This window comes from Bacteroides stercoris ATCC 43183, assembly GCF_025147325.1.
In the GTDB taxonomy this organism is placed as follows: domain Bacteria; phylum Bacteroidota; class Bacteroidia; order Bacteroidales; family Bacteroidaceae; genus Bacteroides; species Bacteroides stercoris.
This window is the reverse complement of the sequence record NZ_CP102262.1, coordinates 2,652,081-3,574,826: the sequence shown is the minus strand read 5'-3', so window position 1 is coordinate 3,574,826 and position 922,746 is coordinate 2,652,081. Positions and strand designations below refer to the sequence as shown.

802 protein-coding genes, 17 tRNA genes, 2 other RNA genes, 22 pseudogenes and 3 riboswitches (2 of these 846 running past the window's edge) are annotated in these 922,746 nt (G+C 45.7%); of the genes and pseudogenes, 459 read left to right on the top strand and 384 right to left on the bottom strand.

Annotated elements, in window-relative coordinates; genetic code table 11:
* Nucleotides 1-350, bottom strand: partial view of an electron transfer flavoprotein subunit beta/FixA family protein gene (locus tag NQ565_RS15125; RefSeq protein WP_005654485.1) — the beginning only. Its footprint begins 544 nt before the window's first position; 350 of the gene's 894 nt are visible here — the first part of the coding sequence; the start codon lies at nt 348-350; the stop codon falls past the left edge of the window.
* 321 nt (nt 351-671) lie between these two features.
* On the opposite strand from NQ565_RS15125, the gene NQ565_RS15120 reads away from it, so the two are divergent.
* Nucleotides 672-2,432, top strand: a complete 1,761-nt coding sequence (locus NQ565_RS15120; RefSeq protein ID WP_005654487.1) for a 1-deoxy-D-xylulose-5-phosphate synthase — start codon at nt 672-674, stop codon at nt 2,430-2,432.
* A gap of 521 nt (nt 2,433-2,953) precedes the next feature.
* Here NQ565_RS15120 and NQ565_RS15115 read toward each other — a convergent pair.
* Nucleotides 2,954-4,138, bottom strand: a complete 1,185-nt coding sequence (locus tag NQ565_RS15115) for a C1 family peptidase (RefSeq protein WP_034536169.1) — start codon at nt 4,136-4,138, stop codon at nt 2,954-2,956.
* Between the two features lie 95 nt (nt 4,139-4,233).
* Between NQ565_RS15115 and NQ565_RS15110 the strand changes: the two genes are divergently transcribed.
* The 5 genes from NQ565_RS15110 to NQ565_RS15090 all read left to right on the top strand — a co-directional run bounded on the left by NQ565_RS15110 (nt 4,234) and on the right by NQ565_RS15090 (nt 7,799).
* Entirely contained in the window at nt 4,234-5,097 is an 864-nt protein-coding gene (locus tag NQ565_RS15110; protein WP_005654490.1) for a patatin-like phospholipase family protein, read from the top strand.
* Nucleotides 5,098-5,265: 168 nt separating this feature from the next.
* Nucleotides 5,266-5,662: a transfer-messenger RNA gene (gene ssrA / locus NQ565_RS15105) on the top strand.
* 210 nt (nt 5,663-5,872) lie between these two features.
* Nucleotides 5,873-6,270, top strand: a transfer-messenger RNA (tmRNA) gene (ssrA, locus tag NQ565_RS15100).
* Nucleotides 6,271-6,541: 271 nt separating this feature from the next.
* Nucleotides 6,542-7,330, top strand: a complete 789-nt coding sequence (locus NQ565_RS15095; protein ID WP_005654492.1) for a hypothetical protein — start codon at nt 6,542-6,544, stop codon at nt 7,328-7,330.
* A gap of 10 nt (nt 7,331-7,340) precedes the next feature.
* Nucleotides 7,341-7,799 carry a hypothetical protein gene (locus NQ565_RS15090; RefSeq protein ID WP_005654497.1) on the top strand — a complete coding sequence of 153 codons (459 nt, stop codon included), beginning with the start codon at nt 7,341-7,343 and terminating at the stop codon, nt 7,797-7,799.
* Nucleotides 7,800-7,971: 172 nt separating this feature from the next.
* Here the strand turns inward: NQ565_RS15090 and NQ565_RS15085 are convergent, their stop codons facing one another.
* From NQ565_RS15085 to NQ565_RS15015, 15 genes and pseudogenes are all read right to left on the bottom strand, one after another.
* Nucleotides 7,972-8,604, bottom strand: coding sequence for a hypothetical protein (locus NQ565_RS15085; RefSeq protein WP_005654499.1), 633 nt, complete (start codon nt 8,602-8,604; stop codon nt 7,972-7,974).
* Between the two features lie 18 nt (nt 8,605-8,622).
* Complete coding sequence (locus tag NQ565_RS15080) at nt 8,623-9,429, bottom strand: hypothetical protein (protein ID WP_005654501.1); 807 nt, start codon at nt 9,427-9,429, stop codon at nt 8,623-8,625.
* 23 nt (nt 9,430-9,452) lie between these two features.
* A complete protein-coding gene (locus NQ565_RS15075; protein WP_005654503.1) occupies nt 9,453-9,776 on the bottom strand; it encodes a hypothetical protein in 324 nt (107 codons plus the stop codon).
* Nucleotides 9,777-10,090: 314 nt separating this feature from the next.
* The gene (locus tag NQ565_RS15070) at nt 10,091-11,494 is read right to left on the bottom strand and encodes a hypothetical protein (RefSeq protein WP_005654510.1); all 1,404 of its coding nucleotides are present in this window, start codon (nt 11,492-11,494) and stop codon (nt 10,091-10,093) included.
* 210 nt (nt 11,495-11,704) lie between these two features.
* Nucleotides 11,705-12,601: a toprim domain-containing protein gene (locus NQ565_RS15065; RefSeq protein ID WP_007478458.1), complete on the bottom strand. Its 897-nt coding sequence runs from the start codon at nt 12,599-12,601 to the stop codon at nt 11,705-11,707.
* Nucleotides 12,602-12,605: 4 nt separating this feature from the next.
* Nucleotides 12,606-14,414 (bottom strand): reverse transcriptase/maturase family protein, encoded by a 1,809-nt coding sequence (locus tag NQ565_RS15060; protein ID WP_004308094.1) that lies wholly within the window; start codon nt 14,412-14,414, stop codon nt 12,606-12,608.
* Nucleotides 14,415-14,976: 562 nt separating this feature from the next.
* Nucleotides 14,977-15,144: pseudogene (locus NQ565_RS15055) on the bottom strand (toprim domain-containing protein); the annotation flags it as partial.
* A gap of 211 nt (nt 15,145-15,355) precedes the next feature.
* Entirely contained in the window at nt 15,356-16,423 is a 1,068-nt protein-coding gene (locus NQ565_RS15050) for an AAA family ATPase (protein WP_005654519.1), read from the bottom strand.
* Nucleotides 16,424-16,434: 11 nt separating this feature from the next.
* Complete coding sequence (locus tag NQ565_RS15045; protein WP_005654521.1) at nt 16,435-16,743, bottom strand: DUF3853 family protein; 309 nt, start codon at nt 16,741-16,743, stop codon at nt 16,435-16,437.
* A gap of 222 nt (nt 16,744-16,965) precedes the next feature.
* A complete protein-coding gene (locus NQ565_RS15040) occupies nt 16,966-18,027 on the bottom strand; it encodes a hypothetical protein (RefSeq protein WP_005654523.1) in 1,062 nt (353 codons plus the stop codon).
* Nucleotides 18,028-18,029: 2 nt separating this feature from the next.
* Nucleotides 18,030-19,322 carry a site-specific integrase gene (locus NQ565_RS15035; RefSeq protein ID WP_005654524.1) on the bottom strand — a complete coding sequence of 431 codons (1,293 nt, stop codon included), beginning with the start codon at nt 19,320-19,322 and terminating at the stop codon, nt 18,030-18,032.
* A 252-nt stretch (nt 19,323-19,574) separates the two neighbouring features.
* Nucleotides 19,575-20,537, bottom strand: coding sequence for an Rpn family recombination-promoting nuclease/putative transposase (locus NQ565_RS15030; RefSeq protein ID WP_005654526.1), 963 nt, complete (start codon nt 20,535-20,537; stop codon nt 19,575-19,577).
* A gap of 104 nt (nt 20,538-20,641) precedes the next feature.
* Complete coding sequence (locus NQ565_RS15025; RefSeq protein WP_005654528.1) at nt 20,642-21,091, bottom strand: Fur family transcriptional regulator; 450 nt, start codon at nt 21,089-21,091, stop codon at nt 20,642-20,644.
* A gap of 14 nt (nt 21,092-21,105) precedes the next feature.
* Nucleotides 21,106-23,061 carry a heavy metal translocating P-type ATPase gene (locus tag NQ565_RS15020; protein ID WP_005654529.1) on the bottom strand — a complete coding sequence of 652 codons (1,956 nt, stop codon included), beginning with the start codon at nt 23,059-23,061 and terminating at the stop codon, nt 21,106-21,108.
* Between the two features lie 79 nt (nt 23,062-23,140).
* Entirely contained in the window at nt 23,141-24,022 is an 882-nt protein-coding gene (locus tag NQ565_RS15015) for a hypothetical protein (RefSeq protein WP_005654531.1), read from the bottom strand.
* A 113-nt stretch (nt 24,023-24,135) separates the two neighbouring features.
* On the opposite strand from NQ565_RS15015, the gene NQ565_RS15010 reads away from it, so the two are divergent.
* The 8 genes from NQ565_RS15010 (at nt 24,136) to NQ565_RS14975 (ending at nt 32,676) form a co-directional block, all read left to right on the top strand.
* On the top strand, nt 24,136-25,611 hold the full coding sequence (locus NQ565_RS15010; protein WP_005654534.1) for a DUF5690 family protein: 1,476 nt from the start codon (nt 24,136-24,138) through the stop codon (nt 25,609-25,611).
* 32 nt (nt 25,612-25,643) lie between these two features.
* Nucleotides 25,644-26,441 carry a phosphonoacetaldehyde hydrolase gene (gene phnX / locus NQ565_RS15005; RefSeq protein WP_005654535.1) on the top strand — a complete coding sequence of 266 codons (798 nt, stop codon included), beginning with the start codon at nt 25,644-25,646 and terminating at the stop codon, nt 26,439-26,441.
* Complete coding sequence (locus NQ565_RS15000; protein ID WP_005654537.1) at nt 26,438-27,526, top strand: 2-aminoethylphosphonate--pyruvate transaminase; 1,089 nt, start codon at nt 26,438-26,440, stop codon at nt 27,524-27,526. The genes phnX and NQ565_RS15000 overlap by 4 nt, the downstream gene beginning before the upstream one ends.
* Nucleotides 27,527-27,802: 276 nt before the next feature.
* Entirely contained in the window at nt 27,803-28,831 is a 1,029-nt protein-coding gene (locus NQ565_RS14995; protein ID WP_040315784.1) for a L,D-transpeptidase, read from the top strand.
* Nucleotides 28,832-28,917: 86 nt separating this feature from the next.
* Nucleotides 28,918-29,628: a murein L,D-transpeptidase catalytic domain family protein gene (locus NQ565_RS14990; RefSeq protein WP_040315712.1), complete on the top strand. Its 711-nt coding sequence runs from the start codon at nt 28,918-28,920 to the stop codon at nt 29,626-29,628.
* A 106-nt stretch (nt 29,629-29,734) separates the two neighbouring features.
* Nucleotides 29,735-31,081, top strand: coding sequence for an MATE family efflux transporter (locus NQ565_RS14985; protein WP_005654548.1), 1,347 nt, complete (start codon nt 29,735-29,737; stop codon nt 31,079-31,081).
* A gap of 30 nt (nt 31,082-31,111) precedes the next feature.
* Nucleotides 31,112-32,209, top strand: coding sequence for a DNA polymerase IV (gene dinB / locus NQ565_RS14980; protein WP_005654549.1), 1,098 nt, complete (start codon nt 31,112-31,114; stop codon nt 32,207-32,209).
* A gap of 92 nt (nt 32,210-32,301) precedes the next feature.
* Complete coding sequence (locus NQ565_RS14975; protein ID WP_005654550.1) at nt 32,302-32,676, top strand: YccF domain-containing protein; 375 nt, start codon at nt 32,302-32,304, stop codon at nt 32,674-32,676.
* Nucleotides 32,677-32,770: 94 nt separating this feature from the next.
* Here the strand turns inward: NQ565_RS14975 and NQ565_RS14970 are convergent, their stop codons facing one another.
* Nucleotides 32,771-32,911, bottom strand: a complete 141-nt coding sequence (locus tag NQ565_RS14970) for a hypothetical protein (protein WP_165593217.1) — start codon at nt 32,909-32,911, stop codon at nt 32,771-32,773.
* Nucleotides 32,912-33,370: 459 nt separating this feature from the next.
* On the opposite strand from NQ565_RS14970, the gene NQ565_RS14965 reads away from it, so the two are divergent.
* From NQ565_RS14965 to NQ565_RS14945, 5 genes are all read left to right on the top strand, one after another.
* Nucleotides 33,371-33,946, top strand: coding sequence for a Crp/Fnr family transcriptional regulator (locus NQ565_RS14965; protein ID WP_005654555.1), 576 nt, complete (start codon nt 33,371-33,373; stop codon nt 33,944-33,946).
* Nucleotides 33,947-34,006: 60 nt separating this feature from the next.
* On the top strand, nt 34,007-34,636 hold the full coding sequence (locus NQ565_RS14960; RefSeq protein WP_005654557.1) for an NUDIX hydrolase N-terminal domain-containing protein: 630 nt from the start codon (nt 34,007-34,009) through the stop codon (nt 34,634-34,636).
* Between the two features lie 13 nt (nt 34,637-34,649).
* Entirely contained in the window at nt 34,650-35,252 is a 603-nt protein-coding gene (locus tag NQ565_RS14955; RefSeq protein ID WP_005654559.1) for a sugar O-acetyltransferase, read from the top strand.
* The gene (locus tag NQ565_RS14950; RefSeq protein ID WP_005654561.1) at nt 35,239-35,874 is read left to right on the top strand and encodes an HAD family hydrolase; all 636 of its coding nucleotides are present in this window, start codon (nt 35,239-35,241) and stop codon (nt 35,872-35,874) included. Before NQ565_RS14955 ends, NQ565_RS14950 begins: the two co-directional genes overlap by 14 nt.
* Before the next feature lie 187 nt (nt 35,875-36,061).
* On the top strand, nt 36,062-38,737 hold the full coding sequence (locus tag NQ565_RS14945; protein ID WP_040315717.1) for a transglutaminase domain-containing protein: 2,676 nt from the start codon (nt 36,062-36,064) through the stop codon (nt 38,735-38,737).
* Nucleotides 38,738-38,949: 212 nt separating this feature from the next.
* On the opposite strand, the gene NQ565_RS14940 is transcribed toward NQ565_RS14945, so the two are convergent.
* From NQ565_RS14940 to NQ565_RS14920, 5 genes are all read right to left on the bottom strand, one after another.
* Complete coding sequence (locus NQ565_RS14940; RefSeq protein WP_005654565.1) at nt 38,950-39,699, bottom strand: copper homeostasis protein CutC; 750 nt, start codon at nt 39,697-39,699, stop codon at nt 38,950-38,952.
* A gap of 124 nt (nt 39,700-39,823) precedes the next feature.
* Nucleotides 39,824-41,362, bottom strand: a complete 1,539-nt coding sequence (gene rny, locus NQ565_RS14935; protein ID WP_016662549.1) for a ribonuclease Y — start codon at nt 41,360-41,362, stop codon at nt 39,824-39,826.
* A 129-nt stretch (nt 41,363-41,491) separates the two neighbouring features.
* Nucleotides 41,492-41,782, bottom strand: a complete 291-nt coding sequence (locus NQ565_RS14930; protein WP_005654571.1) for a cell division protein ZapA — start codon at nt 41,780-41,782, stop codon at nt 41,492-41,494.
* A gap of 14 nt (nt 41,783-41,796) precedes the next feature.
* A complete protein-coding gene (locus NQ565_RS14925; RefSeq protein ID WP_005654573.1) occupies nt 41,797-42,090 on the bottom strand; it encodes a hypothetical protein in 294 nt (97 codons plus the stop codon).
* A gap of 113 nt (nt 42,091-42,203) precedes the next feature.
* Entirely contained in the window at nt 42,204-42,335 is a 132-nt protein-coding gene (locus tag NQ565_RS14920; RefSeq protein WP_005654575.1) for a hypothetical protein, read from the bottom strand.
* 183 nt (nt 42,336-42,518) lie between these two features.
* On the opposite strand from NQ565_RS14920, the gene NQ565_RS14915 reads away from it, so the two are divergent.
* From NQ565_RS14915 to NQ565_RS14905, 3 genes are all read left to right on the top strand, one after another.
* Nucleotides 42,519-43,133, top strand: coding sequence for a hypothetical protein (locus tag NQ565_RS14915; protein WP_016662546.1), 615 nt, complete (start codon nt 42,519-42,521; stop codon nt 43,131-43,133).
* Between the two features lies 1 nt (nt 43,134).
* On the top strand, nt 43,135-43,419 hold the full coding sequence (locus NQ565_RS14910) for a winged helix-turn-helix domain-containing protein (protein WP_005654580.1): 285 nt from the start codon (nt 43,135-43,137) through the stop codon (nt 43,417-43,419).
* 95 nt (nt 43,420-43,514) lie between these two features.
* The gene (locus tag NQ565_RS14905; RefSeq protein WP_005654582.1) at nt 43,515-44,093 is read left to right on the top strand and encodes a 5'-methylthioadenosine/S-adenosylhomocysteine nucleosidase family protein; all 579 of its coding nucleotides are present in this window, start codon (nt 43,515-43,517) and stop codon (nt 44,091-44,093) included.
* Here NQ565_RS14905 and NQ565_RS14900 read toward each other — a convergent pair.
* Nucleotides 44,077-44,436, bottom strand: coding sequence for a YbaN family protein (locus tag NQ565_RS14900; RefSeq protein WP_034536165.1), 360 nt, complete (start codon nt 44,434-44,436; stop codon nt 44,077-44,079). The genes NQ565_RS14905 and NQ565_RS14900 overlap by 17 nt on opposite strands.
* 264 nt (nt 44,437-44,700) lie before the next feature.
* Here NQ565_RS14900 and queD point away from each other — a divergent pair, with 264 nt between their 5' ends.
* Nucleotides 44,701-45,033 (top strand): 6-carboxytetrahydropterin synthase QueD, encoded by a 333-nt coding sequence (gene queD, locus NQ565_RS14895; RefSeq protein WP_005654586.1) that lies wholly within the window; start codon nt 44,701-44,703, stop codon nt 45,031-45,033.
* 11 nt (nt 45,034-45,044) lie between these two features.
* Nucleotides 45,045-45,590, top strand: coding sequence for a 7-carboxy-7-deazaguanine synthase QueE (locus NQ565_RS14890; RefSeq protein WP_005654588.1), 546 nt, complete (start codon nt 45,045-45,047; stop codon nt 45,588-45,590).
* A 39-nt stretch (nt 45,591-45,629) separates the two neighbouring features.
* On the opposite strand, the gene NQ565_RS14885 is transcribed toward NQ565_RS14890, so the two are convergent.
* The 5 genes from NQ565_RS14885 to NQ565_RS14865 form a co-directional block, all read right to left on the bottom strand.
* A tRNA-Trp gene (locus NQ565_RS14885) sits at nt 45,630-45,702 on the bottom strand.
* 74 nt (nt 45,703-45,776) lie between these two features.
* Nucleotides 45,777-46,352, bottom strand: coding sequence for a uracil-DNA glycosylase family protein (locus tag NQ565_RS14880; protein ID WP_005654590.1), 576 nt, complete (start codon nt 46,350-46,352; stop codon nt 45,777-45,779).
* Between the two features lie 60 nt (nt 46,353-46,412).
* Entirely contained in the window at nt 46,413-48,512 is a 2,100-nt protein-coding gene (locus NQ565_RS14875; RefSeq protein WP_005654591.1) for a KamA family radical SAM protein, read from the bottom strand.
* A 200-nt stretch (nt 48,513-48,712) separates the two neighbouring features.
* Complete coding sequence (locus tag NQ565_RS14870; protein ID WP_005654593.1) at nt 48,713-49,345, bottom strand: hypothetical protein; 633 nt, start codon at nt 49,343-49,345, stop codon at nt 48,713-48,715.
* Between the two features lie 70 nt (nt 49,346-49,415).
* On the bottom strand, nt 49,416-50,057 hold the full coding sequence (locus NQ565_RS14865) for an AlbA family DNA-binding domain-containing protein (RefSeq protein ID WP_005654595.1): 642 nt from the start codon (nt 50,055-50,057) through the stop codon (nt 49,416-49,418).
* Between the two features lie 149 nt (nt 50,058-50,206).
* On the opposite strand from NQ565_RS14865, the gene NQ565_RS14860 reads away from it, so the two are divergent.
* From NQ565_RS14860 to NQ565_RS14850, 3 genes are all read left to right on the top strand, one after another.
* On the top strand, nt 50,207-50,383 hold the full coding sequence (locus NQ565_RS14860) for a histone H1 (RefSeq protein WP_005654596.1): 177 nt from the start codon (nt 50,207-50,209) through the stop codon (nt 50,381-50,383).
* Between the two features lie 182 nt (nt 50,384-50,565).
* Nucleotides 50,566-51,855, top strand: a complete 1,290-nt coding sequence (locus tag NQ565_RS14855; protein ID WP_005654598.1) for a putative DNA modification/repair radical SAM protein — start codon at nt 50,566-50,568, stop codon at nt 51,853-51,855.
* Nucleotides 51,833-52,606 carry a TIGR03915 family putative DNA repair protein gene (locus NQ565_RS14850; protein WP_005654601.1) on the top strand — a complete coding sequence of 258 codons (774 nt, stop codon included), beginning with the start codon at nt 51,833-51,835 and terminating at the stop codon, nt 52,604-52,606. Before NQ565_RS14855 ends, NQ565_RS14850 begins: the two co-directional genes overlap by 23 nt.
* A 3-nt stretch (nt 52,607-52,609) precedes the next feature.
* Here the strand turns inward: NQ565_RS14850 and NQ565_RS14845 are convergent, their stop codons facing one another.
* The 5 genes from NQ565_RS14845 to NQ565_RS14825 all read right to left on the bottom strand — a co-directional run bounded on the left by NQ565_RS14845 (nt 52,610) and on the right by NQ565_RS14825 (nt 58,360).
* Nucleotides 52,610-53,590 carry a lytic transglycosylase domain-containing protein gene (locus tag NQ565_RS14845; protein WP_016662526.1) on the bottom strand — a complete coding sequence of 327 codons (981 nt, stop codon included), beginning with the start codon at nt 53,588-53,590 and terminating at the stop codon, nt 52,610-52,612.
* Between the two features lie 38 nt (nt 53,591-53,628).
* Entirely contained in the window at nt 53,629-54,354 is a 726-nt protein-coding gene (locus NQ565_RS14840; protein WP_005654605.1) for an SDR family NAD(P)-dependent oxidoreductase, read from the bottom strand.
* Between the two features lie 9 nt (nt 54,355-54,363).
* Complete coding sequence (locus NQ565_RS14835; RefSeq protein ID WP_005654607.1) at nt 54,364-54,774, bottom strand: secondary thiamine-phosphate synthase enzyme YjbQ; 411 nt, start codon at nt 54,772-54,774, stop codon at nt 54,364-54,366.
* A 12-nt stretch (nt 54,775-54,786) separates the two neighbouring features.
* A complete protein-coding gene (locus NQ565_RS14830; RefSeq protein WP_005654609.1) occupies nt 54,787-56,661 on the bottom strand; it encodes a PAS domain-containing sensor histidine kinase in 1,875 nt (624 codons plus the stop codon).
* 547 nt (nt 56,662-57,208) lie between these two features.
* Complete coding sequence (locus NQ565_RS14825) at nt 57,209-58,360, bottom strand: IS110 family RNA-guided transposase (RefSeq protein ID WP_005654610.1); 1,152 nt, start codon at nt 58,358-58,360, stop codon at nt 57,209-57,211.
* Nucleotides 58,361-58,545: 185 nt separating this feature from the next.
* On the opposite strand from NQ565_RS14825, the gene NQ565_RS14820 reads away from it, so the two are divergent.
* Nucleotides 58,546-59,010 carry a MaoC family dehydratase gene (locus tag NQ565_RS14820; RefSeq protein WP_005652487.1) on the top strand — a complete coding sequence of 155 codons (465 nt, stop codon included), beginning with the start codon at nt 58,546-58,548 and terminating at the stop codon, nt 59,008-59,010.
* Between the two features lie 2 nt (nt 59,011-59,012).
* On the top strand, nt 59,013-59,219 hold the full coding sequence (locus NQ565_RS14815; RefSeq protein ID WP_022103267.1) for a hypothetical protein: 207 nt from the start codon (nt 59,013-59,015) through the stop codon (nt 59,217-59,219).
* Here the strand turns inward: NQ565_RS14815 and NQ565_RS14810 are convergent.
* Nucleotides 59,165-59,533 (bottom strand): nitrous oxide-stimulated promoter family protein, encoded by a 369-nt coding sequence (locus tag NQ565_RS14810; RefSeq protein ID WP_005652491.1) that lies wholly within the window; start codon nt 59,531-59,533, stop codon nt 59,165-59,167. The genes NQ565_RS14815 and NQ565_RS14810 overlap by 55 nt on opposite strands.
* Nucleotides 59,526-59,981 (bottom strand): GNAT family N-acetyltransferase, encoded by a 456-nt coding sequence (locus NQ565_RS14805; protein ID WP_005652493.1) that lies wholly within the window; start codon nt 59,979-59,981, stop codon nt 59,526-59,528. The genes NQ565_RS14810 and NQ565_RS14805 overlap by 8 nt, the downstream gene beginning before the upstream one ends.
* Nucleotides 59,982-60,092: 111 nt before the next feature.
* Here NQ565_RS14805 and NQ565_RS14800 point away from each other — a divergent pair, with 111 nt between their 5' ends.
* From NQ565_RS14800 to nfo, 3 genes are all read left to right on the top strand, one after another.
* On the top strand, nt 60,093-60,575 hold the full coding sequence (locus tag NQ565_RS14800) for a PepSY-like domain-containing protein (protein WP_034536163.1): 483 nt from the start codon (nt 60,093-60,095) through the stop codon (nt 60,573-60,575).
* 126 nt (nt 60,576-60,701) lie between these two features.
* Nucleotides 60,702-61,013: an MGMT family protein gene (locus NQ565_RS14795; RefSeq protein ID WP_005652495.1), complete on the top strand. Its 312-nt coding sequence runs from the start codon at nt 60,702-60,704 to the stop codon at nt 61,011-61,013.
* A gap of 22 nt (nt 61,014-61,035) precedes the next feature.
* Nucleotides 61,036-61,869: a deoxyribonuclease IV gene (gene nfo / locus NQ565_RS14790; protein ID WP_005652496.1), complete on the top strand. Its 834-nt coding sequence runs from the start codon at nt 61,036-61,038 to the stop codon at nt 61,867-61,869.
* A 137-nt stretch (nt 61,870-62,006) separates the two neighbouring features.
* On the opposite strand, the gene NQ565_RS14785 is transcribed toward nfo, so the two are convergent.
* The 7 genes from NQ565_RS14785 to NQ565_RS14755 form a co-directional block, all read right to left on the bottom strand.
* Complete coding sequence (locus NQ565_RS14785) at nt 62,007-63,305, bottom strand: rhamnogalacturonidase (protein WP_005652497.1); 1,299 nt, start codon at nt 63,303-63,305, stop codon at nt 62,007-62,009.
* 108 nt (nt 63,306-63,413) lie between these two features.
* Complete coding sequence (locus NQ565_RS14780; protein WP_005652498.1) at nt 63,414-63,806, bottom strand: VOC family protein; 393 nt, start codon at nt 63,804-63,806, stop codon at nt 63,414-63,416.
* 38 nt (nt 63,807-63,844) lie between these two features.
* Complete coding sequence (locus NQ565_RS14775; protein ID WP_005652499.1) at nt 63,845-64,282, bottom strand: GNAT family N-acetyltransferase; 438 nt, start codon at nt 64,280-64,282, stop codon at nt 63,845-63,847.
* Between the two features lie 82 nt (nt 64,283-64,364).
* Nucleotides 64,365-66,008, bottom strand: coding sequence for an RluA family pseudouridine synthase (locus NQ565_RS14770; RefSeq protein ID WP_175456013.1), 1,644 nt, complete (start codon nt 66,006-66,008; stop codon nt 64,365-64,367).
* Nucleotides 66,009-66,019: 11 nt separating this feature from the next.
* Nucleotides 66,020-66,241, bottom strand: coding sequence for a hypothetical protein (locus NQ565_RS14765; RefSeq protein ID WP_005652501.1), 222 nt, complete (start codon nt 66,239-66,241; stop codon nt 66,020-66,022).
* Nucleotides 66,242-66,375: 134 nt separating this feature from the next.
* Nucleotides 66,376-67,056, bottom strand: coding sequence for a hypothetical protein (locus NQ565_RS14760; RefSeq protein WP_005652502.1), 681 nt, complete (start codon nt 67,054-67,056; stop codon nt 66,376-66,378).
* Nucleotides 67,057-67,257: 201 nt separating this feature from the next.
* Nucleotides 67,258-67,707: a DUF6078 family protein gene (locus tag NQ565_RS14755; protein ID WP_005652503.1), complete on the bottom strand. Its 450-nt coding sequence runs from the start codon at nt 67,705-67,707 to the stop codon at nt 67,258-67,260.
* Nucleotides 67,708-67,874: 167 nt separating this feature from the next.
* Here NQ565_RS14755 and NQ565_RS14750 point away from each other — a divergent pair, with 167 nt between their 5' ends.
* The gene (locus NQ565_RS14750) at nt 67,875-68,912 is read left to right on the top strand and encodes an alcohol dehydrogenase (protein WP_005652505.1); all 1,038 of its coding nucleotides are present in this window, start codon (nt 67,875-67,877) and stop codon (nt 68,910-68,912) included.
* Nucleotides 68,913-68,941: 29 nt separating this feature from the next.
* Here the strand turns inward: NQ565_RS14750 and NQ565_RS14745 are convergent, their stop codons facing one another.
* Nucleotides 68,942-69,754: a TrmH family RNA methyltransferase gene (locus tag NQ565_RS14745; RefSeq protein ID WP_005652507.1), complete on the bottom strand. Its 813-nt coding sequence runs from the start codon at nt 69,752-69,754 to the stop codon at nt 68,942-68,944.
* Between the two features lie 75 nt (nt 69,755-69,829).
* Nucleotides 69,830-71,950 (bottom strand): DUF262 domain-containing protein, encoded by a 2,121-nt coding sequence (locus tag NQ565_RS14740; RefSeq protein WP_005652509.1) that lies wholly within the window; start codon nt 71,948-71,950, stop codon nt 69,830-69,832.
* Between the two features lie 614 nt (nt 71,951-72,564).
* On the opposite strand from NQ565_RS14740, the pseudogene NQ565_RS14735 reads away from it, so the two are divergent.
* The 4 pseudogenes from NQ565_RS14735 to NQ565_RS14725 all read left to right on the top strand — a co-directional run.
* Nucleotides 72,565-72,828 (top strand): annotated as a pseudogene (locus NQ565_RS14735) (metallophosphatase); the annotation flags it as partial.
* Between the two features lie 210 nt (nt 72,829-73,038).
* Nucleotides 73,039-73,347: pseudogene (locus tag NQ565_RS17000) on the top strand (helix-turn-helix domain-containing protein).
* An 8-nt stretch (nt 73,348-73,355) separates the two neighbouring features.
* Nucleotides 73,356-73,555 (top strand): annotated as a pseudogene (locus NQ565_RS14730) (type II toxin-antitoxin system HipA family toxin); the annotation flags it as partial.
* Nucleotides 73,556-73,567: 12 nt separating this feature from the next.
* Nucleotides 73,568-74,002, top strand: a pseudogene (locus tag NQ565_RS14725) (hypothetical protein); the annotation flags it as partial.
* Nucleotides 74,003-74,517: 515 nt separating this feature from the next.
* Here the strand turns inward: NQ565_RS14725 and NQ565_RS14720 are convergent.
* From NQ565_RS14720 to NQ565_RS14705, 4 genes are all read right to left on the bottom strand, one after another.
* Nucleotides 74,518-75,270 (bottom strand): inositol monophosphatase family protein, encoded by a 753-nt coding sequence (locus NQ565_RS14720; RefSeq protein ID WP_005652520.1) that lies wholly within the window; start codon nt 75,268-75,270, stop codon nt 74,518-74,520.
* A 1,135-nt stretch (nt 75,271-76,405) separates the two neighbouring features.
* A complete protein-coding gene (locus tag NQ565_RS14715; protein WP_005652526.1) occupies nt 76,406-77,212 on the bottom strand; it encodes a metallophosphoesterase in 807 nt (268 codons plus the stop codon).
* Between the two features lie 34 nt (nt 77,213-77,246).
* The gene (locus tag NQ565_RS14710; RefSeq protein WP_005652528.1) at nt 77,247-77,807 is read right to left on the bottom strand and encodes an SLATT domain-containing protein; all 561 of its coding nucleotides are present in this window, start codon (nt 77,805-77,807) and stop codon (nt 77,247-77,249) included.
* A gap of 5 nt (nt 77,808-77,812) precedes the next feature.
* Nucleotides 77,813-78,622: an SMODS domain-containing nucleotidyltransferase gene (locus tag NQ565_RS14705; protein WP_005652530.1), complete on the bottom strand. Its 810-nt coding sequence runs from the start codon at nt 78,620-78,622 to the stop codon at nt 77,813-77,815.
* Nucleotides 78,623-78,713: 91 nt separating this feature from the next.
* On the opposite strand from NQ565_RS14705, the gene NQ565_RS14700 reads away from it, so the two are divergent.
* Genes NQ565_RS14700 through NQ565_RS14675 form a run of 6 tightly spaced genes read left to right on the top strand, consistent with a single transcriptional unit; the run spans nt 78,714 to nt 86,808 of the window.
* Nucleotides 78,714-78,917 (top strand): helix-turn-helix domain-containing protein, encoded by a 204-nt coding sequence (locus tag NQ565_RS14700; protein ID WP_004316526.1) that lies wholly within the window; start codon nt 78,714-78,716, stop codon nt 78,915-78,917.
* Nucleotide 78,918: 1 nt separating this feature from the next.
* Nucleotides 78,919-82,149: a type I restriction endonuclease subunit R gene (locus NQ565_RS14695; RefSeq protein ID WP_005652536.1), complete on the top strand. Its 3,231-nt coding sequence runs from the start codon at nt 78,919-78,921 to the stop codon at nt 82,147-82,149.
* A gap of 5 nt (nt 82,150-82,154) precedes the next feature.
* Nucleotides 82,155-83,816, top strand: a complete 1,662-nt coding sequence (locus NQ565_RS14690) for an HsdM family class I SAM-dependent methyltransferase (protein ID WP_005652538.1) — start codon at nt 82,155-82,157, stop codon at nt 83,814-83,816.
* A complete protein-coding gene (locus tag NQ565_RS14685) occupies nt 83,809-84,813 on the top strand; it encodes a virulence RhuM family protein (protein ID WP_005652540.1) in 1,005 nt (334 codons plus the stop codon). The genes NQ565_RS14690 and NQ565_RS14685 overlap by 8 nt, the downstream gene beginning before the upstream one ends.
* A 12-nt stretch (nt 84,814-84,825) precedes the next feature.
* Nucleotides 84,826-86,034: a restriction endonuclease subunit S gene (locus NQ565_RS14680; RefSeq protein WP_005652541.1), complete on the top strand. Its 1,209-nt coding sequence runs from the start codon at nt 84,826-84,828 to the stop codon at nt 86,032-86,034.
* Nucleotides 86,035-86,085: 51 nt separating this feature from the next.
* Nucleotides 86,086-86,808: a DUF2971 domain-containing protein gene (locus NQ565_RS14675; RefSeq protein WP_231292973.1), complete on the top strand. Its 723-nt coding sequence runs from the start codon at nt 86,086-86,088 to the stop codon at nt 86,806-86,808.
* Here the strand turns inward: NQ565_RS14675 and NQ565_RS14670 are convergent.
* The gene (locus tag NQ565_RS14670; protein ID WP_139168211.1) at nt 86,788-87,375 is read right to left on the bottom strand and encodes a restriction endonuclease subunit S; all 588 of its coding nucleotides are present in this window, start codon (nt 87,373-87,375) and stop codon (nt 86,788-86,790) included. The two genes, NQ565_RS14675 and NQ565_RS14670, sit on opposite strands and share 21 nt — an antisense overlap.
* Before the next feature lie 57 nt (nt 87,376-87,432).
* Complete coding sequence (xerA, locus tag NQ565_RS14665; RefSeq protein ID WP_005652547.1) at nt 87,433-88,425, bottom strand: site-specific tyrosine recombinase/integron integrase; 993 nt, start codon at nt 88,423-88,425, stop codon at nt 87,433-87,435.
* Nucleotides 88,426-88,466: 41 nt separating this feature from the next.
* Between xerA and NQ565_RS14660 the strand changes: the two are divergent.
* Nucleotides 88,467-89,261: pseudogene (locus tag NQ565_RS14660) on the top strand (restriction endonuclease subunit S domain-containing protein); the annotation flags it as partial.
* On the opposite strand, the gene NQ565_RS14655 reads toward NQ565_RS14660, so the two are convergent.
* From NQ565_RS14655 to NQ565_RS14630, 6 genes and pseudogenes are all read right to left on the bottom strand, one after another.
* The gene (locus NQ565_RS14655; protein WP_074713715.1) at nt 89,197-89,595 is read right to left on the bottom strand and encodes a hypothetical protein; all 399 of its coding nucleotides are present in this window, start codon (nt 89,593-89,595) and stop codon (nt 89,197-89,199) included. The pseudogene NQ565_RS14660 and the gene NQ565_RS14655 sit on opposite strands and share 65 nt — an antisense overlap.
* Nucleotides 89,596-89,630: 35 nt before the next feature.
* Complete coding sequence (locus NQ565_RS14650) at nt 89,631-90,572, bottom strand: relaxase/mobilization nuclease domain-containing protein (protein ID WP_005652554.1); 942 nt, start codon at nt 90,570-90,572, stop codon at nt 89,631-89,633.
* Nucleotides 90,562-90,870 carry a MobC family plasmid mobilization relaxosome protein gene (locus NQ565_RS14645; protein WP_004316509.1) on the bottom strand — a complete coding sequence of 103 codons (309 nt, stop codon included), beginning with the start codon at nt 90,868-90,870 and terminating at the stop codon, nt 90,562-90,564. Before NQ565_RS14645 ends, NQ565_RS14650 begins: the two co-directional genes overlap by 11 nt.
* Before the next feature lie 140 nt (nt 90,871-91,010).
* Nucleotides 91,011-92,096, bottom strand: a complete 1,086-nt coding sequence (locus NQ565_RS14640; protein ID WP_040315537.1) for a DUF6371 domain-containing protein — start codon at nt 92,094-92,096, stop codon at nt 91,011-91,013.
* A 78-nt stretch (nt 92,097-92,174) separates the two neighbouring features.
* Nucleotides 92,175-93,551: pseudogene (locus NQ565_RS14635) on the bottom strand (DUF3987 domain-containing protein).
* A gap of 11 nt (nt 93,552-93,562) precedes the next feature.
* Nucleotides 93,563-93,928, bottom strand: a complete 366-nt coding sequence (locus NQ565_RS14630; protein WP_005652563.1) for a helix-turn-helix domain-containing protein — start codon at nt 93,926-93,928, stop codon at nt 93,563-93,565.
* A gap of 465 nt (nt 93,929-94,393) precedes the next feature.
* Here NQ565_RS14630 and NQ565_RS14625 point away from each other — a divergent pair, with 465 nt between their 5' ends.
* A complete protein-coding gene (locus tag NQ565_RS14625) occupies nt 94,394-94,609 on the top strand; it encodes a hypothetical protein (protein WP_005795746.1) in 216 nt (71 codons plus the stop codon).
* A gap of 25 nt (nt 94,610-94,634) precedes the next feature.
* Nucleotides 94,635-95,492, top strand: a complete 858-nt coding sequence (locus tag NQ565_RS14620) for a reverse transcriptase family protein (RefSeq protein ID WP_005652570.1) — start codon at nt 94,635-94,637, stop codon at nt 95,490-95,492.
* Between the two features lie 30 nt (nt 95,493-95,522).
* Here the strand turns inward: NQ565_RS14620 and NQ565_RS14615 are convergent, their stop codons facing one another.
* From NQ565_RS14615 to NQ565_RS14575, 9 genes are all read right to left on the bottom strand, one after another.
* Entirely contained in the window at nt 95,523-96,404 is an 882-nt protein-coding gene (locus NQ565_RS14615; protein ID WP_005652572.1) for a hypothetical protein, read from the bottom strand.
* A gap of 265 nt (nt 96,405-96,669) precedes the next feature.
* Nucleotides 96,670-97,035, bottom strand: coding sequence for a hypothetical protein (locus tag NQ565_RS14610; protein ID WP_005652581.1), 366 nt, complete (start codon nt 97,033-97,035; stop codon nt 96,670-96,672).
* A 9-nt stretch (nt 97,036-97,044) separates the two neighbouring features.
* Complete coding sequence (locus NQ565_RS14605) at nt 97,045-98,151, bottom strand: site-specific integrase (RefSeq protein WP_040315542.1); 1,107 nt, start codon at nt 98,149-98,151, stop codon at nt 97,045-97,047.
* 84 nt (nt 98,152-98,235) lie between these two features.
* Nucleotides 98,236-99,147, bottom strand: coding sequence for a helix-turn-helix domain-containing protein (locus NQ565_RS14600; protein ID WP_005652586.1), 912 nt, complete (start codon nt 99,145-99,147; stop codon nt 98,236-98,238).
* Between the two features lie 929 nt (nt 99,148-100,076).
* Entirely contained in the window at nt 100,077-100,256 is a 180-nt protein-coding gene (locus NQ565_RS14595; RefSeq protein ID WP_005652590.1) for a hypothetical protein, read from the bottom strand.
* Between the two features lie 105 nt (nt 100,257-100,361).
* Nucleotides 100,362-100,544 (bottom strand): hypothetical protein, encoded by a 183-nt coding sequence (locus NQ565_RS14590; protein WP_005652592.1) that lies wholly within the window; start codon nt 100,542-100,544, stop codon nt 100,362-100,364.
* 251 nt (nt 100,545-100,795) lie between these two features.
* Nucleotides 100,796-101,128 (bottom strand): SH3 beta-barrel fold-containing protein, encoded by a 333-nt coding sequence (locus NQ565_RS14585; protein WP_005652596.1) that lies wholly within the window; start codon nt 101,126-101,128, stop codon nt 100,796-100,798.
* Nucleotides 101,129-101,146: 18 nt separating this feature from the next.
* Nucleotides 101,147-101,320 (bottom strand): hypothetical protein, encoded by a 174-nt coding sequence (locus NQ565_RS14580; RefSeq protein ID WP_005652598.1) that lies wholly within the window; start codon nt 101,318-101,320, stop codon nt 101,147-101,149.
* Nucleotides 101,321-101,331: 11 nt separating this feature from the next.
* Nucleotides 101,332-101,493, bottom strand: a complete 162-nt coding sequence (locus NQ565_RS14575; protein WP_005652599.1) for a hypothetical protein — start codon at nt 101,491-101,493, stop codon at nt 101,332-101,334.
* A gap of 167 nt (nt 101,494-101,660) precedes the next feature.
* On the opposite strand from NQ565_RS14575, the gene NQ565_RS14570 reads away from it, so the two are divergent.
* The 4 genes from NQ565_RS14570 to NQ565_RS14555 all read left to right on the top strand — a co-directional run bounded on the left by NQ565_RS14570 (nt 101,661) and on the right by NQ565_RS14555 (nt 103,842).
* Nucleotides 101,661-101,927, top strand: coding sequence for a helix-turn-helix domain-containing protein (locus NQ565_RS14570; RefSeq protein ID WP_005652601.1), 267 nt, complete (start codon nt 101,661-101,663; stop codon nt 101,925-101,927).
* Nucleotides 101,928-102,370: 443 nt separating this feature from the next.
* A complete protein-coding gene (locus tag NQ565_RS14565) occupies nt 102,371-102,538 on the top strand; it encodes a hypothetical protein (protein WP_005652603.1) in 168 nt (55 codons plus the stop codon).
* Entirely contained in the window at nt 102,535-103,158 is a 624-nt protein-coding gene (locus NQ565_RS14560) for a hypothetical protein (RefSeq protein ID WP_005652604.1), read from the top strand. Before NQ565_RS14565 ends, NQ565_RS14560 begins: the two co-directional genes overlap by 4 nt.
* A 186-nt stretch (nt 103,159-103,344) precedes the next feature.
* Complete coding sequence (locus NQ565_RS14555; RefSeq protein WP_005652606.1) at nt 103,345-103,842, top strand: hypothetical protein; 498 nt, start codon at nt 103,345-103,347, stop codon at nt 103,840-103,842.
* Between the two features lie 88 nt (nt 103,843-103,930).
* Here NQ565_RS14555 and NQ565_RS14550 read toward each other — a convergent pair whose 3' ends face one another.
* The 8 genes and pseudogenes from NQ565_RS14550 to NQ565_RS14515 all read right to left on the bottom strand — a co-directional run.
* Entirely contained in the window at nt 103,931-104,134 is a 204-nt protein-coding gene (locus tag NQ565_RS14550) for a hypothetical protein (protein WP_074713713.1), read from the bottom strand.
* On the bottom strand, nt 104,127-105,008 hold the full coding sequence (locus NQ565_RS14545) for a BT4734/BF3469 family protein (RefSeq protein WP_074713758.1): 882 nt from the start codon (nt 105,006-105,008) through the stop codon (nt 104,127-104,129). Before NQ565_RS14545 ends, NQ565_RS14550 begins: the two co-directional genes overlap by 8 nt.
* Nucleotides 105,009-105,133: 125 nt before the next feature.
* Nucleotides 105,134-106,456, bottom strand: coding sequence for a YfjI family protein (locus tag NQ565_RS14540; protein WP_259830210.1), 1,323 nt, complete (start codon nt 106,454-106,456; stop codon nt 105,134-105,136).
* The gene (locus tag NQ565_RS14535) at nt 106,453-106,743 is read right to left on the bottom strand and encodes a hypothetical protein (RefSeq protein WP_005652475.1); all 291 of its coding nucleotides are present in this window, start codon (nt 106,741-106,743) and stop codon (nt 106,453-106,455) included. Before NQ565_RS14535 ends, NQ565_RS14540 begins: the two co-directional genes overlap by 4 nt.
* A complete protein-coding gene (locus NQ565_RS14530; RefSeq protein WP_152635404.1) occupies nt 106,736-107,014 on the bottom strand; it encodes a hypothetical protein in 279 nt (92 codons plus the stop codon). Before NQ565_RS14530 ends, NQ565_RS14535 begins: the two co-directional genes overlap by 8 nt.
* Before the next feature lie 3 nt (nt 107,015-107,017).
* Nucleotides 107,018-107,401, bottom strand: a complete 384-nt coding sequence (locus tag NQ565_RS14525; RefSeq protein ID WP_231292970.1) for a helix-turn-helix transcriptional regulator — start codon at nt 107,399-107,401, stop codon at nt 107,018-107,020.
* A 114-nt stretch (nt 107,402-107,515) separates the two neighbouring features.
* Nucleotides 107,516-108,421: a hypothetical protein gene (locus NQ565_RS14520; RefSeq protein WP_005652135.1), complete on the bottom strand. Its 906-nt coding sequence runs from the start codon at nt 108,419-108,421 to the stop codon at nt 107,516-107,518.
* 10 nt (nt 108,422-108,431) lie between these two features.
* Nucleotides 108,432-108,599 (bottom strand): annotated as a pseudogene (locus NQ565_RS14515) (tyrosine-type recombinase/integrase); the annotation flags it as partial.
* 286 nt (nt 108,600-108,885) lie between these two features.
* Here NQ565_RS14515 and NQ565_RS14510 point away from each other — a divergent pair.
* Complete coding sequence (locus NQ565_RS14510) at nt 108,886-110,115, top strand: site-specific integrase (protein WP_004329612.1); 1,230 nt, start codon at nt 108,886-108,888, stop codon at nt 110,113-110,115.
* Nucleotides 110,116-110,129: 14 nt separating this feature from the next.
* Nucleotides 110,130-111,341 (top strand): site-specific integrase, encoded by a 1,212-nt coding sequence (locus NQ565_RS14505; protein WP_005652132.1) that lies wholly within the window; start codon nt 110,130-110,132, stop codon nt 111,339-111,341.
* Between the two features lie 132 nt (nt 111,342-111,473).
* On the opposite strand, the gene NQ565_RS14500 is transcribed toward NQ565_RS14505, so the two are convergent.
* The 3 genes from NQ565_RS14500 to NQ565_RS14490 all read right to left on the bottom strand — a co-directional run bounded on the left by NQ565_RS14500 (nt 111,474) and on the right by NQ565_RS14490 (nt 114,218).
* A complete protein-coding gene (locus tag NQ565_RS14500; RefSeq protein WP_004329614.1) occupies nt 111,474-113,042 on the bottom strand; it encodes a DUF3825 domain-containing protein in 1,569 nt (522 codons plus the stop codon).
* A 505-nt stretch (nt 113,043-113,547) separates the two neighbouring features.
* Entirely contained in the window at nt 113,548-113,856 is a 309-nt protein-coding gene (locus NQ565_RS14495; RefSeq protein ID WP_004329615.1) for a helix-turn-helix domain-containing protein, read from the bottom strand.
* Nucleotides 113,857-113,897: 41 nt separating this feature from the next.
* Nucleotides 113,898-114,218 (bottom strand): helix-turn-helix domain-containing protein, encoded by a 321-nt coding sequence (locus NQ565_RS14490; RefSeq protein ID WP_005652128.1) that lies wholly within the window; start codon nt 114,216-114,218, stop codon nt 113,898-113,900.
* A 454-nt stretch (nt 114,219-114,672) separates the two neighbouring features.
* Here NQ565_RS14490 and NQ565_RS14485 point away from each other — a divergent pair, with 454 nt between their 5' ends.
* The 7 genes from NQ565_RS14485 to istB all read left to right on the top strand — a co-directional run bounded on the left by NQ565_RS14485 (nt 114,673) and on the right by istB (nt 120,204).
* Entirely contained in the window at nt 114,673-115,137 is a 465-nt protein-coding gene (locus NQ565_RS14485; protein ID WP_004329617.1) for a DUF3408 domain-containing protein, read from the top strand.
* A 230-nt stretch (nt 115,138-115,367) separates the two neighbouring features.
* Complete coding sequence (locus NQ565_RS14480; RefSeq protein WP_050751518.1) at nt 115,368-115,742, top strand: plasmid mobilization protein; 375 nt, start codon at nt 115,368-115,370, stop codon at nt 115,740-115,742.
* Nucleotides 115,739-116,665 (top strand): relaxase/mobilization nuclease domain-containing protein, encoded by a 927-nt coding sequence (locus NQ565_RS14475; protein ID WP_004329619.1) that lies wholly within the window; start codon nt 115,739-115,741, stop codon nt 116,663-116,665. Before NQ565_RS14480 ends, NQ565_RS14475 begins: the two co-directional genes overlap by 4 nt.
* 50 nt (nt 116,666-116,715) lie before the next feature.
* A complete protein-coding gene (locus tag NQ565_RS14470; protein ID WP_004329620.1) occupies nt 116,716-117,471 on the top strand; it encodes a hypothetical protein in 756 nt (251 codons plus the stop codon).
* A 405-nt stretch (nt 117,472-117,876) separates the two neighbouring features.
* The gene (locus NQ565_RS14465; protein WP_004329622.1) at nt 117,877-118,233 is read left to right on the top strand and encodes a helix-turn-helix domain-containing protein; all 357 of its coding nucleotides are present in this window, start codon (nt 117,877-117,879) and stop codon (nt 118,231-118,233) included.
* Between the two features lie 33 nt (nt 118,234-118,266).
* A complete protein-coding gene (locus NQ565_RS14460) occupies nt 118,267-119,448 on the top strand; it encodes a Mu transposase domain-containing protein (RefSeq protein WP_155817341.1) in 1,182 nt (393 codons plus the stop codon).
* Nucleotides 119,449-119,481: 33 nt separating this feature from the next.
* Nucleotides 119,482-120,204 (top strand): IS21-like element helper ATPase IstB, encoded by a 723-nt coding sequence (gene istB / locus NQ565_RS14455; RefSeq protein WP_004329624.1) that lies wholly within the window; start codon nt 119,482-119,484, stop codon nt 120,202-120,204.
* Nucleotides 120,205-120,494: 290 nt separating this feature from the next.
* Here the strand turns inward: istB and NQ565_RS14450 are convergent, their stop codons facing one another.
* From NQ565_RS14450 to NQ565_RS14405, 10 genes are all read right to left on the bottom strand, one after another.
* Entirely contained in the window at nt 120,495-121,523 is a 1,029-nt protein-coding gene (locus NQ565_RS14450; RefSeq protein WP_004329626.1) for a helix-turn-helix transcriptional regulator, read from the bottom strand.
* A 2-nt stretch (nt 121,524-121,525) separates the two neighbouring features.
* Nucleotides 121,526-127,669, bottom strand: coding sequence for a DEAD/DEAH box helicase (locus NQ565_RS14445; protein WP_005652120.1), 6,144 nt, complete (start codon nt 127,667-127,669; stop codon nt 121,526-121,528).
* On the bottom strand, nt 127,666-130,863 hold the full coding sequence (locus tag NQ565_RS14440; protein ID WP_004329628.1) for a hypothetical protein: 3,198 nt from the start codon (nt 130,861-130,863) through the stop codon (nt 127,666-127,668). The genes NQ565_RS14445 and NQ565_RS14440 overlap by 4 nt, the downstream gene beginning before the upstream one ends.
* 490 nt (nt 130,864-131,353) lie before the next feature.
* The gene (locus NQ565_RS14435) at nt 131,354-132,454 is read right to left on the bottom strand and encodes a tyrosine-type recombinase/integrase (protein ID WP_005652117.1); all 1,101 of its coding nucleotides are present in this window, start codon (nt 132,452-132,454) and stop codon (nt 131,354-131,356) included.
* Nucleotides 132,451-133,197 carry a helix-turn-helix domain-containing protein gene (locus NQ565_RS14430; RefSeq protein WP_005652115.1) on the bottom strand — a complete coding sequence of 249 codons (747 nt, stop codon included), beginning with the start codon at nt 133,195-133,197 and terminating at the stop codon, nt 132,451-132,453. Before NQ565_RS14430 ends, NQ565_RS14435 begins: the two co-directional genes overlap by 4 nt.
* Before the next feature lie 291 nt (nt 133,198-133,488).
* A complete protein-coding gene (mnmE, locus tag NQ565_RS14425) occupies nt 133,489-134,874 on the bottom strand; it encodes a tRNA uridine-5-carboxymethylaminomethyl(34) synthesis GTPase MnmE (protein ID WP_005652111.1) in 1,386 nt (461 codons plus the stop codon).
* A gap of 65 nt (nt 134,875-134,939) precedes the next feature.
* The gene (locus tag NQ565_RS14420) at nt 134,940-135,818 is read right to left on the bottom strand and encodes a nucleoside phosphorylase (RefSeq protein WP_005652109.1); all 879 of its coding nucleotides are present in this window, start codon (nt 135,816-135,818) and stop codon (nt 134,940-134,942) included.
* A gap of 45 nt (nt 135,819-135,863) precedes the next feature.
* A complete protein-coding gene (gene floA / locus NQ565_RS14415; protein ID WP_005652108.1) occupies nt 135,864-136,865 on the bottom strand; it encodes a flotillin-like protein FloA in 1,002 nt (333 codons plus the stop codon).
* Nucleotides 136,866-136,906: 41 nt separating this feature from the next.
* Nucleotides 136,907-137,377 carry an NfeD family protein gene (locus NQ565_RS14410; RefSeq protein WP_005652106.1) on the bottom strand — a complete coding sequence of 157 codons (471 nt, stop codon included), beginning with the start codon at nt 137,375-137,377 and terminating at the stop codon, nt 136,907-136,909.
* Nucleotides 137,378-137,384: 7 nt separating this feature from the next.
* Nucleotides 137,385-138,815, bottom strand: coding sequence for a tetratricopeptide repeat protein (locus NQ565_RS14405; RefSeq protein WP_005652104.1), 1,431 nt, complete (start codon nt 138,813-138,815; stop codon nt 137,385-137,387).
* Nucleotides 138,816-138,952: 137 nt separating this feature from the next.
* On the opposite strand from NQ565_RS14405, the gene NQ565_RS14400 reads away from it, so the two are divergent.
* Nucleotides 138,953-139,714, top strand: a complete 762-nt coding sequence (locus tag NQ565_RS14400; RefSeq protein WP_005652102.1) for an ATP-binding protein — start codon at nt 138,953-138,955, stop codon at nt 139,712-139,714.
* A 28-nt stretch (nt 139,715-139,742) separates the two neighbouring features.
* A complete protein-coding gene (locus NQ565_RS14395) occupies nt 139,743-140,111 on the top strand; it encodes a DMT family protein (protein WP_022104723.1) in 369 nt (122 codons plus the stop codon).
* 356 nt (nt 140,112-140,467) lie between these two features.
* On the opposite strand, the gene NQ565_RS14390 is transcribed toward NQ565_RS14395, so the two are convergent.
* From NQ565_RS14390 to NQ565_RS14365, 6 genes are all read right to left on the bottom strand, one after another.
* Nucleotides 140,468-141,490, bottom strand: a complete 1,023-nt coding sequence (locus tag NQ565_RS14390; protein ID WP_005652098.1) for an FAD:protein FMN transferase — start codon at nt 141,488-141,490, stop codon at nt 140,468-140,470.
* Between the two features lie 110 nt (nt 141,491-141,600).
* Entirely contained in the window at nt 141,601-142,179 is a 579-nt protein-coding gene (locus tag NQ565_RS14385; protein WP_005652097.1) for a manganese efflux pump MntP, read from the bottom strand.
* A gap of 6 nt (nt 142,180-142,185) precedes the next feature.
* Nucleotides 142,186-142,953 carry a DUF6048 family protein gene (locus tag NQ565_RS14380; RefSeq protein ID WP_040315413.1) on the bottom strand — a complete coding sequence of 256 codons (768 nt, stop codon included), beginning with the start codon at nt 142,951-142,953 and terminating at the stop codon, nt 142,186-142,188.
* On the bottom strand, nt 142,922-143,407 hold the full coding sequence (locus NQ565_RS14375) for a DUF6452 family protein (protein WP_005652093.1): 486 nt from the start codon (nt 143,405-143,407) through the stop codon (nt 142,922-142,924). The genes NQ565_RS14380 and NQ565_RS14375 overlap by 32 nt, the downstream gene beginning before the upstream one ends.
* Before the next feature lie 2 nt (nt 143,408-143,409).
* The gene (locus tag NQ565_RS14370) at nt 143,410-144,363 is read right to left on the bottom strand and encodes a glycosyltransferase family 2 protein (RefSeq protein WP_005652091.1); all 954 of its coding nucleotides are present in this window, start codon (nt 144,361-144,363) and stop codon (nt 143,410-143,412) included.
* 64 nt (nt 144,364-144,427) lie between these two features.
* Entirely contained in the window at nt 144,428-144,955 is a 528-nt protein-coding gene (locus NQ565_RS14365) for a DUF4199 domain-containing protein (RefSeq protein ID WP_005652088.1), read from the bottom strand.
* 231 nt (nt 144,956-145,186) lie between these two features.
* Here NQ565_RS14365 and NQ565_RS14360 point away from each other — a divergent pair.
* Nucleotides 145,187-145,260 (top strand) — tRNA-Thr (locus tag NQ565_RS14360).
* Nucleotides 145,261-145,334: 74 nt separating this feature from the next.
* On the opposite strand, the gene eno is transcribed toward NQ565_RS14360, so the two are convergent.
* The 3 genes from eno to crcB are packed head-to-tail and all read right to left on the bottom strand — an operon-like array spanning nt 145,335 to nt 147,729.
* Complete coding sequence (gene eno / locus NQ565_RS14355; protein ID WP_005652086.1) at nt 145,335-146,615, bottom strand: phosphopyruvate hydratase; 1,281 nt, start codon at nt 146,613-146,615, stop codon at nt 145,335-145,337.
* Between the two features lie 57 nt (nt 146,616-146,672).
* Nucleotides 146,673-147,341: a pentapeptide repeat-containing protein gene (locus tag NQ565_RS14350; protein ID WP_005652085.1), complete on the bottom strand. Its 669-nt coding sequence runs from the start codon at nt 147,339-147,341 to the stop codon at nt 146,673-146,675.
* Between the two features lie 10 nt (nt 147,342-147,351).
* Nucleotides 147,352-147,729, bottom strand: a complete 378-nt coding sequence (crcB, locus tag NQ565_RS14345; protein ID WP_005652082.1) for a fluoride efflux transporter CrcB — start codon at nt 147,727-147,729, stop codon at nt 147,352-147,354.
* Between the two features lie 205 nt (nt 147,730-147,934).
* Here crcB and NQ565_RS14340 point away from each other — a divergent pair, with 205 nt between their 5' ends.
* The 4 genes from NQ565_RS14340 (at nt 147,935) to gcvT (ending at nt 154,244) form a co-directional block, all read left to right on the top strand.
* Entirely contained in the window at nt 147,935-150,097 is a 2,163-nt protein-coding gene (locus tag NQ565_RS14340) for a glycoside hydrolase family 97 protein (protein WP_005652077.1), read from the top strand.
* Nucleotides 150,098-150,269: 172 nt separating this feature from the next.
* Complete coding sequence (locus tag NQ565_RS14335; protein WP_005652075.1) at nt 150,270-151,679, top strand: amidophosphoribosyltransferase; 1,410 nt, start codon at nt 150,270-150,272, stop codon at nt 151,677-151,679.
* Between the two features lie 217 nt (nt 151,680-151,896).
* Nucleotides 151,897-153,123 (top strand): peptidase T, encoded by a 1,227-nt coding sequence (pepT, locus tag NQ565_RS14330; RefSeq protein ID WP_005652073.1) that lies wholly within the window; start codon nt 151,897-151,899, stop codon nt 153,121-153,123.
* Between the two features lie 29 nt (nt 153,124-153,152).
* Complete coding sequence (gcvT, locus tag NQ565_RS14325) at nt 153,153-154,244, top strand: glycine cleavage system aminomethyltransferase GcvT (RefSeq protein WP_005652071.1); 1,092 nt, start codon at nt 153,153-153,155, stop codon at nt 154,242-154,244.
* A gap of 130 nt (nt 154,245-154,374) precedes the next feature.
* Here gcvT and NQ565_RS14320 read toward each other — a convergent pair whose 3' ends face one another.
* Nucleotides 154,375-154,626, bottom strand: coding sequence for a type B 50S ribosomal protein L31 (locus NQ565_RS14320; RefSeq protein WP_004289781.1), 252 nt, complete (start codon nt 154,624-154,626; stop codon nt 154,375-154,377).
* 190 nt (nt 154,627-154,816) lie between these two features.
* Here NQ565_RS14320 and NQ565_RS14315 point away from each other — a divergent pair, with 190 nt between their 5' ends.
* The 3 genes from NQ565_RS14315 (at nt 154,817) to NQ565_RS14305 (ending at nt 158,448) form a co-directional block, all read left to right on the top strand.
* Complete coding sequence (locus tag NQ565_RS14315; RefSeq protein ID WP_040315441.1) at nt 154,817-155,845, top strand: endonuclease/exonuclease/phosphatase family protein; 1,029 nt, start codon at nt 154,817-154,819, stop codon at nt 155,843-155,845.
* A 99-nt stretch (nt 155,846-155,944) separates the two neighbouring features.
* Nucleotides 155,945-157,108 carry an IS4 family transposase gene (locus tag NQ565_RS14310; protein ID WP_016660807.1) on the top strand — a complete coding sequence of 388 codons (1,164 nt, stop codon included), beginning with the start codon at nt 155,945-155,947 and terminating at the stop codon, nt 157,106-157,108.
* 329 nt (nt 157,109-157,437) lie between these two features.
* The gene (locus NQ565_RS14305; protein ID WP_005652060.1) at nt 157,438-158,448 is read left to right on the top strand and encodes a class II fructose-bisphosphate aldolase; all 1,011 of its coding nucleotides are present in this window, start codon (nt 157,438-157,440) and stop codon (nt 158,446-158,448) included.
* Nucleotides 158,449-158,578: 130 nt separating this feature from the next.
* Here NQ565_RS14305 and NQ565_RS14300 read toward each other — a convergent pair whose 3' ends face one another.
* From NQ565_RS14300 to mce, 6 genes are all read right to left on the bottom strand, one after another.
* Nucleotides 158,579-160,429, bottom strand: a complete 1,851-nt coding sequence (locus NQ565_RS14300; RefSeq protein WP_005652058.1) for a glycoside hydrolase family 13 protein — start codon at nt 160,427-160,429, stop codon at nt 158,579-158,581.
* Nucleotides 160,430-160,537: 108 nt separating this feature from the next.
* Nucleotides 160,538-161,698, bottom strand: a complete 1,161-nt coding sequence (locus NQ565_RS14295) for a sodium ion-translocating decarboxylase subunit beta (protein ID WP_005652056.1) — start codon at nt 161,696-161,698, stop codon at nt 160,538-160,540.
* 1 nt (nt 161,699) lies between these two features.
* Complete coding sequence (locus tag NQ565_RS14290; RefSeq protein WP_016662445.1) at nt 161,700-162,131, bottom strand: acetyl-CoA carboxylase biotin carboxyl carrier protein; 432 nt, start codon at nt 162,129-162,131, stop codon at nt 161,700-161,702.
* 25 nt (nt 162,132-162,156) lie between these two features.
* Nucleotides 162,157-163,089: an OadG family transporter subunit gene (locus NQ565_RS14285; protein WP_005652052.1), complete on the bottom strand. Its 933-nt coding sequence runs from the start codon at nt 163,087-163,089 to the stop codon at nt 162,157-162,159.
* Between the two features lie 47 nt (nt 163,090-163,136).
* Complete coding sequence (locus NQ565_RS14280; protein WP_005652050.1) at nt 163,137-164,690, bottom strand: acyl-CoA carboxylase subunit beta; 1,554 nt, start codon at nt 164,688-164,690, stop codon at nt 163,137-163,139.
* 67 nt (nt 164,691-164,757) lie between these two features.
* Nucleotides 164,758-165,174 (bottom strand): methylmalonyl-CoA epimerase, encoded by a 417-nt coding sequence (mce, locus tag NQ565_RS14275; protein WP_005652048.1) that lies wholly within the window; start codon nt 165,172-165,174, stop codon nt 164,758-164,760.
* Between the two features lie 251 nt (nt 165,175-165,425).
* Between mce and NQ565_RS14270 the strand changes: the two genes are divergently transcribed.
* Together NQ565_RS14270 and NQ565_RS14265 are read left to right on the top strand one after the other, a co-directional pair.
* A complete protein-coding gene (locus tag NQ565_RS14270; RefSeq protein ID WP_005652047.1) occupies nt 165,426-167,693 on the top strand; it encodes a cation:proton antiporter domain-containing protein in 2,268 nt (755 codons plus the stop codon).
* 56 nt (nt 167,694-167,749) lie between these two features.
* Nucleotides 167,750-168,175 (top strand): HIT family protein, encoded by a 426-nt coding sequence (locus tag NQ565_RS14265; RefSeq protein ID WP_005652045.1) that lies wholly within the window; start codon nt 167,750-167,752, stop codon nt 168,173-168,175.
* A 105-nt stretch (nt 168,176-168,280) separates the two neighbouring features.
* On the opposite strand, the gene NQ565_RS14260 is transcribed toward NQ565_RS14265, so the two are convergent.
* The 5 genes from NQ565_RS14260 to NQ565_RS14240 form a co-directional block, all read right to left on the bottom strand.
* Nucleotides 168,281-169,267 carry a Gfo/Idh/MocA family protein gene (locus NQ565_RS14260; protein WP_005652043.1) on the bottom strand — a complete coding sequence of 329 codons (987 nt, stop codon included), beginning with the start codon at nt 169,265-169,267 and terminating at the stop codon, nt 168,281-168,283.
* A gap of 9 nt (nt 169,268-169,276) precedes the next feature.
* Nucleotides 169,277-169,693: an RNA-binding S4 domain-containing protein gene (locus NQ565_RS14255; protein WP_005652041.1), complete on the bottom strand. Its 417-nt coding sequence runs from the start codon at nt 169,691-169,693 to the stop codon at nt 169,277-169,279.
* Nucleotides 169,690-170,253: an aminoacyl-tRNA hydrolase gene (gene pth, locus NQ565_RS14250; protein ID WP_005652039.1), complete on the bottom strand. Its 564-nt coding sequence runs from the start codon at nt 170,251-170,253 to the stop codon at nt 169,690-169,692. The genes NQ565_RS14255 and pth overlap by 4 nt, the downstream gene beginning before the upstream one ends.
* Nucleotides 170,254-170,395: 142 nt before the next feature.
* Nucleotides 170,396-170,989, bottom strand: coding sequence for a 50S ribosomal protein L25/general stress protein Ctc (locus NQ565_RS14245; protein WP_005652037.1), 594 nt, complete (start codon nt 170,987-170,989; stop codon nt 170,396-170,398).
* A 138-nt stretch (nt 170,990-171,127) separates the two neighbouring features.
* A complete protein-coding gene (locus tag NQ565_RS14240; RefSeq protein WP_005652036.1) occupies nt 171,128-171,529 on the bottom strand; it encodes a PUR family DNA/RNA-binding protein in 402 nt (133 codons plus the stop codon).
* A 171-nt stretch (nt 171,530-171,700) separates the two neighbouring features.
* Between NQ565_RS14240 and nusB the strand changes: the two genes are divergently transcribed.
* Genes nusB through NQ565_RS14215 form a run of 5 tightly spaced genes read left to right on the top strand, consistent with a single transcriptional unit; the run spans nt 171,701 to nt 175,097 of the window.
* Nucleotides 171,701-172,627, top strand: coding sequence for a transcription antitermination factor NusB (gene nusB, locus NQ565_RS14235; RefSeq protein ID WP_005652034.1), 927 nt, complete (start codon nt 171,701-171,703; stop codon nt 172,625-172,627).
* A gap of 38 nt (nt 172,628-172,665) precedes the next feature.
* Complete coding sequence (gene yajC, locus NQ565_RS14230) at nt 172,666-172,995, top strand: preprotein translocase subunit YajC (protein WP_005652032.1); 330 nt, start codon at nt 172,666-172,668, stop codon at nt 172,993-172,995.
* A 14-nt stretch (nt 172,996-173,009) separates the two neighbouring features.
* Nucleotides 173,010-174,020, top strand: a complete 1,011-nt coding sequence (locus NQ565_RS14225; RefSeq protein WP_005652030.1) for a CdaR family protein — start codon at nt 173,010-173,012, stop codon at nt 174,018-174,020.
* Nucleotides 174,017-174,631: a dephospho-CoA kinase gene (gene coaE / locus NQ565_RS14220; RefSeq protein WP_005652028.1), complete on the top strand. Its 615-nt coding sequence runs from the start codon at nt 174,017-174,019 to the stop codon at nt 174,629-174,631. The genes NQ565_RS14225 and coaE overlap by 4 nt, the downstream gene beginning before the upstream one ends.
* A 28-nt stretch (nt 174,632-174,659) precedes the next feature.
* Complete coding sequence (locus tag NQ565_RS14215; RefSeq protein ID WP_005652026.1) at nt 174,660-175,097, top strand: DUF5606 family protein; 438 nt, start codon at nt 174,660-174,662, stop codon at nt 175,095-175,097.
* A 183-nt stretch (nt 175,098-175,280) separates the two neighbouring features.
* Here the strand turns inward: NQ565_RS14215 and clpB are convergent, their stop codons facing one another.
* On the bottom strand, nt 175,281-177,875 hold the full coding sequence (gene clpB / locus NQ565_RS14210) for an ATP-dependent chaperone ClpB (RefSeq protein WP_005652024.1): 2,595 nt from the start codon (nt 177,873-177,875) through the stop codon (nt 175,281-175,283).
* A 192-nt stretch (nt 177,876-178,067) separates the two neighbouring features.
* Here clpB and NQ565_RS14205 point away from each other — a divergent pair, with 192 nt between their 5' ends.
* The 3 genes from NQ565_RS14205 (at nt 178,068) to NQ565_RS14195 (ending at nt 180,707) form a co-directional block, all read left to right on the top strand.
* A complete protein-coding gene (locus tag NQ565_RS14205; RefSeq protein ID WP_034536009.1) occupies nt 178,068-178,685 on the top strand; it encodes a DUF6621 family protein in 618 nt (205 codons plus the stop codon).
* A gap of 20 nt (nt 178,686-178,705) precedes the next feature.
* Complete coding sequence (locus NQ565_RS14200) at nt 178,706-179,602, top strand: LysR family transcriptional regulator (RefSeq protein ID WP_005652020.1); 897 nt, start codon at nt 178,706-178,708, stop codon at nt 179,600-179,602.
* A gap of 82 nt (nt 179,603-179,684) precedes the next feature.
* Nucleotides 179,685-180,707 carry a YeiH family protein gene (locus tag NQ565_RS14195; RefSeq protein ID WP_005652019.1) on the top strand — a complete coding sequence of 341 codons (1,023 nt, stop codon included), beginning with the start codon at nt 179,685-179,687 and terminating at the stop codon, nt 180,705-180,707.
* Here the strand turns inward: NQ565_RS14195 and NQ565_RS14190 are convergent.
* Together NQ565_RS14190 and NQ565_RS14185 are read right to left on the bottom strand one after the other, a co-directional pair.
* Nucleotides 180,695-180,991, bottom strand: a complete 297-nt coding sequence (locus NQ565_RS14190) for a transcription termination/antitermination NusG family protein (protein ID WP_005652017.1) — start codon at nt 180,989-180,991, stop codon at nt 180,695-180,697. The two genes, NQ565_RS14195 and NQ565_RS14190, sit on opposite strands and share 13 nt — an antisense overlap.
* A 2-nt stretch (nt 180,992-180,993) precedes the next feature.
* A complete protein-coding gene (locus NQ565_RS14185) occupies nt 180,994-181,590 on the bottom strand; it encodes a hypothetical protein (RefSeq protein WP_016662267.1) in 597 nt (198 codons plus the stop codon).
* Between the two features lie 161 nt (nt 181,591-181,751).
* On the opposite strand from NQ565_RS14185, the gene NQ565_RS14180 reads away from it, so the two are divergent.
* A complete protein-coding gene (locus NQ565_RS14180; RefSeq protein ID WP_005652012.1) occupies nt 181,752-182,096 on the top strand; it encodes a helix-turn-helix domain-containing protein in 345 nt (114 codons plus the stop codon).
* Nucleotides 182,097-182,134: 38 nt separating this feature from the next.
* Here NQ565_RS14180 and NQ565_RS14175 read toward each other — a convergent pair whose 3' ends face one another.
* The 5 genes from NQ565_RS14175 to NQ565_RS14155 all read right to left on the bottom strand — a co-directional run bounded on the left by NQ565_RS14175 (nt 182,135) and on the right by NQ565_RS14155 (nt 186,551).
* Nucleotides 182,135-182,431 carry a transcription termination/antitermination NusG family protein gene (locus NQ565_RS14175; RefSeq protein WP_005652011.1) on the bottom strand — a complete coding sequence of 99 codons (297 nt, stop codon included), beginning with the start codon at nt 182,429-182,431 and terminating at the stop codon, nt 182,135-182,137.
* A gap of 2 nt (nt 182,432-182,433) precedes the next feature.
* Entirely contained in the window at nt 182,434-183,027 is a 594-nt protein-coding gene (locus NQ565_RS14170; protein ID WP_005652009.1) for a hypothetical protein, read from the bottom strand.
* Nucleotides 183,028-183,774: 747 nt separating this feature from the next.
* Nucleotides 183,775-184,812: a recombinase RecA gene (gene recA, locus NQ565_RS14165; protein ID WP_005652006.1), complete on the bottom strand. Its 1,038-nt coding sequence runs from the start codon at nt 184,810-184,812 to the stop codon at nt 183,775-183,777.
* Between the two features lie 49 nt (nt 184,813-184,861).
* Nucleotides 184,862-185,308 (bottom strand): thioredoxin-dependent thiol peroxidase, encoded by a 447-nt coding sequence (bcp, locus tag NQ565_RS14160; protein WP_005652005.1) that lies wholly within the window; start codon nt 185,306-185,308, stop codon nt 184,862-184,864.
* 49 nt (nt 185,309-185,357) lie between these two features.
* A complete protein-coding gene (locus NQ565_RS14155) occupies nt 185,358-186,551 on the bottom strand; it encodes a saccharopine dehydrogenase family protein (RefSeq protein WP_005652003.1) in 1,194 nt (397 codons plus the stop codon).
* Nucleotides 186,552-186,743: 192 nt separating this feature from the next.
* On the opposite strand from NQ565_RS14155, the gene NQ565_RS14150 reads away from it, so the two are divergent.
* The gene (locus NQ565_RS14150) at nt 186,744-187,535 is read left to right on the top strand and encodes an META domain-containing protein (RefSeq protein WP_005652001.1); all 792 of its coding nucleotides are present in this window, start codon (nt 186,744-186,746) and stop codon (nt 187,533-187,535) included.
* Nucleotides 187,536-187,651: 116 nt separating this feature from the next.
* Here NQ565_RS14150 and NQ565_RS14145 read toward each other — a convergent pair whose 3' ends face one another.
* Together NQ565_RS14145 and NQ565_RS14140 are read right to left on the bottom strand one after the other, a co-directional pair.
* Complete coding sequence (locus NQ565_RS14145) at nt 187,652-188,242, bottom strand: Crp/Fnr family transcriptional regulator (RefSeq protein WP_040315439.1); 591 nt, start codon at nt 188,240-188,242, stop codon at nt 187,652-187,654.
* Complete coding sequence (locus tag NQ565_RS14140; protein ID WP_005651998.1) at nt 188,205-189,620, bottom strand: MATE family efflux transporter; 1,416 nt, start codon at nt 189,618-189,620, stop codon at nt 188,205-188,207. The genes NQ565_RS14145 and NQ565_RS14140 overlap by 38 nt, the downstream gene beginning before the upstream one ends.
* A gap of 511 nt (nt 189,621-190,131) precedes the next feature.
* Between NQ565_RS14140 and dnaK the strand changes: the two genes are divergently transcribed.
* Nucleotides 190,132-192,051, top strand: a complete 1,920-nt coding sequence (dnaK, locus tag NQ565_RS14135; protein WP_005651993.1) for a molecular chaperone DnaK — start codon at nt 190,132-190,134, stop codon at nt 192,049-192,051.
* A gap of 122 nt (nt 192,052-192,173) precedes the next feature.
* Here dnaK and NQ565_RS14130 read toward each other — a convergent pair whose 3' ends face one another.
* From NQ565_RS14130 to NQ565_RS14120, 3 genes are all read right to left on the bottom strand, one after another.
* Complete coding sequence (locus NQ565_RS14130) at nt 192,174-196,982, bottom strand: RecQ family ATP-dependent DNA helicase (RefSeq protein ID WP_005651992.1); 4,809 nt, start codon at nt 196,980-196,982, stop codon at nt 192,174-192,176.
* Between the two features lie 8 nt (nt 196,983-196,990).
* The gene (locus NQ565_RS14125) at nt 196,991-198,223 is read right to left on the bottom strand and encodes a Cof-type HAD-IIB family hydrolase (RefSeq protein ID WP_005651990.1); all 1,233 of its coding nucleotides are present in this window, start codon (nt 198,221-198,223) and stop codon (nt 196,991-196,993) included.
* An 83-nt stretch (nt 198,224-198,306) separates the two neighbouring features.
* The gene (locus NQ565_RS14120; RefSeq protein ID WP_005651989.1) at nt 198,307-199,158 is read right to left on the bottom strand and encodes a helix-turn-helix transcriptional regulator; all 852 of its coding nucleotides are present in this window, start codon (nt 199,156-199,158) and stop codon (nt 198,307-198,309) included.
* Between the two features lie 155 nt (nt 199,159-199,313).
* Between NQ565_RS14120 and NQ565_RS14115 the strand changes: the two genes are divergently transcribed.
* From NQ565_RS14115 to NQ565_RS14070, 10 genes are all read left to right on the top strand, one after another.
* Nucleotides 199,314-200,549 carry a multidrug effflux MFS transporter gene (locus NQ565_RS14115; protein WP_016662261.1) on the top strand — a complete coding sequence of 412 codons (1,236 nt, stop codon included), beginning with the start codon at nt 199,314-199,316 and terminating at the stop codon, nt 200,547-200,549.
* Nucleotides 200,550-200,575: 26 nt separating this feature from the next.
* Nucleotides 200,576-200,770: riboswitch (cobalamin riboswitch) on the top strand.
* 62 nt (nt 200,771-200,832) lie between these two features.
* Nucleotides 200,833-202,845: a TonB-dependent receptor plug domain-containing protein gene (locus tag NQ565_RS14110; protein WP_005651985.1), complete on the top strand. Its 2,013-nt coding sequence runs from the start codon at nt 200,833-200,835 to the stop codon at nt 202,843-202,845.
* A gap of 21 nt (nt 202,846-202,866) precedes the next feature.
* Nucleotides 202,867-204,000, top strand: a complete 1,134-nt coding sequence (locus tag NQ565_RS14105; protein WP_040315404.1) for a YncE family protein — start codon at nt 202,867-202,869, stop codon at nt 203,998-204,000.
* A 2-nt stretch (nt 204,001-204,002) separates the two neighbouring features.
* Nucleotides 204,003-205,139 carry an ABC transporter substrate-binding protein gene (locus NQ565_RS14100; protein WP_005651981.1) on the top strand — a complete coding sequence of 379 codons (1,137 nt, stop codon included), beginning with the start codon at nt 204,003-204,005 and terminating at the stop codon, nt 205,137-205,139.
* The gene (locus NQ565_RS14095) at nt 205,132-206,160 is read left to right on the top strand and encodes an iron ABC transporter permease (RefSeq protein WP_005651979.1); all 1,029 of its coding nucleotides are present in this window, start codon (nt 205,132-205,134) and stop codon (nt 206,158-206,160) included. Before NQ565_RS14100 ends, NQ565_RS14095 begins: the two co-directional genes overlap by 8 nt.
* A 123-nt stretch (nt 206,161-206,283) precedes the next feature.
* A complete protein-coding gene (locus tag NQ565_RS14090) occupies nt 206,284-206,460 on the top strand; it encodes a DUF4250 domain-containing protein (RefSeq protein ID WP_005651977.1) in 177 nt (58 codons plus the stop codon).
* A gap of 148 nt (nt 206,461-206,608) precedes the next feature.
* Nucleotides 206,609-207,148, top strand: coding sequence for an RNA polymerase sigma factor (locus tag NQ565_RS14085; protein ID WP_005651975.1), 540 nt, complete (start codon nt 206,609-206,611; stop codon nt 207,146-207,148).
* A gap of 4 nt (nt 207,149-207,152) precedes the next feature.
* Entirely contained in the window at nt 207,153-207,500 is a 348-nt protein-coding gene (locus NQ565_RS14080; RefSeq protein WP_005651973.1) for a hypothetical protein, read from the top strand.
* 28 nt (nt 207,501-207,528) lie between these two features.
* On the top strand, nt 207,529-208,080 hold the full coding sequence (locus NQ565_RS14075; RefSeq protein WP_005651969.1) for a hypothetical protein: 552 nt from the start codon (nt 207,529-207,531) through the stop codon (nt 208,078-208,080).
* 231 nt (nt 208,081-208,311) lie between these two features.
* Nucleotides 208,312-209,889, top strand: coding sequence for a chloride channel protein (locus NQ565_RS14070; RefSeq protein WP_005651967.1), 1,578 nt, complete (start codon nt 208,312-208,314; stop codon nt 209,887-209,889).
* Here the strand turns inward: NQ565_RS14070 and NQ565_RS14065 are convergent.
* Nucleotides 209,886-211,253: a TrpB-like pyridoxal phosphate-dependent enzyme gene (locus tag NQ565_RS14065; RefSeq protein WP_005651964.1), complete on the bottom strand. Its 1,368-nt coding sequence runs from the start codon at nt 211,251-211,253 to the stop codon at nt 209,886-209,888. The two genes, NQ565_RS14070 and NQ565_RS14065, sit on opposite strands and share 4 nt — an antisense overlap.
* 137 nt (nt 211,254-211,390) lie before the next feature.
* Between NQ565_RS14065 and NQ565_RS14060 the strand changes: the two genes are divergently transcribed.
* The 10 genes from NQ565_RS14060 to NQ565_RS14015 all read left to right on the top strand — a co-directional run bounded on the left by NQ565_RS14060 (nt 211,391) and on the right by NQ565_RS14015 (nt 219,741).
* Nucleotides 211,391-213,220 (top strand): TrkH family potassium uptake protein, encoded by a 1,830-nt coding sequence (locus NQ565_RS14060; protein WP_005651962.1) that lies wholly within the window; start codon nt 211,391-211,393, stop codon nt 213,218-213,220.
* A gap of 45 nt (nt 213,221-213,265) precedes the next feature.
* Complete coding sequence (locus NQ565_RS14055) at nt 213,266-213,952, top strand: potassium channel family protein (protein ID WP_005651961.1); 687 nt, start codon at nt 213,266-213,268, stop codon at nt 213,950-213,952.
* Between the two features lie 262 nt (nt 213,953-214,214).
* Nucleotides 214,215-214,829 carry an HU family DNA-binding protein gene (locus NQ565_RS14050; protein ID WP_005651957.1) on the top strand — a complete coding sequence of 205 codons (615 nt, stop codon included), beginning with the start codon at nt 214,215-214,217 and terminating at the stop codon, nt 214,827-214,829.
* A 223-nt stretch (nt 214,830-215,052) separates the two neighbouring features.
* Nucleotides 215,053-215,517: an HU family DNA-binding protein gene (locus tag NQ565_RS14045; RefSeq protein WP_005651955.1), complete on the top strand. Its 465-nt coding sequence runs from the start codon at nt 215,053-215,055 to the stop codon at nt 215,515-215,517.
* 167 nt (nt 215,518-215,684) lie between these two features.
* Nucleotides 215,685-215,912, top strand: coding sequence for a DUF4248 domain-containing protein (locus NQ565_RS14040; protein WP_005651951.1), 228 nt, complete (start codon nt 215,685-215,687; stop codon nt 215,910-215,912).
* A gap of 170 nt (nt 215,913-216,082) precedes the next feature.
* Complete coding sequence (locus NQ565_RS14035; protein ID WP_016662253.1) at nt 216,083-216,634, top strand: DUF4738 domain-containing protein; 552 nt, start codon at nt 216,083-216,085, stop codon at nt 216,632-216,634.
* Nucleotides 216,635-216,685: 51 nt separating this feature from the next.
* Nucleotides 216,686-217,363, top strand: coding sequence for a response regulator transcription factor (locus tag NQ565_RS14030; protein ID WP_005651948.1), 678 nt, complete (start codon nt 216,686-216,688; stop codon nt 217,361-217,363).
* Nucleotides 217,360-218,649: a sensor histidine kinase gene (locus NQ565_RS14025; protein ID WP_005651946.1), complete on the top strand. Its 1,290-nt coding sequence runs from the start codon at nt 217,360-217,362 to the stop codon at nt 218,647-218,649. The genes NQ565_RS14030 and NQ565_RS14025 overlap by 4 nt, the downstream gene beginning before the upstream one ends.
* Before the next feature lie 92 nt (nt 218,650-218,741).
* A complete protein-coding gene (locus NQ565_RS14020) occupies nt 218,742-219,182 on the top strand; it encodes a PepSY-like domain-containing protein (protein ID WP_005651944.1) in 441 nt (146 codons plus the stop codon).
* A 46-nt stretch (nt 219,183-219,228) separates the two neighbouring features.
* Nucleotides 219,229-219,741, top strand: a complete 513-nt coding sequence (locus NQ565_RS14015) for a PepSY-like domain-containing protein (RefSeq protein ID WP_005651942.1) — start codon at nt 219,229-219,231, stop codon at nt 219,739-219,741.
* 117 nt (nt 219,742-219,858) lie between these two features.
* On the opposite strand, the gene NQ565_RS14010 is transcribed toward NQ565_RS14015, so the two are convergent.
* Together NQ565_RS14010 and NQ565_RS14005 are read right to left on the bottom strand one after the other, a co-directional pair.
* A complete protein-coding gene (locus tag NQ565_RS14010; protein ID WP_005651940.1) occupies nt 219,859-221,070 on the bottom strand; it encodes an L-serine ammonia-lyase in 1,212 nt (403 codons plus the stop codon).
* A gap of 89 nt (nt 221,071-221,159) precedes the next feature.
* The gene (locus NQ565_RS14005; RefSeq protein WP_005651938.1) at nt 221,160-223,697 is read right to left on the bottom strand and encodes an endonuclease MutS2; all 2,538 of its coding nucleotides are present in this window, start codon (nt 223,695-223,697) and stop codon (nt 221,160-221,162) included.
* Nucleotides 223,698-223,812: 115 nt separating this feature from the next.
* Here NQ565_RS14005 and NQ565_RS14000 point away from each other — a divergent pair.
* Both NQ565_RS14000 and NQ565_RS13995 read left to right on the top strand, forming a co-directional pair.
* Nucleotides 223,813-223,897, top strand: a tRNA-Ser gene (locus NQ565_RS14000).
* 302 nt (nt 223,898-224,199) lie between these two features.
* A complete protein-coding gene (locus tag NQ565_RS13995) occupies nt 224,200-225,309 on the top strand; it encodes a site-specific integrase (protein WP_005651936.1) in 1,110 nt (369 codons plus the stop codon).
* A 244-nt stretch (nt 225,310-225,553) separates the two neighbouring features.
* Here the strand turns inward: NQ565_RS13995 and NQ565_RS13990 are convergent, their stop codons facing one another.
* The 19 genes and pseudogenes from NQ565_RS13990 to NQ565_RS13900 form a co-directional block, all read right to left on the bottom strand.
* Nucleotides 225,554-226,006 carry a hypothetical protein gene (locus NQ565_RS13990; protein ID WP_005651934.1) on the bottom strand — a complete coding sequence of 151 codons (453 nt, stop codon included), beginning with the start codon at nt 226,004-226,006 and terminating at the stop codon, nt 225,554-225,556.
* Between the two features lie 4 nt (nt 226,007-226,010).
* Nucleotides 226,011-226,802, bottom strand: a pseudogene (locus NQ565_RS13985) (DNA/RNA non-specific endonuclease).
* A 59-nt stretch (nt 226,803-226,861) separates the two neighbouring features.
* Entirely contained in the window at nt 226,862-229,849 is a 2,988-nt protein-coding gene (locus NQ565_RS13980) for a cation-translocating P-type ATPase (RefSeq protein ID WP_005651928.1), read from the bottom strand.
* Between the two features lie 12 nt (nt 229,850-229,861).
* On the bottom strand, nt 229,862-230,221 hold the full coding sequence (locus NQ565_RS13975; RefSeq protein WP_005651925.1) for a hypothetical protein: 360 nt from the start codon (nt 230,219-230,221) through the stop codon (nt 229,862-229,864).
* A 7-nt stretch (nt 230,222-230,228) separates the two neighbouring features.
* Nucleotides 230,229-230,813, bottom strand: coding sequence for a hypothetical protein (locus tag NQ565_RS13970; RefSeq protein WP_005651923.1), 585 nt, complete (start codon nt 230,811-230,813; stop codon nt 230,229-230,231).
* 235 nt (nt 230,814-231,048) lie between these two features.
* Entirely contained in the window at nt 231,049-231,648 is a 600-nt protein-coding gene (locus NQ565_RS13965) for a hypothetical protein (RefSeq protein WP_005651920.1), read from the bottom strand.
* Between the two features lies 1 nt (nt 231,649).
* Nucleotides 231,650-232,231: a hypothetical protein gene (locus NQ565_RS13960; RefSeq protein ID WP_005651918.1), complete on the bottom strand. Its 582-nt coding sequence runs from the start codon at nt 232,229-232,231 to the stop codon at nt 231,650-231,652.
* 21 nt (nt 232,232-232,252) lie between these two features.
* The gene (locus NQ565_RS13955; protein WP_005651916.1) at nt 232,253-232,831 is read right to left on the bottom strand and encodes a hypothetical protein; all 579 of its coding nucleotides are present in this window, start codon (nt 232,829-232,831) and stop codon (nt 232,253-232,255) included.
* A 59-nt stretch (nt 232,832-232,890) separates the two neighbouring features.
* Nucleotides 232,891-235,533: a hypothetical protein gene (locus NQ565_RS13950; RefSeq protein WP_005651914.1), complete on the bottom strand. Its 2,643-nt coding sequence runs from the start codon at nt 235,531-235,533 to the stop codon at nt 232,891-232,893.
* Nucleotides 235,533-238,922: a hypothetical protein gene (locus NQ565_RS13945; RefSeq protein ID WP_005651912.1), complete on the bottom strand. Its 3,390-nt coding sequence runs from the start codon at nt 238,920-238,922 to the stop codon at nt 235,533-235,535. The genes NQ565_RS13950 and NQ565_RS13945 overlap by 1 nt, the downstream gene beginning before the upstream one ends.
* A gap of 6 nt (nt 238,923-238,928) precedes the next feature.
* Complete coding sequence (locus NQ565_RS13940) at nt 238,929-240,527, bottom strand: hypothetical protein (RefSeq protein WP_005651910.1); 1,599 nt, start codon at nt 240,525-240,527, stop codon at nt 238,929-238,931.
* 11 nt (nt 240,528-240,538) lie between these two features.
* Entirely contained in the window at nt 240,539-240,928 is a 390-nt protein-coding gene (locus tag NQ565_RS13935; protein ID WP_005651909.1) for a hypothetical protein, read from the bottom strand.
* A gap of 17 nt (nt 240,929-240,945) precedes the next feature.
* On the bottom strand, nt 240,946-242,301 hold the full coding sequence (locus NQ565_RS13930) for a hypothetical protein (RefSeq protein WP_074713670.1): 1,356 nt from the start codon (nt 242,299-242,301) through the stop codon (nt 240,946-240,948).
* A gap of 261 nt (nt 242,302-242,562) precedes the next feature.
* Complete coding sequence (locus tag NQ565_RS13925; protein ID WP_005651907.1) at nt 242,563-243,765, bottom strand: site-specific integrase; 1,203 nt, start codon at nt 243,763-243,765, stop codon at nt 242,563-242,565.
* Nucleotides 243,766-243,768: 3 nt separating this feature from the next.
* Nucleotides 243,769-244,566: a hypothetical protein gene (locus tag NQ565_RS13920; protein WP_005651906.1), complete on the bottom strand. Its 798-nt coding sequence runs from the start codon at nt 244,564-244,566 to the stop codon at nt 243,769-243,771.
* 54 nt (nt 244,567-244,620) lie between these two features.
* Nucleotides 244,621-245,577 carry a relaxase/mobilization nuclease domain-containing protein gene (locus NQ565_RS13915; RefSeq protein ID WP_005651905.1) on the bottom strand — a complete coding sequence of 319 codons (957 nt, stop codon included), beginning with the start codon at nt 245,575-245,577 and terminating at the stop codon, nt 244,621-244,623.
* Nucleotides 245,574-245,948: a plasmid mobilization protein gene (locus NQ565_RS13910; RefSeq protein ID WP_005651904.1), complete on the bottom strand. Its 375-nt coding sequence runs from the start codon at nt 245,946-245,948 to the stop codon at nt 245,574-245,576. Before NQ565_RS13910 ends, NQ565_RS13915 begins: the two co-directional genes overlap by 4 nt.
* Before the next feature lie 237 nt (nt 245,949-246,185).
* Complete coding sequence (locus NQ565_RS13905; protein WP_005651902.1) at nt 246,186-246,632, bottom strand: DUF3408 domain-containing protein; 447 nt, start codon at nt 246,630-246,632, stop codon at nt 246,186-246,188.
* A 91-nt stretch (nt 246,633-246,723) separates the two neighbouring features.
* The gene (locus NQ565_RS13900) at nt 246,724-246,849 is read right to left on the bottom strand and encodes a hypothetical protein (RefSeq protein ID WP_005651901.1); all 126 of its coding nucleotides are present in this window, start codon (nt 246,847-246,849) and stop codon (nt 246,724-246,726) included.
* Between the two features lie 361 nt (nt 246,850-247,210).
* Between NQ565_RS13900 and NQ565_RS13895 the strand changes: the two genes are divergently transcribed.
* Both NQ565_RS13895 and NQ565_RS13890 read left to right on the top strand, forming a co-directional pair.
* Nucleotides 247,211-247,522 carry a helix-turn-helix domain-containing protein gene (locus NQ565_RS13895; RefSeq protein ID WP_040315434.1) on the top strand — a complete coding sequence of 104 codons (312 nt, stop codon included), beginning with the start codon at nt 247,211-247,213 and terminating at the stop codon, nt 247,520-247,522.
* Nucleotides 247,523-247,552: 30 nt separating this feature from the next.
* Nucleotides 247,553-247,858 (top strand): helix-turn-helix domain-containing protein, encoded by a 306-nt coding sequence (locus tag NQ565_RS13890; protein WP_005651898.1) that lies wholly within the window; start codon nt 247,553-247,555, stop codon nt 247,856-247,858.
* Between the two features lie 113 nt (nt 247,859-247,971).
* Here NQ565_RS13890 and NQ565_RS13885 read toward each other — a convergent pair whose 3' ends face one another.
* Nucleotides 247,972-248,391 carry a hypothetical protein gene (locus NQ565_RS13885; protein ID WP_008764259.1) on the bottom strand — a complete coding sequence of 140 codons (420 nt, stop codon included), beginning with the start codon at nt 248,389-248,391 and terminating at the stop codon, nt 247,972-247,974.
* Nucleotides 248,392-248,436: 45 nt separating this feature from the next.
* The gene (locus NQ565_RS13880) at nt 248,437-248,997 is read right to left on the bottom strand and encodes a hypothetical protein (protein ID WP_040315395.1); all 561 of its coding nucleotides are present in this window, start codon (nt 248,995-248,997) and stop codon (nt 248,437-248,439) included.
* Between the two features lie 415 nt (nt 248,998-249,412).
* Between NQ565_RS13880 and NQ565_RS13875 the strand changes: the two genes are divergently transcribed.
* The 5 genes from NQ565_RS13875 to NQ565_RS13855 all read left to right on the top strand — a co-directional run bounded on the left by NQ565_RS13875 (nt 249,413) and on the right by NQ565_RS13855 (nt 254,577).
* Nucleotides 249,413-249,790 carry a helix-turn-helix domain-containing protein gene (locus NQ565_RS13875; protein WP_005651883.1) on the top strand — a complete coding sequence of 126 codons (378 nt, stop codon included), beginning with the start codon at nt 249,413-249,415 and terminating at the stop codon, nt 249,788-249,790.
* Nucleotides 249,787-250,119 (top strand): helix-turn-helix domain-containing protein, encoded by a 333-nt coding sequence (locus NQ565_RS13870; RefSeq protein WP_005651879.1) that lies wholly within the window; start codon nt 249,787-249,789, stop codon nt 250,117-250,119. Before NQ565_RS13875 ends, NQ565_RS13870 begins: the two co-directional genes overlap by 4 nt.
* Before the next feature lie 211 nt (nt 250,120-250,330).
* Nucleotides 250,331-250,990 carry a hypothetical protein gene (locus NQ565_RS13865; protein ID WP_040315393.1) on the top strand — a complete coding sequence of 220 codons (660 nt, stop codon included), beginning with the start codon at nt 250,331-250,333 and terminating at the stop codon, nt 250,988-250,990.
* On the top strand, nt 250,983-251,672 hold the full coding sequence (locus tag NQ565_RS13860; protein ID WP_005651874.1) for a DUF3307 domain-containing protein: 690 nt from the start codon (nt 250,983-250,985) through the stop codon (nt 251,670-251,672). The genes NQ565_RS13865 and NQ565_RS13860 overlap by 8 nt, the downstream gene beginning before the upstream one ends.
* A gap of 4 nt (nt 251,673-251,676) precedes the next feature.
* Complete coding sequence (locus NQ565_RS13855) at nt 251,677-254,577, top strand: TOTE conflict system archaeo-eukaryotic primase domain-containing protein (RefSeq protein WP_005651872.1); 2,901 nt, start codon at nt 251,677-251,679, stop codon at nt 254,575-254,577.
* 355 nt (nt 254,578-254,932) lie between these two features.
* Here the strand turns inward: NQ565_RS13855 and NQ565_RS13850 are convergent, their stop codons facing one another.
* From NQ565_RS13850 to NQ565_RS13840, 3 genes are read right to left on the bottom strand one after another with little or no spacing between them, the layout of a single operon-like run.
* The gene (locus tag NQ565_RS13850) at nt 254,933-255,067 is read right to left on the bottom strand and encodes a hypothetical protein (protein WP_259830149.1); all 135 of its coding nucleotides are present in this window, start codon (nt 255,065-255,067) and stop codon (nt 254,933-254,935) included.
* Nucleotides 255,068-255,099: 32 nt separating this feature from the next.
* Entirely contained in the window at nt 255,100-256,317 is a 1,218-nt protein-coding gene (locus NQ565_RS13845; protein ID WP_040315391.1) for a site-specific integrase, read from the bottom strand.
* A gap of 19 nt (nt 256,318-256,336) precedes the next feature.
* A complete protein-coding gene (locus tag NQ565_RS13840) occupies nt 256,337-257,566 on the bottom strand; it encodes a site-specific integrase (protein ID WP_005651866.1) in 1,230 nt (409 codons plus the stop codon).
* Nucleotides 257,567-257,846: 280 nt separating this feature from the next.
* Here NQ565_RS13840 and NQ565_RS13835 point away from each other — a divergent pair.
* The 11 genes and pseudogenes from NQ565_RS13835 to NQ565_RS13785 form a co-directional block, all read left to right on the top strand.
* A pseudogene (locus tag NQ565_RS13835) lies at nt 257,847-258,059 on the top strand (tyrosine-type recombinase/integrase); the annotation flags it as partial.
* Nucleotides 258,060-258,268: 209 nt separating this feature from the next.
* Nucleotides 258,269-258,451 (top strand): hypothetical protein, encoded by a 183-nt coding sequence (locus NQ565_RS13830; protein ID WP_005651863.1) that lies wholly within the window; start codon nt 258,269-258,271, stop codon nt 258,449-258,451.
* On the top strand, nt 258,448-258,822 hold the full coding sequence (locus NQ565_RS13825; RefSeq protein ID WP_005651862.1) for a hypothetical protein: 375 nt from the start codon (nt 258,448-258,450) through the stop codon (nt 258,820-258,822). Before NQ565_RS13830 ends, NQ565_RS13825 begins: the two co-directional genes overlap by 4 nt.
* Nucleotides 258,823-258,936: 114 nt before the next feature.
* Nucleotides 258,937-259,335: a D-Ala-D-Ala carboxypeptidase family metallohydrolase gene (locus NQ565_RS13820; protein ID WP_005651860.1), complete on the top strand. Its 399-nt coding sequence runs from the start codon at nt 258,937-258,939 to the stop codon at nt 259,333-259,335.
* Nucleotides 259,332-259,793, top strand: coding sequence for a DUF6808 domain-containing protein (locus NQ565_RS13815; protein WP_005651859.1), 462 nt, complete (start codon nt 259,332-259,334; stop codon nt 259,791-259,793). Before NQ565_RS13820 ends, NQ565_RS13815 begins: the two co-directional genes overlap by 4 nt.
* A gap of 177 nt (nt 259,794-259,970) precedes the next feature.
* On the top strand, nt 259,971-260,609 hold the full coding sequence (locus NQ565_RS13810) for a hypothetical protein (protein WP_005651857.1): 639 nt from the start codon (nt 259,971-259,973) through the stop codon (nt 260,607-260,609).
* A 164-nt stretch (nt 260,610-260,773) separates the two neighbouring features.
* Nucleotides 260,774-261,625 carry an AbiH family protein gene (locus NQ565_RS13805; RefSeq protein ID WP_005651856.1) on the top strand — a complete coding sequence of 284 codons (852 nt, stop codon included), beginning with the start codon at nt 260,774-260,776 and terminating at the stop codon, nt 261,623-261,625.
* A 40-nt stretch (nt 261,626-261,665) separates the two neighbouring features.
* The gene (locus tag NQ565_RS13800; RefSeq protein WP_175456007.1) at nt 261,666-262,832 is read left to right on the top strand and encodes a competence protein CoiA family protein; all 1,167 of its coding nucleotides are present in this window, start codon (nt 261,666-261,668) and stop codon (nt 262,830-262,832) included.
* Nucleotides 262,833-262,908: 76 nt separating this feature from the next.
* Nucleotides 262,909-263,451 (top strand): hypothetical protein, encoded by a 543-nt coding sequence (locus tag NQ565_RS13795; RefSeq protein ID WP_005651853.1) that lies wholly within the window; start codon nt 262,909-262,911, stop codon nt 263,449-263,451.
* Between the two features lie 3 nt (nt 263,452-263,454).
* On the top strand, nt 263,455-263,700 hold the full coding sequence (locus NQ565_RS13790) for a DUF6965 family protein (RefSeq protein WP_005651851.1): 246 nt from the start codon (nt 263,455-263,457) through the stop codon (nt 263,698-263,700).
* Between the two features lie 37 nt (nt 263,701-263,737).
* Complete coding sequence (locus NQ565_RS13785) at nt 263,738-264,028, top strand: hypothetical protein (RefSeq protein ID WP_005651850.1); 291 nt, start codon at nt 263,738-263,740, stop codon at nt 264,026-264,028.
* 55 nt (nt 264,029-264,083) lie between these two features.
* Here NQ565_RS13785 and NQ565_RS13780 read toward each other — a convergent pair whose 3' ends face one another.
* The 9 genes from NQ565_RS13780 to NQ565_RS13740 all read right to left on the bottom strand — a co-directional run bounded on the left by NQ565_RS13780 (nt 264,084) and on the right by NQ565_RS13740 (nt 273,369).
* Entirely contained in the window at nt 264,084-264,488 is a 405-nt protein-coding gene (locus NQ565_RS13780; RefSeq protein ID WP_005651848.1) for a DUF5053 domain-containing protein, read from the bottom strand.
* Nucleotides 264,489-264,530: 42 nt separating this feature from the next.
* Nucleotides 264,531-264,713: a hypothetical protein gene (locus NQ565_RS13775; protein WP_005651846.1), complete on the bottom strand. Its 183-nt coding sequence runs from the start codon at nt 264,711-264,713 to the stop codon at nt 264,531-264,533.
* 518 nt (nt 264,714-265,231) lie between these two features.
* Nucleotides 265,232-266,404 carry a tyrosine-type recombinase/integrase gene (locus NQ565_RS13770; RefSeq protein ID WP_005651844.1) on the bottom strand — a complete coding sequence of 391 codons (1,173 nt, stop codon included), beginning with the start codon at nt 266,402-266,404 and terminating at the stop codon, nt 265,232-265,234.
* Nucleotides 266,405-266,739: 335 nt separating this feature from the next.
* Nucleotides 266,740-267,441: a LytR/AlgR family response regulator transcription factor gene (locus NQ565_RS13765; RefSeq protein ID WP_005651842.1), complete on the bottom strand. Its 702-nt coding sequence runs from the start codon at nt 267,439-267,441 to the stop codon at nt 266,740-266,742.
* Between the two features lie 4 nt (nt 267,442-267,445).
* Entirely contained in the window at nt 267,446-268,510 is a 1,065-nt protein-coding gene (locus NQ565_RS13760; RefSeq protein ID WP_005651840.1) for a sensor histidine kinase, read from the bottom strand.
* Between the two features lie 39 nt (nt 268,511-268,549).
* The gene (locus NQ565_RS13755; protein ID WP_005651838.1) at nt 268,550-269,770 is read right to left on the bottom strand and encodes an ABC transporter permease; all 1,221 of its coding nucleotides are present in this window, start codon (nt 269,768-269,770) and stop codon (nt 268,550-268,552) included.
* A 66-nt stretch (nt 269,771-269,836) separates the two neighbouring features.
* Complete coding sequence (locus tag NQ565_RS13750; RefSeq protein WP_005651836.1) at nt 269,837-270,583, bottom strand: ABC transporter ATP-binding protein; 747 nt, start codon at nt 270,581-270,583, stop codon at nt 269,837-269,839.
* A 60-nt stretch (nt 270,584-270,643) separates the two neighbouring features.
* Entirely contained in the window at nt 270,644-271,879 is a 1,236-nt protein-coding gene (locus NQ565_RS13745; protein WP_005651834.1) for an efflux RND transporter periplasmic adaptor subunit, read from the bottom strand.
* An 86-nt stretch (nt 271,880-271,965) separates the two neighbouring features.
* Entirely contained in the window at nt 271,966-273,369 is a 1,404-nt protein-coding gene (locus NQ565_RS13740; protein ID WP_005651832.1) for a TolC family protein, read from the bottom strand.
* Nucleotides 273,370-273,793: 424 nt separating this feature from the next.
* Here NQ565_RS13740 and NQ565_RS13735 point away from each other — a divergent pair, with 424 nt between their 5' ends.
* From NQ565_RS13735 to NQ565_RS13720, 4 genes are all read left to right on the top strand, one after another.
* Nucleotides 273,794-274,012 (top strand): DUF4492 domain-containing protein, encoded by a 219-nt coding sequence (locus NQ565_RS13735; RefSeq protein WP_005651830.1) that lies wholly within the window; start codon nt 273,794-273,796, stop codon nt 274,010-274,012.
* 211 nt (nt 274,013-274,223) lie between these two features.
* A complete protein-coding gene (locus NQ565_RS13730) occupies nt 274,224-275,387 on the top strand; it encodes an IS4 family transposase (RefSeq protein WP_016660807.1) in 1,164 nt (387 codons plus the stop codon).
* Nucleotides 275,388-275,440: 53 nt separating this feature from the next.
* Nucleotides 275,441-277,006: a cytochrome ubiquinol oxidase subunit I gene (locus tag NQ565_RS13725; RefSeq protein ID WP_005651823.1), complete on the top strand. Its 1,566-nt coding sequence runs from the start codon at nt 275,441-275,443 to the stop codon at nt 277,004-277,006.
* Between the two features lie 22 nt (nt 277,007-277,028).
* The gene (locus NQ565_RS13720; protein WP_005651821.1) at nt 277,029-278,180 is read left to right on the top strand and encodes a cytochrome d ubiquinol oxidase subunit II; all 1,152 of its coding nucleotides are present in this window, start codon (nt 277,029-277,031) and stop codon (nt 278,178-278,180) included.
* 147 nt (nt 278,181-278,327) lie between these two features.
* On the opposite strand, the gene NQ565_RS13715 is transcribed toward NQ565_RS13720, so the two are convergent.
* The 6 genes from NQ565_RS13715 to NQ565_RS13690 form a co-directional block, all read right to left on the bottom strand.
* The gene (locus NQ565_RS13715) at nt 278,328-279,002 is read right to left on the bottom strand and encodes an OmpA family protein (protein ID WP_005651817.1); all 675 of its coding nucleotides are present in this window, start codon (nt 279,000-279,002) and stop codon (nt 278,328-278,330) included.
* 141 nt (nt 279,003-279,143) lie between these two features.
* Nucleotides 279,144-280,310: an N-acetylglucosamine-6-phosphate deacetylase gene (gene nagA, locus NQ565_RS13710; RefSeq protein ID WP_005651816.1), complete on the bottom strand. Its 1,167-nt coding sequence runs from the start codon at nt 280,308-280,310 to the stop codon at nt 279,144-279,146.
* A 116-nt stretch (nt 280,311-280,426) separates the two neighbouring features.
* Nucleotides 280,427-281,758 (bottom strand): ABC transporter substrate-binding protein, encoded by a 1,332-nt coding sequence (locus tag NQ565_RS13705; protein ID WP_040315429.1) that lies wholly within the window; start codon nt 281,756-281,758, stop codon nt 280,427-280,429.
* A 109-nt stretch (nt 281,759-281,867) separates the two neighbouring features.
* Complete coding sequence (locus NQ565_RS13700) at nt 281,868-282,659, bottom strand: ABC transporter permease (protein ID WP_005651813.1); 792 nt, start codon at nt 282,657-282,659, stop codon at nt 281,868-281,870.
* A complete protein-coding gene (locus NQ565_RS13695) occupies nt 282,656-283,456 on the bottom strand; it encodes an ABC transporter permease (RefSeq protein WP_005651811.1) in 801 nt (266 codons plus the stop codon). Before NQ565_RS13695 ends, NQ565_RS13700 begins: the two co-directional genes overlap by 4 nt.
* A 93-nt stretch (nt 283,457-283,549) precedes the next feature.
* Nucleotides 283,550-284,932, bottom strand: coding sequence for a polyamine ABC transporter ATP-binding protein (locus NQ565_RS13690; protein ID WP_005651809.1), 1,383 nt, complete (start codon nt 284,930-284,932; stop codon nt 283,550-283,552).
* A 361-nt stretch (nt 284,933-285,293) separates the two neighbouring features.
* Here NQ565_RS13690 and NQ565_RS13685 point away from each other — a divergent pair, with 361 nt between their 5' ends.
* From NQ565_RS13685 to NQ565_RS13670, 4 genes are all read left to right on the top strand, one after another.
* Nucleotides 285,294-286,055: an SDR family oxidoreductase gene (locus NQ565_RS13685; RefSeq protein ID WP_005651804.1), complete on the top strand. Its 762-nt coding sequence runs from the start codon at nt 285,294-285,296 to the stop codon at nt 286,053-286,055.
* 53 nt (nt 286,056-286,108) lie between these two features.
* The gene (locus tag NQ565_RS13680) at nt 286,109-287,479 is read left to right on the top strand and encodes an MATE family efflux transporter (protein ID WP_005651802.1); all 1,371 of its coding nucleotides are present in this window, start codon (nt 286,109-286,111) and stop codon (nt 287,477-287,479) included.
* 242 nt (nt 287,480-287,721) lie between these two features.
* Complete coding sequence (locus tag NQ565_RS13675; protein WP_074713697.1) at nt 287,722-288,549, top strand: carboxymuconolactone decarboxylase family protein; 828 nt, start codon at nt 287,722-287,724, stop codon at nt 288,547-288,549.
* A gap of 127 nt (nt 288,550-288,676) precedes the next feature.
* Nucleotides 288,677-289,249, top strand: coding sequence for a flavodoxin (locus tag NQ565_RS13670; RefSeq protein ID WP_005651798.1), 573 nt, complete (start codon nt 288,677-288,679; stop codon nt 289,247-289,249).
* 341 nt (nt 289,250-289,590) lie between these two features.
* Here the strand turns inward: NQ565_RS13670 and NQ565_RS13665 are convergent, their stop codons facing one another.
* The 7 genes from NQ565_RS13665 to NQ565_RS13635 form a co-directional block, all read right to left on the bottom strand.
* Nucleotides 289,591-290,502: a DMT family transporter gene (locus tag NQ565_RS13665; protein WP_005651793.1), complete on the bottom strand. Its 912-nt coding sequence runs from the start codon at nt 290,500-290,502 to the stop codon at nt 289,591-289,593.
* Between the two features lie 55 nt (nt 290,503-290,557).
* Complete coding sequence (locus tag NQ565_RS13660; RefSeq protein WP_005651789.1) at nt 290,558-291,331, bottom strand: LytR/AlgR family response regulator transcription factor; 774 nt, start codon at nt 291,329-291,331, stop codon at nt 290,558-290,560.
* On the bottom strand, nt 291,324-292,349 hold the full coding sequence (locus NQ565_RS13655) for a sensor histidine kinase (protein ID WP_005651786.1): 1,026 nt from the start codon (nt 292,347-292,349) through the stop codon (nt 291,324-291,326). The genes NQ565_RS13660 and NQ565_RS13655 overlap by 8 nt, the downstream gene beginning before the upstream one ends.
* A 31-nt stretch (nt 292,350-292,380) precedes the next feature.
* A complete protein-coding gene (locus NQ565_RS13650) occupies nt 292,381-293,664 on the bottom strand; it encodes a TolC family protein (RefSeq protein ID WP_005651784.1) in 1,284 nt (427 codons plus the stop codon).
* A 2-nt stretch (nt 293,665-293,666) separates the two neighbouring features.
* The gene (locus NQ565_RS13645) at nt 293,667-296,702 is read right to left on the bottom strand and encodes an efflux RND transporter permease subunit (RefSeq protein WP_005651782.1); all 3,036 of its coding nucleotides are present in this window, start codon (nt 296,700-296,702) and stop codon (nt 293,667-293,669) included.
* Nucleotides 296,703-296,704: 2 nt separating this feature from the next.
* Nucleotides 296,705-297,754 carry an efflux RND transporter periplasmic adaptor subunit gene (locus tag NQ565_RS13640; protein WP_005651780.1) on the bottom strand — a complete coding sequence of 350 codons (1,050 nt, stop codon included), beginning with the start codon at nt 297,752-297,754 and terminating at the stop codon, nt 296,705-296,707.
* A gap of 295 nt (nt 297,755-298,049) precedes the next feature.
* The gene (locus tag NQ565_RS13635) at nt 298,050-298,754 is read right to left on the bottom strand and encodes a NigD1/NigD2 family lipoprotein (protein WP_005651776.1); all 705 of its coding nucleotides are present in this window, start codon (nt 298,752-298,754) and stop codon (nt 298,050-298,052) included.
* Nucleotides 298,755-298,929: 175 nt separating this feature from the next.
* Here NQ565_RS13635 and NQ565_RS13630 point away from each other — a divergent pair, with 175 nt between their 5' ends.
* Nucleotides 298,930-299,478 carry an RNA polymerase sigma factor gene (locus NQ565_RS13630; RefSeq protein WP_005651774.1) on the top strand — a complete coding sequence of 183 codons (549 nt, stop codon included), beginning with the start codon at nt 298,930-298,932 and terminating at the stop codon, nt 299,476-299,478.
* A complete protein-coding gene (locus NQ565_RS13625) occupies nt 299,479-300,810 on the top strand; it encodes an outer membrane beta-barrel protein (protein WP_005651772.1) in 1,332 nt (443 codons plus the stop codon).
* A 114-nt stretch (nt 300,811-300,924) separates the two neighbouring features.
* On the opposite strand, the gene pflA is transcribed toward NQ565_RS13625, so the two are convergent.
* Together pflA and pflB are read right to left on the bottom strand one after the other, a co-directional pair.
* Nucleotides 300,925-301,650, bottom strand: coding sequence for a pyruvate formate-lyase-activating protein (gene pflA / locus NQ565_RS13620; RefSeq protein ID WP_040315388.1), 726 nt, complete (start codon nt 301,648-301,650; stop codon nt 300,925-300,927).
* 132 nt (nt 301,651-301,782) lie between these two features.
* Entirely contained in the window at nt 301,783-304,011 is a 2,229-nt protein-coding gene (pflB, locus tag NQ565_RS13615) for a formate C-acetyltransferase (RefSeq protein ID WP_005651768.1), read from the bottom strand.
* A 462-nt stretch (nt 304,012-304,473) separates the two neighbouring features.
* Between pflB and NQ565_RS13610 the strand changes: the two genes are divergently transcribed.
* The 23 genes from NQ565_RS13610 (at nt 304,474) to NQ565_RS13500 (ending at nt 338,878) form a co-directional block, all read left to right on the top strand.
* Nucleotides 304,474-304,558, top strand: a tRNA-Ser gene (locus tag NQ565_RS13610).
* 240 nt (nt 304,559-304,798) lie between these two features.
* Complete coding sequence (locus tag NQ565_RS13605) at nt 304,799-305,875, top strand: site-specific integrase (RefSeq protein WP_005651765.1); 1,077 nt, start codon at nt 304,799-304,801, stop codon at nt 305,873-305,875.
* A gap of 429 nt (nt 305,876-306,304) precedes the next feature.
* Entirely contained in the window at nt 306,305-307,198 is an 894-nt protein-coding gene (locus tag NQ565_RS13600; protein ID WP_004289225.1) for a phage integrase SAM-like domain-containing protein, read from the top strand.
* A gap of 46 nt (nt 307,199-307,244) precedes the next feature.
* Nucleotides 307,245-307,574, top strand: coding sequence for a site-specific integrase (locus tag NQ565_RS13595; protein WP_004289226.1), 330 nt, complete (start codon nt 307,245-307,247; stop codon nt 307,572-307,574).
* A 386-nt stretch (nt 307,575-307,960) separates the two neighbouring features.
* Nucleotides 307,961-308,152, top strand: a riboswitch (cobalamin riboswitch).
* A 155-nt stretch (nt 308,153-308,307) separates the two neighbouring features.
* On the top strand, nt 308,308-309,225 hold the full coding sequence (locus tag NQ565_RS13590) for a DUF4465 domain-containing protein (RefSeq protein WP_004289228.1): 918 nt from the start codon (nt 308,308-308,310) through the stop codon (nt 309,223-309,225).
* Between the two features lie 64 nt (nt 309,226-309,289).
* On the top strand, nt 309,290-311,071 hold the full coding sequence (locus NQ565_RS13585) for a PKD-like domain-containing protein (protein WP_004293827.1): 1,782 nt from the start codon (nt 309,290-309,292) through the stop codon (nt 311,069-311,071).
* A 14-nt stretch (nt 311,072-311,085) separates the two neighbouring features.
* Nucleotides 311,086-313,176, top strand: coding sequence for a receptor L domain-containing protein (locus NQ565_RS13580; RefSeq protein WP_004311297.1), 2,091 nt, complete (start codon nt 311,086-311,088; stop codon nt 313,174-313,176).
* A gap of 28 nt (nt 313,177-313,204) precedes the next feature.
* Nucleotides 313,205-314,305 carry a YncE family protein gene (locus tag NQ565_RS13575; protein ID WP_004293828.1) on the top strand — a complete coding sequence of 367 codons (1,101 nt, stop codon included), beginning with the start codon at nt 313,205-313,207 and terminating at the stop codon, nt 314,303-314,305.
* A gap of 18 nt (nt 314,306-314,323) precedes the next feature.
* A complete protein-coding gene (locus tag NQ565_RS13570) occupies nt 314,324-316,402 on the top strand; it encodes a TonB-dependent receptor plug domain-containing protein (RefSeq protein ID WP_004311295.1) in 2,079 nt (692 codons plus the stop codon).
* Between the two features lie 11 nt (nt 316,403-316,413).
* Nucleotides 316,414-317,553: an ABC transporter substrate-binding protein gene (locus NQ565_RS13565; protein ID WP_004289233.1), complete on the top strand. Its 1,140-nt coding sequence runs from the start codon at nt 316,414-316,416 to the stop codon at nt 317,551-317,553.
* Entirely contained in the window at nt 317,554-318,534 is a 981-nt protein-coding gene (locus NQ565_RS13560) for a FecCD family ABC transporter permease (RefSeq protein ID WP_004311292.1), read from the top strand.
* Entirely contained in the window at nt 318,531-319,289 is a 759-nt protein-coding gene (locus tag NQ565_RS13555; RefSeq protein WP_004289235.1) for an ABC transporter ATP-binding protein, read from the top strand. Before NQ565_RS13560 ends, NQ565_RS13555 begins: the two co-directional genes overlap by 4 nt.
* Nucleotides 319,286-319,852 (top strand): DUF2284 domain-containing protein, encoded by a 567-nt coding sequence (locus tag NQ565_RS13550; RefSeq protein WP_004289236.1) that lies wholly within the window; start codon nt 319,286-319,288, stop codon nt 319,850-319,852. Before NQ565_RS13555 ends, NQ565_RS13550 begins: the two co-directional genes overlap by 4 nt.
* 913 nt (nt 319,853-320,765) lie before the next feature.
* Nucleotides 320,766-321,182: a DUF3408 domain-containing protein gene (locus NQ565_RS13545; protein ID WP_004327094.1), complete on the top strand. Its 417-nt coding sequence runs from the start codon at nt 320,766-320,768 to the stop codon at nt 321,180-321,182.
* A 29-nt stretch (nt 321,183-321,211) separates the two neighbouring features.
* Entirely contained in the window at nt 321,212-321,616 is a 405-nt protein-coding gene (locus tag NQ565_RS13540; protein WP_004315818.1) for a DUF3408 domain-containing protein, read from the top strand.
* Between the two features lie 75 nt (nt 321,617-321,691).
* The gene (locus NQ565_RS13535) at nt 321,692-322,480 is read left to right on the top strand and encodes a ParA family protein (protein ID WP_004311277.1); all 789 of its coding nucleotides are present in this window, start codon (nt 321,692-321,694) and stop codon (nt 322,478-322,480) included.
* A 1,257-nt stretch (nt 322,481-323,737) separates the two neighbouring features.
* Nucleotides 323,738-325,618, top strand: a complete 1,881-nt coding sequence (locus tag NQ565_RS13530) for a carboxypeptidase-like regulatory domain-containing protein (RefSeq protein ID WP_004327093.1) — start codon at nt 323,738-323,740, stop codon at nt 325,616-325,618.
* A gap of 910 nt (nt 325,619-326,528) precedes the next feature.
* On the top strand, nt 326,529-329,399 hold the full coding sequence (locus NQ565_RS13525) for a TonB-dependent receptor (protein WP_231292971.1): 2,871 nt from the start codon (nt 326,529-326,531) through the stop codon (nt 329,397-329,399).
* A 13-nt stretch (nt 329,400-329,412) separates the two neighbouring features.
* Complete coding sequence (locus NQ565_RS13520) at nt 329,413-330,684, top strand: DUF4876 domain-containing protein (protein WP_004312956.1); 1,272 nt, start codon at nt 329,413-329,415, stop codon at nt 330,682-330,684.
* 23 nt (nt 330,685-330,707) lie between these two features.
* Complete coding sequence (locus NQ565_RS13515; RefSeq protein WP_005651735.1) at nt 330,708-332,270, top strand: DUF6850 family outer membrane beta-barrel protein; 1,563 nt, start codon at nt 330,708-330,710, stop codon at nt 332,268-332,270.
* A 30-nt stretch (nt 332,271-332,300) separates the two neighbouring features.
* Nucleotides 332,301-334,475, top strand: a complete 2,175-nt coding sequence (locus NQ565_RS13510; protein WP_005651733.1) for a HEAT repeat domain-containing protein — start codon at nt 332,301-332,303, stop codon at nt 334,473-334,475.
* 6 nt (nt 334,476-334,481) lie between these two features.
* Nucleotides 334,482-336,683 (top strand): HEAT repeat domain-containing protein, encoded by a 2,202-nt coding sequence (locus NQ565_RS13505; RefSeq protein ID WP_004311266.1) that lies wholly within the window; start codon nt 334,482-334,484, stop codon nt 336,681-336,683.
* Nucleotides 336,684-336,685: 2 nt separating this feature from the next.
* Nucleotides 336,686-338,878 carry a hypothetical protein gene (locus NQ565_RS13500; protein WP_004311265.1) on the top strand — a complete coding sequence of 731 codons (2,193 nt, stop codon included), beginning with the start codon at nt 336,686-336,688 and terminating at the stop codon, nt 338,876-338,878.
* 3 nt (nt 338,879-338,881) lie between these two features.
* Here the strand turns inward: NQ565_RS13500 and NQ565_RS13495 are convergent.
* A pseudogene (locus tag NQ565_RS13495) lies at nt 338,882-339,055 on the bottom strand (transposase); the annotation flags it as partial.
* Between the two features lie 232 nt (nt 339,056-339,287).
* Between NQ565_RS13495 and NQ565_RS13490 the strand changes: the two are divergent.
* Nucleotides 339,288-339,974 (top strand): annotated as a pseudogene (locus NQ565_RS13490) (transposase); the annotation flags it as partial.
* On the opposite strand, the gene NQ565_RS13485 reads toward NQ565_RS13490, so the two are convergent.
* On the bottom strand, nt 339,946-343,494 hold the full coding sequence (locus NQ565_RS13485) for a type IIG restriction enzyme/methyltransferase (RefSeq protein WP_005651722.1): 3,549 nt from the start codon (nt 343,492-343,494) through the stop codon (nt 339,946-339,948). The pseudogene NQ565_RS13490 and the gene NQ565_RS13485 overlap by 29 nt on opposite strands.
* A gap of 661 nt (nt 343,495-344,155) precedes the next feature.
* On the opposite strand from NQ565_RS13485, the gene NQ565_RS13480 reads away from it, so the two are divergent.
* Entirely contained in the window at nt 344,156-344,359 is a 204-nt protein-coding gene (locus NQ565_RS13480) for a helix-turn-helix domain-containing protein (protein WP_032849094.1), read from the top strand.
* A 12-nt stretch (nt 344,360-344,371) separates the two neighbouring features.
* Nucleotides 344,372-344,665: a helix-turn-helix domain-containing protein gene (locus NQ565_RS13475; protein ID WP_004311261.1), complete on the top strand. Its 294-nt coding sequence runs from the start codon at nt 344,372-344,374 to the stop codon at nt 344,663-344,665.
* 64 nt (nt 344,666-344,729) lie between these two features.
* On the opposite strand, the gene NQ565_RS13470 is transcribed toward NQ565_RS13475, so the two are convergent.
* Nucleotides 344,730-345,941, bottom strand: a complete 1,212-nt coding sequence (locus tag NQ565_RS13470) for a site-specific integrase (protein ID WP_004311260.1) — start codon at nt 345,939-345,941, stop codon at nt 344,730-344,732.
* Nucleotides 345,942-345,960: 19 nt separating this feature from the next.
* On the bottom strand, nt 345,961-347,190 hold the full coding sequence (locus tag NQ565_RS13465) for a site-specific integrase (RefSeq protein ID WP_004311259.1): 1,230 nt from the start codon (nt 347,188-347,190) through the stop codon (nt 345,961-345,963).
* Nucleotides 347,191-347,396: 206 nt separating this feature from the next.
* On the opposite strand from NQ565_RS13465, the gene NQ565_RS13460 reads away from it, so the two are divergent.
* The 3 genes from NQ565_RS13460 to NQ565_RS13450 all read left to right on the top strand — a co-directional run bounded on the left by NQ565_RS13460 (nt 347,397) and on the right by NQ565_RS13450 (nt 348,492).
* Nucleotides 347,397-347,657, top strand: coding sequence for a tyrosine-type recombinase/integrase (locus tag NQ565_RS13460; RefSeq protein WP_316928860.1), 261 nt, complete (start codon nt 347,397-347,399; stop codon nt 347,655-347,657).
* A gap of 203 nt (nt 347,658-347,860) precedes the next feature.
* Nucleotides 347,861-348,166 (top strand): MerR family transcriptional regulator, encoded by a 306-nt coding sequence (locus NQ565_RS13455; protein ID WP_005651667.1) that lies wholly within the window; start codon nt 347,861-347,863, stop codon nt 348,164-348,166.
* On the top strand, nt 348,163-348,492 hold the full coding sequence (locus tag NQ565_RS13450; protein ID WP_005651663.1) for a hypothetical protein: 330 nt from the start codon (nt 348,163-348,165) through the stop codon (nt 348,490-348,492). The genes NQ565_RS13455 and NQ565_RS13450 overlap by 4 nt, the downstream gene beginning before the upstream one ends.
* 56 nt (nt 348,493-348,548) lie before the next feature.
* Here NQ565_RS13450 and NQ565_RS13445 read toward each other — a convergent pair whose 3' ends face one another.
* From NQ565_RS13445 to NQ565_RS13430, 5 genes are all read right to left on the bottom strand, one after another.
* Nucleotides 348,549-348,743: a hypothetical protein gene (locus tag NQ565_RS13445; protein WP_231292969.1), complete on the bottom strand. Its 195-nt coding sequence runs from the start codon at nt 348,741-348,743 to the stop codon at nt 348,549-348,551.
* Between the two features lie 120 nt (nt 348,744-348,863).
* Nucleotides 348,864-349,349, bottom strand: coding sequence for a transposase (locus tag NQ565_RS13440; RefSeq protein ID WP_005651658.1), 486 nt, complete (start codon nt 349,347-349,349; stop codon nt 348,864-348,866).
* Nucleotides 349,350-349,407: 58 nt separating this feature from the next.
* Nucleotides 349,408-349,710 (bottom strand): ISAon1 family transposase N-terminal region protein, encoded by a 303-nt coding sequence (locus NQ565_RS13435; RefSeq protein WP_005651656.1) that lies wholly within the window; start codon nt 349,708-349,710, stop codon nt 349,408-349,410.
* Between the two features lie 108 nt (nt 349,711-349,818).
* On the bottom strand, nt 349,819-349,971 hold the full coding sequence (locus NQ565_RS17040) for a hypothetical protein (protein ID WP_394330092.1): 153 nt from the start codon (nt 349,969-349,971) through the stop codon (nt 349,819-349,821).
* Nucleotides 349,972-350,259: 288 nt separating this feature from the next.
* On the bottom strand, nt 350,260-350,607 hold the full coding sequence (locus NQ565_RS13430) for a helix-turn-helix domain-containing protein (protein ID WP_175456014.1): 348 nt from the start codon (nt 350,605-350,607) through the stop codon (nt 350,260-350,262).
* Between the two features lie 205 nt (nt 350,608-350,812).
* On the opposite strand from NQ565_RS13430, the pseudogene NQ565_RS13420 reads away from it, so the two are divergent.
* The 8 genes and pseudogenes from NQ565_RS13420 to NQ565_RS16995 form a co-directional block, all read left to right on the top strand.
* Nucleotides 350,813-354,748, top strand: a pseudogene (locus tag NQ565_RS13420) (hybrid sensor histidine kinase/response regulator transcription factor); the annotation flags it as partial.
* Between the two features lie 190 nt (nt 354,749-354,938).
* Entirely contained in the window at nt 354,939-358,076 is a 3,138-nt protein-coding gene (locus tag NQ565_RS13415; protein WP_005651646.1) for a SusC/RagA family TonB-linked outer membrane protein, read from the top strand.
* A gap of 13 nt (nt 358,077-358,089) precedes the next feature.
* Nucleotides 358,090-359,559 (top strand): RagB/SusD family nutrient uptake outer membrane protein, encoded by a 1,470-nt coding sequence (locus tag NQ565_RS13410; protein ID WP_005651644.1) that lies wholly within the window; start codon nt 358,090-358,092, stop codon nt 359,557-359,559.
* A gap of 14 nt (nt 359,560-359,573) precedes the next feature.
* Nucleotides 359,574-360,185, top strand: coding sequence for a fasciclin domain-containing protein (locus NQ565_RS13405; protein ID WP_005651642.1), 612 nt, complete (start codon nt 359,574-359,576; stop codon nt 360,183-360,185).
* A gap of 27 nt (nt 360,186-360,212) precedes the next feature.
* On the top strand, nt 360,213-361,751 hold the full coding sequence (locus NQ565_RS13400) for a hypothetical protein (RefSeq protein ID WP_005651640.1): 1,539 nt from the start codon (nt 360,213-360,215) through the stop codon (nt 361,749-361,751).
* A gap of 94 nt (nt 361,752-361,845) precedes the next feature.
* A pseudogene (locus NQ565_RS13395) lies at nt 361,846-362,790 on the top strand (hypothetical protein); the annotation flags it as partial.
* A gap of 91 nt (nt 362,791-362,881) precedes the next feature.
* Nucleotides 362,882-363,868, top strand: a complete 987-nt coding sequence (locus tag NQ565_RS13390; RefSeq protein ID WP_040315425.1) for a DUF6528 family protein — start codon at nt 362,882-362,884, stop codon at nt 363,866-363,868.
* A 60-nt stretch (nt 363,869-363,928) separates the two neighbouring features.
* Nucleotides 363,929-365,371: pseudogene (locus tag NQ565_RS16995) on the top strand (glycoside hydrolase family 71/99-like protein); the annotation flags it as partial.
* Here the strand turns inward: NQ565_RS16995 and NQ565_RS13380 are convergent.
* The 3 genes and pseudogenes from NQ565_RS13380 to NQ565_RS13370 all read right to left on the bottom strand — a co-directional run.
* Nucleotides 365,369-366,010, bottom strand: a pseudogene (locus NQ565_RS13380) (relaxase/mobilization nuclease domain-containing protein); the annotation flags it as partial. The pseudogenes NQ565_RS16995 and NQ565_RS13380 sit on opposite strands and share 3 nt — an antisense overlap.
* Nucleotides 365,985-366,431 carry a conjugal transfer protein MobA gene (gene mobA / locus NQ565_RS13375; RefSeq protein ID WP_005643552.1) on the bottom strand — a complete coding sequence of 149 codons (447 nt, stop codon included), beginning with the start codon at nt 366,429-366,431 and terminating at the stop codon, nt 365,985-365,987. The gene mobA (NQ565_RS13375) and the pseudogene NQ565_RS13380, both read right to left, overlap by 26 nt.
* A gap of 317 nt (nt 366,432-366,748) precedes the next feature.
* The gene (locus NQ565_RS13370; RefSeq protein WP_175456015.1) at nt 366,749-366,943 is read right to left on the bottom strand and encodes a hypothetical protein; all 195 of its coding nucleotides are present in this window, start codon (nt 366,941-366,943) and stop codon (nt 366,749-366,751) included.
* 285 nt (nt 366,944-367,228) lie between these two features.
* Here NQ565_RS13370 and NQ565_RS13365 point away from each other — a divergent pair, with 285 nt between their 5' ends.
* The 12 genes and pseudogenes from NQ565_RS13365 to traM (NQ565_RS13310) form a co-directional block, all read left to right on the top strand.
* Entirely contained in the window at nt 367,229-367,987 is a 759-nt protein-coding gene (locus tag NQ565_RS13365) for a ParA family protein (protein ID WP_005651629.1), read from the top strand.
* A 3-nt stretch (nt 367,988-367,990) separates the two neighbouring features.
* Nucleotides 367,991-368,353, top strand: coding sequence for a DUF3408 domain-containing protein (locus NQ565_RS13360; protein ID WP_005651627.1), 363 nt, complete (start codon nt 367,991-367,993; stop codon nt 368,351-368,353).
* A gap of 12 nt (nt 368,354-368,365) precedes the next feature.
* Nucleotides 368,366-369,088, top strand: a complete 723-nt coding sequence (locus NQ565_RS13355) for a hypothetical protein (protein ID WP_005651625.1) — start codon at nt 368,366-368,368, stop codon at nt 369,086-369,088.
* Between the two features lie 148 nt (nt 369,089-369,236).
* Nucleotides 369,237-369,536, top strand: coding sequence for a DUF4134 domain-containing protein (locus NQ565_RS13350; RefSeq protein WP_005651623.1), 300 nt, complete (start codon nt 369,237-369,239; stop codon nt 369,534-369,536).
* Nucleotides 369,537-369,567: 31 nt separating this feature from the next.
* Complete coding sequence (locus tag NQ565_RS13345; RefSeq protein WP_040315421.1) at nt 369,568-369,903, top strand: DUF4133 domain-containing protein; 336 nt, start codon at nt 369,568-369,570, stop codon at nt 369,901-369,903.
* A complete protein-coding gene (locus NQ565_RS13340; protein ID WP_005651620.1) occupies nt 369,888-372,398 on the top strand; it encodes a TraG family conjugative transposon ATPase in 2,511 nt (836 codons plus the stop codon). Before NQ565_RS13345 ends, NQ565_RS13340 begins: the two co-directional genes overlap by 16 nt.
* A 6-nt stretch (nt 372,399-372,404) precedes the next feature.
* Nucleotides 372,405-372,677: a DUF3876 domain-containing protein gene (locus NQ565_RS13335; RefSeq protein WP_016661987.1), complete on the top strand. Its 273-nt coding sequence runs from the start codon at nt 372,405-372,407 to the stop codon at nt 372,675-372,677.
* Between the two features lie 79 nt (nt 372,678-372,756).
* Nucleotides 372,757-373,386, top strand: coding sequence for a DUF4141 domain-containing protein (locus tag NQ565_RS13330; RefSeq protein ID WP_005651616.1), 630 nt, complete (start codon nt 372,757-372,759; stop codon nt 373,384-373,386).
* Between the two features lies 1 nt (nt 373,387).
* Nucleotides 373,388-374,395 carry a conjugative transposon protein TraJ gene (traJ, locus tag NQ565_RS13325; protein ID WP_005651614.1) on the top strand — a complete coding sequence of 336 codons (1,008 nt, stop codon included), beginning with the start codon at nt 373,388-373,390 and terminating at the stop codon, nt 374,393-374,395.
* 24 nt (nt 374,396-374,419) lie between these two features.
* Nucleotides 374,420-375,043 (top strand): conjugative transposon protein TraK, encoded by a 624-nt coding sequence (gene traK, locus NQ565_RS13320; RefSeq protein ID WP_005651612.1) that lies wholly within the window; start codon nt 374,420-374,422, stop codon nt 375,041-375,043.
* An 18-nt stretch (nt 375,044-375,061) separates the two neighbouring features.
* Nucleotides 375,062-375,388 (top strand): TraL conjugative transposon family protein, encoded by a 327-nt coding sequence (locus tag NQ565_RS13315; protein WP_005651610.1) that lies wholly within the window; start codon nt 375,062-375,064, stop codon nt 375,386-375,388.
* Nucleotides 375,336-376,499: pseudogene (gene traM, locus NQ565_RS13310) on the top strand (conjugative transposon protein TraM); the annotation flags it as partial. The gene NQ565_RS13315 and the pseudogene traM (NQ565_RS13310), both read left to right, overlap by 53 nt.
* A gap of 1,735 nt (nt 376,500-378,234) precedes the next feature.
* On the opposite strand, the gene NQ565_RS13305 reads toward traM (NQ565_RS13310), so the two are convergent.
* Complete coding sequence (locus NQ565_RS13305) at nt 378,235-379,560, bottom strand: ATP-binding protein (RefSeq protein ID WP_005651606.1); 1,326 nt, start codon at nt 379,558-379,560, stop codon at nt 378,235-378,237.
* Between the two features lie 221 nt (nt 379,561-379,781).
* Between NQ565_RS13305 and NQ565_RS13300 the strand changes: the two genes are divergently transcribed.
* Nucleotides 379,782-379,922: a hypothetical protein gene (locus NQ565_RS13300; RefSeq protein WP_005651604.1), complete on the top strand. Its 141-nt coding sequence runs from the start codon at nt 379,782-379,784 to the stop codon at nt 379,920-379,922.
* A 174-nt stretch (nt 379,923-380,096) separates the two neighbouring features.
* On the opposite strand, the gene NQ565_RS13295 is transcribed toward NQ565_RS13300, so the two are convergent.
* From NQ565_RS13295 to NQ565_RS13270, 6 genes are all read right to left on the bottom strand, one after another.
* On the bottom strand, nt 380,097-381,035 hold the full coding sequence (locus tag NQ565_RS13295) for a BsuBI/PstI family type II restriction endonuclease (protein WP_005651602.1): 939 nt from the start codon (nt 381,033-381,035) through the stop codon (nt 380,097-380,099).
* A 1-nt stretch (nt 381,036) separates the two neighbouring features.
* A complete protein-coding gene (locus tag NQ565_RS13290) occupies nt 381,037-382,593 on the bottom strand; it encodes an Eco57I restriction-modification methylase domain-containing protein (RefSeq protein ID WP_040315371.1) in 1,557 nt (518 codons plus the stop codon).
* Between the two features lie 331 nt (nt 382,594-382,924).
* On the bottom strand, nt 382,925-383,278 hold the full coding sequence (locus tag NQ565_RS13285; RefSeq protein ID WP_005643639.1) for a helix-turn-helix domain-containing protein: 354 nt from the start codon (nt 383,276-383,278) through the stop codon (nt 382,925-382,927).
* A gap of 12 nt (nt 383,279-383,290) precedes the next feature.
* A complete protein-coding gene (locus tag NQ565_RS13280) occupies nt 383,291-385,336 on the bottom strand; it encodes a bifunctional DNA primase/helicase (protein ID WP_005651598.1) in 2,046 nt (681 codons plus the stop codon).
* Nucleotides 385,320-385,664 (bottom strand): helix-turn-helix domain-containing protein, encoded by a 345-nt coding sequence (locus tag NQ565_RS13275; RefSeq protein ID WP_005651596.1) that lies wholly within the window; start codon nt 385,662-385,664, stop codon nt 385,320-385,322. Before NQ565_RS13275 ends, NQ565_RS13280 begins: the two co-directional genes overlap by 17 nt.
* 637 nt (nt 385,665-386,301) lie before the next feature.
* Nucleotides 386,302-386,802, bottom strand: coding sequence for an ISL3 family transposase (locus tag NQ565_RS13270; RefSeq protein WP_458693199.1), 501 nt, complete (start codon nt 386,800-386,802; stop codon nt 386,302-386,304).
* Between NQ565_RS13270 and NQ565_RS13265 the strand changes: the two genes are divergently transcribed.
* From NQ565_RS13265 to NQ565_RS13245, 5 genes are all read left to right on the top strand, one after another.
* A complete protein-coding gene (locus NQ565_RS13265) occupies nt 386,742-387,704 on the top strand; it encodes an ISAon1 family transposase (protein WP_005654234.1) in 963 nt (320 codons plus the stop codon). The two genes, NQ565_RS13270 and NQ565_RS13265, sit on opposite strands and share 61 nt — an antisense overlap.
* A 62-nt stretch (nt 387,705-387,766) precedes the next feature.
* Nucleotides 387,767-388,117 (top strand): ISAon1 family transposase N-terminal region protein, encoded by a 351-nt coding sequence (locus tag NQ565_RS13260; protein WP_005652161.1) that lies wholly within the window; start codon nt 387,767-387,769, stop codon nt 388,115-388,117.
* 10 nt (nt 388,118-388,127) lie between these two features.
* Nucleotides 388,128-389,132 (top strand): ISAon1 family transposase, encoded by a 1,005-nt coding sequence (locus NQ565_RS13255; RefSeq protein WP_040315496.1) that lies wholly within the window; start codon nt 388,128-388,130, stop codon nt 389,130-389,132.
* 157 nt (nt 389,133-389,289) lie between these two features.
* Complete coding sequence (locus NQ565_RS13250) at nt 389,290-389,631, top strand: ISAon1 family transposase N-terminal region protein (RefSeq protein WP_005651587.1); 342 nt, start codon at nt 389,290-389,292, stop codon at nt 389,629-389,631.
* Between the two features lie 10 nt (nt 389,632-389,641).
* Nucleotides 389,642-390,610: an ISAon1 family transposase gene (locus NQ565_RS13245; RefSeq protein ID WP_418329395.1), complete on the top strand. Its 969-nt coding sequence runs from the start codon at nt 389,642-389,644 to the stop codon at nt 390,608-390,610.
* Nucleotides 390,611-390,751: 141 nt separating this feature from the next.
* Here NQ565_RS13245 and NQ565_RS13240 read toward each other — a convergent pair.
* Nucleotides 390,752-390,824, bottom strand: a tRNA-Lys gene (locus NQ565_RS13240).
* A 162-nt stretch (nt 390,825-390,986) separates the two neighbouring features.
* Between NQ565_RS13240 and ettA the strand changes: the two genes are divergently transcribed.
* From ettA to NQ565_RS13215, 5 genes are all read left to right on the top strand, one after another.
* Nucleotides 390,987-392,684 (top strand): energy-dependent translational throttle protein EttA, encoded by a 1,698-nt coding sequence (gene ettA, locus NQ565_RS13235; RefSeq protein ID WP_005653533.1) that lies wholly within the window; start codon nt 390,987-390,989, stop codon nt 392,682-392,684.
* A 222-nt stretch (nt 392,685-392,906) separates the two neighbouring features.
* Nucleotides 392,907-395,624: a TonB-dependent receptor gene (locus tag NQ565_RS13230; protein WP_005653534.1), complete on the top strand. Its 2,718-nt coding sequence runs from the start codon at nt 392,907-392,909 to the stop codon at nt 395,622-395,624.
* Between the two features lie 19 nt (nt 395,625-395,643).
* On the top strand, nt 395,644-397,506 hold the full coding sequence (locus NQ565_RS13225) for a choice-of-anchor J domain-containing protein (protein ID WP_005653536.1): 1,863 nt from the start codon (nt 395,644-395,646) through the stop codon (nt 397,504-397,506).
* Nucleotides 397,507-398,039: 533 nt separating this feature from the next.
* Nucleotides 398,040-398,243: a hypothetical protein gene (locus tag NQ565_RS13220; protein ID WP_040315655.1), complete on the top strand. Its 204-nt coding sequence runs from the start codon at nt 398,040-398,042 to the stop codon at nt 398,241-398,243.
* A gap of 180 nt (nt 398,244-398,423) precedes the next feature.
* Complete coding sequence (locus NQ565_RS13215) at nt 398,424-401,618, top strand: TonB-dependent receptor (protein WP_005653539.1); 3,195 nt, start codon at nt 398,424-398,426, stop codon at nt 401,616-401,618.
* 132 nt (nt 401,619-401,750) lie between these two features.
* On the opposite strand, the gene NQ565_RS13210 is transcribed toward NQ565_RS13215, so the two are convergent.
* From NQ565_RS13210 to NQ565_RS13185, 6 genes are all read right to left on the bottom strand, one after another.
* Nucleotides 401,751-402,863, bottom strand: a complete 1,113-nt coding sequence (locus NQ565_RS13210) for an endonuclease/exonuclease/phosphatase family protein (protein ID WP_005653540.1) — start codon at nt 402,861-402,863, stop codon at nt 401,751-401,753.
* 84 nt (nt 402,864-402,947) lie between these two features.
* Nucleotides 402,948-403,904, bottom strand: a complete 957-nt coding sequence (locus NQ565_RS13205) for a D-2-hydroxyacid dehydrogenase (protein WP_005653542.1) — start codon at nt 403,902-403,904, stop codon at nt 402,948-402,950.
* 49 nt (nt 403,905-403,953) lie between these two features.
* Nucleotides 403,954-405,222, bottom strand: coding sequence for a replication-associated recombination protein A (locus NQ565_RS13200; protein ID WP_005653543.1), 1,269 nt, complete (start codon nt 405,220-405,222; stop codon nt 403,954-403,956).
* Nucleotides 405,223-405,247: 25 nt separating this feature from the next.
* Nucleotides 405,248-405,613, bottom strand: a complete 366-nt coding sequence (locus NQ565_RS13195) for a four helix bundle protein (protein ID WP_005653544.1) — start codon at nt 405,611-405,613, stop codon at nt 405,248-405,250.
* Between the two features lie 46 nt (nt 405,614-405,659).
* A complete protein-coding gene (locus NQ565_RS13190; protein WP_040315657.1) occupies nt 405,660-408,245 on the bottom strand; it encodes a DUF5686 and carboxypeptidase-like regulatory domain-containing protein in 2,586 nt (861 codons plus the stop codon).
* Nucleotides 408,246-408,663: 418 nt separating this feature from the next.
* Nucleotides 408,664-409,758: a UDP-N-acetyl glucosamine 2-epimerase gene (locus NQ565_RS13185; protein ID WP_005653550.1), complete on the bottom strand. Its 1,095-nt coding sequence runs from the start codon at nt 409,756-409,758 to the stop codon at nt 408,664-408,666.
* 80 nt (nt 409,759-409,838) lie between these two features.
* On the opposite strand from NQ565_RS13185, the gene NQ565_RS13180 reads away from it, so the two are divergent.
* From NQ565_RS13180 to NQ565_RS13170, 3 genes are all read left to right on the top strand, one after another.
* Entirely contained in the window at nt 409,839-410,474 is a 636-nt protein-coding gene (locus NQ565_RS13180; RefSeq protein ID WP_005653552.1) for a trimeric intracellular cation channel family protein, read from the top strand.
* 324 nt (nt 410,475-410,798) lie between these two features.
* A complete protein-coding gene (locus tag NQ565_RS13175) occupies nt 410,799-411,302 on the top strand; it encodes an RNA polymerase sigma factor (RefSeq protein WP_005653557.1) in 504 nt (167 codons plus the stop codon).
* Between the two features lie 408 nt (nt 411,303-411,710).
* Nucleotides 411,711-413,486: an oxaloacetate decarboxylase gene (locus NQ565_RS13170; RefSeq protein WP_005653563.1), complete on the top strand. Its 1,776-nt coding sequence runs from the start codon at nt 411,711-411,713 to the stop codon at nt 413,484-413,486.
* 24 nt (nt 413,487-413,510) lie between these two features.
* Here NQ565_RS13170 and NQ565_RS13165 read toward each other — a convergent pair whose 3' ends face one another.
* The 3 genes from NQ565_RS13165 to NQ565_RS13155 form a co-directional block, all read right to left on the bottom strand.
* Nucleotides 413,511-416,231, bottom strand: coding sequence for a hybrid sensor histidine kinase/response regulator (locus NQ565_RS13165; RefSeq protein WP_005653566.1), 2,721 nt, complete (start codon nt 416,229-416,231; stop codon nt 413,511-413,513).
* A 12-nt stretch (nt 416,232-416,243) separates the two neighbouring features.
* Nucleotides 416,244-417,434 carry a glycosyltransferase family 2 protein gene (locus NQ565_RS13160; protein ID WP_005653568.1) on the bottom strand — a complete coding sequence of 397 codons (1,191 nt, stop codon included), beginning with the start codon at nt 417,432-417,434 and terminating at the stop codon, nt 416,244-416,246.
* Nucleotides 417,435-417,620: 186 nt separating this feature from the next.
* On the bottom strand, nt 417,621-418,823 hold the full coding sequence (locus NQ565_RS13155; protein ID WP_005653570.1) for a BamA/TamA family outer membrane protein: 1,203 nt from the start codon (nt 418,821-418,823) through the stop codon (nt 417,621-417,623).
* Nucleotides 418,824-419,069: 246 nt separating this feature from the next.
* Between NQ565_RS13155 and NQ565_RS13150 the strand changes: the two genes are divergently transcribed.
* The 19 genes from NQ565_RS13150 to NQ565_RS13060 all read left to right on the top strand — a co-directional run bounded on the left by NQ565_RS13150 (nt 419,070) and on the right by NQ565_RS13060 (nt 436,743).
* Entirely contained in the window at nt 419,070-420,467 is a 1,398-nt protein-coding gene (locus NQ565_RS13150) for a C1 family peptidase (protein WP_005653573.1), read from the top strand.
* A 250-nt stretch (nt 420,468-420,717) separates the two neighbouring features.
* The gene (locus NQ565_RS13145) at nt 420,718-422,067 is read left to right on the top strand and encodes a Na(+)-translocating NADH-quinone reductase subunit A (RefSeq protein WP_005653576.1); all 1,350 of its coding nucleotides are present in this window, start codon (nt 420,718-420,720) and stop codon (nt 422,065-422,067) included.
* A 122-nt stretch (nt 422,068-422,189) separates the two neighbouring features.
* Complete coding sequence (locus NQ565_RS13140; RefSeq protein WP_005653578.1) at nt 422,190-423,362, top strand: NADH:ubiquinone reductase (Na(+)-transporting) subunit B; 1,173 nt, start codon at nt 422,190-422,192, stop codon at nt 423,360-423,362.
* A gap of 16 nt (nt 423,363-423,378) precedes the next feature.
* Nucleotides 423,379-424,068 (top strand): Na(+)-translocating NADH-quinone reductase subunit C, encoded by a 690-nt coding sequence (locus NQ565_RS13135; protein WP_016662928.1) that lies wholly within the window; start codon nt 423,379-423,381, stop codon nt 424,066-424,068.
* 4 nt (nt 424,069-424,072) lie between these two features.
* Nucleotides 424,073-424,708 carry an NADH:ubiquinone reductase (Na(+)-transporting) subunit D gene (locus NQ565_RS13130; protein ID WP_004294324.1) on the top strand — a complete coding sequence of 212 codons (636 nt, stop codon included), beginning with the start codon at nt 424,073-424,075 and terminating at the stop codon, nt 424,706-424,708.
* A 94-nt stretch (nt 424,709-424,802) separates the two neighbouring features.
* Nucleotides 424,803-425,429 carry an NADH:ubiquinone reductase (Na(+)-transporting) subunit E gene (gene nqrE, locus NQ565_RS13125; RefSeq protein WP_005653585.1) on the top strand — a complete coding sequence of 209 codons (627 nt, stop codon included), beginning with the start codon at nt 424,803-424,805 and terminating at the stop codon, nt 425,427-425,429.
* A gap of 17 nt (nt 425,430-425,446) precedes the next feature.
* On the top strand, nt 425,447-426,721 hold the full coding sequence (gene nqrF, locus NQ565_RS13120) for an NADH:ubiquinone reductase (Na(+)-transporting) subunit F (protein WP_034536317.1): 1,275 nt from the start codon (nt 425,447-425,449) through the stop codon (nt 426,719-426,721).
* Nucleotides 426,722-426,877: 156 nt separating this feature from the next.
* Entirely contained in the window at nt 426,878-428,431 is a 1,554-nt protein-coding gene (locus tag NQ565_RS13115) for an ATP-binding protein (protein WP_005653588.1), read from the top strand.
* Between the two features lie 640 nt (nt 428,432-429,071).
* On the top strand, nt 429,072-430,448 hold the full coding sequence (locus NQ565_RS13110; RefSeq protein WP_016662926.1) for a porin family protein: 1,377 nt from the start codon (nt 429,072-429,074) through the stop codon (nt 430,446-430,448).
* A 50-nt stretch (nt 430,449-430,498) separates the two neighbouring features.
* Complete coding sequence (locus NQ565_RS13105; RefSeq protein ID WP_139168189.1) at nt 430,499-432,295, top strand: PL29 family lyase N-terminal domain-containing protein; 1,797 nt, start codon at nt 430,499-430,501, stop codon at nt 432,293-432,295.
* Between the two features lie 554 nt (nt 432,296-432,849).
* Nucleotides 432,850-433,236 carry a hypothetical protein gene (locus NQ565_RS13100; RefSeq protein WP_009126113.1) on the top strand — a complete coding sequence of 129 codons (387 nt, stop codon included), beginning with the start codon at nt 432,850-432,852 and terminating at the stop codon, nt 433,234-433,236.
* Nucleotides 433,237-433,397: 161 nt separating this feature from the next.
* Complete coding sequence (locus tag NQ565_RS13095) at nt 433,398-433,613, top strand: hypothetical protein (RefSeq protein WP_004291535.1); 216 nt, start codon at nt 433,398-433,400, stop codon at nt 433,611-433,613.
* Between the two features lie 11 nt (nt 433,614-433,624).
* Nucleotides 433,625-433,846: a hypothetical protein gene (locus tag NQ565_RS13090; RefSeq protein ID WP_004291534.1), complete on the top strand. Its 222-nt coding sequence runs from the start codon at nt 433,625-433,627 to the stop codon at nt 433,844-433,846.
* A 13-nt stretch (nt 433,847-433,859) separates the two neighbouring features.
* A complete protein-coding gene (locus NQ565_RS13085) occupies nt 433,860-434,276 on the top strand; it encodes a PcfK-like family protein (RefSeq protein WP_004291533.1) in 417 nt (138 codons plus the stop codon).
* Entirely contained in the window at nt 434,273-435,604 is a 1,332-nt protein-coding gene (locus tag NQ565_RS13080; protein ID WP_004291532.1) for a PcfJ domain-containing protein, read from the top strand. Before NQ565_RS13085 ends, NQ565_RS13080 begins: the two co-directional genes overlap by 4 nt.
* A gap of 24 nt (nt 435,605-435,628) precedes the next feature.
* Nucleotides 435,629-435,886, top strand: a complete 258-nt coding sequence (locus NQ565_RS13075; RefSeq protein WP_004291531.1) for a hypothetical protein — start codon at nt 435,629-435,631, stop codon at nt 435,884-435,886.
* 19 nt (nt 435,887-435,905) lie between these two features.
* Complete coding sequence (locus tag NQ565_RS13070) at nt 435,906-436,139, top strand: DUF3873 domain-containing protein (protein WP_004304291.1); 234 nt, start codon at nt 435,906-435,908, stop codon at nt 436,137-436,139.
* Entirely contained in the window at nt 436,136-436,381 is a 246-nt protein-coding gene (locus NQ565_RS13065) for a DUF6956 domain-containing protein (RefSeq protein ID WP_004291529.1), read from the top strand. The genes NQ565_RS13070 and NQ565_RS13065 overlap by 4 nt, the downstream gene beginning before the upstream one ends.
* Nucleotides 436,382-436,434: 53 nt before the next feature.
* The gene (locus NQ565_RS13060) at nt 436,435-436,743 is read left to right on the top strand and encodes a hypothetical protein (protein ID WP_004304290.1); all 309 of its coding nucleotides are present in this window, start codon (nt 436,435-436,437) and stop codon (nt 436,741-436,743) included.
* Nucleotides 436,744-436,776: 33 nt separating this feature from the next.
* Here NQ565_RS13060 and NQ565_RS16985 read toward each other — a convergent pair whose 3' ends face one another.
* The 19 genes from NQ565_RS16985 to NQ565_RS12965 all read right to left on the bottom strand — a co-directional run bounded on the left by NQ565_RS16985 (nt 436,777) and on the right by NQ565_RS12965 (nt 451,105).
* Nucleotides 436,777-437,166: a hypothetical protein gene (locus NQ565_RS16985; RefSeq protein WP_004291527.1), complete on the bottom strand. Its 390-nt coding sequence runs from the start codon at nt 437,164-437,166 to the stop codon at nt 436,777-436,779.
* A 64-nt stretch (nt 437,167-437,230) separates the two neighbouring features.
* Nucleotides 437,231-437,758: a glycoside hydrolase family protein gene (locus NQ565_RS13050; protein ID WP_004291526.1), complete on the bottom strand. Its 528-nt coding sequence runs from the start codon at nt 437,756-437,758 to the stop codon at nt 437,231-437,233.
* Nucleotides 437,755-438,258: a DUF3872 domain-containing protein gene (locus NQ565_RS13045; protein WP_004291525.1), complete on the bottom strand. Its 504-nt coding sequence runs from the start codon at nt 438,256-438,258 to the stop codon at nt 437,755-437,757. The genes NQ565_RS13050 and NQ565_RS13045 overlap by 4 nt, the downstream gene beginning before the upstream one ends.
* On the bottom strand, nt 438,255-439,157 hold the full coding sequence (locus tag NQ565_RS13040) for a toprim domain-containing protein (protein WP_004291524.1): 903 nt from the start codon (nt 439,155-439,157) through the stop codon (nt 438,255-438,257). Before NQ565_RS13040 ends, NQ565_RS13045 begins: the two co-directional genes overlap by 4 nt.
* Before the next feature lie 7 nt (nt 439,158-439,164).
* On the bottom strand, nt 439,165-439,740 hold the full coding sequence (locus NQ565_RS13035; RefSeq protein ID WP_004291523.1) for a conjugal transfer protein TraO: 576 nt from the start codon (nt 439,738-439,740) through the stop codon (nt 439,165-439,167).
* 2 nt (nt 439,741-439,742) lie between these two features.
* A complete protein-coding gene (gene traN, locus NQ565_RS13030; RefSeq protein ID WP_004291522.1) occupies nt 439,743-440,729 on the bottom strand; it encodes a conjugative transposon protein TraN in 987 nt (328 codons plus the stop codon).
* 34 nt (nt 440,730-440,763) lie between these two features.
* Complete coding sequence (gene traM, locus NQ565_RS13025; RefSeq protein WP_004291521.1) at nt 440,764-442,116, bottom strand: conjugative transposon protein TraM; 1,353 nt, start codon at nt 442,114-442,116, stop codon at nt 440,764-440,766.
* Nucleotides 442,097-442,384, bottom strand: coding sequence for a TraL conjugative transposon family protein (locus NQ565_RS13020; protein ID WP_018697145.1), 288 nt, complete (start codon nt 442,382-442,384; stop codon nt 442,097-442,099). Before NQ565_RS13020 ends, traM (NQ565_RS13025) begins: the two co-directional genes overlap by 20 nt.
* Before the next feature lie 27 nt (nt 442,385-442,411).
* On the bottom strand, nt 442,412-443,035 hold the full coding sequence (gene traK, locus NQ565_RS13015) for a conjugative transposon protein TraK (protein WP_004291519.1): 624 nt from the start codon (nt 443,033-443,035) through the stop codon (nt 442,412-442,414).
* 31 nt (nt 443,036-443,066) lie between these two features.
* Entirely contained in the window at nt 443,067-444,071 is a 1,005-nt protein-coding gene (gene traJ, locus NQ565_RS13010) for a conjugative transposon protein TraJ (protein ID WP_004291518.1), read from the bottom strand.
* A 3-nt stretch (nt 444,072-444,074) separates the two neighbouring features.
* Nucleotides 444,075-444,704: a DUF4141 domain-containing protein gene (locus NQ565_RS13005; protein WP_004304283.1), complete on the bottom strand. Its 630-nt coding sequence runs from the start codon at nt 444,702-444,704 to the stop codon at nt 444,075-444,077.
* Between the two features lie 23 nt (nt 444,705-444,727).
* A complete protein-coding gene (locus tag NQ565_RS13000; RefSeq protein ID WP_004291516.1) occupies nt 444,728-445,108 on the bottom strand; it encodes a DUF3876 domain-containing protein in 381 nt (126 codons plus the stop codon).
* Nucleotides 445,109-445,148: 40 nt separating this feature from the next.
* Nucleotides 445,149-447,653, bottom strand: coding sequence for a TraG family conjugative transposon ATPase (locus NQ565_RS12995; RefSeq protein WP_004291515.1), 2,505 nt, complete (start codon nt 447,651-447,653; stop codon nt 445,149-445,151).
* Nucleotides 447,650-447,982 carry a DUF4133 domain-containing protein gene (locus tag NQ565_RS12990; RefSeq protein WP_004291514.1) on the bottom strand — a complete coding sequence of 111 codons (333 nt, stop codon included), beginning with the start codon at nt 447,980-447,982 and terminating at the stop codon, nt 447,650-447,652. Before NQ565_RS12990 ends, NQ565_RS12995 begins: the two co-directional genes overlap by 4 nt.
* Before the next feature lie 10 nt (nt 447,983-447,992).
* Entirely contained in the window at nt 447,993-448,310 is a 318-nt protein-coding gene (locus NQ565_RS12985) for a DUF4134 domain-containing protein (protein WP_002560983.1), read from the bottom strand.
* A 201-nt stretch (nt 448,311-448,511) separates the two neighbouring features.
* The gene (locus NQ565_RS12980) at nt 448,512-449,240 is read right to left on the bottom strand and encodes a hypothetical protein (RefSeq protein ID WP_004304280.1); all 729 of its coding nucleotides are present in this window, start codon (nt 449,238-449,240) and stop codon (nt 448,512-448,514) included.
* Between the two features lie 16 nt (nt 449,241-449,256).
* Nucleotides 449,257-449,610, bottom strand: coding sequence for a DUF3408 domain-containing protein (locus NQ565_RS12975; RefSeq protein ID WP_004291505.1), 354 nt, complete (start codon nt 449,608-449,610; stop codon nt 449,257-449,259).
* Between the two features lie 2 nt (nt 449,611-449,612).
* Nucleotides 449,613-450,053 carry a DUF3408 domain-containing protein gene (locus tag NQ565_RS12970; RefSeq protein ID WP_004291503.1) on the bottom strand — a complete coding sequence of 147 codons (441 nt, stop codon included), beginning with the start codon at nt 450,051-450,053 and terminating at the stop codon, nt 449,613-449,615.
* A gap of 2 nt (nt 450,054-450,055) precedes the next feature.
* On the bottom strand, nt 450,056-451,105 hold the full coding sequence (locus tag NQ565_RS12965; RefSeq protein ID WP_004291492.1) for a ParA family protein: 1,050 nt from the start codon (nt 451,103-451,105) through the stop codon (nt 450,056-450,058).
* Between the two features lie 421 nt (nt 451,106-451,526).
* Between NQ565_RS12965 and mobA (NQ565_RS12960) the strand changes: the two genes are divergently transcribed.
* The 3 genes from mobA (NQ565_RS12960) to mobC are packed head-to-tail and all read left to right on the top strand — an operon-like array spanning nt 451,527 to nt 455,230.
* Nucleotides 451,527-451,955 carry a conjugal transfer protein MobA gene (mobA, locus tag NQ565_RS12960; RefSeq protein WP_004291488.1) on the top strand — a complete coding sequence of 143 codons (429 nt, stop codon included), beginning with the start codon at nt 451,527-451,529 and terminating at the stop codon, nt 451,953-451,955.
* Nucleotides 451,934-453,181, top strand: a complete 1,248-nt coding sequence (gene mobB, locus NQ565_RS12955) for a conjugal transfer protein MobB (protein WP_004291483.1) — start codon at nt 451,934-451,936, stop codon at nt 453,179-453,181. The genes mobA (NQ565_RS12960) and mobB overlap by 22 nt, the downstream gene beginning before the upstream one ends.
* 30 nt (nt 453,182-453,211) lie before the next feature.
* Nucleotides 453,212-455,230 (top strand): conjugal transfer protein MobC, encoded by a 2,019-nt coding sequence (gene mobC, locus NQ565_RS12950; protein ID WP_004291482.1) that lies wholly within the window; start codon nt 453,212-453,214, stop codon nt 455,228-455,230.
* A gap of 131 nt (nt 455,231-455,361) precedes the next feature.
* On the opposite strand, the gene NQ565_RS12945 is transcribed toward mobC, so the two are convergent.
* The 13 genes from NQ565_RS12945 to NQ565_RS12885 all read right to left on the bottom strand — a co-directional run bounded on the left by NQ565_RS12945 (nt 455,362) and on the right by NQ565_RS12885 (nt 478,767).
* Nucleotides 455,362-458,616 (bottom strand): P-loop NTPase fold protein, encoded by a 3,255-nt coding sequence (locus tag NQ565_RS12945; RefSeq protein ID WP_005653614.1) that lies wholly within the window; start codon nt 458,614-458,616, stop codon nt 455,362-455,364.
* A 16-nt stretch (nt 458,617-458,632) separates the two neighbouring features.
* Nucleotides 458,633-459,763 carry an ATP-binding protein gene (locus NQ565_RS12940; RefSeq protein WP_004291480.1) on the bottom strand — a complete coding sequence of 377 codons (1,131 nt, stop codon included), beginning with the start codon at nt 459,761-459,763 and terminating at the stop codon, nt 458,633-458,635.
* Between the two features lie 301 nt (nt 459,764-460,064).
* Nucleotides 460,065-460,670: an RteC domain-containing protein gene (locus tag NQ565_RS12935; RefSeq protein WP_004304269.1), complete on the bottom strand. Its 606-nt coding sequence runs from the start codon at nt 460,668-460,670 to the stop codon at nt 460,065-460,067.
* Between the two features lie 238 nt (nt 460,671-460,908).
* Nucleotides 460,909-461,331 carry a dihydrofolate reductase family protein gene (locus tag NQ565_RS12930; protein ID WP_004291474.1) on the bottom strand — a complete coding sequence of 141 codons (423 nt, stop codon included), beginning with the start codon at nt 461,329-461,331 and terminating at the stop codon, nt 460,909-460,911.
* Between the two features lie 279 nt (nt 461,332-461,610).
* A complete protein-coding gene (locus tag NQ565_RS12925) occupies nt 461,611-462,933 on the bottom strand; it encodes a sigma-54-dependent transcriptional regulator (protein WP_004291471.1) in 1,323 nt (440 codons plus the stop codon).
* Nucleotides 462,926-465,244 (bottom strand): hybrid sensor histidine kinase/response regulator, encoded by a 2,319-nt coding sequence (locus NQ565_RS12920; protein WP_004291467.1) that lies wholly within the window; start codon nt 465,242-465,244, stop codon nt 462,926-462,928. Before NQ565_RS12920 ends, NQ565_RS12925 begins: the two co-directional genes overlap by 8 nt.
* The gene (gene tet(Q) / locus NQ565_RS12915; RefSeq protein WP_004291466.1) at nt 465,244-467,169 is read right to left on the bottom strand and encodes a tetracycline resistance ribosomal protection protein Tet(Q); all 1,926 of its coding nucleotides are present in this window, start codon (nt 467,167-467,169) and stop codon (nt 465,244-465,246) included. Before tet(Q) ends, NQ565_RS12920 begins: the two co-directional genes overlap by 1 nt.
* A gap of 657 nt (nt 467,170-467,826) precedes the next feature.
* Nucleotides 467,827-473,643 (bottom strand): N-6 DNA methylase, encoded by a 5,817-nt coding sequence (locus NQ565_RS12910; RefSeq protein ID WP_005653615.1) that lies wholly within the window; start codon nt 473,641-473,643, stop codon nt 467,827-467,829.
* Complete coding sequence (locus NQ565_RS12905) at nt 473,633-474,085, bottom strand: DUF1896 domain-containing protein (RefSeq protein ID WP_004304266.1); 453 nt, start codon at nt 474,083-474,085, stop codon at nt 473,633-473,635. Before NQ565_RS12905 ends, NQ565_RS12910 begins: the two co-directional genes overlap by 11 nt.
* A gap of 162 nt (nt 474,086-474,247) precedes the next feature.
* Entirely contained in the window at nt 474,248-476,335 is a 2,088-nt protein-coding gene (locus tag NQ565_RS12900; RefSeq protein ID WP_004291456.1) for a type IA DNA topoisomerase, read from the bottom strand.
* A 60-nt stretch (nt 476,336-476,395) separates the two neighbouring features.
* Nucleotides 476,396-477,967, bottom strand: coding sequence for a DUF3945 domain-containing protein (locus tag NQ565_RS12895; RefSeq protein WP_004291455.1), 1,572 nt, complete (start codon nt 477,965-477,967; stop codon nt 476,396-476,398).
* A gap of 20 nt (nt 477,968-477,987) precedes the next feature.
* Complete coding sequence (locus NQ565_RS12890) at nt 477,988-478,338, bottom strand: helix-turn-helix domain-containing protein (protein ID WP_004291454.1); 351 nt, start codon at nt 478,336-478,338, stop codon at nt 477,988-477,990.
* A gap of 3 nt (nt 478,339-478,341) precedes the next feature.
* Nucleotides 478,342-478,767: a helix-turn-helix domain-containing protein gene (locus tag NQ565_RS12885; protein ID WP_004291432.1), complete on the bottom strand. Its 426-nt coding sequence runs from the start codon at nt 478,765-478,767 to the stop codon at nt 478,342-478,344.
* 138 nt (nt 478,768-478,905) lie between these two features.
* On the opposite strand from NQ565_RS12885, the gene NQ565_RS12880 reads away from it, so the two are divergent.
* A complete protein-coding gene (locus NQ565_RS12880) occupies nt 478,906-479,205 on the top strand; it encodes a helix-turn-helix domain-containing protein (RefSeq protein ID WP_004291426.1) in 300 nt (99 codons plus the stop codon).
* A 31-nt stretch (nt 479,206-479,236) separates the two neighbouring features.
* Nucleotides 479,237-479,542: a helix-turn-helix domain-containing protein gene (locus NQ565_RS12875; RefSeq protein ID WP_004291424.1), complete on the top strand. Its 306-nt coding sequence runs from the start codon at nt 479,237-479,239 to the stop codon at nt 479,540-479,542.
* Nucleotides 479,543-479,619: 77 nt separating this feature from the next.
* Here NQ565_RS12875 and NQ565_RS12870 read toward each other — a convergent pair whose 3' ends face one another.
* Together NQ565_RS12870 and NQ565_RS12865 are read right to left on the bottom strand one after the other, a co-directional pair.
* The gene (locus NQ565_RS12870) at nt 479,620-479,982 is read right to left on the bottom strand and encodes a hypothetical protein (protein WP_004291423.1); all 363 of its coding nucleotides are present in this window, start codon (nt 479,980-479,982) and stop codon (nt 479,620-479,622) included.
* 11 nt (nt 479,983-479,993) lie between these two features.
* A complete protein-coding gene (locus NQ565_RS12865) occupies nt 479,994-481,229 on the bottom strand; it encodes a site-specific integrase (RefSeq protein ID WP_004291422.1) in 1,236 nt (411 codons plus the stop codon).
* 350 nt (nt 481,230-481,579) lie between these two features.
* Between NQ565_RS12865 and NQ565_RS12860 the strand changes: the two genes are divergently transcribed.
* The 10 genes from NQ565_RS12860 (at nt 481,580) to NQ565_RS12815 (ending at nt 492,101) form a co-directional block, all read left to right on the top strand.
* Nucleotides 481,580-482,911, top strand: coding sequence for a DEAD/DEAH box helicase (locus NQ565_RS12860; RefSeq protein ID WP_005653617.1), 1,332 nt, complete (start codon nt 481,580-481,582; stop codon nt 482,909-482,911).
* A 326-nt stretch (nt 482,912-483,237) separates the two neighbouring features.
* A complete protein-coding gene (serC, locus tag NQ565_RS12855) occupies nt 483,238-484,305 on the top strand; it encodes a 3-phosphoserine/phosphohydroxythreonine transaminase (protein WP_005653619.1) in 1,068 nt (355 codons plus the stop codon).
* 113 nt (nt 484,306-484,418) lie between these two features.
* Nucleotides 484,419-485,339, top strand: a complete 921-nt coding sequence (locus tag NQ565_RS12850) for an NAD(P)-dependent oxidoreductase (protein ID WP_005653621.1) — start codon at nt 484,419-484,421, stop codon at nt 485,337-485,339.
* Between the two features lie 21 nt (nt 485,340-485,360).
* Nucleotides 485,361-486,608, top strand: a complete 1,248-nt coding sequence (locus NQ565_RS12845) for a DUF1015 domain-containing protein (RefSeq protein ID WP_005653622.1) — start codon at nt 485,361-485,363, stop codon at nt 486,606-486,608.
* Nucleotides 486,609-486,786: 178 nt separating this feature from the next.
* Nucleotides 486,787-487,191, top strand: coding sequence for an FKBP-type peptidyl-prolyl cis-trans isomerase (locus tag NQ565_RS12840; RefSeq protein WP_005653626.1), 405 nt, complete (start codon nt 486,787-486,789; stop codon nt 487,189-487,191).
* A gap of 16 nt (nt 487,192-487,207) precedes the next feature.
* Complete coding sequence (locus tag NQ565_RS12835; RefSeq protein ID WP_005653627.1) at nt 487,208-488,539, top strand: MATE family efflux transporter; 1,332 nt, start codon at nt 487,208-487,210, stop codon at nt 488,537-488,539.
* Nucleotides 488,540-488,653: 114 nt separating this feature from the next.
* Nucleotides 488,654-489,556, top strand: a complete 903-nt coding sequence (locus NQ565_RS12830; RefSeq protein ID WP_040315602.1) for a DMT family transporter — start codon at nt 488,654-488,656, stop codon at nt 489,554-489,556.
* 85 nt (nt 489,557-489,641) lie between these two features.
* Entirely contained in the window at nt 489,642-490,244 is a 603-nt protein-coding gene (locus NQ565_RS12825) for an IMPACT family protein (RefSeq protein ID WP_005653630.1), read from the top strand.
* Between the two features lie 75 nt (nt 490,245-490,319).
* Nucleotides 490,320-491,447 carry an HpaII family restriction endonuclease gene (locus tag NQ565_RS12820; RefSeq protein ID WP_005653634.1) on the top strand — a complete coding sequence of 376 codons (1,128 nt, stop codon included), beginning with the start codon at nt 490,320-490,322 and terminating at the stop codon, nt 491,445-491,447.
* An 87-nt stretch (nt 491,448-491,534) separates the two neighbouring features.
* Nucleotides 491,535-492,101 (top strand): nitroreductase family protein, encoded by a 567-nt coding sequence (locus NQ565_RS12815; protein ID WP_016662920.1) that lies wholly within the window; start codon nt 491,535-491,537, stop codon nt 492,099-492,101.
* Between the two features lie 34 nt (nt 492,102-492,135).
* Here the strand turns inward: NQ565_RS12815 and trhA are convergent, their stop codons facing one another.
* The 5 genes from trhA to NQ565_RS12790 form a co-directional block, all read right to left on the bottom strand.
* On the bottom strand, nt 492,136-492,807 hold the full coding sequence (gene trhA, locus NQ565_RS12810; protein ID WP_005653638.1) for a PAQR family membrane homeostasis protein TrhA: 672 nt from the start codon (nt 492,805-492,807) through the stop codon (nt 492,136-492,138).
* 217 nt (nt 492,808-493,024) lie between these two features.
* Nucleotides 493,025-495,874, bottom strand: a complete 2,850-nt coding sequence (gene gcvP, locus NQ565_RS12805; RefSeq protein WP_005653642.1) for an aminomethyl-transferring glycine dehydrogenase — start codon at nt 495,872-495,874, stop codon at nt 493,025-493,027.
* Nucleotides 495,875-496,002: 128 nt separating this feature from the next.
* Nucleotides 496,003-496,641 (bottom strand): MBL fold metallo-hydrolase, encoded by a 639-nt coding sequence (locus NQ565_RS12800; RefSeq protein ID WP_005653644.1) that lies wholly within the window; start codon nt 496,639-496,641, stop codon nt 496,003-496,005.
* A 143-nt stretch (nt 496,642-496,784) separates the two neighbouring features.
* Nucleotides 496,785-497,405 (bottom strand): 16S rRNA (guanine(527)-N(7))-methyltransferase RsmG, encoded by a 621-nt coding sequence (gene rsmG, locus NQ565_RS12795; protein ID WP_005653646.1) that lies wholly within the window; start codon nt 497,403-497,405, stop codon nt 496,785-496,787.
* A 30-nt stretch (nt 497,406-497,435) separates the two neighbouring features.
* A complete protein-coding gene (locus NQ565_RS12790; RefSeq protein ID WP_005653648.1) occupies nt 497,436-498,293 on the bottom strand; it encodes a DUF3298 and DUF4163 domain-containing protein in 858 nt (285 codons plus the stop codon).
* 287 nt (nt 498,294-498,580) lie between these two features.
* On the opposite strand from NQ565_RS12790, the gene NQ565_RS12785 reads away from it, so the two are divergent.
* Nucleotides 498,581-500,245: an HAD-IC family P-type ATPase gene (locus NQ565_RS12785; protein WP_005653653.1), complete on the top strand. Its 1,665-nt coding sequence runs from the start codon at nt 498,581-498,583 to the stop codon at nt 500,243-500,245.
* Nucleotides 500,246-500,249: 4 nt separating this feature from the next.
* Here the strand turns inward: NQ565_RS12785 and NQ565_RS12780 are convergent, their stop codons facing one another.
* Both NQ565_RS12780 and NQ565_RS12775 read right to left on the bottom strand, forming a co-directional pair.
* Nucleotides 500,250-501,083: a helix-turn-helix domain-containing protein gene (locus tag NQ565_RS12780; protein ID WP_005653655.1), complete on the bottom strand. Its 834-nt coding sequence runs from the start codon at nt 501,081-501,083 to the stop codon at nt 500,250-500,252.
* A 44-nt stretch (nt 501,084-501,127) separates the two neighbouring features.
* A complete protein-coding gene (locus NQ565_RS12775) occupies nt 501,128-502,303 on the bottom strand; it encodes a glycerate kinase (protein ID WP_005653657.1) in 1,176 nt (391 codons plus the stop codon).
* A gap of 246 nt (nt 502,304-502,549) precedes the next feature.
* Between NQ565_RS12775 and lipB the strand changes: the two genes are divergently transcribed.
* The 19 genes from lipB to NQ565_RS12680 all read left to right on the top strand — a co-directional run bounded on the left by lipB (nt 502,550) and on the right by NQ565_RS12680 (nt 520,353).
* Complete coding sequence (gene lipB / locus NQ565_RS12770) at nt 502,550-503,218, top strand: lipoyl(octanoyl) transferase LipB (RefSeq protein ID WP_005653663.1); 669 nt, start codon at nt 502,550-502,552, stop codon at nt 503,216-503,218.
* A 317-nt stretch (nt 503,219-503,535) separates the two neighbouring features.
* The gene (locus NQ565_RS12765) at nt 503,536-504,135 is read left to right on the top strand and encodes a UpxY family transcription antiterminator (protein ID WP_016662914.1); all 600 of its coding nucleotides are present in this window, start codon (nt 503,536-503,538) and stop codon (nt 504,133-504,135) included.
* A 38-nt stretch (nt 504,136-504,173) separates the two neighbouring features.
* On the top strand, nt 504,174-504,650 hold the full coding sequence (locus NQ565_RS12760; RefSeq protein WP_005653675.1) for a UpxZ family transcription anti-terminator antagonist: 477 nt from the start codon (nt 504,174-504,176) through the stop codon (nt 504,648-504,650).
* Between the two features lie 91 nt (nt 504,651-504,741).
* The gene (locus NQ565_RS12755) at nt 504,742-505,836 is read left to right on the top strand and encodes an MraY family glycosyltransferase (protein WP_040315603.1); all 1,095 of its coding nucleotides are present in this window, start codon (nt 504,742-504,744) and stop codon (nt 505,834-505,836) included.
* Between the two features lie 88 nt (nt 505,837-505,924).
* Nucleotides 505,925-506,155 (top strand): hypothetical protein, encoded by a 231-nt coding sequence (locus tag NQ565_RS12750; RefSeq protein WP_005653683.1) that lies wholly within the window; start codon nt 505,925-505,927, stop codon nt 506,153-506,155.
* Complete coding sequence (locus NQ565_RS12745; RefSeq protein ID WP_005653685.1) at nt 506,146-506,475, top strand: type II toxin-antitoxin system RelE/ParE family toxin; 330 nt, start codon at nt 506,146-506,148, stop codon at nt 506,473-506,475. Before NQ565_RS12750 ends, NQ565_RS12745 begins: the two co-directional genes overlap by 10 nt.
* Nucleotides 506,476-507,026: 551 nt before the next feature.
* Nucleotides 507,027-508,328 (top strand): phosphoenolpyruvate mutase, encoded by a 1,302-nt coding sequence (gene aepX, locus NQ565_RS12740; RefSeq protein WP_005653687.1) that lies wholly within the window; start codon nt 507,027-507,029, stop codon nt 508,326-508,328.
* Between the two features lie 12 nt (nt 508,329-508,340).
* Nucleotides 508,341-509,474 carry a phosphonopyruvate decarboxylase gene (aepY, locus tag NQ565_RS12735; RefSeq protein WP_005653689.1) on the top strand — a complete coding sequence of 378 codons (1,134 nt, stop codon included), beginning with the start codon at nt 508,341-508,343 and terminating at the stop codon, nt 509,472-509,474.
* Nucleotides 509,467-510,210, top strand: a complete 744-nt coding sequence (locus NQ565_RS12730; protein WP_005653691.1) for a metallophosphoesterase family protein — start codon at nt 509,467-509,469, stop codon at nt 510,208-510,210. The genes aepY and NQ565_RS12730 overlap by 8 nt, the downstream gene beginning before the upstream one ends.
* A gap of 7 nt (nt 510,211-510,217) precedes the next feature.
* On the top strand, nt 510,218-511,216 hold the full coding sequence (locus NQ565_RS12725; RefSeq protein ID WP_034536326.1) for an NAD-dependent epimerase/dehydratase family protein: 999 nt from the start codon (nt 510,218-510,220) through the stop codon (nt 511,214-511,216).
* Entirely contained in the window at nt 511,213-511,977 is a 765-nt protein-coding gene (locus NQ565_RS12720; protein WP_005653695.1) for a DUF6564 domain-containing protein, read from the top strand. The genes NQ565_RS12725 and NQ565_RS12720 overlap by 4 nt, the downstream gene beginning before the upstream one ends.
* A complete protein-coding gene (locus NQ565_RS12715) occupies nt 511,961-513,145 on the top strand; it encodes a hypothetical protein (protein ID WP_005653697.1) in 1,185 nt (394 codons plus the stop codon). The genes NQ565_RS12720 and NQ565_RS12715 overlap by 17 nt, the downstream gene beginning before the upstream one ends.
* Nucleotide 513,146: 1 nt before the next feature.
* Nucleotides 513,147-514,604, top strand: a complete 1,458-nt coding sequence (locus NQ565_RS12710) for a lipopolysaccharide biosynthesis protein (RefSeq protein ID WP_005653699.1) — start codon at nt 513,147-513,149, stop codon at nt 514,602-514,604.
* Nucleotides 514,585-515,694 carry a hypothetical protein gene (locus tag NQ565_RS12705; protein ID WP_005653701.1) on the top strand — a complete coding sequence of 370 codons (1,110 nt, stop codon included), beginning with the start codon at nt 514,585-514,587 and terminating at the stop codon, nt 515,692-515,694. Before NQ565_RS12710 ends, NQ565_RS12705 begins: the two co-directional genes overlap by 20 nt.
* Nucleotides 515,695-515,799: 105 nt before the next feature.
* Nucleotides 515,800-516,462: a LicD family protein gene (locus NQ565_RS12700; RefSeq protein ID WP_229100927.1), complete on the top strand. Its 663-nt coding sequence runs from the start codon at nt 515,800-515,802 to the stop codon at nt 516,460-516,462.
* A gap of 7 nt (nt 516,463-516,469) precedes the next feature.
* The gene (locus tag NQ565_RS12695) at nt 516,470-517,429 is read left to right on the top strand and encodes a glycosyltransferase (RefSeq protein ID WP_005653706.1); all 960 of its coding nucleotides are present in this window, start codon (nt 516,470-516,472) and stop codon (nt 517,427-517,429) included.
* Between the two features lie 36 nt (nt 517,430-517,465).
* Nucleotides 517,466-518,518, top strand: a complete 1,053-nt coding sequence (locus NQ565_RS12690) for an EpsG family protein (RefSeq protein ID WP_005653708.1) — start codon at nt 517,466-517,468, stop codon at nt 518,516-518,518.
* Nucleotides 518,519-518,530: 12 nt separating this feature from the next.
* The gene (locus tag NQ565_RS12685; RefSeq protein WP_040315604.1) at nt 518,531-519,502 is read left to right on the top strand and encodes a glycosyltransferase family 2 protein; all 972 of its coding nucleotides are present in this window, start codon (nt 518,531-518,533) and stop codon (nt 519,500-519,502) included.
* Between the two features lie 26 nt (nt 519,503-519,528).
* On the top strand, nt 519,529-520,353 hold the full coding sequence (locus tag NQ565_RS12680) for a glycosyltransferase family 2 protein (RefSeq protein WP_005653712.1): 825 nt from the start codon (nt 519,529-519,531) through the stop codon (nt 520,351-520,353).
* Between the two features lie 142 nt (nt 520,354-520,495).
* Here the strand turns inward: NQ565_RS12680 and NQ565_RS12675 are convergent, their stop codons facing one another.
* From NQ565_RS12675 to NQ565_RS12665, 3 genes are read right to left on the bottom strand one after another with little or no spacing between them, the layout of a single operon-like run.
* On the bottom strand, nt 520,496-520,918 hold the full coding sequence (locus tag NQ565_RS12675) for an N-acetylmuramoyl-L-alanine amidase (RefSeq protein WP_005653714.1): 423 nt from the start codon (nt 520,916-520,918) through the stop codon (nt 520,496-520,498).
* Nucleotides 520,915-521,022 carry a smalltalk protein gene (locus tag NQ565_RS12670; RefSeq protein WP_151871404.1) on the bottom strand — a complete coding sequence of 36 codons (108 nt, stop codon included), beginning with the start codon at nt 521,020-521,022 and terminating at the stop codon, nt 520,915-520,917. Before NQ565_RS12670 ends, NQ565_RS12675 begins: the two co-directional genes overlap by 4 nt.
* A gap of 47 nt (nt 521,023-521,069) precedes the next feature.
* A complete protein-coding gene (locus NQ565_RS12665; RefSeq protein WP_005653717.1) occupies nt 521,070-521,540 on the bottom strand; it encodes an HU family DNA-binding protein in 471 nt (156 codons plus the stop codon).
* A 199-nt stretch (nt 521,541-521,739) separates the two neighbouring features.
* On the opposite strand from NQ565_RS12665, the gene NQ565_RS12660 reads away from it, so the two are divergent.
* Nucleotides 521,740-521,967 carry a DUF4248 domain-containing protein gene (locus NQ565_RS12660; RefSeq protein WP_005653719.1) on the top strand — a complete coding sequence of 76 codons (228 nt, stop codon included), beginning with the start codon at nt 521,740-521,742 and terminating at the stop codon, nt 521,965-521,967.
* Between the two features lie 534 nt (nt 521,968-522,501).
* On the opposite strand, the gene NQ565_RS12655 is transcribed toward NQ565_RS12660, so the two are convergent.
* Together NQ565_RS12655 and NQ565_RS12650 are read right to left on the bottom strand one after the other, a co-directional pair.
* On the bottom strand, nt 522,502-524,469 hold the full coding sequence (locus NQ565_RS12655; RefSeq protein ID WP_005653723.1) for a DUF3987 domain-containing protein: 1,968 nt from the start codon (nt 524,467-524,469) through the stop codon (nt 522,502-522,504).
* 200 nt (nt 524,470-524,669) lie between these two features.
* On the bottom strand, nt 524,670-525,344 hold the full coding sequence (locus NQ565_RS12650; RefSeq protein ID WP_005653729.1) for a BT4734/BF3469 family protein: 675 nt from the start codon (nt 525,342-525,344) through the stop codon (nt 524,670-524,672).
* Nucleotides 525,345-525,526: 182 nt separating this feature from the next.
* Between NQ565_RS12650 and NQ565_RS12645 the strand changes: the two genes are divergently transcribed.
* From NQ565_RS12645 to nhaA, 13 genes are all read left to right on the top strand, one after another.
* Entirely contained in the window at nt 525,527-525,685 is a 159-nt protein-coding gene (locus NQ565_RS12645) for a helix-turn-helix domain-containing protein (protein WP_005653730.1), read from the top strand.
* Nucleotides 525,686-525,872: 187 nt separating this feature from the next.
* Nucleotides 525,873-526,178: a DUF6922 domain-containing protein gene (locus tag NQ565_RS12640; protein WP_016662903.1), complete on the top strand. Its 306-nt coding sequence runs from the start codon at nt 525,873-525,875 to the stop codon at nt 526,176-526,178.
* The gene (locus tag NQ565_RS12635; protein WP_040315605.1) at nt 526,133-526,735 is read left to right on the top strand and encodes a nucleotidyl transferase AbiEii/AbiGii toxin family protein; all 603 of its coding nucleotides are present in this window, start codon (nt 526,133-526,135) and stop codon (nt 526,733-526,735) included. Before NQ565_RS12640 ends, NQ565_RS12635 begins: the two co-directional genes overlap by 46 nt.
* Nucleotides 526,736-526,808: 73 nt before the next feature.
* Nucleotides 526,809-529,271: a phenylalanine--tRNA ligase subunit beta gene (gene pheT / locus NQ565_RS12630; protein WP_005653735.1), complete on the top strand. Its 2,463-nt coding sequence runs from the start codon at nt 526,809-526,811 to the stop codon at nt 529,269-529,271.
* Between the two features lie 17 nt (nt 529,272-529,288).
* Nucleotides 529,289-529,510: a hypothetical protein gene (locus NQ565_RS12625; RefSeq protein ID WP_005653737.1), complete on the top strand. Its 222-nt coding sequence runs from the start codon at nt 529,289-529,291 to the stop codon at nt 529,508-529,510.
* Between the two features lie 42 nt (nt 529,511-529,552).
* Complete coding sequence (locus NQ565_RS12620) at nt 529,553-530,290, top strand: YebC/PmpR family DNA-binding transcriptional regulator (protein WP_005653738.1); 738 nt, start codon at nt 529,553-529,555, stop codon at nt 530,288-530,290.
* Nucleotides 530,290-530,535 (top strand): TIGR03905 family TSCPD domain-containing protein, encoded by a 246-nt coding sequence (locus NQ565_RS12615; RefSeq protein ID WP_005653739.1) that lies wholly within the window; start codon nt 530,290-530,292, stop codon nt 530,533-530,535. The genes NQ565_RS12620 and NQ565_RS12615 overlap by 1 nt, the downstream gene beginning before the upstream one ends.
* Nucleotides 530,536-530,891: 356 nt before the next feature.
* The gene (locus NQ565_RS12610; protein ID WP_005653742.1) at nt 530,892-532,151 is read left to right on the top strand and encodes an Nramp family divalent metal transporter; all 1,260 of its coding nucleotides are present in this window, start codon (nt 530,892-530,894) and stop codon (nt 532,149-532,151) included.
* 46 nt (nt 532,152-532,197) lie between these two features.
* Nucleotides 532,198-532,962 (top strand): exodeoxyribonuclease III, encoded by a 765-nt coding sequence (locus tag NQ565_RS12605; RefSeq protein ID WP_016662897.1) that lies wholly within the window; start codon nt 532,198-532,200, stop codon nt 532,960-532,962.
* A 3-nt stretch (nt 532,963-532,965) separates the two neighbouring features.
* A complete protein-coding gene (locus tag NQ565_RS12600) occupies nt 532,966-533,427 on the top strand; it encodes a C-GCAxxG-C-C family protein (RefSeq protein ID WP_005653745.1) in 462 nt (153 codons plus the stop codon).
* 157 nt (nt 533,428-533,584) lie between these two features.
* A complete protein-coding gene (locus NQ565_RS12595; protein WP_005653747.1) occupies nt 533,585-533,785 on the top strand; it encodes a winged helix-turn-helix domain-containing protein in 201 nt (66 codons plus the stop codon).
* 131 nt (nt 533,786-533,916) lie between these two features.
* Nucleotides 533,917-535,701, top strand: a complete 1,785-nt coding sequence (lepA, locus tag NQ565_RS12590) for a translation elongation factor 4 (RefSeq protein WP_005653751.1) — start codon at nt 533,917-533,919, stop codon at nt 535,699-535,701.
* Nucleotides 535,702-535,812: 111 nt separating this feature from the next.
* A complete protein-coding gene (gene nhaA, locus NQ565_RS12585) occupies nt 535,813-537,129 on the top strand; it encodes a Na+/H+ antiporter NhaA (RefSeq protein ID WP_040315606.1) in 1,317 nt (438 codons plus the stop codon).
* A 239-nt stretch (nt 537,130-537,368) separates the two neighbouring features.
* Here the strand turns inward: nhaA and NQ565_RS12580 are convergent, their stop codons facing one another.
* The 4 genes from NQ565_RS12580 to map form a co-directional block, all read right to left on the bottom strand.
* Nucleotides 537,369-538,688: a nucleobase:cation symporter-2 family protein gene (locus tag NQ565_RS12580; RefSeq protein WP_005653755.1), complete on the bottom strand. Its 1,320-nt coding sequence runs from the start codon at nt 538,686-538,688 to the stop codon at nt 537,369-537,371.
* 9 nt (nt 538,689-538,697) lie between these two features.
* Nucleotides 538,698-539,264 carry a xanthine phosphoribosyltransferase gene (xpt, locus tag NQ565_RS12575; protein WP_005653757.1) on the bottom strand — a complete coding sequence of 189 codons (567 nt, stop codon included), beginning with the start codon at nt 539,262-539,264 and terminating at the stop codon, nt 538,698-538,700.
* Between the two features lie 25 nt (nt 539,265-539,289).
* Nucleotides 539,290-540,738 (bottom strand): DNA recombination protein RmuC, encoded by a 1,449-nt coding sequence (locus NQ565_RS12570; RefSeq protein ID WP_005653759.1) that lies wholly within the window; start codon nt 540,736-540,738, stop codon nt 539,290-539,292.
* A 194-nt stretch (nt 540,739-540,932) separates the two neighbouring features.
* Nucleotides 540,933-541,787, bottom strand: coding sequence for a type I methionyl aminopeptidase (gene map / locus NQ565_RS12565; protein ID WP_005653762.1), 855 nt, complete (start codon nt 541,785-541,787; stop codon nt 540,933-540,935).
* A gap of 127 nt (nt 541,788-541,914) precedes the next feature.
* Here map and NQ565_RS12560 point away from each other — a divergent pair, with 127 nt between their 5' ends.
* Nucleotides 541,915-542,244 (top strand): PAS domain-containing protein, encoded by a 330-nt coding sequence (locus tag NQ565_RS12560; protein WP_034536325.1) that lies wholly within the window; start codon nt 541,915-541,917, stop codon nt 542,242-542,244.
* A 72-nt stretch (nt 542,245-542,316) separates the two neighbouring features.
* Here the strand turns inward: NQ565_RS12560 and NQ565_RS12555 are convergent, their stop codons facing one another.
* A complete protein-coding gene (locus NQ565_RS12555) occupies nt 542,317-542,829 on the bottom strand; it encodes an outer membrane beta-barrel protein (protein WP_005653764.1) in 513 nt (170 codons plus the stop codon).
* A 205-nt stretch (nt 542,830-543,034) separates the two neighbouring features.
* On the opposite strand from NQ565_RS12555, the gene araJ reads away from it, so the two are divergent.
* Genes araJ through NQ565_RS12540 form a run of 3 tightly spaced genes read left to right on the top strand, consistent with a single transcriptional unit; the run spans nt 543,035 to nt 545,100 of the window.
* A complete protein-coding gene (araJ, locus tag NQ565_RS12550) occupies nt 543,035-544,177 on the top strand; it encodes an MFS transporter AraJ (RefSeq protein WP_005653766.1) in 1,143 nt (380 codons plus the stop codon).
* Nucleotides 544,178-544,234: 57 nt separating this feature from the next.
* Complete coding sequence (locus NQ565_RS12545) at nt 544,235-544,681, top strand: hypothetical protein (RefSeq protein WP_005653769.1); 447 nt, start codon at nt 544,235-544,237, stop codon at nt 544,679-544,681.
* Nucleotides 544,678-545,100, top strand: a complete 423-nt coding sequence (locus NQ565_RS12540) for a hypothetical protein (RefSeq protein ID WP_005653771.1) — start codon at nt 544,678-544,680, stop codon at nt 545,098-545,100. The genes NQ565_RS12545 and NQ565_RS12540 overlap by 4 nt, the downstream gene beginning before the upstream one ends.
* A gap of 226 nt (nt 545,101-545,326) precedes the next feature.
* Here the strand turns inward: NQ565_RS12540 and NQ565_RS12535 are convergent, their stop codons facing one another.
* Together NQ565_RS12535 and rlmD are read right to left on the bottom strand one after the other, a co-directional pair.
* Complete coding sequence (locus NQ565_RS12535; protein WP_005653773.1) at nt 545,327-546,235, bottom strand: RluA family pseudouridine synthase; 909 nt, start codon at nt 546,233-546,235, stop codon at nt 545,327-545,329.
* A gap of 221 nt (nt 546,236-546,456) precedes the next feature.
* Nucleotides 546,457-547,899, bottom strand: a complete 1,443-nt coding sequence (rlmD, locus tag NQ565_RS12530; protein WP_005653775.1) for a 23S rRNA (uracil(1939)-C(5))-methyltransferase RlmD — start codon at nt 547,897-547,899, stop codon at nt 546,457-546,459.
* A 207-nt stretch (nt 547,900-548,106) separates the two neighbouring features.
* On the opposite strand from rlmD, the gene ppdK reads away from it, so the two are divergent.
* From ppdK to NQ565_RS12515, 4 genes and pseudogenes are all read left to right on the top strand, one after another.
* The gene (gene ppdK / locus NQ565_RS12525; protein WP_005653781.1) at nt 548,107-550,827 is read left to right on the top strand and encodes a pyruvate, phosphate dikinase; all 2,721 of its coding nucleotides are present in this window, start codon (nt 548,107-548,109) and stop codon (nt 550,825-550,827) included.
* A 212-nt stretch (nt 550,828-551,039) separates the two neighbouring features.
* Nucleotides 551,040-551,201: pseudogene (locus tag NQ565_RS17035) on the top strand (HNH endonuclease); the annotation flags it as partial.
* Nucleotides 551,202-551,232: 31 nt separating this feature from the next.
* On the top strand, nt 551,233-554,724 hold the full coding sequence (locus NQ565_RS12520; protein ID WP_005653787.1) for a DEAD/DEAH box helicase family protein: 3,492 nt from the start codon (nt 551,233-551,235) through the stop codon (nt 554,722-554,724).
* A gap of 6 nt (nt 554,725-554,730) precedes the next feature.
* Entirely contained in the window at nt 554,731-556,884 is a 2,154-nt protein-coding gene (locus tag NQ565_RS12515) for a hypothetical protein (protein ID WP_005653789.1), read from the top strand.
* Between the two features lie 52 nt (nt 556,885-556,936).
* On the opposite strand, the gene NQ565_RS12510 is transcribed toward NQ565_RS12515, so the two are convergent.
* Entirely contained in the window at nt 556,937-557,107 is a 171-nt protein-coding gene (locus NQ565_RS12510; protein WP_005653792.1) for a hypothetical protein, read from the bottom strand.
* A gap of 286 nt (nt 557,108-557,393) precedes the next feature.
* Between NQ565_RS12510 and NQ565_RS12505 the strand changes: the two genes are divergently transcribed.
* Nucleotides 557,394-558,683: a Fic family protein gene (locus tag NQ565_RS12505; protein WP_005653795.1), complete on the top strand. Its 1,290-nt coding sequence runs from the start codon at nt 557,394-557,396 to the stop codon at nt 558,681-558,683.
* 505 nt (nt 558,684-559,188) lie between these two features.
* Here NQ565_RS12505 and NQ565_RS12500 read toward each other — a convergent pair.
* A complete protein-coding gene (locus tag NQ565_RS12500) occupies nt 559,189-559,809 on the bottom strand; it encodes a superoxide dismutase (RefSeq protein ID WP_074713642.1) in 621 nt (206 codons plus the stop codon).
* Nucleotides 559,810-559,933: 124 nt separating this feature from the next.
* On the opposite strand from NQ565_RS12500, the gene NQ565_RS12495 reads away from it, so the two are divergent.
* From NQ565_RS12495 to NQ565_RS12460, 8 genes are all read left to right on the top strand, one after another.
* Nucleotides 559,934-562,279 (top strand): ATP-dependent helicase, encoded by a 2,346-nt coding sequence (locus NQ565_RS12495; RefSeq protein WP_005653799.1) that lies wholly within the window; start codon nt 559,934-559,936, stop codon nt 562,277-562,279.
* Between the two features lie 38 nt (nt 562,280-562,317).
* Nucleotides 562,318-563,463, top strand: a complete 1,146-nt coding sequence (nspC, locus tag NQ565_RS12490) for a carboxynorspermidine decarboxylase (RefSeq protein ID WP_005653800.1) — start codon at nt 562,318-562,320, stop codon at nt 563,461-563,463.
* Between the two features lie 110 nt (nt 563,464-563,573).
* Nucleotides 563,574-563,646, top strand: a tRNA-Gly gene (locus NQ565_RS12485).
* A gap of 29 nt (nt 563,647-563,675) precedes the next feature.
* A tRNA-Leu gene (locus NQ565_RS12480) sits at nt 563,676-563,757 on the top strand.
* 40 nt (nt 563,758-563,797) lie between these two features.
* A tRNA-Leu gene (locus NQ565_RS12475) sits at nt 563,798-563,881 on the top strand.
* An 11-nt stretch (nt 563,882-563,892) separates the two neighbouring features.
* A tRNA-Gly gene (locus tag NQ565_RS12470) sits at nt 563,893-563,965 on the top strand.
* Nucleotides 563,966-563,984: 19 nt separating this feature from the next.
* A tRNA-Leu gene (locus NQ565_RS12465) sits at nt 563,985-564,066 on the top strand.
* Nucleotides 564,067-564,092: 26 nt separating this feature from the next.
* A tRNA-Gly gene (locus NQ565_RS12460) sits at nt 564,093-564,165 on the top strand.
* Between the two features lie 74 nt (nt 564,166-564,239).
* On the opposite strand, the gene NQ565_RS12455 is transcribed toward NQ565_RS12460, so the two are convergent.
* Nucleotides 564,240-564,836, bottom strand: a complete 597-nt coding sequence (locus NQ565_RS12455; protein WP_005653802.1) for a DUF4923 family protein — start codon at nt 564,834-564,836, stop codon at nt 564,240-564,242.
* A gap of 14 nt (nt 564,837-564,850) precedes the next feature.
* Nucleotides 564,851-565,459: a ribosome biogenesis GTP-binding protein YihA/YsxC gene (yihA, locus tag NQ565_RS12450; protein WP_005653804.1), complete on the bottom strand. Its 609-nt coding sequence runs from the start codon at nt 565,457-565,459 to the stop codon at nt 564,851-564,853.
* Nucleotides 565,460-565,650: 191 nt separating this feature from the next.
* Here yihA and recR point away from each other — a divergent pair, with 191 nt between their 5' ends.
* From recR to NQ565_RS12435, 3 genes are read left to right on the top strand one after another with little or no spacing between them, the layout of a single operon-like run.
* On the top strand, nt 565,651-566,268 hold the full coding sequence (gene recR / locus NQ565_RS12445; protein ID WP_005653809.1) for a recombination mediator RecR: 618 nt from the start codon (nt 565,651-565,653) through the stop codon (nt 566,266-566,268).
* 22 nt (nt 566,269-566,290) lie between these two features.
* The gene (locus NQ565_RS12440; RefSeq protein WP_016662882.1) at nt 566,291-566,740 is read left to right on the top strand and encodes a hypothetical protein; all 450 of its coding nucleotides are present in this window, start codon (nt 566,291-566,293) and stop codon (nt 566,738-566,740) included.
* On the top strand, nt 566,740-567,291 hold the full coding sequence (locus NQ565_RS12435; RefSeq protein ID WP_040315662.1) for a GNAT family N-acetyltransferase: 552 nt from the start codon (nt 566,740-566,742) through the stop codon (nt 567,289-567,291). Before NQ565_RS12440 ends, NQ565_RS12435 begins: the two co-directional genes overlap by 1 nt.
* A gap of 29 nt (nt 567,292-567,320) precedes the next feature.
* On the opposite strand, the gene NQ565_RS12430 is transcribed toward NQ565_RS12435, so the two are convergent.
* A complete protein-coding gene (locus tag NQ565_RS12430; RefSeq protein WP_005653815.1) occupies nt 567,321-567,914 on the bottom strand; it encodes a YqgE/AlgH family protein in 594 nt (197 codons plus the stop codon).
* A gap of 172 nt (nt 567,915-568,086) precedes the next feature.
* The gene (locus tag NQ565_RS12425) at nt 568,087-569,403 is read right to left on the bottom strand and encodes a pyridoxal phosphate-dependent aminotransferase (protein WP_005653816.1); all 1,317 of its coding nucleotides are present in this window, start codon (nt 569,401-569,403) and stop codon (nt 568,087-568,089) included.
* A gap of 162 nt (nt 569,404-569,565) precedes the next feature.
* Here NQ565_RS12425 and NQ565_RS12420 point away from each other — a divergent pair.
* Nucleotides 569,566-569,639, top strand: a tRNA-Asp gene (locus NQ565_RS12420).
* 479 nt (nt 569,640-570,118) lie between these two features.
* Here the strand turns inward: NQ565_RS12420 and NQ565_RS12415 are convergent.
* A complete protein-coding gene (locus NQ565_RS12415) occupies nt 570,119-570,754 on the bottom strand; it encodes a porin family protein (protein WP_016662756.1) in 636 nt (211 codons plus the stop codon).
* 31 nt (nt 570,755-570,785) lie between these two features.
* Nucleotides 570,786-571,523 (bottom strand): ion transporter, encoded by a 738-nt coding sequence (locus NQ565_RS12410; protein WP_005653820.1) that lies wholly within the window; start codon nt 571,521-571,523, stop codon nt 570,786-570,788.
* Between the two features lie 346 nt (nt 571,524-571,869).
* Between NQ565_RS12410 and NQ565_RS12405 the strand changes: the two genes are divergently transcribed.
* The 3 genes from NQ565_RS12405 to NQ565_RS12395 all read left to right on the top strand — a co-directional run bounded on the left by NQ565_RS12405 (nt 571,870) and on the right by NQ565_RS12395 (nt 575,659).
* The gene (locus NQ565_RS12405) at nt 571,870-572,547 is read left to right on the top strand and encodes a porin family protein (RefSeq protein WP_022103849.1); all 678 of its coding nucleotides are present in this window, start codon (nt 571,870-571,872) and stop codon (nt 572,545-572,547) included.
* A 98-nt stretch (nt 572,548-572,645) separates the two neighbouring features.
* Nucleotides 572,646-573,860: a sugar MFS transporter gene (locus NQ565_RS12400; RefSeq protein WP_005653828.1), complete on the top strand. Its 1,215-nt coding sequence runs from the start codon at nt 572,646-572,648 to the stop codon at nt 573,858-573,860.
* A 143-nt stretch (nt 573,861-574,003) separates the two neighbouring features.
* Nucleotides 574,004-575,659: an IS1182 family transposase gene (locus NQ565_RS12395; RefSeq protein ID WP_005656266.1), complete on the top strand. Its 1,656-nt coding sequence runs from the start codon at nt 574,004-574,006 to the stop codon at nt 575,657-575,659.
* Nucleotides 575,660-575,750: 91 nt separating this feature from the next.
* On the opposite strand, the gene NQ565_RS12390 is transcribed toward NQ565_RS12395, so the two are convergent.
* Genes NQ565_RS12390 through NQ565_RS12380 form a run of 3 tightly spaced genes read right to left on the bottom strand, consistent with a single transcriptional unit; the run spans nt 575,751 to nt 580,540 of the window.
* On the bottom strand, nt 575,751-577,187 hold the full coding sequence (locus NQ565_RS12390) for a DUF3868 domain-containing protein (protein WP_005653835.1): 1,437 nt from the start codon (nt 577,185-577,187) through the stop codon (nt 575,751-575,753).
* A 25-nt stretch (nt 577,188-577,212) separates the two neighbouring features.
* Nucleotides 577,213-578,787: a DUF5723 family protein gene (locus NQ565_RS12385; RefSeq protein ID WP_005653837.1), complete on the bottom strand. Its 1,575-nt coding sequence runs from the start codon at nt 578,785-578,787 to the stop codon at nt 577,213-577,215.
* 13 nt (nt 578,788-578,800) lie between these two features.
* A complete protein-coding gene (locus NQ565_RS12380) occupies nt 578,801-580,540 on the bottom strand; it encodes a hypothetical protein (RefSeq protein ID WP_005653839.1) in 1,740 nt (579 codons plus the stop codon).
* A gap of 496 nt (nt 580,541-581,036) precedes the next feature.
* Between NQ565_RS12380 and NQ565_RS12375 the strand changes: the two genes are divergently transcribed.
* From NQ565_RS12375 to NQ565_RS12355, 5 genes are all read left to right on the top strand, one after another.
* Complete coding sequence (locus tag NQ565_RS12375) at nt 581,037-581,432, top strand: hypothetical protein (RefSeq protein ID WP_005653844.1); 396 nt, start codon at nt 581,037-581,039, stop codon at nt 581,430-581,432.
* Nucleotides 581,433-581,434: 2 nt separating this feature from the next.
* Nucleotides 581,435-582,724 (top strand): DUF3440 domain-containing protein, encoded by a 1,290-nt coding sequence (locus tag NQ565_RS12370; protein ID WP_005653846.1) that lies wholly within the window; start codon nt 581,435-581,437, stop codon nt 582,722-582,724.
* Nucleotides 582,721-583,248: an IbrB-like domain-containing protein gene (locus tag NQ565_RS12365; RefSeq protein WP_005653848.1), complete on the top strand. Its 528-nt coding sequence runs from the start codon at nt 582,721-582,723 to the stop codon at nt 583,246-583,248. The genes NQ565_RS12370 and NQ565_RS12365 overlap by 4 nt, the downstream gene beginning before the upstream one ends.
* Before the next feature lie 115 nt (nt 583,249-583,363).
* A complete protein-coding gene (locus NQ565_RS12360; protein ID WP_005653850.1) occupies nt 583,364-584,299 on the top strand; it encodes a UDP-glucuronic acid decarboxylase family protein in 936 nt (311 codons plus the stop codon).
* A gap of 41 nt (nt 584,300-584,340) precedes the next feature.
* Nucleotides 584,341-585,468 carry an ATP-binding response regulator gene (locus NQ565_RS12355; protein ID WP_005653852.1) on the top strand — a complete coding sequence of 376 codons (1,128 nt, stop codon included), beginning with the start codon at nt 584,341-584,343 and terminating at the stop codon, nt 585,466-585,468.
* A gap of 104 nt (nt 585,469-585,572) precedes the next feature.
* Here the strand turns inward: NQ565_RS12355 and NQ565_RS12350 are convergent, their stop codons facing one another.
* From NQ565_RS12350 to uvrB, 4 genes are all read right to left on the bottom strand, one after another.
* Nucleotides 585,573-588,464, bottom strand: coding sequence for a PD-(D/E)XK nuclease family protein (locus NQ565_RS12350; protein WP_005653855.1), 2,892 nt, complete (start codon nt 588,462-588,464; stop codon nt 585,573-585,575).
* Nucleotides 588,461-591,844 carry a UvrD-helicase domain-containing protein gene (locus tag NQ565_RS12345; protein ID WP_040315669.1) on the bottom strand — a complete coding sequence of 1,128 codons (3,384 nt, stop codon included), beginning with the start codon at nt 591,842-591,844 and terminating at the stop codon, nt 588,461-588,463. The genes NQ565_RS12350 and NQ565_RS12345 overlap by 4 nt, the downstream gene beginning before the upstream one ends.
* Nucleotides 591,845-592,091: 247 nt before the next feature.
* Nucleotides 592,092-593,150 (bottom strand): linear amide C-N hydrolase, encoded by a 1,059-nt coding sequence (locus NQ565_RS12340; RefSeq protein ID WP_005653860.1) that lies wholly within the window; start codon nt 593,148-593,150, stop codon nt 592,092-592,094.
* Nucleotides 593,151-593,232: 82 nt separating this feature from the next.
* Complete coding sequence (gene uvrB / locus NQ565_RS12335) at nt 593,233-595,293, bottom strand: excinuclease ABC subunit UvrB (protein ID WP_034536248.1); 2,061 nt, start codon at nt 595,291-595,293, stop codon at nt 593,233-593,235.
* A gap of 254 nt (nt 595,294-595,547) precedes the next feature.
* Between uvrB and NQ565_RS12330 the strand changes: the two genes are divergently transcribed.
* The 5 genes from NQ565_RS12330 (at nt 595,548) to NQ565_RS12310 (ending at nt 599,082) form a co-directional block, all read left to right on the top strand.
* Nucleotides 595,548-596,846 carry a phenylacetate--CoA ligase family protein gene (locus tag NQ565_RS12330; protein WP_005653864.1) on the top strand — a complete coding sequence of 433 codons (1,299 nt, stop codon included), beginning with the start codon at nt 595,548-595,550 and terminating at the stop codon, nt 596,844-596,846.
* A gap of 19 nt (nt 596,847-596,865) precedes the next feature.
* Complete coding sequence (locus NQ565_RS12325) at nt 596,866-597,291, top strand: hypothetical protein (RefSeq protein WP_005653866.1); 426 nt, start codon at nt 596,866-596,868, stop codon at nt 597,289-597,291.
* A gap of 143 nt (nt 597,292-597,434) precedes the next feature.
* Complete coding sequence (locus tag NQ565_RS12320) at nt 597,435-598,238, top strand: outer membrane protein assembly factor BamD (RefSeq protein WP_005653868.1); 804 nt, start codon at nt 597,435-597,437, stop codon at nt 598,236-598,238.
* A 50-nt stretch (nt 598,239-598,288) separates the two neighbouring features.
* Nucleotides 598,289-598,624, top strand: a complete 336-nt coding sequence (locus tag NQ565_RS12315) for a DNA-directed RNA polymerase subunit omega (protein WP_005653870.1) — start codon at nt 598,289-598,291, stop codon at nt 598,622-598,624.
* The gene (locus tag NQ565_RS12310) at nt 598,624-599,082 is read left to right on the top strand and encodes a DUF4293 domain-containing protein (RefSeq protein ID WP_005653872.1); all 459 of its coding nucleotides are present in this window, start codon (nt 598,624-598,626) and stop codon (nt 599,080-599,082) included. Before NQ565_RS12315 ends, NQ565_RS12310 begins: the two co-directional genes overlap by 1 nt.
* Nucleotides 599,083-599,199: 117 nt before the next feature.
* Here NQ565_RS12310 and NQ565_RS12305 read toward each other — a convergent pair whose 3' ends face one another.
* Both NQ565_RS12305 and NQ565_RS12300 read right to left on the bottom strand, forming a co-directional pair.
* On the bottom strand, nt 599,200-599,886 hold the full coding sequence (locus tag NQ565_RS12305) for a porin family protein (protein WP_016662743.1): 687 nt from the start codon (nt 599,884-599,886) through the stop codon (nt 599,200-599,202).
* 49 nt (nt 599,887-599,935) lie between these two features.
* Nucleotides 599,936-601,738: a PBP1 and LysM peptidoglycan-binding domain-containing protein gene (locus tag NQ565_RS12300; RefSeq protein ID WP_005653876.1), complete on the bottom strand. Its 1,803-nt coding sequence runs from the start codon at nt 601,736-601,738 to the stop codon at nt 599,936-599,938.
* Between the two features lie 184 nt (nt 601,739-601,922).
* Between NQ565_RS12300 and uvrA the strand changes: the two genes are divergently transcribed.
* From uvrA to NQ565_RS12285, 3 genes are all read left to right on the top strand, one after another.
* On the top strand, nt 601,923-604,751 hold the full coding sequence (gene uvrA, locus NQ565_RS12295; protein ID WP_005653878.1) for an excinuclease ABC subunit UvrA: 2,829 nt from the start codon (nt 601,923-601,925) through the stop codon (nt 604,749-604,751).
* Nucleotides 604,752-604,849: 98 nt separating this feature from the next.
* Nucleotides 604,850-605,338 carry a Cys-tRNA(Pro) deacylase gene (gene ybaK, locus NQ565_RS12290; RefSeq protein ID WP_005653879.1) on the top strand — a complete coding sequence of 163 codons (489 nt, stop codon included), beginning with the start codon at nt 604,850-604,852 and terminating at the stop codon, nt 605,336-605,338.
* Between the two features lie 230 nt (nt 605,339-605,568).
* Nucleotides 605,569-607,131 carry a peptide MFS transporter gene (locus tag NQ565_RS12285; RefSeq protein WP_005653881.1) on the top strand — a complete coding sequence of 521 codons (1,563 nt, stop codon included), beginning with the start codon at nt 605,569-605,571 and terminating at the stop codon, nt 607,129-607,131.
* 154 nt (nt 607,132-607,285) lie between these two features.
* On the opposite strand, the gene NQ565_RS12280 is transcribed toward NQ565_RS12285, so the two are convergent.
* Nucleotides 607,286-607,789 (bottom strand): GNAT family N-acetyltransferase, encoded by a 504-nt coding sequence (locus NQ565_RS12280; protein WP_005653882.1) that lies wholly within the window; start codon nt 607,787-607,789, stop codon nt 607,286-607,288.
* 279 nt (nt 607,790-608,068) lie between these two features.
* Here NQ565_RS12280 and NQ565_RS12275 point away from each other — a divergent pair, with 279 nt between their 5' ends.
* Entirely contained in the window at nt 608,069-608,395 is a 327-nt protein-coding gene (locus NQ565_RS12275) for a PadR family transcriptional regulator (protein ID WP_005653884.1), read from the top strand.
* Between the two features lie 58 nt (nt 608,396-608,453).
* Complete coding sequence (locus NQ565_RS12270; RefSeq protein ID WP_040315610.1) at nt 608,454-609,560, top strand: PspC domain-containing protein; 1,107 nt, start codon at nt 608,454-608,456, stop codon at nt 609,558-609,560.
* Nucleotides 609,561-609,655: 95 nt separating this feature from the next.
* On the opposite strand, the gene NQ565_RS12265 is transcribed toward NQ565_RS12270, so the two are convergent.
* The 4 genes from NQ565_RS12265 to NQ565_RS12250 all read right to left on the bottom strand — a co-directional run bounded on the left by NQ565_RS12265 (nt 609,656) and on the right by NQ565_RS12250 (nt 616,784).
* Nucleotides 609,656-611,773, bottom strand: a complete 2,118-nt coding sequence (locus NQ565_RS12265) for a dipeptidyl-peptidase 5 (protein WP_005653886.1) — start codon at nt 611,771-611,773, stop codon at nt 609,656-609,658.
* Nucleotides 611,774-611,817: 44 nt separating this feature from the next.
* Nucleotides 611,818-613,149 (bottom strand): MATE family efflux transporter, encoded by a 1,332-nt coding sequence (locus NQ565_RS12260; RefSeq protein ID WP_005653888.1) that lies wholly within the window; start codon nt 613,147-613,149, stop codon nt 611,818-611,820.
* Between the two features lie 134 nt (nt 613,150-613,283).
* Nucleotides 613,284-615,131, bottom strand: coding sequence for a membrane protein insertase YidC (gene yidC / locus NQ565_RS12255; protein ID WP_005653889.1), 1,848 nt, complete (start codon nt 615,129-615,131; stop codon nt 613,284-613,286).
* Between the two features lie 39 nt (nt 615,132-615,170).
* Nucleotides 615,171-616,784, bottom strand: a complete 1,614-nt coding sequence (locus tag NQ565_RS12250) for a CTP synthase (RefSeq protein WP_005653891.1) — start codon at nt 616,782-616,784, stop codon at nt 615,171-615,173.
* Nucleotides 616,785-616,991: 207 nt separating this feature from the next.
* On the opposite strand from NQ565_RS12250, the gene NQ565_RS12245 reads away from it, so the two are divergent.
* The 19 genes from NQ565_RS12245 to NQ565_RS12155 all read left to right on the top strand — a co-directional run bounded on the left by NQ565_RS12245 (nt 616,992) and on the right by NQ565_RS12155 (nt 636,084).
* Nucleotides 616,992-618,422, top strand: coding sequence for a DUF3078 domain-containing protein (locus NQ565_RS12245; protein WP_005653893.1), 1,431 nt, complete (start codon nt 616,992-616,994; stop codon nt 618,420-618,422).
* Between the two features lie 199 nt (nt 618,423-618,621).
* Nucleotides 618,622-619,038, top strand: a complete 417-nt coding sequence (locus tag NQ565_RS12240) for a SoxR reducing system RseC family protein (protein ID WP_005653896.1) — start codon at nt 618,622-618,624, stop codon at nt 619,036-619,038.
* A gap of 38 nt (nt 619,039-619,076) precedes the next feature.
* On the top strand, nt 619,077-620,069 hold the full coding sequence (locus NQ565_RS12235) for a Fe-S cluster domain-containing protein (RefSeq protein ID WP_005653897.1): 993 nt from the start codon (nt 619,077-619,079) through the stop codon (nt 620,067-620,069).
* A 38-nt stretch (nt 620,070-620,107) separates the two neighbouring features.
* Nucleotides 620,108-621,445, top strand: a complete 1,338-nt coding sequence (gene rsxC / locus NQ565_RS12230) for an electron transport complex subunit RsxC (RefSeq protein ID WP_005653898.1) — start codon at nt 620,108-620,110, stop codon at nt 621,443-621,445.
* Nucleotides 621,446-621,468: 23 nt separating this feature from the next.
* Nucleotides 621,469-622,461 carry an RnfABCDGE type electron transport complex subunit D gene (locus NQ565_RS12225; protein ID WP_005653899.1) on the top strand — a complete coding sequence of 331 codons (993 nt, stop codon included), beginning with the start codon at nt 621,469-621,471 and terminating at the stop codon, nt 622,459-622,461.
* A complete protein-coding gene (locus NQ565_RS12220; RefSeq protein ID WP_005653900.1) occupies nt 622,458-623,144 on the top strand; it encodes an RnfABCDGE type electron transport complex subunit G in 687 nt (228 codons plus the stop codon). The genes NQ565_RS12225 and NQ565_RS12220 overlap by 4 nt, the downstream gene beginning before the upstream one ends.
* A 15-nt stretch (nt 623,145-623,159) precedes the next feature.
* A complete protein-coding gene (gene rsxE / locus NQ565_RS12215) occupies nt 623,160-623,744 on the top strand; it encodes an electron transport complex subunit RsxE (protein WP_005653901.1) in 585 nt (194 codons plus the stop codon).
* Nucleotides 623,745-623,772: 28 nt separating this feature from the next.
* On the top strand, nt 623,773-624,351 hold the full coding sequence (rsxA, locus tag NQ565_RS12210) for an electron transport complex subunit RsxA (protein WP_005653902.1): 579 nt from the start codon (nt 623,773-623,775) through the stop codon (nt 624,349-624,351).
* A gap of 218 nt (nt 624,352-624,569) precedes the next feature.
* Nucleotides 624,570-625,604 carry a UDP-glucose 4-epimerase GalE gene (gene galE / locus NQ565_RS12205; RefSeq protein WP_005653903.1) on the top strand — a complete coding sequence of 345 codons (1,035 nt, stop codon included), beginning with the start codon at nt 624,570-624,572 and terminating at the stop codon, nt 625,602-625,604.
* A 568-nt stretch (nt 625,605-626,172) separates the two neighbouring features.
* Entirely contained in the window at nt 626,173-627,693 is a 1,521-nt protein-coding gene (gene atpD / locus NQ565_RS12200; RefSeq protein WP_005653904.1) for a F0F1 ATP synthase subunit beta, read from the top strand.
* Between the two features lie 20 nt (nt 627,694-627,713).
* Nucleotides 627,714-627,959 carry an ATP synthase F1 subunit epsilon gene (atpC, locus tag NQ565_RS12195; RefSeq protein ID WP_005653906.1) on the top strand — a complete coding sequence of 82 codons (246 nt, stop codon included), beginning with the start codon at nt 627,714-627,716 and terminating at the stop codon, nt 627,957-627,959.
* Nucleotides 627,960-627,993: 34 nt separating this feature from the next.
* The gene (locus tag NQ565_RS12190; RefSeq protein ID WP_005653908.1) at nt 627,994-628,419 is read left to right on the top strand and encodes a hypothetical protein; all 426 of its coding nucleotides are present in this window, start codon (nt 627,994-627,996) and stop codon (nt 628,417-628,419) included.
* Complete coding sequence (gene atpB, locus NQ565_RS12185) at nt 628,403-629,578, top strand: F0F1 ATP synthase subunit A (protein WP_005653912.1); 1,176 nt, start codon at nt 628,403-628,405, stop codon at nt 629,576-629,578. The genes NQ565_RS12190 and atpB overlap by 17 nt, the downstream gene beginning before the upstream one ends.
* 63 nt (nt 629,579-629,641) lie before the next feature.
* The gene (atpE, locus tag NQ565_RS12180; protein ID WP_005653914.1) at nt 629,642-629,899 is read left to right on the top strand and encodes an ATP synthase F0 subunit C; all 258 of its coding nucleotides are present in this window, start codon (nt 629,642-629,644) and stop codon (nt 629,897-629,899) included.
* Nucleotides 629,900-629,911: 12 nt separating this feature from the next.
* Nucleotides 629,912-630,412 carry a F0F1 ATP synthase subunit B gene (atpF, locus tag NQ565_RS12175; protein ID WP_005653917.1) on the top strand — a complete coding sequence of 167 codons (501 nt, stop codon included), beginning with the start codon at nt 629,912-629,914 and terminating at the stop codon, nt 630,410-630,412.
* A gap of 18 nt (nt 630,413-630,430) precedes the next feature.
* Entirely contained in the window at nt 630,431-630,991 is a 561-nt protein-coding gene (locus tag NQ565_RS12170) for a F0F1 ATP synthase subunit delta (RefSeq protein WP_005653920.1), read from the top strand.
* A gap of 65 nt (nt 630,992-631,056) precedes the next feature.
* Complete coding sequence (gene atpA / locus NQ565_RS12165; protein WP_139168192.1) at nt 631,057-632,640, top strand: F0F1 ATP synthase subunit alpha; 1,584 nt, start codon at nt 631,057-631,059, stop codon at nt 632,638-632,640.
* Nucleotides 632,641-632,695: 55 nt separating this feature from the next.
* Nucleotides 632,696-633,580, top strand: coding sequence for a F0F1 ATP synthase subunit gamma (locus NQ565_RS12160; protein ID WP_005653924.1), 885 nt, complete (start codon nt 632,696-632,698; stop codon nt 633,578-633,580).
* A 296-nt stretch (nt 633,581-633,876) separates the two neighbouring features.
* On the top strand, nt 633,877-636,084 hold the full coding sequence (locus NQ565_RS12155) for an AAA family ATPase (RefSeq protein ID WP_005653926.1): 2,208 nt from the start codon (nt 633,877-633,879) through the stop codon (nt 636,082-636,084).
* 49 nt (nt 636,085-636,133) lie between these two features.
* Here NQ565_RS12155 and NQ565_RS12150 read toward each other — a convergent pair whose 3' ends face one another.
* The 3 genes from NQ565_RS12150 to NQ565_RS12140 form a co-directional block, all read right to left on the bottom strand.
* Nucleotides 636,134-636,715: a hypothetical protein gene (locus NQ565_RS12150; RefSeq protein WP_005653928.1), complete on the bottom strand. Its 582-nt coding sequence runs from the start codon at nt 636,713-636,715 to the stop codon at nt 636,134-636,136.
* Nucleotides 636,716-636,802: 87 nt separating this feature from the next.
* A complete protein-coding gene (locus NQ565_RS12145) occupies nt 636,803-637,519 on the bottom strand; it encodes a response regulator transcription factor (RefSeq protein WP_005653930.1) in 717 nt (238 codons plus the stop codon).
* Between the two features lie 209 nt (nt 637,520-637,728).
* Nucleotides 637,729-639,435, bottom strand: coding sequence for a sensor histidine kinase (locus tag NQ565_RS12140; protein ID WP_005653932.1), 1,707 nt, complete (start codon nt 639,433-639,435; stop codon nt 637,729-637,731).
* Nucleotides 639,436-639,640: 205 nt separating this feature from the next.
* Here NQ565_RS12140 and NQ565_RS12135 point away from each other — a divergent pair, with 205 nt between their 5' ends.
* Together NQ565_RS12135 and NQ565_RS12130 are read left to right on the top strand one after the other, a co-directional pair.
* Complete coding sequence (locus NQ565_RS12135; RefSeq protein ID WP_005653934.1) at nt 639,641-641,806, top strand: outer membrane beta-barrel family protein; 2,166 nt, start codon at nt 639,641-639,643, stop codon at nt 641,804-641,806.
* A gap of 138 nt (nt 641,807-641,944) precedes the next feature.
* Entirely contained in the window at nt 641,945-643,615 is a 1,671-nt protein-coding gene (locus tag NQ565_RS12130) for a formate--tetrahydrofolate ligase (RefSeq protein WP_016662718.1), read from the top strand.
* A 123-nt stretch (nt 643,616-643,738) separates the two neighbouring features.
* Here the strand turns inward: NQ565_RS12130 and glyA are convergent, their stop codons facing one another.
* From glyA to pyrB, 5 genes are all read right to left on the bottom strand, one after another.
* On the bottom strand, nt 643,739-645,019 hold the full coding sequence (gene glyA, locus NQ565_RS12125) for a serine hydroxymethyltransferase (protein WP_005653938.1): 1,281 nt from the start codon (nt 645,017-645,019) through the stop codon (nt 643,739-643,741).
* 110 nt (nt 645,020-645,129) lie between these two features.
* Nucleotides 645,130-645,909, bottom strand: coding sequence for a porin family protein (locus NQ565_RS12120; protein ID WP_005653940.1), 780 nt, complete (start codon nt 645,907-645,909; stop codon nt 645,130-645,132).
* Nucleotides 645,910-645,925: 16 nt separating this feature from the next.
* Nucleotides 645,926-646,492, bottom strand: a complete 567-nt coding sequence (locus NQ565_RS12115) for a flavin reductase family protein (protein ID WP_005653942.1) — start codon at nt 646,490-646,492, stop codon at nt 645,926-645,928.
* Nucleotides 646,492-646,947: an aspartate carbamoyltransferase regulatory subunit gene (gene pyrI, locus NQ565_RS12110; RefSeq protein WP_005653943.1), complete on the bottom strand. Its 456-nt coding sequence runs from the start codon at nt 646,945-646,947 to the stop codon at nt 646,492-646,494. Before pyrI ends, NQ565_RS12115 begins: the two co-directional genes overlap by 1 nt.
* Before the next feature lie 38 nt (nt 646,948-646,985).
* On the bottom strand, nt 646,986-647,912 hold the full coding sequence (gene pyrB / locus NQ565_RS12105; protein ID WP_005653945.1) for an aspartate carbamoyltransferase: 927 nt from the start codon (nt 647,910-647,912) through the stop codon (nt 646,986-646,988).
* Between the two features lie 177 nt (nt 647,913-648,089).
* On the opposite strand from pyrB, the gene NQ565_RS12100 reads away from it, so the two are divergent.
* From NQ565_RS12100 to NQ565_RS12070, 7 genes are all read left to right on the top strand, one after another.
* Nucleotides 648,090-649,118 (top strand): site-specific integrase, encoded by a 1,029-nt coding sequence (locus NQ565_RS12100; RefSeq protein WP_005653949.1) that lies wholly within the window; start codon nt 648,090-648,092, stop codon nt 649,116-649,118.
* Between the two features lie 568 nt (nt 649,119-649,686).
* Nucleotides 649,687-650,238: a UpxY family transcription antiterminator gene (locus NQ565_RS12095; protein WP_005653954.1), complete on the top strand. Its 552-nt coding sequence runs from the start codon at nt 649,687-649,689 to the stop codon at nt 650,236-650,238.
* Nucleotides 650,239-650,300: 62 nt separating this feature from the next.
* Nucleotides 650,301-651,614: a nucleotide sugar dehydrogenase gene (locus NQ565_RS12090; protein WP_005653956.1), complete on the top strand. Its 1,314-nt coding sequence runs from the start codon at nt 650,301-650,303 to the stop codon at nt 651,612-651,614.
* Between the two features lie 26 nt (nt 651,615-651,640).
* Nucleotides 651,641-652,612: a Gfo/Idh/MocA family protein gene (locus NQ565_RS12085; protein WP_005653957.1), complete on the top strand. Its 972-nt coding sequence runs from the start codon at nt 651,641-651,643 to the stop codon at nt 652,610-652,612.
* Complete coding sequence (locus NQ565_RS12080) at nt 652,596-653,177, top strand: acyltransferase (protein WP_005653959.1); 582 nt, start codon at nt 652,596-652,598, stop codon at nt 653,175-653,177. The genes NQ565_RS12085 and NQ565_RS12080 overlap by 17 nt, the downstream gene beginning before the upstream one ends.
* 59 nt (nt 653,178-653,236) lie before the next feature.
* Entirely contained in the window at nt 653,237-654,364 is a 1,128-nt protein-coding gene (locus tag NQ565_RS12075) for a DegT/DnrJ/EryC1/StrS family aminotransferase (protein WP_040315613.1), read from the top strand.
* A 30-nt stretch (nt 654,365-654,394) separates the two neighbouring features.
* Nucleotides 654,395-655,906, top strand: a complete 1,512-nt coding sequence (locus NQ565_RS12070) for a sugar transferase (RefSeq protein ID WP_005653962.1) — start codon at nt 654,395-654,397, stop codon at nt 655,904-655,906.
* A 24-nt stretch (nt 655,907-655,930) separates the two neighbouring features.
* On the opposite strand, the gene NQ565_RS12065 is transcribed toward NQ565_RS12070, so the two are convergent.
* Both NQ565_RS12065 and NQ565_RS12060 read right to left on the bottom strand, forming a co-directional pair.
* Nucleotides 655,931-656,035: a smalltalk protein gene (locus NQ565_RS12065; RefSeq protein ID WP_016662709.1), complete on the bottom strand. Its 105-nt coding sequence runs from the start codon at nt 656,033-656,035 to the stop codon at nt 655,931-655,933.
* Nucleotides 656,036-656,073: 38 nt separating this feature from the next.
* A complete protein-coding gene (locus tag NQ565_RS12060) occupies nt 656,074-656,547 on the bottom strand; it encodes an HU family DNA-binding protein (RefSeq protein WP_005653963.1) in 474 nt (157 codons plus the stop codon).
* 201 nt (nt 656,548-656,748) lie between these two features.
* Here NQ565_RS12060 and NQ565_RS12055 point away from each other — a divergent pair, with 201 nt between their 5' ends.
* Nucleotides 656,749-656,967, top strand: coding sequence for a DUF4248 domain-containing protein (locus NQ565_RS12055; RefSeq protein WP_005653965.1), 219 nt, complete (start codon nt 656,749-656,751; stop codon nt 656,965-656,967).
* Nucleotides 656,968-657,043: 76 nt separating this feature from the next.
* Here the strand turns inward: NQ565_RS12055 and NQ565_RS12050 are convergent, their stop codons facing one another.
* Complete coding sequence (locus NQ565_RS12050) at nt 657,044-659,095, bottom strand: BT4734/BF3469 family protein (RefSeq protein WP_050759554.1); 2,052 nt, start codon at nt 659,093-659,095, stop codon at nt 657,044-657,046.
* A 130-nt stretch (nt 659,096-659,225) separates the two neighbouring features.
* Between NQ565_RS12050 and NQ565_RS12045 the strand changes: the two genes are divergently transcribed.
* The 24 genes from NQ565_RS12045 (at nt 659,226) to NQ565_RS11930 (ending at nt 685,704) form a co-directional block, all read left to right on the top strand.
* Nucleotides 659,226-659,396 carry a hypothetical protein gene (locus NQ565_RS12045; protein WP_005653970.1) on the top strand — a complete coding sequence of 57 codons (171 nt, stop codon included), beginning with the start codon at nt 659,226-659,228 and terminating at the stop codon, nt 659,394-659,396.
* 580 nt (nt 659,397-659,976) lie between these two features.
* Nucleotides 659,977-660,567, top strand: coding sequence for a Panacea domain-containing protein (locus tag NQ565_RS12040; RefSeq protein ID WP_040315615.1), 591 nt, complete (start codon nt 659,977-659,979; stop codon nt 660,565-660,567).
* 73 nt (nt 660,568-660,640) lie between these two features.
* Nucleotides 660,641-661,015 (top strand): hypothetical protein, encoded by a 375-nt coding sequence (locus NQ565_RS12035; RefSeq protein WP_231292980.1) that lies wholly within the window; start codon nt 660,641-660,643, stop codon nt 661,013-661,015.
* 129 nt (nt 661,016-661,144) lie between these two features.
* Complete coding sequence (locus NQ565_RS12030; RefSeq protein ID WP_139168191.1) at nt 661,145-662,458, top strand: polysaccharide deacetylase family protein; 1,314 nt, start codon at nt 661,145-661,147, stop codon at nt 662,456-662,458.
* Nucleotides 662,459-662,494: 36 nt separating this feature from the next.
* Nucleotides 662,495-663,727, top strand: coding sequence for a lipopolysaccharide biosynthesis protein (locus NQ565_RS12025; protein WP_175456006.1), 1,233 nt, complete (start codon nt 662,495-662,497; stop codon nt 663,725-663,727).
* Between the two features lie 7 nt (nt 663,728-663,734).
* A complete protein-coding gene (gene wecB / locus NQ565_RS12020) occupies nt 663,735-664,811 on the top strand; it encodes a non-hydrolyzing UDP-N-acetylglucosamine 2-epimerase (protein WP_005653978.1) in 1,077 nt (358 codons plus the stop codon).
* Between the two features lie 4 nt (nt 664,812-664,815).
* A complete protein-coding gene (locus NQ565_RS12015) occupies nt 664,816-665,988 on the top strand; it encodes a glycosyltransferase family 4 protein (protein ID WP_005653979.1) in 1,173 nt (390 codons plus the stop codon).
* The gene (locus NQ565_RS12010) at nt 665,985-667,202 is read left to right on the top strand and encodes a hypothetical protein (protein ID WP_005653982.1); all 1,218 of its coding nucleotides are present in this window, start codon (nt 665,985-665,987) and stop codon (nt 667,200-667,202) included. The genes NQ565_RS12015 and NQ565_RS12010 overlap by 4 nt, the downstream gene beginning before the upstream one ends.
* Nucleotides 667,199-668,281: a glycosyltransferase family 4 protein gene (locus tag NQ565_RS12005; protein ID WP_005653984.1), complete on the top strand. Its 1,083-nt coding sequence runs from the start codon at nt 667,199-667,201 to the stop codon at nt 668,279-668,281. The genes NQ565_RS12010 and NQ565_RS12005 overlap by 4 nt, the downstream gene beginning before the upstream one ends.
* Nucleotides 668,278-669,342 (top strand): CapA family protein, encoded by a 1,065-nt coding sequence (locus tag NQ565_RS12000; RefSeq protein ID WP_005653988.1) that lies wholly within the window; start codon nt 668,278-668,280, stop codon nt 669,340-669,342. The genes NQ565_RS12005 and NQ565_RS12000 overlap by 4 nt, the downstream gene beginning before the upstream one ends.
* A complete protein-coding gene (locus tag NQ565_RS11995) occupies nt 669,339-670,676 on the top strand; it encodes a phenylacetate--CoA ligase family protein (protein ID WP_005653991.1) in 1,338 nt (445 codons plus the stop codon). The genes NQ565_RS12000 and NQ565_RS11995 overlap by 4 nt, the downstream gene beginning before the upstream one ends.
* Before the next feature lie 109 nt (nt 670,677-670,785).
* Nucleotides 670,786-671,220, top strand: a complete 435-nt coding sequence (locus NQ565_RS16980; protein WP_270557592.1) for an acyltransferase — start codon at nt 670,786-670,788, stop codon at nt 671,218-671,220.
* Between the two features lie 129 nt (nt 671,221-671,349).
* A complete protein-coding gene (locus tag NQ565_RS11985; RefSeq protein ID WP_005653998.1) occupies nt 671,350-672,348 on the top strand; it encodes a lipid II:glycine glycyltransferase FemX in 999 nt (332 codons plus the stop codon).
* Nucleotides 672,345-673,646: a UDP-glucose dehydrogenase family protein gene (locus NQ565_RS11980; RefSeq protein WP_005654001.1), complete on the top strand. Its 1,302-nt coding sequence runs from the start codon at nt 672,345-672,347 to the stop codon at nt 673,644-673,646. The genes NQ565_RS11985 and NQ565_RS11980 overlap by 4 nt, the downstream gene beginning before the upstream one ends.
* Nucleotides 673,621-674,721 (top strand): hypothetical protein, encoded by a 1,101-nt coding sequence (locus NQ565_RS11975; protein ID WP_005654003.1) that lies wholly within the window; start codon nt 673,621-673,623, stop codon nt 674,719-674,721. The genes NQ565_RS11980 and NQ565_RS11975 overlap by 26 nt, the downstream gene beginning before the upstream one ends.
* The gene (locus tag NQ565_RS11970; RefSeq protein WP_005654006.1) at nt 674,705-675,466 is read left to right on the top strand and encodes a polysaccharide deacetylase family protein; all 762 of its coding nucleotides are present in this window, start codon (nt 674,705-674,707) and stop codon (nt 675,464-675,466) included. The genes NQ565_RS11975 and NQ565_RS11970 overlap by 17 nt, the downstream gene beginning before the upstream one ends.
* A 26-nt stretch (nt 675,467-675,492) precedes the next feature.
* Nucleotides 675,493-676,290, top strand: coding sequence for a polysaccharide biosynthesis/export family protein (locus NQ565_RS11965; protein WP_005654008.1), 798 nt, complete (start codon nt 675,493-675,495; stop codon nt 676,288-676,290).
* Between the two features lie 21 nt (nt 676,291-676,311).
* Entirely contained in the window at nt 676,312-678,738 is a 2,427-nt protein-coding gene (locus NQ565_RS11960; RefSeq protein WP_005654010.1) for a GumC family protein, read from the top strand.
* 5 nt (nt 678,739-678,743) lie between these two features.
* The gene (locus NQ565_RS11955) at nt 678,744-679,445 is read left to right on the top strand and encodes a tyrosine-protein phosphatase (protein ID WP_005654012.1); all 702 of its coding nucleotides are present in this window, start codon (nt 678,744-678,746) and stop codon (nt 679,443-679,445) included.
* Nucleotides 679,446-679,626: 181 nt separating this feature from the next.
* Nucleotides 679,627-681,954 carry a transglycosylase domain-containing protein gene (locus tag NQ565_RS11950; RefSeq protein WP_005654014.1) on the top strand — a complete coding sequence of 776 codons (2,328 nt, stop codon included), beginning with the start codon at nt 679,627-679,629 and terminating at the stop codon, nt 681,952-681,954.
* Nucleotides 681,955-681,964: 10 nt separating this feature from the next.
* Complete coding sequence (locus NQ565_RS11945) at nt 681,965-682,390, top strand: 2-amino-4-hydroxy-6-hydroxymethyldihydropteridine diphosphokinase (protein ID WP_005654015.1); 426 nt, start codon at nt 681,965-681,967, stop codon at nt 682,388-682,390.
* An 11-nt stretch (nt 682,391-682,401) separates the two neighbouring features.
* Nucleotides 682,402-683,160 (top strand): 3-deoxy-manno-octulosonate cytidylyltransferase, encoded by a 759-nt coding sequence (gene kdsB / locus NQ565_RS11940; protein ID WP_005654016.1) that lies wholly within the window; start codon nt 682,402-682,404, stop codon nt 683,158-683,160.
* A complete protein-coding gene (locus tag NQ565_RS11935; protein WP_005654017.1) occupies nt 683,157-684,467 on the top strand; it encodes a M16 family metallopeptidase in 1,311 nt (436 codons plus the stop codon). The genes kdsB and NQ565_RS11935 overlap by 4 nt, the downstream gene beginning before the upstream one ends.
* A 79-nt stretch (nt 684,468-684,546) precedes the next feature.
* Nucleotides 684,547-685,704: an MORN repeat-containing protein gene (locus tag NQ565_RS11930; protein WP_005654018.1), complete on the top strand. Its 1,158-nt coding sequence runs from the start codon at nt 684,547-684,549 to the stop codon at nt 685,702-685,704.
* 114 nt (nt 685,705-685,818) lie between these two features.
* Here NQ565_RS11930 and NQ565_RS11925 read toward each other — a convergent pair whose 3' ends face one another.
* A complete protein-coding gene (locus NQ565_RS11925) occupies nt 685,819-686,757 on the bottom strand; it encodes a ribose-phosphate pyrophosphokinase (RefSeq protein ID WP_005654019.1) in 939 nt (312 codons plus the stop codon).
* Between the two features lie 156 nt (nt 686,758-686,913).
* Here NQ565_RS11925 and NQ565_RS11920 point away from each other — a divergent pair, with 156 nt between their 5' ends.
* The 3 genes from NQ565_RS11920 to NQ565_RS11910 are packed head-to-tail and all read left to right on the top strand — an operon-like array spanning nt 686,914 to nt 693,505.
* Nucleotides 686,914-691,248, top strand: a complete 4,335-nt coding sequence (locus tag NQ565_RS11920; RefSeq protein ID WP_074713655.1) for a DUF5113 domain-containing protein — start codon at nt 686,914-686,916, stop codon at nt 691,246-691,248.
* Nucleotides 691,249-691,299: 51 nt separating this feature from the next.
* On the top strand, nt 691,300-692,028 hold the full coding sequence (locus tag NQ565_RS11915; protein ID WP_005654026.1) for a DUF5932 domain-containing protein: 729 nt from the start codon (nt 691,300-691,302) through the stop codon (nt 692,026-692,028).
* Between the two features lie 19 nt (nt 692,029-692,047).
* Nucleotides 692,048-693,505, top strand: coding sequence for an AbgT family transporter (locus tag NQ565_RS11910; RefSeq protein WP_005654028.1), 1,458 nt, complete (start codon nt 692,048-692,050; stop codon nt 693,503-693,505).
* A 43-nt stretch (nt 693,506-693,548) separates the two neighbouring features.
* Here NQ565_RS11910 and hepC read toward each other — a convergent pair whose 3' ends face one another.
* The gene (gene hepC / locus NQ565_RS11905) at nt 693,549-695,717 is read right to left on the bottom strand and encodes a heparin-sulfate lyase HepC (RefSeq protein ID WP_005654030.1); all 2,169 of its coding nucleotides are present in this window, start codon (nt 695,715-695,717) and stop codon (nt 693,549-693,551) included.
* A 427-nt stretch (nt 695,718-696,144) separates the two neighbouring features.
* Here hepC and NQ565_RS11900 point away from each other — a divergent pair, with 427 nt between their 5' ends.
* From NQ565_RS11900 to NQ565_RS11890, 3 genes are all read left to right on the top strand, one after another.
* Entirely contained in the window at nt 696,145-696,327 is a 183-nt protein-coding gene (locus NQ565_RS11900) for a hypothetical protein (protein WP_005654034.1), read from the top strand.
* 283 nt (nt 696,328-696,610) lie between these two features.
* Nucleotides 696,611-696,684: transfer RNA gene (locus NQ565_RS11895), tRNA-Arg, on the top strand.
* A gap of 230 nt (nt 696,685-696,914) precedes the next feature.
* Nucleotides 696,915-697,625, top strand: a complete 711-nt coding sequence (locus tag NQ565_RS11890) for a tetratricopeptide repeat protein (protein WP_005654037.1) — start codon at nt 696,915-696,917, stop codon at nt 697,623-697,625.
* A gap of 85 nt (nt 697,626-697,710) precedes the next feature.
* Here the strand turns inward: NQ565_RS11890 and NQ565_RS11885 are convergent, their stop codons facing one another.
* Genes NQ565_RS11885 through NQ565_RS11875 form a run of 3 tightly spaced genes read right to left on the bottom strand, consistent with a single transcriptional unit; the run spans nt 697,711 to nt 700,889 of the window.
* Nucleotides 697,711-699,720 carry an alpha amylase C-terminal domain-containing protein gene (locus NQ565_RS11885; protein WP_005654039.1) on the bottom strand — a complete coding sequence of 670 codons (2,010 nt, stop codon included), beginning with the start codon at nt 699,718-699,720 and terminating at the stop codon, nt 697,711-697,713.
* Nucleotides 699,721-699,745: 25 nt separating this feature from the next.
* The gene (locus NQ565_RS11880) at nt 699,746-700,192 is read right to left on the bottom strand and encodes a YhcH/YjgK/YiaL family protein (RefSeq protein WP_005654041.1); all 447 of its coding nucleotides are present in this window, start codon (nt 700,190-700,192) and stop codon (nt 699,746-699,748) included.
* A 31-nt stretch (nt 700,193-700,223) separates the two neighbouring features.
* The gene (locus NQ565_RS11875) at nt 700,224-700,889 is read right to left on the bottom strand and encodes a DUF2461 domain-containing protein (RefSeq protein WP_005654044.1); all 666 of its coding nucleotides are present in this window, start codon (nt 700,887-700,889) and stop codon (nt 700,224-700,226) included.
* Between the two features lie 298 nt (nt 700,890-701,187).
* Here NQ565_RS11875 and NQ565_RS11870 point away from each other — a divergent pair, with 298 nt between their 5' ends.
* Nucleotides 701,188-701,427, top strand: coding sequence for a DUF6965 family protein (locus NQ565_RS11870; protein ID WP_005654046.1), 240 nt, complete (start codon nt 701,188-701,190; stop codon nt 701,425-701,427).
* A gap of 24 nt (nt 701,428-701,451) precedes the next feature.
* On the opposite strand, the gene NQ565_RS11865 is transcribed toward NQ565_RS11870, so the two are convergent.
* The 6 genes from NQ565_RS11865 to NQ565_RS11840 all read right to left on the bottom strand — a co-directional run bounded on the left by NQ565_RS11865 (nt 701,452) and on the right by NQ565_RS11840 (nt 707,434).
* Nucleotides 701,452-703,146 (bottom strand): alpha-amylase family protein, encoded by a 1,695-nt coding sequence (locus tag NQ565_RS11865; protein ID WP_005654047.1) that lies wholly within the window; start codon nt 703,144-703,146, stop codon nt 701,452-701,454.
* A 27-nt stretch (nt 703,147-703,173) separates the two neighbouring features.
* Nucleotides 703,174-703,983, bottom strand: coding sequence for a patatin-like phospholipase family protein (locus NQ565_RS11860; RefSeq protein WP_005654050.1), 810 nt, complete (start codon nt 703,981-703,983; stop codon nt 703,174-703,176).
* 88 nt (nt 703,984-704,071) lie between these two features.
* Nucleotides 704,072-704,467, bottom strand: a complete 396-nt coding sequence (locus tag NQ565_RS11855; RefSeq protein WP_005654052.1) for a phosphoribosyltransferase — start codon at nt 704,465-704,467, stop codon at nt 704,072-704,074.
* A gap of 14 nt (nt 704,468-704,481) precedes the next feature.
* Complete coding sequence (locus NQ565_RS11850) at nt 704,482-705,603, bottom strand: DUF362 domain-containing protein (RefSeq protein ID WP_005654054.1); 1,122 nt, start codon at nt 705,601-705,603, stop codon at nt 704,482-704,484.
* 149 nt (nt 705,604-705,752) lie between these two features.
* Nucleotides 705,753-706,232 carry an HU family DNA-binding protein gene (locus NQ565_RS11845; protein ID WP_005654056.1) on the bottom strand — a complete coding sequence of 160 codons (480 nt, stop codon included), beginning with the start codon at nt 706,230-706,232 and terminating at the stop codon, nt 705,753-705,755.
* A gap of 173 nt (nt 706,233-706,405) precedes the next feature.
* Nucleotides 706,406-707,434, bottom strand: a complete 1,029-nt coding sequence (locus NQ565_RS11840; RefSeq protein ID WP_040315622.1) for an alpha/beta hydrolase — start codon at nt 707,432-707,434, stop codon at nt 706,406-706,408.
* 285 nt (nt 707,435-707,719) lie between these two features.
* On the opposite strand from NQ565_RS11840, the gene NQ565_RS11835 reads away from it, so the two are divergent.
* A complete protein-coding gene (locus NQ565_RS11835) occupies nt 707,720-708,874 on the top strand; it encodes an AraC family transcriptional regulator (protein ID WP_005654060.1) in 1,155 nt (384 codons plus the stop codon).
* 245 nt (nt 708,875-709,119) lie between these two features.
* Here the strand turns inward: NQ565_RS11835 and NQ565_RS11830 are convergent, their stop codons facing one another.
* Entirely contained in the window at nt 709,120-709,317 is a 198-nt protein-coding gene (locus NQ565_RS11830; protein ID WP_259301206.1) for a hypothetical protein, read from the bottom strand.
* A gap of 296 nt (nt 709,318-709,613) precedes the next feature.
* Between NQ565_RS11830 and NQ565_RS11825 the strand changes: the two genes are divergently transcribed.
* From NQ565_RS11825 to NQ565_RS11795, 7 genes are all read left to right on the top strand, one after another.
* Complete coding sequence (locus NQ565_RS11825; RefSeq protein WP_005654064.1) at nt 709,614-710,129, top strand: RNA polymerase sigma-70 factor; 516 nt, start codon at nt 709,614-709,616, stop codon at nt 710,127-710,129.
* A gap of 71 nt (nt 710,130-710,200) precedes the next feature.
* Nucleotides 710,201-711,004, top strand: a complete 804-nt coding sequence (locus NQ565_RS11820; protein WP_005654066.1) for a FecR family protein — start codon at nt 710,201-710,203, stop codon at nt 711,002-711,004.
* Entirely contained in the window at nt 711,001-713,565 is a 2,565-nt protein-coding gene (locus tag NQ565_RS11815; protein ID WP_005654068.1) for a TonB-dependent receptor, read from the top strand. The genes NQ565_RS11820 and NQ565_RS11815 overlap by 4 nt, the downstream gene beginning before the upstream one ends.
* A gap of 4 nt (nt 713,566-713,569) precedes the next feature.
* The gene (locus tag NQ565_RS11810; RefSeq protein ID WP_005654070.1) at nt 713,570-714,541 is read left to right on the top strand and encodes a DUF4249 domain-containing protein; all 972 of its coding nucleotides are present in this window, start codon (nt 713,570-713,572) and stop codon (nt 714,539-714,541) included.
* 21 nt (nt 714,542-714,562) lie between these two features.
* Complete coding sequence (locus NQ565_RS11805) at nt 714,563-715,189, top strand: hypothetical protein (RefSeq protein WP_005654072.1); 627 nt, start codon at nt 714,563-714,565, stop codon at nt 715,187-715,189.
* A 26-nt stretch (nt 715,190-715,215) separates the two neighbouring features.
* Complete coding sequence (locus NQ565_RS11800) at nt 715,216-716,058, top strand: DUF4848 domain-containing protein (RefSeq protein ID WP_005654074.1); 843 nt, start codon at nt 715,216-715,218, stop codon at nt 716,056-716,058.
* 89 nt (nt 716,059-716,147) lie between these two features.
* Nucleotides 716,148-716,915, top strand: a complete 768-nt coding sequence (locus NQ565_RS11795; protein ID WP_005654076.1) for a hypothetical protein — start codon at nt 716,148-716,150, stop codon at nt 716,913-716,915.
* A 53-nt stretch (nt 716,916-716,968) separates the two neighbouring features.
* Here NQ565_RS11795 and NQ565_RS11790 read toward each other — a convergent pair.
* A pseudogene (locus NQ565_RS11790) lies at nt 716,969-718,300 on the bottom strand (mobilization protein); the annotation flags it as partial.
* Between the two features lie 408 nt (nt 718,301-718,708).
* Between NQ565_RS11790 and NQ565_RS11785 the strand changes: the two are divergent.
* Entirely contained in the window at nt 718,709-720,622 is a 1,914-nt protein-coding gene (locus NQ565_RS11785) for a leucine-rich repeat protein (RefSeq protein ID WP_005654083.1), read from the top strand.
* A gap of 310 nt (nt 720,623-720,932) precedes the next feature.
* On the opposite strand, the gene NQ565_RS11780 is transcribed toward NQ565_RS11785, so the two are convergent.
* The 10 genes from NQ565_RS11780 to fabD form a co-directional block, all read right to left on the bottom strand.
* A complete protein-coding gene (locus NQ565_RS11780) occupies nt 720,933-721,157 on the bottom strand; it encodes a DUF4248 domain-containing protein (protein ID WP_022103439.1) in 225 nt (74 codons plus the stop codon).
* An 88-nt stretch (nt 721,158-721,245) separates the two neighbouring features.
* Complete coding sequence (gene thiD, locus NQ565_RS11775) at nt 721,246-722,148, bottom strand: bifunctional hydroxymethylpyrimidine kinase/phosphomethylpyrimidine kinase (protein WP_005654085.1); 903 nt, start codon at nt 722,146-722,148, stop codon at nt 721,246-721,248.
* 20 nt (nt 722,149-722,168) lie between these two features.
* Nucleotides 722,169-722,762: a thiamine phosphate synthase gene (locus NQ565_RS11770; RefSeq protein WP_005654086.1), complete on the bottom strand. Its 594-nt coding sequence runs from the start codon at nt 722,760-722,762 to the stop codon at nt 722,169-722,171.
* Between the two features lie 15 nt (nt 722,763-722,777).
* Nucleotides 722,778-723,473: a HesA/MoeB/ThiF family protein gene (locus NQ565_RS11765; RefSeq protein WP_005654089.1), complete on the bottom strand. Its 696-nt coding sequence runs from the start codon at nt 723,471-723,473 to the stop codon at nt 722,778-722,780.
* A gap of 30 nt (nt 723,474-723,503) precedes the next feature.
* On the bottom strand, nt 723,504-724,631 hold the full coding sequence (gene thiH / locus NQ565_RS11760) for a 2-iminoacetate synthase ThiH (protein ID WP_005654091.1): 1,128 nt from the start codon (nt 724,629-724,631) through the stop codon (nt 723,504-723,506).
* Between the two features lie 93 nt (nt 724,632-724,724).
* On the bottom strand, nt 724,725-726,413 hold the full coding sequence (gene thiC, locus NQ565_RS11755) for a phosphomethylpyrimidine synthase ThiC (RefSeq protein WP_005654093.1): 1,689 nt from the start codon (nt 726,411-726,413) through the stop codon (nt 724,725-724,727).
* A 22-nt stretch (nt 726,414-726,435) separates the two neighbouring features.
* Nucleotides 726,436-727,212 carry a thiazole synthase gene (locus NQ565_RS11750; RefSeq protein WP_005654094.1) on the bottom strand — a complete coding sequence of 259 codons (777 nt, stop codon included), beginning with the start codon at nt 727,210-727,212 and terminating at the stop codon, nt 726,436-726,438.
* Between the two features lie 20 nt (nt 727,213-727,232).
* On the bottom strand, nt 727,233-727,886 hold the full coding sequence (locus NQ565_RS11745; RefSeq protein ID WP_005654096.1) for a thiamine phosphate synthase: 654 nt from the start codon (nt 727,884-727,886) through the stop codon (nt 727,233-727,235).
* 3 nt (nt 727,887-727,889) lie between these two features.
* The gene (gene thiS, locus NQ565_RS11740) at nt 727,890-728,087 is read right to left on the bottom strand and encodes a sulfur carrier protein ThiS (RefSeq protein WP_005654098.1); all 198 of its coding nucleotides are present in this window, start codon (nt 728,085-728,087) and stop codon (nt 727,890-727,892) included.
* Nucleotides 728,088-728,153: 66 nt separating this feature from the next.
* A riboswitch (TPP riboswitch) is annotated at nt 728,154-728,244 on the bottom strand.
* 308 nt (nt 728,245-728,552) lie between these two features.
* The gene (fabD, locus tag NQ565_RS11735) at nt 728,553-729,440 is read right to left on the bottom strand and encodes an ACP S-malonyltransferase (protein WP_040315676.1); all 888 of its coding nucleotides are present in this window, start codon (nt 729,438-729,440) and stop codon (nt 728,553-728,555) included.
* 392 nt (nt 729,441-729,832) lie between these two features.
* On the opposite strand from fabD, the gene NQ565_RS11730 reads away from it, so the two are divergent.
* The 4 genes from NQ565_RS11730 (at nt 729,833) to xylE (ending at nt 735,331) form a co-directional block, all read left to right on the top strand.
* Nucleotides 729,833-730,564 (top strand): NUDIX hydrolase, encoded by a 732-nt coding sequence (locus NQ565_RS11730; RefSeq protein WP_005654104.1) that lies wholly within the window; start codon nt 729,833-729,835, stop codon nt 730,562-730,564.
* Nucleotides 730,565-730,631: 67 nt separating this feature from the next.
* Nucleotides 730,632-732,125, top strand: a complete 1,494-nt coding sequence (locus NQ565_RS11725) for a xylulokinase (RefSeq protein WP_005654106.1) — start codon at nt 730,632-730,634, stop codon at nt 732,123-732,125.
* Between the two features lie 255 nt (nt 732,126-732,380).
* Nucleotides 732,381-733,697 carry a xylose isomerase gene (xylA, locus tag NQ565_RS11720; RefSeq protein ID WP_005654109.1) on the top strand — a complete coding sequence of 439 codons (1,317 nt, stop codon included), beginning with the start codon at nt 732,381-732,383 and terminating at the stop codon, nt 733,695-733,697.
* A gap of 158 nt (nt 733,698-733,855) precedes the next feature.
* Nucleotides 733,856-735,331 carry a D-xylose transporter XylE gene (gene xylE / locus NQ565_RS11715; protein ID WP_005654110.1) on the top strand — a complete coding sequence of 492 codons (1,476 nt, stop codon included), beginning with the start codon at nt 733,856-733,858 and terminating at the stop codon, nt 735,329-735,331.
* Nucleotides 735,332-735,578: 247 nt separating this feature from the next.
* Here the strand turns inward: xylE and NQ565_RS11710 are convergent, their stop codons facing one another.
* The gene (locus NQ565_RS11710) at nt 735,579-736,772 is read right to left on the bottom strand and encodes an alkaline phosphatase family protein (protein ID WP_005654111.1); all 1,194 of its coding nucleotides are present in this window, start codon (nt 736,770-736,772) and stop codon (nt 735,579-735,581) included.
* Nucleotides 736,773-736,913: 141 nt separating this feature from the next.
* Between NQ565_RS11710 and NQ565_RS11705 the strand changes: the two genes are divergently transcribed.
* The 6 genes from NQ565_RS11705 (at nt 736,914) to NQ565_RS17030 (ending at nt 744,431) form a co-directional block, all read left to right on the top strand.
* The gene (locus NQ565_RS11705) at nt 736,914-738,449 is read left to right on the top strand and encodes a carbon-nitrogen hydrolase family protein (RefSeq protein WP_005654113.1); all 1,536 of its coding nucleotides are present in this window, start codon (nt 736,914-736,916) and stop codon (nt 738,447-738,449) included.
* Between the two features lie 171 nt (nt 738,450-738,620).
* Nucleotides 738,621-742,109, top strand: a complete 3,489-nt coding sequence (ileS, locus tag NQ565_RS11700) for an isoleucine--tRNA ligase (protein WP_005654116.1) — start codon at nt 738,621-738,623, stop codon at nt 742,107-742,109.
* A gap of 33 nt (nt 742,110-742,142) precedes the next feature.
* Nucleotides 742,143-742,523, top strand: a complete 381-nt coding sequence (locus NQ565_RS11695; protein WP_005654117.1) for a TraR/DksA family transcriptional regulator — start codon at nt 742,143-742,145, stop codon at nt 742,521-742,523.
* A gap of 2 nt (nt 742,524-742,525) precedes the next feature.
* Nucleotides 742,526-743,155, top strand: coding sequence for a lipoprotein signal peptidase (locus NQ565_RS11690; RefSeq protein WP_005654120.1), 630 nt, complete (start codon nt 742,526-742,528; stop codon nt 743,153-743,155).
* The gene (locus NQ565_RS11685; protein ID WP_005654121.1) at nt 743,152-744,096 is read left to right on the top strand and encodes a DUF4296 domain-containing protein; all 945 of its coding nucleotides are present in this window, start codon (nt 743,152-743,154) and stop codon (nt 744,094-744,096) included. Before NQ565_RS11690 ends, NQ565_RS11685 begins: the two co-directional genes overlap by 4 nt.
* Nucleotides 744,093-744,431 (top strand): hypothetical protein, encoded by a 339-nt coding sequence (locus tag NQ565_RS17030; protein WP_074713658.1) that lies wholly within the window; start codon nt 744,093-744,095, stop codon nt 744,429-744,431. Before NQ565_RS11685 ends, NQ565_RS17030 begins: the two co-directional genes overlap by 4 nt.
* Here NQ565_RS17030 and NQ565_RS11680 read toward each other — a convergent pair.
* Nucleotides 744,382-745,143, bottom strand: a complete 762-nt coding sequence (locus NQ565_RS11680; protein WP_005654122.1) for an RNA methyltransferase — start codon at nt 745,141-745,143, stop codon at nt 744,382-744,384. The two genes, NQ565_RS17030 and NQ565_RS11680, sit on opposite strands and share 50 nt — an antisense overlap.
* Before the next feature lie 79 nt (nt 745,144-745,222).
* Here NQ565_RS11680 and tamL point away from each other — a divergent pair, with 79 nt between their 5' ends.
* Nucleotides 745,223-747,535, top strand: a complete 2,313-nt coding sequence (gene tamL / locus NQ565_RS11675) for a translocation and assembly module lipoprotein TamL (RefSeq protein ID WP_005654123.1) — start codon at nt 745,223-745,225, stop codon at nt 747,533-747,535.
* A gap of 91 nt (nt 747,536-747,626) precedes the next feature.
* Here the strand turns inward: tamL and NQ565_RS11670 are convergent, their stop codons facing one another.
* Together NQ565_RS11670 and NQ565_RS11665 are read right to left on the bottom strand one after the other, a co-directional pair.
* Nucleotides 747,627-748,181, bottom strand: a complete 555-nt coding sequence (locus NQ565_RS11670) for a DUF3332 domain-containing protein (RefSeq protein ID WP_005654124.1) — start codon at nt 748,179-748,181, stop codon at nt 747,627-747,629.
* Nucleotides 748,182-748,329: 148 nt separating this feature from the next.
* Nucleotides 748,330-748,758 carry a DoxX family protein gene (locus tag NQ565_RS11665; RefSeq protein ID WP_022103419.1) on the bottom strand — a complete coding sequence of 143 codons (429 nt, stop codon included), beginning with the start codon at nt 748,756-748,758 and terminating at the stop codon, nt 748,330-748,332.
* A gap of 206 nt (nt 748,759-748,964) precedes the next feature.
* Between NQ565_RS11665 and NQ565_RS11660 the strand changes: the two genes are divergently transcribed.
* On the top strand, nt 748,965-750,158 hold the full coding sequence (locus NQ565_RS11660) for a BamA/TamA family outer membrane protein (RefSeq protein WP_005654126.1): 1,194 nt from the start codon (nt 748,965-748,967) through the stop codon (nt 750,156-750,158).
* Nucleotides 750,145-751,851 carry a lipid A phosphoethanolamine transferase gene (locus tag NQ565_RS11655; RefSeq protein WP_005654128.1) on the top strand — a complete coding sequence of 569 codons (1,707 nt, stop codon included), beginning with the start codon at nt 750,145-750,147 and terminating at the stop codon, nt 751,849-751,851. The genes NQ565_RS11660 and NQ565_RS11655 overlap by 14 nt, the downstream gene beginning before the upstream one ends.
* A 97-nt stretch (nt 751,852-751,948) precedes the next feature.
* Here NQ565_RS11655 and NQ565_RS11650 read toward each other — a convergent pair whose 3' ends face one another.
* From NQ565_RS11650 to NQ565_RS11625, 6 genes are all read right to left on the bottom strand, one after another.
* Nucleotides 751,949-752,506 carry an NAD(P)H-dependent oxidoreductase gene (locus tag NQ565_RS11650; protein ID WP_005654129.1) on the bottom strand — a complete coding sequence of 186 codons (558 nt, stop codon included), beginning with the start codon at nt 752,504-752,506 and terminating at the stop codon, nt 751,949-751,951.
* 165 nt (nt 752,507-752,671) lie between these two features.
* Entirely contained in the window at nt 752,672-753,274 is a 603-nt protein-coding gene (locus NQ565_RS11645) for a hypothetical protein (RefSeq protein WP_005654131.1), read from the bottom strand.
* A 54-nt stretch (nt 753,275-753,328) separates the two neighbouring features.
* A complete protein-coding gene (locus NQ565_RS11640) occupies nt 753,329-753,772 on the bottom strand; it encodes a toxin-antitoxin system YwqK family antitoxin (protein WP_005654132.1) in 444 nt (147 codons plus the stop codon).
* A gap of 30 nt (nt 753,773-753,802) precedes the next feature.
* Entirely contained in the window at nt 753,803-756,118 is a 2,316-nt protein-coding gene (locus NQ565_RS11635; RefSeq protein ID WP_005654134.1) for a rhomboid family intramembrane serine protease, read from the bottom strand.
* Nucleotides 756,119-756,320: 202 nt separating this feature from the next.
* The gene (locus NQ565_RS11630) at nt 756,321-757,118 is read right to left on the bottom strand and encodes a DUF1266 domain-containing protein (RefSeq protein ID WP_005654135.1); all 798 of its coding nucleotides are present in this window, start codon (nt 757,116-757,118) and stop codon (nt 756,321-756,323) included.
* Between the two features lie 30 nt (nt 757,119-757,148).
* A complete protein-coding gene (locus tag NQ565_RS11625; protein WP_005654136.1) occupies nt 757,149-757,499 on the bottom strand; it encodes a DUF1266 domain-containing protein in 351 nt (116 codons plus the stop codon).
* Nucleotides 757,500-757,602: 103 nt separating this feature from the next.
* On the opposite strand from NQ565_RS11625, the gene NQ565_RS11620 reads away from it, so the two are divergent.
* Complete coding sequence (locus NQ565_RS11620; protein WP_005653242.1) at nt 757,603-757,944, top strand: ISAon1 family transposase N-terminal region protein; 342 nt, start codon at nt 757,603-757,605, stop codon at nt 757,942-757,944.
* Between the two features lie 10 nt (nt 757,945-757,954).
* Nucleotides 757,955-758,923, top strand: a complete 969-nt coding sequence (locus tag NQ565_RS11615; protein WP_005654137.1) for an ISAon1 family transposase — start codon at nt 757,955-757,957, stop codon at nt 758,921-758,923.
* Nucleotides 758,924-759,072: 149 nt separating this feature from the next.
* Here the strand turns inward: NQ565_RS11615 and NQ565_RS11610 are convergent.
* The 3 genes from NQ565_RS11610 to NQ565_RS11600 form a co-directional block, all read right to left on the bottom strand.
* Nucleotides 759,073-759,145, bottom strand: a tRNA-Lys gene (locus tag NQ565_RS11610).
* 94 nt (nt 759,146-759,239) lie between these two features.
* Nucleotides 759,240-760,043, bottom strand: a complete 804-nt coding sequence (locus NQ565_RS11605) for an MBL fold metallo-hydrolase (protein WP_005654138.1) — start codon at nt 760,041-760,043, stop codon at nt 759,240-759,242.
* A 268-nt stretch (nt 760,044-760,311) separates the two neighbouring features.
* Nucleotides 760,312-761,694, bottom strand: coding sequence for a peptide MFS transporter (locus NQ565_RS11600; protein WP_005654139.1), 1,383 nt, complete (start codon nt 761,692-761,694; stop codon nt 760,312-760,314).
* A gap of 78 nt (nt 761,695-761,772) precedes the next feature.
* Between NQ565_RS11600 and NQ565_RS11595 the strand changes: the two genes are divergently transcribed.
* Nucleotides 761,773-762,465 (top strand): HAD family hydrolase, encoded by a 693-nt coding sequence (locus tag NQ565_RS11595; protein ID WP_005654140.1) that lies wholly within the window; start codon nt 761,773-761,775, stop codon nt 762,463-762,465.
* Nucleotides 762,466-762,582: 117 nt separating this feature from the next.
* On the opposite strand, the gene uxaC is transcribed toward NQ565_RS11595, so the two are convergent.
* The gene (gene uxaC, locus NQ565_RS11590; RefSeq protein WP_005654141.1) at nt 762,583-763,989 is read right to left on the bottom strand and encodes a glucuronate isomerase; all 1,407 of its coding nucleotides are present in this window, start codon (nt 763,987-763,989) and stop codon (nt 762,583-762,585) included.
* Between the two features lie 230 nt (nt 763,990-764,219).
* On the opposite strand from uxaC, the gene NQ565_RS11585 reads away from it, so the two are divergent.
* The 4 genes from NQ565_RS11585 (at nt 764,220) to NQ565_RS11570 (ending at nt 768,170) form a co-directional block, all read left to right on the top strand.
* Entirely contained in the window at nt 764,220-765,281 is a 1,062-nt protein-coding gene (locus NQ565_RS11585) for a LacI family DNA-binding transcriptional regulator (protein ID WP_005654143.1), read from the top strand.
* 65 nt (nt 765,282-765,346) lie between these two features.
* Nucleotides 765,347-766,825 (top strand): tagaturonate reductase, encoded by a 1,479-nt coding sequence (locus NQ565_RS11580; protein WP_005654144.1) that lies wholly within the window; start codon nt 765,347-765,349, stop codon nt 766,823-766,825.
* Between the two features lie 162 nt (nt 766,826-766,987).
* Nucleotides 766,988-767,422, top strand: a complete 435-nt coding sequence (locus NQ565_RS11575; RefSeq protein ID WP_005654145.1) for a DUF6078 family protein — start codon at nt 766,988-766,990, stop codon at nt 767,420-767,422.
* 295 nt (nt 767,423-767,717) lie between these two features.
* A complete protein-coding gene (locus NQ565_RS11570) occupies nt 767,718-768,170 on the top strand; it encodes a hypothetical protein (RefSeq protein WP_005654148.1) in 453 nt (150 codons plus the stop codon).
* On the opposite strand, the gene NQ565_RS11565 is transcribed toward NQ565_RS11570, so the two are convergent.
* On the bottom strand, nt 768,148-768,669 hold the full coding sequence (locus tag NQ565_RS11565; protein WP_005654150.1) for an FHA domain-containing protein: 522 nt from the start codon (nt 768,667-768,669) through the stop codon (nt 768,148-768,150). The two genes, NQ565_RS11570 and NQ565_RS11565, sit on opposite strands and share 23 nt — an antisense overlap.
* Nucleotides 768,670-768,715: 46 nt before the next feature.
* Entirely contained in the window at nt 768,716-769,798 is a 1,083-nt protein-coding gene (locus tag NQ565_RS11560; protein ID WP_005654152.1) for an HU domain-containing protein, read from the bottom strand.
* 244 nt (nt 769,799-770,042) lie between these two features.
* On the opposite strand from NQ565_RS11560, the gene NQ565_RS11555 reads away from it, so the two are divergent.
* From NQ565_RS11555 to NQ565_RS11540, 4 genes are read left to right on the top strand one after another with little or no spacing between them, the layout of a single operon-like run.
* On the top strand, nt 770,043-771,476 hold the full coding sequence (locus tag NQ565_RS11555) for a capsule assembly Wzi family protein (RefSeq protein ID WP_034536201.1): 1,434 nt from the start codon (nt 770,043-770,045) through the stop codon (nt 771,474-771,476).
* Between the two features lie 4 nt (nt 771,477-771,480).
* Nucleotides 771,481-772,029 (top strand): dTDP-4-dehydrorhamnose 3,5-epimerase, encoded by a 549-nt coding sequence (gene rfbC, locus NQ565_RS11550; protein WP_005654157.1) that lies wholly within the window; start codon nt 771,481-771,483, stop codon nt 772,027-772,029.
* Between the two features lie 3 nt (nt 772,030-772,032).
* Complete coding sequence (locus NQ565_RS11545; protein ID WP_005654160.1) at nt 772,033-773,346, top strand: UDP-glucose dehydrogenase family protein; 1,314 nt, start codon at nt 772,033-772,035, stop codon at nt 773,344-773,346.
* 15 nt (nt 773,347-773,361) lie between these two features.
* Nucleotides 773,362-774,150, top strand: coding sequence for a DUF4738 domain-containing protein (locus tag NQ565_RS11540; RefSeq protein ID WP_005654162.1), 789 nt, complete (start codon nt 773,362-773,364; stop codon nt 774,148-774,150).
* 14 nt (nt 774,151-774,164) lie between these two features.
* Here the strand turns inward: NQ565_RS11540 and NQ565_RS11535 are convergent, their stop codons facing one another.
* Both NQ565_RS11535 and serB read right to left on the bottom strand, forming a co-directional pair.
* Nucleotides 774,165-775,457 carry a DEAD/DEAH box helicase gene (locus tag NQ565_RS11535; protein WP_005654164.1) on the bottom strand — a complete coding sequence of 431 codons (1,293 nt, stop codon included), beginning with the start codon at nt 775,455-775,457 and terminating at the stop codon, nt 774,165-774,167.
* Between the two features lie 129 nt (nt 775,458-775,586).
* A complete protein-coding gene (serB, locus tag NQ565_RS11530; RefSeq protein ID WP_005654165.1) occupies nt 775,587-776,816 on the bottom strand; it encodes a phosphoserine phosphatase SerB in 1,230 nt (409 codons plus the stop codon).
* 276 nt (nt 776,817-777,092) lie between these two features.
* On the opposite strand from serB, the gene NQ565_RS11525 reads away from it, so the two are divergent.
* The gene (locus tag NQ565_RS11525; protein WP_005654168.1) at nt 777,093-777,596 is read left to right on the top strand and encodes a thioredoxin-like domain-containing protein; all 504 of its coding nucleotides are present in this window, start codon (nt 777,093-777,095) and stop codon (nt 777,594-777,596) included.
* A gap of 232 nt (nt 777,597-777,828) precedes the next feature.
* On the opposite strand, the gene NQ565_RS11520 is transcribed toward NQ565_RS11525, so the two are convergent.
* Genes NQ565_RS11520 through lon form a run of 3 tightly spaced genes read right to left on the bottom strand, consistent with a single transcriptional unit; the run spans nt 777,829 to nt 782,575 of the window.
* Nucleotides 777,829-778,971, bottom strand: coding sequence for an LptF/LptG family permease (locus NQ565_RS11520; protein ID WP_005654169.1), 1,143 nt, complete (start codon nt 778,969-778,971; stop codon nt 777,829-777,831).
* A complete protein-coding gene (gene tgt, locus NQ565_RS11515) occupies nt 778,968-780,098 on the bottom strand; it encodes a tRNA guanosine(34) transglycosylase Tgt (RefSeq protein WP_005654171.1) in 1,131 nt (376 codons plus the stop codon). The genes NQ565_RS11520 and tgt overlap by 4 nt, the downstream gene beginning before the upstream one ends.
* A gap of 5 nt (nt 780,099-780,103) precedes the next feature.
* A complete protein-coding gene (gene lon / locus NQ565_RS11510; RefSeq protein WP_005654173.1) occupies nt 780,104-782,575 on the bottom strand; it encodes an endopeptidase La in 2,472 nt (823 codons plus the stop codon).
* A 170-nt stretch (nt 782,576-782,745) separates the two neighbouring features.
* On the opposite strand from lon, the gene NQ565_RS11505 reads away from it, so the two are divergent.
* The 3 genes from NQ565_RS11505 to NQ565_RS11495 all read left to right on the top strand — a co-directional run bounded on the left by NQ565_RS11505 (nt 782,746) and on the right by NQ565_RS11495 (nt 785,170).
* Nucleotides 782,746-783,456, top strand: coding sequence for a tRNA1(Val) (adenine(37)-N6)-methyltransferase (locus NQ565_RS11505; RefSeq protein WP_005654175.1), 711 nt, complete (start codon nt 782,746-782,748; stop codon nt 783,454-783,456).
* 393 nt (nt 783,457-783,849) lie between these two features.
* Nucleotides 783,850-784,191 carry an ISAon1 family transposase N-terminal region protein gene (locus NQ565_RS11500; protein ID WP_005651587.1) on the top strand — a complete coding sequence of 114 codons (342 nt, stop codon included), beginning with the start codon at nt 783,850-783,852 and terminating at the stop codon, nt 784,189-784,191.
* Between the two features lie 10 nt (nt 784,192-784,201).
* Nucleotides 784,202-785,170, top strand: a complete 969-nt coding sequence (locus NQ565_RS11495) for an ISAon1 family transposase (RefSeq protein ID WP_458692668.1) — start codon at nt 784,202-784,204, stop codon at nt 785,168-785,170.
* A gap of 120 nt (nt 785,171-785,290) precedes the next feature.
* Here NQ565_RS11495 and NQ565_RS11490 read toward each other — a convergent pair.
* Nucleotides 785,291-785,365, bottom strand: a tRNA-Pro gene (locus tag NQ565_RS11490).
* A 198-nt stretch (nt 785,366-785,563) separates the two neighbouring features.
* On the opposite strand from NQ565_RS11490, the gene NQ565_RS11485 reads away from it, so the two are divergent.
* Complete coding sequence (locus tag NQ565_RS11485) at nt 785,564-785,752, top strand: hypothetical protein (protein ID WP_005654180.1); 189 nt, start codon at nt 785,564-785,566, stop codon at nt 785,750-785,752.
* A 150-nt stretch (nt 785,753-785,902) separates the two neighbouring features.
* Nucleotides 785,903-786,232 carry a lipocalin family protein gene (locus NQ565_RS11480; RefSeq protein ID WP_394330094.1) on the top strand — a complete coding sequence of 110 codons (330 nt, stop codon included), beginning with the start codon at nt 785,903-785,905 and terminating at the stop codon, nt 786,230-786,232.
* Here NQ565_RS11480 and NQ565_RS11475 read toward each other — a convergent pair.
* From NQ565_RS11475 to spt, 3 genes are all read right to left on the bottom strand, one after another.
* On the bottom strand, nt 786,127-786,813 hold the full coding sequence (locus NQ565_RS11475) for a hypothetical protein (protein WP_005654184.1): 687 nt from the start codon (nt 786,811-786,813) through the stop codon (nt 786,127-786,129). The two genes, NQ565_RS11480 and NQ565_RS11475, sit on opposite strands and share 106 nt — an antisense overlap.
* 184 nt (nt 786,814-786,997) lie before the next feature.
* Nucleotides 786,998-787,804 carry a M48 family metallopeptidase gene (locus NQ565_RS11470; protein WP_005654186.1) on the bottom strand — a complete coding sequence of 269 codons (807 nt, stop codon included), beginning with the start codon at nt 787,802-787,804 and terminating at the stop codon, nt 786,998-787,000.
* Nucleotides 787,805-787,896: 92 nt separating this feature from the next.
* Nucleotides 787,897-789,084 (bottom strand): serine palmitoyltransferase, encoded by a 1,188-nt coding sequence (gene spt, locus NQ565_RS11465; protein WP_005654188.1) that lies wholly within the window; start codon nt 789,082-789,084, stop codon nt 787,897-787,899.
* Between the two features lie 205 nt (nt 789,085-789,289).
* On the opposite strand from spt, the gene NQ565_RS11460 reads away from it, so the two are divergent.
* The 3 genes from NQ565_RS11460 to NQ565_RS11450 all read left to right on the top strand — a co-directional run bounded on the left by NQ565_RS11460 (nt 789,290) and on the right by NQ565_RS11450 (nt 792,711).
* Entirely contained in the window at nt 789,290-790,333 is a 1,044-nt protein-coding gene (locus NQ565_RS11460; RefSeq protein WP_005654190.1) for a diacylglycerol/lipid kinase family protein, read from the top strand.
* 219 nt (nt 790,334-790,552) lie between these two features.
* Nucleotides 790,553-792,310, top strand: a complete 1,758-nt coding sequence (gene aspS / locus NQ565_RS11455; protein WP_005654194.1) for an aspartate--tRNA ligase — start codon at nt 790,553-790,555, stop codon at nt 792,308-792,310.
* 20 nt (nt 792,311-792,330) lie between these two features.
* Complete coding sequence (locus NQ565_RS11450) at nt 792,331-792,711, top strand: GtrA family protein (RefSeq protein ID WP_016662598.1); 381 nt, start codon at nt 792,331-792,333, stop codon at nt 792,709-792,711.
* Between the two features lie 83 nt (nt 792,712-792,794).
* Here the strand turns inward: NQ565_RS11450 and NQ565_RS11445 are convergent, their stop codons facing one another.
* From NQ565_RS11445 to NQ565_RS11435, 3 genes are all read right to left on the bottom strand, one after another.
* On the bottom strand, nt 792,795-793,679 hold the full coding sequence (locus NQ565_RS11445) for a carbon-nitrogen hydrolase (RefSeq protein WP_005654199.1): 885 nt from the start codon (nt 793,677-793,679) through the stop codon (nt 792,795-792,797).
* Between the two features lie 69 nt (nt 793,680-793,748).
* Entirely contained in the window at nt 793,749-794,864 is a 1,116-nt protein-coding gene (locus NQ565_RS11440) for an agmatine deiminase family protein (RefSeq protein ID WP_016662601.1), read from the bottom strand.
* A 191-nt stretch (nt 794,865-795,055) separates the two neighbouring features.
* Nucleotides 795,056-795,595 (bottom strand): ferredoxin domain-containing protein, encoded by a 540-nt coding sequence (locus tag NQ565_RS11435; RefSeq protein WP_005654205.1) that lies wholly within the window; start codon nt 795,593-795,595, stop codon nt 795,056-795,058.
* A gap of 104 nt (nt 795,596-795,699) precedes the next feature.
* Here NQ565_RS11435 and NQ565_RS11430 point away from each other — a divergent pair, with 104 nt between their 5' ends.
* The 9 genes from NQ565_RS11430 (at nt 795,700) to bla (ending at nt 806,226) form a co-directional block, all read left to right on the top strand.
* Nucleotides 795,700-796,320, top strand: coding sequence for an ABC transporter ATP-binding protein (locus NQ565_RS11430; RefSeq protein WP_005654207.1), 621 nt, complete (start codon nt 795,700-795,702; stop codon nt 796,318-796,320).
* Between the two features lie 22 nt (nt 796,321-796,342).
* Complete coding sequence (locus tag NQ565_RS11425; RefSeq protein WP_005654209.1) at nt 796,343-796,621, top strand: hypothetical protein; 279 nt, start codon at nt 796,343-796,345, stop codon at nt 796,619-796,621.
* Nucleotides 796,622-796,633: 12 nt separating this feature from the next.
* Entirely contained in the window at nt 796,634-797,440 is an 807-nt protein-coding gene (locus tag NQ565_RS11420; protein ID WP_005654210.1) for an ABC transporter permease, read from the top strand.
* A 44-nt stretch (nt 797,441-797,484) separates the two neighbouring features.
* Nucleotides 797,485-798,579 carry a Nif3-like dinuclear metal center hexameric protein gene (locus NQ565_RS11415; protein WP_005654212.1) on the top strand — a complete coding sequence of 365 codons (1,095 nt, stop codon included), beginning with the start codon at nt 797,485-797,487 and terminating at the stop codon, nt 798,577-798,579.
* Between the two features lie 5 nt (nt 798,580-798,584).
* Nucleotides 798,585-799,415, top strand: coding sequence for a zinc ribbon domain-containing protein (locus NQ565_RS11410; RefSeq protein ID WP_005654214.1), 831 nt, complete (start codon nt 798,585-798,587; stop codon nt 799,413-799,415).
* Nucleotides 799,416-799,494: 79 nt separating this feature from the next.
* Complete coding sequence (locus NQ565_RS11405; RefSeq protein ID WP_005654216.1) at nt 799,495-800,934, top strand: efflux transporter outer membrane subunit; 1,440 nt, start codon at nt 799,495-799,497, stop codon at nt 800,932-800,934.
* A gap of 79 nt (nt 800,935-801,013) precedes the next feature.
* On the top strand, nt 801,014-802,111 hold the full coding sequence (locus NQ565_RS11400; RefSeq protein ID WP_005654218.1) for an efflux RND transporter periplasmic adaptor subunit: 1,098 nt from the start codon (nt 801,014-801,016) through the stop codon (nt 802,109-802,111).
* A 38-nt stretch (nt 802,112-802,149) separates the two neighbouring features.
* Nucleotides 802,150-805,269, top strand: a complete 3,120-nt coding sequence (locus tag NQ565_RS11395; RefSeq protein WP_005654220.1) for an efflux RND transporter permease subunit — start codon at nt 802,150-802,152, stop codon at nt 805,267-805,269.
* Nucleotides 805,270-805,341: 72 nt separating this feature from the next.
* Nucleotides 805,342-806,226, top strand: coding sequence for a class A beta-lactamase, subclass A2 (gene bla, locus NQ565_RS11390; protein WP_040315679.1), 885 nt, complete (start codon nt 805,342-805,344; stop codon nt 806,224-806,226).
* A gap of 179 nt (nt 806,227-806,405) precedes the next feature.
* Here the strand turns inward: bla and NQ565_RS11385 are convergent, their stop codons facing one another.
* A complete protein-coding gene (locus NQ565_RS11385; protein WP_005654222.1) occupies nt 806,406-806,855 on the bottom strand; it encodes a type I restriction enzyme HsdR N-terminal domain-containing protein in 450 nt (149 codons plus the stop codon).
* A 96-nt stretch (nt 806,856-806,951) separates the two neighbouring features.
* Between NQ565_RS11385 and NQ565_RS11380 the strand changes: the two genes are divergently transcribed.
* From NQ565_RS11380 to NQ565_RS11360, 5 genes are all read left to right on the top strand, one after another.
* Entirely contained in the window at nt 806,952-807,728 is a 777-nt protein-coding gene (locus NQ565_RS11380; RefSeq protein WP_005654223.1) for an AMP nucleosidase, read from the top strand.
* 11 nt (nt 807,729-807,739) lie between these two features.
* Entirely contained in the window at nt 807,740-808,759 is a 1,020-nt protein-coding gene (gene holA / locus NQ565_RS11375) for a DNA polymerase III subunit delta (RefSeq protein ID WP_005654224.1), read from the top strand.
* Nucleotides 808,760-809,641: 882 nt separating this feature from the next.
* Nucleotides 809,642-810,100, top strand: coding sequence for a helix-turn-helix domain-containing protein (locus NQ565_RS11370; RefSeq protein ID WP_005654226.1), 459 nt, complete (start codon nt 809,642-809,644; stop codon nt 810,098-810,100).
* Nucleotides 810,101-810,172: 72 nt separating this feature from the next.
* Nucleotides 810,173-810,949, top strand: coding sequence for a dihydroorotate dehydrogenase electron transfer subunit (locus NQ565_RS11365; protein WP_005654227.1), 777 nt, complete (start codon nt 810,173-810,175; stop codon nt 810,947-810,949).
* Nucleotides 810,937-811,848, top strand: coding sequence for a dihydroorotate dehydrogenase (locus NQ565_RS11360; RefSeq protein ID WP_005654228.1), 912 nt, complete (start codon nt 810,937-810,939; stop codon nt 811,846-811,848). The genes NQ565_RS11365 and NQ565_RS11360 overlap by 13 nt, the downstream gene beginning before the upstream one ends.
* A gap of 92 nt (nt 811,849-811,940) precedes the next feature.
* Here NQ565_RS11360 and trmD read toward each other — a convergent pair whose 3' ends face one another.
* Entirely contained in the window at nt 811,941-812,618 is a 678-nt protein-coding gene (trmD, locus tag NQ565_RS11355) for a tRNA (guanosine(37)-N1)-methyltransferase TrmD (RefSeq protein WP_016662592.1), read from the bottom strand.
* A gap of 98 nt (nt 812,619-812,716) precedes the next feature.
* On the opposite strand from trmD, the gene ligA reads away from it, so the two are divergent.
* The 6 genes from ligA (at nt 812,717) to NQ565_RS11325 (ending at nt 818,599) form a co-directional block, all read left to right on the top strand.
* Nucleotides 812,717-814,714, top strand: coding sequence for an NAD-dependent DNA ligase LigA (gene ligA, locus NQ565_RS11350; protein WP_005654231.1), 1,998 nt, complete (start codon nt 812,717-812,719; stop codon nt 814,712-814,714).
* 103 nt (nt 814,715-814,817) lie between these two features.
* Nucleotides 814,818-815,711, top strand: coding sequence for a 4-hydroxy-tetrahydrodipicolinate synthase (gene dapA, locus NQ565_RS11345; protein WP_005654232.1), 894 nt, complete (start codon nt 814,818-814,820; stop codon nt 815,709-815,711).
* A gap of 145 nt (nt 815,712-815,856) precedes the next feature.
* On the top strand, nt 815,857-816,198 hold the full coding sequence (locus NQ565_RS11340; protein ID WP_005653242.1) for an ISAon1 family transposase N-terminal region protein: 342 nt from the start codon (nt 815,857-815,859) through the stop codon (nt 816,196-816,198).
* A gap of 10 nt (nt 816,199-816,208) precedes the next feature.
* On the top strand, nt 816,209-817,171 hold the full coding sequence (locus NQ565_RS11335) for an ISAon1 family transposase (RefSeq protein ID WP_005654234.1): 963 nt from the start codon (nt 816,209-816,211) through the stop codon (nt 817,169-817,171).
* A gap of 62 nt (nt 817,172-817,233) precedes the next feature.
* Nucleotides 817,234-817,584, top strand: a complete 351-nt coding sequence (locus tag NQ565_RS11330; RefSeq protein ID WP_005652161.1) for an ISAon1 family transposase N-terminal region protein — start codon at nt 817,234-817,236, stop codon at nt 817,582-817,584.
* 10 nt (nt 817,585-817,594) lie between these two features.
* Complete coding sequence (locus tag NQ565_RS11325) at nt 817,595-818,599, top strand: ISAon1 family transposase (RefSeq protein ID WP_040315496.1); 1,005 nt, start codon at nt 817,595-817,597, stop codon at nt 818,597-818,599.
* 151 nt (nt 818,600-818,750) lie between these two features.
* On the opposite strand, the gene NQ565_RS11320 is transcribed toward NQ565_RS11325, so the two are convergent.
* From NQ565_RS11320 to NQ565_RS11300, 5 genes are all read right to left on the bottom strand, one after another.
* Nucleotides 818,751-818,824, bottom strand: a tRNA-Arg gene (locus NQ565_RS11320).
* Nucleotides 818,825-818,842: 18 nt separating this feature from the next.
* Nucleotides 818,843-818,916 (bottom strand) — tRNA-Arg (locus NQ565_RS11315).
* A 75-nt stretch (nt 818,917-818,991) separates the two neighbouring features.
* Nucleotides 818,992-821,289, bottom strand: coding sequence for a patatin-like phospholipase family protein (locus NQ565_RS11310; protein WP_005654236.1), 2,298 nt, complete (start codon nt 821,287-821,289; stop codon nt 818,992-818,994).
* A 177-nt stretch (nt 821,290-821,466) separates the two neighbouring features.
* Nucleotides 821,467-823,515 (bottom strand): molecular chaperone HtpG, encoded by a 2,049-nt coding sequence (gene htpG, locus NQ565_RS11305; RefSeq protein ID WP_005654238.1) that lies wholly within the window; start codon nt 823,513-823,515, stop codon nt 821,467-821,469.
* 110 nt (nt 823,516-823,625) lie between these two features.
* Nucleotides 823,626-826,154 (bottom strand): ATP-dependent Clp protease ATP-binding subunit, encoded by a 2,529-nt coding sequence (locus NQ565_RS11300; RefSeq protein ID WP_005654239.1) that lies wholly within the window; start codon nt 826,152-826,154, stop codon nt 823,626-823,628.
* Between the two features lie 460 nt (nt 826,155-826,614).
* On the opposite strand from NQ565_RS11300, the gene gyrA reads away from it, so the two are divergent.
* Nucleotides 826,615-829,146, top strand: a complete 2,532-nt coding sequence (gene gyrA, locus NQ565_RS11295; RefSeq protein WP_005654243.1) for a DNA gyrase subunit A — start codon at nt 826,615-826,617, stop codon at nt 829,144-829,146.
* A gap of 31 nt (nt 829,147-829,177) precedes the next feature.
* Nucleotides 829,178-830,392, top strand: a complete 1,215-nt coding sequence (locus NQ565_RS11290; protein WP_022104294.1) for a tetratricopeptide repeat protein — start codon at nt 829,178-829,180, stop codon at nt 830,390-830,392.
* 265 nt (nt 830,393-830,657) lie between these two features.
* Here NQ565_RS11290 and NQ565_RS11285 read toward each other — a convergent pair whose 3' ends face one another.
* From NQ565_RS11285 to tsaD, 19 genes are all read right to left on the bottom strand, one after another.
* Nucleotides 830,658-831,788, bottom strand: coding sequence for a universal stress protein (locus tag NQ565_RS11285; protein WP_005654246.1), 1,131 nt, complete (start codon nt 831,786-831,788; stop codon nt 830,658-830,660).
* A gap of 85 nt (nt 831,789-831,873) precedes the next feature.
* The gene (locus NQ565_RS11280; protein ID WP_005654248.1) at nt 831,874-832,155 is read right to left on the bottom strand and encodes a hypothetical protein; all 282 of its coding nucleotides are present in this window, start codon (nt 832,153-832,155) and stop codon (nt 831,874-831,876) included.
* Nucleotides 832,156-832,352: 197 nt separating this feature from the next.
* Nucleotides 832,353-833,189 carry a tetratricopeptide repeat protein gene (locus NQ565_RS11275; RefSeq protein WP_005654250.1) on the bottom strand — a complete coding sequence of 279 codons (837 nt, stop codon included), beginning with the start codon at nt 833,187-833,189 and terminating at the stop codon, nt 832,353-832,355.
* A gap of 16 nt (nt 833,190-833,205) precedes the next feature.
* Nucleotides 833,206-835,047, bottom strand: a complete 1,842-nt coding sequence (locus NQ565_RS11270) for a BatD family protein (RefSeq protein ID WP_005654253.1) — start codon at nt 835,045-835,047, stop codon at nt 833,206-833,208.
* Nucleotides 835,048-835,069: 22 nt separating this feature from the next.
* Nucleotides 835,070-835,774, bottom strand: a complete 705-nt coding sequence (locus NQ565_RS11265) for a tetratricopeptide repeat protein (RefSeq protein ID WP_005654256.1) — start codon at nt 835,772-835,774, stop codon at nt 835,070-835,072.
* Nucleotides 835,771-836,799: a VWA domain-containing protein gene (locus NQ565_RS11260; RefSeq protein ID WP_005654259.1), complete on the bottom strand. Its 1,029-nt coding sequence runs from the start codon at nt 836,797-836,799 to the stop codon at nt 835,771-835,773. Before NQ565_RS11260 ends, NQ565_RS11265 begins: the two co-directional genes overlap by 4 nt.
* A gap of 80 nt (nt 836,800-836,879) precedes the next feature.
* Complete coding sequence (locus NQ565_RS11255) at nt 836,880-837,863, bottom strand: vWA domain-containing protein (protein ID WP_005654262.1); 984 nt, start codon at nt 837,861-837,863, stop codon at nt 836,880-836,882.
* A 60-nt stretch (nt 837,864-837,923) separates the two neighbouring features.
* Nucleotides 837,924-838,997: a BatD family protein gene (locus tag NQ565_RS11250; protein WP_005654264.1), complete on the bottom strand. Its 1,074-nt coding sequence runs from the start codon at nt 838,995-838,997 to the stop codon at nt 837,924-837,926.
* Between the two features lie 7 nt (nt 838,998-839,004).
* A complete protein-coding gene (locus NQ565_RS11245) occupies nt 839,005-839,874 on the bottom strand; it encodes a DUF58 domain-containing protein (protein WP_005654266.1) in 870 nt (289 codons plus the stop codon).
* A 35-nt stretch (nt 839,875-839,909) separates the two neighbouring features.
* A complete protein-coding gene (locus NQ565_RS11240; protein WP_005654267.1) occupies nt 839,910-840,905 on the bottom strand; it encodes an AAA family ATPase in 996 nt (331 codons plus the stop codon).
* Nucleotides 840,906-841,271: 366 nt separating this feature from the next.
* Nucleotides 841,272-842,402 carry an HU family DNA-binding protein gene (locus tag NQ565_RS11235; RefSeq protein ID WP_005654269.1) on the bottom strand — a complete coding sequence of 377 codons (1,131 nt, stop codon included), beginning with the start codon at nt 842,400-842,402 and terminating at the stop codon, nt 841,272-841,274.
* A 25-nt stretch (nt 842,403-842,427) separates the two neighbouring features.
* Complete coding sequence (locus tag NQ565_RS11230) at nt 842,428-842,700, bottom strand: HU family DNA-binding protein (RefSeq protein ID WP_016662867.1); 273 nt, start codon at nt 842,698-842,700, stop codon at nt 842,428-842,430.
* 81 nt (nt 842,701-842,781) lie between these two features.
* The gene (rimO, locus tag NQ565_RS11225) at nt 842,782-844,080 is read right to left on the bottom strand and encodes a 30S ribosomal protein S12 methylthiotransferase RimO (protein ID WP_005654272.1); all 1,299 of its coding nucleotides are present in this window, start codon (nt 844,078-844,080) and stop codon (nt 842,782-842,784) included.
* Entirely contained in the window at nt 844,077-845,036 is a 960-nt protein-coding gene (gene ftsY / locus NQ565_RS11220; RefSeq protein WP_005654274.1) for a signal recognition particle-docking protein FtsY, read from the bottom strand. Before ftsY ends, rimO begins: the two co-directional genes overlap by 4 nt.
* Nucleotides 845,037-845,195: 159 nt before the next feature.
* The gene (locus tag NQ565_RS11215; RefSeq protein WP_005654275.1) at nt 845,196-845,354 is read right to left on the bottom strand and encodes a DUF4295 domain-containing protein; all 159 of its coding nucleotides are present in this window, start codon (nt 845,352-845,354) and stop codon (nt 845,196-845,198) included.
* A gap of 14 nt (nt 845,355-845,368) precedes the next feature.
* Entirely contained in the window at nt 845,369-845,557 is a 189-nt protein-coding gene (gene rpmG, locus NQ565_RS11210; protein WP_002560155.1) for a 50S ribosomal protein L33, read from the bottom strand.
* Nucleotides 845,558-845,579: 22 nt separating this feature from the next.
* Entirely contained in the window at nt 845,580-845,840 is a 261-nt protein-coding gene (rpmB, locus tag NQ565_RS11205) for a 50S ribosomal protein L28 (protein ID WP_004291052.1), read from the bottom strand.
* A gap of 121 nt (nt 845,841-845,961) precedes the next feature.
* Complete coding sequence (locus NQ565_RS11200) at nt 845,962-846,429, bottom strand: CinA family protein (protein ID WP_005654332.1); 468 nt, start codon at nt 846,427-846,429, stop codon at nt 845,962-845,964.
* A 32-nt stretch (nt 846,430-846,461) separates the two neighbouring features.
* Nucleotides 846,462-847,481: a tRNA (adenosine(37)-N6)-threonylcarbamoyltransferase complex transferase subunit TsaD gene (tsaD, locus tag NQ565_RS11195; protein ID WP_005654333.1), complete on the bottom strand. Its 1,020-nt coding sequence runs from the start codon at nt 847,479-847,481 to the stop codon at nt 846,462-846,464.
* Nucleotides 847,482-847,685: 204 nt separating this feature from the next.
* Here tsaD and NQ565_RS11190 point away from each other — a divergent pair, with 204 nt between their 5' ends.
* From NQ565_RS11190 to NQ565_RS11145, 10 genes are all read left to right on the top strand, one after another.
* Complete coding sequence (locus NQ565_RS11190; protein WP_005654334.1) at nt 847,686-852,179, top strand: translocation/assembly module TamB domain-containing protein; 4,494 nt, start codon at nt 847,686-847,688, stop codon at nt 852,177-852,179.
* A 342-nt stretch (nt 852,180-852,521) separates the two neighbouring features.
* Entirely contained in the window at nt 852,522-853,478 is a 957-nt protein-coding gene (locus NQ565_RS11185; RefSeq protein WP_005654336.1) for a tyrosine-type recombinase/integrase, read from the top strand.
* Nucleotides 853,479-853,853: 375 nt separating this feature from the next.
* Nucleotides 853,854-854,228: a hypothetical protein gene (locus tag NQ565_RS11180; protein ID WP_005654337.1), complete on the top strand. Its 375-nt coding sequence runs from the start codon at nt 853,854-853,856 to the stop codon at nt 854,226-854,228.
* A gap of 14 nt (nt 854,229-854,242) precedes the next feature.
* On the top strand, nt 854,243-854,515 hold the full coding sequence (locus NQ565_RS17025; protein WP_410518735.1) for a DUF3575 domain-containing protein: 273 nt from the start codon (nt 854,243-854,245) through the stop codon (nt 854,513-854,515).
* A gap of 16 nt (nt 854,516-854,531) precedes the next feature.
* Nucleotides 854,532-856,187 carry an IS1182 family transposase gene (locus NQ565_RS11170; protein WP_259829926.1) on the top strand — a complete coding sequence of 552 codons (1,656 nt, stop codon included), beginning with the start codon at nt 854,532-854,534 and terminating at the stop codon, nt 856,185-856,187.
* 25 nt (nt 856,188-856,212) lie between these two features.
* On the top strand, nt 856,213-856,647 hold the full coding sequence (locus NQ565_RS11165; protein ID WP_259829924.1) for a DUF3575 domain-containing protein: 435 nt from the start codon (nt 856,213-856,215) through the stop codon (nt 856,645-856,647).
* Nucleotides 856,648-856,680: 33 nt separating this feature from the next.
* Nucleotides 856,681-858,180 carry a DUF3868 domain-containing protein gene (locus NQ565_RS11160; RefSeq protein ID WP_074713752.1) on the top strand — a complete coding sequence of 500 codons (1,500 nt, stop codon included), beginning with the start codon at nt 856,681-856,683 and terminating at the stop codon, nt 858,178-858,180.
* Nucleotides 858,181-858,235: 55 nt separating this feature from the next.
* The gene (locus NQ565_RS11155) at nt 858,236-859,351 is read left to right on the top strand and encodes a fimbrial protein (protein ID WP_005656635.1); all 1,116 of its coding nucleotides are present in this window, start codon (nt 858,236-858,238) and stop codon (nt 859,349-859,351) included.
* A gap of 33 nt (nt 859,352-859,384) precedes the next feature.
* Entirely contained in the window at nt 859,385-860,272 is an 888-nt protein-coding gene (locus NQ565_RS11150) for a FimB/Mfa2 family fimbrial subunit (RefSeq protein ID WP_005656637.1), read from the top strand.
* Between the two features lie 34 nt (nt 860,273-860,306).
* Nucleotides 860,307-862,046, top strand: a complete 1,740-nt coding sequence (locus tag NQ565_RS11145) for a DUF4906 domain-containing protein (RefSeq protein ID WP_005656639.1) — start codon at nt 860,307-860,309, stop codon at nt 862,044-862,046.
* Nucleotides 862,047-862,247: 201 nt separating this feature from the next.
* Here the strand turns inward: NQ565_RS11145 and dnaB are convergent, their stop codons facing one another.
* Nucleotides 862,248-863,822: a replicative DNA helicase gene (gene dnaB, locus NQ565_RS11140; RefSeq protein WP_016662855.1), complete on the bottom strand. Its 1,575-nt coding sequence runs from the start codon at nt 863,820-863,822 to the stop codon at nt 862,248-862,250.
* Between the two features lie 217 nt (nt 863,823-864,039).
* On the opposite strand from dnaB, the gene ispE reads away from it, so the two are divergent.
* Together ispE and NQ565_RS11130 are read left to right on the top strand one after the other, a co-directional pair.
* Nucleotides 864,040-864,870 carry a 4-(cytidine 5'-diphospho)-2-C-methyl-D-erythritol kinase gene (ispE, locus tag NQ565_RS11135; RefSeq protein ID WP_005656643.1) on the top strand — a complete coding sequence of 277 codons (831 nt, stop codon included), beginning with the start codon at nt 864,040-864,042 and terminating at the stop codon, nt 864,868-864,870.
* A gap of 87 nt (nt 864,871-864,957) precedes the next feature.
* Nucleotides 864,958-865,443, top strand: a complete 486-nt coding sequence (locus NQ565_RS11130) for a PepSY-like domain-containing protein (RefSeq protein WP_016662854.1) — start codon at nt 864,958-864,960, stop codon at nt 865,441-865,443.
* Between the two features lie 73 nt (nt 865,444-865,516).
* Here the strand turns inward: NQ565_RS11130 and purT are convergent, their stop codons facing one another.
* Nucleotides 865,517-866,683 (bottom strand): formate-dependent phosphoribosylglycinamide formyltransferase, encoded by a 1,167-nt coding sequence (purT, locus tag NQ565_RS11125; protein ID WP_005656647.1) that lies wholly within the window; start codon nt 866,681-866,683, stop codon nt 865,517-865,519.
* 157 nt (nt 866,684-866,840) lie between these two features.
* Nucleotides 866,841-868,358, bottom strand: a complete 1,518-nt coding sequence (locus NQ565_RS11120; protein WP_005656650.1) for a DUF4301 family protein — start codon at nt 868,356-868,358, stop codon at nt 866,841-866,843.
* A gap of 105 nt (nt 868,359-868,463) precedes the next feature.
* Here NQ565_RS11120 and NQ565_RS11115 point away from each other — a divergent pair, with 105 nt between their 5' ends.
* Together NQ565_RS11115 and NQ565_RS11110 are read left to right on the top strand one after the other, a co-directional pair.
* Nucleotides 868,464-870,686 carry a RelA/SpoT family protein gene (locus NQ565_RS11115; protein ID WP_005656652.1) on the top strand — a complete coding sequence of 741 codons (2,223 nt, stop codon included), beginning with the start codon at nt 868,464-868,466 and terminating at the stop codon, nt 870,684-870,686.
* A gap of 189 nt (nt 870,687-870,875) precedes the next feature.
* Nucleotides 870,876-871,232 carry a diacylglycerol kinase family protein gene (locus NQ565_RS11110; RefSeq protein WP_005656654.1) on the top strand — a complete coding sequence of 119 codons (357 nt, stop codon included), beginning with the start codon at nt 870,876-870,878 and terminating at the stop codon, nt 871,230-871,232.
* 9 nt (nt 871,233-871,241) lie between these two features.
* On the opposite strand, the gene NQ565_RS11105 is transcribed toward NQ565_RS11110, so the two are convergent.
* From NQ565_RS11105 to NQ565_RS11095, 3 genes are all read right to left on the bottom strand, one after another.
* A complete protein-coding gene (locus NQ565_RS11105) occupies nt 871,242-872,219 on the bottom strand; it encodes an MFS transporter (RefSeq protein WP_005656656.1) in 978 nt (325 codons plus the stop codon).
* Entirely contained in the window at nt 872,200-873,021 is an 822-nt protein-coding gene (gene panB / locus NQ565_RS11100; RefSeq protein ID WP_005656658.1) for a 3-methyl-2-oxobutanoate hydroxymethyltransferase, read from the bottom strand. Before panB ends, NQ565_RS11105 begins: the two co-directional genes overlap by 20 nt.
* 65 nt (nt 873,022-873,086) lie before the next feature.
* A complete protein-coding gene (locus tag NQ565_RS11095) occupies nt 873,087-873,734 on the bottom strand; it encodes an HAD family hydrolase (protein WP_040316226.1) in 648 nt (215 codons plus the stop codon).
* Between the two features lie 130 nt (nt 873,735-873,864).
* Between NQ565_RS11095 and NQ565_RS11090 the strand changes: the two genes are divergently transcribed.
* Entirely contained in the window at nt 873,865-875,217 is a 1,353-nt protein-coding gene (locus tag NQ565_RS11090; protein WP_005656662.1) for an MATE family efflux transporter, read from the top strand.
* 3 nt (nt 875,218-875,220) lie between these two features.
* Here the strand turns inward: NQ565_RS11090 and NQ565_RS11085 are convergent, their stop codons facing one another.
* A complete protein-coding gene (locus NQ565_RS11085) occupies nt 875,221-875,904 on the bottom strand; it encodes an ABC transporter ATP-binding protein (RefSeq protein ID WP_016662847.1) in 684 nt (227 codons plus the stop codon).
* A 31-nt stretch (nt 875,905-875,935) separates the two neighbouring features.
* Nucleotides 875,936-878,251, bottom strand: a complete 2,316-nt coding sequence (locus tag NQ565_RS11080; RefSeq protein ID WP_005656666.1) for an ABC transporter permease — start codon at nt 878,249-878,251, stop codon at nt 875,936-875,938.
* Nucleotides 878,252-878,678: 427 nt separating this feature from the next.
* Here NQ565_RS11080 and NQ565_RS11075 point away from each other — a divergent pair, with 427 nt between their 5' ends.
* The 6 genes from NQ565_RS11075 (at nt 878,679) to NQ565_RS11050 (ending at nt 886,802) form a co-directional block, all read left to right on the top strand.
* A complete protein-coding gene (locus NQ565_RS11075; protein WP_034536293.1) occupies nt 878,679-879,485 on the top strand; it encodes a metallophosphoesterase family protein in 807 nt (268 codons plus the stop codon).
* A complete protein-coding gene (locus NQ565_RS11070; protein WP_005656670.1) occupies nt 879,460-880,200 on the top strand; it encodes a hypothetical protein in 741 nt (246 codons plus the stop codon). Before NQ565_RS11075 ends, NQ565_RS11070 begins: the two co-directional genes overlap by 26 nt.
* A gap of 401 nt (nt 880,201-880,601) precedes the next feature.
* On the top strand, nt 880,602-881,945 hold the full coding sequence (locus NQ565_RS11065) for a sigma-54-dependent transcriptional regulator (protein ID WP_005656674.1): 1,344 nt from the start codon (nt 880,602-880,604) through the stop codon (nt 881,943-881,945).
* Nucleotides 881,935-883,350, top strand: a complete 1,416-nt coding sequence (locus NQ565_RS11060; RefSeq protein ID WP_005656676.1) for a sensor histidine kinase — start codon at nt 881,935-881,937, stop codon at nt 883,348-883,350. Before NQ565_RS11065 ends, NQ565_RS11060 begins: the two co-directional genes overlap by 11 nt.
* 94 nt (nt 883,351-883,444) lie before the next feature.
* Nucleotides 883,445-884,899 (top strand): potassium/proton antiporter, encoded by a 1,455-nt coding sequence (locus tag NQ565_RS11055; protein ID WP_005656678.1) that lies wholly within the window; start codon nt 883,445-883,447, stop codon nt 884,897-884,899.
* A 235-nt stretch (nt 884,900-885,134) separates the two neighbouring features.
* A complete protein-coding gene (locus NQ565_RS11050; RefSeq protein WP_005656680.1) occupies nt 885,135-886,802 on the top strand; it encodes a long-chain fatty acid--CoA ligase in 1,668 nt (555 codons plus the stop codon).
* A gap of 162 nt (nt 886,803-886,964) precedes the next feature.
* Here NQ565_RS11050 and NQ565_RS11045 read toward each other — a convergent pair whose 3' ends face one another.
* Entirely contained in the window at nt 886,965-888,407 is a 1,443-nt protein-coding gene (locus tag NQ565_RS11045; RefSeq protein ID WP_005656682.1) for a PH domain-containing protein, read from the bottom strand.
* A complete protein-coding gene (locus tag NQ565_RS11040) occupies nt 888,394-888,909 on the bottom strand; it encodes a PH domain-containing protein (RefSeq protein WP_005656684.1) in 516 nt (171 codons plus the stop codon). Before NQ565_RS11040 ends, NQ565_RS11045 begins: the two co-directional genes overlap by 14 nt.
* A gap of 783 nt (nt 888,910-889,692) precedes the next feature.
* Here NQ565_RS11040 and NQ565_RS11035 point away from each other — a divergent pair.
* The 4 genes and pseudogenes from NQ565_RS11035 (at nt 889,693) to NQ565_RS11020 (ending at nt 892,622) form a co-directional block, all read left to right on the top strand.
* Nucleotides 889,693-890,121 (top strand): hypothetical protein, encoded by a 429-nt coding sequence (locus tag NQ565_RS11035; RefSeq protein WP_005656688.1) that lies wholly within the window; start codon nt 889,693-889,695, stop codon nt 890,119-890,121.
* Between the two features lie 75 nt (nt 890,122-890,196).
* Nucleotides 890,197-891,480 (top strand): annotated as a pseudogene (locus NQ565_RS11030) (GNAT family N-acetyltransferase); the annotation flags it as partial.
* Nucleotides 891,478-891,945 (top strand): alanyl-tRNA editing protein, encoded by a 468-nt coding sequence (locus NQ565_RS11025; RefSeq protein ID WP_231292995.1) that lies wholly within the window; start codon nt 891,478-891,480, stop codon nt 891,943-891,945. The pseudogene NQ565_RS11030 and the gene NQ565_RS11025, both read left to right, overlap by 3 nt.
* Before the next feature lie 248 nt (nt 891,946-892,193).
* On the top strand, nt 892,194-892,622 hold the full coding sequence (locus NQ565_RS11020; protein ID WP_175456010.1) for an Hsp20/alpha crystallin family protein: 429 nt from the start codon (nt 892,194-892,196) through the stop codon (nt 892,620-892,622).
* Between the two features lie 117 nt (nt 892,623-892,739).
* Here the strand turns inward: NQ565_RS11020 and NQ565_RS11015 are convergent, their stop codons facing one another.
* The 6 genes and pseudogenes from NQ565_RS11015 to NQ565_RS10990 all read right to left on the bottom strand — a co-directional run bounded on the left by NQ565_RS11015 (nt 892,740) and on the right by NQ565_RS10990 (nt 900,022).
* Complete coding sequence (locus tag NQ565_RS11015; protein ID WP_005656694.1) at nt 892,740-893,885, bottom strand: acyltransferase family protein; 1,146 nt, start codon at nt 893,883-893,885, stop codon at nt 892,740-892,742.
* A gap of 102 nt (nt 893,886-893,987) precedes the next feature.
* On the bottom strand, nt 893,988-895,103 hold the full coding sequence (locus NQ565_RS11010; protein ID WP_005656696.1) for an ABC transporter permease: 1,116 nt from the start codon (nt 895,101-895,103) through the stop codon (nt 893,988-893,990).
* 104 nt (nt 895,104-895,207) lie between these two features.
* Nucleotides 895,208-896,311, bottom strand: a complete 1,104-nt coding sequence (locus tag NQ565_RS11005) for an ABC transporter permease (RefSeq protein WP_005656698.1) — start codon at nt 896,309-896,311, stop codon at nt 895,208-895,210.
* A 37-nt stretch (nt 896,312-896,348) separates the two neighbouring features.
* Nucleotides 896,349-897,809 (bottom strand): annotated as a pseudogene (locus NQ565_RS11000) (ATP-binding cassette domain-containing protein).
* Nucleotides 897,810-897,828: 19 nt separating this feature from the next.
* Nucleotides 897,829-898,716: an HlyD family secretion protein gene (locus tag NQ565_RS10995; protein WP_016662832.1), complete on the bottom strand. Its 888-nt coding sequence runs from the start codon at nt 898,714-898,716 to the stop codon at nt 897,829-897,831.
* 37 nt (nt 898,717-898,753) lie between these two features.
* Nucleotides 898,754-900,022 (bottom strand): annotated as a pseudogene (locus NQ565_RS10990) (TolC family protein).
* A 169-nt stretch (nt 900,023-900,191) separates the two neighbouring features.
* On the opposite strand from NQ565_RS10990, the gene NQ565_RS10985 reads away from it, so the two are divergent.
* The 6 genes from NQ565_RS10985 (at nt 900,192) to NQ565_RS10960 (ending at nt 907,946) form a co-directional block, all read left to right on the top strand.
* On the top strand, nt 900,192-901,085 hold the full coding sequence (locus tag NQ565_RS10985; protein ID WP_040316131.1) for a helix-turn-helix domain-containing protein: 894 nt from the start codon (nt 900,192-900,194) through the stop codon (nt 901,083-901,085).
* Nucleotides 901,086-901,207: 122 nt separating this feature from the next.
* A complete protein-coding gene (locus tag NQ565_RS10980; protein ID WP_005656710.1) occupies nt 901,208-902,275 on the top strand; it encodes an efflux RND transporter periplasmic adaptor subunit in 1,068 nt (355 codons plus the stop codon).
* A 28-nt stretch (nt 902,276-902,303) separates the two neighbouring features.
* Nucleotides 902,304-905,432: an efflux RND transporter permease subunit gene (locus tag NQ565_RS10975; protein ID WP_005656711.1), complete on the top strand. Its 3,129-nt coding sequence runs from the start codon at nt 902,304-902,306 to the stop codon at nt 905,430-905,432.
* Nucleotides 905,432-906,790, top strand: coding sequence for a TolC family protein (locus NQ565_RS10970; RefSeq protein WP_005656713.1), 1,359 nt, complete (start codon nt 905,432-905,434; stop codon nt 906,788-906,790). Before NQ565_RS10975 ends, NQ565_RS10970 begins: the two co-directional genes overlap by 1 nt.
* 159 nt (nt 906,791-906,949) lie before the next feature.
* Nucleotides 906,950-907,621: a fimbrillin family protein gene (locus tag NQ565_RS10965; protein ID WP_005656715.1), complete on the top strand. Its 672-nt coding sequence runs from the start codon at nt 906,950-906,952 to the stop codon at nt 907,619-907,621.
* A gap of 94 nt (nt 907,622-907,715) precedes the next feature.
* On the top strand, nt 907,716-907,946 hold the full coding sequence (locus tag NQ565_RS10960) for a hypothetical protein (protein ID WP_005656717.1): 231 nt from the start codon (nt 907,716-907,718) through the stop codon (nt 907,944-907,946).
* Nucleotides 907,947-908,500: 554 nt separating this feature from the next.
* Here NQ565_RS10960 and carB read toward each other — a convergent pair.
* The 4 genes from carB to glmS form a co-directional block, all read right to left on the bottom strand.
* Nucleotides 908,501-911,785, bottom strand: a complete 3,285-nt coding sequence (gene carB, locus NQ565_RS10955; RefSeq protein WP_005656720.1) for a carbamoyl-phosphate synthase (glutamine-hydrolyzing) large subunit — start codon at nt 911,783-911,785, stop codon at nt 908,501-908,503.
* A 72-nt stretch (nt 911,786-911,857) separates the two neighbouring features.
* On the bottom strand, nt 911,858-912,934 hold the full coding sequence (gene carA, locus NQ565_RS10950) for a glutamine-hydrolyzing carbamoyl-phosphate synthase small subunit (protein ID WP_005656722.1): 1,077 nt from the start codon (nt 912,932-912,934) through the stop codon (nt 911,858-911,860).
* 2 nt (nt 912,935-912,936) lie between these two features.
* Entirely contained in the window at nt 912,937-914,820 is a 1,884-nt protein-coding gene (locus tag NQ565_RS10945; protein WP_005656724.1) for an amidophosphoribosyltransferase, read from the bottom strand.
* A 122-nt stretch (nt 914,821-914,942) separates the two neighbouring features.
* Entirely contained in the window at nt 914,943-916,787 is a 1,845-nt protein-coding gene (gene glmS / locus NQ565_RS10940; protein WP_005656726.1) for a glutamine--fructose-6-phosphate transaminase (isomerizing), read from the bottom strand.
* Between the two features lie 364 nt (nt 916,788-917,151).
* On the opposite strand from glmS, the gene gltB reads away from it, so the two are divergent.
* Both gltB and NQ565_RS10930 read left to right on the top strand, forming a co-directional pair.
* Entirely contained in the window at nt 917,152-921,711 is a 4,560-nt protein-coding gene (gene gltB / locus NQ565_RS10935) for a glutamate synthase large subunit (protein ID WP_005656727.1), read from the top strand.
* 131 nt (nt 921,712-921,842) lie between these two features.
* Nucleotides 921,843-922,746, top strand: partial view of a glutamate synthase subunit beta gene (locus tag NQ565_RS10930; protein WP_005656729.1) — the 5' portion only. Its footprint extends 437 nt past the window's final position; only the first 904 of its 1,341 coding nucleotides appear in the window; the start codon lies at nt 921,843-921,845; the stop codon falls past the right edge of the window.

The window sequence follows — 922,746 nt, the reverse complement described above, 5'->3', positions numbered from 1 at the left end:
TCATAATCGCCTATCTTCCTGATGGCGGTGGCAAGGGCGTAGGAAGTGGCCAGCGTATCGGCTCCGGCAAAAGCGCGGTCGGTCAGCAGATAGCCGTTGTCGGCGCCGCGGTAAAGTCCTTCACGGATAACTTCGGCTGCGCGTCCCGGTCCCATGGTCAGGATGGTTACGGTGGAGCCCGGATGTGCATCTTTCAGCCGGAGAGCTTGCTCAAGGGCATTCAGGTCTTCGGGGTTGAAGATGGCGGGGAGTGCCGCGCGGTTAATGGTTCCGTCGGCTTTCATGGCATCTTTCCCAACGTTGCGTGTGTCGGGAACTTGTTTTGCCAGTACAACGATTTTCAAACTCATGTTATTAATTATTAGTATTAGTATTCCATACGTCAGTACCGGGAATAGGAGTAGTAGAGTCCTGCTACTGAAATTGTCCGGTTAACTATCAGCTTGCAAATTTACGCAAAGAGTTGGGTTTGACAAGAAAACAAGGTAAAAAATGCACATCCGGGGAGATTTTGAGCAAAAACGCAAACCGTAAAAAGGGTAACGCAAACCGTAATCCGTCTACCTTCCGAATGTTCTCTCCGGTGTATTTTTGCAGCGTCGGACATATCGGTAAATCATTTTTATGCTATCCGTCGTTTTTAAATAAACCATCTATTTATAAATAAAGCTATGTATATAGAAAAGATTAACGGGCCTGCCGACGTGAAGCGGCTTTCGGCAGGCGAACTGGAAACATTGAGTGAAGAAGTGCGCGGCGTATTGCTGAAGAAGCTGAGTGAGCACGGCGGTCATGTAGGCCCGAATCTGGGTATGGTAGAGGCTACCGTTGCCTTGCACTATGTGTTCAATTCGCCGGCAGACAAGATTGTCTACGACGTTTCCCACCAAAGTTATGCACACAAAATACTCACAGGGCGCAAGGCGGCATTTATGGACGCTGCCGCATACGATGAAGTGTCGGGCTACACCGAACCCTCGGAAAGCGAACATGACTTCTTCGTTATCGGACATACGTCGACTTCCGTCAGCCTTGCCACCGGACTTGCCAAAGCGCGCGACCTGAAAGGCGGTACGGGCAATGTGATAGCCGTAATTGGCGATGGCTCTTTAAGCGGTGGCGAGGCTTTTGAAGGGTTGAACAATGCAGCCGAACTGGGAACGAACTTCATCGTGATTGTGAACGACAACCAAATGTCCATTGCCGAAAATCACGGCGGTTTGTATCGCAACCTGCAACTGCTGCGCGAAACCGACGGTCAGGCGCCTTGCAACTTCTTTACCGCCATGGGACTGGATTATCTGTACGTGAAAGACGGCAATAACGTGCAGGCATTGATAGATGCTTTCCGAAAGGTGAAAGATATCGCCCACCCGGTTGCGGTACACATCAATACCCTCAAAGGTAAAGGCTACCGCCTTGCCGAGCAGCAGCAGGAACGTTTCCATTACAGTGCTCCGTTCTGCCTGGAGACGGGCAGCCCGGCGGTTGACTCCGGCAATGAGGAAGATTACGGCGACCTTACGGCAAGGTATCTGCTGCAAGAGATGAAGAAAGACCGTACCGTTGTCGGCATCACAGCGGGCACACCCACCGTATTCGGCTTTACGCCAGAGCGTCGCGAAGAGGCGGGGCGTCAGTTTGTCGATGTGGGCATTGCCGAGGAGCACGCCGTTGCCATGGCGTCTGCCATTGCCGCCGGTGGCGGGAAACCGGTATTCGGGGTGTACAGCACTTTCATCCAGCGCGCCTACGACCAGTTGTCGCAGGACCTCTGCATCAACAACAATCCCGCATTGATTCTCGTCTTTTGGGGTGGCGCTTCGACAATGAACGATGTCACTCACCTTTGCCTGTTCGATATTCCGGTCATCGGCAACATTCCGAACATGGTTTATCTGGCTCCTACTTGCCGTGAGGAGTATTTTGCCATGTTGGAGTGGGGGATTCATCAGACGGAGCATCCCGTAGCCATTCGTGTTCCCGCCAACGGAGTCCTTTCGCGCGGCATCGAACCGGAGAAGGATTACGGCAAGCTGCTGAACCGTTATGAAGTGGCGTACCGTGGCGGGCAGGTTGCCGTTCTTGGGCTTGGCTCTTTCTTTCAATTGGGCGAAGAAGTGGTTGGAAAGCTGAAAGAAGAAACCGGAGTGGATGCAACACTCGTCAATCCCCGTTTCATTACCGGAGTGGATGAGGCTTTGCTCGAAGATTTGAAACGCGACCACACGTTGGTGGTAACTCTCGAAGACGGTGTGCTCGACGGTGGTTTTGGCGAGAAGATTGCCCGCTATTACGGCACATCGGGCATGAAAGTGCTGAACTATGGCATCCGTAAAGAGTTTGCAGACCGTTATGATGCAGGCGAGTTGCTGCGGGACAACCGGCTGACAGTGCCGCAGATCGTGGAAGATATAAAAAAAGTAAGGTGAGAAACGTGGGAAACACCTGTTGTTTTTCTTGTTTCATACCGTCTTTTTCCCGCTTGTATATGGTGTAAAATACCGTTCGGAACGGTGTAAAACTTCGTTTCTCAATTGCGGGCTGTCCGGTTTCCGGTTGCGGGCCGTGCGGTTGCCAACTGCGGGCTCTTCGGTTGCCAATTGCAAAACGAAGAAAAGAAACAGGTATAACGACATTATGTATGAAGCTTTGCGGCATTATATATAAGGCATTGTTGTATTTTGTATCGGAGATAACCGGAGTGAAATGTGGCAAAAAACAAAGAAAACAAGGCATAATCAATTTTCTGTCCGTAAATGACAAGTATTTGTAATACAGATAGTTGGTGCGGAAGGCTGCAAAAAAAGAGTGACGACCGATATTCGGTCGTCACTCTTATAATTTTGTCGTCACTCTCTGTATACCCGATGAATAGGGGTATGCAGGGATTTGGTGATGAGTGATGACAACTAATGCGTTTTTCTTTTTCTGTTCCGGTTTCGGAAAGATGTTATTTAATACCCAGTTTCTTGGCGATGTCTTTGGGCAGTGCATCCTTATGAACAAGGATATTCATGGTTTTGTAAGCAACGAAAGCTTTGGAAGCATACCAGATGCCTTTATACTTGCCGCTCAGTCCCCAGGAATTCTTTACCATGAAATATTCTTTTCCGTTCTGGTCTTTGGCAATGCCGTAGATAACCATGCCGTGGTCGTCGGTTGTTTCCCAGTTGTCGAAAGCAGTTTGACGCATTTCCTGGGTAACGTTGACTTCCGGCAGCGGTTTGCCGGTCAGCTCTTTGCGCTTGTCGGCAGCGGTAAGGCCTGTCCAACGAGCCATGTCCGAACCGGTGAGTTCTGCGCCGCGGGCTGCATCCGGCATAACGGCAATACCGTCGCGGGTGAAACCTTGTTCGCTCACGTCACTGCCCCATGCAAAGGTGTAACCGTTCTTAATGGCATTGTCCATAACAGCCATCAGCTCGTCGATAGGCAGGTTCCAGGAAAGACCGTTGCGCCAGTTGTCCTGAATTTCAATGGCAAACTGGGTGTAGAACGGGTGGTGTGTATACGAAGTCAGCGATACATAATCGTCCGGATTGATGCCGAGTGATTCGCCGAAAGTCTTCGGTGTGTATTCTTTTCCTTTGTAAGTGAACTTTTCAGGGCATTTGCCGAGGTAAGTGTCGTAAATGGCGCTCAGACCGTTTTTCCATACGGGAGTCAGCTTGGTGAGTCTGCCTTTGGCGATGGCATCTACGTATGCGCCTGCCACGGCATCCAGTTCGTTGTGTACAGGCAGCGAATCACCGTACATAATGCCCGGCATGGCTTCCTGCGGCACGAGTCCGTAGTTCTTCAGGCAGAACATGATGTCATAAAAACTTCCGCCCGGTGAGAAAGAACTGTCGCCGTGATAGCGTACGTAGTTCTGTCCGCGGTCTACCATGGTGTGGTGTACGACGAACATCTCGGAAAGGTCGTATTCTCCTTTGCCCATGCGCAACAGCTCGCTTTCCAGGAAACCGAGGCTGGAGAAGCTCCAGCACGTACTGGAACGGTTCTGGTTCTTGATGGACGTAATCGGGTTTTCTTTTACGGTAGTAAAGACGAATCCCTCTTCTTTGGGGGCGTCTTGTGCCATTGTATTCAGACTGAACAGTCCTAAGGCGGCAATTAATACAGACTTTTTCATCATGATTAAATTGTTATTAATTTATAGTTATGTGTGCAAATATAAACAGAATATCGTAAACAAAAGCTATCTTTGGTGCGTTAATTCTGACACTTATGGAGAAAATAATACATATAGACAATCGGAGCGGCCTGATTCTGGAGGGTGGAGGCATGCGAGGCGTATTCACCTGCGGCGTGTTGGACAATTTCATGGACCGGGGCATCCGCTTTCCTTATACGATTGGTGTCAGCGCGGGTGCATGCAACGGATTGTCGTACATGTCGGGGCAGCGGGGACGTGCCAGGTACAGCAATATCGACCTGCTGGAGAAGTATAATTATATCGGACTGAAATATCTGCTGAAGAAACGTAACATCATGGATTTCGACCTGTTGTTCCGTGAGTTTCCCGAGCATATCCTGCCGTATGATTATGATGCTTATTTCAGTTGCCCGGAGCGTTTTGTCATGGTAACCACCAACTGTTTGACCGGAGAGGCCGACTATTTTGAGGAAAAGAAGAACAAGGAGCGTGTCATCGATATTGTGCGCGCTTCGAGCAGTCTGCCTTTTGTTTGCCCCGTTACGTATGTGGATAATATTCCGATGCTGGACGGCGGCATTGCGGACAGCATTCCCCTGATGCGTGCCCGCCGCGACGGTTACGACCGCAATGTAGTGGTGCTTACGCGTAACCGGGGGTATCGGAAAGATATTCAAGGGACTAAAGTCCCATCTTTTATTTATAAGAAATATCCTCGCCTGCGCGAGGCTATCAACCGGCGCAGCAGTGTTTACAACGAACAGTTGGAACTGGTGGAACGGCTGGAAGATGCGGGAGAGATTACCGTGATACGTCCGCAAAAACCGATAGTGGTGGACCGCATCGAAAGGGACATAAGCAAGCTTACCGACCTGTACGAGGAAGGGTATGCATGTGCGGCTGCTTTCAGTTTCTCCTCTGATAATATAAAATAAGATGTAAAATTGCCGGGATTAAGAACCGTAATAAGGAAATTTATTCGTATCTTTGCAGAAGAGAAAGCGAAAAGGAAAGAAAAAAGATATATTGTTTATCTCTTTTTTATCCCTCAAAAATCAGAAATGATACGTTTTCTTTTGATTTTCTGTTTGTTATGAAGTCATGGGGTTGACTGGATTTGACAGCGGGCAGAAATGGTAAGTAAGCATGCAGTGCGTCGTTGATTTGCACTTAAATCTCAGTCTTCAAAATTTTATCTGGCGAAAGACAATTTGCTCTTGCTGCTTAATCGAAGTATAGTAGATTAGCTTAATCCCGACACAAGGTGTTGGGACGGGACATCACTCGGAAGCTGTTGCTCCGAAGCATTCCGGTCAAGTGGTGCAGTCAAATCGGGGATAGTTCGTGTCAGCCTCGTGGCTCGGATGAAACTTTAGAGGATAAGGCAACGGTTGATGGCTTTGGTTCTGCCGTTGCACGAAAAATCAGGCAAAGATAAGCATGTAGAAAGCTTATGATTTCCTCGTTTGGACGAGGGTTCGATTCCCTCCAGCTCCACAAATAAGATTGATAATCAGATTGTTACAGGATTTACACCCCGAAATACACCCTAAAATAAAAAGTGATAGTCTGATTATCATTCTTTATATCAAGCACTACCTACAAGTCTTAAATAATTTAACTATTATGATGCCTTGTGGTATTCTATTATATTTTTTGCTGTTTTGTTTGTTCTTATCAAATAAATACGTAACTTTGAAATATCATTTTGGGCTTGACTGGAATTGACAGCGAGTTGGAATGGTATGTAAGCATGCAGTGGGTCGGTAATTTCCACTTAAATCTCAGTTATCAAAATTTTATCTGGCAACGAAAATTATGCTCTCGCTGCTTAATCGAAGTATAGTAGATTAGCTTTATTTCTGCCAAAGTGGTGGAAACGAGATGTCGCTCAAAAGCTCTTGCTCCGAAGCGTTTGATAAAGCGGCACAGCAAAATCGGGGATAGTTTGAGTTCTTCTCCATAGCTCTTACGAAATATTAGGAGATAAGGCATAGGTTGGTGGCTTTGGTCTTGCTTATGCTCGAAAACCGAAGGCAAAGATAAGCATGTAGAAAGCATATGGTTTCCTCGTTTGGACGGGAGTTCGATTCTCCCCAGGTCCACTTTTGATGAGCGGTAAGTATATCATGAAAACTAATGGTGTTTTCTGTATTGCTTGTTGTTTTGTACCTTGAGTTTTTGTGAATACCCCGATTTTGTTACTCCATTCCATCCCCTTTGAAATTTTAAAGTATTAAATAATCTAATCCTTTCTGTAAGCGATTTAAGTTGTTTTTCTAAAATTGTTATTTAAAAATATATTAACATGGATGATTAGTTGCTTATAAATAGTGACAGTCTTCCTGTTTTGTAATAACCTTAAAAATCAGATCTCTTATGGAAAAGAAAATTTTGTATTTACTTACATGCGTTGGGCTATGTTGGTCTTCTTGTACTAATGAGGTTGATGAATTTATAGGTAATGTTGAACCAAGCACCCGTTCAGTTTCAACTGCCTTAAACGCTAATTTGGCATCGTTATTTACAGGAGGAGCTCCGACATTAACTTCTGCTGAAATTAAAGAAGTTAATGATGCTTATGCAAAAATGACCAGTATAAATTGCTATAGAAATATAGATGAAGCAGTACGCAATAAGACTTCTTATGCTGGAACTATCTTTTTGGATGACACATATGCGTCGGCATATTTTAGAAAAGGAAGTTTAGCTTTTCCTCCTTATGGTATCTTAGCCAGCAGCATGGAACATGAGTTTATTCACATGTATCAAAGAGATGTTCAGGGTAAAAAAGTAGATACTGATAAGGAAAAAAGAGATACAGGTATGATGGAATTTGAATTAGCCTTTTATCAAGGTATTATTAGATATATTCATGCTGGGTATTCTTGGACTTTTAAAGGTGAAGATGGTGACCCTTCATATCAATCGTTATGGACTTCGGGCTTGACTGACCCTTCTTTAATACCTCAATATGAAAGAGAATTTCAAACGTATGTTGCTTCTATATGTGCAAATGGGAAGCCTACATCTATAGATATTAATGAATTCGTAAAGTGGAGCAATATTTTTGGAGAATATAGTAGAGGATATAGTGGAAAAGGATATAAGTTTGGCAATTACGACTATGGTACATCATGCATTAATTCATTACTCAAACTTTATTAAATTTACTGTTATGAAAAAGATATTGTTTTTTTTATTTGCTTTTCTTGCATTTCAATATACTGTTGCGCAGTCAATATTTGAAAGAAAAAGTATCGGTAACAATGTGTATGTATCTACAAATACAAGTGAGAAAAAAGCTGAGTCTATCCGAAATTTCTCATTTGCAGAAGAAAGTTTATATGCACCTCCGGTAATTTTGCAAGGATCAGTTTTTTTAGATGAAATTTGTAATAAATATAAGTCTCAAGGTGTAAAAGGTTGGATGAATATTTTTTTGTATTCGGATTTAAATGGCTGTATAACTGATATTACATTAGCTTTTCCTGAAGGCTTAACAGTTACGGATGACGATGTTTCTCTTATACTTTCAACTGCCCAAAAGAAATGCAAATTACAGTTCCCGATAGAAGGTATTTATAAATATAAAGATTGGGCTATTTATGATTATGTCTTCTATTTGACGAATTAGTTATTTTTGATAAACCAATAGAACAACCTTCTTGAATTGTAGTTACCTAATTAAATAGAAGAGTCGTATCAAGCTCGTTTATGAGTAATGATACGACTCTTTTGTTTTTACCATTGTGGAATTATACTACCCAATTTCACTAAAAGAGTGAATTTCGCTATATTAGGGTTGTTTAATTTGTAAATTCCAGATAAGGTACAGCATGGATAGTAAGTTTGTTCTTGTAGCAATAATCTTTTAGTGCTTGAACCGTATATTCAATTTCGGAATCATCACCACGAAGCGGAACGAATGTAAGCGTCTCATCTCCTTTACATTCCAGCATGATGCGGTTGTCCTCTCCGTCAATTGTGATTTTCATTGGTATCAAGACTCCATTGTTTTTCACCATCCCAACAATATTGTAAAGATCCCTTGTTCTTTCCTTCAAACATAAGTCATTGTAAAAATAGAAAGTCTTCCCGGTTTGCAGGGTGATTCCTCTCGTTGTCTTAACTACATAGCCAACGGTCAATCCGCCATTTTCTTTAACGAATAAAGTGCGATAATGGTCTATGTGGTCTGTACCAAAGGATGGGTTGTCAGGATCTAGTCTGCCGTGCGCATTGAATATCACTTTTTCTTCCGACATGTTATACAAATCAGAGTTAATAAAAAGTTTATTGTCACTCACTATAACTTCTGTCTTTGAAGTTTCTTCTGTTTGTTCGGTTTCGATTGATGCTTTTTGTTTCCCACCGCATGCGGTAACTGACAAAACGGCAAATGATGCTATAGCGATAATAGTAAATGTCTTAATATTCATTGTTTCTTGGTTTTAATATTAGAAATACCTAAATGTAACTAACTTTCCTGTGATAAATGGAAACAATCTCAAGTCTTCAAAGCCTATTATGCCCGATATAAAATCTTCTCCGTCTTCATGCATTAGAAATGTCTTATTATATATCGAACAACTACTCACATAGACGTCTTTCAGCATTGATGCCTTGATATAGAAATTAAAGGGACATTGTCCCGGTTGTATTTCATAGTCCTTTGGTTTCGCAGTAACATACGCTTCTTTGATGACATTGTTTTCTATCCCTTCTCTGTTTTCTGCCTGAAACGCAATCCCTTCATCATTTAGAGACTCGCACAGAGGGGTTATCTCTGCCATGATACGCTTTCTGTGCGCTAAGCGCATTTCATTCAGCTCTTTCATTAGGAATCCGTCTTTTTTCAATCCTTCGATAAGGGCTTTGCATTGTTCTTCATTATCGCCATAGCCTGATTCTATGAGTAGTTTTTTCATTGCGTTTTCATCATTGCCCTTGTTATACATCACCCCGAATGCCAGTTTTTGAAGCGTATTGTTTATCATGTCGTACTGTTTGACTTTTTCTTCGAATACGGCATCTTCTTCATAATAATATTTCGACCATTCTTGAAGCTCTGTAAAGGGTGTAAGCCCTTGGAACTTTCTGTTAGACTTGCAAGCGGCTTCATATTCTTCTTCTGTTTGCCACGGCAGCCCATACCTTTCGCGTACGGCATCTTCAGGCGATTGTAACACTTTACTTCCATTACTACAACTGCTTACTAAAACTATTACAAATAAGCCGATAATCGAATAGCAAAACTTTTTCATATTTACTCTTTTTTATTGGGTTATTAATTGTCTATTTTTACATGAATCGGCATGTCATGATCCATATCTTCATGTTCATAATCGCTATGTCCCCCATTGTCGCCAAAAAAAGTTATCCATATCCATAGAATAAAACCGATAACAGCACCTATAATCATGGTAGAAATGCCAAAGATTTCTTTTATGCCAAATATCCAAAATATCAACCAAAAGAAAAATGAGCCAACTCCACAAAATATGAGTATAGGAAGAACATATTCCTCGAATAAAACCCATAAATATATAGCCGCATGAAATAGAAGCCAAATTCCTAAGATAACGGCAATTCCAATAAAAATAATTTCCATAATAAAAGAGAATTGGGTCTTGCAGCTTCCTTGAGTACCCTTTAGTTTAAACCACGAAGCGTGGAACTGCAAATGCCCACGTCCTAAGTTAGAGGTCCTGAGAAAACCTTGTAGTACAGATATGGTGATAGCAGCCCACGCTATAGCGTGAGAACCACTATGCTATCCTTGTACTACGTTCGAAGTTTCTCAGGTTTCTAACTTACAAGATAAGCATAACGCTTCTTCAAAATTCTAATATGTCTGGACAGAGTTACCTCCATCCGCTTGCAAAGATAGTCAATTTTATTGAAATCCAATCAAATACTATCAGATTACATTCTGAATCCTTTGGATTTTTGTTCTTTCTGCACTGAGTTACGCAGATGCTGCTGTAACTTCTCCCATTGTTCCTTGAACCATTCGCTGATTGGCTGTTGGTTTATAGTCAGCATCAATTTATTCTTATTGATCGGGCTTCGTTCAATTTTGAAAATTACATTTTTTGTTTCAAATCTCTGTCTATATTCTTCGGAATAGATTTTTCCACTACATCTGAGAGCTTCCCTTTTGTATAAAAGAGAATCAACCATCCCCTTGGTAAAACCAGTGACATAGCATAATTTTTCCATTCTCAGCATTTCTTTGAGCAATGGGAACCAGCATAATGCTTTTTCGAGAATGGTATTCAATCGTGATATTTCCTTGTCTTTAGCTTCAAGCTCTTGATTATGTATTCCCTGTATATTACGAATCTGTTTGCCGTGCTGTTCCTGCATTTGCTGCATCTTGGCTTTTAATTCATCAATGCTCTTGTCACGTTTGGCAATTTCATGACGTAAATTCTCGTTAGATTGTTCCAAATCTTTTAATTTACCGCTTCCGAAAAGAGAACCTACACTGCTGGTTATGGCTGTGGCTACATCGGTAGCTGCACTTTTGAGTTTGTCCGTACGTATCTCTGCTTTTACCTGTTTGAGTTCCTGCTCGGCGAGGCTTACCTGTTGCTCCTTGTGTCGCTTGGTTTCCTCTATACGTTGCAGTTCGGCTTTCTGTTTCTCAATGATAAAATCGTTCCGTTCCAAATGCTCTTTACCTGTAACAGCTTTTGCCTGCCCACGTTCCATCAGGAGAATATCGGAAGCAAGGGTCTGCATAGTTGCCATATCCTCGTCATTGAGCTTTCGGCTCTTCCCGGTTTCGTGGTTCATCCAGTCGAAAACGATATGGGCATGATAGTTCGGCTTGAACCATCTGTTACCGACTTGGAAGCACTCTTTGTCTTCCGCTTCCGGCTGACCGTTCAGCCAATGCCCTTCGTCTTTGTGCAGGAAAATCTGTAGCGGAGTGATGCCCCAGCGTCTTTGACACTCTTCACCGAATTTGCGTACATCAGCCAGTGTGGTGTCCGGTCTGATAAGCAATACTCCTTCACGGATGGGTGAACATCCCGCCACCTTGATAATCTTTCCATTCTTTCCCTTGCGTTCCCTTTCCTTTTCCTGCATGGCACGTCCGGTCTTTTCCTTGACCATCCGCTTGATATTGTCATAGTGCGTCCGCAGTTCGGGAGTGCCGAAGTCGGGATTTATCCACTGTTCGTTATCGGTGGAAAGTTCGGGAACGACATAGATTCTGGACTCCCCGATATTACGCATATACTCGGCAGTCCTTCGGTTGTGCGCCTCGCTCGATGCGATGTTGCAAGGCTTGATATGTATGCTTGATTTTGTTGCCATAGCTTCTTTTTTTTGTTTGCAATTGATTATTCTGCTCGCTTTCGTAGAGGGGTTCTTAGGGGTAACCCATAAGCGGAGATTGCAAAGAGAGGGTCACTCTTTGCTCGGGGTTCTCAGGGGTGAAACGCCCTGAGTGGGTCATTAGGGCAAAGCCCTAATCCCCTCGGGAGAGCCCACAACTACGAAAGCGGAGCGTGTAGTTATAGTGGGCTATAACCGGAAGCCGTTCTTCTTCTCCGGTGATTGGCTGCGCACCCCTTTGGCGGACTGGAGCTGCCTTTTTCTTTCAATCTGTTTCTGTAAGTATTCGTTCAAGTCCTTGCATCCGCTGTAAATCTGCGAAGCGTCCCGGATGTACCGGTCTCTGCCGTATTCCATGCGGATTTGCCGGAGTGCTTCCATTCCTGCATGGTCGTTGTCGAAAAAGCAGTGGATGCGTTCGTAATTGCCCAACGGATAGAGAGCCTTGTTTATATTCGATACGGAGTTCAATACAATGTAGTCCTGCCCGTCCAATTCCGGATAATTCGGGCAGCTTTCCTGTCTCAATGTCAGAAAGGAAAGGTAGTCCATGAAACCCTCGAACACATAGCAGGCAGTCCTTGCTTTTCCCGCCTGTCTGATGTGGGAGATTTCCTTGGGGGCGATGCAGCCCTTGAAATAGGGGTTACGAACCTCAAACCCACCCGAACCGTTAGGGAATGCGATGGCAAAGTAACGCTTGCCGTTGTGGGTGTAACGGGCTTCACTACATTCTCTTTTTGCCAGTTCCAGATTTATTCCTCTACCTTGTAAATAGGAAAGCAGGGCAGGAGACGATAGCGGTACTATCTCCAGCTGCTGGAAGCTCGGACCGAAAGAGTCTTGCTTGCCAAAAGAGAAAGATACCGGGTGTACATGCGGTGTTTGTTCCGCAATCCGCTCCAGCAGGTAAGGTACATGGTCGGTAGCATACAGGTGTGCAGCCAGTTCAATGATACCGCCCCCTTTCCCTAAACGTAGGCTCGGTACAGAACGCCTTACTGCCTTTCGGCAGTAGGTTTTCCCGTACCTGCCCCCAAACCGTACTTGCATGTCTCCACGCATACGGCTCTCCGTTGATAACATGACTTTATTTAGCATGGCTGTGTATTTTGGCATAACACTTTTCACAGACAACCAATGTCTTCCTATGCTTTTCAAGCATCAGCCTGTCGCATTCAGTTTTTCCTTTAAGCTGATTTAGCTTTCTGACATGACGCATGACTACAGGTCCGACTTTTCCACATAATTCACATGTTCTCGCATCCAATCGCTCAGTAAGTGTCGGCTGTGGAATTGCGATTGTGTAGGATAAGTCGTTTACCTCCGTATAGTACATTGGTGGTTTACGTTTGAATCCCTCATTATAGAATTTCCTGTACCGTAATTTACCTTTTGCATCCTGATATGGCACTATAATGTCATTCCCAACCTTATATTTGTCAATGACTTTGCTTACAGTGCTATTGGTTTTTCCTGCAATGGTATGGTACATACTGTACTCCATGATGTATCCAAACTTTGAGAGCGCGTATGCCACGTTGTTGGCAATGCAGTAGTAGTTGTAGAACCCTCTGATTTCAGAGTTATATGCCGCCACTATGTCCTCGATTTTCTTCTTCATAAGATTGCCTCTGAACTTTGCAAACCAAACTTGTCGGCCATTTTCTACCTTGTATCTGATGGCGCTGTATTCTTCCAGTTTGTTCCGCACCGTTTCTATGGCGACCTTTAGGACTATCTTACCGTTGTAATAACGGGCTGGCACATTGTTCTTGTCCCGCTTGATAGCATCAGACTTACGGACTGAAACATCGAAGCCAAGAAATTTCGCGGGCTTTTGTGCGTTTGTTATCAATGTCTTTTCCTGTGACAGTTCCAGCTTGAGGTTTTCTTCCATATACTTGGTAATGTCCGACTTGATTTTAACGCACTCTGCCTTGCTTCCGATAACACCAATGAGGAAATCATCTGCGTATCTTACGTATCGAAGCCTTCTGTATGTTTCATCCATACTGTCTCTGCTCTCAATCTTTTGCCTTTCACGTCTCAGTTTCTCATACTCATCCCTAAGCTGTAATCTGACATCTGCATCCTGTATGTTCTTGATGCTTTTAAGGATGCGTTGCATCTTATCGCTAAGTTGCTTGTATTCTTTGGTGATGTGTCTTTCTTTTCCCTTATTGAAGCGTAGGGCGTATTCTTCCATATACTTGTCAAAATTATCAAGATAAATGTTTGCCAGTATAGGACTGATATTACCGCCTTGTGGAGTTCCCTTGTTTGTATTATGAAACTTCCAGTCTTCAATATATCCCGCATTCAACAACTTGCGGATAAGCCTTAGAAATCTATCATCGGCAATCCGTTTCCGCAAAGTTGCAATCAATACATTGTGGTCTATGTTGTCGAAGAATCCTTTAATGTCTCCTTCCACAAACCATTTTGTACCTGTAAATGTCTTTTGGATATGGGTCAATGCGGTATGGCAGCTTCTGTTTGGTCTGAATCCATGTGAGGTGTTTGCAAACACCTCTTCATAGACGGCTTCAAGAATCATGCGCACCACCTCCTGTACAAGTTTGTCCTCAAAGGAAGGAATTCCAAGCGGTCTTTTCTTACCGTTTTTCTTGGGTATGTATATCCTTTTTGCCGGATTAGGCTTGTAAGACTCATCTCTCAAAGATGCAATGACTTTGTTTATTCTTTGAAGACTCATCCGATTGATGGTTTTCCCATCCGTACCGGGTGTCATATTGCCTGGTTTGGCGTAAATACGCTGGTAAGCAACATGAAACATCTCCTCATTGAATAAGATACGGTACAGCCTTTCGAATTTGTAATCCGAAACTTTACCATGCTTGTTTAAAGCTTTTAATACTTGCTCAGGACTTCTCATAATGTCTCACACATTTTCCATTATTTGTATTAAGTTATCTAACTGCTTCCCTTCGCCATGTACAAGGCTTTCCCTTGCTCGGACTACTACGGAAGCTCCGTTCCCATGTCAGATATTCAGGGTCCTATGCCCATAGCCTTACGGCATTCTGATTTAGGGAATCCCCATTTGCTTTCACAATAACTGTTTGGCTCGGCAGACTGTCGGATGCGACTTACGTTCCTATTCCACTTATTGTGGTTGCTCTGAAGCCAGCTCCTGCTCCATTGTAATTTCGGTTTACATGGGGTGCTTCAGCCCGACGTGAATCAAATACCTTTCGTCGGGGCTGGTACGTGTGCAGCAGAACTATCGTTCAACCAATCAGGCTTCATCCTTGTGTCTGTCTTTTCCTCTCGCCATGCAGTCGCAGCTTGGTATTTAGCTGACTAATGACTTTACCGACATGCTTTTGTCACCTTTGGATTTCTCCTCCAGCTAAGTCGTTGAGGATAGGTCTGTTGAACTCTAACCTAATCTCTTGCCATAGAGATATTTATTGTGTAGCCTATATGGGCGCATCGAAGTCGTACCACTGGTTGCGTTCGGTGTTCACTTTGAAGGAAGCCTCTGTTTCTTCCCTCAAGGGAGATTTGTACCAGAGGTTGATACCCTGCTGTTTGACGGGTGAATAACCCAGGCTGTGCAGGTAGTCAGCCAGATTGATTTGTTTTGCAGTCTCGATGTTCATAAGGAAATCGTTTTTAGTGAGTACTTTGATTATTTCTTTTTTTGCCCGCAACTCTTAAAACTATGCGGTCTGTACAATCACTTCACTAAACTCCTAATATATAGCCCCCCGGAATAAAGTGAAGCGATTAGTCTGTTTCTGAAATCACTTCACTAAATTGTCGTATATATAGGATACGGGAATAAAGTGAAGTGATTTTCGATGTAGCCGGTTAATAGTGGTAATCGGGCTTGAAGGAATACTTCCTGCCGTTTTCCTGTACTATCATCCGTTTGTTGCGCAGCATGGTGATAAGTGCCACTGCATTCTGGTGATTCAGCCTAACCCCCTCTGCCAGATAAGTCTTGATTAAGGTGTCTTCCAGCTCCTTGTAGCCGTATTCCTCTTTCAGTGCAAAAGCGGCTTCCAGTGCGGCACGGTGCTGCGGTTCTGAAATATCCTTGTAAGGGTCAAACTTTTCCACCGAGGGTCTTCCCGGCTTCCTTACTTCCGGCTTGTAACCTTCCGCAAGTTCGGGCAGGGCTCGGTCGTTGATGCGGAATGCAAAAGGCTCGAAATCCATCGCCCGGATGTGCATGGCGGAAACATGGCTGATGTCGCTGTTCCCCTTGTCCTTTTCCACCAGCAGGACTGTTTCTGCCTTGTTGTTCAGTTCCGTACCGATGTGCCCTCTTGCGTTCTCATCCCCCTTGTTCTGATGCAGTATCGTATGGATATGAATCTGCCTGTCGTCCGTCCACTGCATCAGCTTGGATATGATGCGGGTGGATTCACCGGGGCTGTTGATGTCGTACACCATATCCCGGATGCCGTCTATGATGACCAGCCCAATATCCGGTGAGTGGTAGATAGCCTGTTCTACAATGCTGATGCGCTGTTCCGGGGTGTATTTTCTCAAAGCGAGAAACTCCAGATAACCGCTGTCCCTGTCGTCGGGCAATCCTGCCATCCGCAGAATCCGCTTCATCACTTTCAGGCAGTGGTAGGGGCTTTGCTCCGTATCTATATAAAGCACTTTCCGCTTTTCCTCGGGCAGTTCAGCCGCATATCGTAACACGGTACTGTTCTTCAATGCAGCGGCTACGATAGCCGATACATTGAAGGTTTTCTTGCTCTTGGCTTTGCCGATGGATGCGCTGAAATTGCCCAGCGTCCCGATGACAGAGCCGTGTACTTTCAGAATTTCGGGGGCTTTTTCGTAGCATCTTGACAGACTTAGCCGGGATTCCTGCCAGAGGATAACGGCTTGTTCGGGTGATATTTCTTTTATATAGTCCATAATCACCTCCTTTATCTGCGTCCTCCGGTTTTCTTTCCAGCCAGTTCCAGTGCCAGTTCCGCATCCACAATAATCTTGCGTCCAATCTGGGTAATGGCTTTGTCTATCTTTCCGCTTTTCTTGATGCGGTTGGCTGTGGGCAGGCTGCATCCGAAAAGCTTGGCTATGCCGAGTATGCCGTACACGTACTTTCTTTCCGTGTCGGTGGTTGGCTGCGGTTGCGCCTCTGCCTGTACCGAAGCGTGTCTGCTTAAAAAAAGGAACTCTTCGCCTGTCATCTGCCAGACGGGTTTCACTAACAGTTCTTTGAGATTGTTCATCGTCCGTATGATTACTTGTTTGACAATAGCCCTGCGCACAGGCTGTTTTTTTCTGTTCTCGAACGATGCAAAATTAGGTAGGGTTTTGAGTGGTAAGTATGTGGATGATATAAACGGATTGTTTTGTTATATCGCTGAATATCAAGAAATAAAAATACCACTCAAAAATTATTTTGAGTGGTATAAGTGGTCATGTCGTAAAATATATTGGAATATCACGGGTTATCGGAATATTCCGTCCATTTCCTTGGCGAACTTTTGGTTGGGAATACTGGGTAAATCGGAGACGGGTTCCCTGTACTTGGACTTGTAATAGTCTTCATCAATATCCAGGTGTTTCAGGATGGCTTCCTTCCATTTGTCCTTATCCTGCTCTGGCAACTGCTCCTTCATCAGGGAAATCAGATAGCATACCCGTATCTTTTCCCTTGGCTTTATTTTCAGTACGCACTGGCAGGGATGCAGATTCATGCAGGCATAGAAATCCGGTGCGGTAATGTCTTCAAACTGTTCCCCTACACAAATTTCATGAATGAGGGAAATCAGTTTCATGCTGAAATATTCAGGCAATCCGGCAGTCGTAGCTGTAGCCGATGCGGTTGCCGTTTCTGTTTCTGGCTGGCTGTCTGTACGGCTCTGCCTGTCTGCTTCGTTCGGTTGGTTTTCTTCGTCCGGTACATATTTGGTCAGGATGCCCATGAAGTGTAAGCTAAGCAGGTAGATGTCGTCGCAACGGTTTTTCATGTATTGCCGGGCTTCTTTCCAGAGAAGGGTTTGCTGCTCATAAAGATGGTCCAGCTGGGCTTTCTCCCTTTCATATTCAGCCTTGCAACGCTCATATTCTCTTTCCGCCAGCTTTTCTTCTTCGGGTGTATGCTCTCGGTAGCCAATGGTATCATAGCGGTTGTTGGCTTCGTTCATCGGTTTGCGTAGCCTGTTTACCACTTCCATCTCTTCCTTGATGGCTTCCTTGTAGCTGTCTGCGTATTGGTTGCATACACGCATAATCACTTCATCATGGGGAAGGCTGTAAGCTTCATAAAGCCGTGTGTATTCTCTGACTTCCTTTTTCAGACTTTTCAGCAGCAGGGTACATGGTTCTGGCGGTGTATGCAGCACCAGTTCAAGGATAGCTTGTTCAAAAGCCTTTATATCGCTCCATTCCGAGTAGAAATCAACGATGAATTTCTGCTTTTCAAAAGAGAAAGTATGGCTTACAATCCAGTCTTTGCTGATTCTGTTCAGCTCTCCGTATTGGGGTATGAGGGTTGTTATCGTATTCATGTTTATAGGAGATTAAATTTGTTCATTGCCTGAATTTTGATGTCGTCTGCTATGTCAATGTAAGGTTTCATGGCTTTGTAGTCGCTATGCCCTGTCCATTTCATGACCACTTGCACCGGAATGCCCAGAGCCAAAGCATTACAAATAAATGTGCGTCTGCCAGTATGGGTGCTCAACAAGGCATATTTAGGTGTGACTTCGTCTATTCGTTCATTTCCCTTGTAGTAGGTTTCCCGTACAGGTTCGTCTATTTCTGCCAGTTCTCCTAACTCTTTCAAATACTCGTTCATCTTCTGATTACTTACCACTGGCAATGCTTTATTGTTTTGGAAAGGAATATCTTTATATTTTTCAAGAATAGCTTTGCTGTGGTCATTCAGCTCAATAATAAGGCTGTCAGCCGTTTTGATGGTGGTAATTTCTATGTGTTCCTCTTTCACGTCGCTGCGTTTCAAGTTATACACATCAGAATGCCGAAGACCTGTGAAGCAACAAAATAATAAAACATCCCTTACTCTTTCAAGGTATTGTTTGGCAGCAGGTATCTGGCAGGCTCTGATTTTGTCCAATTCATTCCGGGTAAGGAATATTACTTTTTTCGGTGCACTTTTCATTTTGGGCATGAATTTGTCATAAGCGGTGTTTTGATGATACCCTTTTCGGTTAGTCCAACGTAAAAACCATTTCAAGAACTTGATTTGCTTGGCTATGGAAGTGTTGCGCATATCTTTATCACTGCGTAAGTAATCTATATACTCATTGAAGTGTCTTTCCGTCCAGCTCTCAAATGTCGTGTTCGGATCAAAAGTTGCGATGTGCTTTTTTACTGTTGCAAACTTCTTTAGAGTAGAGGATGACCAGTCATTTTGTTTGCTGCATTCGGCAACAAACTCATCAAAGAGTTTCATGAAGTCTAATTTCACTTCCTCTTTCTCATGATGGCTCTCTTCCTTTTCTCCTTTCATTTTTAGATTGAAAGCCTCTTTGATTTGTGCAGGGGTGGGCATTATGTCTTGTACTTCGAACTCCTTGAACACATTCTGTATCTCGGTGTATTGACGCAGTAGTTCGGTGTTGATTTCTGATGCGCTTTGTTTCAGCTTATTGGTACAGCCGTTTCTTACCCGTTGCTTGTCTGCATCCCATTTCTCCATATCAATCCGATAGCCTGTTGTAAACTCAATCCGTTGGCTTGCAAAAACGACACGCATACGGATGGGTACATTTTGAGTGATAGGAATGCCATCTTTTTTACGGTTTTCCAGTGCGAAGATGATATTTCTCTTGATGTTCATAAACTGGGTGTATTTGAAAAGTTACACCCAAAAGTACACCCAATAATTGAGATATGCAATGATATTAAGAGATATTTAGATAGATGATAGCTAAATATAACTATTTAATAATCTGATGTTTGATAGATTATGATATTTTATAAAAAGGTTCGAGAGACTCCCTCCAGCTCCACAAATTGAAAAGTAAAGCCGCTGTTTTTCAGTGGCTTTACTTTTTGTGTATTTAAATACGTTCTCTTTTCAAAAAACGTTTTATAATATTTCAATCTCTTCTTTAGATAATCCGGTAGCTTGTGAAATGACCTCAATAGCCACACCTAATTTTTTCAAATTACGGGCACTTTCTTTTACTCCTTCTTTATGACCTTTTGCCAATCCTTTATTCAACCCCTCTTCAATACCTTCGGCCCTACCTTCAGCTCTACCCTCAGCTCTGCCCTCGGCCCTACCTTCGGCTTTGCCTTCAGCTCTTCCTTCTTCACGTTCGGTATTGATATTGTCACGAAGGATTACAATATTATCCAAGTGGCGGTAATACGCAGCAAGCTCATCCTTGGTCATGCTGTCCAGTTTCAACCTCTCACGGGCCTCTTCCAGACCGGGAGCTGTAGCTGTAGAAGGTATCTCCCCGGTATTCAAATAATAAATCCATTCTTCCAAAGGACTCCTGGCTACCTGATTGAAATCGTTTACTTTCAGGATATAATATTCGGGATATAACTGGCTCACCGCATCCACCTTGAATGTCTGCTTTTGGAAAGGGGTGAGTTCAAGAAGGTCATTGGTGTGGATACCTCTGAACTCCGTCTTTCCATGATAAACGAAATCGGTTTCATGTCCCAGAGAGAAATAGACGATATTAACGCTATAGACCTTGCGGACCTTGTCATAGCTTTCCCCTCTATTGATATACTCGGTCACCAATTTGGAAGTGCCGAACAGCATACGCTGGAAGTAGGCGTATTCATTATTGTTCTGTACCTCTATCAATACCAGCTCACCTTTGGAATTCTCGGCAAGCATGTCGACGCGGTTATACTTGTCATACTCGTCCTCCTGATTGCTTTCGCTCTCAAGAAGCCGCCGGATAATGATCTTTTCACCCAATAACGTAGTGAGCAGACCTTCCAGGACACTGAAATTAGCCTTGTTCCTGAGCAGACGTTTCATCGCCCAGTCAAAACGGATTATCTGATTTTCGTTGCTATTTTTCATTATATAATATATTGATTCTTACAAAGATAGGCAAAATACTTTAGATTACAAAAGAATGCAGGGAGATAATATAATCTTCATAAGCGACAGGTATACTGTTTTCTTCACTGCGTCTTGAAATTTTGTTTCTGCTTATCTTTTGCCGCACATTCCGGACAAAGCCCTTTCAGTACATAATTGATGCTGTTCAGCGTAAATCCTTCCGGTACTTGTACTACCGGTGTAGGGATATTCTGGAAGCAGAATGTCTTGTTGCAACTCTCGCAATGAAAATGAGTGTGCAGGTCGTTGACTTCGCAAGAGCAGCTTGCACTGCATACCGCATATTTAAAAGAACCTGTCCCGTCATCGATGCTGTGTATCAGGTGGTGAGAAAGGAAAAGGGTGATGGTGCGGAAGATAGAGGATTTGTCAACCGTATCCAGCATATTTTCCAAATCGAGTAAAGAGACGGAGCGTCCTGCCTTGAGCATGGCCTGCAATACTAATATGCGTATGGCGGTGGGCTGTATCTCTCTCTTTGCCAACAAGGCTAAATAATCCTTTTCTTTCATATGCTTTTCCCTTTCTATTTTATCAGTTTCTGTACGCGGATGGCATTTACTATGGCGATAAGAGCCACGCCGACATCTGCAAAGACAGCTTCCCACAGGGTAGCCAGTCCGCCGGCACCTAAAGCCAGTACCAATAGTTTAACTCCGAAAGCCAGCGAAATGTTCTGCCATACAATCCGGCGTGTCTGCTTGCCGGCACAAATGGCTGTAGCTACTTTTGAGGGCTGGTCGGTTTGTATTACGACATCGGCAGTCTCGATGGCTGCGTCGCTGCCCAGTCCGCCCATTGCGATACCTACATGGCTGAGGGCAAGGACGGGAGCATCGTTGATGCCGTCGCCTACAAAGGCTATCCGGTTGGCAGTGTTTCGTTTCAGTTCCTCTATGTGCTCTACTTTACCGTCGGGCAGCAGGTCGCCATACGCTTGCGCCACCCCTAACTTCTCTGCAAAGTTAGTGACAATTGCCTGCTTGTCTCCCGATAATATCTGAATATTATTGATATTTAAAGCTTTCAGCTCTTCTATGGCTGTACAGGCATCGTCTTTCAGTGTATCGGATAACAGCAGATAACCTGCGTAGGCTGAACCTATGGCGCAGACTACCACCGTATCGGTGATTTCGGATAATTCCTGCGGGTATTCCACCTTATATTCGGACAATAAGCGGGTGTTTCCTGCCAAGACACGCTGTCCGTCTATCCTTGCTTCGAGTCCGCGACCTGCAATTTCTGTAACTTCTGTTGCCGGAGACAAGAGTATATGTCTTTGCTTTGCATACCCGGTGATAGCTTTGGCTATGGGGTGTGTACTGTTTTGTTCCGCAGAAGCTATGATTTGAAGCAGCTTCTCTTCGGATATGCCTTGCGGGGTATGACAAGACTGTACTTCAAACGTTCCTTTGGTCAGCGTGCCCGTCTTGTCGAAGACCACCGTATTGATTCTGGCAATGGCATCTAAGTAATTGCCGCCTTTAAACAGTATTCCCAGACGGGATGCGGCACCGATGCCACCGAAATATCCCAAGGGAATGCTTACTACCAGGGCGCAGGGGCATGAGATAACCAGAAATACAAGTGCCCGATACATCCAGTCGTTAAAGATAAATGAAAACTGCGCGTTTACCAGTGAATAGAGGAAAGGGAGCAGCACGATCAATGCCGCCAGTCCGGTTACAATCGGCGTATAGACGCGGGCAAACTTGCGTATGAACAGTTCGGCCGGTGCTTTACGTTCGGACGCATTCTGTACCAGTTCCAGTATACGTGAGAGCGCGCTCTTCTCAAAAGGCCGTGTTACTTCCACCCTGATAACCTTATCCGTGGAAATCATTCCGGCAAGGACTTCCCCGCCTTTACGGATGGTGCGCGGTATGCTTTCGCCTGTGAGTGCGGAAGTGTTGAAGGCGGCAGCTTCATCCAGCATTTTTCCATCCAGCGGAACACGTTCTCCGGTTTTTACTTCGATGATGTCGCCCGTCTGTACGTGGCGGGGAGATGTGACAACGGTCTCATTGCCTTTGATGACCGTTGCCGTTTCCGGACGTACGTCAATCAGTGCGCTGATATTTCGCTTTGCCTTGCTCACCGCCCTTTCCTGAAATAGCTCTCCCAGTGAGTAGAACAGCATTACGGCTACGCCTTCCGGATACTCCTTGATATAGAAAGCTCCTAATGTAGCGATGGACATCAGTGTGAATTCACTGAAAATGTCCTTTTGCAGGATGCTTTCCCACGCCTCTTTCAGTACGGGCAGGCCTACAGGCAGGTATGCCGCCAGGTACCAGGCAAACATAACAGTGTCATCTGCAAAGAATCCCATACCTGTAGCTTTCAGGATGATTCCGCTGAAAAGCAGGGCGGCCGAAAGCAGGATTCTTCCGTATTCCTTTAAGAAACCGGTGTGTTCCGGTTGCTTGTCTGGCTGTGCGTTACCGTGCGCACAACAACATGTACAATTATTATTTTCCATATTATCTCTTGTTTTTGATGCAAAGGTAGATAATAGGGAATGCAACCAGGTTGCAAAGTCGCTCTGTTGCGGGCAATGCTCAGATTTCCAGCATCTTTTTTTCTCTTTCCAAATCTTTTTCGTTGAACAAAGGAGAAGGAACGGAGCAGGTTTTGATATAATCGCCCGGCTGGCAGGTATAGTTATAATAAGGTATCTGTTCTTCCGTCAGCTCTTCTTTGGGGATGATAGTGCCTTTCAGTTCCAGGAAGTCGTCCATGCCGGTGCTGTCCGAGTGTTTGATGAACAGTATTCTTCGGGCTATCGGGTTGCGGTTGTAGTCGAGACAGAGGTAAAGCCCTTTGAGCATATGCGGAAAATCGTACATAGGCAGTTGCAGGTAGATTGTGAACAGTGCCATTTGCGGTGACTCCCGTTCATTGAATATGATGTAGGAGTTCTGGTGGTTGCTGAAAATACCTGTTCCGAAATGGGTGGTATTGTAGGCGCTCATGTGTACGACTTTCACATAGCCGTTGTTTTCGGATGTTGTGATAAGATAAGGCTCTACTTTCAGGGCATTGGTCGAAGAGGAAAGGCTGTAACTGATGTATATGCCGCTGTAGTTATATGCGTCTTGTACGGAACGGAGCATCTCTTCCGACAGCATGTCCAGAAACGGATTTTCTTTCTGTCCGGTGGCAACCGCAGGCTCCAATGCATACAACTGTTCTTTTAACTCTTTCAGATTGCCGAGAAGGTGTTTTTTCGATACATTGTTCACTTGCGACAGGGCGTAGTCCAATGCTTCTTCTTCATTATTCCCTTTTTTAATGCACCCGATATAGGTAGGCAATACGCTTGAGTAGAGCGAGGACAGTACACTTGCCGCCATATTGGTATGGTCGGCTATCTCTTTCATCTTTACACCTTTGTTGCGCAGGTATTCAATGCGTCTGTATATTTCAGGCAGTTCGTTCATGTCGTTGTGATATAATGGCTCTTTATTCAAAATGTCTGCAAAGAAAGCCGTGGGATGTTATGCTTTCATTACATTAATATTGCATTAATGTTACATTATAAAATGTTGATTTCATGAATATTATTAATAATGGGAATTCATTTTTGCTGTTAAAATACCGCCTTACTTTTGCTGCCGGAATCAAAAACAAGATAGATGTCATGAATGCGATAATCGGTAAAAAAGAACTCACAGTTTCCAATAAGAATTTATCTGATGCCTTATTCATTCTTTGGGCGGGTGGAGCTGCTTTGCTCTCTTATTCTTTGGTGTATGCATTGCGTAAACCATTTACAGCGGCTACGTTTGACGGACTCGATTTTTTCGGTATGGACTATAAGACTGCAACCAGCATTGTACAGATATCCGGCTATTTTATTTCCAAGCTGATAGGTATCAAGGTCATTTCCGAGTTGAAGAAGGAAAACCGCTTGAAGTTCATTATCCTGTCAGTGGCGGTTGCCGAACTTTCCCTTGTACTTTTCGGAGCGCTTCCGCAACCGTTCAATGTATTTGCCCTGTTTTTCAACGGGCTTTCCTTAGGGTGTATGTGGGGAGTGATTTTCAGTTTTCTGGAAGGGCGTCGTGTCACGGATTTACTGGCAAGTCTTATGGGGTTGAGCATCGCTATCAGTTCGGGGACCGCAAAGTCGATTGGACTTTTTGTGATGGATAATTTGCATATCAGTGAATTCTGGATGCCCGCTTTCATCGGTGCGTTTGCTTTTCCGCTGTTGTCGTTTCTGGGATGGCTGATGACACGGATGCCGCAACCCACGCAAGCAGATAAAGAACTGCGCACGGAAAGGGTTGCCCTGGACAGTAAGGCACGTTTAAGTCTGTTCAAGAACTTTATGCCTGTGCTGGTAATGTTGTTCTTTGCCAATCTGTTCGTTACGGTATTGCAGGATATCAAGGAAGATTTTCTGGTGAAGATACTCGATGTCGATGCGGCGGGACTCTCGTCATGGGCGTTTGCCAAGGTGGATGCAACGGTTACATTGATAATTCTGTGTATGTTCGGGCTGATGTCCGCAGTACGGAGCAACATAAAGGTGTTGTGTATGCTGTTGGGGCTGGTCACTTGCGGTACGGCTACGTTGAGTTTTCTGGCTTTCAATTATTCTGCCTTGCAATTGCAGCCCATGACATGGCTGTTCCTTCAAAGCTTGTCGCTCTACACGGTCTACCTTAGTTTCCAGACACTCTTTTTCGAGCGTTTCATCGCTTGTTTCAAGATAAAAGGGAATGTGGGCTTTTTCATTATTACACTGGATTTCATCGGTTATACGGGTACAGTGGTGGTGCTGATATTCAAGGAGTTCTTTAATCCTGCTGTCAACTGGCTGGACTTTTACAATCTGATGTCCGGTTATGTGGGTATAGCATGCAGTGTAGCTTTTATAGGTTCGGCAGTTTATCTGATACAGCGTTATCGTCGTGAGAAATATGCGGAAGTTTCCGGTGAAGAACTCGATACTCCCCACCCGGCGGGTGGTTTATCCGGTAAGCGTGTTGCATTGGAACTTCTTCCGGATATGGCAAAATAAACGGATAGGGAAATAACTCAAAGATATAAATTATGAAGAAAATTGAATGTATTATTATGGATTGGGCAGGTACGGCAGTCGATTACGGCTGTTTCGCTCCGGTTGCCGCTTTCATTGAGAGTTTTAATGTGATAGGCACTCCGGTAACGGCAGCTGAAACGCGTGCCCACATGGGACTGACCAAAGTAGAGGAAATACGCGCTTTGTTCAATATAGACCGCGTAAGAAACGAGTTTCAGGAGAAATACGGACGCCCGTATGCCGAGGAAGATATATTGGCGCGCTATGCAGACTTTCAGCGTGTGTTGTTTGCCTCTCTGGAAGATTATACAACACCTATTCCCGGTGTGGTTGAAACGATATCGGGATTGCGTGCACAAGGAATTAAGATAGGCTCCACTACCGGCTATACCCGTGCGATGATGGATGTAGTGTTGCCGGCTGCCGCAGCCCGCGGATATGTGGTTGATAATTGTGTCACGCCCGACGGACTTCCCGCAGGACGGCCTGCTCCTTATATGATTTATAAGAATATGACGGAACTTGCCGTTCCTTCGGTGGACTGTGTTGTGAAGGTAGGCGACACGATTGCCGACATCAAAGAAGGAGTGAATGCCAAAGTGTGGACGGTGGGCGTAGTGCTTGGCAGTAACGAACTGGGTCTTACCCTGGATGAAGTGAATGCTTTGTCTGCTACCGAACTGGAGCTCCGCAAACAGGATGTCCGCAACCGTATGCTGGCTGCCGGAGCTCATTATACAGTAGACTCCATTGAAGAACTTCCTGCCGTAATAGATAATATTAATAACTTTAAACTATCAAGAATATGAGACCTTACATTTTATTGACTCCCGGACCTCTTACTACTTCCGAAACCGTAAAAGAAGCCATGCTCACAGATTGGTGTACATGGGATGCGGATTATAATGTGCATATCGTAGAGGAAATACGCAAATCCCTCGTTGCACTCGCTACAAAGCAAACCGATGAATATACTTCCGTTCTTCTGCAAGGCAGTGGAACCTATTGTGTGGAAGCCGTTATAGGAAGTACCGTTAAGCCGGGTGATAAACTGCTGATTTTGAGCAATGGAGCTTATGGTGACCGTATGGGAAATATCGCTGAGTATCACGGTATCAACTATGATATGCTGGCCTTTGACGAAACGGAGCAGGTGTCCGTCAGCTATGTAGACGATTATCTGGCACATAATGCGGAGATTACGCATGTATCGGTGGTACATTGCGAAACCACTACCGGCGTGCTGAACCCGTTGAAGGAGATAGCCCACATCGTAAAGATGCACGGAAAGAAGCTGATTGTAGATGCTATGAGCAGCTTTGGCGGAGTGCCTTTGGATGTAGAGGAACTGGGTATTGATTTTCTTATCAGCAGCGCCAATAAATGTATTCAGGGTGTACCGGGATTCGGTTTTATCATCGCCCGCAAGTCGGAACTGATGCGCTGCAAGGGTGTTTCCAAATCTCTTTCGCTCGATATTTACGATCAGTGGGAAACGATGGAAAAAGGACATGGAAAGTGGCGTTTCACATCGCCTACCCATGTGGTGAGAGCCTTTAAACAGGCTATGGATGAATTGGCTGAAGAAGGAGGGGTAGAGGCACGTCATCAAAGATACTGTAAAAATCATGAGGTATTGGTAGATGGTATGCGCTCACTCGGCTTCAAGACTCTGTTGCCTGACGCTATACAGTCTCCCGTCATAACTTCTTTCCTTTATCCGAATGCGGATTTTGATTTTAAATCGTTCTATGCACAGCTCAAGGAAAGGGGATTCGTGATTTATCCCGGCAAGATTTCGCAGGCGGACATATTCCGTATTGGCAATATCGGAGATGTGTATCCGGAGGATTTCAGCAAGTTGATAGAGGTAATCAAAGAATGTAAGTATTGATGAACGTTTCGGGAAAACTATGGTTTCTCGGACATATATTGAGGTACTCTAAGTCATATTCTCAGAGTACCTCAGTTGTATCCTCAGGGTATCCCGGTTGTACCTTCAAGGTACTTCAGCCGTGCACTTAGGCATTCCCCTGCCCGGAAAACGTTGTGGGGTACAACAATTATCGGGGGAGAATCGTTGTAGACGTAAGAAAAAATTATATCTTTGTTCGTGGTGTCAGGTATTCATGAAGATGTTGAACCCGATTACGAACTTAAATGTATCTTTATGAAACGATTCTTCCTTTTTGCTGCCGCGGCTGTGTGCATGGTGCTTGCGGGATGTAACGGGCAGCAAGGTCATACCCCGTCTTCTGTTGCGCAGGTATCGGAACCTGCCGATACTGTTGTGCCCGTAGTGGAAGTGCCTTTCAGAGAGAAATTGCTGACGGCAGCCGATGTGACGCTTACCAAAGATTTGCTTTACGATACATATACGCTGGAAGATACCTATCCGTACAAGGATACCGTGCGTTCTTTCAAATGGGATGTAATCCGCAATTGTCTGGCTTATATAGAGAATATGCAGCGGGACAGTGTGAAGTGGGTGGTATTGCAGAATTATAAGAATCTGAATCGGGAAGCCCCTTTGGTGCGTAAGTTCGTGCGTAATGCCTATCGCCGTGTGGCGGATACGCTTGGGGTGGAGCGTTATCAGTCCGTTCCCTTGTATTTGCCGGGAGATACGTTGGTGCCCGAACGTTATGGCAGGGATGGGACGTTGGCTTACCTGCTGGGTGAGGAAGGCGGTTTCAGCCGTATTCTTCCTATTACGCTGGAAGATGAGTGGCTGGTTCCCCGCCGTTATTTGAAGCTGCTGGCGGACAGCACTGTCTTTAATCATGTTATTTTCGTAGACCGTCTTGACCAGAATATCGCTACGTTGGAGCGTATGGATAAAGGTGAATGGAAAATCCGCAGCATGAATCCCGCAACGACAGGACGGCATGCACCGCCTTATGCACAGGAAACGCCGCTGGGCATGTATTTACTGCAACAGAAGAAATCGCGCATGATCTTTCTGAAAGACGGCTCTGCGGCAACGGGCGGATATGCGCCTTATGCCAGCCGTTTTACCAACGGAGCCTATATTCATGGAGTACCGGTGAATGTTCCGCGCACAGCCATGATTGAGTATAGCTGGTCGCTGGGTACTACGCCGCGTTCGCACATGTGTGTGCGAAATGCTACTTCACATGCTAAGTTTGTATTTGACTGGGCGCCGACGGAGCGTTCTTTAGTAGTTGTTATCGAATGATTACTTTCTTTTTTAACTATCTGTATGATAGTCGTATGGGTGGAAAGTGCTAACTTTGCCGCCGGTATTTTTCAGGTCGGATAGTTATGTTGAGATTTTGCCTCTCTTTTTTATTTATGTTTTTTCCCTGTTTCCTGTTTTTGGGAAACAGACCTGCTACCTGCATGACGGATAAGCCGGATGTTTCGTTGGCGGCAGAATCGGCAGCATGTGCCGATTTGTATCGTTCCATGCAATTGGAAAGGGTAGTGAGTTGGAAAGCTTTCCGCCAGGCAGTAACGGGCTATCATAAAATAGCAGGCCGTAAACGGGATGTACTGACTCTGATTGATTTTTCACGTCCTTCTACCGAGAAGCGTCTTTTCGTGTTCGATATGAAGCAGCGCAGGCTGCTTTTCTCATCGGTCGTCTCGCACGGAAAAAACAGCGGCGACAAGTATGCCACTTCATTTTCCAATGAATACGGATCTTATAAAAGTTCCCTGGGATTCTATCTGACAGAAACAACCTATCAAGGCAGGAACGGATATTCCCTCATCCTGAACGGATTGGAAAAAGGTATTAACGACCGTGCCCGCGAGCGTGCCATTGTGGTACATGGAGCTGCTTATGCCGATCCTTCGGTTGCAAGCAGGGGAGGGCGTTTGGGACGGAGTTTCGGCTGTCCGGCTGTTCCGCAAAAACTCAGCCGCCCTATTATCGACGCCATTAAAGGGGGAAGCGTGATGTATATCTATGCCGAGGCTCCCGACTATCTGGCTCACAGCTCCGTACTGAAGAAAACGACCGGGTTGTAAGCGACTCTTTGTTCACGCTCCGTATTTTTCGTATCTTTTGATATGTATCAATTTCCCTCAGCATTTCTTTTACTAATTTTGCGTCGAGTTTCGGGGATTAGATTGTATGGCAACATCAAGAGAAATGACGGAAGGACGGGCTCTTCCGCTCATATTTAATTTCACTTTGCCTTTATTGTTGGGTAATTTGCTGCAACAGACCTATTCGTTGGTGGATGCTGCAATTGTCGGTAAATTTTTGGGGATAAATGCACTGGCTTCTGTCGGAGCGAGTACATCGGTCATATTCCTGATACTCGGTTTCTGCAACGGATGTTGCGGAGGATTCGGCATTCCGGTGGCACAGAAGTTCGGAGCGAGGGATTATATTACAATGCGCCGTTATGTGGCGGTCAGCTTGCAACTGGCTGCGGTGATGTCGGTGGTGCTTGCCGTGGTAACAAGCATCTGTTGTGCAGATATTTTGCGCATGATGCGTACGCCGGACAATATCTTCACCGGAGCTTATTATTATTTGCTTGTAACTTTTATAGGCGTCCCCTGTACCTTCTTCTATAATTTGTTGTCCAGCATTATACGTGCTTTGGGTGATAGCAAGACGCCGTTCTGGTTTCTGCTCTTTTCCACCGTCCTGAATATTCTGCTTGACTTGTTTTGCATCCTTGTTTTGGACTGGGGTGTGGCGGGAGCGGCAATCGCTACTGTCTTTTCTCAAGGAGTTTCGGCAGTGCTTTGCTACATCTATATGATGAAACGTTTTGAAATTCTGAGAACTACTCCTGTCGAACGTAAATTCGACAGTGCGTTGGCACGGACGCTGATGTATATCGGAGTGCCTATGGGATTGCAGTTTTCCATTACCGCTATCGGCAGTATTATGCTGCAGAGTGCCAACAATGCGTTGGGTACGGCATGTGTAGCGGCTTTTACGGCTGCCATGCGTATCAAGATGTTCTTTATGTGTCCCTTCGAGAGCTTGGGTATGGCGATGGCCACTTATAGCGGACAAAACTACGGTGCAGGCAAGCCCGGACGTATATGGCAGGGTGTCAAGGCAAGCGCGCTGATGATGATAGTCTACTGGGCGTTCACTTTTGCAGTGCTGATGGTTGGAGCCAAAACGTTTACTCTATTGTTTGTAGAGGCTTCGGAAGTGGAAATTCTGAAAGATGCGGCGCTTTTCCTGCATATATCTGTCTCTTTCTTCCCGATACTTGGTTTGCTTTGTATTTTGCGTTATACAATTCAGGGAGTAGGTTATACCAATCTGGCTATGCTTTCGGGTGTTTCCGAAATGATAGCCCGTATCCTGATCAGTTTGCTGGCAGTTCCGGCGTTCGGCTATATCGCTGTTTGCTTCGGTGACCCGACTGCCTGGATTTTTGCAGATTTATTCCTCATTCCCACTTTTGCTTATGTCTACCGGCGCATACTGCGAATGAACAAAAATTAGTGTATCTTTGTATCGGTAGTTGGCAAGGTAATGACCGAACGTAAGATTATACATATTGATATGGACGCTTTCTATGCTTCCGTAGAACAGCGCGACAATCCGGAACTGCGTGGCAAACCCGTAGCGGTGGGGCATGCGGAAGAGCGTGGTGTGGTGGCTGCTGCCAGCTATGAAGCCCGTCGGTTCGGGGTGCGTTCGGCAATGTCGTCACAGAAGGCAAAGCGGCTGTGTCCGCAGCTTATTTTTATTCCGGGGCGTATGGACGTCTATAAATCGGTGTCCCGTCAAATTCATGAGATATTCCATGAATATACGGATGTTATAGAACCTATCTCTTTGGATGAGGCGTTTCTGGATGTGACGGAAAATAAGCCGGGTATTCTTCTGGCTGTGGATATAGCCAGAGAAATAAAACGGAAAGTGCGCGAGCGGCTGAGTCTGGTGGCCTCTGCCGGAGTTTCCTACAATAAGTTTCTTGCCAAAATAGCATCCGATTACCGTAAACCCGACGGTTTGTGTACCATTCATCCCGACCAGGCTTTGGATTTTATAGCACATCTGCCGATAGAGAGTTTTTGGGGAGTGGGTCCGGTGACGGCAAGGAAGATGCATGTTTTGGGGATACATACCGGCGGGCAACTGCGTGCCTGTTCGCAAGCGATGCTGTTGCGCGAGTTTGGTAAGGTGGGGAACATCTATTATGATTTTGCGCGCGGGATAGATCTTCGTCCTGTAGAAGCGGTGCGCATTCGTAAGTCTGTGGGGTGTGAACATACTTTGGAGAAGGATATCAACCGGCGGTCGTCAGTCATTATCGAGTTGTATCATACTGCGGTGGAACTGGTTACCCGTCTGGAACATAAGAACTTCCGGGGGAATACGCTGACGCTGAAAATCAAGTTTCACGATTTCAGCCAGATAACCCGCAGCGTTACGCAGTCCAGGGAATTGACGGCACTTGATGTGATCCTGCCGTTGGCGAAACAACTGTTGAGGGAGGTTGATTACGAACACCATCCTATCCGTCTGATAGGCCTTTCCGTATCCAACCCTCGTGAAGAAAGTGATGAAAAAGGTGTTTGGGAGCAGCTGAGTTTTGAATTTAGTGACTGGGAATTTGATGAATAAAAGGCACGTTCCTGATATAAATAAATTCTTATTATCCGCTTAAGACCAAAAGAATGGTATCTTTGCAATGTAGAACGTAAAAATGTAATGAAATGGGTTGTCTGATGAATGTTTTATGGCTGGTGTTTGGCGGCATACTAACTGCCGTGGAGTATATGATTGCCAGTTTGCTGATGATGATTACAATCGTCGGCATTCCTTTCGGTATGCAAACAATGAAGATGGCGGGGCTTGCCCTGTGGCCTTTCGGCAAAGAGGTGCGCAGCGGAGAGCGTTCGGGAGGCTGTCTTTACATACTGATGAATGTATTGTGGATTTTTCTGGGAGGAATATGGATTTGCCTTTCGCATTTGGGCTTCGGCGTATTGCTGTGTATCACCGTCATCGGTATTCCTTTCGGGATGCAGCATTTCAAACTTGCCGCTTTGGCGTTGGCACCTTTCGGAAAAGATATTGTGGAATCATAACATCCTATTATCCTGTATAGGCAGGAGGCTTGTAAAAGAAGAGGGCAGGAAATGAAAATTTCCCGCCCCCATTCATTTTATTTAAAGGTGTAATTTACATGGTCATGGCAGCTTGCTTTGCAAGCAGTTTTTGCAGTTTGCCGTTTAAAGTTTGGCACATAGTTCCGTTACCCATTGCCTGATAGCGTTTGATACGGTACTGTAACATAAAAATTTCATTTGCATTCTTTTTCATAATCGTCTTCTTTTTTTGCTTTCCGCGTTTCGGAAAGCGGTTGAACATCTTTTATTGTTTTCTCTCTTATTAACGTTGCAAAGATACAAAATGTTTATGAGAAATATGTTTTATAACATAGAAATCTGCGTTTTTTTCTTCATTTTCTTGAAAAATACCTTGTTTTGCCATCTGCGTATTACAAATATATTGCATAATTCTGCAATAAGAATATATCTCTTTGAACTCAAGAGAGTTAGAAGAATTACCTTGTTTTTGGGTAACGAGTTGGCAACCGTTCCAATTGCCGTGGTCTGCATCGCTTTGCTTGTTCGGATAACTCTTACGGATGCAAAAATACAAAACTAAATTGAGAAAACGCCACACTTATACATGATTTTATTAAGTTGAATAAACACAGAGAGTTATTTTGCCTTTATTGCCGTTCTCATTTTGTACCTTTGCAAAAAGAATGAGTTTATGGAAAACATTATCAGAAAAATAAGAATGTATTATCCAGTTTCAGATGAAGCGTTGGAAGCATTGGTGTGTCTTTTTAAGAGATTTGTATTTCCGGAAAAAACAACCATCATTCATGCTGGGAAGCAGGACAGGAAAGTCTATTTCATTGAAAAAGGCATCACACGTTCTTTTGTTTTACACAATGGAAAACAAATAACGACATGGTTTTCCAAAGAAGGAGATGCCGCTTGTGGCTCATGGGACTTATATCGCAACAAAGCTGGTTTTGAATATGTAGAAACGTTGGAAGAAACTACGGCTTATTCTGTCTCAATAGTGCAGTTGAATGAATTGTATCGGTCTTACATTGACCTTGCAAATTGGATGCGGGTGTTACAGCAAGAAAACTTCCTTCGCTTGCAAGACATACATATCCGCCGATTAAACTGGTCTGCAAAAGAACGTTATGAACATTTGATAAAAGAATGTCCCGAACTTTTCCAAAGGGTGAACTTGGGATATATAGCTTCTTTCTTGGGTATCACGCAACAATCGCTGAGTCGAATAAGAGCTAATGGGCATTTTTTAACATAAGGTAAAGGGAAAGTTATTTCTTCTTCCTAATTTTGTCAAATTAAACAATATGCAAAGATTATGGATAAGCAAGGGCAGGAATACCAATGGTTGGAATGGGCTAAAGAGCTTCAGTTCATTGCGCAAGCGGGACTGACTTATACAAAAGACCTTTTTGACAAGGAGCGTTTTGAGCGCATTCGGGAAATATCAGCCGAAATAATGAGCCTGCAAAGCAAGCTCCCTTTGTCGGAAATAAAAGATTTGTTTTGCAATGAGACGGGTTTTCAGACACCCAAACTCGATACCCGCGCGGCCATTTTTAAGGATAATAAGATTTTGTTGGTAGAAGAAAATGACGGCACTTGGTCCATGCCTGGCGGATGGGTAGATGTGATGGAGACCGTCAAATCGAATACCGTCAAAGAGGTGAAAGAGGAAGCTGGGCTTGATGTAGACGCCGTACGGGTTATCGCCTTACATGACCGCAATTTGCACAATCAGCCTCCATACGCCTACAATGTATGCAAGGTGTTTGTGCTTTGCAAGGTAAAAGGCGGATGTTTCCATCCGAATATAGAAACCGTCGGAAGCGGTTATTTCAGCTTGGACGAACTGCCTCCGTTGTCTGTAGACAAGAACAGTTATCAGCAAATAGAAATGTGTTTTATTGCCCGCTCGGAAAAGAACTGGCAGGTGGAGTTCGATTAAAAATGCAGAGATTATGAAAACAGAATACGAGAAATGTTTAGCGGGTGAATCTTTCATTGGAGGCAAAGACCCGAAGATAGTAGAGACAATTTTGCGTACAAGGCGACTGCTGGCGCAGTTTAATGCCACCGATTATGCTGATACGGAGCGCAAGCAAGCCTTGTTGCGTGAAATGTTCGGCAGCCTGGGTAAAGGTGTGCATGTGGATATTGATTTCCATTGCGAATACGGGAAACATATTTTTATTGGCGACAAAGTGATTATCAACATGAACTGCACTTTCGTGGACAACAACCGCATTGATATCGGCAGTAATGTATTGATTGCTTCCAATGTACAGATATATACAGCCACTCATTCCACCAAAGTCAGTGAACGCATGGTGCAGAATTGGTCGGAAGGCGAGGAAATATGCCGTACATACGCTCTGCCCGTCAAGATAGAGGACGGCGTATGGATTGGCGGAGGCGCCATCCTATTGCCGGGAGTCATTATCGGCAGGAACAGTGTTATCGGGGCAGGCAGCGTTGTCACCCGTTCCATCCCTGCCAATTGTGTGGCGGTGGGCAATCCTTGCCGTGTAATCAAACAGATTGAAAGTGATGAGAAAGTATAAGCATATCATATTTGATATTGATGGTACGCTGATTGATACGGAAGAAGCCATACTACAAAGCCTACAAGATACCGTGCATGAAATACTGCATAAAGACATCGAAAAGTCCGAACTGAGATTTGCTCTTGGAATACCGGGAAGCATGACTTTGCGTACATTAGGTATAACGGACACAGAACATGCCAACAGCAGATGGAATGAACATCTGCTGAAATACAAATCTCGTATCAGGCTTTTTGACGGCATTCCGCAACTGTTGGGTAACTTGAAAATGAATGACTATCAGTTGGGCATAGTCACGTCCAAGACCCGAAACGAATACACTACCGATTTTGCAGTTCCTTTTGCATTGTCTGATTATTTTTGTACTGTGATATGTGTGGAAGATACTCTTCGCCCCAAACCTTTTCCGGAACCTTTGCTTTCTTATCTGAACGCATCCCACATAAATGCCGAGAATGCTATTTACATAGGAGATACCATTTATGACAGTCAGTGTGCGCAAAAAGCAGGGGTTGATTTCGGGTTTGCCGCGTGGGGAAATGCGGCAACTCAAGGAGTACAAGCAGACTACCTATTCAAAAGACCTGCGGATATACCGTTTTCCCTGATAAAGAGTTAACGAATAGGAAACCGTTCTCTTTCTCCAATCCGCTTTGAAACGCTTTTCAGCCCTCTGCCCAACTTCCGAGATTTTCTTCTAACTACTTAAATTTCAGTTCTTATTTCGTTAATCTGCTGATTTTCTTCGATTATTCCAGCGATATTGCATATCTTTGTGTCATACAACCTTAATAACTACGTATATCATGAGATACACTACTTTACTTTCCGGAATAATCTGTCTGTTATGTCTGCTGGCTGCTTGCGGTGACTCTCATTTCATGACGGATGCTTCTTACCGTTCGCGTGTGGAGCGAGACTTCCAACAGAAAAAAGCTTTGATGCCGCAAGGAGACTTATTTGCCATATTCGAAACCTCTCTCAGCGATTATGAGCGTGAGGCGCTGGAATTTCTTTATGCCTACATGCCTTTGGCGGATATTGCAGATTATTCAGGGGAGTTTCATCTGATGAATGTGCGCGCTTCCCGGCAGGCTGCCGATGAAATGCCGTGGGGAAAGCGTATTCCCGAAGATATATTCCGGCATTTTGTTCTTCCGGTGCGGGTGAACAATGAGCATTTGGACAGCGCGCGTGTCGTATTCTACAAGGAGTTGAAGGACCGGGTAAAAACGCTTTCCCTGCAGGATGCCATTCTGGAGGTGAACCACTGGTGTCATGAAAAAGCCATTTACACACCTTCCGATGCCCGTACAAGTTCACCGCTGGCAACGGTGCGTACCGCTTACGGCCGTTGTGGCGAGGAATCCACATTTCTGGTTGCCGCTCTCCGTTCGGTGGGCATTCCGGCGCGACAAGTATATACTCCCCGTTGGGCGCATACCGATGACAACCATGCGTGGGTAGAGGCATGGGCAGACGGAAAATGGTATTTTCTGGGAGCTTGCGAACCCGAACCGGTACTTAATCTCGGTTGGTTCAACGCGCCCGCAAGCCGGGGAATGCTGATGCATACAAAAGTATTCGGACGCTATGAGGGAGCGGAAGAGGTAATGTCCGTTACCCCTACCTATACTGAAATCAATGTGATTGGCAACTACGCACCTACTGCAAAGGCTTCCGTAACCGTAGTGGATGCCGGCGGTGTTCCTGTGGATAGTGCTTGTGTGGAATTCAAGCTATACAATTATGCGGAATTTTATACGGTAGCTACCAAATACACCTCTGCCAGCGGCATTTGCGGGCTGACGGCCGGTAAAGGGGATATGTTGGTGTGGGCATCGAAAGACGGACATTTCGGCTTTGCCAGACTTTCTTTCGGCAAACAGTCGGAACTGACGGTGAAACTTGATAAAAAGGAAGGTGACGCATTTGCCATAGATATGGATATCGTACCGCCGTCGGAAATAGCCAATCTGCCTGAGGTAACCCCGGAACAGCGTGCGGAGAACGACAGAAGGCTGGCGCAGGAAGATTCTATCCGCAATGCCTATACGGCAACGTTTATGACGGAGGATGCGGCGCGTGCTTTTGCCCGCCGGTACAAGTTGGATGAGGATGCGGTTGCCGGAATATTGGTAGCTTCCCGCGGCAACCACAAGGTTATCTGCGATTTCATGACCCGCCTTCGTTCCGAAAAGTCGAAGAAGGGCGGTATCGACCTGTTGCAACGGATTTCGGCAAAAGACCTTCGGGATGTCAGGCTGGAAGTACTGATAGACCATATGTTGTCCAATGTACGCACCGGTGCGGAGTATTTCCGCAAGTATGTACGCAATCCGCGCGTAAGTAATGAAATGCTGACTCCGTACAAGGCTTTCTTCAGGAAGGTGGTTTCAAAGGAAGATGCGGAAGCTTATGTAGCGCAACCGATGAAGCTGGTGGAGTGGGTAGCAGGGAACATCCGCGTGGATAAGCATTGCAATTTGGGAGGTGACCCCATATCTCCCGAAGGTGTGTGGAGGACACGGTTGGCAGATGCACACAGCCGCGATATTTTCTTTGTATCCATGGCGCGCAGCATGGGCATACCTGCACGTATAGACGAGGTGACGGGCAAGGTGCAACTGATGAAAGAAGAGGGTGCGCTGGATGTGGATTTGGACTGTAAGGATACTGTATTTATGGAGGAACTTGTTCCGCAGAAAGGCCGGCTGGTTGCTGAATATTCGCCTGTCAAGTCTTTGGACGATCCTAAATATTACTCTCATTTCACCCTTTCGAAAGTGACTCCGCAAGGTAGGTTGCAACTGCTGTCTTACGATGAGGGCGATCTCGATATGGGCAGCGGCACTACCTGGAGCAGCCTGTTGAAGAAAGGTACGGTGCTGGATGTCGGCGATTACCTCCTGGTGACCGGAACTCGCTTGGCAAGCGGAGGTGTGCTTTCCCGCCTCACGGAATTCAGTATCAATCCCGGACAGACCACCCGGCTTGAGTTGGTGATGCGCGAGAGTAAGGATGAGGTGCAGGTGATAGGCAGCTTCAATTCGGAATCTCTCTTTACCCCGCTTCAGGCGGAGAATTCTGAGCAAAGCCTGTTGGAGGCCTGCGGCCGGGGATATTTTGTCGTTGGAATCTTGGGAGTCAATCAGGAACCTACCAATCATGCGCTGCGTGACATTGCTGCTTTCAAGGCCGGTTTGGAGAAGTGGGGACGCAAGATGGTATTGCTTTTCCCGAATAAGACTCAATATAAGAAATTCCGTCCGGATGAATTTCCGGGCTTGCCGTCTACCATTATCTACGGTATAGATACAAGCGGTATTGCAGCGCAGATTGCAGAAGCCATGAAATTAAGACATAAGGAAACTCTGCCGGTATTTATCATTGCTGATACATTCAACCGGGTGGTGTTTGTTTCGCAAGGCTATACGATAGGCTTGGGAGAACAGTTGATGAAAACGGTGGAAGGACTGTAACGTGGGTTATATCAAATCCGGATAGGAGATGTCAAAATACACTTGACGATTTTTTTAGGCACGGATTACGCGGAAAACACGGATTTCACAGATTTTCTTTATTCTTTTTCTGTGAAATCCGTGTTTTCCGCGTAATCCGTGCCTAAATAAAGAAACAAATAGTAAGCGGATTTTAGTTTTGACACATATTCTATCCGGATTCTGGTACTATCTCATTCGGTTATTTGGGCGATTGTGGCTTTTACTCTTTCTTGGGTTGTCACATTCCGTTCAAATTCATTGATTTGTACGGTTGCCCCCATCGGTACCCGTTCTTTGCGGTATTGCATACGGCTTGCTACGGTTTCCCTTGCAGAGAAATGAAATTCGTGGATACCCGTTTCACGGGCAATCCGTGCGATGTTGCTCTCATTTACTCCGCAACCGGCGAGTAAGGTAATGCGTCCTGCTGCTTGCAACTGGAGTTCTTTCAATAGAGGAATGCCCGCTTCGGCGGTGGGTTGCTGACCGGAAGTCAGGATACGGTCACAGCCGAGGCTGATAATATCTTCCAATGCCTTTTGCGGATTGCGGCAAACATCGAAAGCCCGGTGGAAAGTTACCGATATGTCTTGGGCAGCTTCCATAAACTGCTTCATTAGAGGAATATCCACTTCACCATCTGCCGTCAGACAGCCTAAAACAATACCGTCTGCCCCTAAACGGCGGGCATTGTCTATGTCCTTTAGCATGATACGTTGCTCGATAGGGGAATACAGGAAATCACCGCTGCGGGGGCGGATAATGACGTGCAACCTGGTGTTTTGCAAGACTTCTCTCGCTATGACAATATCACCGTAGGAAGGGGTTGTTCCCCCTTCGGGTATTCCGGCGCACAATTCTACCCGATTGGCTCCGCCGGCTTGGGCGGCGATGCAACTCTCTACGGAGTTTGCGCAGACTTCAAATAAATACTCCTTCATGGCTTTGGTTTTTGCGTTATACCGGCAAAAATAAGAAAACTCCGCAAACTCCGGAACAATATAAAATAAAAAAAGGAGCGAAGGTCCGATACCAACGCTCCTCTTATGGTTTTGATTCTCTTGTTTACTTAGCGTAGCTTACTGCACGCGTTTCGCGGATAACAGTAATCTTTACCTGTCCGGGATAGGTCATTTCATCCTGTATCTTCTTGGCTATTTCGCCGGAAAGGTTTTCCGTTGCCTTATCGTCAATCTTGTCTGCACCGACGATTACGCGCAACTCGCGTCCTGCCTGGATAGCATATGTCTTCGTTACGCCCGGATAGGACATAGCCAGTTGTTCGAGGTCGTTCAAGCGTTTGATGTAAGCCTCTACGATTTCGCGGCGTGCTCCCGGACGTGCTCCGGAGATGGCATCGCATACTTGTACGATGGGAGCCAGCAGGCTGGTCATCTCCACTTCGTCATGGTGAGCGCCGATGGCATTGCAGATATCCGGTTTTTCCTTGAATTTCTCCGCCAGTTTCATACCGTAGAGTGCGTGCGGCAATTCCGGTTCTTCATCGGGCACTTTACCGATGTCGTGCAGCAATCCGGCACGTTTTGCCTTCTTGGGATTCAAACCAAGTTCGGATGCCATCACAGCACAGAGATTGGCTGTTTCGCGGGCATGTTGCAACAGGTTCTGACCGTAGGAAGAGCGGTATTTCATCTTACCGATGATACGGATAAGTTCGGGATGCAGGCCATGGATACCCAGGTCTATGGTGGTGCGTTTACCGGTTTCGATGATTTCTTCTTCCACTTGCTTGCGTACTTTGGCTACTACTTCCTCGATACGTGCCGGGTGGATACGTCCGTCTGTTACCAGCTGGTGCAGCGCCAGACGGGCAATTTCGCGGCGAACAGGGTCGAAAGCTGATAATACGATAGCTTCCGGAGTGTCATCCACAACGATTTCCACACCGGTAGCTGCTTCCAGCGCACGGATATTGCGTCCTTCACGACCGATGATACGTCCTTTGATTTCGTCCGATTCGATGTGGAATACAGTAACGGAATTTTCAATGGCGGTTTCTGTTGCCACACGCTGGATAGACTGTATGACGATACGTTTGGCTTCTTTACTTGCTGTCAGTTTGGCATCATCCATAATATCATTGATATAGGATTGCGCCTGTGTCTTGGCTTCTTCCTTCAAGGATTCTACCATACGCTCTTTGGCCTCTTCGGCAGAAAGTCCTGAGATGGCTTCCAGTTTCTCGATTTCCTGGCGTTGCATGTGCTCCAGTTCCTCTTTCTTCTTGTCAACGATGGCCAATTGGGCTTCCAGGTTCTCTTTTACCGCTTCTGCTTCCAGTTTTTTGCGTTGGATTTCCTCCTGGCGTTGGTTCAGCACCAGTTCGCGTTGTTTCAACTTGTTTTCCGCTTGCTGTATCTTTTGGTTACGGAGCGATACTTCTTTCTCCAAATCGGCTTTCTTGTTCAGGAATTTTTCCTTTACTTCAAGCAACTTGTTCTTTTTAATCACTTCTGCTTCGGTCTCGGCTTCTTTGAGGATGCTGTCGTATTTGGACTTCAATCCATGCTTGAAGAACATGTACGAAGCAAATCCGCCAACGATGAAACAGGCAATGGATACTACTATTGTAACTACTGTCATTTTATTAATTTGTTTTTTAAAGTATATAAATAAAAAACACTGCATAAAAGCCTATCCGTTGCAGGACAAAACTTTTGTACAGTGCGCGACGTTATTTCTTTCATAAAAAACGGACAGAAAATCGTTTTCTTACTCTTCCCTGAAATAAGCTTCCAATACTTCCGTCAGTTCTTTTATCTTGGCTGTATAGGGCTCAGTATCATTACGGTCTTTCAACTGAAGGGTCTCCAAAGCAAATTGATAAGCCACCATAGCTATAATCCTCTCTGAAGAGATGTTCTGATAATGCTCCCGATACGCATTAATCCGGATATTTACCTGCTTGGCAGCTTCCCTTACTATTTCCTCGTCCTCACGGTTGATGGTGAGGGGATAGGCTGCTCCTGCCATTTGCAGGTTTATCTTTATCTTATCGTTCATACATCCTCTTTCTTTTATTCATTCAACAAAGCGATGCATTTATCGACTTCACGCACTAATTTGGACAATCGCAGTTTCGTCTCTTTTACGTCACTGCCGTTAAGGCTGATTGTCGTAGCTGTTTTTAGGTTCGTGTAGTTGTTTTCCAGCTCTTTGTAATCGGCACGTACTTTCCCGCATTCTTCTTCTTTAGCTTGTAGAAGTTGCTTAAGTTCAGCATTTTCGCGTTTTAATTCATCATGCAGATAGATTAAATGCCGCAGTCTGGCTTCAAAAGTACTTAATAGCTTCTTTTCTTCGTCTGTCATTACTACACCAAAATTGTACACAAAAATACAATTAACTTGGAGATTACAAAAGCTTTTCAAGGAAAAATGTTCTGTATGCGTTAAAATAAGGGGAAAACAGGACTGTTATTAATTTATTTCATGCTGAAATTTTCTCGTCCGACAGCCGTTTCTCTTTCGTCCGACAGTTGTTGGACGAAAGAGAAACGGCTGTCGGACGAGAAGTAAACAACTGTCGGACGATTAGATTTTGGCAGGGTTGGCATTAGTCCGTAGTTGTATGGGTAATTGCTTCTTCTATCATTTGGGATAAGTTTGTGTATATGGTTGTTGAAATGTATATAAAATAATTTATTATATAATTTGGTTTATAAAATAAACTTATTATCTTTGTATCGGAGTTCGAACCCGGAGTTGTAATAATGTATAATAAAAAACTGGATAAGACTATGGAAGATAGAAAATTGAATGAGAAAGAAAGCTTGGAGCTTATCACTCAAATGATTCGGAACACACGTCGGAATCTGGATGCCGGTAGTGGAAATATGTTTTTATTGTGGGGGTATGTTTGTGTGTTGCTGACTCTGGTTGTTTGGGCCGGGGTCGGTCTGACACAAAATTCTGCATGGATGTGGGGCTTTTGGGGAATTCCCGTTGTGGGCTACCTGCTGAGTTATATTTTTGTGCGGAGAAAGGACAAGCCGGTGAGCTTGTATATAGATAAAGTATTGAATGAGCTGTGGCAGTTTATGGGAATCGTCTGTCTGGCGGTTGCGTTGATGGCCGCATACTTCCATGCTTTCGAAGTAATATTGCCTTTGTGTGCCATATTGCTTTCGTTGGGCAGTATCTTTACGGGAGTCCTCATTCGTTATACCCGGTTTTCGGGCTTGTCGAGCATGGGCGTTCTGTTGGGCTTGAGAATGTTGTTTGAGGTTTGGGATAAGTCCTCTTTTTTGCAGATATTGCCGGAGTTTGTTCTGGTGGTCATACTCGCAATGATAATACCGGGACATATTTTGAACTATAAAGCGAAGAAGGAAAACAAAAATAAGAGTAAGTGATATGTTTAAGGAATTAAACCCTTTGCTTCACAGTGAACTGAGGCTTGCCGTAATGTCGTTGCTCATCAGTGTTGAAGAAGCGGATTTTGTATACATCCGCCAGCAGACCGGTGCAACGGCCGGCAACCTCAGTGTGCAACTGGATAAACTTGCCAAAGCGGGGTATATAGTTGTGACCAAGACTTTTAAGGGGAAGATGCCCTGCACGCTTTGCAAGATTACCCCGCAGGGAATAGAGGCTTTTGAGGAATATGTGGAGGCGTTGAAATCGTATATAATGAAGTAGGGATGTGAACCCGTTAGTTAAGAGTCTGTTTAAATTCTCTTCAAGAAATGTTTCGGACAGGATTTAAACAGACTCCGGAATAAAAATAAGAAAATATGAAAATTTTGGTGACTTATGCCGTTCAAGGCGAATTTACGGAATTGAAATTCCCCGGTTTGATAGGGGAGGAAGAAGTGCAGGTGGGTTATCTTCGCACCGGAATAGGAAAGGTGAAATCTGCTTTTTACCTTACGGAAGCAATTAATCGTGCGCAGCCCGATTTGGTTGTCAATGTGGGCACGGCAGGAACTGTCCGCCATCAGGTGGGGGATATTTTTGTATGCCGTCATTTTGTAGACCGTGATATGCAGCGGCTGAAAGGGTTTGATATGGAATGCGAGATAGACTCGGCGGAACTGTTGGCGCAAAAAGGATATTGCCTGCATTGGCAGCGAGAAGGAGTGTGCAATACGGGTGATACTTTCCTGACGGAACTGTCGGATGTAAAAGGCGATGTGGTGGATATGGAGGCTTATGCCCAGGCATGGGTGTGCCGTACCAAGAACACGCCGTTCATCGCCGTGAAGTATGTGACGGACATTATCGGGCAGAATTCGGTGAAGCACTGGGAAGATAAACTGGCGGATGCCCGTAAAGGACTGGGAGCGTTTTTCGAATCTATTTCAGTGTTTTGAAAGAGAGGATGTGGTAGCTTGTTCCTGCTGCAATCAGCAACAACACTGCCTTTAGCCACCAGTAGGGGACTATGAAAAAGATACAGTTGAGGATGGTTATCCATATCAGCGAGACCGAGATGATTTTGGCTCTTAGCGGGATGGCTTTATTTTCACGGAAGTTACGGATGTAGCTTCCCAGGTATTTATGGTGCAGCAGCCGGTTGTAAAGGCGGGGAGAACTGCGTACATAAAGGGCGGCTGTGAGCAGCAGAAACGGAGTAGTAGGCAGTAACGGCAGGAAAATGCCGATGATGCCGAGTGCCAGAGAAAGTGTACCGAACAGAATATAAAGGACTTTCATGTCGCAAAAATACATAAAAAGATGAATAATAAAATTGTTTGGGATTGTTTATTGTTCATATGTACAGGGAAATATGTTTTCTGCCTGCAACCGGAGTCTTTGTGGACATCAGGCAGCCGCGCAGTGTCGTAGTGTTCACTGTATGTATGAATAAGCGTCAATCTCGTGTGTAAATTCTAAGTTTTTTGTACTTTTGCTGCCGCATCGAGGTGACATTAGATGCACGGTTTTATAAAATGATATTTTAACCAGCGTATTAACAGTATGTACACAGTCATTAAACGAATGGAGGTTTCGGCTGCACACAGTCTGAATCTTTCTTATCAGAGTAAATGTGAGAATCTGCATGGTCACAATTGGATAATCACAGTCTATTGCCGTGCCAAAGAACTGAATGCCGACGGAATGGTGGTTGATTTCAGCCACATCAAACAGACGGTGAAAGAAAAACTGGATCACCGGAACATCAATGAAGTCCTTCCCTTTAATCCGACAGCCGAGAATATGGCACGCTGGATATGCAGCCAGATACCTGCCTGCTTTAAAGTGGAAGTGCAGGAATCCGAGTCGAATATAGCCATCTATGAGGAGGATTGACAGGAGCGCTTATGAGGAAGATTAACGAAATATTTTACAGCTTGCAAGGAGAGGGCTTTCATACGGGTACTCCGGCTGTTTTTGTGCGTTTCTCCGGTTGCAACCTGAAATGTTCTTTTTGCGATACACAGCACGAAGAGGGTGTGTGGATGTCCGATGAGGAAATCTTGGCGGAAGTGGGGAAATATCCTGCGATGACGGTGATACTGACGGGCGGAGAGCCTTCGCTCTGGATTGACCGTGAATTTGTGGACTGCCTGCACCGGATGGGGAAGTATGTCTGTATCGAAACGAACGGTACGCATTCCTTGCCGGATAATATAGACTGGGTGACTTGCTCGCCCAAGCAAGGTGCAAAATTGTGCATTTCCCGTATGGATGAGGTGAAGGTAGTGTACGAAGGACAGGATATTGCCGTATATGAATCGCTTCCTGCCGGACACTTTTTCCTGCAACCCTGTTCTTGCAGCAATACTGCGGAAACTGTGGCTTGCGTGATGCAGCATCCGAAATGGCGGCTGAGCTTGCAGACGCACAAACTGATAGAAATAAAATAAGACCTTGTAATTTTTTAAATTTACAAGGTCTTATCATTGCACGGGAGGAGAGGCTCGAACTCCCGACACCCGGTTTTGGAGACCGGTGCTCTACCAACTGAGCTACTCCCGTGTTTGCGGCTGCAAAGGTAATGGAAACTTTCAAATCTGCAAGTTCTTTGTTGCTTTATTTTCTTAAAAAATGGCTTATAACATTTGTAGGTCCTGATACATAATGCGATAGGCTGCCGCTTTTTTTTCTAAAGCCAGCGGATAAGCTCTTGATGAAGAGGGCATGCGGTAGAGCCGCATAGGGCGGTCTGCGAAAATGAATTCTGTAAAATCGCCGACTTTAGGTTCTTGCAATGAGAACAGCGCACAGAGCGTGTCGGTAGCTTTTTGTCCCGTAGTGACAATCGCTTTGCACTGTGGCAGTTGTTGCAATAATGCGGATATGTCGGTGGGTCGGACCACTTCGAGGTACTTATCGGATGCATTGTCTTGCAACCGCCTTACGGCAGTGGCCGTATCGAACAGGGCTATCCCTTTTTCGTTCAGGAAATCGATGATACGCTCCTTGCGGAAAGCTTTTTGGGATTTATCGGCAAAATGGTCTTTGTCATTGAAGAATAAAAGACCTGCAATACGCCACATGTCATTATTCCAGTTCGGGTAGTAAAACTCCATGGACCAGCGTTTTCTTTGCGGCGGGAAACTCCCCAGCATCAGCAAACGTGCATTGCCGGGAAGGAAAGGTTCTAAAGGATGCTGTTCTATTTCCATAAGATTGATTTTGCTTATACATTAGCGGATGATAAGGCAAAGTTAATCAAAAATAGTTTTTCAGCAGCTTTCAAGTCCCAGATTACTCATTTTTTCTGTAATCCGGAAAGGGAAATCCGGATATTCGTATAAGCTGAACCGGGGTTCGGTTTTTCCTTCCGTATAGTTCCAGATGGAAGCATAGTCTTCCGTGTCCTCTCCCATGGCTTGCAGTTGTCGCAGATAGGCGGCTATGGATTTGCTTTCGACAATGTATACTGCTCCGATACTGTCTATAATAGGACTATGGCAACGTGTACCGTCGTGTTCGAAACGAAGGATACGCTTTCCTTCCGGAGTGATTCCTACCGTTTTGAAAGTCATGCTTTTTCCGATGGCAGGCAGGTTCAGCACATTCCGGTCTGTGGCGAGGAATGGCAGGCGATGTGCTTTCGTAAAACGGCGGATACAGGCGGCAGGGTCGTGTGTCCGTTCCAACAGTACGGAGAGGTTATGGGCATCTTCTTTGGTAAGTTTTCCGAATGCTTTTTCTTCCTGCTCTTCTTGTATGGAGCGGCTGTTTGGAGTGAAAACGGCATTATTTTCTTCAAATCCTTTCACCGAGAATGTGTAGTAACAGATTATGCCCAGTTTATTTAATACCTGTCGCAGGCGTGCAGTGTGCCCCCGGCGGGATGCGGCTACATTATACACCAGCTGGTTGGTGATGAGCCATCCTGCCGAGAGCAGTTTGCGAATGCCTTCCTCTGCTTCGGGAGTAACTTCCAGCGGGGTTTGGAAATGTGTCTGGATGATAAACTGACGTATGCCGACTGTGGATGCCTTTTCCTTGAATTCACGCAATATGTCCACTAATTCGTCATTGATGCGCATCGGTAGATAGGCGGGCAGGCGCGAACCGAGGCGGATGCGTTGCAATTCGGCGTATTTCTCACCTTCCGGGCGTTCCTGGTTGGCTTTTCGCTTGCGCACCGCCATACGGTAAACGGCGTCCAATATGTTGCGCAAGGTTTTGTTCTGGCTCATAAGAGCATCGCCGCCGGTAATGAGGATGTCACGCAATTGCGTGTCTTCTTCGAAATAGGTCATGAGGCGGCGCAATTTCTTGTCCCAGCTTTCTTTGGGATGCAGTTCTTCAAATTCAAAGTTGAGGCGTTTGCTTTGGAAATCGTACATACGCTGGCAGGAAGCGCAAAGTCCGCCGCAGGCTCTTCCCATGGTATCGGGGATAAGAATGGCCACCTCAGGATAGCGTCTGTGGATATTGTGACCGTCGGGCAATAACCAGCCTGCAGCGTTCGGCTTGCCGGCTTCTACAATGTCTTCGCGTTCCCAGGCGCGGATTTGTCCGTAGGTCTCCACCAATTGGGGCGAGTAGAGGATATAGCTGCGTAAAGAGTCGTCGTTATAGCCGCTTCCGGTACAGTTCAATAAGGAAAGGTAGTAGGGGGTGGCGAAGAACGGCATGCCTTTTTTACGTGCACGCGACAATAAATACATGGTTTCCACGGAAAGTGAATTGCCCAGGAAACGGTTCAGTTCCGTAGGGCTTTTCACTGCCATTGCAAGGTGGAAGCGGAAATCGTTCCACCATTCGCTGACGAGCCGGAATTTTTCTTCATAGCTGATGCCTTCTGCAAAATGAAAGCGTGAAGCAGAATTCTTGCGGTTTTCTATTTTCTGTATGAGGGCATGCAGGATACGTTCTTTGTTGTATGCCCGGAGTTGTTGCACATCCTCATCCAGTCCGGAAGGCCACCGTTCACTCCAGGCTTTTACGCGTTGGAAGCCGGGTAGGGGATGTTCGGGGTGTTGCAGACGTTTGAATTGTCGGAATAAATCAATGAAAAGGTCAGTTTCGAGGTATTCTTCCAGTTTGCCGGTGAGGAAATCATAGAGTAAGGAGAGGGTTGAAACAGGCAGTTGCTTGTCCGTTGAGAGTTCATGTACTTTTTGTCCGTCATAATCAATCAGAAGTCGAATCAGCTTGCCGGCCTCACTTTCCGCTTGGGGATGTCCCGCCATATACTCCGACAGATATGTTTTGAAAGTCTGTGCATCTCCGCTTCGGGCGGCGATGCCGGTCAGTTCGGGGAGTTCGTGCCGGTAAAGTTGTTTCAGTTGTGAGAGAGTGAGTGCAAGCATTTTCTTTTGTTTCATACGCAATTCTTTTTTAGAGATTAATAATCGGTGATTGGCGCAGGATGCGCTTTCAATATTCCGTGAGGGGAAAAACGGTCTGATAAATATAACAAAAAAAGGCGGGGTATAAAAACCTCGCCTTTCGTCTTATGAAATATTTTAGATTTCTTTTTGTTTTGCTAACAAACGCTTTTCTGCCTATTTGTCAAAACTTTAGCTTATGCTTTTTCTTGTTCGTCACCTTTCTTTTTCGGTTCTTTCTTTGCCAGCATGACTATGTTGTATACATACTCTGTCATCCATTGTTCCGAGTATCCTAACCGCTCTTTGTATTGGCGGACTGTCATAGCGGTCTTGTGCACATCGTCCTTTTTCCACACGGTCTTGGTGCAAACCTCATGTACTGTTTTTTCGGTCATGCTGCGTAATGCGCCTTTGAAGATGGAAGGCATACGGAATTTCCATTGCATCAAGTTGCCCATTAACATCATCAGGTCGTTGGAGAATCCCTGATACATGAAAAGATAGGCTTGTACATCGTTCTGTGTACGGCAGTGCTTTTTTACGGATGCGTCAATCTCTTTAAAGAAGCTTTCGCTGATGCCGTAATCCTGCATCAGCATCTTGCGGGAAGCCGCTTTTTCCGCTTGTCCCAGACGTCCGCCTTGTGTGGGGATTTTGAATAAACGTTTGAAGTTGGCTACATCCGGCACAAAACGGATGTTGGTGATGCCCAGGTTGGCGGCTATCACGGACTGGAAATAGACGCGTGTCAATGAAACGAAGTCCTCCACATTTCTGGAAGAAACCTCTTCCGAATTCTTGTTGAATAGTTTGGCAAATATACCCATGATGATAATTTTTCTGATTTATGGGCGCAAAGGTAGTAAATAACTTGCTTTTTACCAGCACTCCAACTCTTTATTTCAGCTTGAAGTGAAACTTATGCCCTTCGAATACGGGTTCCACAATGTCATAACGGATGAGTTTGGCAAGCAGATGCTCTGCAGCACGGCGTGACAGACGTGCCAGACGGCAATAACGGTTCAGTGACAACCGGTCGTTTTGTTCCAGTAAATCAAGCAGTAGCTGCTCCCGTTCGGTATATTCCATCAATTCTCCTTGGGGACTTTCGCTTTGTTGCCAGATACGCAGATGTACCGGGGTGGCAAGTATGTTCTCGTCCTTGATGCGCAAATAGGCAAGATATTTGCCGGCTTCGTCCTTGGCATATACCGGTTTGCGGTCGCTTTCATCGATTTGCACAAGTAATACGCTGCGGCCTTCTACCTGATAGGTCTGTGTGCTGTAACTCACTTCCGGCCGGCAGTATAACCGGGCTGCTGCCTCTATCATATATTGTTCTTCATCGGAACGCACTCCGGCAATCTTACCATTATCCTTTACGCCGATGAGAAGCCGTCCGCCGTCCGTATTTGAAAAGGCAGAAAGCGTCTTGGCAATTTTTCGCGCATCAGATATTTCGAACTTAAAATCTTGTTGTTGGTGCTCTCCTTCGGCTATGAGAGCATGTATATATTGGGTATCAGTAAGCGTTTTCATGTCTGCAAAAATAGATAAAAAACACGTATAAGCCTTTTTAAATGCCGATTTTGCGTATTATTTCAAAAAAAATATCGTTTTTCTGCATTTATTTCAAGAAAGAATGTATTTTTGTCGGACATTATTAACGAAGTAATTAAAAAAGGATTATGAAAGAATTAGTTGAAAAAGTTGCAGAATTGTATGCAGCATTCGAAAAAGATGCAAAAGCTCAGTTGGAAAACGGTAACAAGGCAGCCGGTACTCGTGCACGTAAGGCTTCTTTGGAAATCGAAAAGACAATGAAAGAATTCCGCAAAGCATCTTTGGAAGATTCTAAAAAGTAAGAGAAAACGCAGATTTAATGCTGTGAAAGACTGCCGTTCGGCGGTCTTTTTTATTTTATGCATAATGGCTGTTTTGTATAAATAAGTCGTATTTTTATGATATTCCTCAACGATTTTAATATATTAATTGCTTGGCCTTTTGCTTTTAAATAGAAGTTTTATTATTACTTTTGGCACAGGGTATGAACGAAAATGTACTAAATAAGTTGAAGATATTGGCAGAGTCGGCAAAGTACGATGTCTCTTGCTCGTCCAGTGGCACTGTACGTTCCAACAAGGCAGGTATGCTGGGCAATACTGTGGGCGGATGGGGCATCTGCCACAGCTTTGCAGAAGACGGGCGGTGCATTTCGTTGCTGAAGGTGATGCTGACAAACTATTGCATATACGATTGCGCTTATTGCATTAACCGTCGCAGTAATGATTTGCCTCGTGCCACTCTTTCCGTCAGCGAACTTGTGGACCTGACAATGGAGTTCTACCGCCGCAATTATATTGAAGGCCTTTTTCTGAGTAGCGGAGTGGTGCGCAATCCCGATTATACGATGGAACGGTTGGTGCGTGTAGCCAAAGACCTTCGTACTATCCATCGTTTCAACGGTTATATCCATTTGAAGAGCATTCCCGGAGCCAGTCGTGAGTTGGTGAATGAGGCGGGGTTGTATGCCGACCGTCTGAGTGTCAATGTGGAAATTCCCAAAGAAGAAAACCTCAGGCTGCTTGCTCCGGAAAAAGACCATGAAAGCGTATTTGCTCCGATGCGTTATATTCAGCAAGGTGTTTTGGAGAGTGCGGAAGAGCGCAGGAAATACCGCTATGCACCCCGTTTTGCCCCGGCAGGACAGAGCACGCAGATGATTGTAGGTGCTACTGCCGAGACGGACAAGGATATTCTTTTTCTTTCATCGGCTCTTTATCAGCGTCCTACGATGCGGCGCGTCTATTATTCCGGATATATCTCGGTGAACACGTACGACAAGCGTCTGCCGGCTTTGAAACAGCCGCCTTTGGTGCGTGAGAACCGGCTCTATCAGGCAGACTGGCTGCTACGTTTCTACCAGTTCAAAGTAGATGAGATTGTGGATGACGCTTATCCGGATTTGGATCTGGAGATAGACCCGAAGCTGTCGTGGGCGTTGCGGCATCCCGAACAGTTTCCCGTTGACGTCAATAAGGCGGATTATGAGATGATACTCCGTGTACCGGGTATCGGTGTGAAATCGGCTCGTCTGATAGTCGCTTCCCGCCGTTTCTCCAAATTGGGATTCTATCAACTGAAGAAGATCGGTGTGGTGATGAAGAAGGCGCAGTACTTTATTACGTGCAGTGAACTGCCAGTACGCACGGTCAATGAAATGACTCCGCAGAGAGTACGTAACTTGCTGGTGCAGAAACCCAGAAAGAAATATGACGACAGGCAGCTGATTCTTGATTTTGGAGACGAAGAAAATGACTCTGTTTATATTCGATAATACATTTGAGGGATTGCTGACTTCTGTTTTTGAAGCCTATTCCCGTCGTACTTTTCCGGGTGCTTTGCTGGCGGAAGGGGAGCCGTTTCCTCTGTTCTATGACGAGGCTTTTACTGTAGTATCGGATGAAGAGAAAGCGGGGAGGGTTTGGCGTGGCTTGCAGAAAAAACTTTCTGCATCCGCCTTGTCTTGTCTTACGCAGTGCTGGTTGGCGGAAGAGCCGGAAACTGCATCGCTTTTGTTCCGTTATATCCGCAAGGCAATAGATGCTTCCCGTTCCATTGAAACGAACTTTGCAGACCCTGATGTTTTGGAATTTTCGCGTATGTGGAAGCGGGTGGATTGGGAACGGATACGGATGTTACAGTTTGTCCGTTTTCAGAAAGCAGCAGATGGTACTTATTTTGCGGCGGTAGAACCGGAGAAGAATGTACTTCCCTTGATAACCGGGCATTTTAAAGACCGTTTTGCCGACCAATGTTGGTTGATATACGACATCAAGCGTGCTTATGGTTATTATTACGATTTAAAAGAGGTGCGGAACGTTGTTTTTGGGGAAGATAGCCGGGAAGGACATCTTGTGACAGGAATACTGGATGAGAGCCTTATGGATAAGGATGAAAAGCTCTTTCAGCAACTTTGGAAAACTTATTTCAAGGCAATCTGTATCAAGGAAAGGCTGAATCCCCGCAAGCACAGGCAAGACATGCCTGTGCGATATTGGAAGTATTTGACCGAGAAGCAGACTTAGTATTTAGTTTATTACCCAGTTCTTGTTGTGCGGAACAGTTTTATGCGGGTTATAGTGCATTCCGGCTTGTGTCGGTATCTTCAGAATGTATGTACGTCCGCTTTTGTTCATTAGTGAAGTGTCGCGCAGCCAGGGATTGGCATCTTTCAGCTGGGCATAAGTGATTCCTTTATCTTTGGCGAATTGTGCCAGATTGGCTATTCCCGTGGTGACTTTCACTTCGGTGTAAGGGATAGCCGGATATAGGTGTTCACGTTTCATCAAAAAACCGTATTGTTGCGGGTTGCTGATAACAGCTTTTGCTGCCAGCAAGCGGAACATATAACGTGAGGTTTCTTCTACCAGCCAAAGGTCTGCCGCCTGACTCACCATTTGCTTTTGTAACTGTGTGGAGATACGTCCCTGACCGGCATTGTAGGCAGCAGCCACGCAAAGCCAGTTATTGTATTTGGCATAGGCTTCGTTCAGATATTTACAAGCTGCTTTCGTCTCTTTTTCCACATGATAGCGTTCGTCGATGTTATTGTTTACTTCCAGACCGAACTCGCGCCCTGTACCGGGCATGAACTGCCACATTCCGGCAGCGCCGGCGGGCGATTTGGCAAGTGGGTTAAGTGCGCTTTCTATAACGGCAAGGTATTTGAAATCATCCGGTATGCCATTTGCCTTTAGTATAGGTTCTATAATAGGAAAATAACGGTTGGCACGCTTTATGGTGAGCATTGTGGTAGAATGCATATAAGTAAACGACATCAGTTCACGGTCCATGCGCTCGCGGTGGTCGTAGCGTAACAAGTCTACTTCCTGTCCGGCAAAGGCAATCTTGGCGGGTACGGTAGGAGAGGTGACGCAGTAAGGTATTTCCGATTTAACCGACTGTCTTTCAGGATTCAGTACACTGCTGCCAAGGAGAAAAGGCAGCGAAGTGCCTATGCACAAGGAGGCAGTGACTGTGAGTATCATATATCCGGACTTTCTTTTCATCTTGGTTGTTTTTGCTTTTTGGGCGTGAAGATACGAAATCAATTCTTTATCGGCAACCGTTCCCACAGCCAACGTGGAATCATTCGCCAGAAGAATACCAATAGACGATAGCGTCCGTCAATTACTGTCACTCGTTTTTTGTGTTTCAACGCCCGGACGATATATTCCGCCACTTTATCGGCATGCATCAGCATCGGATACTTGCCGTTTCGCAGTAAATCCGTTGCTACGAACCCCGGACGGATGTCGGTGAAGCGGATATTAAGATGCTGCATCCGTGCGAGTTGTGCCAAAGCATCGATGTATGTATTCTGAAACCGTTTGGTGGCGGAGTAGGCAGGTGCGACTCCCAATCCCTTGGTACCTGCTATGGAACTGATTACAGCGATATGTCCGTTTTTTGTCTTTTTGAAATAATCGAAAGCTGCGGTTACCATTCGGATAAAGCCTTCGACATTGGTACGTGCGGTATTCAGTTCTATTTCAGGTTCTAGGTTCCTGTTCTGATAACCTACGCCGGAGCTGAGGAAAAATAAATCCATGCCGCCTAATCGGTCTATCAGTTCTGTAAGGTGTAATACGGCATTTTCCTTTGTCACATCAAGATGCTGTATCTCTATCTGTTGGGGATTGGCTTGCTGCATGCTTCGCAGGACTTCTTCACGTCTGCCGGCAATGCCTATGCGCCAGCCTTGTTGCACGAGTATTCCGGCTACTTCCTGTCCGATGCCTGAGGTGGCTCCTATGATGATAGCTTTTTTCATGGGAAGAGATTATCCGATAATGGTTGCTACGATTTTTCTTCCTCCGCCACGGTTGCGGAATTCACAAAGATAAATACCCTGCCAGATGCCCATATTCATCCGTCCATTGGTGATGGGGATGGTCAGTTCTGCTCCTACAATGGTAGATTTGGCATGCGCCGGCATATCGTCGTCACCCTCGCAGGTATGTTCGTAGTAAGGCTCACGCTCCTTGACAAGGTTGTTGAAGATAGCTTCCATATCTGTCTGTACATCCGGATCGGCGTTCTCGTTGATGGTTAGTGCGGCACTTGTGTGTTTGATAAACAAGTGCAATAGTCCGGTCGGAGGCAACTGTGGTAAGTTACGTACTATTTCTTCCGTAATCAGATGGAACCCGCGTCGATGGGGGGTAAGGGTAAATTCTTTTTGTATAATCATATTTTCTATTCTTTATTCCATTGGCCGTACTTGGCAAGGAAACACTACTGTGAACGTGCTACCTTTATTTACGGTGGAGGTTACTTCGATTGTTCCGTTCATATGTTCCATGATAGACCTGCAGATAGGCAAGCCCAATCCGGCTCCCTGAATGAAAGCATCAGTTTTTTCGAACCGTTCAAATATTATGCCGAGCTTTTCCTCAGGGATTCCGCGCCCTGTGTCGGAAACGCTTATTCTTGTTTCGGACGGTGTCGTCTCGTACGAAATTTCGACATAGCCCTGTACGGTATTTTTCAGTGCATTCGATATGAGGTTGCTCAAAACCTGCTTGATGCGCATCGGATCTTGCTTTATCAGGTTGGGAGTTGCCGGGTAGCGTTTCTTGAGCGTTACGCCTTCAGGTACGTTGGGCTGGCATTCGGTGCAACTTTCATCTATCAGGTCGGAGAGGTTGCACCAGACCGGGGACAACTCTATGTGTCCGGCTTCTATCTTCGATAAATCCAGTACATCGTTGATGATGTTCAGCAGCAATTCGTTGTTGTGGTTTATCAGGGAGATGTAATGGTTGCGTTCCTCAGCATCTTCTATATGGGGCAGGAGGCTGGAAAAGCCGATAATAGCATTCAGCGGTGTACGTATTTCGTGACTCATGTTGGCAAGAAAGGCCGATTTCAGGCGGTCTGACTCTTCGGCTTTTTCTTTGGCATCTATCAGCATGGCTTCCGTGGCTTTGAGCCGGGTAATGTCGTAGTTGATACAGATTAGTTCGATACTGTTCCGTTCGGGAGCGTAGGTTTTCACTATCAGGTTGACATGTGTCCAAGTGTAGCTGCCGTCTTCTCTGAGAACACGTACTTCTTTATTGAACTTGTCTTCCATACCTTTTGCTGCATTGTTCAGGAAACCGAGCATGGCGCGCCGGTCTTCGGGATGGATATGTCTGTACACTCCGATGATTCGGGACAGAGGAGTTCCTTCTTGTTCGCCGATATTGATGTACCAGCTGTGTTGGGCATCTCCTTGCCGGGTGAGTAAGTCGTAGTGTGCGTATCCTACTTTGGCATAGTTACCTATCAGTTCGAAGAAACTTTCGAATTCCTGTATCTTGTTGTAGGCTACGGTGGTTTCGGTCTTATCGGCATTAATCAACAGGTAGTTGGCGGGGGTGTGGTTCTCGTCGTACAGCGTGGTTACTTTAGTTACGAGGTCTATTGTACCGGTCCTGGTTTGCGGATTGTAGTAAGAACCTACTTTCGAGAAGTCGTAGCGGAATGTGAAATCGGCGTCTTCATATTTTTTCAGTTTCTCTTTCATCTCTTTCGGGAAGATAGGGTTATCAAATATATTGATACCCAGCAAGTCTTCTTTTCGTTGCAGATGAAACATTTCCAATTCCTTATCGTTGAGGTCTGTCAATACTCCGTCTGTATTGTAGACTTCAATGCCTACCGGAAGATGCTTATAGATGTTGTGCAAGAGTTGTTCGCGTTGTCGCAGCATCTGTGTGGCGGACGACATATAAGGACCGTCCTGTATTTCGGCTATGCCGTAAATCTTGGTCTTTCCGTTTTCATCGGTTTTTTGCATACAGATTTTGCTGCGGACCCATGTCGGTCCTTTGACGGTATCAAGCAGATAGACGGTTTCATTCGTCTGTTGTATGTTGTCGAAGGAACGGACGGTAGTATGCGGCTGTTCCTCTCTCAGTATGCGCTTGTTGAAATTTTCAAAACTGATACAACCGCCTTCTTCCAATCCTAACAGGCTGGCGATGGGACCGTAGTATATATAATCGGCATCTTGTATATCGGCTTTCCACCAGCCTATATTGGCATTGTGCATTATTTCTGACAGCAGGTTGTAATCCTTTTCAGCGTCCATACATGGATGTTTAGGGTTGTTTATATTATATGCGCATACAAAAATAGATATAATTCGCAGAAATGGAAAGAAATAGGGAGCGGATGTTTTATTAAAAGCGGTACAATAATGATTTTGTTGAACTTATCTTTGTCTTGGCCTGTGAAACCGTGATGCCAGTTATTGATAAGAGAGCGTGAATTTGCATGCTATTTTGAAGAATGATACGGGTAATAATGGGAGTAATTACCGTAACAACAACCGGAAAAATATGGCTTTTTAATGATTCGCTTGTAATTTATTCGGAGATAAGCGGTATCTTTCCTCTATGAAAAGATAAAGATTACCCCTGTCTTTATGGCTCCTTTACTTAGTTTATGGTGTTAATGAGCATGAATGTATTGACCGTTCTATCAAGAGCAGTCAGATATACAATATAAAAAGTATCATTTTCCTCTTCAGGCTTTATTTCCTAACACTGGCATTCTAAGCCGCTTAAAGCATCAGTCAATTTGCAAAACGGAGTCTATGCTACCACAAAGATACTGGCCTTACAATAAGCGGTATATTATGAGTTGCCTTCTGCAATAGCTTCAGGCTTCTTATAATCATTGTATGGAACACCATCACTCAACACGTGCCAAATGACAACAAGCATTTTCCGCGCTATGGCCACTTTCACTTTCATGGCATTCTTCCTTCTGACGACAGTTTGTGTGTAACTGAAATTCGAGTAAAAACAGTTTTGTGTCCGGCTGGCTCCCCATGCGCATTCAATCATAGTCTTTCTGATGTACTTGTTACCATGTGTGATTCTTCGTGATTTGATTTTTCCTGCGCTTTCTTCATTCCGTGGTTTGAGCCCGCACCACGACACCAATGCAGCCGCTGTAATAAACATCTTCATGTCGGCCCCTAATTCAGAGAGTATGGAGGTTGCCGAGCGTTCCTTTACACCGGGTATCGTCTGAAGATTATCGAACTCCCTGGGGAACTCTTTCCTGCAGATTTCCGTCAGTTTTTCCTGGCACTCTTTCAGATGCTTGTCATCCATAAGGATTTCCTCCCGGTACTGGCGTATCAGGTCTATGTCCACTTCATTGACAACTCCTGTCAGAGCGGCTGTAATTACTTCTTTTCCGACACGGTTCACCGTCCGTCCATGGATGGCCTCCGTCAGCTTTTCCGCATTGACAATTCCTTCGGAAAGCAATTTCACCACATCTTTGTAGCTCTTACTGTCTGTAGAAGATACGTAGTTGCTGATACGGATATTGCAACGTTGAAGCAAGGCATCCAGTTTGGTCAGTTTATAGACCTTCTCCTTGTTCAAGTCAAAAATGCGTCGGTTATACTGACGCATGCGCTGCACTATCTCATCCGGCACGAAACTGCCACGGATGAGATCCTTCATGGTACATTCGGCTATCCAGGCAGCGTCACGGACATCACTTTTTCTGCCGGGAAGCTGCTTGATGAAGTAGGGGTTGACCAACTTCAGACATTCTATGTCACTGAGAATGCGCCAGATGGGATACCAGTAAATACTGGTGCTTTCCATAGTAACTTCCTTAACTTCATGAGTAAGGAGAAGTTGATGCAGCTCTTCCAGTTCAGGTGTCAAAACACCGTACTTGGCTTCAAATTTCTCACCTTTTTCGTTGAGAATACAAACAAATACACTATCTTTGTGTACGTCAAGACCACATACTATCCGCATAGGCTATTACATTTTGAGACTAAGAGCTCGTGAAACATTTATTTTGAGGCTCACACACTGAGACCTCCACGCCATAAAGATAGGGGTGGTCTTGATTTTTTCATATCCCACTGGCATATAAATCGTGATTTATATCTAAATTTGTTACCGTTTACAACGCATTTACCCAACAAAACAAAAAATATATGGAAAAAGTTATTATCAATTCGTACGAGGATTTTGAAAAGCTGGTAGGTCAGCAAATCGGTGTTTCGGAGTATGTGGAACTTACGCAGGAACGCATCAATCTCTTTGCCGACGCAACGCTGGACCATCAGTGGATTCACATTGACACAGAACGCGCCAAGACCGAAAGTCCTTTTAAGAGTACCATTGCACACGGTTATCTCACCCTCTCCATGTTGCCTCATCTGTGGAATCAGATTATTGAGGTAAATAACCTGAAGATGATGATTAACTACGGAATGGATAAGATGAAGTTCGGTCAGGCTGTACTTTCCGGACAGAGCATCCGTCTGGTGGCTTCTCTGCATTCGTTGGCAAACCTGCGCGGTGTGGCAAAGGCGGAAATAAAGTTTGCCATTGAGATTCAGGGCGAGAAGAAGAAAGCGCTTGAAGGTATTGCTGTATTTTTATATTATTTCAACTGATTATGCGCAAAATGGTGTGCCCCCAATGCAAGGTGGGGGCATTTTATGTCTTGAACGGGCAGGGAGAGCGTTTGCCCGTATATGTGTCGGACAAAGGCGAGGTCGTACCGAAAGATCCGGCAGCTTCTTTAGAAGGGTATGACCTGGAAGAGGTTTACTGCTTATGCTGTTCCTGGCACGGGACTCCGAAACGTCTGGTGAAATATTGATATATACGCTCTTTCCATAAATGCCTGCACGCTGCGGCCGGATGATAGAGCAGCATGCGCGGTCCGGCATATCGCATGACTTCCTGCATCCGCTTCTTCATCTCCGGCTTGTAGCAATGTACCGGGCATAGTCTGCAAGTTGTTTTATTCTCTCCGAACGGGCAGCGCGACAGGCGCGTTCGTGCGTACTCCAGCAATTCGAGACATTGCGGGCAGAGTTCCTTGTTGCCCTCTTTCCTGCGGCAATAGAGGCGGATCATCTGTTCTACGGTGCGTTGTTCTTGGGCAATGTGTGATTGGCAGGTCTTATTCATCCATATTGCGTTTCAGGTAAACCATATCTTTCAGTTGTTTGCCCGCTTCATAAATGGGATGGTCGTAGTTATCCGTAAAGAAGTCCGGGATGCGGTGGGAATAGGTAAATCCGCAGTTCTCGTAAAATGGAATCGCCAATGGGCTGTCTCCGGTTCCTACGAGCATTGTCCGGCATCTGCCTGCATAATGCCCGAAAAGATACTGTATCAGTTTCTTCCCGTATCCCCGACGTTGGAATTGCGGATAAACGGCAATGTTCTTTATCTCAAAAACATCTTCTGCTTCGCGGGTGACGACACAGGATGCTCTGATACTGCCGTCCTCGGACAACACGAACATTTCACCGCGTTCCAGATAACGGTCTATCATGGTTTCTTGTTCATCGGCCAAAAGCAGCAGGTCGAGGTATTGTTTCTTATTATGGAGCACAGGCTGTATACTTATCATTTCATTGCTGTTTGAACGGGTTTGTATGGCAAAGATAATCCTTATGGGTATAGAACCAAACAAAACACCAGGAAATATTGTTGATTTCCAACATGGAATAGATTAATGGTTATGGATAAAATGAAGTCTTTGTTCTTTTTTTTGACGCTTTGGACATTTTTGCCACTTTTTGCAGGCTATGCTCCTGATAATGTGCAAACTGCCCTGACGAAAATGTATCCTTCCGCCAAAGGGATAGCCTGGTCGCAGGACGAGGAGTATTACGTTGCGGATTTTATGATGAACGGATTTGATACCAAGGTCTGGTTCAATACGGATGCAGAGTGGGTAATGAAGCAAACGGACTGGGAAACCCTGGATGAGGTGCCTGCCGCCGTATTCAACGCTTTTGCAGCCAGTCAGTTTTCGGACGGGGTGGTACAGAATGTTGTTTGGGTGCAATTTCCCAAATGGCAACCTATTGTAGCCATACAGGTGGGCAGGCCGAACGTGCAGATAAAATATCAGATATTGTTTACTCCGAACGGTGAAGTTCTCCGCCAGCAGAATATCACTTACGCTTACAATACGCTTGGGGCAAGTACTTTCCTGTAATCAGACGTGAGATGCCCGGCTGTCGGGTAGGCATCTCATTTCCGTCGCTTGGTATAAAAAACAAGGCTGTGTATTTTTTATACTCTCTGTTTACGCTATCTTTGCCGCAAAGAAAGACTTTATCTTATGAATCGGACTACTTTTCTGCAAGATGTTTACAGTGTTGTTGCCGCTATTCCTGAAGGATGCGTTGTAACCTACGGGCAGATTGCCAGTTTGGTAGGCAGACCTCAGTGCTCGCGTATGGTGGGGCAGGCTATGTACAACGTACCGGAGGAATTGCATTTGCCTTGTCATAGGGTTGTAAACAGCCAGGGCAGATTAGTGCCGGGTTGGACGGAGCAAAGAGTATTGTTGGAGAATGAAGGTGTCCGGTTTAAGACAAACGGCTTTGTAGATATGAAAAAGTCTCAATGGGAATTTATGAAAGAACAATAAACTAACGAATAATAATCGAAATATGAAATTTATAGGTGCACATGTATCTGCCGGCGGCGGTGTGGAGCTGGCTCCCGTCAATGCCCATGGAATAGGAGCGAATGCTTTTGCCCTGTTTACCAAGAATCAGCGTCAGTGGGTGGCGAAGCCCCTGACGCAGGAAAGTATTGCCTTGTTTAAGGAGAATTGCAGGAAATATGCTTTGGAGGCACGTTATATTCTTCCACACGACAGTTATCTGATAAATCTGGGACATCCCGAAGAAGAAGGGTTGGAGAAGAGCCGTGCGGCTTTTCTGGATGAGATGCGACGTTGTGAGGAGCTGGGGCTGGAACTGCTGAATTTCCATCCGGGCAGCCATTTAAATAAGATTTCGGTTGAGGCTTGCCTGGACAGGGTTGCCGAATCAATTAATATTACCTTAGGCAAGACGCAAGGCGTAACGGCGGTCATTGAAAATACGGCAGGACAGGGCAGCAATGTAGGCAATGAGTTTTGGCAACTGAAACATATCATCGACCGTGTGGAAGACAAGTCGCGCGTAGGTGTCTGCCTTGATACGTGCCATACGTATACGGCGGGTTATGATATCGTAAATGAATACGATAAGGTTTTCGACGAATTCGATAAGACCGTTGGCTTCGGTTTTCTGCGCGCCATACACTTGAACGATTCGAAAAAAGCGTTGGGTAGCCGTGTAGACCGTCACGACAGTATCGGCAAGGGGCTTATCGGCTTGGATTTCTTCAAGCGTTTTATGAAAGACGAGCGTTTTAACGATATGCCGGTGATACTCGAAACTCCGGATGAAACGCTTTGGGCGGAAGAAATCAGCATGCTGCGTAGTTTTGAATAATTGTCCGGAAATAAATGACGCGGGCTTTCGTGGATGTTATTAATTGTATCCACGAAAGTCCGCGTTATTTGTGCCCGAATTATACGATAATGAAGTTTATTCGTTTCTCGTGATGCGTTTGCTGTCTGCTACCTGCATTATTGGTTGACCTTAACGTCCTTCCACTCAAAATTAGAGATAATCTCTTTGTCGCATTGGGCATTCTTTGCCTTGATATTCAAATTCTCGAAAGTGAAATCCTTCAATTCGTATTGGTCGGACTTTCTGACGTTGAAGAATATGTCGCAGCTCAGGCTGATATTGCGCAGCGTCACGTTGTTGGCACGTGAGAGGGGGATGTCCTTGCGGCCTTTGAGGTCGAAGAACTGTGTCCACGGTTTGATGAGCAGCATGCTCTTGGCATCGCCTGTGATGTCTTCCACCAGGATATATTCGTAGTGTTGCGGCGTATCGGGACGCATCTTCAGCCACAACAGGCGCGTGGCATTGCTGATTTTGCAGCGGCGGAGAATGATGTTGCGGTTGTGTATCGACTCGCTGCCGCATGTCAGACCGCTGTGGCAGAAGCCGTACGTGCAGTCTTCTATGATAATGTTGGTGTTGCTGCCGTTATTAGGGTCCTTATCCGCCCACGGGCCTTTGCCGCCTTTCAGTGCCACGGCATCGTCGTTGACGGACATATAGCAGTTTTTCACCAGTACATTGCTGCAGACGTCAATATCGATCGCATCGCTGCTCGGTGCTTTCACCGGGGCGGCAGGAGCGAAAATATGGAGATTCAGCAGCTTTATGTTACTGCAGCGGTAGATATGCGTAGTCCAGAACGGAGAGTTCATGAGGCGTACTCCGGAGATTTGCACATCGTTACTGTTGGAGATGTAAACCAGGCGGGGACGCAACTCGTCCATATTGGTACATTTCGGGATAACCTGCCGGCGCAGCCAGAAAGATTTCCAGTACCTGTGCCCGTTGCCGTTGATTGTGCCTTTGCCGGAAATGGTAAATCCGTTTACTTTGTCGGCATTCACCAGTGCGGCGAAGTATTTCAGGCTTTGTCCTTCTATGCGGGTGTTGACAATGGCGAAGTTGCTGATGTCGTCACTTCCTTTCAGCACTGCACCTTCTTCCATGTATAGATGCGTTTTTGGCTTGAAGAAGATGGAGCCGCTGAGGAATGTTCCTTTGGGGATGATGATAACGCCGCCGCCATTCTCGGCTGCCCGGTCGATGACGGCCTGTATTTTCTCCGTTTGCAGGATTGTACTGTCGTTTGCCACACCGTAATCGGTAATGGTATACTTCTTGCCCAGTGTGTCGATGTTTACGATTTCGTTCTGTCTGAACCAGTCGGGAATAGGCGTGCCGTCGGGGAATTTCTCTTGCCCGGACATTTGCAGGCTGATAAATGCCGTAAATAGGAATGCAATGATTTTCATGGTTTCCGATAAATTTAAAATCTACTTATGAATTATGTTGCAAACATAGGAAACTTAGTGCAATGCCGGACGAAAGACGTTGATTTAAATTCTGTGTAAAATGACTTTTCAGCCTGCTTTGAACACGCATTCCACACGGTTGCCGTCGGGGTCGAGCACTACGCTTTCAAAATATCCGTCTCCCGATGTACGGGGTTCTCCGCTGATGGTATATCCGGCACTTCGCAGCTTTTCCGTCAGTTCGAGAACCTCTTCTTTGCTGTCGAGTGCAAAGGCGAAGTGGGTCAAACCGAGCCTGTTTTCCCCGATGGGAGTATTCTGTACATCGGTACGGCTCATCAGCTCCAGGTCGGCTCCGCAGTCGAAGCGGATAAAGTAGGATTCAAATCCTTTTTGAGGGTTGACGTATTTCTCATTGCTTGTACCTTTGAAGTAACGGATATAGAATTCTTTCATTTCTTCCAGACGGAAAGTCCAGATGGCGATGTGATGTATTTTCATAAGTCAATCTGTTTTTGTTTTATGCAATGCGTGTTCATCTACGGCTTCCATTGCAGGTGTAAAATGGGAAAAGGATTCCCCGAAGGGTCGGTTTCATCTCTTCCGATGAGTTGAAAGCCCATGTGCAGATAGAACCGGTGAGCTTTTTCGTTTTGCTCATTGACGTCCACCTTATAGATATGTTTTTCGTGGAGTGCGTATTGCATCAACTGCTTGCCATATCCTTTTCCCTGTTCATCGGGATGTACAAAGAGCATTTCAATGAGTTCGTCGCTTAGCCCCATAAAGGCAGCGATTTTTCCTTCCCGGTTGCGGATGATGTAAAGCTCTACGGCCTGGAAATATTGGTTTCGTACCAATGGCTTGTAGAATTGTATGTTCTCTTCTGTCAGGAAATGGTGGGTACTGCGAACGGAGGCTTCCCATACGGTGAGCAGTTCGTCATAATCTTGCGGGGTGGGTCGAAGGATTTTCATCGGATACTTGTTTTGGGGTTATTAATAGTGATTACTGTTGGTATAAACGTCGGTTGCCGGTTATAATCGGTTACTTCATAGGTTAGAAGTCTGCTTTTTGAGTGATGCTTATTCTCTTTCCGGTCACCGGATGTGTAAACTCCAGCATTTCGGCGTGCAGATACAGGCGTTCGGCTTTCCGTCCATAGAGCTCGTCGCCTATGATGGGGCAGTGCAGTCCGAGCGGGTGGGCGGCATGCACCCGAAGCTGGTGGGTGCGTCCGGTGCGGGGATAAAAGGCGATACGGGTACGGTTGTCCTTGCGTTCCAGTACTTCAAAGTCTGTTACAGCAGGCTTGCCATATCCGGTATGCACCATTTGCCGGGGGCGGTCGAGCGGGTTCGGGCATAATGGCAGTTCAACCGTTCCCGCATCTTGAGAAACGCTGCCTTGAAGCAACGCAATATAGCGTTTGCCTATACTGCGGTTTTTAAACTGCGCTTGCAGGTTTTGGTGGACCTGCTTGGTTTTTGCAACCACCAGCAGTCCCGATGTAGCCATATCCAGGCGGTGTACAATCAACGGACCGTCCGCATCGGGATACCGCTCGCGCATCATGCTGTAAACGGAAACCACATCTTCCTTGCCGGGTACGGACAACATCCCTGCCGGTTTATTAACCACCGCCAGCCATTCGTCTTCGTAGATAATGTCCAATGTTTTCTTGCCGGACTGCAACTCTTTCAGAATCGGGTTCTCGTCTACTTCAAGACCTTGCAGCATATGTCCCAATATAGGCTCACACTTGCCTTTGCAGGCGGGATAGTAATGTCCGTGATGCCGTATTTCCGTTTTGGGGGATTCTCCCCACCAGAATTCTGCCATTGCAACAGGCTTCCACCCGTGCAGATAGGCTTGTTGCAACAGTTTGGGGGCGGCGCACTCACCGGCTCCTGCGGGTGGGGTTTTGTGTACGGTCTGCTCAAAGATGTCGCAAAGCGTTTTGACTTCTCCCCGATAATTCAGCATTTTGAATTGTTCGAACAGTTTTTGCTGCAAGGCGGCAGAACGTTGCTTACGTTCGCTTTTCAATGCCTGTATGCCGGCCTCATAATCGGAAACCGTTTGCTGTAAGGGAGCAATCCGCTCTTTCCAGGCACGTTCCATGCGTTTGTATTCGGCTTTTTGGAACTGACTTTCGCGTATCAGGGCGCTCTCTTCCTCAGGCGTCATTGGAGCACCGTTGGGTAAAGCCGCTTCGCGTCTTCGCTCTTCCCGTTTCTCTTTGGCGCGTTTCATCTGCCGTTTGGCTTCTTCCAGCGTTTCTTGGGCAGTTTGCCGCAGGGCAGCCAGTTGTTGTACCTGTCGTTTGTATTCTTCGTCCTCTTCCAACAGTCCGATGCGCGTGTTGATTTGCGAAATCTGTTCTTCCTCTATCTTGAAGAACCCTTGCGGCTGCAACAGGTCGTAGACCGGCGGTACGAAAAACGGATGCACATTACTGCCCGCCAGTATGCCGGAGAATGCTGCCAGGTATCCTGTTTCACCCTCTTGAGTCCTTACAACCAGAACACCGAACATCTTGCCCTGAGCCAACTCTTCTTTCCACGCTTCCTGCAAACCGAGATAGGCTTGCACCTCTTTCGCTGCTGCCACGCAAAGCGGATGAGGTGTATAGCAAAAAGGGAAAGTAAATCTTTCCGGCAATGGTATGTCTGCTACGGGGGTATGGAAATGGTGCAACATGGCGAGAGGGGTTAATCGTCAATCAAATTATCATTGTCCGTATTGATAATGTAGGGAATGTTGTCATTCTCCTCTTCCGGAACGGACAGGACATCTTCCGCATCCTTCTGTTGCGGCAAGGGATGCGGATACGCTGATTTCTTTTTCTTCTTTCCGTATTTGCGTTCCCTCTCCCAGGCAGCTTTGCGCGCCTGATACTGTTCGTATTGGTTTTCCAGATAGTTGTCGGCCATAATCTGTCGTTTATAAAGTATTCAACTTTTGCTTTTCAAATACAGAGAATCAGGGTATGCTCTGTATTATTTTCTTCATGCTGTTAAATTTTCTACGTCTCTGTGTTCAGTCTGTATAGACTCCGAAAATTTGTTTATCGCTCGGTGGGAAGTGAGAACTCCTGCCAGTCGTATTGTTGCCCGTTTCCGTCGGCTACGGCCACCCGTATGGTGACATTTCCCGTCTTTATCCGCTCGCCTGCGCTGATGGTGGCGGTGTATTTCACGCCGTTGTGAGGGGCGATTTGCTCCACCATTACAGGTGGTGAAATGTAAATGCGCTTCATGCCTGTGGTTTCGGTAACCATCGGTACCACATTATATATAGTCTGTTCACCTTCGTTCATGATTTCGAAAATTACTTTGCTTTTCTCACCCGAACTGATTACGTGGTCACGGCTGTCGTCTATGAAACGGATGTTGCGTATCCTTAGGTTATCGAAGACGCTTGGAGCGGGATACGTTTCGTTCTGCGGCTTGTAGGGCTCCGTTCTTTCTATCCGGTAACCGTATGCCTCTTGTTTGGGAGCAGACACAGCATTTCCAATGGCTGCTCCGGCGATGGTTCCGATAATTGTACCGATGGCCGAACCCCGGTAACCGCCCCGCCAGCCGCCATTATTGTCGCCTATCAGACCGCCGATGGCACCGCCGACATTTCCGCCGATGGCTGCACCTGCAAATATTGCACCGGGATCGCCCGATGCCGTTTGGCTTGTGCCGCAACCCGACAGGATGAGCAACGAAGCGGTTAACACTCCAATCTGTCTCTTCATATCGTTAAGCTTTGGTTAGTTGTACAAAGATAGTGAAATATATGGTAAATAGCCCGTTCTCTTTTACTCTTTTGTTTCTTCTTAATACATAAAACCCTCAGGTATCATAAGGCTATATTCTAAATGTCGTGCCACTTAGCTGGCACAAATGTGCCTTTTAATAGGCACAACCTTGCCTATTAAAAGGCAAAGGTTGGCATGTCATAATGTATTGCTCCAATAATAATCTTCAAAGTAAGAATCGAATTCAATGGAGAAAGTTACTCCGCACTCTTTGAGTATGTTTATGATATTTTGTTGCTCGGCAGGAGATAATGCCCGTTCGCCATTGCGGACACGATAGTAGGTACGGCGGCTGGAATTACTGATGACCCGGTTGATGAAGAAGTGTGTTTGTTTGGCGGTGAGGTTTTCCAGAATCCCGAGAAAGCCTTTGGCATACCTCACCTGCTTATTGGAGCAAAAGTAAGGGCACTCATTCTTGAACTTGGCTAAATGCTTGGGATTGATGGCACTGCAAGATATAAGCTCTTCCGGCGAGAGCCTTTCTGCCAATTGCCTGAGGCAAGTTTCTGCTTTACTGCATTGCCGGTTGATACACCATAGGAAATTATTGGGAACATCTGAAAAGGCAAGTTCTTTTTCTTTCATTGTGAATTGCGGTTTATGTGAGGACTCTGATAACTATCTGCAAATGTAGCCATTCTTATTCTTATTAGGCGTGAGATGTTTATAAAAAAATCTATTATTGCTCTTTTATCAAAATGTTATGTTTATATTCGCAAAAAAACAGAAACTGATTATTAAGGAAGGATATTATGCTTGCATATACATACATCGAACATGGAAGATTCGGTCTGTTGGACAAGCCAAAGCCCGAATTGAAGGACTCTCGCGACGCTATTGTCCGCGTGACACTTGGTAGCATCTGTACCAGTGATTTGCATATCAAACATGGCAGTGTGCCGCGTGCTGTTCCGGGAATAACGGTAGGGCATGAAATGGTGGGCGTTGTTGAACAGGTTGGGAGTCGTGTTACTTCGGTCAAACCAGGCGACAGGGTTACTGTCAATGTTGAGACTTTTTGCGGTGAGTGTTTTTTCTGCCAACACGGATATGTGAATAACTGTACGGATGTGAATGGTGGTTGGGCATTAGGATGCCGTATTGACGGCGGTCAGGCGGAGTATGTCAGGGTTCCTTATGCCGACCGGGGATTGAACCGCATTCCCGATTCGGTGAGCGATGAACAGGCGCTTTTTGTAGGCGATGTGCTGGCTACGGGATTTTGGGCGGCACGCATTTCGGAGATTTCCGGGGAGGATACGGTTCTTGTCATAGGAGCCGGCCCTACGGGGATATGTACTTTGCTTTGCGTGATGCTGAAGAAACCGAAGCGTATCATTGTTTGTGAAAAGTCCTCTGAAAGAATTCGGTTTATCCGTGAACATTATCCTGATGTATTGGTGACGGAGCCGGAAGAGTGTAAGGAGTTTGTACTTCGTAACAGCGATCACGGAGGCGCTGATGTCGTGTTGGAAGTGGCAGGAGCCGGAGACACTTTCCGCCTGGCGTGGGAATGTGCCCGTCCCAATGCGGTGGTTACGGTTGTGGCGCTTTATGATAATCCTCAAATACTTCCTTTGCCCGATATGTATGGTAAGAATCTGACTTTCAAGACCGGTGGAGTGGATGGATGCGATTGTGCCGAGATTCTCCGTTTGATAGAGGCGGGAAAGATTGATACCACGCCGCTTATCACACACCGTTTTCCCCTGACAAAAATCGAAGAAGCATACCGCGTATTCGAAAACAGGCTGGACGGGGTGATTAAAGTGGCGATAGCGGGAAAATAAAAACAAGCTTCAGGCTTTATTTTCCTGTTTTATTTTCCGGCAGCTGGTGTGCGAAGTTGCCAGAAAGCTACGGCAGCAGCGGCAGCCACATTAAGCGAGTCGACGCCGTGCGACATGGGGATGCGGACTACGTAGTCGCTCCCGGCAATGGTTTCGCGTGAAAGTCCGTCTCCTTCGGTACCCATTATGATAGCCAGCTTAGGTTCGGCGGTCAAGGCAGGATTGTCGATAGGTATGGAGTTGTCGGTAAGCGCCATAGCTGCCGTGCGGAAACCTAAGTCGCTCAGTCTGCCGATGGGAGCGTCCAGCCAAGTCCATGGTACGAGGAATACCGACCCCATGGATACCCTGACCGCACGCCGGTTGAGCGGGTCGCAAGAGGTGGGGGTGAGCAGCACGGCATCTATGCCGAGAGCGGCAGCCGAACGGAAGATTGCTCCTATGTTGGTTGTATCGACCACGCCGTCTATCACTACGATACGCCGGGCTTCCCGGCATACTTCCTCAAGGCTGAGTGGCGTGGGACGACGCATGGCGCAAAGGACGCCGCGGGTCAGGGTATATCCGGTAAGCGTGGCAAGCAACTCCCTTGTTCCTGTATAGACCGGAATGTCTCCGCTGCGCCCAATGATGGTTGCGGCATCACCCGTAATGTGTTTCTGTTCGCATAGGAGTGCCAGAGGTTTATATCCTGCATCAATGGCAACGGAAATGACTTTGGGACTTTCCGCAATGAAGATGCCTTTGGTAGGTTCGATGCGATTACGTAGCTGAGCTTCGGTAAGCGTGCTGAAAATTTCCACTCCGGGGTGGGATAGGGATGATATTTCGATGATGGGCATGTAGCTGTTTCTTTTTTGTTATTGTTTTTGATGCGTTTTCGTGAATCGGGATTAAAATCAAACAATGAAAAAGAATTACTCTTCATTGGAGTCCATAACTTTATCTGCCAGTGGAACCAGCTCAAATTCAAGAATGCTTGCCGGTATCTCGCATTCTTTAAATAAGTAGTTCAAGATATTGCGTTTGGTGTTTGTACTGCAAGAAGTATGAACGTAACAATGTTCTGCCACTTTGCTTCTTCCTTTGGCCTCGGAAGCATGTATCCAGTAATTCTTACCGGCTACATAGGTCATTGTAGAAGGACTTTCATTGTATATGAGTTTGCAGACTTGTACCAGCATTTCCACCCAGTTTGAGACTGCATGCCGTTCGTTTCTGTAGCGATAACCGATGATTTGCCGCCAACTCAGTTCATATTCGTCGTCGTCAAATGAAACCAACTCATATTCCTTTTCCAGTGGAACATATTCCGTCTTTATCATCGGCCATAGCCGGAGGAAGTTTTCAAGAAGAATCTGTTGTCTTTCTTTAATCTCGTCAATAGTCCATTTAGAACATTGTTTTAGATAGTTTGACAAACAGAAAGCCGAGTTTTTAAAACCGTTAATCTTGTTTCCTTTGCGGTCTGTGTATCCGTCCTTTTTCTCCTGAAACGAGTGGTTGCTGTATGACGTATTGAATCCGGTAAGGGTTAGGTTGGCAAAAGTGTGGAGATAGGTGTCATATATCTGCTGCCAGTTTTCTCCCAGTTCTTCTTTCCACTGAGGTGTTAGTGTCTGAGGCATGATGTGTGCTATGGTGAATATGCCGTCCTTCATTTTTTTTACGATTGTATCATTTGCCTCCGGACTGTTTTCATTTTCCATACGTTCGAACAGGAAGAACTTATAGTTGCTTGGAATACGATAAATCTGTCTGGTTGGAAAGGCTGATTTAACATCGTTGTCGTTTGGAAATGATACGGTTCCTTGTTTCCTGAGCAAAATGAATTTGAGGATCTGAGAGTACGGTAGAAGTAACTCGGCATCTCTTTCCTTATGGCGTTTGTATATCTTCAAAATATCATTATGGAGAGTAGCAAACATCTTTTGAAGCGCATTTGCAGGGTAGTTGCAGATAATCCGGCGGGCCCAGTAGTTTTCGATTGTGTCCAATACTTCATACTGTTCGGTTTCGTTCAGGTTATTCGTTGACGCATAGTCAAAGAATGACAACAGGTAGGGCAGGTGTACAAGAGATTCTATGGTTGCAATCTGTTTCAGCTTGCGGTTGAGACGGGCATGGCTGGTTTCGCCTTTGAGTATCTGCCGATAATATTTGGCAAACTTCAACATGTCTTCAAGGAGGACTTGACGGTCGATGTGAGACTTCATATCGTATGATTTGAAGTCAAAATATAAGTCCTCAATATTGCTGATCGTGCCTTTCTTTAGTGTCAGATAATCACGGATAAACATTGTCGGCTCTCCATCTGTCAGTTTTTCTATTTTGCTCCAGTAGGCATGGTAGTAGTCTTCCTGCTTCTTGGAAGAAAGTGACATGAGCAGGTAGTTGCGTACCTTATCTGCCTCTTCAAGGTCTTTGCCGCACGAGTTTAGAGATTCAAAAATCAACTGTGGATTATCTTTCGCTTCCAAACGAATATCAATCACTTCCAGTTTCTCGATGGCTTTAATAAGCTCCTCAAAAGTGAGGTTGCTTATCTGAATTAATTGGTAAAAAAGTTCGTAGTTTGCAGTAATGCCTGTATTCTTGATGAAATCATCTGAATTGTTGGTAAACAGTGCATCATATGCTTCGATATCTCCTTCAATCGGGCGCAGTTTTATCTGTCTGTCAATTCTTTTTCTTATGGCATAGAGATAGTTTTTCCTTACTTCCTCAATATCTTCATTGCCAGGTTGCATATCGCCATTGGCAACTGCATTGAAAGCGGCCAGAATCAGGAGCGATAAAGTTGTGATACGCTGCTGACCATCGATAATCAGCAAATCGTCTTCAACCTCGCTGGCTTTTGTTGCAACAATACTTCCGAAAAAATGGCTTTGCAATTCTTCTTTATGAATTTTTATCAGATCTTCAAATAAACGTACACAATGCTTTTTCTGCCATGCATACTTACGCTGGTAGAGGGGTATAATAAACTGTGTCTTTGCGCCGTAGAAATAGTCACTGATATTTACCGAACCTTTCATTTTTTGCTTTTAGTTTAACAGACTTCAATTGTTAAGTTTGACTCATAGCTGTGCAAGAATATGCGCAATCTATGGTTACTCTCATAACCGAGTTCGATATAAAAACGGGGTTAGACCCGAAGAATATCGTTTCTCTTGTGTTTTATACTCTAACATAATATGGTGTTAGAGTATAAGCTTTTCATTGAGAATAAATAAGATAGCAATAAAATGTTAAGTTTATAGTGCCGGATTGTAACATTTAAACGTTTACTGCTATGTTATCAGCGGCTAAAGTTACAGAGATTTATTGTATGACGGATGATTTTGCAGGGAATTTATGTTGCACAGGAAAAAATATATGGTTGGGAATAAAATACTGCAATATGTTCAAATTGTATGTAAGTATCCGATAAAGTACACATTGTACAGTTAGGGAATCCTCAGTTGCTTTGCAATCAAAAAAGACATGAAACTTCTTCATGCTGAAAACGGAGGTGTGGTACTCTATGTAAACGTTTGGAAAAGAGTATGCTCCACTTGTCATCCTATAACAGCAAAACTAGGTATTATGCATTGGGGTGGAGGAATTTGGTAATGATGGTAGAAGGTATAAGTGATAATCTTACCGATGCAGATTGAATGGGAAAATATATCTTATAGCTGGTAATCATGATATTAAGAATCTCAGGCAGAATTATACGAAGTACTTTGAACAGATAACGATGCAGATGCATATTGAAGTAGATAAACAGAAAATTTATCTGAACCATTGTCCCTTCCTTTGTTATGGAGGAGCTTACTGTGGTACATGGTAGCTTTTCGGACATGTACATACCAGCAGGCATAACACCGGAAAGGATGTTCCGCGATGGAAAATGCTTTTCCCGAAAAACTTTATGAGGAAAATAGCGAAATTGGACATATAACAAATACAAAATATAGGATTTATAATCAGTTACTATGAATCTGACGATAAGTTTTCATATAAAAATTAGTTTTATTCTCAGAAATTGCATAGTTTCGTATTTATAATCTTTATAATATTGAAGATTAATGCTTGGAAATATATGTAACTATCATTATAATAATACATAAATGCGGTTTATATGGTAGATTTCTATGAATACTCCACGCCTGAGCTTGTAAGGCTATTAGGTAACAGATTTAAAAAATATAGAATTCGTTGCAATCTTACTTAGAAAGATGTTTCTGAGCAATCCGGTATTGGACTTACAACCATCCACAAATTCGAGAATGGTATAGCAGGTAATATTTCGTTGTCAACATTTATTGTGTTGTTGAAAGTGGTCGGGCAGATTAGCACTATAGACAATCTTCTTCCGGAGTTGCCCGAATCTCCTTACCTGATGCGTAGGGATGATAAAAAAGTACAGCGTGTCAGAAATTCTAAATAGGATAAATTATGGTACAGTCGTTAAAAGTAATCCTTTGGGGTGAGGAAATTGGTAGATTGGCATGGGATGCCAGACGCAGGTTATCCTATTTTATGTATAATCCGGTCTTCTTGAAGAAAGGTCTTAATATTTCTCCATTAGCGGCACCGGTTGATGGATCAAGAGGACTTAACCTGTATGGGGAGAAGAGGCTAAGATTTATCAAAAAAATTCAGATGAATTTTATATACCGTCAGACGTGAGAGTGGTTGGAGTGGAAAATGGTGAGAACTTCTGTCGTATACGGAGTCAGAAATATCTGTTTGGAGATAATAAAGTTTTGTTTGTTTCCAGATATCCCCAGTCGGCAGATTTAAGGGAATGGCTTATCAAAATTCCTAATAGATATATACATTTTGGAGATTTTGATCTGGCAAGTATATGTATATATCAATCAGAGTTTTATAAATATTTGGGCGACAGAGCGAGTTTTCTTATTCCCGAAGATATTGAAGAAAGATTGAAATCTGGGAATACGGGACTGTATGACACTCAATATCTTAGATATAAAAATCTGAAGATTATAGATTCACGTTTGAATGGGTTGGTTGGAATGATTCATCACTATGGTAGGGTGTATGAACAGGAAGGATACATTGAAAAATGTGCATACTAAATAGGGACATTCAGTAAATAGTAGTAAAAGAAAGCGTTTTTACAAAACTATACCTAATACTGCCCCCCGTATTTTCTCCTCTAAAATTCTTCATTGTTTCACGTTTTAAATTCGCGCAAACTAAGAATAACTTTCAGAGAGTAAAAATACGGGGGTGCTGAGTACTTACTTTGTATTAGCTTAAATTCTTTAATCTATTGATTGAATTCCGAAAGATTGTCAATCATCTTTTTTTAGATTCTTCTCGTTTTCTTCTTTAGATATAGAAGAGTCATTCACGAAGTGCGAACAAGGAAAAAGAGGACATCCTCCACAATTATTTCTTTTTTGATCTTTGCAACATTAATAACAGCTTTTCGTTTACATATACCATATAGTCCCCAAACATCTTTCGAAAACGGATATGCCCCAGCTCTTGTAGTTGATAGCATATAAACTCTACAAATTCAATATTGCTTGCCATAATATAGATTTTCTTTTGCAGCTTGTATTAAACTGAAAATAAGGATCTCTTATTATAATATTCTGAGAAGTTCTTGATGGATATTTCCGTTTGTTCCGATTACTTGGTTTCCTTGTCTGGGATTAAGCTTATTCCCAATCCAGTCAGTTACCTTTCCTCCTGCCTCTTCTACCAAAAGTATGCCTGCAGCATAGTCCCAAGGGTTCAGATACACTTCAAAATATCCACCTTGCCGGCCACATGCTGTATATGCTAGTTCCAGTGCCGCAGACCCCAATCTTCGGATGTCTTGTGAGTTTTCGTAGACCTTGAGAAACCTAGTAAAGTTTTCTTTAGCCAGTTCTCTTTTAGCAGTTCCGATACCGATGATAGTTTCCGACAGTTTTTTGGCAGAGGAAACATGGATAGGCTTGCCATTCAAGAAACTACCTTCTCCTTTGACTGCAGAGAAAACCTCATCATGGTATGGGTCATAGACAATGCCTAATACAATTTCATTTTGTTGGCAAAGCGCCAATGATACTACGCTGTGGTGATAGTCGTGTATGAGATTGGTTGTTCCATCCACGGGGTCTAGAATCCAATAACTATCTGTGTTCATCTGTTGCAAGCCGGTTTCTTCTCCGAGAAATTGGATTTCTGGGTATAGTTTATATAATTCTTCTTTTAGGAAGTTCTGTACGGCTACATCCACTTGCGTGACATAATCGGCAACTCCTTTTTCTTTTACATGGGCTGCCATTTCCCGGTTTGTGATGATTTCTTTGGTTTCTTTAACCAAATAGATTATTCGTTGTAAATCCATGATTTTCTATATTAATGTTTTGCATAGAGTTTCCTCTTAGATTTAATGTAAAGTTACTTGTTTATTTAATATTTTATCACATGATGCGAATCAAAAATATCATTTGAGGAATTTTATTTTTGATTTCATTATGATTGTCGTCTTATTTTATACCCCATTTTATTATCTTGTATATATGAATGATATATATGCCCTTCAGTTATTATTTCTAGAATAAAGTGATGTGTTTATAATACTTGTTTTAGATATATGGGAGAGAAAATAGGATATGTCTAAGTATTCTTGTGGAAAAGTCACGCCTTGTTATCAGAAGGATATTGGAGAATATATTTAAAAAATATTGTCTAGGAATAAGAGTTTTACAAGAAAAGATATATGAAATACAAATACATTCTTCGATGTGCTAAATATATCTATGGTTTTTAGAATGAGAAGTTCTGTATTTTACATCCTGAAAATGCCTCTTTTGTCCCTTGGGAATTTCGAGGAACAAAAGGGACAAAAAAATGTCCCTCGAGTGTCTGGGGGACAAAATTGTTTTTTATAAAATTTTCTGTTGGGAATTGTACTGCTTTATAATACAGATTATCAGTGTGTTATATCCATTTTTAGCATAGTATTTAAAGGGATTCTATAAATATTATTAAATTACTGGTAATCAGCTGTTTAAATATTTGTCATTTGCCGATGCGCATATTTACATCGCTGATTATCAGCGACTATTCATTTTAATCGGTACAACCTCTGTTTTTACAAGTACACAGAATATGGAGACAAATGCAAATCATTGTATTTCATAGCTTTGCATATACGTGTTGTACCGCCTCTTTTCAGTCCTTTTGTAGAATGTCCGTTATCAGTTTCAACGTGTTGAATGATATGGCTTTTCCGTATGGATGTTACAGAACGCTTGTTGAATGCAAAGGTAGTGATTTTCTTGGGATTTCTGTGGCTTGCGGTGGAATTTTTGCGTTCGGTACTCGATTCGTTGGAAAAAGTGTAGCAAAACTGAATTATTCGCTTGAAAAAGTGTTTGTATGCCATAAATGGTACACTTTTATTCGGAGGAAACCATTATATCATATCGGGTGTAATTCTGCATCGGACATCAATATTATACCTGAAATGGTATAAATCAATAGACTTGGCTGAACTCCATAATGTCGAGCATCTGATATAATATTCCGTCAATAGCGGAATGCCAACTTTGGTGAAAATGACCATAATACCAATGGTTCACCGGATGATTGTCAGTTTTGAGATGATGCAGGATCATATCCATTGTTTTTCTTTCAGATTGTACATCTTTAAGAAGTGATGACTCGTTTTTAGCCCATTGGTTAAGGTTGCTTTTTGAGAATAACTCACAATGTGATGGCGCGGTATGTGTGACAACTGTATCAATTAAGAAATCTGCACTGATGGTGTTTATCTTATCAGCGTCGTAAACAGGAACTTCATTCCGCCAATATAAATTGCGAGGAATATCATTTTCTTGCGACTCATTGGAGTGAACACGATATTTCCGTTTGTACCATTCATTTATGCGATAAATACGGTCAATAGAGATAGCTCCACCTACACAAAGGATGGTATGATTGCAGGCTTGAAGAATAGTATAATCAGGAACAGCGATGAAGCGTTTGTAGTTGAATGTTGTTCCATCGAAATAAGCAGGATTATCATGATTGCCACGCACAAATACAATCCAATTGTTGGCTTGATTCATTCTCTTGGCATTTCGTCTAATCATTTGCTCATAGTATTCTTTCTTTTCAAAGCCAAAACCACAATCCCCAGCAACAATCAATAGGGTGTCCGTCAACTTATATTGAATGCAGAGTTTGAACACTAACTGATTAAAGTTTCCATGAATATCCCCCGAAACAATGATTGTCTTGGCTTCGGGAAAAGATAGTGAGAATGCGTTGCTATGATTCATCTTATATTCCTAATAATAGCGCATGTAATTAATCTTATACTTGCAAGTTGTCAGAAATCATTTGGAGAATTTCTTCGTTTGTGGTAGTTGATTCTTGTTTGTTTTTTAATGCAAAAGATGCTGCATCTACTGCTTCTTTTGATGTTTGTGGAACAAGCCCCGAATAAACTATATTTTCTATATGTTCTAATTCTGTTCGCTTTTTAGAAATTTGTTCTTTTGTGTACAGCTCTGCCTTTATATCTGATAAGAATCCCGCATACTTATTGCGCAAATCGTGCATAACAGCAGCAAATCTTTCGCTGTCAGCTGCCTTCTTTTCTAGATTTTCAGCTTTGTATTTGGTGGTGAAATATGTTAATGTCAACGCTAAGAAAGCCATTAATGGGACAATGACAATTTCAGGTAGCCACTTGAATATATTTGTAATTGCAGAAGCTGATACCAAAACAGAAAATACTAAAAGAATCTGATTTTGTTTTTTCTTCTTTGATAGGTATATATTCGCTTGACATAAATGAATTTTGTGCGTCCAAATTATTTTGTTAAAACGCTCAAGAATCTCCCTATAAAGAATTTTTATTTGTTCGTCCATATGATTTATTCTTCTGTCATGTATTTTAAAACTTTGATTAATACATCAATGTATTTATATGTATCTACTGGCATGTTGCTTCCTGGTGCTGTCAGATTAAAGCTCCAAACAGGGCATGAATCATAAAGCCTTTTTTCGTAAGTTCCTATTGGTTGATTAGAACTTTGTTCTCCTTCTCTTAGCCAGTGCCAATCAGCAATATTATGATAAACAAAACTATCAATCACGATTCCCGGAAGATGGTAACTCCTAAAATAGTTATCACGAATTTCACGCATGTGCTTACATGTGTCGAATAACAAACCATTGCTTGCAACATTTTTTTCCTTCATTGCCTGTTGCTCGCTTTTGGGATTAGTTGTCAACCAGTTGCCACCCATATTCGAATCTGGATAGTCGTATTTCCCATTCCAATTACCCCACCAATCTAATTGACGAAAAGCTGGTAGAACTTCAAATTTAATCCCATCGGAAAAGTTTATCACAACGACTTGCCCATCTCCATGAATATCACTGTTCGGATAGGTTTGTAAAATTGCATTCTTCAATGCTTGTAGTAATCTGGACTGACCATTTCCTCTTAGTGCGTCATATTTATTATATTCGTCTCGTGGCAATTCGACAAGTATATCAATGTCACTTGTATCAATAGCAGTACCTCTACCATAAGAGCCCACATATAAACTATGAGCAGTTTCGCTGGTGCTACCCCAAAATTCCGAATTAACCGCTCTTGTTATGCGTCTATATCTCTGAGATACTAACGAACGTTGTTCAATGCTAATTATTTCGCCTCTTTTTCTAACTGTATCCATATTAATTTTATTTCGTACACAAAAGTACAAAAATAATCCCAGTTTATCGAATATAATTCACTATATTTGCATTATAAAATCGCATCAAAGAATGAAACTGAATAGAATAAAGGCTGTATTATCTGAAAAAGGTATCTCTCAAACATGGTTGGCAAAAAAACTCGACAAGAGTTTCAGTATGGTAAATGCTTATGCCTGTAATAGGATTCAACCAAATTTAGAGACCTTGCAACAGATAGCAGAGATATTGCAGGTCGATTTGAAGGATTTGATAACCGACAAAAAGGATAGGTGATATGAAACAGTTTTCGGAAGCTACACGGGTGCAGATGCCTGCAATGGTTCACCTCACCCGAATAGGATATACCTACTTCGGCAAGTTGAGCGAAGATAAGAATGGCACGGTCTATGACAGTGACACGAATATTCTTTTGCAGGTATTTGAACGGCAGTTTAAGAATCTGAATCCCGGACATGAGGGAGAATATCTTCAAGTTTTGAAAGACATTCGTAAGGAGCTGAACGATGATGACCTCGGTCGAGGCTTTTACAACCGTCTCAAAGCTGTTTCGCCTGTAAAGCTGATAGACTTTGATAACATTGGGAATAATACGTTCCATTTCACAGCCGAATTTACCTGTAAGAACGGACAAGACGAATTTCGTCCTGACATTACTTTATTCGTAAACGGATTGCCACTTTGCTTTGTAGAAGTGAAGAAACCCAACAATCATGGTGGTATGTTGGCAGAGAGCGCACGAATGAATAAAGAGCGCTTCCCAAATAAAAAGTTTCGCCGCTTCATCAACATTACACAGTTGATGATATTCAGCAATAATATGGAATATGATGCGTTGGGCGGTATCGTACCCATACAAGGGGCTTTCTATTGTACTGGGGCACGTTCATACGCACCATTCAATTGCTTCCGTGAAGAAAATTTAAGCGGTCAGAAAATAGCACCGTTCCATCGTGACTATCTGTACAAGGAGATTGACAAGACGGTGGAAAAACAGATATTGTCTGATTACAATTGCCAAGTCATTCATACAAGTCCTGAGTACCAGACAAATCTCGGTTTCAACACCCCTACAAACAGAATCCTAACATCCATGTGTTCGCCTGAACGGTTGTTGTATATCATTAGATATGGTATTGCCTATGTCCGTATGGAGCGTGAGGTGGATGGAAAGATAGAATCTACCGACCAAAAGCATATCATGCGTTACCAACAATTGTTTGCATCGTTAGCTATTCGCCAAAAACTGGCAGAGGGAGTGAAATCTGGCGTAGTCTGGCATACACAAGGAAGTGGTAAAACCGCCTTGTCATACTATCTGACCTATATTCTTAACGATTTCTATTCCAAACAGAATAAGGTCGCTAAATTCTATTTCATAGTAGACCGCCTTGACCTTTTGGAACAAGCCACACAAGAGTTTGAAGCTCGTGGATTGGTTGTATCTACCGCCAATACAAGAGCCGAACTGATGGAACAATTCCGCAGTAATCAGGCACAACAAGGTGTAAGCGGACAGGCAGAAATCACGGTTGTGAACATTCAACGCTTTGCCGAGGATAAAGAAAAAGTACGCATCAGTGATTATGCAACCAATCTTCAACGCATCTTCATTCTTGACGAGGCACACCGAGGATATAAACCCGGCGGCTGCTTTCTTGCCAATCTTTTTGATGCCGATACCGATGCGATTAAAATCGCACTTACAGGTACACCGTTGTTAAAGGAGGAACGTGCCAGTTGCAAGGTGTTCGGAAACTATCTGCACACCTATTACTACGATAAATCTATTGCCGATGGCTACACGCTGAAAATCATACGTGAGGATATAGAAACTTCCTACAAAGAGCGTTTGTCTGATGTGTACGACAAACTGGAAACCCTTGTGCAAAAGAAAGACATTCGTAAGTCGGAAATCATAGAGCATCCAAGTTATGTAAGCGAGTTAGCCCGTTACATTATGACGGACTTAAAGGAGTTTCGCAAGATACAAGGAGATGATACTTTAGGCGGTATGGTCATTTGTGAAACCAGCGAACAGGCAAGGCGGCTTTATGATGTATTCCAAGAAGAATGGCAGAAGTATCAGCCGAAGCCCATCAAGATAAAACTTTCCGATGGTTCGTATGTAGTGGGTGAACCGGAAGTGGATTACAAATCAAAATACAGACCGCTGAAAGCCGGAATCATTCTTCACGATACGGATGACAAGGAAACTCGCAAGCAAATAGTCAAGGACTTCAAGAAAAATATGACAGTGGATATTCTCATTGTCTTCAATATGCTTTTGACTGGTTTTGATGCGCCGCGTTTGAAACGCCTGTATTTCGGGCGCAAATTGAAAGACCACAATCTGCTTCAAGCCATAACACGTGTAAACCGTCCTTATCCCGGTATGCGTTACGGTTTTGTCATTGACTTTGCCGACATCAAGCGCAACTTTAAGGAAACCAACGAAGCATATTTACAAGAATTAAACCGCTTTAATGACGTGGATGAGACTGGCGAATCCGCTGCTACCGATACCTTTACCCAAGTCATTGAGGACAAGGAAGAGATATTGAACCAAATGAAGAAAGTTCGGCAAACGCTCTTCAATTATACATACGACAATGCGGAAGAGTTTTCTTCTGAAATCTCCACCGAAGAGGATAAGGCTGTGCTGCTCGACCTGAAACAGGCGTTGGAATCAGCCAAGAACATGGCGAACATCGTGCGTACATTCGGTGATGATGAAATGAAAGAGCAATTTGCCAAACTTGAAATCACCAAGCTGCCGCAACTGCTCTCTGAGGTACAGAGAAGGATAAGTATCATCAATCAGAAAGAGGCTTTCAATACAAATGAGGAAACGAAAACTCTAATCAATGAGGCAATGATGGATATAGAGTTCACTTTCTCCAAAATAGGACAAGAGGAGATGCGCCTTATATCCGGTGGTGTGGAATTGAAAGAGAAATGGCAACGTACCATTTCTTCATTTACCCAAAACTTCGACCAAGACGATCCGGAGTTTATCTCGTTGCGTGAAGCTTTTATGGAACGCTTCAAAGAACACGGTTTTGTGATTGACACGATAGCCAAGTTCAACGAAGAAACACAGGCTTTGGATGAAATCATCGGTCGTCTGCAAGACTTACAAAAACGCAATAATGTCTTGTTGAAAAAGTACAAGGGCGATGAAAAATTTGCTCGTGTACACAAGCGTATTCGTGAAGTGAATAAGCAGAGGGAAGATAAGGGACAGAAGCCTATGTTCTCTTTCCTTGACGAAGAGATTGCTGCCATTCTCAATATTATAAAAGAGGATGTGGATGCCAAAGTGTATGATCGTAACGACATTCTGAAAAAGGATGCTTATTTCGGACGCACGGTGATGGCGCTTATCAACGGATGCCTGTATCATTTTCCGCAAATAAAGCCCGAAATGGAGGATTACAAATTTATTCAGACACGCATTTCACAACAGTATATCAACCAATATAACGCCACTTACGGCATTTCATAAAGATTATGTCAGATATTAAAGAAAAAACATTAAGGCTCATCGACGGACTTAAAGCCACCTGCCAGTCATATGGTATGGGAAACGATGGTAACGAATATAAGATTATCACTCAGGTATTTCTCTATAAATTTCTGAATGACAAATTCGGTTATGAACTGAAAAATGCGAAAAGTGAAATAGCAAAGAAACTGACCGGGGATGTAAAATGGGAAACAGCATACGAGAATCTTTCTGATGATGAACGTATGCTTATTCAGAGTGCCATCTCTCCAGATGTTCCGATGCTTGAACCTTACCATCTGATAGCCCACCTGTGGAACCAGCAGGGGAAAGGTGATTTTGATACCATCTTCGATTCTACCATGACGGACATTGCAGAGTTGAATGCGGATATATTCTCTACGCAGACCACAGCCAATACGAAGATTCCATTGTTCGAGGCATTGACACCGTTTGTGACCGATTCGGCACAACGTGCGCCCTTCGCCCGTGCTTTGGTGGATAAACTCGTGAATTTCTCCTTTGAAGAAGCGTTTGCACAGAATTACGATTTCTTCTCCAGCATCTTTGAGTATTTGATTAAGGACTATAATACCGCTGGAGGTGGAAAATATGCGGAGTATTATACGCCTCATGCCATAGCAACGATTATGGCTCGTCTGTTAGTGGGGGATAATGCTGATTTGCATAGCATGGAATGTTATGACCCCTCGGCAGGAACTGGTACGCTTCTGATGGCACTTAGTCATCAAATAGGAGAAGAACGCTGTACCATCTTTTCGCAAGATATTTCCCAGCGAAGCAACAAAATGTTGAAACTTAATCTGCTGCTTAACGGACTTGTGTCTTCGCTTGATAATGCTATTCAAGGTGACACGCTTGTAAGCCCATACCACAAGAGCGATGACGGACAGCAGTTGCGTCAGTTTGATTTTGTGGTGAGCAATCCTCCTTTCAAGATGGACTTCTCGGACACTCGCGAAAAGATAGCTGCGATGCCAGCCCGTTTTTGGGCTGGAGTCCCCAATGTACCCGCCAAAAAGAAAGAATCAATGGCAATATACACCTGTTTCATTCAGCACGTTATCAATTCACTGAAAAAGACAGGCAAAGGTGCAATTGTCATTCCTACAGGTTTTATCACGGCTAAAAGTGGTATTGAGAACAAAATTCTTCATAAAATTGTAGATGACAAAGTGGTGTTCGGCTGTGTTTCCATGCCAAGCAACGTTTTTGCCAATACAGGTACGAATGTCAGTGTGCTGTTCTTTGATAAGTCTGCAACCACTGACAAAGTAATCTTGATTGATGCCAGCAAATTGGGCGAGGAATATAAAGATGCTAACGGATTGAAAAAGGTGCGTCTGAACGATGACGAGATAGAAAAGATTGTTGGCACATTCCAGCGCAAGGAGGCAGTGGAGGATTTTTCTGTGGCTGTTTCTTACGATGAGATAAAGGAAAAAGGATATTCTCTTTCTGCCGGACAATATTTCGACATTAAAATAGACTACGTAGATATAACCGAAGAGGAGTTTAACAACCGTATGGCAAATTATAAACAAACACTCTCCGAGCAATTTAAAGAAAGCCATCGGTTGGAAGAGGAAATTATGAAGCAGTTGGATGCTTTGCAGTTCAACGAAAATGTAGGAAACAATGAGTAACGAAATACAGTTTTTGTTATACAATCTTCCCGATAAAGAGGGAAGAGTACAGGTGGTTATAAAAGACGAAACCATTTGGTGTACGCAAAAGGCTATGGCAGAACTTTTCGGTATTGACAAATCGGGTATTAGCCGCCACATAGCCAATATATTTAAAGAGGAAGAACTACAGCAAGACACGACAGTTGCAAAAATTGCAACCGTCGTAAATCGAGGCATAAGAGGCGAGGTTGAAGAGCTAGTTGATTTCTATAATCTTGATATGATTATTGCTGTTGGCTATCGTGTATCTTCCCCAAAAGCTACCAAGTTCCGTCAGTGGGCTACCAAGATTCTGAATGAGTATATCAAGAAAGGCTTTGTGCTTGATGATGAACGCTTAAAACAGGGAACGGCAGTATTCGGAAAAGACTATTTCCGTGAATTGTTGGAAAGGGTACGTTCCATCCGTGCCAGTGAACGGCGTATTTGGCAACAGATTACCGACATATATGCAGAGTGCAGTATTGACTATGACAAGAACTCGCCTACCACACACGATTTCTATGCCATGATACAGAATCGCTTTCATTATGCCATTACAGGGCAAACGGCAGCAGAAATCATCTACACTAAGGCTGACCATACCCAAGAACACATGGGACTGACCACATGGAAGAATGCTCCCGATGGACGTATCTTGAAATCGGATGTGTCAATAGCCAAGAACTATTTGCAGGAAAATGAAGTCCGTCGGTTGGAACGTGCCGTAACGGGATATTTTGATTATATCGAAGACCTCATTGAACGAGAGAACACGTTTAATATGGAGCAGTTTGCAACCAGTGTCAACGAGTTTTTGACCTTCCGCAAATATCAGATATTGCCGGATAAAGGACGCATTTCTGCGGCACAAGCCAAATCAAAGGCAGAAAGCGAATACGATATTTTCAATAAAACCCAACGGATTGATTCTGACTTCGATAAAGAAGTTAGGGGAATGTTGGGTGAAAAGTAATAAGATGAAGTGATGGAATTGAAAAAATATAAATTGGGAGAAATACTTGATGTTACAAGAGGGGCAAGTCTCAGTGGCGAGTTTTACGCCACTGAGGGAAAATACATTCGTTTGACTTGCGGCAACTTCGACTATCAGAATAATTGCTTCAAGGAAAACAAGTCAAAAGACAACCTATACTACATCGGTGATTTCAAACCGGAGTTTTTAATGGAAGAAGGGGATGTTATTACCCCTCTGACCGAACAGGCTATTGGTCTGCTTGGCTCTACCGCCATTATCCCCGAAAGCGGTAAATATATTCAAAGTCAAGATGTGGCAAAGATTATTTGTAAAGAAGAACTGTTAGACAAGGATTTCGCTTTCTATCTCATATCTTCTACTTTAGTCAAACAACAATTAAGTGCTGCTGCCCAACAAACCAAAATTCGTCATACTTCGCCTGATAAAATCAGGGATTGTACCGTGTGGATTCCTGAATTAACTGAGCAGAAACGTATTGGCAAGCTGCTTCGTAGTCTCGATCGTAAGATTGAACTTAATCGAGCGATAAATCAGAATTTAGAAGCGATGGTAAAGCAGCTCTACGACTACTGGTTTGTGCAGTTTGATTTTCCGAATGAGGAGGGCAAACCATACAAGTCGAGTGGTGGTGAAATGGTTTGGAATGAAAAGCTAAAGAGATTTATACCAAAGGGATGGGAATCAACAACGCTTGGTAACGAATGCCAAATGTACCAACCTAAAACATTAGGGTTGTCAGAACTCGACGAATCCGCTAAATACAAAGTTTATGGTGCTAATGGTGTTATAGGAAAATATCACACTTATAACCACGAAAATAGCGAAATAGCTATGGCTTGTCGAGGAAATAGTTGTGGTACAGTAAATAGAACTGCTCCATTTTCTTGGATTACAGGAAATGCAATGGTTATTAAAATGATTGACGATTTAATACACAATGAATATATCAAACAGGCTTTACAGTATGCAAATATTGATGGAGCTATCTCTGGATCAGGACAGCCACAACTAACACGAGAAAACCTAAACAGCATAAAGTTATGTAAACCAACTCGTGAATTGATTATTTGTTTTTCGGAACAAGTCTCTAATATTATAAAAATGTATCTTCAAAATGAATCAAATATTGAAGAATTGACTAGGCAACGTGATGAACTTTTACCACTTTTAGTTAATGGACAAATAACAATAGAATAATAAATGTCTCGCATACTCTACAAATATTTAGATATAGTCGGCGCAAAATGCATGATTGGAAACCGGAATCTTCAATTCACCAATGCGTCTCAACTGAACGATCCTTTCGATTGTCATCCAAAACTAATCGACTACTCAAATGTACCTGATACTAAACTTCAGGGATGGATACCTAAGGAATTGTGGATAGAGAAAGAAGAAAATGATGCCCTCAATTTGCGCAATGATACATGGTTATGCAGCTTGTCGAAAGTTAATAATTCATTACTAATGTGGAGTCATTATTGCTATAATCACAAAGGTGTTTGCATAGGACTTGACATAGACAAAGTGATGGAATCTGTTCCTCCAATGTTTGGTACAATATATCTTGAACCGCTTATTCTTGATGTTCAATATCAGGATATAATAGAGCGTCCTAACGCATATCATACCACAAAAGATTTATCCAGTTATCAATGGCGGACAAAAGCAAAGGAATGGGAATATGAGCAGGAGGTTAGATTAGTCGTGCCTAGTCCCTATGCTGCGTATGCTGCTTTTACACCACAACAAGCTGAACAGAACAAGGAAATATGGGATTGGCGTGAAATACACCATTATATGCCACTAAAAGGCGAATGCTTTGAGTCTATCTATTTTGGTGTCAATATAGAACAAACTGAGAAAGAAAAAATAATTCAACATATTCGCAAGGAACTAAATCCGCAAATTAGGTTGTACCAAATGGAAGTAGATGAAAATGCTTTTAGACTACGACCTGTAATCATATGAACGGTCAAGTATCGGTAAATTCTGATTTATCCGCTTATTAAGCTCAATTTTTTTATCTAATGCAGAGAATATTTCGCCAATTTGTTTCTGTTCATGCAATGGGATTATTGGAACAGGAAAAGAATTGAGTGCTTCTACGGATAACGCATAACGTTGTCCGCTTCCAGAGGCATTGCAAGCGAAATATTTCTTTGCATAGTCCGTATGCAGAAGAGCGTTCAGATAACGTCCATCTAAAATATCCTTATTTGGAGTAACCAGAGCGCAATGATAGCCCAATATGGCATCATCAAAATCATCTGCAATATAAGTAGGAATTCCTATGTCATCACGAGTTTCACTATCCTTGGTTAATGCAACTTGCCCTTTCTTCAATTTGAACTTAGAAATCTCATTAGGACGGGCGGTAGCAAGCATAAAACTATCATGCTGAGCTGTGGTAATAGCCCAGTTGTAATATACATCAACAAAGTTGCAAAGACGAATCTCTTTTTCTCCGTCTTTGATTTTCTTATCTACTCCACTGATTTCAACAGTGGCAATGTCTCCCAATTTATATTTTCTCATTTGCATCCAAATTTAGATGCAAAGTTACACATTTTTAGGCAGATTCTTGTGGTTCAGTTATCCCAAATATTTCTTATGAGCCAACTTTACATTGTTTTGATTCACAATGGCATAGTGCAGTGTTGTGTCAATGCGTACATGACCAAGTAGTCGCTGCACCTGTTCGATGGGCATACCTTTGTCGATAGCCATTGTTGCAAGGGTACGACGAAACTTGTGCGGATGAACTTTGGGCATAGAAAGTGATTGACCTAATTTTCTGATTCTAATTTCCACACCGCTGATAGTCAGTCGTGTGTGAGGAGAATGGAGTGAGACGAATAAAGCTGGATTGTCGTCAGTACGCCCATTGAGGTATTGTTGCAAGTGCAGCTTGGTTCGAGCATTGAAGTAAACAATACGTTCTTTATTCCCTTTTCCAAATACCACACACTGCCGTTCGTGGAAGTCTATATCTTCACGGTTTAGTTTTACCAATTCACCAACACGAATGCCCGTGGATGAAAGAAAGTCTATAATAGCAAGATCTCGTTTGGTTGTGCAACTATCTCGAAGTTGCTCCAACTGCTCGTCAGAAAGCACCTCTTTTACAAGTGAATCTGTCTTAACTTTATGAATGCGTCTTACCGGGCTTTTGGCTATATAATCTTCATCTTCCAACCATGCAAAGAAGCTGGAAAAGATGCGTCGCATATTGTCAATGGTCACTTTGCTCGATTGGTGTTCTTCTTGGTAATCTGATAGATAAGTACGAATATCTGTTGTCGTAATGTGACAAATTGCCAATGAAAGCGTGACTAACAACCGTTCAATGGTATTACGGTAGTAAGCTAATGTCTTATCTGAACATCCCTCTATCTTTTTGGCTGATATAAAAGAGTTAAGAAGATGTTCATTCTCCTGCGTTTGCTGTGTGGCGCAATCGCTCTTTTCAATGATTTCTACATTATGCAGTTCTGATGTAAGCACAGCTTTAAGCCGTGCCATTTGTCGGCAATCTAAGTCACGCTGCATTTCCGCAACTATCGCCTGAATGATGTTCTCTTTCATAATTCTGATAATTTTGTTCTTATATATAATATAAGAGGCTGATAAATCAGAATTTAGAAGCGATGGCAAAGCAGCTCTACGATTATTGGTTTGTGCAGTTTGATTTTCCGAATGAAGAGGGGAAGCCATATAAAAGTAGCGGTGGTGAAATGGTGTGGAATGAGAAATTGAGAAGAGATATTCCGAAAGGGTGGTCTTGTTCTGATATTAAGTCTGCTCTTAATATCTTTACGGGTAAAAAAGATGTGTCTAAAGCAATACCTGGTCCATATAAGTTCTTTTCATGTGCACCAGAGCCAATTTCTTCTAATGAATATATGTATGATGGGGAGGTTGTCTTAGTTTCAGGAAATGGATCTTACACAGGTAGGGTTGGCTACTTTAATGGCAAATTTGATTTATACCAAAGAACGTATGCTTGTGTCCTCAAATCTGAATCTGACACATGGATGCCATTTTATTATTATACGCTTCGATATATGTTTCAGCCAGTTTTCAGTGGGGGTAAACATGGGTCGTCCATTCCTTATATTGTATTAGGTGACTTAGCTGACTTTAAATTTGCAAAAGAATTAACTATAATAAATAGGTTTGTGTCAATTGTAGCTCCTATGTTTAATGAACAATTTAAGCGTTTGGTTAAAACGGAACAGCTTATTAAGCAACGCAATGAACTTTTACCACTTCTAATGAATGGTCAGGTATCGGTAAATTCTGATTTATCGGTAAATAAGGAGAGGAAAAGTCCCCTCCTCAATTTTAAACGATGTGTCAGACATTTAAGTCCTTCATCGGCAATCCATAATTGTTTTGGTCAAAGAATCCTCGATAGATGAGCTTTAAACCGAGTGTCTGATAATACTTGTAGTTATCACCTTCGGTACAGAGGTATTTGTAACCGTAGCGTGGCATGTACTCCTTGAAGAAGCGAGCCAAATCTTTCAGGCTTTCTTCTTGGTTCTTCTTGAAGTTACTGCGCACAATGATGATAGACCAGTCGGGGAAATTGCCTCTTCCACAACTATACTCCCAGAAGCGGATGTAGCAGTCCAGATCACGTTCACTGATGTTCACACAAAAGCCATTGGCATTTTGCATCACGCTACAACTGTTTCTGTAGCCAAACTTCTCACACAAGTAGAGATTGAAATCAAGAATCAAATCTTCCATAAATAATTGAATTTAAAGTGCTAATAATAAGTGGATTATAAATGAAAGTCTCGCTTACGCTTAGCCTTTTTCTTTTTCATCAGGCGATTGAACTCGGCTTCTTCTGCGGCAGTGGCATCGTACGACGAGTTGCCGTTTAGCAAGCCGAGACTGATGCTTGAACCATCATCGGAATGGGAAACGCTTTGTTGTACATTATCTTCCTTATGTCTGGATTCCTGTTTGGGTGATTCAAACAAGGATGCACAAGCATTTTCTTCCAGTCGGTTGTCGATATTCAAGTAGCTGAACTCTCGGCTAATCTTAGAGCCGGAGAAAGAAAAACCGTTGTACTCAAATTTTACACCCTGTATTTTCCGTGTAGTTCGGCTGACCTTGAATTTCATATCAATGTCTCGGTCGTCAAGTGCATCCTTTAAGTCAGCCCAATTTTGAACTTGGGACAGTTCCTCTTTCAACGCTTTGTATATCTCATGCTTTGCTCGGTCATAAGGGCACAATCGTTCTTCCTTGATATGGTCTTTACCATTGGCAAAATGCAAGCGATATTTGGCGGTCAACATTTTGCAAACTTTCTCATTCCTGCGAAAGTCATTCTTGTCGCTAATCGTTTTGCCGTCATTGTCCACTCGATTAAAGACGATGTGGCAATGCGGATGTTCACGGTCGATGTGCCGGGCAATAATGTACTGCGTATTTTCGATCCCCATCAGTTTCATGTAGTCGTGGGCAATTTGCAACATCAGTTCATCATCATGTTTCAAGCGTTCGCTATCTTCCGGTGAGAAGTTGAGCGAAGTATGTCCGACAATATTCTTTACCTTATCATTGAGTAGCGATTGTAACTCAAATTGCTCCGCAATCTGTTCGGGTGTACCTTCTACTCCAACTGCTTCCAGCAATTTGGATTTCTCCTCTTTGAGAACATAGCTAACACAGCCACCGAACGATGTCCCTTTAGTCTGTTTACCTATCATCTTTCAAACGTTTTATAAGTAGGTTAATGTGCTGAGCCATTTCCTTGCATCTGTCAGCTACGGCGAAGAAACCGTAGGTGTTTGCCTGTCTTGCCAACTGGTTAAGATTGGTACTTTCGCCAATCAGTTGACGGATGATGTGAATATGCTCTTGCGTGATTCGTTCACGTACCGAACCGTTTTCGATGAGCGAACGGATCACTTCGCTTTGAGTCTGCTTGCTCCGTCTGCAAAGCGCACCAAGCCATGCGTATTGCTGATATGACAGACGGAGTGTTACTGTATATTTCTTTTCCATTTGAATCTGTTTTTAGTGAATAATGTGTGACCATCGGGAGCCGCCTCCTCAGACTTTTTGAGGAGCAAGTGGTCGGGGAATGTAATACACCGACATTAACTTGCTACAGTAAAAAAGTCTCTCGATTCTTCTCCCTGTGTTCAAAGTCTGAATCTTCGCTTCTTGGGTGGTAAAACCTTCGGTTGTGGAGTGCCTTGTTGTACGCTGATGAGCTTTAAATCGAATGTATCTATCAGTGTTTTCAAGACAGGATTCTTCCTCATCATTTGTTGAAGAATGGCTTCGTCAGGCTTCACTTTGAGTAGATAATCAGCTATGTCGTACCCCTCTTTGCGTTCGTCTTCGGTAGCGTTGGCTTCCAAATAATCGAACATTTGTACTTCAATACCGCAGCTTTTCATCAGGCTGATTTTGCTCTTCCAATAGTCAGTTGCACCTAAATCAGGGAATAATACAACGCTTCTTCCTGCCAGAACGGATAGGCTGTTGACATTGAAGCAACCGTTCTTTCCACCTGATGCTATCCATAGGAATTGCGGCAGATAGTAAGATGCAATAATTGCCGTTTTCTCGCTTTCGACCAGCGCAACTGGACGGCTTTTGTCTTCGGAAAGCAGATGCTCACCGAAGAAGCACTGCTTCAAATTGTAACCATCTTTGTGTAATACGGAGTGCACCCACGTAACATGATTGTATGGTTCTTTTATCCGCTTACCCGTTTCGGAATTATAAAGCATTATCTTACCAGTTCTGACTTTACTCTGATTGTCCGTTTGCCAGAATACGGTTGCACCATCCCAATACTTGGATGTACCAACCTTGTATCTCTTCATAAGATTCAATGTTTCCGTCTCTCCGAATTGGGTCGATAGAAACTGAAATAACTTGTTCGCAGAATAGCCTCGTAATGATTGGTTGACTATATCCAAATCCATGTAGGAGGTGGCTACTGGTTGCGCTTCCTTAATAGGGGCATAGCTTCTGAAACTATTCTCCTTCTCCGCAAACTTGTCTTTCTCATACGGGTTCTGCTCAAAGTAATCACGAGGCGTGAAGTGATAACCGCATTTCTGCTCATGGTCACAACGCCCCACGTACTCAGGGAACTGGATTTGCATCTCCGTATCAATGTACTTGGAAAAACATCTTTGGCGGTGACAGTTCGGGCAAGTATGCCGAGTGCTGACACCTTTGTAGGGTTCTAATATGAATCTATGTGTACTCATTGTATGTCTCTTTTTGGGTGTGTCATTTTTGTCGTTATTGTCGTTTTCGTTTGGATAGTGTCAATACCGACAAAAATGTCACGGGTTAATCTTTGAATATTCTCCATGCTTCTCTTTGCTGAACAAAGTCCCGATGTTGTCATTGAGAAAGCGTTGAAATGTGCGCTCCTTCATTCCGTTCTGCTCGGCTATTTGTATAGCTTGGGCGGTTGTAAAGGCTGGAGGAAGCAGATTGACTATCGCCAGTTGCTGGTTGTTGAGCGCATTTTCATTGAGTATGTTTTGAACGCTCAATGCGGATTCTTTGAAATACTCTGTTAGTTTGATGGCTCGTTCCACCGTCAACAGGTCGATGTGGGTTTTATCACATTCTCCGCAAGTCCATCGGGCTAATTGGATAATCAGGCAGAAGCGGATGATGTATATCTCCAGCTTACAATAGATACTCACGATTGTGTCGTTTGTCTCTCGGTCGCATAACTCTGAGAAATGGTGCTGCCATTCGTAAAGCCGTCTCTTGGCATCCTCTGTAAAGAGAATAATATGCGGTTCTATTTCTCCCAACTCATTGAGGGCATACTCTTGTTGTATCAGCTTGTCAATAATGGTATTCCATTATTGCTCGATATTCTCCGGCAGTTCCTTGTCATTCCAACGTGCTTTCTGTTGCAGATTGGGCATCACAAACAGAATGCGGTCGATGAATCCATTGCTGGATCGTTCACCTTTAGCCAGCTCACTTATAATCTTCTTTTGAATAGTGCCGATAACCGAGATATACGGTCGCTTGATGAAAATGGAACTCTTGGCGTTCTTACGGTCAGATATGGTGGTCTTGGCACTGAATACCGACAGCCAGAATTGTTCTTCCGAACCGTTGTTATAGCGGTTGAAATTCTTGAACCAAGCAGACAATTCATCAGCCCACAAACATAAACCTCGTTTGTTTTGCGCATGAATAAGGCTCAATCCCTCAGGCGTTACATCTGAAATCAAGAAACGTTTGCGGACTGGTTCCTGTGGAAATTGCTCTTCACCATTGTCCGCACGTTCTTTACGGCTCATACTCATCAACTCATCATATTTGGCAAGAGCCTTTTCAAAGACTTGATTCTGCTGATAATCATAATCAAGAAACGGTTTCATAGCAAAGCTGAGCGGATGGCTTTTGTTTGCTCCCGGTCTTCCTATCAATGCCATATACAGGATAGGACTTTCTACCCAGCCTTGCTTGATTTGGGCAAGATGCGTGTTGCCAATGCCGACTGCTATTGCCGTAAGGATAGCTGCGGCAATGTAGTCGGTAGGGTAGTTATGGCATTCGTGAACCTCACTGATGATGCGCTGGATTCTTGTCGGGAATATGCTGATTGGGAAATCAGTGCCAGCCAGTCGCATACTTAAATCAACCGCTTCATCAATGATGGATGCCGGATTAATAGAAGATGTATCCATAGCTATATCCATTAAAATTTCACAGACGATTTGGGCTTATGGCGAACACTGCCTTGCATATTGGCAAGCATTTCTTCATAGGTCTGTTCTGCACTCTTTCTTCGCCCGTTCTCAATCCAAGCTAGAAGTTCGTCCTCGTAGAAATAGAGTTTCTTACCTTTCTTATAGGCAGGAAGCAGCCCTTTGCGTACCAATGTATAAATGGTTGGTTTGGCTTTTCTGATGATGCGGCAAGCATCCTCAATTTCAACCAACACATGTTTGTCTGATGCCGGTAGTTGAAGTTCCGACACCATTCTTTTCAACTCGATGACCTGTTCGGTCAGATAACCTACCGCTTCGGGCAGCTTATCAAATGTTACTGTTTCTTTTTGCATACGTCGCTCGTTTTTAATTGTTCGACGGCAAAGGAAACAGGTGTTTCAATGGTGGAATCATTCACCAAAATATAACTGATGAATAACTTTTTGATGTAGTTGGTAGAACAATTGCGAAGATTTCGCTATCTTTGCATAGTATTAGTTCTTTGATAGACTGAGAAGGCTTTGGAGACTAAATTATGCTAAAACCTAAAGCGAGCAATCGCACCAAGTCATTGGTAAAATGGGGCGGATATAGTTTTGAAGTATGGCAGAATGGAGATAAGAACATCTCATATAGTTCGTTCATTATTTCCGATTGTCGATATATGTAAGATTCGTATCTACTTCATTATTTTGTGTCCATTTTTTAGGCACGTGAAAATAGAGAGTACAATGGAAGACAATGTCTAAGCATATTTTAGTTAGGTCATATTGATTTTAGGCACGTGGCAATATTGCCCGAACTAAAATTAAATGCTTATGACTAAAAAAAAGAAGAAGCCTTCAAAGAGAGGGAAGAAGGCTAACAAAAATTCCCTCCATTGTTCTCCAATGATTGTAACACAGGAGAAGAAGATAAAAAATTTGGCAAAATGGATTAAAGCCATTGCTGAATTTATAAAGGCATTGATTCAATTATCAAATGCAATGAAGCCTTTGATAGAATGGTGCAAATCTTTTTTTGAATTGTTATAATCAACTCTCTAATTTCTTTTTTTTGATGATAACAAGCGAAAAATATTTACTATATATACTGGGTGTTAATAAGGAACAGTTGGATTACTTGTTGACACATATAGAAGATTATTATTATTCTTTTGAAAGAGTAAAATTTAATAAGTTTACTGACAAACCAAAGAAGAATAGTAGTGGAGAAATTGCCACTAGACAAATAAACTCGTCTAAAGGAAAACTAAAAGAGGTTCAAACGCGTCTTTATGATTTTATGTCAAAGCAAGTTGAAATTCCTCAATATGTTTATGGTGGTGTTCTGAGGAAAAATAATGTGCGTAATGCTCGTCTTCATCAAGGAAATAAATATATATTTACGACAGACTTGAAGTCATTTTTTTCATCAATTTCTCATAAGCAAGTTTTTCAAATGTTTCTTCGAGAGGGCTGTACGCCTGCTATAGCAAGAATATTAACTAAACTAACTACTCATAAATATCAAGTTCCGCAAGGTATTCCAACCTCAACTTTAATTGCTAATTTGGTATTTAAACCCATAGGCATGGAAATTGACCAGTTAGCAAAGGAGCATCATATTAAATTTTCAATGTTTGTTGACGATATAACTTTATCATCTAAAGTTGATTTTAAAAATCTAGTACCTCAGTTCCTTGCAATCATTAAAAAGTCTGGATTCAGAATCAGTCACAAAAAGACACATTATCAAACTAAAAATCCTATTATAACAGGTGTAATATGCCAAAACAACCGACTTCTTGCTCCTTTGGGTTATAAAAAAAAGATAGCAATACTATCCAAGCAACTCTCAACGCACGAATCTATAAAGAATAAGCTACAAGGAATAAAAGCGTATTTGTCAATAATTGAAAAATCAAGTTCGCTTTGACTATTTATGTTGTCATTATATGTGGTGATTTTATGCTATTCTCCTATCCAATTTAATCTTGCATACGGATTCCGTGTGCGACATTTTACGTTCAATGGTAGATATTTCCGAATCACTGAGGGTATGGGCAAATACCCTCTTTATAAATGTGGCAGTCTGTAAACGTGGTTTGCCGAATGCCTTACCGATATTCCATCCAAAGTGCATAATGTCGATGGTCTTTAATTGAGAATCTACCTTTATAGGTTCGACTTTAGGCAAAGAATCTGATAGGTAGTATTCTGTAACATATCCACATAAGCGATTAAGGTCAGTTTCGTTAAGATAGAGAACCAAAGTTTGTTTTATATATGTGAGAACTTTATCTAATTTTTTTTGCGATGCTCGTTCTTTTTCAGCCATAGCGGTAGCGTGGTATATCTCATATTCTGTTGGCTGGCAGGATTCTTCTATGGGAGTATTATTGATAATAGAAGATGTGGCTTCATTCTTTGGAAGCTCTGTACTGTCTTCATTGGATTCTGAAAGCGAGAGAGTAGAAACTTCTTCTGTGGTGTCAGATGGAGTTTCATTTTCGATTTCAGATTCTGAAACGATAGATTCTATATCTGCTGCACTTTCAATAACTTCATGATGTTCTATTGGAATTTCAGCTACCACCGTTTTGTTGCGATAGCTCTCAAATCTCATAAAGCATCTTTCTATTGTTGGGGAAAGGAGTTGTCTGAATGCTATTTGCAGATTGAGATAGATTGCTCCAATGACAATAGAGCATACTACAAGAATAAGGTAGCTGCTGAACTCGTCCCAACCATAGTGAAGTACGGTCTGACGGGCTAAAACACCAATGATTGCGATTGTACCAAAAACAATCAGATGCAATGTTATATGTTCTATCTTTCTCTGTTCCATAGTGAGATGTATTAATCGTTTGTGTGCAAATATATAGGATTAATTTTTGAGAAAATCCATAGTTTTGCTTGTTAATGGGCTTTTGACGATATATTTCATCACTTTTCACCACGTTACACTCCTAATAATAAGCGTATTGCAAATTTCTTGTTTTTGAATGAAAATAGTTGGGTAAATAGACTTGTGTATCTTAAAAACAGAAATTATCTGCATCATTTGGGGTGAAACAATCCAGATAATCAATAGGGTATAGAGATATAGCTTATTAGCAATACAATGTATGGTTTGTACCCTTGTTGAGATATAAAAGGATGTTGTAATCTTGATTATGAGCGACTTTGTTTATTAGCCATTCTCTGAATACTATGGAATGTCCGGTGTCTATTTGATAAGATAAGGCTACAACCATATCGAGATTATACACATCGGCATTGTTCCCATTCTCCAATTTGATGTACTTACAAACTTCGTGGCTCTTCAAAATATTGGTTTTCAAGATTCTCTTGATTGCTGCATGGATAGCTCCAGCCGTTGTATAAAACAAGTCTGCAAGTTCCCAAGTGGTCATCCATACTTCGCCATCAGAAATATGGATGCCTAGCCCTTTGTTGGTTATGATTCCTCGTTTCATAGTTACAATTTACTTGAGTGATATTTTATTGGCTGTTTCTCGCTTCTTGGAATTGACCAAATCGGCATATATTTGAGTTGTGGACACGTTCTTATGCGTTAGCATCTTTGATACTGTGTAAATATCTGTACCTAAGGATATTTGTATGACGGCATACGAGTGACGAAATCCGTGGAAGGTTATCGGTTTCGTTATTCCTGCCTTTTTGAGCCAGCTTTTCAGTGGGTAATTAATCATACTTCGCTTCAAATCCTTGAAAACCTTGCCTGTTCCGGGTGTGCCGCATAGTTCGTAGGCTTCGTAACTGATGGGGAGTGTCGCTTCCGTCTGGGTTTTCTGTGTTCTGATACGTAAACAATAGCCTTGGTCGGGGGCGATAGTGAAGTCTTCCCATTGCAGGTTTAGAATATCACTGATGCGTAAACCTGTCAGACAAGCAAACAAAGAGGCTGCTTTCAATACGGGGATGTCGCAAGGAGTGGCTGCGAGTTGCTTCACTTCGTTCAGAGTCAGATACTCTTTCTTCACATCTTGTGGCTCAATCTTATCAAGATAGTCATTGATGTTCTCACAAAACCATTTGTCCCGATAGGCAATCTTCAATAATCCTCTGAAAGTAGAGTAGTAGCCGGATGCCGAATTGAGGGATATGGGTCGGTTGCTATGTTTGAGTTGCTTGGCATTCAGCAAGTATTCACGGAATTTTTTGCATAAGTCTACATTTACATCGCCAAAGGTACATTGTCCCTTGACGAAGTTGTAGAAATGCTGATAGACGAATTGCCATTTCTGGTCTTTGTTCCGACACATCTTCTTGAAATAGGCGAGGAAATCGGCTTTTTGCTTGGTCTTATCCAAGAAACCAAATTCTTCATTGATGAGTGATTGTACCCGGATGCAACGGATTGCTTCTGCTTTGTTCAACATATCGTTGTTGAACTCCCGTTCCATTTCGTTTTTGGGGTGGGCATAGATGTAGATACCGAGGTATTCCCTGCGGCTCATCTGCATCGTTTCGGGGTTACGGACTGCCGGATAATAATCCAGATACAAGGAAATACGATTATTCCTAATCGCTCTTTGTCGAACTGTTACTTTTGTACACGTGTGTGACATACTGTTTAATATTTAGAGTTTTACATTTGTTTGGTGCAAAGGAATAGAGTGATTCAATGGTGGGTACATTCACCGATAAATAACTTATTCAATCTTTGGGGCGGCAAGTAGTTTATCCAATTCAAGTTTGGAGATAAGCGTGTATTTGCCTTTCTTGACCTTGTGGATATTATGGTACTTCGCATAATGATAGAGCTGGTCACGAGTAAGATTGAACTTTTCCATTGCTTCGGCCACCGTATAATATTGTGGTTCTTCGGGTGCTGCAATGCCCTTAGCTATATCTACATGCTTCTTGGAATAGTACACTATGATTCCCTCTTTCTTCTTCGGAATGGCATTCTTAGAAGCGAAACAGTAGATGGTGGATAAGGTCATACTGAATTTTTCCTGCATTTCCTGTGTGCTATACCATTCGGTAATGTCAGGATTTGGGGCTTTCTTGGCAAAGTAAGCGTCCATGTGCTTCTTGCTCCAGTAGGTCTTGCCACGATTGAAAGTTCGAGGGATATTGTTCTTCTTGGCTACCACAAATATCCATGACTCGTTTACATGGTATTTCTCTTTCACTTCTGCTGTGGTGTAGAAGTCGGTGATAGGAATAGTGTCCTTCGGATGTCGTTGTTCATAAGGACGAGCTTCTATCATCCGGTCAATATCTTTTTTACGGATAAAAGACAACCTGCTACTGATGCGGAATGCTTGCAGCTTTCCGGCATATACCATTTTATATACGGCTTGTTTACTCAGCCCTAATAAAGTCGCAGCTTCTTTGAACGCTAGATATTCTTTATCCTTGAAATCGGATATGGGTTGTTCACTGATGATCGTTTGGACTTTGGTTTCTACTTCTTGTATTCTCTTCTGCCGTACCGCTTCTTTGTATGCAAGATTATTGCACCGATGAGAACAGAAGCGTGTTGTTAGCTTTTGGGCATAAAATGTTGTGCCACACCACTCGCATACCTTTTTGATTTTCATTTTACTTGTTGCCATATTCGTTACTTTTTAGAGGTTTATTTCTCCATTTTGTTCAACTATCGTCAATCATAGTCAACCACAGTCAACTTTCTCCACGACCTTTCCGACCTAAAATCGGAGAGTAACAAGCGAGCAACAAATACGGTACAAAAATGAGCTGAAAAAGCCCTATAAACGATAACCATCGCTTATAAGGCTAAAAAGAAAGGCGTTCAAAATGAACGCCTTAATAATCATTGATGATATATGCTAATCGTTGGTAATTCGATGCAAAGTGTAACTGTTATTGATTATCAGTGTTTTAGAATATAGTGGTACAAATATGGTCTAAGTGTGTGCTTTTTAACAATAAGCAACCATAAATAAACCGCTAATAATGGCAAAGATAATCTTTTCCTTTGATATGCGTGTTTATTTCTCCTGTAAAAGGTATCAAGGTTGTAGAAATGTTGGTGAACATCTTGAGAGATATTGTTTCGTATCTCATTAGTTGTTATACTGTCAATGATTGCACACTATGTTGCGGTGTTGCGGCTGCGGTCCCACTTAAAACAGATACAAAATGTATTACACCAAAACAAAGCGCAATACATAAAATTATAGTAGAGGTTGACAGGTTGACGGTTGACTGTATTGTAATATTTTGTATTATAGATATTTGCATCAAAAACAACGTCAACTACCAAATTTATGGTATTGCCTATAACCTCTCTTTTGCCACCATACAAACGAAAGAACCGCTTCCAACACATTTTTGTGTGCATCTGCTTATGTTCTGTATCTCGCCTCCGATTATGCAAAGGTATCGGGTAAGCGTGCCTTGCTCCCTACCGGGTTCTCGCTACCCGTTGCCGTTCAGTCCGTCTATAGGGAAATAGGTAAAGTGTTATTCTTGTGTGTCTAATTCCTTCGTATCTTGCAAGGTGTTGCCCTACCTTATACAATCATTTCTTCATTATTATACTCATGTGTGGGTATTTGGTTTCATGAATTGTCGGCTTCTTGGGCTTTTCTCCTTTGAGTTCTGCAAGTTCCGCCTTGACTTCCTTAAGCTCGTTCAATAAATCCGTATATCCTTCCGTCAATCGGAGGATGTGTTGCATCATTGCTGTACTGATTTCCATAATAGATGAATATTTGTTTTAGTCATTATTCCTGCCATCTGCCCGCCAGCCGTATTGCTGACGGGGTATCATAACGTGAACGTTGGTCGAAACCTCAACGTGCATCTATGCTTGGTTATGTGGCAATATATTTCTTAATCTTTTCTTCATTTCAGCTATTGACCTATCCAAAGAAGCAATCATCATCTCATAATCTTTGTGTGATGCAGCTACGTTATCTACTATCACATTACCAAGTTCTTCAATAGAAGCGCAAATATTGCCTACAAGTTGTCTGTTTTCTTCCATGATTAATAATCTTCCTTATCTATAAATTCTCTGAATCTATCGTTCTTCTCGTATAGCATTCTACCAAGCGCCAACGAAAGCAATAAGATAACTATATCCATTCCTTTTGCTTTTAAAATCCGTTTCTTCCGGTCAACTCTTTTGCACAACCGCAAAGCAACCACACAACACATAAAATGAAAAACATAACGCTCCTTTCTTCTTTGTGGTGGGGTCTGTCCAAAATCGGACATACCCACCGGAGTAATACTTTATCCTATCCTTACAAGGTTCGCCACTTTGTAGCACCTATATTCGCTTTTCTCCGTATCAAAGTAAACTTGTACCGTGTCACTCTTTTTGCGGTTGTCCGTGCCCTTGTTTTCGGGTAGCAAGCTTTCTTTGAGTGTTCCGTATGCCTCACGTAGTGAACCGTCCACCTTTTGGAAGTAGAACCTTACTATCCTTTCTTTCATGGCTGCTTTCAACTTGATATTCATCCAAGCGGTTTTAAGTGCTTCACTCATTGAAAAACCGTTTTTCTTGACCATTTGCCAGGCGAGGCACATAACCTCACGCATCAGACTTTTAAACTGTGTACTCATATCGTTAGCATTATTGGGTTAATAAATTACATAGGCGATATGTACCGCTTTCTTTGCTGATACATTCGGGTAAACTCTCTTAATGTAGTCGTAGTTCTTTGCGATAATTTCGCTTGCCTCCTGCTTGTTGTGCCCTATCTTTACCGCTGTGGAAATCAGTGTTTCCGGTGAATGAAAATCTTTCGTTCTCATAATCGTATGCTTTAGTAGTTATACATTATCTTTTCCCAAAAGTCTATTTCAGCCTCAAAAGAAGCTACACACTCATCTTTGCTTTCTTCGTACATGGCGAATACTTCCGCTTCACTCATTACCAATACTTGTTGGTATTCTCTGCACATCTGGTTTAATTCTTCTTTTGTCATAAGGCTTATTTCTTATTGGTTTATTATTGTATTGCAAATGTAGCCACTTTATACTACATAAACAAATAAACGAAGTGCAAATATACTGCATTTAACATTATTTTGTAGTGTAAAGTGACTACATTTAATTATTATATCTATTTTTGTAAAAACCAAAAGAAAAAGTTATGAATAGAATTAAAGACATTCTCAAGGAGAAAGGCGTAACTATCAATGAACTTGCTGAAAAAATGGGGTTAAATAGAGTAACATTATCCACCCAGATAAACGGAACGGCTAATATAGCATCTTATGAAAAGATAGCCACCGCTTTAGATGTTCCTATGTGGCAACTCTTTGCATCACCGGCAGAAGTAGCCAAAGAAGCCAAAGGGGAAACGTGCCCTTATTGCGGTCAACCGATAGCTATCAGAACAACAATAGAAAAGGCATGAGTGCAATATTGGGCCAACGGTGCGGACATAGCTCCGGAATACCTATTTGAGAACGGAGTACCGTGTTAACTCCCCCCCCTCCCGGTATGGCTGATTTTCGACTTTTGTCCGTCCCCTCTCAATTTTTTTTTGAAATTTTTCCCTATCAAAAGAAAGTCGTATCTTTGTGGGGCAATAGATATAGTTGGGGCAGGTGAACAATAGTAGCCTGCCTTTTTCTTTTTGATACCATCCTGCAAAGTGTCTTTATATCCTCTCTCGCTTCATTCCAGCCTTTTCACGGCATTTTCCCCACTTTGGCAATACAAGTTAATTACCTTGATTTGGGATAATGTCTTAAATCGCCTCTTTTATTTAAAGTATTACTTTAATGAAAATATGTAAATATTTGTATATTATCATAATTATGTTTATATTTGTATTAAACTAAAAAGGAGGATAACATGAACGAAAAAGAAATGAAAGAACTTACTGCCGATGTGGTAGCAATCGTAAAAAGAGAACGTGAGGCACAAGCCCCGAAGTACGGCTCTTTTATGGAAAGTGTTGTCGGTGCAATCCGAAATGATGCACGTTGCCGGGAAAAACAAGGGAAAGGAGGCAGAAGATGAAAAAACTTATCTACACCAATGAAAATCGCTTAAAGCTACAAATTGGTTATAACGAGGACTGGGCGAAAGATGTAAACCTTGCTATCGAGGAACTGAAAAAAGTGTGTGAAGAACTTACAGACGAGCAAATACGGAAATTTCTTTCTTCACCTTCTTCTCTCTGTGATGAACTTGTTGAGGCTGCAAGGAAAGAGTATAATGCCTACATGAACAATGTACCGAAGTCAGTACGGCTTTCCACAGCCTTTTCTGACGGTGGTATTTCTGACGCTGTGAAAGCCATCCACAAAGCATTGATGGCAAAGAAAACTCATCAAATCATTGACAAGACCACGATAAAGGACGGTGTTTGCCTGCTTGACAAGGACGGGCTGGAAGCTCTGAAAGCGGAATGCAGCGTGTACGGTGGCGAGCAAGCCGAAAAGGTATGGAAACTAAGTGTCAAGGCTGCAAAGGCTCTGAATGAGTTGCAATCAGCCATTGAGGGAAACAATGCCTTTGCGGATGCGGTGGAATGTTGGGGACGTTGGCAAGGTTTCATAACAATCAATGACGACAAGACGGAACATTACAAGCCCAATCCCAATATACTGAATACCCTACCGGGTGAGAAAGAATAGTTCTATCCTCCAATGATAGCAAGCGGCTACGAACCTTCACCGCTATAAATAACGAAGGATGTCCGGGCACGATGAAAGAACCTAAAGCGGTGAGAGGGAGAAAAAGGTTACTCCAGTGCTTGTAATCCGCAATAAGGGGTGGGCAAATGTTCACCCCTTTTTTGATACTAAAAAGAAAGCAATGAAATGAATAGTATAAACGATGATATGCCCTGCTTTGGTGTTCCTATTGATGTACGGGTATCACGTGGTCGGTTGCGCTGCGTGCCACCTTATGCAGACCAGGAACTCGAATTTTCACAAGTAGAGGGGCGGCTTATGTCCGTATCAAAAACCAAATGGCATGGCTTTCCTTACTGGTGTGTGTGCTTGCATGACGGAGTGAATGAGTATCATGTACTTTTCTTTCTCAAATCCGCTATGTTCGTTTATTTGCTCCGTTGCCTTTCCGGGCAAAGGGTAGTTAATCTTTCAATACAAGTTGGTAAACTCTCTGACGGAACGGTACAAATGATTGTCGATGGTGATTATAGGAGGTTAGAGCCAATTTCTATTGACATACCACCGGCAAGACGTTACCGCAAAAGCAAGGATAACAAACATGATTACAAAGATTACGGGGAACGCTTGAAGTTCCTGCAAAAGCTGGTGGATGAGATAGGAGCAACCCACACGCACACATAGGGGATAGGGGTGCTGATTTACACGCTTTTTCTATATTTATCCCTTTGGGTTTCCTTTGGGTTATTTAGACTGTTTATAAATAAAACGTTTAATTGAATAATATCGGATTTATACCTACAAATGTAAATTCACTGTCGGGGCTTGCCCTTATCCATTCCGGGATACCTCCAAACATTTCATTGAACTTTGCTTGACCTATAGCCCTTGCTGCCATATCATTAACTGATTTGTATCCGTTGGCTTTTGCGATAATCTGACCGTGTATTACTTCTACTTCTATAAGGCTAAGCATCTTTGTAGGTTATCCCGTAATCCTTGCATATCTCGAAGAAAGAGCCGATTCCGATACGCTTCCCAGTACGCAATAGGTTGGAAAACTTCTTGTCGGTTTCAGCGTATTTGTACTTTGTGTTCTGTCTGCTGCATATATGGAAGAAGGAACGGCCGCTTTCACCCAATGAAGCCAACGCACAACCGACCGTAAACCAGTCCTTGTAATCGCCTGTGATGTCTATTCCGTTGGCTCCTATCTTCTCACAGCACTTTGCCACCTTATCCAATACGTTATCACCGCCTGAATATTGATAACTGTTTGTCGGACGTGGCTCTTTGTAATATCCATCGTAGGGGATTGCCTCAACATTGATATAAGGTTCCGCATCATAGGACAAACAGCGCATTCGGGTTACATCACCGCAAGCAGGGTCTATAATGATACCTATCCGTGCAAAGTCCTGTTTCAGCTTCTCGAATTGCCCTTTATGTGCGTGGGGGTATTTCAACGGAATAATGACAAAATAGCCGTTGCCGCTTACCGAAAGACTGATATAGGCTATTTCTTTCAACTTGCAAAGCTCCTGCTTTATTTCGTCCCAGTTATCTATATGTAAATTATCCTTTCGGTCAATATCCACGCAGATAAGCCCGGAATGTCTTACAAGTTTTTCCGCTTTCCGTGTCGGCTGGAATAACCCACTTATGCAAGCCATAGGCAAACGCTTCTTTACCTCGTTCTTTTCTTCCTTTGTCGGCAAAGACCGCAGGCGTTCAATCTCCGAAACGTGCTTCTTGCTGAAAAGGAAATCACGGAGTTTGCACGTTGTGCCGTACACATCTTTCACACCGTTATAAACGGAAATCTCTACATCAAAAATATCTTTCTTCATAATCTTATAAAAATTAGTAGACGGTTGACCGGTTGTCGGATTGTTACTATTAAACTTTTAATTTATAGGTGTTTATGCAATTTTATCAGTCTATCTCTATGCTTAAGCTTTTGAAAAACCACAAGTTACAAGGTTGACGCAGTTTTGTTTATATCTTGTTGTATATCAATGCTTTCAGTATCTGTCAACCGACAACCTGTCAACTTAGGGTATTTCTTTAGGCATTTTGATATGTATTGCTTTGAAACCCCAATCGCATCAGCAACAGCGCTTTGACTGACCGGGTTAGTCAAATGGTAAACATTAGCTATCATTTCCTCTTTACCCATTGTTTTCGCTTCCGGCTGTTTTCTGTTTTCCGTCAGCTTCATATACACCTTTTCCGCACATCTCTCGAAGTAACCCATACATCTGATTGAATACTCCATTTCTTTCGGCAAAATACGGCTCATACCCGTATTATCTCCTAACAGGTGTGTTATCAAAGCCCAGCGTTCCACTATGATTTGCAGTTTTGAATATACGGCACACATGTAGCTATCATCCGTACTTTGCTTCTTTACCTGTAATTCGTTATAGTATTCGATATAGAGACGTTTTGCCTCATCAATGATATAGACCGTATCGCATCCACCAGCCTTGAAATCTGCATCCAATAAAGCATTAATGTAACTGCTCCATGCTTCCCGTACCTCTTTGCTGATAGACTTCTCCGAATACATTGCAGACGGATTTTCATCCGGGTAAACGAATAGCCACCTTTGATTAAAGCCGTTGTTCATAAGCAGGTCGTTACCGAATGTGTCCGCAAGTACGTCAGGCTGAATTGTTCCTAAAACACCCATAAATGGCTCTTCGACTAACAGTGTATCATCTGACTTTCGGTTTATTACAATGTTATCAGAATCAAAGACCGATAATAACTGGCTTACCTCGCCACTCTTGTTATATCGTCCTATATCGTCAAGAAAGCCCTTTATTTCGTCCCTGTAAAGCAATATTCCGTTATGGCTGGTAGATAATACCTGGTTCCTCGCTTCGGGTGTGGAATCGCTTAAAAGCAACTGCCTGAATATCGGTCTTTCCTTATGCTCATCCTTTGAATCCTTGAAACCCTTCAGCTCTTCCCTGTATGCCTTGTATTCGTTTGCGTCCCTATCCTTTAAAGGTTGCAGAATGAAGCGTACAGGGGTGGACTTGTTAGAACCGGACGGGGCGACTGCACACGCCCAAAGACACGGATAGTTAAAATACTTGTTATCGGAAATCCTTATTTTTTTGCCGACTGCTACACCGACCGCACTAAACATTGCAGCCAGTACTATATCACGGCTACACTGATACACTTCCGACACTTCTCTAATTATCTCTTGTGCATTTGCTGAAAGCCCGTCAATAGGTAATACAAGCACATCGGACAAAGTTTTATTATTTACACTTATGTTCATGGCTTTAATTTTATACCGTTCCAGAAATCACAAAAAAGTGAAGGCTGTTTATCGTCTTTGAAGTATTCCCGGTTGCTCGTATAGAATCCGGCTTTCCTGTGTGATATGGGACATTTGCCGGATGATACCTTACGGATATTACCGCTTTTTTTCATCTTGTCTATAAAACGACAAATATTGGCAATCCTTACACCTGTTTCCCGCTCGGCCTGATACATGGTTTTAGGGGATTCCGCAAAACACTCTGATAACAGTTTTATTTGGGAGATTTTACTTTCTTCATTCATTGTGTCCTCCTTTCTCTGCCAACCAGTATAATTTGCAACCGTTTGACAACCGAATATCCTGGATGTTCATGCCTTCCTTATGGCGTAATTCAGAAATAGCCTTACGGGCATCATTAAAGCCTACCAGTTCATTAATCCGCCTGGCTGTAAACTTATCGCCTGATAAAAATAGTTTTCTGACAGCCCTGATATTTCGGGAAGAATTAGTATCTTTGCCTTCGTAGTTAGGGAGATTGGTAGTCGATGAGGCTACCTTTTTTCTTTTATCCATAAATTAGTCTCCTATTCGTTTGGTTTTACAATATTTGTTAGCTTCATCCCTTAATTCGCTTTCGCTTTTTCGTTTACCATAGGATAACCATTTGTCAATGTCGGATTGCAGGAAACGTAATTTCTTACCTCCCTTGTGAAATGGAATTTCTCGCTTGCTTACCCATCCGTAGATAGTAGCTTTTGCCGGATGGTCGGGTAGATAGGCTTTGAGTTCGTCAATGTTGAGCCATCTATCTACAGGGGTGGTTGGTGTCTCGTTCTTCTCTAATAGAGCTTTCTCTAAAGCCTCTACTTTGTTGATGAGGTATGCCATTGCTTTAGGCATAGTTTCAAAGGTGATTACTTCGTTCATTATGTTATCCTGCTGGCTCCGTTTGGCTTTCAATTCCCGCCATGATAGAAAAAGAAAACCGCTACCTCGAATGAGATAACGGTGCAAAAGAATAAGTAAAACGAAATATAATCCTTTTACCCTAATTAGACCCTAATCAAAAAAAGATTATTTTTTATAATATTCTTCTCCTTTGTCTTTTAACTTGTTGAATATATCCATGTAATTATTTGTATTTTTAGCCGCAGATAAAAATTTGCTGCAATCTTCAATGTTTGTATTAAAAAAATGCCCTAACGTTTTGATAAGTTCTCTTTTATTAGATGCTTTTTTCCCTTCTAAAGTCTCAAAAATATCACAGTCATACATGGCGCTAATTATTTTGATAAAATCAGTTTTTTTACTTTCTGAAATCTTGTATTGGCTATGATTCATTGTTTCTTCCCGTGCTATCAATCTCCATTTATTTAAAACATTTGATATACAATCTTTAACGTTTTTAAGTTCTTCTGTGATTTCGTAGTATTTTTCATAAAATTCATCCGCTTCTTCCTTTGTAAAAAAATTCGTCTTTACGGCTTCACGCATTATGGAATATAAAGAATTATCTTCTATATTATTTGTAACTTCACTTCCAGCTATAATATTATCTTTTAATTGGATATCAAATATTTCTTTCCAATATTTCTCATATATTTTTATCAAATCATCAATGTTTTTATAAGACAAATCTGGTAGATTTTCCAGAAACTCTTCTTCAAACAGCTCTCCAACTGATGTAGCCCCTTCATAGCCTTCTAAAAATCGCAACTCGTTTTTTGATATAGTCCTAAATACTGGTTCTGATTCAATAAAACGATAACAAGCAAGTTCTATGCTATGCATAAGTTCTGTTTTTACAAATGAACGATTTACAGATACTGTTGCTACGCCTTCAATCTTTTTTTTATGTTGTGTTTTGCTTTTTTCATTTATAACAGCTTCTTTCATTTTTGTCGGAAACGTGTTAATAGTGTGTGCTGTTTCTTTGTATAATGCAATTATTTTATCTGATTCATCAAAATTTATATTCATAGATTCTTATTTAAAGGATTTTTATTTTCTCTGCCGCTTCTCTTTTCGCTTCCTCCAGTGTCTTTGCATACACCAAAGTTGTACCGATGTTCTTGTGTCCTAACATCTTCTGTATGGTGGTTATTTGTGTCCCGCTTGCAAGTTGCAAGGTTGCAAAGGTGTGCCGGAAGCAGTGGAACAGAATACAGGAAGCAAGCAGATGAAGGGATGAGAAAGGAAAACGTAATCAGTTGAATATGAGTAGTAGTTCCGTTTTTTGCTGAGATAAAGTAAAGCAAAAATGGACAGGATATTGCAGGTGTTCAGTTACCAGAGTGTTAGTTGTCCAGTTACCTGAACGGAATAGGTAACTGGCCGAACAATGAATAAACTGTCACAGAGGCTATTATTCACTGTATGTCAGCATTTTGCATATCAAAGGACGCTTATGAAATAGGTAATTTTGCCATTAAAAAAATAAGCGTATGAAAGTAGAAAAATTCAAGGTGTTGCTCTACCTGAAAAAGAGCGGTCTTGACAAATTCGGAAAGGCTCCGATAATGGGGAGAATAACGGTAAACAATACGATGGCGCAATTCAGTTGTAAGCTATCATGTACTCCGGAGTTATGGAATCCAAGAGAAAGCCGACTGAATGGAAAAAGTAAAGAAGCCGTTGATATTAATGCGAAAATTGACTGGCTCTTGCTTTCGGTCAATTCTGCATTTGATTCACTTGTTGAACGTAAGATTGATTTTGACGCAACTGCTGTCAAAGAGCTTTTGCAGGGAAGTGTAGAAACCCAGATGACTCTGTTGAAACGGCTTGATATGCATATAGAGGATATGCGCTCAAGAATCGGTATTGATGTGGCGAAAAGCTCCATGTCAACATACATTTACACCCGGAGGTATCTTGGCGAATTTATTCAAAAACGATTCAAGACAAATGATGTTGCTTTTGGACAGTTGAATGAACACATCCCATGGGAGTTTCAGGATTATATACTGAAGGACAAAGGACTTGCGGTAGATACGGTAAGACATTATCTGGCAATCCTGAAGAAAATCTGCCGGATTGCATTCAAGGAAGGACATGCGGAGAAGCGTTATTTTGTGAATTTCAAACTACCCCAAGAGAACAGGAAACCACCACGGGCTTTGAGTCGTGAGGATTTTGAAAAGATTCGTGATGTTGTAATACCACCGGAAAGAATCACTCATAATATAGCCAGGGATTTGTTTCTCTTTGCCTGTTATACAGGAGTTCCGTATGCGGATGCAGTTTCAATCACTGGAGATAATATATACAAGGACGATAAAGGCGACTTATGGTTAAAGTATCTGAGAAAGAAGAATGAATATCTGGCCCGCGTCAAATTGCTGCCGGAGGCTATCGCTCTTATAGAAAAATATCGTTCGAATGACAGGGAAGAACTTTTCCCGATGATACACCACCCCAATATGAGGCGACACATGAAAGGTTTGCGGGATCTGGCTGGCATAAGCTGTGACCTGGTCTATCACATGGGAAGACATACCTTCGGAAGTCTGATAACCCTTGAGGCTGGTGTTCCTATTGAAACAATCAGCAAAATGCTGGGTCATACCAATCTGACAACTACTCAGCTTTATGCAAGGGTAACTCCTAAAAAACTTTTCGAGGATATGGATAAATTCATCGAAGCAACGAGTGATATGAAACTGGTATTATAAATCAAGAAAGAATCATGAGAAGTACATATAAGCAATTGTATTATATAAACCGCAGTAAAGTCAAATCTGACGGGACTACATCAATCATGTGCCGTATTACAATAGACGGAAAGGCTGTTGTATTATCAACCGGGTTGTATTGCCAGCCGGAAGAGTGGAACAGCAAGAAAGGGGAAATCAAGAACAACAGACTGAACGGAATGCTTGGTGAATATAAGAAACGTGTAGATGAAACTTATGCTGAACTGTTGAAAGTAAACGGTGTCATCAGTGCAGAGTTGCTGAAAACAGCCATGACAGGAGCAGTTGACATCCCGAAGTACATATTACAGGCAGGGGAGGTGGAACGGGAAAATCTGAAAATCCGTTCCATTCAGATAGATTCAACCTCCAGTTACAGACAATCAAAAATGTATCATTACTATCTGGGGGAATACATCCGTTCTCTAGGCAAGGAGGACATGCTTTTTACAGATATTACCGAAGAGTTTGGCACCAATTTCATTTTGTATCTGAAAACAAATTATCCTCATAAGCCATCATACCGTAACCATTGTCTTTGCTGGCTGAAACGTCTGGTCTATCTTGCCGTGGATAACGGAATCTTGAGATATAATCCTTTGGATGATATAAAATATGAAAAGAAGGCACCTACAAAACTTATGTATATAAGCAAGAGCCAGCTTCAGGAGATAATGAGTAACCCAAAACAGAATCCATTACAGGAACTTGCAAGAAGAACCTTTATATTTTCATGTTTTTGCGGTTTGGCTTATGTTGATGTACGCAATCTCTATCCGCATCATATAGGTACAACTGCAGAAGGACGGAAATATATCAGAACATACCGCAAGAAAACAAGCGTTGAGTCATTTATACCATTGCACCCGGTAGCGGAGCAGATAATTTCCTTGTATAATATGACAGATGATAGTCAGCCCATTTTCCCGTTACCCATACGGAGTATGATTTGGTTTGAGATACAAGAATTGGGATTTTCGCTTCAGTTCAAGCATAACTTGTCATACCATCAAAGCCGTCATACTTTCGGTACCTTGATGGTTTCTGCCGGAGTTCCCATGGAAAGCATCTCAAAGATGATGGGACATACAAATATCAGAACTACACAAGGATACGCAAAAGTTACAGATGACAAGATTTCAGTGGATATGGATAAATTAATGGAGAAAAGAAATTTAATAAATGAAATAAAAACGTTTACTTAATTTTTATTGATGGAGTATACGGATAAAATAATATTGGAACTATATAAAGATTAGAAGCTGCCTTAAAAGATTAACGAATCGTTTTGCTAATAACGACTTATTCCTTTTAAGACAGCTTCTAGTGCTTTCTAATTACTTCCTTGCACACATGTCTGCCATCAACCAATCACTGTCTGGTCTAGTAATCAATCGTGCATTATTATATGCCATTTCCATTGTGAATATGGTCCTTCCTTCGTAATTGTTTACTTCTTTTTCTTTATCGTATTTATGGTTACATACAAGAGCTACGTCTATTGTTCCCTTATGCTCAAGTGCTAATGGAAGCAAAAGTTGCATTTTATGATCCTTGACATAATATACTGGAATAGCTGTTTTGTAGTTCCATGCTACACGACTTAGAGCTATATCTAGAGCATTACTGAAGCGTGTTGTAAGAAATTGTTTCCAATCATCATCTTCAAAAATCGCATCAGCTAGTTTTTTATAATAGGCTTCTCGTTGGGGTTTGGGCAATGCTGCTGGGTCTTCAATAAATTGGAAACCATCTGTTGCTCCTTTCTTTATAAATCCAACAGGAAGTCGTTCTATATTTTCTTTTATAAAATGATTCCAGTCTAAAGTTGGTCTTTGGGCAGTAATATCATAGAATAATTCACGGGGATCATCAAAATATTGAGCTCGTTTAGGTTTATATGGGAAATCTGTTATAATTTTTTGATAGTAACTATTTGCGGTCCCAAATCCTAAGAACACCCATGGTTGAATGACTGCCGGATTCTTACCATTATTTTTCTGAAAAAAGGCATAAATCGGGTCATAAATGTTATCTACCAATCCTGTATTCCAAACAGCATTGTCTTCATTAGTAAGAATTTTTAAAATTGGCTTTCTGACTTCTTTTTTAGATCTTTCTATCTCCTCTTCATCTTCGTATTGGAGTCGTTCAAAAGTGTAAGAAAGATAATTCTTTAGAATGGGTTTTGCCAACTTGTCTTTTTCATCATAATACCAACGTTCGTCTAATGCCAAATTGACAGCCAAGTCATTAATAGCAGCATCCCACCCTAAGATATCGGGTTTATCTTTGGGTTTGGGGAAATAGGCGAAATTACTAATAGATTCTCCTATGTAAGATCCTTGTTTTAGACTGAGAGTCTGGGATGACACCCTTATGGCTACCGTAGAAGTTGGTGATTTAATCCCTAATTTCTTTAAATCACGTGCTTTTACCGGAGCTTCATGTTTTGATGGATCTCCAATACGGAATTCGATACGCTTACGAAACAAACATTCCACAGCTTGTCGGATACCAATGAATCCCATTTTTAAATATTCATCTTTTGCTACTTTGGAGCCAATCGCAGCAAAAGGAATCCATCCATCATCATCAGAAACAACACTTGCGAAAGCTGCTTCTATCTTCTCTTTCAGTGCGTTTGTAATTTTCAAATAGTTAGGGGCGATACGAAAAGCCTTAAATACCTCACCCGTACCCTGGGGTTGATAACAAGGCTCATACTTTGCTTTTGGATAATAACTCTCCAATAATTTTTCTACGTCCAGAGGAACATTGTTGCGTTTCTCAACAAGTTTGTTAAAACAAGTTCTGAACTCATCATACCTTAAATAGTTTCCCGGTAATGTCGGGGTCAGCGCATAAGCGCCCTCAAGCAGAGCTCTAATTTCTAATTCTTCCATAAAAAATTAATTTTTATTTTGTTATGGCTATCATTATTGATAGCTTTTTCACTATGCAAACAAACAAATAGCGTGCCGTTATATTAATTGGGATATTTAATTAGCAATTGTTAACATTGCATTCAGGAAAACTGAAATCAGTCGCCCATTTCCTCGCCGTCCATAGAAGTTAGTACAGACTCTATTGAAAGCGAAAAGGTCTGGCGGCTTTGCCGTTTCGGGCTGAATCTTCCTCTTTCAGAGCGTATTCAGCCCGAAAACCTTTTCCCTTTCACGTCTGTACAATGGACGCCGACGGCAGCGGAAACAAGCGACTGACGGAAAAGTCAAAAAAAGATAAAACAGCATATAGATTGGTTCAAATAGGGCCTAATTCTATATGCTGTTATTTTATCATTTGGAAAGGCTGTTTTTTAGAAACACACATAAAATGGGCAGGCGGTCAACTGCACTCCCTCCAGAAAAATCAAAATCCCTACGTGTCCTTTGTGGAGCGTTTTGCGTGTCAGCTTCTTTTGTATCTGTACGCTTCCTTGTACCCTTTCATCAGTGCCTTTTCTATGTCGGAAGCCCGGTAGAGAATCTTGCCGCCTACCTGCGTGTAAGGCAGAATGCCGTTGTTGCGGTAGTCCTGCAAGGTTCTCCGGCTCACTTTCAGCAGGTATGCCACTTCCTTGTCCGTCAGCAGTTCATCGCCATAGGCGGACGGTTGCCGTTTTTCTAATAACTTTTCGAGCAGGGCCAGCAGCCTGTCGAAATTCGAGTGGAACGTTTTTACCCACTCATGGTCCTTTTCTCTGATTTCATTACTCATACGCGTTTGATATAGGGTTATACATTATTCTTGAAACTCGTTCAAATGGTCTTGCCTTTCCAGCGGGCTTCCTTACGCTTTTCCTCTACATTCCCGACCACTCGCTCTACATCGTCAGGACGGTAGTAAGTCCGGTTCCCGATTTTTGCAAAGGCAAGTGTCCCGTTATCCCTCAGGGTCTGCAAGGTTCTCGGACTGATACGCAACCTGCGGCAGACCTCGTGGTTGTCCATCCATTCACTTGTTTCCTTTCCGCCGTGTTCACGGCACAGACTTTCCACTCGCTGCACGAAGCGATCCAGTTTGGCGGCAATCTCCTCGAAAGTCCTTTTTTCAAAGCTGATGATTTCCATTGTCTTCATTATTTTCAGTTAAACATATATTCATATCTCCGGAACAGAACAGGTCTTTTACAGCCGATATGCCATCATGTCTCATAGTCCTATTCTCGGCAGGAAATGTGACCGTTTTATCTTGTTTCCACTGCAAATAAAAGCAGTAGAAATCACACTGCAATGGATTTTCAGACCAGTGACGATGCGTTGCCCGAAATGACATCATGTTACATATCAACTGTATACAATGAGCCTTCTTTATAAACAGAATCTTCTTGAACAATCCGGTATGTAGAAATCACTCCGGCAAATCACGGCAGTCAGCACCGACCGCCCAATCGGTATAGTGCACGAGATTACATAATTGTCACGGTATCTCCATTTGCTTGATTCTGTTCACTATACACACTTCCTTTGCTCACAACAATGAGTCAAGGTGCGCACCGAGACCAGTGAGTAAACCGATTAAAATCAAAAATGTATGGCAACAAAAAAGAAATTGACCAAAGAAGAATGGGAGGCCATGACAGGTACGGACATGTCACTCATACTCCCGTCAGATGGCAACATTGAAACTGTCCTGGAATCATCCTTGAATGATACCGGGAAAGAGAAGTCAGAAGGAACGGTAGAACAGACCGACTTCATATCCGAGAACCTGCAACCGTCAACAGGAAAAGAGGAAGCCGTTCCAACGTCTCAACGTCGTATAAGCACTAGGCAGAGGAAACTTTCTCTGGACGAATACAGGAAAACCTTTCTTCAGGTTCCGAGAATCGAAGACCGCAAGCCCGTATTTGTTAGCGGCGAGGTACGTGACAGGCTGGACGAGTTTGTCCGCAGGTTGGGAGGACGTAAAATGAGCGTTTCAGGACTGCTTGAGAACATCGCCCGGCAACATCTTGAAATCTATTCGGAGGACTTCGAGCAGTGGCGAAAGCTGTAACATTTTCCTGAATGACAGACTTGCTTACTGACTTCAGTCATTACAGTATTCAGACTGTCAGCAGCCGACCTGGGGGGGGTAACGGACAAAACTTCAGTTTTGGGAGTTAGCGAGGTTATCTTTCGGGCATCCCGAAAAACCTCGCTCCACTCCCGAAGAGTGGAGGCAATCCGCTCCCGGTGGTCGCAGATTGTGAGAAAAAGAATAATCAGAAATCAAACGAAGAAAATATGAATGACAGAAAGAAAAACAGACCGAGGGGACGCCCCAAAATAAGCGGAGTGTGCAAACTCAGCAAAGCCGTTACAGTGAAATTCTCCAAGATAGACTACGAGCGGCTATGCCGACGCAGCAGACAGGCTAACCTCACGCTGGCGGAATTTCTCCGCGTATCAGCCTTTGAGACGACGATAACGGCCAGACACTCTGCCGAGGAGACGGCCGTCATACGCAGTCTTACGGGTATGGCGAACAACCTGAACCAGCTGACCCGGCTGTCCCATCAGACCGGATTCCACCGTACCCAAAGGACGGTAACAGAACTTCTGCAGAAACTCAAGGAGATTATTATCCGGTATAGGCACGGAGAAAGGAGGCCGTCATGATTGGAAAGATCAAGAAAGGGAAATCCTTCGGCGGCTGTATCCGCTACGTGATGGGCAAGGACAACGCGGAAATCATTGACTCAGATGGTGTATTGCTGGGAAATATCCGGGAAATAACGGACAGTTTCGACTACCAGCGGGAGCTTAATCCGAAGATAAAACAGCCTGTCGGGCACATCGCATTGAGTTTCAAGCCGGAAGACAAGGCATTGCTGACAGATGAATTTATGGCTAAAATAGCCCAGGAATATATGGAACTGATGGAAATAAAGAACACTCAGTTCATCCTGGTAAGGCATCATAACACAGACAATCCGCACTGCCACCTGGTCTATAACCGCATCGGATATGATGGCAAGGTAATCTCTTCCCAAAGCGATTACAAGCGTAATGAAATCGCCACAAAATTGCTTAAGGACAAGTACGGGCTGACATATGCGGAGGGCAAGGGCAAGACTAATGTGGAGAAACTCCATGCTTCGGAGCGTGTGAAATACGAAATCTTCAATGCCGTCAAGGCAGCTTTGAAGCATTCCAAAACATGGAAAGAGTTCAACGATTACCTGCTTCGCCGGGGTATCAGGCTGGAATTTGTAAAACGTACCAGGGAGATAAAAAAGCTGGAGGACATACAAGGAATCCGGTTCACCAAGGACGGACAAACCTTCAAGGCTTCGCAAATCAGCCGGGAGTTCAGCTTTGCCAGGCTGAATGCCCAATTGAGTTGGAAGACTTCGGAATCCCAACAGGCATCCGAACGCAAAGTGCAGCAAAGAATACCGGACGGAGGCCATCTTCTGGAAAGTACGGGACCTGGACTGTTCAGTCCAAAAAGCGACACCGCTCCCGAAGAGCCGTTACCTCAGGAAGAACTCTTGCGCAGACGCAGGAAAAAGAAAAGGAGGAAAGGATTCGGGCTGTAGCCTGTCCTTTCTTCATTCAAATTATTTATGAACATTAAAATTGTAGGAATATGAAATTGGAAGAATATATCGAGAGCATCTTTGGATGCCTGGAAAGAATCGAAAACAAAATCAACGGGCTGTCCGTTCCCTTACCGGAAGGTAACAGCCCGACAGTTAACAATGAAAAGGATGACTCCGTGCTGAATGAAGTCCTGAAAAGTCATGAGACATTTCGCAACTTGTTGGCTCGCTTGTACGAGGGACTTGCTGCCATTAAGAACGATATGGTTTCCATGGACAGGAAAAACTCGTCACAGGAAAGACTTGGACAGGTCTTGTCTGAAATGCGTAATGAACAGCGTCAGCACCAGGAGAAAGTGGAAGCCTTGTTTTGTGAGACCAATGACACAATCAGAAAGAATGCCGTCAAGACAAGCAACATCAACCATCATTTCAGCCTGAGTATAGAATCCCCTTACACTCTTTGGAGTTTTTTCGTGATGTTTGCAACAATCGTGGTCTTGTCCGTGGCTCTCTATTTTTCGGTGAGAACTGACAATGTACAGGCCGATAATGATCTGAAGTACCGTTATGTCAAGATGAAAGGAGATGCTACCCCCGAGCAACTTGTGAAACTAGAGAATCTCTTTGGACCGAATCGGGATAACGGACTGATCAAGCAGATGCGTGAGGACGTGGAGGCCTACGAGGAAGCGGTACGGAGACAGGCCACCCTGATCGAACAGGTACGGCTGAAAGAACAGGCTGCAAGAGAACTGGACAGCAAGGCGAAGTCCATCAAGGACAAGTCAATTAAAAAGTAAGCTTACGGCCAGTGTTAAGATAAAAATTAGACTTTATACAGCCATATAGCTCTTTCATTTATACTAATACTTCCCTGAAAGATGGGGCTTATATTTAAATAAAAGAGCCATAATACTGCCGTAGATAAAAAGTGTATATGTAATCAATCTTCTATACAAAATGGAAAAATCGGAGTATGCTGTTACAGTACCGAAGTTGAAAGAAACGCCAAATATCATGTAAATATCACATTTTACAGGTATTGGTTATCAGGCAATTACGAGCAGCGATTAGGCCGTTTTTCTTTTAAGATCGGAGCATGCTGTTACACTCCGCTCAAAACAGCCCAATAATGCTAGCTGAATCGGAGTATGCTGTTACAGTTTTGATGAATTTATTATCTTGAAGGAAAATCCTTCAAGACTATGGCTACTCAACCTAAAAAAATGAATATCATCAAGCAGGTCCTTACGGGTCACAAAAACGGATTGTCGGTCAGGAGAATGGCCGAAATGTACTCAATGAGTCCTACAACTGTGCAGCGCTATCTCAAGATGGCCAATGAAGACTCATTAGGTGTCGATGGTCTCTTGAAGTTGGAGGACCCCGAGTTGAACCATCGGTTCAATGGCGGAAATCCAGCCTATTGCGATGAGCGCTTTGAGGACTTCAAGAAACGACTTCCTCATTTTGAGCAGGAGCTTAAAAAGCCGCACATGACAACACATCTTCTTTGGGAAGAATACCGCAAAGACCTTCCTGAAGGTTACGGGTTGACCTAATTCCGTTTCCATCTGAGACAGAATGTGGTAGCAGTGAAACCTTCCACAGTGCTCAAGATGTTGCACCAGCCTGCCGGGAAGATGTATATTGACTTTGCCGGCGACAGGATGAGCTACGTCGATATGGAAACCGGCGAGGTTGTTCCTGTAGAGACGTTTGCTGCGGTTCTGCCATGCTCCGGTTACACCTTTATTACCTGTATTCCGTCGCAAGGCATAGAACATTTTCTTGGAGCTGTGGATGCCGCCATACGATTCTTCGGAGGCGCACCGCGCATCCTGGTACCAGACAACCTGCGTTCGGCCGTAAAATCCTTCGACAGGTGGTCTCCCGGTCTGACGGACGGACTGAATGACCTTGCCACGCATTACGGATGCTGCGCGCAGCCTGCCAGAGTAAGGCGCCCCAAGGACAAGGCCTTGGTCGAAGATGCCGTGCACAAGAGTTACAAGCGCATATACGCTCCGTTGCGGAACCGTCTCTTCCATTCCTTGCAGGAACTTAATACAGCAGTGGGAGAACTGCTTGAGAAATACAACAGCCGACGCATGCAGGGATGCGACTACTCGCGGGTAGAACGCTTCCTGGCTGTTGAGAAACCCGAGTTGCTCCCGTTACCCGGAGAACGTTACCAGATGAAACGGCATGCCTTGCTTACAGTCGCTCCGAACTGTTTTGTGCAGCTAGGAAGGGAACGGCACCACTACTCTGTCCCCAGCCGTCTTATAGGCAACAAGGTGGAAGTCATCTTTACGGATACACAGGTCAGGATCTATCATGACGGCAACTGCATTGCGACCCACATGCGTTCATTCAAACACGGTGGTTACACCTGGGTAAAGGAGCATCTGCCTTCACAGACACAGGCTTATTACGGGTACTCCCCGCAGTACTTCATAGACAAAGGATCCAAGTATGGGCCTATGGCTAAGCATGTCCTGCGTGAGCTCTTCTCTGCCACTGACAGACCCGCAGAAGTGTATTACCGCTCCGCGCAGGGCATCCTGGCTCTCGCCCGTGAGACAGAGCCTGAGCTTTTTCTTCTTGCGTGCAAGATATCCGTCCAGTACGGAAAATGCAACTATCCATTCATCAGCAATCTGGTGAAGTCCAAATGCCAGGGATACCTGATGCGGCAGGAAAAGGATGCAGAGTATCAAACATCCACCTTGCCATTGCATGAGAATATCAGGGGAGCGCAAGCTTACAAGTAATATATTATTATATCACCATAAAACGGCACAACAATGGAAAAAATCTTATCAGACCTCAAGGCTATGCGGTTGCCAGGAATGGCCCAGACATGGCAAAACCTCATGGAGGCTCACAAAATCAACTCAATCTCAATGGCTGACGGAATACGCATGCTCATCCAGGGGGAAAACGACATGCGTATGTCCAACCGTACGCACCGGCTCATCAAGAATGCCCACTTCCGTTATACAGTAGCGCTGGGTGAAATAGCCGCCGATTCGGCACGCGGCATAGATCAGTCACTGCTTAATGAGGTTGCCACATGCGATTACATCAGACATGGCTATCCCATCATCATTACAGGTCCTACAGGTACAGGCAAGAGCTGGCTGGCTTCAGCTCTTGGCCACCATGCCTGCCTATGTGGATACAAGGTTCGCTACTACAATGTGATGAAACTTTTCGAGGAGCTTACAATGGCCCGCATAGAAAGCAGGCTTCCTAAACTCTTCGAACGGCTTTCTCAGTATGACCTGCTGATACTCGATGACTTTGCCATAAAGAAGCTAACCGCAGAACAGGTACTCGACCTGATGGAAATCATAGAAGACAGACACGGAAACAAATCTACCATCTTTGCAAGCCAGTTGCCCGTAGCAAACTGGTATGAAACGCTCGATAGTAATGTCTCCGCAGCGGATGCTATCTTGGATAGAGTTGTAAATACCGCATCGAGATTTGCATTGAAAGGAGATAGTTTAAGAAAAAAACAATAACTTTGCCTCGTCAGAACTGTAACAGCATGGCCGTTTTTGCTGTAACAGTCTGCTCCGTTTTTACCATACAAAATTCGTAATCAGATAAAAATATATCAGATTTTATATACTTTCGCTTTTTGAAGAGTAGATTTAAAGGACTTTTAAAGAGGCGTATCATTACTCAATACAAAGCTTGATACGCCTTTTCTTTTAGAATGTTCAATTTTAATATTTTGCACACTATCATGTTCCATATAATGTTGGTTAATATCTGCTCTGTTATATATGTGATCATTAAAAGTATAATTTTATATGCAATCGCAATGCACAGAGCGATATTTATTGAGACATTTCTCAATTTTAGTCTTAATGCTCATTCTGTATCTATCTGGAGCTAGGACTTCAACATCAGGTCCAAAAGCTAGAATTAATTGGTCGAGTTCTCGTGTTGGTATTACTTTAATAGTAACTATGCACTTGTATTCATCAATAATTTTCTGTGAGGTGTGCAGTGGCTTTGAAACAATGTATTTAAATCGTTCTGAACTAAATTGCAAAATAATTGTTTCGGCTTCCTGTACTTCATAAGGCACCGATACCCCTACAATATCATCAAAGTAAGAGTTGAAATCCACAAGATCATTTTTACAGAATGGAACATCACTTCTAGTTATCCCTTCAATTCGGTCAAGGGCTCGGTTGACAATATAATCTTTCCCATTAATACGTCCGAATATGAACCATCTGTTATTATATTGTTTCATATAATATGGATGAAGCACATTCGTTGAACTAATGCCTGCGTGTGTTGTGTAGCTTACTTCGAGGGGCTGGTGATTGATTGTTGCGTCTATGAGAGTTGAAAGGTATTCAAGCCCTTTTAAACATGAGTTACACTGAAATGAAATAAGATTTTCTCTATCCGATTTTACTCCAAAACGAAGTTCTAGATTGGAGATAACATCTTCAAGCCAAGCATTACCAGTAACTCCACGATATTTACTAAGCATTTCAATTATCGAGCGTAAAGAGTTAACCTCGGTAACCGATAGACCATTCTGGAAGATTGAATAGTTTGGCTCAGAATATCTGTAGTAGCATTTCTTTCCTCCAAATGGTTTGGCATCAAGATAGATGTTATCGGGTAGCATCTTTCTTATGGCATTTAAGTCACCTCGTAACTGACGCAATTTGATGGTGGAGTCTGAACCTTCCAATTCATAAAGATGATTGTTGACTATTTCAAGGAGATCTTCGATAGTATATTTCTTATTCCAATCACTGAAGCATCTGTCCAGCACTTGATAACGATACTGAGCGTTTCTATTTTCTGACATTGTTAGAGTTGCTTATATGAGATGGTGTAAAGTATTCCGTTTCCTATCTGCTGTTTGTTGAACAGTTCGAGATCTATATTCCAATCTTCTCTGAAATCGCGGTCGGTACATTCAGCGTTATCTCTTCCAAATGGTGCCCATCCTTTTGCTATACCTGCGTCTGGACGTATACAGATTTCTGCATTATCCGCTTTAACCGTCAGACACCGTTCATGCTCAACATAACCTGTATCTTGAATTTCCGGTTCTATCCCGGTCAGTTCAAATATAGCATCCTTCAGGAAATGATTTCTCTTCTTACCGTTGGTAAAATCTTTTATAGCATTTACTGCCATATCTGGGTCATTAATTGAGACGATATTTGTGACAATAACTTTAATTGATACCAGAACTAAATCTGCTTCATTCTTCAGACTGGAAATCATTTTTGCCAAAAGCATACAGCCTAAGGGCGTTTTTAGGTATCTATCAGAATATTCAATAGAAACAGCCTTGCCTCGTAGGTTAGATATTATTCTATTCCAATTACCAGTTTCCGGAGCTTTCAGAGAATCAAAAAAACGACCCAACGAGCTGTGTTCTCTTATTCTATATTCGAACATAAAGGAAGAATCGTCCGATGAAAAGGCGCTCAACAGTTGCATTCTATTTATGTCGGCATAGGACAATGAATTTGGCTGTGTGGTTATGAATACATCTCCACTTCCCCAATTCTTAGAATAGGATGTATCAATATTTTTTCCAAAGTATGTTTTGACGATTCCGTCATTCATAATCACGACCATCAACGGAAATAATCCTGTCGGCAGTGTGTTTTCAAGACATTTAAAGTTGGTTTTAAATACCTCCGCAATTAAAGTTGCACTGTCTGCTGACGAGAGCGATTTTACATCTGGTACGCTTGGCAGTATAAAGGCAACGTCAACTCCTTCTAGAGATAGTTCTGTGAGAATTTTTTTAAATGGGAATGTTTCCGCATCCCATTGAGAAATGTTGTCGTTGACAAATATTCTGATACCAGAGATGTCCTTGTTCCGTGTGAGCTGATAAAACTCGGTCGTGATGTCTGATGTCACAACATGAGAATCAGGCATTAAATAAATAATTTCCTTTGGGGCAACACGGGCCTTGACTTCCTGTCTTAACCATTCTAGAGCCTTAGGCCGGTTAAGATAGTTCGTATACCATTGCGATCTGCGATCTATAAGGCACTTCGTGCAAGACCGTTCACAGTCGCATCTTTCAAGAGTCTCCAAAGCCATTTTTAGGACTTCATCTTTATATTCTCGGAAGAGCAATGAATAACCTGCACCACCGAGAGCAGTATCATATATGAAAATAGAATGATTTATGCCATCATAGCCGAATTCAATTTCTCCATCGTTGACACCGAGCAGCTCCGTGAGTTTACGGCTAAGAATCACGCCGAGAGAATAGAGTGTCTCAGTGTCTTCTACCAGATTGTTGTCTTTGTCATAAAACTTGATCTCAACAAAGTCAGTCTGGTATCTTCCGACCAACAACACATGACGTCTTACTGCAGCACCGTCATTTTCGCCACCGGGACAAGAGGTCGAAGCTAGAAGATGTTTATGGTGCGACAGCATCCGCTCTGTGGTGTCTGGTGATTTTTCTGATTTCATTCTACCGCAATAAGGACAGAAAGCATATCCATACCCATTCGTTCCTTTATTATAAAAGAGAATCTCAGACCTTGGCGTTGAACAGCGGATAGACATTTTTGCAGAATTTGTCTTCAGAAGCCAGGCATCCATTTCAAGCAAAATAGGCTGAATGAAATTCATACTGCCGAGAGAGTCCATTTTTCGAGTCGGGGTCGAATCCCATGCTACGGAGAACGCAGCAGGTTCAACGACCTCTGTAAAACGCTGATCTGTCGATAGTGAGATGTCCTTTATGCCATGCATAGTTCCATGCCGACCGCACTTGGGACAATCCGTCTTAGCACTTCCATAGATAATAGTTGTATAACCACAATGAGTGCAATTCTGTATGATATACCTTGAAGTGCTGTCATCGTATTTTGTCTTCAGACGAATACCATTGGTCTCATAGACCCATTCGTTTTTCACTACTGGATTACCGGGAGCATAAGAGGAGATGGCCTGACTTATATGCAATGTCGGTGAGTTACCGTCAACCTTTTCCTTACCGCCTAGCAGACACTCAACTAGTCCTAAGGGTAAACCTGCACTTGGCAGAAAAGAATTTTCAGCAAGATATGACAACATCGAGGTCTTAAAAAAATTTTCCTCTTGTTTCTCTATAGCTTTAATAGCATTGGTCGTTCCTGATTCATTCTTCAGAGATTCAATCGCCTTTGCAAGAGCTCCTTTATGAGCATCAAAGACATTGTAAACAGCAACTATGTCTTTTTTGACTACTTGTGCGACATCCGCCAATGTTATCTGAGCGAGACTTGTTCCCTTGATTAATTTTAAATATGGTTCTTGAAGACGTTCAACCTTTCCGCTGATTACACTATCAATATAATTTAGAAACTTATCAAAGAAAGACATCCCTTCTGCCGTGACAAAAAAATCCCTAAGAGTTGCCGTAACCCTGATTCCCCCTTGATCTGCTACAAAGGATGCGAATACCATCGCATTAACATGACGTTGAATCAACTGACGGCTTTCCAATTTTAACAATGGAGTTTCTGTTACATGTGTAATCGGATAATCTGGATTGTTCCATGTATGAGTTCCAATAGGATTGGGAGCACAAACAGTTAAAGCCAAGGCTTTAGTTTCACTTCTTCGTCCTGCACGTCCCGTACGCTGAAGGTAATTTGACGATTTTGGCGGCACATTATTCATGACGACTTCTGTAATACCACCAATATCGACCCCCATCTCCATTGTTGTTGAGCAAGAAAGAATATTGATTTTCCCCTCATTAAACTCTCTTTCGTATCGGTCAAGATCTTCTGACGATTGCTGAGCTGAATGTTCAGCCGATATAAAAATCGGTTTTGAAGCAAATACTCTGGAGTTCATAACCCCGAACACACCAGCAGCCTTTTGTTCAGAGAAGTTCTTCTCAATCCATTCCATGACATTCTTTTCTGTCTGATCCGCAGACTTGAATGGGAAAAGCGGATTTACAAACTCCGTCTTGATTTTGAATCTATCGAAATTTTCACGACCGATGTAACCGTTCATTCTTGGGCTATAGCCACAGAACGGCGCATCTATAATAACATTGTCAACAGGACAGAGATAACCTTTTTCGATAAGTTGCAGCTTAACTTTATCCCCCATGAGATCGAGCATATATCCTTGATTTTCTACATCTGTTGCTTCAAGAACATTTTGTTTCAGGAAATCCCATGCGGCATCAAGTATTGAGTTGATGTCAGCAATCTTTATTTGATTGATTTGAGAAATATCATCATAATCTAGAACTGCACACAGAAGAAGAACGAGTCTATTCTGATTCTCATTAATACCTTTTGAACTTACATTGACTTTAAACCATTTCGATACAGGGCTCCCATTCTTCCTCAGTTCTGAATTTGAAGGATATATAGGAGAACAGTACTTATTTTGTGTAAGGTAATCTTTATAAGCTCCAGAAAGCATATAATGACGACCTCCACGAATGACATAATCCATACAGATCTTGAGAAAATTCTGCCAGTCGGTGTCTGTACATCTTTTCTGAAGGAGTGCTGGGCATTTCGCATTTTTAAGTGCTGGATAGACAAGACGTACGAATCCCATCGTTTCCAATGAGTTCGCCCGTTTAGGAATCCATCCGAATTGGTCGACAAGAAGTGCTTTCAGATAGTCCGTTGCATTCTTGAAATTTTTTCTGCCACGTGCTTTATCAACATGTTCATACAACTTCTTGAAATTTGAGTCATTTTCAAGAGACTGGCTTATTTGCCCCCATGATACCTCCTCTGGATTGGGGATTACTGGTATGCCATTCTTTTTTTTTTCAAGTTGTTTAAATTTTTCAAAAAGTAAGGTCGGAAGATGTTCCCGAATACTCAGATATGCATTGTATTCTGCTTCCTCATCAGGAGTCAGACCACCAGGTTTCACATCATTCAAACGCATATCGGCAAGTTTATGAAAAATGGAAGCTCGAATCCATGAACGTTCTACATCCTGATTAAGTCCCATTGCAGAACGTGCAGACCCTTGACGGCTATCGGTAAATGTTATATACTTTCGGCCTTCATATACAACGTCTGCGTCATTACTGTCAATGGGTTCGGCATTATCAAGAAGCAATGTTGCTAAAGTACGTCCAATTTGAGTAGCACTTATTCTGAGATAATCAAGGTTTTTAAACTCGCTGAGATTATTGCCACAATGAGGACAAAGAACATGATTATCTCCTGAGTGTCGAAGAGATTGATATATTACAGGAATACTTTCTTCACTTTTTAAAGAAGTAAAACACTTGTTGCTTCTATTGTCTTCAGGGACAAGTTCTATTTTACCATTCTGATGATTGAAGATGTGATATGTTCTATTCGCATTTTTCCTTAAACATGCTTTCTTCGGAATGGCGAAAAAGAAGCGAGAAAAGCCATCCGCCTCATTTTGCTCAACATCTTCTATATTTCCCATATCTTCCAAATCAATGAGATCTTCCTTTTGCTCATAGAAAAGACTCTTGTCAAGATCAATTACATTGGTGTGCATCCTAAATCCCTTAGTTGTGTTTGTTTCACCCACTATAATGGGAGAGCCGCAAGACGAACATGTAGCAAGTTCCAGCATCTTTGATTTACAAACTGGACAATTCATATTTTGATATGTTGTCAGACTTCCTATCGATAATCTATATCCCTTATGACGTTGACAATCAGGATTGGTGCAAACATACACTCCACTTATCGATCTAACAAATAAATGAGCACGTGTTGGCAATAAAGCTCCAAGGCCGCCTCCTTTGTTTAGACCTTTCACTTTTTCTCCGAGAGCATCTATTATTTCCAATGAGGCATCCACATTTTTCCCGATTCCTTTATCAAGCATACGACCGATTTCCTTTGCTTTCAATACCGGCGAAGAGTTAAGCTTTTTTCTCAACTTCTCAATGTCAGAATAACTCAATTCGATACTAAACTTTTTGTTTATTTTGGACAATTGATCTTCTGCAATTCCCTTGTTTAGTTCTGGAATAATGCGCTTACCACTAATTATTTTTATATCTTCAAATGGTTTTCCAGTGAGTTGAGACACAAAAGTTTTTAGCTTTATCGTCGTTTTGGGGTCACTTTCATCACCGATAGTCGCTGATGTTACAGCAAAATTTACTTGATCAATAGTTACGCCAAAAGCATCTAGTACACGACGGATTTGCAATGATAATTCAGCGGCTGAAGAGCCAGTATAAGTATGTGCTTCATCTAAAAGAATCCATTTGAGCTTACCTTTGGATTTTTCCAAGATTTCACGGTCTTCTGCTCGTACCAACATATAGTTGAGCATAGTTGGATTAGTAAAGAGAATCTGAGGCGGAGTTTTCCTTATTTGAGGCCTTGTTACGAGCTGTGGATAATGAGATGTAGTATATCTGTCAGACCGATTTTCTTTGTCGGTTTCTCCATTATATATCGCATAGGTAACCTTTTCGGGAAGAGCTTTGCACCAAGCATGAATACGTTTCTGTTGGCTTTTCATCAGTGCATTCAAAGGATAAAGGAATATGGCCTGAACACAATTTTTTTCATTGGTTTTAGCCAAATCTTGCAAAACTGGTATCATAAAACATTCTGTTTTACCTGATCCTGTTCCGGTAGTCACAACAATGGTTTGTGGTCGAGAAGAAAGCATAGTTCTCCAGCTTTCTGTTTGATGCTTATAAGGATGCCTGTCTAATGGAAATCTCAAATCCTTGTCAATTCCTTCGCTACTCAGTGCATTAACAAATGAAGGAGTTAACAATCTGAGTTTAGAAGAATGTTCCTCAAAACTGTCGGCACTCTCCTCCCAAGGGAATATTGATTGGAATACAGGTTCTGCAAAAAGAGGCTCATCCTTAGTCAAAATCCTCTTGATATATTCTTGTTCTTGGGCTTGACCCTTGAACCAAAGAGAGGCAAGAGAATCTATTAATAATTCCTTGGCCTTATTGTAGAATGAAAAATAATTCATATTCATTTGTTTACAATTTGTTTTACAGTTCCGATAAATATCTTACTGTAGGTTTCTTTAAAGTATTTTCGGTAAAAATTAGTGATACGAGCATAGTCTCGACTTTCTAATAAAAAAAGATTTGTGTGATTTTTTACTTGTGCGAAATTTTCCGCAGCACACATTGCGGACTCTATCATTACACGATAAGACTTGTGCATCTCTTGGTCTACATAATATTTATTTTGAAGTACAAATCGGGTTATAGGTAGGTCTATATTGTTATCTGTATATCCATGTATTTTTGATTTAAATTGATTAATGTCAGCTCTTGAGAAAATCCGGGCATCTCCGATATTCCCTCCCGCAACATATTGGGTAAGTTCAGACGCAACTTCTGCAGATAGTGTAGCGTTGAAAAGTGCATTTATCAATTCTGTAATCTCACCTAATTTTGTATTCATTATATTAATAAGTGTTGGGGGAAGCAAACGTATGAAACTCTCAATACATTCTCCCCATACAGTGTGCGGAATCCAATGTACTGCAATGTTTAATTCATCTTCAAAACGGTCAATTTCTTGAATGAGAACATCGGAAGCGCCATTAAGCCAACAGGCTAATATTAGGTTTACCAATAATTTAGGGTCACGACCTATAGATTTGAAAGCATTATATGTAGTAAACGGAAGATTAAACTCTGAAATAATACGGAATGCTTTTACAGTTTTTGCCCAATACTCGCCGACAAAAACATCATCCTTGCTAAGCCTTTCACTCCAAAGTATTATGTTAGCAGCAGACATCTCTCCACGTACTTCCGAACTGTAATCTTCTTGTTCAAAATTGTAATACTTAGGAACAAGCCTGCGCGAACTTTCGGGACCAGAGAAAAGGATTGCTTCCGAATTCAAAAGCTCATGAGGAATTGTAAACAAGTTCATTTGTCGGTTATACGGCTCAAGCTTTATTTGTACTAATTCAGCTGGTTTTATATTTTCTGAAACCGGCAGTGCATATACATCACCGTCATATATGAAATCGGAAGTGTCTTCACTGGTATAATCTGTGATTCGAATTTTATCTGAACTCAACTCACTATCAAGAACAAATTTTCTTATATAGATGCGTTTGTCACATATTTTTAGTTCTATGGAACTACTACGGTCAAAAGTATTTGCACCATATAATTGAAACATTCTTGCAAACAAATCACGATAATCGGATAATGGAACTATACCTTCAATTACTGGACTCTTAAGATGCTTGATTGTATCGTCATCCTCTATTTTATCAGATTTGTAAGTCACATCTATCATACCAGACTGTCCATGACTGATTATATTAAAATATCTCAGGTTATCATAAGATATGATTTTTCCTGATGGCACAATTTTCCCTTCCAAATCAGATATTACTATACCCTCAAACGGTACTACAACAGATACTTTCAAAGGAGGATTATTCTCGGCAATTATTTTTAAATTACACGTAGGAGAATATTTAGAAGCACAGGCATCTCTGGAAATCCTCCAGGTATTTTTATCCGTCATTTCAACAGATAAGTTTTCGCACTCATCAACTTTTGCAGAGATAACATGGCGAGAATCTAGGTGTAGTTCTGTGGAAAACATCGTTTCGTTGCGAGAGGCAAATGTCATATCGTCTATGAAATAAAATGTTTCCATCACGTATTTATTGTCAGGAAATTCAACCTTGATATCAACAAGCCCAAATGGCAAAAGGCATGAATTGGACAAGTTCCGCCACTCAGCTTTACTATTATGAATACGATATTTAGGCTTGATATTCCCGACTCTGGTGCCAGTTTGGTCAAAAACGCTTATTACTGGAATGCGAGTCAATAACTTAAAATTAGATTGCTCTACCCATTGTATATATGTACCTCTGAATTCAGCACTATAAGGCGTGAATTCATTGGTTATGGTTATATCCTCATTCGACATGCAATTGTGTAAATCTACTTTATCAGTAAACTTAATCGCCGAATAAAGTTCTCCATTTAGTAATAGTTTATGACTACCATCACACTTCCAATTAGTGGAGAAAACTGCTATATTATTTTCAGCATTCACTGTCGATTTCAAAGAATATACATTATCATCAAGCATTTGGAAAACCTGAGGGCATTCAAAATTCGGAGGATAACTACCACATAAAGTTGGAAACAATCTGTCATCGTTGTCACACCTGATCTTAACTTCAACTACAGGTTCTCCACTCCACTTTATATCATTTGCTACGCCAACAGTTATACGAGAATATATCGCACCGATAACCTCTCCTACGTCATCTTTAACTAGGGATTTTCTTACATACTTTCCAACAAGTATACCAGAGACAAACACATCGAAGGTGTAGCACGATTGATAGTTTAGACCTTCAATAGATTTTGATGAAATCTCTTTTACTATATTTAAATTGACAAAAAGATTTGCAGTTTCACTTGAGGTCAAACGTAGTTTCCAACTTAGAGAAAGTGGTTTAGTTCTATGTTCACTCTTAACTCGCCGGTATTCTCTTTTTAATGATTTAGTCAGTTCCGACAAAGAGGAATCCGTATCATCATATGGTAGCCAGCGGTCTTCTTCGGATATGATTGCATGAGCGATCTGTAATGAAACATCGTAAATATTGTCATTTTTGAATGCTTTCCCAAGATAAGCTATACAATTAAAATTCTTGATTAAATCTATATTATTATCATCCCAATCAATATTTATTGAAGACAATTCTTCAACCAATCCAATGAGAAAACGTGAAAACCCGCTAAGATTAGTTCCGTTCTTTATGTAATTTACAGGAAGACCTCCTTGATTTAATAAAGTTCTAAAATATTCATTCCCCTTGAGAGAGTGAATAAATGCAAATCCATGACTTTTAAGCCCATGACGTGCAGCTTTATATAGTTGCTCCCAACAATAATGAGGCAGTCCTAATCCGACTGCAACATCTTCTCTGGAAGGAATTCCTCCATTATAGTCTCTTCTCCACCATTCAGCGTAACACAAGGCCGCCTCAATTCCAAAATCTTCTAATCGATACGCATTTTGGGCAAGAGTCTCCTTTAAGTTTGTATATTCTTCCTCGGTTAATTTAAGTTTCCAAAGGGGCATATCTGGGGTTATGGACGGTCTGTTACGAGCATCCAAAATCCTCATCAAAACAACATGCTGTTCACTATTGCATATATTAACCATGTTCTAAAAATCAATTGGTTTATAATCTTTTGTAAAGATAGCGCAATTCTGTGCAATCACAATGCACAGTAAACAAAAAATTCAAGATAGATACATTTCTTTCAATATATTGATAAATGACTTAATTACTAGACTCACTTAAATTTGTTGGTATTGCAATAGATTTGGAGCGATAATCGAAAATAAGAAGTCAAAGCAATAAACGATTTTACCAAAATTCTGCAATGAAGATATAGAGAAAGTAGACACTGGACATTATCCATATTTTGCAGTCCATCTAGCTTTTCTCCATAAGCAAGGGATGATATAAAAACTAATATGCACAGTATTGTTCTTCGTTTGAAAAGCTTGTTTACTATTCCTTTTTCCCTAATAATTGTTTTGGCAATTATCGAAATACTCCGTATTTTTGCATTTAATAGAGCGTTCTTTGGGTTAATGCAAAACAAGAAAAAATATAGAAATCTGCTGGTTTCTATATCGTTACCTATCAATCTGAAAGCTTTTGTAATTCCCTTGTTCCCAATGAGTAATAAGATTTGATATGACTAAAGCAATGAAATGTTACGTCCCTTGTAATACCTGCCGCACCCAGCCATTGAGCTAAAGCCTTGTTAGCATAAGCGGAATATACCAGCCCATCAAAAACAAGTGCGTCCGGTTTCTGTCTTTCTCCACATAGTTGCATGGCTTGTTCAGATATGGGTAACTCATCGTACTTGCTTGTTTTTTGGATGGTATATTTCAGCGTAAACTTACCGTTATCCTCACCCAGTTCACCCCATTTCATTTTGCGTATGTCCGAATGTCTTAGACCTGTAAGAGCTGAAAACAGAGCTGCACGTTTCAATACTGGGTTAGTGCAAGGTGTTTCTACCAGCCGTTTGAGCTCGTCAAGTGTCAAGAACTCTCTGCGTGATTCCTTCTCTTTAATGCCTTTCAAATCTTCGTTAATATTCTTAGGCAGATACCCATATTTATAAGCTGATTTCAATGCTATCTTGAATTTAAGGAAGTAGGCAGCAGCCGTATTGTTGGATAATACAACCTTGTCGCTTCTGTGTGTTCTTACGTTCAAGAGATAATCACGGAATCTTTCACACCAAAGCAAATCAATATCACAAAATCGCTTTATTGTGGTATTGTCTGATTTCTTGGTATAATCTTGCAAATGTTTTAGCGCACTCATCCAGTTGTTGTAATTGGATTCTTTCTTATCCTTTGCACAATCACGGAAGTAAGCTATAAAATCCCCCTTGCTGCGTTCTTTAGCTTTGAGTAGTTCCGCTTCTGCCTCCGTGTAGATTTCCGCCTTGCTTAGTTCATTTTGTCTATTGGCTCGGATGATTTCAGCTAAACGTATGGTTTCCGCATCTTCCTCGTTATACTTGTGTGAGCCATCTTTATTAGTTTGAAGCTCACCTGTCCTTTTCTTCAAAGGAACAACGTACATACCTAAATACTCTCTGCGCATTGTTTCGCCTGTCTTGGGGTTAGGGATGCCGGGGTAATAATCAAGGTAAAGAGTTTCCTTTCCGGTGGTGAGCATCCGAAAACGTAATGTAACCTTTGTTGCCTTTGCTTTCCTCATATCTCTTTGTTCTTTAGTTTGTCAATATGCTGTTTGCTATAATAGAGCTTGCCGTTAAGCCGTTTCTTGGGTATTGCGTACCGTGAAACAAACGTCCTCACTCCATATTCTGTCATGTTGTATGTTTCCATGACTTCGGCTATTGTTATCCACTCCGCAAGGTTGGATAGGGTAGCGTCAAAGCCTTTTTTTCTGAAATACGCATCCATCTTGCCTTTGGCTATCAAAGTGCGTGTTCCTGCTTTCTTTGTGGGTATGCCCTCCGCATTGATAATCTTCCTTATCCTATGCCGGAGCAAACCATATTTCTCCGTCACTTCGTCTATGGTGTACCACTCATCAATAGGTTTACGCTCTCCAGTAGTCAGCACTTCGTAAGGCTCTACGGCTTCAAAGAGGGCTTCAATGTCCTTTTTGCGTATCAATGTCGTGCGCTTGGATAATCTCTTCGCTGGGATGATACCTTTGTGGCAATAGTTATAAACGCTCTGTTTACACCATCCTAATAAATTGGCAGCTTCCGATATGCTGAGGTATTCTCGTTCCGATAAATCTACCTTTGCCCGTTCTCGTTTCGTTTGGGATGCCATAGAGGCAGTAAAGGATATGACCTCTTTACGCTTAATCTCCCGGTATGCCTTTCTGTTGCAATCATGGGAGCAATAACGAGCATTTTGCGTGTACGCTTCAAACTCGCATCCGCAATATTCGCATATCTTCTTTATCGGTTCTTTTGCTCTCATACTTCTATCATTTCGCACCCTTTTAAGTCCATTTTAGTCCACATTAGTCTATTTTAGTCTAAAACAGAGATTTTATGTCATTCTATCATAATCCAAATGGGAGATAAAATTCGTACTAATGTGGTACAAATAATCCCGATTTTTCCTTGTGGTACATAAGTGGTACAAATATACGATAAATAAACGGATAATAAAAGTAAATAACGATAAAATAGAGAGAAAGAAAAACCGCTATAATAGAGCGTATTATAACGGTTTTGTGATAGATATTATTTCTTTGTTTATGATAGGTTATTTTCCGATGCAAAAGTGCTGAAATATATTCTGTAATACCATATCATTTGTCACTTCTCCCGCAATATCGCTCAAGTGGAAAATACATTCCCGAATATCTTGTGATATGAAATCACCGGAAATATTATTAGTCAGACCCTCTTGCACTCGATGGATAGCTTCTAATGCATTGTTTAATGCCTCATAATGGCGTACATTAGTAACTATAACATCATTTTGCGTAATTGTAGGAAGATGGGCAGATGTTATCAGCATTCGTTGAAGTTCTTCGATATGTTCTCTTTTTTTTGCGGATAGGGTGATTGACTGTACATTATCAGGAAAATTGTCAGGAATACTATTCTGTATATTATCCACTAAATCGGCTTTGTTATAAACAAGGATAAGCTGCTTTCTTTCACAACGGGGAAGGAGTTGACCGGCCAACTGTGTTATTTGAGCTTGGGCATTCGTAGCATCAATCATCCAAAGGACAATTTCTGCTTGATCCAACTTTTGGAAAGTGCGTTCGATACCGAGGCTTTCAATTGTATCACTAGTTTCACGAATACCTGCTGTGTCGATGAATCTGAAAGTAATGCCACCTATATTGACAGTATCTTCTATTATATCCCGTGTAGTGCCATGAATGTCGCTAACAATAGCTTTGTCTTCATTAAGTAAGACATTGAGCAATGTAGACTTTCCTGCATTCGTTTCACCGATAATGGCTACAGGAACGCCGTTTTTGATGGCGTTACCTACGTTGAATGAATTAACCAAACGAGCTATGACTTTCTCTATGTTGTTCGCTAGTTGGCAAAGTTCGGAGCGGTCGGCAAATTCCAGTTCCTCGTGATCGCTGAAATCCAATTCCAATTCGATGAGTGAGGTGAAATGGAGTAATTGGTCACGTAAGGTAGCAAGTTCCTTACTGAAACCGCCCCGCATTTGGCTCATGGCAAGACGGTGGGTCGCTGCAGACGATGAGGCAATCAGATCAGCAACTGCTTCTGCTTGACTCAGGTCCATTTTCCCATTTAGAAATGCACGCTGGGTATATTCGCCTGGGGCAGCCATGCGACAACCATTCTTGATGAGTAGTTGTAATACTTTCTGAAGAATATAGGCAGAACCGTGGCAAGTGATTTCCGTACTGTTCTCACCAGTATAGGAGTGAGGAGCACGAAACAGACTAACGAGTACTTCATCTATAACTTCAGAGCCGTCATAAATCCGTCCAAAAGTAAGTGTGTAAGGCTTGCTGTCCCCTAACTCTCTATTAGTAGCGGCAGGAGTAAAAATACAAGATGTGATTTCGATAGCTTCCGGTCCGGAAACGCGAATACATCCAATAGCCCCGCCCTGGGCGGTAGCTATGGCGCAGATAGTATCTTGGTTCATTATTTACAGCTTGTTTTATGACGCAAAGATAGTGCTTTCTCCTGATTTTATATCCGATAAGATATTTAAATACGTTCGAGTACTTTAAGAATAAGATGGTCAATTGTATTTTTATATCCGGTGTTGGCTTCTTTAATTAATCGGTTGGCAATTACCATGCAGACAGTCATGGCTTTATGCCCCATCAAACGACTGAGGCCGGCCAGTGCGGAACTTTCCATTTCGAAATTGGTAATCTTATAACCGTTGTATTCGAATTGCTCGATTTTTTCGTTCTGATGCGGGTCTTCCAGGGGAACACGCAGTTCACGTCCTTGCGGACCGAAGAAACCGCCGGCAGCGATGGTGACGCCTCGTACCATATCATCTCCCGCTATACGGTCTATCAATTCGGCATTGGCATCAATTACGTAAGGGGCGGGAGCACACATGTTTCCCGACCATCCCATGTGGTTGAGGAAAGCGCGTTCAAAGGGCAGGTCGCAAACTGCATTACGTCCGGCATAGAAGTTCAGCAGGCCGTCGAAACCAATGGATTTGGCAGAACATATAAAAGTTCCTACGGGCGTGTAAGGTTGCAAACCGCCACACGTACCGATACGGACCAGTTCCAATTGACGCAGTTGGGGCTTTTCCTCTCTCGTCTGGAAGTCGATGTTAGCGAGTGCGTCCAATTCGTTCATAACAATATCAATGTTATCGCAACCGATACCAGTGGAAACAACGGTGATTCGTTTACCTTTATAAGTACCTGTAATTGTCTTGAATTCGCGGCTCTCCACTTCACATTCTTTATTCTCGAAATGTGAAGCAACCAATGCTACCCGGCCGGGGTCACCTACGAGGATTACTTTATCTGCCAGCCATTCAGGCTTTACGTGTAAATGGAACACGGAACCGTCTTCGTTGATAATAAGTTCGGAAGATGCAAAATACTTTTTCATGTTACGAGGTATTATAAGTTCGTTTATATAGGTAACTTTACCGGTTTATTTGCTCAATGGCTGGTTGGATGTACCGGTTACCGGTTTGGCAATGTTCTCGCGCATCGAAGTGTCGGCCTCGATGTTTTTCATCCGGTAATAATCCATTATGCCCAGATTGCCGCTGCGGAAAGCTTCTGCCATAGCCTTAGGCACTTCAGCTTCGGCTTCGATAACTTTAGCGCGTGCTTCCTGTGCTTTGGCTTTCATTTCCTGCTCGCTGGCAACGGCCATGGCACGGCGCTCTTCGGCTTTTGCTTGAGCGATATTTTTGTCCGCATTTGCTTGGTCTATCTGTAAAGCTGCACCGATGTTCTTGCCTATGTCGATGTCGGCAATATCAATAGACAGGATCTCAAAAGCCGTACCGGCATCCAATCCTTTGCGAAGCACTAATTTGGAAATGGAGTCGGGATTTTCCAAAACCGATTTATGGTTTTCGGAAGAACCGATAGACGATACGATACCTTCGCCTACACGGGCAAGGATTGTATCTTCTCCGGCACCACCTACCAACTGGCGGATATTGGCACGTACGGTTACACGGGCTTTGGCAATCAACTGGATACCGTCTTTTGCCACGGCTGTGACGGGCGGGGTATCAATCACCTTTGGGTTTACTGACATTTGGACTGCCTCAAACACATCACGTCCGGCAAGGTCAATGGCAGTGGCCATTTGAAAAGGCAATTCAATGTTGGCTTTCGAAGCGGATACCAAAGCATGCACTACTTTCTCAACGTGTCCGCCCGCCAGATAGTGTGCCTCCAGTTCATCGCGGGTGATGTTGCTCAAGCCGGCTTTATGTGCTTCAATCAGGCCAGGCACAATAATATAGGGCGGCACGTTACGAATACGCATCAGAAACAGTTGAACCAGTGATATGTTGACTCCTGAGACTTTGGCAGACAGCCATAGGAAAAACGGTACATAGTGGAAAAATAGTACCAGGAAAATGATACCGCCTATGATAGTGAAGGCAGTGAGATACATTGTGCTTGGATCCATGATTTTAGTTATTAATGATTACTTATTTAATGATTTGCAATTTACGGTTTGTTTTTCTCCACAAGTATCACTCCGTCTGTAATGCGGTTTACTATAATGGGAGTTTTCTCATTCAGAAAACCGTCTGTGGATTTTACTTCTACAATATCACCATTTATTTCGGCATACCCAATGAGGGCAAGACGGGTAGTGGTAATGCCGGTATCGCCAATTTTTACTTTCTCTTCGGCACTACGGTCTACTTTTGAAGTGATGTTTTTCTTCAAAGCTATCTTATCCAGGGTTTTGGAACGCATGAACCACACTAATGAACCAACGCAGGTGATGATGGATATGGCAAGTGTGATGAATCCGGCTGTTGCTCCTAAATTGGCAAAAGCGTAGTAGTTGGCATAAATGATGCAACCGCCTGCCAAAAGTCCGGCAATGCTGATGCCTGGTATGATGAATAGCTCTACGAGGAACAGTATAACTGCTGCAACGATTAAAATTGCGATGATGAATATGTCCATAACTGTTCTATTTAATGGTTTGCTTTTCTAATTTCCGCACTTGGATAGCAGTACGGTCTACTTCGTTTGCCAACTGTAGCACTCGTTTTTCCAAATCGAGTATAGCCGGAGCCATTTTGTTTCTTTCGTTCTGGTTGGCACGCGAATATTGGATGCGTATATTTTCCAGTTTATTTTGTTGCTGGTTATAGCTTTCTTTCAGTTGGAGATAGTTCCTGAATTGCGCTTTTGCTTGCGGAGAGCGGAAATCGGCAGCATAATGATAGATATTCCTGTCATCAATTACAAACTCAAATTCGTGCCGTTTCTTTATTTCCGTTTTTTCCTGCATCGTTTCCTGCAGGCGTTTCCTTGCATCGGCTACCAGGCTTTCATTCGTCCAGGTATCTCTGATGGAATGGAGTTGGGCAAGCTTTATCAGTTTGTTTTTATCCATGCTTTCATAGTTGTATACTTGTTTGGATGAGGCAGGAATGAATACATATACACATACTTTGCCTTCCGGCTGATAACGATCTGATGCAAACCAGCCGAGGTTGTTGAATTCGTCTATAACGTACATATAATCATTATAAGGCGAATTGAAAGGCATGCCTACATTTTCCGGGGTCAGATAAGTGTCTGTGTTTGTATTGTAGCGTGTTACAAAAATATCGTACCCACCCATTGATGCAGGACCGTCTGCTGCATAATAGATAGTGATGCCATCAGCCAATACGTATGGATAACTGGCATTCATGGACTCGTTGATACTGCCGGGGAGCATATTGCCTTTGCCCCATTCGTCCATCATTTTATTGCGCGATAAGATGTTGAGCGTACTGTCTTTCTGTAACTCGCTATAATAGATTTTATTCCCTAACTCCGTTTCATATACAGTGCCACCTTTGCTATTGGAATTTTCAAAGTAGGTATCGTACATGAACAATTTCCCGGATTCAGGACTGATTTTGTACGCTTCGAGAAAATCTTTCTTGGCTACGACAAAACTGTCGATGAAGCACACTTCTTCTACGCCTTTCAGCAGACGGAGGTTGGCTTTGCTCTTTTCCAGAAGTTTTTCGGCTTCAGCGGTCGAACGTCTTCTTTTTGTCAGTTCTGCAATATAGTCTTCGTAAGTGCCGACGGCATCTTCAAATCGGTAAATGGCATTATAAGCCTGTGCCAAATAAAGTTGTCCGCTGGTGACCCGGCGTTTTACGGCTGTTTCCAGATACTTTATAGCTTCTTCCGCTTCTCCCGTATTCAGACAACATACGCCATACCACAAATTATAATTCCCGTTATTAGGTTGTGATTTTACAAATTTCTTAAAAACGGGCTTTGCCTGTTCGTATTGTCCTTTTTCATAGAGTATTTTTGCTTGGGCAAGGGTTTGTGCTGAAGCATGTATTCCAAAGAAACCAAACAAGAAAAGCAATATATATTTATTCTTCATACTAAAAAATCTTTTTTAATGAGTTCAAAAATACGAATTAATCCGGAATAAAGCTCTTTTCCGTAATTCTATTATGTTAATTCTTCTTTAAATGATTCTTTTCAGTTACTTTTGCAGCCAATTTTCAACTGATTTTTATGGCACTATTTACAGAGGAAGAGAAGACATTACGGCGTATAGAGAAACGCTTTGCCAAAGGAGTGGTGGAGTACGGACTGATAGAAGAGGGCGATAAAATCCTTATCGGGCTTTCCGGCGGCAAGGACTCTTTGGCGTTGGTGGAACTGTTGGCGCGTCGTTCCCGGATTCTGAAGCCACGGTTTTCGGTGGTTGCTGCCCATGTGGTAATGAGAAATATCTCTTATCAGAGCGATACGGATTACCTCAGAAGCTATGCGGAGTCGCAGGGAGTGCCTTTCGTGCTGTACGAAACGGAGTTCGATGCGAGTACGGATACCCGCAAGTCTCCTTGTTTCCTGTGTTCGTGGAACCGGCGCAAGGCTTTGTTCACTGTGGCAAAGGAACAGGGGTGTAACAAAATAGCCTTGGGGCATCACATGGATGATATTCTGGAAACGTTGCTGATGAATATTACGTATCAGGGGGCGTTCGGTTCGATGCCGCCGCGGCTGGTAATGAAGAAGTTCGACATGACGATTATCCGCCCGATGTGTCTTGTGCACGAATCAGATTTGGCGGAATTGGCGGCGATAAGAAACTATCGGAAGCAGGTGAAGAATTGTCCTTACGAGTCGCAGTCGAGCCGGAGCGTGATGAAAGGTATCCTGCATCGTCTGGAAGAGATGAATCCCGAAGCCCGGTACAGTTTGTGGGGGAGCATGAGCAATGTGCAGGAAGAGTTGCTGCCCCGGAAGAATGAAGGCGGGACAAGCCGTTGACAAGCAATTTCTAATCACTAATCATTATATGAAAGCTTTTTACACCATTTTACTTTTAATTGTATCCAATGTCTTCATGACGTTTGCCTGGTACGGGCATTTGAAGTTGCAGGAGATGAAAGTTATCTCCAACTGGCCTCTCTATGCCGTTATTTTGTTCTCGTGGATGATAGCGTTGGCGGAGTATTCATTTCAGATTCCTGCCAATCGCATCGGGTTCATAGGCAATGGCGGTCCTTTTTCGTTGATGCAGCTTAAGGTTATCCAGGAAGTAGTGACGCTTATCATCTTTACAATATTCACTACCGTACTGTTTAAAGGAGAATCTCTGCATTGGAATCATTTTGCAGCTTTCGTTTGTCTGGTACTGGCGGTATATTTTGTCTTTTATAAATAGGATGAATGTGATGTCTAACGGTTGGAACCGGTAGCTTTATCAGGGGAAACTTTTTGTTTTTGCCGCCTGAACTAAAAGTTTTATGCTGATAACTAATGCGTTGGCTATTGTTTGGCTGTTGAATAAACAAGTAGGTGTACTTTCTCTCATTTCGGAGCTGTTGAACTGCTCAGCCGAAATCTGGACGATACAGGACGACACAACGTGTGACTGCTACTTGTAAGGATTTTTATCTGTCATACTTATCTGTCACGCTATAGTCTATTGTATGATAGCTTATTATCTTATTTTTGTGATAGCGTGACAGATGTTTTTCAAAATAAAACTTCGCGGAGGATGAAAACCGGGACGAATCGCTATTTTACCGTCATATATTTATCCATTCCTTTCGTGTAGAACATCCGGAGTTCCCCTTTTTCGTCCGCATATATGAAGCATGCGTCGAGGTCGGGGTGTGAATCGGCAAAGCGTTCGGCTTCTTCCAGGCCCATGACCATGAAAGCAGTGGCATAGGCATCTGCACTCATGCAGTCGCAGGCAATCACTGTGGCCGACAGGATACTGTGCTGCACCGGATAGCCTGTGCGCGGGTCTATAGTATGGGCATATTTTTTGCCGTCTTTGTAGTAATAGTTTCGGTAATTTCCCGAAGTGGCTATGCCCACATCGGTAACTTGCAGTATGGTCTGCAATTCTTGGTTTACGGCGAGCGAGTCGTCTATCGGCTTGTTGATTCCGATGCGCCATAAACTTTTTTTCGGGTTTTCTCCGCGCACCACCACTTCTCCGCCTATATCTACCATGAAATTGCCGATGCCTTTCTTTTCCAGCAATTGTGCAATGACATCTACTGCATAGCCTTTGGCTACGGCGCTGCACGAAAGCATGATGCGGGAATCCTGTTTGATAACTTTTCCGTCGGCGGATAACGATACTTTCGGGTAGCCTGTGATGTCCAGCAAGCTGTCTATCATAGCAGAGTCGGGAAATGCGCCTTTCTTAAATCCGAATCCCCATGCGTTGGCAAGCGGGGCTACCGTAATGTCAAAAGCACCTTGGGTCTCCCGGGAGATTTCCATGCTGCGGCGGAATACGTTGGTGAAGAAAGTATCGGGAATGATTTCTTCGTTCCGGTTGATGCGCGTAATCGTTGCCGTATCGTTAAACGGAGATAGAGAACCGTCAAACCGTTTAAGCTCAGCTTCTATCTCGGCTTTCAAATTGCTGTCGTACTGATAGGTTATGTTATAGACCGTTCCGAATATCAGTCCGCTGACAGTTTGATAAGGAACAGCGCGGTTGTGGCGTGCAAGTATTCCGATAGTGCCGAGGGCAAGCAGGGCAACCCATAAAAAATTACGTTGTGCTTTCTTCTCCATAATGAATGTATGATGCTGTATAAATAAATTAAGCGATCTTCTTTTTTTATCCTTCTATCAGACTGCCTTTTATCGGACAGCCTGCCGTTTCTTCGTTTTTCACTCTTCATTTAAAAGAACAAGTGCTCTATCAATATCTTCGTTCCGATAACGATGAGGATAATGCCGCCCCACAGTTCGGAACGCAGCTTGCGGGCGATGCCGCATCCGCACCGGATGCCGAACATCAATCCTGCTAGTGATAAGGCAAACGACACAAATCCTATGATGCTGATAGGGGACAGAATGGATGCAAAGTTGCAAACTCCCAGAAAAGCGAACGAAACACCTACCGCCAAGGCATCGATGCTGGTGGCTACCGCCAATGCCGCTACTACTTTCAGCTTGGTAGGATCGAACTCGTGCCGGCAATCTTCATCCTTGAAAGATTCCATAATCATACGTCCACCCAGAAAAGCTAAAATGGCAAAAGCTATCCAATGGTCTATACTTTCAATGAGATGGCTGAAAAAACTGGCGCCTATCCAGCCAAGCAATGGCATGAGTGCCTGAAAAAAGCCGAAAGCCAATGCCATTATCAGCATCGGGCGCAATTGAACACGTTTTAATATAATGCCGCTGGCTATGGATACAGCGAAACAGTCCATAGCAAGTCCTATGGCAAGCAACCAGATTTCTAATCCTGTCATTATCTCTTAGAATGGTAGTTTATAAGTTATTGTATAGGTAACCCCAGTTGTGTTTCCATTGTACTTTCCGTAGCCCGGTACGTACCATGGATCACCATGCTCGGCAACGGAAGAACTCATACGGAATTTGAAACGTAACGCCCAACCCATATACAGGTCTTTCCATACATGCGCCCGTATACCGACACAAAATTCGGCCCATTGCATCGAGCCTTTCATTCCTTTATAATTAAAAGGCAGGCTGTTTCCCCAAATGCCGTCTATCAAATTCGGATTACCCAAACTTCCCCCGTATTCAGGGTCGTTGATGCCTAACGCTTCTACATCATATTTAAAGCTCGTTGCCGCATAGCGCAGGCCAACGAGTATCATATGTCCGTGCTTTTTGTTATAAAGCGCATTATAGTCCATACCGATACGGAAATAGGGAGCACCGGTTTTATAATGTATTCCTTTGTCGCTCCAAGTATCAGTATTGCCATATCCTAATTCTACAATCGGGAAAAAGCGATTTTTAAGATTGACATCGACGGCTACCTCACTGCTGAAAAAGTCACTCCCGAACAGTTTGCTTCCGGGTCCCCATAAATCTACACTGACAGAAATACCATTGTACAGCGGATAGTGCACTTCCTCTTTGGCCTCTTTTTTCTCCTTTTTGGGCGGAGTGTTTGCCGGCGGGGCGGAAATGTCACTGTTTTGTGCCTGTAATGGAAGAGACAGCAGCAAACAGAACGCCAGACTAATAGAATAGTTTAAGATTTTCTGCTCCATAAATTCCGGCTTCTTTATTTGCAACGCGAATAGAATCAAGACTGTGGCGACTGTATCGGACATCTGTTATGGCTTGTTTCATTTGATAACCGCAATCCATTGACAAGAAGTAAGGTGTGTTGGTTTGGTGAATAACAAGCGTATCTGTCAATGTCTTGCTGTAATGAAACACGAGTACGGTGGAGTCGGCGGTATATCTCAGTGGCAACGAGAGATCGTGCACTTTTTTTTGATTGTTGATGATGACGGAATCCGTGCCAAAGGCAGTAACCGTTAAAGAGTCTAAGGTATCATTGGATACCACTTTGGTGTCAGGATCCAATGTATATAGGTAACATTGCATCATGGTTCGCGTTGTCATTGAACAGTCCGCTTCTTCCGAACAGGATATTACTATACTGAAAACAGGGAAAAGAACAGCCCCGAACATTATAAATCTGACTAATGTTTTCATGGTTAAATCATTTTCTCAATTTGGTACTTATTGCGTTCTGGTGCATTGCGGGATATCAGCTCTCCGAGAAAACCTGCCACAAATAACTGCGTGCCGATAATCATGGATGTCAGTGACAGGTAGAAATAGGGAGAATCTGTCACAAGGCGGTAGGGCATCCCTTGATTCATGTAATACAGCTTGCTGGCGCCGACAATAATGACGGCAACGAATCCGACGAAGAACATCAGCGAACCCAATATGCCAAAGAAGTGCATAGGCTTGATGCCGAAGGTGGAAAGGAACCAGAGGGATATCAAGTCCAGGTATCCGTTGAAGAAACGATTCCACCCGCCGAATTTTGTCTTGCCAAATTTCCGTGCCTGATGGCGTACGACTTTCTCGCCAATCTTCTTGAAACCGGCATTCTTTGCCAGGTAGGGGATATAGCGATGCATTTCGCCGTACACTTCTATGTTTTTTATAACATCTTTGCGATAGGCTTTCAGGCCGCAATTGAAATCGTGCAGGTTCTTTATGCCGGAAACCTTGCGTGCCGTAGCGTTGAACAGTTTTGTCGGTATGGTCTTTGACAGCGGATCGTATCTTTTTTGCTTCCAGCCGGACACCAGGTCGTAGCCATCTTCCGTAATCATGCGGTATAGTTCCGGTATTTCGTCAGGACTGTCTTGCAGGTCGGCGTCCATTGTAATCACAACATCGCCCTGGGCCTGTTCAAAACCGCAATAGAGAGCCGGTGATTTGCCATAATTGCGACGGAACTTTATTCCGCGCACTTTATCAGATTTTGTTTGTAATTGCTCTATTATTTGCCAGGAACGGTCGGTACTTCCGTCGTTAACAAAAATAACTTCATAAGAAAAGTCATGGGCTTTCATTACCCGTTCAATCCATGCAAACAATTCCGGAAGAGACTCCTCTTCATTATATAAAGGAACGACAACTGAAATATCCATTTGCTTATTTACGATTTTACTATATTATACTATACCTGATTTATTTGAAATTTGTCTGTTCTTGTCATTCCTTTTTACGCCTCATTACAAATAAGGCGGTAGGAAGCGCGAGCAATGAACCGCAAAATACATTCCATGACACCAGTTGCATGGTGATATCTATGGGAGTGAGCGATTTCACAGTCTCCAATGTTTCTTGAAACATGTTTGTATAGGCTTCTATGTCCGGTACACCGCTTTTGTTTAAGATATCAATTTGAGATTCGTAGGCATTGATAACGAAACCATGATCGATGAAACGGAAATAAATGTAGTGTGCCACTGCCGTCAGCAATGCGGCAAACATATACATGAATACTGTGAATATCCATGCATGCAAGAAACTGATACTGCCGCTGCATACAGTATTACGATACATTCGTACATAATAATAGCCCATGAAAGGGACACATAACGTGAGCCCTACGAAAAGGAAAGATAAAAACGGAATTGTCAATCCTAAAGGGAAGAGGATGAATTTTAAAATCCAATATCCTCCCAAATAGGTGCCGAACAACATTGCATATTGCATGTAACCTTTATTTTCTGCCATTTTTCTTAGAAATATGGCGCAAAGTTATAAATAATATTGGTTATAGACCCTGTATTCTTGTTAAAGTTGAAAAAAGTTAGGGGAAGGTATTGCAGATTTAAAATTTTTATCTACCTTTGCACTCGCAAAACGGGTAAGTCCTATACGGCCAGCTCCCTTCGAATCCTCCAGGGCTTGATCGCAGCAAAGGTAGTTGGTTGTAGCGGCGCGATGTAGATAGCTTACCCACCCGCCTCTTTAGCTCAGTTGGCCAGAGCACGTGATTTGTAATCTCGGGGTCGTTGGTTCGAATCCGACAAGAGGCTCAAAAAAAGAGATATATCAGCGATGATATATCTCTTTGTCTTTATGATATTTCGGTTCAGTTTGAAAACGGCACTTATTTTATTCTTTTGTATCCGTATACAGCGTTATTGCCTATCTCTTCTTCGATGCGCAACAACTGATTGTATTTAGCCATACGGTCTGAACGGCTTAAAGAACCGGTCTTGATTTGACCGCTGTTGGTGGCTACGGCAATGTCTGCAATCGTGGAATCTTCCGTTTCGCCGGAACGATGGGATGTAACGGTTGTGTAGCCATGACGGTGCGCCATTTCGATGGCATTCAGCGTTTCTGTCAGGGAGCCGATTTGATTTACCTTAATCAGTATGGAGTTTGCGCAACCTTTTTCGATACCCATGGCAAGGAAATCTACATTGGTGACAAATAGGTCGTCACCTACCAGTTGACAGCGGTTTCCGATGCGGTCGGTCAGTTTCTTCCAGCCATCCCAGTCGTTTTCGCTCATGCCGTCTTCGATAGAGTCGATAGGATATTTGTCAATCAACTCTTCCAGATAATCTACCTGCTCGTTGGCTGTACGTTTTTTGCCTTTCTCACCTTCGAATTTGCTGTAATCGTAAATGCCGTCGTGATAGAATTCGGAAGAAGCGCAGTCCATGGCAATCATCACATCCCTGCCTGGTTCGTAGCCGGCAGCCTTAATGGCAGCAATGATCGAGTCCAAAGCGTCTTCTGTGCCTGTCAAGTCGGGAGCGAAACCGCCTTCGTCGCCTACAGCAGTACTAAGTCCGCGGTCATGCAATACTTTCTTTAAGGCGTGGAACACTTCTGCGCCCATACGCAGACCTTCACGGAAAGAATTCGCCCCTACCGGACGTATCATAAATTCCTGGAAAGCGATGGGGGCATCACTGTGCGAACCGCCATTGATGATATTCATCATCGGAACAGGCATTACATATGTATTTGTTCCACCGATATAGCGATAAAGGGGGATATCAAGGTATGCCGCCGCTGCTTTGGCTACGGCAAGCGAAACCCCCAAGATTGCATTTGCACCCAGATTGGATTTGGTCTTTGTGCCGTCCAAGGCCAGCATGGTATGGTCGATACTCATTTGTTCAAGAACCGACATGCCAATCAACTTGGGAGCGATGATATTATTAATATTGTTAACGGCTTTCAGTACTCCCTTGCCACCATAACGTTTTTTATCACCGTCACGCAGTTCTAGGGCTTCATGTTCGCCAGTGGATGCACCGGAGGGTACGGAAGCGCGGCCGATAAAGCCGGACTCTAATATTACATCAACTTCTACGGTAGGGTTTCCTCTTGAATCAAGAATCTCACGTCCGATAATCTTTTCTATTTTCATCTTATTTTATTTTAAATGTAAATTCCATAGGTATAACAAGTGAAAATGGAAAATTGTTCAGTCTTTTATTACGAGTCCCAGCAGGCTTGTCAGGTCCATGGCTTGGTGGGTACTGACGATAGCTCCCCGTATATCCGGCAGATTGACGTGAATACCCTCGATATGCGAATCGCTCAAGTCAATGCCCCTGAGCGGAGTATGCGAAAATTCCGCTTCTACTAACTCGCAATTGGTAAAAGCGATGGAAGTCAACTTGCAGTCGTTGAAGTCGCTGTTGCGCAAATCGCAGGTGGTGAACTCCGCCTGATTGATTTTACTCATGGAAAAATTGAGGTATCTCGCATTGCAATCCTGCATCCTGCAATGATTCAGGATTGTTTCTGGCAGATTTGTGCCGACCAGTTTACAGGAAATGAATTCTACCCGAAAAAGAGAGCTTTCTGCAAATGATATGTTGGACAAATCGCAATGCTCGAAACGGACATCCGTAAAGTGAGTAGCTTTCAGTTTACAGTTGTTGAACTGTACATGGCTGAAAGTGCAATTGGTGATACTTTTATAAGAACAATCCATTGATTCTTCCATTTGTTTGCTGAAACATATCCCTCTGACAGTTTCTTCGGTCCTAAGCCATTCTTTGAGTGATTTGGAACTCTCGACTTGACTTTCAAAAGTGGGGGAGATGACCCGTACGGGCGGCATGCTGAAGGGTTTGCCTGTTCTCATGATTGCTGTTTTAAAAGGTCTTCCCTAAGATATTTCCGCCCCATACTGCAAATATTCCCAACAAGATACTTAATAAGGTATATAGGGCGAATAATCCGTAAAATCCTTGTTTAATCAGAATCAATCCGTCGTTGGAAAATGTGGAAAAAGTGGTGAAGCCACCACACAAGCCGGTAGTCAGCAACATTCTTACTTCTGCGGATAAGTTGAAGCGGGCGGATAAGACGTAGAACAATCCTATCAGGAAGCCTCCGATGATGTTTACGGCAAATGTAGCCCAAGGAAAGGAGTAGGGTACTATCCATTCATGGAGTGCCATTTGCACGCAATAGCGCAATACGCTGCCTGTGCCGCCGCCAAGAAATATGGCTATCAATATTTTAGTCATAATAATTGAAGTCTGGTATTGAGTTGACAAAGATAGTGTTTTCATTCCATTTGTATTTCCGAGTGAGCGGTATTTCTTTTAAAAAACAGGTTTATAATCACTTATGCAAACGTTTGCTTTTATTTCATATCTATTTTCATTTGATAACCTTAAATCAGGAGACTTTCCTGCTTATATTTGCATCAAATAAATTATAAATCATAGCATGAGAAACATGAAAGCAATTTGCATTAAACTAACCTGCTTCCTGCTCGTACTTTCTATGAGTAGTGCAGCAATGGCCGAGAGCATCACCTCGCCCAATGGACAACTTCAATTAAACTTCTCCGTCAATTCTCAAGGTGAACCTGTTTATGAACTTTTCTACAAAGGAAAAGCTGTTATAAAGCCCTCAAAGCTGGGTTTGGAATTGAAGAATGATCCAGGACTGATGAACGGATTTACTCTGGCCGATACCCAAACGTCTACATTCGACGAAACATGGGAACCGGTGTGGGGTGAGGTGAAACAAATCCGCAACCATTATAATGAAATGGCTGTAACGCTGGACCAAAAAGCGCAAGACCGTAATATTATCATCCGTTTCCGCCTTTTCGATGATGGCCTCGGTTTCCGTTACGAGTTTCCTTTACAAAAGAATTTGAACTACTTTGTTATTAAGGAAGAACGTACCCAATTTGCCATGACGGGTGACCATAAGGCGTTTTGGATTCCGGGTGATTATGATACGCAGGAGTATGACTTTACAGAGTCCAAACTTTCTGAAATCTGCGGTCTTATGAAATCTGCCATTACCGGTAATGCGTCGCAGACACAATTCTCTCCGACAGGCGTACAGACTTCCCTTCAGATGAAAACGGCGGACGGCTTGTATATCAATCTGCACGAAGCTGCCTTGGTAGACTACTCCTGCATGCATCTGAATCTGGATGATAAAAATCTGATTTTTGAATCTTGGCTGACGCCCGATGCAGTAGGTGATAAAGGTTATATGCAAGCTCCCTGTAAATCGCCGTGGCGTACGGTGATTGTCAGTGACGATGCACGCGATATTCTTGCTTCCAAGTTGACTTTAAATTTGAACGAACCTTGCGCTTATGAAGATGTTTCTTGGATTAAACCTGTGAAATATGTAGGAGTATGGTGGGAAATGATTGCCGGTAAAAGCACTTGGGCGTATACGGATGACCTGCCTTCTGTTAAGTTGGGCGAAACGGACTATTCCAAAACAAAACCTAACGGACGTCATGGCGCCAACAATGAGAACGTGAAGAGATACATAGATTTTGCCGCTGCCCACGGCTTTGACCAGGTTCTGGTAGAAGGTTGGAACGAAGGTTGGGAAGACTGGTTCGGACACTCCAAAGATTATGTTTTCGACTTTGTGACTCCGTACCCCGATTTCGATGTGAAGATGTTGAATGCATATGCCAAGAGTAAAGGTGTTAAACTGATGATGCACCATGAGACTTCTTCTTCCGTCCGCAACTACGAACGCCACATGGACAAAGCTTACCGGTTTATGGTCGATAACGGTTATAATGCTGTGAAGAGCGGTTACGTAGGAGATATCATCCCGCGTGGCGAACATCATTACGGACAATGGATGAACAATCACTATCTTTATGCCGTAAAAAAAGCTGCCGACTATAAAATCTGTGTCAACGGCCATGAAGCCGTACGTCCTACCGGTTTGTGCCGTACTTATCCGAATCTTATCGGCAACGAATCTGCCCGTGGCACTGAATACGAAGCATTTGGCGGTAGCAAGCCGTTTCATACCACACTACTTCCGTTCAACCGTCTTATCGGCGGACCGATGGACTACACTCCGGGTATTTTTGATACAAAACTGGATTTCATGGGCGACCTGCCTCACGGACAGGTACAAACTACGCTTGCCAAGCAGTTGGCTCTTTATGTAACCCTTTACAGTCCGTTGCAAATGGCTGCCGATCTAGTGGAGAATTACGAGAAGCACATGGATGCATTCCAGTTCATCAAAGATGTAGCCGTAGATTGGGACGACAGCGAATATATTGAAGCTGAACCGGGAGATTACATTACCGTAGCCCGTAAGGCGAAAGGTACTGATAATTGGTTTGTAGGCGGCATTACAGATGAAAATGCCCGCACAGCCGGCTTTACTCTCGATTTTCTGACACCGGGCAAGCAATATGTAGCTATTCTGTATGCCGATGGTAAGGATGCCGATTACAAAGAGAATCCTACTTCCTATCAGATAAAGAAAGGTATTGTAACCAACAAAACCAAAATCTCCGTTTGGGAAGCACGTAGCGGTGGTTTCGCATTGAGCTTGATTGAAGCTACTCCGGCTGAGAAGAAGAGTGTGAAAAAATGGAAATGATTAAGGTAAAAAGAAATTCTTAATTAGGTATTGGTAACCTCCCCGCAGGACTGACTTCTTTGTTTTGGCGGGGAGTTTTTTATTATTTTTAGAGGTGGAATATATCGCTCACAAGGAAACTTCTTTGTACCTTTGTGCCCGTTAATAAAATAACTAATAACACAAGGAACTTATGGGAGGTTTTTTCGGGACAGTCGCCAAGGCAAGTTGCGTGGCGGATTTGTTTTACGGCACAGATTATAATTCGCATTTAGGGACAAAACGTGGCGGTTTGGCTACTTATGATCAGGATGAGGCTGTATTTACACGCTCCATTCATAATTTGGAAAGTACCTATTTCCGTACGAAATTTGAAGACGAACTGGATAAGTTCAAGGGAAATTCCGGCATCGGAATTATCAGTGACACAGACCCTCAACCTCTTATTTTAAATTCCCATCTCGGTCGTTTTGCCATAGTTACGGTTGCCAAGATTATGAACCTGAAAGAGTTGGAAACCGAACTTCTGGAGCAAAATATGCACTTTGCCGAATTAAGCTCCGGCAAAACCAATCAAACGGAACTTATCGCTTTGCTGCTGATACAAGGTAAGACTTTTGTAGACGGCATTGAGAATGTATACAAGCATATTAAAGGTTCATGTTCCATGCTGCTGCTGACTGAAGACGGCATTATTGCCGCCCGCGACCGTTGGGGGCGCACTCCCATTGTTATCGGTAAGAAAGATGGAGCATATGCAGCCACAAGCGAATCGAGTAGTTTCCCGAACTTGGGATATGAAATAGACCGCTATCTGGGACCGGGCGAGATTGTCCGTCTGCATGCAGAAGGGGTGGAACAGATGCGCAAACCTAATGAGGAGATGCAGATATGTTCTTTCCTATGGGTTTATTATGGCTTTCCCACTTCATGCTATGAGGGAAAGAATGTGGAAGATGTACGCTTTGTTTCCGGACTGAAAATGGGACAGACCGATACCTCGGAAGTAGATTGTACGTGCGGCATACCCGATTCCGGTGTCGGTATGGCGCTGGGATATGCCGAAGGAAAGGGAGTGCCTTATCATCGCGCCATTTCAAAATATACTCCGACTTGGCCGCGTAGTTTCACTCCCAGCAGGCAGGAAATGCGTTCGTTGGTGGCAAAGATGAAACTCATTCCCAACCGTGCCATGCTGGAAGGTAAACGCCTTCTGTTTTGTGACGATTCCATTGTCCGTGGAACTCAGTTGCGCGATAATGTAAAGGTGCTTTATGAGTATGGAGCGAAAGAAGTACATATTCGTATTGCCTGTCCGCCGTTGATATATAGCTGTCCGTTTGTTGGCTTCACAGCATCCAAAGGAGATTTGGAGTTGATTACCCGCCGTGTCATTAAGGAGTTGGAAGGTGATGAAAACAAAAATCTTGAGAAATATGCCACTACAGGTTCGCCGGAGTACGAGAAAATGGTAGAAGTTATCCGTGAGCGTTTTGGACTGTCATCATTAAAGTTCAATACGCTGGAAACATTGGTTGAGGCTATTGGTCTGCCTAAATGTAAACTTTGTACCCATTGTTTTGATGGTAGCAGTCACTTTTGATTGACAAAATAGTTATTAATGAATGAAAAAGGGTCGTGAATTGCTTGGCAGTTCACAATCCTTTTTTTAATTTTACGGCAGTAAAATAGTGATTAGGGTTTAGTGATAAGTGATTAATGCCGTTCGGATAAAAGGAGGGCGCGGTTGTAGCCTACTGACCGTTAATCGTTCATCACTAACCACTAATCGCTAATCACTAACTATAATCACTATCATCATGACTTTAGTAGAACGTTTTTTAAAGTATGTAAGTTTCGATACGCAATCGAATGAGGAAAGTGGGGTAACTCCGAGTACTCCGGGGCAAATGGTATTTGCCAGGTTCTTGAAAGAAGAATTGGAAGCTTTGGGGTTGGAAGAGATTACATTGGATGAGAACGGTTATCTGTTTGCCACTCTTCCTGCCAATATAGATAAGTCTGTACCTGTTGTCGGCTTCATTGCCCATATGGATACTAGTCCCGATATGAGCGGGAAAGATGTTTCCCCGCGCATTGTAGAGAATTATGATGGAAAGGACATTGTTCTTTGCGCAGATGAGCAAGTAGTTCTTTCTCCTGCTCGATTCCCCGAATTGCTCGACCATAAGGGAGAAGATTTGATTGTTACTAACGGAAAAACATTATTGGGTGCCGATGACAAAGCCGGTATTGCGGAGATTGTTTCGGCAGTAGCTTATCTGAAAGAACACCCTGAAATCAAACATGGTAAAATCCGTATCGGTTTCAATCCCGATGAGGAAATCGGTTTGGGTGCGCATAAATTCAATGTTGAGCAATTCGGTTGCGAATGGGCTTATACTATGGATGGCGGTGAAGTAGGCGAACTGGAGTTCGAGAACTTCAATGCGGCTTCTGCCAAGATTGTTTTCAAGGGACGCAATGTACATCCGGGCTATGCCAAAAACAAGATGATAAATTCTATCCGCGTAGCCAATCGTTTTATTTCCATGTTGCCCAGCCACGAAACACCGGAACATACCGAGGGGTACGAGGGCTTCTATCATCTTATTGGAATTACGGGTGAAGTGGAGCAGACCACGGTTACTTACATTATTCGCGATCACGACCGTGTCCGTTTTGAGAGCCGCAAGAAAGAATTTGAACACCTTGTCTGCAAAATTAATGCCGAATATGGCGAGGGTACAGCCGCACTCGAACTACATGACCAATATTATAATATGCGTGAGAAGATTGAGCCGGTGATGCATATCATCGATACAGCTTTTAAAGCTATGGAAGCCGTCGGTGTAGAGCCTCACGTAAAAGCTATTCGTGGCGGTACGGACGGTGCGCAACTTTCGTTCAAAGGCTTGCCGTGCCCCAACATCTTTGCCGGTGGTCTGAATTTCCACGGACGTTACGAATTTATTCCTATTCAGAATATGGAGAAAGCCATGAATGTTATCGTCAAGATAGCCGAACTCGTTGCCGCTAACAAATAAATCATAATCTATAACTTATAAGTCACACCATGAAAACCACTCCATTTACAGAAACGCACATCTCGCTGGGAGCTAAGATGCACGAATTTGCGGGATACAATATGCCTATCGAATATTCCGGTATCATTGATGAACATCTTACTGTTTGTCAGGGTGTCGGTGTGTTTGACGTCTCCCACATGGGAGAGTTTTGGGTGAAAGGTCCGCATGCTTTGGACTTTTTACAGACAGTCACCTCTAATAACGTAGCAGCCCTTACTCCCGGTAAGGTACAATATACTTGCTTCCCCAATGAGGATGGCGGTATTGTAGACGATTTATTGGTCTACCGGTACGAGCAGGAGAAATATCTGTTGGTAGTCAATGCTTCCAATATCGAGAAAGACTGGAACTGGTGTATGTCTCATAATACGATGGGAGCTGAGTTGGAGAATGCTTCCGACCGTATGGCGCAGCTTGCGGTACAAGGTCCGAAAGCTATCGAAGCATTGCAGAAACTGACACCTGTTAATCTTTCCGAACTTTCGTATTACACCTTTACGCATGGTGAATTTGCAGGTGAGCCGGATGTTATAATCTCCAATACCGGTTATACTGGAGCCGGTGGTTTTGAACTCTATTTCTATCCTGAAGCTGCAATAAAAATATGGAATGCCGTGTTTGAGGCTGGTGCGGAGTTCGGTATCAAACCTATCGGTTTGGGTGCTCGTGATACGCTTCGCCTTGAAATGGGATTCTGCCTGTATGGAAATGACCTGGATGATACCACGTCGCCTATTGAAGCTGGATTGGGATGGATTACCAAGTTTGTAGAGGGTAAGAACTTTATCAATCGTCCAATGCTGGAGAAACAGAAGACGGAGGGTACGGTACGTAAATTGGTCGGTTTTGAAATGGTAGATCGCGGTATTCCCCGTCACGGTTATGAGTTACAGAATCCGGAAGGTACTCCTATTGGAGTGGTTACTTCGGGCACAATGTCGCCTACCCGTAAAATCGGTATCGGTATGGGGTATGTGAAGCCCGAATATAGTAAGGTTGGTACGGAAATCTGTATTGATATGCGCGGCCGTAAGTTGAAGGCTGTGGTGGTGCGTCCGCCGTTTCGCGGGAAAGTCTGATTTACCTAAACAGGATGATGCGGTTTCCGTGGAAATTATGTCTTGCATGGGACTGACGTTGGGTAGTATGCATATAGTAAAAAAGGGAATCTGTAGCAGATTCCCTTTTTCCGTTTCTTTGAAAAACAGATTATTTCTTACGGTTACCGTAACGACTCATGAATTTATCAACACGACCGGCTGTGTCAACCAACTTAGACTTACCAGTGTAGAACGGGTGAGAAGTGCTGGAGATTTCCAACTTTACCAACGGATAAGTTTCGCCTTCGAACTCGATAGTCTCCTTAGTATTTACTGTAGAACGAGACAAGAACACATCGCCGTTTGACATATCTTTAAATACTACCGGACGGTAATTTTCAGGATGAATACCTTTTTTCATTTCAATATTTGTTTTTTAATTTATATTCTGTTACTATTTTGGTAATAAATAGTGTAATGGTCTTTTTCAGTGCGCAAAGATAATGCTTTTCTATGAAATGAAAAAAGGTTTTTTGCAAAAAAAGCTGGCAATTGATAGGTTTATAACTTTTTATTTTAGATTTTTGCAGGAGATTAATATCATATCACCTATGAGAAAACTGATTGTATTCTTTTCTTTTTGGTTCAGCGCTACAATAGTTGTAGCCCAGAACACGGAACGCAAACTGTATAGCATAGCGTTTTATAATCTTGAGAATCTCTTTGATACCATCCATGATGCAGGTAAGAATGACTATGACTTCCTGCCTGATGGCAGTTACCGGTGGACTGCGAAAAAGTACGAAGCTAAACTGCATAATCTCTCGGACGTGTTGAGTGCCTTGTCGCGTAATCTGGTTCCTGAGGGACCGGCAGTAATTGGCGTGGCAGAAGTCGAGAATCATAGGGTACTGACGGATCTTGTCAGTCAGCCGGCTATGGCTAACTATAAGTTTGTTCATTATGAGGGACCCGACAGACGTGGCATTGACTGTGCACTTTTGTATGATCCGCAACAGTTTGCCGTGACGAACTCTAAACTGGTACTTTCCGCTCCGTTTGAAGGGGATACGGTGCATCTGACGCGCGGTTTCCTTATTGTAGACGGTAGAATGGCGGGTGAGCGTGTGTGTTTCATTGTGAATCACTGGCCTTCCCGCGGAGCGAAATCACCGGTGCGGGTGCATGCCGCCAGGCAGGTAAAGGCGTTGACGGACTCCTTGATGCATGAAGACAAAAAGCTGAAACTCTTTGTTATGGGAGATATGAATGACGATCCGATGGATGAAAGCATGCAGACTTTAGGGGCCCGTAAATATATATCAGGTATGAAAGCCAATCAGTTCTTCAATCCCTGGTGGGAAATACTGGAGGATAAGGGTGTGGGAACCTTGCTCTATCGTGGCAAGTGGAATCTGTTCGACCAGATTGTACTGTCCAGACCGTTGGTGAAAGCGAAAAAAGGACTGCGTTACGACCATAGCGAGGTTTTTATCCGCGACTACCTGATTCAGCAGGATGGTAAATACAAAGGTTCACCTTTGCGTACTCATGGCGGGCGCGTATGGCTGAACGGTTACAGCGACCATTTACCTACGATTATCTATCTGAAAACACTACTGTCCCGTAAAAGTGGATAAATAGTTCTTTGAAATTATTGAAATATAGTCAATTACACGGTTTTTTGAAATGAAACGGACTTGATTTTGCAACTTTGCAGTCTAATACAAATGGCTGCTATGTTCCAAGACAAATACGTATTCTCTCAATTAACCGCTTTTCTGAACAGGACTCAGTTCAACAACTATGTTCGCAAGTATGATGGCAACAGATATGTGAAACATTTCACTTGCTGGAATCAGATGCTCGCGATGATGTTTGGACAACTGAGTAACCGTGAGAGCCTGCGAGACTTAGTCGTTGCTTTCGAGGCGCATAGGGCCAAGCAATATCATCTTGGTTTAGGTCGTGAACCGATAGCCAAGACAACTCTTGCGACAGCGAACCAGAACCGTGATTACAGAATCTTCGAAGACTTTGCATTCTATATGATGAAGGAAGCCTGCGAGAAGCGGACGACCAACATCCTTGACATTTCCGGAAAGAAATATGCGTTTGATTCAACAACGATTCCGTTGTGTCTTGCAACATTCCCATGGGCAAAGTTCCGAAGCAAGAAAGGAGGGGTGAAAGCTCATGTCTTATACGACATTGAAGCACAAGTTCCTGCCTTCTATACTGTAACTACTGCATCAAAGCATGATTCCACAGCAATGTCTTCAATCCATTATGAACCAAATGCTTATTATATATTCGACAGGGCTTATGACTCCTTTAAAGAACTCTATAGGATACATCTTACAGACTCTTTCTTTGTTGTCAGAGCCAAGACGAACTTAAAGTATAAGACAGTCAGATGGAAGCGAAGAATGCCAAAGAACATAATGACAGATGCGGAAGTGAAACTGACCGGATATCTCTCCGAGAAAAAATATCCTGAGTCATTCAGACTCGTCCGATATTACGACGAAGAGGATGACCGTGAGTTCACTTTTTTGACGAATGCAAAACAACTTTCTGCACTGGATGTCGCCGATCTTTATAAGAAAAGATGGTTAATCGAGCTGTTCTTCAAATGGCTCAAGCAGCATCTCAAGATAAAGAAATTCTGGGGCACAACAGAGAACGCTGTTCGCATACAAATCAGTGTGGCTATTATCACGTACTGTCTTGTGGCTATTGTCCAACATGATATGAAGTTGAAACGTTCAACCTATGAAGTTTTACAAATTCTCAGCATATCATTGACTGACAAAACCCACTTGCGTGACCTGTTCGACAAGACTAATTTCAATGATGTCAAAGATCTAAATGATCCCCTGATTCCGGGGCTTTTTGATTAATTGTTTAACTCGTCCCATTTTAACGGGACACTAATGATCTGAAAAGATAATATATAATAATGTGTAAATAACAGGCCGGAAAATAAACTCGCTTTCCGGCTTTTTTGTTTATAGAGGTAAGAACGCAAAAGGAGAGAATGAACAGACAGATGCAAAAACTTTGTAATATAGAGATTACAATATTCTGTTAATTCAAGCCAATAGCTTTAAAATAGAATGGATTTGACTGGTGAGTAGAGGTATTTTATTCTTCTCTTGTTCTTCTTTTTAAAGGATAATGCTTACTTTTGCGTAGAATTTTAATTCACTAACAATAAACTTTAAACAAAATGGTTAATTACAAAGATTTAGGCCTTGTAAACACAAGAGAAATGTTTGCTCGCGCTATCAAAGGTGGATATGCAATCCCTGCATTCAACTTCAATAACATGGAACAGATGCAGGCTATCATCAAGGCTGCAGTAGAGACTAAGTCTCCGGTTATCCTTCAGGTATCTAAGGGTGCTCGCCAATATGCTAACGCTACTTTGCTGCGTTACATGGCTCAGGGCGCTGTGGAATATGCTAAGGAACTGGGCTGCAAACATCCTGAAATTGTTCTTCACCTTGACCACGGAGATACTTTTGAAACTTGTAAAAGCTGTATCGATTCAGGTTTCTCCTCAGTAATGATTGACGGTTCACATCTTCCATACGAAGAAAATGTTGCTTTAACAAAGAAGGTTGTTGACTATGCTCATCAATTCGATGTTACAGTGGAAGGTGAACTTGGCGTGTTGGCTGGTGTAGAAGATGAAGTATCTGCTGAACACCATACTTATACCAATCCGGAAGAAGTTATCGATTTCGCTACTCGTACAGGTTGTGACTCTTTGGCTATTTCTATCGGTACTTCTCATGGTGCATACAAGTTCAAACCCGAACAATGCCACGTAGATCCTGCTACAGGTCGTCTGGTTCCTCCTCCTTTGGAATTTGCCGTATTGGATGCTGTAATGGAGAAACTTCCTGGATTCCCTATCGTTCTTCACGGTTCTTCTTCAGTTCCTCAGGAAGAAGTTGATACTATCAATCAATTCGGCGGTAAGTTGGAAGCAGCTATCGGTATTCCCGAAGAGCAACTGCGCAAGGCTGCGAAGTCTGCAGTTTGCAAAATCAATATCGACTCAGACTCTCGTTTGGCTATGACTGCTGCTGTTCGTAAGGTGTTTGCTGAGAAACCGGCTGAATTTGACCCGCGTAAATATCTGGGTCCGGCTCGTGACAACATGGAGAAACTTTACAAGCACAAAATCGTTAACGTGCTTGGTTCTGAAAACAAATTGGCTCAATTGGACTGATAAGGTTAATTTGATTATAAAAATAGGGAGTGCATTTTAATGCACTCCCTATTTGTTTTTAGGTACGGACTTTATGGATTTATCCGTGTCTATTTAGTCCGTACCTGATTTATGTCAAACCTGAATTTATTTACAATTCGATGATCAGGGATTCACGCGCTTCCATCTTCAACTCTTTTTCAAAGAGAATTGTTTTGCCGCTTAGAATATCTTTTCCTTGTTTCTTGTCTTTCAAAATTTCTTTGTAGAATTTTAAAGGAACGGTGGTTTCTGAATCTGTACCGTTCAGCATTACGAAAACAATTTTGCCCTCATACTGACGGGCATAGGCATATACGCCGTTTTGTACCATAAACTGAGTCATACTGCCTTTGGCAATCACATCGTTTCCTTTACGCCAATTCAGTATTGTTTTGTAGAAATTGTAGCAATCGTTTTGAATTTTGCTGCGGCCTTCGGCTGTCAGTGCGGTTTCTTTATCGTCTGCCCAGCCGCCGGGGAAGTCTTTACGAACATAACCGTCGCTCTTGCTCTTTATGCCGTTCATCATAATCTCCGTTCCGTAGTATAATTGCGGAATGCGTCGGGTGGTGAGTAACAGGGTAGAGGCTTGTTTCAGCATCGGAAGGTTTTCGCCTTCACCCAAAAAGCGGTCGGTGTCGTGATTCTCGATGAAAGCGAGTACCGATTCCGGATTCGGATAAAGAAAATCATATACGAAACTGTTATACACTCGGTCTAATCCTTTAAACCAAGTTTCTGTTTCCTCCGTTTTGGCAATGTTGATTTTATCATAGAAACTGAAATCCATTACCGTCTTCAGATTGCTGTTTTTAGGAGCGGACAGTTTGGAGTCCTTTTGCCACCATGCGGTATATGCCGGTTCGGTTACCCATGTTTCGCCTACGGTGTTATAGTTAGGGTATTCTTCATTCAACTCTTTCATCCAATTGCTCATGGCATCATAGTCGGCATAGGGGTAAGTATCCATACGGATACCGTCTATGTCGGCATATTCAATCCACCAGAAACTGTTCTGAACGAGATAACGGTATACATGCGGATTCTTTTGGTTGAGGTCGGGCATGGCGGTTACGAACCAACCGTCATTCATCTGGCTGAAATCGTATTTCGAAGCATAAGGGTCTACGTGGGGAGTCAGTTTGAAGGATGTCTGCACAAAGTTATTTTCATGGTCGGGGTTGTTGAACCAATCTTTGCAAGGCATGTCTTTTATCCATATATGCTCTACACCGCAGTGGTTGAAAATCATATCCATTACGATTTTAATGCCGCGTGTATGAGATTTTTCGATGAGCTGCTTATACTCTTCATTGGTGCCGAAGCGGGGATCTACTTTATAATAATCGGTGGTGGCATAGCCGTGGTAGGAACCGCCGGTCATGTTGTTTTCCAATACCGGAGTAAACCACAAGGCAGTTACGCCCAAATCGGAAAAGTAATCAAGGTGCTGTTCGATACCTGCGAGGTCGCCGCCATGACGAGCATTTGGGTCGTTGCGGTCTACCTTATATTCTGCCATGCCTGCTATTTGGTCGTTGTCCGGGTTGCCGTTGGCAAAACGGTCGGGCATTAACAGATAGAGTGCGTCGGATGCATCGAAACCTTTGTGCTCGCAGCCTTTTTTGGCACGTTCTTTTAGCTCATATTCTTTGACGAACTTTTTCTTGCCTTGCGTGAAGGTGAGTGGCATTTTACCGGGTTTCACGTTTTTATCCAGTCTGAGGTAGACCAGCAGGTAATTATTGCTTTCCAATTTGACTGTGCTGTTCAGCGAGACGCCGGGATAGTTGACAGATACCGTTGCATTGCCGATGCCTTCACCATATACCATTAGCTGAAGTTCGGGGTTTTGCATACCAGTGTACCAAAATGGTGGATCGATTTTGTTTACGTTCATGGCTGCGTACGTACTGAGGGAAAGTAGGAGTGTTCCTAAAATGAAGAATACTTTTTTCATGATATTAGCTTTTCGTTATTTTCTCCGCTAAATTAAAAAAAATAGCGGAGAAGGCTGTTACCTCTCCGCTATTATCCTTTATGCAGGTTATGCAAACGTTTTCACTGCTTACATCAGGAATCCCAACAGAATACCGGCAGCTACTGCTGAGCCGATAACGCCCGCTACGTTCGGACCCATGGCATGCATCAACAGGTAGTTGGTTGGATCATATTCCAAACCTACTACTTGAGAGATACGTGCGGAGTCAGGCACTGCAGATACGCCTGCATTACCAATCAGCGGATTAATCTTGTTGCCTTTCTTCAGGAAGATATTGAATATCTTCACGAAGATTACACCGGAAGCGGTTGCGATAATGAATGAGAATGCACCCAGACCAAAAATCCACAATGAGTCTGTAGTCAGGAATTCGGATGCTTGTGTGGAAGCACCTACAGTCAGACCAAGCAGAATTGTGATGGTATCAATCAGCGGACCGCTGGCTGTGTTAGCCAGACGGCGGGTTACACCACTCTCTTTTAGTAAGTTACCGAAAAATAGCATACCTAACAAAGGCAAACCGGACGGAACAAGGAAACAGGTAAGTAACAGACCGATAATCGGGAACATTACTTTTTCCGTATGAGAAACTGCACGTGGCGGTTTCATGCGGATAAGGCGCTCGTTCTTGCTGGTCAGCAGACGCATGATAGGCGGTTGGATTACCGGTACTAATGCCATATAGGAATAGGCGGACACGGCAATTGCACCCATCAGGTTGGGAGCCAGTTTGGACGAAAGGAAAATGGCTGTCGGACCATCGGCACCACCGATGATACCGATAGCACCAGCTTGCATCGGATCGAATCCGATAGCCAAAGCAGTCATATATGCACCGAAAATACCGAATTGTGCGGCAGCACCGACTAGCATCAGCTTCGGGTTAGAGATTAGAGCGGAGAAATCCGTCATAGCTCCGATACCCAGGAAAATAAGTGGCGGATACCAACCGGAAGTTACCCCTTGATACAGAATGTTAAGTACAGACCCTTCCTCATAGATACCGACTTTTAATCCGGCTTCCATATTGAAAGGGATATTACCGATCAGCATACCGAAACCGATAGGAATCAGCAACATCGGCTCAAATTCCTTGGCAACAGCCAAGTATATGAAGAATAAACCTACCAGAATCATTACCAGATGTCCGCCTGTTGCATTGGCAAAACCTGTATAAGTCCAGAAGTCTGCAAGGTTATTTCCTAAAAATGTGATAAATTCTCCCATATTATTCAATAATTACAAGGTCAGTACCTTCGAGTACGGATTCTCCTTTACTAACATTAATAGCGGTAATTTTACCGTCTTTGTCGGCATTGATATTGTTCTCCATTTTCATGGCCTCCAGGATAATGATAACCTGGCCTTTCTTCACGGTATCACCCACATTGACTTTGATGTCAAGGATAACACCTGGCAGCGGAGATTTTACACCTGACTTGCCGGTTGAAGCAGCAGCCGGTTTTACAACTGGAGCAGTCGGGGCAGCTGGGGCTGCACTAACAGGGCGTACTACCGGTTTGACTGCAACTTTCGGAGCTTTTTCCATTTCTACTTTGTAGGGAGTACCGTTCACTTCTACGTGAGCGATGTTGTCTTCAATATCTCCAATAGTAACTTTATATGCGTTACCGTTGATTTTGTATTTATATTCTTTCATCGTTTTATCTTTATTAAAGGTGACTTTACTTTCTCTGAGGGGTTTCACGCAACGTGTAAATCTTTGAACTCCAAGGTGAATAGCTGCGTTTTACGCGGGTAATGGTGAGTACGGTGTCTTCCACATCGTGTACATCACTCTGCATTTCGTGCAATGCCAGGGAAATGGCTGCGAATACTTCACCCGGTGCTTCTCCCAGTTGTTTTTCTTTAGCCTCTTTTTTATCGGTAATGCCCTTAGCGCGCATTGCGTTACGTTTGCTGAGGTTTACAGAAATCTTGCCTATAATCTTGAAAGAGATATAAAGAAGGAGTAATCCGGAAAATACTACACTCATGGCGGAAATAGCCATACCGATACCTATACTGTCATGCTCTTCAAACTTCTCCATTTTAGCATTGCTGTCAATGGTTTTGTTATTGGTGCTTGGAGTTACATACTTATCGGACGCATCTCCTTTTACTTCCCATTCCGGAGTGGCATCACTGACACGTGCATAAGATTGGTTGGCTTGTAATGTTCCGGCGGGTACCACAATCTGGTCCAGTAATTTCTTGCCGGAATCGTATAAGCCGATCCAATTGGCGTTCTGGCTGTCTAACTTAAAGTTGGTATGGAAAGTACCGCGATTAGGTTCTCCGTCTGCCCAAAACAGCGCGTGCTGACGAGGTTTTACCAAAGTCAGGACATCACCTTTCGGGATGAAATAGGTAGCGGTGTCACCCGGTTGGCTGCTGAATTTCAGATAGCAACCTGCAAGGTCGGCGCTGCCATATGATTTGTTGAATATCTCAATCCATGCGCTGTGAACACCGTAATCATCCTGAAAGTTGCTTTCGTTGGTGATAAGCACTTCATTCAGCAACAGTTTAGAGTTTGACTCCTTTTCTCCACAAGAAGAACAGAACCCCAGCACCAGCATCAATGAAAGGAATATTCCGATTTTTGTTTTATTCATAAATTTGAGTTTTTATTTTTTAATTCTCAACTGTTAATTCTCAATTCTTAAAGAGGAATATTACCATGTTTCTTGGCCGGGTTGGTCAATTTCTTGGTTTGCAGTTGTTGCAGGGCGCGGATAATGCGGAAACGCGTGTTGCGCGGTTCGATAACATCATCGATATAGCCATACTTGGCTGCATTGTAAGGATTGGCAAACAGTTTGGTATATTCAGCTTCTTTTTCAGCCAGGAACTGAGCCGGATTTTCTTGCTCTTTAGCCTCGCGTGCATACAGAACTTCTACCGCACCTGCACCACCCATAACTGCGATTTCAGCAGTAGGCCATGCATAGTTCATGTCACCACGAAGTTGCTTACAGCTCATTACGATGTGCGAACCGCCATAGGATTTGCGTAGGGTGATAGTAACTTTAGGTACGGTAGCTTCACCGTAGGCATACAGCAATTTGGCACCGTGCAGGATAACACCGTTGTACTCCTGACCGGTTCCGGGAAGGAAGCCCGGTACATCTACCAAAGATACGATAGGAATATTGAAAGCATCGCAGAAACGGACGAAACGTGCACCCTTACGAGAAGCGTTGCTATCAAGTACACCTGCCAGATATTTGGGCTGGTTGGCTACAATGCCGACTGATTGTCCGTTGAAACGGGCAAAACCGATAATGATATTCTTGGAATAGTCTTTCTGAATTTCAAGGAACTCTCCGTTGTCAACGATAGCACCGATAACTTCGTACATATCGTAAGGCTTGTTCGGATTGTCAGGGATAATATCGTTCAGAGAATCTTCCAGACGGTCGATGGGATCTGTACAATCTGTGTAAGGAGCTTCTTCCAAATTATTTTGAGGGATGTAGCTCAGTAATTTGCGGATAAGTGCAAGACCTTCCTCTTCGGTCTTTGCAGTGAAGTGAGTTACACCGGATTTGGTAGAGTGTACGCTTGCACCACCCAAATTTTCCTGGCTGACATCTTCTCCGGTTACGGTCTTTACCACTTTCGGACCAGTAAGGAACATGTAGGACGTTCCTTCCATCATTAGTGTAAAGTCAGTCAGGGCAGGAGAATAAACCGCACCACCGGCACAAGGACCGAAGATACCGGAAATTTGGGGAATAACGCCGGAAGCAAGAATATTGCGTTGGAAAATCTCGGCATATCCGGCTAAAGCATTGATACCTTCTTGAATACGTGCACCACCCGAGTCATTGATACCGATGCAGGGAGCACCCATCTTCATTGCTTGATCCATGATTTTGCAAATCTTCAAAGACATGGTTTCCGACAATGAACCGGCAGAAACAGTGAAATCCTGTGCGAAAATGTAGACCAAGCGACCGTCGATGGTACCGCAACCGGTAACCACACCGTCGCCGGGGTAGTGTTTCTTTTCCATACCGAAATTCGTACATCTGTGCTCAACAAACATGTCCATTTCTTCGAAACTTCCTTCATCGAGTAACATTGCTATACGCTCGCGAGCTGTATATTTCCCTTTCTCATGTTGCTTTGCAATCGCTTTTTCACCACCACCAAGACGCGCAGCCGTACGGCGGTCAATAAGCTCTTTAATTTTCTCAAGTTGATTACTCATATTCTTTATTTATGATTTATGATTTCAGATTTATGTTTTCGGATTTATGATTTCAAACCATAAATCTTTATTCTCCTTTTTCGCAAAGTTCCGTCAATACGCCGAGTGTGGATTTCGGATGCAGGAATGCGATGTTCAAGCCTTCCGCACCTTTACGGGGAGCTTTGTCAATCAGGCGGATACCTTTTCCTTCAACTTCTGCGAGAGCGTTTGCCACTCCGTCTTCCACAGCAAATGCTAAATGGTGCATACCGCCGTTACCGTTGTTCTTTTCGATGAATTTGGCAATGGTGCTTTCGGGAGAAGTGGGTTCGAGCAACTCAATTTTCACGTCACCTACTTTCAAGAAAGCGGTTCTTACCTTTTGATCTTCTACGGTTTCAATGTTGTAGCATTTTAAACCTAATACATTTTCGTAGTACGGAAGTGCTTCTTCAATGCTTTTTACAGCAATGCCTAAATGTTCAATGTGCGAAATTTTCATAACAGTTTTTATTAATGTTGGTATTCAATTCCAAATTTTTAAAATCAGCAGTACAAAGAAAGATATTTCTACTTGAATAAAGAAATTTTTCGCCAATTAATTATAAAGGTATTTCTTCTTAAAATGATTTTATAATTGAGACAACCGGTCGTTGTTTTATCTATTGATGGTACTCGTTTTTTGTTATAAAAGAGATTCAAAAGCTTTTTTTGTTATATCTTTGTCAGTAGAATTTCAATCGGACAAATATTATGTCACATTTAGCTCCTTTGATCGCCGATTTGGCATTGATACTGATTTGCGCCGGAATAATGACGCTATTATTTAAAAAACTGAAACAACCGTTAGTCTTGGGGTATGTCGTTGCAGGCTTCTTGGCCAGTCCTCACATGGCTTATACCCCTTCGGTGATGGATACGGCAAACATACAGACTTGGGCGGACATCGGCGTTATTTTCTTGCTGTTTGCTTTGGGGCTGGAGTTTAGCTTTAAGAAAATAGTCAAGGTGGGGGGAGCCGCTATAATCGCTGCTTGTACAATTATATTCTGTATGATATTGTTGGGCGTGGCAGTTGGCACGGCTTTCGGATGGAAACGGATGGATTGCATTTTCTTGGGCGGTATGATAGCCATGTCTTCCACTACTATTATCTATAAGGCATTTGATGATTTGGGCATGCGCAAGAAGAAGTTTACCGGGCTGGTGCTCAGTGTGTTGATTTTGGAAGATATTCTTGCCATTGTCCTGATGGTTATGCTGTCTACCATGGCAGTCAGTCATAATTTTGAAGGGACGGAAATGCTGGGCAGTATAGCAAAACTGTTATTCTTTCTTATATTGTGGTTTGTGGTCGGCATCTATTTGATTCCTGTTCTGTTGAAAAAATGTCGGAAGCTGATGAGTGAGGAGACTTTGCTGATTGTATCGCTCGGGCTTTGTTTCGGTATGGTTGTGCTTGCTGCCCATACGGGATTTTCAGCAGCGTTCGGCGCTTTTATCATGGGGTCTATTCTGGCTGAAACGGTAGAGGCGGAAAGTATTGAACGTCTGGTTAAGCCGGTAAAAGATTTATTCGGTGCCATATTCTTTGTATCTGTAGGTATGATGGTAGACCCTTTGATGATAGTAGAATATGCGGGTCCTATTGTTGTCATTACATTGGCGGTTATTGTCGGGCAATCGTTGTTCGGCACATTGGGAGTATTGCTTGCAGGGCAGCCGCTTAAGACGGCTATGCAATGCGGATTCAGTTTGACGCAGATTGGAGAATTTGCTTTTATCATCGCTTCTTTGGGAGTGTCTTTGCATGTAACAAGTCATTTTCTGTATCCTATAGTGGTGGCTGTATCTGTCATTACTACCTTTCTTACCCCTTATATGATTCGTTTTGCAGAACCGGCTTCCAATTTTGTCGATACGCATTTGCCGGAACGGTGGCAGAAATTTTTGCTGCATTATGCTTCCGGTTCGCAGACTGTGAATCATGAGAGTTTATGGAAGAAACTGATATTTGCTTTGTTGCGTATTACGGTGGTTTATTCCATTGTAAGTGTGGCGGTGATTGCTATCGCATTCCGCTTCCTTGTACCGTTTTTCAAGGGAAACTTGCCTGGAATTTGGGGCTCTTTATTGTCTGCTTTGGTCATTGTTCTGTTTATTTCTCCTTTTCTGCGAGCCATCATGATTAAGAAAAACCATTCGGTAGAATTCGTAACATTGTGGCGCGACAGTCGGGGAAATCGCGCTCCACTGGTAGCTACTATCGTGCTGCGAATTCTGTTGGCAGTTTCTTTTGTGATGTTTGTAATAGCCGGATTGTTTAAACTGTCGGTTGGTCTTGTCTTTGGAGTTGCGGTACTGCTGGTTATAGTAATGATACTTTCCAGACAGTTGAAGCGGCAGTCTATAATGATTGAACGTACTTTTTTTCAGAATTTGCGGTCGCGGGATATGCGTGCGGAATATTTGGGCGAGAAGAAGCCTGAATATGCAGGCCGTCTGCTTTCGCGTGATTTGCATTTGACGGATTATGAGATTCCCGGGGAATCGGCTTGGGCAGGCAAGACGCTGGCGGAGTTGAATTTTGGCAAGCGTTATGGGGTGCATGTCGTTTCTATTCTTCGTGGACGCAGGCGGATAAATATTCCCGGTGCTTCTGTGCGTCTCTTTCCTTTAGATAAGATACAGGTTATTGCTACTGATGAAGAATTGAATGTGTTTGGTGAGGAAATGAATAAGCTTTCAACGATAGCTGCGGACGCCGTGGAAAAAAGTGAGATGATACTGCGTCAGTTGCGTATCGATGCAAATTCTCCGTTCTTGGGTAAAACATTGAAAGATGCAGGCATACGCGAGAAATACCACTGCCTGATTGTTGGAGTGGAGCGAGGAGGGGAAACTTTGCATGCTCCTGACGTGCACGAGCCTTTTGTCGAGGAGGATGTAGTATGGATTGTCGGTGAGAATGTCGATGTGTACAAATTGGTCGGTGAAAATGATGAGAATGTCGACCTGTGATATTGGAATAACGGTTATCTTTGCTTTACGAACATAAACTTTAAAAAAGAAATATCATGAAAAGTGATCCGAAAGACTGTCTGTACTGTCAGAATAATGAAACGTTGCATAATCTGATGATTGAGATTGCGCAGCTTAGTGTGTCACGTGTCTTCCTTTTTAAGGAACAAACTTATCGCGGGCGCTGCCTTGTGGCTTACAAAGACCATGTCAATGACTTGAATGAACTAACGGATGAGGAACGCAATGCTTTTATGGCTGATGTTGCCCGTGTGACTCGTGCCATGCAAAAAGCTTTTAATCCGGAAAAGATTAATTATGGTGCGTATTCAGACAAATTATCTCATCTTCATTTTCATTTGGCGCCGAAATATGTAGATGGTCCCGATTATGGTGGTACTTTCCAGATGAATCCGGGAAAGGTGTATCTGACGGATGTCGAATATCAGGAATTGGTTGAAGCGGTGAGAAGCAAACTTTGAAAGAGAATGAAGTATAAAGTATAAATTGGCAATGAGCATGATTTATGAATGACAAATGGTTATGTAATATCATAGCATAGCCATTTATACCTTATACTTCGTATTTTATATTTTATTTAAAATTTTGTCCATTACCCAGTTTGTCAGTGTTGCGCTTTCGCCATCGCAGTTACAGATTGATTTGCCAAGTAAATGGTCTACAACAGCTTGAATAAGCGGTTGCTGGACGTAAATGGGGTTTTCTACAGGGATTTCTTCCCTTCCTCGTTCGGTGTGTAAGGCTATGGGATCATAGGTAAATACAGAAAAGCATATCATACCTTTGTCTCCGATGATTTCGATACGGTCTTCACGTGCAGACTCATGTGCAACGAAACACCACGAGCCGCTGCCTACCAGGCCGCTGTCAAATTGGAAACAGGCACTGAGGGTATCCTCTGCAGAATATAGTCCGCCACGGTTGCTCTTGTATCCGTTGGCTTCAAGAATATATCCGAACATATCTTGCAGTATGTCTATCTGGTGTGGAGCCAAATCATAAAAATAACCGCCACCGGCGATATCGGGCTGTACACGCCAGGGTAGGTTCTCCTTGTTATAGTCCAGATCGCGGGGTGGCTGGGCAAAGCGAATTTGTATATTGATGACATTTCCGATGGCCCCTTCTTCCACCAATGACTTTACTTTCAGGAAATAAGGAAGATAACGGCGGTAATAGGCTACAAAACAAGGTATGCCGGTTTCTTGGGAAATACGGTTGATACGGCAACACTCTTCATAAGTCACTGCCATCGGCTTTTCTATGTATACCGGTTTGCCGGCTTTCATGGACATAATGGCATATGTGGCATGGGAAGAGGGTGGGGTGGCAATATATACGGCATTTACGTCTTCATCATTAATCAGTTCCTGTGCATCATTGTACCATTTGGCAATGCCTCTTTCTTTGGCATAAGCTTTGGCTTTGGAGATATCCCGACTCATCACAGCTACCACTTCGGAGTGTTCAATTTTCTGAAATGCAGGTCCACTTTTGTATTTGGTCACTTCTCCGCAGCCGATAAATCCCCATTTTATTATTTTCTCACTCATACTTGTATATTATTCTTCAAAGTCGAAATCAAAATCAAAGTCATCCACGAATTCAGGCGCAGTGAAGTCTTCCAGTTCACGGCGATCCTTTTTGGTGGGGCGTCCCGTTCCCTTAGCGCGGTTGATAAATCCGCTGATTTTGCTCATTTCCAACAGTTCATATTGCTCTGGGGCGGTTATGTTCTCCATCATTTCGGGAACAAGCTTGGCGCCTACACGCTTTTCAATAGTCTGTAGTACTTTGAAAGAATAGGTAACCGGCGGTTTGCGTACTTGTATTACATCTCCCGGCTTCACCATTCGAGCTGCCTTTGCAAGTGCACCATTGATACTGATACGTCCTTTTTTGCAGGCTTCGGCTGCAATTGTACGTGTCTTGAATATGCGTACAGCCCACATCCATTTGTCTATTCTTGCTTCACTCATTTCTTGTTGAACTGATTCATTGTAATGTCTATACCGGCGAGACAGAAACTTTTAATGATTTCGCCTGCTGTTTTCAGGCGTTCATCCATTGTTTTCCAGTCTTCGTCCGTAAAGTGTCCCAAAACGAAATCCACTTGTCCGCCGCGGGGAAAATCATTACCGATACCAAAACGCAGGCGGGCATAGTTTTGGGTACCTAATGTGGCTGCAATATGTTTCAGTCCGTTATGTCCCGCATCGCTTCCTTTCCCTTTCAGCCGCAGGGTGCCGAAAGGTAGTGCCAAATCATCTACTACAATCAGTACGTTTTCCAACGGAATGTTCTCTTTTTGCATCCAATAGCGTACGGCATTTCCACTCAGATTCATGAAAGTAGACGGTTTCAGCAATATCAGTTGGCGTCCTTTGACCGACATGGTAGCTGTAAAACCATAGCGTCCGTCATTAAAGGTTATTCCGGCTGCTTGAGCTAAAGCATCTACTACCATGAAGCCTATATTATGGCGGGTTTCGTGATATTCGGGACCGATATTGCCTAAACCGGCAATTAGATATTTCATTTTTATATACTTGGCTTTAATGATAATTCAGATAAAAAGAGAGGAACGCGGATTATCGCAGTTGTCCGCGGATATGAAATCTGCGTCGTCTGCGTTAATCCGCGTTCCGGAATATCTCGTTTGCTTACTAAGAAAGCGCCGATTAGTTGTTTGCAGCAGCTGCAGCAGCACCTCTTGCGGCACGAGTCAGCTTAACAGCACATACAACGGCTTCTTTAGCATTCAACAGTTCCAAACCTTCGTAGCTTAATTCACCTACTTTTACCGTTTTGCCCAATCCCAAATGAGATACATTGACAATCAGTTTTTCAGGAATAGCGTTGTACAAAGCTTTAACTTTCAGTTTACGCATCTGCAGAGTCAGCTTACCACCGGCTTTCACACCTTCTGCCAGACCTTCCATTTGTACGGGAACTTCCATTACGATAGGTTTAGTTTCATCAATCTGATAGAAGTCAACGTGCAGGATAGTATCTTTTACCGGGTGGAATTGAATATCTTTCAAGATAGCATTTACTTTCTTGCCATCGATAATCAGGTCAACCACGTAGATGTGCGGAGTATAAACCAAATTGCGCAGACCTTCTGCCGGTACAGTGAAATGGACGTTTTCACCTGCCCCGTAGAGTACGCAAGGTACACCGTTGTCTTTACGAATAGCTTTCAAAGCTCTTGCTTGTTCCGAAGAACGCTCTGCAATAGTTCTTGCAGTTCCTTTTACTTCAATTGATTTCATTTTAATTTCTTTTTGTGTTACTCTAAATTAAGTAGATTATTGCTTAATTCACCATCACACGATGTGGTTCACCACACGATGTTGCAAAAAAGCGGTGCAAAAATACCGCTTCTTTTTGAATTATCAAAAGGTTTTCCTTTAAAAATCAATATCTATTTTAATTTCTCCGTCAAGCGGAGAATCTTTTTCTTTCTGTTCTTCTGCCGGCTGCACATTGTCAGGTTGTTCTTCATTGTCGTTGCGGCGCATAAAACATCCTTGCTGTTCCTGAATGAAGCCAATAGCCTGTTGCAGGCCATTCATGAATTTTTCAAAATCTTCTTTGTACAAAAAGATTTTATGTTTTTCAAAACTAACCTGTGATTCATCTCCTTCACCCGTTACTATCTTCTTGCTTTCAGTGATAGCAAGGAACATTTCGTCCTTTCTGTTTTTCTTAACATCTAAATAATAGATGCGCTTGCCTGCTTTAATGGATTGGGAGAATACTATTTCTTTGTCGCTCACGTCCAGTCCGCTTTTCTTTTTAAAGTCTTCCATATTATAGCTATCTTGTTGTAATCGGGTTCAAAATTGACGATTTTTTTTAAACTGTCAAAAGAAAAAGCCCGGATAATGATTATCTGCATTAAAAAATGTGATTTATTTATGTAAACTCATTAAAAATATCTACTTTTGCACCTCGTTAAAACACCAGTATTTACTTTAGTTATGATAAACAGAGTTCTTATTCGTCTTAAGATTATACAGATTGTATATGCTTATTATCAGAATGGCAGTAAAAATTTAGATGCTGCGGAGAAAGAGTTGTTCTTTAGTCTCTCCAAGGCATATGACCTTTACAATTATCTGCTTATGTTGATGATAGCCTTGACGAACTACGCACAAAAGCGCATTGATGCGGCAAAAGCAAAGTTGGCTCCCACAGCCGAAGAGTTGTATCCGAACATGAAGTTTGTAGAAAACAAATTCATTTCCCAACTGGAAGTGAACAGGCAGTTGATGGACTTTATTTCCAACCAGAAACGTACTTGGGAGAATGATGAAGATTTTGTTAAAGGGTTATTTGAAAAGATTGTAGCGTCTGATATATATAAGGAATATATGGCTTCTTCCGAAAACTCTTACGAGGCAGATCGTGAATTATGGAGAAAGCTTTATAAGACATTCATTTTCAATAATGAGGAACTTGATATATTACTCGAAGATCAAAGCCTTTATTGGAATGACGACAAGGAAATTGTGGATACATTCGTTCTGAAAACAATCAAACGCTTTGATGAGAAGAATGGCGCGAATCAGCCGTTATTGCCTGAGTTTAAGGATGATGAAGATCAGGAGTTTGCCCGCCGTTTGTTCCGCCGTGCTATTCTGAACTGCGATTACTACCGTCATCTTATTAGCGAAAACACACGTAACTGGGATTTGGACCGTGTAGCTTTTATGGATGTAGTTATCATGCAGTGTGCATTGGCCGAAATATTGAGTTTCCCGAACATTCCCGTCAGCGTTTCGTTGAATGAGTATGTAGATATAGCCAAAGTGTACAGTACAGCCAAGAGTGGCAGTTTTGTCAATGGCACTTTGGATGGAATAGTTAAGGAATTGAAAAAAGAAGGGAAGTTGTCGAAAAACTGATACCTTTGTTGAATAATAAAAATTAAAACGGAATATTTATGAATTTGATGACAGTATTTTTCCTGCAAGCTCCTGCTGCAGGCCCGGACGGAAGCATGATGTGGATTATGTTGATAGCTATGTTCGCTATTATGTATTTCTTTATGATTCGCCCGCAAAATAAGAAGCAAAAAGAAATTGCGAATTTCCGCAAATCTCTTCAAGTGAACCAAAAGGTGATTACTGCCGGTGGCATTCATGGTATTATCAAGGAAATTAACGATAATGATGTGGTTCTTGAAATTGCTTCCAACGTTAAAATCCATATTGACAAGAATTCCATTTTTGCCGCTGCTGCTGATGCAAACAGTAGTCAGGCTTCTAAATAAGCAGATGTGAGCCTATGTTTGATCGTAGGAACATAAGACGTATTTATTTGAATATAACCGGAAAAACAAAGGACTTTCTGCTCAGTGATAAGAGCAGAGAGTTCTTTGTTTTTTTATTTTTCTTCTTTATAGCCGGTGGTTTCTGGTTGTTGCAGACACTGAACAACGATTATGAAGCGGAATTTTCTATTCCGGTCCGTTTGCGTGGAGTGCCTAATAATACGATGATTACTTCAGAGCCGGTCTCCGAACTGCATATAAAGGTAAAGGATAAAGGTACTGTTTTGCTTAATTATATGTTGGGAAAGAGCTTCTATCCGGTTTCGCTTGACTTTTCCGATTATAAAGCTGTTGATAATCATGTACGTATTTATGCTTCTCAGTTTGAGAAAAAAGTGCTGAGTCAGTTGAATGTTTCCACCCGCTTGCTTTCTATGAAGCCAGATACCTTGGAATACATTTATGCAACGGGAATGTCCAAATTGGTACCTGTCAGATTATCGGGGACAGTGGGTGCCGGCCGTCAATATTATTTGTCGGATACGATTTTTAAACCGGACTCGGTTTTGGCTTATGCACCGGAAGGGGTATTGGATACGATAACCGCTGCCTATACCCAGCCTGTCAAACAGGAGAATGTCTCCGATACATTGCGGCAACAGGTGTCTTTGCTTGCGCGACGAGGTGTGAAGTTTGTTCCTGCCTCTATCGAGATGATACTTCCTGTGGACATTTATACGGAAAAGACGGTGGAAGTACCGTTGCACGGCGTAAACTTTCCGGCTGATAAAGTATTGCGTGCTTTTCCTTCTAAGGTTCAAGTAACTTTCCAGGTAGGGCTTAGCCGTTTCCGTGAGATAACTGCAGATGATTTTCATATCAATGTTTCTTATGAGGAATTGCTGCGTTTGGGCTCGGACAAGTATACGGTAAAATTGCGGAATATTCCCGACGGGGTGAAACAAGTGCGTTTTAATCCGGAGCAGGTTGATTTTCTTATAGAACAAATATCTCCTTCATTATGACTGTCAAGATAGGTATAACCGGTGGTATCGGCAGTGGAAAAAGTGTTGTGTCCCGACTGTTGGAGGTGATGGGAATCCCGGTCTATATTTCTGATGGGGAAACCAAACAGCTTATGATGACAGACTCTTGTATTCGCAGTGAGTTGACTGCCTTGTTGGGTGAGGAGGTGTATGCCGGTGGAGTATTGAATAAGTCTCTGCTTGCGTCTTATCTTTTCGGTAGTCCCGAGCATGCCGGGCAGATTAATGGTATTGTTCATCCGCGTGTAAAAGAGGATTTCAGGCAGTGGGTTTGTCAGCGTGCGGCATGCCGGATGGCAGGAATCGAGTCTGCTATTCTGATAGAGGCTGGATTTGCAGATGAGGTTGATGTAGTTGTTATGGTCTACGCTCCCGAGGAGATACGGGTGCAGCGTGCCATGAAGCGGGATGCTTCCTCACGTGAACTGATAGAAAAGCGCATTCGTAGTCAGATGGGCGATGAAGAAAAACGGAAACTGGCAGATTTTGTGATAGTGAATGATGGCGAAACACCGTTAATTCCGCAGGTTTTGGGCTTAATCACTTTTCTGTCTCAAAATAATACCTATCTTTGCCCACCGAAAAAATGAACTACTAATTACAAAAACTGAATATATTATGTTGAAGACTATTTTGTCTATTTCCGGTAAGCCGGGATTGTATAAACTCATCTCTCAGGGAAAGAATATGTTGATTGTGGAGTCACTTGTTGACAAGAAACGTTTTCCTGCTTATGGTAATGAAAAGATTATCTCTTTAGGAGATATTGCCATGTATACAGATACAGAAGAAGTACCTTTGAAAGATGTACTTCTCTCTATGAAGAAAAAGGAAAACGGTGCAGCCGTGGCATTGGATGTAAAAAAGGCTTCTGTGAAAGAGCTCCAAGCTTATTTGGCGGCGGTGTTGCCTAATTTTGACCGCGACCGCGTATATGTGTCTGATATTAAAAAACTGATTTCCTGGTATAATCTGTTGGTAGCAAGTGATATGACAGACTTTGAAGAAACATCTGAAACTGCTGCTGAAGAGGTTAAAGAAGAAACAGCTGAATAATTATACTTCATTCTGAGGTTAAAATAAAAAGAGGGTATGTCAAAATTAACATCCGCTTGCTAATTGTTTCTTTTTAGGCACAGATTCCACGTTCTTTGTTCTTTTTCCGTGAAATCCGCGAAATCCGTGCCTAAAAGAAATCATCAAGTGTATTTTGACACACCCTCTTCTTTTTTTAGCTTGTCAGTTTCTGAAATCCAATTCGTCTTTCGTTGCATTGATATCTACCGTGATTGGTTTGCTACGGTCAACTTCCTGCGACAATAATTTCTTGGACAAATCGTTCAGCAAGTAATGCTGGATAGCACGTTTCACTGGGCGGGCACCAAACTCCGGATCATATCCTGCATTGGCCAGGAAATCTATGGCGGCATCGGTCAATACCAGTTCCACGCCGTTTCCGGATAACATCTTTTGTACGCTCTTGATTTGAAGTACAACAATCTGTTTGATTTCTTTTTCAGTCAGCGGCAAGAACATGATTGTCTCGTCGATACGATTCAGAAATTCCGGGCGGATTGTCTTTTTCAGCATATTCATAACTTCCTTCTTGGTTTCCTCTACAATCTCTTCCTTGTTGGAACCGTTCAGTTTCTCCATTTGACTTTGAATGTATCCGCTACCCATATTGGAAGTCATGATGATAATGGTATTCTTGAAGTTTACGGTACGTCCCTTATTATCCGTCAAACGTCCGTCATCCAATACTTGCAATAGTATGTTGAATACATCCGGATGTGCTTTCTCTATTTCATCGAACAGTACGACGGAGTAAGGTTTGCGGCGTACAGCTTCCGTCAACTGACCGCCTTCATCATATCCCACATATCCCGGAGGAGCTCCTACCAGACGGGAAACGCTATGTTTCTCCTGATATTCGCTCATATCGATACGCGTCATCATCGTTTCATCATCAAATAGGAATTCGGCAAGCGCCTTGGCAAGTTCCGTTTTACCTACACCGGTAGTACCGAGAAAGAGGAATGAGCCGATAGGACGCTTGGGATCTTGCAGTCCCGCGCGGCTGCGGCGTACAGCATCGGCTACAGCTTCGATGGCTTCATTCTGTCCGATAACACGCTGATGCAGTTCATCTTCCAGATGCAATAGTTTCTCCTTTTCGCTTTGCAGCATTTTGCTTACCGGTATGCCTGTCCATCGGGATACTACATCTGCGATATCCTCGGCGTCAACTTCTTCCTTAATCATTGCTTGATCGCCCTGCATTTCGTGCAGCTTTTGCTGGGTCTCTTCAATTTCCTGATTCAGTGCTTGAAGTTTGCCATAACGTATTTCGGCTACCTTTCCATAATCACCTTCACGTTCCGCTTTATCGGCTTCAAACTTCAGGTTTTCTATTTCAACTTTATTCTGCTGAATTTTGTTGACCAGTGTCTTTTCGTTTTGCCATTTTGCTTTATACGACTTTTCCTGTTCTTTTAGTTCGGCAAGTTCCTTGCCGATTTGCTCCAGTTTGAGACGGTCATTTTCGCGCTTGATGGCTTCGCGTTCAATTTCCAGTTGTTTGATTTTACGGGAAATCTCATCCAACTCTTCCGGTACAGAATCTACTTCCATACGGAGTTTGGCGGCAGCTTCATCCATCAGGTCAATGGCTTTATCCGGCAGGAAGCGGTCGGTGATATAACGGTTGCTCAATTCTACGGCAGCAATGATGGCATCGTCTTTAATCCGTACATGGTGATGGTTTTCATAACGTTCTTTCAAGCCACGAAGGATGGAAATGGTGCTTAACGTGTCCGGTTCGTTTACCATAACGATTTGGAAACGGCGTTCCAAAGCCTTGTCTTTCTCAAAGTATTTTTGATACTCGTCCAAGGTGGTAGCACCGATGCTTCTCAGCTCACCGCGTGCCAGAGCAGGTTTCAGAATATTGGCGGCATCCATTGCTCCCTCGCCTTTACCGGCGCCTACCAATGTGTGGATTTCGTCGATGAACAGAATGATGTCTCCTTCCGATTTCTTCACTTCATTGACGACGGCTTTCAGACGTTCTTCGAATTCGCCCTTATATTTGGCTCCTGCAACCAATGCACCCATATCCAGTGAATAAACTTGTTTGTTTTTCAGATTCTCAGGTACATCACCCCGCAATATACGGTGGGCAAGTCCTTCTACAATGGCTGTTTTACCTGTACCCGGCTCACCTATCAATATAGGATTGTTCTTGGTACGGCGGCTTAGGATTTGCAGAACCCGGCGGATTTCTTCATCACGTCCGATAACGGGGTCCAGTTTGCCGCTTCGGGCTGCCTCGTTCAGATTGATGGCATACTTTTCCAATGACTGATAAGTGTCCTCGCTGGATTGCGAAGTAACCTTTTCGCCTTTCCGTAATTCATTGATTGCATTGCGCAAGTCTTTCTCCGTCATTCCGGCATCTTTCAGGATGGTGGAAGCGGTACTTTTTACAGTGAGCAAAGCGAGCAACATCGGTTCCAGTGAAACGAACTCATCGCCCATTTCTTTGGAATATTGGGTTGCCTTCTGAAAAATTTCATTAGTCTCACGACTCAGGTAGGGTTCTCCACCCGATACTTTGGGCAGGGAGTCAATCTGCTTATCAAGTACGAGTGCGATTTGCTGCCCGTTCATGCCTAACTTCTGGAAAATGAAATTGGTAACGTTTTCGCCCACTTTCATCACGCTTTGAAGTAAGTGTACAGGTTCGATGGCTTGCTGCCCCCGTGCTTGCGTCAAGTTCACGGCTTCTTGTACGGCTTCTTGAGCTTTGATAGTAAATTGGTTAAAGTTCATATTTAGTTCTCCTTTCTATTTTTATCAGCTTCATAACACTTTAAAAAGCGCAAAAGATTTGCCAGCAGCAAAAATGAGACAAAATTTCAGTTAATAGAAGAAAATGAATGTCAAATTGGCTGATTTGCGACAAATACCTTTTATCTACAAAACTTTTTGTATCTTTACTCCCTCAATAAATAAATGAGTAATATGGAAAATACCCAAATAAAACTTTCCGAAACGGTAATGGTGATTGATGTTGCCTACCTGAATTTTGTTATAAACGATTTGAGGAAGTATTTTGAACCGTTGCTGGGACGTTCTTTACAAACAGTGGATCTGGCACTTTTTACCATGTATCTGGCTATGGATGCCGGGTTGAAAGGGAGTGACAATGATGTACAGGTACTTCTCGTATATGATAAGCAGTCCGGAAAGCTGGAGCACTGCCTGCCATCCGATTTGAAGAACGAATTGGATGGAGTAGCGTTTAAGGCTTCTTTGGGTGAATTCAGTTTTATGGCTGTGCCTTCAGAGGGTTTTGTGTCTCGTGGAGACTTGTATCTTGATTTGTTGCAGATAGTATTGAATACCGCCGAAGTGAAGAAGCTGATTGTTGTTCCTTTTAATGAGGAGTATGGTAAAGAGGTTGAGAACGTTTTGAGGGAGTGCGCATTGGAAAATGCCGGACATAAAGAAGAGGCAAAAGACATTGTTTATTTCCGTATGGAGGAGCCTGCCGCTCCGGCTGTATGCCGTTGGGAGATGCTGGGGTATCCGCTGATGTCAGTGTTGGGTATCAGGAGTGAAGATTTGCAGAATAATTAATCAATTTAATTCATTGTGTTGTGAGCGATTTTCGTTTAAAGGTATTCCGGTCTGTTGCGAAGAATCTGAGTTTTACGAAGGCTTCGCAAGAATTGTTTGTCAGCCAGCCTGCTATTACCAAACATATACAAGAGTTGGAAGCTGCTTATCAGACACGTTTGTTCGACCGGCAGGGTAGCAGAATTTCGTTGACGGAGTCGGGCAATTTGCTCTTGGAACATTGCGAGCGGATTTTGGAAGACTATAAACGGTTAGAGTACGAAATGCACTTGTTGCATAATGAATATACAGGCGGTTTGAAGCTGGGGGCCAGCACTACCATTGCCCAATATGTGTTACCTCCTTTGCTTGCCAGCTTTATCGGTAAGTTTCCACAAGTCAGCCTGTCATTGTTGAATGGTAATTCCAGAGAGATAGAGGCCGCTTTGCAGGAACATCGCATTGATTTGGGCTTTGTCGAAGGAGTATTCAGGTTGCCTAATATTAGATATACTACTTTTTTGGAAGATGAGTTGGTGGCAGTGGTGCGTACAGGCAGTAAATTGGCTGTGGGAGAGGAGATAACTCCTGATGAATTGTTCCATTTGCCTTTGGTGCTTCGCGAAAGAGGTTCGGGGACATTGGATGTTTTTGAGCGTGCCTTGCAGCAACATAATATAAAGTTATCCTCTTTACAGGTTTTGATGTATTTGGGAAGCACGGAAAGTATCAAATTGTTTTTGGAACATACCGATTGTCTGGGCATTGTTTCCGTTCGTTCCATTACGCGCGAATTGTATTCTGGACAGTTGCGTGTCGTTGAGATTAAGGGAATGCCTATGTTACGCGATTTTAGTTTTGCACAGCCTCAGGGGCAAGAAAGCGGTTTGGCGCAAGTATTCATGCAATTTGCCATGCACAATAACCATAAGTTATAGCACATAAGCAGAAACAATTGGCATGATTGAGAAAAGAAGCCTACCTTTGCGGTCGAAAACAAATTAATAAAAATAAAAAAGTATGGCTTCAACTCGAACATTGGCGAAAAGCATCAATATGTCTTTTCTGCAAAACAACAACAAAATTATTTACGTTTCACTTCTTGTCATTCTTTCTTTTTTCTTGTTTCTTGATTATATTCCGGGAATGCACGCTTATTCCGCATGGGTTACCCCTCCGGTAGCTTTATTTCTTGGTCTGTCGTTTGCTTTGTTATGCGGACAGGCACATCCTAAGTTTAATAAGAAAATATCCAAATATTTGTTGCAGTATTCTGTGGTAGGTCTGGGTTTCGGTATGAATTTGCAGGCTTCGCTTGCTTCCGGTAAGGAAGGTATGGAGTTTACGGTTATCTCTGTGGTAGGTACATTACTTATCGGCTGGGTTATTGGTCGTAAGTTTCTGAAAGTAGATCGTGACACTTCTTATCTGATCAGCTCTGGTACGGCTATTTGCGGTGGTAGCGCTATCGCGGCGGTAGGTCCTGTGTTGAGGGCAAAAGACAGTGAAATGTCTGTGGCTTTGGGTACGATTTTTATTTTGAATGCGATTGCATTGTTCATATTTCCTGTAATAGGTCATGCCTTGAATATGAGCCAGCATGAGTTCGGTACATGGGCTGCCATTGCCATTCATGACACCAGTTCGGTAGTTGGTGCGGGTGCTGCCTATGGTGAGGAGGCGTTGCGGGTAGCTACTACTATCAAGCTGACCCGTGCGCTTTGGATTATTCCGTTGGCAATTGCTACTTCATTTATTTTCAAAAGTAAAGGGCAGAAAATCAGTATACCCTGGTTTATCTTCTTCTTTGTTTTGGCAATGATTGTCAATACCTATGTCTTGAATCTTTCCGAGACAGGGGCTTTAATCGGTGCGGGAATCAACAGTATTGCCCGTAAGGCATTGACAATAACATTGTTCTTTATAGGAGCTTCCCTTTCCCGTGATGTCCTGAAAGCAGTAGGTATCAAACCGCTTGTACAGGGTATTCTGCTTTGGGTAGTTATCAGTGTCAGTACACTGGCTTATATTTATTGGTCTTGATATAAGGCTGCAACGGCTTGAGGATTCAGTATGGTATATTCTTTCTGCATTCTCAGTACATTTTCGTCAGTTGCATATACAAATACACATCTCGCTATCGCCGGGATGTGTATTTCTTTTATACACCCTTCCCAGCATCGCCGAACCGAAACCAATGGGACGTAGGTAATAAAACCTTGCTGCTCCAGTTTCTTTTTGGTATTCAGTTCGGTGTGTGGGTTGGTCAATACGATAAACCACGAATGTGGCTTATCTAAGTGATGGATGATATATTGAAAAGTCATAGTTAGTTGTCTTTTGTTACTGTAAAATTGAAAGTGTGGAAAAATTGCGGTTTATTACCGACTGTCATTGGAAAAACGATGGTGACTGAAGTTCTTCCGTTTTTTCTGAATTTCTTTTTGTGATATATTTTGCTGATACCTTTTTCCGTAATTAAGTTGGTTGCTGTAATTGTGCGGTTTATTTCCTGGTTGTGTTTGATGGTTTCCAAAGGAGCTTCGTCTGTTGTAAAAGGGTAGAGGCTGATGCCTGACGCCCTTCCGTTAACAATGAAACCGGCTTGTTTCCAGTTTAGCCATACGGTTTCATCGGTGTTGTTTTTGATGATGACTTTCCATGCATTGCTGTTCGGAATGAATTGATAAATAATTCCCTCTTTGTTATATTCCAGTTTCCCTTGATGGTTTTCATATGATTTGAATGAAATGCGGCAGTTTTCGTTGTCGATGTATTGTGCATGTGATAAGGTGGGAAACAGGAATGACAATAAAACAATGAGATGAGGTATCCGTTTGTATTTTCGGCTGTCAAAGTAAGTCTGCATAAGGATGGCTGATATACAGACCGGGATTGTAATGAGAATGCAACTACTCAATGTCATGGCATTATATGTATTATCTTTTTATTTATATGAATACGCGGCAAAAATATCATAAATTAATTGATAAAACAAATAAATTATGGATTAAAACGAACTTATATACAGACAAATTATTATTCAAGTAGTTTTAGTGTGGCTAATTAATTCGTATCTTCATTGAAATGGAAAAGAGTAATATATATATTGGCGAGGTTATCAGGAGTGTTATGGCTGATAACCAGATTACTAAGGCTGAACTTGCAAGAAGATTGGGTGTTAGACCTCAAAGTGTCGATTATATGTTGACACGGAAAAGTATTGATACGGATACGTTATACAACGTTTCAAGAGCATTGAACTATGACTTTGCTATGCTATACTCTTTACATGAAGGACAGACAAATTGTGATATAAAAGAATCCTCATATAATGTCGCTACCGCTAAGGTGTTGGTGGAGTTGGAATTAAAACCGGAGGATTTGGCAAAATTGAACTTGAAAAAGAGAATCTCTGATGTGTTGAAATGATTCGTAGGTATATTTATAAATTTGTTTTTAGAAAGAATTTATTGGCTTTGATATAAAGCTGTAACGGTTTGCAGAGATAAGGCGGTATATTCCTTTTGCATCTCTTGCATTTCTTCCTTGGTTGCATATACAAATACACATCTTGCTATTGTCGGGATGTGTATTTCTTTTATACATCCGGCCCAACTGCGCCGAACTGAAATTGTTGGAACATAAGTGATAAACCCTTGTTGTTCCAGTTTCTTTTGGATATTGAGTTCGGCGTGTGGGGCGGTCAGTACAATACACCACAAATGCGGTTCATGCAAATGGTTGATAATATATTGGAAAGTCATAGTTAGTTAGCTGTTACAATAAAATTGAATATATGGAAAAACTGCGGTTTATTGCCGATACCGATTGGCAAAGCAATGTTGACGGACGTCCGTCCATTTCTCTTCAGATTGCGTTTACTATATATTTTATTAACCTTTTTCCCTTTTATTAAGTTGGATGCAGTAACGGTTCGGGTTATTTCAGATTTTTCTTTGATAACATCCGTAGGGGGATCATCGGATGTAAAAGGATACAAACTGATTCCGGAAGCTTTTCCATTAATGATAAAACTGCCTTTTTCCCAATTTATCCGTGCATTCTTGTTCGTATTATTTTTGATGGTTATTTTCCACGCATTGCTTTCCGGCGTAAAACGGTAAATTATTCCGTCTTGGGTATATTCCAATTTTCCCGCCTGGTTTGCATGCGATGAAAATGAAATTTTGCATTGCGTTTTGTCCATATATTGTGCATACGACAATACCGGATAAAAAAGAAGTATCAGGAATATGAAATGATTCTTGCGTTTATATTTCCAATAATTGAAATATAGCCATAGAATGATAGCCAGTAGACATACCGGTATCGCAATAAGAATGTACGTTATTAATGCCATACACTATTTATGATTTTTTGTTTGTTGCGTGGCAAAAATATTATAAAATAATTGATAAAACAACAATATTGTAAAAATAAATATATAAATAACTGTTAATGCGAAGTGTATAAGATAATTGATTGCAGACGATTGGTTATGGATTATACGTTTCTGGTTTTTATATTACATATCTTTGTAAATGTATGATTTCTGCTGATTTCTGAACATTTTCTTCTTTGTTCTATTATCATTTCGTGTATTTTTGTATTTGTAAAAGAGGTGATAGTCGCCTGTCAATATACGGATAGCGTGTGAAACTAGTAACATAAACACCTCACCTTAGCTCTTTAAATTGCAGGAGTTTGCTCCCTAAACCTTAGGACTTTAGTATGTTATGCTGTGGCATTTCAGTTGTTAAGGTGTGGTGTTTGGGGTGTTAAGGTGGGGGCTTTTGATAACAAAAAATGTTTTGTAAGATGAATAGTTTCATTTTATGGATTTTTCCGATGATGGTATCTTTTATGAGGATATTATTTTTTTGAATGAGGATAGATAACAAGAAGAACGAATATGAACCATTTGTCATTAATTGCTTGATATTGTGAATATCTGCTTTCGGAATAGTTATATGGTGTCTCTTCTCATATATGTAAAACAAATTTGGATTTTAAGACAAAAGAACAACCGGAAAGTGCCTAAAGCATATTATAAACAAACCAGTTCTTTGTGTCTTAAAATCCAAACTTTTAACCTTTCAGTTAAGGATTACTTCTCTTTTTTCAATTCCTCGAAAATGAGTCCTTCCAGTTCCTCCGCCAGTTCCGGGTTATCGAGAATAACCTGTTTGGCGGCATCGCGTCCTTGTGCGATTTTAGTATCATTATAACTGAACCAGGAACCACTTTTCTTGATGATGCCCAGTTCCGCACCCAAATCGATGATTTCTCCAGCACGTGAGATGCCTTCACCGAACATGATGTCGAATTCTGCACGACGGAAAGGAGGAGCTACCTTGTTCTTTACAACTTTCACTTTGGTCTGCTTGCCGATAACCTCCTCGCCATTCTTGATAGCTTGGCCACCACGGATGTCAAGACGTACGGAAGCATAGAACTTCAATGCGTTACCGCCGGTGGTCGTTTCAGGATTACCGAACATTACGCCGATTTTTTCACGGAGCTGGTTGATGAAGATACAAGTTGTACGGGTTTTGCTAACGGCAGATGTCAGCTTACGCAGAGCCTGTGACATAAGACGTGCCTGCAAACCTACCTTGTTGTCGCCCATATCGCCTTCGATTTCGGCTTTCGGTGTCAGAGCGGCTACGGAGTCTACAACGATGATGTCAATAGCGGAAGAACGAATCAGTTGCTCTGCAATTTCCAATGCCTGCTCGCCGTTGTCCGGTTGTGAAATCAAGAGGTTATCCACATCTACACCCAATTTGGCTGCATAGAAGCGGTCGAAAGCGTGTTCCGCATCGATGAATGCTGCGATGCCGCCTGCTTTTTGTGCTTCGGCGATGGCATGGATTGCCAGCGTGGTCTTACCGGAAGATTCCGGACCGTAGATTTCAATGATACGTCCGCGGGGGTAACCGCCTACACCCAATGCTACGTTCAGTCCGATGGAACCGGTAGGGATTACTTCTACTTGTTCGACGCTTTCGTCGCCCATTTTCATGATAGAACCCTTGCCGAAACTTTTTTCTATCTTATCCATGGCAGCTTGCAGCGCCTTTAGTTTTTCGCTGCCTGCCATGTTATTTCCGTTTTCAAAATTAAGTTCGTCTTTCTTTGCCATTATTTTAGTGATTAATGATTAGTGTTTAGTGATTAATTATCAATCACTGTTACAGGATTTGTGCGGCGTGGTCTTTAGTCTTTACTTCCTTAGGGGTGATGATACGCTCAATCACTCCTTCCTCATTGATGATGAAGGTGGTGCGGAAAGTACCCATATATTTACGTCCGTACATGCTCTTTTCACCCCATACGCCGAATTGCTCCACCAGCTTTTTGTCTGTGTCTGCAATCAGGGTAAAGGGCAGGTTGTTCTTTTCGATGAATTTCTGGTGCGACTTCTCGTTGTCTACACTGACTCCGATAACTTCGTAGCCGGCCTTACGCAGGTCGGTATAGTTGTCGCGCAGGTTGCAGGCTTGTGCCGTACAACCTGAAGTTGAGTCTTTGGGATAAAAATAGAGCACTATTTTTTTTCCTTTATAATCGCTCAGACGAATTTCTTCGCCTTTTTCATTGATACCCAGTATTTCGGGCGCTTTATCTCCGATATTCACGTAATTCAGTGTTTAGGGGTTGATTGGTAATAAATGATTAATCGCTAATTTAAACTTCCAAGTTTCCGTCGATTACTTCATGCCAGGGCAGTCCTTGCTTGTTAAGCTGTTCCATGAACGGATCGGGATCGAACTCCTCTACGTTCCATACACCCGGTCTCTTCCACAGACCTTTGAGGAACATCATGGCGCCAATCATGGCAGGAACACCGGTTGTGTAGCTCACGCCCTGCATGCCTGTTTCCTTGTAAGCTTCTTGGTGGCTGCAATTGTTATATATATAATAGGTGTGTTCTTTGCCGTCTTTCAAGCCGCGGATACGGCAACCGATAGAGGTTTCGCCTTCGTAGTTCTCTCCTAAATCCTGCGGGTTGGGGAGTACGGCTTTCAGGAATTGCAGCGGAACGATTTTCATGCCGTTGTATTCTACCTCATCAATGCGGGCCATGCCAATGTTCTGGATAACACGCAGGTGGGTCAGGTATTCTTGTCCGAATGTCATCCAGAAACGTGCACGTTTGATTGTGGGGAAATTTTTCACCAGAGACTCCAGTTCTTCGTGATAAAGAAGGTAAGAGTCGCGCGGACCGATATTGGGGTAGGTGAGTGCTTTGTGGATTTCCAACGGTTTGGTGGTTACCCATTCGCCGTTTTCGTAATAACGTCCGTTTTGGGTAATTTCGCGGATGTTGATTTCCGGGTTGAAGTTGGTAGCAAATGCTTTGTGATGATTTCCTGCATTGCAGTCCACAATGTCCAGGTATTGGATTTCGTCAAAATGATGCTTGGCTGCATAGGCGGTATATATGCCGCTTACACCCGGGTCGAAACCACAGCCGAGGATAGCTGTCAGTCCGGCATCTTCAAAGCGCTTTTTGTATGCCCATTGCCAGCTGTATTCGAAATGAGCTACGTCTTTCGGTTCGTAATTGGCTGTATCCAGATAATTTACTCCGCTTTTCAGACAGGCTTCCATGATAGTAAGGTCCTGATAGGGGAGAGCTACGTTTATGACGATTTCGGGTTTGAAACTGTTGAAGAGCGCCACCAGTTCGTCTACATTGTCTGCATCTACCTGAGCGGTTTTGATGTTAGGGTTGCCGATTGCTTTTACAACAGCGTCGCATTTGGATTTGGTGCGGCTGGCAATCATGATTTCTGTAAACACATCCGGATTTTGAGCTACTTTGTGCGCAACAACGGTACCTACACCGCCTGCACCGATAATAAGAACTTTACCCATTTTTCTACTTACAAAAGTTTTAAATATGATTATTTTTTTTCAATGAGCAAATATAAGGCTTAATTCTCAGATAAACATTAAAATCCTGCTAAATACTTTGACCAAGTATTGCTATTTCTAAACAAAAGGTTTGCTTTTGGATTATTTTGTATATATTTGTGGTGATAAAATTAACTTAAACAAAAAGTAACAATGAAGAAAGTATTTGTTTCCCTTTGTATGGCGGCTACTGTGGCAGGGCTGTCATCTTGCGCTTCGACTAAAAATGCCGCAACGCTCTCTTCCTTGAGTGGTGAGTGGAATATTATTGAAATAAACGGCAGTGCGGTTGTACCTGCTCCGAATCAGGAATTTCCTTTTATCGGTTTTGATACAAAGACCGGACAGGTATATGGCAACAGTGGCTGTAACCGTCTGATGGGTTCGTTCGATGTGAACGCCAAACCCGGACAGATAGACCTTGGCGCATTGGGAAGTACCCGTATGATGTGTCCGGATATGACAGTGGAGAAAAACGTGCTGGCTGCTTTAGGACAGGTAAAGAAGTATAAGCAACTGGGCAAGGAGAATATGGCATTATGCGCTTCTTCCAATCGTCCTGTCATTGTGTTGCAGAAAAAAGAAGCTTCTGCTAAGTTGGCCGATTTGAACGGCAAATGGATGATTAGCGAGGCCGGTGGAGAGACCATCCCGTCGGGAATGGAAAAGCAGCCGTTCATCGAGTTCAATATTGCAGAAAAAACTCTGCATGGTACTGCCGGATGTAATGTCATTAACGGTTCATTTAATGTGGATGATGCAAATCCGGTAGCCATATCTTTCCCGCAGGTTATCAGTACCATGATGGCATGTTCCGATATGGAAGTGGAGAGCCGTGTGTTGAAAGCATTGAATTCCGTTCAGTCTTTCGGTAAGCTGGCAGGCGGCGGTATGGGCTTTTATGATGCGGACAACAATCTGGTAATGGTATTGGTGAAGAAATAACGGACATCGGTCATTATTCAGTATAAGATTACACGGATTTTACAGATTTATTTTATTCTTTTTCTGTGAAATCCGTGTAATTTTTGTTTGATAAAGGAGCAAACAGCGGGCGTTTTTTATTTTGACACATCCTCTTTTTCCCTCAGTCCGGCACGTATGCGGCTTAATGATTGCGGAGTGATATACAGGTATGAGGCCAAGTATTTCAGTGGTACATCCTGCAATAGTTCCGGATTCTCTTCCATTAATGTCAGATAACGCTCTTTGGCGGTGGGTGGTGTCCCATAAGCCAGTGTCGAAGCGTCCACTGACAAAATTTCACGTTCAAAAATCTTTCTGCCGAAGTTTGCCATTTCGATAGAGTGTGCAAACAGAGCCTCTAATTTGGCTTTACTGATGCAATAGGCTGTACTGTCGTTTACAGACTCGATATTGACCTGAGAAGGTTTGTCGTCCACATACCCCCATGAAGAAAATGCGGCATCGCCGGGAGTGGCAAACCATAAGGAGTTTTCTGTTCTGTCCGCCAGGTAGTATGCCCGCCATATACCTTTCTTTATAAGGTAGAAATTAGAATTCCGTTCTCCCTTCTCTATTATAAGCTCTCCTTTGGAAAAGGATATTTCTTCCATATGAGACAACAGCTCAAACAGGCTTTTTTCGGGTAATTTATACTTCTTGCAGAATTTCTTTAGCATGATTTCCATGTTGCAAAGATATTGAATTTTCCTTGCCATTTCTTTTCCTGCCCATATAAATAATGAGTATGAAAAGAGTGGTCAATAATTCTGCCAGCGGGGTAGCCAGCCAAATTCCCGGTTTGCCCAATAGTAGCGGAAGTCCGTAAAAGCAGAGTGTCAATAAGATAAATCCGCGCAGTAGCGTGATGACAGTGGCGTACTTGGCGCGTTCCACGCTCTGAAAATAACCGATGGAAACTATGTTGATTGCAAAGAATACGAAACCGGATGCATATAAAGGCAAGCCTTTCACTGCTATATCATAGGCGGGATAACTCCGGTCTATGAACATGGCAACAATCTCCCGGCTGCAAAATATTGTAATCAGGGCAAAGCATATCCCGCAGCCAACGGCTGTCTTTAAGGCAAGCAGATACGTCTTGCGTACGCGCAACGTTTCGTTAAGCCCATAGTTGAAACTGATAATAGGCTGTGCAGACTGCGCAATGGCATTGTATACCATAAATATGATAGGAAAGAAGTAGCAGGCGATGCTGAAGGCCGCCACACCGTCTTCTTTCAGATAATGGATGAATACAAGATTGCCTACAAACATCATGCAGGCAATAGCCACTTCACACAGAAAGGCAGATGAGCCCAGCCGGCACATATACCCTACATTGCGCTTCATCAGCTTCATGCTGTTGCGGCTGAACTTCACCGGATAGAAACGCAGCACACAGTTGCGCCGTGAAAGATAGATGATAATCATTAACGCTCCTACCGTTGTTCCTATGGCGCTTGCGAAGGCCGCACCGAACATTCCCCAGCCGAAAGGGAAGATAAACAGATAATCGAGTATGATGTTCAGAACGGAGGCAACTATATTGCAGAACATGGCGAAGTTGGGCGAACCGTCCAGTCGCAGGAAAAACATGCCCGAATTAAGCAGGGCCGTAAAAGCGGAAAAGGGTACAAACCAGCACATATATTCTACAGCCAAAGGTTTGAGCCGTTCCGAACTGCCTAACAGATGTACCACTTGCGGTGCAAACAGGCAAAATAGGGTAGAAGTGCACATCAGCAGCAGGGAGGATACCACTATGGATTGCGTAATGTTGATACGTGCCGTTTTGGGTTTATTGTGTGACAAGTGGATGGAAGCCACCACGGATGCTCCTACGCCGAACATCAGGCCGATGCCGGTGGAGAACAACCATAGCGGTGCCACGATATTGACGGCGGCAAGGGCATCGCTGCCTATACCTTTTCCCACAAAGATACCGTCGGTAATGACGAACAATGCGGAAAATATCATTCCCAGTACGGTTGGGAGCAGTAATTTGCGGAATAATGCCGCAATGTCCATGTTCTTGAAGTCAATACTGTCTCTCATCTTTTCCATAATCTTTAGTCTTCTATGTTTTATTGTAATCTGTTTCTTTGTTTAAGAGGTTCGGCGGCTAATGCTTATTCGTTCCGCCATGAGGAAGTTTTTGTTCCACCACGGAGAAACTTGTGTTCCATCACGGGATACATTCTGTTCCACCATGATGGAACGGATAAATATTGGCAATGCTCCTTTTTAGAAAGTGTTTTGGTTTTATATCAGCTTTCTTTAGAGAAAATCTGATAAAGTCTGAAAAAAGAGAACCAACATGCTTTCTTGAATCCCTCAAACAATATCTTTTCTTTTTCGGGGGCAAAAGTAGGACTTTTGAGTGGGATAGAAATTAACAAATGGTAATTTCCGACAGAAAAAATATATTTAATTCTGCCAAACTGACAGACAAACTGTCACATTCATAAATCTGCCGCCGCCTTGAACAATTTGGCACGGCGTTTGTCTTTTTATTGGCGTCTGCCAACGAGGCGGACAGCGAAACAGAATAATAACAAATAAAAAAATAACGATCATGGGAAAAATTATTGGTATTGACTTAGGAACAACAAACTCTTGTGTTTCTGTATTCGAAGGAAACGAACCTGTAGTAATTGCAAACAGTGAAGGTAAGCGTACAACTCCTTCAGTAGTGGCATTTGTAGATGGCGGCGAACGTAAGATCGGTGATCCTGCAAAGCGTCAGGCTATCACAAACCCTACAAGAACCGTGTTCTCTATCAAACGTTTCATGGGTGAGAACTGGGATCAGGTTCAGAAAGAAATCGCTCGCGTACCTTATAAAGTGGTAAAAGGTGACAACAATACTCCGCGTGTGGATATTGACGGACGTCTCTATACTCCGCAGGAAATTTCTGCAATGATTCTGCAGAAAATGAAAAAGACCGCTGAGGATTATCTGGGACAAGAAGTAACGGAAGCCGTAATCACCGTTCCGGCTTATTTCTCCGACTCTCAGCGTCAGGCTACGAAGGAAGCCGGTCAGATTGCCGGTCTGGAAGTAAAGCGTATCGTGAACGAACCGACTGCCGCAGCTTTGGCTTATGGTATCGACAAGGCGCATAAGGATATGAAAGTTGCCGTGTTCGACCTCGGTGGCGGTACATTCGATATTTCTATCCTCGAATTCGGTGGCGGTGTGTTCGAAGTATTGTCAACCAACGGTGATACTCACTTGGGTGGTGACGACTTCGACCAGGTAATTATCGACTGGCTGGTTCAAGAGTTCAAGAACGATGAAGGCGCCGACCTGACTCAGGATCCGATGGCTATGCAACGTTTGAAGGAAGCTGCCGAAAAAGCTAAGATTGAATTGTCTTCTTCTACGAGCACGGAAATCAACTTGCCGTACATTATGCCTGTAGGCGGTGTGCCCAAACACTTGGTTAAGACGCTGACCCGTGCCAAATTCGAAGCTTTGGCCCACAACTTGATTCAGGCTTGTCTTGAACCGTGTAAGAAAGCTATGAGCGATGCCGGTTTGGGCAACTCCGATATAGATGAGGTTATCCTTGTAGGTGGTTCTTCACGTATACCGGCTGTACAGAAACTGGTTGAGGATTTCTTCGGTAAAGTGCCTTCCAAGGGTGTAAATCCCGATGAGGTAGTAGCTGTAGGTGCTGCAGTACAAGGTGCCGTATTGACGGACGAAATCAAGGGTGTTGTATTGCTGGATGTTACTCCGCTGTCTATGGGTATCGAAACCATGGGTGGTGTAATGACCAAGCTGATTGACGCCAATACGACTATTCCTTGCAAGAAGAGTGAAACATTCTCTACTGCCGCCGATAACCAGACGGAAGTTACTATCCACGTATTGCAGGGTGAACGTCCGATGGCTGCACAGAACAAGTCAATCGGTCAGTTTAACCTGACAGGTATCGCTCCGGCACGTCGTGGTATTCCTCAGATTGAGGTGACATTCGATATCGATGCCAACGGTATCTTGAAAGTATCTGCCAAAGATAAGGCTACCGGTAAGGAACAGGCTATCCGTATCGAGGCTTCCAGCGGTTTGAGCAAGGAAGAAATCGAAAAGATGAAAGCCGAAGCCGAAGCAAATGCCGAAGCCGATAAGAAAGAACGTGAGAAAGTTGACAAGCTGAACCAGGCTGACTCAATGATTTTCACTACTGAAAATCAGTTGAAGGAACTGGGCGATAAGCTTCCTGCCGACAAGAAAGCTCCGATTGAAGCTGCCTTGCAGAAACTGAAAGATGCTCACAAAGCACAGGATTTAGCTGCTGTTGACTCTGCGATGGCTGAACTGAATACCGCTTTCCAAGCTGCAAGCGCTGAGATGTATGCCCAGAGCGGTGCTCAAGGTGGTGCACAGGCCGGTCCTGATATGAATGCAGGACAGCAAGGCGGTGCTCAGGATAATGGCAAGCATGGGGATAATGTACAGGATGCTGACTTTGAGGAAGTCAAATGATTCCGATAAGGAAACAGATAACAAACAATAAGCAAAAGCGTGCAGCTCAATGAGTTGCACGCTTTTCTTATTATCCGCATGGTTTTCCTTATTTGTTTGGATTGAGGATTATGTATCTTAGGTTATAATGAAAGTAGTAAGTCTGCTAATAAGACGGCTGTTTCCGGTTCATCTTTTGGGGAGTCTTTAGATTTCCATGCTACAATAAATCGGACATACGCAGCTCTCACTTTATAACCCTTTTTTTCCCACTCACACATTGTGGCTTGCATATTCTGTGATAATTTTGCTACCGCTTTATTGGTTGAGGCTGTATATAAAACAGAGTCCTTGTAAATCAGAGAATCTCCGCTTCTTAATGCTAATATCTCTTGTTTGCGTCCTTTAAAAAATTTCAGAAAGACATCTTTGTGGGAAAGTTGCAGAACTATTTCTTCGGGCATCGCATATTCTTTTCGGTCGATACAATGTCTGTCAGCGCTTATATGATTGAAGCAGTTGCCATTCGTATGTATAAACAGTTGATTTTTAGCACGGGTCATTCCTACATAATATCGACGCATAAGATGGTCGTCTTTTGAGTAATTATCGGATATGAGCATATACACATTATCGAATTCTCTTCCTTTGGCTTTATGGATGGTTGATACTACAACATCTGTCCCCGAAATGTCACAGAAATCTTCTACTGATGATTCAAATACAAATTCTTTGAAGTCACTATGGTATTTTACTTTATAGGTTTGTTCAAATAGTTCTATGCAACGCTTTACATATGTCAAGCTTTTACTTTTTTCATAAGTGGTGTAGGTTACATGCTTCGCTTTTTCCCATAACTCTTCCGGAATTAAAGGAGTTTTTATCCGTTTCTCTATATATCTCAAAAAATATCTCATCTCGGCCATATTCCAGAAAAGGAAGCCGTCCATGGATTGTATCAATTTGCTGTTTATGGCATGCTTTCGCAAAAGAGCCGTTAAAATGACTGCTTCTTCGTTTGTTTGGGTAAGCACACATGAGGTCCCGCTTCCTCGTTGATGAAGCAGTTCTTCAACCAGTGGCTGATACATATACTTTGATTGATGATATGTTACTCCAACCCATCCGTTCTCTTTTCGCATTGAAATGATTGGGGTGCTTTTCATTCTTTTGCCTATATTCTTAGCGAATTCATTGGCAAAATTTACCAAATGATGTGTGCTGCGATAATTTTCAGTCATCTCAATGAACTTACTTTCAGGATTTTGTGTCAGTCGATACATATATTGGGAATTCGAACCGCGGAATTCATAAATGTTTTGGTCATCGTCGCCCACTGCTATAACACGCATCTCTTCATTATTGGCTATCAAGGCATTCACAAGGTCGTATTCTTCTTTTCCCATGTCCTGAGCCTCGTCTATGACAAGTACTGTCTTACCGATCTTGGTTGGTTCCACTTCCCCTTGATTAATCATTTTGGCAGCTTTCGAGACGATGTCTTTGGCATCCTCAAGGTTTCCTATTCTTCCTAAAAGGTCAAAACAATAGGAATGAAATGTTTTTATCTCAATAAAATGGGTAGCATTTCCTATCAGCTCCATAAGCCTCTGTTTGAATTCCGTGGCAGCCGCTCTTGAAAATGTCAGCATTAAGAGCTGTTCATGCTTTACATCTTCAAGTAATAGGAGTGATGCAAGTTTATGGACCAGTACGCGTGTTTTTCCACTGCCGGGACCTGCTGCAACAACGATGCAGCGCGATTCCTTGTCGGAAATAATTTCCATTTGACGTTTGGATAGTTGACCGAACAATTGCTTGTATTTCTGAGGAGTCAGGTTGCGCTGTATTTCACTTACTCTTTCTCCTTTAAAATATTTTGCGACAAACTTTTTGTAGTCCATCTGGAAGTAGTCTTGGACATACTGCAATGCTGCATTATAATCCTTTACCATCAAATTGGCGTATTCCCCTACAATATGTACTTGCTGGATTTTTTGCTTGTAGAATTCGTTAAGCATCCGGTAGTCGTCTTGTTTATATCTTGATTTGTTATCCTTTATTCTTTGAATATTCATAGCATTATAAAGAATAAGGAAACCGCCTTCAAGCTTTAATGCTCCGATTTTTGATAGATAAAGAAGGGCTTCTTCCACATCTTCCAACTGTAGTTTGTCGGGTTCGCTAAAAAGAGATTGGGGATTTGACTTTATTTGATTTAGAAGTTCTACTACGGAAAATTGGACTGTTTTGTTTTGTGAGCATTCTTTTTCCGTATCGGCAACTAACTTGTATAGCCATTCTATGGTGAAACGGCTTATTTCCAGTCGTTTTTCAAACTGTTTGATGGTTGAATCGAAATCTGTCTGGCGACTGATTGTTATATTATGGGAAGCGTCTTCTTCTTTTTTGACGTATCCTTTGACACAGAGGAAATAGAGCAATGTCCGAATATCCTTTTCTTTGGATGTATTGATTCCGCTGTTTGTGGCATTATCATTTAGTTGCTTATATGATGTTTGTAAAGATTCGTCAGGAATGTGGTTAAGAATATATCGTTCGAGTTTTGCAAAGCGTTCGAGGAGAGCCTGCGATTTTCGTTCCGAGTCTCCGGTATCCTGTAGATAAGCGGATATATCTTTGCTATCTGCCAATATGCCTTCTTGACGCATGCGCTCTACAACAGATATTATTTCTTTTTTACTGATTCCTAATATATCTGCCAGATAATCAATTCGTGATTCAGCCTCTGAGTCTTGAGCTTTGGTAATATATTTCTGTGAAATCAGTGATTTGATGATTCGAACGGCCTTTTCTATTTCATCACTGCCAAATAACAATGATGCCGATATACGCATTCTTGCTTCATCTATATTTTTTACTGTGATACCCGTAGCATACACATGGGGTACGTTATTTCCTCTTATCAGGTATCCGCTTTGTTCCAAAGTAGCCAATGCCGTCCGAACACGGGTTTCAATATCGGATACGGAGTCGTCCCAACCTGCCTGCCGTGCTATTTCCAATGCAGAACAATTGACTCTCATACGTTGTCTGGTAAGGTCCTTTATGGCCTTCCATACTTGTTGTATTTCGCTGATACTTAATTTGGTTTGATTCAGCAGTATAAAATGCTTGTCCAAGTCATTGTCGCTGTAAAGTACATAACAACGTGCGCTGAGTTTAGGGTCGCGACCGGCTCTTCCTGCTTCCTGAACATAGTTTTCCAATGAATCGGATATGTCATAATGTACTACAAGTCCGACATCTTTTTTATCGACTCCCATACCGAAGGCTGATGTTGCTACAATGATGCGTACTTGGTCGTTCATAAATGCATCTTGGTTGGCAATCTTTTCTTCTGACTCCATCTTACCGTTGAAAGGTAATGCTTTATAACCGTCACGAGTCAGTTTTACAGCAAGTTCTTTAGTACGTTTAGTGCGCGATACGTAAACAATGGTAGGGCTATCGGACTCAGCTATAAGTCTCCTTAATTTTAAATATTTATCATCATCAGTTTCAGCGTGTATGACAGAATAGCGAAGGTTTGTTCTTGAGGCTGTTGATGCATACAATTCCAGATTTAAATTTAATGTCTGTTTGAAATAATCGCGAATGTCTTGCACAACTTTCTGTTTGGCTGTGGCAGTGAAACAAGACACAGGTATTGGTTCTTTGCATCCTTTTTTCTGTTGATATTTTCTGATGAATTTCCCAATATAAAGGTAGTCGACTCTAAAATCCTGTCCCCATGAAGAGAAACAATGTGCTTCATCTATCACAAATCTTACTACATGGCGCGCCATCAGAATTTTCTCAATGGTTTTTGAACGAAGCATTTCGGGGGCTATATATAAGAGGGAAGCTTCCCCATTTTGTACTCTTTGTATTGATAGTGCCCGTGTAATAGGGTCTAATAGGCCATTAATGGTTACAGCATCAGTAATTCCCCGGTCGGCAAGATTATCTACCTGGTCTTTCATCAGTGACTGCAATGGTGAGATAACGACCGTAAGACCATGTACCGAATGACCGGACATGAGTGCCGGTAGCTGAAAAGTCAGCGATTTTCCACCGCCAGTAGGGAATATTGCCAGTAACGATTTGCCTTTTACCGCTGCTTGAACGGCTTGTTCTTGAAGAGCCTCACCCTCATAGGTGCGGAATTGTTCGTATCCAAAAAATATTTTTAAGTTATGTAGTACATCCAGTTGGGTGTTGCAGTAAACACAACCTTCGTTGCATCTGTTGTGTCGTAGAAGTTTTATAACAAATTCCACTTTGGGATAATTGTAAAGTACCCATCCCGGAGTAATGGAATGATGGTCGATTGTGTCAATCAGGGCTAATGCGTATGCCAGTTCGCACGGATATTGTTTGATAAGCATGTCAAGCTCTGCATGCTGGCATATTTTATTCACATAGAGGTTGCTGATCAGTTCGGATATTCCTTTGTTGGTATATACAGCACCTACCATACTGAGAAAACCTTCGAACTCTTTCCTATCCTTTAATAAAGATGCAAATAACCGGCGCTTTGCATCTGGTAACGAATGCCAGCGTGCTATCTCATCCAATAGCAGTGCTTTTGCTTTTTCGCAATCATTTACCGGATTATTCATCTGATCACTTATCAGTTTGTCATCTTTCACAAGTTTATGGTAAGGACGTTCCGGAAACAGCAAAGGAGATAAATAAAGCGTGTCGACCAAAATCCATTGGCATGTTTTGTCTGTGAATAGATATTTGGCATCATGGTGAATGATGTTATGTCCGCATATATAATCCGTGCCGCTGAGAAATTCAAATAACTCCTTTTTTGAAGCTTTGTGGTATGTAGCACCATCATGGCGGAGTGCTCCGATATCATGGATTTTATGATTTTTCAAGCCGACTTCGACATCTACTATGGCATATCTGATGTTTATGAGTCTACTCCATATTGGCATATCTCAACTTATCTTTTCTTCAAAACACTGTTAACAACTCTGACAGAAGAAACCAGCTTATTGGTAGAAGTAAATACATCTACGTTCCACACATGAGATGAACGTCCTTTATGCACGATAGTCGCTACCGCACGTACGGTATCTCCTTCGTGTGCGGACGAAATATGGTTTCCGCTGACTTGCATGCCTACCACAATTTCATCGGGCTGGCAGGTTATCATAGAGCCGAGTCCGGCAACGGTTTCGGCAAGCGCAAGAGTTGCACCGCCGTGTAGAATGCCAAAGGGCTGGCGGGTACGGTGGTCTACGGGCATGGTTGCTTCTATGCGTTCTTCCGAGGCATAGGTGTATTGGATACCCAAGTTGCCCATTAATGCATGGCGTGCCCGCTCGTTTAGCAGGTCAAGAGGTATTTCAGCAGCATGCACTTCAGCCAGAATCAATTTTTCTACAGATTGGGCAACACCGTCTTCTTCATTGGAAGCTGTTACATAGTCGGCACAAACTTTTACGGAGTCTTGCGCATGCCCCATGGCTATGCCCAGACCGGCAACTTGGAGCATATTGACATCGCATACGCCGTCTCCAATGGCGATTACTTCCTCACGGGCGATGTTCAAATATGACAATAGGACGCCTAAGGTGTTTGCTTTATCAATTCCGCAGGGCACGACTTCCAGAAAGTAAGGTTCCGAGCAAAAAACATCCAGCGTTCCGTCCAAACGCTTTTTCCAATGCTCTTCCAAATCTTTCAATGCTTCTTCATCATTACTGACTAATATGCATTTGCATGGTGCAAAATCTATTGCTGTGGAAAATTCTTCTTCCTGAATGATTTTCAGATTATTCAGATTGGCTTCGGCACGGACATGTTCATTATCGGAACTATCTGTCAGTATGGTATCATCATGGTAAGTAAATATGGCAAAATTATTTTTGCGTGCTTTTTTCTCCAAATAAGGTAGCATTTCCGGATTGATTCGCCGTTCAAACAGGATTTCCCCATTTTGCGCATTGATTATCTGGCCACCGTTATAGGAGATGATGAAGCCCCCATAGTTGCCTAATTCAAGAGTTTTGGCTAATGGCATAAGGCCGTATGTAGGTCTTCCGGAAGCCAATGCGACACGTATGCCCATTTGCTGCACTTTAAGTAAGGAAGCAAGAGTCCGTTTACTGATTTCCTTGGCATCGTTGAGAAGTGTCCCGTCTACGTCAAGAACTAATAATTTGTATTTCATGGCAGCTTGGTTTTGGTTATGCTAACAAAGTTAATAAAATGGCGGTTAAAACAACCGATTTTAAATTATTTTGACGAAACTGGTTATAATAGCTTTTGTAACCTGAATTCTTTAGGAGACATGCCGGTGTTCTTTTTGAAAAAACGGCTCAGGTAAGATTGGTCGGCAAAGTTCAGCAGTTCGGCAATTTCGGTAACAGATAAGCACGGTTCGTTTAAAAGAACTTTGGCTTCCGCTATCAGTTGCTCATCTATCAGTTGTTTAGGCGTTTTTCCATTCATGTATTGAGTGGTGATTTCGTATAGGTAACGAGGAGTTATGCAGAGCTGTTCCGTATAAAACGGAACTTGATGTTCGCAAGTACTGTGTTCGCGTATCAGTTGCATGAACTGGTGGCAGAGCATCTGTTTTCTGCTATATTGCTTATTGGCAGCCAGTTTTTCCGGAATAGTATTGAAAAGCCACATTAATATGCTTTGAAGGAAATTAAGTTCTTGTTGTTTTCTGAACAGGAGTGTGTTGTTGTTCTTGAAAAGCATTTGGGCAACGTCCATCCATAATACAATTTCCCGCCACGTATTCTGACTCCTTTCATCTGCCGTGTGATGATAATGCGGGTGTTCATGTACGTAATTGAAGTAGGGGGTATCAATCGGTAGTATTGCTTTTAGGAAAACGTCTTTGGGAAATAGAAGTATCCGTACTTTAAAATCGGCAGAGGCCTGTATTATCTGGATGAGGCTGCCTGTAAGGAAAATTAATTCGGTTTGTTCATCAAAAGCATATTGTTGCACTCCTGTCGAAATAATGCTTTTACCCTGTATGCAGATTAAGTATATGCCACATTTAAAACGGTATGGACGTAGTTTCAGATACGACAAGTCGGTTTCTTCATATCTGATATGGGAAGTGTCTGGAGATATTTGTTCGTACATGTGAATAAAGTTCTGTTTTACGTAACAAATATAGATATATTCAATGATAATACTGTATATTGTTCCGAAAATGAAATGTTTTGTACAAGATAAGCCATAGGCTGTTTGGAAAATATGGGATAATTTTGCCGCCGATTTTAAAAGAGGGAAAGATAATGACAGGTAAACAAAATTCAAAAGGTTTCATATTGGTGTTTTTGGGGATGTTGAGCGCTTTTGGTCCATTTGTTATGGACATGTATCTTCCTACTTTACCGGCAATGTCGGATTTCTTCCAAACTACATCTTCAAAAGTACAGTTGGGGCTTACTACGAGTATGGTGGGGCTGGCGATAGGACAATTGGTTTTTGGTCCGTTAAGTGATAAGTACGGTCGCCGTTCTCCCTTGTTGGTAGCTATGGGTCTATTTCTGATTTCTACTGTAGGCTGTATCTTCTCCCGGGACATATCACAGTTTGTGTTGTGGCGTTTTGTGCAGGGAGTTGCCGGAGCGGGAGGAGTTGTGATATCCCGTTCTATTGCTGCCGATAAATATTCTGCTCATGAGCTTGCTGGCATGTTGGCTACTATTGGCGCTGTCAATGGAATAGCTACGGTAGTTGCTCCGATAGGCGGTGGGGCATTGGCTGACTTTGGAGGTTGGCATGGCATTTTCTGGTTTTTGTTTGCATTGGGCGTTCTTCTGGTTATCGGAAGTGTACGTTTTAAGGAGTCTCTGCCAATTGGACAAAGGCAAAATATAAGATGTGTAGATATGTATCACCGTTTCGGTGCCGTATTACGTAACCGCCAATATGTGCGTTACATTTTACAATACGGTTTTACAATGGGTGTTCTGTTCACCAATATTGCTTCCGCTCCTTTTATTATGCAACAACATTATGGTCTTTCACCCATGCTGTTCAGTGTTTGCTTCGGGGTTAATGCGGTTGCAATGGTAATATCTTCAGCATTGTCTGTGCGTTGTTCTACCATGGAACATGCCTTACATATAGGAAATCATGGGATGTTGTTTATTTCCGTACTACTTTCCGTTGCATTCTTTCTGAATTGTAATTTCTGGGTTTATGAAGTGTTGGTCTTTTGTTTGCTTTCAATGGTAGGAATGGCTTTTACTGCTTCCAACACTTTGGCTATGGACTGTGAACGTAGGAATGCCGGAGTAGCTTCGGCTCTTTTAGGGGCAATAGGTTTTGCATTTGGAGGTATCGTGTCACCTTTGGTCGGGATGGGAGATATCAGAAGTTCTGCCGGATTTCTGTTCTTTATGGGAGCATTATGTTCTTGTATATGTGCCCGTTTTTCCTTTCATCGGTTACCTTCTCGCAGAAAGGGGGTAAGTTATGCTTCTTATAAAATAATGAATGTTTTTTTGAAGAAACTGTTGTAAGATTTATAGACTTATTATATATATTCCTATCTTTGCCGGCGTTTTGTTCTGCACTCTTGTTCAGGAGGAGGATGAAAAGGGAATCGGGTGAAAGTCCCGGACAGTCCCGCTGCTGTAAGTTCCGTAAAAGATGTATTAATACTTATGCCACTGTTCTTGAAGAATGGGAAGGTGATACATCAGGAATAAGTCAGAAGACCTGCAAAACGAAGTCAAAAAATTGTCCGTTCGAGGAAAGCGGACAGTGTGTAAGTGGTTTTAAGATAATCTTTGCTTACTTTGTATGGCGAGAAGAACTAAAGTACGGATAGTCTGTGCTATCGGTTTTTTGTGTGCAGTTTCCCTTTCTGCACAAGAAGTGGTCAGGGATACAATTACAGGAAAAGTGCACCAAATAGAGAAGGTGACAGTGACAGCCCGTAGATTACCCAATAAAGTAACTTCATCAGTTCCCATCCAAACTTTGTCGCAACAGGATATTAGCCAATTGGGCATACAGAATATGGCAGATGCCGTACGTCGTTTTGCCGGTGCTAATGTAAAGGACTATGGAGGAATAGGTGGGTTGAAAACCGTTTCCGTCCGTAATATGGGAGCGGCACATACGGCTGTCAGTTATGATGGGGTTGTTGTGAGCAACTGCCAGGCGGGACAAATAGATATTGGTCGTTTTTCGTTGGATAATGTCTCTGTGCTTTCCCTGAATATCGGGCAACCGGAAGACTTGTTGCAATCGGCACGTATGTATGCATCGGCAGGGGTGTTGAGTATTGAAACGGAAAAACCGCATTTTGAAAATGAACGCAATTCCGCATTTCGGGTGCAGATGAGAGGCGGTTCTTTTGGCTACGTCAGTCCTTCAATCCGGTGGTGGCAGAAAGCAGGTAGCCGTACTTCCTTTTCGTTGAATGGAAATTATATGCGGGCTGATGGTAATTATCCATTCACGTTAGTGAACGGAAAATATGTGACGGAAGAAAAGCGTAATAATTCGGCAATCTATACTTATCAGATAGAGCCTACCTTATTTCATACTTTCAAAGATAGTAGTAATTTGGAATTGAAGGCCTATTACTTTTATTCAAAACGGGGGTTGCCCGGTTCGGTGACACTTTATAATCCTATTTCAGATGAAACTCTTTGGGATGAGAATGTTTTTATACAAACTCGTTACAAGAAGGATTTTTCACAGAAATGGTCTTTACAGGCACAAGCCAAATATAATCATGGATGGAATAAATACGAAGATAAGGGCAATGAGTATGCAGATGGGTTGTACCGGGCTGTGCATCGGCAGGATGAATATTATTTGTCGGTAACTGCATTATATCGTCCATGGAATGTTTTGTCTTTATCTTTGGCGCAAGACGGAATTATCAATAAATTGCGCAGTAATTTACCGGACTGTCCTTTTCCTATAAGATATACTTCTTTGACAGCTTTTAACGCTCGTTATCGGCAGGGTAGGATAACAGCTACCGGTTCGTTGGTCTATACCAATGTAACCGAACATGTGAAAATAGGTGATGCACCTGCTGACTTTCAACGTCTGGCTCCTTCTTTTACGGTTAGTTTACAGCCCTGGCAAGAACAATTGCTCTTTTTGCGGTTAATGTATAAAAGTACTTTCCGTATGCCCACATTCAATGACCTGTATTATTATCGGCTGGGCAACAGAAGTCTGCGTCCGGAAAAGGCTAATGAGTATAATATGGGCATAACATGGAGCAGGTCCTTTTCTTCTTTTTTAAATTATCTATCAGTCACTGTTGACGGTTATTATAATGATGTGACTGATAAGATCGTTGCATTCCCTACCACCTATGCCTGGAAGATGGCTAATTATGGAAAAGTTCATGTTACGGGAATGGATGCTACATTGGCGGCGGCAGCTTCATTAGGTAAAAATATGGTGCTTGTTGTGTCGGGTGGGTATACTTGGCAGAAAGCTATAGACTTGACCGATGCCACTTCTAAAAGTTATAAAGATCAGCTGCCTTACACCCCTAAGCATAGCGGGAATGTATCTGCAGTTTTGGAAATGCCGTGGGTTAATGTGGGGTATTCCATTGTAGGGGTAAGCGAGCGGTATAGTATGTCACAGAATATACCTGAGAATAGAATTGACGGATACATGGAGCATACGGTCAGTCTTTCCAGAAACTTCTCTTTTCGGCATTGTAAATTGCGTTTGCAGGCCGAAATCATTAATCTGACAGATACACAGTATGATGTGATAAAATATTATCCTATGCCGGGACGCTCTTGGCGACTGACGGGAACAATTGAATTTTAACCAATTAAATAAGTAAGAATTATGAAAGTAAGAAGTTTATTAGTCAGCATGCTTTGTATGCTCGCGTTAAGTGTTTCATTTGCGTCTTGTAGTGATGATGACGATTTGTTAGATGATTCAGGTTCAACAGTTGCTTTGCCGCAAGTGCGTGCCTTTTTCCTGAATGCAGGTACGCAAGGTGCTAACAACGCAAATATTGCTTTTTATGCTCCTAATGGAGGTGCTGATTTTATCGGTGATATTTTTCAGAAACAAAATAAGGCTAAGTTGGGAGACCTTGGTCAGACGATGATTGAATACAATGAATGTATGTATGTGGCAGTATATGGCTCCAACTATCTGGTAAAACTGAATGCAGCCGGTGTGGAACAGACTCGTGCGTCATTTGTGGATGATCCGGATTTGGCGGCTGGTATCCGTGCAATAGCAGCCGAAGACGGTTATATTTATGCTTCTTTCTATGGTGGTGTCGTGGCAAAGATTAATGCTAATACGTTAAAAGTGGAAAAGAAGTTAGCTATTGAGAATGGCTATAATCTGGAAGGTGTAGCAATTAGTAATAACATGCTTTATGTGGCTAATTCTTATAAGCAGGTTGACGGGAAGTGGGTTTATCTGAATGATGTATTTGTTGTGGATTTGGCTACATTTACTTTAAAAGAAAAGTTAGCTGTGGCAACAAATCCTAATGTTTTGATGGAAGAAGATGATAAGATATTTCTCATAGCATGGGACTATTCTTTTGTAGAGGAGGGTTATGTTTTACAAATAATAGATCCGGCCAATAGTAACGAGGTGACTAACATTGGTCACGCTACTTATATGGCTGCAGATGATGATGTAGTGTATCTGATTAATTCATTGACAAACTGGAATGTAAATCCTGCTGTTACAACCAATCATTTCAGTACTTATAATATTAAAACCAAAACATTGAACCAGTCTTCTTTCTTGAAAGATAATGCTCCTAAAGAACTGGCAACAACAAGTACGTCTATGTTGCAGGTGAATGATGATAATGGTGATATTTATATTGGTACAACCTATTTTGCTGCCGGTAATGGAAATATCTACCGTTTCAAGAAAGATGGAACTTTCATAGAAAAGTTCGATTGTGGTGGTCAGAATCCCAATTCTGCTGTATTCTTTAATTAAAAATGAGAAAAGTTACATTATTGTTTCTTATGCTGACACTGGTCTTGTTCCTTTCCGCTTGTAGTGGGAAGGACAAGACTGTCTCTGTTTTTATATCCGGTGATACTATCCCTCTGCGTTATGCCGATAACCTCACGTTAGTAAGTTATCCCGGCTACACTATTGCCACTTTACGTAACCCTTGGGATACCCTGAAAACATTGCACACCTATATTTTGGTTCCGGCATCCCAACCTTTACCGGCGCATCTGCCCGAGGGGACAATTGTCCGTACTCCGCTTCGCAAATCGGTCATTTATTCCTCGGTTCATTGCAGTCTCATGGATAAGTTGGGAGCTGCAGGCTGTATAGGCGGTGTGTGTGACTTGAAGTACATTAAACTCCCGGTTATACAGGACGGATACCGTAACGGAACGGTTACCGACTGTGGTGACGGTATGAATCCTGATATGGAAAAGATTATCGACCTGCATCCCGATGCTATTTTGCTTTCTCCGTTTGAGAACAGCGGTGGTTACGGACGCGTTGAAAAACTGAATATTCCTATTATCGAGTGTGCCGACTATATGGAGACTTCCGCTTTGGGGCGTGCCGAATGGATGCGTTTCTACGGGTTGCTTTTTGGTGTTGTCTCAAAAGCCGACAGCCTTTTTGCCGAGGTGGATAGTTGTTATAACCAGCTTAGAAAACGTGCTTCACTTTCGTCTTCGTCTTTGTCTATTGTCAGTGAACTGAAAAGCGGTTCTGCCTGGTATGTACCGGGTGGTTGCAGTACAATCGGACGTTTGTTTAATGATGCCTGCGGGCGTTATGCTTTTGCGGAAGATAAACACAGCGGTTCCATTCCTTTGGCTTTTGAAACAGTTTTTGACAAGGCTGGTGATGCAGATGTATGGACTATTAAGTACAATCGAGACCGTGATATGACCTATTCTGATTTGAAAGCCGATTATATAGGTTATACTGGCTTCAAAGCATTTAAAACACGGAATATTTACGGATGTAACACGGCAAAAGTTCCTTTTTATGAAGAAACTCCTTTCCGTCCGGACTATTTGTTGTCGGATTTGATACAGATTTTACATCCCGAAATAGGAGATTTAGGCGGTTTGCGCTATTTTTGCAAATTGAATGAATAAAGGATGGAAATATGGCATCGGATTAGGAATGGTAATTGTATTACTGTTTATGGCTAATCTGCTGATAGGGTCGGTTCCGATTCCCGTATCCGATGTTTTCAGCATACTCATGGGGCATGAAGGCGAGAAGGCAAGCTGGAGTTTTATTGTATGGGAGTCCCGCCTGCCTCAAGCCTTGACAGCATTGCTTTGCGGAGGTGCACTGGCAGTCTGCGGACTGATGTTGCAGACCGCTTTTAAGAATCCGTTGGCAGGCCCGTCTATTCTGGGCATTAATTCCGGGGCGAGTCTGGGAGTGGCGTTCGTGATGCTGTTTTTTGGTGGAAGCATATCCGCCGGAACATTCAGTTTGTCCGGTTTCTTTTCCGTACTGGCTGGGGCGTTTGTAGGTGCTATGCTGATAATGGGACTTATCCTATTCTTTTCTACGTTGTTAAAAAGCAATGTCATGTTGCTGATAACGGGTATCATGATAGGTTATATTGCTTCGTCCGCCATTGCCCTGCTGAATTTCTTTGCTACGGCAGAGGGAGTGCAATCTTATATGGTATGGGGATTGGGTAATTTTGGCGGTGTCTCTCTCCAACAAATGCCTGCTTTCGCATTGGTGACCGTTGCCGGATTATTCGGCTCTTTATTACTGATAAAACCTTTGAACGCATTATTGCTGGGAGAGCGTTATGCGGAGAATTTGGGAATCAATATACGATATGTGCGCAACTGGCTTTTGGTCATCACCGGTTTGCTGACCGCCATAACCACCGCTTTTTGCGGACCGGTTGCATTTATCGGACTTGCCGTTCCTCATATAGCCCGTATGGTATTGCGGACAGCCAATCACAACTCCTTGTTGCCTGTGACTATCTTGAGCGGTGGAGCAGTAGCATTGCTTTGCAACCTGATTTGCGTTCTGCCCGGTGAGGCAGGTATTATACCTTTGAATGCAGTTACACCGATTATCGGAGCGCCGGTCATTATCTATGTAATCGTTAGCCAAAGAGGACCGCAACATTTTAATTGACGTGTCGTTTCAATCGTTTGCATGGATAACTTGCAGATTTCAAGGGATAATACTCTTTCGTATGATATTTTATTGTATTTTTGCGCCCGGTATTAGTGTTTAATTTAAACAAAGATTGTGACTATGAAATTGCCTGAAGATCCGATGATGCTGTACAGCTTCATCAATATGAAATTGCGTGATTTCTATCCTTCACTGGATGCACTTTGTGAGGATATGAACGTTGAGAAAGAAGTAATTGTCCGGACACTGAAAAGAGTGGGATTTGAGTATAATCCTGAGCGAAACAGATTCTGGTAATTGCCGTAAACTTATAAACAGATGGGTCGGGGCTGTGTCTTGTAAAGATGCAGCCCCGACTTTTTTTGTTAATAAACGACAAATACGCTCCATCTCATTTAACTTCTTCCCATTTCTCCTTTCTAACCAGTAAAACCCGGATGAACTGATGATAAACGAAAACAAGATTCGACAAATATATAAATCCAACCGTGAACAGGGCTTTCAACTGTTGGTGGAATGTTTTCAGGAACCGATATATTATTATATACGGCGTTTGGTAGTGCTGCACGAAGATGCAGAGGATGTATTGCAGGAAGTCTTTATTCAGGTGTACAGGCATTGGGAGCAATTCCGTTGCGAGAGTTCACTGAGCACATGGATTTACCGGATTGCAACGAATGAAAGCCTCCGCTTGTTGAATAGCCGTAAAAGGCGGGAAACCGTTTCAACCGAAGATATTCAGGAAAACCTGATTTCCAGTTTGAAGGCTTCCGACTATGTGGACTATGAAAATGAGTTGGCCGTCAAGTTCCAGGAAGCCATATTGAGATTGCCGGAGAAGCAACGGTTGATATTCAATCTCCGCTACTATGATGAACTTGATTACGAGGAAATCGCCCACATTCTCGACGGTAAGGCAGATACGCTTAAGGTGAATTATCATTATGCGAAGGAAAAGATTAAAGAGTACATACTAAATAATTGAGATTATGAAAAAAGAGTTTGATTTTGATGATATAGGAAAAAAAACTCCCTATCGTGTGCCCGAAGGTTTCTTTGACGAAATGCAGCGTAATGTGCGGAAACATACGTATGGTAGCAAGCCGGCAGGGCATCGTTTGTGGATAACCGTTTCTGCGGGTATTGCCATAGCTGCGGCATTGGTCGGCTTTCTGTTTATGCCGTCTCTTTTCAGGGAAGGTGATAGAGGAGGGCAGATGCTGGATACCGGGAATTGTACGGCGGCGGCCCCTGCTGATAAATGGATTCGTGAAATGTCGGACGAGGAGCTGGAAGAGCTCGTCAGCTTCTCCGAAAGCGATATATTTTTAAATTAATAGTATTGTCTTAAAAAAAAGAAGAATTATGAAAGCAAAATTCATTTACGTATTTCTGACGTGCCTTATGATAGGCGGTCAGTTCAGTCTCTCTGCTCAAAACCAGGTGAATAAAGATAAAAGGCAACGTCACACACCGGAGCAGTTCATGGAACGCCAGACCAATCAGATGGTGAACACACTGATGTTGGATGATGCCGCAGCTGCCAGATTTGTACCGGTTTATCAGAACTATTTGAAGGAATTGCGCGAATGCAGAATGATGAACCGCAGGCAGCTCTCCTCCGGGCAGGGAACGGAGCAGAAAGGCATGAAGTCGCAACCTAAACCGGTGCTGACGGATGCCGAGGTGGAGCAGCAGATAAAAGGACGTTTTGCCCAAAGTCGTAAGATACTGGATGTGCGTGAGAAGTATTATGATGAATTCAGAAAAATACTTTCTCCCAAACAGATTATGAAGATTTACCGGACGGAACAGAACAATGCCAACAAGTTGAAAAAAGAATTTGACCGCAGAAAAAAGCAGGCTGTTGCGCAAGGAAAACATAAACACCCGGTACGTTCTGCACAGAAGTCTTAAGCTGCCGGAAAAACTGTGGTTTAATATAATAAGTGTGTCATAATATAAAAAGCTCCGTTCTTAGCTTTTGAATGTAGCGAAGAATCTCCTCTCTGTGTATGGCTTGACGGGGAGATTCTTTTTTATTATCAGCAATGCTGAGAGGGTAAAATAAATATAATCGGGTAGCCGGTTCAGAACTTCACAGGAGAGAAATTGTTGTAGGGGAATGCAGATAACAAAGAATACTCCATGCGTTTTTTTCAGAAAATAAAGAATTGGAAAACGGTTCGCGGCTGGCATATCTGGAAGTTGAAGTTGGTAGATGCGCGGCTTTATTTTGTCAGCATGATTGTGGGATTGCTGACAGGGCTTATTGCGGTCTGTTATCACTATCTGCTTTATTTCCTGCTACATATCCGCAGCGACTTTTTCGCATCCCGCCCTGCCTGGTACTGGCATATACTCCTGTTTTTGCTGTTTTGGGGGATTCTGATGTTTGTGTCCTTTCTGGTAGGCAGGATGCCTCTTATCAGTGGCGGCGGCATTCCGCAGACGCGCGGGGTAATCAACGGACGCATAACCTATAAACACCCGTTTGTGGAGCTGGTTTCCAAATTCGCTGGTGGAATTCTTTCTGTGGCTGCCGGATTGTCATTGGGGCGTGAGGGGCCTTCTGTACAGATAGGCTCCTATATCGGCAGTCTCGTGTCCCGATGGACGCATATTCTGCAGGGCGAGCGCAAGCAGTTGCTGGCAGCAGGAGCTGGGGCGGGGCTTGCGGCTGCTTTTGCTGCTCCATTGGCCTCTTCATTGATTGTTATCGAATCCATTGAACGTTTCGATGCTCCTAAGACAGCCATTACTACGTTGTTGGCGGGTGTAGTGGCAGGAGCGGTTGCCGGTTTGGTTTTTCCCGTGAACCCTTATCATCTGATTGAGGTGTCGGAACCTGTTTTGACTTTTCTTGTCCGGATGAAGTATTTCCTTTTGTTGGCTGTTATCATTTCCATTGCCGGCAAGATATACTCTGTGCTTATGATTTCGTTCAAGCGGGTATATTCTAAGGTCAAGTCTCCGGTATATATCAAGATGTTTTATTTGGTACTGGTTGCCTACATTATCTCGTTGATGCAGGTAAACCTGACCGGTGGCGGCGAGCAGTTTTTGCTGCAACAGGCGCAGAACGGCAGTACGGAAATAATGTGGGTGCTTGCCGTCATGCTGTTGCATTTCGGGTTTTCGGTGTGCTCCGTGTCTTCAGGCTTGCCGGGTGGTAACTTTATTCCCACTTTGGTGACGGGCGGACTGTTGGGGCAGCTTGTAGGACTGGTCGCTGTAAAGTACGGCATTATCGAGCCCCCAAATATCACTTATGTCATGCTGATATCCATGTCGGCATTTTTGGTGGCCATTGAGCGTACACCGCTTACGGCAATTGTGCTGATAACGGAGATAACCGGACACTTCGAAGTCTTTTATCCCTCGGTGGTGGTAGGCGGTTTGACGTATTATTTTACGGAGCTGCTCCAGATGAAGTCTTTCAACGTAATCTTATACGAGGATATGATTAACTCTCCCGATTTCCGTGAAGAAAACCGGTATACGCTGTCTGTGGAAGTCATGACCGGTTCTTACTTCGACGGCAAGGCAGTAAGCGAGCTTTCCTTGCCCGAACGCTGTGTTATCATCAATGTGCATAGGGATGGAAAAAACCTGGTCCCTGCGGAAACAAGTCTGATTCCGGGAGACCAGGTGCAGATTGAAATGGATTCGCAGGACATAGAGAAACTCTATGAACCGCTCGTCAGTATGGCAAATATCTATTAGACCAGATTGCCTATTTCATCCAGATTTCTCCGGATATCGTTGTCGGTCAGTTCATAGTTTTGCAAATCGCCGGCAAGGTACTTGTCGTACGATGCCATATCGATGAGGCCATGGCCGGACAGGTTGAACAGGATGACTTTCTCTTCGCCCGTTTCCTTGCATTTATTTGCTTCGCGTACAGTGGCTGCAATGGCGTGGCAGGACTCCGGTGCAGGGATGATTCCTTCTGCCTGTGCGAAAAGGCAGCCGGCTTCGAACGATTCGAGTTGTTTGATGTCCGTCGCTTCCATATAGCCGTCTTTCAGCAGTTGCGATACGATGACGCCGGCACCGTGATAGCGCAGACCGCCGGCGTGGATGTTGGCGGGAGCGAAATTATGTCCTAAGGTAAACATCGGCAGTAGCGGGGTATATCCGGCTTCATCGCCGAAGTCGTATTGGAATTTGCCGCGTGTCAGTTTCGGGCAGGATGCCGGTTCGGCGGCAATGAACCGTGTTTTTTTGCCTTCGAGGATGGTGTGGCGCATAAATGGGAATGCGATGCCTCCGAAGTTGGAACCGCCTCCGAAGCAGGCAATGACCATATCGGGATATTCGCCGGCCATTTGCATTTGTTTTTCGGCTTCCAGGCCGATTACAGTCTGGTGCAGAGTGACGTGGCTCAATACGGAACCGAGCGTATACTTACAGTTGGGCGTGGTTCGTGCCAGCTCGATGGCCTCGGAAATGGCCGTGCCCAGCGAACCCTGGTGGTTGGGGTGAGCGGTCAGAATATCTTTTCCGGCACGGGTGGACATGGAGGGAGAAGGAGTTACCTGCGCACCGAAGGTCTGCATGATACTGCGGCGGTAAGGCTTTTGCTCATAGCTGATTTTTACCTGGTATACGGCGGCTTCCAACCCGAAGAGGCGGGCGGCATAAGCCAGCGAAGCTCCCCATTGTCCGGCTCCGGTTTCGGTGGTGACGTTTGTCACACCCTCCTGCTTGCAATAGTAGGCCTGCGGTATGGCGGAGTTCAGTTTGTGAGACCCCATCGGGCTCACACTCTCGTTTTTGAAATAGATATGTGCCGGTGTACCCAGCGCTTTTTCCAGTCCGTAGGCACGCACCAGCGGAGTGCTTCGGTAGTATTTGTACATTTCGCGCACCTGTTCGGGTATTTCAATCCAGGCATCGGTCTGATTGAGTTCCTGGCGGCAGAGCTCTTCTGCAAAAACGGGATACAAATCTTCCGCTTTCAGCGGTTGCTTGGTGGCGGGGTTGAGTGGCGGCATGGGCTTGTTCACCATATCGGCCTGTATATTATACCAGTAATGTGGAATTTCTTCTTCCGGAAGGATGAATCTTTTTGTTTTGTTGCTCATAGTGGTTATTATAAATTAAAAGTGATTCTGTGTCCAAATGTAGCTATTATTTTTAAACCAATTTCTTTTTTCCATTGTTTTTTGTTTATAAGGGCAGATTTGTCTAAGTTTGCCATGTCTCATTAACCGATATATTTATGAAGCTCTATCATAAGTTCTTTTTGTACCAGAATAAATGGATTCATCCCTATATACGCGTGGCGTTGGGAGTAATGACAGCCTTGACGTACCTGGCGTCTATCCTGCTGATTGTCGGTCTGGTATACGAACACGGATTTACCATTTCGGCGGCAGAGGCTCACCAATTGCAGCGTCTGTACCATGGTGTGTGGATTGTTTTTCTGGTTGATATATCCTTACATATTCTGTTGGAGTATAAAGATACGAGGCAGACTTTCAGTATGCTGACCTGGATATTGACTTTTCTGCTTTATCTGACGCTGGTTCCGGTTATCTTTCATCGCCCGGAAGTGGAAGGCGCCGTGCAGGCAGTCTGGGATTTTCTGAACGGCAAGGCCTATCATCTTGTATTGCTGCTGGTGCTGTCTTTCCTGAATCTGTCGTATGGACTGGTACGGTTGCTGGGGCGACGGACAAACCCTTCGCTTATCCTGGCGGTCAGTTTCTTCATTATCATACTCATAGGGACAGGGTTGCTGATGCTTCCCCGTTCTACGGTGGCGGGCATCTCGTGGGTGGATTCGCTGTTTATTTCCACCAGTGCGGTGTGTGTGACGGGACTGACTTCGGTAGACGTGGCATCCACTTTCACGACAACGGGTTTTGTAATCATCATTCTGCTGATTCAGATTGGCGGTCTGGGGGTGATGACGCTGACAAGTTTCTTCGCGATGTTCTTCATGGGGAATACCTCTTTGTATAATCAGTTGGTGGTGCGCGATATGGTCAGTTCCAATTCTTTGAATTCCCTGTTGTCCACACTGGTGTATATCCTTGGCTTTACATTGGTGATAGAGGGGATAGGTACGTTTGCCATCTGGAGCGATATTCATGGTACAATGGGGATGGATGTGCACGAAGAGCTGGCGTTTTCGGCTTTTCATTCTATATCGGCATTCTGCAATGCTGGGTTTTCCACCTTGCCGGGCAATTTGGGCAATCCGTTGCTGATGAAGGGGCATAACCCGTTCTATATATACATTTCACTGCTGATTATTCTGGGCGGTATCGGTTTCCCCATATTGGTGAACTTCAAGGACATTATCCTTTATCATATACGCCGTTTCTGGCGATTTTTGCATACATGGGAGTGGGACGGCCGCCGTTTCTACCATCTTTATAACCTGAATACGCGTATTGTGCTGATTGTTACCTTCCTGCTCTTGGCGGTGGGCACGGCCGGTATCGCTTTTTTTGAGTGGAACGCGTCTTTTGCGGGGATGTCGGTTGCCGATAAGTGGACACAGGCGTTTTTCAATGCTGCCTGTCCCCGTACGGCGGGTTTTTCCAGTGTGGATTTAGCCGGCCTGGGGGTACAGACTTTATTGCTCTACCTTATTCTTATGTGGATTGGCGGCGGTTCGCAGTCCACCGCAGGCGGTATCAAAGTGAACGCTTTTGCGGTTGTGGTGCTGAATCTTGTGGCGGTATTGCGCGGCACGGAGCGGGTGGAGGTGTTCGGGCGTGAGTTGTCGCACGACTCTATCCGACGTTCCAATGCTACAGTGGTGATGTCGTTCGGAGTGCTGTTCGTGTCTGTCTTCATCATCAGTATCCTGGAGCCGGGACTATCCCTGCTTGCTATTACCTTTGAATGTGTTTCGGCCATCAGTACGGTCGGCTCCAGCCTGAATGCCACTCCCTTGCTGGGCAGCGACAGCAAGTTGCTGGTGGCGCTTTTAATGTTTGTCGGACGTGTGGGGCTTATAACACTGATGCTCGGCATCATCAAGCAGAAAAAACATACGAAGTACCAGTATCCGAGCGGACAGATTATCATTAACTAAGTGAGATTTGGAAACAGGTGTGTGAAATGCTAACATTGATTGATTATGAAATATATTATTATCGGTTTGGGTAATTACGGTCATGTGCTTGCCGAGGAGCTTTCGGCTTTGGGACATGAGGTGATAGGTGCGGACATCAGTGCCGGCCGTGTGGATAGTTTGAAGGACAAGGTGGCAACCGCCTTTGTGATTGATGCAACCGACGGGCAGGCTTTGTCCGTGCTTCCTTTGAATAGTGTCGATGTCGTTATTGTCGCTATCGGCGAGAATTTCGGCGCTTCCATCCGGGTGGTGGCGCTGTTGAAACAGAAAAAGGTGAAACGCATCTATGCAAGGGCTATCGACGGGGTGCACCGTTCGGTGCTGGAGGCTTTCGGCCTGGATCGTATCCTTACTCCTGAGGAGGATGCGGCCCGCGGACTGGTTCATCTGCTTGAGTTTGGTGCCGACATCGAAACGTTCCGGGTGGATTCCAATTACTACGTTGTGAATTTTACTGTGCCCGAAAAATTTATAGGCTACAATGTAAATGAACTGAAGCTTGACAGCGAGTTCGGGTTGAAACTGCTTGCTCTGAAGCGTGCCGAGACTTTGAAGAATTGCCTGGGCATCTCTTTCACCGAGCATGATGTAGTGAACGAACTGCCGGATGATGACCGGATACAGGCGGGCGACCGATTGGTATGTTACGGGCGCTACCGGGATTTCCAGAAGTTCTGGAAAGCGCTGTGACGGCAGGCGGAATTATTATTCTCTTTTTTTGTAGCTTTTATTGCTTATCCGGCAAAATAGCAGTATCTTTACTTCCTAATGCCAGATTGTTCCGCCATGGAGTAAATTCCATTCCGCCATGGTGGAACAGAACTTTCTCCGTGGTGGAACAAAATTTACCCCGTGGCGGAACGATTTAATTGAAGAAACGGCTTTCTCTCTTTGTCACCGTGAGAAAGGATGCTGAGTGTAGCAATGGTGAAAACTTAGCATCTTGAAAAGTATGAGTGCCTATTATGACCTTTTGGAGAAACCCGATATTCGCCGCACCGGTGAGCAACAACCCCTTTATGCCCATTTTGTGGCTAAGGGAACGATTGATAGAAAAGAGTTTATAGACCGTGTCCACTTGTTTACGGGTATCAGCCGCAGCGTGCTTGAAGGTGCGATGGCAGCGTTCATGGACGAACTGCGCGATTGCCTGGCCAACGGTTGGACGGTAGAATTGGGTGAGTTGGGCTATTTTACGCCCTCATTGAGTTGCCGGCGCCGTGCGATGGAGAAAGATGAGGTACGTGCCGCGTCAGTTGCCTTGCGCGGACTGAATTTCCGTCTGGGGAAGAAATTTCATGAAGATTTAAGCGGTAAGATGAGGCTTGAGCGCAGGCCGCAACCCGCCGTGCCGCTTTCCTCGGATAACCTTTCGTCTATGGAGCGCCGCTTTCAATTGCTGGACGAATATTTGCAGCGGAATCCTTGCATTAACCGTGCCCAGTATGCCCGTCTGACGGGACGTAGCTACAAGCAGGCCGTTAACGATTTGAATCAGTTTATCAGAGACGGAGTGTTGGTGAGATACGGAATGGGGAGAAATGTGGTGTATGCAGGAAAAAAGTGAAAAGTTTTTTATAGGTATATATATCTTTGTTTATCAATAGCTTATCTATTGTTGTTAATCCTCTTTATCATGACTGTAACTTACTGAAACGACAGTTAAAGCACCATGTCGCTTTGCGCCTGTTGTATCTTTGTATTGTGATCACAGAGAAGCAGGTTTTGCAAACTGACGAGCAAACAAAACCGAAAAACAAATTTATTAATCGTTTAAATTAAAAAAAGTTATGGCATTGAATTACGAAGTGAAAAAGAAAGTATTCGGTTTTGATCAGACAAAAACGGAAAAGTATGTAGCGCAACTGAAAACGCTTGGTATAATACAGTTTGGCGATTTGTGCGATGAAGTCACCAAGATAGGCATGGCTCCGCGTGGTGTGGTAAAGATGGTTCTGGATGGCTTGATAGACACATTGAACATTAACATTAACAAGGGGTTTTCCGTACAGTTGGGTGATTTCGGTTGTTTCCGACCGGGCATCAATGCAAAGAGTCAGGACAGGGAAGAGGATGTGAAGTCGGATACGGTTTATCGTCGGAAAATAATTTTTACGCCGGGACAGTACTTCAGGGAGATGCTGACACGTGCCAGCGTGACGAGAGCAAGTTGGGAAAAAACGGAAACTGTTTCGGGAGGCGGTTCTGCTCCGGGAACCGGCGGAAACGGGGAAGAAGAAAATCCGTTGGGATAACATTCTTTCAGTCTGCCTGGAACGGTAAGCGAAAGTAAAAGAGAGGGATATGGACTTTTTTCAGGAAAGGTTCATATCTTTTCTCCGATTGCTTGACTTCGCCTTTCGGATGTTGTATCTTTGTATCTCTAATAAAAAAACTTTGATGATAAATCTGCAAAAAAACTATGGAAAATGAAAATGACTTCCGTATCAGAACGTATACGAAAAGAGAGCTGGCATGCCTGTATTGCCCCAACACAACGGCACGGTGTGCTATCCGTACGCTGACGCGCTGGATTAAACGTAACAGCGAATTGTATGCGGAATTGCTGCTTACGGGATACCACGCAAGGGTGCGGACATTTATGCCGAGGCAAGTGGGAATAATCGTCCGTTACCTGAACGAACCTTGATTGAAGGCAGATTCTTAGGATATACGGATATGCTTGACGGTAATGAGAGGGGGCAGAATGTACCTGATGTTTTTCTTTTGGTATGCTCCCTTGCTGTTTTTAATGGCTTTCATTTGTATTTTTCCCGCTCTTTTTGTTCCTTTGCCCTTGTCAATAAAAAAAAAGAATCAATGAAGACTCTTGTTTATATAGTGACTTGTGCGGTGATGTTGTCGGTTATTTCCTGCACATCGCGGAATAAAGGCGGAGACGATGTACAGGTTTTGATGAAAGACAGCACAGTGATATCTGCTCCACAGCGTATGCAGGTTTCCGATACGAAAGTGACCATTACCTACAAAGGCAGGGAGTACCGCTCGTCTGTTGTCCGCCGCCCGGACGAGAGTCTGCCTGTTGTGACGGATGAGCAGGGAGAGAGGTTTATCGACAACAGCATTGCGCTGCGCATCACTTGTGGCGGAAAACAGATTGTGGACAAGGTGTTTACGAAGGAAAGTTTCGCCTCACTGGTCGATGCCCGCTTTCTGAAATATGCCATTCTGGAAGGACTGGTCTATGATAAGACAACGCCTCAGGGCATTATCTATGCCGCCAGCATCTGCTATCCGCAATCCGACCTTTATGTACCTCTCCGGCTGACGGTTTCCGCGGATGGCAAAATCTCCATGGCGAAAGAGGAACTGCTGGAAGAGGTGTATGGGGAAGATGCCGTTTCCAATTGATATACGGGTAATTCCAGAATGATTCCAGATTTGTGAGTTTTTTTTGCCGACATGAAAATCCTGATTGTAGAAGATGAGCAAGATTTGCGGGAAACAATCCGCACTTCGCTCCTGAAAGAGAAATTTGTCGTAGAAACGGCTGCCGATTATTTTTCGGCTCTGGACAAGATAAACGACTATGATTACGACTGTATCCTATTGGACATTATGCTGCCGGGAGGAAGCGGTCTGGATTTGTTGCGCGAGCTGAAGCACTTGCGCCGTACGGACAGTGTGCTCATCATCTCCGCCAAGGATTCGCTGGACGATAAAGTGGACGGTCTGGAACTGGGGGCGGATGATTATCTGACGAAGCCTTTCCATCTGGCAGAACTGAATGCACGCATAAAATCTTTAATACGCCGCCGTCAGGCACAAGGCGATATGTCTGTCACCGTGGGCAATTTGTTGCTCTATCCGGACAAACGGCAGGCGGAAGTAGGCGGTGCTCCTTTGCAACTGAACCGTAAGGAATTCGACCTGCTGTATTACTTTGTGGTGAACGCCAACCGGGTTATCAATAAAATGAGCCTTGCCGAGTCGGTGTGGGGTGATAATATTGACCAGGCAGATTCGTTGGATTTCATATATTCGCAGGTGAAGAACCTGCGCAAGAAGCTGAAGCAGGCCAATGCCTCTGTGGAGCTGAAAGCTGTTTATGGCTTTGGCTATAAATTGTCCGAATTATGAAACTGGTATATTATACATATCGTAAAATCTCCTTATTGCTATTTGTCCTGATGGCTGTATGGGGGGTATTGTTTTATTATGCCATTATTGATGAGGTTGTTGATGAAACGGACGATACGCTGGAAAATTATGCCGAAATATTAATAGAACACGTACTTCACGATTCTTCCCTTCTTGAAACGGAGGGCTCATTGATGTCTTTTTATAAATTCCGTCCCATCTCTGAACAGGAGGGAAATCATTATCAGGAAGTTTTTTATGACTCTACCGTGTATATCGAACTTGAGGACGAGAACGAACCGGTACGCGTGATGCGTACGGCATTCCGCATGCCCGACGGACAGTTTTACGAGCTTACTCTGATGATTTCCATTTTGGAACGGGACGATATGGTGGAGGCAATGCTCTGGTATTTGGGGGCTTTGTTCCTGCTGTTGCTGATTTGTACATCGGTGGGCATTCAAGTGATATTGAAAGGGGTATTCCGCCCGTTGCATAAGTTACTGGACTGGTTGCACGGCATCCAGCCCGGCAAAGAAGTTCCGGCATTGGAGAACCCTACGAAGATACGTGAATTCCGTCAGTTGAGCGAGGCTGCGGTGGATATGGGCAACCGCAGTTACAAGGCTTATGAAGAGCAGAAGCAGTTTATAGAAAACGCATCGCATGAGTTGCAGACACCGCTTGCCATCGTGCGCGGTAAAGTGGAACTGCTGGCTGAAAGCGACAGCCTGACCGAACAGCAGATGAAGGAACTGGATGAAATCTATTCAACGTTGGGACGTGCGGTGAAACTGAATAAGTCCTTGCTGCTGCTTTCCCGTATAGAGAACGGGCAGTACACGGAGTCGGAGGATGTATCGGTGGACGAGATACTGGAAAACCTTCTGCCTGATTTGATGGATATATACGAACATAAGCAGGTGCGCTTGCTGCGTAAGCAGGGGGAACAGCCTTTTATTATCCGCTGTAATCATTCGTTGGCACAGATTCTGGTTTCCAATCTGGTTAAGAATGCATTGCTTCATAATGCGGATGGGGGAGAGTTGCAGATACTCACTACTCCGGATTCGCTGGTAATAAAGAATACAGGTGATACTCCTTTGGACGGTGAGAAGTTGTTCCGCCGTTTCTACCATAGTATTGACGGAAAGAAAGATTCCACCGGACTGGGACTCGCCATAGCCCGTTCCATAGCCCGGATTTCTTTTTTGAGGCTTACTTACGAATGGCAGGATGGAATGCATTGCTTTCTACTTGTTAAAGAAAATAAAAATAACCGTTAACACTGATTATTCCCAAATCTTTCCTATTTCTCTGTCGTTATTTGCAGTGTGAATGATATGAAACAAATCAGTAACATTAAAAAATAACGATTATGAAGAAAGTATTATCTATCCTTGTGTTGGCTCTTGTAGCCGTTCAGTTGGCATTTGCCGGTGATGTCATTACGCGCGATGCCAAGCAGTTGCCTTTGACAGCCCGTAACTTCATCAACCGGTATTTCACCGATCCGCAAATCTCGCATATCAAGATTGAAACCGGAATACTGGGCTCGAAAAGTTATGAGGTGCTGTTGACCGACCGTACGGAGATTGATTTTGACAGCAACGGAAACTGGACTGATGTGGATTGCAAGAAGGCTGCTGTGCCCGAAGCTCTGATTCCGGTATCTGTGAAAGAGTATGTAAAGACGAACTTCCCGCAGGAGGTCATCACCAAGATTGAACGCAGACGCAGCGGGGTGGAAGTTGAACTTGCCAATGACTATTCCTTGAAATTCAACAGCAAAGGAAAATTTGTAGGCATGGACGATTGATTGTAATAATGCAGAATGTATAACTTTAATTTTTTTTGCCAAGAAGATGAAAACAAAAATTCAAGTATTAGCGATGATGTTCATTGCGGCAATGGCTTTCGGTGCGTGCGATGATGATGACAAAAACGATAATATAAAAGTTCCCGATGCCGTGTCGAAAGCCCTTAAGGACAAATATCCTGCTGCCATGGATATTGAATGGGAACGGAAAGGTGATTATTTCGTAGCCGACTGTTGGATGGACGGCAGGGAAATGGATGTGTGGTATGATGTTCAGGCAACCTGGAAATTGACGGAGACGGATATTCTTTGGGAAGGTTTGCCGCCTACGGTACAGACCGCTTTCGAAGGCGGAGAATATGCGCAGTGGAAACGGGAAGATATTGATATGCTTGAATATCCCGTACAGCCTGTCCAGTATGTTATCGAAGTGGAGAGAGGTAATGAGGAGTATCAGTTGTTCTATGCCGGAGATGGTAATTTATTGCAGAAACGTGATGTAAGTGGCAATAAGGACGATACGCACTGGCCGATAGATGAGCTGAAGACCGGGCGTTAATCTTGTTTGATTGAGGTATAACCGGAACAAAATGAAGAATCTCTTCTCCTTACATATTAAGAGAAGAGATTCTTCATTTTGTTTTGAGTAAGTTGGACGTGCTTTTGTCTCTGACTGCTACATCGGTTTATAATCTTTAGCCAGTCCGCCTTCACTTGTTTCCTTATAAAGTGACGGAAGGTCGTTTCCGGTTTCTTTCATAACTGCTACTACTTTGTCGAAAGATACCCGGTGCATACCATCGGTGAAAGAGGAGTAAAGGTTGGCATCCAAGGCGCGTGCGGCGGCATAGGCATTCCGTTCTATACAAGGAATCTGCACCAGTCCGCATACCGGGTCGCAGGTCATTCCCAGATGATGTTCCAAACCCATTTCCGCAGCATATTCTATTTGTGCGGGGCTGCCGCCAAAAAGTTGGTTGGCGGCTGCCGAGGCCATTGCACAGGCTACGCCGACTTCTCCCTGGCAGCCTACTTCCGCGCCTGAAATGGAAGCGTTGGTCTTTACTATATTTCCTACCAACCCGGCTGTGGCAAGGGCGCGCAAGATACGCGTATCACTGAAATCACGACTTTTGGAAAGGTGGTAGAGTACGGCAGGCATCACTCCGCACGAGCCGCACGTAGGAGCAGTGACGATGACGCCGCCCGAAGCATTTTCTTCACTTACCGCCAATGCATAGGCAAATACCAGTCCGCGCGATTGCAGGGATTGTTTGTATCCGCTGGCACGTATATAGTAAGTGGAAGCTTTACGGCGTAGGTTCAACGGACCGGGCAATACGCCTTCCTGTTCCAATCCCCGTTTCACGGCATCCTGCATGGTTTTCCATACTTCTTGCAGGTAATCCCATAGATCGCTGTCTTCACATTCCTTGACGTATTCCCAATAGCTCTTTCCTGTACGTTCGCACCATTGCATGATTTCCGTCATGCTGCTCATGGAATACACATCGGGTGTATTGACCGAGGATGCTCCGTCATTCTCTTCTGCCAAAGCGCCGCCGCCGATACTGAACACTGTCCATCGGTCGGTCTCTTTTCCTGCTTTGTCAACGGAGACAAACTTCATTCCGTTAGGGTGGAAGGGGAGAAAAATCTTTGGCTCCCAGATAATCTCTACCGGTGCTATCGGCTGCAGCACTTCGGTAATGGCAATGTTGGTCATGTGACCCTTGCCTGTTGCCGCCAGACTGCCGTATAATGTTACTTTGAACGATGCAGCTTCCGGATGTCTTTCCAGAAATATCTCGGCTGCCTTGCGAGGTCCCATGGTATGGCTGCTTGAAGGACCGGTGCCGATGCGATATAGTTCTTTGATTGATTTCATCTTGCTAATGGGTTATTGGATTATTTGTTTATCAGGATTGTTAATATTGTAACTTTGCAGTTTTCTGTTGCTCGATTTTTAAATTTCAATTAACTTAAGTCTACAACCGTAATCCCCGCTCCGCCAAATTGAATGTGCTCATCGGCAAAATGGCTTACACCGGGCACGGTTTGCAGATATTGGCGGATAAGCGTGCGCAGGATGCCCGTACCGGTTCCGTGTAGGATGCGTACGCGTGACATTCCTACCAATATGGCATCGTCTATGAAATAGGTCACAGCCTGTAGGGCTTCGTCTCCACGCATGCCGCGTACATCTATATCTTGCTTGAAGTTCAGCTTTTTTTCGTACATGCTGTCTTGTGTCTGAGAACTGATATAGGTACTCTTGGTAGAGACATCCGCTTGCTTAGGCTGCGCATTTGTCCGTTCCAGCCTATCCAGCTTGACTGTGGTTTTGATACTTCCGAACGCAACGATGGCTTTCTTGCCGTTTATCTCCAATACTTCGCCAACTGAGGTCTGTCCTTTTATCTTGACATAGCTTCCGGGTACGATTGCTGCCAGACGTTCGGCTTCTTTCTTTGCCTGTTGCTCTGCCAACGCTTGTGCAGACAATGTATTTTCCTGATTCTTGTTGGCTTTCTTCTCCTTTTTCCGGTTTTGTTTTTCTTTCAGTTTTTCTATTTTGCGGGCAATTTTTTCTTCCTGCTCCTTAGCGGTGAGGGTGTCCAGCGATTCGCGGAAATCATTTAATTCCTGCCGTATCTGGCGTGTCTTTTCCTTTTCGGCCTGCGCTTCTTTAATGGCGCGGATGGTGTTTTCTATGCGGGCATTAGCTTCCTGCATCAGTTGTTCCGCCTCCTCTTTGGCTTTCTGCAGAATCTCCTTGCGCGACTTCTGCAACTCTTCTATCTCTGTCTGATAACGGGCAATGGTTTCCTCCATATGCTTTTCGCGTTGCCGGATAGTCTGACGTTTGCTTTCCCAATAACGTTTGTCGCGTACAATATCTTGCAGGTACTTGTCGGCATTGATGTATTCACTGCCTACAATTTCCGAAGCATCGGAGATTACATCTTCCGGCAATCCGATTTTACGGGCAATCTCTACGGCAAATGAACTGCCCGGATTACCTATCTGGAGCTGAAAAAGGGCCTGCATCAAATGGCGGTCGTATAACATGGCTCCGTTTACCACCCCATCATGGTCTTCGGCAAAATGCTTCAGATTCTGGTAGTGTGTAGTAATAACGCCGAACGTCTGCTTTTGGTTGAAACGTTTCAACACTGCTTCGGCTATCGCTCCGCCAATCTGGGGTTCCGTACCGCCACCGAACTCGTCGATAAGGATGAGACTGCGTTCGTTGCAGTTTTTCATCATTATCTTCATATTGGTCAGGTGCGAGGAGTAGGTGCTGAGGTCATCTTCGATAGACTGCTCGTCGCCGATGTCAATGAATATATTGCTGAATATGCCGGCATGGCTACGTTCGTGCATCGGGATGAGCAGACCGCATTGCAACATGTATTGCAGCAACCCTACGGTTTTCAGGCAGACAGACTTTCCGCCGGCGTTGGGACCGGAGATGATGAGAATACGTTGTTTTTCGTCCAGCTCTATATCCAGCGGTATAACTTTTTTCCCATGTTTGGCAAGAGAGAGTTGCAACAGCGGATGTACCGCCATTGTCCAGTCTATAACCTGCTTGTTTTCAAAAGCCGGTTTCAGTCCGGTGATTTGCTCGGAAAACAAGGCCTTGGCACGTATGAAATCTATTTCGGCAAGAAATTCATATGACAGTAAAACATCGGGAATGGATGGGCGTAACAAATTGGAAAATTCCATAAGGATGCGGATAATCTCCCGCCGTTCGTCCCCTTCGAGTTCGCGGATGCGATTGTTGGCTTCCACTACTTCGGCGGGTTCGATGAATACGGTTTTACCACTGGCGGATTCGTCATGTACGATGCCTTTTATTTTTCGTTTCAAGGCTGGAGCTACAGGAATCACCAGTCGCCCGTCGCGCATTGTGGGGGTTACGTCCTTGTCTACAACACCTTCCGATTGGGCATTGCGCAGGATGCTGTTCAATGAGCGTGAGATACTTCCCATTGTACTTGCCAGTTCGCGGCGGATGCGTGCCAGTTCTGCCGAGGCGTTATCTTTTATTTTTCCGTAGGGAGAAAGAATGCCGTTTATTTTTCCGATAAGTTGCGGGAATACCGTTATGTCTCCTGCCAATCGCTTCAGACAAGGATAAGGAGATGTGGTTTCCTCTTCTTCATTTTCGCTTTTTTGCAAAAAGCGTACAATGTCGCGTATCGTTTCTAAAGAGCGGCGCAGGTCGAAAAGCTCCTGCTCGTCCAAATACATGCCTTCCACCCGTATCCGTTTCAGGGACGGACGTACATCAAAAAAATATTGTGCCGGAAAATTATCTTCTTCTTGAAGTATACGTACGAATTCTGTAACCTGATCCAGGCGTTCTTCTACTTCATTAAAGCGGTCGGAGAACACCATATCTGTCACTCGCTCTTCGCCAAGCGTACTGAGACATTTTTCTTTTAGCAGTTGGCGTATTTGGTCGAAGCCTATCTTCTGTTCAAAGTTCTGTGGGTATATCATGGGTACAAAAGTACAATTATTTCGTGAAAAAACGGGAAAGATGTTTGCAGATTTAAAAATGATTTGTACCTTTGCACCGCTTTAAGAGAGAAGCACTTCTTGAAAAAGAAGTTTTGGAGAGGTGGCAGAGTGGTCGATTGCGGCGGTCTTGAAAACCGTTGTGCTGCGAGGCACCCGGGGTTCGAATCCCTGTCTCTCCGCGAAACGTCAAAGACAAATGACGGAAAAGCTAAGACAAGTCCCGTAAAATCAAGGTTTTACGGGACTTTTTTATGTTTGTGCTTGGACAAGTGAAAGACATGAAAATGTCCTGTTTGGACAAAGTAGTGTTACCAAATCGTTACTGAAAATCAGCCAATAAAAATAGTAACGATTTTAACTGTAAGTTGCTGATTTGTCGCTCGTTGTCTCTTAGATGTCTGTTCATACACGAATTGTTAATCGTTCCTTTGCAACGGGAAGTAAGATTCCTATTGTAACGGACATAAAAAGAACAACGTATATGAGCAAAAGTACTTTTAAGATTCTTTTCTACATTAGAAAAAATCAAGTGAACAAAGATGGTACAGTCTGCATAATGGTCAGACTGACAGTAAGTGGTGAGGTATCTCAATTTAGCTCTAAATTGAATATTGATCCTAAGGCATGGGACGTTAAGCAAGGTAAAGCGGCAGGTAACTCCGTAAAGGCACGTCAGTTGAATGATTTGTTGGAAGATATACGTACTTCCCTGAAAAATCACTATCGTGATATTGAAATGCATGAATCATTTGTTACTGCGGAGAAAGTAAGAAATGCTTTCCTAGGATATACTATTAAACAACAAACACTATTGGAATTATTCAGAAAGCATAATGATGATGCACAAAAGTTAGTAGGTATCAGTAAGAGTGCAGCTACATTAGCTAAATATGATAGGTGTTATCGTAGGATGGAGGAATTTATGAAGGCTAAGTATAATATTACGGACATTGCTTTGAAAGAGATTAATCATATGTTCATCACGGACTTTGAGACGTATTTACGTACCGTTAGTCTATGTAATGAAAATACAACTGCTAAATTTATGCAGACTTTCCGGATGATTGTGATTATGGCGAAAAATAATGGCTGGATTTTCACTGATCCATTCGTGAATTATAAAATTCGTTTGAAGCGTGTGGATAGAGGGTATTTGACGGATGTGGAACTGCAAAAAATAATGAAGAAGAAGTTTCCCACGAAACGATTGGAACAGGTGCGGGATGTTTTCATTTTTTCATGTTTTACGGGCTTGGCGTATATTGATCTGAAAACGTTAAAAGCGAGTGAAATTAGTATTTCTTTTGATGGTAAGCCGTGGATTATGAAACATCGTCAAAAAACAGATACTCCGGTGAATGTTCCACTTCTGAAAGTGCCATTAGCTATATTGAAAAAGTATGAGGGACAATTGCCTAAAGGAGAATTGTTACCCGTATTGAGTAATCAAAAATTAAATTCGTATTTGAAAGAAATAGGTGATTTGTGCGGAATAAATAAGAATATCACCTTCCACCTTGCAAGACACTCGTATATTTTCTTATTTACTAGAAATAAGAAACTTACAAGAAATAAACTTTTAGACAGGTAACGATTTAGAAACGAGGGAAGTTCTGTATTCTGTCTTGTTTTGCATTATTCAAAGAACGCTAACTAGTATATACAAATATAGTGATAATATAAAAGAAAAGCAAGTTTTTATTTCTTTTTTATGATACTTTTTTATGATACATGCCATATTTTGTATAGAGATAATTTAACAACAAACTTAATTAAGTTTATAACAGTTACAAACATTACTATTATTTATTCATAATATGCTGTATTAAAAAATATTATTCTATTTTCAAGCTTTTAATATAAGATACCAAATCACCTACCTTATTAATATTCTTTGATTTGTATCTTACTAATAAATCTGATTCATTCAACCTTATTGAGTATTTATCAAATAAGAACTTGATAAAAAGGTTCCTGCTATCCTTGTCTATAAACAAATTGTCTATAGAATCACTGTAGCACAATTTTATATCTATATATTGCCAAAGAGCAGATAATATACCGAACTCCATTTTTTTTGTAATATCGATAGAATACCCTGTTACTTCGTTATATTTAAACTCTAAATTACATTTTGGGCAAAGGCACCTTGTATTAAATTTATTGGCAAGTTCTTTATTAGAAAATAACAGCCCTGGATGTCTTAGTTTTAGTATTTTCTGGCTGTTATTCTCCAGAATAATATTATTTGTACTTCCACAAATCGGACACTGCATATTACTATTCATTATTTTATCTCCATTGATTTAAATTATAATTAGATTCTATTTCATTCTCAACGTCATCAGGCAGTTGTGAGAAAAAGTCTAAACCTGTTATTCTTTCAACCTGGTTTACAGAATTTACATAATGGTCCAATGGATTGTTGCCAGATGTATTCTTGTATATAAACCCAATAGCTCTTGGTTTACCTTCATCCAAACCTGCTAATATAACTTTAAAGAATGCATTAGGAACACGGATTTTACGCTCTTCTCCAATATAACTTATATCGTTTTTATACAATATAGGGCCACAAGCAATATAAATAGTACCAGACTCTTCAACCTATCTTCTACAATCATCTTCCAACTCTTTCCAATCGCCTCTATTAAGATTATGATGTTGTGGACAAATGTTCGTCATATAAAAACTCTCTCTCATTGCTTGTTTGTCCCATTTGTTATCTGCTGCCGGACACATATGTCCTCTATCATATCCTGAATTACTATAATCACCTGTTTCTACAGCTATACCTCTTGGTATATCTGGATCCGGATAAAAATGTCCGGCTCTACTTTCTCTTTCTATTAATTTCGAAGAATTAAGTTCCCATGCTACCCAATTAGGTATATTAAGCTCAGGATTAAAAGATACAGTATAACCTAACCTATAATAAATATTCTCTGCCCTCTCAATAGTATTAATAGGAATCTCTAAATTTTGTGATTGTTGATAGCTATTCGAACAAGAAATTAGACTTGTACAAATAAAAATAAAAACAGAAAATATTAATCTCATAACGCAAGATGTAAAATAACACATAAAAAAAGTGATGAAGATATGTATTATTGTAACATACCTTCATCACCTATAATTAATTATTAGTTTTTCTTAGCACTTAATAGATGCCATAGTTCTCTAACCCAAAGGACAAGTGAAGATAAGACTACAATAATAAGCCAATCTATAATACCTGATACATTCAAAGTCCAATTAAGTGTGTGGAACATTGGCTCAACATTAAAGAACTCATAGAATACTTCTACTATGATAATTTGTCCAATAACAATAACACCAACTATCGTTTTGAATCCTGAGCTTAGCTTAAGTTTGAACAAGCTTTTTCCAGTTTCGAAGGAACGGGTATTAAACATATACCAGAAATGTGTCCACACAAATATTGAGAAAATCAGTGTCTGCTCATAAGGAGTTACGCTATTTGCTTCGCCCAACTGTAAAGTTAATAAGTCCATTAAACTAGTAACATCACTGTGCTGGAAAATATAAACGAATAATAGTGTCAACAGGAAGAAGAAACCACCAACACCAACAATATCGAAAGCCATAGGCTTATTGATGATAAAGGCCTGTCTTTCCCTTGGCTTATCATTCATAACTTCTGCTGAAGGAGGAAGTGAAGCCAATGCCATTGCGCCAAATGTATCCATAATCAAGTTCACCCACAACATTTGTGTAACAGTTAGTGGTGATTCAGCACCCATAAATGCTCCAACTAGAACAATAAAACAAGCTGCAACATTTACAGTTAACTGGAATAGTAAGAAACGTTGAATATTCTGGTAAAGAGAGCGACCCCACATAACAGCCCTACCAATACTGCTAAATGAGTTATCAATAATAGTTATATCACTAGCTTCTTTAGCGACTGAAGTACCAGCACCCATAGACAAACCAACATGAGCGGCTTTCAAAGCAGGAGCGTCATTAGTACCATCTCCAGTAACTGATACAACCTGATTCTTCCTTTGCAGAGATTCAACCAAACGCTGTTTGTCCATTGGTCTCGCTCTGGCTATAATCTTAAGATCAAGAACTATATCATCTAATTCACTGTCGCTTAATTTAGCAAATTCAGGACCAGTTATAATATGCTTATCGCTGTCAGTATTTGACCAAAGTCCAATCTGTCTACCGATTTCAATAGCAGTACCAGTAGTATCTCCTGTTACTATTTTAACTTTAATACCGGCTTTTATACATTCTGTTACAGCAGCTGGAACATCTGTTCTAATAGGGTCAGAGATAGCTACAATACCTAAGAAATTAAGACCTGTAGCAACTACCTTTCCACTTTCGATATATTTATCATTATCATCCAGTATCTGATAAGCAAATCCCAATGTACGCATAGCTTTTTTCTGATAAGCCTGAAGCTGATTGTCAACTTCTGATTTACTTACATTAGCAGAAGAACTGTTACACATTCCGTAAACTATTTCAGGAGCACCCTTTACATACAGGATTTTCTTTCCATTAACTGAAGAAGTAACGACAGTAGCCATGTATTTTCTTTCTGTAGAGAATGGTATCTCAGATAAAGTATTAGCACTCTCTTTTAAAGTTACATGGTCTATTCCTTGTTTGTGTAACCATAATAGTAAGGCACCTTCAGTAGGATTTCCAACAACATTTGGTTCAGTTCCTGACAGGTCTAGTGATGCTGTTGAGTTAACAGCAATACCTTCAGCTATAAGTTTGCTTGCCTCGTCTTCTTTAAGCTGTTGTTTATCCAGATTATAAAATTTGGTTTCATAAACCTGCATTTTATTTTGTGTCAAAGTACCAGTTTTATCAGTACAAATAACGGTAATTGCACCCATTGTTTCACAAGCATGCATTTTACGAACCAGGTTATTTGTTTTCAGCATACTTCTCATAGAATAAGCAAGACTCAATGTTACTGCCATAGGCAACCCTTCTGGTACAGCTACAACAATAAGAGTTACAGCAATCATAAGGGTGTCCAATGTATGAGCTAAGAGTCCTGACAATTCTGCCTCAGGCAACAAATATTCATGTAAACCTAAAACAGCACCTATGAATATAACCGCAAAAGTTATAATAGTAGAAACACATGCAGTTTTTGACCAGTCTTCAAATTTCTTAATAACCAGGTAAAAGAAAAGAGCAGTTGGAATAATCAAACAGCATGCCAACAGATTCCATGAGAAATAATGAGCTATTCTACCAACAATGATTAATGTAGCAAAGCCATAACTTAAATTTGTAATAAGTTCACTTAAACCATCCAATTGCTCATTCAGAGGAGTTTTAACACCTTTCCTTACACCCTGTTGAGCAGCTAGAAGTTTAATGTATTCCTTATTTTCTTCTTCCGTTAGTTCTCTCTCTTCCTTTATTTCATCATATTCTTCCAACTTTTCATCTATATCACTACCTGTCATTTTAGCGAAAAGTTTTCCATTTTCAGTAGAATCGCCAACCTTATCTACTCTATATACACCGTGTCCTTCCATTACTCTTGTACCACGCAATACATAATTAGAAAGATAAGTAGCTTCAGAATCAAATTCAGATTCAATAGTAGTTTTGCTACAAACCGGCTCTCCAGTTAAGGTTGACTCATCCATATGGAGTGTAATTGATTCCAGCAGTTCTCCATCAGCAGGAACTTCATCACCAGTACTCAATAAAACAATATCCCCAACAACAATATCTTTTTTAGGAACTACCGTTACGTTGCTATTTCTAATTACTTTTACCGGTTCGTCATTATTAACCTTGTTCAATAGGTTAAAAGCCTTGTTTGCCTTAAGCTCAAAATAGAATGCCAAACCTGTTGCCAACAGTATAGCTACAAAAATACCAGCTGGTTCAAAAAAGACTGTCAAACCTTCCCCAAGGCCAAAATATTCATAGCAAGCGATACCAATAGATAAGATACCGGCTATTATTAATATGACAATTAAAGGATCAGAGAATTTCTCTAGAAATTGTTTCCAAAGTGAATCCTTCTTAGGTGGCGTTAAAAGATTCACGCCATACTTGGCACGACTCTCAACAACTTGTTGGTCGTTTAAACCTTCGTAATGTTTTCTTTTTTCCATGTATATTATGTATTAATTATTAATTTCTTCCATAAAGCCCTCAAGTCCACCTTCAAGTTGTTTACTTAAATCTTCCATTTGTTTTTTAAGATCTTTGACAGCACTTTTTGTCATCTTTGCTAGAATCTGGCCTTTAATTCTGCCTATCTCCTTTAGTTCCTCATCAGTATATTCATACTTAGATAACTCTTCCTCTATCTCTGTAAATTCATTTGTTATATTATTCCAATCTTCTTCAGAGTAATTTTCACTGTTATTATCTATCTTTTCCAACAAGGAAGATAATTCATCAACAGGAGTTTGAGAGGTTTCACAAGAAGTAAATACCAAAGGGGAAATTAAAAGAAAAAGAAATAGTTTAAAAATATTCATAGCTCAATTATTTAAAAAACTCTGTTTCGTCGATTTTAATTGTATTGAAATTATTATTTACAATACCATTTTGAATATTAATATTCAAAATATAATTAATAGTATGTTGAGAATTTTTCTTGCCAAAATCAAAGACATCTACGCTTTTTTCATAATAACAGTTACGTGTAAACTTACCATGAGTCATACCATCTTCGAATTTTTCCATCCAATCATAACCATAGGCTATCTTAAGATAATACTGGCCTTGTGGTATCTGATTTATTGTTATTGAAGAATTTTCGCTCACAAATATATATCGTATGCACCTGTCATTTGACAGGTCTATTATCTTCACAGCAATATCACAGCCCTCACCCATATTAATATCAAAATAATTGTCCTGAAGGCCATATTTCGGTTTAACCCCATAGGAAGAAGGTAGTTCTCCATCCATACTGCTATCCGATTTTAGAAGCCAACCTTCATCTATGTATTTCTTTTGTATCTCGCTTAGAACAGGTGAAGTCTCAACCTTTTCTTTTTTATTATTTGCACATCCGCTAAAAAGTAGAAGAGCAAAACATAAAATAAATATAGTTTTAATTCTCATAGAACTTAAAACAAACCATTAATTAATGCAGCAATAACAATGACCAGACCAATTATCTTACACACCATCCTTAATGCTGCCTTGTTTTTCTTTTTCTTAAAATTATTTTCGAGAAGTATAGGTATTACAAACCATATACATAACCCTATTATAACTGATATAATCATATTTCAATGTTTACGAAATAAAGAAACCAATGAAGAATATCGGTTTCTTTATTTCAGTATTTACAGTTTTAATCAACTAAACCATCACGATACATTTCGTTAACCTTGTTTTGGATAACAGTGTATTCGTCACCGAGCTTTTGTTTTCTCTCCAATCCATTGCCGTAAGTACCACGTATAACAGCAATAGCTTTCTGTTCGAGGCTACCATTTACAGGTATTGCAGATGATGTTTGAGTTTTTTTCTCTACTTTGACAACATCCGGCTTTGAACTTTGTTTAGAGTTGCTTTCTGATGAAGGCATCTCTGCTGTTGCTTTAGTAGGTTCTTCCTTTAATGTATTGTCTGTTTTCTCTACATTTGTTGAATCAACCTTTTCTGCTGTTTCTTCTGTTTTGGCAGGCTGAATAGAATCAGCTTTAGCAGTAACAGGATTCTGAGCTACATTTGTTTGTACTGATGTCTCATTATCTTTACCCACAAAAACAAAGAACAATATAGCAGCCAAAACAACTATACCCAAAAAGACCCAAAGGTTACGCTTTTTACCACCTCCTGTTTTATTAACAGGTTCCTGCGGAGCTGTATTCTTTGGTTGTATATCTTGTTTTACATCAGAATCAGCTATCTTGGTCTTAAGAGTAACTTTTTTCTTTAGTTGTACCATATTAGCAATTTACAATTAATTCAAAGCCAGGAATTTTCTCATATGCAGTGCTTAAATCCATTACATTGCTTTCGTTCTTCAATGCATAAACTCCATCCTTATTCTTAATTGAACAAACGCAGTAAACATGGCCTTCCTCTTTAGAGTCTGCTAACACTTCCAGATAGTCACCTGAGTCACTTTGAAGTTCTACACGTCCACCTTCGTCAGCATAGGTAACATCTTCACCTTCAACGGCAGCGTTATAATTCACGATACAAACATAAGCTGTGTCGATTTCACTAAGACTGGCAATATTTATTTGTTCTGTTTCCTCACCACCTGGAGCCGGTTCTTTATTATCACCCATGTGAAGCATAAATGGGAATTTGCTTAAATCACCTAGGTCAGATTTCTTTCCTCTATATTCATTAGAGAATATACCACCGATTGAGCCGTCTTTTTTCTTAAAGAATAGGCATAAATCAAGGTCTGTATCAGAAGACCAAATAAGTTTTACTTTAAGTTTACCAGAGAAAGTGAAAGCAGCTTGTTCTTCTTTTCTACGAAGAGTAATTTTCTTTTTTAATGTTACTTCAGCCATAATTATAAAAATTAAAAGTTATTATTCGCATATTAGTGAGAACCCAGGTATTTTATCAAAAGCAGTACCCAAATCCATAACAACACCTTCATTTATAACAGAGTTAATACCCTCATTATTCTTGATACTACATACATGGTAAACATGTCCATCCTCGGTAGCATCAATCAGGACTTCCAGATAGTCACCTGAGTCACTTTGTATTTCTACTCTACCTGAATCCTGGGCAAAGTTTACCTCTTCTCCGTCTATAGCTTTACTGTAATTTAATACGCATACATGCGCTGTATCTATATCATTTAGACTGGCAATATTGATTTGCTCTATAGATTCTCCCCCAGGTGCCGGTTCTGCTTCATCTCCCTTATGTAACATGAAAGGGAATTCAGACAAATTACCTAAATCAGATTTTTTCTGACGGAATGCTGAAGAGAATACGCCTCCGATTTGTCCATCTTTTCTTTTAAAGAAAATACACAAATCCAAGTCTGTTTTAGACTGCCACAACAATTTTACTTTTAGCAGTCCATCAAATGTAAATTCCGCTGGCTTTTCCTTACGGCGCAGCGTAATTTTTCTTTTAAGCTGTACTTCTGCCATATGTTATTAGTTTAAAAAGTTAAAAATAATCCATTCTAACCCAATTCATTTTTTTAATATCAGCTTTTAAAGAAATCATCTTTTGCAGATGGTTTCGTATGCTGTTTCTGTTTTGATTTCTCTAATTTAAAAGAATCAGAATCAAAGAAACTATCACCTGAAGATTCCTTTTTCTGACTATTCGTATTAGAAGGAACACTCTTGCCTTTATTTTGACCTAAGCTGTTCCCTTTAGGACTATCGGAGCCAAAGAAGTCATCACCTGAAGATTCTTTTTTCTGCCTACTTGTCTTATAAGGAGTTTCCTTATTTTGGTCTAAGTTGTTTCCTTTAGGATTATCAGTGCCAAAGAAGTCATCAAAAGAAGAATCTTTAGAAGGTCTATCTATTTTTACTGGAGGTTTTCCATACTCTTCAGTATTATTTGGCATAGGAGAAGATATATGTTTCTTTCCACTATGTTTATTCTCCCAGGCTTCTTCTGCATCAAAAATTTGTTTACGAAGATTCCTTATAATATCACTTCTGTCAGGATATTTCTCGTGTAATACCTTGATAATTTCTTTAGCTTCAGGCCATTGTCTATCAGCAATAAATGTTTTCACATTAGAAACCAAGCTCTCAAAATTCTTTTGATCTTGAATTAGCTTGAACTTGTCCTGTGCCTTTTCCAAATATCGTTTAATAGAATCATCAGATTTTATAGATAATACTTTGTTGCATAGCTCTATAAGTTCTTCCCAATGTTCATTAAAACTTGCTTCATTTATCTTAATCTTTAACGATTCAAACAGCTCTATATCCTTAAGATATTTGTTCCGTCTTTCTTTAAGATAAACTATATGCTCATTCCATTTTCTAGGATTCTGAATATCCTTGTCAATGAGCTTATTGCATATTTCTATGGCTATGTCAAAGTTATCTTCTTTTTCGGCCTTAGTAAGTTCCTGTTCTAATAAGCCCAATTCTTCTTTATGCTTCTTCTGTATATTTTGGATTTTGGATATACGTTCCTCAATCTCTTTATTATTAGAATCAGCATGCTTAGCCTTATTCAGTTCTTCTAATGCTTCCTTATATAATTTCTGACCAATAAAGGTGTCAGCTCGTAAAAGAAACTCTTTAAGGCTTTCTGTTAATTTGATTTTTCTTTGTGATTCAGTAAGAATACGTTTTGCCTCAGAAGAATCAGGGCGTAATTCTAAAGCTGCCTCACTCTTTGAATAAGCATCCTGCCATCGCTGTGAGTTCAAGGCATCCTGAGCCATCCTGATGGTTTTATTATATTGCTCATTCTTGACCTTGATTTCGGATAGCTTTCTGTTTGCTTCATCCAACATTTTCTTTACTTCCTTATCATCAGGCTTTAAAGTAAGAGCAATGTTTAGAAGATCTATCATGCTGCTATAGTCGCCTTTCTTCTCATAAGATTCAGCGTCAACAATGGCGGCATTGAACTTTCTCTCATCTTCACGCATAGCAGCATTAGCAAGATCAATTTCTTCCTGCTTCTTAAGTGCAGCTTCTCTAGCTTTTCTATCTTCTTCTGCAATTTTAATCTGTTCTAATTGTTCATAAGAGAGATTTTCGATATTCTTTCTTAAACTATCAAATTGAGACAAGTCCATTTGACTGTAAATACCAACAATCTCAGGAATATCCTTATTCCCAAAAGCAACTATATTGTTCGGAGTTACAGGATAACGCTGTAATAACTCTTCCTTGAACATGCTATTCTTAAATGAATCACCTATGAAAATAATATGACTTATATCTGAGAATACAATATCAAGTTCTTTTACATATTGAACAATATTGTCAACTACATCATTGACTATTGTTTTGGTTCTTTCCTCAATAACATTCTTCAGAATAGTAGCATTCTGCTTATTATGTGGGGCTCTGGAGAAAGTTATATCGTTATATATAACAGGACGACCAAACTTGGTGTTGTCAAGTTGTAATAGCCATCTTTCCAGATTTTGGTTCAATCTGTTAATTTCCTCTTCCTCTTCCTCTTTTCTTAGGAATTTAGTTGAATTATTAATTTGCCAAACAATCTGTTCCAGTAATGCCCGACCTCTCAAATCAGTTCCATAACCTCTTAGGAGTCCTTCATTTCCTTGTCTAACAAAAACATTATTACTTTGTTTGTAAACGACATATCGGAGATTCTCATTGCAAGCTGTAATAACGAGAATGCAATTTGAATCATTCAACAGGCCCTTTTTATTGGAAAGTTCTACAGCTAAGTGAGAGATTCTAGCAACACTCTCTTTGATAACAAAATTATTCTCTTCCAATATATCGAGAAAAACCTTCTGGGCGGCATACGAAACATCAACTGAAAAAGAGATGTAGGTATCTATTTTCTCATTTTCATTAAAGTCCCTAGTTAGGTGTTCAAGTATATCAGATGCCTTAAAGATTTCTTTCAAACTAACATCTTTTCCAAATCTTTTAAAGGTTTCATCTTCTTTTACGACTTTAGAGAATATATCACCATAGTAATGAAGCTCCTTATCCAGATAATGCTTCTGATAAGATTTACCATAAATAACTCTATCATTATTAATATCTTCATAAAAATAGAGCCAAATACGGTCTTCCCTATTAGGCAGATCTATACGACGAGGTATATTGTCGTAGCAGACTGCTGCGGCAATATACCATCTGTCTATATATAGTGATAATGTCTTCATTAACTAAACACTTTTTTTATTAATGTTTTCTCCAGGAAGCATGAGCCTTCTGCTATAATCAAAGGTTGATGATAAGCGAAAGAACCACCATTATTTACTTTTCGTTTGGCACTCTTATATTCGCTGTCCTGGCAAATGAAAGCTCCTACCTTATTTGGAAGATCGGCGAAATCATTTCTGAGTTCAGCGTCCATAGTGCATAATTTAGTTTTTACACTTACGAAATTGATAAAGATATTGAAAAACTCTTCAAAACATTCCATGCTTGTGAAGTCAAAGTAATTCATATCATTATCGAAGTATTCACCGGACAATTCATCTGTAGGCAACAACTCTCTAGATGCACCCTGTGAATTTGTAAATCTTACACCTATCTCACCACAGATATCGCTATGATTATCTACGAATACTTTATTTAGATCCTGCATATCGCATAGACCTTTAGCAACCTCTGCTTTATTGTCAACCTCGATTTCGTCTCTGTATTTAACATCCAGTTCCCTATCAATTATACGTTTAACACCGGCATTGAGACATGATTTATAATATCCCATAGTGGTACTGTTACTAGCAGCATTACGGAGCCAGTGAAATAAGCGACCACCTTTACCAAACGATAGAATATCAATCCTAGTAATATTGTCAAGATTGTTATCCTTGATAGTCTTTCCAATAAGCATACCAGAATAGTAAAGCAACAATCCTGTTACATATGCAGGTAAAGTAAATACTACTTTTGCATTATCAGCTATAGAACTATAGAATTTATCGTAGTCTTCTTCTGTCTTCAGCTGATCAAATATACTATTGAGGTAATAAGGGGCCTTCTTCTTCTCCTTAATTATTTCCTGTATATTTGCTACAAAAACCTTTGTACTCTTTCCTTCATGGAAGTTCAATAAAGCACGTCTAAAGTCATCAGAATTTATAACAGTGTTAAAGAAAACACCGGCAGCAAGTCTCACAGAACTTTCTCTGAAAAGTGAAGCCTGATTACCTTTTTGCGGATTCTTAGCCAATAGAAGAATGTCGCTTGTAGAACCACCAACATCAATACCTAGGAACATATTATTATTGTTAAGACCGAAGTTGTTATTTGAAAGTGCATAACTACATACGGCTTCAGCTTCTGTGATATTCTCATCATTGATAGACGGTTTCCTACCCATAATAGGTGTCATACGAGACAATTCCTCAAATATTCGTCTTAATTCGTCAATGTCAGCCTCCATCATAGAACCTGGATAACTCCAATTTATTTGAGATGGTTTAATTTTATTCTGGTAAAGGAAGGCACATGTTTGTAACCAAATACTTTTTAAGAAAGCACGTTTCTTCAATAAACCTTTATCATCATTCAACCATTTCATGTTATAATGAAGATTACCAGCCTGTGTTTCTATAATAAATTCATCCATGTGATTGACCAAAATATTAGGACGATTTACAGGAACACCGCCTTGTATTTCTTCTGATATACCATTCTTAGTATAACGAGTATCATGTTCATGAAGCCATGACTTTAATTGACCATTATTGGATTCATAGTTAGTGAAGAATAGGAGTTCGTCATTCTGGGCAATTGAACGAGTATCCGTATTTTCTTTACCAACTATAACTGACCTATAATTCTTAAACTGAACCGGTTGGGCACCTCTATTTCCAGCGTTAAAGTAAACACAAGTGTTATTACTACCAAAGTCAATACCTACAACAGCAGTATTTTGTACATCAACATTTGATAAATCCTTAACTACATCAGGTCTGAACATTAATATACCTGCGCCACAAGGTTTGCCAGCCTCTTTAACTTTAACGAGAACGCCAGCCATTGGCTTATCAGTGCTTATAATATCATATTTAATCAAATCTGTACCTTGACCATGAGGATATGTAACAAGTTGTTTAACATCAACCTGACGATCTTCTTCTGGTGCTATCTCATAATCCGAAGTTAAGAACTCACCTCTTATATTTCTTAGTATCTTACCTTCAGATTTAAAGAATGGTATAAAGTTCTCATTTACATCACTTGTAAACTCAGAATATAAATAGTATTTATTCCAATTTTCACTGACAAAGTTAGGCCATAAAATAACTCTGCCATTAGAAGTCATCCATTGAATCTTGTATTCTCTCTTGTTAAGCGTAACAGGTTCACCGTCAATTTCAACTACCAAAGTTACAGCTAACTGACCAGCATCATTTATCTTGGCAGTAAGTTTAGTGTTTCCTGAAGTTGAAGAGTAACCCAATAAAGAAGACAGACTATTTTTAAAGATGTCAATGCCTTGCTCTGATAACGGCAGGGAAAAGTAAGAGCATGATCCATCACTTAAATCAGGAACTCTTAAGTAATACACTGGAGCCTGAGAAAGTTTTGTTAGCTCATTTTTATCTTCACACCATCCAACTACAAAATTATCCTTGCTTAAGAGGTTCTGTATATCACCTATAACCTGACAGTTACCGTCATCAAAATAAGTGAAGGTGAAATCCTGCTTCATGTAAACCGGTACATCACTCTTGAACAAATCTGCAAATGGAGCTGACAGATTACCGTATTGAGCAATAGGGCCCACTTGACGAAGCAAACCATTACCTTTAGCACTAAGTTCATTTTCCCACTGTCTGCTTACAGTCTTGAATCCTGTCAATTCTATCCTTAGATTGTTTCCTCTCTGAGAATTGATTTTAGTCTCAAAAGCCTGTTGGTTACGGTTCATGTTTTTAACAAACAAATAAACCTTTTGCACTTCTTCTGGAGTAAGATAATTCATCGGGTCCTCAAACTTTCCTTGACGATACCAATTAATATCTGAAGCATCATTACCCAAGTTACTATAATCAACACCTGTAAAACAACCGGTAAGAGGAGATGTACCACCAACAAGATGTTCTCTATAATAGATCAGTTGAATAAATGGTTGGGCATCCGGATTTCGAGCCAAGTCATCCTGGTTACTCCAAACATCCTTTTCATTGAACAGCATTCTACCAAAGGCAGAAGCTATATCATAATCTCCCCCTCTGACATCCATATAAACAGGATCAGAAAATCTAATTCTGTCAGGGTATAATGCTATTACAGCCATCAAGCCTTTCCATTCGGCATGAAGCATATTATAGAACTGTAATAGACCTTCTGTGTTTATATTTGGATCTGGTGCAGCTATGGTAGAAAAGGCAAACTTAAAAAGTTTGGCTCTTGCCCATGGAGTAGGTATACCAGAAATTAATGCACCTAGTTTTTCTGCAGAGATATCCTCTAACATTTTTCCTGTATGAATACCCTGTATATATGAAGGAGCATTATTGAAGTTGTTCCACTTACCAACTTCTCCTCCGTTCTTGTCTATTTGACTTTTTATTAGTAGAGCTTTTGACATAATGAATTAGAATTTATAAAGTGAAACAAGTGTGTTATATATTCTTTTATATAATTGTTCTCCACGATTGGTCATAGATGGCATTTCTTTTTGGTTTTCATCCTTAAATGCTCTTTTAAACTCGTTAAATTTAGAGCTAATTAATCCAACATCAAACTTATTATCTTTGCCTATACCAGTCGTTTTATATAAGTCCTTATTCCACTTGTATTTCATTAGTTCTTTTTTCTTCTGTGGTGCAAATAAAGCAGCATTCAGAATGAACTTATCATCACCACCTGCAGACCTATGAAGCTGACGTAACCAACCTTCATACAATGTGTCATCTTGATTAATAGAAAAATGGAACAATTTAAAATATTCTTTTACACCATCCTTGATTTGAGTGTTATCTATATCCAGGAAATTCACAATATCCTTTTGATGTCCTGATTTTACACTATTAACAAAATCATCCTCTCCATTGCAGAATAAAGAAAACACTGTTAGCATACCAAGTTTCTTAGCAAATTCCTGTTCCATTTCTTGGCCAACAAAATCTCTGAATTCCAATTTTCCACTGTCGTCAACAGCTCTATACAAATACTCTGTGTCATGGTTCTGCTTTCTTGTTCGTAAATCATCTTCAGGAACCTTAAGAAAATGAAGTGCAGCACAAGCGGCCATAAGCTCGATATAATGAGAATCATTACATTGGTTTGCACCACCAGTAATTGTTTCTGACTGTTCCTTTTTAGCCATAGGGTTCCAGTCCAAACCAGGAGTCCCCAACATGTAAAATTTTTGATATGTACTTTTTACAGTACTGTCATCATCATAAAACATCATTGCAACCTGAGAGTTTAATGCAAATTTATCACTGGTTGCAATAATTTTCTGATTAACCAATTCTGCTCCTGTAGGTGATTTAAAGTTAAAATAGGCAGTCAATAATGTAGACCCAAAATATGCATTATTGAGAATATTAACTGCTCCGTTACTCATTATCTCAGCAGCTTTTGATATAGCCTGAGGTATGATAGGAATCGAAGAAGCACCTGTTCCACCAAATACTGAACCAAGAATAAATACTCTAGCACCTCCATTTTGAGCTACTTGAATGAGTTTCTGCAAATATGTCTTTAATTCAGAATTTTTATTTGAACGGGCTGCTTCCAATATTGAATGATACATCATCATGGAGCCGAGATGGGTCTGTGCCCTATAACCGTGACGAAGGTTAAATGTTTCTACGTTTTTAGTCAATACCAAATCCGCTATAGCTGTTTGCTCCGGATTATTGAACTTAGTATCCCCATAGTTAAATACAGACATGAAATCGCTCTTGACTTCATAATTAGGCGAAAATTCATAGTAATTGATATTGGCCGAAAAGAAAGTTTCGTTTAAAGCTGTACGAAGTGAAGCATCAGTTCCTTTTGCTTTAACATAGGCTTCCTTTACTTCTTTCAATCTGGCAAAATTACCATTATCTTTATCTGTATCAAGTGCTAAAAGATGTATGTCTGTATCATCAAACATACCCATAGCACATAAATGAATGAGGGATTCAATGCAACGCATTCCTGTACCACCAATCCCTAATACAAAATATTGTTGAGCCATAACTTACTTATTTATTCTTTCCCCTTACCTAAAATAGAACCAAATTTTGAATTTCTGAAGATAAACATTATCAGAATACCTAGAACAAAATAGATTCCAAGAAGAATCCCAATACATGTAATATTGGTTTCAACAAACATACTCTTGAAACCGGCATTAACGATCTGTCCCTTAACAACTAAATCATTATAAAGATAAAAACCTGCTGCAGAAACTATACCTATGACTATAAACCATATTCTTCTGGTTATATAAGATTTGTCCTGACCACCCTGGTATTTGATAATGAAAGAAATAATGAATGCGATCAACAAAGCTATTAACGCTGAGATAACTGCATAAATCATTGTACTGTTTTGTAAAGCCTCCAACTGAGGTAAAGTTGTTATTCTTGTTATCATAATAGAAAATTTAATGATTAATATTTATTGCTTTTTATGTAGATGGTATACAGATTTGCATTCTTCATCATATTCTGTATGTCCTTGTCAAATAATGCTTGTTTAACACTTTCAGAAACTGAGGTGTTCTGTTTGCCAGGTAAACCTATAGCATCAAAATTGAACATTTCTTCATAATTCTCAAATACGTTTTCAATACCAGATACATTAATATCTATCTTGGTGAAGTTAAACGGTTTGCATGATAAGAAAGTTGGATTCCACATAGGAACATCAAAGTGTATGTTTATATTACCGTATTTGTTGAATTCTTCCTTGTCATATACAAATGCATTAACAGACTCAGTTAAACTGATAGAAGACAAATTCAAACCAGAAGGGGCTTCAGTTTCAGTGTAGAAGTTGTTATAGTCTGCATTTATATCGTAAACCTTAACTGATATATCAGAAATTCTAAAACCTCCATAACTGTTTCTATCGACCTTTAAGCCGGAGATAACAGGATTACCATATTGCAGTGGATCACCTGTTGTTTCATCTACAGCGCCCATAATATAACCCTCTATAGATTTCCAATCTACTGGCCAGTCTTGAATTTCATAAAGACCATAGTTTTTGTTTGATGCAGAAACAATTTCATTTACTTTACTTTTTCCATTTTCCGCCATAATTGTAGGATGACTTGCCGATAAATGGAACATTTCAACATCCGGATAATTTTCTAATTTAGTAGTTTCACATATTCTCTTATAGATATTACCTTCTAACCTGCTATCTGTAAACAAGAAATAGAATCTCTTCTTGTTATATTTCTGAGGTCCTTCTAAATATGGTTCTGCAAGTATATATATATCATGTCCTTTCTTAAGCCATTGTTTGAATGCATTGGCCATATATGGATCACTGATTCCGCCACCAGCTATATTCTTCTGGTAATACTCACCGTCAGTTAAAAGCACACCTTCAGAGTTGCCATTAACGATTAAATTAGCTGCTTGCTTTAAGTCGGCATAATTTACCTCTACTATATTGCTTAATGCTTGAAATACACTTATATTTTGTTCTTCGACAATCTTATCCCCTTTTATAGAATAATAGTGTTTTGTAGCAGCAACAAATGAAGGAACTAAACTTTGAAAGAATGGTGAATGTTGTCCCAAAGTAATGCAAGTAGAATAATCTACAAACAAAGACAGATCATTCTCATTAAGTTTTGATTCATTTCCTGTATATTGAAAATATTTATTGTGGAATTCACATAGATATTTGTCGTCTGGAGCACTTGTTGAACATGAATTACAACTAGTACATAATAAAAACAATCCTATGACTGGAATACATAGATTTAATGTTTTATAAAAAAAGTATTTCATATTTATTATTATTAAGTTTGTTGATACGCATAAAAATCATCACCTCTTGTTAAGAGAGAAGATTTATATCCTAATTGTACTGTCTTTTAATAGATTATGCGATTAGAATCTTTATTTTTCCTAAATATTACCAATTTTCTAAATGATTGAGTGTGAAGAAAAAACATTTTAATATGGTCTATTTATCTATTTTGCTTATATTTGCAATGTTTTATCTCTCTCTTAACAAGAAATGACAACTTTTCCTAAACAGTTGTAGTATTATAGCTCTCTCAGAATACTGAAATTAGCCTTGTCCACTACGGAGTTATCCAATGAAGCCAGATAAATTTGCGTAGTCATTTCCGAATCATGTCCCATCCCCTCGCTGATGACGGAAATCGGAACATTCTTGCTTTTGGCTGCGCTTGCCCATGAATGGCGGGCACAGTACATGCTCAGAGTAACGGATATATCGGCCAGTCCGGCTATTTCTTTCAGTTTCCGGTTTATTACGGACATCACATTCCTGTACTGCTTGTTCGTATCTTCAAAAGGATATTTCAATATTGGCAGAAGATAGGGACTGAGACTGTTTTCCGGATACTTGCCGACAATCTCCTGCATACATTTTTCCCACCTGATAACCAGCTGCTGCCCGGTCTTTCGTCTGCGATACGATAAGAAGCCGTTCTGAAGATCTTTCTTTTTCAGGTGAGCCATATCTATGAACGACATGCCACGGGTATAGAAGCTGAACAGGAACATGTCCCTTGCAAATTCCAGATTAGGCTGCAAAGACAGATCCAGGTTCTTCATGCGCTTGATGGCGGATAAGGGAACGGCACGCTTGACGGTCTTGTCCACTCCCGTATAGACATGCCTGAAAGGATTGCGCTGTTCCACCAGTTCCTTTTCCAGGGCACGGTTATATACCGCCCTCAGAATACGCATATAGAATGAACTGGTATTCCGTACGACACCTTTCCCATGAAGATAGGCTTCATAAAGCTGCATCAAATCCGAATCAATTTCAGACAGCAGAATATCCCGGTCCTGCCTGAACTGCATGAAACTTTTCAGGGTGCAGGAATAGTTCTCGGCCGTGCGTATCTTGCCCATCTGTCTGAGATGGGCGATGACACCCTGCATGAAGTTGAAGAATGACTGTTCATCCGTTCCGTTCTGAAAGGAACCAATAATCTCATCCGCCGTAAATGTACTTTTCTGATTTCCCAATTTACGAATGGTCATTTCAAACCGCTTCAGGTCCCATTTCATACGTTCCTGCAAGGAGAGAAGCAGATTGCTTCGCTCTGAATTACCGATGATGATATTGTTTTCAGCATCATTCCATTCATCTGCAAATATCCGGTAATCCGTCTTTAACTGACGGATTACACGGTTCTGGATAATCTGATAATAGACGGTACCTTCCTTTCCCTCTATGACGGAAGGTCTGAATTTTGCTTTTACACTGGCCATAGGCTATTTTTTAGATTCGTTCCCGATAGACTTGCTTTTGATGGACTTCGCCTTGCTGTCCAACTCCTTTGCGGCCTGCTCTTTCAGGCGTACCTGCTCGGTAAGGGCAGCCTGCTTCCGGACGGCATCCTCGTATGCCTCCACGTCCTCGCGTATCTGTTCAATACCGGCATTGTCACGGTTCAGTTCAAAAATGTTTTCCAATTCTGATATTTCATTCGGAGTGGCTTCACCTTTCATCTTGATATAGCGGTATTTCAAATCGTTATCCATACGGTCATTATCAGGTCGCTTTTCGATGTAGAAAGCCACAGATACAACTATTGAGTACGTTACCAGTATGATCAGGGTCCAGAATATATAAGGTGTATCTATGCTGATGCTGTGTCTGTGACAGACTACATCTGGTTCTTCCATCCTGTTCCTGACGGAAGTAGAAAGCGATTCCATCTTCTCCGATATGTGCAGGATGGTGTCTTTCTCTGTTTGGGCGAACCGTTCCAGGAACTCGTTCTGATTCTTGTGGTACGCCTGCTGTTCGCTTTTCAATACAGACAGGGTTTCCATGAACTTGTCCGGCATGGAGTTTCTTTTCAGTAGATTGGCTGTATCGCCCTTGATCATGACAAGAGCCTCCAGCACACGTTTGAAGCCTGTCTTTAAGGCATTCAGTTCCTGTATGACCTCTTTGTCCGCTTCGGCATCACCGCCCGCCGATTGAGGCATGGACAGCCCGTTTATCTTGTTTTCGATTCTCTCCAGGCATCCGTAGATGCTTTCCATAAACTCTTCCTGTTTCATAAATTCATTGACTTTAACGTTTTACACTTTAATGATTGATTGTTTGGGGCAGACTTATAATCCAAGCCCTTTCCGTTTCTTTTTCTTCTTGCGCTTGCGCAGCAGTTCGTCATACGGGATCTGTTCTTCCGGAACAGACTCGCCAAAAGAAGAAAACAACCCCAGTCCGTTGCTTTCAATAAATGCCATATTGGATGGTTCCTGTTCCTTCCGGTTGCGGTTTGACGGAGCTTGATTTTGCTTTTTAACCTCTAAATCCACTCCGGTATCCGGACTGTTTCCGCCCAGAATGGCATTCAGTTTTGCAAAGCTGAACTCCCTGCTGATTTGCGAGCCTTTGAAGGTCAGGCCGTCTTTGGTAAGGCGTATGCCTTGAATGTCACCGGCGGATTTCATTTTGCCGCCTCTTCCGACAAATTCCAGTTTTATACCCTGCAAGGCCAGACCGACCACAAGTTCTTTCCATGTCCTGGCGCGTTTCAACGCTTGCTTCACGGCATGATAAATCTCGTATTTAATGCGTTCCGAATCATGCAGTTTCGTTACATTGGTTTTGCCTTTATCCTCCGCATAGGTCAGTCCGTACTTGTCTTTAAGTCTTTTGGTGGCAATCTCATTACGCTTGTAATCGCCCTGTGAGGAGATTACTTTACCATCATAACCGATGCGGTTATAGACCAGATGGCAATGCGGATTGTCGGTATGGTGATGCCTTACCAGTATGAACTGGGTGTTCCTGATGCCCATCAGATCCATGTATTCCATCGCTATCTTAGCCATGAATTCATTGCTCAATACCGGCTTGTCTTCCGGTTTGAAGCTTAACGCGATGTGTCCGACGGGCTGTTTTATCTTCGGATTAAGCAGGCACTGGCAGTTGAAACTGTCCGCTATTTCACGGTTATTGCCCAGCAATACGCCATCGGAACCGATGATCTCGGCATTGTCCTTTCCCATCACGTAGCGGATGCAACCGCCAAAGGATTTGCCTTTCTTGATTTTGCCTATCATGTATTTCTCCTTTCCACTTTTTTATATTCGTTCATGATCACTTTCAGCTTTTCGAGCAGTTCCATGACGGCATTCCTTGTCCGGTAGAATCCTGTCTGGTGGGACAGCCTGGCAAGCTGGTTCAGGTTGTTCGCCATTCCCACAAGATTGCGTATGACGGCTGCTTCCTCCGTCGAATGCCTGGCCACAATCCTTGCTTCGAATGCGGCTTCCCGGATGAACTCCGCCAATGTGCGGTTCGCCTGTCTGCTGCGGTGCAGCAACCGCTCGTAATCAATCCTGGAGAACTTTACCGTCACGGATTTGGAAAGCTTGCGGATACCACTTGCTTTCGGTCTGCCTCTGGGTCTGGTTTTATCCTTGTCACTCATATTACTTGGTTTACTGTGATTGGTCATTTTACTGTGATGATATGTCCTGCAATCTGCGACCGTTGGGAGCGGATTGCCTCCGCGACTCCGGGAGTGGAGCGAGGTTTTCGGGATGCCCGAAAGATAACCTCGCTAACTCCCGAAACTGATGTTCCGTCCGTTGACCGCCTCTGGCGGGTTCTGAATGCCGGAATGCCATCATTCCATGATGCGGATGGATTTTGCACCGGGTGTCTTTTACAGTTTGCGCCACCGCTCGAAGTCTTCCGAATAGATTTCAAGATGCTGCCGGGCGATATTTTCCAGCAGTCCTGAAACGCTCATCCTCCGGCTTCCGAGCTTGCGGACATACTCGTCCAGCCTGTCCCTTACCTCGCAGCTCACGAATACGGGCTTGCGGTCTTCTATTCTGGGAACTTGCAGGAATGTGCTGCGGTACTCTTCCAGTGACAGCCTGCGTTGCCTGCCGCTAATCCGGCACTTGGATGCAGGAGCGAAACCGTCTTTCTCTGCCGGCTCCTGGATCCCGGATTGTTCCGTGACTGTTGGCAGGATTTCATTCCCGGCATGGTCAGTAACCTCTCCTGCACTTTCAGGGTTTTCACACTCAGGAAGGAGCTGTGACATTTCCATACCTGTCATAGCTTCCCACCGCTCTTTGTCAAAGCTTTTTCTTGTAGCCATAATCTTTGAATTTTAATAAGTCAATACAGTGGTCTTGGTATGTACCTTGACCGGTTATCGGCAGCAAAGAAAGTGTGTATAGTGCACTGTGTCAAGCAAATGGAGTGAGTGTGGCAATTATGACCGGTTCTGCATTATATGCACCGGACAAACGGTGGCGACTGCTGTGATTTGCCACACCCGCACGGGCGTCCATGGAATCGGACAATGATTTCATGGCAGTATGGAGACTGAATCTAACGGACACTTTACCGGATATAGGATAACCCGTTGCAATCGTACCGGTATACTTGCTACAGTCAGTTCAGGCAGTAATAATCACATGGCGGCTTTGCTCAGTCGGGTCATACTGTCCACCGGCCATGCAACATGATGACAGATGATGAAACAGACCGTCAGCCGTCTGCAAATCCATTGCAGTGTGATTATTACTGCTTTAATTTGTACCGGGAACAGGAAATTGCTGCAGCCATGCCACTTGTTCCCTCCTGTCAGATGTATCGGATAAGGCAGTAAGCCGGCTTTGCCTTGGCGGTACAAGATGGAAACAGTATCAAATGGAAATAAACAATGAGATTATGGAAATAGTAAGTTTTGAAAAAAGAACCTTTGAGGAGATAGCTGCCAAGTTGGATTACTTCGTGCAGCGGATGGATGACCTCTGCCAACAGCATGGGAAGAAGAAGGCAGAACGATGGATGGACAGTCATGCCGTCTGCCGGAAACTGCGTATCAGCCCGAGGACATTGCAGACCCTCCGTGACAACGGCACACTCGCCTTTACCAAGATTGGCAACCGCACCTACTACCGTCCGGAAGACGTGGAACGGGTCATTGTGGATGTGGAAGAGAGACGGAAAGAGGCGAAATGGAAAGGCAAAAGCATTTAGCAGTTGAAGTATCAATTAAAGACAAACCGTATGAGTAGTGAAATCAGAGAAAAAGACCATGAGTGGGTATGTAAATTCCACTCGAATTTCGACCGGCTTCTGGCTTCGTTCGAAAAGTTGTTCAGCCAACGCCGACCTCCCGTATATGGCGATGAACTGCTGACTGACAAGGAGGTGTCGCACCTGCTTAAAGTGAGCCGCAGGACATTGCAGGATTACCGAAGCAACGGCATACTGCCCTATATTCAGGTGGGCGGCAAGATTCTGTACAGGGCTTCCGACATAGAGCGTACCCTGATGGACGGCTATAGGGAAGCGTACCGTTCAAGAAAATGAAAATCCATCCCGTTCCTTCTGCCTGCGGCCGCATGAAAAAAGGGACACCCGGAGGTCGGTTCTTCTTCTTCCTTCCTCCGGATGCCCCTTGCTTTTTCTTTCAGGTGTCGGGCTTATTTCGTACCGGTGGTCCTTACACTTACCCCTTTCGGTATCGGGTTGTCAAGTATTATCCGGTAGCATAGTCTGCCGTCCACATTCACCGGCTCTTTCGCCACCATGAAACCGGCGCATTTCTCGACCTTTGCCACATCGAGTATCATGCCGGCGATGAAGCTGTTGGAGAAGCGGGCGCAACGCGGGTCGTTCCAGATCGTGAAGCCGTTCTCGTCATCCGAGACGAACATGTACCAGTCCTTGGGCCTGTCTTCGTCCCTGGCGATACACAGCCTGTTTCCTGCGTGCAGGCTCAGTTCCCTGCTCAGTATCCTGCTCAGGTACATGCTGCCGTCACGGCATACCGTGATGATCCGTTTGCCTTTGTAGGTCAGTGCCGGATGGGAATTGCTCTTGTCATAAACTGTCAGTTTCATAATCATCAATATTTTATTGTTATACCTTGTTGTCCTTTATTCTTGTCATGCCGCCTCTCCGGCCATGATCAGTCTTCTTCTGGCGATGAACTTCCTGTTTGCCCGGACGGATTCCATCATCGCCTGCGCCCTGCGTGTCACCACCGAGGTCTTCTCGCCCATGTGCCTGGCTATGGTGCGGAATGAGCTTCCGGTCTCGTAGAACCGCAGCATGAATATCCTGTAATCCTCGTAGGAGAAATGCCGCCTGAGGAACTTCTGTATGTCCCTTACCAGCCTGTCGCATCCGGTCAGCATCTCTTCCCGTTCCTCTGTCTCTTCCGCGCAGTCCGTCTCGCCCAGTCTTGCGAAATACTCGTCTCCGGGACTGTCGTAACGGCTTTCATCCCTTGCGCCCGACTGTAGGATTCTCCGGTAGCATCCGAAGAAATAGGATTCCAACTCATCGATCCCGCCGCTTGCGAACATGACCTGTTTCCTGACTGCCAGATAGGCGTCATGGAATGCGTCCTCGTCGATTTTTCCATAGATGGAGAGTCTCTCCTTCAATCTCGCGTATGAACGGTCAAACCATCCGTTGAATTCTTTTACGTCTTTTGTTGCCATATCCTTTTTCCATTTATCTGTTAGACATCCGGCCCGTGGTGCGGGCACTCTTGTTTCTTTGTATGCCTTACAGCCGTTCTACCTCCGGAAAAGCGTCAAGGCTCGGCAGGAAAAAATACCGGAACGCAAAGCGCGAGGATGATTTTTTCCCCGCCGACCCGCAGGGCCCGGCCTTGCGCTCCGGTGGGGAACGGCTACCTTTGCTTCAAAGAAATGAGTGTGTCCTTTTCTGCTTTTTACCGCCTGCAATTATCCTCTTGCGGTGAAAAGGAATGTCTGACGGTGACACATGCCGTCCGGTTTGCGGACTGTTTCCGTTTTTTTGTTTCCTTCGCACAGGAAACGGTAGGAACAGCTTGATTCCGCCGTTTCGTTTTGCATGAAAAATCAATGTCAAACTTAAAATTACAGGAATATGGAAGTAGTGGTCATAGACAAGGCGACTTTCGAGAGGATGCTCTCGGGATTTGAGATTTTTGCGGAAAAAGTTGAACGGCTCTGCCGGGAACAGGAGGACTTGGGAGAAAAGGAGTGGCTTGACAGCGATGACGTGTGCAGGCTGCTTTGCATCAGTCCGAGAACCTTGCAGACGATGCGGGAGAACGGAACGCTGGCTTATACCAAAATAAGCCACAAGGTATATTACAGACCGGAGGATGTGAAGTCCATCTTTCCCGTGACGGAAATGAAACGGTGTATAACAGCCGGCAAGGAAAGAAAATGCAATGTAAGCAACAAACAAACCAACAAGCCAACCAACAAACCAACCAACAAACAGATATCTGACTTATGAATGACAATGGCAATATCCGGCTGCTGACACCGGAAAACGACATGCGCGTGAGAGCCTTCCTCTCGTCGCTGGAAGAACTATCGGAAAAGGTGGAGAAAATACGTGAAAACAACAAGCCGTCCCTGGACGGGGAACGCTATTATACCGACAAGGAACTGGCCGTCAGACTGAAGGTCAGCCGCAGGAGCCTTCAGGATTACCGAAACAACGGCATACTGCCCTATATCCAGATAGGCGGCAGAATCCTGTACAGGGCTTCCGACATAGAGCGTACGTTGATGGACGGGTACAAGGAGGCGTACCATCAGAATGGAAGAACCAGGTTTTAATATTACCCCATATTATGGGCATCCGCCAAGTTCAACTCTTCATTTCTGAATCCGCATCACAGGTTCACTAAATGATGCGGATTGGTTTTGTAATGCAATACAGATACACCCTTTATTGGGTATATAGTAATGTTACACCCTTTTTAGGGTATATTTCTTGGCTATGCCAAATTATATTCATACATTTACAGCCAAAACAATAGATAGTAATATGTTTGCAACCATCTCGGCAGATATAGTTTCATCCACTTCGTTATCCGTGGATGAAACTATCAGACTAAAGCAAAGGATAGAGGCCCTGTTTGCTTTGCTCAAAACAAAATACCCGGATTTTTACGGTCGTCAAATCAAAGGCGATTATATCGAGTGTGTGATGCAGAATGTATCCAATGCCCTTCGTATCGCTCTTGTTATCAAATCATGCATCAAGTCTTTCCCTATTACAGAAAACAAGAAGGCGAAGAGCTTTCAGACATATGGTATCAGGACGGCTATCGGTATTGGAAACATGCGTATAGTGGACACGGAACAGGGCATTTGGGATGGCGAGGCCATTTATATGTCGGGGCGTTCACTTGAGGGAATGAATGCCTTGAATAAAGGGACTTTGTCTGTATGTACAAGTAAAAGACAATTATCCTGCCCCTTACAGACGGTCGCATTGCTGACCGATGCCATCATGAATGACATGACCCTGCGCCAGAGCGAGGTCATTTATTACAAACTGCTTGGATTGAAGGAAACGGATATAGCCCGAAATCTGGGAATATCACAATCCGGTGTAAACAAGGCTTCATCGGCTACAAAATGGTATTGCATAGAGGAAGCCTTGAAGTATTTTGAACAGATAAATTTTAACGAATATGAATAGTTGGCTGTTTTTAAGTTTGCTGTTGGCCCACGTCATAGCCGATTTCTACCTGCAAAATGACAAATACTGCTCACAGAAAGAGGAAAAGAAATTCAGAAGCTACTTCCTGTATGTACATTCGCTTCTTGTAGCTGTAGTATCATGGGCTTTGGTTCCGGTCAGCGATTTCGGGTTTTATGCCTTGACCATTGCCCTGTCACATCTGGTCATTGACCTTGTCAAAGCCTATTGTCCCAAAGGATTGTGGAGTTTTGCTCTTGACCAGGCTGCACATCTGGCAATATTGGCTGCTGTGGCTACCGAGTTTGATATCACCACTGAATTGCCTGTACAATTTGTGGATTATACCGGGAACTTCTCCATGCCTTTATTCATACTGGCGGTACTGTTGTGCATCAAACCTGCCAATGTCCTGATCAAGCTGGTTTTGAAAAGATACCAAATCGGAGAAACACTATCCTGTGAGAATATCAAAAATGCCGGAGCATTGATAGGAAACCTGGAACGTATTCTCACAATAATATTTGTAATAATAGGCAGGTATGAAGCAATCGGTTTTATCATAGCCGCAAAATCCATATTGAGGTTCAAGGATACGGATACAGCAAAAACCGAGTATGTCCTTGCCGGAACATTTCTAAGTTTTGGAATCGCTTTGCTTTGCGGACTGATGGCAGCATAACAGGATGGAAGAGCTGCAAAAGAAATACGACACGCTTGTCGGGAAATATAATGCATTGCTTGCCGAGAACGAAGAGTTGAAATCAATTCTTCTTCAACACGGCATTGTCTATTCCGTATCGGAAATCTCTGATAAGGAGCCGATTTTTTCTCCTGTAATATTTTCTTCTGTCAATTTTACGCCTGATGAGAAAATAGCATTGTTCAGCAGTTTTTTCAAAGGAAGAACGGATGTTTTTGCACGAAGATGGTTCAGCAGGACAACGGGAAAGGGAGGCTATCAACCGGTCTGTACCAATGAATGGCAAAGAGGAGTCTGCGACAAGAAACGATACAAGTGCCCGGATTGCCCGAATCGCAACCTTGCTCCTCTGACAAGCCGGGAAATCTACCGCCATCTGGAGGGAAAAGATGAATACGGGTGTGATGTTATAGGTTTATATGCTGTCACCCCTGACAATAAATGCTCTTTTCTTTGCGCTGATTTTGATGACAAGAATTGTACTCACGGATATAAGGAAGATGTGCTGGCTTTCATTGCCGTTTGTAGGAATTGGGGAATTTCGTACAGTATCGAACGTTCACGCTCCGGTAACGGGGCGCATGTATGGATATTTTTCGAAGAGCCGGTTGCTGCCGGTAAAGCCAGGAAATTAGGCAATGCCATCCTTACTGAGGCCATGAAGCGCAACGGACATATTACCTTCAATTCATACGACCGTTTCTTCCCCAATCAGGACAGAATGCCTGAAGGCGGATTCGGAAATCTGATAGCCCTTCCATTGCAAGGCAGGGCACGGAAAATGGGAAACAGTGTCTTTGTGGATGAAAACTTCCTTCAGTTCAAAAACCAATGGGCTTATTTATACAATGCAAAAAAGCTTAACGAGCATGACTTGGACATGTTATTGGCCCGGCACAGACAGGAAGATTTCGGTTCGTTGGCAACTTCTTCAGAAACAAAGCCTTGGGTGCTTCCTGTATCTCAGGATGTCACGCAGAAAGATTTTAACGGAAAACTGAAAATTAAAAAATCGGACAGACTATACATCCCCCTAAACTCCATATCCGAAAAGGTGGCCAATCATCTCAAGCGTATAGCCGCATTCAAAAATCCGGAATTTTACAGCAAACAAGCGATGCGCATCTCTACCTATAACATTCCGCGTATTATTTGCCGTGCAGACTTTACGGATGATTACCTCGCCCTGCCCCGCGGTTGTGAGGATGCCGTAACAACTATGCTGGAATCTCTTGGAGTTGCTTATGAAATGATTGATGAAACCAATCACGGCAAGCCTGTTGCCGTTGCATTCAAGGGCAAGGAACGTGACGAGCAACTTGATGCCATCAATTCCTTAATGCCATACACGAACGGGGTATTGGCGGCAACGACCGCTTTTGGGAAAACAGTAACAGCAGCTGCTCTGATTGCCCGAAAAAAGGTAAGCGCACTCGTGCTGGTACATTCCAAAGCGCTGCTCCTGCAATGGCACGAACGCCTTACCGACTTTCTTGAGATAGAATTTGCCGAGCCTGCCACGTCAAGAAAACGTGGCAGGAAAAAAGTGTTTTCTCCCATAGGCTGCTTGGATTCAACCTCAAACACCTTGCATGGAGTCATTGACATCGCCCTTATGCAATCATGTTTTGAAAATGGCGAGGTAAGACCTTTTGTACGTGAATACGGGATGGTGATCGTGGATGAATGCCATCATGTTTCTTCCATAACGTTTGAGAATGTACTCAGACATATTACGGCACATCATGTCTATGGACTTACTGCCACACCTATCCGCAAGGACGGACTGCAACCCATTATCTTCATGCAGTGCGGACCAATCCGCTTTTCGGCAGATGCCAAGACCCAGATACAGAAGCAGTCATTCCAGCGTTATCTTGTTCCAAGATTCACATCCTATCGCTCTGTAACTGACAACAGGCAGTCGTTCGCCTTATTGTCACAATCGCTTGCTGAATCCGAGTTACGGAATACGCTCATCGTGGAGGATGTGTTAAATGCAGTAACGGCAGGAAGGACACCGATTATCCTGACCGGCAGGACATCGCATGTAAAGCTGCTTTCCGGAATGTTAAAACCGCATATCGCCAACGTCATTCAACTGACGGGAGAAGGAATAGCCAAAAGCAAGCGTGAAGTCCTGCAAGGATTGCATGACATTCCGCAAAATTCCCCTCTTGTAATAGTCGCTACCGGAAAATATGTAGGAGAAGGATTTGACTATCCCCGGCTTGATACGCTCTTTTTAGCCCTCCCCATATCATGGAAAGGGTTGGTTGCCCAGTATGCAGGCCGTCTGCACCGGGAGAACGAAGGAAAAGCCGATGTCCGTATCTATGATTATATCGATATACACGAACCTGTCTGTGAGAGCATGTATCGCAAGAGGCTCAAAGGCTATTCCGCCATCGGCTATCGGGTACTTTCCAAGGATTGTCAGACATTGTTTGATGCAACCGAAGGTTTACAGTCGTCTCCGCATGAAGAACAGATATTCAACGGTATAACATTCTGTCAACCGTTTATAAAAGAATTAAAAGCCTCAAGACAATCCATTGTGATATCTTCCCCTAAGCTCTATCATATGGAACGAAATAAATTTGTCAATATCTTGAAAGAACTCCAAAGAGACGGTATTGAAGTGGCCATTCTTACATTGACAGAAAACGGGCAGTCGGATTATCTCAGAAGACAGGGGCTGTTCGTAAAGATTGTACCTGAATTATCATTATGTTCATGTATTATGGACAAATCCTCCGTCTGGTATGGCAGTATCAATATCCTTGGCTATCCGACGGAAGAAGACAATATTATAAGAATTAAAGATATAAGACTTGCAGAAGAATTTTTGGATGTCATTTACAATAATGGCAATGGCAAGTAATACAAAAATGAAATCATAATGCAGCAGATATAAGGAGGACACCGGCTAAATGTATATTGTCAAATCACTTGTGATACATTATATTTCAGAATTTTAAGCATGAAAACAGCGAATGAAGACAGAAGCAGTTCAGCCGGACAAGGGCGGATATTGGCAGGTGGTCGAAAAAACGGATTGATTTTTTGGAGGGAGCGCAGTTTGCCGCCTGCCTTTTTCATTGTGTTTCAAAAAAACGCTCTCCTATAGAAAATCAGAACAATCAGAACAGCATACGGACCGGTAGTTTCCTACTGTCTGTATGCTGTTCCTTTTTTGTTGTATCGACTTTTCCGTCGGTCGCTTGTTTCCGCTGCCGTCAGCCTTCCCTGTACAGACGTGAAAGGGGAAAGGTTTTCGGGCTGAATACGCTTTGCCTGCAAAGGAAGATTCTGCCCGAAACGGCACGGCCGCCCGACCTTTTCACTTTCAATGAAGTCTGTACTAACTTCATGGACGGCGAGGAAGCAGGCGGCTGCGAAATGGTTATTGGCTGTCAGAGCCGGAATGTGTGCGGCTCTGGCTTCTCTTTTCCATCAGTCTGTCCATTTCCCTTGAAATTTTTTCCTCCGTTATCCTGGCATATCCCTGTGTGGTGGAAATATTGGAGTGTCCCATCATCTTGGCTATGCTCTCGATGGATACGCTCTCTGAAATGAGCAGGACCCCGAACCCGTGCCGGGCCTGATGGTACGAAAGGTCATCGTGCCTGCCCAGGATCACGCCGATTTCCCGTATCTCGTGCCAGATGGAATCCCGGCTCGGCAACGGGAACACGGGACTGTGCATGTCGGTGGTATTGTACAGGGCGAGTATCTGCTCGGCTATCGGGTGCAGGGGGATGAACGCTTCCACCCCGGTCTTCTTCCGGCTGATGCGGATGAACCGCCGCCCCTCCGCCGTCGTCCCGATATGACACGGATGGAGCTGCTTGATGTCGGCATAGGCAAGCCCGGTGAAATAGGAGAAGATGAATGCACGCCTGCCCAGTTCCGCACGTCCTTCATTCAGGGGCATGGCCAGTATCCTTTTCATCTCTTCACGGGTGACATACTTGTGCTTGGGCGCGGTTTTCTTCTCATATTCGACATTCTCCACCGGATTGGTGCGCAGGATCTCGTTGTCCACGGCAAGATACAAGAGGCGGTTCAGCCAGCAGAGGCAGCGGTTGGTCTGCGAGGTGCTGAAATTCTTGTTCCTGATAAGGAATGCCTTGTAGTTCCTGCCGAAGTCTTCCGTTATTTCTTCAAAGGCGATGTCCTTCTTCCCCAGTGAAGCAAGGTAGTCCGTCAGGTACTTCTGGAAATACTGTGATTGCCGGTAGGTGGAGGTGGAATTGATCTCCCTGCTCCGTATCCTGAGACGTTCACGCTCTATCTCGCCCATCCGGAGCAGGTGTGTCGGAACGACGAACTGCCTTGTCACCCGGTTCTTGATAATCTCCGCACTGACGACACCCTGCGTCCTCAGAATTTCCTCGTAAGTCTGTTCGATATACTTCCGGTACTCCTGCAGCCTGGCATTTTCCCTTACCGTGCGTATGGTCCCGGTTCGGGCGTTCCAGTCTTCCGGCTTGCAGCATATCCCGGTGGTGATGGCGGTGTTCCTGCCGTCTATGGTGATGCGGCACATGACCGCCGTGGTTCCGTCAGCCTTTATCTTGCCGCGGTTGATATAGAATAGTATGGAAAAGGTACTTCTCATGATTCTCATTGTTTATGGATTATAGAACAAGTTTCAAATCTCCGGTGGCTTCGATGAGCCTGTCCATGTCCTCGAAGAGCTTTTTCGGGGTGACGCGGGCATAGACCTGGGTCGTCTGTATGTTGCTATGCCCCAGCATGCTGCTGATGGTCTCTATCGGAACGCCCGCTTCAAGGGTGACGAGCGAGGCGAACGAGTGGCGTCCGACATGATAGCACAGGTTCTCCTTTATCCCTGCCAGTACGGCCAGCGCCTTCATGTGGTTTCTCATGCTCGGATAGTGGATCATCGGGAACAGCGTGTCCCTGCTGTCATCATGATATTTCTCTATCAGGGCGACGGCTTCCGGCAGCAGCTTCACGCTTGCGCGGAGCTCGTTCTTTTTACGGCGGTATTTCAGCCATAGCTTGCCGTCCTCGCCGGTGTACAGGTTTTCCCGGGTGACGGTCACGGCATCGCTGTAGGCGACCCCGGTATAGCAGGCGAAGAGGAACAGGTCCCTTGCCAGACGGTGGGTCGTGCGGTGCGGGGCTATCTCCACGTCACGGATTTTCTCGAAACTTTCACGGCTCAGTGCCTTGGGGGTCTTGACGGTCTGTTTCGGAAGGACATAGTGCTGGAACATGAACCGTTCGGAGTGTCCTTCCTGATAAGCCCTTTTGCACGTTTTCTTGAGAATTGCCAGGTAATGCCGTACGGTGTCCACGGCATACCCTTTCTCGTCAAGGATGAAATTCTCATAGTCGTGGATGAACTGTTCCGTAAGCTGCCCGAAGGCCAGGTCTTTCGTCTTGAATTTGGTTTCAATGAACTCGCGCATGGTACGGCAGGTAAAGTCGTATGCCGGATAGGTCCCTTTTGCCCGGTCTATCCCGATACGGCTCTTCACCTCATCCCTGAGGGCATCCAGCATTTTCATCAGGGTCATCTGCGTCTTCATGCTGCCCTGGAAGGCATCCTTGACGGAAGCGGCGTCAAAATCCCCCTTGCGTTCCAGAAGGGAATCGAAGGCGGCATTGATGTCAAGCAGCAGCTTGTCGATTTTCGCATTTATCTCCACCGCCTCCCTGCTCTTGCCGTTCAGCCGGCTTTCACGGGGATTCCACAGCCCGGGAGTGCAGGAGAGCTTGCAGCTGAACTGCGCCATCGTCCGGTTCACGGTGATGCGTCCCATTATCGGGGCTTTGCCCGACTTGTCCAGTCCGCTCTTTTTGAGGTAGAGCAAAACCTTGAATTTTTCTACTTTCATACGCTTATAACTTTAGTTGCAAAATTACCTGTTTTATAAGCGTTCTTCGGTATGCAAAACAATGACAATCAGTGTAATATATCGGTGTTTTTAATTATCCGATTTGCTTCGCGTTACCTCGTTCCCTTTCGGTAACTGACCGGCTAACGGTTTGGTAACTGAACATCTTCAATAATCCCCACTTTCCTGCTTTTTCCACAAGTGGAAGAATATAGAGAAATGATTAGTTTCCAATGGATTACGTTATCCTTTCTTCTCGTTTCCGGTGCTCTGTTTGCCTATCTTATTCCATACAGCCCGTCATACTTGTGCGACCCTGCTTGTGCATCAGGGCGTTCCGATTACCACCGTCCAAAAGCTACTTGGTCATACTTCCGTCAGAACTACGGAGGTGTATTCAGAGGTTCTTTCTAATACAATAATACGTGATTTGAAGGCTGTAAAAAGGAAGAAAAAAACACCTGATTTTAGCCGTGTGGTAGAATGTGGGTAGATTTTATAGGTTCTACTGATATTCTACTGCCATAGTTTGGCAACCCTTTCCTGGCAAGATATTCCCTACTCATAAATTTCTTGTTTACTTTCGCTGAAAAGTGATTGTAAATGAGTATATTTGTCATGTTTTATTGGTTAACGCCCATGAACGTGTCTTTAACAGGATGCGTTCGTGGGCTTTTTTTGTTTAATTAAAAAAGTTCGTAGATGAAAAAGAAACTGATTGTTTTGGCTGTTGTGGTGGCTGTGATTGTAGGTCTGCTGGCTTATTACCAGTATGTACCGTTTTGGGCAAGCATTGTGAGTACCGGTGCGTTTATTGCCGGCATTCTTCTCGGTTGGAATGCCAAAGAGTGGAGTGATAAACATGTAACGGGGCTGAAGGTATGATGGAGGAACTGAATGAACTGTTCAACATCACCGGCGGGATAGTTACTACTATCCTGCTTCCTCTTTTCGGTGTGTTCATGTTCTATGACAGCAAGAAGCGCAAGGCGGCTGCGGAAGCGAGAAAGGCGGAAGCTGATAATATCACCTCGTATGCTGCTGAATGGAAGGAACTGTACGAGAAAAAGGAACACAGGGTAATGGAACTTGATTCCAAAATAGACCAGCTTTATGCCGAGAAGAACGAAGACCGCCAGCGTATCCGCGAGCTGACCGAAAAGAACGCTACACTGGAGATAGAGAAGATAAAGCTGGAAGCAAGGCGGTGTGATGTCCGGGGATGTAGCGGGCGGAAGCCACCGAGCGATTATTAATTCGCGGGAAGGAAGGTGTTTCGCAACGGCTCCCTTCCCTTTTTAGCACAAACTTAAAGTTTAAACAAAGGCTTCTGCAAATGTAGTGTATGTTTATATTAAATCAAATGATGTATGAAGTATTTTACGATAAAAGAACTTTGCCGTTCGACAACTGCCGACCGCAAAGGAATTGACAACAGATGTGGCAGTGATATAGAAGCCAATCTGACTGCATTGGTGGATAACGTTCTTGACCCGCTACGCGAATGGTACGGCAAACCTATCGTTGTGAACAGCGGTTACCGTTGCCCGGCATTGAATAAGGCAGTTGGCGGTGCGACAACCAGCCAACACATGAGTGGACAGGCCGCGGACATTGATACCGGAGACAGGCAACAGAATAAGCTACTGTTCGAACATATCCGCAAGAACCTTCCTTTCGACCAGTTAATTGATGAGAGTAATTTTGCCTGGGTACATGTAAGTTATCGGGCGGACGGTAGAAACCGTAATCAGGTACTGAAGCTATGAAAAATCTACCCTGGCTATTAGTTGTATTGCTGGCAATCGCTTGTGTGGTAGCCTGGTTCCGTCCGCACGAGCCTTTGCCGGCAGAAATCCGTACCGAAACAAAGATACAGACGGTTGTCAAACTTGATACGGTTCTTATCTCCGCACCGATAGCGGTCTTTTGGCAGATATTGCCGAATGACACAGTACGTATAGGTGACACTTTGCTTCATCGCAAACGGGTTGTGTATGAAGATAGCCTGTATCGTGCGGTGGTGAGCGGATATGTAGACCCGCAGCTGGATAGTATGACTGTGTATCTGAGGACCGTTTATCAAGTGGAAACGAATGACGTCTATCATCCGGTCACCATCAAGTCGAAAAAGAAACGTTGGGGATTTGGGTTGCAGGCTGGGTATGGGTATCTGGGTGTGTTTTATGTTGGGGTTGGAGTGAGTTATGACTTGTGGCAGTGGTAAACGATTTATTTTTACGGTTTCACTTTCAATTTAACATTATGATGTAGTTTATATTATAGTATAAATATTTATACTATAATATAAAATGTTTGTTGTTGTAGTTGATGTTTCAATAAAACATCTTATATTTGCAACATCTTGATGCGTAAAATTTGCAAGTAAAGAGTAAACACGATTATGAATCCAATTTTAACTTATTTATTGAACCATGCTCCATGGTTAGCTGTTATATTGATAGTAATCATAGCTACGTGGATAATATCAAAATATCATACTAAACTGGAAACAACAAGAAAAGCAGTTGATGATTTGCCATGTGAAAAGCATAAAGATGATATAAGAAATTCCGACTTACGTTATAAAGAATTACAACGTATTGTTTCATCTACAAATGACATGGTTGTTGAGATAAATAAATGGTTAATGAAATTTGATAATGACATGATTGATAAATTGGCAAAGAAAGCGAGCCCTTTAAAAATGACACCACTTGGCAATGTCTTGTTTGTGAAATCTTCAGCTAAAAAAACAATAGATGATAATATTGATTTTTTAATGGAAGAGCTAGAGAAGATAAATCCAACGACAGCGTATGATGTAGAGGAAGAGGCTTTAGGATTTCTTCTTAGAAATATGGGGCATGAAATGTTTACTGATATCAAACAATTTATATATTATTCTCCTGATACAATAGAGTTATTAGACCCTGCTTCTAATACAAACAAAGCTGTAAAACTTTCTATGCAATCTATAGTTAAATTGATGAGCATTTATCTGAGAGATATCTATTTATCAAAACACTCTGATATACAATAATATTTTTATCTTGTCATTAGGTGATTTTATAGATTTCGTAAAAAGCTCTTGATAAGTAAAAGATATTTCGCCCCGACTTTCGTCGGGGCTTTTTTATTTACTTTTTATTTGATAATACCTCTTGGCTTTGTATTTTTGTAGATTAACTTTGATTTTATAATACTATGGATGAATTGCAAAACTATAAAACAGTGTTTGTTGTAGGTAACGGGTTTGATTTAAATCTTGGTCTGAAAACTTCTTATAAGGATTTTATGAAAAGCCATTGGTTTTCTGATATAAAGAACAATTTTTTGGTGGACTATCTTCGGAAGAAGCAATCTTTAAATTTATGGATTGATATTGAAAATGAGTTAAGTGTGTATTCACAAAGTACTTTTCTTCCAAGAATATATATAGAAGGTAAACCTAAAAAGGGTGATACATTGCGTGATGAATACAATGAATTGTGCTCTCATTTAAAGTCATATTTGATGGAGGTGACTAAAGAAGGGAACTATTTCTCAGCTATGGGCACTTATGTATTAGATCAAGCGTTTAAGTTATCCCCTGTATATATCCTTACATTTAATTATACCAATACAATTGAAAATATACTAAGTGATATTTCATATAATGAATCAGAATATATAATTAACCACGTACACGGTACATTAAAGAATGGCTTTGTATTTGGCGTAGAAGATAATGCCCAAGTAGATAAAAAGCATGTTTTTTTGTATAAATCTCATAGTCCTTATCAAAAAGTAAAGGGTTTACCTTATATTTTGGATAACGCAGAAAGAATAATATTTTTTGGATACTCTTTGGGGCAAACCGACCATTCTTATTTTGATGATTTTTTTAGACGACAAACTCAATTTGGGTGTAAAGAAAAAGAATTTATATTTTATCACTATGGACAAAACTCTTATGATGATATGAAGTGGCAAATTAAAATTTTGACAAATAATCAGCAAGCTAAATTTGGAGAATATAATAATATTAGTTTTATAGATATAAACAAAGAGAGATAGTTCAATTTTACTAATAGGAATGGTTGGTAGATTTAATATTATGACAGAACTCAAATATACGTATGCTCTTGATAAGAATGAAAAGTGTGTTGGTATTGAAAATGCTCAGAAAGGAATAGAATATCGATGTCCTCATTGTAAAGGAGAAATGGTTGTAAAAGAAGGTTCTGTTAAAGTAAAGCATTATGCTCATAAGATAAGACCGCAAAACTGTAGCTATGAAACTTATCTTCATGCTCTTGCTAAGAAAAGAATTGAAGAGTGGTTTAATTCAGATGGTGCATTAAATATCTCTTTTAAAACAAAAGATAGATGCTCTAATTTTGAACATTGTCTATGGAATCATGATGACTATACTTCTTCTTATTATTGTGAGAAAGAAACGAGCCAATCTTTTAACTTAAAGAATTATTACAATGTAATCACTCGAGAAAAAACATATAAGGGGTTTCGTGCAGATTTGCTTCTTACCAATTCGGAGAATAAATATGAACCTGTTTTCATCGAAATTTTAGTTTCACATCAGTGTGAGAAGGGGAAGTTAGGGTCTGGGATACGTATTATTGAGGTGGCTCTAAATTCAGAATATGAACTGAATACTATTATACAAAGTGGAATGATTTCCGAGAGCGAACGAGTGAATTTTTATAATTTTAAACGTAGATGTAGAATATCTGAAACTGAAGGTTTGATGCTTAATAAGTTCGTATTATTAGATTCTATGCAAGGGTTTTGTCCGAGTAATCGTAGCAATTGCAAAATATATACTCAGAGACATTCATCTGCTATATTTGAGATTACATTCGATTATTTGGCAAATCGTACTATATGGATAAACCCTTTTGTCTTTGGTTGGGCAATTGTATATAAGAATTACGAAAATGCAAAGAACTGTTTTTTATGTAAATATTATAAGGAAAATAGCTATACAAATCAAAGGCTATGTTGTCTATATAAAAAGAAAGGCATTGAAAAATATTGTAAATCTAATCAGGCTATAGGATGTAATGAATTCACAGTCGATGAAAACGTTATAAGTGAGAACTGCAATTATTTGTCTCATATTGTATATAATGTTTGGAAAAAAGGTATGGATAGTAGGGGGATAAATTATATAAAAGGAAACTTACTGAACTGTCTTTCCTTTTATGGCTCATATTTCAGTAAAAATTCAGACTTGTTTATGACGTGCTTTGGCTTCCATTAAAGCTTTTTGTCCGTTTCTATTTGATAATTCTTCCTTGATTTGTATTTTTGTGAAGTAACTTTGATTTTATAATACTATGATTCAGAAAAAAGATAATCCTATTCCATATAAATGTACAGAATGTAAATTTACGGTTACACAATATTATGGTACTAAACTATATGCTTTACATACAATATTAGTTAGCAGTAGTTTTAATCAAGTAAATTTTGTAATAGCCCTTGGTGATGATCGTGATTATGTGAAACAGATAGCTAAATATGTTGATAAGAGTGCATATTTCAAACAGTATGTTTTTCTTGCTAAGGAACACTATAAAAATGCAATTCCCTTTTTTATCAAGGATAAAGGTGCTGTTCGGTGTGATTATGATGGTACTCCAATCTTAAGCTATGAATGTGATATATGGTGTCCGAAATATCATAATGGGGATAAATTCTTTTATTTTAAGCATAATGATGCGAAAAGCAGGTTTGATTATCTTGTTAGAAGAGGAGATTTAATTGAAGCTGTAAAAGAGAACGAAAAATGGCATTTACCTAAGAATATAAATGAAATTTTATTTATGCCACCCAAATATAAGACTGAGGTAATTCCACTGAGTGAGTTGCTTAAATGAATAATGGCCATGATACAAGAAGAATACCAATTTGACGAAGCCTCAGTACAGGCAATCATGCACTGGGCGGAAACAGCACAGTTACCGAAAGAAGTAGTATTGAGTGAATCTGAGCATATCTACGACACGTCTTTGTATGTTCGGGCGAACATTAACGACATCAAGCAGCATTATCCGGATGCGTTTTATAATCCGGCTATCATCCGGCTTTACCGGTTGAAGGAATTTGTAGAAGGGATGGCTGAATAGTCGTCCCTTTTCACTATATTTTGCTATCTTTGCCCACATGACTTACAACGAGGCTTTATCATATTTGGAACGCATTAAGGATACCGCCATTGGTGCACCCGTGAAAGGGCGTTTCATAGAATCATTATTCATCGGTCCTACCGATTGGGAACAAATGACAGACTTTATGAATCTCCGTATCCAGAAAGGAGAGGAAACGGCTTTGACTGAGTTTGACAGTGCCGGCAAGAGTCTTTCTGTATATGGGGTGTCGGTCAATAATGAATTTGACGTGCCGCATTGGGATATGATTATTATGGATAATTGGGAGCTGATGATAGGTAATTGAGATGAAAAATCCCCGTAGCGGCTCAACTACGGGGATGGTGTCAAATAACAGAGTATCAATATGAGATACTAAGTGAGCCTATTTTTTTAGAAATGTCCTGTAGGGCATCGTTAAATGTCTGTAATTCTTCTTGTGTGAAGCGTGCCGGTTTTCCGTTTACCAGATTACCATTTAATCTCTGATACAGCCATGACCTACTTTTATTAAAGTATTTCTTCGCAAGATAGCTTAGAGAGACTATTTCGGCCACTTCTTGCAGCTGTAGTTTGATTGCGCTCTCTTCTATAACATCCAGTTTCTTATCAATGTTCTGTAAGCGCTCTGATACAAAGTTGGCAATAGCTTTCTTATCTTCTTCCGAAGTGTACTTGGCTGCTATTTCTGTCATTCTGGTATAGAACTCTGGAGAGTCTGTACCAAGTAGTGGCTTTAATGCCAGTAATTCATCTTTCAGTGCCATATATTTATTTTTAGTGCCCTCTCCGGAGAGAGGGGCTTTGTTTTACTTCTTTTTTTCTAACTCTTTTAAGACTTTGTCGATTGTCAGTAACCGGTCTAACCTTTTGTCAATCTCTTTTTCTTGGTTTGTTCCGGTAACTTCGGCGATAAATCTTAGTTGGTCTAGTTCTTTTTTGAGGAATGCTCTTTGTATAAGCAAATCCTTTTTAATTTGTTCGTTACTCATGTTGATTACTTTTGTTATTTGACATTACAAATGTAATAATCTTTTGATTATTATACAAACATTGCATGAATTATTTTCGCTATCTCGTATATTTTTTCCATATTTACAGTGCGTTACATATTTTATTGAATAGGAGGAATAGTAATATTCCGACCATAAAGCTACTGGTGATTGATTTTGCCAGTAGCTTATTCATATACGGTTCTGCCCCCTGTGTGATAGCTTAATGGTTTCACTGTATCCTCCTATTTGAGAATATGTAACGCAACGGGAAAGCGGAACCGTTCTTTTTTCCGCTTCTTAATCCGTTGCATTATGGGTAAATCTCAATCATCCTCTCCAAAGCTTACAAAGGCTTTCATTGGCTACGGTCATTATCAGCTAACAGTCTCACGTATTCCGATTACGTGAAAACCGCGATAACGGGAAATATGGAGTTAATAGACCGTTTGAACTCTGATGTAGAAAAGGAGAGGGAAGAAGCCACTGCCGAAGCAATAGCTTTTGTCCAGGAACAATCACTTTAAGCTGTCGAAGATTTTCCTCATTGCATCATCAGCGTGTTTTCGCATTACTCGAAAATAGTTGAATATAGGACGGTTCGTTTTCATTGATTGGCCGATACAATATTCAAGAATTTCTAAGGATATACCTAATTCGAATCCATGTTGAACGAATGATTTACGTGCAGAATAATAAACCACATGCTTTCTTATCCCTGCTATTTTGGAGAGTTCTTCCATTTTACGGGATACAACAGAATAACATTGCCCGAATGTTTTATACTTACCAAAAACAAGTTTACCATTCTTCTGCATATATTTGTTTATGATTTCCCTTGCTTCCGGCTGGACGGAGAATGCCGTTTTACTTTCACCACTTTTTTTGTTCTTTGTTTTTCGCCGGTAATATTCTATCCATTCTTTTCGGAAATCAATATCAAGCATATCTACAAGATTGATACCACCCAAGTAATAGCTTAACATGAAAATATCACGTACTACTCCGATATTGTATTTAGGAATTTCCATATCTCGGATTGCCTTTATTTCATCAATGCTAAGGTCTAATTCACGTATATTGGCTGACGGCATTCTGCAGAACTCAAACGGTTCTACTTCATATCTGACCATATTATGTTTCTTGGCATAGTTGATAATTACTTTGAGTAATGTAAGGTAGATTTTAATGGTGGTAGGAGAGAGCCGTTTGTCTTCAAGGTCCATTTCAAAATGCTTGATGTTTCGAGGCGTAATCATTGAAAGTAGCAAATCACCTTGTGACTTGATGAATGATTGGCATGCCAAACGATACAACTTTTCAGATTTGTTTCTTTTCTCCTCTGCGAGTTCTGACAGATAAGATGTCATTGCAGAGGAAAACTTGGCATTGGTGTAGTCTTTCTTTTTTATGATGATTTCTCGGAGCTCGGAACATGAATATACATCCACATCATATATGTTGTCAATAACATTCTGATAATGGTTAAGTAGATTCCGAAGTTTCATGTTCATTGAAGCGGCTTCCGGATGATTGATAACTTGCCCCTCTTTGAATTGTGATAGGGTGTCAATAATACAGTTTGTTGGAATATATCTGGTATTGGAATTATGGGCCAGTGATATTCTTACTTTGTGCTTTCCGTTGATAAGCACTTTTGCAGGTACGATACAAAGTTTAAGCGTTGCCATATTTTTGTTTAATAAAGTTGCGACAATTTGTTAGTAATAAAATCGGTGTCCGACAATCGTCCGACAATCAAATTTTGCAACCTGCTGCGAAATATTGGAAATACGCTTTTCCCGTAACTGCTTGATATACCTATAATAAAAGCACTTCCAACGTTCGCTTACGGAGGAAGTGCTTTACATAAAAACTAAACTAGACTTAACTAAACTATTCTATTGGGGGAGTTTCACAACTCCTATCTGTTCGCGGCAAAGGTAAAAAAACATCTTTTAATATGCAATAGGATATTATTAGAAATAGCCCGATTTCAATAAAATATAAACCTATAAGGGTATTTTTAACTCCTTTTATTAAGAAAATCTTGGAATATTTGTTTATAACTGTCACTGACGGGGATATAGTTCTTGCCAAAAACAATACGTCCACGGTCGATGATACGTATTTTGTCTTTTTGGACGATATAGGAACGATGCACGCGTATGAAGCGTGAAGCAGGCAGAAGTTCTTCTATGGACTTCATGCTCATGAGCGAGAGAATGGGTTTGGGAGAGTTCTCCTCATAGATTTTGATATAATCTTTCAAGCCTTCGATGTAAAGAATATTTTTGAGCTCCACTTGTATCAGTTTGTAATCACTTTTTACGAAGATGCTTTCAATTTCCTCTTGGGGCTGTTGCAGCAGTTCGAACCACTTCACTGCTTTATTGGCGGCTTGCAGAAAGTCTGCATACGAGATGGGTTTCAGCAGATAATCGAGGGCGTTGACCCTATACCCGTCTATGGCATATTGGTCGAAAGCGGTGGTGAAAACGATACGGGTATGTGTATCTACCATTCTGGAGAATTCCAGGCCGTTGAGTTCGGGCATTTGGATATCAAGAAAAAGAAGGTCGACACGCTTGTCCGGCAAGTCGCTCATCGCTTGCACTGCACTGGAGTATTTGCCGGCAAGCTCCAGAAACGGGGTTTGGTTGACGTAGCTCTCCAAAAGGTTCAGGGCCAGCGGTTCGTCATCTACGATTGCGCACTTCAGATTCATGTTGTCAGTAATTGATTGTTAAAACCGATTTATATTCTTTTCCGTCCTCACTTATGCCGTGCTTCCATTCGTACCGGCCGGGATAGGTCAGTTCCAGACGCTTGCCTACTTGTTCCAGTCCGATGCCGCTGCCGCTTTTGTCGGCTTCGCTCTTGGGGTGGTAGCTGTTGGTGATTTCGCAACGTACTTCATGCACATTCTCGCTGAAATATATACGGATATGGCTGGGCTCGGTGGGAGAGATGCCATGTTTGAAAGCATTCTCTATGAGGGAGATGAATATCAGCGGGGCAATCTCCGTAGGGCTGTCGGGACGAATATCGAAACGCGTTTCAACAGTGACGTTGGACGAGAGACGGATGCGCATCAAGGCGATGTAGTTCTTGATGAAATCCATTTCCTTGCCTAAAGTTACGAAGTTCTGCTGATTGTCGTAAAGGACATGGCGCAATAAACGGCTCAGTTCCTGTACGGCTGTTTGTGCCTTATCCGTATCAAAGGCAATGAGTGCGTAGATATTGTTCAGCGTGTTGAGCAGGAAATGCGGGTTGAGCTGGTTGCGGAGATTCTTTAATTCGGCTTCCGTGCGACTTTTTTCGGCTTCGCGGCGGGCGGCTTCCACCTGCACCCAACGTCCGCTGAGGCGAATGGCCGCACTCAACCCTACAGTAAGTATCATGGAAAAGAAATCGCGCATGATGAATATCCACTTCGGCGGACCGATGTGTCTTTGGCCCTCACCGTCGGCTTTTGCGTAGGTGTGGAATGCGTACTCCTGCCAAAAGTGTACACCGGCTGTAACGCAAGCTATCAGCAGTATGTTCAGCAGGAGATACTGCCGTATGCGCCCCTCGAACAGATAACGGGGAATGAGGAAGCAGTAATTGCAGTAGAATACGATAAGAAAAGATAGCGGAACAATGCTGCCATGACGCAGGTATTCCATCCATGTAATGGTGAAACCGCTGCGTGTCATCATCACGAAAGGAAAAGCAAATACAATTCCCCAGCCGATGATATGAATCAGGGCTTCGATGATGCGCGACCGTGAGTAGAGAATTTGTTTCATACAAATGCAAAGATAGTTTTTTTTAGCGATAAGCGATTATCACTCGTATCGTATTGCTTCTATCGGGTCTAAGTCTGCTGCTTTCTTTGCAGGATACCATCCGAAGAACACTCCTGTCACCGTACAGACGGCAAAGCTGAGGAATACGCTCCATGCCTGTATATAAATAGGCCAATGGGCTGCGCTCTTCACAATCCAGCTTGCGCCGCAGCCGATGATGACACCGATGAGACCGCCGGTAATGCTGATGAGGATGGCCTCGATGAGGAATTGCGACAGGATGTCCACTCCTCTGGCACCCACACTCATGCGCAGACCGATTTCGCGGGTGCGCTCCGTTACGGATACATACATGATGTTCATGATGCCGATGCCGCCTACCACCAGCGATATGCCGGCGATGCAGGCGAGGAGAGTGGTCATCAGGTCGGTGGTGGTGTTCAGCATCGAGCTGAGCTCCTGCTGGCTGCGTATGGTGAAATCATCGTCGTCGCTGTCCTTCAGTTTATGGTTCCGGCGCAGAATTCCGGTGATTTCTTCGGTGGCGTTGTCCGTCATGTCCTCGGTGAGTGCGGATGCGAAGATACCTTGCAGATAGGTCTGTGCAAGCAGGCGTTTCATTACGGTGGTGTAGGGGGCAAGTACAACGTCGTCCTGGTCCATGCCCATGCTGTTGTATCCTTTGGCTTTCAGTACGCCCGTCACGCGGAAAGGCACTTGATTGAAGCGGATAATGCGTCCTACGGGGTCTTCTCCGTTGGGGAAAAGATTATCCTGTATTGTCTTGCCGATGACACATACTTTGGCGGAAGTCTGTATGTCGGTTTCCGTAAACATCGTGCCGTTCTCCACCGTAAGCTGGCGGATTTCAAGGTAGTCCGTGCCTACGCCGCTTACGGATGAGGGGTAGTTGTTATTGCCTGCAATAAGCTGTCCCGATGAGGATACGTTGGGGCTGACGGCAGCCAGGAAGTTCGTTTCGTTGCGCAATGCCTCGTAGTCGGTGAGCTTCAGCGTCTGCATGGCGCTGGGGTCTTGGCGGACGCCGCCGCGCATATCCGCTCCCGGATGAATCATTATCATATTCGAGCCCATTTCGGAGATTTGCGCCTGAATGCTTTTTTTTGAACCCTGTCCGATAGCGAGCATCGTGATGACGGACGCCACGCCGATGATGATGCCCAACATCGTGAGGAAGGCACGCAGTTTATTGTTGGCAAGTGCCCGAAAGGCTATTTTGAAAAGGTTGGTTCCATTCATTGATTTGTAGTTTTATGATATTGTTTTTCTTTTTTCATCCTGCAATAAAGTAATTTACGTACTGCGTCAGTCATCCTCCTGCTTGGGCAGTGCTGCCAGTGTTTCGGCGGCATTCAGAATGTTTCGGTTGGGCTTGTCGTCCTTCACTTGTCCGTCGCGCAATACGATGTTGCGGCTGCTGTATTGGGCTATTTCCGGATTGTGCGTTACGAAAATGATGGTGCGTCCTTCGGCATGCAGTTTCTGGAAGAGCACCAGGATTTCGAATGAGGTACGGGTATCCAGATTACCGGTGGCTTCGTCCGCCAGGATTACGGCAGGGTTGTTTACCAATGCACGGGCGATGGCTACGCGTTGCATCTGTCCGCCGGACATCTGGTTGGACTTGTGCTCCAGCCGGTCGCCCAGCCCTACGGCTTTCAGCGCTTCAATGGCGCGTTTCCGGCGTTCGGCTGCCGATACGGACGAGTTGTACATCAGCGGCAGTTCCACATTTTCCACGGCTGTGGTTTTTGCCAGCAGGTTATAGTTCTGGAACACGAAGCCGATTTTATGGTTGCGGAGTACGGCACGCTGGGACTTGCTCATGGTGCGTACGGAGATGCCGTCCAGCAGATACTCTCCTACGGTGGGCGTATCCAGGCAGCCGAGTATGTTCAACAGCGTTGATTTGCCCGAACCGGACGTACCCATGATGGTGACGAACTCTCCCTCGCCGATAGAGAATGATACGCCGCGCAGTGCATGCACCGTTTCGTCTCCCACCTGGAAGTTCCGCTTTATGTTTTGAAGTTCAATTACGGTTTTGCTCATGATTAATGATGTATGGTTTACTTTGTACTGTACTTTTATACTCAGTCTCTGTACGCTGTTTCATCGGCCGTTGTTTTTCTTCTTGCTTCCCGGAGGGCCCGGCATGAACGGGCTTTTCTCACCGCTTGGTTCCTGCGGCATGTCCGCCGTTGGGCCTTCGCCCGGCAGGCGCCCTATGGTGGCTTCGGTCACTACTGTCGCACCTTCATCGATGCCGCTTACAATCTCCGTATTCACACCGTTGGAGATACCTACCGTTACCGGATGCGCGATGAATGTATTGCCCTCGCGTGTCCAGAGTTTGTGTTCGCTTTCGCAATCTTTCACAATGTCATTCTCGCCGATAAGCGGCTTTTCGGGTGTGAAACGGAGCGCACGTGCCGGAACGGAAAGCACATTCTTGCGGTCGAGTGTGTAAATCGTGACGTTGGCCGTCAGGCGCGGTTTCAGTTTCAGGTCGGGGTTGGGAGCGGATATGACAACTTCGTAGGTGACGACCGTACCGGATGTGCCGCTGCTGCCGGAACTTGTAGAGCTGTCCTCTCCCAAGCGGATTTGTGTTACTACGCCCTCAAACGTGTCATTGGGATAGGCGTCTACGCTAAACGTCACGCGTTGCCCGTCTTTCACGCCGCCTATGTCGGCTTCATCCACGTCGGCCACAACCTGCATCTGCGTCAGGTCGGCAGCGATGGTGAACAGGGTAGGAGTCTCGAAACCGGATGCCACCGTTTGCCCTTCCTCTACCGCACGGTTGATGACCACGCCGTCGATGGGCGAAGTGATGGTGGCGTACGACAGGTTGCGCTCCGCTTTTGCCAGCGATGCCTGACTGCTTTCGTAGCTGCTTTTCGCTTTCTCGTAATTGTAGACGGACTGCTCGTAGTCGGTATCGCTGATAAGCTGCTTTTCGTGCAGTCCCCGGTTGCGTTCGTAGTTCTTCCGCTGATATTCGTATTCGGCTTTCGCACCGTTGTAGGCGGCGCGTTGGGATGCCACTTCGCTTTGCAGGGTCACACGGTCCATTTCGGCTATGAGCTGGCCTTTGGTAACTACGGAATTGTAGTCGGCATATATCTTGTCGATGATGCCGCTTACCTGCGTGCCGACTTCCACTTCCGTCACCGGTTCGATGGTGCCGGTGGCGGTTATGGATTCCGATATCTCGCCTTTGATTACGGTGGCTGTCTCGTAGGTCACTTTATGTTTGGCCGTGGAGCCGCCGAAAAGCCGGATGCTTATGCCGGCTACCGCCACAACGGCTACGGCGATAAGGATAATCTTTTTCTTGTTCATATTCTGTATATCATTATTGGGTTTTAAGTAGCGTTGGTCTATACCGCAAGAGATAGTTGCGTATGGGGGTTATTATATTGAATAGGTCAAAGCGTAATCTGTTCTCCCTGGTAGAATTTCAGCAGTTGCGTGTTCAGTATTGCCATGTATTTGGCTTGCAGGGTTTCCTGTTGCGCGTTGAGCAGGTTGTTTTTCTCGGTCAGCAGTTCCACGGTATTCTTCATGCCGAGGTTGAATTGCTCTTGGATGAGGTCGTAGCTGGTCTGTGTGCTTCGCAGCTTCTCTATGGCGGCAACGTAGCGTTGCTGTGCGCTGTTGGCATCCAGCCATAACCCTTCGATGGTCTTGTACAGGTTTTTCTGATTGTCCAGCAAGTCCAGTTCGCTGTTCTGCTTCTGTATCTTGGCTTTCTGTACGGCGCTCTTGGTCTGCCGGTTGTTGAAGATGGGTACGCTTACGGTTACTCCCAAGGAGTTGTTCCAGTTCTGCTTGATTTGTTCGCCGAAGGTGAAGTCGTTGCCGTTGGTGTTCGTGCTCCCTATGCCTGCACTGAGGCTGATGGTGGGGATGTAACCGGAGCGGGCGATGTCGATGTCGAGTTCCGAGGCTTTGACATTCAGCCGGCCTGCTTCGATTTCCGGGCGCAGGGTGAGGGCGGAGCGGTAGACATCGGTCTTTGAGGGCAGCGGCGACAACACATTCTCATCGCCGAGTGTGGGGATGTAAAGCGTCATCTCCTTTTCGCCGTCCAGTTCGAGGAGTTGTTTCAGTTGCAGTTTGTAATCTTGCAGGGTAGCTTGTGCCGTTACCAATTGATATTTGTCGGTGCTGACCTGCGCTTCCAGTTGGGCGAGGTCGCTCCTGGCGATGCTTCCCGCTGCAAGCAGGGCGCGTGCCCGTTCGCATTCCGCCCGGCTGACGTCGAGGGTTGCTTCATTTACCTTGACGGCTTCGGCTGCATAGAGAATCTGTACGTAAATCTGCGTAATGCTCTCTTCGATGGTGTTCTCGCTTTCCGCCACGCCCAGTTCGGCAATGCGGTTGTTCATCCGCTGCTGTTTCAAGGTATTCAGCCGTTTGCTGCCGTTGTAAAGCGTCCAGTTGGCATCGATACCATAGCTGCCGTTGTAGCTGGTCTTGCTTTGGCTGCTGGTGATGTTGTCGCCGTCTATTATCGTATTGGTCTGGCTGTTGGGCCGGTTTACGATACGTTGGCTTACGGATGCCGTGAGGCTGGGGAAGAGGGCTGCCCTGGCGGTCTTTACGTCCACTTCGGCGCTCTTGGCGTTGAGACGGTTCTTGCGTATCGTGATGTTTTGCTGCAAAGCATAGTCGATGCAGGCTTGCAGGTTCCATTGTGCGGGAAGCGTCTGCGTGCTGTCCTGCTGTTGCGTACCGATAGCGGTTTCCTGCGTTTGCGGCATTGCGTTGCCGACACAGGTGCTTGCCGCACAGAGCGATATTACGGTCAATCTTTTTACATTTATCATATTACCTTGTTTCTATGGTTTTACCATTGCAAAAGTATGCGCAGCCTCTTGAAACGGCAAAAACAATAGACCATTGCCGGGATTGTGCCGACGGATTACTTTTTCCTGCCGATAATTAAGAGTTTGCTTTGCTGTTTTTATGAGGTGTCAAAATACACTTGCTGATTTCTATTAGGTACGGATTTCACGGAAAACACAGGTTTTCTTTATTCTTTTTTATCGTGAAAATCCGTGAAATCCGTGCCTAATAGAAACCAATAGTAAGCGAATTTTAGTTTTGACCCCGTAAAGACAGTAGATATCTTCCCAAAGAACTTCTTTATAGAATACCGGACAAAAATCAAGCTGGCTATAACTTTTCAGTTTTTTATTTGTTATTTATATAAAAGTATTTTATATTTGTAATGATTATAATTTGAACTTTATGAAAAACCTTGTTACCAGTATCTGGCAATTTTATGTCGATGGCTTCCGAAGCATGACATTGGGGCGTACCTTGTGGCTGATAATTGCAATCAAATTGTTTATCATGTTTTTTATTCTTCGTCTTTTCTTCTTTCCGAACTATCTGAATGAAGCTGCCGGAGAAGGCGATAAAGAAGATTACGTTAGCAGTGAACTGATTATGCGGGCGGGAAGATAGGGGATAGTGATAAGCGGTTAGTGATTAAGGAGGGAGGTATTCCTTTTCCTTATTTATACCTTATACTTTAATTTCATACTTAATATCACTACTGTCCCGTAAAAGTGGATAAATAGTTCTTTGAAATTATTGAAATATAGTCAATTACACGGTTTTTTGAAATGAAACGGACTTGATTTTGCAACTTTGCAGTCTAATACAAATGGCTGCTATGTTCCAAGACAAATACGTATTCTCTCAATTAACCGCTTTTCTGAACAGGACTCAGTTCAACAACTATGTTCGCAAGTATGATGGCAACAGATATGTGAAACATTTCACTTGCTGGAATCAGATGCTCGCGATGATGTTTGGACAACTGAGTAACCGTGAGAGCCTGCGAGACTTAGTCGTTGCTTTCGAGGCGCATAGGGCCAAGCAATATCATCTTGGTTTAGGTCGTGAACCGATAGCCAAGACAACTCTTGCGACAGCGAACCAGAACCGTGATTACAGAATCTTCGAAGACTTTGCATTCTATATGATGAAGGAAGCCTGCGAGAAGCGGACGACCAACATCCTTGACATTTCCGGAAAGAAATATGCGTTTGATTCAACAACGATTCCGTTGTGTCTTGCAACATTCCCATGGGCAAAGTTCCGAAGCAAGAAAGGAGGGGTGAAAGCTCATGTCTTATACGACATTGAAGCACAAGTTCCTGCCTTCTATACTGTAACTACTGCATCAAAGCATGATTCCACAGCAATGTCTTCAATCCATTATGAACCAAATGCTTATTATATATTCGACAGGGCTTATGACTCCTTTAAAGAACTCTATAGGATACATCTTACAGACTCTTTCTTTGTTGTCAGAGCCAAGACGAACTTAAAGTATAAGACAGTCAGATGGAAGCGAAGAATGCCAAAGAACATAATGACAGATGCGGAAGTGAAACTGACCGGATATCTCTCCGAGAAAAAATATCCTGAGTCATTCAGACTCGTCCGATATTACGACGAAGAGGATGACCGTGAGTTCACTTTTTTGACGAATGCAAAACAACTTTCTGCACTGGATGTCGCCGATCTTTATAAGAAAAGATGGTTAATCGAGCTGTTCTTCAAATGGCTCAAGCAGCATCTCAAGATAAAGAAATTCTGGGGCACAACAGAGAACGCTGTTCGCATACAAATCAGTGTGGCTATTATCACGTACTGTCTTGTGGCTATTGTCCAACATGATATGAAGTTGAAACGTTCAACCTATGAAGTTTTACAAATTCTCAGCATATCATTGACTGACAAAACCCACTTGCGTGACCTGTTCGACAAGACTAATTTCAATGATGTCAAAGATCTAAATGATCCCCTGATTCCGGGGCTTTTTGATTAATTGTTTAACTCGTCCCATTTTAACGGGACACTAATGACTTAATATTTATTCTCATGCTTGAAAACATTGACACTTCTCTGATTGATTGGTCGAGAGCGCAATTTGCCTTGACCGCTATCTATCACTGGATTTTTGTGCCGCTTACTTTAGGATTGGCGGTAATTATGGGCATCATGGAAACGGTGTACTACCGTACGGGTGACAAGTTCTGGAAACATACTGCCAAGTTCTGGATGAAACTCTTCGGCATCAACTTTGCCATAGGTGTGGCAACGGGACTGATTCTGGAGTTTGAATTCGGTACGAACTGGAGTAATTACAGTTGGTTTGTGGGCGACATCTTCGGTGCGCCGCTTGCTATCGAAGGTATTCTGGCATTCTTTATGGAAGCCACGTTCATTGCTGTGATGTTCTTCGGTTGGGACAAGGTAAGCAAACGTTTCCACCTGGCTTCTACCTGGCTTACGGGACTTGGTGCTACTATCTCCGCCTGGTGGATTCTGGTGGCGAATGCCTGGATGCAGAATCCGGTAGGTATGGAGTTTAATCCCGATACCGCCCGTAACGAGATGGTTGACTTCTGGGCGGTGGCCACTTCGCCGATGGCAGTCAATAAGTTCTTCCACAGCGTGCTGTCCGGCTGGGTGCTGGCTGCGGTGTTCGTGGTAGGTGTGAGTTGCTGGTATCTGTGGAAAAACCGTGAGAAGAAGTTTGCTTTGGCAAGCATAAAGATAGCTGCCTGGGTAGGACTGTGCGCCGCTGTGCTTTCCGCGTGGACGGGAGACGGTTCCGGTTATCAGGTGGCACAGAAACAACCCATGAAGCTCGCTGCCATGGAGGGTTACTATCAGGGGCAGGAAGGAGCCGGACTGGTGGCTTTCGGCATTCTCAATCCCGATAAGAAGACGGCCGATGACGGTAAGGATGCTTTCCTCTTCCGCATGGAGATTCCCAAGTTCCTTTCATTGCTTGCCGAGCGCGATTCAAAGGCTTTCGTACCGGGCATCAACGACCTGCTGAAAGGCGGCTATCCCTTGAAAGACGGTACAACCGCGCTCTCCGCTCAGGAGAAGATTGAAAAGGGAAAGACGGCTATCGGGGCTTTCTCCGCTTATCGTGCCGCCAAAGCTGCGGGCAACGATGCCGAGGCGCAGGTGGCTGCCAAAGTGTTGAAAGAGAATGTGGCGTATTTCGGTTACGGTTATATCAAGGATGTGAACGAACTGGTTCCCAACGTGCCGCTTACTTTCTATATGTTCCGTGTCATGGTGATACTGGGGGGGTACTTCATCCTCTTCTTCATCGTGGTTCTCGTTCTTGCCTACAAGAAGGATTTGTCGCAGATGCGCTGGATGCATTGGGTGGCAATGCTGACCATTCCGCTGGGCTATCTTGCCGGGCAGGCCGGTTGGGTGGTTGCCGAATGCGGACGTCAGCCGTGGGCCATTCAGGATATGTTGCCCACAAGTGCCGCCATTTCCAAACTGGATGTCGGCTCCGTGCAGACCACATTCTTCATTTTCCTTGTACTGTTCACCGTTATGCTGATTGCCGAAGTAGGCATTATGCTGAAAGCCATACGGAAAGGACCGGAAAAAGAACTTTCTCATCAATCATAACTTATAACTCATAACTCATTACATGAATACCTATATATTTCTTCAACATTATTGGTGGTTTATAGTATCCCTGTTGGGAGCCATCCTTGTATTCCTGCTGTTTGTGCAGGGCGGTAACTCGCTGATATTCTGTCTGGGCAAGACGGAAGAGCAGCGCAAGATGATAATAAACTCTACGGGGCGCAAGTGGGAATTTACGTTTACTACGCTCGTAACGTTCGGCGGTGCGTTCTTTGCATCGTTCCCGTTGTTCTATAGTACGAGCTTCGGCGGTGCGTACTGGCTGTGGATGATTATCTTGTTTACTTTCGTGTTGCAGGCTGTAAGCTACGAGTTTCAGTCGAAAGCGGGCAATCTGTTGGGCAAGACGACGTATCGCGCTTTTCTGGTGATAAACGGAGTGGTAGGGCCGGTGCTGCTGGGCGGTGCGGTGGCAACGTTCTTCACGGGTTCGGAGTTCTATATCAACAAAGGTAATATTGCCGATACGGTGATGCCGGTTATCAGCAGTTGGGCCAATGCGGGGCACGGGCTGGATGCGTTGCTCAATCCGTGGAATGTAGTGTTGGGACTGGCTGTGTTCTTCCTGGCGCGTATTCTCGGTGCGCTTTACTTCATTAACAATATCGGCGATGCGGATTTGGTGAAACGTTGCCGTCGTGCGCTGTGGGGCAATACGGGTCTGTTTCTGGTGTTCTTCCTTGCATTCGTTATCCGTACGCTGCTTGCCGAAGGCTACGCGGTAAATCCGGAAACCGGAGAAGTATTTATGGAACCCTATAAGTATCTGACAAACTTTATCGAAATGCCCGTGGTGCTGCTCGTATTCTTTATCGGTGTGCTTGCCGTGCTTTGGGGAATTGTCCGCACGGTGTGGAAACCGTCTTTCGACAAGGGTATATGGTTTGCAGGCGCAGGCACTGTGCTCACGGTATTGGCGCTGTTGCTGGTGGCTGGTTATAACAATACTGCCTATTATCCCTCTACCGCCGACCTGCAAAGTTCACTTACGCTGGCAAACAGTTGTTCCAGCCAGTTTACGTTGCGGGTAATGGCCTACGTATCTGTCCTGGTTCCTTTTGTGCTTGCCTACATTTTCTATGCATGGCGCAGCATCGACAGGAAGAAGATAGATGCTGCAGAGATGCAGGATGAAAAAGGACACGCCTATTGATTTTATAACTCCGGGGATTTGCTCCCGGTTTCCCTGGAGTTTCTTTGAAAATGCCGGGGGATATAAGAGAAAACTCCTCACGTTTGGGTTGCAAACGTGAGGAGTTTTCTTTTCGTTCTTATGTTCTTTTGTCCGAAAACTGGATTATCATTTTCCCGCTTCCGCATTCTTAATCATCTGCTCGCTGGCATACATGAATATTACCACACGGCGATTTTCGCTCGCCGACAGGCTTTCATCGTATTCATTGTAGCCCACACCTTCCACTTGCTTGAATTGAGAGGGAGATACGCCGCAATCCTGCAGATAATTCTCTACGGCATAGGCACGGTTCTTGGACACCTTCATGTTGGCTTCGTACGTACCGACCTTGTCCGTATGGCCTATGATGGCGATGTCCGTAGTTGTGTCTTCCTTCAGAATCTTGGCGAGGTCGCGCAAGGAAGCTTTCGCATCGTTGCTCAGCGTAGAGGAGTTGAAAGTAAACAGAATACCGGAGTCGAACGTCACCTTGACGGCATCCAGATTATTGGCATCTTTCACCATTTCCACCTGTGCGCCTTCAATCTTGGCAGCTTCGGCAGCCTTTTTATCCATCTTATGACCGATAGCCACACCTGCACCCGTACCTACCGCTGCGCCTACTGCCGCACCGATAGCAGCGCCTTTACCCTTGCCGAACAGTCCGCCGATAATGGCTCCTGCCGCAGCGCCCGAGCCACCGCCGATAATGCCGCCTTTCGTCGTATTGTTCATTGTACCGCAACTACCCAGTAGTATGGCGCCGCTCAGCAGAAATGCTGTCATTTTCATCTTTTTCATACCTTTTATTTTTTAATTGGTTCAAGTTTTACTAATGCAAATTTATGTATATAATACATTTGTTGGCATTAAAAAGTTTACCATTGCAGTTTTTTTAGAGAATTTTCCTTTTAATAAAGAGAAAACGGCCGGACTTATACGTTACTTGTAATTCAGGAAGTTTTCCTGCACCAGCTTTCCTGCCTGCCATACGGCGCGTATGTTCAGTTCCTTGTCCATGATGAGGATGTCGGCGTCCTTGTCCTTTTGCAGGGAACCTTTGCGGTCGTACACGCCCATGATGCGTGCCGGGGTTTCGGAAGCCATGCGCAGGGCGTCGCCCAACGGGATACCCGCCTTGACCATAGTACGCACCAGCACGTCCATGGTGGCGATACTGCCTGCCAATGAGGAGCGGTCGGCAAGCTTGCACACACCGTCTTCGATGATGTAGCGCGGGTCGTTGATTTCCTTGCCTTCGGTGGCGGCGCAGGAGAGGGCGTCCGTTACGAGGCAGGTGTGCTCTACACCTTTCAGTTTGTATGCCAGTTTCAGGATGGTGGACGGCAGGTGGATGCCGTCGGCAATGAGTTCGATGGTCATGCCGTCGGTCAGGTAGACACTTTCCACAGTGCCTTCGTACTTGTACTCGCGGCGTTTGTGGAAGCCGGGCATGGCATTGTAGAAGTGGGCGGCATGGGTAAATCCGGCTTCGTAGGCGGCACGGATGCCGTCGTATTCGGCTTCGGTATGCGATACGGCTGCCAGTATGCCTTTTTCGCGCAGGTAGCTCGCAAACTCCAGTGCTCCGGGCAGTTCGGGAGAGGCGTCCCAGCGGCGGATGCAACGGGTGCTTTCCACCAACTCGCGGTATTCCTGTCCGTCAATCTCCTTCACCTGGTCGGCAAACTGTTCGCCTGCCATTTTCTTGTTGAGATAGGGACCTTCGATGTGCAATCCCAGTACGGGGCTGTCGGGCTCTGCCATAAGCTGCTCGCACACTTGGGCTGCCTGGTGCAGCTTTTCGAACGGAGACGAGGAAATGGTAGGGTAGAAACTCGTAGCACCATGACCGAGGTGTGCATTGATGATGCTGCGAAACGCTTCTTCGGTACATTCGGTGAAGTCGTGGCCGCCACCGCCATGCGCGTGCATACACACGAAGCCGGGCACGATATACATGCCTTTGGCATCGATGAGGCGTGCGCCGATGAGGGCGAGGTCACAGTTGGTCACTTCGAGTATTTTTCCGTCGCGCATCAGGACGGAACCTTCATTCAGCCAGCCTTGCGGGGTGAATATGCGTCCGTTGATAATTTGAGTAAGCATTTTTAGATTTATGATTTAAGATTTATGAATTATAATCCCAGCGTTGTGCTTTTGAATTTATCGAAGGCCAAAATTAAGCATTATAAATTAAAAATCCTATATGCGGGATTTTTTAATCATCTTCTTCTCCGTCTTCGGTGGCGGCGTTGTTTCTGCCGATATTTGCGTATCTTGCCGTATACCAGCCAGACGAACAATACTCCAAACACGGAGAATATCAGCAGTACGATGCCCGTGTTGAGGTTGTCGCCTTTCACACGGCTCCACATTTCGAGTACGAGTTCGGTGCGGTTGCCGAAGTCGCGTATCATGGCGCAGCGTTCCACCACTTTCCTGTCGGGATATTGCACGGGGTTTATTTGCAGGCTGTCCGCACCCACACCTTCACCGAAGAAATAGCTGAGGTCGGAACGTGTCGCGATGGCGGTGTCCCGTTTGGCTTCCATGATTTCAGGAGTGGCAACGGCGCTGACGTAGCCTATGGCGTCCATATTGCGCAGGGCGATGTCGGGCCGGCAGAGGTAGTTGATGAAGTAAGCGGCAGCTTTGGGATTGCCTGCATATTTAGGGATTACCCAGCCGTCGTACCAGATGTTGCTGCCTTCGCGCGGCACTTCGTAGGCAAGGTCCACGCCCACGGCACGGGCTTCTTCGATGGCCCATACGGCGTCGCCGCTCCAGGTGAGGTTGAGCCAGGTCTTGTTCTTGGTCATCATCTCCTTGCCGAAGTCGGCTTCCCAGCCTGCGATGTTGGGCTTCATGGCTTTCAGATACTTCTCGGCAAGGGCTATGGCTTCGGGAGAGTTATCGTTCATCAGTTGCTCCACGGTGACGGTGCTGTCGGCAAGCTGTCGGGCATGGGCGTAGATGATGGCGGTTCCGTAGGCATCGCGGTAACTGTCTTTCATCAGGATTTTGCCTTTGTTCCTGGGGTTCCAAAGACAGTGCCAACTGCCGGCTTCGTCGGGGGTGATGAAGTTGCGGTTGTAGAGGATGCCGGCTGTGCCCCACATATAGGGTACGGCATAGTCGGTGGTGGTGCGTCCCGGCTGGCTGGTCTTGTTCAGTTCCCGGCGGATGTAGGGGGAGATGTTGGGCAGATAGTCCGGGGTCTTGCCGAAGTTGCGGTCGATGGGCAGGAGAAGGTCTTTCTTCAGCATCCGCTCGATGATATACTCCGAGGGGCATACCACGTCGAAATCCTCGTGGCCGCGCTCTATCTTGGTGAGCATGATTTCGTTGATGTCGAACACCTGGTAGATAAGGCGGATGTCCTCGCCCGTCTGCTGTTTGTACCAGGCGGGAAATTCGGCCAGTACATCTTCGTCGATGTAGTCGGCCCAGTTGTAGACTTTCAGTACGTGGCTGCGCTCTTCGCCCGAATCCTTGCACGAGACGGCTGCGAGGACGAGGCAAAGGAGAAGGAATATGTCTGTTAATCTTTTCATTTTTTTATTCAGCAGGTTTATCTTGACTATGCTTTCGCTTTTCGGCTTACGGGATGAATCTCTCCGTGCTGCGGGACGAATACTCTTAGCTCGCGAGACGCAGGCGGACTTAATTCTTCCGTGCACGTTCCGCACGCTTGTTGATGACAATCAGCAGCACCAGCACCGTAATGAAAATAAGGGTGGACAGAGGACGCAGCTCCGGTGTCAGTCCGCCTTTGCGCGCATCGGCGTAGATGTAGGTGGAGAGCGTTTCCAGTCCTTCGTTTCCAATGGTGAATATGGTTACTGCGAAGTCGTCGATAGAGAGCGTAAAGGCAAGGATGAAGCCGCTTATCATACCCGGAAGTATCTCCGGAAGAATTACCTTGCGCAATGCCTGAAAGGGAGTGGCGCCGAGGTCGAGGGCGGCTTCGTACACATTCTGGTTCATCTTCTTCAGGCGGGGCATTACGCTCAGCACTACGTAAGGGGTGCAGAATGTGATGTGCGCCAGTACCACGGTTGTGAATCCCTGCGAGATACCGCAACTGACGAACAGCAGGAACAGCGACACGCCCGTAATGATGTCCGCATTCATCATCGGAATGGCATTGGCGAAGTTCATCACCCGGCGCGTGCGTGTGCGCAGGTTGAAGATACCGATGGCCGCAATGCTGCCCAACGCCGTACTGGCGGTGGCTGCCAGCATGGCAATGGCAAAGGTGTTCCAGATGGCGCTCGTCAGCGAGTGGTGCATGCCGCCCGTGAAGAGGGAGCTGTACAGCTTGGTGGAGAATCCCGTCCAGTTGCCCAGCACTTTGGCTTCGGTGAAGGAGAATACCATGATGATAAGGATAGGCGAGTACAGCAGCGCAAGCAGCAGCCACAGATAGCCTTTGGCAAGAATACGCGTCATCATATCACACCTCCGCTTTCATTGGATGCGCCGTCCTCTTCATTCGTAAAAAGGATGGTGACGCCTATCAGCAATAGCATGATGAGCGACAGGGCTGCACCGTAGTTCCACATTCCGTTGTATATGTTCTCCTGCACGGTTGTTCCGAAGAGCTTGATGTTGTTCATCGTCAGCAGTTCGGCTATGGCAAAGGTGCTCACCGTGGGCATGAACACCATTACGATGCCGCTCATGATGCCCGGCATGGAGAGGGGCAGGATTACTTTGCCGAATACCTGCAAGGGGTTGGCTCCGAGGTCTTGGGCGGCTTCTATGAGGCTGCGGTCCATTTTCTGCAGAGTGTTGTAGATGGGGTATATCATGAACGGCAGGAAGTTGTAAACCATGCCGAACACGAGTGCGCCTTCGCCCAAAGGCAGGTTCAGAAAGTCGAACAGCGCCACTGTGGCGAGTGTGCGTATCAGTATGTTCACCCACATGGGCAGGATGAACAGCACCACCATGGTTTGCGAAGTGTTGAACTGCTTCTGGCTGAGGATGTATGCCGCCGGATAACCCAGCAACAAGCAGGTCAGCGTGGTGATGAGGGCGATGCCGATGGAGTAGATGAAGGTGTTCATCGCCTCCGGGTGCATCATGAACTTGCGGAAGTTGGCAAAGGTGAAAGCTCCGTCGGCATCCGTAAAGGCGTACAGCACAATCAGCAGTAGCGGCACTATCGCAAATATCAGCAGGAACAGTGCGTAGGGCAGTGTCCAGTTGCGTCGCCGCAGGAAGAAATGGGATAATTTATCAAACATTACTCTATTATATCTTATCAAGCGCTACTCTATTTAATCAAGTATTGCTTTATTATATTAGGATTATGGACGGTAAGATGACGGGATGATATCTTATCGTTTTATCACTCTGATGTTTTCGGGCGCTATCCGTATGCCCACGCGGTCTCCGTCGTCCCAAACGTCGTTGGTGTCTACGAAGATGTCCTCGTCCCAGTCGGTAAACACGGTGAGGTGATAATGGTTTCCTTTGTAGAGGATGAATTTCACTTCGCCCGTCAGTCGTCCGTCTTCTTCGTTATCCTCCAGGATGACGTTTTGGAAGTCCACTTCCACCGTTACAGGCGTTTCGGGACCGATGTCTTGCACCGGACTGCATTCGAAGCTGCAACCCAGGAATTCCACGTGCGTTTCGTCCAGGAGCTTGCCCTCGAAAGTGTTGCAGGTGCGTTCTTTCTTCATTACGTGGATGTCGAAAGGTTTTACCAGCAGACCCACTTCGCGGCCTGCCTCGAAGCAGTGGTAATCCTGCACCATCAGCTCGTAGCCCTCGCGGGTCTGTACCAGCATTTCGTAGTGCACGCCTTTGAAGATGGAGCTTGTTACGGTTCCCGTCAGTTGCGCCGCATCCGAGGGTTCGAAGATGTAGATGTCCTCCGGACGGATTACGACGTCCACCTGTGTACGGTCGCCGAAACCGGTATCCACGCAGTCGAACTCGTGTTCGCAGAAGCGGACGAGCCGGTCGTGCACCATGACACCGTTCAGTATGTTGCTCTCGCCGATGAAGTCGGCTACGAAAGAGTTGATAGGCTCGTTGTAGATGTCTGTCGGAGTGCCGATTTGCTGTATCCTGCCTTCGCTCATCACGACGATGGTGTCGCTCAGGGTGAGGGCTTCTTCCTGGTCGTGGGTGACGTATATGAAGGTGATGCCCAGCTTCTGGTGCATCTCTTTGAGTTCCATCTGCATGTCCTTGCGCATCTTCAGGTCGAGGGCGGCAAGGGGCTCGTCGAGGAGCAGCACTTCGGGTTCGTTGACGATGGCACGGGCTATGGCAACGCGCTGTTGCTGTCCGCCGGAAAGGGAGTCTACATCGCGGTCTTCATAGTCGGTCATGCCCACCATGCGGAGCGCCTGCTTCACTTTCTTTTCGATAGTGGCGGCGGGGAGCTTCTTCAGCTTGAGGCCGAAAGCAATATTATTGAATACGTTGAGGTGAGGAAATAGGGCGTACTTCTGGAACACCGTATTCACCGGGCGGCGGTGGGGTGGTGTCTGCGTGATGTCTTTTCCTGCAATGGTAATCACTCCTTCCGAAGCTGTCTGGAAGCCTGCAATCAGACGCAGCAATGTCGTCTTTCCGCAACCGGACGGTCCCAATATCGTTACAAACTCGCCCTTGCGGACAGACAAATTCACATCATTCAGTACGGCTTTGTCTCCGAAAAACTTCGATACGTGCTCTACACCGATGATGCAGTCGGACTTTTGCATAAGCGTTTCTTACTTTATCCAAACTAATTAAACAAATCTCTGCCTGATATAGTCAGGCATAAAAAAAGTGGCGCAAAGGTACATATTTTCTTGAAAACTTTAGAGTTTGTTTAAAAATTGTTCAGCATTCTTTTGCGAGTTCTTTGGAGGCGGATGTTTCCTCTTTTTATTCGCCACACACTCGCTTTGTTCTCATAAAACGCCTCCAAAGAACTCGCAAAAGAAATGGAAGGAAATACTTGGGAAAAGAAAAATCGAACAACCCAAAACAGAGTCATGAGTTATAAATTGCGGGTAATTGACCGATACTCGCAAATAAGTCCTAACTTTGCAGTCCGTAACATTAAAGTCTTCGTAAGAAATGGAAAAGAAAACAGTACTCATCACAGGTGCTTCTTCGGGTATAGGAGAGGGCTGTGCACGTAAGTTTGCCATGAATGGTTACCGCCTGATTCTCAACGGACGGAATGTAGAGAAACTGACTGCCGTAAAGCGCGAACTGGAAACGGAATATCGCGCGGATGTCTGTCTGCTGCCTTTCGACGTACGCGACCGCGGGGCTGCGAAAGCGGCTCTTGACTCGCTTCCCGAAGAATGGAAAGCGATAGATATCCTCATTAATAATGCCGGACTGGTAATCGGCGTGGACAAGGAACACGAAGGCAATCCGGACGAATGGGACATCGTGCTTGATACCAATATCAAAGCATTGCTTGCCATGACCCGCCTGGTGGTTCCCGGAATGGTGGAACGCGGACGCGGCCATGTCATCAATATGGGTTCCATTGCAGGCGATTATGCCTATCCGGGCGGTAGTGTGTATTGTGCCAGCAAGGCTGCCGTAAAGGCGTTGTCAGACGGCTTGCGCATCGACCTTGTGGATACTCCCGTACGGGTGACCAACATCAAGCCCGGTTTGGTGGAGACGAATTTCTCCGTAGTGCGTTTCCGTGGCGACAAGGCGGCTGCCGATAATGTGTACAAGGGCATCCGTCCGCTTACAGGCGACGACATTGCCGAAGTGGTGTACTTTGCCGCTGCCGTACCCGAGCATATACAAGTGGCCGAGGTGCTGGTAATGCCTACCAATCAGGCTACGGGTACAATCGTCAGCCGGAAATAAGCACTTTTCCGTAACAACAGAATCTAAGAGAATAAGAGTAAACTCTGCCAATCATGACTAATAAGTACGAAGAACGCCTGGGCACGGAGCGTATGCTGCCTTTGGTTTTCAAGATGGCGCTGCCTGCGGTGGCAGCACAGTTTGTCAATCTGCTTTACAGCATTGTAGACCGTATTTACATCGGACACATACCGGGCATCGGAACCGATGCGCTGGCGGGAGTGGGGGTGACCATCTCGCTCGTTGTGCTGATTTCTTCTTTCTCCGCCATTGTGGGTGGTGGCGGTGCTCCGTTGGCTGCCATTGCCCTCGGACAGGGCAACCGTCGCCGTGCCGGAAAGATACTTGGCAATGGCTTTACTCTGTTGATTCTTTTCACTTTGCTTACTTCGTTCATAGCCTATACCTTTATGGAGCCTATCCTGCTTTTTACGGGTGCTTCGGAGCATACGCTGGGCTATGCGGAGGACTATCTTTCCATTTATCTGTTGGGGACGCTGTTTGTGGAAGTGTCTACCGGACTGAATGCTTTCATTAATGCACAGGGGCGCCCTGCGGTTGCCATGTGTTCGGTGTTGATAGGGGCTTTGTTGAATATTATTCTTGATCCTATATTCATATTCTGGTTGGATATGGGAGTGAAAGGCGCTGCGTTGGCTACGGTGCTGTCGCAGGCTTGCAGTGCGGTGTGGGTGCTGTCCTTCCTTTTCTCACGGCGCGCTTCCCTGCCTTTGGAAAGGCGGTATATGAAGCTGGAAAAGAGTATCGTGCTCTCCATGCTGGCGCTCGGCGTATCGCCTTTTATCATGGCGAGTACGGAAAGCCTGGTGGGGTTTGTGCTCAACAGCAGTCTGAAAGAATTCGGAGATATCTATGTCAGTGCGCTTACCGTCCTGCAAACGTCTATGCAGTTTGCCAGCGTGCCGCTGACGGGGTTTGCGCAGGGGTTTGTTCCGGTGGCAAGCTATAACTACGGGCATGGCGACAAGCAGCGTGTGAAGGAGTGCTTCCGAATTGCGCTGATTACAATGTTTTCTTTCAATCTCGTCCTGATGCTGTTTATGATTTGCTTCCCCGCGATTGTGGCATCCGCCTTTACGAGCGATGCAAGGCTGATAGAAACTGTTCGCTGGACGATGCCTGTATTCTTGGGCGGTATGACGATTTTCGGTTTACAGCGTGCCTGTCAGAATATGTTCGTGGCGTTGGGGCAGGCCAGAATATCCATTTTCATAGCATTGCTGCGTAAGGTAATCCTGCTGATACCGTTGGCGTTGATACTGCCGCATTTTATGGGAGTAGCAGGTGTATATGCGGCAGAAGCCATATCCGATGCTACGGCTGCCATTTGCTGTACGCTGCTGTTTTTCTGGCAGTTCCCTAAAATACTGAGGAGAATAAAAAGTAAAAGCCTGTCTGAATAAGGTACGTTCTTGTTATGGCATTCCGTCTCTTTTCGCTTTGTTGAGGATGGTTGCTTCCCTTATTTGTTCTCGTCATTCCCGGTTCGGATATGTTGAATTGCATACCTCTCTAATTTCAGAATCAATGATTCGGGTATAAATATCCGTAAATCATATACAATTCGGTTTGCGTAATCGTGGTAATTTTGCAATTGGAAAACAACCGGAAATATCAATAACTTCATACGGTAAATGGAATGACTATGAACAGGATTCTTTTAATTTCAGTATTCAGTATCTTAACTTTCAATATTATGGCACAGGAGAAAATAGTACAGACAGCTGGGCGTACCCGATTAGGAGAGTTCGCCCCTAAATTCGCGGAGCTCAACGACGATGTTCTTTTCGGAGAAGTGTGGAGCCGCACCGACAAGCTTGGTCTGCGCGACCGTAGTTTAGTAACCGTTACCTCACTTATCAGTCAGGGTATTACAGACAATTCGCTCGTATTTCATCTGCAGTCGGCAAAGAAGAACGGCATTACCCGTACTGAGATTGCCGAAATCATTACCCACATCGGTTTTTATGCCGGTTGGCCGAAAGCATGGGCGGCGTTCAATCTGGCAAAAGACGTATGGGCGGAAGATGCCGTTGGTGAAGATGCTAAAGCCGCTTTCCAGCGCGGAATGATTTTTCCTGTCGGCGAACCGAACACTGCATACGCGAAGTATTTCACCGGCAACAGTTACCTTGCTCCCATTTCGCGCGAGCAGGTGAATATATCCAATGTTACGTTTGAACCTCGTTGCCGCAATAACTGGCACATCCATCGTGCCAAAAGTGGTGGCGGACAAATGCTGATTGGCGTAGCCGGACGCGGCTGGTATCAGGAAGAGGGGAAACCTGCCGTGGAAATTCTCCCGGGCACGGTTATCCATATTCCGGCAAACGTCAAGCACTGGCATGGAGCTGCTGCAGACTGTTGGTTTGCTCATCTGGCTTTCGAGGTTCCCGGTGAAAGTGCTTTCAATGAATGGCTCGAACCGGTGACGGACGAAGAGTATGATAACCTCGAAACAAATAAACGGTAATTGCGACCGAGTCTATTTCTTCTTGAGGAAACGAGTGTCTCAACAAATATACGTAAACGTATGATAGGCATAAGGAGATGCTCAGGTCACCCCATCGTGACAAATAAAAAAATCAAATCATAACAAAATGAAACAATTTATATTGGTAATTATGAGTTTACTAACTTTCAGTTGCTCATCGAAAGCACAAAAACAGACAACGGATACCGGTATGCAATCCGATAAGAAAATTCTCGTGGCCTATTTCTCCTGCACCGGAACTACGGAAAAAATTGCCGGTGCCATTGCTCAAGCTGTTAACGGTAAGCTGTATCGGATTACTCCGGCTGTAGCCTACACTTCGGCAGACCTTAATTGGAATAACAAAGCAAGCCGTAGTTCGGTAGAAATGGCGGATGAAAATTCACGTCCTGCATTGGGTGGGGAGACACTCAATCTGAAAGATTACGACGTAGTATTCCTCGGTTATCCGATATGGTGGGATTTGTGTCCTCGTCCGGTCAATACATTTCTTGAGAAATATGACTTCTCCGGTAAGGCAGTCATTCCATTTGCCACTTCCGGCGGCAGTTCTATTACAGGTAGCGTGAAACAGCTCAAGGCGCTATATCCTCAAATCGGATGGCAGGCAGGACGGCTATGCAATGGAAGTGCAAAGCAAGCAGGGGATTGGGCAAAGCGGGTAATCAGTGTAGAATAGAATACCATACCATACCATTGTAACTGCCCAATATCACCAGATTCACCGATGATCGTCATTGGTTTATTTAGTATTACTTTATCAGCTATAGTAAATTGACTCAATAAATCAAGTTCATCATGAAATATACTATAATTAGGGATATCCAGTAAATGTCCCTAAAAAATAAGATGGCATGTGAAGATGATAGAGCATAACCACTTCATATGCCATTTTTATAGTCATTTTTCTGTGCTTTCTCACATAATTCTATCCGCAAGGATATGAAGTTCTGGAAAGAGCCTGATGCTTTCTTCTGATTGTGTGAGTAAAATCATATCATGCTGCTTTATCCGTTCTGTTTATTTCCTTGTACTGATGTATTTTACAATCTCCGCTCCTTTAAAATAAATAACCAGCGAACTGACAATAATCAGCATTCCCGCTACCGTACTGAATGTGGGGGATTCTCCCGCAAGCATTATCCAACTTAATACAGCTCCGAGAATCGGGTTGATAAGGCGGCACATATTGATGTCGCTGACTTTTGCTCCTTTGCTTTGCAACGCCATAAACCAGAAGCTGAATGCAAAGACGGAAATAAATACGAGGATGCCCAGGCTGATATAAAATCCGGCAGGCTTGCCGATGAAAGAGTGATAACCTTCCGTGCCCAGTCCTATGACGTAGATAAGGGCGCCACCGAAAAACATCTGTACGGCATTCAGGAAGATAGGGTTGACCTTGCCTTTCTCTTCGGATACGGAGATGGCGGAATAGCCCTGAAAGATAATGCTGAGCAACAGTAGTATGATGCCTGTGATGCCTTTCCAGTCCAGCGGCTCACCGTCGCTGCCCATCCCTACAATCAGCAAGAGGCCTGCAAGGCTGATGATGAGGCTGACGATTTTGTAGCCGTTCAGTTTGTCGTTACTTGCCAGCAGATGGGCAAGCAGTACATTGATAAGCGGCGTCATGCCCATGATGATGGATGATATAGCCCCGCTTACGAAGTCCACTCCGAAATAAAAGGCCGTATAACCCATGAACATATTAATGAATATCAGATTGAGGAACAGTTTGCGGTGCTGCTTTATTTCCTGCCACATTCCCTTGTGCCAGGTATAGGCAAAAAGCAGAACGCCTACACTGGTGAAACGCAGCCCGGCAAAATTCATCGGAGTAAAATCATAACTGAGCCCTTGCTTGATGAACGGGTTTACGATGGCCCATAGCACAGATGCCAATATAGCGTATAGCAGTCCTTTTTTCATGCTTATAGAAAGTAGTTTGGTAAAATCGGGTGCAAAGATACGCCTTTCTTTTGAATTAAAAATTAAGCCAGCGTTTGAAAGCGGCGAGTTTCTCCTCGCTGATTGTGATTTTACTCTTATACGGCGGACGTACCGTTACCGATATTTTTCCGTTGAAGTAGGGTTCGGCATGGTCTATGGCATCGATGCACAGGATAATTTGCCTGTTGGCACGGAAGAAGCGGTCGGGATCCAGTTGTTCGGAAAGCTTATTCAACGAGAGGTCGAGTACATGTTCCTGATTGTTGCGGGTAACGGCAAAGGTCATTTTGTTCTCCGAATAAAAATAAGCTATATCGCTGACCTGCAAAGACCAGAAACGGTCGGCGCGGTATATGAGGAAACGGGTGCGGTATTGCTTTTCTTTGGATTGCAGGGCATCCAGCAGAGTTGCCAGATAGTCGTCGGGACGGGGATTGCTGCACTGCTGCAAGTGTTCGTATTTATCAATGGCTTCCTGCAAACGCTGCTCATCTATCGGCTTCAGGATATAGTCGATGCTGTTGACGGTGAACGCACGGACTGCATACTGGTCGTAAGCGGTGGTGAAGATGATGGTGGATGAGGGATGAGCTGCCGAAAGAAAGTCGAACGAGTTGCCGTCGGCAAGTTGTATGTCGAGGAAGAGAAGGTCGGGGTGGGGATGCGTGGCAAACCACTCGGTAGCTTCTTCCACACTGCCGGGAATTACGGTGATGTCCCATTCCGGGCGCAGGCGGGCAATCATGGAATGCAGCAGGCGGGCAGCAGGAATCTCGTCTTCAATGATGGCAATAGCAGGCTTATTCATATAGCAAAGGGACTTTTACAGTAAATTTTTCGGTTTCGTTCTTGATAATGATTTTCTTGCCCGACATCAGTTCGCAACGTTTGGCAAGGTTCTCCAGTCCTATTCCGGATGATGCGACGCTCTTTTTGGGGTGTATCGGATTGCTGACGGACAGATACTCATCTTCGATGCGGATAGTGATAACCATAGGTTTGCCGGGAGTGATGGAATTGTGTTTGATTACATTCTCTACCAATAATTGCAGCGTGAGGGGCGGCAGCATCTTTTCCGCATATTCCGCAGGAACGTTGTTTTGGCACGTAAGGCAGTTGCCCAGACGGACCTCGTGCAGGAAAAGGTACGAACGGATAAATTCCAGCTCTTCGCCGAGCGTCACCAGTGTCTTGTCCTGGCTTTGCAGCACGTAACGGTAAACACTGGACAGGTGCTTGGTGAAGTGTACCGCATTTTGGGGGTTATACTCAATTTCAGCTATAAGCGTGTTGAGGCTGTTGAACAGAAAATGAGGATTGAGCTGGTTTTGCAGGGCGGTGTAGCGTGCCGTGTCGTTTTCGGCCTGCAATACAGCCGCCCGTTGTTGCAGCCTCAACGCCTTTTGGGTAGAACGGTTTGCCAGTAATAATCCCAAGACAACAAGTTCCACAAGCCAGATGGTAATCAGCATCCACCATCCTCTTGGCTGAATGGAGAACGGATTGGCTGCTCCCGCCAGTATTTTGGCGCTAACAAGCAGCCCGTAGTTCAGCAACAGGAAGAGCGACATGCCTGCCAGATAGATGACGGGAATTTTCCACCGTGAACGCATATTTACGGCATACTGTGTATTAATCCATGAACTGAGGCGGAGGGTAGCATATCCCAGCACATTGAATGCCAGGATAAAATAGATGAACGCTCCGCGGGAATAGAGTGCATCGGCAATATGAGGAGACAGATTGGTGTAGTCTACCAGCAGGAAGTAGGAGAACGCTCCTAATCCGGAGAACAGAATGCCGTATATCAGATTATTCCATTTCATGGGGGACAAAGTTATAATGTTTTGGGAAAACTCAATAGCTGTGCAATGCTTTTATCAGGCCGGAGTAGGAACTTTGTGCTGAAACTTTGGCTTGTACGTAGTTTATTTGCGAGGCTTGCCGGTAGTTCTGGGCTTCAATGACTTCCATGATGGAGATTTTCCCCTCTTCATAACGTTCCAGTGCTTTCTGTTCGTTTTCACGTGCTTTCTCAAGGGAACTTCCGGTGAGGTCCACCTGTTTTATGGCTTGTGCAAGAGAAGTGCGGGCGGTTTGTATTTCGAGGTTTACGTTATCCGTCACTTTATTGAGATAGTCGTTTGCCATGCCTACTTTCCAGGCGGAAGAGCGTTTTTCATTGCGCCGTTTGCCCCATTCGAAAATAGGAACGGACAGCGTGGCGTATATGGCATAGTTAGGGTCGAGGTCGGTTTTGAAGTCATAGCCGGGTGAGGAATAGCTGCCGTCTATTCCGACATACAGTTGCGGCTTGTATTTGGAGTCCGTCAGCTTACCCTGGCTTTCGGCTATTTTTATTTGGTCGTGTGCCATAAGCAGTTCGGGACGGTTGCTTCCGTCGGATGCCGACAGGCTGTCGGACGGAAGCACTACGGGAATGGACTCTTGCACTTCGGTCTCGGATTCGAGCGGCATGCCTATCAGGGAGTTGAGTGCCATGCGTCCGGTTTCAAAACTGTTACGTGCCTGCAATACCTGGTATTCGGCTTCATTGAGTTTGACTTCTGCCATGAGCAGGTCTTGAGGGTCGACAAGTCCCGCTTCAACGCGTTCGCGGATAGTGCGCGCCAGTGAAGCGACCGAGTTGCGGTAGTCTGTGGCTATGTTCATCAGTTCCCGGCGGGCTACGGCATTCCAGTATTGCATATCCGTCTGGTAGCATACGGAGGAGTGGAGCAGTTCCGCCTGATGAACATTCATGGATTGTTGGTGCTTTGCCAGCCGGATGGATTCGCGGATGCGTCCGCCGGTGTAGAGAGGCTGCATCAACGAGAGGGATGCGCCGTATTTCATGTCATGCCCTTCGAAAGTGAGAGGATTGCTTTGGGGCAGGTTCACGGTAAGTTCGATGGGATTTCCGGTGTACTGGAAGTTTGCGTCTCCCGACAGCTTGGGCTTTAAATCGGCTTTGGCGGCTTTTATCAGTTCCATGCTGGAAGCTATGTTCTTGTCTGCCGCACGCAAGTCGTGGTTATAGTCCAGAGCCATTATCCTATATTTCTCCAGCAGGGAATCCTGCTGGGAAAATACGGGTTGAACACACAAATAAAAAAGTAATAAAGTATAGAATGTCTTCATGCTTACTTATTGATTTTGATACGATAAAACAGGATATATAATGCCGGAGTGACAAACAGCGTCAGCAAAGTGGCGAATGTCAGTCCGAAGATAATTGTGGCTGCCATGCCGCCAAAAGCAATATCGAACAGCAACGGAACCATACCGAGAATGGTGGTCGTGGCCGCCATTAGTACGGGACGGGTACGCGAAACGGTGGATTCTATCACGGCTGTGTAAGCAGGAACTCCTTCGCGGCGCTGAATGTTGATTTCGTCTATCAGCACGATAACGTTTTTGATAATCGTACCCAGCAATCCCAGCCAGCCGGCAATGGGGAAGAAGCCGAAATCGAATCCGGTGAGCAGCATTCCTACGGCGACACCTATCAGTGACAGGGGAAGTATGCACAGGATGATGATGGGCTGGCGGAAGTTGCCGAACAGCGCCACCAGAATTACAATCAGCATGAGGAATGCCAGCGGGAAGTATTTGGCAATCGCTTCCATGGCTTCACCCTGGTCTTTGTACTGCGAATCCCAAAAGAATGTATAACCCGGCGGTAGCGGCATTGCCTCTATCTCACTGCGTATTTCCCCGTGTACCTCTGCCATGGTATGCCCAGGTTTTACGCCGCACATGGCAGCCATGCTGAGTTGGCGGTTATAGGTACGCATCTGCGGAAATTCCCACGTTGTTTCAATGCGTTCCGTCACTTGCGATAAGGGAGCCGAGCGTTCGCCGTTCCATACGGAGAAGTTGCCCAGGGAAGCCGCATCCGTAATGTCGTATCCTTCGGACTTCAGCAGAACAGGGACTTTCTTCTCGTTATCCCGATAGATGCCTACCGGTACACCGTCGCTGATGGATTTGACGGATTGCATCATCTGCGCTTTGGTGATGCCCAGTTCGCCGGCTTTTACCGGATCGTAGACGGGGCGTAGCATCAATGCCATATTTCCCCATTCGTTACGAGCATCCGCTACTTTAGGATTACGGCGCATGATTTCGATGGCCTGCCCTACGAGCGAATCGAGCACTGCCGGGTCGGGGCCCAGGAAGCGGGCTTCGATAACGGCTTCCGTCAGCGGGCTCAGTTCGAATTTGTTTACTTTGATGAGCGGTCCGGGAAATTTCAGGCGGATAGAGTCCTGCAATGCGGCGTTGAGCCGGCGCGACTCTTCCGAAGTATGGCACTTCACAAGCAGTTGTGTATAGTTGGACTGAGGTCCGAATGCTACGTTCGACAGATAATAGCGGGGTGGGGTTCTGCCGATGAAGGTAGATACCATTTCCGCTTCCCCGTGTGTACGGATATATTCTGCCATTTCTTCCGCCAGCTTCCCGGTTTCGTCGATGTTGGAACCTTCGGGCAGCCATACGTCTACGGTAAAATATTGCTTGTCCAGTGCAGGTACGAATACTTTGGAGATGAACTTGAAGCTCCATGCAGAGAGTACCAGCAGTAAGACCATGCAGGCTATTGTGGCATAGCGATGTTTGATGACCCAGTGCAGGGAACGGCGGAACATATTGTAATACTTTCCGTCGAACAGGGCGCTTTTCAACTCTTCCGGCCGGGGACGGCGTACAAATTCCTGAATGAAGAACGGGGTTTGCGTCAGTGCGAACACCCAGCTGAACATCAGCGAAACCCCGATAACGATTACCAGCGAGGAAAGCAGCTCACCGGTAATGTGGGGTGAAAAATAAATGGGCAGGAACGTCAATATGGCAATGACGGTTGCCGCCAGCAACGGCAGGGCAGTGGAGGAACAGGCGCGCATGATGGCAACCCGCTTTCTCATGCCCCGTTGCATGTTTACCAGTGCGGAGTCGGACACCACAATGGCATTATCCACCAGCATGCCCATGGCGATGATGATAGCAGCCAATGACATGCGTTGAAGTGCAATGTCGGTGCATAACATCACTATCAGGGTGGCAAAAATGGAGAATACCAGTCCGCTGCCTATCAGCAATCCGTTTTTGAAACCGATAAAAAAGAGCAGGATTGCCACTACGGTAAGTACGGATATGATGAGGTTGAGGATAAAACCCTGGTTGGCGACTGCCGATTCGTAGCCCTGGTCGTACAGGGTTACAAGTTCGAAGCCTTCGGGCATGCTGCCCGACATCTGTTGGAGCGATTCCTTGACGGCGGCTGCCATATCGACCACATTTCCGGTGGGAACGGTGGAAATGGCGATGCCGACAGCGGGTTGTCCGTTGATGCGCATCAGGTTGCTTGCCGGGGTCTGGTAGCTTTCTTCAATCCGGGTAATGTCCGCAAGCCGGAAATGCTCTCCGGTGCGTGATACGATTGTAAGGTTGCGTATGTCGTCCAGCGAATAGAAATTTCCGGTGGACTCGATACGCAGGCGGTTGGAACCGACGTCTATGCCGCCGGCATCCACAACTTTGTTCTGAGCCTCGAACGCGCGGGCGATGTCGGCCATCGTGATGCCGCTACGGGCCATGACGGAGGGACTTACGGAAATGTCTATCGTAGGTGTCTGTGTTCCGTAAATCTCTACTTTGGCAACATCCTTTACTTTCAGAATTTCATTCTTTATCAGTTTGGCTTCATCTTCAAGTTCGCGGTAGCTGTGTCCGCTTCCGGTAAGCCCGTAAAAAACGCCCAGTACATCGCCGAAGTCATCATTCACAACAGAGGGACCGGCGCCTTCGGGCAGCTTGCTCTGTACGTCGCTTACTTTGCGGCGCAGTTTGTCCCAAAGTTGCTGCATCTCGTCGGCACGGGTTTCTTTCTTTACATAAACGGTGATTTTGGACAGTCCTGCACGGTTCTCCGTTTTCAGGTAATAGAGTTCGCCCAATGCCTGGATGGACTCTTCCAGTACATCCGTAACCTGTGACTGTACTTCCGAGGGAGAAGCTCCCGGATAGGGAGTCAATACCAGCGCCTGTTTAATGGTGAACGGAGCATCTTCCAGCTTGCCCATTTTGACGTACGCCAGCAATCCGCCTGCCAATACTAATACCAACAGCAGGATTGTGACGGGCTTTTTCGATAAAAAGTATTTTACCAGTTTCATAATTACTTGTCTTTAGAGGTAATGTCTACTTTCATGCCGTCCGAGAGGAAACGCAGACCGCTTGTTGCGAGGGTTTCTCCTATTTGCAGTCCGTCTGCAATCTGTACCAGTCCGTCGGGCAGCAATTTGGCTACTGTTACTTTACGGCGGCTGACTTGCGATGTGGCAGGATTAACCACCCATACATAATCGCCCGTGGAAGGCCGGTGACAGAGTGCCGCCTGGGAGATGCAGAAACCGGCGGCACTCTCTGCCTGCGGTGTGTCCAGAATCGCTTTGCCGGACATGCCAGCAAGCAGTTTACCACCTTCATTGGGCAATATGGCTGTAAGCAGATAGGACAGATTGTTGCGGGTAGTGCCTTTGGACACCTCTATGACCTTGGCCCGGTAGGTCTGTCCGGGGATGGCGTCGAAGCATATCCGTATGCTGTCCGACGACTGTGCCGCATAGGCTATTTCCTGCGGTACATATATTTCTATCCTTAGCTGATGTATGTCGATAAGGGATACGACCGGCTGGGTTGCCTTGACATCCTGGAATTTTTCGATGTACACTTCACCTACATATCCGGTGAAAGGGGCTGTAAGGCGGGTATCTTCCAGTTCGCATACGGCGGTATCAAAGGCTGTTTTGGCGGAGATATAATCGGCTTTTGCCTTTTCGTAGGTGCTGGCAGAGATGTTCTCTTTCCGGTATAACGCCTCTATGCGTTCGAATTCGGCCTTGCTTTGGCGGTAAACGGCTTCGGCGCGTTCTTTGCGGATGCGGAAATCGCGCGGGTCTATCTCTGCAATGATGTTTCCTCGTTCGTATCGGTTACCGGCATACACGTCGAAGCGGTCGATAGGTCCGCCTACCCGGAATGACAGTTCGCTGGTGCGGAACGGCCGGGCTATGAAAGGAAACTCTTTATTGCCGTTTTGGGGCAATGCAGTAACTTGGGAAGTGCTGACTGACAGCTCTTGCTTGTCTTGGGTATCCTTGCCGCCGCAAGCATGGAACAGCAGGGCAAGAACAGACAATAGGATAACGGGTACTTTTGTTCTCATATATATATCATTCTGATTTTTTTCCAAAAGTACGGAAGGACACACTGTTTTGCCGGGAAATAATTTCCGAAGCCGGGAAACTTAACGCTGGAAAAGGGGAAATAAGGGATAAAAGGGGAATGGACCAGAAACGGGAAGAGGCTGATTTGTTTCTTTTCAGGCACGGGATTACACGGGAAAAAGATAGAGCAAAAACCCGGTGGCAGAAGGTAGAAAAGAACAAAGCGGAGTGAAGGCAAACAGCCTGCTCCGCTTTAAATAAAAAGACATTGAAAAGGGTATTGCAAAGAATAGTTTAGTTCTCGTCCGTTTTAAAGTCAATGGTTTTGTAATATTCGCCGTCGTGCAGACTTTTTACGCGGATATTGAGTCCGGTTTTTCCGGGTATCCGGTCTGCTATCTTATCCAGTTTGAACGAGACAAGCCCTTGTCCCGGCATGAGCGGCTCGTCACCGTAAGCATTCTGGTGGAATTCCAGCGTAATATATCCCTCTTTGTCATTCTTGCCGTCGGATGCTTCGTTGACTATGAGGTTCAGCATATGTTTTTTATCATTGCTGTTGCTGTGGTATAGCTGGTATTGGATGTTCAGGTAGTTGTCCGTAATCCACATATTGTTGATGTTGATGCGGTCGTCGCCGATGCTGTCGGCCTTTTCGGCAGGCATGAAATAAATGTCTTTGGTAAGGATATTCTCTACATGGTTGATTTTGGCATTGTAATCGTAGCCGGTTACTTCTTCATCCAGCAGGTTGAAATATACAAAGGCGCGCTGTCCTTCCACCAAGGTATAGTTATCCACTTGGGCAGTGTCACCGGGAAACATTTTGGTTCCTTCATCGAGTGCGAAGTAGTAGTCTTTTCCGTCAATTATTCGCACTGTGCCGATGGCGAGCAACGGGTGTTCGTCATCATCCCAATCGTCCAGGCAGGATTGCAGTACGGGAGTGGTGATGAACAACAGCAGAAATGCGGCTAATATCGTTCTGAACTTTTTCATAAGTAGAGGTTTTGTTATTGGTTCTGTTTTAGGTTTTGTATTCAGAAAATGCCGGGATTGCACAAATACTGCTTATAAGAATGTTAAAGAAAATAAAGAATAAATTTCCTATCTGCCGGATGCAGTATTTTTGTGCCCGTTGCATTTATAAGGTAAACACGTGTTAAAAGAGAGGATGGAAGAACAGGTATTGGCAGAACGTTGCAGGCAAGGCGACAACCTTGCCCGCAAAGAACTGTACGAACAGTATGCGGGGCGGATGCTCGGCGTATGTTTGCGTTACGCCGGTGACCGGGAAACTGCACAGGATTTGATGCATGACGGTTTCCTGAAGCTCTTCGACTCTTTCGATAAGTTCACTTGGCGGGGAGAGGGTTCTTTGCGGGCTTGGATGGAACGTGTAATGGTGAATACGGTATTGCAGTATTTGCGGAAGAATGATGTGATGAGCCAGTCCGCTGCCCTGGACGATGTGCCGGAGACGTATGAGGAGCCGGATGCTTCGGCGGTGGATACTATTCCTCAAAAGGTATTGATGCAGTTTATAAGCGAGCTTCCCGCCGGTTATCGTACCGTATTCAACCTGTTTGTTTTTGAAGATAAATCTCATAAGGAGATTGCCCGGTTGCTGGGTATCAACGAAAAGTCATCGGCTTCACAACTGGTACGTGCCAAAGCTGCTTTGGCTGCCAAGGTGAAGGAGTGGATGAAAAGAAACGCATAAATGGAGAAACGTATGGAAGATGAATTGTGGATGCGAAAGATAAAGGAGCGGTTGGACGATTATTCCGAACCGCTGCCCGTTTCCGGCTGGGAACGGCTTGAGAAGGATTTGTCCGTTTCGAAGCCTCCGGTAGCCGGAAAACGGCAGATTATACCTTTCCGCCGCTGGGCTGTAGCTGCGGCTGCGGCACTGCTCGTTGCGGTGTCGTCGGTGAGTGTATGGCTGCTCCAAAGCCCTGTGGGAGAGGAAATGCGGAATATGACTGCACCGGCATTGGCTGCCGTGCCGGACAAGCTGCCGGAGCAACAGACGCCTTCAGTACGGACAGAGATAACAGAACCCGACTATCGCGCACAGAAACAGGAATCTCCGGCGGATACGAACCGGCGTTCCTTGCTGGCACAACAACTGAATACCGTAGATGAAACGGAGCGGGAAACGGTCATCCAATCCTTGGGTACAGAGCCGGAAGTTCAGACTGGGAACGCACAGGAACCGACTGCGGAGTCGGCACGGGTAAATCAGGAAGCAGCAGAAGAAGAGAGAAGGGAAGAGGAGCGTACGGAAAAGATTGAGCGCCGCCGCCCGTCAGGCAGAGACAAATTGCATTTGCCGGTTGGCGGAGCGAAGCGGGAGCAGTCGCGTGGCTGGTCGGTCGGATTGGCAGTAGGAAATACGGGCGGATTGATTTCGGGAAGCAGTATGAGTGAAAGCGGGCTGCTTCAAAACGGACAGAACTTCGGTGTTTCCGGCGGAAGGGTAGACCTCACCACAATGTCTGACGGGATAATGGAAGTGCCGGAAGGGCAGGAGCTTGTTTTTAAAGATGGCATACCTTATCTGCAGAGGAGTTCTGGACAGGTGGTGGACATAGACCATAAACAGCCATTGTCTTTCGGCTTCTCGGTACGTAAAGGGCTTACACGGGGTTTCTCCGTGGAAACGGGCTTAACGTATACGTACCTCGCTTCGGATGTGAAATTTGCCGGAAGTTCGGAAACGGTCAGCCAGAAATTGCATTATTTGGGTATCCCTTTGCGTGCCAACTGGAACTTTGTAGATAAGAAGTCCTTTATCATGTATGTTTCTGCCGGCGGTGCCATGGAAAAATGCGTTTACGGAAAAATAGGGAGCAAAAACGAAACCGTGAAACCGTTGCAATTCTCTGTAATGGGAGCTGTGGGTGCACAGTATAATATAAGTAGCAGAGTCGGCATTTATGTAGAACCGGGAGTGTCTTATTTCTTTGACGACGGTTCGGACATTGAGACTATACGAAAAGAAAATCCCTGTAACTTTACCTTACAAGGTGGAATACGGTTGACTTACTGATTAAATTGATAGTTGAGAATTAAAAATTTAGAAACGGGCTGCACTATAAAGTCTTTATCGGTATAAAAACCGGTTTCATTATTATGGCGCAGCCCGTTTCTCTATTTTTAATTCTCAATTTACCACTACTGTGGGAAAGTACTCTTTAAAGAGTTTTTCGGCTCGTTCCAGTTGTGCGGGGGTATTCTCTACTACTTCTTTTAACTGATAATCCCAGCCCATAGCTTCGTATTTATGCACCCCTAAGCGGTGGTAGGGAAGTATTTCCACCCGTTGTATGCTTTGGTATTTGCCGAGCTGTTCGCCCATGTTGCGTATGTCTTCTTCAAAATCACTATATCCCGGTACCAGGACATAGCGCAGCCAAAACGGATGTCCCTGTTGTTCCAGCCAGGCAGCGGTGCGCAGGGTTTGTTCGTTGCTGCGTCCGGTCAGGGTACAGTGGCGTTCGGGATTGAATTCTTTGATATCGAGCAATACCAAGTCCGTCAGACTTAACAATTCCTCAACTTTGTCGTTCCAGATTCCGCCGTTGGTGTCAAGACAGATGTGGATGCCGTTTGCTTTCAAGTCTTTGAACAGTGGTATCAATGCCTCTGCCTGCAAGGTAGGTTCACCGCCGGAGAAAGTAATTCCCCCTTTTTTCCCGAAGAAAGCTTTTTGGCTGACAGCCATTTGCAGGATTTCACCGGCGGGAGTAGGAGTACCGCCCTTTACATCTATTGTATCGGGGTTGGCACAATACAGGCAACGGAAAGGACAGCCCTGAAGGAATACGACAAGCCGCAGCCCCGGACCATCGAAAGTGCCCATTGATTCGTATGAATGAACATTAATCATAAATAGTGTATTATAAGCAAAGAATGTAGTAAAAAAGAAAGCACGGACTACAGGGTGTTACTCCGGATTTTTGCTTAATCCGTGAAATCCGTGTAATCCGTGCTTTAAAAGGTTATGTATCCGGTTTACCGATTACATTCTTTCGTGGAAACTGCGGCTGATAACTTCCAGTTGGTGTTCGCGGCTCAGTTTCACGAAGTTTACGGCATATCCGGAAACGCGGATGGTGAGTTGCGGATATTTCTCCGGATGTTCCATGGCGTCTTCTAGCATTTCACGGTTCAGTACGTTCACGTTGAGGTGGTGTGCACCTTTGGTGAAGTAACCGTCCATCATGGTAACCAGATTCTCTACGCGTTCCTCGGCAGTGGGACCCAATGATTTCGGAACGATGGAGAATGTGTTGCTGATACCGTCCTGTGAGTCGCGGTAGCGCAATTTGGCTACGGAACTCAAAGAGGCGATGGCACCGTTCTTGTCGCGTCCGTGCATCGGGTTGGCTCCCGGAGCGAAAGCAACGCCTTTGGCGCGTCCGTCGGGAGTGGCTCCGGTCTTCTTACCGTACATCACGTTGGATGTGATAGTCAGCAGTGACAGGGTAGGACGGGCGTTCTTGTAAACGGGCAGCTTCTTCAACTCTTCGCTGAAGTAGTACACCAGGTCTACACCAAGGTGGTCTACACGATCGTCGTTGTTGCCGAAGCACGGGAAAGAACCTTCGATGTCGAAACCTTCCGTCAGGCCGATGTCGTTACGGCGTGCCGTTACTTTGGCGTATTTGATGGCAGACAATGAGTCGATGGCAATGGAAAGTCCGGCTACGCCGTATGCAAGGTTGATGCGCGGGTCTGTATCTACGAATGCCATTTGGGCTTTTTCGTAATAATACTTGTCGTGCATGTAGTGGATGATGTTCATTGCTTCGTTGTAAACGCGGGCAATCTCCGTCAGCACTTTCTTGTAGTTGTTCATTACCTCTTCAAAGTTCAGCGTATCGTGAGTCAGCACGGGGATACCTTTCACCATTACAGTTCCGGTGTTTTCGCAACGTCCGCCGTTGATGGCAAGCAGCAATGCTTTGGCAAGGTTGGCGCGTGCGCCGAAGAACTGGATTTGCTTACCGATGGCCTGGTAGGATACGCAGCAGGCGATACCGTAGTCGTCGCAGTTGCGTACCTCGCGCATCAGGTTGTCGTTCTCGTACTGGATAGAGCTGGTATCTACGGATACTTTGGCACAGAATTCCTTGAAACCTTCCGGCAGTTCGGGACTCCACAGCACAGTCATGTTAGGCTCGGGAGACGGGCCGAGGTTGTACAACGTTTGCAGGAAGCGGAAAGAGGTTTTTGTCACCTTTACGCGACCGTCGTTGAAGCGTCCGCCGATAGCTTCAGTAACCCAGGTGGGGTCTCCGGCGAAGATGTCATTGTAGGATTGCATACGCAGGTGGCGTACCATGCGCAGTTTGATGATGAACTGGTCAATCAGCTCCTGTGCAAAAGTTTCGTCAATCTTACCGTGAGCCAAATCATATTCAATGAAAATGTCAAGGAATGAAGATACATTACCCAATGACATGGCGGCACCGTCTTGTTCTTTTACAGCGGCAAGGTATGCCATGTATACCCACTGTACGGCTTCCTGAGCAGATGTGGCAGGGTGGCTGAGGTCGAGGCCGTAGTATTCGCCCATGGTCTTGATGTCCTTCAAGGCCTTGATTTGCTCTGCCACTTCTTCGCGCAGGCGGATGCGTGCTTCGGTCATAGGACCGGTCAGGTGGCGCAAGTCTTCCTGTTTGGCTTCGATGAGGCGGTCGATACCGTACAATGCCAGACGGCGGTAGTCACCGATGATACGTCCGCGTGCATAGTTGTCGGGAAGTCCGGTGAGGAAGCCCAATGAACGGAACGAACGGATTTCTTCGGTATATACATCGAATACGCCGTCGTTGTGTGTTTTGCGGTAGTGTGTAAAGATGTCTTTTACTTTATCGTCTACCTCCACGCCGTTTTCGCGGCATGCTTTTGCCACTACATTGATGCCGCCGAAAGGTTTGATGGCGCGTCTCAGCAGTTCATCTGTCTGCAAGCCTACGATAAGTTCGTTCTCCTTATCTATATAGCCTGCTTTGTGGGAAGTGATGGTAGATACTGTTGTATGATCTAATGAACGGACACCGTTATTGGCTCTTTCTTCTTCCAGTGCTTTCAGACAGAGGTTCCAGATATGCTTGGTGCGCTCCGTTGGTCCTTGCAGGAAAGATGCGTCTCCGGTGTAGGACGTGATGTTTTTACTAACGAAATCACTTACATTGATTTCTTTGCTCCAAAGCCCGTCAATAAAGGTTTTGTTTAATTCCATAATGTTCTTTTAATAAAAGTGATTAGATATGTTATCCTTTAGAGCGCGCAAAATTACGGAAAAATTTCCGTAATTACACAATAATATGGAGGATTTTTATGTTGAAGAGCATAAAATAGCTATTATTAGGTAGGAAGTACCACCGGGGATTGATTCGTGTCCGTCCGATTAATATCTGTACTCTTATCAACTATTATTATTTATGCTGAAATCTATTCGTCCCACAATAATTTCCCTTTCGTCCGACAGCTGTTTTATTTTCGTCCGACAACTGTTGGACGAAAATAAAACAGCTGTCGGACGAAAAGATTTTAGTAACATTTTATTAGTTCCTTTTATGCCGTATTTTTAGTTTTTACGGATATGTGAATTATTTTATTCCGGATTTGTTTGCGAATTAAAAAAAGAAGCGCTATCTTTGCACCGCTTTAAGAGAAAAGCACTTCTTGAAAAAGAAGTTTTGGAGAGGTGGCAGAGTGGTCGATTGCGGCGGTCTTGAAAACCGTTGTGCTGCGAGGCACCCGGGGTTCGAATCCCTGTCTCTCCGCTGGAAAGAATTGCAAAACAAAGAAAATCCCTGTAAATTAATACTTTACAGGGATTTTTTGTTTTTGGTGCATGGCAAAAATAAGCATATCAAAGCATTCTTTCGGTGTACTATTCGGTGTACCTGATCTCCTTCAATGTCAGGTACACCTATTAAGTAAATAATTCATTGTTTATCAGTGTTTTGCATCTTGACTTGTTGCTCTTGGAATTTTAGTTTTGTGATTAAAAAACAAGTAAGATGGAAAGAACAACATTTTGTCTATTGTTCTACATTCGTAGGACGAAATTGAATCGGAACGGTGAGGCTCCGATAATGATGAGAATTACAGTGAATGGAGTCCGGGTTGATGCTTCAGTGAAGAAAACAATTCTTCCGGAGTTCTGGAGTGCGGCAAAAGGAAAGGCTTTGGAAAAGAAGCGTGAGTACAAGGAACTGAATCTGTATCTTGATTCTATCCGTTTGAGGATAATGAAAATTCAGCGTGAACTGGAAATAGAAGGTGTAGCGGTTTCTGCCGGCAGTGTCCTGGACCGTTTTTTGGGAAAGGATGCTCCCGTACAGCGTACCCTGTTTGAGGTTTTCCGTGAACATAATGATAAATGCGCCCGATTGTCCGGTACGGACATGGCGCCTGCAACCGTGCAGCGTTATGAGACATCCTTGAAGCATACTCAGGATTTTGTCTGGGAGACATATCATAAGAAAGATATTCTTTTGGATGAAGTTTCCCGCCAGTTTGTTGAGGATTACGAGTTCTGGCTTAAGACCTCGAAAAAGTGTTGTCATAATACAGCCACCAAGTATCTGAAGAACTTCAAGAAGATTATCCGTATCGCTTTGGCCAAGGGATGGATGAAGAATGATCCGTTTTTGGAAATCAGGTTCTCGTTGGATAAGGTGGAGCCGGACTTCTTGGAAGATTCGGAAATCCGAAAACTGATTTCAAAGGAGATTGATATTCCGAGGCTGGGTCAGGTACGGGATATTTTTGTGTTCTGTTGCTTCACCGGTCTGGCCTTCTCGGATATTCACGGATTGGGAAAGGAGCATATCGTGGAGGACTCGAACGGTGTCAGATGGATACGCAAGGGAAGGCAGAAGACCAAAATCATGTGTAACATCCCATTGATGGAAGTTCCGTTAAAAATATTGGAGAAGTATTCCACCAATGAATATTGCAGGAAACATGGTGTGCTTTTTCCGGTGCTTTGTAATCAAAAAATGAACGCCTATCTTAAGGAGCTGGCTGATATTTGTGGCATAAAAAAAACATTGACCACCCATACCGCGAAACATCATACAATCTCTATCTAATTGAAAATTAAACAGTTATTTCTGTTTAATTAATGTCAGGTAACGATTTAGAAACGAGCGAATTACAATATTCTGTTTTCTTTTGCCTCTGTCAAAGAACGATTCTTTCAATGCAAATATACACTTTACTTGTGACAAAAGCAATCTTTTTCTACATTTAATCGACTTACAGTCAGCCTTAAAGAGGGTATCTGGTCTCATTCCATCTTCTTCCTCAAAAATAACATAGCAGTCTAAATTGGTTTATGTATGGGATAGGTCTTGTTCATTCGATCCGGTAGACTACTATACATAAAAGTATAAAGGCGAGATACGACAAGGAGATGCCATGCTTTTGTGTAAGGGGAATCTCTCTTAGCTTATCGCAGACCATGTATAGCTAAGTGTTTTGAGAATAAACAGTCTGTAAAAAACGGAAAGACACCGATTATGGGCCGTATCACCATCAATGGAACCCAAGCCGGTTTCAGTTGTAAGAAAGAAGTGTCCCTCGCTTTGTGGGACGTCAAAACCAACCGGGCCAAAGGCAAGTCCGAGGAGGCCCGTACACTCAATCAGGAGCTTGACAATATCAAGGCGCAAATCACCAGGCACTACCAGTACATCTGCGACCACGACAGTTTTGTTACAGCCAAGAAAGTCTATAACCGCTATGTCGGCTTCTCAGAGGAATGCCACACCCTTATGAACCTTTTCAGGGAACAGCTGGAACCGTATAAAAAGAAAATCGGCATAGAGAAAGCCGAAAGCACCTACTGCGGTCTGGTTGCCGATTACAAGAGTCTCCTGCTTTTCATGAAAAGCAAGAAGAATGCAGAGGATATTGTCATCGAAGAACTTGAGAAATCATTCATCGAGGATTACTACAACTGGATGCTCGGTACATGCGCTTTGGCAAACTCCACTGTCTTCGGGCGTGTCAATACCTTGAAGTGGCTGATGTATATCGCGCAGGAAAAAGGCTGGATACGGGTTCATCCGTTCGCATCATTCGAGTGTATGCCCGAATACAAGAGGCGTTCTTTCCTTTCCGAAGAGGAACTGCAAAGGATAATCCATATAGAACCGAGATACAAACGCCAGCGTGCCATGCGCGACATGTTCCTGTTCATGTGCTTCACCGGTCTTTCCTATGTGGACTTGAAAGCCATAACATACGATAATATCCATACCGACTCCGACGGCGGTACATGGCTGATGGGCAACCGTATAAAAACGGGAGTGGCGTATGTCGTAAAATTATTGCCCATTGCTATCGAACTGATTGAAAAATATAGGGGTACGGATGAAAAGAAAGACTCCCCGAATGTGTCTTTCCGGTAGGTGAATACAATGCCATGCGGCTCAGTCTTGGAATCATAGGCAGGAAATGCAACTCCGGGGCGAGGTCACCCCGCACATCGGACGCCACGCATTTGCCGTTCTGGCCATACTCAAGGGGATGCTGCTGGAAACTCTTCAGAAAGTGTTTGGGCATAAGTCCATCACATACGTCCTGCGCATCCATTCACTTGTCCGGCGCAGGCGGGGCAATCTTTTTCTGGAAGTCGCCCATCTGTACGACCAGCGTGCTGACCAGCTTTCTCAACTCCTAATACGCGCTTGTTTCAATAATTGTCAGTTCCATACTAAAATTCTTTTTAAGATTCTGAATATGCGACAAAGTAACGCACATCCTATATCCTTTCCAAACAGATAATATCAGAGTCTTCCGTTGGCGTGCATTGGCGTATCCAACGTTAAAAGAGAAGGTCCTTCACCTGCATCCATGCGGCAACGGAACTTCCATTCCCTTACTTGTTTTCCATAAATTTATAGGATTAATTTCTGGTGCATGATATTAATAGTCATTATTCTGTCTGCTTTTTTTGCTTGCATAATTGCAGCTAACAGTTATCTATTCCAGAACGCATTGTTATGGAAAATGGCAAGCTGTTTTGTTGGTTTATGGATATTGTGTATGATAATTACCGTCTTCGTTTGTCGTAAACTTGAATGCTCTAATTAAAACAGTACGGTTGTCATGCTTTGTGTGTTTTATTATAAATATTATGAATTATTTGGAATTGATATGTAATATAGATAATTTTGCAGTCGGGAAATGGTTTCGGGAGGTTTACGCCTTCCGAATGAAAAGGGAACCCGGTGAAAATCCGGGACAGTACCCGCTGCTGTGAGTCCACAAAAACGGACATCGAACTTTTGCCACTGGTGTAATACCGGGAAGGCACGATGACCGGGACGAGTCAGAAGACCTGCCATGACCGGAATGAGATTTACACCTGCGGGATATACGGGTCGTAATCAAATAAGGAATAGCTCATCGGCCATTCAATATTTGAAGACAGACATATTCCCGTTCGTGTAAGTCCGCACGAACGGGAATTTTTTGTGTTTGTTAATAATATGTTTTACATTAAAATGAGTGACCTATGAAAAGAAAATTACGCTTTCTGGCAGGTGCCTGTCTATTTACCGCAACCGCCTTGTTCTCTGGCTGTAGCTCGGACGATGACTTTTTGATGGACCCGGTTGATTCCGGAACTTCGCAAACCCGTGCTGTGACAAATTCGGACGGTACTTTAACTATCACTTTCGATGATTTCGATCCCGGCATGTTAGCAGGACCTACCTCGGCCGGAGAAAATCTTTATTCGTACCAAGGGTATCCTCAAGTAACCACCATTTACGACAATACTCCGGAAGAATATCTCTTCCTTTCAATGTTTAATACTGTAGGTGGAAGCACAGAGTATTCCAGCGGCGGCATCGCACTTTCCAACTGGAACATCCGCTCCAATCAGTCGGGAAATACCGGAGACTGGTGGTATTCTTATCTAAACCAATGTTCTGTCTATAACACTGCGGTGGAAGCGGAAGGACAGAATAAGGAAGCCGGGCACAGCGGTTCCAATTTCGGTGTCGTTTACGGATATGTGGATGCTTACAATCAGGCATGGATGGCTAAACCAGAATTTTATTTCAATGTTCCCCGGAAATTGGTCGGCCTGTGGATCTGCAACACCTCATACACTTATGGTGTCATTACTTATGGTAATCAGTTCGGTTCTACGGGGGTAGCGACTCCTCTGAAAGAGATGAAAGGGTATTTCCAAGTGAATCTGGAATGTTATGATGCGAATGGCGGTCTGATCCGCACTTACAAACGTCTTTTAGCCGATTATCGTAACGGCCAACAACAGGTTGATCCTATCACGACATGGGATTATTGGGAAATCAATGCCGAAGGGGTGCAAAGTGTGAAATTCAACTTCGAGGGTTCGGATTCGGGAGCATACGGTTTGAATACTCCGGCTTATATCTGTATTGATGATATCACCATACAATAAAAAGAATACAAGGATATCCCTTCTGTCGGGGGTATCCCTGTTATTTTTCTAAAATCCACACATCATGCATCGTTTTCACTATTTTATTATTTCTGCCTGTATGCTGTTCACCTCCTGCAACAAGGATGAAGTCATTACCGAAGAAGTAGGAGGACAACCTATAATAGAACTTGACAGCGAGACCGGTATTTACACTGTCAAGGTCGATCACGAATTGACTATCGCCCCGACATACCAGAATGTTGAAGATGCTCTTTTTGCTTGGACGATAGACGGTACGCTGGTTTCTTCGGGTCCGTCTCTTCAACGTACATGGAATGAATGCGGGGATTTTTATGTCAAACTAAGAGTAGACAATGCGGAAGGCTATGCCGAAGAGGAACTGAAAGTAGAAGTGAAAGAACTCACCCCTCCGGTCATCTCACTGGCACTACCTTCGCAGGGGCTAAAAGTCGTCCGGAATACCGATTACACATTTACTCCCGATATTCAGCATTCGGATGTCGAAGGGTTCAAAATCGAATGGGTACGGGAAGGAAAAATCGTTTCCACCGAGAATACTTATACTTTCAATGAAAAAGAACTCGGTGTTTATACGGTGACAATCAACGCTTCCAATATAGATGGGACAACAACGAAAGACGTAAGCGTAGAGGTCGTGGAAACGATGCCCTACGTTGTCAAATTCCCGACCCCGTCTTACCTGCAAACATCCACGGACAGGTACACTTTTGCCGACCGTCCTGTTTTCCTGCGTCCGTTGTTGGAGTATTTCGACAATCCCCGTTTTGAGTGGAGTGTGGACGGTCAGGTCATGGAAGGAGAAGTGGAACGCATGTTCAAGTTCACGCCGTCCGCACCCGGAGAATACACCGTCTCCTGTACTGTGTCGGAAGACACACCGACGGAAAAAATAAGCAGGAATATCGACAAAGGGAAAACGGCTGTCACTGCCACCGTAAAAGTCGTTTGTGTGGACAAAAAGGAACAAGACGGCTTCCGGGCTTCGGGAAGTTCCAAGCTCTGGAATAAAGTCTATGAATATACCCCAGCTCCCGGCCAATTTATCAACGAGACGAGCACGATAGGCGGTATGACCGGCAACGAAACATCCCCTGAAGCGGCTGTCGCATGGGCAACACAGCGTTTGAAAGACAAACTGCACGTCTCTTTAGGTTCTTTCGGGGGTTATATCATCGTCGGCTTCGACCACAGTATTCCCAATTCGGGTAACCAATATGATTTCTGTGTTCAGGGGAACGCCTTTGACGGCAGTTCCGAACCGGGTATCGTATGGGTCATGCAAGATATAAACGGAAACGGATTGCCGGATGACGAGTGGTACGAACTGAAAGGATCTGAAGCAGGCAAGGAAGAAACAATACAGAATTTTGAAGTGACCTATTACCGTCCGGAAGGCAAAAAAATGGATGTCCAATGGATCAGTTCCGACGGTAGAAACGGCTGGGTAGACTATCTGTCCGCTTATCATACACAAGACTATTATTATCCGGCTTGGATTTCGGAAAACAGTTATACCCTGACAGGCACTTGTCTGGCCGCCCGCAACACCCAAGATTCTCAAACCGGTTATTGGGATAATCAGAGTTATGACTGGGGGTACGTGGATAATTTCGGAAACGACCAGATAGAAGGCGGCAGTACGGTGGATGGAAGCGGACAAAGGAACGGTTTCAAAATTTCCAATGCCATCCATGCCGATGGAACGGAAGCCAATCTGCAATATATTGACTTTATCAAAATACAATGCGGTGTTCTGGCCAAAAGCGGCTGGCTGGGCGAAGTTTCTACGGAGGTATTTTCTTTTGAGGATCTAACCAAATAATAAAAATTACAAGTATGAAAATTTATTTTCTTCCCATGCTCCTATCCTTGTTCTTTTTGGGAGCGTGTGACAAAAACGATGAAATTATACCTGAAGATGCAGATGAAAATTTCATCACATCGGTCGTGATGACCGTGGACGGGAAATCGTACACGGCCGACATTACGGACAATACAGTAACAATAACCGTTCCCTATACGGTATCGCTGAACAACGCCGAAGTGGAATTCAAGTACACAACTTCTGCAACAATCATACCTGATCCTGAAACGGTAACGGACTGGGATAACGAACGAACCTTCCGGGTGACATCCTATAACGGAGATGCCCGCGAATATACCTATAAGGTCGTGAAAAGCGAGATAGAATCTGACGGAGATGTGGAGTTGAAGACCACCGAGGAGGTAGCTTCTTTTGCCGCAACCAAAACAACCGTTGTCAAAGGGAACCTGATTATCGGCTCTGATGCGGAAGAGGCAGAAAAAATCACTGACATATCTGCATTGGCATCTTTGAAAGAGGTTACTGGCAACATTGTCATTCGTAACAGTTACAACGGTGCAGACTTGACAGGGTTGGATAATATCGTTTCTGCCGGAGGTTTACAGGTAGGTTCGACCGATGTCGCCTCGAAAGCTACGGAACTTCACATGATTTCCATGAAAGCATTGGAAACGCTCTCCGGAGACATATCGGTATATAACGACCAAGTGACGTATGTCCTATTCGAGAAACTGGCAACTATTGAAGGAAGCGTGATGTTCAATGCGTCGTCGTTACAGAGTTTTGAGTTTCCGGTTCTGACTACTGTAGGTCAGGATCTGAATCTTCAAGGACTCAATGAAGAGAACACAGCAGCCGGTTCGATTGCGTCTTTGGAAATACCGGAACTGACAAGTGTCGGAGGGGTCTTGTCCGTAAACAATCTTGCCAAGCTGACTTCCATGAGCTTCCTTAAGCTGAAAGAGACCGGTGGCCTTGATTTCCATACCGTCCCCGTGATGTTGGAAACCATCAACCTTCCGGAAATCGAAACAGTAAACGGAAGTATTATTATGGAAGCCAATATGGAAGCTCCTCCTACCGGTAGTTTTGTTCCCCAACGAAATGACGTGCTTCAGGCTTTCGGTGGAATGGACAAACTGACAACGATAAAGGGACAGATAAAGATAAAGAATTTCACGGCACTCAAACAACTTCCCGACTGGAGCAAGATCACCACACTTGGAAGCATCACGCTGGATTATCTTGAAGATGTGAGCGGAACACTGCTGTTGCCGAACGCCCGATTTGAAACCTTCGGAGAAACAGCGCCCCAGATTGAAATTATAAACAAGGTGCAGCTCTCCAAAATTGAAACAGCCGAAGATTTGTCAAATGTAAATTTTGTCATCACCAGTCTCACGAATAATAAGTTCCCTGAAATCACGTTCAAGAATATCAAAGACTTCACTTGTAAGCCAACCACCAACAATACCGATTATACCATATCGACAATTCAACATGTATATGGAAATCTAAATGTGACAGGCCAAATGCGAAGCAATGCCAAATTTCCCGACTTGGAAATCATAGATGGATATGGATATATCCAAATCCCCATGTTTGCTTCAATCACAATGCCAGTCTTGAAAGAAGTGGGAGGACAGTTCTATTTATCTGGAAATTTTACCAGTTGTAACTTGCCCTTACTATCCAAAGTTTGTTGTTCAGCTTCTCCTGTATATTATAAAGAGGGAGAGGGTTCGTTAGCAATATCTTTACAAAGTAAATCGCTGGATATTCCGGAATTGCTTCACGTAGGAGGTGAAGGGTTGTTCGTTAATAAAGCAACAGGCATTACTTGTGATAAATTACAGACTATAGATGGTACGCTACAGATAAAAAGTGCGACTTCTCTTTCTCAGGAAACACTTTCCATGGAGAAGTTGGAGACCTTGCATGGGGTTGTTTTTGACGGTTTGACGAAATTTACCGACTACACTTTCTTCGGCAAGTTTATAGAAAACGGAATGATTACGGGGGAAAGTTGGAGCGTGACGAAATGTGGGTATAACCCAACCTTCCAAAATATGAAGGACAAACAATATACGCAGCAGGATTAAACCTTATACCTTAACCAGAGTACCCGTAATGATTCGGGTACTCTTTTTTATCCGAATGACAATGAGCAGAACAATACAACGGATTTGCCTTTTTCTTTTCTGCCTGCCAGTTTTCGGCAGTTGCATGAAATGGGATTACGGAGAGATGGAAGATTTCTCTGTATCGGCCTCTGGTCTTTTCATTACCAACGAGGGGAATTTCCAGTACAGCAATGCCACGCTTTCCTACTACGATCCCGCCACGTGCGAAGTGGAGAATGAAGTGTTTTACCGTGCCAACGGGTTCAAGTTGGGCGATGTGGCCCAGTCTATGGTTATCCGGGACGGTATAGGCTGGATCGTGGTGAACAACTCGCATGTGATTTTCGCCATCGACATCAATACTTTCAAGGAAGTGGGCCGTATCACAGGTTTCACCTCACCCCGGTATATCCATTTTCTGTCGGATGAGAAAGCCTATGTGACGCAGATATGGGACTACCGTATCTTCATCATCAACCCCAAGACATACGAGATTACCGGCTATATCGAATGTCCAGACATGGACATGGAATCGGGTTCCACCGAACAAATGGTACAATACGGCAAGTACGTCTATGTGAACTGCTGGTCGTACCAGAACCGCATCCTGAAAATCGACACGGAGACGGACAAGGTCGTGGACGAACTGACCATCGGCATACAACCTACTTCGCTGGTCATGGACAAATACAACAAGATGTGGACCATCACGGATGGCGGTTACGAGGGCAGCCCATACGGTTACGAGGCACCGTCTCTCTATCGTATAGACGCCGAGACTTTCACCGTAGAGAAACAGTTCAAGTTTAAGCTGGGCGACTGGCCTTCGGAAGTCCAGCTCAACGGTACACGGGATACACTTTACTGGATCAACAACGATATTTGGCGAATGCCGGTGGAAGCCGACCGTGTTCCCGTCCGGCCTTTTCTGGAGTTTCGGGACACCAAATACTACGGCCTTACGGTCAATCCCAACAACGGGGAGGTATATGTGGCCGACGCTATTGATTACCAGCAACAAGGTATCGTGTATCGCTATTCGCCGCAAGGCAAGCTGATCGATGAATTTTACGTGGGAATCATTCCGGGAGCTTTCTGCTGGAAATAACGAGGAAGGAGGACAAAAATGAAAAGACATCTTATTCTATTGTTCGTGGGGGTAAGCCTGCCCTTTCTGCTTGCCGCCCAGCAGAAAAATTCCGTCAGCATTACCAAAAGGGTACTACGTATTCCGGAGGTTACGGTGGTGGGCAAACGACCTATGAAGGATATAGGCGTGCAACGAACCCGTTTCGATTCCATCGCCATGAAAGAGAACATCGCCTTGTCTATGGCCGATGTGCTGACATTCAACTCATCCGTTTTTGTCAAGAACTACGGACGCGCCACGTTATCCACCGTGGCTTTCCGGGGTACCTCTCCCTCGCATACCCAAGTGACGTGGAATGGTATGCGCATTAACAACCCGATGCTGGGCATGACGGATTTTTCCACCATCCCTTCTTACTTTATCGATGATGCCTCGCTGCTGCACGGAACGTCATCGGTAAACGAAACGGGCGGCGGCTTGGGTGGTCTGGTCAGGCTCTCCACTTCTCCGGCCAACCATGAAGGGTTCGGGTTGCAGTACGTGCAGGGAGTGGGGTCGTTCAGCACGTTCGACGAGTTTCTCCGCCTGACCTACGGTGACAAACACTGGCAGTCCTCCACCCGTGTGGTGTATTCCTCTTCCCCCAACGACTACAAATACCGAAACCGGGACAAGAAGGAAAACATCTATGACGAGGACAAGAACATCATCGGTTCCTATTACCCGACGGAACGCAACCGCAGCGGGGCTTATAAGGATCTGCACGTCTTGCAGGAAATTTATTATAACACGGGCGAAGGCGACAAGTTCGGGCTAAACGCCTGGTATATCAATTCCAACCGGGAACTGGCGATGCTCAGCACGGATTACGGGAACGACATGGACTTCGAGAACCGCCAAAGGGAGCAGACGTTTCGCGGCGTCCTCTCGTGGGATCGCGTGCGGGAGAAATGGAAGGTCGGTGTAAAAGGCGGCTATATACACACATGGATGGCCTATGATTACAAGCGGGACAAGGGAAACGGCGAAATGGCTTCGATGACCCGCTCACGCAGTAAGATTAACACGTTCTACGGAAGTGCGGACGGGGATTATGCTCCTTCAGAGAAATGGCTGTTCACGGCCGGTGTTTCCGTACACCAGCATTTGGTGGAAAGCGCGGACAAAAATATCATCTCGCAGGAAGGTAACAAGGCTGTTGTCGGGTATGACAAGGGACGTGTCGAGTTTTCCGGTTCCGTTTCTGCGAAATGGCGGCCTGTCGATCGTTTTGCCGCCTCGCTTGTCCTTCGCGAGGATATGTTCGGTACGGAATGGGCCCCGGTTATCCCGGCTTTCTTCATCGACGGGGTACTGTCGAAAAAAGGCAATATCGTGGCGAAAGCATCCATCTCCCGGAACTACCGTTTTCCCACGCTGAACGACCTCTATTTTCTGCCGGGCGGTAATCCCGACCTGAAAAGCGAGCACGGCTTCACATACGACGTGGGGTTGTCGTTCTCGGTGGGGAAAGAAAATGTATATGCTTTGAGCGGTGGTATCAACTGGTTCGATTCGCACATCGACGACTGGATCATCTGGCTACCCACAACCAAGGGATTCTTCTCCCCCAGAAACCTCAAAAAGGTACATGCTTACGGGGCAGAGACCAACGCCCACCTTGATATAATGCTCGGAAAGGACTGGAAACTGGATATGAACGGAACTTTCTCGTGGACTCCCTCGATCAACGAGAGCGAACCGATGAGTCCGGCAGACCAATCCGTCGGCAAACAGTTGCCATACGTGCCGGAGTTTTCCGCAACGGTGACCGGACGTCTGTCATGGCGGACATGGAGCCTGCTTTACAAATGGTGTTATTACAGCCAGCGTTATACCATGTCGAGTAATGACTATACCCTGACGGGCTATCTGCCCCCTTACTTCATGAATAACGTGACACTGGAAAAACAGCTCTCTTTCCGATGGGCCGATCTGTCGCTAAAGGGCAGCATCAACAACCTGTTCGATGAAGAATACCTTTCCGTATTGTCCCGTCCCATGCCGGGCATCAATTTCGAGATATTCATCGGCATAACACCCAAGTTCGGAAAAAACAAAAATAGTAAACGATAATCTGCATCAATATGAACGCATTAAAGAATTTAAGCCTGATTTTGTTGCTTTCTCTGGCATTTACAGGCTGCCACAACAAAAGCTCAAAAATCAATGATTTCAACCTGCTGCTTTATGCTCCCGAATATGCCTCCGGCTTCGACATCAAAGGGGCGGGCGGGAAGGAAAGCGTACTGATAACCGTCAGGAATCCCTGGCAGGGAGCGGACAGTGTAACCACATGGCTGTTTATCGTCCGCAACGGTGAAGAGGTTCCCGAAGGGTTTGCAGGACAGGTACTCAAAGGAGACGCCAAACGTATCGTGGCGATGTCTTCCACTCATATCGCCATGCTTGACGCAATCGGTGAAGTCCGGTGTATAACCGGCGTTTCGGGAATCGACTACATTTCCAACCCAGACATCCAAGCCCGCCGCGACAGTATTGGCGATGTCGGCTATGAAGGGAACATCAACTACGAGTTGCTGCTCTCGCTCGATCCCGACCTCGTTCTGCTCTATGGGGTGAACGGCGCAAGCGCAATGGAAAGCAAACTCGAAGAACTCGACATACCGTTCATGTATGTCGGCGATTATCTTGAAGAGTCGCCTCTCGGCAAGGCCGAATGGATGGTAGTGCTTTCAGAAGTCACAGGAAAACGTGAGAAGGGTGAAAAAGCCTTTGCCGCAATCCCGGTCAGATACAACGCCTTGAAAAAGAAAGTGGCCGACAGTACCCTCGGCACTCCTTCGGTTATGCTTAATGTTCCCTATGGCGACTCGTGGTTCATGCCTTCAACCCAAAGTTATGTAGCCCGCTTGATTACTGATGCGGGAGGCCGCTATATCTACCAGAAGAACACGGGAAACGCTTCTATCCCCATTGACTTAGAAGAAGCATATCTGCTCGCGTCGGATGCGGACATGTGGTTGAACGTGGGAATGGCGAACTCCCTTGACGACTTGAAGGCATCATGTCCGAAATTCACCGATACCCGATGTTTCAAAAATGGAGAGGTGTATAACAACAACGCCCGTACCAACACAGCCGGGGGTAACGACTATTACGAGTCTGCCGTCGTGAATCCTGACATCGTGCTCCGCGACCTCGTGAAGATATTCCATCCTGAACTGGTGCAGGAAGAGTGTGTGTATTACAAGCAACTGAAATAGATGCGTTCCCGTTCGACTATATTATTCTCCATATTGATTACGCTCACGGTCGGTCTTTTTTTACTGGACTTGGCCGTGGGAGCTGTCAACATTCCGATCCGCGATGTATGGGCAGCACTGACCGGGGGAAATTGTTCCCGTGCCACGGAAAAAATCGTACTCAACATACGCCTCATAAAAGCTATAGTGGCACTGTTGGCCGGGGCTGCCTTATCGGTCAGCGGTCTTCAGATGCAGACCCTCTTCCGTAATCCTCTTGCCGGTCCCTATGTCCTTGGCATCAGTTCCGGTGCAAGTCTCGGTGTGGCACTTGTGGTACTTGCCGGGATCGGTTCATCAATAGGCATTGCCGGAGCAGCGTGGGTGGGTGCGGCTGTCGTGTTGCTCGTGATAACTGCCGTCGGACAGCGAATAAAAGACATCATGGTAATCCTGATTCTGGGCATGATGTTCTCATCGGGCGTAGGTGCTGTCGTGCAGATATTGCAGTACCTCAGCAAAGAGGAATCGCTGAAAGCCTTTGTCATTTGGACGATGGGGGCTTTGGGTGACGTCACCTCCGGACAACTTCTGATTCTTGTTCCATCGGTGTTTGCCGGACTGCTGTTGGCTGTACTGACCATCAAACCGCTTAACCTCCTGCTGTTCGGAGAGGAATATGCCGTAACAATGGGACTGAATATTCGGCGTTCACGCAGCCTGTTGTTTCTCTCGACAACGCTGCTCGCCGGAACGATAACCGCTTTTTGCGGTCCGATAGGTTTCATAGGTCTCGCTATGCCTCATGTCACAAGAATGCTTTTCCAAAATAGCGATCATCATGTCCTTCTGCCCGGAACAATTCTTTCGGGAGCATCGATATTGCTTCTTTGCGACATCATTTCTAAAATATTCACCTTGCCGATCAACGCCATTACAGCTCTATTGGGAATCCCAATCGTCGTATGGGTGGTTTTACGCAACAAATCCATCACCGCATGATAGAATTACAGCATTTTTCCATAGGTTACAAAGAAAACTCGTTGCTCCACGAGGTAAATGCCACGATAAAAAAAGGTCAACTGACAGCCCTTATCGGAAGAAACGGGACAGGAAAATCGACGTTGCTCCGCGCCATAGCCGGTCTGAACCGGTGTTATTCCGGAAAAATCATTCTCGACGGGCACGACATCGCCTGCATGAAAACCGAAGATATGGCAAAAACGCTGGCTGTCGTCACGACCGAGCGCACGCGCATCGCCAACCTGCGGTGCAAGGATGTCGTAGCCATAGGCCGTGCTCCTTATACCAACTGGATAGGTAGGATGCAAGAAACAGATAAGGAGATAGTCATGCAATCGCTCATTTCGGTGGGAATGGAGGCTTATGCAAACCGCACGATGGATAAAATGTCGGATGGCGAATGCCAGCGTGTGATGATTGCTCGTGCATTGGCACAGGATACTCCTATCATTCTCCTTGATGAACCGACTTCCTTTCTTGACATGCCTAATCGCTACGAACTTGTGGCGTTGCTTCGTAGGCTTGTCCACGACGAGAAAAAATGTATCATGTTCTCGACACATGAACTTGACATCGCGTTGTCCATGTGCGATTCGATAGCATTGTTAGATACCCCGAATTTAAGTTGCTTGACCGCGTCTGAAATGCAGAAAAGCGGATACATTGACAGACTTTTCCAAAATGAAAACATCCGTTTCGACTCCTTATGCGGTACAATGATTTTGAAACAATGAGTATATACACTGTAGAAAATTTTACTTCAGACATCACTGTTGAAGGATACATCGCCGAATTCCGTGACGAACCACATTTTCTTGAACTTTGCAAACAATGTACCAATTACGGTAAAAGTTGGGGGTGTCCTCCATTTGATTTTGATACGGAATCGTTTCTCCGACAATACAAGTATGCACATCTTATGGCAACGAAGATAATCCCTGAAGACAAAGATATTCCGATTGAATATACACAAAAACTCATTTTACCGGAACGGATACGAATCGAGAGCGAATTATTGGATATGGAACGGAAATATGGAGGGCGTTCATTTGCCTATATAGGTAAATGTCTTCACTGCTCAGATAACGAGTGTACGCGTAACTGCGGCACACCATGCCGACACCCGGAAAAAGTGCGTCCGTCACTCGAAGCCTTCGGATTTGACATAGCCAAAACGCTTTCTGAACTTTTTAACATCGAACTTCTTTGGGGAAAGGATGGCAAATTACCTGAATATCTTGTTCTCGTAAGCGGATTTTTTCATAATGAATACGAACTTTGCAACATAGCATACTAATGATTCGGACATGAAATAAACAGACAAACTAACCACATTCGGTTCAATCTGTTTTGTGATTTCAAATGAATTATAGTTAGATATGTAAAAAGCGACGCTGGAGCTTGAAATAAGTAACGGTTTATCGGTGTATTCTCCGTTAAACCGTCCTGTTTTCGTTAAACGAAAACACAACTTGCTGTCCGCAGGAGCGGACCACATTTATCCAATAATTATTGTGTATTAGCCCATTGTATGGCTATTCTCCTGTGATTTACGAGGCATTTCCATCAGGTGTTTGCCGGCTGCTCTCCCCATAAAAGGGTGGATATCTCTCCATAATCATATGACTTACGTCCATAATTCGGGAATAAGGAGGCGAATATACGGGAAATCTGCCCTTTACATGCCCTATTGTCCATTAATGGATTGTTACTTCTACACATCTACAAATGGAGAGCGGCAGTGAGCCGTATATGGTTTATGGTTTTTCTGCATTATCTTCATTAATGGATTACTACTTCTACACTTCTGCAAATGGAGAATGTAGCCGTGTACACCTTATGGTCTTCCTTCATAATTCTCCATTAACGGATTAATACTTTTACACTCCCATAGACCGATAATTTAAGAATCCGTATCCGGACGGATGCGCGCTCTCACGCCTGCCCATAAGGATTAAAAAGGAACGGTGGACAAGGAAACGGAATCCCGCTCGCTTTTCCACACCACTACGGGCCTCTGATGTCGCCTCCGCATAGGAAGAACCGTCCGAACGGAACGGCATCTCCGTCCCCCCGTCATGTGTATCATGACAATAACTGACTTTGGATGACTATAAGTGACAGGTGGTTTCATCCTGTTCTCTTCTTCCTTTATTTTGTATTCCGAGACAATACCAGTTGTGTAATTTAATAATTTAAGATTTTAAAATATGGATTCAGAAAAGGAAAAGAACCGGCTTTCCGATATCGTTCTCGAGAGGGTCGGACTCACGGGGAACCTTCTGTCAGCTCCCGTTTCCCCATCCCTGGAACCAGTGGTGGAGATACCAAGTCATGGAAGTCAGGTCCGGGCAGGGAAAGTGACAGGTCCGGAGGAATACAAGAGGAGGTTTCTGGTTCCCGCTCCCAGAGCCGCTGAGTGGAAGACCGCCTACATTGATGGGAGACTGCACCGCCGGATCGCCATGCTGGTCAGGGCCGCCGGCTGCGGCAGCATCTCCGGTTTTATCATCCGGTTGTTGGAACTCCATATGGAGGAACACAGGGAGGACATCGCCTCCCTGCTCGGTGAGGTCTACCGTCCCTGGGATGAGGACGGACAGCCGGGAGGAACACCTCGCCGATAAAACGTTGTCATTGTCCAAGAAGGCATATCATGACAGGAAAGAACGTAAAAGAGCGGATTGGTCTTGGCGGGATGGACGCGGACCGCATCCGTGAGATCATGGGGGAAGCGCCTGCCTGTCCCCGGAAGAGACGTGGAACGTCCGGTAACGACATTATACGTCCCGCAAGGAAAAATGGCCCCATGCAACCGTCCGTCTACGGGGAGGAATACCTGCATGGCATTGCGGGCGTGCAGCGTCGGTCGCTGCATATTCCCGCCGCCCTGCACCGGAAACTGTCCATCCTGGCGGGAGCCTCGAGAAACGGAAAGGTCACTCTGGAGGGGTTCATCAACCACCTTGTCTCGCGGCATCTGGAAGAATACAGGGAAACGACGGACATGATTCTGGAGGAGTCCCTGCCCGGCCCGGTCATAAAGGCTCGTCCCCCATGACAGGGGATCTCCCCCGATGGGAGCATTATTTTTGTTTCTGAAACAATAGTGTTTAACTTTTAATGAAAAAGAAGTATGATGAAAAAAGAAAAAGAGTTGTTGGTTGCCATCGCCAGCCAGAAGGGTGGCGTGGGAAAATCCGTCTTTACGGTACTGCTGGCCAGTGTCCTGCATTACCGCAAAGACGTGCGTGTGGCGGTTGTGGACTGTGACTCCCCGCAGCACAGCATCGCCCTGATGCGTGAGAGGGACATGGAGAATGTCATGAAAAATGACGACCTGAAGGTGAACCTGTACCGGCAGTACGAAAGAATCCGTAAGCCTGCCTATCCGGTCATCAAAAGCGACCCGGAAAAGGGGGTGGAAGACCTGCGGCGTTATATGGACGAAAAAGGGGAGACTTTCGATATCGTGCTCTTCGACCTTCCCGGAACGCTCCGCAGCGAGGGGGTGGTTCATACCGTTGCCGCGATGGACTATATCTTTGTCCCGCTCAAGGCGGACAATATCGTCATGCAGAGTTCCCTGCAGTTTACCAAGGTGCTGGAAGAGGAGCTGATCGCCAAGGGGAACTGCAACTTGAAAGGAATCCGGCTGTTCTGGAACATGGTGGATAGAAGGGGACGGAAGAATTTGTATGATGCCTGGAACCGGGTCATCCACAGGATGGGGCTGCGGCTGCTGTCCTCACACATTCCGAACACCCTCCGCTACAACAAGGAGGCGGACCCTGTCTGTAAGGGTGTCTTTCGTTCCACGCTGTTTCCACCCGATCCCCGTCAGGAGAAAGACTCCGGCCTTCCTGAACTGGTGGAGGAGATATGCCATGCCATCGGTCTGGAGGAATCCGATACCGAGCGGTAGCGGATGATAGGATACAGACACCTTGAATAAGGGCTTTTAGCCTAAGATAAAGTAAGATAATTGCATGATAATAAGTTTTTTACAGATGTGACTTCTCCTATAAAAGCATTACCTTAGTAGTGTAATGTGCGCCAAGAGGTCACACAAGTAATTGTTCAGCATCGTGTCTGAACCTATTGTTCCATCAATAGTAGCCTGAAGAGGCGTACGTGACTGGCAACGGTCGGGTGCGAAGCCCTCTTGACAACGACGTTCCAACCTAAGCATCATAGGCGAAGAATGTCAAAGCTGACTGATATGAGTAACCTAAGTGAATCGCCGTACCATCGTGACTATGAATTAGCTCACGGATATTTATGGGCCATTCCAAAAGGCAAGCAGTCAGGATAGTACGCTGTTACATCGTGCTACACGGATGTCGCACTGCTGGTGGATAGGCGGAGTCTAAGTCGGTCGTCAGTTATTTGTGCGAAACTTGGTAAGCCCGTATCTCTCCCGTCAGCCAATAACCGATGGGTGGCCAATTGTAAGAGCGGCCGAATGAGGTGCGGGTAAAGGATTGTGGAGAAAGCGAATGCCATGGTGTAATGCCCTGGATAAAGGTTTCAACGTCACCCTACGCGAAAGCGGGCAGACTTCCACAGGGTAATTCTTTGTGAAACGAATTGTAGAACTTCAAGTATAAAGAAACAGCAAAGGAACAAGGCGCAAGCCGAGTGTGCATCTTCAGCCGGACGCAAAACCGTGTGGAAAGGAATAGACTTCGCACGATGCGAACGTAAGGTATCAATCGTTCACTGACTGCTATGTTCGGTATTAATGCAGACTGAATCCTTAATCATTTATCCAAACTCTTGAAATATCAAAGCCTGATTTAAGTGCAGATAACTGATAGAGTTTGGATAAATGGAAAGTTTGAATAAAATACATTATTATCAATTTCTACAGATATTTTTCCTTGCGCTCACACCCCACTGCATATTTGAGAAAACAGAATGATTTAACATACTATTTTTCATATCCAATCTTTTTTAATACTCCCCATGATAATACTCACTATAAAAAGTCCAATCGAATAATTTTACGCGGTGATAAATGAAATTAATAGAAAGCGATTACCTTTGAAGAAAAAGTCTGTAATTTGGTCAAGAGAAAAGTACAATAGGTCAAAACATGGATATTATAATTCGCTTTATTTGCACTACCATTTTAAATCTAATTGTATTAATCCTTATTATAAACTTTAATATCTGCACTATGAAGAGAAAAGTACTATTAAGCACATTGTTTCTAATACTACATTTCACTGTAGCATTAGCACAGCAAGTAACTATTTCAGGGCAAGTGTTGGATGAGAAGAGTGAACCTCTTATCGGTGCCACGATAAATATCGAAGGTACCACCAATGCAGTAATCACCGATTTAGAAGGAAAGTTCACGATAAAAGTACTTCCTTCTGAAAAACTGGTCATCAGTTATCTGGGATATAAGCCCAAAACTATCACTATCGGAAAGAACCGAAGATTTGATATCATTCTAGACCCTTCAGTCACAGAGATGGATGAGGTGGTTGTTGTAGGCTATGGTAGCCAGCGAAAAAGTGATATTGCAACCGCCGTTGCTTCTGTGAATATAAAAGATATTGTAAACAGTAGTTCTACGCAGACGTTGCAAGCACTACAAGGCAAAATCAGCGGAGTACAGATTATCCCCACAGACGGTTCATTGTCAAGCGGAATGACTTTCAGAATCAGAGGTGTCAACTCCGTCACAGGAGGAACCCAGCCTCTCTTCGTCATTGATGGTGTACCAATGCCTACTCAACAGATCACCAATGAAGATACCGAAACGGTAAACAATCCTCTGCTGGGACTGAATCCAAATGATATTGAATCCAATTTGAATTATTGGAATCCTCGTCCTATCAAAAAGGATAATCCATATTTGACCGTCCAAAGGAAGCTCTCTCCACAGACTGTGGAGGATTTCGCCAATAGACTGTTCATCTACCAGGTAGGAAAAAACAATCATATCGGCTTTCCATTCCGCAAACCCTCCCAGATGGAAATCCTTAACTTTGAAATGAGGAACTATTTTGCAGAGACCAATACCAATTATAAAGCCTTTGCCACGGGTGGTGACAAGGCACAAAGCTGTTGGATGGCCAATTTTGTTCCTTTTGACAAGGTTACAGACATATATCTCTTTGAATCCGCTATTGACGCAATGAGTTTCTACGAAATAAACCATTATACTAAAGAAACCACATGCGCATTCATAAGCACGGGGGGATATGTCACCAAATCCCAAATAGAGAATATAAGCCGTATATTCCCATCTGATAAGGTAAAGTGGAATTGTTGCTATGACAATGATGCCAGCGGTAATGGTTTTGACATCACCACAGCATATTATCTCAAAGGTGAGGAATGTAAAGCTTTTGCAAGGACCAACACTGGAGACACATATAAGACCATCTATTTAAGTTTCCCGGATGGAAACACACAGACCTTCAAAGAAGATGCATTTTCCTCCGGCGAGTATCTTAAACAACATGGTATAGACAATGTAAATATCATCAAACCTTCACGGTACAAAGATTGGAATGAGCTTCTTGTCTATTACAAAAGATTTGATTTGAACCTGGGTCCAGGAATGAAATTCATCCCGGCTATCGAAAAGACCATATCCCAACTGAATCTAAGAGGATATGAACAATTGGCCAATAGTATCAGTTCTTCCACAAAAGAACTGGTGGATTCTCTGCTTGAGCAAGCCAATTACTGCATTTCCGCACCTCTTGCCGAGAGCGGCGCTTATACTCTTATGGTAGACTGTAATATCTTCATGGGGCTGGACACGATGGTACCGGTACCAAGCAACTTATATGTTATAGAAAAGTGCACGCAAAAAAAGATATCGGCACATGCCATAAATGAATTTCTTAAAAAAGAATATATAAACATTTTTAGAGACATGAGTTCATCTGATTTCAAAAATTTTCTAGAGAAAGACATCCTAACTTATACAAAGGGTGCTGTAGAAAAGAATTTTGAGAAAGTGATATTGACTTTCGGATGGAGCCTTAAACCTTCAATTCTAAAAAAAAAGAGTTTTGACTTAGAACATGGTATATAGCATAACAATACAGCATGATACCATAATAGTAGCTGTTTCAAGCAGACATGTTGTCACAATTCCTGCCAGGTTTAATGGAATGATTCTCGGGCTTTGGAACTTGATACAGATTTTCGTTGCCTACTGTAATGAGAATCCGAATTGGGTGAGTAATGTCCGGTCACTGTGGGGTGACCGATTCAAATAGGGACAGGTATGGAACGGATGCCTATTCATGCCCCTATTATAGCTGACACATGGACTTTTATACATTCTTGCACTTTTTAAGTGGGTAAAAAAGTACTATTTGTATTTTATACAAAAAATTGTTTGCTTAATGAAATGGAACATACATTGCCAATGATATTTAATACCTATATATAGGTATTAGATGCGTTTTTATACCCAAAAAATGGTATTTTTATAATCTTTTGTAATATCTAATTTTGCGTCCTAAAATAGATCTTTTATCGAAGAGAGATACAGTTTCCTTATATTTGAACTGGGGCTTCTGTAAAGTGCGATAAATATGAGGCTGGAACGGAGCTATCAGAAGAATTTTGGAGAAAATCCGTTTTTTAACTTAGTTAGATCTATCAATGAAAATATAAGTATTTATCTGCGTTGTATTAAGATATAGCATATCAGAACTACAACCATCCCGTTTTTTATTTAGATTTGCAGTTTGCTTTTAATCACTCAAGATCCGTATTACTATGTATGGAACTTAAATAAAGTACTAATATATATTGGATTTTCCTAAATATAATGCAGTTGCTATATTGTTAGACAACAGACGGTTGAGGTCTGTGAGATTATGCAACGGCACCAACAAAAACAACATGTATTTTTAATAATTTTAGTTTTGTTACACACAATGGTTTGTTTTAATTTAAAATTTACATATAATTTTGCATTATTAATAAATATGATGTTACTTATGAAAAAAGGTATTTTGGGGTGTAATATTATATACTTGTTTATACTTATTTGCATAGGAATTGCCCTCCCTATCAAATCGCAAAACAATTACAAAGTAAAACTTACAGGCACTGTTTATGAGTACGACCACAACAACAAGCGTTTGCCTTTACAATTTGCAGCTGTGTCTATTCCTGAAATTGCACTAGGGACAACCTCTGATGAAAATGGTAGATACATACTGGAAAACGTACCTACTGGTAAAATTCGTATGCAAATTCAATATTTGGGCAAAGTCTCCATTGACACCTTAATAAATGTAAATAAGGATTTGGTTCTTAATTTTACAATGAGGAATGAGGATTTTAAGTTGAAAGAAGTTACAGTAACTGCAACCAACAGCCGTTCAGGCAAATCCACATCTTCTCACATTTCCCGCTCTGCTATGGACCATATGCAAGCGACCAGTTTATATGATGTAATGTCATTGATGCCAGGTGGAATTTCACAGAATCAAGATATGAGTTCGGCACAACAGATTAACATCCGTCAAGTTTCCAGTTCCAGTGGTCCGGAAGCTCCGATGAATGCTATGGGCACCGCAATAATTCGTGATGGTGCCCCCATCTCAAATAATGCTAATCTATCTGCGATGAGCCCTACGGTATTAAGTGGTACGGAAACACCCGCTTCATTGGCCGGAGGTGCCTCGCCGGCTGGTGGAACCGATGTTCGTAGTATTTCTACTGAAAATATAGAGTCTATACAAATCGTTCGTGGTATCCCTTCTGTTGAATATGGTGATCTGACCTCAGGAGCAGTAATTATTAATACAAAAGCTGGTCGTGAGCCGCTACGTGTCAAAGCAAAAGCCAATCCCAATATCTATCAGGTGTCTATGGGAACCGGTTTTGAACTTGGAAAAAAGAAAGGCGCTTTAAATGTAAGTGCAGATTATGCTTATAATACGAATAATCCAATATCCAGTTACCAGCACTATCAGCGTGCCACAACAAAGTTGCTCTATTCAAATACTTTCTTTAATAATAAGTTACGTACCAATTCCAGCTTTGATTTTATTTATGGTAAGGATCAACGTGAACGTAATCCTGATGATGAACAAACTAAAACAGCTTCGGAAGGCCGCGATATAGGTTTTACTTTGAATACCAATGGTACATGGAATATAAATAAGGGCTGGTTAAAAACACTACGCTATGTATTGTCAGGTACGTATATGGATAAAGACAGTTATTATGAAACCGTATACAGTTCTGCTACATCTCCTTATTCCATGACCACTACAAACGGTGCGGTACTTAGTAACTTTGCAGGTCAGCATATCTATGATGCCAATGGTAATCAAATTACTAATTTTGGACCGGAAGACATAAATCATTATGCTGTTTATCTACCAAGCAGCTATTTGGGACACTATGAGATCGATAGTCGTGAAGTTAATTTGTTTGCTAAAGTGACGAGTTCTCTATTCAAGGCGAGCGGTCATGTAAACAACCGCATCTTGATTGGTGCGGATTTCCGGAGTGACGGTAACGTTGGTAAAGGAAAAACTTATGCCCCAAGTACTCCTCCTTATCGTAGTCAATACGGTCATAATTCATCTTTCCGTCCACGTAACTATAAGGATATTCCTTTCATTAACCAATTTGGTGCATATGTGGAAGATAATTTCAAATGGTCCATAAGCGGTACGCATGATTTGAACATTCAGGCTGGTGTGCGTTATGATCATACCTCAGTAGTAGGAGGCATTTTCTCGCCACGTGTAAATGCATCCATTGATTTGATTCCGAATCTATTAAGTCTTCAGGGAGGTTACGGTATTGCTGCAAAGATGCCTTCTCTTCTCTATTTATATCCAGAAAATGCATATTTTGAATATATCAATATAAATGAGCTTACCAATGAAAATATTCCGGAAAGCCAGCGCTTGTTTATGACTACCACAGAAGTTCGGCAAGTAGATAACTCAGATTTGAAGATTGCCCAAAATCATAAAGCAGAAGTCGGTTTTAATTTACGAGTGGGTAAAACCAATCTGAATGTAATAGCTTATAAGGAGCGTCTGAAGGATGGTTATGTAATGAGCCAAACCTTCAACACCTTCAATACATTTATCTACAATGAATACCAGCGCACAGAAAACGGGATAGAGCTTAGTAGTAGCCTACCGGTATTGTCTACTTATGCAAAACCAACTAATAATTTAAATATAGAAACTAAAGGTTTAGAATTTGATTTGAATATCGGACGTATTGATGCTATCCGTACGGCCTTCCAAATAAATGGCTCATGGATGCGTACTAAGAGTTGGCGTCAGGGTTATAGCTTCTATGACAATAGCGAAGATGCTGCTTCAGCCCGTAAACCGGTGGCCATTTATTCTCAAGAAGGCAATGCAAGTTACAAACAACAATTTGTAACGACTTTACGTGCCACTCACAATATCCCGCGTATCGGTTTTGTTGTTACGATGACAGCACAAGCTATTTGGCAGCAGTCTAATTGGAATACATTTGGAAACGATTCTATACCTGTGGGCTATTTAGCATTGGAAGATGCGTCTGTAAATATGTTTCCCAAGGGGAAATATACCACTACCCAGCAAGTAAAGGATGCAGGATATGGATATATGTTGAATAATGTAAGTCATAATAATGCTATAAAAGAATCATACAGTCCTTATTTTTGTTTTAACTTGAATGTAACTAAAGAAATTAGCAATATGCTACGTGTTTCTTTCTTTGCCAACAATATGTTCAGAAGTTATCCGCGCAGAGAATCCAAACGTAATCCGGGTTCATATATTCAATTGAATAACCGATTTTTCTTTGGGCTGGAATTATCACTCACTTTATAATGTTTAGGAAGTTATGAAAAAATATTTAATATATTTGTTTACATTGGCAAGTACCCTTTTGATAGGATGCGATTCGTTCAGGGACATGTCTGGCACAGCAGAAGTGAATCCTATCACAGTGGATGTATATTTGGATATTACCGTTGAAAATATATCCACACTGAAAGATCTGACTGTAAAGTTCGACAATTACGATGAAGATTTACATTATGTAAAAGAAGTAACTGATAATAGTGTGAAAGTTGACGGAATTATCCCCGGAATTTATTCGGTAACAGTATCCGGTACAGCGATCGATACAGAAAACAATGAATACTACATCAATGGCAATTCTGTAAATGCGGCATTATTTAAGCATGGTAGCGCATTGAATATTGAAGTACAAGGGCTTAAAGTGAGCCCATTAATATTCAAGGAGATTTATTATTGCGGTAGCCGTCCGGAAAAAGGAGGAGTCTATTTCCGAGACCAGTTCTATGAGATATACAATAACTCTGCTGACATTTTGTATTTGGACGGTATTTATTTCGCAAATTTAACTCCGGGTACAGCTACCACTAAATTACCTATTTGGCCGGAAGCGGACGGTAATAATTATGCATATGGAGAACGTGTGTGGAAATTTCCAGGAAATGGAACCGAATATCCGTTAGCGCCAGGTGAATCTTGCATCATTTCTCAATTTGCCGCTAACCATCAGTTGGACATCTATAACCCTCAAAGTCCTATAGACGGCAGTAGTTCTGAGTTTGAGTTTAATATGAATAATCCAAACTTCCCTGACCAGGCAGCTTATGATATGCAACATGTTTTCTACCAAGGAAAAGCAGAGATGGGAAGTATACCACAATATTTGACATCCGTATTCGGAGGTGCTTATGTGATTTTTCGTGTTCCTGAAGGAGAAGCTTGGGATCCGGTCAACGATGAAAATATGAAGACAACAGATCTTAGCAAACCGAACAGCAATGTTTATTATGCAAAAATACCTATTAAATATGTATTGGATGCTGTTGAAGCAGTAAACAATGAGTCAAAGATGAATGCAAAACGTGTCCCCGGTGTACTTGATGCAGGTATTACTTGGGTAGGAGCTACTTATTGCGGTTTAGGTATTGCTCGCAAATTGTCCACAGACGAAGAAGGTAATCCTATTATTCGCGAAGAAACAGGTACATATATATATCAGGATACAAACAACAGTACGGATGACTTTGAACGTGGCGTTGTTCCTGTAATGCGTCGTAATGGAGCAAAAATGCCTTCATGGAATCACACATTGTAATAATTAACTAAAAAGACAGAACAATGAAAAAACAATATATGAACTATATGAAAAGCTGCCTGCTGGTAATGATAGCCTGCCTTGTAAGTATGGTGGGAGCGGCACAGGGCTTCTCTCCCGCCGCTATGGAACAATTGAAAACAAGACGACTATGGTCTCATTCACAGAATGCTGCCGGTATGCCATTCGATGATATTCAGAATTATTCGAATGTTATATTGGGATATGACTTACAGGACGGAAACTATTGCCGTCCGCAAGAGGGGCAGAAAGAGGCTATCGTAGGTGTATCCAGTGAAGGCTTTATCAATCTGAAAAATGCATATGTGTGGGGAGCATTTAATTTTGCACAAAAAAATCTGACAGATGCCGGATATAACGCCTCCATTGCCGATCCATTCAGGGGAATGCCTTACTATGTCGCAGACCAGCACTTAAGCAAATGGAGAAATCAATATTACGATCTGAAGTTTCGTGCAGCTACTCCTTTACTTGGTAATCATTGGGCATTGGGGTTGGAAGGTAATTATGTAGCTACATTAGCTGCCAAACAGCGCGACCCGCGTGTGAATACCCGTTTTTATACGCTGGGACTGACGCCGGGGATTACTTACAAGTTGAATAATTCACACAAGTTTGGTGCAAGTTTCAAGTATAGTTCTATCAAGGAAGACTCAAGAATGAGTAATGTCAACTCTTATGTGGATCAGGACTATTATATATTATACGGTTTGGGAACAGCCATAAAAGGAATAGGCAGCGGTGTAACCAGCAATTATATTGGAGACCGTTTCGGTGGAGCTCTCCAGTACAACTTCAGTATGCCCTCTTTCAATTTACTGCTTGAGGGCAGTTACGATGTAAAAGCGGAAACTGTTCAGCAGAGCTATACGACTCCTAAAAAAATAGCCGGTGTAAAAGATAAAACTGCTCATGTTTCTTTAACGATGATTCAGGAAGGAAAGGACTATACCAATTATATGAGAACCACATATACAAATCGTAACATCGATGGTATTCAGTATATTTCTCAACGCGATAACTCTGAATCACAAAGTGGCTGGGTGGAATTATATAATAACATCCGTTCTACGTACAAGGCACAAACCGCTTCTCTTAATTATGCATTAAGCAGAAACCGCGGGAATGAATATAGTTGGAAAGCAGAATTGAATGTGAATTATACCAAGCAAGACGATGAATATTTAATGCCTAATTCTGTACAGAATGCAGAAAATTTATCTTTAGGCTTAGGTGGCAAAAAAAATTTTGTTTTAGGCAATAGTTTGAATCGCAGGCTTTTAATAGATGTTCATGTTGCGTATAACAATAATCTGGGAGGTGAATATGTATATGGTGGCAGCCATGCAGACTATCCAACTGTAACCGAATTACAACAAGGGCTGACTAATTATTATACCTGTGATTACTATCGTATTGGCGGGTCGATAACGTATTCGCAACAAGTCAGAGAAAACAGACGTATGAACTTATTTGCAAAAGTTGTATTCGATCGTATAAATACCTCTGACTATGATTATGATGGGCGTACTCATTTATCGATAAGTTTAGGATGTAATTTTTAATGCTACATAACGAAATCTATATTACAAAACATGCGTAAATTAATAACTGGAAGTTTGATGCTCTGCAGCATATTATCTCTGCGGGCACAGACATTTGTTAAACCGGCTGTGAAAGTAAAGGACACCTCTTTTGCTGTAATTACAGATAAAGGGACATTTCAGGCTTGTGAAGCCGAGCTTAAAGCCTATCAGGAGATTCTAGGAATGGAAGGGTTGCCTACGTTCATCGTATACAATGAATGGAATAAACCGGAAGATGTAAAGAAAGTTATTGTTAAGCTCTACAAAAAGGATAAATTGGAAGGAGTGGTATTTGTCGGTGATATCCCTATTCCAATGCTCCGCAAAGCCCAGCATATGACTTCCGCTTTTAAAATGGATGAGAAAAACAATGACTGGAGAGATTCTTCAGTGCCCAGCGACCGTTTCTACGATGATTTCGACCTACAATTCGATTTTTTGAAACAGGACAGTGTCGAAAATAATTTCTTCTATTATAATTTGGCTATAAAATCTCCACAGCAAATTCGGTGTGACATATATTCTGCACGTGTCAAAGCTGTTGATAACGGCGAAGAACCGCATGCGCAAATCAGCCGCTATTTTAAAAAAGTGGTGGCTGAGCACCAGATAAACAATAAATTAGACCAATTCTTCTCCTATACAGGTGATGGCTCTTACTCTAACTCATTGACTGCATGGACACCGGAAACCTTTACTATTCGCGAACAAATGCCGGGCGTATTCGATAAAGAGGGACGGGCCCGTTTCATCCGTTATAATTTCAGCGATTATCCCAAGGACGATGTCATTAATATGCTGAAACGCACAGATCTGGACTTGTCTATTTTTCATGAGCATGGTATGCCCGAACGTCAATATCTTTCCGGTAGTCCCGCTACTAATAGGTGGAATGCTCATGTAGATGCAATGAAGTACTATTATCGTGGTTTAGCGCGTAGAAAGCAAAACAACAAAAAGTCTTTCGACGAAATGCTGGATATGATGAAAAACACATACGGTTTGGACACTACTTGGATTGCAGGCTATGATGATCCCAAAGTAATTGCAGAAGATTCTTTACTAGACCTGCGCACCGGTATTATCCTGTCGGAAGTTACAGAGTTTAAGCCTAATAGCCGTATGGTAATTTTCGATGCATGCTATAATGGTGATTTCCGGGAAAAAGATTACATTGCCGGACGTTATATCATGTCGGAAGGAAAATGCGTAACTACTTTTGCCAATTCAGTCAATGTACTGCAAGATAAAATGGCAAACGAGATGCTCGGCCTGTTAGGTATGGGAGCACGAGTGGGGCAATGGGCTAAATTGACGAATATTCTCGAATCGCACATTACCGGTGACCCTACTCTACGTTTTCAATCTATCAATGAGGTAGATGCCAATGCTTTGTTCAAAGAACCATATAGCGAGTCCCGCATGTTGGAGTTATTACAGTCGCCCTATGCCGACATACAGAATTTTGCTTTGCACAACCTTTATCGCAATGACTATCCGGGTATTTCTGATTTATTAAGAAAAACTTTTGAAACTTCCTCGTTCATGATGGTACGTTTCACCTGCTTGGCATTGCTTGAGAAGATTAGTGACAAAAACTTCCGGGAAGTCTTACACTTGGCCATTACGGATTCCTATGAATTTATTCGTCGCACCTCTGTTCGTATGATGCAACATGTGGGACTGAACGAGTATGTTTATCCGCAAATCAAAGCCTATGTAGAAGACAACCTATCCGAGCGTGTGGCATTTAATGTGAGTTTGGGGCTTCAAGTCTTTGATCAGGCAGCCGTACAGGCGGCAATTGATAAAGTAATGGCTGAGACCTATGTGTTGCAAGACAAGGAGGAGATGCGTAAGGTTTTGGAGAATGCCAATAATAGTCGTAGCATGCAAAAAGAGTTATTAAGCAAAGAAACTTCCGAACGTTGGCGCATCCTTTATTGCAATTCTCTGAAAAATCATATGGCACATGCCTGTGTAGACGGCCTCTTGGCTTTACTTACCGACTCCAGTGAAAGTGAAAAGCTAAAAACCTGTTTATTGGAGGCTTTTGCTTGGTTCACTCATTCTTATCGGAAGCCTGACATCCTTCGGGTATGCGATCAACTGAGAAAAGATAAGAGCTTATCCGAGAACCTTCGTGAAGAAGCCGACCGTACATATTACAGACTTAAAAATTAATTGGCCATGATTAAAAAAATAATATATCTGGCATTTCTTTTGCCATTGGCAGGAAATGCACAAACAACAGTCATAAAGCCATTGGTCAAACAACCTACCGCTTTTGCTATCATAACAGATAACCAAACTTATGCAAATACCAAAGATGCCATGCATCAGTACAAAACTGCGGTTGAAGATGATGGTTTGGCAACTTATCTGATCAGCGGTGACTGGCAAAATCCAGATCAAGTCAAACAGATAATCATCAAAACATATCAAGAATGCCCTTCATTGGAAGGTCTGGTTTTAATCGGCGATGTGCCTGTCGCATTGGTACGTAATGCGCAACACATGACTACTGCATTCAAAATGAATGAGAAAGCCTTTCCTTGGGATCAGTCTTCCGTACCTACCGACCGCTTTTATGATGATCTGAACTTAAAGTTTGAGTTCATCAGGCAAGACTCAGTAAATCATCAGCATTTCTACTACAAATTGACAGAAGACAGTCCCCAGCGGCTAAATCCTACTTTCTATTCAGCTCGTATCAAGTATCCGGAAAAAAAGGAAGGGGATAAATATGCGGCCATTGCCTCATATCTGAAGAAAGCTGCTGCTGCCAAGGCAGATAAGCATAATCAATTAGATCGGGTATTCTCATTCAATGGTGCTTCTTACAATTCCGATTGCCTGATTGTATGGATGGATGACGAAAAAGCTTATATGGAGAACTTTCCATTAGCTTTTGGTCGTCAAATGGGATTCAAACATTGGAACTTCCGAATGAAACACCCTATGAAATATAAGTTATTCAGCGAATTGCAACGAAAGGACCTTGACTTATTTATGTTTCATGAACATGGAATGCCAACAGGGCAGCTTATTAATGATGAATTGGCATGCACTGATTTCAATAATCGTTATAAAATGTTGAAGAGTACACTTTATAATGCAGTCATGTCCCATGTTGGAAAACGTGACAAAGACACCTTACGTATTCAGATGCAGGAAAAACGACAAGTGAATGAGGTGTTTTTTAAAGACCTGGACAATCCTAAGTTCTGGGAAGCAGACTCTCTTCACTACGCTGATGAACGTATCGTAACGGAAGATTTAATGAAGAGAAATCTTTCCACTAATCCGAAGATGATAATGTTTGATGCGTGCTACAACGGTTCTTTTCACGAAAACGACTATATAGCAGGACAATATATCTTTAATGACGGTCAGACATTAGTAGCACAAGGAAATACCCGTAACGTATTGCAAGACCGCTGGACTATTGAAATGATTGGTTTGTTGTCCCATGGTGTACGAGCCGGGCAATACAATAAGCTAATCGTATCACTTGAAGGTCATTTGTTTGGTGATCCCACTTTCCGTTTTGCTCCTATCGAAGCCAATACTTTAAGTACCGATATAACAATACACAAAGATGACAAAGCCTATTGGAAGAATTTGTTAAACAGCCCATACGCTGATGTACAAAGTTTGGCCATGCGTATGCTGGCTGACGCCGATACCCAAAAGGAATTATCTCCGTTGCTCCTGAAGAAGTACCGGGAAAGTGGCTTCAATACGGTTCGTATGGAAGCTATCAAGTTGTTGAGCCGTTATCAGGACGACAACTTCATCGAAGCATTACGCGAAGGTTTGAACGATACTTATGAAATGGTAGCTCGCCAAAGTGCCATTTATGCTGGATTTGTAGGTGACGATTCCTTATTGCCCGCTATTGTGGAAGCATTGGTCGAACATAATGAACGCTTACGCGTACAAATGAGTGCCAACAAGGCTTTAAGCCTTTATCCGAAAGAGAAAGTAGAAAAGACAATAGAAGACTTTTATGCAAAAGTTGACCGTTTGAATGAAAACGAAGAGAAAAAACGATTACTAAGAAGCCTGGAAAGAATGTTTGTACAAGAGGCAAAAGTCCATCAGACCTTGATGGATGTAGCTGCACCGGAAGCAAAACGTATCAGTGCAATCCGCAATGTGCGTAACTATACATTCCATTTCCACGTGGATGATTATTTGAATGTAATTCGTGATGCCGGTAATCCACAGGAAGTACGTGTAGTAATGGCCGAAGCATTAGGTTGGTTTACTAATTCTGTACAACGGCCACACATTCTTGAAGAAATAAAGAAGATGCAACAAACAGCCAATCTTCCGGAAGATTTAAAAGCAGAGCTTGAACAGACAATCAAAAGATTAAGTTTATAAATATGAATAAATACATCCTTTTGGCAATTACCGCTTTGTGCTTACAGGATATGCAGGCGCAAACAGTTGTACATCCTAGTATAAAAACAAAGACTACTTTTGCAATTGTAGTCGATCAGAAAAGTTATGATGAAGCGAAAAGTGAAATTGATGCTTATCGTACCAGTATAGAAAAAGAAGGTTTAGGTACTTACTTGCTAATTGATGATTGGAAAAGGCCCGAACCTATTCGTGAGCAACTTGTCAAATTGCATGAGAATGAGAAAACGCCTTTGGAGGGTTGCGTATTTATAGGTGACATCCCTATTCCAATGATTCGTGATGCACATCATCTATCTTCGGCTTTCAAAAGGTCTCCCAAAGCCAATTGGCAGAAATCAAGCGTTCCTTCCGACCGTTATTATGATGACTTCGGATTAAAATTTGATTATATTAAACAAGACAGTTTGATACCTGACTATCATTATATGACATTGCGTGCTGATTCTAAACAGTATATTTCACCGGATATTTATTCGGCCCGTATCCGTCCATTACATTTAGAAGGTGAGAACCGTTATCAGATGCTACGCGATTACTTAAAAAAGGCAGTTGCCGAAAAAGCAAAGCAAAATGCATTTGACCAACTGACTATGGCCCGTGGCCATGGTTACAATTCTGAAGATCCTTTGGCATGGAGCGGTGAGCAAATAGCCTTACGTGAGCAATTGCCGCAAATATTCAAATCGGGTAATACAGTGAAGTTCTATGATTTTAACATGCGCTATCCGATGAAACCATTATACTTGAACGAGATTCAGCGCGAAGGATTAGATGTCATGCTATTCCATCACCACGGTGGCCCCACCATGCAGTATATCAATGGCTATGAAAATGGTTCCGGTATTAATTTGAGTATTGAGAATGCCAAAATATTCTTGCGAAGCAAAGTGCCTTCATACGCCAAGAAACATGGGCGTGAAGCTGCTATCAAAGAATATGCCAAGCAGTATGGGGTGCCTGAAAGTTGGTGTGCGGAAGCTTTCGATGAGGAGAAAATAAAATCGGATTCCATTGTAAACCGTAATATGGATATCTATACTGAAGATATTCGTCTTTTGACTCCTAATGCGCGTTTTATATTGTTCGATGCTTGTTTCAACGGTTCTTTCCATTTGGATGACAACATTGTAGGCTCTTATATATTCAATAAGGGTAAGACCATTGCTACTATGGGATGTACGGTTAACACCATTCAAGATAAATGGCCGGATGAATTTCTCGGCTTGTTAGCTGCCGGTATGCGCATCGGGCAGTTCACTCGTTTTACCTGCTTCTTGGAAAATCATCTGATCGGTGACCCGACTTTTCACTTCACCAATAATGCCGGGCTGGATATGGACATCAACCAAGCTTTAGTTGCGCAGGAAGGAAATGTTACATTCTGGAAAAAACAGCTGAATTCCCCTATGGCTGACATGCAGGCAATGGCGCTCCGTCAATTGTCAATGGCAAATTATAGTGGTCTCGTTGAGTTGCTGAAGAAAAGTTACCACGAATCGAACTATTTCGTTGTGCGGTTGGAAGCATTACGCCTATTAGCTTTGAACTATCCGACAGAGGTTGCCGATGTATTGCAGACAGCCATGAACGACAGTTATGAACTGATCCGTCGTTATGCGGTGGAATACGTTGAAAAGAATTGCAATCCGGAATTGTTGCCGGCATGGATAGAAAGCTATTTATTACGCGGACATGAAAACCGCCATCGTTTCAGAATTTTTAGTGCTATCAACACGTTCGACCATGATATGGCTTTGAATGAATTGAAGAAACAGGCTGCCGATTGGTCTTTCTACGATTCTTCCTATGTGAATGAATTGTTAGAATACCTTCCTCGCCAAAAGAAAGGACTTGAAAGAGATTTTGCACTTATTGACAGTCCGGAAAGTACTACCAAACAGATACAAAGCGAAATAAGTAGGTTCCGAAATAAACCTATTGCTAAAGCTATTGAGCCATTACTGAACATTATAAAAAATGAAAGCCAAGAAGAAGAACTTCGCATATTGGCTGCTGAAACATTAGGCTGGTATAATTTATACTATAATAAAGCAGATATAATCAAAGAACTTAACACATTTAGAACTTCCAATCAAAAGCTAATGAACGAAGTTACCAAAACAATTAATAGGCTGAAAAGTCAAAATAGGTAGAATCATCCAAACGATGAGATAGACCGGATCCAAAGGGCGGTTCTGCCATTCCTGAGCAGCCTGGTTGACTTTGTTCGTGATGATGGAAATAGCTGATGTGGACAGTTCTATCTCATAGATTTCACGCATCTCCTCTTCTATGTCTGACACGCTCATTCCTTTGGCATATAGGGAGATAACAAGTTTTTCTTTAATATTATCGACACTATACAGGGACATTCAGTAAATGTCTATAGTATAACTCCTCAACCAGTTCCAGACACCAATCATTAAAACAGGGATATTCCTAAAATAATAAAATTTAAGGCAACTAATTCATTGCGAGTTAGTTGCCTTTTTTGTATCTTTAAGCATTCCCCCAAAAAAACGGTTTGACGGCCAAAACGGGGGTAATCTAAAATAAAAACACATGGTAAAGATACAAAAAATCTCAGAAATCGAACCTCGTTTAGGTTTTACCGAGTTCGATATGCTAAAAAAATATCGTCAAAGTTTTGCAACGAGTGAATTAGGTCGCCTCCATGCTCTGTTTCCTTTCTCGGAACTGGCCCGACAAATGCATTTGAAGTCCTCTGCTTTGGGTCGTAAAAGTTATTTTTCTCCCGAAGGTAAAATAGCCTTGATGGTCTTGAAGTCCTATACCAACTTTTCCGATGCACAACTGATTGAGCATTTAAACGGTAATATTCATTACCAGTTGTTTTGTGGTGTTCAGATTGATCCGCTTCATCCACTAACCAATCCTAAAATCGTTAGTGCAATTCGTCAGGAACTAGCGCATCGCCTTGACGTTGAGCCCCTCCAGCTCATTCTTGCCGAGCATTGGAAACCTTATCTTGAGAACCTTCATGTCTGTATGACCGATGCCACCTGTTATGAAAGTCATCTGCGTTTTCCTACTGATACCAAACTCTTATGGGAAGGTATTGTATGGCTTCATCGTCATCTGTGCAAACATTGCCAGACCTTGCACATACAACGTCCCCGTAACAAGTATCTTGATGTACGCCGTGCCTATCTTGCTTATAGCAAACTGCGTAAACGCAGGAAATCACAGACTCGTATGATTACACGAAGGTTACTTCAGTTATTGGAAAATTCAATACTGCCAACAGATAATCCAAATGATCGCCTGTCATAATATAACAGGCATTGTTCATTACATAATTGTTGGCATCATATGCAAAAGCCATTTGGTTTCCGATTATTTTCCATACAATTTTTGGCTTAGAAAAATCCTCCCAATAACTGATGCTATCTTGTGTTTCAAACCACTCGTTACTAGTTTTCTTTCGGGCTTTTATTTTTTTGCCATTAACAATATGAGTTTCTCCTGTTTGTTCTAAACGCTCTATGCCAATTGACAGAAGATAATTTTTCACCGCAGGATAACTTTCTATATCATAATGCCGCGAAGGAAATGTGGCTATAATCCACAAGTCCGCCCATTCATATTCATATCTCTTGATATCCCTGCCACGAAGAATCGGTCGTATAAGTTCAGCCGTCCGAACACGTTCATCTTCTGTTTGACAATTCGCTAGTATCTCATCACGCTTTTCGGTAGAAATGATAAAAGCATCATTGAAACCAGTTTTTATCCCATAGTTGATTTGGATGTTCCAATCCTTCAAGGGTATTCCCACAGACTCAATCTTCTGCTTGATGCTCTGTTCAATGGGAGACAATATCACCCATGGGATAGAATCTGCAAAGTTACACTTCACGCCTTGTTGCTGCACGAAATCGCTCAAATTATTCAAGCCATTCGAATCTTGTACCAAACAAGCTTGTGTGTTAAAAATATTTGCTGCTTTTTGAGATAAAAGAATATTTGCTTCTACCGTTATTGCATCGAATATTTTTATACCTGCAAAATCTACCAACATAATAGGATTGGTCTTGCTTGCGAAATAACCTCGCAAGGCTTCACCATACCCTGCACGCATCCATTTATTAGACGTGATATAGCAAAGAAAACCATTGGGAGTAAGCAGGTTCATACCCAACTCATAGAAGAGGCAGTAAATATCACCAGTGCGTGCATAAGTTATGTACCCCATGCATTCTAATACATCGGCACTCTTACCCATAGATTGTAACTGAATGTAAGGTGGATTGCCAATGATACAGTCAAATCCCAAGAAGTTGCCTTCGGCATCAAGTACTTCTGGAAACTCTATACGCCATTCGAATGCACCAAGATAAATTTTGTTGGAGCGTATTTCCTCAAATATATTTTCTAAAGTCGCAATTTCTTTCTTTAAATCGGCAATGCGCTTGTCCGACGCTTTCTTTTCCTTTTTTGTCGGTTCAAACAGTTGAGGCGCTTGTAAGTTTGCCAACTCAGAGCGGCGTTTGTTCAATCTAACCAATCGTGCATCCCGGCGGTTGATCTCTGTTTTCAGTTTCGACTTGATTTCTGTTATAAACGTTTCCAAATCCTGCTTTTCGCTTTTACTTTGGGCATTTTTATATTTAGCTACAGCCTCCTTATATTGGCTGATGCTGATACTAGACTCTCGCAGTACGGTCTGAATACTGTCTGTCAAAGCGAATCGGTGAAGCAAAGAATTTCCACATTTGATGTTAATGTCGATATTTGGTAAGGTTTCTAAATAAGTGTAATTACTTTCAGCCGTATAGTAAGCATTCTTCAACAATTCAATCCACAGTCGTAGGCGGCAAATCTTCACAGAGTTGGGGTTAATATCAACGCCAAATAAACAGTTCTCAATGATTTGACGCTTCTCCTTGAAAAGAGTTTCCTGCATGCGGCGACTTTCCGCATTGAGTGGGTTGTAAGCAAATAAATTACCTTCGGTATCGGTAACAATCAGCTCGTCATTTTCAATGGCAAGTTGATAGTCCGCTTTGCGGATACGCTTACCGGTAGCATCTACCAAAATACCTAATTCGTATTTCAAGAGTATCAGTTCATTGAGAGCAGACACAAGAAAGTGACCCGAACCAACAGCTGGATCACACAGTCGCAAACTGTTAATTAGTTCATTAGCTTCGACTATATTGTCAATATGGTTGTATAGTTCTATACGGGTGGTACAATTCCAGCCATAATAACCATTAAACTTTTGCAACACGGTCTTGGTGATTGCTTCACGGCACATGAACATAGTGATAAAGCCTGGAGTGAATACTGAACCATCCTTGTGACCATTTATTTTCTCGAATATAAGCCCTAAAACAGAAGCATTGATGAGTGTTTTAGCCTCTTCTTGCACTTCTTCACTGCTTTCGCTCGCAAAGTTATAAGCGTCGAGAAAAGCAAACAAATATTGCAGGGTGGGTAATGCGTTGACTTGTAGATTGCGTTTTTTATTTCGTAATACGCTACTCGCCAAGACAGGAAGTACCGTACGTTGTGAAAGGCTGTTTATCTTAATTGTTTTACTTTCCAAATCTGTCACCTCGAAAAGAGAACTGTTAAGATAGGGAACGTAAGCAAAATCACGCATAATGGAGTGTGTGCGGCTGCCCATGTCACGTGCAAGCACTTGGAAAAAGAGTGTGTTGAGATCATCATAGTCATGAATCTTAGTTATTGAAAGAAATTTATAGATTGCATCTCCATTGTGGTATTTCAACATCTGAGCCTCCAACAGTTTCAAGAAAAGGATACGATTCATCCAAGTAATACACAATTCCATTGCAACATTGAATAACCGTTCCTCATAATCATTCCCATACAAACGACCATTTATGTGACGCAAACAATCTTCTGCATCCAGTTGGTTAATAGTATTCTCTAGTAATGAAGCCTCGTCACGCCGTTCCACAGCTTTGCGTACAATCACGGTTTTATTATTCTCTTTGCGTTCCTCAATACCAATAATGTGTAGCAGCTCAGTGTAGAATCCACGGTTGAGCGAATTGCTGTCATTTTGGAACGATAGCTTCAAAAGATGTGTATCGCTGAATATCTTATAAAGTTCGATAAGTTTGCGTGAAGCGCTACTGTCTGTTCTATCAAGCAGGTGTTGATAGTCTTGTAAGTTGAAGTAAGTGTATTCAAGGCTATCTTTCACCTCCTCAATATAGGTTGTTGCAATTTCAGTATAGAAGAAATCGGTTTTGTTACTGGTTTTGCGTCCATCCACAAAGTCTTGAAACTCACGACGTAATTGTTTGTTCTGATAGAATTTGCGTTCAAACTCATGGGCATCAAAAATAAAGAATTCATGAATATTAGTAGCGATGAGATATTTAATATCATTGTTCTTCTTATTGACACGTTCTTTAAGATAGTATAGCAATAATTCCTGCAAAGCCTTACGATTAAGATTGTCATTAGAAATCATCTCACCTTTGTTGGTGGTACTCTTTACTTCAATCAATAACCCTATATTGGACTTGATAGTTTTATCCAATCGGATAGCCAAATCAATATCTTCTTCGGGAGCCATGTAGTATGGCTTGTAGAACGTTTCACTCAGAAAATTACGTAAATGTTCTTTTTGCGTGTGTTCTCTTTGCCCATCCACAATATTGTCTCTCAATGTGCGAAGGGCATTTTTGAATAAGTCAAAATCTGTTGTTTCAATCGCAACCTGTCTATATGCTTTGTTCAAAACTTGATTCGGTTTGAGTAGTCCCATAATGTTTGGTAAATGAGTTAATAAAATACAAAGGTAGTCTAAAAACTTGATAATAAAGAATGAACGTATTGGTTTAACGAAAGTTTGTTCTACTGCCAGCCATTATCAACAAACAATAGCAGCAGTAGATTTGACATGATTCTACTTATTATATTGTAATAGCCAGCCAAAGTAATCTTTTCACATCCGGATCTATCACAGGTTGGATAAGTTGTTAACCTGAAGGTAACCGACCTGATGGTATAGGAACAGGAAGAAGTCTGTAATCATGGCATTTACCCGGATAGAGAAGCCACATTTTTTATTGCCGGACTTCCGGCATTGCCTCATCCATGTGTGAAAAGGAGTTTTTTCTTTCACCACAACGTTCCTTTCACATACCCAAAGGGGGTAGTGGATCCAGACCTGCTTCGGCTTTCTTTTTCCTTCCCATATGACAAAAACCGACTATCCATGACTATTCCTGCCAGTGTGCCGGTCGTGCTTGCCTCTCATGGTTTCTTCCCTTATATTCGCACTGATATTTAAACGAGTTGAAAATATGGAAATATGCTACATCGAGGCCGGTGTCCTTGAGAGGATGCTGGCGCGCGCCGAGAACCTGTCCGCACGTGTGGACAGATTGTATGAGAGAAACCGCTGTAAGGAACCCGGAGAGTGACTGGACGGCCAGGATGTCTGCCTGCGCCTTGACATCTCGCCGCGTACCCTGCAGACTCTCCGCGATACCGGACGGCTGGCGTTCACCCGCCTCCAGCGCAAGTTCTATTACAAGCCCGGGGATGTGGAGAAGTTGATGGTCTACGTCGGCATCAGACGCAAGGAGAAGGAGGTGAGAGAAAGAAGGAAGAACGGAAACCTTTAAAGAGCGGAAGAGATGGAAGGCATTATCGACAAGGAGAACGAACGTGTCCGCAGGTTCTTTGCCCTGCTGGACGACATGGAGAAAAAAGTGGAACGTCTTGCCCGTGACAACCGTCCTCCCTTCAACGGGGAACGGTTCCTGACCGACAGGGAGCTTTCCGGGATGTTGAAGATCAGCCGCAGGTGCCTGCAGGATTACAGGGACCAAGGACGGATTCCCTATATCCAGCTTGGCGGGAAGATCCTGTACAGGCAGTCGGACATCGAGAGGCTGCTGGAGGAGAACTATCACCCTGCATTGGTATAATATCGTATTTAAGTTTAAGGATTGTCGCCGGAATTGCATTTACGATTCCGGCGGCAGTTTTTATTTAGCCTGCGGCTTCCTTGCCGGCCGCGGGCTTTCTTCTTTCCATCAGCCGGTTCATGTCCGAGGATATCTTCCGGTCGGTGACCTGGGCGTAGACCTGCGTGCTGTCGATGTTCGTGTGGCCCATCATCCTGGCGATGCTCTCTATCGGAATACCTGCGGTCAGTGTCAGGGTCCCGAACGAATGCCGGGCCATGTGGTAGGACAGGTTCTCTTTCATGCCTAATGCCACGCCCATTCCATGTACCTCATACCAGAGGACGTCGCGGACCGGCAGCGGGAATACCGGCCTGTCGTCATCCGTGGTGTTGTAAAGCTCCAGTATCTGTCCGGCTATGGGATGCAGCGGGATGAACGCCTCCACGTCCGTTTTGGCGCGGCGGATGCGGATATACCTTCTTCCTTCCGAAGTCGTTCCGATGTGACGGGGATGGAGAGCCCTCGTATCCGCGTAGGCCAGACCGGTCAGCGAGGAGAAGATGAACGTCCTGCGTGCCAGCTCCATCATCGGGTCGGGCAGCGGGGTTTCCATCATCCGCTTCAGTTCACTGCGGCTGATATGCCTTAGTTTAGGTGTTTCTTTCCTCTCGTATGCCACGTCCTCTATCGGATTGGCTCTTAGTATTTCCCGGTCCACGGCGATGTAGATGAGCCGGTTGAGCCAGCACAGGCAGTGGTTCACGTGTCCGTTCCTGTGTCCCAGCTCCTTCTTGAGAAAGACCTTGAACGATTCGGCGAACTCCTCGGTGATGTCCGAAAAGGCGATGTCCTTCATCCCGCGGGATTCGATGAACTGCCTGAGGTTGAGCTGGGTGGTCTTCGACTGGCGGTAGGTGGAAGTGGAGTTGATCTCCTTGGAGCGGACCCTGAGCCGTTCGCGTTCCACCTCTCCGGCCTGCAGGAGGTATTCCGGTACGGAATTGGCGCCTGACACGGTGGTCTTGAGCAGTTCGGCCGTGACCACTCCCTGGTTCCTCAGCAGGTTCCCGTACGCCTCTTCCAACCGGCTGCGGAAGGCGGCAAGGCGGTTGTTCTCCCTGGCTGTTTTGATTTCACACTTCTTGCTGTCCCAGTCCCCGGGTTTGCAATAGACGCCTGTCGTGACTGCCGATTTCTTTCCGTCGATGCTGATCCGGCAGAGGACGGCGGTCGTGCCGTCCGATTTCACCTTGTTACGGTTGATGTAGAATAAGAGCTTGAATGTACTGCGCATGATAATGATTGTTTAGGGATTAAAGGATAAGTTTCAAATCGCGGGTTGCCTCGACGAACCTGTCCATGTCCTCGAACAGCTTCTTCGGGGTTACGCGCGCGTATATCTGGGTGGTCTTTATGTTGGAGTGTCCCAGCATTTTGCAGATGGTCTCTATCGGCACTCCCTCCTCGAGCGTGACCAGCGAGGCGAAAGAATGCCGTCCCATGTGGTAGACAAGGTCCTGGCTCAGCCCTGCCATCAGGCGCAGGGATTTCATATTGGCCCTGAGCGTGTGGTAGTCCTGCGGCGGGAAAAGAGTCTCGCGGGTATCGTCCCGGTATTTCTCAATCAACGCGACGGCTTCCGGAAGCAGCTTGACACGTCCGAGGTAGTCGGTTTTCTTTCGCTGGTATTTCAGCCAGAGGCTGCCCTCGTCATCCCGGAAGAGGTTCTTCCGGGTGATGCTTACCGCATCGGCATAGGCGGTGCCGGTGTAACAGGCGAAGAGGAAGAGGTCCCGGGTGATGACATGTGACCTGCGTTTTTCCGGTATCTCCAGATCACGCAGCTTCTCGAAATTCTCACGGCTGAGTGCTTTCGGTGTTGTCTCCTTCTGCTTGGGCAGCTTGAAGTGGCAGAAATGGTATTTCTCCGAGTGGCCCTCCTTGTAGGCGATGCGGCAGATCTTTTTCAAGATGGCCAGGTAGCCGCGAAGCGTGTCCACGGCATATCCCTTTTCCAGAAGGATGAAATCCTGATAGTCGCGGATGAACTGCTCGTTGAGCTGCCCGAAGACAAGGTCCGGAACCTTGAATTTCGCCTTGATGAATTCGGAAAGCGTGCGGTAGGTGAAGAGGTAGGTCGAGAGTGTGGTGGGCGCACGGTCCACACCGACACGGGCCTTCATTTCCCCGTTATGCCGGTCGAGAAGTTTGAGCAGGGTCATCTGCATGCCCGCATTGCCCTGGAACATGTCCCTGACCGCGGCGGCATCGAAATCCCTTTTTCTTTCCATGAGGGAATTGAAGGCCGAGTGTACGGCAAGCAGCAGTCTTTCTATTTTTTCATTGGTCTCCACCGCTTCCCGGCTCTTGCCGTTCAGCCGGCTCTCACGCGCGTTCCACAGCCCGGGGGTGCAGGAGAGCTTGCAGCTGAACTGCGCCATCGTGCGGTTGAGGGTGATCCGTCCCATGATCGGGGCTTTGCCGGTCTTGTCCGGCTCGCTCTTTTTCAGGTAGAGCAGCACCTTGAATTTTTCCACTTTCATAACGCTCTTTTTTAGGTTGTAAAAATACTCCTTTGAAAAGCGTCCTTTGGCATGCAAAACATTGAGAAACAGTGAATACAAATCCGCTTTGTTCTTATCGGTAAAAATTCGGTTACCTGCCGTCGTTTCCGAAACAGGCGGCTAACAGTCTGGTAACTGAAACGTCGCAATATTTTGTTTTCTTTTGCAGGTCTGTCTGTTCTGCAATTCTCGCAAAATGCTTAATTATAAACGTTTTACGTTTAATTATCGTCATTCTGTTTTTTATTGCATTTCTAAATATTACTTACATGGCGCGTCATACTTTTGCCACTTTTGCCCTGGCTAATGGTGTTTCGATAGAGAGCGTTGCTAAAATGCTGGGGCATACCAATGTTCAGATGACCCGTCATTATGCGCGTGTGCTGGACCGTACAGTGATACGTGAGATGTCACAGATAAAGATGGATTTTCATTTTTCCATGTAAGGAGAGGGTGTTTGGAATGAGCAAAGGCAGACATGAGGTTCGGATGCTTGCTCTTTCAGGAATGGCCGGAGATTGCTTCCGGCCTTTTTTATTTCATTCTGGCGTTTTCTGTCTTTTTTTGGCGGTTGCTCAACGGTTGAGTAACCAATGACCTTGTAATATCTCCGTAATATTGCACCGTAAACAATAAAAACAAGGTCATTATGAATAACAGAAGAACTGCACCTGGTGGGCAGATGACCCACATGCTCAGTACCATACTCGCCAAAGTAACCAACATTGAAAAGTTACTGGCTCCTGCCATACATAACTTGCCCGACAGCGAGATACTGGATTCAAAAGGCGTGCGCCTGCTTACCAAAATGTCCGACAGGACACTTCTAAGACGCCGCAATGACGGTTCGTTGCCTTTCCACCGTGACAAGGGGAAGATTTACTACCGCCGTTCGGACGTGCTGCGTGCCATGCTGCTTGAAAAAGAAGAACACTCTAAAAATAAAAGGTTATGAGAAAGATGATTAAGGTTGAAAGCGGCTCGTTCGCCGCACTCGTGAGAAGTTACAAGAAGTCCCTCAACATGTTGGCCGTGCTGCAACATATCTGTGAGGATAACTGTGTAGAACTCTCCATGCTGCCCGATGAGGTTTGTGAGCTGATAAACCTCGATCCGGCAGAGATTGAGAAGCAGCGTTTGAGCGGACGGCTGCGTTTTGCGGAAGAGGAGAACGGGACCAGGCATTATTCGATTGTGGATATAATCAATCTTAAGGATTCCATTGACTGGAAGGTTATTAACAGACAGGTGGAAAACCTTTCCTTTGAGGAAAAGGAATGACGGAGTGTCTTTCTTTCCATTACAGGCAAACTTAGGATATTTTTTTCAGTTCCCTATCACAAATTCTCTTGGTACAGACAAGGATGCGGAAATCGGACAGGGGTCCCGATTTTCATATAGTCATCCCCTGTCCGGGCATTCCGGTTGATTGCGGCAAGCCAGTTGCCGAGTATCTCCACGTTGTCTGAATCCACACCGTCCAGTTTCAGGGGATTGGGACGGAGTCCGGTTTTCGTATCTGCTGGCATCACCTTGTTGAAATATTTCCAGTCCCTGGTGAAACTTTGGGATTTGGTCTATTTACTAAAATGCCTGACAAATAGATGCTTGGCCCTTGCCAGCAGCTGTTTACGGGTATCGCCATTAGTATATCAGAACGGAACATACTCTATCCCCAGCTCTCTGCACCGCTGAATTTCATCGTTCTCCAAATCCCGTGCCATCCAACGATAAGTAATCCTGAGTTCACCAATTGCCTCATAAAAGAGCTTCTGTACATGAAATCGGTCATTGGTCATAGTGGTGTTGGGAAAAGTCGTTCGGACAGTCCGTATCATGGTCGGTGAAAAATTTAAAGTGACTTCTTTGACCGTCTTGCGCTTGGAGACATGAATCATTTCAAGTACTTTTATGACCTCTTCAGACTTTGTGCCACGTATCATGGCCACAAGGTTGCCTCTACCACTACGGTCTGCACGGTTGGTGACAACAGTATATAATTCTCCGCAGCTCAAAGAAGTCTCGTCAATACAAAGGCAGGGACCTATGTTCTGTTTGAACAGGACATATTCTGTGGCATGATCCAACAGGTCCCACTCTCTGTATGCGCTGATAAACCCCTTGTACTGTGAAGTCAACTGTTTACCGTTTACACCATAAGCCTCTGCTATGGAGCTTATGTAGGACGCCGTAGTTTTAATCTTCTTTTAGAAAAGCAACGAACTCGGGAGTAAGTTTCGTTCCTTCGGCTGTAAGATCATCGTAGGTATAGGAAAATGTTTCCCCGGTAGTTTTGTCATACCAGCGATAATGTCTTACGTGGAGATAAACAGGCTTGCCGCAAAGAGGAAAGTCCTGAATAACTTTCTCACCAGTAGAGCCATGCGAAATCACAGTTCCACTCTTGTAATCGGAACGTTCCAAGTAGTGTTTTTCATCAAGCCAGACCTCGATTTTGACAGAGTCGTCATGCCAACCGGAGATATCGAAATACTCCATTAAAACTTCGGGAAAGATGACTCGGAGTAACTTATTGTAGGTTGTGATTGGAATTCATTAGATTGTTGTTTTGAAAATATGACAGCAAAGATAGATTACTTTAGTCTATTAACATAACATACCCAAAGGGTTTTCGGACTGACCCCGTATTTGGCTTTTAAGCCACAAGTCACTCGTAAGTCTGTTTAACATAAAACTACGGTTATGCATCTCCGTTGTCACACGAGGATAGCCATAGCGTTCCTTATGCTCATGAAAAATCAGTTTAATCGATTAGCATACCTGTCAGCGGTTTTAAGGCGCTTTAGATGGTAATAGAACACTGAACGAGCCATCTTTCTTTACTCCAATAGCAAGTCAAGAGGATAATCCGATCTTAGTTTGTCGATGGTCCGCGCCCATTTAGAAGTGCTTGGCCTTTCTTTGCCTCGACTAAGGCCTTCGCTTTTTTAAATAGTACGTTCTTCGCTTTCAGACGGAGATTTTCAGCCTGAAGCTTCTCAAGTTCAGTTTGCGGTTCTTTTTTCTTTGGGCGTCTCATAGGGTTTTTCAGTGGTCTCCTCGGCGTTTGGACGGTTTAAGAGCCTCATAACCATACTTGCGTACTGTGCTGCCCCGGCGTTGTAGTACCGTCTTGTCAATTCTGTATTCTACTCTTATATGGGCCAAAGATACACCTTTTTCTAATATTAAATGTACGACTTCTTCCTTTAATTGAACCGTAGGGCGGCAATGTGGTTGTTGTTCCAGTTCGGAACGGCCATATTTGTCCCACATTCTCACCCATGTCAATATCTGAGTTTTATTGATATGACACTCTCTCAATAAGTGAGCTATTGCTTCTTCTTGTTTTACCCGGCTAACAATGATGAGCCGTTGTTCATAACCGTACTTCATAAAAAACATCTCAAAAGTTTGGTGTCTAACTTTTGGGGTGCACTTCATTTTGAGATGGCCTCTTTTTTCTTTTTTGTAGATATTATAAAAAGTACTATTTTTGTGTCGCAATTGGGGTGTGTTACAAACCTTAGGTCTTGTTATGTTGAAATGTTGGTTACTTGTATATCATTTATTGATTCAGATATTGTTCTTCTTTTGGGTATCTCCGATTAACGCTCAAGAGTATAAGTTTAATACTTTGGGAGTGGAGGACGGTTTGTCTCAGATAACAGTCAGTGATATCTGTCAGGATGAGAAATCTCGCATGTGGATTGCTACGTTGGATGGCTTGAACTGTTATGATGGTAATCAAATTAAGGTTTATAATCATTTTCACAACGATTCTGTCAGTTATGGTAATCTATATGTTAGTCAGATGATAGAAGACGGTCAGGGAAGTTTGTTCTTATTGTCTTCCACCGGTATTTTTCAATTCGATTTAAATACAGAAAAATATTATTTGTTACCCGTTACTGCTCCTGCTACTTTAGCCAAGGGAAAACACGGTGTATGGGTGGTAGAAGGTGGAAAACTGTTTTTATATGATAAGCATTCCAAGCGTTTGCAGCGGATGTACGAAGACCTTCAATTGGCTGATACCGGTTCATCTATGGTGGAAGGTATGGACGGTTCTTTGTGGATTGCTTTAAAAGATAAAGGCGTAGTGCAGGTTGACTCCTGCGGTAAAGCTACTCTTCAGTTGCCCGATATCAAAGTATTAAAGGTGATGCAAGGAAATGACCGGAATATTTGGGTAGGTGCGCAAGAACATGGTGTTGTTTGTTTTAACCTGGCTGGTAGTCTGTTACAGACCTACGCGCACGACGATATGGCCAGAGCTTTGTGTCAAGATTTAGAAGGAAACATATGGGTGGGCTATCGTAGTGGTTTGAGTAAGATTGATGTAAAATCAGGAACCGTATCTTACTATCAACCTAATCCTACTAAAATAGGTTCTATGTCTAACCGCTCAGTAACCTCTCTGTATACCGATAAACAAGGTACGGTGTGGATTGGAACGTATTGGGGAGGAGTTAATTATTTTTCTCCCGCGTTTCAGCACTATATACATTTTTATGCTTCAGAGAAAGGTTTGTCATTCCCGGTAGTGGGAGCGATGGCTGAAGATAGAGCTGGAAATATCTGGATATGTACTGAAGGTGGAGGATTGGATATGTATCAGCCTCGTTACAATACGTTTCAACATTTTAATTCCCTTACAGGACATCGTTTTAGTACCGATTATCTGAAAGATATTGTGTATGATGAGGCTTATAATTGTTTGTGAATTGCAGCCGATTTTACCAACAAATTGAATTGTTTTCATTTGGAAACCCATAGGAATGAACAGTTTACCTTGAACGATTCGCAAGCCAGCATTGTAGGTGATGCCTTGTTTGCCTTGGCAGATACACCGCAGAAATTGTATGTAGGTACCACGTCGGCGGTAGCCAGTTTGGATAAGTTGACAAAGAAAACCGATATCTTGTTTCATGAAGACGAGTTGTTTACTCATAATTACAATACCCTTTTATTGGATTCCAAGCAGCGGCTATGGTTTGCTGCAGCCGAAGGATGTATGGCTTATGATATTAAAAAACGGAGTTTTCAGACTTATTGTATCCGTTTGGATAAGGAGGTACGATCTCAAAAACTTTTGGTGAATGTTATTTATGAGGACCGATATGGAGATATTTGGATAGGTACGCATGGAAAAGGATTATTCCTGTTGGATAAAAAAGACAGCCAATTTCATTTGCATACACCAGATTATCAGCTTTCAGGAAATAATATTCGTGATTTGGCGGAGACTCCTTCCGGCAATTTGCTGATTGGTACCGGACACGGGTTGTCTATGTTGGATAAGCGTACCGGTAAGATTATTAATTTTAATTCGAAGACCGGATTCCCGTTGACTTTAGTAAACCGGAAATCGTTGCAGGTATCTCGTGATGAGAATATTTATATCGGTGGTACTACGGGTATGATTGCCATCCGAGAGAATAATTTGTATTATCCTCCCAAAATATATGATCTGAATCTGACGCAATTGTATATAAACAATCAGGAGATTATAACTGGAGACGAAACCGGCATTTTGTCCGAAGCATTTGCTTATACTGACGAAATTTGTCTAGATTATACTCAAGATGTGTTTAGTATTGGTTTTGCCACTGATAATTTTTTGCATATTGGTGGAGGAGAGGTAGAATACCGTTTGGTAGGATATAAGGATGAATGGAGCGAAATTCTTTCGGGTAATTATGTTACTTATACTAATATTTCTCCTGGTCATTATAAGTTTGAAATTCGTCTGAAGAATTTTCCAGCGGTAATTCGCTCACTTACAATTACCATTGTTCCACCTTTTTATGCTACTTGGTGGGCTTACATTATCTATATTTGTGCGATATTAGCAATTCTATACATTTTGATACGTGAACATCGTCGTCGTCTGTTTTTGAAGACTTCGTTAGAGTTTGAAATGCGTGAGAAGCAGTATATAGAAGAAATGAATCAGTCAAAATTACGTTTCTTTACGAATATTTCTCATGAAATCCGAACTCCTATCACTTTGATTATAAGTCAGGTAGATTTGCTGCTGAATTCCGGAAAACTATCCACTTACGCTTATTCCAAATTATTGAATATCCATAAGAATGCGGGAAATCTGAAATCGCTGATTTCAGAATTGTTGGATTTTAGAAAGCAGGAACAAGGACTTTTAAAACTGAAGATTTCGCAATTCGATCTTTGTGATTTGCTGCAGGAGCATTTTGTCTTGTTCAAGGAATTATCAGCTAATCGGAATATTTCTTTTTCATTACATATGAATGTGCAGCATTGTATGATATGGGGAGATAGAATGCAATTGCAGAAAGTAATCAATAACTTGTTGTCGAATGCTTTCAAATATACCTCCGATGGTGGCACGATTGTGCTGGGCTTTACCGAGAAAGATATGGTCTGTCGTTTTTCTGTAACGGATAATGGTGCGGGTATCTCTGAAGAAGATTATCAAAAGATATTTGAACGCTTTTATCAGGTTGAGAATATCGGCCTGTATGGAGGAACGGGTATTGGACTGGCTTTAACTCAAGGTATTGTGAAGGCACATAAAGGAGAGATAAACGTGAAAAGTCAACTAGGTAAAGGTTCTTGTTTTCAAGTCACCTTAAAGAAGGGAGATGCTCATTTTGACGTTTCGGTAGCTCGAATCGAACCTGAACAAAATAAAGAATATATCTATCACTCAGAAGAGCGAGAGGCGTTGGTTGAAGAAGTACGTACTTCACAGAAAGAGAGCGGTACCACCGATTGCAAGTTATTGGTGATTGATGATAATGAAGAAATTAGAACCGTGTTAGTCGACATATTTTCTCCGCTGTATACGGTAGACACTGCCTGCAATGGCAAGGAAGGCTATGAAAAGGTGAAGACTATGCAGCCGGATCTGGTTATTTCGGATATTATGATGCCTGAAATGACAGGAACAGAACTCTGTGCTAAGATTAAGAATAATATAGAGACTTGCCATATTCCGGTAGTACTTCTTACTGCCTTAGGTGCACCCGAGAGAGAGTTGGAAGGATTGAGAATTGGTGCAGATATTTATGTGGTAAAACCGTTTAATATGCGTAGGCTGGTGATGCAGTGTAATAACTTGATAAATACAAGAAGGATGCTGCAGAATAAGTATGCTCATCAATTAGATAATAAGATTGAAAAAATAGCTACGAACGAATTAGACCAAAAGTTCATTGAACAAGCTATACAAGTGGTGGAGAGAAACATGGAAAACCCGGAATTCACGGTTGATGTCTTTTCTAAAGAAATGGGCGTAGGACGTACAGTCTTGTTCCAAAAGATAAAAGGTATAACGGGACATACGCCAAATAATTTTATCATGAATTTGCGTCTGAAGAAGGCTGCTTATCTCTTGTTGAATGCTTCGGAATTGAACATTTCTGATATTGCTTATTGCTTAGGATTTGGTAATCCCCAATATTTTAATAAGTGTTTTAAGGAACTATTCAGTGTAGCTCCTACACAATACCGAAAGATACAAAATACCCCTTCTGTACCCCCTGAGAAGTGATTATAGCCTCTCATTTGAATGATTAGACCTTATCTTGCGAACGATTGGATAGGGTGACGTGTACTTAGATAATTTATTTTTGCATGGTTGAATTACATCTGCTAGTGTAGGTGTGTTCAGGTATTCATTGTGTGTTGTGTTCACAAGAATAAAACCTTATTTATTAACCAATATAAAAACAATTCTAGTTATGAAAAAATTACTAAAAAGAACAGAAGATCGGTTGTTTCAATCGTTCCTTTTGTTGTTCTTGTGTCTCTTTTTCTTAGCTAGTCCAACTTATGCACAAGGTGGATTTGCTGTGAAAGGAGTAGTGGTAGACAAAACAGGATTTCCTCTGCCGGGAACTAACGTAATGGAAAAAGGAACTACTAACGGAACCATTACCGATTTGGATGGTAACTTCTCATTAACGGTCGCAAAGAAAGGTGCTACACTGGTTATTTCTTTCATTGGTTTTGATACCAAAGAAGTGGTCGTAAAAGACAAGAACCTGAACATTACTTTGGAAGAAGATTCCAAATTGTTGAATGAAGTAGTTGTAGTAGGTTATGGTACTATGAAGAAACGTGATGTAACCGGTGCTATTACTTCTATTTCTAGTGAGGCGATTGAACAGAAGATGGCTACGAACGTATTCGAAGCATTACAAGGTACTACAGCCGGTGTACAGGTTGTTTCTGGTTCTGGTCAGCCGGGTGAGTCTTCTTCTATTAAGATTCGTGGTACTTCTACTTTCTCTGCTGAAGGTGTGACTCCGCTTTATATCGTAGATGGTGTGCCTTTGGAAAGTATTGATGGTATCAATACGAACGATATTACTTCTATGGAAATCTTGAAGGATGCGGCTTCTGCGGCTATTTACGGTTCTCGTTCTGCCAATGGTGTGATCATCATTACTACTAAGAGTGGACAAGAAGGCAAACCCCGTATCGATATCAAGTATAATCACTCTTGGGGTAACCTGTCGCATAAGGTAGCACAGGCTAACCGGAAGGATCGTTTGGCCTACGACTACGCTCGTAAGGAATATTTTGAAATCTATGGAGGTGGTAAACCCAATGAAAGTATTGATATTCTCGATGATCCTTTGAATGCTTTCTTTAATGTAGATAATGATTACCTGGATATGATTACTACTACTGCACAAAAAGATCAGGTGGATGTCAGTGTTGGTGGTGGTACGAAGAAATTGAAGTATTTCATCAATACAGGTTATTATAATGAAAAAGGTATTATTTCAAATACGGGTTTCCAACGTTTGAATACACGTATTAACTCAGATTATTCTCCGACAGATTGGATGAATATGGGCAGCCGTATTTCATTAACCTACTCTAAGAAAAAAGGTTTGGATGAAGGTCAGTTGTTGAGTGCTGTATTGTCTCGTCGTCCTTATTTCAATATTGTTTATCCTGACGGATCATTAGTTGGTGTATTTAATGGTCAGAAGAATCCGATTGCTCAAATTAACTATACTACAGATTTTACAGATTCGTATAAGGCAAACTTCTTCCAATTCTTTGAAATCAAGTTTAATAAGTATTTGAAGTTTAGAACTAATATCAATGCGAACTTCTACTTGGATAAGCGTAAAAAACTCGAACCGAGTTTGATTACTGACGAATGGCAGAAGCAGAATAAGGGCTATTCTTATAACTATTTGAACTGGAACTGGATGAATGAAAACTTCATCACTTATGCTCGTAAGATTAAGGGTCATAACTTCAGTGCCATGCTCGGTGTCAGTGCACAACAGTGGCGTTATGAAAACGAAACATTTGTGGGTATGAATTCTTCTACTGACTTTATTTATACCATGAATGCATTTTCTGCCAATCTGGACTTATCGGCTACAGGCTCTACATTGACCAACCATTCTATGGCATCTGTCTTTGCTCGTGTTACTTACGACTATAAGGGTAAATATTTGTTCACAGCCAATATGCGTCGTGACGGTTCTTCTCGATTTGCCAAAGAAAACAAGTGGGGCAACTTCCCTTCAGTATCTGTGGGATGGCGTTTCTCTGATGAAAACTTCATGAAATTTTCTAAGAAATTCCTTGAAGATGCTAAGATTCGCGTAAGCTACGGTATTACAGGTAACGAAGCAATCGGTAATTACGATTATATCTATTCTTATTCACCGAACTCTATTTATGATAATATCGGTGGTGTGATTCCTACCCGTATCGGTAAAGATAACTTGAAATGGGAAGAAACTAAGCAGTTCAACTTAGGTCTCGATTTGAACTTCTGGAATAGCCGATTAACGATTACTGCCGACTACTACGATAAGTATACAGATGGTTTGCTGGCTAATTATCAGTTACCAAAGGAATCAGGTTTTGCTTATATGAAAACCAATGTGGGTGAGATGAGCAACCGTGGTTTTGAAATAGCCGTATCGGGTGATATTATCCGTAGCAAGGATTGGAAATGGAATTCTTCTTTCAATATTTCTCGTAACGTAAACCGTATTGAGAAATTGTCAGAAGGCAAGGCTTATATGGAAGGTGATATCTGGTGGATGCAGGAAGGTGGTCAGGTAGGCGACTTCTATGGCTTCAAGAATGCAGGGGTATTTGCATATGATGAATCTAATGCGTTTACTGATAACTGGGAACAACTGACTCCGGTATTTGAAAATGGTGTATTCCAATATAAATATCTGTTGAACGGAGAAGTATATGAAGGTAATATCCAAAAGAAGAAATTACCGAATGGTAAACCCTTCCGTGGAGGTGACTACAATTGGGAAGAACCTGAAGCTAGCCGTGACGGTATTATCGATGATAACGACCGTATGGTAATTGGTAATGCTATGCCTGAAGTTACAGGTGGTTTGAATACTACATTGACTTGGAAAGACTTAAGCTTATATTTAGGTTTCTATTATTCACTGGGTGGTAAGATTTACAACGCTGCTGAACATAACCGTAATATGTTTAAATATTCTGGAACTACTCCTTCTCCGGAAGTTATTTATAACATGTGGTTGAAACCGGGTGATCAGGTTCTTTATCCGCGTCCGTATAACGATGAATACAATAACGCACGTATGGGTAACTCTTTCTATCTGGAAGATGCTTCTTTCATTCGTTTGCAGAATATTCGTTTGGCATACGATGTACCCGAAAAATGGTCTAGAAAGTTGATGTTGAAGAAATTGAATGTATATGCTTTTGTGAACAATGCATTAACTTGGACCAACTATTCCGGATTCGATCCTGAGTTTTCTACACGGAACCCGTTACAGATCGGTAAGGATTCTTATCGTTACCCAAGAAAGAGAGAATTTGGTTTAGGATTTTCTGCTAACTTTTAATTGAGAATACTATATGAATAAGATTAAATATTATGTAGGAGCTATATGCTTGGCTCTGTCTTTAAATAGCTGTTCGGATTTTCTGGATGAAGAACCGGTGAGCGAAATTCCTGCCGACAAGATGTGGCAGACTGCCCGCGATGCGAAAGCTGGTGTGAATGAAATTTATGGTTTGTTACGTACTACCCTTCGTGAAAACTATTTCTATTGGGGCGAATTCCGTTCTGATAATGTAGCACCGGGTGCTCCAGTAATGGCCGATCAGGCTCGTGTCATCAACAATTTGATGTCTACGGATGAGAGTTGTGCTAGATGGACTAATCTTTATCAGATGATTAATCAGACTAACCTGGCTATCAAGTATGTACCTCAGATTAGTATGCCTGACGTATCTGACCGTAATGACTATTTAGGTCAGGCTTATGCCTTGCGTGCCTTAGCTTATTTCTACGCCATTCGTGTGTGGGGTGATGTGCCTTTGTTTACTGAACCTACTGAAAAGTATTCTGATGCTATCTATAAAGCACGTACCGATAAGAATGAGATTATCGATCAGGTGATTTTACCCGATTTGAAGAAAGCCGAGAAACTGATTAACCGTAATAAGAATTTTGAACGTAAGCGTATTTCAATCTGCGGTGTATGGGCTATTATGGCGGATGTTTACATGTGGAAGAAAGAATATAACCTGGCTGATCAGACCATTGAAAAAATGGCTTCTATTCAGTCGAAGAAAGGCGGCCGTTTTGTAGACTTCGAACCTAATCTGCAAGCTTGGCATACTATGTTTACAGAGGAATTGGTAAATAAGCCTTCAGATAATACACCGGAAAACGATGAATATAATACGCGTGAATTTATCTTCTTGATCCATTTTAATATGGATGAAGTAGGTACGAACGGTTACAGCTACATGTATCAGTGGTTTTCTGGTTCTGGTAACCGTGCTGCGGTAATGTCTGATCAGTTTATGGACATTTTTAATGCTGATGACATGAAGGGCGACTTGCGTAAAGACTTTATCGTGAAAGATTATCAGGAAGGTTATGAATTACGCAAATATATGTCGGGTGATATCAGTAACTCATTGAATAAAACTTGTGAGGTAGGTTATCCTATTTACCGTTATTCTGACATGATGTTGCTTCAAGCAGAAGCTCGTGCCCGCATGGGTAAATGGGGTGAAGCTTTGGAATTGGTGAAGCAGATTCGCGATCGTGCAGGATTACAGACATTGACCGAAAACGATTTTGCATCAGAAGATGAACTGGTTAATTATATCCTACGTGAACGTCAGGTAGAATTGGCAGGCGAAGGTCGTCGTTGGTTCGACTTGTTACGTACTGGTCAATGGAAAACCGTGATGCAACCGATCAATGGGTTGTGTAAGGATGGTAATGAACTTTTCCCAATCCACTATTCTCACATCATTGAGAATCCCAATATTGTGCAGAATGAATATTATGGAAAGAGTAACAATTAAAAAGAACTGTAACAATGAAAAAAACATTATTATATAAGGCACTGTTGGCATGCTGGGCAATTTTGGTATTGGCTAGCTGCGACTTGGATTTGCAGAAAAACTATGACTATGAATCATCCGTAGCCGATCCTCATGTAAAGGTTACTGCTTGGGAATTTTTCCAGAATCATAAGGAAACTTTCTCGGAATTAATTAAAGCTATTGAGTATACAGGTTTGCAAGATTATTACACACAAACAGAATCGATGTATACTTATCTAGCATTGAATAATACCGCTATGGCTAATTATCGTGAAAATGTATTCCCGGGTACTGCGTCTATTACAGAATGTGATAAGGAAACCGTGAAAAATATGCTGCTTTATCACATTGTAGATGGTGAGTATAGCTCTTATGGTCAGTTACAGGTAGAAGCTATGTTTGTATTAACCATGCTGTCGGGTGAAAATGGTTTGATGACGATGTCTGTGTGGAAAAATCTCTGGCAGGCTGCTGTAGGTAAAGTTTTGGTGAACGAAACTGGTAGCAATGGCCATTCTCCTCAGCGCAAGGCTAAGACTAGCAACATTCTTCCTACCAATGGTGTAATCCATATTTTTGAAGATTATTGTTATTACAAAAAATAATCCGTATTACATTTAAATGAGATAATTATGATTCGTAAATTATATACCCTTTTATTGATTGGGCTTTGCTTGAATCTGGTGGCTTGCAGCGATGATAATGATAACATCGATCCGAATGCTGCTGCTCCGGTTGTTAAATTCCCGATGGAACAATTAGATATTGACTTAAACCTGGTAGACAACTTACCCGTGGTGGCTGTCATCAAGTCACAAGCTGGTTTACAGCAAGTGGATATGAAGATTCAGACTGCAGAAGGTATCATTGATTATAAAACTGTTACTGAATTTTTTAATCCGAATTCTTATAGTTTGTCTGAACAGATTGAATACGGTTCTAATTATCAGTCTTTCATAATAGAGGCTATTGATAAGTTGAATAATCAAGTAGTGGGTACACTGCCTTTTGCTATCACAGATGTTAAAGAACGTCCGGTTATTACCTTTAATCCAGAAGAGATTGTGTATGATGAAATGGATGAAAATCCGGTAATTCCCCGTACTACTTTTCAGATTAATTCTGAAGCTGGTTTGAAACAGGTAGAGATGTTCCTGGTGACAATAAATGGTCAGGAAAATAAAGGTACTGCTATACTCAATGGCGAACATGAATACTCGTTCGACGATATGATTAATTATAAGGAAGGTGACAAGGGATTCAAGGTTAAAGCAGAAGATGCTTATGGTAATGTTACTATTTCTACCTTGCCGGTTACCTATCGTACTGTTCCGGGTCCGGTATTAACCTTGAACGATCAGGTTGTCTTTGCTGAAACCGGTGTGAAGTCGGGTGTTTCTATGCACGTTGAATCTGTAAAAGGTTTGCAGGAAATTGTGATTTATCGTATCGAAAACGGCAAGGAAGTAGAAGCTTATCGTGAAAAGATGCATGGTGAGAAGATACTGGATTATGCACCGAAGTTCGACTTTACAGCTGCCACTACGCAAGTGAAGGTAGTTGTATCGGATGGCCGTCAGGATAAGACAGCTGAAAGTTTGGTAAAGGCTTATGTCAATATGGATGTGGCGACTTTATATGTAGGTAGTCAACAGTTAGCGAATACGGCGCATGATAAATATCCCGATGCCTTTGGATTGGTTTCTTTGAAGGATTTGAAGACTTACTCCATTGACTATGCGTTGTCTTCACCGGAAAATGCCAAGAATGTGGACTTTAAGCTTTATTGCTTTGGTGGTCAAGCTGTTCCTCGTTTGTATTCTATGGATGATACAGAAAAAGATGGCGAATACAAGGCATCTTCAGGAAACTTGAAGAATATCCAGGCTAGGAATATGACTCGTTTCACGACTCTTCCTAATTTTGATTATGAAAATGCTACTACCGAGTCTATTTCTAAGATTTCTTCTGACCTTATTAAGATTTCCAAACTTACTCCGATTAAGGCAGGTGATATAGTAGCCTTCCGTACCGGTGGCTCTTCTGCAGCAGGTGGAGATAGAATCGGTGTGATGAAGATCGTGGATATTACAGGTCCGAAGGAAGTTAATCCGGGTATTGCCAATGCTTGTGTAATGACCGTTGAAATTAAGTTCCCTAAAAAGAAATGATTAGCTAATGTAAAATGATTAGATTGTAAGGGTTATGGGATGATGGAACCAGGGATGGATAGGTTTGCTTTGTTGGGCTAGTTGCAGATGGAGTATTTGGGCTTGTTCTTCTTCAGCGGAAATAGAAGAAAGCAAACTGGAAATCATCCAACCTTCGCAGCCTGACAAGCAAGAATATACCTATCATCCTGTGGAATATCGGAAATGGCAAAGCGGAAACTTCCAGTCATGGTCTACTCAGGATTCTCGTGAAACGCGTACTATAGATGGTATGAACTGGTATCAGCCAACTGTACAGCATGCACAGACATTCTGGGGAGGAAGAACTAATTTGCATCCCACGTCAGTTATCGGTAAAAAGGGCTTCTTTCGAGTAGCTACTTGTGAAGGACGCTCCTTTTTACTCGATCCTGATGAAGGCGCCTTTTTGATTCATGGCATTCAGCATGTACGACCAGGTACTTCATCGGCTCAACAGCAAGCTCTGCAGCGAAAGTTTGGCAGTGTGGTTCGATGGAGTGAAGAAACCGGTACATTGCTTTCGGTCAATCATTTTAATTATATCTCCTATGGTTCAAAGCGGGTAGAAGCTTTTCCGCCTGAACCCCGGATACCTTTGTTGAATCCGTCTTCCCGTAAGATGGCGTATGCAGAGAATCTGCATTTGTTAAGCTCTTTTATGTGGGATATGAGCAAGAATCTGGGTTATGCATTTGAGGATAATAAGTATAACCGTCTGGTACTTCTATTTGAGCCTACGTTTACATCGTATATAGATGAATTGACTCGTGAGAAAGTACGTTTTTATGTGAAGGCTGACGATGCCTATTATGAAGGAAAGAAATATACCAATACGGAAGGTGGAGGATGGTTAGTACGTACCCAGCAACATCGCGGAGAATTCTATCAGAATTTCTGTTTGCGTTTATTAGAATCTAGACGTTGTGTCGGTTGGGTACATTTTAAATACAATGATGCTGTAGATACCAATAAGGGAGTTGTTTCTTTGGACTATGAGCCTTATGTTTCTTATCTGGAGTAAGTGTCACAGTTGAATCAGCAAGTTCATTCATTAGTAGATTATTATGATAAAAGAAAAAATAAATAGAAATATTAAAAATACGATAACCATGAAAAAACTTAGTTTGTTAGCAGCTTTTTGGGGATTGATGATAGTCTTGGGCGCTTGTTCAGACGATGAGAATTCTATTCCGGAGCAAGATAAACCTATGGTAGAGATACCTGAAAATGCCTATGTGTTGGCTGAACAGTCCAGACATGCCATTGTTATTAGAGATGCCAATACTCAACAGAATATTTGGAGTTGGGATTCTTATACTGCAAAAGTGCCTGCCGCACATCAGCGTTGGTTTGTGAATCCCAGTGAAGTAAAACCGGTTTATAACAGACGGTATATTCTGATGACGGCTTCGGGCGGTGCGGTAGCATTAATTCGTATTGCCGACCATAAACTGATGTTCTATGGTAATTGCGGTCAGAATCCTCACTCTGCAGAATTATTACCGGATGGTAATATTGTAACAGCTGAATCTAAATCGGGTGAAATCAATACGTTTGTAGTCGATACTGTGAAAGTATTTGGCGTGAAAGCCAATACCGTTAAATTAGGTAATGCGCATAATGTGGTATGGAATAAAACCAGAAATTATCTGTATGCTTCGGCTACCATTAAAGGCGGTGTCACAGCTTTGTTCCGTTTTAAATATAATGGTGACCGTATGAAACCTAAATTGACTAACCAAAAGCGTATTTATACGTTTGAAAATGAAAGTGGTGGTCATGACTTGTTCCCGGTATATGGTGAAGCTGATAAATTATGGTTTACGGCGACTTCAGCTGTTTATAAGTTTGATGTTTCTACTGAGACTCCTACTTGTGAAAAAGTATTCGATTTGCCGGGTATTAAGAGCGTATGTAATGGCCCTCAAGGAGTCCTCATGCTGAAACCTACGGAAGAATGGTGGGCTGAAGGTTTGGTGAACGAACAAGGTGAAGCACTCTTCAAGATGAAAGGTGCTAAGATTTATAAAGGTCGCTGGATGATAGACAATACTTTCAGCTATCCTGAACAACATGATTGGGTCGTATCAGAATAACCGACTTTTGCTAATTAATAAGATATCATTTTTATGAGATGCATTCTTCTTTTTATAAGTATGTTTTCTGTTCTCTGCTTGAGTGCTCAGAATGGGAAAAAAGTGTATGCCGATTTTCATGGTGTACGTTATACCCGTCAGCACGATGGTAAGTTGGGGCGTTGGGAAATGTATGCAAATACCGAAAAATCAAGTACCGGCAGGAAGACTTTGTGTTATAATGCCGACTTGATTGGCGACGAAGGAAGACATGAGATTGCGGCTGTAGCTTATCCGTTAGTGGGTATGCAGTCAAATCTGGATCCCGACTATATTGAATATCAGATTTTGTCGGCTAAGGCAGCTAAAATCGATGGATTCTTTATAGAGTGGGGCTTCTTTCCGCACGAGAACGATATACTTTTGCGTGCCATGCAGAAGGTGGCTGAGAAGTATGATTTTGAAATTGGTGTGAATTGGTGTGATGGCTGGTTGTATTATGACTGGATAACTAAAATTTATCCGGAAATCAATAGCCGTGAGACGAAGACCGAATATATGGCTAAATGTTATCAATATTTGGTGGATAGCGTCTTTACAGGCTCTACAGCACCTATTGTAAAAGGCATGCCGGTGTTCTACCATTTTGGTCCCGGAGCTACTGCCGATGAATATCGGAAGGTCCTGTCTATGGTAAAGTTGCCACAAGGTATGAAGCAGCCGGTTACATTGCGCCGTTGGGCAGATTGGGGTAAACTGGAGAATAACCAATACGTACCAGTAACATATAGCGAAAAAATGGAAGCTTGGAAAGCTTTGGGGGAAATTCCTACTGCCTGGCTTCCGGCGCGCGTGCGTGCAAGAGACCAGGAACACGCAAAATGGGATAATTATGCTACTCAGGAAGATATTCTGGCATTTATGACTCCGTTCCGTGATTCCATTTGGCACAGTAATAATCCGATGTATACTATCAAGTCTGGTTTTGCTATGCCGGGAATGGACAATAGCGGTTGTGCCGGTTGGGGACGTGGACATTTCTTTTATATGCCTCGCAATAATGGTGAAACTTATGAAAGTATGTGGAAATATTGCATGGCTGAAAAAGATAGTTTGGACATGATGTTTATAGCTTCTTGGAGCGATTATACAGAAGGTCATGAAATAGAACCGACGGTTGAAAACGGTGACCGCGAATTACGTATCACTTTGAAATATGCAGCCGAGTTCAAGGGTGAAACTGCCGATGAACGTGGTTTGGCTTTACCGCTTATGTTGTTTCAATTGCGTAAAGAAGCTCGTTTCATGGAACATCTCAAGATGGATTTTACAGCTTGTCATCGCTCATTGGATAAGGTAGGTCAGTTAATCAGCCAAGGTCGTTATCCGATAGCTATTGGTTTGATGAACCAGATTCAAAAAGATATTCAGCAGGCTAAATCGATGATGAAGGTCGATATGAAACGTCTGCGTGAGTCGGATATGGGCATTAAGGGTAAACGTAAATCGGGTGGTTATTCAGCCCTTCACTTCTTCCACTCCTATATTATACAGGGAAAGCAGGGCACGGAGTTCGCCCATTGTGCGGAAGCTGTAAAGCTCGAGCAGGGGTTTGAGGGTACAGGCGATCTGCCGTTTGATGTCCCCTTTGGCAACATCTACCGGCTTCAGCTGCCACTCTTCGCCTTTCTTCCGGCCTTCCGCCGGATGCAGGCCGTATTTCTGCTCCAGAAGTTCGGTAATCTCCTTGCTGCGACGGTATTCGAACTTGTCGGATACTTTCCTTCCCTCACTATCGACACGCAGGGAAACGATGTGGATATGATGCCGGCCGATGTCCTCGTGCTTGAAGACAAGATAGGGCTGGTTGCCGTAACCGAGCCGCTGCATGTATTCCCTGCCGATTTCCGCCAGCTGCCCGTCGGTCAGCACGTCGTCGGGATGCGGGTTGAGGGAGATGTGTATGACCGGCTTCTCGGTGCGGTAATGGTTCGGCATCCATTCGAGAAACTGCCTCACGGATTCATCCGGACGGAAACGCCCGTCTTCGGGATAACGGAGGAGATGTGCCGAAAGGACTTTCGCACCGCCTTCATCGACCTTGTTCTGGTTGTAGGCCAATGCACCGTACAAGTTCTTACCCACGCTGATCCTGGCTACCATGTGAGGCGAGTTTTTGGGAAAGTTCGACAATCCGGCGGTTCAGCTCCACGAGTTCAAGGGTGAGCTTTTCAAGTCTGTAAAGCAGTGCCAACGCTTTCTTTTCGGTGAAATGGATGTGCAACTCCTTGACTGCCTGATTGTAATTCACTCCTATGGCACGGAACTGCCGGAACAGTTCCGTGAGCTTGGCCACATACTCCATTGTGGCACGGTCTGTCCGGATCACCCTGAACTCCTCGTTAAAGATCCGTGCGGCGATGAACTTGGATTTGGACAACAGGCCGGACTGCTCAAACATGGTGAGAAACCGTGCATGGCCGGCTTCGTCCAGATTGACGGTTTCACGGCGGACGGCCGGGTTCGACTTGGGCAATCTGCCCCCTTTTCCCCGTGTGCGGGGACGCTTTTTCTCGTTGTTCATATATACGTTTTTTATGTGGTACAATTCCACCGGGTGGCATTGCCGCCGTCTGTTTCTCCCCCACAATTTGCGACTTCGGAGCAAATTGCAGCCCCCTGCAAGGGCAAGCGTTTTTTGCTGCAAAACGGAGTGGTGCTGCAAAAAACACAGCTTGCTATGTTCGGGCGAACATAAATCTTTCCTCTCCGAAGAGGAAAGAGCGCTTTCGGGGGAAAGCGGGGATTGACGACCGACGAAGGCAAACAGCCCACTTCCGGTTGGATGCCGCAAAGTTAGGAAGTGATATAATCAGTTGTATATCGCCAATATTAGCCACATTATGCCAAATAGAAGCCACTTGTACACACAGGTGGAACAGGAGGAAAAACGGGCGGCCGATGATGGCTGAACCAACGGCTGAGAATGTGCCTGAATGGGATGCGTAATGGCGGACTGAATGCCCAACCGGTCAGATAACCAATCAGACGGTCAGCCGTTGCAACGTTGGTGCGGTCGTCCGGCTGACCAGCCAACCAAGCGGATAACCTTTTGTTCGGGCAACCTGTTCATCGGTCGGTTGTTTCCTTGGCTGATTATCCGACAGGCAATACAATCCAATAATATCATGTATGGTCGGACAAGTATCCTATTGGCCAATCAGACGGACAATACTTCGGTCGGTCGGCTGTTCAGTCAGCCATTCCACGTCAGGAGCCGGCCACTCGAACCCCTCCGTTCCCAAACCATGAATTCCCCTTCTTTTTCCTTCTTTATTTGCGGCGTTGATTCAAAAGTATCATTTGTAAACAAACTGCATCATGGAAAAAGAAACACTCTTTATCGCCTTTTCCACGCAAAAAGGCGGAGCGGGAAAAACAACGCTGACCGTGCTGGTGGCAAGTTACCTGCACTATGTGAAAGGGATGAATGTAGCGGTGGTGGATTGCGACTACCCGCAACACAGCATTGCCGAGATGAGAAAACGTGACCTGAAAACGGTCATGGAGGACGAGCATTACAAACTGATGGCGTACAGGCAACTGCAACGGATAAGGAAGAAAGCCTATCCGATAGCGGAGAGTACGGCTGAGGATGCTGTCGCAAAGGCGGACGAACTGCTGGAAAAGATGCCGGAAACGGACATCGTGTTCTTCGACCTGCCGGGCACGGTAAACAGTACGGGCGTGTTGAACACGCTGGCGAATATGGACTATGTCTTTTCCCCCATTGCCGCCGACAGGGTGGTAATGGAAAGTACACTCCGCTTTGCGAGCCGGCTGAATGACACGCTGATCGCTACGGGCAAGACGAATATCAAAGGTCTGTACCTTCTGTGGAACATGGTGGACGGCCGGGAGAAATCGGAACTGTACAAGGTGTACGAACAGGTGATCGGCGAGCTGGGACTGAAAGTGCTGAATACCTTCCTGCCGGACAGCAAACGGTTCCGCCGTGAGCTGACGGGGGAACATAGGGCATTGTTCCGTTCCACGCTGTTTCCTGCGGACGGTACGCTGGTCAAAGGCAGCAACCTGAAAGAGATTACGGAAGAACTGTTGTCCATTATCAAAAAGTAGGCTATGGGAAACGAACGGAAAAAAATAAACCTGACGGACATTGACGAGGACTCCATAGTCGCCTCGTTCAAGGAAAGCCGGCAGACGGACGGGCAGGCACAAGCAGTCGGAAATAATGGACAGTCCGGTGAAGAGAACGGATATGTCCGTCTGTTCATCCACGAGTCACCGGTCTGCGCACGGCTTGGCAAGACAATCTACCTTCGTAAGGAGTTCCATGAACGGATTCAGAAGATTGTCCAGACAATCGGGAACAACGAGATGTCCATTTTCAGCTATGTGGACAATGTGCTGGAACAGCACTTTTCCACCTATCAGGACGAGATTACGAAGGAATACAGAAAACGAAGTACCGAACTGTTTTAAACCCCGGAAATCATGTCAGCAATCTTATTCTTACTTACCGGCGGCTATCTGCTGTGGATAGCCGCCTACCTCTTCCACGAGCGGAACAGCCGGAGGAAGAAAGCGGAAAAAGCCGGGCAGATCCTTACCCGGATGGCGGTGGACGTGAGCGAGATTTTAGGCAAAAGCACATTTTCCCTTAGCCACTCCACGCCACAAACACCCGAAAAAATTGAAAACGAAAAATCTGTAAGTGAAGCAGATACTTTTGCACCGGAGAAAGAAAAGTACCCGAAAACAGTTTCCGCCGAGGAACTGGACAAGCTGTTTGCAGAAGGGAGTCCGCTGCCGGAAGAACTGGAACTGATGGAAGATATGGATGTTCCGCTGGAGTTCCGGAAAGAACCGGCGGATGACAATCCTCCGATAGATGATGACGAGCAGGACAGACGCCTGCCGGGATGCACGCCGCAAGCCACGGGCATCCGCTTCGAGGACATGGGACTGGCGGTGCGTGTGTCGGTCAGCGGTGAAGCAGCCAGTGAGGAGGAAAGGATTCAGGCCGGAAAGACGCTGGCGGAACTTCGCAACACCCCGATGTTCGAACAGCTAACCTCCGGCGATGCGGAACGTGAGGAACGGATCGGCTCGCTGATAGAACTGCACCTTGCGGCATACCGCAAGCGTAAACAGCCGGACAGCGAACCGGCGGCAGAAACCATACCGGACACTTTCTCCATAAGCGATATTGTCTAACGAATAAAGTAAAACGTACATGAAAAAAAGAGATTACGGATAGCTGACGGTTCATTCTTACCAGTAGAAATCCAGACAAATTTAATTAACAACCGGATACGGCGGACTCTTCCCTCCGTCGTGTCCCTCATTCAAATCCATTTATTTTATGAACACGAAACAACTTGTATTAGTGGCGGTCATGCTAATCGCCACAGGCTCGCTCCATGCGCAGGGAAACGGCTCGGCCGGTATCGCAGAGGCGACGAAAATGGTAACAAGCTACTTTGATCCGGGAACGAAGCTGTGCTACGCAATCGGAGCCGTGATCGGCTTGGTCGGCGGGATTAAAGTGTACAATAAGTTCAGTTCCGGCGATCCGGACGTAAGCAAGGTGGCATCCTCCTGGTTCGGTGCGTGCATCTTTCTGATTGTCGCCGCCACTATCCTGCGTTCGTTCTTCCTCTAAAGGACAGATTCGCCTATATATAATAATGTATATGGACTATGAACTGAACAAGGGGATCGGCGAGAGTGCGGAGTTCAAGGGACTCAAGGCGCAATACCTTTTTATTTTCGCCGGCGGGCTGCTGGCTCTGTTCGTGCTGTTTGTCATTCTCTATATGGCCGGTGTCGGCCAATGGCTCTGCATCGCTTTCGGTTTAACCTCCGCATCCGCACTGGTCTGGCTGACATTCCACCTGAACGGCAAGTTCGGAGAACACGGACTGATGAAGCTGCTGGCCAGAAAACAGCACCCCCGCTACCTGATCAACCGGATCAGTCCCCGAAAATTATTCACGATTAAAAAGAAGAATGTATGCGGAACACACTAAAGGCCGCCACATTGGAAAGCAAGTTCCCGCTTCTCGCCGTCGAAGCGGACTGTATCATCTCCAAAGATGCGGACATCACCGCCGTCTTTGAGGTGGAGCTGCCCGAACTCTTCACGGTAACGGCAGCTGAATACGAGGCTATCCATGCGGCATGGGCAAAGGCAATCAAGGTATTGCCCAATTATACGGTGGTACATAAACAGGACTGGTTTATCCGGGAGGATTACCGCAGCCAGACGGACAAGGAAAATCTAAGTTTCCTTTCCCGGAGCTACGAGATGCACTTCAACGAACGTCCTTTCCTGAACCACAAATGCTATCTGTACCTGACCAAGACGACGAAAGAACGCATGAGGATGCAGAGCAGCTTCTCTTCGCTGTGCAGGGGATTCATCATCCCCAAGGAGGTGGACAAGGATACCACCGCCCATTTTCTGGATACGGTGGGACAATTCGCCCGTATCGTGAACGATACAGGGCTGGTACACCTAAGACGGCTCGTCGGTGATGAGATTACGGGCACGGAGGATAAGGCCGGACTGGTGGAGAAATATTTCTGTCTGTCAATGGAAAATACCACTGCGCTGGAAGACATCGAACTCGGAGATGACGGCCTGCGTGTCGGCGACAAGCACGTATCGGTACATACGCTATCGGAACTGGATGCGTTGCCCAACAAGGTGGGTACGGACTGCCGGTATGAAAGGCTGTCAACGGACAAAAGCGACTGCAAGCTGTCATTCGCCAGTCCGGTAGGCCTGCTGCTCTCGTGCAACCACCTGTACAACCAGTATATCTTTCTGGATGACAGCGGCGAGAACCTGCAACGTTTTGAAAAGAGCGCACGCAACATGCAGTCGCTCTCGAAGTACTCACGGAGCAACCAGATCAACAAGGAGTGGATTGACCTGTACCTGAATGACGCACACTCTTTCGGGCTTACCTCGGTACGTGCCCACTGCAACGTCATCGCATGGACGGACAACCCGATGGAGGTGAAGAACATGCGCAATGACGTGGGCAGTCAGATCGCCATGATGGAGTGTAAGCCACGCCATAATACGGTGGACGCCGCCACGCTGTACTGGGCGGCAATGCCGGGAAACGGCGCTGACTTCCCGGCAGAGGAGAGCTTCTATACGTTCATCGAACAGGCCCTCTGCTTCTGGGTGGAAGAAACGAACTACCGCAGCTCCGTTTCACCTTTCGGACTGAAGATGTCAGACCGTATCAGCGGAAAACCGCTGCATGTGGACATCTCCGACCTGCCGATGAAACGTGGCGTAACCACGAACCGAAATAAATTCGTATTGGGCGGCTCCGGTAGCGGCAAGTCATTCTTCATGAATCATTTGGCGAGGCAGTATTATGAACAGGGCACACACGTGGTATTGATCGACACGGGGAACAGCTATCAGGGACTTTGCTCGCTGATACACCAGAAAACCGGCGGCAAGGACGGCATCTATTTCACTTATACGGACGAAAACCCGATAGCGTTCAACCCTTTTTTCACGGATGATAAGGTTTTCGACATTGAGAAACGAGAGAGTATCAAGACACTGATCCTCACACTCTGGAAAAAGGACAACGAACCGGCGACACGTTCGGAAGAAGTGGCGCTGTCCAATGCGGTGGCCCTGTATATCAGGCGCATCAAGGAGGATGAAAGCATCGTTCCCTCGTTCAACACCTTCTACGAGTTCGTGAAAACGGACTACCGGAAGATACTGGAAGAGAAGGGAGTCCGGGAAAAGGATTTCGACCTTGCGGGTTTCCTGAACGTGCTGGAACCTTATTACCGTGGCGGAGAATATGATTTCCTGCTTAACTCCGACAAGCAGCTCGACCTGCTCGGCAAACGGTTTATCGTATTCGAAATCGATCAGATCAAAGACCACCCCATTCTTTTCCCGGTAACGACTATCATCATCATGGAGTTGTTTATCAACAAGATGCGCCGTCTGAAAGGGGTGCGCAAGATGATCATCATAGAGGAAGCGTGGAAGGCTATCGCCAAGGAAGGGATGGCGGACTACATCCGCTATCTGTTCAAGACTGTCCGCAAATTTTACGGAGAGGCTGTTGTGGTGACGCAGGAAGTCGATGACATCATTTCCTCGCCTATCGTAAAGGAGTCCATAGTGAACAACAGCGACTGCAAGATTCTGCTTGACCAGAGGAAGTACCTTAACAAGTTCTCGCAGATACAGTCCCTGCTGGGACTGACGGACAAGGAAAAGGCGCAGATCCTGTCGGTGAACATGTCCAATGACCCGAAACGCAAATACAAGGAGGTCTGGTTCGGATTGGGGGGCGTACAGTCAACGGTGTACGCCACGGAGGTATCGCCCGAAGAATATCTGTGCTACACGACCGAAGAGAGCGAGAAGGTGGAAGTGGAACAACTGGCGAAACAGCTGGACGGCAATATCGAACTGGCTATCCGAAGGCTTGCGGAAAAGAAACGGAATCAAAGCAATGAAATACCGTAAATGCCTATGGAGTATGAAACCTTGTTTCCGCTCTACTGGATATGCGGGGAGTGGAAAAGCAACCGCAAGTCGCCGCCCGTTACCGTATTCCGTGACGGTGGAGCATACAAGATTGCCCTGACCTACCACCTTGATGCGGTGGTGGTAGGCACGATCCACCAAAGCGGCGGCATCATCTGGGCAGACCTGCTGGGGAGGGTGCAGCTCGCTTATGACCGGGAGGAAGACCGGCTGGTGCTGGCTACCGAAGGGATCTATGTACGTGCGGATGACTCATAGGGAAAATGGAGAACTCCGGTTCTCCCGTAAATGACAGTAACAACTATCCGATTTATTCAACATTAAAATTTTAAAAGACATGAAACGAATTATGGCTGTCTGCCTGGCCGGGCTTCTTTGCCCGATTATGGCAGTAAAGGCACAATGGGTGACGTTCGATCCCTCGAACTTTGCACAAAGCATCGTGAATACAACCCGCAATGTGGTGCAGACCACGACGACGGCAGAAAATATGGTGAAGAATTTTCAGGAAACAGTCAAGATCTACGAACAGGGGAAGCGTTATTACGACGCATTGAAAGCGGTCAACAATCTGGTTAAGGATGCCCGCAAGGTACAGCAGACCGTTCTTCTGGTCGGTGAAATATCGGACATCTATGTAAACTCTTTCCAGAAAATGCTGACGGACGAGAACTATACGCCGGACGAGCTTTCGGCAATCGCTTCCGGATATGCGAAGATGCTGGAAGAGAGCAGCGGTATGCTGAACGAGATGAAGACGGTCGTAACCTCCACCAGCCTTTCCATGACGGATAAGGAGCGCATGGACGTGATCGACCGTGTGTACCGTGACGTAAGAAACCAACGCAATCTGGTCAGGTATTACACGAACCGGAACATCGGCATCTCTTACCTGCGTGCAAAAAAGAAGAACGATACCCGAAGGGTGCTGGACTTGTACGGAACGGACAATCAAAAATACTGGTGACATGACGGGCGAGGAAACTTTCAGCAACCTTCACGAAGTGTTGCGCAACCTTTATGACGAGATGATGCCGCTCTGTTCGGACATCACGGGTGTGGCTACCGGAGTGGCCGCACTGGGTGCACTGTTCTATGTGGCCTCACGGGTGTGGCAGGCTCTTTCGAGAGCCGAGCCGATTGACATTTACCCGCTCTTCAGACCTTTTTGTCTGGGTGCGTGCATCATGTTCTTCCCCACATTCGTTCTGGGAACTCTCAACGGCATCATGAGTCCTGTGGTTACCGGCTGCCACGATATAATGGAAGGCCAGACGCTGAACATACGGGAGTATTCCGAGAAGCGGCAGAAGCTGGAATACGAGGCGATGACAAGGAATCCGGAAACGGCGTACCTGGTCGACAACGAGGAATATGAACGCCAGATCGAGGATCTGGGATGGTCGCCTTCGGACTTGAAAGCGATGGCGGGCATGGCGGCGGAACGCTTCAAATACCAGGCCAGGCAGGGCGTGAACAATTTTCTCCGCAGCTTTCTGGAACTGTTGTTCCAGTCGGTTTCGCTGGTACTGGACACGCTGAGAACCTTCTTCCTGATCGTATTGAGCATTCTGGGGCCCCTGTCGTTCGCCATATCGGTGTACGACGGCTTCCACAATACGATGATCCAATGGATTTGCCAGTATATCAGCATCTATCTGTGGCTGCCCATATCCGACCTGTTCAGCTCCGTGCTGGCAAGGATTCAGGTACTGATGATCGAAAAGGACATCGCCGCACTGAGCGATCCCGCCTATGTGCCCGACGTGAACAATTCCGCTTACATCATCTTCATGCTGATAGCCATTGTTGGGTATTTCACCATTCCGACAGTATCCACATGGGTGATTCAGGCATCGGGAGCCGGCAACTACGGCAAGCAGGTCAACTCGTGGTCATTGAAGGGCGGACGTGCGGCTGCCGCTGTTTCCGGTGCAGCCGTCGGCCATGTAGCCGGCAAGTTAAGAGGCAGATAACCCAATATAAAATCTTAGAAACATATGGAATTTAAGAGTTTGAAGAATATAGAAACGAGCTTCCGGCAAATCCGCACGATGGGTATCGTGTTCGTTTCGCTCTGTGCTCTGGTTACCGGCTATGCTCTCTGGAGTTCCTACCGGTTCGCCGAACGGCAGAGGGAGAAAATCTATGTGCTGGACAATGGGAAGTCCCTGATACTTGCTCTTTCCCAAGACCTTTCGCAGAACAGGCCGGTGGAGGCGAAAGAACATATCCGGCGTTTTCACGAGCTGTTTTTCACCTTGTCGCCCGACAAGGCGGCTATCGAGTCGAATATCCGCAGGGCGTTGTTCCTGTGCGACGAGAGTGCGTTCCGCTACTACAAGGACTGGGAGGAAAAGGGGTATTACAACCGTATAATCTCGGCCAATATCAACCAGAGCATCCGGGTGGACAGCGTGGCGTGCGACTTCAACAGCTACCCGTATGTGGTAACGACCTACGCACGGCAGTCGCTGGTCAGGTCAAGCAACATCACGGAACGGAGCCTTGTAACCCGTTGCCGGCTGTTGAACTCGGTCAGGTCGGACAATAACCCGCACGGCTTCACGATGGAGCAGTTCAATATCGTGGAGAACCGGGATTTGAGAACCATTGAACGATAACTTAAAAAAAGACAGGAAATGAACCGATTGAAAAAATGGATCAGGTACGTGCCTGACAGGATAGACGACGGACTCCGCTATCTGTGCGGACGGATGTCGCCCGATGTACGGCTCGTCTGCGTGGTGGTCATGCTCACCGGCTTCGGCTGTCTGTCGATATACATGACGGTATCTTCGATATACCGCATCGGCAGGCATGAGGGGGAGCAGTTGCAAATGGATCATATCAGGCGGATGGAGCTGTACAGGGGGATAAACAAGGATAGTATAAACATTAAAAACCAGGTGGATTATGGAGAACCTAAAAAATCAGGAACGGCAACCGGCGAACGCTGCAACGCCTGAAAAGGCGGAAGAGAAAGGACAAACGCCGAAACAGGGGAAGAAAGAGGCCAGACCTCTGACTCCGGAAGAGATGCTCAAGCGGAAGAAGATGCTCGTGTATCCGTTGTTCTTTCTCGTGTTTCTGGGAGCGATGTGGCTGATATTCGCTCCTTCGGACAGCGACGAGCCATTAAGGGAGGGATTCAACGTGGATGTTCCGATGCCGGAGGACAAGGGGCTGCTGTCGGATAAAAAGACCGCCTACGAACAAAGTGCCTTTGAAAAGAAACAAAAGGAGAAAATGAACACGCTTCAGAATCTGGCGGTATCACTGGAACAGGAAGAGCCGGCAGCGGACGAAGTATTCCTGACGGAAGAGGACACGGACAACGGCAGTCCGTCTATCCGTTCCTCGGCCAATGCCTATCAGGACATCAACCGGCAGTTGGGCAGTTTTTATGAAACACGGCCTGCGGAAGACGATCAGAAAACACTGGAACTGGAATGGCGCATTCAGGAGCTGGAGCGTCAGGCGGAGGAAGAGCGCAAGGCCAGAGAAAACAGCGAGGAGCAACTGCGGCTGATGGAGAAGTCCTACGAGATGGCGGCAAGGTACATGCCGGGCGGCGGTGAAACCAAACAGGTCGCCGTGTCCTCCTCTACGGGTAAAACGCCGGTCTGCCCGGTTACGCAGGTAACGGAACGGGTGGTCAGCCTGTTGGCCGCACCCCTGTCCGATGAAGAGTTTGCCAGACAGTACGGCAAACCCAGAAACATGGGTTTCCACACGGTGGGGACAGTCCGGAGCCGTACGGAAAGGAACGGTATCCGTGCCTGCGTGTACAGGACGGTAACGGTTTCGGGAAGCGACGGTCAGGAAGTAGGTCTGCGCCTGCTGGAGCCGGTGCAGGCCGGGGAGTTGTACATACCCGCCAACACGATACTGACCGGCACGGCGAAAATCAGCGGTGAGCGCATGGAAATCACCGTTTCTTCGATTGCCTTTCAGGGAACAATCCTGCCGGTGGAACTGGACGCTTATGACACGAGGGGCATGAAGGGCATTGAGGTCAGGGGATCGCAGGAGCTTACCGCCGTCAAGGAGATGGCGGCCAACATGGGTTCGGCAATCTATAATTGAAAGAGCCATAACAAAATCAACGGGTAACATTAGTTTTGCTATTTCTATAGCTTTTTGTGGTATGTGATCAAAATCTATGGATTCGGCTAATGACTTAATATTTGCAATCAATTCATCATATAAAGTAATAGGAAGTCTATTCCCTTTTCTCGCAATTAGTAATAAGCACTTCAATCTTTCTTCTTTGAGATATACTTTTTGTGTTAGAGCATATGCTGCATCATCTTCTCCAACAGATAAAAGAGCCTCTATTTCGGAATCATATAATTCATTTTTTTCTATTTCACGAGATGCACTTCTGTTAACAGCAAATCTAAAATGAGCAGCCATAACCTCATTAAGGTCTCTACATGCCTCAAAACCATATTCACATTGTTCATTAAATGCAGCTTGCGACTTTCTATCTATTAAAAATTGTTGAACATTATCAGAGGTTAAATAAGAAATCATAGATTTATTTTTCCCTACCTGCTTATATAATGATGGCATATATGAAAAAAAATCAGCAGAGTTAGTACTATTCTCAAAAGTTTCAAGCTGTATGAGTTCTATTTTGCGTTTTAAATCTGCAAGATGTTTCCTCGCATATTTTTGAAAACTATACTCTCTGAATAAAACATAATCATCTTTAATTTCTAATTTATCTTTACAAATATCCAGTAAATACTTTAGTCTTTTATTGTCTATTTTTAACATTTCTTGCAGCATTGACAGCGATAGTTTCATCTCTGAAAAAGCTATTAATGCTAATAAAATATGAATGCTATCACGTTCTGTATATTCATATTTTTCCCAATCTAAAGCATATAAATCCGAAGTGTTATATGTATAAATCTCTTCTATTTGTGAAACACTAATATTCCTTTTCAATTTATCTACAATAATACCTAATTTCTCGGCATTTCCATCGCTAATAGAATAGAGTACTTCTATTTGCTCATCAATAATATCAGGCTTAATTAACTGTAAAAATTCCTTTACTTCTACTTTATGAAATTTTAGAAGGCTATTTGTCTCTTTTGCCTGTATAGAATCTGGTAATAAATTATTTATATCTGTTGCATTACCCGAAAAAAGAAATCTAGCATTATCAATATCCAACAATAGAGTTAATATAGCTCTTATATTATCTTTAAGTGTCGAAGGTATTTTATCAAAACCATCAAAAATAAAATATAGGTAATTTTTAGATGATTTAATTCTTCTCTTAGCCCGGATAACATTGGGAGACAAATCAATTTCTTTATCTTCATTTGTAGACAAAGGACATTTATTAAAATGAGCAAACTGCATATTTAAACTATGTTCTATAATGCGTGGCTCCATTGTTAGTCTGGAAAAACCATCAATAAAGTATGAAATACAATATTGCCCATGCATTTTTGCAAATTCTGCTAGTGCTGTAGTTAGTCCAACTCCCTCTGCACCTGGCAAACATAAAACTTTATATGTTTCAAATTGCTCTTCAAAGAGATCAAAATAAGATTTTCTAGATATCAATGTTGTAGGAATAGATGGAAATGTAACACTATGCGCACAAATATCATCAATTATTATTTTTGCTTCTTTGTTCATATTCTTTTTACATTTATAAATATTAGACAATAATCGAATAAGGCTTTATAGTTTGATTTTCAGCAGTCTTATTTCTTGTTCTATATAAACTCTATTATAATTTGTTTATCACTACACTTAATTTAACTAAAAATTACACCCAACATCAATTTTACATATCTTCCATTGAAAAAAGCCTGCTCTCTATCTCATACTTAAACAAGGCTTTCTTCCGTAATTCCTCTACTTTGAGTGCAAACAAATCCGGCTTGAAATTTTTGGATTGTCTTTTCACCTCTGCTACCAGAGCTTTTTTCTCTTCCGCATATAGTCCGACAATATCTATTTCATCCTGATCTTTATTATTCTTGCCTTGCCACCAAGAGCCTATATCTGCAAATTCCTTGCTTTCCATCATCTGTTGGCGGAAATACATTTCCAGAGCCAAACCGGAGAATGTCGGATAATCCTTTTTTATAATATCTGCCAGGCGTTCAAAATTCTGTATCTCTATATAATTTTGATACTTGATAAAATACCGGAACCAGAAACGTAAAAACATATCCGAAACTTCATAACGGACTGTCTGGGAACCCTCTTTGGAGAGCATGGGCCGTTTCTTCTTTACCAGATTATAGTCTTCTTCCAATCTCTTCAATTGTCCGCCCAGACTCATTCCACCCATAACCGCTTCCATTTCCGGCAGGGTGTTCTTACCATTGGAGATTGCTGATAAGATAGAAAAGTAATTACCGTATTTTTTTCCGAACTCCTGTATCAGCAAAGCCTGTCCTTCAGTCAGAAAGGATGAATCGGGTTGCAACATGAAATCGACCATGCTTTCCATGCTTGTACATCCATTGTCCATAAACTGCTCGATATACTTTGGGACACCACCGGTAAAGGTATAGAGTGCCAACAAGTCATCTTTAGTATAGTCGGCCTTATGATCCGATATGATTTCTTTCAATACGGAAGTAGTAAAAGGAGCTAACTTCATGATATTGTCAGCACGGCCATACAGCGGTTCTTTTGAATCCCTGAAGATTTTATTCATAAGGGTATAGACCGAACCGCTCACGATAAGATTGACATGGCTCTGTTTCCTCAGTCGATCCCAAGTATCCTGCATCAAACTGTAAATCTCTTGATTTATGTAATAGAACTCCTGAAATTCGTCTATAACCAGATTATATTCCATCCGTGTTCCCAAATCCATTAAGAAGCGGAACATTTCTGCAAAGTTGGTAAGTTCCGGTACATAAATATCAAGTGCCTGCCGGATCTCGGAAGTAAATCGTAGACAGAGATCTGTTTCATTGCTTCGGCTGACAAACAAGTACACCGTAGGAGTATCCTCGCAACTCTTGAATATAAGACTGGTCTTGCCGATACGTCGCCGACCGGTAAGGACAGTCATTTGGGAATGCACGGAAAAGGATACTTGGCGAACCTTTTCCAATGATGCTAACTCTTTTTCTCTATTGTAGAATTTCATATCCTTATCATTTTATGTTCGATTTCACTACTGCAAAGTTTACCACTGTAAAATTTACGGCGGTAAATTTTGTAAGCAATAGCAAAGTTACTAATAATTTTGAGAATATAATATGATTAAAGCACTGAAAACCAAAAAAGAGTAAATACTTAACATTTCAACTCATTTACGATACCGTATTATACTAAATCAGTTTCTTGACGCCACTCAAAATAAGTAAAATGCCCAAAAGCATCAGCATCAAAGAGGCAATGGGAGCACTTGGCGGCAAGCTCGTCATCGGAGGCGTTCCCAAGTCCGGCAACAAGGACGATCCCGATCCTGACCGCCCCGAAAAGCCCAAACCCAAGCTGAAGTTATAGCTCCTGTAACCGAAGCCATAAAAACAACCCCACTCCGCTGTTTCTTGGGAAGCCGGCGGGGTGGGGTTTATACTATACATATAACCGAAATTTTACTATTGTAAACTTTACAGCAGTAAAATTTCAGAAATCATGAATCAAATGTGAAATTCCACTATTCTCAGAGCAGACTTACTATCTTGGCCCTATAAATCTATCTCCATTAAAATGAATCATATGGTCTGGATTCTCCGCTATCCAAACTTCGGTTTCCCATGCAATATCAGCCACATGTTTCTTGAACTCTGATCTATCAGGAAAAGCAGTAACATATACTTTCCCCGCTTTGCATTCTTTCGTGAAATCTTCCAGCTCGATTACACGTTTGGGAGATACCGGCCCATGCGAAGTAACCACTTCGATTAGGAATAGCCACTCTTTATTACCGTCATAAATGACAATATCCGGCAGTTTGCTGTGTTCTGTGATCGGAATGCCAATTTCTTTTAAAAGCTCCTTGTTACAATAAAGGTCTTTATTGGCAGTATCACCGATATAAAGGACTTTTGCGCCTGCCGCAAAACGAGGTGCAAACTCATTAATGACCGCCGCTTGTACTTCATTATGCTTGCCCGGAGACAGTTTAAATTCCTTACCTTCAATAGTAACCGGTATCATTTCCATCTCACGGCTTTTCTCATACTCTTCAATCAATCGCCCTACCGCATCATTAAAGTTTTGGGCTTTTATTTCCCATTCTTGGGTATTGTATGATTTTATTGTTTCATAGGCTTCTTCTGTCAGTTTGTAATGGGCGTTTGGACTGTTCACCGGTAAAGCCGGATTATCCGGGTTATAATCTACGATACGTGCCTGCAAGAACTGATGAAGCACCTGCCGTCTGAAAGTTTCCCGTGTATTTGGGGCATACGGCTGCTCTTTTTTATAGTTCTCATTGACAAATGCCATAATATCCTTGCTTATTTTTAAGCTCTTGCGGGTGGCATCCGCCCAGTTGTCTTCTTCCTTTAATCCGCATAATGCAAGTAAAGTCAAAGCGGATATTTCATTCTGCTGCGCCGGAGGCAAACCCAACACTGACAATATATCTTGTGCATCACTTATTTTGCTCATATTACATAAAATATTTGTTTACAATCTTATTTACGTTCACCATAGAATAATCATTCATGGCAATCAGGTCTTTTCCGATACTTTCAATGACTTCAAGGGGAGGCATGGGCATCTCCCTCAATTCCGTAGCACTGACATTTACATTTCCATTGAATGTTCTGAAATAATTATCGAACAAGTCACTATTCAATAAGGCGGCTATCCCCATTACCTCCATACGGTTCAAGTGTCCTTTGGGACGATAGATATAGTTCAGTTTGTTTTCGATTCCTACATGTGCGCAGGAAGTCATGTTTCCAAAATAAGGTGCGGCAATTAACCGGCTATTATCGTCTTTGGAGCTGAAACGTCGCAACAGAACATAATTCTTGTTAGGTAACAAGGTGGATACAGACATTTCATTTATATGGATGAATTGAGGTTTTCCTTCCTTTACGACAGGATGATCAGCCAACATCTTTACTACGTTATGCAACCAATATAGTGCTGCTGTTCCTTCTCCGGAGGTTTCACATAATTGTTCCTTTGAACGAAAAGCTACAACCGGGCCGGTGGAAATCTGGATATGATATTTGTTCAGGTTGCCATCCCATGATTTGAACAGCCTGATAATTTTCTCGTCTTCAAGGCTGACCGGCAAATGCAATATCAATTCTTTTGAGGTAAGGTCAATGATTTCTTTCCGCTGTACTTCTTTGATTGCAGGGGTGGCCAAGTCGGAAAGCCCCTCACTGTATGATAAAACGACATTATAATCTGCCCCCTTTTTAGGGGAACATTTCATTATAATTGTTTCCTGAAGCACATTATCTTTGGAAAACGTATCTTTCCGGGTATTGAAAAGGTGGACAAAATCTATCTGTATATGCTTAAACAGGAAATTACGGAACAAACGGAAATATCTTCCCGAAGTGAAACTTCTTGGGGTTATATAAATCATCTGACCTTGTTCCGCAAGCAATAAAGCTGATATGGCCATAAATATAGAGTATATATTAGGCTGTCCGTCTATAATGCATTGAGCCGCTTTCACCCGTTTATCCTCTTTGGAAAGTTTGAAATAGGGAGGATTGGATATGATCAAATCATATTTCTGCAAACTCTCAGCCCTGCCATAAATCGTATCAGAATATAATACTGAATAATTGGATAAAATAAAGTCCTCACAATATGAACGGCAATCAATCCGGACATTATGGCGCATCCCCCATATTGTTATATATTCCAGAACTTTTTGTAATCCCGGTATAAGATTTTCATCGGTTTCGTATGTAACCAACTCTATCTGTTTTACTTTTGATTGCAAAACCAGATTCTCAATCATGGCACATGATAATATGGCAGTTCCACATCCCGGATCTAATACGGAGACAGAATCCTTATTCACACTTATTTGTTTACCCATAAAATAGGCGATAGATACCGGTGTGAAAAACTGACCGTTACTTTTCTTGAAAGCAGAAGTAACAGTATCAGTATATAACCTGCCTATTCTATCTGCGTAGTTAGTAGGCAGCTCGTTCTCATAAGGCTTTATTTCAGACCAACTTATATTCATAATTGCAAAATTAGGAAAAAACCTTTGGATTCTTCTTATGAATGTATTTTTCTTTTTTTGCAGAATCATGATAGATACTTGAGTATTGAGGGAATTAACTTTTCATATTCCGGTTTTTACGCCACAAAACTGGAACATTTTTAGATGCACACATAAAAAATGATACCCCTCCGGACCGCTGTCCTTTGGAGTATCACCATTCGAACAAGAAAAGAAACTTCATCCTGTTTCACAACTGTATGAAGTCATTGCCATGACAAACACCAATACGCAGTTTGGGATTTCCTGCCTCACGGCAGTAGTTTCACCGGTACAAAGCAAAAACATGGACTTATTCTTTCGGCAGCGGATAGCTCTCGGACAGTTTGTCCTCACGTGCCTGCCGTTTTATCTCGTTCTCGTCAAAGTTGTTGCGGATGAACTCGTGCAAGTCCGACTCCTTGTAATATGTCTTGTGATATATCGAATAGAACTTCAACACCCCGTTATTCCGGTATCGTTGCAGCGTGCGTTTGCTGATGCGCAACAACAGGCATACTTCCTGATTGTCGTACAGACGCTCTCCGTTCAGGTAGTTCAGGTGCTTTTCCCTCGTTTCCGCCTTGTCCAGCTTCCGTGAGATGCGGTACAGCTCACCCATGATACGTTCCATCCATGCTTCAAATTCCGTTTTATCTACTAACATACGCTTTCCTCCTTAAAAGTTCCCGATAACATAATAGCTCTGGTTATCGGATGATTTCAGAATGATTTCTTTCTCACGCATGAACCTGATGTAGCTTTTCGCCGTGCGCTCCTTCACTTCCAGTATCGACTGGATTTCTTCCGCAAGTTCCACATAAGTAACAAAGCGCCTCCGGCTGAATACCTCTTTGGCCACCGCTACAAGCTCATCCTCTTTGCGCTTATCCTTTTCCTCTTTCGGCTTTTCGCCCAGATAGACGTGCATGGCCTTTTCCTTATCCCACGAAAACTGCATGATAGGCACATCCAGCGGACTTCCATCCCTTACTTTCAGAGCCTTCACCACCGATATGGCCGGATCGCTGTCCTTCTCTATGGAAAGGATCGCCGCAGCCTTCCGCTGCAACTCGCTTCCCAAGTGTCCCCTCAGCTTCAGCCCGTTGGGGATAAAATGCAGTACCGTTACGATACACGTCTTGTAGATACCGGCCAGCCGGTACAGTTCTTCCACGACGGCTATGCTCTCCGCTTCATCGTTGGCGCATTTTATCAAATCCGCAATCCCGTCTATCACCACCAGATGAACACCGCCGTATTGATAATGGTACTTGTCCAAGCTCTGGATAATGGAAAGCAGGCGTTCTTTCCGGCTCATTCCCGTAAGACAATACGCCTTGAACCATTCCGGCATCGCCTCACGTCCGCATCGCCGCAACAGGTTGCTGATATTCTTATACAGCTGTACTTCGCTCTGTTCCGTGTCATAGAACAGTACCGCCTTGTTCCTGCCGTTTTCGTGGAGCGTAACGCCCAGCGCATCCACATCCGTTCCGGTGGGACGGATAGCACCGGCAATCAGTGCCGCCACATAGTTACTTTTTCCCGTGCCTTCTCCGCCGGTGATACAAAGCAGGTTGCCTTGAGTTCCGAGAGGCACGTCATTTACCGATACGATCATCTGTGCAATGGGAGGCGGGTTGTTGAAATCCACCTCGCAGGATTTCAATGCCGACATGGTTTCGCTGTATAAGGTTTCCAGATAGTCCAGAAAAAGCTTTATCAAATCCTCATGGCTGTTCCCCAGCATGAAGTAGTCCGATACATCCTTTTCCGTCTTTGTACCGGCAAGCGGGAGCAACAATCGTTTAACCCCATATTCCTTCAGCTCCTCTTCACGCTTCGCCGAGCTTTTCAGCCCGGTACTGTCCACATCATAGAGGAGGATGATATGTTTGAACCGGAACGAAAGCCGGTGTATGACAGCCGCAGGGATAAAAGCCGTTTCCGAATTGAAACAGATCGCATGGAAGCCGTGTGCCGCCAGGCTCATCACATCCTTTTCCCCGCCTGTGATAAAGAGCAGATCACCCTTTGCCGGCAGCTGCTCCAGCCCGAAACAGTAGTTGTCGCCAAAATCACCGGCATACAGGAACCGCATTTGTGAACACGGACGGTAAACCTTGATATGCTGTTTCCCCATATATCCGAACATCGGTTCATCGACGCTTGTCATGCAGGAAAAAGGCTTCCTTTCCTGGTTCTCGCTGCTGAACTTCTTCAGCGATACCGTCCGGTACGCTTTCAGAACATTTTCCCCGATTCCCGATTTACCCCAAAAGGCAAGTTCCGCAGCCGTAAAGGGCTTTTGCACGACAGTATAAGGCCGGACGCTTTTCGCTTTCGGTTCTTCCGATACCATTTCACTCTTTTGGGGGACTTTGCTATGGCTCATATGATATTCCTCATGTGCGGACAGCCCCAAATGCAGATCGCGGTTTATCATTTCCATGATCTCGACAAACTCTTTAGGCTCCTTGCAGCTAAGGCCGTTCAGCCTGCCCACCAGCTCAAAGCAGTCCCCCGAATAATCCTCGTTCCCGAAATCCTTCATTTTAAATACACCGGCCTTGCGTTCGTAATAAATATTGCACGAAGCCTTCGTATCCTTATAAAAAGGGTTCAGGAAGTTCTTTCCCACCTTGAAGTCCACCGGCAGGTAATAGCGGAATACGGAAATGCCCTTTTCCGTCATTTTCAGTATATCATCCTTTCTTATCATTGCCGGTTCTCGTTAGGTAGTTCTTGCGAAAATCCTCCAATGTTTGAGGCTTGCACCGAATGGTACGCTCTTCCAGACAGCGTTCGACCTCCGACAGCTTGTACATACACCGTCCACGCAGCATGGAGTAACTGATCAGGTTTTCATCCCTCAGGCGTTGCAATGTACGTGTACTGATCCCCAACGCTTCCGCCAGTTGGTTGCTGTCCAGCCAAGCCTCCTTTTTTTCTTCCGAAGGCAGCTGCGCTTCGGCTACATACCCGGCGATTTTTTCAATCTTCCCTACAAGCTCTTTATACGCTTCACTTTCAAATGTAATAACTTCCATAACAAACTTAATTTTTAATGTTTACTGCAAAAGAATAACAATAAAAGGCAGCGCATGGGATACTATACGTGTACTACACCATGATTTTTTTCGGTTCAGCGAAAAAGGAGGGGGAACCGCTTCACATAAACGGCGGTATCGAGGCGGACGGCAAGGCTGTAGGACTGATGCAACATCCGCCCGGTGCAAGGGGCAAACCTATCCATATATATAGGTTCGCCCCTTGCACTGGGGATCTTTTTTAAAGATTTAATAATCAAATGTTTGGAAAATAAAAAGTAATGCTCTATCTTTGCGGCATCAGAGAACGGCTGACAAACGAATGCCTCTCACTGACAACAAGCGTTCCTATAAATCGTTACTAATTCGTTACGGTACAATTTTTTAAGGTTTACAAGAGCTTATAAATCAAAGACATAGACCGCTACGGTGAAAACCCCAAGCGGATCACTTGAAAATCAAGCAGCTATCTAAAAAGATAGCTGCTTTTTTCTTTTGTATATACTGCGATTTGACGGCTTTGATGTAAACGAACTAACGTAAAAACGGGTCAATGTAAAAACCTGAGGGGTAATATTTGTAAAAATCCTATCTTTGCATAAAACGGGTCAACGTAAAAACCTGAGGGATTCATAGCTTATGCATAAATTTTCGCCAGTCTGAACAGGAAGAAAGCTCTGTCCTTTACTCCTCTGAATTGTGTGCGGAACTCCTTTATTTTTGCATTGAACGATTCGGAAGCAGCGTTTGTTGAACGTCTGTCAAAGAAGTTGATTATTTCCCGGTAATGCATCTGTACGGAACGTGCCACTCTTCCGAAAGCAAGAAACCCTGATTTTTCCACCTCGTCATACCAGCGGGCAAGATGCGTCAATGCCGCATCCTTGTACCTGCATTGGTGGTATATCAGTCCGAGCCTCATGGAGAGGTAGTATGCTTTCTTAATATCGGGATACTCCCGGAACAGGATGCCGGCGCGTACGCGCTGTGATTCCGTCCACAAGGATTCCTTCTTATATAACAGGTAAATGCTTCTCGAAAGAAGCTGTTTGCGTGAATCACCGTTTTCAAAGACCGGTGGGCTGCAGGCTGTTGGGAACGCTGTTCGGGGTCGACGGGGAACTGCTCGAGCGGCAATACCGGAATCACCTGAGCGGTTATCTCTGTTGGGAGCAGCTTCCTCATGCCGAAGAATGGCTTCTTTTCGAGAAGAACATCGGTGTTTATGTGGGACTGGATGAAGTCTGCCTTTCCCGCGGAGAATTATATACCGTGTTGATAAACAAGGAGAGAAAAGGCCGTTCGGGCAGTCTTATCGCCGTTGTGAAAGGAACAGATGTAAAGACCGTGACCTCCGTACTGCTCCGTCTTTCCCGCCGCAGACGCTTTCAGGTCAGGGAGATAACCATGGATATGGCTCCGAACATGGAGCAGATCGCCCGCCTCTGTTTTCCCGCCGCACGCCGCGTCACAGACCGTTTCCATGTGCAGAAACTCGCTTATGAGGCGGTTCAGGATATGCGCGTTAAAGCACGTTGGGAGGCTTTGGACGAAGAATCTGTTCAGATCGCCCATGCCAAAGCCTGCGGGAAGATATATCATGCGCCGGTCTTTGAAAACGGTGATTCACGCAAACAGCTTCTTTCGAGAAGCATTTACCTGTTATATAAGAAGGAATCCTTGTGGACGGAATCACAGCGCGTACGCGCCGGCATCCTGTTCCGGGAGTATCCCGATATTAAGAAAGCATACTACCTCTCCATGAGGCTCGGACTGATATACCACCAATGCAGGTACAAGGATGCGGCATTGACGCATCTTGCCCGCTGGTATGACGAGGTGGAAAAATCAGGGTTTCTTGCTTTCGGAAGAGTGGCACGTTCCGTACAGATGCATTACCGGGAAATAATCAACTTCTTTGACAGACGTTCAACAAACGCTGCTTCCGAATCGTTCAATGCAAAAATAAAGGAGTTCCGCACACAATTCAGAGGAGTAAAGGACAGAGCTTTCTTCCTGTTCAGACTGGCGAAAATTTAGGCTCAGCGGAAATATCTGGTTGGTAAGTTTTAAAATTAGCTATCTTTGCTTACCTTTGTTTTATGAAACCCGCACAACTCCTTCGTGCCATCCTTCCGGATGTGCTTATAGACAACTTTGATATTGTCAATTTCGACAAGAGTGCTGACCGTTTTGATATTTATCTTGATGAAAAAAAAGTTCAACTAAAAGAAGATAAGATCAATCCGGATATCATATCCTATGGTTTTGGTGAGTATCGTACAATCCAAGACTATCCTATTCGTGGTCGCGCCACTTATCTCCATGTTCGTAAACGTAAATGGCTTGACAAATCTTCCAATGAAATCTTCAGTTATGACTGGGATTTATCCGAATTTGACGGTACACGGCTCAATTCTGAGTTCGTCTCTTTTTTAAAAGAAGGAGATTGAATCTACTCCTGTGAGCATCAGTGTGCTTGCGGAACGTTATGGCGTAAAAGGGCAGACTCTTCGTAAACAATACAAGGAGAAAATCAGTGATTACCGGAACTGGGATCAGCTCGAACATGCGCATGACTATCTCCTTTATCCTGAAAATATTGGAGAAAAGCTTTCTTTGGATGAAACTTGCCTGAGCAATGGAGATGTTTATACGATTCTGACCAATAAAGCAGCTAAAGGTCGTAAGGGTGCTTTAGTTGCAATAGTTCGTGGAGTGGCCACAGATGCGGTAAGCGGAATCTTGCGCAGGCTTCCGCACCGGAAACGGCTGTCTGTCAAGACTGTCACTACAGATTTATCTTCAGCCATGATGCTGACAGTCAGAAAGGTGTTTCCTGCCGCAAAGCTGATCAATGACCGTTTTCATGTACAGCAGCTCATGTCTGAAGCTGTTGACCAGTTAAGAATACGCTATCGGTGGAAAGTACTTGATGCGGAAAATCAGGCTATCAGGGAGCATCGCCAAAAGAAGAAAGAAACAAAGAGTAAGGCGGAAAGGGAAAGAATAGGGAAATGGGAACCTGAAAGAATGGAGAACGGAGAAACCCTGTCACAGATAGTAAGCAGAAGCAAGCACATTATACTGAAACACTGGAGCAAATGGAATGAACAGCAAAAGACCAGGGCTGCCATTCTCTTTGATAAATTCCCCAAGCTTCTGGAAGGATACAGCCTTAGCATGAAACTGACAGACATCTTCAACAAGAAGTCAGGTCTCGATGAAGCAAGGCTAAATCTCGCAAGATGGTACAATGAAGTGGAAAAGTTTGACTATATGGAGTTCAACAAGGTACTTGATACGTTTTCAAACCATAGTACGACCATCATAAATTATTTTGAAGAACGATTGACAAATGCTTCAGCGGAGTCGTTCAATGCTAAAATCAAAGCTTTTCGAAGCCAGTTAAGAGGGGTGGCTGATCTGAAATTCTTCATGTTCAGACTGGCTAGGCTATACGCTTAAAAGAAAGCTTGCCAACCGGGGAAATCCGCTGACCCAAAATTTATGCATAAGCTATGAATCCCTCAGGTTTTTACGTTGACCCACGATTAATGGGTCAATGTAAAAACCTGAGGGGTAAATTTATAAATTGTTATCTTTGTCTCCAAATTCATAGCTTATGGAATTAAACGGTTATCGCCTTCTTCTTCCTGAAGGCACTTTAGATTACTTTGATCTTGTTGATGTGAAGGAAAGCGTAAATGAAGTTGTGATCTACCTTGAGGAGAAAAATATCGTTCCTGAGAAGTATACAGCTCAGGATACTGAGAGTAAAGGCTTTTATGCTCCTGTTATTGTTCAGGATTTTCCTCTTCGTGGCAAGAAGGTCTTCCTTAATATTCGTCGTCGTCGCTGGCTCTTAAAGAAGCATAATGAGTATATCTCCCGTAACTGGCGTATGGTGGCTGAAGGTACTCGTATGACGCAGGATTTTGCGTCTTTTTTAAAAGAACTGTATTGATAACTATCCGATCAGTTGCAAGCTCTTAGGTGTTTTATATGGAGTTGACGGGGATTTATTGGAGCGTCAATACCGTAACCATCTAAGTGGTTATCTCCATTGGGACCAACTTGTTCATGCAGAGGATTGGCTACTATTCGAAAAGAATATCGGTGCTTATATCTGTATTGATGAGGTAGCCCTCTCGCGTGGGGAACTCTATACTGTACTGACCAATAAAGAAGCTCACGGTGGTAAAGGTAGTATGATTGCCATCATTAAAGGTACGGACGTTCATACGGTCACTTCTGTCCTGCTTAAGCTCTCCCGTCGCCGCCGTTACCAAGTGCGCGAGATAACCTTGGATATGGCTCCTAACATGGAGCAGATTGCACGCATCTGCTTTCCTGCGGCCAAACGTGTTACCGATCGCTTTCACGTACAGAAGTTAGCTTATGAAGCTGTGCAGGAGATGCGTGTAAAAGCTCGCTGGGAGGCTTTGGATGAAGAGTCCACTCAGATTGCTTATGCAAAGGCCTGTGGAAAGATGTATCATGCACCTGTTTTCGCTAATGGAGATACAAGAAAGCAGTTGTTAGCGAGAAGTATTTATCTGCTTTACAAGAAGGAATCCTTATGGACTCAGTCTCAAAGAATACGGGCTGAAATTCTTTTCAAGGAATATCCCGATATAAAGAAAGGATATTATCTGTCTATGCGGTTAGGCTTAATCTATCATCAGTGTAAGTTTAAGGATATTGCTTTGACAAGGCTGGCAAGGTGGTATGATGAAGTAGATAAATCAGGGTTCCTCACCTTTGGAAGGGTCGCACGTTCTATACAAACACATTATCTGGATATAATCAATTTCTTTGAAAGGAGGGCAACCAATGCCGCAGCAGAGTCATTCAATGCTAAAATCAAAGCATTTAGAGCACAGTTCAGAGGAGTAAGAGATAGAGCTTTTTTCTTATATAGACTTGCTAAATTATATGCTTAAATATAAAATCCCTCAGATTGTTACGTTGACCCGCTTTTTGAGGTCTTTTTTCTGTCGTAGGCGGGTAAGAAAAAAGCTCTTTAAACCACTGGTTTAAAGAGCTTTGTCTTAGTTTGCCGGAGTATTTTCATTTCTCCTAAGTGATCCGCTTGGGGCTCGAACCCAAGACCCCAACATTAAAAGTGTTGTGCTCTACCTGCTGAGCTAGCGAATCAATCCTTATTGCTGTTAAGCGAGTGCAAAGATAGATACTTTTTTGAAAGTTGCAAAAGATTTTCGCTTTTTTTCTTATCTTTGTACCGAAATTTCGTGTGCAGGAGTCTCACACTTCATCTCGAACATTATATTTTATACTTTATATTTATACTTAACTCACATGGCAACAGTAGACGATAAGAAAATTATCTTTTCTATGGTAGGGCTGAACAAGACCATTCAGCAGAACAATAAGCAGGTGTTGAAGAACATCTACCTCTCGTTCTTCTACGGAGCGAAAATCGGTATCATCGGTTTGAACGGTTCGGGTAAATCGACCTTGCTGAAGATTATCGCCGGCTTGGACAAATCCTATCAGGGCGAAGTGGTGTTCTCGCCCGGATATTCGGTAGGATATTTGGCTCAGGAGCCTTACCTCGATCCCGCGAAGACAGTGAAAGAAGTGGTGATGGAAGGCGTACAGCCCATTGTAGATGCGCTGGCAGAGTACGAGGAAATCAATCAGAAGTTCGGACTGCCCGAATACTACGAAGATCAGGACAAGATGGACAAGCTCTTCACCCGTCAGGCGGAGCTGCAGGACATCATCGACGCTACCGATGCCTGGAATCTCGACAGTAAGCTGGAGCGTGCGATGGATGCGCTTCGTTGTCCACCCGAAGACCAGTCGGTAGAACATCTTTCCGGTGGTGAACGCCGTCGTGTGGCGCTCTGTCGTCTGTTGCTTCAAAAGCCCGACATACTGCTCCTCGATGAGCCTACCAACCACCTTGATGCCGAATCCATCGACTGGCTGGAGCAGCACTTGCAGCAGTACGAAGGTACGGTAATTGCTGTAACTCACGACCGGTACTTCCTTGACCATGTGGCAGGCTGGATACTTGAACTCGATCGTGGCGAAGGTATTCCCTGGAAAGGCAACTACTCCAGCTGGCTCGAACAAAAGACCAAGCGCATGGAGCAGGAAGAAAAGACTGCCAGCAAACGCCGCAAGACGCTGGAACGCGAGCTGGAGTGGGTGCGTATGGCTCCCAAAGCCCGTCAGGCAAAGGGAAAAGCCCGTCTGAACTCTTACGACAAACTGCTGAACGAAGACGTGAAGGAGAAAGAAGAGAAGCTCGAAATCTTCATCCCCAACGGTCCCCGTCTGGGCAACAAGGTTATTGAGGCTAAGCATGTAGCAAAAGCTTTTGGCGACAAACTCTTGTTTGACGACCTTAACTTCATGTTGCCGCCTAATGGTATTGTAGGCATCATTGGTCCTAACGGAGCGGGTAAAACCACCCTTTTCCGCCTTATTATGGGGCTGGATACGCCCGATAGTGGCGAGTTCGAGGTAGGAGAGACCGTAAAAGTAGCCTATGTGGACCAGCAGCACAAGGATATCGATCCCAATAAGAGCGTTTATCAGGTAATTTCCGGCGGCAACGACCTCATCCGCATGGGTGGGCGCGATATCAATGCCCGTGCCTACTTGTCGCGTTTCAATTTTTCCGGTGCAGATCAGGAAAAGCTTTGCGGTGTACTTTCCGGCGGTGAGCGCAACCGTCTTCACCTGGCTCTTTGTCTCAAGGAAGAAGGCAATGTGTTGCTTCTTGACGAACCTACCAATGACATTGACGTCAATACACTGCGTGCTCTCGAAGAAGGTCTTGAGGATTTTGCCGGATGTGCTGTTGTCATCAGTCACGACCGTTGGTTCCTCGACCGTATCTGTACGCATATTCTTGCATTTGAAGGCGATTCTAATGTATTTTTCTTTGAAGGCTCCTATTCGGAGTACGAAGAAAATAAACTGAAACGTTTGGGTAAGGAAGAACCTACTCGCGTTCGTTATAGAAAGTTAATGAATGATTAGTCCGGGTTTTAAACTGAAAGTATACCTGCTTTATCTGTAATAAAAAGAAACTCTGCAAGATATTTGTGGAGTTTCTTTTTTTTAAAAAGTTTTTAGAATACTTTATTAGGCTGAAAAAATGTAGTGCAAACGTAATAATTATTTGATATATAAATAGTATATTTGCAACTCAATATCATTTTAAACTTTAATTAACACTATCTATTAACAAAAAGCAGAATTATGAGAAAACATCTAATTCAATTTCTGTTGGTTGCCGTGTTGTTGGTATTTACTTCCGCAGCATGGGCTCAGACCACAGTGCATGGTCAGCTTGTCGACGCTGAAACCGGCGAACCTTTGGTAGGTGCTGCCGTTATGGTAGAGGGAACCACTCAAGGTTCCGTGACCGACATTGACGGCTATTTCAAGCAAAGCGTTGCTTCGAATGCCACATTACTTTTCAAATACATCGGTTATAAAGACCAGAAGAAAAAGATTACACAGAAAGGCGCTTCCGTAGAGTTGGGGACCATCAAGATGCAACCTGATGCAGTGATGCTGTCGGATGTGACGATTACATCGTCCGTTGCAGTGGCTCGTAAAACTCCGGTAGCGGTATCTACCGTAGACCCGGTGTTCATTGAAGAAAAACTCGGTTCGCAGGAGTTTCCCGAAATTCTGAAATCCACTCCGGGTATCTATACCACTAAAGACGGTGGTGGTTATGGTGATGCCCAAACACGTATCCGCGGTTTCAAGAGTGAGAACGTGGCTATGATGATTAACGGTGTGCCTATGAACGGTATGGAGAATCAGAAGGTGTACTGGTCCAACTGGGCCGGACTGTCCGATGTAACCCGTAGCATGCAGGTACAGCGCGGTTTGGGTGCTGCCAAAGTATCTGTTCCGGCAGTGGGCGGTTCTATTAACATCGTAACAAAGAGTACGGAAGCCAAGAGAGGCGGATTCGTATCTTACGGCATGGGTAACGACGGTTACAATAAAATCCTTTTCAGCGTATCGTCTGGTCTGTCCAAAGATGGCTGGGCATTCACGTTGCTGGGTGGTAAGACCTGGGGCGACGGATACATCCAGGGTACGGATTTCGAAGGTTACAACTGGTTTGCCAGCATCGCTAAGCGTTTCAACGACAATCACCAGTTGTCTCTTACTGCGTTCGGTGCTCCGCAGTGGCACAATCAGCGCAACAACCAGAACGGACTCACCATCAAGGAATGGCAGCGCGTGCAGAAATATATGGGTGAGAAAAGCCCTTATAGATACAACCCGACTTTCGGTTACAGAAATGGGCAGGCATACAACTCGTCCAGAAACTCCTATCATAAACCGCAGATTTCACTGAACCACTTGTGGCAGATAGACCGCAAATCAAGTTTGAGTACGGCATTGTACGTATCCATCGGTCGTGGTAACGGTTACAGCGGTTCGGGTGACGCTGCCAACCGTAGCCGTTGGTATGGTGCAAGTAACGGATTGGTGAACAATGATTTCCGCGAAGCAGACGGAACTTTCGCTTACGACGAGGTAGAAGCTTTGAATGAAACCAGCACCACTGGTTCCAAGATGATTATGGGTAAGTCTATGAACAACCACATGTGGTACGGATTGCTTTCTACTTATACCACCAAGTTTGGTGAAAACTTCGACTTCTATGGCGGTATCGATTTACGCTATTATAAAGGTTTGCATCAGAATGTCATTGTAGACCTTTTCGGCGGCGACTATTTTATCGATGCTGAAAATCGTGGTAAAATTTTGGCCGAGAATAATCCGGCAGCTGCTGACCCCAATTTCAAGAACCAGAAGTTGGGTGTGGGTGATGTATATTACCGCGACTACGATGGTTTTGTAATGTCCGAGGGCGCATTCGCACAGCTTGAGTACAATCGCGACAAGCTCAGCGCATTCGTTTCCGGTGGTCTTTCCAACACCGGTTATTGGCGTTACGATCGTATGTACTATAGCAAGGACAAGGCTAAATCCGATACCAAGAACTATTTGGGTGGAAACATAAAGGGTGGTGTTAACTACAATCTTAATGAAAAGAATAACGTGTTCATCAATGCTGGTTTCATCACCCGTGCTCCAATGTTCGATACCTCTTTCGTTAATTCGCAAAACTCTCATGCCCGCAACGAAGATGCCAAGAACGAAAAAATCATGTCTTTCGAAGTTGGTTACGGCTATCGTAGCGGCATATTCACAGCCAACCTCAATGCCTATTACACCCGTTGGATGGATAAGGCTTTGTATGATTCTGGCGATTTTGACTATAATGTGGATGGACAGAACATCAAGGATCGTTATACCTTGAATATGACTGGAGCCAATGCCAACCATTTGGGTGTTGAGCTTGACTTTGCAATCCGCCCGTTGAGATGGTTGGACATCAACGGTATGTTCTCTTGGGGTGACTGGCGTTGGAACGGTAATGCCAGCGGATATTATTACAATGCTGCCGGTCAGTTGATGACAGACTTCAAGGGTGGTACATTGGCTGATATGTCACAAGCTTCCAACTACAAGGCCAATATTAAAATGGATAATGTATACGTAGGCGGTTCAGCGCAGACTACGGCCGCTCTGGGCGTGAACATCCGTCCTATGAAGGGATTGCGTATTTCGGCAGACTGGAACTTCTTTGCGCGTAACTTTGCCGACTATGACATCGATGCAGGCAATGCCGGTTTCGGCGATGAAATCGTAGTGGTTAGCCCATGGGAGATTCCCTCGTACAGCACGTTCGACCTGAGTGCGGGATACTCTTTCGACTTTGGTAAGGTACGCGCTACACTGAGCGGTAACGTCAACAACCTCTTCGACCAGGAATACATCGCTGATGCCCGTGATGGCGGCAGCCACAACTGGGAGACGGCTACACGTGTACTCTACGGCTTTGGACGTACTTACTCCGTAAGACTGAAGTTCAATTTCTAAACCTTTAAGAACTACGATTATGAATAAAAAGTTTATATACAGTTTGTGTGCGGCCGCTTTTCTGATGACGGGCTGCGATTACAACGAGGACAACTTCCCTGGTTACGATGAAGGTGGGCGTCCTACTGATGTTGCCAAGATTGTTTACACGCTTACCGATGCCGATTACGATGCGATGGGCAAGGATGTGAAGAAGAACAAATACTTCTCTGCTGATGCCATGCCTGATGATTACATACCGGACTGGTTGGCCAAAACTTACCTGGGAGCGGATTTGAACTCCTCGGCAAAGATTACGTATCGTTTCAAGACGGTATACCCCAAGTATAACGATATTCCGTATCTGCAACTCACAGAAGAAGATTATACTATTATTCATGGAGAAGGGTATTATGGAGCCTATCTGAATGAGGATACAGAAAGTAAAATGTATAAGATACTGAATGAAAAGTATGCTGATGCCGAGGACGGTGCATTCTCTTTCATAGAGTATCAGTACAATAAGGATGCTAAACCGGAAAAAGTGGAAACCCCTATTGCCAAATACGATTTTGAAGATTTGACCAAGGGTGATTTGGAGAAAATATCCGGTTGGTACATCAGTGCTAAAGGTAATAAATGGACTGTAGGCGAATACAGTAAGAATAAGTATCTGCAATTTACAGCCAACAAGGCTGACGGTCCTGCGGAAGCTTGGTTGGTAACTCCTGCCATTAAAGTAGAAGGAGCCGACAAGAAGTTTGCATGGGATGTTAAAGTAGGATATTGGAAACATGACGGCTTGCAAGTACTCATTTCAACCGATTTTGACGGTAAGGATGTAACTAAGGCGACTTGGGATGATGTGACAAGTAAGTTTACAATTCCTCAAGAACCTGCAAAAAACTGGGGAGACTTTGGTCAAGCAGGCATCATGAATTTGGATGATTATGCGGATAAGACTATTCATATTGCTTTCCACTATACAGGAGATCCGGAAGAAGGTAAAACTACCAGTTATCAGATTGACAATATCGTAGTGGGTAAGGACATTCCTACTGTAGTCAATACTGAACTGCGTTTTGCTTTGTATGAACGTAAAAAGAACAAGTGGGAACTCTTTAAAAACTCTGCTGCGGCACAATTTATTGCATTGGATGATTATACGAGCATGGGTACTGATGACGGACAACCGGGTAAGGACTATTCTTTCAGTTCTACCGTCAAGGCAGAAAACTACATTCCGCGTTATTTGACTAATGCCGATGAACTGCTTTACCCGATAGGCGGCGACACTTGCACCGTAATCTACCGTTATTATGCAGGTAGTGGTAAATACCAGGCCAATGCCGACCAGTACATCTACAACGACACCGTTAACGTATGGCAATACTGTGACAACATCGTTATTGAAACAAGACCTTACGCTTACAACGGTACGGAATGGTTGTATTCTCCGAGCATCCTCATCAATCTGCCCGTAGAGAAAAATAATGCTGAAGTATCTGCATTCTATCAGGCCATTACGGATTGGGTAAAAGAGAATCATTCTGAATACGTAACCTCTTATGGCAATAATGATTACTATTACGGCGGTTCGGCTTATCAGAACAACTTCGACTTCCGCGTAAGCGCATGGCAAGGACAGGGCACGTACGATGGCATGTCTTCCGATGAAATCACTGCACTGATGTGGGAGCGTCTGCCCGAAGCCTTCCCGCATGCACTGGAAGTCCTTTATGCTGATGCTGCACCAGCCGATAATGGTGTAGACGTAATTTATACGATAAACTTCGGTATATACGATGGTAGCTCTACCACTACCTATACCATACAGTATAAAGTGATTGGCAAAGGAAAGTTCGAATACGTTGAAGACTCTTTGCAGAAAGCGGCTGTATAGCATATTGCTGATATAAGCTGTCAGACAGAGATTTGAAAAGGCGCGGATTACGCGGATTTCACGAGATGTTTTTATTCGTGGAGTCGGTGTAGTCCGCGTCTCTTTTTGAGGATATGTTTGTTGCCGTTACCTTTCGGGTTAGGATTTGGATTGTGATATATCACTACTTGAGCATTGAGATAGTTCAGTAGTAAACTTTTTACGAGTACTCGGAGTGGATGATATTGTTATACAGTGAGGTGTTCTTGCTCACTCTTAGCAAATTCGGTACAAGCTGTTGCTGCGGTGGTTACAGGCTTCAAAATTTGATAACGATAAGTAAGATCAGGTAATGTTTCTGTCATGCGGGTCATTTCTTCTTTTTATTGTATTATTTATCCATAATCATGCAAATAATAGCAAAAAGTGTTATCTTTGAGCATCTTTCTTTCCGTAAGGGGAGTGAGGTGCATTTTTTCGATGCGGGTGTTTCCCAAACATGTTTTTGTAAAGCAGATAAGATAACCCCTTACATAACCCCAAAAAATAAACTAATGGATAAAAGTCCTCTATGCACCTGCCTGATAAAGCAGGATTTGGAAGAAGCCGCCGATCCTTATGAGTTTCTTGATAAAAACTACTCGATTTCCGGTATTCTCGACAATTTGGATAAACTCTCCCCAAGAGAATTGAAATGTGCTTGCTGCCTGTTCGGTGTGGCATTGCAGAAAGCCTGCAAGAAGAAAAGGCGGTGGTAGAGGATGGCATAGTATTGTTTGTCTTTATAAGAAGCATGGCGGGTCGGTTATGCGACAAATAAAATCAGGCTTAATTCTTAAAAAATGTAGCATGATTGTAATGCATTTATATATTATTTTGCTTATCTTTGCCAATGTTTTCAAAAATATAACATTTTAAGAAACTAATTAAAAGCTATTATGTTAAAAGTGTTAAGACTTATTTTTACGTTTATGCTGGTTCTGACGGCTGCGGGCGTAAATGCGCAGGTTACGACTTCCGCTATCAGCGGTAAGGTGACCGACGAACAGAATGAGACGGTAATCGGAGCGACGATTGTTGCCGTTCATGAGCCTTCCGGTACACAGTACGGTGCTATTACCAATGTGGATGGACGTTACACGATTCAGGGTATGCGTACGGGTGGTCCGTACAAGCTTACAGTGTCTTATGTAGGTTATCAGAGCGCAGTGTTCACCGGTATCATGTTGGAATTAGGTAACACTTATACACAAAACGTAAAACTGCACCCCAGTTCGGAATTGCTGGATGAAGTGGTTGTCGTAGCCGATGCCAAAACACAAAGCGGTGCTGCTACCAACTTCTCTGCCAACTCTATTGAAAATACTCCGACTGTAGACCGTAACATCTACGACATCGTGAAGAACAGTCCGTTGGCTATGACTTCCAAAAACGGCGGTATCACTTTCGTAGGCTCCAACAACCGTTACAACAGTTTCCAGATTGACGGTACGGTGGCCAACGATGTGTTCGGTCTTTCTGCCGGTGGTACGAACGGTGCTCAGACAGGCGCCAATCCTATTTCTATGGATGCCATTCAGGAAATTCAGGTAGTGGTGGCTCCCTACGACGTTCGCCAAAGCGGATTTACGGGCGGCGGTATCAACGCCATCACCAAGCAGGGTACGAACGAAACCCACGGTTCCGCTTACACTTATTTCAACAACCAGAATATGTATGGCAAGTATAGTGCCGTACGCGGTTACGAAAAGTCGCCGATGTCCCAGCAGTTCGACCGTACCTACGGTGGTACGTTGGGTGGTGCCATTATCAAGAACAAACTGTTCTACTTTGTCAGTGCAGAAGGTAAGAAGAACAGCTATCCTTCAAGCACTTATCCGGGATATACCACTAATTACATCACCAGCGCCACTGCCAAGCAGATTGCCGACCAATACAAGAAGCTCACCGGTATAGAAGAAACTTACGGTGAACGTGATATCGAACAGAAATCTTTCGGTCTTCTGGCACGTGTGGACTGGAATATCAGCGAAAAGCATAAACTTGCCGTACGCTACCAGCACAACAACTCTTATAAAGATGTGTACGGAGCAAATTCCACCACTTACTATTTCGGCAACAGCGGTTATCGCATGAATAACAAGATGAATTCGGTAGTGGCCGAGTTGAACTCTCGTCTGGGAGATAACCTCTACAACGAGTTGCGTGCGTCGGGTACGTTTGTCCGTGACTTCCGCGATACGGAATATTCAGGTCCTTGCGTACAAATCAGCAATGTCACAGGCGGTGACGGTGAAACTAAGATTACAGCCAATATCGGTACGGAGTTCTCTTCCGGTGCCAACAAGCTGAATCAGGATGTGTATAGCTTTGAGGATAACCTCTCTTGGTATCTTGGCAACCATACACTGACTTTCGGTACTCACAACGAAATCTACAAAATCAGCAACTTGTTTATCCAGGCTTCGGAAGGTGCATGGTACTATAACTCTTTGGATTACTTCCTGCAAGACAAGCCCTACAAGTTTACTTACAAGTACAGCGACCCCGACATGACGGGTGGTAACCTGAAATATGCTCCTGTTATGAAAGCTGGCCAGTTCGGTTTCTATGCTCAGGACAAATGGGTAGTGTCAAGAGACTTCAACTTCACTTACGGTATCCGCTTCGATATTCCTCTGCTGTTCAACAAACCTACTGTGAATCCTACTTTCAACGACTTTGCAGCCGGACGTAATATGGGTGTGCGCGTAGGCGAAACTCCGAGTGCCAAGCTGATGGTTTCACCGCGTGTGGGCTTTAGCTGGTATATCGACGAAGAACATCGCACGCTTATCCGTGGTGGTGTAGGTATCTTTACCGGTCGTGTACCGTTTGTGTGGCTCAGTAACTCGTTCAACAATACGGGTATGGAACAGAAAGGTACTACTCTCCAGCCCAAGGATGAATCGGGCAAGAACGATACCAATGAAGCTCCTTCATTGGGAGAATACAAGGATAATCCGCTGGCTGCCGCTACAGGAAGCATGAAGCAGGATATCGTGACTACCGACAAGAAGTTCAAGTATCCGCAGGTATTGCGTGCCAATCTGGCTTGGGAACAGTTCTTGCCGGGTGATGTGAAGATGACTCTCGAGGGTGTTTACTCCAAGACCATGAATAATGTATTCTTCGAGAATCTTGCTCTTGTGGAAAACGGACAGGTGTATGCCGTTCCGGGTGTAGAGGCTTCCGCTTCTCCTTCTTATAAGGTACAGGCGGGTGACTATTACTCTATTATCAACCTGAAGAATACAAACAAGGGTTATAGCTATGCTCTTTCGGCCTTGCTGGAGAAACACTTCGGGTTCGGTCTTGACATGTCTGCATCTTATACCTTCGGACACTCCAAGTCTGTAAACGACGGAACTTCTTCCGTTGCCTACTCTAACTGGAAGTACAACTACTCCCGCGACACCAACAGCGGTAATGAACTGGGTTTCTCCAAGTTCGATATTCCTCACCGCGTAATGGCTCAGGTGGCTTATACTACTCCGAAATACTGGAACAACTGGATGAGCACTTCTATCTCTGTTATCTATAACGGATTCTCCGGAAACCGTTACAGCCTGACCATGAATGAAACTTCCGACTTCAACGGCGACGGACAGAAGGGTAACTCCCTGCTGTATATTCCGACTGACGAAGAGTTGGATAAGATGAAGTTCGTGGACGCTACAAACAAAAAGGGAGAAGTAACCATGACTGCCGAAGAAAGCCGCCAAGCTTTCAAACAGTGGATTGAAGGTGATGCTTATGCCAAGGATCATCGCGGACAGTATGCCGAGCGTAATTCCAACCTCACCAAGTGGGAACATGAAATCAATCTCCATCTGGCTCAGACCATCTATAATCCTAAGGGGTTGGGCAAACTGGAATTTACTTTCGACATTATCAACTTTGCCAATATGTTGAACAAGAAATGGGGAGCAACCTATGGTTCACTCTATAACCTTTCACCGATTTCCGTTACAAAACTGACAACGGTGGACGGTCAGACCACTCCTAACTATATTTACAACAAGTCCGAAATCACCAAGAGCGATGTTTCCTCACGCTGGCATGCTCAGGTGGGTATCCGCTTGACGTTCTAAGGATATTTTTGTTCATGTTTATTTTTACGGTAGAGCTGTTCCGGGAAACCGGGGCAGCTCTATTTTTTTATTGTACCTTGAGCGTAAGAGGAAATACGGTATAGCAGAGTGGAGGGTGTTTGGAATCGTCTTTTAATACTTCACCGTAAATATCACCGGGTTGTGGTCACTGCATAAATCCAGATTAGGAGAGTAGTAGTCGGTGCATTCCAGCTCCGGTGAGTGGAAGGCATAGTCGATGCGTAGCATGCGCTTGCCGTAACGGTAGGTGTACATATAACCGTGTCCGCCTGTCTTGAAGCCGTCCTTGAGGCTCTCGGAGAACCGGTGATAGGTGTAGGATGAGGGTAGGGAGTTGAAGTCTCCGCACACCAGTACGGGGTGAGGGCTGGCAGTAGCGAGCTGACAGATGCTGTCGGTCTGGAAAGCACGTTTCACGAAGTTTTCATGCAGGGTTTCCGCTGCATCCTGTACGGCTTGCGCTTCACGGCGTGTATTGTCGGCGGCAAGTTCGCGTTCCCATTTTTTACGGTTCTGGCTGACACTGGTAGTTTGCAGGTGATTGTTCAGCAAGCGGATGGTATCTGTATTCAGAATGATGTCGCACAGCATGCTGCAATTGGCGCTGTGAGGGTAGGTGATGAAACGTCCGCCGATAAGCGGGTAGCGGCTGAATACGGCGATGGGGAGGATGCCGCGGATGGAGTCGTCTGCGGGGATAATGGCATATTGCCAATGGGAAAGGGCACGACGCAGACTGTCTGCCGTGAAGTGTTTGTTTTCGCCGAATTCCTGAAAGCAGAGTACATCGACGTGTTGTTGCTGCATGTACTTGGCAATCTGTTTGCAGGAGTAGCCGGTAATTTCGTTTCCGAAGTTATGGACGTTATAGGTGGCTACGGTGAGGTAACCGCTGTTTTTGCCTTGCCGGTTCGGTGCCGGTGCGGTGGCGGGTACTTCGTGGGGAGAGCCGAAACGGATAACAGCTGTAAGGTATTCCCAGTTGAAGAAGAAAGCCGTCAGCGTGACGAACGCCCATTTCCTGCGTGCCAATGCCCAGCAGAGGGCAACAATCAGGCAGGACACCAGCAGTACCGGTACGGCAAGTCCCAGCAAGGGCATGATGGTGGAATGTTCCGGATGGTAATGCCCGGAACGGGATGCGATGATGGTGACAACAGCCAGTGCAAATGTGGTAGCTATCAGTATCAGATGAAACAGACCTTTGACGGCGGTTTTTCCCATGATTAACGCAGGTGTGTTTTATAAAAGTGTGGCGAAAGCCCCGGCTACAAGCTTGCCGGAGCTTTCGTCACACCCTTTTGCTGGTTATTTTATTACTGAATTAATCGGCTTTCCGTCCAAGAAAGCTTTTATATTATCCAGCATGATTTGCATGAGGCGTTCGCGTGCGGCGGCGCTTGCCCAGGCTATGTGCGGGGTGATGTAGCAGTTTCGGGCGGTGAGCAGCGGGTTGTCGGCACGGGGCGGTTCCTGCGAAAGCACATCCAGTCCGGCGGCAAAGATGGTGCCGTTGTTCAGTGCATCGGCAAGGTCTTGCTCGTTGACCAGCGGACCGCGTCCGGTGTTGATGAGGATGGCGTTGGGCTTCATCTGTTTCAAGCGGGCGGCATTGACCAGTTCACGGGTGGAGTCGGTGAGGGGGCAGTGCAGGCTGATGATGTCGCAGTTGGCAAAAAGTTCATCGAGCTCCGTTTTCTTGATTTCGGGAGGAAGCTGGAAAGGCGATTTGGATGTGTATGCATGTACTTCCATGCCGAAGCCGATGGCGATGCGGGCGGTGTTGTAGCCGGTTTGCCCAAGACCGATGATACCGATTTTCTTGCCACTCAGTTCGATGAGCGGAGTGTCCCAGAAGCAGAAATCGGGGCTGTTGATCCAACGGCCTTTGTGTATCTCGTCGGTGTAGTGCTGCACCCGTTGGGTGATGTTGAGGATGTGGGCAAAAACCATTTGCGCAACGGACGGGGTGCTGTATGCCGGGATGTTGGTGACCGTGATACCCCGTTCTTTGGCAGCGGCGGTATCAATGATGTTGTATCCGGTGGCAAGTACGCCGATGTATTTCAACTGGGGCAGGGCTGCGATGGTTGTTGCATCGAGCACTACTTTGTTCGTCAGCAGGATGTCTGCTCCGGCAGCACGTTCAAGCACTTCGGCAGGGGCGGTACGGTCGTAAACGGTACATTCGCCCAGGCTCTTCAGTTCGTCCCAGGAGAGGTCTCCGGGGTTGGCGGCATAGCCGTCGAGGACTACTATTTTCATAAGTGTTATTATAAGTTGTTTCTAATGTTGTTCTGCAGAATTTCCATTTCTAAAATCTTTCCTTTCCCCACAGGGCCTGCATCCTTTCTTTATGCTTTTGTTCGGCGGCATTTGCTTGCGGCTCCCAGATGCGGCGGTCTTTCAGTTCGTCGGGCAGGAACTGCTGGCGCACGAAGTTGCCGGGGTAGTCGTGGGCATATTTATAGTTGTCGCCATAGCCAAGCTGTTTCATCAGTTTGGTGGGGGCGTTGCGCAGGTGCAGGGGAACGGGCAGGTTGCCGGTTTGCCGCACCAGTTCGAGTGCATCGTTGATGGCCATATAGGCCGAGTTGCTCTTGGGACTGGTGGCGAGGTAGATGGTCGTCTCCGCCAGCGGGATGCGTCCTTCGGGCCAGCCCACTTTCATGATGGTATCGAAGCAGGCGTTGGCCAGCAGCAGTGCGTTGGGGTTTGCCAGCCCGATGTCCTCGGAAGCGGAGATAACGAGACGGCGGGCTATGAAAGCAGGGTCTTCACCGCCCTCTACCATGCGTGCCAGCCAGTAAATGGCTCCGTCCGGGTCGCTGCCGCGGATGGACTTGATAAAGGCGGAGATGATGTCGTAGTGCATCTCCCCGTCTTTGTCGTAGGCGAGGGGATTCTGCTGGAGACGCTCGGTCACCATCTCGTCGGTGATGACAACGGGGTCTGCGGTTTCGGACTGCACCACGAGGTCAAGGATATTAAGCAGTTTGCGGGCATCGCCGCCGCTGTAGCGGAGCATGGCGGTAGTCTCCTTGAGCTCTATCTGCCGTTCTTTCAGTTGCACATCCGTGGTTATGGCGCGCTGGAGCAGTTCCAGCAAGTCATCCTTTTCCAGTGATTTCAGTACGTAGAGCTGGCAGCGGGAGAGCAGCGGGCGGATTACTTCGAACGAGGGGTTCTCGGTGGTGGCGCCTATCAGCGTCACCGTTCCCTGCTCCACAGCGCCCAGCAGCGAGTCCTGCTGCGACTTGCTGAAACGATGGATTTCGTCAATGAACAGTATCGGGCTTGCCTGCGAGAAGAAGCGATTGCTTTTGGCGCGGTCTATCACATCGCGCACATCCTTCACCCCGCTGGTCACGGCACTGAGTGTGTAGAACGGCGTCTCCAGCTTATTGGCTATAATCTGCGCAAGCGTCGTCTTACCCACTCCTGGCGGGCCCCACAGAATGAACGAGGAGATACGTCCCGCATCAATCATCTTACGAAGCACAGCCCCCGGTCCCACCAGGTGCTTCTGCCCGATATATTCGTCTAATGTCTTGGGTCTGAGTCTTTCTGCTAAAGGTTGCATGGGGTTAGCGATTAGGGGTTAGTGATTAGTGATTAGGGGGCAGATTCTTTTTACGGGTGATGATGGAAGAGGTTATCATCTTCATCAGTTCCGTACAATCGGTATCCAAGGACACATATTGCTCTGTGGTGATGTAGTTTGTTTTATTTAGCAATTCGAGCCAGTATAGGGTTTCTGAACATTCCTTTTGAGCAACGGAATATTTGTGTATAAAGTCGGCTGGGGACTCGGCAAATTGCCCTTCCCTGATATTGGCTCCCACAGATGTACCGCTTCTTAGTATTTGTTTAGACATAATTCTTTCCTGTTTGGTTTCATTCAAGAAATTATATAAATTCACAATGCGTATAGCAAAGTTCATTGATTTGTTTTTTAATATTCCCTCTCCCATATAACCGCTCCTCGCTCATCACTAATCACTAATCGCTAATCACTAACTAAAAAATCATCAATATCATAAAGCGCACTCCGCCTTTCTTCACCCCCGGGATGTCGGTATAGGTGAGGCGGCGCACATATTCTATATGCAGCAGCTTGAAGATGTTGTAGATGCCTACGCTGGCTTCAATGTAAGGGGTCTTGCCCATGACATGGCTGGTGGGCACGCCGTCGCGCATCGGAAAGAGGAAGAGGTCGGGGTTGCTGCTTTTGTAGGGGTTGTTCTTGTCCGTGAGCGTGCCCCACATGCCGCGGATGCGGAACATCTCTCTCCATTTCAGTTTCTTGATGAGGGGGATGCGGTTGAAGAGCTTCCCGTTCATGTCGTAGCTGAGAGCGAGCGAGGCGTAGCGGTCGTTCAGGAACTCCATGTTGTCGATGAGGTTGAACGATTCGTTGTTCTGAGTGATGTATGAGAGGTTCGCCATGGGCAGGTTCAGCAGCGGGAAAGGAACGGTGTTCCACTGCGCGCCGGCACGGGCGGTAACGTCCAGCTTACCCCACGAACCGAACCAGAAACGTTTACGGATGCTGGCTTCCGTGAGGTTGAAGTTGTATTCGCCGCCCAGCACGCCTTTCAGACCGACGGTGTGCGAGAGGGTGAACGTGGGGGCGTCCAGCGACACGGGAACACGGCGTTGCTTGGTGTTGACAAACGTTTCGCCGGGAGAGTAGCGCAGGGTCACTCCGAGTTCGGTGGTGGTGATGTCGTGCACCAGGGTATTTTTCTCGTCCCATTCGCCGGGGGTAGTGCCGTTGTTCTTCCAGTATTGCAGCATGCCGGCGGGCTGGTCGTTGCGGTGGCGCGCCATGGCCTTGACGGAGAAGCCGGTATTGGTTTCCAGCTCGTAGGTCAGGGTGGCGTCGCGCATGTACGACATCTGGTCTACGGTAGTCCATTTCCAGCCTACGAACATATTGTCCTTGTCCGTAGCCAGATACTTGTCCATAGGAGACATCACATCGTAGGTGTACTGGAAAGCGAGGTAGTGCTTGGGAAATTCCCAAAGGACGTACTCGCGCTTGTTGAAAGAGTAGGCAGCCTGTCCGGAGTAGAACCACTTCTTGTCGCGCGTGCCGTAGGCGCCGTAACCGCTGAAGCTCCAGTGCGGATGCAGGTTACCGGTGGTCATGCCACTGAGACGGAAACGGGTTCCGTTCACGTAGTTGCTGGTAATCATGGTGTTGATAGGGCCGAAGTCGAACTTGCTGGGGTGCTTCTTGCTGCCCGTCTCCACGAAGTTCTCGATAAGCGCCTTGGCACCGAAAATGACGTACTTGAAGCCCGGTATCTGCTCGATGCGGTTCATGAACACGTCCATGGAACTTTCCTTTTTGGTGAGCGGCACCTGGCGCACTTTGGCCCAGTATTCGTCGCTCTTGGCAAGCATGTTGGCTTCCTTGATGACGCTGCCTTTCAGGCGGAACAGGCGGGGTTCTATCTCGTCGAATTTATAGTCGCTGTACTTGGTGGTGCGCTGCACTTCCAGGCCTTGTATGCCTTTCATCAGGGCGAGTTCCACGGTCATGTCGTCGTCGGTGAGCACCCAGTTGCTGTCGGGCAGTTGCTCAAACTGCTGCACGATGTCGAGGTTCTTCACGAAGTTGACACCCGTCTTTTTGGGCAGGTTCATCACGGCTTTCTTTACGGCATAGGTGGAGTCTTTCACTACGTACAGATGTCCTGTGAAACCGAAGTCCTGCGGGTTCTGCGGCACGAAGGTGAGGTGCACGCACTCCTGCTTGTCCACCATGAGGGTATCCATCAGGTAGAACTTATAGAAGCTGATGGCTCCGCGTCCGATAGGGCTTACGAAGCGGCGTTGCAGCAGGCGGATGTCATCGTCGTAGATATTGACGTCGGAAAAGACATCGGTAAGGATAGTACCTAACATATCGCCCGTGTTGAAGAACTCCTCGATGCCGTTGGAGTTCATTCCCTCGATGATGGTCTTCTCGCTTTTGGGACTTTTGCGGTAGATGGTTCTGGAAGCCGTCTCCTTGATGGAGATGGGTAGAATCATCTTGTTGGTCTTGGGCGACACTTCCACCTGGTCCTTGAAGAAAGAGAATTTCTTGTAGATGCCTTTCTCCATTTTCTCCGGCGTGACGTCGTTGATGGACATCTTCATCTTTTCGTACTTCTGGTACTGGTAGAAGTCGTTCTCCTCGAGCTTCAGGGCTTTTTTGTGCTCGATGACCTTCTTCATAAACTCCACGGCAGGATTGTTCTTGCGCGAATACTTCTCTTTCTTGGGCTTGACGACGACTTCGGAAAGCATTACATCGGCAGGCGCCAGCGCCACGTTGAGCACTTTCGTACCGGGGGCGAACTTCACTTTCTTGGTGATGTAGCCGATGGCGGAAAAGGTCAGTTCATTCCACCCCTTGCGCGTCTCCACCTGGTATTCTCCGTCGGCATTGGAGATGCCTCCTACGCCTTTTCCTTCGTATTGCACGGTGATGTACATCAACGGTTCGTGGGTGAGTGAGTCCGTTATAACGCCTCTTATCTGTGCTGATGCGCCGGCAGAGGCGAATAGTAAAAGCAAGAGGATGAGGGTAATGTTATATAGTCGTTTCATACGTTTCATAATCAAGCTGCAAAGTTAACAATTTACTGTTAATCAAGAAGCAAATATATTTTAAAGAATGAGAGGGATGTTTAAGAGGCAGAGAAACGGGCAAGGTGATGGACCGGCAGGAGAACGCTGCCTTTTTCTTCCTTTTATTTATCAATATCGGCAGGATAGGTCGGGATTTGTGCCGTATAGGAAGAATGGGGCGGATTGGAACTTTGAGCCTTTGGTATAATTGGATACTTTTGTCTTGCCGTACAGTAACGTACGATACGGAATGACTCCGAATGATAATATATGGACAGACTTGCTTAAACTATTCTTCTTTTTTACAATACTGTGTTTAGTGTGGGGAGATGTGCCGGACCAGCATTTTTTTGTATGGGCACATCTCCTTTTTTATGCGGTTTTCCGAACGCGGGTCTTATAGCTTCTCCCCGTTTATCAACGTCTGTACGATACGCTCGGCGGTGCGTCCGTCCCAGCGGTCGGGCAGGGTGGTGTGCTTCCATTCGCCGTGCAGCAGTTGGTCGAGGGCGGCGGAGAGGGCAAAGGAGTTCTCCCCAACGAGCTCGTTGGTTCCGATACGCCAGGTTTCGGGGTGCTCGGCATAGGTGTTGAGCGTGATGCAGGGCACATCGAGGAAGGTGGCTTCTTCGGCTATATTGCCGGAGTCGGTCACGATACCTTTGGCCTGGTTGATGAGGAAGCCGAAGTGCAGGTAGCTTTGAGGCGGCAGGATGTGCAGGCTGGGCATGTCAAGCCCCAATGATTTTACGGCACGCTCCACGTACGGGTGTATGGGGGCTACGATGGGCATATCGCCCGCTTTTTCGGCCACTGTCTGCATCAGCGAACCGAGTACGGCTTTCTTTTCCAGCAGGTCGTGGCGGTTCAGGGTGAGCAGGAGATAGTTGCCCTTGCGCAGTCCGAGGCTGGAGAACCAGAGCGGCTGTACAAGGCGGTGGCGGTTGTAGCGGATGGTGTCGATGAGGATATTGCCTACGTAGTGGATATACTCCGGTATCATGCCCTCCTGGTTGAGGTTGCGGTTGGCCACCATGCCGGCGGTGAAGAGATAGTCGGAGATGGCGTCTACAATCGTGCGGTTGACCTCACGCGGCATGTTCATGTCGAACGAGCGCGTGCCGGCTATGACGTGCGCCACTTTCAGTCCGCGCTTCTTGGCTACGATGGCGCAGCTCATGGTGGCGGTCATGTCGTCCACCACAAGCACCACTTGGGCGGGGTGTTCGTCGAGCTCCCGCTCGAAGGCCAGCATGATGGCGGCTGCCACCTGGGAGTGGTCGCGTCCGCTGATGCCCAGATAGGCGTCGGGCTTGCGCATGGCAAGGTCGGAGAAGAGCGAGGCGTCCAGGGTGGTGTCGTCCTGCGGTCCGGTGTAGACTATGCGATAGGATATATTTTTACCTGCCTCTCTGGCTGCGTCTATGGCGCGGCAGAGGGGAGCGATTTTCATAAAGTTGGGGCGTGCGCCCGATACGATGGTTATTTTCATTGCTGATATAAATTGGCGGTACAAAAATACACTTTCTTAGGGAAATTATTTGTTACTTTGCAAAAAAAAGAAATGCTCTCATGCCAACATTTGTTCAGATACTCGACTTTATCGGTACATTTGCTTTCGCCATCAGCGGCATACGGCTGGCTTCGGCGAAACGTTTCGACTGGTTCGGCGCTTACGTCGTGGGTTTCGTAACGGCCATCGGCGGCGGTACGATACGCGACCTGTTGCTGGATGTGACTCCCGGCTGGATGACCGACCCCATTTATCTGATATGTACCGGACTGGCATTGCTGTGGGTTATCTTCTTCGGAAAGCACCTTATTCATCTGCACAATACATTCTTTATATTCGACACCATCGGTCTGGCACTGTTTACGGTGGTGGGCGTGGGCAAGAGCCTGGCGCTGGGCTATCCTTTCTGGGTGGCCATTATCATGGGCAGCATCACCGGAGCTGCGGGCGGTGTGATACGCGATGTGTTTATCAATGAGATACCGCTCATATTCCGTAAGGAGATTTATGCGATGGCGTGCGTAGTGGGCGGTACGATGTATTGGCTTTGCGGGCTTGCCGGCATGCAGTCTTACGGCTGCCAGGTGATAGGCGGGATATCTGTGTTCATCACCCGTATTCTGGCCGTGAAATATAAGATTTGCCTGCCCATACTCTCGGGCAACGATGAGGAAGGGCAGGAGAAAGAGGGGTGACTTTATACTTTATACCTTCTCTCTCATACCTCATACTATTTCTTTCTCATAACTCATATGGCTGTATTTTGTTTATCTTATGGTAATATTGGCATAAATTATAGCCAAAATCGTACGCCGATTATAGTCAAAATTGTACTTCCTGCTGAAAACCAGCCGCTTTATCTCACCTGAAAACTGTCAAGATAGGGGGTGAAATCTGTCAAATGATAGTTTTCACCCCAAAGAATACCCGTATTCCAGCCCTCAGGACTTGGAAACTTCCGTATACTTGCAACTACTAAACCGAAACGAATATTAACCATTTTAAAAAATTAGCAAAGTATGAATACTTACAGTTTTAGAAAAGATTTACTTGCCGTGCAAGAAGAACTGCTTCGCTTTGCATACAAATTAACGGCCGACCGGGAAGAAGCGAATGATTTGTTGCAGGAGACCTCTCTTAAAGCCTTGGACAATGAGGATAAATATGAACCCGACACCAACTTTAAAGGTTGGATGTATACCATTATGCGTAACATCTTTATAAATAACTACCGGAAGATAGTCCGTGAACAGACTTTCGTAGACCAGACCGATAACCTGTATCACCTGAGCATGCCGCAGGATTCCGGTTTCGCCAGTACCGAAGGCGCATACGACCTGAAAGAAATGCACCGCATCGTCAATTCATTGCCGCGCGATTATAAAGTGCCCTTCTCCATGCACGTTTCCGGATTCAAATACCGCGAAATTGCCGAACGCCTCGGACTCCCCCTCGGAACGGTAAAAAGCCGCATCTTCTTTACAAGACAGAAACTGCAGGAAGAATTGAAGGACTTCATTTAGAGTCTGTCCGGTTTCTGCCCGGCATTCTTTCGGGAGTTCTTGGGGCTGTTTCTCTAAGGAGCATAGCGGATTGTGTGACGGATAAAAAGAGGAAAACAGCGGTGAGGTGAAAGAAAATGTGTGAAGAGAAAGAGTCCGCAAAAGACAGGGTGCGATACGGGCAGTCTAAAGTAGAACTTTAGAATCGCCAAGTAGTACTTTAGACTTCTAAAGTGCCACTTTGGATGTCTCAAGTCAAACGTTGCGTCCCTTGTTCCTCAATTTCTTATTTCCCAATTTACCAAATGATATAAAACATATCTTTCAAGTGAATATTTATGGGATTATTTTGACTATATGTCAGAATAATCCTTTATATTTGTATATATCAAGTTAACCGAGTGAACAAATAGCTAATTACCTATTACAATGAAAAAAGAAATCAAATTCAGTCTTGTTTACCGAGATATGTGGCAGTCGTCCGGTAAATACCAGCCGCGAGTGGACCAGTTGGTACGCATCGCACCGTTGATAATCGAAATGGGGTGTTTTGCCCGGGTCGAGACCAACGGCGGAGCTTTCGAGCAAGTGAACCTTCTCTATGGCGAGAACCCCAACAAGGCAGTACGCGCCTTTACCAAACCCTTTAATGATGCAGGCATACAGACCCACATGCTCGACCGCGGACTGAATGCGCTGCGTATGTACCCCGTTCCCGCCGATGTACGCCGCCTGATGTATAAGGTAAAGCATGCACAAGGTGTGGACATCACCCGTATTTTCTGCGGACTGAACGAAACGCGCAACATCATCCCTTCTATCCGCTATGCGCTCGAGGCAGGCATGATACCGCAGGCAACGCTCTGCATCACTCATTCGCCCGTGCATACGGTAGAGTACTATGCACACATTGCCGACCAGCTCATTGAGGCGGGAGCACCCGAAATCTGTTTGAAGGATATGGCAGGCATCGGCCGTCCGGGTATGCTGGGCGAGCTGACAAAGGCTATCAAGGAGAAGCATCCCGATGTATTGATACAGTATCACGGACATAGCGGTCCGGGACTTTCAATGGCATCCATCCTTGAAGTATGCGAGAACGGCGCCGATATAATAGATGTGGCTATGGAGCCCATGTCATGGGGAAAGGTGCATCCGGACGTTATTTCCGTACAGGCCATGCTGCGCGATAAAGGCTTCCAGGTGCCCGACATCAACATGAAAGCCTATATGAAAGCACGTGCCATGACGCAGGAATTCATAGACGACTTCCTCGGTTACTTTATCGACCCCACCAACAAGCATATGTCGTCCCTGCTCCTGAAGTGCGGACTTCCGGGCGGTATGATGGGTTCCATGATGGCAGACCTGAAAGGCGTGCACTCCGGTATCAACATGATACTGAAAAGCAAGAACCAGCCCGAACTCAGCATAGACGACCTGCTGGTAATGCTTTTTGATGAAGTGGAATATGTATGGCCCAAGCTGGGTTATCCGCCTTTGGTGACTCCGTTCAGCCAGTACGTCAAGAACGTGGCGCTGATGAACGTGATGCAACTGGTGAAAGGCGAGGAACGCTGGACGATGATTGACAACCATACGTGGGATATGATTCTGGGCAAGAGCGGACGCCTGCCGGGTAAGCTGGCTCCCGAAATCGTGGAGCTTGCCAAATCCAAAGGTTACGAATTTGTTGACACAGACCCGCAGTCCAACTATCCGGATGCTTTGGACGAATACCGCAAGGAGATGGACGAAAACGGATGGGAGTATGGCGAGGACGATGAGGAGCTCTTCGAGCTGGCTATGCACGACCGGCAGTACCGTGACTATAAGTCGGGCGTTGCCAAGAAGCGTTTCCGCGACGAGCTGGAGCGCGTAAAGGACGCTTCCATGGCAAAGAGCGGATATTCGGAAGAGGAGATAAAGAAGCTGAAACGCGCCAAAGCCGATCCTATCATAGCCCCGTCCAAAGGGCAGGTGCTTTGGGAGGTTTCCGTGGAAGGTCCGTCCTCAGCGCCGTTTATCGGGCGTAAGTATCAGCACGATGAGGTGTTCTGCTATGTCTCTACACCGTGGGGCGAGTACGAAAAGGTAATGACCGGCTTTACGGGCCGTGTTGTGGAGGTATGTGCCCAGCAAGGCGCCAACGTCAATAAGGGAGACGTCATAGCGTATATCCAGCGGAGCGATATCTTTGCATAATGATTGGTAAGGGTGTGTCAAGGCCTATCCGGGGCTTGACACACCTGTTTGTTTCAGGTATTTATTTATCAGTTCTTTCAATATCTCCTGCGTATAGGGCTTTATCAGGAAATCATTGCATCCTGCATCGAGAGCCGCTTGTCTGTCATGTTCGTAGGCATAGGCGGTAAGAGCTATGATGGGTATCCCGGGCGAAAGCTCGCGGATGATTTTCGTTGCGTCCAGTCCGTTGAGGTTGGGCATTTTCATATCCATCAGAATTAGATCCGGATGCAGCTCCTCGAACATGGTTACGGCTTCCATGCCGTCCTTGGCGCGTTCCAGGTGGTATGACTTTCCTAATATTGCTTTGGCAAGGATGTAGTTGCTGTCCGTATCTTCGGCTATCAGGATAGTGGGCTGCCGGGTGTCCCGGGATGCTCCGGTTGTTTGTGTCGCTTGGTGTTCGTGCGTTTCTTCATTAAGGCCGTAAGTATTGTTGCCTGTTTCTGCATTGCCGGGAGTGTTGAAGCTGGTTTCGGATACAGAGTTCTGTTCCTCCGCTGTTTCCCTTTTGTCTTTTGCCAGAGGCAGGGTAAAGGTAAAAGTCGTTCCTTTCCCCACTTCCGAACAGACGGAGATGGTTCCGCCCAATCGTTCGATAATGGTTTTGCAGATAGACAGTCCCAATCCCGTACCTTGCGCAAAGGTATTCACCTTTACAAAGCGTTCAAAGACCTTTGCCAGTTTGTCAGTTTGGATGCCGATGCCGGTGTCGCTGACGTAAAATTCTATTTCGTTTCCTTTGCGGCGGTATCCGTAGCCGACGCTGCCTCTTGTGGTGAATTTGAAGGCATTTCCGATGAGGTTCGATATAACTTGGAAGATGCGGTTCTTGTCGCCTTCAACGGTAATCTCCTCGTCCGAGGCTTCGTAAACAAGCTCCACACCTTCGGGACAGCGGAATTTCAGTGCGTCGTGTATTTCCTTGCAGAGCGGGTGCAGGCGCACCGGGGTGATGGTGAATTCTACGATGCCTGCTTCAATCTTGGAGAGGTCCAGGATTTCGTTTATCAGTTGCAGAAGTCTTTCGTTGTTGGCTTCCACGATGTCGTAGTAGTTTTGCCGCTCTTCGGCATCGGTGCTCTCGGCAATGATTCTGGAAAAGCCTACGATGGCGTTGAGCGGGGTACGTATCTCGTGGCTCATATTGGCAAGGAAAGCCGATTTCAACTGGTCGGAAGTCTCCGCTTTCTCTTTGGCCACGAGCAGTTCCCGTTTCATCCGTTCCATTTCGGTGATGTCCCATTCGATACTCAATAGGATGGGTGGGAAGTCGTTGCTTTCAATACGCACCTTCCGTTTGTCCAGAAAGATGGATTTACCGTTCTGGTCGTGCTCTTCGGTAATCCAATGCTTCTCGATTCCGGTCCGGGCTATTTCAACATCCTGCTTTCTCTTCTCTTGTGCCAGCTCGGGAGGATAGAAGTCGAAATCGTCTTTGCCCAATGCCTCTTTAAGGGGGATGTTGCGGTTGTACGATTCGCGGTTGCGGTACAGGTATTTAAAGCCGCTTTGGATGTCCTTGACAACGATACCGGCAGGCAGGTTTTCAATGGTTTTGTCCAGAATCTGACTGAACCGTTTGATTTGCTGCTCGTTCCTGATGCGTTGGGTGATGTCCCGGCTGAATCCCCATAGGATGGCCTCGCCTTTGTCGCTTGTCACCCAATAGGCACTTCCTTCCATAGCCAGCACTTCGGGGTGTTCGGGCAGGGGATGGTAGAGGATGAAGCCGTTACGTTTTTCTCCCTTTCTGAGTGACTTGATTAATCTTTGCCAGGAATTCTCGTCTTGTTGTGCATTTGCGTTTATCCGGTAGATGTTCAGTGTGCTGACGTCGTCCGTTATGCTGATGTTGTGATGCTCCCGGAAACGGCGGTTGGCAAAGACGAGCGTACCGTCTTCACGGGCGGCAAATATGTCTTCGGTGGAGTTATTGATGGCGTGTGTCAGCAGGGTGATGTCATTGCGCCGTTGCTGGATGTCGGTAATGTTCTGTATGTAGCCTTCCAGAATGCCGGTTCCGTCGGGGAGTGTTTCGTGCGAGAAGGTTTTCAGGCGGATATAGAATATCCGTTTCTTGAAAAGGATGCGGTAGTCTATGCTGTTTTCTGTATTTCCCTGAAGGTTCTGTGCCAGCCACTTGCCGAATATTTCCCTATCCTCGGGCAGGATGTACATAGTGTAGTCCTGAAGCGGAATTTCCTGTTCCTCTGCAGTGCACATTACACCGGAGTGACCGGTGTAGTAGAAGCATTGCCTGCCGGAGTTGTATTTCCATCTTCCGATGAGGGCGGCTTTCTGTATTTCATTAAGTTCGTGGTTTTTCTTTTCCAGTTCCCGTTTGCGTTGGCTACGTTCGGTGATGTCGCGGTATTGGCAGAGCACCATATCTTCGTAGGGGCGCATGATGCACTTAAAGAAGTAGGTCTCGCTGCCGATAGTCAGTTCGTAGTTCCGGGCGGAAACTTCCTTGTACGCAAGTACTTTCTTGAATTCGGGGTAAACCTGCCGGTAGGTAACAGACGGTAGCAGTTGGAGTATGTTCCTGCCCAGTAACTGATTTTCTTTCAAAAACCACAAGTCTGCGTTATGTACTGCGATGTCCACGCAGATGCCGTTTCTGTCCAATAAAATCATGGTGTCCGATGTCAGCTCCAGCAGCTTTTCGGCATTCTCCGCGTTTTTCAGGATGTTTTTCATAGTTCTCTTGTTTTATGCCCTCCGTGCTTTTTCCCATGCGCCGCCGGCCTGCCCCCGCCGTTTGCGCAGGTAGTTGAAGCCGCGGACAACATTAATGTTCATGAAAAGAAAATAATAAGGAACAAAGAGTATTTTATTCTTGATACGTTTTGCTGACAGGTAATGCCCCCAGCTTGCCATGAAGTAGAACAGTGCTTGCAGCAACCAAATGACGGCATAGAGCAGAGGGGTGTTTGACGTAAAAATGAGAATCGTATTGAGGGGGAACAGCAGGAACAACAGTACGGGCGTAAGCGACCATCTCAGTACGCGGTGGGATATGTATTGAAAACAAAACACACCGTAGCGCAGCGGATTGAGCAATGCACGCAGACGCCAGACGGACTGTAAGCCGCCAGCAGCGATACGCACTTTGCGTTTTTCTTCTTCGTGCATGTCTGCCGAACCGTTTTCTACGGCATAGGCATCGGCGCAATAAGCGATGGTATATCCGCGCATCACAATGCGCAGGGAGAGGATGAAGTCGTCCAGCAGTGTGTCGGCAGGCATCTCCTCGTACAGCTCGCGACGGATGGCAAACAACTCTCCGGCTGCTCCTACGGCAGAGTAGAGGCGGGAGTCCAGTTGCTTGAGGGCGGACTCGTATTTCCAGTAAAGGCCTTCGCCGCCGGATGCAGCATTGTCTTTGTCCTGTAAGGCGATGCGCTTCTCTCCGGCCACACAGCCTACTTTGGGATTGGCGAATGCGCGTACAATCTCGCGCAATGCTTCACGGTTGAGGTGTGTATTGGCATCGGTGAATACCACAAGCGGGGTGGTGACGAACCGGATGCCGCGGTTCAGTGCAGCGGTCTTTCCCTCTCTTTGGGGTTGATAAAGCACGGTGGCTTGCGGCCAGTGCGAGAGACGTTCGTTGGTGCGGTCGTTGCTGCCGTCCGTTATCCAGAGTATGTGCAGCTTGTCTGCCGGATAGTCCAGGGAAAGGCTGTTGCGCATCTTATCGTCTACGACATCTTCTTCATTATAGGCAGTAATGAATAGCGTCAGTTCGGGAAGCATGCAGTCTGCCGGCAGGGGCGGGGGAGGTGTTTGACGAAAACATTCCTTTAGTCTGACCAGGACATAAAGGAGCATTCCATAGCCTATATATGTATAGAATATAACGAGTAAACTTATCCAAAAGACAGTTTCGCAAATTTTCATCCGTATCAGATTCTTATATTTCTATTTCGGGAGCAGGGGGATTAATGCCCAAAAATATGGATAATCTTTTGGCGGTGCAAGAAAAAGGAAGAATTTATTAGTGATTGGCAGGTAAACGGTGGATGATTGCTGACGGGCAGACTGTCTTATTATGCCGTATGGCGCTAACGGCTGCCCGTCAGTTATTTAAAATGCTTCCGTCATATTGAAATAGAACAGCGTCTGGTCGTTTACGGTATTTTTGCCTAAGTCCAGACGCACGTTCATACGGGGTTGGACTTCGATGCGCAGACCTACACCGTAGTTGGGCAATACGCCTTCAATCTTGCCCATGGTGGGGCCCATGAAACCGCATCCGGTCCAGGCCACGAAGCCGATGTGATGCAGCAGGCGTTTTATCCAGTTGCTGCGGTCGGTGTTTATCATCTGGCGGTATTCGGCCATGACAACGTGCGAGGATTTGTCGCGATACTGTCCCATGTAGTAGCCGCGCAGGTCGAAAGGCGTTCCGATCAGGGAGTATTGGGTGAGGGGGACATTGCCGAATACGTTCTTGCTTTGCGCGGTCCAGGCGAATACCTTGCGGTGGCCTACGGACTTGTACTGGCGGTAGTCCAGTTCCAGACGGTAGAAGTTGTTGTCACTGCCGAAAGCCTTGCTGTACATCATGCCCCGGAAATCCAGGTATATACCCTTGTAGGCGTTGGCGGGAATGTCGCGGCTGTCGTAAGTGAGGAGGAAGCCGAGACCGACGTTGAAGTTCTTGTAGCCGTTGGCCGTACCGCCGGCTGCCACGTAGTCGGGCTCTTCGATGAGATGCTTGGCAGGGTCGGTTATCTTGTCGTAGTTGATGTCTACCTGCGGGCCGGCAAAGACGTTGCTTTCTCCCAGGCGGAACAGGAACCACGGGTTGATTTGTATGCCGCTGTAACGGTATTTGCTGGTACTGTCGCTTCGGACGTAATCTTTGTTCGTGCCGTAACCGATGCCGTAGAAGTTATCTTCCGTATTCTTGTAGACAAACTTTCCGAAGATGCGGAAGCGGTCGCCTTTAAAGAAGAGCTGCGGCTTTACCATCAGGTTGACGCCGCCTTTGAACATATAGGCTATGGACATGGGCAGCACCGAACGCAACTGTGTGGTGTCGCTTGGATTCATACGGAAAGTCATCAGCGCGCTTCCGCCTATCAGTGCGCCGAAATCGGGCGTATAGCTAGGGCCGCCCAATATGTTATAGTGGAAATTTCTACGGGCTACCCTTTGTTTGCGCAATTCCTTTTTGGTCAGTGCGGGAGTGGTGTCGTTGGTAGCTGTAACGGTCTGCTCTTGTGCTGAAACAGTCGTCAGTATCAGTATCAGAGTAAATATACTCAGTATGTATTTTCTCATATCGTACGAATATGGCTGCAAAGAAAACTATTTTATTTGAATTGGTTTTGAATAGAATAGATAATAAATCTAAAGAGGGCACTAAAATTATCAAAAAAGACATTACATTTGCTTTGTCAAGGCTTTTAGATGGGGAATGCAAAGTTCATAGACATAAGAGAATACTCTGTATGCTTTGTCTGCTTTGTGGTGAAAGTATCTGTTTATCATCTTATTTAATATCGAACATACATAACAAATAATGAAATGAACAAACGTATTTTATCTGTAATTGTTTTCGGCGCCGCACTGCTTTCGGTGCAGGCGCAGGACGGCAAGGGCGGGATAAGCCCTGCCATGCTCGGCCAGATTCAACAGAGTTATCAAGGTACGCCTTCCGACAAGGCGTTGCGCAATGCCATCGGCAACAACGACATCCGCAAGCTGGCGCTCAACCAGGAGAATATGCAGGATATGGATACCCATTTTTCTATCAAGGTGGATTCCAAAGGCATCACCGACCAGAAGTCTTCCGGCCGTTGCTGGCTGTTCACCGGGCTGAATGTAATGCGTGCCAAGGCCCTTGCACGTTATGGTTTCCCGGCTTTCGAATTCTCGGAGATATATCCTTTCTTCTGGGACCAGTTGGAGAAATCCAATCTCTTCCTGCAAGGCATCATCGACACTGCCGACAAACCGTTGGACGACAAGACGGTGGAATGGCTGCTGAAACATCCGTTGAGCGACGGCGGCACATTCACCGGAGTGGCGGACATCGTTTCCAAATACGGCCTTGTGCCCAAATCTGCCATGCCGGAGACGAACAGCAGCGAGAATACCGCCCGTATGGCTAATCTCATCTCTTTGAAACTGAAAGAGTACGCCCTCCAGCTCCGCAACCTTGCTGCCGAAGGCGCCAAGCCTGCCGCTCTGGAGAAAGAGAAAACCGCCATGTTGGGCACTGTCTATCGCATGCTGGTGCTGAACCTGGGTGTTCCGCCTACGGAATTCGACTATGTGCGTACCGATGCCCAAGGCAATCCGGTGGAGACGGAGCATCATACCCCGATGTCTTTCCTTGAGAAATACGGTGACAAACAACTGCTCACCAACTACGTGATGCTGATGAACGACCCCAGCCGCGAGTATTACAAATGCTATGAGATTGACTACGACCGCCACCGCTACGACGGCAAGAACTGGACGTACGTAAACCTGCCCGTAGAGGATATCAAGCAAATGGCTATCGCTTCATTGAAAGACAGTACCATGATGTATTTCTCCTGCGATGTGGGCAAATTCCTGAATTCGGAACGAGGCTTGCTCGATGTGAAAAACTATGACTATGAATCGCTCATGGGCACTACCTTTGGAATGGACAAGAAACAACGCATCCAAACCTTCTCCAGCGGCTCTTCCCACGCCATGACACTGATGGCGGTAGACCTGGACAAAGACGGAAAACCCGTCAAATGGATGGTCGAAAACAGTTGGGGCGCTGACAGCGGCTACAAAGGCCACCTCATCATGACAGACGAATGGTTCGACGAATACATGTTCCGCCTGGTAGTGGAAACCAAATACGTCCCTGCTAAGATAATGGAACTCTTCAAACAAAAGCCCGTCCGCCTGCCGGCATGGGACCCGATGTTTGCAAACGATTAGCGGTTAGTGGTTAGCGATTAGTGGTTAGTGATTAGTGATTAGTAGGCTGCGCTATAACTCTGCAGGATATCCATTCCCAACCGTTCATCGCTAATCGCTAATCACTAACCGCTAATCCCTACCCTCGTGTTCGTTAACGAAAGGAATTACGGAAATTTCTCCGTAATTCCTTTCTTTTTTGCTCTTTATTCACATTCTTTTTTGCTACTTTTGCGGGCAAATTAATGAAACCATTATTTTATATAAACGCATGGCAAATGTAATTAAGTTACGCAAAGGCCTTGACATCAACCTGAAAGGCAAAGCTGCCGAAGAGTTTATGTCTGTGAAAGAGCCGGGATTCTACTCGTTGGTTCCCGATGATTTTACGGGTATCACTCCGAAAGTGGTGGTGAAGGAACAGGAGTATGTGATGGCCGGGGGACCCTTGTTTATCGACAAGAATCATCCTGAATTGAAATTTGTTTCGCCCGTAAGCGGCGTAGTGACGAGCGTGGAACGCGGTGCACGTCGTAAGGTGCTGAACATCGTGGTAGAGGCTGCCGCCGAGCAGGACTACGAGGAGTTCGGCAAGATGAACCCGTCCAAGATGAGCGCACAGGAAGTGAAGGACGCATTGCTGCAAGCCGGTATGTTCGCCTTTATCCGCCAACGTCCGTACGACGTAATCGCCGACCCGACGGTGACGCCGAAAGCAATCTTTATCTCCGCTTTCGACAGCAACCCGCTGGCTCCCGACTTCGAGTTCGTCCTGAAGGGCGAGGAAGCAAACTTCCAGACAGGACTTGATGCTTTGTCCCGCATGGCAAAAACCTATCTGAGTATCAGTGTAAAACAAAAAGCAGCCGCACTCGTGCAGGCAAAGAACGTTACCCTTACCGCATTCGACGGGCCTAATCCGGCAGGTAACGTAGGTGTACAAATTAACCACATCTCTCCCATAGTGAAAGGCGAGACGGTATGGACCATCGGCGCGGAAGCCGTAATCTTTATCGGCCGTTTGATGAACACCGGTCGCGTAGACCTCACCCGCACCGTAGCCGTAACAGGCAGTGAAGTGCTGAAACCCGCATACTGCAAGTTGCGTGTAGGCGCATTGCTCACCAACGTTTTCAAAGGCAATGTAACCACCGACAAAGACCTGCGCTACATCAGCGGTAATGTGCTGACGGGTAAGAAAGTTGCCCCCAACGGTTTTCTCGGCGCTTTCGACAGCCAGCTCTCCGTAATTCCCGAAGGAGATGAAATCCACGAAATGCTGGGTTGGATTATGCCGCGTTTCAATCAGTTCAGTGTCAACCGCTCTTATTTCAGTTGGCTGATGGGTAAGAAAGAATATGTAATCGACGCCCGTATCAAGGGTGGCGAACGCCATATGATTATGTCCAACGAATACGACCGCGTGTTCCCCATGGACATCTACCCCGAATATCTGCTGAAGGCCATCATCGCGGGAGACATCGACCGCATGGAAGCTCTGGGCATCTACGAAGTAGCTCCCGAAGACTTTGCGCTCTGCGAATTCGTATGCTCTTCCAAAGTGGAAGTCCAGCGTATTGTTCGTGCCGGTCTCGACATGCTCCGTGCCGAAATGGCTTAGGAAATTAAGAATTAAGAATTAAAAATTAAAAAATGACGGTTGAAACATTGCGATATAACCTGCCAAGTGTATACGGCGCAGCCTATTTCTCAATTTTCAATTCTCAATTATCAATTTAATAAATGAAAGCGTTAAGAAATTATCTCGACAAGATAAAGCCGAACTTTGAAGAGGGCGGCAAATTCCACGCATTTCGTTCGGTGTTCGACGGCTTCGAGACATTCCTGTTTGTGCCCAACACCACTGCGAAATCGGGAACGCATATTCACGACTCTATCGACAGCAAACGCATCATGTCGATGGTGGTTATTGCGTTGATGCCGGCGCTGCTGTTCGGTATGTATAACGTAGGTTACCAGCATTTCCACGCCACCGGTGCTGCCGGCGGTTTCTGGGAAATGTTCGCTTACGGTTTCCTGGCTGTATTGCCTAAAATCATTGTATCTTATGTAGTGGGTCTGGGCATCGAGTTTGTTGTGGCCCAGTGGAAGAAGGAAGAAATTCAGGAAGGTTTCCTGGTTTCGGGTATCTTGATTCCGATGATTGTGCCGGTAGACTGTCCGTTGTGGATTCTGGCGGTGGCCACTGCATTCTCTGTAATCTTTGCCAAGGAAGTATTCGGCGGTACGGGTATGAACGTGTTCAACGTTGCCCTGATTACGCGTGCCTTCCTGTTCTTCGCCTATCCTACAAAGATGTCCGGTGATGCCGTTTGGGTATCGGGCGACAGCATCTTCGGTTTGGGACAGACGGTAGACGGGCTCACCGTTGCCACTCCGCTGGGAGCAGCCGCTACTGCGGGCGCTTATCCGGAGTTCTCGTGGGATATGGTGACCGGCCTTATTCCGGGCTCCATCGGTGAAACCAGCGTCATTGCCATCGCCCTCGGCGCCATCCTGCTGCTGTGGACGGGCATCGCAAGCTGGAAAACGATGTTCTCCGTGTTCGTGGGCGGTGCATTCATGGGCTGGGTGTTCAACACCATCGGTCCGGACACTGCAATGGCCAACATGCCGTGGTACGAACATCTCGTGCTGGGCGGTTTCTGCTTCGGCGCCGTATTCATGGCTACCGACCCCGTAACTTCTGCCCGTACGGAAACAGGTAAGTACATCTTCGGATTCCTTATCGGCGCAATGGCTATCATCATCCGCGTGCTGAACCCCGGTTATCCCGAAGGCATGATGCTTGCCATCCTGCTGATGAATATCTTCGCTCCGCTGATTGACTACTGTGTGGTACAGGGCAACATCAGCCGCCGCGAGAAACGTGCAACCGCTAAGTCTAACAATTAAAATACCGGAAAAAGAAATGAATACCAATAGTAACAGTTATACTATCATTTATGCTTCGGTAATGGTTGTTATCGTTGCATTCCTGCTGGCATTCGTAAGTTCTTCTCTGCGTGCCACTCAGAACAAGAACGTGGAGCTGGATACGAAGAAGCAGATTCTTGCCGCCCTCAACATCAAGAATGTAGAGGATGCCGATGCAGAATATAATAAGTACATCAAGGGCGATATGCTGATGAACGAGGACGGTACGCTGACCGAGAACACCGGCGCATTTGCCACCGCTTACGAGAAAGAAGCCAAGGAAAACCACCGTCTGCACGTGTTTGTGGCCGAAGTGGACGGAGAGACGAAATATGTATTCCCCGTTTACGGTGCAGGTCTTTGGGGTGCTATCTGGGGGTATGTAGCCCTGAACAGTGACAAGGATACCGTTTACGGCGTTTACTTCTCTCATGCCAGCGAAACCCCGGGTCTGGGTGCGGAAATCGCAACCCCTCAGTTCCAGGGAGAATTTCCGGGCAAGAAGACACTGGAGAACGGTGAAATTGCCCTCGGCGTTGTGAAGAACGGAAAAGTAGAGAAACCGGACTATCAGGTAGACGGCATCTCAGGCGGTACTATCACCTCTGTGGGTGTGGATGCCATGCTGAAAACCTGTCTGAACAGCTACAAGAACTTTTTAACCAATAATAATGAGGAGAAATAAGAATATGGGAGCATTGTTTTCAAAAAAGAATAAAGAAGTATTCTCTACTCCGCTTGGACTGAACAACCCCGTTACCGTACAGGTGCTGGGTATCTGTTCTGCCTTGGCCGTTACCGCCAAGCTGGAACCGGCTATCGTGATGGGGCTTTCCGTAACGGTGATTACGGCATTCTCCAATGTAGTGATTTCATTGTTGCGCAAGACCATCCCCAACCGTATCCGTATCATCGTCCAGTTGGTGGTAGTTGCCGCATTGGTAACGATTGTAAGTGAGATTCTGAAAGCTTTTGCTTACGATGTAAGCGTGCAGCTTTCCGTATATGTAGGTCTGATTATCACAAACTGTATTCTTATGGGACGTCTGGAAGCATTTGCCATGCAGAACGGTCCGTGGGAGTCTTTCCTCGACGGTGTGGGCAACGGTTTGGGATATGCCAAGATTCTGGTTATCGTGGCTTTCTTCCGCGAGTTGCTGGGTTCGGGTACGTTGCTCGGTTTCAACATCCTGAACTACGAGCCTTTGCAGAAGATCGGTTATGTAAACAACGGCTTGATGCTGATGCCGCCCATGGCACTGATTCTCTGTGCCTGCATTATCTGGTATCAACGCGCACGCCATAAAGAATTGCAGGAAAAGTAATATAAATGAAGAATGAGGAATGAGGAATGAAGATTGTGCCGTCACTGTATGGAGATTCTTGATTCTTAATTCTTAGTTCTTAATTAAAAGAATTATGGAACATTTATTAAGTTTATTCGTCCGCTCCATTTTTGTGGACAATATGATATTTGCATTCTTCCTCGGTATGTGCTCTTATCTGGCCGTATCAAAGAATGTAAAGACTGCCGTAGGACTGGGTATCGCCGTAACTTTCGTGTTGGTGGTGACGCTGCCGGTCAACTACTTGTTGCAAACGAAAGTGCTGGGTCCCGATGCCATCATTGAAGGCGTCGACCTCAGCTTCCTGAGCTTTATTCTTTTCATTGCCGTGATTGCCGCTATCGTGCAGTTGGTGGAGATGATTGTGGAACGTTTCAGCCCTTCGCTCTACGCTTCACTGGGTATCTTCCTGCCGCTGATTGCCGTGAACTGTGCCATTATGGGTGCGTCACTCTTCATGCAGCAGCGCATCAACGTGGGCGAGAGCGATCCTAAATTTATCGGTGGCGTTGCCGATGCCGTTTCCTATGCACTGGGTTCGGGTATCGGCTGGTTGCTGGCTATCGTGGGTCTGGCTGCCATCCGCGAGAAGATGGCTTACTCTGATGTACCTGCTCCGCTGAAAGGCCTGGGCATTACCTTCATCACAGTAGGTCTGATGGCAATGGCATTCATGTGTTTCTCTGGTTTGAACATCTAAAAGAAAGGAATAAGACAATGGATATGAATTTGATATTAGCAAGCATTGGAGTATTCCTCGTGGTTGTTCTGCTGCTTGTGGTTATTCTGTTGGTAGCCAAGAATTTCTTGGTTCCATCCGGTAATGTGAAATTGACTATCAACGGCGAAAAGGAACTGGAAGTCGCTTCCGGTTCGACGCTGCTGAATACGCTGTCTGTCAACGGCATCTTCCTTTCCTCTGCTTGCGGTGGCAAGGGCTCTTGCGGACAGTGCAAATGCCAGGTTGTAGAGGGTGGCGGCGAGATTCTGCCTTCCGAAATACCTCACTTCAGCCGTAAGCAGGTTCAGGACCACTGGCGTCTGGGCTGCCAGGTGAAGGTGAAGGGCGACATGGGCATCAAAATCGACGAGTCCGTACTCGGCGTCAAAGAGTGGGAGTGCGAGGTTATCTCCAATAAGAACGTGGCTACGTTTATCAAAGAGTTTATCGTGGCATTGCCCAAGGGCGAGCACATGGACTTCATCCCCGGCTCTTATGCGCAGATTAAGATTCCTAAATTCTCCATGGATTACGACAAGGACATCGACAAGTCCCTTATCGGCGAGGAGTATCTGCCTGCATGGGAGAAATTCGGTCTGCTCGGCCTGAAATGCCGTAACGATGAAGAAACCATCCGTGCCTACTCCATGGCTAACTATCCTGCAGAGGGCGACCGCATCATGCTGACGGTACGTATCGCCACTCCGCCTTTCAAGCCGAAAGACCAGGGCCCGGGCTTCATGGATGTGATGCCGGGTATCGCTTCCTCTTACATCTTCACCTTGAAACCGGGTGATAAGGTAACGATGAGCGGCCCTTACGGAGATTTCCACCCGATTTTCGACTCCAAGAAGGAGATGATGTGGATTGGCGGTGGTGCTGGTATGGCTCCGTTGCGTGCGCAGATTATGCACCTCACGAAGACGCTGCACACAACCGACCGTGTGATGAACTACTTCTACGGCGCGCGTGCCCTCAACGAGGTGTTCTACCTGGAAGATTTCCTGCAGATAGAAAAGGATTTCCCCAACTTCAAGTTCCACCTTGCACTGGACCGTCCCGACCCGGCAGCCGATGCAGCGGGCGTGAAGTACACTCCGGGCTTCGTACACAACGTAATCTACGAGACTTACCTGAAAGACCACGAAGCCCCCGAAGACATCGAATACTACATGTGCGGTCCCGGCCCGATGTCCAAAGCCGTTGAGAAGATGCTCGACGACCTCGGCGTTCCGGCTCAGAACCTGATGTTCGACAACTTCGGCGGATAAGGAAACGGTGTTGTCAAAGACACATAATAGTAAAATAGTGAAGAAACTCCGGCAGGGCTGCGGCTCTTGCCGGAGTTTTTTTGTGGGCATAGGATAGAGGCGGTTCGAAAGAAATGAGTATCTTTGCTTTATCGTAATCTAAAAACAGTGGACGGTATGAGCAATAAAATATATCCTATCGGAATACAGAACTTCGAGAAAATCCGCAAAGACGGGTATTTCTATATCGATAAAACCGCTTGGGTTTATCAGTTGGCCAAGACCGGCAGTTACTACTTCCTCAGCCGTCCGCGCCGTTTCGGCAAAAGTCTTCTGATCTCCACCTTAGAGGCCTACTTTCGAGGGAAAAAGGAATTGTTCAAGGGACTGGCCATCGAGAAACTGGAGAAAGACTGGACAGAACATCCCATTTTGCATCTGGACTTGAACATCGAACGGTATGATACGCCCGAAAGTCTGGGTAATATACTGGAGAAGAACCTTTCCGAATGGGAAAAACTTTATGGCGCCGATGTTTCCGAACGTACATACTCTTTGCGCTTTGCCGGAATCATCAAGCGTGCTTGCGAGCAGACAGGGCAGCGTGTGGTAATCCTTGTGGACGAATACGACAAACCGATGCTCCAGGCTATCGGCAACGGGGAACTGCAAAAGGAATACTGCAACACGCTGAAACCTTTCTACGGTGTGCTTAAAACGATGGACGGCTGTATCAAACTGGCTTTCCTTACCGGGGTCACTAAATTCGGCAAGATCAGCGTATTCAGTGACTTGAATAACCTGGATGATATTTCCATGCAGGAAATGTATGTCGGTCTTTGCGGAATAACCGGACAGGAGATTCACGATAATCTTGAAGAAGAGCTTCACGAGTTGGCAGACGCTCAGAAAATGACCTACGAGGAAGCCTGTGCCGAGTTGAAGCGGAGATATGACGGCTATCATTTCGTAGAGAACACCGAAGGTATCTACAACCCTTTCAGCTTACTGAATACTTTTAAATATAAGAAATTCGGCAGTTACTGGTTCGAGACGGGAACACCCACCTACCTGATAGAACTGTTGAAACGCTACCATTACGACCTGGAACACATGGCGCATGCCGAAACGTATGCCGATGTGCTGAACAGTATTTATGGGGATGAGGAACCGTTGCCCGTAATTTTCCAGAGCGGTTATCTCACGATAAAGGGGTATGATGAACGTTTTGGAATTTATCGTCTCGGCTTTCCCAATCGTGAGGTGGAAGAAGGTTTTGTTAGATTCCTCATACCTTACTATACACGTTTCAACAAGATTGAAGCACCGTTTGAAATACAAAAGTTTGTACAGGAAATAGAGAGAGGAGAGCCCGATGCTTTCTTCCGCCGCCTGCAAAGTTTCTTTGCCGATACTCCCTACGAATTGGTGAAAGAACTGGAGCTGCACTATCAGAATGTGCTCTTCATCGTTTTCAAACTGGTGGGTTTCTATGTAAAAGCGGAGTATCACACTTCGCAGGGCAGGATAGACCTTGTACTGCAAACCGACAAGTACGTTTATGTAATGGAATTCAAACTGAACGGCACTGCGGAAGAGGCTTTGCAGCAGATTAACGACAAGCAGTACGCACTGCCTTTTGCAGCGGACAGCCGCAAGGTACTCAAGATAGGGGTGAATTTCAGTAATACTACGCGCAATATCGAGCGTTGGGTGGTAGAGGAACTTTAAGTCAGCCATATTGCTGCCATTGTTTTTTCTCCGTCTGTACCGGCTCTTTTTCTACACATGTGTTTTTTTCTTCAGTACATACTGATTGTTTTTCCAGTGGGTACCCTTTGTTTATCCCTGTTAAACTCAAAATTTATCCTCAATAAACTTGAAGTTTAACCGGGATAAATCGGGAGTTTGACCGGGATAAATTGTAATATACTTCATGCAGTGCAGAAAGTCCGTGTTGTTCTTCTTTTTGCTCTCAAAAAAATAGCTAACCTTATCTTTCGTGCATCTTCAAAAAAATAGTGAAATAAAAAGCATACCATCCTGCTATTGCTGACAAAAAACTGTTTATCTTTGCAGCAGTCCCGTTGGGTGCAATGGAACTGTTGTTTTTTAAGAAGCGTTATTGAAATTATCTTCTACAATCAAACTTCGCAACTTTGAAAAGTACTTGAAGATGATAACAACAACGCTCACGTCTGTGTTATATATCTACTTCTCTTCCGGGATATACGGGAGTGTCGTATCTATATACAAAATGGCGTGAGTGGCTGTTGTTTATCCAAGTACTGGGCAATGCGAAGGCCTGATTGTAGGATAAACAGATACAGCGACTCACGTTTTTTGTATGTTTAACTTAATAATATGGCACATGACGAAAAGAAAACGCATCTCCATTTGTATCCTGACGAAATTACTGACAGCATCATCGGCGCGGCTATTTGCCGCATTGCCGGTAATGCTACTGGCTGTACTTTTATCATTTTCACCCTACATTGTAATGCAGGGAGCTGAAAGAGACAGCCTGTACACATTCCGCTTCGTTCCTGAACAGGGAATGTTCTACGTCCCCTACAAGGAAAACAGTGCAGAGCTGGAAAGATTATCTGCTCTGCTAAAACAGCATCAGAAAGATATTCTTGCAGGGAATATCCCTGTATTTGTCAGCGGTTTCTGCCGGTCTGCATCGGTCGCTAAAGAGAACCGCCGTCTTGTACGTGAACGCAGCAACCGCGTAAAAGCGGAAATGATAGTGCGTAACGGCTTGTGTGAAGATTGTTTTCATACTACAAACTTCACGGGCGACAACGGGAAAGCGGATGATGTAGTGTTTGTACGCATTGTGTTGCCGGAAGATAAAGCGGTTGATGATCTGCCGGTGATGGGAGAAAGAATGCCTGGCTCTTCTTTAAATGACAATGTGAAATGTAGTGATTCTAAAGTAGAACTTTACACTTCTAAAGTAGAACTTTGCACTTCCAAAGTAGACCTTTACGAAGCCCCGGCAGTTACTGACAACTGTTATTCGAACCGCAACGTGGAATCTCCTCTCTCCACATCCGCAAACGTATCCGATTCAAGTGTAACCTTTTCCTTTCGAGGCTGGACTCTTGGTTTGAACATCGGTATTCCTTTCTTTTGGGGTGATATGCTTTCCATGTCTGCCGATAAAACCTACATTGGCATATCCGCAGGCCTACAAGCTGATTACCGTTTCTCCGATTTCTTTGGGGCAAATCTTTCTGCAGACTATGCACAGGGCAAGGCAGGTGCGCGGGACTATGCACAGCATTATCAACTCTCTCCTTCCGGTATGACGGCCTATTCTGACGGAACTGACTGCTCCCGACCTTACAAAGAACTTTACTCTAAAATATCCGTAGTAAATATAGGTTTGGGTTTGGATATATATTTCAATCGTTTTCTTGGTGTCCGTGCCTTGTACAGCCGGTTCCAGGCTGTTCTGACTCCTACCGTCTATGGGCAATTCTTCAAAGCCGACATATATAATAAGGCGACCGACACCCGGTTTTCCAATGGAATTACCCGGCCGAATACGGTTTCTCTCGGTTTAGGCGGAGCCTTGAGTTTCCGTTATCGTATCGCTTCCGATTGGAGTCTGCAACTGAAGAACAGCTTCCTGTGGATGACCGATAATAAATTCGATGGTATCACTACACCTTACGGGCATACACGCCATAATGTCCTGTGGATGCCCCAATTCGGCATACTCTGGACTTTGAAATGACAGAAACCGTTCATTTGATTAAAACCCATATTAAATTAAAACTTATACTTATGAAGAAGATTCTATTCCTGTTGCTTGCCGCAACATTTGCTTTATGCAATTGCACCAAGCAAGACCTTGATGAAATACGTGCCAAACAAGCAGAACTTGACACCCGCCTTTCTGCTCTGGAAGAGTGGCAAAGGGCAATAAACGGACAAATTGCGAGTCTGCAAAATCTTTTCTCCGCCCTTGAGGATAATGACTATGTGACAAGTGTCAGCGAATTGGCCGACGGAACCGGCTACGTGATAAACTTCATGAAGGGTGGAGCCATAACCATAAAGAACGGTGTCAAAGGAGATAAAGGGGAGACAGGTGCTACCGGAATACCGGGTAATGCGCCTGATATCGGTGTCAAAGAAGACAACGGCATCTATTACTGGACACTTGACGGTGATTATATAAAAGACGGTAACGGTAGCCCCCTGCGTGTCACAGGTGAACAGGGAAAACAGGGGGATGCAGGAGTAAAAGGTGATGATGCCATTGCCCCGCAAGTCCGGATTAATGCAGATAATAATGAATGGGAAATATCCACCGACAACGCTACTAACTGGATGCCCACGGGAGTAAAGGCTGTGGGTAAAGACGGTACGAACGGAGTAAACGGCACTTCCTGCTCTATCAAGGTTGATGATAGCAGCGACCCGGTCATTGTTATCATAACCAATACCGATGCCGATGGAAAAGAAACCGATACGGAAATTTCATTTCCCCTTTACCGGACTTTTTATATCGGTGATGATGCGAAAGCTGTACGGAATGCCGCACTGGTTGTTACCCACAAGGTGACGGAGATTCCTCTTGTACTTCCTGATGCTTTTTCCAAGAACGACTATACCGCCATTATGGCTCAAATCATCAGTAAGGATGCGAATACGGATATTCAGACTCGCGCAGCTACAGGCTCGTGGCAGGTCGCTGTAACAAAGCCGACTTTCAATGCTGACGGCAGTTACAAAGGAGACGCGAAAGTAACTGTGACAATGCCCGTGGGCATAGGGGAGGACGGAAGTACCCTTTTGGAAGTGACTCTTGTAGGGCAGGATGGTGGTAAAACGGTTTCCACTCGTGCCCTGACTGTTCCCAAATCCGGTGATTACTATTATAGCGACGGTTCTGTTTCGGGTCAGATCATCAGCGGTAATCCCGATAGGATTCCTGTCGGCATCGTCTTTTATGTAGGCGATATTGTGGCAAAGGATAGCCATTTGAAGGAAATATTAGGTGGCGGTAACGCTGATAATTATAAGTCGGATGATATTCACGGGCTGGTGGTTGCCTTGAAAGATGCGGGCAACCGTACTTATTGGCAGCGAAACTATACTCCGACCGGTATGAGCGTTGCCGATGCGAATGATATATGCGGATATGGCAATACATTGCAAATGAAAGAATGGAATGAAAAAGACAGTCATAGCGGCAATCTCATCGAAGCCTACGGATTGGTGGCTGAATATGCCACTGCCAATCCTGCTCCTGCCGGCAGCAGCGGTTGGTATTTTCCTTCCGTTCGCGAGCTTTCCACTCTTTGTTCGGGCTGGCAGTCCGCTTGGACGGACTCCGGTACGTATGGCGGTACAGACAGTCCCGGCAGTAATATTGATACGGTCAATGAAAAATTGTCCGCCTTGTCTGTATCGGGCATAGATGCCGAAAAGGTGGCAGGGGCGGTTTACTGGTCATCCTCGTCATATCGGTACAATGAAAAGATTGCGTTCATGGTCTATATGCTTAGCGGCAATGTGAATATGGACCGTAAGGACCTTACGTCTAACCGGGTACGTGCCGTTCTGGCTTTTTAGTACATCGGCGGAAAACGGTTGGCAGCGTGCGTGGGCAAACATTATAAACCATCACCTCGTTTTCCGCCAATCTTTTCGTATCTTTGCTCCATGAAGTTACGAAAAGAGTGTAATTTATTGGAAATGAGCGTAGGTTAATTGCTCTTGATAGTAATAGGTTACGATTTAGTTAGTTATCTACTGCATTATCCTTCTGCGCGTTGCGTAACCTTCAAAGAACTCTTCGTATGCAAAAGTAGCTATTTAATTCGAGATTTTGATATAAACTCCCGTTTTTTATCCCCTCATTCATAAGAATTTTCCGTAAAAGCGGTATTGTCCGTCGGCACACCATTGCCCAAAACGAGTTTGGAACAAACGTGTGCCGACTACCGCATAGCTGGAGAAAAGGGCATTGCCTCACGCCTAAACGATGTTTAGACAGATGAAGCAATGCCCCTTTCTTTTGCGCCTATGCCAAGAGGTGCTTTTACGGGTTTTCAAATGATTTTTCTTTTTTCGCTGTCTCTTTTGCCGGAAGCGGAAAGTGAATGCAGAGTGTGTCAGCCTGCCCCATGAATGAAACAGGCGCCCACACACAGCCGGACAAACCGGGAAGAATGATTGTTGCCACCCGGCTGAACAAGTTCCGTCGGATCGGAAACAATCATACTTCCTTTGTTGTGGTTTGCCCTTTTCACGCTTCCGGTGATGTCTTTTTCCTTTTGGTGATTCTTTTTTTTACGGATTTTCCCCTGAAGTTTTTTTCTACACAATCTGCCTCTGTTTTCGTTTACCTCCATTTTGCGCCTTTCAGTAAGCCGCATCAGTCAGTCATTTTCGTTCTGGGCGCAAAGGTAATTCCGGGATTGGACGGGAAAGCAAGGTCAAGCCTCCTGTTTTCGGTAAAAATCTCCAGCCCTGCGGGTAGTATTTTGACCGAAAAACCTTGCATTCCCTAATCCCTACCTTTTCAAGCACCCGAAACGAAAACGACCGATGCGACAGAAAGACGCATAAAAAAAATGTCGGATAAACGAGAGGCAGATAAGATAGTTTGAAACTCAACTCCCTCAGCTCTTGAATCCGCATTAAAAACAAAAAAATCAAAAACAGCGAAGATATGACGGCAACGGCAAATTTCAGACAAATGGCGCAACACATCGGGTTGGCGATATGCGGCTTGATGATGCGCACCGCCTTCGGGGTGTTCGGCATCCTTTGGGGCATCATCAGAGAGATTGTAAACGGAGTGTTCCGAGTGGCGATAGGTGTAATCGTGGCTATCCTTTCCACCATTGCCTTCTTTGGCTTCATCCTTTGGTTATTCACCCTTTAACCCTTACCGACATGGCAAAAAGAAACAGCAAGACGGCAGCGCAGCAGTGCAGATATTACGAGGTGGACAACATCTTCGTGTATATGGTGGAAACGTACATCAACGGCAATTTTGAAACTTTCCGAAGATTGTACCACGAACTGAACAAGGACGCACGGAGGGATTTCATGGACTTCCTTCTCAGCGAGGTAGAGCCGACCTATTGGAGAGAGATACTGAAACAGATAATCTAAAAATGACAGCGATATGAAAGGAACAGACCATTTCAAGAGAACGATATATATGTACTTGGAACAGCGTGCGGAGGAAGATGCGCTATTTGCAAAGAAGTACCGCAACCCTGCCAAGAACATGGACGAGTGCGTGACCCACATTCTGAACTATGTGCAGAAAAGCGGTTGCAACGGTTTCACGGACGGAGAGATATTCGGGCAAGCCATCCACTACTATGAGGAAAACGAGATAGAGGTGGGCAAACCGATGGACTGCCAAGTGGTTGTGAACCACGTTGTGAAACTCACGGCAGAGGAAAAGGCGGAGGCACGTCAGAACGCTGTCCGCAAATACCAAGAGGAGGAACTCCGCAAGTTGCAGAACCGCCACAGACCGTCAGCGAGAAAAGAAAACCAACCCCAACCCTCATTATTTGATTTAGGCTTATGAAACCGAAGACCAAGATACAGAAAGAGGTGGCAAGACTTTCCGCCAACCTTCGCCCCATATCAGCGACACAAATAGATTGGGCATACCGCCACTGCGTTGAGCATATCGGCTACCGCACCAAGAAAGGGAACATCACCTGTTCCGACTGCGGTCACGAGTGGCACAGCGACAGCGGACTATGCGACACCCTTGAAGGCTGCACCTGCCCCAAATGCCATGCCGAACTCAAAGTGCAGGACACACGCAGACGCATCTACAAGGAAACGCAGAATTTCAGCGTGATAACCACCTGCAAAGGGTATCAGGTAATCCGCGTGGCGCAGGTCAGATGCGAGAGCAGGAAAGGCGAACCGATGCGTTTCTACTGCCACGAGGTCGTGCAGCGTTGGATTTCACCCGACGGCAAGGTTACGGACATGGCGTTGCTCCGTGGCTTCCTTTTCTGCTATTGCGATGTGTGGGCATTAGGCAGCGATATGGAGGTAAGACCGCACAACAGCCTATACGATGATGTGGTGGCAAGAAGCTGTGCATATCCAAAGATGAGGATATTGCCCCAACTCAGACGTAACGGCTTCAAGGGCGATTTCCACGGCATCTCCCCCGTGCGTCTTTTCAAAGCCTTGCTTTCAGACCCAAGAATTGAAACCCTTATGAAAGGCGGTGAGATTGAGGTCATGAAACACTTTCTTTTCAATACCCGTACTGCCGATGAATGTTGGGCATCATATCTGATTGCCAAGCGTCACAAGTATCAGATAGACAACCTCTCAATGTGGTGCGACTATCTGCGTATGCTCAAAAAACTCGGTCAAGACCTCCGTAACCCGAAGAACATCTGTCCCGAAGATTTCATGGCGGCACACGACAACGCAACCCGAAAAATTGAAGCCATACACGAGAAGGAAAGAGCCGCAGAGCAACGCCGTTGGGAGATTGAAAGGCGTGAGCGTGAGCAACAGCGACAACTCCAACGAAAGAAAGATGCGGAGGATTTCATCGCCAACAAATCCAAATTCTTCGGCTTGGTAATCACGGACGAGGAAATAATCGTCAAGGTGCTTGAAAGCATAGACGAGTATTACAACGAGGGCAAGACGCAGGGCATCTGCGTGTTTGGCAGTGGATACTACAAGAAAGCCGACACCCTCATACTATCGGCAAGGATTGGCGATGAGATTATTGAAACCGTAGAGGTGGACTTGCGAACCCTCGAAGTGGTGCAGTGCCACGGCAAGCACAACCAGGACACCGAATATCACGAGCGCATCATAGACCTTGTGAACAAGAACGCCAACCTTATCCGTGAGCGGATGAAAGCGGCATAGCATAACCCCTAAAACAACATTGATATGGAAGTAAGAATTGAAAGTATGATTTGTGTGTGGGATGATGCAATCCCCACGATGTTCCTTGAATTTGTGAACCTCCTCACTCTCACAACGAGTGAGGGGGAATTGAGAAAGAGCGTAAAGGAGTTTGCCGAGAAGCACGAACTTGACAAGTTTTTCCTTTACGGCTTCGGCTCACACCATTTCTACCTGCACCAACGCTACACAAGCAACCCCGAAATGGTGATGAAGAACAGAGTTCTGTCAGTACATTTTTAACCATCTAAAAAGCAACATTATGACAACACGAATGACCATCAACGGAGTAAGCACCTGCGCGGAAGCAGGTACGGAGAAATACGAGCGTTTCCAATCGGGTATCGGAAGACGCAGGCGGACACTTGTGCAGTACGACTACCGCCACCCCATAGACAGAGAATTGTTCTCTTGTGTCAAACCCACGTTGGACGAGTGCCGAGCCGCACGGGACAAGTGGCTGAACGCAAAGAAGGGAAAGGAGGACAGACTATGAACACGACCTATCAAACGCTGATAGTCAAGTTCAGCGAACCTATCACGGCATTGGACGGTATCTTTGACGATACCGGAGCGTGGGGAACGGACACCCTCAAGGGGTGGATAGATGATTACGAAAGCACACGTTTCACCGCCACCGACAGCCATACGGCAGTCATCACGAGCGAGTACAATATGGAATGTGTGAAAGAGTGGCTACAACGGCAGACCCCCATTTCCGAAATGCGAGAATTTTGAACGGGATGGCGGTGTCCGCACCGCCAATACTTAAAACCCTAAAAACAAAAGATATGATAGCCAAGACGATATTACAGCAGATAGGCGGAAAACGCTTCACCGCCATGACAGGTAGCCGTGATTTCATAGATATGGGCAACGGCTTACGGATGAGCCTTGCAAGGAACAAAACAAGTGCCAACCGCCTTGACATCATCTATGACGAAGGGGCAGACCTCTACAATATGCGCTTCTACCGCAGGACGTTCAGCAAAAAGACCTTTGAGTGCAAGACAAAGGACATTGCCGTACACGAGGGTATCTATTTTGATATGCTGGAGGAAATGTTCACGATGGTGACGGGACTTTACACACGCTTTTGAGTGGCGGGGCGGCGAGAGCCGCCCTACTTTCTTTCAGTGAGCATGATGGCGGACAAAGAAAGTAGCAAAGAAACCTTTGTCCAATCTGCGATAACTAAAAAATCCGCAAGTAAAACTTGCGGAGGCTATATATTGGGTCGTTATTTTTTGGTGGAGGGGAATGATAATCTCGAACCGTTGAACTACACATTTCTGCTTCGTCTCCATTTCCCCCAACGATTTGATACGTTCAATCATTTTTGTTGTTCCTTTCTGAATTTTCCTAAATACTTTCTTCATAATTTCGCTATACTTTTTATGGTTAATAACTATGTTTTGTATTGCTCTCACAACACTTACAACTTGAAGTGTTATTTGGAAACCGATAGGCAAAAATGGCTCAACGATGTCAATTAACGAGAAAATCCTACGATAATCTATCAAGTGATAGAGCAAAAGACGTGCCAAGTTAAATATGGCACGTCTTTTGCCAGTTTTGTCAGTCCTTTTATGGGATATACAACAGCGCAAACTCCGCCTTTCTCCGTTTGAGCAGCATGGCGTGGCGTTTTCCTTTGTAGTTGCAGAAGGCTATATACTCACGGTAGATGTTCCTGTCACCAGCTTCCAGCTTCTTGATTAAGGTGCTTTTGGGGATTGTTTTGCTGCCTAACAGCTTCGCCGGTCCCACATTGTAAGCTAACGTGCCAAGCAAAATCGAATCAACCCCGAATTTACGGAACATGGCGACAAATTTGCGCAGGTCTTTCCGCAAAAGTTCATCCGCATCCCGTTTTGTCATGGTTCGTGCCGAATACTTCTCGTTTGGCAAAAGTTTGTGACCCCAACCGACGTATGGGTAGTGTTTTTCTGAGTGCCAGCCTTCAAAGTAGCGGCAGCATAAAAAAGCACGTTCCATAAGCGGCAGTCGGTAGATTGCCGCCTGCCCGTCCGTTCCCTCTTGGCGGCTGATCTGCGCGGACACAGAACAGACCGTCAGAAGTGAACAGAGCATTGTCATGAATACACGCATCATTTCAACAAGGGGCTGAAGTTGCCGATGGGAACGATGGTAAGATCGTCGTCCTTTACATTCCTGTTGTTGAAGTCAAATTCCAGTTCGTAGGAGTTGCTAAAGTTATCCTCCACCACCACGATGAAATTATGCGCCTCATCACCCGCCGCCGTGTAGTACAGGCGGAATTTTTCGTTCTCCAGCAGGTAGCGGTCGTTAGGCAGGAAGGTGATGCCGTTATCCATTTTGAGCGAGCCTTCCCCCTCGAACTGGAAATAGCGGATGGTATAGAGCGTACCCGAAAAGTCGCCCTCCTTTTTCAGTTCACAGCGGATTTCCACTGTCTGCCCCTTTACTACCTTGTTCGGCACGGGCATGACCTCCACCGTGAAGGGATAGGACTGCTGGATGTCCATGTCATCGTCACATGACACGAGGGTGAATGACATGGCGGCTATCAGGCATAACGCCACTGCCTTGAATATTGATGTTCTCTTGTTTCTGTTGTTCAGTATGTTCATTGTTCTTCGATTTTTAGATGGTTGTTTTTCTGTTTTTTCGTTGTCAGTTGCAGGTACTCGTTCAAGTCCTTGCAACCGTCATAGAGGGAGGAACGGTCGGTGACACGTTCCCCGTATCGCATGGTAAGTGCGGCAAGCGTCCGCCGTCCGGCTTCGTCACGGTCGAGGAAGCAGCCGATGCGCCCGTATCCGTCCAGCAATCCCGCCGCCTTCTCCACGTTGGCGACTGAGTTCAGCACAAGACAGTCAGCGTTACCGGTTACACCAAGCGTCACGGCAGAGAGAAAGTCCATGAAGCCCTCGAACACGAGGCACTCGTCAGCCGGGATGTCATTCGCCTTTACCAGTGATACAGACTTCGGAGGTATGCAACCCTTGAAATATCGGCTTCTGACTTCATAGCCACCTGCCATGTTCGGAAAGCCAACGGCAAAATACCGTTTCCCACGCACACCGTAGTTCAAGCGGCAGCAGTGACGGGATGCGATGGCGTAAGGGATGCCCCGTTCCTCTAAATACTCCGTCAGCAGTGAGCGGAGCAGCGGAGCGACCTCCACATCCTCAAAAACGGATTCGGTCGGCTTCGAGAGATAGACGGGCTTTTCCCATCCGGCAACCGTCATATTGGCGGCTTCCGCTATGAACTTCGCTTGCTTCATGAAGTCATCGCTTTGCAGAAACTCCCCGGCAAGCGTGAAGATGTCGCCGCCCTTGCCCAAACCGAAGTCGTACCAGAGCTGTTTCGCCACGTTCACACGGAAAGAGGATGTGCGCTCGCCCCTGTACGGGGCAAGATACCACAGCTCGTTACCGCTCCTTCTGACAGGCTCATGCCCCAGCCGTGCGAGAAAATCCGCAAGCGGCATCCTTCTGACAGCATCTATTTCCGTCCTTTCCATGCCCGTGTCAGTTGATGATGAACTTGATACCGACCCCGAACTGCGTGTGGAACTTCCGTGTGTCGCCACCCCAAAGGCAACGCTCCCGCAGGTTGGCAAGCAGGGCGATACGGTCTGCCACGTAACACTCCACATCGAGCGTCAGCGCACCGCCGTAGATGAAGGCGTCCCGGTCGTGCAGCGTGGAGCCGTCATGCAGCACCTTCTTCCCCCAATTTACCGCCTCATATCCGGCGAGAGCCGAAGCCCCGGCATAGACGAAAACAATCTTTCGGGCGTCCGACAGTATCTTGAAGTAATAGCCGCCCTCCGCCGTGAACTGCGCCACGGGTATCTTGGTGTCCTTGTAGGGATTGTTCTTCAACAGGTATTCGCCACCGAACACCCACTTGTTCCCCTTCTTCGTGTAGGTGGAGAGAGCCGCCCCGAAGCTGTACCCGCCGTCCTTGCCGCCGAGATTGAAGCCGTCCGCCATGTCCGCCCTCACCTCGATGCCCTGCATCTTCGGCAGACACCGCTGGGCGTGCGCCTGCCCTGTAAAAAGGGCAAGCGACGCGATGATTATTGCGATGTACTTTCTCATGGTCAGCGTACTTGAAGTTCGTTGATGGTACCCGCGCGTACCAAATCCTCGTTCTCAATCACGAAGGACTGGTGACGGCCGCCGTTCTTCTCGTTCAATTCCACCACGAGGCACTTGTCATCGGGGATGGTGAACTTCGCCATCGTGAAGACCGTGCGCTCGCTCTTTTTGCCCGGCACGAGGGTGGCGTAGTTCTGCGCGCGGAGCGGCAGAATAATCTGCTCCTGCACGGCAGTACGCTTCGCAACCTTCTTGTCCACGATTTTCCAAGTGATGTAGTCCACATCGAAAGGCACGTTGCTCTGGTTCTTTATCTCCGTGTGGAAATAAAGCAAGCCGTTGTGCGTGTAGATGCCTTTCAACAGGTATTGGATGCCGAAACGCTTGCAGCCGATATGCTTCACCTCGCGCTTGTTCTGTTTGTGGATGGACTTCATGATAAGGCGCACCAGCATCGGGCTTTCGCTGCCCAGCTCTTTCAGATAGATTTCCTGCGCGTTGTTCGGGCGGTTCACCGTGCTGCCGTCATGGATGAAGTCGCACATCTCCACGTTGAGCAACAGCGGTTCGGCGGCGTACTTCACGTTGAAGGTGTAGAAACTGCCGTCCTCCGTGATGACGGACATATTCGTTTCGTTGGGAAAATTCCTTACGGTAGCCTTCACACGGATGATGTTCTCCGCTCCGTCGGCTTTCCCGGCAATCAGGTCGGGCGAGCCTAAATCGACATAGCGCACCTCCGCCGGAAAAATGACGTGGACGGTCTTGTCGTAGGTCACTTCCAGACCGTGCGGCGGTATCATGCGGTCGAAGGTCAGCTTGCGTGACAGCCCGTGATATAGGTCGCCGTCCGCCTCCTTCTGCGGATAGACCTCCTTCGTCAAGGTCGGTTGTTCACTTCCGTTGGTCGTTTCAACGGTTACATTCTCCTGCGCGTTGGCAGTTATGATGCCCATAGCGAGGGCAAACATGATGATTACTTTTCTCATTACTTTTGGATTTTAGTGGTAATTTTTATTGTTTTCAATATTTTTCTTGGTAAAGCATGACCCTGTACCCGGCTTTCAGATGCACCTTGACGGTTCGCATCTTTTTGGCGATGTACTGGCTCGTGCCTTGTATCAGCCCCTTGCCCAAGTCGGAGGCGAGCTGCGCCCCGGCATTGGTGGAGATGTTGATGCTGCTTCCCAGCGAGCCGCCCATGTTGGCGGCGACCTCCCGGACGGCGTTCATCTCCATCGAGTTCGGGATGAAGATGCCGGGCTGTCCGTCCGTGTCATAGACCGCAAGCTCCACGGGGATAATCGTGCCGTCGTATTCCAGCGAGGTAATCTCGATGTCGAGCCGCTCACCCTGTATCTTGCCCGTGCCGACCACCACCGCACCCCGGGGTATTGTCCTGCCTGCCACCGCCATAGGCTCCAGCAGGCGCAGCCTTACCGTCTGCCCGTCCGTCACGCTCTGCGCCCCATGCACGCACGCCGGTATGGTGTTCCTGTCCAATACCTCCGCCGTGCCGACAGCCGTGTTGAAACCCCGGTTGCGTTCCTGCGATAAGGCGGCGACAAACTCCGCGTTACTCATAGGCTGTGAGAGTGAAGAAACTACTTGATGCTCCACCTGTCTGATAGGCATTGCCTTGTTCTTCTTCCCTTTCTGCACGGTAGTTGGCTCTGCCCTCTGTTCCGCCGATGGCTGTCCTCCGTTCTGACCGCCCATGTACTTTGCCGCCAGCTCGTAGGACTTCTCCATAAGAGCCACCTGCTCGTCCATAGAGGAAGCCTTGCCCCTCTCGCTTTCCAGTTCCGACTCCAGCGATGCGATGCGCTCCAACAATTCGTCCATCTCCGCATTGTCGTTTTTCGGCTGGTCGTAGAAGTTTCCGAGCGTGGCGTTCAGGTCACGGTAGGCGGCTGCGGAGGACTGGATGGTCTGCGGCGTGGCTGGCTTTGCCCTTTCTTCCTTGCCGCCCGGATTGGCGAGGTCGAAGTCCACTCCGTTCTCCGTTCCCGCTATCTCGCGGTCGAACATGTCGCCCAGCTGCCCGATGGCACGGTTGCGGCTCTCCTGACGCTCTTCCATCTCCCCATGCTCGTAGGCTTTCAGCTTGTCGCCGATAATCTGCCGGTTCGCCTTGTCAGCGTCGGGCATCTCGGTGTTGTATCCGTCCGTTCCCGGCGGTTGCTCCTTGCCGGAGGACGGGGCGAATATCAGCCACATCGCCCCGATGAACACCAACACCATAGCGGGCAGCACGATCATCTTCTGCCGTTTCAGCCGTTGCGCCTCTGTCAGCGGTTCGCGCTCCTTTTTCGGTTTCCCCGTTTCGGGAGCAGCTTTGTTCTCTTTCGTCGGTTCATTCTTTGTCTGTTCCATATAAATAAGGTGTTAAGTGATTGCCTGTTTCCGCCGGGGTCGGCAGTTCCACCCGTCCGGCGTGTCCCGTTTCCATATGTGAGCCGTCGTTCCTGCCGATGTCATAGACGGCTCTGCCGAAGGTGTAAAGGGCAAGCACCGCGAAGGCGGCGAACATCCCCAGCACGATGCGGCGGCGTGTTTCCGGCGGCAAGCCGTCCAGATACCCTTTGAGACTTGCCGCCAAGCGTTTCCGTTTGTCGTGGAGTTTCCAATACATGCCCCACATTGATTTTCTGATACTTTTCATGTCCTGTTACCGTTTGATAGTCTGTAAATCCTTGTTCTCAATGATGGTGAAACCCTCGATGGTAAAACCGTTCGGGTTGTCATCCGACCGCGATGCGTTCAGCAGGCGGCAGGTGGTCACGAGGCTGCGCTCGGTGACGTTGCTCTGCCGGATGATTTTCTGTGTGGCGTAGGTCACGGCACGGTAGGGATAGGCGTTGAAGTCGCACACCACGCTGTCCACCTTCAGCACTTGGTTGATGTTCCCGGCGATGATGCGGTTGTAGTACCCCTTCTCCGCGAAGTCCGAATAATAGTGGTACACGCTCTTGTCCGCCAGCAGCAAGGCACGTTTCACGTTGTGTTCAATCGCGCTTTTTTCAGGTGATAGCGTGAAGAACATCTCGTGGAAACGGCGCACATGTTCCCGTGCCTCCGCCGGGCGGTTCTGCGACAAATCCTGAGACAAGGCGAGCATCAGGCTCTTGCCGTTGTCCAGCACATAGATTTTCTCCCGTTGCTTCTCTGCGAAACGGTAGGAGTTCCACACGCTCCACACCGTCACCACGGCGCACAGCGAGAGGAAGACGATACCGAACAGGCGTATCTGCCTGAACGACGATTCGATGTTTCTAAGTGATTTGAATTCCATTTATATTTTCCAATTTATGATTGCACATTGATTATTTCAGCAATTTGCCGACACGTCCGACTGCGTTTCCTGCGGCTGCACCCGCCACGCTGCCCGCCATGCTTCCGGCTCGTCCCGCCATCTGGTTCACGTTGCGACCGTAACCGCCCATGCCTCCGGCTTGGATAATCCAGCCCGCAACGGTGGGAATGGTAAAGTAGCCGATGATGCCGATGCAGAGGAATACGATATACACCCCGTCGCTCGAATCCAGCGAGAAGTTCGGGTCTGCCTGCATCCGCTCGATGTCGTTTTGCAGCATCAGAACCTGTATCTTCGCCAGTATGGTGCTGAACATGTCCGATACCGGTAGCCACAGATAGACCTGTATATAGCGGCATATCCACTGCGTGAGCGTGTTTTGGAAACCGTCCCATACCGACAGGGCGAAGGCTATCGGACCGAGAATCGCCAGCACCACGAGAAAGAAGGTGCGGACGGTGTCTATCACGAGGGCGGCGGCTTGGAACAGCAGTTCGAGTATCTCGCGGAAGAAGTCGCGGATGCTCTTCTTCATGTTGTACATTCCCCGGTCGATATACATTCCCGCCATCGTCACCATGTCGGAGGGCGACCAGCCGAGTTCCTCCAGTTGCTTGTCAAATTCCTCGTTGGACACGAGGTAGGCGGTTTCGGGGTTGCGTACCATCGCCTCGTATTCCAGTTTGTCCTTCTGCTCCCGGTATCGGTTCATGTCCAGCGTTTCCGCCTCCAGCATCTTTGCCGTGCCCTGTACGACGGGTGAGAGGATGCTGTTTATCGTGCCCAGCACCACAGTCGGGAAGAACATGATGCACAGACCGATGGCAAAAGGACGGAGCATCGGGAATACGTCTATCGGTTCAGCTCTCGCCAGCGACTGCCATACCCGGTAGGCGACGTAGAACAGCGCACCCAGCCCGGCGATGCCTTTCGCCACACCAGCCATGTCCCCACACAGCGGCATCATCTGCTCATAAAGTGAACGTAAAATCTGATGAAGGTTGTCGAACTTCATAGGCTACCAGTATCTTTCGTTCATGTTCCCGTACAGCCCCATGATGCGGTCGAGGTCGTTCTTCTTTTTCGCACGCAGGTAACTCACGGAGATGTTCTTGTTCGTGTAGTAGCTCACGAGGTTGCGGTAACGCTTCATCTTCGAGTGGCAGCGTTCCACCACGTCCATGCGCTCCTTGTCGGTCATGGAGAGCGTGGTGATGTTCACCACGTTCCTGAGTTCCGTCAACACTTCGTTGCTTTCCTCCAGCAGTTTCGTGTAGCCGAAAGCGATTGCGGAAAGCTCTTCGGGTCTGAAATTCCCGTCACGGAGCATCCGTTGGAAACTGTTCACATAGATGTCTGTGATGTCGCCCACCATCAGGATGGTCTGCTGCACCTTGCGGGCGTCCTTGACCAGATTGTTCACCGATTTGAGGGCATCGTAATACTTCTTGCCCTGCTGATAGATTTTCACCGTCTCCTGAAAGTTGCTCACCATGTTCGTGGCGGTCTTGGAGGTATGGATGATGTTTTTGGAGGCATTGATGATGCCCTGCGCTAGATTGCCCGGATCGCTTACGACCCACTGTGCGCTTGCCCTGCCCGCGAAAAGCAGGCACAGGCAGATAATCATTGTTATTCTTGTTCTCATGTTACTTTGGATTTTAGTGGTTGTTATTCTTCGGTCGGATGTCCCGGCTGCGGCTTCACCCGCACATAGTCCCCGTTTGGCGAGAAAGTCAGCACATCCGTGGCCTCGTTGTAGGACACGTCGATGCGGAAGCCGGTGTTCATGAACAGGTTGCCGTTCTCCTCCTGCAAGAGATAGGTTTCCGGCTTGAGCTTGCGGCGCAGACCGCTACGACGGAACACCGTCACTTTGTAGGCTTCGCCCTCCTTGTAGATAAGCACGTCAGGTTTTCCCTCCACGCTCTCCCAGTTCCCGCACAGCATGTCGCGGCGGTTGTCGGCCACGTCGCAGGATTGCAGCATCATGACCGCCAATCCGATAAGGCACTTGCTGACTTGCAGCATTTTCACTTTTGGTAAATTCATACGCGTTTTTCTTTTTTGGTTGATACATTCTGTTTTTTAGTTATTCCTTGTTTCTCCGCCTTTCGGCAAGCTGCCGGATGGCGGCTTCGATGTCGTCGCCCAGCTTCTCCGCCAGACGGTAAACCTCCACTTTTTCCGTTTCCTCGGTGGTGTACGCCAGATACTCTTCCGCGCTGACCTCCGTGGCATAGACCGCCGACTGCGTGCCGCCCAAGCCTATCCACACCTCCTTGTAGAGCCGTGAAGGGTTGTTCGCCATGTTGATGGAGAGTATCTGCGACTTCTCCTTTTCCGTCAGTCCGAGCAACGCCTGTATCTGGTCGAACTTGTTCATATATTTCCTTTGGTCAAGCAGGATTTTACAATCCGAGTTGTTGATAATGCTCTCTTTGACCACCGGAGAACTGATAATGTCGTCCACCTCCTGCGTCACCACGATTGCCTCGCCGTAATATTTTCTGACCGTCTTATACATATAGCGCAGATATTCAGCCATGTTCGCCGATGAGAGGGCCTTCCAAGCCTCTTCCACGATAAGCTGTTTCCGCACGCCTTTCAGCCGCCGCATCTTGTTGATGAAGGCTTCCATGATGATGATGGTCACGACGGGGAACAGTTCGCGGTTTTCTTTAATCGAATCTATCTCGAAGACGATGAACCGCTTGCCGAGCAGGTCGATGTTCTCCGTGGAGTTGAGCAGGAAATCGTAACGCCCGCCCCGGTAATACTGCCGCATGGTGGTGAGCATGTTGTCGATGTTGAAGTCGGACTTCTCCACCTTGATGTCACGCTGTGCCAGTTCCTTGCGGTAGTCGTCACGCATATACTCGTAGAAGGTGTTGAACGACGGCACGATGCTACGGTCGGATTGGATGCGCTCAATATAGGCACTCACGGCACTGCCCAGCTCGCCGCTCTCCGTCTTTGTCACCTTGTCGTCCTCCGACTTCCAGAGCGTCAGCAACAGGGTCTTGATGCTGTCCTTCTTCTCCACGTCGAAGATGTAATCGTCGGTGTAGAACGGGTTGAAGCTGATGGGCTTATCTTCCGTGTAGGTGAAATACACACCGTCCGCTCCGCCTGTCTTGCGTCGGATCATGCCGCACAAGCCCTGATAGGAGTTTCCCGTGTCCACCAATACCACATGTGCGCCTTGCTCATAATATTGGCGCACGAGGTGGTTCATGAAGAAAGACTTGCCGCTGCCCGAAGGACCCAGCACGAACTTGTTGCGGTTGGTCGTGATACCTCGCTTCATGGGCAGGTCGGAGATGTCAAGGTGCAGCGGTTTTCCCGTGAGCCTGTCCACCATCTTGATGCCGAAGGGCGAGAGCGAGCTGCGGTAGTTGGTTTCCTCTGTGAACAGGCACACCGCCTGTTCGATGAAGGTGTGGAAACTCTCTTCCGCCGGGAAGTCCGCCGCATTGCCGGGTATCGCCGCCCAGTAGAGTGTCGGGCAGTCGATGGTGTTGTGGCGCGGCACGCATTCCATGCTTGCCAACTGGCTGCCCACGTCGTTCTTGATATGCTTCAGTTCCTCCGCATCGTCGCTCCACGCCATGACGTTGAAGTGTGCCCGTACCGAGGTCAGTCCGTAGGAATGGGCTTCGTTCAGGTATTGGTCTATCCACTCGCGGTTGATGCTGTTGCTCCTTGAATAGCGAGATAGCGACTGCATGTTACGGGCGGACTTCTCGAACTTCTGCAAGGTTTCCTCACTGTTGTCTATCAGCACATACTGGTTGTAGATATGGTTGCAGGAGAGCAGAAGCCCCACCGGGGAGGCGAATGACAGTCGGCAGTCACTCCGGTCGGTGGAGAGCTTCTCGTAACGGGTGTCGGTAGCCACCTTGCCCGGCAGGTCTTCCGCGTCGGAGAGGGTGTGCAGACACAGGCGGTTGTCGCCGATGCGCATCTCCCTTGCCGAAAGCTCGATGTCCTGCAAGGTGGTGTCACCTTCCGGCATGAGCGAGAAGTAGCGTTCAATAAGTCCCGTCTTTCCCTCAGTACCCACAATCTCATCGGTGGAGAGGCGGCGCAGCCTGACAAGCCCGCTGTCGTTCATGATGCGCTCGAACTGTTCGCAGGCTTCCAAGAACTTGGTCGTGGTTTCCCTGTCCAGCTCCTTCGGGATGATATGTCCCCGGCACAGCGTGCTGAAATTGCTCTGCATCCGGTTACGCTCCTTTGTTGTCTTGGTCAGGTAGAGGTAGCAGGTGTGTTTCAGGTACGGACGCTCGTTGAAGTGACGCTCGAAAGAGCGGCTTAAAAAGCTCATGTCGTCCTTCTGAAGCTCCGGTTTGTAGCGTTCCTTGATGAACCAGTCCTGTTTGTGGACGACGGAGTAGTCCGGCAGCACCTTGATAGCCTTGCACCAGCAACTGTGTATCGCCTCGTACTCCGCACCCGTCACGGTGTAAAGTTCCGGTAGTTCCACCTCGAAAGCCACCGTGATGTCGGCGTCCTTTGAGATGATGCAGCCATGCTCCACCGCTAAAAGTGGGAACCTGTTTTCCAGTGTTGTCATTTTCGATGTATTCCTCATTGTCTTTCTTCCTTTCGTTGTCGTTTGAACAGACGGGTTATCCGCCGCCGGTTGATAAGGTATCGGGGATGGCTCCGTGCCGCTCCTAATTTCATCAGCCCGTGTTCACCGTACCGGGCGTTCAGCGCGAAGGTCTGCCATACAAGGAGGGAGGACGATGCCGCGCCGAAGCCGATACATATCCACTGGTCGATACCGACCATGTAGAGGATGACGAACAGGACGAAGAGAGCCAGCAGACCTCCGCAGAAGATGAAGAGGTACTGTGCCTTCAAGCCCTTGAACTCTACCGGACGGCCGATACCCTTGTTGATTGGGTATTCAGCCATACATTATTTATTAAAGGAAGAATGAGCGCAGGATGGTGGCGGCAACAATCAGGAAGATGCACGCGCCGAACCACGAGGCGGCTGTCTTGCTGGTGTCGGGGTCGCCCGATGAAAACTTGCCGTACACTTTTACGCCCCCGATAAGCCCGACGACTGCACCGATGGCGTATATCAGTTTAGTTCCGGGGTCGAAATAAGAACTCACCATAGAGGTGGCTTCGTTGATGCCCGCGATGCCGTTTCCCTGCGCGAAAGCGGAGGCGGTTGCGGCGATGACAAGTGCCGCGGAGAGGATTGCTTTTCTGTTTTTCAAGATGTTCTTGTTCATAAACTGTTCTTGTTTTTTGCCGTCAAAAGGGTGGATGGTCCTTTGTCGGGCGGTTGATACTTTGTTTCTTTACTTTGGTTTTAGTGGATGCCCGTTTGTTTCCACGGACGTGGGCGTGTCCGTTGCGGATGGGGATGCGCCTTGCGTTTCCTCGCCGCGTGGGTTGATGTCATTCTTTCATGTTCATTTCTTTTATTGTTGTCATACATAGTTGCGAATGTCGAACTCCTCGATGTTGTCCGGCACGACGAACTCCTTTTCAGATTTCTTCAGCCGAATCTCGATAAGCCCCTTGATGCGGATGCCTATCTCCGAAGAGCCTTCCATCATTTTCTCGTACAACTCCGTGCCCTCCATGTCGGTGAACACCTTAGCCGCCTTTTCACGTTCCGCCTGTGTCGCGTCCGGGTTTTTGGCGGTCTTGCAGGCGTCGTCAATCTCGTCAAAGCTGCTGCCCGAAGCCCGTGGCGTGTCCGAGGCGTCCTCTTCCGGTTCGTCGTCCCCGTATCCCAGTTCCTCCGGCGGTATGCTCGTGAAGGTCTCATCGAGTTTTTCCTCCGGGACTTGTGCCGGGCGGGATGCGTTTCCCGTTTTTCCGTCGTCAAAAGTAGCCTCTTCCTCCGACAGCTCAATGCCTTTTTCAATAGTGGCGGCTTCTTGCGTCGGTATGGCAGCGGTTGTCCGGGTGGATGCCATCCTGAAACGGCTCTTGCCGATGATGTCCGCCTTTTCCGCAGGGACTTCCTCGTGTGCCGCTATGCGTTTAGCCTCATTCCCGTCCAGTGACCGCCATAATCCGACAATGCCCTTGAAGAAGCGGACAATCCGCGTGTCCATGATGCGCTCGTAAAGGAGCAGGAACAGGAACCAGAGGTTGCAGCCGACCGATACCGCCAGCAGAATGTCTGTCATGCTGATTGTGTAATTCATATCCTTCCGTTTTTGGTTAGAATACTGAATTGTAATTTCGGGCATAAAGGCTCTTTATCGCATCTTCGCACTGGTTGAAGTGGTGCGTCAGCACATGGTCGATGTAAGCGGACAGCGTAAGCCGGTCATGCCCGATTACACGGGTGATACGCATGATACGCTCGTGGTACTCCGGGCGCACATACGCCATCTTCCCCTCACGTGCCTTTACTTCCGGGTCGCGGATGAACAGGCGTTCATAGTCCTTCTCACTGCATTTGCCGCTTACCGGGACAGGCGACAGTATTTCCACACTCGCCTGCACTTGGGTAAACATACCTCCGCAGTCTTGCTGTGGTCTTTTTTCATTCGGTGTCATTTCTTTTTCCATTTTCAAATCAGATCTTCACGTTGTTTCTTGTACAGTTCGTTGATTCTCTCCTTGTGCTGTTCCAGATGCTGGCGCAGCACGGTATCCACATATCCGCCTACTGAGATTTCCCCTCCGGCGATGTCGTTCACGATTCTGAGGATCTTGCCGTGGACGTCACGGCTGATATAGACACATTGGCGGGTCTTTATCTCGTTGCGGCGCAGGAATAGCTCGTTGTAGTCCTCGTCCTGCCTTTTCCGGCGTCCACTTTCCCTCTGCGCTTTTTCCCGTGTTACGGGTTGCACAGGAGATGGTTCCGGTGCGGCGGTGTCCTCTTCGGTCGGTGCAGCTGCGGGTACTTCCTGTGCGGGGCGCAGTGTCCCGTCCTGTGTGCGCCGCCCGATGGAGGCTAACAGCAGTTCCTCGTCGATGCCTTCCGTGTTCACTTTCCTGCTGCCCATGCTCACTGCGGTCTGATGATGTCGCTTATCTCTTCGGAAAACTCCCGGATGCCACTCCCTTTCAGCAGTGCCGTGTCCATCGGGAAGATGGTGGAGCGGAAAACGCTCTTGCGCTCTTCCGAAAGGTCACGGCGGAACTTCTTGCTGTCGGGCAAGCGGGTGGAAAGTACCGGAAAGCCCATTTCGGCTATCACTTCCTCGTAGATGCCGTACAAGTCGTTCCTCTCCCTGCCGTCCACCATCGTCCAGAACAGATGCAGCCCCTTTGTTTTCGCCTGTCCGGTAGTCATCAGCCTGTCGCGGAACATCGTGACGAATTTCAGGGTACTCTCCACGACAAAGCGGTCGGCACTCAGCGGAGTGAAAATGTAGTCCATCTGCGAGAGCGTCTTTATCACGCCGTTGCTTCGGAGTGTGCCGGGCATGTCGAAGAACACCACGTCGGGTTTCACGTCCTCAGTGGCAATCATCCTCTCGGCATCGTCGAGGGCGTTCACCGCATTGCTTTTGACGATGGTGTAGGCGTTCTTTTTGATCCGGCGGAAATGGTCGCAAGCGAGAGCCTTGAAGTAGGTGCTGCTGTCGATAAGCCCCATTTCGTGTTCGCGCAGCCCGTGGATGCTGTGCTGCGGGTCGTCGCAGTCCACGACGGCGACATTGTAGCCTTTCACGTTGTGCAGGTAGCTGGCGGCAAGTGCCGTGACAGTGGATTTGCCGATGCCACCTTTCTGTGTTGCGAATGCAACGAAGATTTCCTTACTCATAGTTCCATTTATTTTAATTGTTGATGATTTGTTTTTCTGTTTCCATACGGATTTGGCTGTCGCACCATCCGCTTCCGTGACTACACACGCAGGCGGGTCGTCGCGTATCCGGTTCTGTGGTGAAGCGGTGCGTCGGACAAATGGTGATTGACGACATTGCGTCATGAAGTCATTGAATCCATACGTCACCGAATTGTCGGAGAACCGGGTTTCCGACGGTTCGGGTATCCGTTTCGGCAAGTATCCGAAGAAGCGGATTTCCGGGTATTTGAATGTTCCGTTTATCATATCTTCAAATCGTTCGTTTCTTGAATCATGCTGCAAATAAACAAGTATATTTTGGAACCTGTATCACTTCTCCGGCAAGTGGCGGCACGTTGCGCCGGTTGGCAGTCATTGACCGGGTCAAGCATCTGTCCGATACCGCTTTAAGGGCGTAACTTTGCACCCGGACAGCAGGGTTCGCCGATGACGCGCGGCCCGGAGTCCTGAAAGGTATTTTCCCAATCCGTCCCCTGACGGATTTTTATGTTCACCTGAACATAGCAAGATGTCTTTTCAGCCGCTCAAAATATTTTGAGCAGCCACGAAAAGCACTTGCCCTTGCAGGGGGCGGGCTTTCCCTCCGAAGTCGGGAAGCCTTTCAGAACTGCGGTGCTGTAATCCGAAGCGGCGGCTTATGCCGTCAATCCGCTAAATCCAAAGTAATATGAAAGAGAAAAGGAAAAGCAAATCAGGGAGAAATCCCAAACTTGATCCGGCGGTGTACCGGTACACCGTCCGTTTCAACGAGGAGGAACACAACCGTTTCCTCGCCATGTTCGGAAAATCGGGTGTCTATGCACGGTCTGTTTTCCTCAAAGCGCACTTCTTCGGGCAACCGTTCAAGGTGCTGAAGGTGGACAAGACGTTGGTGGACTATTACACCAAACTGTCGGATTTTCATGCACAATTCCGTGCCGTGGGTACGAATTACAACCAAGTCGTGAAGGAACTGAGGCTGCATTTTTCAGAGAAAAAGGCGATGGCGTTGCTCTACAAATTAGAGCAACACACCGTCGAACTCGTGAAACTGAGCCGCCGGATTGTGGAACTTTCAAGGGAAATGGAGGCAAAATGGTCGCAAAAATCAGTGTAGGAAGTTCGTTGTACGGCGCGATTGCCTACAACGGGGAGAAGATTAACGAGGCGCAGGGGCGGCTTCTCACCACCAACCGCATCTACAATGACGGTTCGGGAACGGTGGACATAGGCAAGGCGATGGAGGGTTTTCTCACCTTCCTGCCACCGCAGATGAAGATCGAGAAGCCGGTGGTGCATATCTCTCTCAACCCGCACCCGGAGGATGTGCTGACCGATATTGAGTTGCAGAATATCGCCCGCGAGTATCTGGAAAAACTCGGTTTCGGAAACCAGCCTTATCTTGTATTCAAGCACGAGGACATCGACCGCCACCACCTGCACATCGTGACGGTCAACGTGGACGAGAACGGGAAAAGGCTCAACCGGGATTTTCTCTACCGCCGCAGCGACCGTATCCGCAGGGAACTGGAACAGAAGTACGGATTGCATCCGGCAGAACGTAAAAATCAGAGATTGGATAATCCGTTGCGCAAGGTGGCCGCATCGGCAGGTGATGTGAAGAAGCAGGTAGGCAACACCGTGAAGGCTCTGAATGGGCAGTACCGTTTCCAGACGATGGGCGAATACCGTGCGCTCCTTTCCTTATATAATATGACGGTGGAGGAAGCGAGGGGCAACGTGCGCGGACGGGAGTATCACGGGCTGGTCTATTCCGTCACGGACGACAAGGGTAACAAGGTGGGCAACCCGTTCAAATCCTCGCTTTTCGGGAAGTCCGCAGGCTATGAAGCCGTACAGAAGAAGTTTGTCCGTTCCAAATCGGAAATCAAGGATAGGAAACTGGCAGACATGACGAAACGCACCGTCCTTTCCGTGCTGCAAGGCACTTATGACAAGGACAAATTTGTATCCCAACTCAAAGAGAAGGGCATCGACACCGTACTGCGCTACACAGAGGAAGGGCGCATCTATGGGGCTACCTTCATCGACCACCGCACGGGATGCGTGCTGAACGGTTCGCGCATGGGTAAGGAGCTTTCGGCGAATGCCTTGCAGGAACACTTCACCCTGCCATACGCCGGACAACCGCCGATACCGCTATCCATCCCTGTGGATGCTGCGGACAAGGCACACGGGCAGACCGCCTACGACAGTGAAGATATATCGGGCGGTATGGGCTTGCTCACTCCCGAAGGTCCGGCGGTAGATGCCGAGGAAGAGGCTTTCATCCGGGCGATGAAGCGCAAAAAGAAGAAAAAACGCAAGGGCTTGGGTATGTAATCAGAGTATCAACAATTAAAAAATCAATGTATGTCACAACAAGAAGACGATTTGAGGGCATTGGCGAAAATCATGGATTTTCTGCGTGCCGTGAGTATCATTTTAGTGGTCATGAACGTGTACTGGTTCTGCTACGAAGCCATCCGGCTGTGGGGCGTGAACATCGGCGTGGTGGACAAAATCCTTCTGAACTTCGACCGCACGGCGGGGCTGTTCCATTCCATTCTCTACACGAAGCTGTTTTCCGTCCTTTTGCTTGCCTTGTCCTGTCTGGGTACGAAGGGTGTCAAGGGTGAGAAAATCACTTGGGGGAGAATCTGGACAGCATTTGCCGTCGGGTTCGTGCTGTTTTTCCTGAACTGGTGGTTGCTGCCCCTGCCGCTGCCGCTTGAAGCGGTGACGGGACTGTATGTCCTTACCATTGGAACGGGCTATGTCTGCCTGTTGATGGGTGGTCTGTGGATGAGCCGCCTGTTGAAACACAATTTGATGGAGGATGTTTTCAACAACGAGAACGAGAGTTTCATGCAGGAAACGAGGCTTATCGAAAGCGAGTATTCGGTCAATCTGCCGACACGTTTCTATTACAGGAAACGCTGGAACAACGGTTGGATCAATGTAGTTAATCCCTTCCGTGCGTCCATCGTGTTGGGTACGCCGGGCAGCGGCAAGTCCTATGCCGTGGTAAACAATTTTATCAAGCAACAGATTGAAAAGGGCTTTAGTCAATACATCTACGATTTCAAGTATCCCGACCTATCTACTATTGCCTACAACCATTTGCTGAACCACCCGGACGGCTACAAGGTAAAGCCGAAGTTCTATGTGATCAACTTCGACGACCCGCGACGCTCTCATCGGTGCAATCCCATTCACCCGGATTTTATGGAAGATATTACGGATGCCTATGAGAGTGCCTACACAATAATGCTCAACCTCAATAAAACGTGGGTGCAAAAGCAGGGCGACTTCTTCGTGGAGTCACCTATCATTCTGTTTGCCAGTATTATCTGGTATCTCAAAATCTATCAGAACGGGAAGTTTTGCACGTTTCCCCATGCTATCGAGTTTCTGAACCGCCGTTACGAGGATATATTTCCGATACTGACCTCTTATCCGGAGCTGGAGAACTACCTTTCGCCGTTCATGGATGCGTGGCTTGGAGGGGCTGCGGAGCAGCTCATGGGTCAGATAGCGTCGGCAAAAATCCCGCTTTCGAGGATGATTTCACCGCAGCTCTACTGGGTGATGTCAGACAGCGAGTTTACGCTGGACATCAACAATCCCGAAGAGCCGAAAATCCTCTGCGTGGGTAACAATCCCGACCGTCAGAATATCTACGGTGCGGCACTCGGTCTGTATAATTCCCGTATCGTGAAGCTCATCAACAAGAAGGGGATGCTGAAGTCATCGGTCATCATCGACGAGTTGCCCACAATATACTTCAAAGGGTTGGACAATCTTATAGCTACCGCCCGAAGCAACAAGGTTGCCGTGTGTCTGGGCTTTCAGGATTTCAGCCAGTTAGTGCGTGACTACGGGGACAAAGAGGCGAAAGTGGTGATGAACACTGTCGGCAATATTTTCTCCGGTCAGGTGGTGGGGGAAACAGCCAAGACGCTCTCCGAGCGGTTCGGTAAGGTGTTGCAGAAACGGCAGTCCATCTCCATCAACCGGCAGGATGTTTCCACCTCCATCAACACGCAGATGGACGCGCTCATTCCACCGAGTAAGATTTCCGGGCTTACGCAGGGAATGTTTGTCGGTTCTGTATCCGACAACTTCAACGAGCGTATCGAGCAGAAGATTTTTCATTGCGAGATTGTGGTGGATGCCGAAAAGGTGAAACGGGAAGAAAGTGCCTACAAGAAAATTCCCGTCATTACAAACTTCACGGACGAGGACGGCAACGACCGCATGAAGGAAACGGTGCAGGCGAACTACCGGCGCATCAAGGAAGAGGTGAAGCAGATTGTGCAGGAGGAACTGGAGCGTATCAAAAACGATCCGGTGCTGTGTAAACTGCTACCAGATAATGAGACTGTCTAACAAGTCCCCAAAATTGAAAATTATCCCTATCGAAGTTTGAAGTGACCCCCAAAAGTTGGATACAATTTTTTTGGGGGGCACTTCAGTTCTGACGGGTAAAATCGTAAAATTCGGACTTGTTAGACAAATACTTACGCGGTTTCAACCTCAGGTACTGAATCTATCGAATTGACAAATTTAACCAATTGCGGATCTGAATCTTTTTGTATGAGGTTTCGGAGACTCTTTTTCAATTCATAAGCATCATCCCCTGCTGTATTTATTAAATCCATATAAAAATCTTTGTTTTGCAGAATCAATGAACGGCATGCCCCATCGGAAATTACAGGTTTCACTATTTTATCAATAACGTCTCCAGCTTGACTTTTCAAATTACCATGCGATCTAAGCCATGTTTCGAAAAATTGAAACTTTATTGCATTGATAGTCTTTTTACCGATGCAGAAATCATTTCTTATATCGGTAACTGTCGATTTAATTTTTCGTTTATCCAATCTTTCAACTATATTCTTGAAACAATTAGGGAAAGGATTCAAACTTTGAGTTCCAGAAGCAATATCCATCAGAATCTTTTTGCCAAATTCAGTCAAGTTATCTGGCAAGGATTTGATTTTAGCCAGTAAATGTTTTATTGCGACAAACCAATAATATGATGTATGTGCTGTTCTTTGGGCGTATAATGTATCAACACTTATTTCAGACAACGCTTCGAACGCTATTTTATTGATATGATCGGTCAGGACATTGCTTATTTTAGTGGTCAAATCGTAAAAAGATGCGTCAGGAATTACATCTTTAATATTGTTCTTAGTGATATACTTATCCAAATCGGTATTCCACTCTGCTAAATGCTCGATAAATACCTCATCCGTTACACCTATTCTGTTCTTAATATCTTCAAATTGGGGCAATATGTCTGAGAGCAATAATTTATAGCCAAGTTTATGATTTACCATGTATTGTAGTGTTTCATTTAATAGCGGTATATTCCATCCCACACTATTTACTAATAAGTCTCCATGATCCACATAATAGTCCATGAGTTCTGCAACATATTTTATATCTCCACCCTCTATTAAGGAAACGGAATGACCATGTGCCAATTGCATGGCGACTAAATCGTAATATCCAGACTCTTTAATGTTTCGGCCATCAGTTTCTAATTCAGAATGCAACTGATTTATGTAGGTTGAATCTAACGTTACAGGTAAAGGTCTTTCTTCGTCAGATGCCAATAAACGATAGGTTGTAAATATAGCCCCTATATTATCTTTATTTACATTCTGTTCATCAATGCAATTCGTGATCGCTTGCAAAAGCGTTGGAAACGTATAGGTAGAATTATCTTTTAACGTTTTTACAATATCTGCATGGTCGAAATTATCGGGTAGTAAGTTTGCCAAATAATTATCGAGCGCCTCCGAATTTGTTGCTACTTGATAATATTTATATGCTTTAGTTGTCGCGTTATCCCGATAGGCAGCATCTGTTGCATTTGCAGCTTGAATATAATCGATAAATGTATTTGGCTTGACTGTTTTTGCTTCAATCAATGACGTAAAATCGCACGCCAACTTATTTTGCGCAATAAACCTGTCTATTGCATCTAACGTTTTGAAATAGTCGCCGCCATTGAAGTCATTGAACCGAACTATCTTCTTATATAATTGAGCAATCACATGGTTTTGGCTTTCCGTGTCTAAATGCAACAGCAGTTCTTGGTATTCGACAGGGAACACCTGCTTCTCTATGGATTCTTTTAATTTCAATTGTGCTATTCTTTGCCATACACGCAGAATAACATCGCTCTTTCGAGTTAATTTATGCAAACAATGTATAATCTTATCGATAAGCGCATTGTCCATACATTGTATAACTTCTTCTAATACAGTGTCAAATTGTTTATTAGTCTCTGCATATTGATTTATGTCGTGGTCTTCTTCTCCGTTGATGCAGCCTTCAATATATTTTTTCAATGGAATTTGTCGAGCATCTTCAACATCGACACCATATACCAAAGCTGCAATTTCGCGTTGTGTTTGCAGATCATTGTTAATTATTGTTTGAATGCCATTCAGATAGTCGCCGGACAATATTTGTTCTACTGGATTTGCCAGAATATCCGTCTTCTTCAAACAGAACAATGCTATGTTTATCATCAAAATTTCGTTACACCACTCTTGTTTAAGAGCGACCATCTCATTGATATATGATATAATTTCCCTAACATTGGCATTAGGATTTACCAATCTGAATATCCGATTTATAGTTTCTTTCGCTTCATTTTCTGTTTCTCCAAATGCTTCAACAAACAGTTTGTTGAATATACTTCGATAGTCGGTAATAACAGGAGGAGCAACACGATAAACAATAGGGAAAGTTTTATTGATAAAATACTTGGTCAGTTGTTTCGTTTGTTCGTCGGTCTCATCTCCGAATGCACAAGCTAAATGTGTTTCATCGAAAGGAATAACAGCCCAAACATTTTCAAAACCGCTATCGGCGAAGAACGTATGGATAGAAGACCATAATTCTTTTACTTTTTCAGCGGGGAGACGATCCATGTTGTCAAAAACAAGGACTAATTTACGTTGTCCTTTTTCCTTGATAAAATCAGAAATGTCTTGCATCCATGTTTTGAACTCGTAAACCGTTGGTTCGTCTTCGCTCAAAGTCTCATAGCAAACGTCCTTTTCGACTTTATCTTGATAAATAGCTAACATATAACTCCATCCATATTTATGATCTTTGCTATATGCCCATTTCCAAACGCACAATGCAATAAGAACTGGCAGTGCAGCTATGATAATAGACAATAAAGAAAACCACCATGTTGTGGGTGTAGGTTTTACTGCATACGCAATAAATGTAAATATCGGAGTTAAAACTGCAACCAAAAATGCCGCAACCATACCATTACTGATAAGGGGATATTTTTCGGTTACGGTCTCCGTTTTACGGGCTAATAAATATTTCAGCTTTTCAGACCATGATACGGTTTTCGTACCTCCACCTTTGACTTTTATTGTTGCATTTCCAGATAGGATACCATCATCAATAAGTTTGCTTGTAAGCAATTCCAATATAGAGCGGCGTTGCAAGTCCTCTTGATGTCCCCATGCGTCATACTCAAAAAAGTAATAGTCGTCTGATAATTCACGTTCCAACATTTTAACCACGTTGGATTTTCTAGATCCCCAAATACCTTCGATGCCGATAATTCGAGGTAAAGTACATTCCTCATCCAATGAATCATTCTGACAAAAATGGCGAGCAATAGTTTTTGCCAACCTTTCTTGCGAACCTCCATCGAATTTGTCAATACCACACGGTTTATTTTGGATAAACCGCGGATATTGCTGTTTGGATTGTAGTTTTGTTTCCATATACGTAATTTATTGATTATACGAACTCCAAATAATTCTCCCGATTTACCACATGAAACTCGGCATAGGGATAGGCTTCTTGGAAGGCTTTCGGTGCGGCCGGCATTTTATTTCCCCACTTGAACTCCAAGGCGGTAAGACTGTCGGCACTCTCCTCAATCAGGTCGATTTCCTGTTTGTCGTAGGTGCGCCAGAAATAGAACTCCCTGTGCAGTCCCTCATTGAAGTTCGCTTTGCGCCGCTCTCCGATGATGTAGTTCTCCCACAGCGCACCGACATCCTGCCGAATGGCCAGCGGTGAGAAAGCCCCGATAATGGCATTGCGAATGCCGTTGTCGTAGAAGTACCACTTGCCAGCTTTTGTAACCTCCTTGCGTAGGTTACGCGAATAAGCCCCCAGACGATAGATAACGAAGACCTTTTCCAATAGGTCGAGGTATTTTTCAACGGTCGTCTTGCTCATGCCGAGTTGTTTACCTAACTCTTCGTAAGAAACTTCGCTGCCCAACTGAAAAGCTATCAATCGCAGTAGATCGCGCATCTTGCTCGAATTTTTTAAGCCGTCAATTGCTAAGATATCTTTAAGCAGGTATGCACCGACAATATCACGTAGGTAGTCTGTTTTACGTTCATAGTTCTCCATCATTACTACTTCGGGATAGGAACCGTAAATCAAGCGCGCTTCGAGGTTCTGGCGGGTTTCAAGTGCCGTTTCCGTCTGTGCGATTTCCCGTTGCGAGAATGGTGTAAGGAGAAATTGCGTACTGCGGCCGACCAACGGTTCACCAGTCTTATTCAGCAAATCGAATGACGAAGAACCACTTGCCAAGACACTTATTCCCGGTATTTCATCAACTATCAACTTCAGAATACTACCGATTTGTGGTATGTTCTGTGCCTCATCAATAGCCAGCAAATCAATACCATCCAATAAATGCCGATAATTGGCTATTGAGCGATTCTCCAATAGTGCTAATGTGTCGTAGTCTTCGCCGTTGAGCATCATCGTCCTACCTGAATAGTTGTCCACAATTTTACGCATCATTACCGTTTTACCAACACGGCGAGCACCAAAAATCAGTACTGCTTTATTGGGCGCGATTCGTGCTGTAATCTTCTCTTGAAGTATTCTATTTACTGTTTCCATACCTTATAAAATATAATGCAAAGATAATCATATTTTTTTAATTGGCGAATTTTACAAAAAAAACGGGCTATTAAATGGCGATTTTTACAACCACAATCTTATGGAAGTTGTTTCATTGTTTTTAGTAATGATATATGTTCATACTATGATGACTCAATAATTTACCAGACATACGTTTCTGAAATTTGTCCTTATAGGAATGAAAAACTCACATATATTGTGCTAATTAATATATAATTAAATGAAAATAAAAAGACAGGATACGAGTATTCCTGTCTTCTCATATGTAATGGATATTTTTTTATTTTCTCATCCGCTCCAACTCCTCATCACGCAACATTCTCTCGTTCAGTTTTTCCTGCATCCTGTCAATGAAATAGGTGCGGCTTTCGTTCTTCCGGCGTTTGATATCAGTGTAGAAGCGGTAGCAGTCTTTAGAATCAACCCCGAATATCTTATAGAGAAGTGGGGCGAGCTGTTTGAGCGGCATATTGCCGTTGTTGATGCAGCCCATCACGTCTATGCCGTAGATAAGTTCCACGAGGTCGATGGCATTGCCCGTCCATTGAAGAAGGCTGGCGGTGGTTTCTGTTGCGTTGTTGGCGGATATTAGTGGTGGCACTTGGGGCGTGGCAAGGAATTTCTGCATCTTTCTTACGAAAGACAGAGCCTTGCTGACGTAGGCGGCAATCTCTCTTTTTTCTTCTGACAGATTACGTACGGGATGGTGCTGCAACTCGATTTCGATGTAGGCAAGCGCGATGACGGTAAGGTTCATGTCCATGCCGCCGTTGCACAGTTCGATCACTTGGGTGGCGAAAGCCGTGTATGCCGTTTCCATATTGCAGTCGCCGGCTTCGTTTATCAGGCGGAAAAAGTCGGTTTCCGCCAGCAAGAAATAATTCATGGTTCTGTCAATTTTGAAAATTACACTTTGTTTTCTGCGTGCGCACATGAATATAATTGGCAAAAAACGCGGCAGAAAATAAAAAATCCAACACTCAATTTTACAAAGTGCTGGATTTCAGAGGTATAAAATTCAGTATTTTTTCACAAGGACAAATTATCTCCGACTTAAATTGTTTGTAATCGGAACATTTATTCTATTCCTGAAAATAGAAATGTATGCTTGCCGCACATTTTGGCTATCTTGCTTTTTTATCAAGGATATAGATAATGCGACATACACCGTTGGGATAGCTTTTCAAAGAGGAAAGCGTCCAGTGTTGCTCTGGCAGAGCCGACTTAAAAAAATGTCGTCCGCTTCCGGATATGAAAGGAACGGTGTATAGTATGATTTCATCCACAGCGTGCATCCGCAGCAGTCCGTTTATATAGTCTGCCGTGTCCGGTGTGGCTTCCGCGAGGTAACGGATGTTTGTGCAGTCTTTTCTCCATTCGTGCAGCATTGAAATGGAATAGTCCGGTGTCACACGGTAAAAGGCTTTCTTCCTGATTTCATCAAGACCGCAACGGTCAAGGCACAAATCCTGATGTGCTTTATCATATAACTCTGAAGAAAGACATCCGTCCATCGTCAGTACGGCGAGAATCTGAACTTTACCCATAATCGTTTCCTTTCGTTAGGCAAGGGTAAAAAAGTAGCGTGCAATTCACACTACCTTCAAGCGATGGCTCTGGTAAAGCCTTTACGGAGAGTACGTGAATGCACGCTATGCGTAAGCATAGCATAAGCATCACGCAATCGTCTCCGTAGTTCCAATTTACCAGATTTTCGCTTGAAACGCCTTGCGGTCTTATCCTATATGTTGGCGGCGAAAAGCTCCTGCCAATCGCCGTTTTTCTCAAATGTTATGCAAAGATAGCCAAATTCAGTGAATTACGGGCTATGATTGCTTGAATTTATATTTAAGTCCATACTCTTCAAGTTTGCTGTATAGTGTTGTCCTGCCTATGCCGAGCAGTTCTGCGGCGACACTCCGGTTGCCGTTTGCCTGTTTCAACGCACGCAATATCCGCTCCTTATCCTCCGCGTCATTGCGCAAGGCGAAGCTGACAGTAGAGGTCGGTTTCGTCACGGCAAGTTCCAGATGCTCTTTCATGACAACACCTTCCTGCGCCTGCAATACAGCACCCATAACTTTCTGCCGAAGTTCCCGCACGTTGCCCGGCCATGCGTGTGTCAGCAACGCTTTACGTGCTTCGGAACTGAACCCGCTCACGCTACACTCCAGCTCTCTGTTTGCCATATCACGGAAGAACTCTGCCAGCGGCATAATGTCTTCTTGACAGTCACGCAACGGAGGAACGGTTATCCCGAAGTCGTGCAGGCGGTACAGAAGATCCTGCCGAAAACGCTTTTCATTCACCGATACCTCCAAATCTTCATTGGTAGCAGCGATGATGCGGACATTGAAATTCCGGTCTGCCTTGTCTCCGACCGGGCGATACCGCCTCTCCTGTATGGCACGGAGCAACATCTGTTGGGTTTCCAACGCGAGGTTTCCTACCTCGTCCAGAAACAACGTGCCGCCTTCCGCCTCATGGAAATATCCTTTCTTGGCATTGTCCGCACCTGTAAATGCACCTTTGACGTGTCCGAAGAAAGCCGACGGTGCAAGCTCTTTGGAGAGTGAACCGCAGTCCACCGCCACAAATGGCTTGCCTGCACGTTTGCTCTTGTCATGCAACAGGTGGGCAATATGCTCCTTGCCCGTGCCGTTCTCACCAAATATCATCACGCTCATATCGGTGGCGGCTACCAGCCTTATGCGGTGCATGATTTTCTGAAAGGCGGAACCTTCACGGGCGAATATAGGCATACGGCGTTGTCCTGCCTGACGTTCTTTCAGTATGGAACGGATCAGGGGGACAAGTTTATCCTCCACAAGCTGTTTGGGAATATAGTCTATCGAGCCGAGTTTCATGCTTTCCACGGCGGTATTAACTTCGGCGTAGTCGGTCATAATGATGAAGGGCTGCATCTTTCCCTCCTTTCGCATCCAGCACAAAAGGTCTATGCCACTGCCGTCAGGCAGACGCAGGTCGGCAACCACGATATCATTATCTGTTGCCTGTTGCAGATGTTTCTTCGCGGTTGAGAGGTGGTAAGCCTTCATATTGCGGTAGCCCTCCCGTGACAGCATATTGCAGACATATTCGCAATACACGATGTTGTCTTCCACCACAATTATTTTTGTCTTATTCATCTTCGTATTTTCTCCTTTCCTCTTCTGCCAACCGTATTATTTCCACTCCCTTATCCAGCACGGCAGTCACGGCATGGCTTAACGCTTCACCATCCGGGAGAGCATCGCCACGAAGCAATCCGTAAAGTACATTCAGCGGTTGGTCGGCACGGAGCACCTCCCACGAACTGCGCAGGTGGTGGATCAGGGAATCCAGCTTTTGCAGGTCTTTTTCTTTTGCTGCATCCCGTACCGCCTGCATTTCCTTTTCTGTTTCAGTTATCAACTTTTCCAGCATGACGGCTTCATTGCCATAGGACAATAAGGCGGAAAAGTCCGGTTTCCCGTCCGGTGTCGCTTTTATGGCACACCTGTCGGAAACCTCCATCAGTTCCGATATGGAGAACGGTTTGAACAGGCATCCGGCAAAGCCTTTTGCCAATAGTTCCCCTTTGTTACAACTGCCCGAAGCGGTTGCCACAACCACCGGGATTGTTGGTGAATTGCCCACGTTGGACGAACGCAACAGTTCCAGCAATTCGAAACCGTTTATATCGGGCATATTCAAGTCTGTCAGCAACAGGCTGTATTCTTTCTGGCGTATCATTTCCATCAGTGCCGCAGCATCGGTGCAAGTGTCGCAGTGTATTCCTTCTTGGGAATACATCTCTTTCAGCATCAGAAGTAATACCTCATCATTGTCAATGGCGACAACATCATGGAATTTATTGTTATGATAAACAGGTGTATTGCTTGTATATCCAAGCTGTTCTTCAGCTTCCTGCATAGAAATTTCAACTGTGAAACGACTGCCTTTCCCTTTCTTGCTGTCTAAACGGATTGTTCCGCCAAGCATCGACACAATATTACGCATTATGGCAAGCCCAAGCCCGAAACCCTCCTTTGCGGCGGCATTTGATAGACGTTCAAACGCACCGAACGCTTGTTTCTGTTCCTCTTCTGTCATGCCTGTACCTGTATCTTCAACGACCAGTGTCAGAACTCCATTATCATATTCAGTAATCAAAGAAACACCGCCTTCTTCTGTGAACTTGACAGCGTTTGACAGCAGGTTATTCCCGATTTGTATTATTCGCTCTTTGTCGGTCAATACAATGGCATCGTGTCCAGTCTTCACGGACAAGGACAGCCCTTTGTTCACGGCAACAGGCATGAACTCCGTTTCAAGTGTGTGCGTGATTGCTGAAATCCGGCAGGGTGACAGACGGGGCTGTTCCTTGCCGTTGTCCAGGCGGAAGAAGTCAAGCAAAGTGTTAAGCATATCCCGCATACGGTCGGAGGATTGCAGTATGTTTTGGATATACTGCCCGGACTTATCCTCACACTGTTCTTTCCGTATCAGTCCGGCATAGCCTGTTATTGCTGTCAGCGGTGTGCGCAGTTCATGGGTGATAGTATGTACCGCCTTCTTCCTTGACGTTATCAGTGCCTCGTTCCGTTGTACGGATTGTTCCAGTTGCCTTATCAAATCAGTTGTCTTGTGCTTGTATTGTTTAATGCTTTTTGCATCACGATGTATGATGATGTAGGAAATTAACAACAATAGAAGAACGAATCCCATTAAACCGCCTACTTGCATAAATGACTTTTCACGCATGGCAACTATTTCGTTTTCCCGGCTTTGCAGTTCGGTTTGTACCTTTTCTTCTATTTGGCAAATCAATTCTTGCAGTTGTCTGTTAAGTTCTGCATTACGAGCTGCAAGGCTGTCGGCTTGTTCCGACAATTGGCGATCCTGCACTTTCTGTTCGCTGATTACGTTTCTATTGACCGAATGAAGGATAGTGGTTGATACTGCTGGAGTTACTTCCTTTTTTTTGCCGAATATGCCTAAGAAACCTTTTCGTTTTGGCTTTTTGGACTGTTCCTGCACACTTTTCTGTACAATAACCGGAATTTGATTGGCTATCTTCTTGTTAATAGATTGTTGTTCATCCATTAACCGGACTATCTGGAACATCTGTCGTTCCTTATCCTCTAAAAGACTGCGCACACTATCGATGCGCTCTGCTGGATAGGTGGCCTTGAAACGGCAGAGCATACTGTCCATTGCCATACGCCGTGCATGGTAATGCTCGATATCTTTATCGTTCCATTCCAGTATTGTTTCACCCAATAGAGAAAATTTTATCATTTGAATATTGATATTGTTTATTTCTTTTCGGAGCTCGTCTATTTTTTTATTGCCAAGTTCTAATGCTTCTATCTCCTGCCATTCATAGAGGCTATTATATGCCATACATCCGATAAGAATGGAGATAAGTATATATCCCAACCGTATTGCCTTATAGAAATTTCCTGACCGCTCCATTATTTTAATGACATTGATTTTTGGAACATGAATAAAAGTTTATCTTTTTCGTTCATGCGGATATTATCAGAATAACCGTCTTTTGTTATTTGATACCCACATGGCTTAACCATAAAAATGCCTAAGCCCTTAGTGTACGAACTTACTTCTGAGGCATAGTCTTTACTTGTATTTAATGGAACTTTCCCTTTAATATGACACCACTCATTATTACAACTGATGTCTTCAATCTCAGACATCAGTTTTTGCAAATCTGTAATAGCTTTGGAACTCGCTACTTGGGGTATCTGCAACTCAAAACAGAGCATCGGTTCGAGAATGTCCACACCTGACTGTTGCAAAGCCAGCCTGAAGACATAAGGGGTCAGCTGTCTGAAATCAGCAGGTGTACTTACCGGGCTATAATACTCGGCTTGAGTAAAAGTTACTTTCAGATCTGTCACTTCCCATCCATGTAAACCAGATTGGCAAGACATACGAATCCCTTCAAAAACGGCATTTTGAAAAGAATGGTTCAGATAACCATAGGAGATGTCACTTTCGATTTGCAACCCTGCCCCTAACGGTAAGGGTTCAAGAGTCAGCCCTATTGTGGCCCAGTAAGGGTTGGGTGGTACTTCGATCTGAATAATCTTATTGACCTTTTTTATAGGTCGTTCTTTGTAGATAGTCTTGATCTCATCAAAATGGACCTTTACGGAAAATCGTTCTTCCAGCAATGTCTGTATGATTTCCTTTTGGGTCAAACCATATAACGAGATTTCCAATTCATCACTATATGAGTTTATGGAAAAGGACAAAGACGGGTCTTCAATCCACAATGTATTCAGAGCGGATATCACCTTGCTTCTCTCTTCGGGCTTATTTGGCCGGACGGAGGATTTGAGAGCGGGATGCTGATGAGATAATCCTTGAATCAAACAAGGTTTAGCACCTAAATAATCTCCGATTCGAAAATCTTCTATATCTTCTACAATCGCGATATCATTGGCACCCACTTCATCAACATTTATCTCTCTGCCCTGATAAATAGTCTTTAGATTTTTAATCTTGATGAATTTTTCCGAATCGTTGATTCTTACAACGTCTCGAAGTCTCAGACTTCCGTCAATTATTTTAAGAAAACTTCTTTTATGCCCTTTGGGGTCATGCTCTATCTTATAGAGATAAGCTGAAAGTCTGTTTGAGACTGATGCCGGAGGAAGTATAAAAGAAGAAATGGCGTCCAACAACTCATTGATACCGATATTGAACATTGCTGATCCATGTAGCACCGGATAGACTTTGGCTTTTGCCACAAGAGCGATTATCGTATTCCAATAATCAGCCGGTGAAATTTCGCTATCCGCCAAATATCGTTCTAATATATCGTCGTCATGGTTGCATACAAATTCTTTGTATTCTTCCTTTATATATGTTTGGGAGCAAACCGGATAAACCGATCCATCGACAACAGTTTGCATAAACAGGACATCTTGCGACAGATTTGTTTTTATATCCATATACAAACGCTCCAAATTCACACCGGCACGGTCAATCTTATTGATAAATATAATTGTCGGGATTTGCAGCTTTTGTAAAGTACTGAACAGCAACTTTGTCTGCGCTTGTATGCCTTCCTTTGCGGATAAGATGAGGACTGCTCCATCAAGCATTTTGAATGTCCGCTCCACTTCCGCAATAAAATCCATGTGTCCCGGAGTGTCAATGATATTGCATTTCACTCCATTCCAGATAATAGATGTCGTAGAAGCCCGGACAGTAATTCCTCTACGTTTCTCTATATCCATAGAGTCCGTTATGGTGTCACCATTATCCACACGGCCGCACTTTTCCGTTGCTCCACTGGCAAACAGCAGATTCTCGGTTACGGAAGTTTTTCCTGCATCAATGTGAGCAAGAATTCCTAAATTTATAATATTCATTTGGATTAAGCAATAATATACTACAGTAGATGCATTGTCGAAACGCACCTTTTAATACCTCCTCGTAGCATATGAGAACTACAGGATTACTAACTCGTATTAATATGTATATTATTACTGCCGCATAACGATTACAAAATTACACAAAAAAATATATCTAACAAAAGTGGGAGGATTTTTTAACTTTTTACCATAGACATTTTATTAGGGAAGCGTAGGTTCAACTGGCAAGTACAAATAAGTAGAAATGTTTGAACAACACCGTTTTAGGAAGTTGAAAAATCAAGTTTCTCTCTCGGTATAGCGTTTATTTTGGCCAATATCTTCTTTAGTTTAGCATTTGTGTATTTCCCATTCGTGTTCTATTTAGCTCCTTATTATGAGTATGTAGCAAGTTACTTATCAAATTCAGCCTCTTTGAGGGTCAAATATGGTTTTGCAAATGGTGACTGACAAGACATAAACAAGGTCAGCAGGAATTTTTTACATAAATGGACATGAATGTATATAACCTAAAATAAGAATAAATTTTAATAAGGGCTGCCCAAAAAGAAAAAAATGCAGTTGCCATCCTATAGATACTTGCAGAAAGGATAAAATTTACTTTTAGACCTTTTGGGATAGCCCTTATTAATACTTCAGATAAAATTCCTTAGGTTATATTTTCAATCCTTTGGACCGGGTTTCCTCCTTGGCATACAGTCCCGGACGCCCGATTATGACATGGTTGGCAACGATACTATCCGCCGGACTGCGTATCTGCGGCGGTGCATTTTCGGGATATTGCGCCTGCCTGTTCCTCACATCTTCCGCTTCCGGCTTGAGCTGTTGCCCTTCATTCTCCTTTTCTGCGACTTCGGGCGTGGGTGGCGCAAGCTCCAGCTGAATTTTTCGGTCAAGGGCGGCAAGTTCGGACTTCAACTGCTTCAGCTCGTCCTCCTTCTTCCACACCTTACCCGCTATCTCCTGTAACTGCGGTATCTCCATCTCCAGCACCTCGTTCTTCGCCTTGTACTGGTCGATGATGGAGGGTATCCTCTCCATCGCGTTGAGGAAGTTGCGGGCGGCGGCCAACGGGTCAGCCATCGCCAGATGCCCGTTGTTGTAGGTGTACTTGTAGTTCCCCTCGACCACGAAGCGGTTGTCGGTGAACTCCAATCCCTCTTTGAGTATCCTTTCGCTCACCACCTTTATCGGAAAACCGTAAAGTTCACCGACCTGCATGTACAACCCTCCGGTCGTGGCATTCTTGGCTATCTCCTGCAAACGCTTTCCGATGACCTTCTCATCGGCGGAATCCACTCCGTCCACCTTTATTATATTAAGGCGGTTGCCCTCCTTGTCGGTCTGCACCACCGACAGGAAGCGGTTCCAGTCCTCCGTCATGGCATCTATGAAAGCCGTGTTGTTGCGCAACTCGCCGGTCTTTGACTCCAGCTTGAACTCCGAATCACGCTTGCCCTTGTTGAACGACTTGCGTTCCCCTTCGAGCGATGCGATCCGCTTTTCCAGTTTCGCCTTGTCCAACAGGTCGGTATTGCCGGAGAGCAACGCCATGTATTCCGAGAAATTCATGCCCGATTTTTCGTCCATTGCCCCCTCGTCGATGGTACGCGCACCCATCGCACCGCTTTTGAGCTGGCTTATGAAAGTCTGCTTGCAGTGCAGGAGGTTGAACTTGTAGCTGTCCAGTGACTTCTCCACCGCGTAGATGATTACATCCACGTTGTTCCCGGCGAAATGTTTGGCAATCTCATTACCTGCCCTAACTCCGCGTCCGTCACGCTGTTGCAAGTCGGACGGTCGCCACGGCGTATCGAGATGATGGATAGCCACACACCGTTTCTGGGCGTTCACACCCGTTCCGAGCATAGAGGTAGAGCCGAACAGCACACGCACCGTCCCGGCGTTCATGGCGTCTATCACCGCCTTCCGCGCCTTGTCGGTCTTGCACTCCTGAATGAAGCGCACCTCGCTTGGCGGTATACCGTAGTCCTCCGTCAGTTTGCGCTTGATTTCCGAATAGACGTTCCACCCGTCGCCCGGCTGGTATGTCCCCAAATCAGAGAAAACGAACTGCGTGCCTTTCTGGGCGTCGTATTTTTGATAATACTCCGCGATCATCTTGGCACAGTGACTCGCTTTGTTGTCGGGATGATCTTCGTAATTCGGGTCTATCATGCGCATGTCGAGTGCCATTTTCCGGGCATAGTCCGTGGCGATGAGCATCTTCGCCTTTTCTTCCGTTTCCGAAAGCGGCAGCCTGCCCAACAAGGTGGCATCGCCCGTCTTGGCGAACTGCATCAGTTTCTGTATGAAGTCCTCCTGTTCCGGCGTGGGCGGTATATGGTGCAGTATCTCGTTCTTGGCAGGACGGTCAACGCCCACATCCTCCGCCGTGCGGTAGTCCGTGATTTCATTATAGAAGGCGGCAAGCTCCGGCACTTTGATGAAGTAGCGGAAACGCTCCTTCTGGACCACATTGTTCGTCACGTTAAATTCAAAATCCGTCGTCTTCTTGGCAAATATCGCCGCCCAAGCGTCGAAACACCTTATGTCCTGCCGTTCCAGCTCCTTCGGGCGCAGGTACTTGAACAGCAGGTACAATTCAGTCAGTGAGTTGCTGATAGTCGTGCCGGAGAGGAAGGTCGCACCCAAGTCTTTTCCTGTGCGCTCCTGTATGGTGCGTATGGCAAAGAGCATGTTAAGTGCCTTCTGGCTTCCCTCGCTGTTTCCCAATCCCGCCACACGGTCGTGGCGCGTGTTGAAAGTCAGATTCTTGAACTGGTGGCTCTCATCTATGAAGATGTGGTCGATGCCCATCTGCTTGAAATCCACCACGTCGTCCGTGCGTGACTTTATGGCGTGTTCCACCTTCTCCAGCTTCGCTTCAAGGTTGTGCTTGCGCTTCTCCAATCCTTTCAGCATCGCCCGCGACACGTTCTTTCCCTGCTGCCGTAGCACTTCGAGGTTTTCCTCCACCGTGTCAAGCTCTGCTTGCAGGATGCGCTGCTGCAATTCCGGCGACTGCGGTATCTTGCCGAACTGGTCGTGCGACATGATGACGCAATCGTAGTCGTTGTTCTTTATATTATTGAAGAAGCGCACACGGTTGGCGGTCGAAAAGTCCTTCTCCGAAGCGTACAGAATACGTGCGTTGGGATATGCCGCCTGATAGGTGGCTGCAATCTCCGCAACGTTGGCTTTCAGCCCGATAATCATCGGCTTGTGTGCCAAATTCAGACGCTTCATCTCATGCGCGGCGATGCACATTATCAGCGTCTTACCGGTTCCCACCTCGTGGTCGCAAATTCCGCCGCCGTTCTGTTTCAACATCCAGACGCAATCCATCTGTGAGGGATAGACGCTCTTGATACCCCGGCTTGCCAGCCCTTTCAGGTTGAGGTCGGGAAAGGTCTGATGGGAGCCGTCGTAGCGCGGGCGCACGAAACAGTTGAACTTGCGGTTATACATCGTCACAAGCCGCTCCTTGAACTGCGGCGACTGCTCTTCGAGCCATTCGGAGAAGCCGTTTCGTATCTCGTCAATCTTGGCGTTGGCGAGTTGTATTCCCTCGCTGTCGCGCATCTTGATGTCGTTGCCATGCTCGTCCTTGCCGATGGACTTCATCATGTCAGGGCAGGTGTTGTGCAGGGCGTGTTTTAGGAGGTGCATACCGTCATAGTTCCGGTAATACCCCTTCACCAGAAACTCGTCCGTGATTTTCATGGTGCGGTAGCCGCACACCACCGAAAACTCGTCCATGCTTGCGGAATAGGCGATTTTCACCTCCGTGTCGAACAGCCGGCTCATGTAGGCGGCATAGACACCCGTCGGAATCCAGCGTTCCCCGAAATTGAAGTCCAGATCCTCGAAGGCGATGCGCTGCGGCTCGGCATCTTTCAGAGCCTCCAACGCCTGCTTCACCTCCGGCATACGCTCATTTTCGGGATTGTCACCCATCCATGCCTCTATGCGTTCCGCTTTCTCTATGACATTTCCGGCGATGAAACGGTCTTTGATTTCGTAACCGGTCACGAGCGGATTGTAGTAGATGCGCCCTTGCAGGGCAGTGAGCAAATCCTCCGCCGTGCTGTCGGTTATCTCCCGCATATAGTCGAGATTGACCGTACCATATTTGTTGAGCGACGCAGACAGGGCTTCTTCGGGAGAGCCTACGTTGGCATGGCTCTCCACCGCGAAGGAAACAGGATGCTCGAAGATGTCCGCCTTGACGAACTTTCCGTTTTCCATCCGTTCCAGCGAAAGGATGTCGCGCCCGCCCGCATCCATCATCACTAACTTCACGTTCTGCTTGGCGTTGAGGTTGCCGTAGCGCATGACAAACTCATCGTAACAGGTATTCAGATGCTCTCGCCACGGAACATTTGCCTCGCGCCGGAGCGATTCATAACGGTACAGACGCTCGTAGGCGTCACGCAGCGACACATACAACAACGCCTTTTCCTTCTGGTATCCTTTCAGGTCGAGCGGCTGGAATGTCGCCCCGTATGGCGTGATGTCTTTCAGGTAGCCGATGTTATGACGCCCCCGGTCAGCCACCAGCGACCCTTCGCGCAGGTGCATCTCCGGCGTGCGGTGGTAGGCACGCGGAGAAAGGTCCACGACTTCCTCCTTCGGCTTTTCCGCTTCGATGTCGGGGAAAAGGAAAGTCCCCACCGCTTCCGATGGGGTATCTGTAACGGCAGGTGCGGCGACTGCCTCCGGCTGTGTTTCCTCCTGTCGTGGCTGCTCACGGGAAGTTTCCGGCACGGCTTTCACTTCCGTCTTTTCCGCCACTTGTTTCTCGTTATGCTGCCTTGCCAGTTCCCGAAGTTCTTTCCTACGCTCCGGCGTCAAACCCATCATCATTTCATAGAAACCGTTGATGGGAGGATTGGTATCCCAGTCCAGTGTGGCATAGATGTCGTCCGGGTCGGCAGGCTTGGCGGTGTTCTCCGCTTTCACCTCCTTATTCTCCATTGCGGGTTTTGCAGTTGGAGCTGTCGGTGTAACCGTGACTTTCGGTTTGGGCGGAGTGGACTTTGCCGTAACTGCCTTTTTCACCGTCTTTTTCTTTTTGGAGGTTTTCGGTTGGCTGACCTCTTCCGTCATCCCCCAGAGGTCAAGCAGGGTGAGCTGCACGCCTGCGGAATATTGCGGGCGCGGTTCTATCTCCGGCTTTTCATCTGCGGGTTGCGGCTTTTCTGTCGGAGTTTCCACCGTCTGCGCCGAGGATACTGTTTCCAATTTTATGGCAGGACGCTCTACTTTATTTTGAACGGCAACTTTTTCTTCCGTTCCTGCCTGCCGGATTGAACCCGAATACAAGCGCATGGCAAGCCTGTAATGGAAATCCTCGTCGAGCATACGGCGCAAATCCCCGGCGATGCCTGCTGCCTTGCCCTCGTGCAGATAAACCATAGCGGGCTTCCCGTAGGGGTCTGTGTCAAGTTTCGCCATCGTATGCACGATGCGTTCCGGGTGGTGGATGAAATAGGCGTTGTCGGTCAGGGCGGTTTTCGTGTCCGTCTGTATCACGGTCATCAGCCGCTCGTCCTGCGACATTTCCTTCTTGCTGAGGTTCTTTTGCAGGACAATCAGGTCACTGCCCACCTCCGTGCCCGCGTTGTCCGTGAACAGGTTGTTGGGCAGGCGTATCGCGGATACCAGATTGGCCTGACTGAACAGCTCGTTACGCACGGAGGTCTTGGTGCTATTCAATACCCCTTGCGAGGTGATGAACGCCACGATACCGCCGTCACGCACGGCATCCAGTCCTTTGAGAAAGAAATAGTTGTGGATGGTTTTCTGGGCGGAGCGTCTGCCGAAAGAGTCGCTCCGCTGAAACTCCGCGTCGAACACGGCAATGTCACCGAACGGAATGTTGGACACCGCCAAGTCGAAATAATTGTTGAACGGTCTTTCGATTTTCTCAAAACCGCAGGTGCGCATTTTCTGGTCGGGATAGAGATGCCTCAAGATTGTACCCGTGAGCAGATCCTTCTCGAAAGCCATCACATCCGCATTGGGGCTGTGCCGCAGCATGGAATCCACGAACACGCCGACACCTGCCGACGGTTCGAGCATACGGGCGGGGCGGACGCTGTAATCTGCCAGCACGTCCGCGATGGTGTCGGTTATCTCTTTGGGGGTGTAGAAAGCGGTCAGCACGGACGCTTTCAGCGAATCCACAAACCGCTTGTACTCTGTTTCGTCCTTGCTGTTCTCACGGATAAGCCTGTGCAGCTCCACCGTCGGGGCGAACAGTTCGAGGTCGGATTTCGCCCACCGGACGGCATCCGTCAGTTCCTTTGCAGGGTTGAGGATACATTTCAGACCGCCGAAACCGCAGTACCTTTGAAGTATGGCACGCTCTTCGGTTGTCGCTGTCCTATTTTCCCTGTCAAGGATGAATGCCGTCCGTATCGCCTCGATGTTGTCCCGCAGTTTCTGTTTGCGGTTAAACGCCATATTCGTCTAAGTAAAGGACGGTTGCTCCCGTCAGCTCCGTGTAGAGCAGGTCGTAATCGGAAGACAGGGCGAAATTGTCATCCGAGAGGTCATAGACGGAGAACACGTTGCCGACAAGCGGCAGCAGTTTCAGGACAAAGGCTTCACGCTTCTCTTCCGGCACTTCATCGGCAAACTCGTTTTCCACGACTTCGCGGAGGATGGCGTAACGGGAATAATGCAGCCCGCGCAGCAGCGTGTCCATCGCCAGTTCCTGCGCACCATCGGCGGGATAGCCTTCAAGCCGTGCCCTCTCATACGTTTCGGCGGCACGGTCGGCCCGTTCCCGTATGAAAGCGGTGTCGTCAGCCTGTTCAAACTTGTTCGTGCGGAGATAGTCCAGCAGGTACAGACCGTAATAGGAAAAGTCGGTCTGACCCTCGTTTTTCTTCTTGTTGTTCATTACTTTGGATTTAGCGGATTGATAATTAACGGGATAATCGGTTGGAAAAAGGAAGAAAAAGGCACTCGGTATCCCTCCGAGTGCCACCACTAAATCCAAAGTATGAGTGTAATCCGGTATCGAAGAACAATTCATTACTCTGAACAAGTGGCAAAGTTAATACTATTTCTTCCGTCCTGAAAATTTCTTGTCCTTTTTAGCCTCCGGGAACACAAAAGTCGTGTTATATTCCCCGTCAAAGGCGACAACAGCATCGAAACTCTTGCCCTGTTTGCTCTTGAACCCTTTGAGCAGCTTGGTATGCCCTTCGGTGAGCAGGTCTTTGATTTCATCGTCGGACAGGGTGCGTCCCGCTTTCAGCCGGAACACGGGCAGTCCGCACTCCGTGTTGTCGCAGCGTACCACCTTGCCGTAGAACCGCATCCTGCCCGTGCCACACTTGGGACACGCGCAGCCGGAGTCACGGCTGCCGAAGAGCTTGTCGCACGAGATCAGTTCGGAGGTTATCTCACGTGTGTACGCCTCTATCTCCTTGCGGAAGGTGTCGTCGGACAGTTCCCCGCGCTCGATACGCGCCAGCTCCTTTTCCCATTCGCCCGTCATGGCAACATCGGCGATGCGCATCGTCTTGACGACGGAATTGAGGGCAAGTCCTTTTTCGGTGGGAACAAGCGACTTCTTGCAGCGTTCCATGTAACCGCGCTTGAAAAGCGTTTCGATGATGGAGGCGCGTGTGGCGGGAGTACCGATGCCACAGTCCTTCATCGCCTGCCGCAGTGCGTCGTCCTCAATTTCCTTGCCCGCCGTTTCCATTGCCGAGAGCAGGGTGGCTTCGGTATGCAGCGGCTTGGGTTTGGTCTTTCCTTCGGTAATGGACGAGCCTTTCGGTGTCAGCGTGTCGCCTTCCTGCCAGCCGGGGATGGTAATTTCCTCTTTTTCCTCGCCATAGACGGCACGCCATCCGGTTTGCTTCACGACGCTGCCTTTTACGGTAAACTCCACTCCGGCACATTCCGCCGTGACAGTGGTCACATCCTTGACGCATTTCTCAGAGAATGCCTCGACCATGCGCCCGGCAATCATCTGATAGATGGTATTGTCCTCTTTGGAGAGGAAGAGCGGTTTCTCACCCGTGACGAGCAGGGCATGGTGGTCTGTCACCTTGCCGTCGTCCACGCTGCGGCGTGTCGGGGCGGCTTTTGCCCGCACCTTGTCTTTCCATTCGGGCTGTGTGCCGATGAAAGCGAGCAGTTTGGGAATTTCGGCAAACACGTCTTCGGGGATGTAGCGGCTTCCCGTTCTCGGATAGGTTATCAACTTCTTTTCGTAGAGTTTCTGCGCGATTTCAAGCGTCTGTTCCGCCGTGAAGCCGTGCTTGGCGTTGGCTTCTTTCTGGAGCGTGGTCAGGTCGTAGAGCAAGGGAGTTTCCTCCGTCTTCTCCTTGCGCTCGGCTTTCGTGACAGTGGCGCAACCTGCCGCCTTTACCTTATTATATAGTTCCATCGCCGGTTCTTTCTCTTTCCATTTCTCGGAGGATGAGAATTTCACGACTTCGCCGTCGCAACCGTCCGTTGCGATATGGAGCTGCCAGAATGCTTCGGACGTAAAGCGGCGGTTCTCCCAGTAGCGTTCACATACCATAGCCAACGTTGGTGTCTGCACCCGCCCCACGGAATACGTGCCGTGTCCGGCGGCGATGGATAACGCCTGTGTGCCGTTGATGCCCACGAGCCAGTCGGATTCGCTCCGCGCTTTGGCGGCGAGGTAGAGGTTGTCGTATTTGCTGCCGTCTTCGAGTTTCCGCAGTCCCTCGCGGATAGCTTTGTCGGTGAGAGAGCTGATCCACAGGCGCACGAAAGGAGTGGTGCAACCCGTATAGTGGTAGAGGTAGCGGAAGATAAGCTCTCCCTCGCGTCCGGCATCGGTCGCCACGATGATATGTTCGCTTGTGTCGAACAGTCTTTTGATGACTTTTATCTGCGACACCACGCCGCTGTCGGGCTTGTAACCTTTCTCCGTCCTGACCTGACGGGGGACGAGCGTGAATGTGTCGGGAATAATCGGGAGGTTGTCACGGACAAATCCGCGCACGCCGTAGCCGTCGGGCATGGCAAGCTGAACGAGGTGTCCGAATGCCCATGTCACGGCATAACCGCCTCCCTCGAAATATCCTTCCTCTCTCTTTGTCGCGCCCACGATGCGGGCGATTTCACGTGCCACGGAGGGCTTTTCTGCAATGATTGTCTTCATGTCTTCTTCTTTTTTGTTGATACTTTGGATTTTATTTTGGATTCAGTGGCGGACACGGGATTACATTTTCATGCCCTTGCCCGTTTTCTTCTGCGGCTTCTCCTGCTGCTGTTGCTGGCGGGCGTCCTTCGGGTTGGTCTGACCTTTCTGCAACGGCTCTCTCAGATTCTTTGTAGCCTCGTTGGTCTTGCCATCGTTGTTCACCGCCACCTGCGTGCGGCTCTCGTTGGACGGAGCAACCTGCTGTGCATTGTCAGGGTTCGTGTCGTAGCGGTACGGGCGTCCCTTCTCCGGGTTGAACTTGATATACATCGTGGCATGGAAGCCCTGCTTGTCGGTCACGTTCTCCAGCTTCACGGCTTTACCCGCCACATAGTCGGCTTTCTGCTGGTCGGTGAAGCTCACGCCGCTCCATTTGCTGATGGGGCGGATGCTGCCGTCCTCGTTCGTCCACGTGTTGCGGCGTTGCTCCTTCTTGGTCTGTGCGGCATTTTCCCCGCCCTGCGCCTGACTTTTCGATGTGTCGCCTTTGGTTTCCTGTGTCTGTGCGGTACGGGGCGACTTGCCGGTTCCCGGCACGAACTCCACGCCGCGCTGCTCCACGTTCACTTGCAGGGTGGTGACGAACTTTCTGCCGTCGTTGCGCTCGATGAGCTTGTCGCGTACGGGCAGTCCGGCGCGGAGCATGTCCCGCTCCTGCGTGGTGATTTCCGTCTTGCCGATGCGCTCCGGGATGCGCACCCTGCTTGCCGGAATGTCCGTGATTTCATTCGTCTTGCGGTCGATGCTGATGTAGGAGGGGATGATCTCGCCCGTTTCCCTGTCCACAATGTCCACGACCCTACCGAGATTGCCCGTTTCGCGGAGGTTCTTCCGGTCATTGTCGGAGAATTTGTGTTCCTTGTACTCATCCAGCTTCTGCTCCTTGCGGATGAAGTGCGGCACGAGGCTGATGTTTCCCTCACCGTCCTTCTTGAAGGAGAGGCGGGCGTCCAGCTCGAATGATTCGCCGCCGAAGGTCGGTTTGACCTTTACCAAGTCGGACTTGCCATAGTTGAGCATCTTCGTAAGGTCGCCGGACTTTTCAAGGTTGTCCCGCTTTACGCCCCATCTGTCCTCCAGCTCCTGCCAGTTGATTTTACTCTCGTCGATGGGCTGGTAGCCACGTTTGCCCTGCATCTGTTCGGATTTGTCCTGTTGCTGTTCTTTCCGTTGTTCCATGTTCTCCTGTTTTTGAGGTTCTTGTTTCTCTGTCTGTTGTGCTGCCATCTCTTCCTGCACCTTCTTCTCATAGTCGGAGGTGTCCACCTTGTGAGGGGCGAGCAGCTCCTTGTTCGCTTCGGGGTCTTTCAGCAGTTGCTTCATCACCTCTAAGAGATTTTCAGCTTGGTCTGCCGCAATGCGGTAGAAACCGAAGCGGCTGGGTTCCTTGCACTGCCGGAAGAAGTTCTTGAAGAAGTTGTCCAGCACGTCGCCATGTCGGTCGAATTGCAGGAAACTCTGCGCGTTCTCCGCTTTTGCGGGGGTGCGCTTGGGTGTGCCGTCCGCGTTCAGCCCGGCTACCACGCTGATCTCGCCTGTCTTCTCGTCACGGACTACCAGCACGTCCTTTTCGTCTTTTTTCTTTGCCATCTGAAAAATGTTTTAATGGGTTATTTATGAAAGAAATTATGGATACGAGCCTTGTAGAAGGCTATATCTTCCTTTTTGAAGTCCTTGATATGGTTGGAAAGGAATGTCAGCACGTCCTCCTCGCTGTAATAGGTCTTCTTGCCCAGCGTCTTGTAGGGCAATGCGCCTACGCTGCGGTAGCGTTGGAGGGTGCGTTTGCTTATCTGGAGCAACATGCACAAATCCTGATTGTCGAAAAGGCGGATGCTTTCCGTGATAGTGGGCTGTTTCCCCTCAGCCTTCATCGCCAGCAGCAGTTCGTCCTGACGGTCGAGCCGTTCCATCAGCTTCTGCATCCAGCCCTCGAAGTTGTTTCGTGTGAGCAGTTCCATGACCTATGTCCTCCTTCCTTTTGGTTTGCCGCCCGTGCGCAGCGTGTGGTTGTGGAACAGGGTGTCTATTGTCCCTTCCTCGTTCCTTACTGTGTTGTCCTCCAATAGCCGCAGTATCTCGGAAAGGCGGTAGCGGCAGCTTCCGCGTACCACCACATACTCGATACGGTGGTCGGTGCGCATACGCTGCATGGTGCGCTTGCTCACGTTGAGCATCTTCGCCGCCTGTGCCGTGTCAAGCAGCTTGTCTTCGGTTTCCCGCTTCCGTTTCTTCTCGTCCCTTGCCTCGCGGATGTACCCTGCGATGTTCGCAATCTGCGCCATCATCTCCTTGTAGGCGGAACTTTCCATTGTTATCACTTTCATGTTCAGTCCTTTCTTTTTGTTTCTGCGACAAAATTCGGCAATAAACAAAAGGGGCTTTAACAACTCACTACGTGACTCACGTAAGATTTTTGCGGAAGATGGCTCCGTAACCCGGTCAAACGGCGCAACAGGCAGCCTTTCAGCGGAAAACGATACGTCTTGTATGCCGTTTCGTTACCTTTGCGGCAAACTCTAAATGACATGAATATGGAAATAGTATCTATCGAGAAAAAGACTTTCGAGATGATGGTGGCGGCATTCGGCGCACTCTCGGAGAAGGTCGCCGCCCTGAGGCGCAAAAGCGACACGGGGCGCATGGAAAGATGGCTCACGGGCGAGGAGGTCTGCGGGCAGTTGAGAATAAGCCCGCGCACGTTGCAGACGCTGCGTGACAGGCGGCTTATCGGCTACTCGCAGATAAACCGCAGGTTCTATTACAAGCCAGAGGAGGTGAAGCGGCTGATACCGCTTGTCGGCACGCTCTATCCGCACGGCAGATGATTTGATTTATTCACCCACTGAATCCGAAGTTATGATGAACGAGAACAACGATGTTTTTACGATGGAAGACGAGCCGATAGCCTCTGTGGTGCAGGATATGCGCAAAGGCTCGAAATGGCTGTCCGCATTTCTGGAAAGCTACCGTCCTCCGCTGGACGGGGAACGTTACCTGACGGACGGCGAGGTGTCGGAACTGCTCCGTGTGAGCCGGCGCACCTTGCAGGAATACCGCAACAACCGCGTGTTGCCCTTCATACTTTTGGGAGGGAAGGTGCTTTACCCGGAAACGGGGCTGCGCGGGGTACTGGAAGCGAACTACCGCAAGCCGCTGGAGTGAGGCGGTTTCATGAAAAAGTAAACGGGTGACACCTTTTGTGGTGCTACCCGTTTACTTGTCTTATGGGGTATGTGCAATCAGCAATACCCGGCTTTTCCGTTCTGTATGAACATCACGTATGTCTGCCGTTTCTCTTGTGAGAGTGCCTTTCCCACCAGCCATGTGCGGAACAGGTGGGTGTTGTAGGTATTCACCCTGAAAGCGACCGGGATGATGATTTCAAGGGCGTACACGTCCGCGTGCAGCCCGTTTTCAAGCTGCATGTAGCGGCACACCTCGTAGTCGTTCAGCACGTCCGACTTGCGGACGGCTCTGATGGCGGCGTTCACTGCCGGGACGGTCGTATGGAACAATCCGGCTATTTCGGTGGCGGTCATCCACACGTCGTTACCGGTTACGCTGACTGCCTTGTCCTCGATGATGATTGTGTCACGTTTCATGGCTTTTCTTTTTAGATGGTGCAACCTGCAAATTCCTCGACGCCGTTCAATCTTGCGGCAAGGTTCTCCATGTCCTGATTGAGCTTCTCTTTGGTTATCTTTGCGTAAATCTGCGTCGTCTTTATGCTCTTGTGTCCGAGCATGGAGCTGACCGTTTCGATGGGAACACCGTTGGAGAGGAATATCGTCGTGGCTGCCGTGTGGCGGCTCTGATGCCACGTGATATGCTTGGTGATGCCGCAACGCTTGGCGACGGCACGGATACCGGCAAGGCACGTGTTATAATGCGGAACGGGAAATATCCTGCCGTCCCCGCACAGTCCCCGGTATTTGCCGATTATGCGGTTGGCGATGTCGAGCAGGCGGATGTTGGACACCACGCCCGTTTTCTGGCGGTTGATGTTTATCCACTCGTGTTCGTCGAAGTAGGTGCGGATATTCTCTTCCGTAAGGTTGCGCATATCCGCGAACGACAGCCCCGTGAAGGCGCAGAACAGGTAGAGGTCGCGGTACAATTCCTGTTTGGCGTTTTTCAGTTTCCCCTCCATCAGCAGGCGGATCTCATCTTTGGTCAGGAAACTGCGTGTTGTTTCCTCCTTCTTGATTTCATACTCGCGGAACGGGTCGCGCGTCAGCCACTCGTTGTTGATGGCGATGAATACCATCGTCCGTAACGGGCAGACGTACAGCCACACGGTATTGGTGCAGCAGTGCTTGTCCGTGCGCAGGAACATCTCGAAGTCGGAGATGAAAGCCGGGGTAAGCTCTTTTAGGGCGATGTCCTTCACATGGTAGCGGATGTCGAGGAACTCTTGCATGTGCTTGTAAACGGTGCGGTACTTCAGCAGCGTGCCTTTGGCTTTCATGCCTGCCTCCACCTGCTTCTCGTAGTCCTCGTTGTGCTGGCGGAACACCTGCATCAGCGTGTGGTAGCGGTGTTCCAGTCCGAGAAAGGCGTTCTTCACCTTCTCCGCCGTGACGAAGTTGTCACGCTCCATGATTTCCTGATAATGCCTGTTGATGCGTACCCGCATCTTGTCAAGCATACGGTTCGTTTCGAGTGCCGCCGTGCTTCTGCCCGTGACACGTCCACCTTTGGTGTCCCACAGTTTCGGATCGACAGTCAGTTTGCAGCTGAACTGTGTCTGGCTGCCGTCCACCGTGATGCGTCCCATGACGGGAACTGTCCCGTCCTTTTTCACTACCTGACGCTTGAGGTAGTAGATTACTGAAAATGTACTCTTCATTGTCCTTAATTTTTGGGTTTCAAAATTAGTTGGTGAAGAGTCCGGTGTTGGTACGCAAAACGGGGAGGAACGGCGCAATCTTTTTCCGTAACCTGATTTTTCGCATGAGTTATGGATAACTCACTATTCCTTAGAGCCTTGTTTCGCTATTCGTACCCGTTTGTCGCATTTTCGGGCATGGTTACGAACAAGTAACGTAGCGGCGTCAGGATTTGGCTTCGGCAGGGATTGTAATGGCTTCACGGATTATCGCCACTTCAACCAAAACCCTTGTAACTCAATTCTATCACTATATCTTTCCGCATTTCACTTTTTTGTAGTAACTTTGCAGTCTTAAACCAAAGTACTTTATGGAACAATCTGACATACTTCGTAACTTACGGATAGAGCAACTCACCCCGATGCAGGAAGCAGCGCGGGATGCCTATCAATCGGATAAGGACCTCGTCCTGTTGTCGCCCACGGGGTCGGGCAAGACACTGGCATTCCTGCTGCCGCTGGTGCAATCGCTCAAAGCCGATGTACAGGGCGTACAGGCGGTGGTGCTCGTACCGTCGCGCGAGCTTGCCTTGCAGATAGAAAACGTATTCAAGTCGATGAACGTCCCTTTCAAGGCGATGAGCTGCTACGGCGGACGTCCGGCAATGGACGAGCACCGTACGATGAGGGGCATCAACCCTGCCGTTATCATCGGCACTCCCGGCCGTATGAACGACCATTTGCGGAAGCAGAACTTCGATACCCGCTTTGTAACCACATTGGTGATAGATGAATTTGACAAATGCCTTGAATTCGGCTTTCACGACGAGATGGCGGAAGTTATCGGACAGTTGCCTGCCTTGAAGAAACGGGTATTGCTGTCGGCAACGGATGCCGAGGAAATCCCGCAGTTCACCGGAGTGGGCGGGGGGGAATCGTCACCGCAGGTTGTCAAGCTGAATTTTCTTTCGGGCGAAACCGTATCCGGACGATTGGACTTGCAGAAGGTAATCTCTCCCGAAAAAGACAAGCTGGAGACATTGTACCGGCTGCTTTGTACGCTGGGCGACCGTTCTACACTGGTATTCGTGAACTATCGCGAGAGCGTGGAGCGTACGGTATCCTATCTGAAGTCGAAGAAATTCCCTTGCGATGCTTTTCACGGCGGTATGGAACAGGACGACCGCGAGCGGGCGCTCTACAAGTTCCGCAACGGCAGTTGTCCCGTCCTGGTATCGACCGACCTTGCCGCACGCGGATTGGATATTCCGGGCATCGACAACGTGGTGCACTATCACATGCCCGTCAACGAAGAAGCCTTTACGCACCGTAACGGACGCACGGCACGCTGGGAAGCACGTGGCTCGTCTTTCCTGCTTCTGCATGCCGAAGAGCGTCTGCCCGATTATCTTCCGGAAGAGCTCTCCGTATTCGAATTGCCGGAGCAGACGCCGAAACCTGCCAAACCCCGTTGGACTACCTTATATATAGGCAAAGGCAAGAAAGACAAACTGAACAAGGTGGACATTGTGGGCTTCCTGTATAAGAAAGGCGGACTGGTGCGCGAAGATGTAGGACAGGTGGATGTGAAGGAGCACTATGCTTTCGTGGCAGTCCGCCGCAGCAAAGTGAAGCAATTGCTTACACTGCTGCGCGGGGAAAAAATCAAGGGGATGAAGACTTTGATAGAAGAAGCTCGTTGACAGTATGTTATGAAGCATATCCGGTGATGTTATTAAGCATGGGAAAATAGCTTGTTTTTGATAATCATGCACTTTTTTTTCAATTTTCATTCCCGGTAGAAAGTTTTTTCAGCTTCTATCTTTCAGTTTACTTTTTAATACTTTCCTTGTTAAGCGTACATAACAGTTTGGCGTATATTTCTTGTATATACCAATAAAAAGTAAGGCAAATACGCGATAAAGAAGAAAATTTATAAGGAAAGATTTGCAATGCAGAAATAATTCCGTAATTTCGCCATGTCGAAAGACATAAACGAACGAAATTGTATAACCAAAACAAACTTCAAATGAAAAAGCATAATTTCAACGCAGGACCTTCCATTCTTCCGCGTGAGGTGATAGAGGATACGGCGAAGGCTATTTTAGATTTCAATGGATCCGGTCTGTCTCTTATGGAGATTAGCCACCGCGCTAAAGACTTCCAGCCCGTAGTGGACGAAGCCGTAGCACTGTTCAAAGAACTACTTAACATTCCGGAAGGCTATTCGGTGCTGTTCCTGGGAGGTGGTGCAAGTCTGGAATTTTGCATGATACCTTTCAACTTCCTCGAAAAGAAGGCCGCTTACCTCAATACGGGTGTGTGGGCAAAGAAAGCCATGAAGGAAGCCAAAGGTTTTGGCGAGGTTGTAGAGGTTGCCTCTTCTGCTGAAGCCACTTATACTTACATTCCGAAAGATTATACGGTGCCGGCCGATGTAGACTATTTCCATATCACCACCAACAATACTATCTATGGCACGGAATTGAAGGAAGACCTGAACGTAAACGTTCCTATGATTGCCGACATGTCGTCCGATATTTTCTCCCGTCCTATTGATGTGTCCAAATACATCTGTATCTACGGCGGTGCACAGAAGAATCTGGCTCCTGCGGGCGTAACATTCGTCATCGTGAAGAATGATGCGGTAGGCAAGGTGTCCCGCTACATCCCGACCATGCTGAACTATCAGACTCACATCGACGGCGGTTCAATGTTCAATACTCCTCCCGTTGTTCCTATCTATGCGGCATTGCAGACATTGCGCTGGATAAAGGCTCAGGGCGGTGTGAAGGAAATGGAACGTCGCGCCATCGAAAAGGCGGATATGCTGTATGCCGAGATAGACCGCAACAAGATGTTCGTGGGTACTGCCGCCAAAGAAGACCGTTCACGCATGAACATCTGCTTCGTAATGGCTCCCGAATACAAGGAACTGGAAGCCGACTTCCTGAAATTTGCTACCGAAAAGGGTATGGTAGGCATTAAGGGACACCGTTCCGTAGGCGGTTTCCGTGCATCTTGCTACAATGCCATGCCGAAGGAAAGCGTACAGGCTTTGATAGACTGCATGCAGGAATTTGAGAAACTTCATTAATAATATTTGTTCACCACAGAGGGCACAGAGTCCCACAGAGATGAAATGAAAAGGAAAACTCTGTGAAACTTCGTGCGGTTCTGTGGTGAATCTTTTTTTAATACCATTGAATCATGAAAGTATTAGTTGCAACAGACAAGCCGTTTGCAAAAGTTGCAGTAGACGGTATTCGCAAAGAAATTGAAGCAGCAGGCTATGAACTTGCCTTGCTGGAGAAATATGGCGATAAGGCAAAATTGCTGGAAGCCGTGAAAGATGCCAATGCCATTATTATCCGTAGCGACATTATTGATGTCGAGGTTTTGGATGCCGCCAAAGAGCTGAAAATCGTAGTGCGTGCCGGTGCGGGATATGACAATGTGGACTTGGATGCCGCAACCGCCCACAATGTATGTGTGATGAACACTCCGGGGCAGAACTCCAACGCTGTGGCCGAACTGGCTTTCGGGCTTATGGTAATGGCTGTCCGCAATCTGTACAACGGTACTTCCGGTACGGAGCTGAAAGGCAAGAAGCTGGGCATTCATGCTTACGGTAACGTAGGCCGCAATGTAGCCCGCATAGCCAAAGGTTTCGGCATGGACATTTACGCATTCGACGCTTTCTGCCCGAAAGAGGTCATCGAGAAAGACGGTGTAAAGGCTGTGGCTTCGGCCGAGGAGCTTTATTCTGCCTGCGACATCGTTTCGCTGCACATCCCCGCAACGGCGGAAACCAAGAACTCCATTAACTATGCTTTGGTGGGCAGGATGCCGAAAGGCGGTCTGCTGGTGAACACCGCCCGCAAGGAAGTTATCAATGAAGCCGAGCTGATACAACTGATGGAAGAACGTGCCGACTTGAAGTACATGACCGACATTATGCCCGCAGCCAATGATACATTTGCCGCCAAGTTTGCCGGCCGTTACTTCTCCACACCGAAGAAGATGGGTGCGCAGACGGCCGAAGCCAATATCAATGCCGGCATTGCCGCTGCCAGACAGATTGTGGGCTTCTTGAAAGATGGCTGCGAGAAGTTCCGCGTAAATAAGTAATGGATTTATACTCAGACAACCATGGCAACAATAAAACCTTTTAAAGGGATTCGTCCCCCTCAGGATTTGGTAGAGCAGGTGGCATCCCGTCCGTACGACGTCCTGAATTCCGCCGAAGCGCGTGAAGAAGCGGCAGGAAACGAAAAATCCCTGTATCACATTATCAAGCCCGAAATAGATTTTCCGGTCGGTACGGACGAGCACGATGAACGTGTGTACCGGAAAGCAGCCGAGAACTTCCGGATGTTCCAGGACAAAGGCTGGCTGGTGCAGGACGATAAGGAGAACTATTACATATATGCCCAGACCATGAATGGTAAGACGCAATATGGTTTGGTAGTGGGCGCATACGTGCCCGATTATATGAACGGCGTTATCAAGAAGCATGAGCTTACCCGCCGCGACAAGGAAGAAGACCGCATGAAGCATGTCCGTGTGAACAATGCCAACATCGAGCCCGTATTCTTCGCTTATCCCGACAATGCAGTGCTGGATGCGGTCATTGCCCGTTACACGGCACAGAAGCCTGTTTACGACTTTGTGGCTCCGGACGACGGTTTCGGCCATACATTCTGGATTATCGACCGGCAGGAAGATATTGAGGTCATAACCAAAGAATTCGCCAAGATGCCGGCACTTTACATTGCCGACGGGCACCACCGCAGTGCAGCAGCAGCCCTGGTGGGTGCGGAGAAAGCCGGACAGAATCCCAATCATCGCGGAGACGAGGAGTACAACTACTTCATGGCAGTCTGTTTCCCCGCCAACCAGTTGACTATCATCGACTACAACCGCGTGGTGAAGGACCTGAACGGGTTGACTCCCGGAGAATTCCTGGCTGCCGTAGGCAAGAACTTCACGGTAGAAGAGAAAGGAACGGAAATCTACAAGCCGGCAGGCCTGCATAACTTCTCCCTTTACCTGGACGGCAAGTGGTACAGCCTTACGGCAAAGCCGGGCACTTACAACGACAACGACCCTATCGGCGTGCTGGATGTTACCATTTCGTCCAACCTGATACTGGATGAAATCCTCGGCATCAAAGACCTCCGTTCCGACAAGCGTATCGACTTTGTCGGCGGTATCCGCGGGCTGGGCGAATTGAAGAAGCGGGTGGACAGTGGTGAGATGAAAGTGGCTTTGGCGCTTTATCCTGTGTCCATGAAGCAGTTGATGGACATTGCCGATACCGGCAATATCATGCCGCCCAAGACCACTTGGTTCGAACCGAAGCTGCGTTCGGGACTGGTAATTCATAAACTGGACTGATTCAGATATAATTTCAAAGAATGAATGAGAAGAAGGTGCATGGAAACTTGGCAGGTTTTGATGCACCTTCGCTATTTTATATTGCCATTCCCTTTTCCGGTATACGGAAAATGCCGACCTTTGCCGTCAAAATAAGATACCGTTATTCGGCATTAGTTATTAAAACCAAAAGAACGATATGGGTAAAAAGGAAGAATACAAACTGAAGAACGAACAGTTCCTGCAAAATCTGCGTACCGAAGAAGGCGTAAAGGAGTTGGCTGCCGGCGTGCTTTACCGTATTCTGGAAAGCGGGCAGGGCAGTAGCGCTACTCCTCGCCCGAACAGTATTGTGTCGGTGCATTACAAGGGAACGCTCATCAACGGCAGGGAGTTTGACAATTCCTGGAAGCGCAACTGTCCGGAAGCTTTCCGGCTGAACGAAGTAATCGACGGCTGGCAGATAGCCTTGCAGCAGATGCGTGTAGGCGACCACTGGATGGTTTACATCCCGTACACCGTGGGATACGGCACACGCACCAGCGGGCCTATTCCGGCTTTCTCCACACTGATATTCGAAGTGAAGTTGTTGGGCATTGCCTGAGAGGGTGTGAACAATCATGTTACGGAACGGAGACCTTACCCGGGGTGGCATAACGGGTACGTTGTTGCGTTTCACCCTGCCTATGATGGCGGGTTCGTTGCTGCAACAGTGCTATAATATAGCCGATACGCTGATTGTAGGGCAGTGCATCGGTGCGGATGCACTGGCAGCGGTAGGGTCGGCGTATACGCTGATGGTCTTCCTTATCTCCATCCTTCTCGGTTTGTCTATCGGCAGCGGCACGGTATTCTCGCTGCATTACGGTGCGGGAAACCATTCCGCCCTGCGCCGCAGCATTTTCGTGTCGTTCGTACTGATAGGGGCGGTCACGTGCGTGCTGAATATGGCGGTATTCGTATGGCTGGACCCCATTCTCCGTTTGCTGCAAGTGCCGCAGGACATTTACGGCATGATGCGCGGTTACCTGTGGATAATCTTTTGCGGCATTGTCTTTACGTTTATCTATAATTTCTATGCGGCGATGCTGCGGGCGGTGGGAGATTCGGTAACTCCTCTCTGGTTTCTGGCACTCTCTGTGGCGCTGAATATCGTTCTCGACCTGTTTTTCATCCTGCAACTGGACTGGGGCATTGAGGGGGCTGCGATAGCCACGGTCATGGCACAGGGAGTCGCTTCTGCGGGAATAGTGCTCTATACCTGGAGGAAGCGTCCGGAACTGCGGCTGCATATCGGGGACATGCGCTTCGACCGTGGCAGTCTGAAAGAGATAGTCTCTTTCTCCACACTGACCTGTGTGCAGCAGTCGGTCATGAATTTCGGCATCCTGATGATACAGGGGCTGGTCAACAGCTTCGGCACGGCAGTCATGGCCGCCTTTGCCGCTGCCGTCAAGATAGACTCCTTTGCATACATGCCCGTGCAGGAGTTCGGGAACGCCTTTTCCACTTTCATCGCGCAGAACTTCGGGGCGAAACGTTACGGGCGTATCCGCCGGGGTGTCCGCAGCGCCTTGCTTACTACGGTTATCTTTTCGATTATCGTCTCCGTGCTCGTGTTCGTCTTTGCAGAACCGCTGATGCTGATTTTCGTCCATCCGGGCGAAACGGAAATCCTTGCTACCGGAGTGGAGTACCTGCACATAGAGGGTGCGTTTTACTGCGGCATCGGCATTCTGTTCCTGCTTTACGGCTATTACCGGGCTGTCCGGAAGCCGGGGATGTCGGTAGTGCTCACGGTGATTTCGCTGGGCACTCGCGTGGCGCTTTCCTACCTACTGGCGGCTATTCCTTCTGTCGGGGTAACGGGCATCTGGTGGTCTATTCCCATCGGTTGGCTGCTGGCAGACGCGGTGGGTATGCTGTATTATAAAATGAAGAACGGGGCATGAACAATTCCCTTGCGGCATGCTTGCGTTGTGCAGGATTCTTTTTAGTTCTTCATGGAGCCAAGTATCAATAAAAGCGGTATCTTTGCGCCCGATTTTTCAGAAAGAGATACTGTCATGACCAATAATCGTCTTAAAGGATTTACTTACGGAGCCGTTGCCGCTGCCAGTTACGGCATGAACCCGTTGTTTGCATTGCCCTTGTACGGGGCGGGAATGAGTGTGGACTCCGTCCTCTTTTACCGTTACTTTTTCGCCGTTGTGATGCTGGGCATCCTGATGAAAGTGAAGAAACAGTCCTTTGCGCTGAAGAAGGCGGATATACTTCCGCTGGCGGTAATGGGGCTGCTGTTCTCTTTTTCCTCGTTCTTTCTCTTCGAGAGCTATAACTACATGGATGCGGGCATTGCGTCCACCATCCTGTTTGTCTATCCGGTGCTGGTTGCCATCATCATGGCGGTGTTTTTCCACGAGAAGGTCTCCTTCATCACGATGTTCTCCATAGCGCTGGCGTTTACGGGCATCTCCCTGCTGTACGAGGGTGGGGACGGGAAGACGTTGAGCATGCTGGGCGTACTGTTCGTTATTCTCTCCTCGCTGACCTACGCCATATACATCGTCGGCGTGAACCGCTCTTCACTCAAGGAGCTGCCTACGGCGAAACTCACTTTCTATGCTTTGCTCTTCGGCATCAGCATCTATGTGGTGCGTCTGGACTTTTGCACGGCTTTGCAGCCCGTCCCTTCGCCGGTGCTGTGGGCAAATGTCCTTTCGCTGGCTTTGTTTCCCACTATCATTTCGTTGGTGCTGATGACGCTCTCCATCCACCTCATCGGCTCCACGCCGGCTGCCATATTGGGGGCGCTGGAACCGGTGACGGCGCTGTTCTTCGGCGTAGTGGTGTTTGGCGAGCAGCTCACTCCGCGCATCATGCTCGGCGTACTGATGATACTTACTGCCGTGACACTGATAATTGCGGCGAAACCGTTGCTGCAACTGGTGAGGAGGCGCATCGGCTGAAAAGCGGCTCTTTCTTCTGCCGCGATAAAGTTTTTTTTGCCGGCTATCAAAAGGCGGATAGCAAAAAGTGTAGTATCTTTGCGGCATGAGCGAAGATACGTATAAAACCATAGCCGTCCCGTCCGAGGGAATTTATACCGAGAAGCGCAGCAAGTTTATCGCTATTGCCTTGCCGGTGCGTACGGTTGAAGAAGTAAAGGCGCATCTGGAAACTTATCAGAAGAAATACTACGATGCTCGCCACGTGTGTTATGCCTATATGTTGGGGCACGAGCGCAAGGATTTCCGTGCCAATGACAACGGCGAACCGTCCGGTACGGCGGGAAAGCCTATCTTGGGGCAGATAAACTCGAACGGACTGACGGACATCCTGATTGTCGTAGTCCGTTATTTCGGCGGTATAAAGCTGGGAACCAGCGGACTGATAGTGGCTTATAAGGCTGCCGCTGCCGAGGCTATCGCTGCCGCCACCGTCATTGAAAAGACGGTGGACGAAACGGTGACCGTCCTTTTCGAGTATCCTTTCATGAACGATGTGATGCGCATTGTCAAGGAAGAGGAGCCGGAGATGCTGGAGCAGTCGTACGACATGGACTGCCGCATGACGCTCCGCATCCGCAAGTCGGCAATGCCCAAGTTGAGGGCGCGTCTGGAGAAGGTGGAGACTTTACGTTTTGAGGAAGCGTAAAGTCTCCGGGTTTTCCACATCTTTTGTACGGATTTACTTATCTTTGCACACTTATTTAATCAAAATCGTGTTGATATGGCATTTGAAGCAACCAAGCGCGAGCTGGGCGAACTGTATACCTTCTTCCGTCTGCTGGCGGACGGAAAGGTCTTTCTGGGAACGCCGGACGCGCAGAGAGATGATAGAAAGTGTTGGCCTGTGGCGCTGATACAGAGAGAGGAACATGACGGCACGCGCCGTTATTATATCGGGGAAGAGGATGTGCGCATTGTTAGCGGTACGGTGGAGAAGGACGGTACGTTTACCGCATCGGCAGGAAAAGAGCCGCTTTCGTTTCCCCGTGCGGACTTTGGCGATGCGGCGGAAATCATACTCCATCTGCTCAGAAATGAGCAAGGCGATGCGGTGGAAGTTTCCGAAGGGCTGGAAGCCTTTCTGGATGCTGTGAACATCTACGACTTGGAGTCCAGAACCGATGACCGTACCGACTTCTCCGTAGCTTTCTGGAGTGCGGACGCTCCGCTCACGGGCTTCACCGTCCGTTGTCGTCTCAGCCACATGAATCCTTTGCTGGACGGCGGGCGCACGGCCAATCTGAAGCTGGAGCAGAGCGGCGTGAAGTTTGCCGTACCCACGGTAAACAAGGTGAACGCCTTGCCCGAATCGCCTATGGAAGTTGCCGAACGCATGATGATGATTGAGCGTCTGGGCGGCGTGTTGAAGTATTCCGACGTTGCCGACCGTGTGTTCCGCTGCAACCTGCTGATGATAGACCTCCACTTCCCCCGCATGCTGGCCGAGATGGTGCGTATCATGCACCTGGACGGCATTACCCGTGTTGCCGAACTGACGGAACGCATTAAGGAGATGAATCCACTGAAAATCAAGGACGAACTGATAAACAAGCACCGCTTCTACGAGTTCAAGATGAAGCAGTTCCTGCTGGCGCTTGCAACGGGCATGCGTCCGGCAAAGATTTACAACGGTACGGACTCTGCCGTGGAAGGCATGCTGCTGACCAATGGAGACGGCGGGGTGCTCTGCTACCATAAGTCCGACCGGCAGACCTTTGCCGACTTCCTTTACCGGAACACCCGTTTCGAGAAGGGTTCGGTAGATAAGGACAAATACGGCTTCCTGGAGCGGGAGAACGGTGTGTATTACTTTAAACTGAACGTAAAGATAGGATTGGTAAAGCGCTGACCGTCTGTTTAGCGCCGTATGGGCGGAACGGCAGACTGAAACTTGACGCATTTACTCTCCTTACATAAAAAAACATATATCCTGACAATGAGCAACGAAGTATTGGAAAACATCAAGTCGCGCCGCAGCGTGCGTACTTATACGGAACGGCAGGTTTCCGCCGGAGATTTGAACCTTATACTGGAAGCGGCAGCGTATGCCCCCAGCGGCATGAACTTCCAGACGTGGCATTTCACCGCCATCCAGGATGCCGCCGTGCTGACCGAACTGAATGAAAAGATAAAAGGCGCTTTTGCCAAGAGCGACGACCCTCATTTGCAGGAGCGCGGACATAGCGAAACCTATTGTTGCTATTACCATGCTCCGACGCTGGTCATCGTCTCCAACGAGCCTACCCGCTGGTGGGCGTCTATGGACTGCGCATGCGCCTTGCAGAATATTTTCCTTGCCGCCAAGTCTTTGGGCATCGGCTCTTGCTGGATTAACCAATTGGGGCAGACCTGCGACGACCCCGACGTGCGTGCTTTCCTCACCCGCCTCGGCATCCCCGAAAATCACCGTGTGTACGGCTGTGCCGCCTTGGGCTATGCCCCTGCGGACGCTCCCGTGAAAGAGAAGAAGCTGGCGGCAGGCACGGTAACCGTAATCCGCTGACGGTGCATGTATCATGTATAGGCGGAGAGCCTGTTTATATCCCCGCCAGAATGTACCATACGGCAACAAGGTGGCAGCCCGACCCCGCCAGTACGAAGAAATGAAAAGCCGAGTGCATATAGCGCACGCTGCGTATGGAATACAACGCCGCACCGCCTATATAGCATACCCCTTCGCCGATAATCCAATAGCAGGATACGGGCGCAACGGCAAAAAGCTGCTTGAACACCACCAGCACGGACAGCCCCATAAGGATGTAGCACACCGTTTCCACATAGCTGTGTTCTTTCATTTTGCGGAAGCTGATGATAGTGCCCGCAACGGCGCACAACCAGACAAAGCAGAACAGTCCCCAGCCCCATAGCCCTTCATCGCGCAAGGCAATCAGCGTAACGGGAGAGAAGCTTCCGGCAATGTGCCAGTAGATAGCCGCGTGGTCCCAATGGCGCAACCGCCGTTTCCACGGGTTATGGTGCTTCAGGGAGTGGTAAAGGGTGGAGGACAGGTAGGAGCCGCCCATACCGAACAGGTAGAGCCACATGCCGAGTATCGCCCACGGGTCTTGTGCCCGGTAGCATTTCATCAGGAAGAATCCCCCGATAATGACCGCCATCGAGATGCCTATGCCGTGAGACAGGCTGTTGACCGTTTCTTCGCCTCTGCTGTAGAAGAGACCGTTCCTTTTTCTTTTGTGAGTGGTACTCATAGACTTATTTGTGGCATAAAAGCAGGGGGGATATATAAACAAAGAAACAAATGGTATGTATTTTTTTTCAGGCACGGATTACACGGATTTCGCAGATTACACAGGTTTCACGGATTTCACGAATTACACAGAGTTCGCAGAAACAGAAAAAATCAAGTAAATCCGTGAATTCCGTGTAATCCGTGCCTAAAAAAATCATCGGGTATATTTCACTACCCTATTCGAAGCACCCGTAGCACGTAGGCAGCAGTTTGCGGTCGCCCAACGTATTGTCCACCCGTGCCACGTTCACCCAGAATTTGTTGTCGCGTACGCTTTCTATCGGATAGGCGGCTTTCTGCCGGGTATAGCTGTGCTCCCATGTATCGGCCACCACTTCGTATTCGGGATGCGGGGCATTTACCAGCACATTGTCGGTCTTGTCCGCTTCGCCGTTCTTCACTTCCTGAATCTCCTGCCAGATGGCGAGCATTACGTGTACGAAGTTATCCAGTTCGGCAAGGCTTTCGCTCTCCGTGGGCTCTATCATCAGCGTGCCGTGAACGGGGAAGGAGAGGGTAGGCGCATGATAGCCGTAGTCCATCAGTCGCTTGGCGATGTCGTTTTCGCTGATGCCCGTTTCCTCGTGCACCTTGCGGCACTCCAGTATCATTTCGTGGCCGACAAAGCCGTTTGCCCCGCGATAAACGATGCCGTAGGTATCCTTGAAGCATGCAGCCAGGTAGTTGGCGTTCAGGATGGCCGTTTGCGTGGCGCGTGCCAGCCCTTCCGCACCCATCATGCGGATGTAGCCGTAGGTGATGGGCAGGATGCCCGCGCTGCCGAAGGGTGCTGCCGCTACTTCATTGGCGGCATTGCCGAACAGTCCGTGCCCCGGCAGGAACGGAACCAGATGCTCTGCCACGCAGATAGGGCCTACGCCCGGTCCGCCGCCGCCGTGAGGAGACGCGAATGTCTTGTGCAGGTTCAGGTGGCATACATCGGCGCCGATAAATCCGGGGTTGGTCAGCCCCACCTGGGCATTCATGTTGGCGCCGTCCATATACACCTGCGCGCCGCAGGCATGGATAATCTGGCAGATTTCCACGATTTCCGTTTCAAAGATGCCGTGGGTGGAGGGGTAGGTAATCATCAGCGCGGCAAGGCTGTCCTTGTTCTCTTCGGCTTTGGCGCGGAGGTCGGCCATGTCAACGTTGCCCTGTTCGTCGCAGGCGCAGGTAACGGTGGTGAAACCGGCCTGGACGGCGGAAGCCGGGTTGGTGCCGTGTGCCGAAGCGGGTATCAGCACCTTGTTGCGGTGTCCCTGCCCGATGCTCTCCTGATAGGCGCGGATTACGCGCAGCCCCGCATACTCTCCGGCAGCGCCGGAATTGGGTTGCAGGCTTACGCCGGCAAAGCCGGTTATCACTTTCAGTTCCTCGCTGAGGTTGTGTATAAGCTCGCGGTAGCCTTCCGCCTGGTCTTCGGGAACGAGCGGGTGCATGCCCATGAATTCCGGACGGCTGAGGGGCAGCATCTCCGCGGCGGCGTTCAGCTTCATGGTGCACGAGCCGAGCGAAATCATGGAGTGCGCCAGTGAGATGTCCTTGCGGTCCAGCCGCTTGATGTAGCGCATCATCTCCGTCTCCGTGTGGTATTTGTTGAACACCTCGTGCGTCAGGTACGCGCTCTGACGGCGGAACGCTTCCGCAATGGTGCAGCTTTCGGGGATGTCGGCGGCTTTGGTATAGTCCTTTCCGGCGGCGATGCCGAAAATGGAGAGCAGTACGTTTACTGCGGCGAGGTCGGTGGTTTCGTCAATGCTCATGCCCACGTCGCCGTTCTTGAAGTAGCGCAGGTTCACTTCCTTGCTCAGGGCTACGGTGCGCACCTGCTGTGCCGATACATTGTCGGGCAGGGCGAAGCGGAGCGTGTCGAAGTATTGGGCGTTCATCTGCCTGTATCCTAATTTATTGATTTCCTTTTCCAGGAATGCGGCGATGCTGTGGATGCGTCCGGCAATGGTGCGGATGCCTTCCGGCCCGTGGTATACGGCATAGAAGCCTGCCATCGTGGCCAGCAATGCCTGTGCGGTACAGATGTTGGAAGTGGCCTTCTCGCGTTTGATGTGCTGTTCGCGGGTTTGCAGCGCCATGCGGTAGCACAGTTTTCCGTATTTGTCTTTGGACCAGCCGATGATGCGTCCCGGCATGTTGCGCTTGTACTCGTCGCGTGTGGCGAAATAAGCTGCCGACGGGCCGCCGTAGAACATCGGCGTACCCAGCCGCTGGGTGGTTCCGAATACGATGTCCGCTCCCCATTCTCCCGGCGGGGTGAGCAGGGCGAGGCTCAGTATATCGGCGGCAACTGCCACTTTGCAGCCTGCGGCGTGCGCTTTCTCCACGAATGCGCGGTAGTCTTCTATGTTTCCGCCGGCATTCGGATACTGCACAATGCAGGCAAAGGTGTCGGGCGTGAGTTCCGTTTCGCCGTACTTGCCCGTGCGTATCCGGATGCCCTGCGGGATGGCGCGGGTGGTGACAACGGCAAGTGTCTGCGGGAATACGCTTTCGTCCACGAACACCACGTTGGCTCCCGACTTCTGCATATCGCGCGGGCGCAGGGCGTACATCATCGTCACGGCTTCGGCGGCGGCGGTTGCCTCGTCCAGCAGGGAGCAGTTGGCAAGGGGCATGCCGGTGAGGTCGCATACGGCGGTCTGGAAGTTCAGCAGGGCCTCCAGGCGTCCTTGCGACACTTCGGTCTGGTAGGGCGTATAGGAGGTGTACCAGACGGGGTTCTCGAACACGTTGCGCTGGATTACGGCAGGCGTCACGGTGTTGTACCACCCCATGCCGATGTAAGTGGTGTAGAGTTTGTTTTTGGCTGCCAGTGCCGAGATGTGCTGTCCGAACTCGTATTCGGTCATGGCTTCGGGCAGTGCCAGCGGTTCTTTGAGACGGATATTCGCGGGGATGGTTTTATCAATCAGCTCGTCCAGGCTGCTCACTCCGATTTTGCGGAGCATCTGCTCTTCGTCCTTTTTGCTGATGCCGATGTGGCGGTTAGCCAATAGGTCGTTTTTCATAACGGTAATGATTTAGAAGTTTATTGTTTTCGCCGCAGGGGGCGGACCGGTACTTGCGTCTGCTACGGAAGGGCCGGTGTCCTGCGCTTTCTGCGGCGGGCTTTTTTATCCGGAGAACGGGGGGAGGCTTACCTGAAGAACGGGTTCTCCGCCTTTTCGGTGCCGATGGTTGTGGGGGCTCCGTGCCCCGGATAGACAACCGTTTCGCTGGGCAGTATGAACAGGCGGCTGCATATATGTTCTATCAGTTCGTCGAAGTTGCCGCCGGCAAGGTCGGCACGGCCGATGCTGCCCTGGAACAGTACGTCGCCGGAGAACATGCAGTGCTCTGCCGCGCAGTAGTACACCAGGCTGCCCGGCGAGTGTCCCGGCACGTGGATGGCTTCCAGCTCCGTATGGCCGAAGGTGATGATGTCGCCGTCGTGCAGGTAAGTGCCCAGCGGTACGGGCGGTTCCGGCAACTGGAAACCGAACATGCGGCTTTGCTTGGGTGCTTCGTCAATCCAGAACTCATCCGCCTGGTTGGCTTCCGCTTTCAGTCCGAATTCTTTCAGCATGAAGGGGTTGCCGAAGATGTGGTCCAGGTGCAGGTGCGTGTTCAGCAGGTGCTTCACTTGCAGCCCGTTGCTGATGATAAAGTTCTTTAAAGCCTGTTTCTCTTCTTCGTAGAAACAGCCGGGATCGATAACTACGGCTTCCAGGGTTTCGTCCCACAGCACGTAGCAGTTTTCCGGGAACATGTTAAATTCAAATCTCTTTATCTTCATGGCGTATATATAGGCGTTTAATTCGATATGTTGTTTGTTACGGTTTCTAAAGTGCTACATTAATTTTCTAAAGTGCTACATTAGCTTTCCAGAGTGCCACTTCTGCTTTCCAGAGTGCTACATTAGCTTTCCGGAGTGCTCGTTCAGTTTGCCACGTACACCACCTTTTTGGTCTCGAAGAACTCTTCCCCGAAGAATTCCTTGAGGTTCCACATCGTGGTTTTGTTCTTCACGGGCATCGTCTCTCTCTCCAGCTCTCCGCCTTTGAGGCAGATGAGTCCGTTGGGCAGTGCGTTCTGCTGTTTGGGCGAGATGTTCTTGCGGATTATTTTCAGCAAGTCGGTAAGGGGCATTACGGCACGGCTCACCACGAAGTCGAACAGTTGCTTTTCCTCTTCGGCGCGTGCATGGCGGGTGGTTACGTTTTTCAGTCCGATGCTGCCGGCTATCTCGGTGGCCACGCGCACTTTCTTGCCGATGCTGTCCACCAGGTGAAACTGCACTTCGGGAAAGAGTATCGCCAGCGGGATGCCCGGAAAGCCGCCTCCCGTGCCTAAGTCCATGACTTTCGTACCCGGCTTGAAGCGGATTACCTTGGCTATGCCCAGGGAGTGGAGCACGTGGTGCTCGTACAGGTTTTCAATGTCTTTACGCGAGATGACGTTTATTTTGGAGTTCCAGTCCGTATAGAGGTCGTAGAGGGCGGCGAACTGCCTTTTCTGCTCCTCTGTCAGGTCGGGAAAGTATTTCAGGATAAGTTCCATTGTTGTGTTATGAGTTATAAAAGTTATGGGTTATGGGTTGCGCACGTCGTTCAGCGCCATTGTTTCGTCGCTCAGCAGGTGCTGCATCATTTCGTACGGTAGTGTTATCTTTACGGGGCCCATTACGTAGGGGGCGATGTCGTAGACATTGTAATAGAATGTGATGCCGTCCTTGCCCAGGTAGAAGTTCTCGGTAGGCGTGAGGTCGCCGGTGGTGACGTATCCCATATCTTCCAGTTCCTGGCGGGTGGCTACTTTGTTGTCCGCCATAAGCTGGTTCCAAAGGAGGTCGGTGAGCTGCTCCTTGTAGTCGCCGGCAAACAGGTCGTCCAGGCGGATGGGAGCGAGTGTGCGCAGGTCGAGGTTGAGGAAAGTGGACATATAGATGCCGTGTGCGCCGCCGGTGTATTCGTTGTAGTCGATGCGGTAAACGAGCAGATGTCCGGTGTACAGTTGCACATGGCTTTCGATGCCTTTATAGTAGGAGTACCATGCCCCTATCTCTCCGGCATTCTCCTTGTCCTGCTCGTCTTTGCGGTACATCGGTTCCAGGTCTTTGCGGTAGTCGCCCACGTACTTTTCGGTGTACTTCTTTACGGCTTCTTCGGGAGTCATGCCCATGTACTTCTCGCCGAAGCAGGCGGAGAGGAAATAGGTGTTCAGGCTGTCCTTCATCTTCTCGTCCGAAGATTGGGAAGCATACGCAAGGTTAATGATGAGGTTGCATGCCGGCTTGGCGGTATCACCGAAGAGATGGGCGGTTTCGTTCACTTGTATGCTGTCGAACTCCAGCGCTCCGGCGTTTTTGTTCATGGTGTTACCACAGGAAAAGAAAAAGCCGCTTGCCGCAAGCAGAAGGACAAGTAGGCTGACAGTTTGTTTTTTCATATTGGATTTCGTTTATAAAACAACATTTCATTCAGGAAACTTTATCGACAAATATAGAACTTATTAGTGAACTCCACGCATAAAAAGGAAAAAAATAATCCCGGCAGGCGGTTAAAACTTCCTATCTTCGGCAATCCCCGCCCGTGCGCCTCACAAGACGGATATTCCCGTTCCGCAATGCGCGCCACAGCTTGCGTACGGGCCGGAGGGGAAGGAGGAATTGAACAAACGCTCCGTTCCGGTTGTTTACTAAGTTCAGAGTAACAACCCCCTAAAGTTTATATAGAATGAACAATATATTGAAGAACGTATGTTCTGCGCAGAAACTGCACGGCGCGGAACATGCCGGTAGTATGGAACAACGTGAGATGGAAGAACGGAACAGCCGGTACCGCTGCCTGAAGATGAAGGCCGCCGCCGCGTGGGCGCTTGCCGTATTGCTGTCGCTGCTTTCCGTCTTCGGCGGTGAGGTGCCCTATGTCAACGAAATACAGATGTCGCTGGCTGCCCTTGTGCTGCTGTTTCCGGGAAACGCTTTCTATGCGGCCGCCCGGAAGCAGCTTTGTGCGGGGCGCATCGGGCTGGATACGCTGATTGCCTTCGGCGCTTCCGTTGCTTTCCTTTTCAGTCTGTTCAACACGTTCTTTCCGGACTATTGGATCAGGGTGGGGCTTCACCCGTATGTCTACTACGAAGTGGCGGTGCTGGTTGTAGCGGTGGGGCTCACCGGCAAGGTGTTCCGCTTCCTGCCCGAAGAGCGGCACGGTGCAGACCGCATAGCCCGGATTTTCTTTCCCGTCCTGGCGGGAACGGCGGTTGCCGTGTTTTTTATCTGGATATTCTGGGGCGGCATGACCGCTGTGCCGCATGCGTTCTATGCGGTCATTTCCGTTTTTATCGTCGCCTGCCCGTGTGCGCTGGGGCTGGTCGCTCCGCTTGCCCTGACGCGCGGCATAGGCAGGGCTGCCGATATGCACATCCGGATAAAGGACTCCCTGGCGCTGGAGCGGCTGGACAAGGCCGATGTAGTGGTCTTTGACAAGACCGGCACGCTGACCGAGGGGCAGCCTACGGTCACCGCCTGGCTGTGGGCGCAGTATCAGGAAGAGGATTTCAAGCGGATATTGCTGGCTACGGAAATGAACTCGCCCGACCCGCTGGCAGCAGCCATTACCGCCGCCCTGCGCGAAGAACGCATAACTCCCGCACCGCTGGACGGCTGCGGGGTGCTGAAAGGCAAGGGGGTGAAATCCCTCTGCAACGGTACGGAATATTGGGTGGGCAGCCATAAGCTGCTGAAAGATTATCGGGCTTATCTTTCCGATGTGCTGGGAGATATGCTGGTGGAGTATGAATCGGAGGGAAACAGCATCGTTTACTTCGGGCGTGAGGATGAGCTGCTTGCCATAATAGCCGTCAAGGACAGACTGAAAGCGACCGCTTCCGGGGTAGTCAAAGAGCTTAGGGGGCAGGGGCTGGACATCTGTATGCTGACGGGCGACGGTGAGCGTACCGCTTCGGCCATAGCGGGGAAGCTGGGCATCATCCGTTACATGTCCGACGCCCAGCCGGAGGATAAGGAGGCCTTTATCCGCGAACTCCGCTTGCAGGGGAAGAAGGTGGTTATGGTGGGCGACGGCGTCAACGACGCACAGGCGCTGGCTGCCGCCGATGTAAGTATTGCCGCGGGTGCAAGTGCCGGTGATGGGCTGGCAGACAAGGCTATGATAGTGATGAAATCCGCCGATTTGCAGTCGCTCCCCCGGCTCTTCGGCCTGTCCCGCCATACGCTCCGGCTGATGCGCCGTAACTTTTTCCGGACAACGGCCTTTCATCTGGCAGGCGTGCTGGTAGCTGCGGGCATTCTCTATCCGGTGTACGGAATACTGTTGACGCCCATGCTGGCTGTAACGGTCATAGCGCTCTCCTGCATCATGCCGGTGAAGGGGTAGGGGGTTAGCTGTTTCTGTATTCCAGCGGGCTCATTCCCAAGTGCCGCTTGAAATACTTGCCGAAGAACGAGGCGCTGGGGAAGTTCAGCGAATAGGCTATCTCCTGGATGGTCATGTCCGTGGATTTCAGCTTGGCTTTTATGTCGATGATGACGACATGCGCAATGAGGTCCAGCACATTCTTCCCGGTCACCTGCTTGATGGTGGTGCTGAGGTGTTGCAGCGATATGCCCAGCTTCGCGGCATAGAACTGCGCGCGGCGTTCGGTGGTGTAGTTCTCGATGACCAGTTGTATGAACTCACGGCAGATTTCCTCTTTCCGGCTTTTAATCCTGTTTTGGGAGTCGGGACGGTTGCTGTATAGCTCGTTGACACCATAAAGCAGGGTGTCCAGCACGTTCTGCGCCATTCGCGTCTTGGGCATGTACGGCCCTGTGGATATGCGGGCAAGCAATGCGAAGTAATCCCGGAAATAGGAAGCGAGGGTTTCGTTGAGCGGTATCACGGGAGCTTCTATAATCTTGGAGTACGAGCTCATGGTGGACTGGATGATGTTGACTCCGTTGAGGCAATGTTCGGAAAATCCGGCAAAGCAGATGCGCACTTTCTCCTTCTGCCCGTGAAACTGGATGATGGTGCCCGGAAGCAGTATGATGAAGTCGCCTTGCTTGATTTCGGTATCTATAAGATTGATGGATACCGTGATGGAACCTTCGGTGCACAAGGCGAAGATACATGCCTTCAGCCGGCACGATTGCTTGTAGATGTTCAGGATGTCTTCCGTGACATCTGTCCATGCAATCAGGTCTACAGGGAGGTCGACGTGTGGAAATTCCATAAGCGTTGTCGTTTTTGGTCTGTGCAAAGTTACACTTTTATTTTTCAATCTCCGCCTTTTTGAAACAACAATGTCCCGGCGCAATGTTTCATGGTGGTCAGGATTTGCTCTACCGTGCATCGGATGCGGGCTGTGGCCCAATCCTGGCGCATGGCTTGTTCAAGGCTCACCGGAGCGTTTATGATGGAATATATGCCGATAAATCCCATCTCTTTAAGCTCCCGGCACATCGCTACAGACCCGCCTATGGCGATGACGGGGATTCCTTTCCGTGCGGCATGCCTCAGCACTCCTGCTGCTGTCTTTCCCGCTGCTGTCTGGGCGTCTATCCGTCCCTCGCCCGTGATGACGAGGTCCGCTCCTTCGAGAAGCGAGTCGAATGCAATGGCGTCGAGCACCATTTCAATCCCTGCGGTCAGCCTGGCATTTAAAAAGGCTTTGAAGGCGCCGCCTAATCCGCCGGCTGCACCGGCTCCGCTCAGGGGGACTATGTCGGTCTGGAACTGTCCGGCTATCACCCGGGCGAAGGAACGCATGCCGCGGTCCAGGGCTTCCGCGGTTTGAGGGTCCGCTCCTTTCTGGGGAGCAAAGACACGGGCAGCTCCGTCCGGTCCGCAAAAGGGGGTGTTGACATCGCAAGCCACGATAAATTCGGACTCCCGTGCTGCGGGCATCAGAGACGACATGTCTATCCGGACAATGGATTCCAAATCCCTGCCGCAGCCTTTCAGCCTTTGTCCGCGGCTGTCGAGAAATCTCACTCCCAATGCGGAGAGCATGCCTGTGCCCGCATCGTTGGTGGCGCTGCCGCCTATTCCGACCAGGAATTTGCGGCATCCTCTGTTCAGCGCGTCAGAAATCATCTCGCCGGTTCCGTACGTAGAAGTAATCCACGGGTTCAGTTCGTCGGGAAGCAGGAGCGGCAGTCCGCTGGCGGCAGACATTTCCATAACGGCGGTTTTCACGCCGCCTGACCTTACAATGCCGTAGGCTGCCTTTACCGGTCTGCCCAAGGGGTCTGTAACGGAGGCTGTGTACATAGCTCCTCCCACCGCTTTGACAATGGCCTCTACGGTTCCCTCGCCCCCGTCCGCCACACCGGCTTTGACGACATTGCACTGCGGGAAAACATCCTTGATTCCTCTTTCCACGGCATCGGCCACTTCGGCCGAAGTCAGGGAGCCTTTGAACGAGTCCGGTGCTACAACGATTTTCTTCATGCTCTTCAATTTATATTATATATATAATGTGGCAACAAAATTATAAAATAGGGGGGAGGTAATGCATGCTTTCGTCCGAAAAATAATCTTCGTGCCTTGACGATGGTCAGATTATGAAAAAAGCCTGCGCCCGGGATGCTTGTATAATTCCGGGATTTCGTATCTTTGCATGGACCGGATGAAGCTCCGGACATGTGCTCCAATCATGCCACGTGCGGTTGGGCGGTAAAATAGTATGTTTGTCTTATGAAACTGGAAATATCTGATTGGAAAACCGTTCCCTACGCCGAGGCGTGGGACAGGCAGACGGCGTGTTTCGATGCGCTTGTGCATGCCAAGCAGGCAGGAGAGGAGTATGTGAACCGTATCGTACTCTGCGAACATCCGCATGTATATACATTGGGACGCAGCGGTAAGGAAACCAATATGCTGCTGGGCGAAGAGCAGTTGCGTGCCATAGGCGCTTCGCTCTATCACATAGACCGGGGCGGCGACATCACTTATCACGGGCCGGGGCAGCTTGTGTGCTATCCTATCCTGAACCTGGAGGAGTTCTCTCTGGGCTTGAAAGAATATGTGCATCTGCTGGAAGAAGCCGTAATCCGCGTATGCGCTTCCTACGGGATAACCGCCGGGCGTGTGGAGAAAGCCACCGGCGTATGGCTGGACGGAGATTCGCCGCGTGCCCGTAAAATCTGCGCTATCGGTGTGCGCAGCAGCCATTATGTTACGATGCATGGCCTGGCGCTCAATGTCAATACGGATTTACGCTATTTCAGCTATATCCATCCTTGCGGGTTCATAGACAAAGGGGTGACTTCACTTCAAAAGGAGCTGGGACGGGAAGTGCCGGCAGACGAAGTGAAACAGCGGCTTTGCCTTGAACTGAAAGGCATGCTTGAAGGCAGGCGGTAAACCGAAGAATTTCCACCAAATGTTTTGCCAATACAAAAAACTGCCATATCTTTGCATTCATTAATCGGGAATGTCCGGAAATGTATCTGTTTCATCCGTTTGCGGCTTCCCGAAGGCTTATTGATCACATAACTGTTTCAACGTTCTCTTTCTGTGATAGTGGGGAGCTTTGGGATAATATGGATGCAGACTAAACTATTGACTATAATTGCATTACATGAATTGACCGGAAAGAGTGCTCTTGAACCGGTGTCCCCAAAGAACGTCCTTTTCACAAGGTGGTGTTTTCCTCAAACTCTTACAATCCGTATTTTGTAATGCCCGGTCCGTCAGACAATAATCAAGCAGAATTGCAGCACGCCCCTGTGTGTCAGTCCCACAAGGATTGCCAGTTGCACTGGTATGCCGTCCGCGTAACATACAGCCGCGAATTGTCCTTGAAGGACTATCTCGACAAGGAAAATATAGAGAATTTCATCCCCATGCGCTACGAGTATGTCATAAGGAACGAACGCCGCGTCCGCAAGCTCGTTCCCGCCATACACAACCTGGTATTTCTCCGTTCCACCCGTTCCCGTATCGATGAAATCAAAAACAATCCGGTTCTGAACATACCGGTACGCTATATCATGAACCGTGAGACCCATCAGCCGGTTATTATTCCGGATGCGCAGATGCGCAGCTTCATACTGGTTGCAGGCACGTACGACGAGGCCGTCATCTACGTGGAGCCGGAAGAACTGAAACTGGTGAAAGGAACCAAAGTACGCATCACGGGCGGAGTTTTCGAAGGAGCCGTGGGCGAGTTTGTCCGTCTGCGCCACGACCGCCGTGTGGTGGTAAACATAGAAGGCGTCATGGCAGTAGCCACTACATTTATTCACTCTTCGCTTATAGAACCGATAGGTGTAATCTGAAACACTTGTAATTCAATAATTTATTTATCAGTATAAAAATGAACGAACACGTTTCATCTTTGTACGTCCGTGCCCATGAACTCTTGAATCTGGGCATGGACGGCAGTCCCATTTACAGCGATCACTTTGCCCGTCTGAATCGCGAAGTTTACGAGCAAGCGCTTGATTTGTACAACACCTTGGAAGGCAACACGCCGGAAGAGGAAGCCGAACTTTGCCTCTCCATTCTCGTAGCCCTGAATGCCACATTCTACGACAATGGCCGCAAGCAGCAGTATATCCAGCGCCTGCTCGACCGTTGCCTGAATGTTCTCGACAAGCTTCCGGATTCGCTTCTGAAAGTGCGTCTTCTAACCTGCTGCTACGGCGAGGTATACGAAGAAAAACTTGCCGCTGAGGCCCACTCCATTATCAATACCTGGGATATGGCTTCTTTGACGCCGGAGCAGAAGGAAATCATCGGCGAGTTGAAGAATATGGAAGAGAATCAATACCCTTTCGAGATTATAGATTGATTCTGCCTGACAATTTTCCTCTCTCTCCCTGTCAGTAAGCGTTTATGTTTTTCAGCTATCAACCGCTAATTACTAAACAACAGTTATTGCCGTGAACTTCATTTTTATTATTCTTACCTTTCTGATATCGGCAGTTATTGCCCGTATTCTGATACCGCGTATCCTATTGATATCCCTGCGCAAAAAACTTTTTGACATACCGGATGACCGTAAGATACATAAGAGAGCTATCCCGCGGTTGGGGGGCGTATCATTTTTCCCCACCACCCTGTTTGCTTTCTGCCTTGTCTATGCTTTCCGCCTGCTGGACGGTAACAGCATTTCCACGCTCTATGCCAGCTATCTGCTTCCGGAACTTTTGCTGTTTGCCTGCGGCATGACGCTGCTCTACCTGACGGGCATTGCCGACGACCTTGTCGGTGTGCGCTACCGCCAGAAGTTTGCCATCCAAATCTTCTGTGCCTGCCTTTTCCCCTTGTCGGGACTTTGGATAAACGATTTGTACGGCCTGTTCGGCATACACGAGCTTTCGGCTTATGTCGGCATACCTTTCACTGTGCTTACGGTGGTCTTCATCACCAACGCCATCAACCTGATAGACGGCATCGACGGTCTTGCCTCAGGCTTGAGCAGTGTGGCATTGCTGGTTTTCACCTTCCTGTTCATCAGCAAGGGCCTGTGGAGCTATGCCATGCTTTCGGCCGGTACTTTCGGCGTGCTTGTGCCGTTCTTCTATTACAACGTGTTCGGCAGTGTGGAGCGTGCCCGCAAGATTTTCATGGGCGATACGGGAAGCCTTACCTTGGGCTATACCCTCAGTTTCCTTGCCATAAAGTACAGCCAGCACAACACGGATATCATGCCTTACACCGAAGGCGCCTTTCTCATAGCTTTCAGCACCCTGATTATTCCGGCGTTCGATGTGGTGCGTGTCGTCCTGGTCCGCATCCGCGAGGGACACAGCCCTTTCGAGCCGGACAAGAACCATATCCATCATAAACTGCTGGCGATAGGGCTGTCGCCGCGAAGGGCGATGCTGAGTCTGCTCTCCATGTCCTGCGCTTTCAGTGCGGCCAATATCCTGTTGGTTCCTTATATAAACAATACGGTGCTGCTGATTGCCGATATTGTGATTTGGGTAGGATTGAATCTGTGGTGGGATTATTTGAGAGATAGGAAACGATAGATGATTGCAAATACAGTGAAGAAAATAAGTGAGTAAACCTTAGGTATTTCCGATATTTAGGTTTATTTTTGAAGAAAATTAAGGAGCGATGAACGAAGCCAAGTTGTATAAGAATCAAGAGCCGGAGCCTCAATCAGCCAATGAGGCTGCTATGGCATACGAATCGTCCTGCCGCAATGTGGATGATTTCATAGCTTCTTTACCTAAGGAGATGATGCGTAATTTAGTGGATTTTGCCATAGAAGAACAACGTGCAGGGCATTGTATTCCCAATTCACAGGTAGATGAGATGATTAACCTGCGAATGGGATGGAAATAGTATGGCTGGCTTCTGCCATAGAAGATTTCGTTTCTTTGCTGGAGAAGGTAGATTCTTTATTTGGAAAGGCAGTTGCAACAAAAGTAAAATACAAGATTTCATCTCACATAAATCTGTTGGCTTCTTTCCCTTGTATGGGAATGCGCGATTTCTATTTTTCAGATGATAAATACGATGTCCGTTATTTGATAAATACTCCTAATGTTATTTATTATGCCATATCCCGAAACGAGATTTTGATTATTTCTATTTTGGATACACGGCAATCTCCGGAGATGATTCGTCATACCATAGCAGAAATATTAAAACAGTCAAGATAGTTGGCATTGTTCGGAAGCCGGTTCTGATGCTTCCCCAAACATAAATATGCAAATCTTAGTTTGTCCATAAACTTTTAAAATTAAGTCTTTATTTTGAGTTATTGAGTAAGCCCTCTGTTTAGGCTTCTCCTTTAAAAGCGATACTTTTGCTACAAACTAAAATGTTATGTATAACAGTGAAGGACTAAAAGATTTTATTTCAAGTACCAAACTTGGGTTCTATCAGAATTTAGTTTGAATGATGGGCAGCAGAAGTTTGCTATTCAATGCAATAATTCACTTCATTATGCCAGTGATGTTGAAGTTGAGATAACGGTAATTTATCACTTTCCAAGGGTATTTAATAGTTGTCATGACTTTGTTAACACGACAGCTGATAAAATCTTTAGCTACAAGCTAATATCAAAATCAAAACGTATTAATTAGTAAAAAACGATTGGAGTGCTTTACAAGTGTTCCCGAAGGCGTATGCAATTAATAGAGTGCTTACTTCCTTTTTCACGATATGTTCAAATTTAGTGCTAACATAATAACTAACTTATATAAAATTTATGAATAAGAAAGTTTATATTGGTATGACCGCTGACATTATGCATCCCGGTCTGATCCATATCATTAATGAAGCCACCAAATATGGCGATGTAATAGTTGGTCTTTTGACAGACAAGGCCATTGCAGAACATAAGCGCCTTCCTTATCTGACATACGAGCAGCGTAAAGAAGTGGTGGAGAATATTAAGGGAGTTTCAGAAGTAATCCCTCAGGAAGAGTGGAGTTATGTTGATAATTTAAAACGTATCAGACCGGACTATATCATTCACGGCGATGATTGGAAAAACGGTCCTTTGCGTGAAATTCGTGAACAGGTATTTGAGGTAATGAATGAGCAAGGAGGAAAGGTGATAGAAATACCATATACGAAAGGTATAAATTCCTCTTCTCTTGATAAAGAGATAAAATCTATTGGAACAACTCCTGATATTCGTTTAAAAACTCTTCGCCGTTTAATAAATGCTAAACCGATTGTTCGTATTCTTGAGGCGCATGATGGTCTTTGCGGACTTATTATTGAGAATCTTGAAATCCAGAAAGGTGATAAACGTGAAGTTTTTGACGGTATGTGGTCCAGCAGTTTGACTGATTCTACCAGTAAAGGTAAACCGGATATTGAGGCCGTTGACCTTACAACTCGTTTGCAGGATTTGAATAATATCCTTGAATGTACTACTAAACCTATCATTTTTGATGGCGATACAGGTGGCAAGATAGAGCATTTTACATTCACAGTTCGTACGCTTGAACGCCATGGTATTTCTGCGATTATTATCGAAGATAAAGTAGGATTGAAAAAAAACTCTCTTTTTGGTACTGATGCAATTCAAACTCAAGATACGATTGAGGGTTTTTGTGCGAAAATAAAAGCAGGTAAGGAAGCGCAGGTTACTCAGGATTTTATGATTATTGCCCGTATTGAAAGCCTTATTGCCGGCAAACCTATGAGTGACGCTTTGGAACGCGCCTATGCTTATGTTGAAGCGGGTGCTGATGGTATTATGATTCATAGTAAAAATAAGTCCGGTGAAGATATCAAGGAATTCTGTCTTACTTTTCGTCAGAGGTATGCCCACGTTCCTATTGTTGTTGTTCCTACTACATATGATCATATTCACGAAAGCGAACTTCGTAAGTGGGGGGTGAATGTGGTAATTTATGCCAATCACATGCTTCGTGCTGCTTATCCGGCCATGATGCGGGTTGCATGTACTATTTTGGAAAACGGACGAGCTCAGGAAGTCCGTGATTTATGCATGCCTATTAAAGAGATTTTGGAATTGATTCCTGGTACTAAATAATATATTTACAGTATGCTGAATGTCGAGAAAGTCTTTAATCTTTTTCTTGCCCACGGTGTAGATTTTTTTACCGGGGTTCCCGATTCTTTGTTGAAGAACATTTGCGCTTATATTACAGATCATGCTTCTGCTGGCAAACATATCATTGCCGCCAATGAAGGTACTGCTGTTGGTATTGCTGCAGGATATTATATGGCTTCCGGTAAACTACCTTTGGTATATATGCAAAACTCAGGTTTGGGTAATACGGTGAATCCGCTATTGTCTCTTGCCGATGAAAAAGTTTACAGTCTTCCTATTTTATTAATGGTTGGCTGGCGCGGTGAGCCTGGAACAAAAGATGAACCTCAGCATAAAAAGCAAGGTGAGGTTACTTTGGATTTATTGGAAGCTATGAAAATTCCCTATATCATTCTTGACATGGATGAAGATGAAGCATTGGCTCAGATTCATGAAGTTATTGTGTCTGCTTATGAGAAATCTGTTCCTCATGCCATAGTGGTCCGTAAAGATACTTTTGATAAATATAAACTTCAGAAAAAGCAGAACAATGTTTATCCTTTATCTCGCGAAGATGCATTGAAGCTGGTTATAGATCATTTACACGAAACAGATATTGTCGTTTCTACTACAGGCAAGCTCTCACGTGAATTGTTTGAATACCGTGAGGTCAAAGGACATGGACACAGTCGTGATTTTCTTACTGTAGGCTCTATGGGACACAGTTCTTCTATCGCTTTGGGAATTGCTTTAAAACATCCCGAGCGTAAAGTTTACTGTCTAGACGGTGATGGTGCTTTTATTATGCATATGGGCGCTATTAGTAATATTGGCAGTCTTTCTCCTGCTAATTATTATCATATTCTTTTTAATAATGGTGCTCACGAATCTGTTGGGGGGCAGCCTACATTGGGTTTCCAACTTGATATTCCTGCAATAGCAAGAGCCTGTGGCTATCGTCATGCATTTTCTGTCACTTCAGAGTCTGAAATACAGGAAGCTTTACAACATTTACAATTGTTAGATGGTCCCGTACTGCTTGAGTTGAAGGTAAAGATTGATTCTCGTACAGATTTAGGTCGTCCTACTACTACCACACTGGAAAACAAGGAATGTTTCATGGAATTCCTCTCGCATAATGAATAAAGATAAATTTGTTATATTATCCGATATTCACGCAAATTTAACAGCGCTAAAAGCTGTCTTGTCTGACATTCAAGCACAGGGATATTTGCCGGATGCAGTTGTTATATTAGGGGATATCATTAACTACGGGATGCGTCCCAATGAAGTGATTTCAGAATTAGAGAAACTTTCCTACCCTGTAGTTGTAAATCTGATGGGAAATCACGAAAAGGCTTTGCTTGATGGTGATTTGAGCCATTTTTCTACGGAACGTGGTAAACAAATGCTTCAATATACTTCTTCTATTCTGAGCGAAGCCTCTCTTTTATACATAAAAGAAAATATGATTTCAACAGGATTACATGCAATAGAGTGTCAGGGCAAGCATCTATTGTTTCTTCATGGGAGTATAAATGATGTTTTTTGGGGAAAATTAGGACCTGATGCCTTTTCCAATATTTATTATCGTAATTATGACTATGTTTTTTCGGGGCATACCCATCTTCCTCATAATATGTCATGTTTTTATCCGGATGAATGTCCTCGCTTGCGTAATAAGAAAAAAACAGTTTTCATAAATCCCGGTTCTGTAGGACAACCACGCAATCAAAATCCTTGTGCCCAATATGTTTATTTTGAACTATCGACAGGCAAGGTACATTATAATGCGGTAAAGTACGATGTTGAAGCAGAATATCGACTATATCCGGATTTTTTGGATGTGTTTTATAAGGAACGTTTAATTCTTGGAGTTTAAATTGGATATGAAGAATTTATATGTAATAAGCGGCGTTACCGGTATGACCGGTAATGAACTTGCCCGTCAACTTTTGAATGACGGGCATACTGTTATTGGCTTTGACAACTTTTTTGCAAGTTCTATAGATGCTGTGCAAGATATTGTGAACAATAAGAATTTTCTTTTCTATGAGTATGATTTGAATAATGTGGAGCAAATGTCTGAAATATCTCGTTTAGTCGGGAGGATTCAGCAGGATTATGCAAGGACTATATATATTAATTGTGCGGCCGTAGTACATACAGAACATTTTTATGAGGTTGAGCATACATTTACAACAAATGTCGTATCCATGCGCTCTTTTTTGCAACAGGCAATTTCTGTACATGCCGATACTTATATCAATTGTTCTACTTCGGAAGTTTATTCCATGCAATCCTGGAATGAATGCGGTGGAGTAAAGGAAGATGATTTTTTGCTGCTTGCCACAGCTGAGCACAGTCAGAGAACCAGCTATGCCGTAGGGAAATTACTTACCGAATTCTTTATGAAAGATGCGGTGGATAAAGGGCTGATAAAAGGTTGTTCCATTCGTTTTGCCAATGTTTATAGTAATCATGAGCGTTTTGCCAAACACATAATTCCTCATATCATAGATAGTTTATCGAAAACCGGTGAGGTTATATTATTAGAAAATTCAAAAAAGAATATGCGTTCTTTTCTGCATAATATAGATAGCTGTCGTGCAGTTTTAGAGTTGATGGCTTCTACCTCTGCATTGGACGGTACAGTTTATAATGTAGCTACGGATGAAGAAGTTTCAATTATTGATTTAGTGAAGCTGATAGCCGATAAGTTGAATATTGCCGAACCTATAATAAAGTTTGAGGGGTATCGCGCTTCTGATCCGGAACGTAGGATATTGGATACTGATAAAATTCGCAAACGTACAAACTGGAAACCTGTAGTTTCATTATCGGAGGGGTTGGATATGTGTGTACAAAATCTTTCTAAATACAGATGAAAGCTTTAATAATAACAGTAGCGGGCACAGCTACCCGATTCAATAAGGATACTTCTCGAGATACCTTGAAGTGTCTTTATTTTCAGGAAAATCCTCGATACTCATTGCTTTATCAGATTTTGGATAAAGCCCGTAGTCTTGACAAATATATAATTGTAGGCGGATATTTGTTTGAAGAACTGTCCGCTTTTATAAATTGTAATTTGCAGGAATTCAAAGATAAGATAGAGTTGGTCTATAATTCTCATTATGAAGATTACGGATCGGGATATAGTTTGATAAAAGGAATAGAGGCTGTTCCATCGGAATGTGATGAAGTAATATTTGTGGAAGGAGATCTGTTTTATGATGGAGGTAGCTTCGAACAGGTTATTTCTTCAAACAACAATGTTATTACAGCTAACCGTGAATTTATTACTTCCCGAAAATCCGTCGTTTTATATGTAGATATGAACGGTCATATACATTATCTTTATGATACCAAGCATTTGTCGTTAGAGATTGCAGAACCGTTTCAAGCCATATATAATTCGGCACAAATCTGGAAGTTCCTTTCTGTCGAGAGATTATCAGGAGTCATAAGAAACCTGATTCCAACCCAAATTCGTGGTACTAATCTTGAAATTATTCAAGGTTATTTTGGAAGTTTACCTTTAGATACTATGCAGTTTGTCCCTGTTGATACATGGTATAATTGTAATACTGTATCTGATTATAATATTGTTTATTCATTAATAAAACAACATGAAATCAATAAATGAGAAATTGGCTTTGCTACAGGCCAAAATGAAAACTGATACTCCCGTAACTATTATGATAATAGGCTTGGGCAGTGTAGGAGTGTACTTGTTAGATTATTTGATAAGCCTGTCTGACAAGCGCTTGCACATAGTGGTTGCAGGTCGTAATGCAGAGAAAATGCAGAAGGATGTCAATATTGTGAGAACGGCAGCTGCTATTCGCGGTCAGTTACGAAGCAAGATAGATGTGGAGGCAGATTGTAATTTGGAAGACGTTTCATCTATAGCATTATGTTTAGACAAATGGCATCCTGATTTTATAATTAATAGTAGCCGTGTTTATTCGGGGTTAAAGTATGGAAGCCTTTCTTGGAATAATTTGCGTGCTTATGGAATTTGGACTCCTTTGTCCATTCGTTATGCCCGTAATATTATGAAAGCGTATGAAGCGGCAGACTGCAATGCTATATCTATAAATACTTCTTATTCAGATGCCGTAATTCCTTGGCTGAAATCAGCAGGGAATGCCTATTTTGATTTTGGAAGCGGTAATTTGAATCATTTGATTCCGAGAATGAAATTTTACATTGCTGATAAATATGGAATAGAGAATCTGAATGAGATTGATATTACATTGTGCGTAAGTCATTTTCATGATGTTGTGATTAGTAAGGAAGGGCATTCCGAAGGGGTTGATATATTGTTGGATGTTCGCTATCGGGGTGATTCTCTGCCTATAGATAAGGATGCTTTATTAAAAGCTTGTATGATTCCTATGCCTGTTGACCAAAAGCGTAATATGATGAATGCTTCCAGTAATTTCAATATCATATATTCCATATTGGATGCTATTTCTAATAAAAAGAAGGTGAAAATTCATACTCCTGGAGTAAACGGTGAAATAGGTGGTTATCCCTATATAATTGATGCTACCGGTTCGGTAGCAACGTCATATTTTGACACATCTATCTTTTCTATGGAAAAGATGCGTATGATTAATAGAGAGTCTATTTATCTGGATGGAGTTGCGGATATAAAAGAAGGTAATCTTTATTATACACCGGAATTGGTGGAAAAAGTGAAGAACGTTTGGGGTAAAGATTTGCCGTTAGAGGTTCATTTTAATGATATTGATGAAGTAGGACAATATATTATTGACAATATAATAAAGCCAGCTACTAACTGTTGATATGTCAGAGGGAGAGGGAAGGAAAACGGCATCAGGAGTTCTATGGAGTGCAATAGAACGTTTCTCTGTGCAAGCAATCCAATTGATTTTAAGTGTCATCATAGCTCGTTTGGTTCAGCCATCGGATTATGGTTTGATTGCTATGCTTTCTATTTTTATGGCTATAGCTCAGACTTTTATTGATTGTGGCTTTTCTAATGCTTTGATACATAAACAACAACGGACGAATATTGATTATTCTACAGCTTTTTATTTTAATGTTTTAATAGGAGTTGTTGTGTATGCAATATTATATGTAAGTTCCCCTTTTATAGCCTCATTTTATAGTGAGCCAAGGCTTGAATTACTAACTAAAGTTATCAGTTTGAATTTAATAATTAATTCATTATCGATAGTTCAGATTACGAAACTAACGGTAGATATGAATTTTAAATTGCAAGCTATTATTTCTTTGGCAGCTGTTGTTGTAAGTGGTGGAGTTGGTGTTTATTTGGCTTATACAGGTTATGGGGTATGGACTTTAGTGGTTCAAACTTTGCTTAACAATATGCTAAATGTTGTTCTACTATGGTGTTGTGTCAGATGGTTTCCTTTGTTATCTTTTTCTTTGAAATCTTTTAAAGAGTTGTTTAATTTTGGTTCTAAACTATTGCTGTCAGGATTATTGGAAACTATATATACCAATCTGTATACATTGGTTATTGGTAAAAAATTCTCGGCAGACCAGGTCGGCTTTTACAATAGGGCTTTCGTCTTTTCTCAATTACCGTCATATAATATAACTTTCATTATAAATAGGGTTATTTATCCTTTATTGTGTGCTCAGCAGGAAAAACCGGAAATATTGAAGCAACATTACATACATTATTTAAGATTGACTTGCTTGCTGATATTTTCTTTAATGATTGGGTTATGCTGTTTGGCCGACCCGATTATAAATATAGTTTTAACAGATAGGTGGAGTCCTGCTGCTGTGTTATTGCAGTTGTTATGTATTGCCTATATGTGGTATCCTGTGATAAACTTCAACTATTTAGTATTGAATGCAGTAGGACGTACGGATTATGTTTTGAAATCCGAAGTTTTAAAAAAAATCAATTCTGTAGCTGTATTGCTGTTAACCATTCCATTGGGGATAAAAGCTATGTGTGCAGGAATTGCAGTAAGTTTACTTTTCAATGTTTTTGTCGGTATGTTTTTCACCTCTAAGGTTATATCTCTGTCTATGCGAGAACAGTGGAAAGAGTTGCTGCCGGTTTTAACGATTTCAGTATCAATGGGTATATTTATATATGGAGTGGGATTGCTAATAGATAATGCATATGCAAAAGTGGCGATAGAGATTCCTATAGCTGTGCTTTTTGTATTGGCAGGATTATTCATATTTAAATTTAGAGAAAGTATTATATTGGTAAATTACAGCAAAAAAATAATCTGTTATGTCAAAAGTAGAAGATAATAATTGGGTATTCGAAGAAAAGGAAGAAAAAGATTATTCCGTTGAAATTTCATCTTTTGACAGGGTAAAACCTGTCGGGGTTTCAGGATTATTAAGAATCAAGAATGACGCGGATTTTGTTGCTGAGAGTATAGATTCCTGCATTGAGGCATTGGATGAGCTGGTGATAACATATCAGGATAGCGTAGATAATACATTGGACATAATCCTTCAAAAGAAGAAACAATATCCCGATAAGATTAGAATATATTATTATAAGCCTAAAATCTTGTCTCATGAGTTATCTGATGCGGATTATGAACTTGCTACCAGCTATTCTATGGACTCAGTGCATTTGTTAGCCAATTATTATAACTATACTTTATCTAAGGCACAATATCGTTATGCAATGAAGATTGATGCAGATCAGATATACTTTACAGATAAACTCAAGGCTTTTTGTGATTTGTATCGGTGTAAGGAGAAGGTTGCTATCTCGTTGAGTGAAAATATATCATATCAATACTATTTCTTTTTGATACGTCTTTTTGCTAAGCTCCCGTTTTTGTTTAACCGTTTTGTCGCTCCGCTTTTTTTCCCTGAAAAGTTGATGACTATGGTTGAACGTTATACAAAAAAGAAGATACAAAATGATAAGGTTATATCCTCTTTTTCTGGTCTGAATATTTTCAAATCGACTCGGATAGGAGTGGCAGCGGGTACATATGATAATGGAGTACAACCACCAATCAATGGTTCTGGCGATCATTTGATTTTCCCAATATCTGGTAAGACTTATTATCAGCCTTTATATGAAAAGGATTTAAACCGAATAGTAGAGATAATGAGAAGCTCTGAAAAAATATATTGGGGAGGATTTCTTTGGTTTCATTTACACGCCATGAGAAAAAATTACCGTAAGGAAAGATACGAACTGTATTGTAAGAATATGATTGAGTTCAATGAATTATTAAACACAAATTTTCTGTCTCTTGAAAAAAAGTACGGTTTCATAATTTCCGGTTTTATGCGCCCTGTTATCTATTCATTTCTCATTGCAGATAAAAATGATTTGAAGAAATATATATCCGATTTAAAAAACAGAATATAGAGATTCTAAAAACATTAGAAACATTAATTTTAAAGTAAAGAAAATATGCGCTTTTTTATAACCAAAACTCTTTTTTATTTGAAAAAGTGTTATCTGTTTAAGATAATGCTTGAACCTTTCTTAAGTTATCACCGAAAATTAGTAATAGCTGAAGAGAAGGTAAAGTTCCTTGAAAACTCGGATGTTGTTTTTAATACAGTTATTCAGCTTCTTAAAAAGAATGGAATACATGTTTGGCTTGACTTTGGGACTTTATTGGGGGCTTATCGTGATTCTGACTTTATAAAAAATGATTTTGATATGGATTTTGGAGCATTTGGTACTGATTATGATAAAATAAAAACACTTATGCAGGAAAACGGCTTCACTTCTGTACGAGAATTTTTTATTGCAGGGCATGAATATGGGAGGGAATTGACCTATAGATATAAGGATGTCAATTTTGATTTCTTTTTTTATTATAAAAAAGATGATACAGACAATCTATATACATATACTTTCAGTTGTCCACCAAATATTTTATTGGAAAAAGGTATTGAGTTACCGGCTATTGTGGCAGAGATAAAAACGCCGTGTAAGGGATTTACTGAGATGAATTTTAAAAATACCATTGTGCAAATACCGGCAAATACAGATGAGTACTTGAAGGCTAATTATGGTGAAGGCTATATGACTCCAGATCCTAATTTTAATTATGTAACAGACTCTCCCAATCTAACTTGGTATTCTCAAGAAGAAATATCGGCTAAGTGTATAATATATAATTAAATATTCAATGGAATTATCTATTGTCATTCCTATATACAATGTAGAGGCATATATAGGCCGATGTTTGGATAGTGTTTCTAAAATTTTTGGCTTGGGTTTAGCTTGTGAGGTAATAATAGTCAATGATGGAACGCCTGATGGAAGTATGGCTATAGTAGAAGACTATGCAAAAAAATATCCTCACATAAAGATTATAAACCAAGATAATCAAGGCCTGGGTGAAGCAAGAAATGTCGGTTTACGGCACGCTTGTGGAGAATATGTTTATTTTTTGGATAGTGATGATACTATTAAAGCTGAGAATTTGGTTACTCTTTTCCGTAGTGGGTACAATTCTCTTCCAGATGTTCTTGTAGGCAATTATTCTAATATTGTAGAGGGCGAAAACAGGCATTATCTACCTGCTATAATCGAGGAGCAAAGTCGTGTTTATACCGGTGAAGATTATTTTAACCGGTATTACGTAAAATCTATCAATATTTTGGTTGTACAAGGTATTTATAAAAAGAGTTTTCTGCTGGATAATAACCTTTTTTTTACAAAAGGTATTTTTTTTGAAGATGTAAATTGGATGCCTAAAATGTTATTGCATGCTAATGCTATATATTATAAAAACATCTGTATTTATAATTACTACTTGAGGCAAGGCTCTATTATTCGTTCGGAATATACGTTGAAGAAATTTCATGATATATTGTTTATAGCGGAGGACTTGTTAAAATTGAGTAGTAAAAAACTTCGTAGGAAGACTCAAAAAAACATAGGATATTTGGCCATTGTCGGGACAAGTGTTTCGATAGGAAGAATTCTAAAAGACAATAGCCTGACTGTTTCTGACAGGAAAAGCATTGATAGAATTTTCGGATGGGATACCTGCCATTATTTTTATATTCATATATATCTGTGGTTTTATAAAGCTTTTCCTGTTTGGGTTCAAAAAGTTCTGAAATCAAAATATAGTAATTAAAAAAATATCGGTCAATACGATTGCTCTTTATAGAAAATGTTTTCATTTTTGATTTATAATATCATATTATTAAATTCTATTGCTTGTGGATATATTGCAGAATTCAGCAACAATAGGAGTCATCGCATATTGGCTCGTTGGTTATTTTTCTTTACTTTATTTGTTCCTGCTGCAATAAGATACGAGGTTGGTTATGATTATGGGAATTATTCAGAAATATACAATAATTTGGTTGATGCCTATATTGATGAACCAGGTTTTTTGTTGTTGCAAAATTCGGCCCGTTATCTTGATTTAGAGACACAATGGATTTTTATATTGACCTCTTTCGTAATGTATTTTCCTATATCTTTTTGTATTGGGAGAAAAAGCTTTTTTCTAATAAGTTCTTTTTATACTCTGTATGTATATATTGATAGTTTATCTTTTGTTCGTCAATTTTTGGCTGTAACATTCTTAATATGTGCGTTATATTATTATTTATATTCAGACAATAAACTTAAGACATATTTATACGGTATCTCATCCTTGTTATTTCATTTCTCTGCGTTATTTGCATTACTCACTTATCCTTTTAAGAAATTCAAACTAGGCAAGCCGATTTATATCTATGGACTGATATTTATTTTTTATATACTTGTTGTTAAATTTAACTTTATTAATGTGATTTTCACAGTTGCAATGCTATTGATACCCCGTTACGGAGGTTATATGAATACAGACTGGAATTCGGAGGTTGAAATAGGCAGTGGCTTGGGAGTCCTAATTCGACTGTCAATACCTTTTGTTATATTCTTTTTCAGAAAGAAACTATTGGAACAGAATCCTAAAAATCTGTATCTTATATTATTAAATTTAGTTTATGTAATTGTCAATATTCTGACTATAAAGGTACAGATCTTCGGACGTTTAAATACTTTATTCCTCTTTGTGGCTTTGTTCAATATGGCAGCTTTGTATCAGTTGGATTCGAAATATAGGAAACTGGTGGTCTTTTCATTATTTTTATTGTCTGTTTTCTTCTTTGAACGAAATATATTGAATGTGTACCCATACCAGACTATTTTCGGACAATTACTTATTCATTAAAGATTTATTAAAATGCATCCTTTTTTTTCCGTTATAATCCCTTGCTATAACTCTTCCAATTTGATGCAGCGTTGCCTTGCTTCATTGGAAAAGCAAATATTTGCAGACTTTGAGGTTATTTTTATTGACGATTGTTCCACAGACAATACTTATGATTTTTTGCGGACCTTTTGTGAACAGACCAAATTAAATACTCATTTGATACGAATGGAGAAGAATGGTGGTCCGGGTAAGGCAAGAGAAGCGGGAGTTCTTGCCGCTAAAGGAGCATACGTAACATTTATGGATAGTGACGACTGGTATGAAAAATGCTTTTTGGAGAATATTTATCAAAAGCTGTCAACAGATGATTATGATATGATTTTTTTCGACTTTTATCGGAATTATAAAAGTGGTAAAAGGAAGCATATACAGTGTACCCGCTTTTTGGATGAAGCGCGTTCCATTAAAGATTATGTAGCTATAGCTTTTGATTCTTTGTGTGCACTTGTCGTAAAATCGGACATTATAAAGAAAATCAAGTTACCCTCGTTGTATAACTCGGAGGATGCGGCAGCCGTTCCATTATTAATATCTTTATCACATAAGGTTACATATATTCCTACTCCGTTTTATAATTATCTATATCGTGAACAGTCTCTTTCCACTTCTCAAAACAAACGTATTTATCAAGGTTTTGTAGATGCTTTTACTTTCATATATGAAAATGTTTCGGTTGAGTTTGAAGAAGAAAAAACATATAGAGGTATTCATTTGGTTTTATACGGTGCTGTATTTAAGGCAATAGATGCAGGAGTAAATGAAAAAGTTGTTAAGGACATTATATGCAGTTTTGAAAGAAAAATACCTCAGTGGTATGAAAATAAATATATAAAGCTTTTACCATTAAGAAAACGTTGCTTTTTATATTTATTGAGAAAACGCCGTTTTTATATGCTACATCTGTACGTTACAATGCAAAGATTACTTTTAAATTTAAAATAACAAATACATTTATATTCTGAAAACTAATGATAACTTCCTCTATTGTTCTTTATAAGACAGCAAAAGATGAATTGAATACGGTTGTTTCCAGTGTATTGGATAGCTGTATTTCCTTTCTCTATCTGATAGATAACTCCCCTAATAGGGAACTGGAAAGTTTTGTCGCAAAATTTGATAAAAAGAGAGTTTTTTATGTCTTTAACGACCGGAATCTGGGATACGGTGCAGGGCATAACATCGCCATTCGCGAAGCTATAAGGAAAAATGCTTGTTATCATATTGTTTTAAATCCTGATATAAAGTTTAAGGCTGATGCTGTCACGAAAATTTGTGAATACATGAATCATAACCCCGATGTGGGGCAGGTTATGCCCAAAATCCTTTATTCAGACAGTAACATCCAGTATCTATGTAAGTTGTTGCCTTCTCCAATGGATTTGTTTGGGAGACGTTTTATTCCTATAAAGAAATATAAGGAGAAACGTGCTTATAAATATGAATTGCATGCTATGGGGTATGACAAAATAATGGAGATTCCGGTGCTGTCCGGATGCTTCATGTTTATGCGAGTAGATGTTTTAAAAAAGGTAGGTGGTTTTGATGAACGTTTTTTTATGTATTCTGAGGATGTTGATTTATGCCGTAGAATAGGAGAGGTGTCTAAAACAATGTTCTATCCTATGGCATCTGTGTATCATGGATATGAAAAAGGCTCTTATAAAAGTTGGAAATTATTGAAATATCATATTTGCTCTGCTATTCAATATTTTAATAAGTGGGGATGGGTATTTGATAAAAAGAGAATGCAGAGAAACAAAGAATGCCTGGATGCTTTGTCGCAAAAGAAATAGATTAGAATATCCTGGAAGACTCAGGAAAGGCTGAAATAGACTCAAAAATATTCAAGAAAGGGTCGTATCATCACTCCCCAAACGGAGTTTGATACGACCCTTTCATGTTGTTATAGCTACAATCCGTAACTTTTCGGAGCACTCATTTCAGTTTGGGCAGCCCCCCATATTCCGCCACCGCATTAAAGCAAGGGCATTCCTTCATCGGATTCAGGTCATGATGTCCCACTACCAGAATTTTCGGAAAAATCCGTTTCAGTTCGCGCAGCAGTGCCACTAACGATGCCCGTTGTGCCGGTGTGCGGGTGTCGGCGGGTGTGCCGCGGATGTCCAGGCCGCCTTCGTAGCAGATGCCTATGGAGTGCCGGTTGTGGTTTTGGCAATGGGCGCCGATTTTTTCCAGCGGGCGGCCGCGGTGAATCTCTCCGTTGCGCGTGATGTAGAAGTGGTAGCCGATGTCGCTGAAGCCGCGGCGGATGTGCTCGCGGCGGCAGTCGTCAAAGCTCAGGCGCACGCCCTGGGGCGTGGCCGAGCAGTGAATGATGGCAAGCGTGATGATTCTCATCGGCCTGTGAAGGAACTGAAACCGAATACCCCTGCCAGGGCAGTGGCTACTGCTACGATGGTTTTGAGGACAATGCCCCATACGGATTTTGATTTTGTGCTCATGTTCTTCTGGTGTTAATGTTGATAATGTTGATAATCTGTTGCTTCTGTTATCCTAACGGATTCTCCTCTTCGCCGTTGCCGCCGCCGGGGGTGCTGCCACCCGCGCCGCTGTTGTCCGGGCTGTACTTGGACGCTTCTTTCAGTTGGCCTTCCAGATTGATTTGGGCATTGCTCAGCTCACCCGTGGCACGGGCGCGGAGCTTCAGGCCCTTTACGTTGTCCGCCAGGGTGAAGGCGTCGGCAGAGGCAGCGCCTTTACGGCTGACGATGCCTACGGAGAAAATGGCGAGGTCGTCCAGTTTCACGTTCTTGCCGTCCAGGATAAGCTCTTTGGTGCAGGCTATCATGTCGGTAAGCACGCCTTTGATTAAGCCTGCCGAGTAGGGCGTGTTGTGGTTTGACATGTGCTTGGCGAGCTTCTCGGTGTCGAACGTGTCCTCAATCAGGGGACGGGCATACCATAAGCCTTTCAGGGGGTGGTTTTCACCGGTCATTTGATACTTCTTGTAACGAATCATAATCTTTAAGTTTTTGGGTTTTTAATTCTTGTTTTCAACTCTCTTTGTGATCACGTTACGAAGATACGATGCGCGGGAAGAGGGTTTGTCACTTTCGGTACGTTATGGTCTGTTGTAGGTTGTTATATACGGATATAGATGCGGAAGTGTGGAGATATTTCCGTATCTTTGCTCTGTAAGAACCAAAGAATCAGGGATTATGACGAATTTTAAAATACGCACATTCGGACGCACGGAACTTGCACAGCTTTACTGTCCGGAGTTGTGCCCGCAAGCGGCTTTCCGTAAACTGAACCAATGGATAGACCTCTATCCGAACCTGCGGGAAGAACTGCTTGCCTTAGGGCTTTCGCCAAAATCGAGGACATACACGCCCGCACAGGTAGGGCTGATTGTCGGGGCGTTGGGAGAACCGGGCGAGAACTGACCTCCCCCGGCAGCCCGACACATACCAACCGCATCTACAACAGAAAAAAACGCCTTTCATAGCCTGAATCCTCCTCTGTCCACTCAAGGATGCTTTGCGTTGCCAAAGTTCTACTCCACGTTGCTAAAGTTCTACTTTACGCAGCCAAAGTTCTACTCTGCAACGCTAAAGTTCTACTCTACGCTGCCGGAGTAGCCCCCAGGAAAACATGAAGCAACCTTTCATCCTTTTTCATCTTCAGTAACGTTACCGACCGTTTCCGGCAACATCACCTTACCTTCCATCCTTCCCACCCGAAGTCCTTTTTTATCCGAAGTCCTTTCTTACCCCAAAGACCCTCTTACCCGAAACCCCTCCCTTTTCCACTCTTCTGTTCTTTTCTCCTTTTCTCCTTCTGTTCTTTTGTTCTTCTGTCTCTACCTCCGTTCCAAATACACAATTGGTACACAACAATCACCCCCGTCGTCCGCTTCGCACACACGCACGTATAGTATATACACAGAAAACATGTCAAAACAACCACCCACAAACCTGTCACATCCCATTAGGTAGAGGTTTCCGGTACGTCCCCTTTCCGTCCACGCTCTCTATCATCCCATGCTTCACCAGGCGTTTGAGCCATGTGGATGCCGTTCCGGGTTTAATGCCCGTTGCTTCGGCCTGCAGCAGGAAGGCGGAGCGGGTAAACTCCCTTTCCATGCTTTGCAGCAGGGCGTCGCGGTCGGCGTTGCTCCGGCGGCTGATTTCGGTTCCGGGCAGGAAGGAGAGGATGTGCGTGGCGTGGCGGTAGAGGCTTTCGGTAAGCTCCAGCACGGAGTTGAAGTCGGCGGGGAGGATGGTCATGTCCCAGCGGGTGATGATGCCGTCCTTGAGGTTGTCGCCGGAGATGTCCTTGTCGGGGGTGAGGTGGGGCGAGCGGGCGATGTCGTCCGATTCGAGTACGCGGAGCATGGCCACTACCTGCATGATGCGGCAGATGTTGATGGCAAGGCGGGCTACGCTGCTCGCCATTTCGCTGCCGTTGGCAAGGTGGGAGCGGATGAAGAGGTTGGCGAAGAGGTTGTTGAACAGCTCCTTCTGTTCGGGGGTGAGGCGCAGGGTGAAGAGGCCGCCGGCGGTGATGCGTTTCAGTTGCTCGCGCCACTGCATGCCCAGGCCGGTGAATACGGTTTCGAGGTCGGTATCCTGCCGGTCGAACTGGTTCTGCCACTTGTGGATGGCGGGCATGTAGTAGAAGAGCTGGCGCGAGAACAGGCCGTTTTCGGCGGTGGGGATGAGCGGTTTCACCTGGGCGGGAGTGCCTGAGAGCAGGACGGAGAGGTAGCTGCGTTTTACTTCGCGGTATTCGCGGTCGGTGCGGCGGTTGTAGGAGAGGCGGTCGTGGTCGAAGGCCTTGCGCATGGTGTCGCTCCAGTGGCCGTGTTCCGAGCCGATGGCGGTGGAGATGGTGTCGGCTTCGCTCTCGCATATCAGGCCGATGCCTTCGGAGTCCATGATGTTCTGCAGGATGCCCGTGCCGGTGTTGTTGCCCGAGATGAGGAACATGCGGTCGGGCGGCAGTGCGGGCGGGGTGGCCTGCGAGCGTTCCTTGCCCAGCGAGTCGTAGGCGCCCTTCTCCTTGCGGTACTGCTTCATGGCTTCTGCCGTGTGCAGGCGTATCTCGTCGTGGATAGGCTCCACCAGCAGGCGGACGAGGGAGAGCACGCCCTTGCCCGAGGCAGGCAGGGCCACGATGAACGTTTGCAGGCTGGGCGATATCATCTTGCCGCCGTAGGCGCAGCGCACGTGGCTGTTCATGCTGGCGCCCAGCACGGTGACGGCGCCCAGCAGCATGATGTCCTGCTGGGCGCGGGTGGTGCCGTGGGCGGTAATTTCGTTCAGCGGTGCGGGCCAGAGCGTCCGGTTGTCGAAGCAGGGCAGCGGGGTGAGGGGTTCGCTGCCCCGGCAGGTCTCCTCGTCTGCTGCTTCGGGGTCTGCTGCTTCGGGGTAGGTTGTCCCGGGGTAGGTTGTTCCGGAGCAGGCTGTTCCGGAGTTTGCTGTTCCGGCATCGGCTGCTTCGGCGGGAAGGCTGGCTGCGGGCGCTTCCGGAAATTCTTCCGCAGGCATCTCCGCCTTATTATAATAACCGTGCGCATGCGTGTGTGAGGCGGCGGGATACGGTGCACCCGGCGTACCAAGTGTACCCGTGGGAGCGTCCTGCCGTGGCTTCTCTGCGGGGCGGGGGCGCACGTTGCACAGTTCGGCAAGGTGGAAGGCGGTGCCTATGTGGACGCTGTTGTTGTTTGTTTTCAGGGCGTTGCTGAAGAGCTTGTTTGCCGCGTGCACATCGTATTTGGCAGAGAGGCTGCACAGCATCAGGAAGTCGCTGCGTCCGGCTTCGCCGCAGTCGGTGGCTATGGCGAATGCCAGTTGTACATACTCTCTGTAGGTGGGCGCGATGTCGGCGCCCGCTGCGTGAACCGCTTCCGTGAGGCGGCGCAAATCGGATAGGATATTGGTCATGGGGTTATAAATTATGAGTTATCTGTTATGAATTATGTGCTATGAATTATCTGTTATGAGTTATGAATTATGTGTTATGAGTTATTTGTTATGAGTTACGAATTATGTGTTATGAGTTATGAATTATGTGCTATGAGTTACCTGTTATAAGTTACGAATTATGCACTATAAATTATCTGTTATGAATTATGAGTTATGAATTACTGGTTTTGTAGCGGATTATTTTCCGGCGAAAGATTATTCCGGGTAGCTATGAGCGCACCGGGGTCGTAACTCAGAAAGCAGGCCCGCACGAGGTCCTTGCCGGAAGTATCCACGCCTTTGGCGGAGTTGCGGTTACCGTCGGCATACACGCACTGCACGTAGTTCATAGCCCATCGGATACTTTCGGCGGCGTTCTGGCGCACATCCGGCAGGGCGGGGTCGGGGGTGTAGGGCACGAAGGCTTTTACGCCCTGTCCGCAGGGGCTGATGAAGACCAGCTCCGGCCTTAGAAACGGGTCTTCAAACAGTTGGCGGCGCAGCCGGGCGGCTTCGTCAGCGGAGTCGAGGTGGTCGATGTCCACCACTACAAGTCCCGATGCTTCGAGAAGGCTGTCGCTGCGCCGGCGGCCGAACGTGCCGCAGGGGGTGACGTAGGGCAGAAGCTCCTGTTTGAGGGCGCGGTAGGCGGATAGGTCGCCGCTGTCGAATGCCCGGCGCACGCGGTCGGTGAGCAGTTGCAGGCGTGTGTTGGCGGTTATCGTCCGGTACACTTCCTGCAGGGTCATGGTTTTGTAGGGCTTCAGGGTGGCAGGCTTGATGATTTGCCCTGTGCCGCCGTCCTTCACCGGCGAAATGGGGGCGAGGAACAGGGACATTTTGAATTCATTCATTTGTTTACTTGTTTTTTTGGTGCTGATTATTAATTTGTTAATTTTGCATCGCAATTCCCGAATCTTTCAGGGATACCCTTCAAAGTTCGTGATTATAAAACAGATGACCGTACACACATGTATGTACGAAACTTAATAAACCTAAATATTTCCCTTGTATTTTAAATAAAATTAATACTAAAATGAGTGTAAAAAATGAGGACGGGCAATATCCCTATCTTATGATAGGTGAAGAGCTCCGCTATCTGTTGAAGGCATCCGGCGTGTCTTTGAAAATGATTGCCGACCATGCCGGCATGAGTAATACCACCATTCAGACCCTTTTAAAAGGGGGGATGTGAAAATCAGCGTGCTCATACGCTGGTATAAGGCGATGAAAGCCATCCTGGACGATGAAGAGTTCGAATTGCTGCGGAGACGGGCGCACCGGATAGTGGATAAACTTTGACCCGCGGGCTTTTTATAAATGATTAATCGGTTGATTTTCGGAAAAGAATGCTACCTTTGTAAATAAAAGAAGTAAAGGCTATGTCTGCAAATGAATGTATGGAACAATTCTCTCCGCATCTGTTCTGGGATGTGCGCAAAGAGGATATCGACCTCGACGCACATGCGCAATATGTGATACAGAGAGTGCTGGAATATGGCTTGCTGGGCGACTGGAATCTCATTAAGTCATACTACGGATTGCCCAAAATCGTAGAGACCGCAAAGGGATTGAGGAGCTTGGAACCCCGTGCGCTGGCATACATTGCCGCTATTTCAAAAACCCCTAAAGAACAGTTCAGATGCTATACCTGGAAACAGTTGAATCCTCAACCCTGGAACTCCTGAAAAAACTGCAACGGTTGCCGGTGCTTGAGCAAACAAGGTTAGTGGGAGGCACTGCGCTCGCTTTGCAATTGGGGCATCGCAAATCTATTGATTTGGATTTTTTCGGTACGGTAGATTGTGAGGCTGAATATTTGCGGGAATCAATAGCCGGAATAGCTTCGCTGACCATTTTGAAGGAATCTCCCCATATACACATCTATATAGTAGATGGAATCAAGGTTGATATTGTAAATTATAAATACCCTTGGCTTGATGATGTTGTCCTGGAGCAGGGGCTTCGCCTGGCGAGTGTAAGCGATATTGCAGCTATGAAGATTACTGCAATCATAGGCAGGGGTACAAAGAAAGATTTTATAGATATCGCTTTCTTGCTGCATCACTTTTCATTAGAGGAAATCCTGCATTTCTATGCAGCCAAATACAACGACTCCTCTGTTTTCATGGCAATGAAAAGCTTGGCCTATTTTGACGATGCAGAGGCAGACCCTATGCCGGATATGTTTGTAAATCAGTCATGGCAACAGGTAAAAGCGTATATACTCTCGAAGATTTCCTGAAATTTTTCCCTTTCTACAGGAAAATCTTATTAACTTTGCGGGTCACTTTTGGAAACAATAAAAAAATAATGATATGAATATCTCTTATAACTGGTTGAAAGAGTATGTGGATTTCGACCTGACACCGGATGAAGTAGCCGCCGCGCTCACTTCCATAGGACTGGAAACGGGAAGCGTGGAAGAAGTGCAAACCGTTAAAGGCGGACTGGAAGGCCTGGTCATCGGCGAAGTGCTGACGTGCGAGCCCCATCCCAACTCGGACCACATGCACATCACTACCGTAAACCTGGGACAGGGAGAACCTGTGCAGATAGTATGCGGCGCAGCCAACGTGGCAGCCGGACAGAAAGTGGTGGTGGCCACTTTGGGTACAAAACTTTATGACGGTGATGAATGCTTCACAATCAAGAAATCCAAACTCCGCGGCGTAGAGTCCAACGGCATGATTTGTGCCGAAGACGAAATAGGCATCGGCACAGACCATGCGGGCATCATCGTACTGCCCGAAACAGCAGTGCCGGGCACGCTTGCCAAGGACTATTACAACATCAAGAGCGACTACGTGCTGGAGGTGGACATCACGCCCAACCGCGCCGATGCCTGCTCGCACTACGGCGTGGCGCGCGACCTGTACGCCTACCTGGTGCAGAACGGCAAGCCCGCCGCCTTGAAGAAACCCTCTGTGGAGACTTTTGCCGTCGATAACCACGACCTCGACATCCGGGTGACGGTAGAGAACAGCGAAGCCTGCCCGCACTATGCCGGCGTCACCGTGAAAGGCGTCACCGTAAAGGAAAGCCCCGAATGGTTGCAGAACAAGCTCCGCATCATCGGCCTGCGCCCTATTAATAATGTGGTGGACATCACGAACTACATCGTCCACGCATTCGGCCAGCCGCTCCACTGCTTCGATGCGGACAAGATTAAAGGCGGCGAGGTCATTGTAAAGACCCTGCCCGAAGGCACTCCCTTCACCACCCTGGACGGCGTGGAACGCAAGCTCAACGGACGCGACCTGATGATTTGCAACCGGGAAGAGCCCATGTGCATCGCCGGAGTGTTCGGCGGACTGGATTCAGGCTCTACCGAAACCACGAAGGACGTCTTCCTCGAAAGCGCTTATTTTCACCCCACCTGGGTGCGTAAGACCGCCCGCCGCCACGGCCTGAACACGGATGCTTCCTTCCGCTTTGAAAGAGGCGTCGACCCCAACGCCACCCTTTACTGCCTGAAACTGGCGGCACTGATGGTGAAGGAACTTGCCGGCGGCACCATCTCTTCCGACATCAAGGATGTATGCGCCGCTCCCGCCCGCGACTTCCGGGTGGAACTCTCTTACGGGAAGGTACACGCGCTGATAGGCAAGGAGATTCCGGCAGAGACGATAAAAAGCATCGTGACGAGCCTGGAGATGAAGATTGTAGGCGAAACGGCAGAGGGCCTGACGCTCGACGTGCCGCCATACCGCGTGGATGTGCAGCGCGACTGCGATGTGATAGAGGACATCCTCCGTATTTACGGATATAATAATGTGGAGATTCCCACAGCCTTGAAGTCCAGCCTGACAACGAAGGGCGAGTGCGACAAGTCCAACCGTCTGCAGAACCTGGTTGCCGAGCAACTGGTGGGCTGCGGTTTCAACGAAATCCTGAACAACTCGCTGACACGCGCCGCCTATTACGACGGACTGGAATCTTATCCCGCCAAGAACCTCGTGATGCTGATGAACCCGCTCAGCGCCGATCTGAACGCCATGCGCCAGACACTGCTTTTCGGCGGACTGGAGAGCATCGCGCACAATGCCAACCGCAAGAATGCCGATTTGAAATTCTTTGAATTCGGCAACTGCTATTACTTCAACGAAGAGAAGCGTAACCCCGAAAAGGCGCTCGCTCCTTATTCCGAAGACTATCACCTGGGCCTGTGGATTACCGGCAAGAGAGTGTCCAACTCATGGGCGCATCAGGACGAGGACAGTTCGGTGTACGAGCTGAAAGCGTATGTAGAAAACATATTTGCCCGTCTGGGCTTGCAGATGCACGACCTGGTAGTGGGCAACCTTACGGACGATATTTACGCCGCTGCCCTGTCCGTGCAGACAAAGGGGGGCAAGCGCCTTGCCACGTTCGGCGTGGTGACGAGGAAGCTCCTGAAAGCGTTCGACATCGACAACGAGGTGTACTATGCCGACCTGAACTGGAAAGAGCTGATGAAGGCCATCAGGAACGTGAAGGTAAACTATACCGAAATCTCCAAATTCCCGGCCGTGAAGCGCGACCTCGCTTTGCTGATTGACAAGAAGGTGCAGTTTGCCGAAATCGAAAAGATTGCCTACGAAACGGAGAAGAAGCTGCTGAAAGAAGTCTCCCTCTTCGACGTCTATGAAGGCAAGAACCTGGAAGCCGGCAAGAAATCGTATGCCGTAAGTTTCCTGTTGCAGGACGAGAATGCCACACTGAACGACAAGCAGATTGACAAAGTGATGCAGAAACTGATTGCCAACCTGCAGAACCGACTGGGAGCCGTGTTGCGGTAAAAACAAGCTGACCCGCTATGAAGTACGATATAAAAGCGGACCACCATATCAGAGCCAAAAGAGAGTGTCTGACGGGCCTGACCATAGGGTTGCTCCTCTTGTTTCAGGCAGTAAGGGTGCTTTGGCACTTCCCTGAGAACGAGGGCTGGAGAAATGCCCTGGCAGGGGTGAGCGGTCTGATATGGCTGCTGATGTGCGGCGTGTCATATTGGAAGTATCGGAAACTGACGCGGCAGTAAAGACAGAAACCAATTAAAGAACAAATTAAAATATACAATCCAATGGGAAGAGCGTTTGAATATAGAAAAGCTGCCAAATTGAAAAGATGGGGTCACATGGCTAAGACCTTTACAAGACTGGGTAAACAAATTGCTATTGCGGTGAAAGCCGGCGGACCCGAACCGGAAAACAACCCTGCACTGCGTTCGGTTATCGCTACCTGCAAGCGCGAGAACATGCCGAAGGACAACATCGAGCGTGCCATCAAGAATGCAATGGGCAAGGACCAGAGCGACTACAAGAGCATGACCTACGAGGGATACGGACCTCACGGTGTGGCCGTATTCGTGGATACACTGACCGATAACCCCACCCGCACGGTGGCCGATGTGCGCAGCGTGTTCAACAAGTTTGGCGGAAACCTGGGCACAATGGGCTCACTGGCTTTCCTGTTCGACCACAAATGCGTGTTCACTTTCAAGAAGAAAGACGGCATGGACATGGAAGAATTCATCCTCGACATGATCGATTTCGACATCGACGAAGACTACGAAGAGGATGAAGAAGAAGGCACAATCACCATCTACGGTGACCCGAAGAGCTACGCAGCCATCCAGAAGCACCTGGAAGAGGGCGGCTTTGAGGATGTGGGCGGCGAGTTTACCTACATCGCCAACGACCTGAAAGATGTGGAGCCTGCACACCGCGAGACCATCGACAAGATGGTGGAACGCCTGGAAGAGTTTGACGACGTGCAGACGGTGTACACCAATATGAAGCCGGAAGAAAGCGAAGAGTAATGACGTATACTTACAAGACCAAAGGCACGTGCAGTACCAATATCGAGCTTGAGGTGGAAGACGGCATCGTGCGGAACATCGCGTTCTGGGGCGGATGCAACGGCAATCTGCAAGGATTGTCGCGCCTGGTTGCCGGGATGCCGGTGAAAGAGGTGATTTCACGCCTGGAAGGTATCCGCTGCGGCGGACGTCCCACTTCCTGTCCCGACCAGTTGTGTAAGGCATTGCACGAGATGGGATATTGATTCTGCTGCTCTGATTGAAGATGTAAGGGGGGCTTTAGGTACGGATTACGAGGATTTTCTTTATTCTTTTTTGATTAAAATCCGTGCCTAAAAGAAATCGTCAAGTGTATTTCGACACACTCTCTTTCGGAGACCTTGTGAACTTTGCGGAAAGGAAATCAGGAAAAGCCGTGTTTTCCGTACGAGTATATTCATCCCACGAGGTGGATAAATTTGTCTTGCGGGATGAATTTATCCGTCTCGTGGGATGATTTTTTGGTTGGCAAGGCAACGTGTCTGCCATTTTGAACCAACTTATGGTGCATTTGTTTTTTATTTGAGTACTTTTACATCCTCAAAACAAGAACAACATAATAATGAAGAATATTTTTAAAGACTTGCAACGGAAAGACCACAAACGCTATTTGGGTGGTCTGGACGTGTTCAGATATATCGGACCGGGACTGCTGGTGACGGTAGGTTTCATCGACCCCGGCAACTGGGCGTCGAATTTTGCGGCGGGGTCGGAGTTCGGCTACTCGCTGCTGTGGGTGGTGACGCTCTCTACCGTCATGCTGATAATCCTGCAACACAACGTGGCGCACCTGGGCATCGTGACGGGACTGTGCCTGTCGGAAGCCGCCACGCAGTACACTCCCAAATGGGTGTCGCGCCCTATATTGGGTACGGCGGTGCTGGCTTCCATATCCACTTCCCTTGCCGAAATATTGGGCGGGGCCATCGCACTGCAAATGTTGCTGGACATCCCCATAATATGGGGTTCGGTGCTGACCACGGTTTTCGTGTCCATAATGCTTTTCACCAACTCCTACAAGAAGATTGAAAGGGCCATCATCGCCTTCGTGTCCGTCATAGGGCTTTCGTTCATCTACGAGCTTTTCCTTGTCAGGATAGACTGGCCAGTGGCGGTGCAGGGGTGGGTGACTCCTTCGTTCCCCCAGGGAAGCATGCTCATTATCATGAGTGTGCTCGGAGCCGTGGTGATGCCCCATAACCTGTTTCTCCATTCGGAGGTGATACAGAGCCACGAGTACAACAAGCAGGACGATGCCTCTATCCGCAGGGTGCTGAAGTACGAATTGTTCGACACGCTCTTCTCCATGATTGTGGGATGGGCCATTAACAGTGCGATGATACTGCTGGCCGCCGCCACTTTCTTCAAAGGCGGGATTCAGGTGGAGGAGTTGCAGCAGGCGAAGTCGCTGTTGGATCCGTTGCTGGGCAGCAGCGCCGGCGTGGTGTTTGCGCTGGCATTGCTGATGGCGGGCATCTCCTCGACGATTACGAGCGGCATGGCGGCAGGTTCCATCTTTGCCGGTATCTTCGGCGAGTCGTACCACATCAGGGACAGCCACTCGCAGGTGGGGGTAGTCCTTTCGTTGGGCATCGCGCTGCTGTTGATTTGTTTTATCGGCGACCCGTTCAAGGGACTGCTGATTTCGCAGATGATACTGAGCATCCAGTTGCCGTTTACGGTGTTCCTGCAAGTGAGCCTCACCTCGTCCCGCAAAGTGATGGGGCAGTATGTGAACAGCAAATGGAGCACATTTGTGCTCTATACGATTGCTGCCATTGTAACGGTATTGAATATTATGCTGCTGATATCGAGTTTGTAATGAATGCCGCTTGCCGGATGAACAACTAAAAAAAATATATACGGAAATGAAGATTATAACCTACAACGTAAACGGTTTGCGGGCCGCCGTGTCCAAAGGACTGCCCGAATGGCTGGCAAAGGAACAGCCGGACGTGCTGTGCCTGCAGGAAACCAAATTGCAGCCGGAGCAGTATCCTGCGGAAGCGTTGGATGCATTGGGATACAGGCATTATCTGCATTCAGCCCGGAAGAAAGGGTATAGCGGAGTCGCCATCCTGACGAAACGCGAGCCGGACTATGTGGAATACGGCATGGGCATGGAGGAGTACGATAGCGAAGGACGGTTTGTCCGTGCCGATTACGGCGACCTGTCCGTGGTGAGCGTCTATCACCCTTCGGGAACGAGCGGCGACGAGCGCCAGGCCTTTAAGATGGAGTGGCTGGAACACTTCCGGCGCTATGCGGTGGAACTGCTGCGCACCCGTCCCAAACTGGTGTTGTGCGGGGACTATAACATCTGCCACGAGGCGATAGACATTCACGACCCGGTGCGCAATGCCACCAACAGCGGCTTCCTGCCCGAAGAGAGGGAGTGGATGACCCGCTTCCTGAACGAGGGTTTCATCGATACCTTCCGCCTGTTGCACCCCGACAGCCGGGAATACACCTGGTGGAGCTACCGCTTCAACTCGCGGGCGAAGAACAAAGGCTGGCGTATCGACTATTGCATGGCAAGCGAGGCGGTGCGTCCGATGCTGAAAGAGGCGCGTATCCTGAACGATGCGGTACATTCAGATCATTGCCCCATGATGTTGGAATTAACAGATTAAGATATGACGATGAAAGACAGAGTGGAAAAAGCCGTTGAACTGTTCAAGAGCGGCTATAATTGTTCGCAGTCCGTCGTGGCTGCCTTTGCAGATATGTATGGTTTTACGCAGGAACAGGCGTTGCGCATGTCCGCCTCGTTTGGCGGCGGCATCGGACGGATGCGCCAGACGTGCGGCGCCGCCTGCGGCATGTTCCTGCTGGCGGGACTGGAGAAAGGTGCCGTAGACGGCAAAGACCGTGAGGGCAAAGCCGCCAACTATGCGCTGGTGCAGCAGCTTGCCGAGGAATTCAGGAAACGCAACGGCTCGATGATTTGCGCCGAACTGTTGGGACTGAAGAAGCCCGAAGGCTCTTCCACCCCCGAAGCCCGCACGGAGCAGTATTACGCCAAGCGTCCCTGCGCCAAAATGGTGGAAGAGGCGGCGGCAATATGGGCGGAGTATCTGGAAAAACAGCAGAAATAGGGCAAATCGTGCCGTTTCTCCGGCTGAAAATGGAAAAAAATGAGAGTTAACGTGCTATATAACATAAAAATAACTATCTTTGCCGCCGAAATAAAATCGGTCTTCTCCGTCGGGGGAAACGGATTTTCAAGCATGTCTAACTAAAAACAAAGAGAAAATGTTAAAAGAAAAAGCCGGTGAAATCGCAGGAAAAATTTGGAACGCACTGAATGAAACCGAAGGTTTGACCGCAAAACAAATCAAAAAAGCTACAAAATTGGTGGATAAAGATTTGTTCCTGGGTCTTGGATGGTTATTGAGAGAGGACAAAATCTCTACTCAAGAAGTTGAAGGCGAACTGTTTGTGAAGCTGAACTAAGAAAGTGATTGGAATGTTATAAAAAATGCGTTGATACATTGGATATGTTATCAACGCATTTTTTTGTGCGCTCCTTTTCGTATCTTTGTCCAAGATACACTATCTTTGCACTCCAAAAACTTTAGAAACGAATGAAAAAGAATATACGTAACTTTTGTATCATAGCCCATATCGATCATGGCAAATCGACTTTGGCCGACCGCCTGTTGGAGTTCACCAATACCATCCAAGTAACCGAAGGACAGATGCTGGATGATATGGATTTGGAAAAGGAGAGAGGTATCACCATCAAGAGCCATGCCATCCAGATGGAGTATGTGTACAAGGGCGAGAAGTATATCCTGAACCTGATTGACACTCCGGGACACGTGGACTTCTCCTACGAGGTGTCGCGCTCCATCGCCGCCTGCGAGGGCGCACTGCTCATTGTGGATGCTTCGCAGGGCGTGCAGGCGCAGACCATCTCCAACCTTTACATGGCCATCGAGCACGATTTGGAGATTATTCCCGTTATCAACAAATGCGACATGGCAAGCGCCATGCCCGAAGAGGTGGAGGATGAAATCGTGGAACTGCTCGGCTGCAAGCGCGAAGAGATTATCCGCGCCTCCGGCAAGACGGGCATGGGCGTGGAGGAAATCCTTGAGGCGGTAGTCGAGCGCATCCCGCATCCCGAAGGCGATGAGGAAGCGCCTTTGCAGGCACTGATTTTCGACTCCGTATTCAACTCGTTCCGGGGCATCATCGCCTACTTCAAGATTGTGAACGGCGTGATTCGCAAAGGAGACAAAGTGAAGTTCTTCAATACGGGCAAGGAATACGATGCGGACGAAATCGGCGTACTGAAGATGGATATGGTTCCCCGTCAGGAGCTGCGTACGGGCGACGTGGGGTATATCATTTCGGGTATCAAGACTTCCAGGGAAGTGAAGGTGGGCGACACGATTACGCACATAGCCCGTCCGTGCAAGGAGGCGATTGCCGGCTTCGAGGAAGTGAAGCCAATGGTCTTTGCCGGCGTATATCCCATTGAGGCGGAAGACTTCGAGGACCTGCGCTCTTCGCTGGAGAAGTTGCAGTTGAACGACGCCTCGCTGACGTTCCAGCCCGAATCGTCACTGGCGCTGGGCTTCGGTTTCCGTTGCGGATTCTTAGGACTGCTCCACATGGAGATTGTGCAGGAACGCCTGGACCGCGAATTCGATATGAACGTGATTACCACCGTGCCGAACGTGTCGTACAACATCTACGACAAGCAGGGGCACATGACCGAGGTGCACAACCCCGGCAGCATGCCCGACCCCACCCTGATAGACCGCATCGAAGAGCCTTATATCCGCGCCTCGGTGATTACCGCCACGGACTATATCGGCCCCATCATGACGCTCTGCCTGGGCAAGCGTGGCGAACTGGTGAAGCAGGAATACATTTCCGGCAATCGCGTGGAGATATACTATGACATGCCGCTGGGCGAAATCGTCATCGACTTCTACGACAAGCTGAAAAGCATCTCCAAGGGATACGCCTCTTTCGACTACCATGCCAACGGCTTCCGTCCGTCCAAGCTGGTGAAACTGGATATTCTCCTGAACGGCGAACCGGTGGATGCCCTTTCCACCCTGACGCACTTTGACAACGCATACGAGCTGGGACGCCGCATGTGCGAGAAGCTGAAGGACCTGATTCCGAGACAGCAGTTCGACATCGCCATCCAGGCGGCCATCGGCGCCAAGATTATCTCCCGCGAAACAATCAAGGCTGTACGCAAGGATGTTACGGCCAAGTGCTACGGCGGCGACGTGAGCCGTAAGCGCAAGTTGCTCGAGAAGCAGAAACGGGGCAAGAAGAGAATGAAGCAAATCGGTAATGTGGAAGTGCCGCAGAAAGCATTCCTGGCGGTGCTGAAACTGGATTAGCGGTTTGCTGCCGAATCAATCATATCTTTCGGGGGTTGTTCTTTCATGATAGGGCTGCCCCCTTTTTTGTCTTTTTCCGAAAATGAACGAACCCTTCAATTAAAAATACTTATGATTATCCTACGTACCGTAAAAAACATTTCGTCGCTGAACATAGCAGCGAGCGTGCTTTTGTTTCTGGCGGCTATCCTGGCCGCTGTGGTTGCCAACTCGTCCCTGTCGCCCGTATACCAGGATTCCCTGCTTCAGGAGCTGCATCTGCGCATCGGCAACTTCAATCTGTTTTCGCACGGCGGGCATCCGCTGAAGATGATAGAATTCATTAACGACTGCCTGATGACCGTTTTCTTTCTGGCAGTGGGCCTGGAGATAAAGCGCGAACTGCTGGTGGGGGAACTGTCCTCTGTGCGGAAAGCGGCTTTGCCTTTTATTGCGGCATGCGGGGGGATGGTGGTTCCGGTTGTCATCTATGCGTTGTCGGTTGCCTCCGGCACTCCCGAAACCCGGGGGATGGCTATCCCGATGGCCACGGACATTGCTTTCTCATTGGGAGTGCTCAGTTTGCTGGGCAAGCGTGTGCCGTTGAGCCTGAAAATATTCCTGACGGCATTTGCCGTGGTGGACGACATCGGCGGCATACTGGTCATCGCACTGTTCTATAGCGCTGACGTGGCATACGGATACCTGATTGCGGCGGCTGTCCTGTACGTGTTCCTCTACTATATGGGTAAGTTCGGCGTAACGCAGAAGATATTCTTCCTCTTCTTCGGTGTGATTATCTGGTATCTGTTCCTGCAATCGGGCATCCATAGTACGATTTCGGGCGTGATACTGGCGTTTGTGATACCGGCGCGTCCGCGCTTGGATGCGGGCAAATACATCGAGCGGATTCGCGACATCATCGGGGAGTTCCCGGTTTCCAAGTCGGATAATATCGTGCTGACCAATGCGCAGATTGCCACGTTGAAGCAGGTGGAGCGGGCATCGGATTATGTTATCAGCCCGTTGCAGTCGCTGGAAGACAACCTGCACGGGGCGGTGAGCTTCGTGATACTGCCGCTGTTTGCCTTTGCCAATGCCGGTGTGGTGTTCAGCGGTAGCGGCAGCATCGTGGGAGATGTGAGCATCGCTGTGGCGGCTGGCTTGCTGCTGGGCAAGTTCCTGGGGATATACCTGTTTACGTGGCTGGCGGTGAAGAGCGGCGTAGCGCTGATGCTGGCGGGGATGAACTGGAAGAATATAGCGGGCGTCTCCCTGCTGGGCGGTATCGGGTTTACCGTATCGTTGTTCATTGCCAACCTTTCCTTTGCGGACGAATATCCGGAACTGCTGAACCAGGCGAAATTCGGGGTGCTTGTAGGGACGGTGCTTGCCGGGGTGCTGGGGTATGTGGTGCTGAATTGGGTGCTGCCGGAGAGGGAGAAGTGAGGTGGGTTGTTTCGGAGAGGGGATTTTTAGGCACGGATTACGCGGAATTACACGGATTTAGGGAGTTACGCGGATTAGTACGGATTGTACAGAATTTACGAACTACACAGAATTTACAGATTTAATACGGATTACACGGATTTCATGGAAATGTAAAAGAAGGTAATGTTGTCCGAAAGAATAAAGAACAAAGTAAATCCGTGAAATTCCGTGTAATCCGTGCCTAAAATAGAATAATATTACTCCTTGATATGAATCAGCAGATTTGCCAGAATAGCCGTTATCCCGCCCGTTGTGATGCCGGATGCGAAGATGTTCCGCAGCGTTTCCGGCAGTTGGCACAGTATCTCGGGAACCAGCTCCACACTGAGGCCGAGCGAGAAACTGACAGCCATGACAAGGGTAGCCTTCCGGTTGATTTCCTGCGCTGCAATGATGCGGATGCCTGCCGCCGCCACCGTACCGAACATCAGCAGAGTAGCGCCGCCCAATACGGGTTCGGGCATCAGTGAAAATACCAGTCCCACGGCAGGGAACAGGCCGAGCAGTACAAGAAAGGCTGCGATGTAATAGCCCACATACCGGCTGGCAACTCCGGTCAGTTGTATCATTCCGTTGTTCTGTGCAAAGACGGAGTTGGGGAAGGAGTTGAGCGCACCCGCCAGCATGGAGTTGAAGCCGTCGGCAAGGATACCGCCCGAAGCGCGCTTTACGAAGGTATCCCCTTCCACCGGTTCGCCGGAGATAAGGGAGTTGGCGGTGATGTCACCGTATGCCTCGATGGCGGTAATCATGAAAATAAGTCCCAGGGCGATGATGGTGGACAGGTCGAAGTCCAGTCCGTAGCGGAAAGGCATCGGCAGGTTGAAGCCGCCGTAGCTTTGTATCGAGGAGAAGTCGATGATGCCCATGAACCAGGCTGCGATGTAGCCTATCACCAGTCCGATGACGATGGAACTCATGCGCAGGTAGCGGTTGGAACTCCGGTTGAAGGCGATGATAAGCAGCAGTACCGCCGCCGCAAGGCCCACATGGCGGAAACTGCCGAAGCTGCCGTCCGCCTGTGCCGTGGCTCCGCCGCCGCAGGCTGTGATTCCTACCTTTATCAGGCTCATTCCGATGAGGGTGACTACGATGCCGGATATCAGCGGCGTGATAATCTTCTTTGTGTATTTCAACACCCGGCTTATCAGCATCTCCACGCTTGAAGCCGCCATGCAGGAACCGAAAATCAGGGGAAGCCCGCCCAGCATTCCGGCAGAGATGATGGGACCTATGAACGAAAAGCTGGTTCCCTGGATGCAGAGCAGCCCCGTGCCCAGTCCGCCGAACCTGCGGCATTGGATAAACGTGGATATGCCGGATGCGAACAGCGCCATCGAAACCAGATAGCCGGTAGTTTCCGCATCGAGCTTCAATGCGCCCGCAATGATGAGCGGCGGGGTGATGATGGCTACGAATATGGCGAGCAGATGTTGCAGCGCAGCGAAGAAAGCTTCCTTAAAAGGCGGCTTGTCGTTCAAGCCGTAAATCAGTCCGTTTCCCTGTTGTTTTTCCATCGCTCCGGGTTATCTGATTTTGATTTCACAGTTGTCAAGGCTTTCGATGATGGCAAGCGATTCTACATGGATGCCCTGGCTGCGCAGCTCGTCACCACCATGCTGGAAGGCTTTCTCTATGATGAATCCCATGCCCACCAGTTCCGCGCCAGCCTGCTTCACCAGGTCCATGATGCCTTTGGCAGCGTTTCCGTTGGCAAGGAAGTCGTCGATGAAAAGCACCTGGTCGCCGGGCGCGAGGAAATCCTTGCTGACGCACACGTCGTACGAGCGTTGCTTGGTGAACGAATACACGGAAGTAACCAGCATATTCTCCATCGTGCTCGGTTTCTTCTTCTTGGCAAACACTACGGGCAGCTCCAGCAGATAGCCCACCATGATGGCGGGAGCGATGCCGCTGGCTTCGACGGTGATAATCTTGTTGATACTGGTAGAGGCGAAACGTCTTACAAACTCCACGCCGATGGATTTCATCAGTATCGGGTCCATCTGGTGATTGATAAAGTTATCCACTTTCAGTATGCCTCCCGGATAGCATTTTCCGTCTTTGAGAATACGGTCTTTTAAAGTTTTCATAATGTATCAAGTCTTGTCTTAAGAGTTATTTATTGTCTTCTTGTTCTGCATCTTCCTGTATCTCCTCTTTGGGCAGCAGCCTTGCCGAGATGCGCTTCTTCGGGGTGAGGCTCATATCCTTCAGCATTTCAGCCTGGCGCACTACGCTGCCGTTGCCTTCGGAGAGCTGGTTGAGGGCTTTGTCGTAGTCCTTCTGCAGGGTTGCCATGCGGTCGCCAAGGGTGAGGAAGGTGTCGGTAAAGCCTACAATCTTTTCGTATAGGGCAGTGCCGCGCTTGATGATGGCCTGCACGTTTTTCACCTGGTTTTCCCGCTTCCACAGGTCGAGCGAGAGGCGCAGGGCGCTGATGAGGTTGGTGGGGCTCATCAGTACCACCTTCTTGTTGTAGGCATACTCCCAGAGGTTGGCGTCGCTCTGGATGGCGAGCAGGTATGCGCCCTCCGTGGGGATGAACATCATGACGAAGTCCGGCGCCTTGATATCGTAGTGCGAATAGTCCTTCCGGCTGAGCTCGTCGATGTGGTTGCGGACAGACTGCAAGTGCGCCTTGAGCCAGCGCGCCTGCTCGTCGCGGTCTTCGGCGGAGGTGTAGGCGGCGTAGGCGGTGAGGGAGACTTTGGAGTCGATTATCATCTCGCGCTCGTCGGGATACCTGATGAGGATGTCGGGCTGCATCTTCTGTCCGCTCTCTTCGCTGACAATCGCTTCGCCGCGCTCGTCTTTCAGGAACTCCTGGCGGAAATAGTGCTCACCCTCAATCAGGCCGGATGCCTGCAAGAGGCGTTCCAGAATCATTTCGCCCCAGTTGCCCTGCATCTTGGAGTCGCCCTTCAGGGCACGGGTCAGGTTGTTGGCATCCTCGCTGAGGCGGTTGTTCAGTTCCACCAACTCCTTGATGCGTTCGCCCAGCGAGAAGCGCTCTTTGGCTTCGGTGCTGTACACCTGCTCCACCTTTTCCTTGAAGTCCTTAATCTTCTCGTCGAGCGGGCGCAGCAGGTTGCCCAGATGCTCGGCGTTCAGTCTGGTGAAATCCTCGGTCTTGCTTTGGAAGATGCGGTTCGAGAGGTTCTCGAACTCGGTGTTCATACGCTTGTGCAGGGCTTCGGCCTCTTCTTTCTGTTCGGCGAGGCGTTGTTCCCATTGCCGTTGCTGCTGGGCGATGCGCTCGCCGAAGGAATGTTCCTGCTGGGCAAGGCGTTCGTTGAAACTGCGTGCCTGCTCGGCGAGGCGTTCGGCAAACAGCCGCTCCTGTGCATCCAGGCGTTCCGAAGCCTGGCGGGCGGCTTCCTGCAAACGTTCCTCGGCAATGGAGCGTTCGCGGGCGATGCGTTCTTCGGCGGTGCGGTTCAGCAGGGCTTCACGCTCTCCGGCGGCTTCTACCTGGGTCTTCAGGGCAGCGGCTTTTCTGCCGGCCGTCAGATAGCCGATAACGGCTCCTGCGATAATCCCGGCGGGTAATAGGATGATATTCATAATTGCATATAAGGAAATAAAGTTTCGGCAGGCGGTACGGGCAATACCATCGGGCGGTACGGGAAATACCAATAGTTGGTATGAAGAATACCAACGGTTGGTACAGACAATACCAAAGCGTGGTACAAGGAGTACCAACCGTTGGTACGGAGTGTACCGCGCCGGGGGACATCTTGCGGCCTGCCGTCTTGCATCTATTGTGTCAGTATCTCGTTTCCGTCTTCGGTGATAAGAATCATGCTTTCCCACTGGGCGGAAGGCAGACCGTCGTCCGTGCACACCGTCCAGCCGTCGGCTTCGTCAATGAACACCTCGTAGCTGCCCATGTTAATCATCGGCTCGATGGTGAACGTCATGCCCGGTACTATCAGCATGCCCGTGCCGCGTTTGCCGAAGTGCTCCACGTCCGGCTCTTCGTGAAACTTGATACCCACGCCATGCCCGCAAAGGTCGCGCACCACGCTGTAGCCGTTCTTCTCGGCATGCTCCTGGATGGCGGCGCCCACATCGCCCAACCGTGCCCAGGGCTGTGCAGCCTGTATGCCGATGTCGCGGCACTCCCTGGTCACCTGCACCAGGCGTTGCATTTCGGGGCTGACTTCCCCAATCATATACATGCGCGATGCGTCGGAGAAATACCCTTTATAGATGGTGGACACGTCTACGTTTACAATATCTCCGCTGCGCAGGAATTCCTTTGTGCTGGGGATGCCGTGGCACACCACATCGTTGATGCTGACGCATACGCTCTTCGGAAAGCCTTCGTACAGGAAGGGAGCGGGGATGGCGTCGTGGTCTGTCGTAAAGCAGTATACCATGTGGTCTATCTCTGCCGTGGACATTCCCTCGCGGATATTCTCCGAGATGTAATCGAGCAGGGCGGTGTTTATCCTTGCGCTTTCGCGTATGCCTGCCAGTTGCTCTTCCGTACGCAGCAGATGGCGTGACGGCAATTTGTATCCTTCTCTTTTATAATGCTGTATCTTGGCTTCTACTTCATCGGAATAGTTTTTAGGAGCAAACCGGACTCCTTTTACGAACTTCTTCATGTTTGCATATTTTATAAACGATGTGCAAAAATACGAATAATTTGGGTGTGCGTATTTATAATGCTTGAATAATTAGAAACTAATCTGTACTTTTGTTTCCCTCAACAACCGAATAAATGTAATGAATATGTATGAATGGGCCGATGAAATGAACTGTGCCGTAACCGTATGCGACACGCAGGGAATCATCCTTTATATGAACGAGAAGGCATGCCGCACGTTTGCCGGGCACGGAAACCTGATAGGCAGGAATCTTTTTGACTGCCACAGTCCGAAATCGCAGGAAAAGATACGCGAACTCCTGAAGACGGGTGGCGTAAACGCCTATACGATAGAGAAAAAAGGGGTCAGGAAAATGATTTATCAGACCGCATGGAAGCGTGAGGGTGTAGTATGCGGACTGGTGGAAATATCCATGGAGATACCCGGGGAGATGCCCCATTATATACGGGAGTAACCGTATCCGGAGAGGAGCAGCCGCCGGGTTTGTGAGGCGGCCGCTCCCTTGTGATGTATGCTTTGTCCGGGATTAGAACTCGTAGTGGAAACCGAATGAGAGGTCTTCGCTGGTGAAGGCAAATCCGTAGCCGTTGTCTCCGGTCATGTAATCGTCTCTGTAGCCCAGGAAACCGCATTTGGCAACTGCACTGAACTTGCTGTTCAGCTTGATGGCGATGCCCGGTTTGAAGCCTATTTCAAAGCCGTTTACAGAGTCGAAGCCCTTCACCTTCTGGGTGGAGAAACCGAAGCCGCCGTCCACAAACAGGCGTACTACCTTATTTTCATAGTAGGAGTAGCGTGCATAGGGAGCGAGGGCGAAAGCGTTGTATTTACCTTCGTCTGCCTTGCCGTGTGCAAATGCCAGCACACCGCCTACTGCCCATTTCTCGCTCAGGTTATATCCAACTTCCGGTTCCAGTTTGAAGAAAGTGGCGTCGAGGTCGTCGTTGTGCCATAAGCCTACCGTTCCGCCTACATAAACCTGTGCCTTTACCGATGCAACCAGCATGGTTGCAAACAAGAAAAATACAATTTTTTTCATTTCTTTTTACCTTTTGATTATTTAAATTATTGTTGAATGCTGAAAAAGCAAGGCATGCCCTGCTTTTTCGGGGCGCAAAAGTATATCTTATATTTATGCTGTACAAATTTTTAGTTAGTTTTTTATAAAATAAAGAACTTGTGCGGGAAGAATACACTACTTTTGCGGCGGTAAAAAGTTTGTTTCACAGGTTGTATTTTTTCGAATGAAGAAGAGTCTTATTGCATTAGCGTTCGGCACCTTGGGATTGGGCATTGCCGAGTTTACGATGATGGGTATTTTGCCCTATGTTGCCGCCGATTTGAACATCGGCATTCCGGTTGCCGGACATTTCATTTCCGCCTATGCACTGGGCGTATGTGCCGGTGCTCCCATGTTGATTTTAGCGCGCAAGCGTCCGTTGAAGCATATCCTGCTGGCATTGATGGCTTTAATGCTGGTAGGAAACCTGGGGGCTGCGATGGCCACCGGCTACTGGTCGCTGCTGGCGGCGCGTTTCATTTCGGGTTTGCCGCACGGGGCGTATTTCGGAGTCGCTTCCATTGTGGCGGGCAAGCTGGCGGACGAGGGGAGAAGCTCCGAGGCCGTATCCATTATGATAGCGGGCATGACGGTTGCCAATCTGTTCGGCGTTCCGCTGGGCACTTCCCTGAGCCATATACTCTCGTGGCGTGTCACGTTCTTGCTGGTGGCCTGCTGGGGAGTGATAGTCCTTTATTATATATGGCGGTGGGTTCCTGCGGTGGAGGGACTGAAAGATACCGGGTTCAAGGGACAGTTCCGTTTCCTGAAGACTCCCGCTCCCTGGCTGATATTGGGGGCGACGGCTTTGGGCAATGGCGGCGTGTTCTGCTGGTATAGTTACATCACGCCGTTGCTGACGAATGTGTCGGGATTCAGCGCCGGAAGTATCACGGCATTAATGATGCTGGCAGGCTTTGGCATGGTGGTGGGCAATCTGGTGAGCGGACGGCTTTCCGACAAATACACTCCGGGCAGGGTGGGCATGGTGGTGCAAGGCATGATTTGCATTGTGCTGCTGCTGATATTTTTCCTTTCGCCCCATCCGTGGTGTTCAGCCATATTGATGGCGCTCTGTACGGCGGGCTTGTTTGCGGTGTCCAGCCCGGAGCAGGTGCTGATTATCCGCGTAGCTCCAGGGGGTGAGATGCTGGGCGGCGCTTGCGTGCAGATGGCATTCAACCTGGGCAACGCCATCGGGGCATACGTAGGCGGTCTGGCTCTTGGCGGCGGATACCGCTATCCGGCTTTGGCAGGCGTGCCCTTTGCACTGACGGGTTTCATCTTATTCGTTGTCTTCTATAAGAAATTCCAGTCCAGGTATTAAACATATCATTATTTTTGCGTAAGTTTGCCCGTAAAATATTAACTAAACTCGATAAATATGAAGATTTTGAACTTAATGAAGATACTGTTGTTGTGTGTAATGACTGCGGGGCTGGCTTCTTGCGGGGATGATAACTACTATACGATACAAAACAGCGACGAGAAGCTATGCAGCGACAGTTGGGTAGAGGAGTACGACACGGAAGAAGGGGCGTGCAGGCACATCCTGGAATTCACCAAAGGGAAACAGGGCGGTAAGGAAGTCCTTTCCGGAAAAGAGACTTTTATCGTAACCACTACCGGCAATACGAAAACAGATACCCATGACTTTACCTGGAAATGGATTGACAACTCACGCGAGGGACTGATACTGAACTACGGTTCGGGCGACGTGAAAATCTTTGAGAACGTATGGGTGCGCGAGCATTACCTGTCCGGAAAGCTGGACGGTGAAATCATGATGCTGACTGCTTCCAGATATATGGTTAATCAGAATTGGAAATGAGAAAGATGAGAAAGTTTTTGAACATATTGTTCCTGTGCACGCTGGCCTTGGGCCTGAGTTCGTGCGAACCGGACGACGGTGAGGATTACTACATTTACGATACCCTGCCGGGCGGTATCTGGGTAGGAGATTTAGGTTTTGCCGATGCCTATAATTCTCCGTTGGAAAGCGGGCTTTACTTTGAAGGCAACGGGCTGGGAAGAGATGAGCAGGCGTATTACAACGATCCGTATGGAGAGGTGGCATTCAGCCTGCCTTTCCGCTGGGACATCCACGGCAGGATTCTGCGGCTGGACTACGGTTACAATTATCCTTTGCTGGAAATCTACGACGTATATGTTGCGGGAGACAGACTGTCCGGCGTATTATACGTGGACGGGCACATGGATGGGCCTGTCATGCTGGAAAGGCAATATTAAGAATATGGATGTCCGGACATCCTGAGAATAGGCAAGTGAGGGTGTTAAAACACTCTTGATAATTTTTTTAGGCACGGATTACGCGGATTTCACGGATTTTCTTTATTATTTTTCCGTGTAAATCCGCGTAATCCGTGCCTAAAAATCATCCAACAGTAAGCGGGTTTTAGTATTGACATCCCCCTCGATTGATTGATAAGCGGTTTTTGTACCCCCTTTGATTTCTTTATTTCTTCAGAAACAGTTTCTTGAACTCTCCCGGATACGGTGTTTCAAACTGCATCAGCTCTCCGGTGACAGGATGGCGGAAGCACAGCTTGAAGGCGTGCAGCGCCAGTCGTCCGATAGGATTTATCTCTTCCAGTCCGTAGCGTCCGTCGCCAATGATGGGATGTCCCAGGTCCTGCATGTGCACGCGGATTTGGTTTTTGCGTCCCGTCTCCAGCATCAGTTCCACGAGCGAGAAGCCGTTGGCGCGTTTGATGGTGCGGTAGTGGGTGATTGCTTCCTTGCCACCATCGTCCGTGGGGCTGGAATATACGTACAGCTTGCGGTCGGTGAGCCATGAGCGCACCATGCCGGCATTGTTTTCCATTTCACCCGCAACGACGGCTACATAGCGGCGGTCGGTTACGATGTTGTGCCAGTTGTCGCGCAGCGTATTCTGCGTCTTTTCGTCTTTGGCAAACATCAGCAGTCCCGAGGTGTCGCGGTCCAGGCGATGCACGATGTACACGCGGTGCTGCCTGCCCGAACGCTGCACATATTCGTTCAGAATGGTGTAAGCGGTACGCTCTTTCTGCCTTTCCGTATTGACGGACAGCAATCCCTGCATCTTCTCCACCACGATGAGGTAAGCATCTTCGTATACGATTTTCAGTAATTTGTTGTTGAACTCCTTGCGTCCCTTCTCACGGCTGATCTGGACTTTCATACCCGGCTTCAGCGGGAAGTTGTACTGCGTTGTGATGACGCTGTCTACATATACAACCCGCTTGCTCAACAATGCCTTCAACTTGGTGCGGCTGGCATCCGGCATTTTCGCTGCCAGAAATTCCATCAGTTCCATAGGCTCTTTTACCATATAGTCCGTATATTGCGTGCGGGCTCTTGCTATAATTCTTTCTTTTGCCACGAGGATAATAATTTGCGATTAATGATTCAATTCTAAAACAAGGCTTTGCATCGGCTTACCAAAATGCCGTACCGCTTTTCGGGAGTGCGGCTTCCGGTTGCTTCTGCTTCGGTTTTCCAAAGTAGCACTTCACGTTTCTGAAGTAGCCCTTTACGTTCCCAAAGTAGCTCTTTACACTTCCGAAATAGCCCCTTATGCTTTCACATTCCCGAAGAGCTGCCTCAGTCCTCTGCTTTTTCCGCCGGATTTTTCAACTCAAGCAGCACCACGTTTTCCACATGATGCGTATGCGGGAACATATCCACCGGCTGGACGGCCTTCACCCGGTATTTGGCATCGAGCAGCTGTAAGTCCCTTGCCTGCGTGGCGGGATTGCAGCTTACATACACAATGCGTTTCGGCTCTGCAAACAGGATAACATCCACCACATCCTGGTGCATACCCGCACGAGGGGGGTCGGTGATGATTACATCCGGACGCCCGTACTCGTTGATAAAGTCCTGCGTCAGCATGTCCTTCATGTCGCCGGCAAAGAACAGCGTGTTCCTGATGCCGTTGATTTCCGAGTTGACCTTGGCGTCCTCGATGGCTTCGGGCACATATTCGATGCCGATGACCTGGCGCGCTTGTCCGGACACGAAGTTGGCGATGGTTCCCGTGCCGGTATAAAGGTCGTAAACCAGCTCGTTGCCGGTGAGCCCTGCGAAGTTGCGGGCCACTTTGTACAAAGTGTATGCCTGCTCGGAGTTGGTCTGGTAGAACGACTTGGGACCCACCTTGAAGCGCAGCCCTTCCATCTCCTCGAAGATATGGTCTTTGCCTTTGAACGTGTGCACGTCGAGGTCGGTAATGGTGTCGTTGCACTTATTATTAATAATGTATAGCAGCGACGTGATTTCGGGGAAAGTGTCCGCTACGTACTGCAACAACTGTTTGAACAGCTCCATCTCCTCGTCCTTCTCAATCTTGCAGATGAGGATAACCATCAGCTCGCCGGTGGTGGAAGTGCGCACAATCATATTGCGCAGCATCCCTTCGTGCGTGCGCAGGTTAATGAACGGATAGTTGTGCTCGTAGGCATAGTCGCGCACGGCGTTGCGGATGCGGTTGGATATGTCGTCCTGCAGCCAGCACTTCTCGATGGCCAGTACCTTGTCGAAGGCGTTGGGAATGTGGAAGCCTACCGCATTCATCTGCTCGTACACCACATTCTGCCGGACCTCTTCCGCCGTGAGCCAGCGCTTGTTGGAGAAAGTAAACTCAAGCTTGTTGCGGTAGAACTCCGTTTTTGCGGAACCGAGTATCGGCGATATTTCCGGGAGCTCCACTTTTCCGATGCGGGTAAGGTTGTCCGTTACCTGCTTCTGCTTGTATCTTATCTGTTCCGAATAGGGGAGCACCTGCCATTTGCAGCCGCCGCATACACCGTAGTGCTGACAGAACGGAACGGCTCTTACCGGTGAGTATTGGTGAAACTTCACCGCTTCCGCCTCGGCATAATGATGCTTTTTTCTCTTGATTTGCAGGTCTACAACGTCGCCCGGAACGACGTACGGTACGAAAATTACCAAATCATTGACCTTCGCGATGGCTTTTCCTTCGGCAGCCACATCCGTAATTTCCACCTTTTCCAACAGGGGAAGTTCTTTTCTCTTTCTTGCCACTTTTACACCAGTATAATAAATTCAACGGCAAAAATAGGTATTTTTCCGTAATTTCTCTCTATGAATGGGAATATTAAATTTTGCAATCTCGAAATTGCATTTTGACTTAAAGTTTTTTCTCAAAAAGTTTTCTAGTCTGTGAAATATACTTAGATTTGCGAGCAGAAAAAATGAAAAAATCACAATCAGAAACTTTAAATTGATATTATGGACAAAAAAAGAGTTTACACCTTTGGTAACGGCCAGGCAGAAGGAAAAGCCGGCATGAGAAACCTTTTGGGGGGTAAGGGAGCCAACCTGGCAGAGATGAACCTTATCGGAGTTCCGGTTCCTCCGGGCTTCACAATCACGACAGAAGTTTGCACAGAATATTATGAAATGGGGCAGGAAAAAGTCGTTGCCCTGTTGAAACAAGAAGTGGAAAACGCCATCGCGCACGTGGAGACACTGATGCGCTCCAAATTCGGCGATGTGGAAAACCCGCTGCTGGTGTCCGTCCGTTCGGGCGCACGCGCTTCCATGCCGGGCATGATGGATACGATTCTTAACCTCGGCCTGAACGATGAAGTGGTGGAAGGGCTGATTCGCAAGACGGGCAACCCCCGCTTTGCATGGGACTCCTACCGCCGTTTCGTACAGATGTACGGTGACGTGGTGCTGGGCATGAAGCCGGTGAACAAGGAAGATGTAGACCCGTTCGAGGCTATTATAGAAGAGGTAAAACATGCCAAAGGCGTGAAACTGGACAACGAACTGGAAGTGGAAGACCTCAAGGAGCTTGTCAAGCGCTTCAAGGCTGCCGTCAAGCAGCAGACCGGAAAGGATTTCCCCACCTGCGCCTACGAACAGTTGTGGGGTGCTGTCTGCGCCGTGTTCAACTCATGGATGAACGAGCGCGCCATCCTCTACCGTAAAATGGAAGGAATTCCCGATGAGTGGGGTACTGCCGTAAGCGTGCAGGCAATGGTGTTCGGAAATATGGGCGACACTTCCGCCACGGGAGTCTGCTTCAGCCGCGATGCCGCCACGGGCGAAGACCTCTTTAACGGCGAATATCTGATCAACGCACAGGGCGAGGACGTTGTGGCAGGTATCCGTACCCCGCAGCAGATTACCATTATCGGCTCCAGACGCTGGGCGGAACTTGCCGGCGTAAGCGAGGAGGAGCGTGCCGCCAAGTATCCTTCCATGGAAGAGGCGATGCCCGAAATCTACAAGGAGCTGGATGCTTTGCAGACGAAGCTGGAAAACCACTATAAGGATATGCAGGACATGGAGTTCACCGTGCAGGAAGGCAAGCTCTGGTTCCTCCAGACACGTAACGGCAAGCGTACCGGAGCCGCCATGGTGAAGATAGCCATGGATTTGCTCCACCAGGGTATGATTGACGAAAAGACGGCGCTGTTGCGTTGCGAACCCAACAAGCTGGACGAACTGCTTCACCCCGTATTCGACAAGGCGGCCTTGAAGCAGGCGAAGGTTCTTACCCGCGGTTTGCCGGCTTCTCCGGGCGCGGCCTGCGGCCAGATTGTGTTCTTTGCCGATGATGCTGCCGAATGGCACGCTGCCGGCAAGCGCGTGGTAATGGTGCGTATCGAAACTTCTCCGGAAGATTTGGCGGGTATGGCCGTTGCCGAAGGCATCCTGACCGCACGTGGCGGTATGACTTCGCACGCTGCCGTTGTGGCTCGCGGCATGGGTAAGTGCTGTGTATCCGGTGCGGGAGCGTTGAACATCGACTACAAGGCACGCACGGTAGAGGTGGACGGCGTTGTGTTGAAAGAAGGCGACTTCATCTCTCTGAACGGTAGTACCGGCGAGGTTTACAAAGGAAAAGTGGAAACGAAGGCCGCCGAGCTGTCCGGTGATTTTGCCGAACTGATGCAACTGGCCGATAAATATACGAAATTGCAGGTACGCACCAATGCCGATACGCCGCACGATGCACAGGTGGCACGTAACTTCGGGGCAGTGGGCATCGGTCTGTGCCGTACGGAACACATGTTCTTCGAAGGTGAGAAAATCAAGGCGATGCGCGAAATGATTCTGGCGGAAAACGCGGAAGGACGTCGCAAGGCGTTGTCTAAGATTCTGCCGTACCAGCAGGCAGACTTCAAGGGCATCTTCAAGGCTATGGAAGGTTGCCCGGTAACCGTGCGTCTGCTCGACCCTCCTTTGCACGAATTCGTTCCCCACGATTTGAAGGGGCAGCAGGAAATGGCGGATACCATGGGCGTAAGCTTGCAGTATATCCAGCAGCGTGTGGAAGCGCTTTGCGAACATAACCCGATGCTGGGCCACCGCGGTTGCCGCTTGGGCAATACGTATCCGGAAATCACGCAGATGCAGACGCGTGCCATCCTCGGCGCTGCTCTGGAACTGAAGAAAGAGGGCGTTGAGACACATCCTGAAATCATGGTTCCGCTGACCGGTATCCTGTACGAGTTCAAGCAGCAGGAAGAGGTTATCCGTGCCGAAGCTGCCAAGTTGTTTGCCGAAGCAGGCGACAGCATCGAGTTCAAGGTAGGTACAATGATTGAAATCCCGCGTGCAGCTCTTACGGCTGACCGCATCGCTTCTTCCGCCGAATTCTTCTCGTTCGGTACGAACGACCTGACGCAGATGACCTTCGGATACTCACGCGACGACATCGCTTCCTTCCTGCCTATTTATCTGGAAAAGAAGATTCTGAAAGTAGACCCCTTCCAGGTGCTCGACCAGAATGGAGTAGGGCAGTTGGTACGTATGGCTACCGAAAAGGGCCGTGCCATCCGTCCGGACCTGAAGTGCGGTATCTGCGGCGAGCATGGCGGTGAGCCTTCTTCCGTGAAGTTCTGCCACAAGGTAGGGCTGAATTATGTGAGCTGTTCTCCGTTCCGCGTGCCTATTGCAAGACTTGCGGCGGCACAGGCTGCAATCGAGGAATAAAGTTTGAATGCTGATAATTAGTGAAATACGAGGCAATGACTTGGAAATCAAGTTTTTGCCTCGGTTCTTTTTCTACATGCTCTGCTCATTCATAAAGCAGTATAAACGGCAGAAAATACCCTATTTGTTGCTTCAATTGATGAGGCAGAGGAAGAAGCGGAGAAACGACAGGTTGAAGGTCGTGTAACTGAGGCAAAGGTTTCCTTGAAGTTCATCACAAACGTCCTATATCGACATATGATGAAGAACATGAGATTCCTCAATCAGAACTTGTCGCTTTATGCTCAAATTGCCATTCTATGGTTCACAGAAGAAAAGAGGCAATGGATGTAGATGAACTCAAAAGTATTGTACAGAACAAACGTAATAATTAAATCCTTCAAAGAAGTTTAGACTAAACCAAATATGGATTTGAAAAACTGTATATTTGAAGAGCTGCTGAAGGCTGCACAACCTAAACGCGGTCTATTTGTGATACCATTACCTACTGGTTCTGGTAAGACATATAATTCATGCCTGTTGATGGCAGAAGAATTGAAGAAAGAAGATGCCCGTCGTATCTTCTATGTCACAGATGCCAAGAAACAGTTGGATGCAACAATCGAAGACATAAAGAAGAATTTAACCAGGAGCGGTATCAAGCTTCAGAAGCATGATATTCTTCGTGTTTATTCGCAAGAAGAGCAATGGGAACGAGCGTTTACTGACCCTGCCATCCTTCAGAGGATGGAAGCAAATCCTCTTTTTCAAGGGGATAAGGCTTTTGCTAATTTGAAACGTCTTTATACTTATAATGATGTAACAGAAGGAATTACTGAGGAAATTGCAAAGAATCGTTCGCGTCTTATTGATAAAGTGCGCAAAGAAGCCCTTACTCCAATTCGTCAGAAATATAAGAATGAAACTGACGAGGTTATAGCCTCGCATATCCTTCGAGAATATTCAGTACTGGAGGAACTATACCCAGAATTGTTATTTTATAAGAGTAAGATCGTTGCGTTGACAGCATCCAAGCTGCACACAACAGCTTCACCTAAATTGGTGCGTAAGGGCACACAGCCTTATTGGAAGCATATCGAGGACTCACTTGTCATTATTGATGAGTCCGACCGCGTAAAGGAAGCTGCAATGAAACGTCTCTTCGATTGTGAATGTGGTAGAAGAAGACGTTTTAATTTCTGGGGCTTGTGCTATTTTATCTGCGAGCACTATGAAGAGGTTCTGGATATGCAAAGGATGCCTGAATGGGTTGAACATAAAGACAATATTCAGGCAATGCTTAAAGCGATAAAAAAGAAGAAGGAATATCTGATTGATGACATAGCTCCTCAGAAGATGCTTAGTGGCTTGGAATTGAATGAGAATGTCAATCGTGGCAATTTCATCTTTTATGATGAAGACCAGACATTTTCAGCAGAGAATTTCGTATTGTCCATCCACAACAAGAAAGAGGAGAATGTCTCATACCTTCAACCAAAACAAATGTTGAAGAGCCAGAATGATAACACCCTATCGTTTGCGGCAAATCGTATCATTCTTTTCCTGAAGAATTTTGTTCAGATAGTAGATAAACATGCGGAAGAGTATGCTCGAATAGAGAATGAACTCCGTAAAAAGAAAAGCTACGAGACTTCTGTAGATCTTGAGAGTGAGCGTGCCTTTGACCATATTATTAAATATATGGGTATAAACGAAGGTAATACAGAATACCGTCAGGCTCTACAAGAGTTGCGTTGTGGAACAAACTTTGAAACTCCTCACTCAAAAGACCAGGAGGTCGAGAGCAGATCTATCTATGATAAAGGTATAAGTTTCATAGAGGTGTACTCTCTTGACAATGACCGTTATTCTTGTTGTTTCGATTATCACGAAATGAGGTGTATGCCTGAGAACGTGTTGCTCGATATGGTCAACCATAACCGAGTAATCATGTGTAGTGCTACGGCTGACAATCAGAGTCCAGTTCACAACTACGACTTCAACTATATAGCCAAACAAGGCGTAAAGGTTGAGAAGATTGACAATGATGCATTGCGAAGAATTGAAGATTATATAGCCCTCAATTATGCCAATCCTGACGTAAAGTTCTCAATTTATAAAGAGGAAAACACAAATCCAAAAGAAAAGATTGAGGTGTATCTTGGCAAATGTAATCAAGCTGTCAAAGATTGTCTTGACTTCGTTTCTACCGACAAGAACACCTTTGATAAGAACAATTCTGCCAGAATGGTGAATATGCTGAGCCACTATATGGATTTTATTGAAAATCCTGACGCAAAGGCATGGCTCTATTTTCAGCCATTCTCATATACAGGTAAGAGTAGTATCGGTATAAAGAAGGCACTGAACATTCTTCAACAAGCAAGAATAACCAAGCGTGGAGAAAAATTCGATAATGATTCAATGGACGAACATGCCATTGATGATGGGAGCACACGCAGATATTCAGATATATATCCTAAACTGAATGTGTGCTTTCTTAGTGGAGAGCATTTCAAGAGAGACTTGGAGGAAGTAGAGAAGTTGTTGAAGGAAGATCCTAAACTTAAGATGTTCTGCTTCGTATGTTACCAGTCAGGTGCAGTGGGCGTAAATTATCTGTTTGAAACGGATAGCAAATACAGAAAAAAACATTGTCTGGAAGCTCCAAATACCAAAGATCGTAAAGACACACGATGCAATTTCGATGGTATCATTATGGATAAGCCCACAAACTTTATCCCTCTGATTGAAGTAGATGACTACCTAAAGGCTTGTATATCATTGAGTATATTGGGCACAGACAACCAATTAGAACTCAAAGAAAAATCTGATTTCCAACGTGCATTGCTTCGACGCAGACACCACCGTGTTGTTGATGAACTGAGCGAAATCATGAAAGGTCGAGAGATTCAAATCAAAGCTGCATTGAAAGAAACTCCTGCTTTTGATGCTTTTTGCCTACGATGGGCTGTACAAGCTTTGGGGCGTATAACTCGCTCAACCATCTACAATAAGTCTGTTCATATTGCTATTGGTGAGGATATGGCTTACTCTATGGTAACGGCAAAGAAACCAGAGGTACAGACAGGCCTGCTCAAACATGTTTTGAAAGCTATCAATGAAAATCAAAATATCATTGACCGCTTTGAGGGCAAAGAGGAGGAATCGGATATTACGTTCAACAATGATGAGCATCGTAGAGATAGATACATCAGTGAGTTGGTCGGTATAAGTTTCAAGGGTACAGATAAGTATGCCTGTCAGATACGTGAAAGATTACATTCGATACGTGAGTATGTAATGAAATATCCTGAGTTTGACGATAGAAACGATATTGACCCGTCAATGCGAATGTTCTATATCCAGTCTGTTGAAGCACAAGCAAAAAATCGAAGTTATTCAGATGCAAGTGTACATCTGGATGCAATCATGAAGCAAGGGTTCATCAGACAATACTTTGAGACTAATGGATATTGTACGTCTTGGAAAGGTAAATCATGGGTTATTTCGCCACAAGTTATTCAACAGGTATATACAGGTTACTTTGGAGAGCAAGTGTTCAAGGCAATTCTTGAAAATGCAGCATGTAATGTAGGATCACTTCCTGAAAAAATCTGGGAGCGTGCTGACTGGGTAGTCAATGATAAGTTATATGTGGATGTGAAATTTATGTCTGATAGTGACTTTAATCAGCATGTCAACGCCCAGTCTTGGGAGCGAAAAATTCGAGAATGTGGTGGTAGCTATATTGTAGTCAATGTTCCTCGATATGCTGGCAACTATTCATTTACTCATACCATACAACTTGAAGGTGGTGCGAACCTGCCAATCATCAATGGTCTGATTGACGTTGAGACAGGTGCTATCCTTGACAAAAACGTTCAGGCAGTCCTCGAAAAGTTAAACATCGTGTAAACAACTATGGAAAAGATAAGAACCAATCATATAAAAGTCCATTTCCTCTGGGATGAGTTCCTGGAGGATTTCGACTTGTACAAGATAGAATACTCCAATGCCTATGACTTTGGCAACAACTTAGGTATTTATTGTAAATTGGAAGGATTGTGCCCTAATAGTGCTGTCTGTGCGTTCAATAAGATGGTCAAAGAAGGAAATGCAGATGCCCCAACCAAACATCGCATATTCCTTTTTGCATCGGCAAAGAAGGAAAGTATCACTACAGCCATGCTTCAAGAACGGCTTGAAAAGGTTAATGTTAAGATAAAGCAAATCAGTTATAACCCGGACTATAGGGAAGGAATTTATCCACACAACATGCTTAACCTGATGCTATCCATGATGCCAAATAGAGACAAAACTCTAAGTTACGCACATGGTAAGCTCATCTGTGGTACTTGTAGTAGCCTGTATAATAAAGGTAAAAAGCAAGGTGAAGAGCTTGGTTTACAGTTGGAGTTTGCCTATGGTGGTTTGCTTGAAGCCCATACCAGTACCTTTGCTGAGGCTGATAAGGTTGAAAATTCCAAGAAGAAGGATTCTTTAGTTTACCATCTGGAATTTGGTGATGAACGCATATACTTCTCGTCACAAAAGAAGAAAGGAACCAAAGAGTATTATAATCATCCTTCCATATTCAGAAAGAACAATAAAAATCGTATTCCGTTCTTGGATTTCAGTGATATTGACCATTTGGAGGAATCACAGGCTTATATTATTTCTTCTGTACTGAATGATTTTTTGACTACATACTCTAAATACATTTTGGTATATCCTGTTGTTTATAATGATCCTCAATTATTACAGTCGCAAGAAGCTGAGTTTAAGAATGAAGATGAATTGGTTCGTAATATGCTTTCTTCTTCCTGGATAGACATTTCATGTCATACCAAAGAAGAGGGCGTAGAGGAACGTCGTGCTTTGATAGAGGACAAGTCGAAAGTTTACATCAACAAGTTGTTTAAGACTGGCTTTGAAGGTACTTTCGTCAAGACCAAGGGTAAGAATAGAATCTGTATTCGTATCGTTGGAGATAAGGATCAAGAGGCTGAATTGTCAACTGCAAAACGAAGGTCAAAAGATAGACATCGCCTTCAGGAGAAGTTGGATCTAATGGAGAAGCTGATTCCTGTTCAAGATTCAATGATAGGTTCAGAGATAAATGATGCGACAATCAAAAATATCTTTCGCCAAATTCTGATTAAGAAAAGCTGTCTGCAATCGACTTTGCCGAAAGCTATGATTGAGCGTTTTAAGGGATGCGTTATAACCTATGCAGAAAGTAAGGTTAAAAGCAAGGACTACTACTTTGTTCAAATGACTATTGATAATGATGGTCAGCTTTCTTATAGAGATATTGAGAAAAAAATACCACAGGATGGTGTTATCTCTGTACTGGACGCAAATTTCGAGATGCGCGAATATCAAATACCTGACTTTAAAAAGGGATATAACAAGGATATTATCTATTGTATCGAGAAGGATGGGGTCAAGTATAATATTTATGATACCGAAGAGTATATCTTCCCGGAATTAGATGAGATGACTCGTGCCTTGACAGTATTAAAGGACACTATTGTGCCAGCCGAAGCATACCAACTGTTGATGGACAATGTGCAGTCAGTAGATGCAAAGACATTTTGCCAGCAACGTATGCGTGAAAACAAGGATGGTGTTCTACACAATCAGTTCTATAAGGATATTAAGATTATTGGTAAAGAAGACGGAGTTACAAGGGATCTCATGCGCTTGATAACTAAAGAGTACCACATCAAGCAAGGTCAGGACTTCCGAACAGCTTCTCGCCGAGAGAAAACTCTGGGTGCTTGTGTCAATGTTCATTATTGGAAGTATTCACCCAATACATGGATGTATTGTGCAGGTCCAAATCCAAGTGGCAATTTTAGCTCTATTGACAATAAGGTTCATGTTCGAGAATTGGTTTGCGATAAGACTCCTGATGAAGCATTTGTTAATGAGTTGATTTGTTCATTGGGCGATGGTTGGAATAAGATAAATGAGTTCTCTGTTCACCCTTCAATTTTCAAGTTCCTGAAGGAAAGGTTGGAAATGTATAAGGTGAAGGAACAACTCGATGAAATATCCTCAAAGGATTAAGGTAATGAATACATATTTGGTAGAACTGATAAGTGACCTGGATGAACAAGTCTCAATATATGTAGATGCTTATGATGAATCCGAGGCTGAAGCTATAGGTGTCACCATGCTTGAAAATGGTGAGCTCGACTGTGTTGTTCAGCTTATCTTCTGTGTAGAGCTCCTTGTCTGTACCGCTAACAGCTTCGGTCAGTCGGCTCAGGATTGATTGGATTGTTGTCATGTGCTTTGTTTTTTTATTTCCCAACGGTGTGGAGATTTCTTCATGAACCGTAGGTATGTCCTTGCATTGTCGCAAGAAGAATCATGTACCTTTGCAACATAATTTTATCAAGATCAAGAAGTAGATTTTGCTTCCAAAACTTTCCTATCAGTCAAAAGAAAGCTTAAATCGTCGCAAAAATTGCGTTATTTTATCTCTTCTTTAGTTATTCGACAAAAAATTCTTAATTTTGTCGCAGAATTTGCGACGTTAATCGCAGAATAATGTAGCATTAAAAGTTTTCATTATGTATATACACGAAAGAGATAATTGGACAGACTTCCGTTGGGACGCTTCGCAGGTGTTGCTCCTTCAGGAGTTGGTTTGCCGCAAGCAAGGGTTACTCTTTGGAAGGTTAAGTTCGTTGGGGCTTGATAGCAAGCTAAGAGCTATGGCAGAGAACTTGACCTATGACGTAGTTTATTCGTCAGAAATTGAGGGCATTCGCTTGAATGTAGATGATGTACGTTCTTCAATCGCCAGACGACTGGGGATAGAGAACGTAAAGTATACAGCTCCTTCGCATTATATAGATTCGGTTGTAAACGTAATGCTCGAAGCGGTTCAGAACTACGACCAGCCTTTGAGCAAGGAAAAACTATGTGCTTGGCAAGCAGCGTTCTTTCCGTCTGGTTTCAGCGAAGGCAGTCAGATTGAGGTCGGCAAGTACCGCAGCAACGAGGAGCATATCATCAGTGGTATGTTTGGACGTGAGAAGATTCACTACATCGCCCCTTCACCAGACCGAGTAGAAGGCGAGATGGAACGTTTCCTTGCATGGTTTGACAGTGAAGAGCCGGTCAGCAGCGTCATTCGCTCTGCCGTAGCCCACTTTTGGTTTGTCAGCATCCACCCATTTGAAGATGGCAACGGAAGATTGGCTCGCATACTTTCTGATATGCAGCTGGCTCGTGGAGAGAAGAGCGACTATCGTTTCTATAATATCTCATCACAGATCAATAAAGACAAGAATCACTATTACGACATTCTGGAAAAAATGCAGCATGGTGATGGTGATCTAACAGAATGGTTGGTATGGTATCTTCAAAAGCTCATCGATGCACTTGATGAAGCTGAAGCTATTGTAACTTCTATACTGAACAAGAGTTTCTTCTGGCAGAAGGCTTCGTCAATTCCTATGACAGAGCGTCAAACAGAGATGCTGAATCTATTCCTCGATGGCTATGAGTCGAAGATAACTTCAAAGACATGGGCATCGTTGGCAAAATGCTCGAAGGACACAGCCATTCGTGATATTCAAGACTTGGTCGAAAAGAATATTCTGGTTATAGACATACCTGGAGCAAAGCGTCCAAGCTATTCCATCGTCTATGATGCCGAAGATCTGACTCAGTTCTTTGCCGATGTGACCATTACGGAAGAAAAAGGCATTCCATACCTTTGTGCTTTGTTCAAAGGAAAGAAGCAGGTTCGTGAAAGACTGCTCAAACTTGATGCAGAACGTTACCTGAAGGATGATCTGCCACTATCAAACCTGCTTGGCAAGTATTGTTCGTATCTAATGGCAGGAAAATAACGTTTCGAGAAAAGATATTGAACTCACACATAAAGAAGGGGAGGAGCAAGATAAACTTGCTTCTTCTTTTTTTCGGTTAAAAGAGAAAGTTGGGTAGAAAGTCCTGTGTAAACTTGTATGGCAAGATCGGTTTAAGGTTTACGTTAGCTTGATACCCCAAAAAAGGTTAGTATCTTAGTTAAACTTTGCATTCACCGCGGCGCAGGCTGCAATCGAGGAATAGCGCGATATAGCTGGTGCTCAATAAAATAGGCGGTATGCTTTTCATTTACAAAGGCTTACTGCCTATTGTATTTTTAAAAGGTACGTTCATTCCGCACGGAAAATGAGCGTAATAAACGCAAATGTTTAGAGAATGTTGCTGTGTTTTTCGTTGGGTGTTTAGAGCGTGTTTAGAGCCGTAATTGATGATATGACAGAAAGTTAAGACTTTGGAAAAAGAAAACGCATCTGTCGCTTTTTACAGCTTGCAGATGCGTTTCAACAGGGGTTTATGAGGGGTTGCTTATTTCATCCGTTTACCCACCGCTTCCCAGTCTACTATGCTCCAGAGGGCATTGACGTGGTCGGCGCGTTTGTTCTGATAATCCAGGTAGTAGGCATGTTCCCAAACATCGAAGCCCAGCAGCGGGGTCAGTCCTGCGCGTACGGGATTGCTTCCGTTCGCTTCTTTGGTGATGTGCAGCTTGCCGTTCTTATCAACAGACAGCCATGCCCAGCCCGAACCGAACAGTCCGACTGCTGCCGCGTTGAATTCCTTCTTGAAATTCTCGAAACTGCCGAAGTCGCGTTTGATGGCTTCCGCCAGTTTCCCGGTAGGTTCGCTTTGCGACGGTTTCGGTGCGAATTGCAGGAAGTACAATGTATGGTTCAGTACCTGTCCGGCATTGTTGAATACGGCGCCGTCGGGTGCGGTGGCTACGATAGTAACCAGGTCTTTGTTTTCGTACTCCGTGCCCGGAACAAGGTTGTTCAGGTTGTTTACGTACGTTTGCAGGTGCTTACCGTAATGGTAATCTATTGTTTGCTGACTGATTACAGGTTCCAGCGCGTTGTGTGCGTAAGGAAGTTTAGGCATTTCATGTGTCATAATCATTATTGTTAAAGACATTAATAACGTATTCATAAGTTCAATTTATTTAGTTTTGAAACTTTACTATACTAACGCGATAACCTGTGGAATTGTTCGCAGGTGTCCGAACCTTTCACTATCTTTGTGCCCGAACTTTACCCGTTAGATTATTAGGAATATGTCCGATTACATACAAGAACTGAATGAGGGACAGCGTGCTGCGGTGCTCTACAACGACGGCCCGTCACTGGTGATAGCCGGCGCCGGTTCGGGAAAAACCCGTGTGCTGACCTACAAAATAGCTTATCTGCTGGAGAACGGTTACCGCCCCTGGGATATTCTTGCGCTTACCTTTACCAATAAGGCGGCCCGTGAAATGAAAGAACGTATCGCCCGGCAGGTAGGTGCGGAACGTGCCCGTCACCTTTGGATGGGGACATTCCACTCCATATTCCTGCGCATCCTGCATGCGGAAGCCGCGCAGATCGGATTTACCCCGAAATTCACCGTCTATGATACGGCAGACAGCAAAAGCCTGTTGCGCTCAATCATCAAGGAGATGGGATTGGACGAGAAAGTGTATAAACCGGGTACGGTGCAGGCACGTATCTCCAATGCCAAGAACCACCTCGTGTCTCCTGCGGGTTATGCCAACAACAAAGAAGCCTACGAAAGCGATAGTGCGGCCAAGATGCCTGCCATACGCGATATTTACCGCCGCTACTGGGAGCGTTGCCGGCAGGCGGATGCCATGGATTTCGACGATTTGCTGTTCTATACCTTCCTGCTTTTCCGCGACCGTCCGGAGGTGCTTGCACGCTATCGGTCGCAGTTCCGCTATATTCTGGTGGACGAGTACCAGGACACCAACTTTGCCCAGCACAGCATTGTGCTTCAGTTGGCAAAAGAGCATCAGCACGTCTGTGTGGTGGGCGATGACGCGCAAAGCATCTACTCCTTCCGGGGAGCCGACATCGACAATATCCTGTATTTCACAAAGGTATATCCGGGTACGAAGGTCTTTAAGCTGGAACAGAACTACCGCTCCACCCAAACCATCGTTTCTGCCGCCAACAGCCTGATAGAGAAGAACCAGCGGCAAATTCGCAAGGAAGTCTTTTCGGAGAAAGATAAGGGAGAACCCATCGGAGTGTATCAGGCATACAGCGATGTGGAGGAGGGCGATATTGTAATCAACAAGATAGCCGAACTGCGCCGGCAGGAGAATTACGTCTATTCCGATTTTGCCATACTCTATCGCACCAACGCGCAGAGCCGTGTCTTTGAGGAAGCCATGCGCAAGCGCAGCATGCCGTATCGCATTTACGGCGGACTGTCTTTCTATCAGCGCAAGGAAATAAAAGATGTAATTGCCTACTTCCGTCTCACGGTCAATCCGAATGATGAAGAAGCCTTCAAGCGTATCATCAACTACCCGGCACGCGGGATAGGCGACACTACCGTAAATAAAATCACGGCTGCCGCCACCAGCCACAATGTAAGCCTGTGGACCGTGCTCTGCGAACCGCTGACCTACGGGGTGAACATCAATAAAGGAACGGCGGGCAAGTTGCAGGATTTTCGCTGTTTGATAGCCGGATTTATCGAGAGCGTTGCCGAAAAGAACGCCTACGAGCTTGGTACGGAGATAATCCGGCAGTCGGGCATTATTGCTGATGTCTGCCAGGACAACTCGCCCGAGAACCTCAGCCGCAAGGAGAATATCGAAGAGCTTGCAAACGGTATGAGCGACTTCTGTGCACAACGGCTGGAAGAGGGGAATGCCAATACCACGCTGAGTGATTTCCTTTCGGAAGTGTCCCTGCTTACCGACCAGGATTCGGACAAGGACGGAGACGATGAAAAGATAACGTTGATGACCGTGCACTCCGCCAAGGGGCTGGAGTTTAAAAATGTCTTTGTGGTGGGCATGGAAGAAAACCTGTTTCCGAGCGGTATGGCGGGCGACTCTCCCAGGGCGTTGGAAGAGGAGCGCCGTTTGTTCTACGTAGCCATCACCCGTGCGGAAGACCATTGTTTCCTTACTTATGCCAAAAGCCGTTACCGTTACGGGAAGATGGAGTTTGGAAATCCCAGCCGCTTTTTGAAAGATATAGATGTGCGTTTCCTTAAGCTGCCGCAAGATGCCGGATTGGTGCGCAAGGTAGATGAGTATGCCGCATCTTTCCGCAGGGAGAACAGAGAGAATTTCGTTTCCGCCATGTATGGAAAACGTGATGGAGGAGCTCGTCCCCGGCAGGAAATCATTGCCCCGACCGTTCCCCGCAACTTAAAGCGGGTGACGCCTTCCATGGGAACAGCTTCTGCCGCTTCCCATTCGTCGGCAGCCGCAGGCGGGAACGCTGTGCTGCCGGGGCAGTTTATCGAACACGAACGTTTCGGCCTGGGCGAAGTGCTGAAAGTGGAAGGTGAGGGCGACAACGCAAAAGCCACCATCCGTTTTAAAAATGCGGGCGACAAGCAACTTCTTCTGCGTTTTGCGCGTTTCAAAGTGATAGGATAGATCCGGTTTTTACTATAAAAGTTTATATAACAAGAAAAATGACAGACAAAGATTTCGACCTTTTCCCTTCTCCCTGTTATATCATGGAGGAAGAACTGTTGAGGAAGAACCTCACATTGATAAAGAGCGTTGCCGACCGGGCAGGCGTAGAGATTATCCTTGCTTTCAAGTCCTTTGCCATGTGGCGTTCGTTTCCCATATTCCGTGAGTATGTGGAGCATTCTACGGCAAGCTCCGTATACGAGGCACGCCTGGCGTTGGAGGAATTCGGCAGCAGGGCGCATACATACTCTCCGGCATATACGGAAGCCGACTTTCCGGAAATCATGCGATGCAGCAGTCACATCACATTCAATTCGCTGGCTCAGTTCCGGCGTTTTTATCCCATGATTCAGGCGGCCGGGCAGGATATATCCTGCGGCATACGCGTCAATCCGGAGTATTCGGAAGTGGAAACGGAACTGTATAACCCTTGTGCTCCCGGCACCCGTTTCGGTGTAATGGCCGAACAGCTTCCCGATGTGCTGCCGCAAGGCATCGACGGGTTTCACTGCCACTGCCATTGCGAGTCGTCCTCGTACGAGCTGGAACGTACGCTGGAGCATCTGGAGGCGAAGTTCTCCCGCTGGTTTCCGCAAATAAAGTGGCTGAATCTGGGTGGCGGGCATTTGATGACCCGTAAGGACTACGATGTGGAGCATCTGATTCGCCTGCTCCGCGGATTGAAAGAGCGTTATCCCCATTTGCGCATTATCCTGGAACCCGGTTCGGCATTTACCTGGCAGACGGGAGTGTTGGCTTCCGAAGTTGTGGACATTGTGGAAAACCGCGGCATCCGTACCGCAATCCTGAATGTCAGCTTCACCTGCCACATGCCCGATTGCCTGGAAATGCCCTACCAGCCTGCCGTCCGGGGTGCCGAAATGGGTGACGGCGGTGCGTACGTCTACCGGTTGGGCGGCAATTCCTGCCTGAGCGGCGATTATATGGGGTTGTGGAGCTTTGACCACGAACTGCAAATCGGTGAGAGAATCATCTTTGAAGACATGATACATTACACCATGGTGAAGACGAATATGTTCAACGGAATCCATCATCCTGCCATTGCCATGTGGACAAAAGAGGGAAAAGCTGAGATATTCAGAAAATTTTCTTACGAAGATTATCGCAACCGAATGAGTTGATAATCAAAACTATGCTTTCACTCCGGACAGAATGTTTAATTTTATGTGTGAAAAAAATGCGTAGAATGTTTGCAGGTTAAAGGAAAATATCTACCTTTGCAACCGCAAACGCGGAAATAGCTCAGTTGGTAGAGCATAACCTTGCCAAGGTTAGGGTCGCGAGTTCGAGTCTCGTTTTCCGCTCTTTCTATGAAATGATTGCAATTACCTATGCCCAGGTGGCGGAATTGGTAGACGCGCACGTTTCAGGTGCGTGTGTCGAAAGGCATGCAGGTTCGAGTCCTGTTCTGGGCACAAAGGTATGCAATGGTCTATGAAATGTTTGAAATATGTCGGAGAGATGGCGGAATTGGTAGACGCGCTACTTTGAGGGGGTAGTGACAATTATGTCGTGGGAGTTCGAGTCTCCTTCTCTTCACATAGTATATTGCGGAAATAGCTCAGTTGGTAGAGCATAACCTTGCCAAGGTTAGGGTCGCGAGTTCGAGTCTCGTTTTCCGCTCTTCTTTGAATTAATGATTGCCCAGGTGGCGGAATTGGTAGACGCGCACGTTTCAGGTGCGTGTGTCGAGAGGCATGCAGGTTCGAGTCCTGTTCTGGGCACGCTCTTTGTGAAAAGAGCATCATTTGCGGAAATAGCTCAGTTGGTAGAGCATAACCTTGCCAAGGTTAGGGTCGCGAGTTCGAGTCTCGTTTTCCGCTCTTTTTTTATGTTTTGTTAAAGAGACGGAAATCCCCGCAAGTTTTATGCTTGCGGGGATTTTTTATTTCCGCATTTATTCCTTTTTCAAGGCAAATCCCAGCATCATACCATCGTAGCTGTTTGCCAGCGATCCGATTGTTTTAAGGGTGCTATTGTTGCTCTTGCTGGAAATCAGGGTAATCAGCTTTAAGAGTTTGTCCGAATTGAACAGCAGGTCCATATTGGCGGATGTACAGTTTATTTTGGCATTAAGCGGGATCAGCTTCATGAATTTCAGACTTGCATTCTGTGTGGAAGCATCGTAGGAGTAAGTTCCTTTTATGCTTTTTGCGCCAACTTTGGCTGTGAAGGTGCTGTCTGCATTGAAAGTGAAAGACATTTGTCCTTCCTTGATGCCTACCCTGGCCAATTGTTCGTTCAGCTTGTTTTCGGCAGCATTGGCGGCTACCGCACCGCCGGCCTTTTGCAGCAGGTTGTCCGATTCGAATTCGATAGCAGAACCGGCATACGTCCATGTCCCTTCCATGCTGGCGGTGCTTTTACCGGTTATGGCATTTACTGCCTTCTCGATGTTTTCTTTGTTCAATAAGTCTTTCAGAGATTGTGCCTGGCTGTCGGGAGCCATCAGCAATGCGGCAATGAGTATTTGCCAAAAAACAAATCTTTTCATTTTGGTTATAATAGTTATGATTTGGAATTAATTTCTTTATTGATTTGTTCGATGTAACCCAGGAGTTCATCACGTCCCATACGGTTCTCGGAAGATGTGATGAAATGGGGCGGAAGTTCCTCCCATTGTTCACGCAGCTTCTCCAGGTAGTGGCGGATGTTGCTGTTTATCCTGCCGCCTTTCAGCTTGTCGGCTTTGGTGAAAACGATGGCAAAAGGCACTCCGTTCTCGCCCAGCCATTCTATGAAAGCGAGGTCTATGGCTTGCGGTTCGTGGCGGCTGTCGACGAGGACAAAGAGGCAGGTCATCTGCTCGCGTTGCAGAATGTAGGTCTCTATGATGCGCTGAATCTGTTCCTGGCCTTTCTGTCCGCGCTTGGCATAGCCGTAGCCCGGAAGGTCGACGATGTACCAGTTTTTATTAATCAGGAAGTGATTGATGAGCATGGTCTTTCCCGGAGTTGCGGACGTCATGGCGAGTCCTTTACGCCCCGTCAGCATGTTGATGAGGCTGGATTTTCCAACGTTGGAACGTCCGATGAAGGCGTATTCGGGGAATGTCCCGCCGGGGCATTTTTTAACGTCTGTATTGCTGATGACGAATTCGGCGCTTGTTATCTCCATTTTATTACTTGTTTTTTTGTTGTTTCTTCATGCAAAGGTAGCACTTATTTCAAAAATCTCCGTCCGTAATGCGGAATTCTCTCTGTTTTTGGAAAGGACAGGCTGCATTCCGGTCATATAATTTCAAGCGAACTTAATTGCATTGCACTCAATTTGCACTATCTTTGCCCACCGATAGAAGAATTTAAGGTATGAATGGACAATATCCCTCGACATTGCTGGAAAAAGCGGTGAATGAGTTTGCCAAACTGCCGGGTATAGGCAGGAAAACGGCCATGAGACTGGTGCTTCATCTGCTGCGTCAGGATACGGCGGCGGTGGAGGCTTTCGGCAATGCCATCGTTACGTTGAAGCATGAAGTGAAATACTGCAAGGTGTGTCATAATATTTCTGATACGGAGACTTGCCGCATCTGTTCCAACCCTCAGCGCGACTCTTCCGTTATTTGTGTAGTGGAGAATATACGCGACGTGATGGCGGTGGAAGCGACGCAGCAATTCCGCGGGCTTTACCATGTGCTGGGCGGGGTGATTTCACCGATGGACGGAATAGGCCCCGGCGACCTGGAGATAGAGAGTCTGGTGCAGAGGGTGGCTGCAGGTGGCATTAAGGAAGTTGTGTTTGCCCTCAGTACCACCATGGAAGGCGATACGACCAACTTTTATATTTACCGCAAACTGGAGAAGCTGGGAGTAAAGCTGTCCGTGATAGCGCGCGGCATCTCTGTGGGAGACGAACTGGAATATGCGGACGAGGTGACGCTTGGACGCAGCATTGTAAACCGTACTCCGTTTACAGGTGCGGTGTGATATGGTTTTAAAGAACGAGTGTATGGAAGAAAAGATAAAGCGGGTTGTATCCCGCACAAAAATGATGTTTGTATATTTCTGGCTGCTGCCCGTATTTCTCGTGGCATTTGGAGAAACGGGCGGAGAATGGGTAGGTGCCTATGCGGGGGACGTGCGTGCCGCGTATTTTGCGGAGACTGTCACGATTTTGCTTACTGCTGTGTTGGTGCCTGTTTCCTTGAAGCTTTTTTCATGGATGCTGACCAAGAAGATAGATGTCGTTGCCATTACGGATGCGCTGCGTCTGTATGCACTGTGGAGTGGGGTGCGCCTGGCTCTGCTTGCCATGCCGGTATTGGCAGGATTTCTTACTTATTATATGATGCTGAGCAATAAAGGAGTGCTTTGCGCTTTAATTGCCTTGACTGCGTCTCTGTTCTGCCTGCCGGGTGAAAATCGTTTGCGTAAGGAATTGCATATAGAGAAAGAATGATGAAACCTTCTTATTTTGTAAGTGAGCGTGTGCGTCTTCGGGCTATGGAGCCGGAGGATTTGGAGATAATGTATGCCATGGAGAATGACCCGCAAACGTGGGATGTCACGAACTTTTCGGTACCGTATTCCAAGTATGTGCTGAGGCAATACATGGAAAATTCGCAATGTGATATGTTTGCCGACCGTCAGCTCCGCATGATGATAGTACGTCGCGAGGATGATGCCGTGGTGGGCACTATTGACATTACGGATTTTGCACCGATGCATTCCCGCGGTGAGGTGGGGATTGCGATACGGAAAGAGTATCAGGGTAATGGGTACGCTTCCGATGCCTTGAGACTTTTGTGCGATTATGCCTTCGGCTTTTTATTTCTGAAACAGTTGGTTGTGCATGTGGCTGCCGACAATGAAGCGAGCTTGCGCTTGTTCGGCTCTTGCGGCTTTGTACAATGCGGACTGCTGAAGGAATGGTGGTTTGCAGGCGGCAAATTTAAGGACGTTGTCTTGATGCAATGTATTCGCCTTGATAGTGTGGGGCGGGTAGGATAGCCGGTAATCGGATGATTGTCCGGTTACTGTCAGTTCAAAGTGGGGATTTGCGGAAAACGTGACCACATTTCGTATTTGCCGCCAAGTTTGCTAAGTGCATCTTTCCACAAGTTTCTGCAGGCTTTTTCATCCATGAGCGAAGGAATATCCGCTTTGTCCACCAGCCAGGTATTTTCTTCTATTTCCTTTTTCAGTTGTCCGGGTTCCCAGCCCGAATAACCGAGAAAGAAACGTATTCTTCCTTTGATGGAATTACCCTCTGTTATAAATTGCTTGATAGCGGTGAAGTCACCGTTCAGGTAGAGCCCATCGGCTATGGGGAGCGAGTCTGTTATATTTTCCAATGTGTGCAAATAGAAAAGGGTATCGGTGCTCATCGGTCCGCCTTTATAGATAGGAATATCTTCCCGACAGTTGATTTCGCTTAGTAAATCATTCAGAAACAGAGGTAACGGCTTGTTCATTACAAGTCCCATGGTTCCGTCTTGCGTATGGTCTGCCAGTAAAACAACAGACCGCCCGAACATATAGTCGCACAGAAAAGGTTCGGAAATAAGAACTTTTCCTCGTGTAGGAACTATATGGTTAGTTTCTATTTTGAATATGTCTGCATTGGTATACATGCCCCCAAATTAAGTATTTTTCTATAAAGGAGCAAATTATCTTTCTCTTTTTTATGGGAGTCTGTTTAATTTTTATCCGGAAAGTCTTTTTTCGGGGAGTTTTAAAGTTTTACAGAGAATGAAGCGTCGTCAGAGTTTGGCGCATTCATTCTCTGTAAAGGGGATATATGTCCTATCTGACAGGATGATTTTCTGCAAAGACGGCCATGCGTTCGTCCAATTGGGCGTATTGATGGTCTTGGATGAATGAGGTACAGGCTCGCAATCCTTCCTGATGGCTTCCGGTAGTTACCAGTGAGATAGCGCTTACTCCGTAGTACATCAGCTCTTTGGCAAGTTCACCGCTACTCATGCCCGGATAACCGATGGTAAAGTAAAATCCGTCGGCTACAGGCTCTCCGAGGTCGTTGTCGTATACCAGATGGAAACCATGACGCAGGAAAATCTCTTTCAGTCGCCGTGCACGTTCGCCATATACTTTTACTTCATCCAGGAAGTTGTATTTGCCTTCATTGGCGGCTTTCAGCATGGCTGCAAGTGCGTATTGCGCCGAGTGGCTGGTTCCGGAAGAAAGGGCGTACAGGACACGATGGATAAATACTGTGCCGAATGTACCGCCGCCGTAACGTTGTGTCAGTCCCGGATATGCCCGATGATAAAGTTTGTCCGAGATGCAGCTTACCCCGATGCGTTGTCCTGCATAGCTGAATGCTTTGGAACCGGATATAAGCAGTATGTAATGGTCAGTGTAATGGGCTACGGATGGTTGGTAGGGCGCATGGAACGGTTTGCTTAAGTCCTGACGGAAGTCCATGGCGAAATAGGCAAGGTCTTCCAGTACGATTACATCATACCGGGTGGCAAGTTCGCCGATGATACGCAGTTCCTCTTCTTTCAGGCATATCCAGCTGGGGTTGTTCGGATTGGAGTAGACAATGGCGGATATATTGCCTTTTTTGAGATAGCTTTCCAGCTTTTCTTTCAGTTTGCAGCCACGATAGTCATACACATCGAAAGTTTCATATTTTTGTCCCATTACAACCAATTGTTGCTTTTGTACGGGAAAACCGGGGTCGATAAACAGGATTGTGTCTTTTTTCTCGTCACATTGGCTGCATGTAAGGAAAGAGGCAAAAGTTCCTTGCATGGAACCTGTAACGGGTACGCATCCTTCCGGCGCTACGTCTACATTGACGAATGCCTTGATAAAGCGGGATGCTTCTTCTTTCAATGCAGGCAAGCCGTTAATATCCGGATACAGGCTTGCTATTCCTTTTTGTAGCGATTCAATTTCTGCCTTTACACCTACGGAGGAGGGTGGTAGTCCGGGAACTCCCATTTCCATTTTTATAAATTCCACACCGGAGTCCGCTTCTGCTTTTGCTGCAATAGCTTTTACTTCGCGGATAGTGGCTTTTGCAAAATCAGTAATATGAAAATTTTCGATGGTTTTATCGATTAGTTCACGTGCAATAGGGGTATTTTTCATAGTTTCTATTTTTTTGTCTATGCAAAGATAACATAAATCTCTTATAATCAATAGATGTTGAAAAAAAGATATTTTTTTTCTTTCAAACTATTGCAGATTCAAAAAAAACACCTACCTTTGCAACCGCAATCGAGAGAGATAGCAACGATAAAATGAAATGATGGTGCGTTAGTTCAGTTGGTTAGAATACATGCCTGTCACGCATGGGGTCACGGGTTCGAGTCCCGTACGCACCGCAACAACACTCTAAAACCCTTGAAAGTGATTGACTTTCAAGGGCTTTTTTCTTGAGGTCTCAATCGGGAGACCAATCTGATGACACACCGTGACGCATTCTGATACATTGCAGTTTGCTGTATAAACCGCAAAACGTTCCGTGATACTTCTACAAAACGTTTTGTGATGGTTTAGCAGCCATTAACACAAAACGAAATGCGATTTTTTATAAACCGCAAAACGTCTTGTAATACTTTTCCAAATCGTTTAGTGAGTATTTTACATCTGCTAATACAAGAATAACGGCAATTTTGTTATTCATTTTTAGTGCCGTTTGAATGGTTATTAAAAGGCATTTAATGAGAATTGAGCATGAATGTATTCTATAATTTAAAAAATAGTGTTCGGGTAAGATGCTAATAATTATATACGACAAAGAGCCTGCCGTTTTTTAACAGCAGACTCTTTTTTATACAGGAAAATATGTAAGAGAGTAGTTTTAAAATTTGTATCCTACGGTAATACCTATATTCGCATTGTGTGGGGCATTTCCATCCATGATCTTGCAAAATCCGAGTTGGGTGTCAAGCCCTACCAGAATTTGTCCGAATTCTACACCTAGTCCGATGTTCCATCCTGCATCAAATCGGTTGTATCCAAGTCCGTCATCACCGAATGTGTCAATTTTCTCGTCAGCATTTATACCGACATTACCAATGGAGGCCTCGCCGTCGAATTTAGCTTTTCCACCTACACCACAGGCAAGATATGGTCCTGTCGCAACCACTAAGTTGGTGTTGTTTGCAATGTTGAAGCGGAATTGTACATTGATGGGGAGTTCCAGATAAAGCTGGTTGATTTTTACATCTGCATCAGCATCCACGATACCTTCGTATCCTTCCGAATACTTTGCACCTTTCTGCGAGAAAAACAGTGAGGGTTGCAAGGAAATGATGTCGGTGAACTGATATTCCATTCCGACACCAAGACGTACTCCGGGTTTGAATTTGGAGTGATCCGAGTTGTCGCCGATATAGCTGCTGAGGTTAAGACCGGCTTTTACATTGAAAGACAATTGCGCAAAACTCATCGTGCAAAACAGCGCAAATAAAACGGTTAAAACACTTTTTTTCATCATAATTATAAGTTTAAAATCAGTTAGGTTGTTATTTTGAAATTTCCTTTTCTTTTTTTTGTATAATGTTGATAAAAGAAGAACTGATGATACCGGTAGGAATGGCTACCATCGCCACGCCTACCAGGCAGATGATACATCCCAGCAACTTCCCTAAAGGCGTAACCGGATAAATGTCTCCGTAACCTACGGTGGCAAACGTGATGATAGCCCACCATATTCCGTCTCCGATATTTTTGAAAACTTCGGGCTGAGCACCTCTTTCGATATAATACATGAGGATGGCTGAAAAGCAGATAGTGATGAAACTTGCAGTATATGCAGTTTCAAGTTCCTCTTTTACGGCTGAGAGCGCCCGGCCGATAATCCGGAAAGAACGAGAGTGCCGTATCAGTTTGAAAATGATAAAAATATAAGGCAGGATGATGACATGCACCACTTCCGTATCCCAATATATATAGGTAAGGATACAAGGTAGCACAGCTACGAAATCTACAAATCCATAGAAAGAGAATGTGTATTTCAGACGTGCTTTCACAGCCTTTCTGCCGGGATAAAGTGCCGGTGCAGATAAGATACGGGCTATGTACTCCACTAAAAATACGAAAGAGGATACATAGGTCACTCCGAATAGAGGCAACCTGTATGCGGCCATTTCCTCATACGAACTTCCGATGATTGCTGCAATGGAGATAAGGATAAAGAAAAGTACGAAATAATGTACATACTTTCTCCCTAAAAATCGCTGTATCAATATATAGAGTTTCATTACGGATAAATTTGTATGCGGGCTTTGCACCGTCGTTTTTTAGTTTAATAATTTTATTGTACGGTACATGGTTCTGCCTAATGTTTTCAACCAAAAAAACAAAACCTTGTCCGAATGCAGAAACGAAGGTAGCAATATATTTATTGTTTGGAAAATAAAAAATGGTATAAAAAACATTCATCGACTGCTAATCGGAAAAAGTGAATACTTTTGCTGAAAATATCAATATTAATCTTACTGTATACAGCTAAAAAAGAACAAAAAGAGCAATGTTAACTGTACGAGAATTTGGACTACGGACGGAAATCCATACCTTTGTTCCCATAATTCTATTTTGTAAATGATAATGAAAAAAGTAATTTGTTTATTGTCGCTATTGGCATGTTTATTTCCGGTTACCGGCATGGCGCAAGGCTTGCATTTCGGCTTGAAAGCAGGTGTGCTTGGCAACAAGGCGGATATTCACGGAATGAGTAGTCAGATCAAGGAAGAGAATCAGACCGGTTTTCAGGTAGGTCCCATGTTGCAATATCAGACCGGTTTTTATGGTCTTGCTCTTGACTTTTCCTTATTGTATGTGCAGCGCGGTGTGAAACTTACCAATACTGCCAACGGTGCAAGTACCGATGTAAAAACGCAAAGTATTGACATCCCTATTGAGCTGAAATGGGAGATGGGCATATCAGACAATTTTGACCTATTCCTGGGGGTGGGCCCCTCTTTTTCTTTTCTGGTAGATGAGGATAATTGGGGGCGTAAGCTTGCCCATATAGCTGTAGATGTCATAGACAAAGATCTCTCATCCATGGGTTGGCGTTCCACTGAGGTCGGTATCAATCTTGGCGGCGGTGTTAAGATTGTAAATCACCTGATGTTGAGCTGTTACTATAATATCGGTCTGACGCAATCTGCCAAACATCATATCGGCGGAAACAAGCACGATGCCATAGACCAGATATTTGACGGTGATGTATTTGAATCCAAAAACAGATATTGGCAGTTATCCCTTTCTTATGTGTTTTAGTTGAAGATACGTGGTATGGATGGGGCTGTCTCCTTTTTATTGCTTATCTTTGCGGCCGCATTTATTGATAGACACAGATTGTCTGAAATTATTAGATTATGAAACAGAAACGGATACCGTTGGTAGGGGAGCAATACCTTGTTCCTTTTATATTGATTACTTCTCTCTTTTTCCTATGGGGATTTGCACATGCCATTCTGGATGTGCTGAATAAGCATTTTCAGGAACTGCTGGATATTACAAAGGCGCATTCGGCTTTTATCCAGGCGATGATGTATATGGGCTATTTCGTAATGGCTGTTCCTGCAGGATTGTTCATAAGCCGTTTCGGGTATCGCAGGGGAGTGGTTTTCGGGTTGCTGCTGTACGGTATCGGTTCGTTGTTGTTTATTCCCGGGCAATACTATCTGTCATTCAATATGTTCTTGTTTGCCCTTTTTGTCATCGGTTGTGGATTGACATTCCTTGAAACGGCTGCCAATCCTTATGCAACGGAATTGGGGGCGAAGGAAACGGCAGCCAGCCGCCTGAATTTTGCACAGTCCTTCAATGGTTTGGGATGTATTTGCGCTCCTGTGCTGGCAGGTCTGCTTTTGTTTTCGGAAGACGGGAGCGGCAGTGCGGGTAATGTGGCTCTGCCTTATGTAGGCATGGGGATAGTGGTGCTGCTGGTAGCGTTGGTTTTCTCGAAGATTAAGTTACCCGAAATAGAGCATGGGGTAGAGGTGGATGAAGCCGGGCATGAAATAGGGCTGTGGTCGCATAAACTCTTTATCTTTGGTTTGCTGGCTCTGTTTGCTTACGAAATAGGGGAAATCTCCATTAATAGTTTTTTCATTAATTATGTAGTGGAACAGGGGTGGATGAATGCCCGTGAAGCCTCATTGGTACTTTCATTCGGCGGATTGGGATTATTTATGCTGGGACGTTTTGCTGGCAGTTGGATTATGGGGCGTGTACGTGCGGAGAAGATGCTGCTGGTTTGCGCTACGGGAACGGTGGTGACTACTCTTGTGGTATTGCTTGATGTGGGTATGGTGTCGTTGGTTGCACTGCTCTGCGGATATGCTTTTGAGGCTATTATGTTTCCTACTATTTTCGCTCTTTCTCTGAGAGGGTTGGGCAACCATACCAAGCGCGCTTCCTCTTTCCTGATGATGTCTCCGGTAGGCGGGGTGGTAGGTCCGCTGTTGATGGGGCTTGTGGCGGATTATACAACAATGGTGATGGCGTTTATCGTACCTTTGGTTGCCTATTGCGTAGTATGGTGTTATGCACGCAAAATGCTGTCTGTTGCAAGAAAGGCACAATAAAGAGGTTGCCGATATAGGATATATTAAAGAAGGTGTGTCAAAATGCACACCTTCTGTTTTTTACGCACAAAGCCCCGACTTTCACAAGCTGGGGCTTTGTTATTACCTAAAGATTTTGTATCTTTAAGCATAAGTTCTTTACTATGACAAAGATACATTTTCGTCCTTACAATCCCAACCAAACCGTTCTTTTTCCTCAAAGAATTGATGAGGATATTGCAGAAAACGATCCGGTGCGCATGGTTGACGCCCTGGTTGAGGGCTTGAATCTTGAAAGTTTCAGAAAACTGTATAAGGAATGCGGTCGCAGCCCTTACCACCCCAAGATGATGCTCAAGGTCATTCTGTATGCCTATATGAACAACATCTACTCCTGCCGGAAAATTGAAAAACTCCTTCACCGTGACATCCATTATATCTGGCTGGCCGGATATGAGAAACCGGATTTCATTACCATCAACCGTTTCCGCAACCGGGTGAAGAAGGAAATTAACGAAGTGTTTACGCAAACCGTACTTCTTCTCTCTTCCAAAGGCTTCATCAGCCTGAATGTGGAATATATTGACGGGACAAAGCTCGAATCCAAAGCCAACAAGTACACTTTCGTCTGGCGAAAAACGGTTGAGCGGAACCGTGAACGCCTGATGAAGAAGATACATGTCCTGTTAGGGCAGATAGACGATGTCATTGCTCAGGAGAAGTCATCAGAGAACAATGAGGAAGTTGAGTTCACTCCGGCCATGCTGACTGAAATGGCAGGAGAATTGCGTCATGCACTGGAACAGGTTTCCGAGCCATCCGCGAAAGAGGAAAAGACTGAACTGAAAAAGAAACGCAAACAGCTGAAGGAACTGGAAGAACACAGGGACAAACTGCAGGAATACGACTGCCATCTGGAAACACTGCAAGAGAGGAATTCCTATTCCAAGACGGACAAGGACGCTACTTTTATGAGAATGAAGGAGGATGCCATGCGCAACGGACAGACGAAGCCCGGTTACAACCTTCAAATCGGCACCGAAAATCAGTTCATCACCGATTTTGCACTCTTCCCGAACCCTACGGATACACTGACCCTGATTCCTTTCCTGCAATCTTTTTCAAACAGGTATGAACGGATGGCCCATACGGTGGTTGCTGATTCCGGCTATGGCTCCGAAGAGAATTACCGCTTCATGTCCGAAAACGGCATGGAAGCCTACGTAAAGTACAACTATTTCCACATGGAGCAGCGGCCGAGATTCAAACCGGCCCCGTTCAAGGCCGAAAACTTCTACTACAATGAAGAACATGACTTCTGCATCTGCCCTATGGGGCAAAGGATGCGGAGGATAGGCACCAGGAATGTGAAAACCGCATCCGGATATGTCAGCGAAAATGCACGGTACAGAGCTGTCAGGTGTGAAGGTTGTCCCCTGCGATGCCGCTGTTTTAAAGCAAAAGGAAACAGGACGATAGAACTGAATCATAGGCTTAGACAATACAAGCGGAGAGCCAAAGAACTGCTCTGCTCTGAGAAAGGACTGAAACACAGAGGGCAGAGATGCATAGAACCGGAGGCCGTGTTCGGACAAATTAAAAACAATATGAACTACAAACGTTTCCGACATTTTGGAAAGGACAAGGTCTTCATGGACTTTGCCTTCCTAGCCATTGCCTTCAATATAAAAAAAATGTGTGCAAAACTGACAAAAGAAGATACGAAATGGCTGATTGGATGGTTTTATGAACTTACTGTCGCTTTATTTAGATGCTGGAGACACATAAATCAAAGAAATCTTCGAATTATCGCAGCTTAAAGAAAATGAACAGATTTGTATAGTGATGAACAAAAAAGAGGTGCATCGTGCATTACGACACACCTTCATCTTTTATGCAAAGATGCGTATGTTACTTTATCTTATTCAAGTTTTCCTGTGCCTTTTCCGGTTCTATGGTCAAAGCTTTGGTGAACCATTCCTTTGCTATTTCACTGTCGCCCGACAGCCATGCCAGCACGCCCAGGTTGTTCCATGCACGAGGATCGTCTTTTACCCTTTCTATGTATTGCTGCGCGCGGTCAAAGTCACCGTAAACGATGTTGGCAGAGGCTGCGTTAATGTTTGCCACAATATCTGTGGGATAATTGGTAGCGGCTATTTCGTACACTTCCCTGTATTCTTTCGTACCCGGCCGGAAGTTCTTGGCTACGCCGTACATTTCCTGCAGATTCAGCATCTTGGGATTGGTGTAAATTAACGTTGCGGCTTCGGAGTTGCGTACTTCGCGTATTTCGTAATCTATGGCGATAGACAGACGACGCAGGCGGGGATAATATTCATTCATCATGGCACGGTAGGAAGCGCTGCCCAGTCCTGATTTCAGTCTGGCTTCACGTACATCGGGGTTGGTGTACTTATTGATTATTTCCAATGCTTTGTTCGCATAGTCGGGCTTATCTTCCTCAAGCATCTTGACAAGGCTGTCCCAGTCTTCACCGGCTGATGTTACGTTCAGTATGCTGTCCGGGAAGTGATAACTTCCTCTGAGATAGAGGGAGAAAGAGTCGGCGCGTTTTGTGGCTACGCGGTCGTTGGTCTTGGCAGAGCCGTCGGGTGAAGCATAGCCGCATATGTTGATGGCTTTGAAAGTAACCAAGTCGCCTTCGGTTAGCGGGTTCAGGGTTTCCTTCAGCTTTTGAAGCTCAGCGGAGTTGTTTTTGAAATCGGCTTTGAATTCCGTTCCGCCCGCTGCATATTCTATATACAGGGTGTTTTGTTCAGAGCGCACTTTCAACGGCTTTTCTGTCGGGGTGAGGTAGGATACCATGCTCATGCAGGGTTCGCAGATGGAACCTTTCTGCGGCAATGGTTCTTCTTCTACCACAACTACCGGTTCTATCACCTGAATCTCGGGTAAATCCAGCAGACAGTCTTTCCTGCCTTCCTGCAATATCCACATATCCGCCTGGCTCATCCATTCTTCGTAGGGGAGGCATACGGTATAGTTCACCAGGTTTTGGCGGTCGGCAGACTTGCCTTTAATAATGGTATAAGGCGCATTGTAATCGCCTTTCCTGGCAAGCTTACGGTCTTTGTGGCGCATCTTGAACTTGTTTTTACCGGTGACGACAACAGGCGGCAAGGTCTTGCAGTTCTTTCCCGCAAACAATACCGGAGTAAAGGCGTAAGACTGGGTACTGTTGACTTTTACGGCTTCCATATTAAACTTAAAGTCCAGGGTCAGCGTATCGTTTTCCAGAGTCAGTACCGGCTTGGTGACTTTTACCTCACCTGCCCATGCTGCCAATGGCAGCATGGCAAACAGTAGACAATATATCTTTTTCATATTCTTCTTGTTTTGGTTGATAAATTCAGAGTGATTGGGTTTCTACCGTTTTGTATTTACGCTTGTGCTTCGGTCCGAAAGTAAAGTTGATACCCATATTTACGTTGACGGCTGCACGGCTGATAGGAGCGTAGTAGGCCGGTTCGTATTTACACATGGGAACATCTGCACCAATGAAGAAGTTGAAGCCGCGCGGGTGGAAATTCAGCATGATGCCGGCATCGGAGCCAAAGTTGGATAAGGCGTAGTTTACCGATGCTTCAAACCAGGAGAGGGGAGCAACATTTGCCGAAACGCGTGCTTCCGTCCATGAGTGCTTGCCTTGCATGCGGGTGGTGGAGAGGAAGCCGAAGCTCAGACGGTCGTAAGCGGGCAGGGTATATTGAGCGCCCAGGTGCAGGGTGGCTGCAAGGGCGGTGGTACGCTTTAACCCTTCCCCTGCTTTATCAAACTTTGCCAGATCTGCCAGGTCATCTACCAATTCGTCCACTTGGGTGTCCAGTTTCTTGTTATTGTTGGTTCCGTCGTCTTTCACGGAGATGTCGCTAAAACCGTCGAACGTGAAGTCTTTGCTCATTGTTCCTTTGGTGGTGTTTTTCCATGAAATGAAACCGAGGTCGAGCAAGGAGGCGGAGAATGTCCATTCGTCATTCAGTTTGTAGGTCGCTCCCAAATCAATAGCCATACCGAAACCTGTGGGGCCGAGGTTGTCCGTATCGAAATCGATGTCATCGTATGAAATCTGTCCGTCGGTTCCGTCTTTCAGTATCGGGGTTCTGTCTCCGTTGGCGTCCAGGATATAGTCGTCTTCCTGATAGTTGCCGGTTTCGCCTTTGGTGGGCACGATGAGGCCTTTGGCAGACATGTAAAGCTCGGCATTTTTCGGAGTGATGGTCCATTGGTCCTGAGAGGCGAGAATGTTCAGTTCGTCGATGTGCATGGTTGCTTTTGCCAGTCCCACGAGCGCTTTTACTTTGGCGCCTACCGTGAGGCGTTCGTTGATTTCGCGTGCATGGCCGAAAGTAATTTCCGCATAGTTGGTAGATACGATGTTCACGTTCTTCACGTTGTAGCTGCTTCCCGTTTCGCTGGCTACCCCGTTTTTCATGAACTTGAAAAGTTCATCGGGCATGAAAACGTTGGTATTGGACTTTACGGAGATGCCGAGTGTGTTAAAACCGCCCCAGGCGTGGAAGCCTAAGGAAAGAATCGATTCGTCTACGTTGACACCTACTTTCAGCCTTTTGGGCAATCCTTTCAGGAATTCGGCGCTGCTCACTTCCTCGTTCATAAAGGTGGTGAGGTCGCCGTTGGCTTTCTTGAAGATAAAGTCGCCTACACCGCCTGTGGATTGTGCGCCGATTGTGAGATTGCCCAAGCCGGGAAAACTGACGTAGCCGCGTTCGCCCATAAAGGCGGGGTTTAGTTCGTGACGGTAGGTACTTCCTTCCAGAAAATAGGTTGAACGGCTGTTCTGTGTCTGTGCCATCGCATCGCCGATAGCAAGTGTCGCTACGGCTCCGGACAGTATAATCGCTAAAACATTTGTTTTCATTCGTTTCGTTATATATGATTGTTGAATCTTTTGTCTGTATCGCATGAAATAATTTCCCTTAGTTCAAATCTACTTTGATGCCGTTGGGAATTTTGAGTTTCATGTCTTTAAGCTGCATCCATTGTGTGCTTAGCAACTGAACATCGGTGGATTGTCCGGGCACGGCTGTTATCTTCAGCTTCAGGCCGTCCAGCTTGCTGATGGCGCCTTCCGCCGTTTCGTTCAAGTTGACATTGAGCGCGCTTGAAACTTCGGTCTTGCCGTCTTTGCTTTCCGTGATGGTTCCCTCTACGGTTACGTCGATGTCTTTTATCACGTTTCCGTTGGCATCCAGTGCGCTTACGTTGTCGTTCTTGATTTCCATTGCCAAAGGAATGGTGTTGACGGCATTTATGGAAAGAACGGCTTTTTTGATGTCTACATCTTCAAGGTCGAGGTCGAAGTTATCGAGTGTTTCTTCATACACGATTTTCAGGTTGCTGCCGAAGCTCAGGGGGATGTCGATGTCGTATGCGCTGTTCAGCGTGTAGTCCTGTCCTAAATTGACGGTATAATACTGTTCTGTCTTTACGGCCGGCTTTAGCTCAACGTTGATGTGGTCGGGTATCGTTTCGATAATATCATTCAGATTGGGTACGACAACTTTGGTTGCATTTGCCTCAACAACCGTTTGCTCATCACGTACTATTGAAATTGTCTGTTGCTTGTCTCCGCTGGGTTTTAATGTGATGGATGCACCACCGTTACCGCTTCCTATTTTAACGGTCTTAGTTACTTGGCCGTCCTTATATCCGGTCAGGACACCATCCATTTCTACATTCGTATTCAGTGGATTGTTGGCATTGAATGAGAAAACAGGATTGGTGATGTCCAGTCTTATTTCATCGTCTTGCAGGAAGTCAGGCAGATTGTTCAGTTCCACTTCGGTAGGCTTCACGTCGATGTCAGGCTGGATGGTGCCGTAAACTTCGCTTACAGCCATTTCTGCAAGGGTGACTGTGGGGGTGATACTTAACGAACCGCTACCTTGGGGATTATCTACATATATATCTTGCATTTCTATCGTTATCTTTTGGTTCTCGATTTTAAGAATTCTATCACCTTCCTTTTCTTCAACTCTATTTCCTTCACCGTATGTGCTTCCGAATACGTATTTGTTGATTTTCAGTTCTTTTGTAAACCCGGAGGGCCTTATTTGTACATTGGTCATGGTAAGGGTCTGTCCGTTCAGTCCGTTCTCTTTCTCGAACTGTATGAAGTCCGGGAAGTTGATTGTCATAGTTCCAACTTCAACCAATGAGGTTGAAATTTCATCGCCAAGTTCTAATTTAAGAGTCAGGGTCGTTGGCATATCGGCAGCTAAGGAGCCGATTTCTATGACGGCTTTGTCCACGTTGTGAGCTTCGGCGTTAATTTTGCCTTCTGATTGTGCATTTGATACACGAGCTATGGCTCCGGAAACCAATAGCGTAATCGCATCAATAATATTCTCGGACTCTGCAACCGTAACAGTTCCCACCGACGTATTCGTCTCATCAATATTATCCTTTTTCAGCAGATGATATTCTCCATCCACAATCTGCAAATCATCCCCCTCGTCCAGTTCGATGATTTTATCCAATGTTATCTTCTCCGTATATCCCACGGGAATTGCCAGATGTTCGCCACCTGCACTGATTGTCATGTCGATGTCCTTGTTCAGGTCATAACTGTTATCGATGCACGATGTGGTTATTCCGAACGATGTCAGTAATAGGGCCGCAGCTATAAGCGGTCTTTTCTTTGTGTTTAGCATCATAATTTTACTGTTTATAATTGTTTTGTTGTTTACTTATGTATTCAATATTATGGAAAAATGGAATAGATTAAAAGAATTTCGGGCTACTTTTAAAAGCTGTGCAAATGTATAAATTTTATTTAATTAATAATACCTTAATCGTTAAAAATGCAAGAATATGGGTGAAATAAGATTGTTTAATCCTTTCTGATACACAACTGTTTTATTGAAAATAGTTTATAGTTAAAATGCTGAAATATTCGGCTGTATACTGAATGCCTTTCAGTCGTATACTCATCCTATTTCGGTCGTATACTTAAATAGGCTCAGTCGTATACTGAATAACGCCACTTTTATGTCTATTGATTATCAGTGAATTACAAATTCTGTATAAAAATAATAAATTACGACAATTTGAATCTTTATTCTTAAAACTGCTTAAAAATTACTTAAGGCATAAAGTTTAATATTTATCTTTGAACAATTTACAATCAAAACATAAAACCGATAATACTGAATGATACAAATTATACAATTAAAGGGAACAGACAGGCGGCTATATGAGCTTGTAGCGCCATTGGTGATGAATCCCGATGTCTTAAAGCAGAATTATAACTACCCGTTTCGTACATCGGAAGATTTTGTTTGGTTTGTGGCAGTAGAAAAGAGGAAAGTTATAGGTTTTATACCCGTAGAAGAAAAGAAGAAAGAGTGTATCATTAACAACTACTATGTAGAGGACAATAATGAAAGCACGCTGAAGCTATTATTGGAGAAGGTTATATCGAATGCAACTGCGGGTAAGGAATTGACATCGGTTACTTTCATGGAGCATTGTTCTCTTTTTAAGGAATTAGGTTTTTCGGAGGAGAAAGTCTGGACTCGCTACGTGAAAATGAAAAAAGACAGATAACTATGGCTGTTTCTAAAAATGTATACGAACTTGCGCAGGAACGTTTAGAGCTGATTTTTAAAGAGTTCGATACAATATGCGTGTCGTTTTCCGGAGGGAAGGACAGTGGCGTATTGCTGAACTTGTGCATAGATTACATCCGGCGTAATAATTTAAAGCGAAAATTGTGTGTGTTTCATATGGATTATGAGATACAGTACACCGTAACCATAGATTATGTAGACCGTATATTGGAAGCCAATAAGGATATTCTGGAGGTCTATCGGGTATGTGTCCCTTTCAAGGTCACCACCTGCACATCCATGTATCAGAGCTATTGGCGTCCCTGGGACGAGAGTATGAAGGAGCTTTGGGTGCGTCAGATGCCGCAGGGCTCTTATACGAAAGAAGCGTTCCCTTTCTATACGGAGAAAATGTGGGATTACGAATTCCAGATGCACTTTGCCAAATGGCTGCATCAGCGGAAAGATGCGGTGCGCACCTGTTTCCTTATTGGCATCCGCACGCAGGAAAGTTTCAACCGCTGGCGCAGTATTCATCTGAACCGTAAATACCAGATGTACCATAACTACAGGTGGACTTCCAAGATAGGCAATGACATATTCAACGCTTATCCCATCTACGACTGGAAAACAACGGACATATGGACTGCCAACGGTAAGTTCGGCTTCGATTATAACCATCTGTACGATTTGTATTATAAAGCGGGTGTCAATATAGAGCGCCAGCGTGTGGCAAGTCCGTTTCTGTGCGAGGCGCAGGAGAGCCTTGCATTGTATAAAGTGATAGACCCCAATACCTGGGGGAAGATGATAGGACGTGTCAACGGGGTGAACTTTACCGGTATCTATGGCGGTACTCACGCCATGGGCTGGCAGAGCGTACGCATTCCCGAAGGGTATACCTGGAAGAGCTTTATGCAATTCCTGCTTTCCACCTTGCCCGAAGAAACCCGGCGCAACTATCTGAAGAAGCTGACCGTCAGCATCGAATTCTGGCGGACAAAAGGGGGATGCTTGGGCGAGAATACCATAAAGAAGCTGCAAGATGCAGGCATTCCCATCGAAGTGATGAATCATACCAATTATAAGACAAACAAGAAACCTGTCCGCATGGATTATCTGGATGATATCGATATAACGGAATTCAGGGAAATCCCTACCTACAAGCGCATGTGCATCTGTATCTTAAAGAACGACCACGCGTGCAAGTACATGGGGTTTGCCCTGACCAAAGAGGAGATATACAAGCGAGACAAGATAATGGAACAATTCAAAAATATGATGTTATGAGTGTAGATAAAAGTCCGGTATATAATGTAAAAGCAATTCCCGTAGAAAAGATACAGGCCAATGATTATAACCCCAATGTAGTGGCACCGCCCGAAATGAAATTGCTGGAACTGTCCATCTGGGAAGACGGATTTACAATGCCCTGCGTGTGCTATTACGACCAAGAAAAAGACAACTATATATTGGTAGACGGCTACCACCGCTATCAGGTATTGAAAACTTCCAAGCGGATTTATCAGCGCGAAAACGGCTTGCTGCCGGTTGTTGTAATTGACAAGGAGCTGTCCAACCGCATGGCGTCCACTATCCGCCATAACCGTGCGCGCGGGGCGCATAACATCGAGTTGATGTGCAACATCGTTGCCGAACTGGACCGTGCCGGTATGTCCGACCAGTGGATTATGAAAAACATAGGAATGGACCGGGACGAGCTGCTTCGTCTGAAGCAAATTTCGGGTTTGGCAGACCTGTTTGCCAATAAAGATTTCAGTATTCCTGACAACAAGCCGGAATATATGCCTTGATAGTTGAAATAATTCTCCTGTAAACTTGCATATTTTAGTCAAATCGCCTACATTTGTCAGCACATAAACAGAACAAACAAGTTGCATGGTCTTCGGACACAGAAATAAGTGCTGCATGAAAAAAATATTGGTTAGCGGTGGTGCCGGCTTTATAGGTTCTCATCTGTGTACCCGGCTGATTAAAGACGGACACGAAGTAATATGCCTGGACAATCTCTTCACCGGTTCGGAAGAGAACATAGCCCACCTGAAAGGAAATCCCCGTTTTCAGTTTGTGCTTCACGATGTGGAATTGCCCTATGAGGCGGAAGTCGATGAGATTTATAACCTGGCTTGCCCCGCATCGCCGGTACATTATCAGCACGATGCCATAAAGACTATTAAAACTTCGGTATTGGGAGCCATCAATATGCTGGGGCTGGCCAAAAAGACGGGTGCAAAAATCATGCAGGCGTCTACCAGCGAAATCTACGGCGATCCTGTCATACATCCCCAAGTGGAAAGTTATTGGGGAAATGTAAATCCAATCGGTATCCGTTCTTGTTATGATGAAGGCAAGCGTTGCGCAGAGACGCTTTTTATGGATTATTACCGTCAGAACGGAATACGCATAAAGATTATACGTATTTTCAATACATACGGTCCGCGCATGCTGCCCGACGACGGGCGGGTGGTTTCCAACTTTGTGGTCCAGGCATTGCAGGACAAGGACATCACCATTTACGGTTCGGGCGCCCAGACCCGCAGTTTCCAGTACGTGGACGACTTGATAGAGGGGATGGTACGTATGATGAATACGGAAGAAGGCTTTATCGGTCCGGTAAATTTGGGCAATCCCAACGAGTTCTCCATCCTTGAACTGGCAGAGAAGGTTATTAGGCTGACAGGCTCCAAATCAAAACTGATATTCAAACCACTGTCGCACGATGACCCGAGACAACGGAAACCGGACATTACGTTGGCCAAACATAAACTGGACTGGCAGCCTGCAATAGAGCTGGAGGAAGGCTTGCTCCACATGATTGAATATTTCGGCAAGTATCGTTCCTGAATAAATATGGTACCAATAACGGGAAAAAATATAATACAAAGATGAACATGGAAATAAATCCTTCTGAGTACAAAATCCTCATCGTAGATGATGTGATGTCCAACGTATTGTTGTTGAAAGTACTCCTGACAAATGAGAAGTTTGCGATTGCTACGGCAAACAACGGACGGCAGGCCTTGGAGCAAGTGGATAAAGAACGTCCGGACTTGCTGCTGCTGGATGTGATGATGCCCGATTTAAGCGGCTTTGAAGTAGCGCAGCGTCTCAAATCCAATCCCGATACAGCGGATATTCCAATCATCTTTTTGACAGCGTTGAACAGTACGACGGATATAGTGAAAGGTTTTCAGGCGGGTGCCAGCGACTTTATCTCCAAACCTTTCAATAAGGAAGAGCTGATAATCCGTGTCACTCATCAGATTTCATTGGTGGCGGCCAAACGTATCATTCTGAATAAGACGGAAGAGTTGCAGCGCATCATTGCCGGGCGCGACAAGTTGTATTCTGTGATTGCCCACGATCTGCGTTCTCCGATGGGCTCTATCAAGATGGTGCTGAACATGCTGATGCTCAATCTGCCCGTTGAGAAGATTGGCGGTGAGATGTACGAACTGCTGACAATGGCAAACCGGACAACGGAAGATGTGTTTTCATTGCTGGATAACCTGTTGAAGTGGACAAAAAGCCAGATTGGCAACCTGAATGTTGTCTATCAGGATGTGGATGCCGTGGAAGTGGTAGACAGCGTGATTGATGTGTTCAATATGGTGGCCGGCTTGAAGAAAATTACCATCCGTGAAGAAAAGCCGGAGAAGCTGCCTGTCTGTACCGATATTGATATGCTGAAAACCATTATTCGCAATCTGCTGAGCAATGCCATTAAATTCAGCAACGAAAATTCGGAAGTGTTGGTGAAGATGGAAGAGCAAGGAGATACGGTGGTAGTCAGTGTAAAAGACAGCGGCTGCGGCATCGATGAAGAAGGACAGCAGAAACTGCTGCATACAGATACGCATTTCAGTACGTTCGGCACAAATAATGAAGAAGGCTCCGGACTGGGATTGCTGCTGTGTCAGGATTTTGCAGTGAAGAGTGGCGGCAAGTTGTGGTTTACATCCAAGAAAGGAGAGGGTTCGACATTCTATTTTTCCATCCCGTTGAAGAAATAAAAAAGAGTACAATAAAACAATAGGGTGCTAAAGTGATATTGGCTGCAATATGATTTCTCAGATTTTATTACTTTAATTGCCCTATTGTTTTTTATTGTACTCCTCTATTTCTTGCACAGTCTTTTAAAGTCACAGTATTCGCATTTCTTCGCATCTTCCGTTTGGGTAAAAGGCTCTTCGGGATTGTATATCTCCTGCAGGAGCGCTGATAGCCGTTCGCGAAACTCATCTTCATAAAACGCAAAATTGTTGACCGGCACTTTGGGCTGGCGCGGTGCGCCCATCTCGATAACGGGCGAGTAACTCTCGGATGCCGCACGGTGGATGTACAGCAGGGATGGAGCTACCTTCAGTCCTTGCTTGCGGCACATAATGGCAGCATACAGGAAAGTCTGGAAGATGTAGTTCGGACGGTTGTCGGCAGGGGTAAACAACTGCTCTATGCTTTCGGGAGTCTTGGGAGTGCCACCCGTCTTGTAGTCCACGATGCGCAGGGTATCGCCTTTGCTGTCCATACGGTCTATCGTTCCGCCGATATTCAGCGGAAGCATTCCGGAAGGAGTCTCTATCTCCAGGGTTTCCGTTACTTTTTGTTCCATGCCTTCCATACGGAAAGGGGCGTACTGCAGGTCGTTGCGGAGCAATTGCCGCAGATAGGATGCGATTACTTTGGAGTGGATAAGCTGTGTGCCGTTGTATTCGGGTTGCTCGCCGGCAGGCACATGGAAAAACTCTTCCTTGAAGGCGGTGTCTACGTATGCCTGCAACCTTACGTCGTTGCGGAGCAACTGCTCCAGGTCTTCCCGGCGTATCTCCTTTCCGTTGGCTGTGAGGTCCTGGTATACCAGCTCGGCGGAACGGTGGAAGATGGTTCCGAACAGGGCGGAGTCTATCTCTGCGCTTACCTCGTCGGGAGCTTTCAGTCCGGCAACGTAGCGGTAGTAGAATCTGAGCCGGCAGTCGAGGTAGGTGTTGAGTGCCGAAGGCGAAAAGAGTGCGTTGGGATGCCGGCGGATGTCGTATGCGTTGTACATCCGTTGCAGTACCTCGTCCGTCTTGTGTATTTCAATCTTGAGGCTTTGTTGGGGAGATTGCCCGGCTTCCAGATATTGGCGTGAGATGTCGTGGGGAGACTCGACGAGAAACTGGAGCATGAAGCGCGACATCTCACCCCGGTTCAGTCCGTCGGATGCCGTATTGTACAGCAAGGTAATGTTCTCCGCACGCTGTATGAGGCGGTAGAAGTAGTAGGCATACACGGAGTTCTTATGCTCGATGGTAGTCATGCCGAACGCCTTGCGCAGGTTATAGGGGATGAAAGACGAATCGCCGCCCGCCTTGGGGAGCTGCCCTTCGTTGAGGGACAGCATGATGAGGTTGCGGAAGTCGAGGTTACGCGTTTCCAGTACGCCCATTACCTGCATGCCGATGGCGGGCTCGCCGTGAAACGGGATGTTGGTGGCGGTGAGCAGGCGGTTCATCAGGCGTTTCAGCGTGTCTGTATGCAGGCTCAGCCCGTCATTCTCTATCAGGCTGAGCAGGCGGTTGATGAGGGTGTAGCCCTTGAATAGGGACTCCCGGTAGAGCTGGTTGAAGATGTCCTCTTCGTCTTTCTCCTGACGGTATATGACGGCCACTTCGCGCAGCAGCTCGGTGAGATAGCGGCAGATGGCAGCAGTTCCGTTCTGCGGGGTGAATACCTGTTCGAGAAAAGCGTCTTTTTTAAGCTCCGACGGGAGAGGGTAGAAGCGGTTGTCCTTGGTGAGCTGCTTCTCCAGGTCTTCGGCCGTGGCGGACAGTTGCCGGGTGTAAGGATGCTTCAGTACGGCAAGTGCGGCTTCGTAGGTATAGCGTCCCGTATCCCTGCGGTAGCCGGTAGTTTGCAGTTCCATAAGGGCATTGATATAGCTGTATACGGGTGTCTGCGCCAGTGGAAATCCCATGGTTATGTTTACGTTCTCCACTTCCGGCGGGATGGAGTGCAGCACGGGCAGCAACAGTGCCTCGTTGCATAGCACAATGGCGTTTTCCTTCTCCTTGCTTGCTTCGGTATCGCTTTTCACGACCGTGCGCACCCATTGGGGCAGGTAGCGGGCCTGCGCATTCTCCGTAGGAGCGGATATGAAACGTATTTTCTTGGGATGCCGCAAGACATCGAAGGCAGTTTCGGGCAGTTGGTTGGGAAACAGCTTCAGGTTGCGCAGGATAAATTCGCCCGCTTCGTGCACATAGGGCGGTTGCTGTTCGTGGGGCAGGCGGGTGTAGAACACGTCATAATCCCAGTAGAACATAGCTTTGCCCGCATCCTGCAGGCGTTGGAAGAAGTGGGTTTCTACCTTGTTCAGCACGTTGAAGCCCACGAATACGTAGCGGTCGTAGCGCAGCCGGTCCGTATCAAGCTCCTCTATTACATGGCGGTACATCATGCCTTCGTATGCGATGCCCAGTTCGGAGAGGTTCTTCCGGTAGTGTCGGTAGATGTCTCCCAGCTTGTCCCAAAGGGAGATGAACTTCTCTTTGAGCTGCGTGCGTTTGTCGATGGAGAAGTTCTGGAAAAACTGTTGTATGGCTTCTTCCTGCTCCTGGTCGAGGAAGTCGTAGTCGTCCATGATGTTCTTCAAATCCTGCAGGTTGCTGAACAGCTTGTCGGCATCTACCAGGTTCTTGTCGGCATCGTCGAAGTCGCTGATAAGCAGCTCGCCCCAGAAATAGAAATCATCCAGAGGCTCTTCGCTGTGCGTTTCTTCGCGGAACACTTTGTACAGTTCGCACACCAGCCGGATAGGGTCGCCGGGTTTCAGAGGCGAAAGGCTGCGGAACAGTTCGCTGATGTTGACATATGCGGGAGACCACAACGGGCGGTCGCTCTGAGCCGCCAGGTATTCGTTGAAGAACAGGCTGGCACGCTTGTTGGGGAATACGATTGCCGTGCGCGACAGGTCGTTCCCTATCTTGGAGTATAGGTCTTGGGCTACTGATTGAAGGAATGTTTTCATACTTTCTCTATTATTTCTTCTTCTACATACCACAGATACCCGCTGATGGCATTGGCGTCATATCCCATGCGGACAAGTAATTCCATATACCCTTGTACCTGTTTGTTATATTTCTTGTTGGGCTTGCCGAACTTGAAGTCTACGACCACGATTGCACCGTCGCGCATCATTACGCGGTCGGGGCGGCGGTTGCGGAGCTCTCCGTTCTCCTGCCAGATGATGTCGCATTCGTTGAACAACTGCCAGGTTCCCGAATACCAGTCCTTGATTTGCGGTTGTGCAAATGCCTTGCGGGTGAGTTCCCGTATCTCTTCCTCTGTCTCGGCACGGCCGATGATACCTTCGAATACCAGACGGTTGACGGCATCGTCGATGTCCGCTTCCGTTTCAATGGCGGAGAACAGCGTATGCAGCAGACGCCCCCGGTTGATGAAGCGCCGGCCGGACTCGGCTTCGTCTACTCCGGCTATGAAGTCGGCGGAACGGTTGGACTGCCGGAATTCGATGTCGTGGCGCATGCTTTCCGTATGTACCGGAAGCTTGACGGGCTTCTGTGCAAGCTTGTTCACAGTGCGGTTTTTCCCGTCCGGAGTGTCCGCATCCTTGTCCTTTCCCTTCCGAACGCAGTGAAGGAGCGCCTCTTCCGACGGATATACCGCTCCGCTTTCATAGATGCTCCCTTCTTCGTCCCAACCTCCTTCTTCCGCTTTGGCCACTTGGGGCAGGGCGGCGGAGAGAAGTTCGGACATAGTGCCTTTCTGGTCTTTCCGGCTCCATACGATAAGATTCTTTCCGGCACGGGTGAATGCCACGTACAGCAGGTTCAGGTTATCCACCCACAACTGCAACCGCTCGTTGAGGTAATCCTGCCGGTAAACGGACTCCGCCATTGTGGACGAGTAGTTGACGGGTACAAGGTCTATGGCATTGTACGGCGCTTCGGGGGCGGTGCACCACACCAGTTGGTTGTATGTTTCGTTCTCCAGTTTCCAGTCGCAGAAGGGGATGAGCACGGTATGGAACTCCAGTCCCTTGGACTTGTGGATGGAGAAGATGCGTATGCCGTCCATTTCTCCGCTGGGAATGGTTTTGTTGCAAAGCGTCTCGTCCCAGTAGCGGATGAAACCGTCGAGGTCGGAAGAGTTGTTTTGCAGGTACTCTGTCACCGCATCGAAGAAAGAGAACAGATAGGCGTCCTGCTTTCCGATGCGTCCCATGTCGAACAGTGTGAAGAGTTCTTCCAACAGTTCGTACAGAGGCATCAGGCGCAATTCGTCCATACGGGCGACGAACTCTGCGGGAAGCGCGGTCCTTGCATCGGCGGTCAGCAGTTTGTGCCAGTCGGCAGGCGCTGCAAGGGGAGCTTCCGCTTCTCCCTTACCGGTAATCTGCAAACTGTAATTCGTGATTAACGAGGCTCTTGCTATCTTTTCTTCCGGATTGGACAGGTAGCGCAGGGCATCTATCAGCATGCAAATGGCAAGCGAGGCATCCAAGCGGAACGCTTCGTCCGATACAACGGGCAGGTGCAGCTCTTTGTCGAAGTAATCCGCAATGGGTGGTATATTCTTGTTTTTGCGCACAAGAATGGTTATATCGTTCAGCTTTACGCCTTCCGAAAGCAGCCTTTGCACTTCTTCGCCCATAGCCGACAGGGTCTTTTCCGTATAGTTCTGTTCTTCATCGGGCTCCAGGAAGGAGACTTTGACATAGCCTTTGTTTTCCGTCTTGGGAGACTCCTGGGCTACATCGGCATAGGCGCGTTTCAAGGGGATGCACTCTTCCTTCAGCTCTTCCAGATGCAATGCGTTCAGATAGTCTACTGCGGCGGTAAACAGGCGGTTGTTGAAGTGGATGACATTCGTTTCGCTCCGACGGTTTGTCTTCAAGGTTTCCACGCGCACCGGGAAAGGGAAGGGGAGCTGGACACCGCTTTCGCAGTGTAGGGGTTTAGCGTCGTAAAGTGGCACTTCAGCATCGTAAAGTGGCACTTTAGCATCGCAGAGTGGCACTTTAGACTGGTCGCTTCCCAAGCTGTTCAATATCCCCCAGTCGCCATTCCGCCAGCGGTATATGGACTGTTTCACATCGCCCACAATGAGGCTGTCCGCTCCCTGCGAAAGCCCTTCGAGCAGCAGCAGGCGGAAGTTGTCCCATTGCATGCGGCTTGTGTCCTGGAACTCGTCTATCATTACGTTGCGGATGTTGGCGCCTATCTTCTCGAATACGAAAGAGGAGTCGCCTTCGTGCACTAATTTGTGCAGCAGCGCATTGGTGTCGGACAGCAGAAACCGGTTGTGCTCGCGGTTCAGGGTGCGTACTTCTTCGTCGATGTGATTGAGCAGTTGCAGTTTGTTGAGGTGTTGCAGCGAGAGGCGGCAACTGTTTATCGTGCGGTTCTTCTGCGGGCGGAATCTTTCCGCATCCTGAAGCAGGGGTATCAGGCTGGTTTCGGCAAGGCGGATAATCTCGTCCTTGCGCGAAGATGTCTTGGTAGCCCAGTTCCTGGCGTCCGCCAGGCAGTTTTGCAGGGTGGCATTCAAAACATCCTTATCCGCCAGCCGTCCGTCGCGCAGCTTGCGGAAATAGCTGCCTATGCCGCGTGCACCGCCTTTCAGGTCTTCGGGCACAAGGGCATGGCCTTCCAGCTCGCCTTCGAACTGGTCGTAGAAGCCTTTCATCTGCTCCAGTGCATCGGTCTCCATTTCACGCAGTACGTCGCGATAGAGCTTTATCGTTTCGGGAGAGCGCAGCTTGAACCGCAATCCTTCGCCGCGTTCTATGTAGCTTTCGTCGAAAATGTTCCGTCCGAAGCTTTTTACTTCGTTGGACACATTCCAGCGTTTGTCATCGGCAATGCGCTCGTTGATGTAGTCCAGCAGCCAGGCCAGTACGGGCGAAGAGGGGGTGAGCTTTTCAATCATGCTGTCTACGGCGTCGCTCAGCACCTCGGCGTTGTTCAGCTCGATGTTCAGGTTGGGGCTGAGTTCCAGTTCGCGGGCAAGGTTGCGCATGACCGACTGGAAAAACGAGTCGATTGTCTCCACGCGGAAGCGGCTGTAGTCGTGCAGCATATACTGCAATGCCATTCCGGCGCGTTGGCGCAACTCCCTGTCGGAAAGAGAGGCGGTTTCCGGCTTCTTTGCCAAATCTTCTTTGATACGTTTCAGGTAGGCATCCGATGCGGGGTCTTCCTTCCAGATGCCGTAGAGCTGCGTCAGGATGCGCTCTTTCATTTCCGCCGTAGCCTTGTTGGTAAAGGTCACGGCAAGTATCTGCCGGTAGGCGCGGGGATTGAGAATCAGAAGCTTGATGTATTCCACTGCCAGTGTGAAGGTCTTGCCCGAACCGGCTGAGGCTTTGTATACTAATAGTTCCATGTAGGCATGCAGGTTTGAAGTTTGGTTGCAAACATACGGAAAAATCATGAGAAAGACTCTTAAGTGCGCCATGAAAAAGAGGCATGCAAAAAGAGGTGCCTTGAAAAAAAAGGTTCATTATCCGTCTCTTTTCAGACATGAGTTGCACGGATTTCACAGAAAAAGGATAAGGTAAATCTGTGAAGTCCGTGCTTGAAAGAAATTGTCAAGTGCATTTTGACAACTTCGTTTATGTATAAGCCTTATCTCAGAGAACCGGGGTCTGGAACAGGAACGTGAAAGAAGGGCTGTCTTTCAAATCCTTTACGGCATCTCCCGCATAGACCTCTCCGTTGGTCAGCGAGAGTTTCTTGACCTTGGCTTGGGGGCTGAAATCCATCTTCTTCAAATCGAGCCAGAAGAGGTTGGGAGTAAGGGTGGATTCAAAGTAATATACCTTATCTTTCTGATTGGCTACCGAGCGCCAGCGCGTGGAAGAGATGTGAGGCTTGTCGGGCGTAGTGATTCCGAACGGTACGGATACGTTACGCATCACACTCAATACGCTGGGGACTGCAATCGCCGCGTCTGCTGTCTGCGGAATGGCATGAATGTAGAATGACGCGCGTACAAAGCGGTCGCTGGAGCGGTTGGTTCCGGGCAGCATCTGCAATCCGCCGACTTCCTTCCAATAGTCGTTGACGGCCAATTGGTACTCGTATCTGGGCGAGTTGGTCATCACCCGGTATTCCTTGCCCTCGTGGATGCTTAGTTTCCCGTCCAGATATTCCAGGATAGCGGTATTCCCCGTTTCGTCCGTAATAGCCAGATGAAGGGTAGAAGCCGAGCCGTTGGGCATTCGGGGAGCGTCGATGCGGAAAGTCTCCTTCTTCAGTTCGTCCACGGCTTCGCGCACGGTGGCGAAGTTGTCGAGCACATACTGCGTCCAGATGCTGATGCCCATTACGGGGCGGGTGTCTCCGGGACGGTCGTATACGGACTCCGGCAGGAACAGCAGTCCGGCCACCAGCCCTTTCTCGTTCATGCCGTCGCACGTACCTATATCATAGCCCGTGGCAATGACGCTGCCGTACTTTGAAGTCCATTTCACTGTTTCGCCTTTATTGTAGCCGGCCCGTTGTATTCCTCGCGGAAACACGTAGATGTTGCTCATGATGTCCTCTTTCCAGTCCATCGTACGGCCTGTGATAACCAGATTCTCCGGTCCGATGTAAGTGGCGCGCGTGCATGCGTCCGCTTGCTGTATGGTTACTGAAAACAGGGCAGCCAAGGCTGTCAGCGCTACCGTTCCTCTTTTTTTATTCATAATCTTGTTTGTTAAATGGGTTATATGCAAAGAGTAACAAATGCGGCGTCAAACAGTTTGATACAGACAGGCTTTTTAGCTTCTATTCCGTTTTTTCTTTCAGCAGTTCTTCCATTTTCAGTACTTCGTCGCGGTATTGTGCGGCTTCGATGAAGTCGAGTTTCTTGGCAGCTTCCTGCATCAGTTTCCTGGTGCGCTCGATGCTCTTTTCGAGTTGGGCGCGGCTCATGTACCGGACAATCGGGTCTGCGGCAACCGTGGTGCTGCTCTCTTGTTCCACATAGGGACGGGGCGCGGTTGCCGGGGATTTTTCCTTGCCGGTTCCACCTTCGGCAAATCCTTCCGTGCCGGCAAATACGTTGAGGTTCTTTGCTTTCCTGATTTGCTGAGGGGTGATGCCGTGCTCCTCGTTATATTTCAACTGCTTCTCGCGGCGGCGGTTGGTTTCGTCGATGGTGAGCTGCATGCTTTCCGTTATCTTGTCGGCATACATGATAACCATGCCGTTGACGTTGCGGGCGGCGCGTCCCGCCGTCTGTGTCAGCGAGCGGTGGGAGCGGAGAAATCCCTCCTTGTCGGCATCCAGAATAGCCACAAGAGACACCTCCGGCAAGTCCAGTCCCTCACGCAGAAGGTTGACACCGACAAGTACATCGTACTCGCCCTCGCGCAAGTCGCTCATAATCTTTACACGTTCCAGCGTGTCTACGTCGCTGTGTATGTAGTTGCACTTTACGCTGTTGTTGAGCAGATACTCCGTCAGCTCTTCCGCCATGCGCTTGGTCAGCGTGGTGACGAGGGTGCGCTCGTTGCGTTCGATGCGCAACTGGATTTCTTCCATCAGGTCGTCTATCTGGTTGTGGCTGGGACGCACTTCGATAATGGGGTCCAGCAAACCGGTAGGACGGATTACCTGCTCCACAACGATGCCTTCGGATTGCATCAGTTCGTAGTCGGCAGGGGTGGCGCTGACGTATATCACCTGCTTTGCCATCGACTCGAATTCCTCGAACTTCAGCGGGCGGTTGTCCATTGCGGCGGGAAGCCGGAAACCGTATTCCACCAGGTTTGTCTTCCGGGCACGGTCGCCGCCGTACATGGCGCGTATCTGCGGAACGCTGACGTGACTTTCGTCAATGACGATAAGAAAATCATCGGGAAAGAAATCCAGCAGACAGTAGGGGCGCGTACCTGCCGCACGCCCGTCGAAATAGCGCGAATAGTTTTCTATGCCCGAGCAGTGACCCAGTTCGCGCAGCATCTCCATGTCGTAGGTAACACGCTCCTGCAGACGCTTTGCCTCGAAAGGACGGCCTTCGCTTTCGAACCACTGCACCTGCTTGTGCAGGTCGTCCTCTATCTCGTGGATGGCGCGCAGGGTGGCTTCTTTGGTAGTCATGAAGAGGTTGGCGGGGTATATCTTGTAAGCATCGAAACGGGCGATTGTAACACCGCTCACGGGGTCTACCTCTTCGATGCTGTCCACCTCGTCTCCCCAGAAAACGATGCGCAGAAGGTTGTCGGCGTATGCAAGGTAGATGTCTACGGTATCGCCCTTTACACGGAAGTTGCCGCGGTTCAGGTCGATGTCGTTGCGGACGTAGAGGCTGTCTACAAGACGGCGCAGGAATACGTTGCGGCTGTAGGTTTTTCCCTGCTGCACTTCGATTACGTTGTTATAGAAATCCGCCGGATTTCCCATACCGTAGATGCACGATACGGAAGATACCACCACCACGTCCTTGCGTCCGGAAAGCAGGGCGGAAGTGGCGGCAAGCCGCAGCTTGTCTATTTCGTCGTTGATGGCGAGGTCCTTTTCTATATAGGTGTCCGAAGAGGGCAGGTAGGCTTCGGGCTGGTAATAGTCGTAATAGGATACGTAATATTCCACCGCGTTGTTCGGGAAGAATCCCTTGAACTCGCTGTAGAGTTGTGCCGCCAGCGTCTTGTTGTGGCTCAATATGAGCGTAGGCTTGTTGATGTTGGCTATGACGTTGGCAATGGTGAATGTCTTTCCGGAGCCGGTCACGCCCAGCAAGGTCTGTGCGGGAACTCCCTCAAGCACTCCTTCGGTGAGCTGTGCGATTGCTTCCGGCTGGTCGCCGGTGGGGCGGTAGGCGGATGTTAACTCGAATTTATTCATTTCATCAGGATTGTCGGGCAAAGATAGGAAAGGTATGAAAATAAAGCAACTTAATGGGTCTAAAAACGTCAGTCTCATTCCCGATATCATTGCAGAAGAACTCGGCAGACTGAAAAGAATGTAAATATATCATATCTTTTTCTACTCCTTGATGAATGTTGAAGTTTTTGTGCTGAAAATTTGCAAATCAGTAAGTAAAACATAACTTTGCGGTATCAATTTAACAATAACCATTAATGTAATACAACAAAAACATGATTTGGAACGAGAGTATCGAATGCATGGACCGCGAAAGTCTTCGTAAAATCCAGGGCATTCGTCTTAAAAAGACAGTGGAGCGTGTGTATCATGACACTCCTTTCTATCGCAGGAAAATGCAGGAACTGGGCATTACCCCCGATGACATCAACAGCATCGATGATATCGTGAAACTTCCTTTTACCACCAAATACGACCTTCGCGACAATTATCCTTTCGGGCTTTGTGCCGTTCCCATGAGTCAGATAGTCCGTATTCACGCATCTTCCGGAACAACGGGGAAACCTACCGTGGTGGGGTATACACGTAAAGACCTGTCGGTATGGTCGGAATGCCTGTCGCGTGCTTTTACGGCATACGGTGCGGGCAGCTCGGACATTTTCCAGATATCCTACGGATACGGGCTCTTTACCGGCGGACTGGGTGCGCATGCCGGTGCCGAGAATATCGGTGCATCCGTCATTCCGATGTCCAGCGGCAATACGGAGAAACAGATTACACTGATGCACGATTTCGGTTCGACGGTGCTTTGCTGCACGCCCTCTTATGCGTTGTATCTGGCGGATGCCATTAAGGACTCCGGTTTCCCGCGCGAGGAGTTCAAGCTGAAGTTCGGTGCATTCGGTGCAGAGCCGTGGACGGAGAATATGCGCCGCGACATCGAGGCGAAGTTGGGAATAAAGGCTTATGATATTTACGGGCTGAGCGAAATAGCAGGCCCCGGCGTGGGGTACGAGTGCGAATGCCAGCATGGGACGCATCTCAACGAAGACCATTATTTCCCCGAAATAGTAGACCCGAACACTCTTGAACCGGTTGCTCCGGGCGAGACGGGCGAACTGGTGTTTACCCACCTCACCAAAGAGGGCATGCCGCTGCTGCGATACCGCACCAAAGACCTTACCGCCCTGCATTACGACAAATGTCCCTGCGGCCGTACACTGGTGCGTATGGACCGTATTCTCGGGCGTAGCGATGATATGCTCATCATCCGTGGCGTGAATGTATTCCCCACGCAGATTGAATCCGTCATTCTCGAAATGCCCGAATTCGAACCGCATTACCTGTTGCTCGTCGACCGTAAGAATAATACGGATACCATGGAACTGCAAGTGGAAGTCCGTCCGGAATACTACTCGGATGAAATCAACAAGATGCTGGCTTTGAAGAAAAAGCTTACCGCACGCCTGCAAAGCGTACTGGGCCTGGGCGTGGATGTCCGCCTGGTAGAGCCGCGCAGCATCGAGCGCAGCGTAGGTAAAGCGAAGCGCGTAATCGACAATCGTAAATTGTAAATCGTAAAATAGTAAACTTATGGTAGCAAAACAACTTTCTATTTTTTTGGAAAACAAGTCCGGTCGCCTTACGGAAGTGACGGAAGTTCTTGCCAAAGAGGGTGTCAATCTCTCTGCACTCTGTATAGCCGAGAATGCCGATTTCGGTATTCTTCGCGGCATTGTGTCCGAACCTGATAAGGCGTATAAGGTATTGAAGGATAATCATTTTGCCGTCAATGTGACCGATGTGGTGGGAATCAGTTGTCCCAATATTCCGGGTTCATTGGCAAAGGTGCTCCGTTGCCTGTCTGATGAAGGCGTGTTCATCGAATATATGTACTCCTTTGCCAACGGGCAGACTGCCAATGTCATTATCCGTCCCAACGATATGGAAAACTGTATCCGGGTATTGACGGAGAAAAAGGTGGACTTGCTGGCTGCGAGCGACTTGTATAAACTGTAAAAAAAGGACAGTATGAAGGTTATGAAAGGGAGTGTGTCAAAGTAGGGATACCCCATTCATCTTTGTTTTTGAAAAATTAAGGTGCGTATCTTTGTTTAATTCGATGCGAACCTCTATCTTTGCACATTATTTGAATAAAAGTAATGAAGAAGAACGTCCTTATAACTTTGCTTGCAGCACTGCTGCTCTCCTCATGCGGAGAATACAACAAGTTGCTGAAAAGCACAGACTACGAATACAAGTATGAAGCGGCAAAGAATTACTTCGCAAAAGGCCAGTACAGTCGTGCTGCCACGTTGCTGAACGAGTTGATTGCCATTCTTAAAGGTACTGATAAAGCGGAAGAGTCTCTTTACATGCTGGGTATGAGCTATTATAACCAGAAAGATTATCAGACTGCCGCGCAGACATTTACCCAATACTATAATGTGTACCCGCGCGGTACGTTTACCGAACTGGCGCGTTTCCATGCCGGAAAGGCATTGTTCCTGGATACGCCGGAGCCCCGTTTGGACCAGTCCGGTACATACAGTGCGATTCAGCAACTGCAAATGTTCCTCGAATATTTCCCTGACAGCTCGAAGAAAGACGAGGCCCAAAGCATGATATTCGCTTTGCAGGACAAGCTGGTTATGAAAGAATATCTCTCTGCCAAGCTCTATTATAATTTGGGAAATTATTTGGGAAATAATTATGAGTCTTGCGTTATCACTGCACAGAACGCATTAAAGGATTACCCTTACACCAATATGCGTGAAGATTTGTCCATCCTTATCCTGCGCGCCAAATACGAAATGGCGGTGTATAGTGTGGAAGACAAGCGTGCGGAACGTTATCGTGAAGCGGTAGACGAATATTACGCCTTTAAGAACGAGTTTCCCGAAAGCAAATACATGAAAGATGCCGACCGCATCTTCAAGGAAGCGCAGAAGATTTTGAAGGACTGACAGAAAGTGAAACAATTGTTGTAGAATAAAATTAATTTAGATAGAAATTTATGGATTACAGAAAGACAAATGCTCCTACTACTACGGTGACTCGTGATATGATGGAGTTGTGTGAGGATACCGGTAATGTATATGAATCAGTAGCGATTATTGGTAAGCGTGCCAATCAGATCAGTGTTGAAATCAAGAATGACCTTTCCAAGAAGCTGGCCGAGTTTGCTTCTTACAACGATAATCTTGAGGAGGTATTCGAGAATCGCGAACAGATTGAGATTTCCCGTTATTATGAGAAGTTGCCGAAACCGACATTGATTGCCACTCAGGAATATCTTGAAGGTAAGGTATATTATCGTAATCCTTCCAAGGAAAAAGAGAAATTGCAGTAATGATACAGCGTATTCAATCCGTTTATTTGTTATTGGTGGCTATCCTGCTGGTTGTGGCTCTTTGCTTGCCGGTGGGACAGTTTATCGGTCCGGATGGGATAGCGGCTCATATATTCAAGCCGTTGGGCGTGACTTTGGCCGATGGAAACTTCCAGTCTACATGGGGCTTGTTCGGCATTCTGCTGTTGAGTGCGATTATTGCGTTATGCACCATATTCCTGTTCCGTAACCGTATGTTGCAGGTTCGTATGACGGTGTTCGGCAGTCTTTTGCTGATAGGTTATTACATTGCTTTCTTCGCGTTTATGTTTATCCTGAAAAACGATTTGAATGCAATGGCTTTCCAGTTGGGATGGGCTTTATGCCTGCCTGCCGTATGTATCATACTGAATTATCTGGCTTTCCGAGCTATCTATCGTGATGAGCTGATGGTGAAGGCTGCGGACAGATTGAGATAAAGAGAAAAGGTCTGTCCGGTAAGACAGACAGTCCGGTATAAAAAGCGGGGCGAGTGTTACATTCAACACTCGCCCCGCTTTTTATATCTCTGTATCCGGATTATACCGTTATTTTCTTTATTTCCTTAAATCGAACAAATAAGTGATTTTAGCGGTGATGACTCCGTGTGCCGAACGGGAAAAGTAGTCCTTCTTGGTACTGTTGTAGAAGTCGGACAAGGCATAATAGTATCTGCCTTCCACCAGGAAATTTCCGGCTTTGGTGCGGAGTTCCACGCCGGCTCCGCCCGTAATGCCGTAGTCGAACCTGTTGTCTACGGCTTTGTCATGCTGTTCTACGGTCAGTCCCGGGTAGTTGTCCCAGTCGCCGCTTATCGTATAGCTGTCTCCTAAAAAGAAGCCTATCTGCGGACCGGCATGGACGAAGAACTGCAAACCTCTGTCCTTACCGAATGCCAGATGTGCAAGGAAGGGAATTTCCAGATAATTCATCTTCCGCGTGTATTGCAGTTCGGGATAGTCCTCATAAAATTCGTCCCAACCGTGTTGGGAGAAGTTAAGCTCGATTTGCGCACCGCATATCATGCTGAAATACTTTTCGGAAATATAACGGGCGGTCACTCCGCCGTTGATACCCATCAGGTTGTTCTGGCGGACTCTGGGAGAGAAGCTTACGCTATTCAGGTTGATGCCGCCGTTGATGCCCACGGAAAAGTTATGGCGTTGTTCGCCTATCTGTGCGCTTGCCGGCAAAGCACATGTACCTGCTAAGAGTGCTGTTCCTATAATTGTTTTTAGTTTCATTTTCTTCAATTGCGAATTTACTGTAACCAAATGGCTGTAAGGCGTTTCTTTAATCAAAGTCGAGCTTTATCAGTTCGAAATTCTTGGTGAAGCGTACAAAGAACACTTTCCGGTTGATAAATCCGCCCCAGTTGTTTACACGCTGGAACTTGAAGCCGGTCTGAATGGGAACAAGGTCCATTTTGTCCAGGTTCTTTTCAAATCCCGAACCGTAGCGCGACAGTCCTTTGAGGAAGAAGTAGCCCGTGTCGAAACCCAGCATGCCGAATTTGGGATAACGTTCGTCCATCTCCTTGCCATACCATTTGCGGTAGCTCTTGGTGAAGTTAATGGCTGCCGGCAGCAGATTGTTCGTGTAGAACGAGGAGTAGAAGTATGTATCCAGTTCGAAGAAGGCTTCAAGATGGTCTTTGGTGTAAGTCTGCCATTCCGGATAGCCGAACAGATGTATGCGGCTGTCGGGCATCTCGCGTACCAGCAGTGTCAGTTGCGGCAGTATCTTGATCAGTGTGATGTTGCTTCCGGAAGTGGGGATGAATATATTTTCACGGTCGGCACGCAGTACGGCTTTCAAGGACTCCACGGTAGCATCCTCTTTCAGTGATTTTGTAGGTATGGAACGGTTGCGCAACTCCTCTTTCAATCCCTTGATGAAGTCCGCTTTCTCTCTGGTTCCCTGGCTTGCCTCGATAAAGATAACGTTGGCGTTGGGGAACTGGCGTACAAAGTGGTCGTACACTTCCGAATAAAGGTAGGATTGGGGAGTATTGATTTGGTATACCGACGGATTGCGGAATACGGTATTGTCTTTAGACGTAAACGGTATCACCAGCCGTATGTCGTGCTTGTCGGCAAAATCGGCCAAAGGCTTGATGTGCTGCTGGTGCAACGGGCCGAAGATAATATCCATGTCCTTCATCTCGCTTTTGCCGAGTATGGAGTTTAGGGAGGATGTAGCAGGACCGGTACTGTAAGTATAAAGGTCTATGGAAGTGCCTGTGCGCTTCAGGCTGTCTACCGCCATAAGGAATCCTTCGTAATATTCCACCATTTTGGCAGATTCGCTTTTGCTTGCCCCGTCGGGCAGGAACGGAAGGACTACGGCAGCCTTGATGACATTGATGCGCTTGCTGCTTCTGGTGTTTTCACTGAACAGTTCGCTGTCGCTCGGTGCGGCCTGCCGGGGTGTATCCTGCTGCGTTGCAGAAGGAGAGGACGGATAGGGGATACAGAGGAACGAACCTTTCTTTATCTTGTTCTCGCCCCGCAATTCGGGATTGGCGGCTATGAGTTCGGCTTCGGTAATGCCGTATTCGCGGCTGATGCTGAATACCGTTTCCTTGCGTTTTACCTTGTGCATGTCGCGGCAGCGGGATTGTACCGGGGCCTGAATGGTAGTGTTGCCTGCGGGCATGCCCGAAAGTGTCTGCGTGTCTGCGGTGGCGGCTGCCGCATCCGTGGCCGACGGAATGCGGATAACCTGCCCGATGCGGAAGTTATCGGCGCTCAGTCCGGGGTTGGCATCGCATATGGCTTTAGCGGACACATTGTATTTCACCGTAAGCCGGTAAAGGGTTTCACCGGGAGCTATGGTATGGAAAGTCTCCTTTTGCAAGCCGGCATCCGTACGCGGAATGCGCAGGGTACGGCCTACGTATATCTTGTCGTCGCTTCCCGGATTCAGTTTTACTATATCCGCCTGGCTGATGTTGTACATGCTGGCAATGGAATACAGGCTCTGGCCTTTTTCTATCGTATGCAGAAAGTAGGATTGGTTTTCTTGTGCGCTTGTTCCGAGGCTGCACGCGCCGGCAAGCAGCAGGGAACAAAAAATACGGTTAATCGTTTTCATTCAGTAATCGTTGGTTTATGTTTACAATTTCCCAAAGTAGCCGCAAAGTTAACAATATTGTCCCATTTTAACCAAAGGATTGCGTTAAGAAATAATATTGTGCATTTCAAAACCGAAAAATACCGCTTTTCGACTGATATTCGGTCGGAAACCGTTATTTTTGCACAAATTCATTCATTAAAATATGCAAGAAGAAACAGAATATATCAATGTATACGGAGCGCGTGTACATAACCTGAAAGACATCGATGCGGAAATACCCCGCAACAGCCTTACGGTAATCACCGGGCTGAGCGGAAGCGGCAAGTCGTCCCTCGCATTCGATACGATATTTGCCGAGGGCCAGCGTCGCTATATCGAAACGTTTTCCGCTTATGCCCGTAACTTTCTGGGCAATCTGGAGCGTCCCGATGTAGATAAGATTACCGGTCTGAGCCCGGTGATTTCCATAGAGCAGAAGACCACCAATAAAAATCCGCGTTCCACCGTGGGTACGACAACGGAGATATACGATTATCTTCGCCTGCTGTATGCCCGTGCCGGCGAAGCCTATTCGTATCTTTCCGGCGAGAAAATGGTGAAATATACCGAAGAGCAGATACTCGAGCTTATCCTGAACGATTATAAAGGAAAGCGTATTTACATCCTCGCCCCGTTGGTGCGCAACCGTAAGGGACACTACAAGGAACTTTTCGAGCAGATTCGCAAGAAAGGCTACCTCTATGTCCGTGTGGACGGCGAGGTGCGCGAGGCATTGCCCGGCATGAAACTGGACCGTTACAAGAACCATGACGTGGAAGTGGTAATCGACAAACTGGTGGTGGCGGATAAAGACGACACCCGCCTGAAGAACAGCGTTGCCGTTGCCATGCGTCAGGGCGACGGGCTGCTGATGGTGCTTGACGCCCAAAGCGAGAGCGTGCGCCATTACAGCAAGCGTTTGATGTGTCCTGTCACCGGACTGTCCTATCGCGAGCCTGCCCCCCATAACTTCTCCTTCAATTCTCCGCAGGGAGCGTGCCCCAAGTGTAAAGGTTTGGGCGTGGTGAGCCAGATTGATATAGACAAGATTATCCCCGACCGCGAGCTTTCCATCAGCGGGGGAGCCATCATTCCTTTGGGAAAAGCCAAGAACAGCATGATATTCTGGCAGATTGCCGCATTGCTGGAGAAGTATGAAGCTACACTGAAAACTCCTGTCAGGGAGCTGCCGGACGATGCGATAGATGAGATTCTATACGGTTCGGATGAGCGTATAAAGATAAAAAGCTCCCTTATCGGTACGTCTTCCGACTACTTTGTCACTTTTGAGGGAGTGGTGAAGTATATCCAGATGTTGCAGGAAAAGGATGCGTCTGCCACGGCACAGAAGTGGGCGGAGCAATTTGCCAGGACGGCTGTCTGTCCCGAATGTCACGGAGCGAAGTTGAACAAGGAAGCCTTGTCATTCCGTATTCACGATAAAAACATCTACGAACTCTCCACAATGGACATCAACGAGTTGTATGACTGGCTGATGAACGTAGACCAATATCTTAGCAGGAAACAGCAGCAGATTGCGGTAGAAATATTGAAAGAAATCCGTACCCGCCTGAAATTCCTGCTGGATGTGGGATTGGATTATCTGTCTCTGGACCGCAGCGCCGTCAGCCTCTCCGGCGGCGAAAGCCAGCGTATCCGGCTGGCTACGCAGATAGGCTCGCAGTTGGTGAACGTGCTGTATATACTGGATGAGCCGAGCATCGGATTGCACCAGCGCGATAATCTGCGGCTTATCCATTCGTTGAAGGAGTTGCGCGATATGGGTAATTCCGTGATTGTGGTGGAGCATGATAAAGACATGATGCTTGCCGCCGATTACGTTATAGATATGGGCCCCAAGGCAGGCAGGCTGGGGGGTGAGGTGGTATTTGCCGGCACTCCGCAGCAGATGTTGCGGACGCATACGCTGACTTCCCGGTATTTGAACGGCGAATGTGCCATTGAAGTGCCTGCCGAACGGCGCAAGGGCAACGGCCATAGCCTGTGGCTGCGCGGTGCAAGAGGCAATAACCTGAAAAATGTGGATGTGGAGTTCCCGCTTGGCAAACTGATTTGTGTAACGGGAGTATCGGGCAGCGGAAAGTCCACACTGATTAATGAAACGCTTCAGCCCATCCTTTCGCAGAAGTTTTACCGTTCGCTTCAGGACCCCTTGGAGTATGGCAGTATCGAGGGACTGGAGTATATAGATAAGGTGGTGAATGTAGACCAGTCGCCGCTGGGGCGTACTCCGCGCTCCAATCCTGCCACGTATACGGGAGTCTTTTCTGATATCCGCAACCTGTTTGTCGGCCTGCCCGAAGCCAAAATCCGCGGATACAAGGCGGGACGTTTCTCGTTCAATGTAAGCGGCGGACGTTGTGAAGCCTGCCAGGGCAACGGCTACAAAACCATTGAGATGAATTTCCTGCCCGATGTATATGTTCCTTGTGAGGTTTGCCATGGCAAGCGCTACAACCGCGAAACGCTGGAAGTGCGCTTCAAGGGGAAGTCCATTGCCGACGTACTGGATATGACGATAAATCGTGCTGTGGAATTCTTTGAAAACGTACCTCAGATATTGAACAAGATTAAGGTAATTCAGGAGGTCGGTCTGGGGTATATCAAGCTGGGGCAGTCTTCCACTACGCTCTCCGGTGGCGAGAGCCAGCGTGTGAAGTTGGCCACCGAACTCTCCAAGCGGGATACGGGCAAGACGCTCTATATTCTTGACGAACCTACTACCGGACTGCACTTTGAGGATATCCGCGTCCTGATGAATGTATTGAATAAATTGGTCGATAAGGGCAACACGGTTATCGTTATCGAGCATAACCTCGATGTCATCAAAATGGCGGATTATATCATCGACATGGGACCCGAAGGCGGTAAGGGCGGGGGAGAGCTTCTCTCTTGCGGCACGCCCGAAGAGGTGGCGATGAGTACGAAAGGATATACCCCGAAGTTCCTGAAAGAAGAACTTCATCTTTAAAATAGTCTGAAAGAAAAATGACAGGTGAAAGGGCATCGGACGGCAAAACGTCTTTCTGCAACGGAATGCTTTTCGCCTGTCTGCAATTATAGTTTGTAATGAAAGAAAATAAAATCAACAAGACAAATGCAGCTCGGCTGCTTGATAAGGCAAAGATTGCCTACGAGCTCATTCCTTATGAGGTGGATGAGAAAGATTTGAGTGCCATACACGTGGCTGCCAGTTTGGGAGAGGATATAGAGCAGGTATTTAAAACTCTGATATTGCATGGCGATAAAACCGGTTATTTTGTGTGCGTCATTCCCGGAGAGCACGAAGTAGACCTGAAATTGGCCGCCAAGGTGTCCGGAAACAAGAAGTGCGACCTTATCCCGATGAAGGAACTGCTTCCGCTGACGGGGTATATCCGCGGCGGTTGTTCGCCTATCGGCATGAAAAAGCCTTTCCCTACCTATATTCACGAAACCTGCCTGCAGTTCTCCTATATCTACATCAGTGCCGGACAGCGCGGGTTGCAGCTCAAACTCAATCCGAAGGATTTGATAAAGGAGGTACACGCTGAGGTTTGCAGGCTTTTCGAGGCATGAGTTGTGTAGGCATGAGGGATTATGTGACTTTAATGCTTTTTCCGGCACAGATTGTCATAGTGTAATTATTCACACGCTTTTTCCGGCTTTTTTCGTGAAAGGGATATTAAAAACCTGATTTCCGGCAAGAGATATTTCGTTTTCTTACCGGAAATCTCGATGAAAAGTATATATTTGCAAAAAATATAAATAAACTAATACTAATTACTAATTTACAAAAACTTATTTTTATGTTTAGCAAGCACCCTAATGGTTTGATTGCTGCCGCTTTGGCTAATATGGGAGAGCGTTTCGGCTTCTATATTATGATGGCAATCCTTACACTGTTTATCTCGGCGAAGTTCGGGCTGTCTGAAACGACTACCGGATATATCTATTCCGCGTTCTATGCATCTATCTATATTCTGGCATTGGCAGGCGGTATCATTGCCGATAAGACTAAAAACTTCAAAGGCACTATCCTTGCCGGTCTGGTGATGATGGCGGTGGGTTATCTGATTATTGCCATTCCTACTCCTACGCCTGTTCCCAGCATGGGACTTTACCTGGGACTGACTTGTTTCGGACTTCTGGTCATTGCTTTCGGTAACGGTCTGTTCAAGGGTAATCTTCAGGCATTGGTGGGTCAGATGTACGATGATCCCAAGTACTCAAGCCTGCGCGACTCCGGTTTCCAGATATTCTACATGTTCATTAACATCGGCGGTTTCTTCGCTCCGTGGATTGCTATCGGTGTGCGCAACTGGTGGCTGAAGGTCAACAACTTCGACTATGATGCCACTTTGCCCGAACTTTGTCACCAATTCCTTAAAGAGGGCGACAAGATGGCTCCCCAGGCTATGGAGAATCTTACGGCTCTGGCAGACAAGGTTACGCTCGACGGCAGCCATGTGGCTGATATGGGTGCGTTTGTCAACAACTACCTGGATGTGTTTAACCGCGGTTTCCAATATGCTTTCATGGCTGCCATCGTTGCCATGTTGATTTCATTGGTAATCTACCTGGTCAACAAGAACCGTTTCCCCGACCCGGCAAAGAAGGTTGTAGCTGCCAAGGAACAGAATGCTACCGTAAGCAAAGAAGAAATCAAGATGAGCGCAGCCGAAATCAAACAGCGTATTTATGCCCTGTTCGCAGTGTTCGGTGTGGTAATCTTCTTCTGGCTGTCGTTCCACCAGAACGGTTATTCGCTGACTTACTTTGCACGCGACTATGTAGACTTGAGCGTAATCGATATTGACCTTGGCTTTACCCGCATCAAGGGTGCTGAAATCTTCCAGTGTGTAAACCCGTTCTTTGTGGTATTCCTCACTCCGTTTATCATGTGGCTGTTCGGCGCATTGAAGAAAAAGGATAAAGAACCGTCCACTCCGATGAAGATTGCCATCGGTATGGGCATTGCGGCACTGGCATACGTGTTCCTGATGATATTCTCGTTCACTTTGCCTGCCAAAGATGCGTTGAGCACGATGAGTGCCGCCGAAATCAATGCCATCCGTGTGACTCCGTGGATTATGATAGGTTTGTACTTCATCCTTACGGTTGCCGAGTTATTCATCTCACCGCTGGGACTGTCTTTCGTGTCCAAGGTGGCTCCCCCTCATTTGCAGGGTCTGATGCAGGGTTGCTGGCTGGCTGCAACGGCAGTAGGTAATTCGCTGCTTTTCGTTGGTGGTATCCTTTACACCACTGTTCCAATCTGGGCATGCTGGTTGGTTTTCGTGGGTGCAACGGGCGCTTCCATGATTGTGATGCTCTCAATGGTTAAATGGCTGGAGAGAGTAGCGAAATAATAGAGAAAACGTAAAGGTCAACTTTGGAATTGCAGAGTTGACCTTTACAGTTATAATGTAGCCCTTTAGAAACGTAATGTAGCTCTTTGGAAACGTAGTGTAGCCCTTTGGAAACGTAGTGTAGCCCTTTGGATTCCATAATGCAGCCCGCTGCTTATTCTTCGATTTTCAACTGCATGATGTAGTCGTTCATATAATATCCGTTTCCTATCGGAAAATCTCCCTCTCTGGATTTCTTCATCCCCATGTGCTCGTAAAAAACTACCGCTTTGTTGTTGCGGTTTACGTTCAGCTCCATGATGCACGGGGCGGGATGCACATCCCTGATGTATTTCACAGCTTCGCTAAACAGGAAACTCCCGCAGTGTGCGCCCTGATAATAAGGAAGCACATAAATCTTTTGCAGGTGAAACAGGTCTTTTCCCTGTTGCTGTACGGATACATAACCCGCCGCTTCGCACTCCTCACAGGCAATGAGGTACACATGTCCCTCTTCTTCCATCTGTTGGCGGATGCTTTCTAAGGAGTACATCCATTCCATCATATATTCGATTTGTTCTTTTGAAAGAATTTCTTTGTAAGTTTCGGGAAATATCTGCCAGGCGAGTTTATGGATTAACCCGCAATCGGCGCTTGTTGCTTTTCTGATGGTAAACATGTTTTGTTGCGTTTATATTAATATGATGCAAATATAGCATACTTTGTTTCAAACAGAAACCAAACTGCAATTATTTGTGGCATATCAACGGGAATTTTGCGGGTGCGACAGGCGCAGCCCGGATTGCTCTCCGGTCATATATACTCTTAAATAATATTAATGTAAGGTACTTTGCAATACAAGGTACTAAGATAATACATATATTTGTGCCATACAAAGGATGCAGGTATGGCATTTTTTGTTGTAAATAGTCAAACCATTTAATAACATATACGAATTATGGACGTTAATAATGTAAAGTCGCAGATGCGCAAGGGCATGCTTGAATATTGTATCATGCTGTTGCTCCATAAAGAGCCGGCTTATGCTTCGGATATTATACAGAAACTGAAGGAAGCGAGGCTCATTGTGGTGGAAGGTACGCTCTATCCGCTGCTCACCCGTTTGAAGAACGATGATTTGCTGAGTTACGAATGGATAGAGTCCACGCAGGGACCGCCTCGCAAATACTATAGGCTGACCGCAAAAGGAGAAGCTTTTCTGGGTGAGCTGGAGGTGTCCTGGCGCGAACTGAGCGATACGGTCAATCATATTGCCAACAATTAGCGTGAAGCATGTTGGGCTATTGAAGAGTAATGAAAGAATAAATAAAAAACATATAACGATGAAAAAGACATTAACGGTAAATTTAGGAGGAACGGTTTTTCATATCGATGAAGATGCCTACCGCCTTTTGGATAATTATTTAAGCAACCTGAAGATACATTTCCGTAAGGAAGCCGGTGCAGACGAGATAATCGATGATATTGAACGCCGTATCTCCGAGCTTTTTACGGAGAAGCTTGCTGCGGGTTCGCAGGTGATTACCATTGCCTATGTGGAAGAAGTGATTGCCCGCATGGGAAAGCCGGAGGAACTGGAGCCTGATGCAGGAGATGCCGCTTCCGGAAGCGGCAGTTGGGACGGCAGCAACCATGCCGGCAATACAGGTGCAGGCGCTTCCGCAACTGCGGAGAAAGTGTCTCACCATTTCTATCGCAATCCCGACGATAAGATGTTGGGCGGTGTGGTGAGCGGATTGGCTGCCTATTGGGGTTGGGACGTGACGATGTTGCGTCTGGTGCTTGTAATAATCATGATTTTCGGATTCAAGCTCCTGATACCCGCCTATATCATTTGCTGGATAATCGTTCCGGAAGCCCGCACGGCAGCCGAGAAACTGAGTATGCGGGGCGAGGCGGTTACGGTGGATAATATAGGTAAGACGGTGACCGGCGGTTTTGAGAAGGTGGCAAACGGTGTGAACGATTATATGAGGTCCGACAAGCCTCGCACTTTCCTGCAGAAACTGGGCGATGCCCTGGTTATGGTGGTGGGGCTGTTCCTTAAAATCTGCCTGGTGATATTCGCTATCATCTGCAGTCCGCTGCTGTTTGTGTTCGGAGTGGTGTTCGTAGCCCTGCTTTTTGCTGCCGTAATGGTGGCCATCGGCGGTGGGGCAGCACTTATCTCGATGTTCCCTACTTTTAATGTAGTATTGCCTGCTTCTCCGTTATCGGCCATTGTGATGTATATTGCAGGTATCCTGGTAGTGGGCATTCCGTTGGTAAGCCTCGTTTGGATGATATTCAGCCAGATATTCAAGTGGCAGCCTATGGTTTCCGGCCTGAAATGGACATTGGTCATTCTTTGGATTGTAAGTGCATGTGTCTTTGGCATCTGCTTCGCAATGCAGGGAGCGACATTCCCGATATTGGGCGTGCTGGTCTGACAAGCGGAGGCATGACATAGAAAAAAAGAAGCCGGCAACATCACTGCAACGATGTGCCGGCTTTCTTTTTTCATATTCTTTTTTATCTGCTTTCTTTATTGTTTTGCAGGCTTCAGCCACTTATCCAGCCATTCAAAGAATGTGCGCTGCCACAGAACGCCGTTTTGCGGTTTCAGCACCCAGTGGTTCTCATCGGGATAGATAAGCAGTTCGGCAGGAACACCGCGCATTACGGCGGCGTCAAAGGCAGCCATTGCCTGGTTGGCAAGGATGCGGAAATCCTTTTCGCCATGAATGCAGAGGATAGGGGTGTCCCATTTATCTACGAAGAGGTGGGGGGAGTTGGCAAATGTACGTTGGGCTGTGGCGTTGTCCTTTTCCCAGTATGCGCCGCCCATATCCCAGTTGGCAAACCATTTTTCCTCTGTCTCCAGATACTGCATTTCCATGTTGAATATACCGTCGTGGGCGATGAATGCCTTGAAGCGTTTGTCGTGATGTCCGGCAAGCCAGTAAACGGAGAAGCCGCCGAAGCTGGCGCCTACACAACCCAGGCGGTCTTTGTCGACAAACGGTTCTTTTGCCATTTCGTCGATGGCTGTGAAGTAGTCTTTCATGCACTGGCCGCCGTAATCGCCGCTGATGGCTTCATTCCACTCCACACCGAAGCCCGGAAGACCGCGGCGGTTGGGAGCTACGATGATATAGTCGTTGGCAGCCATAATCTGGAAATTCCAGCGATAGCTCCAGAACTGGCTGACGGGGCTTTGAGGTCCGCCCTCGCAGAAGAGCAGGGTGGGGTACTTCTTGTTCGGGTCGAATTGGGGCGGGTAGATAACCCAGGTCAGCATTTGCTTGCCGTCGGTGGTCGTCATCCAGCGGGCCTCTACTTTACCCATCTCCAGTTGGTCGTAGATTTGCTTGTTCTCGAATGTCAGTTGCTCGGCCTCGGCGAAAGCATTGCCGTTGCGTGTGTTGTTTACGGCATATATCTCATCTCCCATACTCATGGAGTGGCGCTTGGCAATGAGCTTGTCACCGCAAAGGGCAAGAGAGGCGTAGTCGTGCATGCCGTCGGTAAGCCGGTTCAGACTGTCATTGTCGGCAAGATCGATGTTGTAAATCTGCGTTTCACCGTGCCATACGCCGATGAAGTATATGCTTTGCGAGTCTTTGTTCCACAAGAAAGCATCTACGTTGGATTCGAAGGCGTGGCTTACGAAACGCTTCTCTCCGGTTGCAAGGTTCATGACGAACAGGCGGTTGAGGTCTGCCTCGTAGCCGTCGCGTTCCATGCTCTGCCAGGCTATGTACTTGCCGTCGGGCGAATATTGGGGATTGGTATCGTACCCTTTGTTCTCTTCGGTGATGTTTTCCGTTTTCCCGGTGGCAAGGTCATAGATGTAAATATCGGAATTGGTGGAGACGGCATAGGCCAGTCCCGTCTTTTTGCGGCAGGTATAGGCCACTTTGTCCGAAGCAGGGCTCCAGGCCAGTTGCTCGATACCGCCCCAGGGTTTCATCGGACTTTCGTAGGGTTCGCCGTCCAGAATATCCTGTACGTTGCTGATGCCGTTGCCGTCGAAGTCTGCAACGAAGGGATGCGGAGCGGTTGTCACCCATTCGTCCCAATGCTTGTACATCAAGTCGGTAACGATGATACCGGTTGCCTTGGGCAGGTCGGGATGCTTGTCGGCGGTGCTCTGTACGGTTTTTACCTGCGCAATGAAAAGCAGCTTCTTGCCGTCGGGCGAGAAAGCGAATCCTTCGATGTCTCCCTCGTACCGGGTGAGCTGTTTGCGTTCCGTACCGTCCGGGTTCATCTCCCACACCTGGCTGCTGCCGCTTTCGTTGCAGAGGAAAGCGATTTTCTTGCCGTCTTTAATCCAGACGGGTTGGCTTTCCTGCCAGCTGTCGCGGGTGATTTGTCTGTTGCTGCTGCCATCGGCATTCATGACAAACAACTCGTTGTTGCTCTTGTTTTCCGGTACGCTGTAATAGGCTACCGAGTAAGCAATCTGTTTCTCGTCGGGCGATACGGCTACGCTGCCGATACGGCCCATTGCCCAAAGCGCTTCGGGCGTCATGCGCTTACCTTCAATCTTTATATCCGATCTTTCGATAAGCGTTCCGTTCTGTCCTGCGTCTTTGGTTTCGCCGCAGGATGCCAACATCATTGCTGCCGACATAAATAATAGGTTTGATTGTTTCATATATGTTTGAAGATTTATTTCGGTAACGAAGATAGGAAATTAATTTAAATTTTCTTCAGACTCCATTTCCCTTTCTTCATGTAGAAATAGCAAAGCACCAGGATTCCTACGGAATAAACAATTTCCGATGTCCATGCAAATGCCACGTCCAGTTTCAGATAAGCTACGATGTATGTGATGTAGCAGGTATAAACCACCAGTGTTATCATCTCCAGGGCCAGGGCAGTACGCGTGTTTCCGGTGCCCGATACGGACTGGAAATAGACGTTGGCGGGTACGAGGAACAGATAGGCGGAGCAAAGTACCCAAAGCGAGGGAACGGCTGCCTCTTGCAGTTCCGGCATATCCGTGTACACGCTCAGTATCAGCTTGGGGCACAGCGCAAAGAACACGGCAAGCGGCAACACGAACGCATAGGCTATGCGGATATGCTGCCGTATCGTACCAGGCACGCAGTCGGTGTGTCCTGCTCCGATAAGGTTGCTGACAAGCGACCCGCAGGTTGAAGCGAATGCCATCATAACCATGAACATTATGCCCGATACGTTGCGGATGATGTTGGTAACGGCCAGCGAACGTTCTCCCAGATGCTCTACGTAGAGGAAGAGCAGGAACCACGTGGAGAGTGACAGGAAGTTCTGTACCATCGTCCAGAAAGAGACGTTGAGCATGCGTTTGAGTATGTTCCAGCGGATACCCGGTATTTTGTCCAGTCCGTACTTGCGGATGTCGATGCGGTGACGGGTGTAGAGGATGAAGAATATCAATGACACCAATTCCGCCAACGACGAGCCTATGGCGGCTCCGGCAATGCCGAGCTGCGGCACTCCGAATTTTCCGAATATCAGGATGTAGTTGAATACGACATTGCTCAATACCATGACGATTGAGTTCAGCGTCAGCGTTTTGGTCTGTGTCGTTCCCAGAAAGAACGCACGGAACATCACTGCCGTAAAGGAGAAAAAGAATCCGAAGACACGCCAGTTGAGGTAGCTCATTGCCGCATCGTAGATGTGCTGGGAAGAGACAAGCCGTTTCAATATCACCGGAGCGAAGCTGTAACAGAGGGCAAACATAACCGCTGCCATTCCCAACTGGAAATAGACTCCCTGGTAGAAGAGGTTGCCTATCTCTTTATATTGCTGTTCGCCGTTGCGCCGTGCTATCAGAATTTGCGCTCCGATACTGAAACCGAATGCCACCATGAACATTACTATGTAGAAGATACCTGCAATGGCGGATGCTCCTAATTCTATCTCGCCCACGCGTCCCAGGAAGGCAGTGTCTGTCATGCCGATCATCTGCTCCATGAGCAGGCTGATGAGAATAGGGTAGGCTATAAGCCAGATTTCTTTGTAGGTGTATTTAGTCTGCATATTCGATAAATAGGTTTTTGGGATACATTCGATAACTCTTTTTGGGGGAGACTGATATACTCGAAAAAAGGAAAAGGAAGCCGGGCAAAGTGCATTGTCCGGCTTCCTTCTGAAAAAATATCTTGAACGGAAGTTTATTTCCTGTTCTGCTTTTCTTTCATCATCTGCTCCTGTTGCTTCTGCATAGCTTCAAGGCGGGCAGCGAAGCCGGTCTTTTTCATTTTCTTCGGGTCTTTCCTGTTCGCTTCCAGTTGTGCCAGAAGCGCTTCCTCATTCGTCATTTTGCGCATGATGATGGTAGTTACCACACTGACAAGCGTCGAAATGAAGTAGTAGTAGTTCAGTCCCGAAGGATAGTCGTTCAATATAAACAGGAACATAACGGGCATCAGGTACGACATCCATTTCATGGCTGCCATTTGCGGGTTGGCGCCAGTGTCCTGCTGCTGCATCATAAATTTGGTGTTCAGGATATTCGTTACTGTCATCAGCAGGCAGAAAAGGCTGAGGTGACTGCCCAGGAACGGAATATGGAACGGGAAATTGATGAACGCATCGTACGTGGACAAGTCATCGGCCCACAAGAAACTTTGCTGGCGCAGCTCGATGGCACTCGGCACGAACATAAACAATGCCATTAGAATGGGGAACTGAATCAGCATCGGCAGACAGCCGCCCATCGGACTCACGCCGTATTGGCTGTAAAGCGCCATCACTTCCTGCTGTTTCTTCATGGCATCTTCCTGCTTGGGATACTTCTTGCCTATTTCGTCTATTTTCGGTTTCAGTACACGCATTTTGGCAGAGGAGATGTACGTTTTCCAAGTTGCGGGAAATACCACTGCTTTTACAATCAATGTCATCAGCAGCAGAACGATACCCATGCTCAATCCCCAGCTGGACAGCCAGTCGAAGATGTTGATGGTGAACCATTTGTTTATCCAGCGGATTAACGGCCAGCCCAGATATACCAGGCGGTTGAGCTCCCACTTGTTCTCGCGTCCTTTATCGAGCGCGGTCAGCGTTTTGTAGTGGTTGGGACCGAAGTAGAAGAACAGTTGCGTCGGAGTCTTGCCGGTCGGGTCGAAAGCAGTGCTCATTTCGGCAGAGTAATCCTTGATGTAGCCGCTTCCCTGTGTCTCCAGCTTTGAGTTCAGCTTCGTCTTCTCAAAGTTGGCATCGGCGAGGAATACGGAAGAGAAGAACTGGTTCTTGAAAGCAATCCAGTCCAGGCGTTCTGCCACTTCTTTCTCATCGTTCTTGCCGGCAGACAGGTAATCGGTTCCGTCTCCGGTAATTTTATAGGTCAACTCCGCCAGGCGGTTCTCATACGTATATCCCTTTTCTATCTGACGTGCACGCTGCGACCATTCGATGTCTACATAGTCGGTGTTTGCCAGCTTGTTTGCCATACCTACGGCGTCGATTGTAAAGTCTACCAGATAGGTGTCATTGTGCATGGCATACTTAAAGTCGATATAGCTGGCGCTGTCTGCCGCCAAACGCATGGTTACGGTGCTGTCCGTACGGTTCACCACCGAAAAATAGTAGTTTTCCGTCTGTATGGTTTCCTTCTTGTTGTAGAAAAGGAAGTTCATGGAAGCATCGTTACCGCTGAATAGGGTAACAGGTGTCTTTTTGTCCTGTCCCATATACTCTTTCAACGTAGCTGACGAAATACGTCCGCCCTTGGTGGCAACTGTCAGCTCTGCCAGATTGTTTTGTATTGTAACCTGTGAGTCGGTTCCCTGAAGAGCGTTGAAGAAGAGAGCGGTAGAGTCTGCCGTCTGTTCCTCCTTGTCATTGGCCAAGGCAGCTTCCGCCTTTGCTTTCAGGTCAGCTTCGCGTTGTTGTACTTGGGCTATGGAGTCGTAATAGCGTTGCTGTGCAGCCAATTGCTCCTTGCTCGGACGGCTCAGAAAGCTGAATCCGACTAACAGGATTGCTATCAAGACAAGGCCTGTGATGGTGTTTTTATCCATTTAATCAAATATGAATTTTCAATTATTAATTAGTGATGATTACTTTGTTTCGTTTTCAATCGCAGCCTTTACGAAAGCTACAAATAGCGGATGCGGGTGCAGTACGGTACTGCTGTATTCGGGGTGGAACTGGGTTCCGACAAACCATTTCAGGGCGGGTATCTCTACTATCTCCACCAGGTCCGATTCCGGATTGATGCCCGTACACTGCATGCCGGCCGCTTCATACTCTGCCTTATATGCGTTGTTGAACTCATAGCGGTGACGGTGGCGCTCCTGTATGTGTTCCGTGCCATAGGCCTCGTAGGCTTTGCTGCCTTCTTGCAATACGCATTCGTAAGCGCCCAGACGCATCGTGCCGCCCATATTGGTAATGGACTTCTGCTCTTCCATGATGTCGATAACGTTGTGCGGTGTCTTTTCATCCATTTCGCGCGAATTGGCATCAGCGTATCCCAGTACGTTGCGGGCAAATTCAATGGCAATGCATTGCATACCCAGGCAGATACCGAATGTCGGAATATCGTGTGTACGCGCATATTTGATGGCTACGAACTTTCCGGCAATGCCACGTTCGCCGAAGCCCGGTCCGATGAGAACGCCCGACATGCCTTTCAATGCTTCCGCTACGTTTTCGTCCGTCAGCTTCTCGCTGTTTACGAAATCTACGGATACCTTGCGGTCATTGTATGTTCCGGCTTGTGAAAGGGCTTCGCGGATGGATTTGTAGGCATCCTGCAAATCGTACTTGCCCACCAGTGCGATGTGTACCGGTTCGGTCGTTTCTGCCTTGTGACGGCGTTCGAGGAAAGCGCGCCACGGACCCAGCCCCGGAGTATCGCCCACGGGAAGTCCCATTTTCTTCAGGATAGTTTCGTCCAGTCCCTGAGCCTGCATCAGAATAGGCACTTCGTAGATAGTAGGTGCATCGATGCTCTGTACAACGGCTTTTTCGTCTACATTGCAGAAAAGGGCCACTTTCTTGCGCAAGGTACTGCTCAACTCATGTTCCGTGCGGAGTACCAGCACATCGGGCTGGATACCGGCGCTTTGCAACTCTTTTACGGAGTGCTGGGTCGGTTTGGTTTTCAATTCGCCGGCTGCTGCAAGATAGGGTACATAAGTAAGGTGTACGCACAAGGCGTCTTTACCCAACTCCCATTTCAACTGGCGGATGCTTTCCAAGTACGGAAGAGACTCGATGTCGCCTACCGTACCACCGATTTCGGTAATTACGAAATCGAATTTATATTTGTTGCCCAACAGCTTTACATTACGCTTGATTTCATCCGTAATGTGAGGGATTACCTGAATGGTCTTTCCCAGATAATCGCCGCGGCGCTCTTTGTCGATAACGCTTTTGTAGATACGTCCGGTTGTAATATTGTTGGCCTTTGTGGTCTGGATACCCAGGAAGCGTTCGTAGTGTCCCAGGTCGAGATCGGCTTCATGGCCGTCTACCGTTACGTAGCATTCTCCGTGTTCATAAGGGTTCAGCGTACCCGGGTCGATATTGATATACGGGTCGAACTTCTGAATTGTTACTTTATAACCTCTTGCTTGCAATAATTTACCGATGGATGACGAAATAATACCTTTGCCCAATGAAGAGGCAACGCCACCGGTGACGAAAATATACTTTGTTTCTCCCACAGCTATACTGTTTTTAAATGTTTTCTCTAAAAATTAAAGCGCAAAATTATGAAAAAAAAGAGGAAGTACATAACAGTTTGGTGAAAACAATTATAAAAAGTGGAATATCTGTGCGTAATAAGGTTCTGATAAACTTTCACTTTCCACCTTTTGTAATCTGAACATTTTGATTTAATTTTGCGTTCAAATATAGATTTTAAGAAAAGTATGAGGAATAGACGTATTTTAATAGGATTGGTTGCCGCACTGCTTTCTTTTCCGGTGATAGCCCAAAATGCTGCAAAGAGTACAAGAAAGCGGGCTGCAACGGAGAATGCGGATACATTGTCGGGTATTTGGAGCCAGAACTGGATATTGAAACTGAAACCCTGCGATAACGGGTACCGGTTGGATACAGTCTCTGTGCTGTATGAAAAATATTTCGGGGTGTTGGATTATTTGAACGATCCGGCTACTCCCGAACGGTATATTGCATACAATCCGGACTATTACCGTATGTTTGTTCCCACCACTTATTATTATGCTCCTATGGAACGCCTGTCGCAGGTTGACTGGACTTTCCAGAAGCCGGATACTGTACCTGCGATGACGAAAGAGCTCTTGCCGTTCGATACATTGAGCTTCTTGTCGAAAGAGAATGCGAATAGGGTTGTGGACCGCGTGATGATGAATACGTACGTCAATCGTCCGGACTTGGTGGTAATGACCGAGAAAGAGATTAAAAAGAAAAAACTTTTCAAGGACAATATCGAAAAGGAAATCTCTTCCAAGCCTTCCGTGGTGAAACTCTTTGCCCAGGAGAACATGGCAAGAGTGAAAGAAGAGGCGGAAGTCGTGATACAAAAGCCCAACTGGTGGGTGACCGGTGGAAACGGTTCGTTGCAAATTACGCAAAACTATATTTCCGACAACTGGTATAAGGGCGGTGAAAGTACGAACTCCTTGCTTGCCAACCTGCAGTTGTTTGCCAACTATAACGATAGGGAGAAACTCCAGTGGGAGAATATGCTGGATGCCAAGTTCGGTTTCAACTCAGCTCCTTCCGATGAGTTCCACGATTACCTGGTAAGCACCGACCAGTTCCGCCTTTATAGCAAATTGGGTATTCAGGCTGCATCCAAATGGTATTATACCATTACTACGGAATTTAAAACACAGTTTTGCCATAGTTACAAGGCGAATAGCGAAGAGCTGGTCTCAGCATTCTTTGCACCCGCTGATTGGTCGTCCAGTATCGGTATGGACTATAAGCTGAAAAAGGAAAAGTTTAACTTGTCTGTTTTTATTGCTCCGCTGACCTATATGTTGCGCTATGTGGGCAATAAAGAGGTGGACGAAGTGAAGTTCGGCCTGGACGAGGGTAAGTGCGTCAAGCATAATTTCGGTTCTCAAATACAGCCTACGCTTTCGTGGACTATCATACCTTCTATCGTTCTGGATTCACGGTTGGACTTCCAGACCAGTTACGAGTGGACACGTATTGAATGGGAAAACACCATTAATTTTGTGCTGAACCGTTATCTCTCCACCAAACTTTATGTGCATGCCCGTTTTGATGACAGTGCCAAACCGACCGAAGGCGACAGCTATTTCCAGGTGAAGGAATTGTTGAGCTTCGGTATCAATTACAAATGGTAACCATATCTGTTGCGAATGATTAAAGGGGGCGCTCCGCTGACAGCGGGGCGCTCTTTTTTGTTTTTCAGAAGAAAAAATAGCGAAAAACTGCGAAAAACAGGAAAAAGAGCGTTTACGTACACAGAAAAAGCAGTCTAATCCCTTGCAGTTCGCAAATAATGCGTAAATTTGCCGCGATTTGTAATGCACACTTTGCAAAATGGCGGATACTATAAGACATCAGGGTATTGTGGAAAACATAAACGGCACTCATCTTCAGGTGAGGATTGTTCAAACTTCAGCATGTGCTTCATGCAGTATCAAGGGACATTGCAGTTCTGCCGATACAAAAGAAAAGCTTATCGATGTTATAGATGAAAGTTCTTCTTATCAGCCCGGCGACCGTGTATGGGTTGTCGGAGAATTGTCTATGGGGGTAATGGCGGTTTTGCTTGCGTTTGTGTTTCCTTTTCTTGTTTTAATCTTTTCCCTTTTTGCTTTTATGGCTATGTGGCACGACGAGCTGGTCTCTGCACTGTGTTCGTTAGGGCTCCTTATACCTTATTATTATATATTGTGGCTGAACAAGTCGCGATTGGGAAAGAAGTTCTCTTTCTCGATTAAACCGATGAACTAACTAATACATAAAACAAATAATTAATAAACAACTAATTTATGAATGTAATTCTGATTGCAGTAATTTCATTGGGGGCCATAGCGCTGGTTGCGGCGGTTATTCTTTACGTGGCTTCCAAGAAATTTGCCGTGTATGAAGATCCGCGAATTGCACAAGTGGCAGCCGTGCTGCCTCAGGCAAACTGCGGTGGATGTGGTTACCCGGGTTGTAGCGGATTTGCCGATGCTTGCGTCAAGGCAGGTTCGTTGGAAGGTAAACTTTGTCCGGTGGGCGGACAGCCTGTCATGACGAAAGTTGCCGAAATCCTGGGATTGGATGCTGCTGCTGCCGAACCGATGGTTGCAGTGGTAAGATGTAACGGAACGTGTGCCAACCGCCCTCGTGTCAATCAATACGACGGTGCGAAGAGCTGTGCTATCGCAGCTTCTCTTTACGGTGGCGAAACGGGATGCAGCTTTGGCTGTTTGGGGTGTGGCGACTGTGTGTCTGCCTGCCAGTTCGGTGCTATCCGCATGAATCCCGAAACCGGACTTCCTGAGGTAGACGAAAGCAAGTGTACTGCTTGCGGCGCATGTGTCAAGGCTTGTCCGAGAAATATTATCGAAATCCGTCCGCAAGGCAAGAAATCCCGCCGCGTTTATGTGCAGTGCGTAAACAAGGATAAGGGTGCTGTAGCCCGTAAGGCCTGTACTGTAGCCTGCATCGGCTGTGGCAAGTGTGTAAAGGTATGTCCGTTCGAGGCAATTACGCTGGAGAACAATTTGGCATACATCGACCCGAACAAATGTAAGTCTTGCCGTAAATGCGAAGAAGTTTGTCCGCAAGGTACGATAATCGCCCTCAATTTCCCGCCGCGTAAACCGAAAGCGGAAGGAGAGGCTGTTGCTCCCAAGGTTGCAGAGCCGGTGAAGAAAGTTGCGGAAGCTGCGAAGAAGCCGGTGGAAACTCCTGCAAAGCCCGCAGAAGCTCCTAAAAAAACAGCGGAAACTTCCAAAGCTTCTGAAACTGCTGCTCCGAAAACTGAAGCATAATATTAAAAGAAATTAAACGACTAAAAATACAGAATTGTATGTTGAAGACATTTTCAATCGGTGGAGTTCATCCACACGAAAATAAACTTTCAGCACATCAGCCTATCGTACAGGCAGAGATTCCGGCAAAAGCCGTTATCTTGTTGAGCCAGCATATCGGCGCTCCTGCAAAGCCTATCGTTGCTAAAGGTGATGTTGTGAAAGTAGGTACAAAGATTGCCGAACCCGGCGGTTTCGTATCAGCGGCTATCCATTCGTCTGTCAGCGGAAAGGTCGCAAAAATCGACACTATCGTCGATGCCAGCGGATACGCCAAACCGGCTGTATTCATTGATGTAGAGGGGGATGAGTGGGAAGAGACCATAGACCGTACCGATACATTGGTAAAAGAGTGCAATCTCACAGCCGAGGAAATCGTGAAGAAGATTGCGGATGCCGGTATCGTAGGTTTGGGAGGCGCTTGTTTTCCTACACAGGTGAAGTTGTGCCCACCGCCTGCATTCAAGGCGGAATGTGTCATAATCAATGCCGTGGAGTGCGAGCCGTATCTTACTGCCGACCACCAGTTGATGCTGGAGCATGCCGAAGAAATCATGGTAGGTGTTTCTATCCTGATGAAAGCCGTTAAGGTGAACAAGGCATTCATCGGTATTGAGAATAATAAGCCCGATGCTATCCAGCTGATGACGAAAGTAGCTGCCGGCTATGCCGGTATCGAGGTTGTGCCCTTGAAAGTACAGTACCCGCAAGGCGGTGAAAAGCAGTTGATAGACGCTGTTATCAGTCGTCAGGTCGCTGCCGGTGCATTGCCTATCTCCACGGGTGCCGTTGTACAGAATGTAGGTACTGCATTTGCCGTATATCAGGCTGTTCAGAAGAATAAACCGCTGTTTGAGCGTGTCATTACCGTTACCGGCAAGTCTTTGTCCAAGCCTTCCAACTTCCTGGCACGTATCGGTACGCCGATGAAGCAGTTGATTGACGCTTGCGGCGGTCTGCCCGAAGATACGGGCAAGATTATCGGCGGCGGTCCGATGATGGGTAAGGCGCTGGTAAATACGGATGTGCCGACTGCGAAAGGCAGTTCCGGCATCCTGATTATGAACGATAAGGAAGCCAAGCGCGGTGAGGTGCAGCCATGTATCCGTTGCGCCAAATGTGTGAGTGCCTGTCCTATGGGGCTGGAACCCTACTTGCTTGCTACCGTATCGGCTCACGGCGATTTTGAAAGAGTAGAGAAAGAAGATGTCATGTCGTGTATCGAGTGTGGCTCATGCCAGTTCACTTGTCCTTCCAACCGCCCGTTGCTGGACTATATCCGTTTGGGTAAGGGTAAGGTAGGAGCGATGATACGTGCACGTCAGGTAAAAAAATGAAAGAATTGATTTAGTATAATCTTATGAATAAATTAATCGTATCCCTTTCGCCCCACGTTCACGGCGGTGACAGCGTGCAGAAGAATATGTACGGCGTGCTGATAGCATTGATTCCTGCATTTCTTGTATCGCTTTACTTTTTCGGACTGGGCGCGCTGATTGTTACGGCTACTTCCGTAGCAGCCTGTCTGTTCTTTGAATGGGCTATCGGCAAATTTCTGATGAAGAAAGAAACCACAACCATCTGTGACGGTTCCGCTATTATCACCGGTGTGTTGCTGGCATTCAACTTACCTTCCAATCTTCCTGTCTGGATTATCATTCTAGGCGCCTTGTTTGCTATCGGTGTAGGCAAGATGTCTTTCGGAGGTTTGGGTTGTAATCCTTTTAACCCGGCATTGGCGGGACGTGTGTTCCTGTTGCTGTCGTTCCCTGTGCAGATGACCACATGGCCTGCCGTAGGACAACTGACCGCTTACACGGATGCCACTACGGCTGCTACACCGTTGGCTATAATGAAAGGTGTAATCAGCGGTGCTCCGGGCATGTCTTTGAGCGACCTTCCCTCATCTTTCAACTTGCTGATCGGTAATAACGGCGGTTGTCTGGGTGAAGTCAGCGCATTGGCCCTGCTGTTGGGACTGGCCTATATGTTGTGGAAGAAGATTATTACATGGCACATTCCCGTATCCATTTTGGCTACGGTATTCGTTTTCTCCGGCATCATGTACTGGGTTAATCCGGAAATCTATGTATCTCCGGTGGTGCAACTGCTGTCCGGTGGTCTGATGCTGGGTGCTATCTTCATGGCTACGGATTATGTAACTTCTCCGATGAGCCATAAGGGAATGCTGATTTACGGCGTATGTATCGGTCTGCTCACGGTCATCATCCGTCTGTTCGGTGCATATCCCGAAGGTATGTCGTTCGCTATTCTGATTATGAATGCGTTTACTCCGCTTATCAACACATATGTTAAACCTAAACGCTTTGGGGAGGTAGCGAAGAAGAAATGAAAAAGTTAGAATCATCCTTAAAGAATATGTTGCTGGTGCTTACGGGAGTTACTGCGATATCCGTAGCATTGCTGGCTTATGTAAATGAACTGACGAAAGAACCTATTGCGCAGGCCAATGCCAAGACGTTGAGCGATGCTGTCAGCGCCGTGGTTCCGGGTTTTGACAATGACCCGATTGCCGAAAAAAAGACTCAGGAGGTAAACGGTGTCCAATACGCTGTGTATCCCGCCACTAAAGAAGGCAAATTCATCGGTGCTGCTGTTGAAGCGACTTCCATGGGCTTTGGCGGTGAGCTGAAGGTATTGGTAGGCTTCGATGCCGAAGGCAAGATTATCGATTACTCGCTGCTGTCGCATGTGGAGACTCCGGGATTGGGCTCCAAGGCTGCCGACTGGTTCAAGAAAGGAAACAAGGGAGATATTACAGGTATGAATCCCGGTGAAGCTTCTCTGACTGTAAGCAAGGACGGCGGTAAGGTAGATGCCATTACAGCTTCAACCATTACTTCACGCGCATTCCTGAATGCCGTAAACGTTGCATATGCTGCCTATGCAGGTCAGAATACCGCTGACGGCGCTACGGGAGCTACTCAAAAGAATGTGGAAGAGGCTGCCGGAGCAAATACGGCTACGGGAGCTACTATTAAAGTTGAACTCACTGATTCTGTCAGTGCTAAATAAGAAAGGAGTAGAGATATGAATAATTTTAAAGTATTGATGAACGGGATTGTAAAAGAGAATCCTACGTTTGTACTCCTGCTTGGTATGTGTCCTACATTGGGTACGACTTCATCTGCTATCAACGGCATGGGTATGGGACTGGCAACGATGTTCGTGCTTATCTGTTCCAATGTGGTGATTTCCGCTATCAAGAACCTTATTCCGGATATGGTGCGTATTCCTTCTTTCATTGTTGTAATCGCATCGTTCGTAACACTGCTGCAAATGGTGATGCAGGCTTACGTTCCCGCACTTTATGCGACACTGGGCTTGTTTATTCCGCTGATTGTGGTAAACTGTATCGTACTGGGCCGCGCCGAGGCTTTTGCTGCCAAAAATAATCCGGTGGCATCCTTCTTCGACGGTTTGGGTATGGGATTAGGTTTTACTATCGCATTGACTTTATTGGGTGCTGTCCGCGAATTCCTGGGCACAGGCAAGATATTCAACCTCACGATTCTTCCCGAAGAATACGGTATGCTGGTATTTGTTCTTGCACCGGGTGCGTTTATTGCTTTGGGATACCTCATTGCGTTGGTTAACAGCTTCAAGAAAGCATAATTTGTAATTCATAATTAGAATTGATATTATGGAATATATATTGATATTTATCTCGGCAATCTTTGTCAATAACATTGTGTTGTCGCAATTCCTGGGTATCTGTCCGTTTCTGGGCGTATCCAAGAAAGTGGAGACAGCGTTGGGCATGTCGGCAGCAGTGGCATTCGTGCTTACTATTGCTACAATCGTAACGTTCCTCATTCAGAAGTTTGTGCTCGATGCTTTCGGTCTGGGCTATCTTCAAACCATCACCTTTATCCTTGTGATTGCCGCATTGGTGCAGATGGTGGAGATTATCCTGAAAAAAGTATCTCCTTCTTTATACCAGGCTTTAGGTGTGTTCTTGCCTCTGATTACAACGAACTGCTGTATTCTCGGTGTGGCTATCCTCGTTATCCAGAAAGATTATGATTTGCTGACCGGTGTGGTTTATGCATTCTCTACGGCTATCGGCTTCGGTCTGGCGTTGACGCTCTTTGCAGGTCTGCGCGAACAGATGAGTCTGGTGAACGTGCCGAAGGGCATGCAGGGAACTCCGATAGCTTTGATTACTGCCGGTTTGCTGGCTATGGCATTCATGGGCTTCTCCGGCGTAGTTAAGCTCTAAGATATACTCTGAATTTAAGCTAAAGCGAAGAACCGGTTCTCTTTGTAAAAGAAGAGGGCGGTTTCTTCGCTTTGTCTTTTATGGGCAAAGTTATCGTACACGGTCAGGGGTGAAATATTCTTTGGTTAATTTTTACCGGTCATGTACGTGCTTTATGAATTTATTTCCTTACATTTGTAGCCTAATGATAACCTAAAAGCTAAATTATCTATATTAATATGAAAGAGAAAATCTTGGTTACAGGCGGAACCGGCTATATTGGTTCTCATACTGTGGTAGAACTTCAGAACGCAGGTTATGAAGTCGTTATTATCGATAATCTGTCAAACTCCAGCGCAGATGTTGTAGACAACATTGAAAAGGTATCGGGCATCCGTCCTGCATTCGAGAAATTGGATTGCCTGGATTACGCCGGTCTCGACGCTGTGTTTGCTAAATATAAAGGTATCAAGGCTATTATCCATTTTGCGGCAAGCAAGGCGGTGGGAGAGTCTGTGGAAAAGCCGTTGCTTTATTACCGCAACAACTTGGTTTCCTTGATAAACCTGCTCGAACTGATGCCTAAGCATGGAGTAGAGGGCATTGTATTCTCTTCTTCCTGTACCGTATATGGTCAGCCCGACCATCTTCCCGTAACGGAAGAGGCTCCTATCAAGAAGGCGGAATCCCCGTACGGAAATACGAAGCAAATCAACGAAGAGATTGTTCGTGATACGGTTGCTTCCGGTGCTCCCATCAATGCGATTCTGCTGCGTTACTTCAACCCGATTGGCGCCCATCCTTCGGCACTGCTCGGTGAATTGCCTAACGGTGTGCCGCAGAATCTGATACCGTACCTCACCCAGACGGCTATCGGTATCCGTGAGAAATTGAGTGTATTCGGTGACGATTACGATACTCCTGACGGTTCCTGTATCCGCGATTTCATCAATGTGGTGGATTTGGCAAAGGCTCATGTTGTAGCTATCCGCCGTATTCTGGAGAAGAAACAGAAGGAAAAAGTGGAAGTGTTCAATATCGGTACCGGACGCGGTCTTTCCGTATTGGAATTGATCAATGCGTTTGAAAAGGCAACCGGTGTGAAGCTGAACTACCAGATTGTAGGTCGCCGTGCCGGAGACATAGTAAAGGTGTGGGCCGATCCGAAACTGGCAAACGAAGAGCTGGGTTGGAAAGCGGAAGTAGGTATTGAAGATACTTTGCGCTCCGCATGGAACTGGCAGTTGAAGCTTCGTGAGAGAGGTATTCAATAAGAATAATGATTTTAAACTTTATTAACATACAGAAAATAAACAAATGCTTCCCCGCATTTGTTTATTACATGCAAATCGGCCTGATGCTGCTTATGTATATGTGAATATCCGTAATTAGTACATATGCCTCCCCGGCATAGACAGGTAAGATTGCATAGTAGTTTTGTCGTGTTTTATTTTGTGTTTGTGTTGTGAATAAGCCTTGTCGCGAGACAGGGCTTATTTTTTAGGAGAATACGGATGGCTTTTTATGATTAGGTGCATTACCGATTGTTAACCAACGTTATTATGTGTGGAACAAATTGTTCCCATTGTAGTATTAATCGTTCAAAATAGTGTAATTTATAGAAAAAATGCTTTTAAGGAGAACAATTAGACGTGATTTGTTTATACATTTGCGAAGTTGTTTATGTAACTATTTTGAATGAACAAACAGTCTGGCGCGAATGTTAGTAGAGCAAGTGAATTTGGACGATGAAAGACGCGACATGACTGATGGAAGATTCCATGCAGCGACTTACAATTTTACTGGAAATAATTAGGAAAATAGAATATAAAAAGATTGCTTATGTCACAGATTGTTGGACATATCTCTCAGGTTATCGGACCTGTTGTAGACGTCTATTTTGAAGGAACAGAGGCAGAGCTGATGCTGCCAAGCATTCACGACGCACTGGAAATAAGAAAGAATCACGGTAAAAGGCTGATTGTGGAAGTACAGCAGCACATTGGTGAAAATACCGTAAGAACCGTAGCTATGGATAGTACGGATGGTCTGCAGAGAGGCATGAAAGTTTACCCGTTGGGCGGACCGATCACTATGCCGATAGGAGAACAAATCAAAGGCCGTCTGATGAATGTCGTAGGAGACTCTATCGACGGAATGAAAGAACTGGACTGTACTGGTGCTTATCCTATCCACCGCGAACCCCCTAAATTTGAAGATTTGACTACCGTACAAGAGGTACTCTATACGGGTATCAAGGTTATCGACCTGCTGGAGCCATACAGTAAGGGCGGTAAGATTGGGCTGTTTGGTGGTGCGGGTGTAGGCAAGACTGTACTCATCCAGGAGTTAATCAATAATATCGCCAAGAAGCAGAACGGTTTTTCCGTATTTGCCGGAGTGGGAGAGCGTACCCGTGAAGGTAACGACCTGTTGAGGGAGATGATTGAATCCGGTGTAATCCGTTATGGCGAAGAGTTTAAGAAAGGAATGGAAGAAGGTCATTGGGATCTTTCCAAAGTGGACTATGACGAAGTGGCCAAATCGCAGGTGTCCCTGATATTCGGTCAGATGAACGAGCCGCCGGGTGCGCGCCAGTCGGTTGCGTTGTCCGGTTTGACGGTAGCCGAATCTTTCCGTGACATGGGGTCTGAATCGAACGGTCCGCGCGATATATTGTTCTTCATTGATAACATATTCCGTTTCACCCAGGCCGGTTCCGAGGTGTCTGCCCTATTGGGACGTATGCCTTCGGCCGTAGGTTATCAGCCTACACTTGCAACGGAAATGGGTGCTATGCAGGAACGCATTACTTCTACACGCAACGGTTCCATCACTTCCGTACAGGCAGTATATGTTCCTGCCGATGACCTGACCGACCCTGCACCCGCCACTACTTTCACGCACCTGGATGCAACAACGGTATTGAGCCGTAAGATTACCGAACTTGGCATCTATCCGGCTGTCGACCCGTTGGAGTCTACCTCTCGTATTCTCGACCCGCATATCGTAGGTCAGGAGCATTACGAAGTAGCCCAGCGCGTAAAGCAGATTCTCCAACGCAACAAGGAGTTGCAGGATATTATCTCTATCCTCGGTATGGAAGAACTTTCGGATGCCGACCGCACATTGGTAAATCGTGCCCGCCGTGTACAACGTTTCTTGTCACAGCCTTTTGCTGTGGCCGAACAGTTCACCGGAGTTCCCGGTACAATGGTCTCTATAGAAGATACCATTAAAGGGTTTAAAATGATTCTGGACGGTGAAGTCGATTATCTGCCCGAACCGGCTTTCCTGAATGTCGGCACTATCGAGGAAGCAATAGAGAAAGGAAAGAAATTGCTGGAACAGGCAAAGAAATAAAAATTCAGTAGACTATAAAGATGAAAGGACTGCATTTGGATATTGTATCGCCGGAAAAGGAAATCTTCACAGGCGAAGTAGATAGTGTAACATTGCCGGGTACGCTTGGCTCGTTTACTATTCTGGTGCAACATGCACCCATTGTATCGTCGTTGAAAGCAGGTACGCTGGCTTATGTAACGAAAGACGGCGAAGAACGTGCACTGGATATTCATGGCGGTTTTGTAGAGATGAACAGCAACAGAGTTTCGGTTTGTATAGACTGACTCTTTTTGATTACCAACCTTAAATCGGATTGATGTGAGTATAACAAAACGGAACTATTTGTGGCAAGTGGCGCTTCTAACGGTATTGGTGGGCGGCATAGGCGGATGGGTTTATTATTCGGTATTCCCGCACCACTATTTCGGCGGTTATCCGCTGATACCTGCCTTCTTCCTTGTTTTCGGCGTGTTTATGATAAACATGGTTGAAAGCTGCCGTTACCGGATGCCGGGGCGGATGTTGCAGATATATCTGCTGATGCGTGTTATGCGGATGCTTGCATCTATTATTGTGATGCTGGTGTATTGCGTTGCAGTGCGTGAGGAAGCAAAAGAGTTCCTGTTGACGTTCATCGCTAACTATCTGATATATTTGACTTATGACTCCTGGTTTTTCTTCACTTTTGAAATGAACCGGAAGCTGAAAAAGAAAAAGAGACAAGAAAATGAAACAATTGCGTAACATACTAACCGGAGTATTGCTGGCATGTGGGTTATCATTACCTGCCGTTTCTATGCAGGCCGACAGTATTCCCGCAGCGCAAAACGGCCTTGTGGCCGAACTCGACAGCATGGCCCAACGTGACGATGTGACTCCTGCCGAGCAAGAGGAGAATACGGTAGACGTAAAGGAAATCGTGTTCGGGCATATCGGCGATTCGTACGAATGGCACATCACCGATTTCGGAGAAACGAAGGTTATCATTCCGTTGCCCGTCATTGTATATAGCGGCACAACGGGGTGGCACGTATTCCTTTCTTCCCGTCTGGAGGAGAACGGAGGCAGTTACGAGGGACTTTCCATTGCTCCGGAAGGCAGCAAGTACGAAGGAAAACTGGTGGAGCACGATGCAGCAGGCAATGAGGTGCGCCCGTGGGATATATCCATTACGAAGGTTACGCTGGCATTGCTCATCAACAGTGTATTATTGATAGTCATTGTACTGAGCGTTGCCCGCTGGTATCGCAGGCATCCTCAGGACAGTGCGGCTCCGGGCGGTTTCGTCGGGTTTATGGAGATGTTCATTATGATGGTGAATGATGATGTCATAAAGAGCTGTGTAGGACCGAAGTACCGTAAGTTTGCCCCTTACTTGCTTACTGCATTCTTCTTTATCTTCATAAACAACCTTATGGGATTGATTCCGGTGTTTCCGGGCGGGGCAAATGTCACCGGTAACATTGCAATTACAATGGTGCTGGCCGTTTGCACATTCCTTGCCGTTAATATTTTCGGAACCAAGGCATATTGGAAAGATATTTTCTGGCCCGATGTGCCCTGGTGGCTGAAAGTGCCTGTGCCCATGATGCCGTTTATCGAGTTCTTCGGAATCTTTACGAAGCCGTTTGCCTTGATGATACGTCTTTTTGCCAATATGCTGGCAGGACACATGGCGATGCTGGTGCTTACATGTCTGATATTCATATCGGCGAGTATGGGGCCTGCCTTGAACGGTTCGCTGACGGTAGCTTCGGTGCTGTTCAATATCTTTATGAACGGATTGGAATTGCTGGTGGCCTTTATCCAGGCGTATGTGTTTACCATGCTGTCGGCGGTGTTTATCGGTCTGGCACAGGAAGAGCACACGGAGAAAGCCGGTGAGAAGAAGGCAATAAAATGAGAAAATGATAAGATTATCTGGAATATAAACATTAATAAAATAACAATTTAAAATTTGAAAGTTATGTTACTATCTGTATTATTGCAAGCTGCTGCGGCAGGTGTTGGAGTTAGTAAATTGGGCGCTGCCCTGGGTGCTGGTTTGGCTGTTATCGGTGCAGGTATGGGTATTGGCAAGATTGGTAGTTCTGCCATGGAAGCCATTGCACGCCAGCCGGAAGCATCGGGAGATATTCGTATGAACATGATTATTGCCGCCGCCTTGATTGAAGGTGTTGCATTGTTGGCGGTTGTTGTGTGTCTGTTGGTATTCTTCTTATAAAAAATTTAAATTATGTCATTGTTATTACCTGATAGTGGTCTGCTGTTCTGGATGCTCCTTTCATTCGGCGTGGTTTTTGTGGTACTGGCCAAATACGGCTTTCCCGTCATTACGAAAATGGTGGAAGAGCGTAGGGCCTACATAGACCAGTCGCTGGAAGTGGCACGTCAGGCAAACGCCCAGCTCGCCAAACTGAAAGAGGAGAGTGATGCGTTGATTGCTGCTGCAAACAAGGAGCAGGGGCGCATCATGCGGGAAGCAATGCACGAGCGTGACAAGATTATTGTCGAGGCGCGTAAACATGCCGAAGCCCTTGCACAGAAAGAGCTGGATGATGTGAAACAGCAGATTCAGCAAGAGAAGGAAGAAGCTATCCGTGATATCCGCCGTCAGGTTGCTGTACTATCGGTAGATATTGCGGAGAAGATAATCCGTCATAATCTGGACAAAGAGCAAGACCAGATGGAAATGATTGACCGTATGCTGGATGAAATGCTGACGGCCAATCGCTAATCATTAATCTTTGGAAAAATGGATATAGGAATTGTTTCGATGCGGTATGCAAAGGCTCTCATGGAGTATGCCAAGAGCACGGGTACGGAAGACAGGCTGTATACGGAAATGCGCACGTTGAGCAGGAGTTTCGAGAAGCATCCTGATTTGCGTGCGGCATTGGAGAACCCTGTACTGCCGGTACAGGAGAAATTCTCGCTTATCTGTACCGCAGCAGTGGGGGATGCTCCTGCCGGGCAGGAATTGTCCCGTTTCGTTACGCTGATATTAAAAAACAGGCGTGAGGCATTTCTGCAATATATCTGTTTGAGCTATCTGGACTTATACAGAAAGAGCAGACATATCGGTGTAGCGAAACTGACGACTGCCGTACCCGTAAGTCGTGAGATTTGGGAACGCATCCGAAATAGCGCTTCCCATTTGCTACATGCCAAAATGGAGTTACAGACCGATGTTGACCCTTCAATCGAAGGCGGATTCATATTCGACATCAACGATTTCCGTCTGGATGCCAGTATTGCTACCCAGCTAAAGAGAGTGAAACAGCAGTTCATTGATAAGAACAGAAGAATTGTATAACAGTGGTTAGTGATATAACCGAATACCGATCATTAATCACTAAACATTAATTGCTAAATAAAATGTTGTCTGAAAATATAAAAGTAAGCGAAGTCTCCGATATTCTGCGCAAACAGTTGGAAGGCATCGACACCCGCGTGCAACTGGATGAAATCGGTACGGTGCTGCAAGTCAGCGATGGCGTGGCGCGTATCTACGGGTTGCGTAATGCCGAAGCAAACGAGTTGCTGGAGTTTGACAACGGTATCAAAGCCATCGTGATGAACCTTGAAGAAGATAACGTAGGTGCTGTGTTGTTAGGCCCTACGGATAAAATCAAGGAAGGCTTCGTGGTGAAACGTACCAAGCGTATTGCTTCCATTATGGTAGGCGAGGGTATGTTGGGACGTGTTATCGACCCGTTGGGCGAACCGTTGGACGGCAAGGGGCTGATAGGCGGCGAGCTTTGCGAAATGCCGTTGGAGCGTAAAGCTCCGGGCGTTATTTACCGTCAGCCGGTAAACCAGCCGTTGCAGACCGGTCTGAAGGCTGTCGATGCCATGATTCCTATCGGCCGCGGGCAGCGTGAGCTGATTATCGGCGACCGTCAGACGGGTAAGACCGCGATTGCCATCGATACCATCATTAACCAGCGTGCCAACTACGACGCAGGCGACCCCGTATACTGTATCTACGTAGCTATCGGCCAGAAAGGTTCTACGGTAGCATCTATCGTAAATACACTGCGCGAGAACGGTGCGATGGATTACACCATCGTTGTGGCAGCTACGGCGGGCGACCCGGCTGCGTTGCAGTATTACGCCCCGTTTGCCGGCGCTGCAATCGGTGAGTATTTCCGCGATACCGGCCGTCATGCGCTGGTTGTTTATGACGACCTGTCCAAGCAGGCCGTGGCGTATCGTGAGGTATCCTTGATTTTGCGCCGTCCGTCCGGACGTGAAGCCTATCCGGGCGACATCTTCTACCTGCACTCCCGTCTGCTGGAGCGTGCGGCGAAGATTATCAACCAGGAAGAAGTGGCACGCGAGATGAACGACCTGCCCGAAAGCCTGAAAGGCAGAGTGAAGGGCGGCGGCTCATTGACGGCGCTTCCCATTATCGAAACGCAGGCGGGCGACGTGTCGGCTTACATCCCTACAAACGTAATCTCCATTACCGACGGACAGATATTCCTCGACACCAACCTCTTCAACCAGGGCAACCGTCCGGCTATCGACGTAGGTATCTCCGTGAGCCGTGTAGGCGGTAACGCCCAGATTAAGGCAATGAAGAAGGTGGCGGGTACGTTGAAGATAGACCAGGCACAGTATCGCGAACTGGAAGCATTCACCAAGTTCAGCGGCGATATGGACCCGGTTACTGCGCTCACCATCGACAAGGGCCAGAAGAATACCCGTTTGCTGGTACAGCCCCAGTACAGTCCGATGCCTGTAGAGAAGCAGATTGCCATTCTTTATTGTGGCACGCACGGTTTGCTGAAGGATGTGCCTTTGGACAAGGTGAATGAGTTTGAACGCAGTTTCCTCGAATTCCTTGAAAGAGATTATCAGATGGAGGTGCTCGATGTGTTGAAGTCGGGTGTCATCGATGACAATGTCTGCAAGAAGATAGAAGAGACGGCGGCAAAGGCAGCCAAGCAATTTATGTAGATGGCAGTTAGGCAACCCCTAACCGCTAATCACTAACCCCTAATCACTATATGAAATGGCTTCACTGAAAGAGGTAAAAAATAGAATAAGCTCCGTCAAGAGTACGCGTCAGATAACTTCGGCGATGAAGATGGTGGCGTCCGCCAAGCTGCATAAGGCACAGGGGCGGATTGAGAATATGCTGCCCTATCAACGGAAGCTGAACGAGATTCTGACAAACTTCCTGAGTACGGATGTTACGGTAGAGTCTCCCTATACCGAGGAGCGTCCGGTAGGGAAGGTGGCAATTGTGGCATTCTCGTCCAATTCATCTTTATGCGGCGCTTTCAACTCCAACGTGGCAAAGATGCTGGAGCGTACATTGGAAGATTACCGGTCGCTGGGCAAGGAGAATATCCTGGTGTATCCCGTAGGCAAGAAAGTGGAAGAAGCTGTAAAGAAATTGGGATATGAGCCGCAAGGCAGTTATCAGGAAATGGCCGACAAGCCTTCGTATGTGCAGGCTTATGAGCTTGCCGGGCACCTGATGAAAGAGTTCCTTGAAGGGCGCATCGACAAGGTGGAGCTGATTTATCATCATTTCAAGTCTATGGGCTCGCAAGTGCTGACGAGAGACAACTATCTGCCCATCGACTTGGGCAAGGTAGCCGAAGAAGCAACCGGGACTGTCGGAAAAAGCAGTTTCAACAATGATTATATTGTAGAACCCTCTGCTTCCCAACTGGTGGCCGAGCTTCTTCCTAAAGTGTTGAGCCAGAAGATTTATACGGTCTTGTTGGATTCGAACACTTCCGAGCACGCGGCACGTATGCTTGCCATGCAGGCTGCCACGGACAATGCCAATGAGCTGATTCAGGACTTGACGAAGCAATACAACAAGAGCCGCCAGCAGGCGATTACGAATGAGCTGCTGGACATTATTGGCGGCAGTATGAAATAATTTTTCCGGCAGGAAACAAGGAGATGTGTCAGAATACACTTGACGGTTTCTTTTAGGCACGGATTACACGGAAAACACGGATTTCACAGATTTTCTTTATTCTTTTTCTGTGAAATCCGTGTTTTCCGTGTAATCCGTGCCTAAAAAAGAAACCCATAGTAAGCGGACTTTAGTTTTGACACACATTCTCTTTTTTTAAGGATGCCGTCCGTGCGGCAAAAAACATTCGGCCGGTTTTTCTTTTCCTTGGTTTATTTGTACTACCTTTACCGTTCTAAAATAAACCGAAAAGAACAATGGAGCAGAACCCCGAATCAGCGCTTGCGTGGCAATTCATCGAAAGTACAGGCACTCATCTTTTTCTGACAGGCAAAGCCGGAACCGGTAAAACTACTTTTTTGCGCAAGCTTAAGCAGGAAAGTCCCAAACGTATGGTAGTCGTTGCGCCCACCGGCATAGCGGCCATCAATGCCGGCGGTGTTACCATCCATTCGTTCTTTCAGATTCCGTTTGCACCTTATGTGCCCGAAAGCTCGTTCAGCACGAATGGAAAGGCAAGCTACCGCTTCCGTTTCGGTAAGGAGAAAATCAATATCATACGCAGCATGGATCTGCTGGTGATTGATGAAATCAGTATGGTACGCGCCGACTTGCTGGATGCGGTAGATGAAATGCTCCGCCGCTACCGCGACCCCTACAAACCGTTTGGCGGTGTGCAGTTGCTGATGATTGGCGACCTGCAGCAGTTGGCTCCCGTGGTGAAAGACGAGGAATGGCAGATGCTCAGCAAGTACTACGACACTCCCTATTTCTTCTCCAGCCGCGCGCTGAAGCAGACGGAATATTGCACCATCGAGCTTAAAACCGTATACCGGCAGAATGACGGAGACTTCCTGGAACTGCTGAACCGCATCCGTGAGAACCATTGCGACCCGCAGGTGCTGGAAACGCTGAACCGCCGCTATCTCCCCGGCTTCCAGCCTCGGAAAGAGGAAGGATATATCCGTCTGGTCACCCATAACTATCAGGCGCAGCGTATCAACAGCTACGAGCTGGAACAGCTTCCGGGACGTACCTATGCGTTTCGCTCTACTGTCGAGGGGAAGTTTCCCGAATATTCATACCCCACGGACGAAGTTCTCGAACTGAAAGAAGGCGCTCAGGTGATGTTCGTGAAGAACGACTCTTCCGGCGAGCACCGCTACTACAACGGTATGATTGGTGAGGTAACCTCCGTTTCTGCCCAGAGTATCGAGGTACGCGCCAAAGACAGCGGGGATACTTTCCTGTTGCAGGAAGAGGAGTGGGCAAATGCAAAATACGTCTTGGACGAAGAGAGCAGGGAGATTGTAGAAGATATTGAAGGTACTTTCCGGCAGTTTCCCCTGAAACTGGCGTGGGCCATTACAATCCACAAGAGTCAGGGGCTTACGTTTGAGCGTGCCATTATCGATGCCAGCGCATCCTTTGCACATGGGCAGACGTATGTGGCACTGAGCCGTTGCAAGACGCTGGAAGGCCTGGTGCTCAGCGCACCGCTTTCGGCAAAGGCTGTTATCAGCGACCGTGCCGTAGACCGGTTTACGGAAGAAGCCCGCCGGAACGAACCGGACGAAAACCGCTTCCATTCACTGCAACGTGCCTATTTTCACGGGCTGCTGTCGGAACTGTTTGATTTCCTGCCGCTGGCACAAGCGTTGCAGCGCTATGTACGGCTGGTCGATGAACATCTTTATAAACTCTATCCCAAGCAGCTTGCCGCCTACAAAGAGGCGGCGGAGCGTTTCCGCGAAAAGGTGGTAAAAGTGGCGCAGAGGTTCGGCATACAGTACAACCGCCTGATTGACGCCGCACAGGACTATGCTGCGGACGAAACCCTGCAGGAGCGGATTGTTGCGGGAGCCGGTTACTTTAAAGATGAAATGGCGCTTTTGTATCCCGTATTAATAGGGCCACGCGCTCTTGCCACGGATAATAAGGTGCTGAAGAAGCAACTGAACGCAGCCAAAGAGGATTTGAATACTCTTTTCCTGTTGAAAAACAGACTGCTGGCATACATAACGGAACACGGATTCAGCACAGCCGGGTATTTGAAGCGGAAAGCCATACTGTCTATCGGCGAGCATGCTGTCTCCGGCAAAGAGGACCTGAAGCGGAGAGGCATGCTGGATACAGTGGAGAAGAACATGCAGGACCGCAAAAGGAAAGAAACGGCGGCATCTTCCGTTCAAGTGCCTTCGGACGTACTGCATCCCGAACTATACGACCGCCTGGTGGCTTGGAGAAACACGGAAGCAGCCCGTTTGGGGCTGCCGGTCTACACGGTCATCCAGCAAAAGGCCATTTTGGGCATCAGCAACCTGTTGCCTGCCGATAAGGACATGCTTGTCCGCATCCCTTATTTCGGGAAGAAAGGGGTAGAGAAGTACGGAGACACCATTCTGGAAATAGTATATGCGTACTGCAAGGAGAAAGGATTGGCAGAGCCGGAGCTTATGCTTTAGTTAGGGTCGAACCGCTGTATCTGATTATATCAGTTTGTGATGTTTACGGTTAGAACGGCGTCCGGTTGCCCTGCTGTACTTCGATGCGTATGCCGAATGCACCGTTGGCGGATTTCATTTCAAATGCTCCCTTGAAGTTGTTCTTCTCCCACGGCAATGCCGAACGGTTGGGAACTTTCCAGCCGTCCTTGTCGTACTCGCCGTATGTATTGATACGCATTCCGTTCTTCAGTTTGAAGCTGCCCATTTGCAGGTTCTCCGGCGATGACCAGAAGCCCGTCAGCCCAAACGGATTCATGCTGTAAACGGTGGCGTTGGTGAGCGAGAACACATTTGAAAGCCCCTGCGAGTAGGTCGCGTCCGGGTTGAGACGGAATATCCGGCTGTAGTCTTTGCTTGCATCCGGTATTTCCAACGTAAACCGGGGCAGGCGGGGAGCTTCCATTCTCATGAGGCTCATGTCCAGGAGAAAGCCGTCATAATTCTTCGTTTCGGGTAGGAATGTCCCTTCGGGCGGCGTACCGTCGGGCAGGCTATGGGAGCGTATGCTGTCGCCCTTCGCTTCGGTTTGGGCGTGCAGTGAAACGACGCTTGCCAGCAGGGCGATGATAAAAAAACAAACTTGTTTCATGATTGGGCACGGTTATTGTTTTCTTCTCAGACAAAGATAATCCTTTCCGTCAATTTTCTGAAACTTCTTTATATTATTTCTTATTCTTTATACTATCAGTTTATAGCCTATCCCCCGCACGTTTACGATGCGGATGCGGTCGTCTTGCGCCAGCTTGTGGCGCAGCTTCGTTATAAATACGTGCAGGCTGCGGGAGTTGAAGAAGCTGTCGTCTCCCCAGAGGTCGAGCAGTACATTCTGGGTATTGACCACCTGATTGCGGTTCTCGCAGAGGCGCTTCAGTATTTCCGATTCGCGGTGTGAGAGTTCCATCTCCGTATCGGCGTGCGGAGCAGCACCGGTTCCTGTATACGACAGCCGTTGCGTGACGGGGTTGAACCGGTAATTGCCTATTTCAAAGTCGGTGACTTCTTTGGGAGCAGGTTCCGTAAAGTTGAAAGCCTTGCCCGCCAGCGCCTTGATGCGGATAATCAGTTCCTGCATACCGAAAGGTTTCTTCAGATAATCGTTGGCGCCGAGTTCAAAGCCCTCTACAACATCATTGATGGCAGAGCGTGCAGTGAGGAAAAGCACCGGCGTGTGCTTGTCGGTCTGGCGGATGCGGCGTACCATTTCGAAGCCGTCCATACGGGGCATCATGACGTCTGCCACCAGCACATCGGGGCGCAGGTCGAAGAACAGGCGCAACCCCTCCTCGCCGTCGGCAGCGGTGTGGATAATGAAACTTTGCCCTTCCAGCGTGTCCTTTATAATCATGGCGAGGGTCTCTTCATCCTCAACCAGCAATACTTTTATTTTATCCATGACATCCTTATCTTTCTTGTTATTCTTGTTTATGTAATATCTGTATGTACTCCGGGGATATATTCCTGTTTCTCCTAAGTAAACTTCCGTTTCCGCCGGGAGAAACTTCCGTTCCCATTAGGGGAAACGACAGTTCCCTTTAAAGGAAACGCGCGTTCCCCTTAAGGGAAACCGGAGTTTCTTCCGGGGGAAACGGGCGGGTACTCCTTTTATCCGTTCGGAAACCTCAGAGTGAACGTGCTTCCTTTGCCCGGTTCGCTCTTTACCGTTACGCTTCCGCCGTGCTTTTCGGTCATGGTCTTGACATAGAACAGACCGAGGCCGTAGCCCTTCACGTTGTGCAGATTGCCGGTGGGAACGCGGTAGAACTTATCGAATATGTGGCTCTGCTTTTCGGGAGCGATACCTGTTCCACGGTCGCTGATGGCGATTTCAACAAACTCTCCTTGTCCGGCAGAGGCGGTTTGCCGGCAACGGATGTTTACGTCCGCTGCTTCGGGCGAGTATTTTATGGCATTGTCAATCAGGTTGCTGATGATGTTGCTGAAGTGCGTACGGTCTGCCGTGAGGGTAAGCCCGACAGGCTCGATGTCCGTAGAGATATGCACGGGCTTCTCCGCCTTCAGTTTATGCTGCTCGATAAGCGGTTCGAGAATGCTTTCCATGGACAGCGGTTCCGGATGCAGGCGGAAGGTCTTGCGGCGTTCCATGCTCATGGAGAGTATCTGTTCGACAAGTCCGCTGAGCCGTTGCAACTGTTCCTGGCAGATGCGCAGATACTTGTCGCGCTTGGCCTTTTCGTCCGCCTGGTTAAAGTTCAGCAGGGCATCGTTGGCGGCATAGGCCACGGCGATAGGGGTTTTCAGTTCGTGGGTGATGTTGTTGGTAAAGTCGCTTTTCATCTCCTCCAGCGTCTTTTGCTGCAAGATGGTGCGGATAAGTATCCAGAACGCGAAGCAGAGGATGATGAGGATAACGAACGAGGTAGTCAGAATGCCCGACATCTGCTTCAGCACCAACGGGGTAACGGGTTCCATCCAAAGGCGGTAGCTCTGATGGGTACTGATGTCGAAAGCGTACTCGTATAGCTTGGCTTCGGGGCTTGGAACGTATCCGGGAGTACCGGCCACGGCAAGCGTGTCTGTAAACGTATGGGGAGATGCTTTGTCGTTCGTATAGATATGCTCCAGGCGGTGGGGCAGCGTGATGCCCCGGTCTTTGAGCTGAAAGGTGAGCAGGCTGTCGTATACAAGGACATCGGGGTCGGAAATGACATCCAGGCCGGAGTGCAGGCCGCGCTGGAAATATGTGGCGAGTTCCAGCATGCTGTTCTGGTCGCGCAGAATAACATCCAGCCCGCTGTTTGCCCTCAGTGCGGCCTGGGGCAGAACATCGGTGTCTTTTATGGCGGCTTCCAGCTTCTTTTGGGCTGAATCGGCATTCAGCCATTGAGCCTTGTTCCGGTCTTTGTTCCGTTCTATGAAAAGTACATCGTCGGAGTCCGGGACGGCGATGCCATCACGGGTGATAATAGCCTGTACGGAGGAATTGTCCGAGATACTCATCAAAAGGGTGTCGCTCTTTTGATGAATGACCTGCTGGTCGGAGGTTTCTTCTTTCCGGCCGTTGCGGTCTATGCTGGTGGTGCTGTGTACATAGGTTTTGTTTTGCGTTCCGTCTTTCTCGAATCCGGCGGATACGCTCACTGTCCCATGGTCGGCACTGTCCTTGCGCATCCTTTCCACACGCAGCATCATTTCGTTATAGTCGCTCATGCGCATGGCTTCTATGATGTTGCGCTCCAGGTCGTTGCGCATGGTGCGGTACAGCCCGCCGAGCCAGTAGGCCTGGTAGGAGAAGATACCCGCCAAAGACAGGATAACGAGTATGGCAATGTATTTCAAAGGCAGTTTCATGGTGGTTCCTTGATATTTGTGCAGGCAAAGATAAGGAGTTATGGTGTGCGGTGTATCGTGCGATAAGACTAAATAACACTTCCGGTAACAGTAGATAACACTTGGTAAGCAGGCGATAACACAAAGTCGGGCGGGTAATGCCGTACTTTGCGGTGTGAAAACGAACTAAAACATCAAATACAATAAATTAAAGCATCGAATACGTATGAAACGATTTTATCTGTTATCAGTAATCAGCCTTTTTAGTGCCGGCATCTCCGCCCAGGAAATCACCGGCGGAGAACGTACCCTCAGCGCCGACAGCATCATTACCTCGGATGCCCGCCTGGACAGTATCTACCAAAGCCTGCCCGAAGTGATGATTATCGGCGAACGCCCCGTAGTCAAAGCCTCGCAAGGCAAACTGGTGTATGACTTGCCGCAGCTTATCCGCGACCTGCCTGTGGACAATGCCTACGATGCCGTAAAGGAGCTTCCCGGTGTAACCGAGATGAACGGCGGCTTGCAACTGGCAGGGCAGGGTGTCACCGTCATTCTGAACGGAAAAGTGACCACCCTCAGCGTCGAACAGCTTTACACACTGTTGCGGAGTATCCCCGCAAGCCGGATAGAAAAAGCCGAAGTGATGTACAACGCACCCGCCCGCTACCAGGTGCGCGGCGCACTTATCAACGTGCAACTGAAGCAAACCGCGGACGGTCCCTCTTCCTGGCAGGGCGAACTCTACGGCAAATACAATCAGAAGCATTACGAAGGTTTTGAAGAGCGTGCCAGCCTTTTATATAACGGAAATAAATTCTCAACGGATTTTCTTTACTCGCACAAACACGGCCGTACTTACACTACGACGGACAAAGATGCTATGCACGCTTTGGCGGATGGCTCGGTGTACCCGATGGCAACCGATGAGGTACGCCGCGCCCGTTCGCATACGCATAGTTTCCGGGTGGGAGCCGATTATACTATCGCTAAAGACCATCAGTTGAGCTTTGTCTACAACGGTAACTATACAACGTCTCACAACCGGATGAATATCAACGGTTCGCAGCAGTCCGCCACGTTGAGCAACAGTACCGACTGGCTTCACAACGGCCGGCTGGACTATTCCACGCCTTTCGGCATGAAAGCCGGTGTGGAGTTCACTTACTACCGTTCTCCGTCCGACCAGTTGCTGAACAGCCGCCTGCTGGAAAACGACGAGCTTGACTTCTTTACACAGGACTGCCAGCGCATCAACCGCTGGAAAATGTTTCTGGCGCAGGAACACAGCCTGGGCAAGGGCTGGGGACTGAATTACGGTATTGTCTATACCACCGGCATCGACAACAGTTACCAATATTACTACGACCCGGAGACCGGCGAACAGTTGGGAGATGAAAATACAACTTCGTTGGCAGCCGGTGATAATTCCGCCGGTAACTTCACTAATATGAAATCCCGCAAACGGGAAGAAACGCTGAACATCTATGCAGGTTTCAGCAAGAGTTTCGGCGATAAACTCTCGCTGGATGCCTCGCTGGCTGTGGAGCGTTATAAAACGCCCGTTTGGAACCAGTGGGATTGGTATCCCACCGTCAACCTGAACTATATGCCTGCCCCCGGACATATCCTGCAACTTGCGCTGAGCAGCGATAAGCACTATCCCGACTATTGGGCCGTGCAGGATGCCGTTTCTTATATCGGCGGCGGATATTCCGAGATTCACGGCAACCCTCTGCTGAAACCTGCGCAAAGCTATGAGTTTCAAATGAACTATATCTTAAAGGGCAAGTACATCTTCAGCACCTGGTTCAGCCACACCAAGGACTACTCGGTACAGACGCTTTACCAGTCCTCGCAACGGCTGGTTGAAATCTATAAATACCTGAACTTTGACTACCGCCAACAGTTTGGCATACAGGCATCAGTGCCCTTTAAGGTAAAGAACTGGTTGAATTCCCGCCTGACCTTTATCGGCATCTGGCATCGCGAGAAAGACAGCGACTTTTGGGATATCCCCTTCGACCGCAAACAGTGTTACGGCATCGCCCAAATGAACAACACCTTCACCCTTTCCACCAAGCCCGACCTGAAGCTGACCGTCACCGGATTTGTGCACAGCAAAGCGATTCAGGGAATTTACGACCTGCCTGTTTCCGGCAATGTAAATGCCGCCTTGCGCTATGGCTTTGCCAAGGGAAAGGCCGTCCTGAATCTGTATTGCAACGATATATTCGAGACCGGGCAGATTTCTCCGCGCATCCGCTTCCAGACGCAGAATGTAACCAACCATTACTCTTGTTTCCGCGAGTTGGGCGTATCGTTCACATACAAGTTCGGCGGTTATAAGGAAAAGAAGAGGGAAGGAGTGGATACGTCGCGGTTCAAATGATTGTTTGATAACCAATCCTGTTCGGGTAGTTAAGCTGATACTAAATTCTTTTTCATATACCTGCATTTTCCCTTCTTTTTTGTACTTTTGCAGCTTTCAAAAAAAACAAAGTTGTTATTTAAAGAAAAGACCCTATATATGAAATCGGATATCGAAATAGCACGCAGCATTGAACTGAAGAAAATAAAGCAGGTTGCCGAAAGTGTCGGCATTCCCCGTGAAGAAGTAGAGAACTACGGCCGCTACATTGCCAAGATTCCCGAACACCTGATTGACGAGGAGAAGGTAAAGCAGAGCAACCTGATTCTGGTAACCGCCATTACGGCCACAAAGGCAGGCATTGGCAAAACCACGGTCTCTATCGGCCTGGCATTGGGACTGAACAAGATAGGCAAGAAAGCCATCGTAGCCTTGCGCGAACCCTCGCTGGGTCCGTGCTTCGGCATGAAAGGCGGAGCGGCAGGCGGCGGCTACGCGCAGGTACTTCCTATGGAGAAGATAAACTTACATTTCACAGGAGATTTCCATGCCATCACTTCCGCTCACAATATGATTTCCGCTTTGCTGGATAACTATATCTACCAGCATCAGGCGGACGGATTCGGCCTGAAAGAAATCATCTGGCGGCGTGTGCTCGATGTGAACGACCGCTCCCTGCGCAGCATTGTTACCGGACTTGGACCACGTACCAACGGGGTTACCCTGGAGTCCGGTTTCGACATTACACCTGCATCGGAGATTATGGCAATTCTCTGTCTGGCAAAGGATACGGAAGACCTCCGCAGACGCATCGAGAATATCATACTTGGCTTTGACTATGAAGGCAAGCCGTTTACAGTGAAAGATTTAGGTGTGGCGGGCGCCGTCACCGTACTGCTGAAAGATGCCATCCATCCCAACCTGGTACAGACCACCGAAGGAACAGCCGCTTTTGTGCATGGCGGTCCGTTCGCAAATATAGCGCATGGCTGCAACTCCATCCTCGCTACCAAAATGGCTATGACCTTCGGCGATTACGTAGTGACGGAAGCCGGCTTCGGTGCGGACTTGGGAGCGGAGAAGTTCTATAATATCAAATGCCGCAAAAGCGGTCTGCAACCCAAACTGACCGTTATCGTTGCCACTGCACAGGGATTGAAGATGCACGGCGGTGTCAGCCTCGACCGCATTAAGGAGCCGAACATGGAAGGACTGAAGGAAGGCTTTGGCAATCTTGACAAACACATCCGTAACCTGCGCTATTTCGGGCAGACCGTTGTGGTTGCCTTCAACCGTTTTGCCAGCGATACGGACGAAGAGGTAGAAGCTATCCGCCGTCATTGCGAAGAAGACTTGAAAGTGGGCTTCGCCATTAACAATGCCTTTGCCGAGGGTGGGGAAGGTGCGGTGGATTTGGCTAACCTCGTTGTGGAAACAATCGAAAAGAAGCCATCCGCCCCGTTACAATATACTTACGGGGAAAACGATACCGTACAGCAGAAGATAGAGAAAGTGGCATGCAACCTTTATGGCGCAAGTGTAGTGACCTACAGCAGCGCTTCACGCAAGATGATGAAGCTTATCGAAGAAATGGGTATTGCACATTATCCCGTCTGCATAGCCAAGACGCAATACTCCTTCTCTGCCGACCCCAAAATATACGGTGCTGTCAATAACTTCGAGTTCCACATTAAGGACATCGTTATCAACAACGGTGCGGAAATGCTCGTTGCCATTGCCGGTGAGATACTCCGTATGCCGGGGCTGCCCAAAGTGCCGCAAGCGGAGCACATCGACATAGTGGACGGCAATATAGAGGGGCTTTCCTGAACCTTCTTAAATAGAGAATTGAAAATTGAGAATTAAAAAATAAGCTGCGCAAGGTTCGTTTGAACTGCGCAGCTTATCTTTTTTACTTTTTATTGTAGAAACTATTATTTCCCGATTTCATAATCAGTAAGCGAACAGCGGATATTCCTTCATCTTGGCATTTACGCGTGCGCGGACGTCGGCAATGACCTGTTCGTTTTCTACGTTGGAGAGAACGGTCTCAATCATTTCAGCGATTTCCAGCATCAGGTCTTCTTTGGCGCCGCGGGTTGTGATGGCGGGAGTACCCAGACGGATACCGGAGGTCTGGAATGCGGAGCGGGTATCGAACGGAACCATGTTCTTGTTCACGGTGATGTCGGCAGATACCAATGCCTTTTCGGCTACCTTACCTGTCAGGTCGGGATATTTGCTACGCAGGTCTACCAGCATGGAGTGGTTGTCCGTACCGCCGGAAACGATGGTAAAGCCACGGTCTATCAGGGCTTGTGCCAGCGTAGCGGCGTTTTTCTTCACCTGTTTGGCATATTCTTTCCATTCCGGTTGCAGAATTTCGCCGAAGGCAACGGCTTTCGCAGCGATGACATGTTCCAGCGGGCCGCCCTGAATGCCGGGGAATACGGCAGAGTCGAGCAATTGGGACATCATCTTGATTTCGCCCTTCGGTGTTTTCTTGCCCCAGGGGTTGGGGAAGTCCTTGCCCATCATGATGACACCGCCACGAGGACCGCGCAACGTCTTATGGGTGGTAGAGGTCACGATATGGGCATATTTCACGGGATTATCCAGTTCGCCTGCGGCAATCAGTCCGGCAGGGTGTGCCATGTCTACCATCAGGATAGCACCTATCTTGTCGGCTATTTCGCGCATGCGTTTGTAGTCCCATTCGCGTGAATAGGCAGAACCGCCGCCGATAATCATTTTCGGTTTCTCGCGCAGGGCCACTTCTTCCATCTGGTCGTAGTCCACACGTCCGGTTTCTTTATTCAGGTTGTACTCGCAGGGAGTGTAGATAATGCCGGAAGTATTCACTGACGAACCGTGAGAGAGGTGACCGCCGTGTGCAAGGTTGAGGCCCATGAATTTGTCGCCCGGGTTCAGCACTGCGAGGAATACGGCAGCGTTGGCCTGTGCACCTGAGTGCGGCTGTACGTTTGCCCATTCTGCGCCGAAAATCTGTTTCAGGCGGTCGATGGCAATCTGCTCGCTTTGGTCTACGACTTCGCAACCGCCGTAGTAGCGCTTGCCGGGATAACCTTCTGCATACTTGTTGGTGAGGCAGGAACCCATTGCCTGCATAACCTGATCACTTACGAAGTTCTCTGATGCAATCAGTTCAATACCTTTGAGCTGACGTTGATGCTCTTTTTCGATGATATCGAAAATTAAATCGTCTCTTTTCATTCTTGCTTATTAGATAGGTTTGATAATACTGTATTCTCTTATTAAGCGTACAACGTACAAATTTAGAAGAAATAAATGAATAAACTGTAAGAAAAGTAAGAAATTTCCTGTCAAAAGAACACGCCAAGTGAAAAACTCAGGACATTCTCCCGCCTGTGGAAACGTATCTGGTTGGCAAGAGGTACTTCCTCACCGGCATTTTCATCATAGACCGGCTTGTAGCTGATACGCTTTGAAATATTGTGCAGTCCGATGTCGTAGCGGAAATCGAAGAAGATGCGGGAAATCGTTACAGCAACGCCGGCGGTGAGGCTGACGTTCAGCGGATAGAGTTCCTCCTCGATGTCCCGCTGGTCGAAATTCTCGAAAGTGACCTTGCTCTGCCTGTCCCAGATGTAGCGTATTTTCGGTCCGCCGAATACGGCAAGGCTGTAAGGCCCTTCCTTAATGATGTTGTATCCGTAGATTACGGGAATCTCAAAGCTGTGGATAGACGAGGTGATAGAGGCCATTTCGGGTATGCTGCTTTCGGGCGCGTCTTCGGGCAGCGGCTTCTCGAAGGTAATGTTGCAGCGGTTTATCGTGTACGACAGTTCCGGTTGCAGGAAGTGGCGTTTGAAGTTTATCCGCATGAAGAACGAGCCGAAATAACCTATCTTATAGTTATTCTGCACCTCGTCGATGACCGTTCCGTTCAGCACCAAATCCGATACGAGGAAGAGCGAAGAGGTAAATCCGCCCTTGATACCGAAGTTCACCCGCCGGTCGTGGCGGTGGGTGTGCTGGGGGTGTTCCGGTTTATCCGTTCCGGGCACAACCGGCAGTTGTCCCCACATGGCTGTGGAGAAGGCCAGCAAACAAACCCCGAAAAGCAACCATCTTCTTCCCATAATCAATTTTTATTTATTACTTTTTCTTCTCTACCGACCAGCCGAATTTCCCGATTTTCTCTCCCAGTCCGTAATAGCCGCCATGCACGTAAACCAGCAGGTTGGATTCTGCCAGCTCCAGTTTTCCGGTTTCCGTATTCAGGTGGGAGGTGTCGGCGCGTACATTCACCACATCGGCAATGAACATGTCGTGCGAGCCGAGGGCAACGATTTCCTTTACCCTGCACTCGATGCACAAGGGAGATTCCTCGATGAGCGGGGCGCTGACAACGGTACTTTTGCCAGGTGTCAGCTTCATCTCCTCGAATTTGTTGTAGTTCTTGCCCGAACGTACGCCGCACCAGTCGGTGGCGCGCGCCATATCCTTGGTTGTCAGGTTAATGACAAACTCCATGTTGCGCTTGATGATGTCGTAGGAGTGACGTTCTGGCCGCACGGAAATGTAGCACATGGGCGGGTTTGTACAAATGGTTCCCGTCCATGCAACGGTCAGTATGTTATATTCTTCCGGGGTGCTTCCGCAGCTCACCAGTACGGCGGGCAGCGGATAAATCATGGTTCCCGGTTTCCAGTCTTCTTTCATCAGATTATCTCTATGTCCTCTCTTGTCTGTTCTTTCTCGCAATAGTGGCATTTGATTACGCAGTTCTCCTTGTCCACCACATGAAACAGGGTAGGCATCGGTTCGTTGTTGGTGATGCACTTGGGATTGGCGCATTTTACGATGCCGCGCAATTCGTCGGGCAGTTTCACTTCACGTTTCTCCACCACTTCGTAGTCGCGGATGATGTTCAGCTTTACGTTGGGGGCAACTACGGCAATGCGGTTTATCTCATCGTCGCAGAAGAACTTATCCGCTATTTTGATGATACCCTTTGTTCCCAGCTTCTTGCTTTTGAGGTTGAAACCGATAGTAATGTTGTTGTTCATCTGCTCCAGTCCCAGCAATGATACTACTGTAAACAGCTTCTCAGAGGGTATATGGTCGATGACAGTGCCGTTTTCCAATGCGGCCACCTGCAATTCTTGTTTTTTCATGTCTCCTAAATAAAACCAGTAATATACTTCCTTATACTTTACTTAACGTCGTCCAGCGTAATGCCAAGCACATCGCACAGAATGGCTTCACGTGCATAAAGTCCGTTTTGCGCTTGCTGGAAATAATATGCCTTCGGGTTGTCGTCCACATCGAGGGCTATCTCGTTGACACGGGGCAGCGGATGCAGGATGCGCAGGTTGGGGCGGGTATGTTCCAGCATTTTGTTGCGCAGGATATAGATATTCTTCACGCGTTCGTACTCCATGAGGTCGGTGAAGCGTTCGCGTTGCACACGGGTCATGTAAAGGATGTCCGCATCGGCTATTATCTCTTCCGTAAAGTCGGTGTGCTCCACAAATCTGATGTCATGTTCGCGGCAGTAAATCTTGTACTCTTCCGGCATTTTCAGTTCTTCGGGAGCGATGAAATGAAAGGTGGGGTTGAAGTGTCGCATGGCCATCAGCAGGGAGTGTACGGTGCGGCCGTATTTCAAATCGCCTACCAGGTAGATGTTCAGGTTCTCCAGCGTACCTTGCGTCTTGTAGATGGAGTAGAGGTCGAGCATCGTTTGCGAGGGATGCTGGTTGGCTCCGTCTCCGGCATTGACGATGGGCACTGTGGTTACTTCGCTGGCATAGCGTGCAGCTCCTTCTAGATAGTGGCGCATCACGATGATGTCGGCATAGTTGCTTACCATCTTGATGGTATCTTTCAGTGTCTCGCCTTTGGACGAGCTGGTAGCTTTGGGGTCGCTAAAGCCGATGACACGTGCACCGAGCCGGTTGGCGGCGGTTTCAAAGCTTAAGCGGGTGCGGGTGGACGGCTCGAAAAATAGGGTGGCGACAACTTTACCGTCGAGCAGATGCCTGTTGGGTTTTGCCTCGAACTCTTTCGCCATATTGAGCATATAGAGAATTTTCTCTTTGCTGTGTTCGGCGATAGTGACTAAACTTCTGTTTTCCATATCGTTGATATTCGTTTTACTTTTCGAGAGTGTAAAGTTGCAAAAAAAATATGGGTTATGAAAATCTCCGGGAACTTTTATTCTTTTTCCATTACTTTCGCCGTTGGCAAGCCTGCACGGATTTTGCGCTGTACGGACTTGGCGGTTTGTGTTTAATTCTCGTTAAAATGAAAAGTCATGTTTAAAATCTGTATTGTATTCAAGATAAGTATCCGGCGCGACGGCGGCTCTCCGTGCCGGAAAAGGAAAAAGGAAGAGTCTCCCGCCGCTACCGGCAGTTTCTCCGGATTTGCCCGCGGGGAGATTGCGCGCACCCGTCTCATGCACCGCCACAGTACGGCGGACAATTATGCCACTGCGCTCCGTTCGCTCCTTGCGTTTCATGGCAAAAAGGACATCTCCTTTGCCGAGGTGGATAGCAGGCTGGTAGACGCTTACGGGGAATGGCTCCGGAGAAAGGGGATATGCAAGGACACCTTGTCTTGCTACATGCGCTCTTTGCGTGCTGTCTACAACAAGGCGGTGGAGCAGGGGCTTACGGAGCAGAAAGAACCTTTCGGCAATGTGTTTACGGGCATTTCCCGCACCCGGAAACGTTCGATAGAGAAGGCGGACATCAACAAGCTGCGTGCCGTGCAGGTGAAGCCCGGTTCGTTTATGCAACTGGTGCGCGATGTGTTCCTGTTCTGCTTCTATGCCTGCGGCATGCCTTTTGTGGATGTGGCTTTCCTGAAGAAATCGCAGATAAAGGGCGGCATGCTTGTGTATCACCGGCGCAAGACCGACCAGGTGGTGCAAATCAAGCTGGAGCCTTGCATGCAGGAGATAATCAACCGTTACCGGTCGGACGGCAGCGACTATGTGTTTCCTTTTCTTACTTCGCAGGACGAAGATACGGCGTACAGGGAGTACAAACGCAAGTTCTCCTATTATAACAAGACGCTGAAAACTCTGGGAAAGCTGGCGGGGGTAGACAAGCCGCTCTCTTCGTACGTGGCGCGCCACACCTGGGCTACGCTGGCTTTCATGTCTTCGGTGGACATGTCTGTCATAGCGCAGGCGCTCGGACATACCGATGTAAAGACTACCCGGATTTATGTGGAGGATATCGGGAACGGAAAGCAGAATTCTGCCAATAAGAAGCTTTTGGATGAGGTGTTGAGGAAGCGTTCCTCTGTACAAGAGGTCACCTCTGTACAAGAGTGAGAACTCACAGAAATCGGAATAGAGCACTATAACAGCCGCGAAGATATGCAGATTAAATAAAATAAGCAAAAAAGAATCGCCTTTTTTTCAAGGCAGAAATATCTGTTCCAAGCCTTTTCCGAAAGGGATACATGCGGCAACTGTTGATTCTCAATATATTGAAAATTATTGTACCTCTTGTACAGAGGTGGTATAAAAAGGCTATATCCTTATTGATAACCGCATTTTCCTGCCGTATATCCACAAGGCGGGGAGAAGGGGTTGTCTATCTTTTTTTAGCCTAAGTCCGATACATATTTTTGCATGGTTCTGCCCGTAGCGGGAGCTTTCCCGGTTGCGGATGGCAGTGGCTGTGCCCCGATTTTTCCTTGATTTTCTTCTTTATTTCATGTATTGTTTACGGTTTTATATTTCTATTCATGTCATCATAGCGTATTCGCCGGACTTGTAAGGTTCGCGTGTTCCGCGGCCTGATAACGTTGCATATCCTTTCCGTTGCAATACAGTTTTTTCGTATCGGACTTACATTTTTCCATCATGTGGATTTTAACAGATAATCAAGCCCGATATGGACGATTTTGATGATCAAATCAAGCAAACAACAAAAAATCCCTGGTATGCTGTCCGCACATTCAACTGCCAGGAGTTAAAAATCAGTGATTTTTTAAAAGAGAGAAAGAAAGTGCATTTTGTTCCGATGACCTATGTTGAAAAGGAAAAAGAAGGGAAAACAAGGAAAATGCTTGTCCCGGTAGTTCACAATCTGGTCTTTTTACAGAAAAACGAGAGCCGCAAGGCAACGCTTGCGATGCTTAAGGAGTGCAATGTTCCTTTCAGCGTGCTTTGCGACAAAGAAACAAAGCATCCCTGTGAGATACCCGACAAGCAGATGACCGAGTTCCGCATATTATGCGACCCCGATTTTAAAGACACCTTATATATAACGCACGAAGAGGCCGAAGCGAAACCCGGTAAGAACGTCCGTATCATTCACGGGCCCTTTGCCGGGATAACGGGTAAGCTGCATCGTGCCCGCGGCGGCTACTATCTCATAAAGACGCTTGCCGGTGTAGGAGTGATGATGCGCATTTCCCGCTGGTATTGCGAAGTGACGGAATAGCCGCCTGCCATTCGGGCCGTATAAGCCGGTTGCATGTATTTTAATCTAAAAAACAGACAATAATGAAAGAAAAACTCCTTTCCCGCATTGCGGAAAGAAAAATCACGGTAGGCGTCGTGGGATTGGGCTATGTGGGCCTGCCCCTTGCCGTAGAGAAAGCCAAGGCAGGTTTCAGGACTATCGGCTTCGACGTGCAGGAAGAAAAAGTGAAACAGGTGAATGCCGGACACAACTATATCGGCGATGTGGTCGATGCGGAGCTGGCGCAGTTGGTACGGAACGGTACGCTCAGCGCTACTTCCGATTTTTCCTTTATAAAAGATGTGGACTTTGTAGCCATCTGTGTGCCTACGCCTTTGGATGTGCACCAGGAACCGGACATCAGCTATGTGGAGAGTTCGGCGAAATCAATAGCCGGGCATCTGACCGCAGGCACCATCGTGGTGCTGGAGTCCACAACCTATCCCGGCACTACCGAAGAGCTTATAAAACCAATTCTTGAGAGCGGGTCGGGCTTGAAGTGCGGCAAGGATTTCTATCTGGGCTTTTCGCCCGAACGGGTAGATCCCGGCAACGCGGTTTACAAAACCAAGAACACACCGAAAGTGGTGGGCGCCGTAGGCAAAGACGCCCAGGACGTGATTGCCGCCATGTACGGAGCTGTGCTGGGCGATAAGGTGCACGTCGTTTCTTCGCCTGCCGTGGCGGAGATGACCAAGATTTTGGAGAACACCTACCGCAACATCAACATTGGGCTGATTAACGAGCTGGCCATCCTGTGCAACCGCATGGGCATCGACCTTTGGGAAGTGATAGAGGCAGCCAAGACCAAGCCTTTCGGCTTCACCGCATTCTATCCCGGACCGGGGCTGGGCGGGCATTGCATTCCCCTGGACCCCTATTATCTCACCTGGAAGGCGCGCGAGTACGGCTTCCATACATCGATGATCGAGGCTTCCATGATGATAAACGACCACATGCCCGAATACACCGTGGAGCGTTGCGGCAAGATACTCAACCGCCACCGCAAGGCATTGAACGGCTCCAGAGTGCTGGTGCTCGGCGTGGCATACAAGCAGGATATAGACGATTACCGCGAGAGTCCCGCCCTGCGTGTCATTGAGGAGCTGGAGAAAACAGGGGCGTCGGTCACCTTCTACGACCCTTACATCCCCGAGTTTCGGTATCACGGCAAATCGCATAAAGGCGAAGCCGCCCTCTCCGCCGGACTGCTGCGGAATACCGACCTTGTGGTTGTGACCACCGCACACACCAATGTCGATTACGATTTTGTACAGCGATACGCGCATGCCGTTTTCGACACGAAGAACGTGATGAAGGCGGTTGCAGTGAGAACCAACATTGAAGTGCTTTAGAGCCAGTTTAAATATTCTTCTTATTTATGGATAAAAAAATATGTGTTATCGGCGGCGGCAGGTGGGGAAAGAACCACATCCGCACATTGGCGGGGCTGGGTTGCCTTGCCGCAGTGGTAGAGGCGGATGCCGCCAGGCTGAAAGAGTATACGGAGCAGTATCCCGGAATAAAGGGATATGCGGACATGGACGAAGCCATTGCCTGCGGTTACGACGGATATACGGTTGCGCTTCCTGCGGAACTTCACTATCCGGCAGGCAGGAAACTGCTGGAAAAAGGGCTGAACGTTATGTTGGAAAAGCCGATGACGCTCACCGCCGCGCAGTCTGCCGAACTGGTGGAACTGGCACAACGCACGGGAGCGCGCCTGATGGTGGGGCATGTCCTGCTGTTTCATCCGGCGTACCGTAAGATAAAAGAGGTGATAGACAGCGGCAGGCTGGGCAAGCTTTTCTACCTCTATTCCAATCGGCTGAACCTGGGTACGGTGCGTACGGAAGAAAGCGTGTTTCCCTCGTTCGCGCCCCACGACATTTCGGTGCTGGACTACCTCACGGGCGCTTCGGCATGCAGGATAGAGGCGAAAGGAGCGAAGTTTCTCCAGGACAGGGTGTACGACAGTACGCTGGTGCAACTGGAATATCCCGGCAACGTGCATGCCCACATCTACGTATCCTGGCTTCATCCCTACAAGCAGCAGTTGCTGGTGGTGGCGGGCAGTAAAGGCATGCTTTCCTTCGACGATGCCGCGGACGGGAAGGAAATCCGTTTCTACAACAAGCGGATAGATTTCGAGAACGGCGTTCCCGTTAAAGTGGAAGCTCCGGACGAAATCATCCCTTACGAGAAGAAGATGCCCCTGGAAGAGGAACTGAGGTATTTCGTGGAGCATCTCGACTCCACCATCGGGATAAACAGCGGAGAGGCAGGTTATGAAGTAGTAAAAGTACTGGAAACCGTACAACAAATCATAGAAAACAATGAACAACAAGAATGACTGTTTCGTTCACCCCAGCAGCTATGTAGACGAGGGTGCAACGGTGGGAAAAGGAACTAAAATATGGCATTTCTCGCATATTCAGAAGGGAGCGGTTATCGGAGAGAACTGTTCGCTGGGGCAGAACGTGAACATAGCGAATAACGTAAAGGTGGGCAACGGCGTGCGCATCCAGAACAACGTGTCGGTTTACGAAGGCGTGGAGCTGGAGGACAACGTATTCTGCGGCCCTTCCTGTGTGTTTACCAACGTCGTTACTCCACGGGCGCATTTCCCCGTACACGGCGTATATGCCAAAACCCTGATTAAAGAGGGTGCTTCGTTGGGAGCCAACTCCACCGTGGTCTGCGGGCATACGGTGGGCAGGAGCGCGCTCATCGCCGCGGGCGCCGTAGTAACAAAAGATGTACAGGACTATGCGCTTATGGCGGGAGTCCCGGCACGCCGCATAGGCTGGGTATGTGAGTGCGGCGCACGCTTGGATGCTTCGCTTGCATGTTCGTGCGGCAGAAAGTACAAGGAGGAAAACGGCAATCTGCTTGCCGTACCGTCGGCGGATTTTTGATAGGTTTCAAGTCCCCGATTCTCATACCAGAATTATTTACGATAAAACAGGTTTATATCATGCAATTCAGAGATTTAAGGAAACAGTACAGCGTACTGAAGCAAGACATAGACGCCGCCATGATGGAAGTAGCGGCAGCAAGCGCCTTTATCATGGGCCGACCCGTGAAAGAGCTCGAAGCCGGGCTGGCGGAGTATGTAGGAGTGAAACACTGCATTTCGTGCGGCAACGGTACGGACGCGCTCACCCTCGCCCTGAAAGTATGGAACATCGGTGCGGGAGATGCCGTATTCGTGCCCGACTTCACTTTCTTCTCTTCGGCAGAGGTCATCTCGCTGGAAGGAGCCACGCCCGTTTTTGTGGATGTGGATGGCGATACGTTCAATATGGACGCCTCGGATTTGGAACGGAAGATAGCCCGTACCATAGAGGAAGGCAGGCTGACGCCCAAGGTCATCATTACCGTCGATTTGTTCGGCCTTCCCGCCAACTATCCCGCTATCCGTAAGATAGCCGATGCCCACCGGCTTTTCATCCTCGAGGACGGTGCGCAGGGGTTCGGCGGCATGATAGGCAACAAGCGTGCATGCAGTTTCGGCGACATCTCCACCACTTCTTTTTTCCCCGCCAAGCCTTTGGGCTGTTACGGCGATGGCGGAGCGGTGTTTACCGACAACGACGAATGGGCCGCACTGGCAGATTCCTACCGGGTGCACGGCAAGGGCATGTTCAAGTACGACAATGTGCGCATCGGCATGAACTCGCGCCTGGACACTTTGCAAGCCGCCATTCTGAAAATAAAGTTCAAGGCTTTCCGCGAGTACGAGTTGCGCGATATCAACAAGGCTGCCGCTCTCTACACCAAGTTGCTGGCGGGCAGGGTAAAGACTCCTGTCACGCCCGAAGGCTATTATTCGAGTTGGGCGCAGTACACCATTTGCCTCAATAGCAGGGAAGAGCGCGATGCACTTCAGGCGTGCCTCAAGGAGCAGGGCATTCCGTCCATGGTCTATTATCCCACGCCTATGCACGGGCAGACTGCCTATAAGGCATTGAATGCCCCCACAGATTGCTGTCCCACGGCAAAGCGGCTTTGCGACACGGTGCTGTCACTGCCCGTACATCCTTACATCACGGAAGAAGAGATAGAGACGGTCTGTTCCGTGATACTCGGCTTCGTAAGGTAAGTCACGTTTTCCAACCAAATACACAAGTTTATGTCCTCTGCATTCCGCCGGAATTTTCTGATACTCTGGTCCGACCTGCTGATTGCCCTGTCCGCCTTCTGGCTGGCACGCTACTTCGGCGATATGCCCCGCTGGTACTGGCTGGTGCTTTCGGCGGTTGTCTGGGTGGTGCTGGGCGGAGTGTCGCGCAAGTTGCAGTTCGGTGCATACAAGAGGATACGTTATGCGTTTCTGGGAATCTTCGCGCTGGACGTACTTTCGGGGCTGTTCCTCTGCACCCTGTACCGGCATTGCGTGCCCGGCTACGAATACGACTATTCCATTATTCTTGCCACCGGCATCATCATTGTGCTCGAATGGGCGTTGTACTGTGCCGTCAGACGGCTGGTTTACCGGAAAATTCCTTTCTTCTACGAAGAGCCTCTGCTGGACGATGTGACGGAAGTGGGGATAAACACAGGCATCGAACACACGGAGCTATTGGAGAACCGTGACGTGACGCTGCTGCTGAGGCTCGTGCACGAAGCGGAGAACTCCTCGGAGCTGCTCCGCCGGATGCAGGAAAGCCGTGAGGCGTTTTCGCCGGTAACAATGCTCATGGACTCGCCGGAACCCGAAGCTGTGCTTGCGCATAAAGTGCGTCTGCCCCGGCTCGTTATCCACCGGTGTCCGCTCAACCGTGTGCGGCACATCAACACCCTCTTCTCCTATACCAACTATTGCATGGAGAGAGGGGGACTCATTGCCTGCCACTGTACCACAGCGGGCATCCGCCGCGAGAAGATAATGCGGCAGAATCCGGTGGTCATCAACCGTGTCCTCTTCTTTCTGGATTATTGCTGGCACAGGATAATCCCCAAGCTCTCTTTCACCAGGGATTTCTATTTCGGGCTGACGAAAGGGCAGAACCGTGCGCTTACGCGTGTCGAGGTTCTGGGGAGGCTGTACCGTGCCGGGTTTGATGTGCTTCACGAGGAGATTGTACACGGAGAGTTCTACGTCATTGCCGCGAAGGTGAAAGAACCGGTACGCGACGACAAGCCTTCGGGCGGACTGCTCATCCGTCTGAAGCGGAAGGGCAAAGGCGGTAAAATCATCGGTGTGTACAAGTTCAGGACGATGTATGCCTATTCGGAATACCTGCAACCGTATATCTATAAACAGGCGGGACTGTGCAGCGGCGGCAAGATTGCCGGTGACTACCGTGTGAACGCTGCCGGACGGTTTCTCCGGAAAACCTGGCTGGACGAACTGCCCATGCTGATAAACTGGATGAAGGGCGATTTGAAACTGGTAGGTGTGCGTCCGCTGAGCAGCCACTATTTCAGCCTTTACTCCGAAGAGCTCCGTGCGCTGCGCATCCGGACGAAACCGGGCCTTATTCCGCCTTTTTATGCGGATATGCCCGGTACGTTGGATGAAATACAGGAAAGCGAACGCCGCTACCTGGAGCAGTATCTCAGAAGCCCTTTCCTTACCGACTGGCGCTATTTTTGGAAAGCTTTCCGCAATATAGTGTTCCGGGGAAAGAGAAGCCGGTAAAGGAAACTTCCGGCTTTCATCAGGTCAGCTTATGCAAGACGTGATACCGAAAACACCTGCCAATGCAGTGGCTACTGTAATGATTACTTTGAGGACGATGCCCCATACCGATTTTGATTTTGTGCTCATGTTGTTTGGTTTTAATGTAAAAACAAGTGTTCAAGGCATTATCCTAACGGATTTTCTTCCTCGCCGCCGTCGCCGCCGGGTTTGTTTTCACTGCCGGGTTCGCTGCCGTCCACATTGTATTTGTAAGCCTCTTTCAGTTGGCCTTCCAAATTAATCTGGGCGTTGCTCAATTCGCCCGTGGCGCGTGCACGGAGCTTCAGGCCTTTCACATTGTCCGCCAGCGTAAAGTCGGCAGCCGAGGCGGCACCCTTTCTGCTTACGATGCCTACGGAGAAAATGGCGAGGTCGTCCAGCTTTACGTTCTTGCCGTCCAGGATGAGCTCTTTGGTGCAGGAAATCATGTCGGTCAGCACCCCCTTGATCAGCCCCTCCGAATAGGGCGTGTTGTGGTTGGCCATATGCTTGGCAAGCCTTTCGGTATCGAAAGTGTCCTCAATCAGCGGACGTGCATACCACAGTCCTTTCAACGGGCTTTTTTCGCCGGTCATTTGATACTTTTTGTAACGAATCATACTCTTTTGTTTTTTTAGTTTTCAAATTAAAAAATTCTATATCCTTGTTGCAACAATACGAAGATACGACATAGCCTAAGGGCATTTATCACTATTCGTCCGTTACGGTTCGTTACTGTACGTTATATACAGATATAACGGCTGTGATGTGGAGATATTTACGTATCTTTGGCTTATATAAAAACAAAGAATTCAAAAGATATGGAAACTTTCAAGATACGTACATACGGGCGCACGGAACTTGCCCAGCTTTACAGTCCGGGACTTTGCCCGCAAGCCGCCTTCCGCAAGCTGAACCAGTGGATAGATTTCCACCCCACACTGCGGAGCAGCCTCCATGCACTGGTCGCCTCGGACAAAACGCGGACATACACGCCGGCGCAAGTACGGCTCATAGTCGAGGCGTTGGGCGAACCGTAAACTACCCTCGACTTTAGCATCGTAACATAGCCCTTTAGCCGCACAGTATAGCTCTTTAGCGCCGTAGTGTAGCCCTTTAGTTTCTCGGCAGCTCCACCACGCGATACCCCCGCTTGCCGTTCGACCTCGTCAGTTCGAAGCCCGCCTGCTTCATCACAAGCCCTATCTTTACGGGGCTAAGGTAGTGCTTTACGGCAGAGTTGATGCGGCTCAGTATATCGGTGGTAGATACGAACGTACCCTTTTCGCCCGGCAGGGGGCAACGGTAATAAGCCTGTATCAGTTCGCGCTCCATGCTGGGCACTTCAAAATTACGGTTGTGCAGGTTTACGAGCTTTATCTCCTCGTCCTCAAACCAATAGCGCATGCCGCCTTTCCAAAGTGCATACGCCTGTGAGTACACCCCCTCGTAATCCACGGGATGCGTATAAGGATTGTCGATGCTGCTGATTTCGAACGGCAGCCAGCGGCGGTTACCCGTGAGGTCTGTCAGGAACTGCACGTTATTGGTCGTTCCGCACAGGCTGGCAATGTGGGCGCGGTGCTCTTTATAATGCGCATAAGCCATTCGCTCGTTCACCACCTTCTGGGTGGTCATCGCCTTTATCTGGTTCAGCTCCGACGCCCCCAGTTCGTCTATTTCCTCCATGCAGATAAAGACGAATTCCGCCAGCGAAAACATATCGTCTTTGGTAATGCGGTTATTGTTGGACTTGATGTAAAAATAGCGTTGCAGCACAGGGGGCAGCAGCTTGTTGAGCCAGGTAGTCTTGTAGCTGCCCTGAGGTCCGATCAGTACGAAAATCTCGTGGTTCACCGTTTCCCGGTCGAAAAGGGAGGCAATGGAGGCTACGAGCCATTTCTTGAAGTAACCTTCGAATACGGACTGCTCGCTCTTTACGTGCACCGTGGCGGCAAGCCGCCCGATATGGTCGGTCACACCGTCCCAGGGCTTCAGCCCTTCGAAGTAGTCGGTAAAAGGATTGAACAGAACAGTATATTCCGAGTGCAGTATTGCACGGATGTCATTGATGCGCACGGTTTTTCCCTGCTTGCTCATACGGCTCCATAGGGTGTTGACGAAACGGTCGTCTATTTCGGTATATTCCCCTTCGGCGCCGTCTGTTCCGGCAACGGCCGTCTCGCACTTCCCGGTGGCCTCATTGTACCGGAAACGGGCCTGCGTGTCGAGGAAGCGTTCGATGTCCTCCACACTGGCAAATCCGTCGTTGCCGCCGGCATTCGGCGTCCGCCCTTGCAACGGACGCCGCCCATGCTCCTCGGTGTGCTGGTAGCACGACCGGAAAACGGCGGCTACATCCCCGTCGTAGTCGGCAAAGCGTTTCACCGCCCACCCGGTAGCGCTGGCTTGCGCCACTCCGTAGGCATTGAGCAGATACCCCATGCGCATGATGTATTGGTTGCGCTGGTGTGCTTCGTAAACGATGCCCTGTTCTGCCAGTTCGCCGGCAGCGGCAGCGACGGCTTTCTCCAGCCGCCTGTTACGGATAGAGGATTTGGCGGGCTGCTCTTTCTTGTCGCCTTTCAGTTCGACGGGCATGGCGGCGGCATCGGGATTGAAGTAGACGTCGGGGTCGTGTGCCAGTCCGCTGAGTCTCGTGATATTCTTGCATTTCAGGTCGCATTCGCATCCCAGCAGGTCGGCATAATAGCGGTTGCCCTGCTCGAAGATTTTGGAATAGACTTTCCGGTTCTTCTCCGGAGTGGTCGTCAGGCAGTCCGTACGGTAGATAATGCGAAGCCCCGTACCGCTGATAGTGGTGTAGGACAGCAGCGTATGCTTGTCGGCGCGGACACGTCCGATTAGTTCCGGCAGGCGGTCGGCGTCGATATGGTCGATGTCTGCCAGCGCCAGCGAAGTCCAGCCCGTGATGTTTTCTGCCTGCTTGCCGCCTCCGAAGCACACGGCAACGGCAAAACACGGGCAGGCGGCTTTCTCCCATGCAGCGGCAGCCTTTTGTCCGTTATGACTGTAATAGCGGTGTTTCTCGGTACGGTCGCGCACCAGTGCATCGTTGCGGATAAGGTTTACGATTTCCTGTAACGTGCTGTCCTGCGGATGTGTATCCGAGTAACCTTTGAAAAGGCTGATTGAAGTTTCTTTCATTATTATCGTTATTAGGGTTTTACGGAGTGAAGTTCCGAATAAAGCGCCGGATACGGAAAACAGCGGTTCCCGCATGTGGGAACCGGACAGATGATATATTAACATTATTAACTTTAAAAAACATTTATAGATGACTCAAAATCTGAATCAGGAATTCGTTCATTTGGAGCTTGGCGACTACCTGGAACTGCTCCAGAACACGATTATGGTAGGTGGCAAACGCCTGAACGACAAAGAGATTTGCCGTAAAATCTCGATGAGTCCCCAGACCTATGGCAAGGTAAAAAGGGCGAAAGTTTAAAGCTGAGCCAGTATTACAGTGTGTTCCGCATCTACCGGGAAGAGTTGAAAAACCGCCCTGTGGAACTGTATAACGTATTGACAGAGTTGGGCTTACGACTCGAAGCGGACTATATGCGACTGCATGTCTCCCGCCCGTAGTTGACAGGTTGCCAGCCATATTTCCAACTTTTACAGGGGTATGTGTTTTAGAAATGATAAATGTAATCGTTACATTTATCAATAATTTCTCGCGCGCGTAACGAAAAGTTATAAAAGAGGGTGGCAACCTGTCATATCCGGAGTTCCATACCGGCAACATCTCGGTTTTCTGCCTGACGGACGGCAAGCGCTTCGTGATGATTGAGGAACCGGACTTTATCGTGAGCCGTATCCGGAACAGCGCCGGGTGCGGGGAGAAAACGGACGAATAAACAAGAAGATAGCTTCTTATTAAAATCGGGGTCAATTTCAGTAATGAGACGAGGAATGTCGAGAGGTGGATTATTGAGTAAGAAGCCGGTACGTTCGGCAAATATTCACTGAAATATTTGTTGTCATCAATTTAAATGTCGTTCTTTGTACGAGAAAAAGGTAAACTTATGTGTAAATTCTCAGAAGACAGCAGACAAAAATTGGGTAATGCCGTCATCTATATTGCCAATCATACGGAACAGCTCAGTAAAACGAAATTACTAAAACTGCTGTTTTTAATGGAGGAATATATGGTGAAACGTTATCATGTACCTTTCATGGGGTTGCCTTTTGAGATATGGCAAGCCGGGCCCGTTGCCAAAGATATTTTCATCGATTTGTCCGACGGCCCTTTCCTGTTGAAAGATTTTGTAAAAACAGAGGTACAAAAAGATGCTACGTATATTAGGGCAATCAAGCCTTTCTGCGATGATGAGTTCTCGGACTGCGAAATGGAGATGATGGATGAAATCATCCGGAAGTATGGCAAGAAAACAGCCAAACAGTTAGTGGCGGAAGTGCATAAAGAGGGCTCTTTATGGTTCAATGCCGCTAAAAAGCATGGATTGCTGACTGCTTTCAACAAAGGTTTATGCAATAATTCCGATTATACCATAGATTTCTCTGAGGAATTGTCCGATTGTGCGCGGGAAGATTACAAGGAGAGCCTTGCCATTCATCAGACTGCCAATATCCTAAAAGCTCAGGAACATGTTTAAGGAGGGTAACTTACTGAAATTTTCTCCTTTTATATTTAAAAACGGAGCTTGTCCTAAAAATAAATTTTTCGTTGTGCTTAAAGAAGCGGAGAATGCGATGATACTGGCATCCTTACCCACTTCTAAAGACCATGTACCTGCCGATATGCAGTTACAGGAGGGATGTATGGAAATTCCCGACCGTCAGATAAACATTTATATTTTTCTTGCCAAGCAAAATATAGCTATACATCCCGATACGCAGCTTCCGTTCTCTTTTAATTTGAATACTTTCATTTACGGTGCAGATATAGACAGTTATCCCGTTACAGTTTTCCAAGAACAGATTGAGAACGGAGAAACCAAAGTCGAATTAATGGGTAGACTGACCGAGGAACAGTTCTCTGCCTTAAAAGATTGCCTGAAAGGATCGAAGATGACGAAGAGGCGTTTTAAGAGAATGCTATAATTGTCAACGTGCAATTAACCTCCGGACATTTCCATAGATATATCATACAACTCTCTCTTGTTGAAAAATGTGGGGATAAAACCACACAAAAATACTACTATGTACATAACCGTTCCGAATAATAATATTGTGGAAAGGTATTATATCATTAATATACTCTTTCATGAATTTCTTGGATTAAAATATGAAATCTGTGTAGCGAATGATGAGAAAGACTATACCGTTATCTTAGATAATGGGCGTAAGTTGATTATAAAAGATTCTTTTTTTAATCTTTTTCCAACCCCGTTATCTTATCTGTCTCGTAAAAATATACCCACTGCGATAACTTATGCTGATAATTCTTTTCTGAGTATGGAGAAAATGCCTGTGTTATTCGGAACAGGCGATTTGGAGATGCGTGACGACAGCATTATTTGTGGAAGTGACTTGTTTGCCGGAGCTTTCTTTATGTTGACAAGATGGGAGGAGCATGTTGTTAAAGAACGCGATGTGCATGGCAGGTTCTGTTCAAGCAATTCGTTGGCTTTCCGGTTCGGTTTCTTGAACAGAGCGATAGTCAACGAGTATACCGAATACTTATGGAACATGATTTATTACCTTGACAGTACGGCAAAAAGAAAAAAACATTCATTTGAGATTATTCCAACCCATGATGTCGATGTCATTTCCTGCTGGCATACGCCTTTCAAGGATATAAAAAGAATAGTGAGTTATTTCCTTAAAAAAGGAGGTATAAAATATGGTATGGAGAATATCGTAAGCTATATCAAAACGCTTGTAAATAAAGAGAATGATCCTTACAACACTTTCAGGTTCTTAATGGAATATTCCGAAGGTTTGGGATTGAAATCATACTTCTTTTTCATGTCTTCGGCGGAGTATTTTTTTGCAGAGCGTGACAGAATGCAGAAAATAGCGGATACAATTTTGGAAAAGGGACATTTTGTGGGTTTTCATCCCAATAAAGGCACTTGTTCCGATAGGATAGTCTTTCAAAAAGAATTGAATGCTTTAAATACGGTTTTAAAGAGAAAAAACACCATAGGAAGGCAACACTTACTGAAATTTGAAGTTCCGTTTACATGGCGGATTTGGAATGATTGCGGAATGGAGTGGGATTCGTCTTTAGTGTATTTTGATAAGATTGGGTTCAGATGCGGGGTTTGTTATCCGTTTACAGTCTTTGATATTCTTGAAAGGAAACATTTGCAGTTAAAGGAGTTACCTTTATTGGCGATGGACTGTACCCTGTTCCACTATAATCAGCTTAAACCCGATGATGCCTTATCGGAACTTAGCGGTATAAAGAGTACGGTTCGGAAGTACAATGGCAAGTTTGTCGTATTATGGCATAATTCCTATTTCTCTTTTGAAAATAGGAAAACCTTAGCCGTTTATAAAGAGATATTGAAAGAATCTTATTTGGATTCTGCACGATAAATGAAAGAAACCTTAGAGAATGCCATATATAAAAATATGGCAAAACTTTTAATAGGCGATGGGATTGCCAGGATTTTGGGCTTTGTCATCACACCGGTCTTAACCAGAATCTATTTGCCTGCTGAAATGGGAAGCCTTGCTGTTTTTACATCTTTTGTAGCTATCCTTATTCCTTTTTCCACACTGAGATATCCTTTGCTTATTCCGGTCTTGAAGGATGAGAAGATGGCTTTCTCTTTATCTTACGCCACTTTTCTGATGTTGCTATGCAGTACGATACTGCTGATTATAAGTTTGTTTTTCTTTAAGAGAGACATATTTAGCTTGTTTTCGGTAGAAGAGTTATCCGATTTTTGGTGGCTGATACCCATCTCTTTTTTCAGCATGGGACTTTATGAATTGTTTTACCAATGGGCCATAAGGAAAAAGGAGTTTTTGTTATTGTCGAAAAGTAAAATCCTGCAAAAGAGTATCGGTTCGGCTGTTCAGATAGGATTGGGCATGGCAAGTTTCGGTTCGTTAGGATTGATTATCGGTTCTATTTTTTCCGAAGCTGGCGGACTCTCTTTGTTTGCCAGGAGTTTTAAGAAAGACATCTGTTGCAATTATAGATTTGTAAGGTGGAGCAGGATGAAAATCATTCTCGGGAAGTTTGTCAATTATCCGGTTTACAGGCTTCCTGCTCAGTTTCTGTTGTCGTTATCCGGTAAGATGCCTTTACTCTATTTTGCATGGAAATTCGGTGCAGGTATGGCAGGACAAGTAGGTCTGGCCACGACGATGCTTTCAATTCCCGTTACTTTATTGGGTTCTTCGGTAGGTAAGGCTTTTTATGCTGAGGTGTCGGGTATGGGAAGTTCCAAAAGAATTGAAATACTGTATTTAACAAGGAAAGTTATACAAAAACTATTCTGTATAAGCTTAATCCCTACTATCCTGATAGTTCTTTTTGCTCCCATACTGTTCGAGCTGTTTTTTGGAACGGATTGGGTGCAAGCCGGTGTTTTTGCCCGTATTCTGGCTATTTATTTAATTACTCAATTTGTTTACAGTCCTATCAGCGAGGGATTGTTCAATATTCTGAAAAGGCAGTCTATCGTATTATGTCTAAAAATAATTCGCATTTTAATTATCAGTATGGCTTTTGGAGCGTGCTATTATTGGGAACTTTCTCCTATTGCGACTCTTTTACTTTATAGTATAGGAATGGCTGCTAATTATGTTGTAGCTACGTTGGTGATAATAAATGCAGTAAAATATCAAAAATAAATATGCAATGAAAATAGTAACGGTGATAGGGGCAAGGCCTCAATTTGTGAAAGCGGCAGTTGTAAGTAGAGAAATATCCAAGTATGATAATATTAAAGAATGTATCATTCATACAGGGCAGCATTTTGATAAGAATATGAGTACTGTTTTTTTTGAAGAGATGCAAATTCCTTTGCCTGATTATAATCTGAATATCAACGGACTTTCCCACGGTGCTATGACCGGACAAATGTTAGAAGGAATAGAATCGATTCTTTTCAAAGAGAAACCGGATTGGGTTTTGGTATATGGTGATACGAATTCAACATTGGCAGGGGCATTGGCTGCAAGAAAAAATCATATAAAAGTAGCCCATGTAGAAGCCGGATTGCGCTCATATAACATGGACATGCCCGAAGAGATAAATCGTATACTTACAGACCGTATTTCAGATGTATTGTTTTGCCCGACGGATGTTGCCATTGAAAATCTGGAGAAAGAAGGTTTTAAGAACCTTGATTATGAAATATTGAAAAGTGGAGATGTAATGAAAGATGCTATGTCTTTTTATATGAATAAGGCATCTGAACCGGAGTGCAGTATTCCGGAGCAATTTATACTCTGTACCGTGCATAGAGCGGAAAACACGGATAATGAAGAGCGGATGAGTTCGATTATTGAGGCCTTAGAGAAGATTTCTTCTACGTTGTGTCCGGTTGTTGTTCCGCTACATCCACGGACGGAAAAAGTCTTGCAGACAAGAAACTATGATTTCGAGGCAAGTAATATACATTTTATAGCACCTGTTGGATATTTTGAAATGATTTGGCTGATTAAGCATTGCAACTTTGTAATGACAGATAGCGGAGGTTTGCAAAAAGAGGCGTATTTCGGTAATAAATATTGCATTACTATACGTACGGAAACGGAGTGGAAAGAGCTGGTAGAAAAAAACTATAATTTCATTTCCGGCTATGAAAAAAATAATATTATCAACCTTGCAGGAAAAATTCATGCAATGCCGCCTCTTTCGTTTCAAGATGAACTGTATGGTAATGGGAACGCAAGCTCTATAATTGTCAATAAGCTATCCTGTAATATCTGATGAAATGAACATATTAAATTTATCTTCTTTATCATTATGGGATTTGGGTAAAGGAAAAGGAAGAGTTTCTACCTATCTTCCTATAAAAGGCTTTGTAGATAGAGGCCATAATGTTTTTTATATAACAAATTCTGTATCTCAACAAGCTGGGGATTTTGAGGGAATTACAGTGCTAAAGGCGAAAACTGTTTTAACGAATAGGCGACCGTTCTTAGACATCATGGTGTATCCTTTTACTGTGTTATGCTTTCTTTATGTTGGCATGAAAATTTGCAAGAAGCATAAACCTGATGTCATTTACGCTCATACGTCGCATACTTCATTACCAGCCTTTATCTTATCTAAAATATTCGGAGCGAAATATGTATTGAGACTTTATGGTGTGTCTTATGTAAAATCGATTCGCTTAAAAGTCTCATATATATTCTTGTATTTGGCTTTTGCTTTGAAATCAGATATGTATATTTTGACAAATGACGGTACAGAAGCCGATAAAGTCGCTTTATCATTTGGTGTTCCACAAGAAAAGATATATTTCTTGAAAAATGGAATAGATAAGGGGTGGAGTACGCGCATGATTAATCCGGATCTGAGAAAACAATTTGCACCGAATGGAGAAAAAATATTATTATCCGTATCAAGGCTTGCGAACTGGAAACAAGTAGATTGGATTATTGACATTTTTGCGAAGTTGATAAAGATTGATGCTAATGTACGATTAATAATAACTGGAGACGGCCCGGAAAGAAAATATTTGGAGCAGTTATCAATAGATTTGAATATTGATGATTATGTATCGTTTGTTGGTTCACAATTACAGGCGGATATATTTAATTATATGAATATAGCCGATGTCTTTATTAGTATGAATGCATTAAGCAGCTTGAGTAATCCCGTTTTTGAAGCCATGATTTGCGGTACGGCTGTGGTGGCTCTCAATAGAGGAACGACATCAGAATTAATAAAGAATGGTGAAAATGGTATCCTTATTGAAGATGACCGGTTAGGTGAACTGCCTCAGATAATAAACAATCTTCTCGAAAATAGTGAAGAGCGGAAAAGGATCGCCAAGAATGGACAGAGAACGATTTTAGAACAGTGGCCGAGTTGGGAAGAGCGTGTAAGAGATGAGGTCGATTTGGTAGAGAAATTGGCTGGCAATAAGGTTGGGGTATGAACAGGATAAAATTAATATCTGTCAATTTAGGATTATTACTCTTTTTTGCTTTACACCCTTATCCGAGGTGGTTTATGCCGGAAGGTCTGTTTCAGATTGTCTTTCTTTTTACTACAACAATATCTTCGATAGAATTACGCCGCAACATCAGAAAAGGATTGGTGGTTGACAAATATCGCATCGGAATATGTATTGCAGCAGTTACATTCCTGCTATTTTTTACAACACCGATTGTACACGATTTCAGGATAGGACATTTTGCATACTTTTTGATATTCATACAGATTATTTTCTTCAATGACATAATCTTCTACAATTCATATAAGTTTCTGAAGAAGTTGTTTATAATTATTTCTGTTTTTGCTATTGTTTTTTGGGTTCTTAATGCCATGGGCGTTCCTCTGATTTATTATAAGTGCACTCCCGCTTTTAGAACGGAAAGCGTATTGGATAACTATCGGATTTATGGGCCTGTTTTAAGTCTGTACCGGGGGAATATGCCTATTGGAGGGGGAATTGAACGAATATGTGGTGTTTTTGCCGAACCCGGGCATTTTGGTATTTACATAGGATTAATGCTTGCTATTGAAAAATTCAATTTCTACGAGAAAAGGAATTTGTTACTTCTGATAACCGGATTCCTTACATTTTCAACAGCCTTTTATGGTATATTCTGTTTGGGTGTCTTGTATAAGCTTCTTAAGTATAAAAGGATTACGACAGACATAATACGGATAGTGGCGGTACTGTTCTTCACTGCCATAACTCTGTTATTTTTCAGCGACCGCTTTGTCGAAACCATTTATGGCAGAGTCGTTGAAAATAAAAGAGAGGAAGTATCTGGTGTGGTTGATTTGCTTGATAATAGAGTCCCGGATTCCCATATCACCAAGTTTGAGAGTTTTATTCACTCTCATGATGCTTTGGTGGGATTGGGATACGATAATGACGAAATGGTAGGAACAAACTGGAGAGGGGTAGTCTACCGGTTCGGGATAATAGGAACCGTCATTATGTTGCTACTGATTTTTTCAATAGCCCGAAAAGGTAGCATGAAGTATGGATTCTTATTGGCCGCAATAGCGCTGTTGATTGTTGCCCACAGGGCTTACCTTATGTTTTCTCCCGCCATATACATGATGTTGCTGACAGCAGTGTATGTGAATCGTACCAAAGAATCGTTCATTATAAAAATTGAGGGATTGGACAAATGAATGTCTTATTAGTAGCCAAATTATCAAACCAGACTTTGACAGAGAATATTCTTTCTCCTTTATTGAAATCATCGTATGTAGACCATGTCTATGTCTTGCGTGACTTTCCCGGTGATATGATTGACGGTAAAGTTACTTACCTGTCTCCCGAAAAGGTATCGGAAAGCAGAATCCGTCATATCAGGAAGGTGGTGGCAGGAGTCCGCTACTGCTCAAAATATAAGATAGATGTAATAATAGGTGTACTGAATACTCCGCATGGCTATATCGGAAAAGCTATCGGTGCCATGATGAATATTCCTTATATTCATATCACCATTGCAGGGCATCGTGAGTTTTGGCTGGGTGGGAAAATCAGGGAAAGGGTAAACCTGGCAGTATTCAGGAAAGCCCGGATAATTACGGTTACAGGACAACAAACGCTTGCCTACCTGGTGTCCAAGGGCTTCGATGCGGACAGGATTGTTGTGCTGCCCAACTTGCCCAATCAGGCGTTTATGGATAGTAATATGCAGGAAGAGGGCGAGCGGAAGTATGACATCGTGTCTTTTTCGCGGATAGATAAAAATAAAAACATCGGGTTGCTGTTGAGAGCCGTATCCCGAATAAAGAATGAATGCAGCGTGAAACTGATTGTTGCCGGTGATGGTGAGGAACTTGACAACTTGAAAAGAATGGCAAAAGAACTGGCCATCGGGGAGTATATAGACTTTGTCGGCTATATCTCCGATTTGGAAGACAAATTGCGGATATACCGGAACAGCAGGATTTTTGTTTCCTGCTCCAAGGGAGAGGGCTTTCCGGTGTCGTTGCTTGAAGCGATGTCTTGCGGATGTGTACCTGTCGTGTCGAACGTAGGTGATATTGTAGATGTGATAAGGCATGGCACAAACGGATTTGTATTCAATGATGTGGACAGTGAAATGGAACTTGCCGGTTGTTTGATGCGTCTGCTTTCTGACAAGGAACTGGTGGATAAAACGAGTAGAGAGGCACGGAAAATCGTGGAAAGCATATCGGTAGAGGGTAATGCAGGAATATGGGACAATGTATTTGCACGTATAACAGCAAGACAATGAAAATAACACTGGTTGGCGATATTTTTCCGGCAGATGAATTTTTGAGTGTAGGATTTGGTATCAGATCGCAATTTGAAGCTACAAAAGGAGAAAGGTGGAAGGATAATATTCAAGGTATCACGCAAGATTCGGATATTGTAATAGGCAATCTTGAAAGTCCTCTTCTGGAACCTTCGCTTGCTGCCGGAAAACCGGATTTCTACGGCAGTCCGGAGTTTGCACGTTTTCTGAGAGAATGCGGTATCGGAGTGCTCAATGTGGCAAACAATCATATACTGGAGCATGGGAAAGGCGGATATGAGAGAACATTGCAAATATTGGAAGAGTCCGGCATTGCAGTTGCGGGGAACGATAATCGTGTATTATATATTCATCGGGATAATTGCCTGATAGGCATTGCGGGCTTTTGTAATGTAGATTTGGACAAGTTTGACAACGACGGCTGTTTTTCTGTACTGGACGAGGTGAATGCAATGGCGGCTTTAAATGAGATGGCGGACAGGAAAGCGGATTTGAAAATCCTTACTCTGCATTGGGGAAATGAATACATTCACCGTCCCTCGATGATGCAGAGGAATATGGCTTACAGATTGATTGATGCCGGAGCGGATATTATAGTAGGACACCACTCTCATGTCATTCAGCCTTATGAAAAATATAAAGCGGGGCATATTTTCTACTCATTGGGCAATTTTTGCTTTGACAAGCCTTTCCAGTCACGGCAATTCTCCAAAGGAATGGGAGTTGACCTGTATTTCGATACGGATAGCAAAGAGATAGAAAAGATAGAAATTTTCGGCATAAAACTTTCTTTCAGGCATCTGATGCATAGAATGCCGGCAGACAGTTTCAAACCTTATTTTGCCGGAATACAAAACAAGTATGAACGCTTGAAATGCGACACGACCTATGATACCGGCTATTCCGAAGAACTTTCGAAAAGGCGTATGATAGAGCGTATCTTGATGAAACTATCGCTGATACAGACTTTCTTCTTTGTTTCTTTCAAAGAAAAAAGGATGCTTATTAATAATCTGATAAACTATTATTTTAAAATATGATATCTAATCATTGTGTTCAGGAACGGGTTATCCTGCCTTTGGGTGATATATTGACCGGGCAGTCGGTAAGCAAATATCTGCGTTTTCTGCAAAAGAGCCGGTATTGGAGCAGGGAGGAAATCGACAGGTTTCAGAACGAACGGCTGCGGCTGCTGATTACTCATGCTTACGGGCATGTTCCTTTTTATAGGGAAGAAATGGATAAGTTGCAGTTGACACCCGCGGATATTCGGACAAAAGAAGATTTACGCCTGTTGCCGATTGTAACAAAAGCCATGATAAAAAAAGAAGGTATTGAACGGTTTAAGGCTGCCGGTATTCCTGAAAAAAGTATTGTCCAAGGTACGTCATCGGGTTCGACCGGTGAGCCGTTTCGTTATCTGACCACGAAAGATGATTACTCGGTGAATATTGCAGCCAATCTACGCGGCTGGTATGATATGGGGTGGCGACTGGGTGACAGGTATGTCAAGCTGAGTCAGAATCCGAGAAATAATCCCGTGAAACGGTTGCAGGATTATATGACTAACAATCTTTATCTGGCTACCAACCCGTTGACGGATGAGAATTTTGCCAATGTGTTGCGGCAGATAGAAAGTTATAAACCCCGGGTAATCCGTTGTTATCCCGACCCGCTTCTTTTACTGGCACGTTATAAACGTGTGCATCCGGAATTTGCCTGGTCGCCTGTGGCGATAACAACCACCGGCAATACCTTGTTTCCGGAAACGAGGAAAGAGATAGAAGAGGCCTGGGGATGTAAAGTGTTCGACTCATATAGCTGTGAGGGCAATTCGTGCGTTTTTGAATGTCCTACGCATACCTGCTATCATTCAACAGAAGAGTATGGAATATCGGAAGTAGTGGACGAACAGGGAAATCCCGTTAAAAAAGGGGTTGGGAGACTCGTATCAACGAGTTTGTGGAACATGGCACAGCCTTTTATCCGTTATGATACACAGGACTTTGTTGAAGTGGACGATACACCTTGCGAATGCGGCAGGGAGCATCTAAAGATAGTACGGATTTTAGGTCGGGATAATGATGTACTGGTAATGCCGTCGGGCAGACGGTTCATTGTACACAATTTTACCGTCTTCTTCCAGACGGATATTCCCGAACTGAAAAGGTCTATCGACCAATTCCAAGTAGTAAAGCAAAAGAGTGGTTGCGTAGTGTTCCGGTTAGTGGTGAACGAAAACTATGATACGGAAGTAGGGAACTATATTATTCGTTTCTGGCAGCAGGAATTCGGTGTACCGGTTACTATTGAGCTTTTAGCAGAACTTCCTGTTCTACACAATAACAAACGCCATTTCATTATCAGCGAGTAATAAGGATATTATGAATATACGATACAAATTGTGCCTTTTACTTTATTATGGTTTTGCCAGACATTTGCCAAAATCGACTGTACCGGTCATTGGTACTGCTGCAAAAAGAATGCGTGGAGCAATATGCCGTCATATATTGGGATGTTGCGGCAGTGGCAATAATATTGAGCAAGGCGCGTATATCGGGAATGGAAAAGACGTCCGGATAGGAAATAATGTAGGGCTTGGCAGGAATTTCAAGGTGCTTATGCGAATGCTTACTATTGGTGATAATGTGATGATGGGAGAAGATGTTCTCTTTTTAGGAGGAGGCCATCGGCATAGCCGTACAGATGTTCCCATGAATAAACAGGGTTCGGAAGGTAAAACTCCTTTATACATAGAAAGTGATGTGTGGATTGGTGCACGGGTTACGGTGTTGCCCGGTTGCAGACATATAGGACGTGGCGCGATTATCGGTGCTTGTGCCGTGGTAACCAAGGATGTACCGGATTTTGCTGTTGTAGCCGGTAATCCGGCTAAAGTGATGAAATACAGGCAATGAAAAGTACGTTTTTATAGATGTACAGTATATTAAATGGATACGGTTCAATGTGAGCCGAAAAGAGGGTCTTGAAAGGAGTTTTGAGCCAAGTACCGTGATTTTCCGCAATATTTAACATACATAGAACAGATGATATTTGTAAGTGAAAGAATAGATGTAACAGCTTGGGAAGAGCTGATTGCACAGTCTTCGACAGCCAATTTTTTCCAGACAAAGGAATGTTATGATTTTTATTCGGGTTTGTCTTTTTTGGAAGCTTTTGTATTTGGGGTTACCGAGAACGGATGTTTGAAAGGAATAGTGGTTGGCTATATACAAAAGGATGGAGGAAAACTAAAACAATATTTCTCGCGAAGAGCAATTGTGACAGGTGGAGCCTTGCTGGCAGATGATATCAGTGACAAAGCTTTGTCCGCACTTTTGACCTATTGCAGGAATAAATTGAATAAGAAAGCAATTTATATAGAGTTCCGTAATTTTAAAGATTACAGTTTGTATAGAGATGTGTTTCGTGAGAATGATTTTGAGTATATACCTCATTTGAATTTTCATATAGATTGCAGCAGCGAAGAAGTTATACAAAAGAATTTGCACAGTAGTAAAAAACGCGACATAAAAGCCGGTTTTAGAAAGGGCGCAATATTAGTGGACTCTCCGTCTTTGGATGAAGTTCGTGAATATTATCGGATTTTAGTCGATTTATATAGAAATAAAGTAAAGACTCCTCTATTTCCATTCGATTTTTTTGAGAAATTATACCAATCGGATTGGGGAAGGATTTTATTGATAAAATATCAAAATCAAATAATAGGTGGAGTGACATGTTCTATCTTAAAAAATAAGACTTTATATCATTGGTTTGTAGCTGGTTTGGATGAACGTTTTAAGTCAATACGCCCTTCCACATTGGCTACATGGGCTGCTATAGACCGAACTTTAAAGGAGCGGATTCCTATATCCGACATGATGGGGGCAGGAAAAGCCGATGAGAATTATGGAGTACGGGACTTTAAAGCGGCATTCGGCGGAAAGCTGGTAGAGTACGGACGTTTTTTATGCATCTTGAATCCGGTATTATATCATATCGGGAAAATAGGAGTAAAAATTTTAAAAAGAATAAAACAATGAACATTTCGTTTTTTGGATTAGGTTATGTAGGATGTGTAGGCATGGGATGTTTGGCACAGAACGGCCATAAAGTTATCGGGATAGACATTTCTTCCGAAAAGATTAAAAAAATAAACGAGGGGATGCCTACAATTGTAGAGGCAGGTATAGACGAAATAATCAGGGAACAGCATCTGCAAGGAAGAATCAGAGCTACACACGACTACATGGAGGCTGTGAGAGAAAGTGATATTTCTTTCGTGTGCGTAGGTACTCCTTCTACGAATAACGGACATTTGAACTTAAATTATATTTATCAGACCGCCGAAGAGATAGGAGAGGCATTGAAGGAGAAAAACGGTTTTCATATTATCGTCATCAGATCGACCGTATTTCCCGGTACGAATAAAGCAGTGGGTAAGATAATAGAGGATATGTCCGGAAAGACGCGGAATGTGCACTTTGCCGTTGTATCTAATCCGGAGTTCCTGAGAGAGGGAACGGCTGTAAATGATTACATGAATCCGCCACTGACGGTAATAGGTACGGACTGTGAAAAGGCACGGGATATTATGACGGAACTGTATGCACCGATGGGTGCACCCATTGAGACGGTTTCTATAGAAGTGGCGGAAATGATTAAGTATGTAAACAATTCCTATCATGCTCTCAAAGTGACTTTTGCCAATGAAATAGGAAGGGTGTGCAAGGCATACGGCATTGATTCGCACGAAGTGATGCGTATTTTCTGCATGGACAAACAGCTTAATATTTCCCCTTATTATTTTAAACCGGGATTTGCGTATGGCGGCAGTTGCCTGCCTAAAGACCTGAAAGCCCTGAAAACAATGGCGCATGACCTGTATGTGGAAACGCCGGTTCTGAATGCCATAGAAAGCAGCAACCAGCACCACATGGAAAACGCCATTGAGTGGATTCAGGCAGTAGGACATAAGAAAATCGGTGTATTGGGATTGAGCTTCAAGGCAGGAACGGATGATATGAGAAACAGCCCTATTATACATGTGATAGAAGCATTGTATGGTAAGGGGTATGAAATAAGGATATATGACAGAAGTGTTTCTTTGGCACGGCTGATAGGAAAGAATAAAAGCGTGATTGAAGAGAAGTTGCCGCATTTGAACTGTATGTTGCAGGATGATATGGACTCTTTGCTGGATTGGGCGGAAACGATTATCATTAGCAACAATGACGAGATTTTCAAATCGGTAAGGGTCAGAGATGGACAGGCGGTAATTGATTTGGTCAGGATAAAGGAGCTGGAGAAAGAAAATGGTTACAGGGGAATCTGCTGGTAGGAGCAGGAAGAGTGTATGGTTTGATATTTGCCATACTCCGCAATATAATTTCTATAAGAATTTCATCATCCGTCTGGCAGAAGAAGGGCATGTTGTGTATCTCACCGTATTGGACAGAGGGAAAATGCCTTTGATTGTTCGGAAAGAACTGGCTGCGTATCCTGCAATAAAGATTTATGTGATAGGCAGGCACAGACTTGCAAAATGGTCGGCTATCGTAGATGCCAATTTGATACGGATTGTCAAACTGTTTTTATGGTCATTGGATAAGCGGATAGATATAGCTTATTCCAATGCTTTCTTAAGCAGTGTCATAGGTAGAGTGAGAGGCTTTCATTCCTACACTTTTGATGATGACCCGCAGACTTTTGATTTCAGGCCCAAAATATGGTTTTCGAAAATATCTCATTACTGCCTTTACGAACTGCCGCCCGGTTATGTCTTGTCTTCTAAGGTAAAAGTGTTGCCGGCCCTTAAGGAATGGGCATATCTGGCACCGAATGTGTTTACACCCGACAGAATATTCCTGGATAAATATAAACTGCATCCCAAAGAGTATTTCTTTGTGAGGGAGGTGTCGGTAGGTACGGTTAACTATACGGGACAGCATGTGGGTGCTGTTATGGGTATTGCTTCGAAAATACCTCATGGTAGGAAAGTGTTGCTTTCTTTGGAAGATAAATCCACGAAAGAGAGGTATCCTGAAGATTGGATTCTGCTGGAAGAGCCGGTCGAGGGCATCCATTCTCTTATTTATTATAGTTGTGCTTTGATATCTTCGGGAGACAGCATGGCGCGTGAGGCTGCTTTATTGGGAGTGCCGTCGTATTATTTAGGAATCAGATATGATATGCCGGCAAATCGTGCTGCATCAAGGCTGGGAATTTTGCATAACCGGAAAAGCATGGATTTTGAGGAATGGATAGGCCGCTTTAAAGCAAAACAGGATTATGCCGGAGAGCAGGAGAGAGCCAGGGATACCATCAATCATTTATTTATAGATGTAAATGAGTACATGTATTCGTTTGTGGATGAACTTGATAACAGAAAAAGCAATAATGGATTTCACTCTTAAAACTTACCGGTCTCTTTTATCCGCACTGAGGCGGGCAGGTTATACCTTCCGAACATTTGAAGAATTCTTATCAGTTCCTGCTGACGGTAAAGTAGTGATATTGCGGCATGATATCGATAAAAGACCGGAGAATGCCTTACGGTTGGCACAGATAGAACATGCCTCGGGCGTGAAGGCTTCTTACTACATCAGGGTAGTAAAGGGTACTTGGAATGAAGAAATAATAGAACAAATAGTAGCTTTGGGACATGAAATGTCTTATCATTACGAAGACCTGACGATTACCAAAGGCAACTACGAAAAGGCTTTTGAACATTTCAAGGTACATTTGGCCGAAATACGCCGTTTTTATCCGGCCAAGACTGTTTGCATGCACGGAAGTCCGCTCAGCAGGTGGGATAACCGGAAACTGTGGGAGAAATATAATTATAGAGAAGCGGGGATTATCGGAGAACCGTATTTTGATGTGGATTATACGAAAGTACTCTATATCACAGATACGGGGCGGGCATGGAATAAGACAGGTGCGAGTGTAAGGGATAAAGTAGAAGGCGGCTTGGAACTGAAAGTCAAAAATACCCGCCGACTGATTACTTTAATCGGTAATGACGAGCTTCCTGAAAAGCTGATTATCAATACCCATCCGCAACGTTGGTTTGATTTTGGTTGGGGATGGATGAATGAATTTATTTGTCAGCATATAAAGAACGCAGTTAAAAAAGCACTTGTGGCTTTTATGCACTAATCTAAAAAAACAATCGATAAAATAATATGATAAAGAACATGAAGAAGTATGGATACATAGCCTTTGTACTATGTGTCCTGGCGGGTTGTGCGTCGCAAAAACAGATTTCGTACCTGCAAGATGTGCCGGATGACTATCGGCAAAAGATAACCCAGGATTATGACCTCAGGATTCATCCGGATGATTTGCTTTCCATTATGGTGAACAGTAAAGACCCCGAACTGGCACAGATGTTCAATCTGCCGATGGTAAGTTATCAGATAGCTAACAGCAATACAGGATATGCAGGAGGACAGAACCGGGTATTGGGGTATCTGGTGGACAAAGAGGGAAATATCGACTTTCCGCAGTTGGGAGTTATCAAAGTACAGGGAATGACACGTGCAGAACTGACAAAATATATCAAAAGCCAGTTGATAGAAAAGGGACTGGTAAAAGATCCCATCGTAACTATCCAGTTCCTGAACTTCAAAGTATCGGTATTGGGGGAGGTGAACCGGCCGGGAACATTCGAGATAACCAGCGACCGCATCACCTTGCTGGACGCATTGAGCCTTGCTGGCGACCTGACCATTTACGGGCAGCGCGAGAATATAAAGGTTGTCCGGGAAGAAAACGGAGAGCGGGTAGTGGTTTCGCTGGACTTGCGGAACAAAGATTTATTGTCGTCTCCTTATTATTATCTGCAACAGAATGACGTAGTGTACGTAGAACCCAATAAGGTAAAGGCAGGACAACGGGAGATAAACCAAAACAGAACCATAGGTACGTTTGCTTCCATACTATCGGTAATGGTATCCTTGGCCGTGCTTATATTCAAATAAAAAACAGTAAAGAAAAAGTTTATGGGAAAAGACAGGTTTGAAGATTTGGACTTCATAGATTTTAATGACAGCCGCCGGCAGGAGGGCACGGTGATTGCCGATATGCTGTCGGCAGTGTATCGCAACCGGAAATGGTTCATCCTCTCCGTAGCGGTGTGTGTCCTGATAGGTTTTCTGTATCTGAAAAGTTCTCCGAAGATATTTTTGCGTACCGCTACGGTATTGGTGAAGGATGAGCAAAAAGGCGGGGGTGTCAATGGTGCGGCTGCTTTTCAGGATTTGTTTTCGTTAGGCGGCAGCACGGTAGATAACGAAGTGGGTATCTTTAAAAGTAAGCGGCTGATGCGGACGGTAGTCGAAATACTGCATCTGGATATAAGTTATAAGGAGTGGGACGGGCTGAGAAAGAAGGAACTCTATACGTCCACGCCGTTTGCCGTTACCTTCCTTGATGCAACTCCTTCACAACAGATAAGCCTTACTGTTACGATGTCGGACAATGGAAAGGTGACGCTGGCGGATATGACCCTGCAAAATGAAGAGGAAGAAGAGGAATTTGACGAAATCCTGACCGTGCAGCCGGGAGATACGGTGAATACTCCGGTGGGAAAAATGGTGGTGGCATCGACACTGTTTACGGACGAAAACAGCATAGGCAAGACGGTCTACGTGACGAAGGGAAATATGAAAGAAGTAGCGGAGTCATATAACAAGGCTTTGAATGTAGGGGTGGCAAACAAGCAGTCGTCACTGATAGCCCTGAGCATCGAGGACGAGAATGTGCAGCGGGCGGAAGATTTACTGAATACACTGATTGAGGTTTATAAGAACGATGCCATCGAGGATAAAAACAGGATTGTGATAAATACCGCCAGATTTATCGGCGAGCGGTTGGAGATAATCGAAGCCGACCTGGCTGCCGTGGATGCGGAAATTGAGAATTATAAGAAAAAGAACAGACTGACGGATATTGCTTCGGAAAGCGCCTTGTATCTGCAAAGTTCGAGCATGCTTGATACGGAAGGGTTAAGCGTGGAAAATCAGCTTAATATGGCGCAATATATGAAGGAATACTTGCAGGATAACTCGAAGACGACAGAGCCTGTCCCTGCAAGTATCGGGATAGATGATATGGGAGTGCAGAACCTGATTATGGAGTACAACACGGTGCTGACGCGCAGGAACAAGCTGATAGCCAACAGTAGTGCCAATAATCCGCTCGTGCGTGACCTGAACGGTACGCTGATGTCCATGCGCCTGTCTATCGCAAAAGCTGTGGATAACCTGATAGCAAGTCTGGAGATACAGGTGGCGAATATGAAGAACAAGGAGCGGGAGAACAGCAATAAGATAGCATTCGTGCCTACTCAGTTGAAGTATGTGGTAAGCATAGAACGGCAACAGAAGATAAAGGAAGAACTGTATCTGTTTCTGTTGAATAAAAAAGAGGAAAATGAGCTCCAGCTTTCCATTACGGAGAGCAATTGCCGCATCATAGACCCGGCAGAAGGTGTGGACCTGCCGGTAGCACCCAAGAAGGTGCAGGTAGCGCTGATTGCTTTGCTGGCGGGGATTATGCTGCCTGCCTTGTGGATTTATATCCGCTCGCTGCTCAATACCAGCGTGCATACGAAGAAAGAACTGAAAGCGGGTGTGAACATTCCTTTCTTGGGAGAAGTGCCGCTTGAAAAGAATAAGCATGAGAAAGATATCGTGGTACAGGAAGGCAGCAGGGAAAGCATTTGTGAGGCCTTCAAGATAGTGCGCGATAATCTGGACTTTATGGATACGGAAAAGAAAACGGTGGGAAAGGTAGTGCTGGTGACTTCGGCAAATCCTGACTCCGGAAAAACCTTTATTACGCTTAATCTGGGTATGAGCATGGCGCTGGCGAATGTAAAGGTAGTGATTCTCGACCTTGACCTGCGGAAAGGTTCTTTGAGCAAAAGCGTAGGGATAGGTATGAAAAAGACCGGCGTATCGAACTACCTGAGCGGCAAGGTGGATGATGTGAAAGAACTGGTGCAGGTGTGTGGAGATGATAACCGGCTGCATATCATTACATCGGGAGCGCTGCCCCCCAATCCTGCGGAATTGCTGAAGAGCGGCAGACTCGACCGGCTGCTGGAGGAGCTGAAAAAGAACTATGATTATATCTTATTGGATAACCCGCCTTATGGTGTTGTGGTGGATACACAGTTGTGCGGACGGTTGGCGGACCAGACGGTGTATGTAGTCCGCTCGGGCTTGTTCGACAAGCGGATGTTACCGGAGTTGCAGGAACTGTATGATTCGGGAAAGATGAAGAATATGAGTATTCTGCTGAACGGAATAGATTATGTAAAGACAGGTTATGGGTATGGCTACGGATATGGTTACGGCAATTACGGGAACGATGAAAACCGGAAGAACAAGAAGCCGCTGTACAAAAGGATATTTGGAATTTAAACGCTATGGGTATGTTTTTCTTACGACATAAAACAAAGTTGGCGGATATCGGTTTCTTCAGGGATTTTGTGGATAGTCACAGCCATATCCTTCCGGGTGTGGACGACGGCATAAGGACGATAGAGGAATCCTTGACAGTGTTGGCGTACTTCGAATCGCTCGAAGTGAAGAAGGTGAGGCTGACGCCTCATGTGATGAATGGTGTGGAACACTGGGAAGATGTGTTGCAGGCTTTCGATACGTTGTGCAAGCGCTATACCGGAGAAACCGTACTTGAACTGGGAGCTGAATATATGCTGGACTCCGGCTTCAGGGAGAGGCTGGAGAAGGGATTGCAGCCTTTGTGCGGGGATTGTGTATTGGTAGAGACGTCTTATTTTTCTCCACCAAACAATCTGGACGAGCTGTTGTACGATGTATCGCTTGCCGGATATACGCCGGTGATTGCGCATCCCGAACGTTATCTTTATATGAGGTACGGTGATTATTGCGAATTGAAGGACAAGGGCTATCTGTTGCAGCTGAACTTGCTTTCGCTCTCCGGTTATTATGGAAAACAAGTGATGAAAAATGCTGAAACATTGCTGGAAAAAGGTATGTACGACATGGTAGGGACGGATTTGCATAATCTGGAGACTTTCGGAAAATGGATAGGAAATGTGAGGCTGACGGATAAGCTGGCGAGAGAAATAATGTCTCTTCGCTGACTGTCAAAGTCCGCAATGAGTTAGGAAGCTCCGGAGACCTGTGCTTTTGCAGGTTTCCGGAGCTTCTGCCGTTTTTGGGGTATTTAGAGTTTTCTATTAAAATTGTGAGAGTTGTTTTGATATATTTCCGTATCTTTGCCCCATTATTGAATATTGAACCAACGAATTTTAGGAACCGGACATGATAAAGAAAGTCGTAAAAGTCCTTTGGATTTTCATCGCGCTGATAACATTGACATGCGTTGTTATTTTCTTCTCGATAGCAAAAGGTTGGATTGGCTATATGCCCCCTGTGGAAGATTTGGAAAATCCCAATTATAAATTTGCAACGGAAATATTCTCGGAAGACGGGAAAGTTCTGGGAACTTATTCTTATAGCAAGGAGAATCGCGTGTTTGTGGGATACAATGATTTGTCGCCCCATATTATCAATGCGCTGATTGCAACGGAAGACGTGCGCTTTGCCGAACATTCGGGGATTGATGCCATCGCGCTGTTCCGTGCCGTGGTGAAACGTGGTATTCTGATGCAGAAGAATGCGGGCGGCGGCAGTACAATCAGCCAGCAGCTTTCCAAGCAGCTTTATTCGCCAAGCGCCGACAACATAGTGGAACGTCTGTTCCAAAAGCCCATCGAGTGGGTTATAGCCGTAAAACTGGAACGCTATTATACCAAAGAGGAAATTCTTACGATGTATCTCAATAAGTTCGACTTCCTGAATAATGCGGTGGGTATAAAGACTGCCGCCTATACCTATTTCGGTTGCGAACCGAAGGATTTGAAAATTGAGGAAGCCGCCACACTGGTGGGTATGTGCAAGAATCCTTCCCTTTATAATCCGGTACGTTATAACGAACGTTCGCGCGGACGCCGCAATGTGGTGCTCGACCAGATGCGCAAGGCCGGATATATCACCGTTGAGGAACGGGATTCGTTGCAGGCATTGCCATTGAAGCTGTCCTATCATCGCGTAGACCATAACGAAGGTCTTGCAACGTATTTCCGTGAATACCTGCGTGGTGTGCTGAATGCCAAGAAGCCCGATAAATCGGACTATCGCGGCTGGCAGATGCAGAAGTATTACGAGGATTCGCTCGACTGGGAAACAAACCCTCTGTTCGGCTGGCGCGAAAAGAATACGAAGAAGGACGGAAGCAAATATAATCTTTATACGGACGGGTTGAAAATCTATACTACAATAGACTCCCGCATGCAGAAATATGCAGAGGATGCCGTGACCGAGCATCTGAAAGAATTGCAGGGCTACTTCTTCAAAGAGAAGAAAGGTGCGAAGAAAGCGCCTTATACTTTCCGTTTGACGCAAGAACAGGTAGACGAAATTCTGGACCGTGCCATGAGACTGTCCGACCGCTACCGCATCATGAAGAGAACCGGAGCTTCCGAAGCGGAAATCAGGAAAGCGTTCGATACGCCCGAACAAATGTCTGTATTCAGTTGGAGCGGTGAGAAAGATACTGTAATGACTCCGATGGATTCCATACGTTATTATAAGTTCTTCCTGCGTGCCGGCTTCATGTCGATGGATCCGCGTAACGGTCATGTAAAAGCGTATGTAGGCGGCCCGAACCATCACTACTTTAAATATGACATGGCAATGGTGGGACGTCGCCAAATCGGTTCTACCATGAAACCGTATGTGTATTCGCTGGCTATGGAGAACGGTTTTTCTCCTTGCGACCAGGCTCGTCATGTGGAATATACATTGATAGACGAAAACGGAAAACCCTGGACACCGCGCAATGCCAATAAAAAACGTTATGGTGACATGGTGACGGTGAAGTGGGGATTGGCCAATTCGGACAACTGGATCACAGCATACCTGATGAGCAAACTGAACCCGTATGAGTTGAAGCGGTTGGTGCACAGCTTCGGTGTGCGCAACCGTGAGATTGTGCCTTCGGTGTCTCTCTGTCTCGGTCCTTGCGAAGTCTCCGTAGGAGAGATGGTAAGCGCCTATACCGCATTCCCGAACAAGGGTATTCGTGTTGCGCCGCTGTTTGTAACCCGTATTGAGGATAACGACGGTAATGTGCTGGCTACATTCTCGCCGGAAATGCAGGAAGTAATCAGCGCATCCAGTGCCTATAAGATGCTGGTAATGCTGCGTGCAGTTGTCAATGAAGGTACGGGCGGACGTGTCCGCCGTTTGGGTGTAAAAGCCGATATGGGTGGCAAGACTGGTACGACCAACTATAATGCCGACGGCTGGTTCATGGGCTTTACGCCTTCGCTGGTGTCCGGCTGCTGGGTGGGCGGTGAAGACCGTGATATTCACTTCGATACGATGTTGCACGGACAAGGCGCTTCCATGGCATTGCCTATCTGGGCGAAGTATATGGTAAAAGTGCTTGGCGACAAGTCTTTGGGGTATGATGAAAACGAAACGTTCCAGCTGCCTGAAGGTTTTGACCCCTGCAAGGACAGCGGATATGAGGATGCGGATGCGGAACCGGCATCGGAAATGGGACTGGACGATTTGTTTAATTAAGAATTGGGAAATGGTGTACACAATCTGCATCGGCAGTAACGTGAACAGGAAAGAGAATCTGGCGTTGGCACGCAAGAGGCTGTCCGAACTTTTTCCGAATATCCGTTTTTCTGCAGAAGCGGACACAGAGCCGTTGTTTTTCCGGCGGCAGGCGTTGTTTGCCAATCAGGTGGCGCGCTTCACGTCCGATTCTGATGCGGATGAAGTCATACTCCATTTGAAGGATATAGAACGGGAAGCCGGAAGGACTCCCGAAGAAAAGAAACAGGAGATTGTACGTCTTGATATAGACTTGCTGTCTTGTGACAGCAGGGTGTATAAACCCGAAGATTTAAAGCGGGACTATATCATCCGCGGACTGAAAGAATTGAGTGATGGAAAGTCTGAGTCGACAAATGCCATTGAAACATTTCTTTATAATAATGTGGTAATTTAAGTTTTAAAGATATGAAATTCCTGGGAATAATTCCTGCCCGTTACGCATCTACGCGTTTCCCTGCCAAACCTTTGGCTTTGTTGGGTGGAAAGACCGTTATTCAACGGGTATATGAACAAGTGGCCGGTGTTTTGGATGATGCTTATGTAGCTACCGACGACGAGCGCATTGAAGCTGCCGTAAAAGCATTCGGCGGAAAAGTTGTAATGACGTCCGTGCATCATAAAAGCGGTACAGACCGTTGTTATGAGGCTTGTACCAAAGTAGGGGAAGGCTTTGATGTGGTGGTAAACATTCAGGGCGATGAACCTTTTATACAGCCGCCTCAACTGGAGACCGTAAAGGCCTGTTTTGACGATCCGTCCACACAGATTGCCACTTTAGTAAAACCCTTTACTGCAGATAACGGTTTTGAGGCACTGGAGAACGTAAACTCTCCCAAAGTAGTGCTCAACAAGAACATGAATGCTCTTTATTTCAGCCGTTCTATCATTCCGTACCAACGTAATGCGGAGAAGTGGGAGTGGCTGAAAAACCATACATATTACAAGCATATCGGATTATATGCCTATCGGGTGGAAGTGTTGAAAGAGATAACCTCGCTTCCGCAGTCTTCTCTTGAACTGGCGGAGTCGCTGGAGCAGTTGCGCTGGCTGGAAAACGGTTATACCATTAAAGCCGGTATTACCGAAGTGGAGACAATCGGTATTGATACACCGCAGGATTTGGAACATGCGGAACGTTTCCTGCAAGCACGAAACGCTCAATGAATATCGGTTCGGGGATGCTTTTGGACAGGACCATCCAGCCTAAGGTGAGGGACATTGAGCACTTGGCCGTACAGATGCCCCAACGGTGCACTATGCCCAATGGTGTGTCTTTGAATGTGCTTGACTCTGGCGATAATGAAGTTGTGCGCATAGACCTGCTGATGGAAGGCGGGCGTTGGCAACAGTCGCAACCGTTACAGGCTTTGTTTACGAACCGTATGCTGCGCGAAGGGACGCTTCGGTACAGTGCGGGGGAAATAGCGGAGAAGTTGGACTATTACGGTGCCTGGCTGGAGTTGTCCAGTGCATCGGAATATGCGTATGTTACTCTTTATTCGCTGAACAAATATTTGCCGCAGACATTGGAAATACTGGAATCCATCGTAAAAAAGCCTGTGTTTCCGGAGAAGGAGCTGGGTGTTATAATAGAAAATAATATCCAGCAGTTCATGGTCAACTCGTCCAAAGTGGATTTTCTGGCGCATCGGGCGCTGATGAAAGCTGTATATGGTGAGGTGCATCCTTGCGGACGGCTGGTGCAGAAAGAGGATTATGGCAGGATAAATCCTGCTGTACTCAAAGAGTTTTACGACCGGCATTATCATTCCCGGAACTGTACGATTTACGTTTCCGGAAAGGTGGGCGATGATTGTGTACGGCGGATAGAAGATATGTTTGGTAAGGACGTGTTCGGCAAAGACTTCCGCAAACCGGAAAGGCGGGAGTTTATTCCGGTTTCTTCCATGGATAAACGGATTTTTGTAGAACATGCGGATGCCATGCAGAGTGCGGTTCGCATGGGGATGCTTTCTTTGGAACGCCATCATCCCGATTATTTGAAGACCAGAGTGATGGTAACGCTGTTTGGCGGATATTTCGGAAGCCGTCTGATGTCCAATATCCGTGAAGAAAAGGGATATACCTATGGCATTTCTGCAGGCATCGTTTCTTGTCCGGGACCGGAAATGCTGGTTATCAATACGGAAACGGCAAACGAGTTTGTGGAGCCTCTTATTCGGGAAGTTTACCATGAAATAGATTGCCTGCAGAATGATCTGGTGCCGGAAGAAGAATTGGCAATGGTAAAGAATTATATGCTGGGCGAAATGTGCCGCAGTTATGAATCGGCATTCTCACTGGCAGATGCGTGGATGTTCGTTCAGGTTTCGGGTTTTGGCGATACACACTTTGAAGATGCTCTGAACGCAGTCAGAGATATTACTCCTGAAGATATACGTGAACTTGCCGGAAAGCATTTGTGCAAAGAGAAATTAAAAGAAGTCATATCCGGCAAAAAAATGTCATAAAAAGCGGGAACCGCCTCGTGGTTTTGACAGATTAATCGTATCTTTGTCAAAATCCTAATTAAGTAACTTGTAATCCAAGATGAAATATCTATATACTGCAATTTTTCTGTTATACTTGTCACAGGGCAGTGTCGCAGCCCAGGAAAAAGGCGGCTTCTTCGATAAAATAAAGGGAACTTTCTCATCGGAAATAAAAATAGGGACGCATACGTTTAAGGATGGTTCCGTATATACCGGTGAAATGAAAGGACGCAAACCCAACGGAAAGGGAAAGACGGTATTTAAAAACGGCGATGTCTATGAAGGCGAGTACGTTAAAGGAAAGCGTGAAGGGTATGGCATTTACACTTTTCCCGACGGTGAAAAGTATGACGGCCAGTGGTTTCAAGACCAACAGCACGGCAGAGGTATCTATTATTTTATGAATAATAACCGTTATGACGGTATGTGGTATCAGGATTACCAGCATGGCAAAGGTACTATGTACTACTATAACGGAGACCTTTATGAAGGCGATTGGATAAATGACAAGCGTGAAGGTCAGGGTACTTACGTTTGGAAGAACGGTTCCAAATACATCGGTTCGTGGAAAGACGATAAGAAAAACGGTGAAGGCACGTTAGTCTGGAATGACGGTTGCAAATACGACGGTCAATGGAAGAATGATGTGCGTGACGGTAAAGGCACGTTTGAATATGCCAATGGTGATAAGTATGTGGGTGATTGGAAAGAGGATATGCAGCATGGCAAGGGTATTTACTTCTTTCATACGGGCGACCGTTACGAAGGTTCTTATGTGCAGGGTGAACGTACCGGTGAAGGTATTTACTATCATGCCAGTGGCAATAAATATGTAGGAAACTTCAAGAACGGTATGCAGGACGGACACGGTACGTTTACATGGGCGAACGGTGCTGTATATGACGGACAATGGAAAGACAACCAGCGCAATGGCTATGGCGTTTACAAATGGAACGTCGGCGACTCCTACGAAGGCGAATGGAAAGATAATAAATTCAACGGTCAGGGAACTCTGATTCTTACCGACGGTACAAAATACAAAGGCGGTTTTGTAAATGGTCTGGAAGAGGGGAGCGGCGTGCAGGAAGATAAGAACGGAAACCGCTATGAAGGTTTCTTCAAACAAGGCAAAAAAGACGGTCCGTTTGTGGAAACAGATAAAAATGGAAAGCTGGTGCGGAAAGGAACCTATAAAATGGGAAGGTTGAGTAATTGAAATCAGGGAATGAAAAGGGACATTCGGTAAAATGTCCCTAAAAAATAGAGAGGGCTGCGCGATTCTGGATGAATATTGCGCAGCCCTTATTTTTTATTTCTTAATTCTCAATTTTCAAATAATATATTGAGAACTGATAGATTCGTTGCTTACGACTCTTCTGATAGTTTCGGCAAACATATCAGCAATGCTTAATTGTTTAACCTTATCGCATTTCTTGGAGTAAGGAATGCTGTCTGTAAATACCATTTCAGTCAAGCCTGATTCCTGTACGCGGAATGATGCCGGATCGGACATGACACAGTGACTGGCAATGGCACGTACGGATTTAGCACCGGCTTCCATCATGATGTTGGCTGCTTTGGTGATAGTACCTGCGGTATCTACTATATCATCTACCAATACTACATTCTTGTCTTTTACGTCACCGATAATCTGCATGGTGGCAACAACGTTTGCCTTCTCGCGCGTCTTGTTGCACAATACCAAAGGTACACCGAGGTATTTGGAGAATGTGCTGGCACGTTTTGAACCGCCTACGTCGGGAGTTGCAATAACAAGGTCATCCAACTTTAATGATTCGATATAAGGAAGGAATACTGCCGATGCATACAAATGGTCAACCGGAATGTTGAAGAAACCTTGAATTTGGTCAGCATGAAGGTCCATAGTAATCAAACGGTCGATGCCTGCAACTGAAAGCAGGTCAGCTACCAACTTGGCGCCGATGGATACACGCGGTTTGTCTTTTCTGTCCTGACGTGCCCAACCAAAATAAGGAATTACTGCAATAACACTTTTGGCAGATGCTCTTTTGGCCGCATCAACCATCAGCAGAAGTTCCATCAAATTGTCGGAATTAGGGAAAGTGGATTGAACCAGGAATACATTTGCGCCACGGATAGACTCTTCATAAGAAACAGCGAATTCACCATCGGCAAAGTGGGTGATATTCATCTTTCCTAGAGGGCAATTAAGGCTGGCGCAGATTTTTTCTGCAAGGTATCTCGAGTTTGTTCCTGAGAATACCATAAAAGGTGCTTTTTCGCTCATTTTGTAATAGATATTACCTATTTATTAATTTGCATGCAAAGGTATGAATTTCCCGCTACATAATACAAGACTTATTGTAGAAAAAATATTTTTCTTTACCGGATTTATTTGTAGCTTTGCTTTGTGAAATACCTTTCATCTATATTATTAATAGGAATGCTATGCCTGATAGGTACGGCATTCGTTTCGTGCGTGGGTACAGCTCCTACAAAAGAGGTGCATCTGATTGACTCCTTAAATCAGGCGGCATATGCTTATCGTTATAAAAATTTGGACTCATCGTGTCATGCGGCTTCAAAGGCTTACCGGGGAGTGAAACTTTACAGGCAAGGAAAGGCGGAAGCTTGTAATAATTTGGGATTCTGCGCTTTTATGCGAATGGACTTTGAACAGGCGGAGAAATACTATCAGGAAGTGTACAGTCTGACAAAGAATGAATTGGAACTTCTGATTGCCGATATAGGCTTGATGAAAATTTATCAGCGGACGGCACTGAACAAAGAGTTCTATGATTACCGCAATAGTGCTGTACGCCGCATGAAACGCATCGCAGAAGATAACAATTTGTTTGTAGACAGGCATGAGCGAATGCGGCTGGCCTATGCTCGGTCGGAGTTTTATATTGTGTCTGCCATATATTACTATTATTTGCAGCAACGGCCGGAAGCTTTGGCATCTATCAATGAGGTGCCGGAGAATGAGGAGTTGGCAACAGACACAAATCAGTTATTGTATTATCACTATATAAAAGGGTCGGCTTCTTTGTGCGAAGGAGAAACGCCTGATGAGCGTCGTTTAAGGGAGTTTGATGAACTTTACACTACTTGGAAATTAGCTTCCAGGAAAGGGTATCTGTATTTTGAAGGAAACGGTATACAGGGATTGGCTAATTTGATGGCTTCTCCGGATAATTATGATTTTTATCAAGGACGGCGGACGCATGCGTTGAAACAATTCGGCGAGCCGGTGGATTCTTTATTGCCTATGCGGTTGGGACAACAGGCTTTGGAGAAATTCCGGCAGTATAATGACATTTACCAAATTGCGGGTGCATACGTTTCTATCGGGAAATATTTGAATGCGCATGGAGAATATGAGCAGGCACTCGATACTCTGAAACGTGCCTTAGAGTGTGTAAACGATCATCATCGCCGTTTTTACGATTGCCACGACAGTCTGGATTGGTTGAAGGCTTATGACCGTCGTGATACGATATGTGCGGAGAAATCCTGGATTCGGCAGAAATTAAAAACCGTTCCCGAATGGATTTCAAGGATACGTGAGCAGTTGAGTGTCACCTATGCCGGATTGGAAATGAAAGAGTATTCGGATTATAACAGGAATATATATCTGGATATTCTGGAAGATACCCGTCAGGATAAGGAATTGGAAAGTCGTTATCAAGCATTGGAAAGAGAAGCGGGACAGCTTAATCTGTTGCTTTTCTGTGTGATTACGGGGCTTATTGTAGTGGTGGTGTTCTTCTGGTTCTTTAATAAACGTTCTAAACAGCGCAACAGATTGCATCTGCACCGTTTGCAATCTATGCTGGATATTTGTCAGGAGATAACTGTATCCATTCCTGCTGATGCACAGACCGAGAAAGACATCACGGATGCGATTCTGGTGGCTGTACGTCCCAAAATGAAATGCTTATTCGGAACAGAAGACGTATGTATCAAGAATAGGGAATTGATATTCGCACGGCATATGAGGAAAGATGAACAGGCTATGGTGCAAGTAATCAATCCTTATATCCAATGGGCGTTAGACAACGGAATGACTTCCATTTCCCTTGGCGAGGAACAGCGCAGACTGGAGAAACAACGCTATATTCATGAACGGCATATTGCCGGAAACAAACGACAGAATCTGATTAAGAAGGCTTGCCTTTCTATTGTTGATGGTATTCATCCTTACATTGACCGTATTCTGAACGAGGTGCATAAACTGATACGCATGGGATATATCCATGATGAAACTATCAAAAAAGAAAAGTATCAGTATATTGATGAGCTTGTTACCACCATTAACGAGTATAATGATATTCTGGCTTTGTGGATTAAGATGAAGCAAGGTACACTGAGTCTGAGCATCGAAGTTTTTGAACTGAATGAGCTTTTTGAATTGTTGAGGAAAGGAAGCCGGGCTTTTGAAATGAAACAGCTGGATTTGGAAGTAGAACCTACCGATGCTTGCGTGAAGGCAGACAGGGCATTGACTCTCTTTATGATAAATACATTGGCAGAAAATGCACGTAAGTACACTCCCAAGGGGGGGAAGGTGAGAATCTATGCCCGGCAGGAGAATGATTTTGTGGAAATATCCGTTGAGGATAACGGATGCGGTCTGTCTCCGGAAGATGTTAACCATATCATAGGCGAGAAGGTGTATGATTCCAAAATTATCGGCATGAATGATGCACCCGACCGGGAGGCATTGCGGAAAAATAAGGGCAACGGCTTCGGCTTAATGAATTGTAAGGGCATTATTGAGAAATATAAGAAAACGAATCCTGTTTTTAATGTGTGCCTGCTCAATGTGAAGAGTACGTTAGGGCAGGGGAGCCGTTTCTACTTCAGACTGCCGGCAGGAGTACGTAAGGTTTTGACCGTGATACTACTTGTGTTTTCTTTAGGTATGGTTTCTTGCAGCAAGGCAACTGATAACGATGTGCCGAAAGAAACACTTACTGACTCTCTGACATTGGTCTTGCAGACAGAATATGAACTTTTACTGAATAAGGCTTCCGATTATGCCAATGAAGCCTATTACTGTAATGTAGACGGTGAATATGCGCTGGCTTTGCAATATATAGACTCCGCAATGGTTTGCCTGAATGAACATTACGGGAAGTATGCCGAAGAACCGCATCGTTATATGACTTTGGTCGGGGATGACATACCTGCTGAGCTGGACTGGTGGAATGAGATGTTTAATTCCGATTTTCATGTGATTCTGGATATTAGGAATGAGGCGGCGGTTGCATTTCTTGCTTTGAAACAGTGGGATGAGTATGGCTATAATAATGCTGCTTATACCACTTTGTACAAGTTGCTGGGTGAGGACCAGTCTTTGGAAGATTTCTGCCGCGAACTGGAGCGTTCTACGAATAATAAGACGGTGAGTATCTTGTTGGTGATTATTTTATTGGTTACGCTATGCTTGGGGTATTATGTTCTGTATTCCCGCAGGAGATTGGTAAACCGTTGGAACTTGGAGCAAGTATTGGAAATCAACAAGCAGGTGTTTACCGCATCTGTAATATCTGCATCCGAAGACGAGGAGATGCTAAAACGTGAAGAAGATATGTTGAAAGATATTCCGCAACAAATCGCGGATAATGCATTCGATGCGGTTAATGAGTTGTTGAGTATAGAGCGGTTGAGCATTGCGGTTTATAACGAGGCTGCCCATAGGTTGGAGTATGCGTCGAATCCTCTGGAAGGAGTAGCAGAGAACAAACTTGTGTGGGAAGACTTGATGCAATGCTGTTTTGAAGAACAGAGGTATCTGTCGGAAAATGGAATGCAGGCATTGCCTCTCATTGTGAAAGCCGGAAACTCCACTCAGTGTATAGGAGTGTTGTGTTTGGTGAGAAGCAGGATGCAGCAGGAATCCGACCGTTTATTGCTGGAGTTGATAGCCCGTTACATTGCTATTGTGATATTCAATGCGGTAGTGAAGCTGGCAATGAAATACCGGGATATTGAGACAGCTCAGGATGAAGCACGTCGTGCGTCGTGGGAGGACAGTTTGCTACATGTGCAGAATATGGTGCTTGATAACTGTTTGTCTACCATCAAACATGAAACGATTTATTATCCAAATAGAATAAAGCAATTGATAGGCAAACTTCGCTCCGGTAAGCTGTCGGAAACAGAGGAGCGGGAAACGGTAGCGGCTATCAGCGAATTGATAGAGTATTATAAAGGGGTATTCTACATTTTGAGCCAATGTGCATCCCGTCAGTTGGAAGAGGTTACTTTCAGGCGTACGGTGATTCCTGTGCCCGAGCTGTTGGAAGCTGCGGAGAAGTATTTCCGTAAGGTGAGCAGGGGAGTTGCAGCTTCTGTTGTTTTCAGTATAGAAACAGTAAGTGAATCGGTTATCGGAGATGTAAATCAATTGCATTTTTTGTTGGAGAATTTGATTGATGAAGCTTTGTCTGTGCCGGTTGCGGGAAAAATTCGCCTGACTTGTGCAGTAGAAGATGATTTTGTGCGTTTTCTTTTTACAGATATGCGGCGGGAGAAAACAAGGGAAGAGTTGAATCAACTGTTTTACCCGAATCTGGCATGTATGACGGCCGGTGAAAAGGGAAAGTTGTGTGGTACGGAGTACTTGTTATGCAAACAGATTATTCGCGACCATGACGAATTTGCCGGAAGAAGAGGATGCCGCATTAATGCAGAACCTGCAGAGAAAGGGGGATTTGCCGTATACTTTACGCTGCCCCGTTATCTAAAAAGAATTCAGCCGGGAAGATAATGGCTTTTCTCGGAGCAAATTAGAATAAGTAAGGATAAAAAGATATGAAATATGGAAGCTAAGAAGTTTAAAGTCATTATTGTAGAGGACGTAAAGCTGGAATTAAAAGGAACGGAAGAGATATTCCGTCACGAAATACCGGATGCGGAAGTTATCGGTACCGCCATGACGGAACAAGAATTCTGGAGTTTGATGGAAACCGGTGTGCCGGACCTTGTTTTACTGGATTTGGGTTTGGGTGGCTCCACTACTATCGGTGTGGATATTTGCCGCAATATATTTAAGCGCTATCCGGATGTACATGTGTTGATATTCACCGGAGAGATTTTAAACGAAAAATTATGGGTGGATGTCCTTGAAGCGGGAGCTGATGGTATTATTCTGAAGACTGGAGAATTGTTGACCAAGACAGACGTACAAGCTGTTATGGACGGGAAAAAACTTGTTTTCAATTATCCCATATTGGAAAAGATTGTAGAACGTTTTAAAACTTCCGTCCGGAATGATACGAAACGGCAGGAAGCTGTTATCAGTTATGACATAGACGAATATGACGAACGTTTTCTCCGTCATCTTGCTTTGGGGTACACAAAGGAAATGATTGCCAACCTGAAAGGAATGCCGTTTGGCGTGAAATCTTTGGAGAAACGGCAGAATGATTTGATAGGGCGCCTTTTTGGAGAGTGCGAACGAGTGGGAGTAAATGCTACGCGCCTTGTGGTGCGTGCACTGGAACTGCGTATTCTTGATATTGACAATCTGGAAGCGGACGAGGAATAATTCCGAATACCGAGTAATTATGAGGAATAAATGGCGAATGCCCCATCCCGCAACGATGTTCTTCCTGCTGACACTGGGAGTTATCTTTCTGTCGTGGATATTTGATGTCTACGGTTTGAGTGTGCGTCTGCCTCATACAGGCGAAGAGATACGTGTACAGAGTTTATTGAGTCCGGAAGGCATTCGATGGCTGCTGCGTCATGTAGTAACGAATTTTACGGGTTTTGCCCCGTTGGGGCTGGTTATCGTGGCGATGTTCGGGATAGGGGTTGCACAACATTCCGGGTTTATAGATGCGTGTATACGCAAAGGCATACGCAGACGGGTACGTAATCCGTGGCGTATCATACTCAGTGTTATTGTTCTGGGATTACTGTCCAATGTAGTGGGCGATGCCGGATACATCATATTGCTGCCTATCGCTGCAACGTTATTCCATTCGGTAGGATTACATCCCATAGGCGGAATCATAGCAGCTTATGTATCGGTGTCGTGCGGTTATAGTGCCAATATACTTTTAAGCACACTCGATCCTATGCTTGCTGCCACAACACAGGAGGCTGCCGATATGACGGATGTGTTGGGCGGACGGATCGGACCTCTGTGCAATTATTATTTCTTTTGTGTATCCACTTTCTTGTTGGTATTCATTATTTACCATATAACTTGTAGAAAACTATTGCCGGGATTAGGAGAATACAATGGGAGTAATACCTTCTGCGGTTATAAGCAACTGTCTCGAAAGGAGCGGAGAGCTTTGTGGGGAGCTGTCATTGTCGGCTTGCTCTATGCGGCGTTTGTTCTATGGGCTACATTCTCTTCATGGGGTATATTGAGAGGTGTTAATGGCGGATTGACCCGTTCGCCGTTTATTATTGGTATTCTGTTCTTGTTATCTTTGGGGATAGGTTTAATGGGAATGGTGTATGGATTCGTTTCCGGACGTTATCGTACGGACAGTGATGTGATAGAGGGGCTGACCCAACCGATGAGGTTATTGGGTGTTTATTTCGTAATCGCTTTTTTTGCTTCCCAGATGTTTGCTTGTTTTGAGTATTCCCATTTGGATAAATGTATCGCAATAATGGGAGCGAATGTGCTTTCCCCCGTTCGTTCGGATAGTTTGTGGATATTGATATTATTTATCTTGTTTACTGCTCTTATTAACCTCATTATGGTTTCTTCCACATCGAAGTGGGCGTTTATGTCGTTCATTTTCGTTCCGGTATTGGCGGGTATGGGGATTTCTCCGGATATGGCACTGTGTGCATATCGTATCGGTGACAGTGCAACGAATGCGATTACTCCTTTTATGTTTTATATGCCGCTTGTTCTGACGTATATGCAGCAATATGATAAGCAGTCTACCTATGGTTCGTTGCTTAAATATACGTGGAGGTATTCATTGGTTATTCTTATTGCCTGGACTGCTTTGTTTGTGCTTTGGTATCTCTGTAAACTACCGCTGGGATTATAAGTAGAGAGGCTATAATTATCTCTGTTATAAGATTTAAACAAGATTACTTTCTTTTATTAAGGCTATAGCTTAAATTGTATAGTTTCTTGTTAATTGTAACATTGACAGATACCTTATCTTCATTACCTGTATTGACAAACTGTCCCTTAATTACAGGACCTGTGGCTGAGTCTACGGGATATAGTACCGTAATATATCGTACAGGATTATTGTCCGGTTTCCGCATGACAACTGCATAGGACTTTCTGTGTTCATATTTCCTGTCTGTTTGGTAGGATATCCGACCATCAAACTCTTTAAAGATAAGATTCCTGCTCGCCTCTCCGAATGTACGAATTAACAGATTATTGCTATCATCGAAGGTGGTATGCGCACCAAATTCTTCCTTATCCAGAAGAACATTATCAACAGACTTTCCATCACAAAGATGGAAATATAATTTTGCATATCCGGTAGCAGTCCCGAATCCTTCATCTACCAGCACAAAAAAATCCTGTGGCTGTTTGACGTAGAAGATGGATCGACGATGCTTGAAGTTGCTATATCCTTGATTTTCTGTCACAATAAGTTGATATTCATCTTTTTCCTCGAATAATAATAAAGTACCGGCGGCTTTATTGATATTTTCCGTTCCGGTTTCTTCATGGTCTGCGGTTTTGCCTAAAACCATTGTGTTATGTGCTTTGGTCTGACGAAACCATCTGCGTAGTTCCATAACCTTCTCATTATCCTCTGCCATATATGCACAAACACCGGAATCGGGAAAGAAGTTACGTCCGTTACGATATAACTCAAATGTACCGTTATCAAGTTGGTTATGGCTTGAGTCTCCCAATTTTAAAGAAACATTATTACTGTGAATCAGCACTGTAGATTGCGGGTCCCAACCACTACGTAGTACATAAAAACCAGAAGAAGGGAATGTTTTTATTTGTGTACTCGGACAAGTGCCACTTTTACCATACATGGACATATATTCAAACTCGGAATCTTCAGGAAACATTTCCATATATTTCTTAAAGTTTTTATTTAGCACGCTTCGGGTTTTAACCCATGAATCATTGAAAGCAGGAGTACAATCTTTGCTGTTTTTTGTAAAATAACTGGGGTAGGTGAAATGCATCACTACTTTGGCGGCTTTTAAAAGTACCTCATTTAGATTTGGCGACAGCAAATTCTCCGGAACTTCATTCTGAAGGAGCAGCCGTTTGAGATCGTATAGTCCATCTAATATACCTATATGATAATGCAAAGACAAATCATTTGTCATACCATCATCCAAAAATAACTTTGAAGTTTGGTCATTAATGATATCACAACCTGTTTTTTGCCACTGTGAGGCATTCTTCAGCTCTGGAAATAAAGTTCCTGCAAACACTAATGCTACAGCTTGGCTTAACAAGATATTATTTCCACCGGCATATTTGTATTGAGATAAATAATCGGCATGCTCCGCAAAATGTATCAAGAAAAAAGAAAGCCATTCCGATGTAAAGTTAGGAGAACTTTTAAAATATTCGAATAACTCCGTTTGTCCCATAATACGTGTGGATACTTGAAGTTGATACCATTTGAACTTGTCAGGGCTACCTTCGGGTAGAGGGTGCTTGGCAATCCAATCGGTATACACTTCTTTCCATGAAAGCATATATTTCTCATCATGAGACTCTTGATAGGATTTTCCTTGAAGCGGCATCCAATTGTGGCGATGTAATTGCTTTTGATATTCATTATCTGCACCTTTAGGTGTAAATTTCCAATTTATTGTTTTATCGCTGTTTTGTAGTGAATAAGGCTTCTTCAAAATCTTATCTTCCAAATAATTATCGTTTACATAGAAACGATATTCATCTATGGCATAGTCTGCATAACCACGTTCTACATCACTGGGAGGGTCTGATGTGACATTGGGATTCTTTATGTTTTTTCTGTTTCTGTAGTAAGCTAACAGTTCTTTTAAAGCAGTAGTATCATCACCAGCTTCATGCAGCGATTTAACAGTACCCAATCCGGGATAGTTTAGATTAAGAATATTGAATAGGACTACTTCTGTATTTTCATTTGGCGGCAGGGACGGGTTCTCTTCATCTGTGATAGGTGGTTTTTCTTCTTCTTTATCTTTTATGGGCATATCATTATCTGTACATCCAATCAACATAATGATAGAGGATAGGAAAGCATAAATGTAAAAATGGCTTTTGAATATCATCATATTAAGTATTTGGGTTAGTGCTACAAATATAATAAGCTTATCACTGAGTGTCGTTTAGTAATGTGTATATCCTGTTTGAAAATAGAAGTTAATTATTAATTTGGTTGAAAATATTATTAGAATTGTCTTTTATGAAGAGAGAAGAAATACCAAAATAAAAAAACTTATCTAATCGTTGGTATCGGTTTGATAAAAAAGATTTAGAAAAACATAGACAATTATTAATAGTGAATTGAATAAGCTGTAACGAGTTGAATCATATTCATATTGCAGCTATCAGAGGTAAAATCTCGATAACAAATACGCCTGTTATAATATATTGTAATGGTAAATATTATTTGCAAATAATAGCTAAGAAGTCATGGCGATATATTATTTTTGCAAAAAAAGGCATTAATAATGATACTATAATAATCATTGAGTAGATATGAAAACTGAGTTAATAGAAAGTTTAGACTTCACCGAGGAAGATTATAATGAAAAAATAGCAGGTGAAGATGTTGCTTCTTTCAACGAGTTTATAGATGCCATTATCGTATTTGTAGAACAAAATGGCGGTACTTTAGAAGATGCAATCATTATGGCTAACGATACTTATTACCAATTATAATATACTATAAAGTAATATCAGCCGAAGAGAATTTCTGTAAAAGCAAAGTTTTATTGAGATTTAGCTGATAAGATTTTGAATTTATACAGATTCTTTTGAAATGTGGGTTGATTTAGTTCTCTTTTAAAGAAAAATGTTATGCTATCTAAAGCATTGTATTTCAATAGAACAACTATTTACTTTTCATATATAGGTCTATTATTTTAATATAAATAATAAATATTTTGGGTGTAAAATTTGTAGTTTTCATAAAAAAACGTACCTTTGCACCACAATTAAGGATGGTTCCGTAGCTCAGCTGGATAGAGCAACGCCCTTCTAAGGCGTGGGTCTTGCGTTCGAATCGCAACGGAATCACAAAGAAAAACCGCAAATAGCTAAAAAATAAGCATTTGCGGTTTTCTTATTTTTAAAAATGTCCGCATTTTGTCCTCATAATGGGTCAGTCCAAAATTTTATCCCTCTTTGTTTACGTAAAATAACACTTGTTACTACTCTCGTAAAAAACTCAAAAAAGGTAAAAAGGTTTTGCTTCTACGCTTTAGGCAACTAACTTTGAAATATCAATATTAAAATAATAAAAGCATATGAAAAAATTAATCTTATCTCTTGCACTTTGTTGTGCAGCTACTAATTTCTTTGCGCAGAATGCTGATCCGGCACAATTGGTTAACGAAGGTAAAGCTGCACTTGAATCTAAAAATTATCAGGTTGCATTTACAAAATTCAGCACCTATCTGACACAAACCAACAATCAAGATTCGGTAATTGCTTTTAACTGTGGCGTTTGCGCTGATAAAATTAAGAAACCGGCTGAAGCTTTGAAATATTTTGATATAGCTGTACAGAAAAAGTATAACTTGGCAAATGCTTATATAGGCAAGGCAGGTGCATTGAAAGATTTGAAGAAAAATGATGAATATGTTGCCACTTTGAAAGAAGGTCTGGAAGCTGTACCCGGTAATAAGACATTAACTAAGTTGTATGCCACATATTATGTGAATCAAGGTATTTTAGCACAGAGAGCTAAGAAAAATAGTGCAGCAGAAGATGCTTTTAAACAAGCTCTTGAGATTCAGCCGAATAATGTTAATGCTCTCAATAGTTTAGGTACATTACTTTACAGTCAGGGTGCTACTACATTGAAAACTGACGCTGAAAAGGCAAAAGTCGAATTTAAAGAAGCAAAAGAATATTTGGAAAAACTTATTCCTCTGCTTTCTCCGAGTAAACCGGCTCAGAAAAAGATGATAGACAATGCCAATACAATGTTGAATTTTATAAATACTCAATTATAGAATTCATATATAATACAAAAAAGAGGCAGACCTAAAGGATCTGCCTCTTTTTTTAGTTCTCATGGTTATATTTTCTGCTTTAATTTTATTTGCCTCTCTTCAATACCATTGCCGTACGTGCCGGAATGTAAAGTTTAAGCCACTCTTTTTTCTCTTTTTTATATAAAGGGTCTGAAAGAGTAAAATGCTTCACTGTATCATCAGTCAGTCCATGGCCGCCATAATCAGGATTATCTGTATTTAAAATGACTTCGTACTTACCGGCAGGAACTAAAAATCCATAGTCAGTGAAAGACTGTTTGGGGTTGAAGTTGAATACAAATATCAAATCCTTACGCATATACGCCAATATCTGATCACCGTCATTATGCCAGATTTCCTGAATTGGTGTAGTTTGGAAGTTTTTTACGCTTTTAATAACTTCCAACATGGCGCAATCAAAATCGCCCAGATAATGATATGCCAGATTCTTATTATCTACCAGATTCCATTGACGACGGGCATATTTGCACGACCAGCCATTGCCTTCACGGGGGAAGTCTATCCATTCGGGATGACCGAATTCATTACCCATGAAATTAAGATAACCGCCATTGATAGTCGATGCTGTGAGTAAACGTATCATTTTATGCAAAGCAATACCGCGATGTACCGTATAATTTTCATCGCCTTTTTGCATATGCCAATACATATCGGCATCTATCAAACGGAAAACAATGGTTTTGTCACCTACCAACGCCTGGTCATGACTTTCTGCATAAGATATTGTTTTTTCGTCCTGGCGACGATTGGTTACTTCCCAGAACATGCTGGACGGTTTCCAATCTTCATCTATCTTTTCCTTGATAGTCTTAATCCAATAATCGGGGATATTCATAGCCATGCGATAATCAAAGCCATAGCCGCCATCTTCAAATTTGGCTGCCAGACCGGGCATCCCCGATACTTCTTCCGCAATGGTGATTGCTTTGGGATTAACTTGATGAATCAAGCGGTTGGCAAGTGTCAGATAACAGATCGCATTATCATCTTGGTGACCGTTGAAGTAATCCCCATAATTACAGAATGCTTCGCCTAAGCCGTGACTGTAATACAACATAGAAGTCACGCCGTCAAAACGGAAACCGTCGAAGTGATATTCTTCCATCCAATACTTGCAGTTGGATAGTAAGAAATGGATTACTTCATTCTTTCCATAATCAAAGCAAAGCGAATCCCATGCCGGGTGTTCACGACGGGCACCCGGATAGAAATATTGATTCGGATCACCGGCAAAGTTACCCAAGCCTTCAACCTCGTTCTTCACAGCATGAGAATGAACAATATCCATGATAACGGCAATACCCATGCTGTGGGCAGTGTCAATTAATTCCTTCAGCTCTTCCGGAGTACCGAAACGGGAAGAAGCCGCAAAGAAACTGGAAACATGATAGCCGAAACTTCCATAATACGGATGTTCCTGGATTGCCATAATCTGAATACAATTATATCCGTCTTTGGCTATGCGCGGAAGAATCTTTTCTTGAAACTCTCTGTAACTGCCTACTTTTTCCTCCTCTTGTGCCATACCGATATGGCATTCATAAATCAGCAGCGGGTCTGTAGCAGCTTTGAAAGTTTTTTTCTTCATCTTGTACGGTTTCTCCGGAGACCATACCTGCGCACTGAATATTTTGGTTTGCTCATCTTGGACAACCCGGTTGGTCCATGCCGGGATACGTTCGCCGCAACCGCCGTCCCAATGTACCATTAACTTATACAAGTCACCGTGTTTCATGGCATCAGCCGGGAGCTTTATTTCCCAATTACCGTTTGCTTTTCGTTTCAGACTGTATTTTTTCTCTTCTTTCCAATCGTTGAATGTACCAATCAGGAAAATCTGGGTGGCATTGGGAGCCCATTCGCGGAAAACCCAGCCGTTATCAGTACGGTGCAAACCAAAATAAAGGTAGCCGGATGCAAAATCCGACAATGTCTGTTTCCCTTTATTGGTTAACTCTGCCTCTTTTTCAGAAGCATGTTTATGGCGGCCGTTTATGGCATCTGCATATGGTTCCAGCCAAGGATCGTTCTTAATCAAATTCAGTGTTTCCATAGAGGATTGTTTTTGGGTATTTGTATTATGCTTTAACTTTCACAATAACTTTTTTCACGCCGTCCGGAGTGATTCCGGGAGCATGTCCGTCTTGTGGGAAGAAAATGGCAAACATACCCGGTTTTACTTCGATATAGCTTTCTGCCAGACCGGTAAAGAAAGTAATATCCTTTTCCGCGTTATAAGGAGCATCTTCCGGCACACAATCTTTTGCTGCGGTATAACCCATTATTTCAGTACCCGACAGAGGTATTTGGATATCAATAAAGTCTTTGTGCGTTTCCAGTTTGGCTTCTTCCTTTGTTTTAGGTTTGGTTTGCGCTACGTTTACAAGCAAATCCTTACCTTTAAGTTCGGTTTTTCCCACTTCCAAAGCGTTTAAATCGTGTGATTTCAAAAACTCAATAGCCTGTGCGAATAAAGGATTCAGCGAAGCATATTTCTCTATGTTTTCAAGTCTGTCTACTACCATAATTCAATTGTTTTTAAATTAGTTTTCAAATTTATTCAAAGTCGTCTATCGTGTAATTCACAAAGTCGGAAAAACGTTTCAGTTGCCTGAAAATATCATCTGTACGTTCCAGAAAATCAGGAGCTAAAAAGAAACTGTCAGGCTGATGACAGGAAACTGTATATTCTTTACATTGCAGATATTTCAAATACGGATAGTCTTTAGAGAAACCTTTGGGAGCTGTTTTTAGGAAATTCTCGCCGACAACGGGAAAATATTGTTTAAAAGCCGGGTCTTCGACAATTCCTCGAAACTCATCCATGTTATCATAAACCGCTTGCCTCAAGGCTTTCAGCAGGGGAGAGGGCGGGCAATAACTGCCACCTGCCAAAAGGCAGTTGCCCGGTTGTAAATGAACATAGTATCCGCAATGGTCTGATTTCTTTCCTTTGGCATTGATATAGCCGCCAAAATGATTTTTATAAGGCGTTTTATCTTCGGAAAACCGTGTGTCTCGGTAGATACGGTATGTACAGTCTCTGGCTTCAATGCCGCGAATGCTTTCGTCAAACAATGAGATACGGGAGATAATTACTGTCAGCAAGTTCTCAAACTCGTTCCGGGCATTTTCATACTGCTCCCGATGGGCGTTGAACCATTCACGATTGTTGTTGGCGGATAGTTCTTTCAGAAATTGAAATATAACAGGGATGTTCATATCGTATATATCCTTATTTCTGCCAAATTTACGGATAATATTTCTAACATGCTACAAATAGGCATAAAAAAAGCATCGGCTTGGGTAAACCGATGCTCCTTACACATTTATCAATCAAACAGACGCTTCTGTTTTTTGATGTACTTACTTATCACAAGCAGGTACGTCTCCTTTAATTAATCTTATATCTAATACTATGAAAAACACATCTATATAACGTTACACTTTCAGATTTTGTTCATAAGGGTAAGGATAACTTTAGTATTTGTTATATCTTTGTCGGAAAAATAAATAAAAGATGGAAGAGTATAAATACGATGAAGAAAGTGTTAATGCACTGGTTAAGTGGGCTGAAACGGCAACATTTCCTGAACAGGTCATGTTAAGCGATGCTGAAAATATATTTGATGTAAAAAGGTATGTACGGGCTAATTTGAGCGATATAGCCGCCCATTACCCTGACGAATTCTATAATCCGGCTATTACCCGTTTATATAGATTAAAAGATAAAATGGAAGGTAAAGATAATGCAGAGTGATTGGGTCACCCTGCATTATCTTTTTCATAGCTTTATTTTGAGAATCTTGCCACTGTATCCTTCTACAGATATTTCTGTCGCCTTATAAGGCAATAAGCTTATATTTTCTTCTTTACCGGTCAATAAATCTACGGCGCGGTATTGTTCCATTTGCGGTATTTGCAGAAAATCGAAAGCGTGGGAAGGAATATTGATTGCAAGGTCTGCCGATATATGGTCGAAGTTCACGACAAACAGCAATAAATCCCGTCCGTACTTGCGCAAGAATGTATATTGTTTATGTTCGTTGAAGCGCCAACCATTGATGTTGGCATACATCAGGTCAAAGAAATCTCCTTGCGAAATTGCTTTTTCTTCATTGCACAATGTTAATATACGTTGATAGATGCCATACAAATGCTTCTGATTGTCCGTCAGCATCTTCCCATCAAATTTTCCGCCGTTGCGCCAGCGGCGTATGGTGTCCACACTCCAATAGTCAAAGATAGTGGTACGTCCGTCTCTGCCGCTGAATCCTTCGCTGTCCATCCCCAGCTCGCCGAACTCCTGTCCGAAATAAATCATCATGGGATTCACATTCATACAAGCCGATACGATGAGGGCGGGAATGGCTTTACGCGGATTGCTTGCAAAGAAATCGGAAGCGATACGCTGTTCATCGTGGTTTTCCAGAAAATTCAGCATTCGCTTTTCTATCCCGCCCAGGCTTTGCCATGCCCGTGTAATGGCAGTAGCGGATTCGTTGCCGCAAACTATTGCACGAAGTGTGTCATACAATCCCACTTTATCATAGAGATAATCAAATTTTCCACGAAATAGATAGTTACCGTATTCCTTCGGATTATACACTTCGGCAATAAAGAGTAGGGCAGGGTATTTGGCTTTCACTTGCGGAATAGCCCATTCCCAAAACTCAACAGGAACCATTTCCGCCATATCGCAACGGAAACCGTCGATATGCTTCTCCGCCCAAAACATCAGAATGTCCAGCATTTTATTCCATGTATCGGGAATGGGGTTGAAATGGCAGGTACCGCCATTCTGATAATCCACGCCATAATTCAGTTTGACCGTCTCATACCAGTCGTTGATATTGGGATATGCGTCAAAGCGGTTATTTCCGGTAGCTTTGGCCGGGAACTCTTTATAAGGTTCGGCAGCAGCGTCTTTCATATCAAATTGTCCATGCAGTTCCGATTGCGGAATATAATAGAAGTTGTTATAAGGGCTGAATGCATAGTCCGTATCGTCATTTGCTCCCAGTTGAGAAGTCCCGTCCGGCTGCATATCCGAATGATACTGACGCGCTACGTGGTTGGGAACGAAGTCGATGATAACCTTCAACCCGCTGCGATGAGTGCGTTGCACCAGATTTTCAAATTCTCTCATGCGTTCGGGAACGTCTTTCGCCAAATCGGGGTCTACATCATAATAGTCTTTTATTGCGTATGGCGAACCGGCTTTGCCTTTTACGATAGCCGGATGATCGGGGCGGATGTTGTAGCGACGATAATCCGTTTGCGTTGCATGTTCAATAATGCCGGTATACCAAATATGGGTAGCTCCCAGCTTTTTGATTTCTCCTAATGCCTTGGCGGTAAAATCCGCCATCTTGCCACATCCGTTTTCGGTAATACTGCCGTTATTGATGCAGTGGTTATTGTTATTTCCGAATAACCGGGTAAACACTTGATAAATAATCAGTTTTTCGTCGCTCATTTCTTTCTATTTAGAGAATGGTTATTTTTATTCTTTCCATATAGTGCCTTTTTCTATTTGCAGGCGTTCCAGTATATCATTAGTGGCATTATATCCTTGCATAAATATCTCCTCTGCCTTTTCCAGTTCCCTGTTGCTGTAACCGTCCAGGTTGTAAGGCTCTATCAACAAATCTGCTTTTTCCCGTTCGGGAAATGAATTGGAACGGAACATGAAGTTGTACGAACGTAAGGCGACGCTTACAATATTCATTTTGTACTTAGGCGCCATTAATGGGCTGACATTGATTGCCACAACTTTCTCGCATACCCGCCGGATGGTAGATACGGGCAGGTTCATCAGCAGTCCGCCGTCTACGTAGTACGTCTCGTCTATTTTTACGGGTGCGAACAGTACGGGCATACAGCAGGATGCGGCTACGCGTTCTGCAATATCTCCTTTATGAAAATGTGCAAGGCGCCCGTGGTCCAAATCCGTGGCGGTGATAATCAGCGGTAACTGCAATTCTTCCAGTTTCTTCGCTTTCAGGTTGCTTTTCAGGAAGTCTTTGAATTCGCTAAGTTCAAACAAGCCCACTTTAGGAATTACCAGTTTCGTTAAATCCTGAAATTTATGCCCGGCAAAATAATCCAGAACTTTATGAGGTTCGTTGCCGTCCGCATAGAAAACACCTGCCAGTGCACCTGCGCTGACACCGGAAATGATATTGGGCTTGATATCGTGCTCCAATAAGGCCTGCATGGCTCCTAAATGGGCAAAACCCTTGATGAAACCGCCGCTCAAGGCATAGCCGATAGAGTATTTATTAGAGAACCAATTGTTCGTTGCTCCTTCCATGTTGTTGAAATCTACTATTTTTTGTTCGGTACGAAATTAGTTATTTTATCGTAGTAAGAAAGGAAAATAGCAGAAAAATGTTCATTTATTATAATATCCACGGAAATTTGAAACACGTTTCATCAAACAGCGCATAATCGGCCGTACCGTTTACTGCAAAGGTTTTGATGCTGCGTGCCTCTTTCAGCAGTTCGCGTGCCAACTTTATGGTAGCTCCTGTTTTTATACGGTCGTCCACCAGCAGGATGCTTTTTCCCCTGAAGTTAAAATCGACAGGAGCCAGCAGTTGCGGAGCATCGTACTTAGGATGCTGATATTCGTCCCTCAAATTGATGCGTAGCAGATGCACTTCTTTTTGTAAACGCTGATTGATGATGCCTGCCGGAACGATGCCGCCATTGGCAATGGCTACAATCATATCAAAATCATCGTGAAACTCAATCGTACGGAAGCGTTCCAGCACTTCTTCCATTGTTTTTGCCATAAGAGTAATGCGGTTTATATTTTTATCAACTCGTAATCCATTGTTCCCAAGCCTATTTTTTCGGCGTGACGCAATCCGGCAAGCCAGTCCGTATCAGGATGTATCATGTGGAATTTGTCGCAGCCGCACAAGTCTTCGTGTTCGTGCTTTTTGGCAAGCACATTATCGCTGTGCAGTACGGGAGCCTGAATCACCAGGTCTGCACACGCCTTATCCAGCGCTACGGGGTCTGCCGATGCCAGCATGCCGAGGTCGGGAATGATGGCGGCATCATTATGGTTCCAGCAGTCGCACTCCGGCGATACGTTCATAATGAAACTGATATGGAAGTGCGGTTTGTCTTTCAGCACGGCAACGGAATATTCAGCAATCTTGTAGTTCAGCCGTTCGGACGTATCCCAGTCGCTCACTACGGCGGCGTCGTGCTGGCACAAAGCTACGCATTGTCCGCATCCCACACATTTGGTATAGTCTATTTCCGCTTTGCGTTCGGCATTCAGATGAATGGCATCGTGGGCGCAGTGTTTTACGCAGATATTGCATCCGATACAATTTTCGGTGGCAACTTTGGGCTGTGAGGAGGCATGCAGTTCCAGCTTACCGCCTACGCTGGCGCATCCCATCCCGAGATTTTTCAGAGCGCCGCCAAATCCGGCCTGTTCATGGCCTTTAAAATGGTTCATGCTGATGATTATGTCCGCATCGGCAATGGCAGTACCTATCTTGGGAGCAGGGCAGTATTCTCCGTCTATCGGTATTTCTCTGTAGTCTGTCCCTTTTAGTCCGTCGGCAATAATCACCTGGCATTGGGCAGATATAGGATTGAAGCCGTTCTCCATGGCGCTCTGCAAATGGTCTACCGCATTGGAGCGACGTCCGGAATACAACGTATTGCAATCCGTCAGAAAAGGCTTGGCTCCTAAACTGCGAAGCAGATTTGCCATGCGGGCGGCATAATTAGGGCGGATATACGCCAGATTGCCCGGTTCGCCGAAATGTATCTTGATAGCGGTAAAACTGTCTTTTAAAGGAAGCTGTCCGATGCCTGCACGTTTAAGCAGACGTTCCATCTTATCTAAAAGATTAGAGGTGGGAGAGGTACGTAGGTCTGAAAAATATACTTTGGCTTTTTCCATGATAGATAGCTGTGTGTTATGATTGTTTCTGCAAAAATAATAGATAATATTAAATAATGGCAGGTATATGCAACAAAAAAAGCAGCGGAGTGGATACCGCTGCTTCAACTTTGTTTTCAAGAAAAGGCAATTTGCTGTCGCTATGACAATCAGCCTAACGGGTTTTCTTCTTCGCCGCCGTTGCCGGAACCGCCACTGCCATTGTTCCCGCTACTGCTGCTGCCGTCCGTATAATCGGTGTCTACAGGTACGGAACGGGTAACACTCATTTCATTCAGCATGCGGTTGAATATCTTTCCCGGTGTAAACACGATACGTTTTGAAAGGATATTGCTTGCCTTAACGGCATCTTCCGTATTCGCACTTTTGGTTTTAATTGTAGGGCGGAACAATCCGAACTCACCCATTTGTATGGTCTTGCCGTCGTCGATATCTTCCGCCATCATATCTACCAAACCGCTTACCACCAAATCCACCACTTTGCGGTGAATGCCGCACAAACGACTGACCTTTTCACACATTTTGTCGAAGTTCATTTTACCCGAACCGACAGATTTCGCTACATACTTTTCTGTGTTCGTCTTGTCAAAGCCGAATACTCTTTTGGTTACTACATACTTTAAAGCCATAATTGTTAAAGTTTAAAAGGTTAAAAAAATAAGGTTTACTAATGCCATTTATTTTTAATGACTATGCAAAGATACAACGGGCGTCCGCTGCCGCAGTCCCCTTTTAAACCCTTTAGAAATGTTTTTCCAATAATAAATTGCTATTGTTGCTGAAAAGTCTTATGGCCGTTTTTTTATTTCAGGTTTTTCCGGAAGAAATCCTCCAGCTTATCAAAAGGAATCAGGCCGGTACGGTCGTAAAGGTCCACGTGTCCTGCACCGGGTACGATGTATAGTTCTTTCGGTTCGGCAGCACGGGCATATGCATCTTCGCTGAACTCACGAGAGTGTGCCGTATCGCCAGTGATAAAAAGCAGTGCACGGGGAGAAATCGTTTCGATGTCATTAAAAGGATAGAAGTTCATGAACTTCACGTTACTGGTCAGTGTAGGGTGGGTGGTAGTTTCGGGAGATGCACCTTTCGGGGTGTATTCGCCACGTTCGGTACGATAGAAATCATAAAATTCTTGTTGTATGGGATTGGATGCATCCGGACGTTCATGCATCGTGCCACCTGTGTATTTCACTTCGCCTCCCTGAAATTCCACGTAGCGCTGTTCGGCTGCTTCAGAAAGAATCTGTTTGCGCTGTTCCGGCATAAGTGCTTTTTTCAGTCCGTTGCGGGCGGCACTCCCCATGTCGTACATGCTTACCGTAGCGACAGCTTTCAAACGGGGATCTGTCTTGGCTGCACTGACGGCAAAACTTCCGCTGCCGCAAATGCCGATAGCCCCGATACGTTCACGGTCGACAAAAGTTCTTGTTCCCAGAAAATCAACAGCGGCGCTGAATGTTTCCGCATACATGTCGGGAGAAACCGCATTACGTACTTCTCCACCGCTTTCTCCCCAATAAGTAAGGTCTATGGAAAGGGTTACGAACCCCCGTTCCGCCATTTTCGTAGCATAGAGGTTAGCACTTTGCTCTTTCACCGCACCCATTGGGTGACCAACGATGATAGCGGGATATTTTACATCTGCTTTCATATCTTGGGGAAGAAAGAGCGCAGCGCCGATTTTCATTTTATAAAGATTTTGGAAAGAGACGGATTCTGTACGTATTGCCGGACTCTTATAGAAGTTATCGGCATCTTTTTGGGCATAACTCTTTGTAGCATTGGCGAGAAAGAGAAAAATTGCGGTTAAAATGATTGTACGTTTCATGGTCCTGCGCATAAATTTATTGCACGCAGTATCGGAGTTTTCGTTACGGTACGTCCCAGATGATAAAATCAGAACATTTTTCATTTTTAATACGGTTTGATTGGATTAGACATTCTTTTCGGATACAAAGGTAGGAAGGTAAAAGGTAGCTTCCGGTAGATGAATTACGGATAAAATAAACTCTATTACAGATTTATATGTCGGTAATAGAGTTTATATTTGGCACAAATGCCTAAAATGGTTACATTTGTAATGTCCTCGTTTTAATAGGACGGAAATAATAATATGTGGTTGGATTTTTATATGTTCCTAACCCTTGCGTCAGGCATTGCTTTGGCTGTTTTGGGATGGCAGTTATGCAGCATTCATATTCCTCATAGGGAAGATACGCACCGACTGCGGACGGCACGTGCCATTCTTGCCGCATCTTATTTCATTCTTGCTATTCCTGCTTTTTGCGAACTGTTTAATGGTGGAGAAGCCGACCGTAAAATCATTGCAGTCTTTACGATAGCGGTGGCCGCTTACCAATCGTTACTGTTTACCGTCACACTGCTGACATTTATTCAACCGCTGTATGTTACCTGCCACAGAGTACGGATACAAGCAGGAATCGTAACGGTTGCAGTTGCCTTATTTCTGTTTATGGCTTTGACAAGTGAGGAATGCTGGGTGTTTTTTGTTGCATTGGCTGTATATGCAGTGCAGTTAGTCTGTTATACATTGTTATTTCGCCGAAAGTATGCCGAGTGCCTTCGATTGTTGGAAGAATATTACGATGAAGACCAGCATGCACGGCTGCGTTGGACGAAATTCGGCTTTTATGCTGCGCTCTCGGTTGGTATAGCCGTTTCTCTGTCCGTGTGGCTGCCACCGGTTGCTTATAATATTTTTACTGTCGGTTACATTTTGTTTTACGGGTGGTTTGCCGGTCGTTTTTGTAATTATGTGGTAAAAATCAATTATTATCTGCCGGCCGTAACGCAGGGACAGGAACCGATTCGTCTGCAAGCGGTAGATATGGCTGCCTGTGGATTGTCCGAACCGGAACTGGCAACGGAGAAAGAGCATCTGCGGCTTGCACTCGAACGTTGGGTTGCCGAACGGCGTTTTACCCGTCCTGAAGAAGGCAGGGAACAAATTGCGCGGGAATTGGGGACGACAAAAGAGTTTCTTTGCTGGTATTTCAAGAATGAGATAGGGCGGGACTTCCGTCCGTGGCGTGTCGGCTTACGTATCGAATATGCCAAACAATTGCTGGCCGAAGAACTCGGCATCTCCATGAACGACCTTGCACGCAAGGTAGGATTTGCCACTAAAAGCAATTTTTACGGATATTTTAAAAAGCTCACGGGTGAAACCCCGGTCGAGTATCAGCGGCGATTGTGTCACAATGCTGACTTTACAACTAATTATTTCTCAATATTTTATAAGCAATAAATCAGGAATATGGTCGTTGCCTTTAATTGTACATTCTAAAGGATGAAGATTTAACATTTTTATTATTTCTTAGCTTATTTGACTTATTATCACCTGTTCGTACAGTCAGAGTACTTCTTCCGAAAGTTGTTCGGGCTCCTCGTCCGTCACCTTATGTTGGTTGATGCCGGGAAAGTAGTGACGCGCGTAAATCATCTGTTGCCGGATGTTGCTGGTCGTCACGTACCGCCCAACATTCTATTAATTTATGAGCGTGCTCTGGCGGGTGATAATAAGTCGGTGAGTTGTCCCATCAAGCCGAAGAGGAACCGGAAATTATTATTTACCAGTTCGTTATCACCTTCGATGAAGCAGTCCTTGACAAGTGTTCTCATAGCCGATACCTTGTCTTTCTTGGATACGGGCATGAACTTGGAGAACTGCGAAAAAGTTGGTTCTGCCATGAGGGCTACATACATCTTCTTTTTACCGCAAAAGGTTTTCCGAACTCCACCATCAAATAAACCTTGCGCAACTTCTTTTCTTCCATAAACGTATTTTTTATTTTCCGATAGATATAGGACGGAAAAAAGAAAGAATGTGGAAAAACGGAAAGGAAAGTGCAGGAACCCCGTGATGTTTTCCGCCATGCGTATATGAAAAAGGGGGTGCGTTATGTTTCTTTAACAATACAGAATAGTGAATTTTGCCTTATTTTGTGTCTTTTTATGTAAGCACACAGAATAATAAGCCTATTTGTATGCATAAATTAACAATAGACATAGACGAAACATTTAAATACCATTATCGTTCGTTATGCTTGTACGTGCTGCACTATGTCCATGATACGGATATTGCAGAAGACATCGTACAAGATAGTTTTTCTGCCTTGTGGGAGAAATTAAGCATCAGTGGAGCCAAAATAGAAAATGTCAGAGCCTACCTTTATACGACTGCCCGCAACCGCAGTCTGGACTATCTGAAGAAGGAGGAAATTTATGATCCAAATCTTTCTCCTTCTGACTTTGAAGATACGTTGAGCGATGAGGAAGCGGAGAAACGTTCGGTCAGGGAAGCGCAGATGTGGACTGCCATTGATGCCTTGCCCGAACGTTGCCGTGAGATATTTTTACTGAATAAACGCGACGGCATGAAATATAGGGAGATAGCCGCCAAATTCCAGATTTCCGTTAATACGGTGGATAACCACATCAGCAAGGCACTCCGACTGATACGGGAAGGGGCACAGAAAGTTTACGCATTTTTATTTAACTAACATTCACAAATCCTGCATAGTGAATTTGCCTGCAATCCCAGTCATTAATATGAAGACTAAAACAAAAGAGTATGAGAACCCCGGATGAAAAATGCCTTCACTTTGTCTTGCGCCACTATCAGAAGAACAAGTTGGATACGCAAAAAGCATTGAAGGCTTTTAAAGAGAAATACCAGATAACGGAACAGACACGAAAATCCTTCCGCCTGTGGTGGATACTTCCCGGTATGGTGGCAGCCATTCTGGTCGTAGTTCTTATTTATCCCCGCTTCCAGGAAAACGGAGCATGGGAGGAGGTAACGGCTTACTCGCACCCTGTGGATTATATGCTTCCGGACAGTTCCTCCATAACTCTATTCCCGCATTCCTCCGTCCGTTTCCACGCAAAAGACTACCAGAGTTCCAGCCGCAGGGTTCACATGGAAGGTAAAGTCGCATTTTCTGTCAAGCATGACAATGCCCGCCCGTTTACGGTAGAAGGAAAATTGTCCCAAGTCAGAGTTTTAGGAACTGTTTTTACTGTTGATGAGAGCCGTGCAGACACAGCCGTCGTACAAGTCATGTCAGGAAAGATACAGTTCTCGGCAATCGGGCAATCGGACACCGTGATACTAACCGGAGGCATGACAGCGCAAGTGACGGGAGAGCGAAAAGACATACAGATAATCAAAGAAGGGAAAACGGGCAGCTTCATTTTTGACAATACCCCGCTGCCTAAAGTGCTTGAAGAACTGTCGAAGTTCTACAAGGTGAAGTTGGTTGTCAATAAGACAGACAGGCGGCTGACAGCCAGTTTTAAGGACAAAAGCCTTGATGAGATTATTGAGATTATAGAAAAAGTGTTGAATGTAAGAATTGAAAAGAAGAAACAATGAGAATCGTACCGACCCTGTTCCTATTCTGTGTATGTGTGAGCATCAAAGCTCAACAACAGAATATGACGGAAATGAAAAAAGCTATCGGCCTGATGCAGAGGATGTACGACATAACTTTTGTATATGATTCATCCTTGGTGACTGCCAAGCCCCAAGCTTTCCCCTCGGCAGGAAATTCTTTAAAGGAAAACTTGGAAAGGATTTTTGGCGGCACCGACATAAAATGGGAAATCCGCGACGAATACGTCCTGCTGTTCCGTCCGAACAACTATACCTTTTCTGGATATGTGTGTGAAGACAGCGGAGAAACGCTTATCAATGTGACTGTCCTTGACCTGAATACCCTGAAAGGCACACTGAGTAACGAACATGGCTTTTTCAGCATCACGCTGCCGGAAGGGAAACACAAATTTCGTTTTTCTTATATAGGTTATCAGGATGTGGTGAAGGAGGTGGATTTGAGTTCCAATTACAACGGTGTTATCTACTTGAAAGAAAGCAGTACCTCGCTGAAAGAAGTTGTAGTGGTTGCAGACATGAACGCTCCCCTCCGCACGACACAGACCGGCAAAGTGTCTCTGACCTCGGAACAGTTGAATACGGAGTTTTCGCTACTTAGTTCACCAGACTTGGTAAAGACCCTCCAGAACCTTCCCGGTGTGGCTTCCGGAACGGAGCTACTTTCCGGTATGTATGTGCACGGGGGCAAGAACGATGAGAACCTTTTTCTGCTGGACGGAACACCGCTTTACCAGATCAACCATTTGGGCGGGCTGTTTTCCGCTTTCAATACGGATATTATCAAAAACGTGGATTTCTATAAAAGCGGTTTCCCGGCACGTTACAGCGGCAGACTTTCTTCCGTAGTGGATGTACGCACCAAAGAGGGGAGCATGAAGGAGTTTCACGGAACTTTCTCTTTGGGGCTGCTTGACGGTAGAGTCCAGTTTGAAGGACCGATTATAAAAGACAAGACCTCGTTCAACATAGCCATACGAAGAAGTTGGGCGGATCTTTTCACAGCCCCGGTATTCTTCCTGCTCAACCGTTCCAATCCCGATGACAAAAAGAACGTGCGCTATGCCTTTTACGACATCAACGGGAAAATCACCCACCATTTTTCGGACAATAACAAACTGTCCCTTAGCGTGTATTCCGGAAATGACTTGCTGAAGGCAAAAGCCCAACAGGTGTTCGATAAAGGGGAACATTACGACTCTGATTTCAAGGCCAAATGGGGCAACCTGACTACGGCTTTGACATGGAACTGTCAAATCACCCCAAAGTTGTCAGGTAGTTTTACTGGAGCCTATTCACGCAATATCTCCATGTATGATTATGTGGAAGTTAGCCGTTTCTTTTCCGATGGGGAACAAACTTCCATGACGGGGGTGGAACGGTCCAACCATTCCACGATTGATGATATGGGATACCGTATGGAATTCGACTACCGTCCCGGCACGAATCATCATATACGCTTTGGCAGCAATTATCTGCATCACATATATCATCCGCAAAACACAGCTTCCAGAAACCAGACGGACAGGGATACCTTATCGGCAGAAAGCGCAAGCAGTTATAAGGGTAACGAGGTTGCTTTTTATGCGGAAGATGAAATGCGGCTGTCCTCTAAAGCGAAATTAAACACGGGACTGCATTACACCCTTTATCAGACAGACGGAAAGATATACCATTCTTTGGAGCCAAGACTGGCCATGAGTTACCAATGTTCGAAAAAAGCCACGATGAAAGTGTCCTATACGGAAATGAGCCAGTTTGCGCACCAACTGTCAAACACCTATCTGAATCTGCCGACAGACAGTTGGGTTCCTTCCACACGCAAAGTCCGTCCCATGCGTTCAAGGCAAGTGGCAGCCGGGATATATACGGAGTTGCCCCGGCATATCCGCTTGAACGTGGAAGGATATTACCGTACTACAAGCCAACTATTGGAATACGACGGGGGGAACAGCCTGATGCTTCCTGCCGATAACTGGGACAATCTGGTTAAAACTGGCAAAGGAAAGTCTTACGGCGTGGAATTGTCACTAGTATACAAAGACTGTTACAATGTCATTGAAGCAGGATATACACTTTCATGGAGCTTGCAAAAGTTTACTGATTTTTATCCCGACTGGTATTCCAGCAAGTTCGACAACCGACATAAACTGAACATCGCTTTCCGGCATAAGTTCGATGACCATATAGATGCCTACGCCGCATGGGTTTACCGTAGCGGCGACCGTGCCACCGTCCCGACCCAGTATGTAAACGGACCGTCTTTCCCCGGTACACCGGATTCCAGCGAACCTGAACTGATTTACGAGAAGCCGAATAACATCACGCTCCCTGCATACCATCGGCTCGATTTGGGAGTCAACTTCCGGCGTATTACCAAAAGGGGATTCGAACGTATCTGGAACATCAGTGTCTATAACGCCTATTGCCGCATGAATGCGTTTTATACCCGGATAGAACGTCTGCCCGATGGCGGTTTTAGGGGTAAGGGATTTGGCATTTTCCCGATTATACCCTCGTTTTGTTATACCCTCAAATTTTAAGAGTATGAAACATTTACCTCATATATTACTGCCCGTGTTTATCGGTTTGCTTTCGTCCTGTACCTATCATTTTGAACTGGACGATGTGGGAGCTTCCCAAAAACTGGTGCTATACAGCTATCCGGGAAGCGGCGACACAACGGTAGTCCACCTTTCACGCAGCCTTCCCGTCAGTCAGAAAGGCGAACTCGGTCGGGGACTAAAGGGAGCGGACATCCGTTTCTCCGTAAACGGTGAAGCGGTATCCCTTGCATGGACGGATGATTCCATACCGGGAGTTCCCGCCCAGAGCTATTACGCGGTGAAGACGTATGAAGATGGCGACAAGGTCAACATAACCGCAGCGGCAGAAGGTATGAAAGCGGTTTCGTCCGCTACGGTTGTTCCGTCCCGATTCCCTTTGACATCAATCAATTTTGTTCTCAAAGGCGGTGAACCGAACCAGCTTCAGTTTTGGATGCACTTTACAGACAATGCGCAGACAAAAGACTATTATGCGTTGAAAGTGGAGCGTAAACGACAGTTCTGGAACGATAGCGAATATTCGGTAGAAAACAGTTCACTCACATTAAATTTGGATGACGAACCTCTGCTGAATACTTCTTCGGGACTGGACGATATCCTGATGATTGAAAACGAGTTTTACCGGAATTTGTATTATTGGGATGATACAAAAATTCAAGGGAAAAGCTACAAGGTTCGTCTGAATACCAATTATGAGGCAGATTATGAAGATGACTTCATAACCCCTGACGGGGTCGAGCATATCAAATGCCAAGTGAAATACAGAATTAGCCTGTACAGCCTTTCGGAAGAGTTTTACAGGTATCTGAAATCACTGAACGACCAGAAAAACAACGGACTTGGAAACTCTGAACTGGCTCCCATACGCTCTACTTATACCAATGTCATAAACGGGATAGGTGTTGTGGGAGGATGCAGGATGTTCCAGACGGAATGGATAGACAATTTATAGGAAAACTAAATAATAAAGAAAATGAAAAAGACAATTTTATCAATGCTTTTCCTGCTGGCAGGAATAGGATGCTTTGCACAAAAATCCGGCATTATCATCGGTGTGACGGACGGACATTTGGGAAAATATTCGGGATATGCTTACATGAGTACGGGAACGGCGAACAACTCTTCCTACCCCGAAACCCGATGGACACCCGGAGTAGGCTTTAATTTGGGCTACCAGTTTGGCTTCGATCTTTCCAACCGTTTCTGGATTGATGCTTCCATATTGGGAAAAGCCGTTCAGGGAAAAGCAGAGTCCTTCGATTTGAATGGAAACAACGTTGTTCCCTGGTCTGACAAGGCATGGATATGGGGACTTGCTTTGAACGGCTCAATCAATTACCGCATCTGTTCCGGACTGTATGCCGGTATTGGCATTGAACCCACCGGTTATTTCGAAACCGATAAATTGAAGGAAAACTTGGAAGGGCAGGTTTTCGACTTTCCGATAGTCCTCACCTTAGGCTATGAGTTTAAGAACGGCATGAAATTGTCCGCTTCCTACAAGCATGGTTTCAAGCCATTGTATGACAATGCTTTTGCCTCCAATACAAAGAATAACAAAGAGTTCGGCATATCATTATATGTGCCCATGTTTAAATAATAACCAATTATTAAATTTTTTCAATTATGAGAAAAACGCTTTTTAGTCTTGCTTTGGCAATGGCTGTCTTATCATCATGTAGTTCTGATGACATAGTGAACAATCCGATGAATGAGGAGAACCATTCTTTCCCGGCTTCCAGAAGTTTGCATGAAAATATTCTTTCCTTTTCCAGTGAGGAGGAATACAATGCCTTGCTTGATTCCTTGGGCACGTTGTCCGATGAGGAACTTCTGCAATGGGAATCCGGACAGAAAGGCTTCACCTCCATGTACAGGATGCACAGCGAAGCCTTGGAACAGATATTAAACGCCACATGCAAGGAAGAATATGAATCCATTAAGACTGCTTACCAGACTGATTTTATATTCAATGACAAGGACAGCACCGATTTGTCGATATATATGCCGGTGTTGAATGTAAGCAAGGCAATCACATTGACCCCCGAAGGGTTCGTATGTATCGCCGGTGAGAGAAAGAACATGAAGGAGTTTGAAAATTATGATGGATATAAAAAAGAACTTTCTTTACTTTATCCTGTCCCGCTGGGTGTAACGATCGAAAATGGTATAAACAGGGTTCACGTGAAAACGAAGAAAAGAAAGTTCACCGCACAGATTGGTATGCGAGGAAACCAACAGGCTATCCGTGTAAATGCGTCTAAAAAAGTTTTATGGGGCTGGGTGGAATATACGACTGCGTACTATTGGAAATACACGCCTAACGGCCCTGTACAATTTGGCAAAGAAGTAAAAAGCGGGCATGACATTATGATTTTAGGCAATCCTTTCCCAAATGGAACGAAATTGTATATGTGGACTCGCGGTACTGGTGAAGAAAACTGCGGAATAATGACCGTGCAATTGTAATCCTTCTTGAACCGGATTATTCACCAATCATTCGGGACGAATCTCTGATATAGCCAAATGTTCGTCCCGAATATTAAAATTATCATTTTATGAACAGGAAAGTATTTACTTGTTTTATTGTGATTTCCCTTTTTCTTAATAAAGCCGCTTCTTACGGTCAGGAAATTCAAGTGTCGCGTGACACCGTCAAGGTTTCCGTTCAGGAAGGAAATACTTCGCCTCATAACGAAAGAAGCATTACCCTAAAGCCTTTGGATATACGGAAAGCGGTTGACCTTTCTTCCGGCAGTTGCCCGTCCCGGATAACATTTGACGTGCAGAACCCTTATAATCCGACATTCCCTACCGACAAATCGCCTTTGCATGAGGGGGAATATTCTACCTCCGGTATCATTAAAAGCTATCCTTCCGGCTATTTTTACGGCATGGGCAGGCAGGAAAACTTCATCGGCTTGGGCACAATGAACTATGCAGGTATCGGATATGTGTATTCTCCCGATTGCTGGTCATTCAACTTACAGGCATATACCGTAAAATGGAGTGTCCCCAGACGCGAGAGTCAGCTATTGGGATTGTCCGGGCTGTTGACATATCCCGTCAACGAGAAAATCCGTCTAAACACATTTGCCTCATACTCCTTCATTCTTTCTTTTCCTTTCAGTTCCTCGAATTACGGGGGATTCGTTTCCTATGACATCATTCCCAACTGGGGGATGGATTTCGGCGTCAGAAGCCATACCGATTTTCCGTTGCATAAAACGAAAACACTTCCGATAGTAGCTCCGTGTTTTCAGTATAAAGGCAACAAATTGGGTATTGATATCGGTGGCGGATTATTTAATTTGCTATTCAAATAACCTGCACTGATTTCTATCGTTACTCCTGAAGCGAGGATTATAAGATAAAGGTATTATCTTCTCATCGAAAAAACTCTTTTCTGCTGCTGGTCATAATTCCCTTCCACCACATTATCGACCTCCCGTCTGGCTTTGATTTGCTTCCGGTTGTCAAATTCACCTTTTTGTCTGGCAGTGAAGTACAGGAAATCCCCTGCCGCCTGATGTGATTGTCTGTCATCCCCGAACAGGTTTAGGGCGTTCTTGATATCAGATACCTGTTCCGTGTCAAAATGTGGCTTGTAATAATCACGGGCGAAACGGATGACACAGTGTACCGCCTTACGGAAGATGTCGCTCGTTTTGAGCAGCAGGAAGCTGAGACAACCGATGATATGGCTTTGCCATGCAATCCGGTTCTTGAGTCTCGTAGTTTCCTGTGCATGTTCCGTTTCCTTGCAGTTCAGTTCGGACCGGTGTTTGGCCTCCAGTTGCATCAGTTCAAGGCTGTGGTCGTTCTGTATGGTCTGGATTTTATCCTGCAACCGTTCGATGGTTTCCTCGTGCGTGGAAATCTCACAGCGCAAATCCTCTATTTCATTTTTCAGGGCTTTCGATTTTCCGGTAGCCCAACCGACAGCGGCGTTCAGAAGCTCGCTTCCTTTTTCCTTGTTCAGTCTGGAGCGTTTCTCGCAGATAGCCCTGTCAAGGTCTTCACTCTGCCGTTCCTTTTCATTTGCCTTTTCGATAAGGGTGTTGGTAATGCTTTCCGTTTCCTGCATCTTTTTGTTTGCCATTTCCAGCTGATGTTCCCGGTATTGCCTCGTGGCATCAAGCCGCTTCATTTCCTCCTTCTGCTTCCCAATGATAAAGTCGTTACGTTCCTGATGTTCCTTGCCCGTAACAGCCTTTGACTGCCCACGCTCCATAAGGAGTATGTCGGATGCCAGATCCTGCATTTCTGTCATATCCTCGTCATTGAGCTTGCGGCTCTTGCCTTTGTCATGGTTCATCCAGTCGAAAACGATATGGGCATGGTAATTCGGCTTGAACCATCTTTCGCCGACTTTGAAACTCTCCCTATCCCCGGCTTCGGGCTGTCCGCTAAGCCAGTGCCCCTCATCCTTGTGCAGGAAGATCTGGAGCGGAGTGATGACCCAGCGTCTCTGGCACTCCTCGCCAAACTTGCGTATATCTGCCAGTGTCGTGTCCGGTCTGATGAGCAACACGCCCTCACGGATTGGCGAGCATCCCGCCAGCTTGGTGATTTTTCCGTTCCTGCCTTTGCGTTCACGCTCCTTCTCCTGCATCGCACGTCCTGTCTTTTCCTTGACCATCCGCTTGATGTAGTTATAGTGCGCCTGCAGGTCGGGATTGCCGAAGCCTGGGTTTATCCACTGTTCGTTATAAGGGGGGAAAAACGAAACGTATCAATATGTGGCCGGCCTGAAAATGGCTGATTGCTTTGGCATTCAAAATGTTATGGTTGAATAGGACAGAACGGGCTGGAAAAACCAAACGTTACATTGCTTTACATTGGGCTTACATTTGAGCCTTGTTTGAACGCCGTTCAAATGAATTACTTTACATTTATAGACTTTGCAAAGTGAATAAGCACACGTTGTAAAAACACCAAACGTTTTTTTGAGTAGTAAAGCAGGCAGTCTGTTTCGTGTAAAAATGAAACAGACCGGTCTATTTTGTGCCGTAGTATCAAATAGACCACACGCACTCTTGTCCTCACAGTTGCTATAATGTAAATTTACAGCATCGTTAGATAACGGGATATCAATAATTTATACTGTAAAGAACCTATGAAAGTAAAAAAAAAGATTCTGTTCCTGTCGGTGGCAATGCTGTTGGCAGGATGCGACAAAGACAATGCCCCGGTGGCTGTATCGGAAGTTACGCTGTCCCGGACGGCATTGACAATGATCGTCGGTGATACGGAAAAACTTACAGCTACCGTACTGCCGGAGCATGCCGGGTATGACGGCCTTGTATGGAGCAGCAACAACGCGTCCGTTGCATTAGTCGATGTGGAAGGGCTTGTAACGGCTGTCTCTGCCGGAAATGCCACTATTACCGCAACTGTGGGTGGCATACAGGCAATCTGCGAAGTGACGGTAACGGATGCCGTGCCGGAAGGTCTCACCGTCACCACCTACGAAGTTCTGCTCGAAGCACTACGGACGGGCGGAACCTCGGCCGATGTCCCAACACTCATTATGCTGGGTAGTGACATTACGATACCGGCAGGCGGTGACCACACCAGTCCACCCATAAACGGTAGCGGTTATTTCAAGATAGACGGCGGCGACCACATCCTCGCTTGGGAAGAAAATAGCTACTATTTCCTCGGCAATATCAATGCCGACGATGATGCCGTTCATATCGAACTCACCAATATCAAACTGGCTCAAGGCGCGAACTCATTTTTGTCCATGATATATGTCTGTAACGGTAGGATTACATTGGGTAAAGGCGTAGCATTGAACGGGCAGCATATGCTTGCGGCTGTCGGCGGAAAAGCGGCATTGGAACTGGGTGACGGCTGCGAATTGTCTGACGCGACAGGCAGTTCGTACAGTACAACGGTCATGAATGGAGCTATTCTTGTGCTGAACGGCGGAAAGACTGCTGCCGGGACTTACATACGTCTCTCCAACGATATCTTTCCGGCCGTTTCCTATCCCCTTATCTCCGTTCCGAAAGCCCTTACGGGTGATGTGCACCTCTGTTTCACGCTGAACGGTATATCCGCTATCGCCCAGGGTGCCGACGGTTATCAACTGACGCAGGCGGACTACGACCGTTTGACAGTGAATCCTGAGTCGTCATGGGTCAGTCTCTATGGAGAAACGATGAAGCAGTATAATGATGACATCTTTGAACTTTATCTCGACCCGACGACGGATTATCAAATCAAGTTGCGCCTGAAAAATTTTACACCACCCGCTTCTGGTAATATCGACATGACCTCCATGACTGCCGATGAAGCACAGACAACCATTCTTGCCGCCCTCGCCACAGGCTTCACCGAACTCAAGCTGACGGGCGAACTTTCCAAGATAGGAATGGGCGGTAATTGGGGTACATTTATCAATAATAAAAAAATCACGAAATGCGACCTCACCGGAGTGACGGGCTGGGGTAGAACGCCAACACTGCCCGAACTCGCCTTTATGAATTGCACTGCCTTGCAGGAGGTGACGCTGCCCGATGACGTGCGGGTAATCGGAAGTAGTGCTTTTTTCGGTTGCGCTGCGCTGACTACGGTGAATCTTTCGCAGGTTACCTGGATTAATCTAAACGCATTTTATGAATGTACTTCATTGGAGATGCTTATTTTGGATAATGTGACAGAGATAGGTCGGGAGGTTTTCTACGGATGCACAAGTCTCAAAACGCTCAAAATACCGAAGTGTACCCGGTTCGGCAATTATATTGTAACGGGCTGTAAAGCTCTCACCCGGATAGAAGCCACGGCAACCGGGGATTTCTTGGATATAATTGGGAATAGCAGTATAGAGAACTACGCCGTTTTTCACAACAGAGATACTCATTCCGGAGAGAACGCATTCGCTCCCGCCAGGTGCGACCTTGTGCTGAACACCGACAAGCAAGAGGACGGTACTGCCGTCCCAAAAGTTTCCGGCAATAACAGATGGACTTTGGCGGCCAATGCCAGTCCTATGATGTGGAAAAACATTACTTTCCGGCAATAGAAGATTTAGCTATCAATTTTATCATATTATTTCTTAAATTGAATTTATTTATTTAGGCACAATCTCATGTAGATAAAGAATTCAAACAAAGCATTGCTATGCAGAAAAGTAAAACGATTATACAGTCAATACACTCCTATAAACGAATGTATTTTGAATTTTACTACAATTTTTGAAAATTTATTAATAAATTGTTTCATAATTTATTAATAGGCGTTTTAAGACTATAAATGAGATTATGGAAATATAAGTACAAAAAAAACGGCAAATCACTGTGTGAAATGCCGTTTTTTTATGTCGTTTTAGGAGCTTAATCGGGGTATGGGTCACCCAAATTCTCGAATATAAGCATTTGCTGCTTCGGCGAAAGCCAGCGGTGATTGTAAGGAAGATAGCCGGTTTCTGCCAACAATGTTGCCAATTTTGTACATCTTTTGATGCTGCGTTGCAGACATCGCACTGCATTTTTGGGAGTAGCGCAACCGGGGAAATACATTTGCGCCAATTCAGAAAAGGAAGAAGTAGATTTTGCCATTTGCTAAGTTTTAGGTTAATGTTATCAATTGTCCGATATGCAAATATACGAAATCAAGATACCCTTTGTCAAGTATTTCGGGCTTTAATTATGAAGTTTCTCCTTGAAAGTTTTCCTCTCTATATTCCGCTTGTTGTTTGTGGGGGAATTTTCTGATAACTTCTTCGGTGGAATTTAAGGGAACAAAATTAATTTCCCCGGAAAAGAAATGGCACAAAGGTCCGTTTCCATGTCCTATATGCAGGTCTTTACCATGATAAATTGCTTTGCTTATATAAACTTTGGCTTGACGGACAGCTTCTTCAAGTCCCTTGCCGCGGGCGGCAAAGGCAGCGATGGCGGAAGAAAGCGTGCATCCCGTACCGTGAAGGTTGCGGCTCTCTATTTTTTGCTGTTCGAACAGGCTGAAACGGCCGTTGTTGTGCAATACATCGCACATTGTATTGCCGGATAAGTGACCGCCCTTTACCAGTACGGCGCAGTGATAACGGTTCGCTAATTCACAGGCAGCCAGTTTCATCTCCTCTATATCCGTAACGGGATTTGAAAGGAGCAGGGATACTTCGCCCAAATTGGGGGTTATCAGGGAACAGAGAGGAAACAGCTCCTCTTGAATGGTGCGCACGGTATCTTCCGTCATTAGCTTTCGTCCGCTGGTGGATACCATAACGGGGTCATAAACGACAAAACTAGATCGGATATTTTGCAAACACTCCGCTATGGTGTGCACGATAGCGGCATTGTGCACCATTCCTATCTTGATAGCGGCAGGCTGCAAATCATCCATGACGGATGTTATCTGCGCACGGACAATGTCCGGTGGGATAGGGCATACAGCCTGAACCCCCATTGTGTTTTGTGCCGTAACGGCAGTAATGACAGAGGCAGCATATCCTTTGAGTGCGGAAATCGTTTTAATATCCGCTTGTATGCCTGCACCGCCGGAGCAGTCGGAGCCGGCAATGGTGAGAATGACCGGAATAGTCGACATGATAATAAAATGTTTGTTGGTTAAAATAAAGACGCCGCACGGAGCAATTCCTTGAAATGCCCGATAAAATCCGTTCCCGTCCGTTTCCATATATCTCCCAAAAGGACCGCACCGCCGAAGCCCAATGAGCTGATTTCAGGGAAATGAGCTGCCGTAACTCCGCCCAATGCCATTACTTTAGCGTCTATAATGCCCGCCTGCCGCGCCTTTTGCAAGCTGCCGGTAGTATAGGCAGAGGAATATCCTTCTTTGGAAATGCTGTCGTATATGGGACTGAGAAATACGTAATCGCATGTTGCTTTGTATTTGGCGACTTCTTCCAGCGAATGGCAGGAACGGCTGATGTGTCCGGTGAAGCCTGCCGGTGCTGTCGGGTTGCGTCCGTTCAGATGAATGCCTTTCAAATTTCGGAAAGACGCCAGTTGGAAATGCTCGTGTGTGACGATGCGTTTCAGATATTCAGGCGGAAGCCGGTTCAATAATTGTTCCATGTCTTCATAAGAAGCGCTGGGTTTCCGGAGATGCAGTATCTCAAGTCCTGCATCGAACAGGGAAGTGATTGCTTCGGCTTCTCCCTCAAAGAATGCAGGCTGGGTAATTGTTATCAGTTTCATGTTTTCCGAGGTATTTTACAGTAAAAGGACGAACGATTGCATGGTTCTTAGATCGACAGTCCATAACTTTCCGGCCAAAACCTCGCCGTAGCCGCAAATGAGCTTCAGCGTTTCGCTTGCTTCCACACTGCCTACCACGGCAGGAGTAACGCCTATGACGGAATTGTCGGGAGCGGGCATCTGCAATGTTGCGGTTTCGTCGGGAAACAAATCCCTGTATGTCTTGGGCCGATCACCGTAACAGAATACGGAGACTTGCCCTTCAAAGCCCTGGATGGCGCCGTACACATACGGTTTGTGCAGTGCGCTGCAACTGTCGCTAATCAGATAACGGGTGGAGAAGTTGTCGCATCCGTCTACAACGATGTCATAATCGGCAATCAGACGGCGGGCATTCTCCCGGTTGAGACGAAAAGGGTAGGCATGCACTTCTATATTACCGTTCAAAGCCCGCAATCTTTGGGCGGCACAGTGTACCTTAAGCTGTCCTACTTCGTTCTCCGTATACAATATCTGGCGTTGCAGGTTGCTGATACCGACCGTATCATCGTCCGCCAAACCTATTGTACCTACTCCTGCACCTGCAAGATAGAGGGCGGCAGGGGAGCCAAGTCCGCCTGCGCCTACTATCAGAACTCTTGCCTTATGCAGTTTTTCCTGTCCGCCTTCTCCGATTTCGGGAAGGGAAATTTGTCTGCTGTATCGGGTCATGATGAGAATTATAAACTATGAAAAAGGGATTCAAACCCGTTTCAGGTCGAAACTGGCATCCCAGTCTTTCCATACGGGTTCGCGTCCTAAACTCTTTAAGGCTTTGTCTACTTCTACGGCCTTACGCTCGTCGCTGACGTGGAATTGCTCCAAAGTCTGCGGATAGCTGTAATATCCGCCCGGTTCCGTTTTGCTTTCCGCGCTCATGGTAGTGACTCCCAGAGTGGCCATGTGGTCGCGTATAAAAGCCGGTTCGCGGGTAGAGTAGGATATGTCCACATCATGGTCGAATATCCGCATGGCAAATGTAACTTGTGCCAGTTCGCGGTCGCTCATTACCACATTGGGTTGGAAGCCGCCGTTTTCCGAAGGGCGCATACGCGGGAAGTTGACGCTGTATTTCGTTTTCCAGTAATGCTTCTGAAGATAACGCAGGTGATACGCCATCATACAGATATCCGTTCTCCATTCTTTCTCCAGACCTATCAGCACACCCATGCCGATGGAATGTACGCCTGCCTGCCCCATGCGGTCGAAACCGTTGACACGCCATTCGAATCTGGACTTCATGCCGCGCGGGTGATAAATGTTATAGTTTGCCTTGTGGTAGGTTTCCTGAAAACAGATAACGCCGTTCATGCCATGCTCTTTCAGTTCGGCATACTCTTCGGCTTTCAGGGGCATTACCTCAATCTTCAGGTTGCTGAAATAAGGTTTTGCCAAATCGAGCGCGCGGGCGATGTACGGAACACCGGCTTTGGCAGGATTTTCACCCGTAACCAGCAGCAGGTTTTCAAAAGGCGCGAGCTTCTTGATAGCCTTGTATTCGTTTACAATCTCCTCTTCCGTCAGTATGGTGCGGGGCATGGGATTGCTGATGTGGAAACCGCAGTACACGCACGAGTTGGTACAGGAGTTCGTAATATACAACGGCACAAACATGGAAATCGTTTTTCCGAAACGCTCTTCCGTGTACTTCTTGCTTAAACGTGCCATTGTTTCCAGATAGGGGACGGCAGCCGGTGAGATGAGTGCCATAAAATCCTCTACGTCACAATGTTCTTTGGATAGGGCACGACGCACGTCCGCATCTGTTTTGGCATTGATGCGCCGGGTCGTCTCTTCCCAGGATATTTTCTCTAATTCGTCTGAAAACATTTTATTCTATGATAAAAATAATTCGCTAATGAAACGGATAGAATACAAAGACGTGAAAATAAATCTGTTGTCTCTGTATTCCAGCCTGACAAGTTATTCCTTTTTCTTTCCCAGTTCCCTTGACAACCGCATTGCGCAGAAGTTAGGCCCGCACATCGTGCAGTATTCTCCGTCGATGTGATGTCCTGCCCGGAAATAAGTCTGTGCCCGTTCGGGGTCGAGCGACAGGTCGAACTGGTCTTTCCAGCGGAACTCATAGCGTGCCTTGCTCAGGGCGTTGTCGCGTACTTGTGCACCGGGGTGTCCTTTGGCAAGGTCGGCGGCATGGGCGGCTATCTTATAGGTGATGACACCTGTGCGTACATCTTCTTTGTCGGGTAGTGCAAGGTGCTCCTTTGGGGTGACGTAGCACAGCATGGCCGTGCCCAGCCAGCCGATTTGCGCCGCACCGATAGCCGAAGTGATATGGTCGTAGCCCGGTGCAATGTCCGTAACCAACGGGCCGAGCGTGTAGAACGGCGCATTGTGGCATTTCTCTATCTGGCGTTCCATATTCTCCTTAATCTTGTGCATGGGCACGTGTCCGGGTCCTTCGATAAAAGCCTGCACGTTCTTTGCCCAGGCGCGGAGCACAAGCTCGCCCATGGTATCGAGTTCGGCAAACTGCGCTTCGTCGTTGGCATCGTACGTAGAGCCGGGACGCAGGCCGTCGCCCAAGGAAACGGCTACATCGTATTGCGCCAATATATCGCAGATGTCGTCGAAATGTTCGTACAGAAAGCTTTCGCGGTCGTGCACCAGACACCATTTGCTCATGATGCTTCCGCCGCGGCTCACGATGCCGCACAGACGCTTGTCGGCCAGGTGTACGTTGTGGCGGCGGATACCAGCGTGTATGGTGAAGTAGTCTACGCCTTGTTCGCACTGTTCAATCAAGGTGTCGCGGTAGAGCTCCCACGTGAGGTCTTCCACTCTGCCGTTCACTTTCTCCAATGCCTGATAAATGGGAACCGTACCTACGGGAACCGGACAGTTGCGGATAATCCATTCGCGGGTTTCGTGGATATTTTCTCCGGTAGATAAATCCATCAGGGTGTCACCGCCCCATTTACAGCTCCAAAGGGCCTTTTCCACTTCTTCGTCGATGCTTGAAGTGGTGGCGGAATTACCGATATTCGTATTGATTTTCACCAGGAAGTTACGGCCGATAATCATGGGCTCGGCTTCGGGGTGATTGATGTTGGCGGGGAGCAGGGCACGGCCTTCCGCTATTTCCCGGCGGACAAATTCGGGAGTGATATGCGTTTCTATCCCCAATTCGGCACAGTTCATGTTCTCGCGGATTGCCACATATTCCATTTCGGGGGTGATGATGCCTTGCTTGGCGTAATACATCTGCGTGCAGCATTTGCCCTGTTTGGCACGATAGGGTAGTGAGATATGTTCAAAGCGCAGGTGGTCGAGCGACTTGTCGTCACGGCGCATGCGGCCGTATTCCGAGGTAATCTCCGGCAGTTGCTCCACATCGTTGCGGTGCAGAATCCAGGGCTCGCGCAGACGGGGCAGCCCTTTCTTAAGGTCGATTTCTATATCGGGGTCGCTGAACGGACCGCTGGTATCATAAATGTAAATGTCCGGATTGGGAGTAATGACTTTTTCTTCGCCTGCAAAGGTTGTACTGGGCACTTGCTCTACTTTGCGCATACCTACGCGAAGTTCCGGATAGATTGTTCCCGGCAGATATACTTTCTCCGAGCGGGGATATTTTATTCTTGATTTCATAGCTTATATTATATAATGTGTGTCATTCATCGAGAAATGCAGTGAGAGGCGAACTGGCTTCCGCCACAAAATTGTCGGCTTGCAGTCCCAATCCGGCTTCATAGGCCATGCGTCCGGCTTCTACGGCTTGCTTGAAGGCTTCGGCCATAGTTACGGGATTGTCCGCTACGGCAATGGCAGTGTTGACCAGGCAGGCGGAAGCGCCCATTTCCATTGCTTCGGCGGCATGGCTGGGAGCACCGATACCGGCATCTACTACCACCGGAACGTTTGCCTGCTCGATGATAATCCGAAGGAAGTCACGGGTCTGTAATCCTTTATTCGTGCCGATAGGCGCACCCAGTGGCATGACGGTAGCGGCTCCGGCTTCTTCCAGACGTTTGCAAAGCGTGGGGTCTGCCTGGCAATAAGGGAGGACTATGAAACCCAGTTTCACCAGCTCTTCCGTAGCTTTCAAGGTTTCGATGGAGTCGGGAAGAAGGTAACGCGGGTCGGGGTGGATTTCCAGTTTCAGCCAGTTCGTTCCGAATGCTTCGCGTGCCATTTGCGCGGCAAATACGGCTTCTTCGGCAGTGCGCACACCGGAAGTATTGGGTAGAAGCTGGATATGCGGATGACGGATATGTTTCAGCATATCGTCTTCTTCATTATCCAGTTCTATACGCTTCATGGCTACTGTTACCATTTCCGTACCGGATGCCAGAATGGACTGTTCCATGATTTCATTGGAATTGAATTTTCCCGTTCCCAAAAACAGACGGGAGTTGAATTCGCGTCCCGCAATGATTAATTTCTCCATATCTTTTTTTATTTGTTATTTCAGTAATTGGCTGTTTGGTTGATTTTGCCTGCCTGATTGGTTTCCGTAAGAATCCTTTGCATCTCTTCCACCGGATTATCCGCCCGCAGCACCGTGCCCGAAAGGGCGATGCCCGTAACGCCTGTCTGCATGACAGACGGAATATCGGCAAAAGTAATCCCGCCGATAGCGATGATAGGCAGGTTGATATTATCCGCCCGCATTTGACGGATAATTTCTTTATATCCTTCCAAACCCAGAATAGGGCTGAGTTTCTGCTTGGTGGTGGTATATCTGAACGGTCCGCAGCCGATGTAATTTACTCCGTCGAGCCAATGTTTCTTTACGTCTTCGTACGTGTTGGCTGTACCGCCTATGATATATTCCTCTCCGAGTATGCGTCGCGCTTCGGCAACGGGCATATCGTTCTTGCCGAGATGCACGCCATCCGCCCGGATTTCCTTTACCAGTTCCACGTGGTCGTCGATGATGAATATGGCGCCATAATCGTTGCAGAGCTTTCGAACTTCCGCGGCTACGGGCAGTATTTCGTTTTCCGCCGCATCTTTCATGCGCAGCTGTATCCAGCGGCAACCGCCTTCCAAAGCCATGCGGGCGGAGTCGAGGTAAGAATACCTTTCGGTATAATGTGTAATGAACTGAACCTTTTCCATAGCCTATCCGCCGCAGGCAGCTTTTATTATTACGATGGATATTCCTTCGGACAGAGCATAATCCGCCCATTCCGTACGTGGAATCATACGGTTATTGGCAGCAACGGCCACGCCCTGCGCCGGTAAGGAAAGCTCGGTTGTGAGTTGTAAGAGGGTAACGGCATCGGTTTCCACTTCCTTGTTGTTGATTGATACTTTCATGTTTCTGTTTCTATTAAATAAAACAATGGAAGTAAATACAAAGAAGTACCGTTAAGGTAAGTTCTAAGAAGAAAAATATCCAATTCCTACGGCAGTACTAACTGCATCAGGTTCGAGGGTATAATCTCAGCCCGTCGGGGCACCCCTTTGTCTTTACGGTGGCAAAGGTAAGGGAAAATAGGAGATAAAAAAGAAAAGGAGAGGATTTTTTCTTAAAGGGGAGCAATAATGAACAATAATATTGAATAAGGAATAAAAAAGATGAGGGTATGCCAAAACTAAACTTCGCTTGCTGTTTGTTTCTTTTTAAGCACCGGATTACACGGGTTTCACAGAAATACAAATTGCACGGAAAACACAGATTCCTTTATTCTTTGTTCCGTGAATTCTGTGTAATCCGTGCCTAAAAGAGGTGTATTTTGACACTCTCATCAGAGGTAATTCTAAAAAGAATTTTTTTATGAATTATGCAATGCCGTGAGCTGTTACACCGCCGTCAATCTTCTTGATAAGTCCTTGCAATACTGCACCCGGACCGCATTCCGTGAAGTCGGCAGCACCGTCGGCAACCATATTCTTGACTGTTTGAGTCCAGCGTACAGAAGCTGTCAATTGTGCAACAAGATTTTTCTTGATTTCAGCAGGGTCGGTATGAGGAAGGGCATCCACATTCTGATATACAGGGCACTTCGGAGTGTAGAACTCGGTTGCGTTGATAGCCGCTTCCAGTTCAACTTTGGCAGGGTTCATCAACGGAGAGTGGAAAGCACCGCCTACTTTCAAAGGCAAAGCACGTTTCGCTCCGGCAGCTTTCATCAGTTCGCAAGCTTTGTTGATGCCTTCGATAGAACCGGAAATAACGATTTGTCCCGGACAGTTGTAGTTAGCAGCTACGCAAACTTCACCTTCGGCACTAACCTGTGCGCAGATTTCTTCCACTTTTTCATCCGGCAAAGCGATAATGGCAGCCATTGTAGAAGGCTGTGCTTCACAGGCTTTCTGCATAGCCATGGCACGGGCATAAACCAGCTTCAAGCCGTCTTCAAAGCTTAACGCACCGGCAGCAACCAATGCGGAGAACTCACCGAGTGAGTGGCCGGCGGTCATTTCGGGTTTAAAGTCGTCGCCCATGCAGAGTGCGGAGATTACGGAGTGAAGGAATACGGCAGGCTGTGTTACTTTGGTCTGGCGCAAATCTTCGTCTGTACCGTTGAACATGATATCTGTAATACGATATCCGAGGATATCATTTGCTTTTTCAAAAAGTTCTTTGGCCAAAGCCGAATTTTCGTACAGGTCTTTACCCATTCCTACGAATTGGGCGCCTTGACCCGGAAATACAAATGCTTTCATATTCATTTATTTTTAGTGTTTAATAAAAAGTGGTGCAAAGGTATAGGTTTTTCTGATAACCACCGCACAAAAGGGCATTTTTTGTGCAATGTACCTTTTTCACATACGTCTGCAATACAATATGTCCCCCTCTGGCAAGATAAATGTACGGATATAGAAATCCTTAAGAATTAGGTACTTCATAGTTATTGTATCTGCTACAATTACCCTTGCTGAGACGGATTTAAATTACATATTGTATTTTATACGATAACACAATAAGATGATATTGTAAGATATACGATATGTATATATTTGAAAAATAATGCTTTATAACATTGTAAAAATATCCTTTTTACTTATTGCATATTTGAAAAACCTCATTATATTTGCAGCGCTTAAACGAAAATATTATGCAAAACGTGGAACAAAATACGCCATTGGCAAACAATCATATTTCGGTAGACTGTGTGGTGATTGGTTTTGACGGAGAGCAGTTGAAAGTCTTGCTGGTTAAACGTGCCGGAGAAGAAGAGGGTGAAGTCTTCCATGATATGAAGTTGCCCGGCAGTTTGATTTATATGGACGAAGATTTGGACGAAGCCGCCCAGCGGGTTCTGAATGAACTGACGGGACTTAAGAACGTAAATCTGATGCAGTTCAAGGCGTTCGGCTCCAAGAACCGCACCACAGACCCCAGAGACGTGCATTGGCTGGAACGTGCCATGCAGTCCAAAGTAGAGCGCATCGTGACCATCGCTTATCTTTCTCTCGTAAAGATAGACCGTACGCTCAACCGCGGCCTGGACGAGTATATGGCAAATTGGGTTGCCTTGCCGGATATCAAGGCACTGGCTTTCGACCACAACCTTATCATAAAAGAGGCGATAACCTACATCCGCCAGTATATCGAGTTCAACCCGTCCTCTCTTTTCGACCTGCTTCCGCGTAAGTTCACCGCATCCCAGCTCCGTACGCTGTATGAACTCTTGTACGGGAAACAGATAGATGTACGTAATTTCCACAAAAAGATAGCTCTTATGGAGTATGTGGTTCCTTTGGAAGAGAAGCAGCAGGGAGTTGCCCATCGTGCGGCACGGTATTACCGGTTCGACAAGAAGATATATAATAAGGTAAGGCGGTAGGCAAGACACCTGAATTCAAAACCTGATACGGAATAAATCGAAAATTTAACAATATAAACTCAAAGACATGTATTTATTAGGATATGACATCGGCAGCTCGTCCGTTAAAGCGAGCTTGGTAAATGCAGAAAGCGGTAAGTGCGTATCTTCCGCGTTCTTCCCGAAGACGGAAGCGGAAATCATAGCCGTGAAGCCGGGATGGGCGGAACAGAACCCTGAAAACTGGTGGGAAAACCTGAAGCTGGCAACGCAAGCCGTATTGGCGGATGCGCGTGTGGATGCGGCAGACATCAAAGCCATCGGTATCTCTTACCAGATGCACGGATTGGTGTGCGTGGACAAAGACCAAAAGGTATTGCGTCCTGCAATCATCTGGTGCGATTCCAGAGCCGTTCCTTACGGACAAAAAGCATTTGAAACGCTGGGCGAGGAGTTATGCCTCTCGCATCTGCTCAACTCTCCGGGTAACTTCACCGCGTCCAAACTTGCCTGGATAAAGGAGAATGAACCGGCTGTCTATGAAAAGATATACAAGATTATGCTGCCGGGCGATTATATTGCCATGAAACTGAGCGGTACAATCTGCACTACAGTCTCCGGACTGTCCGAAGGCATGTTCTGGGATTTCAAGAACAACCGGGTAGCAGACTTCCTGATGAAATATTACGGTTTCGATTCCTCGCTGATAGCCGACATCAGACCTACATTCTCCGAGCAAGGCCGTGTAAACGCCGCTGCCGCACAGGAGTTGGGTCTGAAAGAGGGAACGCCTGTCACATACCGTGCCGGCGACCAACCCAACAACGCATTGTCGCTGAATGTATTCAACCCCGGTGAAATAGCATCCACAGCGGGTACTTCGGGGGTGGTTTACGGTGTGAACGGTGAGGTGAACTACGACCCGAAATCGCGTGTCAATACCTTTGCGCACGTCAATCACACGGCGGAACAAACCCGTCTCGGCGTACTTTTGTGCATCAACGGTACGGGTATCCTCAACTCGTGGGTGAAACGCACCGTTGCTCCCGAAGGCGTTTCTTACAGTGACATGAATGTTCTTGCCGCCCAGGCGCCTATCGGAAGCGCCGGTATCAGCATCCTGCCTTTTGGCAACGGTGCCGAACGTATGCTGGAGAACAGGGAAACGGGCTGTTCCATTCAAGGAATCAACTTCAACCAGCACGGCAAGCAACATATTATCCGTGCGGCACAGGAAGGTATCGTATTCTCTTTCAAGTATGGTATCGACATTATGGAGCAGATGGGTATTCCCGTACAGAAAATCCATGCGGGCAAAGCCAATATGTTCCTCAGTCCGCTGTTCCGCGAAACGCTGGCAGGCGTAACGGGTGCCGTTATCGAACTGTACGACACCGACGGTTCGGTAGGTGCAGCCAAAGGTGCAGGTATCGGTGCGGGCATCTATAAAGACAACAACGAAGCCTTTGCTACGCTCGAGAAGCTCGAAATCATCGAGCCCGGACAAGCCGACCGTCAGGCATATGCCGATGCCTATGCGCGCTGGAAACAATATCTGATGCAGAGCTTACGGCCTGCTTAAGTTTTGTTCTGCATTCTTCGGAAAGTTCTTTTTGAGACCGGCTTGCTGCTTTTTATGAGGAGCGTCTATGCAACGAATAAAAAGGAAAACAGACCGGAAAGAAATTTCAGAGAAACTGAATGAAATGCCTCTTGAAGAAGATTGAAACAGACATTGAAAGTAAACAAGAATAAAACAACAGTAATAATTAACCCGCGGGTAATGTGCCCGTTGTCAGCACATCGGCGCATTACCGCATTAACACATTTAATCATTATGGCAACAAAAGAGTATTTTCCCGGAATAGGAAAAATCAAATTCGAAGGCAAAGAAAGTAAGAATCCTATGGCATTCCGCTACTACGATGCGGAAAAAGTAATCATGGGCAAGAAGATGAAAGATTGGTTGAAGTTCTCTATGGCATGGTGGCATACACTCTGTGCAGAGGGTGGTGACCAGTTCGGCGGCGGAACGAAACATTTCCCCTGGAACGGTGATGCCGATAAACTGCAGGCTGCCAAGAACAAAATGGATGCTGGTTTCGAGTTCATGCAGAAAATGGGCATCGAATATTACTGCTTCCACGATGTTGACCTTTGCGACGAGGCCGATACAATCGAAGAGTACGAAGCAAACCTGAAAGCCATCGTTGCATACGCCAAGCAAAAGCAGGAGGAAACAGGTATCAAACTGTTGTGGGGTACTGCCAACGTATTCGGTCATGCACGTTACATGAACGGTGCCGCCACCAATCCCGACTTTGACGTTGTGGCCCGCGCTGCCGTTCAAATCAAGAATGCCATTGACGCAACAATCGAACTGGGCGGTTCGAACTACGTGTTCTGGGGTGGACGCGAAGGCTATATGTCTTTGCTGAATACCGACCAGAAGCGCGAAAAGGAACACCTTGCACAGATGCTGACCATTGCACGCGACTATGCCCGTGCACGCGGCTTCAAAGGTACGTTCCTGATTGAGCCGAAGCCGATGGAACCGACCAAGCATCAATATGACGCAGACACGGAAACGGTTGTCGGCTTCCTGAAGGCCCACGGTTTGGATAAAGATTTCAAAGTGAACATCGAAGTGAACCACGCCACACTGGCAGGCCATACTTTCGAACACGAACTTGCCGTGGCAGTAGACAACGGTATGCTGGGTTCTATCGATGCCAACCGCGGTGACTACCAGAACGGCTGGGATACAGACCAGTTCCCTATCGACAACTACGAGCTGACACAAGCCATGATGCAAATTATCCGCAACGGCGGCTTCGGTGACGGCGGTACAAACTTCGACGCCAAGACACGCCGTAACTCTACCGACCTTGAGGACATCTTCATTGCTCACATCGCAGGTATGGACGTAATGGCACGTGCATTGGAAAGCGCAGCCAAACTGCTCGAAGAGTCTCCTTACAAGAAGATGCTTGCCGACCGCTACGCTTCTTTCGACAGCGGCAAGGGTAAGGAATTCGAGGAAGGCAAGCTGACACTGGAAGATGTCGTAGCCTACGCAAAAGCTAACGGCGAACCGAAACAGACCAGCGGCAAACAAGAATTGTACGAAGCAATCGTAAATATGTATTGCTGATAAATAGCGGTTAGTGGTTAGCGATGAGTGATTAGCGATTATTGGTTAGTGATAAAAGATGGGGAATAAGCAATTATCACTAAATTACTGACCATTAATCACTCATCACTAATCGTTCATCACTAACCGCTCATCACTAACTCCTAACCACTATTATCATGAATTATACAGAAAAAGGCAGCAAGCTCTATCTCTTTTCGATTGTGCTCGTGGCTGTCATTGGCGGTCTGCTTTTCGGCTACGATACGGCAGTTATCTCCGGCGCAGAAAAGGGACTTCAAGCTTTCTTCATGGGAGCCGATTTTGAATACACAGACGCGATACACGGCATCACATCATCCAGCGCATTGATAGGCTGTATCATAGGTAGCGCCGTTTCCGGCTTTTTCGCTTCCGGATTGGGCCGCAAAAACTCTCTCTTTTTGGCAGGTATCCTGTTCTTCTTGTCGGCGCTGGGTTCCTATTATCCCGAATTCCTGTTCTTTGAACATGGCGTTCCTTCCTATTCTCTTCTGGTGGCTTTCAATTTCTACCGTGTCTTGGGCGGTATAGGTGTGGGGCTGGCTTCCGCCATTTGTCCGATGTACATTGCCGAAATCGCTCCGAGCAACATTCGCGGAACACTGGTATCGTGGAATCAGTTTGCCATTATCTTCGGTCAGTTGGTAGTTTACTTTGTCAACTTCCTTATTCTGGGCAGTCATGCCAATCCGGTGATAGACCTCGTTAACGGAGTAAATCAGATAATGAATCCCGAAGCTGCCGCATGGACCACGGAGACGGGGTGGCGTCTGATGTTCGTCAGCGAAGCCGTTCCTGCCGGACTGTTTGCTCTATTGGTGTTGCTGGTGCCGGAAACGCCGCGTTATCTTGCCATGTGCGGTAAGGACGAAAGGGCGCTGAATGTGTTGAGCCGTATCAACGGCTCTTCTCAGGCAAAGGTAATCCTTGCGGAAATCAAGGCAACTACCGAAGAAAAGACAGAAAGACTCTTTACCTACGGTTGGATGGTTATCTTTATCGGTATCATGCTGAGCGTATTCCAGCAGGCTGTCGGCATCAATGCCGTGCTTTATTTCGCTCCGCGCATATTCGAGACGATGGGCATGGCCAATCCGATGGTACAAACCGTGCTCATGGGCGTTGTCAATATTCTCTTTACCTTGCTGGCTGTGTTCACGGTTGAAAAATGGGGACGCAAACCGCTGCTTATTTCCGGCTCTGTCGGTATGGCGATAGGAGCTTTCGGTGTGGCTATGTGCAACGTCGTAACCGGACTGCCGGCAATAATATCCGTTATCAGCATCATGGTTTACAGCGCTTCGTTCATGTTCAGTTGGGGACCTATCTGCTGGGTACTGATTGCCGAAATCTTCCCGAACACCATCCGTGGCGCTGCGGTAGCCATTGCGGTGGCATTCCAATGGATTTTCAACTTTATTGTTTCGTCTACTTTCCTGCCGATGTACAATATGCGTCTCGGGGAGATGGGCGATAAGTTCGGCCATATGTTTGCATATGCCCTTTATGGGATTATCTGCGTGGCAGCCGCCCTCTTCGTGTGGAAGCTCGTACCCGAAACGAAAGGCAAGACGCTGGAAGATATGACCAAACTTTGGAAGAAAAAGAAATAAGTCCGCAGGAACTTCAATCTGGCAGAATATAAAAGGCTGTGCAGTTCATCTGAAAGAAATTGCACAGCCTTTTGTGTCTGAAGTCCCGGACTTTTGGTGCCTACCACCCGGTGGTACGGCTCATACCATTAGGTGGTACGACGACTTTCACCTAATGGTACGGCGTGTACCTTACTAAGGTACGGCTCGTACCAAAGCGTGGAATAAATTGGTACACGTATCTGTTTGATTATAAGTAAACTGTTTGTCACCGTAATATGTCCTTTATCCGTTCGAACCGTCCGTCCGTCTTTTCCGGAACAATTTGCAGAAGATGCGACAATAGCGGGTAGATGTCCACATTCACAAATCCTCCGGATATGTAACCTCTCTTGAAATCAGGTCCGATGGCCCGAAACATAACCTGCATGTCGGGGCTTTGGGGAAAATATCCGTGAGCGCCTTTGGTGTCGCGTGCCACGTCCGTAAACTGCCAGCCCAGTTCCGGAGCCACTACGATATCGCCTATACGGTCGCTGCTGCCATAATGCAGTTCGGCGGGAATCTCTTCTTTTTTCCACACACGGATGTGAGCCGCTTTTTTCAGAGCATTGCAGATAGAGTCGCGGTATTCCGGTTTCGAGAATATGGAAGTTGGTGTACGTCCGTCTATCACTTCGCACCATTCCGGTTTTACATAATCGTTTATGTTGACAACCCGTTCGGGACTGATGTCGGTCATGCCGTGGTCCGACGTGACGATAAGATTGATGTCCCCGCCGAAAGGAAGAGCTTCTATCTTTTTTCTTAATACCCCCACAAGGCTGTCCATGTGTTGGACCACCGCACCGGTAGGCAAACTGCACGGGCCGTTGTGATGCCCGCTTCCGTCGGGCTCTTCAAAATATAGCATGATGAGTCTGGGACGCTCCGGTTCGGGCTTTTGCAACCAGGTGAGCACCGTGTCTATCCGTTGTTCAAAAGTCAGAAAAGGCTTGGCGTTCCAAGGTCTGTAATAAGTGGGATGAGACTTTTTAATCGCAATGTCCGAGCCTACCCAATACATATTACCGGTTTTTATGCCTTGTTTCTGAGCCGTTATCCATATCGGTTCCCCAAAATAGTATTCCGGGTTGTTGCGGGTGGCGGAGTCGCCCATGGAATACTGGCGTCTGTTCTTTACATCCCAAAAAGTATTGTTGATTATGCCGTGATGGTCGGGAACCAATCCCGTGGCCAGCGTATAGTGATTGGGAAACGTAGAGGCAGGATAGGAGGGAAGCATCACGGCCTTTACCCCGTCTGCCGCCATGCGGTCCAGGTTGGGAGTCTTATACATGTCGGGATAGTCCCAGCGAAAACCGTCGAGTGAAACAATAACGGTGTAATGTGTTTCGGGAGTTGCCGCATTCAGCGATAGCAAAAGCAAGGTGTTGAATGCCAGTGTAATAAATCTTTGCATGTCTCAATCTATGTTTAACGTTTACAGAGATAAATGTTGTTTTGGCAGCAAAGGTAGGAAAAAATCATATCCCATAGGGATTAATGTATAAGTAAAACTGTAACTTTGCACCGTTTTAAACTCAGGTATAACACGAAAATTATGGACGAAATTAAAATTAATAAGGTACAGATACGTAACCTGCAGATAGAAGATTACGACCAGTTGGCACAATCATTCACACGCGTTTATTCGGATGGAAGCGATGTTTTCTGGACGCACAAGCAGATAGAGAAACTCATCCGCATCTTTCCGGAAGGGCAGATTGTAACGGTGGTCGATGAAAAGATAGTGGGGTGTGCACTCTCCATTATCGTGAATTACGACGATGTGAAGAACGACCACACCTATGCCCAGGTTACGGGCAAGGAAACTTTCAATACGCACAATCCCAAAGGAAATATCCTTTACGGCATCGAAGTGTTTATCCATCCGCAATACCGCGGACTGCGCCTGGCACGCCGTATGTACGAATACCGCAAGGAAATCTGCGAAACACTGAATTTGAAAGCCATCATGTTCGGCGGGCGCATCCCCAACTATCATAAGTATGCCGACCAGTTGCGCCCTAAGGAATATATAGATAAGGTAAAGCAGAAGGAGATATACGACCCGGTGCTGACGTTCCAGTTGAGCAACGACTTCCATGTACGCAAGGTGATGCGCAACTATCTTCCCAACGATGAGGAATCCAAGCATTATGCCTGCCTGCTGCAATGGGACAATATCTATTACCAGGCACCTACACAGGAGTATGTAAGTCCGAAAACGACGGTGCGCGTCGGTCTGGTGCAGTGGCAGATGCGTACTTACAAGACGCTGGACGATTTGTTCGAGCAAGTGGAGTTCTTCGTAGATGCCGTTTCCGACTACAAGAGCGACTTCGTTCTCTTCCCCGAATACTTCAATGCGCCGCTGATGGCCAAATTCAATGACGAGGGAGAGTCGGAAGCCATCCGCGGACTGGCGGCTTACACCAACGAAATCAGAGAGCGGTTTGTGAAGCTGGCCATCAGCTACAACATCAATATCATTACGGGCAGCATGCCGCTTATCAAGGAAGAGGACGGACGTTTGTACAACGTAGGTTTCCTTTGTCGCCGCGACGGAACGTACGAAATGTACGAAAAGATACACGTCACTCCTGACGAAATCAAGAGCTGGGGATTGAGTGGCGGCAAATCCTTGCAGACGTTCGATACGGACTGCGCCAAAATCGGTGTGCTGATATGTTATGACGTGGAGTTCCCGGAACTTTCGCGCATCATGGCAGACCAGGGCATGCAGATACTGTTCGTTCCTTTCCTTACCGACACACAGAACGCCTATTCGCGCGTTAAGGTATGCGCCCATGCCCGCGCCATCGAAAACGAGTGTTTTGTGGTCATAGCAGGCAGTGTGGGCAACCTTCCCCGTGTACACAACATGGACATACAGTATGCCCAGTCGGGTGTGTTCACCCCCTGCGACTTCGCTTTCCCTACCGACGGAAAGCGTGCCGAGGCAACTCCGAACACCGAAATGATTCTGGTGTCCGATGTGGATCTGGACTTGCTCAACGAACTGCATACCTATGGCAGCGTCCGCAACCTGAAAGATCGCAGAAACGACTTGTATGAAGTGAAAATGAAGAAGTAAAGCGAGAGACGTGGGCGGCTCATCTTAAAATTATCCGCTCAAAAATCTCTTTTCTCTAACTTTTTTGTAAATTTGCACCCTTAAAATAAAGAGGAAAGCACCGGAAAAGCCTTTCCGGGCTATCTTCAGGAAAAATAGTAAATCGTAAATAGTCAAATCGTAAATATCAAGATGGGTAAGAAGTTTGCCGAATATTCAAAGTTTGACCTTTCGGAAATAAACAAGGAAGTGTTGAAGAAATGGGACGAAAACCAGGTTTTCGCCAAGAGTATGACAGAACGTGAAGGTTGTCCTTCTTTCGTGTTTTTCGAAGGACCGCCCTCGGCCAATGGCATGCCGGGTATTCACCATGTAATGGCGCGCTCCATTAAGGATATTTTCTGCCGCTACAAAACCATGAAGGGCTTCCAGGTGAAGCGCAAAGCCGGCTGGGACACGCACGGGCTTCCTGTGGAACTGGGTGTGGAAAAGGCGCTCGGCATCACCAAAGAAGATATTGGCAAGACTATTTCCGTTGCCGAATACAATGCCGCCTGCCGCAAGGATGTAATGAAATTTACTAAGGAGTGGGAAGACCTTACCCACAAAATGGGTTATTGGGTGGATATGCAGAATCCCTACATCACCTATGACAACCGTTACATCGAAACGCTGTGGTGGCTGTTGAAGCAACTTCACAAGAAAGGACTCCTTTATAAAGGATATACCATACAGCCGTATTCACCGGCTGCGGGAACAGGCTTGAGCTCGCACGAGCTGAACCAGCCCGGTTGCTACCGCGATGTAAAGGATACAACCGTAGTGGGACAGTTCAAGATGAAGAACCCGAAACCCGAAATGGCGGAGTGGGGTACTCCTTATTTCCTGGCATGGACTACGACTCCGTGGACACTGCCCTCGAACACCGCTCTCTGCGTAGGCCCGAAAATAGACTACGTGGCCGTACAGACCTACAACGGCTATACGGGCGAGAAGATGACCGTGGTACTTGCCAAAGCATTGCTCTATACTCACTTCAATAAAAAAGCGGAAGAGCTTGCATTAGAGGATTATAAGCCGGGAGACAAGCTTATCCCGTTCAAGATTGTAGGCGAATACAAAGGTCCGGACCTGGCAGGAATGGAATACGAACAACTCATTCCGTGGGTGAAACCGGTAGAGGTGGACAACGACGGCAATTGGAGCGTCAGCGACAAAGGCTTCCGTGTAATCCTCGGCGATTATGTAACCACGGAAGACGGTACGGGTATCGTACACATCGCTCCCACATTCGGTGCGGACGATGCTTTCGTAGCCCGTGCGGCAGGCATTCCTTCCCTGTTCATGATTAACAAGCGCGGCGAGACCCGTCCTATGGTGGACCTCACCGGTAAGTTCTATCTGCTGGACGAACTGGACGAAAGATTCGTAAAAGAGTGTGTCGATGTAGACGCCTACAAAGAATACCAGGGACGCTGGGTGAAGAATGCCTACGACCCGCAATTCACCGTCAACGGTAAGTATGACGAAAAAGCCGCTCAGGCCGCCGAGACTCTCGACATATATATATGTATGATGATGAAGGCTGCCAACCAGGCATTCAAGATAGAGAAGCACGTGCACAACTATCCGCATTGCTGGCGTACGGACAAACCGGTGTTGTACTACCCGTTGGATAGCTGGTTTATCCGTAGTACCGCCTGCAAGGAGCGTATGATAGAGTTGAACAAGACCATCAACTGGAAACCGGAAAGTACCGGTACGGGACGCTTCGGCAAGTGGCTGGAGAACTTGAACGACTGGAACCTGAGCCGTTCGCGCTACTGGGGTACTCCGTTGCCTATCTGGCGCACGGAAGACGGTGACGAAGAAAAATGTATCGAATCCGTAGAGGAACTTTACAACGAGATAGAGAAATCCGTTGCCGCCGGACTGATGTCATCCAATCCTTATAAGGACAAAGGTTTCCAGCCGGGCGTGTACACGCAGGAAAACTACGACAAGATAGACCTTCACCGTCCTTATGTAGATGATATTGTCCTTGTTTCCAAAGCCGGCAAACCCATGAAGCGCGAATCGGATTTGATTGACGTATGGTTCGACTCCGGCTCCATGCCGTATGCGCAGATACACTATCCGTTCGAGAACAAGGAACTGTTGGACAGCCACCAGGTATATCCCGCCGATTTCATCGCAGAAGGTGTGGACCAGACACGCGGCTGGTTCTTTACCCTGCATGCCATCGCCACAATGGTGTTCGACAGCATATCCTATAAAGCCGTCATATCGAACGGTCTGGTACTCGACAAGAACGGCAACAAGATGTCCAAGCGTTTGGGCAATGCCGTAGACCCGTTCTCTACCATCGAGAAATACGGTTCCGACCCCTTGCGCTGGTACATGATTACCAATTCTTCTCCGTGGGACAACCTGAAATTCGATGTAGACGGAGTGGAAGAGGTGCGCCGCAAATTCTTCGGAACCTTATATAATACGTATTCTTTCTTTGCCCTCTATGCCAACGTGGACGGATTTGAATACAAGGAAGCTGATGTGCCCATGGCGGAACGTCCGGAAATAGACCGCTGGATTATCTCCGTGCTGAACACATTGGTGAAGGATGTGGATAACTGCTACAACGAATACGAGCCTACCAAAGCCGGACGACTGATTTCGGACTTCGTGAACGACAATCTCTCCAACTGGTATGTCCGCCTGAACCGTAAACGTTTCTGGGGCGGCGGCATGACGCAGGATAAGCTGTCCGCGTTCCAAACGCTCTATACGTGTCTGGAAACCGTAGCCAAACTGATGGCGCCTATTGCTCCGTTCTATGCCGATATGCTCTATTCGGACCTGACGGCAGCTACCGGACGCGACAACGTTGTCTCCGTTCATCTGGCAAAATTCCCCGAATGCAAGGAAGAGATGATAGACAAGGAGCTGGAAGCACGCATGCAAATGGCACAGGACGTTACTTCTATGGTATTGGCGCTGCGCCGTAAGGTGAACATCAAAGTCCGCCAACCGCTACAGTGCATCATGGTTCCGGTAGTGGACGAAGAGCAACGCGCCCACATCGAAGCCGTAAAAGCACTTATCATGAACGAGGTGAACGTAAAGGAAATCAAGTTTGTGGACGGTGCAGCCGGTGTGCTTGTGAAGAAAGTGAAGTGCGACTTCAAGAAGCTGGGCCCGAAATTCGGCAAGCAGATGAAAGCCGTTGCCGCAGCCGTTGCCGGAATGCCGCAGGAAGCCATTGCCGAGCTGGAAAAGAACGGTTCCTATACGCTGAATCTGGACGGTGCGGAAGCCGTAATCGAGACATCCGATGTGGAAATCTTCAGTGAAGACATTCCAGGATGGCTGGTGGCCAATGAAGGCAAGCTGACTGTAGCTTTGGAAGTTACCATCACCGAAGAACTTCGCCGCGAGGGTATTGCCCGCGAATTGGTGAACCGTATCCAGAATATCCGCAAGTCGAGCGGCTTTGAGATAACGGACAAAATAAAGATTACATTATCAAAAAATCCGCAAACGGATGATGCGGTAAATGAATATAAAGACTATATTTGTAACCAGGTTTTAGGAACATCACTGACGCTGACGGACAATGTGGAAGGCGGAACGGAACTCGAATTCGACGATTTCAGACTGTATGTAAGCGTTGTGAAAGAATGAATTATTAATACTAACGATTAAACACGTAAAGTTATGGCAGAAAAGACAAGATACTCGGATGCGGAATTGGAAGAATTCCGCGCCATTATTCTGGAAAAGTTGGAGTTGGCGCAACGCGACTATGAGTTGCTGAAAGCCAGCCTGACAGGTGCGGACGGTAATGACACCGACGACACATCTCCAACGTACAAAGTGCTGGAAGAAGGGGCAAACACCTTGTCCAAGGAAGAAACGACCCGTCTGGCACAACGCCAGTTGAAGTTTATCCAAGGATTGCAGGCCGCTTTGGTACGCATCGAGAACAAAACGTATGGTATCTGTCGCGAAACAGGCAAGCTGATTCCTGCCGAACGTCTGCGTGCAGTGCCTCATGCTACATTGAGCATCGAAGCTAAAAACAACGGCAAGAAATAAGGATGAAGAATTTTTTCACGAAAGGGCGGATAGCCTTACTCGTTATTTTCTCGGTATTGATTATCGATCAGGTAATCAAGGTGATTGTAAAGACGCACATGTATTGGCATGAGAGCATACGCATCACCGATTGGTTTTACATTTATTTTACCGAAAACAACGGTATGGCTTTTGGTTTGGAGATATTCGGGAAATTGTTCCTTACTTCATTTCGAATCGTTGCGGTAGGAGTGATAGGCTGGTTCCTGTACAAGTTCATAAAGCATGGAATGAAAACAGGGTTTATTGTCTGTGTCTCGCTCATCCTGACGGGTGCGCTGGGCAATATCATCGACAGCGTATTCTACGGAGTGCTGTTTAATGAAAGCACCTATTCGCAACTGGCAACCTTTATGCCCGAAGGCGGCGGATACGCTCCGCTGCTTTACGGTAAAGTGGTCGATATGTTCTATTTCCCTATTATCGAAACAAACTGGCCTGCGTGGATGCCGTTCATAGGTGGAGACCATTTCATCTTCTTCAGCCCGATTTTCAACTTTGCCGATGCGGCAATCAGTTGCGGTATCATAGCGCTGTTGCTCTTCTACAGTAAGTATTTGAATGATTCCTATCATGTTATAAAGAAATCATGAAAAGGAAAAGACGGATTCAATGGTATTATAGCGTAATCCTTCTGGCGTTCGGTCTGACGGCATGTCAGGTTAAAAGACCTGATACGGTTATATCGGACGCCAAAATGGAAAACGTACTTTATGACTTCCACATTGCAAAGGCAATGGGAGAGGAGGTTCCTTACAGCGAAAGTTATAAGCGTGTGCTGTACATTGAATCGGTTTACAGGAAACACGGCATTACCCAGGCCGACTTCGATACTTCCATGGTGTGGTATGCCCGCCATCCGGATGCCCTTACAAAAGTCTACGAAAAAGTAAACCAGCGGTTGAAAGCCGAGAGGGACGGTATCAATCATTTAATAGCCTTGCGCGACAACAAGCCCAAAGAATCTTCTCCGGGCGACAGTATAGACGTATGGAGAGGCCGGCACATCTGTTATCTTACCGGAACTCCGATGGATAACAAACTGACTTTCACACTTCCTTCGGACACCAATTTCAAGGACAGAGATACGCTGCGTTGGACAGTCCGTTTCCGTTTCCTGAACGGAACACCCGACAGTCTGCACGCACCTTTAATGGCAATGCAGGTTCTTTATGCCAAAGATACGCTGAACGATATGCTCAAGGTAAAGCAATCGGGCACGGAGACTATTTCTTTATTTGCCGACACATTGGGAGAAATAAAAGAAATACGAGGCTTTATCTATTATCCTGCACAGCAATCCACACGGGATGTGTTGGCAGACCGCATCAGCCTGATGCGCTACCACGCAAAGGATACCTTGTTCAAGGCTCCGGCAGATAGCCTTGAGGCAGGCGACAAAGAACTGAAGAAAGAACCCGTTCCGGGCAAACCGGCAGAACTGAAGCGGCAGAGTGAAGAGAAAGATACTGTCCGTCAACGCTCTGAAAGGCGTCCGCGTCCAAGATTGCGCCAAACCACTGAAAAACAATGAAACGTTTCGCTTCACATTTTTTATTCCTGCCCGCATACGGTTATCTCAAACAATATGCGATAGAGACGGAAGAGGGGATGGTTGTACGTTTATTTCCATTGACCGAAGAGATAGAAAATGTGGAATGGCTGCCGGGAGCAATCGTTCTTTTAACGCAAAACGAGTTGAAAGAACCTGACACAATTTTCTCCTTGACAAACGCTTCTCGGAATTTATTAATAACTCCGCCATCCTTTATTGACGGAAGTTGCGGACTAATGCCTGTCTATTTCCCTAATTTTGACACTACAACATTGCTGCCTGCCGCCGGAACTCGGCACAAACTACTGCGGTAGCAATGGCAACATTCAAAGATTCGGAAGTTTCGCGTTCTGCCGGATAATTGGGAATGTACAGTTTCCGGTTGATGAGCCGTTTCACTTCATCTCCTATGCCGTTGCCCTCATTCCCCATTACTATCAGTCCGTACGCCGAAAGCGGTTGTGTATACATGTTTTCTCCATCCAGGAAAGTGCCGTATACCGGTATGTCTTCCAGTGAAGCAATAAGTTCGGGCAGGGAAATATAATGCAGTTTCACCCGTGCGATGCCGCCCATGGTAGCCTGTACGGTTTTAGGATTGTAGACATCCACCGTGTTGGGCGAACAGAAGATATGTTCGATTCCAAACCAGTCGGCAAGGCGGATGATTGTTCCCAAATTGCCGGGGTCCTGCACATCGTCCAATGCCAGGCAAAGGGAGCGGCTTATGACGGAAACATCCACAGATTCGTCCGGCTGTTCGAACACGGCGAGTACCTGTTGGGGAGTTTTCAGCAGGCTGGCGCGCGAAAGTTCCTCTTCGGAAACTTCGGTCACATCTTCCACAGCCAAATGCCTGTGGGCGGAAAGCCATTCGGAAGTTGCAATCAGGAAGCGGCAACGGAAGTGCCCCAGCAAATCTCCTACCAGTTTCGGGCCTTCTGCCAGGAATACTTTATCGGCTTTGCGATTCTTTTTCAATTCCAGTGAACGGATATATTTAATGCGATTCTTGCTCAGTGCCATAAGTTGTTCGGTTTTATTTGGCAAAAGTACATGATTATTTCTATATTTGCAGTATTTTATGCGCAATTAATAACTTAGTATGAAGAAAGGCTTTCGCTACGCACTATTTGCTACCGCCGTACTCTTATTCGCTTCATGTTCTGCCACGAAATATGTGCCGGAAGGTTCATATTTGTTGGACGAGGTGCGCATACAGACGGACAACAGGGAAATCAAGCCTTCAGGCCTATCGATGTATGTCCGCCAGAATCCGAATGCCAAATGGTTCAGCCTGATAAAAACACAGTTGTATGTCTATAACTGGTCGGGCAGAGACTCTGCACGTTGGATAAACCGTACTTTGCGGCGCATAGGGGACGCTCCGGTCATCTATAAGGAAGAAGAAACGAAGCGCTCCGGTGAGGAAATGAAAAAAGCCGTACAAAATATGGGCTATATGAGCGCCACCGTAGAGCCGGTTATACAAATAAAGAAGAAGAAGCTGAAGCTGACCTATAAGGTGTCCAGTGGAAAACCTTATAAGATTCGTTCTCTTAAATACGATATCAGAGACGGGAAAATCAGGGAATATATGCGGCAGGATTCGGCAGGTACTTATCTGACGGAAGGAATGTATTTCGATGTAAACCGTTTGGATGCAGAACGTCAGCGCATTACGGACAATCTTCTTCGTAACGGATATTATAAATTCAATAAGGAATATATTTCTTACACGGCAGATACGGTGAGGAATACCTACCAGGTGGATGTAACCATGCATCTGGCGCCTTTTCGGCAGCACAATGACGATAGCCCGCAAAATCATCGGCAGTACTACATCAACAAGGTAAATTTTATAACGGATTATAATGTGTTGGAATCATCTGCTTTGAGCAGCATAGAAATCAACGACTCCGTACATTACAAGGGTTTTCCCATATATTATAAGGATAAACTTTATTTGCGCCCGAAGGTGCTGACTAATAATCTGAGTATTGTGCCGGGCAGTTTGTACAACGAACCGGATGTGCAACGTACCTATTCCAATTTCGGACGTTTGCAGGCATTGAAATATACCAATATCCGTTTCTTTGAAACGCAGGTAGGCGATACAGCCAAATTGAATGCCTACGTAATGCTGACAAAGAGCAAATACCAGTCCGTATCATTTGAATTGGAAGGAACCAACTCCGCAGGAGACTTGGGAGCTGCCGCATCCGTATCATTTCAGAACCGGAATATGTTCAAGGGTTCCGAGACTTTTATGATAAAGCTGCGGGGGGCTTACGAAGCGGTATCTGGCTTGCAAGGCGGATATAACCACGAGGACTATACGGAATTAGGGGCGGAAGCAACGATCAACTTTCCGCGGTTTCTCTTTCCGTTTCTTTCCAACGACTTCCGGAGGAAGATACGTGCTACTACGGAATTTGGCGTACAGTATAATTATCAGATACGTCCGGAGTTTTCACGCATCATTGCTTCTGCCAATTGGAGTTACAAATGGGGATTGCAACGTCAGCGTGCTCAGCATCGCATTGATTTGCTGGATATCAACTACCTGTATATGCCTTCCATTTCGCAGGAGTTCCGCGACAAATATTTGAATAACGAACAGAACTATATTTTAAAATACAACTACGACGACCGCCTGATTGTCCGCACAGGATACAGCTATACATACAATAGCGCAGGACAAGCCCTGATGAATAATGCAATCATCGGCAACTCATATTCTATTCGCTTTAATTTTGAGTCTGCCGGTAATCTTCTGTATGCTTTTGCCAGAATGACAAACATGAAGAAGAATGAAGACGGGGAGTATTCATTGCTGAGTATCCCATTCGCACAATATGTCAAAGGGGATTTCGATTTTGCCAAGAATATCGTTATAGACAACCGCAATTCCATTGCATTCCATGTGGGAGCCGGCATAGCCGTTCCTTACGGCAATGCAACGATTGTGCCTTTTGAAAAGCGTTATTTTTCAGGTGGTGCAAACAGTGTACGCGGCTGGTCGGTACGTGATTTGGGCCCCGGTGTGTTTCCCGGTGACGGAAACTTCATGAATCAGTCGGGAGATGTTAAGTTGGATGCAAGTATCGAATACCGCACACGCCTTTTCTGGAAGTTCAGAGGAGCGATTTTTGTGGATGCGGGCAACATCTGGACCTTGCGCGATTACAAAGACCAGCCGGGCGGGAAGTTTGAATTCAATAAGTTCTATAAGCAGATAGCCGTAGCCTACGGATTGGGCCTACGGTTGGATCTGGACTTCTTTGTCCTGCGCTTTGACGGTGGTATGAAAGCTGTCAATCCGGTGTATAACACTAAAAAGGAGCATTTCCCTATTATACATCCTAAATTCAGCCGCGATTTTGCATTTCATTTTGCGGTAGGATATCCATTCTGATGCCAAGCGGATATCCGTCTGAAAAAACTAAAGGCTGCGCGGTTCTTTGACGAACATTGCGCAGCCTTTCTGTTTTATCTTGTTTCAACTCTTAACGTGCAGCGTAATAGGTATTGACCATAGTTGCCTGACGTGCAGCAGATACTCCCTGCGCATCCAAAGTAACGGTCAGGTCTTCACCGTTTGGTAAAGTCATCTGTGCAGTACCGTCATTGTTAATCTGCAAAAGTTCAGTGCTGACGCCTTCTGCAACTACATTCCAGGTATTCAAATCTTTATCGTAAATTAATTCCATAGATGCGGTTTCGCCTTCTTTTGTAATGGAATAACCGTTCTCAAGAGTTTCTACCAGATAGTTTCCGTTTTCGCCTTTTACTTTCTTTACCTCACCAATGCTTGCCATAGGGTTGCTTCCGCTCCAGAATTCAATAGAATTGATAACCAAAGCATCTGCCAAATAGCATATACCATATACCGGAATGATATTGAATGCCAGGTAAACAAGCTCATTGACAAATTTATTTCCAATACCTTCGTTCCAACTCAACAGCTTGCTATGCAATCCGAAAGAACCGATACATGAACTGAAAAGAAAAGCACCGCATACCATTACAGTTGCAGCCAATTTCAAATTGAACTTTTTCATAATAACTTTCTTTTATTTTACTGTATTTTATTGAGATAAAATCTCAATATTTATATATACTAGTGCAAATATAACCATTTTTATAACATAGACATTAAAAAAGCTGGAAAAAACAGTATTCTGTAAAATAAAAGAGCCTTATTTATTTCTATTTGCGAGAAAGAGATTGGGAAATCCAGCGGTCTACGGCAAATTTTCCCGGTCCTATAATATACATCAATACAAATACCACCAAATAAACAAATGCAAGTTCTTTTACCGCAAACGGATCATTGCCATGAACAATGAAGAATGCCACACACATCGTAAATATCATAGGAATCATTGCCAATCTGTATAAGAAGCCTATGATGAATGCCATTGAGCATGCCAGTTCGCCAAAGATGGCCAATCCCAGAGAAAGGGGACTGCCGATGCCGAGAGGGTCGGGGAACACCGTAGAAAGTTCCTGATAGTTTGCCCATTTATCAATACCGTGATTCATCATCAGAATACCGAATACAATTCTGACTACTAATAATATAACAGATATAAAAACGCCATTCGGATTGGTAGGAAATAAAAATCGTTTTAACATAATCATTCGTTTTTTTAAGTTGATATATGTTCTTAACAAATAAGAATGAATAAATGTTTATTTCCGTCGCTTCTTTACGCCCACAATACTTTAAGGAAATAACAGACATTAAATAGGAAGAAACGGAAACAAAAAGCCCCGTAACATTGTTGTAACATGAATTATTTACAACTAACTTTGTTTCGAGGTTTTCTTAATAATAGAGAATGAACACAAAATTAAAAGGATGTCTGTTATCTTTAATCTTGTTGGTGACTGTAACTGCTGTGCATGCACAAACACGTTTGGCAGAAGCAAATACTTCGGCAGACATGGATTCTGCCATCATTCTTGATTCTGTTCCTGTAAAGCGGAACTTTTTCAGAAAATTTCTGAATTATTTTAACGATGCCAATAAAGAAAAGAAAAATAAGAAATTCGATTTTAGCATTATCGGCGGACCGCACTACTCCAGCGATACCAAATTAGGGTTGGGACTGGTGGCTGCGGGGCTTTACCGTTCCGACCGGAACGATACGATTCTGCCGCCTTCCAATGTTTCATTGTACGGAGATGTTTCTACGGTAGGCTTCTATCTGTTGGGAGTACGTGGAACGCATTTGTTTCCTCATGATAAGTATCGTTTGAACTACAATCTGTATTTCTATTCTTTTCCCAGTCTGTATTGGGGTGCAGGATACGACAATGGTGCCAACAGTGACAATGAGAGCGATTATGACCGCTTTCAAGCACAGATGAAAGTGGACTTTATGTTCCGGTTGGCACGTAATTTCTACGTAGGTCCCATGGCTGTATTCGATTATGTATACGGACATGGTTTTGAAAAACCGGAACTGTGGGAAGGCATGAGCACGCATACTACGAATCTAAGTGTAGGTTTATCGTTGCTTTATGATTCGCGCGACTTCCTGACAAATGCGTATAAAGGATACTATTTGAGGATAGACCAACGTTTCAGTCCGGCATTTTTGGGAAATAAATATGCTTTCAGCAGTACAGAACTGGATACGAGGTATTATCATACCATATGGAAAGGCGGCGTTCTGGCGGGGCAGTTTCATACACTGCTCAATTACGGAAATCCACCTTGGGGACTGTTGGCAACTTTAGGCAGTTCGTATTCCATGCGTGGCTATTATGAAGGGCGTTATCGTGACAAATGTGCCATGGATGCTCAGATTGAGCTTCGCCAGCATGTATGGAAACGAAACGGAGTGACTGTATGGGTAGGAGCGGGAACTGTTTTCCCAAAGTTTTCCGAGTTTGACGTGAAGCATATTCTTCCTAATTATGGCTTCGGCTATCGCTGGGAATTTAAAAAGAGGGTGAATGTACGTTTGGATTTAGGGTTTGGCAAACATCAGACCGGATTTATATTTAATATCAATGAAGCTTTTTAGAAAAATTCAAAAATGGTTTGAAAACCAAGAGAACTTGTATTACTTGTTCCTGATAATTCTGATAGTACCCAATATCGTACTATGTTTTACTGAACCTATGCCACTTGTGGCGAAGGTGTGCAATGTATTGCTTCCATTCTCCATATATCACATGATAATGAGTTGGTCGGGAAATTGTGGCAAGACTTTTTGGATATTGTTTCCTTTCCTGTTTTTTGGAGCATTCCAGATTGTATTGCTATATCTTTTCGGACAGTCTGTTATTGCAGTAGATATGTTTCTCAATCTGGTGACAACAAATCCCGGTGAGGCTTTGGAATTGCTGGACAACCTGATTCCCGCCATTATTATTGTTGTGCTGCTATATATACCGGCGCTGGTTTTGGCTGCGGTGGCCGTCAGCAAGAAACGGAGACTATCGGAAACGTTTGTTCGCAGAGAACGTAAACGTGCCCGGATAACGGTCATTGCAGGAATTCTGTCATTGGTAGCTGCTTATCTGTTTGATGCCCGTTATGAATTGAAATCGGATTTGTATCCGGCAAACGTATGTTATAATATTGCACTTGCCTTCCAACGTACTGCACAGACGCAACACTATGCGGAAACCTCTAAAGATTTTACTTTTCAGGCAAAAACCACCCGTCCGGAGAAGAATAGGGAAGTTTATGTTATGGTAATCGGAGAGACATCCCGTGCCGCTAACTGGTCTATTTACGGGTATAACCGCAATACGAATCCGGAACTTACCAAAATAAAAGGATTGACAGCCTTCTCTCATGTACTGACAGAATCCAATACTACGCACAAAAGTGTCCCTATGCTGATGTCTTCGGTTACGGCGCACGACTTCAATTCCATCTATCGGCAAAAAGGAATTATCACAGCATTTAAGGAAGCGGGCTACCGGACTGCTTTCTTTTCCAATCAACGCTATAACCATTCTTTCATCGATTTCTTTGGAAAAGAAGCCGATATATGCGATTTCATTAAAGAAGATGCAGGAGATGGCAGTTACAATCCTTCGGACGATGAACTTTTGAAACTGGTAGCCGCCGAGTTGGCAGAAAATGCTTCCAAGCAATTTATCGTTCTCCACACCTATGGTTCCCATTTTAATTATCGGGAACGCTATCCGGCGGACCACGCTTTCTTTTTGCCTGATTTTCCGGTAGATGCAGAATTGAAATATAAGGATAATCTGATAAATGCTTATGATAATTCTATCCGGTATACAGATAATTTTCTGGCTCGTCTCATCCGGATGTTACAGGAACAGGACATAGATGCGGCAATGCTTTATACCTCAGATCATGGAGAGGATATCTTTGATGATGACCGTCACCTTTTCCTGCATGCTTCACCCGTTCCGTCCTATTATCAGATACACGTGCCTTTTCTGATATGGATGTCTGACAATTATCGGAAGAATTATCCGGATCTTTTTAAAAATGCAGAGATAAACCGACAGAAAAATATTTCATCCAGTGCGTCTTTCTTCCAGACGATGCTGGAATTAGGTGGCATAGACACACCTAGCCGAAACGATTCATTGTCCGTAATAAATGCTTCATATACCGAAAAAAACAGAGTATACCTCAATGACCATAATGAAGCCCGTTCATTGAACGATATAGGAATGCGTGAAGAGGATTTTACCATGCTGCAAACGAAAGGGATAGTATACAGGTAAAATCAATATGCTGATTACTAAAACAGCCAAGCACCATTCGAAATTTCAGACGAATGATGCTTGGTTCTGTTATTTTACGGGTATTGCCGCTGGAGTATCACCAATCACCGCTTACGTGACTCTTTCCTATTAGGGACTCTATTTTCAGTTTGTAGTCATTAACTCCCTCTGCAATGTTTTTCCCGGCATCTGCCGTTCCCATTCCGTATGCGACAACAGGTGTCTGCCATACCATTCCGGCATGTAGGGCACTTGCCTGATAAGGTCTTAACAGTTCATCCATTGTAAAGTTGTTTCTTCCCCCACTGCGATATGCACTGTATTCGGAACCGGTAGTGACCGTTACCAATAATGCCTTTCCTGCCACAGCCGGAGTTTTAGCCAAATAAGTAAATACCTCATCCTGCCATTTCTTCAACAAGGAAGGAGCCGACATCCAATATAACGGGAATTGAAACACAAGAGCAGATGCCTGCGATATAATCTTGCTCCATAAATCAATATTATAGGCATCTTCCGGACGCATTTCATATAAATTGTATATTGCCACTTCTTCCATTTCTTTAACAGCATCCATTAATGCCTTATTGGCTTGCGAACTTTTAATGTCGGGATGTGCCAAAAGAATCACAACTTGTTTTATACCTTTATCCATATAGAGTATATTTTTTATAAATTAGAAATAGCTGCCTATTGATTACAAAAATACTAAAACATAGATATATAACAAAAAAGTTGTGCCAGTGTTTTGACGCCTTTTCACGATACCGGCATTATCCTTAATTTGAAACAAGCAGAATAATCCAAATCTGCTTTTTAGTTAGAATGTACCGGAGGGAATAGGTAACGGCTTCCCGGATTCATCATATAGTTCCGTAACGGTGAGAATTTTATATCCATATACATTCTGTATCTTTTTGACGCATTTCAGTTGCCTGTTTTTATAGTATTCTTTGGCAAATACCACTTCTCCGCCTTTCATATGCCCTTCTTCCTGTATTGTACCGTCTTCATAAAACTGACGATAGTCACGCTTGAAGTTTTTGAAATCAAGATTATATTCTTCTTTCATTATCTTGTCCGTTCCGGGATAGAACTCCTGTATGCTCTTCACTGACAGGTCCTCATTATAGTAGTACCGTTCTAACGGATAGCTATTCTTGTCAAATTTCACAGAATAATATGGCATTTCCGTATAATTTTCCTCTCGGACAAGTTTCTCGTTTTCATCCCATTCCTGCCACCGGCCGGTTTTCTCGCCTTTCTCTGTGTAATGCTCTATACATTTCGGCTTTCCGCTCAGTGCCCAGGTTTCCTTATATTCGCCTTTCTTGCCGCGCCATCCCCAAGCATACCCCTCTCTTATAAAAGGCGGCATATCAGTACCGCCTTCTTCATAGATGCGGAAAGGACCATGCTGCATACCTTTGCTGTACGAAACGAACGTGATTAATTGACCGTTATTGTCAAATGTTCGTTATTGTCCGTCCACTTCGCCATTCTTGTAGTCCCATTCCGTTCTTCCTATCCGGTTGTATTCTATCATCAACCCGTCTATCTTTCCTTGTTCGTTCCAGACACATTCTTTCTTCACAGTGCCGTCTGTATAGTATTCATACCCTTTTCCCCTTAGTATACCTTTTACATAGGTCAGCTTCTGTACAAGATGATTGTCTTCATATTTTTCATATAATCCATCGAGAATGCCATCCTTGTTGAAATGGGCTATGGTGTAAGACCTGTAGCTTAATATAATCCGGCACTTTCCATGTAGTGGAGTACGGTCATATATATTCCGCCATTGGTATGTAAAATCTCCCAATGGAACTCTTTCCACATCGTTAATATCCAGTGGCTCTTGTGCAAAGAGCATACTCCCGTAAAGTGAAAGGAGCAGCAGAGATAATAGTCTTTTCCTCATAAGCGTTGAATACTTTATATTTTTCACAGTCTAATTTATTCTTATGGTCTTTATAATCTCCTGAACTTCGGATTCAGAACAGTCATCAGATGTTGTGGAAGTAATGATGAAGTTTTCCAGTGTCTCCTCATTCATATGGATAACAATATTCTGATTTATATGGATACTTCCACCGCCTGCTACAGCGCATTCCATCTTTCCCGAAATCCTTTCGAATGTTTTTCCATGAATATTTATGTTTTCTGACCGGGAGTCTTTCATGGAATTAATCAATAAATCATACATATGTTCCATTGCTCCCTTAGAAGGAGCTTTGATGTAGCTAACGGTTAAACTGCTGACACCATGTCCTCGAAGTTGCAATATCTGTTCCGTATCGGACTTTCCTATTGTTTCCCAAGTTGACGGATATTGGCAACTGAAGCCACAGCTATTATTTATGTATTCTTTCATTCCATTGCCCAGATCTGTTTCACTTCCGGTGAAAGTGGAAACATCCGTTGCATTTTGCGGCATATAGTACGAGGTGTTGGGATCTGTTTCAATAGTATCTTTTTCAGAAGAAACGCTTTGTGCGTATTCTTCAAGTGTACCATTCTCCCACATCTCCCTGATTTCTATAAAATCTGCCGGCAGGTTGGATGTCTGTCCTGCAAAAAGTGCCGTAAAGATCAGCACAAAAGAAATTTCCGTAATCGATATAAAGAGGGTAGAGGTTTTCTTCGTTGCAAATCGGTCAGTCAGCAAGTATATGATGCCTAATATGATTCCGGACACAAGTCCGCCAATATGGGCGGCATTATCTATGCCCTCTGCTCTTGCACCGGACATAAGGTTATAGAATACAAAGAAACCGATACTGTATAACAAGGACTTGCGTTGCCCTTTTTCTATCCTGTGATGGAACACCAGATAAGAAAGGAATATTCCATAAAGTCCGAATATCGAACCGGAAGCTCCGGCGCTTATGGTTTCAGGGTGCATTGCCAAGCTGGCAAGAGCCGAAAACAATCCTGTCAGAAAATATGCGCTTATAAGTCTCCTTCCGCCGATAAGCTGTTCCAGGAATATTCCGATATACAGCAGTGCGTACATATTCATAAGAACATGAATCACTCCTATATGAATGAAATTACAGGTAATGGTCCTCCACCAGTCACCGGTAAGTGTAAGGGGACCGAAATCCGCTCCCCATTTTATGATGGATATTCCTGTGGGAGCAAGCAGACTCACTCCGCATATCGACATGACGACAAATAGGGCAATATTGATATAAACAAGCAGGGGTGTTGCCATATTCCCTTTACGGATTGTCAGTATTGAACGTAAGGAAGCATTCGCTTTTTCATCCATGCTTATGGAACTATCCCCGTTTTCTTCAAAAGCAGAAAAATTTCTACATGTGTTTTCTCTGTGTGTATCGACAATATATGATACATTCTTCATCTTGTCCAATAGAGGAATGATGCCATTGGCTTGTTTGAACAGAACTTCTTCCGTATATACAGGAACCAGTTGGTAAATAGCCACAGAATCTCCATTGGGCAGTTGACAGTTTTCCGCACCCTTGTCCCGTTCTTCGGGAATGGTAAGCAACATGGATGTCATGAGAGTATCATCCTGCAACGGTGTACCATCGGACAGCGAATGCCCACATGCAAGCCAGGAATCCCCTTGTTGAAGCCATGAGACACATTGCAAAAGCCAGTCAATCGGCCATGAGTCTTCTGTATTCCATGTTGGTGGCATACACATACAGAATTTACACCTCGAAGGAGTTGCTTTATCCGGCACCGGCATAACAGAAGCACCTGCTCCACATGTTACCAATGTATAGCAGTCAAACCTGCTTGTTGGTTCAACAATGAGGATTTCCACTCCTGACGGTGAAACAATGTTTTTTGTGATGCCTTTAATACCTCCATAGAAGTGACGGATATGAGCAATGACAGTATTCTTTTCTTCCGGAGTATATGCACACGTGGTTTTATTTACAGTATCGGCTTCCGTCGGAGAGATATTATGAACATTTTGCAACTGCTGCATGGTAGCTGTAAGCTTATTAAGGTTCTGCTTGTTCTTTCCCCAGTCCATGAACTGCATGGATGTGCATATGCTTGTAGCAAGAAGTTGTCCGTCCTTCCCGTCTATTGCAGAAAGAATAACCTTTTCTTGCCACGATCTAAAACTTGTAGGCGTATAAAAATCTGATTTATCACGTTTTATACTGCCCGCTTGCCAACCGAGAGATTTGGATGCCTCAATGGCAAGAAGCATCAGCTCTTCGGATGAATATCCGGCTAACTCTATTGTCCGCTCATATTTCGGTCTGAATCCTGTTGCCATAATTAAATTATACAAAATAAATGTAAACACAAGTTGTAATATATATTGCTTGTGTTATTCTTTTTCTTGTGCTACATGTATGATATATGTCCTATAATTGAAATTATAAATAGAAGAAACCGCATTTCATACAGACAAGACAGATAATGCGGTATCTGTGAAAAGCCGGTTTCTTACTAAAGTAGAGTTGTAAAAAAGTTGTTTACCAAACGTATTTTCTCCACGGGCTGTTTTCATGTGTCATCAATTCATCGGCAGTACTTTTCATTACAGAATTGTATGCACTTTTTCCTCCCCACAAGGAACGTCCGATAACATAGCTCATAGCCATATCATTCCACGAAGAGAATGCCGAATGTGCCATGTCGTATGCCACATCTATGTATCTCCAGGCATCCGCTTCGGAGATGTAGTCCATTTCGCAGCAAGCACGGGCAAGGAAGCAGATTCGTCCCGCATCCCAACCGGCAACGCCATAACGCTTTAAATCTTCCTTGCTCACAATCACTTTGCAGGAAAGCAGTTCCTCATAGGTTTCCTGCAAATTCTGAAATTGCATGACAATCTTGTCGTAATCTTCTTGAGAAGTCATGTTCTGCTGAAAGATTTCATCTTGTTCTTCCGGTTTGTCCAGCAGGAATGCCTGATAGACAAAGGGAAAATAATACCGGTATCCTTTTTGGCAAAGATAGTCCAGTTCTTTCCGGGCATCTTCCGTAGTCTCAATTCCCCACCATTCTCCAAGTATTTTGGGGAGCATATCGGGAATACCGGTTTCTATCGAGTTCTGATATGCTCCTTGCTGAGAAGCATACATAGCACCGATGGCAATCTTCTTGCATTGCTCGTCGGTCAATCTTGATTTAGGGTTCAGACATACGCCTTTAAAAGACCTGCGTATTTTTCTGATAAATGAATATGTACTTTTCCCTTTCTTGAAAAGCCAGGCCCCACCCACAACAGCAGCTATTGCAGCGGATATCCAAAAATTGTTGTCCATATTATTTCATACTTATAAAGGTTTCTGCCGTTATTCTTTCCACATAGACTGTTTCCAGGGTGATTCACCGTTCTTCAGCAAGAGCTCTACTATCTCGTATGCTGTTTCGCTGTCTGTCGGATCGCCATGCCATACTCCACGCCCCATGATGAAACTCCGTCCGTATTCTTCCCATGAAGAAAAGTGTTCGAGCGCAGTATCTGCCGCTACCTGCATGATATGCCACATCTCATCTTCACGGATATAATCGCAAAGATATGCCCAACGTCCCAGATTCACCAAACGCACCAAATCCCAAGCGATGACACTCTGAGGCATTTGCCCGGCAGGACACCAGCCGTTTTTCTGCATTTCCTCTGCAATCAAACAAACATCTTCCATCTTGTCATCCCCATTACAGTGTTCCTCTGCGGGTCAATGTAAAAACCTGAGGGGTAATATTTGTAAAAATCCTATCTTTGCATAAAACTAACTCAGAAATCTTATGGACAACAACGGCTACCGTCTCCTTCTTCCTGAAGGGACATTGGATTATTTCATCATCTCGGACGTAAAGGAAAGCGCATCGGAAATAGTGATTTATTTAGAAGAAAAGAATGAAGTTCCTAAAGAATACGCAGGAATGAAAGTTGAGAGCAAGGGTTTTTACGAACCTGTTGTGGTTCAGGATTTCCCCATACGCGGCAAGAAGCTTTTTCTGAACGTGCGCCGGCGCAGGTGGGTTGTCAAGGATGAGAACCGTTACGTGAGCCGTGACTGGAAACTGGTTGCCGGTGGTAGCCGTATGACGCATGAATTTGCGTCTTTTTTAAAAGAATTATATTGATAAGCTGCCGGTGGGCTGCAGGCTGTTGGGAACGCTGTTCGGGGTCGACGGGGAACTGCTCGAGCGGCAATACCGGAATCACCTGAGCGGTTATCTCTGTTGGGAGCAGCTTCCTCATGCCGAAGAATGGCTTCTTTTCGAGAAGAACATCGGTGTTTATGTGGGACTGGATGAAGTCTGCCTTTCCCGCGGAGAATTATATACCGTGTTGATAAACAAGGAGAGAAAAGGCCGTTCGGGCAGTCTTATCGCCGTTGTGAAAGGAACAGATGTAAAGACCGTGACCTCCGTACTGCTCCGTCTTTCCCGCCGCAGACGCTTTCAGGTCAGGGAGATAACCATGGATATGGCTCCGAACATGGAGCAGATCGCCCGCCTCTGTTTTCCCGCCGCACGCCGCGTCACAGACCGTTTCCATGTGCAGAAACTCGCTTATGAGGCGGTTCAGGATATGCGCGTTAAAGCACGTTGGGAGGCTTTGGACGAAGAATCTGTTCAGATCGCCCATGCCAAAGCCTGCGGGAAGATATATCATGCGCCGGTCTTTGAAAACGGTGATTCACGCAAACAGCTTCTTTCGAGAAGCATTTACCTGTTATATAAGAAGGAATCCTTGTGGACGGAATCACAGCGCGTACGCGCCGGCATCCTGTTCCGGGAGTATCCCGATATTAAGAAAGCATACTACCTCTCCATGAGGCTCGGACTGATATACCACCAATGCAGGTACAAGGATGCGGCATTGACGCATCTTGCCCGCTGGTATGACGAGGTGGAAAAATCAGGGTTTCTTGCTTTCGGAAGAGTGGCACGTTCCGTACAGATGCATTACCGGGAAATAATCAACTTCTTTGACAGACGTTCAACAAACGCTGCTTCCGAATCGTTCAATGCAAAAATAAAGGAGTTCCGCACACAATTCAGAGGAGTAAAGGACAGAGCTTTCTTCCTGTTCAGACTGGCGAAAATTTATGCATAAGCTATGAATCCCTCAGGTTTTTACGTTGACCCTTTTTACGTGGGTCCAAACCGAGCCGTTGTTTCTGTATATTTCTGGGGGCATAAAAGAAAAATCTCTGAAAGTCAATAACTTTCAGAGTCTTTTCTTCAATTTACTTTTTTTATTCGTACACCCTCAGGGATTCGAACCCTGGACCCACTGATTAAGAGTCAGTTGCTCTACCAACTGAGCTAAGAGTGCATCGCCAATGTCTCATTTGCGGGTGCAAAGGTAGTCCTTTTATTTTATTTTGCAAACAATTCCAGGAGTTTTTTTCGATGAAATCGGCATATTTTTATTCAAACTCATATAGTTCGGAAGGCGTAGTTCTCTTTAAAGCGCAGAGTTGTACGTCTTTACCTACGATGATACCTTTTTCTCTTAATTTCCATTCAACAGTTTTATAGGCCAGCTCCGGGTGATTGTTATCTTTACTTAGATGGCAAAGCCAGATGTATTGCAGATGTTCTGTGAAATTTTCTGCAAGGAATTCTGCGGTATCAATGTTACTCATGTGTCCGGTACGACCGGTTATGCGCTCTTTCAGGTATTGGGGATAAGTACCCATACGCAGCATTTCATCATCGTAATTGGCTTCCAGTATCAAATAGTTGGCTTTGCAGATATAATGTGCTGCGGTAGGAGTTATTTCTCCGAGGTCGGTAAGAAAAGAGAATACCTTTCCGTCTATCTCGATGCAATATCCCACATTGTCCGTACCGTCATGAGGAACTTCAAAAGATTCGATACGGAAATCTTCCAGTTGCATAGGCTGTTGTTTCTCCAGATAGCGGACGGATGAATGCAACTTCTCCGTCATGCAATAACTCTTATTAATACCTTCGTGAATGCGTGCCGTTGTATAAATAGGTATATTCAGTTTTTCTCCCAATCCGCCTACCGCTTTTATATGGTCGGCATGGTCATGGGTAACAAACACCGCACGTATCATTTCCATGTTGATACCTGCCTCTTTTAATCCTTTTTTTATGGTACGGACAGCGATACCGGCATCAATAAGTATTCCGTATTTTTCTGTGCCTATATAATAGCAGTTGCCACTGCTACCACTTGCAAGGCTTATAAATCTTACTTTCATTCTAATCTCCTTAATTAAAAAGAGGGTATGTTAAAATTCGCTTATTATTTGTTTCTTTTTAGGCACGGATTACATGGAAAGCACAGATTTTCTTTATTCTTTTTTCCGTGAAATCCGTGTAATCCGTGCCTAAAAAATCATCAAGTGTATTTCGACACCCCTCAAAGACAGTGCCATGAGGACAGAATTAAGCATGCTTAATTTATGCCGGATGCGACCTGTCTTTACATCGGGCGACAAATATAGCGAAAATATGCAATATAAAAGATTATACTTTCTTCTTTTTGTCGATGGATTCGGTGGTTTTGGCAAAAATCAGCAACGCTATGGCAGCCACCAATCCTATTCCCGCAAAGTAATACCAGATGTAATGCGCATTGACGCTGGCAGCTTCCCAAGCTTCCCGGGTTGCAAATAAAGCCGGGTCGGGACAATATTTGGTAAGCAATACACCCGCTATGCCAAAACCGAAAATAGAGGACAGGAAAGAATGGAGATGGCTGAATCCGAGATACATGCCTTCTTCTCCCTCAGGAGCCTGTAAAGAGAAATATTCCAGATAGCGCGGAGAAATAAAGCATTCCGCCAAAGCTTGAACTACAATACCGAGTATCATCATCAATGTAATATTGCTCATGCCGGAAATAATCTCGTTGCCCAGCAGGTTTCCACACGCCATCAGTAACGCGGAAACAGGAATCAGGAACATACCGATGTTCATGGACGTAATAGCCGTACGCTTTGCCATCCACCTGGTGATGAAACTTACACAGCAAACCACAACAAAAGGATTTACATTGGCTATCCAGCCCGGCTTGGCCGTTTCGCCCGCCATACGGATAACATACTTGGGCATTGTGGCATATAATTGTTGCTGTACCATCCAGAATCCAGTTACGATAAGGATAAGAATCAATAAACGCCAGTTGGTGATGATGCGCAGAAAACCTTGGCCTATTTCGCGCATACTTTTACCTTCGCCTGCCGTATGTGCCGATTTATACAGAAGGACAACGGACAGCAACGCCAGAATAGTCATTGTGGCAGAGAAGAAGTTGATATAGATATAGGCCTGCTCACCGATAGCGTTGCGTAAGGGGTCGATAATGGTCTTTCCGGTAAAAGCACCGAAGTTCACCATCATATAAAAGATTGAATAACCACGGGCGCGGGTTGCTTCGGTGGTTTCTTTCGCAACCGATGCGGATATGATAGATTTGATGAACGAACCGCCGAGCATGATGACAAACAAAACGGGAACAATCATCCACCGTTCGCTACTGTCGGCCAGCCCTGAAAAGCGCGTAACTTCGCCATATTCCACCAGTCCGGCAGCTTCCAGCAGTGTAGGCAGCACGCCCAGACCCAAATATCCTGCAGACAGTAAGGAAAATGCGATAATCATTGATTTACGGAAACCTATCTTATCGGCATAAGCTCCGGTAAAAATGGGAAGCAGATACAGTCCGCCCGAAAACAGGCCGGAAATCATACTCGCTTCAAAATCGTTAAAACCTAAAATGTTGGACAGATAAATGGTAAGAACAATAAATACGGCATAATATGCCATGCGTTCAAAAAGTTCTACTGTGTTGCTTACCCAAAAGGCTTTGCTGAAACCTTTGGCATTAGTTTGGGGTGATTGAGTCATCCTTTACTGATTAATAGTTATGTTTTAATTACTTATATTTGCAGCAAATATACTCAATAACAATAAAACGGACAACGTATGAAAGATAAAATAGAAGTAGTAGCATTCGATGCAGACGATACCCTTTGGGAAAACGAGGTTTATTTTCAGGAGTTTGAGCATCAGTTCTGTGATTTACTGAAAGCGTACCAACCGCAGAGTGCCGTTTCGCAGGAACTGTTCAAGACAGAGATGAAAAACCTGCACATGTATGGCTACGGTTTGAAAAGCATGATGCTCAGCATGATTGAAACAGCCTGCCGGATTACCGGAGGAGAAGGTAACATGCATTGCGTGAAAGAAATCGTCAGGTTGGGGCAGGAGCTTCTTCAAAGACCCGTAACGCTTCTGGACGGGGTGGAAGAGGTGCTGCTCCGCCTGCAAGGAAAATACAGGCTGGTACTGGCGACCAAAGGAGACCTGTTCGACCAAAGAAGAAAAGTCCGGGAGTCGGGATTGATGCACTACTTCTGCCACATCGAGATAATGAGTGACAAGAAAGAAGCCGATTATCGGAAACTACTTACCACCGTGGAATGCGCCCCGCAGAATTTCCTGATGTTGGGAAACTCCGTCAAGTCGGACATACTGCCGGTTTTGGAGCTGGGCGGATATGCAGCCCACATTCCTTACCACGTCACCTGGCAGTATGAAACCCATGATGGGGATATTGCGCATCCCAACTTCATCCGGTTAAAAAACATCACGGATATAATGGAATATCTCCTGTAAGGTATCTGCTGCACAGGAAAGCTTAATTCAGCGGTATCCAATGAAAAGCCCTTCCACGCTTGCCATAAGGTATCAAGCATGGAAGGGCTGATTTTAAAATTATCTCATTCCCGTCTTTTAGAACTGGAAGAACTTCTTGGCGTTGTAATAACTGATGTCCTCAATCATCTGATTGACGCGTTCCATTTCGGAAACAGGAATTTCACCGTTTTCCACATCACGGCCTACGAGGTTACACAACGTGCGGCGGAAGTATTCATGACGCGGGTAGGAGAGGAAAGAACGCGAGTCTGTCAGCATACCTACGAAACGGCTCAGCAGGCCGAGTACGGAGAGTGCATTCATCTGTTTTTCCATACCGTCTTTCTGGTCGAGGAACCACCATCCCGAACCGAATTGAATCTTGCCGGCAACAGTACCGTCCTGGAAGTTGCCCAACATGGTAGCGATTACCTCATTGGCACATGGGTTCAGATTATACAGAATGGTCTTTGTCAGTTTGCCTTCCGAATTCAGACGGTCGAGGAATTTAGCCATCGCCTTGGCGGTTGTAAACTCGCCGATAGAGTCGAAACCAGTGTCGGGACCGAGCAGTTTGAACATTTTGCTGTTGTTGTTGCGGATAGCCCCGTAGTGGAATTGCTGTGTCCAGCCCTTTTCCCAATCCATCTCGCCAAAGGCAACCAGCATAGCCGACTTGAACTTCAGGATTTCTTCCTTAGTCAGTGCAGTACCGCCATATACCTTATTGAAGATTGCCTTAATTTCCGCATCCGTATAGTCTTCCGCATAGAATTCTTCGATGCCGTGGTCGGACAGCTTGCATCCTTGGGCGGCAAAGAAGTCATGACGCTTGCGCAAAGCGGCAATCATATCGTCGAAAGTAGAAATAGTCACACCGCTTACTTCCGCCAGCTTCTCTACGTAAGCACGGAAATCGCCGGGAACTTCCACCGCCATCGCCTTGTCGGGGCGCCAGGTAGGAAGCATCTTTATCTCAAATCCGCTCTCACGGGTCTTGATATGATATTCCAGCGAGTCAATGGGGTCGTCCGTAGTACACACGGTTTCCACGTGATAACGGCGCATCATGCCGCGGGCAGAATATTCGGGTTGTTTCAGTTTCTCGTTACATTCGTCGTAGATTTCACGTGCGGTCTTGGGGTTCAGAATCTTGTCAATGCCGAATGCCGTCTTCAACTCCAGGTGCGTCCAGTGATACAAAGGATTGCGGAAAGTATAAGGTACGGTTTCCGCCCATTTCTCAAACTTTTCCCAATCGGTGGTGTCCTTGCCGGTACAGAAACGTTCGTCCACACCGTTGGTGCGCATGGCACGCCACTTGTAGTGGTCGCCTCCCAGCCAGATTTCCGTCAGTGACTTGAATTGGTAGTCGTCTGCTACCATTTGTGGAATTAAATGACAGTGATAGTCAATAATCGGCATTTTAGCCGCATGTTCGTGGTACAACTTCTGCGCGGTTTCAGTCTGCAACAGGAAGTTCTCGTCCATAAAGTTTTTCATCTTCTTGTGTTTTAAGTATCTAAAAATTTTACTTTCTTGTCGTTACACCTATATAGTATTGATTGTAAAGCTAATAGGCTCGATAACGCTTTTTGCTTTTATTAACCGTTATCGAACACAAAAGTAGAAATTTTACTTGGAGAAACAAAATAATTCGTATCTTTGCGGCAAATATTTATAATATTTAAGTTTTAAATGTAAGACCTTTAAACACCTTAGGGCGGGAGAAGATGGAAAACAAGAATTATACGATAAAAGACATTGCACGCATGGCCGGCGTCTCTGCCGGAACCGTAGACCGCGTGCTTCATAACCGGGGCGACGTATCCCGTGCAAGCAGAGATAAGGTTCAAAAAGTCCTCGATGAAATCGATTATCATCCCAACATGTTTGCCATAGGTCTGGCGGCAAAGAAACGCTACCATATAGTATGTATCATACCTTATTATATAGAGCATGATTACTGGCACTCCGTTGCGGCGGGCATAGACCGTGCCGCGCAAGAGCTGCGGCCGTTCAACGTAGGGGTGGACTATCTTTTTTACAGCCATGCGGATAAAGCGTCCTATGAAACGGCATGTGCGCAACTTCAATCCGTTGTTGCCGACGGGGTGTTGATAGCCCCGAATTTTCAGGATGATACCCTGAAGCTGACGTCGTATCTGGAAGATAAAAAGATACCTTATGCCTTCATCGACTTCAATATGGAGCAGACTCATGCACTATGCTATATAGGCCAGGACTCCAAAGTCAGCGGATACATTGCCGCCAAAATACTGATGCGCCGCTACCGGGAAGGGCAGGAGCTGGCGCTTTTCCTGAACAATCAGAAAAACAGCCCCGCCGAGGTGCAGATGCAACGGCGCCTGGAAGGCTTTATGCAGTATCTTGCGGCCGAGCACAAAAACCTGACTATACACGATGTCGTTCTCCACAAAGAAGACACCGCCGCCAACGAGGAAGTGCTGGATGCTTTCTTCTCCGGACATCCCAAAGCCGCTTTAGGGGTCGTGTTCAACTCACGCGTGTATCAAGTGGCGGACTACTTGCAGAAAAAGAATCTGAAGCTGGATGCACTGGTCGGCTACGACCTGCTTCAGAAGAATGTGGAACACCTGAAAAACGGTGAAGTGAACTATCTCATCGGGCAGCGGCCGGGACTGCAAGGCTATTGCGGCATTAAAGCGCTGTGCAATCACGTGGTATTCAAAAAACCGGTCACAGCCGTAAAATATATGCCTATCGACATCCTGATGAAGGAAAACATCGACTTCTATTTTGAGTTTGAATAATCCTGCATATAGTAAGAAAGACTATCAATCATAATCCAACAATCATAATTAAAATCATTTTCAAGATGAAAGCATTAAACAAACAGACGGCTCCCAAGTCCGTTGCTCCCGAACGAATCATCCAGTTCGGTGAAGGTAACTTCCTTCGTGCATTTGTAGACTGGATTGTTTACAACATGAACCAAAAGACCGACTTCAACGGCAGTGTTGTAGTGGTTCAGCCTATCGAAAAAGGAATGGCGGAATGGCTGAACGGCCAGGACTGCCTTTACCATGTCAACCTGCAGGGCCGTTTGAACGGTGAAGCGGTAAACAGCCTCACGCGTATCGACTGCATCAGCCGCGCATTGAATCCCTATTCTCAGAACTCTGCATTCATGGCGCTTGCCGACCAGCCCGAAATCCGTTTCGTTATCTCCAACACCACGGAAGCCGGCATCGCGTTCGACCCGAACTGCAAGTTCAGCGACGCCCCCGCATCTTCTTATCCGGGCAAGCTGACCCAGTTGCTGTTCCGTCGCTTCAAGACGTTCAAGGGCGACAAGAGCAAAGGTCTTATCATCATGCCTTGCGAATTGATTTTCCTGAACGGACATCACCTGAAAGAATGTATCTACCAGTACATCGAACTGTGGAAAGACGACTTCGGAGCGGATTACGAGAAGTTCAAGACCTGGTTTACAAAGTACTGCTATGTATGCGCCACTCTGGTAGACCGCATCGTTCCGGGCTTCCCGCGCAAGGAGATTGCGCAGATTCAAAAGAAAATCTGTTATGCCGACAACCTGGTTGTACAGGCCGAAATCTTCCACCTGTGGGTTATCGAGGCAGCCGAGAATCTCTCTCTCCGCCAGTTGGCAGAGGAATTCCCTGCAAACAAGGCGGGATTGAACGTACTCTTCGTGAAGTCCGAAGCCCCTTACCACGAAAGAAAGGTTACTTTGCTGAACGGTCCTCACACCGTGCTTTCTCCGGTGGCTTACCTGAGCGGCGTAAACATCGTGCGCGATGCCTGCAACCATCCCGTTATCGGCAAGTATGTCCGTAAAGTACAGTTCGACGAACTGATGCAGACACTGAATCTGCCTATGGACGAACTGAAGAAGTTCGCAGCCGATGTATTGGAACGTTTCGACAATCCTTACGTAGAGCACCAGGTAACCAGCATCATGCTGAATTCCTTCCCGAAATACCAGACCCGCGACCTGCCGGGCTTGAAGACTTATCTGGAACGCAAGGGCGAACTTCCGAAAGGCCTCGTACTCGGTCTTGCCGCCATCATCACATATTACAAGGGCGGCGTGCGTGCCGACGGCGCTGAAATCACCCCGAACGATGCTCCCGAAATCATGCAACTGCTGAAAGAACTTTGGGCAACAGGCGATACCCGCAAAGTAGCGGAAGGCGTATTGGCAGCCAAAGACCTCATCTGGGGCGAGCACGGAGACTTGAACGCCATTCCGGGACTGACGGATATGGTAACCGGCTTCCTGAACTCTATCCAGGAGAAGGGTATGCTGGAAACAGTAAAAAGCATTCTCTGATAAAGAACCGGTATAACAAAAGAAAAACAGGGCAGGGCTTCGGCTTTGCCTTGTTTTTTTATGCCCGACCTACCCAATAAAACAGCCGTTATATGGTGCCGGCCGGATTTTTTCGCGTATCTTTACCGGATAAAGCGATATTCATCAAAATTCTGATAACTAATGGAAAACAACTCCGACTTAAACAATCAAGCAGCCCAATACACATTGTGCTTCAACACCCGATGCCCGAAAGCCGAAAACTGCCTGCGGCACAGTATGACACAATACACCACGGCGCAAAACATCCGGCTGTCCGTCATCAACCCCCTCTGCTATCCGGCGGCAGGGAAAGAGTGCCCGCACTTCCGCAGCAACAAGAAAATACGGGTGGCATGGGGCTTCAAGAAGCTTTACGATGATATGCCCGCACGCATCTCCCGTGCCATTCACCTCAATCTGGAAGCCATATTCAACCATTCGCCCTATTACCGGTATCGCAACCAGAAGCTGGGACTTACTCCGAAGCAGCAGGAGTGCATCCGCCAGGTATGCCGGAAGCATGGCTGGAAAGAGGAGATACAGTTCGATCGGTACACCGAGGAATACGACTGGTAAGCACACTGTCGGTATTCCACCGCAGGGTAGCCGGCATTCCACCACAGGATACCTCAACTACCGGCAGGTGGTACAGGGAATACCAACCGTTGGTAGCTCTTGTACCACGCAGTGGTACGCGCCGTACCTTAGTAAGGTACTTCTCGTACCAAACTGTGGTATGGACAGTACCAAGCAAAGAAATTTATTGGTACATGCATACAACTGACCGCCAGCAAGGTACACAATATGAATTTACGAACATATTTTCACTATCTTTGTTCCCTGTATCAGCAGGATTATACAAAACGGAAACATGAAATACGGAGTAAACAGAAAAGTATTGCTTATAACCGCCGGAGTGGTATGGATTATAGCCGGGGCCAATATCTTCAGGATAGGAATAATGACATGGCTGACAGATTCCCAATACTGGCTTTTCAAGATAGGAGAGGCCACAGTCGTGTTCCTTCTCTTCTTTTTGTTTGTTTTCAAAAGGCTTTATTACAAGCACACCAAACGTATCGGAGAAAAGAAGAAAGAGAAGAACTGCCCTTTTTCTTTCTTTGACGTAAAAGGCTGGATTGTAATGGTCTTCATGATAACGTTCGGCGTCACGATGCGCTCGTTCCATATATTGCCGGACGCATTTATTTCGGTGTTCTATACCGGGCTGTCGCTTGCGCTCATCTTCACCGGAGTATTGTTTATACGCTATTGGTGGATAAACCGGAAAGGCAATCTCTTTACTCCGCCGCCCGAAGAATAAAAGTGGTGGCGCCGATGGTTACAATGGCTCCGTCTTCAATGCGGATACGGTCTTTGTCACCCAGAATTTCATTGTTCAGGAAAGTGCCCGTCAGGCTGGGGGCGTCGCGCAGGGTATAGATAAGGTTGCCTTGCTTGTTGCGCTTCACATTGATAATGCAGTGCGTACGGTCCATGCTCATGTCCGAGGTTTCTATCGGGACATTGACAACCGTCCCTACGCAGCGGCGGCCGATTTTATTGTCTCCCTCCTGTAGCGGCAGCACTTGCTTGAATCCGAAAACATTCTCAATGACCGTAATGCTTCCGAAGGCTTCCTTGTATTCGGTTTCGTCCGGATTCTCCTCTTTCTGCGGAGCTTTCATCTTTGTCTTGCCCAAACGTATGCTGAACTGCTTCTTACAGTTCTCGCAGACAAATACCAGGGACTGGCCTTCCGTATATTTTGTTTCGTCGAAAGTCAGATAGTTCTCACATTTGGGGCAACGGATACGTTTCATTGAATTGTCGGAATAGTTGATGGTTAATAATTGACTGTGAAGAAAATTATCTTTTCAGAACCCAGGCACTCTTGTATGCTTCATTCTGGCGAATCAGGTTCAAGGCGCGGTATGCCTCTTTTTCCGTGGCACAGGACTGAATGCTGACGCGCATCTTGCCGTCGCCGATAATCGCTTTAGCTCCTGCATAACCTTTGGCAACCAACTGCTGTGCCATGGTGTCGGCGTCTTTTTCAGAACCCACGCTGGCTATGATAATATGATAAGGTGTCTTTACGGCTTGAACGGCAGGAGCGGCAACTGTGGGCGCTGCTTTAGGCTGAGCCGCAATTGTTGCAGTCTGCTGACGGACTTTTACTTCTTTTACGGCAACGGGAGCAACCGGTTTCTTGCCGGCGCTACGGGTGGTTTTCGCCTTCTTACCCGTCTCCTGCTGATGGATGACAATCGGAGTGATGGCCAATGACTGCTTTTCTATCTGCCCGAACAAATCACCGGGCAGCAGCCGCGCATAGTTGGCTTCCATCACTTCGGTGTTTTCTACGGGTGCGGGAAGAAAAAAGAACAGAGCCGCAACGGCAATCATGGCAACGGCATTCGCCAGATAAGAAGTGTTGATTCGCATCCCATACTTACGCTTCTTTTCTTCCCGGACAACCGGTGCGAAAGGAATAGTCTTGCTTCCGTTCCGGCAGGGCTTGTGCAAGACTGCCAGTTCCTGCATTTCAAAACTGCCAAGCCCGTATAAGTAAGGAGTGGTAAGCTTATCATCGTAAGGTGTGAAATCGTAGGAATCATGAATGTTATAGCGCAATTCGCCGATATTGGGCAAATCCGCTTTTCCATTCTCATGAAGAAGAGCCAGCAGTTCTTTCACCGATTTGCCTACAATCCTGGTGGCATCGGAAAAATCCGTATCATACACAGCCATGTAGGATTGTACCAACAGCCCGTCGTTCATCTTCAGTTGCGGATTGAAGCCGATGATGCGGGTAGGGGGCAAAAACGTATTTTCTTCCGCCACTCTCATTGCCGGAGTGTAGTGAGCGACAAATCCGCCCAACCCCGGAACAATGACACAATCATTCTCCAATAATAATGCTTCTATGTGCTGTGCTAATTCAATCATGCTACAAAAGTAGCGGTTTTATCGGATATATGCCACTTTCGGGCTGCTTTTCTTACTAAGAATTTATAAACACGGCAAACTTTGGAAACTCCTTTATCGCCCATGACCGATATATTAGATTTTTTTCCTACTTTTGCACCGTTTTCTACGTTTCTCTTTAATCAGGACTATAAACTATATTATATATTCGATAATGAACACAGATAACTGTCAGCACTTAACCAAATACAGACTATTTGCCGTAATGCGTATTCCTATCTGTTTGTTGGCCATTATTCTTGCAGGTAGCGGTATGGCAACGGCACAGGTTTCGCCTTTTGTGGAATACGGAGCCACCGTGCACACGGGCGACAATACTCCTTTGTGGCAAGTGAGCAACCAACAGGGGCTCGGTTCTATTTACGACAATACGTATATACGGGGCGGACTGGGCTACAAACACCGGCTCGGCAAGTGGAAGTTCGAAGAAAAGCTGGACATGGTAGCAGCCGTGGGCATGAACTTCAAGGGCGATAAAGACATTTTTATCCAGCAGGCCTATATAGATGCACGTTACAAGTGGCTGGGAATTTTTGCCGGAAGCCGCGAGAAAGGCGCTCCATTGCTGAATAACGCTTTGAGTAGCGGCGACATGACATGGTCGGGCAACGCGAGGCCGATTCCGCAAATAATGATAGGCATCCCCGAATACTTGTATGTCCTTCCGCGTTTCGCCATTAAAGGTGAAATCTCTTACGGATGGTTCACCGATAACAACTACCAGGAACGGAAGGTAGGAGCTGGGCATTGGTACACAAAAGACATCAAATATCATCATAAAGAAGGATTTGTCCGCGTCGGCGTGCCCAACGGGAAATGGCAGCTCGACATCGGCATGACGCTCGATACGCAATTCGGCGGAACACTGGTGAATGCGGACGGCAGCATGGTAAATCTGGGCAATACGCTGAAAGATTATTTCAGAGTATTTATCCCCGGCTCCGGCGGTGAAGACAAACCCTGGAACGACAGTAACTTCTATCAGGGCAACTTCCTGGGCAGCGAACAGATAAAGCTGACCCACCGTTCCGATAAATTCTCTATCAGCGCATACCTGTGCAATCATTTCGACGACTTCTCCGCTATGGGCAAGCAGAACGGTTGGGACGGATTGTGGGGACTTGAAATGAACTTCAACAACTTCAAGCCCGTCAATGCGGTTGTGTTCGAGTTCCTGCAGACCACCAATATGAGCGGTCCGCTGCACGGCTTGCACGAACCAGAAGAAGGTCCCGTACACAAGACCGGCGGTTCCGACAACTATTACAACAACGGCCTTTACCCCGGCTGGGCGCATTGGGGCATGATGATAGCCAATCCTCTGATTGCTTCGCCTATCTATAACCAGGACGGTGACATGACGTTCAAGTACAACCGCATAAAAGCGCTGCACATCGGCTGGAGCGGACAAATAACTTCCGAATGGAGCTACATAGCCAAAATGAGCCACAACAGAACATGGGGTACTCCCGGTGCTCCCACACTGGATATTCTGGAGAACTTTTCGGCCTATGCCTCGTTCTCTTATTCTCCCGAAAGATGGAAAGGCTGGAACTTCAACGCCTCTCTCGCTCTGGACATGGGAGATATATACGGAGACAACTTCGGATTTCAAATGAAAATACATAAAACATTCTAAAGCAATGAACTACATACAGACAGAAATTGACGGCGTATGGATCATCGAACCGAAAGTGTTCAATGATGCACGCGGCTACTTCATGGAAGCCTTTAAGGAAGAAGAATTCCGTGCCAATATCGGCGATGTACATTTTGTACAGGACAACGAATCAAAATCCTCTTTCGGCGTACTGCGCGGGTTGCATTACCAGAAAGGCGAATACAGCCAGGCGAAACTGGTACGTGTCATAAAAGGTAAAGTTTTGGATGTTGCGGTCGATTTACGCCGTTCTTCTCCTACGTTCGGCAAGTACGTCAGCGTGGAACTGAGCGAAGAGAACAAGCGTCAGTTCTTTATTCCCCGCGGATTTGCCCATGGCTTTCTGGTACTGAGCGAAGAGGCAATCTTTACCTACAAAGTAGATAACGGTTATGCTCCGCAGGCGGAAGCGTCGATTCGCTTCAATGATGAAACCATAGGCATCGACTGGCCGGTTGCGGAATCTCAGTTCATATTATCGGAGAAAGACGGACATGCCGTATCTTTCAAAGATGCGGAATATTTTGAATAAGATATGAAGATAGCCATTGTTGGTACGGGGTACGTCGGTTTGGTAACCGGTACTTGTTTTGCTGAAATAGGTGTCAATGTCATTTGCGTCGACACAAACAGCGAAAAGATAGAAGCATTGAAGCAGGGTATTATCCCAATCTACGAAAACGGATTGGAGGAAATGGTAAACCGGAACGCGAAAGCAGGACGCCTGCAATTCACGACTTCTCTGGAAAGTTGCCTGAACGAAGTGGATGTTATATTCAGCGCCGTGGGTACTCCGCCCGACGAGGATGGCAGTGCAGACCTGAGTTATGTGCTTGAAGTGGCGCGTACCATCGGGCGTAACATGACGAAATATGTATTGGTGGTAACCAAAAGCACCGTGCCCGTAGGCACCGCCGGAAAGGTGCGCATGGCTATCCAGGACGAATTGGATAAGCGGGGAGTACAGATAGACTTCGATGTAGCTTCCAATCCCGAATTCCTGAAAGAAGGAAATGCGGTAGCAGACTTCATGAGCCCCGACCGGGTAGTGGTGGGAGTGGAGTCCGAACGTGCAAAGAAACTGATGAGCAAACTCTACAAACCGTTTCTGCTGAACAACTTCCGCGTTATCTTCATGGATATTCCGTCTGCCGAAATGACCAAATACGCAGCCAACTCCATGCTTGCCACCCGCATCAGCTTCATGAACGACATTGCCAACCTGTGCGAGCTGGTGGGAGCCGACGTCAATATGGTACGCAGCGGCATCGGTTCCGATACGCGTATCGGCCGTAAGTTCCTCTATCCGGGCATCGGATATGGCGGTTCGTGCTTCCCGAAAGACGTAAAGGCATTAATCAAAACCGCCGAACAGAACGGTTACCGGATGCGTGTGCTCCAGGCTGTAGAGGAAGTCAATGAAAAGCAGAAAAGCATCTTGTTTGAAAAACTGCAACGCCACTTCAGCGGCGATTTGCGTGATAAGACAATTGCCTTGTGGGGGTTGGCTTTCAAGCCGGAAACAGACGACATGCGCGAGGCGCCTTCGCTGATTCTGATTGACAAGTTGCTGAATGCCGGTTGTAAAGTGCGTGTGTACGATCCGGCTGCCATGACGGAGTGCCGCCGCAGGATAGGCGACAGCGTCTGCTATGCCACCGATATGTACGATGCCGCACTCGATGCGGATGCCTTGATGCTGGTGACGGAATGGAAAGAATTCCGCCTGCCGTCATGGGCCGTTATCAAAAAAACCATGAGAACCCCGGTGTTACTGGACGGTCGTAATATCTACGAAAAGAAAGAAATAGAAGAACTTGGATTTACCTACCACTGTATAGGTAAATAAAGGAAGGAGATAGACATGAAAAAACTCGTAATAGAGTTGTGCTGCGTCATAGCGTTGGCTGCATGCGGTAATGGTAAAGAGCAAAAAACACTCGAAGAAGACGCTACGGCCAAGGCTCTGCTTCAAGGTGTCTGGATAAATGATGAAACCGAACTGCCCCTGATGCGTATAGAAGGAGATACCATATACTATGCCGATCCTCAGAATATCCCCGTATCATTCAAGATTATACGAGATACGATGTATGTGTACGGCAATCATACCGTGACTTACAAGATTGACCGACAGACAGAATACAGCTTCTGGTTTCATTCATTGGCGGATGAGATTATAAAACTGCATAAATCGGAAAATCCGGAGGATATACTCGCCTTTGAAAACAAGGAAGTGGAAGTCATACCCACCACGGAAGTGGTGAAAAAGGACAGCGTAGTGATGTACAAAGGCACACGCTACCGGGGATATGTGTACGTCAACCCTTCGACAATGAAAGTCGTCCGCTCATCCTATTCAGAGGGTGGCATCAGCGTGGACAATGTCTACTATGACAATGTCATACATATTTGCGTGTATGAGGGCAGACGAATGTTGTATGGCAAAGACATTACCAAGAAGGCATTTGCCGGCATCTTTCCCGAAGATATTCTGAGTCAGATGATTCTTGCCGATATGAATTTTATGGGAGTTGATAATAAAGGCTACCAATATCAGGCAACCTTACGCGTGCCGGAAAGCTCCGTATATAGTCTGGCAGATATTACCATCGGATTCGATAATCGGATGGACATAAAAAAAGCGGAATAAATTCCGCTTTTTACTTATTCCTGCTTCTCAGCCTGAGTGGGCTTTTTGCTGCCGTCCCTGCGTTTGTTATTATTTCTATTGCCGCCTTTGCCGGTTCCGTTGTTCCGACGTCCGCCACCTTTAAAGCTGCTGCGTTTGCGTCCGTCATTGGAGCGCGGCTTGTATTCGGGAGCTTCACCCAACTCTTCCGGCACAGGTATCTTATAGATTTCTTTTTCCAGGAAATTCTCTATGCTCTTGAAATTCGTCTGTTCCTTTTCATTGACGAAAGTAAGGGCTACACCGTCATTATTGGCACGTGCCGTACGTCCGATGCGGTGCACATAATCTTCACTATCATGCGGCACATCATAATTGATAACCAAACGGATGTCATCTATATCTATACCGCGCGCCACAATATCGGTGGCAACCAGAATATTGATTCGTCCCGCCTTGAACTCGTACATTACTTCCTCACGCTGCGCCTGCTCAAGGTCGGAGTGCATTTCCCCAACGTTCAGCTTCATTTGCTTCAGGGCTTTGGCCACCTCTTTCACCTTCAACTTGGAAGAAGCGAAGATAATGACACGTTCGGGGGTCTGCTCAGCGAAAAGACTGCGGATGATACCCAATTTCTGGTTCTCATAGCATATATAGGCAGCCTGTACGATTTTCTCGGCAGGTTTGGAAACGGCAAGTTTCACTTCTGCCGGATTATGCAGAATGTTTTGCGCCAACTGTTGTATCTTGGCAGGCATCGTAGCCGAAAACATAATGGTCTGACGCTCCTTAGGCAGGAATTTCACAATCTGCATAATGTCATCATAAAATCCCATATCGAGCATACGGTCTGCTTCATCCAAAATGAAATAGGAGACGCGTGAAAGGTCTACATATCCCAGACTGAGATGAGCTATCAGACGTCCCGGAGTAGCGATTACAACATCCGCTCCCAAAGTCAGTCCTCTTTTTTGCTGCTCGAAAAGCACTCCGTCATTACCGCCGTACACGGCCACGCTGCTCACCGGCATGAAATAGGAGAAACCTTCCATCTGCTGGTCTATCTGCTGAGCCAGTTCCCGTGTAGGGGCCATTACTATACAGTTGATGGAATCTTCGGGATGCCCGCCTTCCGAAAGCTTGTTCAATATAGGTAACAGATAGGCGGCTGTTTTTCCGGTCCCGGTTTGTGCAACAGCTATCAAATCCCGGCCTTCGAGTATAACAGGTATTGATTTTTCTTGTATCGGAGTGCACTCGTCAAAGCGCATTGCGTCCAGTGCTTCAAGCACATTGTCATTTAAATTTAGTTCAGAAAACTTCATGTATTTCTTTATATTTGCTGCAAAGATAATGCAAACCGGGGGCAGAACAAAATAAGCCCGCTTAAAAAACAGGCTCCTATGATAATTAATTATCGCAGGAGCCTGTGAATTTTATCGTACGGACTTATTTTACCGCGGAATATCTATATAGGAATCCTTGAATCCCAAGAAATAAAGCACTCCGTCCAAGCCGATGGTATTAATGGACTGCTTGGCATTTGCCACAACTTTAGGCTTGGCATGAAAAGCGATGCCCAATCCGGCTATCCCCAGCATCGGCAAGTCATTGGCTCCGTCACCTACTGCAATGGTCTGTGCTATATCCACTTTCTCAACCTGCGCTATCAGACGCAGCAGTTCCGCTTTGCGTTTGCCGTCCACTACATCGCCGAGATAACGTCCGGTCAGTTTGCCATTCTCTATTTCCAGTTCATTGGCATATACATAGTCAATGCCGTATTTCTGCTGGAGATAATGTCCGAAGTAAGTGAAACCACCTGAAAGAATAGCTATTTTATAACCATATTTCTTCAGAACATACATCAGTCGGTCGACCCCCTCCGTAATAGGCAGGTTCTCGGCAATCTCCTGCATGACAGATTCATCCAATCCTTTTAATAATGCCACCCGCTCACGAAAGCTCTCCGTAAAGTCTATTTCTCCCCGCATGGCACGTTCCGTGATAGCCTTTACCTGCTCGCCGACACCTGCACGAATGGCCAGTTCGTCGATAACTTCGGTCTCTATCAGTGTGGAGTCCATGTCAAAACAGATAAGGCGGCGCATACGGCGATACATATTATCCAGTTGGAAAGAGAAATCCATTTCCAGCTCACTGGCCAGCCGCATCAGTTCTTCTTGCATGCCGATACGGTCTTTAGGGGTGCCTCGTACGGAAAATTCAATGCAGGCACGCGTCTTTGTATCGCATTCGTCCAACGGAATACGCCCTGTAAGACGTTTGATGGCATCAATGTTCATTCCTTGCTCTGCCAGAATACGGGTCACCGCCGAAATCTGACGGGCAGACAACTTACGTCCGAGCAACGTGAGAATGTAACGGTTCTTGCCCTGCATGCTCACCCAGTCCTCATATTCTTTTGCTGTAATAGGGTAGAAACGGATGGTGACACCCAAAGACGATGCCTTGAAAAGCAGCTCTTTCATGATAAAGCCGGAATGTTGTTCTTCCGTCTTACATAAAATACCTAACGACAGGGTGTTATGGATATCGGCTTGTCCGATGTCAAGGATAGTTGCATCGTACTTGGCAAGAATTTCTGTAACCGAAGCCGTCAGTCCCGGACGGTCTTCACCTGTTACGCGGATCAGGATAAGTTCTGTACTTAATGGTTTCATAAGTTGTCTATTAATAGGATAACAAGCCACAAAAGTAAGGAAAAATCCCGCCTTTTATGCTAAATAACATAAAAAATTGCACTGAAAAAGTGAGAAAATCGCTTGTTTATTTGGAAGTTTCTTTAAGAATTACTTACCTTTGCACCCGATTTCAGAATTAAAGACTTTGAGTATCAATGAATTCCTCTCATTGCAAGGTCTGAGAAGATGACATTCCGGGAAGAAATCACTGCCAAAAAGGACAGTCCCGGATAGTATTAACCAAAATCGTGTTACATGAAATATGTAAAATGGATTTTTGTTGTATTACTAATTGGTTCCTTGACTTCTTTTGTAGAAAAAGACAAACCGACCGGCGGTTTGAATGTGGGTGACATAGCCCCGGACTTCAAAATCCAATCTATGTCTGCCGGGCAACCGTTAGCCGAACTTTCGGACATGAAAGGCAAATATGTGTTGCTTAGCTTTTGGGCAAGTTATGACGCGCACTCCCGGATGCAAAACGCGAGTTTGAGCAATGTGCTTCGTTCCGCTTCCCGCAATGAAAATGTAGAAATGGTTTCCGTCTCATTCGATGAGTATCAGTCTATCTTTAAGGAAACCGTTCGTAAGGACCAAATAGTTACGCCCACCTGTTTCGTGGAAACTAAAGGCGAGTCCTCCGGCTTATTCAAGAAATATCGCTTAGGTCGCGGATTTACTAACTATTTACTGGATGAAAATGGTGTGATTATTGCCAAAAACATCTCTGCTGCAGAGCTTTCGGCTTACTTGAATTAAGCGCTTCAATGCACAGCATGACAATGAAGGGATTAAAGAACCTGTAAGAAGAAAGTGGGGTTTCTTCCGACAAAGGCGGTCTGTCCGCCTGAAAAGAAAGAAGAACAAAACAAAAGAGGAAATGAATACAACAAAAAAGCCGTCCCGCACTTGTGGAAACACAAGAGCGGGACGGCTTCTTATTTTTTACACTATTCTGCGGTATGCTTTGACAGCAGCTTTCTACAGTTGCTTACTTCGGCGCTTTCTTATACAAATAGAATGCTATGAATGCATAAAGCAGGTTCGGTATCCATACCGCTATGACAGGCGGCACATTACCATTCACTGCAAATGTAGAGGCAATCGTCTGGAACAGGATATACGAGAAACTTAATCCCAAACCTATACCCAAGTGCAATCCCATGCCGCCTTTTGTCTTTTTCGAAGAAAGAGATACGCCAATCAGCGTCAGGATAAACGAGGCAAAAGACATGGCTATGCGTTTATGATATTCTATCTCGAACTCCTTGATATTGGCAAAACCGCGTTGCCGTTGCCGGTCTATGTACTCGCTCAACTGAGGGCTGGTGAGCATTTCCTGCTGGTTTTTCATTATGAGGAAGTCGGCAGGTTCCATAAAGAGAATGGTATCCAGCCGCTCTCCTTTAACGATGCTTTCGCGCATACCGTCCATTTCACGGATCATGTAGTCCTTCACCTTCCATTTGTGAACGGCTGCCGTATCGTAAGTAATGCTGCGTGCGGTAAGATGGGACACTAACTGCTTGTCCTTGAACTTATCGAGCGAAAAGCGGTAACCCGTTTTGCTGTAATCCTCAAAGCGCTCTATATAGGCAATGACTCCCGAATCGACCTCCAACTGAATATTGCGGGCTGTGGTGGACTTGCGGGGCTTATAGTATTTGTCCTCAAAATTAAGTCGCGTAACACTGCCTTTAGGAATGACATACGAACCGAGACAGAACGTAGTGATTGCGATAATAGCCGCCGACACCATATAAGGACGCAGCATGCGCTTAAAACTCATTCCCGTAGAGAACATTGCGATAATCTCCGAGTTCTCCGCAAGTTTGGAAGTAAAGAAGATTACTGCGATGAAGACAAACAGCGGACTGAACAGATTGGCAAAGTAGGGGATGAAGTTCATGTAGTAATCGAAGATAATGGCTTGCCATGGCGCTTCATGAGACATGAAGCGGTCCATTTTTTCATTAAAGTCGAATACTACGGCGATAGAAATAATCAGGGCTATGGCAAACACGTATGTTCCCAGGAACTTCTTGATGATGTACCAGTCCAACCGCTTGAGGAACTTATTTTTCCCGACAGGCAGCTTGATGTCTTTCAGCATCTTCCAGTCAATCTTTCTCATAATCTTGTCGATACACGTTGTACCATCATCGGTTTCCATGTAGAGAAATCACCGGCAATAATATGCTTGCGGGCTTCACCGGCAAGCCAAAGGTAAAATGCCAGATTGTGAATGGAAGCAATCTGCATGGCCAGCAACTCCTGTGCATGGAAGAGGTGGCGCAGATAGGCCTTACTATATAATGTATCTACGTAAGATGCACCGTCTGCCTCAATAGGAGAGAAGTCGGTTTCCCATTTCTTGTTACGCATGTTGATGATACCGTCTTTTGTAAACAGCATACCGTTGCGTCCGTTACGTGTAGGCATTACGCAGTCGAACATGTCAACTCCGCGTTCGATGCCTTCCAGAATGTTCACAGGTGTACCTACACCCATCAGATAACGAGGCTTGTCCTTCGGCAGTATCTCATTCACCAGCTCTATCATTTCGTACATCTTCTCCGTAGGTTCGCCCACAGCCAAACCGCCGATGGCATTGCCCTCGGCTCCTTTGGAGGCTATGAACTCGGCCGAGCGCTTGCGAAGGTCGGGATAAACACACCCCTGCACGATAGGGAAAAGAGCCTGATGATAGCCGTATTTGGGTTCCGTTTCATTGAACCGCGTGATACAACGGTCCAGCCAACGATGCGTCATTTCCATGGACTTCTTGGCATAGGCATACTCTGCATCACCCGGAGTACACTCGTCAAAAGCCATCATGATGTCTGCCCCGATGGTACGTTCAATATCCATTACCCTTTCCGGAGTGAAAATGTGTTTGCTTCCGTCGATGTGCGAACGGAACTCAGCACCTTCTTCACGCAACTTGCGGATACCTGCCAAGGAAAAGACCTGAAAACCGCCGCTATCGGTCAGCATCGGACGGTCGAAGTCGTTGAACTTGTGCAATCCGCCGGCTTTTTCAATAACATCCAATCCGGGACGCAAATAAAGATGATAGGTATTACCTAATATTATCTGCGCCTTTATATCTTCTTTCAACTCTGTCAAATGCACGCCTTTTACGGTTCCCAACGTACCTACCGGCATAAAGATAGGCGTTTCAATCTGTCCGTGGTCGGTGGTAATCAAACCTGCACGGGCATTTGTCTTGCTGTCTGTATACTGTAACTCAAATGTCATTCTTCTTACTTTTCTATCTTTTCTTTTTTAACGGACAAGTCAATGGCATCAGCTACCTTTTCATCAGTCAGCGCAATGGCAAACACTTCTTTTACGTCTTTCACATAGTGGAAAGTCAGTCCTTTCAGATAAATTTCCTGTATCTCTTCAATGTTCTTACGATTCTCGTCGCTGAGGATAATCTCCTTGATACCGGCACGTTTGGCAGCCAGAATCTTTTCCTTGATACCACCTACGGGAAGAACTTTTCCGCGCAGCGTGATTTCGCCTGTCATGGCAAGATTGGCCTTTACTTTTCTCTGCGTAAGTGCGGATGCCAGCGAAGTAGCCATTGTTATACCTGCCGACGGGCCATCTTTGGGGATAGCTCCTTCGGGAACATGAACATGGATATTCCAATTGTCGAAAATCTCTTCATCAAGATTCAGCAGCGAAGCATGAGACTTGATATACTCCAATGCCAGCATAGCCGATTCTTTCATTACATCACCCAGGTTTCCGGTCAGTGTCAAGCGACCGCCTTTACCGCGGCTGAGACTGGTTTCGACAAACAGAATCTCACCGCCGACAGCAGTCCATGCCAAGCCCGTAACTACACCGGCATATTCATTGCCTTGATATTTGTCGCGTGTATATTCGGGAGCACCCAGGAATTCGTACAAATCGCCCGGCTTGATTTCTGTTTTTGCGAAATAGCCGTCCGTGGCATATTGGCGAGCCGATTTGCGAAGAATTTTTCCAATCTTCTTTTCCAATTCACGTACACCGCTTTCACGGGTATAAGACTCGATGATTGCTTCCAACGTATTCTTTGGAATCTTGATATCGCTCTTCTTCATACCGTTTGCTTCCAGCTCTTTCGGAACCAAGTGGCGACGGGCAATTTCTATCTTTTCTTCGGTTATGTAGCCGCTTACTTCAATCAACTCCATACGGTCGAGCAACGGCCCCGGAATTGTGTTCAGATTATTGGCGGTAGCAATGAACATCACCTTCGACAAGTCATAATCCACATCCAGGAAGTTGTCGTGGAACGTAGTATTCTGTTCCGGATCAAGCACTTCGAGCAGAGCGGAAGAAGGGTCGCCCTGACGGTCGGCACTCACCTTGTCTATCTCGTCCAATATAAATACGGGATTGGAAGAACCGGCTTTAACCAGACTCTTGATAATACGTCCGGGCATTGCTCCGATATACGTCTTGCGGTGTCCGCGTACTTCCGCTTCATCATGTACGCCACCCAAGGACATACGGATATACTTCCGCTTCAAAGCAGCCGCTATAGAGCGCCCCAAAGAGGTCTTACCCACACCCGGAGGACCATACAGACAGATGATAGGCGACTTCATATCTCCTTTCAGCTTCAATACGGCAAGGTGCTCCAATATACGCTCTTTTACCTTCTCCAAGCCGTAATGGTCTTTATTCAACGTCTTCTCTGCATTAGTCAGGTTCAGATTATCCGTTGTATAAACGCCCCACGGCAAACTCATCATAGTCTGCAAGTAGTTCAGTTGCACACTGTAATCGGGCGATTGCGGATGCATGCGCTCCAACTTATCCACTTCTTTCAGGAATGTACTTTTTACTTCTTCATTCCATTTTATGGTTTCAGCTTTTTTGCGCATTTCTTCCAGCTCCTGCTCCTGGCTGCCACCACCCAATTCATCCTGAATGGTTTTAATCTGCTGTTGCAGGAAATATTCGCGCTGTTGCTGGTCTATATCCTCGCGGGCGCGCATTTGGATAGACTCCTTGATCTCGGCAAGCTGCACTTCCCGATTCAAAATCTCAAGCAAACGATAAGTGCGGGCACGCAATGCGTCAATACGCAGCAACTCTATCTTTTCATCCTTCTTCAAGGGCAGATTGGTACAGATAAAATCTACCAAAAACATCGGGTTATTAATGTTTTTGATGGCAAATGCAGAGTCTTGCGGAAACATTTCCGAGGATTTTATGTAACGCACGGTCAAATCCTTACATGCTTCTACCAATGCCTGAAATTCCTTGTCATCTTTAGCAGGTATCTCTTCATTGAGGGTAGTTACACGCCCTTTCAAATAAGGAGCCACTTCCATTATTTCTTTCAACTCAATGCGTTTGGAACCTTGCAGAATAACAGTCGTTGTCTGATCCGGCATTTCCAATACACGGACAATCTTGGCAACCGTACCGATTGTATGCAAGTCCTCAAGTACAGGCTCCTCCGTATCAGCGGCTTTCTGACACACTACAGCTATATATGAACTTTTCTTTTCTGCCTCACGCACCAATTTTAAGGAAGACTTTCTTCCAACGGATACCGGCATAAACACACCCGGAAACAAAACCATGTTCCGAAGAGGCAATACCGGAAGGATTTCATCAACCTCAATATCCATCAATTGTTCTTCATTCCCCTCAAAATCAGCAATTACAGAAAATGCATTTTCATTCCTATCTTCGATATCACTAAAGTAATTTCTTTTCTTCATTTCATTCTTTTTAGTTTATGTCATATTGGCAGGCCAATAAGGCGCTTGCAAAGTTAGCTATTTCTTCTGTATAAACGGGTGTCCTTTCTTTAAAAAGACAAAAACGATGCCAAAATTGCCGTTATTTTGTCGGCTTTGATTATTTTTGAGTCCGATTAACAAAGACAAATATGCCGAATCCTTATTTTCAGTTCAAACAATTTACCGTCCGACACGACAAATGTGCCATGAAGGTAGGTACAGACGGGGTGTTATTAGGAGCGTGGGCTCCGGTTCAAGATGTTAAACGGATTCTTGATGTAGGAGCGGGTAGTGGCTTAATATCCTTACAATTAGCACAGCGTAATCCGGAAGCGGTAATTACCTCTGTCGAGATAGATCCGGCAGCGGCGGCACAAGCCCAAGAGAATATTCAATCGTCCCCCTGGAGCAATCGGATGGAAGTTGTATGCTGCGACTTCCGCAAGTATCACCCGGAAGATAAATTCGACCTGATCGTTTCCAACCCGCCTTATTTTGTTGACGCCCTGAGATGCCCTGACAATCAGCGCTGCATGGCACGGCACACGAGTGAGCTGAACTATGAACTTCTTTTTGGGCATTCGGCGCACTTATTATCGGAACAGGGAGTTATAAGCATTATCATTCCGGCCGAAGTTGAAAGAACAGTGATTGATACGGCCTGGAAATATAATTTTCATCCACATCGCCGTTTGCATGTTTTTACCAAACCCGGAAAACCTTGCCGGCGCGTGTTGCTGACTTTCGGCCGGCAAAGCATATCATGTATTGAGGACAGTCTTTACATAGAAGGAGAGAAACACGAACAATTTACCCCGGAGTACATTGCGCTGACCAAAGACTTTTATTTAAAGATGTAATGTTCTTGATAACTCATAAAGAATAAAGAAAGTCTCTATGGATAGTAGGAAAATGTATTGCCAACAAATAGTCCGGCTACTATTCTTAATTCGTTAAACAGTTATTGCCCTTGCGTCAGACATCTGTTACTCTTGCGTTAGACGGTTGTTTAACGAAAGGGCAACAGATGTCTGACGAATTATTATTTGCAGTCAAAGGCAGTAATAAATGCGAAATAAGGTCTAATGGATTATTGTAACCCGCCATAATTTATACATAGCAACAAGAACCCCTTAGGGTTAAACATCCCCTGAACCACGAAAATTATAGTCGAATCGGATTTCTACGGGTCAATGTAAAAACCTGAGGGGTAAATTTATAAATTGTTATCTTTGTCTCCAAATTCATAGCTTATGGAATTAAACGGTTATCGCCTTCTTCTTCCTGAAGGCACTTTAGATTACTTTGATCTTGTTGATGTGAAGGAAAGCGTAAATGAAGTTGTGATCTACCTTGAGGAGAAAAATATCGTTCCTGAGAAGTATACAGCTCAGGATACTGAGAGTAAAGGCTTTTATGCTCCTGTTATTGTTCAGGATTTTCCTCTTCGTGGCAAGAAGGTCTTCCTTAATATTCGTCGTCGTCGCTGGCTCTTAAAGAAGCATAATGAGTATATCTCCCGTAACTGGCGTATGGTGGCTGAAGGTACTCGTATGACGCAGGATTTTGCGTCTTTTTTAAAAGAACTGTATTGATAACTATCCGATCAGTTGCAAGCTCTTAGGTGTTTTATATGGAGTTGACGGGGATTTATTGGAGCGTCAATACCGTAACCATCTAAGTGGTTATCTCCATTGGGACCAACTTGTTCATGCAGAGGATTGGCTACTATTCGAAAAGAATATCGGTGCTTATATCTGTATTGATGAGGTAGCCCTCTCGCGTGGGGAACTCTATACTGTACTGACCAATAAAGAAGCTCACGGTGGTAAAGGCAGTATGATTGCCATCATTAAAGGTACGGACGTTCATACGGTCACTTCTGTCCTGCTTAAGCTATCCCGTCGCCGCCGTTACCAAGTGCGCGAGATAACCTTGGATATGGCTCCTAACATGGAGCAGATTGCACGCATCTGCTTTCCTGCGGCCAAACGTGTTACCGATCGCTTTCACGTACAGAAGTTAGCTTATGAAGCTGTGCAGGAGATGCGTGTAAAAGCTCGCTGGGAGGCTTTGGATGAAGAGTCCACTCAGATTGCTTATGCAAAGGCCTGTGGAAAGATGTATCATGCACCTGTTTTCGCTAATGGAGATACAAGAAAGCAGTTGTTAGCGAGAAGTATTTATCTGCTTTACAAGAAGGAATCCTTATGGACTCAGTCTCAAAGAATACGGGCTGAAATTCTTTTCAAGGAATATCCCGATATAAAGAAAGGATATTATCTGTCTATGCAGTTAGGCTTAATCTATCATCAGTGTAAGTTTAAGGATATTGCTTTGACAAGGCTGGCAAGGTGGTATGATGAAGTAGATAAATCAGGGTTCCTCACCTTTGGAAGGGTCGCACGTTCTATACAAACACATTATCTGGATATAATCAATTTCTTTGAAAGGAGGGCAACCAATGCCGCAGCAGAGTCATTCAATGCTAAAATCAAAGCATTTAGAGCACAGTTCAGAGGAGTAAGAGATAGAGCTTTTTTCTTATATAGACTTGCTAAATTATATGCTTAAATATAAAATCCCTCAGATTGTTACGTTGACCCCATTTCTACGTTAAGCCGTCAATACAACCGCCCAATCGAGCAACAAAAAAGGAGCTACATTTTACTGTAACTCCTTGATTCTTATCAGTCGGGGTAGCGGGATTCGAACCCACGACCCCCTGCTCCCAAAGCAGGTGCGCTAACCGGACTGCGCTACACCCCGAGTGCTTTACTTCTTAAAAGCGAGTGCAAAGGTAAAATCTTTTTTGATATAGACCAAATATTTTTATAACTTTATCTGAAATAAAATTATAAATATCTGAAATACAATATACAGGAACGGTTAATTATTCTCTGCCTCTTTGATACATTCTCTTTTATATCTATTTTTGTAGAAATAATCTTAATAAGATCAGAGAATATGAAGTTGACTAAACCTTTTTTATTTGTTTCCATTATCTTGTTGGGATGTGCTTCCTGCAAAAATAAAGCCGGAACTATGGAACAAGAAAATGCCGAGCTCGGCACAGAAGAGATTAACGATTCCGTACATCAAGCACAAGGCATAGTCATGGATGCTGCCATGAATGGGTTTACAAAGGACTATTAATAGGAGATACATTAGAGGTTTCATACACGATCACCGAAGATGAGCCTGGCATTAATATTGCATCTGCCATAACGAAAATACATTGACTCACTTTTAAAAATATATAGTATAAAAAGACTTTTATTGGCAACCGCCGTATTGGTTATTGCAATGTCTGCTTGTAATGAAAAGAAAAGCAAGGACTCTATCATTGACTCATGGATAATGCCTATCGAAGGGCAACCGGGAAAAATGCAGAGTATCAAACTGGAAGAGGGTGGAGATGCCTCTTCCATTAATATGGCTACACTGGTATACAAATATTGGGAGCAACGGGGAGATGAACTTTATCTCACAGTAAAAAGCATTGGCAACGGTATGGAAATAGAGAACCATTATTTCATCCTTGCAGCAATAGCCAGCAGTACCCCGAGCGCAACGCCCAAGATAGCGGCAAACAAAACTCTTACCTCATCCGGCAACAAGAAAGTAATGGTATGAGCCGGATACCAGAAAAAAGGAATCGTTTTCTTAAAAACAAAATTCCATTGCGTATCCCAATTAAGATGCGTAATGATACGCGCCATCGGAATAGGGGTAATAAGGCTGCGGAGCGAACCGTCACAATCCAGAATGTGTGTATCCGTTATCTTATGAAATGTCATAAATACAGGAGCAAAGATTGTGTTCATGGCAACAGATACAGCCAAAGCAATCCATAACTTGTCCAAACAGCAATCGCCGTTAATTATCGCCGAAGCATCCGCCATCCCCATATACTCCATGAACTGCGGCACACCTTTAGAAAATACAATCATCGCCATATTGATTCCCATGCCTAAGATACCCCATACGACCGCACGGGAAAGCACTCCAAATCCTTTTCTGTTATATACTCCGGCACTGATGCGAAGCCCCAGCATCTCACCTAAAGTAGCAAGCACTCCGAATTTCAAGAAACTCATTACCATACCATGTGCGGCATTGAAAGACTTATACCAGCCGTAAACTGCATCACTCACGAAAAAAGGTAAGAAGATTACGATTAGGATGAAAACGAAAAGGAAATCTTGCTTTTTCATTCAAATGTTATGCTTTTCATTAATAATAACAGCAAACATACTAAAATAAAACCAATATCAAAGCAATCGGATAAGTAAAGTCAATAATTTGAAGCAAAAGTACATTTTATTCTTTTATTATAAAGAAAAGAGGCAGAATTCAAATGGAATCCCGCCTCTTTCTGTAATTTGGAAATGCAACCTCTTATTGCTTGTTTTTCATATATTCATCAGCTTTCTCCTTAGCACGGGCTACTCGTTTTGCCGTATCCGGATGAGATGAAAACATCTTTTGGAATTTAGATTCTTTGGGAGCGTCCGCTGAAAGTTCCAGCAGTTTATTCAATGCATTATACATGGCATAAGGATCCAAATTATGCTTTATAGAAAATTCAAAACCGTAATCGTCCGCTTCCGTTTCCTGCTTCTGCGAATATTGCGCACCAGCCAAGGCTTCCGCCATAGCTCCCAACTCGGAGTCGGTCAGCTTTGACACGGTAGAACTCGCAGCACCCGCAGCATTCTTCACGGCAGAACGAAGATATGCGCTCTTCATTGCATCTTTGGAGTCCGTATGAATTACGTGACCTATCTCATGGCCTACTACAGCCATTACTTCATCATCCGTCATAATATCCATTAATCCGGCGCAAATACGTACGCTGCCGTCACCGCAGGCAAAAGCGTTTACGTCAACCACTTCATAAACCCCAAAATTCACTTTCAAACCATCCACTTCTTTGATATGTCCGGTCAGTTTCTCCAGACGCTTGCCATATTCCGTATCAGGCTTCGTCAAAGGATTGTGAGTATCCATCCATTGCATATACTCCCTGCTCATAGCTGCAATATCAGCATCCGAAAGAGTTATAGCTTTAGCAGCATCCGTACCGGCTTGAACAACCTTACCTACATTTATTTTCTTACCACCAATTTTAAATTGCGCATAAGCAGTTGTAGTACAAGTCATTCCACATACAACAGCAGTAAAAATCAGAATTTGTTTTTTCATGTTGTTTGGTTAGTTTAAATGGGTTTATAAAAAGAAAGCCGTTTAACCGATTCACGATTAAACGGCTTTTATCTTTGCTTCAAATTGTTCCTTTACTTGATTATCCCCAATTCCCTAAAGCATTTTGTCAACTTCTCAACTGCATAATCCACTTGTTCTTTAGTATGGGTAGCCATTAATGCCACACGTACCAATGTATCCTGAGGAGCGCATGCAGGCGGTATAACCGGATTGATAAAGATGCCTTCATCAAAAGCCATCTTCGTTACGACAAAGGTCTTTTCCGTATCACGCACATACAAAGGTATAATGGGCGACTCTGTTTCACCAATCTCAAAACCTGCATCACGGAAACTCTTCAATGCATAGTTAGTGATATCCCACAGACGTTGGATACGTTCCGGTTCGGATTTAATAATGTGCAGTGCTTCACGAGCCGCTGCCGTTGCCGCCGGCGTACTACTTGCCTGGAATATATAAGAGCGGGCATTGTGGCGCAACCAGTTGATAACCTCCTTGTCGCCAGCAATAAAACCACCGATAGAAGCCAATGACTTGCTGAATGTTCCCATTATCAAGTCAATATCTTCGGTTACTCCGAAATGATCGCATACACCGCGGCCTTGCTTACCGAATACACCTAATCCGTGAGCTTCATCCACATAAATGCTGGCATTATATTTCTTTTTCAGACGAACGATTTCCGGCAGGTTGGCCAAATCGCCTTCCATTGAGAATACACCATCTACAATAATCAGTTTCACCGCATCCGGTTCGCACTTCTGAAGCTCTTTTTCAAGGTCTTCCATGTCATTGTGCTTATACTTTAACTGTGTGGCGAACGAAAGGCGGCGTCCGTCTACAATAGAAGCGTGGTCGCGGTCATCGCAGATGATATAGTCACCACGTCCTACCACTGCGGGAATAATGCCCTCGTTCACAGTAAAACCGGTAGAAAAACAGAGCGCTTCGTCTTTTCCTACGAACTCGGCCAATTCTTTTTCCAGTTCAACATGTATATCAAGAGTACCATTCAAAAAGCGGGAACCGGCACACCCTGTACCATATTTTTCAGTGGCAGCTATCGAAGCGTCAATGATTCGCTTGTCATATGTCAGTCCCATATATGCATTTGAACCGAACATCAGAACTTTTTTGCCATCCATCATTACCTCTGTATCCTGATGGCTGTTAATCGTGCGGAAATACGGGTATACCCCTTTTGCCATAAATTGTTGCGGCAAATCATATTTCGCGAATTTGTCTTGCAGTAAACCCATGAAATGTCTTTTATATAATGAATATTAATCCTATTAAAAACAAGTTCTTAAAAACAGGGGGCAAAGATAGCAAAATATGTTGTTATCTGTTTCATTTACTCTAAAAAATCTGCCCTAACTCGTTTTAAGAGATTCATATGGTTAAAATTTAAAGGATTTATATTACTTTTGCATGAAGAAATTTCCTATAGTAATATCCGTTTAAATGGACGATAGTAAAAAGAAAATATCATTTATAATAAACCCCATATCCGGTACTCAGGGTAAGGAGCAAATATTGAAATGGCTTGATGAAAAGTTGGATAAAAGCCGGTATATACCGGAAGTAATCTATACGGAACGGGCGGGGCACGCAGTTGAAATAGCCGCCCTAAAAGCTAAAGAAGAAGCTTTTGCCGTTGTTGCTATCGGCGGAGACGGAACTATTAATGAAATAGCACGTTCACTGGTACATACCAAAACTGCATTGGGAATCATTCCATGCGGTTCGGGAAACGGGCTTGCACGCCATCTGCAAATCCCTATGGATGCCAAAAAAGCAATCAACATCATTAACGAAGGATTGATAGACATTATTGACTATGGCAAAATCAATGATGTTCCTTTCTTCTGTACCTGCGGGGTAGGGTTCGACGCATTTGTCAGCCTACAGTTTTCCAAAGCCGGCAGGAGAGGTCCGCTCATATATCTGGAGAAGACATTGCTTGAAAGCCTAAAATATAAACCGGAGACATACGAATTGGAAATGGATGGCAGCACACTGCGATACAAGGCTTTCCTGATAGCATGCGGCAATGCCTCACAGTATGGGAATAATGCTTATATCACTCCGCAAGCCACATTAAATGACGGATTGCTGGACGTTACAATTCTGGAGCCTTTTACCGTATTGGATGTACCGGCATTATCATTCCAGTTGTTCAACAAGACTATCGACCAGAATAGCCGTATAAAGACTTTCCGCTGTAAGACGCTCCGCATCCATCGTTCCAAACAGGGGGTTATACATTTCGATGGAGATCCGATGATAATGGGAGAGAACATCGACGTAAACATAATCAAAAGAGGATTGCAGGTCATTGTGCCCAAGAATGTGGAAAAAGATTCCTCGAATGTATTGCAGCGTGCCCAGGACTACATCAATGGCTTGAAACAAATAAACGAAGCCATTCTGGAAGATATTACCCATACAAACAGAATGATATTGGATAAAGGCAAAGAACAGATTAAAAAACTTAGAAAGAACTAACGCCTTCTGCAAGAGAGCCGGAACAGTATGGAAGATTGGTATTTTTCTGTCCGGCTATTATATAAAGTCGCTTTTTAAAAATAAACTTATCTGTTTTGATACGTCTGTAATATGTTTTATGTATTTTTGCACGATATTTATCCGTTTTTAGCAATGGTACATCTCTGATGTTGCATCGCCAAACAGTAAACAGTAAATTGTAAAATAGTAAATAATAAGATGTATAGATCACACACCTGTGGAGAATTGCGTATCTCCGACGTTAATAAGCAAGTGACGCTGGCAGGTTGGGTACAGCGCAGCCGTAAAATGGGCGGCATGACATTCGTAGACCTCCGCGACCGTTACGGAATTACCCAATTAGTGTTTAATGAAGAAGTAGATGCCGAACTTTGCGAACAGGCCAACCGCTTGGGCCGTGAGTTCGTAATTCAAATAGTAGGAACGGTCAACGAACGTTTCAGCAAAAACAAAAATATTCCTACGGGAGATATCGAAATCATCGTATCGGAATTGAATGTGCTGAATTCAGCCTTAACTCCTCCTTTTACAATTGAAGACAATACAGACGGCGGTGACGATATCCGTATGAAATACCGTTATCTGGATTTACGCCGTGCAGCAGTACGCAAGAATTTGGAATTACGCCATAAGATGACTATTGAAGTGCGTAAATACCTGGACAGCAAAGGATTCATTGAAGTAGAGACTCCTCTTCTCATCGGTTCTACACCGGAAGGTGCACGCGACTTTGTCGTTCCTTCACGCATGAATCCGGGACAATTCTACGCATTGCCGCAAAGCCCTCAAACATTGAAACAGTTGCTGATGGTTTCGGGTTTTGACCGTTACTTCCAAATCGCAAAATGCTTCCGCGATGAGGACCTCCGTGCCGACCGTCAACCGGAATTTACACAGATCGACTGTGAAATGTCTTTCGTACAGCAGGACGATGTAATCGAACTTTTCGAAGGTATGGCAAAATACCTCTTCAAAGAACTGCGCGGTGTTGAGTTGACCGAACCGTTCCAACGTATGCCATGGGCAGATGCTATGAAATATTACGGTAGCGACAAACCTGATTTGCGCTTCGGCATGAAGTTCGTAGAGTTAATGGATATCATGAAAGGTCATGGCTTCTCTGTATTTGACAATGCCGCATACATCGGCGGTATCTGTGCGGAAGGCGCTGCAAGCTACACCCGCAAGCAACTGGATGCCTTGACCGAGTTCGTAAAGAAACCGCAAATCGGAGCCAAAGGAATGGTATATGCCCGTGTAGAAGCTGACGGCACTGTGAAATCAAGTGTCGATAAATTCTACACGCAAGAGGTGCTGCAAGAGATGAAAGCCGCTTTCGGTGCAAAACCGGGCGATTTGATTCTTATTTTGAGCGGCGATGACGTAATGAAGACCCGCAAGCAACTGAATGAGCTTCGCCTTGAAATGGGTAACCAATTAGGCTTACGCGACAAGAATAAGTTTGCATTGCTTTGGATAGTTGACTTCCCGATGTTTGAATGGAGCGAAGAAGAAGGCCGCCTGATGGCTATGCATCATCCGTTTACCCATCCGAAGGATGAAGATATTCCTTTGTTGGACACAGATCCTGCAGCCGTTCGTGCCGATGCTTATGATATGGTATGTAACGGTATTGAAGTCGGTGGCGGTTCGATCCGTATCCATGACGCTCAATTGCAGGCCAAGATGTTTGAGATATTGGGATTCACACCGGAAAAGGCTGAAGAACAATTCGGTTTCCTGATGAATGCCTTCAAGTTCGGCGCACCTCCTCATGGTGGTTTGGCTTACGGTCTCGACCGTTGGGTAAGTATCTTTGCCGGTCTTGACAGTATTCGTGACTGCATTGCGTTCCCGAAGAATAATTCCGGTCGCGATGTTATGCTGGATGCACCTTCGGTTATCGACCAAAAACAATTGGACGAGCTTAACCTTATTGTAGAGGTAAAAGAATAAAAACAAGAGAATAGGAGAGAGTGAAAGAGTCCACACGTATTTGCCGTTTTGCAGTAATCGGTACATTAAACGCCTTGATAACAGCAATCACCATCTGGGTAATGATGGATGAGTTGGACATTAATTACATGCTCTCCAATGTCACTGCATATATACTGGCACAGACTCATAATTTTATCTGGTGCAAGTATTGGGTATTCCCAACAGAAAAGAAGAGCAACACTTGGCGGCAAGTGTTGCTCTTTTCCATAGCTTTCGGAATGGCTTATTGTGCGCAATTCCTTTTCCTCATCGGCTTGGTAGAGGGATTGAACTGTAATGAATACCTCGCCCAGTTCTTAGGATTATTTGTATATGGCGGAGTCAACTTCCTGATGAACAAAAAAGTTACATTTAAATAGAAGCGCTCCTTTCTTCGGAACTTGCCTGATTTTTATTCAGCATGCTTTTGAGAATTCTTTTCTTATAGAATTCAAACAAACCCTCAGTCTAAAAAACGTTTTGTCAATCCCTCATAGGCGTCAATTCTGCGATCGCGCAGGAATGGCCACCAACGGCGGACATTCTCCGAACGTTCCAAATCCACTTCCACCACAATATTTTCCGGCTGCTCATTGCCTGCCTGTGCCAAAAACTCACCTTGCGGTCCAACAACAAAACTGTTCCCCCAAAATTGGATGCCATTTGTTTGCATAGAAGGATCTGGCTCGTGTCCCACACGATTTACCGAAATAACCGGGAGTCCGTTTGCTACGGCATGTCCGCGTTGCGAGATTATCCATGCGTTGAGTTGGCGGACTTTCTCATCATCAGTATCGCTGCTTTCCCAACCGATGGCGGTAGGATAAATCAATAATTCAGCTCCTTTCAGCGCCATGAGACGTGCTGCTTCGGGATACCACTGGTCCCAACAAACCAAAACGCCCAATTTTCCCAAAGACGTTTGGATAGGTTCGAAGCCCAAATCTCCGGGAGTGAAATAAAACTTCTCATAATAGGCCGGATCATCAGGGATGTGCATCTTGCGGTATTTCCCGGCAATGCTACCGTCACGCTCAAACACAACGGCCGTATTATGATACAGTCCCGGAGCACGCTTTTCGAACAATGAAGTTACCAATACTATGTTGTTGGCAGCCGCCAACTCCGAATAGAAACCGGTCGATGGTCCGGGAATAGGTTCTGCCAAATCAAACAGTTGTGTATTCTCCGTCTGGCAAAAATAGAGTGAGTTATGCAACTCCTGCAACACCACTAATTGTGCACCATGAGCAGCACACGATTCGATACTCTTGGCCAGATTCATCAGATTAATGCGCATATCCGCCACATTGGCCTGCTGAATAATACCGACTTTTATTTTTCTCATAATCTATATTTCTTTTAAATGTTTTTTATAAATATCCCACAAAAAACGAAATTGATAACTTTCATACCTTTATCTGATTACTCCTATCGGATATTGCATCGTGACACAATGCAGCGAGCCATGTTGTTTTATCAAAGCACGGCAGTCTACACCTACAATTTCATGCTTGGGAAAAGCCATTTGCAACACCTCTTTGGCATGCATATCATTCTCCGGCTGGTTATATGTGGGATATAACACTGCATCATTCATTATCAAGAAGTTGGCATACGTAGCCGGCAGCCTTTCGCCCTCCGCTTCTATCTTATCGGCCATCGGCAATGCCAACAGTCTATAAGGTTCTCCGGCAAGTGTCCGGAACGTTTTAAGCTGTTCTTCCATTCGGTGCAGCTCCTCATAATGCTCGTCATTCACGTCCCTGCACTGCACATAGGCAATCGTATCCGGCGAACAAAAACGGGCAAGCGTATCTATATGACTGTCCGTATCATCTCCGGCCAGATAACCGTAATCCAGCCAAAGTACCCGTTCAAGATGGAATGTAGACCGAAGATACTCCTCAATCTCCACCTTATTCAACTGGCCGTTACGGTTAGGCGACAACAGGCATTCTGAAGTGGTAAGCAATGTTCCCATGCCGTCACTCTCAATGGAGCCGCCTTCCAGCACAAAGCCCAAACGGTTTATATACCGGCCTTTTAAGATTTCGGCTTCAACAGCCCGACGTGTAATTTGATTATCTTTATCCGAAGCAAACTTCAGTCCCCAGCCATTAAAAGTAAAATCAAGCAGAGACGGACCGTCCGTATCTACCATAGTGACAGCTCCATGGTCGCGTGCCCAGGTATCATTCGTTTCACATTTCAGGAAGCGAACATTATCCATATCCACTGTCGCGGAAATTTGCTTTCTTACCTCTTCAGGTTCCGGAGTTACAATCAACAGCAACTCCCGCTTGGCTATCTCGGAAGCAATGGCAATAAAACATTGCTGCACTTCTTCAAGCATATAGGCCCAATCCGTATCCGCATGAGGCCATGTAAGCTGTACGCCACTCTGCAATGCCCACTCCGCCGGCAGGTGAGGAGCGCGCGTTTCCACTTGAAAGGTCATGTTCTTACCGAAACGCACCTGACAGTCCTTTTCGGCAGCTCCGCCCAATGGAATTCCAACAAAATATCCCATATCAATTCTAAGTTATTTAATTCGTCAAGTAAGATAATGAAGCCTGAATACCGATGCTCCCTAATCTTAATTTACGCAAAGTTCTATTCTGCATTTCTAAAGTGCCACTTTAGAGTTCTGAAGTTCAACTCTACGCCGCTAAAGTTCAACTTTACGTTTCCCGTTCTCAACTTCAGATTCGGCAATGCATTTTATTTCTTTTCTTCCTTAGGCTTCCTGTCAAAGAACGGGTTCTTGGAAGAGGCACTGACCGGAATGGCGAATACAGTCTTGCAATCTTTCAGCCAGTTCATTCGCTGTGCGGCCAGTCCGGCAGAGAACATTACCCGGGTATCTACCCGCATGTCGGCAGCCGTGGCACAAGCGGAGCCGACGGCAATCCCCACATCAACCGTATTCAAGGCACATGGCACACCCTCCGTACGCCCGGCACAAGTAGGAAAGCCACAATGACCGCAGTTCAATCCCTGCGCCTGCTCGCGCGTACCTATTATAACGACACATTCTGCCTGCAGGACATTTGCCGCATCACGCAGAAAGAACTTCATACCCAGTTCTTCTGCCATAGCATTCATTTTTTCTGAAAGCTTTTTCAGGTCTTCTCCTGTAACCAGTGCTGCTTCTATTACATCTACACCTTTCCCTTTAGGAGCTGTGCGTGCGGCAGTCATCATTTGCCTTGCCACGCCCAGCACATGTTCATGGCGGCAATCCCGTTCGTTCTGTATCATACTTTTTCTCCCGAATTAATTAGTGACACAAAGATAAAAGTATAAAGTTATGTATGCAAATCTTTTTTCCTTACCTTTGCAACTAACGACTAAAGAATTTATTTATGCTACAAATAGAGGATGCCAGTATTGCATACGGTAATGATGTGCTATTCTCCAACTTCAACCTGCAATTGGAGAGGGGAGAGATTGCCAGCATTTCCGGCTCGTCGGGGTGTGGAAAAACATCTCTTCTCAATGCCATACTGGGATTTACTCCATTAAAAGAAGGACGTATTACGGTCAATGACATCGTATCGGATAAAAACAGCATAGACCTTATTCGCAAACAAATAGCCTGGATTCCACAAGAATTGGCACTACCGTTAGAATGGGTAAAAGACATGATACAACTGCCTTTCAGCCTGAAAGCCAATCGAGCCACACCGTTCTCCGAAAGGCAATTATTCAATTGCTTTGAAGAATTAGGTTTGGAAAGAGAGCTATATTATAAACGTGTAAATGAGATATCCGGCGGCCAACGCCAACGTATGATGATAGCTGTAGCTTCCATGACCAACAAGCCGTTAATCATTGTGGACGAGCCAACTTCGGCACTCGATTCGGGCTCTACGGAAAGAGTTCTTGCCTTTTTACGGCATCAAACCCGAAAGGGAACCGCCATACTGGCGGTATCGCACGACATGGGTTTCGCCAAAGGATGCGACAGACATATAATAATGTAATAAACCTGATAAAAATAAAGCCATGAGTTTTGCCGGATTTGTTTTTGATATGATACGCCGTGATAAGGAGAACCGTAATTTACGCCTTCTTCGCCGGGAACGTCTCAACGAGCGTTTGGATAAAATGCACAAAGGGTGCGGCATGCCCCACAACACAACCGCAGAAGATATGGAGAAAATAACCAGACTTACCCGGCAAAAGGAATGTTCCGAACAGAAACATACTGTACGCATGATGCTGATTGTTATGGGAGTTTGCATTATTATTGCATCTGTATTGGTTTTCCTATTTACCCGCTAATTCAAAGTATTCATGGGAACTATCGACATATCATACCTCAGCCTGGGTATCGGACTGCTCTTGTTGTCAGTCCCATTATTCTATATATGGAAATTCAAGACCGGCCTGCTACGTGCAACCCTTATCGGTACGGCACGCATGATTGTGCAGCTTTTCTTCATCGGCATTTATCTGAAATACCTTTTTCTTTGGAATAATCCGTGGATTAATTTCCTGTGGGTAATCGTCATGATACTCGTAGCTTCGCAAACGGCACTGGCGCGTACACAACTGAAGCGCAAGATACTGCTGATACCTATATCCGTAGGTTTCCTATGTAGCGTAGTATGCGTGGGGATGTATTTTATAGGAATCGTGTTGCGTCTTGAAAATGTATTCAGCGCTCAATACTTCATTCCTATTTTCGGCATACTGATGGGAAACATGCTATCCAGCAATGTTATAGCCCTGAATACCTATTATAGCGGATTGAAACGCGAGCAACAGCTTTACCGCTATCTGCTTGGCAACGGGGCTACCCGTACAGAAGCGCAGGCACCGTTTATCCGTCAGGCTATTATCAAGGCATTCAGTCCGCTCATCGCCAATATCTCCGTCATGGGCTTGGTGGCGTTTCCCGGAACAATGATCGGACAGATATTAGGGGGAAGCAGTCCGAATGTCGCCATCAAATATCAGATGATGATTATGGTTATCACATTTACGGCATCCATGCTTTCGCTGATGATAACCATTTCACTGGCTTCGCGTAAGTCTTTCGACGCTTATGGAAAGCTACGGCCGGTCATGGTAGAAAAAAAAGGTAAAAGTAAGCCGTAATTCGCTACTTTTTCATATCTTTGCAACCAAATTTTCTACTGATAATGAAAATTAAGGAGATAGTAAGCGCCCTTGAACGGTTCGCGCCTCTGCCATTGCAAGACGGATTTGATAATGCCGGCCTGCAAATCGGATTGACAGATGCGGAAGCAACAGGGGCTTTGTTGTGTCTTGACGTTACTGAAGCCGTGCTGGATGAAGCGATTGCGTTAGGATATAATCTTGTGATATCGCATCATCCGCTTATTTTTAAGGGTTATAAATCCATTACGGGAAAAGATTACGTGGAGCGTTGTATCTTGAAAGCTATCAAGAACGACATTGTTATCTATTCCGCCCACACTAATCTGGATAATGCGCCGGAAGGAGTGAATTTCAAGATTGCCGAAAAAATCGGATTGAAGAATGTACGTGTACTGGAAGCTAAGGAAAACGCTTTGCTGAAATTGGTAACATTTGTTTCCGCAACCCGGGCGGAAGAAGTACGCACAGCATTGGCATCTGCCGGATGCGGATGTATCGGCAATTATGATTCGTGCAGCTACAATGTGGAAGGCGAGGGGATGTTCCGTGCTCTTGAAAGCGCCAATCCTTATTGCGGAAAAATCGGCGAGCTGCATGTGGAAAAGGAGACGCGCATCGAAACCATTCTGCCGACTTACCGGAAAGCAGAAGTTATCAAAGCGTTACTTGCCGCACATCCGTACGAAGAACCTGCATTTGATTTATATCCGTTGCAGAACTCCTGGCAACAAGCCGGAGCAGGCGTTATCGGCGAATTGGAAACTCCGGAAACCGAGTTGGAGTTCCTAAAGCGTATCAAGAAAACCTTTGAAGTGGGTTGTCTGAAACACAACAAGCTCACCGGGCGGGAGATACAGACCGTTGCCTTGTGTGGCGGTGCAGGAGCTTTTCTCATGCCGCTTGCCATACGCAACCGTGCAGACGTTTTCATCACGGGTGAAATAAAGTATCACGATTATTTCGGCCATGACACGGATATCCTGCTGGCAGAGATAGGGCATTATGAAAGCGAACAATATACAAAAGAAATATTTTATACAATAATCCGGGATTTATTTCCTAATGTTGAAGTACAACAAAGCAAGATAAATACAAATCCCATAAAATACATGTAATTAAAATGGCTAAAGAAGCAAAAAAAGATCCCCAGGAATTGACAGTGGAACAGAAATTGAAAGCCTTGTTCCAGCTACAGACCATGTTGTCTAAAATTGATGAAATCAAGACGTTGAGAGGCGAGCTTCCTTTGGAAGTGCAAGACTTGGAAGATGAAATTGCCGGTCTGAGCACCCGCATCGAAAGAATCCAGTCGGAAGTTGCCGATTTGAAATCTGCTATCGCAACGAAGAAAGTGGAAATCGAAACCGCAAAGGCTTCTGTAGCCAAATATAAAGAGCAGCAGGAAAATGTGCGCAATAACCGCGAGTATGACTTCCTGAGCAAAGAAATCGAGTTCCAGACCTTGGAAATCGAACTCTGCGAAAAGAGAATCAAAGAGTTCTCTGCCGATGAAGAAGTAAAGTCTCAGGAAGCCGCAGACAGCACCGCTGCCTTGGAAGAAAGACAAAAAGACCTTGAAGTAAAGAAGAATGAGCTGGACGAAATCATCTCCGAAACCAAACAGGAAGAAGAAAAGCTGAGAGACAAAGCCAAAGAACTCGAAACTAAAATAGAGCCGCGTCTGCTTCAATCCTTCAAGCGTATCCGCAAGAACTCACGCAACGGTCTGGGTATCGTTTACGTACAGCGCGATGCTTGCGGCGGCTGTTTCAACAAGATCCCGCCCCAAAGACAACTGGACATCCGTTCACGTAAGAAAATCATCGTTTGCGAGTACTGCGGACGTATCATGATTGACCCGGAACTGGCAGGTATTGCTCCGGAAGTGAAAGAGGAACCGGTAAAGGAAAAGACAACAAGGAGCAGAAAGAAAGCAGCAGACGCTGAATAAATTCCGCAAGAATCGCGATAAACAAATAAAGGTTTAGGTTGTTATCAATCCCATAAAATAACAACTTAAACCTTTTTTTATGACTCTAAAAGCTTGGAGCAGTACATTGCTCATTCTATGTTTCTCTTTTGCGGCATGGGCGCAAAAAGGCAATAGCTACTTGGAAAAGCCGCTTCCGCAAGGCTGGGGAACCGGCACTGCCCATACCATTCCCGGAGACGATAATCTGTTCGGCAGCCAAATACAGCCGGTAGACGATAAATGGTGGAAAGCCTTTGGCGATCCGATGCTCGATTCGCTGATAGCAACGGCATCCGCCGGGAATTTTTCGGTGCTTTCAGCCATAGACCGTATGGATATGGCTAAAGCCAATTGGCGGATAGAGCGGGGGAGTTTCTTCCCTTCCGTTTCCCTGAATGGCGGATGGGCACGCCAACAAAGCAGCGGCAATGTAAGTGAAGCACCGCAATCCATAACCGGGGCATACAGCGCCTCGCTCAATGCAAGCTGGGAACTGGATATATTCGGCAGTATCCGGCAACGGGTAAAAGCGCAACGTGAAAATTTTGCCGCCAGCAAGGAAGAATATACCTCTGTCATGATATCGCTATGCGCGCAGGTAGCATCGGCCTACATCGGGCTGCGTGAATTACAGCAGGAATTAAAAGTGGTCATCCGCAATTGCAATACGCAAGCCGCAGTGCTTGAGATTACCCAAGTGCGCTACAAGACCGGATTGGTTTCCAAACTGGATGTGTCTCAAGCCAAGTCTGTATATTACAGTACCAAAGCGTCTGTTCCCCAACTGGAGGCAGGTATCAATCAATACATCACCACTCTGGCCATTCTGCTCGGAACTTATCCCCAAGACCTTCGTCCCACATTGGAACAGAACGGCAAACTTCCCGACTATATGGAACCTGTAGGCATAGGTATTCCTGCCGACTTACTGCTCCGTCGTCCGGATATCCGGCAGGCCGAACGGCAAATCAACGCACAGGCAGCCCTGCTCGGTGCCTCTAAAAGCGATTGGCTGCCGCAGGTTTTCCTAAAAGGTTCCGTAGGATATTCTTCCCATGACCTGAAAGATTTCACCAAACGGAACAGTATGACGTTTGAAATAGCGCCAAGCCTCAGTTGGACACTCTTCAACGGTACAAAACTGGTTAATGCCACCCGGCTGGCACGTGCGCAATTGGACGAGTCTATCCATCAGTTTAACCAAACCGTGCTCACAGCCGTACAGGAAACAGACAATGCCATGAACGGCTACCGCAATTCCATCAAGCAGATTGTAGCCCTGCGCGAAGTATGCAATCAGGGAGAGGAGACGTTGAAGCTGTCATTAGACCTCTATAAGCAGGGGCTAACCCCTTTTCAAAATGTTCTGGATGCCCTTCGTTCATTGCTGGCTTATCAAAACCAACTGACGCAAGCACAAGGAAACTCACTGCAGGAACTCATCTCTCTCTATAAAGCATTAGGGGGAGGGTACGGAAACATCATTTCAGGATTATGATTTTAGGTACATCAGCCGCAAATCATAAATAAACATATATAATATATACATACTCAACTGAATTTAAACTGAACCATATATGAAAAATCAAATGTACATCGCCCTGCTTGCCCTACCTTTGTTGGCAGGATGCGGGAATAAAAAAGAAACGTCGCATGCAATGCCCGTACCGGAAATCAGTGTAGCCCGCCCAAGTGTGCAAAACATTACGCTTACCAAAAACTATCCCGGCTATCTGACTTCTGAAAAAACAGTGGATTTAGTGGGCAGAGTCAGCGGAACGTTGCAGACCATAGCCTATGCACCCGGCAGCCGGGTACGCCAGGGGCAGGTGCTCTTCCAGATTGAGCCTACTGTTTATCAGGATAATGTGAGGCAAGCGGAAGCCGCTTTGAATACGGCACGTGCCAATCTTGAATATGCACAGAGTAATTATGCGCGTATGCAGGAAGCAGCAAAAACAGATGCCGTCAGCCAGATACAGGTATTGCAATCCAAGTCGGATGTAGCTACTTCGCTGGCAGCGGTAAGCAATGCCGAAGCTGCATTAAATACGGCACGGACCAATTTGAGCTACTGTACGGTACGTGCCCCGTTCAACGGAACAATCAGCCGCAACCTTGCAGATGCAGGAAGCTATATAAACGGCAGCGTACAACCTGTAACTTTGGCCACTGTCTATAAAGACGATCATCTGTACTCTTATTTTAATGTAGCCGACAATCAATGGCTTGCCATGTTATTGCAGCAAGGAGACAGCATTCCCAAACAGGTTAACGTCAGCCTGGGGAAAGACGGCATACTGAATTACCCGGCACAGTTGGATTATCTGTCGCCCAATGTAGACTTGAACACCGGGACGCTGAATATCCGTGCCCGGCTGGATAATCCCAAAGGAATCTTGAAGAGCGGGCTTTATGTCAGCATCACGCTGCCTTACGGAAAACAGAAAAACGCAATCCTGATACCCGATGCTTCTATCGGCACAGACCAGTTGGGTAAATACGTGTACGTAGTCAACGACTCGGACATCGTACACTACCGTCACATCGAAACAGGACAACTGATAGGTGACAGTCTGCGCCAGATAAAACAAGGACTTTCCCCGCAGGAGCGGTATGTGACGAAAGCCCTGATGAAAGTCAGAAACGGCATGCGGATAAATCCCGTTCAATAATCCACACTGTATATATAACCATTCAAAACCAAAGAATCATGTTTTCAAAATTCTTCATAGACCGTCCCATATTCGCAACCGTACTGGCACTGCTCATCGTCGTAGCGGGACTGGTCACACTGGGTATTCTGCCCATTGCGCAATATCCGGACATAACACCTCCTACGGTGCAGGTGAGCGCCGTTTATCCCGGAGCCAATGCGCAGACGGTAGCTCAAACCGTCGGCATTCCTATCGAACAGCAGGTCAACGGAGTGGACGGAATGCTTTATATGTCGTCCAACTCATCCTCATCGGGGGCGTATTCGCTCACTGTCACTTTTGCAGTAGGCACAGATATCGACATGGCCACCGTACAGGTACAGAACCGCGTCAGCGTAGCACAGTCATCGCTGCCTACTCCCGTAGTAGTGCAGGGGGTTACGGTGCAGAAGCAGTCCAGCAATATCGTTATGTTCCTGACCATGAAGTCCGACAACAAAGATTACGACGGTCTTTACCTCAGCAACTATGCCAAACTGAACCTCGTAGACCAACTGACCCGCGTGCCCGGTGTGGGTGCAGTCAACGTAATGGGAGCAGGGGACTATTCCATGCGTATCTGGCTCGACCCTGCCGCCATGCGCATCCGCAATCTCTCACCGGCTGATGTGTATCAAGCCATTCAGACGCAGAACGTAGAGGTCAGTGCCGGCAACGTAGGACAACCCATCGGAAATGAGAACAAGAATGCCTATCAATACAGCCTGACTGTAAAGGGGCGGCTCACTTCACCCGAAGAGTTCGGTAACATTATCCTCCGTACGGAAAGCGGCGGGCGGATTCTCCGTCTGCGTGACGTAGCCCATATAGACCTGGGATCGGCATCTTACAGCGTTGTTTCCCAACTGGACGGAAAGCCTACGGCTGCCATCGCCATCTACCAACAACCGGGCAGTAATTCACTGGATGTATCGACGGGCGTCAAAGCGAAGATGCAGGAATTATCGCAGAATTTTCCGGCAGGTGTACAATATAATGTAACGCTCGATACAACAGACGTTATCCATGCATCCATCGATGAAGTAATGGTAACTTTCTTTGAAACAACGCTATTGGTAGTGCTTGTAATCTTCCTTTTTCTGCAGAATTGGCGGGCTGTCATCATTCCTTGTATCACAATTCCCGTTTCACTGATCGGTACGTTGGCAATCATGTCATTATTCGGTTTCTCTATCAATACTTTAACGTTGTTCGGGCTGATATTGGCGGTTGCCATCGTGGTGGACGACGCCATTGTGGTCGTGGAAAACTCCACACGTCTGTTGGATACGGGACGGTACACCGCCCGGCAAGCCGTAACCGAAGCAATGGGAGAGATTACAGGCCCCATTGTGGGAGTAGTGCTGGTGTTGCTTGCCGTATTTATCCCTACCATGCTTGTCAGCGGGATTTCGGGACAATTGTACAAGCAGTTTGCCTTGACCATTGCTGCCAGTACCGTGCTAAGCGGCATCAACTCACTGACGCTGACGCCCGCACTCTGCGCATTGATGCTCCAGCCCACCAAACCCTCGAAATTCCCTCTGTATAAAGGCTTCAACCGTCTGTATGACAAGACACAAGGAATGTATGACAAAACAGTGGGCTATCTGCTGCAAAGACCTTTTGCCGCAGTGATTTCATACGCTGCATTTACGATAATCGCTGTGTTGCTGTTCGTTAAGTGGCCCTCTACTTTCATACCGGAAGAAGACGACGGATATTTCCTCGCTGTTGTGCAACTTCCACCTGCATCGAGCCTGGAGCGCACGCAAGAGGTGGGGAAACAAATAAACGCTCTGCTCGACACCTATCCCGAAGTAAAGGATTACATCGGCATATCCGGCTTTTCCGTTATGGGTGGCGGAGAGCAGAGTAATGCCGCTACCTACTTCGTAGTCCTGAAAAACTGGGATGAGCGTAAGGGGAAAAAACACACGGCAGCGGCCATTGTCGATCGTTTCAACATGGAAGCCTATGGCATTCAGGAAGCTGAGGTCTTTGCAATGGTTCCGCCTGCCATTCCGGGGCTGGGCGCTACCGGCGGACTGCAACTGCAATTGGAAGACCGTAACAATCTCGGCGCCACCGAAATGCAGCGTGCCGTGGAAACTTTAATGGAAAATTACCGCAATTATCCGGCTTTGGCATCCGTCAGCAGCCAGTATCAGGCCAATGTCCCCCAATATTTCCTGAATATAGACCGCGACAAAGTGCAATTGATGGGCATACAGTTGAACAGTGTTTTCACGGCTTTAGGGTATTATATGGGAGAAGCCTACATTAATGATTATGTACAGTTCGGACGTATATATCAGGTGAAGCTGGGTGCTGGCGACCGTGCCCAACGTATTATCGACGACGTCCTCAAGTTAGGCGTACCCAATGCTTCGGGAGAAATGGTTCCTTTCTCTTCCTTCACACAGATAGACGAGCAACTGGGTATGGACCAAATCAACCGGTATAATATGTACTCTACCGCATCCGTCACCTGCAATGCAGCCCCGGGAAGCAGTTCCGGAGAAGCCATCAAGCAAGCGGAAAACTTGATAAAGACCCAACTCGGCAATGAATTCGGCTATGAATGGACTTCCGTTGCCTACCAGGAAACGCAGGCAGGAACCACCACTACCGTAGTCTTTATCATGGCGTTGTTAGTGGCCTTCCTTGTACTTGCCGCACAGTATGAAAGCTGGACAAGTCCGGTGGCAGCAGTAATGGGAATTCCGGTGGCATTACTCGGCGCAATGCTGGGTTGCTATGTGATGGGAACTCCGGTCAGCATCTATACGCAAATCGGTATAATCCTGTTAGTGGCGCTATCCGCCAAAAACGGTATCCTGATTGTGGAGTTTGCACGCGACTTCCGTGCACAGGGCAACAGTATCCGTGACGCCGCGTTCCAGGCAGGACATATCCGGCTTCGTCCCATTCTGATGACCTCATTGGCGTTTGTATTGGGAGTTATGCCGCTTCTGTTCGCCACAGGGGCGGGAGCGGGAAGCCGCGTCGCCCTTGGAGCGGCAGTAGTATTCGGTATGGCGCTGAATACATTGCTGGCAACGGTCTATATTCCCAACTTCTATGAGCTGATGCAAAAGCTGCAGGAAAAATTCGGAAAGAATAAGGGCAAATAAGGAAATGCAGTTTTTCTCTTTAAATTAATTTCATACATTTGTTGACTCGAACAAATGTATGAAATTAATAATATGAAGCTTAGATATACTTTGATAGGCGTGTTGTGTTTCAGCATAAACATCGTTCTACAAGCACAACAGCAGGCATTGGAAGGCAAAATTGCCGGTTTCCTTAAAGGGAAGAAAGCCACGGTCGGCGTAGCCGTACTGACAGACAAAGACGAAACCATACTGCACAACAACAAGGTGCACTATCCGCTTCTGAGCGTATTCAAATTCCATGTAGCCCTGGCCGTATTGGATAAAATGAACAGAGAGGAAATCCCATTGAAACATATTGTTCATGTAAAAGCTTCCCAATTACAGCCAAATACCTACAGTCCGCTGCAGCAAAAGCATTCCGGTCAAGACCTGGATATATCATTGGGAGAGCTTTTACAATACAGCATCTCGCTAAGCGATAACAATGCCTGCGACATCCTCATAGAATATGCCGGTGGAATAGGGCATATTCATCAGTACATCAGGAAATTGGGCATCAATGATTTCAATTTGTCCGAAACGGAAGATTCCATGCACCGGAATCCCCAAAAGGCATACGCCAATTGGAGCACCCCTTCTGAAATGGTACGGTTACTGAAAATGGCCGATGAGAAAAATTTATTCGCCCCCGTGTACCGGGATTTCCTTTGGAAAACTATGACAGAAACAGCCACAGGAAGCAACAAACTAAAAGGCTTATTGCCTTCCAATACGGTTGTGGGGCATAAAACCGGTTCTTCCGATCGTAATTTGAAAGGCGTGAAGATGGCGGATAATGATGCCGGAATAGTAATCATGCCCGGTGGCAAGAAGTATTATATCGCTGTCTTCGTAACGGACTCAAGTGAAACGGACGAAGAGGATGCCGCTATCATCGCACACATTTCCCGGATGGTATACGATGAAATGAAGTAGGAAAGAGTGGGGGAAGTGCATCTTTTTTGCTATCGTGTTTACATGGTTGCCGTTCTTTTCAATCCCCTCAGGAAGGTGTTCTGAAAGGGGATGTAATGAGTTAGGGAATGAAAGGCATTCACTCCCTGCCTCATTGCCTTTCATTCCCTGATTCATTACGGTTCATTCAGCCGGTAAAATCAGAGGCTTGCGTAGTCTGGAATATCTTGTAAAAAAGTATAACTGTTCTGTTCGTAATCCATACGGCAGCAATAATGCCGGATACCGTTACTTACTATCAGATAGTCCACTTTCAACACCATGTTGTAACGGGTAATCTGGTCGAAGACCTTCTGAGTGATTTCCACCTCGGGAGCCTTATATTCCACAATCATGCGTGCCGTAAGGTCACGCCTGTAAAGAACTGTATCGCAGCGCTTTTTAGTACCGTTCAACTGCACCTGCACCTCATTTGCCATCAGTGCCTGCGGATAGCCCTTATGCGTCATGAGAAAATGTACGAAATGCTGCCGCACCCATTCTTCCGGGGTCAAGGCAACATATCGGCGGCGGATAACATCGAAAATACTTCTTTTTCCATCCCTTGTAATAATCTTGGCTTCAAACGCCGGCAGGTTCAGTGAGAACATTCTATTTTAATTTCTTGTTTTTACTTTTTTATTGTATTTTTGTGAGTTAAATAATCGTTCCCTAACGGTTTTACGGAACAAATTTAATGAAATCTTATGAAAACAAAAGAAGAAATCGTAGCTAATTGGCTGCCCCGTTACACAAAACGTAACCTGGAGGATTTTGAAGAGTATATTCTGTTGACCAACTTCAACAAGTATGTCGAAATTTTTGCCGAAAAATTCAATGTTCCCATACTAGGCAGGGACGCTAATATGATTTCGGCCAGTGCGGAAGGAATAACGATCGTAAACTTCGGAATGGGAAGCCCCAACGCCGCCATCATCATGGACTTATTAAGTGCCATTCAGCCCAAAGCATGCCTGTTTTTGGGCAAGTGCGGAGGCATCGACAAGAAAAACAGGATAGGGGATCTTATCCTTCCAATCGCCGCTATCCGCGGTGAGGGTACTTCAAACGACTACTTCCCGCCGGAAGTTCCTTCACTGCCGGCTTTTATGCTGCAACGTGCCGTTTCTTCCGCCATTCGCGACCATGCCCGCGATTACTGGACCGGTACTGTATATACCACCAACCGCCGTATTTGGGAACACGATGAGGACTTTAAGGAGTATCTCAAAAAAACCCGTGCCATGGCAGTCGATATGGAAACGGCAACCTTGTTCAGTTGCGGCTTTGCCAATCATATCCCCACCGGAGCTTTGTTGCTGGTGTCCGACCAACCGATGATTCCGGAAGGCGTCAAAACCGATAAAAGCGATAACATAGTAACCCAAAACTATGTAAAGGAACATGTTGAAATCGGCATTGCATCTCTGCGCATGATTATTGATGCGAAGAAAACCGTAAAACATCTGAAATTCGACTGGTAAAACCAAGAAATATGGCCAAGCAAGAAATTACGTGCGATGATATCCTAAGAGAACTGAAAGCTGGGCAATATCGTCCCATCTATTACCTGATGGGCGAAGAACCGTATTACATCGACCTCATCTCGGATTATATAACGGACAACGTACTGAATGAAACTGAAAAAGAATTCAACCTCACCGTTGTATATGGCGCAGATGTGGACGTGGCTGCAATTATCAATGCAGCCAAACGCTATCCCATGATGTCCGAGCACCAAGTGGTAGTAGTGAAGGAAGCACAGAACATACGCAATATAGAAGAGCTTTCCTACTACCTTCAAAAACCCTTGCTATCTACAATATTGGTAATATGCCACAAACATGGCGTATTGGATAAAAGGAAAAAACTCGCAGCTGAAATAGAGAAGTCGGGCATACTGTTTGAGTCCAGGAAAGTGAAAGAATCCCAACTGCCGGTATTCATCACATCCTATATGAAACGTAAAGGAATAGACCTTGAACCGAAAGCCACTTCCATGCTTGCCGACTTCGTAGGGACAGACCTCAGCCGCCTTACCGGAGAACTGGAAAAACTGATTATTACACTTCCAAAAGGTCAGACACGTGTCACCCCCGAACAGATAGAACGCAACATAGGAATCAGCAAGGATTATAATAACTTTGAACTCCGCAGCGCCATCGTGGAAAAGGATGTTCTAAAGGCTAACAGAATAATAAAATATTTTGAAGAAAATCCGAAAACCAATCCGATTCAAATGACTTTATCTTTACTTTTCGGATTCTTTTCCAATCTGATGCTAGCCTATTATGCCCCCGAAAAATCAGAGCAAGGCATCGCAGCATTCTTAGGTCTGAAGAGCCCGTGGCAGTCCCGCGAATATCTAAATGCCATGAGGATGTACAATGGAATAAAAACCATGCAGATCATCGGAGAGATACGATATACAGATGCCAAGTCTAAAGGAGTAGGAAACCCTTCCTTAAACGATAGCGACCTTTTACGGGAATTGGTCTTTAAAATCCTGCATTGATTTTCTCATTCCATATCTTTTTAATAAAAGAAGAAAATACGAAAATGATTCATTTATGTGTCATTTTATCATATTTAGGGGGATTTTCCCCCTTTTTTTCTATTATCATGATTTATCCGGCAATTAAATATACACATAATATACTATAATACAGTATAATACATTCAAAATAAGCCTCTGAGAATCGTTTCTTTTCAATCATTCGGGTATTTATATTGAAATAAAGCAAAGAATTTATTGTTGACCTTCATAAAACTGATAACATAGAGTCGCTTCCCAATTTTGTCACCAATTTTCTTTTAGAATCGAGTATTACTTTACCAGGATTTATAAACCGGATAGAGGAATAGTTGTACTATACAACTATGAAGCATTACCAATGTAATACACAGTATTCACAAATGTATATATTACAAAGCTAAACATATTACATGTATACATAATAGATGATTAACACTTTTGTAAATAGGGGTGTTTACGTCTATTATATACATTATTACATCTTTATCCCGTGAGCAGTTAACAACATATTAATCATAGTATATATCATTATAAATCTGATATATATAACTATTTATTAGACTTTTAAATTATAAATATAAGAAATAGACGTCAAAACATTTGTAATCTCTGTAATACTCCTATTACAATACAATATATTAAACTGTAAATCAGCATAATAATGTATTTTATTAAAGCTAATATTAGAGATGTTTTTCATGAAAAATAACCTCTTTACAAATATAAGCTTGACATAAGTAAATTTGCCGAGTACGATTGTAAATTTTAAAATATTACACTCATAATTTGCTTTTGTAAATCCTATTATTTACTTTTGTAATCGGATTTAAAGACTTATACAATTGTAATAATATCTACGCCATGAGTATAAAGGATAGATTTAAGATGATAATGGACAGGGAGCAGTTAACTGCTGGAGCATTTGCCGAAAGTATAGAAGTAGCTCAAGCCACTATTTCCCATATATTAGCCTCCCGTAATAATCCAAGTACAGAAGTTATTCTGAAACTTCACAAGCGGTATAATGACATCAACCTTGAATGGCTGCTAACAGGAAAAGGAAACATGAGCAATAATTCTCCATCCGTTGAAAACAACGGATTCGACTATCCTTTATTTGCTGACAATCCGGAAAATCCGTCCAATGAGCCAAGCACTCCGGAAAATCGCAAGGAAATCGCGTTAGAAGCTCCAGTAAATACGCCTAAAGAGATTGTAAAACAAGAGATTATCTATAAAGAAAGACCACCTAAAAAAATAACAGAAATAAGAATTTTCTTTGATGATAATACTTATGAAACATTCAAACCGGAAAATTAAGAGGCAACTACGGCTATTTGCACAAATTCCCGTATCTTTGCAGTCAAAAGATAATCCTTCTTTATAGATAATATGAAAAAATATATTTTAGATCTGACAGTGACCGAGAACGTCCGACTGCATGCCAATTATGCGCTGCTGAAATTGACTTCCCCGTCCCTGCTCCCGGAAATGCTTCCGGGACAATTTGCCGAAATTCGCGTAGACGGTTCACCCACTACTTTCCTGCGACGCCCTATCTCTATTAATTATGTAGACAAACAACGGAATGAGGTGTGGTTTCTAATCCAACTTGTAGGAGATGGAACCAAGCGATTAGGAGCGGCAAAACAAGGAGATATAATCAATGTGGTACTTCCATTAGGAAACAGCTTCACAATGCCTGAAAAGCCCTCGGATAAGCTCTTATTAGTAGGTGGCGGCGTAGGTACAGCACCGATGTTGTATTTAGGCGAGCAATTGGCGAAAAACGGAAGCAAACCCACCTTCTTATTAGGTGCCAGAAGCGATAAAGACTTGTTGCAATTAGAAGATTTTGCTGCCTATGGAGATGTATATACCACCACGGAAGACGGCAGTCATGGCGAAAAAGGATATGTCACCCAACATTCTATATTGAGCAAGGTGAACTTCGAACAAATATATACCTGCGGTCCTAAACCAATGATGATGGCTGTAGCCAAATATGCCAAAAGTAAAGGCACTAATTGTGAAGTGTCTTTAGAAAACATGATGGCATGCGGCATAGGCGCTTGCTTATGTTGTGTGGAAAATACCACAGAAGGTCATTTATGCGTATGTAAAGAAGGTCCGGTTTTTAATATAAACAAACTATTATGGCAGATTTAAGTGTAAACATTGGTGAATTGCAAATGAAAAATCCGGTGATGACAGCATCCGGAACTTTTGGATATGGTGAAGAATTCGCCGATTTCATCGATATATCGCGAATAGGTGGTATAATTGTAAAGGGAACTACTCTTCACAAACGTGAAGGTAATCCGTATCCGCGTATGGCAGAGACTCCATCAGGTATGTTAAACGCTGTGGGACTGCAAAATAAGGGTGTACATTACTTTGTTGAACATATCTATCCGCGTATCAAGGATATAAAAACCAATATGATTGTGAATGTTTCAGGCTCTGCTATCGAAGATTATATGGAAACGGCTGCAATCATTAATGAACTTGTAAATATTCCTGCCATAGAATTAAACATATCCTGCCCTAATGTAAAGCAAGGTGGAATGGCATTTGGTGTCACAGCCAAAGGAGCGGAGGAAGTGGTAAAAGCCGTACGCTCAGTTTACAAAAAGACACTTATCGTAAAACTGTCACCCAATGTTACAGACATCACAGAAATAGCACGTGCTGCTGAAAATGGCGGTGCAGACAGCGTATCACTCATCAATACCTTGTTAGGAATGGCTGTAGATGCAGAACGCAGACGTCCCATCCTTTCCACGGTAACAGGCGGCATGTCCGGAGCAGCAGTGAAACCTATTGCACTCCGTATGGTATGGCAGGTTGCTAAGGCAGTAAAAATACCGGTCATAGGTTTAGGGGGCATCATGAATTGGAAAGATGCTGTGGAATTTATGCTCGCAGGTGCCTCTGCCATTCAAATCGGTACTGCAAACTTTATTGATCCGGCAATCACCGTGAAAGTTGCAGAAGGTATTGATGACTATCTGAACAGACACGGATATAAGTCAGTTAAAGAAATAATCGGTGCACTTGAGGTATGACGAATAACAAAGCATAGCCATTCGCAAACTATTTTCATAAAAAAGGACATTCAAACTGAATGCCCTTTTTATTTTTATTTACATCTTACAGATTACTCACCTAACAAATCCGGACGTAATTTCCGAGTTCTTTCCAATGACTGTTGCAGCTCCCATTCCTTAATTTTAGCCTCATGACCGGATAGTAAAATTTCCGGAACTTTCCATCCTTTGTAATCAGCCGGGCGCGTATAAACGGGAGCAGCTAACAGATTATCCTGAAAAGAATCGGAAAGGGCCGATTGCTCGTCAGAGATAACTCCGGGAATAATACGTACAATAGCATCAGCCATAACGGCCGCCGCCAGTTCGCCACCAGTCAATACATAGTCTCCGATACTGATTTCCTTCGTTATGAGATGTTCGCGGATACGGTAATCAATTCCCTTAAAATGCCCGCAAAGAATTATAAGATTTTTAGCGAGAGACAGCGTATTAGCCATAGGCTGGTTAAACTGTTCACCATCCGGAGTCGTGAAAATGACCTCATCATACTCCCGTTCGGCTTTCAAAGCATTGATGCAGCGCTCTATAGGTTCTATCTTCATAACCATTCCGGCAAAACCACCAAAAGGATAATCATCCACCCGACGGTATTTATCTTCAGTATAATCACGAAGGTTATGAATATGTATTTCTGCAAGCCCTTTATTTTGAGCACGTTTCATTATAGAGCAATTGAAGAAGCCTTCAATCATTTCCGGCAGAACAGTAATGATATCAATACGCATATATTTTATTTTTTCCGCAAAAATAGTGTAAGTTAAGAGTAAAAGCAAAAAATATTCGGGAGAAACCCGTATTTTTGTGTCCAAACTCCAAAATCGTTATGACAGTAAAAGAAAAGATAGACCAGCTACGCGCCGACTTACATCGGCACAACTACAATTATTATGTATTGAACGCTCCCGAAATATCAGACAAAGAGTTCGATGACAGGATGCGCGAATTACAAGAGCTTGAAAAGGAACATCCCGAATACCAGGACGACAATTCGCCTACCATGCGCGTAGGAAGCGATTTGAATAAAAACTTCACACAGGTAGCCCATAAATATCCCATGCTCTCATTGGGAAACACCTATTCGGAAAGTGAAGTGACAGACTTTTATGACCGGGTGAAGAAGGCTCTGAACGAAGACTTTGAAATATGCTGTGAATTGAAATACGACGGCACATCCATTTCACTGACCTACGAAAACGGCAAATTGGTACGTGCCGTAACCCGTGGTGACGGTGAAAAAGGTGATGATGTAACGGATAATGTAAAAACGATCCGCACGATACCATTAGTGCTCCACGGCAGCTATCCTGAGTCGTTTGAAATCAGAGGAGAAATATTAATGCCCTGGGAAGTGTTTGAAGAACTGAACCGGGAAAAAGAAGCGCGTGAAGAACCGCTTTTCGCCAATCCGCGCAATGCAGCTTCCGGTACTTTAAAGTTGCAAAATTCCGCTATTGTAGCCTCACGCAAGCTTGATGCCTATTTGTATTATCTGTTAGGAGAAGAATTGCCCTGTGACGGACATTATGAAAATTTACAAGCAGCAGCCGGTTGGGGATTTAAAACCTCGGAACACATGAAAAAGGCTCATAGCCTGGAAGAAGTATTTGAATATATCAGATATTGGGACACCGAACGAAAGAACTTGCCGGTAGCAACAGACGGTATTGTTTTAAAAGTCAACAGTATGCGCCAGCAGAAAAACCTCGGTTTTACCGCAAAATCTCCCCGATGGGCTATAGCATATAAGTTTCAGGCAGAACGCGCCTTGACTCGTTTAAACAAGGTCACTTATCAAGTAGGACGCACCGGAGCCGTAACTCCTGTTGCCAATTTAGATCCGGTACAACTGTCCGGCACTATCGTGAAGAGGGCTTCTCTGCACAATGCCGATATTATTGAAGGGCTGGATTTACATATCGGAGACATGGTTTATGTAGAGAAAGGTGGAGAAATCATTCCTAAAATTACGGGAGTAGACAAAGACGCCCGCAGCATGCTTATCGGTGAAAAAGTGAAATTTATCACTCACTGTCCCGAATGTGGCAGTAAACTGATACGATACGAAGGGGAAGCAGCCCATTATTGTCCTAACGAAACATCCTGCCCACCTCAAATTAAAGGTAAGATAGAGCATTTCATTAGCCGTAAGGCAATGAATATAGATGGCTTAGGCCCGGAAACCGTAGATATGTTCTACCGTTTGGGACTAATCAAGAATACGGCAGATTTATATCAGCTCACAGCAGATGATATTAAGAACCTGGACCGTATGGGTGAAAAATCAGCGGAGAATATCATCAAAGGAATCGAAGCGAGCAAAGAGGTTCCATTTGAAAGAGTGCTCTTCGCTTTAGGCATCCGTTTTGTAGGCGAAACTGTAGCCAAGAAAATAGCCAAGTCTTTTAATGACATAGACGAGCTGGAAAATGCCAACCTCGAAAAACTGATAAACATCGATGAAATCGGGGAAAAAATAGCACAAAGCATTCTGACGTATTTCGCAAATCCATTGAACTGCGAGTTGATAGAACGTTTGAAATCCACCGGATTACAGCTCTATCGCAGAGAAGAAGATTTAAGCGGATATACGGATAAGTTGGCAGGACAATCCATTGTCATAAGCGGTGTTTTCACACATCATTCACGAGATGAATACAAAGAGCTGATAGAAAAAAACGGTGGAAAAAATGTAGGCAGTATCTCTGCCAAAACCAGTTTTATTCTGGCGGGCGAGAATATGGGACCCGCCAAATTGGAAAAAGCTCATAAATTAGGGATAAAGCTCATGAGCGAAGATGAGTTTCTGACACTCATATCCTAACAAATTTCTACAAAAAGCTTTTTTATGGCTTATATTTGTATGGTAAATTGAAAAAAATCGTACTTTTGCGAGTCGTTTAATTAGAGATTACTTTATAATACTCATGATACAGACTAGATTGAAAGGAATGGGGGTAGCGCTGATTACTCCATTTAAAGAGGATGAAAGCGTTGATTACGATGCATTGATGCGTTTAGTAGACTATCAGCTCCAAAACAACACTGATTTTTTATGCGTACTTGGCACTACAGCAGAAACTCCGACGCTGACTGAAGAAGAAAAAAAGAAAATCAAGAAAATGGTTATCGAGCGCGTGAATGGGAAAATACCTATTCTGCTTGGAGTAGGTGGAAATAACACTCGCGCTATAGTAGAAACTCTGAAGAATGACGATTTTACCGGAGTGGATGCCATTCTTTCTGTTGTTCCTTATTATAACAAGCCTTCCCAAGAAGGGATTTATCAGCATTATAAAGCGATTTCCGAGGCTACCGACCTTCCGATTGTACTTTATAATGTACCGGGACGTACCGGAGTAAATATGAAAGCCGAAACAACCTTGCGCATCGCACGCGACTTTAAGAATGTAATAGCAATTAAAGAAGCATCGGGAGATATCAGCCAGATGGATGACATCATAAAAAATAAACCCGCCAATTTTGACGTTATTTCAGGCGATGACGGCATTACCTTCCCTCTGATTACCTTAGGAGCCGTTGGTATCATCTCGGTCATAGGAAATGCCTTTCCGCGTGAATTTAGTCGTATGGTACGTCTGGCATTGCAAGGAGATTACTCAAATGCGCTGACCATCCACCACAAATTTGCAGAATTATTCAAATTACTCTTTGTAGACGGTAATCCAGCCGGAGTAAAAGCCATGTTGAATGCAATGGGAATGATTGAGAACAAACTTCGCCTACCATTAGTGCCTACCAGAATCACGACTTTTGAAGCAATGCGGAAGATATTGGATGAATTGAATATTAAATGCTGAGTACAAATCTTATTTAGTATATATGGAAGAGATGTGTCAAAATTGACACATCTCTTTTTTTATGTAAAGTTCGGGTCAATGTAAAAACCTGAGGGGTAATATTTGTAAAAATCCTATCTTTGCATAAAACTAACTCAGAAATCTTATGGACAACAACGGCTACCGTCTCCTTCTTCCTGAAGGGACATTGGATTATTTCATCATCTCGGACGTAAAGGAAAGCGCATCGGAAATAGTGATTTATTTAGAAGAAAAGAATGAAGTTCCTAAAGAATACGCAGGAATGAAAGTTGAGAGCAAGGGTTTTTACGAACCTGTTGTGGTTCAGGATTTCCCCATACGCGGCAAGAAGCTTTTTCTGAACGTGCGCCGGCGCAGGTGGGTTGTCAAGGATGAGAACCGTTACGTGAGCCGTGACTGGAAACTGGTTGCCGGTGGTAGCCGTATGACGCATGAATTTGCGTCTTTTTTAAAAGAATTATATTGATAAGCTGCCGGTGGGCTGCAGGCTGTTGGGAACGCTGTTCGGGGTCGACGGGGAACTGCTCGAGCGGCAATACCGGAATCACCTGAGCGGTTATCTCTGTTGGGAGCAGCTTCCTCATGCCGAAGAATGGCTTCTTTTCGAGAAGAACATCGGTGTTTATGTGGGACTGGATGAAGTCTGCCTTTCCCGCGGAGAATTATATACCGTGTTGATAAACAAGGAGAGAAAAGGCCGTTCGGGCAGTCTTATCGCCGTTGTGAAAGGAACAGATGTAAAGACCGTGACCTCCGTACTGCTCCGTCTTTCCCGCCGCAGACGCTTTCAGGTCAGGGAGATAACCATGGATATGGCTCCGAACATGGAGCAGATCGCCCGCCTCTGTTTTCCCGCCGCACGCCGCGTCACAGACCGTTTCCATGTGCAGAAACTCGCTTATGAGGCGGTTCAGGATATGCGCGTTAAAGCACGTTGGGAGGCTTTGGACGAAGAATCTGTTCAGATCGCCCATGCCAAAGCCTGCGGGAAGATATATCATGCGCCGGTCTTTGAAAACGGTGATTCACGCAAACAGCTTCTTTCGAGAAGCATTTACCTGTTATATAAGAAGGAATCCTTGTGGACGGAATCACAGCGCGTACGCGCCGGCATCCTGTTCCGGGAGTATCCCGATATTAAGAAAGCATACTACCTCTCCATGAGGCTCGGACTGATATACCACCAATGCAGGTACAAGGATGCGGCATTGACGCATCTTGCCCGCTGGTATGACGAGGTGGAAAAATCAGGGTTTCTTGCTTTCGGAAGAGTGGCACGTTCCGTACAGATGCATTACCGGGAAATAATCAACTTCTTTGACAGACGTTCAACAAACGCTGCTTCCGAATCGTTCAATGCAAAAATAAAGGAGTTCCGCACACAATTCAGAGGAGTAAAGGACAGAGCTTTCTTCCTGTTCAGACTGGCGAAAATTTAGGCTCAGCGGAAATATCTGGTTGGTAAGTTTTAAAATTAGCTATCTTTGCTTACCTTTGTTTTATGAAACCCGCACAACTCCTTCGTGCCATCCTTCCGGATGTGCTTATAGACAACTTTGATATTGTCAATTTCGACAAGAGTGCTGACCGTTTTGATATTTATCTTGATGAAAAAAAAGTTCAACTAAAAGAAGATAAGATCAATCCGGATATCATATCCTATGGTTTTGGTGAGTATCGTACAATCCAAGACTATCCTATTCGTGGTCGCGCCACTTATCTCCATGTTCGTAAACGTAAATGGCTTGACAAATCTTCCAATGAAATCTTCAGTTATGACTGGGATTTATCCGAATTTGACGGTACACGGCTCAATTCTGAGTTCGTCTCTTTTTTAAAAGAAGGAGATTGAATCTACTCCTGTGAGCATCAGTGTGCTTGCGGAACGTTATGGCGTAAAAGGGCAGACTCTTCGTAAACAATACAAGGAGAAAATCAGTGATTACCGGAACTGGGATCAGCTCGAACATGCGCATGACTATCTCCTTTATCCTGAAAATATTGGAGAAAAGCTTTCTTTGGATGAAACTTGCCTGAGCAATGGAGATGTTTATACGATTCTGACCAATAAAGCAGCTAAAGGTCGTAAGGGTGCTTTAGTTGCAATAGTTCGTGGAGTGGCCACAGATGCGGTAAGCGGAATCTTGCGCAGGCTTCCGCACCGGAAACGGCTGTCTGTCAAGACTGTCACTACAGATTTATCTTCAGCCATGATGCTGACAGTCAGAAAGGTGTTTCCTGCCGCAAAGCTGATCAATGACCGTTTTCATGTACAGCAGCTCATGTCTGAAGCTGTTGACCAGTTAAGAATACGCTATCGGTGGAAAGTACTTGATGCGGAAAATCAGGCTATCAGGGAGCATCGCCAAAAGAAGAAAGAAACAAAGAGTAAGGCGGAAAGGGAAAGAATAGGGAAATGGGAACCTGAAAGAATGGAGAACGGAGAAACCCTGTCACAGATAGTAAGCAGAAGCAAGCACATTATACTGAAACACTGGAGCAAATGGAATGAACAGCAAAAGACCAGGGCTGCCATTCTCTTTGATAAATTCCCCAAGCTTCTGGAAGGATACAGCCTTAGCATGAAACTGACAGACATCTTCAACAAGAAGTCAGGTCTCGATGAAGCAAGGCTAAATCTCGCAAGATGGTACAATGAAGTGGAAAAGTTTGACTATATGGAGTTCAACAAGGTACTTGATACGTTTTCAAACCATAGTACGACCATCATAAATTATTTTGAAGAACGATTGACAAATGCTTCAGCGGAGTCGTTCAATGCTAAAATCAAAGCTTTTCGAAGCCAGTTAAGAGGGGTGGCTGATCTGAAATTCTTCATGTTCAGACTGGCTAGGCTATACGCTTAAAAGAAAGCTTGCCAACCGGGGAAATCCGCTGACCCAAAATTTATGCATAAGCTATGAATCCCTCAGGTTTTTACGTTGACCCGAAGTTGACCCGAAGTTTCTGTGCAAAAAACAAAAATCCTCTACAAAATATATTTGTAGAGGATCTCTGTGATCGCGACAGGATTCAAACCTGTAACCGGCTGATCCGTAGTCAGCTACTCTATTCAGTTGAGCTACGCGACCTTTATTATTAACAATTTGTGACCGCGACAGGATTCAAACCTGTAACCGGCTGATCCGTAGTCAGCTACTCTATTCAGTTGAGCTACGCGGCCTTGTTTGTTTTACGGGTGCAAAGATACGTACTTTTTTTGAATTAGCAAGAGATACGCAAACTTTTTTGAAAAAAATTACTCGATGAACCGATAATTAAACAGCTGCCAGCCGAGTGTCAACCCCACATTCCACTCCTTTTTCGGTGAGCTATAATGATTTACATATGCAGATATTGCTCCAAAGGGCAATTGGCATATTACAGAAATTTCTCCTATATATTCAAAGCGCGAAAACGCTTTTCCATAATAAGCTTTGTTCAATGCATTCTTTTTAATAGGAAATATCGGTACGAAACCATAAAATTCAGAACGGAATTGGAACATATCATTGAAAACAAAAATAGGCTTGATACCCGCTGCCAAGAATTGGTTGGCCCGGAATGCTTCATTATACATCAGCTTACTATGAGGAGTAGGAGAAAAATCTGCCGCCTGCAACATGGTTGCCGTATAATTCTCCGAAAAGTTCTTCGATGAATACAGCATCTCTGCCATCCATCCCAAAGTAAATTTGGGACTCATAGTATGATAGGCATATTTCATATAAGAAATTTGCAGCCAAGATTGCCTTTCTTTAGTCGTAACACTCGTTTCCGTCGGATTTCCCGGTACAAATTTCTCCTTTCCGCTAAAGACCTGTGCCACCAGTTTTTCAAAATACCCTTTAGTGGCATACTGTCGTGCATTCAGCGTACTCCCATAAAAGCCGATAGCCCCTCCCAAAAGGTTGTAGGTACTCCTATCCGAACGGTCCTTGTCAAAATTAATCACGCTGGACTGAAAGTAATTGTCTTGAAGTTTCCCATATCCGATGCTTATTTCCGCCCGTTTATTGGCCAAAAAAGGCAAGGCTACCATCAACTTGACAAAACGTTCATCTTTAGAGTTAAAAGAGGGCTTATCATTCTTAGAAAAGAGTTTGTCCTTTTTATAATAATCGAACGTACTTAAAGAAGCAATAAGGCGGTAGGAGGTTGGAATACGGGTAGGAAGGTCTATCTTGGCCATAAGCTGCGCATTATTATATACCTTGCCAATCTGGCCGTCAAGGGTTATTTCTTTGGAATAATAATTCAAGTCCTGATAACCCAACCCCAAATAAATCTGATTAGAGCTGGTTGTCGATACACTTCCACCCATCCTTACAGAAAAATTATCTTCCATTTTCACTTTCAGATGCAGCGAATACAAATCGTTTTCAGAGTCATATACAGCATGAGGTATAATCTCCGATATCATATTATCAGACAGCAAACGGAAATATCCACGTTTCAAATCTTCATATGTAAACACCTCATGGTCTTCGTCATGAAATTCTTTTTTGATATACGCCTGCTGTTGTGGATTGGCGCCCTCTATATAGATGTCCCTAAAGCGGAATTGAGGCAAATTACTGCGGTAGACCAACCGCCTTAAACGAACATTTTCCGCACTTACCCTCCGATGAATACGGCCTTTTATAGAATCCATTAAACTGATAGTCCGGTTATAGCCGATATCGTGCAACTCCTGCAAACGGTCAAAGTCCAAAAGGCTTACATCGTCATACTTGAATGTCATAATAATGCCTAAAGAATCCGGAAGAGTATAATCCGTCTTCTGCATAATCATATTTTCAAGCTGGCTCATCAAATCATTCTCTTTCGGCTTACCGGGGTTGGCGGCTACCACGCTACCTATGATGACTTCCGGTTTAAAGTCCTCACGCATAATATCTGTGGGGAAATTATTATAAATTCCACCGTCATAAGCTAAAACGCTATCAATCTCTATCGGTTTGAAAACAAACGGAAAACTCATGGAAGCGCGTACCGCATCTCCCAAATCTCCTCTACGCATAATCAACGGTTTCTTGTTATATACATCGGAGGCAATACACCGGAAAGGCACAAACAGGCGGTTAAAATCGCCGCTGCATGCAGCCGTAGCCCGTGCAAATAGCTCCACAAAGACCAGATTCATCTGAATGGGATTTACCATGCTTGTAGGCAGTATCTGAGGCTTGATATGCAGCGAGTCCTTAAAGGAGAAACGGATATTGAAAAACTCCGGGGTCGGCCGGTTCTGTTTAAAATAATACCCGTATTCGGGTTCTACCTGTCCTGAATACCAGCGTTTGAAGTCTTCGGAACGCAATAAAGCCTCCATATCATCGGGAGAGTATCCCATAGCATAGAGTGAACCTATGATAGCTCCCATAGAAGTACCCGTAATGTAGTCGATAGGAATATTGTTTTCCTCCAAAGCGCGAATGATACCGATATGGGTCATGCCTTTCGCACCTCCGCCACTCAAAACAAGTCCTACTTTCTGAGCTTGCACAAACGGCAGAAGCAATAAACAGACTGACAAAAACAAAAAAAATCTTTTCATGAATACGGTTTCGAGTGAAATATACTAATTTATTCAATGCTCAAATATAGACAATTGTTTCCAAAAACCTCGTATCCAACGAAAAAAAACAGACCTATTACGAAAAAACAGACAAAAAAAGGGCATTACAACTCATATTAGCTGCAATGCCCTGTTATAATAGAAATCTAAAGGGGCTTATTTAATCAAATCGATGCTTCTCTTTACAAAATTATTCAAAGCTTCACCTTTCAACATGCCATTTTGAAGCAATGCCAAATCAATAAGTTGACGGACAACCTTATTCTGAGCGGCATAGTCGGCAAACAATCCATTTTTCCGGTTTTTCAAATCTTCCCACTTCTTATCCAAATCATTTACCTCATCCTTTTCGGCTGTAGGAATGTCCTCGTCTTTCTTGCCCTCCTGCTTCTTTTTCAATTCATTACGACGAGTATTTACATCGTCCATTTCTTTTTGAATCGGAGCAACGGCAGCCGCACATTCCTTGTCTTCATCAGCCAGAATCTCCTTTACCAGTTTATGGTCGGCATTCAATACCAGGTTGAACATGTCCGGCATTTCGCCATAGAAACTCATTCCTGCCTGGATATTAGCCATTTCTTTCATACGACGCATGTACTCGCTTTGAGTAATCATGACCGGTGAAGCATTTTCACCCAAGGCTTGAGCCATTACATTGAACTCTGTTTTTTCTATCTGCGGCAACTGGCTCTTGAAGATAACAGAGAGAACCTCCTGTTTATCGGCTTCCAAGGCATCTTTCGCCTTGTCTTCCTTCACTATCAGATTGTCAACGACATCACTGTCTACACGGGTGAAACGCACTTTCTCAAACTTTTGCTCCAGCATGCTTACCATGGCAACATCAAGCTGGCCGCCCATCAACAGCACATTATATCCCTTATTCTTGGCAGCCTCGATATAGCTGTATTGCTCGTCTTTGTTGTTGGCATACAGATAAATCAGATTACCATCCTTATCCGTCTGGCTATCCTTTATCAAGGTCTTATACTCTTCGAAGGTATAATACTTGTCATCCGTATCGGAGAGAAAGGCGAAATCCTTTGCCCTATCATAGAAATCCTCTTGTGTGAGCATTCCGTAGTTGATGAAGATTTTCAAATCGTTCCACTTCTCTTCAAATTGCTTACGGTCGTTCTTGAATATGGATTGCAAGCGGTCGGATACTTTCTTCGTAATATATGTAGAGATTTTCTTCACATTGGAGTCACTTTGCAAATAGGAACGGGATACGTTCAGCGGAATATCCGGCGAATCGAGTACACCGTGCAGCAATGTCAGAAAGTCTGGAACAATACCCTCTACAGAGTCCGTTACATAGACCTGATTGCAATAAAGCTGGATTTTGTTCTTGTTCAACTCTATATTGCTCTTTACCTTCGGGAAGTACAGAATACCAGTAAGATGGAACGGATAATCCACGTTCAGATGTATCCAGAACAAGGGTTCATCGGACATCGGATAGAGGTCGCGATAGAACTTCTTGTAATCCTCGTCTTTTAATTCGCTGGGCTTCAGCGTCCACAATGGATTAGCGTTGTTGATGATGTTATCTTCGGATGTTTCAACCTGCTTGCCGTCTTTCCATTCTTTTTTCTTGCCGAATGCAACGGGAACAGGAAGGAAGCTGCAATACTTCTTCAAAAGAGAAGAGATGCGCGCTTCTTCAAGGAATTCCTTGCAATCGTCGTCTATATAAAGAACGATATCCGTTCCGCGTTCTGCCTTGTCCGTATCTTCGATGGTAAACTCCGGACTACCGTCGCAAGTCCATTTCACGGCTTTAGCACCATCCTGATAGGATTTGGTGATGATTTCGACCTTCTTGGCAACCATAAAAGCCGAGTAAAAGCCAAGTCCGAAATGACCGATAATGGCATTGGCATCATTCTTATATTTCTCCAGGAAGTCGTTGGCTCCCGAGAATGCAATCTGATTGATGTATTTATCTATTTCTTCTGCCGTCAGGCCGATACCACGATCGGATACGGTAATCGTATCCTTGCCTAAGGACACATGCACGGTCAAATCACCGAGTTCACCCTTAAACTCACCGATAGAAGCCAGTGTTTTAAGTTTCTGGGTAGCATCGACGGCATTAGAGACTAACTCACGAAGGAAGATTTCATGGTCACTGTACAAAAACTTTTTGATAACGGGGAAGATATTCTCTGTAGTTACCCCAATATTTCCTTTTTGCATACTAAGTTTATATTTTTAGATTTGTATTTTTATTGTTTTGGCAAACTGAACACAAAAAAAATGCCAGTCCCGGAGAACTGACATTTTGACTGTTTTATTATAAAGGCTTGTTAGGCTTTGGTTATACTCAACTCATCTTTTTCCTTATCGACAGAAACATTAACCGTATCACCGGGCTGTAATCCGGCAGACACAATCAGCTCCGAAAGTCCGTCTTCCAGATAATTCTGAATGGCACGCTTCAACGGACGGGCGCCAAACTGCACATCGTAGCCTTTGGCAGCAAGGAATCTCTTGGCTTCATCATCTACAACCATCTTATAGCCAATGGCTTCAATCCGTTCATACAAACCTTTCAGCTCTATGTCCACAATCTTCGTAATGGCATCCAGCGAAAGCTGGTCAAACGTTATGATTTCATCCAGACGGTTCAGGAACTCAGGAGCAAAGGTCTTGTTCAATGCTTTCTGAATCACACTGCGCGAGTACTCGTTATCATCCGTACGTGCCTGTGCCGCAAAACCTACGCCACGACCGAACTCTTTCAACTGGCGGGTACCGATATTGGAGGTCATGATGATGACTGTATTCTTAAAGTCAATCGTTCTGCCATAATTGTCAGTAAGACGTCCCTCATCCAACACCTGCAACAAGATATTGAACACATCCGGGTGAGCTTTTTCAATTTCGTCCAACAGCACTATGGAATAAGGTTTCCGGCGTACCTTCTCAGTCAACTGTCCGCCTTCCTCATAACCGACATACCCCGGGGCCGCTCCAATCATACGGGACACCGTATATTTCTCCATATATTCGCTCATATCAATGCGTATCAGCGCATCGCTGGAACCAAACATATATTTAGCCAACTGCTTGGCCAAATGCGTTTTACCCACGCCGGTAGGACCGAGAAACATAAACGTTCCGATAGGGCGGTTAGGGTCTTTCAAGCCTACACGGCTGCGCAGGATGGCTTTGGTAAGTTTTTCTATCGCAGCATCCTGAGCCACAACTTTTGCCTGCAAATCTTCTTTCATACCTGCAAGCTTAAGGCTTTCCGCCTGAGCCATACGTTGCACCGGAATACCGGACATCATCGATATGACATTGGCTATTTCTTCCTCTCCAACGAGCTGACGGTCGTCTTTGAGACGTACTTCCCATTCCTCTTTCATTTCATCCAGGCGAGCGGAAAGTTCTTTCTCTCTATCCCGATAACTGGCGGCCAGTTCAAAGTTCTGCGACTTTACGGCTTCAGCCTTCAAAACACGTGCGTCTTCTATCAGCTTTTCTTGCTCTTCAATCTCTTTGGGAACATTAATGTTCGTCAGATGCACACGCGAACCGGCTTCGTCCAAAGCATCAATGGCTTTATCCGGGAAGTTACGGTCGGTTATATAACGCTCTGCCAACTTGACACATGCCTCTAACGCTTCGTCCGTATAGCTCACATTATGATGGTCTTCGTACTTCTCTTTTATGTTTCTCAGTATCTGGAGCGTTTCTTCCGGAGTAGTGGGTTCTACTATAACTTTCTGAAAACGACGCTCCAAAGCACCGTCTTTCTCGATATTCTTTCTGTATTCGTCAAGCGTGGTAGCACCGATACATTGTATTTCGCCGCGAGCCAAAGCCGGCTTCAACATATTGGCTGCATCCATAGAACCGGCAGCTGCACCGGCGCCTACAATAGTATGAATCTCGTCTATGAACAAGATTACGTTCGGATTCTTCTGCAACTCATTGATAATGGAGCGAATGCGCTCTTCAAACTGTCCGCGGTATTTGGTTCCGGCTACAACAGAGGCCATATCGAGCATTATCACCCGCTTGTCAAACAAGATACGGGATACTTTCTTTTGAACGATACGCAGTGCCAACCCCTCTACAATAGCCGACTTGCCGACACCCGGCTCACCAATCAGCACCGGATTGTTTTTCTTACGACGACTCAATATCTGCGCCAAGCGTTCTATCTCACGCTCACGCCCTACAACCGGATCGAGCTTGCCTTCTTCTGCCGCACGGGTCATGTCCGTACCGAAGTTATCCAGGACCGGAGTATCATTGGAAGACTTCTTCGAGGCAGTCTGTGCAGAAGAAGCCGCTCCTTGTCCTGCATTGCGAGAAGAGTGGGACATGTTCATGTCTTCATCCTCTTCTTCCTCTTCTTCCGGAAATCCCATACCAGCATTCGGGTTGGTGGATTGCATTGTAAGCTGTTCAAATACAGCTTGATAATTCACCTGGTTCTCTTCCAGGACGGTGGCAGCCAGGTTGTCGCCATCCTTCAGTATAGCCAACAGCACATGTTCGGCATCGGCTGTTGAACTCTTTAAAATGCGCGCTTCCAGAATGCACATCTTCAATATCTTAGCGGCCATTGGCGACAATGGCACATCCGCATCGGGTAATAGGGTGTCGTCTTCGGCATCTCTCAAGAAGCTTTCAATGCGCTTTTTTACTTGCTTCAAGTCTATATCGAGTTTCATCAATATCTCGATAGCTTTTCCTCCACCGTCACGTAGCATGCCGAGCAGAAGATGCTCCGGGCCAATATATCTATTTCTCAGTCGATTGGCTTCTTCCTTGCTATAAGTTATAATATCAGAAACTCTTTGTGAAAATTGATTGTTCATATAATTTTTATCTCCTTAATTAAAGGTTTTGACTGACAAAGATACGCATTTCTTTATATTGCATACCATAAACTGGATTAATAATATACAAATCCCGTGCCATAAATCACATCTTTCCGGTTCGCCCTACACATTATATTATAATACGTGGGAATTTCATCCGTACCAACGGTTGGTATTCGATGTACCAACCTAAGAAACTTCATATACCTAAGCTTGGTACGGCTCGTACCTTAGTAAGGTACACCGAGTACCAAAGGGAGGTATCTTTCTGGTACTTGTATCTGTCTTATTTTTAACCGATTATACATCAAACGAAAAACCATACATCCAAACGGGGTTTCAAGCATGGAAATCTGCAACAAAGTTTATGAGGGAAAACTTTTGTATATCGTAAAAAAGCAGTACTTTAGCGTGGTTTTTCACAAACCCGCAAATGTATAATTAATAATCTTTTTAAATGCTTGAACAAGACAGAATTATAAAGATTAACATCGAGGAGGAAATGAAGTCTTCGTACATTGACTACTCCATGTCGGTCATTGTTTCACGTGCCCTTCCGGATGTTAGAGATGGTTTTAAACCTGTTCACCGAAGAATTCTTTTCGGTATGATGGGACTGGGAAATACGTCGGATAAACCCTATAAGAAATCTGCGAGAGTTGTCGGTGAGGTATTAGGTAAATATCACCCGCACGGTGACTCATCCGTATATGGCGCTCTCGTCCGTATGGCACAGCCGTGGGCTATGCGCTACATGCTTGTAGACGGACAAGGCAACTACGGTTCTGTGGACGGTGACAGCGCAGCCGCCATGCGTTACACGGAATGCCGCTTGCAAAAGATTGGAGAAGAAATGATGCAGGATCTTGATAAAGAGACTGTAGACATGCAAACCAACTTCGATGACTCGTTGCTGGAACCTACCGTAATGCCGACCCGCATTCCGAACCTTCTTGTTAACGGTGCTTCCGGTATCGCCGTAGGTATGGCCACGAATATGCCGACCCATAATCTGTCCGAAGTGATAGATGCCTGCGTCGCATATATCGACAATAATGATATCGACATCGAAGATTTGATGACTTACGTCAAAGCTCCCGACTTCCCGACAGGCGGTTATATATATGGTATGAGCGGTGTGCGCGAAGCCTACATGACTGGTCGCGGACGTGTCGTAATGCGCGCCAAGGCTGAGATTGAAACATCTTCCACGCATGACAAAATCGTCGTAACCGAAATTCCTTACGGAGTAAATAAGGCCGAATTAATCAAATCCATCGCCGATTTAGCCAACGAAAAAAAGATAGAGGGCATTTCCAATGCCAACGACGAGTCTGACCGCGAAGGTATGCGCATCGTCATCGACGTAAAACGCGATGCCAACGCCAGTGTAGTGCTGAACAAGCTCTACAAGATGACATTGTTGCAGACTTCTTTCGGCGTAAACAACGTGGCATTGGTACACGGGCGTCCTCGATTGCTGAACCTGAAAGACCTCATCAAGTATTTCGTAGAGCATCGTCACGACGTAGTTATCCGCCGTACACAATATGATTTGCGTAAAGCTAAAGAACGTGCCCATATCTTAGAAGGTTTGATTATCGCATCGGACAATATTGACGAGGTAATCAAAATCATCCGTGCCGCCAAAACTCCGAATGACGCAATCAGCGGTTTGATGGAGCGTTTTGAATTAACTGAAATCCAATCGCGCGCCATCGTAGAGATGCGTCTGCGCCAGTTAACCGGACTCATGCAGGACCAACTCCATGCCGAGTATGAGGAAATCCAAAAGCAGATTGCTTATCTGGAAGAAATCCTTGTTAACGACGAACTCTGCCGCAAGGTTATCAAAGATGAATTAATCGAGATTAAAACTAAATACGGTGATGAACGCCGCTCTGAAATAGTTTATTCGTCGGAAGAATTCAACCCGGAAGATTTCTATGCAGACGATGAAATGATTATTACCATTTCTCATATGGGATATATCAAGCGTACGCCGTTAAGCGAATTCCGTGCCCAAAACCGCGGTGGGGTAGGTTCTAAGGGAACAGAGACACGCGATGAGGACTTTGTAGAACATATATATCCTGCAACAATGCACAATACCATGATGTTCTTCACTCAAAAAGGTAAGTGCTATTGGCTGAAAGTATATGAGATACCCGAAGGAACCAAAAATTCTAAGGGACGCGCCATTCAGAACCTATTGAATATAGACTCTGATGACGCCGTAAATGCATACCTGCGCGTGAAGAACCTGAACGACCAGGATTTCATTAACAGTCATTATGTACTGTTCTGCACAAAGAATGGCGTCATTAAGAAAACATTGCTCGAACAATATTCCCGTCCTCGCCAAAATGGTGTCAATGCCATTACAATCCGCGAAGATGACCGCGTAATCGAGGTGCGCATGACTAACGGTGACAATGAGATTATCATTGCCAATCGCAACGGACGTGCTATCCGTTTCCACGAAAGTGCCGTACGCGTAATGGGACGTACAGCTACCGGTGTACGCGGCATGACGCTCGATGAAGACGGGCAAGACGAAGTTGTCGGAATGATTTGCATCAAAGACCCTGAAACTGAGACAATCATGGTTGTGTCAGAACAAGGATACGGTAAACGTTCTGATATTGAGGATTATCGTAAGACAAACCGTGGCGGTAAAGGTGTAAAAACTATGAATATCACCGATAAAACCGGCAAACTGGTAACAATCAAGTCTGTAACAGACGAGAATGATTTAATGATTATCAATAAATCGGGTATCACCATCCGTCTGAAAGTAGCAGATGTTCGTATAATGGGACGTGCTACGCAGGGAGTACGACTGATTAATCTTGAAAAACGTAATGATGAAATTGGATCCGTATGTAAAGTTACCTCGGAAACCGAAGAGGATATCATTGCAGAAGAGGATAGCGATGCATCAGAAAAAACTCAGAACGATATAGTAAACAATGAAAATGAAGAATAGACACAATATTAATTTAAAATTTTCTACAATCATGAAAAGAGTATTATTTTCAATGGTTTTACTACTTGCGGCAGGCTTTACCTTCGCTCAGGAAAAGAGCGTGAAAGAGGCAAAAAGCATCGCTAACGACGTAAAACCGGATTTTGCACAAGCAGAGAAGCTCATCAATGAAGCTCTGAACAATGCTGAAACCAAAGACAACGCCGAAACATGGGATGTAGCCGGCTTTATTCAAAAGAGAATCAATGAAAAGGAAATGGAGAATGCTTATTTAAGAAAGCCTTATGATACTCTTAAAGTGTATAACAGCGCACTGAATATGTGCAAATACTACTTTAAATGCGATGAACTTGCACAGATTCCTAACGAAAAAGGTAAAATCAAAAATAAGTTCAGAAGATCGAACAGTGCTGCTATATTAGCTGCGCGTCCCAACCTGATTAACGGTGGTATCCAGTTCTTTAATTTAGATAAGAATAAAGAGGCTTTGGATTTCTTCGCAACTTATGTAGACATTGCCATCAATCCTATGTTTGAAAAGGAGAATCTGCTTCAAACAGATACTGTATTGCCCCAAATTGCTTATTATGCAAGCTTAGCTGCAGCCAAAATGGAAGATTATCCAAGCGTGTTGAAATATGCACCTTATGCAAAGGAGGACAAAGAAGTGGGTAAATATGCCATGGAATTTATTTCTACAGCATTGAAAGCTCAAGGTGATACTGTCAAGTGGATCGCTTCCTTAAAAGATGGTATCCAAAAGTATCCTGAACATTCATTCTTCTTTGGACATCTGATTGATTATTATAGCAATAATAATAAGTTTGACGAAGCAATGCAGTTTGCAGATGATATGTTGGCTAAAGATCCTAATAACACATTCTATTTGTACGTAAAAGGATACCTTTATCATAACATGAAAGATTATGAAAAAGCCATTGAATTCTACAACAAAACCATTGAAGTAGATCCTAACTATGCAGAAGCATATTCCAACTTGGGCTTAATCTATTGCCTGCAAGCTCAGGATTTCTCTGAAAAAGCTACTACTGATGTCAATAATCCAAAATACAAAGAAGACCAAGCTACACTGAAAGTTTTCTATGAAAAGGCAAGACCTAATTATGAAAAAGCAAGAGAACTGAAACCTGAACAGAAAGATTTGTGGCTAAATGGATTATACAGAGTTTATTATAACTTACAAATGGGTCCTGAATTTGATGAAATAGAAAAATTGATGCAATAATTGAATTGCTACTATTACCAAAGATAGCTTGAATATGTAAGCTATCTTTGGTATAATTTTCTTCCAAATTAGAGAAGAATAAAGGTTTATTTTAGTTTATGGTGTTATATATTAAACATAATATTGATATTACATCACAAACATAGGAAATGGGACATGTAATAGTATAACCATGAAAAGATAAAAAATAAGTGGACTCCACTAAAACTAATTCAGCATTTAGCGGTAGCCCACGTCCTTACCTAGACAGATTAAAATTATCATTTCAATTAGGCCGCCCATAGATAACCAGCAATGGTGTATCAGAATGGAAAATCATTTTTCTGGCAATTCCTGGATTAAACAAACGAGAAAATATATTTCGCTTATATGATGTCAATGTAATAATATCTATGTGATTAGTTTTAATATATTCATCCAAGCTATTAAGGAAATCATCATTCTTCACTACATCATAATGAATTTCCAATTGCGGATACTGTTTTTGGAAATACTCTTTAATGCCACCCAACTTTATCTCATTCCAAGTGTCTTTTACATCAGCTAAGTGTATTAAAGAAACAGAGAAGCAAAATGGCTTTAAACTATTAATTAATGAATCAAAAGCTATCAAATCGCGCTGGTCAAAATTCGTAATAAATGCAATACGTTTTACAGCGTTAAATTCTTTGAACGGTGTATTCTCCGGAATGGCTAAAACCGGTACGCGACTACGCTCGATAACTTCAGCGGTTACACTACCAATCAAATCAATATCTTTCTGATTCTTACCACGCGTTCCCATGATGATAATTCTCGGACGATTTTCTTTAGAATAGCGTAATATCTCTTCTTCTGGAATGCCTTCTCTCAATACGCAAGTGTATTTTATATCAGGAAACTCTCCGGATGTAACTTTAGCTTTTACTTTATCGGACAAAGCATTCAAATCCGAATGTACTTTCTGCAATATATTCCGGACATTCTCTTCATCACTCAACTGATAGTTAAAAACATCACCGTATGGCAATGAAGTCGCATAGATAGGTGTAAAATATACATGAAGCAAAACTACTTCAGCATCTATGTTTTTTGCAAAATTAAAACCGAACTCACATGCTTTCAATGAATAACTTGAAAAATCGACAGGAATCAAGACCTTATTACTGCCTTTCTCTATTTGGGGCATCTTCTCTCCCACTACTTCTTCGGACAACCATGCCGAGCTTTCCGTAATTTTCAAAGCATGCGGTAAGTCGCTTTCTTTTATACGAACACGCACACCGGAAGATACAACCGGCTGTATTTGATTTACATTATGAATGTAAGTCTCAATACCTTCATTTTCGAGAACATTCTTTAGTATTTGTGCCTTAGCATACGTAAGAATCGCTAATGTTACTAATTTATCTTCCATAAGTCGTCTATTATATTTATTTACAAAACAAACAAGAAATCCCAATTGCTGAGAAACAATTGGGATCCTTCTTTACTTTCTTTTCTTAAGCCTGAACAGGTTCAGCAGTTTCACCTGCCATTTCATCTAAAATTTTTAAAGCCCGATCAAGAACGGTAGTATCATCAATCATTACTAAACCGCCATCCGGACCGGGTTCTAAGTGAATTCCAACACTTTTACCCTCCTTAAAGTTATGACCGCCAAAGAAATTTCTTACAGTGTCAACATTAAGTCCAAGTTCATCGGCTATTCTATGCATACTACCACTAGGTAATGAGTCTTTAATCTTACGGAGTTCATTAAATGTTATCGTTCTCATATTCATAAATTTAATGGTTAATACTTTGTTATTTCTTTATCACGCTATAAACTTAAGGAAAAAAAAAGATAAAACAAACTATTTATCTGTATTTTTCCATTATATGTTTAACATTCCCATAAATACAAAAAGAACCCGTATGAAGTAAAAGGAAATAGTTTCCTTTATTTCATACGGGCTTCTATATTCAGCAATGAATACTCTTAAATCACTTCTATTGCAGAAGCAGGAATCCACCCTACCTTACCATCTTCCAAGCGAATCTCTTTCCATTCGCGCATGGAATTATCTTTAATTTCAATTTTATGCCCTTCATGCAGAACGAATAAACCAGTACCACTTTCACTGGGAGTACTCCGTACTGTAACACTGGGAGACAAGACTATTGCATCATTCCTATCCAGTAATTCACTTTTCTGCTCCGAAGCAAAAATATTACTTAATACAGTAAATACCAAAAATAGAATTCCTGCTATAAACCCACTTTTTTTCCAGATAATCTGTTTGGAAAAAAAGAATAGGGAAAACGAGATAAGCAAAAGAATAAAAAACACAATACCTAATTTAGCCCAAGCATCTACACTTAAACAATTTGTCAACGACTTAATCCAAGCTACAAAAAATATATCAGGTACAGAAACTACCTTATCTATCGTCTTGGAACGTGCTATTTCCAAATTAGCGCGAATATCTGCATTACCCGGTTGCAATAACAAAGCGCGTTCATAATTTAAAATTGCCTTTGCTATATCGTCTGCTTTATAATAGCTATTACCCAAATTATAATAAACTTCAGCAGCTTCACCTTTTTTCAATAAGCTCTCATATATTTGAATGGCAGAAGCATAATCATTACGCATATATGCACTGTCACCTTGTGCTTTCGTAACATTGTCAGCTGATTTAGTTGCAGAAAATTCCGTATGCGAACCTATAGACACAGAATCTTTGGCAGAAGCCGAAGTATCTGCCGTTTCTTGCGCCCAAACAGCTAATCCTATCAGTAGACCAAATACTAAGGATATTACTTTCTTCATCATTATACATCCTCCCAATTTAATGTTTTATAGAGTTTTCCATTTTACTGATAACTTCCAAAGAATCTGAATAAACTTTATCCATAGCCTGATTATCATCTCCGGGAGCAAAACGGGCAAACTCACAATTGTTCAATGCATCAAGGAAATCTTTTATCAGTGCATCATCAACACCGTAATTGAGAAGCTCTCCCTCGACATTATCTTTAGATAAACGTGAAACCGGAATACTCAATTTATCGCTAATATATCCCCACAATGCTTTCAATACTTCATCATAAAATGCATCTTTCTTGTTATCTGCCAACAATTTCCCCGCTAACTTCATACGTTTCACAGCAACCTTATTTGCTTTCTTCGTACGCATTTTAGCAACATTGGCATTGGCTGCAATCTGTTTACGATAAACAATGAAGAACAGGACAAATGCAATGCCGGGCACTATGTAAAACAGCCAATAAGCCAAAGAACCGAAGAAGAAATCTCCTTTTTGGGAAAGAGTTACGTTATTCTGCTTGATATAACGTATGTCCTCATTCAAAACTTTCAAATCTTCTTTATTAGTAAAATTGGCAATAGTCTGAGCTGCATTACCACTTCCCTTTTCTACATGGAGTTCGTATTCCTCGGTCGTTAAAGTCTTGTATGTACGAGATTTAATATCGAAATAGCTGAACTTTACAGCAGGAATCTTATATGTTCCCGCATTACGAGGAATGGCAAGATACTCAATCACCTGACTGCCGGAGAGTCCGGAATTTGTCAAACGGAACTTATTATCAACCTTCGGGTCATAGACTTCAAAGTCTTCTGGGAATTTAACTTCCGGAGTAGAGATTAATTTCAGATTACCCGTACCCGAAATAACAAGCCTCACAGTAACAGCATCGTTTGTCTTAACATTCGTACTATTTATAGAAGAAGAAATACTGAATTCTCCCACTCCTCCGGAAAATCCCGAAGGCTTACCATCCGGTAAAGCTTTTACATCAACAACCAATTTAGGGGTCATTAATGTCTTCTTCACTTCTACGTAATTAGAACCTCCATTGAAGAAAGCTTCGAAAGGATCGTCCACATGAGTAACCTTGGCTATAGATGCATCAAAACGTGCCGCATCAATCGTTATTTTTCCCGGTTGTTGCGGAAATAATACAAATTGGCGGTATACGGTCGTCTGATAGTTTCTTCCTTTATAGTGTTCAAGACTCCATTTACGGTCATTAGGCAATTCGACTTCCTGAGAATGAAACCCTTTAAAATCAGGAAGTTTCACGTTGTCAAAACCTCTCAAGTCTACTAAAGTATATATCTTATATGTTAACAAGAGAGCCTCTTGCTCATACAGGTTCGTCTTATTGGCAGTAGCTGTAATAAACAAATCGTTATTCGATACTGACGTTCCTGATGAAGCACGACTTGCAGAGCCACTTTGTCTTCCACTATTTCCGGAAGCCCCTCCATTTGTTCTATCAGCAGGAAGTACTTTTACGTGCACAGAATTGGAAACCATCTGATTGCCCTCTGCCATTATAGTAGCCCCGGGTATAGTAAAACTACCTTCAGCCGTAGCCATCAATATATAAGTAAATGTTATGCTACTTGTAGAGGTTGTCTGCCCATTGATAACTTGCACATTCTTTTGTTGTGAACGACTGGGACCCATCAGTACATCAAAACCTTTTATAGAAGGAGCCCGGAAATCTCTCACTTTCTGTGTGGTCACTGTATATGACAGCCTGAATTGATCACCTACTGCCACAACATCAGGTGCAGATGCAGTAAACGAAACCTTGCTATCTGCAAAAGCACGCAAACTGACTATCATCAGCACCATCCATAAGACAATTATTTTTCTCATATATTATTTCCTGTTATATTTATTACCAATCTTTTTCCAAACGACCACCTTGAATAACCTGCTGTTTCTTTACTTTATCCTGCACATCTTTTTCATCTTGCATCACAGAATTTAAAAGCTGCTCAGCATTCTCTTTAGACATCTCACTGTCCTTTTTCTGTGGTTGCGGCGGTTGTTGTTGGTCTTTATTCTGCTGTTGATCTTTATTTTGGTCCTTTTTATCCTCCTGCTGGTCCTGTTGCTGCTGTTTATTCTGGTCCTGGTTTTGCTGATTCTGCTGCTGGTCTTTCAGCATCTTTTGTGCCAAAGCCAAATTATAACGTGTTTCATCATCTTTCGGGTTATTACGTAATGACTGCTTATATGCTTCTACCGCTTTGCCATAATCTTTCTGTGATTGAAAAATCACCCCCATATTATGATAGATTTGCGCTAAATCATTCTTGTCCTTTTCTATTTTTGTAGCGGCAACATATTGTTCCATAGCCTCTTGCAGTTTATTCTGCTGAGCCAATGTATTCCCCAAATTAAACATTGAGACTGTAGACTGAGGATTCGTCTCCAAAGCTTTACGATAATTTACCTCCGCATCCACATACACGCTATCTTTAAAAAAACGGTTCCCTTTACGGATAAAATCACGTTCGGCTTTCTGAGCCGAAGCTGTAGCTGCCATTAGCAGCAATAAAAAAAAGCTTATATATTTTTTCTGTAACATACGCATCATTTCTTATTGGAAAACAAATGAATATTACGGAACAGAGGATTCTTGCGTTCCAATACCAGCATTTCTGCCAATAAAAGCAACAGAATAATCCATGCCACAGCCTGGAACTGCTCATTAAACTCTGTGTATACCTGTGTTTCCACATCAGCTTTCGCCATTTTATTAATTTCCCGGCTAATCGCCTTTTGAGCACCATTTGTATTATCTACACGCACATAGATACCATTGCCCGCCTTAGCTATCTCCTGACACATCTGTTCGTTCAAACGGGTTACAATCACGTTCCCGTCACGGTCGCGACGATAATCATTTGTCCCTTCTGCCGGGATGGGAGCTCCCTCAGGCATACCTACACCAAGAACATTCACTTGAATACCTTTTTCTGCGGCATCTTTAGCAGCTTCCACTGCATCACCTTCATGATTTTCACCATCGGTAATGACAATCACTGCACGCCCTACCCCCTCTTGCGGAGTAAAACTACGGGAGGCCAAATTAATGGCTGCCCCAATTGCTGTACCTTGTTTGGAAATCAATGAAGGATCTATAGACTCCAAAAACATCTTGGCTGATATATAATCGCTTGTAATAGGAAGCTGTGTAAATGCATCACCCGCAAAAACAATCATACCTACTTTATCATTCTCCATTTTATCCACCAACTGCGCAACAAGTCTCTTTGCCTTCTGCAAACGACTGGGCTGTACGTCTTGTGCCAGCATCGAATTGGAAATATCCAATGCAATCATCACTTCAACTCCCTGACGCTTCACTGTTTCCAGTTTAGAACCAAACTGCGGACGCGCCAACAATACAGAAAACAGACCGATAGCAACAAATACCATCCAAAACTTCACATCCGGACGATACTTGGATACGTCCGGCATCAATTGTGCCATCAGTTCCGGATCACCGAATTTGCGGATATTCTTCCGTCGCCGATAATTGGAATACAAGTAGAAGGCTGCTAACAAGGGCAACAACAGCAACAAGTACAAATATGCAGGTTCTTCAAATCGAAACATTTCTTTATTTATTATTTTTACGATTTACTATTTACTAAACTTGTACAAGATACAATATCCTGAGAAAAAGGATGCGTATACTACGGTATCTTCTTCAATATTGAATTACGTAACAGAACTTCCAACAGCACACATAAGAAAGCTGCCAGAGCAAACCAGCGATACTCTTCCTGGCGCTTGCTGTATTCTTTTACGTTCAGTTTCGTTTTCTCCAGCTTATCTATTTCCTCGTATACCTCTTTCAACTTCGAATTGCTCGTAGCGCGAAAATAATTACCATCCGTTGTTCCGGCAATTTGTGTCAGGGTCTTTTCGTCAATCTCAACCGGCATATTGACATACTGCACAGTTCCACCTACCGGATAAGGATATGGAGCCATACCGTTAGTACCTACACCGATAGTATAAACACGGATACCGAAACTTTTAGCTATCTCGGCAGCCGTCAACGGAGAAATATCTCCTCTATTATTCGTGCCGTCTGTTAAAAGAATAATCACTTTCGATTTGGCTTTGCTGTCTTTCAGCCGGGTAACCGCATTGGCAATACCCATACCCACTGCCGTGCCATCCTCAATAAGACCACATTTTACGTCCTTTATCAAATTCAAAAGCACGGCGTGATCTACCGTCAACGGACATTGCGTAAAACTTTCTCCGGCGAATAGCGTGATGCCGACATTGTCATTCGGACGACCATTGATAAACTCTGCCGCCACATCCTTGGCCGCTTCCAGGCGATTCGGCTTCAAATCTTCAGCCAACATACTGGTGGAAACGTCTATGGCAAGCATTATATCAATACCCTCTATTTCACTATTCTGCCAGCTATCAGTAGTTTGCGGCCTGGCTAAAACGATAATAATCAAAGCTAAAGCTATTATCCTCAATGCAAATGGTGCATGCAGCAAGTAATTCTTATAGCTCTTAGGAGCATGCGCATATACACGAGCGTCTGAAATTTGAAGCGTGGCTTCACTATTCTTCCGCCTCATGATATACCATACTATATAAGGTATAAGCAACAGCAGCAAAAATAAATATTCAATATTGGCAAAAACCATGATATTTACAATTTTACAAATTATGATTTATGATTGAAGCGTATCTCCCTGCTTTTACTTTCAGGCAAAATAGTTATACAGCTCCAAACCTATATATATCAGTGAACCGGCAAGTGCTGCCGTTAAAGCAACGATACCTGCACCAAGCAGTATCTTGGTACGCAAGGAACGTTTTTCAATGATAGTAATTTCAGTAGGCTGCGGCTTGGCATTTTCATCTTCTTTTTCCTTTGTTTCATTGATAAAGTCAATCGCATTAATCAAATTTGCATCATTCTCATTCATCAGTGGATTATGTTTGGCAAACTTCACTAAATCCGCGGTTTGGAACAGGATACGCAAATCCGATATTGCATTTTTATCATTCATTTCCAATAGTTTATCAATGATTTCAGAGGAAGTCATTTCCAATGCATTGAAACCGAAACGGTCTTTTATATAAGTACGAATAGCATCTGTTAATTCTGTATAATACTCCTTCGATTGTCCTTTCTGCCATACTTTCTCACCTTTGATGCGTTCTATTTCCTGCATAGCCAACTGATGCGGCGGCAGTTTCGGTTCTACCTTCACCTTACGAATTATCGGTTTGTTATCGCGAATACGTTTCACAAGATAGATAAACAGCAACAGGAACGGCACAAACAATACAGCACAAGCGATAGACGTATACCAGTCTTCCCATGCAAAAGGTGCTTTCATTACGGGTTTAGGACCAAAAAACTGATCGGGATGCAACGTATCTACCGGCATGGAATACACTTTCAATGCCAAAGCTTTGGAGCGATATGCCTTATTATCAACAAGCACCTCCATCGGGGGCAAATAATATAATGCCGAGTCAAAGGAAGTTACGGTGTACTCCTGAGTTATCAACGAGCGCCTGCCGTCATTCAGCATCTGTGTATCGGGCTTGGCTATATCAACAATTTCCACTCCACGCACCAAAGTATCAGTATAGGCAGGAAGAATAGCGCGCTTATCAGTGTCCAATGAAACCTGAAGCTTAATCTTGGCCTGCTCCCCGATAAGGATTTGCAAGGAATCAATTGTAGCATCCACTGTCACCGACTGGGCTATTATCCTACCCGTCAATGCTGTCAACAGCGTTATCAGAAATAAATATCTTTTCATTCTCCGATTAGTTTCTTTTCGCAAATAAATTCATCAATGCTTTCACATAATCCTGGTCCGTACGTACTGACACATTATCTACATTGCTCTTAGTAAATGTATCATTCAGTTCCGTCTGCTTATTCACCCACCAATCACGATGAGCACGCCGTACGGCACGCGAAGAAGTATCAATCCATTGTTCGTGACCCGTTTCCGCATCTTTTATTTTCATCAGCCCCACAGCAGGTAACTCCTCTACACGGCGGTCGTATACCTGAATAGCCACAACATCATGCTTCCGATTGGCAATAGTCATGGCATTTTTAAAACTCTCCTGGTCGATGAAGTCCGATAAGACAAAAGCCGTACAACGACGCTTCATAACATTCGTAAGATACTCCAAGCCGAGACGGATATTGGTCCGGCGACTTTCCGGACGGAAATCAAGCAATTCGCGAATGATATATAGTATATGTTTACGTCCCTTCTTGGGTGGAATAAACTTTTCTATCCGGTCTGAAAAGAAGATGACACCGATTTTATCATTATTTTGAATGGCGGAAAAAGCCAATGTAGCAGCTATTTCCGTCACCATATCTTTCTTCATCTGCTTCACAGTACCGAACTCCAGACTACCGGAAACATCTACCAGCAACATTACAGTCAGTTCACGTTCTTCTTCAAACACCTTCACAAAGGGTTTATGAAAACGAGCCGTTACATTCCAGTCTATGTCGCGTATATCGTCACCAAACTGATATTCACGCACTTCGGAAAAAGCCATACCTCTACCTTTGAAAGCCGAATGATACTGGCCTGCAAAAATATTATTGGACAATCCGCGCGTCTTTATCTCAATCTGACGGACTTTTTTTAATAAATCAGTTGTTTCCATTCAGTAATACATAAATAGTAAACAAATTGTTTACATTAGGGCACTTCAACCTTATTCAATATTTTGCTGACGATTTCATCCGAAGTCATATTGCTTGCTTCAGCTTCATAAGTCAGACCGATGCGGTGGCGCAATACATCATGTGCCACTGCGCGCACATCTTCCGGGATAACATAGCCACGGCGTTTAATGAAAGCATAACTGCGTGCCGCCAATGCCAGATTGATAGATGCACGAGGCGAACCGCCGAATCCGATCATATCTTTCAGTTCTTTCAAATCATACTTCTCCGGATAACGGGTTGCAAATACAATATCGACAATATATTTTTCAATCTTTTCATCCAGATATACCTGACGTACGACCTTACGCGCTTCGATAATCTCATCTGCTTTCAGAATAGGCTTTACATTCAGTCTTTCTCCGTTTATATTCTGGCGTATAATTAATTTTTCTTCTTCCAGTTTAGGATAGTCGATAACTACCTTCAGCATGAAACGGTCTACCTGCGCTTCAGGCAACGGATACGTACCCTCTTGTTCGATAGGATTCTGAGTTGCAAGCACCAAAAAAGGTTCAGGCAGTCTGAATGTTTCCTTACCTATGGTAACCTGACGTTCCTGCATAGCTTCCAATAAAGCACTTTGCACCTTGGCCGGAGCACGGTTAATTTCATCGGCCAATACAAAATTGGCAAATACAGGTCCTTTCTTTACCTGAAAAGTTTCATCTTTCTGGCTGTAAACCATCGTACCGATAACGTCCGCCGGCAACAAGTCAGGTGTAAACTGGATACGGCTATATTGTGCATCAATCAATGAAGCCAGTGTTTTGATAGCCAATGTTTTTGCCAAACCGGGCACACCTTCCAACAACACATGTCCGTCAGACAACAAACCGATTAACAACGACTCTACCAGGTGCTTTTGTCCTACAATAACCTGGTCCATGCCCGTAGTAAGATTGGTAACGAAAGCACTTTGTCTTTCAATCCGCTCGTTCAATTCGCGGATATCAATTGTTTCAGCCATAAATCAATGTATTTTAATGTTTAATTTTTCGTTTTCGTCCGGCCATACACCGGTAATTATAATTCGCTTCCAAAAGTACGGGAATAAATTAACCATAGCAACTAATTTTTATTAAAAAACAATGTGAAACCTTTAGATTAAACTACTTTCATAGAGTTTAGAGCCTGTTTAATTTTGTTCAGCATTCTTTTCAAGAGTTCTTCTTTGAAAATATTTTTCTGTTTTTACTAAAAGCATAGCAGGCTATGTAACGGATAAAAAGAGGAATACAGACCGGGAAGAAACTCAAAAGGAGTTGAAGAAAATACTTCTTCAAGAATATTTAAACAAGCTCTGAGTATTTAACAAAAAAGAAGCAGTATCTTTTTACTGCTTCTTCACTAATTTAGGTATCTTTATTGTTGTGCCCGCAGGTACATTATCCGGTTTTTTGATAACGTCCGGATTATGCTTTACTATATATGGATATAACGCTTTAGTTCCATAAAAACGAAGAGCCACTCTGGTCAATGTCTCACCCGGCTTTATCGTGTATGTCGCCTGCGTTCCTGCAATGGTATAATTGGTAGAATCGGGTACATACTCAACTTTCTTCTGCTTTTTCGGCTGGGAGGCAGATGTAGCGGCTACTACAGTCTGTTTGACGACAACTGGTGCTTCCTGCTGTTTTATTACAGGTTCAGCAATCAGCTTCTTCGACACAGTATCTTTTACGGCAATCGCCACACTATCCTTAACACCGATACTATCCATTAAAACCGTATTACCTGCCGCATTACCAGCTTCATTGCCAGCGGTTTCCTCCACAGGCGGTTCAGTCGATAATCCGTCAAACCAATCAGGATAATACAAATAAGCGACGGTTCCTGCACATAGCAATACCACAAGAGCCACGATGGCAATGAAGTATTTCATTGCGGAAGATTCAGCCGGACCGGCAGTTTTGATAACCTCCACCCTCTCTTCATTAACTTCCTCCGAAGCCACAGTCTCCACAGGAACAACGGCTTCTTCTACAGGTTCCGGTTCGACAGGACTATCGATTTTCTCCGCAATCTCCGGTGTCTCAACCGCACTACCGGCAACCACTTCCGGCACAGCATCTTCCACTTTCTGCTCCGTATCTTCATCCTCCTCACTGTCACTATCTACCGGGGTATCTTCTAAAACAGTACCTTCATTGAGCACTACTGTTTCAAAATGCGCAAACGGCTTATTGATAATATCTTTCAAAGCAGGCTCCGGAGTAAATGAAACTTTGGTATGGCCTTGTATCTCAAAGCGTTCCCCAGTATTGACATTTACACTCTCCCGGCTTTCCACATCAATCAGTTTAAAAGCGCCCAGACCTTTAATCTTCACATACTTGTCTTTTTCCAACGCTTCTTCAATCAGTTGGAAAAACTCTTTCACAAAACTATCGGCATTCTTCTTGCTCATGCCATGCTTTTCAGCCAGCAAATCAATCAGATCCTGTATGTTTAGTTTTTCATTCATAATATGGAAGATTTAAAAAGAAAGATTACTTAAACTTATCCTTTAGCAAGGTACTGGGTTTATATGTCAGCACCAGTTTAGGCGGAACCAGCATACGCTGTTTGGTTGTTGGATTTACGGATATACGTTCCGCTTTCTTTTTCACTTCGAATGTTCCAAAACCTTGTATGGAAATCATATTCCCTTCTTCCAGTTGCCGCGTCATATCCGACAGTAAAGAAGTAACCAACTCCGAAGTATCCTTCAAAGTATACCCTAACCTGCGTGACAATTCCGAAGTAAATTCTTTGTTATTCAAAATCCAAGCTTTAAAATTGTGAACTACTGTGCTATATTAGCAAATCTTCCCCACATACACAAGAAGTACGAAAGGAAATATTTAAATAATCCGTCCAAAAAGGTCGAAATCATCGGAATTTATTATCTCTACCTGATAAAAGCCGCCAATCTCCAACGGTTCATCACCACATTCAATCAGCACTTCCGGGTCTACTTCGGGAGAATCGAACTCCGTACGTCCGATATAGTAATCACCTTCCAGACGGTCGATTATTACTCTCATCTGCCTGCCTACCTTTGCTGCGCTCAGTTCGGCAGAAATACCTTGCTGGATGGACATCAATTCATCCAACCGGGCTTGCTTTACTTCTTGAGGAATGCTGTCTTCGTAATGGGCAGCGGCATACGTACCTTCCTCCTCGGAATACGCAAATGCCCCCATTCTGTCGAAGCGCACCTTACGGACAAACTCCTTCAGCTCTTCAAAGTCAGCTTCCGTTTCTCCAGGATGCCCCACCATAAGCGTAGTGCGCAAGTGAATTCCCGGAACTTCTTCCCGAAACTTTTCTATCAGCCGATAAGTATCCTCTTTAGTAACATGACGGCGCATTTTCTCCAACATATTATCACTGATATGCTGCAAGGCAATATCCATATATTTACATACATTGGGACGCTCGCGCATCACGCGGAATAAATCCATCGGGAAATGAGCCGGATAAGCATAATGCAAACGTATCCATTCCACACCTGGAATTTCTGAGATTTTTTCAATTAATTGGGGCAACATCTGCCTCTTATATAAATCTACGCCATAATAGGTCAATTCCTGCGCAATAACCTGAAACTCTTTCACTCCGCGGGCCACAAGATACTTCACCTCGTCCAGGATTTCTTCCATAGGACGCGACACATGTCGGCCCGTAATAATAGGGATGGCACAATAAGAACATTTGCGGTCGCATCCTTCCGATATTTTCAGATAGGCATAATGCTGAGGAGTGGTCAGTGTACGCTCTATGTGCAGTTCATCATGGTATGCCTTACCCAAGTCCTGCAGCAACTCTTTCCAATTGAACTTACCATAAAATTTATCCACCTGAGGAATTTCAATTGCCAGTTCCTTCAGATAACGTTCCGAAAGGCAACCCATGACATAGAGTTTCTCCAGTTCGCCTTCTTCCTTGGCCTGCGCAAATTCAAGAATCATATTAATGGACTCCTCTTTTGCATCGCCGATGAAGCCACAGGTATTAATTACGGCAATCTCTCCTTTCGGACGCTCGGCATCATGCGTCACATGAAAACCCGCTTCCTCCAACTGGCGCATCAAATGCTCCGAGTCCACTAAATTTTTAGAGCAGCCTAATGTTATGATATCAATGGTTTTCCGTTTCATGCATTCCCTCCGAACAACGAATCGACAAACTCTTTTTTACGGAACACCTGCAAGTCCTCTATACCTTCTCCCAGACCGATGTACTTTACCGGAATCTTAAACTGGTCGGAAATTCCGATTACAACGCCGCCTTTAGCCGTTCCGTCCAGCTTGGTTACAGCCATTGCCGTAACCTCCGTTGCCAAAGTAAACTGTTTGGCCTGCTCAAATGCATTCTGTCCGGTGGAACCGTCCAAAACAAGCAGTACCTCATTCGGAGCATCCGGCACAACTTTCTTCATTACATTCTTAATTTTGGTCAGCTCGTTCATCAGACCCACTTTATTATGCAGACGTCCGGCGGTATCTATAATCACCACATCAGCATTATTGGCTACTGCTGAACTCAAAGTATCAAATGCCACAGAAGCAGGGTCAGCACCCATTTTCTGCTTGATAACGGGAACTCCCACACGTTCGCCCCAGATAACCAGCTGCTCCACCGCCGCCGCACGGAAAGTATCGGCAGCACCCAGATAAACGGATTTGCCGGCTTTCTTAAACTGATAAGCCAGTTTGCCTATAGTCGTGGTTTTTCCTACACCATTCACTCCCACTACCATAATCACGTATGGCTTCTTCGTAACAGGAGTTTCAAAGTCGTCCACATCATCCGAGTTGTTCTCTGTGAGCAAAGCAGCGATTTCATCGCGCAGAATCACATTCAGCTCCTTCGCATTCATATATTTCTCGTCTGCAGCACGCTTCTCGATACGTTCTATAATCTTCAACGTAGTTTCTACGCCCACATCCGAAGTAATCAACACCTCTTCCAGATTATCCAGCACCTCATCATCCACTTTCGATTTACCGGCTATAGCACGGGCAATCTTCCCAAACACACTCTCTTTTGTTTTAGATAATCCTTTATCTAATGTTTCCTTCTTTTCTTTTGAGAAAAAACTAAAAAATCCCATAGTCTACTTTTTTGTACAATACATTATGCCACAAAGATATAACAAAATTAACAAATAATAAAAGCCGAAACGATTTAATAGCAAAAAAAATCCCCCCGCCGATATATCGGCGAGAGGAGCTTTATAAGTAATCAGCGCCTTACAGCAACTGCATTTATCTTATTTCTTGAAAAAGTCCTGTACTTTTTCGTTAGGAACCATTTGCTCATCGAAGATGTAAGCACCGGTCTTCGGAGACTTAACCATCTTGATAACCTTCGTATAAGCACGACCTTCCTTAGAACCATCGTGCAAACTTGCTACTGTTTTCTTTGCCATGGGTTATACTATTATTATTTAATTTCCTTGTGTACTGTTACTCTCTTCAGAATCGGGTTGTATTTCTTCAACTCCAATCTCTCGGTAGTGTTCTTTCTGTTCTTCGTTGTAATATAACGAGAAGTTCCCGGCATACCGCTATCCTTGTGTTCTGTGCATTCCAGAATCACCTGTACTCTGTTACCTTTTGCTTTCTTTGCCATAATCAGTTATTCTCCTCTACTTTTAGCCAATTACTTTAATGCTTTTCCAATCACAATAACCCTTAGCTACTGCATCCTTCAAAGCAGCATCCAAACCTTTTTTGTTAATAATGCGCAGACCGTTGGCGCAAATGCTCAGACTGATCCAGCAGTCCTGTTCTACATAATAGAATTTCTTGTTAAACAAGTTCAAATCAAAGGTTCTTTTTGTTCTTCTCTTTGAGTGTGAAACATTGTTGCCAATCATGGCTTTCTTTCCGGTAATTTGACAAATCTTCGACATTTCTATCTTTATTTTATAGTTTTTATCTATACTTATTTCAAACAGAGCGCAAAGTAAGCACTTTTATCGTTACGAAACAAGTTTTTCCTAAAATAATTCGTTGTACGAAAACATTTTTTCCTCATTTCAGCATACTACAGAGCATAAACAGCGCATTTTGAATAGCCGACTGTACATTTTCCACCCTTCCGCGATCACCTTCCTGCTTCATGGTTACAATTTCGTTTTTGCAGGCAGCCGCTATCCACACAGTACCTACCGGTTTCTCCGGTGTACCGCCACCGGGACCGGCAATTCCCGAAGTGGCAACCGCGCAATCCGTTTTCAACGTTTTCATCGCACCTTTCACCATTTCAACAACCGTCTCCCTGCTCACTGCACCGTACTGCGCCAGCGTCTCGACAGAAACATGGAGCAAATCCGCCTTTACTTCGTTGGAATACGCCACAATTCCGCCTTTAAAATACTCCGAGCTCCCCGGAACCGAAGTTATCAAGGCAGCTATTCCACCACCGGTACAACTTTCAGCGGTGGAAAGGGAGAAATTCTTTGCTTTCAGCAGTTCCCCTACCTTCTCTTCCGTCTTCATACCTTATTATATATATGCAATATACTTTTTCCTTATAAAGTGACACGTGAATAAGCCGGCGCTTCCATCGGACAGAAATCCTTATCCAAATACTTGAAGTATCCGGTTATGGCAATCATCGCAGCATTATCCGTTGTATAGCTGAACTTGGGAATGAAAATATTCCATCCATACTTCTCAGCATGTTCGCGGAATGAGTTACGCAGACCATTGTTTGCCGATACACCACCTGCAACGGCCACATCCTTTATCTTGTACTGTTTTGCCGCTTTACGCAACTTATCCATCAGAATATCGACAACAGTAGCTTCCAGCGATGCCGCCAGGTCTGTCTTGTGATGTTCGATGAAATCGGGGTCATCCTTTATCCAATCGCGCAAGGAATACAGAAACGAAGTCTTCAAGCCGCTGAAGCTGTAATCCAGTCCGGGAATATGCGGTTTGCTGAAAGTAAAGGCTTTAGGATTTCCCTGGCGGGCAAGCCGGTCGATAATCGGTCCGCCGGGATAACCCAGTCCCATTACCTTGGAGCATTTGTCGATGGCTTCACCTGCAGCATCATCAATTGTCTGCCCCAGGATTTCCATGTCGTTGTAGGCCTTTACTAAAATAATCTGAGAGTTGCCACCGGAAACCAGCAGGCAAAGGAAAGGAAATTCCGGCTGCACATTCTCTTCACCTTCCGCTTTAATAAAATGAGCTAATACATGTCCGGTCAAGTGATTGACATCTATCATAGGTATCCCCAACGCACGGGCGAACCCTTTGGCAAAGGACACACCCACCAGCAAAGACCCCATCAGTCCCGGACCGCGCGTAAACGCCACGGCACTTAATTCTTCCTTGGTAACTCCGGCACGTTTCAAAGCCTCGTGCACCACCGGCACTATATTCTGTTGATGCGCACGCGAAGCCAGTTCGGGCACTACCCCACCATAAGCTTCGTGAACAGCCTGACTGGCAACGACATTCGACAGCAGGTAGCCATCCTTGATGACCGCTGCGGAAGTGTCATCACATGAAGATTCAATTCCTAAGATTATTGTACTCATAGTGTTTATTTACGTTTAAACGCTGCAAAAGTAGTGATAAAAGTAGTATCCATAACGTATTATTTCATATTTTTGTTGGCTGAATTAAAAAAATAACCGCCTATCAGAACGCTGAAAACGACAGTACGCTGGATAATCGGTATAGTGTTAGGACTCTATATCGGAATAATTTTGCTGCTGAACATTCCTTATGTCCAGCACCGCATGTCTGTACTCGTTGCCAAGGAGCTGAGCACCGTATTAGGTAGCGAGCTCACAGTAGGGCGGATAAACATAGGACTGCTGAACCGGATTATCATCGACGACCTGGTGCTGAACGACCAATCGGGAAAAGAGTTGCTGAAAATAGGCCGTCTGTCCGCTAAGTTCGAGATACTGCCGCTATTCAGCGGAAAGATATCCATCGGTAACGTACAGCTTTTCAGTTTCAATGCCAATCTGGAAAGACCTACTCCCCAGGCAAGCACCAACTTCCAATTCGTGCTCGATGCTTTCGCTTCCAAAGACACCGTCAAGAAGAAGAGCAATCTGGACCTGCGCATCAACTCACTCCTGATACGGCGCGGAAAGGTATCTTACGATGTGTTGTCGGCCGAAAGCACTCCGGGCAAGTTCAACCCGCAACACATCCGCCTGTCCAACATTCTTGCCAACATCTCGCTGAAAGCACTCCAGAACGACTCGGTCAACGCTGCCATCAAGCGAATGAGCGTTGAAGAGGAGCACTCCGGCTTCGAACTGAAAAAACTGAGTCTGAAGATAATAGCCAACAACCGGAAGATGCGGATAGAGAACTTCGCCATAGATTTGCCCAACACCTCTTTGGCAATGGATACCATCCGTATGGAATACGACAGCCTGGAATCACTCGGCCATTTCACCGATGATGTCCGTTTTTCGTTCCGTATGCTGCCTTCGGAAGTAGCATTACAGGATATATCGGCATTCGTGCCTGCCTTCAAGCCCTTCAAGGAAAAGTTGAAGTTGGAAATGGAAGCCGCCGGAACGGTCAACCGGCTCAACTGCCCGAAGCTGCTTATCTCTTCCAACGACCACTTCCTGCTGAAAGGCAATGTATCCCTGCAGGATCTGTCTCATCCGCAAGATGCATACATATTCGGCAATCTGTCCAATTTATATGCCGACCCGGACGGTATTGCATTCTTTGTACGCAACCTGAGTAAAGATTACAAAGGAGTTCCTCCGGTATTGCAGAATCTGGGCACGGTATCTTTCCGTGGAGAGATTTCCGGATACTTCACGGACCTGGTGACCTATGGCGAAGTCCGCACGGATATAGGCACTATCAAGACAGATGTCAAACTCAGTTCCGACAAAGACAAAGGCTATTTCGCTTATTCGGGTGCGGTAAAGACAACCGGATTCGAACTGGGCAGGATGCTGAACAACGACAAGCTTGGAAAAGTCACCTTCAACATGGACGTCAAAGGCAATCATTATGCCCAAAGATACCCCGCCATTACCATGAAAGGGCTGGTAGCATCCATAGACTACAGTGACTATACCTACGAAAACATCACTTTGGACGGAGAGTATAAGCAAGGCGGCTTCAACGGTAACGTATCGCTCAACGACGAAAACGGCGCCATACAACTGAACGGCTCTATCAATACTGCCGGCAAGACACCCACCTTCAACTTCCGTGCCGCTATCGACCATTTCCGCCCCAACACCCTGCACCTCACACCCAAATACAAGGACACGGAATTGGCCGTAAAGATAAAAGCCGACTTCACCGGTAGCTCCATCAACGACATGAACGGTGAAATCAACGTCGACAGTCTCCAATACATCGCTCCGGAACAGAACTTCTTCATGGACAACCTGCGGATTGCTGCCACTCAGAGCGACGAGCGCCAGAAACGGCTGACTATCAGCTCCAACTTCCTGCGCGGTACTATTGAAGGCGATTATTCCTATCAGACATTACCCGCCAGCGTGCTCAACATCATGCGGCGTTACATCCCGGCTCTGATACAGCCCGCCAGGAAACCGCAGAAAACAGAAAACAATTTCCATTTCGACCTCCATATCTACGATACGGAGATACTCTCCACCGTATTCCAGATACCGCTGAAAGTATATACCCACTCTACTCTGAAGGGTTATTTCAACGACAAAGCGCAACGGTTGCGCGTAGAGGGGTACTTCCCGCGGCTGAGTTACGGCGAAAAGTTCTTTGAGTCGGGCGTGGTTCTCTGCGAAAATCCGGGTGAACAGTTCCAGGCAAAAGTCCGCTTCACCAACCGGAAAACAACCGGCGCGGTAAACGTAGCCCTCGAAGCCAAGGCAAAGGATGACCGGATACAAACCATATTCAACTGGGGAAACAGCAGCGCTGTAACTTACAGCGGCAAGATAGCGGCTCTCACTCAATTCGTCCGCAACTCTTCCCAAGAAGCTGGCGACGACAAAATACACACAAAACCCTCCCGTCAAGCCCAAAAAGAGAAACCCGCCCTGAAAACGATTGTCAACGTACAGGAAACGAACGTAATCCTCAACGACACTGTATGGAAGATACACCCTTCGCAAATCGTGGTCGACTCGGGCAAAGTGCACGTCAACAATTTCTACTTCAGCCATAAAGAACGTCACTTGCAAATCAACGGAACCGTATCCGAACAACCTCAGGACACCGTACGCCTGAACCTGAAAGAGATAAACATAGGATACGTATTCGATATAGCCGACCTGGGTGTCAACTTCAAAGGCGAGGCCACGGGCCCGGCATATGCCAGCGGAATACTTAAAAAGCCGGTGATGAGTACCGACCTCTTCATACGCAACCTCGGCTTGAACGAGGGTCTTTTAGGCGATGCCAACATACACGGCGAATGGCATCACGACGTGAAAGGCATCTACCTGGATGCCCATATCCGCGAGAAAGACATTGCCAAAAGCCATGTATACGGGTACATCTATCCTATAAAGCCCACCAGTGCACTCGACTTGCAAATCGAAGCCGACAGCACCAACCTGAAGTTCATCCACCACTACATGCAGAGCATCACCCCTGAATTCAACGGGCGTGCCAGCGGCCACGTACATTTCTACGGCAAGTTCAAGGCGCTGACAATGGAAGGTCGCGTATTCGGTGACGCCTCCCTCAAGGTAGATGTACTCAACACTACTTTCTCCCTGAAAGACAGCATACTTATCGAACCGGGCGGACTTACTTTCCGCAACAACCGCATCTTCGATACGCAAGGGCATCAGGGCAGAGCCAACGGTTACCTGCACTACCGGCATTTCAAGGATTTGGAATACCGCTTCCGGTTCGATGTGGACAATATGCTGGTTATGAACACCAAAGAATCACCCGACTTCCCCTTCTACGGCACGGTGTATGGCACAGGCAACGCCACCATTGCCGGCAATGCGGCAGACGGGGTGAATATCGACGTGGCAATGACCACCAACCGCAACACCAACTTCACTTATATGAAAGAAGGTGTCGCCTCGGCAGTGAGCAACCAGTTCATACGCTTCGTAGACAAGACACCGCGCCGCGTACTTCAGGATTCCATCATGCTGATGTCCGAATACGAGCAGGCGCAGAAAGAAGTCATGGAAAAGGAAAGTGACACCGACATACGACTGAATCTCCTGATAGACGCAACTCCGGACGCCACCATGAAAATCATCATGGACCCCATTGCAGGTGACTACATCAGCGGTAAAGGAACGGGGAATATCCGCACCGAATTCTACAATAAAGGAGATGTGAAAATGTTCGGCAGCTACCGCATCAGCCAGGGAGTTTATAAATTCAGCCTGCAAGAAGTTATCCGCAAAGACTTCATCATCAAAGACGGAAGTACCATCACCTTTAACGGCGCGCCGCTCAATGCCACCCTCGACATCCAGGCAGGCTATCTTGTAAACTCCGCTTCGCTAAACGACCTCGTTCCCGATGCCGGCAATTACGTCAACCAGACCAACATCAAGGTTAACTGCCTCATGGCACTGACCGGACAGCTCACCTCACCGGACATCAAAATGAGCCTGGAGCTGCCCAACGAACGCGATGAAGTACAGGCATTGGTACGGAATTATATCCCTACGGACGAGCAGATGAACATGCAGATACTCTACCTTTTAGGTATCGGCAAGTTCTATACTCCGGAGAATGTAGACGCCACCGGCAACTCCAACATGATGTCGAGCGTGCTCTCTTCTACCCTTTCCGGACAACTGAACAATGCGCTCTCGCAGATTATCGACAGCAATAACTGGAACTTCGGCACAAACTTCAGTACCGGAGAAAAAGGCTGGACGGACATGGAGTTCGAGACAATGCTTTCCGGGCAACTGCTGAATAACCGCCTGCTCATAAACGGTAACTTCGGCTATCGCGAGAATCCGATGGCGAACACCAACTTCGTAGGTGACTTCCAAGCCGAATGGCTCGTAAACCGTTCCGGCGATATCCGTCTGAAAGCGTATAACGAAACCAACGACCGCTATTACACCAAGACCAACCTCACCACTCAGGGTATAGGCATCATCTTCAAGAAGGATTTCAACAAATGGAATGAACTGCTCTTTTGGAACAAGTGGAAGTTGAAAAGGCTGAAAAGGAAACAAGCGGAGAAGAATACGTCCGCTCCGGACAGTATCCCTCAAAAGAAATCCCGTCCGGAAGCACAATCCAAACGGGAAAGGGAAGAATGAGTGCATGCTTTCTTTTAAAACAGATGGTCTGTATGGTGTAAACAGACCATCTGTTTGTACCGTACAGACCATGCGTTTACTTCCTATACACTATCTTAAACTACTTTTGGCATGAACAACGCTCCTGACGTCTCGGCGTGCACCCATAAAAACGGTTCTTCAAGGAAGGAACCAATGTAGCGATACGCTTGGTGTGTCCGTACCTGCAAAGAGAGGATGTAAAGCCTCTGCGAAGCCGGAACATTGTCCGCAAGCAAACAAATTCCAATAAAATGCAATATATTATATCGCGTGCAGCAATGGCGCACGCAAAGACTGTAAATATTATAAAGCCAACAGATTATGAAAGATTTAACAACCTTTACGCTTTCAGTCATACAGGAACTGGAAGACGAGGGGCGGTTCGGAACCGCCCATGTATACCGCAGCATGCTACGGGCTTTCCAACGGTACTGGGAAAGCGAACATCCAAAAAACGAAATACGCATGCGGAAAGTGTTTGATATCGCCACGATACACAAATTCGAAAGGCACCTGCTGGAGAGGATGCTCAAGCTGAACACCATGTCCACCTACCTGCGCATGTTGCGGGCTGTATACAACCGCGCGCTGCTGGCAGGCCTCACCGGCTACGTGCCCGGACTGTTCAAACATGTATATACCGGAACCCGTGCCGACGTGAAACGCGCACTCCCACCTGCCGAAATGGGACAAGCACTCGACATCTCCGCTTCCTTGCACCGGGAACTCAAAGAAGCGCAGATATGGTTCGCACTGCTCTTCCTCTTGCGGGGAATGCCGTTTGCAGACCTCGCAAGGCTGCGTAAATGCGATTTCAAGGACGGGGTAATTACCTACCGAAGACAGAAAACGGGAAGGCAGATACGTGTACACGTAACCGAAGAAGCCGCTGAGCTTATCCGCCGATGCGCCGACCGCCGCACGGACTCGCCCTACCTGCTCAACATACTGGGGGACGAAAACTGCCGTTTCCCCCTGGGAAGGCGTGAAGAATACCGACATTACCAACAGGTCCTGCGGAGATTCAACCGGAAACTCAAACTGCTGGCGGCAGCCCTCAGACTGGGCAGAAAGCTGTCGTCCTACACCGCAAGGCACACATGGGCAACAACGGCGTTCCACACCAGAGTCGCCGTGGGAGTAATAAGCAACGCACTGGGGCATTCATCGGTAAAGGTTACGGAAACCTATCTGAAACCCTTCGAAAACGAAATGCTGGACAGGACCAATAAAAAAATTATCGCTTACGTGAAGAAATGCAGTATCCGACAAGGATGACAAGGGAGCATTCCATGTATATAACTATGATACAGATTATTACAAAGGGATTACTTTGTAGGTAACGGAGGATATTCCTACCGCAAAAGTAACTATAAAACTTGAAAAACAAAATAAAAAAGATAAAATCTTATCATATACGGCATAAAAGACCGGCAGCAGACAAAACAGAACAAACCGACTTCAACCAATAAAGCAAAGCCCCCCTTGCCGCCTTCCGGTAGGAAAGCGGGAAAACGTCTGTTATATAACTTTATCGGTTATACAACCCGGATGCATATGCGGCAGACGCTTCTGCAGGGTGCCTAAAGGCAATCTTCCGTTACCTACAAAGTAACGGCCGGATACCAACAATCAAACAAACAAGAAAACTACATGATAACGCCCAAAACACAGACTGCCATTGCAGTACTCAAATGCATCTATGCAAGAGACTACGGTACTTGCATAAAACCATACACACTTACAGAAGGGCAGATGCGGGTATTGCTGACACAGCTCACCAATGCCGGACTTATCATCCTGAAAGAAAAGGAACATCCGCTGGAAATACAGTCCTATATTCCTGCTAAAAAAGCCATGGAAATATCCCTGCTGGATATTCTCGAAGCCACGGGAGGACATCTGAACTGCAACAGCCCCATTACCGAGCGGTTCTATGCACAATACGGAAGAGCCGCACAAAAACTCGGAATAGTAAACCAGATAACCAGGATATACCTGAAGGAGATTACACTGACAGATTTATAACAGGAACAAAGAAATTGAGAAGCAGAAAATACATACCGATGCTGATGCTCCTTGCCCTGCTGTCGTGTGCAGGCAAGGCAGGGGCGCAAACCGTTGCCGTGAAAAGCGACCTGCTTACGGGGGGCATGCTCGCCTCGCCCAACCTCGGTGTGGAACTAAAGCTGTCGGAACGTTTCACGCTGGAGGCCGAAGGTGTGTCAAAATGCACACCTTCTGTTTTTTACGCACAAAGCCCCGACTTTCACAAGCTGGGGCTTTGTTATTACCTAAAGATTTTGTATCTTTAAGCATAAGTTCTTTACTATGACAAAGATACATTTTCGTCCTTACAATCCCAACCAAACCGTTCTTTTTCCTCAAAGAATTGATGAGGATATTGCAGAAAACGATCCGGTGCGCATGGTTGACGCCCTGGTTGAGGGCTTGAATCTTGAAAGTTTCAGAAAACTGTATAAGGAATGCGGTCGCAGCCCTTACCACCCCAAGATGATGCTCAAGGTCATTCTGTATGCCTATATGAACAACATCTACTCCTGCCGGAAAATTGAAAAACTCCTTCACCGTGACATCCATTATATCTGGCTGGCCGGATATGAGAAACCGGATTTCATTACCATCAACCGTTTCCGCAACCGGGTGAAGAAGGAAATTAACGAAGTGTTTACGCAAACCGTACTTCTTCTCTCTTCCAAAGGCTTCATCAGCCTGAATGTGGAATATATTGACGGGACAAAGCTCGAATCCAAAGCCAACAAGTACACTTTCGTCTGGCGAAAAACGGTTGAGCGGAACCGTGAACGCCTGATGAAGAAGATACATGTCCTGTTAGGGCAGATAGACGATGTCATTGCTCAGGAGAAGTCATCAGAGAACAATGAGGAAGTTGAGTTCACTCCGGCCATGCTGACTGAAATGGCAGGAGAATTGCGTCATGCACTGGAACAGGTTTCCGAGCCATCCGCGAAAGAGGAAAAGACTGAACTGAAAAAGAAACGCAAACAGCTGAAGGAACTGGAAGAACACAGGGACAAACTGCAGGAATACGACTGCCATCTGGAAACACTGCAAGAGAGGAATTCCTATTCCAAGACGGACAAGGACGCTACTTTTATGAGAATGAAGGAGGATGCCATGCGCAACGGACAGACGAAGCCCGGTTACAACCTTCAAATCGGCACCGAAAATCAGTTCATCACCGATTTTGCACTCTTCCCGAACCCTACGGATACACTGACCCTGATTCCTTTCCTGCAATCTTTTTCAAACAGGTATGAACGGATGGCCCATACGGTGGTTGCTGATTCCGGCTATGGCTCCGAAGAGAATTACCGCTTCATGTCCGAAAACGGCATGGAAGCCTACGTAAAGTACAACTATTTCCACATGGAGCAGCGGCCGAGATTCAAACCGGCCCCGTTCAAGGCCGAAAACTTCTACTACAATGAAGAACATGACTTCTGCATCTGCCCTATGGGGCAAAGGATGCGGAGGATAGGCACCAGGAATGTGAAAACCGCATCCGGATATGTCAGCGAAAATGCACGGTACAGAGCTGTCAGGTGTGAAGGTTGTCCCCTGCGATGCCGCTGTTTTAAAGCAAAAGGAAACAGGACGATAGAACTGAATCATAGGCTTAGACAATACAAGCGGAGAGCCAAAGAACTGCTCTGCTCTGAGAAAGGACTGAAACACAGAGGGCAGAAATGCATAGAACCGGAGGCCGTGTTCGGACAAATTAAAAACAATATGAACTACAAACGTTTCCGACATTTTGGAAAGGACAAGGTCTTCATGGACTTTGCCTTCCTAGCCATTGCCTTCAATATAAAAAAAATGTGTGCAAAACTGACAAAAGAAGATACGAAATGGCTGATTGGATGGTTTTATGAACTTACTGTCGCTTTATTTAGATGCTGGAGACACATAAATCAAAGAAATCTTCGAATTATCGCAGCTTAAAGAAAATGAACAGATTTGTATAGTGATGAACAAAAAAGAGGTGCATCGTGCATTACGACACACCTTCTTTCCGGCAGGAGGAGACAAACGCTGGAAACACTGGTTCGTGCAGCCGGAGCTGCGCTACTGGATGTGCCAGCCCTACGGAGGACATTTCTTCGGGACAGGCCTGATGTACGGCGTGTACAACGTAGCCAAGGCAAGGCTGCCTTTCGGGCTGTTCAAAGGGGTACGTTCCGAAAGATACGAGGGAGACTTTACGGGAGTGGGAATATCATACGGCTATCACTTCATCCTCTCCCCCCGCTGGGGACTGGAGACAAGCATCGGCGTAGGATTCCTGCACACCCGATACGAACGCTACCGCTGCGCGCACTGCGGAGAAAAGACAGGAAGCGGAAACAGGAATTTCATCGCTCCCACCAAAGCCTCCATATCCTTAGTGTATATGATGCAATAATAACAAGATAAATTACAACAGCAAATTGAAAGTATGAAAAACTTAATCCGTATTCCTATGATAATGGCACTATCGGCGCTCTGCTGCCGGGCAGGTCATGCACAGGAATTCTACCGGGGGGAAATGTTCGTCACCGGGCAGCAGTTCTCGCTTGCGGACGGGCGTCTGAACATTGACCTCTCAGTCGATTTCGAAGGACTGAGAATGCCCTCGGACGAATCACTGACCCTGACGCCCGTACTCATCAGCGGGGAAAACGAACAAGCCCTGCCGGCGGTACTCATCAACGGCAAGGAAAAGCAGAAAGTGTACCAGCGGCAAAAGGAATTTGCCGGAAACGGGCATCCGGCCCCCATACCCGCAGTAGTGATAAGGAACGACGCCAGGATGGCGCGCTCCTTCCGATACCGGGTGGCAGTGCCCTATAAGGAATGGATGAAGGACGCCCGGCTCCTGATGAGAACGCAGGAATGCGCCTGCCACGGCAAACAGGGCAAGGCCTACGAAGACAGGATTGCCGGCAGGCTGAACCTGCCCGAAAACCGCACTTCAGCCTGGGACATGGATACGGACAGGAAATACCTGGCCTGGGTGAACTTCATCGAGCCTGCACCCGGCAAAGACACACTGCATGCAGTGACGGGGTCCATCCCCTACTTTGGCAAAGGGAAGCAGGAAAAAGGAGAGAAAACGCTGGGAGAATTGTCCGAAAGCAAACAGAACTTAGAAATATACCACCGGCTGCGCAATGCTTTGCAGAACATCCGACGGGAAGAGGGAACGGAACTCCTGAAAGTGAAGGTTACAGGATACGGGGCACCTGCCGGAAACCTGAAAAAGAACGAAATGAATGCACTGGCACGCTCACTGAACCTTAAAGCATACCTGCGGGAAAACCGACTTGCAACTGGCATTCCGCTGGAAGTAACCTGGATTCCGGAAGACTGGGACTCCATTGCCGCACTGACAAGACAAAGCGGCATGATGTTCAGGGAGGCCGCCCTAGACCTGATAGGGAGTGTAGACATGGATAAAGGGCGGGAACGAATGCTGATGAAACTTGCCGACGGAAAGCCCTACAGATACCTGGCGGAAAAGATATTTCCCGAAGTTATGCGGGTCGACTACAGGATAGAGTACACCCGCCAGCAGCCGGATGCGGCGGAGAGCCTGAGGATGTCCCGTACTGGAGAACGTCAGACACTGCGCCTGAACGAGCTCTTTGCGGTAGCGGGCAGTTACCCGAAAGGATCTACGGAATACAACGATGTACTCGACCTCACAGCCCGCCTGTTTCCCGACAGCCCCGAAGCCAATATCAATGCAGCGGCCGTGGCACTCACCAAAGGGGAAACGGCCAAAGCGCGGCGCTATCTGGAGAGATTCGCAACCATGCCAATCGCATACAACAACATGGGCATACTCTGCCTACAGGAAGGAAAACGGGACAAGGCGGAAGTATATCTTACCATGGCAGCGGCAGCCGGCATAGAGCAGGCTGACAGGGTGCTGAAAGAGTTGAAAAACAAATAGGAAAGCAAAATGACCGGGAACACCAAAAGTATATTAACCTATAAAACAGGCATACATGAAAACAAACAGCTATTTATGGAGCATGCTGGCAGCAGCAACCTTTACACTAGCCGGATGCGGCAGTGAAGAAAACGGAATAACGGAACCCATGCCGCAGGGAAAGACGGCACAACTCGAACTGCGCCTGACGGGAAGCGGAGTGAGCACCAAGGCAACCGGAAGCGCATTACCTACACAAAACGAAGAGAATACGGTGAAGCGTTTCACCGTCGCCATCTTCAACAGTGACGAATCGGTGAATGCCATACAGACCGTAACCAATAACACCACTCCGGCAACAACCATCAACTGTACTCCGGCAACGAGCTGTACGGGCATCGTGGTAGCCAACGCCCCTACAGACGGTTATTTTTCAGGCGTCCTGAACAAGACCGACTTCCTGAAGAGAACAATTGAACTGGGTGATGCCCAGACCAAGGATTGTCTGCCCATGAGCGGAGACGTAAAAAACGGTGATGGCAACGCCACCTTCACACTGGGCGCAGGCATCAACACCGGTATGACAGCCCGGCTGAGCAGGCTCGTTGCAAGAGTGTCCGTAAGCGGCATCAGAACCGAATTTGACCCCAACGGACAGTACTCGGCGGCATCCTACGAACTGAAAAACATCTTTGTGCGGAATGCCGTGAAAGAAGCTGTACCGGGCACGGGAGGATACAGCACCACCAAAATGAGCACACCGGATTATCTGACCGGAAACTACACCGGCTCCAGCGGAACTGTAGCTTATCTGGCAAATTCGGTCACTCCCCCGGTAAGCGTAGGTATCGAGCATAAAACCGACTACTGGTTCTATATACTCCCCAACGAAGAGGCCACCCGTACGGCATTGGTACTGGAAGGAATGTTCAAGAAAAGTGCAAGTGATGCAGGAACCACCATCTATTATCCGATAATCGTCAACAAGAGCCAGACCGGAACAAATATCACCGGAGCTTCGGGCACGGGTACTTCAAACATTGCCCGCAACACGACCTATGCCATCAAGGCAACTATCAAGAATATAGGAACCGATGACCCCACCGGAGAGATAAACCCTACTTCACTCGAACTGACAGTGAGTGTAGCCGACTGGGCACTGAACATCACGCAGGACGTGACATTCGAATAATTACCAAATATTCAAAAGTTCAGAACAACCGCCATGAAGCCTGCCCGCATATTCCTATTCACGATATTGTATGTTAGTCTCACCTTTCTGTACACATCATGCGTGCGGGAAGACACCGGAGACTGCATACAATATGTGCTCGATATGCAAGCTGTAGACTCCGAGGGAAACGACCTCACTGCAACAGACGCCTTGCAAAAAGTGGAAGTCTATCTATTCAACGAGAAAGGATTTATAAGGAAAATACCCACAGATATTTCATCTGATCTGATTTTCAGAGATGATAAAAACGAAAGGCTTACCCTCGTGGTATGGGGAAATATAAAGAAAGATACCTTAATTGCTCCCGATATTCCCATAGGCACTACTATCGAAGAAGCACGTTTCCGACTCAGAGAAGATACAGAAGGAAGTCATTTGCCCATTACTGATATTTTCTATTGCAAAAAGGAAGTGAACAATGCAACTACAAGAAGCAGACAGGTAGAATATCTAACACTGGTTATGGAACGTATGTCAGCAAGCCTGAATATACGTACCAATTATCTGACAAAACATTGCCCATATAATGGGAAACCGTATACGCTCATCGTCAGAGGCACAGGAACAGAAGTGAATTTTACAGGAAAGATTACCGGTAAAAGTGCAGGATATAAACCCATATCATACACAGACAAACAAGGAGATGTATATACACTTCCTTTCCGAATATTTCCTACCGCACAAGAGGAATACATAGAAATAGACATATACCGGGAACATGAAATAATATACACTATAACACAAGACAACAGCTTCAAGAAATTACATGCACCTGCCGGTAAACAAACAGATATCAATATAGACTTTCATTATACTCCTCCTTTGATAACAATGGATGTACTGCCTTGGGAGAATATTCATCAAGATACAGAATTGTAAATGATTAAGTCATCTGAGTAAATTATATAGCAATATGAGCATCTCCACCTCTTTTCGTTTAAAAGTACTTACAGCATTATCACTAACAACTGTTTTGTTGATACAAGCAGTAATATGCACTTCTTGCCAACAAGATGCCTGTATCAAAGATGCAAAAGAAGCATCTGCCATAATATACCTGCATGTAAAAAGTGAACAACAAACAGACGCAACGACACGAGTGGAAGAGAATCTCATCAAGGACTTACATATACTTATATATGACAGCAATGGAAATTTGATTGGACAAAAATATACCACGAACAATACAGTTACAATAAATACCCACAGCGCTACTGATTGTACCATTTATGCTATTGCAAATACAGGAACTCCGGAACTCTTCAACAGCTATGACATTCATTGGGAAAACAATCTGAAAAACAAGACTTACTCTCTCTATGATTGGAACAGTCTGACAAAAAACAATGTATTGCCTATGACAGGAAGCCAAAGCCACATAAATATAGCTACTGGAAACAATTCGCTTCCGGATATAACAGTAAAACGAATAGCTGCAAAAATCACACTAAATGTAAATATAGATCAAGGTTACGGAATCAACATTGACAGTTACCGCATTTATGGCATCCCAAATAAAACGTACTATGTATTACACCCGTTAGACACTGAATCCGAACCAACCGATACACAAACAACCCGGGCAAAAGATGCGGCTATCCCTTCCCAACCGACGGATTGGACAGACAGTGGAAGTATTTCCCCGAACTCCCCTACAAACATAAATACAATATTCTACATGTTCGAAAATCGGGCAGGAATAAATACCACAATAACCCAGCAAAAAGAAAAAATAAAAGCAAACGCACCGGATTCTGCAACCTATGTTGTAATTTACGGCAAAGCCACCGGATATAAATTTCTGTCCTGGGAAATATATCTTGGAGCTACCACTACAACAAATTTCAATATCAAACGTAACTGTAACTATACTTATAATATTACACTCAAACCCACAACTACCGACACACGGGTTACATACAAAAAAAGTAGCATTATCTGGGCAGGAAGCAATATTTATTGGGACGGCAGCAAACTTACATTTGATACTGCTATATCCAATGATTCCGATTTAAAACAAGGTGTACACTTCCGTTGGGGGTCACTAATAGGTATACCATCTTCGGGAAACTCTGCTCCAAGTGCATATTATATTCCGATATATAATCCTACCTCTCCCCAAAATAGTACTTGGGATTGCAAATCATACGACTTTAACTCTATTTATTGCTTTTACAATGAAGTTTTAAGTAACAGTATTGACCCAAACAATACCTACTTGAATGATAATGCTCTCAATACTGATGAATTTTATCAAGCCTATAAAGGTGATATTTGCCGATATTTAAGCAAGACTGGTGCTGTTACAGGCAGTTGGCGTATGCCTACTTACAAAGAGTTTGGAGATATTGACAAATATACAACAAATGGAAATTGGGGAGACCTTTCTACCAACATTTATGGAACCAGTACTATAAACGGTTACAAAACTTATACTTTCACTGACGGTGTAACTCGTTTTCCTGCCTCCGGTTACTGGCATGCTGCTGACAAAAAACAGTATCGTACCGGTGCAGGAGGTTATTATTGGAGCAGTAGTGTATATAGCGGAAATACATCATCGTATTATTTAGGTTTCGCTGTTGGCTATACTCCACCAGCATCCGTAAATGCAAGGAATCACGCATTTACAATACGTTGTGTCCAAGATTAAACCATAGACAAAACCATCCGATAAGAATATCCCCTATTCAAATCGGAAATGTTTTGTTTGTTTGCTGTGTCTTCCCTGCACTGTGAAGTGCGGGGAAGACTATTTTATATAGACCTACATATCCAAAGCCGATATAATCGTAACAGTAAAACTAATACATATATATAACAGACATTTTTTCATGTAAGCTGCCCAATGCCATTAAAACGGTACAGGCCCGTCCAATCCCACCCCGCCAAACGGATTGTCCGTTTGAGGCATATAGTCGGAGGCAGACGGAGGCGGTGGTGTAGAGGGACTGCCAATGGGCGCATTCATACGCGAACCGAACGTGGCTCCTCCCATACCCTCGGTAGGCGGCGGAATAACCATATCGTCTTCCGGATTCTGGAAGCGGGTGTACTGGCCGATAAAGCGCAGGCGCACATCGCCCACGGCACCGTTACGGTGCTTGGCTATGATAATTTCCGCCATGCCGCGCAGGTCTGTGCCGTCGGCGGAAGTATAAATCTTGTAATATTCGGGACGGTGGATGAAGCACACCATATCGGCATCCTGCTCGATGGCTCCGGACTCGCGAAGGTCGCTCAACTGCGGACGCTTGCCCTCTTCCCCCTCACGGTTCTCTACACCACGGTTCAACTGAGACAGGGCAATAATGGGAATGTTCAACTCCTTGGCCAACCCCTTCAAAGAACGCGAAATCGTACTCACCTCTTCCTGACGGCTGCCGAACGACATGCCGCTGGCATTCATCAATTGCAGGTAGTCGATAATAATTACCTTCACCCCATGCTCGCGAACCAGACGGCGGGCCTTGGTACGAAGTTCGAATACGGAAAGCGAGGGAGTATCATCCACGTACAGAGGCGCATCCAGCAGGTCGCGCAGCTTATAGTCCAACTGCTGCCATTCGTAATCGGCAAGCTGTCCGCTTTTGATTTTCTCGCTCGGTATCTCGCACACGTTGGAGATAAGACGGTTCACCAACTGTACGTTGCTCATTTCAAGGGAGAACAAGGCAACGGGATTGCGGAAGTTCACGGCAATGTTCTTCGCCATGGAGAGCACGAACGCCGTCTTACCCATGGCAGGACGGGCGGCTATGATAATGAGGTCGGAGTTCTGCCAGCCGGAAGTCATCTTGTCCAGTTTCGTAAATCCGCTCTCAAGACCGCTCAAACCGTCGGTACGGGCGGCGGCTTTCTGAATAAGGTCGTACGCTTCGGCAATGACCGGATTGATTTGCGTATAGTCCTTCTTCATGTTCTGCTGCGAAATCTCGAAGAGCTTGCCTTCGGCTTCCTGCATCAGGTCGTCCACATCGAGCGTCTCGTCGAATGCTTTGGACTGTATGTTACTGGTGAAAGTTATCAGCTCACGCGCCAACGCCTTTTGGGCAATGATACGGGCGTGATACTCGATATGCGCAGAGGATGCCACCTTGCTGCTGAGCTGGGTGATGTAGAACGGGCCGCCCACCTCTTCCAAATCTCCGCGCTTGGCAAGCTGCTCCTTCACGGTGAGAATGTCCACCGGTTTCTGATTGACGGCAAGGTCTGTGATAGCGGAGTATATCAGCTGATGCCGGTGTTCGTAAAAAGATTCGGGACGGAGAATTTCGCTCACCAGCGAATAAGCGTCTTTCTCGATCATCAATGCACCCAAAACGGCTTCTTCCAGTTCCGGCGCCTGCGGCTGGATACGCCCGTAATCGTTGACCGGCTGAGGTGATTTCGACTTCGGGGTGCGGGTTGTTCGTCTTTGTTCTGCCACTTTATGAATTAAGAATTGAAATTTAAAAATTAAGAAATAAATAGTCCGCCTTTCAAAAGGGAAAGCAAAGATAAATGATTTTATTGATAGCAATCAACAAATCGTTGTTAAGTTTTCAATCTACTATGAACAGAATTCATTAACTTTGTCTCCGAAGCCTGCTTTGACAGGCCCGTTTTTATTTTTTTAATTTCAATTCTTAATTCTCAATTTAACGATGCTTACTTTTCCGAATGCTAAAATAAACCTGGGACTGAATATTACAGAAAAACGACCGGACGGCTACCATAACCTGGAGACCATCTTCTACCCTATTCCCGTGGAAGATGCGCTGGAAATAAACCCGCTGCGCGAGGGTGACGGAAAATATTGCCTGCATCAGGCAGGTATGGAAATAACGGGAGAAGCGGAAAACAACCTCGTGGTGAAGGCGTATAAGCTGCTGGACGGGTTGTTCGACCTGCCGCCGGTGGATATTCATCTGTTCAAGCATATCCCATCGGGGGCCGGATTGGGTGGCGGCTCGGCAGATGCTGCATTTATGCTGAAAATGCTGAATGAGAAGTTCGGCCTTGGACTGAGTACCGGGACTCTGGAAGAGTATGCCGCCCGCCTGGGAGCGGATTGCGCTTTCTTCATCCGGAATGCTCCTACCTATGCGGAAGGCATCGGAAATGTGTTCTCGCCTATATCCTTGTCGCTGAAAGGGTATCAGCTCTGGCTGGTAAAACCGGATATATTCGTTTCCACACGGGATGCTTTCTCACAAATAAAGCCGCACCGTCCGGAACGGTCACTGAAGGAGACGGTGCAGCTGCCCATTGAAGCATGGAAAGAGTATATGGTGAATGACTTCGAAGAGAGCGTGTTCCCGCAGTTTCCCGCTATCGGGGCAATCAAGGAAGAAATGTACCGGCAAGGCGCTGTCTATGCTTCGATGAGCGGTTCGGGATCATCGGTGTACGGACTGTTTGCGGCGGATGCCGTATTGCCGGATGTAGACTTCGGTGAAAAAGCATTCGTATATAAAGGGAAACTGACCGTTTAAAAGTATGAAATATAAAGTATGAGGAATGAACCATGCGGACGGGACATTGTTATACCCTATATTTTATACTTCATACTTAATTTCAGGATGAAAAGATTCAGATTTTGTTTGGTAGCAGGCATGCTACTGTTTATTTCCGTTTCCACCGTTGCCAAAGGAGTTCCCACAAGCATACAGGCTGCTTTCGAAAAGATGTACCCGTATGTTGCAAATGCCCAGTGGGAACAGATGGCAGGATGTTACGTAGCAGAATTCGTTATTGACGGCAGGGAAACAGATGTGTGGTTCGATGAAAATGCCCAATGGGTAATGATGGAGAATGATGTGGAGTCGCTGGAGAAAGTTCCCGCTCCCGTTGCGGAAGCATTTATGGAAAGCATTATGGCTTCCATGAGATTGAGGGATGTAAGGATAGTCACGTTTCCCAAACGTCCTGCGGTAATCGTTATCGAAGTGGAAGGCTACAACTCCGGTGAAGAATTCCAACTGTTCTATGCACCGGACGGAAAGCTGCAACGGCAACTGAATGTGAGTGAACTGGGCGGAGAGATTTACCCGGGACTCTTTAATTAAGCATAAAAGTATGAGGTATAACCATGCGGATGGAGCACGGTTATACCTCATACTTTATATTTTATACTTAAACTCAGTACACTTCTACTTTCGCGGCTATCCGTTTGGCTTTATCGCGCAGCGCATCGAGGTCGCTGTCCAACGGGGCATAGCACAATACAACACCCATACGGCGATTGACGCGGGTGGTAGGCTTGCCGAAGATACGCAAGTAAGTATCTTCTTCTTTGGTCACCTCTTCCATGCCGCGGTAGTTGGGACGCTCCTGACTGGCAATGGGCGAAAGAATAACGGCACTCGCCCCTATCCGCTCCTGCTTGATACCCGGAATGGGCAAACCGAGTACGGCGCGGCAATGCAATTCAAATTCGTTCAGGTTCTGTGTTCCTGCCAGTGTCACCATACCCGTATCGTGCGGACGCGGAGAGAGTTCGGAGAAGTAAACGCCGTTCTCGTGGCTCAGGAAGAATTCCACTCCCCACAAACCGGCGCCGGTCAGGGCACGGGTCACTTTCTCCGCCATATCCTGCGCTTCCTTTAAATGAGCAGGGTCGATATGGGCAGGCTGAAAGCTCTCGCGATAGTCGCCGCCTTTCTGCACATGTCCGATAGGCGGGCAGAACAAGGTAGGGCCATTCTTTTGGGTAACCGTCAGCAAGGTGATTTCACTATCGAACTTGATAAACTCCTCAATGATAAGCTCCTTGATGTCGCCACGGCTTCCGTTGCAGCCGTACTCCCAGGCATGCTCCAGTTCGTCGGCACTCTTTACGAGCGACTGCCCCTTACCGGAAGAGGACATCAGCGGCTTTACCACACAGGGGAAACCGATTTTTTCGGCAGCAGCCTTCAGCTCATCCAGGGATTTGGCATAGAAGTATCTGGCTGTTTTCAGTCCCAGTTCCTTGGCAGCAAGGTCGCGGATAGCCTTACGGTTCATTGTAAAGTTGACCGCACGCGCGCTGGGCACAACCTGAATACCTTCTTTCTCGAAATCGTACAGGCGTTCCGTACGGATAGCCTCTATTTCGGGTACTATAATGTCCGGCCGGTGTTTACGCACCACACGTTCCAATGCTTCCCCGTCCAGCATGCTGAACACTTCGCACTCGTCCGCCACCTGCATGGCGGGTGCTCCGGCGTAAGAGTCGCAGGCTATGATATATTGCCCTTTACGTTGAGCTGAAATTACAAACTCTTTACCCAGTTCACCGGAACCTAACAGTAAAATCTTTTTCATCGGTTACTAATTTATTTACTACCTATTATTATTGTTTTCTATAATTGGCAATTTGTTGTTTATTATTGGATGTTCAGGCATAAAACTGACGATTTACGGCCTACCGCCACCGCACTGCGGAAATAGTAAACCGTAAACCGTCAACTTGCAGTTATCATCACTGGTGCTGTTCTCTCAACAGGTCATTCACCGTCTTTACCGGATTGAATGTAGTCAGAGGTACTTCTACAAAGACCGTATTCCAGTCGCTCATGGCACCGTTCCACAATCCGGGAAGTTCCAGAGCTTTCAGGTCTTTGCCGTTCTTCGACTTATAGGAGATGAAGCCCGTAGCCTTGTCCACATACTTCACCAAATCGAACTTATGGCCCTTATAGTCGCGCACTGCACATACCAGGTCTACCGGATTGAAGTGCGTACCTTTTTCAAACATATCCTTCTTCTCAGGGTCATTCATGTCAATCTGAGAACTTTCGAGGATTTGCAGGGAAATCGTACCGTCGCTGTTGTAAGCAAGGAACGGACCGCCACCCGGCTCGCCTACGTTCTTCACCATGCCGCAGACACGCATCGGACGGTTCAGCTTCTCTTTCAGGTAAATCACCAGTTCGGCATCTTCCAGATTCTTCGTTTCGGGGTTCTTGCAGAACAGCTTCTTCTGTACAAACTGCAGGATGTCGAGAACCTGCTCGTGCGTGTACTTGCCGCTGTCCAGCAGTTGCAGATAGGCAAAAGCCTGCTGCTGCAAGGTGATGAGCACACCGGCAATCAGCTTCTTATATAATACGGTATCGCCTTTCAGTTTATCGGGCACTACGTTGTCGATGTTCTTAATGAAGATGACATCGGCATCGAGGTCGTTCAGGTTCTCTATCAATGCGCCGTGACCGCCCGGACGGAACAGAAGCTTGCCGTTATCGCGGAAAGGCTTGTTCTCCATATCGGCGGCAACGGTATCGGTGCTCGGTTTCTGCTCGGAGAAGCTGATGTTGTAATCCACGCCGTACTTTCTGGCATAAGCCGCGGCTTTCTCGTCTACCAACGCCTTGAACAGCGCACGGTGTTCGGGAGATACGGTGAAGTGCACGTTTACCTTACCGCTCTTGTTGGCAGCATAAAGCGCACCTTCCACCAGATGTTCTTCGAGCGGGGTACGGCTGCCGTCCTCGTATTTATGAAACTTCAGCAATCCTTTCGGAAGCGCGCCGTAATTCAATCCTGCCGATTCGAGCAGGGCGGCAACCACCGCCTTGTAATTGCCGGCGGCAATCAGAGCGGGAATATCCTTGCTGGTTGTTTTCAGGCAAGCGGCGTTCAGGTCGTCATAGAAAGCGAACTTCCCGATTTTCCCGAAGAATGTTTTCTCAAAGTCCGACTGCGGAGCATCGTATTCCGCTCCGAGGAATTCAAATAAATTCTTAAACATACGGCTTGCCGCGCCCGATGCCGGAACAAATTTCACCACCGTTTTGTCTGTCTGAGTATATGCTTCCCACGCATTCAGATATTTTTTCTGCTCATCGGCATCCGGAGCCAGTATACCCTGCTCCACGGAAGCAGCGGCAGACAACTTTAAATATGGAAATCCCTTTTCGAAGCAGGCCAGCTGTTCGGCTATCTGTTCTTCCGATATGCCTTTCTTGGCAAGTAGTTCTTTGTCTTGGAGTGTTATCATAATATCTAAATTAATTAATTGATGCCCAAAAATACAAAAAAAGCACAAGCACCGTCATGAAAAGGAAGAAAAAAACTACCTTTACAGCAGAAAATACGGACAATTATGGAAACAGATGAATTTTTCACAGCCGAAGAGAAGCGTTTGCTCTTCGTGCTCTACCGAAAATTATTGCAGCTTTCCGGAGAGACGCTCCGCAAGGGCGATTGCAGAAAGCTGAAAACACATCTTGTAAACTCTATACAGAACAACCGCATACAGCGGGATATCTTCGGGCTGAACCCGATTATAAAGGATATGCAGACCGCCGTTATCGTGGCGGAAGAGATAGGCATGAGGCGGGCATCCATCCTGGGACTGATGCTCCACGACTCCGTGCGCTGCGGCACCTGTACCGCCGAAGAAGTGGAACGGAACTACGGCGAGGATGTGGCGGGCATCATACGCGGACTGATACGGGTAAACGAACTTTACGCCAAAAGCCCCACCATCGAGTCGGAGAACTTCCGCAACCTGCTGCTGTCCTTTGCAGAGGACATGCGCGTTATCCTCATCATGATTGCCGACCGCGTGAACATCATGCGCCAGATAAAGGAGTGCGAGAACGACGAAGCACGCAGGCAGGTGGCCAATGAAGCCGCCTATCTGTACGCTCCCCTCGCCCATAAGCTGGGTCTGTACAAACTGAAGTCGGAACTGGAAGACCTTTCGCTGAAGTACACGGAGAAGGAAGTCTACTACCACATCAAGGAGAAACTGAACGAAACCAAGGCATCGCGCGACAAGTATATAGCCGCTTTCATCGCTCCGGTACAGAAGAAGCTGGAAGAGGCGGGACTGCATTTCCACATCAAGGGGCGCACCAAGTCCATCCACTCCATCTACCAGAAGATGAAGAAGCAGAAGTGTCCTTTCGAGGGTGTGTACGACCTGTTTGCCATCCGTGTAATCCTGGACTCCCAAGTGGAAAAAGAGAAGCTGGAGTGCTGGCAGGCATATTCCATTGTAACGGATATGTACCAGCCCAACCCGAAGCGTCTGCGCGACTGGCTGTCCGTGCCCAAGAGCAACGGCTACGAATCGCTGCACATCACCGTCATGGGGCCTGAAGGCAAATGGGTGGAAGTGCAGATACGCACCGAACGCATGGACGAGATAGCCGAACGGGGGCTTGCCGCCCACTGGCGGTACAAGGGCGTGAAAGGCGAAAGCGGACTGGACGAATGGCTGACTTCCGTACGTGAAGCGCTGGAGAACTCCGACAGCAGCGGACTGGAGACCATGGACCAGTTCAAGCTGGACTTATACGAAGACGAAGTGTTCGTCTTTACCCCCAAGGGAGACTTGTTCAAACTGGGCAAGGGTTCCACCGTGCTCGACTTCGCCTTCCACATCCACAGCAAGCTGGGCTGCAAATGTATAGGAGCCAAGGTAAACGGCAAGAACGCACAGTTGAAGCAGATACTGAACAGCGGCGACCAGGTGGAAATCATGACGTCCAATACACAGACGCCCAAGCAGGACTGGCTGAACATTGTCACCACTTCCAAGGCGCGCACCAAGATACGGCAGGCGCTCAAGGAAATGGCTGCCCGCCAGCACGCCTTTGCCAAGGAGACATTGGAACGTAAGTTCAAGAACCGGAAAATAGAGTATGACGAGGGTACGATGATGCGTCTCATCAAGCGGCTCGGCTTCAAGGTGGTGACGGACTTCTACCAGAGCATTGCCGATGAAACGCTCGACGTGAACGGCATCATCGACAAGTACCTCGAACTCCAGAAACGGGAGAACGACACGCACGACGACATCGTGTACCGCAGCGCCGAAGGCTATAACCTGCAGGCTGCCGCCCTGCCCGAAGAGACCACCGCCAAAGAGGACGTGCTCGTCATCGACCAGAACCTGAAAGGGCTGGACTTCAAGCTGGCACGCTGCTGCAATCCTATCTACGGAGATGAGGTATTCGGTTTCGTAACCGTAAGCGGCGGCATCAAGATACACCGCTGCGACTGTCCGAATGCAAGCGACTTGCGCGAACGCTTCGGGTACCGCATCGTAAAGGCACGCTGGGCTGGCAAGTCGCAAGGCACGCAATACCCCATTACGCTGCGTGTGGTGGGACACGACGACATAGGCATCGTTACCAATATCACTTCCATCATCTCCAAAGAGACCGGCATTACGCTGCGGAGCATCGGCATAGACTCGCACGACGGATTATTCTCGGGAACGCTTACCATCATGGTAGGCGACACCGGAAGACTGGAAGCGCTCATCAAGAAGCTGAGGACGGTAAAGGGAGTAAAGCAGGTATCGCGCAACTGACGGGGTAAATCCCAAGTTCAACATTGCGGACCGTAAAGTGCTACACTACGTTTCTAAAGTGCTACTTGGCGACGCTAAAGTTCTACTTTACAATCCTAAAGTAGAACTCTACGTTTCCCAAGTCCAACACTGCGTCTCCCCCGCCCTTATTTCTCAATGTTTTAATTCTCAATTCTCAATTTACCAACTATGCGATACGATTTCAAAAAACAGCTCCGCAGTTTCGGTTATGCCTGGCAGGGCATCCGGAGCTGCGCAGGCAAGGAGCAGAACCTGAGTTTTCATCTGATTGCCATGGCGGCAGTAACCCTTGCGGGATTTGTTTTAGGCATTACACGCACGGAATGGACGGTCGTTATCCTCTGTTTCGGTGTGGTGATTGCCGCCGAGCTGTTCAACACCGCTATCGAAAGGCTGGTGGACCTGGTATCTCCCGAACGGCACCCCGTTGCGGGGCAGGTAAAAGACATTGCCGCCGGAGCAGTGCTGGTGTGCGCTGTTGCGGCGGCAATTATAGGATTGATAATCTTTATACCGTATCTTTAAAGGCAGACGTTATCTTACCCTTTTCCTTTTATAGTAGGGATACGTCAGCAGGACGAAGAAGAACAAGGCAAGTATGGCGGCTACACCGGCGGCGTGGTAAAGCAGGAACGCATCTGCCAGGCGGCAAGCCGTTGCCAGACCCGCCAGAAGTCCGGTTTCCATAACCAGGTGGCAAGTCGTGTTGCCCGTTCCCCGCTGGCAGTGATGAGATAGCTTTACGAACATCCTTGTAAACGGCAGCGTCAGAAACGTCAACGCCGCCAATGCCAGGAATGCAATGTAGTCGCCTATATAGAGCAGTGGCAGTAATACGCCCGGCACGAAAGCTATCAGCAGCATATTCAGCGCAGGAACCCATGCACGCGGCAGCAGGAAGCGGTCCAGGCTGCACAGCCTCATCCCGATAGGCGCACGGAAAGCCACATATACCCTCGATGCGAAATACATGCCGAGAACTCCCACGGCAACGGCTGCATAAACAACCGTGCGGAAACCGTAAAGGTCGTACAGCAGGAAGCCTGCGCACGCCCCTGCCAGCATACCCAGCCGGGCAGACCACGCATAGACCAGATTGCCGGCACTGCGCCTTGTAGATGTGGTAATGTCGATAGCCACCGTAATGCCCGCCGTCGTTGCCAGTCCGAAACATACGCCCTGTACCGAAGCAAGCAGCATCAGCTTGAGATAGCTGTCGGCAAAGGCATACCCCGCCATTGCAGCCAGCATGACGAAAGCAGAGGAAAGCAATACGTTCTTCCGCTTATACTCATCGCACAGATAGGCATGAAACGGGCCTGCCGCAAACATCGCCGCAATGAATGCCAGAAACATGTCGCCTGTCCGGGAAACGGACATTCCCAACTGCTCCGGCATTACGAACGAAAGTACGGGAAAAAGCATGTAGACGGATGCGAACAGTAGCAGATTAGCTGTGCACATCCGCCAGAAGTTCAGCGTCATAAGCCTGTCAGTACTGTTCTTTCTCATTCGGGAAGTCTAAGTTCTTCACATCGGAAATGTAATGGCTGATAGCATCGGTCATTACAGTATGCAGGTCGGCATAACGGCGCAGGAAACGGGGGCGGAAACCGTTGTTCATGCCCAGCATATCCTGTACTACCAGCACCTGGCCGTCCACGCCGCTACCGGCGCCGATGCCGATGACGGGAATAGTCAGCTCGCCTGCCACACGCTCTGCCAACGCAGCGGGAATCTTCTCCAGTACAAGGGCAAAGCATCCGGCTTCTTCCAGCAGGTGGGCGTCGCGTACCAGCTTCTCCGCTTCGGCATCGTCCTTGGCGCGTACCGTGTATGTTCCGTACTTATTGATGGACTGAGGCATCAGTCCGAGGTGTCCCATAATAGGAATACCGGCACTGAGAATGCGTTTTACCGTACCGATGATTTCTTCCCCGCCTTCCAGCTTCAGGGCATCGGCATGGCTCTCCTTCATGATTCGGATGGCAGATGCAAGACCTTCCATTTCGTTTCCCTGATAAGAACCGAAAGGCATATCCACCACTACCATTGCGCGCTTTACGCCGCGCACGACGGACTTGGCATGATAAATCATCTGGTCGAGGGTTATGGGCAGTGTAGTCACGTTGCCCGCCATTACGTTGGAAGCGGAGTCGCCCACCAGGATGACGTCCATACCTGCGCCGTCGACAATCTGCGCCATGGTATAGTCGTACGAGGTCAGCATCGATATTTTTTCGCCTCTCTGTTTCATCTCAACAAGGCGATGCGTAGTTACTTTACGAGTGTCGTCTGAAATATATCCAGCCATAATCTTAATGAATGTGTTAATGAGTTATCAATTAAAATAGCGCGCAAAGTTAGCGCTTTTTCCCATTACTTGTGCACTTGAAGCATTTTATCGTAAGTGAATCCCGTAAAATCATCCAATACACAATGACATAACGGAGCTATAGCCTCACGGGAGTTGGTCGTTGCCAGTCCTATCACGGTGGCTTCGGATGCCATACCCGCTTTCAGTCCGTTAAAGGAGTCCTCGAATACATAGGTGGTGCCGGGAGTCGTGCCGAATACTTCCATACCGAGCAGGAAGCAGTCGGGAGCCGGCTTTGAACGGGAAAACATCTCTGCGGTAAGAATCCGGTCGAACATAGTCCTTACCTCGGGGCGGGCACGGTAGACGGCAGCCATTTTCCGGTCGTTGGAACTGGTGACAACCGCCATTTTCACGTGGTTACGGCGCAGGTCGGCAATGAAATCGAGCACACCGGGGATGTAATCATACGCCATGTCCCGCTCAAAAGCGTTGAGGGCGGCGGTGATTTCCTGCTGTTCCTTTGTCTTTCCGGCAAAGAAAGTGTCGTAGATGTAGGTCATGGTCTGCCCCTTTATGCGGCTCTCCAAATCGTCCATGCCCAGATAGTTCACCCCCGCTTTATGCCAAAAGACGGAATACTGCGTTTCGGTATCCATTACCACTCCGTCGAAATCGAACAGGACGGCCGTTGTTTTTGTTGTATCCATATTAAAAAAACAAATATAATATTCGGCCGCAAAGGTCTGAATAATCATCGAACTGAGCAAATATTCACTATCTTTTGATAAGATAGGAAGCTTTCACTATCTTTGCAAACACTTAATTGACGTATATCCAATGAACGATCCGCATATTTTGGGAACCGAACGAATAGGCAAACTGCTTGTGCAGTATTCCATCCCCGCCATTATCGGTATGACAATTACTTCGTTATATAATATCATCGACAGTATATTCATCGGTCATGGCGTAGGCGCCATGGGTATTGCCGGGCTTGCCATCACCTTTCCGCTGATGAACCTGGTGGTCGCTTTCTGTACGGTAGTCTCGGCAGGCGGCTCCACCATATCATCCATACGCCTGGGGCAGAAAGATACGGACGGAGCCACAGAAGTGCTGAACCACACCCTGATGCTGTGCCTTGTCAACGCATTCCTGTTCGGCGGCATCTCCTTTATCTTCCTGGACGAAATCCTGCGCTTTTTCGGTGCCAGCAACGAAACGCTGCCGTATGCACGGAACTTTATGCAGATAATCCTGTTGGGTACGCCGGTGACATATACAATGATAGGATTGAACAACATCATGCGTGCCACGGGGTATCCCAAGAAAGCGATGCTGACTTCGATGGTTACGGTGGTGTGCAACATTATTCTCGCCCCTATCTTCATCTTCCACTTCGACTGGGGTATCCGCGGCGCAGCAACGGCAACGGTCATTTCGCAATTTATCGGCATGATATGGGTAGTAAGCCACTTCCTGCAAAAGACAAGCATCGTACGCTTGCAACCGGGTTTCTGGAAGATGAAAAAGCGCATTATCAGCAGCATTTTCTCCATAGGGATGTCTCCGTTCCTGATGAATGTAACGGCATGCGTCATCGTCATCATCGTCAACAACAGCCTGCAACGTTACGGCGGCGACATGGCTATCGGCGCTTACGGCATCATGAACCGGCTGCTGGTGCTGTACGTAATGATTGTACTGGGACTGACCATGGGCATGCAGCCTATCGTGGGCTACAACTTCGGAGCACAGAAGTACGACCGCGTAAAGGCTACGCTGCGCCTGAGCATCCTTACGGGCGTGTGCATCACCAGTACGGGCTTTATCATCTGCGAACTGTTTCCGCATGCCGTATCGGCTGTCTTTACCAGTGACGGGCAACTGATTGACATGGCTTCCAGAGGAGTGCGTATCGGCATAGCCATGTTCCCGCTGGTAGGTGCGCAAATCGTTATCGGCAACTTCTTCCAAAGCATCGGCAAGGCGAAAATCAGCATATTCCTGTCCCTTACCCGGCAGTTGTTGTACCTGCTGCCGGGACTGATTATCCTGCCCCGCTACATGGGGCTGGACGGTATCTGGACGTGTATGCCCGTATCGGACTTCTTTGCATTCGTTACGGCGGTCATTGCCTTGTGGATATATGTAAAGAAACTGAAGAGGTTGTCTCCTCTCCAGTCTTAATCCTTATAAATCGTTCGAGGCTACGCTCGCCACCACACTGCCGTCGAACAAGTGTACCGTACGGTGTGCAAACGAGGCATCGTGCCGGGAGTGCGTCACCATGACAATGGTAGTGCCTTCCCGGTTCAGTTCCGTCAGCAGATTCATCACTTCCGCACCGTTCTTGGAGTCCAGATTACCGGTAGGCTCATCGGCAAGAATCAGTTTCGGGTTCGTCACCACGGCGCGGGCAATGGCTACACGCTGCTGCTGACCGCCGGAAAGCTGTTGCGGAAAGTGCTTGGCACGGTGACTGATGTTCATCCGTTTCAGGATATCATCTACCATGCGCTTGCGTTCACCCGCTTTCACGCCCAAATAGGTAAGAGGCAGTTCTACATTTTCGTAAACGTTCAGCTCATCTATCAGGTTGAAGCTCTGGAACACGAATCCTAACTTGCCTTTGCGCACGCGGGTACGTTCTTTCTCTTTCAGGTCCGCCACTTCCTGCCCGAGCAATTTATAACTGCCTTCCGTAGGATTGTCCAGCAGACCGAGTATGTTCAATAAGGTAGACTTGCCGCAACCGGACGGGCCCATGATGGCTACAAATTCCCCTTCTTTCACTTCGAGGTTTACATGGTTCAACGCTACCGTCTCCACTTCCGAGGTACGGAATACTTTACTGATGTCGTTTATCTTAATCATATTGTTTTGTTTTTCTATGTTATACGCTTTTTTATTCACTCTTGATACTGTTCACAGGGTTCTCGTTGGCTATCCGCCAGGACTTCCAAAGGACGCAGCCTACGATTACCGCCAGATTGGCGATTACCACCAGCAGATATACAACCCAACCGAGAGGAACCTGCTCGGCAAACTGCTCCATCCAGATACCGTTGATATACCACGATGCAAGAGTTCCGAGAACAACTGCCGGCAATGCTACGACAAGCACGTCTTTGGAAAGCAATTCCAGGATAGAGGATGCTTCCGCACCGTTGACCTTGCGGATGGCAATCTCCTTGCCGCGACGGCGTACTTCATCGGCAGTATATCCTATCAGCCCCATCAGCATGACGAAGAACATCGTTACGGCCGCCATCAGTGTGGCATTGCGGAACACGCGGACACTGTTGTCGGTAATCTGCTTTTCATATAGGAAGCTGACGAAGTCGATGGTCTGATTGCCAAAGGCATCGGCTGCGTCCTTGTTCAGTTGCCGCAGGTTCTGTACAAAAGGTTCTTTCAAACGGACATGTACCGTCCCCGTGAAATGTTGATTATAGCGGGCGACAAAAGGCATCTTGGCTTCCGTGAAATCCCCTATCTGGAAATCTTTCAGCACCCCAGCCACTTTCATCTGTGCAGCATTGTCTACATCGACGGTACGCCCCACGGCATCCTTTCCCCAATGCATCATGTCCACAAATGTTTCATTTACGATTATCTCATCTTTCGTACGTGCCATACGCCCCGCCTTGAACGCCATGCCCATCATTGCCGGATAGTCCTCCCGCATATAGAAACAGGCACGTGTGGAAAAAAGCACATTGCCCGATGCGTCACGAATCATAGAGCCGCTATATCCGCTGACAGGCGTATTGTTGGCGCTGGTCACCGCCTCTACATAAGGAAGCCCTTTAAAGAACCGGAGAGCGGCATCACTCTCTTTATCCTCGTTCCAATAGGCATTGGCAAACGCCATCCGCTGCGGATTATACCCCATATCCTTGTTCAGCACATATTGATACTGCACCATCACCACGCACATAAGTCCGCAAATGAATGCCACGCCTGCAAACTGGATGAAAAGCAGCGGACGCTTCCAGCCTTTCTTCCCTTCGGTATAGCGGCGGAACACTTGGGATACGGGAATACGGGCAAACAAACGTCCCGGCAATACTCCGCCCACCAAAAACAGTATGCCGACCACCGTCAGCGGAACCCAGATACGTTCCGGAGCAAGCAGCAAAGAAAGTTTCGCCGCAGCGGTATCTTCAAAGAACTCCCGGAAATTCAGCAGCACCAAAGCCATCAGGAGCAATGCCGCCGCAATGATAATGCCCGTTTCCAAAAGGAACATGCCGAATATCTTGCCACCGCTCGCCCCGTTGCATTTATGCACGCCTACCGCTTTGGCACGGTATGTAAGTGAGGAAATGGAAATCAGCACGTAGTTCAGCGCTGCAATGAAAAGAATGGCAAGGCCGAGGACGGTCATGATATTACGCATCCGCTCTACGCTTTCGTAATTGCGGTAGGTGTCACGGATAGGCTTTACAAACGCCGTATAGCCATACTTCTTTTTGTCCTCTTCCGGGCGATATTTCTCTATCATAGCGTCTATACGCGCATTCACCACCGACTTGTCCGCACCGGGACGGAAACGGATGTATTCAGGATAACTGTCTCCCCCGCGCCATGAGTAGTTGCCGACTCCGTCGTTCCACAAGGTGGGCATAGAGATAACGGCTTCAGGATGGACGGTTGCATTTTCGGGCAATGCCTCATAAGTACCTTTCACCGTAAAGTCTTTCTCGTGATTGTAGTTGACGGTCTTTCCCACCGGATTCTCTCCGCCGAATATTCTCCCGGCAAAGCGGTCGCTTAGGAAAATCACATTGGGCTGCTGAAGGTCTTTCACCGGATTACCGCTCAGCACTTCGATACCCATTGTCTTGAAAAAGAGTGAATCCGCCACTATCTTTCTTTCGTCAAAACGGGCGTTTTCATTGTATAACGGGGCATTCATCCAATGGCAGGTGCTGGTAGCAGCTTCCACCTGTTCGGGAAAGTTCTCCAGTATGGCGCCCGCCACAGGGCCGCAATTCTGCTCTTGCGGCGGGTACTTCTCGCCCTTAACGGTAAATACCGACCAGATTTGGTAGAGATTGTCGTAGTCTTTGTAGCAGGTGTCGAAACTCTGCTCGTACGCCACGCGGGAGAACAGCAGGATACTCATCGTCAGGCTTAATCCCAAAGAGATTATCTTGATGATATTCGAGCCGCGTCCCCGAAGCAGGGTTTGAATGACATAATAGATTTGTTTCATCGTATACTAATTTATAATTCGTAAACCTACAGTATCGGAAATACATGGCTTGCCGCCATGTTTTCCTGCCTATAATAATGCAGAAAGCGTGCCAAAGGAGTTATGATTTTGATTATCAGGTAATCCTGCATAAATAATCCTTATGCAAGTGTCTAAAAATTAGACACCACCCGTCCAATAATTAGACACCACCTGCCGAATAATCAAATACTATCTGCTTAATGCCTGCCTACAAATCAGATAAACAGACATTTATTCTTTGCAACCCCTGGCCTGATTAGCCAAATCATCACTTACAGAACAGAAAAACGGAAAATAGGACAACTTTTCTATCGAATGAAAACTTTACCTTTGCCCTCAGTTTCCATAGATATATACTGACAGATAATTCAACTTTCATAGATATAGACTGTATAGAGTTATTATGATGAAGCCATATAAACCTTTACTTCTGTCATTCCTCTGCCTGCTTATGGGCAGTTGCGACATGATAGACTATCATCCGTATGATGTACGCATCAACGGTGAAACCGATGTAAACGCCCATAATATTGCGGAGATAGAGCAGAAATGCAAGGACAAGACAACGATTAAGTTCGTGACCATGGGCGACTCGCAACGCTGGTACGACGAAACGCTGGACTTCGTGGGAGAGATAAACAAGCGCGATGACATCGACTTCGTTATCCACGGCGGTGACATGAGCGACTTCGGCGTGACGGACGAGTTTCTGTGGCAGCGCGACATCATGAACAAGCTCCGTGTGCCCTACGTAGCCCTGATAGGCAACCACGACTGCCTCGGCACGGGAGAAGAAACATACCGCGCCGTATTCGGCGACCCTAACTTCTCATTCATTGCCGGACGGGTGAAGTTCGTATGCCTCAACACCAACGCTATGGAGTTTGACTACTCCCGCCCCATTCCCGACTTCACGTTCCTCGAAAAAGAGCTTACCGACCGCAAGGACGAATTCGACAAAACCGTTGTGTCCATGCACGTACGTCCCTATGCCGACCAGTTCAATAATAACGTGGCACGCGTCTTTCACCGCTACGTAACCGAATTTCCCGGCATACAGTTCTGCACTGCCGCCCACGAGCACCACGTCTTCGAGGAAAACCTCTTTGAGGACGGCATCATGTACTACATGAGCGACTGCATGAAGAACCGCAACTACTATGTATTCACCATAACACCCGAAGGATATGAGCGCGAAGTGGTCTATTTCTAATCTGCCGGCACTCGCCGCCATCTGCCTGCTGTTGCTGTGGTGCAGCCCGCTTTCCGCACAGGAACGGGATACGGTGATTATTGTAAAGCACGATACAGTTTACCTGCAACGCAAACCCGACACCGTCGTTACCGGCCGTACACGCCACAGCCGTTACGACCGGCGCGTGCACCGCTACCGCAAACGGTGGGAAGCTTTGATTCCGACACACACCAAGATACAGTTTGCCGGCAATATGGGACTCCTCTCGCTGGGCACAGGCTGGGATTACGGCAAGCGCAACCAATGGGAAACGGATATTTTTCTGGGTGTCCTGCCCAAATATCAGTCCGACTGCACCAAATTGACATTTACCTTGAAGCAGAACTACATCCCCTGGAGCCTGCAAATCAAAGAAAGCCGGTTCTCGGCAGAACCCCTTACCTGCGGTATGTACTTCAATACCGTGTTCGGCGATGAATTCTGGGTGAACGAACCGGATCGTTATCCGAAAGGCTACTACGGTTTCTCGTCCAAAGTACGCATCCACGCTTTCCTCGGACAACGCATTACGTATGATATCGACCCGCGCCGCAGATTTACGGCAAAAGCCATTACGCTGTTCTACGAAATCAGTACCTGCGACCTGTACATCGTAAGTGCATTCACCAACAAGTACCTGAAGCCGAAGGATTACCTGAGCTTGTCCTTCGGAGTGAAGCTACAGTTGCTGTAAGACATGTCTTTCAAGTGAAATTACAGTTACCGCAAGGTTGCCGGCTGTATCTTGCAGTGGTACGAGATGTATCCCACGGTGGTACAAGAAGTACCTCGCTATGGTACGGCATGTACCCTGCGGTGGTACAGCACCTACCATGCCGTGGTACAACGTATACCACACCGTGGTATGACACCTACCTTGTCGTGGTACGGCATGTACCCTGAGGCGGAACGTAGCGCAGCCCCTCTTCTGCTACTGCTTTTGTTACTTCCGCTCCTTATAAAAAAACATCCATGTGTCTTGCCGGGCAGCAAAGCCCAATGAAAAAGTCCCCGAATTATTCCGCCCCTTTTCCTTCTTTCTCGGGAAAATAGAATATATTTGCCCTCACAAATATAACAAGACATCGTTCTGCCATGAAGAAATCCGGAAACATTCTTATCGTTGATGACAATCGCGGCGTACTCACCGCATTGCAACTGCTGTTGAAGCCTTATTTTGATAAAATAACCGTCCTTTCTTCACCGGTTACCCTTCCCGCCACCTTACGCGAAGATACGTGGCAGGCAGTGCTTCTCGATATGAATTTCACATCCGGCATCAATACCGGAAACGAGGGGCTTTACTGGCTGCACGAAATAAAGAAACAATATCCGGCGCTCCCCGTAGTGCTGTTCACCGCCTATGCCGACATAGACCTTGCCGTACGGGGGATAAAGGAAGGAGCAACGGACTTTATCGTCAAGCCCTGGGATAACGGAAAGTTAGTGGAAACCCTGCTGAATGCCGCACAAAACGCCCCTGCATCCGGGAAGAAAACAGCAACCACGCCTGCAAGCACCGCTTCTTCCATGTACTGGGGAGAAAGCCCCGTCATGCAGCAGCTTCGCATGCTGGTAGAAAAGGTAGCGGCCACCGATGCCAACATCCTCATCACCGGCGAGAACGGCACGGGCAAAGAGATGCTTGCCCGCGAGATACATGCCCTCTCCGCACGCCACCGCAAGGAAATGGTAAGCGTGGACATGGGTGCCATTACCGAAAGCCTTTTTGAAAGCGAGCTTTTCGGCCATGTGAAGGGGGCGTTCACCGATGCCCATGCCGACCGTCCCGGAAAGTTCGAGGTTGCCGACCACAGCACGCTCTTCCTCGATGAAATAGGCAACCTCCCCTATCACCTGCAAGCCAAACTGCTGACCGCCATCCAGCGCCGCAGCATCGTGCGGGTGGGCAGCAATATGCCTGTTCCCGTAGATATCCGCCTTATCTGCGCCACCAACCGCAACCTGTCCGAAATGGCGGATAAAGGAGAATTCCGTGAAGACCTGCTCTACCGCATCAACACCATCCATCTTGAAATTCCTGCGCTGCGTGAACGGCAGGAAGATATCATCCCACTGGCAGAGCGTTTCATCACACGTTTCTGCAAGCAATACGGGAAGCCGGCCTTGCGTCTGGACAATGCGGCGCGGGAGAAGCTGATGCTGCACCCCTGGTCCGGCAACATCCGCGAACTGGAACATGCCATCGAGAAAGCCGTTATCATCTGCGACGGTGCATTCCTCTCTGCCGGATTGTTCCAGTTGCAACGCAGGAACGAAGCCCCGGAAATGCCTGCCGCATCCACTCTTGAAGACATGGAAAAGCAAATGATACGCCACACGCTGGACAAGTGCGGCGGCAATCTCTCGGCGGTGGCCTCGCAACTGGGAATTACCCGGCAGACGCTTTACAATAAAATGAAGAAGTATGGGCTTTGAAAAATCTAAGGATATCAGCCAATATTACGTTTTCCGGACTGTCGTCAGCCTGCTCACAGCCACGGCTGCCAGCATAATGTGGACGCTGTTCTTTCTGAAGCCGCCGGGTGCGTATGGTTGGGGCGACCCTCTGCTCTGGGCTGTCCTGTTCACCGTGCTTCTTCCTTTGGCAGTATACTGGCAGCAGCGGTTGTACCGCCGCCACACCCGTAAAGTTCTTTTCATGCTCGATGCCATCGAAAACAACGATACCACCATCCACTTCTCCGAAACGGATGGAACCGAAGACAACCGCCTCGTAAACCGTTCGCTGAACCGCGTAGCCCGTATCCTGCATAATGTAAAGAGTGAAACCGCCCAACGGGAGAAGTACTACGAGCTTATCCTCGACTGTGTAAACACCGGTATCATCGTGCTGAACGACAACGGAGCCGTCTATCAAAAGAACAACGAAGCCCTGCGCCTGCTCGGACTGGAAGTATTTACGCACGTCCGCCAACTGTCGCGCGTGGACGCCCATCTGACGGATACGCTCACCGCCTGCCGTCCCGGCGACAAGTTCCAGGCGGCATTCGGCAACGAACGCGGAACCGTAAACCTATCTGTCCGCGTCAGCGACATCACCGTACGCCAAGAGCACCTGCGCATCCTCGCCCTGAACGACATCAACAACGAACTGGACGAAAAGGAGATAGACTCCTGGATACGCCTTACACGCGTGCTGACCCATGAAATCATGAACGCCGTAACCCCCATCACTTCCCTGAGCGACACCCTGCTGAAACTGACCGAAGCCCGGATATCGAAAGAAGAGATGCGGCACGGTCTGCAAACAATCAGTACCACAGGCAAAGGGTTGCTCGCTTTCGTAGAATCCTACCGCAGGTTTACGCGCATCCCCACTCCCGAACCGTCCCTGTTCTACCTCAAAGGCTTCATCAACCGTATGGCGGAACTGGCGCGCCATCAATATCCCGACACCCCGGTTACGTTCAATGTTTCCATCGTTCCCGACGATTTGATACTCTATGCCGACGAAAACCTCATTTCGCAAGTCATCATAAACTTACTGAAAAACGCCATACAGGCTTTTGAAACGGGTGCTCCGGCAGCAACGGGGACAAATGCGGAAACAACAGCGGAAACAAACGCAGCGACTACGGAAAAACACATCAACATACGCGCCTACTGCAACGAAGCCGAAGCCGTACTGATAGAAATATCCAACAACGGCCCTGCCATCCCCCCGGACATTGCCGGGCATATTTTCATTCCTTTCTTCACCACCAAAGAAAACGGAAGCGGCATCGGACTGAGCATCTCCCGGCAAATCATGCGCTTATCCGGCGGAAGCCTCTCTCTGATAGCCGGGAAGGAGACAACTTTTGTATTGAAATTTAATTGAACCAATTAAGTTTTGGTTTTGTTGTCAAGAATGAATATCTTTGTACACAAAGGTACGAAAAGCATTTTCCAATAAAACTCATAACACACTATTTATGCTATTTACAGCTGAAAACATTTTACTTGTAGGTTCTATTTTACTTTTTGTCAGCATCATCGTTGGCAAAACCGGTTACCGTTTCGGAGTTCCCGCCTTGTTACTTTTTCTTGTGGTGGGCATGCTTTTCGGCAGCGACGGACTCGGATTGCAATTCCACAACGCCAAAGAAGCGCAGTTCATCGGTATGGTGGCTTTGAGCATTATCCTGTTTTCGGGCGGAATGGATACCAAGTTCACCGAAATCAAGCCTATCCTCTCCCCCGGTATTGTACTGTCTACTTTCGGTGTGCTGCTGACGGCACTGTTTACCGGACTGTTTATATGGTGGTTGTCGGGCATGAGCTGGACCAATATCCACCTGCCGCTCATCACCTCCCTGCTGCTGGCTTCCACTATGTCGTCTACGGACTCGGCATCGGTATTCGCCATCCTGCGCTCGCAGAAGATGAACCTGAAGCACAATCTGCGTCCCATGCTGGAGTTGGAAAGCGGAAGCAACGACCCGATGGCCTATATGCTGACTGTCGTACTTATCCAGCTCATCCAGTCCTCGGGTATGGGTGCTTCGCAGATAGCTTTCTCTTTCGTAATACAATTTGTGGTAGGTGCTGCCGCCGGCTATCTGCTGGGCAAGCTGGCCATCCTTATGCTCAACAGGCTGAATATAGACAACCAGTCGCTCTACCCCATTCTGCTGTTGTCGTTCGTATTCTTTACCTTCTCCATTACCGATCTGATGAAGGGCAACGGATACCTCGCCGTCTACATTGCCGGCATGATGGTGGGTAACAACAAAATCATGCACCGCAAAGAGATTTACACGTTTATGGATGGACTGACATGGCTTTTCCAGATCATCATGTTCCTCTGTCTCGGTCTGCTGGTGAACCCGCACGAAATGCTGGAAGTGGCAGTCGTGGCATTGCTCATCGGCGTATTCATGATTGTCATAGGACGTCCGCTCAGCATATTCCTCTGCCTGCTCCCGTTCGGGAAACGTATCAATATGAAGTCCAAAATGTTTGTGTCCTGGGTAGGGTTGCGAGGCGCGGTTCCCATTATCTTCGCTACCTATCCGGTAGTGGCAGGTGTGCCGGGAGCAGATGTAATCTTCAACATCGTGTTCTTCATCACCATCCTCTCACTCGTCATCCAAGGTACTACCGTCTCTAAAGTAGCACGCATCATGGGGCTTTCCACCCCGATGGAAAAGACAGGTAACGACTTCGGAGTGGAACTGCCCGAAGATATCGACTCCGACCTGCGCGATGTAACCGTCACCCGGGAGATGCTCGACGCGAAAGGCGATACCCTCAAAGACATGAACCTGCCCCAGGGAACTCTCGTTATGATAGTGAAACGCGACAACGAATACCTGATACCCAACGGCACTCTGAAACTTCATGTGGGAGACAAATTGCTGCTTATTTCTGAAAAGACCAAAGAATAGGAAATAAGAGGGAGAAAATACACTATTTGTTTTTTTAGGCACGGAATTATACGGAAAACACAGATTTTCTTTATTCTTTTTCCGTGAAACCTATGTAATCCCATGCCTAAAAAAACAAATAGTAAGCGAATTTTAAATTTGACATACCCTCATGAAAAAAACTTTAAACCACTTGCATTGCATCACTATAAGCCCTATATTTGCGCAGTTTTAACTAAAGTGTGCAAATATACGCATGAAACAAGAACAACTGTTCATCGACTATATCGAACAAAGCATCATACAAAACTGGGACAGAAACGCTCTGACAGACTATCAAGGAATAACCCTACAATATAAAGATGTTGCCCGCAAGATCGCTAAATTTCATATCGTATTGGAAAGCGCCGGTATCCAGCCCGGTGATAAAATAGCCGTATGCGGTCGTAACAGTGCCCATTGGGCGGTTTGCTTTTTGGCAACAGTGACTTATGGTGCTGTAATCGTTCCTATTCTTCACGAATTCAAAGCAGACAACATACATAATATCGTCAACCACTCCGAAGCCAAACTCCTTTTTGTCGGCGACCGGGCTTGGGAGAACTTGAACGAAGAAGCCATGCCGTTGCTTATGGGAGTTGTCTTGCTGACGGATTTTACTCCGGTTGTCTGCCGGGACGAACGGCTCATGGAAGCTTTCGAACACCGCAACGCCATCTACGGCACGCGCTATCCTAAGAACTTCCGTCCTGAACATATCTGCTACCGCAAAGAACAGTCGCCCGAAGAGTTGGCGGTTATCAATTATACGTCCGGCACTACCGGCTATTCCAAAGGCGTGATGCTGCCCTACCGCAGCTTATGGTCCAATATAGCCTATTGCCACGAAATGCTGCCCGTACGTCCCGGCGACCATATCGTATCCATGCTCCCTCTGGGGCATGTTTTCGGCATGGTCTACGATTTTCTTTACGGTTTCTCGGCAGGTGCACACCTTTATTTCCTCACCCGCATGCCGTCGCCAAAGATTATCGCGCAGTCATTCTCCGAAATCAAGCCGCGCGTCATATCCTGCGTGCCGCTCATCGTAGAGAAGATTATCAAGAAAAACATCCTGCCACTCATAGACAACAAGATAGGCAAGCTGCTGTTACGGATGCCTATCGTCAACGATAAGATAAAAGCGGACATGCGCAAAAAGGCTATGGATGTCTTCGGCGGCAATTTCGATGAAATCATCATCGGCGGCGCACCTTTCAACGCCGACGTGGAACGCTTCCTCAAACAGATAGGCTTCCCCTACACCATTGCCTACGGCATGACGGAATGCGGTCCTATCATCTGCTCTAGCCGCTGGGAAACCCTGAAGCTCGCTTCGTGCGGAAAGGCCACTACCCGCATGGAAGTAAAGATAGATTCTCCCGATCCTCAGCATGTAGCGGGCGAAATCATCTGCCGGGGAAGCAACCTTATGCTGGGCTATTACAAGAATGCCGAAGCCACTTCCCAAATCATAGATGTCAACGGCTGGCTGCACACAGGCGACCTCGCCACAATGGATGCCGACGGCTACGTCACCGTACGCGGGCGCAGCAAGAATATGCTTCTCACTTCCAGCGGACAGAACATTTATCCCGAAGAGATAGAAAGCAAACTGAATAACATGCCTTACGTCTCGGAATCGTTGATTGTATTGCAGCATGACAAACTCGTAGCCCTGATTTATCCCGACTTCGACGATGCCTTTGCCCACGGCCTGCAACAAACCGATATAGAAAAGGCAATGGAAGCCAACCGGAACGAACTGAACCTGCTTCTGCCGGCATATTGCCAGATTACCAAAGTAAAAATACACTTCGAGGAGTTTGAAAAGACCGCCAAGAAGAGTATCAAACGCTTTATGTATCAGGAAGCCAAAGGCTGAAATTCCTAAAAAAGAGATAGAGAAAAAACGGCGGAATTAATATATGTGCACAGATAATTCCGCCGATGGAATAAACAGCAAGCCTCCATCAGCCTCATTTGATATAGCAATTATACAGCAGCAATTCATAGATTTCCTTAGCTTCTTGTTCTTTCAGGCTTCTTATGGTAAAGGAGGAACCATTGGTAGGGAACCATTGGTAGAAATGACAAGATTTACTCTGTGATAAAAAGGAGTAAAAGGAGTAGCTGTCATGCGAACCACTTCCATGTTCGAATATTTGAAATAGTTTTTCACTTCTGCAAACTTTCCTGAATTGATTTCCACATAATCCTCTTTTAAAGTGATAGAACTCCGACGTACGGCAAAAATCCCTTTTATCAGGGATATCAGCATATAAACGACCGGGAGCCAAAGCCAACCGTAATATTGAAAATAGCATAAGGCTATACCGGCTGCAAGCGAAACCAACAGATCGAACCGGATGGTATAGCCTAATAAGCCGTATCCGGATTGAGCAGAAACGATAGGTTGCGAAGATGCATAATCCTTTCCCAACCACCAGTCCAGAAAAGTTGTAGCAGAGTCTGAACCATAAATTCTGACATCCGCTCCTCTATTCCTGTCAGTGGCATTCAATGCCTGTTTCAGCATAACAGTGCTGCAAGCCAACCATTTTTCAATGATATTCCGCTTGATATAAACAGTACAAATCTTATCGTATGAGAACCGGCTGCTATTACGCGAAATCAGTCCGCTCTCAAAGAACAGCTGTTCCCGGTCTATACGTATATCCATATTGAAATAGCGCAAAAAGACTTTACCCAACCATAGTAGCAATGTAACTATATACAAGATAGCGGCAACAGTGATACAACTTGATAATGAAAGCCGTAAGAAATCGGCATGTGTAGCCATGTAACCATAAAAATATTCCACAGCATTTTCATTGACCGATATAATCTGGTCATATAAAGTAACTAAAATACTTCCAAATACAACCATGCCCCGAAGGTGGTTTTGACAAAGTGCTCCTTTAATCAGATTCAAATTACCAACGCTCAACTTGGTAGTGTATCCATCGGTTTTCTCTTCAATCTTATCTGCTTCGGATGCCTGTATCTGTGTCTGACTATCCAAAGTTTCTATCCGGCTGAGCAATGCTTCCCAATCTTCATTGTCAAGAATCATTTCTATTTCTTCCGATTGCGATGCAAGCGTATCAAATGATACTCCCTTCATATCCAGCAAACGATAAATCAATCCCTGTTTAGTACGCAAAGAATGAATTTTCGTCAAAGATATACTGGTAATTTCCTTACGTACCAAACCGTGAATGAAAATCAGATTTCCATTCTCCACATAATACTTTTTGGAATAATAATTGATAAAAGCAATGACTGCTGCCAAGGTCAGACAGATTGCCAAAACAACCAAAAAATCCAAAGCCGCTTCAATAAAAGATAATTTCTTTTCCGAATTAAACAATTCAAGAATGACTATAAAAAGAAAATACTTCGCATAAAGCCATAGGTTGTTGACAAGGAATATTACGAACGCGCTTTTACTCATTCGCCTCGGCGCAGAGAAATCATTTGTTTTCATTTTTTATACTTTCTATGACAAGCGCCTTCACTTTATCTGCTCTCTCTTCCGTCAGTCCGGGAATTCTGATTGTAGCCAACAATTGGGCTCCGTTTACCAAGTCAACGGAATACAGTCCAAACAGACGTGTAACAGGATTCTGACAAACACTCACCTGCTGAATTTTACAGAAAGGAACGGTAATAACCGAAGGAAAGATAATCCCGGAGCGAAAGGTTATATCGTGCTCACGAATAACGAATCCTTTATAGTTGTATGCCTTGGGAAGAATCAGCAAATTAACAACGGATGCTACAAGCAAACCGCATTCAACAATGATAGTAGCGGCATACCGGTAGGCAAACCCCTCTGCACAAAGAAGAAAAAGCGAAACAGCCATAAGGCTGAGATAAACCAATGCCACTTTGACAAACTGCACTTTCAGATATTTCTTTTCCAGAGGCGTATAAGTACTATGTTCTATTCTGTCAATGCTCTCCGGGTTCATTTGTTTATTTGTCATATCATATACCGATAATTCAGTTAATATATACCGCTCTTAGCAGAGTTATGATTTTTATAATACAAATATTCACAATTTCCCCTGACATTTACAAGCTAAAAAAGAATTTTATTCAGGCTTCTTCCGAGTCTCTTTCCGGCTTGTTCTCTTGTTTTTATTCGTCACATAGCCCGTTATACTCCTCAGACAACTGCAAAACAGCTCTGAGAAGAATACCGAACAAAATTTAAACAAGTCCGAAAAAGAAGTTCAATCTTATAATAAATGTTATAAAACATGCTTTTTTTCTTGGATAATTTGCAGATTTATCAAATGTCCGTATCTTTGCAACGTGTTTTTCATAGTATTAGATTTAAGGTTAACAAAGGTTGGAGTACAGCGGTACTCCTTTTTTTATGCCCATGCATTTCATCCGCTTCTTTTTTCGGAACCATCTTTTTTACGTTGCAGTGCCTTTTACCACCATTTCCTCTATTTATAGCATGCTTTAACGGGAATCATAATGTATCTCGTATTCAGAAACAATTATAACACTCCCGGTTTTCCTGTCCACTCCTGATTAATTTTCCAGCCACTTTTCCGGTTTTTCTTTCTTATTTTTCAAAAACCAATCGGTTGTTTGGTTTTATATTTTCTTTCTTATATATTTGCATCAAAGGTTCTCGTCAGTACCTTTTAATTTGAGAGAAGCAAATAGTTTAAATCAGTTTGTATCAATAAAATACTCCATTAGCTAATTATATGTACTTACTGTTTGGAAAAGAAAAATAATATTTACCGAAAATGAAGATAATCTTGTCCTATATAATGGCCACTATCATCCTTCTTTTTCTTCTTGCATTGCCCATTGCAGGAGTAGTAGCCTACATACGGTTAATCCGTAAAATGCGCAGAGAGCAGATAACTGCCATTCCGAAATTCTCCTTATTCATGCTTTTTCTTATCTGCGGAACTTTGCTCATGGAAATTCTGTTAGGAATAAGCGGCATGTGGTCGGGAGCATCGACAGCGGGATTCATATTCCTGCTGTTCGTTGCTCCCGCCTTGTGTGGAATGATAGCCTGGCGGCATCGGCATCATAGCGAAATATCCAAATACCACTGCACTATTTTGCATGCAGCATTAGGGTATTTGCTGGGCGAAGCGGTTCTGATAGGTGCAGTCAGCTTGTTTATCATCGGAGAACTGGCTTATATGGCGCTGATCGGTTAGCATAAAACCGTATTTTCGCATACCGGAAAAGAAATTCCCGGAATATTAATTATCTTTGGTGAAAAATAGAAGGGAATGGATATACATACGTTTATAGGCAATTATCGGGAAGCTTTCGGGCAGCAGGCCGAACTTCCCATCGTATTTTGGTACTCCGACCAACCGGAAGCTCCGGCAGAGAAAGTAAACGGGTGCTTCTTTAAAAGCATGGCGCAAGTAAGAAACGGAAAAATAATCAGCCTCAATGCCGAAACAATAGGCTGTGGAGGCGGCAAGTTCTACACAGGCTTCACGGATATGCCGGAACATGTGCCCGGCTTCGTCTCTTTGAAAGAGAAATACAAGAAAACACCCGATATGGTTATTGACTTCATACAGGAATTGCAAGTGCCTAAAGCGGAAAAAGCCTACCTGCACTTTGCACGAATCGACAAGATTGGTTCTTTCGACAAAGTGGAAGGCATATTGTTTCTTGCCACGCCGGACATGCTGGCAGGACTTGCCACATGGGCTTTTTTCGACAGCAATGCAACGGATGCCGTATCAGCTCCTTTCGGTTCGGGCTGTTGTTCCGTAGTGACTCAGGCTATCCTTGAAAACCGGAAACAAGGCAAACGAACCTTTTTGGGATTCTTCGACCCGTCTGTCCGCCCTCATTTCGAGGCAGAGTTATTAAGCTTCACCATTCCGATGTCCCGGTTCAAGGAGATGTATCACACCATGCGCGAAAGCTGCCTGTTCGACACCCACGCCTGGAGCAAACTCAAGGAAAGGATACAGGACAGGCAGAAAGAGACAAAGCCTTTCAACCATTTAAATGTATCTTTTGAAATCCGTCCGGATATTGTGCTGCGTGAAGTAACGGTAGAAGATGCCGCTGCCATATACCATGCCATAGATACCCACCGCAACTATATGCGGACATGGTTGCCTTTTGTAGACAACCTGAAGTCCGTAGCCGATGAGGAAAACTTTCTGAAAAGGGTCCTCTCCGCCCCTGCCGACAGCTACGAACCTATATTCGGTATTTGGAACAGAGAGAATGAAATTTGCGGACTGATAGGTTTTCATTTTTCCGACTTTGCCAATCACCGCACGGAAATCGGTTACTGGCTTCTGCCCGAATACCAGCATCAGGGCATCATGACCGATTGTGTCCGCCGCCTATGCCGATGGGCCGTCGAAACCAAAAATATAAAACGCATACAGATACGTTGTGCCACGGGCAATGTAGCAAGCAACGGCATTCCCGTCAGGCTTGGCTTCCGCCTTGAAGGAACGGAACGGGCCGGAGAGTTATTGGCTTCGGGAGAATATGCGGACATACATGTATACAGTATTTTAAAAGAAGAACTTATGGAACAACAAGCGAAACTCAATGAGCACAACAAACAGGAATACCCGCCTATGCACACCACCGAACACATCATTAATCAGACAATGATCAGATTATTCGGTTGCGGCCGTTCCGTCTCCGCTCATATAGAACGCAAAAAAAGTAAATTGGATTATCGGCTCAATGCCTGCCCCACGGAAGAGCAAATAGAGAGTCTGGAAAAAGCGGTAAATGAAGTGATAGCACGGCATCTGCCTGTCACTACCGAGTTCATCGCTCAGGCAGAAGCCAAAGGACGGTTCGATTTGGAACGGTTACCCGAAGATGCTTCGGAAACCGTACGTATAGTAAAAGTCGGTGATTATGACGAATGCCTTTGCATCGGTACACACGTTGTCAACACTTCCGAGATAGGAACTTTCAAAATTATCAGCCACGACTGGGACGAAGAAAGCAAGCGCTGGCGAATGCGTTTTAAATTAGTATGAAATTCAATCAATTTTAAATAAAAAGATAGCAATATTGGCATTATACAGGTAAAATAGTCAGACCAACAATGACAATTAGTCAATAAAGTGAGTACAAACCAGTTGGCATACAGTTTGCCATAACAGTAAGTGAACGACGGTTCAAGATACAGACGGTGAAAGCCGAAAGGCAAACATCGGGGAACATCGAAAACCGAAGTTCAGAGCAAAACGAATGTATAACTTTTTAAAGATAGGAGACTATGATTATGATGCCTGTAAGAAGAACTCAGAATTGGTTACCAAGTATCTTTAACGATTTCTTTGATAACGATTGGATGGTAAAAGCCAATGCAACGGCTCCCGCCATCAACGTATTTGAAACAGAAAAGGAATACAAGGTAGAGTTGGCAGCTCCCGGAATGACCAAAGAAGACTTCAACGTCCATATCGACGAAGAAAACAACTTGGTCATCAGCATGGAGAAGAAAACGGAAAACAAGGAAGAGAAGAAAGAAGGCCGCTATCTGCGTCGCGAATTCTCATACTCCAAATTCCAACAGACAATGATCCTTCCGGACGATGTAGACAAAGAAAAGATTTCCGCACAAGTAGAAAACGGCGTGTTGAACATAGACTTGCCGAAGTTTTCCGAACAGGAAAAAGAAAAGGCCAAAAGATTCATTGACGTAAAATAAGATAACTGGTAATTAGAGAAAAGTCCCGGTGCAGATTCTGAATAAACTGCATCGGGACTTTTTTATCATACCTGAACTGGATTACATTGTACATGCGTTTACCTCACTACACGAGAACTAACTTTTAACAGTTTTCTTTCCTTTCAGGAATCGGTCTGTCAGCCATTTGCGTATAGGTTCGTCATAGAGTTTCAGACAGGCATAGGCAAGCACGAAAGCACCGGCAAAGGTCAGTATCATATAAGGAATGCTTTCCGCTAAAGTAGCATTATTATTGCACACCCACGCCGTGTAGGTATACACCAACGGATAATGCGTTATGTATACCGGATACGAAATATTTCCCAGAAACTTGCACACAGCGGTAGAACGTTTGCCCGTCACCTTACCTCCCGCCCCCATGGACACAATCACAGGAAAGACAAAAAGAATGCAGCAGGCCTCATAGAGTCCGTTCATCCAATAATGATTTTCACCGCCCAGACGGGGAAATGCCAAAACTGCCACAATCATCAGACTGCACCACCAGAACGCACGCTTCTCAATACGAACAATCCACCCCAGACGAGACAGCAGTAATCCGCCAAAGAAAGGATACATCAACCGGACAAGCCCTACGTACTGCTGCTCCCAATTCAACGCCCAGCCGCCGACAATATCACCTGCAGGTGCGGTAAGACAAAGGTGCACCGTAAAACATCCCGCCACAACAACGAGAACGGATAAAGCTGTCTTGCTGAACTTGCGGATGAACAATGCATAAAGAATATTGCCTATGTATTCGTAGTAAAGCGACCAGGCCGGTCCGTTGAGCGGATGCATCTCGGTCCAGCCGCGAATGTCCCATTTCAAAGGAAGCGGAAGCAGCGTACACCCCAGCAGCATTACCAGCAGCATAGTCCCTGCCGATGTATCCTGAATAGCCGGAAAGCAGGGCGACTCCTGAAAATAAAAGAACACCGCACCCACTATGCTTCCCACTATCACCATAGGATGCAAACGGATAATACGCCGCTTGAAGAAAGTACCGATGCTCATCCTGCTCCAGCGGTCGTCATAGGCATAACCGATAACAAAACCGGAAAGCATAAAGAAAAAATCTACCGCCAGGTAACCGTGATTGATAATTTGTTCCAAGTGATTGCCGCCGGAATGCGCTTCCAGCAGATGAAAAGCGACTACCATTACGGCAGCTACGCCACGAAGCCCATCGAGTATCTCGTAATGCGGCTTTGAAGCAAGATAAGAGTTTTGCGTGTTCATTCGGTATAAGGTATTGATTAATTTGCCTGCAAAGATAGAAAAAAGGAATGACTGACCATGCTTTCACAGAACAATCAGGAGAAAATTACCTTACCGACTTTCTCAATTACTTTTCCTGTAGCTCTTTACCGCCCAAACATTAGCTGCCACAGCAAATACGGACAAGATACCCAATTGGGGAAGCAACTCCGCAAAACCACCGCCGCGAAGGTATATCGTACGCATCACCTCTACAAAATACCTCAACGGATTGATACGGGTAATCCATTGCGCCCATTCGGGCATACTATGGACCGGCGTAAAAAGCCCGCTCAACAAAATAAGTACAAGCATAAAGAACCACATAACGAACATGGCTTGCTGTAACGTTGCCGAATGATTGGATATAACCAGACCGAATCCGGATACAACCGGCAGAAATATCAGCGCAAAACCGTAAATAGTGAAAAAATGTCCGGCAGGCAGAATGCCGTAAAGCAACCATGCAAGGACAAAACAAATGGTAAGTACCACAAAACCTATCAGCCAATAAGGTATCAATTTGGCAGTAATAAACGTGAATTTACCGACCGGTGTCACATTGATCTGTTCAATTGTACCCGCCTCTTTCTCGCCCACCACATTAAGGGCGGGAAGAAAGCCGCAAATCAGCGTCAGCAGCATCACCATAAGTGCAGGAACCATAAAGAGCTTATAGTTCAGCGTAGGATTATAGAGATTCAATGTGGAAATACCGATACGGGGAAGTGGTTTGTCTGCCAATGGTCTTACAGCCATTTCCGACTTCAGTTCACGGGTATAGTCACCGATGATGGCAGAAAGATAAGAACCGCCCAAACTTCCTTTTGTTCCGTTCACCGCATTGGCGGCAACAAGCAGACGGGGAGCTTTGCCGTTTATCCAGTCTTTCTCGAAATCACGGGGAATCTCCAAAATAACATCTGCCGTACCAGCCTCAATACCGTACAAAGCCTCATCATACGTATCGGGCAACGCTGTCAGACGGAAATAAGTGGAAGCGCCGAGCTTATCCACCAGACGGCGGGACACAACGCTACGGTCATTATCGACGACATTGAGATTGATATTCTTTATCTCCAGATTGGCAGCCCAAGGCATCAGTATCATAATCATACAAGGGAATATGAAAATCAGCTTAGGCAAGAATGAGTTGCGGAACAACTGCTTGAATTCTTTTTCTATCAGATATTTAATCATAAGGATACTACTGTTTATGCTCTACGGTTATGACACATCTTACATATTTAACACACGGATACGTTGACTTTGCCAGCCGGTGAATAATTATAATCGGAACAACTTCACTCCAACCGGTTTTTGAATTTCTTGAAGCTAACGGCTATCAGGAGTACCGCCATAACAGTCAGTATACCGATTTCGGTCAGCACCAGTGATATATCCACACCCTCTATCATCAATTTGCGTACCGCTTGAATATACCAACGTGCGGGAATCACCGTAGAAATACCTTGCAAAATGGCAGGCATGCTCTCAATAGGAAATATCATTCCCGAAAGCAACATAGTGGGCATCATCAGCATCAAGCCGGATACCAGCATAGCTGCCACCTGTGTACGGGTAACAGTGGAGATAAGCAGTCCCAAAGCCAATGATACGAAAATGAAAAGCAGTGATACGGCAATCAGCCAAAACAGGCTGCCTGCAACCGGAACATGAAGGACATAGACCGAAAGCAGCAGAATCGTAATCAGATTGACAAATGACAACACAAAGTACGGCACTGCTTTGGCAAGAATGATAAACAGCGGCTTTACGGGAGAAACCAACAACACTTCCATAGTTCCCGTCTCCTTCTCGCGCACGATGGAGATGGAAGTCATCATTGCGCAAATCAGCATCAGGATAAGCCCCATAACACCGGGAACAAAATTATAGGCACTCTTCATCTGCGGATTATAAAGCAGCTTGACTTGGGGCACAATGGCGGATACGCGTACTCCGGGCGGAAGCATATCCTGTCTGACCATGGAGATGATATTTGTGGCATATCCCGCCTGCATGGTAGCCATATTAGGGTCGGTGGCATCGGAAATAATCTGTACTCCGGCCTCACCGGTATAGAGATTGTCCGAGAAACGTTCGCTAAAGACTATTGCCATATCAATGTCACCGCTCCTGAAAAAGCGTTCTGCTTCTTCGGGAGAATGCAGACGGCGGATAACGGTAAAGTACTCACTGGCATCCACACGATCGATTATGCGTCGGGTTACGGCATCATTGGAAGGGTCGAGAACGGCCACACGCACATTCCTTACTTCCGTAGTGATGGCAAAGCCGAAAAGGATTATCTGCACAACGGGCATACCCAGCAGAATCAGCATCGTGCGCCGGTCGCGGAAGATGTGAAAGAATTCTTTTCGGACAAAAGCTATGAATTGTTTCATGGTTATATAACAATCTGTTTTGAATTTTATATCTGTATCAGTCTACCGTTCTTACAGCCTCACGAGCCAACTGTTGGAACACATCGTCCATGGTATCGGCTCCAAACTGCCGTTTCAGTCTGTCGGGAGTGTCAAGCGCACGGATTACGCCGTCCACCATGATAGAAATACGGTCGCAATATTCTGCCTCATCCATAAAATGGGTCGTGACAAAAACGGTGATGCCCCGGTCGGCTGCCTGATAAATCAATTCCCAAAACTGGCGGCGAGTGGCAGGATCGACACCCCCTGTAGGTTCATCCAGGAAAACAATCCTGGGATGATGAAAAATGGAGACTGAGAAAGCCAGCTTCTGTTTCCAGCCCAGCGGCAGGCTCTTTACGAGCGTATTACGTTCCTTTTCCAGACCCAGGCGCTGAAGCAATTCATCTGTTCTCGGAGCAATCTCGGCTTCGGGCATTCCGTAGATACCGGCAAAAAGGCGGATATTCTCCCATACCTTGAGGTCTTCGTACAAAGAAAACTTCTGGCTCATATAGCCGATATTCTTCTTCACGGCTTCGGATTGGGTGGCAACATCAAAACCAGCCACGCAAGCCTTACCGTCTGTAGGACGACTTAACCCCGTGAGCATGCGCATAGCGGTAGTCTTACCGGCTCCATTGGCTCCCAGAAAGCCGAATATTTCACCTTGACGGACTTTGAAGGAGATATGCTCCACAGCCGTAAAAGTACCGAAACGTTTTGTCAGTCCGTCCACCTCTATTACGTAATTCTCACGGTTATCCGCTTTCTCGTGCAACAGTCCCGAAGGACAAAGTATGTCTGCAAACTGCTTCATAATGCAGTCGGGAGTATCAATGCCATGTATCCGGCCTTCATTGATAAAGGCAATACGGTCGCATTGACGCGCCTCGTCCACAATTGGAGTAGAGGCAATGATGGTGATACCCTGTTCTTTGAGGCGGCGAAGCATCTCCCAGAACTCCTTGCGCGAAACCGGATCTACACCGGTAGTAGGCTCATCCAGAAAAAGGACATCCGGTTTATGGATAAGCGCACAGCTTAGGGCAAGCTTCTACTTCATGCCACCGGACAATGCTCCGGCACGACGCTTGCGGAAAGGTTCTATCTGCCGGTAGATGTCACGCACCAAATCATAATTCTCTTCGATGGTAGTATGAAAAACCGTAGCGAAGAAACTCAGGTTCTCCTCTACCGTCAGATCCTGATAGAGAGAGAAGCGTCCGGGCATATACCCTACCCGTTGGCGGATAGCCTTATAATCCTTCACCATATCCAGCCCGCATACCGTAGCCTTGCCTTCATCGGCAAGCAGCAAGGTGGCAAGAATACGGAACAGAGACGTTTTCCCCGCACCGTCAGGGCCGATGACTCCGAAAAGTTCACCCGGACGGACGGACAGTGAAACGCCTTGCAAGGCTTCCACCTGGCCGTAGCGTTTAAAAACATTATCGACAGTTACTGCAAAATCCATGACGGTATCGAATGACGAATTATAAATCCACTCCCCCATACATTCCGATTTTCAACATACCGTCATTCTTCACGGCCACTTTAACGGCATATACCAGATTGGCACGTTCATCTTTCGTAAGAATCGTTTTGGGAGTAAACTCTGAACTGTCCGAAATCCAGGTGACGACTCCCGGATATGCAGTCCGGACATCTTTACCGTAATCGGCATATACAGTCACTTTCTGCCCCAGCTTCACCTCGGACAGTTGCTCGGAAGTGATATAGGCACGCAGATAAATCTGTTCCATATCAGCCATCTTGAACAACGGAGTACCCGGTGCGGCCAGCTCTCCCGCTTCTGCATATTTGGCAAGGACAGTTCCGGTCAGCGGAGCAACGATGTGGCATTTCTTTAACTGGTCTTCAACCTGGGCAACCTGAATACCGACCGACGAACTCTGCCAGGTCAGACTCTGGTCGCTGTTCTGCAACGTGGAGTTTTGTGCGGCAAGTTGTTTGCGGAGTACCTTAAGCAGTGATTCGGCATCATCCAACTGCTTCTGATTGGCTGCACCTACACGAAGCAGATTGGCTACACGGTCGCGTTCGCGTTGCGCCTGAACGATTTGTTCTTTGGTTGCCGCCACTTGTTTCAGAATATCGGGGCGTTGCCCTTCCACGGACTTAACACCGGCTTCCAACTGGAGTTTTTTCAGATAAAGCTGAACTGTGTCGATAATGCCGGCTTCCTGCCCGGCTTTCAAAACAGTACCTTCTTCCACATCCAGACCGAGTATCTTTCCGGACGCTTCGGCAGAGACTACGACATCGGTAGCCTCGAAAGTTCCCGTAGCATCATATTCGGGTGTACCGCTGCTGCAAGCGACAAGAAAGAACAATACTGGAAATAATGTAAATGATTTCATATCATAGGATTTTATTGTTACCATCAATTCTAAAATCTCAATTATTCAAAGTGTATTTCAACTGCCAGATATTCATCAACAGTTGCACTTCATGCAATGCCTTGGTCCGGCGTGCCAGATTCTCATTGGTTATCTCGCGAAGCAGGTCGGTAACGGTCAGCGTTCCGTTCTCCACTTTGGCCTCGGCTGCACGACGGATATTCTCACGCAAGCGGATAATTTCATCATCATCCGCCATTTACCTGCGCATGGACAATACGCCCGCATCCTGCTGTGTGGCCTGCAAACGGGTATTGAACAGAAACACGTCTCTGCTTGTTTCTATCTGCCGGCGGCTGTTGTCTATCCTGCGGCGGTCGTTCTTCAGGGTATAGAGGCTGCCGAAATTCCACGACATGCGTACACCTGCCATATAGTATGCACTGAATTCATCTTTCAGCATATTCAGCCCCGGATTGCCGTAGGCACCCTGCACAAAAAGCCCGAAACGGGGCATTACCCTTGCATTCAATGTAGCTTCCTGCACGCTGAGCTGTTCTGTCTGAGCCTCGAAAAGGCGGAGTTCAGGACGGTTATTTATCCCACCCGCCACACTGACGGTACTTTCCGGTGCAGGCTTTTGAAAAACAGTTCCGGCAGGGATTTCTTTTCCTATAAAAGCGGAAAGCATGTTTACGTATGCCTGACGCGATGTTTCCAGTTCGATGCGGTGCTGTCCGGCATTCAACTGCTCCACACTGACGGCATCCAAATCGCTTTGGGTAGCTATACCGTTTGCCATATAGTCAGACACCTGCTTGTGCGTCCGTCCCAAATCATCCTGCAAAAGCCGGTTCTGCTTCAGTTGTTCGTCCAGCAGCAGGATACCGAAAAACAGCTGGTTGATACGGTCGTTCAATGCGTACATATCTACATGCTGCTTTTCCATGTCCACATCCGATGCCGCACGTGTCAGACGTTTCCGGTTGCGGATATCCCCGCCGTCCCAAATGGTTTGCTGCAATTCGAGCATCACCTGATACTGGTCTTTGGGAGCTGTCTCTACATCAATACCCGGTATCTCGACGGGCAGCCGGGTTATATCACTCTGATACGTGGCCTTTCCCGACAATGAGAACCGGGGCAGATAGCCCTTTCCGGCATTGGAAAGATCATATTCACATGCCTTTTCTATCAGTCCGTACCGGCGCACCAACGGATAATTGGCCTGCGCCTGACGTCGGCACTCGTCCAAGGTCAGTTGTGCATGAGCCAATGCAGCCGTAAGAAGAAAGGCTAAAGAGAGAATTGCTTGTTTTACATCCATATCTGTTTCTTATTTTATTTAGCACAATGCAAAGATAGACGCACAGCTTAGTATGTTTACAATCCATTTGTCAGCAATGATGTTCCGATAGTACGACTTTTTACCGAAAAAGACAAACGATATGGATACTTTATTATCTTTGCCACTGAATTACTTACTGTTTATAGATATGGAGAAAAGCAGACCGATAAGCGTTGCATTCGATGACATCCGTCATAAACCGGACATCATCAATCATCTTGAGTACCGCTTCATAAACGATGACTTGGGGATGGTCATCAGTTTTACGCAAATGGGAAGCAAATTGTTCCATACCGGACAACCCTACCGTACCAAAGAAGGACGGATTATCCGTGTCCTGCAAGGAACAGGGCGAATCTCCATCAACCTCATCGAATACGAAGCATCCGCCCGCAAAATCATAATTATCCCCGACAATGCCCTGATAGAACTGCTGGAAATCAGTCCCGACTATGATTTTCAAATCATAATGCCCGCACGCAATTTCCTGCCTGCCCTGCCCGGTTCTATCTTGTCGGAAACTTACACGGGAAATGGCATTGTGCTGTCATTTAACGAGAAAGAGTGGACACAGACGGAGATGTTCTTTACCCTGCTGTGGAATATACTCCATTCCTCGCCCTACCGCCGCGAAACCGTACAGCATCTCATCATTTCCCTGCTTTACAACCTCAAGTATACTTACGAGCAAACGCGTACCGCCACCCCGCTGCGCCTTTCACGCCAGGAAGAAATATTCCGGCGCTTCATAGCTCTCGTAAACGAGCATAGCAAGCAGGAACGTTCCGTCGACTTCTATGCCGGCAAGCTATGCCTGACCCCTCATTACCTAAGCACCGTTATACGTGAGGCAAGCGGACAGACGGTAATGCAATGGATCAACCAATCCGTTATTCTTGAAGCGAAAGTATTGCTGAAACACAGCAATCTGTTGATATTCCAAATATCGGACGAGCTGAACTTTCCCAACCCTTCCTTTTTCTCGAAGTTCTTCAAACGGATAACAGGCATGACTCCTGCCGAATACCAGAGAACACAATAGACAGGAAAATGTCCGTTTTTTACAAAGAGAGGGCATAAACAGAACATTTTATAATGCTTATAAACCTTTTATATATAGAAGAGACTGAGTAATTTTGTCACAAAACTAATATACCTTGAATTATGAAACGAATTTATTGGATTTTAACAAGCATCTCACTCTACTCGCTGTTATCCTGTAGCAACGGAGCTAAAGACACGCGAGAATACCAGACCGTAAAAACAGATACGGTTGTCTCCGCCGGCGGGCAAACCAGCCTGCAATATCCCGGAAAAGTAAAAGCGGCACAAGACATCAGCCTCGCATTCAGAGTGAGCGGCACGATACAGAAGATATATGTAAAGGACGGCGCCCGCGTGCAGGCAGGACAGCTGCTTGCCGAACTGGACCCTACAGACTACCAGGTGCAACTGGACGCCACCGAGGCCGAATACAAACAGATTAAGGCAGAGGCGGAACGCGTAATGGCGCTTTACAAAGACAACGGAACCACGCCCAATGCCAACGACAAGGCCGTGTACGGACTGAAACAAATCACCGCCAAATACCGGCATCACAAAGACCAGTTGGGCTACACCCGCCTTTACGCCCCTTTCAGCGGCTATATACAGAAAAGGCTGTTTGAAGCGCACGAAACGGTGGGAGCCGGAATGCCTGTCCTGTCCATGATAAGCAACAGCGCCCCGGAAGTGGAAATAAACCTTCCGGCAGCCGAATACATCCGACGCGAGCAATTTGACCGATACCGCTGTACGTTCGACATTTATCCGGAACAGACCTATGAGCTGAAACTCATCAGCGTCACCCCCAAAGCAAATGCGAACCAGCTCTACACCATGCGCCTGCAACTGGTTACAGACAACCGCCCCGTTCCTTCTCCGGGCATGAACACCATGGTTACCATCCTTTGCAACAATGACAGTTCACGCAACCTCTCCGTACCCGGCAGCGCTGTCCTGCAAAAAGACGGCAAAGCCTGCGTATTCGTATACAACCCGTCCGACAGCAAAGTACACAGCCGCGAAGTAACCCTCGTACGCCTGCTGAGCAACGGACGCAGCATCATCGCTTCCGACGGGCTGCAACCCGGCGACCAAGTGGTGTCGGCAGGAATACATCACATAAAGGATGGAGAAACCGTGACTCCTCTGCCTGCTGCCAGCGACACAAACATCGGCGGACTGTTATAGCATTGTTTTTCTTTAAAACTCAGCAATTATGGATATAAGCAAATGGGCATTCAAAAACCGCAATCTGGTTTACTTCCTGGTGACCGTCCTGTTTGTAGGCGGCATCCTCTCCTGCTACCAGATGAGCAAGCTGGAAGACCCTGAAATAAAAGTGAAACTCGCCATGGTGGTAACCACCTATCCGGGGGCATCCGCCCACCAGGTAGAGCTGGAAGTGACGGATGTGCTGGAGAAGAGCATCCGCAGCATGGGCAATATAGATAATGTGGAAAGCTACTCGTACAACGACCTCTCCCTGATACAGGTAGAACTCACCACCATTACCCCGGACGATGAAGTGGAGCAGTGCTGGGACATGCTGCGCCGCAAGGTGAGCGACGCCTGCGCCCTGCTGCCCGACGGAGCGAGCACCCCCATCGTGAAAGACGACTTCGGCAATGTATACGGAATGTTCTACGCACTGACCGGTGACGGACTGTCCGACCGGGAGCTGTCCGACTACGCAGAGCTTATCAAGCGCGAAATAAGCGACATGACGGGCGTAGAACGGGTGGAACTGTACGGCAAACGTCCCGAATGCATCAACATCTCCCTGCTGCAAGACCGCATGGCAAACCTCGGCGTAAAGCCCGCCGAAGTCCTCGCCACCCTGAACGGACAGAACAAGACCACCTACAGCGGCTACTACGACAACGGCGACAACCGCATCCGCGTCACCGTCAGCGACAAGTTCAGGACAGTGGAAGACATAGGCAGCATGCTGATACAAGGGCATGACGACGACCAGCTCCGCATGCGCGACATCGCCCGCATCGAGAAAGGATACGAAGAGCCTACCCGCAACGAACTGTTCTTCGACAGCGAACGGGCGCAGGGAATCCTTATCGCAGCTTCCAGCGGTTCGGACATCGTGAAAGTGGGCGCTGCCGTAGAGAAAAAACTGGCGCAACTGAAAGAAAGCCGCCTGCCCGCAGGCGTGGAGTGCCACAAGGTATTCTATCAGCCCGAACGTGTGGGAGCCTCTTTGGGTACTTTCGTCATCAACCTGATAGAGTCCGTCATCATCGTTGTGGTAATCCTGATGCTGGCCATGGGCTTCAAGAGCGGAATCATCATCGGCATCAGCCTCATTGTCACCGTATTCGGTTCGTTCCTGTTCCTGTACACGGCGGACGGAACCATGCAGCGTGTATCGCTTGCCGCTTTCGTGCTGGCAATGGGTATGCTGGTAGATAATGCCATTGTCATCGTAGACGGCATACTGGTAGACCTGAAAGCCGGCAAAAACCGCATGGAAGCGATGACAGCCATCGGCCGCCAGACGGCAATGCCCCTGCTGGGCGCCACACTGATAGCCATCATCGCTTTCCTTCCCATCTTCCTGTCGCCGGACACTGCCGGGGTATACACCCGCGACCTGTTCATCGTACTGGCGGTGTCCTTACTGCTGAGTTGGGTGCTGGCGCTGGTGCATGTGCCGCTGATGGCAAACCGCAAGCTGCACCCTGCCGTTGAAGTCAGCGCCACCGGAAAGCGCGAATACAAAGGACGTACCTATGCCCTGCTGCGCACCGCCCTCTACTTCGGACTGGCACATCGCTGGAGCGTCGTACTGGCGATGCTCGCCCTGCTGGGACTTTCCATTTTCGGCTACGGCTACATGCGGCAGGGTTTCTTCCCCGATATGGTGTACGACCAGCTCTACATGGAGTACAAGCTGCCCGAAGGCAATAACTCCACCCGCGTGGCACGCGATTTAAGGGAGATAGAATCCTACCTGAAAACACGCAAGGAGATTACCCACGTCACCGCCTCTGTCGGCGGCACGCCGGGACGCTACAACCTGGTGCGCAGCATCGCCAATCCGTCCTTGTCGTACGGCGAACTGATTATAGACTTCACCTCTCCTGACGACCTGGTAGAGAATATGGATGAGATACAGGAATACCTGACACGGCGTTATCCGGATGCTTACATCAACCTGAAACGCTACAACCTGATGTTCAAGAAGTACCCTATCGAAGCGCAGTTCATGGGTCCCGACCCTGCCGTACTGCACCGCTTGGCCGACAGCGCGCGGTACATTATGGAACACACGCCGGAGGTCCGCCTCATCACCACCGACTGGGAACCGCAGATACCCGTACTCTCCATCGAGTACGACCAGGCAGCCGCCCGCGCGCTGGATCTCAGCCGCAACGACGTAAGCATGTCCCTGCTTTCCGCCAACGGCGGCATACCCATCGGGTTCTTCTACGAAGGCATCCACCGCGACAACATCTACCTGAAATGTCTGGACGAGGAAGGAAAGCCGATAGAAGACCTCGGCAATACGCAGGTATTCTCCGCCCTGCCCTCGCTGAACGGACTGCTGAACGAGGAAACCATGGTGAAACTGAAGGCAGGTACACTGAGCAAGGAAGAACTGGTGGAAAGCCTCATGGGAAGCACCCCGCTGAAACAAATCAGCAAGCGCATCGACATCCGCTGGGAAGACCCCGTTGTTCCGCGCTATAACGGACAGCGCAGCCAGCGCGTGCAATGCTCTCCCGCTCCCGGCATAGAGACCGAAAAGGCAAGGCAGATTATCGCCCGTCGGATAGAACAGATAGAGCTTCCGCAAGGCTATACCCTGCATTGGCAGGGCGAGAAGAGCGCCAGCGACGAGTCCATGGAGTATCTGTTCAAGAACTTCCCGCTTGCCATCATCCTGATGATTGCCATTCTTATCATGCTGTTCAAGGACTACCGCAAGCCGATTATCATCTTCTGCAGTCTGCCCATGCTGCTTGTGGGAGTGGTGGCTGTGATGCTGCTTACAGACAAGACGTTCAACTTCGTGGCAATTGTGGGTACGCTGGGACTGATAGGCATGCTTATCAAGAACGGCATCGTACTGATGGATGAAATCACCCTTCAGCTCAACCAAGGGGTAGAACCTATTACGGCACTGGTGGATAGCGCCCAAAGCCGTCTCCGTCCTGTGACCATGGCTGCACTGACCACCATTCTGGGTATGATACCGCTGCTGCCCGACGCGATGTTCGGTTCGCTGGCAGCTTCCATCATGGGCGGCCTCACATTCGGAACGCTGATAACACTCCTGTTCATCCCTGTACTATACGCATTATTCTTTCATATAAAAAACGAACAATAATGAAAAAGACAACATTCATCCTCGCCGCCCTGCTCTCCGCTGCCTGCATCTCCGCCCAAGAGACGCTGACACTGGAACAATGCAGGGAAATGGCACTGAAATACAATAAAGAAATGGCAGCTGCCGCCAGACAAACGGAAAGTGCACGCTACACCGCAAAGAGCTATAAGGGCAACTTCTTCCCCAACTTCAGCCTCAGCGGTACGGGTATCTACAGTACATCAGACGGCAGCCTCGGCATAGCCGGCGGCAACCTGCCTACTTTCCAGCCCGATGCCACAGGGCAATTCCTTCCCAACAAGGGGTTCGCCTACTTCCCCGGAATAGACCTGAACTACAAGATAGGCATGGTATATATGGGCGGCATACAAGTGGAACAGCCGCTCTACATGGGCGGTAAAATCCGTGCGGCATACAAAATGTCCCTGCTGGGTAAGGAAATGGCACAGTTGAGCGAAACGCTTACAGCCTCGGAAGTCATTGTAAAGACAGAGCAGGCATACGCACAAGTCATCAAAGCCAAAGAGATGAAGAAAGTGGCCGACAAATACAGTGCCGTGCTCACGGAACTGATGAAAAACGTGGAAAGCGCCCATAAACACGGACTCAAACCCCAGAACGACGTGCTGAAAGTGCAGGTAAAGCTGAACGAAAGCGAACTCAACATCCGCAAGGCCGACAATGCGCTGCGCCTGGCCACCATGAACCTCTGCCACTACATCGGCAAACCGCTGACGGCAGATATACGCACTGCCGATACTTTTCCCGAAGTGGCACAGGACATCCGGCTGCAAACAGCCGACATCTCCGCCCGCCCCGAATATGCCATACTGAACCAGCAAGTGGCCATCGCCAAGCAGCAGGTGAAGCTGAACCGCAGCGAACTCCTGCCCAAAATCGGTGTGAAAGGTTCGTACGACTACATCCACGGCTTGGAAATCAGCGACCAGGACCTGTTCGACGGCGGCAGCTTCTCTGTGCTTCTGAACGTAAGCGTACCGCTCTTCCATTTCGGTGCAAACAGCAATAAAGTACGTGCAGCCAAAGCCAAACTGGAGCAGGCGCGCCTCGAACAGGAGAACATGAACGAACAGATGCTGCTTGAACTGGCACAGTCCGTCAACAACCTCGACGAAGCCCGGCTGGAAAGCACCATTGCCGAACGCTCCCTGCAACAGGCGGAAGAAAACATGAGAGTGAGCCGCAGCCAATACGACGTGGGACTGGAAACCCTGTCCGACCACCTGGAAGCGCAAGCTCTGTGGCAGCAGGCGTACGAAACCAAAGTCGACGCATGCTTTCGACTGTACCTGAATTACATCACTTATTTAAAGGCAACGGGAACGCTGCTGAAATGAAAACGTACATATATTACTAAAATGCAGATTACGGACAATTAGAAAATATATAAGGAGACCGACAAAGAATAAAATAACGGATACTCTTGCACCCTACCAACAAAATGTAAAATTATTTATTCGCCTCCCAAGCGACCCTCCTTATACTCGACAGGGAAAATGTTTTATCAGAAGCATTTTCCCTGTTTTGCTGCCGGTAAGCCCCGTTATACCGTCCCCCAAAACATCCTTTCCACGAAAAAGCGCATTTTTTTAGTCGCCGTCCCGCTGATGAACCAGACTTCCGCTTCGGACAACAGCCTGGTGAAGTTACGCTTCCACCATACCCTGACCCGGATTGCCATCTACGTAAAAAGCGACGACAACACGACCGGAAAGCAAATCACGGCATTCTCCATCCGCGGAATGAAAAACGGTATCCTCACCTGCCATATCCCGGAAGACAGTAAAGACAAAGGATTCGGCTGGAGTTATCCCGCCCCCGCCGAAACGGAAACATTCACCGCCACCGCTACCCGTTTCGATATTCCGGATAACACCGCAACCCCCAAGGAACTGCTCGCAACCTTCTATCTGCTGCCTTACGGAACAGAGAGTGTCTTCAACCTCACCTACACCTACCAAGCCTATAATTCCGATAATACGGACATCACCCAGACTATCATCCTGAGCAACCAGACACTGCCATCGACTGAAATGTGGACGGAAGGAGCTTCCATAAGTTATACCCTCGGCATCTCCCGGAAGAAAGTCACCGTAACAGCAGGCAGCCTTCCGACATGGAACACAGGAAGTACTGAAACGGTAAGCGAAACGGTTGTGATAAACTAAAAACGAAACGACATGAAACACCTATCTGCCAATATACTGCTTTGCAGCCTTCTCATCTGCAACGGATGTGACAACAGCCACGAACCATACAACAATGGCTACGACAAACCTGGACAAGCTGAACGCACAATTGGGCAAAGCAGGCAGGTCGGCAAGAAATCTGTCAGTTGGTAAAAGACGTATATACCAGACCAGTACCGAATTCAACCGACAACTCAGTTGGATTATCGTCTGGGGATTTCTCGATGATTGGGACAGAATCGGCATCAAAGGGTATGATAAAAATGCCAATAGCTATCTGATTTATCCCTTCTTTGCATTCTGACTAAAACAAAGCGTTGGAACATTAGGAAAAACACGTTTTTTCTCATCACTCGTCACTTTCGCTTTCTATCCCTTTGTTTATGGGGCATTGAGCGGTGACGACCATTGTTATGACAAGAGGTTTTGTCAAAATATACTTGATAATTTCCTTTTAAACACGGAATTACACGGATAGATACGGATTTATTTTATCCTTTTTCCGTGAAATCCGTGTAATTCCGTGCCTAAAAAGAAAAAAACCGGGGAAACGCTCTCTTTATCCGCCTGCTTTTTCATACTTTATCCATTGATTTATATCGAAAAGCCATCGATAAAACTACGGAATGCTTATAGGAAAACCCCGTTTTGCAGTTGCGGGCCGCACGGGGGGCAATTGCGGGCTCTGCGGTTTCCATATGCGGGCTGTACAGCCCGCAGCTACGGGACGAAGAAAACAATACTCCATAACCGGGTTTTACCTACGGTATCTCTGCTTTATATCGCAGAGATACCGTAGAAAAACACCGGCAAACCGGATGCTCCGGGCCGGAGTTCGGAACGGTTGCCCAAGCACTTTTACTTATATTCGTCCCAAGCCCTGATAGCCAAATCGTCCGGTGTCATGGTGCAGAAGGCATTGATAAACGCACTTGCCAGACGTGCATTCGTTATCAGCGGAATATTAAGGTCGATAGCGGCGCGGCGTATTCTGTAACCGTTGTCCAACTCGCCCGCGGTGAGGTTCTTCGGAATGTTCACCACCATATCTATCTCTTTTCTGTGCAGCATTTCGAGCGCCTGCGGGTGCATGTCGGGCTCGCTCGGCCAGTAGACACGGGTGTTCTCCACCCCGTTCTCGGTAAGGAACTTGCTCGAACCGCCGGTAGCAAACAGTTTATACCCTTTCTTTTGAAGCATGCGGGCTGCGGAAAGCATGTCTACCTTCTGCTTCGGCGTACCGGTGGAGAGCAGGATATTCTTCTGCGGAATACGGTAACCCACCGAAAGCATCGCTTTAAGAATAGCGCAGGAAGTATCACTGCCTATGCACCCCACCTCGCCCGTAGACGCCATATCCACGCCCAATACGGGGTCTGCCTTTTGCAGGCGGTTGAAGGAGAACTGAGAAGCCTTGATTCCTACATAATCGAGGTCGAACAGGTTCTTGTCCGGCTTCTGCACGGGGATGCCGAGCATTACTTTCGTAGCCAGTTCGATAAAGTTTATCTTGAGCACCTTGCTTACAAAGGGGAATGAACGCGACGCACGCAGATTACATTCGATTACCTTGATGTCGTTGTCCTTGGCGAGATACTGGATATTGAACGGGCCGGAGATGTTCAGCTCGCGGGCTATCTCGCGGCTGATGCGCTTGATGCGGCGCACCGTCTCCACATACAGTTTCTGCGGCGGGAACTGGATAGTCGCATCGCCGGAGTGCACGCCTGCAAACTCGATGTGTTCGCTGATGGCATAGGCAACGATTTCCCCGTTCTGCGCCACGGCATCCATTTCCACCTCCTTGGCATGCTCTATGAACTGGCTCACCACCACCGGATGTTTCTTCGAGACGTTTGCCGCCAGTTGCAGGAAACGTTCCAGCTCTTCCCGGTTGGAGCAGACGTTCATTGCCGCGCCCGAAAGCACGTAGCTGGGACGAACCAGCACCGGGAAGCCTACCTTATCGACAAAGGCGTTGATATCTTCCAGCGAGGTGAGCGCACGCCATTCGGGCTGGTCTACGCCGATGCGGTCCAGCATGGCAGAGAACTTGTCGCGGTCTTCGGCGTTGTCGATGCTCCTGGCGCTCGTACCGAGAATAGGCACGCGCTGCGCATCGAGACGCAAGGCGAGGTTGTTGGGTATCTGGCCGCCGGTGGATACGATGACGCCGTGCGGATTCTCCAGTTCGAGAATATCCATGACGCGCTCGAAGGTAAGCTCATCGAAATAAAGGCGGTCGCACATGTCATAGTCCGTAGATACGGTTTCGGGGTTGTAGTTGATCATGACGCTGCGGTAGCCTTCCTTGCGGATGGTGTTCAATGCCTGCACGCCGCACCAGTCGAACTCCACCGAGGAACCGATGCGGTACGCACCCGAACCGAGTACGACGATGGATTTACGGTCGCCCAGGTAATGCACGTCGTGGGCGATGCCGCTGTACGTCAGGTACAGATAGTTGGTACGGGCGGGATATTCGGCAGCAAGGGTGTCTATTTGTTTCACTACGGGCAGAATACCTGCATGCTTGCGCAGGGCACGTATGGCAAGGATGGCGTCCTCACCGTCCATATACCGTTCTAGGCCGAAAGCGCGGGCTATCTGGAAATCGGAGAAACCCTGTATCTTGGCCTTGTGCAACAGTTCCCGCGCGGCTTTGTCATTCAGGAGGGAGTGAAGCATCCTTTCACCTTGTGCGGCTTCCGGTTCATCCTGCACCTTTTCCGAATATTCGTGCAGCGCCCTGCTGGTGTCCATTATATTCATCAGCTTTTCAAGGAACCAGCGGTCTATCTTTGTCAGCGCGTGCACCTGGTCTACGGTATATCCGGCACGGAAGGCCTTGGAGATAACGAAGATACGCTTGTCGGTAGGCTCGCGCAGCGCCTTGTCTATGTCGGGGATAACAAGCTCCCTGTTCTCCACGAATCCGTGCATCCCCTGTCCTATCATGCGCAACCCCTTCTGAATGGCTTCTTCAAAAGTACGTCCGATAGCCATGACCTCGCCCACGGACTTCATGCTCGAACCCAATTCCTTATCTACGCCATGAAACTTGCCCAAATCCCAACGGGGAATCTTGCAGACCACATAGTCCAGTGCCGGCTCGAAGAATGCGCCGGTGGTCTTGGTTACGGAGTTCTTCAATTCGAAAAGGCCGTAGCCCAATCCTAATTTGGCAGCAACGAATGCCAGCGGATAACCCGTTGCCTTAGAGGCAAGTGCAGACGAACGGCTCAAGCGGGCGTTTACCTCGATAACGCGGTAGTCCTCGCTTTCGGGGTCGTAGGCATACTGCACGTTGCACTCGCCCACAATGCCGATGTGGCGGATGATGCGGATAGCCAGTTCTCGCAGTTTATGATAATCCGTATTGCTCAGTGTCTGCGACGGAGCAATCACGATAGACTCTCCGGTGTGGATGCCCAGCGGGTCGAAGTTCTCCATGTTGCACACCGTGATGCAGTTGTCGAAACGGTCGCGTACCACTTCGTACTCCACCTCTTTCCAGCCGCGCAGGGATTTCTCCACCAGCACTTGCGGGGAGAAAGAGAAAGCCTTTTCCACCAGTACGTTCAGCTCGTCTTCGTTGTCGCAGAAGCCCGACCCTAACCCGCCAAGCGCGTAGGCGGCACGGACGATAACCGGATAGCCCAGTTCCGCAGCGGCGCGGCGGGCATCCGCAGCATTCTCCACAGCCTCGCTCCGGATGGTCTTTACATTGATTTCGTTCAGCTTCTGTACGAATATCTCGCGGTCTTCCGTATCTATAATGGCCTGTACGGGCGTACCGAGCACCTCGACACCGTATTTTCCGAAAACACCTTCCTTGTAAAGCTCCACACCACAGTTCAAAGCCGTTTGTCCGCCAAAGGCGAGCATAATGCCGTCGGGACGTTCCTTTTCGATAACCTTCTCCACGAAGTAAGGGGTTACGGGCAGGAAGTAAATCCGGTCGGCAACGCCTTCCGAGGTCTGCACCGTGGCAATGTTCGGATTGATGAGGACGGTGTGGATACCTTCTTCCTTCAATGCCTTGAGCGCCTGCGAACCGGAGTAGTCAAACTCTCCCGCCTCACCTATTTTCAGTGCGCCGGACCCCAGCAGCAGGACTTTCTTTATATTGTTCTCTTTCATTTGTCTTGATTTGATTGTACCAATAATTTGTTTTCACACGTATCCGAATCTTTTTCGATACCGATAAAACGGTTATAGCAGTTTCACGAACTCATCGAACAGAAATTCCGTATCCGTCGGTCCGCTGGCCGCTTCGGGATGAAACTGTGCGGAGAACCACGGATTGCGCTTATGGCGGATGCCTTCGTTGGAGCCGTCGTTCATATTGACGAAGAGCGGTTCCCAGTCTGCGCCCAGCGTGTTGCTGTCCACCGCATAGCCGTGGTTCTGCGAAGTGATGAAACAACGCTCCGTACCCACCATGCGTACGGGCTGGTTGTGGCTGCGGTGTCCGTATTTCAATTTGTATATTTCGGCTCCGCCGGCTTTGGAGAGTAGCTGATTGCCCATGCAGATGCCGAAGATAGGCAGCTTCTCGTTCTGCATCGCCTTGCGGATGTTCCGGACGGCGGCATCGCAGGTATCGGGGTCGCCGGGACCGTTGGAGATGAACAGCCCGTCGAACTCCAGTCCGTTGAAGTCGTAATCCCAGGGAACGCGGATTACTTCCACATCCCGTTTCAAGAGGCAACGGATGATGTTGGCCTTGACGCCGCAGTCCACAAGGAGCACTTTCTTTCTGCCCTCGCCCGTGTTGTAGCGGATAACTTCCCTGCAACTCACCTTATCCACATAGTTTACACCCGCATAAGCAGCTTGGGGCACATTATCGGGATCGTCGTCAAAGACAATCTTGCCCATCATCACCCCGTGCTCGCGCAGCACTTTCGTCAACTCGCGGGTATCGATGCCCGTAATGCCCGGCACTTGTTCGCGTTTCAGCCAGTTGCCGAGGCTTTCCACGGCATTCCAATGACTGTAGTTACCGGAATAATCGCTTACAATAAGGGCTTCGGCGTGGATGCGTTCGCTCTCCATAAATACAGGCAGCCCGTCGGGGGCGAAGGTAAAAGGCGGCACACCGTAATTGCCCGCCAAGGGATATGTAAGCGTCATCAACTGTCCGGCATACGAAGGGTCGGTCAGGCTTTCGGGATAACCCGACATGGCAGTGTTGAACACCACCTCTCCCGCTACCGGCTTTTCATAACCGAACGACTTGCCGTGAAAACGGCTCCCGTCGTCAAGGATAAGAGTCACATTTCTCATATTCAGAATTGATATACTTGTTCTATGTAATTAATAAATGCCACGTTCAGCAGTTTCACACCGCCCGGCGTGGGGTAATCACCGCTGAAGTACCAGTCGCCCCGGTGCTGCGGGCAGGCTTCATGCAGGCCTTCGAGAGGTTGATAGACAATCTGCACTTGGGCTTTCGTACCTTTCGGGGTGAGCAGTTCCACCATTTTGGCGGAAATCTCCTCGTCGGTAAAGGGAGCGTATATCTCCTTTACGTAGTTCACCATCTGTTCTTTGGGCAGACTCACCTGTTCTTTGGACTTGCGGTAGGCGGACTCGATGACATCGCGCATCTCGCGTTCTTTCAGCAACTCGATGGCAGCCTTGAAAGCTATGAACTCGCTCATCTTCGCCATGTCGATACCGTAATAGTCGGGATAGCGCACCTGCGGCGAGGAGCTTACAATCACTATCTTCTTCGGGCCGAGACGGTCGAGGATGCCGATGATGCTCTGCTTCAGGGTAGTGCCGCGCACAATGCTGTCGTCTATGATAACCAGATTGTCCGTACCGGGCACGAGGCTGCCGTAAGTGATGTCGTACACATGGGCGGCAAGGTCGTTGCGGCTGTTGCCCTCGGCGATGAAAGTACGCAGCTTGATGTCCTTAATGGCCACCTTCTCGCTCCGTATGCGGCGGGACAGGATACGCTCCAGCTCATCGTGGCTGGGGTTGTGTCCCAAAGCGGCAATCTGCCGCACCTTCTCCTCGTTGAGATAGTCGTCCAGTCCCTGCAACATTCCGTAGAAAGCCACTTCCGCGGTATTCGGTATAAAGGAAAAGACGGTGTGGTCTATATCCTTATCGATGGCTTTCAGGATGTTGGGCACCAGTTTCTCACCCAACAGTTTACGTTCCTTGTAGATGTCCATGTCACTGCCGCGGCTGAAATAGATACGCTCGAAGGAGCAAGGCTTCACCTCGCGCGGCTTGTTGATTTGCACCGTGCGGAGCTTGCCGGCTTTGTTGATTAGCAAAGCCTGTCCCGGTTGCAGCTCCCTGATGCGGTCGGCTGAGACGTTGAGCGCGGTCTGGATGACGGGACGCTCGCTGGCAAGCACCGCTATCTCATCGTCCTGATACCAGAATGCAGGGCGGATGCCCCACGGATCGCGGACGGCGAATGTCTCGCCGCTTCCGGTAAGTCCGCACATCACATAGCCCCCGTCCCACTCCTTGCTCGAGGTGCGCAGGACGTTGGCGAGGTCGATATGGTCTTCGATGTAATGCGTGATGTCCATGCCCGTCAGTCCTTCGGCTTCGGCAAGGTTGAAGAGGCGCTCCACCTCGCGGTCGAGCCGGTGGCCCACCTGCTCCAGCATGATATACGTATCGGCATACTTGCGCGGGTGCTGGCCGATGGCGGTGATGCGTGCGAAGATTTCATCCACGTTCGTCAGGTTGAAGTTACCGCACAGGGCAAGGTTCTTGGCACGCCAGTTGTTCCGCCTGAGAAACGGATGCACGTACGAGAGGCCCGACTTCCCCGTGGTGGAGTAACGCAGATGCCCCATATACACCTCCCCCGCAAAGGGGAGCACGCGCTTGGCATAGCCGGCGTCGTGCAGTTGTTCTTTCGTAAGGTCTTTAAAGTTGCTTTGCACCGTGCCGAATATCTCGGTGATGGCTCCCGAACCGAGCGCCCGTTCGCGAAACATATATTCCTCGCCGGGGTTCGCTTCCAGTTTCACACAAGCCAGTCCGGCGCCTTCCTGCCCCCGGTTGTGCTGTTTCTCCATGAGAAGATAGAGCTTGTTCAGCCCGTACATCCATGTACCGTACTTTTCTTCGTAATACTCCAGCGGTTTCAGCAGGCGTATCATGGCGACGCCACATTCATGCTTCAGTTGTTCCATTTATATATTTACTAATGAGTTATTACTTCTTTTAAAAACGCGTTATTTATGTTCTGAGAACATATCATCTGTCAAGGGCAAACGCATTATCTGTTTTACCCATACACATCATCCGCTTCCGGTCATTCCACCGTTACCGACTTGGCAAGATTACGCGGTCGGTCTACATCCATGCCTTTACATACGGCTATGTGATAAGCGAGCAGTTGCAAGGGAACCGTAGTTATTAACGGGCCAAGACATTCCATTGTTTCGGGAAGTTCGATACAAATGTCAGCGATTTTACCGATAACCGTATCTCCCTTGGTAACAATCGCTATCACCCTGCCTTTGCGCGCTTTAATTTCCTGTATATTGCTCAGTACTTTTTCGTACAATCCGTTCTGTGTGGCAATAACCACCACCGGCATTTCCGCATCTATCAAAGCAATAGGCCCATGCTTCATTTCGGCGGCCGGATAGCCTTCCGCATGGATGTACGAGATTTCTTTCAGCTTCAAAGCGCCTTCCAACGCTACGGGATAACTGTAACCGCGTCCCAGATAGATAAAATTGTGTGCGTAAGTGAAGATTTTGGAAAGCTCCGCTATACGGTCGTTCAGCTTCAGCACCTCTTTCATCTTTCCGGGAATCTGTCCGAGTTCCCTCACTATGGCGAGGTATTGCGTTTCATCAATCGTACGCTTCTCCCGTGCAAGAGTCAATGCCAACATGGTGAGCACAGTTACCTGACCTGTAAAGGCTTTGGTGGACGCCACACCTATTTCCGGCCCTACATGAATGTAAGACCCCGTATTCGTAGCGCGCGGAATACTCGAACCGATAGCATTACAGATGCCATATATAAATGCACCACGGCTTTTGGCAAGTTCTATGGCAGCCAGCGTATCGGCTGTCTCCCCGCTTTGCGAAATGGCAATCACCACATCACTACTGTCAATCACCGGGTCCCGGTAACGAAATTCCGAAGCATACTCCACTTCCACCGGAATGCGGCAGAAACTCTCTATCAGATGTTTGCCTATAAGCGCAGCGTGCCACGACGTGCCACAAGCCACAATTACAAAACGTTTGGCAGCAAGCAGACGTTCCTTATAATCTATAATGGCGGAAAGCACCACGTTAGTACCCTCCAGATTAATGCGTCCGCGCATACAGTCATGAATACAATCGGGTTGCTCAAAAATCTCCTTCAACATGAAATGCGGATAACCGCCCTTCTCCAACTGGCCGAGATTGAGCGCCACCGTCTTTACCTCGTGCGGACACTCCACATTCTTGAGATTCACCACTTTCAGTTTCTCCCCACAACGAATAACGGCTATCTCCTCATCTTCCAGATAGACCACCTTGTCCGTATATTCCACAATCGGAGTGGCATCGGATGCCAAGAAGAATTCATCCTGCCCGATACCCACCACCAACGGACTGCTTTTGCGCGCAGCAATAATCTCATCAGGATTCTCCCTGTCGAGCACGGCAATGGCATATGCACCGATAACCTCCTGCAAAGCCAGTTGCACGGCAGTCAGTAAATCGATGCGGTTTATAACCTGAATGTATTCTATGAGTTGTATCAGTACCTCGGTGTCGGTACTACTTTTAAAAGTATAGCCTTTGGCTTGGAGTTTGTCTTTAAGGGCGGCGTAATTTTCAATGATACCGTTGTGAATAAGAGCGAATCTTTCGGAAGAGGAATAATGGGGATGAGCGTTAACGGAACAAGGTTCTCCATGTGTAGCCCAGCGGGTATGTGCAATACCTATACTACCGGAAATATCTTTTTGAGTAACGAAAGTTTCTAAATCCGAAACCTTTCCTTTCGTCTTGTACACGTTCAGTTGTCGGTCATCACTGATTAATGCTACCCCTGCACTATCGTATCCGCGGTACTCCAACCGCTTCAAACCTTTGATAAGAATGGGGTAGGCTTTTCTTTGACCTATATAGCCTACTATTCCACACATAATATATCAGTATTTGATTTGCGCTGCAAAGATATATATTCTTTAGAACATAAAGTTAACCTTTTCACTATTTATTTGTCAAAAGAGTAGAAAAAAGTTATTTTATTATCAAAAAGACAAGGAAAATAATATTTTAAAAGCAAAAGGTCTAATTTATAATCTTAAAGCAAACAGACGAAATCTGATTTAAGATTAGAAGAAAACAAAGGGTATTTTCTATCAGATTATAACTTCATCCCCCGGTGTAAGTATTTAGCAAGGCACAAATCGAGGAATATTGTTATCAATTTGAAACTAAATATATATATTTGCAAAACATTTTGATACAACAAATAGGTATTACATAAATTAGAGTAAACCAAAAATGGAAAACAAAGAGCTTTTTAACAACAAAACAAAGGAACAACCCGCACAACGACAGCCCATGCAGTTGGGCCTGTACGATGCCACCAATGAACACGACGCTTGCGGTGTGGGAATGTTAGTGAACATTCACGGCAGCAAATCACATGAATTGGTTGAATCCGCATTGAAAGTATTGGAGAATATGCGTCATCGCGGAGCGGAAGGTGCCGACAACAAGACCGGAGACGGCGCCGGCATCATGTTGCAAATACCGCACGAATTCATCCTGCTGCAAGGCATCCCCGTTCCCGAAAAAGGGAAATACGGAACAGGACTACTTTTTCTTCCGAAAGATGAGAAAGACCGGGCAGCCATCCTGAGTATCATCATTGAAGAAATAGAGAAAGAAGGATTGACGCTGATGCACCTGCGCAATGTGCCTACCTGCCCCGAAATACTGGGTGAGGCCGCACTTGCCAACGAACCCGACATCAAACAAATCTTCATCACCGGATTTACGGACAGTGAAACCGCCGACCGCCGTCTCTATATAATAAGGAAAAGAATAGAAAACAAAGTACGCAGGTCGGATATAGCCGCACGAGAGGATTTCTATATCGTGTCGCTGTCTACGAAGAACATCATCTATAAAGGTATGCTCTCTTCCCTACAGTTACGTAACTACTTCCCCGACCTGACAAACAACTACTTCACCAGCGGACTGGCTCTGGTGCACTCCCGTTTCAGCACCAACACCTTCCCTACATGGGGACTGGCACAGCCGTTCCGTCTCTTGGCGCACAACGGTGAAATCAATACCATACGCGGTAACCGCGGCTGGATGGAAGCGCGTGAAAGCGTCCTGTCCTCTCCCGCCCTTGGCGACATCAAAGAACTGCGTCCCATCATCCAGCCGAACATGAGCGACAGCGCCTCGCTGGACAACGTACTGGAGTTCCTTGTCATGTCCGGCCTCAGCCTACCGCATGCCATGGCAATGCTCGTACCGGAATCCTTCAACGAAAAGAACCCCATCAGCGAAGACCTCAAGGCCTTCTACGAATACCACTCTATCCTCATGGAACCTTGGGACGGACCTGCCGCACTACTCTTCAGCGACGGACGCTATGCGGGTGGTATGTTGGATCGCAACGGTCTGCGTCCCGCACGCTACCTTATTACGCACAACGACATCATGGTAGTGGCAAGTGAAGTCGGCGTAATGGATTTCGAACCGGGCGACATCAAAGAGAAAGGTCGTCTGCAACCCGGCAAGATACTTTTGATAGATACCGAGAAAGGCGAGATTTACTACGACGGCGAACAGAAAAAGCAACTTGCCGAAGCCAAGCCCTACCGCACTTGGCTCGCCAGCAACCGCATCGAACTGAACGAACTGAAAAGCGGGCGCAAAGTGCCCCACAACGTGGACAACTATAACAGTATGCTACGTACGTTCGGCTTCTCCAAAGAAGATGTCGAGAAAATCATCCTACCCATGGCATCCAACGGCGCCGAGCCTGTCAGCGCAATGGGTAACGACACCCCGCTTGCCGTACTTTCCGACAAGCCGCAGCTACTATACAATTACTTCCGCCAACAGTTTGCGCAAGTCACCAATCCGCCTATCGACCCTATCCGCGAAGAGTTGGTAATGTCTCTCACCGAGTACATCGGCGCAGTGGGCATGAACATACTGACACCCAACGAAAGCCATTGCAAAATGGTACGGCTGAACCACCCCATCCTGACGAATGCGCAATTGGATATTCTCTGCAACATCCGCTACAAAGGCTTCAAGACCGTAAAGCTGCCGATACTGTTTGAAGTCTCCAAAGGACGTGCAGGACTGCAGGAAGCGCTTGACCGCCTGTGCAAGGAAGCCGAAGAGTCCGTCACCGAAGGCGTGAACTACATTGTACTGACCGACCGCAACGTAGATACCGTCCATGCCGCCATCCCCTCATTGCTTGCCGTATCGGCAGTGCACCACCACCTCATTTCGGTAGGAAAGCGCGTACAGACCGCATTGGTCGTGGAAAGCGGCGAGATACGCGAAGTGATGCACGCCGCACTGCTCCTCGGATTCGGTGCAAGCGCACTGAACCCCTATATGGCATTTGCCGTACTGAACGAACTCGTTGCCAAGAAAGAGGTACAGTTGGACTATGCCACCGCAGAGAAGAATTACATCAAAGCCATTTGCAAAGGCCTGTTCAAGATTATGAGCAAAATGGGTATCAGCACCATCCGCTCCTACCGGGGCGCAAAGATATTCGAGGCTGTCGGGCTGAGCGAAGAATTGAGCAACGCTTACTTCGGCGGATTAAAATCGGCTATCGGCGGCATCCGTTTGGATGAGGTGGCACGTGACGCCATCACTTTTCACGACGAAGGAGAAGCGATGAAAAAGGAAGAAACGCGCATGAAGAATGATGGTGGTGAAGCTCCCCTATTGCCGAACAAAGGACTGTACGCATACCGTAAGGACGGAGAAAAGCACGCTTGGAACCCAGAGACTATCAGTACCCTGCAAATAGCTACTCGTCTGGGCAGTTACAAGAAATTCAAAGAGTTTACCCGCTTGGTCGATGAGAAAGAAAAGCCTATCTTCCTGCGCGACTTTCTCGACTTCCGTCACAACCCCATTTCCATAGACAGGGTGGAACCGGTGGAAAGCATTCTGAAACGTTTCGTTACGGGCGCCATGTCTTTCGGAGCCATCAGTCAGGAAGCGCATGAGGCAATGGCGGTTGCCATGAATAAACTGCACGGGCGAAGCAATACGGGTGAAGGCGGTGAAGATGCCGCACGCTTCGGAACTGAAATGCGCAGTGCCATCAAACAGGTAGCATCCGGACGTTTCGGGGTCACTACGGAATATCTGGTGAATGCCGACGAAATACAGATAAAAGTGGCACAAGGCGCCAAGCCGGGTGAAGGCGGCCAGTTGCCGGGATTCAAAGTAGACCAAGTGATTGCCCGCACGCGCCACTCCATTCCAGGTATTTCATTGATTTCTCCCCCGCCCCATCACGACATCTATTCCATCGAAGACCTGGCACAGCTTATCTTCGACTTGAAGAACGTCAATCCGAAAGCCAAAATCAGCGTGAAGCTGGTAGCCGAAAGCGGTGTGGGAACTATCGCCGCAGGTGTGGCGAAAGCCAAAGCCGACCTCATCGTCATCTCCGGCGCCGAAGGCGGTACAGGCGCATCACCCGCAAGCTCCATCCGATATGCCGGCATCTCGCCCGAACTCGGACTGAGCGAGACGCAACAGACACTGGTACTGAACGGGCTGCGCGGACAAGTGCTGCTGCAAGTGGACGGACAACTGAAAACCGGACGCGACGTAGTACTCATGGCCATGCTCGGTGCGGAAGAATACGGTTTCGCCACCGCTGCCCTCATCGTATTGGGATGCGTGATGATGCGCAAGTGTAACCAAAACACATGTCCCGTAGGTGTAGCCACCCAGAACCCGGAACTGCGCAAACGTTTCATCGGCCGTAGCGAATACCTTGTGAACTACTTTACCTTCCTTGCCCGCGAAGTACGCGAGTATCTGGCAGAGATTGGAGTGGAAAAACTGGATGATATCATCGGGCGTACCGACCTCATCATCCGCAGACCGGATGACGGCATCAAGAAACATCAACTCATCAACTTCGACAAAGTACTGGCGCGTGTGGACAACGGAGCCGCCATCCGCCACATCATAAACCAGCAACACGGCATCGACCGCGTAAAAGACGTGGAAATGCTGAATGCCGCCGCCAATGCCGTAGACGAACAGAAAGAAGTTTCTCTCGAATATACCATCGCCAACACCGACCGCGCCTGCGGTGCGATGCTCTCCGGCGCTATCGCCGCCAAGTACGGCGCAAAAGGCCTGCCCGAACATACACTGAACGTCAAGTTCAAAGGCTCGGCCGGACAGAGTTTCGGAGCATTCCTCGTACCGGGTATCAACTTCAAGCTGGAAGGTGAGGCCAATGACTATCTGGGCAAAGGGCTGAGTGGCGGACGTATCGCCGTACTACCCCCTGTACGCAGCAACTTCGAGGCCGAGAAGAACACAATTGCCGGAAACACCCTTCTGTATGGTGCAACCAGCGGCGAAGTATATATCAACGGTCGCGTAGGCGAACGCTTTGCCGTCCGCAACTCCGGTGCAATAGCCGTTGTAGAGGGTGTGGGTGACCATTGCTGCGAATACATGACCGGCGGACGTGTAGTGGTGCTCGGACAGACGGGACGTAACTTTGCCGCAGGTATGTCCGGTGGTGTGGCCTACGTCTGGAACAAAGACGGAAACTTCGACTACTTCTGTAACATGGAAATGGTGGAACTAAGCCTCATTGAAGAAACCTCATACCGCAAGGAGTTGCACGAACTCATCCGCCAGCATTATCTCTACACCGGTTCCAAACTGGCGCGCATCCTACTCGATGACTGGACGCACTACGTAGACGAGTTTATCCAAGTAGTCCCTATCGAGTACAAAAAAGTGCTGCAAGAAGAACAGATGAAGAAGCTGCAACAGAAGATTGCGGATATGCAAAGAGACTATTAAATTAAAAATTGAGAATTGAGAATTAAAAAATACAGAATAGTGCGTACTTACAAATTCCACGTTCTTTTTAATTTTCGATTCTCTGAGTATTATTTCTTAATTTTCAATTTTTAATTCTCAATTTATCAATCATGGGCGATTCAAAAGCATTCTTAAATATCCCCCGCCAAGAAGCGGGCTACCGTCCGATACACGAACGTATCACAGATTTCAGCCAGGTGGAACAGACGCTGAACAGTCACGACCGCAAGCTCCAAGCCTCACGCTGTATGGAATGCGGTGTACCTTTTTGCCATTGGGCATGTCCGTTGGGCAACAAGCAACCGGAGTTTCAAGACGCACTCTGCAAAGGAAAATGGCGCGAAGCCTATCAAGTACTGAACGAGACGAATGATTTCCCCGAATTTACGGGACGTATCTGCCCCGCACTTTGTGAGAAGTCATGTGTGCTGAAACTCTCCTGCGATGCTCCCGTAACCATCCGCGAGAATGAGGCAGCCATTGCCGAAGCCGCTTTTCGTGAAGGATATATCGTGCCTGTCCGCCCCGAACGCAATGGCTGGAAAATAGCTGTCATCGGTGCAGGGCCTGCCGGGCTGAGCGTTGCCGCACGGCTGAATGCCCGTGGCTACGAAGTCACGATATTCGATTCCAAACCGATGCCGGGCGGACTGCTTCGCTACGGTATTCCCAATTTCAAACTACCCAAAGAAGTGATAGACCGTCGCATGAATGTACTGAAAGCCGAAGGTATCCGGTTTGAAATGGGTGTCTGCATCGATATGCAGAAGCTGCCCGCAGGTTTCGATGCTTACGCCGTCTGCACAGGCACTCCCACTGCCCGTGACCTTACCATCCCCGGCCGTGAACTGAAAGGTATCTACTTTGCCCTCGATATGCTGGCTCAACAGAACCGTATCCTCGACGGAGAGACATTCCCGAAAGAGCAGCTTGTCAATGCCCGTGGCAAACGGGTGCTTGTCATTGGCGGTGGCGACACAGGCTCGGACTGCATCGGCACGAGCATCCGCCAAG

Bases quoted from the DNA above. Each gene is read 5' to 3' on its own strand.
- NQ565_RS15120 (WP_005654487.1), top strand. From the start codon at position 672: ATGTATATAGAAAAGATTAACGGGCCTGCCGACGTGAAGCGGCTTTCG.
- NQ565_RS15115 (WP_034536169.1), bottom strand. From the start codon at position 4,138: ATGAAAAAGTCTGTATTAATTGCCGCCTTAGGACTGTTCAGTCTGAAT.
- NQ565_RS15110 (WP_005654490.1), top strand. From the start codon at position 4,234: ATGGAGAAAATAATACATATAGACAATCGGAGCGGCCTGATTCTGGAG.
- NQ565_RS15095 (WP_005654492.1), top strand. From the start codon at position 6,542: ATGGAAAAGAAAATTTTGTATTTACTTACATGCGTTGGGCTATGTTGG.
- NQ565_RS15090 (WP_005654497.1), top strand. From the start codon at position 7,341: ATGAAAAAGATATTGTTTTTTTTATTTGCTTTTCTTGCATTTCAATAT.
- NQ565_RS15085 (WP_005654499.1), bottom strand. From the start codon at position 8,604: ATGAATATTAAGACATTTACTATTATCGCTATAGCATCATTTGCCGTT.
- NQ565_RS15080 (WP_005654501.1), bottom strand. From the start codon at position 9,429: ATGAAAAAGTTTTGCTATTCGATTATCGGCTTATTTGTAATAGTTTTA.
- NQ565_RS15075 (WP_005654503.1), bottom strand. From the start codon at position 9,776: ATGGAAATTATTTTTATTGGAATTGCCGTTATCTTAGGAATTTGGCTT.
- NQ565_RS15070 (WP_005654510.1), bottom strand. From the start codon at position 11,494: ATGGCAACAAAATCAAGCATACATATCAAGCCTTGCAACATCGCATCG.
- NQ565_RS15065 (WP_007478458.1), bottom strand. From the start codon at position 12,601: ATGTTATCAACGGAGAGCCGTATGCGTGGAGACATGCAAGTACGGTTT.
- NQ565_RS15060 (WP_004308094.1), bottom strand. From the start codon at position 14,414: ATGAGAAGTCCTGAGCAAGTATTAAAAGCTTTAAACAAGCATGGTAAA.
- NQ565_RS15050 (WP_005654519.1), bottom strand. From the start codon at position 16,423: ATGGACTATATAAAAGAAATATCACCCGAACAAGCCGTTATCCTCTGG.
- NQ565_RS15045 (WP_005654521.1), bottom strand. From the start codon at position 16,743: ATGAACAATCTCAAAGAACTGTTAGTGAAACCCGTCTGGCAGATGACA.
- NQ565_RS15040 (WP_005654523.1), bottom strand. From the start codon at position 18,027: ATGAATACGATAACAACCCTCATACCCCAATACGGAGAGCTGAACAGA.
- NQ565_RS15035 (WP_005654524.1), bottom strand. From the start codon at position 19,322: ATGAACATCAAGAGAAATATCATCTTCGCACTGGAAAACCGTAAAAAA.
- NQ565_RS15030 (WP_005654526.1), bottom strand. From the start codon at position 20,537: ATGAAAAATAGCAACGAAAATCAGATAATCCGTTTTGACTGGGCGATG.
- NQ565_RS15025 (WP_005654528.1), bottom strand. From the start codon at position 21,091: ATGAAAGAAAAGGATTATTTAGCCTTGTTGGCAAAGAGAGAGATACAG.
- NQ565_RS15020 (WP_005654529.1), bottom strand. From the start codon at position 23,061: ATGGAAAATAATAATTGTACATGTTGTTGTGCGCACGGTAACGCACAG.
- NQ565_RS15015 (WP_005654531.1), bottom strand. From the start codon at position 24,022: ATGAACGAACTGCCTGAAATATACAGACGCATTGAATACCTGCGCAAC.
- NQ565_RS15010 (WP_005654534.1), top strand. From the start codon at position 24,136: ATGAATATTATTAATAATGGGAATTCATTTTTGCTGTTAAAATACCGC.
- phnX (WP_005654535.1), top strand. From the start codon at position 25,644: ATGAAGAAAATTGAATGTATTATTATGGATTGGGCAGGTACGGCAGTC.
- NQ565_RS15000 (WP_005654537.1), top strand. From the start codon at position 26,438: ATGAGACCTTACATTTTATTGACTCCCGGACCTCTTACTACTTCCGAA.
- NQ565_RS14995 (WP_040315784.1), top strand. From the start codon at position 27,803: ATGAAACGATTCTTCCTTTTTGCTGCCGCGGCTGTGTGCATGGTGCTT.
- NQ565_RS14990 (WP_040315712.1), top strand. From the start codon at position 28,918: ATGTTGAGATTTTGCCTCTCTTTTTTATTTATGTTTTTTCCCTGTTTC.
- NQ565_RS14985 (WP_005654548.1), top strand. From the start codon at position 29,735: ATGGCAACATCAAGAGAAATGACGGAAGGACGGGCTCTTCCGCTCATA.
- dinB (WP_005654549.1), top strand. From the start codon at position 31,112: ATGACCGAACGTAAGATTATACATATTGATATGGACGCTTTCTATGCT.
- NQ565_RS14975 (WP_005654550.1), top strand. From the start codon at position 32,302: ATGGGTTGTCTGATGAATGTTTTATGGCTGGTGTTTGGCGGCATACTA.
- NQ565_RS14970 (WP_165593217.1), bottom strand. From the start codon at position 32,911: ATGAAAAAGAATGCAAATGAAATTTTTATGTTACAGTACCGTATCAAA.
- NQ565_RS14965 (WP_005654555.1), top strand. From the start codon at position 33,371: ATGGAAAACATTATCAGAAAAATAAGAATGTATTATCCAGTTTCAGAT.
- NQ565_RS14960 (WP_005654557.1), top strand. From the start codon at position 34,007: ATGGATAAGCAAGGGCAGGAATACCAATGGTTGGAATGGGCTAAAGAG.
- NQ565_RS14955 (WP_005654559.1), top strand. From the start codon at position 34,650: ATGAAAACAGAATACGAGAAATGTTTAGCGGGTGAATCTTTCATTGGA.
- NQ565_RS14950 (WP_005654561.1), top strand. From the start codon at position 35,239: ATGAGAAAGTATAAGCATATCATATTTGATATTGATGGTACGCTGATT.
- NQ565_RS14945 (WP_040315717.1), top strand. From the start codon at position 36,062: ATGAGATACACTACTTTACTTTCCGGAATAATCTGTCTGTTATGTCTG.
- NQ565_RS14940 (WP_005654565.1), bottom strand. From the start codon at position 39,699: ATGAAGGAGTATTTATTTGAAGTCTGCGCAAACTCCGTAGAGAGTTGC.
- rny (WP_016662549.1), bottom strand. From the start codon at position 41,362: ATGACAGTAGTTACAATAGTAGTATCCATTGCCTGTTTCATCGTTGGC.
- NQ565_RS14930 (WP_005654571.1), bottom strand. From the start codon at position 41,782: ATGAACGATAAGATAAAGATAAACCTGCAAATGGCAGGAGCAGCCTAT.
- NQ565_RS14925 (WP_005654573.1), bottom strand. From the start codon at position 42,090: ATGACAGACGAAGAAAAGAAGCTATTAAGTACTTTTGAAGCCAGACTG.
- NQ565_RS14920 (WP_005654575.1), bottom strand. From the start codon at position 42,335: ATGCCAACCCTGCCAAAATCTAATCGTCCGACAGTTGTTTACTTCTCG.
- NQ565_RS14915 (WP_016662546.1), top strand. From the start codon at position 42,519: ATGGAAGATAGAAAATTGAATGAGAAAGAAAGCTTGGAGCTTATCACT.
- NQ565_RS14910 (WP_005654580.1), top strand. From the start codon at position 43,135: ATGTTTAAGGAATTAAACCCTTTGCTTCACAGTGAACTGAGGCTTGCC.
- NQ565_RS14905 (WP_005654582.1), top strand. From the start codon at position 43,515: ATGAAAATTTTGGTGACTTATGCCGTTCAAGGCGAATTTACGGAATTG.
- NQ565_RS14900 (WP_034536165.1), bottom strand. From the start codon at position 44,436: ATGAAAGTCCTTTATATTCTGTTCGGTACACTTTCTCTGGCACTCGGC.
- queD (WP_005654586.1), top strand. From the start codon at position 44,701: ATGTACACAGTCATTAAACGAATGGAGGTTTCGGCTGCACACAGTCTG.
- NQ565_RS14890 (WP_005654588.1), top strand. From the start codon at position 45,045: ATGAGGAAGATTAACGAAATATTTTACAGCTTGCAAGGAGAGGGCTTT.
- NQ565_RS14880 (WP_005654590.1), bottom strand. From the start codon at position 46,352: ATGGAAATAGAACAGCATCCTTTAGAACCTTTCCTTCCCGGCAATGCA.
- NQ565_RS14875 (WP_005654591.1), bottom strand. From the start codon at position 48,512: ATGAAACAAAAGAAAATGCTTGCACTCACTCTCTCACAACTGAAACAA.
- NQ565_RS14870 (WP_005654593.1), bottom strand. From the start codon at position 49,345: ATGGGTATATTTGCCAAACTATTCAACAAGAATTCGGAAGAGGTTTCT.
- NQ565_RS14865 (WP_005654595.1), bottom strand. From the start codon at position 50,057: ATGAAAACGCTTACTGATACCCAATATATACATGCTCTCATAGCCGAA.
- NQ565_RS14860 (WP_005654596.1), top strand. From the start codon at position 50,207: ATGAAAGAATTAGTTGAAAAAGTTGCAGAATTGTATGCAGCATTCGAA.
- NQ565_RS14855 (WP_005654598.1), top strand. From the start codon at position 50,566: ATGAACGAAAATGTACTAAATAAGTTGAAGATATTGGCAGAGTCGGCA.
- NQ565_RS14850 (WP_005654601.1), top strand. From the start codon at position 51,833: ATGACTCTGTTTATATTCGATAATACATTTGAGGGATTGCTGACTTCT.
- NQ565_RS14845 (WP_016662526.1), bottom strand. From the start codon at position 53,590: ATGAAAAGAAAGTCCGGATATATGATACTCACAGTCACTGCCTCCTTG.
- NQ565_RS14840 (WP_005654605.1), bottom strand. From the start codon at position 54,354: ATGAAAAAAGCTATCATCATAGGAGCCACCTCAGGCATCGGACAGGAA.
- NQ565_RS14835 (WP_005654607.1), bottom strand. From the start codon at position 54,774: ATGATTATACAAAAAGAATTTACCCTTACCCCCCATCGACGCGGGTTC.
- NQ565_RS14830 (WP_005654609.1), bottom strand. From the start codon at position 56,661: ATGGACGCTGAAAAGGATTACAACCTGCTGTCAGAAATAATGCACAAT.
- NQ565_RS14825 (WP_005654610.1), bottom strand. From the start codon at position 58,360: ATGCGGATAGTATGTGGTCTTGACGTACACAAAGATAGTGTATTTGTT.
- NQ565_RS14820 (WP_005652487.1), top strand. From the start codon at position 58,546: ATGGAAAAAGTTATTATCAATTCGTACGAGGATTTTGAAAAGCTGGTA.
- NQ565_RS14815 (WP_022103267.1), top strand. From the start codon at position 59,013: ATGCGCAAAATGGTGTGCCCCCAATGCAAGGTGGGGGCATTTTATGTC.
- NQ565_RS14810 (WP_005652491.1), bottom strand. From the start codon at position 59,533: ATGAATAAGACCTGCCAATCACACATTGCCCAAGAACAACGCACCGTA.
- NQ565_RS14805 (WP_005652493.1), bottom strand. From the start codon at position 59,981: ATGATAAGTATACAGCCTGTGCTCCATAATAAGAAACAATACCTCGAC.
- NQ565_RS14800 (WP_034536163.1), top strand. From the start codon at position 60,093: ATGGATAAAATGAAGTCTTTGTTCTTTTTTTTGACGCTTTGGACATTT.
- NQ565_RS14795 (WP_005652495.1), top strand. From the start codon at position 60,702: ATGAATCGGACTACTTTTCTGCAAGATGTTTACAGTGTTGTTGCCGCT.
- nfo (WP_005652496.1), top strand. From the start codon at position 61,036: ATGAAATTTATAGGTGCACATGTATCTGCCGGCGGCGGTGTGGAGCTG.
- NQ565_RS14785 (WP_005652497.1), bottom strand. From the start codon at position 63,305: ATGAAAATCATTGCATTCCTATTTACGGCATTTATCAGCCTGCAAATG.
- NQ565_RS14780 (WP_005652498.1), bottom strand. From the start codon at position 63,806: ATGAAAATACATCACATCGCCATCTGGACTTTCCGTCTGGAAGAAATG.
- NQ565_RS14775 (WP_005652499.1), bottom strand. From the start codon at position 64,282: ATGAAAATCCTTCGACCCACCCCGCAAGATTATGACGAACTGCTCACC.
- NQ565_RS14770 (WP_175456013.1), bottom strand. From the start codon at position 66,008: ATGTTGCACCATTTCCATACCCCCGTAGCAGACATACCATTGCCGGAA.
- NQ565_RS14765 (WP_005652501.1), bottom strand. From the start codon at position 66,241: ATGGCCGACAACTATCTGGAAAACCAATACGAACAGTATCAGGCGCGC.
- NQ565_RS14760 (WP_005652502.1), bottom strand. From the start codon at position 67,056: ATGAAGAGACAGATTGGAGTGTTAACCGCTTCGTTGCTCATCCTGTCG.
- NQ565_RS14755 (WP_005652503.1), bottom strand. From the start codon at position 67,707: ATGAAAGAAAAAGAACTTGCCTTTTCAGATGTTCCCAATAATTTCCTA.
- NQ565_RS14750 (WP_005652505.1), top strand. From the start codon at position 67,875: ATGCTTGCATATACATACATCGAACATGGAAGATTCGGTCTGTTGGAC.
- NQ565_RS14745 (WP_005652507.1), bottom strand. From the start codon at position 69,754: ATGCCCATCATCGAAATATCATCCCTATCCCACCCCGGAGTGGAAATT.
- NQ565_RS14740 (WP_005652509.1), bottom strand. From the start codon at position 71,950: ATGAAAGGTTCGGTAAATATCAGTGACTATTTCTACGGCGCAAAGACA.
- NQ565_RS14720 (WP_005652520.1), bottom strand. From the start codon at position 75,270: ATGGATTTACAACGAATAATCTATTTGGTTAAAGAAACCAAAGAAATC.
- NQ565_RS14715 (WP_005652526.1), bottom strand. From the start codon at position 77,212: ATGAATCATAGCAACGCATTCTCACTATCTTTTCCCGAAGCCAAGACA.
- NQ565_RS14710 (WP_005652528.1), bottom strand. From the start codon at position 77,807: ATGGACGAACAAATAAAAATTCTTTATAGGGAGATTCTTGAGCGTTTT.
- NQ565_RS14705 (WP_005652530.1), bottom strand. From the start codon at position 78,622: ATGGATACAGTTAGAAAAAGAGGCGAAATAATTAGCATTGAACAACGT.
- NQ565_RS14700 (WP_004316526.1), top strand. From the start codon at position 78,714: ATGAAACTGAATAGAATAAAGGCTGTATTATCTGAAAAAGGTATCTCT.
- NQ565_RS14695 (WP_005652536.1), top strand. From the start codon at position 78,919: ATGAAACAGTTTTCGGAAGCTACACGGGTGCAGATGCCTGCAATGGTT.
- NQ565_RS14690 (WP_005652538.1), top strand. From the start codon at position 82,155: ATGTCAGATATTAAAGAAAAAACATTAAGGCTCATCGACGGACTTAAA.
- NQ565_RS14685 (WP_005652540.1), top strand. From the start codon at position 83,809: ATGAGTAACGAAATACAGTTTTTGTTATACAATCTTCCCGATAAAGAG.
- NQ565_RS14680 (WP_005652541.1), top strand. From the start codon at position 84,826: ATGGAATTGAAAAAATATAAATTGGGAGAAATACTTGATGTTACAAGA.
- NQ565_RS14675 (WP_231292973.1), top strand. From the start codon at position 86,086: ATGATTGGAAACCGGAATCTTCAATTCACCAATGCGTCTCAACTGAAC.
- NQ565_RS14670 (WP_139168211.1), bottom strand. From the start codon at position 87,375: ATGAGAAAATATAAATTGGGAGACATTGCCACTGTTGAAATCAGTGGA.
- xerA (WP_005652547.1), bottom strand. From the start codon at position 88,425: ATGAAAGAGAACATCATTCAGGCGATAGTTGCGGAAATGCAGCGTGAC.
- NQ565_RS14655 (WP_074713715.1), bottom strand. From the start codon at position 89,595: ATGGAAGATTTGATTCTTGATTTCAATCTCTACTTGTGTGAGAAGTTT.
- NQ565_RS14650 (WP_005652554.1), bottom strand. From the start codon at position 90,572: ATGATAGGTAAACAGACTAAAGGGACATCGTTCGGTGGCTGTGTTAGC.
- NQ565_RS14645 (WP_004316509.1), bottom strand. From the start codon at position 90,870: ATGGAAAAGAAATATACAGTAACACTCCGTCTGTCATATCAGCAATAC.
- NQ565_RS14640 (WP_040315537.1), bottom strand. From the start codon at position 92,096: ATGAGTACACATAGATTCATATTAGAACCCTACAAAGGTGTCAGCACT.
- NQ565_RS14630 (WP_005652563.1), bottom strand. From the start codon at position 93,928: ATGCAAAAAGAAACAGTAACATTTGATAAGCTGCCCGAAGCGGTAGGT.
- NQ565_RS14625 (WP_005795746.1), top strand. From the start codon at position 94,394: ATGACTAAAAAAAAGAAGAAGCCTTCAAAGAGAGGGAAGAAGGCTAAC.
- NQ565_RS14620 (WP_005652570.1), top strand. From the start codon at position 94,635: ATGATAACAAGCGAAAAATATTTACTATATATACTGGGTGTTAATAAG.
- NQ565_RS14615 (WP_005652572.1), bottom strand. From the start codon at position 96,404: ATGGAACAGAGAAAGATAGAACATATAACATTGCATCTGATTGTTTTT.
- NQ565_RS14610 (WP_005652581.1), bottom strand. From the start codon at position 97,035: ATGAAACGAGGAATCATAACCAACAAAGGGCTAGGCATCCATATTTCT.
- NQ565_RS14605 (WP_040315542.1), bottom strand. From the start codon at position 98,151: ATGTCACACACGTGTACAAAAGTAACAGTTCGACAAAGAGCGATTAGG.
- NQ565_RS14600 (WP_005652586.1), bottom strand. From the start codon at position 99,147: ATGGCAACAAGTAAAATGAAAATCAAAAAGGTATGCGAGTGGTGTGGC.
- NQ565_RS14595 (WP_005652590.1), bottom strand. From the start codon at position 100,256: ATGGAAATCAGTACAGCAATGATGCAACACATCCTCCGATTGACGGAA.
- NQ565_RS14590 (WP_005652592.1), bottom strand. From the start codon at position 100,544: ATGGAAGAAAACAGACAACTTGTAGGCAATATTTGCGCTTCTATTGAA.
- NQ565_RS14585 (WP_005652596.1), bottom strand. From the start codon at position 101,128: ATGAGTACACAGTTTAAAAGTCTGATGCGTGAGGTTATGTGCCTCGCC.
- NQ565_RS14580 (WP_005652598.1), bottom strand. From the start codon at position 101,320: ATGAGAACGAAAGATTTTCATTCACCGGAAACACTGATTTCCACAGCG.
- NQ565_RS14575 (WP_005652599.1), bottom strand. From the start codon at position 101,493: ATGACAAAAGAAGAATTAAACCAGATGTGCAGAGAATACCAACAAGTA.
- NQ565_RS14570 (WP_005652601.1), top strand. From the start codon at position 101,661: ATGAATAGAATTAAAGACATTCTCAAGGAGAAAGGCGTAACTATCAAT.
- NQ565_RS14565 (WP_005652603.1), top strand. From the start codon at position 102,371: ATGAACGAAAAAGAAATGAAAGAACTTACTGCCGATGTGGTAGCAATC.
- NQ565_RS14560 (WP_005652604.1), top strand. From the start codon at position 102,535: ATGAAAAAACTTATCTACACCAATGAAAATCGCTTAAAGCTACAAATT.
- NQ565_RS14555 (WP_005652606.1), top strand. From the start codon at position 103,345: ATGAATAGTATAAACGATGATATGCCCTGCTTTGGTGTTCCTATTGAT.
- NQ565_RS14550 (WP_074713713.1), bottom strand. From the start codon at position 104,134: ATGCTTAGCCTTATAGAAGTAGAAGTAATACACGGTCAGATTATCGCA.
- NQ565_RS14545 (WP_074713758.1), bottom strand. From the start codon at position 105,008: ATGAAGAAAGATATTTTTGATGTAGAGATTTCCGTTTATAACGGTGTG.
- NQ565_RS14540 (WP_259830210.1), bottom strand. From the start codon at position 106,456: ATGAACATAAGTGTAAATAATAAAACTTTGTCCGATGTGCTTGTATTA.
- NQ565_RS14535 (WP_005652475.1), bottom strand. From the start codon at position 106,743: ATGAATGAAGAAAGTAAAATCTCCCAAATAAAACTGTTATCAGAGTGT.
- NQ565_RS14530 (WP_152635404.1), bottom strand. From the start codon at position 107,014: ATGGATAAAAGAAAAAAGGTAGCCTCATCGACTACCAATCTCCCTAAC.
- NQ565_RS14520 (WP_005652135.1), bottom strand. From the start codon at position 108,421: ATGAATATAAATTTTGATGAATCAGATAAAATAATTGCATTATACAAA.
- NQ565_RS14510 (WP_004329612.1), top strand. From the start codon at position 108,886: ATGAAAGTAGAAAAATTCAAGGTGTTGCTCTACCTGAAAAAGAGCGGT.
- NQ565_RS14505 (WP_005652132.1), top strand. From the start codon at position 110,130: ATGAGAAGTACATATAAGCAATTGTATTATATAAACCGCAGTAAAGTC.
- NQ565_RS14500 (WP_004329614.1), bottom strand. From the start codon at position 113,042: ATGGAAGAATTAGAAATTAGAGCTCTGCTTGAGGGCGCTTATGCGCTG.
- NQ565_RS14495 (WP_004329615.1), bottom strand. From the start codon at position 113,856: ATGAGTAATGAAATCAGAGAAAAGGACCATGAGTGGGTAAAAACGTTC.
- NQ565_RS14490 (WP_005652128.1), bottom strand. From the start codon at position 114,218: ATGAAGACAATGGAAATCATCAGCTTTGAAAAAAGGACTTTCGAGGAG.
- NQ565_RS14485 (WP_004329617.1), top strand. From the start codon at position 114,673: ATGGCAACAAAAAAGAAATTGACCAAAGAAGAATGGGAGGCCATGACA.
- NQ565_RS14480 (WP_050751518.1), top strand. From the start codon at position 115,368: ATGAATGACAGAAAGAAAAACAGACCGAGGGGACGCCCCAAAATAAGC.
- NQ565_RS14475 (WP_004329619.1), top strand. From the start codon at position 115,739: ATGATTGGAAAGATCAAGAAAGGGAAATCCTTCGGCGGCTGTATCCGC.
- NQ565_RS14470 (WP_004329620.1), top strand. From the start codon at position 116,716: ATGAAATTGGAAGAATATATCGAGAGCATCTTTGGATGCCTGGAAAGA.
- NQ565_RS14465 (WP_004329622.1), top strand. From the start codon at position 117,877: ATGGCTACTCAACCTAAAAAAATGAATATCATCAAGCAGGTCCTTACG.
- istB (WP_004329624.1), top strand. From the start codon at position 119,482: ATGGAAAAAATCTTATCAGACCTCAAGGCTATGCGGTTGCCAGGAATG.
- NQ565_RS14450 (WP_004329626.1), bottom strand. From the start codon at position 121,523: ATGTCAGAAAATAGAAACGCTCAGTATCGTTATCAAGTGCTGGACAGA.
- NQ565_RS14445 (WP_005652120.1), bottom strand. From the start codon at position 127,669: ATGAATATGAATTATTTTTCATTCTACAATAAGGCCAAGGAATTATTA.
- NQ565_RS14440 (WP_004329628.1), bottom strand. From the start codon at position 130,863: ATGGTTAATATATGCAATAGTGAACAGCATGTTGTTTTGATGAGGATT.
- NQ565_RS14435 (WP_005652117.1), bottom strand. From the start codon at position 132,454: ATGAGGAAAGCAAAGGCAACAAAGGTTACATTACGTTTTCGGATGCTC.
- NQ565_RS14430 (WP_005652115.1), bottom strand. From the start codon at position 133,197: ATGAGAGCAAAAGAACCGATAAAGAAGATATGCGAATATTGCGGATGC.
- mnmE (WP_005652111.1), bottom strand. From the start codon at position 134,874: ATGAACCAAGATACTATCTGCGCCATAGCTACCGCCCAGGGCGGGGCT.
- NQ565_RS14420 (WP_005652109.1), bottom strand. From the start codon at position 135,818: ATGAAAAAGTATTTTGCATCTTCCGAACTTATTATCAACGAAGACGGT.
- floA (WP_005652108.1), bottom strand. From the start codon at position 136,865: ATGGATCCAAGCACAATGTATCTCACTGCCTTCACTATCATAGGCGGT.
- NQ565_RS14410 (WP_005652106.1), bottom strand. From the start codon at position 137,377: ATGGACATATTCATCATCGCAATTTTAATCGTTGCAGCAGTTATACTG.
- NQ565_RS14405 (WP_005652104.1), bottom strand. From the start codon at position 138,815: ATGAAGAATAAATATATATTGCTTTTCTTGTTTGGTTTCTTTGGAATA.
- NQ565_RS14400 (WP_005652102.1), top strand. From the start codon at position 138,953: ATGGCACTATTTACAGAGGAAGAGAAGACATTACGGCGTATAGAGAAA.
- NQ565_RS14395 (WP_022104723.1), top strand. From the start codon at position 139,743: ATGAAAGCTTTTTACACCATTTTACTTTTAATTGTATCCAATGTCTTC.
- NQ565_RS14390 (WP_005652098.1), bottom strand. From the start codon at position 141,490: ATGGAGAAGAAAGCACAACGTAATTTTTTATGGGTTGCCCTGCTTGCC.
- NQ565_RS14385 (WP_005652097.1), bottom strand. From the start codon at position 142,179: ATGACAGGATTAGAAATCTGGTTGCTTGCCATAGGACTTGCTATGGAC.
- NQ565_RS14380 (WP_040315413.1), bottom strand. From the start codon at position 142,953: ATGGAGCAGAAAATCTTAAACTATTCTATTAGTCTGGCGTTCTGTTTG.
- NQ565_RS14375 (WP_005652093.1), bottom strand. From the start codon at position 143,407: ATGAAAACATTAGTCAGATTTATAATGTTCGGGGCTGTTCTTTTCCCT.
- NQ565_RS14370 (WP_005652091.1), bottom strand. From the start codon at position 144,363: ATGGATATTTCAGTTGTCGTTCCTTTATATAATGAAGAGGAGTCTCTT.
- NQ565_RS14365 (WP_005652088.1), bottom strand. From the start codon at position 144,955: ATGGCAGAAAATAAAGGTTACATGCAATATGCAATGTTGTTCGGCACC.
- eno (WP_005652086.1), bottom strand. From the start codon at position 146,615: ATGAAAATAGAAAAGATTATCGGACGTGAGATTCTTGATTCAAGAGGA.
- NQ565_RS14350 (WP_005652085.1), bottom strand. From the start codon at position 147,341: ATGAGAACAGGCAAACCCTTCAGCATGCCGCCCGTACGGGTCATCTCC.
- crcB (WP_005652082.1), bottom strand. From the start codon at position 147,729: ATGACTAAAATATTGATAGCCATATTTCTTGGCGGCGGCACAGGCAGC.
- NQ565_RS14340 (WP_005652077.1), top strand. From the start codon at position 147,935: ATGAGAAACATGAAAGCAATTTGCATTAAACTAACCTGCTTCCTGCTC.
- NQ565_RS14335 (WP_005652075.1), top strand. From the start codon at position 150,270: ATGGGAGGTTTTTTCGGGACAGTCGCCAAGGCAAGTTGCGTGGCGGAT.
- pepT (WP_005652073.1), top strand. From the start codon at position 151,897: ATGACTTTAGTAGAACGTTTTTTAAAGTATGTAAGTTTCGATACGCAA.
- gcvT (WP_005652071.1), top strand. From the start codon at position 153,153: ATGAAAACCACTCCATTTACAGAAACGCACATCTCGCTGGGAGCTAAG.
- NQ565_RS14320 (WP_004289781.1), bottom strand. From the start codon at position 154,626: ATGAAAAAAGGTATTCATCCTGAAAATTACCGTCCGGTAGTATTTAAA.
- NQ565_RS14315 (WP_040315441.1), top strand. From the start codon at position 154,817: ATGAGAAAACTGATTGTATTCTTTTCTTTTTGGTTCAGCGCTACAATA.
- NQ565_RS14310 (WP_016660807.1), top strand. From the start codon at position 155,945: ATGTTCCAAGACAAATACGTATTCTCTCAATTAACCGCTTTTCTGAAC.
- NQ565_RS14305 (WP_005652060.1), top strand. From the start codon at position 157,438: ATGGTTAATTACAAAGATTTAGGCCTTGTAAACACAAGAGAAATGTTT.
- NQ565_RS14300 (WP_005652058.1), bottom strand. From the start codon at position 160,429: ATGAAAAAAGTATTCTTCATTTTAGGAACACTCCTACTTTCCCTCAGT.
- NQ565_RS14295 (WP_005652056.1), bottom strand. From the start codon at position 161,698: ATGGGAGAATTTATCACATTTTTAGGAAATAACCTTGCAGACTTCTGG.
- NQ565_RS14290 (WP_016662445.1), bottom strand. From the start codon at position 162,131: ATGAAAGAATATAAATACAAAATCAACGGTAACGCATATAAAGTTACT.
- NQ565_RS14285 (WP_005652052.1), bottom strand. From the start codon at position 163,089: ATGAATAAAACAAAAATCGGAATATTCCTTTCATTGATGCTGGTGCTG.
- NQ565_RS14280 (WP_005652050.1), bottom strand. From the start codon at position 164,690: ATGAGTAATCAACTTGAGAAAATTAAAGAGCTTATTGACCGCCGTACG.
- mce (WP_005652048.1), bottom strand. From the start codon at position 165,174: ATGAAAATTTCGCACATTGAACATTTAGGCATTGCTGTAAAAAGCATT.
- NQ565_RS14270 (WP_005652047.1), top strand. From the start codon at position 165,426: ATGTCACATTTAGCTCCTTTGATCGCCGATTTGGCATTGATACTGATT.
- NQ565_RS14265 (WP_005652045.1), top strand. From the start codon at position 167,750: ATGAAAAGTGATCCGAAAGACTGTCTGTACTGTCAGAATAATGAAACG.
- NQ565_RS14260 (WP_005652043.1), bottom strand. From the start codon at position 169,267: ATGAGTGAGAAAATAATAAAATGGGGATTTATCGGCTGCGGAGAAGTG.
- NQ565_RS14255 (WP_005652041.1), bottom strand. From the start codon at position 169,693: ATGAGTGAAGCAAGAATAGACAAATGGATGTGGGCTGTACGCATATTC.
- pth (WP_005652039.1), bottom strand. From the start codon at position 170,253: ATGAAATATCTAATTGCCGGTTTAGGCAATATCGGTCCCGAATATCAC.
- NQ565_RS14245 (WP_005652037.1), bottom strand. From the start codon at position 170,989: ATGAAATCAATTGAAGTAAAAGGAACTGCAAGAACTATTGCAGAGCGT.
- NQ565_RS14240 (WP_005652036.1), bottom strand. From the start codon at position 171,529: ATGGAAGACTTTAAAAAGAAAAGCGGACTGGACGTGAGCGACAAAGAA.
- nusB (WP_005652034.1), top strand. From the start codon at position 171,701: ATGATAAACAGAGTTCTTATTCGTCTTAAGATTATACAGATTGTATAT.
- yajC (WP_005652032.1), top strand. From the start codon at position 172,666: ATGAATTTGATGACAGTATTTTTCCTGCAAGCTCCTGCTGCAGGCCCG.
- NQ565_RS14225 (WP_005652030.1), top strand. From the start codon at position 173,010: ATGTTTGATCGTAGGAACATAAGACGTATTTATTTGAATATAACCGGA.
- coaE (WP_005652028.1), top strand. From the start codon at position 174,017: ATGACTGTCAAGATAGGTATAACCGGTGGTATCGGCAGTGGAAAAAGT.
- NQ565_RS14215 (WP_005652026.1), top strand. From the start codon at position 174,660: ATGTTGAAGACTATTTTGTCTATTTCCGGTAAGCCGGGATTGTATAAA.
- clpB (WP_005652024.1), bottom strand. From the start codon at position 177,875: ATGAACTTTAACCAATTTACTATCAAAGCTCAAGAAGCCGTACAAGAA.
- NQ565_RS14205 (WP_034536009.1), top strand. From the start codon at position 178,068: ATGGAAAATACCCAAATAAAACTTTCCGAAACGGTAATGGTGATTGAT.
- NQ565_RS14195 (WP_005652019.1), top strand. From the start codon at position 179,685: ATGGCTTCAACTCGAACATTGGCGAAAAGCATCAATATGTCTTTTCTG.
- NQ565_RS14190 (WP_005652017.1), bottom strand. From the start codon at position 180,991: ATGACTTTTCAATATATCATCCATCACTTAGATAAGCCACATTCGTGG.
- NQ565_RS14185 (WP_016662267.1), bottom strand. From the start codon at position 181,590: ATGACATTGAGTAGTTGCATTCTCATTACAATCCCGGTCTGTATATCA.
- NQ565_RS14180 (WP_005652012.1), top strand. From the start codon at position 181,752: ATGGAAAAGAGTAATATATATATTGGCGAGGTTATCAGGAGTGTTATG.
- NQ565_RS14175 (WP_005652011.1), bottom strand. From the start codon at position 182,431: ATGACTTTCCAATATATTATCAACCATTTGCATGAACCGCATTTGTGG.
- NQ565_RS14170 (WP_005652009.1), bottom strand. From the start codon at position 183,027: ATGGCATTAATAACGTACATTCTTATTGCGATACCGGTATGTCTACTG.
- recA (WP_005652006.1), bottom strand. From the start codon at position 184,812: ATGGCAAAGAAAGACGAACTTAATTTTGAAAACGGAAATAACATGGCA.
- NQ565_RS14155 (WP_005652003.1), bottom strand. From the start codon at position 186,551: ATGGGTAAAGTTCTTATTATCGGTGCAGGCGGTGTAGGTACCGTTGTT.
- NQ565_RS14150 (WP_005652001.1), top strand. From the start codon at position 186,744: ATGAAGAAAGTATTTGTTTCCCTTTGTATGGCGGCTACTGTGGCAGGG.
- NQ565_RS14145 (WP_040315439.1), bottom strand. From the start codon at position 188,242: ATGGAAATCATGCTAAAGAAATTCTGCAAGAAGTATAAATTACCCGAA.
- NQ565_RS14140 (WP_005651998.1), bottom strand. From the start codon at position 189,620: ATGGAAAAGATGAGAGACAGTATTGACTTCAAGAACATGGACATTGCG.
- dnaK (WP_005651993.1), top strand. From the start codon at position 190,132: ATGGGAAAAATTATTGGTATTGACTTAGGAACAACAAACTCTTGTGTT.
- NQ565_RS14130 (WP_005651992.1), bottom strand. From the start codon at position 196,982: ATGCCAATATGGAGTAGACTCATAAACATCAGATATGCCATAGTAGAT.
- NQ565_RS14125 (WP_005651990.1), bottom strand. From the start codon at position 198,223: ATGAAATACAAATTATTAGTTCTTGACGTAGACGGGACACTTCTCAAC.
- NQ565_RS14120 (WP_005651989.1), bottom strand. From the start codon at position 199,158: ATGTACGAACAAATATCTCCAGACACTTCCCATATCAGATATGAAGAA.
- NQ565_RS14115 (WP_016662261.1), top strand. From the start codon at position 199,314: ATGACAGGTAAACAAAATTCAAAAGGTTTCATATTGGTGTTTTTGGGG.
- NQ565_RS14110 (WP_005651985.1), top strand. From the start codon at position 200,833: ATGGCGAGAAGAACTAAAGTACGGATAGTCTGTGCTATCGGTTTTTTG.
- NQ565_RS14105 (WP_040315404.1), top strand. From the start codon at position 202,867: ATGAAAGTAAGAAGTTTATTAGTCAGCATGCTTTGTATGCTCGCGTTA.
- NQ565_RS14100 (WP_005651981.1), top strand. From the start codon at position 204,003: ATGAGAAAAGTTACATTATTGTTTCTTATGCTGACACTGGTCTTGTTC.
- NQ565_RS14095 (WP_005651979.1), top strand. From the start codon at position 205,132: ATGAATAAAGGATGGAAATATGGCATCGGATTAGGAATGGTAATTGTA.
- NQ565_RS14090 (WP_005651977.1), top strand. From the start codon at position 206,284: ATGAAATTGCCTGAAGATCCGATGATGCTGTACAGCTTCATCAATATG.
- NQ565_RS14085 (WP_005651975.1), top strand. From the start codon at position 206,609: ATGATAAACGAAAACAAGATTCGACAAATATATAAATCCAACCGTGAA.
- NQ565_RS14080 (WP_005651973.1), top strand. From the start codon at position 207,153: ATGAAAAAAGAGTTTGATTTTGATGATATAGGAAAAAAAACTCCCTAT.
- NQ565_RS14075 (WP_005651969.1), top strand. From the start codon at position 207,529: ATGAAAGCAAAATTCATTTACGTATTTCTGACGTGCCTTATGATAGGC.
- NQ565_RS14070 (WP_005651967.1), top strand. From the start codon at position 208,312: ATGCGTTTTTTTCAGAAAATAAAGAATTGGAAAACGGTTCGCGGCTGG.
- NQ565_RS14065 (WP_005651964.1), bottom strand. From the start codon at position 211,253: ATGAGCAACAAAACAAAAAGATTCATCCTTCCGGAAGAAGAAATTCCA.
- NQ565_RS14060 (WP_005651962.1), top strand. From the start codon at position 211,391: ATGAAGCTCTATCATAAGTTCTTTTTGTACCAGAATAAATGGATTCAT.
- NQ565_RS14055 (WP_005651961.1), top strand. From the start codon at position 213,266: ATGAAATATATTATTATCGGTTTGGGTAATTACGGTCATGTGCTTGCC.
- NQ565_RS14050 (WP_005651957.1), top strand. From the start codon at position 214,215: ATGAGTGCCTATTATGACCTTTTGGAGAAACCCGATATTCGCCGCACC.
- NQ565_RS14045 (WP_005651955.1), top strand. From the start codon at position 215,053: ATGGCATTGAATTACGAAGTGAAAAAGAAAGTATTCGGTTTTGATCAG.
- NQ565_RS14040 (WP_005651951.1), top strand. From the start codon at position 215,685: ATGGAAAATGAAAATGACTTCCGTATCAGAACGTATACGAAAAGAGAG.
- NQ565_RS14035 (WP_016662253.1), top strand. From the start codon at position 216,083: ATGAAGACTCTTGTTTATATAGTGACTTGTGCGGTGATGTTGTCGGTT.
- NQ565_RS14030 (WP_005651948.1), top strand. From the start codon at position 216,686: ATGAAAATCCTGATTGTAGAAGATGAGCAAGATTTGCGGGAAACAATC.
- NQ565_RS14025 (WP_005651946.1), top strand. From the start codon at position 217,360: ATGAAACTGGTATATTATACATATCGTAAAATCTCCTTATTGCTATTT.
- NQ565_RS14020 (WP_005651944.1), top strand. From the start codon at position 218,742: ATGAAGAAAGTATTATCTATCCTTGTGTTGGCTCTTGTAGCCGTTCAG.
- NQ565_RS14015 (WP_005651942.1), top strand. From the start codon at position 219,229: ATGAAAACAAAAATTCAAGTATTAGCGATGATGTTCATTGCGGCAATG.
- NQ565_RS14010 (WP_005651940.1), bottom strand. From the start codon at position 221,070: ATGAAATCAATCAAAGAACTATATCGCATCGGCACCGGTCCTTCAAGC.
- NQ565_RS14005 (WP_005651938.1), bottom strand. From the start codon at position 223,697: ATGATATACCCACAGAACTTTGAACAGAAGATAGGCTTCGACCAAATA.
- NQ565_RS13995 (WP_005651936.1), top strand. From the start codon at position 224,200: ATGAGCAAAAGTACTTTTAAGATTCTTTTCTACATTAGAAAAAATCAA.
- NQ565_RS13990 (WP_005651934.1), bottom strand. From the start codon at position 226,006: ATGAATAGTAATATGCAGTGTCCGATTTGTGGAAGTACAAATAATATT.
- NQ565_RS13980 (WP_005651928.1), bottom strand. From the start codon at position 229,849: ATGGAAAAAAGAAAACATTACGAAGGTTTAAACGACCAACAAGTTGTT.
- NQ565_RS13975 (WP_005651925.1), bottom strand. From the start codon at position 230,221: ATGAATATTTTTAAACTATTTCTTTTTCTTTTAATTTCCCCTTTGGTA.
- NQ565_RS13970 (WP_005651923.1), bottom strand. From the start codon at position 230,813: ATGAGAATTAAAACTATATTTATTTTATGTTTTGCTCTTCTACTTTTT.
- NQ565_RS13965 (WP_005651920.1), bottom strand. From the start codon at position 231,648: ATGGTACAACTAAAGAAAAAAGTTACTCTTAAGACCAAGATAGCTGAT.
- NQ565_RS13960 (WP_005651918.1), bottom strand. From the start codon at position 232,231: ATGGCTGAAGTAACATTAAAAAAGAAAATTACTCTTCGTAGAAAAGAA.
- NQ565_RS13955 (WP_005651916.1), bottom strand. From the start codon at position 232,831: ATGGCAGAAGTACAGCTTAAAAGAAAAATTACGCTGCGCCGTAAGGAA.
- NQ565_RS13950 (WP_005651914.1), bottom strand. From the start codon at position 235,533: ATGAAGACATTATCACTATATATAGACAGATGGTATATTGCCGCAGCA.
- NQ565_RS13945 (WP_005651912.1), bottom strand. From the start codon at position 238,922: ATGTCAAAAGCTCTACTAATAAAAAGTCAAATAGACAAGAACGGAGGA.
- NQ565_RS13940 (WP_005651910.1), bottom strand. From the start codon at position 240,527: ATGGCTCAACAATATTTTGTATTAGGGATTGGTGGTACAGGAATGCGT.
- NQ565_RS13935 (WP_005651909.1), bottom strand. From the start codon at position 240,928: ATGATAACAAGAATAACAACTTTACCTCAGTTGGAGGCTTTACAAAAC.
- NQ565_RS13930 (WP_074713670.1), bottom strand. From the start codon at position 242,301: ATGAAATACTTTTTTTATAAAACATTAAATCTATGTATTCCAGTCATA.
- NQ565_RS13925 (WP_005651907.1), bottom strand. From the start codon at position 243,765: ATGGCCAGTGTAAAAGCAAAATTCAGACCTTCCGTCATAGAGGGAAAG.
- NQ565_RS13920 (WP_005651906.1), bottom strand. From the start codon at position 244,566: ATGAAACAGGAAGAGTTTATGGAAAGCATCTACGGATGCCTGGAGAGA.
- NQ565_RS13915 (WP_005651905.1), bottom strand. From the start codon at position 245,577: ATGATAGGCAAAATCAAGAAAGGCAAATCCTTTGGCGGTTGCATCCGC.
- NQ565_RS13910 (WP_005651904.1), bottom strand. From the start codon at position 245,948: ATGAGTGACAAGGATAAAACCAGACCCAGAGGCAGACCGAAAGCAAGT.
- NQ565_RS13905 (WP_005651902.1), bottom strand. From the start codon at position 246,632: ATGGCTACAAGAAAAAGCTTTGACAAAGAGCGGTGGGAAGCTATGACA.
- NQ565_RS13900 (WP_005651901.1), bottom strand. From the start codon at position 246,849: ATGAAATCATTGTCCGATTCCATGGACGCCCGTGCGGGTGTGGCAAAT.
- NQ565_RS13895 (WP_040315434.1), top strand. From the start codon at position 247,211: ATGGAAATAGTAAGTTTTGAAAAAAGAACCTTTGAGGAGATAGCTGCC.
- NQ565_RS13890 (WP_005651898.1), top strand. From the start codon at position 247,553: ATGAGTAGTGAAATCAGAGAAAAAGACCATGAGTGGGTATGTAAATTC.
- NQ565_RS13885 (WP_008764259.1), bottom strand. From the start codon at position 248,391: ATGAAACTGACAGTTTATGACAAGAGCAATTCCCATCCGGCACTGACC.
- NQ565_RS13880 (WP_040315395.1), bottom strand. From the start codon at position 248,997: ATGGCAACAAAAGACGTAAAAGAATTCAACGGATGGTTTGACCGTTCA.
- NQ565_RS13875 (WP_005651883.1), top strand. From the start codon at position 249,413: ATGGAAGTAGTGGTCATAGACAAGGCGACTTTCGAGAGGATGCTCTCG.
- NQ565_RS13870 (WP_005651879.1), top strand. From the start codon at position 249,787: ATGAATGACAATGGCAATATCCGGCTGCTGACACCGGAAAACGACATG.
- NQ565_RS13865 (WP_040315393.1), top strand. From the start codon at position 250,331: ATGTTTGCAACCATCTCGGCAGATATAGTTTCATCCACTTCGTTATCC.
- NQ565_RS13860 (WP_005651874.1), top strand. From the start codon at position 250,983: ATGAATAGTTGGCTGTTTTTAAGTTTGCTGTTGGCCCACGTCATAGCC.
- NQ565_RS13855 (WP_005651872.1), top strand. From the start codon at position 251,677: ATGGAAGAGCTGCAAAAGAAATACGACACGCTTGTCGGGAAATATAAT.
- NQ565_RS13850 (WP_259830149.1), bottom strand. From the start codon at position 255,067: ATGAAGTTAGTACAGACTTCATTGAAAGTGAAAAGGTCGGGCGGCCGT.
- NQ565_RS13845 (WP_040315391.1), bottom strand. From the start codon at position 256,317: ATGAGAAGTACCTTTTCCATACTATTCTATATCAACCGCGGCAAGATA.
- NQ565_RS13840 (WP_005651866.1), bottom strand. From the start codon at position 257,566: ATGAAAGTAGAAAAATTCAAGGTTTTGCTCTACCTCAAAAAGAGCGGA.
- NQ565_RS13830 (WP_005651863.1), top strand. From the start codon at position 258,269: ATGAAAAAGAAACTGATTGTTTTGGCTGTTGTGGTGGCTGTGATTGTA.
- NQ565_RS13825 (WP_005651862.1), top strand. From the start codon at position 258,448: ATGATGGAGGAACTGAATGAACTGTTCAACATCACCGGCGGGATAGTT.
- NQ565_RS13820 (WP_005651860.1), top strand. From the start codon at position 258,937: ATGAAGTATTTTACGATAAAAGAACTTTGCCGTTCGACAACTGCCGAC.
- NQ565_RS13815 (WP_005651859.1), top strand. From the start codon at position 259,332: ATGAAAAATCTACCCTGGCTATTAGTTGTATTGCTGGCAATCGCTTGT.
- NQ565_RS13810 (WP_005651857.1), top strand. From the start codon at position 259,971: ATGAATCCAATTTTAACTTATTTATTGAACCATGCTCCATGGTTAGCT.
- NQ565_RS13805 (WP_005651856.1), top strand. From the start codon at position 260,774: ATGGATGAATTGCAAAACTATAAAACAGTGTTTGTTGTAGGTAACGGG.
- NQ565_RS13800 (WP_175456007.1), top strand. From the start codon at position 261,666: ATGACAGAACTCAAATATACGTATGCTCTTGATAAGAATGAAAAGTGT.
- NQ565_RS13795 (WP_005651853.1), top strand. From the start codon at position 262,909: ATGATTCAGAAAAAAGATAATCCTATTCCATATAAATGTACAGAATGT.
- NQ565_RS13790 (WP_005651851.1), top strand. From the start codon at position 263,455: ATGGCCATGATACAAGAAGAATACCAATTTGACGAAGCCTCAGTACAG.
- NQ565_RS13785 (WP_005651850.1), top strand. From the start codon at position 263,738: ATGACTTACAACGAGGCTTTATCATATTTGGAACGCATTAAGGATACC.
- NQ565_RS13780 (WP_005651848.1), bottom strand. From the start codon at position 264,488: ATGGCACTGAAAGATGAATTACTGGCATTAAAGCCACTACTTGGTACA.
- NQ565_RS13775 (WP_005651846.1), bottom strand. From the start codon at position 264,713: ATGAGTAACGAACAAATTAAAAAGGATTTGCTTATACAAAGAGCATTC.
- NQ565_RS13770 (WP_005651844.1), bottom strand. From the start codon at position 266,404: ATGGCAACGCTTAAACTTTGTATCGTACCTGCAAAAGTGCTTATCAAC.
- NQ565_RS13765 (WP_005651842.1), bottom strand. From the start codon at position 267,441: ATGAATCTGAAGTGCGCAATCGTAGATGACGAACCGCTGGCCCTGAAC.
- NQ565_RS13760 (WP_005651840.1), bottom strand. From the start codon at position 268,510: ATGAAACAAATTCTCTACTCACGGTCGCGCATCATCGAAGCCCTGATT.
- NQ565_RS13755 (WP_005651838.1), bottom strand. From the start codon at position 269,770: ATGAATGGAACCAACCTTTTCAAAATAGCCTTTCGGGCACTTGCCAAC.
- NQ565_RS13750 (WP_005651836.1), bottom strand. From the start codon at position 270,583: ATGAGCAAAACCGTAATTGAACTTCAAAACATAAAGCGGAACTTCCAG.
- NQ565_RS13745 (WP_005651834.1), bottom strand. From the start codon at position 271,879: ATGAACAAGAAAAAGATTATCCTTATCGCCGTAGCCGTTGTGGCGGTA.
- NQ565_RS13740 (WP_005651832.1), bottom strand. From the start codon at position 273,369: ATGATAAATGTAAAAAGATTGACCGTAATATCGCTCTGTGCGGCAAGC.
- NQ565_RS13735 (WP_005651830.1), top strand. From the start codon at position 273,794: ATGAAAAACCTTGTTACCAGTATCTGGCAATTTTATGTCGATGGCTTC.
- NQ565_RS13730 (WP_016660807.1), top strand. From the start codon at position 274,224: ATGTTCCAAGACAAATACGTATTCTCTCAATTAACCGCTTTTCTGAAC.
- NQ565_RS13725 (WP_005651823.1), top strand. From the start codon at position 275,441: ATGCTTGAAAACATTGACACTTCTCTGATTGATTGGTCGAGAGCGCAA.
- NQ565_RS13720 (WP_005651821.1), top strand. From the start codon at position 277,029: ATGAATACCTATATATTTCTTCAACATTATTGGTGGTTTATAGTATCC.
- NQ565_RS13715 (WP_005651817.1), bottom strand. From the start codon at position 279,002: ATGAAAAAGATGAAAATGACAGCATTTCTGCTGAGCGGCGCCATACTA.
- nagA (WP_005651816.1), bottom strand. From the start codon at position 280,310: ATGCTTACTCAAATTATCAACGGACGCATATTCACCCCGCAAGGCTGG.
- NQ565_RS13705 (WP_040315429.1), bottom strand. From the start codon at position 281,758: ATGAAAAGATTAACAGACATATTCCTTCTCCTTTGCCTCGTCCTCGCA.
- NQ565_RS13700 (WP_005651813.1), bottom strand. From the start codon at position 282,659: ATGATGACGCGTATTCTTGCCAAAGGCTATCTGTGGCTGCTGCTTGCG.
- NQ565_RS13695 (WP_005651811.1), bottom strand. From the start codon at position 283,456: ATGTTTGATAAATTATCCCATTTCTTCCTGCGGCGACGCAACTGGACA.
- NQ565_RS13690 (WP_005651809.1), bottom strand. From the start codon at position 284,932: ATGCAAAAGTCCGACTGCATCATCGGTGTAGAGCACGTATCGAAGTTT.
- NQ565_RS13685 (WP_005651804.1), top strand. From the start codon at position 285,294: ATGGAAAAGAAAACAGTACTCATCACAGGTGCTTCTTCGGGTATAGGA.
- NQ565_RS13680 (WP_005651802.1), top strand. From the start codon at position 286,109: ATGACTAATAAGTACGAAGAACGCCTGGGCACGGAGCGTATGCTGCCT.
- NQ565_RS13675 (WP_074713697.1), top strand. From the start codon at position 287,722: ATGAACAGGATTCTTTTAATTTCAGTATTCAGTATCTTAACTTTCAAT.
- NQ565_RS13670 (WP_005651798.1), top strand. From the start codon at position 288,677: ATGAAACAATTTATATTGGTAATTATGAGTTTACTAACTTTCAGTTGC.
- NQ565_RS13665 (WP_005651793.1), bottom strand. From the start codon at position 290,502: ATGAAAAAAGGACTGCTATACGCTATATTGGCATCTGTGCTATGGGCC.
- NQ565_RS13660 (WP_005651789.1), bottom strand. From the start codon at position 291,331: ATGAATAAGCCTGCTATTGCCATCATTGAAGACGAGATTCCTGCTGCC.
- NQ565_RS13655 (WP_005651786.1), bottom strand. From the start codon at position 292,349: ATGAAATGGAATAATCTGATATACGGCATTCTGTTCTCCGGATTAGGA.
- NQ565_RS13650 (WP_005651784.1), bottom strand. From the start codon at position 293,664: ATGAAGACATTCTATACTTTATTACTTTTTTATTTGTGTGTTCAACCC.
- NQ565_RS13645 (WP_005651782.1), bottom strand. From the start codon at position 296,702: ATGAAACTGGTAAAATACTTTTTATCGAAAAAGCCCGTCACAATCCTG.
- NQ565_RS13640 (WP_005651780.1), bottom strand. From the start codon at position 297,754: ATGAGAACAAAAGTACCCGTTATCCTATTGTCTGTTCTTGCCCTGCTG.
- NQ565_RS13635 (WP_005651776.1), bottom strand. From the start codon at position 298,754: ATGAAAAAGTTCAGAACGATATTAGCCGCATTTCTGCTGTTGTTCATC.
- NQ565_RS13630 (WP_005651774.1), top strand. From the start codon at position 298,930: ATGGAAGAACAGGTATTGGCAGAACGTTGCAGGCAAGGCGACAACCTT.
- NQ565_RS13625 (WP_005651772.1), top strand. From the start codon at position 299,479: ATGGAGAAACGTATGGAAGATGAATTGTGGATGCGAAAGATAAAGGAG.
- pflA (WP_040315388.1), bottom strand. From the start codon at position 301,650: ATGATTAATGTTCATTCATACGAATCAATGGGCACTTTCGATGGTCCG.
- pflB (WP_005651768.1), bottom strand. From the start codon at position 304,011: ATGGAATTAAACAAAACCTTTATTGACGGGCTTTGGAGCAAAGAAATC.
- NQ565_RS13605 (WP_005651765.1), top strand. From the start codon at position 304,799: ATGGAAAGAACAACATTTTGTCTATTGTTCTACATTCGTAGGACGAAA.
- NQ565_RS13600 (WP_004289225.1), top strand. From the start codon at position 306,305: ATGGGCCGTATCACCATCAATGGAACCCAAGCCGGTTTCAGTTGTAAG.
- NQ565_RS13595 (WP_004289226.1), top strand. From the start codon at position 307,245: ATGCAACTCCGGGGCGAGGTCACCCCGCACATCGGACGCCACGCATTT.
- NQ565_RS13590 (WP_004289228.1), top strand. From the start codon at position 308,308: ATGAAAAGAAAATTACGCTTTCTGGCAGGTGCCTGTCTATTTACCGCA.
- NQ565_RS13585 (WP_004293827.1), top strand. From the start codon at position 309,290: ATGCATCGTTTTCACTATTTTATTATTTCTGCCTGTATGCTGTTCACC.
- NQ565_RS13580 (WP_004311297.1), top strand. From the start codon at position 311,086: ATGAAAATTTATTTTCTTCCCATGCTCCTATCCTTGTTCTTTTTGGGA.
- NQ565_RS13575 (WP_004293828.1), top strand. From the start codon at position 313,205: ATGATTCGGGTACTCTTTTTTATCCGAATGACAATGAGCAGAACAATA.
- NQ565_RS13570 (WP_004311295.1), top strand. From the start codon at position 314,324: ATGAAAAGACATCTTATTCTATTGTTCGTGGGGGTAAGCCTGCCCTTT.
- NQ565_RS13565 (WP_004289233.1), top strand. From the start codon at position 316,414: ATGAACGCATTAAAGAATTTAAGCCTGATTTTGTTGCTTTCTCTGGCA.
- NQ565_RS13560 (WP_004311292.1), top strand. From the start codon at position 317,554: ATGCGTTCCCGTTCGACTATATTATTCTCCATATTGATTACGCTCACG.
- NQ565_RS13555 (WP_004289235.1), top strand. From the start codon at position 318,531: ATGATAGAATTACAGCATTTTTCCATAGGTTACAAAGAAAACTCGTTG.
- NQ565_RS13550 (WP_004289236.1), top strand. From the start codon at position 319,286: ATGAGTATATACACTGTAGAAAATTTTACTTCAGACATCACTGTTGAA.
- NQ565_RS13545 (WP_004327094.1), top strand. From the start codon at position 320,766: ATGGATTCAGAAAAGGAAAAGAACCGGCTTTCCGATATCGTTCTCGAG.
- NQ565_RS13540 (WP_004315818.1), top strand. From the start codon at position 321,212: ATGACAGGAAAGAACGTAAAAGAGCGGATTGGTCTTGGCGGGATGGAC.
- NQ565_RS13535 (WP_004311277.1), top strand. From the start codon at position 321,692: ATGATGAAAAAAGAAAAAGAGTTGTTGGTTGCCATCGCCAGCCAGAAG.
- NQ565_RS13530 (WP_004327093.1), top strand. From the start codon at position 323,738: ATGAAGAGAAAAGTACTATTAAGCACATTGTTTCTAATACTACATTTC.
- NQ565_RS13525 (WP_231292971.1), top strand. From the start codon at position 326,529: ATGTTACTTATGAAAAAAGGTATTTTGGGGTGTAATATTATATACTTG.
- NQ565_RS13520 (WP_004312956.1), top strand. From the start codon at position 329,413: ATGAAAAAATATTTAATATATTTGTTTACATTGGCAAGTACCCTTTTG.
- NQ565_RS13515 (WP_005651735.1), top strand. From the start codon at position 330,708: ATGAAAAAACAATATATGAACTATATGAAAAGCTGCCTGCTGGTAATG.
- NQ565_RS13510 (WP_005651733.1), top strand. From the start codon at position 332,301: ATGCGTAAATTAATAACTGGAAGTTTGATGCTCTGCAGCATATTATCT.
- NQ565_RS13505 (WP_004311266.1), top strand. From the start codon at position 334,482: ATGATTAAAAAAATAATATATCTGGCATTTCTTTTGCCATTGGCAGGA.
- NQ565_RS13500 (WP_004311265.1), top strand. From the start codon at position 336,686: ATGAATAAATACATCCTTTTGGCAATTACCGCTTTGTGCTTACAGGAT.
- NQ565_RS13485 (WP_005651722.1), bottom strand. From the start codon at position 343,494: ATGGGACTACTCAAACCGAATCAAGTTTTGAACAAAGCATATAGACAG.
- NQ565_RS13475 (WP_004311261.1), top strand. From the start codon at position 344,372: ATGGAAGGCATTATCGACAAGGAGAACGAACGTGTCCGCAGGTTCTTT.
- NQ565_RS13470 (WP_004311260.1), bottom strand. From the start codon at position 345,941: ATGCGCAGTACATTCAAGCTCTTATTCTACATCAACCGTAACAAGGTG.
- NQ565_RS13465 (WP_004311259.1), bottom strand. From the start codon at position 347,190: ATGAAAGTGGAAAAATTCAAGGTGCTGCTCTACCTGAAAAAGAGCGAG.
- NQ565_RS13455 (WP_005651667.1), top strand. From the start codon at position 347,861: ATGAATAACAGAAGAACTGCACCTGGTGGGCAGATGACCCACATGCTC.
- NQ565_RS13450 (WP_005651663.1), top strand. From the start codon at position 348,163: ATGAGAAAGATGATTAAGGTTGAAAGCGGCTCGTTCGCCGCACTCGTG.
- NQ565_RS13435 (WP_005651656.1), bottom strand. From the start codon at position 349,710: ATGGAGTATTTCGATATCTCCGGTTGGCATGACGACTCTGTCAAAATC.
- NQ565_RS13430 (WP_175456014.1), bottom strand. From the start codon at position 350,607: ATGAAGTACGGTTATGAACAACGGCTCATCATTGTTAGCCGGGTAAAA.
- NQ565_RS13415 (WP_005651646.1), top strand. From the start codon at position 354,939: ATGAAAAAATTACTAAAAAGAACAGAAGATCGGTTGTTTCAATCGTTC.
- NQ565_RS13410 (WP_005651644.1), top strand. From the start codon at position 358,090: ATGAATAAGATTAAATATTATGTAGGAGCTATATGCTTGGCTCTGTCT.
- NQ565_RS13405 (WP_005651642.1), top strand. From the start codon at position 359,574: ATGAAAAAAACATTATTATATAAGGCACTGTTGGCATGCTGGGCAATT.
- NQ565_RS13400 (WP_005651640.1), top strand. From the start codon at position 360,213: ATGATTCGTAAATTATATACCCTTTTATTGATTGGGCTTTGCTTGAAT.
- NQ565_RS13390 (WP_040315425.1), top strand. From the start codon at position 362,882: ATGAAAAAACTTAGTTTGTTAGCAGCTTTTTGGGGATTGATGATAGTC.
- mobA (WP_005643552.1), bottom strand. From the start codon at position 366,431: ATGAACAACGAGAAAAAGCGTCCCCGCACACGGGGAAAAGGGGGCAGA.
- NQ565_RS13365 (WP_005651629.1), top strand. From the start codon at position 367,229: ATGGAAAAAGAAACACTCTTTATCGCCTTTTCCACGCAAAAAGGCGGA.
- NQ565_RS13360 (WP_005651627.1), top strand. From the start codon at position 367,991: ATGGGAAACGAACGGAAAAAAATAAACCTGACGGACATTGACGAGGAC.
- NQ565_RS13355 (WP_005651625.1), top strand. From the start codon at position 368,366: ATGTCAGCAATCTTATTCTTACTTACCGGCGGCTATCTGCTGTGGATA.
- NQ565_RS13350 (WP_005651623.1), top strand. From the start codon at position 369,237: ATGAACACGAAACAACTTGTATTAGTGGCGGTCATGCTAATCGCCACA.
- NQ565_RS13345 (WP_040315421.1), top strand. From the start codon at position 369,568: ATGGACTATGAACTGAACAAGGGGATCGGCGAGAGTGCGGAGTTCAAG.
- NQ565_RS13340 (WP_005651620.1), top strand. From the start codon at position 369,888: ATGCGGAACACACTAAAGGCCGCCACATTGGAAAGCAAGTTCCCGCTT.
- NQ565_RS13335 (WP_016661987.1), top strand. From the start codon at position 372,405: ATGGAGTATGAAACCTTGTTTCCGCTCTACTGGATATGCGGGGAGTGG.
- NQ565_RS13330 (WP_005651616.1), top strand. From the start codon at position 372,757: ATGAAACGAATTATGGCTGTCTGCCTGGCCGGGCTTCTTTGCCCGATT.
- traJ (WP_005651614.1), top strand. From the start codon at position 373,388: ATGACGGGCGAGGAAACTTTCAGCAACCTTCACGAAGTGTTGCGCAAC.
- traK (WP_005651612.1), top strand. From the start codon at position 374,420: ATGGAATTTAAGAGTTTGAAGAATATAGAAACGAGCTTCCGGCAAATC.
- NQ565_RS13315 (WP_005651610.1), top strand. From the start codon at position 375,062: ATGAACCGATTGAAAAAATGGATCAGGTACGTGCCTGACAGGATAGAC.
- NQ565_RS13305 (WP_005651606.1), bottom strand. From the start codon at position 379,560: ATGAAATTCTACAATAGAGAAAAAGAGTTAGCATCATTGGAAAAGGTT.
- NQ565_RS13300 (WP_005651604.1), top strand. From the start codon at position 379,782: ATGCCCAAAAGCATCAGCATCAAAGAGGCAATGGGAGCACTTGGCGGC.
- NQ565_RS13295 (WP_005651602.1), bottom strand. From the start codon at position 381,035: ATGAGCAAAATAAGTGATGCACAAGATATATTGTCAGTGTTGGGTTTG.
- NQ565_RS13290 (WP_040315371.1), bottom strand. From the start codon at position 382,593: ATGAATATAAGTTGGTCTGAAATAAAGCCTTATGAGAACGAGCTGCCT.
- NQ565_RS13285 (WP_005643639.1), bottom strand. From the start codon at position 383,278: ATGTTAGTAGATAAAACGGAATTTGAAGCATGGATGGAACGTATCATG.
- NQ565_RS13280 (WP_005651598.1), bottom strand. From the start codon at position 385,336: ATGATAAGAAAGGATGATATACTGAAAATGACGGAAAAGGGCATTTCC.
- NQ565_RS13275 (WP_005651596.1), bottom strand. From the start codon at position 385,664: ATGGAAGTTATTACATTTGAAAGTGAAGCGTATAAAGAGCTTGTAGGG.
- NQ565_RS13260 (WP_005652161.1), top strand. From the start codon at position 387,767: ATGAAACCCGCACAACTCCTTCGTGCCATCCTTCCGGATGTGCTTATA.
- NQ565_RS13250 (WP_005651587.1), top strand. From the start codon at position 389,290: ATGGAATTAAACGGTTATCGCCTTCTTCTTCCTGAAGGCACTTTAGAT.
- ettA (WP_005653533.1), top strand. From the start codon at position 390,987: ATGGCAACAGTAGACGATAAGAAAATTATCTTTTCTATGGTAGGGCTG.
- NQ565_RS13230 (WP_005653534.1), top strand. From the start codon at position 392,907: ATGAGAAAACATCTAATTCAATTTCTGTTGGTTGCCGTGTTGTTGGTA.
- NQ565_RS13225 (WP_005653536.1), top strand. From the start codon at position 395,644: ATGAATAAAAAGTTTATATACAGTTTGTGTGCGGCCGCTTTTCTGATG.
- NQ565_RS13220 (WP_040315655.1), top strand. From the start codon at position 398,040: ATGGATAAAAGTCCTCTATGCACCTGCCTGATAAAGCAGGATTTGGAA.
- NQ565_RS13215 (WP_005653539.1), top strand. From the start codon at position 398,424: ATGTTAAAAGTGTTAAGACTTATTTTTACGTTTATGCTGGTTCTGACG.
- NQ565_RS13210 (WP_005653540.1), bottom strand. From the start codon at position 402,863: ATGGGAAAAACCGCCGTCAAAGGTCTGTTTCATCTGATACTGATAGCT.
- NQ565_RS13205 (WP_005653542.1), bottom strand. From the start codon at position 403,904: ATGAAAATAGTAGTCCTCGACGGCTATGCCGCCAACCCCGGAGACCTC.
- NQ565_RS13200 (WP_005653543.1), bottom strand. From the start codon at position 405,222: ATGCAACCTTTAGCAGAAAGACTCAGACCCAAGACATTAGACGAATAT.
- NQ565_RS13195 (WP_005653544.1), bottom strand. From the start codon at position 405,613: ATGGGAGAGGGAATATTAAAAAACAAATCAATGAACTTTGCTATACGC.
- NQ565_RS13190 (WP_040315657.1), bottom strand. From the start codon at position 408,245: ATGAAACGACTATATAACATTACCCTCATCCTCTTGCTTTTACTATTC.
- NQ565_RS13185 (WP_005653550.1), bottom strand. From the start codon at position 409,758: ATGAAAATAACCATCGTATCGGGCGCACGCCCCAACTTTATGAAAATC.
- NQ565_RS13180 (WP_005653552.1), top strand. From the start codon at position 409,839: ATGCCAACATTTGTTCAGATACTCGACTTTATCGGTACATTTGCTTTC.
- NQ565_RS13175 (WP_005653557.1), top strand. From the start codon at position 410,799: ATGAATACTTACAGTTTTAGAAAAGATTTACTTGCCGTGCAAGAAGAA.
- NQ565_RS13170 (WP_005653563.1), top strand. From the start codon at position 411,711: ATGAAAAAAGAAATCAAATTCAGTCTTGTTTACCGAGATATGTGGCAG.
- NQ565_RS13165 (WP_005653566.1), bottom strand. From the start codon at position 416,231: ATGAAAAACATCCTGAAAAACGCGGAGAATGCCGAAAAGCTGCTGGAG.
- NQ565_RS13160 (WP_005653568.1), bottom strand. From the start codon at position 417,434: ATGAAAATTTGCGAAACTGTCTTTTGGATAAGTTTACTCGTTATATTC.
- NQ565_RS13155 (WP_005653570.1), bottom strand. From the start codon at position 418,823: ATGAGAAAATACATACTGAGTATATTTACTCTGATACTGATACTGACG.
- NQ565_RS13150 (WP_005653573.1), top strand. From the start codon at position 419,070: ATGAACAAACGTATTTTATCTGTAATTGTTTTCGGCGCCGCACTGCTT.
- NQ565_RS13145 (WP_005653576.1), top strand. From the start codon at position 420,718: ATGGCAAATGTAATTAAGTTACGCAAAGGCCTTGACATCAACCTGAAA.
- NQ565_RS13140 (WP_005653578.1), top strand. From the start codon at position 422,190: ATGAAAGCGTTAAGAAATTATCTCGACAAGATAAAGCCGAACTTTGAA.
- NQ565_RS13135 (WP_016662928.1), top strand. From the start codon at position 423,379: ATGAATACCAATAGTAACAGTTATACTATCATTTATGCTTCGGTAATG.
- NQ565_RS13130 (WP_004294324.1), top strand. From the start codon at position 424,073: ATGGGAGCATTGTTTTCAAAAAAGAATAAAGAAGTATTCTCTACTCCG.
- nqrE (WP_005653585.1), top strand. From the start codon at position 424,803: ATGGAACATTTATTAAGTTTATTCGTCCGCTCCATTTTTGTGGACAAT.
- nqrF (WP_034536317.1), top strand. From the start codon at position 425,447: ATGGATATGAATTTGATATTAGCAAGCATTGGAGTATTCCTCGTGGTT.
- NQ565_RS13115 (WP_005653588.1), top strand. From the start codon at position 426,878: ATGAGCAATAAAATATATCCTATCGGAATACAGAACTTCGAGAAAATC.
- NQ565_RS13110 (WP_016662926.1), top strand. From the start codon at position 429,072: ATGACGAAAAGAAAACGCATCTCCATTTGTATCCTGACGAAATTACTG.
- NQ565_RS13105 (WP_139168189.1), top strand. From the start codon at position 430,499: ATGAAGAAGATTCTATTCCTGTTGCTTGCCGCAACATTTGCTTTATGC.
- NQ565_RS13100 (WP_009126113.1), top strand. From the start codon at position 432,850: ATGAATGAAACAGGCGCCCACACACAGCCGGACAAACCGGGAAGAATG.
- NQ565_RS13095 (WP_004291535.1), top strand. From the start codon at position 433,398: ATGACGGCAACGGCAAATTTCAGACAAATGGCGCAACACATCGGGTTG.
- NQ565_RS13090 (WP_004291534.1), top strand. From the start codon at position 433,625: ATGGCAAAAAGAAACAGCAAGACGGCAGCGCAGCAGTGCAGATATTAC.
- NQ565_RS13085 (WP_004291533.1), top strand. From the start codon at position 433,860: ATGAAAGGAACAGACCATTTCAAGAGAACGATATATATGTACTTGGAA.
- NQ565_RS13080 (WP_004291532.1), top strand. From the start codon at position 434,273: ATGAAACCGAAGACCAAGATACAGAAAGAGGTGGCAAGACTTTCCGCC.
- NQ565_RS13075 (WP_004291531.1), top strand. From the start codon at position 435,629: ATGGAAGTAAGAATTGAAAGTATGATTTGTGTGTGGGATGATGCAATC.
- NQ565_RS13070 (WP_004304291.1), top strand. From the start codon at position 435,906: ATGACAACACGAATGACCATCAACGGAGTAAGCACCTGCGCGGAAGCA.
- NQ565_RS13065 (WP_004291529.1), top strand. From the start codon at position 436,136: ATGAACACGACCTATCAAACGCTGATAGTCAAGTTCAGCGAACCTATC.
- NQ565_RS13060 (WP_004304290.1), top strand. From the start codon at position 436,435: ATGATAGCCAAGACGATATTACAGCAGATAGGCGGAAAACGCTTCACC.
- NQ565_RS13050 (WP_004291526.1), bottom strand. From the start codon at position 437,758: ATGATGCGTGTATTCATGACAATGCTCTGTTCACTTCTGACGGTCTGT.
- NQ565_RS13045 (WP_004291525.1), bottom strand. From the start codon at position 438,258: ATGAACATACTGAACAACAGAAACAAGAGAACATCAATATTCAAGGCA.
- NQ565_RS13040 (WP_004291524.1), bottom strand. From the start codon at position 439,157: ATGGAAAGGACGGAAATAGATGCTGTCAGAAGGATGCCGCTTGCGGAT.
- NQ565_RS13035 (WP_004291523.1), bottom strand. From the start codon at position 439,740: ATGAGAAAGTACATCGCAATAATCATCGCGTCGCTTGCCCTTTTTACA.
- traN (WP_004291522.1), bottom strand. From the start codon at position 440,729: ATGAGAAAAGTAATCATCATGTTTGCCCTCGCTATGGGCATCATAACT.
- traM (WP_004291521.1), bottom strand. From the start codon at position 442,116: ATGGAACAGACAAAGAATGAACCGACGAAAGAGAACAAAGCTGCTCCC.
- NQ565_RS13020 (WP_018697145.1), bottom strand. From the start codon at position 442,384: ATGTGGGGCATGTATTGGAAACTCCACGACAAACGGAAACGCTTGGCG.
- traK (WP_004291519.1), bottom strand. From the start codon at position 443,035: ATGGAATTCAAATCACTTAGAAACATCGAATCGTCGTTCAGGCAGATA.
- traJ (WP_004291518.1), bottom strand. From the start codon at position 444,071: ATGAAGTTCGACAACCTTCATCAGATTTTACGTTCACTTTATGAGCAG.
- NQ565_RS13005 (WP_004304283.1), bottom strand. From the start codon at position 444,704: ATGAGAACAAGAATAACAATGATTATCTGCCTGTGCCTGCTTTTCGCG.
- NQ565_RS13000 (WP_004291516.1), bottom strand. From the start codon at position 445,108: ATGAATTTACCAAAAGTGAAAATGCTGCAAGTCAGCAAGTGCCTTATC.
- NQ565_RS12995 (WP_004291515.1), bottom strand. From the start codon at position 447,653: ATGAGGAATACATCGAAAATGACAACACTGGAAAACAGGTTCCCACTT.
- NQ565_RS12990 (WP_004291514.1), bottom strand. From the start codon at position 447,982: ATGGCTGAATACCCAATCAACAAGGGTATCGGCCGTCCGGTAGAGTTC.
- NQ565_RS12985 (WP_002560983.1), bottom strand. From the start codon at position 448,310: ATGAACAAGAACATCTTGAAAAACAGAAAAGCAATCCTCTCCGCGGCA.
- NQ565_RS12980 (WP_004304280.1), bottom strand. From the start codon at position 449,240: ATGAATTACACAATCAGCATGACAGACATTCTGCTGGCGGTATCGGTC.
- NQ565_RS12975 (WP_004291505.1), bottom strand. From the start codon at position 449,610: ATGGAAAAAGAAATGACACCGAATGAAAAAAGACCACAGCAAGACTGC.
- NQ565_RS12970 (WP_004291503.1), bottom strand. From the start codon at position 450,053: ATGGGCAGCAGGAAAGTGAACACGGAAGGCATCGACGAGGAACTGCTG.
- NQ565_RS12965 (WP_004291492.1), bottom strand. From the start codon at position 451,105: ATGATAAACGGAACATTCAAATACCCGGAAATCCGCTTCTTCGGATAC.
- mobA (WP_004291488.1), top strand. From the start codon at position 451,527: ATGAAAGAGAAAAGGAAAAGCAAATCAGGGAGAAATCCCAAACTTGAT.
- mobB (WP_004291483.1), top strand. From the start codon at position 451,934: ATGGTCGCAAAAATCAGTGTAGGAAGTTCGTTGTACGGCGCGATTGCC.
- mobC (WP_004291482.1), top strand. From the start codon at position 453,212: ATGTCACAACAAGAAGACGATTTGAGGGCATTGGCGAAAATCATGGAT.
- NQ565_RS12945 (WP_005653614.1), bottom strand. From the start codon at position 458,616: ATGGAAACAAAACTACAATCCAAACAGCAATATCCGCGGTTTATCCAA.
- NQ565_RS12940 (WP_004291480.1), bottom strand. From the start codon at position 459,763: ATGGAAACAGTAAATAGAATACTTCAAGAGAAGATTACAGCACGAATC.
- NQ565_RS12935 (WP_004304269.1), bottom strand. From the start codon at position 460,670: ATGAATTATTTCTTGCTGGCGGAAACCGACTTTTTCCGCCTGATAAAC.
- NQ565_RS12930 (WP_004291474.1), bottom strand. From the start codon at position 461,331: ATGGGTAAAGTTCAGATTCTCGCCGTACTGACGATGGACGGATGTCTT.
- NQ565_RS12925 (WP_004291471.1), bottom strand. From the start codon at position 462,933: ATGAATAAGACAAAAATAATTGTGGTGGAAGACAACATCGTGTATTGC.
- NQ565_RS12920 (WP_004291467.1), bottom strand. From the start codon at position 465,244: ATGGAGCGGTCAGGAAATTTCTATAAGGCAATACGGTTGGGATATATA.
- NQ565_RS12910 (WP_005653615.1), bottom strand. From the start codon at position 473,643: ATGGCGTTTAACCGCAAACAGAAACTGCGGGACAACATCGAGGCGATA.
- NQ565_RS12905 (WP_004304266.1), bottom strand. From the start codon at position 474,085: ATGAACAACAAGAAGAAAAACGAGGGTCAGACCGACTTTTCCTATTAC.
- NQ565_RS12900 (WP_004291456.1), bottom strand. From the start codon at position 476,335: ATGAAGACAATCATTGCAGAAAAGCCCTCCGTGGCACGTGAAATCGCC.
- NQ565_RS12895 (WP_004291455.1), bottom strand. From the start codon at position 477,967: ATGGCAAAGAAAAAAGACGAAAAGGACGTGCTGGTAGTCCGTGACGAG.
- NQ565_RS12890 (WP_004291454.1), bottom strand. From the start codon at position 478,338: ATGGAACTGCTCACACGAAACAACTTCGAGGGCTGGATGCAGAAGCTG.
- NQ565_RS12880 (WP_004291426.1), top strand. From the start codon at position 478,906: ATGAATATGGAAATAGTATCTATCGAGAAAAAGACTTTCGAGATGATG.
- NQ565_RS12875 (WP_004291424.1), top strand. From the start codon at position 479,237: ATGATGAACGAGAACAACGATGTTTTTACGATGGAAGACGAGCCGATA.
- NQ565_RS12870 (WP_004291423.1), bottom strand. From the start codon at position 479,982: ATGAAACGTGACACAATCATCATCGAGGACAAGGCAGTCAGCGTAACC.
- NQ565_RS12865 (WP_004291422.1), bottom strand. From the start codon at position 481,229: ATGAAGAGTACATTTTCAGTAATCTACTACCTCAAGCGTCAGGTAGTG.
- NQ565_RS12860 (WP_005653617.1), top strand. From the start codon at position 481,580: ATGGAACAATCTGACATACTTCGTAACTTACGGATAGAGCAACTCACC.
- serC (WP_005653619.1), top strand. From the start codon at position 483,238: ATGAAAAAGCATAATTTCAACGCAGGACCTTCCATTCTTCCGCGTGAG.
- NQ565_RS12850 (WP_005653621.1), top strand. From the start codon at position 484,419: ATGAAAGTATTAGTTGCAACAGACAAGCCGTTTGCAAAAGTTGCAGTA.
- NQ565_RS12845 (WP_005653622.1), top strand. From the start codon at position 485,361: ATGGCAACAATAAAACCTTTTAAAGGGATTCGTCCCCCTCAGGATTTG.
- NQ565_RS12840 (WP_005653626.1), top strand. From the start codon at position 486,787: ATGGGTAAAAAGGAAGAATACAAACTGAAGAACGAACAGTTCCTGCAA.
- NQ565_RS12835 (WP_005653627.1), top strand. From the start codon at position 487,208: ATGTTACGGAACGGAGACCTTACCCGGGGTGGCATAACGGGTACGTTG.
- NQ565_RS12830 (WP_040315602.1), top strand. From the start codon at position 488,654: ATGACCAATAATCGTCTTAAAGGATTTACTTACGGAGCCGTTGCCGCT.
- NQ565_RS12825 (WP_005653630.1), top strand. From the start codon at position 489,642: ATGAGCGAAGATACGTATAAAACCATAGCCGTCCCGTCCGAGGGAATT.
- NQ565_RS12820 (WP_005653634.1), top strand. From the start codon at position 490,320: ATGGCATTTGAAGCAACCAAGCGCGAGCTGGGCGAACTGTATACCTTC.
- NQ565_RS12815 (WP_016662920.1), top strand. From the start codon at position 491,535: ATGAGCAACGAAGTATTGGAAAACATCAAGTCGCGCCGCAGCGTGCGT.
- trhA (WP_005653638.1), bottom strand. From the start codon at position 492,807: ATGAGTACCACTCACAAAAGAAAAAGGAACGGTCTCTTCTACAGCAGA.
- gcvP (WP_005653642.1), bottom strand. From the start codon at position 495,874: ATGAAAAACGACCTATTGGCTAACCGCCACATCGGCATCAGCAAAAAG.
- NQ565_RS12800 (WP_005653644.1), bottom strand. From the start codon at position 496,641: ATGAAGATAAAGAGATTTGAATTTAACATGTTCCCGGAAAACTGCTAC.
- rsmG (WP_005653646.1), bottom strand. From the start codon at position 497,405: ATGGAACTTATCCTGAAATACTTTCCCGACCTGACAGAGGAGCAGAAA.
- NQ565_RS12790 (WP_005653648.1), bottom strand. From the start codon at position 498,293: ATGAAAAAACAAACTGTCAGCCTACTTGTCCTTCTGCTTGCGGCAAGC.
- NQ565_RS12785 (WP_005653653.1), top strand. From the start codon at position 498,581: ATGAACAATATATTGAAGAACGTATGTTCTGCGCAGAAACTGCACGGC.
- NQ565_RS12780 (WP_005653655.1), bottom strand. From the start codon at position 501,083: ATGGAATTTCCACACGTCGACCTCCCTGTAGACCTGATTGCATGGACA.
- NQ565_RS12775 (WP_005653657.1), bottom strand. From the start codon at position 502,303: ATGAAGAAAATCGTTGTAGCACCGGACTCGTTCAAAGGCTCCCTGACT.
- lipB (WP_005653663.1), top strand. From the start codon at position 502,550: ATGAAACTGGAAATATCTGATTGGAAAACCGTTCCCTACGCCGAGGCG.
- NQ565_RS12765 (WP_016662914.1), top strand. From the start codon at position 503,536: ATGCCCGGTCCGTCAGACAATAATCAAGCAGAATTGCAGCACGCCCCT.
- NQ565_RS12760 (WP_005653675.1), top strand. From the start codon at position 504,174: ATGAACGAACACGTTTCATCTTTGTACGTCCGTGCCCATGAACTCTTG.
- NQ565_RS12750 (WP_005653683.1), top strand. From the start codon at position 505,925: ATGAACGAAGCCAAGTTGTATAAGAATCAAGAGCCGGAGCCTCAATCA.
- NQ565_RS12745 (WP_005653685.1), top strand. From the start codon at position 506,146: ATGGAAATAGTATGGCTGGCTTCTGCCATAGAAGATTTCGTTTCTTTG.
- aepX (WP_005653687.1), top strand. From the start codon at position 507,027: ATGAATAAGAAAGTTTATATTGGTATGACCGCTGACATTATGCATCCC.
- aepY (WP_005653689.1), top strand. From the start codon at position 508,341: ATGCTGAATGTCGAGAAAGTCTTTAATCTTTTTCTTGCCCACGGTGTA.
- NQ565_RS12730 (WP_005653691.1), top strand. From the start codon at position 509,467: ATGAATAAAGATAAATTTGTTATATTATCCGATATTCACGCAAATTTA.
- NQ565_RS12725 (WP_034536326.1), top strand. From the start codon at position 510,218: ATGAAGAATTTATATGTAATAAGCGGCGTTACCGGTATGACCGGTAAT.
- NQ565_RS12720 (WP_005653695.1), top strand. From the start codon at position 511,213: ATGAAAGCTTTAATAATAACAGTAGCGGGCACAGCTACCCGATTCAAT.
- NQ565_RS12715 (WP_005653697.1), top strand. From the start codon at position 511,961: ATGAAATCAATAAATGAGAAATTGGCTTTGCTACAGGCCAAAATGAAA.
- NQ565_RS12710 (WP_005653699.1), top strand. From the start codon at position 513,147: ATGTCAGAGGGAGAGGGAAGGAAAACGGCATCAGGAGTTCTATGGAGT.
- NQ565_RS12705 (WP_005653701.1), top strand. From the start codon at position 514,585: ATGTCAAAAGTAGAAGATAATAATTGGGTATTCGAAGAAAAGGAAGAA.
- NQ565_RS12700 (WP_229100927.1), top strand. From the start codon at position 515,800: ATGCTTGAACCTTTCTTAAGTTATCACCGAAAATTAGTAATAGCTGAA.
- NQ565_RS12695 (WP_005653706.1), top strand. From the start codon at position 516,470: ATGGAATTATCTATTGTCATTCCTATATACAATGTAGAGGCATATATA.
- NQ565_RS12690 (WP_005653708.1), top strand. From the start codon at position 517,466: ATGTTTTCATTTTTGATTTATAATATCATATTATTAAATTCTATTGCT.
- NQ565_RS12685 (WP_040315604.1), top strand. From the start codon at position 518,531: ATGCATCCTTTTTTTTCCGTTATAATCCCTTGCTATAACTCTTCCAAT.
- NQ565_RS12680 (WP_005653712.1), top strand. From the start codon at position 519,529: ATGATAACTTCCTCTATTGTTCTTTATAAGACAGCAAAAGATGAATTG.
- NQ565_RS12675 (WP_005653714.1), bottom strand. From the start codon at position 520,918: ATGAGAATCATCACGCTTGCCATCATTCACTGCTCGGCCACGCCCCAG.
- NQ565_RS12670 (WP_151871404.1), bottom strand. From the start codon at position 521,022: ATGAGCACAAAATCAAAATCCGTATGGGGCATTGTCCTCAAAACCATC.
- NQ565_RS12665 (WP_005653717.1), bottom strand. From the start codon at position 521,540: ATGATTCGTTACAAGAAGTATCAAATGACCGGTGAAAACCACCCCCTG.
- NQ565_RS12660 (WP_005653719.1), top strand. From the start codon at position 521,740: ATGACGAATTTTAAAATACGCACATTCGGACGCACGGAACTTGCACAG.
- NQ565_RS12655 (WP_005653723.1), bottom strand. From the start codon at position 524,469: ATGACCAATATCCTATCCGATTTGCGCCGCCTCACGGAAGCGGTTCAC.
- NQ565_RS12650 (WP_005653729.1), bottom strand. From the start codon at position 525,344: ATGAATGAATTCAAAATGTCCCTGTTCCTCGCCCCCATTTCGCCGGTG.
- NQ565_RS12645 (WP_005653730.1), top strand. From the start codon at position 525,527: ATGAGTGTAAAAAATGAGGACGGGCAATATCCCTATCTTATGATAGGT.
- NQ565_RS12640 (WP_016662903.1), top strand. From the start codon at position 525,873: ATGTCTGCAAATGAATGTATGGAACAATTCTCTCCGCATCTGTTCTGG.
- NQ565_RS12635 (WP_040315605.1), top strand. From the start codon at position 526,133: ATGCTATACCTGGAAACAGTTGAATCCTCAACCCTGGAACTCCTGAAA.
- pheT (WP_005653735.1), top strand. From the start codon at position 526,809: ATGAATATCTCTTATAACTGGTTGAAAGAGTATGTGGATTTCGACCTG.
- NQ565_RS12625 (WP_005653737.1), top strand. From the start codon at position 529,289: ATGAAGTACGATATAAAAGCGGACCACCATATCAGAGCCAAAAGAGAG.
- NQ565_RS12620 (WP_005653738.1), top strand. From the start codon at position 529,553: ATGGGAAGAGCGTTTGAATATAGAAAAGCTGCCAAATTGAAAAGATGG.
- NQ565_RS12615 (WP_005653739.1), top strand. From the start codon at position 530,290: ATGACGTATACTTACAAGACCAAAGGCACGTGCAGTACCAATATCGAG.
- NQ565_RS12610 (WP_005653742.1), top strand. From the start codon at position 530,892: ATGAAGAATATTTTTAAAGACTTGCAACGGAAAGACCACAAACGCTAT.
- NQ565_RS12605 (WP_016662897.1), top strand. From the start codon at position 532,198: ATGAAGATTATAACCTACAACGTAAACGGTTTGCGGGCCGCCGTGTCC.
- NQ565_RS12600 (WP_005653745.1), top strand. From the start codon at position 532,966: ATGACGATGAAAGACAGAGTGGAAAAAGCCGTTGAACTGTTCAAGAGC.
- NQ565_RS12595 (WP_005653747.1), top strand. From the start codon at position 533,585: ATGTTAAAAGAAAAAGCCGGTGAAATCGCAGGAAAAATTTGGAACGCA.
- lepA (WP_005653751.1), top strand. From the start codon at position 533,917: ATGAAAAAGAATATACGTAACTTTTGTATCATAGCCCATATCGATCAT.
- nhaA (WP_040315606.1), top strand. From the start codon at position 535,813: ATGATTATCCTACGTACCGTAAAAAACATTTCGTCGCTGAACATAGCA.
- NQ565_RS12580 (WP_005653755.1), bottom strand. From the start codon at position 538,688: ATGGAAAAACAACAGGGAAACGGACTGATTTACGGCTTGAACGACAAG.
- xpt (WP_005653757.1), bottom strand. From the start codon at position 539,264: ATGAAAACTTTAAAAGACCGTATTCTCAAAGACGGAAAATGCTATCCG.
- NQ565_RS12570 (WP_005653759.1), bottom strand. From the start codon at position 540,738: ATGAATATCATCCTATTACCCGCCGGGATTATCGCAGGAGCCGTTATC.
- map (WP_005653762.1), bottom strand. From the start codon at position 541,787: ATGAAGAAGTTCGTAAAAGGAGTCCGGTTTGCTCCTAAAAACTATTCC.
- NQ565_RS12560 (WP_034536325.1), top strand. From the start codon at position 541,915: ATGTATGAATGGGCCGATGAAATGAACTGTGCCGTAACCGTATGCGAC.
- NQ565_RS12555 (WP_005653764.1), bottom strand. From the start codon at position 542,829: ATGAAAAAAATTGTATTTTTCTTGTTTGCAACCATGCTGGTTGCATCG.
- araJ (WP_005653766.1), top strand. From the start codon at position 543,035: ATGAAGAAGAGTCTTATTGCATTAGCGTTCGGCACCTTGGGATTGGGC.
- NQ565_RS12545 (WP_005653769.1), top strand. From the start codon at position 544,235: ATGAAGATTTTGAACTTAATGAAGATACTGTTGTTGTGTGTAATGACT.
- NQ565_RS12540 (WP_005653771.1), top strand. From the start codon at position 544,678: ATGAGAAAGATGAGAAAGTTTTTGAACATATTGTTCCTGTGCACGCTG.
- ppdK (WP_005653781.1), top strand. From the start codon at position 548,107: ATGGACAAAAAAAGAGTTTACACCTTTGGTAACGGCCAGGCAGAAGGA.
- NQ565_RS12520 (WP_005653787.1), top strand. From the start codon at position 551,233: ATGGATTTGAAAAACTGTATATTTGAAGAGCTGCTGAAGGCTGCACAA.
- NQ565_RS12515 (WP_005653789.1), top strand. From the start codon at position 554,731: ATGGAAAAGATAAGAACCAATCATATAAAAGTCCATTTCCTCTGGGAT.
- NQ565_RS12510 (WP_005653792.1), bottom strand. From the start codon at position 557,107: ATGACAACAATCCAATCAATCCTGAGCCGACTGACCGAAGCTGTTAGC.
- NQ565_RS12505 (WP_005653795.1), top strand. From the start codon at position 557,394: ATGTATATACACGAAAGAGATAATTGGACAGACTTCCGTTGGGACGCT.
- NQ565_RS12500 (WP_074713642.1), bottom strand. From the start codon at position 559,809: ATGAATACGTTATTAATGTCTTTAACAATAATGATTATGACACATGAA.
- NQ565_RS12495 (WP_005653799.1), top strand. From the start codon at position 559,934: ATGTCCGATTACATACAAGAACTGAATGAGGGACAGCGTGCTGCGGTG.
- nspC (WP_005653800.1), top strand. From the start codon at position 562,318: ATGACAGACAAAGATTTCGACCTTTTCCCTTCTCCCTGTTATATCATG.
- NQ565_RS12455 (WP_005653802.1), bottom strand. From the start codon at position 564,836: ATGAAAAGATTTGTTTTTTGGCAAATACTCATTGCCGCATTGCTGATG.
- yihA (WP_005653804.1), bottom strand. From the start codon at position 565,459: ATGGAGATAACAAGCGCCGAATTCGTCATCAGCAATACAGACGTTAAA.
- recR (WP_005653809.1), top strand. From the start codon at position 565,651: ATGAATGGACAATATCCCTCGACATTGCTGGAAAAAGCGGTGAATGAG.
- NQ565_RS12440 (WP_016662882.1), top strand. From the start codon at position 566,291: ATGGAAGAAAAGATAAAGCGGGTTGTATCCCGCACAAAAATGATGTTT.
- NQ565_RS12435 (WP_040315662.1), top strand. From the start codon at position 566,740: ATGAAACCTTCTTATTTTGTAAGTGAGCGTGTGCGTCTTCGGGCTATG.
- NQ565_RS12430 (WP_005653815.1), bottom strand. From the start codon at position 567,914: ATGTATACCAATGCAGACATATTCAAAATAGAAACTAACCATATAGTT.
- NQ565_RS12425 (WP_005653816.1), bottom strand. From the start codon at position 569,403: ATGAAAAATACCCCTATTGCACGTGAACTAATCGATAAAACCATCGAA.
- NQ565_RS12415 (WP_016662756.1), bottom strand. From the start codon at position 570,754: ATGAAAAAAAGTGTTTTAACCGTTTTATTTGCGCTGTTTTGCACGATG.
- NQ565_RS12410 (WP_005653820.1), bottom strand. From the start codon at position 571,523: ATGAAACTCTATATATTGATACAGCGATTTTTAGGGAGAAAGTATGTA.
- NQ565_RS12405 (WP_022103849.1), top strand. From the start codon at position 571,870: ATGAAAAAAGTAATTTGTTTATTGTCGCTATTGGCATGTTTATTTCCG.
- NQ565_RS12400 (WP_005653828.1), top strand. From the start codon at position 572,646: ATGAAACAGAAACGGATACCGTTGGTAGGGGAGCAATACCTTGTTCCT.
- NQ565_RS12395 (WP_005656266.1), top strand. From the start codon at position 574,004: ATGACAAAGATACATTTTCGTCCTTACAATCCCAACCAAACCGTTCTT.
- NQ565_RS12390 (WP_005653835.1), bottom strand. From the start codon at position 577,187: ATGAAAAAGATATATTGTCTACTGTTTGCCATGCTGCCATTGGCAGCA.
- NQ565_RS12385 (WP_005653837.1), bottom strand. From the start codon at position 578,787: ATGCGATACAGACAAAAGATTCAACAATCATATATAACGAAACGAATG.
- NQ565_RS12380 (WP_005653839.1), bottom strand. From the start codon at position 580,540: ATGATGCTAAACACAAAGAAAAGACCGCTTATAGCTGCGGCCCTATTA.
- NQ565_RS12375 (WP_005653844.1), top strand. From the start codon at position 581,037: ATGATACAAATTATACAATTAAAGGGAACAGACAGGCGGCTATATGAG.
- NQ565_RS12370 (WP_005653846.1), top strand. From the start codon at position 581,435: ATGGCTGTTTCTAAAAATGTATACGAACTTGCGCAGGAACGTTTAGAG.
- NQ565_RS12365 (WP_005653848.1), top strand. From the start codon at position 582,721: ATGAGTGTAGATAAAAGTCCGGTATATAATGTAAAAGCAATTCCCGTA.
- NQ565_RS12360 (WP_005653850.1), top strand. From the start codon at position 583,364: ATGAAAAAAATATTGGTTAGCGGTGGTGCCGGCTTTATAGGTTCTCAT.
- NQ565_RS12355 (WP_005653852.1), top strand. From the start codon at position 584,341: ATGAACATGGAAATAAATCCTTCTGAGTACAAAATCCTCATCGTAGAT.
- NQ565_RS12350 (WP_005653855.1), bottom strand. From the start codon at position 588,464: ATGAAAACATTCCTTCAATCAGTAGCCCAAGACCTATACTCCAAGATA.
- NQ565_RS12345 (WP_040315669.1), bottom strand. From the start codon at position 591,844: ATGGAACTATTAGTATACAAAGCCTCAGCCGGTTCGGGCAAGACCTTC.
- NQ565_RS12340 (WP_005653860.1), bottom strand. From the start codon at position 593,150: ATGAATAAAAAAAGAGGAACGGTAGCGCTGACAGCCTTGGCTGCCCTG.
- uvrB (WP_034536248.1), bottom strand. From the start codon at position 595,293: ATGAATAAATTCGAGTTAACATCCGCCTACCGCCCCACCGGCGACCAG.
- NQ565_RS12330 (WP_005653864.1), top strand. From the start codon at position 595,548: ATGATTTGGAACGAGAGTATCGAATGCATGGACCGCGAAAGTCTTCGT.
- NQ565_RS12325 (WP_005653866.1), top strand. From the start codon at position 596,866: ATGGTAGCAAAACAACTTTCTATTTTTTTGGAAAACAAGTCCGGTCGC.
- NQ565_RS12320 (WP_005653868.1), top strand. From the start codon at position 597,435: ATGAAGAAGAACGTCCTTATAACTTTGCTTGCAGCACTGCTGCTCTCC.
- NQ565_RS12315 (WP_005653870.1), top strand. From the start codon at position 598,289: ATGGATTACAGAAAGACAAATGCTCCTACTACTACGGTGACTCGTGAT.
- NQ565_RS12310 (WP_005653872.1), top strand. From the start codon at position 598,624: ATGATACAGCGTATTCAATCCGTTTATTTGTTATTGGTGGCTATCCTG.
- NQ565_RS12305 (WP_016662743.1), bottom strand. From the start codon at position 599,886: ATGAAACTAAAAACAATTATAGGAACAGCACTCTTAGCAGGTACATGT.
- NQ565_RS12300 (WP_005653876.1), bottom strand. From the start codon at position 601,738: ATGAAAACGATTAACCGTATTTTTTGTTCCCTGCTGCTTGCCGGCGCG.
- uvrA (WP_005653878.1), top strand. From the start codon at position 601,923: ATGCAAGAAGAAACAGAATATATCAATGTATACGGAGCGCGTGTACAT.
- ybaK (WP_005653879.1), top strand. From the start codon at position 604,850: ATGAAAGAAAATAAAATCAACAAGACAAATGCAGCTCGGCTGCTTGAT.
- NQ565_RS12285 (WP_005653881.1), top strand. From the start codon at position 605,569: ATGTTTAGCAAGCACCCTAATGGTTTGATTGCTGCCGCTTTGGCTAAT.
- NQ565_RS12280 (WP_005653882.1), bottom strand. From the start codon at position 607,789: ATGTTTACCATCAGAAAAGCAACAAGCGCCGATTGCGGGTTAATCCAT.
- NQ565_RS12275 (WP_005653884.1), top strand. From the start codon at position 608,069: ATGGACGTTAATAATGTAAAGTCGCAGATGCGCAAGGGCATGCTTGAA.
- NQ565_RS12270 (WP_040315610.1), top strand. From the start codon at position 608,454: ATGAAAAAGACATTAACGGTAAATTTAGGAGGAACGGTTTTTCATATC.
- NQ565_RS12265 (WP_005653886.1), bottom strand. From the start codon at position 611,773: ATGAAACAATCAAACCTATTATTTATGTCGGCAGCAATGATGTTGGCA.
- NQ565_RS12260 (WP_005653888.1), bottom strand. From the start codon at position 613,149: ATGCAGACTAAATACACCTACAAAGAAATCTGGCTTATAGCCTACCCT.
- yidC (WP_005653889.1), bottom strand. From the start codon at position 615,131: ATGGATAAAAACACCATCACAGGCCTTGTCTTGATAGCAATCCTGTTA.
- NQ565_RS12245 (WP_005653893.1), top strand. From the start codon at position 616,992: ATGAGGAATAGACGTATTTTAATAGGATTGGTTGCCGCACTGCTTTCT.
- NQ565_RS12240 (WP_005653896.1), top strand. From the start codon at position 618,622: ATGGCGGATACTATAAGACATCAGGGTATTGTGGAAAACATAAACGGC.
- NQ565_RS12235 (WP_005653897.1), top strand. From the start codon at position 619,077: ATGAATGTAATTCTGATTGCAGTAATTTCATTGGGGGCCATAGCGCTG.
- rsxC (WP_005653898.1), top strand. From the start codon at position 620,108: ATGTTGAAGACATTTTCAATCGGTGGAGTTCATCCACACGAAAATAAA.
- NQ565_RS12225 (WP_005653899.1), top strand. From the start codon at position 621,469: ATGAATAAATTAATCGTATCCCTTTCGCCCCACGTTCACGGCGGTGAC.
- NQ565_RS12220 (WP_005653900.1), top strand. From the start codon at position 622,458: ATGAAAAAGTTAGAATCATCCTTAAAGAATATGTTGCTGGTGCTTACG.
- rsxE (WP_005653901.1), top strand. From the start codon at position 623,160: ATGAATAATTTTAAAGTATTGATGAACGGGATTGTAAAAGAGAATCCT.
- rsxA (WP_005653902.1), top strand. From the start codon at position 623,773: ATGGAATATATATTGATATTTATCTCGGCAATCTTTGTCAATAACATT.
- galE (WP_005653903.1), top strand. From the start codon at position 624,570: ATGAAAGAGAAAATCTTGGTTACAGGCGGAACCGGCTATATTGGTTCT.
- atpD (WP_005653904.1), top strand. From the start codon at position 626,173: ATGTCACAGATTGTTGGACATATCTCTCAGGTTATCGGACCTGTTGTA.
- atpC (WP_005653906.1), top strand. From the start codon at position 627,714: ATGAAAGGACTGCATTTGGATATTGTATCGCCGGAAAAGGAAATCTTC.
- atpB (WP_005653912.1), top strand. From the start codon at position 628,403: ATGAAACAATTGCGTAACATACTAACCGGAGTATTGCTGGCATGTGGG.
- atpE (WP_005653914.1), top strand. From the start codon at position 629,642: ATGTTACTATCTGTATTATTGCAAGCTGCTGCGGCAGGTGTTGGAGTT.
- atpF (WP_005653917.1), top strand. From the start codon at position 629,912: ATGTCATTGTTATTACCTGATAGTGGTCTGCTGTTCTGGATGCTCCTT.
- NQ565_RS12170 (WP_005653920.1), top strand. From the start codon at position 630,431: ATGGATATAGGAATTGTTTCGATGCGGTATGCAAAGGCTCTCATGGAG.
- NQ565_RS12160 (WP_005653924.1), top strand. From the start codon at position 632,696: ATGGCTTCACTGAAAGAGGTAAAAAATAGAATAAGCTCCGTCAAGAGT.
- NQ565_RS12155 (WP_005653926.1), top strand. From the start codon at position 633,877: ATGGAGCAGAACCCCGAATCAGCGCTTGCGTGGCAATTCATCGAAAGT.
- NQ565_RS12150 (WP_005653928.1), bottom strand. From the start codon at position 636,715: ATGAAACAAGTTTGTTTTTTTATCATCGCCCTGCTGGCAAGCGTCGTT.
- NQ565_RS12145 (WP_005653930.1), bottom strand. From the start codon at position 637,519: ATGGATAAAATAAAAGTATTGCTGGTTGAGGATGAAGAGACCCTCGCC.
- NQ565_RS12140 (WP_005653932.1), bottom strand. From the start codon at position 639,435: ATGAAACTGCCTTTGAAATACATTGCCATACTCGTTATCCTGTCTTTG.
- NQ565_RS12135 (WP_005653934.1), top strand. From the start codon at position 639,641: ATGAAACGATTTTATCTGTTATCAGTAATCAGCCTTTTTAGTGCCGGC.
- NQ565_RS12130 (WP_016662718.1), top strand. From the start codon at position 641,945: ATGAAATCGGATATCGAAATAGCACGCAGCATTGAACTGAAGAAAATA.
- glyA (WP_005653938.1), bottom strand. From the start codon at position 645,019: ATGAAAAGAGACGATTTAATTTTCGATATCATCGAAAAAGAGCATCAA.
- NQ565_RS12120 (WP_005653940.1), bottom strand. From the start codon at position 645,909: ATGGGAAGAAGATGGTTGCTTTTCGGGGTTTGTTTGCTGGCCTTCTCC.
- NQ565_RS12115 (WP_005653942.1), bottom strand. From the start codon at position 646,492: ATGAAAGAAGACTGGAAACCGGGAACCATGATTTATCCGCTGCCCGCC.
- pyrI (WP_005653943.1), bottom strand. From the start codon at position 646,947: ATGAAAAAACAAGAATTGCAGGTGGCCGCATTGGAAAACGGCACTGTC.
- pyrB (WP_005653945.1), bottom strand. From the start codon at position 647,912: ATGGAAAACAGAAGTTTAGTCACTATCGCCGAACACAGCAAAGAGAAA.
- NQ565_RS12100 (WP_005653949.1), top strand. From the start codon at position 648,090: ATGTTTAAAATCTGTATTGTATTCAAGATAAGTATCCGGCGCGACGGC.
- NQ565_RS12095 (WP_005653954.1), top strand. From the start codon at position 649,687: ATGGACGATTTTGATGATCAAATCAAGCAAACAACAAAAAATCCCTGG.
- NQ565_RS12090 (WP_005653956.1), top strand. From the start codon at position 650,301: ATGAAAGAAAAACTCCTTTCCCGCATTGCGGAAAGAAAAATCACGGTA.
- NQ565_RS12085 (WP_005653957.1), top strand. From the start codon at position 651,641: ATGGATAAAAAAATATGTGTTATCGGCGGCGGCAGGTGGGGAAAGAAC.
- NQ565_RS12080 (WP_005653959.1), top strand. From the start codon at position 652,596: ATGAACAACAAGAATGACTGTTTCGTTCACCCCAGCAGCTATGTAGAC.
- NQ565_RS12075 (WP_040315613.1), top strand. From the start codon at position 653,237: ATGCAATTCAGAGATTTAAGGAAACAGTACAGCGTACTGAAGCAAGAC.
- NQ565_RS12070 (WP_005653962.1), top strand. From the start codon at position 654,395: ATGTCCTCTGCATTCCGCCGGAATTTTCTGATACTCTGGTCCGACCTG.
- NQ565_RS12065 (WP_016662709.1), bottom strand. From the start codon at position 656,035: ATGAGCACAAAATCAAAATCGGTATGGGGCATCGTCCTCAAAGTAATC.
- NQ565_RS12060 (WP_005653963.1), bottom strand. From the start codon at position 656,547: ATGATTCGTTACAAAAAGTATCAAATGACCGGCGAAAAAAGCCCGTTG.
- NQ565_RS12055 (WP_005653965.1), top strand. From the start codon at position 656,749: ATGGAAACTTTCAAGATACGTACATACGGGCGCACGGAACTTGCCCAG.
- NQ565_RS12050 (WP_050759554.1), bottom strand. From the start codon at position 659,095: ATGAAAGAAACTTCAATCAGCCTTTTCAAAGGTTACTCGGATACACAT.
- NQ565_RS12045 (WP_005653970.1), top strand. From the start codon at position 659,226: ATGACTCAAAATCTGAATCAGGAATTCGTTCATTTGGAGCTTGGCGAC.
- NQ565_RS12040 (WP_040315615.1), top strand. From the start codon at position 659,977: ATGTGTAAATTCTCAGAAGACAGCAGACAAAAATTGGGTAATGCCGTC.
- NQ565_RS12025 (WP_175456006.1), top strand. From the start codon at position 662,495: ATGGCAAAACTTTTAATAGGCGATGGGATTGCCAGGATTTTGGGCTTT.
- wecB (WP_005653978.1), top strand. From the start codon at position 663,735: ATGAAAATAGTAACGGTGATAGGGGCAAGGCCTCAATTTGTGAAAGCG.
- NQ565_RS12015 (WP_005653979.1), top strand. From the start codon at position 664,816: ATGAACATATTAAATTTATCTTCTTTATCATTATGGGATTTGGGTAAA.
- NQ565_RS12010 (WP_005653982.1), top strand. From the start codon at position 665,985: ATGAACAGGATAAAATTAATATCTGTCAATTTAGGATTATTACTCTTT.
- NQ565_RS12005 (WP_005653984.1), top strand. From the start codon at position 667,199: ATGAATGTCTTATTAGTAGCCAAATTATCAAACCAGACTTTGACAGAG.
- NQ565_RS12000 (WP_005653988.1), top strand. From the start codon at position 668,278: ATGAAAATAACACTGGTTGGCGATATTTTTCCGGCAGATGAATTTTTG.
- NQ565_RS11995 (WP_005653991.1), top strand. From the start codon at position 669,339: ATGATATCTAATCATTGTGTTCAGGAACGGGTTATCCTGCCTTTGGGT.
- NQ565_RS16980 (WP_270557592.1), top strand. From the start codon at position 670,786: ATGCGTGGAGCAATATGCCGTCATATATTGGGATGTTGCGGCAGTGGC.
- NQ565_RS11985 (WP_005653998.1), top strand. From the start codon at position 671,350: ATGATATTTGTAAGTGAAAGAATAGATGTAACAGCTTGGGAAGAGCTG.
- NQ565_RS11980 (WP_005654001.1), top strand. From the start codon at position 672,345: ATGAACATTTCGTTTTTTGGATTAGGTTATGTAGGATGTGTAGGCATG.
- NQ565_RS11975 (WP_005654003.1), top strand. From the start codon at position 673,621: ATGGTTACAGGGGAATCTGCTGGTAGGAGCAGGAAGAGTGTATGGTTT.
- NQ565_RS11970 (WP_005654006.1), top strand. From the start codon at position 674,705: ATGGATTTCACTCTTAAAACTTACCGGTCTCTTTTATCCGCACTGAGG.
- NQ565_RS11965 (WP_005654008.1), top strand. From the start codon at position 675,493: ATGATAAAGAACATGAAGAAGTATGGATACATAGCCTTTGTACTATGT.
- NQ565_RS11960 (WP_005654010.1), top strand. From the start codon at position 676,312: ATGGGAAAAGACAGGTTTGAAGATTTGGACTTCATAGATTTTAATGAC.
- NQ565_RS11955 (WP_005654012.1), top strand. From the start codon at position 678,744: ATGGGTATGTTTTTCTTACGACATAAAACAAAGTTGGCGGATATCGGT.
- NQ565_RS11950 (WP_005654014.1), top strand. From the start codon at position 679,627: ATGATAAAGAAAGTCGTAAAAGTCCTTTGGATTTTCATCGCGCTGATA.
- NQ565_RS11945 (WP_005654015.1), top strand. From the start codon at position 681,965: ATGGTGTACACAATCTGCATCGGCAGTAACGTGAACAGGAAAGAGAAT.
- kdsB (WP_005654016.1), top strand. From the start codon at position 682,402: ATGAAATTCCTGGGAATAATTCCTGCCCGTTACGCATCTACGCGTTTC.
- NQ565_RS11935 (WP_005654017.1), top strand. From the start codon at position 683,157: ATGAATATCGGTTCGGGGATGCTTTTGGACAGGACCATCCAGCCTAAG.
- NQ565_RS11930 (WP_005654018.1), top strand. From the start codon at position 684,547: ATGAAATATCTATATACTGCAATTTTTCTGTTATACTTGTCACAGGGC.
- NQ565_RS11925 (WP_005654019.1), bottom strand. From the start codon at position 686,757: ATGAGCGAAAAAGCACCTTTTATGGTATTCTCAGGAACAAACTCGAGA.
- NQ565_RS11920 (WP_074713655.1), top strand. From the start codon at position 686,914: ATGCTATGCCTGATAGGTACGGCATTCGTTTCGTGCGTGGGTACAGCT.
- NQ565_RS11915 (WP_005654026.1), top strand. From the start codon at position 691,300: ATGGAAGCTAAGAAGTTTAAAGTCATTATTGTAGAGGACGTAAAGCTG.
- NQ565_RS11910 (WP_005654028.1), top strand. From the start codon at position 692,048: ATGAGGAATAAATGGCGAATGCCCCATCCCGCAACGATGTTCTTCCTG.
- hepC (WP_005654030.1), bottom strand. From the start codon at position 695,717: ATGATGATATTCAAAAGCCATTTTTACATTTATGCTTTCCTATCCTCT.
- NQ565_RS11900 (WP_005654034.1), top strand. From the start codon at position 696,145: ATGAAAACTGAGTTAATAGAAAGTTTAGACTTCACCGAGGAAGATTAT.
- NQ565_RS11890 (WP_005654037.1), top strand. From the start codon at position 696,915: ATGAAAAAATTAATCTTATCTCTTGCACTTTGTTGTGCAGCTACTAAT.
- NQ565_RS11885 (WP_005654039.1), bottom strand. From the start codon at position 699,720: ATGGAAACACTGAATTTGATTAAGAACGATCCTTGGCTGGAACCATAT.
- NQ565_RS11880 (WP_005654041.1), bottom strand. From the start codon at position 700,192: ATGGTAGTAGACAGACTTGAAAACATAGAGAAATATGCTTCGCTGAAT.
- NQ565_RS11875 (WP_005654044.1), bottom strand. From the start codon at position 700,889: ATGAACATCCCTGTTATATTTCAATTTCTGAAAGAACTATCCGCCAAC.
- NQ565_RS11870 (WP_005654046.1), top strand. From the start codon at position 701,188: ATGGAAGAGTATAAATACGATGAAGAAAGTGTTAATGCACTGGTTAAG.
- NQ565_RS11865 (WP_005654047.1), bottom strand. From the start codon at position 703,146: ATGAGCGACGAAAAACTGATTATTTATCAAGTGTTTACCCGGTTATTC.
- NQ565_RS11860 (WP_005654050.1), bottom strand. From the start codon at position 703,983: ATGGAAGGAGCAACGAACAATTGGTTCTCTAATAAATACTCTATCGGC.
- NQ565_RS11855 (WP_005654052.1), bottom strand. From the start codon at position 704,467: ATGGCAAAAACAATGGAAGAAGTGCTGGAACGCTTCCGTACGATTGAG.
- NQ565_RS11850 (WP_005654054.1), bottom strand. From the start codon at position 705,603: ATGGAAAAAGCCAAAGTATATTTTTCAGACCTACGTACCTCTCCCACC.
- NQ565_RS11845 (WP_005654056.1), bottom strand. From the start codon at position 706,232: ATGGCTTTAAAGTATGTAGTAACCAAAAGAGTATTCGGCTTTGACAAG.
- NQ565_RS11840 (WP_040315622.1), bottom strand. From the start codon at position 707,434: ATGAAACGTACAATCATTTTAACCGCAATTTTTCTCTTTCTCGCCAAT.
- NQ565_RS11835 (WP_005654060.1), top strand. From the start codon at position 707,720: ATGTGGTTGGATTTTTATATGTTCCTAACCCTTGCGTCAGGCATTGCT.
- NQ565_RS11830 (WP_259301206.1), bottom strand. From the start codon at position 709,317: ATGGCAGAACCAACTTTTTCGCAGTTCTCCAAGTTCATGCCCGTATCC.
- NQ565_RS11825 (WP_005654064.1), top strand. From the start codon at position 709,614: ATGCATAAATTAACAATAGACATAGACGAAACATTTAAATACCATTAT.
- NQ565_RS11820 (WP_005654066.1), top strand. From the start codon at position 710,201: ATGAGAACCCCGGATGAAAAATGCCTTCACTTTGTCTTGCGCCACTAT.
- NQ565_RS11815 (WP_005654068.1), top strand. From the start codon at position 711,001: ATGAGAATCGTACCGACCCTGTTCCTATTCTGTGTATGTGTGAGCATC.
- NQ565_RS11810 (WP_005654070.1), top strand. From the start codon at position 713,570: ATGAAACATTTACCTCATATATTACTGCCCGTGTTTATCGGTTTGCTT.
- NQ565_RS11805 (WP_005654072.1), top strand. From the start codon at position 714,563: ATGAAAAAGACAATTTTATCAATGCTTTTCCTGCTGGCAGGAATAGGA.
- NQ565_RS11800 (WP_005654074.1), top strand. From the start codon at position 715,216: ATGAGAAAAACGCTTTTTAGTCTTGCTTTGGCAATGGCTGTCTTATCA.
- NQ565_RS11795 (WP_005654076.1), top strand. From the start codon at position 716,148: ATGAACAGGAAAGTATTTACTTGTTTTATTGTGATTTCCCTTTTTCTT.
- NQ565_RS11785 (WP_005654083.1), top strand. From the start codon at position 718,709: ATGAAAGTAAAAAAAAAGATTCTGTTCCTGTCGGTGGCAATGCTGTTG.
- NQ565_RS11780 (WP_022103439.1), bottom strand. From the start codon at position 721,157: ATGGCAAAATCTACTTCTTCCTTTTCTGAATTGGCGCAAATGTATTTC.
- thiD (WP_005654085.1), bottom strand. From the start codon at position 722,148: ATGTCGACTATTCCGGTCATTCTCACCATTGCCGGCTCCGACTGCTCC.
- NQ565_RS11770 (WP_005654086.1), bottom strand. From the start codon at position 722,762: ATGAAACTGATAACAATTACCCAGCCTGCATTCTTTGAGGGAGAAGCC.
- NQ565_RS11765 (WP_005654089.1), bottom strand. From the start codon at position 723,473: ATGACCCGATACAGCAGACAAATTTCCCTTCCCGAAATCGGAGAAGGC.
- thiH (WP_005654091.1), bottom strand. From the start codon at position 724,631: ATGTTTTCAGACGAATTAGAGAAAATATCCTGGGAAGAGACGACCCGG.
- thiC (WP_005654093.1), bottom strand. From the start codon at position 726,413: ATGAAATCAAGAATAAAATATCCCCGCTCGGAGAAAGTATATCTGCCG.
- NQ565_RS11750 (WP_005654094.1), bottom strand. From the start codon at position 727,212: ATGGAGAAATTAATCATTGCGGGACGCGAATTCAACTCCCGTCTGTTT.
- NQ565_RS11745 (WP_005654096.1), bottom strand. From the start codon at position 727,886: ATGGAAAAGGTTCAGTTCATTACACATTATACCGAAAGGTATTCTTAC.
- thiS (WP_005654098.1), bottom strand. From the start codon at position 728,087: ATGAAAGTATCAATCAACAACAAGGAAGTGGAAACCGATGCCGTTACC.
- fabD (WP_040315676.1), bottom strand. From the start codon at position 729,440: ATGAAAGCATTTGTATTTCCGGGTCAAGGCGCCCAATTCGTAGGAATG.
- NQ565_RS11730 (WP_005654104.1), top strand. From the start codon at position 729,833: ATGCAAAACGTGGAACAAAATACGCCATTGGCAAACAATCATATTTCG.
- NQ565_RS11725 (WP_005654106.1), top strand. From the start codon at position 730,632: ATGTATTTATTAGGATATGACATCGGCAGCTCGTCCGTTAAAGCGAGC.
- xylA (WP_005654109.1), top strand. From the start codon at position 732,381: ATGGCAACAAAAGAGTATTTTCCCGGAATAGGAAAAATCAAATTCGAA.
- xylE (WP_005654110.1), top strand. From the start codon at position 733,856: ATGAATTATACAGAAAAAGGCAGCAAGCTCTATCTCTTTTCGATTGTG.
- NQ565_RS11710 (WP_005654111.1), bottom strand. From the start codon at position 736,772: ATGCAAAGATTTATTACACTGGCATTCAACACCTTGCTTTTGCTATCG.
- NQ565_RS11705 (WP_005654113.1), top strand. From the start codon at position 736,914: ATGGACGAAATTAAAATTAATAAGGTACAGATACGTAACCTGCAGATA.
- ileS (WP_005654116.1), top strand. From the start codon at position 738,621: ATGGGTAAGAAGTTTGCCGAATATTCAAAGTTTGACCTTTCGGAAATA.
- NQ565_RS11695 (WP_005654117.1), top strand. From the start codon at position 742,143: ATGGCAGAAAAGACAAGATACTCGGATGCGGAATTGGAAGAATTCCGC.
- NQ565_RS11690 (WP_005654120.1), top strand. From the start codon at position 742,526: ATGAAGAATTTTTTCACGAAAGGGCGGATAGCCTTACTCGTTATTTTC.
- NQ565_RS11685 (WP_005654121.1), top strand. From the start codon at position 743,152: ATGAAAAGGAAAAGACGGATTCAATGGTATTATAGCGTAATCCTTCTG.
- NQ565_RS17030 (WP_074713658.1), top strand. From the start codon at position 744,093: ATGAAACGTTTCGCTTCACATTTTTTATTCCTGCCCGCATACGGTTAT.
- NQ565_RS11680 (WP_005654122.1), bottom strand. From the start codon at position 745,143: ATGGCACTGAGCAAGAATCGCATTAAATATATCCGTTCACTGGAATTG.
- tamL (WP_005654123.1), top strand. From the start codon at position 745,223: ATGAAGAAAGGCTTTCGCTACGCACTATTTGCTACCGCCGTACTCTTA.
- NQ565_RS11670 (WP_005654124.1), bottom strand. From the start codon at position 748,181: ATGAAAAAGTTCAATTTGAAATTGGCTGCAACTGTAATGGTATGCGGT.
- NQ565_RS11665 (WP_022103419.1), bottom strand. From the start codon at position 748,758: ATGTTAAAACGATTTTTATTTCCTACCAATCCGAATGGCGTTTTTATA.
- NQ565_RS11660 (WP_005654126.1), top strand. From the start codon at position 748,965: ATGAACACAAAATTAAAAGGATGTCTGTTATCTTTAATCTTGTTGGTG.
- NQ565_RS11655 (WP_005654128.1), top strand. From the start codon at position 750,145: ATGAAGCTTTTTAGAAAAATTCAAAAATGGTTTGAAAACCAAGAGAAC.
- NQ565_RS11650 (WP_005654129.1), bottom strand. From the start codon at position 752,506: ATGGATAAAGGTATAAAACAAGTTGTGATTCTTTTGGCACATCCCGAC.
- NQ565_RS11645 (WP_005654131.1), bottom strand. From the start codon at position 753,274: ATGCAGCATGGTCCTTTCCGCATCTATGAAGAAGGCGGTACTGATATG.
- NQ565_RS11640 (WP_005654132.1), bottom strand. From the start codon at position 753,772: ATGAGGAAAAGACTATTATCTCTGCTGCTCCTTTCACTTTACGGGAGT.
- NQ565_RS11635 (WP_005654134.1), bottom strand. From the start codon at position 756,118: ATGGCAACAGGATTCAGACCGAAATATGAGCGGACAATAGAGTTAGCC.
- NQ565_RS11630 (WP_005654135.1), bottom strand. From the start codon at position 757,118: ATGGACAACAATTTTTGGATATCCGCTGCAATAGCTGCTGTTGTGGGT.
- NQ565_RS11625 (WP_005654136.1), bottom strand. From the start codon at position 757,499: ATGGAAGATGTTTGTTTGATTGCAGAGGAAATGCAGAAAAACGGCTGG.
- NQ565_RS11620 (WP_005653242.1), top strand. From the start codon at position 757,603: ATGGACAACAACGGCTACCGTCTCCTTCTTCCTGAAGGGACATTGGAT.
- NQ565_RS11605 (WP_005654138.1), bottom strand. From the start codon at position 760,043: ATGAAAGTAAGATTTATAAGCCTTGCAAGTGGTAGCAGTGGCAACTGC.
- NQ565_RS11600 (WP_005654139.1), bottom strand. From the start codon at position 761,694: ATGACTCAATCACCCCAAACTAATGCCAAAGGTTTCAGCAAAGCCTTT.
- NQ565_RS11595 (WP_005654140.1), top strand. From the start codon at position 761,773: ATGAAAGATAAAATAGAAGTAGTAGCATTCGATGCAGACGATACCCTT.
- uxaC (WP_005654141.1), bottom strand. From the start codon at position 763,989: ATGAAAAACTTTATGGACGAGAACTTCCTGTTGCAGACTGAAACCGCG.
- NQ565_RS11585 (WP_005654143.1), top strand. From the start codon at position 764,220: ATGGAAAACAAGAATTATACGATAAAAGACATTGCACGCATGGCCGGC.
- NQ565_RS11580 (WP_005654144.1), top strand. From the start codon at position 765,347: ATGAAAGCATTAAACAAACAGACGGCTCCCAAGTCCGTTGCTCCCGAA.
- NQ565_RS11575 (WP_005654145.1), top strand. From the start codon at position 766,988: ATGGAAAACAACTCCGACTTAAACAATCAAGCAGCCCAATACACATTG.
- NQ565_RS11570 (WP_005654148.1), top strand. From the start codon at position 767,718: ATGAAATACGGAGTAAACAGAAAAGTATTGCTTATAACCGCCGGAGTG.
- NQ565_RS11565 (WP_005654150.1), bottom strand. From the start codon at position 768,669: ATGAAACGTATCCGTTGCCCCAAATGTGAGAACTATCTGACTTTCGAC.
- NQ565_RS11560 (WP_005654152.1), bottom strand. From the start codon at position 769,798: ATGATTGAATTAGCACAGCACATAGAAGCATTATTATTGGAGAATGAT.
- NQ565_RS11555 (WP_034536201.1), top strand. From the start codon at position 770,043: ATGCGTATTCCTATCTGTTTGTTGGCCATTATTCTTGCAGGTAGCGGT.
- rfbC (WP_005654157.1), top strand. From the start codon at position 771,481: ATGAACTACATACAGACAGAAATTGACGGCGTATGGATCATCGAACCG.
- NQ565_RS11545 (WP_005654160.1), top strand. From the start codon at position 772,033: ATGAAGATAGCCATTGTTGGTACGGGGTACGTCGGTTTGGTAACCGGT.
- NQ565_RS11540 (WP_005654162.1), top strand. From the start codon at position 773,362: ATGAAAAAACTCGTAATAGAGTTGTGCTGCGTCATAGCGTTGGCTGCA.
- NQ565_RS11535 (WP_005654164.1), bottom strand. From the start codon at position 775,457: ATGAAGTTTTCTGAACTAAATTTAAATGACAATGTGCTTGAAGCACTG.
- serB (WP_005654165.1), bottom strand. From the start codon at position 776,816: ATGAAACCATTAAGTACAGAACTTATCCTGATCCGCGTAACAGGTGAA.
- NQ565_RS11525 (WP_005654168.1), top strand. From the start codon at position 777,093: ATGAAATATGTAAAATGGATTTTTGTTGTATTACTAATTGGTTCCTTG.
- NQ565_RS11520 (WP_005654169.1), bottom strand. From the start codon at position 778,971: ATGAGAAAGATTGACTGGAAGATGCTGAAAGACATCAAGCTGCCTGTC.
- tgt (WP_005654171.1), bottom strand. From the start codon at position 780,098: ATGACATTTGAGTTACAGTATACAGACAGCAAGACAAATGCCCGTGCA.
- lon (WP_005654173.1), bottom strand. From the start codon at position 782,575: ATGAAGAAAAGAAATTACTTTAGTGATATCGAAGATAGGAATGAAAAT.
- NQ565_RS11505 (WP_005654175.1), top strand. From the start codon at position 782,746: ATGCCGAATCCTTATTTTCAGTTCAAACAATTTACCGTCCGACACGAC.
- NQ565_RS11500 (WP_005651587.1), top strand. From the start codon at position 783,850: ATGGAATTAAACGGTTATCGCCTTCTTCTTCCTGAAGGCACTTTAGAT.
- NQ565_RS11485 (WP_005654180.1), top strand. From the start codon at position 785,564: ATGAAGTTGACTAAACCTTTTTTATTTGTTTCCATTATCTTGTTGGGA.
- NQ565_RS11480 (WP_394330094.1), top strand. From the start codon at position 785,903: ATGTCTGCTTGTAATGAAAAGAAAAGCAAGGACTCTATCATTGACTCA.
- NQ565_RS11475 (WP_005654184.1), bottom strand. From the start codon at position 786,813: ATGAAAAAGCAAGATTTCCTTTTCGTTTTCATCCTAATCGTAATCTTC.
- NQ565_RS11470 (WP_005654186.1), bottom strand. From the start codon at position 787,804: ATGAAAAAACAAATTCTGATTTTTACTGCTGTTGTATGTGGAATGACT.
- spt (WP_005654188.1), bottom strand. From the start codon at position 789,084: ATGGGTTTACTGCAAGACAAATTCGCGAAATATGATTTGCCGCAACAA.
- NQ565_RS11460 (WP_005654190.1), top strand. From the start codon at position 789,290: ATGGACGATAGTAAAAAGAAAATATCATTTATAATAAACCCCATATCC.
- aspS (WP_005654194.1), top strand. From the start codon at position 790,553: ATGTATAGATCACACACCTGTGGAGAATTGCGTATCTCCGACGTTAAT.
- NQ565_RS11445 (WP_005654199.1), bottom strand. From the start codon at position 793,679: ATGAGAAAAATAAAAGTCGGTATTATTCAGCAGGCCAATGTGGCGGAT.
- NQ565_RS11440 (WP_016662601.1), bottom strand. From the start codon at position 794,864: ATGGGATATTTTGTTGGAATTCCATTGGGCGGAGCTGCCGAAAAGGAC.
- NQ565_RS11435 (WP_005654205.1), bottom strand. From the start codon at position 795,595: ATGATACAGAACGAACGGGATTGCCGCCATGAACATGTGCTGGGCGTG.
- NQ565_RS11430 (WP_005654207.1), top strand. From the start codon at position 795,700: ATGCTACAAATAGAGGATGCCAGTATTGCATACGGTAATGATGTGCTA.
- NQ565_RS11425 (WP_005654209.1), top strand. From the start codon at position 796,343: ATGAGTTTTGCCGGATTTGTTTTTGATATGATACGCCGTGATAAGGAG.
- NQ565_RS11420 (WP_005654210.1), top strand. From the start codon at position 796,634: ATGGGAACTATCGACATATCATACCTCAGCCTGGGTATCGGACTGCTC.
- NQ565_RS11415 (WP_005654212.1), top strand. From the start codon at position 797,485: ATGAAAATTAAGGAGATAGTAAGCGCCCTTGAACGGTTCGCGCCTCTG.
- NQ565_RS11410 (WP_005654214.1), top strand. From the start codon at position 798,585: ATGGCTAAAGAAGCAAAAAAAGATCCCCAGGAATTGACAGTGGAACAG.
- NQ565_RS11405 (WP_005654216.1), top strand. From the start codon at position 799,495: ATGACTCTAAAAGCTTGGAGCAGTACATTGCTCATTCTATGTTTCTCT.
- NQ565_RS11400 (WP_005654218.1), top strand. From the start codon at position 801,014: ATGAAAAATCAAATGTACATCGCCCTGCTTGCCCTACCTTTGTTGGCA.
- NQ565_RS11395 (WP_005654220.1), top strand. From the start codon at position 802,150: ATGTTTTCAAAATTCTTCATAGACCGTCCCATATTCGCAACCGTACTG.
- bla (WP_040315679.1), top strand. From the start codon at position 805,342: ATGAAGCTTAGATATACTTTGATAGGCGTGTTGTGTTTCAGCATAAAC.
- NQ565_RS11385 (WP_005654222.1), bottom strand. From the start codon at position 806,855: ATGTTCTCACTGAACCTGCCGGCGTTTGAAGCCAAGATTATTACAAGG.
- NQ565_RS11380 (WP_005654223.1), top strand. From the start codon at position 806,952: ATGAAAACAAAAGAAGAAATCGTAGCTAATTGGCTGCCCCGTTACACA.
- holA (WP_005654224.1), top strand. From the start codon at position 807,740: ATGGCCAAGCAAGAAATTACGTGCGATGATATCCTAAGAGAACTGAAA.
- NQ565_RS11370 (WP_005654226.1), top strand. From the start codon at position 809,642: ATGAGTATAAAGGATAGATTTAAGATGATAATGGACAGGGAGCAGTTA.
- NQ565_RS11365 (WP_005654227.1), top strand. From the start codon at position 810,173: ATGAAAAAATATATTTTAGATCTGACAGTGACCGAGAACGTCCGACTG.
- NQ565_RS11360 (WP_005654228.1), top strand. From the start codon at position 810,937: ATGGCAGATTTAAGTGTAAACATTGGTGAATTGCAAATGAAAAATCCG.
- trmD (WP_016662592.1), bottom strand. From the start codon at position 812,618: ATGCGTATTGATATCATTACTGTTCTGCCGGAAATGATTGAAGGCTTC.
- ligA (WP_005654231.1), top strand. From the start codon at position 812,717: ATGACAGTAAAAGAAAAGATAGACCAGCTACGCGCCGACTTACATCGG.
- dapA (WP_005654232.1), top strand. From the start codon at position 814,818: ATGATACAGACTAGATTGAAAGGAATGGGGGTAGCGCTGATTACTCCA.
- NQ565_RS11340 (WP_005653242.1), top strand. From the start codon at position 815,857: ATGGACAACAACGGCTACCGTCTCCTTCTTCCTGAAGGGACATTGGAT.
- NQ565_RS11330 (WP_005652161.1), top strand. From the start codon at position 817,234: ATGAAACCCGCACAACTCCTTCGTGCCATCCTTCCGGATGTGCTTATA.
- NQ565_RS11310 (WP_005654236.1), bottom strand. From the start codon at position 821,289: ATGAAAAGATTTTTTTTGTTTTTGTCAGTCTGTTTATTGCTTCTGCCG.
- htpG (WP_005654238.1), bottom strand. From the start codon at position 823,515: ATGCAAAAAGGAAATATTGGGGTAACTACAGAGAATATCTTCCCCGTT.
- NQ565_RS11300 (WP_005654239.1), bottom strand. From the start codon at position 826,154: ATGAACAATCAATTTTCACAAAGAGTTTCTGATATTATAACTTATAGC.
- gyrA (WP_005654243.1), top strand. From the start codon at position 826,615: ATGCTTGAACAAGACAGAATTATAAAGATTAACATCGAGGAGGAAATG.
- NQ565_RS11290 (WP_022104294.1), top strand. From the start codon at position 829,178: ATGAAAAGAGTATTATTTTCAATGGTTTTACTACTTGCGGCAGGCTTT.
- NQ565_RS11285 (WP_005654246.1), bottom strand. From the start codon at position 831,788: ATGGAAGATAAATTAGTAACATTAGCGATTCTTACGTATGCTAAGGCA.
- NQ565_RS11280 (WP_005654248.1), bottom strand. From the start codon at position 832,155: ATGAATATGAGAACGATAACATTTAATGAACTCCGTAAGATTAAAGAC.
- NQ565_RS11275 (WP_005654250.1), bottom strand. From the start codon at position 833,189: ATGATGAAGAAAGTAATATCCTTAGTATTTGGTCTACTGATAGGATTA.
- NQ565_RS11270 (WP_005654253.1), bottom strand. From the start codon at position 835,047: ATGAGAAAAATAATTGTCTTATGGATGGTGCTGATGATAGTCAGTTTG.
- NQ565_RS11265 (WP_005654256.1), bottom strand. From the start codon at position 835,774: ATGATGCGTATGTTACAGAAAAAATATATAAGCTTTTTTTTATTGCTG.
- NQ565_RS11260 (WP_005654259.1), bottom strand. From the start codon at position 836,799: ATGTTTCGATTTGAAGAACCTGCATATTTGTACTTGTTGCTGTTGTTG.
- NQ565_RS11255 (WP_005654262.1), bottom strand. From the start codon at position 837,863: ATGGTTTTTGCCAATATTGAATATTTATTTTTGCTGCTGTTGCTTATA.
- NQ565_RS11250 (WP_005654264.1), bottom strand. From the start codon at position 838,997: ATGAAAAGATATTTATTTCTGATAACGCTGTTGACAGCATTGACGGGT.
- NQ565_RS11245 (WP_005654266.1), bottom strand. From the start codon at position 839,874: ATGGAAACAACTGATTTATTAAAAAAAGTCCGTCAGATTGAGATAAAG.
- NQ565_RS11240 (WP_005654267.1), bottom strand. From the start codon at position 840,905: ATGGCTGAAACAATTGATATCCGCGAATTGAACGAGCGGATTGAAAGA.
- NQ565_RS11235 (WP_005654269.1), bottom strand. From the start codon at position 842,402: ATGAATGAAAAACTAAACATACAGGATCTGATTGATTTGCTGGCTGAA.
- rimO (WP_005654272.1), bottom strand. From the start codon at position 844,080: ATGAAACGGAAAACCATTGATATCATAACATTAGGCTGCTCTAAAAAT.
- ftsY (WP_005654274.1), bottom strand. From the start codon at position 845,036: ATGGGATTTTTTAGTTTTTTCTCAAAAGAAAAGAAGGAAACATTAGAT.
- NQ565_RS11215 (WP_005654275.1), bottom strand. From the start codon at position 845,354: ATGGCAAAGAAAACAGTAGCAAGTTTGCACGATGGTTCTAAGGAAGGT.
- rpmG (WP_002560155.1), bottom strand. From the start codon at position 845,557: ATGGCAAAGAAAGCAAAAGGTAACAGAGTACAGGTGATTCTGGAATGC.
- rpmB (WP_004291052.1), bottom strand. From the start codon at position 845,840: ATGTCGAAGATTTGTCAAATTACCGGAAAGAAAGCCATGATTGGCAAC.
- NQ565_RS11200 (WP_005654332.1), bottom strand. From the start codon at position 846,429: ATGAAGACGGAAGAGAAGGTAGGGGAACTGCTGAAAGCAAAGAATTTC.
- tsaD (WP_005654333.1), bottom strand. From the start codon at position 847,481: ATGAGTACAATAATCTTAGGAATTGAATCTTCATGTGATGACACTTCC.
- NQ565_RS11190 (WP_005654334.1), top strand. From the start codon at position 847,686: ATGTCTGTACTCGTTGCCAAGGAGCTGAGCACCGTATTAGGTAGCGAG.
- NQ565_RS11185 (WP_005654336.1), top strand. From the start codon at position 852,522: ATGAAAGATTTAACAACCTTTACGCTTTCAGTCATACAGGAACTGGAA.
- NQ565_RS11180 (WP_005654337.1), top strand. From the start codon at position 853,854: ATGATAACGCCCAAAACACAGACTGCCATTGCAGTACTCAAATGCATC.
- NQ565_RS11170 (WP_259829926.1), top strand. From the start codon at position 854,532: ATGACAAAGATACATTTTCGTCCTTACAATCCCAACCAAACCGTTCTT.
- NQ565_RS11165 (WP_259829924.1), top strand. From the start codon at position 856,213: ATGAACAAAAAAGAGGTGCATCGTGCATTACGACACACCTTCTTTCCG.
- NQ565_RS11160 (WP_074713752.1), top strand. From the start codon at position 856,681: ATGAAAAACTTAATCCGTATTCCTATGATAATGGCACTATCGGCGCTC.
- NQ565_RS11155 (WP_005656635.1), top strand. From the start codon at position 858,236: ATGAAAACAAACAGCTATTTATGGAGCATGCTGGCAGCAGCAACCTTT.
- NQ565_RS11150 (WP_005656637.1), top strand. From the start codon at position 859,385: ATGAAGCCTGCCCGCATATTCCTATTCACGATATTGTATGTTAGTCTC.
- NQ565_RS11145 (WP_005656639.1), top strand. From the start codon at position 860,307: ATGAGCATCTCCACCTCTTTTCGTTTAAAAGTACTTACAGCATTATCA.
- ispE (WP_005656643.1), top strand. From the start codon at position 864,040: ATGCTTACTTTTCCGAATGCTAAAATAAACCTGGGACTGAATATTACA.
- NQ565_RS11130 (WP_016662854.1), top strand. From the start codon at position 864,958: ATGAAAAGATTCAGATTTTGTTTGGTAGCAGGCATGCTACTGTTTATT.
- purT (WP_005656647.1), bottom strand. From the start codon at position 866,683: ATGAAAAAGATTTTACTGTTAGGTTCCGGTGAACTGGGTAAAGAGTTT.
- NQ565_RS11120 (WP_005656650.1), bottom strand. From the start codon at position 868,358: ATGATAACACTCCAAGACAAAGAACTACTTGCCAAGAAAGGCATATCG.
- NQ565_RS11115 (WP_005656652.1), top strand. From the start codon at position 868,464: ATGGAAACAGATGAATTTTTCACAGCCGAAGAGAAGCGTTTGCTCTTC.
- NQ565_RS11110 (WP_005656654.1), top strand. From the start codon at position 870,876: ATGCGATACGATTTCAAAAAACAGCTCCGCAGTTTCGGTTATGCCTGG.
- NQ565_RS11105 (WP_005656656.1), bottom strand. From the start codon at position 872,219: ATGAGAAAGAACAGTACTGACAGGCTTATGACGCTGAACTTCTGGCGG.
- panB (WP_005656658.1), bottom strand. From the start codon at position 873,021: ATGGCTGGATATATTTCAGACGACACTCGTAAAGTAACTACGCATCGC.
- NQ565_RS11095 (WP_040316226.1), bottom strand. From the start codon at position 873,734: ATGGATACAACAAAAACAACGGCCGTCCTGTTCGATTTCGACGGAGTG.
- NQ565_RS11090 (WP_005656662.1), top strand. From the start codon at position 873,865: ATGAACGATCCGCATATTTTGGGAACCGAACGAATAGGCAAACTGCTT.
- NQ565_RS11085 (WP_016662847.1), bottom strand. From the start codon at position 875,904: ATGATTAAGATAAACGACATCAGTAAAGTATTCCGTACCTCGGAAGTG.
- NQ565_RS11080 (WP_005656666.1), bottom strand. From the start codon at position 878,251: ATGAAACAAATCTATTATGTCATTCAAACCCTGCTTCGGGGACGCGGC.
- NQ565_RS11075 (WP_034536293.1), top strand. From the start codon at position 878,679: ATGAAGCCATATAAACCTTTACTTCTGTCATTCCTCTGCCTGCTTATG.
- NQ565_RS11070 (WP_005656670.1), top strand. From the start codon at position 879,460: ATGAGCGCGAAGTGGTCTATTTCTAATCTGCCGGCACTCGCCGCCATC.
- NQ565_RS11065 (WP_005656674.1), top strand. From the start codon at position 880,602: ATGAAGAAATCCGGAAACATTCTTATCGTTGATGACAATCGCGGCGTA.
- NQ565_RS11060 (WP_005656676.1), top strand. From the start codon at position 881,935: ATGGGCTTTGAAAAATCTAAGGATATCAGCCAATATTACGTTTTCCGG.
- NQ565_RS11055 (WP_005656678.1), top strand. From the start codon at position 883,445: ATGCTATTTACAGCTGAAAACATTTTACTTGTAGGTTCTATTTTACTT.
- NQ565_RS11050 (WP_005656680.1), top strand. From the start codon at position 885,135: ATGAAACAAGAACAACTGTTCATCGACTATATCGAACAAAGCATCATA.
- NQ565_RS11045 (WP_005656682.1), bottom strand. From the start codon at position 888,407: ATGAAAACAAATGATTTCTCTGCGCCGAGGCGAATGAGTAAAAGCGCG.
- NQ565_RS11040 (WP_005656684.1), bottom strand. From the start codon at position 888,909: ATGACAAATAAACAAATGAACCCGGAGAGCATTGACAGAATAGAACAT.
- NQ565_RS11035 (WP_005656688.1), top strand. From the start codon at position 889,693: ATGAAGATAATCTTGTCCTATATAATGGCCACTATCATCCTTCTTTTT.
- NQ565_RS11025 (WP_231292995.1), top strand. From the start codon at position 891,478: ATGGAACAACAAGCGAAACTCAATGAGCACAACAAACAGGAATACCCG.
- NQ565_RS11020 (WP_175456010.1), top strand. From the start codon at position 892,194: ATGATGCCTGTAAGAAGAACTCAGAATTGGTTACCAAGTATCTTTAAC.
- NQ565_RS11015 (WP_005656694.1), bottom strand. From the start codon at position 893,885: ATGAACACGCAAAACTCTTATCTTGCTTCAAAGCCGCATTACGAGATA.
- NQ565_RS11010 (WP_005656696.1), bottom strand. From the start codon at position 895,103: ATGATTAAATATCTGATAGAAAAAGAATTCAAGCAGTTGTTCCGCAAC.
- NQ565_RS11005 (WP_005656698.1), bottom strand. From the start codon at position 896,311: ATGAAACAATTCATAGCTTTTGTCCGAAAAGAATTCTTTCACATCTTC.
- NQ565_RS10995 (WP_016662832.1), bottom strand. From the start codon at position 898,716: ATGAAATCATTTACATTATTTCCAGTATTGTTCTTTCTTGTCGCTTGC.
- NQ565_RS10985 (WP_040316131.1), top strand. From the start codon at position 900,192: ATGGAGAAAAGCAGACCGATAAGCGTTGCATTCGATGACATCCGTCAT.
- NQ565_RS10980 (WP_005656710.1), top strand. From the start codon at position 901,208: ATGAAACGAATTTATTGGATTTTAACAAGCATCTCACTCTACTCGCTG.
- NQ565_RS10975 (WP_005656711.1), top strand. From the start codon at position 902,304: ATGGATATAAGCAAATGGGCATTCAAAAACCGCAATCTGGTTTACTTC.
- NQ565_RS10970 (WP_005656713.1), top strand. From the start codon at position 905,432: ATGAAAAAGACAACATTCATCCTCGCCGCCCTGCTCTCCGCTGCCTGC.
- NQ565_RS10965 (WP_005656715.1), top strand. From the start codon at position 906,950: ATGTTTTATCAGAAGCATTTTCCCTGTTTTGCTGCCGGTAAGCCCCGT.
- NQ565_RS10960 (WP_005656717.1), top strand. From the start codon at position 907,716: ATGGCTACGACAAACCTGGACAAGCTGAACGCACAATTGGGCAAAGCA.
- carB (WP_005656720.1), bottom strand. From the start codon at position 911,785: ATGAAAGAGAACAATATAAAGAAAGTCCTGCTGCTGGGGTCCGGCGCA.
- carA (WP_005656722.1), bottom strand. From the start codon at position 912,934: ATGAGAAATGTGACTCTTATCCTTGACGACGGGAGCCGTTTTCACGGC.
- NQ565_RS10945 (WP_005656724.1), bottom strand. From the start codon at position 914,820: ATGGAACAACTGAAGCATGAATGTGGCGTCGCCATGATACGCCTGCTG.
- glmS (WP_005656726.1), bottom strand. From the start codon at position 916,787: ATGTGTGGAATAGTAGGCTATATAGGTCAAAGAAAAGCCTACCCCATT.
- gltB (WP_005656727.1), top strand. From the start codon at position 917,152: ATGGAAAACAAAGAGCTTTTTAACAACAAAACAAAGGAACAACCCGCA.